This window comes from Acidocella aluminiidurans (assembly GCF_055383125.1).
On record NZ_AP031589.1, the window covers coordinates 2628050 to 3532282 of the forward strand.

General features: G+C 64.3%; 837 protein-coding genes, 13 tRNA genes, 1 other RNA gene, 17 pseudogenes, 1 CRISPR repeat array and 3 riboswitches (2 of these 872 only partly in view). Of the genes and pseudogenes, 475 read left to right on the forward strand and 393 right to left on the reverse strand.

The features are described 5' to 3' along the window. On the forward strand, window positions 1-1197 hold the 3' portion of the coding sequence (locus ACZ46S_RS13065) for a carbohydrate porin (RefSeq protein ID WP_295740007.1). 87 nt of this gene lie to the left of the window's left edge; only the last 1197 of its 1284 coding nucleotides appear in the window; the start codon falls outside the window, past its left edge; the stop codon is at window positions 1195-1197. A 61-nt stretch (window positions 1198-1258) separates the two neighbouring features. After that, window positions 1259-2113, forward strand: coding sequence for a sugar phosphate isomerase/epimerase family protein (locus ACZ46S_RS13070; protein ID WP_464062063.1), 855 nt, complete (start codon window positions 1259-1261; stop codon window positions 2111-2113). Between the two features lie 47 nt (window positions 2114-2160). Here ACZ46S_RS13070 and ACZ46S_RS13075 read toward each other — a convergent pair whose 3' ends face one another. Then, entirely contained in the window at window positions 2161-3480 is a 1320-nt protein-coding gene (locus tag ACZ46S_RS13075) for an MFS transporter (RefSeq protein WP_295740013.1), read from the reverse strand. Window positions 3481-3537: 57 nt separating this feature from the next. Continuing rightward, entirely contained in the window at window positions 3538-4422 is an 885-nt protein-coding gene (locus tag ACZ46S_RS13080; RefSeq protein ID WP_464062064.1) for a shikimate dehydrogenase, read from the reverse strand. A gap of 211 nt (window positions 4423-4633) precedes the next feature. Here ACZ46S_RS13080 and ACZ46S_RS13085 point away from each other — a divergent pair, with 211 nt between their 5' ends. After that, window positions 4634-6505, forward strand: a complete 1872-nt coding sequence (locus tag ACZ46S_RS13085; protein WP_464064287.1) for a bifunctional sugar phosphate isomerase/epimerase/4-hydroxyphenylpyruvate dioxygenase family protein — start codon at window positions 4634-4636, stop codon at window positions 6503-6505. Here ACZ46S_RS13085 and ACZ46S_RS13090 read toward each other — a convergent pair. The 6 genes from ACZ46S_RS13090 to ACZ46S_RS13115 form a co-directional block, all read right to left on the reverse strand. Next, a complete protein-coding gene (locus tag ACZ46S_RS13090; protein WP_464062065.1) occupies window positions 6482-7153 on the reverse strand; it encodes a TetR family transcriptional regulator in 672 nt (223 codons plus the stop codon). The two genes, ACZ46S_RS13085 and ACZ46S_RS13090, sit on opposite strands and share 24 nt — an antisense overlap. 121 nt (window positions 7154-7274) lie before the next feature. Continuing rightward, entirely contained in the window at window positions 7275-8369 is a 1095-nt protein-coding gene (locus tag ACZ46S_RS13095) for a branched-chain amino acid aminotransferase (RefSeq protein ID WP_464062066.1), read from the reverse strand. A 186-nt stretch (window positions 8370-8555) separates the two neighbouring features. Further along, window positions 8556-9335, reverse strand: a complete 780-nt coding sequence (locus ACZ46S_RS13100; RefSeq protein ID WP_464062067.1) for a creatininase — start codon at window positions 9333-9335, stop codon at window positions 8556-8558. Between the two features lie 41 nt (window positions 9336-9376). Beyond that, window positions 9377-10063, reverse strand: a complete 687-nt coding sequence (locus tag ACZ46S_RS13105; RefSeq protein ID WP_295740029.1) for an SDR family NAD(P)-dependent oxidoreductase — start codon at window positions 10061-10063, stop codon at window positions 9377-9379. Window positions 10064-10078: 15 nt separating this feature from the next. Next, window positions 10079-10864, reverse strand: coding sequence for a hypothetical protein (locus tag ACZ46S_RS13110; RefSeq protein ID WP_464062068.1), 786 nt, complete (start codon window positions 10862-10864; stop codon window positions 10079-10081). 121 nt (window positions 10865-10985) lie between these two features. After that, on the reverse strand, window positions 10986-11924 hold the full coding sequence (locus ACZ46S_RS13115; RefSeq protein WP_464062069.1) for a LysR family transcriptional regulator: 939 nt from the start codon (window positions 11922-11924) through the stop codon (window positions 10986-10988). 251 nt (window positions 11925-12175) lie between these two features. Here ACZ46S_RS13115 and ACZ46S_RS13120 point away from each other — a divergent pair, with 251 nt between their 5' ends. From ACZ46S_RS13120 to ACZ46S_RS13140, 5 genes are all read left to right on the forward strand, one after another. Then, window positions 12176-13306 carry a fatty acid desaturase gene (locus ACZ46S_RS13120; RefSeq protein WP_464062070.1) on the forward strand — a complete coding sequence of 377 codons (1131 nt, stop codon included), beginning with the start codon at window positions 12176-12178 and terminating at the stop codon, window positions 13304-13306. Further along, complete coding sequence (locus tag ACZ46S_RS13125; protein WP_464062071.1) at window positions 13254-14567, forward strand: NtaA/DmoA family FMN-dependent monooxygenase; 1314 nt, start codon at window positions 13254-13256, stop codon at window positions 14565-14567. Before ACZ46S_RS13120 ends, ACZ46S_RS13125 begins: the two co-directional genes overlap by 53 nt. Before the next feature lie 62 nt (window positions 14568-14629). Beyond that, window positions 14630-15625 carry an ABC transporter substrate-binding protein gene (locus tag ACZ46S_RS13130; protein ID WP_295740043.1) on the forward strand — a complete coding sequence of 332 codons (996 nt, stop codon included), beginning with the start codon at window positions 14630-14632 and terminating at the stop codon, window positions 15623-15625. Beyond that, complete coding sequence (locus tag ACZ46S_RS13135) at window positions 15625-16641, forward strand: ABC transporter permease (RefSeq protein ID WP_464062072.1); 1017 nt, start codon at window positions 15625-15627, stop codon at window positions 16639-16641. Before ACZ46S_RS13130 ends, ACZ46S_RS13135 begins: the two co-directional genes overlap by 1 nt. Continuing rightward, complete coding sequence (locus tag ACZ46S_RS13140; protein ID WP_295740049.1) at window positions 16638-17528, forward strand: ABC transporter ATP-binding protein; 891 nt, start codon at window positions 16638-16640, stop codon at window positions 17526-17528. Before ACZ46S_RS13135 ends, ACZ46S_RS13140 begins: the two co-directional genes overlap by 4 nt. A gap of 30 nt (window positions 17529-17558) precedes the next feature. Here the strand turns inward: ACZ46S_RS13140 and atzF are convergent, their stop codons facing one another. The 4 genes and pseudogenes from atzF to ACZ46S_RS13160 form a co-directional block, all read right to left on the reverse strand. Then, window positions 17559-19337: an allophanate hydrolase gene (gene atzF / locus ACZ46S_RS13145; RefSeq protein ID WP_464062073.1), complete on the reverse strand. Its 1779-nt coding sequence runs from the start codon at window positions 19335-19337 to the stop codon at window positions 17559-17561. Between the two features lie 2 nt (window positions 19338-19339). Next, a pseudogene (locus tag ACZ46S_RS13150) lies at window positions 19340-22815 on the reverse strand (5-oxoprolinase/urea amidolyase family protein). Window positions 22816-22818: 3 nt separating this feature from the next. Beyond that, window positions 22819-23433, reverse strand: a complete 615-nt coding sequence (locus ACZ46S_RS13155; RefSeq protein ID WP_295740058.1) for an urea amidolyase associated protein UAAP2 — start codon at window positions 23431-23433, stop codon at window positions 22819-22821. Next, window positions 23430-24212, reverse strand: coding sequence for an urea amidolyase associated protein UAAP1 (locus ACZ46S_RS13160; protein WP_464062074.1), 783 nt, complete (start codon window positions 24210-24212; stop codon window positions 23430-23432). The genes ACZ46S_RS13155 and ACZ46S_RS13160 overlap by 4 nt, the downstream gene beginning before the upstream one ends. 116 nt (window positions 24213-24328) lie before the next feature. Further along, window positions 24329-24438: riboswitch (guanidine-I (ykkC/yxkD leader) on the reverse strand. A 179-nt stretch (window positions 24439-24617) separates the two neighbouring features. On the opposite strand from ACZ46S_RS13160, the gene ACZ46S_RS13165 reads away from it, so the two are divergent. Next, the gene (locus ACZ46S_RS13165) at window positions 24618-25241 is read left to right on the forward strand and encodes an FMN-binding negative transcriptional regulator (RefSeq protein ID WP_295740064.1); all 624 of its coding nucleotides are present in this window, start codon (window positions 24618-24620) and stop codon (window positions 25239-25241) included. A 15-nt stretch (window positions 25242-25256) separates the two neighbouring features. Here ACZ46S_RS13165 and kdgD read toward each other — a convergent pair whose 3' ends face one another. The 5 genes from kdgD to ACZ46S_RS13190 all read right to left on the reverse strand — a co-directional run bounded on the left by kdgD (window position 25257) and on the right by ACZ46S_RS13190 (window position 29812). After that, a complete protein-coding gene (gene kdgD / locus ACZ46S_RS13170) occupies window positions 25257-26168 on the reverse strand; it encodes a 5-dehydro-4-deoxyglucarate dehydratase (protein ID WP_464062075.1) in 912 nt (303 codons plus the stop codon). Between the two features lie 66 nt (window positions 26169-26234). Next, entirely contained in the window at window positions 26235-26963 is a 729-nt protein-coding gene (locus ACZ46S_RS13175; RefSeq protein ID WP_464062076.1) for a FadR/GntR family transcriptional regulator, read from the reverse strand. A 118-nt stretch (window positions 26964-27081) separates the two neighbouring features. Continuing rightward, complete coding sequence (locus ACZ46S_RS13180; protein ID WP_464062077.1) at window positions 27082-27984, reverse strand: PfkB family carbohydrate kinase; 903 nt, start codon at window positions 27982-27984, stop codon at window positions 27082-27084. Then, window positions 27981-28943 carry an alcohol dehydrogenase catalytic domain-containing protein gene (locus ACZ46S_RS13185; protein WP_464062078.1) on the reverse strand — a complete coding sequence of 321 codons (963 nt, stop codon included), beginning with the start codon at window positions 28941-28943 and terminating at the stop codon, window positions 27981-27983. Before ACZ46S_RS13185 ends, ACZ46S_RS13180 begins: the two co-directional genes overlap by 4 nt. Continuing rightward, a complete protein-coding gene (locus ACZ46S_RS13190) occupies window positions 28940-29812 on the reverse strand; it encodes an aldolase (protein ID WP_464062079.1) in 873 nt (290 codons plus the stop codon). The genes ACZ46S_RS13185 and ACZ46S_RS13190 overlap by 4 nt, the downstream gene beginning before the upstream one ends. A 167-nt stretch (window positions 29813-29979) precedes the next feature. Here ACZ46S_RS13190 and ACZ46S_RS13195 point away from each other — a divergent pair, with 167 nt between their 5' ends. From ACZ46S_RS13195 to ACZ46S_RS13220, 6 genes are all read left to right on the forward strand, one after another. Further along, window positions 29980-31278 (forward strand): ABC transporter substrate-binding protein, encoded by a 1299-nt coding sequence (locus ACZ46S_RS13195; RefSeq protein ID WP_464062080.1) that lies wholly within the window; start codon window positions 29980-29982, stop codon window positions 31276-31278. Further along, complete coding sequence (locus ACZ46S_RS13200) at window positions 31279-32016, forward strand: SDR family NAD(P)-dependent oxidoreductase (protein WP_464062081.1); 738 nt, start codon at window positions 31279-31281, stop codon at window positions 32014-32016. A gap of 3 nt (window positions 32017-32019) precedes the next feature. Next, the gene (locus tag ACZ46S_RS13205; protein ID WP_464062082.1) at window positions 32020-32895 is read left to right on the forward strand and encodes a carbohydrate ABC transporter permease; all 876 of its coding nucleotides are present in this window, start codon (window positions 32020-32022) and stop codon (window positions 32893-32895) included. Between the two features lie 7 nt (window positions 32896-32902). Then, window positions 32903-33715 carry a carbohydrate ABC transporter permease gene (locus ACZ46S_RS13210; protein WP_295740091.1) on the forward strand — a complete coding sequence of 271 codons (813 nt, stop codon included), beginning with the start codon at window positions 32903-32905 and terminating at the stop codon, window positions 33713-33715. 3 nt (window positions 33716-33718) lie between these two features. Then, window positions 33719-34762 (forward strand): ABC transporter ATP-binding protein, encoded by a 1044-nt coding sequence (locus ACZ46S_RS13215; protein ID WP_464062083.1) that lies wholly within the window; start codon window positions 33719-33721, stop codon window positions 34760-34762. 297 nt (window positions 34763-35059) lie between these two features. Beyond that, window positions 35060-36487, forward strand: coding sequence for a short-chain fatty acid transporter (locus ACZ46S_RS13220; RefSeq protein WP_464062084.1), 1428 nt, complete (start codon window positions 35060-35062; stop codon window positions 36485-36487). Between the two features lie 158 nt (window positions 36488-36645). Here the strand turns inward: ACZ46S_RS13220 and ACZ46S_RS13225 are convergent, their stop codons facing one another. Continuing rightward, window positions 36646-38220, reverse strand: coding sequence for an aldehyde dehydrogenase (NADP(+)) (locus ACZ46S_RS13225; RefSeq protein ID WP_464062085.1), 1575 nt, complete (start codon window positions 38218-38220; stop codon window positions 36646-36648). A 240-nt stretch (window positions 38221-38460) separates the two neighbouring features. On the opposite strand from ACZ46S_RS13225, the gene ACZ46S_RS13230 reads away from it, so the two are divergent. The 3 genes from ACZ46S_RS13230 (at window position 38461) to ACZ46S_RS13240 (ending at window position 41959) form a co-directional block, all read left to right on the forward strand. Continuing rightward, window positions 38461-40134, forward strand: coding sequence for a thiamine pyrophosphate-binding protein (locus tag ACZ46S_RS13230; protein WP_464062086.1), 1674 nt, complete (start codon window positions 38461-38463; stop codon window positions 40132-40134). A 128-nt stretch (window positions 40135-40262) separates the two neighbouring features. Continuing rightward, entirely contained in the window at window positions 40263-41189 is a 927-nt protein-coding gene (locus ACZ46S_RS13235; RefSeq protein WP_295740103.1) for an ABC transporter ATP-binding protein, read from the forward strand. Next, window positions 41186-41959, forward strand: coding sequence for an ABC transporter permease (locus ACZ46S_RS13240; RefSeq protein ID WP_464062087.1), 774 nt, complete (start codon window positions 41186-41188; stop codon window positions 41957-41959). Before ACZ46S_RS13235 ends, ACZ46S_RS13240 begins: the two co-directional genes overlap by 4 nt. Before the next feature lie 36 nt (window positions 41960-41995). Here ACZ46S_RS13240 and ACZ46S_RS13245 read toward each other — a convergent pair whose 3' ends face one another. Together ACZ46S_RS13245 and aat are read right to left on the reverse strand one after the other, a co-directional pair. Continuing rightward, on the reverse strand, window positions 41996-42577 hold the full coding sequence (locus ACZ46S_RS13245; protein ID WP_464062088.1) for a hypothetical protein: 582 nt from the start codon (window positions 42575-42577) through the stop codon (window positions 41996-41998). Beyond that, on the reverse strand, window positions 42574-43239 hold the full coding sequence (aat, locus tag ACZ46S_RS13250) for a leucyl/phenylalanyl-tRNA--protein transferase (protein ID WP_464062089.1): 666 nt from the start codon (window positions 43237-43239) through the stop codon (window positions 42574-42576). Before aat ends, ACZ46S_RS13245 begins: the two co-directional genes overlap by 4 nt. A 62-nt stretch (window positions 43240-43301) precedes the next feature. On the opposite strand from aat, the gene ACZ46S_RS13255 reads away from it, so the two are divergent. Beyond that, window positions 43302-44342 (forward strand): acyltransferase family protein, encoded by a 1041-nt coding sequence (locus ACZ46S_RS13255; RefSeq protein ID WP_464062090.1) that lies wholly within the window; start codon window positions 43302-43304, stop codon window positions 44340-44342. A 148-nt stretch (window positions 44343-44490) separates the two neighbouring features. Here the strand turns inward: ACZ46S_RS13255 and ACZ46S_RS13260 are convergent, their stop codons facing one another. Further along, window positions 44491-44706: a hypothetical protein gene (locus ACZ46S_RS13260; RefSeq protein ID WP_464062091.1), complete on the reverse strand. Its 216-nt coding sequence runs from the start codon at window positions 44704-44706 to the stop codon at window positions 44491-44493. A 187-nt stretch (window positions 44707-44893) separates the two neighbouring features. On the opposite strand from ACZ46S_RS13260, the gene ACZ46S_RS13265 reads away from it, so the two are divergent. Then, window positions 44894-46297 carry a helix-turn-helix domain-containing protein gene (locus ACZ46S_RS13265; protein WP_464062092.1) on the forward strand — a complete coding sequence of 468 codons (1404 nt, stop codon included), beginning with the start codon at window positions 44894-44896 and terminating at the stop codon, window positions 46295-46297. Further along, window positions 46297-47037 carry a TlyA family RNA methyltransferase gene (locus tag ACZ46S_RS13270; RefSeq protein ID WP_464062093.1) on the forward strand — a complete coding sequence of 247 codons (741 nt, stop codon included), beginning with the start codon at window positions 46297-46299 and terminating at the stop codon, window positions 47035-47037. Before ACZ46S_RS13265 ends, ACZ46S_RS13270 begins: the two co-directional genes overlap by 1 nt. Window positions 47038-47471: 434 nt before the next feature. Here ACZ46S_RS13270 and ACZ46S_RS13275 read toward each other — a convergent pair whose 3' ends face one another. From ACZ46S_RS13275 to ACZ46S_RS13285, 3 genes are all read right to left on the reverse strand, one after another. Next, on the reverse strand, window positions 47472-49415 hold the full coding sequence (locus ACZ46S_RS13275) for an NACHT domain-containing protein (RefSeq protein WP_464062094.1): 1944 nt from the start codon (window positions 49413-49415) through the stop codon (window positions 47472-47474). Between the two features lie 304 nt (window positions 49416-49719). Beyond that, window positions 49720-51327, reverse strand: a complete 1608-nt coding sequence (locus tag ACZ46S_RS13280) for a phosphoenolpyruvate carboxykinase (RefSeq protein ID WP_464062095.1) — start codon at window positions 51325-51327, stop codon at window positions 49720-49722. Between the two features lie 67 nt (window positions 51328-51394). Next, a complete protein-coding gene (locus ACZ46S_RS13285; protein WP_464062096.1) occupies window positions 51395-51877 on the reverse strand; it encodes a pyridoxamine 5'-phosphate oxidase family protein in 483 nt (160 codons plus the stop codon). A 58-nt stretch (window positions 51878-51935) separates the two neighbouring features. Between ACZ46S_RS13285 and ACZ46S_RS13290 the strand changes: the two genes are divergently transcribed. The 5 genes from ACZ46S_RS13290 to ACZ46S_RS13310 are packed head-to-tail and all read left to right on the forward strand — an operon-like array spanning window position 51936 to window position 55985. Next, window positions 51936-52637 carry a response regulator transcription factor gene (locus tag ACZ46S_RS13290; RefSeq protein ID WP_008493894.1) on the forward strand — a complete coding sequence of 234 codons (702 nt, stop codon included), beginning with the start codon at window positions 51936-51938 and terminating at the stop codon, window positions 52635-52637. A gap of 2 nt (window positions 52638-52639) precedes the next feature. Continuing rightward, window positions 52640-54271 (forward strand): ATP-binding protein, encoded by a 1632-nt coding sequence (locus tag ACZ46S_RS13295; RefSeq protein ID WP_295742390.1) that lies wholly within the window; start codon window positions 52640-52642, stop codon window positions 54269-54271. Window positions 54272-54275: 4 nt separating this feature from the next. Continuing rightward, on the forward strand, window positions 54276-54899 hold the full coding sequence (gene upp, locus ACZ46S_RS13300; RefSeq protein WP_295742309.1) for a uracil phosphoribosyltransferase: 624 nt from the start codon (window positions 54276-54278) through the stop codon (window positions 54897-54899). Window positions 54900-54909: 10 nt separating this feature from the next. Further along, window positions 54910-55608, forward strand: a complete 699-nt coding sequence (gene nth, locus ACZ46S_RS13305; RefSeq protein ID WP_464062097.1) for an endonuclease III — start codon at window positions 54910-54912, stop codon at window positions 55606-55608. Further along, on the forward strand, window positions 55605-55985 hold the full coding sequence (locus ACZ46S_RS13310; protein ID WP_464062098.1) for a RidA family protein: 381 nt from the start codon (window positions 55605-55607) through the stop codon (window positions 55983-55985). The genes nth and ACZ46S_RS13310 overlap by 4 nt, the downstream gene beginning before the upstream one ends. A gap of 208 nt (window positions 55986-56193) precedes the next feature. Here ACZ46S_RS13310 and ACZ46S_RS13315 read toward each other — a convergent pair whose 3' ends face one another. Then, window positions 56194-57171, reverse strand: a complete 978-nt coding sequence (locus ACZ46S_RS13315) for an MBL fold metallo-hydrolase (protein ID WP_464062099.1) — start codon at window positions 57169-57171, stop codon at window positions 56194-56196. A 165-nt stretch (window positions 57172-57336) separates the two neighbouring features. Between ACZ46S_RS13315 and trxB the strand changes: the two genes are divergently transcribed. The 3 genes from trxB to ACZ46S_RS13330 all read left to right on the forward strand — a co-directional run bounded on the left by trxB (window position 57337) and on the right by ACZ46S_RS13330 (window position 59750). Continuing rightward, window positions 57337-58302, forward strand: a complete 966-nt coding sequence (gene trxB / locus ACZ46S_RS13320; RefSeq protein WP_295742323.1) for a thioredoxin-disulfide reductase — start codon at window positions 57337-57339, stop codon at window positions 58300-58302. 16 nt (window positions 58303-58318) lie between these two features. Next, window positions 58319-59215, forward strand: a complete 897-nt coding sequence (locus tag ACZ46S_RS13325) for a LysR family transcriptional regulator (RefSeq protein WP_464064288.1) — start codon at window positions 58319-58321, stop codon at window positions 59213-59215. A 235-nt stretch (window positions 59216-59450) separates the two neighbouring features. Continuing rightward, complete coding sequence (locus tag ACZ46S_RS13330; RefSeq protein ID WP_464062100.1) at window positions 59451-59750, forward strand: DUF167 domain-containing protein; 300 nt, start codon at window positions 59451-59453, stop codon at window positions 59748-59750. 13 nt (window positions 59751-59763) lie between these two features. Here ACZ46S_RS13330 and ACZ46S_RS13335 read toward each other — a convergent pair. From ACZ46S_RS13335 to ACZ46S_RS13360, 6 genes are all read right to left on the reverse strand, one after another. After that, window positions 59764-60521, reverse strand: a protein-coding gene (locus tag ACZ46S_RS13335; RefSeq protein WP_464062101.1) for an IS5 family transposase whose coding sequence is annotated in 2 segments (ribosomal slippage) — window positions 59764-60203 and window positions 60203-60521 — 759 coding nt in all. Because the reading frame shifts where the segments join, the coding sequence is not laid out codon by codon here. Window positions 60522-60636: 115 nt separating this feature from the next. Beyond that, window positions 60637-61452, reverse strand: a complete 816-nt coding sequence (locus tag ACZ46S_RS13340; protein WP_295742348.1) for a heavy metal-binding domain-containing protein — start codon at window positions 61450-61452, stop codon at window positions 60637-60639. A 3-nt stretch (window positions 61453-61455) separates the two neighbouring features. Continuing rightward, on the reverse strand, window positions 61456-62391 hold the full coding sequence (locus ACZ46S_RS13345) for a heavy metal-binding domain-containing protein (protein WP_464062102.1): 936 nt from the start codon (window positions 62389-62391) through the stop codon (window positions 61456-61458). Continuing rightward, on the reverse strand, window positions 62391-62768 hold the full coding sequence (locus tag ACZ46S_RS13350) for a hypothetical protein (RefSeq protein ID WP_295742341.1): 378 nt from the start codon (window positions 62766-62768) through the stop codon (window positions 62391-62393). The genes ACZ46S_RS13345 and ACZ46S_RS13350 overlap by 1 nt, the downstream gene beginning before the upstream one ends. Continuing rightward, entirely contained in the window at window positions 62765-63988 is a 1224-nt protein-coding gene (locus ACZ46S_RS13355) for a toxic anion resistance protein (RefSeq protein ID WP_464062103.1), read from the reverse strand. The genes ACZ46S_RS13350 and ACZ46S_RS13355 overlap by 4 nt, the downstream gene beginning before the upstream one ends. Before the next feature lie 417 nt (window positions 63989-64405). Then, window positions 64406-64495 (reverse strand) — tRNA-Ser (locus ACZ46S_RS13360). A 190-nt stretch (window positions 64496-64685) separates the two neighbouring features. Between ACZ46S_RS13360 and rplU the strand changes: the two genes are divergently transcribed. The 4 genes from rplU to proB all read left to right on the forward strand — a co-directional run bounded on the left by rplU (window position 64686) and on the right by proB (window position 67476). After that, window positions 64686-65000, forward strand: coding sequence for a 50S ribosomal protein L21 (gene rplU, locus ACZ46S_RS13365; RefSeq protein WP_008493908.1), 315 nt, complete (start codon window positions 64686-64688; stop codon window positions 64998-65000). Between the two features lie 15 nt (window positions 65001-65015). Continuing rightward, window positions 65016-65285 carry a 50S ribosomal protein L27 gene (gene rpmA / locus ACZ46S_RS13370; protein ID WP_008493907.1) on the forward strand — a complete coding sequence of 90 codons (270 nt, stop codon included), beginning with the start codon at window positions 65016-65018 and terminating at the stop codon, window positions 65283-65285. 65 nt (window positions 65286-65350) lie between these two features. Next, window positions 65351-66364, forward strand: coding sequence for a GTPase ObgE (obgE, locus tag ACZ46S_RS13375; protein ID WP_464062104.1), 1014 nt, complete (start codon window positions 65351-65353; stop codon window positions 66362-66364). Next, window positions 66361-67476 (forward strand): glutamate 5-kinase, encoded by a 1116-nt coding sequence (proB, locus tag ACZ46S_RS13380; RefSeq protein ID WP_464062105.1) that lies wholly within the window; start codon window positions 66361-66363, stop codon window positions 67474-67476. The genes obgE and proB overlap by 4 nt, the downstream gene beginning before the upstream one ends. Window positions 67477-67763: 287 nt before the next feature. Here proB and ACZ46S_RS13385 read toward each other — a convergent pair whose 3' ends face one another. Continuing rightward, complete coding sequence (locus ACZ46S_RS13385; protein ID WP_464062106.1) at window positions 67764-68666, reverse strand: LysR family transcriptional regulator; 903 nt, start codon at window positions 68664-68666, stop codon at window positions 67764-67766. Window positions 68667-68777: 111 nt separating this feature from the next. Here ACZ46S_RS13385 and ACZ46S_RS13390 point away from each other — a divergent pair, with 111 nt between their 5' ends. Continuing rightward, window positions 68778-69941: an alpha/beta fold hydrolase gene (locus ACZ46S_RS13390; RefSeq protein WP_464062107.1), complete on the forward strand. Its 1164-nt coding sequence runs from the start codon at window positions 68778-68780 to the stop codon at window positions 69939-69941. Window positions 69942-70098: 157 nt separating this feature from the next. Here the strand turns inward: ACZ46S_RS13390 and ACZ46S_RS13395 are convergent, their stop codons facing one another. After that, the gene (locus ACZ46S_RS13395) at window positions 70099-71001 is read right to left on the reverse strand and encodes an EamA family transporter (RefSeq protein ID WP_464062108.1); all 903 of its coding nucleotides are present in this window, start codon (window positions 70999-71001) and stop codon (window positions 70099-70101) included. 409 nt (window positions 71002-71410) lie between these two features. Between ACZ46S_RS13395 and ACZ46S_RS13400 the strand changes: the two genes are divergently transcribed. From ACZ46S_RS13400 to ACZ46S_RS13440, 9 genes are all read left to right on the forward strand, one after another. Beyond that, window positions 71411-73348 carry a type VI secretion system Vgr family protein gene (locus ACZ46S_RS13400; RefSeq protein WP_464062109.1) on the forward strand — a complete coding sequence of 646 codons (1938 nt, stop codon included), beginning with the start codon at window positions 71411-71413 and terminating at the stop codon, window positions 73346-73348. Window positions 73349-73367: 19 nt separating this feature from the next. Continuing rightward, window positions 73368-73961 carry a DUF6931 family protein gene (locus ACZ46S_RS13405; RefSeq protein ID WP_295742362.1) on the forward strand — a complete coding sequence of 198 codons (594 nt, stop codon included), beginning with the start codon at window positions 73368-73370 and terminating at the stop codon, window positions 73959-73961. Continuing rightward, complete coding sequence (tagH, locus tag ACZ46S_RS13410) at window positions 73958-75502, forward strand: type VI secretion system-associated FHA domain protein TagH (RefSeq protein ID WP_464062110.1); 1545 nt, start codon at window positions 73958-73960, stop codon at window positions 75500-75502. Before ACZ46S_RS13405 ends, tagH begins: the two co-directional genes overlap by 4 nt. Before the next feature lie 11 nt (window positions 75503-75513). Then, the gene (tssJ, locus tag ACZ46S_RS13415; RefSeq protein ID WP_295742368.1) at window positions 75514-75963 is read left to right on the forward strand and encodes a type VI secretion system lipoprotein TssJ; all 450 of its coding nucleotides are present in this window, start codon (window positions 75514-75516) and stop codon (window positions 75961-75963) included. Between the two features lie 75 nt (window positions 75964-76038). After that, entirely contained in the window at window positions 76039-77370 is a 1332-nt protein-coding gene (gene tssK, locus ACZ46S_RS13420) for a type VI secretion system baseplate subunit TssK (protein WP_295742371.1), read from the forward strand. A gap of 28 nt (window positions 77371-77398) precedes the next feature. Next, on the forward strand, window positions 77399-78790 hold the full coding sequence (gene tssL / locus ACZ46S_RS13425) for a type VI secretion system protein TssL, long form (RefSeq protein WP_464062111.1): 1392 nt from the start codon (window positions 77399-77401) through the stop codon (window positions 78788-78790). Between the two features lie 7 nt (window positions 78791-78797). Next, window positions 78798-82313 (forward strand): type VI secretion system membrane subunit TssM, encoded by a 3516-nt coding sequence (gene tssM / locus ACZ46S_RS13430; RefSeq protein ID WP_464062112.1) that lies wholly within the window; start codon window positions 78798-78800, stop codon window positions 82311-82313. Window positions 82314-82315: 2 nt separating this feature from the next. Next, window positions 82316-82882, forward strand: a complete 567-nt coding sequence (tagF, locus tag ACZ46S_RS13435; protein WP_464062113.1) for a type VI secretion system-associated protein TagF — start codon at window positions 82316-82318, stop codon at window positions 82880-82882. Continuing rightward, entirely contained in the window at window positions 82882-83592 is a 711-nt protein-coding gene (locus ACZ46S_RS13440; protein ID WP_295742384.1) for a PP2C family protein-serine/threonine phosphatase, read from the forward strand. Before tagF ends, ACZ46S_RS13440 begins: the two co-directional genes overlap by 1 nt. Window positions 83593-83703: 111 nt before the next feature. On the opposite strand, the gene ACZ46S_RS13445 is transcribed toward ACZ46S_RS13440, so the two are convergent. The 3 genes from ACZ46S_RS13445 to tssH all read right to left on the reverse strand — a co-directional run bounded on the left by ACZ46S_RS13445 (window position 83704) and on the right by tssH (window position 87731). After that, window positions 83704-84309, reverse strand: coding sequence for a putative adhesin (locus ACZ46S_RS13445; RefSeq protein ID WP_464062114.1), 606 nt, complete (start codon window positions 84307-84309; stop codon window positions 83704-83706). 254 nt (window positions 84310-84563) lie between these two features. Beyond that, window positions 84564-85049 (reverse strand): Hcp family type VI secretion system effector, encoded by a 486-nt coding sequence (locus tag ACZ46S_RS13450; protein ID WP_464062115.1) that lies wholly within the window; start codon window positions 85047-85049, stop codon window positions 84564-84566. A 30-nt stretch (window positions 85050-85079) separates the two neighbouring features. Beyond that, the gene (tssH, locus tag ACZ46S_RS13455; protein ID WP_464062116.1) at window positions 85080-87731 is read right to left on the reverse strand and encodes a type VI secretion system ATPase TssH; all 2652 of its coding nucleotides are present in this window, start codon (window positions 87729-87731) and stop codon (window positions 85080-85082) included. 268 nt (window positions 87732-87999) lie between these two features. On the opposite strand from tssH, the gene tssA reads away from it, so the two are divergent. From tssA to ACZ46S_RS13505, 10 genes are all read left to right on the forward strand, one after another. Further along, window positions 88000-89097 (forward strand): type VI secretion system protein TssA, encoded by a 1098-nt coding sequence (tssA, locus tag ACZ46S_RS13460; RefSeq protein ID WP_464062117.1) that lies wholly within the window; start codon window positions 88000-88002, stop codon window positions 89095-89097. Between the two features lie 117 nt (window positions 89098-89214). Continuing rightward, window positions 89215-89724: a type VI secretion system contractile sheath small subunit gene (tssB, locus tag ACZ46S_RS13465; RefSeq protein WP_008493936.1), complete on the forward strand. Its 510-nt coding sequence runs from the start codon at window positions 89215-89217 to the stop codon at window positions 89722-89724. Window positions 89725-89727: 3 nt separating this feature from the next. Further along, a complete protein-coding gene (gene tssC, locus ACZ46S_RS13470; RefSeq protein WP_464062118.1) occupies window positions 89728-91218 on the forward strand; it encodes a type VI secretion system contractile sheath large subunit in 1491 nt (496 codons plus the stop codon). Between the two features lie 47 nt (window positions 91219-91265). Next, window positions 91266-92942 carry a type VI secretion system contractile sheath large subunit gene (tssC, locus tag ACZ46S_RS13475; RefSeq protein WP_464062119.1) on the forward strand — a complete coding sequence of 559 codons (1677 nt, stop codon included), beginning with the start codon at window positions 91266-91268 and terminating at the stop codon, window positions 92940-92942. A gap of 31 nt (window positions 92943-92973) precedes the next feature. Beyond that, window positions 92974-93780 carry a type VI secretion system accessory protein TagJ gene (locus tag ACZ46S_RS13480; RefSeq protein ID WP_464062120.1) on the forward strand — a complete coding sequence of 269 codons (807 nt, stop codon included), beginning with the start codon at window positions 92974-92976 and terminating at the stop codon, window positions 93778-93780. Then, on the forward strand, window positions 93777-94322 hold the full coding sequence (tssE, locus tag ACZ46S_RS13485) for a type VI secretion system baseplate subunit TssE (RefSeq protein WP_464062121.1): 546 nt from the start codon (window positions 93777-93779) through the stop codon (window positions 94320-94322). Before ACZ46S_RS13480 ends, tssE begins: the two co-directional genes overlap by 4 nt. Beyond that, entirely contained in the window at window positions 94315-96138 is a 1824-nt protein-coding gene (tssF, locus tag ACZ46S_RS13490; protein WP_295745791.1) for a type VI secretion system baseplate subunit TssF, read from the forward strand. Before tssE ends, tssF begins: the two co-directional genes overlap by 8 nt. Window positions 96139-96141: 3 nt before the next feature. After that, entirely contained in the window at window positions 96142-97173 is a 1032-nt protein-coding gene (gene tssG / locus ACZ46S_RS13495; RefSeq protein WP_464062122.1) for a type VI secretion system baseplate subunit TssG, read from the forward strand. 72 nt (window positions 97174-97245) lie between these two features. Continuing rightward, a complete protein-coding gene (locus ACZ46S_RS13500; RefSeq protein ID WP_464062123.1) occupies window positions 97246-97845 on the forward strand; it encodes an OmpA family protein in 600 nt (199 codons plus the stop codon). A gap of 8 nt (window positions 97846-97853) precedes the next feature. Then, window positions 97854-98942: a hypothetical protein gene (locus tag ACZ46S_RS13505; RefSeq protein WP_464062124.1), complete on the forward strand. Its 1089-nt coding sequence runs from the start codon at window positions 97854-97856 to the stop codon at window positions 98940-98942. Between the two features lie 78 nt (window positions 98943-99020). Here the strand turns inward: ACZ46S_RS13505 and ACZ46S_RS13510 are convergent, their stop codons facing one another. The 5 genes from ACZ46S_RS13510 to ACZ46S_RS13530 form a co-directional block, all read right to left on the reverse strand. Next, a complete protein-coding gene (locus ACZ46S_RS13510) occupies window positions 99021-99686 on the reverse strand; it encodes a hypothetical protein (protein WP_464062125.1) in 666 nt (221 codons plus the stop codon). 215 nt (window positions 99687-99901) lie between these two features. Beyond that, on the reverse strand, window positions 99902-101701 hold the full coding sequence (locus ACZ46S_RS13515; protein ID WP_464062126.1) for a serine/threonine protein kinase: 1800 nt from the start codon (window positions 101699-101701) through the stop codon (window positions 99902-99904). A gap of 16 nt (window positions 101702-101717) precedes the next feature. After that, window positions 101718-104771: a CHAT domain-containing protein gene (locus tag ACZ46S_RS13520; protein WP_464062127.1), complete on the reverse strand. Its 3054-nt coding sequence runs from the start codon at window positions 104769-104771 to the stop codon at window positions 101718-101720. A gap of 12 nt (window positions 104772-104783) precedes the next feature. Next, a complete protein-coding gene (locus ACZ46S_RS13525) occupies window positions 104784-117431 on the reverse strand; it encodes a two-partner secretion domain-containing protein (RefSeq protein ID WP_464062128.1) in 12648 nt (4215 codons plus the stop codon). Window positions 117432-117453: 22 nt separating this feature from the next. Next, window positions 117454-119145 carry a ShlB/FhaC/HecB family hemolysin secretion/activation protein gene (locus ACZ46S_RS13530; RefSeq protein WP_464062129.1) on the reverse strand — a complete coding sequence of 564 codons (1692 nt, stop codon included), beginning with the start codon at window positions 119143-119145 and terminating at the stop codon, window positions 117454-117456. Between the two features lie 233 nt (window positions 119146-119378). Between ACZ46S_RS13530 and ACZ46S_RS13535 the strand changes: the two genes are divergently transcribed. After that, window positions 119379-119672, forward strand: a complete 294-nt coding sequence (locus ACZ46S_RS13535) for a PAAR domain-containing protein (RefSeq protein WP_464062130.1) — start codon at window positions 119379-119381, stop codon at window positions 119670-119672. A 145-nt stretch (window positions 119673-119817) separates the two neighbouring features. Here ACZ46S_RS13535 and ACZ46S_RS13540 read toward each other — a convergent pair whose 3' ends face one another. From ACZ46S_RS13540 to ACZ46S_RS13570, 7 genes are all read right to left on the reverse strand, one after another. Beyond that, on the reverse strand, window positions 119818-121407 hold the full coding sequence (locus tag ACZ46S_RS13540; protein ID WP_464062131.1) for a gamma-glutamyltransferase family protein: 1590 nt from the start codon (window positions 121405-121407) through the stop codon (window positions 119818-119820). A 57-nt stretch (window positions 121408-121464) separates the two neighbouring features. Further along, complete coding sequence (locus tag ACZ46S_RS13545) at window positions 121465-122235, reverse strand: amino acid ABC transporter ATP-binding protein (protein ID WP_464062132.1); 771 nt, start codon at window positions 122233-122235, stop codon at window positions 121465-121467. A 2-nt stretch (window positions 122236-122237) separates the two neighbouring features. After that, window positions 122238-122987, reverse strand: a complete 750-nt coding sequence (locus ACZ46S_RS13550) for an amino acid ABC transporter permease (RefSeq protein WP_464062133.1) — start codon at window positions 122985-122987, stop codon at window positions 122238-122240. An 18-nt stretch (window positions 122988-123005) separates the two neighbouring features. Next, the gene (locus ACZ46S_RS13555; protein ID WP_464062134.1) at window positions 123006-123842 is read right to left on the reverse strand and encodes an ABC transporter substrate-binding protein; all 837 of its coding nucleotides are present in this window, start codon (window positions 123840-123842) and stop codon (window positions 123006-123008) included. A gap of 229 nt (window positions 123843-124071) precedes the next feature. Then, the gene (locus ACZ46S_RS13560; protein WP_464062135.1) at window positions 124072-125238 is read right to left on the reverse strand and encodes an AI-2E family transporter; all 1167 of its coding nucleotides are present in this window, start codon (window positions 125236-125238) and stop codon (window positions 124072-124074) included. Between the two features lie 75 nt (window positions 125239-125313). After that, a complete protein-coding gene (locus tag ACZ46S_RS13565; RefSeq protein ID WP_464062136.1) occupies window positions 125314-125895 on the reverse strand; it encodes a chalcone isomerase family protein in 582 nt (193 codons plus the stop codon). Between the two features lie 184 nt (window positions 125896-126079). Further along, a complete protein-coding gene (locus tag ACZ46S_RS13570; RefSeq protein WP_464062137.1) occupies window positions 126080-127948 on the reverse strand; it encodes an ABC-F family ATP-binding cassette domain-containing protein in 1869 nt (622 codons plus the stop codon). 89 nt (window positions 127949-128037) lie between these two features. On the opposite strand from ACZ46S_RS13570, the gene ndk reads away from it, so the two are divergent. Beyond that, window positions 128038-128460: a nucleoside-diphosphate kinase gene (gene ndk, locus ACZ46S_RS13575; RefSeq protein ID WP_008493965.1), complete on the forward strand. Its 423-nt coding sequence runs from the start codon at window positions 128038-128040 to the stop codon at window positions 128458-128460. A 49-nt stretch (window positions 128461-128509) separates the two neighbouring features. On the opposite strand, the gene ACZ46S_RS13580 is transcribed toward ndk, so the two are convergent. Together ACZ46S_RS13580 and ACZ46S_RS13585 are read right to left on the reverse strand one after the other, a co-directional pair. Beyond that, window positions 128510-128830 carry a hypothetical protein gene (locus tag ACZ46S_RS13580; RefSeq protein WP_464062138.1) on the reverse strand — a complete coding sequence of 107 codons (321 nt, stop codon included), beginning with the start codon at window positions 128828-128830 and terminating at the stop codon, window positions 128510-128512. Further along, window positions 128827-129891 carry an NAD(P)-binding protein gene (locus ACZ46S_RS13585; RefSeq protein ID WP_464062139.1) on the reverse strand — a complete coding sequence of 355 codons (1065 nt, stop codon included), beginning with the start codon at window positions 129889-129891 and terminating at the stop codon, window positions 128827-128829. The genes ACZ46S_RS13580 and ACZ46S_RS13585 overlap by 4 nt, the downstream gene beginning before the upstream one ends. 170 nt (window positions 129892-130061) lie before the next feature. Here ACZ46S_RS13585 and ACZ46S_RS13590 point away from each other — a divergent pair, with 170 nt between their 5' ends. Both ACZ46S_RS13590 and ACZ46S_RS13595 read left to right on the forward strand, forming a co-directional pair. Further along, entirely contained in the window at window positions 130062-130553 is a 492-nt protein-coding gene (locus ACZ46S_RS13590; RefSeq protein ID WP_008493969.1) for an Lrp/AsnC family transcriptional regulator, read from the forward strand. Further along, a complete protein-coding gene (locus ACZ46S_RS13595) occupies window positions 130546-131457 on the forward strand; it encodes a cytochrome c oxidase assembly protein (protein ID WP_464062140.1) in 912 nt (303 codons plus the stop codon). The genes ACZ46S_RS13590 and ACZ46S_RS13595 overlap by 8 nt, the downstream gene beginning before the upstream one ends. A gap of 45 nt (window positions 131458-131502) precedes the next feature. Here ACZ46S_RS13595 and ACZ46S_RS13600 read toward each other — a convergent pair whose 3' ends face one another. From ACZ46S_RS13600 to lptF, 6 genes are all read right to left on the reverse strand, one after another. Continuing rightward, on the reverse strand, window positions 131503-132276 hold the full coding sequence (locus ACZ46S_RS13600; RefSeq protein WP_464062141.1) for a DeoR/GlpR family DNA-binding transcription regulator: 774 nt from the start codon (window positions 132274-132276) through the stop codon (window positions 131503-131505). A 147-nt stretch (window positions 132277-132423) separates the two neighbouring features. After that, window positions 132424-133002, reverse strand: a complete 579-nt coding sequence (locus ACZ46S_RS13605) for a YqaA family protein (RefSeq protein ID WP_464062142.1) — start codon at window positions 133000-133002, stop codon at window positions 132424-132426. 6 nt (window positions 133003-133008) lie between these two features. Beyond that, window positions 133009-134304 (reverse strand): peptidylprolyl isomerase, encoded by a 1296-nt coding sequence (locus tag ACZ46S_RS13610; protein ID WP_464062143.1) that lies wholly within the window; start codon window positions 134302-134304, stop codon window positions 133009-133011. Continuing rightward, window positions 134301-136550 (reverse strand): LPS-assembly protein LptD, encoded by a 2250-nt coding sequence (locus ACZ46S_RS13615; protein WP_464062144.1) that lies wholly within the window; start codon window positions 136548-136550, stop codon window positions 134301-134303. The genes ACZ46S_RS13610 and ACZ46S_RS13615 overlap by 4 nt, the downstream gene beginning before the upstream one ends. 3 nt (window positions 136551-136553) lie before the next feature. Next, window positions 136554-137666, reverse strand: coding sequence for an LPS export ABC transporter permease LptG (gene lptG / locus ACZ46S_RS13620; protein WP_464062145.1), 1113 nt, complete (start codon window positions 137664-137666; stop codon window positions 136554-136556). Then, the gene (lptF, locus tag ACZ46S_RS13625; protein ID WP_464062146.1) at window positions 137663-138769 is read right to left on the reverse strand and encodes an LPS export ABC transporter permease LptF; all 1107 of its coding nucleotides are present in this window, start codon (window positions 138767-138769) and stop codon (window positions 137663-137665) included. The genes lptG and lptF overlap by 4 nt, the downstream gene beginning before the upstream one ends. A 244-nt stretch (window positions 138770-139013) precedes the next feature. On the opposite strand from lptF, the gene ACZ46S_RS13630 reads away from it, so the two are divergent. Together ACZ46S_RS13630 and purF are read left to right on the forward strand one after the other, a co-directional pair. Next, window positions 139014-140333 carry an aspartate aminotransferase family protein gene (locus tag ACZ46S_RS13630; RefSeq protein WP_464062147.1) on the forward strand — a complete coding sequence of 440 codons (1320 nt, stop codon included), beginning with the start codon at window positions 139014-139016 and terminating at the stop codon, window positions 140331-140333. A gap of 96 nt (window positions 140334-140429) precedes the next feature. Then, entirely contained in the window at window positions 140430-141881 is a 1452-nt protein-coding gene (purF, locus tag ACZ46S_RS13635) for an amidophosphoribosyltransferase (protein WP_464062148.1), read from the forward strand. A 98-nt stretch (window positions 141882-141979) separates the two neighbouring features. Here the strand turns inward: purF and ACZ46S_RS13640 are convergent, their stop codons facing one another. Then, a complete protein-coding gene (locus ACZ46S_RS13640) occupies window positions 141980-143644 on the reverse strand; it encodes a methyl-accepting chemotaxis protein (RefSeq protein WP_464062149.1) in 1665 nt (554 codons plus the stop codon). Window positions 143645-143782: 138 nt separating this feature from the next. Between ACZ46S_RS13640 and ACZ46S_RS13645 the strand changes: the two genes are divergently transcribed. Further along, the gene (locus ACZ46S_RS13645) at window positions 143783-144844 is read left to right on the forward strand and encodes a glycosyltransferase family 4 protein (protein ID WP_464062150.1); all 1062 of its coding nucleotides are present in this window, start codon (window positions 143783-143785) and stop codon (window positions 144842-144844) included. On the opposite strand, the gene ACZ46S_RS13650 is transcribed toward ACZ46S_RS13645, so the two are convergent. Continuing rightward, the gene (locus tag ACZ46S_RS13650; RefSeq protein ID WP_464062151.1) at window positions 144753-146003 is read right to left on the reverse strand and encodes an O-antigen ligase family protein; all 1251 of its coding nucleotides are present in this window, start codon (window positions 146001-146003) and stop codon (window positions 144753-144755) included. The two genes, ACZ46S_RS13645 and ACZ46S_RS13650, sit on opposite strands and share 92 nt — an antisense overlap. Before the next feature lie 130 nt (window positions 146004-146133). Here ACZ46S_RS13650 and ACZ46S_RS13655 point away from each other — a divergent pair, with 130 nt between their 5' ends. From ACZ46S_RS13655 to ACZ46S_RS13670, 4 genes are all read left to right on the forward strand, one after another. Next, window positions 146134-147177 carry a glycosyltransferase family protein gene (locus ACZ46S_RS13655; RefSeq protein ID WP_464062152.1) on the forward strand — a complete coding sequence of 348 codons (1044 nt, stop codon included), beginning with the start codon at window positions 146134-146136 and terminating at the stop codon, window positions 147175-147177. A 90-nt stretch (window positions 147178-147267) separates the two neighbouring features. Then, window positions 147268-148227, forward strand: coding sequence for a CobW family GTP-binding protein (locus tag ACZ46S_RS13660; RefSeq protein ID WP_464062153.1), 960 nt, complete (start codon window positions 147268-147270; stop codon window positions 148225-148227). A gap of 11 nt (window positions 148228-148238) precedes the next feature. Further along, window positions 148239-149555 carry an anthranilate synthase component I family protein gene (locus ACZ46S_RS13665; protein ID WP_464062154.1) on the forward strand — a complete coding sequence of 439 codons (1317 nt, stop codon included), beginning with the start codon at window positions 148239-148241 and terminating at the stop codon, window positions 149553-149555. Beyond that, window positions 149548-150321: an aminotransferase class IV gene (locus ACZ46S_RS13670; protein WP_464062155.1), complete on the forward strand. Its 774-nt coding sequence runs from the start codon at window positions 149548-149550 to the stop codon at window positions 150319-150321. The genes ACZ46S_RS13665 and ACZ46S_RS13670 overlap by 8 nt, the downstream gene beginning before the upstream one ends. Here ACZ46S_RS13670 and ade read toward each other — a convergent pair. Next, window positions 150318-152036 carry an adenine deaminase gene (gene ade / locus ACZ46S_RS13675; protein ID WP_464062156.1) on the reverse strand — a complete coding sequence of 573 codons (1719 nt, stop codon included), beginning with the start codon at window positions 152034-152036 and terminating at the stop codon, window positions 150318-150320. The genes ACZ46S_RS13670 and ade overlap by 4 nt on opposite strands. Window positions 152037-152158: 122 nt before the next feature. Between ade and ACZ46S_RS13680 the strand changes: the two genes are divergently transcribed. Then, window positions 152159-152461 carry a hypothetical protein gene (locus tag ACZ46S_RS13680; RefSeq protein ID WP_464062157.1) on the forward strand — a complete coding sequence of 101 codons (303 nt, stop codon included), beginning with the start codon at window positions 152159-152161 and terminating at the stop codon, window positions 152459-152461. 301 nt (window positions 152462-152762) lie between these two features. Then, on the forward strand, window positions 152763-153248 hold the full coding sequence (locus ACZ46S_RS13685; protein WP_464062158.1) for a hypothetical protein: 486 nt from the start codon (window positions 152763-152765) through the stop codon (window positions 153246-153248). Window positions 153249-153458: 210 nt separating this feature from the next. Here the strand turns inward: ACZ46S_RS13685 and ACZ46S_RS13690 are convergent, their stop codons facing one another. The 3 genes from ACZ46S_RS13690 to dapF are packed head-to-tail and all read right to left on the reverse strand — an operon-like array spanning window position 153459 to window position 156274. Further along, window positions 153459-154538, reverse strand: a complete 1080-nt coding sequence (locus ACZ46S_RS13690; RefSeq protein ID WP_464062159.1) for a hypothetical protein — start codon at window positions 154536-154538, stop codon at window positions 153459-153461. Further along, complete coding sequence (gene ftsY, locus ACZ46S_RS13695) at window positions 154535-155452, reverse strand: signal recognition particle-docking protein FtsY (protein WP_464062160.1); 918 nt, start codon at window positions 155450-155452, stop codon at window positions 154535-154537. Before ftsY ends, ACZ46S_RS13690 begins: the two co-directional genes overlap by 4 nt. A gap of 3 nt (window positions 155453-155455) precedes the next feature. Beyond that, window positions 155456-156274, reverse strand: coding sequence for a diaminopimelate epimerase (gene dapF / locus ACZ46S_RS13700; protein WP_464062161.1), 819 nt, complete (start codon window positions 156272-156274; stop codon window positions 155456-155458). A gap of 227 nt (window positions 156275-156501) precedes the next feature. Here dapF and ACZ46S_RS13705 point away from each other — a divergent pair, with 227 nt between their 5' ends. Continuing rightward, entirely contained in the window at window positions 156502-158436 is a 1935-nt protein-coding gene (locus ACZ46S_RS13705; protein WP_464062162.1) for an AsmA family protein, read from the forward strand. 52 nt (window positions 158437-158488) lie between these two features. Here ACZ46S_RS13705 and ACZ46S_RS13710 read toward each other — a convergent pair whose 3' ends face one another. After that, window positions 158489-159526, reverse strand: a complete 1038-nt coding sequence (locus ACZ46S_RS13710) for a rod shape-determining protein (protein ID WP_008493993.1) — start codon at window positions 159524-159526, stop codon at window positions 158489-158491. Between the two features lie 178 nt (window positions 159527-159704). Between ACZ46S_RS13710 and ACZ46S_RS13715 the strand changes: the two genes are divergently transcribed. Then, a complete protein-coding gene (locus tag ACZ46S_RS13715; RefSeq protein ID WP_035179279.1) occupies window positions 159705-159956 on the forward strand; it encodes a YMGG-like glycine zipper-containing protein in 252 nt (83 codons plus the stop codon). Window positions 159957-160079: 123 nt separating this feature from the next. Continuing rightward, window positions 160080-160316, forward strand: a complete 237-nt coding sequence (locus ACZ46S_RS13720) for a YMGG-like glycine zipper-containing protein (protein WP_008493996.1) — start codon at window positions 160080-160082, stop codon at window positions 160314-160316. Window positions 160317-160363: 47 nt separating this feature from the next. Here the strand turns inward: ACZ46S_RS13720 and ACZ46S_RS13725 are convergent, their stop codons facing one another. Further along, the gene (locus ACZ46S_RS13725; RefSeq protein WP_464062163.1) at window positions 160364-160828 is read right to left on the reverse strand and encodes a hypothetical protein; all 465 of its coding nucleotides are present in this window, start codon (window positions 160826-160828) and stop codon (window positions 160364-160366) included. 131 nt (window positions 160829-160959) lie between these two features. On the opposite strand from ACZ46S_RS13725, the gene htpG reads away from it, so the two are divergent. Further along, window positions 160960-162744 carry a molecular chaperone HtpG gene (gene htpG, locus ACZ46S_RS13730; protein ID WP_464062164.1) on the forward strand — a complete coding sequence of 595 codons (1785 nt, stop codon included), beginning with the start codon at window positions 160960-160962 and terminating at the stop codon, window positions 162742-162744. A gap of 151 nt (window positions 162745-162895) precedes the next feature. Here htpG and rsmA read toward each other — a convergent pair whose 3' ends face one another. After that, a complete protein-coding gene (rsmA, locus tag ACZ46S_RS13735; RefSeq protein ID WP_464062165.1) occupies window positions 162896-163732 on the reverse strand; it encodes a 16S rRNA (adenine(1518)-N(6)/adenine(1519)-N(6))-dimethyltransferase RsmA in 837 nt (278 codons plus the stop codon). Window positions 163733-163804: 72 nt separating this feature from the next. Here rsmA and ACZ46S_RS13740 point away from each other — a divergent pair, with 72 nt between their 5' ends. Continuing rightward, on the forward strand, window positions 163805-165538 hold the full coding sequence (locus ACZ46S_RS13740; RefSeq protein ID WP_464062166.1) for a chloride channel protein: 1734 nt from the start codon (window positions 163805-163807) through the stop codon (window positions 165536-165538). A 390-nt stretch (window positions 165539-165928) separates the two neighbouring features. Further along, window positions 165929-167299, forward strand: a complete 1371-nt coding sequence (locus ACZ46S_RS13745) for a beta strand repeat-containing protein (protein WP_464062167.1) — start codon at window positions 165929-165931, stop codon at window positions 167297-167299. 140 nt (window positions 167300-167439) lie between these two features. Here the strand turns inward: ACZ46S_RS13745 and msrB are convergent, their stop codons facing one another. Both msrB and ACZ46S_RS13755 read right to left on the reverse strand, forming a co-directional pair. Further along, entirely contained in the window at window positions 167440-167850 is a 411-nt protein-coding gene (gene msrB / locus ACZ46S_RS13750) for a peptide-methionine (R)-S-oxide reductase MsrB (RefSeq protein WP_464062168.1), read from the reverse strand. Between the two features lie 138 nt (window positions 167851-167988). After that, window positions 167989-168156 carry a hypothetical protein gene (locus ACZ46S_RS13755; RefSeq protein ID WP_295739656.1) on the reverse strand — a complete coding sequence of 56 codons (168 nt, stop codon included), beginning with the start codon at window positions 168154-168156 and terminating at the stop codon, window positions 167989-167991. Between the two features lie 220 nt (window positions 168157-168376). Between ACZ46S_RS13755 and ACZ46S_RS13760 the strand changes: the two genes are divergently transcribed. Together ACZ46S_RS13760 and gshB are read left to right on the forward strand one after the other, a co-directional pair. Next, window positions 168377-168751 carry a hypothetical protein gene (locus ACZ46S_RS13760; protein ID WP_295739654.1) on the forward strand — a complete coding sequence of 125 codons (375 nt, stop codon included), beginning with the start codon at window positions 168377-168379 and terminating at the stop codon, window positions 168749-168751. Window positions 168752-168782: 31 nt separating this feature from the next. Next, a pseudogene (gene gshB, locus ACZ46S_RS13765) lies at window positions 168783-169729 on the forward strand (glutathione synthase). A 44-nt stretch (window positions 169730-169773) separates the two neighbouring features. On the opposite strand, the gene ACZ46S_RS13770 reads toward gshB, so the two are convergent. The 9 genes from ACZ46S_RS13770 to ACZ46S_RS13810 all read right to left on the reverse strand — a co-directional run bounded on the left by ACZ46S_RS13770 (window position 169774) and on the right by ACZ46S_RS13810 (window position 176296). Continuing rightward, window positions 169774-170277, reverse strand: coding sequence for a flavin reductase (locus ACZ46S_RS13770; protein ID WP_295739649.1), 504 nt, complete (start codon window positions 170275-170277; stop codon window positions 169774-169776). Window positions 170278-170305: 28 nt separating this feature from the next. After that, the gene (locus tag ACZ46S_RS13775) at window positions 170306-171565 is read right to left on the reverse strand and encodes a DNA polymerase IV (protein WP_464062169.1); all 1260 of its coding nucleotides are present in this window, start codon (window positions 171563-171565) and stop codon (window positions 170306-170308) included. 21 nt (window positions 171566-171586) lie between these two features. Then, window positions 171587-172321, reverse strand: coding sequence for a manganese catalase family protein (locus tag ACZ46S_RS13780; RefSeq protein ID WP_008494008.1), 735 nt, complete (start codon window positions 172319-172321; stop codon window positions 171587-171589). A gap of 104 nt (window positions 172322-172425) precedes the next feature. After that, on the reverse strand, window positions 172426-173208 hold the full coding sequence (locus tag ACZ46S_RS13785) for an SDR family NAD(P)-dependent oxidoreductase (RefSeq protein ID WP_464062170.1): 783 nt from the start codon (window positions 173206-173208) through the stop codon (window positions 172426-172428). Then, the gene (locus tag ACZ46S_RS13790) at window positions 173199-173861 is read right to left on the reverse strand and encodes a hypothetical protein (protein ID WP_464062171.1); all 663 of its coding nucleotides are present in this window, start codon (window positions 173859-173861) and stop codon (window positions 173199-173201) included. Before ACZ46S_RS13790 ends, ACZ46S_RS13785 begins: the two co-directional genes overlap by 10 nt. 12 nt (window positions 173862-173873) lie before the next feature. Next, complete coding sequence (locus ACZ46S_RS13795) at window positions 173874-174173, reverse strand: hypothetical protein (protein WP_464062172.1); 300 nt, start codon at window positions 174171-174173, stop codon at window positions 173874-173876. Beyond that, window positions 174173-174922, reverse strand: coding sequence for an acyltransferase family protein (locus tag ACZ46S_RS13800; protein ID WP_464062173.1), 750 nt, complete (start codon window positions 174920-174922; stop codon window positions 174173-174175). Before ACZ46S_RS13800 ends, ACZ46S_RS13795 begins: the two co-directional genes overlap by 1 nt. 290 nt (window positions 174923-175212) lie before the next feature. Further along, entirely contained in the window at window positions 175213-175947 is a 735-nt protein-coding gene (locus tag ACZ46S_RS13805; protein WP_295739639.1) for an LrgB family protein, read from the reverse strand. Then, window positions 175940-176296: a CidA/LrgA family protein gene (locus ACZ46S_RS13810; protein WP_464062174.1), complete on the reverse strand. Its 357-nt coding sequence runs from the start codon at window positions 176294-176296 to the stop codon at window positions 175940-175942. The genes ACZ46S_RS13805 and ACZ46S_RS13810 overlap by 8 nt, the downstream gene beginning before the upstream one ends. Window positions 176297-176390: 94 nt before the next feature. Between ACZ46S_RS13810 and ACZ46S_RS13815 the strand changes: the two genes are divergently transcribed. Both ACZ46S_RS13815 and rpmE read left to right on the forward strand, forming a co-directional pair. Beyond that, window positions 176391-177293, forward strand: a complete 903-nt coding sequence (locus tag ACZ46S_RS13815) for an alpha/beta hydrolase (protein ID WP_464062175.1) — start codon at window positions 176391-176393, stop codon at window positions 177291-177293. 59 nt (window positions 177294-177352) lie between these two features. Then, window positions 177353-177580, forward strand: a complete 228-nt coding sequence (gene rpmE / locus ACZ46S_RS13820; protein WP_295739634.1) for a 50S ribosomal protein L31 — start codon at window positions 177353-177355, stop codon at window positions 177578-177580. Window positions 177581-177793: 213 nt separating this feature from the next. Here rpmE and ACZ46S_RS13825 read toward each other — a convergent pair whose 3' ends face one another. The 23 genes from ACZ46S_RS13825 to ACZ46S_RS13935 all read right to left on the reverse strand — a co-directional run bounded on the left by ACZ46S_RS13825 (window position 177794) and on the right by ACZ46S_RS13935 (window position 200360). Beyond that, window positions 177794-178267, reverse strand: a complete 474-nt coding sequence (locus tag ACZ46S_RS13825) for a hypothetical protein (protein ID WP_295739632.1) — start codon at window positions 178265-178267, stop codon at window positions 177794-177796. Then, window positions 178264-178572: a flagellar biosynthesis anti-sigma factor FlgM gene (flgM, locus tag ACZ46S_RS13830; RefSeq protein WP_464062176.1), complete on the reverse strand. Its 309-nt coding sequence runs from the start codon at window positions 178570-178572 to the stop codon at window positions 178264-178266. Before flgM ends, ACZ46S_RS13825 begins: the two co-directional genes overlap by 4 nt. Beyond that, window positions 178569-178946 (reverse strand): flagellar protein FliS, encoded by a 378-nt coding sequence (locus tag ACZ46S_RS13835; RefSeq protein ID WP_144052725.1) that lies wholly within the window; start codon window positions 178944-178946, stop codon window positions 178569-178571. Before ACZ46S_RS13835 ends, flgM begins: the two co-directional genes overlap by 4 nt. 18 nt (window positions 178947-178964) lie before the next feature. Then, a complete protein-coding gene (gene fliD, locus ACZ46S_RS13840) occupies window positions 178965-180353 on the reverse strand; it encodes a flagellar filament capping protein FliD (protein ID WP_464062177.1) in 1389 nt (462 codons plus the stop codon). A gap of 71 nt (window positions 180354-180424) precedes the next feature. Next, window positions 180425-181858: a flagellin N-terminal helical domain-containing protein gene (locus ACZ46S_RS13845; RefSeq protein WP_464062178.1), complete on the reverse strand. Its 1434-nt coding sequence runs from the start codon at window positions 181856-181858 to the stop codon at window positions 180425-180427. A gap of 193 nt (window positions 181859-182051) precedes the next feature. Then, window positions 182052-182744, reverse strand: a complete 693-nt coding sequence (gene flgA, locus ACZ46S_RS13850; protein ID WP_464062179.1) for a flagellar basal body P-ring formation chaperone FlgA — start codon at window positions 182742-182744, stop codon at window positions 182052-182054. Further along, a complete protein-coding gene (locus ACZ46S_RS13855) occupies window positions 182741-186157 on the reverse strand; it encodes a sulfotransferase (protein WP_464062180.1) in 3417 nt (1138 codons plus the stop codon). Before ACZ46S_RS13855 ends, flgA begins: the two co-directional genes overlap by 4 nt. Before the next feature lie 15 nt (window positions 186158-186172). Beyond that, window positions 186173-187393 carry a flagellar hook-associated protein FlgL gene (gene flgL / locus ACZ46S_RS13860; RefSeq protein ID WP_464062181.1) on the reverse strand — a complete coding sequence of 407 codons (1221 nt, stop codon included), beginning with the start codon at window positions 187391-187393 and terminating at the stop codon, window positions 186173-186175. 12 nt (window positions 187394-187405) lie between these two features. Next, window positions 187406-187828 (reverse strand): hypothetical protein, encoded by a 423-nt coding sequence (locus ACZ46S_RS13865; RefSeq protein WP_464062182.1) that lies wholly within the window; start codon window positions 187826-187828, stop codon window positions 187406-187408. After that, entirely contained in the window at window positions 187825-189162 is a 1338-nt protein-coding gene (locus tag ACZ46S_RS13870) for a FliI/YscN family ATPase (RefSeq protein ID WP_464062183.1), read from the reverse strand. The genes ACZ46S_RS13865 and ACZ46S_RS13870 overlap by 4 nt, the downstream gene beginning before the upstream one ends. Beyond that, window positions 189159-189809, reverse strand: a complete 651-nt coding sequence (locus ACZ46S_RS13875) for a FliH/SctL family protein (RefSeq protein ID WP_464062184.1) — start codon at window positions 189807-189809, stop codon at window positions 189159-189161. Before ACZ46S_RS13875 ends, ACZ46S_RS13870 begins: the two co-directional genes overlap by 4 nt. Beyond that, a complete protein-coding gene (locus ACZ46S_RS13880; RefSeq protein ID WP_464062185.1) occupies window positions 189806-190078 on the reverse strand; it encodes a hypothetical protein in 273 nt (90 codons plus the stop codon). The genes ACZ46S_RS13875 and ACZ46S_RS13880 overlap by 4 nt, the downstream gene beginning before the upstream one ends. Window positions 190079-190083: 5 nt before the next feature. After that, window positions 190084-190950 (reverse strand): OmpA family protein, encoded by an 867-nt coding sequence (locus tag ACZ46S_RS13885; protein ID WP_464062186.1) that lies wholly within the window; start codon window positions 190948-190950, stop codon window positions 190084-190086. A 2-nt stretch (window positions 190951-190952) separates the two neighbouring features. Further along, window positions 190953-191759 (reverse strand): flagellar motor protein, encoded by an 807-nt coding sequence (locus ACZ46S_RS13890; protein WP_464062187.1) that lies wholly within the window; start codon window positions 191757-191759, stop codon window positions 190953-190955. Continuing rightward, a complete protein-coding gene (locus ACZ46S_RS13895) occupies window positions 191756-192319 on the reverse strand; it encodes a sigma-70 family RNA polymerase sigma factor (protein ID WP_464062188.1) in 564 nt (187 codons plus the stop codon). The genes ACZ46S_RS13890 and ACZ46S_RS13895 overlap by 4 nt, the downstream gene beginning before the upstream one ends. Continuing rightward, a complete protein-coding gene (locus ACZ46S_RS13900; protein WP_464062189.1) occupies window positions 192312-194399 on the reverse strand; it encodes a flagellar biosynthesis protein FlhA in 2088 nt (695 codons plus the stop codon). The genes ACZ46S_RS13895 and ACZ46S_RS13900 overlap by 8 nt, the downstream gene beginning before the upstream one ends. Continuing rightward, window positions 194392-194655, reverse strand: coding sequence for a flagellar biosynthetic protein FliQ (locus ACZ46S_RS13905; RefSeq protein WP_464062190.1), 264 nt, complete (start codon window positions 194653-194655; stop codon window positions 194392-194394). The genes ACZ46S_RS13900 and ACZ46S_RS13905 overlap by 8 nt, the downstream gene beginning before the upstream one ends. Continuing rightward, window positions 194652-195914 carry a FliM/FliN family flagellar motor switch protein gene (locus tag ACZ46S_RS13910; protein WP_464062191.1) on the reverse strand — a complete coding sequence of 421 codons (1263 nt, stop codon included), beginning with the start codon at window positions 195912-195914 and terminating at the stop codon, window positions 194652-194654. The genes ACZ46S_RS13905 and ACZ46S_RS13910 overlap by 4 nt, the downstream gene beginning before the upstream one ends. Beyond that, complete coding sequence (locus ACZ46S_RS13915) at window positions 195907-197127, reverse strand: flagellar hook-length control protein FliK (protein WP_464062192.1); 1221 nt, start codon at window positions 197125-197127, stop codon at window positions 195907-195909. The genes ACZ46S_RS13910 and ACZ46S_RS13915 overlap by 8 nt, the downstream gene beginning before the upstream one ends. Beyond that, window positions 197103-197486: a hypothetical protein gene (locus ACZ46S_RS13920; protein ID WP_464062193.1), complete on the reverse strand. Its 384-nt coding sequence runs from the start codon at window positions 197484-197486 to the stop codon at window positions 197103-197105. Before ACZ46S_RS13920 ends, ACZ46S_RS13915 begins: the two co-directional genes overlap by 25 nt. Beyond that, complete coding sequence (locus ACZ46S_RS13925) at window positions 197486-198511, reverse strand: flagellar motor switch protein FliG (RefSeq protein WP_464062194.1); 1026 nt, start codon at window positions 198509-198511, stop codon at window positions 197486-197488. The genes ACZ46S_RS13920 and ACZ46S_RS13925 overlap by 1 nt, the downstream gene beginning before the upstream one ends. Next, the gene (gene fliF / locus ACZ46S_RS13930; RefSeq protein WP_464062195.1) at window positions 198504-200045 is read right to left on the reverse strand and encodes a flagellar basal-body MS-ring/collar protein FliF; all 1542 of its coding nucleotides are present in this window, start codon (window positions 200043-200045) and stop codon (window positions 198504-198506) included. Before fliF ends, ACZ46S_RS13925 begins: the two co-directional genes overlap by 8 nt. 21 nt (window positions 200046-200066) lie before the next feature. Continuing rightward, window positions 200067-200360, reverse strand: coding sequence for a flagellar hook-basal body complex protein FliE (locus ACZ46S_RS13935; RefSeq protein ID WP_464062196.1), 294 nt, complete (start codon window positions 200358-200360; stop codon window positions 200067-200069). A gap of 272 nt (window positions 200361-200632) precedes the next feature. Here ACZ46S_RS13935 and ACZ46S_RS13940 point away from each other — a divergent pair, with 272 nt between their 5' ends. From ACZ46S_RS13940 to ACZ46S_RS14030, 19 genes are all read left to right on the forward strand, one after another. Then, a complete protein-coding gene (locus ACZ46S_RS13940; RefSeq protein ID WP_008494043.1) occupies window positions 200633-201004 on the forward strand; it encodes a response regulator in 372 nt (123 codons plus the stop codon). 12 nt (window positions 201005-201016) lie between these two features. Further along, window positions 201017-201472: a hypothetical protein gene (locus ACZ46S_RS13945; RefSeq protein ID WP_464062197.1), complete on the forward strand. Its 456-nt coding sequence runs from the start codon at window positions 201017-201019 to the stop codon at window positions 201470-201472. Window positions 201473-201680: 208 nt separating this feature from the next. Further along, window positions 201681-202034: a flagellar basal body rod protein FlgB gene (locus ACZ46S_RS13950; RefSeq protein ID WP_464062198.1), complete on the forward strand. Its 354-nt coding sequence runs from the start codon at window positions 201681-201683 to the stop codon at window positions 202032-202034. 14 nt (window positions 202035-202048) lie between these two features. After that, a complete protein-coding gene (flgC, locus tag ACZ46S_RS13955; protein ID WP_464062199.1) occupies window positions 202049-202477 on the forward strand; it encodes a flagellar basal body rod protein FlgC in 429 nt (142 codons plus the stop codon). Beyond that, entirely contained in the window at window positions 202477-203169 is a 693-nt protein-coding gene (locus ACZ46S_RS13960; protein WP_464062200.1) for a flagellar hook assembly protein FlgD, read from the forward strand. The genes flgC and ACZ46S_RS13960 overlap by 1 nt, the downstream gene beginning before the upstream one ends. Then, a complete protein-coding gene (locus ACZ46S_RS13965; protein WP_464062201.1) occupies window positions 203166-204389 on the forward strand; it encodes a flagellar hook protein FlgE in 1224 nt (407 codons plus the stop codon). The genes ACZ46S_RS13960 and ACZ46S_RS13965 overlap by 4 nt, the downstream gene beginning before the upstream one ends. Window positions 204390-204403: 14 nt before the next feature. Continuing rightward, window positions 204404-205147, forward strand: coding sequence for a flagellar hook-basal body complex protein (locus ACZ46S_RS13970; protein ID WP_464062202.1), 744 nt, complete (start codon window positions 204404-204406; stop codon window positions 205145-205147). A 29-nt stretch (window positions 205148-205176) separates the two neighbouring features. Continuing rightward, window positions 205177-205971 carry a flagellar basal-body rod protein FlgG gene (gene flgG / locus ACZ46S_RS13975; RefSeq protein ID WP_008494050.1) on the forward strand — a complete coding sequence of 265 codons (795 nt, stop codon included), beginning with the start codon at window positions 205177-205179 and terminating at the stop codon, window positions 205969-205971. Then, complete coding sequence (locus ACZ46S_RS13980) at window positions 205968-206642, forward strand: flagellar basal body L-ring protein FlgH (RefSeq protein ID WP_464062203.1); 675 nt, start codon at window positions 205968-205970, stop codon at window positions 206640-206642. Before flgG ends, ACZ46S_RS13980 begins: the two co-directional genes overlap by 4 nt. Continuing rightward, a complete protein-coding gene (locus tag ACZ46S_RS13985) occupies window positions 206642-207745 on the forward strand; it encodes a flagellar basal body P-ring protein FlgI (protein WP_464062204.1) in 1104 nt (367 codons plus the stop codon). The genes ACZ46S_RS13980 and ACZ46S_RS13985 overlap by 1 nt, the downstream gene beginning before the upstream one ends. Beyond that, complete coding sequence (locus ACZ46S_RS13990) at window positions 207742-208608, forward strand: glycoside hydrolase family 73 protein (protein WP_464062205.1); 867 nt, start codon at window positions 207742-207744, stop codon at window positions 208606-208608. The genes ACZ46S_RS13985 and ACZ46S_RS13990 overlap by 4 nt, the downstream gene beginning before the upstream one ends. Continuing rightward, the gene (locus ACZ46S_RS13995; protein ID WP_464062206.1) at window positions 208605-210539 is read left to right on the forward strand and encodes a FlgK family flagellar hook-associated protein; all 1935 of its coding nucleotides are present in this window, start codon (window positions 208605-208607) and stop codon (window positions 210537-210539) included. The genes ACZ46S_RS13990 and ACZ46S_RS13995 overlap by 4 nt, the downstream gene beginning before the upstream one ends. Before the next feature lie 9 nt (window positions 210540-210548). Then, a complete protein-coding gene (locus tag ACZ46S_RS14000; protein WP_464062207.1) occupies window positions 210549-211019 on the forward strand; it encodes a flagellar basal body-associated FliL family protein in 471 nt (156 codons plus the stop codon). Between the two features lie 6 nt (window positions 211020-211025). Continuing rightward, on the forward strand, window positions 211026-211295 hold the full coding sequence (locus tag ACZ46S_RS14005; RefSeq protein WP_464062208.1) for a flagellar biosynthetic protein FliO: 270 nt from the start codon (window positions 211026-211028) through the stop codon (window positions 211293-211295). Further along, a complete protein-coding gene (gene fliP / locus ACZ46S_RS14010) occupies window positions 211288-212019 on the forward strand; it encodes a flagellar type III secretion system pore protein FliP (RefSeq protein ID WP_464062209.1) in 732 nt (243 codons plus the stop codon). The genes ACZ46S_RS14005 and fliP overlap by 8 nt, the downstream gene beginning before the upstream one ends. Further along, on the forward strand, window positions 212019-212294 hold the full coding sequence (locus ACZ46S_RS14015; RefSeq protein ID WP_464062210.1) for a flagellar biosynthetic protein FliQ: 276 nt from the start codon (window positions 212019-212021) through the stop codon (window positions 212292-212294). The genes fliP and ACZ46S_RS14015 overlap by 1 nt, the downstream gene beginning before the upstream one ends. Continuing rightward, window positions 212285-213052, forward strand: coding sequence for a flagellar biosynthetic protein FliR (locus tag ACZ46S_RS14020; RefSeq protein WP_464062211.1), 768 nt, complete (start codon window positions 212285-212287; stop codon window positions 213050-213052). The genes ACZ46S_RS14015 and ACZ46S_RS14020 overlap by 10 nt, the downstream gene beginning before the upstream one ends. Beyond that, window positions 213045-214163 (forward strand): EscU/YscU/HrcU family type III secretion system export apparatus switch protein, encoded by a 1119-nt coding sequence (locus tag ACZ46S_RS14025; protein WP_464062212.1) that lies wholly within the window; start codon window positions 213045-213047, stop codon window positions 214161-214163. The genes ACZ46S_RS14020 and ACZ46S_RS14025 overlap by 8 nt, the downstream gene beginning before the upstream one ends. 134 nt (window positions 214164-214297) lie before the next feature. Then, the gene (locus ACZ46S_RS14030) at window positions 214298-215716 is read left to right on the forward strand and encodes an APC family permease (protein ID WP_295739615.1); all 1419 of its coding nucleotides are present in this window, start codon (window positions 214298-214300) and stop codon (window positions 215714-215716) included. 133 nt (window positions 215717-215849) lie between these two features. On the opposite strand, the gene ACZ46S_RS14035 is transcribed toward ACZ46S_RS14030, so the two are convergent. Then, entirely contained in the window at window positions 215850-216185 is a 336-nt protein-coding gene (locus ACZ46S_RS14035; RefSeq protein ID WP_464062213.1) for a (2Fe-2S) ferredoxin domain-containing protein, read from the reverse strand. Between the two features lie 56 nt (window positions 216186-216241). On the opposite strand from ACZ46S_RS14035, the gene ACZ46S_RS14040 reads away from it, so the two are divergent. The 3 genes from ACZ46S_RS14040 to ACZ46S_RS14050 all read left to right on the forward strand — a co-directional run bounded on the left by ACZ46S_RS14040 (window position 216242) and on the right by ACZ46S_RS14050 (window position 220707). After that, a complete protein-coding gene (locus ACZ46S_RS14040) occupies window positions 216242-218206 on the forward strand; it encodes a thioredoxin domain-containing protein (protein ID WP_464062214.1) in 1965 nt (654 codons plus the stop codon). Between the two features lie 111 nt (window positions 218207-218317). Beyond that, window positions 218318-220003: a class I SAM-dependent methyltransferase gene (locus ACZ46S_RS14045; RefSeq protein WP_464062215.1), complete on the forward strand. Its 1686-nt coding sequence runs from the start codon at window positions 218318-218320 to the stop codon at window positions 220001-220003. A gap of 158 nt (window positions 220004-220161) precedes the next feature. Further along, complete coding sequence (locus ACZ46S_RS14050; protein WP_464062216.1) at window positions 220162-220707, forward strand: GNAT family N-acetyltransferase; 546 nt, start codon at window positions 220162-220164, stop codon at window positions 220705-220707. A 161-nt stretch (window positions 220708-220868) separates the two neighbouring features. On the opposite strand, the gene ACZ46S_RS14055 is transcribed toward ACZ46S_RS14050, so the two are convergent. Next, window positions 220869-221414 (reverse strand): N-acetyltransferase family protein, encoded by a 546-nt coding sequence (locus ACZ46S_RS14055; protein WP_464062217.1) that lies wholly within the window; start codon window positions 221412-221414, stop codon window positions 220869-220871. A 263-nt stretch (window positions 221415-221677) separates the two neighbouring features. Then, window positions 221678-222676 carry an isopenicillin N synthase family dioxygenase gene (locus tag ACZ46S_RS14060; protein WP_464062218.1) on the reverse strand — a complete coding sequence of 333 codons (999 nt, stop codon included), beginning with the start codon at window positions 222674-222676 and terminating at the stop codon, window positions 221678-221680. Window positions 222677-222724: 48 nt separating this feature from the next. On the opposite strand from ACZ46S_RS14060, the gene ACZ46S_RS14065 reads away from it, so the two are divergent. Both ACZ46S_RS14065 and ACZ46S_RS14070 read left to right on the forward strand, forming a co-directional pair. Beyond that, window positions 222725-224215, forward strand: a complete 1491-nt coding sequence (locus ACZ46S_RS14065; RefSeq protein ID WP_464062219.1) for a xylulokinase — start codon at window positions 222725-222727, stop codon at window positions 224213-224215. A 182-nt stretch (window positions 224216-224397) separates the two neighbouring features. Then, a complete protein-coding gene (locus tag ACZ46S_RS14070) occupies window positions 224398-225129 on the forward strand; it encodes a hypothetical protein (protein WP_464062220.1) in 732 nt (243 codons plus the stop codon). A 45-nt stretch (window positions 225130-225174) separates the two neighbouring features. Here the strand turns inward: ACZ46S_RS14070 and ACZ46S_RS14075 are convergent, their stop codons facing one another. The 3 genes from ACZ46S_RS14075 to ACZ46S_RS14085 all read right to left on the reverse strand — a co-directional run bounded on the left by ACZ46S_RS14075 (window position 225175) and on the right by ACZ46S_RS14085 (window position 226997). Continuing rightward, complete coding sequence (locus ACZ46S_RS14075) at window positions 225175-225534, reverse strand: hypothetical protein (protein WP_464062221.1); 360 nt, start codon at window positions 225532-225534, stop codon at window positions 225175-225177. Between the two features lie 144 nt (window positions 225535-225678). Then, window positions 225679-226089 (reverse strand): hypothetical protein, encoded by a 411-nt coding sequence (locus ACZ46S_RS14080; RefSeq protein ID WP_464062222.1) that lies wholly within the window; start codon window positions 226087-226089, stop codon window positions 225679-225681. Window positions 226090-226214: 125 nt separating this feature from the next. Next, a complete protein-coding gene (locus ACZ46S_RS14085) occupies window positions 226215-226997 on the reverse strand; it encodes a DODA-type extradiol aromatic ring-opening family dioxygenase (protein ID WP_464062223.1) in 783 nt (260 codons plus the stop codon). Between the two features lie 147 nt (window positions 226998-227144). Between ACZ46S_RS14085 and ACZ46S_RS14090 the strand changes: the two genes are divergently transcribed. Genes ACZ46S_RS14090 through ACZ46S_RS14110 form a run of 5 tightly spaced genes read left to right on the forward strand, consistent with a single transcriptional unit; the run spans window position 227145 to window position 230914 of the window. Next, window positions 227145-227699 (forward strand): NifU family protein, encoded by a 555-nt coding sequence (locus ACZ46S_RS14090; RefSeq protein WP_295743980.1) that lies wholly within the window; start codon window positions 227145-227147, stop codon window positions 227697-227699. Between the two features lie 15 nt (window positions 227700-227714). Continuing rightward, window positions 227715-228299, forward strand: coding sequence for a malonic semialdehyde reductase (locus ACZ46S_RS14095; RefSeq protein WP_464062224.1), 585 nt, complete (start codon window positions 227715-227717; stop codon window positions 228297-228299). Continuing rightward, on the forward strand, window positions 228296-228937 hold the full coding sequence (tsaB, locus tag ACZ46S_RS14100; RefSeq protein WP_464062225.1) for a tRNA (adenosine(37)-N6)-threonylcarbamoyltransferase complex dimerization subunit type 1 TsaB: 642 nt from the start codon (window positions 228296-228298) through the stop codon (window positions 228935-228937). Before ACZ46S_RS14095 ends, tsaB begins: the two co-directional genes overlap by 4 nt. Beyond that, a complete protein-coding gene (locus ACZ46S_RS14105; RefSeq protein ID WP_464062226.1) occupies window positions 228934-229368 on the forward strand; it encodes a GNAT family N-acetyltransferase in 435 nt (144 codons plus the stop codon). Before tsaB ends, ACZ46S_RS14105 begins: the two co-directional genes overlap by 4 nt. A gap of 43 nt (window positions 229369-229411) precedes the next feature. Next, the gene (locus tag ACZ46S_RS14110; RefSeq protein ID WP_295743968.1) at window positions 229412-230914 is read left to right on the forward strand and encodes a Ppx/GppA phosphatase family protein; all 1503 of its coding nucleotides are present in this window, start codon (window positions 229412-229414) and stop codon (window positions 230912-230914) included. A 68-nt stretch (window positions 230915-230982) separates the two neighbouring features. Here the strand turns inward: ACZ46S_RS14110 and ACZ46S_RS14115 are convergent, their stop codons facing one another. Next, the gene (locus tag ACZ46S_RS14115) at window positions 230983-231477 is read right to left on the reverse strand and encodes a bactofilin family protein (RefSeq protein WP_295743965.1); all 495 of its coding nucleotides are present in this window, start codon (window positions 231475-231477) and stop codon (window positions 230983-230985) included. Between the two features lie 291 nt (window positions 231478-231768). On the opposite strand from ACZ46S_RS14115, the gene ACZ46S_RS14120 reads away from it, so the two are divergent. Genes ACZ46S_RS14120 through ACZ46S_RS14130 form a run of 3 tightly spaced genes read left to right on the forward strand, consistent with a single transcriptional unit; the run spans window position 231769 to window position 233984 of the window. Beyond that, complete coding sequence (locus ACZ46S_RS14120) at window positions 231769-232749, forward strand: adenosine kinase (protein ID WP_464062227.1); 981 nt, start codon at window positions 231769-231771, stop codon at window positions 232747-232749. Next, window positions 232746-233495, forward strand: a complete 750-nt coding sequence (locus ACZ46S_RS14125) for a sulfite exporter TauE/SafE family protein (protein WP_295743961.1) — start codon at window positions 232746-232748, stop codon at window positions 233493-233495. The genes ACZ46S_RS14120 and ACZ46S_RS14125 overlap by 4 nt, the downstream gene beginning before the upstream one ends. Before the next feature lie 3 nt (window positions 233496-233498). Beyond that, window positions 233499-233984, forward strand: a complete 486-nt coding sequence (locus ACZ46S_RS14130; RefSeq protein ID WP_464062228.1) for a GNAT family N-acetyltransferase — start codon at window positions 233499-233501, stop codon at window positions 233982-233984. On the opposite strand, the gene murI is transcribed toward ACZ46S_RS14130, so the two are convergent. From murI to ACZ46S_RS14160, 6 genes are all read right to left on the reverse strand, one after another. Beyond that, window positions 233971-234729: a glutamate racemase gene (gene murI, locus ACZ46S_RS14135; RefSeq protein ID WP_464062229.1), complete on the reverse strand. Its 759-nt coding sequence runs from the start codon at window positions 234727-234729 to the stop codon at window positions 233971-233973. The genes ACZ46S_RS14130 and murI overlap by 14 nt on opposite strands. 1 nt (window position 234730) lies before the next feature. Next, the gene (rodA, locus tag ACZ46S_RS14140; RefSeq protein WP_464062230.1) at window positions 234731-235891 is read right to left on the reverse strand and encodes a rod shape-determining protein RodA; all 1161 of its coding nucleotides are present in this window, start codon (window positions 235889-235891) and stop codon (window positions 234731-234733) included. Next, complete coding sequence (gene mrdA, locus ACZ46S_RS14145; protein WP_464062231.1) at window positions 235888-237774, reverse strand: penicillin-binding protein 2; 1887 nt, start codon at window positions 237772-237774, stop codon at window positions 235888-235890. Before mrdA ends, rodA begins: the two co-directional genes overlap by 4 nt. Before the next feature lie 9 nt (window positions 237775-237783). Further along, window positions 237784-238329 (reverse strand): rod shape-determining protein MreD, encoded by a 546-nt coding sequence (gene mreD / locus ACZ46S_RS14150; protein ID WP_464062232.1) that lies wholly within the window; start codon window positions 238327-238329, stop codon window positions 237784-237786. A 3-nt stretch (window positions 238330-238332) separates the two neighbouring features. Continuing rightward, a complete protein-coding gene (locus ACZ46S_RS14155) occupies window positions 238333-239226 on the reverse strand; it encodes a rod shape-determining protein MreC (RefSeq protein WP_464062233.1) in 894 nt (297 codons plus the stop codon). Window positions 239227-239419: 193 nt separating this feature from the next. Then, window positions 239420-240094 (reverse strand): YggS family pyridoxal phosphate-dependent enzyme, encoded by a 675-nt coding sequence (locus ACZ46S_RS14160; protein WP_464062234.1) that lies wholly within the window; start codon window positions 240092-240094, stop codon window positions 239420-239422. On the opposite strand from ACZ46S_RS14160, the gene ACZ46S_RS14165 reads away from it, so the two are divergent. From ACZ46S_RS14165 to ACZ46S_RS14175, 3 genes are all read left to right on the forward strand, one after another. After that, complete coding sequence (locus ACZ46S_RS14165) at window positions 240093-240692, forward strand: thiamine phosphate synthase (protein WP_295743931.1); 600 nt, start codon at window positions 240093-240095, stop codon at window positions 240690-240692. The two genes, ACZ46S_RS14160 and ACZ46S_RS14165, sit on opposite strands and share 2 nt — an antisense overlap. 361 nt (window positions 240693-241053) lie before the next feature. Then, window positions 241054-242328, forward strand: a complete 1275-nt coding sequence (locus tag ACZ46S_RS14170; protein WP_464062235.1) for a porin family protein — start codon at window positions 241054-241056, stop codon at window positions 242326-242328. Between the two features lie 159 nt (window positions 242329-242487). Beyond that, window positions 242488-243015, forward strand: coding sequence for a DUF3576 domain-containing protein (locus ACZ46S_RS14175; protein WP_464062236.1), 528 nt, complete (start codon window positions 242488-242490; stop codon window positions 243013-243015). Window positions 243016-243185: 170 nt separating this feature from the next. On the opposite strand, the gene ACZ46S_RS14180 is transcribed toward ACZ46S_RS14175, so the two are convergent. The 3 genes from ACZ46S_RS14180 to ACZ46S_RS14190 form a co-directional block, all read right to left on the reverse strand. Continuing rightward, on the reverse strand, window positions 243186-243587 hold the full coding sequence (locus ACZ46S_RS14180; protein WP_464062237.1) for a hypothetical protein: 402 nt from the start codon (window positions 243585-243587) through the stop codon (window positions 243186-243188). Window positions 243588-243593: 6 nt separating this feature from the next. Continuing rightward, window positions 243594-243932 carry a hypothetical protein gene (locus ACZ46S_RS14185; protein WP_464062238.1) on the reverse strand — a complete coding sequence of 113 codons (339 nt, stop codon included), beginning with the start codon at window positions 243930-243932 and terminating at the stop codon, window positions 243594-243596. 73 nt (window positions 243933-244005) lie between these two features. Beyond that, the gene (locus ACZ46S_RS14190) at window positions 244006-244491 is read right to left on the reverse strand and encodes a hypothetical protein (protein ID WP_464064327.1); all 486 of its coding nucleotides are present in this window, start codon (window positions 244489-244491) and stop codon (window positions 244006-244008) included. On the opposite strand from ACZ46S_RS14190, the pseudogene ACZ46S_RS14195 reads away from it, so the two are divergent. The 4 genes and pseudogenes from ACZ46S_RS14195 to ACZ46S_RS14210 form a co-directional block, all read left to right on the forward strand. Then, window positions 244394-244761 (forward strand): annotated as a pseudogene (locus ACZ46S_RS14195) (S1C family serine protease); the annotation flags it as partial. The gene ACZ46S_RS14190 and the pseudogene ACZ46S_RS14195 overlap by 98 nt on opposite strands. A 147-nt stretch (window positions 244762-244908) precedes the next feature. Continuing rightward, window positions 244909-245136, forward strand: a complete 228-nt coding sequence (locus tag ACZ46S_RS14200) for a PDZ domain-containing protein (protein WP_464064289.1) — start codon at window positions 244909-244911, stop codon at window positions 245134-245136. Window positions 245137-245138: 2 nt separating this feature from the next. Beyond that, on the forward strand, window positions 245139-245822 hold the full coding sequence (locus ACZ46S_RS14205) for a winged helix-turn-helix domain-containing protein (protein WP_464062239.1): 684 nt from the start codon (window positions 245139-245141) through the stop codon (window positions 245820-245822). A gap of 20 nt (window positions 245823-245842) precedes the next feature. Further along, window positions 245843-247255, forward strand: a complete 1413-nt coding sequence (locus ACZ46S_RS14210; protein ID WP_464062240.1) for a sensor histidine kinase — start codon at window positions 245843-245845, stop codon at window positions 247253-247255. Window positions 247256-247419: 164 nt separating this feature from the next. On the opposite strand, the gene ntrX is transcribed toward ACZ46S_RS14210, so the two are convergent. From ntrX to dusB, 6 genes are read right to left on the reverse strand one after another with little or no spacing between them, the layout of a single operon-like run. After that, window positions 247420-248805, reverse strand: coding sequence for a nitrogen assimilation response regulator NtrX (ntrX, locus tag ACZ46S_RS14215; protein WP_464062241.1), 1386 nt, complete (start codon window positions 248803-248805; stop codon window positions 247420-247422). Further along, the gene (locus ACZ46S_RS14220) at window positions 248802-251027 is read right to left on the reverse strand and encodes a sensor histidine kinase NtrY-like (protein WP_464062243.1); all 2226 of its coding nucleotides are present in this window, start codon (window positions 251025-251027) and stop codon (window positions 248802-248804) included. Before ACZ46S_RS14220 ends, ntrX begins: the two co-directional genes overlap by 4 nt. Window positions 251028-251048: 21 nt before the next feature. Next, window positions 251049-252509: a nitrogen regulation protein NR(I) gene (ntrC, locus tag ACZ46S_RS14225; protein WP_295738192.1), complete on the reverse strand. Its 1461-nt coding sequence runs from the start codon at window positions 252507-252509 to the stop codon at window positions 251049-251051. Between the two features lie 4 nt (window positions 252510-252513). Next, on the reverse strand, window positions 252514-253659 hold the full coding sequence (locus ACZ46S_RS14230) for a two-component system sensor histidine kinase NtrB (protein ID WP_008494106.1): 1146 nt from the start codon (window positions 253657-253659) through the stop codon (window positions 252514-252516). 1 nt (window position 253660) lies between these two features. Next, a complete protein-coding gene (locus tag ACZ46S_RS14235) occupies window positions 253661-253795 on the reverse strand; it encodes a hypothetical protein (protein WP_464062246.1) in 135 nt (44 codons plus the stop codon). After that, on the reverse strand, window positions 253792-254847 hold the full coding sequence (dusB, locus tag ACZ46S_RS14240; RefSeq protein WP_295738185.1) for a tRNA dihydrouridine synthase DusB: 1056 nt from the start codon (window positions 254845-254847) through the stop codon (window positions 253792-253794). Before dusB ends, ACZ46S_RS14235 begins: the two co-directional genes overlap by 4 nt. Before the next feature lie 144 nt (window positions 254848-254991). On the opposite strand from dusB, the pseudogene ispF reads away from it, so the two are divergent. Continuing rightward, window positions 254992-255477 (forward strand): annotated as a pseudogene (gene ispF, locus ACZ46S_RS14245) (2-C-methyl-D-erythritol 2,4-cyclodiphosphate synthase); the annotation flags it as partial. A 431-nt stretch (window positions 255478-255908) separates the two neighbouring features. Here ispF and ACZ46S_RS14250 read toward each other — a convergent pair. Next, complete coding sequence (locus ACZ46S_RS14250) at window positions 255909-256211, reverse strand: putative quinol monooxygenase (RefSeq protein WP_008494109.1); 303 nt, start codon at window positions 256209-256211, stop codon at window positions 255909-255911. 160 nt (window positions 256212-256371) lie between these two features. Next, window positions 256372-256753, reverse strand: a transfer-messenger RNA (tmRNA) gene (ssrA, locus tag ACZ46S_RS14255). Window positions 256754-256847: 94 nt separating this feature from the next. Between ssrA and ACZ46S_RS14260 the strand changes: the two genes are divergently transcribed. Then, the gene (locus tag ACZ46S_RS14260; RefSeq protein ID WP_295738176.1) at window positions 256848-257681 is read left to right on the forward strand and encodes a thymidylate synthase; all 834 of its coding nucleotides are present in this window, start codon (window positions 256848-256850) and stop codon (window positions 257679-257681) included. Then, on the forward strand, window positions 257681-258160 hold the full coding sequence (locus ACZ46S_RS14265) for a dihydrofolate reductase (RefSeq protein WP_464062248.1): 480 nt from the start codon (window positions 257681-257683) through the stop codon (window positions 258158-258160). The genes ACZ46S_RS14260 and ACZ46S_RS14265 overlap by 1 nt, the downstream gene beginning before the upstream one ends. A gap of 144 nt (window positions 258161-258304) precedes the next feature. Here the strand turns inward: ACZ46S_RS14265 and ACZ46S_RS14270 are convergent, their stop codons facing one another. Beyond that, window positions 258305-259459 (reverse strand): ABC transporter substrate-binding protein, encoded by a 1155-nt coding sequence (locus tag ACZ46S_RS14270; protein ID WP_464062249.1) that lies wholly within the window; start codon window positions 259457-259459, stop codon window positions 258305-258307. Window positions 259460-259523: 64 nt separating this feature from the next. Between ACZ46S_RS14270 and ACZ46S_RS14275 the strand changes: the two genes are divergently transcribed. The 5 genes from ACZ46S_RS14275 to ACZ46S_RS14295 all read left to right on the forward strand — a co-directional run bounded on the left by ACZ46S_RS14275 (window position 259524) and on the right by ACZ46S_RS14295 (window position 263069). Beyond that, window positions 259524-260522: an NAD(P)H-quinone oxidoreductase gene (locus ACZ46S_RS14275; RefSeq protein ID WP_464062251.1), complete on the forward strand. Its 999-nt coding sequence runs from the start codon at window positions 259524-259526 to the stop codon at window positions 260520-260522. 53 nt (window positions 260523-260575) lie between these two features. Continuing rightward, a complete protein-coding gene (locus ACZ46S_RS14280) occupies window positions 260576-260902 on the forward strand; it encodes a hypothetical protein (RefSeq protein WP_464062252.1) in 327 nt (108 codons plus the stop codon). 11 nt (window positions 260903-260913) lie between these two features. Then, entirely contained in the window at window positions 260914-261264 is a 351-nt protein-coding gene (locus ACZ46S_RS14285; protein ID WP_008494117.1) for a RidA family protein, read from the forward strand. A gap of 308 nt (window positions 261265-261572) precedes the next feature. Beyond that, the gene (locus ACZ46S_RS14290) at window positions 261573-262406 is read left to right on the forward strand and encodes a CHAP domain-containing protein (protein ID WP_464062253.1); all 834 of its coding nucleotides are present in this window, start codon (window positions 261573-261575) and stop codon (window positions 262404-262406) included. Window positions 262407-262475: 69 nt separating this feature from the next. Continuing rightward, a complete protein-coding gene (locus ACZ46S_RS14295) occupies window positions 262476-263069 on the forward strand; it encodes a nitroreductase family protein (protein ID WP_295738158.1) in 594 nt (197 codons plus the stop codon). Between the two features lie 62 nt (window positions 263070-263131). Here the strand turns inward: ACZ46S_RS14295 and ACZ46S_RS14300 are convergent, their stop codons facing one another. From ACZ46S_RS14300 to groES, 4 genes are all read right to left on the reverse strand, one after another. Next, complete coding sequence (locus ACZ46S_RS14300; RefSeq protein WP_464062254.1) at window positions 263132-264163, reverse strand: hypothetical protein; 1032 nt, start codon at window positions 264161-264163, stop codon at window positions 263132-263134. Continuing rightward, window positions 264163-265155 carry a radical SAM protein gene (locus ACZ46S_RS14305; RefSeq protein WP_464062255.1) on the reverse strand — a complete coding sequence of 331 codons (993 nt, stop codon included), beginning with the start codon at window positions 265153-265155 and terminating at the stop codon, window positions 264163-264165. Before ACZ46S_RS14305 ends, ACZ46S_RS14300 begins: the two co-directional genes overlap by 1 nt. Before the next feature lie 148 nt (window positions 265156-265303). After that, window positions 265304-266950 (reverse strand): chaperonin GroEL, encoded by a 1647-nt coding sequence (groL, locus tag ACZ46S_RS14310; protein WP_295738147.1) that lies wholly within the window; start codon window positions 266948-266950, stop codon window positions 265304-265306. Window positions 266951-267027: 77 nt separating this feature from the next. After that, window positions 267028-267321 (reverse strand): co-chaperone GroES, encoded by a 294-nt coding sequence (gene groES, locus ACZ46S_RS14315; RefSeq protein WP_295738144.1) that lies wholly within the window; start codon window positions 267319-267321, stop codon window positions 267028-267030. 269 nt (window positions 267322-267590) lie between these two features. Between groES and ACZ46S_RS14320 the strand changes: the two genes are divergently transcribed. Continuing rightward, entirely contained in the window at window positions 267591-267848 is a 258-nt protein-coding gene (locus ACZ46S_RS14320; RefSeq protein ID WP_008494127.1) for an usg protein, read from the forward strand. 104 nt (window positions 267849-267952) lie between these two features. On the opposite strand, the gene ACZ46S_RS14325 is transcribed toward ACZ46S_RS14320, so the two are convergent. The 3 genes from ACZ46S_RS14325 to ACZ46S_RS14335 form a co-directional block, all read right to left on the reverse strand. Beyond that, a complete protein-coding gene (locus tag ACZ46S_RS14325; RefSeq protein WP_464062257.1) occupies window positions 267953-268336 on the reverse strand; it encodes a lysozyme inhibitor LprI family protein in 384 nt (127 codons plus the stop codon). 5 nt (window positions 268337-268341) lie between these two features. Then, window positions 268342-269001 carry a class I SAM-dependent methyltransferase gene (locus tag ACZ46S_RS14330; protein WP_295738135.1) on the reverse strand — a complete coding sequence of 220 codons (660 nt, stop codon included), beginning with the start codon at window positions 268999-269001 and terminating at the stop codon, window positions 268342-268344. Window positions 269002-269083: 82 nt separating this feature from the next. Continuing rightward, window positions 269084-270973, reverse strand: coding sequence for a protein-disulfide reductase DsbD family protein (locus ACZ46S_RS14335; protein WP_464062258.1), 1890 nt, complete (start codon window positions 270971-270973; stop codon window positions 269084-269086). 49 nt (window positions 270974-271022) lie between these two features. On the opposite strand from ACZ46S_RS14335, the gene hrpB reads away from it, so the two are divergent. Beyond that, window positions 271023-273416, forward strand: coding sequence for an ATP-dependent helicase HrpB (gene hrpB, locus ACZ46S_RS14340; RefSeq protein ID WP_464062260.1), 2394 nt, complete (start codon window positions 271023-271025; stop codon window positions 273414-273416). Between the two features lie 168 nt (window positions 273417-273584). Here hrpB and ACZ46S_RS14345 read toward each other — a convergent pair whose 3' ends face one another. From ACZ46S_RS14345 to ACZ46S_RS14355, 3 genes are all read right to left on the reverse strand, one after another. Beyond that, window positions 273585-274118 (reverse strand): hypothetical protein, encoded by a 534-nt coding sequence (locus tag ACZ46S_RS14345; RefSeq protein ID WP_464062262.1) that lies wholly within the window; start codon window positions 274116-274118, stop codon window positions 273585-273587. A gap of 254 nt (window positions 274119-274372) precedes the next feature. Continuing rightward, window positions 274373-275629, reverse strand: a complete 1257-nt coding sequence (locus tag ACZ46S_RS14350; RefSeq protein ID WP_464062264.1) for a hydantoinase/carbamoylase family amidase — start codon at window positions 275627-275629, stop codon at window positions 274373-274375. Window positions 275630-275824: 195 nt separating this feature from the next. Further along, window positions 275825-275898: transfer RNA gene (locus ACZ46S_RS14355), tRNA-Gly, on the reverse strand. A 249-nt stretch (window positions 275899-276147) separates the two neighbouring features. Here ACZ46S_RS14355 and metZ point away from each other — a divergent pair. Further along, window positions 276148-277332 (forward strand): O-succinylhomoserine sulfhydrylase, encoded by a 1185-nt coding sequence (metZ, locus tag ACZ46S_RS14360; RefSeq protein WP_464062265.1) that lies wholly within the window; start codon window positions 276148-276150, stop codon window positions 277330-277332. Window positions 277333-277438: 106 nt separating this feature from the next. Here the strand turns inward: metZ and ACZ46S_RS14365 are convergent, their stop codons facing one another. Then, window positions 277439-278512 (reverse strand): glycosyltransferase family 4 protein, encoded by a 1074-nt coding sequence (locus ACZ46S_RS14365; protein WP_464062266.1) that lies wholly within the window; start codon window positions 278510-278512, stop codon window positions 277439-277441. Between the two features lie 130 nt (window positions 278513-278642). Here ACZ46S_RS14365 and ACZ46S_RS14370 point away from each other — a divergent pair, with 130 nt between their 5' ends. The 15 genes from ACZ46S_RS14370 (at window position 278643) to mnmE (ending at window position 295395) form a co-directional block, all read left to right on the forward strand. Then, on the forward strand, window positions 278643-279956 hold the full coding sequence (locus ACZ46S_RS14370) for a UDP-glucose dehydrogenase family protein (RefSeq protein ID WP_464062267.1): 1314 nt from the start codon (window positions 278643-278645) through the stop codon (window positions 279954-279956). A gap of 43 nt (window positions 279957-279999) precedes the next feature. Further along, window positions 280000-281700, forward strand: a complete 1701-nt coding sequence (locus ACZ46S_RS14375) for a methyltransferase domain-containing protein (protein WP_464064290.1) — start codon at window positions 280000-280002, stop codon at window positions 281698-281700. After that, a complete protein-coding gene (locus tag ACZ46S_RS14380; RefSeq protein WP_464062269.1) occupies window positions 281700-283676 on the forward strand; it encodes a methyltransferase domain-containing protein in 1977 nt (658 codons plus the stop codon). The genes ACZ46S_RS14375 and ACZ46S_RS14380 overlap by 1 nt, the downstream gene beginning before the upstream one ends. A 10-nt stretch (window positions 283677-283686) precedes the next feature. Then, window positions 283687-284721, forward strand: coding sequence for a rhamnan synthesis F family protein (locus ACZ46S_RS14385; RefSeq protein ID WP_464062270.1), 1035 nt, complete (start codon window positions 283687-283689; stop codon window positions 284719-284721). A gap of 56 nt (window positions 284722-284777) precedes the next feature. Next, a complete protein-coding gene (locus ACZ46S_RS14390; RefSeq protein ID WP_464062271.1) occupies window positions 284778-285491 on the forward strand; it encodes a lysophospholipid acyltransferase family protein in 714 nt (237 codons plus the stop codon). Next, window positions 285488-286156 (forward strand): cupredoxin domain-containing protein, encoded by a 669-nt coding sequence (locus ACZ46S_RS14395; RefSeq protein ID WP_464062273.1) that lies wholly within the window; start codon window positions 285488-285490, stop codon window positions 286154-286156. Before ACZ46S_RS14390 ends, ACZ46S_RS14395 begins: the two co-directional genes overlap by 4 nt. Window positions 286157-286289: 133 nt before the next feature. Further along, window positions 286290-287177: a cytochrome c oxidase subunit II gene (coxB, locus tag ACZ46S_RS14400; protein WP_295738049.1), complete on the forward strand. Its 888-nt coding sequence runs from the start codon at window positions 286290-286292 to the stop codon at window positions 287175-287177. Window positions 287178-287188: 11 nt separating this feature from the next. After that, a complete protein-coding gene (gene ctaD / locus ACZ46S_RS14405; RefSeq protein ID WP_295738047.1) occupies window positions 287189-288787 on the forward strand; it encodes a cytochrome c oxidase subunit I in 1599 nt (532 codons plus the stop codon). A gap of 8 nt (window positions 288788-288795) precedes the next feature. Then, the gene (locus ACZ46S_RS14410) at window positions 288796-289731 is read left to right on the forward strand and encodes a heme o synthase (RefSeq protein WP_366516258.1); all 936 of its coding nucleotides are present in this window, start codon (window positions 288796-288798) and stop codon (window positions 289729-289731) included. Further along, window positions 289728-289931, forward strand: a complete 204-nt coding sequence (locus tag ACZ46S_RS14415) for a hypothetical protein (protein ID WP_464062275.1) — start codon at window positions 289728-289730, stop codon at window positions 289929-289931. Before ACZ46S_RS14410 ends, ACZ46S_RS14415 begins: the two co-directional genes overlap by 4 nt. Before the next feature lie 40 nt (window positions 289932-289971). Beyond that, window positions 289972-290823 carry a cytochrome c oxidase subunit 3 gene (locus tag ACZ46S_RS14420; RefSeq protein ID WP_464062277.1) on the forward strand — a complete coding sequence of 284 codons (852 nt, stop codon included), beginning with the start codon at window positions 289972-289974 and terminating at the stop codon, window positions 290821-290823. 3 nt (window positions 290824-290826) lie between these two features. Beyond that, window positions 290827-291510, forward strand: a complete 684-nt coding sequence (locus tag ACZ46S_RS14425) for an SURF1 family protein (RefSeq protein ID WP_464062279.1) — start codon at window positions 290827-290829, stop codon at window positions 291508-291510. Then, window positions 291507-292973 carry a carboxypeptidase M32 gene (locus tag ACZ46S_RS14430; protein WP_464062280.1) on the forward strand — a complete coding sequence of 489 codons (1467 nt, stop codon included), beginning with the start codon at window positions 291507-291509 and terminating at the stop codon, window positions 292971-292973. The genes ACZ46S_RS14425 and ACZ46S_RS14430 overlap by 4 nt, the downstream gene beginning before the upstream one ends. Beyond that, window positions 292973-294133, forward strand: coding sequence for a low temperature requirement protein A (locus ACZ46S_RS14435; protein ID WP_295738038.1), 1161 nt, complete (start codon window positions 292973-292975; stop codon window positions 294131-294133). Before ACZ46S_RS14430 ends, ACZ46S_RS14435 begins: the two co-directional genes overlap by 1 nt. Then, window positions 294130-295395 (forward strand): tRNA uridine-5-carboxymethylaminomethyl(34) synthesis GTPase MnmE, encoded by a 1266-nt coding sequence (mnmE, locus tag ACZ46S_RS14440; RefSeq protein ID WP_464062282.1) that lies wholly within the window; start codon window positions 294130-294132, stop codon window positions 295393-295395. The genes ACZ46S_RS14435 and mnmE overlap by 4 nt, the downstream gene beginning before the upstream one ends. Window positions 295396-295447: 52 nt before the next feature. Here the strand turns inward: mnmE and ACZ46S_RS14445 are convergent, their stop codons facing one another. Beyond that, complete coding sequence (locus ACZ46S_RS14445; protein WP_295738035.1) at window positions 295448-296605, reverse strand: hypothetical protein; 1158 nt, start codon at window positions 296603-296605, stop codon at window positions 295448-295450. Beyond that, entirely contained in the window at window positions 296598-297308 is a 711-nt protein-coding gene (locus ACZ46S_RS14450) for a dienelactone hydrolase family protein (RefSeq protein ID WP_295738033.1), read from the reverse strand. Before ACZ46S_RS14450 ends, ACZ46S_RS14445 begins: the two co-directional genes overlap by 8 nt. Window positions 297309-297465: 157 nt before the next feature. Here ACZ46S_RS14450 and ACZ46S_RS14455 point away from each other — a divergent pair, with 157 nt between their 5' ends. Next, window positions 297466-297963, forward strand: coding sequence for a hypothetical protein (locus tag ACZ46S_RS14455; protein WP_464062285.1), 498 nt, complete (start codon window positions 297466-297468; stop codon window positions 297961-297963). A 9-nt stretch (window positions 297964-297972) separates the two neighbouring features. On the opposite strand, the gene ACZ46S_RS14460 is transcribed toward ACZ46S_RS14455, so the two are convergent. After that, the gene (locus ACZ46S_RS14460; protein ID WP_464062287.1) at window positions 297973-298926 is read right to left on the reverse strand and encodes a Hint domain-containing protein; all 954 of its coding nucleotides are present in this window, start codon (window positions 298924-298926) and stop codon (window positions 297973-297975) included. Window positions 298927-299330: 404 nt separating this feature from the next. Then, on the reverse strand, window positions 299331-300452 hold the full coding sequence (locus ACZ46S_RS14465; RefSeq protein WP_464062288.1) for a type III PLP-dependent enzyme: 1122 nt from the start codon (window positions 300450-300452) through the stop codon (window positions 299331-299333). Window positions 300453-300765: 313 nt separating this feature from the next. Here ACZ46S_RS14465 and ACZ46S_RS14470 point away from each other — a divergent pair, with 313 nt between their 5' ends. Beyond that, window positions 300766-301485: a response regulator gene (locus tag ACZ46S_RS14470; RefSeq protein WP_295738025.1), complete on the forward strand. Its 720-nt coding sequence runs from the start codon at window positions 300766-300768 to the stop codon at window positions 301483-301485. Window positions 301486-301502: 17 nt separating this feature from the next. Next, entirely contained in the window at window positions 301503-302993 is a 1491-nt protein-coding gene (locus ACZ46S_RS14475) for an ATP-binding protein (RefSeq protein ID WP_464064291.1), read from the forward strand. Between the two features lie 146 nt (window positions 302994-303139). Here ACZ46S_RS14475 and ACZ46S_RS14480 read toward each other — a convergent pair whose 3' ends face one another. The 4 genes from ACZ46S_RS14480 to ACZ46S_RS14495 form a co-directional block, all read right to left on the reverse strand. After that, window positions 303140-303625: a cupin domain-containing protein gene (locus ACZ46S_RS14480; RefSeq protein ID WP_464062289.1), complete on the reverse strand. Its 486-nt coding sequence runs from the start codon at window positions 303623-303625 to the stop codon at window positions 303140-303142. A 16-nt stretch (window positions 303626-303641) separates the two neighbouring features. Beyond that, window positions 303642-305171: a CHAD domain-containing protein gene (locus ACZ46S_RS14485; RefSeq protein WP_464062291.1), complete on the reverse strand. Its 1530-nt coding sequence runs from the start codon at window positions 305169-305171 to the stop codon at window positions 303642-303644. Between the two features lie 164 nt (window positions 305172-305335). Beyond that, window positions 305336-305869: an RNA 2',3'-cyclic phosphodiesterase gene (gene thpR, locus ACZ46S_RS14490; RefSeq protein ID WP_464062293.1), complete on the reverse strand. Its 534-nt coding sequence runs from the start codon at window positions 305867-305869 to the stop codon at window positions 305336-305338. A 76-nt stretch (window positions 305870-305945) separates the two neighbouring features. Further along, a complete protein-coding gene (locus tag ACZ46S_RS14495) occupies window positions 305946-307712 on the reverse strand; it encodes an aminopeptidase P family protein (protein ID WP_464062294.1) in 1767 nt (588 codons plus the stop codon). Window positions 307713-307882: 170 nt separating this feature from the next. Here ACZ46S_RS14495 and ACZ46S_RS14500 point away from each other — a divergent pair, with 170 nt between their 5' ends. Then, on the forward strand, window positions 307883-308116 hold the full coding sequence (locus ACZ46S_RS14500; protein WP_008494169.1) for a DUF1127 domain-containing protein: 234 nt from the start codon (window positions 307883-307885) through the stop codon (window positions 308114-308116). A 151-nt stretch (window positions 308117-308267) separates the two neighbouring features. Here the strand turns inward: ACZ46S_RS14500 and smc are convergent, their stop codons facing one another. From smc to ACZ46S_RS14515, 3 genes are all read right to left on the reverse strand, one after another. Beyond that, on the reverse strand, window positions 308268-311798 hold the full coding sequence (gene smc, locus ACZ46S_RS14505) for a chromosome segregation protein SMC (protein ID WP_464062295.1): 3531 nt from the start codon (window positions 311796-311798) through the stop codon (window positions 308268-308270). A gap of 103 nt (window positions 311799-311901) precedes the next feature. After that, on the reverse strand, window positions 311902-312519 hold the full coding sequence (locus ACZ46S_RS14510; protein ID WP_464062297.1) for a DsbA family protein: 618 nt from the start codon (window positions 312517-312519) through the stop codon (window positions 311902-311904). A 60-nt stretch (window positions 312520-312579) separates the two neighbouring features. Beyond that, on the reverse strand, window positions 312580-313068 hold the full coding sequence (locus tag ACZ46S_RS14515; protein WP_464062298.1) for a DciA family protein: 489 nt from the start codon (window positions 313066-313068) through the stop codon (window positions 312580-312582). Between the two features lie 101 nt (window positions 313069-313169). Here ACZ46S_RS14515 and ACZ46S_RS14520 point away from each other — a divergent pair, with 101 nt between their 5' ends. Continuing rightward, window positions 313170-314072 (forward strand): A/G-specific adenine glycosylase, encoded by a 903-nt coding sequence (locus tag ACZ46S_RS14520; protein ID WP_464062299.1) that lies wholly within the window; start codon window positions 313170-313172, stop codon window positions 314070-314072. Continuing rightward, complete coding sequence (locus ACZ46S_RS14525; RefSeq protein ID WP_295737996.1) at window positions 314053-315078, forward strand: dipeptidase; 1026 nt, start codon at window positions 314053-314055, stop codon at window positions 315076-315078. The genes ACZ46S_RS14520 and ACZ46S_RS14525 overlap by 20 nt, the downstream gene beginning before the upstream one ends. A gap of 131 nt (window positions 315079-315209) precedes the next feature. Here ACZ46S_RS14525 and qatD read toward each other — a convergent pair whose 3' ends face one another. The 5 genes from qatD to ACZ46S_RS14550 form a co-directional block, all read right to left on the reverse strand. After that, window positions 315210-315935 (reverse strand): Qat anti-phage system TatD family nuclease QatD, encoded by a 726-nt coding sequence (gene qatD / locus ACZ46S_RS14530; RefSeq protein WP_464062302.1) that lies wholly within the window; start codon window positions 315933-315935, stop codon window positions 315210-315212. Then, the gene (gene qatC, locus ACZ46S_RS14535) at window positions 315932-317257 is read right to left on the reverse strand and encodes a Qat anti-phage system QueC-like protein QatC (RefSeq protein ID WP_464062303.1); all 1326 of its coding nucleotides are present in this window, start codon (window positions 317255-317257) and stop codon (window positions 315932-315934) included. Before qatC ends, qatD begins: the two co-directional genes overlap by 4 nt. A gap of 1 nt (window position 317258) precedes the next feature. Beyond that, window positions 317259-317783, reverse strand: coding sequence for a hypothetical protein (locus ACZ46S_RS14540; RefSeq protein WP_464062305.1), 525 nt, complete (start codon window positions 317781-317783; stop codon window positions 317259-317261). Window positions 317784-318022: 239 nt separating this feature from the next. Then, entirely contained in the window at window positions 318023-319831 is a 1809-nt protein-coding gene (locus ACZ46S_RS14545) for a KAP family P-loop NTPase fold protein (protein WP_464062306.1), read from the reverse strand. Between the two features lie 332 nt (window positions 319832-320163). Further along, window positions 320164-321108, reverse strand: a complete 945-nt coding sequence (locus ACZ46S_RS14550) for a LysR family transcriptional regulator (RefSeq protein WP_295745592.1) — start codon at window positions 321106-321108, stop codon at window positions 320164-320166. Window positions 321109-321227: 119 nt separating this feature from the next. On the opposite strand from ACZ46S_RS14550, the gene ACZ46S_RS14555 reads away from it, so the two are divergent. The 6 genes from ACZ46S_RS14555 to ACZ46S_RS14580 all read left to right on the forward strand — a co-directional run bounded on the left by ACZ46S_RS14555 (window position 321228) and on the right by ACZ46S_RS14580 (window position 325319). Next, on the forward strand, window positions 321228-321776 hold the full coding sequence (locus tag ACZ46S_RS14555) for a carboxymuconolactone decarboxylase family protein (RefSeq protein WP_464062307.1): 549 nt from the start codon (window positions 321228-321230) through the stop codon (window positions 321774-321776). A 90-nt stretch (window positions 321777-321866) separates the two neighbouring features. Next, window positions 321867-322727: an alpha/beta fold hydrolase gene (locus ACZ46S_RS14560; RefSeq protein ID WP_464062309.1), complete on the forward strand. Its 861-nt coding sequence runs from the start codon at window positions 321867-321869 to the stop codon at window positions 322725-322727. A gap of 96 nt (window positions 322728-322823) precedes the next feature. Then, window positions 322824-323207, forward strand: coding sequence for a nuclear transport factor 2 family protein (locus ACZ46S_RS14565; RefSeq protein ID WP_295745585.1), 384 nt, complete (start codon window positions 322824-322826; stop codon window positions 323205-323207). A 37-nt stretch (window positions 323208-323244) separates the two neighbouring features. After that, the gene (locus tag ACZ46S_RS14570) at window positions 323245-323709 is read left to right on the forward strand and encodes a nuclear transport factor 2 family protein (protein WP_464062310.1); all 465 of its coding nucleotides are present in this window, start codon (window positions 323245-323247) and stop codon (window positions 323707-323709) included. 38 nt (window positions 323710-323747) lie between these two features. Further along, window positions 323748-324386 (forward strand): FMN-dependent NADH-azoreductase, encoded by a 639-nt coding sequence (locus ACZ46S_RS14575; protein ID WP_295745579.1) that lies wholly within the window; start codon window positions 323748-323750, stop codon window positions 324384-324386. Between the two features lie 24 nt (window positions 324387-324410). Then, the gene (locus ACZ46S_RS14580) at window positions 324411-325319 is read left to right on the forward strand and encodes an alpha/beta fold hydrolase (RefSeq protein WP_295745575.1); all 909 of its coding nucleotides are present in this window, start codon (window positions 324411-324413) and stop codon (window positions 325317-325319) included. A 451-nt stretch (window positions 325320-325770) separates the two neighbouring features. On the opposite strand, the gene ACZ46S_RS14585 is transcribed toward ACZ46S_RS14580, so the two are convergent. The 3 genes and pseudogenes from ACZ46S_RS14585 to ACZ46S_RS14595 all read right to left on the reverse strand — a co-directional run bounded on the left by ACZ46S_RS14585 (window position 325771) and on the right by ACZ46S_RS14595 (window position 327451). Next, on the reverse strand, window positions 325771-326238 hold the full coding sequence (locus ACZ46S_RS14585) for a cysteine hydrolase family protein (protein ID WP_464062312.1): 468 nt from the start codon (window positions 326236-326238) through the stop codon (window positions 325771-325773). Beyond that, window positions 326235-326456 carry a hypothetical protein gene (locus ACZ46S_RS14590; protein WP_464062314.1) on the reverse strand — a complete coding sequence of 74 codons (222 nt, stop codon included), beginning with the start codon at window positions 326454-326456 and terminating at the stop codon, window positions 326235-326237. The genes ACZ46S_RS14585 and ACZ46S_RS14590 overlap by 4 nt, the downstream gene beginning before the upstream one ends. 93 nt (window positions 326457-326549) lie before the next feature. Next, window positions 326550-327451 (reverse strand): annotated as a pseudogene (locus tag ACZ46S_RS14595) (ROK family protein). 64 nt (window positions 327452-327515) lie between these two features. Here ACZ46S_RS14595 and ACZ46S_RS14600 point away from each other — a divergent pair. The 17 genes from ACZ46S_RS14600 (at window position 327516) to ACZ46S_RS14680 (ending at window position 343099) form a co-directional block, all read left to right on the forward strand. After that, window positions 327516-327752 (forward strand): sulfurtransferase TusA family protein, encoded by a 237-nt coding sequence (locus tag ACZ46S_RS14600; protein ID WP_366516257.1) that lies wholly within the window; start codon window positions 327516-327518, stop codon window positions 327750-327752. Next, window positions 327749-328672, forward strand: a complete 924-nt coding sequence (locus tag ACZ46S_RS14605; RefSeq protein WP_464062316.1) for a histone deacetylase family protein — start codon at window positions 327749-327751, stop codon at window positions 328670-328672. Before ACZ46S_RS14600 ends, ACZ46S_RS14605 begins: the two co-directional genes overlap by 4 nt. 30 nt (window positions 328673-328702) lie before the next feature. Continuing rightward, complete coding sequence (locus ACZ46S_RS14610; protein WP_008494182.1) at window positions 328703-328939, forward strand: exodeoxyribonuclease VII small subunit; 237 nt, start codon at window positions 328703-328705, stop codon at window positions 328937-328939. 4 nt (window positions 328940-328943) lie between these two features. Then, complete coding sequence (locus ACZ46S_RS14615) at window positions 328944-329855, forward strand: polyprenyl synthetase family protein (protein WP_464062318.1); 912 nt, start codon at window positions 328944-328946, stop codon at window positions 329853-329855. Window positions 329856-330023: 168 nt separating this feature from the next. After that, window positions 330024-331445, forward strand: coding sequence for a xanthine dehydrogenase small subunit (gene xdhA, locus ACZ46S_RS14620; protein ID WP_464062320.1), 1422 nt, complete (start codon window positions 330024-330026; stop codon window positions 331443-331445). Further along, complete coding sequence (gene xdhB / locus ACZ46S_RS14625) at window positions 331438-333753, forward strand: xanthine dehydrogenase molybdopterin binding subunit (RefSeq protein ID WP_464062322.1); 2316 nt, start codon at window positions 331438-331440, stop codon at window positions 333751-333753. The genes xdhA and xdhB overlap by 8 nt, the downstream gene beginning before the upstream one ends. Continuing rightward, window positions 333746-334651, forward strand: a complete 906-nt coding sequence (gene xdhC / locus ACZ46S_RS14630; RefSeq protein WP_464062323.1) for a xanthine dehydrogenase accessory protein XdhC — start codon at window positions 333746-333748, stop codon at window positions 334649-334651. The genes xdhB and xdhC overlap by 8 nt, the downstream gene beginning before the upstream one ends. Continuing rightward, complete coding sequence (locus ACZ46S_RS14635) at window positions 334648-335118, forward strand: nucleoside deaminase (protein ID WP_295737968.1); 471 nt, start codon at window positions 334648-334650, stop codon at window positions 335116-335118. The genes xdhC and ACZ46S_RS14635 overlap by 4 nt, the downstream gene beginning before the upstream one ends. Then, window positions 335115-335777 (forward strand): cysteine hydrolase family protein, encoded by a 663-nt coding sequence (locus ACZ46S_RS14640; RefSeq protein WP_464062324.1) that lies wholly within the window; start codon window positions 335115-335117, stop codon window positions 335775-335777. Before ACZ46S_RS14635 ends, ACZ46S_RS14640 begins: the two co-directional genes overlap by 4 nt. A 121-nt stretch (window positions 335778-335898) precedes the next feature. Next, window positions 335899-337467, forward strand: coding sequence for an ABC transporter ATP-binding protein (locus ACZ46S_RS14645; RefSeq protein WP_295737963.1), 1569 nt, complete (start codon window positions 335899-335901; stop codon window positions 337465-337467). Continuing rightward, entirely contained in the window at window positions 337451-338527 is a 1077-nt protein-coding gene (locus tag ACZ46S_RS14650; RefSeq protein ID WP_464062326.1) for an ABC transporter permease, read from the forward strand. Before ACZ46S_RS14645 ends, ACZ46S_RS14650 begins: the two co-directional genes overlap by 17 nt. Then, window positions 338524-339450, forward strand: a complete 927-nt coding sequence (locus ACZ46S_RS14655; RefSeq protein WP_464062328.1) for an ABC transporter permease — start codon at window positions 338524-338526, stop codon at window positions 339448-339450. Before ACZ46S_RS14650 ends, ACZ46S_RS14655 begins: the two co-directional genes overlap by 4 nt. A gap of 27 nt (window positions 339451-339477) precedes the next feature. After that, on the forward strand, window positions 339478-340563 hold the full coding sequence (locus tag ACZ46S_RS14660; RefSeq protein ID WP_464062330.1) for a BMP family ABC transporter substrate-binding protein: 1086 nt from the start codon (window positions 339478-339480) through the stop codon (window positions 340561-340563). Further along, entirely contained in the window at window positions 340563-340745 is a 183-nt protein-coding gene (locus ACZ46S_RS14665; protein WP_008494196.1) for a DUF4089 domain-containing protein, read from the forward strand. Before ACZ46S_RS14660 ends, ACZ46S_RS14665 begins: the two co-directional genes overlap by 1 nt. A gap of 6 nt (window positions 340746-340751) precedes the next feature. Then, a complete protein-coding gene (locus ACZ46S_RS14670; RefSeq protein WP_464062332.1) occupies window positions 340752-342101 on the forward strand; it encodes an AtzE family amidohydrolase in 1350 nt (449 codons plus the stop codon). Continuing rightward, window positions 342098-342490: an oxalurate catabolism protein HpxZ gene (hpxZ, locus tag ACZ46S_RS14675; protein WP_464062334.1), complete on the forward strand. Its 393-nt coding sequence runs from the start codon at window positions 342098-342100 to the stop codon at window positions 342488-342490. Before ACZ46S_RS14670 ends, hpxZ begins: the two co-directional genes overlap by 4 nt. Beyond that, a complete protein-coding gene (locus tag ACZ46S_RS14680) occupies window positions 342491-343099 on the forward strand; it encodes a TetR/AcrR family transcriptional regulator (protein ID WP_464062335.1) in 609 nt (202 codons plus the stop codon). Between the two features lie 12 nt (window positions 343100-343111). On the opposite strand, the gene ACZ46S_RS14685 is transcribed toward ACZ46S_RS14680, so the two are convergent. Beyond that, window positions 343112-344050 carry an NAD(P)H-dependent flavin oxidoreductase gene (locus tag ACZ46S_RS14685; protein ID WP_464062336.1) on the reverse strand — a complete coding sequence of 313 codons (939 nt, stop codon included), beginning with the start codon at window positions 344048-344050 and terminating at the stop codon, window positions 343112-343114. A 159-nt stretch (window positions 344051-344209) separates the two neighbouring features. Between ACZ46S_RS14685 and ACZ46S_RS14690 the strand changes: the two genes are divergently transcribed. Next, window positions 344210-345379 (forward strand): MFS transporter, encoded by a 1170-nt coding sequence (locus tag ACZ46S_RS14690; RefSeq protein ID WP_464062338.1) that lies wholly within the window; start codon window positions 344210-344212, stop codon window positions 345377-345379. Between the two features lie 249 nt (window positions 345380-345628). On the opposite strand, the gene ACZ46S_RS14695 is transcribed toward ACZ46S_RS14690, so the two are convergent. Beyond that, window positions 345629-346141 carry a hypothetical protein gene (locus ACZ46S_RS14695; protein WP_464062339.1) on the reverse strand — a complete coding sequence of 171 codons (513 nt, stop codon included), beginning with the start codon at window positions 346139-346141 and terminating at the stop codon, window positions 345629-345631. Window positions 346142-346181: 40 nt separating this feature from the next. After that, complete coding sequence (gene nagA / locus ACZ46S_RS14700; RefSeq protein ID WP_464062341.1) at window positions 346182-348188, reverse strand: N-acetylglucosamine-6-phosphate deacetylase; 2007 nt, start codon at window positions 348186-348188, stop codon at window positions 346182-346184. 156 nt (window positions 348189-348344) lie between these two features. Here nagA and ACZ46S_RS14705 point away from each other — a divergent pair, with 156 nt between their 5' ends. Then, window positions 348345-349730 (forward strand): amidase, encoded by a 1386-nt coding sequence (locus tag ACZ46S_RS14705; protein ID WP_464062342.1) that lies wholly within the window; start codon window positions 348345-348347, stop codon window positions 349728-349730. A 344-nt stretch (window positions 349731-350074) separates the two neighbouring features. Here the strand turns inward: ACZ46S_RS14705 and ACZ46S_RS14710 are convergent, their stop codons facing one another. Continuing rightward, a complete protein-coding gene (locus ACZ46S_RS14710; protein WP_464062343.1) occupies window positions 350075-350929 on the reverse strand; it encodes a c-type cytochrome in 855 nt (284 codons plus the stop codon). Between ACZ46S_RS14710 and ACZ46S_RS14715 the strand changes: the two genes are divergently transcribed. The 4 genes from ACZ46S_RS14715 (at window position 350928) to ACZ46S_RS14730 (ending at window position 352739) form a co-directional block, all read left to right on the forward strand. Further along, a complete protein-coding gene (locus tag ACZ46S_RS14715; RefSeq protein ID WP_464062345.1) occupies window positions 350928-351059 on the forward strand; it encodes a hypothetical protein in 132 nt (43 codons plus the stop codon). The genes ACZ46S_RS14710 and ACZ46S_RS14715 overlap by 2 nt on opposite strands. A 27-nt stretch (window positions 351060-351086) precedes the next feature. Beyond that, window positions 351087-351842 (forward strand): FadR/GntR family transcriptional regulator, encoded by a 756-nt coding sequence (locus ACZ46S_RS14720; RefSeq protein WP_464062346.1) that lies wholly within the window; start codon window positions 351087-351089, stop codon window positions 351840-351842. Window positions 351843-351979: 137 nt separating this feature from the next. After that, window positions 351980-352180 (forward strand): hypothetical protein, encoded by a 201-nt coding sequence (locus ACZ46S_RS14725; protein ID WP_295746313.1) that lies wholly within the window; start codon window positions 351980-351982, stop codon window positions 352178-352180. 130 nt (window positions 352181-352310) lie between these two features. After that, window positions 352311-352739, forward strand: a complete 429-nt coding sequence (locus ACZ46S_RS14730) for a hypothetical protein (protein ID WP_464062347.1) — start codon at window positions 352311-352313, stop codon at window positions 352737-352739. A 251-nt stretch (window positions 352740-352990) separates the two neighbouring features. Here ACZ46S_RS14730 and ACZ46S_RS14735 read toward each other — a convergent pair whose 3' ends face one another. The 6 genes from ACZ46S_RS14735 to ACZ46S_RS14760 form a co-directional block, all read right to left on the reverse strand. Then, window positions 352991-354238, reverse strand: coding sequence for a Dyp-type peroxidase (locus ACZ46S_RS14735; RefSeq protein WP_464062349.1), 1248 nt, complete (start codon window positions 354236-354238; stop codon window positions 352991-352993). Further along, on the reverse strand, window positions 354235-355347 hold the full coding sequence (locus ACZ46S_RS14740) for an NHL repeat-containing protein (RefSeq protein ID WP_464062351.1): 1113 nt from the start codon (window positions 355345-355347) through the stop codon (window positions 354235-354237). Before ACZ46S_RS14740 ends, ACZ46S_RS14735 begins: the two co-directional genes overlap by 4 nt. A gap of 95 nt (window positions 355348-355442) precedes the next feature. Next, a complete protein-coding gene (locus ACZ46S_RS14745) occupies window positions 355443-356990 on the reverse strand; it encodes a response regulator (RefSeq protein ID WP_464062352.1) in 1548 nt (515 codons plus the stop codon). 10 nt (window positions 356991-357000) lie between these two features. Beyond that, a complete protein-coding gene (locus tag ACZ46S_RS14750; protein WP_464062354.1) occupies window positions 357001-357606 on the reverse strand; it encodes a chemotaxis protein CheB in 606 nt (201 codons plus the stop codon). Further along, window positions 357603-358427 carry a CheR family methyltransferase gene (locus tag ACZ46S_RS14755; protein ID WP_464062356.1) on the reverse strand — a complete coding sequence of 275 codons (825 nt, stop codon included), beginning with the start codon at window positions 358425-358427 and terminating at the stop codon, window positions 357603-357605. Before ACZ46S_RS14755 ends, ACZ46S_RS14750 begins: the two co-directional genes overlap by 4 nt. A 9-nt stretch (window positions 358428-358436) precedes the next feature. Further along, window positions 358437-361871: a response regulator gene (locus ACZ46S_RS14760; RefSeq protein WP_464062358.1), complete on the reverse strand. Its 3435-nt coding sequence runs from the start codon at window positions 361869-361871 to the stop codon at window positions 358437-358439. A 214-nt stretch (window positions 361872-362085) separates the two neighbouring features. Here ACZ46S_RS14760 and ACZ46S_RS14765 point away from each other — a divergent pair, with 214 nt between their 5' ends. After that, complete coding sequence (locus ACZ46S_RS14765) at window positions 362086-364584, forward strand: ATP-binding protein (RefSeq protein WP_464062359.1); 2499 nt, start codon at window positions 362086-362088, stop codon at window positions 364582-364584. Between the two features lie 110 nt (window positions 364585-364694). Here ACZ46S_RS14765 and ACZ46S_RS14770 read toward each other — a convergent pair whose 3' ends face one another. Further along, the gene (locus ACZ46S_RS14770) at window positions 364695-365642 is read right to left on the reverse strand and encodes a LysR family transcriptional regulator (protein ID WP_464062361.1); all 948 of its coding nucleotides are present in this window, start codon (window positions 365640-365642) and stop codon (window positions 364695-364697) included. A gap of 116 nt (window positions 365643-365758) precedes the next feature. On the opposite strand from ACZ46S_RS14770, the gene ACZ46S_RS14775 reads away from it, so the two are divergent. The 9 genes from ACZ46S_RS14775 to glcF all read left to right on the forward strand — a co-directional run bounded on the left by ACZ46S_RS14775 (window position 365759) and on the right by glcF (window position 375684). Beyond that, complete coding sequence (locus ACZ46S_RS14775) at window positions 365759-366916, forward strand: iron-containing alcohol dehydrogenase (RefSeq protein WP_464062362.1); 1158 nt, start codon at window positions 365759-365761, stop codon at window positions 366914-366916. Between the two features lie 129 nt (window positions 366917-367045). After that, window positions 367046-368299, forward strand: a complete 1254-nt coding sequence (locus ACZ46S_RS14780; protein WP_295741701.1) for an ABC transporter substrate-binding protein — start codon at window positions 367046-367048, stop codon at window positions 368297-368299. 109 nt (window positions 368300-368408) lie between these two features. Further along, window positions 368409-369278, forward strand: coding sequence for a branched-chain amino acid ABC transporter permease (locus ACZ46S_RS14785; protein WP_464062363.1), 870 nt, complete (start codon window positions 368409-368411; stop codon window positions 369276-369278). Beyond that, a complete protein-coding gene (locus ACZ46S_RS14790) occupies window positions 369275-370252 on the forward strand; it encodes a branched-chain amino acid ABC transporter permease (RefSeq protein ID WP_008494225.1) in 978 nt (325 codons plus the stop codon). The genes ACZ46S_RS14785 and ACZ46S_RS14790 overlap by 4 nt, the downstream gene beginning before the upstream one ends. Then, entirely contained in the window at window positions 370249-371013 is a 765-nt protein-coding gene (locus ACZ46S_RS14795; protein ID WP_295741694.1) for an ABC transporter ATP-binding protein, read from the forward strand. Before ACZ46S_RS14790 ends, ACZ46S_RS14795 begins: the two co-directional genes overlap by 4 nt. Next, window positions 371010-371720 carry an ABC transporter ATP-binding protein gene (locus ACZ46S_RS14800; protein ID WP_026439357.1) on the forward strand — a complete coding sequence of 237 codons (711 nt, stop codon included), beginning with the start codon at window positions 371010-371012 and terminating at the stop codon, window positions 371718-371720. Before ACZ46S_RS14795 ends, ACZ46S_RS14800 begins: the two co-directional genes overlap by 4 nt. Window positions 371721-371799: 79 nt before the next feature. After that, on the forward strand, window positions 371800-373293 hold the full coding sequence (locus tag ACZ46S_RS14805) for an FAD-linked oxidase C-terminal domain-containing protein (RefSeq protein WP_464062364.1): 1494 nt from the start codon (window positions 371800-371802) through the stop codon (window positions 373291-373293). 2 nt (window positions 373294-373295) lie between these two features. Beyond that, window positions 373296-374414 (forward strand): glycolate oxidase subunit GlcE, encoded by a 1119-nt coding sequence (gene glcE, locus ACZ46S_RS14810; RefSeq protein WP_464062365.1) that lies wholly within the window; start codon window positions 373296-373298, stop codon window positions 374412-374414. After that, a complete protein-coding gene (gene glcF, locus ACZ46S_RS14815) occupies window positions 374404-375684 on the forward strand; it encodes a glycolate oxidase subunit GlcF (protein ID WP_464062366.1) in 1281 nt (426 codons plus the stop codon). The genes glcE and glcF overlap by 11 nt, the downstream gene beginning before the upstream one ends. 122 nt (window positions 375685-375806) lie before the next feature. Here the strand turns inward: glcF and ACZ46S_RS14820 are convergent, their stop codons facing one another. Beyond that, a complete protein-coding gene (locus tag ACZ46S_RS14820) occupies window positions 375807-380144 on the reverse strand; it encodes a Hint domain-containing protein (RefSeq protein ID WP_464062367.1) in 4338 nt (1445 codons plus the stop codon). After that, complete coding sequence (locus ACZ46S_RS14825) at window positions 380102-381496, reverse strand: hypothetical protein (protein WP_464062368.1); 1395 nt, start codon at window positions 381494-381496, stop codon at window positions 380102-380104. The genes ACZ46S_RS14820 and ACZ46S_RS14825 overlap by 43 nt, the downstream gene beginning before the upstream one ends. 461 nt (window positions 381497-381957) lie before the next feature. On the opposite strand from ACZ46S_RS14825, the gene ACZ46S_RS14830 reads away from it, so the two are divergent. Continuing rightward, complete coding sequence (locus ACZ46S_RS14830; RefSeq protein WP_464062369.1) at window positions 381958-382449, forward strand: hypothetical protein; 492 nt, start codon at window positions 381958-381960, stop codon at window positions 382447-382449. A 6-nt stretch (window positions 382450-382455) separates the two neighbouring features. Here the strand turns inward: ACZ46S_RS14830 and ACZ46S_RS14835 are convergent, their stop codons facing one another. The 7 genes from ACZ46S_RS14835 to ACZ46S_RS14865 form a co-directional block, all read right to left on the reverse strand. Continuing rightward, window positions 382456-383124: a response regulator transcription factor gene (locus ACZ46S_RS14835; protein WP_464062370.1), complete on the reverse strand. Its 669-nt coding sequence runs from the start codon at window positions 383122-383124 to the stop codon at window positions 382456-382458. Then, a complete protein-coding gene (locus tag ACZ46S_RS14840) occupies window positions 383121-385739 on the reverse strand; it encodes a DUF4118 domain-containing protein (RefSeq protein ID WP_464062371.1) in 2619 nt (872 codons plus the stop codon). Before ACZ46S_RS14840 ends, ACZ46S_RS14835 begins: the two co-directional genes overlap by 4 nt. Window positions 385740-385745: 6 nt before the next feature. Then, window positions 385746-386348: a potassium-transporting ATPase subunit KdpC gene (gene kdpC / locus ACZ46S_RS14845; RefSeq protein ID WP_464062372.1), complete on the reverse strand. Its 603-nt coding sequence runs from the start codon at window positions 386346-386348 to the stop codon at window positions 385746-385748. Window positions 386349-386361: 13 nt separating this feature from the next. After that, on the reverse strand, window positions 386362-388383 hold the full coding sequence (gene kdpB / locus ACZ46S_RS14850) for a potassium-transporting ATPase subunit KdpB (RefSeq protein WP_464062373.1): 2022 nt from the start codon (window positions 388381-388383) through the stop codon (window positions 386362-386364). Window position 388384: 1 nt separating this feature from the next. Beyond that, the gene (kdpA, locus tag ACZ46S_RS14855) at window positions 388385-390076 is read right to left on the reverse strand and encodes a potassium-transporting ATPase subunit KdpA (RefSeq protein WP_464062374.1); all 1692 of its coding nucleotides are present in this window, start codon (window positions 390074-390076) and stop codon (window positions 388385-388387) included. 10 nt (window positions 390077-390086) lie between these two features. Next, the gene (gene kdpF / locus ACZ46S_RS14860) at window positions 390087-390176 is read right to left on the reverse strand and encodes a K(+)-transporting ATPase subunit F (RefSeq protein WP_081822134.1); all 90 of its coding nucleotides are present in this window, start codon (window positions 390174-390176) and stop codon (window positions 390087-390089) included. Window positions 390177-390463: 287 nt separating this feature from the next. Continuing rightward, entirely contained in the window at window positions 390464-391006 is a 543-nt protein-coding gene (locus tag ACZ46S_RS14865; protein WP_464062375.1) for a cytochrome b, read from the reverse strand. Between the two features lie 185 nt (window positions 391007-391191). Here ACZ46S_RS14865 and otsB point away from each other — a divergent pair, with 185 nt between their 5' ends. From otsB to ACZ46S_RS14885, 4 genes are all read left to right on the forward strand, one after another. Continuing rightward, on the forward strand, window positions 391192-391938 hold the full coding sequence (otsB, locus tag ACZ46S_RS14870; protein ID WP_295741662.1) for a trehalose-phosphatase: 747 nt from the start codon (window positions 391192-391194) through the stop codon (window positions 391936-391938). Then, a complete protein-coding gene (locus ACZ46S_RS14875) occupies window positions 391916-393727 on the forward strand; it encodes a glycoside hydrolase family 15 protein (RefSeq protein WP_464062376.1) in 1812 nt (603 codons plus the stop codon). Before otsB ends, ACZ46S_RS14875 begins: the two co-directional genes overlap by 23 nt. Then, window positions 393712-395079 carry an alpha,alpha-trehalose-phosphate synthase (UDP-forming) gene (locus ACZ46S_RS14880; RefSeq protein WP_464062377.1) on the forward strand — a complete coding sequence of 456 codons (1368 nt, stop codon included), beginning with the start codon at window positions 393712-393714 and terminating at the stop codon, window positions 395077-395079. Before ACZ46S_RS14875 ends, ACZ46S_RS14880 begins: the two co-directional genes overlap by 16 nt. Before the next feature lie 244 nt (window positions 395080-395323). Next, window positions 395324-396805, forward strand: coding sequence for a helicase HerA domain-containing protein (locus ACZ46S_RS14885; RefSeq protein WP_464062378.1), 1482 nt, complete (start codon window positions 395324-395326; stop codon window positions 396803-396805). A gap of 64 nt (window positions 396806-396869) precedes the next feature. Here ACZ46S_RS14885 and ACZ46S_RS14890 read toward each other — a convergent pair whose 3' ends face one another. From ACZ46S_RS14890 to ACZ46S_RS14900, 3 genes are all read right to left on the reverse strand, one after another. Further along, window positions 396870-397313 carry a hypothetical protein gene (locus tag ACZ46S_RS14890; protein ID WP_464062379.1) on the reverse strand — a complete coding sequence of 148 codons (444 nt, stop codon included), beginning with the start codon at window positions 397311-397313 and terminating at the stop codon, window positions 396870-396872. After that, on the reverse strand, window positions 397310-397834 hold the full coding sequence (locus ACZ46S_RS14895) for a glycoside hydrolase family 73 protein (protein WP_464062380.1): 525 nt from the start codon (window positions 397832-397834) through the stop codon (window positions 397310-397312). Before ACZ46S_RS14895 ends, ACZ46S_RS14890 begins: the two co-directional genes overlap by 4 nt. Window positions 397835-397964: 130 nt before the next feature. Next, a complete protein-coding gene (locus ACZ46S_RS14900; protein ID WP_464062381.1) occupies window positions 397965-399200 on the reverse strand; it encodes a flavin monoamine oxidase family protein in 1236 nt (411 codons plus the stop codon). Between the two features lie 97 nt (window positions 399201-399297). Between ACZ46S_RS14900 and ACZ46S_RS14905 the strand changes: the two genes are divergently transcribed. Next, window positions 399298-400203, forward strand: coding sequence for a LysR family transcriptional regulator (locus tag ACZ46S_RS14905; protein ID WP_464062382.1), 906 nt, complete (start codon window positions 399298-399300; stop codon window positions 400201-400203). A 47-nt stretch (window positions 400204-400250) separates the two neighbouring features. Next, on the forward strand, window positions 400251-401450 hold the full coding sequence (gene chrA / locus ACZ46S_RS14910) for a chromate efflux transporter (RefSeq protein ID WP_464062383.1): 1200 nt from the start codon (window positions 400251-400253) through the stop codon (window positions 401448-401450). Window positions 401451-401563: 113 nt separating this feature from the next. Here chrA and ACZ46S_RS14915 read toward each other — a convergent pair whose 3' ends face one another. After that, window positions 401564-402271 (reverse strand): MgtC/SapB family protein, encoded by a 708-nt coding sequence (locus tag ACZ46S_RS14915; protein ID WP_464062384.1) that lies wholly within the window; start codon window positions 402269-402271, stop codon window positions 401564-401566. A 178-nt stretch (window positions 402272-402449) separates the two neighbouring features. Between ACZ46S_RS14915 and ACZ46S_RS14920 the strand changes: the two genes are divergently transcribed. The 3 genes from ACZ46S_RS14920 to ACZ46S_RS14930 are packed head-to-tail and all read left to right on the forward strand — an operon-like array spanning window position 402450 to window position 407542. Further along, complete coding sequence (locus ACZ46S_RS14920) at window positions 402450-404672, forward strand: ATP-binding protein (RefSeq protein ID WP_464062385.1); 2223 nt, start codon at window positions 402450-402452, stop codon at window positions 404670-404672. Beyond that, on the forward strand, window positions 404665-405120 hold the full coding sequence (locus ACZ46S_RS14925; RefSeq protein WP_295745259.1) for a response regulator: 456 nt from the start codon (window positions 404665-404667) through the stop codon (window positions 405118-405120). The genes ACZ46S_RS14920 and ACZ46S_RS14925 overlap by 8 nt, the downstream gene beginning before the upstream one ends. Then, window positions 405110-407542, forward strand: coding sequence for a hybrid sensor histidine kinase/response regulator (locus tag ACZ46S_RS14930; protein ID WP_464062386.1), 2433 nt, complete (start codon window positions 405110-405112; stop codon window positions 407540-407542). Before ACZ46S_RS14925 ends, ACZ46S_RS14930 begins: the two co-directional genes overlap by 11 nt. Before the next feature lie 30 nt (window positions 407543-407572). On the opposite strand, the gene ACZ46S_RS14935 is transcribed toward ACZ46S_RS14930, so the two are convergent. Further along, the gene (locus ACZ46S_RS14935) at window positions 407573-408817 is read right to left on the reverse strand and encodes an ammonium transporter (protein ID WP_464062387.1); all 1245 of its coding nucleotides are present in this window, start codon (window positions 408815-408817) and stop codon (window positions 407573-407575) included. Window positions 408818-409015: 198 nt separating this feature from the next. Between ACZ46S_RS14935 and ACZ46S_RS14940 the strand changes: the two genes are divergently transcribed. The 6 genes from ACZ46S_RS14940 to ACZ46S_RS14965 all read left to right on the forward strand — a co-directional run bounded on the left by ACZ46S_RS14940 (window position 409016) and on the right by ACZ46S_RS14965 (window position 415051). After that, the gene (locus ACZ46S_RS14940; RefSeq protein ID WP_464062388.1) at window positions 409016-409294 is read left to right on the forward strand and encodes a metal/formaldehyde-sensitive transcriptional repressor; all 279 of its coding nucleotides are present in this window, start codon (window positions 409016-409018) and stop codon (window positions 409292-409294) included. Further along, on the forward strand, window positions 409291-410229 hold the full coding sequence (gene dmeF / locus ACZ46S_RS14945) for a CDF family Co(II)/Ni(II) efflux transporter DmeF (RefSeq protein WP_464062389.1): 939 nt from the start codon (window positions 409291-409293) through the stop codon (window positions 410227-410229). The genes ACZ46S_RS14940 and dmeF overlap by 4 nt, the downstream gene beginning before the upstream one ends. A gap of 50 nt (window positions 410230-410279) precedes the next feature. Then, a complete protein-coding gene (locus ACZ46S_RS14950) occupies window positions 410280-410957 on the forward strand; it encodes a GntR family transcriptional regulator (RefSeq protein WP_464062390.1) in 678 nt (225 codons plus the stop codon). Window positions 410958-411098: 141 nt separating this feature from the next. Further along, window positions 411099-412496, forward strand: a complete 1398-nt coding sequence (tcuA, locus tag ACZ46S_RS14955; protein WP_464062391.1) for an FAD-dependent tricarballylate dehydrogenase TcuA — start codon at window positions 411099-411101, stop codon at window positions 412494-412496. Continuing rightward, complete coding sequence (gene tcuB / locus ACZ46S_RS14960; protein ID WP_464062392.1) at window positions 412483-413595, forward strand: tricarballylate utilization 4Fe-4S protein TcuB; 1113 nt, start codon at window positions 412483-412485, stop codon at window positions 413593-413595. The genes tcuA and tcuB overlap by 14 nt, the downstream gene beginning before the upstream one ends. Before the next feature lie 145 nt (window positions 413596-413740). Further along, complete coding sequence (locus ACZ46S_RS14965; RefSeq protein ID WP_295745242.1) at window positions 413741-415051, forward strand: MFS transporter; 1311 nt, start codon at window positions 413741-413743, stop codon at window positions 415049-415051. 50 nt (window positions 415052-415101) lie between these two features. Here the strand turns inward: ACZ46S_RS14965 and ACZ46S_RS14970 are convergent, their stop codons facing one another. The 10 genes from ACZ46S_RS14970 to ACZ46S_RS15015 form a co-directional block, all read right to left on the reverse strand. Next, on the reverse strand, window positions 415102-416013 hold the full coding sequence (locus ACZ46S_RS14970) for an acyltransferase domain-containing protein (RefSeq protein ID WP_464062393.1): 912 nt from the start codon (window positions 416011-416013) through the stop codon (window positions 415102-415104). Next, a complete protein-coding gene (locus ACZ46S_RS14975; protein WP_464062394.1) occupies window positions 416010-416828 on the reverse strand; it encodes a triphosphoribosyl-dephospho-CoA synthase in 819 nt (272 codons plus the stop codon). The genes ACZ46S_RS14970 and ACZ46S_RS14975 overlap by 4 nt, the downstream gene beginning before the upstream one ends. After that, on the reverse strand, window positions 416825-417484 hold the full coding sequence (mdcG, locus tag ACZ46S_RS14980; protein ID WP_464062395.1) for a malonate decarboxylase holo-[acyl-carrier-protein] synthase: 660 nt from the start codon (window positions 417482-417484) through the stop codon (window positions 416825-416827). Before mdcG ends, ACZ46S_RS14975 begins: the two co-directional genes overlap by 4 nt. Next, window positions 417477-418202, reverse strand: a complete 726-nt coding sequence (locus ACZ46S_RS14985; protein WP_464062396.1) for a biotin-independent malonate decarboxylase subunit gamma — start codon at window positions 418200-418202, stop codon at window positions 417477-417479. The genes mdcG and ACZ46S_RS14985 overlap by 8 nt, the downstream gene beginning before the upstream one ends. After that, window positions 418189-419106 (reverse strand): biotin-independent malonate decarboxylase subunit beta, encoded by a 918-nt coding sequence (locus ACZ46S_RS14990; protein WP_464062397.1) that lies wholly within the window; start codon window positions 419104-419106, stop codon window positions 418189-418191. The genes ACZ46S_RS14985 and ACZ46S_RS14990 overlap by 14 nt, the downstream gene beginning before the upstream one ends. Continuing rightward, window positions 419103-419417 (reverse strand): malonate decarboxylase acyl carrier protein, encoded by a 315-nt coding sequence (locus tag ACZ46S_RS14995; RefSeq protein ID WP_295745844.1) that lies wholly within the window; start codon window positions 419415-419417, stop codon window positions 419103-419105. The genes ACZ46S_RS14990 and ACZ46S_RS14995 overlap by 4 nt, the downstream gene beginning before the upstream one ends. A 10-nt stretch (window positions 419418-419427) precedes the next feature. Then, entirely contained in the window at window positions 419428-421077 is a 1650-nt protein-coding gene (gene mdcA / locus ACZ46S_RS15000) for a malonate decarboxylase subunit alpha (protein WP_464062398.1), read from the reverse strand. 113 nt (window positions 421078-421190) lie between these two features. Next, the gene (locus tag ACZ46S_RS15005; protein WP_464062399.1) at window positions 421191-423014 is read right to left on the reverse strand and encodes a thiamine pyrophosphate-binding protein; all 1824 of its coding nucleotides are present in this window, start codon (window positions 423012-423014) and stop codon (window positions 421191-421193) included. Between the two features lie 80 nt (window positions 423015-423094). Then, on the reverse strand, window positions 423095-424924 hold the full coding sequence (gene recQ, locus ACZ46S_RS15010) for a DNA helicase RecQ (RefSeq protein ID WP_464062400.1): 1830 nt from the start codon (window positions 424922-424924) through the stop codon (window positions 423095-423097). 52 nt (window positions 424925-424976) lie between these two features. Beyond that, entirely contained in the window at window positions 424977-425837 is an 861-nt protein-coding gene (locus ACZ46S_RS15015) for a DMT family transporter (RefSeq protein WP_464062401.1), read from the reverse strand. Window positions 425838-425944: 107 nt separating this feature from the next. Here ACZ46S_RS15015 and ACZ46S_RS15020 point away from each other — a divergent pair, with 107 nt between their 5' ends. Further along, the gene (locus tag ACZ46S_RS15020) at window positions 425945-427333 is read left to right on the forward strand and encodes an aminotransferase-like domain-containing protein (RefSeq protein ID WP_464062402.1); all 1389 of its coding nucleotides are present in this window, start codon (window positions 425945-425947) and stop codon (window positions 427331-427333) included. 78 nt (window positions 427334-427411) lie between these two features. On the opposite strand, the gene ACZ46S_RS15025 is transcribed toward ACZ46S_RS15020, so the two are convergent. The 5 genes from ACZ46S_RS15025 to ACZ46S_RS15045 form a co-directional block, all read right to left on the reverse strand. Next, the gene (locus ACZ46S_RS15025; RefSeq protein WP_464062403.1) at window positions 427412-429229 is read right to left on the reverse strand and encodes an NAD(P)-binding domain-containing protein; all 1818 of its coding nucleotides are present in this window, start codon (window positions 429227-429229) and stop codon (window positions 427412-427414) included. Window positions 429230-429307: 78 nt separating this feature from the next. After that, window positions 429308-430381, reverse strand: a complete 1074-nt coding sequence (locus tag ACZ46S_RS15030; protein WP_464062404.1) for a 2,3-butanediol dehydrogenase — start codon at window positions 430379-430381, stop codon at window positions 429308-429310. A gap of 122 nt (window positions 430382-430503) precedes the next feature. Further along, window positions 430504-432366, reverse strand: a complete 1863-nt coding sequence (locus ACZ46S_RS15035) for a sigma-54-dependent Fis family transcriptional regulator (RefSeq protein WP_464062405.1) — start codon at window positions 432364-432366, stop codon at window positions 430504-430506. A 111-nt stretch (window positions 432367-432477) separates the two neighbouring features. After that, on the reverse strand, window positions 432478-432924 hold the full coding sequence (locus tag ACZ46S_RS15040; protein WP_464062406.1) for an OsmC family protein: 447 nt from the start codon (window positions 432922-432924) through the stop codon (window positions 432478-432480). Window positions 432925-432933: 9 nt separating this feature from the next. Beyond that, window positions 432934-433854 carry a pirin family protein gene (locus tag ACZ46S_RS15045; protein ID WP_464062407.1) on the reverse strand — a complete coding sequence of 307 codons (921 nt, stop codon included), beginning with the start codon at window positions 433852-433854 and terminating at the stop codon, window positions 432934-432936. A 315-nt stretch (window positions 433855-434169) separates the two neighbouring features. Here ACZ46S_RS15045 and ACZ46S_RS15050 point away from each other — a divergent pair, with 315 nt between their 5' ends. Both ACZ46S_RS15050 and ACZ46S_RS15055 read left to right on the forward strand, forming a co-directional pair. Next, window positions 434170-435387, forward strand: coding sequence for an FAD-binding domain-containing protein (locus ACZ46S_RS15050; protein WP_464062408.1), 1218 nt, complete (start codon window positions 434170-434172; stop codon window positions 435385-435387). After that, a complete protein-coding gene (locus ACZ46S_RS15055) occupies window positions 435388-435735 on the forward strand; it encodes a thiol-disulfide oxidoreductase DCC family protein (protein WP_464062409.1) in 348 nt (115 codons plus the stop codon). Window positions 435736-435777: 42 nt separating this feature from the next. On the opposite strand, the gene ACZ46S_RS15060 is transcribed toward ACZ46S_RS15055, so the two are convergent. Further along, window positions 435778-436659 carry a LysR family transcriptional regulator gene (locus ACZ46S_RS15060; protein WP_464062410.1) on the reverse strand — a complete coding sequence of 294 codons (882 nt, stop codon included), beginning with the start codon at window positions 436657-436659 and terminating at the stop codon, window positions 435778-435780. A 105-nt stretch (window positions 436660-436764) separates the two neighbouring features. Here ACZ46S_RS15060 and ACZ46S_RS15065 point away from each other — a divergent pair, with 105 nt between their 5' ends. The 6 genes from ACZ46S_RS15065 (at window position 436765) to ACZ46S_RS15090 (ending at window position 447861) form a co-directional block, all read left to right on the forward strand. After that, window positions 436765-438354 carry a proton-conducting transporter transmembrane domain-containing protein gene (locus ACZ46S_RS15065; protein WP_464062411.1) on the forward strand — a complete coding sequence of 530 codons (1590 nt, stop codon included), beginning with the start codon at window positions 436765-436767 and terminating at the stop codon, window positions 438352-438354. Continuing rightward, window positions 438344-440767 carry a YbcC family protein gene (locus ACZ46S_RS15070; protein ID WP_464062412.1) on the forward strand — a complete coding sequence of 808 codons (2424 nt, stop codon included), beginning with the start codon at window positions 438344-438346 and terminating at the stop codon, window positions 440765-440767. The genes ACZ46S_RS15065 and ACZ46S_RS15070 overlap by 11 nt, the downstream gene beginning before the upstream one ends. Window positions 440768-441122: 355 nt before the next feature. Then, window positions 441123-441980, forward strand: a complete 858-nt coding sequence (gene bla / locus ACZ46S_RS15075) for a class A beta-lactamase (RefSeq protein WP_464062413.1) — start codon at window positions 441123-441125, stop codon at window positions 441978-441980. 704 nt (window positions 441981-442684) lie between these two features. Then, on the forward strand, window positions 442685-446413 hold the full coding sequence (locus ACZ46S_RS15080; protein WP_464062414.1) for a hypothetical protein: 3729 nt from the start codon (window positions 442685-442687) through the stop codon (window positions 446411-446413). Between the two features lie 97 nt (window positions 446414-446510). Beyond that, on the forward strand, window positions 446511-446744 hold the full coding sequence (locus tag ACZ46S_RS15085) for a hypothetical protein (RefSeq protein ID WP_464062415.1): 234 nt from the start codon (window positions 446511-446513) through the stop codon (window positions 446742-446744). A gap of 37 nt (window positions 446745-446781) precedes the next feature. Then, window positions 446782-447861: a hypothetical protein gene (locus tag ACZ46S_RS15090; RefSeq protein WP_464062416.1), complete on the forward strand. Its 1080-nt coding sequence runs from the start codon at window positions 446782-446784 to the stop codon at window positions 447859-447861. Window positions 447862-448170: 309 nt separating this feature from the next. On the opposite strand, the gene ACZ46S_RS15095 is transcribed toward ACZ46S_RS15090, so the two are convergent. Continuing rightward, entirely contained in the window at window positions 448171-448818 is a 648-nt protein-coding gene (locus ACZ46S_RS15095) for a hypothetical protein (RefSeq protein ID WP_464062417.1), read from the reverse strand. Between the two features lie 112 nt (window positions 448819-448930). On the opposite strand from ACZ46S_RS15095, the gene ACZ46S_RS15100 reads away from it, so the two are divergent. The 4 genes from ACZ46S_RS15100 to ACZ46S_RS15115 are packed head-to-tail and all read left to right on the forward strand — an operon-like array spanning window position 448931 to window position 451609. Next, window positions 448931-449242 (forward strand): HigA family addiction module antitoxin, encoded by a 312-nt coding sequence (locus tag ACZ46S_RS15100; RefSeq protein WP_464062418.1) that lies wholly within the window; start codon window positions 448931-448933, stop codon window positions 449240-449242. Continuing rightward, window positions 449242-449676 (forward strand): very short patch repair endonuclease, encoded by a 435-nt coding sequence (locus ACZ46S_RS15105; protein ID WP_464064292.1) that lies wholly within the window; start codon window positions 449242-449244, stop codon window positions 449674-449676. The genes ACZ46S_RS15100 and ACZ46S_RS15105 overlap by 1 nt, the downstream gene beginning before the upstream one ends. Continuing rightward, on the forward strand, window positions 449673-450830 hold the full coding sequence (locus ACZ46S_RS15110) for a DNA cytosine methyltransferase (RefSeq protein ID WP_464062419.1): 1158 nt from the start codon (window positions 449673-449675) through the stop codon (window positions 450828-450830). Before ACZ46S_RS15105 ends, ACZ46S_RS15110 begins: the two co-directional genes overlap by 4 nt. Beyond that, window positions 450827-451609 (forward strand): GIY-YIG nuclease family protein, encoded by a 783-nt coding sequence (locus ACZ46S_RS15115; RefSeq protein WP_464062420.1) that lies wholly within the window; start codon window positions 450827-450829, stop codon window positions 451607-451609. Before ACZ46S_RS15110 ends, ACZ46S_RS15115 begins: the two co-directional genes overlap by 4 nt. Before the next feature lie 99 nt (window positions 451610-451708). On the opposite strand, the gene ACZ46S_RS15120 is transcribed toward ACZ46S_RS15115, so the two are convergent. From ACZ46S_RS15120 to ACZ46S_RS15135, 4 genes are all read right to left on the reverse strand, one after another. After that, window positions 451709-453844 carry a Z1 domain-containing protein gene (locus ACZ46S_RS15120; protein WP_464062421.1) on the reverse strand — a complete coding sequence of 712 codons (2136 nt, stop codon included), beginning with the start codon at window positions 453842-453844 and terminating at the stop codon, window positions 451709-451711. Window positions 453845-454069: 225 nt separating this feature from the next. Next, window positions 454070-454642: a hypothetical protein gene (locus ACZ46S_RS15125; protein ID WP_464062422.1), complete on the reverse strand. Its 573-nt coding sequence runs from the start codon at window positions 454640-454642 to the stop codon at window positions 454070-454072. A 260-nt stretch (window positions 454643-454902) separates the two neighbouring features. Further along, on the reverse strand, window positions 454903-455358 hold the full coding sequence (locus ACZ46S_RS15130; RefSeq protein WP_464062423.1) for a hypothetical protein: 456 nt from the start codon (window positions 455356-455358) through the stop codon (window positions 454903-454905). 189 nt (window positions 455359-455547) lie between these two features. Then, window positions 455548-456726 (reverse strand): AAA family ATPase, encoded by a 1179-nt coding sequence (locus ACZ46S_RS15135; protein ID WP_464062424.1) that lies wholly within the window; start codon window positions 456724-456726, stop codon window positions 455548-455550. A gap of 629 nt (window positions 456727-457355) precedes the next feature. On the opposite strand from ACZ46S_RS15135, the gene ACZ46S_RS15140 reads away from it, so the two are divergent. The 7 genes from ACZ46S_RS15140 to ACZ46S_RS15170 all read left to right on the forward strand — a co-directional run bounded on the left by ACZ46S_RS15140 (window position 457356) and on the right by ACZ46S_RS15170 (window position 461882). After that, on the forward strand, window positions 457356-457655 hold the full coding sequence (locus ACZ46S_RS15140) for a hypothetical protein (RefSeq protein WP_464062425.1): 300 nt from the start codon (window positions 457356-457358) through the stop codon (window positions 457653-457655). A gap of 11 nt (window positions 457656-457666) precedes the next feature. Further along, window positions 457667-458356: a hypothetical protein gene (locus ACZ46S_RS15145; RefSeq protein WP_464062426.1), complete on the forward strand. Its 690-nt coding sequence runs from the start codon at window positions 457667-457669 to the stop codon at window positions 458354-458356. A gap of 207 nt (window positions 458357-458563) precedes the next feature. After that, a complete protein-coding gene (locus ACZ46S_RS15150) occupies window positions 458564-458953 on the forward strand; it encodes a hypothetical protein (protein WP_464062427.1) in 390 nt (129 codons plus the stop codon). After that, complete coding sequence (locus ACZ46S_RS15155; protein ID WP_464062428.1) at window positions 458950-459594, forward strand: hypothetical protein; 645 nt, start codon at window positions 458950-458952, stop codon at window positions 459592-459594. The genes ACZ46S_RS15150 and ACZ46S_RS15155 overlap by 4 nt, the downstream gene beginning before the upstream one ends. A 205-nt stretch (window positions 459595-459799) precedes the next feature. Continuing rightward, window positions 459800-460075, forward strand: coding sequence for a helix-turn-helix transcriptional regulator (locus ACZ46S_RS15160; protein ID WP_464062429.1), 276 nt, complete (start codon window positions 459800-459802; stop codon window positions 460073-460075). 193 nt (window positions 460076-460268) lie between these two features. Continuing rightward, the gene (locus ACZ46S_RS15165) at window positions 460269-461486 is read left to right on the forward strand and encodes a phage integrase (protein WP_464064293.1); all 1218 of its coding nucleotides are present in this window, start codon (window positions 460269-460271) and stop codon (window positions 461484-461486) included. A 126-nt stretch (window positions 461487-461612) separates the two neighbouring features. Beyond that, the gene (locus ACZ46S_RS15170; RefSeq protein ID WP_464062430.1) at window positions 461613-461882 is read left to right on the forward strand and encodes a hypothetical protein; all 270 of its coding nucleotides are present in this window, start codon (window positions 461613-461615) and stop codon (window positions 461880-461882) included. A gap of 37 nt (window positions 461883-461919) precedes the next feature. Here the strand turns inward: ACZ46S_RS15170 and ACZ46S_RS15175 are convergent, their stop codons facing one another. Continuing rightward, a complete protein-coding gene (locus tag ACZ46S_RS15175) occupies window positions 461920-463293 on the reverse strand; it encodes an MATE family efflux transporter (protein ID WP_464062431.1) in 1374 nt (457 codons plus the stop codon). A 241-nt stretch (window positions 463294-463534) separates the two neighbouring features. Between ACZ46S_RS15175 and ACZ46S_RS15180 the strand changes: the two genes are divergently transcribed. Then, window positions 463535-464017: a tyrosine-type recombinase/integrase gene (locus tag ACZ46S_RS15180; RefSeq protein ID WP_464064294.1), complete on the forward strand. Its 483-nt coding sequence runs from the start codon at window positions 463535-463537 to the stop codon at window positions 464015-464017. Window positions 464018-464054: 37 nt separating this feature from the next. Here ACZ46S_RS15180 and ACZ46S_RS15185 read toward each other — a convergent pair whose 3' ends face one another. Next, entirely contained in the window at window positions 464055-464537 is a 483-nt protein-coding gene (locus tag ACZ46S_RS15185; protein ID WP_464062432.1) for an N-acetyltransferase family protein, read from the reverse strand. A 181-nt stretch (window positions 464538-464718) separates the two neighbouring features. Here ACZ46S_RS15185 and ACZ46S_RS15190 point away from each other — a divergent pair, with 181 nt between their 5' ends. Beyond that, window positions 464719-464985 (forward strand): hypothetical protein, encoded by a 267-nt coding sequence (locus ACZ46S_RS15190; RefSeq protein WP_464062433.1) that lies wholly within the window; start codon window positions 464719-464721, stop codon window positions 464983-464985. 86 nt (window positions 464986-465071) lie between these two features. Here ACZ46S_RS15190 and ACZ46S_RS15195 read toward each other — a convergent pair whose 3' ends face one another. Continuing rightward, on the reverse strand, window positions 465072-465959 hold the full coding sequence (locus tag ACZ46S_RS15195; protein ID WP_464062434.1) for a LysR substrate-binding domain-containing protein: 888 nt from the start codon (window positions 465957-465959) through the stop codon (window positions 465072-465074). A gap of 181 nt (window positions 465960-466140) precedes the next feature. Here ACZ46S_RS15195 and ACZ46S_RS15200 point away from each other — a divergent pair, with 181 nt between their 5' ends. Beyond that, the gene (locus tag ACZ46S_RS15200; protein ID WP_464062435.1) at window positions 466141-466446 is read left to right on the forward strand and encodes a tautomerase family protein; all 306 of its coding nucleotides are present in this window, start codon (window positions 466141-466143) and stop codon (window positions 466444-466446) included. 209 nt (window positions 466447-466655) lie between these two features. On the opposite strand, the gene ACZ46S_RS15205 is transcribed toward ACZ46S_RS15200, so the two are convergent. Further along, window positions 466656-466877, reverse strand: a complete 222-nt coding sequence (locus ACZ46S_RS15205; protein ID WP_464062436.1) for a hypothetical protein — start codon at window positions 466875-466877, stop codon at window positions 466656-466658. Window positions 466878-466985: 108 nt separating this feature from the next. Between ACZ46S_RS15205 and ACZ46S_RS15210 the strand changes: the two genes are divergently transcribed. The 4 genes from ACZ46S_RS15210 (at window position 466986) to ACZ46S_RS15225 (ending at window position 471821) form a co-directional block, all read left to right on the forward strand. Then, window positions 466986-467255, forward strand: a complete 270-nt coding sequence (locus ACZ46S_RS15210) for a helix-turn-helix domain-containing protein (RefSeq protein ID WP_464062437.1) — start codon at window positions 466986-466988, stop codon at window positions 467253-467255. A gap of 175 nt (window positions 467256-467430) precedes the next feature. Beyond that, window positions 467431-469335 carry an ATP-dependent nuclease gene (locus ACZ46S_RS15215; RefSeq protein ID WP_464062438.1) on the forward strand — a complete coding sequence of 635 codons (1905 nt, stop codon included), beginning with the start codon at window positions 467431-467433 and terminating at the stop codon, window positions 469333-469335. Window positions 469336-469872: 537 nt separating this feature from the next. Then, entirely contained in the window at window positions 469873-470409 is a 537-nt protein-coding gene (locus ACZ46S_RS15220; RefSeq protein WP_464062439.1) for a hypothetical protein, read from the forward strand. Further along, window positions 470406-471821, forward strand: a complete 1416-nt coding sequence (locus ACZ46S_RS15225; RefSeq protein ID WP_464062440.1) for an ImmA/IrrE family metallo-endopeptidase — start codon at window positions 470406-470408, stop codon at window positions 471819-471821. Before ACZ46S_RS15220 ends, ACZ46S_RS15225 begins: the two co-directional genes overlap by 4 nt. Window positions 471822-471927: 106 nt before the next feature. Here the strand turns inward: ACZ46S_RS15225 and ACZ46S_RS15230 are convergent, their stop codons facing one another. From ACZ46S_RS15230 to ACZ46S_RS15240, 3 genes are all read right to left on the reverse strand, one after another. After that, on the reverse strand, window positions 471928-472191 hold the full coding sequence (locus ACZ46S_RS15230; RefSeq protein ID WP_464062441.1) for a ribbon-helix-helix domain-containing protein: 264 nt from the start codon (window positions 472189-472191) through the stop codon (window positions 471928-471930). Window positions 472192-472310: 119 nt separating this feature from the next. Next, window positions 472311-472550 (reverse strand): FitA-like ribbon-helix-helix domain-containing protein, encoded by a 240-nt coding sequence (locus ACZ46S_RS15235; RefSeq protein WP_464062442.1) that lies wholly within the window; start codon window positions 472548-472550, stop codon window positions 472311-472313. A gap of 208 nt (window positions 472551-472758) precedes the next feature. Beyond that, window positions 472759-472992 (reverse strand): AbrB/MazE/SpoVT family DNA-binding domain-containing protein, encoded by a 234-nt coding sequence (locus ACZ46S_RS15240; RefSeq protein WP_464062443.1) that lies wholly within the window; start codon window positions 472990-472992, stop codon window positions 472759-472761. Window positions 472993-473372: 380 nt separating this feature from the next. Here ACZ46S_RS15240 and ACZ46S_RS15245 point away from each other — a divergent pair, with 380 nt between their 5' ends. Together ACZ46S_RS15245 and ACZ46S_RS15250 are read left to right on the forward strand one after the other, a co-directional pair. Continuing rightward, on the forward strand, window positions 473373-473828 hold the full coding sequence (locus ACZ46S_RS15245) for a helix-turn-helix domain-containing protein (RefSeq protein ID WP_464062444.1): 456 nt from the start codon (window positions 473373-473375) through the stop codon (window positions 473826-473828). A gap of 9 nt (window positions 473829-473837) precedes the next feature. Then, window positions 473838-474428, forward strand: a complete 591-nt coding sequence (locus ACZ46S_RS15250) for a PIN domain-containing protein (RefSeq protein ID WP_464062445.1) — start codon at window positions 473838-473840, stop codon at window positions 474426-474428. A gap of 126 nt (window positions 474429-474554) precedes the next feature. Here the strand turns inward: ACZ46S_RS15250 and ACZ46S_RS15255 are convergent, their stop codons facing one another. Further along, window positions 474555-476081, reverse strand: a complete 1527-nt coding sequence (locus ACZ46S_RS15255) for an AlbA family DNA-binding domain-containing protein (protein ID WP_464062446.1) — start codon at window positions 476079-476081, stop codon at window positions 474555-474557. Window positions 476082-476369: 288 nt separating this feature from the next. On the opposite strand from ACZ46S_RS15255, the gene ACZ46S_RS15260 reads away from it, so the two are divergent. Continuing rightward, window positions 476370-476840 (forward strand): hypothetical protein, encoded by a 471-nt coding sequence (locus ACZ46S_RS15260; protein WP_464062447.1) that lies wholly within the window; start codon window positions 476370-476372, stop codon window positions 476838-476840. A 272-nt stretch (window positions 476841-477112) separates the two neighbouring features. Here the strand turns inward: ACZ46S_RS15260 and ACZ46S_RS15265 are convergent, their stop codons facing one another. Beyond that, window positions 477113-477979, reverse strand: coding sequence for a hypothetical protein (locus tag ACZ46S_RS15265; protein ID WP_464062448.1), 867 nt, complete (start codon window positions 477977-477979; stop codon window positions 477113-477115). A gap of 192 nt (window positions 477980-478171) precedes the next feature. Between ACZ46S_RS15265 and ACZ46S_RS15270 the strand changes: the two genes are divergently transcribed. Genes ACZ46S_RS15270 through ACZ46S_RS15285 form a run of 4 tightly spaced genes read left to right on the forward strand, consistent with a single transcriptional unit; the run spans window position 478172 to window position 483525 of the window. Continuing rightward, window positions 478172-479263 carry a hypothetical protein gene (locus tag ACZ46S_RS15270; RefSeq protein WP_464062449.1) on the forward strand — a complete coding sequence of 364 codons (1092 nt, stop codon included), beginning with the start codon at window positions 478172-478174 and terminating at the stop codon, window positions 479261-479263. Beyond that, window positions 479260-479484, forward strand: coding sequence for a hypothetical protein (locus tag ACZ46S_RS15275; protein ID WP_464062450.1), 225 nt, complete (start codon window positions 479260-479262; stop codon window positions 479482-479484). Before ACZ46S_RS15270 ends, ACZ46S_RS15275 begins: the two co-directional genes overlap by 4 nt. 10 nt (window positions 479485-479494) lie before the next feature. After that, a complete protein-coding gene (locus tag ACZ46S_RS15280) occupies window positions 479495-482308 on the forward strand; it encodes a DNA polymerase (RefSeq protein ID WP_464062451.1) in 2814 nt (937 codons plus the stop codon). After that, window positions 482305-483525, forward strand: coding sequence for a tyrosine-type recombinase/integrase (locus ACZ46S_RS15285; RefSeq protein WP_464062452.1), 1221 nt, complete (start codon window positions 482305-482307; stop codon window positions 483523-483525). Before ACZ46S_RS15280 ends, ACZ46S_RS15285 begins: the two co-directional genes overlap by 4 nt. Before the next feature lie 329 nt (window positions 483526-483854). On the opposite strand, the gene ACZ46S_RS15290 is transcribed toward ACZ46S_RS15285, so the two are convergent. After that, on the reverse strand, window positions 483855-484484 hold the full coding sequence (locus tag ACZ46S_RS15290) for an AAA family ATPase (RefSeq protein WP_464062453.1): 630 nt from the start codon (window positions 484482-484484) through the stop codon (window positions 483855-483857). Window positions 484485-484823: 339 nt separating this feature from the next. Between ACZ46S_RS15290 and ACZ46S_RS15295 the strand changes: the two genes are divergently transcribed. The 12 genes from ACZ46S_RS15295 to ACZ46S_RS15350 all read left to right on the forward strand — a co-directional run bounded on the left by ACZ46S_RS15295 (window position 484824) and on the right by ACZ46S_RS15350 (window position 496883). Beyond that, window positions 484824-485117: a helix-turn-helix transcriptional regulator gene (locus ACZ46S_RS15295; protein ID WP_464062454.1), complete on the forward strand. Its 294-nt coding sequence runs from the start codon at window positions 484824-484826 to the stop codon at window positions 485115-485117. 137 nt (window positions 485118-485254) lie between these two features. Continuing rightward, the gene (locus ACZ46S_RS15300; protein WP_464062455.1) at window positions 485255-485548 is read left to right on the forward strand and encodes a hypothetical protein; all 294 of its coding nucleotides are present in this window, start codon (window positions 485255-485257) and stop codon (window positions 485546-485548) included. 11 nt (window positions 485549-485559) lie between these two features. Continuing rightward, on the forward strand, window positions 485560-486249 hold the full coding sequence (locus ACZ46S_RS15305) for a hypothetical protein (RefSeq protein ID WP_464062426.1): 690 nt from the start codon (window positions 485560-485562) through the stop codon (window positions 486247-486249). A 207-nt stretch (window positions 486250-486456) separates the two neighbouring features. Continuing rightward, window positions 486457-486846, forward strand: coding sequence for a hypothetical protein (locus ACZ46S_RS15310; RefSeq protein WP_464062456.1), 390 nt, complete (start codon window positions 486457-486459; stop codon window positions 486844-486846). Further along, entirely contained in the window at window positions 486843-487469 is a 627-nt protein-coding gene (locus ACZ46S_RS15315; RefSeq protein WP_464062457.1) for a hypothetical protein, read from the forward strand. The genes ACZ46S_RS15310 and ACZ46S_RS15315 overlap by 4 nt, the downstream gene beginning before the upstream one ends. 107 nt (window positions 487470-487576) lie before the next feature. After that, complete coding sequence (locus ACZ46S_RS15320) at window positions 487577-488860, forward strand: phage integrase (protein WP_464062458.1); 1284 nt, start codon at window positions 487577-487579, stop codon at window positions 488858-488860. 110 nt (window positions 488861-488970) lie between these two features. Continuing rightward, entirely contained in the window at window positions 488971-489231 is a 261-nt protein-coding gene (locus ACZ46S_RS15325; protein ID WP_464062459.1) for a hypothetical protein, read from the forward strand. A gap of 153 nt (window positions 489232-489384) precedes the next feature. Continuing rightward, on the forward strand, window positions 489385-490986 hold the full coding sequence (locus ACZ46S_RS15330) for a class I SAM-dependent DNA methyltransferase (RefSeq protein ID WP_464062460.1): 1602 nt from the start codon (window positions 489385-489387) through the stop codon (window positions 490984-490986). Further along, window positions 490983-492170: a restriction endonuclease subunit S gene (locus ACZ46S_RS15335; RefSeq protein ID WP_464062461.1), complete on the forward strand. Its 1188-nt coding sequence runs from the start codon at window positions 490983-490985 to the stop codon at window positions 492168-492170. Before ACZ46S_RS15330 ends, ACZ46S_RS15335 begins: the two co-directional genes overlap by 4 nt. A gap of 20 nt (window positions 492171-492190) precedes the next feature. After that, window positions 492191-495358, forward strand: a complete 3168-nt coding sequence (locus ACZ46S_RS15340; RefSeq protein WP_464062462.1) for a type I restriction endonuclease subunit R — start codon at window positions 492191-492193, stop codon at window positions 495356-495358. Window positions 495359-495453: 95 nt separating this feature from the next. Beyond that, window positions 495454-495780, forward strand: coding sequence for a hypothetical protein (locus tag ACZ46S_RS15345; protein ID WP_464062463.1), 327 nt, complete (start codon window positions 495454-495456; stop codon window positions 495778-495780). Beyond that, window positions 495777-496883, forward strand: coding sequence for an ImmA/IrrE family metallo-endopeptidase (locus ACZ46S_RS15350; RefSeq protein ID WP_464062464.1), 1107 nt, complete (start codon window positions 495777-495779; stop codon window positions 496881-496883). Before ACZ46S_RS15345 ends, ACZ46S_RS15350 begins: the two co-directional genes overlap by 4 nt. 18 nt (window positions 496884-496901) lie before the next feature. On the opposite strand, the gene ACZ46S_RS15355 is transcribed toward ACZ46S_RS15350, so the two are convergent. Both ACZ46S_RS15355 and ACZ46S_RS15360 read right to left on the reverse strand, forming a co-directional pair. Then, complete coding sequence (locus tag ACZ46S_RS15355) at window positions 496902-497846, reverse strand: alpha-glutamyl/putrescinyl thymine pyrophosphorylase clade 3 protein (RefSeq protein ID WP_464062465.1); 945 nt, start codon at window positions 497844-497846, stop codon at window positions 496902-496904. Further along, window positions 497843-498976 (reverse strand): thymidylate synthase, encoded by a 1134-nt coding sequence (locus ACZ46S_RS15360; RefSeq protein ID WP_464062466.1) that lies wholly within the window; start codon window positions 498974-498976, stop codon window positions 497843-497845. Before ACZ46S_RS15360 ends, ACZ46S_RS15355 begins: the two co-directional genes overlap by 4 nt. A gap of 287 nt (window positions 498977-499263) precedes the next feature. Here ACZ46S_RS15360 and ACZ46S_RS15365 point away from each other — a divergent pair, with 287 nt between their 5' ends. Then, entirely contained in the window at window positions 499264-499530 is a 267-nt protein-coding gene (locus ACZ46S_RS15365; protein WP_464062467.1) for a helix-turn-helix domain-containing protein, read from the forward strand. Then, the gene (locus ACZ46S_RS15370; protein WP_464062468.1) at window positions 499527-500390 is read left to right on the forward strand and encodes a GIY-YIG nuclease family protein; all 864 of its coding nucleotides are present in this window, start codon (window positions 499527-499529) and stop codon (window positions 500388-500390) included. Before ACZ46S_RS15365 ends, ACZ46S_RS15370 begins: the two co-directional genes overlap by 4 nt. Before the next feature lie 18 nt (window positions 500391-500408). Here the strand turns inward: ACZ46S_RS15370 and ACZ46S_RS15375 are convergent, their stop codons facing one another. The 15 genes from ACZ46S_RS15375 to ACZ46S_RS15445 all read right to left on the reverse strand — a co-directional run bounded on the left by ACZ46S_RS15375 (window position 500409) and on the right by ACZ46S_RS15445 (window position 513278). Next, window positions 500409-501788: a bleomycin resistance protein gene (locus ACZ46S_RS15375; protein ID WP_464062469.1), complete on the reverse strand. Its 1380-nt coding sequence runs from the start codon at window positions 501786-501788 to the stop codon at window positions 500409-500411. Window positions 501789-501992: 204 nt separating this feature from the next. Beyond that, window positions 501993-502069: transfer RNA gene (locus tag ACZ46S_RS15380), tRNA-Arg, on the reverse strand. A gap of 55 nt (window positions 502070-502124) precedes the next feature. Next, window positions 502125-503231 carry a 3-isopropylmalate dehydrogenase gene (gene leuB / locus ACZ46S_RS15385; protein ID WP_464062470.1) on the reverse strand — a complete coding sequence of 369 codons (1107 nt, stop codon included), beginning with the start codon at window positions 503229-503231 and terminating at the stop codon, window positions 502125-502127. A 2-nt stretch (window positions 503232-503233) separates the two neighbouring features. Beyond that, on the reverse strand, window positions 503234-503848 hold the full coding sequence (gene leuD, locus ACZ46S_RS15390) for a 3-isopropylmalate dehydratase small subunit (RefSeq protein WP_295743637.1): 615 nt from the start codon (window positions 503846-503848) through the stop codon (window positions 503234-503236). Further along, window positions 503848-505251, reverse strand: coding sequence for a 3-isopropylmalate dehydratase large subunit (leuC, locus tag ACZ46S_RS15395; RefSeq protein ID WP_464062471.1), 1404 nt, complete (start codon window positions 505249-505251; stop codon window positions 503848-503850). The genes leuD and leuC overlap by 1 nt, the downstream gene beginning before the upstream one ends. Window positions 505252-505484: 233 nt before the next feature. Further along, complete coding sequence (gene rplS, locus ACZ46S_RS15400; protein WP_295743630.1) at window positions 505485-505871, reverse strand: 50S ribosomal protein L19; 387 nt, start codon at window positions 505869-505871, stop codon at window positions 505485-505487. A gap of 27 nt (window positions 505872-505898) precedes the next feature. Next, window positions 505899-506600 carry a tRNA (guanosine(37)-N1)-methyltransferase TrmD gene (gene trmD / locus ACZ46S_RS15405; RefSeq protein ID WP_464062472.1) on the reverse strand — a complete coding sequence of 234 codons (702 nt, stop codon included), beginning with the start codon at window positions 506598-506600 and terminating at the stop codon, window positions 505899-505901. Beyond that, the gene (rimM, locus tag ACZ46S_RS15410; RefSeq protein WP_464062473.1) at window positions 506597-507121 is read right to left on the reverse strand and encodes a ribosome maturation factor RimM; all 525 of its coding nucleotides are present in this window, start codon (window positions 507119-507121) and stop codon (window positions 506597-506599) included. The genes trmD and rimM overlap by 4 nt, the downstream gene beginning before the upstream one ends. 29 nt (window positions 507122-507150) lie before the next feature. Then, window positions 507151-507498 carry a 30S ribosomal protein S16 gene (gene rpsP, locus ACZ46S_RS15415; RefSeq protein WP_295743622.1) on the reverse strand — a complete coding sequence of 116 codons (348 nt, stop codon included), beginning with the start codon at window positions 507496-507498 and terminating at the stop codon, window positions 507151-507153. Window positions 507499-507525: 27 nt separating this feature from the next. Next, on the reverse strand, window positions 507526-508899 hold the full coding sequence (gene ffh / locus ACZ46S_RS15420; RefSeq protein ID WP_464062474.1) for a signal recognition particle protein: 1374 nt from the start codon (window positions 508897-508899) through the stop codon (window positions 507526-507528). Window positions 508900-509100: 201 nt separating this feature from the next. Then, complete coding sequence (gene fixJ, locus ACZ46S_RS15425) at window positions 509101-509712, reverse strand: response regulator FixJ (protein WP_464062475.1); 612 nt, start codon at window positions 509710-509712, stop codon at window positions 509101-509103. Then, complete coding sequence (locus tag ACZ46S_RS15430; protein WP_295743612.1) at window positions 509709-510845, reverse strand: sensor histidine kinase; 1137 nt, start codon at window positions 510843-510845, stop codon at window positions 509709-509711. Before ACZ46S_RS15430 ends, fixJ begins: the two co-directional genes overlap by 4 nt. Before the next feature lie 141 nt (window positions 510846-510986). Beyond that, a complete protein-coding gene (gene hisM, locus ACZ46S_RS15435; protein WP_295743609.1) occupies window positions 510987-511691 on the reverse strand; it encodes a histidine ABC transporter permease HisM in 705 nt (234 codons plus the stop codon). Then, the gene (locus tag ACZ46S_RS15440; RefSeq protein WP_295743606.1) at window positions 511688-512398 is read right to left on the reverse strand and encodes an ABC transporter permease; all 711 of its coding nucleotides are present in this window, start codon (window positions 512396-512398) and stop codon (window positions 511688-511690) included. The genes hisM and ACZ46S_RS15440 overlap by 4 nt, the downstream gene beginning before the upstream one ends. A gap of 64 nt (window positions 512399-512462) precedes the next feature. After that, complete coding sequence (locus tag ACZ46S_RS15445; RefSeq protein ID WP_464062476.1) at window positions 512463-513278, reverse strand: ABC transporter substrate-binding protein; 816 nt, start codon at window positions 513276-513278, stop codon at window positions 512463-512465. A gap of 216 nt (window positions 513279-513494) precedes the next feature. Between ACZ46S_RS15445 and ACZ46S_RS15450 the strand changes: the two genes are divergently transcribed. From ACZ46S_RS15450 to ACZ46S_RS15475, 6 genes are all read left to right on the forward strand, one after another. Continuing rightward, complete coding sequence (locus tag ACZ46S_RS15450; RefSeq protein WP_464062477.1) at window positions 513495-513905, forward strand: hypothetical protein; 411 nt, start codon at window positions 513495-513497, stop codon at window positions 513903-513905. A 64-nt stretch (window positions 513906-513969) separates the two neighbouring features. Further along, window positions 513970-514602, forward strand: coding sequence for a helix-turn-helix domain-containing protein (locus tag ACZ46S_RS15455; RefSeq protein ID WP_464062478.1), 633 nt, complete (start codon window positions 513970-513972; stop codon window positions 514600-514602). Between the two features lie 64 nt (window positions 514603-514666). Then, a complete protein-coding gene (locus ACZ46S_RS15460) occupies window positions 514667-515533 on the forward strand; it encodes a metal ABC transporter solute-binding protein, Zn/Mn family (RefSeq protein ID WP_464062479.1) in 867 nt (288 codons plus the stop codon). 181 nt (window positions 515534-515714) lie between these two features. Further along, entirely contained in the window at window positions 515715-516521 is an 807-nt protein-coding gene (locus ACZ46S_RS15465; RefSeq protein ID WP_464062480.1) for a metal ABC transporter ATP-binding protein, read from the forward strand. A 1-nt stretch (window position 516522) separates the two neighbouring features. Further along, a complete protein-coding gene (locus ACZ46S_RS15470) occupies window positions 516523-517350 on the forward strand; it encodes a metal ABC transporter permease (RefSeq protein ID WP_295744578.1) in 828 nt (275 codons plus the stop codon). Beyond that, entirely contained in the window at window positions 517347-518117 is a 771-nt protein-coding gene (locus ACZ46S_RS15475) for a metal ABC transporter permease (RefSeq protein WP_464062481.1), read from the forward strand. The genes ACZ46S_RS15470 and ACZ46S_RS15475 overlap by 4 nt, the downstream gene beginning before the upstream one ends. Before the next feature lie 11 nt (window positions 518118-518128). Here ACZ46S_RS15475 and ACZ46S_RS15480 read toward each other — a convergent pair whose 3' ends face one another. Both ACZ46S_RS15480 and prpB read right to left on the reverse strand, forming a co-directional pair. Then, window positions 518129-518605 carry a Fur family transcriptional regulator gene (locus ACZ46S_RS15480; protein ID WP_464062482.1) on the reverse strand — a complete coding sequence of 159 codons (477 nt, stop codon included), beginning with the start codon at window positions 518603-518605 and terminating at the stop codon, window positions 518129-518131. Between the two features lie 36 nt (window positions 518606-518641). Beyond that, window positions 518642-519559, reverse strand: coding sequence for a methylisocitrate lyase (prpB, locus tag ACZ46S_RS15485; RefSeq protein ID WP_464062483.1), 918 nt, complete (start codon window positions 519557-519559; stop codon window positions 518642-518644). Here prpB and ACZ46S_RS15490 point away from each other — a divergent pair. Further along, window positions 519558-519683, forward strand: coding sequence for a hypothetical protein (locus tag ACZ46S_RS15490; protein ID WP_464062484.1), 126 nt, complete (start codon window positions 519558-519560; stop codon window positions 519681-519683). The genes prpB and ACZ46S_RS15490 overlap by 2 nt on opposite strands. Window positions 519684-519709: 26 nt before the next feature. On the opposite strand, the gene prpC is transcribed toward ACZ46S_RS15490, so the two are convergent. Then, window positions 519710-520858: a bifunctional 2-methylcitrate synthase/citrate synthase gene (prpC, locus tag ACZ46S_RS15495; RefSeq protein ID WP_464062485.1), complete on the reverse strand. Its 1149-nt coding sequence runs from the start codon at window positions 520856-520858 to the stop codon at window positions 519710-519712. A gap of 117 nt (window positions 520859-520975) precedes the next feature. Between prpC and ACZ46S_RS15500 the strand changes: the two genes are divergently transcribed. The 3 genes from ACZ46S_RS15500 to ACZ46S_RS15510 all read left to right on the forward strand — a co-directional run bounded on the left by ACZ46S_RS15500 (window position 520976) and on the right by ACZ46S_RS15510 (window position 523908). Then, window positions 520976-522391 (forward strand): short-chain fatty acyl-CoA regulator family protein, encoded by a 1416-nt coding sequence (locus ACZ46S_RS15500; RefSeq protein WP_464062486.1) that lies wholly within the window; start codon window positions 520976-520978, stop codon window positions 522389-522391. 279 nt (window positions 522392-522670) lie between these two features. Beyond that, window positions 522671-523516, forward strand: a complete 846-nt coding sequence (locus tag ACZ46S_RS15505) for an energy transducer TonB (RefSeq protein WP_464062487.1) — start codon at window positions 522671-522673, stop codon at window positions 523514-523516. A gap of 20 nt (window positions 523517-523536) precedes the next feature. Beyond that, on the forward strand, window positions 523537-523908 hold the full coding sequence (locus ACZ46S_RS15510) for a tRNA-binding protein (protein WP_295744563.1): 372 nt from the start codon (window positions 523537-523539) through the stop codon (window positions 523906-523908). A gap of 128 nt (window positions 523909-524036) precedes the next feature. On the opposite strand, the gene cobT is transcribed toward ACZ46S_RS15510, so the two are convergent. Genes cobT through ACZ46S_RS15525 form a run of 3 tightly spaced genes read right to left on the reverse strand, consistent with a single transcriptional unit; the run spans window position 524037 to window position 527587 of the window. Next, window positions 524037-525914 carry a cobaltochelatase subunit CobT gene (cobT, locus tag ACZ46S_RS15515; RefSeq protein ID WP_464062488.1) on the reverse strand — a complete coding sequence of 626 codons (1878 nt, stop codon included), beginning with the start codon at window positions 525912-525914 and terminating at the stop codon, window positions 524037-524039. A 4-nt stretch (window positions 525915-525918) separates the two neighbouring features. Next, window positions 525919-526923, reverse strand: a complete 1005-nt coding sequence (gene cobS / locus ACZ46S_RS15520) for a cobaltochelatase subunit CobS (protein ID WP_464062489.1) — start codon at window positions 526921-526923, stop codon at window positions 525919-525921. A gap of 55 nt (window positions 526924-526978) precedes the next feature. Further along, a complete protein-coding gene (locus ACZ46S_RS15525; protein ID WP_295744557.1) occupies window positions 526979-527587 on the reverse strand; it encodes a J domain-containing protein in 609 nt (202 codons plus the stop codon). 87 nt (window positions 527588-527674) lie between these two features. Between ACZ46S_RS15525 and ACZ46S_RS15530 the strand changes: the two genes are divergently transcribed. Beyond that, window positions 527675-527959, forward strand: a complete 285-nt coding sequence (locus ACZ46S_RS15530; protein ID WP_295744554.1) for a BolA family protein — start codon at window positions 527675-527677, stop codon at window positions 527957-527959. A 69-nt stretch (window positions 527960-528028) separates the two neighbouring features. Continuing rightward, window positions 528029-529402 carry a sugar porter family MFS transporter gene (locus ACZ46S_RS15535; RefSeq protein WP_464062490.1) on the forward strand — a complete coding sequence of 458 codons (1374 nt, stop codon included), beginning with the start codon at window positions 528029-528031 and terminating at the stop codon, window positions 529400-529402. A gap of 55 nt (window positions 529403-529457) precedes the next feature. Here ACZ46S_RS15535 and ACZ46S_RS15540 read toward each other — a convergent pair whose 3' ends face one another. Next, window positions 529458-530894: a mannose-1-phosphate guanylyltransferase/mannose-6-phosphate isomerase gene (locus ACZ46S_RS15540; protein ID WP_464062491.1), complete on the reverse strand. Its 1437-nt coding sequence runs from the start codon at window positions 530892-530894 to the stop codon at window positions 529458-529460. A gap of 77 nt (window positions 530895-530971) precedes the next feature. Here ACZ46S_RS15540 and ACZ46S_RS15545 point away from each other — a divergent pair, with 77 nt between their 5' ends. Further along, entirely contained in the window at window positions 530972-531766 is a 795-nt protein-coding gene (locus tag ACZ46S_RS15545) for a creatininase family protein (RefSeq protein WP_464062492.1), read from the forward strand. Window positions 531767-531925: 159 nt separating this feature from the next. On the opposite strand, the gene gabT is transcribed toward ACZ46S_RS15545, so the two are convergent. The 4 genes from gabT to ACZ46S_RS15565 form a co-directional block, all read right to left on the reverse strand. Next, window positions 531926-533206, reverse strand: a complete 1281-nt coding sequence (gene gabT, locus ACZ46S_RS15550) for a 4-aminobutyrate--2-oxoglutarate transaminase (protein ID WP_464062493.1) — start codon at window positions 533204-533206, stop codon at window positions 531926-531928. An 86-nt stretch (window positions 533207-533292) separates the two neighbouring features. Further along, a complete protein-coding gene (locus ACZ46S_RS15555) occupies window positions 533293-533589 on the reverse strand; it encodes an acylphosphatase (protein ID WP_464062494.1) in 297 nt (98 codons plus the stop codon). Further along, window positions 533586-534281, reverse strand: a complete 696-nt coding sequence (locus ACZ46S_RS15560) for an ATP12 family protein (protein WP_464062495.1) — start codon at window positions 534279-534281, stop codon at window positions 533586-533588. Before ACZ46S_RS15560 ends, ACZ46S_RS15555 begins: the two co-directional genes overlap by 4 nt. Next, window positions 534278-536914 carry an AsmA family protein gene (locus tag ACZ46S_RS15565; RefSeq protein WP_464062496.1) on the reverse strand — a complete coding sequence of 879 codons (2637 nt, stop codon included), beginning with the start codon at window positions 536912-536914 and terminating at the stop codon, window positions 534278-534280. The genes ACZ46S_RS15560 and ACZ46S_RS15565 overlap by 4 nt, the downstream gene beginning before the upstream one ends. A 100-nt stretch (window positions 536915-537014) precedes the next feature. Here ACZ46S_RS15565 and ACZ46S_RS15570 point away from each other — a divergent pair. From ACZ46S_RS15570 to ACZ46S_RS15710, 29 genes are all read left to right on the forward strand, one after another. Beyond that, window positions 537015-537099: transfer RNA gene (locus tag ACZ46S_RS15570), tRNA-Leu, on the forward strand. Window positions 537100-537138: 39 nt separating this feature from the next. Next, window positions 537139-538461 carry a trigger factor gene (gene tig, locus ACZ46S_RS15575; protein WP_295736935.1) on the forward strand — a complete coding sequence of 441 codons (1323 nt, stop codon included), beginning with the start codon at window positions 537139-537141 and terminating at the stop codon, window positions 538459-538461. Window positions 538462-538689: 228 nt separating this feature from the next. Next, window positions 538690-539358, forward strand: coding sequence for an ATP-dependent Clp endopeptidase proteolytic subunit ClpP (gene clpP / locus ACZ46S_RS15580; protein ID WP_295736937.1), 669 nt, complete (start codon window positions 538690-538692; stop codon window positions 539356-539358). Window positions 539359-539587: 229 nt separating this feature from the next. Further along, complete coding sequence (gene clpX, locus ACZ46S_RS15585) at window positions 539588-540844, forward strand: ATP-dependent Clp protease ATP-binding subunit ClpX (RefSeq protein ID WP_295736939.1); 1257 nt, start codon at window positions 539588-539590, stop codon at window positions 540842-540844. A gap of 142 nt (window positions 540845-540986) precedes the next feature. Continuing rightward, window positions 540987-543398, forward strand: a complete 2412-nt coding sequence (gene lon / locus ACZ46S_RS15590; protein ID WP_464062497.1) for an endopeptidase La — start codon at window positions 540987-540989, stop codon at window positions 543396-543398. Window positions 543399-543520: 122 nt separating this feature from the next. Beyond that, window positions 543521-543799, forward strand: coding sequence for an HU family DNA-binding protein (locus ACZ46S_RS15595; protein ID WP_035179664.1), 279 nt, complete (start codon window positions 543521-543523; stop codon window positions 543797-543799). A gap of 186 nt (window positions 543800-543985) precedes the next feature. Further along, window positions 543986-544057, forward strand: a tRNA-Val gene (locus tag ACZ46S_RS15600). Window positions 544058-544185: 128 nt separating this feature from the next. After that, window positions 544186-544262, forward strand: a tRNA-Asp gene (locus ACZ46S_RS15605). 214 nt (window positions 544263-544476) lie between these two features. Continuing rightward, complete coding sequence (locus tag ACZ46S_RS15610; RefSeq protein ID WP_008494391.1) at window positions 544477-544842, forward strand: NADH-quinone oxidoreductase subunit A; 366 nt, start codon at window positions 544477-544479, stop codon at window positions 544840-544842. A gap of 4 nt (window positions 544843-544846) precedes the next feature. Then, window positions 544847-545410 (forward strand): NuoB/complex I 20 kDa subunit family protein, encoded by a 564-nt coding sequence (locus ACZ46S_RS15615; RefSeq protein ID WP_026439729.1) that lies wholly within the window; start codon window positions 544847-544849, stop codon window positions 545408-545410. After that, window positions 545403-546032, forward strand: coding sequence for an NADH-quinone oxidoreductase subunit C (locus ACZ46S_RS15620; protein ID WP_464062498.1), 630 nt, complete (start codon window positions 545403-545405; stop codon window positions 546030-546032). Before ACZ46S_RS15615 ends, ACZ46S_RS15620 begins: the two co-directional genes overlap by 8 nt. Next, window positions 546029-547228: an NADH-quinone oxidoreductase subunit D gene (locus ACZ46S_RS15625; protein ID WP_464062499.1), complete on the forward strand. Its 1200-nt coding sequence runs from the start codon at window positions 546029-546031 to the stop codon at window positions 547226-547228. Before ACZ46S_RS15620 ends, ACZ46S_RS15625 begins: the two co-directional genes overlap by 4 nt. Further along, window positions 547225-547851 (forward strand): NADH-quinone oxidoreductase subunit NuoE, encoded by a 627-nt coding sequence (nuoE, locus tag ACZ46S_RS15630; protein ID WP_464062500.1) that lies wholly within the window; start codon window positions 547225-547227, stop codon window positions 547849-547851. Before ACZ46S_RS15625 ends, nuoE begins: the two co-directional genes overlap by 4 nt. A gap of 4 nt (window positions 547852-547855) precedes the next feature. Then, complete coding sequence (gene nuoF / locus ACZ46S_RS15635) at window positions 547856-549148, forward strand: NADH-quinone oxidoreductase subunit NuoF (RefSeq protein ID WP_464062501.1); 1293 nt, start codon at window positions 547856-547858, stop codon at window positions 549146-549148. A gap of 3 nt (window positions 549149-549151) precedes the next feature. Next, complete coding sequence (gene nuoG, locus ACZ46S_RS15640) at window positions 549152-551203, forward strand: NADH-quinone oxidoreductase subunit NuoG (protein WP_464062502.1); 2052 nt, start codon at window positions 549152-549154, stop codon at window positions 551201-551203. A gap of 2 nt (window positions 551204-551205) precedes the next feature. Beyond that, window positions 551206-552216: an NADH-quinone oxidoreductase subunit NuoH gene (gene nuoH, locus ACZ46S_RS15645; protein WP_464064295.1), complete on the forward strand. Its 1011-nt coding sequence runs from the start codon at window positions 551206-551208 to the stop codon at window positions 552214-552216. 12 nt (window positions 552217-552228) lie between these two features. After that, window positions 552229-552717, forward strand: coding sequence for an NADH-quinone oxidoreductase subunit NuoI (nuoI, locus tag ACZ46S_RS15650; protein ID WP_008494399.1), 489 nt, complete (start codon window positions 552229-552231; stop codon window positions 552715-552717). A 13-nt stretch (window positions 552718-552730) separates the two neighbouring features. After that, window positions 552731-553372: an NADH-quinone oxidoreductase subunit J gene (locus ACZ46S_RS15655; protein WP_295736980.1), complete on the forward strand. Its 642-nt coding sequence runs from the start codon at window positions 552731-552733 to the stop codon at window positions 553370-553372. After that, window positions 553372-553680: an NADH-quinone oxidoreductase subunit NuoK gene (gene nuoK, locus ACZ46S_RS15660; protein ID WP_008494402.1), complete on the forward strand. Its 309-nt coding sequence runs from the start codon at window positions 553372-553374 to the stop codon at window positions 553678-553680. The genes ACZ46S_RS15655 and nuoK overlap by 1 nt, the downstream gene beginning before the upstream one ends. 2 nt (window positions 553681-553682) lie before the next feature. Further along, complete coding sequence (gene nuoL, locus ACZ46S_RS15665; protein ID WP_464062503.1) at window positions 553683-555593, forward strand: NADH-quinone oxidoreductase subunit L; 1911 nt, start codon at window positions 553683-553685, stop codon at window positions 555591-555593. Between the two features lies 1 nt (window position 555594). Then, entirely contained in the window at window positions 555595-557115 is a 1521-nt protein-coding gene (locus tag ACZ46S_RS15670; protein ID WP_464062504.1) for a complex I subunit 4 family protein, read from the forward strand. Continuing rightward, window positions 557112-558536, forward strand: coding sequence for an NADH-quinone oxidoreductase subunit NuoN (nuoN, locus tag ACZ46S_RS15675; protein ID WP_295736989.1), 1425 nt, complete (start codon window positions 557112-557114; stop codon window positions 558534-558536). The genes ACZ46S_RS15670 and nuoN overlap by 4 nt, the downstream gene beginning before the upstream one ends. Continuing rightward, on the forward strand, window positions 558533-559246 hold the full coding sequence (locus tag ACZ46S_RS15680) for a biotin--[acetyl-CoA-carboxylase] ligase (protein WP_464062505.1): 714 nt from the start codon (window positions 558533-558535) through the stop codon (window positions 559244-559246). The genes nuoN and ACZ46S_RS15680 overlap by 4 nt, the downstream gene beginning before the upstream one ends. Window positions 559247-559262: 16 nt before the next feature. Further along, the gene (locus ACZ46S_RS15685; protein ID WP_295736996.1) at window positions 559263-560072 is read left to right on the forward strand and encodes a type III pantothenate kinase; all 810 of its coding nucleotides are present in this window, start codon (window positions 559263-559265) and stop codon (window positions 560070-560072) included. A gap of 118 nt (window positions 560073-560190) precedes the next feature. Continuing rightward, the gene (locus tag ACZ46S_RS15690) at window positions 560191-561780 is read left to right on the forward strand and encodes a ribonuclease J (protein WP_295737515.1); all 1590 of its coding nucleotides are present in this window, start codon (window positions 560191-560193) and stop codon (window positions 561778-561780) included. A 306-nt stretch (window positions 561781-562086) separates the two neighbouring features. Further along, a complete protein-coding gene (locus tag ACZ46S_RS15695) occupies window positions 562087-563241 on the forward strand; it encodes an acyltransferase family protein (protein ID WP_464062506.1) in 1155 nt (384 codons plus the stop codon). 8 nt (window positions 563242-563249) lie between these two features. After that, the gene (gene proS, locus ACZ46S_RS15700) at window positions 563250-564542 is read left to right on the forward strand and encodes a proline--tRNA ligase (RefSeq protein WP_464062507.1); all 1293 of its coding nucleotides are present in this window, start codon (window positions 563250-563252) and stop codon (window positions 564540-564542) included. After that, on the forward strand, window positions 564542-565792 hold the full coding sequence (locus tag ACZ46S_RS15705; RefSeq protein WP_464062508.1) for a lipoprotein-releasing ABC transporter permease subunit: 1251 nt from the start codon (window positions 564542-564544) through the stop codon (window positions 565790-565792). Before proS ends, ACZ46S_RS15705 begins: the two co-directional genes overlap by 1 nt. A gap of 13 nt (window positions 565793-565805) precedes the next feature. Continuing rightward, window positions 565806-566459, forward strand: a complete 654-nt coding sequence (locus tag ACZ46S_RS15710) for an ABC transporter ATP-binding protein (RefSeq protein WP_464064296.1) — start codon at window positions 565806-565808, stop codon at window positions 566457-566459. Between the two features lie 128 nt (window positions 566460-566587). Here the strand turns inward: ACZ46S_RS15710 and ACZ46S_RS15715 are convergent, their stop codons facing one another. From ACZ46S_RS15715 to ACZ46S_RS15745, 7 genes are all read right to left on the reverse strand, one after another. Continuing rightward, a complete protein-coding gene (locus ACZ46S_RS15715) occupies window positions 566588-567067 on the reverse strand; it encodes an N-acetyltransferase family protein (RefSeq protein ID WP_464062509.1) in 480 nt (159 codons plus the stop codon). Window positions 567068-567078: 11 nt separating this feature from the next. After that, window positions 567079-568065 (reverse strand): TAXI family TRAP transporter solute-binding subunit, encoded by a 987-nt coding sequence (locus tag ACZ46S_RS15720; protein WP_464062510.1) that lies wholly within the window; start codon window positions 568063-568065, stop codon window positions 567079-567081. Further along, window positions 568062-569012: a prolyl aminopeptidase gene (gene pip, locus ACZ46S_RS15725; RefSeq protein ID WP_464062511.1), complete on the reverse strand. Its 951-nt coding sequence runs from the start codon at window positions 569010-569012 to the stop codon at window positions 568062-568064. Before pip ends, ACZ46S_RS15720 begins: the two co-directional genes overlap by 4 nt. 2 nt (window positions 569013-569014) lie before the next feature. Continuing rightward, window positions 569015-570160, reverse strand: coding sequence for a DegT/DnrJ/EryC1/StrS family aminotransferase (locus tag ACZ46S_RS15730; protein ID WP_464062512.1), 1146 nt, complete (start codon window positions 570158-570160; stop codon window positions 569015-569017). Window positions 570161-570171: 11 nt separating this feature from the next. Then, window positions 570172-572061, reverse strand: a complete 1890-nt coding sequence (locus ACZ46S_RS15735; protein WP_464062513.1) for a polysaccharide biosynthesis protein — start codon at window positions 572059-572061, stop codon at window positions 570172-570174. Between the two features lie 61 nt (window positions 572062-572122). Next, the gene (locus ACZ46S_RS15740; protein ID WP_008494419.1) at window positions 572123-572584 is read right to left on the reverse strand and encodes a RidA family protein; all 462 of its coding nucleotides are present in this window, start codon (window positions 572582-572584) and stop codon (window positions 572123-572125) included. Between the two features lies 1 nt (window position 572585). Further along, window positions 572586-574091: a TSCPD domain-containing protein gene (locus ACZ46S_RS15745; RefSeq protein ID WP_464062514.1), complete on the reverse strand. Its 1506-nt coding sequence runs from the start codon at window positions 574089-574091 to the stop codon at window positions 572586-572588. 159 nt (window positions 574092-574250) lie between these two features. Between ACZ46S_RS15745 and ACZ46S_RS15750 the strand changes: the two genes are divergently transcribed. The 5 genes from ACZ46S_RS15750 (at window position 574251) to ACZ46S_RS15770 (ending at window position 578438) form a co-directional block, all read left to right on the forward strand. Next, window positions 574251-574679 carry an NADH-ubiquinone oxidoreductase subunit NDUFA12 family protein gene (locus ACZ46S_RS15750; protein ID WP_464062515.1) on the forward strand — a complete coding sequence of 143 codons (429 nt, stop codon included), beginning with the start codon at window positions 574251-574253 and terminating at the stop codon, window positions 574677-574679. After that, the gene (gene mlaD, locus ACZ46S_RS15755; RefSeq protein ID WP_464062516.1) at window positions 574679-575233 is read left to right on the forward strand and encodes an outer membrane lipid asymmetry maintenance protein MlaD; all 555 of its coding nucleotides are present in this window, start codon (window positions 574679-574681) and stop codon (window positions 575231-575233) included. The genes ACZ46S_RS15750 and mlaD overlap by 1 nt, the downstream gene beginning before the upstream one ends. Beyond that, entirely contained in the window at window positions 575233-575955 is a 723-nt protein-coding gene (locus ACZ46S_RS15760) for a DUF2155 domain-containing protein (protein ID WP_464062517.1), read from the forward strand. Before mlaD ends, ACZ46S_RS15760 begins: the two co-directional genes overlap by 1 nt. A gap of 146 nt (window positions 575956-576101) precedes the next feature. Further along, complete coding sequence (locus ACZ46S_RS15765; RefSeq protein WP_295737032.1) at window positions 576102-577160, forward strand: OmpA family protein; 1059 nt, start codon at window positions 576102-576104, stop codon at window positions 577158-577160. A 192-nt stretch (window positions 577161-577352) separates the two neighbouring features. Next, the gene (locus ACZ46S_RS15770) at window positions 577353-578438 is read left to right on the forward strand and encodes an OmpA family protein (protein WP_464062518.1); all 1086 of its coding nucleotides are present in this window, start codon (window positions 577353-577355) and stop codon (window positions 578436-578438) included. A gap of 165 nt (window positions 578439-578603) precedes the next feature. Here ACZ46S_RS15770 and ACZ46S_RS15775 read toward each other — a convergent pair whose 3' ends face one another. Continuing rightward, a complete protein-coding gene (locus ACZ46S_RS15775) occupies window positions 578604-579560 on the reverse strand; it encodes an ABC transporter substrate-binding protein (RefSeq protein ID WP_464062519.1) in 957 nt (318 codons plus the stop codon). After that, window positions 579552-579647, reverse strand: a riboswitch (TPP riboswitch). Its footprint overlaps the gene before it by 9 nt. Before the next feature lie 73 nt (window positions 579648-579720). On the opposite strand from ACZ46S_RS15775, the gene ACZ46S_RS15780 reads away from it, so the two are divergent. Then, on the forward strand, window positions 579721-580644 hold the full coding sequence (locus ACZ46S_RS15780) for a cation diffusion facilitator family transporter (protein WP_464062520.1): 924 nt from the start codon (window positions 579721-579723) through the stop codon (window positions 580642-580644). A gap of 198 nt (window positions 580645-580842) precedes the next feature. Here the strand turns inward: ACZ46S_RS15780 and ubiA are convergent, their stop codons facing one another. Beyond that, window positions 580843-581742, reverse strand: coding sequence for a 4-hydroxybenzoate octaprenyltransferase (ubiA, locus tag ACZ46S_RS15785; RefSeq protein WP_464062521.1), 900 nt, complete (start codon window positions 581740-581742; stop codon window positions 580843-580845). Between the two features lie 19 nt (window positions 581743-581761). Here ubiA and ACZ46S_RS15790 point away from each other — a divergent pair, with 19 nt between their 5' ends. Both ACZ46S_RS15790 and ACZ46S_RS15795 read left to right on the forward strand, forming a co-directional pair. Beyond that, complete coding sequence (locus ACZ46S_RS15790) at window positions 581762-582469, forward strand: 16S rRNA (uracil(1498)-N(3))-methyltransferase (protein WP_464062522.1); 708 nt, start codon at window positions 581762-581764, stop codon at window positions 582467-582469. A gap of 50 nt (window positions 582470-582519) precedes the next feature. Continuing rightward, window positions 582520-583890, forward strand: a complete 1371-nt coding sequence (locus ACZ46S_RS15795) for a glutamate--cysteine ligase (RefSeq protein ID WP_464062523.1) — start codon at window positions 582520-582522, stop codon at window positions 583888-583890. Between the two features lie 170 nt (window positions 583891-584060). Here ACZ46S_RS15795 and ACZ46S_RS15800 read toward each other — a convergent pair whose 3' ends face one another. Both ACZ46S_RS15800 and pyk read right to left on the reverse strand, forming a co-directional pair. After that, the gene (locus ACZ46S_RS15800; RefSeq protein WP_464062524.1) at window positions 584061-584873 is read right to left on the reverse strand and encodes a hypothetical protein; all 813 of its coding nucleotides are present in this window, start codon (window positions 584871-584873) and stop codon (window positions 584061-584063) included. A gap of 68 nt (window positions 584874-584941) precedes the next feature. Next, a complete protein-coding gene (gene pyk, locus ACZ46S_RS15805) occupies window positions 584942-586363 on the reverse strand; it encodes a pyruvate kinase (protein WP_464062525.1) in 1422 nt (473 codons plus the stop codon). A gap of 201 nt (window positions 586364-586564) precedes the next feature. Between pyk and ACZ46S_RS15810 the strand changes: the two genes are divergently transcribed. From ACZ46S_RS15810 to ACZ46S_RS15845, 8 genes are all read left to right on the forward strand, one after another. Next, window positions 586565-586861: a DUF1244 domain-containing protein gene (locus ACZ46S_RS15810; RefSeq protein WP_295737057.1), complete on the forward strand. Its 297-nt coding sequence runs from the start codon at window positions 586565-586567 to the stop codon at window positions 586859-586861. 61 nt (window positions 586862-586922) lie between these two features. Continuing rightward, complete coding sequence (locus tag ACZ46S_RS15815) at window positions 586923-587180, forward strand: DUF2312 domain-containing protein (protein WP_008494438.1); 258 nt, start codon at window positions 586923-586925, stop codon at window positions 587178-587180. A gap of 117 nt (window positions 587181-587297) precedes the next feature. After that, entirely contained in the window at window positions 587298-589109 is a 1812-nt protein-coding gene (locus ACZ46S_RS15820) for a M3 family oligoendopeptidase (protein ID WP_464062526.1), read from the forward strand. Further along, entirely contained in the window at window positions 589106-590458 is a 1353-nt protein-coding gene (locus ACZ46S_RS15825; RefSeq protein ID WP_464062527.1) for an ABC1 kinase family protein, read from the forward strand. The genes ACZ46S_RS15820 and ACZ46S_RS15825 overlap by 4 nt, the downstream gene beginning before the upstream one ends. A gap of 31 nt (window positions 590459-590489) precedes the next feature. Then, complete coding sequence (locus tag ACZ46S_RS15830; protein WP_464062528.1) at window positions 590490-591239, forward strand: class I SAM-dependent methyltransferase; 750 nt, start codon at window positions 590490-590492, stop codon at window positions 591237-591239. 133 nt (window positions 591240-591372) lie between these two features. Continuing rightward, window positions 591373-592506, forward strand: a complete 1134-nt coding sequence (locus tag ACZ46S_RS15835) for a Re/Si-specific NAD(P)(+) transhydrogenase subunit alpha (protein WP_464062529.1) — start codon at window positions 591373-591375, stop codon at window positions 592504-592506. Between the two features lie 22 nt (window positions 592507-592528). Further along, the gene (locus ACZ46S_RS15840) at window positions 592529-592918 is read left to right on the forward strand and encodes a proton-translocating transhydrogenase family protein (RefSeq protein ID WP_026439696.1); all 390 of its coding nucleotides are present in this window, start codon (window positions 592529-592531) and stop codon (window positions 592916-592918) included. Window positions 592919-592924: 6 nt separating this feature from the next. Then, window positions 592925-594334, forward strand: a complete 1410-nt coding sequence (locus ACZ46S_RS15845; protein ID WP_464062530.1) for an NAD(P)(+) transhydrogenase (Re/Si-specific) subunit beta — start codon at window positions 592925-592927, stop codon at window positions 594332-594334. Between the two features lie 113 nt (window positions 594335-594447). Here ACZ46S_RS15845 and ACZ46S_RS15850 read toward each other — a convergent pair whose 3' ends face one another. The 4 genes from ACZ46S_RS15850 to metF all read right to left on the reverse strand — a co-directional run bounded on the left by ACZ46S_RS15850 (window position 594448) and on the right by metF (window position 598713). Then, on the reverse strand, window positions 594448-594600 hold the full coding sequence (locus ACZ46S_RS15850) for a hypothetical protein (RefSeq protein WP_464062531.1): 153 nt from the start codon (window positions 594598-594600) through the stop codon (window positions 594448-594450). Window positions 594601-594738: 138 nt separating this feature from the next. Beyond that, a complete protein-coding gene (locus ACZ46S_RS15855; RefSeq protein ID WP_464062532.1) occupies window positions 594739-595614 on the reverse strand; it encodes a 50S ribosomal protein L11 methyltransferase in 876 nt (291 codons plus the stop codon). After that, window positions 595607-597778 (reverse strand): ATP-dependent helicase, encoded by a 2172-nt coding sequence (locus ACZ46S_RS15860; protein ID WP_464062533.1) that lies wholly within the window; start codon window positions 597776-597778, stop codon window positions 595607-595609. The genes ACZ46S_RS15855 and ACZ46S_RS15860 overlap by 8 nt, the downstream gene beginning before the upstream one ends. Continuing rightward, entirely contained in the window at window positions 597775-598713 is a 939-nt protein-coding gene (gene metF, locus ACZ46S_RS15865; RefSeq protein WP_295737088.1) for a methylenetetrahydrofolate reductase [NAD(P)H], read from the reverse strand. The genes ACZ46S_RS15860 and metF overlap by 4 nt, the downstream gene beginning before the upstream one ends. Before the next feature lie 159 nt (window positions 598714-598872). Here metF and ACZ46S_RS15870 point away from each other — a divergent pair, with 159 nt between their 5' ends. Both ACZ46S_RS15870 and ACZ46S_RS15875 read left to right on the forward strand, forming a co-directional pair. Continuing rightward, window positions 598873-599664, forward strand: a complete 792-nt coding sequence (locus tag ACZ46S_RS15870) for an MlaA family lipoprotein (RefSeq protein WP_464062534.1) — start codon at window positions 598873-598875, stop codon at window positions 599662-599664. 30 nt (window positions 599665-599694) lie between these two features. Beyond that, window positions 599695-600315 (forward strand): MlaC/ttg2D family ABC transporter substrate-binding protein, encoded by a 621-nt coding sequence (locus ACZ46S_RS15875; RefSeq protein ID WP_464062535.1) that lies wholly within the window; start codon window positions 599695-599697, stop codon window positions 600313-600315. A 42-nt stretch (window positions 600316-600357) separates the two neighbouring features. Here ACZ46S_RS15875 and ACZ46S_RS15880 read toward each other — a convergent pair whose 3' ends face one another. Next, entirely contained in the window at window positions 600358-601542 is a 1185-nt protein-coding gene (locus tag ACZ46S_RS15880) for a DUF2125 domain-containing protein (protein ID WP_464062536.1), read from the reverse strand. Between the two features lie 83 nt (window positions 601543-601625). Here ACZ46S_RS15880 and ACZ46S_RS15885 point away from each other — a divergent pair, with 83 nt between their 5' ends. From ACZ46S_RS15885 to ACZ46S_RS15910, 6 genes are all read left to right on the forward strand, one after another. Beyond that, window positions 601626-602561, forward strand: a complete 936-nt coding sequence (locus ACZ46S_RS15885) for a bifunctional riboflavin kinase/FAD synthetase (protein WP_464062537.1) — start codon at window positions 601626-601628, stop codon at window positions 602559-602561. Window positions 602562-602680: 119 nt separating this feature from the next. Continuing rightward, window positions 602681-605500: an isoleucine--tRNA ligase gene (ileS, locus tag ACZ46S_RS15890; protein WP_464062538.1), complete on the forward strand. Its 2820-nt coding sequence runs from the start codon at window positions 602681-602683 to the stop codon at window positions 605498-605500. Continuing rightward, window positions 605500-605988: a signal peptidase II gene (lspA, locus tag ACZ46S_RS15895; protein WP_464062539.1), complete on the forward strand. Its 489-nt coding sequence runs from the start codon at window positions 605500-605502 to the stop codon at window positions 605986-605988. Before ileS ends, lspA begins: the two co-directional genes overlap by 1 nt. Before the next feature lie 10 nt (window positions 605989-605998). Further along, entirely contained in the window at window positions 605999-606559 is a 561-nt protein-coding gene (locus ACZ46S_RS15900; RefSeq protein ID WP_295737105.1) for a DUF3035 domain-containing protein, read from the forward strand. Window positions 606560-606637: 78 nt separating this feature from the next. Then, window positions 606638-607000 carry a copper homeostasis periplasmic binding protein CopC gene (copC, locus tag ACZ46S_RS15905; RefSeq protein WP_464062540.1) on the forward strand — a complete coding sequence of 121 codons (363 nt, stop codon included), beginning with the start codon at window positions 606638-606640 and terminating at the stop codon, window positions 606998-607000. Beyond that, complete coding sequence (locus ACZ46S_RS15910) at window positions 607000-607857, forward strand: copper resistance D family protein (RefSeq protein WP_464062541.1); 858 nt, start codon at window positions 607000-607002, stop codon at window positions 607855-607857. The genes copC and ACZ46S_RS15910 overlap by 1 nt, the downstream gene beginning before the upstream one ends. 229 nt (window positions 607858-608086) lie before the next feature. Here the strand turns inward: ACZ46S_RS15910 and murA are convergent, their stop codons facing one another. From murA to ACZ46S_RS15935, 5 genes are all read right to left on the reverse strand, one after another. After that, a complete protein-coding gene (murA, locus tag ACZ46S_RS15915; protein WP_464062542.1) occupies window positions 608087-609337 on the reverse strand; it encodes a UDP-N-acetylglucosamine 1-carboxyvinyltransferase in 1251 nt (416 codons plus the stop codon). A gap of 9 nt (window positions 609338-609346) precedes the next feature. Continuing rightward, the gene (gene dcd, locus ACZ46S_RS15920; protein WP_008494460.1) at window positions 609347-609901 is read right to left on the reverse strand and encodes a dCTP deaminase; all 555 of its coding nucleotides are present in this window, start codon (window positions 609899-609901) and stop codon (window positions 609347-609349) included. Next, window positions 609892-610056, reverse strand: a complete 165-nt coding sequence (locus tag ACZ46S_RS15925) for a hypothetical protein (RefSeq protein WP_464062543.1) — start codon at window positions 610054-610056, stop codon at window positions 609892-609894. Before ACZ46S_RS15925 ends, dcd begins: the two co-directional genes overlap by 10 nt. A gap of 103 nt (window positions 610057-610159) precedes the next feature. Continuing rightward, window positions 610160-610234, reverse strand: a tRNA-Gly gene (locus ACZ46S_RS15930). A gap of 22 nt (window positions 610235-610256) precedes the next feature. After that, window positions 610257-610331, reverse strand: a tRNA-Gly gene (locus ACZ46S_RS15935). Between the two features lie 146 nt (window positions 610332-610477). Between ACZ46S_RS15935 and ACZ46S_RS15940 the strand changes: the two genes are divergently transcribed. Genes ACZ46S_RS15940 through ACZ46S_RS15955 form a run of 4 tightly spaced genes read left to right on the forward strand, consistent with a single transcriptional unit; the run spans window position 610478 to window position 613719 of the window. After that, a complete protein-coding gene (locus tag ACZ46S_RS15940) occupies window positions 610478-611416 on the forward strand; it encodes a tetratricopeptide repeat protein (protein ID WP_295737120.1) in 939 nt (312 codons plus the stop codon). 12 nt (window positions 611417-611428) lie between these two features. Then, complete coding sequence (locus ACZ46S_RS15945; protein WP_464062544.1) at window positions 611429-612088, forward strand: LON peptidase substrate-binding domain-containing protein; 660 nt, start codon at window positions 611429-611431, stop codon at window positions 612086-612088. A gap of 6 nt (window positions 612089-612094) precedes the next feature. Continuing rightward, entirely contained in the window at window positions 612095-612289 is a 195-nt protein-coding gene (locus ACZ46S_RS15950) for a Trm112 family protein (RefSeq protein ID WP_464062545.1), read from the forward strand. After that, window positions 612286-613719 (forward strand): MFS transporter, encoded by a 1434-nt coding sequence (locus ACZ46S_RS15955; RefSeq protein WP_464062546.1) that lies wholly within the window; start codon window positions 612286-612288, stop codon window positions 613717-613719. The genes ACZ46S_RS15950 and ACZ46S_RS15955 overlap by 4 nt, the downstream gene beginning before the upstream one ends. 43 nt (window positions 613720-613762) lie before the next feature. Here ACZ46S_RS15955 and ACZ46S_RS15960 read toward each other — a convergent pair whose 3' ends face one another. Beyond that, window positions 613763-614284, reverse strand: coding sequence for a SixA phosphatase family protein (locus ACZ46S_RS15960; RefSeq protein WP_295737130.1), 522 nt, complete (start codon window positions 614282-614284; stop codon window positions 613763-613765). Window positions 614285-614364: 80 nt separating this feature from the next. Between ACZ46S_RS15960 and ACZ46S_RS15965 the strand changes: the two genes are divergently transcribed. Continuing rightward, a complete protein-coding gene (locus ACZ46S_RS15965; RefSeq protein ID WP_295737133.1) occupies window positions 614365-615045 on the forward strand; it encodes a DUF6134 family protein in 681 nt (226 codons plus the stop codon). Window positions 615046-615157: 112 nt separating this feature from the next. On the opposite strand, the gene ACZ46S_RS15970 is transcribed toward ACZ46S_RS15965, so the two are convergent. The 4 genes from ACZ46S_RS15970 to ACZ46S_RS15985 all read right to left on the reverse strand — a co-directional run bounded on the left by ACZ46S_RS15970 (window position 615158) and on the right by ACZ46S_RS15985 (window position 619879). Then, a complete protein-coding gene (locus ACZ46S_RS15970; protein WP_008494469.1) occupies window positions 615158-615448 on the reverse strand; it encodes a hypothetical protein in 291 nt (96 codons plus the stop codon). Between the two features lie 294 nt (window positions 615449-615742). After that, entirely contained in the window at window positions 615743-616750 is a 1008-nt protein-coding gene (locus ACZ46S_RS15975) for a ribonucleotide-diphosphate reductase subunit beta (protein ID WP_464062547.1), read from the reverse strand. A gap of 85 nt (window positions 616751-616835) precedes the next feature. Next, on the reverse strand, window positions 616836-618677 hold the full coding sequence (locus tag ACZ46S_RS15980; RefSeq protein WP_464062548.1) for a ribonucleoside-diphosphate reductase subunit alpha: 1842 nt from the start codon (window positions 618675-618677) through the stop codon (window positions 616836-616838). Window positions 618678-618808: 131 nt separating this feature from the next. Beyond that, the gene (locus ACZ46S_RS15985) at window positions 618809-619879 is read right to left on the reverse strand and encodes an acyltransferase family protein (RefSeq protein WP_464062549.1); all 1071 of its coding nucleotides are present in this window, start codon (window positions 619877-619879) and stop codon (window positions 618809-618811) included. A gap of 94 nt (window positions 619880-619973) precedes the next feature. On the opposite strand from ACZ46S_RS15985, the gene ACZ46S_RS15990 reads away from it, so the two are divergent. Beyond that, window positions 619974-621575 carry a radical SAM protein gene (locus tag ACZ46S_RS15990; RefSeq protein ID WP_464062550.1) on the forward strand — a complete coding sequence of 534 codons (1602 nt, stop codon included), beginning with the start codon at window positions 619974-619976 and terminating at the stop codon, window positions 621573-621575. Between the two features lie 3 nt (window positions 621576-621578). On the opposite strand, the gene ACZ46S_RS15995 is transcribed toward ACZ46S_RS15990, so the two are convergent. Both ACZ46S_RS15995 and ACZ46S_RS16000 read right to left on the reverse strand, forming a co-directional pair. Beyond that, window positions 621579-622631, reverse strand: a complete 1053-nt coding sequence (locus ACZ46S_RS15995; protein WP_464062551.1) for an acyltransferase family protein — start codon at window positions 622629-622631, stop codon at window positions 621579-621581. Between the two features lie 23 nt (window positions 622632-622654). Next, window positions 622655-623386: a tRNA1(Val) (adenine(37)-N6)-methyltransferase gene (locus ACZ46S_RS16000; RefSeq protein ID WP_464062552.1), complete on the reverse strand. Its 732-nt coding sequence runs from the start codon at window positions 623384-623386 to the stop codon at window positions 622655-622657. Window positions 623387-623477: 91 nt separating this feature from the next. Between ACZ46S_RS16000 and ACZ46S_RS16005 the strand changes: the two genes are divergently transcribed. Together ACZ46S_RS16005 and ACZ46S_RS16010 are read left to right on the forward strand one after the other, a co-directional pair. Further along, window positions 623478-624473: a polyprenyl synthetase family protein gene (locus ACZ46S_RS16005; protein WP_295737156.1), complete on the forward strand. Its 996-nt coding sequence runs from the start codon at window positions 623478-623480 to the stop codon at window positions 624471-624473. Window positions 624474-624531: 58 nt separating this feature from the next. Then, window positions 624532-625533 (forward strand): bifunctional helix-turn-helix transcriptional regulator/GNAT family N-acetyltransferase, encoded by a 1002-nt coding sequence (locus ACZ46S_RS16010; protein WP_464062553.1) that lies wholly within the window; start codon window positions 624532-624534, stop codon window positions 625531-625533. 201 nt (window positions 625534-625734) lie between these two features. Here ACZ46S_RS16010 and yajC read toward each other — a convergent pair whose 3' ends face one another. Next, window positions 625735-626094, reverse strand: coding sequence for a preprotein translocase subunit YajC (gene yajC, locus ACZ46S_RS16015; protein WP_295737163.1), 360 nt, complete (start codon window positions 626092-626094; stop codon window positions 625735-625737). Window positions 626095-626168: 74 nt separating this feature from the next. On the opposite strand from yajC, the gene ACZ46S_RS16020 reads away from it, so the two are divergent. Both ACZ46S_RS16020 and ACZ46S_RS16025 read left to right on the forward strand, forming a co-directional pair. Then, entirely contained in the window at window positions 626169-627023 is an 855-nt protein-coding gene (locus ACZ46S_RS16020) for an ATP-binding protein (protein ID WP_464062554.1), read from the forward strand. A gap of 47 nt (window positions 627024-627070) precedes the next feature. Then, window positions 627071-627160 (forward strand) — tRNA-Ser (locus ACZ46S_RS16025). A gap of 91 nt (window positions 627161-627251) precedes the next feature. Here ACZ46S_RS16025 and ACZ46S_RS16030 read toward each other — a convergent pair. Beyond that, window positions 627252-628289, reverse strand: a complete 1038-nt coding sequence (locus ACZ46S_RS16030) for a Hint domain-containing protein (protein ID WP_464062555.1) — start codon at window positions 628287-628289, stop codon at window positions 627252-627254. 185 nt (window positions 628290-628474) lie between these two features. Between ACZ46S_RS16030 and ACZ46S_RS16035 the strand changes: the two genes are divergently transcribed. From ACZ46S_RS16035 to ACZ46S_RS16070, 8 genes are all read left to right on the forward strand, one after another. Then, a complete protein-coding gene (locus ACZ46S_RS16035; protein WP_464062556.1) occupies window positions 628475-628681 on the forward strand; it encodes a hypothetical protein in 207 nt (68 codons plus the stop codon). 896 nt (window positions 628682-629577) lie between these two features. Then, window positions 629578-630810 carry a tyrosine-type recombinase/integrase gene (locus ACZ46S_RS16040; RefSeq protein ID WP_464062557.1) on the forward strand — a complete coding sequence of 411 codons (1233 nt, stop codon included), beginning with the start codon at window positions 629578-629580 and terminating at the stop codon, window positions 630808-630810. A 609-nt stretch (window positions 630811-631419) separates the two neighbouring features. Then, window positions 631420-631632 carry a helix-turn-helix domain-containing protein gene (locus ACZ46S_RS16045; RefSeq protein ID WP_464062558.1) on the forward strand — a complete coding sequence of 71 codons (213 nt, stop codon included), beginning with the start codon at window positions 631420-631422 and terminating at the stop codon, window positions 631630-631632. A gap of 45 nt (window positions 631633-631677) precedes the next feature. Continuing rightward, on the forward strand, window positions 631678-631959 hold the full coding sequence (locus ACZ46S_RS16050; protein ID WP_464062559.1) for a hypothetical protein: 282 nt from the start codon (window positions 631678-631680) through the stop codon (window positions 631957-631959). Then, entirely contained in the window at window positions 631956-632231 is a 276-nt protein-coding gene (locus ACZ46S_RS16055; RefSeq protein ID WP_464062560.1) for a hypothetical protein, read from the forward strand. Before ACZ46S_RS16050 ends, ACZ46S_RS16055 begins: the two co-directional genes overlap by 4 nt. A gap of 44 nt (window positions 632232-632275) precedes the next feature. Then, on the forward strand, window positions 632276-633055 hold the full coding sequence (locus ACZ46S_RS16060; protein ID WP_464062561.1) for a hypothetical protein: 780 nt from the start codon (window positions 632276-632278) through the stop codon (window positions 633053-633055). A 454-nt stretch (window positions 633056-633509) separates the two neighbouring features. Continuing rightward, a complete protein-coding gene (locus ACZ46S_RS16065) occupies window positions 633510-633821 on the forward strand; it encodes a hypothetical protein (protein ID WP_464062562.1) in 312 nt (103 codons plus the stop codon). A gap of 14 nt (window positions 633822-633835) precedes the next feature. Continuing rightward, window positions 633836-634519, forward strand: a complete 684-nt coding sequence (locus tag ACZ46S_RS16070) for a YdaU family protein (RefSeq protein WP_464062563.1) — start codon at window positions 633836-633838, stop codon at window positions 634517-634519. A gap of 353 nt (window positions 634520-634872) precedes the next feature. Here the strand turns inward: ACZ46S_RS16070 and ACZ46S_RS16075 are convergent. The 4 genes from ACZ46S_RS16075 to ACZ46S_RS16090 all read right to left on the reverse strand — a co-directional run bounded on the left by ACZ46S_RS16075 (window position 634873) and on the right by ACZ46S_RS16090 (window position 639058). Next, a tRNA-Thr gene (locus tag ACZ46S_RS16075) sits at window positions 634873-634948 on the reverse strand. Between the two features lie 116 nt (window positions 634949-635064). Further along, window positions 635065-637245 carry an RNA degradosome polyphosphate kinase gene (locus tag ACZ46S_RS16080; protein ID WP_464062564.1) on the reverse strand — a complete coding sequence of 727 codons (2181 nt, stop codon included), beginning with the start codon at window positions 637243-637245 and terminating at the stop codon, window positions 635065-635067. A gap of 54 nt (window positions 637246-637299) precedes the next feature. Next, window positions 637300-637827 (reverse strand): hypothetical protein, encoded by a 528-nt coding sequence (locus ACZ46S_RS16085; RefSeq protein ID WP_464062565.1) that lies wholly within the window; start codon window positions 637825-637827, stop codon window positions 637300-637302. Next, window positions 637763-639058 (reverse strand): AI-2E family transporter, encoded by a 1296-nt coding sequence (locus ACZ46S_RS16090; protein ID WP_464062566.1) that lies wholly within the window; start codon window positions 639056-639058, stop codon window positions 637763-637765. Before ACZ46S_RS16090 ends, ACZ46S_RS16085 begins: the two co-directional genes overlap by 65 nt. 109 nt (window positions 639059-639167) lie before the next feature. Between ACZ46S_RS16090 and purM the strand changes: the two genes are divergently transcribed. The 3 genes from purM to ACZ46S_RS16105 are packed head-to-tail and all read left to right on the forward strand — an operon-like array spanning window position 639168 to window position 641011. Further along, entirely contained in the window at window positions 639168-640196 is a 1029-nt protein-coding gene (purM, locus tag ACZ46S_RS16095) for a phosphoribosylformylglycinamidine cyclo-ligase (RefSeq protein WP_464062567.1), read from the forward strand. Beyond that, entirely contained in the window at window positions 640196-640792 is a 597-nt protein-coding gene (gene purN, locus ACZ46S_RS16100; protein ID WP_295737183.1) for a phosphoribosylglycinamide formyltransferase, read from the forward strand. Before purM ends, purN begins: the two co-directional genes overlap by 1 nt. A 45-nt stretch (window positions 640793-640837) precedes the next feature. Beyond that, window positions 640838-641011: a hypothetical protein gene (locus ACZ46S_RS16105; protein WP_155992649.1), complete on the forward strand. Its 174-nt coding sequence runs from the start codon at window positions 640838-640840 to the stop codon at window positions 641009-641011. A gap of 98 nt (window positions 641012-641109) precedes the next feature. Here ACZ46S_RS16105 and ACZ46S_RS16110 read toward each other — a convergent pair whose 3' ends face one another. The 7 genes from ACZ46S_RS16110 to ACZ46S_RS16140 form a co-directional block, all read right to left on the reverse strand. Beyond that, complete coding sequence (locus ACZ46S_RS16110) at window positions 641110-641571, reverse strand: N-acetyltransferase family protein (RefSeq protein WP_464062568.1); 462 nt, start codon at window positions 641569-641571, stop codon at window positions 641110-641112. Continuing rightward, window positions 641568-642359, reverse strand: coding sequence for a S49 family peptidase (locus ACZ46S_RS16115; RefSeq protein ID WP_464062569.1), 792 nt, complete (start codon window positions 642357-642359; stop codon window positions 641568-641570). Before ACZ46S_RS16115 ends, ACZ46S_RS16110 begins: the two co-directional genes overlap by 4 nt. A gap of 14 nt (window positions 642360-642373) precedes the next feature. Further along, window positions 642374-643609 carry a class I SAM-dependent methyltransferase gene (locus tag ACZ46S_RS16120; protein WP_464064297.1) on the reverse strand — a complete coding sequence of 412 codons (1236 nt, stop codon included), beginning with the start codon at window positions 643607-643609 and terminating at the stop codon, window positions 642374-642376. 147 nt (window positions 643610-643756) lie between these two features. After that, window positions 643757-644317: a 50S ribosomal protein L9 gene (gene rplI / locus ACZ46S_RS16125; protein ID WP_464062570.1), complete on the reverse strand. Its 561-nt coding sequence runs from the start codon at window positions 644315-644317 to the stop codon at window positions 643757-643759. 16 nt (window positions 644318-644333) lie between these two features. Beyond that, a complete protein-coding gene (gene rpsR, locus ACZ46S_RS16130; RefSeq protein WP_008494494.1) occupies window positions 644334-644609 on the reverse strand; it encodes a 30S ribosomal protein S18 in 276 nt (91 codons plus the stop codon). Further along, window positions 644609-645082, reverse strand: coding sequence for a 30S ribosomal protein S6 (gene rpsF / locus ACZ46S_RS16135; RefSeq protein ID WP_295737200.1), 474 nt, complete (start codon window positions 645080-645082; stop codon window positions 644609-644611). The genes rpsR and rpsF overlap by 1 nt, the downstream gene beginning before the upstream one ends. 217 nt (window positions 645083-645299) lie before the next feature. Beyond that, on the reverse strand, window positions 645300-647858 hold the full coding sequence (locus ACZ46S_RS16140) for a bifunctional acetate--CoA ligase family protein/GNAT family N-acetyltransferase (protein ID WP_464062571.1): 2559 nt from the start codon (window positions 647856-647858) through the stop codon (window positions 645300-645302). A 101-nt stretch (window positions 647859-647959) separates the two neighbouring features. Between ACZ46S_RS16140 and ACZ46S_RS16145 the strand changes: the two genes are divergently transcribed. The 4 genes from ACZ46S_RS16145 to ACZ46S_RS16160 are packed head-to-tail and all read left to right on the forward strand — an operon-like array spanning window position 647960 to window position 652072. Beyond that, the gene (locus ACZ46S_RS16145) at window positions 647960-649456 is read left to right on the forward strand and encodes a replicative DNA helicase (RefSeq protein ID WP_295737206.1); all 1497 of its coding nucleotides are present in this window, start codon (window positions 647960-647962) and stop codon (window positions 649454-649456) included. Continuing rightward, on the forward strand, window positions 649453-650523 hold the full coding sequence (gene alr, locus ACZ46S_RS16150) for an alanine racemase (RefSeq protein ID WP_464062572.1): 1071 nt from the start codon (window positions 649453-649455) through the stop codon (window positions 650521-650523). Before ACZ46S_RS16145 ends, alr (ACZ46S_RS16150) begins: the two co-directional genes overlap by 4 nt. After that, a complete protein-coding gene (locus ACZ46S_RS16155; protein ID WP_295737211.1) occupies window positions 650520-651305 on the forward strand; it encodes an MlaE family ABC transporter permease in 786 nt (261 codons plus the stop codon). The genes alr (ACZ46S_RS16150) and ACZ46S_RS16155 overlap by 4 nt, the downstream gene beginning before the upstream one ends. Then, a complete protein-coding gene (locus ACZ46S_RS16160) occupies window positions 651302-652072 on the forward strand; it encodes an ABC transporter ATP-binding protein (protein WP_464062573.1) in 771 nt (256 codons plus the stop codon). Before ACZ46S_RS16155 ends, ACZ46S_RS16160 begins: the two co-directional genes overlap by 4 nt. Window positions 652073-652079: 7 nt before the next feature. On the opposite strand, the gene bioD is transcribed toward ACZ46S_RS16160, so the two are convergent. Then, window positions 652080-652724, reverse strand: coding sequence for a dethiobiotin synthase (gene bioD, locus ACZ46S_RS16165; RefSeq protein WP_464062574.1), 645 nt, complete (start codon window positions 652722-652724; stop codon window positions 652080-652082). Window positions 652725-652818: 94 nt separating this feature from the next. Here bioD and bioB point away from each other — a divergent pair, with 94 nt between their 5' ends. The 3 genes and pseudogenes from bioB (at window position 652819) to ACZ46S_RS16180 (ending at window position 658070) form a co-directional block, all read left to right on the forward strand. Continuing rightward, window positions 652819-653790 (forward strand): biotin synthase BioB, encoded by a 972-nt coding sequence (gene bioB / locus ACZ46S_RS16170; protein WP_295737520.1) that lies wholly within the window; start codon window positions 652819-652821, stop codon window positions 653788-653790. A gap of 1 nt (window position 653791) precedes the next feature. Continuing rightward, window positions 653792-655044 (forward strand): annotated as a pseudogene (locus ACZ46S_RS16175) (adenosylmethionine--8-amino-7-oxononanoate transaminase). Between the two features lie 53 nt (window positions 655045-655097). Next, window positions 655098-658070 (forward strand): glycosyltransferase, encoded by a 2973-nt coding sequence (locus ACZ46S_RS16180; protein WP_464062575.1) that lies wholly within the window; start codon window positions 655098-655100, stop codon window positions 658068-658070. 40 nt (window positions 658071-658110) lie between these two features. On the opposite strand, the gene ACZ46S_RS16185 is transcribed toward ACZ46S_RS16180, so the two are convergent. The 5 genes from ACZ46S_RS16185 to ACZ46S_RS16205 form a co-directional block, all read right to left on the reverse strand. After that, entirely contained in the window at window positions 658111-659643 is a 1533-nt protein-coding gene (locus tag ACZ46S_RS16185) for a YifB family Mg chelatase-like AAA ATPase (RefSeq protein WP_464062576.1), read from the reverse strand. Window positions 659644-659722: 79 nt separating this feature from the next. Then, window positions 659723-660478 (reverse strand): SDR family oxidoreductase, encoded by a 756-nt coding sequence (locus tag ACZ46S_RS16190; RefSeq protein WP_464062577.1) that lies wholly within the window; start codon window positions 660476-660478, stop codon window positions 659723-659725. A 20-nt stretch (window positions 660479-660498) separates the two neighbouring features. Beyond that, the gene (locus ACZ46S_RS16195) at window positions 660499-661326 is read right to left on the reverse strand and encodes a TIGR01459 family HAD-type hydrolase (RefSeq protein ID WP_464062578.1); all 828 of its coding nucleotides are present in this window, start codon (window positions 661324-661326) and stop codon (window positions 660499-660501) included. Next, window positions 661323-662354, reverse strand: a complete 1032-nt coding sequence (locus ACZ46S_RS16200) for a quinone-dependent dihydroorotate dehydrogenase (RefSeq protein ID WP_464062579.1) — start codon at window positions 662352-662354, stop codon at window positions 661323-661325. Before ACZ46S_RS16200 ends, ACZ46S_RS16195 begins: the two co-directional genes overlap by 4 nt. Beyond that, window positions 662351-662770, reverse strand: a complete 420-nt coding sequence (locus tag ACZ46S_RS16205) for a hypothetical protein (RefSeq protein WP_464062580.1) — start codon at window positions 662768-662770, stop codon at window positions 662351-662353. The genes ACZ46S_RS16200 and ACZ46S_RS16205 overlap by 4 nt, the downstream gene beginning before the upstream one ends. 89 nt (window positions 662771-662859) lie before the next feature. Between ACZ46S_RS16205 and ACZ46S_RS16210 the strand changes: the two genes are divergently transcribed. Beyond that, window positions 662860-664158 (forward strand): amidohydrolase family protein, encoded by a 1299-nt coding sequence (locus ACZ46S_RS16210; RefSeq protein WP_464062581.1) that lies wholly within the window; start codon window positions 662860-662862, stop codon window positions 664156-664158. Window positions 664159-664170: 12 nt separating this feature from the next. Here ACZ46S_RS16210 and ACZ46S_RS16215 read toward each other — a convergent pair. The 4 genes from ACZ46S_RS16215 to tpiA form a co-directional block, all read right to left on the reverse strand. Continuing rightward, window positions 664171-665119, reverse strand: a protein-coding gene (locus ACZ46S_RS16215; RefSeq protein ID WP_464062582.1) for an IS630 family transposase whose coding sequence is annotated in 2 segments (ribosomal slippage) — window positions 664171-664776 and window positions 664778-665119 — 948 coding nt in all. Because the reading frame shifts where the segments join, the coding sequence is not laid out codon by codon here. 405 nt (window positions 665120-665524) lie between these two features. Then, entirely contained in the window at window positions 665525-667156 is a 1632-nt protein-coding gene (locus ACZ46S_RS16220; RefSeq protein WP_295737242.1) for a CTP synthase, read from the reverse strand. A 52-nt stretch (window positions 667157-667208) separates the two neighbouring features. After that, window positions 667209-667619: a preprotein translocase subunit SecG gene (secG, locus tag ACZ46S_RS16225; protein WP_464062583.1), complete on the reverse strand. Its 411-nt coding sequence runs from the start codon at window positions 667617-667619 to the stop codon at window positions 667209-667211. A gap of 100 nt (window positions 667620-667719) precedes the next feature. Continuing rightward, window positions 667720-668451, reverse strand: a complete 732-nt coding sequence (gene tpiA, locus ACZ46S_RS16230; RefSeq protein ID WP_464062584.1) for a triose-phosphate isomerase — start codon at window positions 668449-668451, stop codon at window positions 667720-667722. Window positions 668452-668481: 30 nt separating this feature from the next. Here tpiA and ACZ46S_RS16235 point away from each other — a divergent pair, with 30 nt between their 5' ends. From ACZ46S_RS16235 to lexA, 9 genes are all read left to right on the forward strand, one after another. Next, the gene (locus ACZ46S_RS16235; protein ID WP_464062585.1) at window positions 668482-668757 is read left to right on the forward strand and encodes a hypothetical protein; all 276 of its coding nucleotides are present in this window, start codon (window positions 668482-668484) and stop codon (window positions 668755-668757) included. A gap of 167 nt (window positions 668758-668924) precedes the next feature. Then, entirely contained in the window at window positions 668925-670799 is a 1875-nt protein-coding gene (locus ACZ46S_RS16240; protein ID WP_464062586.1) for a SurA N-terminal domain-containing protein, read from the forward strand. 20 nt (window positions 670800-670819) lie between these two features. After that, the gene (gene trpE, locus ACZ46S_RS16245) at window positions 670820-672328 is read left to right on the forward strand and encodes an anthranilate synthase component I (protein WP_464062587.1); all 1509 of its coding nucleotides are present in this window, start codon (window positions 670820-670822) and stop codon (window positions 672326-672328) included. A 3-nt stretch (window positions 672329-672331) separates the two neighbouring features. After that, window positions 672332-672925, forward strand: a complete 594-nt coding sequence (locus tag ACZ46S_RS16250; RefSeq protein WP_464062588.1) for an anthranilate synthase component II — start codon at window positions 672332-672334, stop codon at window positions 672923-672925. Continuing rightward, on the forward strand, window positions 672922-673941 hold the full coding sequence (gene trpD, locus ACZ46S_RS16255; RefSeq protein ID WP_464062589.1) for an anthranilate phosphoribosyltransferase: 1020 nt from the start codon (window positions 672922-672924) through the stop codon (window positions 673939-673941). The genes ACZ46S_RS16250 and trpD overlap by 4 nt, the downstream gene beginning before the upstream one ends. Continuing rightward, window positions 673938-674741, forward strand: coding sequence for an indole-3-glycerol phosphate synthase TrpC (gene trpC / locus ACZ46S_RS16260; RefSeq protein ID WP_464062590.1), 804 nt, complete (start codon window positions 673938-673940; stop codon window positions 674739-674741). Before trpD ends, trpC begins: the two co-directional genes overlap by 4 nt. Next, the gene (gene moaC / locus ACZ46S_RS16265) at window positions 674738-675208 is read left to right on the forward strand and encodes a cyclic pyranopterin monophosphate synthase MoaC (protein WP_464062591.1); all 471 of its coding nucleotides are present in this window, start codon (window positions 674738-674740) and stop codon (window positions 675206-675208) included. The genes trpC and moaC overlap by 4 nt, the downstream gene beginning before the upstream one ends. Continuing rightward, on the forward strand, window positions 675205-676404 hold the full coding sequence (locus tag ACZ46S_RS16270) for a molybdopterin molybdotransferase MoeA (protein WP_464062592.1): 1200 nt from the start codon (window positions 675205-675207) through the stop codon (window positions 676402-676404). The genes moaC and ACZ46S_RS16270 overlap by 4 nt, the downstream gene beginning before the upstream one ends. 84 nt (window positions 676405-676488) lie before the next feature. Next, window positions 676489-677196, forward strand: coding sequence for a transcriptional repressor LexA (gene lexA, locus ACZ46S_RS16275; protein ID WP_464062593.1), 708 nt, complete (start codon window positions 676489-676491; stop codon window positions 677194-677196). 60 nt (window positions 677197-677256) lie between these two features. Here the strand turns inward: lexA and ACZ46S_RS16280 are convergent, their stop codons facing one another. Next, on the reverse strand, window positions 677257-678996 hold the full coding sequence (locus tag ACZ46S_RS16280; RefSeq protein WP_464062594.1) for a DEAD/DEAH box helicase: 1740 nt from the start codon (window positions 678994-678996) through the stop codon (window positions 677257-677259). 238 nt (window positions 678997-679234) lie between these two features. Here ACZ46S_RS16280 and ACZ46S_RS16285 point away from each other — a divergent pair, with 238 nt between their 5' ends. Beyond that, on the forward strand, window positions 679235-679879 hold the full coding sequence (locus ACZ46S_RS16285; protein ID WP_295737277.1) for a cold-shock protein: 645 nt from the start codon (window positions 679235-679237) through the stop codon (window positions 679877-679879). 59 nt (window positions 679880-679938) lie between these two features. On the opposite strand, the gene pncA is transcribed toward ACZ46S_RS16285, so the two are convergent. Then, window positions 679939-680568, reverse strand: a complete 630-nt coding sequence (gene pncA / locus ACZ46S_RS16290; protein WP_464062595.1) for a bifunctional nicotinamidase/pyrazinamidase — start codon at window positions 680566-680568, stop codon at window positions 679939-679941. A 156-nt stretch (window positions 680569-680724) separates the two neighbouring features. Here pncA and rplK point away from each other — a divergent pair, with 156 nt between their 5' ends. The 36 genes from rplK to rplQ all read left to right on the forward strand — a co-directional run bounded on the left by rplK (window position 680725) and on the right by rplQ (window position 708190). Continuing rightward, entirely contained in the window at window positions 680725-681159 is a 435-nt protein-coding gene (rplK, locus tag ACZ46S_RS16295) for a 50S ribosomal protein L11 (RefSeq protein WP_008494531.1), read from the forward strand. 3 nt (window positions 681160-681162) lie between these two features. Beyond that, window positions 681163-681852 carry a 50S ribosomal protein L1 gene (gene rplA, locus ACZ46S_RS16300; RefSeq protein ID WP_295737285.1) on the forward strand — a complete coding sequence of 230 codons (690 nt, stop codon included), beginning with the start codon at window positions 681163-681165 and terminating at the stop codon, window positions 681850-681852. Between the two features lie 261 nt (window positions 681853-682113). Further along, entirely contained in the window at window positions 682114-682638 is a 525-nt protein-coding gene (gene rplJ / locus ACZ46S_RS16305) for a 50S ribosomal protein L10 (RefSeq protein ID WP_008494533.1), read from the forward strand. Window positions 682639-682730: 92 nt separating this feature from the next. Further along, window positions 682731-683114 (forward strand): 50S ribosomal protein L7/L12, encoded by a 384-nt coding sequence (rplL, locus tag ACZ46S_RS16310; protein WP_295737290.1) that lies wholly within the window; start codon window positions 682731-682733, stop codon window positions 683112-683114. Window positions 683115-683253: 139 nt separating this feature from the next. Continuing rightward, the gene (gene rpoB, locus ACZ46S_RS16315) at window positions 683254-687438 is read left to right on the forward strand and encodes a DNA-directed RNA polymerase subunit beta (RefSeq protein WP_464062596.1); all 4185 of its coding nucleotides are present in this window, start codon (window positions 683254-683256) and stop codon (window positions 687436-687438) included. A 56-nt stretch (window positions 687439-687494) separates the two neighbouring features. Next, complete coding sequence (rpoC, locus tag ACZ46S_RS16320; protein ID WP_295737295.1) at window positions 687495-691652, forward strand: DNA-directed RNA polymerase subunit beta'; 4158 nt, start codon at window positions 687495-687497, stop codon at window positions 691650-691652. Between the two features lie 377 nt (window positions 691653-692029). Continuing rightward, window positions 692030-692401: a 30S ribosomal protein S12 gene (gene rpsL / locus ACZ46S_RS16325; RefSeq protein ID WP_008494538.1), complete on the forward strand. Its 372-nt coding sequence runs from the start codon at window positions 692030-692032 to the stop codon at window positions 692399-692401. A gap of 12 nt (window positions 692402-692413) precedes the next feature. Beyond that, on the forward strand, window positions 692414-692890 hold the full coding sequence (gene rpsG / locus ACZ46S_RS16330) for a 30S ribosomal protein S7 (protein WP_008494539.1): 477 nt from the start codon (window positions 692414-692416) through the stop codon (window positions 692888-692890). 47 nt (window positions 692891-692937) lie between these two features. After that, window positions 692938-694125, forward strand: coding sequence for an elongation factor Tu (gene tuf / locus ACZ46S_RS16335; RefSeq protein ID WP_464062597.1), 1188 nt, complete (start codon window positions 692938-692940; stop codon window positions 694123-694125). Between the two features lie 36 nt (window positions 694126-694161). Next, the gene (gene rpsJ / locus ACZ46S_RS16340; protein ID WP_008494541.1) at window positions 694162-694470 is read left to right on the forward strand and encodes a 30S ribosomal protein S10; all 309 of its coding nucleotides are present in this window, start codon (window positions 694162-694164) and stop codon (window positions 694468-694470) included. 14 nt (window positions 694471-694484) lie between these two features. Then, the gene (rplC, locus tag ACZ46S_RS16345) at window positions 694485-695159 is read left to right on the forward strand and encodes a 50S ribosomal protein L3 (RefSeq protein WP_464062598.1); all 675 of its coding nucleotides are present in this window, start codon (window positions 694485-694487) and stop codon (window positions 695157-695159) included. 4 nt (window positions 695160-695163) lie between these two features. Next, the gene (gene rplD / locus ACZ46S_RS16350) at window positions 695164-695778 is read left to right on the forward strand and encodes a 50S ribosomal protein L4 (protein ID WP_295737311.1); all 615 of its coding nucleotides are present in this window, start codon (window positions 695164-695166) and stop codon (window positions 695776-695778) included. Between the two features lie 14 nt (window positions 695779-695792). Beyond that, window positions 695793-696089, forward strand: coding sequence for a 50S ribosomal protein L23 (locus tag ACZ46S_RS16355; protein ID WP_442865539.1), 297 nt, complete (start codon window positions 695793-695795; stop codon window positions 696087-696089). Between the two features lie 12 nt (window positions 696090-696101). Then, window positions 696102-696935 carry a 50S ribosomal protein L2 gene (gene rplB / locus ACZ46S_RS16360; RefSeq protein ID WP_008494545.1) on the forward strand — a complete coding sequence of 278 codons (834 nt, stop codon included), beginning with the start codon at window positions 696102-696104 and terminating at the stop codon, window positions 696933-696935. Window positions 696936-696938: 3 nt separating this feature from the next. Next, window positions 696939-697217, forward strand: coding sequence for a 30S ribosomal protein S19 (gene rpsS / locus ACZ46S_RS16365; RefSeq protein WP_464062599.1), 279 nt, complete (start codon window positions 696939-696941; stop codon window positions 697215-697217). Between the two features lie 2 nt (window positions 697218-697219). Continuing rightward, complete coding sequence (rplV, locus tag ACZ46S_RS16370; RefSeq protein ID WP_026439626.1) at window positions 697220-697678, forward strand: 50S ribosomal protein L22; 459 nt, start codon at window positions 697220-697222, stop codon at window positions 697676-697678. Window position 697679: 1 nt separating this feature from the next. Beyond that, window positions 697680-698357 (forward strand): 30S ribosomal protein S3, encoded by a 678-nt coding sequence (gene rpsC / locus ACZ46S_RS16375; RefSeq protein WP_295737320.1) that lies wholly within the window; start codon window positions 697680-697682, stop codon window positions 698355-698357. 15 nt (window positions 698358-698372) lie between these two features. Then, window positions 698373-698789, forward strand: coding sequence for a 50S ribosomal protein L16 (rplP, locus tag ACZ46S_RS16380; RefSeq protein ID WP_008494549.1), 417 nt, complete (start codon window positions 698373-698375; stop codon window positions 698787-698789). Window positions 698790-698794: 5 nt separating this feature from the next. Next, window positions 698795-699001, forward strand: a complete 207-nt coding sequence (gene rpmC, locus ACZ46S_RS16385; protein ID WP_008494550.1) for a 50S ribosomal protein L29 — start codon at window positions 698795-698797, stop codon at window positions 698999-699001. Window positions 699002-699010: 9 nt separating this feature from the next. After that, a complete protein-coding gene (rpsQ, locus tag ACZ46S_RS16390; RefSeq protein WP_008494551.1) occupies window positions 699011-699274 on the forward strand; it encodes a 30S ribosomal protein S17 in 264 nt (87 codons plus the stop codon). 13 nt (window positions 699275-699287) lie between these two features. After that, window positions 699288-699656, forward strand: coding sequence for a 50S ribosomal protein L14 (rplN, locus tag ACZ46S_RS16395; RefSeq protein WP_008494552.1), 369 nt, complete (start codon window positions 699288-699290; stop codon window positions 699654-699656). A 2-nt stretch (window positions 699657-699658) separates the two neighbouring features. Further along, the gene (gene rplX / locus ACZ46S_RS16400) at window positions 699659-699979 is read left to right on the forward strand and encodes a 50S ribosomal protein L24 (RefSeq protein ID WP_008494553.1); all 321 of its coding nucleotides are present in this window, start codon (window positions 699659-699661) and stop codon (window positions 699977-699979) included. Between the two features lie 11 nt (window positions 699980-699990). Beyond that, the gene (gene rplE / locus ACZ46S_RS16405; RefSeq protein ID WP_295737332.1) at window positions 699991-700551 is read left to right on the forward strand and encodes a 50S ribosomal protein L5; all 561 of its coding nucleotides are present in this window, start codon (window positions 699991-699993) and stop codon (window positions 700549-700551) included. Between the two features lie 70 nt (window positions 700552-700621). Continuing rightward, window positions 700622-700927: a 30S ribosomal protein S14 gene (gene rpsN / locus ACZ46S_RS16410; protein ID WP_008494555.1), complete on the forward strand. Its 306-nt coding sequence runs from the start codon at window positions 700622-700624 to the stop codon at window positions 700925-700927. A gap of 16 nt (window positions 700928-700943) precedes the next feature. Further along, window positions 700944-701342 carry a 30S ribosomal protein S8 gene (gene rpsH / locus ACZ46S_RS16415; RefSeq protein WP_008494556.1) on the forward strand — a complete coding sequence of 133 codons (399 nt, stop codon included), beginning with the start codon at window positions 700944-700946 and terminating at the stop codon, window positions 701340-701342. A gap of 12 nt (window positions 701343-701354) precedes the next feature. After that, window positions 701355-701888: a 50S ribosomal protein L6 gene (rplF, locus tag ACZ46S_RS16420; protein ID WP_008494557.1), complete on the forward strand. Its 534-nt coding sequence runs from the start codon at window positions 701355-701357 to the stop codon at window positions 701886-701888. Next, window positions 701888-702250 carry a 50S ribosomal protein L18 gene (rplR, locus tag ACZ46S_RS16425; protein WP_295737340.1) on the forward strand — a complete coding sequence of 121 codons (363 nt, stop codon included), beginning with the start codon at window positions 701888-701890 and terminating at the stop codon, window positions 702248-702250. Before rplF ends, rplR begins: the two co-directional genes overlap by 1 nt. 12 nt (window positions 702251-702262) lie before the next feature. Further along, window positions 702263-702850 (forward strand): 30S ribosomal protein S5, encoded by a 588-nt coding sequence (gene rpsE, locus ACZ46S_RS16430; protein ID WP_026439624.1) that lies wholly within the window; start codon window positions 702263-702265, stop codon window positions 702848-702850. Beyond that, entirely contained in the window at window positions 702843-703031 is a 189-nt protein-coding gene (rpmD, locus tag ACZ46S_RS16435; RefSeq protein WP_008494560.1) for a 50S ribosomal protein L30, read from the forward strand. The genes rpsE and rpmD overlap by 8 nt, the downstream gene beginning before the upstream one ends. A 19-nt stretch (window positions 703032-703050) precedes the next feature. Further along, window positions 703051-703536, forward strand: a complete 486-nt coding sequence (gene rplO, locus ACZ46S_RS16440) for a 50S ribosomal protein L15 (protein ID WP_464062600.1) — start codon at window positions 703051-703053, stop codon at window positions 703534-703536. 106 nt (window positions 703537-703642) lie between these two features. Beyond that, window positions 703643-704980, forward strand: a complete 1338-nt coding sequence (gene secY / locus ACZ46S_RS16445) for a preprotein translocase subunit SecY (protein WP_008494562.1) — start codon at window positions 703643-703645, stop codon at window positions 704978-704980. A 12-nt stretch (window positions 704981-704992) separates the two neighbouring features. Beyond that, complete coding sequence (locus ACZ46S_RS16450) at window positions 704993-705658, forward strand: adenylate kinase (protein ID WP_464062601.1); 666 nt, start codon at window positions 704993-704995, stop codon at window positions 705656-705658. 167 nt (window positions 705659-705825) lie between these two features. Continuing rightward, entirely contained in the window at window positions 705826-706203 is a 378-nt protein-coding gene (rpsM, locus tag ACZ46S_RS16455) for a 30S ribosomal protein S13 (protein WP_008494565.1), read from the forward strand. A 30-nt stretch (window positions 706204-706233) separates the two neighbouring features. After that, window positions 706234-706626, forward strand: a complete 393-nt coding sequence (rpsK, locus tag ACZ46S_RS16460) for a 30S ribosomal protein S11 (RefSeq protein ID WP_008494566.1) — start codon at window positions 706234-706236, stop codon at window positions 706624-706626. 91 nt (window positions 706627-706717) lie between these two features. Then, window positions 706718-707737 carry a DNA-directed RNA polymerase subunit alpha gene (locus ACZ46S_RS16465; protein WP_008494567.1) on the forward strand — a complete coding sequence of 340 codons (1020 nt, stop codon included), beginning with the start codon at window positions 706718-706720 and terminating at the stop codon, window positions 707735-707737. A 27-nt stretch (window positions 707738-707764) separates the two neighbouring features. Then, window positions 707765-708190 carry a 50S ribosomal protein L17 gene (rplQ, locus tag ACZ46S_RS16470; protein WP_295737355.1) on the forward strand — a complete coding sequence of 142 codons (426 nt, stop codon included), beginning with the start codon at window positions 707765-707767 and terminating at the stop codon, window positions 708188-708190. A gap of 77 nt (window positions 708191-708267) precedes the next feature. Here rplQ and ACZ46S_RS16475 read toward each other — a convergent pair whose 3' ends face one another. The 4 genes from ACZ46S_RS16475 to ACZ46S_RS16490 all read right to left on the reverse strand — a co-directional run bounded on the left by ACZ46S_RS16475 (window position 708268) and on the right by ACZ46S_RS16490 (window position 711046). Next, on the reverse strand, window positions 708268-708471 hold the full coding sequence (locus ACZ46S_RS16475; protein WP_464062602.1) for a hypothetical protein: 204 nt from the start codon (window positions 708469-708471) through the stop codon (window positions 708268-708270). 78 nt (window positions 708472-708549) lie between these two features. Further along, the gene (locus ACZ46S_RS16480; RefSeq protein WP_464062604.1) at window positions 708550-709314 is read right to left on the reverse strand and encodes an ABC transporter permease; all 765 of its coding nucleotides are present in this window, start codon (window positions 709312-709314) and stop codon (window positions 708550-708552) included. Further along, on the reverse strand, window positions 709311-710051 hold the full coding sequence (locus tag ACZ46S_RS16485) for an ABC transporter ATP-binding protein (protein ID WP_464062605.1): 741 nt from the start codon (window positions 710049-710051) through the stop codon (window positions 709311-709313). The genes ACZ46S_RS16480 and ACZ46S_RS16485 overlap by 4 nt, the downstream gene beginning before the upstream one ends. Next, on the reverse strand, window positions 710051-711046 hold the full coding sequence (locus tag ACZ46S_RS16490; protein ID WP_464062606.1) for an ABC transporter substrate-binding protein: 996 nt from the start codon (window positions 711044-711046) through the stop codon (window positions 710051-710053). The genes ACZ46S_RS16485 and ACZ46S_RS16490 overlap by 1 nt, the downstream gene beginning before the upstream one ends. Window positions 711047-711135: 89 nt before the next feature. On the opposite strand from ACZ46S_RS16490, the gene ACZ46S_RS16495 reads away from it, so the two are divergent. Beyond that, on the forward strand, window positions 711136-711471 hold the full coding sequence (locus ACZ46S_RS16495) for a DUF1491 family protein (protein ID WP_464062607.1): 336 nt from the start codon (window positions 711136-711138) through the stop codon (window positions 711469-711471). Between the two features lie 38 nt (window positions 711472-711509). Here the strand turns inward: ACZ46S_RS16495 and ACZ46S_RS16500 are convergent, their stop codons facing one another. Genes ACZ46S_RS16500 through ACZ46S_RS16510 form a run of 3 tightly spaced genes read right to left on the reverse strand, consistent with a single transcriptional unit; the run spans window position 711510 to window position 713892 of the window. Next, on the reverse strand, window positions 711510-712484 hold the full coding sequence (locus tag ACZ46S_RS16500) for a hypothetical protein (protein WP_464062609.1): 975 nt from the start codon (window positions 712482-712484) through the stop codon (window positions 711510-711512). Beyond that, window positions 712484-713500, reverse strand: coding sequence for an MBOAT family O-acyltransferase (locus tag ACZ46S_RS16505; RefSeq protein ID WP_464064298.1), 1017 nt, complete (start codon window positions 713498-713500; stop codon window positions 712484-712486). The genes ACZ46S_RS16500 and ACZ46S_RS16505 overlap by 1 nt, the downstream gene beginning before the upstream one ends. Continuing rightward, entirely contained in the window at window positions 713458-713892 is a 435-nt protein-coding gene (locus ACZ46S_RS16510) for a hypothetical protein (protein WP_464062610.1), read from the reverse strand. The genes ACZ46S_RS16505 and ACZ46S_RS16510 overlap by 43 nt, the downstream gene beginning before the upstream one ends. A gap of 112 nt (window positions 713893-714004) precedes the next feature. Here ACZ46S_RS16510 and ACZ46S_RS16515 point away from each other — a divergent pair, with 112 nt between their 5' ends. From ACZ46S_RS16515 to ACZ46S_RS16535, 5 genes are read left to right on the forward strand one after another with little or no spacing between them, the layout of a single operon-like run. Then, a complete protein-coding gene (locus ACZ46S_RS16515; protein ID WP_464062611.1) occupies window positions 714005-715144 on the forward strand; it encodes an ATP phosphoribosyltransferase regulatory subunit in 1140 nt (379 codons plus the stop codon). A gap of 13 nt (window positions 715145-715157) precedes the next feature. Next, window positions 715158-716447, forward strand: coding sequence for an adenylosuccinate synthase (locus ACZ46S_RS16520; protein WP_464062613.1), 1290 nt, complete (start codon window positions 715158-715160; stop codon window positions 716445-716447). A gap of 34 nt (window positions 716448-716481) precedes the next feature. Continuing rightward, window positions 716482-716898, forward strand: coding sequence for a GtrA family protein (locus tag ACZ46S_RS16525; RefSeq protein ID WP_464062614.1), 417 nt, complete (start codon window positions 716482-716484; stop codon window positions 716896-716898). Window positions 716899-716947: 49 nt separating this feature from the next. After that, window positions 716948-718387 carry an exopolysaccharide biosynthesis polyprenyl glycosylphosphotransferase gene (locus ACZ46S_RS16530; RefSeq protein WP_464062615.1) on the forward strand — a complete coding sequence of 480 codons (1440 nt, stop codon included), beginning with the start codon at window positions 716948-716950 and terminating at the stop codon, window positions 718385-718387. Further along, entirely contained in the window at window positions 718377-719369 is a 993-nt protein-coding gene (locus tag ACZ46S_RS16535) for a glycosyltransferase family 2 protein (protein ID WP_464062616.1), read from the forward strand. Before ACZ46S_RS16530 ends, ACZ46S_RS16535 begins: the two co-directional genes overlap by 11 nt. Here the strand turns inward: ACZ46S_RS16535 and ACZ46S_RS16540 are convergent. Further along, window positions 719350-720252, reverse strand: a complete 903-nt coding sequence (locus tag ACZ46S_RS16540) for a site-specific tyrosine recombinase XerD (protein WP_464062617.1) — start codon at window positions 720250-720252, stop codon at window positions 719350-719352. The genes ACZ46S_RS16535 and ACZ46S_RS16540 overlap by 20 nt on opposite strands. A gap of 48 nt (window positions 720253-720300) precedes the next feature. On the opposite strand from ACZ46S_RS16540, the pseudogene aroB reads away from it, so the two are divergent. Beyond that, window positions 720301-721958 (forward strand): annotated as a pseudogene (gene aroB / locus ACZ46S_RS16545) (3-dehydroquinate synthase). A gap of 53 nt (window positions 721959-722011) precedes the next feature. Here aroB and ACZ46S_RS16550 read toward each other — a convergent pair. The 4 genes from ACZ46S_RS16550 to rpsA form a co-directional block, all read right to left on the reverse strand. Then, the gene (locus ACZ46S_RS16550) at window positions 722012-723034 is read right to left on the reverse strand and encodes a lytic transglycosylase domain-containing protein (RefSeq protein ID WP_464062618.1); all 1023 of its coding nucleotides are present in this window, start codon (window positions 723032-723034) and stop codon (window positions 722012-722014) included. A gap of 1010 nt (window positions 723035-724044) precedes the next feature. Continuing rightward, window positions 724045-725430 (reverse strand): methyl-accepting chemotaxis protein, encoded by a 1386-nt coding sequence (locus ACZ46S_RS16555; protein WP_464062619.1) that lies wholly within the window; start codon window positions 725428-725430, stop codon window positions 724045-724047. Then, window positions 725375-725773 carry a PAS domain-containing protein gene (locus tag ACZ46S_RS16560; protein WP_464062621.1) on the reverse strand — a complete coding sequence of 133 codons (399 nt, stop codon included), beginning with the start codon at window positions 725771-725773 and terminating at the stop codon, window positions 725375-725377. Before ACZ46S_RS16560 ends, ACZ46S_RS16555 begins: the two co-directional genes overlap by 56 nt. Before the next feature lie 135 nt (window positions 725774-725908). Beyond that, complete coding sequence (rpsA, locus tag ACZ46S_RS16565; RefSeq protein WP_295737400.1) at window positions 725909-727642, reverse strand: 30S ribosomal protein S1; 1734 nt, start codon at window positions 727640-727642, stop codon at window positions 725909-725911. Window positions 727643-727960: 318 nt separating this feature from the next. Here rpsA and ACZ46S_RS16570 point away from each other — a divergent pair, with 318 nt between their 5' ends. The 5 genes and pseudogenes from ACZ46S_RS16570 (at window position 727961) to ACZ46S_RS16590 (ending at window position 734647) form a co-directional block, all read left to right on the forward strand. Further along, complete coding sequence (locus ACZ46S_RS16570) at window positions 727961-728836, forward strand: outer membrane protein assembly factor BamD (RefSeq protein WP_295737402.1); 876 nt, start codon at window positions 727961-727963, stop codon at window positions 728834-728836. A 6-nt stretch (window positions 728837-728842) separates the two neighbouring features. Continuing rightward, a complete protein-coding gene (recN, locus tag ACZ46S_RS16575) occupies window positions 728843-730522 on the forward strand; it encodes a DNA repair protein RecN (RefSeq protein ID WP_464062622.1) in 1680 nt (559 codons plus the stop codon). Continuing rightward, window positions 730519-732531 (forward strand): NAD-dependent DNA ligase LigA, encoded by a 2013-nt coding sequence (gene ligA / locus ACZ46S_RS16580; RefSeq protein ID WP_464062624.1) that lies wholly within the window; start codon window positions 730519-730521, stop codon window positions 732529-732531. Before recN ends, ligA begins: the two co-directional genes overlap by 4 nt. Window positions 732532-732546: 15 nt before the next feature. After that, window positions 732547-733218, forward strand: coding sequence for a MarC family NAAT transporter (locus ACZ46S_RS16585; protein ID WP_464062625.1), 672 nt, complete (start codon window positions 732547-732549; stop codon window positions 733216-733218). A gap of 84 nt (window positions 733219-733302) precedes the next feature. Further along, window positions 733303-734647, forward strand: a pseudogene (locus tag ACZ46S_RS16590) (IS701 family transposase). Between the two features lie 45 nt (window positions 734648-734692). Here the strand turns inward: ACZ46S_RS16590 and ACZ46S_RS16595 are convergent. From ACZ46S_RS16595 to ACZ46S_RS16605, 3 genes and pseudogenes are all read right to left on the reverse strand, one after another. Then, window positions 734693-734830 (reverse strand): annotated as a pseudogene (locus tag ACZ46S_RS16595) (IS630 family transposase); the annotation flags it as partial. Window positions 734831-735004: 174 nt separating this feature from the next. Next, window positions 735005-735967: an asparaginase gene (locus ACZ46S_RS16600; RefSeq protein WP_464062627.1), complete on the reverse strand. Its 963-nt coding sequence runs from the start codon at window positions 735965-735967 to the stop codon at window positions 735005-735007. Continuing rightward, window positions 735964-737430 (reverse strand): amino acid permease, encoded by a 1467-nt coding sequence (locus tag ACZ46S_RS16605; protein ID WP_464062628.1) that lies wholly within the window; start codon window positions 737428-737430, stop codon window positions 735964-735966. The genes ACZ46S_RS16600 and ACZ46S_RS16605 overlap by 4 nt, the downstream gene beginning before the upstream one ends. Before the next feature lie 260 nt (window positions 737431-737690). Between ACZ46S_RS16605 and ACZ46S_RS16610 the strand changes: the two genes are divergently transcribed. Further along, the gene (locus tag ACZ46S_RS16610) at window positions 737691-739118 is read left to right on the forward strand and encodes an aspartate ammonia-lyase (protein WP_464062629.1); all 1428 of its coding nucleotides are present in this window, start codon (window positions 737691-737693) and stop codon (window positions 739116-739118) included. Here the strand turns inward: ACZ46S_RS16610 and ACZ46S_RS16615 are convergent. The 7 genes from ACZ46S_RS16615 to ACZ46S_RS16645 form a co-directional block, all read right to left on the reverse strand. Beyond that, the gene (locus ACZ46S_RS16615; RefSeq protein WP_464062630.1) at window positions 739090-739803 is read right to left on the reverse strand and encodes a FadR/GntR family transcriptional regulator; all 714 of its coding nucleotides are present in this window, start codon (window positions 739801-739803) and stop codon (window positions 739090-739092) included. The genes ACZ46S_RS16610 and ACZ46S_RS16615 overlap by 29 nt on opposite strands. A gap of 292 nt (window positions 739804-740095) precedes the next feature. Beyond that, window positions 740096-740527: an RbsD/FucU family protein gene (locus tag ACZ46S_RS16620; RefSeq protein WP_295737425.1), complete on the reverse strand. Its 432-nt coding sequence runs from the start codon at window positions 740525-740527 to the stop codon at window positions 740096-740098. A gap of 12 nt (window positions 740528-740539) precedes the next feature. Further along, window positions 740540-741442: a ribokinase gene (locus ACZ46S_RS16625; protein WP_464062631.1), complete on the reverse strand. Its 903-nt coding sequence runs from the start codon at window positions 741440-741442 to the stop codon at window positions 740540-740542. Continuing rightward, window positions 741426-742433, reverse strand: coding sequence for a LacI family DNA-binding transcriptional regulator (locus tag ACZ46S_RS16630; protein WP_295737431.1), 1008 nt, complete (start codon window positions 742431-742433; stop codon window positions 741426-741428). Before ACZ46S_RS16630 ends, ACZ46S_RS16625 begins: the two co-directional genes overlap by 17 nt. A gap of 5 nt (window positions 742434-742438) precedes the next feature. Continuing rightward, complete coding sequence (locus ACZ46S_RS16635; RefSeq protein WP_295737436.1) at window positions 742439-743179, reverse strand: ATP-binding cassette domain-containing protein; 741 nt, start codon at window positions 743177-743179, stop codon at window positions 742439-742441. Then, window positions 743176-744141 (reverse strand): ABC transporter permease, encoded by a 966-nt coding sequence (locus tag ACZ46S_RS16640; RefSeq protein ID WP_295737439.1) that lies wholly within the window; start codon window positions 744139-744141, stop codon window positions 743176-743178. The genes ACZ46S_RS16635 and ACZ46S_RS16640 overlap by 4 nt, the downstream gene beginning before the upstream one ends. Then, window positions 744138-745142, reverse strand: a complete 1005-nt coding sequence (locus ACZ46S_RS16645) for a sugar ABC transporter substrate-binding protein (protein WP_295737442.1) — start codon at window positions 745140-745142, stop codon at window positions 744138-744140. Before ACZ46S_RS16645 ends, ACZ46S_RS16640 begins: the two co-directional genes overlap by 4 nt. Window positions 745143-745336: 194 nt before the next feature. On the opposite strand from ACZ46S_RS16645, the gene ACZ46S_RS16650 reads away from it, so the two are divergent. The 4 genes from ACZ46S_RS16650 (at window position 745337) to egtB (ending at window position 748614) form a co-directional block, all read left to right on the forward strand. After that, a complete protein-coding gene (locus ACZ46S_RS16650; RefSeq protein ID WP_464064299.1) occupies window positions 745337-745690 on the forward strand; it encodes an ArsC family reductase in 354 nt (117 codons plus the stop codon). Window positions 745691-746024: 334 nt separating this feature from the next. Continuing rightward, window positions 746025-746312: an NUDIX hydrolase gene (locus ACZ46S_RS16655; protein ID WP_464062632.1), complete on the forward strand. Its 288-nt coding sequence runs from the start codon at window positions 746025-746027 to the stop codon at window positions 746310-746312. A gap of 153 nt (window positions 746313-746465) precedes the next feature. Next, window positions 746466-747431 carry an L-histidine N(alpha)-methyltransferase gene (gene egtD / locus ACZ46S_RS16660; protein WP_464062633.1) on the forward strand — a complete coding sequence of 322 codons (966 nt, stop codon included), beginning with the start codon at window positions 746466-746468 and terminating at the stop codon, window positions 747429-747431. Continuing rightward, on the forward strand, window positions 747394-748614 hold the full coding sequence (gene egtB, locus ACZ46S_RS16665) for an ergothioneine biosynthesis protein EgtB (RefSeq protein WP_464062634.1): 1221 nt from the start codon (window positions 747394-747396) through the stop codon (window positions 748612-748614). The genes egtD and egtB overlap by 38 nt, the downstream gene beginning before the upstream one ends. A 27-nt stretch (window positions 748615-748641) precedes the next feature. Here egtB and ACZ46S_RS16670 read toward each other — a convergent pair whose 3' ends face one another. Both ACZ46S_RS16670 and ACZ46S_RS16675 read right to left on the reverse strand, forming a co-directional pair. Beyond that, a complete protein-coding gene (locus ACZ46S_RS16670; RefSeq protein WP_464062635.1) occupies window positions 748642-749841 on the reverse strand; it encodes an MFS transporter in 1200 nt (399 codons plus the stop codon). A gap of 95 nt (window positions 749842-749936) precedes the next feature. After that, window positions 749937-750995, reverse strand: a complete 1059-nt coding sequence (locus tag ACZ46S_RS16675; RefSeq protein ID WP_464062636.1) for a HoxN/HupN/NixA family nickel/cobalt transporter — start codon at window positions 750993-750995, stop codon at window positions 749937-749939. A gap of 109 nt (window positions 750996-751104) precedes the next feature. Between ACZ46S_RS16675 and nikR the strand changes: the two genes are divergently transcribed. Both nikR and ACZ46S_RS16685 read left to right on the forward strand, forming a co-directional pair. Continuing rightward, the gene (gene nikR / locus ACZ46S_RS16680) at window positions 751105-751560 is read left to right on the forward strand and encodes a nickel-responsive transcriptional regulator NikR (RefSeq protein ID WP_464062637.1); all 456 of its coding nucleotides are present in this window, start codon (window positions 751105-751107) and stop codon (window positions 751558-751560) included. Window positions 751561-751625: 65 nt separating this feature from the next. Continuing rightward, entirely contained in the window at window positions 751626-751874 is a 249-nt protein-coding gene (locus ACZ46S_RS16685; RefSeq protein WP_295737462.1) for a CsbD family protein, read from the forward strand. Between the two features lie 189 nt (window positions 751875-752063). On the opposite strand, the gene treY is transcribed toward ACZ46S_RS16685, so the two are convergent. From treY to ACZ46S_RS16705, 4 genes are all read right to left on the reverse strand, one after another. Then, on the reverse strand, window positions 752064-754772 hold the full coding sequence (treY, locus tag ACZ46S_RS16690) for a malto-oligosyltrehalose synthase (protein WP_464062639.1): 2709 nt from the start codon (window positions 754770-754772) through the stop codon (window positions 752064-752066). Further along, window positions 754769-756268 (reverse strand): 4-alpha-glucanotransferase, encoded by a 1500-nt coding sequence (malQ, locus tag ACZ46S_RS16695; RefSeq protein WP_464062640.1) that lies wholly within the window; start codon window positions 756266-756268, stop codon window positions 754769-754771. The genes treY and malQ overlap by 4 nt, the downstream gene beginning before the upstream one ends. A 99-nt stretch (window positions 756269-756367) precedes the next feature. Continuing rightward, window positions 756368-758188: a phosphomethylpyrimidine synthase ThiC gene (thiC, locus tag ACZ46S_RS16700; RefSeq protein WP_464062641.1), complete on the reverse strand. Its 1821-nt coding sequence runs from the start codon at window positions 758186-758188 to the stop codon at window positions 756368-756370. A 40-nt stretch (window positions 758189-758228) separates the two neighbouring features. Further along, window positions 758229-758349: riboswitch (TPP riboswitch) on the reverse strand. A gap of 41 nt (window positions 758350-758390) precedes the next feature. Next, window positions 758391-758828, reverse strand: a complete 438-nt coding sequence (locus ACZ46S_RS16705) for an Lrp/AsnC family transcriptional regulator (RefSeq protein WP_464062643.1) — start codon at window positions 758826-758828, stop codon at window positions 758391-758393. Window positions 758829-758954: 126 nt separating this feature from the next. Here ACZ46S_RS16705 and putA point away from each other — a divergent pair, with 126 nt between their 5' ends. Further along, window positions 758955-762527: a bifunctional proline dehydrogenase/L-glutamate gamma-semialdehyde dehydrogenase PutA gene (gene putA, locus ACZ46S_RS16710; RefSeq protein ID WP_464062644.1), complete on the forward strand. Its 3573-nt coding sequence runs from the start codon at window positions 758955-758957 to the stop codon at window positions 762525-762527. 90 nt (window positions 762528-762617) lie between these two features. Here the strand turns inward: putA and ACZ46S_RS16715 are convergent, their stop codons facing one another. From ACZ46S_RS16715 to folP, 14 genes are all read right to left on the reverse strand, one after another. Next, on the reverse strand, window positions 762618-763958 hold the full coding sequence (locus tag ACZ46S_RS16715) for a DUF3100 domain-containing protein (RefSeq protein ID WP_464062645.1): 1341 nt from the start codon (window positions 763956-763958) through the stop codon (window positions 762618-762620). A 75-nt stretch (window positions 763959-764033) separates the two neighbouring features. After that, window positions 764034-765461, reverse strand: a complete 1428-nt coding sequence (locus tag ACZ46S_RS16720) for a M20/M25/M40 family metallo-hydrolase (RefSeq protein WP_464062647.1) — start codon at window positions 765459-765461, stop codon at window positions 764034-764036. A 4-nt stretch (window positions 765462-765465) separates the two neighbouring features. Beyond that, on the reverse strand, window positions 765466-766341 hold the full coding sequence (locus ACZ46S_RS16725) for a VOC family protein (protein ID WP_464062648.1): 876 nt from the start codon (window positions 766339-766341) through the stop codon (window positions 765466-765468). Beyond that, complete coding sequence (locus ACZ46S_RS16730; protein ID WP_464062649.1) at window positions 766338-767108, reverse strand: serine O-acetyltransferase; 771 nt, start codon at window positions 767106-767108, stop codon at window positions 766338-766340. Before ACZ46S_RS16730 ends, ACZ46S_RS16725 begins: the two co-directional genes overlap by 4 nt. Beyond that, window positions 767098-768639, reverse strand: coding sequence for an aldehyde dehydrogenase family protein (locus ACZ46S_RS16735; RefSeq protein WP_464062650.1), 1542 nt, complete (start codon window positions 768637-768639; stop codon window positions 767098-767100). Before ACZ46S_RS16735 ends, ACZ46S_RS16730 begins: the two co-directional genes overlap by 11 nt. Beyond that, window positions 768636-769517, reverse strand: coding sequence for an NAD(P)-dependent oxidoreductase (locus ACZ46S_RS16740; protein WP_464062651.1), 882 nt, complete (start codon window positions 769515-769517; stop codon window positions 768636-768638). Before ACZ46S_RS16740 ends, ACZ46S_RS16735 begins: the two co-directional genes overlap by 4 nt. A gap of 85 nt (window positions 769518-769602) precedes the next feature. Beyond that, the gene (locus tag ACZ46S_RS16745; protein ID WP_464062652.1) at window positions 769603-770550 is read right to left on the reverse strand and encodes a LysR family transcriptional regulator; all 948 of its coding nucleotides are present in this window, start codon (window positions 770548-770550) and stop codon (window positions 769603-769605) included. Window positions 770551-770563: 13 nt separating this feature from the next. Beyond that, entirely contained in the window at window positions 770564-770887 is a 324-nt protein-coding gene (locus ACZ46S_RS16750) for a putative quinol monooxygenase (protein ID WP_464062653.1), read from the reverse strand. Window positions 770888-770978: 91 nt separating this feature from the next. Beyond that, complete coding sequence (locus ACZ46S_RS16755) at window positions 770979-771617, reverse strand: nitroreductase family protein (protein WP_464062655.1); 639 nt, start codon at window positions 771615-771617, stop codon at window positions 770979-770981. 212 nt (window positions 771618-771829) lie between these two features. After that, window positions 771830-771903, reverse strand: a tRNA-Arg gene (locus ACZ46S_RS16760). Between the two features lie 83 nt (window positions 771904-771986). Beyond that, complete coding sequence (locus ACZ46S_RS16765) at window positions 771987-773522, reverse strand: methyl-accepting chemotaxis protein (protein ID WP_464062656.1); 1536 nt, start codon at window positions 773520-773522, stop codon at window positions 771987-771989. Between the two features lie 60 nt (window positions 773523-773582). Then, the gene (thiD, locus tag ACZ46S_RS16770) at window positions 773583-774377 is read right to left on the reverse strand and encodes a bifunctional hydroxymethylpyrimidine kinase/phosphomethylpyrimidine kinase (protein ID WP_464062657.1); all 795 of its coding nucleotides are present in this window, start codon (window positions 774375-774377) and stop codon (window positions 773583-773585) included. After that, complete coding sequence (glmM, locus tag ACZ46S_RS16775; protein WP_464062658.1) at window positions 774374-775744, reverse strand: phosphoglucosamine mutase; 1371 nt, start codon at window positions 775742-775744, stop codon at window positions 774374-774376. The genes thiD and glmM overlap by 4 nt, the downstream gene beginning before the upstream one ends. Next, complete coding sequence (gene folP / locus ACZ46S_RS16780) at window positions 775737-776576, reverse strand: dihydropteroate synthase (RefSeq protein WP_464062659.1); 840 nt, start codon at window positions 776574-776576, stop codon at window positions 775737-775739. The genes glmM and folP overlap by 8 nt, the downstream gene beginning before the upstream one ends. A 95-nt stretch (window positions 776577-776671) precedes the next feature. Between folP and ACZ46S_RS16785 the strand changes: the two genes are divergently transcribed. The 4 genes from ACZ46S_RS16785 to ACZ46S_RS16800 are packed head-to-tail and all read left to right on the forward strand — an operon-like array spanning window position 776672 to window position 780709. Next, window positions 776672-777331: a glutathione S-transferase gene (locus ACZ46S_RS16785; protein ID WP_464062660.1), complete on the forward strand. Its 660-nt coding sequence runs from the start codon at window positions 776672-776674 to the stop codon at window positions 777329-777331. Then, the gene (locus ACZ46S_RS16790) at window positions 777328-777774 is read left to right on the forward strand and encodes a copper chaperone PCu(A)C (RefSeq protein ID WP_464062661.1); all 447 of its coding nucleotides are present in this window, start codon (window positions 777328-777330) and stop codon (window positions 777772-777774) included. The genes ACZ46S_RS16785 and ACZ46S_RS16790 overlap by 4 nt, the downstream gene beginning before the upstream one ends. Window positions 777775-777803: 29 nt before the next feature. After that, window positions 777804-779432 (forward strand): glycosyltransferase family protein, encoded by a 1629-nt coding sequence (locus tag ACZ46S_RS16795; protein WP_464062663.1) that lies wholly within the window; start codon window positions 777804-777806, stop codon window positions 779430-779432. Further along, window positions 779429-780709 carry a glycosyltransferase family 4 protein gene (locus ACZ46S_RS16800; RefSeq protein ID WP_464062664.1) on the forward strand — a complete coding sequence of 427 codons (1281 nt, stop codon included), beginning with the start codon at window positions 779429-779431 and terminating at the stop codon, window positions 780707-780709. The genes ACZ46S_RS16795 and ACZ46S_RS16800 overlap by 4 nt, the downstream gene beginning before the upstream one ends. A gap of 103 nt (window positions 780710-780812) precedes the next feature. Here ACZ46S_RS16800 and ACZ46S_RS16805 read toward each other — a convergent pair whose 3' ends face one another. From ACZ46S_RS16805 to ACZ46S_RS16815, 3 genes are read right to left on the reverse strand one after another with little or no spacing between them, the layout of a single operon-like run. Further along, window positions 780813-782048, reverse strand: a complete 1236-nt coding sequence (locus tag ACZ46S_RS16805) for a multidrug effflux MFS transporter (RefSeq protein WP_464062665.1) — start codon at window positions 782046-782048, stop codon at window positions 780813-780815. Between the two features lie 6 nt (window positions 782049-782054). After that, window positions 782055-782735 (reverse strand): TVP38/TMEM64 family protein, encoded by a 681-nt coding sequence (locus tag ACZ46S_RS16810; RefSeq protein WP_464062666.1) that lies wholly within the window; start codon window positions 782733-782735, stop codon window positions 782055-782057. Then, window positions 782732-783526 carry a glycosyltransferase family 2 protein gene (locus ACZ46S_RS16815; RefSeq protein ID WP_295742754.1) on the reverse strand — a complete coding sequence of 265 codons (795 nt, stop codon included), beginning with the start codon at window positions 783524-783526 and terminating at the stop codon, window positions 782732-782734. Before ACZ46S_RS16815 ends, ACZ46S_RS16810 begins: the two co-directional genes overlap by 4 nt. A 183-nt stretch (window positions 783527-783709) precedes the next feature. On the opposite strand from ACZ46S_RS16815, the gene dksA reads away from it, so the two are divergent. Further along, window positions 783710-784123 carry an RNA polymerase-binding protein DksA gene (gene dksA, locus ACZ46S_RS16820; RefSeq protein ID WP_026440636.1) on the forward strand — a complete coding sequence of 138 codons (414 nt, stop codon included), beginning with the start codon at window positions 783710-783712 and terminating at the stop codon, window positions 784121-784123. A gap of 243 nt (window positions 784124-784366) precedes the next feature. On the opposite strand, the gene rpoH is transcribed toward dksA, so the two are convergent. Together rpoH and ACZ46S_RS16830 are read right to left on the reverse strand one after the other, a co-directional pair. Beyond that, window positions 784367-785275, reverse strand: coding sequence for an RNA polymerase sigma factor RpoH (rpoH, locus tag ACZ46S_RS16825; protein ID WP_295742750.1), 909 nt, complete (start codon window positions 785273-785275; stop codon window positions 784367-784369). A gap of 233 nt (window positions 785276-785508) precedes the next feature. Then, window positions 785509-786479: pseudogene (locus ACZ46S_RS16830) on the reverse strand (RluA family pseudouridine synthase). On the opposite strand from ACZ46S_RS16830, the gene ACZ46S_RS16835 reads away from it, so the two are divergent. The 3 genes from ACZ46S_RS16835 (at window position 786464) to ACZ46S_RS16845 (ending at window position 787089) form a co-directional block, all read left to right on the forward strand. After that, a complete protein-coding gene (locus ACZ46S_RS16835) occupies window positions 786464-786820 on the forward strand; it encodes a hypothetical protein (RefSeq protein WP_464062667.1) in 357 nt (118 codons plus the stop codon). The pseudogene ACZ46S_RS16830 and the gene ACZ46S_RS16835 overlap by 16 nt on opposite strands. Next, window positions 786817-786996, forward strand: a complete 180-nt coding sequence (locus ACZ46S_RS16840; protein ID WP_295742740.1) for a DUF2256 domain-containing protein — start codon at window positions 786817-786819, stop codon at window positions 786994-786996. Before ACZ46S_RS16835 ends, ACZ46S_RS16840 begins: the two co-directional genes overlap by 4 nt. Window positions 786997-787013: 17 nt before the next feature. After that, window positions 787014-787089, forward strand: a tRNA-Glu gene (locus tag ACZ46S_RS16845). 320 nt (window positions 787090-787409) lie between these two features. Here the strand turns inward: ACZ46S_RS16845 and ACZ46S_RS16850 are convergent. Genes ACZ46S_RS16850 through ACZ46S_RS16860 form a run of 3 tightly spaced genes read right to left on the reverse strand, consistent with a single transcriptional unit; the run spans window position 787410 to window position 790393 of the window. Continuing rightward, window positions 787410-788192 (reverse strand): ABC transporter ATP-binding protein, encoded by a 783-nt coding sequence (locus ACZ46S_RS16850; protein WP_464062668.1) that lies wholly within the window; start codon window positions 788190-788192, stop codon window positions 787410-787412. Then, the gene (locus ACZ46S_RS16855; RefSeq protein ID WP_464062670.1) at window positions 788179-789261 is read right to left on the reverse strand and encodes a FecCD family ABC transporter permease; all 1083 of its coding nucleotides are present in this window, start codon (window positions 789259-789261) and stop codon (window positions 788179-788181) included. Before ACZ46S_RS16855 ends, ACZ46S_RS16850 begins: the two co-directional genes overlap by 14 nt. Further along, window positions 789254-790393 carry an ABC transporter substrate-binding protein gene (locus tag ACZ46S_RS16860; protein ID WP_464062671.1) on the reverse strand — a complete coding sequence of 380 codons (1140 nt, stop codon included), beginning with the start codon at window positions 790391-790393 and terminating at the stop codon, window positions 789254-789256. The genes ACZ46S_RS16855 and ACZ46S_RS16860 overlap by 8 nt, the downstream gene beginning before the upstream one ends. A gap of 665 nt (window positions 790394-791058) precedes the next feature. Further along, window positions 791059-791637: a CRISPR direct-repeat array (repeat unit 30 nt; unit sequence GCGTTCCCCGCCCACGCGGGGATGAACCGG). A gap of 1086 nt (window positions 791638-792723) precedes the next feature. Here ACZ46S_RS16860 and ACZ46S_RS16865 point away from each other — a divergent pair. From ACZ46S_RS16865 to ACZ46S_RS16890, 6 genes are all read left to right on the forward strand, one after another. After that, window positions 792724-793131 carry a PAAR domain-containing protein gene (locus tag ACZ46S_RS16865; RefSeq protein ID WP_464062672.1) on the forward strand — a complete coding sequence of 136 codons (408 nt, stop codon included), beginning with the start codon at window positions 792724-792726 and terminating at the stop codon, window positions 793129-793131. Window position 793132: 1 nt separating this feature from the next. Beyond that, window positions 793133-794032, forward strand: coding sequence for a DUF4123 domain-containing protein (locus ACZ46S_RS16870; RefSeq protein ID WP_464062673.1), 900 nt, complete (start codon window positions 793133-793135; stop codon window positions 794030-794032). Next, window positions 794029-794736: a polymorphic toxin type 15 domain-containing protein gene (locus ACZ46S_RS16875; RefSeq protein WP_464062674.1), complete on the forward strand. Its 708-nt coding sequence runs from the start codon at window positions 794029-794031 to the stop codon at window positions 794734-794736. The genes ACZ46S_RS16870 and ACZ46S_RS16875 overlap by 4 nt, the downstream gene beginning before the upstream one ends. Window positions 794737-794743: 7 nt before the next feature. After that, entirely contained in the window at window positions 794744-795427 is a 684-nt protein-coding gene (locus ACZ46S_RS16880) for a GAD-like domain-containing protein (protein WP_464062675.1), read from the forward strand. A 21-nt stretch (window positions 795428-795448) separates the two neighbouring features. Then, window positions 795449-796126 (forward strand): GAD-like domain-containing protein, encoded by a 678-nt coding sequence (locus tag ACZ46S_RS16885; RefSeq protein ID WP_464062676.1) that lies wholly within the window; start codon window positions 795449-795451, stop codon window positions 796124-796126. A gap of 395 nt (window positions 796127-796521) precedes the next feature. Then, entirely contained in the window at window positions 796522-797094 is a 573-nt protein-coding gene (locus ACZ46S_RS16890) for an HD domain-containing protein (RefSeq protein ID WP_464064300.1), read from the forward strand. Window positions 797095-799179: 2085 nt separating this feature from the next. Here the strand turns inward: ACZ46S_RS16890 and ACZ46S_RS16895 are convergent. Beyond that, window positions 799180-799446, reverse strand: a complete 267-nt coding sequence (locus ACZ46S_RS16895) for a hypothetical protein (protein WP_464062678.1) — start codon at window positions 799444-799446, stop codon at window positions 799180-799182. Between the two features lie 259 nt (window positions 799447-799705). Between ACZ46S_RS16895 and ACZ46S_RS16900 the strand changes: the two genes are divergently transcribed. The 3 genes from ACZ46S_RS16900 to ACZ46S_RS16910 all read left to right on the forward strand — a co-directional run bounded on the left by ACZ46S_RS16900 (window position 799706) and on the right by ACZ46S_RS16910 (window position 805872). Beyond that, on the forward strand, window positions 799706-800116 hold the full coding sequence (locus ACZ46S_RS16900) for a hypothetical protein (RefSeq protein WP_464062679.1): 411 nt from the start codon (window positions 799706-799708) through the stop codon (window positions 800114-800116). A 409-nt stretch (window positions 800117-800525) separates the two neighbouring features. Continuing rightward, a complete protein-coding gene (locus ACZ46S_RS16905) occupies window positions 800526-805415 on the forward strand; it encodes a DUF4011 domain-containing protein (RefSeq protein WP_464062680.1) in 4890 nt (1629 codons plus the stop codon). Between the two features lie 25 nt (window positions 805416-805440). After that, a complete protein-coding gene (locus ACZ46S_RS16910; protein ID WP_464062681.1) occupies window positions 805441-805872 on the forward strand; it encodes a hypothetical protein in 432 nt (143 codons plus the stop codon). A 10-nt stretch (window positions 805873-805882) separates the two neighbouring features. Here ACZ46S_RS16910 and ACZ46S_RS16915 read toward each other — a convergent pair whose 3' ends face one another. From ACZ46S_RS16915 to ACZ46S_RS16925, 3 genes are all read right to left on the reverse strand, one after another. Next, the gene (locus ACZ46S_RS16915) at window positions 805883-806773 is read right to left on the reverse strand and encodes a hypothetical protein (RefSeq protein WP_464062682.1); all 891 of its coding nucleotides are present in this window, start codon (window positions 806771-806773) and stop codon (window positions 805883-805885) included. Between the two features lie 45 nt (window positions 806774-806818). Beyond that, entirely contained in the window at window positions 806819-807070 is a 252-nt protein-coding gene (locus ACZ46S_RS16920) for a hypothetical protein (protein ID WP_464062683.1), read from the reverse strand. A 543-nt stretch (window positions 807071-807613) separates the two neighbouring features. After that, window positions 807614-808562 (reverse strand): IS630 family transposase gene (locus tag ACZ46S_RS16925; protein WP_464062684.1). Its coding sequence is split into 2 segments (ribosomal slippage): window positions 807614-808219 and window positions 808221-808562, totalling 948 coding nucleotides; the frame shifts between segments, so codons are not numbered across the junction. 186 nt (window positions 808563-808748) lie between these two features. On the opposite strand from ACZ46S_RS16925, the gene ACZ46S_RS16930 reads away from it, so the two are divergent. From ACZ46S_RS16930 to ACZ46S_RS16940, 3 genes and pseudogenes are all read left to right on the forward strand, one after another. Beyond that, entirely contained in the window at window positions 808749-809213 is a 465-nt protein-coding gene (locus ACZ46S_RS16930) for a hypothetical protein (protein WP_464062685.1), read from the forward strand. After that, window positions 809159-809913, forward strand: a pseudogene (locus ACZ46S_RS16935) (IS5 family transposase). Before ACZ46S_RS16930 ends, ACZ46S_RS16935 begins: the two are co-directional and overlap by 55 nt. Window positions 809914-810587: 674 nt before the next feature. Further along, window positions 810588-811151, forward strand: a complete 564-nt coding sequence (locus ACZ46S_RS16940; RefSeq protein WP_464062686.1) for a TetR/AcrR family transcriptional regulator — start codon at window positions 810588-810590, stop codon at window positions 811149-811151. A 59-nt stretch (window positions 811152-811210) separates the two neighbouring features. Here the strand turns inward: ACZ46S_RS16940 and ACZ46S_RS16945 are convergent, their stop codons facing one another. Then, window positions 811211-811846, reverse strand: a complete 636-nt coding sequence (locus ACZ46S_RS16945) for a glutathione S-transferase (RefSeq protein WP_464062687.1) — start codon at window positions 811844-811846, stop codon at window positions 811211-811213. A 182-nt stretch (window positions 811847-812028) separates the two neighbouring features. Between ACZ46S_RS16945 and ACZ46S_RS16950 the strand changes: the two genes are divergently transcribed. From ACZ46S_RS16950 to ACZ46S_RS16960, 3 genes are all read left to right on the forward strand, one after another. Beyond that, on the forward strand, window positions 812029-812937 hold the full coding sequence (locus tag ACZ46S_RS16950; RefSeq protein ID WP_464062688.1) for a LysR family transcriptional regulator: 909 nt from the start codon (window positions 812029-812031) through the stop codon (window positions 812935-812937). Between the two features lie 101 nt (window positions 812938-813038). Next, on the forward strand, window positions 813039-813650 hold the full coding sequence (locus tag ACZ46S_RS16955; RefSeq protein WP_464062689.1) for an RraA family protein: 612 nt from the start codon (window positions 813039-813041) through the stop codon (window positions 813648-813650). Between the two features lie 198 nt (window positions 813651-813848). Further along, complete coding sequence (locus ACZ46S_RS16960) at window positions 813849-815192, forward strand: MFS transporter (protein ID WP_464062690.1); 1344 nt, start codon at window positions 813849-813851, stop codon at window positions 815190-815192. Window positions 815193-815245: 53 nt separating this feature from the next. On the opposite strand, the gene ACZ46S_RS16965 is transcribed toward ACZ46S_RS16960, so the two are convergent. The 6 genes from ACZ46S_RS16965 to ACZ46S_RS16990 all read right to left on the reverse strand — a co-directional run bounded on the left by ACZ46S_RS16965 (window position 815246) and on the right by ACZ46S_RS16990 (window position 821479). Continuing rightward, complete coding sequence (locus tag ACZ46S_RS16965; protein ID WP_464062691.1) at window positions 815246-815500, reverse strand: hypothetical protein; 255 nt, start codon at window positions 815498-815500, stop codon at window positions 815246-815248. A 40-nt stretch (window positions 815501-815540) separates the two neighbouring features. Then, window positions 815541-816489, reverse strand: a protein-coding gene (locus tag ACZ46S_RS16970; RefSeq protein WP_464062692.1) for an IS630 family transposase whose coding sequence is annotated in 2 segments (ribosomal slippage) — window positions 815541-816146 and window positions 816148-816489 — 948 coding nt in all. Because the reading frame shifts where the segments join, the coding sequence is not laid out codon by codon here. Window positions 816490-817297: 808 nt separating this feature from the next. Next, entirely contained in the window at window positions 817298-818662 is a 1365-nt protein-coding gene (locus ACZ46S_RS16975; RefSeq protein ID WP_464062693.1) for an MFS transporter, read from the reverse strand. A 54-nt stretch (window positions 818663-818716) separates the two neighbouring features. After that, the gene (locus ACZ46S_RS16980; RefSeq protein WP_464064301.1) at window positions 818717-819622 is read right to left on the reverse strand and encodes an amidohydrolase family protein; all 906 of its coding nucleotides are present in this window, start codon (window positions 819620-819622) and stop codon (window positions 818717-818719) included. 54 nt (window positions 819623-819676) lie between these two features. Continuing rightward, window positions 819677-820564 (reverse strand): NAD(P)-binding domain-containing protein, encoded by an 888-nt coding sequence (locus ACZ46S_RS16985; RefSeq protein WP_464062694.1) that lies wholly within the window; start codon window positions 820562-820564, stop codon window positions 819677-819679. Between the two features lie 252 nt (window positions 820565-820816). Beyond that, the gene (locus ACZ46S_RS16990) at window positions 820817-821479 is read right to left on the reverse strand and encodes a GntR family transcriptional regulator (RefSeq protein WP_464062695.1); all 663 of its coding nucleotides are present in this window, start codon (window positions 821477-821479) and stop codon (window positions 820817-820819) included. A 181-nt stretch (window positions 821480-821660) separates the two neighbouring features. Between ACZ46S_RS16990 and vapB the strand changes: the two genes are divergently transcribed. From vapB to tnpC (ACZ46S_RS17020), 6 genes and pseudogenes are all read left to right on the forward strand, one after another. Then, a complete protein-coding gene (vapB, locus tag ACZ46S_RS16995) occupies window positions 821661-821867 on the forward strand; it encodes a type II toxin-antitoxin system VapB family antitoxin (RefSeq protein ID WP_464062696.1) in 207 nt (68 codons plus the stop codon). Between the two features lie 29 nt (window positions 821868-821896). Next, window positions 821897-822283, forward strand: a pseudogene (locus tag ACZ46S_RS17000) (PIN domain-containing protein). A 350-nt stretch (window positions 822284-822633) separates the two neighbouring features. Further along, window positions 822634-823977 (forward strand): tyrosine-type recombinase/integrase, encoded by a 1344-nt coding sequence (locus ACZ46S_RS17005; RefSeq protein WP_464062697.1) that lies wholly within the window; start codon window positions 822634-822636, stop codon window positions 823975-823977. A gap of 278 nt (window positions 823978-824255) precedes the next feature. Beyond that, window positions 824256-824780 (forward strand): IS66-like element accessory protein TnpA, encoded by a 525-nt coding sequence (gene tnpA / locus ACZ46S_RS17010; RefSeq protein WP_464062698.1) that lies wholly within the window; start codon window positions 824256-824258, stop codon window positions 824778-824780. Next, window positions 824777-825133, forward strand: a complete 357-nt coding sequence (gene tnpB / locus ACZ46S_RS17015) for an IS66 family insertion sequence element accessory protein TnpB (protein WP_464062031.1) — start codon at window positions 824777-824779, stop codon at window positions 825131-825133. The genes tnpA (ACZ46S_RS17010) and tnpB (ACZ46S_RS17015) overlap by 4 nt, the downstream gene beginning before the upstream one ends. Window positions 825134-825143: 10 nt before the next feature. Further along, window positions 825144-826724, forward strand: a complete 1581-nt coding sequence (gene tnpC, locus ACZ46S_RS17020) for an IS66 family transposase (RefSeq protein WP_464062030.1) — start codon at window positions 825144-825146, stop codon at window positions 826722-826724. Window positions 826725-826747: 23 nt separating this feature from the next. On the opposite strand, the pseudogene ACZ46S_RS17025 reads toward tnpC (ACZ46S_RS17020), so the two are convergent. The 3 genes and pseudogenes from ACZ46S_RS17025 to ACZ46S_RS17035 all read right to left on the reverse strand — a co-directional run. Further along, window positions 826748-827064: pseudogene (locus ACZ46S_RS17025) on the reverse strand (transposase); the annotation flags it as partial. 58 nt (window positions 827065-827122) lie between these two features. Then, window positions 827123-827950, reverse strand: a complete 828-nt coding sequence (locus ACZ46S_RS17030; RefSeq protein WP_464062699.1) for an IS5 family transposase — start codon at window positions 827948-827950, stop codon at window positions 827123-827125. Window positions 827951-828138: 188 nt separating this feature from the next. Then, complete coding sequence (locus ACZ46S_RS17035; protein ID WP_464062700.1) at window positions 828139-830277, reverse strand: Hint domain-containing protein; 2139 nt, start codon at window positions 830275-830277, stop codon at window positions 828139-828141. A 207-nt stretch (window positions 830278-830484) separates the two neighbouring features. On the opposite strand from ACZ46S_RS17035, the gene ACZ46S_RS17040 reads away from it, so the two are divergent. Beyond that, the gene (locus tag ACZ46S_RS17040; protein ID WP_464062701.1) at window positions 830485-830679 is read left to right on the forward strand and encodes a hypothetical protein; all 195 of its coding nucleotides are present in this window, start codon (window positions 830485-830487) and stop codon (window positions 830677-830679) included. Here the strand turns inward: ACZ46S_RS17040 and ACZ46S_RS17045 are convergent. Continuing rightward, on the reverse strand, window positions 830651-832348 hold the full coding sequence (locus ACZ46S_RS17045; RefSeq protein ID WP_464062702.1) for a hypothetical protein: 1698 nt from the start codon (window positions 832346-832348) through the stop codon (window positions 830651-830653). The two genes, ACZ46S_RS17040 and ACZ46S_RS17045, sit on opposite strands and share 29 nt — an antisense overlap. On the opposite strand from ACZ46S_RS17045, the gene ACZ46S_RS17050 reads away from it, so the two are divergent. The 8 genes and pseudogenes from ACZ46S_RS17050 to ACZ46S_RS17085 form a co-directional block, all read left to right on the forward strand. Continuing rightward, window positions 832338-833261, forward strand: coding sequence for a glycoside hydrolase family 19 protein (locus ACZ46S_RS17050; protein WP_464062703.1), 924 nt, complete (start codon window positions 832338-832340; stop codon window positions 833259-833261). The genes ACZ46S_RS17045 and ACZ46S_RS17050 overlap by 11 nt on opposite strands. Before the next feature lie 5 nt (window positions 833262-833266). Continuing rightward, on the forward strand, window positions 833267-833857 hold the full coding sequence (locus ACZ46S_RS17055) for a hypothetical protein (RefSeq protein WP_464062704.1): 591 nt from the start codon (window positions 833267-833269) through the stop codon (window positions 833855-833857). 288 nt (window positions 833858-834145) lie between these two features. Further along, window positions 834146-834811, forward strand: a pseudogene (locus tag ACZ46S_RS17060) (Mu transposase domain-containing protein); the annotation flags it as partial. Beyond that, a complete protein-coding gene (gene istB, locus ACZ46S_RS17065) occupies window positions 834801-835583 on the forward strand; it encodes an IS21-like element helper ATPase IstB (RefSeq protein ID WP_464061524.1) in 783 nt (260 codons plus the stop codon). The pseudogene ACZ46S_RS17060 and the gene istB, both read left to right, overlap by 11 nt. Window positions 835584-836845: 1262 nt before the next feature. After that, window positions 836846-838372 carry a DUF6538 domain-containing protein gene (locus ACZ46S_RS17070; RefSeq protein WP_464062705.1) on the forward strand — a complete coding sequence of 509 codons (1527 nt, stop codon included), beginning with the start codon at window positions 836846-836848 and terminating at the stop codon, window positions 838370-838372. 117 nt (window positions 838373-838489) lie between these two features. Then, a complete protein-coding gene (locus ACZ46S_RS17075; protein ID WP_464062706.1) occupies window positions 838490-840001 on the forward strand; it encodes a hypothetical protein in 1512 nt (503 codons plus the stop codon). Continuing rightward, a complete protein-coding gene (locus tag ACZ46S_RS17080) occupies window positions 839998-840924 on the forward strand; it encodes a hypothetical protein (protein WP_464062707.1) in 927 nt (308 codons plus the stop codon). The genes ACZ46S_RS17075 and ACZ46S_RS17080 overlap by 4 nt, the downstream gene beginning before the upstream one ends. Window positions 840925-841046: 122 nt before the next feature. Beyond that, a pseudogene (locus ACZ46S_RS17085) lies at window positions 841047-841347 on the forward strand (transposase); the annotation flags it as partial. Between the two features lie 231 nt (window positions 841348-841578). Here the strand turns inward: ACZ46S_RS17085 and ACZ46S_RS17090 are convergent. The 5 genes and pseudogenes from ACZ46S_RS17090 to ACZ46S_RS17110 form a co-directional block, all read right to left on the reverse strand. Beyond that, window positions 841579-841704: pseudogene (locus ACZ46S_RS17090) on the reverse strand (IS630 transposase-related protein); the annotation flags it as partial. Between the two features lie 215 nt (window positions 841705-841919). Next, window positions 841920-842672: an ethanolamine ammonia-lyase subunit EutC gene (gene eutC / locus ACZ46S_RS17095; protein ID WP_464062708.1), complete on the reverse strand. Its 753-nt coding sequence runs from the start codon at window positions 842670-842672 to the stop codon at window positions 841920-841922. Further along, window positions 842662-844059, reverse strand: a complete 1398-nt coding sequence (locus tag ACZ46S_RS17100; protein ID WP_464062709.1) for an ethanolamine ammonia-lyase subunit EutB — start codon at window positions 844057-844059, stop codon at window positions 842662-842664. Before ACZ46S_RS17100 ends, eutC begins: the two co-directional genes overlap by 11 nt. Before the next feature lie 64 nt (window positions 844060-844123). After that, window positions 844124-844489: a response regulator gene (locus tag ACZ46S_RS17105; RefSeq protein WP_464062710.1), complete on the reverse strand. Its 366-nt coding sequence runs from the start codon at window positions 844487-844489 to the stop codon at window positions 844124-844126. 126 nt (window positions 844490-844615) lie between these two features. Then, window positions 844616-845614: a TrmH family RNA methyltransferase gene (locus ACZ46S_RS17110; protein ID WP_464062711.1), complete on the reverse strand. Its 999-nt coding sequence runs from the start codon at window positions 845612-845614 to the stop codon at window positions 844616-844618. A gap of 67 nt (window positions 845615-845681) precedes the next feature. Between ACZ46S_RS17110 and ACZ46S_RS17115 the strand changes: the two genes are divergently transcribed. Then, a tRNA-Tyr gene (locus ACZ46S_RS17115) sits at window positions 845682-845767 on the forward strand. A 60-nt stretch (window positions 845768-845827) separates the two neighbouring features. On the opposite strand, the gene ACZ46S_RS17120 is transcribed toward ACZ46S_RS17115, so the two are convergent. Next, a complete protein-coding gene (locus ACZ46S_RS17120; RefSeq protein WP_464062712.1) occupies window positions 845828-846040 on the reverse strand; it encodes a hypothetical protein in 213 nt (70 codons plus the stop codon). Between the two features lie 92 nt (window positions 846041-846132). Between ACZ46S_RS17120 and ACZ46S_RS17125 the strand changes: the two genes are divergently transcribed. Beyond that, window positions 846133-847635, forward strand: a complete 1503-nt coding sequence (locus ACZ46S_RS17125) for a cryptochrome/photolyase family protein (protein WP_464062713.1) — start codon at window positions 846133-846135, stop codon at window positions 847633-847635. Between the two features lie 332 nt (window positions 847636-847967). Here ACZ46S_RS17125 and ACZ46S_RS17130 read toward each other — a convergent pair whose 3' ends face one another. The 6 genes from ACZ46S_RS17130 to ACZ46S_RS17155 are packed head-to-tail and all read right to left on the reverse strand — an operon-like array spanning window position 847968 to window position 851497. Next, entirely contained in the window at window positions 847968-848600 is a 633-nt protein-coding gene (locus ACZ46S_RS17130; protein WP_464062714.1) for a DsbA family protein, read from the reverse strand. Further along, window positions 848597-849274: a haloacid dehalogenase type II gene (locus ACZ46S_RS17135; protein ID WP_464062715.1), complete on the reverse strand. Its 678-nt coding sequence runs from the start codon at window positions 849272-849274 to the stop codon at window positions 848597-848599. The genes ACZ46S_RS17130 and ACZ46S_RS17135 overlap by 4 nt, the downstream gene beginning before the upstream one ends. 13 nt (window positions 849275-849287) lie before the next feature. Continuing rightward, window positions 849288-849989 carry a glutathione S-transferase family protein gene (locus tag ACZ46S_RS17140; protein ID WP_464062716.1) on the reverse strand — a complete coding sequence of 234 codons (702 nt, stop codon included), beginning with the start codon at window positions 849987-849989 and terminating at the stop codon, window positions 849288-849290. Next, window positions 849986-850690 (reverse strand): glutathione S-transferase N-terminal domain-containing protein, encoded by a 705-nt coding sequence (locus ACZ46S_RS17145; protein WP_464064302.1) that lies wholly within the window; start codon window positions 850688-850690, stop codon window positions 849986-849988. Before ACZ46S_RS17145 ends, ACZ46S_RS17140 begins: the two co-directional genes overlap by 4 nt. Window positions 850691-850695: 5 nt before the next feature. Beyond that, window positions 850696-851298 (reverse strand): TetR/AcrR family transcriptional regulator, encoded by a 603-nt coding sequence (locus tag ACZ46S_RS17150; RefSeq protein WP_464062717.1) that lies wholly within the window; start codon window positions 851296-851298, stop codon window positions 850696-850698. Beyond that, a complete protein-coding gene (locus ACZ46S_RS17155) occupies window positions 851273-851497 on the reverse strand; it encodes a hypothetical protein (protein ID WP_464062718.1) in 225 nt (74 codons plus the stop codon). Before ACZ46S_RS17155 ends, ACZ46S_RS17150 begins: the two co-directional genes overlap by 26 nt. Before the next feature lie 428 nt (window positions 851498-851925). Here ACZ46S_RS17155 and tnpA (ACZ46S_RS17160) point away from each other — a divergent pair, with 428 nt between their 5' ends. The 4 genes from tnpA (ACZ46S_RS17160) (at window position 851926) to ACZ46S_RS17175 (ending at window position 854680) form a co-directional block, all read left to right on the forward strand. Then, window positions 851926-852384, forward strand: a complete 459-nt coding sequence (tnpA, locus tag ACZ46S_RS17160) for an IS66-like element accessory protein TnpA (RefSeq protein ID WP_464062719.1) — start codon at window positions 851926-851928, stop codon at window positions 852382-852384. After that, window positions 852381-852728 carry an IS66 family insertion sequence element accessory protein TnpB gene (gene tnpB, locus ACZ46S_RS17165; RefSeq protein ID WP_464062720.1) on the forward strand — a complete coding sequence of 116 codons (348 nt, stop codon included), beginning with the start codon at window positions 852381-852383 and terminating at the stop codon, window positions 852726-852728. The genes tnpA (ACZ46S_RS17160) and tnpB (ACZ46S_RS17165) overlap by 4 nt, the downstream gene beginning before the upstream one ends. A 69-nt stretch (window positions 852729-852797) precedes the next feature. Further along, entirely contained in the window at window positions 852798-854456 is a 1659-nt protein-coding gene (gene tnpC, locus ACZ46S_RS17170) for an IS66 family transposase (RefSeq protein ID WP_464062721.1), read from the forward strand. After that, window positions 854453-854680, forward strand: a complete 228-nt coding sequence (locus ACZ46S_RS17175) for a hypothetical protein (protein ID WP_464062722.1) — start codon at window positions 854453-854455, stop codon at window positions 854678-854680. Before tnpC (ACZ46S_RS17170) ends, ACZ46S_RS17175 begins: the two co-directional genes overlap by 4 nt. 12 nt (window positions 854681-854692) lie before the next feature. Here the strand turns inward: ACZ46S_RS17175 and ACZ46S_RS17180 are convergent, their stop codons facing one another. Together ACZ46S_RS17180 and ACZ46S_RS17185 are read right to left on the reverse strand one after the other, a co-directional pair. Further along, window positions 854693-854893 (reverse strand): hypothetical protein, encoded by a 201-nt coding sequence (locus ACZ46S_RS17180; protein ID WP_464062723.1) that lies wholly within the window; start codon window positions 854891-854893, stop codon window positions 854693-854695. Window positions 854894-855084: 191 nt separating this feature from the next. Beyond that, window positions 855085-856647, reverse strand: a pseudogene (locus ACZ46S_RS17185) (ISL3 family transposase). A gap of 114 nt (window positions 856648-856761) precedes the next feature. Here ACZ46S_RS17185 and ACZ46S_RS17190 point away from each other — a divergent pair. After that, window positions 856762-857004 (forward strand): TnsA endonuclease N-terminal domain-containing protein, encoded by a 243-nt coding sequence (locus tag ACZ46S_RS17190; RefSeq protein WP_464062724.1) that lies wholly within the window; start codon window positions 856762-856764, stop codon window positions 857002-857004. A gap of 281 nt (window positions 857005-857285) precedes the next feature. On the opposite strand, the gene ACZ46S_RS17195 is transcribed toward ACZ46S_RS17190, so the two are convergent. The 4 genes from ACZ46S_RS17195 to ACZ46S_RS17210 all read right to left on the reverse strand — a co-directional run bounded on the left by ACZ46S_RS17195 (window position 857286) and on the right by ACZ46S_RS17210 (window position 861502). Then, window positions 857286-858356: an IS630 family transposase gene (locus tag ACZ46S_RS17195; protein ID WP_464062725.1), complete on the reverse strand. Its 1071-nt coding sequence runs from the start codon at window positions 858354-858356 to the stop codon at window positions 857286-857288. 377 nt (window positions 858357-858733) lie between these two features. Next, window positions 858734-859792: an aldo/keto reductase gene (locus ACZ46S_RS17200; RefSeq protein ID WP_464062726.1), complete on the reverse strand. Its 1059-nt coding sequence runs from the start codon at window positions 859790-859792 to the stop codon at window positions 858734-858736. 136 nt (window positions 859793-859928) lie between these two features. Then, window positions 859929-860927, reverse strand: coding sequence for an aldo/keto reductase (locus ACZ46S_RS17205; RefSeq protein WP_295738717.1), 999 nt, complete (start codon window positions 860925-860927; stop codon window positions 859929-859931). Window positions 860928-861070: 143 nt separating this feature from the next. After that, on the reverse strand, window positions 861071-861502 hold the full coding sequence (locus ACZ46S_RS17210) for a cupin domain-containing protein (protein ID WP_464062727.1): 432 nt from the start codon (window positions 861500-861502) through the stop codon (window positions 861071-861073). 124 nt (window positions 861503-861626) lie between these two features. On the opposite strand from ACZ46S_RS17210, the gene ACZ46S_RS17215 reads away from it, so the two are divergent. Then, window positions 861627-862526 (forward strand): LysR family transcriptional regulator, encoded by a 900-nt coding sequence (locus tag ACZ46S_RS17215; protein WP_464062728.1) that lies wholly within the window; start codon window positions 861627-861629, stop codon window positions 862524-862526. 153 nt (window positions 862527-862679) lie between these two features. Here ACZ46S_RS17215 and ACZ46S_RS17220 read toward each other — a convergent pair whose 3' ends face one another. Both ACZ46S_RS17220 and ACZ46S_RS17225 read right to left on the reverse strand, forming a co-directional pair. Further along, window positions 862680-863396 carry a TonB family protein gene (locus ACZ46S_RS17220; RefSeq protein ID WP_464062729.1) on the reverse strand — a complete coding sequence of 239 codons (717 nt, stop codon included), beginning with the start codon at window positions 863394-863396 and terminating at the stop codon, window positions 862680-862682. 77 nt (window positions 863397-863473) lie between these two features. After that, window positions 863474-865720: a TonB-dependent receptor gene (locus tag ACZ46S_RS17225; RefSeq protein WP_464062730.1), complete on the reverse strand. Its 2247-nt coding sequence runs from the start codon at window positions 865718-865720 to the stop codon at window positions 863474-863476. Window positions 865721-866133: 413 nt separating this feature from the next. On the opposite strand from ACZ46S_RS17225, the gene ACZ46S_RS17230 reads away from it, so the two are divergent. Beyond that, the gene (locus tag ACZ46S_RS17230; RefSeq protein ID WP_464062731.1) at window positions 866134-867840 is read left to right on the forward strand and encodes a dihydroxyacetone kinase family protein; all 1707 of its coding nucleotides are present in this window, start codon (window positions 866134-866136) and stop codon (window positions 867838-867840) included. Between the two features lie 116 nt (window positions 867841-867956). Here the strand turns inward: ACZ46S_RS17230 and arsH are convergent, their stop codons facing one another. From arsH to ACZ46S_RS17250, 4 genes are read right to left on the reverse strand one after another with little or no spacing between them, the layout of a single operon-like run. Beyond that, the gene (gene arsH / locus ACZ46S_RS17235) at window positions 867957-868700 is read right to left on the reverse strand and encodes an arsenical resistance protein ArsH (RefSeq protein WP_464062732.1); all 744 of its coding nucleotides are present in this window, start codon (window positions 868698-868700) and stop codon (window positions 867957-867959) included. Then, window positions 868697-869743 carry an ACR3 family arsenite efflux transporter gene (arsB, locus tag ACZ46S_RS17240; RefSeq protein WP_464062733.1) on the reverse strand — a complete coding sequence of 349 codons (1047 nt, stop codon included), beginning with the start codon at window positions 869741-869743 and terminating at the stop codon, window positions 868697-868699. Before arsB ends, arsH begins: the two co-directional genes overlap by 4 nt. After that, a complete protein-coding gene (arsC, locus tag ACZ46S_RS17245) occupies window positions 869736-870173 on the reverse strand; it encodes an arsenate reductase (glutaredoxin) (RefSeq protein WP_464062734.1) in 438 nt (145 codons plus the stop codon). The genes arsB and arsC overlap by 8 nt, the downstream gene beginning before the upstream one ends. A 10-nt stretch (window positions 870174-870183) precedes the next feature. After that, window positions 870184-870525 (reverse strand): ArsR/SmtB family transcription factor, encoded by a 342-nt coding sequence (locus ACZ46S_RS17250; RefSeq protein ID WP_464062735.1) that lies wholly within the window; start codon window positions 870523-870525, stop codon window positions 870184-870186. 225 nt (window positions 870526-870750) lie between these two features. Between ACZ46S_RS17250 and ACZ46S_RS17255 the strand changes: the two genes are divergently transcribed. From ACZ46S_RS17255 to ACZ46S_RS17280, 6 genes are all read left to right on the forward strand, one after another. After that, window positions 870751-871653, forward strand: coding sequence for a cytochrome ubiquinol oxidase subunit II (locus ACZ46S_RS17255; protein WP_295739073.1), 903 nt, complete (start codon window positions 870751-870753; stop codon window positions 871651-871653). Next, window positions 871646-873730 (forward strand): cbb3-type cytochrome c oxidase subunit I, encoded by a 2085-nt coding sequence (locus tag ACZ46S_RS17260; RefSeq protein ID WP_464062736.1) that lies wholly within the window; start codon window positions 871646-871648, stop codon window positions 873728-873730. The genes ACZ46S_RS17255 and ACZ46S_RS17260 overlap by 8 nt, the downstream gene beginning before the upstream one ends. Continuing rightward, entirely contained in the window at window positions 873718-874353 is a 636-nt protein-coding gene (locus ACZ46S_RS17265) for a cytochrome c oxidase subunit 3 (RefSeq protein WP_464062737.1), read from the forward strand. The genes ACZ46S_RS17260 and ACZ46S_RS17265 overlap by 13 nt, the downstream gene beginning before the upstream one ends. Next, window positions 874350-874661: a cytochrome o ubiquinol oxidase subunit IV gene (locus ACZ46S_RS17270; RefSeq protein WP_464062738.1), complete on the forward strand. Its 312-nt coding sequence runs from the start codon at window positions 874350-874352 to the stop codon at window positions 874659-874661. Before ACZ46S_RS17265 ends, ACZ46S_RS17270 begins: the two co-directional genes overlap by 4 nt. 13 nt (window positions 874662-874674) lie before the next feature. Then, window positions 874675-876453 (forward strand): glycoside hydrolase family 15 protein, encoded by a 1779-nt coding sequence (locus ACZ46S_RS17275; protein ID WP_464062739.1) that lies wholly within the window; start codon window positions 874675-874677, stop codon window positions 876451-876453. Window positions 876454-876619: 166 nt separating this feature from the next. Continuing rightward, window positions 876620-878191 (forward strand): FAD-dependent oxidoreductase, encoded by a 1572-nt coding sequence (locus ACZ46S_RS17280; RefSeq protein WP_464062740.1) that lies wholly within the window; start codon window positions 876620-876622, stop codon window positions 878189-878191. Here ACZ46S_RS17280 and ACZ46S_RS17285 read toward each other — a convergent pair. From ACZ46S_RS17285 to ACZ46S_RS17305, 5 genes are read right to left on the reverse strand one after another with little or no spacing between them, the layout of a single operon-like run. Further along, window positions 878188-879066 (reverse strand): SMP-30/gluconolactonase/LRE family protein, encoded by an 879-nt coding sequence (locus ACZ46S_RS17285; RefSeq protein WP_464062741.1) that lies wholly within the window; start codon window positions 879064-879066, stop codon window positions 878188-878190. The genes ACZ46S_RS17280 and ACZ46S_RS17285 overlap by 4 nt on opposite strands. Next, entirely contained in the window at window positions 879063-880697 is a 1635-nt protein-coding gene (locus ACZ46S_RS17290; RefSeq protein ID WP_464062742.1) for a GMC family oxidoreductase, read from the reverse strand. The genes ACZ46S_RS17285 and ACZ46S_RS17290 overlap by 4 nt, the downstream gene beginning before the upstream one ends. Continuing rightward, the gene (locus ACZ46S_RS17295; protein ID WP_295739087.1) at window positions 880687-881328 is read right to left on the reverse strand and encodes a gluconate 2-dehydrogenase subunit 3 family protein; all 642 of its coding nucleotides are present in this window, start codon (window positions 881326-881328) and stop codon (window positions 880687-880689) included. Before ACZ46S_RS17295 ends, ACZ46S_RS17290 begins: the two co-directional genes overlap by 11 nt. Before the next feature lie 4 nt (window positions 881329-881332). Continuing rightward, complete coding sequence (locus ACZ46S_RS17300; RefSeq protein ID WP_464064303.1) at window positions 881333-883111, reverse strand: thiamine pyrophosphate-requiring protein; 1779 nt, start codon at window positions 883109-883111, stop codon at window positions 881333-881335. Window positions 883112-883130: 19 nt separating this feature from the next. Beyond that, on the reverse strand, window positions 883131-883970 hold the full coding sequence (locus ACZ46S_RS17305; protein WP_464062743.1) for a hypothetical protein: 840 nt from the start codon (window positions 883968-883970) through the stop codon (window positions 883131-883133). A gap of 207 nt (window positions 883971-884177) precedes the next feature. On the opposite strand from ACZ46S_RS17305, the gene ACZ46S_RS17310 reads away from it, so the two are divergent. Together ACZ46S_RS17310 and ACZ46S_RS17315 are read left to right on the forward strand one after the other, a co-directional pair. Further along, window positions 884178-884627, forward strand: coding sequence for a PPC domain-containing DNA-binding protein (locus ACZ46S_RS17310; RefSeq protein WP_464062744.1), 450 nt, complete (start codon window positions 884178-884180; stop codon window positions 884625-884627). A 239-nt stretch (window positions 884628-884866) separates the two neighbouring features. Then, entirely contained in the window at window positions 884867-885196 is a 330-nt protein-coding gene (locus tag ACZ46S_RS17315) for a DUF2322 family protein (RefSeq protein ID WP_464062745.1), read from the forward strand. 37 nt (window positions 885197-885233) lie between these two features. Here the strand turns inward: ACZ46S_RS17315 and ACZ46S_RS17320 are convergent, their stop codons facing one another. The 4 genes from ACZ46S_RS17320 to ACZ46S_RS17335 all read right to left on the reverse strand — a co-directional run bounded on the left by ACZ46S_RS17320 (window position 885234) and on the right by ACZ46S_RS17335 (window position 889656). Continuing rightward, window positions 885234-886988: an ATP-binding protein gene (locus ACZ46S_RS17320; protein ID WP_464062746.1), complete on the reverse strand. Its 1755-nt coding sequence runs from the start codon at window positions 886986-886988 to the stop codon at window positions 885234-885236. Beyond that, a complete protein-coding gene (locus ACZ46S_RS17325) occupies window positions 886988-887311 on the reverse strand; it encodes a circadian clock KaiB family protein (protein WP_026440490.1) in 324 nt (107 codons plus the stop codon). The genes ACZ46S_RS17320 and ACZ46S_RS17325 overlap by 1 nt, the downstream gene beginning before the upstream one ends. Further along, window positions 887311-889005: a circadian clock protein KaiC gene (gene kaiC, locus ACZ46S_RS17330; RefSeq protein ID WP_464062747.1), complete on the reverse strand. Its 1695-nt coding sequence runs from the start codon at window positions 889003-889005 to the stop codon at window positions 887311-887313. The genes ACZ46S_RS17325 and kaiC overlap by 1 nt, the downstream gene beginning before the upstream one ends. Before the next feature lie 186 nt (window positions 889006-889191). Then, window positions 889192-889656 (reverse strand): Lrp/AsnC family transcriptional regulator, encoded by a 465-nt coding sequence (locus tag ACZ46S_RS17335; RefSeq protein ID WP_464062748.1) that lies wholly within the window; start codon window positions 889654-889656, stop codon window positions 889192-889194. A gap of 135 nt (window positions 889657-889791) precedes the next feature. Here ACZ46S_RS17335 and alr (ACZ46S_RS17340) point away from each other — a divergent pair, with 135 nt between their 5' ends. Both alr (ACZ46S_RS17340) and ACZ46S_RS17345 read left to right on the forward strand, forming a co-directional pair. Beyond that, entirely contained in the window at window positions 889792-890919 is a 1128-nt protein-coding gene (gene alr / locus ACZ46S_RS17340) for an alanine racemase (protein ID WP_464062749.1), read from the forward strand. Window positions 890920-890940: 21 nt separating this feature from the next. Next, complete coding sequence (locus tag ACZ46S_RS17345) at window positions 890941-892191, forward strand: D-amino acid dehydrogenase (RefSeq protein ID WP_464062750.1); 1251 nt, start codon at window positions 890941-890943, stop codon at window positions 892189-892191. An 85-nt stretch (window positions 892192-892276) separates the two neighbouring features. Here the strand turns inward: ACZ46S_RS17345 and ACZ46S_RS17350 are convergent, their stop codons facing one another. Further along, complete coding sequence (locus tag ACZ46S_RS17350; protein WP_464062751.1) at window positions 892277-893791, reverse strand: AlkA N-terminal domain-containing protein; 1515 nt, start codon at window positions 893789-893791, stop codon at window positions 892277-892279. 144 nt (window positions 893792-893935) lie between these two features. Here ACZ46S_RS17350 and ACZ46S_RS17355 point away from each other — a divergent pair, with 144 nt between their 5' ends. From ACZ46S_RS17355 to trhO, 4 genes are read left to right on the forward strand one after another with little or no spacing between them, the layout of a single operon-like run. Continuing rightward, a complete protein-coding gene (locus tag ACZ46S_RS17355; RefSeq protein ID WP_464062752.1) occupies window positions 893936-894484 on the forward strand; it encodes a methylated-DNA--[protein]-cysteine S-methyltransferase in 549 nt (182 codons plus the stop codon). Between the two features lie 36 nt (window positions 894485-894520). Beyond that, entirely contained in the window at window positions 894521-894730 is a 210-nt protein-coding gene (locus tag ACZ46S_RS17360; RefSeq protein WP_464062753.1) for a hypothetical protein, read from the forward strand. A 12-nt stretch (window positions 894731-894742) separates the two neighbouring features. Continuing rightward, window positions 894743-895747 carry a DUF6976 family protein gene (locus tag ACZ46S_RS17365; RefSeq protein ID WP_464062754.1) on the forward strand — a complete coding sequence of 335 codons (1005 nt, stop codon included), beginning with the start codon at window positions 894743-894745 and terminating at the stop codon, window positions 895745-895747. A gap of 56 nt (window positions 895748-895803) precedes the next feature. Next, entirely contained in the window at window positions 895804-896784 is a 981-nt protein-coding gene (gene trhO, locus ACZ46S_RS17370; RefSeq protein WP_464062755.1) for an oxygen-dependent tRNA uridine(34) hydroxylase TrhO, read from the forward strand. Between the two features lie 50 nt (window positions 896785-896834). On the opposite strand, the gene ACZ46S_RS17375 is transcribed toward trhO, so the two are convergent. Continuing rightward, complete coding sequence (locus ACZ46S_RS17375) at window positions 896835-897812, reverse strand: hypothetical protein (protein ID WP_464062756.1); 978 nt, start codon at window positions 897810-897812, stop codon at window positions 896835-896837. A gap of 265 nt (window positions 897813-898077) precedes the next feature. On the opposite strand from ACZ46S_RS17375, the gene panS reads away from it, so the two are divergent. Next, window positions 898078-899034, forward strand: a complete 957-nt coding sequence (panS, locus tag ACZ46S_RS17380) for a ketopantoate/pantoate/pantothenate transporter PanS (protein WP_295739115.1) — start codon at window positions 898078-898080, stop codon at window positions 899032-899034. Here panS and ACZ46S_RS17385 read toward each other — a convergent pair. Together ACZ46S_RS17385 and ACZ46S_RS17390 are read right to left on the reverse strand one after the other, a co-directional pair. Then, window positions 899007-900971, reverse strand: a complete 1965-nt coding sequence (locus tag ACZ46S_RS17385) for an OPT family oligopeptide transporter (RefSeq protein ID WP_464062757.1) — start codon at window positions 900969-900971, stop codon at window positions 899007-899009. The genes panS and ACZ46S_RS17385 overlap by 28 nt on opposite strands. Window positions 900972-901081: 110 nt before the next feature. Next, the gene (locus ACZ46S_RS17390; RefSeq protein ID WP_464062758.1) at window positions 901082-902008 is read right to left on the reverse strand and encodes an aldose 1-epimerase; all 927 of its coding nucleotides are present in this window, start codon (window positions 902006-902008) and stop codon (window positions 901082-901084) included. 195 nt (window positions 902009-902203) lie between these two features. Between ACZ46S_RS17390 and ACZ46S_RS17395 the strand changes: the two genes are divergently transcribed. Both ACZ46S_RS17395 and ACZ46S_RS17400 read left to right on the forward strand, forming a co-directional pair. Next, a complete protein-coding gene (locus ACZ46S_RS17395) occupies window positions 902204-903127 on the forward strand; it encodes a dihydrodipicolinate synthase family protein (RefSeq protein WP_464062759.1) in 924 nt (307 codons plus the stop codon). 340 nt (window positions 903128-903467) lie between these two features. Beyond that, window positions 903468-904233, forward strand: the 5' portion of a protein-coding gene (locus ACZ46S_RS17400; protein ID WP_464062760.1) for a transporter substrate-binding domain-containing protein. The gene runs 23 nt beyond the window's last position; the window shows 766 of its 789 coding nt (coding positions 1-766); its start codon is at window positions 903468-903470; its stop codon lies off the right edge, out of view.

Here is a 904233-nt window from a genome sequence, read left to right on the forward strand (position 1 = left end):
CAGGACAATTTCCTCAACAGCCTGCTCACCCGCAAGACCATGACCGGCGACTGGAATGGCGGTCGCACCCGGCTGAAAGAGGCTGGCCTGACCTTCAAGGGTTTCTATGACGGCAATTTCGCCGATGCGGTGTCCGGCGGCAAGCGCACCGGCAATGGCTATGCGCAGCAGCTGGGCATCGGCGTGGATGCCGATATGGGCAAGCTGTTTGGGCTTGAGGGCGGCACGTTGAGCGTTGGCTTCAACCAGCGTCAGGGGCGTTCGGTGAGTTCGGATTTCATCGGCAACAGGCTCGCCGTGCAGGAAGTCTATGGCGCCGGCGAGACGCTGCGCGTCACCGAACTCTCCTATACGCAGAATTTCGCGCACGGGCTCGTGCAGACCAAGGCCGGCTTCTATCCGATGGGCAATGATTTCGCCGGCATCGAGGATGGCTGCGACTTCATGAATGTCGGCTTCTGTGCGCATGCGCAGAATCTGCCGGCCTCCTCCGGCTGGTCCGATTACCCGACCGGCAAATGGGGCGGGCGCATCAAGCTTTCGCCGACGCCAGCACTCTACATCGAAACCGGAATCTATGATGTGAATCCGGGCTATTATCAGAAGAATAACGGGCTGAAGGTCAGCACTTCCGGCTCCACGGGCGCGCTGATCCCGCTTGAGGCCGGCTACAAGGTCAATCTCGGCGGCCTGCCCGGCTTGTATAAGGTCGGCGCCTATTACGACACCAGCGATGCCGCCTCGGTCACCAACGCTTCCGACATGCAAAGCGGGCGCTATGGTTTTTATGCCATCGCCAACCAGATGCTGGTGAGCTTCGGCGGGCCGAAGCGCGGGCTGATCGCGATCGGCATGGTCTCTTATTCCGATCCCTCCACGGCGCTGTTCCAGGGCTCCGTGCTGGGCGGGTTGATCGCGCAAGGGCCCTTTGCCGGACGGCCGCAGGATTTCATCGATGTCGGCTATGTCCGCGCCATCCTGAACAAGCGCGTGGTGGATGCGAAGGAAGCCGCGAACGCGACGCTGACCAATCTTTCCACCGGCGAGGGCGTGCTTGAAATCGGCTATGGCTTCCAGGCGACGCCCTGGCTGCAGATCCATCCCAATGTGCAATATGTGATGGATCCGGGGACCTTCTCCTACAAGCACATCCCCAATGCCTGGGCCTTCGGGTTGCAGGTCAAAGCCACACTCTGAACCAACATCTCCGCCGCCCTTTGCAAAAAGGGCGGTTTTTTCTTGGATGTGAGGCAATGCGATGAAGCCGGCGATCGATTTCTACTGTTATCACCGTTATTTCGGCGAGATCTATCGTGGGCTGGAACAGGATCCTGGCGATCGCATCACGCTGGATGAGGCGCTGCAACGCGCGGTCTCGCTCGGCGTTGCCGGGGTCTCCATCGAAACCTGCTTTCTGCCGGGATTCAGCCTGGCCGATGCGCGGGCGCTGGGGCGCAAACTGGACCGGCTGGGGCTGGAGCGGATCTGGGCCTGGGGGCATCTCTCGGGGCTGGGCTCTGGCGGCGCGCCGGAACGCTTGGCGGATTTGCGGGATCATATCGAGATCGCGGCGCGCGTGGGGGCCAGGGTGATGCGCATCTGCTGCGGCAGCCGCCTGACGCGCCCGGCGGAATGGTCCCGCCACAAGGCCGCGCTGCTGCCCTTGCTGCATGAGGCGGTGGCACAGGCGCGGGCGCATGAGGTTGTGCTGGCGATCGAGAATCACATCGATTTTCTCGCCGATGAGCTGGTGGAGCTGATCGAGACGATCGGCTCGCCCTGGCTGGGGGTCTGTCTGGATACGGCGAATACTCTGCGCATGCTGGAAGACCCGCTGCAGGCGGCGCTGAAGCTGGCACCTTATGCCCGGGCGACGCATGTGAAGGATGTGAGGGCGCGGGCGGGAGATCCGCGCAGCTTCGCCTTCTGGCCCAGCGTGCCGCTCGGGCAGGGGCTGATCGATCTGCCGGCGATATTCGCGGCGCTGCGTGCGCAGGGCTATGATGGGCTGCTGGCGCTGGAGATCGACTATCTCGATCCGGCCTACACGAGCGAGGAGCAGGCGATGGCGCAGAGCCTGGATTATATGCGCGGGCTGCTCGCGCGCGCATGAAAAAGGGCCGGCCATATGCTGGCCGGCCCTGTTGAGCTGTGCCCGAATCAGTCGCGATGCGCGAGCACGATCGGCTTCAGCTCGCCGATGCCGAAAATCCAGGCCAGCGCGCCAACCAACGCCACCAGGCCGACGAACACCAGCGCGCCGACGAAGGAGCCGGTATCCTGCACGATGAAGCCGATGACGATGGGAATGACGATGCCGGAGAGATTGGCGGCGGCGGAGAACAGCCCGCCCAGCAGGCCGAGCTTGCCGACCGGCGCGATTTCCGAGAGCACCGACCAGCCGGAGGAAGACATCGCCTGGCAGAAAAAGGCGAAGGAGAGGATGGCGATGACCAGAGTGTCCGACTGCACGTAATTGCAGGCGATGATGGTGGAAGCGCCGAGCAGCCCCATGATCACCGGCAGCTTGCGCGCCAGCCCCAGCTTGGCGCCGCGGGCCAGCATGAAGTCCGACAGCACGCCGGCGAAGAGAATGCCGAAGAAGCCGGCGATGTAGGGCAGCGAGGCGAAGAACCCAACCTTGATCCAGCCCATGTGCCGCGCCGTGGCGAGGTAGGTGGGGAACCAGGTGAGGAAGAAGATGAAGGTGGAATAGACCGCGAACTGACCGATCAGCAGCCCCCAGACCTGGCGGTGGCGCAGCATTTCGCCCATATCCGCCCATTTGAATTTGGAACCGGAGACGCCCTTGCCGGTGAGCCCGCCGCCGGCGGCGATATGCTCCAGCTCCGCCGCGCCGACGCTCTCGCTCTCCTGCGGATCACGATATTTCAGAATCCAGACGGCGCCGACCAGCAGCCCGGCGAGGCCGGTGATGATGAACAGGGACTGCCAGCCATAGCTCTTCAGCAGCCAGAACAGCCCCGGCGTGAGAAAGCCCAGCCCGACATATTCCGCCGCGGTATAGACGCCGATGGCCCGCGCGCGCTCCTTGCGCGGAAACCACATGCCGACGATGTTGCTGTTCGCCGGAAAGCAGGGCGCTTCCGAAAACCCAAGGCCCACGCGCAGACCGATGAAACCCGCCACCGAGGAGGCAAAGCCCTGCGCCAGCGTGAACAGCGACCAGAAGGTCAGCGCCAGGAAATAGATGATGCGGTTGCCGAAGCGGTCCAGCATGATCCCCACCGGCACCTGGGCGATGAAATAGCTCCAAGAGAAGGCGGAAAACACGATGCCCATCAGCGCCGCGTCGATATGCATTTCGCCGCGGATGCTGGGGGCGGCGATGCCGAGAATGGCGCGGTCGAGATAATTCACCAGCACGGCGGCGCAGACCAGCGCCAGCATGAAGAAGCGGACCTTGCCGACGCGCGTGGCGCCGGCGGCGCGCGCCCCGGTTGTGGTGATGTCGGACATTATGAACTCCCTAGATTCGGACGATTTTATAAAGGTTTTGGCAAGGCCTTGCGAGCCTCAGCCGGCGAAGCTGGCCAGCATGCGTTCGGCATCGGGTTCGCGGCCGGTGAACAGGCGGAAGGCGGCCACGGCCTGGAACACCGCCATGCCGCCGCCATCGCTCACCTGGCAACCCAGGGCGCGGGCGGCTTGCACCAGAGCGGTCTCCAGCGGGAAATACACGATCTCCGCCACCCACAGGCTGGGGCGCAGCAATTCGGCGGCCAGCGGCAGGCCCGGATGCGCCGCCATGCCCATCGGCGTGCAATTGACCAGCCCGGTGGCGCTGCGCAGCGGCGCATCCGGGGTGAGGGCGGCTTCGATGGTCACACCCGGAAAGAGCGGCGCATAGCGCGCGGCCAGGGCCTCGGCGCGGGACAGGTCGGCATCGATGAGGGTGAGTTTTTTCGCCCCCAGCTTCAGCAGCGCGTAGGCCACCGCGCTGCCGGCACCGCCGGCGCCGATCTGCACGGCATGCGCCATATCGGCATCGCCGAGGCGGCGGCGGAAGCTTTCGGAAAAGCCCGACCAGTCGGTATTATGGCCGATGCGCCGGCCCGCGCGGAACAGCACGGTGTTGACCGCCCCCAGCGCCCGCGCATCGGGGGAGAGCTCGCTCAGCAGCGGGATGATCGCCTGCTTGCAGGGATGGGTGACATTGACCCCGGCATAGCCCGCCGCCTCGATCTCGGCGAGCAGCCGGGGCAGGTCCGCGACCGACAGGTTGCGTTCATGCAGGTCGAACAGGTCGTAGCGGATGTTCAGCCCCTGCGCTTGCCCTTCCTGCATGTGCAGGCGCGGGGTGCGCGAGGGGCCGATACCCTCGCCGATCAGCCCCAGCAGCGTCTGGCCGGTGGATGTCGCGGGTTTGATGGCGGTGACGGCCGGGGAGAGATGAACCATGTATGTTATGACCCAAGCGAGTAACAGCGTCGGCGACGCTGCCAGAGTAGGAGAGCGTGAAAAAAGACGCTAATCTAGCCGTGACGACCAATGACCAGCCTCTGCTGGATTTTTAGTAACTAACCAAATAGAACATTTCAAGCAGTTTTTTTCCGCCCCGGGTCGCGGATGATGATATATAATGCCGGTAAGGAGGGGGTACGCCTTGAATATGTTACAGACGCAACCGAAATCCATCGCCACCGTGTCACTGTCTGGTACATTATCGGATAAGCTGGAGGCGGCCGCGGCCGCCGGGTTCGAGGGCGTGGAAATCTTCGAGGCGGATCTTCTGGCCTTCGATGGCACGCCGCGCGATGTCCGCCGCATGGCCGAGGATCTCGGCTTGGCGATTTTCATGTTTCAACCCTTCCGCGATTTCGAGGGCATGGGCGCGGCACAGCTCCGGCGCAACCTGGACCGCGCGGCCCGCAAATTCGATGTGATGGCCGAGCTGGGCACGGATCTGCTGCTGCTCTGCTCGAATGTGCAACCGCATGCGGCGGGCAATCCGGCGGCGCTGACGGCGGAGCTGGCCGAGCTGGCGGAGCATGCCGGAAGGCGCGGGATGCGCATTGCCTATGAGGCGCTGGCCTGGGGGACGCATGTGAAATTCTGGCGCCAGGCATGGGATCTGGTGCAGCGCGTCAGCCATCCGGCGCTCGGCCTGGCGCTGGACAGTTTTCACACCCTCTCGCTCGGGGATTCGCTGGCCGGGATCGAGCGTGTGCCGGGCGAGAAGATCTTTTTCATCCAGCTCGCCGATGCGCCGAAGCTCTCGCTGGATGTGCTTTCCTGGAGCCGGCATTACCGCAATTTCCCCGGCCAGGGTGATTTCGACGTCGCCGGCTTTACCCGCGCGGCGCTGGATGCCGGGTATAAAGGGCCGCTCAGCCTGGAAATCTTCAACGATAATTTCCGCGCCGGCCCAACCCGGCCGACCGCGCTGGATGGGCTGCGCTCGCTGATCTGGGTGGAGGCCGAGGCCGGGCGCACGCAGCTGCCCCGCCCGCCGGAGCTGGGCGGCGTCGCCTTCATCGAATTCGCGGTGGATCACAGCGCCGGCGTGGCGCTTGGCGCCTATTTGAAGGCGATGGGTTTCACCCGGGCTGGCCAGCATCGCTCGAAAGCGGTGGAGCTTTACCGGCTGGGCGGGGTGAATATCGTGCTCAATGCCGAACCGGACAGCGCCGCCTCCGAGCATTTCGTGCTGCACGGGCCCTCGGTCTGCGCCCTGGCGCTGCAGGTCGATGACGTGCAGGCGACCCTGGCGCGAGCGCAGGCGCTGCTCTGCCCGACCTGGACGGAGCGTACCGGCCCTGGCGAGCATCGCATTCCCGCCGTGCGCGAACCGGATGGGACCTTGCTCTATCTGGTCGACGAGGCGGCGTCGCGGCAGATGTGGCAGGATGATTTCGACCTTGCCCCGGCGCCGGAGGAGGCGGCGGCGGTGCGGATCGATCATGTTGCCCAGGCGCTCAATCCGGGCTCGATGGATCGCTTCATCCTGTTCTATCGCACCTTGTTCAACCTGGTGGCGGAGCCGACCATCGAATATGCCGACCGTTTCGGCCTGGTGCGCTCGCGGACGATGAAAAATGCCAGCGGCAGCGTGCGTATACCGCTGAACATTTCGGAGAGCCCCTCCACCGAAACCGCGCGCTTTGTCGCCGCGGCGGCCGGGGCGGGGGTGCATCACATCGCGCTGGCGATCGGCAATGTCGAGCAGGCGGCGGCGCAGGCGGCCAATTCCGGTCTGGCGCCGGTGCCGATTCCGCTGAATTATTACGAGGATCTGCAGGCGCGCTTCGGGCTGGAGGAGGACCGGCTGCGGCAGATGCACGCGCATGGCGTGCTGTATGACCGCGATGCGGGCGGTGAGTTCTGGCACGCCTACCTGCCGCATTTCCAGGGGCGGTTTTTCTTCGAGCTGGTGGAGCGCCACGGTTATGAAGGCTATGGCGCCAGCAACGCGCCGATCCGTCTGGCGGCGATGGCGCGGCGGCTGGCGGTCAGTGAGTCAGCCGGGGTTGGTCATCAATAGCAGGATGGAATCCGCGATATGGCGGCGATGGCGCTCACGCGTTTGCGGGGCGCCGAAATCGATGCTGAACAGCGTGCCGAAGGTCGCGCGGTTGGAGACGCGGTAGAATGACAGCGCGCTGATCATCATGTGCAGCTCGCGCGGTTCGATCTGGCGCTTGAACACCCCCGCCTCGTAGCCGCGCTGCAGAATGTCGCTCAGCACCTCGATCGCCGGGCTGTTGGTGCGGCGCAGATCCGGCGCGTCCTTGATATGCGCCCCGTTATGGATGTTCTCGATCATCACCAGCCGGACGAATTCCGGATGCGCGTCATGATAATCGAAATTGAATTCAACCAGCCGGCGCAAGGCGGTTTCAGGATCGAGCTTGTCGAGCTTCATGCCGGATTCGATCTCGCGGATGCCGGCATAGGCGCGCTCCAGCACCGCGGTGTAGAGCCCCTCCTTGCTCTCGAAATAATAATAGATCATCCGCTTGGTGGTGGAGGTCCGCGCCGCGATCGCATCGACTCGCGCGCCGGAGAGCCCGTATTTGGCAAATTCATCGGCGGCGGCGTTGAGGATATCCTGCCGCGTGCGCTCCGGGTCGCGCGTTCTGGTGCTGGGCGCCGGTGTTTCGGCCAACGCCGCAGGGTTGTCTTTGGTCATGTCCCGCCTTGCCAATCGGATAGGGTTAGCGATCTATCATGACCCTGCCAGGGGGCAAAGACCATTGCGGGGCGATGGGCGGCCTGCTGAAGCCGCGCCACGCCAAGCAAACCCAATCACACTAGCCGACGCGATGCACCCAGCCATACGGGTCTTCGCTCTGGCCGCGCTGGATCTGCACCAGCCTGTCCTTCAGCGATTTGGTGGTGGCGCCGGCATGGGCGCCATCGCCGATCACCACCTCGCCGCCGGAGAATTTGAACTTGCCGATCGGCGTGACCACCGCGGCGGTGCCGCAGGCGAAGGCCTCGCGCAGCCGGCCGCTGGCGGCATCCTCGCGCAGCTGCTGGAAGGAATAGGCCTCCTCGCGCACGCGCAGCCCGGCGGCGCCGGCCAGGGTGATCAGCGAATTGCGGGTGATGCCGGGCAGGATGGTGCCGCCCAGCGGCGGGGTGAGCAGGGAGCCGTCCTCGAACACGAACATCATGTTCATGCCGCCCATTTCCTCCAGCCAGCGATGCTCGGCCGCATCCAGGAAGGCGACCTGGTCGCAGCCCTGGGCGCTGGCCTCGGCCTGCGCCAGCAGGCTGGCGGCGTAGTTGCCGCCGCATTTCGCGGCCCCGGTGCCGCCGGTGGCCGCACGGCTGTAATGTTCGCTCACCCAGACGGAGACCGCCTCGGCGCCGCCTTTGAAATAGCCGCCGACCGGGCAGGCGATGACCGCGTACATGAAGGTTTTCGACGGCCGCACGCCCAGAAACGCCTCATTGGCGAACATGAAGGGGCGCAGATAGAGGCTCTTGGTGGGATCGTTGGGCACCCAGTCCCGGTCGGCGCGGATCAGCTGCTCGATCGACTCAACGAACAGATCGCTGGGCAGGCTCGGCATCGCCAGGCGCTCGGCGGAGTCCTGGAAGCGCTTGGCATTCGCCGTCGGGCGGAACATCGCGATCTCGCCGGAGGGGAGGCGATAGGCTTTCAGCCCTTCGAAAATCTCCTGCGCATAATGCAGCACCGCCGCCGCCGGATGCAGGGTGATCGCCTCGCGCGCCTGGATCCTCGCATCGTGCCAGCCCACGCCCTGGGTGTATTCGATCACCGCCATATGGTCGGTGAAGGAGGTCCCGAAGCCGGGATTTTCCAGCACCGCGGCGCGCTCGGCCGCCGGCAGAGGCGCGGCGTTTGGAATATGTGCAAAGCTGATACCAGAGTTCACGATACGATCTTTCGTTATTCACCCACTGAAAGCAGGTTTGTAATAAAGCAGCCTTCCCGTGAAGACAGTCGCCGTCATGGCTGCCTTGTTGAGAAGAGAGATCTTGGGGCACGCGCCCAGGCCCGGACCGCCGCGCCCGGCCATTCCTTACCCCGAAGCTCTGCCTGCCGAAAGCCGTTGCGTGTCTCAGAAGCCCAGCTTGAACCCGGCGCGGACCGCTTCACTGATCAGGCGGACATGATCATCCATCAGGCATTGGCCGATCTGCGCGCTGGCGCCGCGCGCATCCGCCAGCACGCCGCTTGCGCGCAGATAGCCGGGCGGCGGCGGGTGGATGTCGTAGGGCGGAAATTGCGCGCGGCCTTCCTGCGGGATTTTCTCCACCGCCACCAGATCCGGGCGCAGCAGCATCATCAGCGAGGTTTCGATCAGGCTGGCATGTTCCAGCTCGGTGCCGGGGAAGCCGTCCGGGAAAATCCTGTCCAGCGTCGCGGGCTCGACGAAATCCCAATATTCCAGACGCATCGCGGTGACATCGCGGATGCCTTCGGCACGCAGATCGCGCAGCGCCAGATCCAGCCCCTCCACCGAGGGCCAGCCATTCTCGAAATGCCCGTTGAGGATGACGAAGCGCCGCGCCCCGTGCAGCCCCATATCGCGGATGACATCGCGGATGGTGTGGCTGAAGGTGGCGGCATCCAGGCTGGCGGTGCCGGGGAAGCTCTGCCCGCCGCCGGAGCGGGGCATGGATTTATAGCCGTAATTCAGCGTCGGCGCGACCAGCCCGCCGAGCTGCCGGGCGACGCGTTCGGCGACAGCTGTCGGCAAGATCACATCGACATTCAGCGGCAGATGCGGCCCGTGCTGCTCGGTGGCGCCAAGCGGCAGGAAGATGATGGCGCCAGCCTGGATCCTGGCCTCCCATTCCGGCCAGGACAATTCCGCCATGAACACGCTTTCAACCATTCAAAAGGCTCCTTGCAGGCTGTGATGAGAGGGGGCGGATTTCAATGCATCGCGGCGCCGCCATCGGCGCTGTAGCACTGGCCGGTGACGAAGCTGGCGGCTTGGCTGGCGAGAAACAGGATCACCGCGGCGACCTCTTCCGGCCGGCCGATCCGCCCGAGCGGGTTGCCGGTCTCCAGCGCCTGCAGCGCCGGGCTCATTGCCGCGAAATTCAGCAAGGGTGTGTCGATCGGCCCAGGAGCGACGGCGTTCACCCGGATATCCGGCCCCAGCTCGCGTGCCCAGGAGCGGGTCAGCCCCAGCATCGCCGCCTTGGTGGCGCAATAGCCGGAGGCTTCGGCGCGGCCCAGAAAGGCCAGCTCCGAGGCGAGATTGATGATCGACCCGCCCTTGGCGAGATGCGGCAGCGCGGCGGCGGCCACCAGCATCGGCCCGCGCAGATTGACGGCGACCATCCGGTCCAGCCGCGCCAGATCCAGCGCCGCCAGCGGGGCGTCATATTCCACCCCGGCGGCGTTCACCAGCACATCGAACCCGCCCAGCCGCGCGGCGGCCGCCGCTACCGCCGCCGCCACCGCGTCTGGCGAGGTGATGTCGGCTTCCACCCAGGGCACGTCCGCCGGCGGTTGGGCGATATCCAGCCCGATCACCGCATCCCCGGCGGCCAGAAAGGCGCGTGACGTGGCCAGGCCGATGCCGCTGGCCGCGCCGGTGACTAGCGCGCGCATCGGCGCCCGATGGTGTTAGAGCGTTGCAAACGCATCGATCTGCCCTTCCTCATGGGTGATCTCCCACACCGCGCCATCGACCAGCAACCGGCCCGGGCGGTCGAAGGACATGCGCAACCGCTGTCCCTCCCGCCAGGGCAGGGTCGAGGCGTTGATCTCCCAGCCCGAAGCCGTGCCGCGCGAAATCTCGCAATCCAGCAGCGCCTGCCGGGCCTTGGCATCCGCCGCGCCGGCCAGGCAGGCCGCCAGGCTGGGGGCGGAAAGGCGGATGCCCGGCGCCCGGCCCCGCGCCAGCATGAAAACCGGCCCGGTGCGCACCAGAATCGCCGCCTGCCCGGTTTGCGCCACACGCAGCCGCAGCGCCGCGCAAGGGTGGTTCGGCTGCGGCGCCGCGCGCCAATGTTCCAGATAGGGGCTGTGCAGCCCGGTCTCGACCAGGGTTTCGCCCGCCCAGGAGAGCATGCCCTCATCCGGTGTCGGCCCGGGCGGCTGGTAGTCGATCTCGCGCCGCCAGGCGGCGCGGTTTTCTGCCACCTGGAAGCTGCCGGCAAAGCCCTGCTGGTGGGCCAGCCAGGTTTCGGCCGCGACGGAGAGCTGCGCGAAGCCTTGCACATGGCAAAAGGCGGGGCGCGCGGCGGGCTGGCGCAGATCCACGAACAGTTCGGGCCCCTGCAGCCAGGAGACCGCGCTGCTCACATCGCGCTGCCCATCCGCCCCCACCAGGAGCGAGCGTGTCCATAGACCATGCCAGTGCGGGCGCGTGCGCGGCGCGGCCGAAACGGATCTATCGCACGCTGCCATTCTGCCTCCGCCTTGAGCCGCCATCGAAGCCGGAAGCTTAGGCAAGCCGCGCGTGCGGCAAAAAGGACGATTTCGGGAAGCGTACTTGACTGAAACGGCAACAGAGCGGGCCGCTACAAGCCTAGCTGCCCATTGCCAGCTCATATTCGCGGGCCAGCTCGGCCAGGAAATTGCGCGAGGCCGGAGAGACATGGCCGCGCGCCCGGGTGGCCAGTTCGAATTCCACCAGATAGCCGAACCGGGCCGGCAGCACCGGGCGCAGCGGCAAGCCGAAGCGGGTGGCGCGGACATAATGGTCCGGCAGATAGCCGATATAGCGGCCGGTGAGCACCAGCAGCGCCACCCCCTCGACATCATTGGCGGTGGCGCTGCGCACCAGGCCGCTGGCGAGCTGCCGGGCCTCGTCCTGCTCGGCATAGCTGCGCCCGACCACTTCGCAGCCCATCAGCAATTCCGTCGGCACCTCGTCCGGGCAATAGCGATAGAGCGGATGCGGCTCGGCGCAGTAGAGATTATTCTGCTCCGCATAGAGAAACCGGTAGGTCAGCCCCGGCAAGCGCTGGCGCACGGACACGATGGCGGCGTGCAGCCGCTCCTCCAGCAGCGCCTTTTCCAGCAGGTTCGGCGGATCGACGCTGATATTGATCTGCACCCGCGGCGCCCGCCTTTTCGCGGTGGCCAGAACCTGCGGCAGGCGGAAATGCGGATCGGTGATCAGCGTATCGATGATGCCGAGATTGAGCTCGCCGCCGATTTCGGTGTGGATATTGTTCATCCGCTCGCGGAACCCGTCCAGCGCGCCGAGCAGCTGGCGGGTCTCGACCAGCACCGAACGCCCTTGATCGGTCAGCGCGAACCCGCCGCGCCCGCGCCGGCATAAGGTCACCCCCAGACGGGTTTCCAGCGCTTTCAACTGCTTGGAAATGGTCGACAGCCCGACCTGCAGCTCCGCCTCCGCCGCGGTGAAGCCGCCCGCCTCGGCGACCGTAGCAAACAGCCGCAGCAGGCGAAGATCGACATCACCAAGATTGCCGCTGAAGGGGGCGGAGGGGCGGGACATTCTTTCCTGATACGGAAAGTAAATGGGCATATCAAGCTATGTACGAGCCGGATTTCAGTAGATACGAATAGAAAATAGTCATTTTGTAGAATGGCCGCGTGGATATCTCGGCCGTCATCGAATGAAAAGAACAAAAATAGTGCAAATGAGTGTTGTTTAGCCGTTTTGGTCATTCCTCGTCAGGAGATCAGCATGAATGATGCCCGCCGACCGGCCCGCCATGCCGCCACGTCCCCGCGCGGTGCTTTGGCATGAGCCAGACCCGTTTGTTCCGCTACCAAGGCGGCGCGTTCTATAATGGCGCCGGCATTTTTTATGCCTTCGCCGCTTATGCAAGCGGGCTGGTGCTGATCACCCGCGCCAGCCTGGCGCTCAATCTGCTGGGCACGCTGCTGCTGGCGCATGGCCTCGTGATCTGCGCCTATTTCATCCATGAGTGCGCGCATGGGGCGGTGTTCAGCAAAATGCGCCACAATGACCGGGCGGGCGAAGTGATGGCCTGGATCACCGGCGCCTGTTTTGCCTCCTATAGCGGGCTGAAGGAAAAACATCTGCGCCACCATGCCGACAGGATGGATGTGGCGGCCTTCGATTACCGGGATATTCTCAAGCGCGCGCCAGGCTGGGTGCGGGCGGCCGTGCTGGGGCTGGAATGGGCCTATATTCCGGCGGTTGAGCTGCTGATGCATGGCATGGTCATCATCACCCAATATCGCGGCACGCAAGCCATGCGCCGGCGCGCCAGCCTGCTGCTGCTCTCACGGCTGCTGTTCTTTGCCGCGCTGGCCTGGGCCTCGCCCTGGTCATTGGCGTTCTATGCCATCGCCTATCTGCTGATGCTGCAGGTGCTGCGTTTCATGGATGCCTACCAGCATACATTCGATGTTTATGTGCCGCACTCCAGCTCCTCCCCGATGATCGAAAAAAATCGTGACCGGGCTTATGAGCATGAGAATACTTACAGCAATATCCTGTCGCTCTCGCATCCGCTGCTCAATCTGCTGACGCTGAATTTCGCCTACCATAACGCGCATCACGCCCGCCCCGCCGTGCCCTGGCACGCGCTGCCGGCGCTGCATGAGACGCTGTATGGCGCGGATACAACCCAGGTGCTGACGGCGCGCCAGCTTTTCGGCAGCTATCACCGCAACCGGGTCAAACGCGTGCTGTCCCCCGATTATGGCGAGGTGCATGCGAACGGCGACCGCGCGCATGATTTTCTGGGGCGGTTGGGGTGTCGTTTCTCACCGCCATTTGAAGCGGACGATCAGCTTTTCATTGCAAGCCGCGCGATCCGATCTGTCCTGACGGGCGCGGCGAAGGAGCCTTATGGATACGAAAAAATTTCATCTCGGCTGGTTCATGAATTTCACCCCGGATGAATGGCGAGAGCCGTTTGGCCAAGGTGGGATGCCATGGGATGGGCAGTTTTATATCGAGATGGCGCAGACGCTGGAGCGCGCCTGCTTCGACTACATCATGATCGAAGACAAGCTGATGGTCTCGGAGACCTATGGCGGTTCACGGGAAAAAGGCCTGCGCGGCGGGGTGATGGCGCCCAAGCACGATCCGGCGCCGCTGGCGGTGGCGATGGGCATGGCCACGCGGCATCTCGGCGTGATCGCCACCATGTCCACCCTCGCCTACCCGCCCTTTTTGATGGCGCGGCTGGCCTCCACCATCGACAGCCTGACCCGCGGGCGGTTCGGCTGGAATGTGGTGACCAGCGCGGAAGATCTCGCCGCGCAGAATTTCGGCCTGGATAAATTGCCGCCGCGTGAGCTGCGCTATGAGATGGCCGAGGAATATATGGAGGTGATGGGCAAGCTCTTCGGCAGCTGGGAGGAGGGGGCCGTGCTGCGCGACCGCGCGCGCGGCATCTATGCCGATCACGAGAAGGTGCATCCGATCAATCATGAAGGAAAATTCTTCAAGGTTCGCGGCCCGCTGAATACCGTGCGCTCCCCGCAGGGGCGCCCGGTTTATCTGCAGGCCGGGGCCTCGCCGCGCGGGCGGGATTTCGCCGCCAAGCACGCGGACTCGATCGTCTCCGTCGCCAACGGGGTTGAATCGATGAAGGCGTTTCGCGACGATATTCGTGCCCGCGCGACGGCGATGGGGCGTGACCCTGACAGCATCAAGGTGATGTTCTGCGTCACCCCGGCACTGGGTGAGACCGAACAGGATGCGCGCGAGCGGCTGCGGCGCCAGCTCAGCGCGCCGCATTTCATCGACGACATGCTGGCCTCGATCTCGGCGATCACGGATATCGATTTCGCGCAATTCCCGCTCGATGAAAAGCTGCCGGGCAAGCTGACGACCAATGGCGAGCAAGGCTCGCTCGATAAATTCCAGCAATGGGGATCGGGCAAGACATTGCGCGAACTGGTTTTGGATGGCGCCGGCGGCATGGTCTCCTCGGTGGAGCTGATCGGCACGCCGCAATCCGTCGCGCTGCGGATGCGCGAGGTGATGGAAGAGGTCGGCGGCGACGGGTTTTTGATCACCACGCCGGTTTTGCGCGTCGGCCGGCGCTATCTCGTGGAAGTGGCGGACGGGCTGGTCCCGGAGCTGCAGCGCCTGGGCTGCGTGCGCACCGCCTACAAGCACCAGCTGCTCCGCGACAATCTTCTCGAATTCTAAACAGTCTGGCATCGTTCTTGCGATGTCTTTTGCAGAGTCTGATCTCCATCTGAGGGGTATCCATGAAACGGGCGACCAAATTTGCATCCTTTCTCTCCGCCGCGGCGCTCTCGCTGTTGGCCAGCCTGCCGGCAAAGGCCGAAACGCCGCTGCGCATCGGCTTCAGCGACTGGCCGGGCTTCACCGGCTGGCAGATCGCCGTCGATAAAGGCTGGTTCAAGCAAGCCGGCGTTGATGTGCAGATGCAATGGTTTGATTATTCCGCGTCACTGGATGCCTTTTCCGCAGGCAAGTTGGATGGCGATTTCCTCGCGACCGGCGATGCGCTGGCACTCGGCGCCAACGGCACCAAAAATCAACTCATCATGCTGACCGATTATTCCAGCGGCAATGACCAGATTCTGGCAAAGCCCGGCATCACCAGCGTCAAGCAGTTGCAGGGGCAGAAGGTGGGTGTCGAGGTCGGGCTGCTGGAGCAGATGCTGCTGGAGCACGCCTTGCAGGCCAATGGCATGTCCCTGGATTCGGTGCAGCTGGTGAATACCGTGACCAATAGCACGCCTCAGGTTCTGGCCTCCGGCGCGGTGGCGGCGATCGGCTTGTGGCAGCCCATCGCGGATCAGGCGCGCCTGGCCGTGCCGGGGTCGAGGGCGATCTATACCTCCGCGCAGGCGCCTGGGCTGATCTATGACGGGCTGGCGGTGTCGCCGCAAAGCCTGGCGGCGCGGCCGCAGGATTGGGCGAAGGTGATCAAGGTCTGGTACCGCATTCTGGCCTACATCAACGATCCGAAGACGCATGCCGATGCGCTCAAGATCATGGCCGCGCGCGATGGCGTGTCGCCGCAGATCTATCAGCGCTATGTCAAGGGCACGCATCTGCTCAGCCTGGCCGAGGCGAAGGCGGCCTTCGTGCCTGGTCCCGGCCTGAATTCCGTTTACGGCTCCGATGAAAATTCCAATGCCTTCAATGTGCGCAATAAGGTTTACAAAACCCCGCAGGATGTGAAGCTGTACATCAATGGTTCGTTGATCGACGCCTACAAGGAGGGGAATTGATGCTGGATCGCTCGGAGATCGAGGCCGTGAAACCGGCCGCCTCCGAGACGGGTGATGTGGTGCGCGGGCAATGGTTTCGCGTTCGCGCACCATTGACGCGGCGCTTGCGTATTTTGCTGGCAATTGCATCTTTTCTGTTGCCGCTCGCGGTCTGGTCGGCGGTCAGCTACGTGCCGTTCATCTGGCATCCGGACGTGTTGATTTCGGATCCTGGCGATGTCGATTACTACATGCCGGGCATGCGGGTGACCAAGGCCGATTATGCCGGGCAACTCGCGGCGGCGAAGACCAACCATACCGCGCCACCGGTAGGCACGCCATGCAACCCGGTCTATCTGCCTGCCCCCGGTGACGTTGCGGCGGCGTTCTACACCTCCTTCACCACGCCGCCGGCGGATCAGAACGGGCTCTGGTTGCATCAAAGCCTTTGGCAAAGTATCCAGACCATTTTCTGGGGGTTTGTGATTTCCTCCATCATCGGTGTGCCGCTGGGCATTCTGTGCGGGGCGCATAGCGGGTTGGCGCGGCTGGTTGAGCCATTTGTCGAATTTTTCCGCTACCTCCCGGCGCCCGCCTTCGGCACTTTGGCGGTTGCGGTACTGGGCATCTATGCCGGGCCGAAAATCGCGATCATCGTCATCGGCACATTATTTCAGCAGATTTTGATCATCGCCAACACGACGCGCAAGGCCGATTTCGCCTTGGTGGAAGCCGCATTGACGCTGGGGACACGGAATTTGCGGCTGCTGACCAGCGTGATCATCCCCAGCGTGCTGCCGGATCTTTATCGCGACCAGCGCATTCTTCTCGGCTGGGCCTGGACCTACCTGATCGTCGCGGAGCTGATCGGCGCCACGTCCGGGATTTCCCTCTTCATCACCCAGCAATCGCGCTACCAGCATTACGCCAATGTTTATGCGGCGATTGCGATGATCGGCATTCTTGGGCTGGGCGGCGATCTGTTGCTGGCAGCACTCGGCCGGAAACTCTTTCCTTGGGACAAGTCAGCCGCATGAGCGTTTCCTATCTCGATCAACCGCCGGAGGTGCAGGCGCGGCTCGCGCGGTTGAAGGCCCGCGACGTGATTTTAAGCGTCGATGGCATGAGCAAGCGCTTCAACAGCGGGAAAAACAACGTCACCGCCATCGAGGATTTGTCGTTCCAGACGCACCGGCGGGAATTCCTCTGCGTTATCGGCCCGTCCGGCTGCGGTAAATCGACACTGGCGCGGATTTTGGCGGGGCTGGATACGGCAAGTGAAGGCTGGGTCTCGCTTGATGGCAAGCCGGTGCAGGGGCCGGGCCGCGAGCGTGGCATGGTATTCCAAGGCTATACCTTGTTTCCCTGGCTCAGCGTGCGCCGGAATGTGATGTTCGGGTTGCGCATGGCTGGCGTCAGCAAGGTCGAGGCGCAACGCCAGGCCGATGAATGGCTGGCGCTCGTCGGGCTGGAAAAATTCGCCGATGCCTACCCGCATCAACTCTCCGGCGGCATGAAACAGCGCGTGGCGATCATCCGCGCCTTGGTCAATCGCCCGCGTGTGCTGTTGATGGATGAGCCCTTCTCGGCGCTCGACGCACAGACCCGCCAGCGCATGCAGGCCTACCTGCTGGAGATCTGGAAAAAAGTCGATATCACCATCATCTTCATCACGCACGACCTGGATGAGGCGGTGTTTCTGGCGGACCGCATTCTCGTTCTCGACGCGCATCCGGGGCGCTTGCGGGAAATGATCGAGGTGCCGCTGCCACGCCCCCGCGATGCCACGCAGATCGCGAGCCCGGCTTTCGCCGCCACCAAGGCGCGGCTGGAAGCGTTGATCCATGGCAAGGAGGCGGCGGATGAGGATGAACCCTACCCGGCCGTACCGCTGCTGACGGATGTCAGCGACGAGGTGGAATGAAAAAGGCCGGTGCGAACCGGCCTTTTTCGTTCAGGATAAGGAAGCGCGGTAGGCGCGCCAGCCGCCATGGGCGGTAATATCCACAGCCCCCTCCAACGCGTAGGCTTCACAAAGAAAGCCAGGATGTGTCGAGCCATCTTCCAAGGTGACGCGCCCGATCCCCATGGGGGCGGGGAGGGCGGCAAGGAATGCACCCAGCGCGTGCGCGCTCATTCCCCAAAGTTCGACGGCGAGTCCTGGCCCCGCAAAGCCGGGGCTATGCGCCAGCCCGGGTTTCGGCGGCGTGGTGGCGAGGGCGAATAATTTATAGTCAGGCGCGGTCCGGGCTTGGCGGATCAATTGCGCACCGAGCTGGGTCAATTCATGATTCAACACCATGCCCGAGAGATGCGCGCCGGCGACGACCAGCGTGACCTCATCCGTCATTGCCTCGTAGGCACCGGAGGGCTGGGCCCTGCTCAGCCCGGACCCTGCCCCCAGCGCTTTATGGAGTTTGTCCGCGTAGGCGCAGAGACAGGCTTCCGAGAAGGCCGGGCCGATCAGCGTCACGCCGAACGGCATGCCGTTTGCGGTGAAGCCAGCGGGCAGCGCAATTGCGGCTAGGTCCAGAAGGTTTACGAAATTCGTGTAAAGGCCAAGGGTTGAATTATGCTTGACCGGTTCGGCCAGCATCGCCTCGACGGTAAAGCAGGTCGGCGCGGTTGGCAGCAGCAAGGCATCGCATTTTGCCAGCTCGGCATTTGTCAGGTGCCGCAGGGCCTGGACCTTGTAGATATCGTCGAAGGCATCGGCGGCGGAAAATTTCATCCCACCTTCGACGATGCCGCGCACGACAGGATGCATCTCCGCCGCATGGTCGTGCATGAAATCCCGCATGGCGGCGGTCCGCTCGGCCACGAAGGCGCCGTCATAGAGCAAGGCGGCGATCGTCCGGAATGGCGCGTAATCGATTTCGGTCAGCTCCCAGCCGAGTGCTTCAGCTTGCGCCAAAGCGGCGTCGTAGAGCGAGGCGGCCGCCTCATCCCCGGCAAAATCCCTGTCCTTGGCGGCAAGCACGCCAAGGCGTGGGCGCTGTGGCAAGGCGTGGGATGCGGGCGGGCGGGAATAGGCGTCCTGCGCGTCATAACCCTGCGCGGCTTCGAGAACGGCCATGGCATCCGCTGATGAATTTGCAAAAACCGAGATGCAGTCAAGGCTTTTACATGCCGGTACCATGCCGGTCGCGGAGAGGCGGCCGATTGTCGGCTTCAGCCCGATCAGATTATTGAACGCGGCGGGTACCCGGCCGGACCCCGCCGTATCCGTGCCGAGCGAAAACGCCGCCAATCCCGCGCCGACCGCCACCGCCGAGCCTGAGGAGGAGCCGCCGGAAATGTAGGCCGCGTTGAACACCGAGCGCGGCGCGCCATAGGGCGAGCGGCTGCCGTTCAGGCCGGTTGCGAATTGATCGAGATTGGTTTTGCCGAGCAGAATTGCGCCGGCGGCGCGCAGGCGCGCGATGGTGACGGCATCCTGCGCTGGCATGTAGGCGAAGGCCGGGCAGCCGGCGGTGGTGGGGATGCCCATGACGTCGATATTGTCTTTGGCAACGAAGGGTATGCCGTAAAGCGCTTTCCCCTCTGGCCCGGCGGCCTCCAATGCGCTGGCCTGCGCCAGCAGCTCCTGCTCCGGTACCAGGCTGATGAACACCGCCTTGTCCGGGTAGGCGGCGATGCGCGCCAGCAAGGCTTTCACCAGCATGGTCGGGGTCAAAGCCCAGGTTGCGTAGGCGCTTTGCAGCGCTGCAAATTCGAGCAGCTCAGGGATCATCGTCAGGACTCCGTGGTGATGACGCCGAGCCGTTGCCCGGCGCGAACAATTTGGCCTGGCCGTGCGGTCAGGCTGGTCAGGCGGCCGGTGGTGCTGGCTTCAACCCGCACTTCCATTTTCATGGATTCCAGGATCATCACAACATCCCCGCGCTTTACCTGCGCCCCTGGTTCGGCCAGGATTTTCCAGATGCTGCCTGGAACCGGCGCGGCGATGGCGCGCCCGCCCGGCGGCAAGGCAATCTCCTCCGCCGCTGCTTGCGTGTCCGGCTCCTCAAACGAGTTCAGCCCTTTCGCGGCCCAATCCTCGCGTTCCGCCGCAAAGGCGCGGCGTTGGCGTGCCTGAAACGCGTCGATGCTCTGCGCATTCTGCGCGCAGAATTCCCGGTAGGCGCGCAGCGAAAACGTGCTTTCCTCGATCTGCAACGGATATTTGCCTTGCGGGAAGGCAGCGCGGGCTTCGTTCAGCTCATCTTCTGAGACTTCCCGGAAGCGGATGCGGTCGAAATGGCGTAACAGCCAGGGCTTGCCGTCTTCGAAGGGGGGCGGCTGGCGATGCGTATTCCACACCTGGATGGTGCGGCCGAAAAGCTGGTAGCCGCCGGGCCCCTCCATGCCATAGATGCACATATAGGCACCGCCGATGCCGACGGCGTTTTGCGGCGTCCAGGGGCGCGCGGGGTTATATTTGGTGGTGACCAGGCGATGCCGGGGATCATAGGGTGTCGCCACCGGCGCGCCGAGATAGACATCGCCAAGCCCCAGTACGATGTAGGAGGCATCGAAAATGATCCGCTTTACTGCCTCGATATCCTCAAGCCCGTTGATGCGGCGGATGAATTCGATATTGTCCGGGCACCAGGGCGCGTTCGGGCGTGTAGTCTCCTGATATTTGCGCATGGCCAGCTGCACCTGGCTGTCATTCCAGGAAAGCGGCAGGCAGAGCGTGCGGGTTTTCATCTCCATCGTTTCAGGATCGGGCAGCTGCGGCAGAATATCCCGCACCGCCGCCATGATTTTTGCCGTATTGGTCTGCTCCGAATCGAAATGGATCTGCAGGGAGCGGATCCCCGGTGTCAGATCGATCACCCCCTTCAGCGCACTGGCCGCAAGCGCGTCGCGCAGGGCCTGGGCGCGCAGGCGCAGCTCGAAATCCAGCTTCATCTCGCCGAATTCGATCAGCACATCCTCATCGCCGGCGCGCCGGATGACGACATCCTGGCTGGCGCTGATCACCGCGGGGGCGGCGTCCACGCGGGCGAAGCGAACCTTGTCGCCGGGCTTGAGCTGGCCGAGCTTCCAGAGATCCGCTTTCGTCACCACCGCCGGGCAGACGAAGCCGCCCAGCGAAGGCCCGTCCGGCCCCAGCAAAATCGGCATGTCGCCGGTGAAGTCGATCGCCCCGACCGCGTAGGCATTGTCGTGAATATTCGAGGGGTGCAGCCCGGCTTCGCCGCCATCGCGCCGCGCCCAGGCGGGTTTGGGGCCGATCAGCCGAACCCCGGTGCGCGCGGAATTATGGTGCACCTCGTAGGTGGCGCGGAACAGGGTGGCGATGTCCTCCTCGGTGAAAAAATCCGGCGCCGCGTGGGGGCCGTAGCGTACCGACAAGGTCCAGCTGTGCGCCAATCTTGCCGGCGCGGGGGGCGGTTCGGGTGGTGCCGGCAAAGGCGGAGGGAAATGTAGGTTGTCGCCGGCGCGCAAGGCGGCGCCGGTGGTGCCGCCAAAGCCGCCCAGCGTGAAGGTAGCGGTGCTGCCGAGATAGGCGGGCGCCTTGAAGCCGCCGGACACCGCCAGGTAGGTGCGCTGGCCGGGACCGTCGATCATCCCCAGCTCCAGCACTTGCCCGGCCCGCACCTCCACGGCGCAATGGTAGGCTACCGGCTGCTCGTCCAGCAATGCGGGCATGTTGGCGCCGGAGAGCGCGATCCGTGTTGGCGCGAGAAAGCGTAGGCTCGGCCCGGTATGTGTGAGTTCGAGCGTGGCGGCGTCAAACGCATTGCCGAGCAGCGCGTTGGCGTGGGCATGGTGCAGATCATCCATCGGCCCGCTCGGCGGCACGCCCACCTCCCAATAACCCAGCCGTCCCGGCAGGCTTTGCAGGCTCGATTGCGCGCCGGGGTCCAGCACCTCCACGGCCAGCGGGGTGAAGGTGAAATCCGCCAGGCTGCGCGTTGTCATCTCGCCGGCCGCGAAGGCGGGCAAAGCGAGAATGGCCTTGAGATAATCGAGGTTGGTTTCAACGCCGAAAATGGCGCTGCGGCGCAGCCCGGCTTGCAGCTTGGCAAGCGCCTCGGCGCGGGTGGCGCCGGTGGCGATGAATTTCGCCAGCATCGGGTCGTAGAAGGCGGAGATTTCCGTGCCGGTTTCCACCCAGCTTTCCACGCGCAGCCCGGGCGGCGGCGTGAAGGCGCTCAATTGGCCGCTGGAGGGGGCGAACTGGTTGCCGGGCGCTTCCGCGTATAAGCGCACTTCGATGGCGGCACCTTGCGGTTTCAGATCGGACGGGGCCGGCAGCACGAACGTCCCCGCCGCCTGTTCGATCATCCAGCGGACGAGGTCGATTCCATAAATTTCCTCGGTCACGCAATGCTCGACCTGCAGGCGGGTATTCACCTCAAGGAAATAGAATGCCCGCGCGTCGGCGTCATAGACGAATTCGACCGTCCCCGCCGATTCATATTGCACGGAGGCGGCCAGCGCGACGGCGCAAGCCTGCATGGCCTCCCGGATCGCCTCGGGCAGGTTGGGGCGGGGGTTTCCTCGACCACTTTCTGGTTGCGCCGCTGCAAGGAGCAGTCGCGCGTGCCCAGCGCCACCACGCTGCCTTTGCCGTCGCCGAAAATCTGCACTTCCACATGCCGGGCGCGGGCCACGTATTTTTCCAGGAACAAGGCGGCATTGCCGAAATTATTGGCGGCGAGCCGGGCGATGCTGTCATAGCTGGCCGCCAGCGCCGCCGCGTCATCGCACAGCACCATGCCGATGCCACCTCCGCCGGCGCTGCTTTTCAGCATCACCGGGTAGGTGATGCGCGCGGCTTCGGCCAGGGCCTCCTCGCGGCTGGCCAGCACGCCGGTGCCGGGCAGCATCGGCACGCCGGCCGCCTTGGCCAGAGCGCGGGCGGTGTGCTTCAGCCCGAAATCGCGCAGATGCGCGGGGCGCGGGCCGATGAAGCGAATCCCCGCCGCCTCCAGCCGCTCCGCGAATTCAACCCGTTCGGAGAGGAAGCCATAGCCGGGATGCACGGCCTGGGCGCCGCTGCGCCGGCAGGCCGCGATGATCGCGTCGATATCGAGATAGCTCTGCGCCGCCGGGGCGGGGCCGATATGCACGGCCTCGTCCGCCGCGCGCACCGGCGGGGCAAATTGGTCCGCATCCGAATAGACGGCGACACTGGCGATGCCCATCTGCTTCAGCGTGCGACAAACCCGGCCCAGAATTTCGCCGCGATTGGCGATGAGGATTTTGCTGAACATCGTTCAGGCGCTGATCAAAATCTGGATCGGCGTCGGGGTGAAGCCGTTGCAGGGATTATTCACCTGCGGGCAGTTGGAGATCACCACCAGCACATCCATTTCCGCGATGAATTCGACATAGCCGCCAGGCTCGGAAACGCCGTCATCCACGGTCAGCTCGCCATTCGGGCGGATCGGCACATTCATGAAGAAATTCACGTTGGAGACCAGGTCGCGCTTATCCATGCCGTATTTGGCCAGCTCGGTGAGGAAATTCTCGCGGCATGAATGCATGAAGCGGGTTTCATAGCCGAAGCGCACGATATTGCTTTCGCAGGAGCAGGCGCCCGCACAGCTATCGTGAAAGCCGCAGCTATCGGCGGTGAGTTTCACCATCGGCCTGCCTTCGTTGGAGCGCAGCACGGCGCCCGTGGTCAGGTCGTAGCGCCCGCCTTGCAGGGCGAGGGCGGCCAGCGTGTCCTGCGCCGAATAGCGCTCGCTCGTGTCCTGCGCATTGTAGAACAACGCATCGACCGCCTGCTGGCTTTCCAGATCGACGATGCGCATGGTCTGGCCTTGTTTCAGCACCACCGAATAAGGGGCGCGGGCGGGCACGAAATGGTCAGAGATCAGGGTCATTGCGCGAAATACCGATCATTATTGGCAAAACCGCGGGCGGCTTCGGCGGTGAAATGGCGGCAGAGATCGTCCGGGCCGGGAGGGGCAGCGCGCCAGGCGGTGTAGGCGAGCGGGCCGGTGGCCTGCTGCACCGGGCTGAGCGCATGCGGGGTGTTGGAGAGCACGAGCAGCAGATCCATCTCCGCGCGCAGCTCCAGCATGGCGCCGGCGGGCGGATTGCCGCGCCAGCGCATCACGCCCTGCGCATCCACCCCGACCGGCGAGAACAGCGACAGCGCCGGGGCGACATCCCGGCGCGACAGCCCGAATTTGGCGGCGCCGCAACGCAGATTATCCCGCCCATTGCGCCCTTGCGTCTGTGCCGGGCCGTTGGGGCCGATGATGCTGTCATGCCCCGCGCCGCTATCGGCGGTGATGGCGGCGAGCACGCGCCCCATATCCGAGAACAGCACCCGGCCGGTGGTCAGGTTGGTGGTCCATTGCAGCTTGGTGGTGTCGCCGGCGTTGAAGCGCTCGGAGCGATCGGCTTCGTTCCACATGAACAAAGCCGCGCCGGGCGTGCCGTCGATGTTGGTCAGGCGCAGCGCCGCCCCCCGGCGCAGCCGCAATGCAGCGTACCAGCCGGGCGGGATCACATCCTGCGCGATCACCGCCTCTGGCGGGATCTCCGGGAAGCTGGCGTCTGTTTGCGGGGCGGCGGCGCGGGCGCGGGCGGCGGCCTGCAGGGCTTCGTAGCGGGCGCGGTAATCGGCCGGGCTGAGCTTGTCGAGGTCAAGCATCGGCGCGGCATCCGGTCAGGAACAGGGTCGTCATATGAACTCCCATCGTTGAACAGTCACGTCTCAGCGATGCGAGGGATACGTGGAGAGCCGACGCGTATCCCCACGCATCCATGCTCTCCCGGGCTTTTGTCCCGCCGTGCATCATGCGGATGTCTCCCGCATGACCGCCGCTCTCGGACCAGCGCCGGGCATTTGCCCGGCCGGAACCCTAGCGGCCTACAAAGAAGGTAAAGCAAAAATTATGCCGAAATCAAGCCGGCGCGGCATCAGCGCCGGTTTTGGCAGGGCGGCGCGGTGCCGGGCAGGGCGGGGCGCATTTCTGGGCACCCTGCCGCAAATGCCGCCATTTCACCGCCTGGCATTTTACGGCATGATCGCCTCCCATCGAGGAGCCGCCTTGCCATGTATGTGCCGCCCGCCTTTCGCGAAACCGAGCTTGCCGCCCTGCACGAGACCATGCGCGCCGCGCGCGTGGCGAATCTGGTGACAATGACGCCGGACGGGCTGTTCGCCACCCCCTTGCCGCTGCTGCTGGCGGCGGAGGAAGGCGACCACGGCACGCTCTATGGCCATGTGGCGCGGGCCAACCCGCAATGGCAGCTGCCGGTCAGCGGCGAGGCGCTGGCCATCTTCATGGGGCCGGAGGCCTATATCTCGCCCTCCTGGTATCCCTCCAAGCAGGAGCATCACAAGGTGGTGCCGACCTGGAATTATATCACGGTACAGGCGCACGGGCCGGTGGAATTCTTCGACGACCCGCAACGCCTGCTGGATGTCGTCACCCGGCTGACCACCCGGCATGAGCAGGCGCGCGCGCAGCCCTGGGCGGTGAGCGACGCGCCGGAGGCGTTTATCCGCGCCCAGCTCAAAGGGATCGTCGGGCTGCGGCTGCCGATCACCAGGCTGACCGGCAAGCGCAAGATGAGCCAGAACCGCAGCGCGGCCGACCGCAACGGGGTGGCGGCGGCGCTGCGCGAGAGCCCGGATGCGGCCGACCGCGCGGCGGCGCCCTGCATCCCGACATGAAGGGCGCCGTGCGGCTCAGCCCCGCCGGCGGTGCGGGGCGATCAGCGCGTCCAGCATCGCCTCTTCCTCGGCGGTGAGGTCGCAAAGCGGGCTGCGCACCTTGCCGGCGGCAAAGCCCTGCAGCCGCACCCCGGCCTTGATGGCGGAGACGGCATAGCCCTTCTGCCGGTCGCGGATGGCCATGAAGGGATAGAAGAACTCCAGCAGGATCGTCTCGCACAGGGCGCGTTCGCCCTGGCGCAACGCCTTATAGAATTTCATCGCCAGCTCGGGGACGAAATTGAACACCGCCGAGGAATAGGTGGTGAAGCCCGCCCCCAGATAGGCTTCCGCGAATAATTCCGCCGTCGGCATGCCGCCGAGATAGGTCAGCCGGTCCCCCAGCTTCGCCGTCACCTGACGCACCAGCCCGATATCGCCGGTGCCGTCCTTGAACCCGACCAGGTTGGGGCAGGCCTCGCAGAGCCGCGCCAGCGTATCCGGCCGCAGCACCGCATTGTCGCGGTTATAGACCATGACGCCAATGCCGACGGACTGGCAGACCCGGCGCACATGTTCGTAAAGCCCGGCTTGGGGCGCATCGATCAGGTAATGCGGCAGCAGCAGGATGCCATCCGCCCCGGCCTTTTCGGCGCTACGGGCGATTTCGATGGCGATCTCGGTGCCGTAGCCGCAGCCGGAGACGATGGCGGTCTGCCCGGCGGCTTCCTTGGCGGCGGCGACGATGGCGGGGATTTCCGCTGGCGCCAGCGAGAAGAATTCCCCGGTGCCGCCGGCGGCGAAGAGCACCGGCGCGTCATAGCCGGCGAGCCATTCGATATGGGATTGATAGCTGTCCGGCAGGAAGGCGCCCTGCGCGTCGAAATGCGTGACCGGAAAGGAGAGCAGGCCGGAACCCAGCCTGGTTTTGATGTCTTGCGGCTCCATGGACGACCTTGTGATGTGAGACGGCCAATCCATAGCTTAGTCATCATACAAATGTAAATAGTGATATTATAACATGCCTTGCAGCGCTGCCTTGTAGCGCTGCTGGCTGCCGCGCAGATGCGCGCGCATGGCGGCGCGGGCGGCATCCTCATCGCCCAGGGAAATCGCCTCGACGATCTTGCCATGCTCGGCATGTATCTGCGCGGCGGTCAGGGTGGCGGCATCCGGCTGGGTTTTGTCCAAGGCGCGGCGCGGGATCATCGCCTCGCCAATCAGGCCCAGAAATTCCACGAAGCGGTGATTATTGGTGGCCTGGGCGATGGCCAGATGCAGTTCGAAATCAGCACCCGCCGTCGCCGCCCCGGCGGCGGCCAGGCTGGCGATGCGCGCATGCGCGGCGAGGATCAGCTCCTCCTGCTGCGGGGCGCGGCGCAGCGCGGCCAGGCCGGCGGCCTCGATCTCCACCGCGCTGCGCAGTTCCAGCATCGCGATGACCGAGGAGAGCCGTTCGAAATCAACCTCCTGAAAGCCATGCGCTGGCCGGGCGGGCGGGGGGAGAACAAACACGCCGGCGCCCTGGCGGGCTTCCACCAGCCCATCCGTGCGCAAGGCCGCCAATGCCTCGCGGATCACCGTGCGGCTGACCCCATGGGTGCTGACCAGCTGGCTTTCGGTGGGCAGCTTGTCGCCCGGGGCGAAGCCGCCTTGCTGGATGGCGGCGCGCAATTTGGCGGCGATCTGCACAACGAGCGTTTCCCCGTTGCGGCGTTCGGGCGGGTTGGGGCGCGGGCTCATCTGGTCGACCTTGGGCTTCTCTCATGCGCGGATGGGCGGCGCCCATCCGGGGATGATCGCATGTCCGTCGCCCGGGCTCAAGCGGGAGGGGCCTGGGTTGTGCTATGAAAGCCCAAAATTAATCATATGAATTTGGCGCGCTGCCCGACCAGCCGGCGGCGCGCATGGCCTCCACCGCCTCGCGCGCCGGCATGCCGCGCCAGCCGCCGCCATTGCGGGCCTTCAGCGCCGCGGCGGCGGTGGCAAAGCGCGCGGCGGCGAGTACCGGCTCCCCCTCGGCCAGCGCCAGCGCCAGGGCGCCGTGAAACACATCGCCGCAGCCGGTGGTGTCGCGGGCCTCGATCTGCGGGGCGGGGATGTGATGCAGCGCGCCGTCAATGCGCCAGAAACTGCCTGCGGCCCCGCATGTCACCGCCACGGCGCGCGCCCGCGGGGCGTGAATGGCGGCGAGCGCCCGGCGCGGGTCTGCCTCGCCGGTGCAGGCGCGCAGGCCAGGGCTGGAGAAGACCGGATAATCCGCCAGCGCCGCCAGGGCGCGCAGCGCCTCCGGTTCGCCGCCCTCCGCATCCAGCACGCTGGGCATTGTCGCGGCCTTGAGCAGGGCGGTGGAGAGTTCCGGAAACCGATGATCGACCAGCAGCGCGTCGGCCTGTGGCAGGCGGGACGGGATTTGAGGGGCGATGGTGCCGCGATCCACGATCAGGCAGCGCGCCCCGTCCGGGGCGACCAGCGCGCAGGCATTCGGGGTACGCCCGCCCGCGACCAGCTGCAACGCCTCCAGCCCCACACCAAGCTGGCGCATCTCGGCCCGCAGCCAGTCCCCGGCCGCATCCTCCCCCACCGCGCCGAGATATAGGCCCTGCCCGCCCAGCCGCGCCACCGCCACGGCGGCGGTGCCGGCGATGCCGCCGCCGCTCTCGCGGTAGGAGCTGGCGGTGTATTTCGCCTCGCCCTGGGGGAGGGTATCGAGCGCGTAGATCCGGTCCAGCACCACGATCCCGGCGCAGAGAACCCGTTTCAAGCGGGGCACATCAGCGGCTTCAGTCTTTCGCCGCGCGCGAAGGCGGCGAACAGAGCTTCCAGCCCGGCGAGGTCGGCTTTGTCATCCACCAGTTTTTCGAAGGTTGCGCGGTGGGCGCGCAGCAGCTCGATATTCGCCTGGTACTCGCCCAACGGGAAATAGAAAGAGCGGATCAGGAAGAAATCCTTGCGGCGCAACGCCTTGGTTTCGGTGATCTGCCATTGGTCGCTCTCGCCCAGCTGCACGGCGGCGCCCATCGGCGCCACCGCGGCCAGGGCCAGAGCCCGTCCGGCATCCTTGCCGCTGGCCTCGATCACCAGCGGGAAGGCGCGCGCGGCGGCGTCCTCGGCGGAGAGCAGCTCCACCCCCAGGCTGGCGGCAAAGGAGGCGCGTGCCGGGTTGGGCTCGCACACCGCGAGGGCCCCCCAGCCCAGCGCCTGCAGCACCATCAGCGAGCCCAGCCCGATCGGCCCGGCGCCGACCACCAAAGCCGCCCCTGGTTCCACCAGCTTGGATGCCAGCCTGATGCCATGCGCGGTGGTGCCGATGGCATCCAGCAGCAGCGGCGCCAGATGGTCCGGAATATCGTCCGGCACCGGCAGCAGGCATTGCCGTGGCACGGCGAGGGCTTGCGCATAGCCGCCAGGGCGCTGCCAGCCGAGCAGCTCCGCCCGCGGGCAGAGATTGGTGCGCCCGGCCGCGCATTGCGCGCATTGTCCGCAGAAAGTGGGGATATAGACCAGCACGCGCTGCCCATGCGCGGGCGTGCCGGGCGCGCGCACCCGCCCGAAAATCTCGTGCCCCGGCGTCACCGGCCAGCCCTGGCGCAGCGGCCGGAAATCGCTGCCGCACAGCGCGCAGGCGGCGACATCCACAATCACCTCATCCAGCCCGGCCACCGGCTCGGTGGCATCCTCGATGGCAATCCGCCCCTCGCCCAGAAACCGCGCTGCCTTCATGCGGAAACCTTGTCGAGCACGTTGCACAGCGTCTCCAGCCTGGGCACCGCATCCTCGCGCAAGGCGCGGCGCAGATCCGGCTTGCCGATGGTCCCGGACCAGATGCCGCGCCCGGCGAGAAAGCCTGATGCACCTTCCCGGCAGGCCCATTCCACGGCGCGGGGGAAATCATCCTGCTTGACGCCGGAGGAGAGCACCACCCAATCGCCATTCACATGCCGGGAGAGGGCGGCGCAGCCTTGCCGCACCTGCGCTTCCGGCCCGGCGCCGTAATAGGGGATTTCGCATTTATACAGATCCTGCCCGCGATCTCCCAGCTCCTTCGCGGCGGCGATGATCGCCGCTTCGCGGTCCCAGCCGGAACCATCGCGCGGGGCGCGGGCCACCGGCTCCACCACGCTGGCCAGCCCCGCCTGGCGGCAGATGGCGACAAATTCCTCCACCATGGCGATGCGCGGTTCCGCGGCCTCGCCCGGCCGCCACAGCACCAGCAGCTTCAGCGCCACCGCGCCCTGCGCCTTCACCTTCGCCGGCACCACCTCATGGTCGATCTCCACCCGCGCCACCAGTTCCTCCGCACTGGGGATCAGTACATCGGCGGCGGCGATCAGCGCGCAGGACGGGTCGACCACCCCTGCATCCAGCGCCTGCTGCCAGGCCAGCTCCCGGTCGATTAGCACCGCCGAGGCATAAGGGGTGAGCGCTTCGATCACCTCCAGCTTGAAGCGGGTGAGATCCGCGTCTGTCACCGGACGATCCTGATGCGGTGCCATCATCGCCCGCAGCCCTTCGCGCTGATCGATCGCCAGCATCGCATAGGTGCCGGAGGGGCGCGCCATGCGCGTCAGGGCGGGGGGGCTGCCGGACATTCGGATCTGCTCCTTTGAGGCGTTTGCTTGGGGTTTCCGTTTTATCGCGCCTGCTGACCAATGCCGGTTTGACAAGCAGGGGCGAAGGCGTTAGCTCTATGTCATACTAAAAGCCATACGACAGGTCAATAGACTGAACGTTTGCACTCTGTTGGGAGAAACAGACCATGGTTGCTCGGCTCGTGAAGCGGGTTTCAGCGGCGGCGCTCGCCTTGTCCTTGCCCCTCGGCGCCCATGCCGCCGGGTTCGACTGGCAGAAATATAAAGGCCAGACGCTGGATGTGCTGGTCGATAATAACCCGATCGGCCAGGTCATCGCCAATAATGTCGCGGCGTTTGAGAAGCTGACAGGGATCAACGTCAAGGTCGACATCTTCACCGAGCAGCAGATGCGCCAGCGCCTGGTGACGGTGCTGGATTCCAACAGCTCCCAGGTGGATGTGTTCATGACCCTGCCCTCGCGCGAGGGCCAGCAATTCTCCGGCGCCGGCTGGTACACGGATCTCGCGCCGATGACCAAGGATGCAAGCCCGGACTATGATTTTGCCGGCTTGAGCCCGGCGCTGCTGAAAGCCGCGACCTTCGACGGCAAGCTGACCAGCATCCCGATGAATATTGAAGGCCCGGTGCTGTATTACCGCACGGATATCTTCAAAAAATGCAATCTCACCGTGCCGACCAGCCTCTCCGGCATGCTGGACACCGCCAAGGCGCTGAAAAAATGCAACGCCGCCACCACGCCCTTCGTCTCGCGTGGCCTGCGCGATGCGCTGGCCTATACTTACAGCGTGTTCTTCCATAATATGGGCGGCCATTATATCGAAAACGGCAAATCCGGCCTGTGCAGCGCGGCGGGGCTTTCGGCGCTGTCGCTCTATGGCGATCTGCAGAAAAATTACGGCCCGCTCGGCGTGGTCAATTACAGCTTTTACCAGATCTCCTCGCTCTATCGCGATGGCCGCGCCGCGATGGCGTTTGAATCCTCCAACGAACTTTCGGATGTGATGCAGGGTGGCGCGCGGCTGAACGATACCGGCGTCGCCTTGCTGCCGCCGGGGCCGGGCGGCTCGCACCCCACCGCCATCGCCTGGGGTTTGGCGATCTCCCCCTACAGCACGCATAAAGGTGCGGCCTGGTATCTGATCCAATGGGCGACCAGCCCGGCGATTCAGGCCAAGGACGAGATCGCCGGCATCGCCGCGCCGCGCCCGGCCATCGCGCAGGACCCGCAGGTGAAAGCCTGGCTCGCCGCCGCGCCGGTGCGGCAGGTCTGGCAGAACGCGGTCAACCAGCTCGCCAATACCGGCACCTCGAATGTTGGCTACCCGATCACCGATAATCCGGAATCCCGGCAATATATCGGCGAGGCCGTGGATAAGGTGATTGTCGGCTCGGACCAGCCGGATGCCGCCTGCGCCCCGGCCGATCAATCGTTGAACGCGCTGATCGCGAAAGACAAGACATAAGTGGGCGCCTCCTCCTTTGCCCTGGGTGATGGGTTTCATGTCGCCGTCATTGGCGGGTGCGGCGACATTGGCGCGGCGATCTCGGCGCAGTTTCTGGCCCTCGGCGCGTTTGTCACCGCAACCGGGGTGAATGAGGCGGCGCTGAACGCGACCACGCTTCCCGCGCAGGAGCGTTTGCGCCTGGCGGTGCTGGACGTGACCGATGATGCGGCGGTGCAAGCCTTCGCCAAGGGCTTCACCCGCATCGACGCGGTGGTGAATTGCGCCGGAATTCTCAAGCGGGATCTGGAATTCGAGGTCGCGGTGTTCCAGCAGGTGCTGGATGTCAATCTCATCGGCAGCTTCCGTGTATGCAGCGCCTTTCGCGAAGGGCTGGCGAAACAGCGTGGCAGCATCGTCAACATCGCCTCGATGAACGCTTTTGCCGCGCTGCCGCGTCTGCCCGCCTATTGTGCCAGCAAAGGCGGGGTGGTGATGCTGACCAAGGCGCTGGCCTTGGCCTGGGCCGAGGAGGGGATCAGGGTGAATGCCGTCGCTCCCGGCTATATCGAAACCACGCTTAACGCCGAAGGCCGCAAGGATGCGGCGCATTATCAGCGGATCGCCGATCGCACCGCCTGCAAGCGCTGGGGCCAGCCGGAGGATGTGGCCGGCGTCGTGGCGTTTCTCTGCATGCCCGCTTCCGCCTACATCACCGGCACGGTGGTGAATGCGGATGGCGGCTTTCTGGCGGGGTGAGGCATGAGCTTTTCCGCCTCCTCGCGCCAGCGCGGCGCCATCGCTCTGCTCTCGCTGCCGGCGGTCTTCTTCACCGCCTTGATGGTGGTGTTTCCGGTCGGCTATACGATCTGGCTGAGCTTTCGCAGCGCGCCGCTGGGCCATGCCACGCAATTCGCCGGCCTCGCCAATTATGCGCGGCTTTTCCATTCGGGCAGTTTCTGGAACAGCATCGAAGTCAGCCTGGCGCTGTATCTTTTGTCACTGGCGCTGCAGCTCATCGCCGGCACCTATCTGGCGCTGCTGTTGTTTCACGCCAGGCGCATGCCCGCCATTCTGCGCTCGATCCTGATCTCGCCCTTCATGGTGCCGCCGGTCGTGGTCGGCATGATGTTCCTGGTCATTCTCGATCCGTCTCTGGGTGCCGCGAACTGGATCCTCGGCCTGTTCGGTCTGCCGCCCTCCGCCTGGCTCGCCTCGCCGCAATGGGTGATCCCGACCATCGCGCTGATCGATACCTGGCAATGGACGCCGTTCGTGGCGTTGATCGTGCTGGGTGGGCTGCAATCCCTTCCGCCCAGCGTCTATGAGGCGGCGAAGATCGACGGCGCGCCGGCGCATCTGGTATTCTGGCGCATCACCTTGCCGCTCTTGCTGCCGACGCTGATGACAGCAGCGATTTTGCGCAGCGTCGATCTCTTGCGCTTCTTCGACATCATCTATGTCACCACCCAGGGCGGCCCGCTGAATGCCTCGGACACGCTGAATGTGCTCGGCTTTCATATCGGCTTTGAATTGTTCCAGTTCGGCTATGCCAGCGCGCTGGCGGTGACGCTGACCGCGATGGTGTTCGGGGTGGTGCTGTCGCTCAACCGGCTGCGCAAGGAAGTCGCGTGGTGAGGCGGAAATGAACAAGCGCATTCTGCATATATTGGTGGTGGCGCAGCTCGTCGTGGTGGCGCTCGGCATCCTGTTTCCCATCGTCTGGATGGTGATGTCCTCGCTGAAATCCTCGGCCGATGTCACCGCCTATCCGCCGACCTTCCTGTTCAAGCCGACGCTGGAGAATTACACCCATCTGCTGGAGACCACGCCGTTCTTCGCCTATGCCCGCAATTCGCTGATCGAAAGCGGCGCCTCGACGATTCTGGGGCTGGCGCTGGGGATTCCGGCGGCCTACGCGGCCTCGGTCACGCGCTCCAGCTGGCCGGCCTTGGTGACGCTCTCCGCACGCATGGCGCCGGGCACCTTGTTCCTGGTGCCCTGGTATGTGGTGTTCCGCGAACTCGGCCTCGTCGGCACCTACGCGGCGCTGATTCTCACGCAAGCGGCGATCACCCTGCCGATCGTGATCTGGGTGCTGCTGCCCGCCTTCGATGCCATCCCGCGCAGCATTCTGGAGGCGGCGCTGGTGGATGGGTGCGGGGTGCTGCGCAGCCTCTGGCGGGTGGCGCTGCCTTTGGTCTCCTCCGGCCTGGTCATCGCCACCATTCTCGGCTTCGTGTTTTCCTGGAATTATTTTCTGTTCGCTTTGGTGCTCTCGGATGAAGGCACCAAGCCGCTGGTGGTGGCGGCGTTCAACTATATCGGCGAGGGCTCGACCGATTGGGGCGGGCTGATGGCGGCGGCGACATTGATCGCGCTGCCGCCTTTGGTGCTCGCCATCGCCGTGCAGCGCTGGCTGGTCGCGGGGCTCACTCTTGGCGCGGTGAAGGGGTAAGGCATGGCTTCGGTAAAAATGCAGGGTCTGCGCAAGCGATTCGGCACGCATGACGTGATCCCCGCGCTGGATCTTGAAATCAACGATCATGAATTCATGGTGTTTGTCGGCCCTTCGGGCTGCGGCAAATCCACGCTGCTGCGCATCATCGCCGGGCTGGAGCCGATCACCGAGGGCGATCTCTTCATCGGCGAGCGCCGGGTGAATGAGCTGACGCCGGCCCAGCGCGACATCGCCATGGTGTTTCAGGATTATGCGCTCTACCCGCATATGACGGTCTATCAGAACATGGCCTTCGGGCTGGAAATGCGCCACGCGGCGAAGGCCGATATCGAAACGCGGGTGCTGGCGGCGGCGCGCATGCTGGAGATCGAGCCGTTGCTCAAGCGCCGGCCGCGCGAGCTCTCCGGCGGGCAGCGCCAGCGCGTGGCGATGGGCCGTGCCGTGGTGCGCGACCCGCAAGTATTCCTGTTCGACGAGCCGCTCTCCAATCTCGACGCCCAGCTGCGTGGCCAGGTGCGCGGCGAGATCAAGGCGCTGTCGCAGCGTCTGCAAACCACCATGGTCTTCGTCACCCACGATCAGGTGGAGGCGATGACGATGGCGGACCGCATCGTGGTGCTGCGCGGCGGTGTGATCCAGCAGGTCGGCACGCCCGAGCAGATCTACAGCACCCCCGCCAACCGCTTCGTCGCCGGCTTCATCGGCTCACCTTCGATGAATTTCCTGCCGGTGACGCTGGAGGAGGGGGGCGCGCGGCTGGAGGATGGCACAGTCTTGCCGGTGCTCACCGCGCGGCGCGGCGCGGCGGTGCTGGGCATCCGCCCCGAGCATTTCGTGCCCGATGCCGGCGGGCTGACAGCTCATATCCTGCTGGTCGAGCCGCTGGGGGCGGATACGCTGGTGCATTTCAGCGTCGGGGCGGTGCGCTGCATCGCCCGGGTGGCGCCGGATACCCGGCCGCGCATGGGCGAGACGCTGCGCCTGGGCGTGGCCCCTGGCAAGGCCTTCCTGTTCGATCCCGAAAGCGGGATGCGGCTCAGCTGAACGGCCCGTTCACCCCGTCTTTCCCATAAAACGCAACGCCCTCCGCAACCGCCGCCAGCGCCCTGCGTATTGGCCGCACCCTGGCGCGCATCTTGATCTGACCGGCGGTTTCAAGCCCAATAGGCCCGAGACGGAAGGGCAGGTGACGGCGTGCGCCCGGATGTTCATATAATGCGCGGCGCGGCGCGCGGGTCCGGCTGATCCAGCCGCCCCACGCCGCGCGTATGAGATACCGGCCGGTGCCGCATCAAGCGCCTGTCGTCTGGGAACTGAACGATAACAAAGAACGGGATAAAGATGAGCGCGACCAAAGACGAGACACAACGCACAGGGCTGGCCGCCAGCCTCGCCCTGCGTTTCACCAGCTGGGCGGAATACTGGTTTCCGGATGCCTATATCTTCGCCGCGCTGGCGTTGATTCTGGTGGCCGGCGCCGCATTGCTGATCGGCGCCAAGCCGGTGGCGGTGGTGGGGGCCTTTGGCGACGGGTTCTGGAGCTTCATCGTGTTCTCCATGCAGATGGCGTTCATCGTCATCACCGGCTACGTCATCGCCACCTCCGCCCCGGCGGCGCGGCTGATCAACTGGCTGGCCAGCCTGCCGCGCAGCGGGCCGGGGGCGGTGGCCTTCATCGCCTTCATCAGCATGGGCACCTCCTTCCTCAATTGGGGCCTCAGCCTGGTATTCAGCGGGCTGCTGGCGCGGGCGATGGCGGCGCGCGGCGATTTGCGGATGGATTATCGCGCCGCGGGGGCGGCGGGCTATCTCGGGCTGGGCGCCACCTGGGCGCTGGGGCTCACCTCCTCGGCGGCGCAGCTGCAGGCCAACCCGGCCAGCCTGCCGAAGCCGCTGCTGGCGATCACCGGCGTGCTGCCCTTCACCCAGACCATTTTCCTCTGGCAGTCGATGACCATGGCGGTTGTGCTGGTGGTGGTCTCGGTGCTGATCTGCCGTTTCTCCACCCCGGTGGGGGACAAGGCCGTCACCGCCGAGCAGCTGGGCATCGAGCCGGGGCTCGCGGTGCCGGTGCTGCCGCCGCGCACCCGGCCGGGCGAGTGGCTGGAATATTCACCGCTGATCACCATTCTGGTGGTGCTGCTGGCCGCCGGCTGGGGCTGGCAGCAATTCGCCGCCCACGGCGCCAATGCCATCGCCAACCTCAACACCTATAACCTGATCTTCCTGATGGCCGGGCTGCTGCTGCATTGGCGCCCGAAAGCCTTCCTCAACGCGGTGGCGAAGGCGGTGCCGGCGACGACCGGGGTGCTGATCCAGTTCCCACTTTACGGCGCCATCGCCGCGATCATGACCACCGCCAAGGGAGCCGATGGGCATAGCCTGGCCGAGCTGATCGCGTATGGCTTCGTGGCGGCGACGAGCACGAGCTCCTTCCCGGTGGTGATGGGCGCCTACTCCGCCATTCTCGGCTTCTTCGTGCCCTCGGGCGGCGGCAAATGGATCATCGAGGCGCCCTATGTGATGAAGGCGGCGGCGGATCTGAAGGTGCATCTGGGCTGGGCGGTGCAGGTTTACAACGCCGCGGAAGCGCTGCCGAATCTGATCAACCCGTTCTGGATGCTGCCGCTGCTGGGCGTGCTGTCGCTGAAGGCGCGGGATATTGTCGGCTTCACCTTCCTGCAGCTGATCGTGCATGTGCCGCTGGTGCTGTTCATGCTCTGGCTCTTTGCCCAGACGCTGACGTTCGTGCCGCCGATGATGCCGTAAGTTATAAAAGTTTTTGGGGGTATGGGGACTTTTTTCAAAAAGTCCCCATGAAGGTTTGGGGCGTTGGCACGCAGTTGCCACCATCCCAGACCTCTTCGCCGCTTTTTTGAAAAAAAGCGGCACCAAAAAACTTTTATAAATTTTTCAAACTTTGCCTTTTACGCCAGCGTCAGCGTGCCGTCGATCCGCCGCGCGATCCCGTACGGATTCGCATCCCGCACCGCTTCCGGCAGCAGTTTTTCCGCGACATTCTGATAACAGACCGGCCGCAGAAAGCGCCGGATCGCCAGCGTGCCGACGGAGGTGGTGCGCGCGTCCGAGGTGGCGGGGAAGGGGCCGCCATGCACCATCGCATGGCAGACCTCCACCCCGGTCGGCCAGCCATTCACCAGAATCCGCCCGGCCTTTTCCTCCAGCAAGGGCAGCAGCTTGGTGAACAAAGCCTCGTCCGCCGCGGTCATGTGCACGGTGATGGTGAGCTGGCCTTCCAGCCCGCGCAGCAAAGATGCCAGCGCCTCATAATCTTTTCCCTCCACCAGCAAGCCGGCGGCGCCGAAAATCTCGTCCGCGAGGTTGGGGTTGGCGATGAAATTCTCGGCATTGGTGCGGAAGAACACCGGCTGCGCGGCATTGGCGCCGGTCTGCCCGGCGGCGAGCCGCTCCACCCCTTGGGTGGCTTCATGGTGCGCGACGCCTTTTTCATACGCCGCCAGAATGCCCTTATGCAGCATGGTGGCGGCCGCGGCGGCATTGATGGCGGCGCTGGCGGCGGCCACGAAATCCTCCAGCCCGGCGCCGGGAGCGGCCAGCAGCAGGCCGGGATTGGTGCAGAACTGTCCAGCCCCCATGGTCAGCGAGCCGGCGAAGCCAGTGCCCAGCGCCGCGCCATTGGCGGCCAGCGCGCCGGGCAGAAGCAGCACCGGGTTGATGCTGCTCATCTCCGCGTAAACCGGGATCGGCTCCTGGCGTGCCGCCGCCAGCTTGCCCAAAGCCAGCCCGCCGCCGCGCGAGCCGGTGAAGCCCACCGCCTTGATCCGCGCATCGCTCACCAGCGCCTGGCCCAGCGCATCGCCAACGCCAAACAGCAGCGAGAACACGCCCTCATGCAGCCCGGCCTCCCGCACCGCCGCCTGAATGGCGCGGCCGACCAGCTCCGACGTGCCGGGATGCGCCGGATGCGCCTTCACCACCACCGGGCACCCCGCCGCCAGGGCGGAGGCGGTATCCCCACCCGCCACCGAGAAGGCCAGCGGGAAATTGGAGGCGCCGAACACCGCCACCGGGCCGAGCGGGATCATCCGCAGCCGCAGATCCGGCCGGGGCAGCGGTTTGCGCTCCGGCAGCGCCGGGTCGATCCGCACATCCTGCCAGCCGCCCTCCAGCACCTCCTTGGCGAACAGCCGCAGCTGGCCGACGGTGCGGCCGCGCTCCCCCTCGATGCGCGCGCGCGGCAGGCCGGTCTCGGCGCAGGCGCGCTCCGTCAGCGCATCGCCCAGCGCGTCGATCTTCGCCGCCGCCAGCTCCAGGAACGCGGCGCGGGCCCGCGGGCTGGTGGCGCGGTAGGAGGCGAAGGCGGCCTCTGCCAGGGCGCAGGCGCGGGCCACATCCTCGGCCGTGGCCCCGCCATAAGCCGGCGCCAGCACCGCGCCGCTGCTGGCATCCACCCCGGAGAAGCTCTGTGCCGCGCCGCGCGCGGCCGTCGCGCCGATCAGTAAGTCGCCGGTCAGTTCCATGCCATGTTCCTCGATGTTGTCTAAAAATTTGTAATTGATTATAACCAATTTTGATCGGGCGCGCCATGGCGATCCCCCGCAAAAACGCCGCGCGAAAGATTGTTTTCTTGTGGTTGTCATTGTGCTCATGGCGGGTTTGAATGCGCGCCGTTCGCGGCATGCGCCGCCTGTCCGCATCATGTCTTTCCTCGCGGCCCGGCGCGGCGGCCGCGATCTCACCCAGAACCGGAGCGCAGCGCGATGCCTGACACCCTCACCCCCCAGCCCACGCAGGCCCGCAATGGCGGCTTCATCCTGGTCGATGCGCTGCGGTGCAACGGCGTCGATACGGTCTATTGCGTGCCGGGCGAGAGCTATCTGCCGGTGCTGGACGCGCTGCACGACACGCCCTCGATCCGCACCATCGTCACCCGGCATGAAGGCGCGGCCTCCAACATGGCGGACGCCTATGGCAAGCTGACCGGCCGGCCCGGCATCTGCTTCGTCACACGCGGCCCAGGCGCGACCCATGCCGCCAATGGCGTGCATACGGCGCGGCAGGATTCCACCCCGATGATCCTGTTCATCGGCCAGGTGGAGCGCGGCGCGATGGGGCGCGAGGGCTTCCAGGAAATGGATTACCGCCAGATGTTCGGCGGCGAGGCGACGAAATGGGTCACCGAGATCGACGATGCCGCGCGCATTCCCGAAATCGTCTCCCGTGCCTTCGCGGTGGCGATGTCCGGCCGCCCCGGCCCGGTGGTGATCGCCCTGCCGGAGGATGTGATGTTCGCCACTGCCGCCCCGGTCCCCGCGCCTGCCGTGCGCATCGCCCATGCCGCACCGGATGGGGCGGCGATCGCGGAGATCGGCACGCTGCTGGGCCAGGCGAAGCGGCCGCTGGTGATCCTGGGCGGCACCGGCTGGGACGAGGCGGGCAGCAAGGCCTTCGCCCGCTTCGTGGACAGGTTCAACCTGCCGGTCGTCGCTTCCTTCCGCCGCCAGGATCTGTTCGATAATCGCGACCCGCATTATGCCGGCCAGCTCGGCCTGGGCACCGCGCCGGCCCTCACCCGGCGGGTGGAGGAGAGCGACCTGCTGCTGGTCATCGGCTCGCGCCTCTCCGAGACGGTTTCCGCCGGCTACACGCTGATCCAATCGCCTAAGCCGACCCAGAAGATGATCCATATTCATCCGGACCCGCAGGAGCTGGGCCGGGTCTATCAGGCGGATCTGCCGGTGCTGGCCGGGCTGTCCCTGGCGGCGCGGGCGCTGGCGGCGCTGCCCCCGCCATCCAGCATCCCCTGGGCGGACTGGACACAGGCCGCGAACGCGGATTACCGCGCCCACTCCACCCCGCGGCCCAACCCAGAGATCCAGGGCGTGGATCTGGCGCAGGTGATCGGCCATCTCAACCAAACGCTGCCGGAGAACGCCACCATCGCCAACGGGGCGGGGAATTATACGGTCTGGGTGCATCGCTATTACCGCTACCGCCAGCCGCGCACGGAGCTGGCCCCCACCAACGGCGCCATGGGCTATGGCCTCCCCGCCGCGGTGGCGGCGAAGCTGCAGGACAAAGACCGCATCTCCATCTGTGTGGCCGGCGATGGCTGCTTCATGATGTATGCGCAGGAGCTGGCGACGGCGGTGCAGTTCAACGCCCCGTTGATCGTGCTGCTGGTGAACAACAACATGCTGGGCACCATCCGCATGCATCAGGAGCGCGAATATCCGGGCCGCGTCTGCGCGACGGATCTGCGCAACCCGGATTTCGTGGCGCTGGCGAATGCCTATGGCGCGCATGCCGAGCTGGTGGAGACAACCGACGCTTTCCCCGAAGCCTTCGCGCGGGCCCTGGCCGCCGGCAAACCGGCGCTGATCGAGCTGCGTACCGACCCGAGGCAGATCACCCCCACGACGCGCCTGGCTTAAATGATTTTGGCGGCAACTTCCCCCCGTCGCCGAGGCCGGCCTTGCGCGATGCGGGGTGTTTACGCGCGCCGCCACCCTATATAAGCGGCGCCGCGCCACCCATTGGCGTGGCCAGAACGGGGAGCCGCATGTCATCCATCATCACCGTCTCGGGGCTGCGCAAGGCCTACGATACCGGGTTCGTCGCCTTGGACGGGGTCGATCTCGACATCGCCAAGGGCGAGATTTTCGCCCTGCTCGGCCCGAATGGCGCGGGCAAGACGACGCTGATCAGCATCATCTGCGGGCTGGTGCGCGCCAGCGCCGGCGAGGTGCGGATCGACGGGCACGAGATCAACCGCGATTACCGCGCCGCGCGTTCCGCCATCGGGCTGGTGCCGCAGGATATCTCGCTGGAGATTTTCGCCACGGTCTGGGATACGGTGCGCTTCAGCCGCGGCCTGTTCGGGCTGAAGCCGGATAACGGCTTCATCGAGACGCTGCTGCGCGACCTGACGCTGTGGGACAAGCGCCATGCCCGCATTCTGGAGCTCTCCGGCGGCATGAAGCGCCGGGTGATGATCGCCAAGGCGCTGGCGCATGAGCCCAAGCTGCTGTTCCTGGACGAGCCGACGGCGGGGGTGGATGTGAATCTGCGCCGCGATATGTGGGCGCTGGTGCGCAGCCTGCGCCAGCGCGGCGTCACCATCATCCTCACCACCCATTATATTCAGGAAGCCGAGGAGATGGCGGACCGGGTCGGTGTCATCGCCGACGGCAAGCTGCTGCTGGTCGAGGCAACCGCCGCTTTGATGCACCGTTTCGGCAAGCGCCGGCTGAGCCTGGAGCTGGCGCGGCCGCTGGCGCAGATCCCCGCTGCCTTGCGCCGCTGGACCCTGGAGCTGGCGGATGAGGGGCGCCGGCTGATCTATCATTTTGATGCCAACACAACCGAGAATGGCGTGCAGGACCTGCTGCGCGCCTTGGGCGAGCTGGGGGTGGAGTTCACCGATCTGGAAACCGGCCGCAGCTCGCTTGAAGAGATTTTCCTGAATTTGGTGGAGCAGAAAGCATGAGTGCCCGCTTCAACCCGCGCGGCGTCTGGACAGTGTATCGCGCCGAGATGGCGCGCATGCGCCGCACCTTCTGGCAGAGCATCGCCACCCCGGTGATCACCACCATCCTGTATTTCGTCGTCTTCGGCGGGGCGGTGGGGTCGCATATGCACAGCGTGCAGGGTGTCGGCTATGGCGCCTTCATCGTCCCCGGCCTGATCATGCTCACGCTGCTGACGCAAAGCATCTCCAACGCCTCGGTCGGGTTCTATTTCCCGATCTTCACCAAGGCGATTTTCGAAATCCTCTCGGCCCCGCTTTCGGCCTTCGAGACGGTGATGGCCTATGTCGGCGCCGCGGCGACGAAATCCGTGCTGCTCGGGCTGATTATCCTGATCACCGCGAGCTTCTTCATCAAGCTGCAAATCCTGCATCCTGTCTGGATGGTGGCGTTCATGCTGCTCACCTCCATCACCTTCAGCCTGTTCGGCTTCATCATCGGCATCTGGGCGCGCAATTTCGAGCAGCTCTCGATCATCCCCGCCATCATCGTCACCCCGCTCACCTTCCTGGGCGGGGCGTTCTATTCCATCGACATGCTGCCCGAACCCTGGCGCACGCTCAATCTGTTCAATCCGGTGGTGTATCTGATCAGCGGTTTCCGCTGGAGTTTCTATGGCGCGGCGGATGTAAGAGTGATGACCAGCCTGCTCTGCACGCTGGGCTTCATGCTGGCGTGTCTGACGGCGATCTGGTGGATTTTCCGCACCGGCTACCGGCTGAAGCCGTAAGGCCCCGAACCGGCTTCAGCCCAAAAACTTTTGCAATTAATGCTGTTGCAGCAGCGCCGCCACCGCCCCTGGCGGCAAATTCAGCGGTGCGAAGCCTGGCGGCGGCACGAATCTGTCCGGCGGTTGCGGGCCGAAACTCACGGCGGTGGCGGTCACATCCGCGCCGCCATGCGAATCATGCCCGACAAAATGCAAAATCACCCCATCGCGGGTCAGGCAGGCGGTGGCCGCGCCGTGCTGGTCCGTCACCAGATAATTCCGGCAGTCCAGCCCGGCATAATGCCCTCTCCCCAGCGGGCTGAAATTCGCCCCGTCCGCCTGGCTGATCTCCGCCGTCAGCGCCGAGACATCCGGCGCGCTGACAATGGCATGCAAGGCCGGCACCACCAGCTTCGCCTCGCCGCGCGGCAGATCCGCCAGCACGAAAAACCCGTTCGGGCTGTCCACCCGCGCCAGCTGGTAGCGGGCATTATAGCTGAGCTGATAATTTTGCGGCGCCTGGCCGGTGCCCGAGAGCGTGTAATCCACCTGCACATCGCGCGTCGGCAGAAAGGCGGGGGCGGCGGCGGCCAGGCCCGGGATCAGGGCCGCGCAGGCGGCGAGAAGCAGATATTTCATGGAACCTCTTTTCGGATGGCCTCAAACTCGCGCAGCAATGCGGCGGGATCGGGGCGGGCTGGAAACCGGGCGGGCTGCTCCAGCGCCTCCGCCAGCAACGCGTGATAGCGCGCCCTTGGCACCTCATGCGCGCCGAAGCGGGCGAGATGGCTGGTGATGAATTGCGTATCCAGCAGCACATAGCCGCCCAGCCGCAGCCGCGCCACCAGATGCGCCAGCGCCACCTTCGAGGCATCGGTGGCGATGGAGAACATGCTCTCGCCGAAAAATGCCCCGCCCAGTGCGGCGCCATACAGCCCGCCGACCAGCCTTCCATCCTCCCAGGTCTCGACACTATGCGCGAAGCCCAGCCGGAACAGCTCGGTGAACAGGGTCTCGATCTCGTGATTGATCCAGGTTTCCGGCCGGTTTTCGCGCGCCGCCGCGCAGGCGGCGATGGTGCCGGCGAAATCCGCATCGGCGGTGACGGTGAAGCGCGACCCGCGCAGCGTTTTCATCAGGCTGTGGGAGATGTGAAACCCATGCAGCGGCAACACCCCGCGCGCATCCGGGTCCAGCCAATGCAAAGTGCGACTCTCCCGCGATTCCGCCATCGGGAACAGCCCGAGCCGGTAGGCGCGGAGCAGCAGATCCGGTGTGAGCAGAAAGGGCCGGGCGGACATGCCGGGATTTCACACCCAAGCGGATGGTTTGCCAAGCGGGCAAATGCTGTGTAGCCAAAGGCGTGCCGCAACAAGCTCGCGCCAAACTGGGAACATTGGAGCTGGGGCGCTTCATCGCCGCATCCTTGGTCGCCTTGTTCCATGCCAGCTGGGCGGTCGGCCAGCTCGGCGCGCATCCGCGCCCGGCGCCGGGCGGCCTGCTGGCGCTGCTGCCGCTGCCGGCCATCCAGTATTTTTTCGTGCTCAGCGGCTTCGTCATGCTGCACGCGCATCGCGACGATATCGGCCGTCCTTATGCCACGCTGCGCTTCTGGTGGCGCCGGGCCTGCCGCATCTATCCCGCCTACTGGCTGGCGCTGGCGGGGGCGATGCTGCTCTGGCACGCCGCCCTGCGCCCGGCCTTGCTGGCGCCGCTGATCACGCTCTGGCCCGGCGCGCATGATGAATGGGTCGCTCCGGCCTGGACGCTGCGTTACGAAATCGGCTTCTATTTGCTGTTCGGGCTCTGCCTGCTGCCGGGGTTGGCGCGCTGGGTGCTGGGGCTGTGGGCGCTGGCGATCCTGGCCCGGCTGGCCTGGCCCGCGGGGCTTGGGCCTCAGGCGGCGGGCGGGCTGTTCACCAGTACGGATCTGCTGTTTTTCGGCGGGCTGCTGGCGGCGTGGCTCTATCATCGGCACAATCTGAGGCCGCCGGCCTGCCTGGCGCTGCTGGGGCTCGGTATTGCCTTCGCGCTGCCGGGGGCGCTGGCCTCATTCGGAAACGCGCCGCTGGACAAGGCGCTGAAGGCGGGCTGTGCGGCGATCGGCTTTGGCGGGGTGATCCTCGGCCTGGCCGGGCTGGAGCGCTGCGGCGCGTTGCGCACCGGCCAGCTGGCGCTCTGGCTGGGGCAGCTTTCCTACCCGCTCTACATCCTGCACATGGTCATCCTGGCGCTGCTTCTGGCCTGGGGCAAAGGCCGGCTGCGGCTGGGCGCCGCAGCCCAGCCCTGGGCGCTGACGGCGGTGATCCTGCTGCTCTACGCGCTCTGCGCCGCGGCCACGTTCTGGGTCGACCAGCCGGTGCAACGCTGGCTGCGCGGGCGCAAAAACGGCCCCCGGCGGTGAGCCGGAGGCCGTTTTGCCATGCCTAGAGCATCAAGCTTTTAGCTTGATGCTCTAGTTTTTTTAGCGAGCAATTTCATGTGTTTATTTTGACGCTGGCGCGTCAACCTAAACACATATTGCTCTAAACCTGGCGTTTTCTTATGGGTTTTTAGCGGACGGTCGAGGACATGGCCCAGAAATGGCCATGGACCAGGCCGTCATCGTAATTGTCAAAATCAGCATGGCGCTCATGGTTGGTTTCCGCGCGGCGGTGGGTCGGGGTGGGCTGGGGCGAGCGGCCGCTGGCGCGGGCGTCACGCGCCACCACCACACCGTTCCCGCCGAGACCGTCGGGAGAGAAGCAGGGGGTCGTTTGGTTACGCATAGTGACACTCCATGGTTGAGAGCAGAGCCTTCACCAATCCGGCGTTGGAAGGTGCATGGAGAGGTCGCCGGACCAGTGAAGGTAAGAGTGAATTTATTTACACCATGGCGATTGCGCGAGCGGTTTTTCCTGCGATCCTGCGAAATCTGTGCGTGACTTTACTGTAAATTTTTGCGAAATGTAAAACATGTCAAAAGTGATGATCGGCAAGACCATCCGGCGACTGCGGATGGAGCAAGGCTTCACCCAGCAGGGCCTTGCACAGAAGCTGGGAATTTCAACGTCCTATCTGAACCTGGTCGAGCATGACCAGCGTAACGTCACCGCCTCGCTGCTGTTCAAGCTGACGGAAACGCTGAAAGTGGATCTGGCCGCCCTCTCCGGCACCCAGGAGCGGGAATTCGAGGTGGCGCTGCGCGAAGTCTTCACCGACCCGCAATTGGGCGCGGAAACCGTGCCGGAGAGCGAGCTCCAGGCCCTCGCCGCCGCCCCCAACGCGGCGCGCGCCGTGCTGGCGCTGCACCGGGCTCTGGCCGGGGCGCGGGAGGAGGGGACGGGCATCACCCTGCCCTCGGGCCGCAAGATTTTGCTGCCCAACGAGGAGGTGCGGGATTTCTTCCACGCCCATGAAAACCATTTCCCGGGGCTGGAGGATGCGGCCGAGGCGATCGGCAAGACGCTGGATGTCGCCTCCGTCGGCTCCTCGCACGCGCTGGCGGAGCGGCTGCGGCGCCAGCACGGGCTGGTGGTGCAGGTGCGCCCGCTGCCCGGCAGCTTGCGGGTGTTCGACGCCGCCAACCGCATGCTCACCCTCTCGGAAGATCTGCCGCGCGAGAGCCGGGGCTTCCAGATGGCGTTTCAGCTGGCCCTGCTGGAAGCCCGCGCCCCGGTGGAGGCGATTGTGAAACGCGCCGAGCCGACCACGCGCGATGCCGCCGAGTTACTGCGCATCGGGCTGCTGAACTATATCGCCGCCGCCTTGATGATGCCCTACACGCCGTTCCTCGAAGCCGCGCAATCCTTGCGCTACGATGTCGATGGTCTGGCCGCGCGGTTTGGGGTTTCCTATGAGCAGGCCTGCCAGAGATTATCCTCCATGCAGCGGGCCGGGCAGCGCGGTGTGCCGTTTTTCTTTCTGCGGGTGGATGCGGCGGGGAATGTCAGCAAGCGGTTTTCCGCCGCCGGCTTTCCCTTCATGCGCTATGGCGGCACCTGCCCGCGCTGGGTGGCGCATTCGGCCTTTGCCACACCCGGCGCCATCCGCGTGCAGGTGGCGCAGCTTTCCGCGACCGAGACCTTTCTCTGCTTCGCCCGCGCCATCACCGGCCGGCCGGCGCGCTGGGGGGAGCCGGCGCCGGTGCGGGTGGTCGCCATGGGGTGCGATGTTTCGCATGCGCGCAGCATCGTCTATGGGGACGGGCTGGACCTGGCCGGGGCGGCGGTGGGGATTGGGCTTTCCTGCCGGCTGTGCGAGCGCCAGGATTGCCGCTCCCGCGCCTTCCCGCCGATCGCCCACCGGCTGGCGCTGAGCCCGGATACCACCAGCGCCAGCCCGTATCGTTTCAAATCCATGCCCGGAGACAGCAGATAATGGCCAAGCAGCGAGCGGATGTGATGCTGGTGGCGCGCGGGCTGGTGGAGAGCCGGGCGAAGGCGCAGGCGCTGATCATGGCCGGGCTGGTTTATGCCGGCACCGCGCGGGTGGCCAAGGCCGGGGATTTGCTGCCGGAGGATGCGCAGCTTTCGCTGAAAGGCCAGGAGCATCCTTGGGTTTCGCGCGGGGGGATGAAGCTGGCGCATGGGCTGGCGCATTTCGGGTTCGACCCGGCGGGGCGGATCGGGCTGGATGTCGGCGCCTCCACCGGCGGGTTTACCGATGTGCTGCTCACCCACGGGGCGGAAAAAGTTTACGCGGTGGATGTGGGGCACGGGCAGCTGGCCTGGAAGCTGCGCGCCGATGAGCGGGTGGTGGTGATGGAGAAAACCAATGCCAGGCATCTGAGCGCGGCGATGATCCCGGAGCCGATCGGCGCGCTGGTGTGCGATGCCAGCTTTATCGGGCTGCGGACGGTGCTGCCGGCGGGGCTGGGCCTATGCGCGCCCGGCGCCTTCGCGGTGGCGCTGATCAAGCCGCAATTCGAGGCCGGCCCGGAGCAGGTGGGCAAAGGCGGGGTGGTGCGCGATGAGGCGGTGCATCGGCAGGTTTGCGAGACGATCGAGGCCTGGTTCGCCGCCTTGCCGGGCTGGGAGGTGCTGGGGATCACCCCCAGCCCGATCAAAGGGCCGGAGGGGAATGTGGAATTTCTGATCGGGGCCAGGCGGGTGGGGTGAGGGATGCTGAAACTCTCTTGTTTAGGCGGGCGGGTGCGCCGGCGGATGAGGCGGATTTGCACGGGGTAGAACGGCGCTTCCCGGACGGGCGGGCTTGGACTGGTGGAGCAGAATTTGGGTATGTGCGGGCGGCGGAGGTGATTGGGGGGTAGGTGTTTTGTTCACGGAATGTTCCACGTGGAACATGAATTGGGTGGTAAAATTCGAAGGCTAATGGCAGAGTTGGTGCGTGAGTTGTTGATTATGCGAATTAAAAACTAAAATAAATCGATTATCCATGACTGTTACCCAAAGCTACACTTTCGATCGTGTGTGGTGCGCAGGGATCAGAGATTACCTGCGCCCACATTCCTGTTATTTTCGACCTTATTAGGACGGTTTATAACGAGCGTTGTTCGCCTCTCTCTGTTTTTGCCATAAATGTTTTTCGCACCTCAATCACCAAACAATTCGTCCATCACACCGGAAGATTGTTCCTGAATTGATTGTTGGGCGTGAATATAGGTGACTGTGTTGGTCATTTTCGATAACATATACTCGTACATATGACTTTCTACGAATATCGTACGAACCAATTGAAACAGTGGCAAATTAGACGCAGAGGTTATTTGACTCACTGTTGAGGGACTGCGGATAGTTTTCGTTTCGCTTCTTTTTCTGAGTGGATTCCTCTCGATCACGACCTCAAAAACAAATTCAGAGTTATTCGATTTTATTTTTACGGTTTTTTCGTCGTCAATTTTCAGTAGTTTGAAAATTTCAAGTGCTGCTACTTGATCGGATTTTAACGCTCTATTTGGAATCGGCAGTTTTGACACTCGGGAAAAAACTTCAATGCAATTAAATACCTCGTTCTCGGCAAAGAGGGTTATGATATAATCTCTTTTCTCGAGGGGACGAGGTGAACTGGTCACTCTATTAATAGAAAATTCCATTTCAGTGTATTCCATAAAGAGCTCAACCGACCTTGTGGCGCAGTTGATTTGCATTTCTTTTGCGAATTTATTTGAAACCGGAATTACAAAATTGTTCCTGAAATTTTCGGGACTCAAATCCGAAAGCAGTGTTATCACTTGATCGTTTCGGCGCTTAGAGAGCTTTGGAAGTAGCTTTTCGATTCGTTCCGGAACAACGAAAGCTAAGCAATATGCGGTAAAATATTCTTGGAAGCTCCGGTGTGAAAATATATAAGTCAAACCGTCGAGTACTAGAAAGCAAACGCATTGATTTAAATCATCTAAAAAATCTGAAGCAATGGTCTTTTCGTTAGCCAAACCGAGCGCCTTTTCTAATTTGGAAAGAGCATGGTCTCGGGAAAATGAAAACTCTTCTTCGTAATATGTAATCAAACAAAAGTAAGATAGCACTCGCTTGAAGGCGTCTTCAGATAACGCAGTTTTAAACTGTCGTTTGAATCCCCCAGGTTTGTGGCGATCGTGCCGTAAGTATAACGCGTCGAACGCCTGCTGGTAGAATAAGTGCATTCGATCTGAAATATCAAAATTATGACTGAAAGTTAAAAGCATCATTGAAGCAAGAAGAGGATTTTCTAAGAAGCTCCGATGTTTTTCAAATAAGTTCGTATCGATCAAGCGTTTTAGAAAAAGTTTCTTTGATTCTTCTGAAAATTCAGACTTTGAAATCAATTCAATAACATCGTCTTTTTTTAAGGGCGCTATCTGAGAAACTTCAAAAGAAGGCCAAGAACTAAAGCGTCCTTCGTCTGGCCTGCTTGTAACGATAATCTTTGTTTCTTTGAAGTTTTCAGAAAAACTAATTATTTGCTTTTGTATGGCTTCTTGTTTTTCTTTAACGACCTCATCGAAGCCATCGAGTAAAATAATGAAATCTCCATTGATTAGGTGCTGCTTATAATCTCTTTCGGTTAATAATCCTTGCCCAATCGATATGGTTTGTTGGATGTAAGTGGAAAGACTGTCGGCTGTAATGGCATTTACATTTCTTAATTCAATAAATAACGGGATCCGTCCGTCACTATCCACGAACATTGATAGCCAAAGATATCTGGTGAACATGCTCTTCCCTGATCCGCCTGTTCCGGTCAGGATTAGATGATTGATCTTGTGCTTTAATTCGTCGACCATTTCGTACTGATCAATGACGCGTCGCTCTAGGCTAAAGCGTTGTGTAGCATAAATAGAAAGAAAGTTCGCAGGTGAATGAGGATTCAGTAACGTTTTAATCACACTACATTTTGCAAAAGTCGCTTCGATATGAGGCGTGATGTTTGATTTGAGTTCTTTGACTTTATCACCATCGCTTATTGATTTTCGCTTCATATAAGAGACAAAAAGGTTTGTTATTAATTCAGAACATCCCTTTAAGACGGCTGGCACAAGTGCCTCAGATCCTGTCATATTCAAACCCATCCAAGTGAAATTATTGTAATCCTAAAATTTTAATCGATTTTAGGCAAGTTTTCTTGTCCAAAATGTATTGGTTTAACGATTACGAAGTTTCTAATTTATGAGATTGGGCTTTCGTGATGCCTGTAGGAAATGATGACATTTCTTGTTGCCACGTTAGTCGTTTCTCGCACGCTACTCTGCTCGATAACGTTCATAGGTAGAAGATTTGTTTTGCCGGAAATTATGTTTCCCAAACAAAAACAGGCCGGACCAAAGGTCCGGCCTGCGCCATTTTTAGGGGGCGGAGCAGAAATCAGGCGGCGCTTTTGATGGCGGCGGCTTTGACGTCCTCGTCCACATGCTCGGCAAAGCTCTCGAAATTATCGATGAAGCGTTGCACCAGATCCTTCGCGGCGGCGTCGTAGGCGGCCTTGTCGGACCAGGCCTGGCGCGGGTCCAGCACCTCGTCCGGCACGCCGTTCACATGCACGGGGATGGCCAGGCCAAAGAACGGGTCGGTGCGGTATTCGCTGTCGTCCAGCTCGCCGTTCAGGGCGGCGTTCAGCAAAGCGCGGGTGTGCTTGATGGACATGCGCTTGCCCACCCCGTAGGCGCCGCCGGTCCAGCCGGTATTGACCAGCCAGCAATGCGCACCGTGCTCCTTGATCAGCTCCTGCAGCAGCTTGCCGTAGACCTGCGGGTGGCGGGGCAGGAAGGGGGCGCCGAAGCAGGTGGAGAAGGTGGCTTGCGCGCCCTTGCCCATGCCCTTTTCCGTGCCGGCGACGCGCGCGGTGTAGCCGGAGAGGAAGTGATACATCGCCTGTGCGGGGGTGAGGCGCGAGATCGGCGGCAGCACGCCGAAGGCATCGGCGGTGAGCATGATCACGTTCTTCGGAATGCCGCCCTGGCCGGAGAGTTCGACATTGGGGATGAACTCGACCGGATAGCAGGCGCGGGTGTTTTCGGTCAGGGTGCGGTCGGTCAGGTCCAGCCGGCCGCGCGGGTCCGCCACCACATTTTCCAGCACGGTGCCGAAGCGGTGCGAGGCGGCCCAGATTTCCGGCTCGTTCTCTTCCGAGAGGTCGATCACCTTGGCGTAGCAGCCGCCCTCGAAATTGAACACGCCCTCCGGGCCCCAGCCATGCTCGTCATCGCCGATGAGCCGGCGGGTGGGGTCCGAGGAGAGGGTGGTCTTGCCGGTGCCGGAGAGGCCGAAGAACAAGGCCGCATCCTCGTTCGGGCCGATATTGGCGGAGCAATGCATCGGCAGCATGCCCTTGGCCGGCAGCAGCCAGTTCATCACGGTGAAGATGGATTTCTTGATCTCGCCCGCATATTCGGTGCCGGCGATGACGATGAGCTTTTCCGCGAAGGAAAGGGCGATGGCGGTGGAGGATTTCACCCCGTCCAGCGCCGGGTCGGCCTCGAAATCCGGGGCGTGCAGGATGACGTAATCCGGCTCGAAGCCGGGCAGCTCGCCCTCGGCCGGGCGGATGAACATGTTGCGGGCGAACAAGGCGTGCCAGGCGCCGGTGGTGACGAGGCGCACCCGGATGCGGTGCGCCGGGTCCGCGCCGGCATAGAGGTCCTGGGTGAACAGCTCACGGCCCTGCAGATAGGCCTGCACGCGGCCCTTCAGTACCGCGAATTTGTCCCGCGGCAGGCGCTGGTTGATCTTGCCCCACCAGATTTCGTTGGTGGTCTCCGGCTCGTCGACGACGAATTTATCGGCCACCGAGCGGCCGGTATGGATGCCGGTTTTGACGATCAGCGCGCCCTCGGCGGAGAGGCGGCCTTCGCCCTTGCGCAGCGCGTGGGCGGTGAGGCCCGGCGCGGTGAGGTTGGCGTGCAGGGCGGCGGCGAGGCGCACGCCGGTGCCCTTGAGCGGGGCGGCATCGCGGAGCGCGGATTTATCGGTCATCGGCTGGGCTATTCCTTCTGGAAACGCGGATATGCACGATGGTTCATATGCGCGTCACGCCGGAGATTCAACCGGGCGGAGGCATGGCGGATTTGAAAATCTGATTTTGCAACGCGGCGAATTGGAAAGATGACGCATTCGCAAAGCCGCCGACATAATTTGAGCCTAAAATAAATAGCTTCCAGAAGGTGAAGTCTGCGAAGTCTATATACTGAGTGGCGTAAGGATGGGTTTTCAGAAAAATATCGCGCTTGGATTTGTCCGGCAGCTCCCTGGCCTCGCCGGTGAGGCAAAGGCGCGGGGTGGTTTGCGGGTTGTCGCTGGCGGGGGGGCCGGTGAGGAGCAAAGCGCAGGCCGGGTGGGCGCGCAGATGGCGCGTATGCACGGCCAGGTTGGAGAGGAGCAGGAGGGGCTGGGCGTCCTCATCCAGCGCCGGGGTGACCAAAGCCGCGTGGGGCATGCCCTCATGCACCGTCGCCAAGGTGGCGCTGCGGGCGGTTTGCAGCAGATGCGCCGCGTCGATCAGTCTTTGCTCTTGATTTACTGCCATAATCCGGTCACTCCCTGGCGTCAGAAAGGCCATAACCGCCACTGATGGGGTCTGCACGATGAAACAAACCATTGCCCTGGTCGATGACGACCGCAATATCCTCACCTCGGTGCAGATGACGCTGGAGGCCGAGGGCTTCGTGGTGCGCACCTATACGGATGGCGAAAGCGCGCTGCAGGCGCTGCTGGCCAAGCCGGTGGATCTGGCGGTGCTGGACATCAAGATGCCGCGTATGGACGGGATGGAGCTGCTGCAGAAGCTGCGGGCGCGCTCGGCTTTGCCGGTGATCTTCCTGACCTCCAAGGATGACGAGCTGGACGAGCTGATGGGGCTGCGGCTGGGGGCGGATGATTACATCACCAAGCCGTTCTCGCAGCGTCTGCTGCTGGAGCGCATCCGGGCCTTGCTGCGCCGGCACGAATCGACCCGGGCGGAGGCGACCGGCGCCACCCCGGCGAGCATTCTCACCCGGGGCGATCTCAGCCTGGACGAGACCAAGCATCAATGCCTGTGGAAGGGCAAGGATATCCAGCTGACGGTGACGGAGTTCCTGCTGGTGAAGGCGCTGGCGCAGCGCCCGGGCATGGTGAAGAGCCGCGACCAGCTGATCGACGCCGCCTATGGCGAGAATGTGTATGTGGATGACCGCACCATCGACAGCCATGTGAAGCGGCTGCGCAAGAAATTCCGCAATGTCGATGGCGAGTTCGACCAGATCGAGACGCTGTATGGCATCGGCTATCGCTATAAGGACGCCTGAAGCTGGCCCGTAAAACCCGCCTGTCGCGGCTGCTGCGCGACATCCTCCTGGTGAATTTGCTGCCGCTGGTGCTGATCTTCGCGGCGCTGCTGTATCTGGACCAGTATCAGCAAGGGCTGCTCTCCGCCGAGGTGTCGGCGCTGCGCGAACAGGCGCGGATTTATGCCGGGGCGATCGCCGAGACGGCGGTGCAGGAGACCAACAACCAGCCGGCCTTGAACGCCGACCTGGCGCAGCCCCTGCTTTATTCGCTGACCGAGCCGACGCCGAATGCCCAGGCGCTGATCTATGGCGCGGATGGCGAGCTGATCGCCAATTCCAGGGTGCATCCTGGGGCGGGCGGGGCGATTGTGACGGAGCCGCTTTCGGCGCCGCCGCCGCCGGGGCTGTTCTCGCGCATCATCTCCTTCATTTACGACCATCTTTCCGGCTCGGTGACCGGCAACCAGGATGAATCCGGGGTGATCGGCTCCGGCGCCGGGCAGGACCCGAACACGCTGGGCTGGCAGCCGGATGCGCGCACGGTGTTGCAGATGACCAACGCCGCCCAGGGCAAGGAGGCGCCGCCCTTCGTGCGCCGCGATCCGCAGGGGATTTTGCTGGTGACGGTGGCGGAGCCGATCGAGCACGGGCAGCAATCGGTCGGCACGGTGCTGCTCACCCGCGAGGCCTCCGAGGTGGATGCGGCGGTGCTGGCGGTGCGGATTTCCATTCTGCTCCTGTTCGCCCTGGCGCTGGCGCTCACCGTCATCGTCTCGTTCTATCTCTCCCGCACCATCGCCAGCCCGATCTCGCGTCTGGCGGCGGCGGCGCAGCGCATGCGCGAGGGCCGGGCGGGGGCGCAGACGCTGCCCAAGGCGGTGACCGGGCGCAATGACGAGATCGGCACGCTGGCGCGCACGCTGGAGGGCACCTCCCAGGCTTTGTGGTCGCGTATGGATGCGATCGAGAAATTCGCCGCCGATGTGGCGCATGAGATCAAGAACCCGCTCTCCTCGATCCGCTCGGCGGTGGAGACGCTGACCCGGGTGGAGGACCCGGCCCGGGCCTCGCGGCTGCTGGCCATCGTCAACCAGGATGTCTCCCGGCTGGACCGGCTGATCACCGATATTTCCGACAGCTCAAGGCTGGATTCGGAGCTGTCGCGCAGCCGCTATGAGATTGTCGATATGGCGCGGATGCTGGCGACGCTGGCGGAGATCCATGACGCCACCCGCAAGGAGGGCGCGCCCTTCATGGAGGTGGAGGCGCCGGCGGCCGATCTGCTGGTGCGCGGCTCCGAGACCCGGCTGGTGCAGGTGCTGCGCAATCTGATCGGCAATGCGATCTCCTTCAGCCCGGCGGAGGGCAAGATTTATCTGCGGGGGCGGCTGACCGGCGGGCTGGTGGAGCTTTCGGTGGAGGATGAGGGGCCGGGCATTCCCGACGGCAAGCTCGATTCCATCTTCGACCGCTTCTATTCCGAGCGGCCGCAGAATGAGCAGTTCGGCAGCCATTCCGGGCTGGGGCTGTCGATCTCGCGGCAGATCGTGGAGGCGCATCAGGGCCGGATTTCGGCCGAAAACCGCCGGGATGAGGAGGGCCACGTGATCGGGGCGCGCTTCGTCATCCGGCTGCCGAAGGCGGGGGAGTAAAGCCATGTTGACGGTGATCGACCATCCTCTGGTGCAGCATAAGCTCACCTTGCTGCGCAAGACCGAGACCACCACCGGCGGCTTCCGCCGGCTGGCGCGGGAGATTTCGCTGCTGCTGACCTATGAGGTGCTGCGCGATCTGAAGCTGGAGCCGATCACCATCCAGACCCCGATGGAGGAGATGCAGGCGGTGCAGGTGCAGGGCAAGAAGCTCTGCTTCATCTCGATTCTGCGCGCCGGAGCGGGGATTCTGGACGGGATGCTGGATCTGGTGCCGGCGGCGCGTGTTGGCCATGTCGGGCTCTACCGGGACCATGAGACGCATGAGCCGGTGGAATATTACTTCAAGGTGCCCGAGGCGCTGGAGGAGCGGCTCTGCGTGGTGGTGGACCCGATGCTCGCCACCGGCCATTCCGCCGCCGCCGCCGTGCAGAAGCTGAAAGATGCCGGGGCGCTGCAGTTGAAATTCGTCTGCCTGCTGGCCGCGCCGGAAGGTGTGGCGCATTTCGAGGCGGCGCATCCCGATGTGCCGATCTATACCGCCGCGCTGGACCGGCAGCTGGATGAGAACGCCTATATCCTGCCCGGGCTGGGCGATGCCGGGGACAGGCTGTTCGGCACCAAATGACCGCCTCCCGATGACCGCCAAGCCGGGCGAGATCGCGCCCTCCAAGCCGATGAAGAAGGCGGATGTGGCGCCGTTTCTCACCGCCATCGCGGCGGGGAATGACGATCCGCGCACGGAGCTGGCGTATGGCACGCCGTTTCAGCTGCTGATCGCGGTGATGCTCTCGGCACAGACCACCGATATCGCGGTGAACAAGGTGACGCCCGCTTTGTTCGCCGCGGCCCCGGATGCGGCGTCGATGGCGGCGCTGGGGGCGGAGGGGATTGGCCGGCATATCAAATCCATCGGGCTGTGGCAGGCGAAGGCGAAGAATGCCGAGGCGCTTTCCCGGCAATTGCTGGAGCGCCATGGCGGCGAGGTGCCGGGCGAGCGCGAGGCGCTGGAGGCGCTGCCAGGGGTGGGCCGCAAGACCGCGAATGTGGTGCTGAACGAGATTTTCGGCCTGCCGACGATGGCGGTGGACACGCATATTTTCCGCCTGGGCAACCGTACCGGCATCGCCCCCGGCGCCACGCCGCGCGCGGTGGAGGAGGGGTTGCTCAAGCGCATCCCCAAGGAGATGCTGAAACCCGCGCATCTCTGGCTGATCCTGCACGGGCGTTATGTGTGCAAGGCGCGCAAGCCGGAATGCTGGCGCTGCGCCGGCGCGCCCTGGTGCAGCTTCAAACCCAAATCTGTCGCCCCTGCCGGGCTGAAAGTGACGCCATGAGCGAGATCGAACCTTATTTCCTGGAAGATACCGATGAGACGGCGATCTCCTCCGATGTTGCCGGGCTGGGCAATCTGCTGGTGACGACGCAGATCCCGCTGCGTCCGGATGGGGAACTGGAGCTGGGGGATATTACCGCGCAGAGCGAGGCGATTCTGACCTGCCTGAAAACCTCGCTGGAGGCGGCGGGGGGCAGGCTGGCGGATGTGATCCATCTGACGATCTATCTGACCGACATGGCGGACCGCCCGGCTTTCAACGAGGTCTATTGCCGGTATTTCGCCAAGCCTTATCCGGTGCGCTGCGCGGTGGGGGTGAGCGCGCTGATGGATCCGGCGATGAAGGTTGAGGTTACGGCGATGGCGGTGCGGCGATAGGAGCAAAAGTTTTTGGGGGCGTAGGCGGCGAAGGTTCCGCCGCTGCGCAGCAGCGGTGGAAGGCCGCCGGAGGGGTGGGGACTTTTTTCAAAAAGTCCCCACTAACGTTTGGGGTGGTGGCACCGAAGTTGCCACCATCCCGAACCTATGGGGGGAACTTTTTGAAAAAAGTTCCCCCCATGCCCCCCCCTCAAAAACTTTTGCAAATTTAGCCCCAGAGCGGGGCCGTCTGTCCGACATCCAGCGTGAAGAACAGATCCGGTGAAATCCCGGCCTGGGCCAAAGCCAGGGTGAGCTCCTTCTCCGGCGCGTCGATCGGCTCGGCGGTGAGCTGGAAGGTGCCGAAATGCATGCCCACGGCGCGCTTGGCCTGCAGATCGCTGAAAGCCTGCACCGCCTCCTCCGGGTTCATGTGGACGCTCTTCATCATCTCGCGCGGGGCGTAGGCGCCGATGGGCAGCAGCGCCATGTCCGGCGCGCCGAGGCGGCGATGGATCTCGGTGTAGAATTTCGTATAGCCGCTATCCCCGCCGAAATAGAGCTTATGGCCGTGATAATTGACCATGAAGCTGACCCAGAGCGTCTGGTTGCGGTCCCATAGCGTGCGGGCGGCGAAATGCCGGGCCGGGGCGGCGGCGATATGCGCGCCCTGCACGGTGACGCTCTCCCACCAATCCAGCTCGGTGGCGCCGGGGAGCTGGTTGCGCTTGAGGAAGGCCGCGTTGCCCAGGCTGGTGACCAGATGCGTCGCCGGGAAGCGCTTGCGGATCTGGCGCAGCGCGGCGATGTCCATATGGTCGTAATGGTTGTGCGAGAGCAGGATCAGATCGATAGGCGGCAGCTGCTCGATGCGCAGGCCCGGATCGCGCACCCGTTTCGGCCCGGCGAAGCGCACGGGGGAGCAGCGCTCGGAAAATACCGGGTCCGTTAACATTGTTAACCCGCCGAAGCAGACCAGGAAGGAGCTATGGCCGATCCAGGTGATGCTGGGGGTGGCGGGGTCCGGCGCCGGGTAGGGTTTGTTCTCGATGCGCTCCGGCCATTGCGCCCAGAGGGCCGGGTTTCTGGTCATCCGGGCTCTGAGGAGTCGCATCATCCCGCCCCGGCTGCGTTTGCCGGTCTGCGGCGCGGCCTCGGGATTGAAAAAATATGTACCGTTGAAATGATCGGTTTCGGAAGAGCGCATTTGCGTGATATTGGGAAGCGCGCGAACGACTTAAATAGCCGGAAACGTCTTGTTACAGCCAGTTATCGCGGGTTTTGGCGCCGTCCGCCGTGTTAGATACCTTGTATCGGCGCGCAGGCAACGGATATGTAATCCGGGACTTATAAGGATTGTGGATCAGCATCGATGACTGAGGTGAAAAAGACCCGGGTTTTAATCATTGGCGCCGGCCCGGCGGGTTACACGGCGGCGATTTACGCGGCCCGTGCCAATCTGGCCCCGGTGCTGGTGGCCGGGCTGCAGCCCGGCGGGCAGCTCACCATCACCACGGAGGTCGAGAATTATCCCGGCTTCGCCGATCCCATCCAGGGCCCCTGGCTGATGGAGCAGATGGCCAAGCAGGCCGAGCATGTCGGCACCGAGATCATGTATGATCTGATCACCAAGGTGGATTTCTCCAAACGCCCCTTTATCGCCGAGACCGATGGCGGGATTCTCTTTGAGGCGGAGAGCGTGATCATCGCCACCGGGGCGCAGGCGCGCTGGCTGGGGCTGGAGTCGGAGAAGACCTATCAGGGCGGCGGCGTTTCCGCCTGCGCCACCTGCGACGGGTTTTTCTATCGCGGCAAGAAAGTGGCCGTGGTCGGTGGCGGCAATACGGCGGTGGAGGAGGCGCTTTACCTTACCCACCATGCCAGCCATGTCACGCTGATCCATCGCCGGAACAGCTTGCGCGCCGAGCGGATTTTGCAGCAGCGTTTGTTCGAGAATCCGAAAATCTCGATCATCTGGGATCATGTGGTCGAGGAGATCACCGGCACCGCCAGCCCGGCTGTGGTGACGGGGCTCAATCTGAAACATGCGACGACCGGCGAAGCCAGGCGGATCGAGGTGGATGGCGTGTTCATCGCCATCGGCCATTCGCCGACCACGTCTTTGTTCCACGGGCAGGTGCAGCTGGACGAGGAGGGGTATATCATCACCCGTCCCGGCACCACCGAGACCTCCATCCCCGGCGTGTTCGCGGCCGGCGACGTTCAGGACAAGATCTACCGTCAGGCGGTGACGGCGGCCGGCACCGGCTGCATGGCGGCGCTGGAGGTTGAGAAGTTTCTGAGCCATATTCCTCTGCACGTCAGCGAGGCGGCATAAAATGACCGGACAAAAAATGGATTGGGACAAGCTTCGGGTTTTTCACGCTGTCGCCGAGGCGGGCAGCTTCACGCATGCGGGAGACACGCTGAATCTCAGCCAGTCCGCCGTGTCGCGGCAGATTTCGGCGCTGGAGGAGGCGCTGGCGGTGCCGTTGTTTCACCGCCATGCGCGCGGGCTGATCCTGACCGAGCAGGGTGAGGCGCTGAACCGCACCGTGCGCGAGGTATTCGCCAAGCTGGCGATGACCGAGGCGCTGCTGGCCGAGAGCAAGGAAAAGCCCGCCGGGCGGCTGAAAGTGACCACCACCCACAGCTTCGGCGTGACATGGCTGGCGCCAAGGCTGAAAACTTTCCTCGCCGCGCATCCGGATGTCACCGTCTCGCTGCTGCTGGACGATACCGATCTGGATCTGGCGATGCGCGAGGCGGATGTCGCCATCCGCATGCATCCGCCGCGCCAGCCGGACCTGGTGCAGCGCCATCTGGGCGAGATCCGCAGCCAGATCTGGGCCTCGCCGGATTATCTGAAGGCGAATGGCACGCCGGAGAGCGTGGACGATCTCGACAAGCACAAGCTGATCCTGTTCGGCGACCGCAAGCCGCCAGTGCCGGATGTCAACTGGCTGGGCGAGCTGGGCCGCAAGGACGGCACGGCGCGGCGCGGGGTGCTGGAAGTGAACTCGCTGCAGGCGATGCTGGCCTGTATCCGTGCCGGCATCGGCATCGGCGCGGTGCCGGATTATCTGGTGGGCGATTCGTCCGGCCTGGTGCCGCTGCTGGCGGATGTGAAGAAGCCGCCGGTGGATATGTATTTCGTCTATCCGGAAGAGCTGCGCAATTCCAAGCGCGTGGCGGTTTTCCGTGACTTCCTGGTGAATTCTATTGCGGAACGCAACGGCGTGAAGGGCTGAATCCAGGGCTTTCCTTGGATTCGCAAACCGGCTGCTACAGCATGTTACACAAGATCAACAGGGTTACGATTTTCACACTTAAAAAATCTCTGATGTGGCTTATATACAACATATCCAGTCCCGAGAGGGGCTGGAGTGGGACTTCGGTCCCAACGTCTCCCAGACGTGAAGCCTCCCTGTTGACTTGACCCGCTGGCCATTGGCTGGCGGGTTTTTTTTCGTGCCGAAGGATGAGATGCGGTTTTGGGATGAGACGAGCCAGGGGTTGAGCCTGGCGGTGAAAGCGCAGCCGGGGGCGAGGCGGGTGAGTATTGGCCCGGTGGTGGCGGCGGCGGCGGCGCCGGGCTGGCCGGAGGCGCGGCTGAAAGTGGCGGTGAACGCGCCGCCGGAGGATGGCAAGGCGAATGAGGCGATCATCGCGGCGCTGGCAGAATGGCTAGGGGTGAAGCAGAACACGATCAGCCTGACGGCCGGCCAGACGAACCGCGAAAAGAGGTTCCTTGTCTCCCCCGCCGTTCCCGTGCCCAAGCTCTAGGTTCTGTCTGCATTCATCGTAGCCAGATCATGGCGCAAGCGAGATGCACGAACCCCATGAAGGCTTTGATGGTTTTCTCGCATCGGAGTGCGATCCTTCGGAAGCGTTTGAGTTTGTTGAAGAAGCACTCGAGCTGATGGCGTTCCTTGTAGAGCCTCCAATCGATTGGCGGGATGATGGCGCGGCTGGGATTAGGCTTGATCTGGGCGGTTGCGCCGAGATCATTGGCAATGAAGGCGCGTAGCGGGTCGGCGTCGTAAGCGGCATCGGCGATGACGTGGCCGACGCCCTGCAAGCCCTTCAGGAGGGTTTGCGCCTGCGGGCAATCGCCATGATGTCCCGGCGTCGGATGGATGCGCAGCGGCAAGCCGAGCGCGTCGACGGCGGCGTGCAGCTTGGTTGTCAGCCCCCCGCGTGAACGGCCGATAGCGGCAATTTCAGCCCCCCTTTTGCCCCTGCCGCATCGGCATGGACTTTCGAGATGGTGCTATCAATCAGGACGTATTCAAAATCCGGCGTGTCGGCCAGAGCATGGAAAAGCGTCTTCCATACGCCAGCATGAGACCAGCGCCGGAAACGCGCATGCACCGCCGTCCATTTGCCAAATACCTCCGGCAAATCCCGCCACCGCGCCGCATTACCAGCCATCCAAAGGATCGCATCAACAAACAGCCGGTTGTCGACCCCGCTCCGCCCAGGCGTGCCAACACGCCCAGGAAGATGCCCCTCAATCCGGCTCCATTGCTCGTCCGTCAGTGTTCGTCTGCTCAAGGCTCGAATCCTCCTCAAGCCTTGAATCAGAACTCTAAAACAAAGGGAATCTCTGAATGCAGACAGGACACTAGAGCAAGATGGGTTGACACCCACTCGCTCTACGCATCGCACTCTAATCATTGACCGAAAGCACCATCATGGGGTCGGGGATTTTCTCCGGGGCAATTTCAGCCGCCAGCGGCACCACCGCCGTACCAATGGCGAAGAATTCTATGACATGCGGTTGCCAGTTATGGCTTCCCTCATGAATATCGACACCCACAACGCCCTCCGCCTTCGCCGCCGCGGCCTCATGCTGCATGCGCTCGACGGCGATTTCCCGGGCTTCGTAGAGCGCGGCCGTGAAATTCTCCAACTCGACATTCCGCCCCACCGCGCCAAGGCCGGAGAGCACGCCGCGATGCGCCACGTGATAGACGCAGGAGCCCATCACCATTTCCACCGGCCGGTAGCCCGCATGCAGCAACGACCAGAAATCCTGGCCTGAGAGATCCGAGGTGAACGGCCCGTTATCATGAGCGCGAAAGCCCTTATGGCCCTCGCCATGCACCACCCCGGTGCCGATGGCGATGAACTCGAGAAGATGCTCATCCCATTCAAGCCGCTTGATGGTCAGCTTCACCCCCACGATGCCATCTGCCCCCATGGCGGCGGCCTCGGCGCGCATCCGGCTCATCGCCAGTTCACGGGCATGGTACATGGCCTTGGAGAGGACCTCCATCTCCTGGTTCTTGCCCCAGGAGGAGTATTGAACGCCGACATGATAAACGCAGGACCCCACGCAAAGGCCAATCGGCTCGAAGCCGGCCTTGCGGACCAGAAGGAACTCATTGACTGAGAAATCGGATGTGAAGACGCCGGTGGAATGGGCCGAGGAGCGTAGCCCTTTCAGACGTTCTTGCGCGTGCAAAGGCAGATTCAAGGTCATGGTTCAGATGGCTCCGTCAGTCTGATTCGTGGCGTAGGATTGATGGTGCGCGGCCGTGCCGGTCAGAGGGGAGAGGCCGTCGCGCATATCCACCATCATCACGACATCATGCGGCAGCTTGGGTCCGCGGCGGGCATCCACCGTGGTCGCCACCACAATATGCCGGGCAAGATATTCCTTGATTTTTTGCTGGCCATACTCGCGCTCCACCTCAAACATCTGGGAGAAATTGACATGGGCGAGCACACCATTCCCCCGTGGACGCGCCGTCTCGCGCAGATTGGCGTGCGCCTTGCGGCGCACAATCTCCCACAAGCCGGAAAGCTGGCTGGCTTCAACATTGAACCACAAGCTGGGATTGGCGGCGTAACCGCTCCAGTCGCGCAGCCATTCGTAATGTGCGCCGATGGCAATGCCTGTGGGCACGACATCGGCCTCCAACAGCTTCACGAATTCCAGCGCCGGGACGGTGGCGATGACCGGATCGTTGGAGGGCGGCAAGCCTTCCAATTTTACCGCCGTCCCTATCAGGGAGAAATCCATGGAGCTGTCCACATCCAACGGGATGGTGCGCATTTTCACATCCAGCACCGCATTGGCGCCGCAGGCGCGCGCCTCATCCGCCAGACGTTTCAGCGCCGTTTCCCACCCCTGCGCGTGGCCCAGCGTCCAGGACCAGCCATAATGCAGCCAGCACGTGGCGGAGATGGCGGCGATGGGCTTCAGCCCGTGTGAGCGCGCCAGCAGCAACTCCGCCGGCGTGAGGGTCGCCATCCAGGGCTTGCGGCCCGCAGCGGTCTCGGTGAGGCGGGCTAGCGTGTCGCGCGGAATACGCCCGGTCTGCACGCTGTTGAGAATATCGGCCTGGCGGCGGGCGCTCAGCGCCTCGGCCTGCTTCTGGTCCGCCGTCTTGCCCTTGATAAAATCGAACAGCCCCATCAGGACACCATGAAGGCTTGCAGGGACGCGCTGAGCGCCTGGGCGTGGGCCGAGGCCTTCTCGGTTTCGGCCCGCAGCCGGGCGAACCATTCGGCGGCGTCAAGGGTCTTGGTGTTCAGCGTAATGCCGCGCACCACCATGGCGACGCTGGCAACCAGACGGCCATTGACGATCTCGAGCTTGTAACGGCTCTCGCCCAGCTCCAGCGTGACACCGGTGACGGTGCCGGACCTGGCAAACAGCCCCTTTTTCTCATGGATCGTGACCTGCCCGGGCAGCGCCTCGGCCAGACGGTGGGCGAAAGCGCCGAGATGGGAGGCGGCATCGGCGGAAAAGCGGCGCAGCCACGCCGCCTGGAGGTCGAAATTCTCGCTCATTTCTCCAACACCCGCGCATTCACCCCCTGCATGCCAATCACCAGCTTGGCGCGGATCTCGGCCAGCTTCTGCTCGCGCGCGGCCTCTTGCGCCACCGCCTCGCGCTCGATGTCGATCACCTCGTTCATGGTCCGGATGGTTTCATCCGCCACCTGGGCCAGCACATCGATATTGCGTGGATCGCCGCCCCGCGACTGGGCGGCGGTGACGGCCGCCTCATGCGCCCCCTTGGCGGCAAGCAGCGTGATCTGCCGATTGGCCTCCTCCAGCTTGGCGGCGGCATCGGCGGCGTTGCGGATTTCCGCCTGCACCACCGCCTGGCTGGCCACCGCCATCAGCCGCGGGATGACCACCAGCATGCCGTTGGAAATCTTCAGCATCCGGGTTTCGGCGGCCGCGCGGTTCTGGGCGATGATGGGGATGAGCATGGCGCTGCCCACCAGCGCCTCGCGCATGTCGGCAAGCTTGGCGCGGAAATTGGCGATACCTGACCGGAAGGCCTGAACCTCGGCGGCATCCGCGGCCTCCTGCGTCTCGATCGCGCGCAGGCGCTTCGCTTCCAGCTCCGCCTCGGCACGATCAAGCGCGATCTGCCCGGCGGCGATGCCAATTTTGAGATTATACAGCCCCTCCCGGATGGCCGCCGCCTGCTGGTCGAGCAGCTGGATGGACACGGCGAGATCGGCCTTGGTCTTGCGCGCCTTGGCCTGCTCCTGGTCCATGAGGGTGAGGAACTGCTTACGGCTTTCGGCAAAGCCCTGGAAGGCGCTGCGCGCCTGGCCGATGCCGCCGAGCAGTTTGCCGAACAGGCCAGGGCGCTGCACGCCGGCCTCCGCTTCGGCCTGAAGGTCGGAAATGCGTAGGATCTTGATGCCATCAAGCACGGCGGCGGCAATCCGCCCAGCCTCACCGGCATCGCCCAGCCGAACGCCCGAGAGCAGCTGACGGGATGACGCCGCGATGCCTGACAGCGCGCCCTCGCCATGGGTCATCAACGAGGTGGAGGACGCGAAATCGATCTTGGCGGCCTGAGCCTGTGCGGCGGCAAGCTCCTCGGGCGGCAGATTTGCAACCTCCACCAGACGCGGCGCCGGCGGCAGGGGCGCCAACGTCTCCGGCACCGGCGCCGGCGGAGCCGGCGCGGATTCTATGGCGGGAAGAGACACAGGCCCCGTGTCGAACAACGACAGGTCGAGCGGCGAGGATGGCGTTTCAGGCATGCTGCATCTCCAGTGCTGCAAGCATGCTATCACGACCTACGCCGCCCGCAATTCGGAATGACAAAAGCCGCAACACTCGTTTGGGCCGAGCGGCTCTATCAGCTGACGCCTCCGGCTAGCGGCCCCCTCCTCATCGGAGGACGCAACAACGCCGCCAAGCCAGGCATCCCCGAAGCCGTAATATTCGCAAATCAATTTGCATAACAAAGGCTCCCTCCGGAAGGGGCCAGCTTCCTGGGTTTTGGCGGCAGGGTCGGCCTTTGGAGCCTGTCTGGTCGGCGGTTAGGATGACAATCCCGCCAGGATGCTTCGGCATCTCTTGCATGACCTCAGGCGTAACAGTTCGGTGCTACAGTCGGCGGTCAAAGGCCTTGGAAATCGAGATAGTTTAAGCACTTCAGTCGCTTAAATAGTCCATGGCGGAGAGGGTGGGATTCGAACCCACGGTACGCTTGCACGCACAACAGTTTTCGAGACTGCCCCAATCGGCCACTCTGGCACCTCTCCTTGGGTCTCGGCTCGGGGCTTATAGGCAAGGGCGCGCGGCACCGCAACAGGCTTGCAAAAAACCAAACCGTGCCGGAAGCAGAATCAGCATTGACAGCGCCTTTGGCCTCGCTATAACGCGCCACTCGTCGCGGCTGGGGTCTCCTGGGCGCGCTCTAGGTTTTGAGTCGACACCTGATTGGATTATACCATGTTCGCAGTCATCCGCACCGGCGGCAAACAATACCGCGTCACGCCAGACGCGGTGCTGAAGGTTGAGAAGCTGGAGGCGGAAGCCGGCAGCACGGTTACCTTCACTGATGTCCTCGCCGTCGGCGGCGAAGGCAGCCTGAAGCTTGGCGCCCCCGTGGTCGCCGGCGCTTCGGTCACCGCCACCGTCATCGCCCAGGACCGCCTCGATAAGGTCCTGATCTTCAAGAAGCGCCGCCGCCAGAACAGCCGCCGTAAGAACGGCCACCGCCAGCACGTCACCGTGCTGCGCATCTCCGGCATCAACGCGGCCTAAAGGAGCACCTCACCAATGGCACATAAGAAAGCTGGCGGCTCGTCCCGCAACGGTCGCGATACCGAAGGCCGCCGCCTCGGTCTCAAGAAGGCTGGCGGCCAGGCCGTCATCGCCGGCAACATTCTGGTCCGTCAGCGCGGCACCAAGGTGAAGCCGGGCCTGAATGTCGGCGTCGGCCGCGACCACACCCTGTTCGCCCTGGCGGACGGCAAGGTGGTGTTCACCCGCAAGGCTGATGACCGCGTGCACGTCTCCGTCGAGCCGGTGGCCCAGGCCGCCGAGTAATCGACAGGGCCCGCGCCCACCCTTAAAAGCCGGCGCGAGCCGGCTTTTTTATTGCGAGTTTTCCGATGAAATTCCTCGACCAGGCGAAAATCTTCCTCAAATCCGGCGATGGCGGCGATGGCGTCACCGCCTTCCGGCGCGAGAAATATGTCGAATTCGGCGGCCCGGATGGCGGCGATGGCGGCAAGGGCGGGGATATCGTCTTCGAGTCGGTCGAGAATCTGAACACGCTGATCGATTTCCGCTACACCCAGCATTTCAAGGCGAAAAAGGGCGGCAATGGCGCGGGCTCGGATAAAACCGGCGCCGGCGCCCCGCAGCTGGTCATCAAGGTGCCGGTCGGCACCCAGATTTTCGACGATGAGCGCGAGACCATGCTGGCGGATCTCGACAAGCCGGGGATGCGCATCGTGCTGCTCAAGGGCGGCGATGGCGGCTTTGGCAATGCCCGCTTCAAAACCTCCACCAACCGCGCGCCCCGCCGGTCCGATAAAGGCTGGCCGGGCGAGGAGCGCTGGGTCTGGCTGCGCCTGAAACTCATCGCCGATGCCGGGCTGGTCGGGCTGCCGAATGCCGGCAAATCCACCTTCCTGAAGGCGGTCTCCGGCGCCAACCCGAAAATCGCGGACTACCCCTTCACCACCCTGCACCCGCAACTCGGCGTGGTGCGGCTGAACATGTCCGAGGAGTTCGTGCTGGCGGATATTCCCGGGCTCATCGAGGGCGCGCATGAGGGCACCGGGCTGGGCGACCGCTTCCTTGGCCATGTCGAGCGCTGCGCGGTGCTGCTGCACCTCATCGATGGCGCGGCCGGCCACGTGGTGGATGCCTGGCGCACCATCCGCACCGAGCTGGAAGCCTATGGCGGCGGGCTGAGCGAGAAGCCCGAGATCATCGTGCTGAACAAGACCGACGCGATGAGCCCGCGCGAGCTTTCCGCCCGCAAATCCGCCTTGGCGAAAGCCTCGGGCGCGAAGATCATGACCATCTGCGCCGTCACCGGCGAAGGCGTGCGCGAGGTGCTGCGCGCCTTGCAGGATGTCATCAACGAGGCCAAGGCGGAGCGCGCCGGGGCATGATCCCCTCGCTGAAATCCGCCAAGCGCATCGTCATCAAGATCGGCTCCGCGCTGATCGTCGACCCCGAGACCGCCGGCCCGCGCGAGGCCTGGCTGCGTGGTGTGGCCGCGGATATCGCCGAGCTGATCGCGCATGGGGCGGAGATCATCGTCGTCTCCTCCGGCGCCATCGCGCTCGCCCGCCGCCAGCTGGGCCTCAGCGGTGCGAAGCTGCGGCTGGATGAGAAGCAGGCCGCCGCCGCCGTCGGCCAGATCCGCCTGGCCCAGGCCTGGGCGCAGATTCTGGCCGAGAAAAACCTCACCGCCGCGCAGCTGCTGATCACGCCGAGCGACACCGAGAATCGCCGCCATTACCTCAACGCCCGCGCCACCCTCTCCACCCTGCTCTCTCTGGGCTGCGTGCCGGTGATCAATGAGAACGACTCGGTGGCCACCGCCGAGATCCGCTATGGCGATAATGACCGCCTGGCCGCCCGCGTCGCCGAGATGGTCCAGGCCGACGCCCTGCTGCTCCTCTCGGACATTGACGGCCTCTACACCGCCGACCCCCGCAAGGACCCGGACGCCGCCCATATCCCGGTGGTGGACACGCTCACCCCGGAGATCATGGCCATGGGCGGCGAGCCCCCGCCGGGCTATTCCTCCGGCGGCATGCGCACCAAGCTGGTGGCCGCACAGATCGCCACCCAGGCCGGCTGCGCCATGGCGATCGCCATCGGCAACCGCCCCAACCCCATCGCCGCCGTCGCCGCCGGGGCGAAATGCACTTGGTTCCTGCCCGCCCCGGAAGGCCGCTCCGCCCGCAAAAGCTGGATCGCCGGCCACCTCGCCCCTGCCGGCACCCTCACCATCGATGACGGCGCCGCCCGCGCGCTGGCCAAGGGCTCCTCGCTGCTGCCGGCCGGCATCCGGGCGGTGAATGGCGCCTTCGAGCGTGGTGATCCGGTGGACGTGCTGGCGCTGGATGGCACCCGCATCGCCCGCGGTCTCGCCGCCTATTCCAGCCAGGACGCGGCGCGCATCGCCGGCCATCGCTCCGAGGATTTCGAGGCGCTGCTGGGGTTTCGCGGGCGCGATGAGGTCATCCACCGGGACGATCTGGTGATTTTTTAAGAGGTGGGGACTTTTTGAAAAAAGTCCCCACACCCCAAAAACTTCTGCTCACTTAGAGTATCAAGCTTTTAGCTTGATGCTCTAAATTTTGTTTTAGCGAGCAATTTCATGTGTTTATTTTGACATTGGCGCGTCAACCTAATCACAGAAGACTCTAGAACGGCAGGTGACGACCCTTGCGCATCATCAGAAGTGCAAAATTTGCCTGCGCTAGGCAGACTTTTTTGTTTTCCAGTAAAAAAGTCGGCGCCTACGCGTTCCTGTTCTGGCGGAAGAATTCCTTGCACTCACATCCATGAAGCGTTTTTGCCAAACCAATCGGCAAGAAACGCAATCAGCCGGCGCAGCTTCGCGGGGACGAGCGATGCTGATGGATAGACGACATGAATATCCAGGCTTTCGGTTATGTAGTCCGGCAAGAGCCGCTGCAGCCGGTTCGTCTGGAGATATTCGGAAAAGATGAAAGCCGGCCCATAAACAATGCCCGCTCCTGCGAGCGCGGCGTTCAAGAGTATATCCATATTATCCGCGGCAAGCTTTGCCGTTCCGGAAATCTTGCTGGTAATACCGTTTTGATCGGTAAAACACCAATCGCCAACGGTGGTGGCGCGGTTGAAGGCGAGGCGGTCATGATTCCGCAAATCGGCGGGTTTTTGCGGGCATCCTTTTTTTTCTAAATAAGACGGCGAGGCGCAGGCCAGCATGTTCGTGTGCGCAAGTTTTCGCGCGACGAGGCTGGAATCGGCAAGGCTGCCGATCCGGACCGCCAGATCAAACCCGCCGGCGACAAGATCGGTGATTTGGTCGGTCAAGCTCATCTCAATTCGTAAGCCAGGATACTGCCCGAGGAATGCCGCCAGTGGCGCGCCCAAATGCCGTGGGCCAAAGCTGGCGGGGGCTGCAATGCGCAACAGGCCGCGCGGCTCGTCCTGTAATTGCTGGGCGGCATTGTCGGCATCTTCCAGGGATTCCAAAATCTTGCGGCTGCGATGGTAATAATCCTCGCCGGCCTCGGTCATATGCAGCTTGCGTGTCGTGCGGTGGAGGAGGCGCACCCCCAGCCCCGCCTCCAGCGCGGAAACATGCTTGCCCGCCATTGCCGGCGTCATCCCGAGCGCCCGCCCCGCCGCGGCCAAGCTGCCTTGCTCAACGGTCGTGACAAAAACTGAGAGGCTTAACAGCCGGTCCATGTTAATTCGATCACCTTATTATCGAGTGTATCTCATCATAACAGGATTATCGTTTAAATGGGATACTCTTATCGTCGTGGCTGGATTTCATGCCTAGAAAAGGACATCGATATGCTGGTCTCCGCGAACGGTATCACCCTCCACGCCGAAGCGGCGGGATATGGTGACTTGACGCTTATATTTCTCCCTTATTTCGGCGGCACGGCGCGCAGCTGGGCGCCCGTCATCGAGGCGCTGCCCGGTTGGGTTCGCAGCATCGCGCTGGATATGCGTGGGTGGGGCGGTTCAGACCGGCCGGATACGGGCTATGATATCGCAACATTGGCGGATGATGTGCAGGCCGCCGTCTCAGCGTTAGGGGTGCGGCGTTACATCCTGGTCGGCCACTCCATGGGAGGAAAAATAGCCCAGTTGCTGGCCTCGCGCCGCCCTGCGGGGCTTGCGGGGTTGGTACTGGTGGCTCCCTCGCCCGCGCAAGGCAAAATACTTTCCGATGCCGAACGCGAAGGCATGGCGGGCGCGTATAATAGTGCCGAGGCAATCTCCTGGACGATCGATAACATCCTGGCTGGATCAAAGCTGAAGCCGGAATGGCGCGCGCAAATCATCGCCGACAGCTTGGGCGGCGGCGCCGCGGCGAAAGCATTCTGGCCGGCTTGCGCGATTGCCGAGGATGTCAGTGCCGCGCTGCAATCGATCAATGTCCCGGTTCTGGTTTTGGGCGGTGAATTTGACAAGGTGGACAGCATCGAGATGTTGCGCGGGATTGTGGTCCCAGCTTTACCCGCGGCAAAATTTACCGTCATGGCAGGGATCGGGCATCTCGTTCCTTTTGAAGCGCCTGAGGCGTTGGCGCGGCTGCTTCGTGCTTATATCTCCGAACTGAAACATGACGAGCCGGCGCTGACCTTGCAGCCGGAAGACCTCGCCAGCAGGTTTGATCAAGCATTTTGCAGAGGAGATCTGGATGCGTTGATGGCGCTCTTTTGCCAGGATGCCATGATGCGGATGACTGACGGTACGCTCGTCAGCGGCACCACGGCATTGCGTAAAGCCCTTGGCGATCTCATCGCAATGGCACCGAAGCTGCGTAACCGCATCCGCCGGATTATTGTGAATCAGAAAACCGCCTTGTTGCTGCTCGACTGGGAGCTGTGTGCCGCGCAACCGGGCGGGCAAGACATCGTCCAGCGAGGGACCGCGACGCAGATATTGGAGCGCTGTCCCGATGGAAACTGGCGTTTGTTGATTTCTAATCCTTTAGGGATTGCATAATCAGCCCACGACAATTGGCGGCCTGGTCCAATGCCGCGTGCCCCCTACATCACGCCGGATCCCGCCCTCCGGCTCTGCCGCCAGGCGACAATCGCAGACTCTCCATCCCCCTCACAAGGGCATTATAAACATATGAAATTGCGCGCTCATATAAAATTCAGAGCGGCCGGCGCCGGGCCATTCCCGCCTGCAGGCGCGGATAGAACACGCTCACCGCCAGGCCGACAATGACCAGCAGGGCGGCCCCCAGCTTCCAGGCCGGCATCGGCTCGTGCAGCCATAAAACCGCGCTGCCCATGCCAAAAACCGGCACCAGCAGCGCCATCGGGGTGATGGTGGCCGAGGGGTAGCGGGCGAGCAGCATGCCCCAGCAGGCATAGCCGAACCAGCTATTGCCGACGGCTTGCCAGATCAGCGCCGCCCAGCCGCCCAGCGAGGCGTGGCTGATGGCATGGGCCATCGCCGCCGGGCCTTCGGTGAGCAGGGACAGGCCCAGCAGCGGCGGCGCCGAAAACAGGCTGCTCCAGGCCACGTAGGCCAGAAAATTATCCGGCCGGCCCTCGCGCGCGACGATATTGCCGCTGGCCCAGCAACCGGCCGCCAACAGCACCAGGGCCAGGCCCAGAGGCGTGGTATGGCCATTCACATGCGCCGCGATCACCAGAATCCCCGCGATGGCCAGCAGGCAGGCGATAATCTGAAAGCCGCGCAGCCGCTCGCCATTGCGCAGCATCGCGAGGAAGATGGTGATGAAGACCTGAACCTGGATGACCAGCGAGGCCAGGCCGGGCGAGATATGCCCGTTCAGCGCCAGAAACAGCAACCCGAACTGGCCGGTGCCGATCAGCAGCCCGTAGGCGGCGAGGTTGCGCCAGCTGACATTGGGGCGGGGCAGCAGAACCACCAGCGGCAAGGCGGCGAGGGTGAAGCGCAGCCCGGCGAAGAGGAACGGCGGAAACTGCTCTAGCCCCAGCCGCGCGACGACGAAATTGCTGCCCCAGATCGCCATCACCGCCAGGGCCAGCAGGGCATGCCGCAGGCTGAGTGTCGTATGGTGCATCCGCAATCCCCCCGTTGAAGCCGCTTTGCGCGTCGGCGGGTGGATTAAACGCAGCTTCGGCGGGCAGGGGGAATGGGACCGCGCGCAGGGCTCGCCTGCGCGCGGCGCGAGATCGTGATGTCAGGGAGGCAGGCACCGCAAACGCAATTGCGGAAGGCCGCGCCGCCGCGGGGCCGCGATGATGGCCAGCCTACGCCCGCGCGGGTCGTTCCGGCTTGCCGATAATTCCCCGCCCCCGGGCATGGTGATATCATAATGAAGGTGATAGCATCGCCCCGCCCAGCCTTGCGGCTGTGCAACATTTGGGGAAATGATCGGAATCAGGCATTGCGGGCCAAGCCGGGCCCCGCGCGGCCGGGCTGGAGGCGGTCTCGCCGTTTCCGGGACGACAGGAACGGATGGGTGGGTCATGGGCGGAGAGTTAGATTTTTTAACGATCACGACGCCATTGCCGGATGCGAGCTTCGGGATCGCCGCCGTCAATGGCACCGAGCGCCTCAGCCGCCCCTTTCAATATACGGTCCAGCTGCATTCCGGCAGCGCTTTGCTGGATGCGAACAGCCTGCTCGACAAGGCGGTGACGGTGAGCGTCGCGGCGCCGGACGGGGGCACGGCCAAGCGCTATATTTCCGGCCTGGTCAATGCCGTGCGGCAATTGCCCTCGCAATCCACCACGCTATGGCAATATGAAATCAGCGTCGTGCCGAAGCTCTGGTTTCTGAGCCAGACCATGGATTGCCGCTTCTATCAGAAGCAATCGGTGCTCGACATCGTCAAATACGTGCTGGGAAAATTCAGCGTCGCGGTCAGCGACAAGACCAGCGGCGCCTTTCCCGTCCGCGATTATGTGGTGCAATTCAACGAATCCTATCTGCATTTCATCCAGCGGCTGATGGAAGATGCCGGGATTTTCTATTTCTTCACCCATAGCGAGGGCGCCCATACGATGGTGCTGGCCAACGCCAACACCGCCTTCGCGGATATTGCCGCGCCGCAGATCTATCTCGATGAGACCCATGGCGGGTTCGGCGTGCTGAATAGCTGGCACCGGATGGACCGCACGGTGATGGGCAGCGTGCGCCGGGATGATTACAATCCGGCGACGGATACGCTCGCCCCCGGCGCGATCACCGGCACCGAGAGTACCGTGCTGCAGGCCTCCGCCGCCGCGCAGCGCACCCATTATGGCTGGCCGGCGGTGCGCGATGCCACCGGCAACGCCAAAACCCTGGCCAAGACCCATATGCTGGCGGCGGAAGCCGGGGCGCAGCTTTATACCGGCTCCGGCCAGATCGCGGATTTCATCGCCGGCGGCAAATTCACCTTGCAGAATGACCCGACGACAGGCGCGGCCACGGAATATGTCATCCAGTCGCTCGGGCTGAGTATTGTGGACAGCAAGGCCGGCGGCGCGTCCGGCCATCGCATGTCGGTCTCGGCCAGCATCGTCGCGTTTCCGTCCAAGACCAGCTATCAGGAAGAGCCCGTCCACGCGCCGCCGGTGATGGCGGGGATGTACAGCGCCATCGTCATCGGCCCGAAGGGCGAGGAGATCTATACGGACGATCTCGGCCGCATCCAGGTGCGGTTCCCCTTCGACCATGAGGGCGACATCACCACGGATAAAACCCTCTGGGTGCGGGTGATGCAGGGCTGGTCCGGCAATAACTGGGGCAGCCAGTATATTCCGCGCATCGGCATGGAGGTGGTGGTCTCCTTCCTGGAAGGCGATGTGAACCGCCCGGTGGTGGTGGGCTGCCTGTTCAACGGCAATAACAAGCCGGTCTTCGCCGCTTCCGAGAAGAACAAGAGCGGCCTGCGCACACGCTCCACCATGCAGGGCGGCACCGCGAATTTCAGCGAATTCTCCATCGACGATACCAAGGGCAGCGAGGTCGTTTATCTGCATGCGGAGAAGGACCTCAATATCGAGGTCGAGAACGACCGCAACGTCACCGTCAGCAAGGACGAGACGGTGAAGATCGACGGCAAGAAGACCGACACGGTGAAGCAGGATTTCACCACCACCGTCTCCGAGGGCAATAAATCCACCACGGTGAGCCAGGGCAATGAATCGCTGGAGGTCAGCGTCGGGACCATCACCCATAAGGCCGGGCAGTCGATCACGCTGAAGGTCGGGGGTAATTCGATTGTCATCGATACCAGCTCGATCACCCTTACCGTCGGCCCCAGCTCGGTGAAGCTCACCGCCTCCGAGGTGGATGTGAAGGGCATTCAGGTGAATGTCACCGGCCAGGCGCAGACGGCGGTGAAGGGGGCGATCGTGCAGGTCTCCGGGGATGGGATGCTGGAGCTCAAGGGCGGCATCACCATGATCAATTCGTGACGCGGGGAGGGCACATAAAATGAGTGCTGCGACGCAGAGCAAATTATCCGCCGCCGCCCTGCCTGTGGTGTTGCAGCGCGCGGATCTGCAGGGGAAGGCGCTGGCCAGCGTGGCCGGGCTGGAGAGCGTGGAGGCGGTGGTCGCCGCGCTGGCTCAGGCGGGGTTCGGGATCGAGGCGACGCGGGTTCTGGCCCATGCCTTGCCCAAGCGCGAGGCGGTCTGGTGGGCCTGCATGTGCGCCCTGCACACCGCCCCGGCGGCGCTGCCGGAGCCGGACCGCAAGGCGCGCGAGCAGGCCGAGGGCTGGGTACGCCAGCAGAGCATGACCCATGCCCGGGCGGCGATGGAGGAAGCCCGGCGCGCCGGCTTTCAAAGCCCCGAGGCCTGGGCCGGGGTGGCGGCGTTCTGGAGCGGGGAGTCGCTGGCGCCGCCGGACGCGCCGGCGGTAACCCCGCCGCCGCATCTCACCGGCATCGCGGTGGCGGGGGCGCTGGCCCTCGCCTCGGTGCGCCTGGATGCCGCCCGGCAGCCGCAGCGCCTGGCAATGTTCCTGCAATCCGCCCAGGATATCGCCGCCGGCGGTCCGGGCCGCCTGCCGCCGGAGGCGCCATGACCCTGACCCTATCCATTCTGCGCTGCCCGGATGCGGTGCCGCCCGAAACCAAGCAGCTCTCCGGCGGGGAATTCCGCATCGGCCGGGGGGCCGATAATGACTGGATCATGCCGGATCCGGACCGGCTGCTCTCCAAGCGCCATTGCGTCATCGCCTTTCGCAATGGCGGCTGGGCGATTGCGGATATCAGCACCAACGGCACCTTTCTGAACCACGACCCCGAGCCGATCGGCAATGGCCAGATCCGCCCGCTGCGCGATGGCGACCGGATCCGCTTCGGCGCCTATGAGATCGAGGCCAGGGTCGAGGACGGGCAGGGGTTCGGGGCGTCCAGCTTTGGCAAGGGTGCCTCGCCGTTCGATGATCCGTTCGGCGGCGATGTGTTCGCGCCACCGCCGGCACCGCCGGCCAACAGCTTCACCAGTGCGGCCTTCGGCCCGAATGATCCGCTCTTTGGCGGCCCGCCGCAGCCTCCGTCGGTACAGATGCCGGACCGGTTCGACCCGCTGGCCGGGCCGGAGAGCGATTTCCTCGGCGCGCCGACCCAGCCGGACCACACCCCGTCCTTCAGCGACGCCTTCCGCCCGCCCGCCGCCCGGCAGATGCTGCCGGAGGATGATGATTGGGATCTATCGCCGCTGCCGGGCCAGCAGCCTGCCCGGCCGGCGGCACCTCCAGCCTTCACGCCGCCGCACCAGCCGCCGGCGCCGGATCCCTGGGCCTCGACCCCGTCCCCGTTCGAGGCAACGCCGCCTGCCGCGCCATTCGCGCCGCCGCCGGTCGCGCCCCCCGCCATGCCGCCACCGTTGCCCCCGCGCCCGGCGCCGGAGGCCGCCAACCCCTTTGCCGAGCCGGCGGATCATCGCCCGCCACAAGCTGCTCCAGCCGCGCTGCCGGAGGTCCCCCGCGCGGCGCCGCCGGTGACGCCCCCGCCTGTCACGGCACAGGCGCTGCCCCCGGGCGGCGATGCGCTGATGGCCGCCTTCCTGCGCGGCGCCGGGCTGGAAGCCGCCAGCCCCGCCAATCCCGAGGCGCTGATGCAGGCGCTGGGCGGCACCTTCCGGGCTGTCGTCTCCGGCATTCGCCAGGCTTTGATCGCGCGCGCCACCATCAAGGGTGAATTCCGCATCGAGCAGACCATGATCCGCGCCCGCGGCAACAACCCGCTGAAATTCTCCGCCGATGACGATGACGCGCTGACCGCGCTGCTCGGGCTCGGGCGGCGGGTGGATATGGGCCCGGACGCGGCGGTGAATGATGCGCTGCGCGATATGCGCCTGCATGAGCTCGCCACCATGGCGGCGATGCAGGATGCGGTGCGCGCCTTGCTGGCCCAGCTCGACCCCGCGAAATTGCAGGTGGAAGGCGGCATGGCGCTGCTGCCGGCGCAGAAAAAGGCCCGCGCCTTCGAGGCCTATGAGAAACTTCACGAAACCATCACCCGCGCGCTGGCCGATGATTTCGACAGCGTGTTCGGAAAATCTTTTGCACGTGCCTATGAAACCGCGCTGCGCGAAGTGAGCGCGCGGGATCCTGGATGATGGGGGATGTGATGAAACGTTCGGTTTTTCTTGCCGCTTTCCTGGTGCTTGCCGGCTGCGCCTCACCGCCGCCCCCGCCGCCTGTGCTCACCTTGAACATCGTAGGTGCCACCGGGCAAAACCCTGACCCGTCCGGCCAGGGCACGGCGGTGGCCGTGCGCGTCTACCAGCTTGCCGCCAGCGGCAAGTTCCAGGCGGCGGATGTCTATACCCTCACCGGCAATGAGAGTGCCGCGCTCGGCACCGAGGCGCTGGGCGGTTCCGCGCAATATATCGTTTCACCCGGCCAGAAGCTGACGGAAACGATCAACCTGACGCCGGGGACGACCACGCTGGGCGTCGCGGTCTTGTTCCGGGATATCAATCATTCAACCTGGAAACTCACCGCGCCGGTTGCGGCCCATGGGCCAACCGTGCTGACACTGCATATAAACGGGCTGACCGCATCCCTTGGCGGATGATGCGCAAGCCGTAATAATGGCGCGGCGCCTCCGAGTGCCGTGTTTGGGAGATTTGACGATTATGCGAGCCGCTTCGTGAGCTGGACCAACCGCGTCATCTGGCAGGAGGGGATGTTCCTCCGCTCCCAGCATTTTCAGCAGCAGGATCGCTGGCTGGAGGCGACGCTGCGCGGACGCGTCGCGGCGCTGCGATCGCATGGCTGGGGCCTGACCCAGATGATGCTGGACCGCGATCTGCTCGGCACCGGCCGCTTTGCCCTGGCCACCGCCGCCGGCGTGTTCGAGGACGGCACCCCCTTCAGCCTGCCCGGCGAAACCGACCATCCCGCCCCGTTCGAGGTGCCGGAAAATACCCGCGGCGTGCTCATCCATCTGGCCTTGCCGGTGCAGCAGGCCGGGGCGGTGGAAATCGCCGCCGCTGATGGCAGCGCCGAAGGCCGCTACAAGGCGCAGAGCTTCGAGGCCTACGACACCCATTCCGCCTCGCCGCAGGCGGCGGAATTGCTGATCGGCCGGCTGAAGCTGCGCTATCTGCTGGATAGCGATGACCGCGCCGGCTATCTCTGCATTCCCGTCGCGCGGATCATGGAGGTTTCATCCGACAAGCGGGTGACGCTGGATGAGAACTGGCTGCCCCCCGCTCTGGCCTGCCACGCGGTGCCGGGCCTGGCCGGGCTGGTCACCGAATTCGCCGGCATGATCAACCAGCGCGGCGAGGCGCTGGCGGCACGGGTGAATGCGCCGGGTGCGCGCGGTGTCGCCGAGGTTGCGGATTTCATGCTGCTGCAGGCGCTCAATCGCTGGCAGGCTTTGCTGCAGCATTGGGCCGATGCGGCGAACATCCATCCCGAGACGCTCTATACCGCCTATGTGCAGATGGCCGCCGAATTCGCCACTTTCACCGAGGGGCAGCGCCGGCCGAACAAATATCCCGGCTACCGGCATGAGGATCTGCAACGTTCTTTCGCCCCGGTGATCGCCGATCTGCGCCGCGCGCTCTCCTCCGTTATTGAAACCAACGCGGTGGCGATCCCGCTGCAGGAGCGCCGGCACGGCGTGCATGTCGGCCCGATCAATGACCGCAATATTCTGCGCGCGGCGAATTTCGTGCTGACGGTGCAGGCCGATGTGCCGACCGAGACGATGCGCCGCCTCTTCCCCGCCCAGGTGAAGATCGGCGCGGTGGAGCATATTCGCGAGCTGGTGAATGTGGCGCTGCCCGGCATCGCCGTGCGCCCGCTGCCCGTCGCCCCCCGGCAGATCCCGTTCTATGCCGGCGGCTCTTATTTCGAACTGGACCGCAACAGCCCGCATTGGCAGCAAATGCAGACCTCGGGCGGCTTCGCGATCCATGTCTCCGGAGAATTTCCTGGCCTGCGCATGGAGTTGTGGGCCATCAAAGGGTGAGCGCGCGAGGCGCTGAGGGAGAGAGACGATGAGCGATAATCCGTTCTCCGAGCCGGACGATTCAGACCGCACCGTGATCCGGCCGATCCCGGGCGGCAAGCGCCCGGCGACACCGCCGCCCGCCCAGCCCTCGCCGTTCGACAGCCCGTTTGGCGGCGCGCCCGCCGCCGCAGCGCCCGGCTACAGCGCCCCGGCCGCCGCCTTGCCGGCGGATGCGCCGGAGACGATCTCCATGGGCGGCGCCCCGCTGATCGCCTGCGCCGGGCCGCTGCTGCAATTGCTGGCCCGGCTGCGCAACACCTTGCAGGCGCCTGACTCCGGGGATTTGCGCGAGCGCGCGGTGCGTGAAATCCGCCGCTTCGAGGAAACCGCCCGGGCGCGCAACATCCCCATGGAGCAGCTCCGCCCGGCCCATTACGCGCTCTGCGCCAGCCTGGATGATGTGGTGCTGGCCACACCCTGGGGCAGCCAGGGCGCCTGGGCGCAGCGCTCGCTGGTCTCCACCTTCCATCAGGAAGTCCGCTCCGGCGAGCGGTTTTTCGACGTGATGGCGCAGATCCGCCAAAACCCCGGCAATTTCCTGCCGGTTCTGGAATTGATGTATTTCTGCCTGTCGCTCGGCTATATGGGCCGCTACCGGCTCTCTCCGCGCGGCCCGGCCGAGATCGACCGGCTGCGCGAGGAAACCTACGCGGTGCTGCGCCGGCAGATGCCGCCGGGCGATCCGGCTCTGTCCCCGCATTGGCAGGGTGTGGCGGCGGGCTATAGACCGCGCCGCTTCGGCGTGCCGGTTTGGGTGGTCGCCATCGTGGCGCTGGGCGTGCTCGGGCTGGTCTATGCCGGCTGCCTGTTTTCGCTCTCCGGCAAGTCGGACGCCGCCTTCCAGGCGCAGGTGAACGCGCCGTTGCCGCATATGCCGCAGATCGTCCGCGCCCAGCCGGTGGTCGCCCCGGCCGAGCCCGCCCCGGTCGGCCCGACCATTCTGGACCGTCTCTCCGGCTTCCTGCAGCCCGAAATCGCCGCCGGCAAGGTGAGCGTGCTGGGCACCACCCATCAGCCGATCGTGCGCATCAACAATCAGGGCCTGTTCGGCTCCGGCAGCGCCACGGTGGAGGCGGCCGATGTGCCGCTGTTGCAGAAAATCGGCCAGGCGCTGGCAAAGGAAAGCGGCACCGTGGTGGTCACCGGCTATACCGACAACCAGCCGATCCACACGCTGCAATTTCCCTCCAATTTCGCCCTCTCGCAATCGCGCGCCCAGGCGGCGGCGGCGATCCTGGACCAGACCATCGGCGACCAGAGCCGCATCACCGCGAAAGGCATGGGCGATGCCGATCCCGTCGCCAGCAATGCCAGCGAGGCGGGGCGCGCGCAGAACCGGCGTATCGAAATCGTGCTGAACCATCCTTCGGGAAACTGACATCGCCATGAAAAAAATTCTCGGCTTTCTGGCGTCGCGCTGGGTTTTGAGCTTCGTCGCCGCCTTGGTGCTGGCGGCTCTGGTGTGGTTCTTCGCGCCCTTCATTCACGCTTTGGCTGGCATCATCGCGCGGCTGGTCCTCATCCTGGTCATTCTGCTGGTCTGGCTCGGCGCCAATCTGCTGCTGGACCGGCGGCGCAAGCAACGCGAGGCGGCCCTGGCCGCCGGCGTCGCGGATGCGGGGGCCGCCACGCCGGACAAGGCGGCGGCGGAAGAGCTGGCGGCGCTGAGCGAGAAGCTGAAAAAATCCCTGGCTTTTCTGCGCAAGGCCAGCGGCTCGCGCGGCTATCTCTATGAGCAGCCCTGGTACGTGATCATCGGCCCGCCGGGGGCCGGCAAGACCACCGCGCTTTTGAATGCCGGGCTGAAATTCCCGCTGGCGGCGGAGCTGGGGCAGGGGGCGGTGGCCGGTGTCGGCGGCACCCGGCTTTGCGATTGGTGGTTCACCGAGCAGGCGGTGCTGATCGACACCGCCGGGCGCTACACCACCCAGGATTCCAACGCCGCCACCGACAAAGCCGGCTGGGAAGGCTTCCTGGACCTGCTCAAGCGCACCCGCCAGCGCCAGGCGCTGAACGGCGTGGTGGTGGCGATTTCTCTGGCGGATATCGCCGCTGCGCCGCGTGAGGAGCGCCTGGCCCATGCCCGCGCCATCCGCACCCGCATCAAGGAACTCACCGCCCGGCTGGATCTGAAGCTGCCGGTCTATGCGCTGCTGACCAAGGCGGATCTGCTCGCCGGCTTCACCGAGTTTTTCGACGATCTCGACCAGGAAAAGCGCGCCCAGGTCTGGGGCACCACCTTCCCGGCGCAAAACACCAACGCGGTGGCGCAGTTCGATGCCGAGTTCAAGCTGCTGGTGCAGCGTCTGGATGAGCGGCTGATCGACCTGCTGCAGCGCGAGCGCAGCCCGGACCGGCGCGGCCTGATCGCCGGCTTCCCGACCCAGGTGGCCAGCCTGGAGGCGCCGTTGAACGAGTTCCTGGCCGAAGCCTTCGGCGGCTCGGCGCTGGACCCGGCGCCGTATCTGCGCGGTGTCTATTTCACCTCCGGCACCCAGGAAGGCACGCCGATCGACCGGCTGACCGGCGCGCTCTCGCGCGCCTTCGGCATCGATCAGCGCCGCGCCCCCTCGCTGCGCGCCGCCTCCGGGCGCAGCTATTTCCTCTCCCGCCTGCTGCAGGAAGTGATTTTCGGCGAGGCCATGCTGGCGGGGCAAAATCCGGCCCAGCGCCGCCGGCGGATTTTGCTGCAAGCGGCCGGCTATGGCGCTGTCGCCATCCTGTTTCTGGGGCTGCTGGGCGGCTTCCTGCTCAGCCGCGCCCATAATCAGGCGGCGATTGCGGCCAGCGACCAGGCGGTCGCCAATTACCAGCAGGCGGCCAAGACCGTGCAGCTGGATCCGGTCCAGGACTCCAACCTGCAGACCGTGCTGCCCTTGCTGGATGCCGCCCGCGCCATGCCCTTCGGCGTTGGCGACACGGCAGATCATGGGACGATGGGGCTGGGTCTGAACCAGGCGCCCAAGCTCAGCGCCGGCGCCAACACGCTCTATACCAACGCGCTGGACAACATCCTGCTGCCCCGGCTGATTTTGCAGCTGGAAGCGGAGATGCGCGGCGGCTTCGACAAGCCGGAATTCCTCTACCAGGCCACACGCGTCTATCTGATGCTGGGCGGGCAGGGGCCGATGGACAAGAACCTCGTCGAAGCCTGGATGAAGCTGGATTGGCAGCGGCTTTATCCCGGTATCGCCAACCAGGATCTGCGCGACGACCTGATGCAGCATCTGGTGGCGATGCTGGATGCGCCGCTGCCGCAAGTGCCGCTGGATGGCGCGCTGGTGGAAGCCGCCCGCGCCACCTTCAGCCGGGTCTCGGTGGCCGAGCGCGTCTATTCGCGCATCCGCGACTCCCAGGCCGCCGCCGCCGTGCCCGCCTGGGTGCCGGCGCAGGCGATGGGGGCGGCCGGCGTGCCGCTCTTCACCCGCGCCTCCGGCAAACCGCTCACCGAGGGCGTGCCCGGCTTCTACACGCTGAAAGGCTTCCAACTGGTGCTGCTGCCGGCCCTCACCCATGCCGCCAAGGATGTCGCGGATGAGAGCTGGGTGCTCGGGCCGGGCCAGCAGGTCGATCCCTCCAGCCCGGACATGCAGAATCTGGAGCAGAACGTCATCAAGCTCTACGAGGCCGATTACGAGGCGCAGTGGAACGCGATGCTGGGCGACCTCAACCTGAAGCCGGCCACCAATATCGGCCAGGCGGTGCAGACGCTCTATATTCTCGGCTCCCCGCAATCGCCGATGCAGCGTCTGCTGGCCAGCATCACCACCCAGTTGCAGCTCTCCAAGGGCGTGGAGCCGCCGAAACCGGCCGCGACCTCGAAGATCCCCGGCGCGGCGGCGTTGAACGCGGATGCCGCGGCGCTGCAGGGGCTGATGGGCGCGGCCACCGCCAGCGGCGGCCCGGCTCTAGGTTCGGAGGTGGATAATTATTACGCGCCGCTGATCAATTATGTCGGTGGCGGCGCCGGCTCGCCGATGAGCCTGACGCTCAACCTCATCAACGGGCTGCAACAGCAACTGGCGGCATTGGCCGCCGCCGCTCCAGGCACCGCCCCGGCGGCGCCCGCGGCGGGCGGCGACCCGGCCAGCCTGCTGCAAGGCGAGGCGGCGACCGACCCGCAGCCCGTCTCGCGCTGGCTGCAGGCGCTGGTGGTCAATGCCAACGGTCTGCGCGGCGGCAGTGCCGCCAAGGCGGCGGCGGCGGCCTTCAACGGGGCCGCCGGGCCCGGCCAGCTCTGCCAGCAGGCGGTGGCCGGGCGCTACCCGTTCGTGCCCGCCTCCTCCACCGACATTCCGCTCGGCGATTTCGCGCATCTCTTCGCCCCGAACGGGCTGCTGGACAGCTTCTTCACCCAGCAGGTGCAGCCTTTCGTCGATATGTCCGGCCGGACTTGGCGGGTGCAGGCGGTGAATGGCGTCACCCCGCCGATCAGCCAGGGCGCGCTGGCGGAGTTCCAGCGCGCGGAGACGATCAAGCAGCTCTTCTTCGCCGCCGGCGCCACGCCGGCTGTACAGTTCAGCCTGACTCCGACCGCGCTGGATGCCGGCGCCGCCCAGGCGGTGCTGCAGCTGGGGGCGGTGAACGTCGCCTACGCGCATGGCCCGCAAGTGCCGACGATGATCTCCTGGCCCGGCGCGGATGGGATGCAGACGGCGCGGCTGATCATCACCCCGGTCGGCGGCGGCAACCCGGTGGAGCTGGATGCCGCCGGCCCCTGGGCGTTGTTCCATCTGTTCAGCCAGGGCACGCTGGCGCAGGCTGGGTCTTCGGACCAGTACACGCTCACCTTCTCCGCCGGCGGGCATAGTGTGAGCTACAGCATCGGCGCCAACTCCGTGCTCAACCCCTTCGCGCCTGGCATGCTGGCGGATTTCCGCTGCCCCAGCCTGCAGGGATGAGCATGTTCCAGCCCGCTCTGACCGGGTTTTTCGGCAAGCTGCCGGCACGCGGGGATTTTCTGCGCGCTGTGCTGCCGGAGGATGTTGTTGCGCCGCTCGATCTCTGGTGCCGGGACTGCCTGACCCAATCGCGTGCCGATCTCGGCGAAGACTGGGAGCCGGCCTGGATGAGCGCGCCGATCTGGCATTTCTTCCTCCCCCCCGGTGCCTGCGGTCCACGCGCCATGCTGGGTGTGTGGCTGCCGAGCATGGACAAGGCCGGGCGGCATTACCCCTTCATCCTGGCGGCGCTGGCGGATGATCCGGCGGCGTTGGCGCAAGGCGGCCAATGGCTGGCGCTGGCGGAGGCGGAAGGGCTGGCCGGGGTGGTTGACGACAAGCCGCACGAGGCGATCGCTGCCGCCCTGGCCGCGCCGGTGGAGGACGCGGCCTTGCCGCCACTTGGCTGGTGGACGCAAGGCAGCCCGCTGGTGCGGCCGCGGCGTTTCGATCATCCGGGGCTGTTGCCCGCCGCGACGCAAGCCGGCGCCATGCTGCGCGATCCTCAGCCCGTGGAGGGGCTCAATTGATGCCACGTTCCTGGGCGCAGACGGATGTCGGCGCGGTTCGCAAACATAACGAGGATAATCTGCTCGCCCGGCCGGAGCTGGGGCTCTGGGTGGTGGCCGATGGTGCCGGCGGCCATGCCTCGGGGGAGGTCGCCTCGGGCATGATCGTCGAGGCGCTCTCGCGCCTGCCCGCTGACCTGAGTGCGAGCGAGCTGCTCTCGGGCATTCGCGTCACCATCACCCAGGTGCATGATGCCTTGCGCGCGGAAGCCGCCCGGCGGGGCGGCGATGTGATGATCGCCTCGACATTCGTCGGGCTGATGATCCGCGATCGCCATTTCGCCTGCCTCTGGGCCGGTGATTCCCGCGCCTATCTGCTGCGCGGCGGCGTGCTGCAACAGATCACCCGCGACCATTCGCTGGTGCAGGAGCTGGTGGACGCCGGCACGCTGCGCCCGGAAGATGCCGAGAAACACCCGCATGCCAATGTCATCACCCGTGCCGTGGGGGCGGATGAGGAGGTGCTGGAGCTGGACAAGGTGATCGGCCAGATCCAGCCCGGTGACCGGTTTCTGCTGTGCAGCGATGGCTTGAGCAAAACCCTGAGCGAGCCGGAAATCCAAAGCCTGCTCGGCGCGCCCGAGGGCGTCCCGCCGACGGAGCTGCTGATCCACGCCGCCTTGGCGCACCGTGTGAATGACAATGTGACGGCGGTGGTGGTGGAGGTTTAGAGCAATATGTGTTTAGGTTGACGCGCCAGCGTCAAAATAAACACATGAAATTGCTCGTCAAAATGAAAGCTAGAGCGTTCAGCTAAAAGCTGAAGGCTCTAGGCCAAAACGTTAACGCGCTACGATGCTGCGGCACGCGCACCAATGGACTACGGCGCCGTCGCAGATATTCCAGTTAGCGGCCAGCAAGGCGATGATCGGTACGCCGCGGTCCTTGATGTCGCCAGAGAGCGGCGGCATCACCACATAGCGCTTATCTCCGGGTAGGCCTTTTGGTGTTTTAGCAGGTGATGCAGGGGTGATCGCAGGATTATATTTCGAGGACGGGATATTCCCGGGTTTGTTGCCGAGGCTGAGCCCCGATGGATAGGTCAGTCGGTAATTCCAAATTTCAGAGCCGCCACGAACGATTTCGGGAACGTTTTTGGAGTATCCGGCCCTGGCTGCTGCCTCGCTGAGGTAATCCGGCAATCCGTTCACATCTTCGCGGGATTCAACAAAGCTTCCAATCGAATCAAGAAGCTCCTCGCCATGCAAACACCAAAACACCATCGTGACATTGGGAGGCAGCCGAACTTTGGGGTAATTCTTGTCGGTGATGGTGTTGAAGGAGCCATGCCCGGCGAAGACGACTCGTTTGGTGGTGCCTGCCAATTTGTCGCTGCCGATTGGCCCTGAGATTGTCAAAGGCTTTGGTTTGGATTTCCAGAACGGCATGTGAGTGTCCTTTGGATTGATCTGCCAAGATCACGACGCAGAGGAGTAGGGGCTGGCACTATAATGTATAAAGCGGACAGCACGGAAAATTCAAAACCAGAGATATGAATTTGGCGGCGTTTTCTGGTTTTGTGTCCGCTTAGGCGGTTTCATGCACATCGCTGCGCACCTCGCAAAGGCCGCTCTGGTCACCGTTGTCCCAAACGCCCAGAGCGGAAAAAGGCCGGTGTGTTTGGCACCGGCCTTTGCATTTCTCAGGACAGCTTCTGCAGGCCCAGATCGTAGGTGACCGGGAAGGGCGAGCCCTTGCTGCCGTCGGGCTTCATCGGGGTGAACTTCACTTCGATCTTGACGAAGTTGAAGGAGAGGCTCTCGGTCGGGCGGTCCCCGCCGCTGCTGAGGCTGTAGCCGCTGATCATGGTGTCGGTCAGCGTGACTTCAAGATACGTATCGGCGCCGCTGCCGTCGGTGCGCACGAAGGAGATCACCAGAGTGGCCTTACCGCCGCTGCTCAGCGCTTCCTTCAGCAGGCCGCCGGAGGCATTGTCCAGATTCTTGGTGACCGTGATCTCGGACACGCTCGGCGTGCTGGCCTCGCGGTTACCGGACGAACCGGTCGGCGCGCCAACCCCGCGCCCAACGCCCCACTGGAAGCTATGGACCTCGATCTGCTTGTCGAAGCCTTGGGTGGTGACATCGCCATCCACCGTCGGGTTGGTGTATTTAATATAAATCGCCATGTCGTGCTCCTGTTATGGAAAAGAGAGTCTTTAGCTGAGCGCGTAGGAGAATGATCCCTCCGGCCCGATCCCGACCGAGATGTTTGCAATCCCCTCGCCCGCGGCCATGCGGGCCAGAACCTCGGCGGAGAGTTCCGGCAACAGGCTGCGCGAGAGAATATTCTCGACATTGCGCGCGCCTGAGGAGGATTCCTTGCACCGCGCGGCGATGGTTTCCACCAGCTCCGGCGCGTAGGTGAACGAGGCCTTGTAGGCCTCCTTCACGCGTTTCTGAATCTTGTTGAGCTGCAGCCGCACGATCTGACGGATCACCTCGTCGGAGAGCGGGAAATACGGCACCAGCGTGACCCGGCCCAGGAAGGCCGGCTTGAAATATTTCATCAGCTCCGGGCGCAGCGCCTCCGCCAGCCCGGCCGCATCCGGCGCGGTTTCCGGATCGGCGAAAAGCTTCTCGATCAGATCGGTGCCGGCATTCGAGGTCATGATGATGACGGTGTTCTTGAAATCGATATCGCGGCCTTCGCCGTCCTTCATGTTGCCCTTGTCGAACACCTGGAAGAACACGTCCTGCACGCCAGGATGCGCCTTCTCCATCTCATCGAGCAAGATCACCGAATAAGGCCGCCGGCGCACCGCTTCCGTGAGAATGCCGCCCTCGCCATAGCCGACATAGCCGGGCGGGCTGCCCATCAACAGCGAGACCTTATGCTCTTCCTTGAACTCGGTCATGTTGATGGTGGTCATGTTCTGCTCGCCGCCATAGAGCAGATTGGCCAGGGTCAGCGCCGTCTCGGTCTTGCCGGTGCCGGAGGTGCCGACCATCATGAACACGCCGATCGGCTTGCGCGGATCGGTGAGCTTGGCGCGGCTGGTGCGGATCGCCTGCGCCACCGCCTCCATCGCATGCGGCTGGCCGACGACGCGCTCTTCCATCGCCTGCTTGAGATTGAGCACGGTGTTGATCTCGTCGGACTGCATGCGCCCGGCGGGAATGCCGGTCCAGCTCTCGACGATCTCGGCCACCGCCTGGCCATCCACCACCGGGAAGATCAGCGGCGTCTCGCCCTGCAATGTCCGCAAATCTTCATGCAGCTTATTCAGCTGCGTCCTCAGCGCGGCCTTGTCCTCGGTGTTGTCCGCATCCTCGATCTTCGCGCGCACGGCGCTGATCTCGTTGGCCAGCGTCTTTTCTTCGGCGAAGCGGGTCTGCAAGGCGGCCAGCGCCGTTTCCAGCCCGGCCTTTTCCTCGGCCAGCTCGGCGATGCGCGCCTCATGCGCGCCGCCCGCCGCCATCTCGCGCTCCAGGATCGCGATTTCGGTATCGATCAGCTCGATCCGGCGCTGCTTATCCTCGATCGGCGCCGGAATCGCGGCCTGGCTCATCGCCACCCGCGCGCAGGCGGTATCGATCAGGCTGATCGCCTTGTCGGGCAGCTGCCGGCTCGGGATGAAGCGCGCCGAAAGCCGCACCGCTTCGGAAATCGCCTCATCCAGAATGCGGGTTTTGTGATGCCGCTCAAGCGTCGCGGTGAGGCCGCGGATCATCGCGATCGCCATCGGCTCGGAGGGCTCTTCCACCTTCACCACCTGGAAGCGCCGCGTCAGCGCCGCATCCTTCTCGAAATATTTCTTGTACTCGGCCCAGGTGGTGGCGGCGACGGTGCGCAGCTCGCCGCGCGCCAGCGCCGGCTTCAGCAAATTCGCGGCATCGTTCTGCCCGGCCTGGCCGCCGGCGCCGATCAGCGTATGCGCCTCGTCGATGAACAGGATGATCGGCTTCGGGCTGGCCTTGACCTCATCGATGACAGATTTGAGACGCTGCTCAAACTCGCCCTTCATCCCGGCACCGGCTTGCAGCAGCGCCAGATCCAGCGTGCGCAGCGTCACATCCTTCATCGCTTCCGGCACATCGCCGGCGGCGATCTTCAACGCCAGACCTTCAACCACGGCGGTTTTGCCAACACCGGCCTCGCCGGTGAGAATCGGATTATTCTGCCGGCGGCGGGTGAGGATATCGATCGCCTGCCGGATCTCGAAATCGCGCCCCAGGATCGGGTCGATCTTGCCCTTCCGCGCGCGGTCGGTCAGGTCGTAAGTATAAAGGTCGAGCGCGCCGCTGCCGGCCGGGCGGGGCACGCCGTTTTCGTCCGCCACCGGGGCGGCGCCATCGGCGGCGAGCGGCGTGCTGGCTTCGATGCTGCCGGCGGTGATGGTGGCCAGGTCGCGCTTCAGCACATCCGGCTGAATTTTCAGAAGCTGGCTGGAGGCCTCGCGCGCGCGCCGGGCCAGGGTTTCATCCGAGAGCAGCGCCAACAGCACATGGCCCGAGCGCACCCGCGAGAGCCCCTGTTCGATGGAGGCGAGCAGCCAGGCCTGCTTGGCGGTATCGACCACATCCGGCGCCAGGCCGGGAGCGCGGGAATTGCCGGTTTTCAGCCTGTCCAGCGCCTTGTTGAGATCGGCCATGAAACGGCCGTGATCGATCTCATATTGCCGGAAGATCGCGGCGATATCGGTATCCGTGCCGTCGGCCAGCTTCACCAGCCAATGTTCGATTTCGACATTGTAATGGGTGCGGGACATTGTCAGCCCGGCAGCGGCTTCCAGCGCGCGGCGGCAATGTTCATCCAGGCGACCGATTAACGACCGGAGGTCAAGTGTGACCAAAGCGTCCCCCTCCAAGAAGGTCTCGCGTCGAATGCAGCGTTGACCACGAGGGTAACGCCGATCCGACACGCCCATACCGAAACAAAGCGCATCTTACGGTGCGCTAATTTAACAATATTTCGTTAGCTTGAGTTACCGTTAATGTCCAGCTAATACAAGCAGGGGAAGGCCGGTTCGTTGATGCAATTTTGATGATATCGCGTCACCAACCGAACGCCCTCGATGGATAATGCAACAACGTCGCCATGGTCGATGGCGATAGGGCGGGGAAGAGGGCAGATTCGTGGCGATTGAAGGCTTGGATCTCGAAAGCTTGCTGGCGCCGATCAGCGATGATGAGCCCTCCGGAACGGATGTCCGCAGCGATTTCTCGCCGACCTCTCCTTACTTCCGGCTGCGCGACGCGCGCGCCGATGCCCGCGCCGCCGAGCGCGCGGCGGATGCCAATCCGGGCGAGGTGGCATCGCCCGAAGGCTGGCGCCAGGTGCGCGCCCTGGCTGTCGAAATTCTCAGTACCCAGGCCAAGGATCTGGAAGCCGCGGCCTGGCTGACCGAGGCGCTGGTGCGCAGCAACGGCTTGGGCGGGCTGGCCTTCGGCGCCAGCCTGCTGGGTGGGCTGGCGGAACGGTACTGGGAGCATTTATTCCCGATGCCGGATGAAGACGGCATGGAAACCCGCGTTGCCCCGGTGACCGGTCTGAATGGCGAGGGCGGCGAGGGCACGCTCAGCCAGCCTTTGCAGAAGCTGCCTTTGTTCAAGGACCCGAACGGCGAAATGGTGATGTTCTTCCAGTATCAGCAATCCGCTGAGCTGGAAGCGATCGCCGACGCCAAGCGTGTCGAGGCGCGCATCGCCGCCGGCGTGGTGCCCTACGATACAATGCGCGCCGCCGCCCGCGCCGCCAGCCCCGGCGCTTATGTTGCGTTGCGGCGCGATCTGGAGGAGGCGCGTCTGGCTTGGCGCGGCATGGGCGATATCTTCGACCGGCTGGCCGGGCACGATGCCCCGCCCACCGGGCGCATTGCCGAAACCCTGAACCAGATCAATGATTTCGTGACGCGTTATGCGCCGCTGGAGGCGGCGAGCGCGGCGGTGGCGGATGAGCCGGCGGCGGCGTCGGAGGAGACCGGGGCCGAGGCGGCGCAGGCCGGTCCCGGCAGGCCGAAACGTTTGGCCAACCGCGAGGATGCTCTTGCAACCTTGGCTGAAATCGCCGAGTATTTCCGCCGCACGGAACCGCAATCGCCGCTGGCTTACACGATCGATGAAGCCATCCGGCGTGGCCGTCTCACCTGGCCCGAACTCATCGCCGAGCTGGTGCGGGACGATCAGGTGCGCAACAGCATTTTGACCAGCCTTGGCCTGAAAACAGATCAATAAACGTCTAAAAAGACTTTCCTTTGAGTTTATCCAGCGCGGCCGCAGACGATTTAAAGCCTCTTTCACAACACCGCTTTGCATTGTCATGAACCGCAAGCCTTTCGGGAGACCTAGAAGATGAGTGGCAGCGTACACAGCAAACTGAACCGGGTCCGCAAACCGCGCGTTCACATTACCTATGAAGTCGAAACCGACGGCGCCGAGATCCAGCGCGAGCTGCCCTTCGTGGTCGGCGTGATGGGGGATTTCTCCGGCGATCCGACGCAGCCGCTGCGCCCGATGGCCGAGCGCAAATTCACCCAGATCGACCGTGACAATTTCAACGACATCATGTCCCGCATGTCGCCGGGCCTGAACATGAAGGTCGAGAACACGCTGGCCGATGATGGCAGCGAGATGGCGGTCAATCTGAAATTCAACTCGATGGATGATTTCGACCCGGCCCGCGTCGTCGACCAGGTGCCGGCGCTGAAATCCCTGCTGGAGACGCGCAACAAGCTGCGCGACCTGTTGAGCAAGGCGGACCGCTCCGAGGAGCTGGAGACGCTGCTGGAGCAGGTGCTGCAGAACGATGCCGAGCTGAAGGGGCTGTCCAGCCAGCTCGGCCTCGACAAGAAGGAGGGCTGATCCATGTCCGAGACCCAATCCAGCCCGCAAGGCGGCACCGGCGCCACCAGCGAAGGCGTCAGCTTCCTCGATCAGGTTGTCACCGCCACCAAACAGACCGAACCGGACCGCGCCCAGGATCTGGTCAAGACCCTGGTCGAGCAGGCCCTGGCCGGCACCGTCACCTTCGACAAGAACCTGACCCGCACGATCGACAAGGCGATCGCCGCGATCGATCAGAAAATGTCGAAGCAGCTCAACGCCATCCTGCATCATGAAAAATTCACCAAGCTGGAGGGCAGCTGGCGCGGCCTGAACCATTTGGTGATGAACTCGGAGACCGGCACCGGTCTGAAGATCCGCGTTCTCAACATGACCAAGCGCGAGCTGAACAAGGACCTCACCAAGGCGGTGGAGTTCGATCAGAGCCAGCTCTTCAAGAAAATCTACGAGAACGAGTTCGGCACCCCGGGCGGCGAGCCCTATGGCGCGCTGATCGGCGATTATGAATGGACCAACCATCCGGACGATATCGAATCGCTGCGTCTGGTCTCCAACGTCGCCGCCGCCTCCTTCGCGCCCTTCATCTCCGCCGCCGGTGCCGGCATGTTCGGCTTCGATGACTGGACCGAGCTGACCAAGCCGCGCGATCTGGCGAAAATTTTCGACACCGCCGAATACACCAAATGGCGCGGCTTCCGCGATACCGAGGATGCGCGTTTCGTCTCGCTGGTGATGCCGCGCGTGCTGGCCCGCGTGCCTTACGGCGCCGCGACCAAGCCGGTCGAGGATTTCGCCTATGAGGAAGCGCCGTACGACGCCACCGGCGCCGCCCAGGCGCTGAATCACAAGGAATATTGCTGGATGAATGCCGCCTATGCGATGGGCGTGCGGATGACCAATTCCTTCGCGGAATCCGGCTTCTGCGTCGCCATTCGCGGTGCGGAGGGTGGCGGCAAGGTCGATAACCTGCCCACCCACATCTTCCAGTCCGACGATGGCGACATGGACGGCAAATGCCCGACCGAGGTCGGCATCACCGACCGGCGCGAGTTCGAGCTTTCCAATCTCGGTTTCCTGCCGCTCTGCCACTACAAGAATACGGATTACGCCGTGTTCTTCGGCGGCCAGACGGTGCAGAAGCCGAAGAAATATGATCGCCCGGACGCCACCGCCAATGCCGCGATCTCGGCGCGCCTGCCCTACATCATGGCGACCGGCCGTTTCGCGCATTTCCTCAAGGTGATGGCGCGCGACAAAATCGGCAGCTTCATGGAGGCCAATGAGTGCGAGCGCTGGCTGAATCGCTGGATCACCAACTACGTGTCCGATAACCCGGATGCCGGGCCGGAGACCAAGGCGAAATATCCGCTGCGCGAGGCCAAGGTCGAGGTGAAGGAAATTCCGGGCAAGCCGGGTTCCTATAACGCCGTCGCCTATCTGCGCCCCTGGCTGCAGATGGAAGAGCTGACGACCAGCATGCGCATGGTCGCCCGCATTCCGCAGAAGGCCTGATCCCGAACCGCCGCGCCCGAGCCGGGCGCGGCGCACGGGCGTGCGTGATGACGGGGGATGAGGAAGATCCGGACGCGACGATCGTCTGGAGGCCCGCCAGCCGGGGCCTCCCGCCCACGCCTGCGCCTGAACCAACACCTGAACCAACGCCGCCCGAGCTGCCGGTTGACGAGGCTGAGCCCGTCCCCGAACCGGCCCAAGCTGACCCCCCAGAGCCCGCCCCCTCGCTGCCGCCTTTGCGCGATGCGGTGCTGAACGGCCAATTTTTCGGCGCGGCCAATGCGGAGGCCGCCACCCGCCTGGCGGAAATGCTCGCTGGCCAAAGCGCCACCCTCTCCAGCTGGTTCGGCGCCGAAGCGAAAACCCTGATCCATGACCGCGCGGCGCTCGCGGCGCGGCTGGACCATGACATCGCCCGGCTGGATGCGATGATCGCCGCCCAGCTCGATGAAATCCTGCATCACCCCCGGCTGCGCCGGCTGGAGGGGAGCTGGCGCGGCCTCGCCTGGCTGGCCGCGCGCCTGCCGCTCTCCGGCCGGGTGAAACTACGCGTGCTCTCCGCCGGCTGGGGTGAGATTTGCCGGGATCTGGAGCGCGCCGCCGCGTTCGATCAGAGCCAGCTCTTCCGCCGCATCTATGAGGATGAATTCGGCATCGCCGGCGGCGAGCCCTACGGACTCTTGGTCGCGGATTACGAGGTCCGCCACCGCCCCGGCCCCGGCGCCATCACCGACGATGTCACCGCTCTCTCCTCCCTCGCCGCCGTCGCCGCCGCCGCCTTCGCGCCTCTGGTCATCGGCGCCGCCCCGGCTTTGTTCGGGGTGGACGAGTTCTCCGAGCTCAGCGGTGTGGCCGATCCCGCCTCCACCATGGCCTCGGCGGACTATCAGCGCTGGAAGCGCCTGGGCATGCTGGATGATTCGCGCTTCCTCGCGGTCACGCTGCCGCGCCTGTTGATGCGCCTGCCCTGGGCGGAAACGCTCGCCCGCCATCGCGGCTTTCGCTATCAGGAGCGGCTGCGCGACGGCACTGGCCGGGTCTCCAGCACGGCCGGCTATCTGGTCGCCGCCTGCGTCATCCGCGCCTTCGAGACCTTCTCCTGGCCCGCCGATATTCGCGGCTATGACATTGACCGCCTCGGCGGCGGCGTCATCGAGGATCTGCCCGAGCCCTGGTTCTCCACCGACCCCGCCGATGGCTTCGGCCGCCCGGCCCCGGATGTGATGCTGACCGACCGCCAGGAGCGCGCTTTGGTCGCGGCCGGGCTGCTGCCCATCTGCGCGCTGCCCTATGGCGGCGAGGCGCTGATCGGCGCCGCCCGCAGCCTGCAGACGCCCACCACCAACTATATCGGCGCCAATGCCGGCATCGCCGCCGCCAATGCCCGGCTCTCCGCGCAGTTCAACAGCGTCATCTGCGTCTCCCGCTTCGCGCATTATGTGAAAATCATGGGCCGGGAGATGACCGGCTCCTTCAAAACCGGTCCCGAAATTCAACGCCGCCTGCATGACTGGCTGATGCGCTACACCAATGCCAACACCTCCGCCGGGCCGGAAACCATGGCCCGCTACCCGCTGCGCGATGCCAGCGTGAAAGTGGAGGAGGTGGCGGGCAAACCCGGCGTGTTCACCTGCGCCATCCATCTGCAGCCGCATTTTCAGCTGGACGATGTCGCCGTCTCCTTCCGGCTGATGACCGAGCTGGCCGCCCCCGGCCAATCATGACCCAAACAATTTCTAAAATGGAATCACGCACATGGTAGAGACCGCCCTTCAGGCCGCCGATCTGTTCCGCGCCGGCCGCCTGGCCGATGCGCTGGCCGCCGCCAATGCCGAGGTGAAGGCCGCCCCCACCGATCTCGGCCGCCGCGTGCTGCTGGCCGAGCTGCTGCTCTTCTCCGGCAATCTGGAACGCGCGGACGTGATCCTGGACGCCGCCGGCCAGCTCGACCCGTCTGTCGCCGTCGTCGTCTCCGAATTCCGCCAGCTGCTGCGCGCCGAAACCGCCCGCCGCCAGCTCTACCGCGATGGCCGGGTGCCGGAGCTGCTGGGGGATCTGGAGCCGACCGGCCAGGCCTCGATGAAGGCGCTGGTGGCGCTGCGCGAGGGCAATCTGGCCGAGGCCGCCGCCGCTGCGGAAGAGGCCGAGGCGCTGCGCCCGCGCATCACCGGCATTGTCAACGGCCAGAGCGTGGATGATTTCCGCGACGCGGATGATCTGATCCCCGGCTATATCGAAACCCTGACCACCACCGGCAAATATTTCTGGATTCCGCTCTCGCGCATCGAGAGCCTGGACTTCCACCCGCCCAAGCGCCCGCGTGACCTCGCCTGGCGCCGCTGCTCGATGAGCGTCACCGCCGGGCCGGATGGCGATGTCTATATCCCCGCCCTCTATTTCACCGCCGAGGAGACCGACGACGCCCACCGCCTCGGCCGCGCCACCAGCTGGAGCGAGGGGGCAGGCCCGGTGCGCGGCATCGGCCAGCGCGTGTTCCTGGCCGGGGAGGAGGATCTGACGATCATGCAGCTCGACACGCTGAGCTTCCAGCCGGCCGCATGAGCGACGACACGCTCAGCCGCGGCGCCAACGCCAATCTCTTCATCGAGCGGATGCGCGATTCCGGCGCGCGGGTGAAACTCTCGGTGCTGGACCGGCTGCTGGACGATGCCCCGGAGATGGAGCGCGACCGCCCGCTCTCCGCCACCGAGGCGCTGAGCGTGCTGCGCCGCGCCGTGCGGCGGGATCTGGAGGCGCTGCTGAATGGCCGCCGCCGCCTCGCCTCGGTGCCGGCAGGGCTCAACGAGCTGGCCAATTCCTCCTTCACCTTCGGCCTGCCGGATTTCACCGCCGGGGCGATGCAGGAGGATGGCGCGCGCGAGACGCTGCGCCGCGAGATCGAGCGCAGCATCCGCCAGTTCGAGCCGCGGCTGATCCAGGTGGCGGTGAAGCTGGTGCCGGCGAAGGAGGAAACCAGCACCACGCTGCATTTCCGCATCGACGCGCTGCTGCAGGCGGACCCGGCTCCCGAGCCGATCAGTTTCGAGACATTGGTGAACGCCGCCACCACCGACATCGCGGTCGCCGGAGGCGAGATTGGCTGATACGCTGCTGCCCTATTTCAACCAGGAGCTGGCGGCCATCCGCCAGCTGGCGGCGGAATTCGCCCAGGCGCACCCCAAGGTCGCCGGCCGGCTGCGCCTCAGCCCGGACACGGTGGACGACCCGCACGTGGCGCGGCTGCTGGATGGCGTCGCCTTCCTCTCCGCCCGCGCCCAGGCCAGGCTGGATGACGAGTTCCCGGAACTCACCGACACGCTGCTGGATGTTCTCTATCCACATTATCTCGCCCCGTTTCCCTCCTGCGCCATCACCCAGTTCAGCGCCAAGCCGGACCTCGCCGCGCAAGTGGATGTCCCCGCCGGGTTCGAGCTGGAGACCGAGGCGGTGCGCGGCCAGAGCTGCCGCTACCGCACCACCAGCCCGCTCACCCTCTGGCCGGTGAAGCTGGAGAGTGCGCGCCTCACCGGTCTGCCCTTCACCGCGCCGGTCAACACGCTGGCCAATGGCGCGGTGGCGGTGCTGCGGCTGGTTTTCACCACGCTGAATCCGGATGTGAAATTCAGCCAGCTCGGCATGGACAGGCTGCGCCTGTTCCTGCGCGGCGGCCAGGCGGCGGCCTTGCAACTCTATGAGCTGCTGGCCGCGCATACGCTCGGCGTGGCGCTGGCCGATACGCCGGGCGATCTCGCGCCGGTGCTGCTGCCGGCCAGCGCGGTGCAGGAGGTCGGCTTCGCGCCGGAGGAGGCGCTGCTGCCCTGGCCGGCGCGCAGCTTCGAGGGCTTCCGCCTGCTCAGCGAATATTTCGCCTTTCCGCAAAAATTCATGTTCCTGGACCTCGCCGGGCTCGGCGCCAAGACCCTGGTGCAGGAAAGCAACCGGCTGGAGGTGTTTCTTTATCTCGACCGCACCTCGGCCGAGCTGGAACGCGGGGTCGATGCCAATATGTTCGCGCTCGGCTGCACGCCGATGGTCAATCTCTTCGCGCAACGTTGCGAGCCGGTGGCGCTGGACCATACCACCACCGAATATCGCGTGCTGCCGGATGCCAGGCGTGCCAGCGTCACCGAGGTCTGGAGTGTCTCCAGCGTGCGCGAGGTGCGCCAGGACGGCACCAGCCGGCCCTTCCTGCCCTTCTACCGGCTCAGCCGTGACGAGGCCGCGGCGCCAGGCGAGGGCGGGTCCTATCTGGTCGCGCGGCGGGACGGCCCGGCCGCCCTCGGCGGCACGGACAGCTTCATCTCGCTGTTCGATGCCGGCTTCGATCCAGAGGCGAAGCTGGACAGCGTGCTCTCCGTCGAGGCGCTCTGCCTCAACCGGGATCTCCCGGCCGATCTGCCTTTCGGCGGCGGCCGCCCCGGGCTGAAGGCCTTGCAGCCCCATACCGGAATCGCGGCGATGGCCTGCGTCACCCCGCCGACGCCGACGCTGCGCCCGGAACGCCGCGCCCGCAAAGCCTGGCGGCTGATCTCGCATCTCTCGCTCGGCCATCTCTCCGTCACTGGCGGGGCGGAGGGGGCGGCGGCGCTGAAGGAGATTTTGCGCCTGTATGATCTGCGCGAAACCGCCGATACCAGGGCGGCGATCGAGGCGCTGCTCGCCGTCACCGCCCGCCCCGGCACGGCGCGGGTGCCCGGGGCGCGGCTGGGGGCCTTCTGCCGGGGGCTGGATGTGGAGCTGGAATTCGACCAGCGCGCCTTCCAGGGTTCGGGCCTCTATCTGTTGAGCGCCGTGCTGGCGCGCTTCCTGGCGCTGCATGCCAGCATCAACTCCTTCGTGCGCACCGCGGTGCGGCTGCGCGGCAAGCCGGAGCCGGAGCTGCGCTTTCCGCCCCGCGCCGGGGCCAAGGTGCTGCTCTAGCCGATGGCGCCGAAATCCCCGCTCGAACGCCTGGCCGCCACGCCGCATCTCTTCCGCTTCGATGCGGCGGTGCGGCTGCTGCGCCTGGCCGCCCGCACCCGGCATGAGGATGACGCGGTGCGCTTCGCCGCCCCGCCGAGCCTGGCCCAGCCGGTGGCCGAGGTGCTGGAGGCGCAGGCCCCGTCGGCCGGGCGGCGTGCCCGGCTGGTCAGCAGCTTGATTGGCTTGATCGGCCCCTCGGCCGAGATGCCGCGCTGGTATACCGAGCTGCTGGCCCAGGCCTACCGGCAAAAATCCCGCGCCGTGCTGGATTTTTTCGATCTGCTGGCGCAGCGCCTGGTCTCTGGCTTCGCGCGCGCCGGGGCCAAATACCGGCTGCCGCGCTCGGCCGAGCAGGCGGCGCAGGCCGGGGTGGAGGAGCCGATCGGCGCCGGGCTGCTGGCCTTCACCGGCTTTGGCACACCGCATCTGGAACCGCGCCTGGCCGTGGGGACGGATGCGCTGCGCCATTATGCCGGCTTCTTCTCGGCGCATCCGCGTTCTTCCAGCCGGCTCGCCAGCATGGTCTCGGATTATCTCGGCCGCCCGGTGGAAATCCGCGAATTCGCCGGCGCCTGGCTGCCGATCGCCCCGGACCAGCAAAGCCGGCTGCCGCGCGGGCGCATCCCCGGCGCCTTCTGTGCGCTGGGGGTGGATGCCGCCATCGGCACCCGCGCCTGGGACCAGCAGGCGCGCTTCATCGTGCGCATCGGCCCGCTCTCGCGCGCCGGCTTCGAGGCTCTCCTGCCGGACCAGAAATTGCTGCCGGCCTTGGTTTCGCTGATCCGCGCCTATGTCGGCTGGGAGGCGGATTTCGCCATCAATCTGGTGCTGGATGCGCAGGAAATCCCGCCGCTCAGCCTAGGCGGCGGGCCGGGCGCGGCGCGGCTGGGCTGGACCAGCTGGGCGCCCTCCTCCACCGCTGGGCTGAAAGGCCGCACGCTGGTGGATGAAACCATGTTCAGCGCCGAAACCGTGGAGCGGCTCTCGGCGTAAACCGGATCGTTGCTCTCGCCTAACGGGACGTTTGGCGCTACAATCCTGCCCAAATCAAGGAGGTTTTAGACCATGCACAAAACCAGCTTCAAAGCCGCCCTTTCTGCCGTGCTGCTCACCGCTGGCTTTGCCGAGCCGGCCTTGGCGCAAAGCGCGCAACAGCTGATCAACCAGCTCAAGCCCAGCGGCACGCTGAGCGACACCACCCGCGGCATCAAGCCGATCGCCCCCGGCGAAGCCCCGGCCCCGGCGATGCAGGCAAGCCCCGCCGCGATGCCGGCGATGAACGCGCCGGCCGCGAAACCGCAGGCAATGCCGACCGCGCCTTCGGCCAACCTGATCGTGGATTTCGCCTCCGGCTCGGCCGCGCTCACCCCGCAGGCCCGCGCCACTTTGGATCAGCTCGGCAAGGCGCTGACCAGCCAGCAGCTCGCGGCCTATAATTTCAAGATCGTCGGCCATACCGACACCACCGGCACCGCGCCGCAGAACCAGACCCTCTCCGAGCAGCGCGCCGATGCGGTGAAGAGCTATCTGCAGACCAAGTTCGGCGTCGCCGCGACCCGGCTGCAGGCGAGCGGCGTCGGCGAGGCGGATCTCGCGGTGCAGACCCCGCCGAACACCCCCAACCGCCAGAACCGGCGCGTCGAAATCATCAATATCGGCCAGTAATATCGGCCATGGGGAGGCGGGGCGGGAACGAGGACGATACCATCGTCATCCGGAGCGCCCCTCCGGCCGCAGCTTTACGCCGGCGCTTCCTGCTCAAGGCCGGGCTTGGCGGCGGTGCCGCGATGCTGGCGCTGGCCGGGTTCGGCGTGGCCTGGTGGGCGCGCCGGCCCGCGCCGATCGCCATCGGCACCGCCAGCGAAGCCGAGATCGACGCCACTCAGCCTTGCGAGACCATCGTCACCTATCTGGCGCCGGACAAATCCGTCGTGGTGGTGGATTTTCCGTCTCTGCTGGCCCAGGGCCAGGCTCTGGACCGGGTGGCCGCCTTTGTCGAAAAAGCCAATGTGCCGCATGACCGGCTGCTGGACGATGCGGCGCTGAACGCCGCCATCGCCGCCAGCGGCGAGACGGTCGCCAGCTATTATTACGGCCATGATTATCGGGCGGCGGATCTGGCGCGGTTCTTCGCTCTGGCGAGATCTGAAAATATCCTGCTCAATCCAGAGGAATTATGGCTGCGCCGGCTGCTGCGCCAGCTCGGCTGGCTGCGGCAGGGGGCGAATGGCGCGCTGATCACCCTGCCCGCGGCCGGCGGTGATGTCTCGCCCGAAATGCGCGCGGTGATCCTGCGCCATGAAATCTCCCACGGCGCCTTCTACACGGTTCCGGAATACCGGCATTATACCGAACGCTTCTGGGCCGGCCTGACGCCGGAAGACCGCGCCGCCTTCACGGCCTTCCTCGGCCGCCAGGGCTACGATACCAGCCTGACCGAGCTGATGCTGAACGAAACCCAGGCCTATCTGATCTTCACCCGCGACCCGCGCTTCTTCAACGCCGCTGCAGTCGGCAAAACCGAAGCCGAGATCGACCAGCTGCGCCAGGGCTTCATCGCCGACATGCCAAATTTCTGGCTCACCCCGCTCGCCACCGCCCCCTTGCCGCCGGTACCGGCGAGCATGCCGGCTTGCAATACGAAACAGGCGATGGCGGTGACGGAGCAGAGGCGGATATGTTTGTGTTACCGCAAAGGTGGATTCGAAGCGGCGTGGGTTATGACAGTTCGGGGCACTGCGCCGCTCAGCAAACTCGTTTAAAGTCGTCTCAATCGCCGCAGGCGGATCGGTGTTGCCCGCTTCGTCACCTTACAAAAAGCGGCCATTTATCCAGCGTGCTCAGAACGTGCAAAGCAGCCTGGATACGCTCGTAATAACCGGCTCAAATACTTCGGTGGATGAACTCCCCCCAAACCAGGAGTTTTTCACCTTTTTGCCGTACAGAAACGTGCTCGTATAAACATACCAACGCGTCTTGCCGCGCACCGTGACCAGGTAGCTGACATGGGCAGGGAATTCTTTGGTCGTCATGTTGTTGGCGAAATTGCCCGGCCCGGCATAGGTCTCGTAATCGACGCGCGCGATAACATTGCCGGGAGTCAACTTGCCTTTGAGCGATACGCCATTGGCATCATGGTAAAAATGTAGGTTCGAGCCTGAATCATTCACCTGCAGGCTGCAGCCATTCATCGCGCCCGTGAGCACGAGCGTTCCCAGCGGCGCGTTTTTGGGGACCTCGCATGTGCCGACACCGCCATAGGGAATATGCACATAAGGATAAAAATAATCGCCATTGCCCGGCGTCACCCGCAGCTCAAAGACGTTCTTATTCTTGCCGTGGGAAACGCATTTAACCGAGCACGGGCCACCGACAGTCTCGGTATTGCCGGTATAAGCCGTAGACTGCACAAGATAAAAGTTGGATTGATAGGCTTTGTCCGGGTTCGACCGTAGATTGGTCATCGCCAGATTATTGCACGGCGGCAAATTCACAGATGCGGACATCTTCGGTGGTCTCCTGTTCCGCGGTTTGTTTTTGTCAAAGGCGGTGGGATGTTTCATCCCGTGTCAACGGACGTCATCTCGCGCCCCTTCTTGCCAGCCAATCACGGCGCAGGTCAACAGACGTTGCGAATATAGAATGTTGCAACGGGGGTGTCATTTTATCGATGGCATTGGCGTCGATCCTGGCGCGGTAAGGGGCGCGCCGTGTATCGCCCCTACTTCGCCAGCGTCACCACCGGAATCGCCGCCACCGAAATCTTCGCGCCCCCCGCCGCGGCATTCTGCAACGCCTGGCGCAACGCCGTCAGATAATCGCTGGCGGTCTCGTCCTGCGGCCGCAGCTTCGTGAACAGCGGCACCGAGGAGGCAATCGAGATGATCATATCCGTCCCAAACGGCGCGCTCACCTGCCAGCTCGCCCCGCCATGCGCCGGGTCGCCAAGGCTCTTGGTGCTGCCTGCGGCGAATTGCCGCGCGGCGTCGGTGCTGGTCGGGTAGAGATGCAGCACCGAGCCATCGGAGGAGAAATAATCCGTCTCCAGATACCCGCCGAAATGCGGCATCGTCTCGTCGATGGTGATCAGATCGTTGTTGTAAAGCTGGGTCTTGCCGCCGGCGAGGGCGAGTGACAGCGTGCCATCGCCGGCGGGGAACAAGGCGTGGTACGGGCGGATCGTATCCAGAGCGGTGCAATAGGGCCCATCCAGGGTATGGATCTGGTTCACGATGCCGCCGGGATCAGGCAAGGATTGAATGGCGCCGCTCAACGCCGCCTGCGGTGCGCCCGCCCCGGCCAGGCCGGTCAAGGTTTGCGTTTGCAGATTGGCGCTGAGCAGGGTGCAGGGCAGGGCGCCCAGCGTCGCGCTGTAGCGCGCCTGCAGCTGGGAAGGTGTGAGGGCGGGGGCGGGTTTTGGCGCCACCGGTGCTGGGGCCTGCGCCACGGCGGGAGCGGGCGTGGGGGCCGCCTGTTTATGGCCGCCGAACAACGCATATCCGCCACCGCCCAGCACGGCCAGCACCAGCACGGCGCCGCCGGCCAACAACGCCGGGCTCATCCCCTTGGCCGCCGGCGCGGCCGACGCCGGGGCCGGGGACGGCGTGATCGTGGTCGGCTCGGCGGCCCGGCGCGGGGCCACCATCGTCGCCTCGCCATCGCCAAAATCCTCAGCCCCCAGGCCGAAACTTTCCATCGGCGCGGTCTTCGCCGCTTCCGCCTCGCGCAGCGCCTGGGCAAAATCCGCCGCCGTGGCGAACCGGTCTTCCGGCCGCTTCGCCATCGCTTTTTTCACCACCGCATCCAGCGCCGGGGTCACGCTCACGGACAGCGCGGAGGGCGGCGGCGGCTCGGTATGCAGCACCTTGTGCATGATCGCGGTCAGCCCGCCCTCGAACGGCTTTTCGCCGGTCAGCAGCTGATACAGCATCACCCCGGAGGAATAGAGATCCGTGCGCGCATCCACGGTCTGCCCCATGAATTGCTCGGGCGACATGTAAGAGGGCGTGCCCAGCATGGTGCCGGCCTGGGTCATCGAGCTGCTCTCGATCCGTGCGATGCCGAAATCGGCGATCTTCACCTCGCCGGCCTGGGTCAGCATGATATTGGCGGGCTTGATGTCGCGATGCACGACACCGCGCCCATGGCTGTATTGCAGCCCGGCCATCAGCCCATCCATCAGCCGCACGATCTCAGGCACGCCGAAGCGCTCGCCCTTGTCCAGCACATGTTTCAGCGTCGTGCCGTCGACGAACTCCATGACGATATAGGCGATGTCGGGGGTTTCGCCATAATCGAAGACGCCGACAATGTTGGGATGGCTGAGCCGCCCGGCCGCCTGCGCCTCGCGCTTGAAACGGGCCAGCTCTTCCTGGGCTTCCACATCCTCGGCATCCGGCAGCTTGACGGTCTTGATCGCCACGCGCCGGTCGATGATCGGGTCGTAGCCCTCATACACCGTGCCCATGGCGCCCTTGCCCAGCACGTGACGCAGCTCGTATTTGCCAAGCATTTCGGTCATGGTTTGGTTATAGCCGTCACTTGCCGGAACCGGAAAGAGCCTCGGCGCCGCCATCGCCGATGACGGTGAAGGCGGCCCAGTAAAACGGGTCCGCGATCTGCGCCGGGAAGCCCTTGCCGGCACCGCCGATCAGCGCCAGCTGTGCCGCCCGCAAGCTGCCCGCCGCCCCGCCGGCGCTGGCCGCATGCAGGCGCGAGAGCGTATCGGCCACCAGATAGGCGGAGACCTGATCATTCACCGACCATTGCGTCACCAGCATCGCCCGCGCGCCGGCGAAGAAGAAGCTGCGCGCCAGGCCGGAGAGCGCCTCGCCGCCCTCCTCGCCGCCGCCGGTATTGCAGGCGGAGAGCACGACCAGATTGGCATCCAGCTTCAGCCCCATCACGTCGCTGGTGGTCAGCTGCGCCTGGTCGGCGGATGCCGCCCCCGCCGGGGCGGAGGTGACGATGGCGGGTTCCGCCTGGCAGGGCAGGTCGGTGGGCAGCAGCGCATGGGTGGCGAAATGCAGGATCTGGAAATTCTTCAGATCCGCCTTTTCCACATCCGGCACGGTGAAGCCGGCGCCGAGCAGCTCATCCTGCGGCCCGGCGCCGAAGATCGCCGAGGCCGCCTGCAATTCCAGCTTGGCGTAAGGCAGCTGCGGCAGCCCGGCGAATTCCGCCGCGGCCTGTGGGCAGGCGGCGGGGCTGTAGGTCGCCTGGGCCTGGGCCAGGCTCACCGGCCGGAAATCGCCGAAGCCGAACCAGGGCTGCTTCGCCGCCGAAGTTCCCTCTGCCCGCCGCAGGGAAACGAAATTCGCCGCGGCCGGCACATAGGCCAGGGTGGTCTGGCGGATCAGCCAGGGCGCATGCGCCAGATCCGTGGCGCTGGCCGGGCCGGTGGGCAGGAGCGCGAAGGGCAGGGCGAGCAGCGCGCCGGAGGGCGCCACCACCAGATCATGCACCCCCGCCATCTGCGCCGCGAACGGGCCCAGCGTATTGGCATAGATCGTCGCCGCGTCGGGCATGTCGAACGCCGGCAGGCCGGCGGTGCCGGGTTCGATGCTGGCGCGCACCTGCTTCACCAGCCGCGCCATGCCAAGCTCGGTCTCGTTCGCCTGGGCCACCTCCACGCGTCCGGCGTGCAGGAAGAACAGCCAGCTATGCTGGGGCGTGGTGGTGATGCCAAGGAACGCCTCATCCGGGCGCAGCAATTTCAGCACCTCGGTCGCGGGCACCACCTGCTGCACCAGCTGCCCGTAATTCGGCGCCGCCGCCTGCTCGGCCAGCCCGGCCTGCTGCAGGCGCGCGGTGGCGGCGGCGATGTCCTTGTCCAGCTTGGCCAGGGCCGCGCCATTATTGGCCGTGTGCGCCGCCTGGTCGCGCTGCTGATAGAGATCGGCCAGCCGGTGCTGCGCGTCCTGCTGGGCGCGGATGGCGCTCGCCACTTTCGGATCGCTGGCGCTGGAGGCAAGCCGCGCCGCCGCCTGGGCGATTTCCTGGGTGGTGACGCTGCCTTGGGTCAGTTCGGCGGCCTCGAACATTTCGCCATGCAGCGTGCCGGCCCGGGCGGGATCCTCCGTGGCGGCCTTGGCGTAAACATCCAGGCATGGCCCGATCAGCCCGGCGGTGCCGCCCAGGCGCAGCTTGCGCAACAGCGCGACACCGTCACGGCAGGCGGATAAGGCGGCGCCGGTATCGCCGCTTTGCGCCAGAGCCGCGCCGCGCAGCAGATCCGTCTGCGCCACCGGCCGGCTGCCGGGCAGGGCGTCGTTGAAGGAGGCAGCTGCCCTGGCCAGATCCGCCGCCGCCGCCGCGGGCTGCCCGTTCGCGCTGGCCAGCACGGCGCGGGTGCGGTCCAGGCGGGCATCCAGGGAGGGCGGTTCCAGCCCGTTGGCGCTGGCGATGCGCCTGGCATTGGCGATGGCCGCGTCGCTGCCGGGCCGGTCGCCGATCCGCTCCAGCACCAGCGCCTGATAGCGCCAGCACTCGATCACCCCGAGCAAGGCGGCCTGCGTCACCGGGCTGTTCAGCGTCACCTGGTCGGCCAGCAGCGTATCCGCCCCCGCCGGCGCGCTGATCGAGAACAGCGCGTTATTCTGGGCGGCCTGCGGCTGCGCCTGCAGCAAGGCCGACGGCACCAGCGCGGCATAGGCCTGCCTGGCCTCTCGCAGCCGGGCCAGTGCCAGCTGGTTCTGGCCTTGATTAAGGGCGTCCAGCGCCTCGTCGTAGCGCAAAACCGCCGGCGCGGTGGGGTCGCTGGCGCGCGGTGCCAGCGCGGCGGCGGCGGCGAACTGCGCCTGTGCCTGCGCGTACAGGCCCTGGTTGGAAAGGTTGAGCCCCAGCGCCAGCATCGGGATCACCGTGCCGGGATTCTCCGCGCCGAGCTTCTTCTGCTGCAGCGCCAGCGCGGCGCGGTAGGCGATGACCGCGGCGGGGAAATTCTCCGCCTGATTGGCCTGCGTGCCCAACGCCATCAGCGCGTCATACTGGCCGACATCGCCGGAGCTGAACGCATGCGCCGCCAGCCTTTGCGCCAGCAGCTGGTCGGATTGCGCGACCCCGGCCTGGCCGGCGGCGGCGGCGGGAACCCGGCCGCTGACCACGCCGATGCCACGCTGCATCGCCGGCAATGCGGGCTGCACGCCATCAGCGTAATAGACCTTGCCGTCGATTTCCGCCGCCAGCGCCACATAGGGCCAGCCGCCGAAGCGCTGGGTACAGGGCAGAATTTCGGCCGGCACGCCATCGAGGATTCGCGCCGGCTGCGGCGCCTCGCAGACATAGGCGGCATCCAGCCCGGCCCGCCACGGGCTGCTGGCGGCAAGGCCAGGCAGGGACGCCGCGCTGGCCGCGCCGCCAATCTGCACATGCGCGCTCGGCTGGTCCCAGCTGCCGCAATAAATATCCGCCCGGCCATCGGCCAGCCTTTGCAGCGTGCAGCCCTCCCCGGCGCTGTTCTGCCCCACCGGCAGGCCGGTGCTGGTGCTGCTGGCCTGCTCATAGGCGCCGGCCGGCGGCTTGCCGCAGCCCGCCACCGTGAGCAGCAGCGCCAAAGCGGCGGGCGTGTGGATAAAACCTGCAATCCTCATGGCCTGCCTCTTTTAAAAATCGCGCGCCGCGACCCCGGGCTGCGGCACATTCTTGTCCAGCCTCTTGCGCTTGCGCGGCGAGAGATCGAAATTCTGCAGCGGATTGGCCTGCGGCAGTCCGGCGATGGGCAGAATGGTGCAGTTCACCGAGCCGATCGGGCAGGTATTGAACCGGTATCCCGGCTGCGGGAAGGGGAAGGCGGAGCCGTTACCGGCCGCGGTCGGGCCGGTGATGCTGCCGATCGAGCCGGTCATGTCCGTCGAGGCCGCGCTCACCACTTCCAGATGCAGCACGTTGACATTGCCGGTGATCACCCCGGCCGGTCCGCTGGCCAGGACCAGATCGGTATTCGGCGCGTCGAGCAGCCCCGGGGTCGGCGCCAGCGCGATGCTGCCGCTCCCGTCAATGCGCATGAACAGGGCCGCGACCGGGCTGGCATTGCCGAGATAGGCGGCGAGGTTCGGCCCGGAATCGATATAGAAGGTCCCGGTCGAGACGATCGACGGGTCGCCGCTCACCGCCAGCACGGAATCGATTCCGGTGCGCGGCTGGGTGGCCGTGCTGCTGATGGTGGAGCCGCTGAGGAACAGGCCGCCGGCCGGGCTGCCCTCCAGCGTCAGCGCGGCGCTGGCGGTGATGCTGGCGACATTGGCGACCAGCGGGCCCAGCAGCGTCAGCGGCGCGCTGTCATTGAGCAGGAAGGTTCCGCCCGGCATCAGGAAGCTGCCCAGCGTGGCGATGTCGCTCGGCCCGGTGAAATTCGCCAGCTCGCCGGCGGTGCCGCTCAGCGTGCCGGCATTCAGGCTGCCCGCCAGGTGCAGAATCTCGCCGCTGGCCTGCAAAGCCAGCGCGCCGCTGATGTCGGTGGCGCCGGAGAGGGTGATCGAAGGGGCGCTGATCGTCGCCGTCGCGGCGCTGATCGCTCCGCCGGTCTGCAGGATCGCGCCGTTGGCGGTCAGCTTCAGGCTGTTGCCGATCCGCGCGGTGCCGCTGCTGGTGAAGCCGCCGGCGGCGCCCAGCGTGGCGTTCTGCGCGCTCAGCGTCCCCGCCAGCTCGTTGACATTGGCGATGCTCACATCGCCGCTCGCCGTGACATTGCCAAGCTGCGTGATCGCGGTGCCGCTCAGCGAGATCGCGTTGGCGACGGCATTGAAGACCGGCGTGCTGACCAGCCCGCCGGATTGGCCGATGGCGCCGCCGCTGGCGAGGTCGAGGGCCTGCCCGGCGGTGATGTCGCCGGTCAAGGTCAGCGGCGTGCCGGTGGTCAGCTGCAGCAGGCCGGTCGCCGCGAACGGCCCCAGCACCGGCACCAGATTGCCCGGCTGGCCGAAGCGGGCGTTGCCGCCGATGGTGCCGCCATCGCTGGTCAAGGCGGCGGCGGCGATGCTGCCGCCGGTCTGGGTGATGCTGCTGGCATCCCACAGCGCCAGCGTCCCGCCCAGCGCCACCGGGCCGCTGACGGCGAGCGGGGTGGCATCCGCCATCGCCAGCCCGCCGCCGGCGGTGAAATTGCCGAGCTGATCGATCCGGTTGGCGCCGTTATTGAGCACCGCGCCGCCGGACAGGCTGCCCGCCCCGGTGGTCAGCAGCGCGGTGGTGATCACGGCGCTGCCGCCCTCGCTGGCGCTGCCGCCATTCAACTGCAAGGCGCCGCCGGCATTGAGGACGCCGTTCAGGGCCAGGCTTGGCGCTGTCAACGTCACCGTGCCGGCGCTCAGCGCGCCAGTCTGCGCCAGCGCCGCGGCGCTGGTCAGGTCGATGGCGCCGGTCGCCGCCAGATCATTCACCACCGGGAACAGATTGCCCGGCTGGGCCATGATGAGATCGCCCTGTACGGTCCCCAGGCTGCTCAACGTGCCCGCGCTCACCGCCCCGCCGCTTTGCAGGACGCTGCCGGTGCTGGCCAGCAGCAAGGTGCCGGGAACCAGCACGCTGCCGGAGAGGTTCAAGCCGTTGCTGGTCAGTATGGCATTGCCGGCGGAGAGGCTGCCGGCCTGGCTGAGGGCCCCGGCATCGCGCAGGCGCAGCGTGCCGGTGTCGCTGAAATTCACCAGCGTGCCGATGCTGTTGCCGGCCGCATCGAGCGTCGCGTCGCCGCTGATGTTGCCGCTCAACAGCGTGGCGTCGATGCTGCCCGTGCTCTCGCTCACCCCATTGCTGGCGCTGAGCGCCAGCGTGCCGGTGGTGATCGGCGCCGCCAGCGTGAGCGTGCTGCCGGTGAGGCTGACCTGCTGGCCGCTGAGCGCGCTGGCCTGGGTGATCGCGCCGGCGCTGCGCAGCACCAGCCCGCCGCTGGTCGAAATCGCGCCGGTGATGGTCAGCGCCTGGGTGTCGGCCAGGGTGAAATTGCCGCTGCCCGGCGTCTGGGCGCTGCCCTGGGCGAAGCCGCCGTTGCCCAGCGTGAAGCTGCCGAGCGTGCCGAAGCTGCTGGCCCCTTGGCCGAGATCGACATTGCCGATGATCTGCCCGCCTTGCTGCAGCAGGCTGGCGCTCAGCACATTGCCGGCGGTGGAGGTGATGCCGGCGCCGCTGGCCAGCGCCAACGTGCCCGGCAGGCTCAGCGTGCCGGCGAAGATTATGCCGTTGGCGGAGAGGGAGAGCAGCGGCGTCGACAGGCTGGCGGCCCCATCGGCGACGATGCTGCCTTGGGTGGAGATATCCAGCCGCGCCGCCGAGATCGCCCCCAGCAGCGTGCCGGACAGATCCAGCCCCGCCGCGCTGCCGCCCAGATCCACCGCGCGGGTGGCGGTCAGCGGCGAGATGTCCACGGTGCCGTTGCCGGTCTGGATCGCGCCGCCTGCATCATTGATCGTATCGGCCGCCAGGCTGACATGCGGGCCGATCAGCGTGTTGCCCAAATCCAGGGTCGGCGTCGCGAGGGCGATGCTGCTGCCGGCGCTGATCCCGCCGGCGACGCTGAGCGCGCCGGCATCGTTGATGGCGATCCCGCCGGCGGCGGTGAGGCCGGTGACGCTGGCGATGCTGTTGGCGCCGCCGGTCAGCGCGATGCTGCTTCCGGTGCCGGAGAGGCTGGAGAGGGTGAGCCCGTTGCCGCCGGTCTGGCTGATCGCGCCGCTCGCGGTCAGGCCCAGCGCGGTGGCGTTGATCTGGCCGTTCAGCGCGAGGCTGGTGCCGGTGAGGGCCAGATTATTGGCGCTGAGGCTGCCGGTCTGGGTCAGCCCGCCGGTGCTGTTCAGCGCGACGAGGGCGTTGGCGAAGGACAGCGCGCCCTCGCTGAGGATGCTGTTGGCGGTGGCGCCGTCGGCGGCACCCAGGCTGATCACCGCGCCGCTGGCAAAGGCGCTGACCAGGGCTTGCGATAATTGCAGCCCCGCCAGCCCGGTGCCGCCGAGATCGAGGGCGCCGTCATTATACGGGGCGATGGCGATGGTCCCCGCCGCCAGGCTGCCGCCATTGCCTTCCAGCAGGCCGGCGGTGACCAGGGCCAGGCTGGTGCCGGCGCTCACCGGGCCGTTCAGCGTGATCGTGCCGGTATTGGCGATCAGCATGTCCCCGCCGGCGCTCAGGCTGGCGAGTGAGGCGATGCTGTTGGCGCCACCCAGCGACAAGGCCGCGCCGATCTGCCCGGCCAGCCCGCCCAGTGACAGCGCCGCGCCGCCCGCTTCGGTGACGGCGGCGGCATCGGTCAATGTCAGCGTGCCCGGCGTGGTCACCAGTCCGGCCAGGGTCAGCGCCTGGGCGTCGTTCAGCACGATATCGCTGCCGGCGCTCAGGCTGGCGAGTGTGGCGATGCTGTTGGCGTTGGCCAGCGTCAGCCCGCCGCTCACGCTGCCGGTGAGCCCGGCGGCGCGGATCGCCCCGGCGCCGCTTTCCGCGAACGCTGCACCTTGCAGGGTCAGGGTGCCGCCGGCCTGCACCGGCCCGGTGATCCCGGTGGTGCCGGTGCTGGCCAGCAGAATGCTCTGCCCGGCGGTGAGGCCGGTGACGCTGGCGATGCTGTTGGCGCCACCCAGGGCGATGGAGGAGCCGGCGCTGCCGGTGAGGCTGGCGGCGTTCAACGTCGCATTTGCCGCCTGGCTGATCGCCCCGGCGCTCTGGAGGGTGAGCGTGCTGGCTTCGAGGCTGCCATCCAGCCCCAGGCTGGTGCCCGAGAGGCTGACGGCGGTCCCGCTCAGCGTGCCGCTCTGGCTTAGGCCACCGGTGCTGCTGACCCCCAGCCCGTTGCTGGCGACAACATTGCCAGCCAGGGTCATGCCATCGGCGCTGAGCGTAACGTCGCTGCCGCTCAGCCTGCCGGCGCTGGCAAGGCTCAACGCGCCGTTGCTGGTCAGGCTCAGCGCGCCGGTGGCGGCGATGCTCCCGCCAAGCGTCATGCCGCTGGCGCTGAGCGTCACCACGGCGCCGCTCAGCGTCCCCGTCTGGCTCAGCTCCGTCGCATCGGCAACCGCGAGCGTGCCGCCGGCGCTGAAATCGGCCAGCGTGCCGATGCGGTTGGACATGTTGGTCAGCAGCGCATCGCCTACAATGCTGCCGCTCAGCGTGCCGGCCTGCAACGCCGCGATCTGGCTGAGTGTGCCGCCAATATCCAGCAGCATCGCGCCGGTGGCGGAGGCGCTCCCGCCGAGGGTCAGGAAGCTGGCGCTCAGCGTCACCGCGGCGCCGCTGAGCGTGCCGCTTTCGATCAGCCCCGTCGCATCGGCAACCGCGAGCGTGCCGCCGGCGGTCAAGCCGGCCAGCGTGCCGATGCGGTTGGCCGTGTTGGTCAGCAACGCATCGCCGGCAATGCTGCCGCTGAGCGTAGCGGCCTGCAACGCCGCCGTCTGGCTGAGCGTACCGCCGACATCCAGCAGAAGCGCGCCGCTGGCACTGACCGGCCCGGCCAGCTCCAGCCCCGCCGCGCTCAGGGCGATCTGCGCCGCGCTGACGCCCCCGGTGACGGTCAGCGGCTCGGCGTCCTGCACGGCGAGACTGCCAGTGGCGGACAGGTTGTTGAGGACGGCGATGCTGTTATGCCCGCCGGTGAGGGCGATGGAACTGCCCGCCGCGCCGCTGAGCGTGGCGGCATCGATCCCCTTGCTGCCGCTCTGGCTGATGGCGCCGCTCGCCACGAGATCGAGGGTGGTCGCGCCGATCTGGCCGTTCAGCGCCAGATCGGTCCCGCTCAGCTGCACATCCGTGGCGGTGAGGCGGCCGCTCTGGCTCAGGCCGCCTGTGCTGTCGGCGGTGAAGGTGCCGGCAGAGATATCGCCATCCAGCGCCACCGTGCTGCCGGCCAGATCCAAACCCTGGCCGCTCAGCGTGCCGGTCTGGGTGATCGCGCCGCTGCTGTTCAGCCTCACCAGCGCGTTGGCGAAGGAGATGTTGCCTTCGCTGTAAATGCTGCTGGCCTGCACGCCGTTGGCGGCGCCGATGATCACCACCGCGTGGCTGTCAAAAGCGCTGACCAGCGCCTGCGCAAGCTGCAACCCCGCCACCGCGGTGCCGCCAAGATCGAGCGTGCCGGCATTATACGGGGCGATGGCGATCGTCCCCGCCGCCAGGCTGCCGCCGGTCCCTTCCAGCAGGCCGGCGGTGACCAGCGCCAGGCTGGTGCCGGCGCTCACCGGGCCGTTCAATGTCATCGTCGCCACGGACTCGATCGCGATATCGCCACCGGCGCTCAGGCTGGCGAGGGCCGCGATGCTGTTGGCGTTGGCCAGAATCAGCCCGCCGCCGATGCTGCCCGCCAGCCCGCCGACGGCCAGGCTGCCGGTGCTCTCACCCACCGCATTGCCATCGGTGAGGGTCAAGGTGCCGGGGGTCGTCACCAGCCCGGCCAGCGTCAGGGATTGCGCGTCATTCAGCGCGATATCGCCACCGGCGCTCAGCGTGCTGAGCGTGGCGATGCTGTTGGCCCCGCCCAGCGCGATCGAGGTGCCGGCGCTGCCGGTGAGGCTGGCGGCGTTCAACGTCGCACCTGCCGCCTGATTGATCGCCCCGGTGGTGGCGAGGGTGACGGTGGTCGCGGTGATGCTGCCATCCAGCCCCAGGCTGGAGCCGGAGAGGCTGATATCGGTGCCGGTCAGGCTCCCGCTCTGGACCAGCGTGAAGCTGCTCGCCAGATCCAGCGCGCTGCTGGCCGAGATGTTGCCGCCCAGAGTCATGCCGGCGGCGTTCAGCGTCACCGCGCTGGCGCTGACATTGCCGGTCTGGCTCAGCGCCCCGGCATCGCTCAGTGCCAGCGTGCCGCCGGCGCTGAAATCGGCCAGCGTGCCGATGGTATTGCCGCCATTGCTCAGCAGCGCATCGCCGCCGATGCTGCCGGTGAGCGTGCCCGCCCGTAGGGGCGCGCTCTGGGTGAGCGTGCCGGCGCTGTCCAGCAGGGCAACCCCGGCGACGCTGACCGGCGCGGCCAGGCTTAGCGTCGGCGCCGAGAGCGTGATCTGCGCCGCGGCAACGCTGCCCGTGATGGCGAGCCCATGGGCGTCCTGCAGATCGATGCCGCCGGCGGCGGTGAGGCCGGTGACGCTGGCGATGCTGTTGGCGCCGCCGGTCAGCGCGATGCTGCCGCCGGTGCCGGAGAGGCTGGAGAGGGTGAGCCCGTTGCCGCCGGTCTGGCTGATCGCGCCGCTCGCGGCCAGGCTCAGCGCGGTGGCGTTGATCTCGCCGTTCAGCGCCAGGCTGGTGCCGGTGAGGGCCAGATTGTTGGCGCTGAGGCTGCCGGTCTGGGTCAGCCCGCCGGTGCTGTTCAGGGCGACGAGGGCGTTGGCGAAGGAGACCGCGCCCTCGCTGAGGATGCTGTTGGCCGTGGCGCCGTCGGCGGCACCCAGGCTGATCACCGCGCCGCTGGCAAAGGCGCTGACCAGGGCTTGCGATAATTGCAGCCCCGCCAGCCCGGTGCCGCCGAGATCGAGGGCGCCGTCATTATACGGGGCGATGGCGATGGTCCCCGCCGCCAGGCTGCCGCCATTGCCTTCGAGCAGGCCGGCGGTGACCAGGGCCAGGCTGTTGCCTGCCCGCACCGGCCCGTTCAGCGTGATCGTGCCGGTATTGGCGATCAGCATGTCCCCGCCGGCGCTCAGGCTGGCGAGTGTGGCGATGCTGTTGGCCCCGCCCAGCGACAAGGCCGCGCCGATCTGCCCGGCCAACCCGCCCAGCGACAGCGCCGCGCCGCCCGCTTCGGTGACGGCGGCGGCATCGGTCAATGTCAGCGTGCCCGGCGTGGTCACCGGCCCGGCCAGGCTCAGCGCCTGGGCGTCGTTCAGCACGATATCGCTGCCGGCGCTCAGGCTGGCGAGGGCCGCGATGCTGTTGGCGTTGGCCAAAGTCAGCCCGCCGCCGATGCTGCCCGCCAGCCCGCCGACGGCCAGGCTGCCAGTGCTCTCACCCACCGCATTGCCATCGGTGAGGGTCAAGGTGCCGGGGGTCGTCACCAGCCCGGCCAGCATCAGGGATTGCGCGTCATTCAGCGCGATATCGCCACCGGCGCTCAGCGTGCTGAGCGTGGCGATGCTGTTGGCCCCACCCAGCGCGATGGAGGAGCCGGCGCTGCCGGTGAGGCTGGCGGCGTTCAACGTCGCACCTGCCCCCTGGCTGATCGCCCCGGCGCTCTGGAGGGTGAGTGTGCTGGCTTCGACGCTGCCATCCAGCCCCAGGCTGGTGCCCGAGAGGCTGACGGCGGACCCGCTCAGCGTACCGCCCTGGCTCAGGCCGCCGGTGCTGTCGGCGGTGAAGGTGCCGGCAGAGATATCGCCATTCAGCGCCATCGTGCCGCCGGCCAGATCGAGGCCCTGGCCGCCCAGCGTGCCGGTCTGGGTGATCGCGCCGCTGCTGTTCAGCCTCACCAGCGCGTTGGCGAAGGAGATGTTGCCTTCGCTGTAAATGCTGCTGGCCTGCACGCCGTTGGCGGCGCCGATGATCACCACCGCGTGGCTGTCAAAGGCGTTGACCAGCGCCTGCGCAAGCTGCAACCCCGCCACCGCGGTGCCGCCAAGATCGAGCGTGCCGGCATTATACGGGGCGATGGCGATCGTCCCCGCCGCCAGGCTGCCGCCGGTCCCTTCCAGCAGGCCGGCGGTGACCAGCGCCAGGCTGTTGCCGGCGCTCACCGGGCCGTTCACCGTCATCGTCGCCACGGACTCGATCGCGATATCGCCGGCGGCGCTCAGGCTGCCGAGGGCCGCGATGCTGTTGGCGTTGGCCAAAGTCAACCCGCCGCCGATGCTGCCCGCCAGCCCGCCGACGGCCAGGCTGCCGGTGCTCTCACCCACCGCATTGCCATCGGTGAGGGTCAAGGTGCCGGGGGTTGTCACCAGCCCGGCCAGCGTCAGGGATTGCGCGTCATTCAGCGCGATATCGCCACCGGCGCGCAGCGTGCTGAGCGTGGCGATGCTGTTGGCCCCACCCAGCGCGATGGAGGAGCCGGCGCTGCCGGTGAGGCTGGCGGCGTTCAACGTCGCATTTGCCGCCTGGCTGATCGCCCCGGCGCTCTGGAGGGTGAGCGTGCTGGCTTGGACGCTGCCATCCAGCCCGAGGCTGGTGCCCGAGAGGCTGACGGCAGCCCCGTTCAGCGTGCCGCTCTGGCTCAGGCCACCGGTGCTGTCGGCGGTGAAGGTGCCGGCAGAGATATCGCCATTCAGCGCCACCGTGCTGCCGGTCAGATCGAGACCCTGGCCGCTCAGCGTGCCGGTCTGGGTGATCGCGCCGCTGCTGTTCAGCCTCACCAGCGCGTTGGCGAAGGAGATGTTGCCTTCGCTGTAAATGCTGTTGGCCTGCACGCCGTTGGCGGCGCCGATGATCACCACCGCGTGGCTGTCAAAAGCGCTGACCAGCGCCTGCGCAAGCTGCAACCCCGCCACCGCGGTGCCGCCAAGATCGAGCGTGCCGGCATTATACGGGGCGATGGCGATCGTCCCCGCCGCCAGGCTGCCGCCGGTCCCTTCCAGCAAGCCGGCGGTGACCAGCGCCAGGCTGGTGCCGGCGCTCACCGGGCCGTTCAACGTCATCGTCGCCACGGACTCGATCGCGATATCGCCGGCGGCGCTCAGGCTGCCGAGGGCCGCGATGCTGTTGGCGCCACCCAGCGCGATCGAGGAGCCGGCGCTGCCGGTGAGGCTGGCGGCGTTCAACGTCGCACCTGCCGCCTGGCTGATCGCCCCGGCGCTCTGGAGGGTGAGCGTGCTGGCTTCGACGCTGCCATCCAGCCCGAGGCTGGTGCCCGAGAGACTGACGGCAGCCCCGCTCAGCGTGCCGCTCTGGCTCAGACCGCCGGTGCTGTCGGCGGTGAAGGTGCCGGCAGAGATGTTGCCATTCAGCGCCACCGTGCCGCCGGCCAGATCCAAATTCTGGCCGCCCAGCGTGCCGGTCTGGGTGATCGCGCCGCTGCTGTTCAGCCTCACCAGCGCGTTGGCGAAGGAGATGTTGCCTTCGCTGTAAATGCTGCTGGCCTGCACCCCGTTGGCGGCGCCGATGATCACCACCGCGTGGCTGTCAAAGGCGCTGACCAGCGCCTGCGCAAGCTGCAACCCCGCCACCGCGGTGCCGCCCAGATCGAGCGTGCCGGCATTATACGGGGCGATGGCGATCGTCCCCGCCGCCAGGCTGCCGCCGGTCCCTTCCAGCAGGCCGGCGGTGACCAGCGCCAGGCTGTTGCCGGCGCTCACCGGGCCGGTCAGCGTCATCGTTGCCACGGACTCGATCGCGATATCGCCGGCGGCGCTCAGGCTGCCGAGGGCCGCGATGCTGTTGGCGTTGGCCAAAGTCAGTCCGCCGCCGATGCTGCCCGCCAGCCCGCCGACGGCCAGGCTGCCGGTGCTCTCACCCACCGCATTGCCATCGGTGAGGGTCAAGGTGCCGGGGGTTGTCACCAGCCCGGCCAGCGTCAGGGATTGCGCGTCATTCAGCGCGATATCGCCACCGGCGCTCAGCGTGCTGAGCGTGGCGATGCTGTTGGCCCCGCCCAGCGCGATCGAGGTGCCGGCGCTGCCGGTGAGGCTGGCGGCGTTCAACGTCGCACCTGCCGCCTGATTGATCGCCCCGGTGGTGGCGAGGGTGACGGTGGTCGCGGTGATGCTGCCATCCAGCCCCAGGCTGGAGCCGGAGAGGCTGATATCGGTGCCGGTCAGGCTCCCGCTCTGGACCAGCGTGAAGCTGCTCGCCAGATCCAGCGCGCTGCTGGCCGAGATGTTGCCGCCCAGAGTCATGCCGGCGGCGTTCAGCGTCACCGCGCTGGCGCTGACATTGCCGGTCTGGCTCAGCGCCCCGGCATCGCTCAGTGCCAGCGTGCCGCCGGCGCTGAAATCGGCCAGCGTGCCGATGGTATTGCCGCCATTGCTCAGCAGCGCATCGCCGCCGATGCTGCCGGTGAGCGTGCCCGCCCGTAGGGGCGCGCTCTGGGTGAGCGTGCCGGCGCTGTCCAGCAGGGCAACCCCGGCGACGCTGACCGGCGCGGCCAGGCTCAGCGTCGGCGCCGAGAGCGTGATCTGCGCCGCGGCAACGCTGCCCGTGATGGCGAGGCCATGGGCGTCCTGCAGATCGATCCCGCCGGCGGCGGTCAGGCCGGTGACGCTGGCGATGCTGTTGGCGCCGCCGGTCAGCGCGATGCTGCCCCCGGTGCCGGAGAGGCTGGAGACATTCAGCACCCCACCATTGCCTTGGCTGATCTTGCCGCTCGCGGCCAGACTCAGCGCCGTCGCGTCCACCTCGCCAGCCAATGTCTGGCTGCTGGCGTTTAATGTGACCGTCGTGCCGGAGAGCGTGCCGCTTTGCCGCAAAGCCGTCTGATCGACGAGATCGAACGTGCCGCCGGCGCTGAAATTCGACAGGCTGGAGACACTGTTCTGCCCGTTGCCCAGCAGCGCGTCGCTATGCACTGAACCAGTCAGGCTGGTCGCGCTGATTCCCCCCGATGTCCCTTCGGCGATGCTGCCGCCGGCATTCAGGATCAATTCGGTACCAGAGATCACGCCATTGATGTCGATGACGCTGCTGCTGCCGCTATCCGCCAGGGTGATGGTGGTGCCGCTCAGCGAGGCGCCGATATTCAGCGTTCCGGCGGCATCGATCTCGATCGACCCCTGCGCCGAGATATTGGCGGTGATGCTGACATCCTGGTTTGAGACCAACTTCAGTTCGTCGGCGACAAACAGATTGATCGCGCTGGCGACGGAAAGCAGCTTCGCCGCTTCCAGCACGATGGTGCCGTTTAACAGCGCCAGATCGTTTGGATTGACGTAGGAGGTGGTGGGGCTGCTGTTCGTGTCACCCAGAGTGGTGGTGGGGTTGTTGCGAGGGCCGCTGGAACTGCTGTTGGCGTTGGTGAGGGTGTCGCTGGTGACGATCAGGGTCTGCGGGTCGAGCAGGATCTCGCCGGCCTGGCCGTTGATCGCGGTATCATACACCGTGCCGCCAAGGCTGATGACGCCGTCGGAGGAAATCTCGACGATGCCGCCATTGCCGCCCAGCGTGCCGCCGGTGGTGGAGATGGTGCCCTGCAGGGCGGTGCTCTGGCTGCTCAGCAGCGTCACCTTGCCGCCATCGCCCTTGCTGATGGCATTGGCCTTGATCTGCGCCCCGGCGGCGACGCTCACCGCAGCGGCGCGCGGCGCGGTACTGTCGCGCGCCCCCTGCGCGGCGCGGGCGAGGTTGGTGCCGAGCGCGATGGTGCCGCCGCCCGCCTGACCGGAGGCGTCGATGACAGCGTGCGGGGCCACCGCCACCGTGCCGCTCGCTACCGCCTCGATCTTGCCGCCGGTGCTGGCCACCGCGTTGCCCTGTGCCAGCAGATTGCCGGCGATGTTGATGCCCCCGCCCACCGCCTGCAGCGAGATGCTGCCGTTCCGCCCCGCGGCGCTGTTGGCGCGCAGCGTGCCGCCCACCTGCAAGAGCTGCGAGATCAGCCCGTCCGCATCGGCGGCGGTGAGGGTGATCTTGCCGCCATCGGCGAGGATCAGCCCCTTGTTGGTCACCAGCGCCGGGACGATTTTGCCCTTCAGATCCACCTGCGTCACCGCCTTGGTGACATCCAGAGAGATCAGCCTGTCGCCATAGAGATCCAGCGTGAAGGCATCCGCCCCGGCCAGCACCACCTGGCCCAGCCGGGCGGTGATGATGCCGTTATTGGCCACTTGCGGCGCCACCAGCCCGACCAGCCCGGCCTGGCCGGCGGTCAGCTTGCCGTCATTGACGATCTTCGCCCCCGGATTGGGCGTGCCGGTGAAGGCCATCTTCCCGGCCATGAAGTCGGAATCGGCGATGTTGGAGGTGGAGACGAGGATCGCCTGCGCATTCACCTCCGCCCCCTTGGTGAACACCACGCCGGACTGATTGATCAGCACCAGCTGGCCATTGGCGCTGATATGGCCGGCGATGACGGAAGGGTCCGGGCTGACGACCCGGTTCAGGGTCACCGCGCTGGACGACGGCTGAACGTAGGTGACCTGCGCATTGCTGCCGACATTATAGCTCTGCCAGTTGATCGCGGCGCGGTCGCTGCTCTGGGTGATGGTGGTGCTGCCGGTGGCCTGGGCGATGCTGGCATTGCCGCCCACCACCACGCCGCCTTGCGGGGTGGCGGTGGAGGAGAGGCCCTGGGCGCGCGCCGGTGCGGCATGCGCCAGCACGGCACTGAGCGCGGTGCTGGCCAGCAGCCAGGACCCGCGCCAGGCGGCGCGGCTCTGGCCGCGTAGGGGCGATGATTTTATCTGCCGTTCCAGTGCCATTTTCAGTCTCCCGCCGCGCCGCTTAAAAGCGCGCCGTTACACCCCAATAGATGATCGTCTCAGAGAGCGGCGCCACATGGGTGGAGCCGGGTACCAGCTGGGTCACCAGCCGGTGCGTCACTTCGCCGTCGAGTTCGAGATTGCGCGTCAGCCCCAGCCGCACGCCGCCGCCGACAGAGGCGATGCGATGATTCAGATCCGTCGGCAGGTTCGCCCAGGTCTCGCCCCAATCATAGAAGCCATAGAATTGCGCGCCCATCTCAAAATCATGCTTGAACAGGGTGAAATCCGTGCCGGTGTTCAATTGCAGCTCGGCGGTGGCATAGGCCGCCTTGTCGCCCACCACCTCGCCGGAATAATAGCCGCGGGTGAATCGGGTGCCGCCGAGATAGAATTCCTCCGCCGACGGCAGGATGGCCGGGCTGTACTGGCCGCCAACCTCGGTGCGCAGGGCCACATCCGCCGCCGGCCATGGCGAAAACAACGTCTGCACCCGGCTGATCGAGCCGTTGAATTTCCAGAAATCGAACTTCGCCTGGGCGCGGCCGCCAGGGGGCGCGGTGCGGCCATCGGCGGAGCTGCCGAGCAGCGGCAGACCTTGCGAATATTGCAGATCCACCACGTTCAACGCGTTGCGGCTGTTGCCGAACCAGAGATCCTGCCAGGCATATTGCCCGCCGAGGCGGGCCACGCGCAGGCTGTCGGCGCTGTTGGCGCCGCTGGCCCCGCTGCCGGCGAACATGATGCGGCTTTGCGACGCGTCCAGCCGCACCCGCGCGGTCAGCGCCTGGTTGCGGCGCAACAGCACCGGATAGCTGAGCTGGCCGCCAAATACCTCCACCTGGCTTTGATATCCGGCGGCGCGCAGCACCCCGCTGGGGTGGGCGCGCCCGGCGCCGCCATAGAGCTTCAGCTGCAGCCCCGACGTGCCGATGAAGAAGCTCTCTGAAATCTGGCCGAAATTATCGGTGTTGCCGCTGGTATGGAAATACGAGATCTCGGTCTGGTCGCCATGCGCGGTCAGGCTGTTGATGTCGGCCACCAGCAGCCCCTCGGCCGGGCCGGTTTCAGTGAAGCCGCGATTATCCGCCGTCACCAGCCCGGAAAAGGTCTGTTTGGAGACCTCGGCCACCAGCGTCAGCGCCCCAGGGTTGCCTTGGTCGGCCTGCAGCACCGCATGCACGGACACGCCCGGCACTTGCTGCGCCAGCAGCAGCCAGCGCTCCAGGGCTGCCTCGCGCAGCGGGCGCTCCTGGGTCAGATGCTCAAGAAACCCCAGCACCATGGTGCCGGCCGGGCCGATATCCTTGGAAAGTTTGACGTTGGTGACATAGCCTTCCGTCACCACGAAGCGCACATCGCCGGTGGCGCTCACATCCAGCGTCACGGTGGAGAGAATATAGCCATGGCTGCGATAGAGCCGCACCAGCGCCAGCCGGGCGGCTTCCAGCTTGGTCAGCGGCACGCTCTGCCCCGCCAGCCCGGCGATCATGCCGTTCAGTTTCGCGGCGGGAAAGGCGGTGGCGCCGACAATGCTGGCCGAATGCACCTGAATCGAAACCGCCGGCAACGGCCCCTCGGTCCCGGTTTTTGAAAAATCCGGCAGCCCCTTGCCGAGTGTCGTCGGGGTTTGCGGCATGATGTGCGGCAAGGGAGAGGTTGCCAGGCTGGGAACGCTGACCGTCTGGGCAAAAGCGCAATGGCCGGCCGCCATAATGAGGCCCGCGCCCGACATGGCGGCGCGCGCGAGTCTTCCGGCCTTAAACGTTGCGCGTCGCATTTTGCCTCGCCTTCATCCCTGTACCGGATCGTTATAAACAGAAAACTTTTTCAACGCTAACGCGTAACCGTGAATTTTGGACGTTTCGCGGATTAAACTACACGCCGTAACGAAATTATTGGCTCTTTCATATTGAAGGGCCGCCCCCGCGGGGCTAGGCTGAGTGCATGCCGATGCCCGCCGCCCGCCTGACCGACATGCATGTCTGCCCGATGGTGGATGTGCTGGTCCCGCATGTCGGCGGGCCGATCATCGGCCCCGGCGCGCCGACGGTGATGATCGGCGGCTTGCCCGCCGCGGTGATGGGCGACAGCCTCACCTGTGTCGGTCCGCCGGATACGATCATCAAAGGCTCGGCCACGGTGATGATCGGCGGCAAGCCGGCGGCGCGGATGCTGGATAATTGCGCCCATGGCGGCATGATCGTGCTCGGCTGCTTCACGGTGATGATCGGCGGCTGAACCGCTGCCCGCGGGGCGGTGTGCGAAATTTTTGTTGCACCTTCAAGGTGCGGGCGCCGCGCCGCAAAATCACTCTTATAATAAGTAACGCCGCGTCATCTCTGACGCGGCGTGCAAGTCTCCGGGGCTTGTGGTCTGGCCGGGCTCAGTACCCCAGCGCGCAGCCATCCTTGCGCGGATCGGAGCCGCCGATCAGGATCCCGCGCTCACGGTCGATCTCGATCACCTGGCCGCCGCCATGCGCATCCGCCGCCGGCACCATTTTGTGGCCCATCGCGGCCAGCGCCTCGCAGGTTGCCTGGGGAATGCCGCGCTCCGCCTCGACCTTGCCCGCATAAGGGAAAATACGCGGCAGATCCAAGGCGGCTTGCGGGTCCATGCCGTAATTCAGCATGTTGGAGAGCACCCAGCTCTGCCCCATCGGCTGATACTGCCCGCCCATCACCCCGAACACGAAGCGCGGCAGCCCGTCCTTGCAGGCCATGGCGGGGATGATGGTGTGCATCGGCCGCTTGCGCGGCGCCACCTGGTTGGGGTGGCCCGGCTTGGTGCTGAAGGAGAAGCCGCGATTATGCATCACCACGCCGGTATTGCCGGCGACGATGCCCGAGCCGAAGCTCTGGAAGATCGAGTTGATGAAGCTGCAGCAATTGCCGTCCTTGTCGACGACGGTGATATATATCGTATCCTTGTGCGCGTGCCCGGCCGGCGGCAGCGTGTCCAGCGCCCGGTCGTCCTGGATCAGCCCGCGCAGCGCCGAAATATAGCTGTCGCTGAGCAGATGCTCCACCGGCACATCCACCTGCTTGGGGTCGGCCAGGAAGGCGTCGCGGTCGCGATAGACCAGCCGCGCCGCCTCCAGATGCCGGTGGATGCGCAGCACCGAGAGCGGGTCCCCGGCCGGGGCGAAGCCATCCATGATCCCCATCAGCATCAGCGCGATGATGCCCGAGCCGTTCGGCGGGCATTCCCACACATCATGCCCGGCGAAGGGGCGCGAGACCGGGGTGACGAATTCCGCCAGGCTCAGCCCGTCGGCAAAATCCTCCTCGGTATGGAAGCCGCCACGGGCGCGCAGATCCTTCACGATCTCGGCGGCGATCGGCCCGGTGTAAAACGCCTTGGCGCCGTCCTTGGCGATGGCGCGCAGCGTCGCGGCCAGCTGCGGGTTGCGCATCACCGTGCCGGTGGTGGGCGCCTGCCCATCCTTCAGAAACAAGGCGGCCTCGTGCTGTCTCAGCTTCGCCAGCACATCCGGGTCGGCCCAGTCATCGGCGACGCGCGGCGCCACCACATAGCCCTCCTCGGCGAAGCGGATCGCCGGGGCCAGCAGCTCATCCAGCCCCATGCGCCCATGCGCCTTGACCAGCGCCTCCCAGCCGGCGACGCCGCCGGGAATGGTGACGGCATGCGGCGAGCTGTTCGCGTAAGCGGAAAGCCCCTGGGCGGCCAGCGCCTCCAGCGAAAGCCCGGCCGGGGTGCGGCCGGAGGCGTTCATCGCGATCACCTTGCCGCTGCCGGCGGGCGAATAGAGGCAGAACAGATCCCCGCCCACGCCGGTCGATTGCGGCTCCACCACCGCCAGCACCGCGGCGGCGGCGATGGCGGCATCCATCGCATTGCCACCTGCTTTCAGCACCTCGATGGCGGTGAGGCTCGCTTGCGGCATCGAGGTCGCGGCGATGGCGTTGGTGGCATAGATCGGGCTGCGGCCCGGCGCGTGGAAGTCCCGCATTCTGTGTCTGTCCCTGAATTTTTTGTGAGAGAAGAGTGTCGCGCCCGGCGCGCGGCGTCAATGCAGCACGGCGCCGAGCAGCCTTTGCGTCACCGGATGGCTGGGCGCGCCGAATATCTGGTCCGGCGGCCCCTGCTCGATGATTTTGCCCTGCGCCATCACCACCACCCGGTCCGCGACCTGGCGGGCGAAGCCCATCTCATGTGTGACCACCACCATGGTCATGCCCGATTGCGCGATCTCGCGCATCACCGCCAGCACCTCGCCGACCATCTCCGGGTCCAGCGCCGAGGTCGGCTCATCGAACAGCAAAATCGCCGGGTTCATCGCCAGCGCCCGGGCGATGGCCACGCGCTGCTGCTGCCCGCCGGAAAGCTCGGAAGGATAAGCCTCCTCCTTCTCCGCCAGCCCGACGCGCTTGAGCAGGGCCCGCGCCTGCGCCAGCGCCTCCTGCTTTGCCACCTTGCGCACCAGCAGCGGCGAGATGGCGATGTTGCGCAGCACATTCATATTGGCGAACAGGTTGAAACGCTGAAACACCATGCCGACATCGCGCCGTTGCACGGCAATGTTGCGCTCCCGGTCCTCGATCAGCCGGCCGCCGATTTCCCGGTAGCCGATCATCTTGCCATTCACCATGATCCGCCCATGCTCAATCGTCTCGAGATGGTTGATGCAGCGCAGAAGAGTGGTTTTGCCCGAACCCGAAGGCCCGATCAGCACCACCACCTCGCCGCGCTTCACGGTGAAATCAACATTATCCAGGATTTTGTTGGAGCCGAAATATTTATCGACATTCTGCATATCGACCAAAATATCATCCGCCATGCTCAGGACTCCGCCGCCGCCATCGCCTGGATGCGCAGGATTTTCGATTTACGGCCCAGCCGCAGCCGTTTTTCCACCCAGCCCATGAACAAGGTCCAGGCGCTGGTGAGGATGAGGAAATAGATGCCGAGCACCGCATAAAGTTCGAAGGTGCGGAAGGTGGCGGAATTGATCGTCTCCGTCACCAGCAGCATTTCCGAAACGCCGATGACGCTGACCAAAGTGGTGTTCTTCAGCAGAATATTGAACTGGTTGCCGATCGGCAGCAAAATCACCCGCAGCGCCTGCGGCAGCACCACATGGCGCATCAGCATCATGGGCGGCATGCCCAGGGCTTTTGCCGCTTCGGTCTGGCCCTTATCCACCGCCATGATGCCGGCGCGGAAAATCTCCGCCATGTAGGCGCCCTCATGCAGCCCCAAAGCCAGAATGCCGGCCTGGAGGTTGCCGGGAATCGTCACACCGGCGAAGCTGATGTCCGAGAAATGCATGATCCCGGCCGCCGCCAGGCCGGTATAGATGAACACGATCTGCACCAGCAGCGGCGTGCCGCGCACCGCCCAGATATAGAGGCTGGCGATCGCGCGCGGCACCCGTCGGCGCGAGAGCCGCAGCTGCGCGAACAGCAGCCCCAGCACCAGGCCGATGATCTCGGCCGAGACCGCCATGGCGACGGTCAGGCCCAGCCCGACCAGGAAGGCGCTGCTCGGTGTGAGCAGCTGAGCCCAGAAATAAGACCAGTCGAAATGCACGGGATCAGACCTGAAGGATCAAGGCTGCGGCGGCATCGGCGCGTCCAGCACGTCGGACGCCAGATCCCATTTCTTGAAGATGGCGGCGTAGCTGCCATCCTTCATCATGTCGGCAAGCTGTGCCGCGAAGGCATCGCGCAGGCCGGGCTCATTCTTCCTGGTGGCGATGCCGGTGAGAATCTTGAAATAAGGCGCGCCGCCGGTGACGAATTCCCCAGGCGCGGTCTGGTTATAATACCGCCCGATCTCGTAGGACACGCCATAGGCCGCCACCTGGCCGAATTGCAGCTGCTGCAGCGCATCGGTGTTGGAGGGGAAGTCGACGATGTTGATCAACGGCTTGCCCGCCGCCTTCAGCTTGTCGTTCTCGGCCTGCAACAGCACCGTCGCGGTGGTGCCGGTGACACTCGCCACCTTCTTGCCGGACAGCCCCGCGAGATCATCGACCGTCGGCATGCCTTTCTTGAACAGGATGATCTCCTGTGAATACATGTAGGGGACCATATCCACCACCTGCAGCCGCGCCGGCTTGATGAATAGCTGGGAGATGATCGCATCGCAGGCGCCGGCCTGCAAAGCCGGGATCAGCCCGGAAAACGGCGTGTTCACCCATTTCGCCGTCAGCCCCAGCCGCTTGGCCAGCGCGTCGCCCAGCTCGATATCCGCACCTTGCGGCTGCTGCTGGGCATTGACGAATTCCATCGGCGGCTGGCTCAGCGAGCTGCAGAAGGTCAGCGTCTTGCTGCCGGTGATGCTGGCGGGCAACCCATCCGCCCGCGCGCTCACGGGAACGAGACAGGAGGATGCGAGCATCAGGCCCAACGCCACGCCGGTGAGTTTATCGAACATCGCCATTCCAATCATCTCCATGACACGAAATCGCCCGCTGCCGCCCAGGGGCGGGCAGGTCTTGAGAGGCGCATGGTGATGATGAAGACAACGGTATACAATCACAATTTTAGGCAAAAACGCAGCGCTCAAACGTTGCCTGCACACGGATTCGTCGGCGTGCGGGTGTTTTCAGCTTGTCTTGCTCATGATTGCGCCCAGGCCGTCCGGCGCAGGGCAGGCGGGTTTAAAATATTCAACGCGCCGTGGGTTGCTTTGGCATATGCGCCGCCGGGTCGCCCTCCAGCTCCTCCGCCACCGGGTTGATCGGGCCGGGGCGCGAGCCCACCCATTCCCGCCAGACCAGGATCAGCGCCGTCATCACCGCCGGGCCGATGAACAGCCCCACCAGCCCCCAGGCCGAAACCCCGCCCAGAATACCCAGCAGCACCCATAGAAACGGCACCCGCGCCGCCCCGCCGATCAGCACCGGGCGGATGAAATGGTCGGCGACGAAAGTGACGATGACGCCGATCACGACGATGCTGATCGCCGCCGCCAGGCTGCCCGTCGCCAGGATCACCAAAGCCACCACCGCGATCGCCACCGCCGCCCCGAACGGCACCATCGCCAGAATCGCGGTGAGCAGCCCGAACAAGGTGGCGTGCGGCACATGCGCGATGAAATAGGCCGCGCCCAGCACCACGCCCTCGCCCAGCCCCACCAGCACCAGCCCGTTCACCGTGCCATGCACGGAATTGACGATCTGCCGGCCGATATCCTCGCCCGCGCTGCCAAAGGCGCGGCGGCTGGCCACCAGCACCTGGTCGATGATGTATTCGCCATCGCGCAGGAAAAAGAACAGCCCGAGCAGGGTGAAGCCGAACAGCACCACCCGATGCACCGTCTCCTGCCCGAAATGGCTGAGCAGCTTCGCCCCGCCGCCCTGAATGGCGCCATGGGTGAGGGTGGAAATCTGCCCCGGCTGGCCGATTTTCTCGTCCCACAGCGAAATCAGCGCCCCGCCATGCGGCAGCTGGCTGAGAAAGGCGGGCGGATCGATGCCGTTCTGCTGCACCTGCATCCACCATTCGCGCGCCGCATGCGCGTCCATCGAGAACGGGGTGGCGATGACAATAACCGGCACCACGAACACCACCACCACGGCCAGCACGAAGAGCGCCGGCAGCAAAACCCGCCGATGCCCGGGCCAGCGCGCGGCGCTCCGGCGGAAGGCCGGCCACAGCGCGATGGAAAAAATCGCCGTCCAGGCCAAGGCGGGGAGAAACTCACGCAAGGTGAACAGCCCGGCCATGGCCAGCAGCGCCACCGCGGCGAGGCTGCAATAGCCTTGGGTCCGGCTCATCCCCGCCTGCCCCTCGCGCAGCCAGGTTCCGGCCGGGGCGGCGTTGTCTTCCGTCATGTCGGTGTCATCTCCACAGATCCTCGTCTCTATCTGAGACAAGGCGCGGAAAAATCAATCAGGGCAATATCCGCTCTAACCCGTCTGGCCGAGCAGCGCGCGCTTCAACCCGGGGGCCTGCACATGCGGGCCGATGAACATGGCCAAAATCAATTTGGCGAAGTTCGGATCCGCGATCTGGCCGAGATATTGGCTGTTCTCATAGGCGTCGGCCTCGTCGTGCTGGAAGATGAACGTCACCGTCTCGCCGGCGGAAACCGCGTGCAGCGAACCGAGAAACCGGCTCAGCTCGGCTTGGTTGAGGCTGCACGGGGCCTGGCAGTTCGCCGCCAGCCCGGTGGCCCAGGCCTTGCGGACCTGCGGCGCGGCGACATTATGCACAAAATGCAGCTGCAGGATTTTCGGCGAGTCGGAATTCAGGATATCGGCGGCGTTGCGGCTCGGATGCGTCAGATACAGCCCGGCGACATAGATATGCACGTGAAACAGCGAATAGGTGCGCAGACCCATGCCGTTGAGCTGCAATTGGCGCGTGCCCAGCGTCTGGCTGTCCGGCAATTGCACGCCGGCCATCTCGGCGGCGCGCGCCTGCAGGCCAGTGAAGCAGCTCAGAGCGAAAACGGCCGCGGCGAGGCGGGCTTTGCTGAAGCGGATCATCCGCACCCCTATAGGAGATTTTCGCCCGGCGCGGCGCGCGAAAAAACGCTGTCTTACCGGATCATAATGTCCTGGTACGGCTGCATTCACCTGGTGCGAGGGTCTGTCTGATTTTGGCGCGAGAGGGGTCAACACCCGCCCGCCTTATTTATGTTTTGGCACATCAACCCAAACGCCTATTGGTCTAGGCCGCCGCTTCCAGCGCTTCCGCCGCCGCCAGCCAGGCCAGTTCCGCATCCTCGATCTCGCCTTTCAGCTGTCCCAGCCGCAGCGTGATCTTGCTGAGCTCGGCGGCCTTGGAGGCCGCGTAAATCCCCTGATCCGCCAGCTTGCCCTCCAGCAGCGCCTTTTCCGCCGTCAGCTTGTTCAACGCGCTCTCCGCCGCCTTCGCCGCCTTTTGCAGCGGCGCCAGGCGGGCGCGGGCCTGGGCGCGCTCGGCCTTGTCGTTCTTTTTCTCCTCGGCCTTCTTCGCCTGGGCGGGGGCGGCGCGTTCGGACATGGTGGCGGCATAGGCGGCAAGATCGCCCTCAAACGGCGTCACCTTGCCTTGTCCCACCAGCAGCAGCCTATCCGCCGCCAGCTCGACGATATAGGGATCATGGCTGATCAAAATCACCGCCCCCTCGAAATCCGTCAGAGCCTTGATCAGCGAATCCCGTGCATCGATGTCGAGATGGTTGGTCGGCTCGTCGAGGATCAGGAGATGCGGGGCATCGCGCGTCGCCAGCGCCAGCAGCAGCCGGGCCTTCTCGCCGCCTGACATCTGGCCGACCGGCGTATTCACCCGGTCCGCATCCAGCCCGAAGCGCGCCGCCTGCGCCCGCAGCTGGGCGGGGAGTGCTTGCGGCAGCGCGCGGGCGAGATGGTCATAGGGCGTGTCGCTCAGCACCAGATCATCTTCCTGATGCTGGGCGAAATAGCCCACGCGCAGCCCCTTCACCCGGAATTCCCGCCCGCGCAGCGCGTGCAAGCGCCCCGCCAGCAGCTTCGCCAGCGTGGATTTGCCGTTGCCGTTCTGGCCGAGCAGCGCGATGCGGTCTTCCATATCGATCCGCAGCGAGACGCCGCTCAGCACCGCCTTGCCGTCATAGCCGATATCCACGCCTTCGAGCTGCAGCATCGGCGGCGGCAATTCTTCCGGCGAGGGGAAGGAGAAGGGCACGGCTTGCGCCTCCACCACCGATTCAATCTGCGGCAGTTTCTCCAGCGCCTTCAACCGGCTCTGCGCCTGGCGGGCCTTGGTCGCCTTGGCGCGGAAACGGTCAACAAAGGCCTGCATATGGGCGCGCTGGGCGGCCACCCGCTCGGCCGCCCTGGCCTGCTGCATGGCGCGCTCGGTCTTGATCCGCACGAATTCCGCGAAACCGCCGGGGGTGAGGTTGAGCTTGCCGCCCTCCAGATGCACCGTCGCCTCCACCGCCTTGTCCAGAAGCTGGCGGTCATGGCTGACCAGCAGGATGGCGCCGGGGAATTTCTGCAAATAGCCTTCCAGCCAGAGGGTGGCCTCCAGATCCAGATGGTTGGTCGGCTCATCCAGCAGCAGCAAATCCGGCTCGGCGAACAACACCGCGGCCAAGGCCACGCGCATGCGCCAGCCGCCGGAATAGGAACTCATCGGCCGCGCCTGCCACTCCTCGTTAAAGCCCAGCCCGGCGAGGATGCCCGCCGCGCGGGCGGGGGCGCTGTCAGCCTGGATGGCCAGCAGCCGCTCATGGATTTCCGCCAGCTTTTCCGCAGGTGTGGCGGGGTTTTCGGCGGCTTCCAGCAGCCCCGCGCGCTCGGTATCGGCGGCCAGCACCACCTCCAGCGGGGTGATCGTCCCGCCCGGCGCTTCCTGCGCTACATAGCCAAGCCGCACACGGTTGCCGAGCATCACCTTGCCGCCATCCGGGCGCAGCACCCCGGCGATCAGTTTCAGCAGCGTGGATTTGCCCGCCCCGTTGCGGCCGATCAGCCCGACATGCTTGCCCTCATCCAGCAGCAGCGCGGCATGCTCCAGCAGCGGCCGGCCGGCGATGGAGAAGGACAGGTCTTCAAGGCGCAGAACACTCATGGGCTTCCCTGTATATTAACCCGCCAGGGCTTGCTACGCCTGGGCCGCCCGGCTATTGCGCGCGCAACATTCTTAGGAAAGCGAGTATCATGGCCACTGAGCGCACCCTCTCCATCATCAAGCCGGACGCGACCCGCCGCAACCTGACCGGCAAGATCAACGCCAAGTTCGAAGAGGCCGGCCTGACCATCGCCGCCTCCAAGCGCCTGCACCTGACCAAGGCCCAGGCCGAGGCGTTCTATGCCGTGCATGCCGCCCGCCCGTTCTTCAACGATCTGGTCTCCTTCATGATCTCCGGCCCGGTGGTGGCGCAGGTGCTGCAGGGTGAGAACGCGATCGCCAAGAACCGCGAGATCATGGGCGCGACCAATCCGGCGAACGCCGAGCCCGGCACCATCCGCAAGGAATTCGCCGAGTCGATCGAGGCGAACTCCGTGCACGGGTCCGACAGCCCGGAAGCCGCCGCGCAGGAAATCTCCTTCTTCTTCGCGGCGATCGAGATCGTCGCGTAATCTGCCTTCGGGCTGAGACGATAAAACCCGCCGGGTCGCCCGGCGGGTTTTATTTTGACTGGTCTCTGGCGGTGTCTTTGGCCTGACGCCGGGCGCGCCAGCCATCCCAATGCGCCTGAATCCAGCCCACCCCCACCAGGGTGGCGCGGCGCACCGGGGGAATATCCTCGCCCACCAACAGCGCGCCCAGCGGCAGCATCCACAGCCCCAGCAGCGGCAGGAAGCTGAACACCCCGCCCAGCATCAGCAGCCCCCCCAGCGGCAGCCGCACCCAGCGGGCCTGCGGGCGCAGCAGCCATTCATAGACACGGCGAAAACGCTGCGGCAGCGCATTCAGCAGCCGCTCCAGCCGCGGGTCGTGCCCGCTCACGGGCGGATATCGACGCTCAGCCGCGCATCGTCGGGCGGGGTTTTCAGCCCGTGCAGATCGATGCTCAGCCGCTGCCCGGCCCGCAAGCTCACCCAGCGCCGATACAGCACCGCCTCCCCGGCGCGGATGCGCAGCAGCCCCTTCACCGGCGCCACCGGATGCACCAGCAGCCGGCCGCGCAGCGGCACCACATGCGCCAGCAATTGCGGCGTGACCCGCGCCACGCCGTCGCCGGGCAGGACCTCCAGCCCGCCCTCCCAGGAGGGCAGCCCGCCTTCCAGATCATCCGCGATATAATCGCCGACGCGGCGCCCCGCCCCGGCGGCATCGCCCTGGCCCGGGATCGCTTCCACCACATCCCCGGCGGCGAAATAGGCGGGGTCGGTGCAGCGGCCATATTGGTCCTGGATCAGACCGGAGGCGTCCCAGCCGAGATGGCTTTGCCGGGCCAGACCGGCCTCCGGCATCCAGCAGCCGGAGAGCAGCACGCCATCGCAGGCGAGGCTGCCGCCATCCGAAAATCGTAGCGCTTCGATTTTTGCGCCGGATTCGGTCGGCGCCGGCCAGCGCTTCTCGAACAGCCTGATCCTGTATCGTAGCGCTGCGATTTTTAAGCCCAGCGAAGCGCGCTCCCCCGCCGCGCTGGCCAGCAGCCCCGCCGGGCGCAGGCCGAGACGGGCACAGAGCGCCAACGCCTCCGGCGCGCGCGGCGAGAGGCCGAGAAGTGCTGGGCGCTGGAAGGGCAACGGCGCGCCGGGGATGAGCGCATCAAGCGTCAGCGCCCCCGGCCAGGGCGGCTCCTGCCGCGCGCCCATCGCCAGCAGCACGCGCCGGGCGCGCAGCCGGGTTGGCCCGTCCGGCGCCGCGATCTCCAGCACGCCATTTGGGTGCAGGGCCCGCACCTCATGCCCCAGCCGCAACTCCACCCCTGGCAGAGGCCGCGGCAGCGCCACCGCGCCACGGCGCTCCAGCAGCAGGATCCGCCGCACCCCGCGCGCCTGCAGCCGCCGTGCCGCCGCCATGCCAGCCTCTCCGGCGCCGATGATGGCGGCGTCGATCATGCGCCCGGCGCGCTTTGTGTCATCATGCCCATGCCGCCATCAGGGCCCGGTTTGCCGCGCGGCGTCAACCAACCGGCGGATTTCCGCCCGGCCTTGGTTGAAAAGCGAAACTGCCCATGGCCAAATAGACCAACGCAATTATATTGCGTGAAACCTGACCCGGATTATGCATGCAGACCGAGACCGACGCCCTCATCCTCGACGAAATCGACCGCAAGATCCTCGCGGAATTGCAGGAGGATGGGCGCATGACCAATGTCGAGCTGGCCAGGCGGGCAGGCATCTCGCCACCGCCCTGCCTGCGCCGGGTGCGCCGGCTGGAGGAGGCCGGCTATATCAAGGGCTACCATGCCGATACGGACGGCCATAAGCTGGGCTGGCAGATCGCGTTTTTCGTCGTCGTCGGGCTGGAGAGCCAGAAGCTCTCGGTGCTGGAGGCGTTCGAGGCCTTCGTCGCCGGCTGGCCGGAGGTGCGCGAGTGCCACATGATCCGCGGCGGCGGGGATTTCCTGCTGAAGCTGGTGGCGCGCGACGCGGCGCATGAAAACCAGCTTACCCAGCGCCTGACCAACGCCCCCACCGTGGCCCGGGTGCAGACGCTGCAGACCATCCGCACCAGCCGCGCCCTCTCCGGCGTGCCGATGGACCGGCTGCATGGCTGAGGCGGGGCTCATCCTCCTGACCATCCTGGTGGGGGGGATGTGCGCCTATATCCCGGCCGAGCTGCCGTTTCTGCTGCCCTTCGTCTTCAACCCGATCATCTTTCTCGGCTGTCTGCTGCTGGGCTTCTGGTATCAGCGCGGGCTGCGCCGGGGGGCGGAAAGGCCCGGCCCGGTGCGGCGGGGATTTTTCTGGCTCGGGCTGCTCGGCACCTGGTTCGTGCTGCAGACGCATTTCGAATATCTCGCCCAGCATATGTTCTTCCTCAACCGCGCCCAGGCGCTGATGCTGGGGATGATCGCGCCGTTCTGCGCCGGCATTTCCTGGCCGGGGGCGGTGCTGGCGGCGGGGACGCCGGACCGGGTTGTGGCCGCAGCGCGCCGGCTCTGGCGGCCTTTGCGCCCGCTCACCCACCCGCTGGCGGCGATGGCGGTGTTTCTGCTCAGCGCCGATATCTGGCTGATCCCCGGCGTGCATTTCGCCGCGATGATCGACCCGTTTCTGTATGGGGTGATGAATCTCTCCTGCCTCGCCGGCGGGGTGCTGTTCTGGATGGTGGTGCTGGACCCGCGGCCGAAACCGCCTTGCCGGTTCTCCTACCTCGCCAGGGCGGGCACCGGGTTTTTCGTGATGTTTCCGCAGATCGCCATCGGCGCCTATATCGCGCTGACCGGGCGGGATCTGTTTTCCTTCTACGAGCTGTGCGGGCGGCTGTTCCCGAGCATTTCCTCCGCCCATGACCAGATGCTGGGCGGGATCATCGAATGGATCCCCTCGGGCATGATGAATGTGGCGGCCCTGATCATCACGCTGAATGCGCTGCGTCTGGCGGAGATGCAGGTGGATGCGACGATCGAGGCGCCGAAAGGGGCGAAGATCTATGAGGCGAAATGGACCGGACGCTGAAATAAACAAAAGTTTTTTGGTGCCGCGTTTTTTTCACATATGGCTCTAACCGGTTTCCTCCGCCACCAGCAGCCGGACATTATGGCTGTTCAGGCTGCTTGCCAGAGTCTCGGGTGGCGGGGCGTCGGTGACCAGCGTGCCGATCTGCGTCCAGCTGGCATAGCGTGTGGCGAATTGCTGGTTGAACTTGCCTTGGTCCGCCACGACGATGGATTTGGCGCTGCGCCCGAGCATGGCGGCATTCACCGCCGCGGTTTCCGCCAGGGCGTTGTTCGGGCCGTCCTGATCCACGCCGCTGGCGCCGAGAATGACGTAGTCGGCATAGAGATTTTGCAGGAAGACGATGGCATGGCCGCCGAACACGCAGGCTTCCGCGGCATGATAGAGGCCGGGGATCAGCATCACCTCGATCGAGCTGTTGCTGGCAAGCGCCGCGGCGACCCCGCAGGAATGGGTGGTGACCATGATATTGTCGAGCCGCGCGGCGATTTCGCGGGCCACATGCTCGACCGTGGCGCCGCTGCCCAGCAGCAAGGAGCGTGCATCCCCCACGAGCCTGGTGGCGGCCTGCGCGATGCGCCGGCGTTCCTGCAGATTGATCAGCTTGCGTTCGGCGATGGCGGGCTCGCTGCCCTGCGGGCGTACCGCACCGCCATAGGTGCGGTTGAGCAGCCCGGCCTCGGTCAACTCATCCAGATCCCGGCGAATGGTTTCGGTTGAGACTTGCAAGGACAATGCCAACTCAGCCACACGCAGGCTGGGGGCTTGGCCGAGCGCATCGAGAATCTTGGCTTGCCGGTCTCGCTTCTCCTGCCTCATTCCATCACTCGCTGAGATTGCGCGTTAGTATGATTGCTGAGTCGGAATTATGCAAATATTGGAATTACAATAAATTTGTTCGGGTCTTGTTAGGGCGTCTCAATAATTAAGACGAGCTGGGGGAAAATACCCAAATCCCTCATCAGATCACGCGAATTTGAGAATTAAAAAACCACCAACAAGGATGATCGCGAACAGGGCCGTTAACAATCCCAGCCGTTTTTCGATAAAAACCCGTGCGGGATCGCCGAACAGGCGCAGCAGAATCGCCTCCAGAAAGAACCGGACACCGCGCGTGATCAGGCTCAGCCCCATGAACAGCCAGAAATTGAACTTCGCCGCCCCGGCGGCGATGGTGACGATTTTATACGGGATCGGCGTCAGACCCTTCACCAGAATGATCGCCGCGCCGTAGGTGGCGAATTTCTGCTGAAAGGCCGCGAAGGCGGCATCGTAATGGTAGAAATGAATGATCGGCTGCGCCAGCTTGACGAACAGCGCATAGCCCAGCGCGTAGCCGATGGCGCCGCCGAGCACGCTGCCCAGCGTCGCGATCGCGGCGAACAGCAGAGCCCGGCGGGGCGTCGCCAGCGCCATGGGGATCAGCAGCACATCCGGCGGCAGCGGGAAGATGCTGGCCTCCGCCATCGCCACCAGAAACAGCCAGAGCGGGGCCAGCGGGCGGGCGCTGAGATCCAGCGCCCAGTCATATAAGCCGCGGAGCATGCCGGATCAGTTGGTCTGCAGGATCACGGAGCGGTGGCGCAGCTGGTCCATCATCTGCTCGGATTCCAGCTGCACGCGCCGGTCGACGATCATGTTGGCGATCTGATCGTCCGGCGGCAGCTGGGCCTTTTCCTGGGTGCGGCTGCAGATCATCACCACCGAGACGCCAGCGGCCTCCACCAGCGGCCGGCTCAGCGTGTTCAGCGGCAGATTGGCGAGAATCTGCTGGAATGCCGGCGGGGTGACGGTGGCGAGATTGACCGGGCCGGGATTGGCCGGATGCACATTGCCGTAAGACGCGTTCAGCGCTTCCACCGCCGCGCAGCTCTTGGCCTGCTGCGCCTTGGCCATGAAGGCGTTGATGAAATTGATCTGCACCGGGCCGAGCTGGCCGCCGCTGACCGGCTGCGGATATTGCCCATAGGCCTGGCGCATATCCAGGATGGTCTGCAGCTGGTTGCCCTCGTCATGCTTGGCGATCAGCTGCACGATCTCGAAGCCGCCGGGCACGCGGATCGGGTTGGAGATCGCGCCGATGGGCATGATCTTCACCGTCGCCGCCACTTGCGGGTCGAGCTGGCTGAGCTGCACGAAGCCCTCATCGCCGCCGGCGAGGGCGGTTTGCGCCTGGGAGAACTGCGCCGCGACGATCGGGAAGGGCGCACCCTTATGCAGCTGCTCGATCACGGTGTTGGCGAAATTCTGCGCCGGGGTCTCGTCGCTGGGGTCGGTGACGGGGATGAAGATTTCGGCGAGATGATATTGGGTGGCGCCAAGGCTGGCCTGCAAGGCGGTCTTCTGCGCCGCCAGATCGCCGGGGGTGGGCTGCAGCCCCGGGCCCAGCACCTTATGCAGCACCTGCTGCCAGCCGAGCGAGGTGCGGATCTGCGCCAGCAGCGTGGAATAGGGCACGCCGGCCGCCTCCAGCTTGCTCTGCAGCCCGCCCGGGGCCATGCCGTTGCCCTTCTCGATATTGGAGATGGCGTTTTCCACCTCCTCATCGGAGACATTGATGTTGAGCTTGTCGATCTCCTGCTGCTGCAGGGTCTGGTCGATCAGCTGCTTGGTCACTTGCGGGGCGAGGCGGGCGATGAGCTCCGGCGTTGGGTGGATGCCCATGGTCAGGGCCAGCAGCTGGGCGCGCGCGGCGACGTCCTGAGTGGTGATGACCTGGCCGTTGACCACGGCGGCCATGCCGACGGCACCGGGGGCCGCGATGGGCGCCGGGGCGGGAGCCGGTTGGGCCAAGGCCGGGGCGGTGCAGACCGTGGCGAGAAGGGCGGCGCGGAGCAGACATTTCATAGGGCGTTGAATCCGACGGTTCCAAGGGTTTTGAAATTGAACTGCAGGAGCACCGCGGTGCTGCCATTGTCCAGGTTGAATGAGGTGAAGCGCTTATAGAACAGCAGGTTGACGCCGAAACAGTCATTCTGCCAGCCGATATCGGCATTGACGACGTCAAACTTCCCGGTTTTCAGGTTGCGCTGGCCGCCGCCGGAGAGGTTCCATTGGCCGACCTGGCTGGAGACATTCAGCGTCGCTTCCTGGCGCGGGGTGAAATAGGCGGCCGGCGGGTTCAGCGTGTCCACCTCGCCCAGCACGGTATTGTCGTACAGCGCGTAGGGGTTGGTGCTGGTATAGAGATAGCCGCCGGAGACGCGCAGCTTGGCCGGGCCGAAATTCGCGGTGACATCGGTCATCCGGTTGCCCAGGCTCGTATGCGAGAAGCGGCCGCGATAGGTGACATTGAACCAGCTGGTCGGCGCCACCACGGCGCGGGCGACGATGTCCGAGGCATTGTCGGTCAGGCCGGAGGCGGGGAGATAGACCGAGTCCTTGTGGAAGCGGTAGGACTGGCCGATCAGCCCGTCCAGCGTCATGCCGCCGGGCAGATACCAGGCAGCATGCATGGCGTAATCCACCCGCGAGCCGCCTTCCAGCCGGTCGATCCCGGGATAGCGGTTGAGGGCGAACAGATTGGCGTCCGAGAATTCCAGATCCAGGCTGTCCTCGTTCGGGATGCGGTCATTCTGCGAAATCCCGATATTCGGCGAGGCGACGAGCTGGACGATCGGCTCGATCAGCTGGCTGCCCCAGCGCGCGGTCGGGCGCATCAGGGGCCAGCGCAGCATCACCGCGCCGTAGGGCTGGGCGCGGCCGATGCTCGCCTGCTGGTCCTCGCTGTAATTGGGCTGCTGGTTCAGCTTGTCGGCATTGTAATAGGCGGCGTCCAGCTGCAGCCGCGCGGTGCCGATGATGCCGGCCGGCAGGGTGAAGGGGATGGAATAAGAGGGGATGAAGGCGAGGCGGCGGGTATTGGTGCCGACATCGCGCATCACGTTGAAGAAGCTGGTATCGATCTTCAGCGTGCCGTTCAGCGGCCCGCTCGGCGGCGAGACGTAATGATACTGCGCATATGGCCCGACGATCGGCAGCTCGCTCTGATTCACCGAGGCGACCAGGCCCTGATAGGTCTGCGCATCGATCCGCGCATAGGAGCTGGCGGTGAAGCCCTCCAGGAAGACGTTGCTCTCCAGATAGGAGGCGTTGGGCAGGATCGAGAAATCGTCGAGATATTGCGGGTTGGAGGCGCGGTTGAAGGAGAAGCCGTCGCGCCAGTTCTGGTTCAGATCGAAGGTGCCGTTGGCGAAGACGCTGTCGCCGAATTCGCCGCGATCCCGGCCGCCGGAGAGCTTCACATCGAGATAGCCCTGGTTGAAGGCCTCGCGGAAATGCGCCTTCAGCGCCGGGCCCTGCTTGGTGGCCAGCACCGGGGTGAGGGTGACATCGGCGGTTTTGCCCAGGGTGAGATAATAGGGGATGACCGCGAAGGCGCCGAGCTGCGAGGTGGCGCCGCCGCTGGGGATCAGGAAGCCGCTCTGGCGTTTCACCGAGGGGTCGGGCTCGGACAGATAAGGCAGCCAGAATACCGGGATGCCCTTCATCAGCAGCGTGGCGTCGCGGAACTCGATCATTTTATGTTCGAGGTCGCGGGTGGCGCTGGTGGCGCGGATCGCCCAGGTCGGCGGGGAGCGAGGATCGCTCTTGCAGAGATCGCAGGCGGAATAGACCGGCTTCGACAGCTCATCGAGCTTGGCATCGTAGCGCCGGCCGCCATTGGCGATGATGCGGGCATTCTGCGCCAGCCTTGCGGCCACCGCCTCCATCACCCCATCCTTCATGTTGTGCGAGAGCACGACATGCTCGGCATAGACGGTGTTGCTGCCGTCCGGCTGGGTCAGCACCACATGGCCGTCGGCGGTGACGACATTGGTGGCGCGGTTGATCGTCACCTTGTCGGCATGCAGGGTCTGGCCGTTCTGGATGGCGACGACATGGCCGGTGGCGGTGATGATCTTGCCGGTTTTGTCATAGGACAGGCTGTCGGCGGTGAAGCTCACCGGGGCGTTTTTGTCCCCCGAGGCGGACGAGCCGGTGGCGAGCGCGCCGATGGATTGGGCGAGCGCGGAACCACCGAGGGCCGTGGCGGCGGCGCCGCTCAGAGCGGTGGTGGCGAGCAGGAGCAGAAACTTGCCGGTGCGGGTCATGCTTCAGCCATCTTCCAGATGCAGCAACAAGGCAAGCGCCAAAAACAATCCGGCCAGCGCCGGGGCCCAGGCGGCGAGGCTGACGGGGATGGCGCCGGAGGTGCCGAACTGGTTGGCGACCTCGGAGATCATGAACAGGGCAAATCCGAAACTCACGCCTGAGACCAGCATGGTTCCCGCCCCGCCGCGCCGCGAGGGGCGCATGGAAAACCCCGCCGCGACCAGCGCCATGGTGGCGCAGAGCAGCGGCAGGGCCAGCAGCGTCTGGAAGGCCAGCTCATGCTGGGTGGCGGAGAAGCCGGAGCGCTTGAGCAGATGGATGAAGCCCGGCAGCGCCCAGAAGGAGAGGGCGTTGGGCGAGGCGAAGCTTTCCTGCACGCGGTTGACGGTGAGGTCCGTGGGGAAATTCATCTCCGCCACCAGCTGCGGGGCTTGGTCGGGTTTCAGCACCGAGACATTTTTCAGCGTCCAGTTGCCGCTGGAGAGGGTGGCGCTGCGCGCTTCCAGCCGTTCCAGCAAGCTGGTCTGCGGGTCCAGCCGCAGGATCGAGACCTGGTCGGCCGCCAGTTCGCGGCCCTTCAGCGTCACATCGTTCGCGTGCAGCACCGCGATGCCGCCGGGCACCAGCCCGCTATCGCTCTGGCGCACCCAGAGCGAGCCGCCATTCAGCGAGAGCGGCCCGCCGGAGGGTTTCAGATAGGCATTATAGATCTGCTCGCCGCGCCCATACATCAGCGCCGAAAGCGGGCTGACCAGGGTGGTGCAGACCAGCCCGAGCGCGCAGGCGGCGAGTACCGGGGTGGAGAGGAACTGCCAGGCGGAGATGCCGGCGGCGCGCGCCACCACCAGCTCGGAGGAGCGGGCCAGGCGCCAGAAGGCGTAGATGCCGCCGAGCAGCACCGCGAAGGGCATGATCTGCATCATGCTCCACGGCAATCGCAGCGCTTCGATTTCCAGGATGACGCCGAAGCTGGCGGCCGGCGCGGTGGCGGATTCGCGCAGCAGCTCGAGAAAATCGAACAAGGCGACCAGCCCGGTGAGCGCGGCGGTCATCGCCAGCACGGCGATGGCGAAATGCCGGCCGAAATACCAGGACAGCGTGAGCGGAAACCTCATGCCCGCGGCGCACCCTGGCGCAGCAGCAGATAGAGCGAGACCAGCACGGGGATGATCGCCCAGACCCAGATCAGCGGCAGCAAGGCGAGGTTGCGGGCGGCGAGGTTGTTCACCCCCAGCCCCAGCGCCACCAGGGCGGTGACGATGACCACGGCGCCGATGATGCGGGTGATGCCGCCATGGCGGCGGAAGGTGCCGCCAAGGGCCGCCACCAGCGCCACCAGCGTATAGCCGAGGGTGGAGAGCGGGGCGGTGAGGCGGCGCTGCGCCTCGACGATCCATTTCGCGCGGTCCCCGGCCTCCATCGTCACGGGCGGGTGCAGCAGCGCGCCCAAAGGCTCCTCGGCGGCGTCATTATCCACCGGCCCGCCTGCATGCGCGGCCTGGGCCAGAGACAGGGTGTTGCGCTCGAAGGTCAGCATGTCCAGCTGGCCGGTCTTCGGGTCGATCTGCTCGCGCGAGCCATTTTCCAGCACCACCACGGGGCCTTGCGCGGTGGTGATCAGCTCGCCGGTGCGCGCCAGGATGGTCGCCGGCGCGTTGGGGTCGCGGTTATCCTCGATGATGATCCCCTTGAGCCCGCCGGCCGGGTCGCGGGACTGCACATAGACCATGATATTCGCCGAAACCGGGGTGAACACCCCGGGCTCCAGCAGGAAGGCGGCGATCTGGTTGCGGATTTCGTACTGATAGGTGCGGAAGCTGGAGAGCGTGGCCGGCACCGCGCCCAGGCTCAGCCCATAGCCCAGCAGCGTCACCGCCAGCGCCAGCGCCAGCGCCGGGCGGGCGAGCTTGAGGTCCGACAGGCCGATGCCGCGCATGATGGTCAGCTCACGGTCGCCGGAAAGCCGGACATAGATGAACAGCACCACGATGAAGCAGGTGATCGGCAAAATGGTGGAGAGGAAGCTCGGCACCAGCAGCGCCGTCAGCTTCACGAACACGAACGGGGAGAGCCCGTGGCTGACGATGATCTGGATGAAGCGCAGCGACTGGGTCAGCCAGATCAGCGCCACCAGGCCGGTGGTGACCAGGGCCAGCGCCAGCGCCAGCTGGCTCAGCACATAACGGTCCAGACGATGGAAAAAGGGCACAGCGCGCATCTCGGCTGCATCTCTGGCCGGGCGCGGGGGCAATGGCAAGACTGGGTGTTGCAGTTGGAACATGCCGTGACAAAACAGTCAGGAAATGGCAAAATTTTGCTTTGCACATGCCACAAAAAATCGTTGTATTTACCACAATGCAATAAGGTGGCGAAATAATGTGCTGTGCGGGCACGTCCGCGGTTTATCTGACGGATGGCGGAGTTTGCGGGGTTGTGACAGGTCCAACACTTAAGGTTGCGTTATGGCACGGGTGAAGGCGATTGCGCGTCCGCGCCTGGTGCCGACGGACGATATGGAGGCGCAGGCCGGCCGCCTCCAGGCCCGGCTGCGCCGCTTCGGCTCCCCCGCCGCCTTGCATTACGACAAGCCGGTGGAAATCGTGCGCGGCGATGGCGCGCTTTTGTTCGATGTCGCCGGCCAGCCTTATCTGGATTTTCACGCCAAGGGCGTGCTGGTCGGGCATGGCAACCCGGATATCGCCTCCGCCGTCGCGGCGCAGACCGCGCGGTTGAACGTGCAGACCCGTTATCTGCACGAGCTGGTCGATGTTTATGCGGAACGGCTGCTGGCGCTGTTTCCCTCGCCGCTGGACAATGTGGTGATGACCAATTCCGGCAGCGAGGCGATGGATCTGGCGCTGCGCACGGCCCGGCTGGTGACCGGCCGGCAGGGGGTCATCGTCACCCGCGGCGCCAGCCATGGACGCACCAGCGCGGCGGCGGAGATCTCGCCGCTCTTCGCGCCGCGCGGTCTGCCGGCCTATGTGCGCACCATCCCGGCCCCCAACCCGGCGATGGCCGGCAACCAGAAATTGTCGGCCTGGTTCGCGGCGCAGGTGCGCGAGGCGGCCCAGGCCCTGGCCGCCAGCGGCGCCGGCGTGGCGGCGCTGGTGGCCGACAGCGTTTTCGCCTCCGATGGCGTCTTTACCGATCCGCCGGGCTTTCTGGCCGAGGCGGCGGAGGCGGTGCGGGCTGCCGGCGGTCTGTTCATCGCCGATGAGGGCCGCGCCGGATTTGGCCGCGTGGGCGGCGTCATGTGGGGATTTGCCCGGCATGAGATGGTGCCGGATATCGTCGTGCTCGGCCGCGCCCTGGGCAATGGCTACCCGGCCGGCGCCATGCTCACCCGGCCGGATTATCTGACCCGCGCCGCCGAGGAGGCGCCGTTTTTCGCCAGTTTCGGAGCCAATCCGGTCGCCGCCGCGGCCGGCCAGGCGGTGCTGGAGACGATCGCCGAGGAAGGGCTGCTGCGCCATGCCGCCCGCGCCGGCGAGCATCTTCGCCGCGGCCTTAACAGCCTGGCGAAGAGTTTCATGCGCCTCGACATGGTGCGCGGGGCCGGGCTGATTCTGGGCGTGGACATCGCCAATCCGGAAAATGGCGAGCCGGACCCCGCCGGGGCGCGGCAGGTCGTCAATATGATGCGGCAGAATTTCATGCTGCTCGGCATTGGCGGCGCCTATGGGCAGACCGTGAAACTCTGTCCGCCGCTCTGTGTCAGCCTGGCGCAGCTGGATCTTTTCCTGGAAAATTTCCGCGCCGTGCTCTCGGCGATGGGCTGAGCCGCACCGGCCGGGGTACGCCTATGCGTGCCGATGCCTCGACATCTGGCTGTCACATCGCTAGTTGGAGCGCGGGATCAGCAAGGCGGGACTTCTATGATTGACGATGACAAGCCGCATGAGGAGTGCGGCGTTTTCGGCGCCTGGAATGTGGCGGATGCGGCGGCGATCACGGCGCTCGGGCTGCATGCGCTGCAGCATCGCGGCCAGGAGGCCACCGGCATCGTCACCCATGACGGTGTGCGCTTCCATTCGCATAAGGGCCTCGGGCTGGTCGGCGATAATTACGGCGATGCCAAGGTGATGGCGGGGCTGCCTGGGGCGCGCGCCATCGGCCATAACCGCTACGCCACCACCGGCGACACCGTGCTGCGCAATGTGCAGCCGCTTTTCGCGGAATTCGAGTTCGGCGGCTTCGCCGTCGGCCATAACGGCAACCTCACCAACGCGCATACGCTGCGCAAGGCGCTCACCCGCCGGGGCTGCCTGTTCCAGTCCACCATGGACTCGGAAGTGTTCGTGCATCTGATCGCGATTTCGCTTTACGCCAATGTGGTCGATCGGCTGATCGACGCGATCAAGCAGGTGATCGGCGCCTATTCTCTGGTGGCGCTGACCAATGAGCAGCTGATCGGCGTGCGCGACCCGCTGGGCGTGCGCCCGCTGGTGCTGGGCAAGCTCTCCGGCGCGGATGGCAAGCCGGGCTGGGTGCTGGCCTCTGAGAGCTGCGGCCTCGATATCGTCGGCGCGGAATTCGTGCGCGACATCGACCCCGGCGAGATCGTGCTGATCGATGATAGCGGCGTGCAGAGCATCAAGCCCTTCGCGCCCACCAATCCGCGCTTCTGCGTGTTTGAATATATTTACTTCGCCCGCCCCGATTCGATCATGGAAGGCAATTCCGTCTACACCGCGCGCAAGAAGATCGGCGCGCAGCTGGCGCTGGAGGCCCCGGCCAAGGCCGATGTGGTGGTGCCGGTGCCCGATTCCGGCGTGCCCTCCGCCATGGGCTTCGCCGAGGCGGCGGGGGTGCCGTTTGAGCTGGGCATCATCCGCAACCATTATGTCGGCCGCACCTTCATCGAGCCGACGGATCAGATCCGGCATCTTGGCGTGCGGCTCAAGCATTCGGCAAACCGCGCCATGATCGAAGGTAAGAGCGTGGTGCTGGTGGATGATTCCATCGTGCGCGGCACCACCAGCAAGAAGATTGTGGAGATGGTGCGCCAGGCCGGAGCGAAGGAGGTGCATATGCGCATCGCCGGGCCGCCGACCACCCATTCCTGTTTCTACGGCATCGACACGCCCGAGCGCGGCAAGCTGCTCGCGGCGCGCAATTCCGTGGAAGAGATGGCCAAGCTGATCGGCGTCGACAGCCTCGCCTTCATCTCCATCGACGGGCTGTATAAGGCGCTGGGCAAGGAAGGCCGCGACCCGGCGGCGCCGGCCTTCTGCGATGCCTGCTTCACCGGCGATTATCCGATCTCGCTGACCGACAATGCCGAGACCCGCGAGGCGCGGCCCAGCCTGCTGGCCGAACTCAGCTAGAGCAATATGTGTTTAGGTTGACGCGCCAGCGTCAAAATAAACACATGAAATTGCTCGCTAAAACAAAAGCTAGAGCATCAAGCTAAAAGCTTGATGCTCTAGCGTGCAAGTGCAAGCGCAAGCGGACGGCGGGCGGCGGGTGCGGCAGAAGCGGGTGCCACGAGCTCGAACTGCAGCAGCAGGCCGTTCAGCTGTTTCGCCTGCGCTTCCAGCGTGTGGATCACCGCCGTCGCTTCCTCCACCATGGCGGCATTTTGCTGGGTCACCTGGTCCAGATCGGTCACCGCGCTGCTGACTTCGCGCAGGCTCGCCGCCTGCTGCACGGTTTTGCCGGAAATATCCTGCACCGCCTGGTCGATCTGCTTCACCTCGTCGACGATATGCCCCATCAGCCCGTTCACGTCGCGCACCAGCCTGACGCCGGTTTCCACCTCGGTGCCGGCATTGGCGATCAGCGCCTTGATCTCCTTGGAGGCATCGGCGGAGCGCTGGGCGAGGCTGCGGATTTCGGTGGCAACCACGGCAAAGCCGCGCCCCGCCTCGCCGGCGCGCGCCGCCTCCACCCCGGCATTGAGCGCCAGCAAATTCGTCTGGAAGGCGATTTCATCGATGACGCCGATGATTTCGGTGATCCTGGCGGAAGCGTCTTCGATCCGCTGCATCGCCGCGGTGGCCTGGCGCAGCACCTGGCCGGATTGATCCGCATGATCGCGCGCGCCGGTGGCGAGCCCCTGGGTCTGGGTGACGAAGGCGGCGGTGCTCTGCACCGAGCCGCTGATCTCATTGAGCGCCGCCGCGGTCTGCTCCAATGTCGCGGCCTGGCGCTCGGTCCGCTGGGATAGATCCTCCGAGGCCTGCATGATTTCCCGGGCACCGCCGGAGACCTCGTCCGCCCCGGCCTGGATCGCCTGCATGGCCTGCGAGAAGGTTTCGAAGGCCTGGTTGAGATCCGCCCGCACGCCCTCGAACGCGGCCGCCAGCCTGGTCGTCACACGGTGGCCAAGGCGGCCATTCGCCATGGCCGCCAACCCTTCGGAGAGGGCGTGCAGGGCTTCGCCCTGCGCGGCCGCGGCGCGGCGCTGCTCATCCTCGGCGATGCGCCGCTGGTCTTCGTAGCTCTGCCGTTGCTCCACCGCCGCAAGCGTATCGGCGGCGGCGGCCTCATTCAGCCGCCCCAGCAGGGCGAGGCCCCCGGCGAAGCTCGCCGGCATGCGGTTTTGCGTGGTCGCGTCGGTTTTCAGCACCCCGACATAGAGCACGCCGATCACCTCGCCGGCGGCGAGCAGCGGTTCGTAATAGCTGTAATAATCCTGGCCGAGGATCTGCGCCTCGCCCCGATAGGCGACCTTGCGGGTGAACAGCGCCTGATGCGCCGGGCCGGGGGCGAGCCTGGTGCCAACGGCCCGCTGCCCGTTCGGCTGGGTGACATTGGTGGCGATGCGCTCATCGCGCAGGAAAATCGTCGCGGTGCCGCCATGGGCGGCGCGGATGGAATCGACGATCTCGGTATTCCCATGCAGGCAGGTTTCGCCAAAAAACAGCTTGCCCTCCGCCAGCCGGGGCGGGCCGAGCTTGGCCAGGGCGGCGCGCAGCGCATCGATATTGCGGTCCAGCCCAAGCTGGGCGCGCACCGCCGCCTGCCGGGCGGTGGCCTCCGCCAACAGCCTGGAGAGGGCGCGCAGATCATCCCGCCGCTGGCGCTTGCACCACCAAACCCCGGCGGCCAGAGCCAAGAGTTCGAGACAAATCAAAGCGTATAGCATGCAAACCAGCCCCTTGTTGGGTTTCCGCCTGATTTTAATCGGCGCATGCTAAGCCGCTCTTAATGGGAATGCAGGATTTGCCCGGCCGCGCCGAACCGGATAACAGCGCCGCATTCATCCCAGAGGCGGGACGCCCAGATGCGCGTGTTACAGATCATGGCCGGGGCCAAGAATGGCGGCGCCGAGCTTTACTCCACCGACATCATGCTCAGCCTGCACGAGGCCGGGCTGGAGCAGCGCATCGTCATGCGCCGGGCGGCACCGCGCTTTGCCGAGCTGGCGCGCGCCGGGCTTTCGATGGCGCCCGAGGTGCTGGCCGCGCCCTTGCGCCCGCTGCAACGCCGGCGGCTGGCGCGGCTGATCCGCGATGACCGGCCCGACATCATCCATTGCTGGATGCGCCGGGCGGTGAGCCTGGTGGCGCCCGGCGCCGCGCCGGCGATCATCGGCTGGTACGGGGATTATGAGGAGCAGCAAAAGCATTTCTCCGCCTGTACGGATTTCATCGGGGTGACCCAGGATCTGGTCCGCCACGCTTATGCGAGCGGCGCCGCCCCCGGCAGCGCTTTCTACGTACCGACCTTCCCGTCGGTGGAAGAGGCCGCGCCGATTGCCAAGGCGGCCCTCGGCACGCCGCCTGAGCGCAAGGCGCTGCTGATCCTCTCCCGGCTGCATCAGGTGAAGGGGATCGACACCGCGTTGCACGCGCTGGCGCACCTGCCGGATTGCGATCTCTGGATCGCCGGCTCCGGCCCGGAGGAGGCGGCGCTGAAGGCGCTGGCGGCGCGGCTGGGCGTGGCCGAGCGGGCGAAATTCCTGGGCTGGCGCAATGATCGCGGGGCGCTGCTGCGCGGGGCGGATATCTGCCTGCTGCCCTCGCGCTACGAGCCCTTTGGCACGGTGATCCTGGATGCCTGGTCCACCGCCACCCCGTTCATCGCCTGCGAGTCGGACGGGCCGCGCGCCACCATCCGCAATGGCGAGAACGGCATGATGGTGCCCGCCGACGATCCCGCTTCGCTCGCCGGGGCGATCCGCGCGGTGCTGGACGATCCGGCTTTGCGCGCGCGCATCGCCCAGACCGGCCATGCCGAATATCAGGCCGGTTTCACCCGCGCGGTGGTGACGCGGCGGATGCTGGAGACGTACCAGGCGATTCTGGCCCGGCATGCAGCGCCAGCAGCATCGGCAGCCAGATAATATACCAGAGCGGCGAGGGGCCCTTGATCACCTGGGTCAGGTCCGACAGGCCGGAGACCAGCGGCACGGCGAGCAGCGCCAGCGCCAGGGCGCGCTGAAAGCCGCGCTGCCGGCGCAGCACCTGCCGGCAGAGCAGGACCTGGCAGAGCCCGTACAGCGCGAAGCCGACCAGCCCGCTATAGACCAGCAGCGAGAGATAGAGATTATGCGGGCTCGGATAGGCCGGGCAGGCGCCGTGCGGCAAAATCGGCAGCCGGGCGGAGGGGCCATAGCCGATCACCGGCTGCGCCAGGAACAGCCCCCAGGCGGTGCGCCAGATGGTGATATGGCAATCCGTGCCGCGGGCCAGGAAACTGCCGATTACCGCTTTCACCCAGACCGGGCGCATCAGCACCACGCCCGCCAGCGCCGCCAGCGCGCACAGCCCGGCGATGGCCAGGGCCCGGAAGGCGCGCCAGCTGCTCAGCCCCAGCATCATCACCCCCACCGCCAGCGAGAGCAAGGCGGTGCGGCTGCCATTCAGCGGCAGATAGGCCAGCATCGGCACCAGGGCGGCGGCGTAGAGCCAGCGCCTTGGCCCCGCCTCGGCGATCCGCCCCAGCGTCAGCAGCACGCAGATGACGATGACCGAGGCGCCCCAGACCGGGGTTTTCAGCGCCCCCCAGCCGCCGAGCCGGCCCGTCCAGTGGTCCTGCACCGCGAACAGCGCGATGGAGAGCAGCGCCGTCGGCACCGCGCAAAGGATGAAGGCGCTGACCGCGCGGCGGCGGGCGCTGGCATCCTGCCGGGTGGCGAAGTCGAAACAGAGCAGGAAGGCGAGGGTGCAGAGCGCATTCAGCAGCCAATAGCCATGGCCGTCCCCCTGGCCGGAAATATTGTGGTCCCAGGCGATGGTGAGGCTGGACCAGGCCCAGAGGGCGAGCATGGCCAGCAGCGGGCGGCATCCGGCATCCGGCCGGGCGCCGCGCCAGAGCTGCCAGCCGATGGTGGGCAGGCCGAGGATATAAAAGAAGGTGGACCAGGCGGCATTGCTGGGCAGCAGCAGCCCGGCCGCGAGGGTGAGCGGCAGCGCCAGGCGCGGTGTGAACAGAAAGCCAGGGTGCCAGCGTCGTCTACCGGCCTCAACAGGGTGCATCGCGGCTTTGGTGGGAAGATCCATGTGCGCATGGCGATGGCGCAGCGATGCGGCCGGTGTCAAGCCAGGCTCGCGAGGATGGCGGTTTCGTTGACTTCGCCCCCCCTTCGCGTAACGCCGCACCCAGCCGCGAAACAAGGAAATCAGCCCGCCCATGCTCCGGATCGTGCATATCGGCTACGCCCCGGTATCGCTGAAAAGCCTCAACCAGCACGCCACCGGCATCAAGCTCTGCAATGGCTTCATCCGCAACGGGCATCAGCTGCTCGCCCTCTCGGACCGGGATCTGGCGCGCGGCTTCGGCTTTGGCCACAGGCGGCTGGGGCGCGGGCCGTTCAACAAGATGATCCGCGATTATTGCCGGGCGCATAAGCCGGAGCTGCTGGTGCTTGGCCATGCGGATATGGTGGATGCGCAGACGATCGCGGCCATTCGCGGCGATCTGCCGGGGGTGCGGGTGGTGCAGTGGAATGTCGATCCGCTGTTCGAGCCGGATAATATCCGCCGCATCGAAGGCAAGCTGGGGGTGGTGGACCTGACTTTGGTGAGCACCGCCGGCGCCTCGATGGCGGCGCTGCGCCGCCCGGGCGTGCGGGTCGGGTTCATGCCCAACCCGGTTGATCTCTCGATCGAGCGCGGGCGGATGGATGAGGTGGAGACGCCCGATTTCGACCTGTTCTATGCTTGCGGCAATCCCGCCCGCCCGCCGCGCCATGTCTGCGGGCGGGATTGGGATATGCGCGATTTCGTCGCCGGGCTGCGGGCGCGGCTGCCGGGCCTGCGCTGGCTGACACCGGGGATCGACCGGCCCTTCCTCAATGGCGCGGCCTATCAGGAGGCGCTCTGCCAGGCCGGGATGGGGCTGAATATCAGCCGCCGGGGCGATGATTTCCTCTATAGCTCGGACCGGCTGGCGCATCTCACCGGCAATGGCCAGCTCGCCTTCATCGAGCGCGCCACCGGCTATGATCAGTTATTCGGCGAGGATGAGATGGGGTTCTTCTCCTCGCTGGAGGAGCTGGCGGACAAGCTGGCGCGCTATAAGGCCGAACCCCGGGCGCGGATGCGCGCGGCGGCGGCGGGGCGGGCGCGCTATGCCGAATTGTTCAATGAGCGGCGGGTGGCGGCCTATATCGTCGATGCCGCCTTCGGCGAAACCCGGGAGAGCGACTATCCCTGGCCGGACCATCCGGCCTGAGGATTGTGCAACCTTGCCCCGCTCCGCCTTGCCTGCGCGCGTTCCGGCGCTACATGCTGTCTTCGAATTCAGAATTTTAGGTGATTGAAAATGTCCGATCTCGTTCCTGTCACCGTCCTCACCGGCTATCTGGGTGCGGGCAAGACCACATTGCTCAACCATCTGCTCACCGGCACGCATGGCAAGAAATATGCCGTCGTCATCAATGAGTTCGGTGAGCTGGGGGTGGATAACGACCTCGTCGTGGATAGCGATGAGGAAGTGTTCGAGATGAATAATGGCTGCATCTGCTGCACCGTGCGCGGCGATCTGATCCGCATCGTCAGCGGGCTGATGAAGCGCAGCCAGAAATTCGACGGCATCATCGTCGAGACCACCGGCCTCGCCAACCCGGCGCCGGTGGCGCAGACCTTCTTCGTCGATGAGGATGTGAAGGCCAAGACGCGGCTGGATGCGATCGTGACCGTGGTGGATGCCAAGCATTTCCTCACCCGGCTGGAGGACAGCCCCGAAGCCGCCGACCAGGTGGCGTTCGCGGATGTGATCGTGCTGAACAAGCTGGATCTGGTGACACCGGAGGAGCTGGCTTCGGTTGAGGCGAAGATCAAATCCATCAACCCCTATGCGGTGATCAAGCCGACCACCAAGGGCGATGTGCCGGCGGATGAGCTGCTCGGGCTGGGCGCGTTCGATCTGAAGCGGGTGCTGGCGAATGTGCCGGACTTCCTGGAAGAGGACAGCCACACCCATAATGAGCACCTGACCTCGATCAGCCTCTCCACCGACAAGCCGCTCTCGGCGCAGAAATTCAACACCTGGATCGGCCATATATTGCAGAGCCAGGGGCAGAACATCCTGCGCACCAAGGGCATCCTGGCCTATGAGGGCGAGGAGCGGCGCTTTGCCTTCCAGGCCGTGCATATGATCGCGGATGGGGATTTCCTGGCGCCGTGGAAGCCGGATGAAAAGCGGGTGAGCCGCATCGTCTTCATCGGACGCGACCTCAACCGCCCGGCTTTGCGCCTGGGCTTTGAGAGCTGCGCCGCCTGATCTGAGCCGCCATGCTGTGCCGCGATCTCGGCTGGGTCGAGCCCGGCGCGGCCTTCGCGGCGCTGGCGGGGGAAGCGCCGCTGGTGTTTCTGGACAGCGCTGCGGCGGGGGATGCCAGGGCCAGGGTCAGCTATATCGGGCTGGAGCCCTGCGCGGTGCTGCAACTGGCCCGTGCTGATGAATTGCCCGGTTGGCTGGCGGCGGCCCGGCCTGCGGATGCTGCCTGCCCGCCGGACTGGCCGTTTCCCTTCAAAGCCGGGGCGATGGGCTGGCTCGGCTATGGCGCCGGGCTGACGCAAGCCGGGATTGAGTCTCGTCACGCGCCGATTCCCGGGCTGCCGGAAGGCTGGTTCGGCATGTTCGATCTGGTGCTCGGCTTCGACCATGCGGGGCGGCGGCTTTGCGTGTTGGCCGGGGATCGGCCAGGGCAGGGGGCGCAGGCGCGGATTGCGGCGCTGGCGGCCCGGTTGCGGCAGCGCGTGGTTCTGTCGCCGGGGCCGAAGCCGGACTGGCGGGAGGAAACGCCGCGCGCGGCTTATGAGGCGCGGGTGGAGAGGCTGCGGGCTTTTATCGGCGCCGGGGATGTGTTCCAGGCGAATTTCACCGCGCGCTTCACCGCACCGCCGCCGCCCGGGTTTTCAGCCGCCGCTTATTATGCCGCGCTGCGCGCCCGCAGCCCCGCACCATTCGCGGCCTTTATCGAAACCGGGTGCGGCGTGGCCTTATGCGGCGCCTCGCCGGAGCGGTTTTTGTCCGTGACCGCCACCGGCGCGGTGGAGACGCGGCCGATCAAAGGCACGGCCCGGCGTGAGGCCTGCCCGCGGGCGGATGCGCGGGCCGCCGCCGCTTTGCGTGACAATCCGAAGGAGCGCGCGGAAAATCTGATGATCACCGATCTGCTGCGCAATGATCTCGGCCAGCTTTGCGAAACCGGCTCGGTGCGGGTGCCGGAATTGTTCGCGGTGGAGCGTTTTGCCCAGGCGCATCATCTGGTCTCCGCCGTCACCGGGCAGTTGCGCCCCGGGGTGGGGGCGGCGGATCTGCTGCTGGCCTGCTCGCCGGGCGGCTCCATCACCGGGGCGCCGAAGCACCGGGCGATGCAGATTATCGACGCGCTGGAGGCAGGGGCGCGCGGCGCCTATTGCGGCGCCCTCGCCTGGATCGGGCTGGATGGGGCGATGGACAGCGCCATCATCATCCGCACTATGGTGGCGACACCGGAATGCCTCTACGCCCAGGCCGGGGGCGGCATCACCTGGGACAGCGATCCAGCTTCGGAGTATGAGGAGATGATGCTGAAACTCTCGCCCTTGATCGCGCATGGCTGAATTTGTCTGGCTGAACGGGCGGCTATTGCCGGCGCAAGCGGCGATGATCCCGGTGGCGGATCGCGGCTTCACGCTGGGGGACGGGATTTTCGAAACGCTGCGATTGAGCGGTGGCGTGGCGCCGGACGCGGCGGCGCATTTTGCCCGGCTGGCGGCGGGCGCCAGGCTGTTGCGGCTGGGCCTGCCCTTCGATGCTGGCGGGCTGGCCGAAATTCTGGCGCAAACCGCCGCCGCCAACGGCATTATGGAAGGCGGGGCGCGCCTCACCCTCACCCGTGGTGCCGGCCCGCGCGGGCTGCTGCCCCCGGCTGAACCAAGCCCGACCCTGCTGGCCACGGCCTTCGCCCTGCCCAGGCCGGGGGCGGTGAAAGCGGTCATCTGCCGCTCGATCGCGCGCGATGAAAGCTCGCCGCTCTCGCAGGTGAAGACGCTGAATTATCTGCCGCATATTCTGGCCCGGCAGGAGGCCGAGGCGGCCGGGGCGCAGGAGGCGATTTTGCTCAACCGCGCCGGGCGGGTGGCCTGTGCGAGCATCGGCAATCTGCTGGTGAAATGTGATGGCGTCTGGCTCACGCCGCCTGTGGCGGAAGCGGCGCTGCCGGGCATTCGCCGCGCCAGGCTGTTGGCCGAGGGGGTGGTGGCGGAGGCGGTTATCAGCGTCGAGATGCTGCGGGCCGCGCAGGCGCTGGCGGTGTGCAATGTGCTGGCGCTGCGGCCCATCCTGTCGCTGGATGGCGCCGCGTTGCCGGCGGTGGAAACGCCCTAACTCACCAGCTCAAACCGATCCACATCCACCACCCCCTTATCGGTGATCTTCAGATGCGGGATCACCGGCAGCGGCAGGAAGGCGAGGTGCAGGAAGGGCTCGGCGAGGTCGCAGCCCATGGCGCGTGTGGCGGCGCGCAGGGCGGTCAGCTCCGCGCGCACCGCCTCGGCGGATTTGACCGACATCAGCCCGGCCATTTTCAGCGGCAGCTCGCCAACCACACTTCCATCGGCAACCGCGACGAAGCCGCCGCCCAGCTCGACCAGCCGGTTCACCGCCAGCGCCATCTGCGCATCGTCGGTGCCGGCGACGCAGACATTATGGCTGTCATGCCCGACCGAGGAGGCCAGCGCGCCGTTCTTCAGCCCAAACCCTTTCACGAAGCCGCGCCCGATATTGCGGTTCTTGCCATGCCGGGCCAGCACCGCGATTTTCAGCACGTCATTCGCCAGATCCGGCAGGCGCTCGCCATTGCGGTAGGGCAGCGTCATGGTCAGATGTTCGGTGACGATCTTGTCGCGCAGGATGCCGATGACCGCGGTGGTCGGGCCGGTGCCGGGCGTGCGGAAATCCTCTGGGCTCACCTTTTCCAGCTTCATGCTGTCCAGCCCGACAAAGCCGGGCAGGCCGCGGGCGGCGAAATCGATCTCCTCCACCAGCCAGCCGCCAGCGATGACCCGCTTCACCGCGCAGGCTTCGAGATCCTCCAGCAGCACGATATCCGCGCGCTGCCCGGGCGCGATCAGCCCGCGATCCCGCAGCCCAAAGCCGCGCGCGGCGGCGTAGGAGACGGCGCGGTAGGCGTGCAACGGTGCCACACCGGACGCGATGGCCTTGCGCACAGAGTAATCCAGATGGCCCTCGGTAAAAATATCCAGCGGGTTGCGGTCATCGGTGCAGAAGGAGCAGTTGAGCGAGGTCTCCGGCGTCAAAGCCGGGCTCAGCGTCGTCACGTCGCGCGTGACCGTGCCTTCGCGGATCAGCAGATGCACGCCCTTGCGCAATTTCTCCCAGGCTTCCGGCAGCGAGGTGGTTTCATGGCAATTGCGGATGCCGCAGGAGAGATAGGCATTCAGCTCCCGGCCTGAGAGTTTCGGCGCATGGCCGTCGATATGCCCGCCGGCGAAGGCGTAGAGCTTCTCCATCACCACCGGGTCTTTATGCAAAACCCCTGGGAAATTCATGAACTCCGCCAGGCCGAGGACTTTTGGGTGGCTGAGGAAGGGCAGCAGATCGCCGGCGCGCAGCTCGGCGCCTGAGGTCTCCAGCCCGGTGGCGGGCACGCAGCTGGAGAGCTGCACGCGCAGATCCATCGCCAAAGCCTCGGCGCTTTGGGTGAAATATTCCAACCCTTGCGCGCCGAGCACGTTGCAGATTTCGTGCGGGTCGCAGATCGCCGTGGTGGTGCCGCGCGGCAGCACGATGCGGTCGAACTCTCCTGGCGCCACCAGGGTGGATTCGCAATGCACATGGGTGTCGATAAAGCCCGGCACGGCGAACAGGCCGCGCCCGTCAATCTCGCGCACCCCCTGATAGCTCTCATAGGTGCCGATGATGCGGTTGCCGGTGATGGCGATGTCGCTGACCGCGATCTCGCCGGTGATCAGATTGAGGATGCTGGCACCCTTGATGACCAGATCGGCTTGGGTGCGGCCGATGGCCTGGTCGATGCAGCGCTCCAGAAAGCCCGGAGGCAGGTTGTTCTTCGTCTCCATGACCCATGATACAGAGATGGCTGGGGCCGGCCAGAGGCAATTTTGTGAGGCAGAGTTGCGGCGGCGCATTATATTCCTGACATGACGGCGCGCCCGCCCGGCTTTGCCCCCAAATCGGGCGCATGACCCGCAAAGCCCCGCTCAACCCGTTCGCCGCGTATTTCTGGCTGGCCGAGGCCGGCTTTGTGTTCGCCATGCACAGCGCCCAGCTTTGGATGCAGCCGGGCAAGGCGGCAGGCCGTCTGGCGGCGCTGGGGGCGGAGAAGCAGCAGGCTTTTGCCGAAGGGGCGATGCAGGCGGGGATGGCCGCACTGCGCGGGGCGCCCCCACAGGCGCTGGCAAACGCGGCGATGGCCCCGGCCAGGCGGCGGGTAAAGGCGAACAAGGCGCGTCTTCTCAAAGGAAAGACGCTGAAGGGGCGCTAGGTGCGCGCTTGCGTTCGCTGGAATGCTAAGCTGCGCTGCCCGGACGGTGAGGACAGCAATCGTTGCAAAATTGGGACGGCGGGCTCGCTGTTGGCCTTTACAGATCTGGATATAGATGAGCGTTTTAGCTTGATGGTCCGACAAAGCTTCCGTTAGGCCTTAGCGTCGCCGCGCGGTCGCGTTACCAATTGCACGCAGGCTGGTTGCGCCAGTGAACTGGACGGTCCGTGACCAGGGACAAAAAATGGCCGCCCGTACCATCGCGGCGTCGATGTTGACCGTTGCGGGGGTTTGAACAGAGATGAGCGTGCAAAGATTATTATTCACGGCGTGTGCGACGCTGCTTTGTCTGATGCCGGGGATGGTGCGGGCGGCTGCCTTGAGTGGGCAGTGCGGCGCGCTCGATGCGCGGCGTTTGCAACTGGTGGCGGGGGCGGTGTTCAATGAGACGCTGCCGCCTTATGGCGATGTCTGTTTCGCGGCGCATAAAATCGTCAGTCCGATCAACGATGTCACGTTGCCCGGTTATCATCCGCCGCCTTATCTGGCAGTCAGTCTCTACCGGAACGGCAAGGATGTGTTCGATTTCACTTACCCGACCACGCCGCCAGAGCTTTGGCCTGAGGCGGTGGACGGAATCCGTGCCGTGTCTTTCCCGGCCTTACAAGGGGGGAGTATAAGGATGTCATCATACTGGGCCATAGCCTTGATGCGCGCGGCAACGACATGCCGCGGCCGTTGGTTTTTCTTGGATCGCGAGTCGGATTCAAGTTGTTGGAGGCACTGAGCGAGAATTTGCTGTTTAACGGCGATGCGTCGATTGCTGAGATCAAGGACGATATCAAAACTCAGTTCGGCCTTTATCCGCCCTTGCCACAGGGGGGCTAGAGCAATATGTGTTTAGGTTGACGCGCCAGCGTCAAAATAAACACATGAAATTGCTCGCTAAAACAAAATTTAGAGCATCAAGCTAAAAGCTTGATGCTCTAGCGCTGCCTCAGCTCGTCGGGATGGTCAGGATCGTCCCCGGCGTCGCACTGGTCTGGGCCAGCGAGAGCAGGGTTTGCACGATGGAGAAGGCGATCTTGCTGTTGAAATCGTCATTGGCGATCCAGAACCAAGTATCGCCATATTTCACCGAGACGAATGCGCCCTTCGGCGCCTTGTCGCCGGAATGAACGACGACGACCGGCTGCTTGGCGATGCCGACATTGCCGATGCTCGGGTTGGTCAGCCCGGCCTTGATGTCGCCGGGCGGAACCTCGACCTGCATCGCGAGCTGGTTGAGAATCCCCAGCATCGGCCTGGTCTGCAGCATGATCTGCCCGGAGGGTGGCTTGCCGGTGCCGTAATAGACCGTGGCGGTCTGCTCGTTCGGCTTCATGCCGAGCAGCGCGCGGGTTTGCGCGGCGACGCGGGCAAGGTCCGGATCGTCGGTCGGCTCGATCGCCAGGATGGTCTTGGTCTGGGCCGGGATTTTGCCGTCTGCGGGCTTGGTTTCCACCTGGCCGCCATCCAGCACCCCGCCGATCTGCAGCAGCCGCAGATCATGCAGCAGCAGGAAGAAATCCGGCGCGCCCAGCCCGTCGCTGCCGCCCAGCTCGCGGGAATTTTGCAGACCGTTGATGGATTGCACATCCAGCCGGAACAGAATGTCCACCGGAATGCCGCCGCCGACGAAGGGCATCAGCTCCGCCGGGGAGAAGGGGCGCAGAAAGCTTTCGGCGAAATTCTTGCCGGTGATCGGCTCCAGCGTGAAGGTCGGGCTCTGCTGGAAGGTTCCGCCAAGCCCGCCGGAGATATAGTTGCCGGCCGAGGTGGCCGCACTTGGATAGGCTTCCAGCCCGGCATTCAGCGTCTGCTGCAGCTGGTAGGAGGAGATGATTTGGGTGGTTTGCAGGAAGCTGGGCGAATCCGCGTAGCGCAGCCGCACCACGTTCAGCAATGTTTGCTGGTTCTGGGCATTACCCAGCGCCTGGGCGTAGCTGACCGTATCCTGTTGCAGCTGGCGCGGCCCAAGCTGGATGCAGCCGGCAAGCGGCAGCGCGGCGAGGAGGGCGGCGAGCCGCCGCCTCATTGGCCGACCAGGGCCTGGGCGAATTCGGTGGCGTCGAAATCCCGCAAATCCGCGATCTGCTCGCCGGTGCCCACGGCATGGATCGGCAGCCCGTATTTCTCCGCCAACGCCACGACGATGCCGCCGCGCGCCGAGCCGTCCAGCTTGGTGACGATGAGGCCGGAGAGATCCACCATCTCCTTGAAGATGCCGACCTGGGTGACGGCGTTCTGGCCGGTGGTGGCATCCAGCGTCAGCAGCGTGGCGTGCGGGGCGGTGGGGTCGAGCTTGCGGATCACCCGGATGATCTTGCGCAGTTCCTCCATCAGGGCGGTCTTGTTGTGCAGCCGCCCGGCAGTGTCGATCAGCAGCACATCCGCGCCGTTTTTCTGCGCACGGCTCAGCGCGTCATGCGCCAGCGAGGCGGGGTCGGTATTGGCGGGGGCGGTGACGACCTCGCATCCCGCGCGTTGCCCCCAGACCTGCAGCTGCTCCACCGCCGCGGCGCGGAAGGTGTCGCCCGCCGCCAGCATCGGGGTGAGGCCCTGCTCGCGATAGAGTGCCGCCAGCTTGCCGATGGTGGTGGTCTTGCCCGCCCCATTCACGCCGACCATCAGGATCACGTAGGGCTTGTGCGCGCGGTCCAGCGCCAAAGGCTTGGCCACCGGGGCGAGGATCTCGGAGATTTCGGCGCCCAGCGTCTCGCGCACCTCCGCATCCGTCACCTCCTTGCCGAAGCGGGTGGAGCGGAAGCCCTTGATCACCCGCGCCGCCACGGCGGGGCCGAGATCGGCGGCGATCAGCTGCTCCTCCAGCTCTTCCAACGCCTCGTCATCAAGCTTGCGCTTGGTGAAAATGGCGGTGATGCCGCCGGTCAGTTTCGCGGTCGAGCGCGAGAGGCCGGATTTCAGCCGGGAGAAGAACGAACTGGCCATGGCTTAGAGACTTTCGGGAATTTCACCGGCAAAGGCGGTCACGGCCGGGCCGCGCATCAGCACATGGCCAGCCTCGGTCCAGGTGATCAACAGCTCGCCGCCATCCATCTCCACCACCGCCTGCCGGCCGGTCAGCCCCCGGCGATGCGCGTTGACCAAGGTGGCGCAGGCGCCGGACCCGCAGGCCAGGGTGAGGCCCGCCCCGCGCTCCCACACACGCAGCCGGATGCGCGAGCGGCTCTCGATCCTGGCGAAGCCGATATTGGCGCGCTCGGGGAAGATGCGGTTCTTCTCCAGCATCGGGCCGATGGTCTCGATCGGCAGATGCGTGAAATCCTCGATGAAGAAGGTGGCGTGGGGGTTGCCCATCGAGCAGGCGGCGGGGTCGGAGACCGGGCCGAGGGCGAGGGGCAGATGCAGCGTGTCGGCGGGGCTGGCCAGCGGCACATCGCCCCACTCCAGATGCGGCGGCCCCATATCCACCTCGACCAGGCCGGGGCCGAGGATTTCCGCCTGCAACAGTCCGCCGGCGGTGCGGATGGAGACGTGCCGGGCGCCGCTTTCCTCCGCCAGCAGAGCGGCGACGCAGCGCGTGGCATTGCCGCAGGCGCCGCTTTCGCTGCCGTCTGAATTCAGGATACGCATGAAGGCGTCCGCGCCCCCGCCGTCCGGCTCGATGATGATCAGCTGGTCACAGCCCACCCCGCGCCGGCGGTCGGCGATCTTGCGGATCGCTTCGGGGGCGAGGCCTGGCTTGGTAACGCGGCCGTCCAGCACGACGAAATCATTGCCGGCGCCATGCATCTTGATGAACGGGAGCATGCGCCTTCCTTACCGTCTCGCCCCGGACGGGGCAAATCCGTGCGGGGTAATGACAAGATGGTTAGAGCAACATCCGATCAAACGGAAGTGTTTGATCGGATAAAGTTGCTCGCTCAAACAAAAAGCGAGAGCGTGTTCCGCGCGCCAAGCCGAGCGGAATACGCTCTCGCGCTGTTGCGCCGCGCAAGCCGCCGCTTATTTAGAGTTTTTGGGCCAGGGGAGGCGGGATGCGGCGAAATCTGTGGATCAGGATCACCTGTCCCATCCTTATTGTGATCCTGCTGCTGATCATCTTCTGGAACTGGGACTGGTTCATTCCGGTGGTGGAGGCCAGGGCCTCGGCCGAGATCGGCCGGCCGGTGAGCATTCAGCATCTGCATGTGAAGCTGGGCAGGACCATCATCATCCGCGCCGATGGCATCACCATCGCCAACCCGAAGGGGTTTCCGGCGGAGGACCCGCCGCTGGCGACGATCCCCGAGCTGCGGGTGGAGGTGGCGGCGCTGCATTATCTGCGGCATCGGCAGCTGGAGCTGCCGGTGATCGCGCTGGAGCAGCCGGTGGTCTCGCTGCGGGAGAATGGCGCCGCGACCAATTATACGCTGAAGCTGGCCGCCTCCCCCAGCTCCGGCAACCCGCCGAAGCTGGGGGTGCTGCTGATCCATGGCGGCCAGGCCAGCGTGAAGCTGCCCAGCTATAAGGCCGATTTCAATCTGGCGATCGAAACCCGCCCGGCGCCCGCCGGCAGCAAGCTGTTCACCGGCGGCGAGATCGTGGTGACGGCCAAGGGCAGTTATGCGAATGCGCCGATCACCGGGGACTTCACCGGCGGGGCGCTGCTTTCGCTGCGCGATGCGGCGACGCCCTATCCGGTGGCGCTGACTCTGCAGAACGGCACCACCATCGTGAAGCTTGCGGGCACGCTGAACGATCCGGCGCATTTCGCCGGGGCGCATCTGAAGCTCTCCTTCGCCGGCCAGAACATGGCCAATCTTTACGCGCTGACCGGGGTGCCGATTCCCGATACCCCGCCATTCAGCCTGACCGGCACCGCCGTGTATCAGGACAAGGCCTTCCGGCTGCAGGATTTCACCGGCCATGTCGGCACCTCGGATCTGGAGGGCACCATCGCCGAGGCGCCGGGCGCGCCGCGCCGGCAGATTACCGCGCGGCTGACCTCCAAGCGGGTGGATCTGACCGATCTCGCCGGCTTCCTGGGCGCCACCCCGGGCAACAAGAACACCCCCGGCCAGGATGCGGCGACCAAGGCCAAGCTGGCGAAGGCGGCGGACAGCGCGAAACTATTGCCCTCGACGCCGATCAATCTGCCGAAGCTGAACGAGGTGGATGTGGATCTGCGCTATAAGGGCGAGCACATCATCAATAAGGGCGTGCCGCTGGATGATCTGGTGGCGCATCTGGTGGTCAAGGATGGCCGGGTGACGCTGGATCCGCTGAATTTCGCGGTGGGGACCGGCACCATCGCCAGCGCCATCGATCTGACGCCGGAGAATAACGTGCTGCACGCCAAGGCGAATATCGATTTCCGGCGCCTGCAGCTCTCGCGCATCGTCGGCTCCACCACCGGCTTTGCCGGCAATGGCACGGTCGGGGGCTCGGCCTGGATTTCCGGCACCGGCAATTCGATGGCGGCGATCCTGGGCCATGGCGATGGCCACGCCTCCTTGTTCCTGCAGCATGGCGGCGATGTCAGCGCGCTGCTGGTGGATCTGGTCGGGCTGCAGGCCGGGCCGGCGATCCTCTCCGCGCTGGGGGTGCCGAACAAGACGCCGATCGAGTGCCTGATTTCGGATGTCTCGCTGAAGGACGGGCAGATGAACACCAATGCCTTCCTGGTGGCGACGAAGGAATCGAACATTCTCGGCAAGGGCACGGCCAATCTGGATACCGAGACGCTGAATTTGCATATGTGGACGGAGGCGACGCATTTCTCGATCGGTAATCTGTCCACCCCGATCAATATCGGCGGCACGCTGAAACATCCGAGCATCATGCCAGCCCCCGGGCCGCTGGCGGCGCGGGTGGGCAGCGCGGTGGGGCTGGGGGTGCTGTTCCCGCCGCTGGCGATCCTGCCGACGATCCGGCTGGGGCTGGGCGATAAGAATGCCTGCGAGGATACGCTGGCCAAGCTGCGCAAATAAAAACCCCGGACCTGGGTCCGGGGTTGGAAGAGGAGCAGATGTTTGGGGAGGTTCAATACATCGCGGAGGTAACAGAGCGCAGATTGCGCTCTTCCAGCGCCCGCCCGGTGCCCAAAGCCACGCATTGCAGCGGATTCTCGGCGACCATCACCGGCAGGCCGGTGGAGACGCGCAGCACCTCGTCCAGCCGGTGCAGCAGCGCGCCGCCGCCGGTGAGCATGATGCCCTTATCGACGATATCGGCGGAGAGTTCCGGCGGGGTGTTTTCCAGCGCCACCTTGATCGCCTCGACAATCTGCCCGACCGGCTCGGCCAGGCTCTCGGCGATCTGGCGCTGGGTCACGGTCACCTCGCGCGGCACGCCGTTGATCAGATCGCGGCCCTTCACATAGCGGCTCGGGCCATCCTGGTTGCTCTCCACCCAGGCGGCGCCGATATCCATCTTGATGCGCTCGGCCGAGCTTTCGCCGATCAGCAGATTGAAGGTGCGGCGGATATAGGAAATGATCGCCTCGTCCAGCTTGTCCCCGCCGACGCGCACCGAGCGCGCATAGACGATGCCGCCCAGCGAGATCACCGCCACTTCCGTGGTGCCGCCGCCAATATCGACGATCATCGAGCCGGAGGGCTCGGTGACCGGCAGGTTGGCGCCGATCGCGGCCGCCATCGGCTCCTCGATCAGCAGCACCTTGCGCGCCCCGGCACTCTCGGCGGATTCCTGAATCGCGCGGCGCTCGACGGCGGTGGAGCCGGAGGGCACGCAGATGATGATCAGCGGCGAGGCATAGCCGCGGCGATTATGTACCTTGCGGATGAAGTGCTTGATCATCTCCTCCGCCACCTCGAAATCGGCGATGACGCCGTCGCGCAGCGGCCGGATGGCCTGGATATTGCCCGGGGTGCGGCCCAGCATCAGCTTGGCGTCCTCGCCGACCGCGAGCACCTGCTTGCGGCCCTTCACATCCTGAATGGCGACCACGGAGGGCTCCGCCAGGACGATGCCCCGGCCCTTCACATAAACCAGCGTATTCGCGGTCCCGAGATCGATCGCCATGTCGGCCGACATGAGGCCGAGAAGTTTGGAAAACATCAAAACCCTTTCCGCTTAGCCCGGCCGGAACATCGCCTGCCGTCAAAAACGCTGCATTGCGCTGGCCTTACAGCCCGTACAGCAAAGGGGCAAGCCTCAAAGAAGCCCTTCATTCGCCATATTGCGCGCCCAATATATTGTTTAGAGCAGAATGCTGATTGATCAAGGAGATGTAAACGTGGCGTACAAAGTCACCCCTGTTGTCCTGTTGGCCGTGGCGGGTTTGAGCCTTGCCGGATGTGGCTATTCGCCTGGATCGCGCGCGCTTTCGGGCGGTGCCATCGGCGCGGGTGCCGGTGCCATCATCGGCAGCGTGACCGGCGTGGGGCCGGGCATTGGCGCGGCGGTCGGCGGTGGTGTCGGTGCGGTCGCCGGTGCGGCGATCAGCCCGCATAATCTGAATCTGGGGCGTCCGCTGGTCGGGAATTAACGGTGTCCGCCGATTGTGACTGAAGGTTTCATGAAGGAATCGTCAGGCGATCGGCGGCTGGTTGAATTTCCGAGGGCGGACTAAATATCCGTTTTGTTATGTTCTGAACCACGGGAGTTGGAAATGCTTCGCAAAATCTCTGCCGGCCTGTTTCTGGCCGCGTCCCTGACCGCGCTGACCGGGTGCGGTTACTCACCCGGCCACCGCGCCCTCACAGGCGGCGCGATCGGCGCGGGCGGTGGTGCCATCATCGGCGCCGCGACGGGCCTGGGGCCCGGGACCGGGGCGTTGATCGGCGGTGCGGCCGGTGCCGTCACCGGTGCCGCGACCAGCCATCGCCAGCTGAATCTGGGCAACTGATCCGGGCGCTGGTCTCTCTTCGCGGAGAGGCCAGCGTTTCGCCTCATTCAGGAGACCGTGACGATCACCACGTGGTCGGCATCCACCTCCTGCAAGGCCTGATACAAGGCGCCGATGCCGGCCAGCATGGCCTGGCCGGCGCCTTTGTCGTCCTCGTCGGTGAAATCCTCATAGGCGTCCTGCAGCTCTTCCGCCGAAAAACCCTCGGGGTCCAGCTGCTCCATATATTTGCTCTGATCCTCCTTGGTGAGGATGATCACCAGCGCATCCGTCGCCTCCGCCAGGTCGGCGACGATGGAATTCTCGCTGGTCTCCAGGTCGATATCGTAATCATCGGCCAGAACCGGGACCAGGACGGAGAAGATATCCCCATCCTCCTCGAATTCGACGACCGATGTGCCGGTGGCGGCCAGATAATCGGCCAGGCCCTGCGGGTCGTCCCCGTTGGCGGCATCGGTCAGGTCGCGCAGATTTTCCCGTGGCAAACGCACGAAAGAGGCAGTGGCCGGCATGTCTCGCTCCGCTATGGATGATGGGCGTCTTACCAAGCTGGTGGCGGTGCTGCCAATCTCAACCCTCTTGGCCGCGCGCGCCAGGAGCATTACATCCCCGGGCTGAAATCGTTTGAATACAGGAGGGTCGCATGAGCGAAGAGACACGGAATTTCGGCACCGAAGTGGGCCGGCTGCTCGATCTGGTGGTGCATTCCCTTTATTCCGACCGGGAGATTTTCCTGCGCGAGCTGGTGGCGAATGCCGCCGACGCCACGGATAAGCGCCGCTTCCTCGCCCTTTCGGATGAAAAGCTGGCGCTGCCGGAGAATGCCGCCATCCGCATTTCCGCCGATAAGGGGGCGCGGACGCTGCGCATCGAGGATAGCGGCATCGGCATGGCCAAGGAGGAGCTGGCGGAGAATCTCGGCACCATCGCCAAATCCGGCACCGCCGGCTTCGCCGCGCAACTGGCCTCGGCCAAGCCGGAAGAGCGGCCGAGCCTGATCGGCCAGTTCGGGGTGGGCTTCTATTCCGCCTTCATGGTGGCGGAGAAGGTGGAGGTGATCTCGCGCAAGGCCGGCACCGATGAGGCCTGGGAATGGATGTCCGACGGGCAGGGGCAATATACGCTGAAACCCGCCGAGCGCGACGCGCCGGGCACCACCATCCTGCTGCATCTGAAGCCGGATGCGGAGGAATATCTGGAGCCGATCCGGCTGAAGACGGTCATCAATAAATGGGCCGACCATATCACCCTGCCGGTGGAGGTCGAGGAAAACGGCGCGTTCGAGGCCGCCACCTCCGGCCAGGCGCTGTGGCGCAAGAGCCGTTCCGAGATCACCCCGGAGGAATATACCGAATTCTACCGCCATGTCGGCCAGGGCTGGGATGAGCCCTTCGCCACCATCCATTGGCGCGCCGAGGGGGCGGTGGAGTTCACCGCTTTGCTGTTCATCCCCTCCTCCAAGCCGTTCATGCCGGTGGAGGAGACCAAGGAGAGCCGGCTGCGTTTGCATGTGAAGCGCATGTTCATCACCGATGAGGCGAAGCTGCTGCCGAACTGGCTGAATTTCGTCGTCGGCGTGGTGGATACCGAGGATCTGCCGCTGAATGTCTCGCGAGAGATTCTGCAGGCGACGCCGGTGCTGGAGAAGATCCGCAAAGCACTGCTCAACCGGGTGATGACCGAGCTGAAAAACAAGGCCAAGGACGAGGCGGCGTTCAAGCCCTTCCTGGAGAATTTCGGCGCGGTGCTGAAGGAGGGGATTTACGAGGATACCGGCCATGCCGCCGAGATCGCTGCGCTGCTGCGCTTTGCTTCCAGCAAGGAGGAGGCGACGACCTTGGACGGGTATATTGAGCGCATGCCGGAGGGGCAGAGCGATATTTATTATCTCGCCGGGGACGCCGCGCATCTGAAGACCTCGCCGCAGCTCGAGGGCTTTGCCGAGAAGGGCTATGAGGTGCTGCTGCTGGGCGATGCGATCGACGCGTTCTGGCCGGGGCGGCTGGGCAGCTTCAAGGACAAGAAGCTGGTTTCTGTCTCCCAGGCAGGCTCGCTGTTCGAGGCGGCGGAGGCGCCGGAGGCGATCACCGCGCTCTGCGCCAAGCTGAAAGAGGCGCTGGGTGGGGAGGTTTCCGAGGTTGCGGCCTCCTCGCGGCTGAAGGACAGCCCGGCGATGCTGGTGGCGGCGCAGGCTGGGCCGGATCTGGCGATGCAGCGCCTGCTCAAGCGTGCCGGCCGGCCGACCTTCGGGCTGCCGCCGAAGCTGGAGATCAATCCGGGCCATAAGCTGGTGGAGACGCTGGCGGCGAAGGAGGATGTGAGCGAGGCGGCGCGCTTGCTGCTGAATCTGGCCAAGCTGCAGGATGGCGACTTGCCGGAGGACCCGGCGGCGTTCGTCCGCCAGGTGGCGGCGGCGCTGGCCCCCTGAAAAACACATAAATTACAAAAGTTTTTTGGGGCCGCCCCTTTTTTTCAAAAAAGGGGCGGAAATGTTTGGGGCTTTGATGACAGCGTTGCCAACGCCCCGAACGTCTGTGGGGGACTTTTTGAAAAAAGTCCCCCACGCCCCCCAAAAACTTCTAAGACTTTTGGCCCTCGCGGGCTTCCAAGGCCCGCATCAGCGTCACGAACTCCGCCACGCTCAGCGTTTCCGCGCGCCGCGCCGCGTCGATCCCGGCCGCTTCACACAGCGCCTCGCCGCCCAGCGGCTTCAGCGCCCCGCGCAGCATCTTGCGCCGTTGCCCGAAGGCAGCGGCGGTGAGGCGCTCCATCAGCTTCAGCTCTGCTTTCGTCGGCTGTGCAGCCTTCGGCACCAGCCGGATCAGGGCCGATTCCACCTTCGGCGGCGGCGCGAAGGCCCCGGCGGGAATGCGCATCAGCATCGTCACATCGCAGAGCCACTGCGCCAGCACCGAGACCCGGCCATAGGCGCCGGTATTGGGCTGGGCGCAGACCCGCGCCGCCACTTCCAGCTGGAACATCAGCGTCATCGACTGGAAATCCGCCGCGTTTTGCAGCCAGTTCACCAGCAGCAGCGTGCCGATATTATAGGGCAGGTTGGCGACGATGGCGCGCGGGGCGGGCACCAGAGCCGCCAGATCCGCCCGCATCGCATCCGCCTCGATGATGCTGAGCCGCTCCGTGGTGCCGGCGAGCTGGGTGATGGCGGCCACCGCCCGCGGATCGAACTCGATGGCGGTGACATGCGCCGCCTCGCTCTCCAGCAATGCGCGCGTCAACCCGCCCGGGCCCGGGCCGATCTCGATGACATTCACCCCTTTCAGCGACCCCGCCGCGCCGGCGATGCGCGAGAGCAGGGCCGGGTCCAGCAGAAAATGCTGGCCGAGCGATTTGTCGGCCCGCAGATCGAAAGCACGGATGGTGTCAGCCAGGGAGGGGAGAGATATTTTAGCCATGGCGGCTTGTTACCCCACGCCGCGCCATGGCAACAGGGAGCTGTGGATAAGCCGGACGAGAAGGCAGGGTTCATGCAGGTTCCGCGTCTGCTGCGCGCTTTGGTGCGGGTGGATGAGGTCTGGCTCGTCCTGCTGGCGGGCGGGGTGGGGATTCTGGCGGGATTTGGCGTGGCGCTGATGAACGAGATCTCGTTCCTGATGCACCAGAATCTCTTCGCCCTGGCGCCCGGACATGAATTGTCCGAAACGCCGGATCTGGACCCGCTGCGCGCTTTTGGCGTGCCGATGCTGGGCGGCTTCGTCCTGGGCGTGGTGCTTTGGGGGCTGGCGCGCTTCCGGCCGAAGCCGATCGTCGATCCGATCGAGGCCAACGCGCTCTATGGCGGGCGGATGTCGTTGACCGACTCGCTGATCGTCGCGGCGCAGACGGTCTGGTCCAACGGCGTCGGCGCCTCGGTGGGGATGGAGGCCGGCTATGCGCAGCTGGGCGCCGGCATGGCCTCCTGGTTCGGCAAGCAGTTCCGGCTGCGCCGGAATGATCTGCGCACGCTGGTCGGCTGCGGGGCGGCCGCCGCCATCGCCGGGGCGTTCAACGCGCCGCTCTGCGGGGCGTTTTACGGTATCGAGCTGATCATCGGCATCTATTCGGTGGTGACACTGCCTTTTGTTGTCATCGCCGCGCTGCTGGGCACCCTGACCGTGCAGATTCTGGGCTTTTCCTCGCCGCCCTTGGTGGTGACGCTGCCGGCGACGGTACCCAACGATATTTACGGCGTCATCCTGATCGAGGGGATTGCCTGCGGCATGGCGGGGATTGTCATCATGCGCGGGGTCACGCTGATCGAAACCGCGTTTCGCCGCAGCCGCATCCCGACCTGGCTGCGGCCGATGCTGGGCGGCGCGCTGGTGGGGCTGCTGGGCTGCCTGACGCCCAAGGCGCTCTCCTCCGGCCACTCCGCGTTGCATGCTTATATAGATGTGAGCTTTCCGTTTCTTCTGGTTGCGGGGTTTTTCCTGGCCAAGGCCATCGCCTCCGCTTTCTCGATCGGCGCCGGCTTCCGCGGCGGTCTGTTTTTCGCCTCGTTGTTTCTGGGGGCCTTGTTCGGCAAGGTTTTCGCCGGCATCGCCCTGCTGGTGCCCTTCATCCACCCGATGCCCAGCGGCCTCTACGCCGTGGTGGGGATGAGCGGCATGGCCGCCGCCATCATCGGTGGGCCGATGACGATGACCTTTCTGGCGCTGGAGAGCACGCAGAATTTCAATGTGACGATGGCGGTGCTGGGGGCCTCGATCGTCGCCACCATCACCGTGCGCCGGCTGTTTGGCTACTCCTTCGCCACCTGGCGCTTCCATTTGCGCGGCGAGCAGATCCGCTCCGCCGTGGATGTCGGCTGGATTCATACGCTCACCGTCGGCCGGATGATGCGCCCAGTGCAGATCACGGCCCGCCCACAGACCAGCCTGGCGGTGTTCCGCCAGGAAGTGCCGCTGGGCACCACGCAACGCGTGGTGGTGGTGGATTCGGACGGGCGCTATGCGGGCATCGCCTATCCGGCGGAGGCGGCGTCGGTGACAGGGGAGGGGCGGCAGATTGCCGATATTCTGCATCTTCAGGACTATTTCCTGCGGCCCGGGATGAATGTGAAGGAGGCGTTGGCGCTGTTCGAGGCCGCGGAGGCGGATGCGCTGGCGGTGCTCGATGGCGGTGAGAGCCGCAAGGTGCTGGGGCTGCTGACCGAGCAATATGCGTTACGCCGCTATAATGAGGAGCTGGACCGCAAGCGGCGCGAGGTTTCCGGTGAATAAAGCGGTTAAAGGCTGAATTAAGAAAAGGAAATTATGTCCTTTGGGTCATGAAAACGGGGCTTCAAGAACGATTTCGGAACGACTAAAATTCAACATTATTTAGACGAAGTTCCAAGAATGAAGCTTGTTTTGTAGAAGAAACGAAAAAACAGAGACTTGTCTAATAAAAAGCAATAAGTCTACAATGATAGTCAGTTTTGCTCGGGCGTAGCGGCTTTATTTGTATTTTTAATTGGCTTCTAATCAATACCATCAATTAAATCCACTTTTTGGGGCAAAAATTTTTGTGCTTCGCAACACGTTCTTAACAATCTGAGGTGGCCTTTCCCTTGCAATTCCGCTTCGGAGGCGGTACTAAACGCACAAAGGTGGAGATTTTAAGGGGTTATTATGAGCGGATCTTTGACTGTAGGTGGCGCGTTTAACGGCCAGAATGGTATTCTCAGTGTTCCGTCCGCTCTGTCGAGCTCGGTTAACACTCTGTTGCAGACCTATCTGAACGGCGTTACGGCGTCCGTGACCGGTGGGACCGCAAGCTTCACCAATAACGATATCGCCGCCGGTAAGGTGTTCACGGTCAACAACTCAGATACGTCCCACTTCACCGAAATCACCAATGTTGACTCCGTTGGCGCCTCCACCAGCGGCGCCGCGACTGGCGTGGCGAGTGTCGCCGCCGGCACCACCGACCTGTTCGTGCAGGTTCCGGGCAGCGTGACCGTCGATGGAGTGGCCTCCACCTCCGTCGCGATCTTCGGCGGCAACAGCAATGTCACCTATAATGTTGGCGGCGGCACCGGCTCGATCTTCGCTGCCGGCGGCGCTGACTCGCTGAACGCGACCGGCAATGGCTCCAGCTACAATGTGACCTCCGCGGGCAACGACACGCTGAACTTCAACGGCACCAACGGTGTCGAGACCGTGAACGCGACCGGCAACGCCACCACCTCCGTCTTCCTCGGCGGCGGCGATGTCGCGACCGTGACCGCCTCGGACAATTCCAAGGTCAGCGTGGTGTTCCACACCAACGCTGGTGGTAGCCTGGACTTTGTGAACGCCTCCTCCCAGGCGCAGACCATCTTCTCCGGCTCCTACTCTGTTGCTGGCGGCCAGCAGGTTTACGCTCCGAACTCCATCACCGTGTTCGGTGGCAGCGGCGGCGGCTTCTATGTCGGCGGCCGCGGTGGTTTTAATTCCATCAATGGCGGCACCGGCAGCTCGACCTTGGTCGGCGGTGGCCAAGGCGACACCCTGATCGCTGGTGGCGCCAACAACCAGCTGTTCAGCGGCGCCGGCGGCGAGACGCTGATGGGTGCCGGCACCGTGAACGGCTTCTATCTTGGTCTTGAAGAGCCTGGCATTGGCTCCATCCAGGCGGTTGGCGGTCTCGCCTCCGCGGGCGGCTCCGGCACCCAGACCTTCCTGATCGGCAATGTCGACGCCACGACCCTGACCGGTTCCACCGTCTCCGGTTCGCAGAACGTGTTCGACGTGCTCGGCACCTATACCACCACGGGTGGCCAGGCGCTGACCTTTGGCGGCTCCTCCTTCACCATCAATGATTTCAGCGGCAACGACACCATCAACTTGCTGAAGTCTCCTACCAGCGGTGCCGGCGGCCCGTCTGTCGAGAGCGTCCAGGCTGGTCTGACGGGCGGCACGCAGATCCTGCTGTCCGACAACACAGTGATCACTCTTTCGAACGTGACCACGAGCCAGGTGAGCGTCAACGGCGCCCACAATGTGATCACTTTCATCTAATCCGGCTCCCGGATCTCACCTGGAAACCTGCCTTGGCACGCCAAGGCAGGTTTTTTTTGGTTTGATGGCTGAGGTCCGGTCCAGGAGAATAAAGAACAGGGTCTTCGGCCAAAGGCTGAAGACCCTGTTCTGGTTTCGCTTCAGGCCGGGTGGAAATCCAGCACTTCGCCATTGATGCAATAGCGCAGCCCGGTGGGCGGCGGGCCGTCCTCGAACACATGGCCGAGATGGCCGCCGCAATTGCTGCAATGCGCCTCGATGCGGATCATGCCGTGGCTGCGATCGATGGTGGTGCCGATGGCGCCCTCAACCGGCTCGTTGAAGCTGGGCCAGCCGGTGCCGCTCTCGAACTTGGTGCCGGAGATGAACAGGGTCTGGCCGCAGCCGGCACAGGCGAAGCTGCCGGCGCGCTTCTCATAATTCAACGCGCAGGTGCCGGGCCGCTCGGTCGCGTGTTCGCGCAGAATGGCATATTGGTCGGGCGTCAGGCGCGCGCGCCACTCGGCATCCGATAATGTAAAGGGAAAGACAGTCTTGCTGTCTGTGCTCATGGCCGTCTCCTTGGGGCAGGTCTGCCCGTAATATAAGGAGGCGGCTTCGATGAGCCAACGGGTATCAGCTCCCGTTGCAGGGGCCAGCCTCGCGGCTGGCCAGCATGTGCAGGCGCGATGCGGCGCCGGTACGGCGGTTTAGCGGCTGGCGCTCTCGGCCGTCGGCAGCTTTTGGGTGCCCAGGGCGCGCCAGCGCTCCAGCGTCGCCTCACGGGCGGGCTTGCCATCGTTCAGAGATGCCGCGATCAGCCGGTCGATCACGGCGTTGCGAAGTTCGGCCTCGGTCTTCAGCATATTGGCAGGCATTGATTTACCCTCTGTTCGAAAACGCTCGGACGCTATGTCCATGCTTGTTACAGTGCATTGCAACAAAGGCATGATTAAGGCGGCCTCTTGATTTCAATGTGACAATCCCCGGCAGGATTTTCAGCAAAAAAAATTGTTGATAACTTGTTAGGCCCCGGTGCAAGCCGCTTCGGGTTTTGATAAGGGAGAGCAGGGTTTTTTTGTTTTCCCCAGGGCTTTCATGGCGAAGCGGGCTGTTTTCCGTATTTTATTCACGCTGGCCGGGCTGGGGGGCTTGGGCGCCTGTGCGGCGCCGCCGAAAATCGCCGCCAGCAATGATCTGCCACAATCGGAACAAGCCCTGAAAGGCTCGACGCCGCAGGTGCTGAATGCGGATTTCGGCCAGCCCTCGCTGCGCCGCACGGACGGGCAGGCCCAGGTCTGGCTGTATCATTCGCCGATCTGCGGCATGAATGTGTTCCTCTATCCGGATGCGCATGGCGTGCCGCGCGTGGCGGCGGCGGTGGCGGATGCCGGGGATGACCCGCAAAGCTGCATGATGAGCCTGGAACATCCCGTCGCGGCGGCGGCTCTGGAGCGCAACGCCTCCTCCTGATAGCCTAAGGCTAGTCAGTCATGAGGACAAAATGGCGTCTTTGAACATCGCCGTGCAGATGGACCCGCTGCACAGCATCGATATTACCGGCGATTCCACCTTCGCGCTGATGCTGGAAGCCCAGGCCCGGGGCCATCGACTCTGGCATTATGAAGTGCCGCATATGTGGCTGGACGGCGCCGTGCTGAAAGCCCGGGTGCGGCCGGTGGAGGTGCGCAACGAGGCAGGCGCGCATTATAAATTCGCCGATGAGCAGGTGATCGATCTGGGCAGCATGGATGTGGTGCTGATGCGCCAGGACCCGCCCTTCGACATGGCCTATATCACCGCGACGCATCTGCTGGAGCATATCCACCCCAAAACGCTGGTGGTGAACAACCCGGCTTCCGTGCGCAACGCGCCGGAGAAGCTGCTGGTGACGCATTTCCCGCAGCTGATGCCACCGACGCTGATCTCCTGGGATCGCGGCGCGATCCGGGATTTCCGGGCACTGCATAAGGATATTATCGTGAAGCCGCTCTTCGGCAATGGCGGCATCGGGGTGTTCCGGATCAAGCCGGATGATGAGAATCTCGGCTCGCTGCTGGACATGTTCTTCGCCGCCTCGCGCGAGCCGCTGATGGTGCAGCGCTACGAGCCGGCGGTGCGCAAGGGGATAAGCGGATCATCCTGATCGATGGCGAGCCGCTGGGGGCGATCAACCGGGTGCCGGCGGAGGGGGATTCGCGCTCCAACATGCATGCCGGCGGCAAGGCGGAGCCGACCAGGCTGACGGCGCGCGAGCAGGAGATTTGCGCGGCGATCGGCCCGACCTTGAAGGCGCAGGGGCTGCTATTCACCGGGATCGACGTGATCGGGGATTATCTCACCGAGATCAACGTCACCTCGCCGACCGGGCTGCAGCAGATCGCCCGGTTCGACGGCCTCAATCTCGCAGCGGCGATTCTGGCGAAAATCGAGACACTCCGCGCCGCCTGAGTCGTAAAAGTTTTGGGGGCTTTTTTCAAAAAGTCCCCAAGACTTTACCCCAGCTTCGCCAGAATCTGATGATAGGCCCGGCCATGATACACCAGCCCAGAGCCGGTCGGGCCGAGATGGATGGCCTGCACCTCGCAGAAGAACACGGTATGGGTGCCCACTTCGGTCTGCTGCACCACCTTGCAGTCCAGGCTGGCGGTGGCGGCCTCAAGCGCCGGGGCGCCGGTGACGAGGCGGATCCAGCTTCCATGGCTGAAGCGCTCTTCCATGCCGAGATCGCCCTTGCCGGCGAAGATCGGGGAGAGCGCCTCATGCTCATGCGCCAGCACATTCACGCAGATGATGCCGGCTTCCTTGAAGGCCTCATATTGGCGGCTGGTGCGGTTGATGCAGACCAGCAGCGTGGCCGGGCTGTCGGTCACCGAGCAGACGGCGGAGACGGTCATGCCGACATCACCCTGCGGGCCGCGCGTGGTGATGATGTTAACGGCGGCGCCCATGCGGGCCATCGCCTCGCGGAACAGGCTGGTATCTACGGCAGCGCTCATCGTTAAAATCCCCTGAAGCCGTCGGGTTTTAATCCTTCCCCCTGGGCGGGCGCAAGCTGCGGCCGCGCTGAACGGCCTGTTCCCCAAACCGCGAGCGCAAGGCGTCGATGGCGTCCTGCCGGGCGCGGCGGCGGGGCGTTGCGGTATCGGCCAGATCGCCCAGATCCGCCTGGGCGGAAGGGGCCAAAGGTGCTGCGCCGATGCCGATGAGCCGGAAGCGTGTGCCGGTGGCCTCCGCGGCCAGCAGGGCCTGGGCGGCTTCGAAGATGGTCTCGGGCAGGCGGGTGGGGGCGGGCAGGCGCTGGCTGCGGGTGCGCTGCTGGAAATCCGCGGTTTTCAGCTTCAGCACCAGACCGGCGGCGGCGGCATCCTCGCGGTGCAGGCGCCGCCCCAGCTTCTCGCAGAGCGGCCAGAGCGCGGCTTCCAGCGCGGTGCGGTCGGAGAGATCGGTCTCGAAGGTGGTTTCGGCGCTGATGGATTTGCTCTCGCGCTCAGCCCGGACGGGGCGGGTATCTTCCAGCCGGGCGCGGGCGACCAGCGCCAGCCCCTCATTGCCGAGCCTGGCGGCCTGGGCCGGCTCCAGCGCGGCGAGCTGGGCGATGGTGATCAGCCCCAAGGCTTCAAGCTTTTTCACCTGGGCCGGGCCGATGCCGGGCAGCAGCCCGACTTTTTCATTGGCGAGCAGCTTCTCCGCTTCCTCACCCAACACGGCAAAGCCGCGCGGCTTGCCGCGCTCGGCCGCCAGCTTGGCCAGCATGCGGTTGCGCGCCAGCCCGATGGAGATGGTGATGCCGAGCTCCGTTTCGATCCGCCGTGCCAGACGGGTCAGCACGATGGCCGGCGGCGCGCCGTGCAGCGCCTGGGTGCCGGAGAGGTCGAGGGCGGCTTCATCGATGGAAAGCGGTTGCACCAGCGGGGTCAGCGCCTCCATCATCTCCCGCACCTGGCGCGAGACGGTGGCATATTTCGCCATGTCCGGGCGCAGCACCACGGCGTTGGGGCAAAGCTGCCTGGCCTTGAACATCGGCATCGCGGAGCGCACGCCATGGATGCGCGCGATATAGCAGCAGGTGGAGACCACGCCGCGCACCCCGCCGCCAACGATCACCGGTTTGTCGCGCAATTCCGGATGGTCGCGCTTTTCCACCGCGGCGTAGAAGGCATCGCAATCAATATGGGCGATCGACAAGGTGAACAGCTCTGGGTGCGAAACAATTCGCACCCCGCCGCATTTGATGCAGGCGGGGCCTTGGCAGATCGCGTCGCAATCGCGGCAGAGGGCGGGCATCTCAGCCCGCCCGCGGCGATGTTATTCGGCGGCGAGATGGATTTTCTCGTCGTCCGGATTGGCTGGGGAGGCGGGAATCTTGCCCTTGGGCTGCGGGTTTTCGATATAGTCGAACGGCGCCTCGTTCCAGGGGCCGCGCCCCTCCTCGCCCTGGCTGAGATTGAACACCACATCCACCGTGTCGTCCGGCTTGACATTGCCGAACATCGGATCGTCGAGTTTGCCGATGGCGTCGAGCGCTTTCATGAACATGTTGGTGTGGGTGATTTCGCGGGTGAGCAGATGTGTCAGCGCGTCGATGGTGCCCTTGTCCTTGGTGCATTTCAGCAGCGCTTCGTAGGTCTGCCGTGCCCCGCCTTCCGCCGCGATATTGGCGCGCAGATCGCGCACCACGTTGCCACCCTCGTTGATGTAGGTCGCGGTCCAGGCCGAGCCCTGGCTGTCGACGAAATGCGGCCCGATGCCTTTCATTTTGAAAAGCGGCGCCTCGTAGACCTTGGTCTGGTCGAGCTTGGCGGTGTGCTGGGTGATCAGCTTGCCGACCATTTCCAGATGGTTGAATTCCTCCAGCGCGATATCCTGCAGCATGTCGCGCAGCGCCGGGTTTTCGACATGGAAGGACTGCACCCAATATTGCAGGGCGGCGGTGAGCTCGCCGGTGGCGCCGCCAAATTGTTCCAGCAGAAACTGGCCGAATTGCGGATCCGGCGTGCCGACATTCACGGGATAGAAGAGTTCTTTTCTGTGGTAGAACATGCTGGTGTCTCCTCGGGGTTTTGGAACCCTGAGAGTCGGCATGCGGTGCCGCCCGCGCAAGCATATTCGATGTCATGAAGGTGCTTTTAAGAAGCTCGTTATTTTCAAATTTGCGAGTCATCGATGACATAGGAGGCGGTGAGGCCGCCATCGATCGTGTAGGCGGAGCCGGTAATGAAGCTGGCGTCATCGGATGCCAGGAATGCGACAAGGTTGGCGATCTCGGCGGGCTCGGCGAGGCGGCCCATCGGGATATAGCGCCGGCGCAGCGCCCAGGCCTCTTCATCCGCCAGAAACGCCTTCACCAAAGGCGTCGCGGTGGGGCCAGGGCAGATGGCGACGGCGCGCAGCTTCTGCCTTGCATACATGATGGCGAGCTCACGCGTCATCGCCAGCACGCCGCCTTTCGCGGCGGTGTAGGCGATCTGCGGAAAGGCGGAGCCGACCAGCGCGACGATGGAGGCGTTGTTGATGATGACGCCGTTGCCGGAAGCGAGCAGATGCGGAATCGCCGCCTTGCAGCAGAGAAAAACCGAAGTGAGGTTGGCGGCGAGGGTGGCGTTCCAGCTTTCCAGCGTGGTTTCCACCGGCCCGGCATCGTCAGTGCGGCAGATGCCGGCATTGTTGAAAATCACATCCAGCCCGCCGAAATGCCGCACGGATTGGGCGATCATCGCGGCGCAGGCCTCCTCCTGCGTCAGATCGCCCGCCACCGCGAAGGCCTCGCCGCCGCCCGCGCGGATCGTGGCGGCCACCGCCTCGGCGGTGTTTGCGTGCAGATCGGCGCAGATCACCCGCGCCCCCTCGGCGGCGCATTTTTCCGCCGTGGCGCGGCCGATGCCGCCCGCCGCCCCGGTGATGAAAACCCGTTTGCCCTTCAGACGCATGACATGATCGCTCGCAACTGCCCGGCGAGAGTTTCGCCCGGCGCGAAGGCGCCGTCAAAGGCGGCGGAGCCGACGGTGAAGCCATCCGCCCCGGCATCGCGCAGGGCCGCGATGCGGGCGGGGCTATCCACCCCGCCGGCGCAGATCAGCTTTCTGGTCCCCAGCCCGCGCCGCGCGGCGCGCACCAGCGACAGCGGATCGGCCGCGGTGGCGCGGTAGGCGAGCAGATCCGCCCCGGCGCAGCCCTGGGCGACGAAATCGGCGCAATGCGCCTCCACCAGCGCCGCATCGCCGCCGAGACGGGTGGGGTGGCCGATGGGCGTGCCGGGGAAGGGGTAATAGCCGATGCCGGTGTCCGCCAGCAGCGCCAGCGTCGCCGCCACCTCGGTGCCGCCCAGCAGCCGGTCCACCCCGATCGCCTTGCCGATCCGCGCCGAGTCCAGCGCGGTTTGCGGGGTGGTGGCGACGACTTCGAGATAGGAGACCGCCCCCGCCGCCTTGATCCGCGCATTCAGGGTGCGCAGCGTCTCCGCATCCGCGCCGATATCCTTGAAGCCGATATGGCGCAGCCCGAGCGGGGCGATTTCGTCCAGAACCGCCAGGCAGTCCGGCACCGTGCGGTCGTGGCGGGTGAGCATGAAGATGAAATCCATGCCCCGATGCTGTCATTCCCGGACCGGGCGGGCAATAACCAGAGGGAATAATTTTTTCTTACCCCGCCGCATAAAGGGCAGCTCGACGAGGTGATGCAGCGCCGCCGCGAGGCCGCAGGAGCCCAGCACCGCCAGCGCCAGGAAAACGAGGCTGAACCAGCCCGGATGCGCGGCCAGAGCCGGGCCGAGCCAGAGCGCCAGCAGCCGCTCCGTGGGCTCGTTCACCAGATAAAGCGGGTAGGAGACGGCGCCGAGATAGAGCAGCCTGCGATTGGCCAAAAGCGCCCCCCAGCGCTGTCGCTGCGCCAGCATCAGCGCCAGCCAGAACAAGGCGGTAAAAGCGCGCTCCGGCGTGCCCAGCAGCGCCAGCAGGCAGAGCCCGGCCAGGCAGGCGAGAAACGGCGCCGCGCGGCCGGAGAGCAGCCAGATGCGGCTGCACAGCCCGAGCGCGAACCAGCCGGCCTGGGCGGGCAGGAAGGCGCGGGAGAATTCGGCATGTGCCGGCAGCAGCGCATAGAGCAGCGCCCCCCCATCAGCAGCGCCGCCAGCCCGCCCAGCTTTTTCGGCGCGGCGAGGCCGATCAACAGATAGAACTGCCATTCGGTGGAGAGCGACCAGGCCGGGCCGAGCAAGGTCACCCAGCCATAAGGCAGCAGCCTGTCGGGGATCAGCCCGTGCAGCAAGGTGAGATGCGCCAGCAGATGCGCCCAGAGCGGCTGCGGCAGGCCGGGGGAGACGATCTCACGCGCCGCCATGCCGGTCCAGGGCAGGGCGGAGAGCGGATCGCCCAGGGCCTCGATGCTGACCGCGGCGCCCAGCACCAGGAGATAGACCGGCAGCAGCCGGCGGGCGCGGGCCTGGATGAAGGGCCAGAAGCGCCCGCCATGCTGCTCCAGCGCGCCGGCGATCACCAGCCCGCTGAGGGCGAAGAACAACTCCACCGCCGCCTGGCCATGGGCGAACAGGCGTTGCGCCCAGAGGGGGGCGGTGGTCAGCGGCAGGGCGTGGCTGAGCAGCACATACATCGCCAGCAGGCCGCGCACACCATCGAGGCGTCGCATCCGTTGCATGATGCAACCTAGGCGCGAAATCGTTTCGATGCCAGTGCGATAATGCGTAGGCTGAGAAGATATGAACGTTTTTGGCGCATGTTCGGGGGGCGGCAAGGTCGGGGCAGCCGCCCGGCGTTTTCGCCGCTTTTTTGTAAAAAAGCGGCACCAAAAAACTTTTGTTTTTTAGAGCAATATGTGTTTAGGTTGACGCGCCAGCGTCAAAATAAACACATGAAATTGCTCGCTAAAACAAAATTTAGAGCATTAAGCTAAAAGCTTGATGCTCTAAAGGCTCTTTTTCAAAGCGGCAGCAGCGCCACCAGCAGCGGCACGATGATCGCGGTGACGATGCCGTTCAGCCCGATCGCCAGCCCGCCAAAAGCGCCGGCGGTTTCGTTCAGCCGGATCATATGCGCGGTGGCGATGCCATGCGCCGCCGTCCCCGCCGCCAGCCCTTGCGCCTCCCACGCCCGCACCCGCGCCGCCTTGTAGAGCGGCCCGCAGATCAGCGTGCCGAACAGCCCGGTGATGATGACGAACACGGCGGTGAGGGCGGGCAACCCGCCCAGCTGCTGCGCCACGCCCATCGCGATCGGCGTGGTCACGGATTTCGGCCCCAGCGACATCACCACCTCATGCGGCGCCCCCAGCGCCTTGGCGATGAGCATCGCGGACAGGGAAGCCACCAGCGAGCCGGCGCCGAGCGAGACCAGGATCGGCACGAAATTGCGGCGGATGGCCGGCCAGTTGGCATACATCGGCACCGCCAGCGCCACGGTGGCGGGGCCGAGCAGGAAATGGATATAGACCGCGCCGGAGAAATAGGTCTGGTAGCTGGTGCCGGTGAGCAGCAAGGCGGCCACCAGCATCGCCACCGCCAGCACGGTCGGGTTGCTATAGGCCTTGTGGCCGGCGCGCTGGTCCAGCAGGGCGGCCACTTCCCAGGCGCAGAGCGTGGCGGCCAGGCCGAGCAGCGGCTGCGTCTGCAGATAGACCCAGACATGAAAGAACGGCAGCGGCAGCAGCTTATGCATGGGGCTTGGCCTCGCGCCGGGTGAGGAACCATTGCATGGTAACCCCGGTCACCAGCAGCCCCAGCGTGGTGGAGACGGCGATGGCGACCAGAATGGCCAAAGCATTTTCCCGCAAGGCCGCGAATTCATTGACGATGCCCACCCCGGCGGGGACGAAGAGCAGGCCGAGATATTTCAGCAGCCCCTGGGCGGTCTGGCGCAGCTCCTCGCTCGGCGGCCCGAATTTCAGAAACCAGGCCAGCGCCAGGATCAGCCCGATCACCGGCCCCGGCACCGGTAGCCCCAGCCCTTGCTGGATGATGGTGCCCACCAGCTGGTACAAAACCAGTATTGTCAGTGCTCTGACCATTTAAGCTCTCCCAACGCCTTGGCGGACGGCCGCGCCAGGGCCATGTTGCAATGCGATGCCACCGCTTGCCTAAACCGTGACGGAGCCAAAAACCATGCCCAGCTGGCAGTCTTATCTGGTCAACCCGCTGTTGCGCGTCTTCGTCAAGCGCAAGCTGGCGCGCGCCTTCACGCCGCAGCAGGCGCGGGCCGCCTTTAGCCGGCGTCCGCCGCAAGCGGTGCCGGGGGTGGCCTTTACCGCGGCGCAGGAGGGGGGCGTGCCGGGCGAATGGGCACGCCAGCCGGGCCATGCCGGGCGGGTGATGCTGTATCTGCACGGGGGCGGGTATTTTGCCTGCTCACCGGCCACGCACCGGCCGATCACCGGCGGCTTTGCCCGGCTGGGCTTCTCGGTCTTCGCTCCGGATTACCGGCTGGCGCCGGAGCATCCGTTTCCGGCGGCGGTGGATGATGCGCTGGCCGCCTATCGCGGGCTGCTGGCGGCGCATGGGGCACGGCACCTGGTGGTGGCGGGGGACTCGGCCGGGGGCGGGCTGGCCCTGGCCTTGATGCTGGCGGCGCGCGAGGCCGGGCTGGAGCTGCCCGCCGCCCTGGTGCTGTTCTCGCCCTGGACGGATCTGGCCGCCACCGGCGCCTCGGTGAAAACCAACGCCAAGCGCGATGCCATGCTGATCGGCCACCGCATCGAGGAGGCGGCCAGCCATTATCTGGGCAAGGCCTCGGCCCGCAACCCGCTGGCCTCGCCGCTTTACGGCGATCTGCACGGCTTGCCGCCGATGCTGGTCCAAGTCTCCGATAGCGAGATCTTGCTGGATGATTCCACCCGCCTGGCGGCGAAGGTGCGCCAGGCCGGGGGCGAGGTGGAGCTGTCAATCTGGCCGGGTCTGCCGCATGTCTGGCAGATCAGCCAGAGTTTCCTCCCCGAAGCGCGCGAAGCCCTGGCCCAGGCGGACAGATTCGCGCGATCGGCCCTTGCATCCGCCGCCGTGCCAGCGTAAAGCCGGGCCTTCCTCGCTGCCGGTCGGGATCGGCGGCTTTTTCGTATGGAGTTTACACGGTGAAAGCCAACATTCATCCGGACTATCACGAGGTCACCATCATCATGACCGATGGGACCGAATACAAGACCCGCTCCTGCATGGGCGTCGCGGGCGAGACATTGCGTCTGGACATCGATCCGAAGTCCCACCCGGCCTGGACCGGCGTGCAGCGCGTGATGGACACGGGCGGCCAGGTCGCGAAGTTCAACAAGCGCTTCGCTGGGATCGGCACCCGCAAGGCGTAAGCGTACTCGCGAGGAGCGCTTACGAAAAAGCCGCCCAACGGGCGGCTTTTTTTATGCCAAAAGTTTTTTGGTGCCGCTTTTTTTCAAAAAAGCGGCGAAGAGGTTGGGGGTGGTGGCACATTCGTTGCCACCACCCCCAACCTTCGTGGGGACTTTTTGAAAAAAGTCCCCACACCCCCCAAAAACTTTTGCAAATTTTTCAAGATGTTGTTTTCAGGCTTCGGCGATCAGTCGCCCGGCCTCCGCCATGCCCAAGGCCTGCAGGCTGCGCAATGCCGCGCTCAGCCCTTTATTGAGCTGCTGGGCGCGCCGGTTGGCGGCGGCGGAGCGTTTGGCGAAGCGCCCCAGCGCGCCGCGCAGCGCCTCGGCCAGGCGGGCGGCCTCGCTCTGTTCGGCCTCGCGCAGCTGGATGGCGGCGGCGGCCAGATTGGCGGCGCCGAGATGCCCCATCATCGTCGCGATATCCGCGAAGGCGGGCGCGGCATGGTTCAGCGCCTGCTCCAGCAGCGCCGCTTCCTGGGAGATTTCGTTCGGCTTGCCGCTCAGCATCAGCTGGTCCAGCCGCTGCAGCTTGGCGCTCAGATCCTCGACCAGCGCCAGCCCATCTTGCAGAATGACGCTGATGCTCGCCTTTTCGCTGAGCAGAGGCGGCAGTTCCACCGGCCGGAATTGCCCCGAGACACTCACGAGCCGGTCTCGTTCAGCACGGTGGAGATGGCCTGGGCGAGTGTTTCCGGTGAGACATTATAGGTGCCATTGGCCAGCGCCTGGCGGATGGCGGTCACGTTGGCCTGGTCGATACCGCTGGAGGTGCGGGCGGCGGTGAGCAAGGCGGTGCCGGTCTGTGCGGCTTCGCTGAGGGTGACGCTGTCGGTCTGCACCGTTTGCGGGCTGGTGGTGGCGGCAGCGCTTTCCGGCTTGGCGGTTTGCACCGGCGGGCTGGCGGCGGCATCCGTGCCTTGCGGGCTGTAGGATTGGATTCGGCTGGTCATGCGGCCACCACGCTTTCGGGCTGGTTGGTCATCTCAGTGTCGAGCAGGGACAAGGCGGCGTCGAAATCCCGCAGCGCCTCCAGGCTGTTCTCCGCATTGGCGCGCAGCAAGGTGAAGCGCAAGGCGGCATAGATGGTCATCAAGGCCGGGCCGAGCGTGCTGCCCTCCTGCGTATCCAGCACGCCGCTGAGCAGGGTCAGCAGCTCATCCGCGCGGGCAATCATCAGCGCCTTGGTCGGCTGGTCGGCTTCCTCGATGGCCAGGCGCGCCCGCCGGCCATATTGGCGCAATGCCCGCCAGCCGGGCCGCAGCCAATGGATGCCGGGCGGCCCGTCAAACATCGCCGCGCGGTAAGTGATATTGATTGCATCCATGCTCAACTCGTTCATGGTTTAGCCCGAGCTCGAAGAATTATTGCCGAGGAAGATGCTGAGATAGGCCTGGGTGACGCTGGCGGAACTGGCCGAGGTTTCGGCGGCCGTATATTGTTTCTGCAGCTCGGTGATGGTGGCGGAGGCCTGTTTGCTGATCAGGGTGATCTGCTGCTGGATCGAATTGATCGCGTCGTTCAGCGAGGAGGTCTGCGCGCTGATGAAGCCGGTGATGCTGCTGGCGCCGGTGGCGCTGGAGGCGGCGGCGCCGATGGCGCCCGTGGTGAGATTGTCCAGGCTGGTATAGAGCTTTGAAACCAGCGTCTGCACCGCGGACGGGTTCTTGCTGAAGGCCGAGGAGAAGGCGGTGCTGTTGAAGCTCACCGTGCCGGCGCTGGTCAGGGTCAGCCCGATCGCCGCCGCGCTCAGCCCGCTTGATTCCAGCGAGCTGACCGCGTTCATCAGCTGGTTTTTCAGATTGGCGGCGGAGAAATTGCCAAGCAGCACGCCGGATTTCGCGGAACCGGAGGAGGCGGCGGTGCTGCTGGCGGTGCCGACATATTTGGTCTCGGCGCTGATCGCGGACAAGGCGGTGTTGAGGCTGTTGGCGACATCGAGCACGCTGCCGGACAAGGCGGTGGGCGAGGAGCTGACCGAAACGCTGGCATTGCCGGAGCCGGCGAGGGAAATGGTGACTCCGGCGATGGCGCTGCCAAGGCTGTTGCTGGCGCTGGTGATGGGGATGCCGTTGAGGCTGAGGCTGGCATTCACCGCGCTCTGCGCCTTGATCTCGCTGCCCGGGCTGGCGCTGCTATAGGCGAATTGCGCCAGCGCGCCGGTCCCGGAGACGGAAAAGGCGGCGCTGGCGCCGGTGGCGCTGCTGTTGAACACCAGCCGCGCGCCGGCCGAGGTGCTGAGCACCGAGGCCTGTACCCCGCCATGCTGTTTATTGACGGCGGCGGCGATGTCATTGAGCGTCATGCTGCCGGAGCCGAGCGATATCGTCTCGCTCTTGCCGCTGGCCAGGGTGAAGGCCAGCTGCCCGGCGCCGCCGGAGAGCGTGGCATGGGATGAGCCGAGCAGGCCGGAATACAGCTCCTGCCCCTTGGCGAGGCTGATGCTGGTGAGATTATAGGTGCCGGTGGCGGCGCTGGCATTCGCGGTGGCGGTGGCGACCAGCGTGTTGTTGCTGGTGGCGGCGCGCGCATTGATGGTGGAAATATTCTGGATGTGAACCAGGCTGTCCGAGAGGCTGGAAATCGCCCCGCTGATGCTGCCCCAGGCGGAGATCAGCGCCTTGTCCGCGGCAACCTGGGTGCCGAGCGACGTGATCGGCGCTTCCAGCCTTTTGGTGACGGCGGAAATATTGCTGTTGATCGCGGCGGAGCTGAGCGAGGAGACGGTCGACATCGTTCACCTTCATGGCCGGGTTGAGACGGAATTGGCCGGGGCAATTTGCCCCGGCCAGGTTAACCAATCGATTACGGCAGCAGGGAGAGATAGCTCTGCTGCAGCTGGGTCGAGTTCTTGAGCGCCGCCACGCCGGACTGCGCCTGGATCGTCGCCTGCGTCAGCTTGTTCGCCACCTGCGGGATGTTGGCATCCTGCACGACGCCCAAGGCCGTCGTGACATTGGTGGCGGTGGTGTTCAGATTATTGATATTGGCGGTGAGGCGCTGCTGCACCGCACCCAGCTGGCCGCCCTGATTATTGAGGCCGGCCAGAGCGTATTTGATGACATTTATGGCATTATTGGCGCCGGCTGTGGTGCCGACATTGATGCTGGCCAGCGAGGTGAGCGAGGTGGCCCCGGCCAGCTTCGCGGAACCGCTGACGGTAAAGGCCGCGCTGGACTGGAATTGCACCTGGCCCTGCTGGATGTCGCCAGTGGCGGCGAGATGTCCGGCGAGGGAGGTCACCGTGCCGCCATTGCCGGCGGTGGTGGCCGTACCGGCGGAAGAGAACTTGATATTCTGGCCATTTTCCTGCTTCAGCGTGAGCTTGCCGCTCGCGCTGGAGGCGACGACGCCGCTGGTGCTGGTCTGCTGATTGATCTGGGATACGACCTCGGAAAGGCTGGAGGCATTCACCGCGACCGCACCGCCAATATTGGCACCAGAGCCCGAGGCCTGCAGCTTGAACTTGATATTGCCGTTGGCGCTGGCGGCAACATTGTAGGTGACCGTGTTGGTCGCCTGCGCCTGCACGCCGGTTTTGCCAGAAATATTGGTGGCGGCCTTAGCGATCGCCGCGGCGGATTCTGTCGCGGTGGTGGTAAAGTTGCCGGAACCGCCGGTTGGGCCGGTAACCGTCACCGTCGAACCGGTGAACGCGCCGGCCGCGCTGACCAGACCGGATGAGGTGTTGGTGAAGGCGCTGCCCTTGGCCGTGGCATACATGCCAATATTTGAGGCCGTCGTGTTGCCGATCGAAAGATTCAGCGTCTGGCCTTCATTCGCGCCGACCTGGAACTGCACGCCGGAGAAGGTGCCATCCAGCAGATTGATGTTGTTGAACTGGGTCTGCGAGGCGATGGTGGTGACCTGGCTGGTCAGCTGCCCGACCAGGGTTTGCAAAGACTGCGACTCCGCCGGGGTCTGTGTGCCGTTGGCGGCCTGCACGGCGATGGAGTTGAGCTGCTGCACGATGCCGATCTGCTGGCCGATGGCGCTCTGCGCCGTCTGCAGCAGGGAGACGCCCTGGTTGGCGTTGGAGGTCGCCTGGGTCAGGCCGTTGAGCTGGGAGGTGAAGCCCTGCGCGGTGATATAGCCCGCCGGATTGTCAGCCGGAGAGTTGATCGACATGCCGCTGGCCAGCTCGCTCTGCAGCGAATTATTCGTCTGCGAGGTGGCGGCGATGGAGTTGAGCGCCGACAGCGCCCCGGTATTGGTGAGGATGGATCCGATGGCGGACATTAGGCAAAAGCTCCTTGGTTATGGTTGCCGTACCTATTCATTCGCGCCGGTCCGAAAAAGTTTGCGTGCTGGAGATGAAAGAATCTCCTGATTCAGGCAGAAAAAAATTCAAATCCGTTAAGTAAAAATTTACCATTTTAGGATTGAGAAAATGGCTTAAAAAATAACGTAAAGTTAGTATATTTTCCGGGCTTCAGTTCAGGTGCAGCGAGACGCCTTGCGCCGTCACCTCGGCGGAAAAGCGCCGGCCGCTTTTCGGGTTGGTCAGCAGAATCGTATCGCCGAGATGGCCGGGCTGGTCCGCCGTTGCATCCACCGCCAGCTCCACCCCGCCGCTATAGACATGCACGCTCACCGTCTGCCCGGCTTTCACCAGCAATGGCGTTTGCAGCACATCCTGGGTGATGACCATGCCGGCGGCGATCGACATCACCGCGCTGTCGCCCTCGATCTCGGTTGGATCGGTGAAGATTTGCCGGCCGGCGAAGGCCTGCACCGGCAAGGCGCGGCGGACGAGATCCGCGGCGCCGAGCGTGGCGCCGGCGGCGATCGGCCGCGCCGCGACCACCACCTTCTCGCTCTGCGCCACGGTGACGGTGACATAAACTGTCCAGCGCGGGCCGGGGCATTCCACCTTGGCCTGTTCATAAGGCGCGATGCCGCTGAGGCTGACCGCGAGCGGCGCCGTGCAGGCCGGCATGGCGCGCGCTGCGGCGGTGGTGCCGAGGCTGATCTGCGCCCCTGGCGGCGCCAAGATTTGCGCGGCCTGCAGCACGGCTTGGCGCAATGAAGTCTCGTCCTGGGTCGGGCCGGGGGCGGCGTGGCCGGCGCGCGGGTGGGCGAGCGCCAGCCCGGCCAGGCCCGCCAGCAGCGCGGCGCGCTTCACGCCGCCTGCTCCGCCGTGTTGGCCAGGCGGGCCATGGCGGGCGCGGCCCAGCCGGGCGGGGCGTCCTCCAGCGCGGGCAGCGCCAGGGCGGCGGCGCGGGCCTTGGCGCCGGCGCGCAGCGTCCCCGGCAGGTCGCGCATCGCCGCGCGCAACGCCGTCAGCCAATCCGCCTTGCGGTTGGGCAGCGCCTGCGCGCCCAGCGTCTCTGGCATGTCCAGCCGCCGGTCCACCAGCAGCCGGCAGCCGGCGGCCGCGCCCAGCAGCAGGGGGTAATGATCGTGATGCGTCTCGGACGCCACCGGGCGCAGCATGATCTGCGGCCCCACCGTGGCCAGCGCTTGCGCCCAGCTCTGCTCATTGGCCTGCGCCCCCAGCCGCGCGAAGGCTTTCGGGTAAGGATGGTCCGGCCGCTCCACGATCACCCAGGAGACCTCCTCCAGCGTCGCCTCGATCAGCTCCTGCATCCAGAGCGGGGCGATGCCCTCATCGAACCACAGCACGCGCGGATTGGTGTTGAGCCCGGTGCCGCTCTCGAAATTGCGCCAGAAGCGCCGGGAGAGCGCCGGGCGCCAGAGCGTCACCGGGATCGACGCCGGCGCGAGCTGGCGCAGATGCGCGACCAACTGCGGCGAGGTGGCGTAAATCTCTTGCGCCGCCGCCAGGGCGGGCTGCGCCTCCGGCGCCGGCAGCGCGGTATAGAGGGCGGTATAGCCGGGGCTGTAAGGGTGCGGCTGCTGCTGCGGGTTGATCCGGACCCAGCTTTGCGTGCCGCGCCGGCCGAGATCCGCCGCGCCGGGCAAGCCCGGGGCCCAATCCGCGTCCAGCAGCCCGGTATGGCGCAGGGCCCGGGCGGCGTTGAGGGCGGGCTCGGCGGGTTCGCCGGTCAGCAGCAGGCTGGCCGGGTCCGCCGGGCTGGCGCGCACCAGCCCGGTCTGCAATTCCGCCGCCAGCAGATCGCCATGCAGCGACAAGGCCGGGTGGTGATACGGATCCTCCCAGGGCAGCGCCCGCGCCGCGGCGCCGCCCGCGCGGAACCGATGGGTGGCATCCGGCATCTGCGTTCCGGCCGGCATCACCAGGCTGACATCCGGCGTCCAGACCAGACGGTGCCCGGCGGCGCGCAGCTGCGCGCAGAGATCGATCCACAGCGCATCCCCCTCCAGCCCGGTTTCGACATGGCAGGCGGCCAGTGCCGCGCGGCGCGCCAGCAGTCCGGGCGGGGCGATGGCGCTGGCCTCCTGGTCCACCAGCAGCCAGCCGCCGGGGCCTGGGTCCATCACCCCATGCCCCGCCCCCAGCCTGGCCGCCGCGCCGATCACGATCGGCCCCAGCACCTCGCCTTGCCGCCCATCCGCGCTGGTCGGCGTGATCATCCGCGCCGCCACCGCCGCCACGCCGGGGTCCGCCAGCCGGGCGCGCAGCCCTTCCAGCCAATGCGGGGTGATCTCCAGCATCCGCGCATCCAGCACCGCCACCAGTTCGGTGGGGGCCAGCGCCAGCGCCTGGGCCAGCGCGGCGCCGGGGCTGTCGGCGAGGCTGGCCAGCACCTGGCCCTGCAACTCGGCGCCGCGCCGCGCCACTTCGCCAAGGTAAGTCCCCACCGGGCTCTCGCGTTCCGTGGCGGCGAGGATCACCGGGCCGCTCAGTGCCGGGCCGGAGAACAGCCCGGTCATCCATTGGTCCAGCCGGGGAATCTCCACCCCGTCGCAGAGCATGATCAGGCTGGTGCCGGGGTCCTGGGTGAGGCGGACATGGTGGAACAACCCCATATGCTGGCGGTTCTGCACCTCCGCTGGCTGCCCGGCACCGGCCAGATGCGCGCTCAGCGCCTCGGCGGCGCGGGCGCAGAAAATCTGCGGCGCGATATCGTCGCGCCGTGCCCCGGGCTGGCGGATGAAGATGGCTTCCGGCAGCCGCTCCACCCGCGCCCCGCGCGAAGCGAAGCGCAGCTGCACATCATATTCCTCGGCCCCGGCGCGGCGTTCGTCAAAGCCGCCGGCCGCCTGCAGTGCCTCCGCCTTGTACCAGACCCAGTCCCCCAGATAGGCCGCCTGGCGCAGCCGGGTGACATCCCAGCCCGGCTTCTGCCGGATCCAGGCGCCTTCCGCGCGCGGCACGATCTCGTCGGAATAGAGCAGATCCGCCTGGCTTTGCGCCGCCAGCAGCGCCATGCGCAGGCAGCCATCTGGGGTGATCATGTCGCCGGCATTCAGGATCGCGACATAATCCGCGCTCCGTGCCGCGTCGTTGAGCGCGGCGCAGAGGGCGCGGGTCATCGCCTCCGGCGCGTCCGCGACGGTGATGGTTTCGATCCCCGGCAGGCTCAGCGCATCGGCGGCGAGCACCTTGATCAGCGCCGGCGGCGCCCATTGCGCGCGCAAACTCTCCAGGCTCTGCGTCACCGCCGGCGCCTGTCCGGCGGGGGCGGCGAGCAGCACGGTCAGGCGCGGGAGCGCCCCAACCTGGTTTTGCAGCGCCAGCAGCCGGGCTTTCGCCGCTTCGTCCGTGCGTTCGCTGGGGCGTGGCATGGCGGCGGCGTCGCGCGGCGCCTCCGCCGCCATCGCGCCGCCGCCGAAGGCCGGCAGCGCGCGCGCCCGGCTGGCTCCGATTTCGCTGAGAAACCCGACCAGATCAGCGGTTTCCTCGGCCAGCTCATCCCATAGCCCAGGGTCGAAATGCCGCGCCTGGATCGCCGCCCATGTCGCCTCCACCAGCCGGCACAGCGGCCGGCTCAGCCCCTCGCTCGGCAGGTTTTCCGAGCGGTTGAGCTGGCCGTTGAGATGCGCGCAGGCGGCCGTGAGGTCGCGCTTGAATGTCAGCCCCAGCTCGGCGCCGATGCGGCGCAGCTGCGCCTGCGGGTCCGCCAGCAGCTCCTGATAGGTGAGCCAGCTGCGCGGCAGATGCCGGGCCTGGCGTTCCGCGTCCGTCGCGTAGCTGAGCCAGAGCAGCAGCGCATGGGCGCGGGTGAGGCCGTTCTTGCGCGCCTGGCTGGACGCCGCCGCCCAGGGGTCGCGGAAAATATGCACCACATGCGGGCTGTGCCCGGCCTGGCGGGCGGCGCGCTCATAAAGCGGCAAGGTCCGGCATAGATGCGGATGTTTCAGCCCCCAAAGCCGCTCGCGCGGGGGAAAGCGCCGGCGCAAAATCTCATCCAGCCGGGCGGTGAAGCTGGCCATGTCCGGCCGCTCCGCCCAGCCGGCGGGCAGGCTGCGCACATCCGTCCAATCCACGCCCAGCCGGTTGAAGAGATCGACATCGAGCTGGATCAGTTCCGGAATTTCATAGAAGCCGAGCGGGTTATGCTCGTTGGCATCGGCATCGTTGTAGAATTTGACGCCGGCCTTTTCCAGCGTGCCGGAAAGGGCGGAGGTGCCGCTGCGGTAATAGCCGACAATGAAGATCGCATCCGACATTTTGGGGACTCGCTTTCAGAGATAGCTGAACAGGCTCAGGCTTTGCGCGCTGGCGAAGCTTTTCATCGCCGCCTGCATGGCGGTCATCGTCTGTTCCAGCGTGGTGATGGCGGCGGGCATGTTGACCGCGGTGGCGCTGTTGACGGCGTTCTGCGCCGCGGTCTGCTGGGTGGTATCGCCGGTCGAGGCGTTGGCCAGGGCTTGCAGCGTCACCCCGTTCTGCGCCTGCGCGGTGGTCACGGATTGCTGATATTGCGCCAGCGTGCCGAGGCTTTGATTCAGAATTTGCCGGGTTTGCGCCACCTGCGCCGGGGTGGAGGTGGTGCTGGCCAGGGTCGAGGCGATTTGCTGCAGCAGCGCGAAGGCGGTTTGCGGACGCGCCGGCGCGATGGTGAAGCTGTCCCCGTTCGCCGGCTGGCCGGTGATTTCGTAATTCACCCCGGCCAGTTGCAGGCTGGTCTGGCCGGTGCCGTTGCTGACCAGCGTGCCGGTGGCCAAGGTGCTGCCGCCCTGCGTCGCGCTGTAGGTGGTGGCGCCCGCCGCGGAGACGGCGAAGTTGACCGTGATCGAAGCGCTGCCCTGCTGGAAGGCGTTGGCGGCGCCGGCATTCACCAGCCCCTGCTGCAGGATCTGCCCGGTGCCGGTATTGGCGCTGGCGGCACTGACATAAGAGATGCCGTCCCCGCTCAAGGCGGAGGTGAAAACCTGGCCATTGACCAGCGTGTTCGCCGTCTGCCCGGTGCTGATGCTGGCCTGGCTTTGCCCGCCATCGCCGTAATAGGAGATGGTGCCGCCGGCATTGGGCTGGAACGGGGCCAGCGTGCTGCGCGAGCCGCCGAACAGATAATTCCCGTTCGGCCCGACACTATTGCCCAGCGCCAGCAATTGCAGCCCGGCACTCTGCACCTGCGAGGCCAGCGCCCCGAGATTCTGCGTGCTGGTGCTGCCGTTCAGCGCCTGCAGCATGATCGATTGCACATTGTCCAGCAGCGTGTTGGTGGCGCTGTAGGCGTTGTTCGCGGCGCCGAGCTGGGTCTGGATCGAGGCCTGGGCGGTATTGTCGTTGTTGAGCCGGCTGATCTGATCCGTGGCCAGCGCCGCGGTTTCATAGGCGGCCGGATTCTGCGAGGGCGTCTGCACCGCCTGGCCGGTGGAAATCTGCTGCTGCAGCGTGTTTATCTGCGCTTCCTGGGCGCTCAGATTGGCGATGAAATTGCTGTAGAAGGCGGTATTCATGGCGGACTCCCTTCAGATCAACGGGGCGGCGGGGCGGCGGGGCTGGTTGCGCGCGGCGCGCTCCAGGGCGGCGCGCAGCGCCTGGGCGCGGCTTTGGTCGAGCCGCGCGCGCAGCCGCTCGCGCTTGGCGCGCTGCATCGCCAGCGCGGTGGCGGCGTCGTTCACCCGCTCCCGCGCCGTGGCGAGGCTGCCGGCCAGCTGCAGCGCGGCATCCTGGGCGCGCAGGCTGAACAGCCCGGCGCGCTGCGCCTCGGCGGCGGCGATCACGGCGCCGTCCCGCCAGCCCGCAGTCAGCCGCGCCTGATAGGCCGCCAGCACCTGGCTTTGCCCCTCCAGATGCCGCATCGCGTGCAGGGCCTGGCTCAGCGCCGCCTCCAGGGCGCGCTCCTCGGCGGCGGCCAGCAGATCCAGCTTCTCCAGCGTGCCGAGCTTCATGGCGCCTCTCCGAACACGGCGCGCAGCCGGGCCAGCGCCTCATCCAACCCCACCGGCATTTCCGCCTCCTGGCGCAGCAGCGCTTCCATCGCCGGGGCGCGCTGCAGCGCTTCGTCCAGCAGCGCATCGCGTCCGGGCGCGTAGACGCCGAGATCGATAATGTCCTGCTTTTCCGCCCTTCTTGCCCACAGCCCGCGAAACCGCGCGGCGAGGCGCAGATGCTCGGGCGAAACCAGGCTCGGCATCGGCCGCGAGAGCGAGGCGGAAACGTCGATGGGCGGATAGATCGCCGCCTCCGCCATGGCGCGGGAGAGCACGATATGCCCATCCAGGATCGCCCGCGCCGTATCCGCCACCGGATCGCCGACATGGTCGTCCCCCTCCACCAGCACGGTATGGATGGCGGTGATCGAGCCCTGGCCCGGCCCGCCCGTGCCGGCGCGTTCCGCATAGGCGGAGAGGGCGCCGAACACCGAGGGCGGATAGCCGCGCGTGGCCGGCGGCTCGCCCGCCGCCAGGCCGATTTCGCGCAGCGCCATCGCCAGCCGGGTCAGGCTGTCCACCAGCAGCAGCACGTGCTGGCCCTGGGCGCGCAGCGCCTCGGCAATGGCGGCGGCGCGGTAGGCGCCATGGGCGCGGGCCAAGGCGGTATCGTCCGCCGGGGAGGCGATGACGACGCTGCGCGCCAGCGCCGCGCCCAGATGATCCTCGATGAATTCCCGGATTTCCCGGCCGCGCTCGCCGATCATCGCCAGCACCACCGCATCCGCGCGCGCATGCCGGGCGATCATCCCCAGCAACGTGGTTTTGCCCACGCCCGACCCCGCGAACAGCCCGATGCGCATGCCCCGCCCCAGAGTGGTCAGCGCGTTGAGGGTGGCCACCCCGGTATCGAACGGGGTTTCGATCCGCGCGCGCTGCATCGGGTTGATGGTCTGGCCGCGCATCGGCCAGGGTGTTTCCAGCAGCGGCGGCGCCGCGCCATCCAAAGGCTGGCCGCGCGCATCCAGAATCCGGCCGAGCAAAGCCGGCCCGGTCATCACCGCCAGCGGCCCGGCCTCCACCCGCGCGCGGGCGCCGCGCAGGATGCCGCGCGGCCCCTGCTCGGCCATCGCCAGCAGGCTGTCGCGGTCAAAGCCGATAATTTCCGCGCTTGCCTCGCCATCTTGTTGCTCGATCAGGCAGCGCGCCCCCACCGGCGCTTCCAGCCCGCCCAGCCGCAGCACCTCGCCGCTGGCCTGCAGCACCCGGCCATAGCGATGGATGGTGGGCTGCGCCAAGGCATGGCGCAGCCGCGCCGTGGCGCGCTCCCGGATGCTGTCCAGCGCGATCATGCGCCCGCCTCGCCCGGCAAGGCCAAGGCCGCGCGCAAGGCCGCGAAGCGTTGTTCCAGCCGCGCATCCCACTGCGCGGCGGCCGACCCGTCCTCGCCGAGCAGCTCGGCCAATGCGCCGCCAGGGGTGATGCTCGCATCCGCCACCAGCTCGAGTCCGGCGGCTTCGGGATGGCTGGCCAGGCCGTCGACATCCAAAGGGTTGAGCCGCAGACGCAAATTTTGCCCCGGCGCCATGCCGGCCGCGGCTTCCCGCAGCAAGCTTTCGACCAGCCCGCCCAGCTCGGCGCGGGCTTGGCCGCTCTCGCCGCCGGCGATGTGACGGGCGAGCAGAAATCCCATTTCCAGCACCAGCCCGGCCAGCTCCTGCTCCTTCTGCGCCAAGGGCGCCCGCAGCTGCGCCCCGGCCTGGCGCAAGGCGGCCAAGGCCTGGGCCAGCTGCGCCCGCTCGGCCTCCAGCGCCGCCTGCGCCTGGGCCAGCCCCGCCGCCTTGGCTTCGGCCATGGCGCTCTCCCGCAGCTTGGCGATCTCTTGCTTCACCCGGCGCTGCAGCTCCGCCTCCTGCGCCGCGCGGTCCGCCGTTTCCTGCGCCAGCACGGTCTGGATGAAGGCCGCCTTGCGCGCGCGTGAGGGCACCACGAAGCTCATGGATCAGCCCCGCCCTGGTCGGGGTTGCGCGCATCGGCGATCAACAGCCTCAGCCCTTGGCCGGTCAGCTTCAGCAGCGGGCCGAGCAGCGCCAGCCCGGCGCGGGTCAGCAGCGCCACCGCCAGTGCCCCCAGCCCCCACGCGCCGACCAGACCGGGATTGGCGAAGCTTCCCGGCTCATGCGTCGCCGCCCAAGAGGTCATCGCCGCCAGGCTGAGCCAGACCGGGCTGAACAGCTTGCTCGCTTTCGGTGTTTTCGCTTTGGCCATGGGCTTTACCCTTTGCCCGCGCCGGGAGCCGGGCCGGTGCCGGGAATTGTGCCGAGGCTGGGCGCGGCGCCGGTATCGCCGGCCGGGTCCGGCGCATGCACCACCACCACCACGCGCCGGTTCTGCGCCCGGCCGGCATCGTTCGCATTGCTGGCCACCGGCGAGAACTCGCCGAACCCTTCCGCCGCCAGCGCATTGCCCGGCACGCCATTGGCGGCGAACAGCGACACCACGGCGACCGCGCGCTCCGCCGAGAGCGACCAGTTGGAGGGAAACTGCGCCGTGGAGATGGGCTGATTATCCGTATAGCCCTCGACGGTGACGCGAAATCCAGGAGGCAGATTGGTCAGCCCGGTGCCGACCTTGGCCAACAGGCTGGCGGCGGCGGGCTTCAGCGTCGCCGCGCCGGAATCGAACAGCACCGAGGCATCGAGCTGGATCGTCATCGTCAGCGGCGTGCTGGTCATGGAGACCTCATGCGCATCCGTCATCGGCTGAAAGACCTTTTGCAATTGCATTTGCAGCGCCTGCAGGGCTTTCATTTCCGCATCGAGCTGCTTGGTCATGGATTGCGGCAGTTTCGTGGCCGCGCGCGGCGGCGCCTCGATCCTTTGCGGGATTGGCGCGACATTATGCTGCAACACCCCGCGCGAGCCCGAGGGCGGCGCCGCGATCGCCGGTGGATTGCCATGAAAGGCCTGGATGAAGGCCATGGCGATCTCATCTTCCTTATGGTGATTGCGGGTGGAGGAGGCATAGAGCACCACGAAGGTGGCCAGCAGCAGCGTCAGCAGATCCGCGTAGGAAATCACCCAGCGCTCGTGATTGGCGTGGCCTTCCTCCTTTTTCTTTTTCGGGGGCAGCAGCGCCATGGTCAGGCCGCCTGCGAGGCGCCGTCCGGCGCCGCTTCCGTGGTCTCGTCTTTCACCTTGGCCTTGCTCTTCTCCTCATGGATGAAATTCTTCAGCGTCTGGCGAATGATGATGCCGGGCTTGCCCTCCGCCAGCAGGATGAAACCTTGAATGACGACCACGCGCTCCTGCGCCAGCTCCTTGCTGATCGCCTTCAGCCGCGCGCCCAGCGGCAGGGCGATGAGATTGGCGAAGCCGACACCATAGACGGTGGCGATAAAAGCGGTGGCGATCCCCCCGCCCAGCAGCTCCGGATGGTTGAGCTCCATCATCACATGGATCAGCCCCATCACCGCGCCCATGACGCCGATGGTGGGGGAGTAGCCGCCGATCGCTTCCCAGAAATGCCCTGGCAGTTCCTGGGCATGATCCTTCTGCTCGGCGGCGGCGGTCAGCATCGCGGCGAATTCCTCGGGCGGGGTGTTGTCCACGATCATCTGCAGACCCTGGCGCTGAAAATCGTCGGCGATGTCCGGAATCTCCGCCTCCAGCGCCAGCGTGCCGGCGGCGCGGGCCTTGGCCGACCACTCCGCTACCTGTTCGATATAAGCGTGCAGATCGATCCGCGGCGGCTTGGCGATCCACATCACCGCCTTCAGACATTTTCCAAACGCGCCAAAGCCGAATTGCAGCGCGCAGGCGGCGGCGGAACCGCACATCACGATGATGAAGGCGGTGAGATTGAGCAGCGAGCCGATCGGCACATGATCCGACAGCGCGCCCCCAATGACGACGAGAATGCCGAGAAACAGCGTGACGAGGTTGATCAAGGCATGGTCTCTCCGCTTTGAGCCGCATTCATGTGGGTGCCCAGCAGCTCCAGCGCGCGCTTGCGCAGCCGCGAGGCATAGCCCTCGCTGATATCCAACACCGCCGCGATTTCCCGATTATTAAGCTCGTTGTAAAAATGCAGCGCCAGGATGCGATATTCCAATTCCGGTAAGGTTTTCAGCGCCGCCACCAGCAGCGTGTAATTGTCGGTCCGCGCGAGCAGGGAGAGCGGGTCCACTTGGCCGTAGGAATCCTCCTGCACGGTGTTTTCCATCACCTCCGGGTCCAGCACCGCCTCGTCGCGCCGGCGCGCCCCTTCGCGGCGCAGCCCATCGATCATCGCGCCTTTGATCCGCCGCGCCGCGAAGGCCTGAAACGCCACGCCATGCGATGGATCGAAGCGCTGCGAGGCCTCCATCATCCCCACCGCGCCCCATTGCAGCATCTCGTCCAGATCCGCCCAGGGCATGCGGGCTTTCAGCAGCAGCGCCATGCGCTTGATCCAGTCGCCGTAAAGTGAGGTCAGGGCTTTATGGTCGGGCGGGCTCTGGTCAGGCATGGGCGGGGGCGGGCTCCGCGGTATGCACCACCTGCAGCTTCATGGTTTCGGGGATTTCCTCCAGCGCGATCACCGGGATCACCCCGTTCAGGCATTTCGCCACGGCGCGGCGCATCGGCCCTTGCACCACCAGCACCGGCTTGGCGCCGCGCGCGCGCATCGCCTTCGCCGCCTGCTCGCCGGCCTGGCGCAGATGGGTGGCGATCTCCGCCTCCACCTCGCTCGCCCCCTCGCGCGCGCTGCGCAGGGATTTGCTGACCAGCTCCTCGAGCTTCGGCTGCAGCACCGCCACCCGCAGGGCCGGTTCCGGCCCGGTGAACTGGCTGACGATGAAACGCCCGATCCGCAACCGGACCGAGGCCAGCAATTTTTCCGGGTCCTTCTGGCCGCTATCGCTGCCTTCCACCAGGGCTTCGGCAATGCGCTCGAAATCGCGCACCGGCACCTCTTCGGCGAGCAGCCCTTGGCAGACCTGGCGCACCAGCCCGACCGACAGCCCAGCCCGCAAATCCTCAGCCAGGCGCGGCGTGGTTTCCGCCAGCCTGGTCATCAACCCTTCCACTTGCGGGCGGCCCAGCAGCTCGGCGCCATAGCGCTTCAGCACCTCGGCGAAATGGGTGGCGATGGCGCTGGCCGCATCCACCACCGTGTAGCCCAGCTCCTCCGCCTGCGGGATCGCGCCATGCGGGATCCACACCGCGTTCTGGCCGAAGGCCGGGTCCTTCACCGCGCGGCCGGTGGTGAGTTTCTCCACCACCATCGGGCCTTCAATGGCGAGCCACTGGCTGGGCCAGGCCTCGCCGCCGGCAATCGCCGCGCCGCGCAATGTGAAGCGATAGCTATGCGCCGGCAGCTCGGCGGAATCGCGGATATGCACGGCGGGCACCAGAAACCCCATGGCGCGGCCATAACGTTGCCGCACGGCGGTGAGCCGGCCCAGCAGCTTGCCCTCGCCCGCCCCCACCATCGGCGCCAGGGCAAAACCGATATTCATGCCCAGAGGATCGACGCCGGAGACATCGGTGAGGCTGTCCGGCTTGACCTCCGGCTTGGCGTCCTCGTTCTGTTTCGCGCCAGGCTGGTCGGCGGTGGCGTCCGGCGTGGCACGCGCGAGCCGCCAGGCGGCGAGCCCCAGCGCGCCGCCCAGCAGCAGAAACGGGATATGCGCCATTTGCGGCACCAGCCCGATGGCCGTGGTGATCGCCGCGGCGATGGCCAGCGCCTGCGGATATTTGGACAGCTGGGATTTGATCTGCCCGCCAATATCCTCGCCGGTGGCGACACGGGTGACGACCAGGCCGGCGGCGACCGAGATGGTGAGCGAGGGGATCTGCGCCGCCAGCCCATCGCCCACGGTGAGCAGCGTATAGGTGCGCGCGGCGTCGCCGATCGGCAGCCCATATTGCAGCGTGCCGATGACCAGCCCGCCCAGCATATTGATGACCAGAATGATCATCGCCGCCACCACATCGCCGCGCACGAATTTGCTGGCGCCATCCATGGCGCCGAAGAAATCCGCTTCCCGCCGCAGCATCTCGCGCCGGCGTTCGGCCGCCTGCGCGGAGAGGATGCCGGCATTGATTTCGGCGTCGATCGCCATCTGCCGCCCGGGCAGACTATCCAGCATGAAGCGCGCCGAAACCTCCGCCACGCGCGAGGCGCCCTTGGTGACGACGACGAAATTGATGATGATGAGAATGACAAAGATGATGCCGCCGACGACATAATTGCCGCCGACCGCGAATTGCCCGAAAGCCTCGATCACATGCCCCGCCGCCCCCGGCCCGGTATAGCCGTTGAGCAGAATCGCGCGCGCGGTGGCGACATTCAGCGCCAGCCGCATCAAGGTGGTGGCGAGCAGGATGGAGGGAAAGGAGGAAAACTCCGCCGGCGAGCCGATATAGAGCGAGGCCCCGAGAATCACCAACCCCGCTGAAATATTCAACGCGAACAGAAACGAGATCGCGGCCGGCGGCAGCGGCACCGCCAGCATCACCAGCACCATCAGAATGATGGCGGGGCCGGAGAGCTGGCCCAGGCTCAACAGCCCTGGGCGCGGCGCGGCGGCGGTGTCAGCCATGCAGCAATCCCGGAATCGCGTGGAACAAAGCGGTGCTGTAGCGTTCGATGCCGCCCAGCATCAGCGTGCCGCCGGCGCTGATCAGCGCCGCCAGCCCGCCCAGCTTCAACACGAACGGGATCGAGGCTTCGCGCACCTGGGTCGCGGTTTGCACCAGCCCGACCGTCAGCCCGATGACCAGCATCAGCAGCAGCACCGGCCCAGCCAGTTCCGCGAAGGCGAGCCAAGCGCCGCTATTCACGCTGGCGGCACTCATGGCGCCGGCTCCTCCTCCGCGGGCACGTCCTCGGTCAGGGCGGTCACGCGCACGCCGTAGCGGTCATTCGCCACCGCCACCACCTCGCCATAAGCGAGCTTCTGGCCGTTCGCGTAAATCGCCAAAGGTTCGCCGATCATCTGGTCCAGTTGCAAAATCTGCCCGTGGCGCAAGGCGCGCAGATCCTTCACGGTGATGTGGGTGCGGCCCAGTTCCACCGTCACCGCCACCTGCACCCGGTCCAGCACCGCCTTGGCGGTGATCGCCGGCGCGCCGCCGGCGCGCGCCTGCAGCCGCTCCAGCTCCACCCGCTCGGTCTCGGCGAGTTTCTCCGCCCCGGTGACGCGTTCTGTCTGCTCGCTCATTTCGGTTTCCTCCTCATCTGATTCGGCGCGCACCCGGCAGCAGACATAACCGTCCTGCTGGCCGTAATCGGCCAGGAACAGATCCACCCCGCCGGAGACCGCGACCGCATGCGGCCATAAGGTGAAGGGCAGCACATCGCCCGCCCGCAGCGCCTGAAACACCGCCAGCGGCACCTCGGCCCGGGCCAGCTCGAAGCTCAGCGCCAGCCTGGTGGTGTCGGTCAGCAGCTCGATGCCGCTGGTCCAGTTCTGGTCCGGTCCGCGCCCGCCCAGCAGGCCGGACTGGGTGGCGATTTTCGCCTCCAGCGTTTCGAAGGCGGAGTAGGGGACGATGACGCGGATGGTGCCCGACCCCAGCTCGGTCTCGAAAATGCCGGTGACGGCGATCATCCAGTCCTGCCCATCGGCGATGGCGAGCATGCCGGTGGCGTTCTCATAAGCCAGGGCCTCCAGCTGCAGCGGCACCACCGGCGCGAAGGTGTCGGTGATGGTGGCGAAGGCGAGATCGACCATTTGCTTGCCCACGCGCGTCTCCAGCGCGGAAAGCTCGTAACGCTCGAACGGATGCGCGGCGGTGGCGCCGCACATCGCATCCACCATCGCGCCGATCAGATCGCCGTCGATCGCCAGCAGCATCCGCCCGCGCAACGGGGTGAGTTCGGAAATGCCCGCCAGCATCACCTCCGGCAAAGCCGACATGGCGGATTCATGCGAGATCACGTTCTGGATGCAGGAGAGCAGCTGCACCGAATGGCGCATGCGCTGGAACAGCGCGAAGGCGATCTGGCGCATGAACCGGTCCGCCAGCGTCTCCATGAGCACGGAGCGCAGCAGCGGCGCGCGCATCGGGTCGAGCAGATCGAGCAGCTCGACATCGGCGGTTTCGTCAAGCATAGGCGCTCAGGCCGCTCGCCGGCGGGTTGTCGCTGGTGGGCTGCGGGGCGCTGATTTGCGGTTGCGGGGCGCGCTGATGGGGCTGCCCGCTCTGCCCGCCGCTTTGCGCGAATTGCCCGCCCACCTGCGCCTGGCCCAGCGTGAGGCCGGATTGCGCCATGGCGCCGGACAGGCCGGGCAGGGCGGATTGCAGCGCCTGCGCCGCATCCGCGGTGCTGGGCACGAACAGTAAATTCACCTGCCCCTGCGCCCCCAGCCCGACCTGAACGGAGAGATGGCCAAGCCCCGGCGGATCCAGCCGCAGCACCGCGCCGCTTTGCCCGGCCTGATGCAGGGCGCTGACCGTGGCGGCCAGGGCGGTGGCGCTGCCGGCGGCCAGCGCCGGGCTGGCGCTGGCGTGGCTGGTTGCCGGCATGATGTTTGCCGCCATCGTGGCGGGCTGGCTGCCCGTGGCGGCCACCGGCAGGGTGGTTGCGGGCGCCAAGACGCTGTTGCTGGACGCGGCGTTTTGCGCGTGCGGGGCGGGGCTGGTGATGGCAGCCGTGCCGGCCGCCTCCCTGACCGCCAGCAAGGAGGCCGTGCTCGCCGGGGCGGCGGCGGCCGCGGAGGCCGTGCCAGGAGCGGATTTTGCCGCTGCGGCGCTGGCGGCGCGGGGCGTCACGGCGGCCGGCACGGGACCAGGCGTGTCAGAGACAGGCTGCGGGGCGGCCGGTGCAATATTTGTTGCCAGGGTCGCGTCGCCGGTGGTGGCTGGCGCGAGGCTGGCGCCCGGTGCCTTGGCGGCCGGCTTGGCGGTCTTGCCGTCGCTGATGAGGGGAGGCGCGCTCGCGTTCGCCATATCGGTTGAAGCCGCCCCCTCGTCCCCTTGCGCGGCGGGCTCAGCCGAAGCGGCTTTGGCGCTGATGCCGGTGCTGACGTTGGTGCTGAGGTTGATGCTGACGTCGGTGTGGAGGCCGGCGCTGACGATCGCCTTGGCGCTGTCCGGCCCGCTTGCCGGTTCATCCATGCCGGAGGGCGCCATGCCATGCCGCGTATCAATCGCGGCTTCTTTGCCCCGCAGCCCGATGGCGGCAGGTTCATCGATGCTGGAGGGCGTCACGCCATGCCGCGCACCGATCGCGCTCGCGCTGTCCTGCTGGCCGGTGGCGGCTGCCGCGGCGTTGGGCGGCTGTAGCGAAGCTGGCGCCGTCAGCGGGATTGTGAGCGGCGCCACCGCATCCTGGCGCGCCGCTTTCCGGGGGCTTGGCTGGCTGGCCTCTTTTGCCGCCTGCGCGTCTTGCGGCGCGCTCGCGCGCGCGGCTTTGGGCTTGGCAGGCGCGGCGTTGGCGGCGGGGAGGGGCAGAGCGGCGCGGGGCAGCGCCGGGGGACGGCGGCGTCGCTGGGCGCGGCTTGGCCGGACGCGGCGGCGTTGGGCGCGCCGGTGTCCTCTGACGGTGCTGGCCTGTCCTGCTGCGCCGCCTGCAGGCTCTGCGCCCAGGCCGCTTGATCCGCCGCCCCCGGGCTGTTGGGGGTGGGCGCGGTCGTCTTCGTCACCGAGATCGGCACGGTCGTCGCCATCACAGCGTCTCCCATCACACCATCTCCTCGGTGGCGCTGATGGTGATGCGCCCCTCGGCGGCCAGGCGCAGCGCCGCATCGACAATCTCGCTCTGCGCCGCCAGCGCGTCCGAGCGGCGGATCGGCGGGCCGCCGCTCAGCTCCTCCTTCAGCACCTCCGTCTGCCGCGCGGAGAGATTGGTGAAGAACCGGTCGCGCAGATCCTGCTCCACCAGCCGCAGCGCCGGGGCCAGCTTGTCCGCCGGCACCTCGCGCAGCAGCAGCTGCAGATTGCGGTCGGTCAGCTTGCCGAGATCGACGAAGGTGAAGAGGTTCTCGCGGATCTTCTCGGCGGTCTTGTTGTCGCGCTGGTCGATCGCGGCGAGCACGGTATCGGACATGGCCGAGGGGAAATGGTTGAGAATCTCCGCCGTCTGCTTCGCGCCGCCAAGATTGGTGACGCGCCGCCCGCCGGTGCCGGTCTGCATCGCCAGCTCTTCCAGCATATCCCGCAGCTCTTTCACCACGCTGGGCGAAACCACATCGAGATTGGAAAACCGGTACAGCGCCTCCGCCGCCAGCGGCTCGGGCAGATAGGTGAGCAGATTGGCCCCCATATCATGCGGAATATGCGCCAGCAGCAGCGCGATGGTTTGCGGGCGCTCATGCATCATCTGCATCGCCAGCGTCCGCGCATCGGTATTCGGCGGCAGCTGGAAGCTGGAGCGCCGGTCATTGCGGCGCAGCCGGTCCAGAATTTCCTTCGCCTGCGGTTCGCCCAGCGCATTCACCAGCACCCGGCTGAGAAATTTGATGCTGTCGCCGCCGATGCTGGTGATGCCGAGATCCGAGGCGAAGGACAGCATGATGTCCTCGCGGAGCTGTGCGTTCACACCTTTGAGATTGGACATCGCCACCGAAATCCGGCTGACGGTCAGCTCGTCCATCTCCTTCAGCACCGCGGCGGCGGTTTCCTCGCCCAGCTCGCGCAGCACCAGCGCGGCGCGCTCAGGCCCGGTCAAGCCGTTGGACAATGCAAGGTCCGTGCTTTGCTCAGTCATTTTCTTCAGCCCAGCTTTGCAGGAGCCGCGCGACGCCCGGTATATTTTCCGCCGCCTGGTCGCGCAGCTCGGTGAAATCGCGCGGCGGCACCACCACCGGCAGCGGCCGCTGCGGCAGCGGCGCGGGCGGTGGCGGCGGGATCAGCGTTTTCAGATTGACATTGGCCAGGCGCCGCCCCGCCGGCAGCGCCAGCCCGAACAGCAGCGCCAGTGCGGCCACCACCTCCAGCAGCGCATGCGCCACCGGATTGGCCGCCGCCGCCAGCGGCGCCGCCGCAAGCCCGCCGCTCGGCTTCTGGAAGGGCGAGGCCAGCACATTCACGCTGACATTCGGATAGGCAAAGCCGGCGGCGATCGCGGCCTTTACCTGATCGGTGGTCAGGCCCTTCGGCAGCGCCGCCTGATTCAGCACCACGGATACGGCGAGCCCCTTCACCGCCCAATCCGGCTTGGTGATCTCCGCCTGGGTCTGGTCATTGACGAAGCTCTGATCGAGATCCTCGCTGCTTCTGCTGGGCAGGGTCGGCTTGCTGGCGGCCGCGCCGCTCGCGCCGGCGGCGGCGCTGGCGGTGGTGCTCGCGCCCGCATTGGCGCCGGGCGCGGCGGCGCCGGCGCTGGTCTGCCCCGGCGGCTCGTTGGAGAGCGCGCCCGGGATGCCGATGGCGCTGTTATCCGGCCCGGTCTGGGTGCTCTGCTTGCTGTCCGAATGCGCCACGAGATGGGTCGGCCCGTAGCTGGTCTGCTCGATATGGGTGCGGGTGAAATCCAGCTGCGCGGACACGTCCGTTTGAAAATTCCCAGCTCCCACCAAGGGGATCAGCAGCCCGGCGACACGCGCCGCCGCCCCGGCCTCGACCTGCGAGACGGTGGCGAATTGCGCCCCGGTGGTCAGGCTGTCGGAGGGGGGGTAGAGCGTGGTGCCCGCGGTGGTGACCACGGTGACGCTGGTCTCGTCCAGGCCCGGCACCGCGCCGGCGACCAGCCGGGCGATCGCCTCGGCCTGGCTGGCGGCCTGGCCGGGATCGGCATCCAGCACCACCGAGGCGGCGGGCTTGGGCTGGTCCGCCAGAAACGGCGTTTCCGGCGGCAGCGCCAGGAACACTTGCGCGCTGCGAATGCCCGCCAGCTGCTGGATGGATTGCTGCAAGGAGAGTTCCAGCGCCTGTGTCGCCATCGCGCTCTGGGCGCGCTCGGAGGTCGTCATCGGCGCGGTTTCAAGCTGGGTCCAGGCGGCTTGCGTGTTCGAGCCCGGCACCTGCGCCGCGCCCAGCTGCAGCCGCGCCTGCGCCAGCTGCGGGGCGGGCACCAGAATCACGTTGCCGGCGGCCTGCAGCTGATAGGGAATGCCGAGCTTCTGCAGCTGCGCGATCACCTTGCCGCCATCCGCCGGCGAAAGCCCCTCGCTCAACACCGCATAAGGCGGCCCGGAGAGTTCCAGCCAGGCGACGATGCCGAGCGACAGCAGCACCACGCCGCCCACCGCCCAGAGCAGTTTCGGCAACCTGGCCGCCGCCGCCCGCCCCCGCGCCAACATGTCGCGCGCCCGCTCCATCGATCAGAACTGCATGTTCATCACCGCCTGATAGGCGGAGACAATTTCATTGCGGACCGCGACGGTCGCGTTCCAGGCCACATCCGCCCTGTCGCTCGCCACCAGCGCCTTGCCCAGCGTGGCGCCCGGCAGCCCGGCGCTGTAGCCGGCCTCCGCCGCCGTGGCCGCCTGCTGGCTGGCGCTGACCTGTTGCAGCGCGTCCGAGACCAGGGACAGAAAATGTCCGGGCTGCGGTGCGGTTGCGGCCGAGGCGCTCGCGCCGCCGGCGACACCCTGCCCCAGAATCGTTGAGATCATCGAACAGCTCCTTTATGGACCAAGGATAAAAGCGGGAGCGGCGCGGGGCGGGATCGCCCGCGCCGCCTCAGCGCGGCCGCCGCCCGCGCCGGGGAAATTTATTTTCGGAAATCAGGAAAACTTTGCTCATGCCGCACGATTAAATCCGTACGCCTAATCAATTCTTAAAATCGGCGCGGGCGATTTTTATTGTCGCTTTAACCGCCTCTCAACACTTCCCAGCCATTCTGGCGCGACCCTGCGCAAATATAGCTGATTGGAGCGCCGTTCTCATGCCGATTATTCTTGTTCTCGACGATTCCGCCACAATGGTGATGAGTCTGTCACATATCCTGAAAGGAGCGGGCTATGAGGTCGAGACCGGCATGAACGGGCGCGAGGGAATCACCAAGCTGAGCGGAGGGTTGAAGCCGGCGGCGATCCTGACGGACCTGAACATGCCGGAGCTGGACGGCATCGGCTTCATCAAGGAAGCCCGCAAGATCGCCTCCGCGCGCTTCACGCCGATCATCGTGCTGACAACGGAATCAGGCGGGCGCAAGCGCGACGAGGCGCGGGCCGCCGGGGCATCGGGCTGGCTGACCAAGCCGGCGGAGCCGAACCAGCTTTTATCCGTCGTCAAGCAGCTTTGCCCGGTAAAATAAAGGAGATCAGAGATGAGCGGGATGGCTGAGGCAAATGAAAAGCTGGTCTGTGCCATCCTGGCCGAGCAGGTTTCGCATTTGCGCGACAAGATGGATGCGAGCGACGCGTTTGATCTGCTTTGGCGGACCTCGGCCTTGCTGTCCTGGCTGTCCGGATTGCTGGCCGATATTAATCGGCAATCGCCGCAGGCCAGTCCGGTGCTGGAGCGCGAACGCAATGAGGCGATAAGCGAGATCGCCGAAATTCGTCGCAAGCTGGACCATCTCGCTTTTGTCGAGGCGCAGCGGCAGGATTTTGCGAAACAGATCGCCGATTGCGTGATCGTGGCGCTTGAGCGCATGTCCGACGCGCAGATGCCCCCCGGCACGCATTTTGCCTCAGCGGATCTCGCGGCGCTTTATGTAAGCGAGGATCAGCGGCGGCTGCATGAGGAGGTGTTGCAACGCTTGAAAGGGCAAGCGGCCTGAACCAGAAAAAACTGCCTTCGGGCAGTTTTTTTTATCAAGGAGGGTGCTGCCAGGAAATCCGGCGCCGCGGATTTCGAATATAGCGATACAGGACAGGCAGGATCAGGCCTGTTTTTACCATTTCTTCATCCCACCCGGATAGATCTCTTCCTGAAGCCCGAATGGGGCGGCACATGCCGCGATCCCGTCGGCGGAATGAAGGAAGCTGATGATGCAGGCTGGATTTCTGGATTTCTATGGCGCCGTGCTGAATGTCCGGCAGGAGCGCGCGGACCTCATCGCCAATAATGTCGCCAATGCGGATACGCCGAATTACAAGGCGGTCGATATCTCCTTTGACTCTGCCCTGGCCAGCAGCCTGGGGGCGGGCGAGGGGCAGGATGCCGGTCCGCAATATCGCATGGATGGCGTGGTCGGGCTGAATGGCAATGATGTCTCGCTCGATAATGAACGTATCGAGGCCGTGCAGAATGGCGAACAGATGCAAGCCGCCGCGACATTTCTGCATCAATCCACCACGGCGCTGGTCACCGCGCTGCGTCCCAATCCCGGCGGCAATTAAAGGCGATTCATCTCATGGGCAATGGTGTTTTCTCAATTATCGGCAGCGCCTTGGCGGCGCAGGATCAACGGCTCAGCGCGATTTCCTCGAACCTCGCGAACGCCTCCTCCATCGCCGCGCCGGGCGCGCAGCCTTACCGGGCGCAGGAGCTGGTTTTCCAGGCGGCGCCGGTGGTGGATGCGACGCAGATGGATGGCGCCACTCCCCCGCTCGGTGTGCAGGTTTTAACCAGCGTGCAAAGCAACGCGCCGCCGACGCGCAAATATGATCCCGGCAATCCCTACGCGGATGCCTCCGGCTATGTCACCTCCTCGAATGTTTCACCGGTCGATGAGATGGTGAACATGATCGACAGCTCGAATTCCTATTCCGCCTCGGTCGCGCTGCTCCAGCAATCCACGCGGATCGATCAGCAAATCATCAACAGCTTTCAGGTGACGTGATGACCAGCATGACCTCGCCCAGCACCAATACCAGCGGCATTTCCAACGCCTCGGTCGCCGCCTCGAGCACCGCGAGCACGGCCTCATCCGGCAGCGCCGCCAGCCTGACGCAGAATGATTTCCTGCAACTTCTGACGGCACAGTTGAAATATCAATCGCCAACCTCCCCCGCCGACCCGACGCAGATGACACAGGAATTCGCGGCGATTTCGACGGTGGATGGCATCAACCAGCTCAACAGCACCCTCACGGGTTTGCAAACCGCGAATGGCGCCGCCCAGCTGGCCCAGGCCTCGGCGCTGGTGGGGCGGCAAGTGGCGGTCAGCGGCAACAGCCTGTTCGCAAATAGCAGCGGCAGCGCGACCGGCGCCTTCAATCTGCCAAGTGCCAGCGCCAATACCGATGTTACGATTCTGAACGCCAATGGCAGTGTCGCGGGGACGATGAGTCTGGGGGCGCTGCCAGCGGGACAGCAAAGCTTCAAATGGACAGGCGGCACCGCCGGCGACAGCTATAGCTATCAGATCAGCGCCGCCAGCGCCAGCGGCGCGCCGATCTCCGCCACGCCCTACACGGTTTACAATGTCCAAGGCGTCAATCTTACCAACGGCACACCAAGCCTGGATGTCGCCGGCAGCGCCAGCGCATTGCCCGTTTCTTCCGTTCAAACTGTTCTCGGAGCATCCTCATGACTCTGCAAACCGCCTTATCAGGCCTCACAAGCGCCCAGACCGGGCTCAACACCGTTTCAAATAATCTCGCCAATGCCAACACCACGGCCTATAAAAGCCAAACGGCGCTGTTCCAGGATATTTATCCGAGCAACGCCACCAATACGCCTGGCATCGGCTCCTCGTTGGAAGGCATGTCGACGGATCTGACCGAAGGCAATCTGACCTCGACAGGCAATTCGCTGGACGCCGCGATCCAAGGTAATGGCTATTTCATCGTCTCCAGCAACGGCGCGCAACAATATACCCGCGACGGCGCGTTTCAGCTCAGCTCCTCGGGCCAGTTGGAAACGCTGAATGGCTCAAAATTATTGGGCTACGCGACGGTTAATGGTGTGCAGGGCAATACGCTGGGGCCGATCACGATCAATACCGGGGCCGTCGCCGCCAACGCCACCAGCACGCTCGGGCTGACGCTGAATTTGAATTCCGGTGACGCGACAATTCCCTCCACCACGACCTTCAACCCATCGGACCCGACGACCTATAGCGAGAGCACGTCCGCCGTCACCTACGATTCCCTGGGCAATGCCAATCGCGTGCAGCTTTATCTGGTGCAGAACCAGCCCGCGACCAGCGGCGCCACGCCGAGCTGGACGGTTTACGCCCAGCCCGAATTGGCCAACGGCACAACTGTTGGCACGCCGCAGAATTTGACGACGCTGGGCTTCTCCAGCTCCGGCACGCTCACCTCGGGCAGTCCCGCCACCCTGTCTGTGAATTGGGGAAATGGCGCGGCGGCGTCGAATATCGCAATGAATTTCACCGGCACCACCTTGGCGGCGCAAAGCTTCGCCGTCGCCGGCATCACCAATAACGGCTATGCGCCGGGTAATTACACCGGCAGCAGCATTTCCTCCGATGGCTCGGTGCAAGCCAGCTATTCCAACGGGCAGACGCTGAGTGCGGGCAAAATTGCGCTGGCCAATTTCATCAATCCGGAGGGGCTGAACCCGGTCACCGGCAATCTTTACGCCGTCACCAACAGCTCCGGACAGCCGGTGGTGAATACGCCAGGCAGCGGCCAAGCCGGAACGCTCTCCGGCGGCGAGCTGGAAGCGTCCAATGCCTCCACCTCCTCTTTGCTCGTCTCGCTGATTCAGTATCAGCAAGCCTACCAAGCGAACACGTCGGTGATCCAGACCGAGCAGCAGGACAGCCAGAGGCTAGTGCAGATTTAACAAGGTAGAACGCGATGTATTCGGATTCCCTCTATACCGGCATGGCCGGGCTGCAGGCGATTACCGCGCAGATGCAAGCCGTGGCCAGCAACCTCGCCAACGCGCAAACCGCTGGCTATGAAGCCGTGCAGGCGGTGACGGATGCGCAGGCCTATAGCGGCAGCAATGCACCGGTGGGAGCGGATGCGGCCGTGGAAACGCTGGGGCCGGATCTGAAGCCAGGCCCCATGCGCCAGACCGGCGATCCGCTGAATGTCGCCATTGCCGGAGATGGTTGGCTGCGGGTGCAAACGCCCAGCGGCACGGCCCTGACGCGCAACGGCACACTCAGCATCTCCGCGGCTGGTCTGCTGACGGATAGTTCCGGCAATCCGATCCTCGACAATAACGGCACGCCGATCAGCCTTCCGCCTTTGACGAAACTGCAAATCGGCGAGGATGGGACGATCTCTGGCATCGACGCCGGAAATCCGGGCGGCGATGCGAAAATCTATGGGCGGATCGGTCTGGTCGCCACGCCGTCCGGCAAGCTCAGCGCGCTTGGCGGCTCGCTCTATCAAGCCCCGGCGGGAACGAATTTAAGCCAGAGCAGCACAGCCTCGCTGCACCAAGGCTACATCAATGACAGCAATGTCGATCCCACCAGCGCGATGATGGAGATGATCGATAGCAGCCGGTCCTATCAGCTGCAGACGGACCTGATGAAAACACAAAGCAGTGCATCGCAGGATCTCAATAATATCTTGGCGCAGGGCTGATTCGTCATGCCAGAATTTGGAGCCGTACCATGAACCACGCATTGGACACGATCGCCACCGGCCTCGCCGCCAGCCAGACGATGATGAACACGATCGCCGATAATCTCTCGAACGTGAACACGACGGGGTTCAAGTCCGAAACACCGGAATTCCAAACCTTGCTGTATCAGGACGGCATTCAGCCCGGCGCAAATTCAACCGGCCAGACCGTCTATCCCTCCGGGCTCGAAATCGGGACCGGCGTGAAGGTTGCGTCGGTGAAGGATACCTTGACCCAGGGCGCACTGACCAGCACCGGCAACCCGCTCGATCTGGCGATCAACGGATCCGGCTATTTCCAGGTCTTGCTGCCCAACGGTCAAACCGCCTACACGCGCGATGGCGCGTTTCAGCTCAACGCCACGGGCCAGCTCGTCACCTCATCGGGCTATCAGGTCCTCCCCAACGTCACCATTCCCAGCAATGCCACCTCGGTGACGATCGGGACGGATGGAACGGTTTCCGTGACATTGCCCGGCTCCTCCACCGCCTCGCAAATTGGCCAGATCCAGCTGGCGAATTTCGTCAACCCGCAAGGGCTGCAGCCGCTGGGCGGGAATCTGTATGCGTCCACGACCTCCTCGGGCACCGCCGTCAATGGCGCGCCGCAGAGCAACGGTCTTGGCTCCGTCAACCAATCCTATCTCGAAGCCTCGAATGTGGATGTCGTGCAGTCGATGGTGAACATGATCTCGGCCGAGCGCGCCTACCAGCTCGGCACCCAGGTGGCCAGCGCCATCGATAATCAGCTCAACTATCTCGCCCAGGCGGCGGCCGGCGCATGAAGCGTCTGCTGCCCGTTTTGCTGCTTGCCGGCTGCCAGACGATCGCGGCGCCGCCGCCCAGTCTGGTCAAACCGGCGGCGTTTCCGGTGGCAGCCTTGCCGCCGGTCGCATCGCAGGACGGGTCGGTTTTTCCGGCATCCACAATGGGCTCACTTTACGAGCCGCGGCGCGACTGGCGGATGGGCGATCTCGTCACAATCGACATCGTCACCAGCAGCACCGCGAGCAATACCGACAACGCCGCTCTGAAGCGGACCGGGACGCTGAACGATTCCATGACGAGTTTCATGGGAATTCCGATGAGCTTTGGCCATATCAATGGCGGCAGCCTCGCGCCTTCCATCGGCGCCACGTCCGATCAGGAATATACCGGAACCGGCGCGGCGAGTGCGGCGAATAATATTTCCGGTCAGGTCGAGGCGGTTGTCACCCATGTCGACGCCAATGGCATTCTCGCTCTTGAAGGCCGTACCAACGTGAACATCAATGGCAATGTGATTTCCATCGTCGTCACCGGCTATGCCAGCCCGGACGATATCGCCGCCAATACCACCATCAGCTCGAATCAGGTTGCCGATATGAACGTGCAATATGTCGGGATCGGGCCAATCAACGGCGCGCATCAGCTGCCTTGGCTGCAGCGCGTCCTTAACAAGATCGCGCCGTTCTGATGCGAAGCTGCGTCGCACCTTTTCTGGCGCTCCTGATCTTTGCCGGTGGCAAGGCCTTCGCCGCCGGCGATACGACGACCATCGGCCAGCTGGTATCCGTCGCCGGCGCGCCCAGCAACCAGCTTTATGGCTACGGTCTGGTCGTCGGCCTACCCGGCACGGGCGACCAGACGACCCAGGTTCCCTACACGCAGCAATCCATCCTCAACATGCTGCGCAACATGGGCATCGCCTTGCCGAATGTCTCAACCATGCAGCCCAACGATGTCGCCTCCGTGATGGTCACGGCGGAAGTTCCCGCCTTCGCGCATTCCGGCCAGCATGTGGATGTCACCGTCTCCGCGGTCGGGAATGCAACCTCACTGGCCGGTGGTGTGTTATTGCCAACGCCGTTGCGCGGCGGCAATGGCGTTGTCTATGCCCAGGCGCAGGGGCCGCTGCTGGTCAGCGGATTCGCAGCGAGTGCCGGTGGAACATCCGCCAGCGTGAATGTGCCGACAGTCGGCAGCTTGCCCGGCGGCGCCATCCTGGCCACGACGATTCCCGCCACCTACGCGATCAACGGCGCCGCCGCGCTGCTGCTCAACCAGCCCAGTTACCAGACCGCCCAACAGATCGCGGATGTCATCAATCGCTATGATGCGGGCGCTGCCACCGCCGTTTCGCCCGGTGAGGTCGATCTCTCCGCCCAGGGCCAGGATGCGATGCGCTTCATGGCCAATGTGCTCGCCTTGCCGATCACCCCTGTCGGCCAGGCGCCGACCATCGTGGTGGATGCGCAAAGCGGTACCATCGTGATGAATGCCGGGGTCACGTTGGGTCCGGCCGTTGTCAGCCACGGCGATCTGACCGTTACCATCCAGACGCAAAATAGCGTGAGCCAGCCAGGGCCGTTTTCCAATGGCTCGACCGTCGGCGTACGCAATACGGCGGTCAACGCCAAGCAGAGCAAGGCGCAGGTCATCAATCTGCCCCGTGCCGCGACGTTGCAGGATGTGGCCGCGGCGTTGAATGCGGTGGGCGCCACCCCGCAAGACCTGATCGCCATCATCCAGGCGCTGAAGCAAGCCGGCGCCATCAACGGAACCATCAAGGTGATATGATGATCGAGGCACGCACCGCCCTAAATGCCGCCACACCCGCGCCAACCAGGCCGACGCAGAAGGAGGCGATGCAGCATCTGACCGGGTTGCTCTGGTATCAGATGCTCAGCGCGCTGAATGAAACCGGCATGGATGCGTCCACGCTGGGTCAGGGCGGCAGCGATTTCCAGAGCATGTTCCTGTGGAATCTCGCGCAGAACGATTTTGGCAAATATGATGCTCGGCTGCTGCAGGCCGCGCAGCGCCAGATTGGCGGGCAGGCGCTGCAAACCCCGGTCCCGGCCGCCTCCACCGCTTCCGTGCTTGCCGCCATGGGCGCGCCGGCGCCGGTCGATGAAACCCCGTTGGCACCGCCGCTCCAACCAACCCCCGGCTCTGAACAAGAGCTGGATCAGGCCACGAATTTTGCCAAATCCATCTGGCCGCAAATCACCGCGGCCGCGCAGGCGCTCGGGGTGCCGGCGGTGGCGGTGCTGGCGCAAACGGCATTGGAAACCGGGTGGGGGGCTGCGGCACCCGGCCATAATCTGTTCGGCATCAAGGCCAAGCCTGGCCAATCCGGCAGCCTGCGGGCGACGCATGAAATCCAGAATGGCGTGGCGGTCGCGCAGGACGCGGCATTTCGTGATTATACTGATTCCACCGCCAGCGTTTCGGATTATGTCGGCCTGATCCAGTCCAACTATCAGAGTGCCACGGGCCAGGGCAGCGTCGCCGGATTCGCGCGGGCCCTGCAGGATGGCGGCTATGCGACGGACGGCCAATATGCGGAAAAAATCATGAAAATCGCGCAATCGCCTTTGATGAGCGCGGTGCTGCAGTCGGTCGGAGCATCATCTTTGAATAGCGGAGCGCAACCATGAGTGGTCTCAACAACGCCATCAATGCCGCTTTGTCCGGGCTGCAGCTCTTTGAGGCCGGCATTTCGACGGTTTCCAATAATCTCGCCAACGCCAATACCGCCGGCTACACGGTGGAAAACGTTGACGCGCAAACGGCGCAGGCGGCGGCTGGGCAGCCAGGCGCGGGGGTGCTGCCCGCGCAGATCACACGCGCCGCCTCCGGCTTTGCGGCGTCTCAACTGCGAACGGCGAACAGCGCCAGCGCCGCCGCCAGCGCACAATCCACGGCTCTGACCGACATTTCCAACGCCCTGACCAATAACGGCAATGTGCAGACGGCGATTAACCAATTTTTCTCCGATATTGGCAGCCTCGCCGCCAGCCCCTCAAGTTCCGCGCTGCGCCAGACGGTTTTGTCGGATGCCGGCAATGTCGTCGGAACCTTCCAGACCGCCGCGACCAGCATCGCCAGCGTCGTCTCCGGTCAGCAGGCGGGGCTGAGCTCGAATGTCACCGCCGCCAACCAGATTTTGCAGCAGCTCAGCAATTTGAACAAATCCCTGCAGACCGCGCCAAATTCACCTAGTCTGCTGGACCAGCGTGATTCCGCTTTAAATGCGCTGTCGCACTATCTGCCCGTTAATATTATTCCGCAAAGCGATGGCGGGGTGGTGGTGGCCACGGGCGGCACCGTGCTGGTGGATCAAAGCGGCGTGCAGGCGCTGGCGGTGGCGGAAAACGCCAACGGCCAAACCACGCTGAGTGCTGGCGCGAATCAGATGAAGCTGACGCTGGGCGAATCCGATGGATCGCTCGGCGCCACCCTCGCCAACATCGCCGCGGGCGGGCAGGCGACGCAGTCTCTTAGCGCATTGGCGGTGGTGTTTGCAGCGCAGGTGAACACCGCCCAGGCGCAGGGCCTAACACCAACCGGCACCAGCGGCACGCCGATTTTTTCCGTCCCGGCACCCAGCGTCGCGCCCAGCAGCGGCAATAGCGGCAGCGCCGTCATCACGGCGAGCCTGAGCAATGAAGCGGCTCTGCCGGCGAATGGCGGGCCCTTCACCCTAACCTACAACAGCGCAAGCGGCTGGAGCGCCGTGGATCAAGCCAACGGCCAGAGCTACACGGTCAGCGGCACGCCGCCGGCTTTTGCCGGGCTGGCGCTGAGCATTTCCGGCACCGCCAATAATGGCGACAGCTTCACCGTCAATCCCGCCCCGGGTGCCGCCAATGCCATTGCCGTTGCCGCGACAACCCCCAACGATATCGCCGCCGCCGACCCTTATGTCGCGACCGACGGGACGCTGCAAACAGATGGGTCCGTTATCAATAAGAATGCCGGGACCATCAATGTCGGCACGGATTCCGTGACCACCAGCCCCGCCAGCGGCAGCGCCGTGGTGCCGGCCAGCTATTACGGACAAAATCTGCTGCTCACCTTTACCTCTGCCAGCGCCTATAATGTTTCCACGGTGGCCAGTCCCGGCACAATCATCGCCAGCGGCACGCTGGGCAGCAATGGCGGCAATCTCGCGGTGGCCTACCCGTCCGGTCTGGCGTCCGGGCAATATTGGAATTTGCCACTCACCGGCGCGCCGGTGGCGGGAGACACGCTGAGCCTGAGCCCCGGCGGCAGTGCCAGCGGCAGCAATGCGCAGCGTCTGGCCAATCTATGGACCACGACCGGAACCACCAGTTCCGGTACGCTGGAGCAAAGTTTCGTTGGATTATCGACGGATTTGGGCGCCAACGCCGCCGCCGCGCAGGCGCTGGCGACATCGACAGCCTCGCAGGTCACCACCGCCACCACCAACCTCGCCACCATCGCCGGGGTGGATAGCAACCAGCAGGCGGTGCTGATGACGAATTACGAGCAAGCCTACCAGGCGGCGGCAAAGGCCATCAGCGCCGCCAACACGATGTTTGATTCATTGCTGAATGCGATTTGAGGAGTTGCGATGAAGAAGATCATTCTCGGCGCGGTCGGCGCGCTGGTGCTCATCGGTGGCGGCGGTGGCGGCGCGCTGCTTTATATGAAAATGACCAGCCACCACGGCCCCGCCGCCCATCCGAAACCCCCGCCGCCGAAGCCGCTCCTCTTTGGCACGCTGGAGAATATGGTGGTGAGCGTGCCGCTGGATTCCAGCGGCCAGGCCGGGCAGGGCTTCGTGCAGATTTCCATCCAATACGCCACCACGGATCAGAAGGCGATCGACAGTTTCAACGCGCTGCTGCCCATCATCAAGGCGGAGACGATCACGCTTTTGATGAAGCAGACGGCGAAGCAGTTGATGGACCCTGCCACCCATGACGCGCTGACGAAAAGCTGCGTTTCGCTCGCCAACCAGGTGCTGGACAAAAATGCCGGCTTCACCCCGCCGGATCCGTTCACCGCCGCCTACATCACCAACCTTGTGCAACAGGATTGAGCCAAAATGGGCACGGAAACAATTTCCGCTGCGGCTTCCACCATCGCGACCTTACTGATCCTTCTGGGCTGCCTCGTGGCAGGCGCCTTTCTGCTGCGCCGCCTGCGCGCCAGGGCCGCGCCGGCGGCGGCGAACATGCCTCTCGCCATTCTCGCCGCCCGGGCGCTGGGCGGGCAGCAAAGTCTCGTCATCGCGCAGGCGGGCGGGCAGGTCTTGCTGCTCGGCGTCGGGCGCGGCGGCATCGCCTTGCTCAGCCGGCTCGATGCCGATGAATAAGCCCCTGGCCTATGCCGCGCCGCTGCTGCTGGCCGGTGCCGCGCATGCCGCGCCGGCGGGGCTCACCATCGTCAACACGTTGGCGAAGAATGGCGGCGAAGCCTACTCGCTGGATGTGCAGAGCTTGCTGGTCATCACCACGCTCGCCTTCCTGCCGGGGTTGATCCTGCTGATGACGAGCTTCACCCGCATCATCATCGTCCTCTCCATCATGCGCCAGGCGATCGGGCTGCAAACCACGCCGCCCAACATGGTGCTGGCGGCCTTGGCCTTGGCGCTCTCCGTCTTCGTCATGCGCGGTGTCATTCAGCAGGAGCAGGACAAGGCCCTGCAGCCCTATCTCGCCGGGCAGATCACCTTCTCCGAGGCCATCGCCGCCGCGCAACCGCCGGAGCGTGATTTCATGCTCGCGCAAACCCGCAAGGCGCCGCTGCATCTGTTCGTCGATCTCTCCGGCCAGCATTATGCGTCGCCGCGCGATGTGCCCTTCACCGTGCTGGTCCCGGCCTTCGCCACCTCGGAGCTGGAGACCGCCTTTCAGATCGGCTTTCTGGTCTATATTCCCTTCGTGCTGATCGATCTCGCGGTCGCCTCCATCCTGATGTCGCTGGGCATGATCATGGTCTCGCCCACGCTGATCTCCTTGCCGCTGAAATTGCTGGTCTTTGTCTCCATCCATGGCTGGGTGCTGGTTTTAGGCACGCTGGCCAATAGTTTCGGCTGATGCCGCTTTATCTGTACTTGCTGCAACATGCCTTTTCGCTGGCGCTGGCGGCGTTGTGGCCCTGCGTCGCGGTGCTGCTGCTGGTCGGCATCGTCACCGCCATCATCCAATCGGCCCTGCAGATCGAGGATGCCACCTTCGCGCTGCTGCCCAAAACCATCGCCATGGCCGGGCTCGCCGTTACTGGCGGCTTCGGCGCGGTGGCGATGTTCGAGGCGCTGGCGCGGGAATTCATCATGCGCGCGGCTTTTCTGGTGCATCAGCCATGGTCTTAGACGAACAGACCGTGATGCTCTGGTTCGGCCGCTTCCTCTGGCCGTTTCTGCGCATCACCGGGCTGTTTCTCACCGCCCCCTTGTTCGGCTCCGCCCTCATTCCCAACATGGTCAAGGCGCTGCTGGCCGGCGCGTTGGCCCTGGCGCTCGCCCTCTGGCTGCCGGACCTGCCCGCCTACCCGGCGGACCCGGCCCGCGCCATCCTCACCGGCTTTGAGCAGATCGCCTATGGCGCGCTGCTCGGCATGGCGGCGCAGATCGTCCTCGCCGCGCTCTCCTCCGCCGGCGAGATCATCGGCGAGGCGATGGGGCTGTCCTTCGCCACGCTGCAATTTCGCGATGCGCCGGGGGCCAGTTCGGTGCTGGCGGATATCATGCAATGGGCCGGGCTGCTCGGCTATATGGCGGCGGGCGGGCCGGTTTGGCTGTTCATGGCGCTGGCCCATTCCTTCGCGCATGGCGCCGGGCTGGCGCCGCTGCAAGGCTGGGGGGCGCTGGCCGGCATGGGCGGGGTGGTGTTCTCCGCCGCGCTGGCGCTGGCGCTGCCGGTGCTGGCGGCGGGGTTCTGCGTCAACCTCACCGTTGGGCTCGCCACCATCTTCGCCCCCAGCCTCAACCTGCTCTCCGTCGGCTTTCCGTTGCTGATTCTCGCCGGGCTCTGGGTGCTGGTCGGCATGGTGCCGGCCGTTGGCGTCGCCATTTCGCATCTCACCGCCCAGTGCATGGCGCTCGTCGCCGGGTTGATGCCGCATGGCTGAAGGGGCGGGCGAGAAGAAGCACGCCCCCACCGAGCGCCGGCTGCGCCAGGCGGCCGAACGGGGCGATGTCAGCCGCTCGCAGGATCTGCCGAGGGCCGCCATCATCGTGCTGTTCACGGTGCTGGCGCTGGTGGCGGCGGGCGGGCTGGGGCTGCGCCTGCTGGATCTGTTCGCGGCCGGGCTGGCGCGGGCCGGCACCGCGCCCTTGCCGGCGGCGCTGGGGCTGGCCGGGGGCGTGTTCTGGCGGCTCTTCCCCTTGCTCGGGCTCATCGCCGCCATAGGCGCGGCGTCCAGCCTCGCCTCGGGCGGGTTCGTCTTCGCCCTCAATCTGCTGGCGCCGGACATCTCCAAATTGCTGCCCCAGGCCGGGTTTTCGCAGATCATTTCCAGCCATGGCCTGGCCGAACAAGGCAAATCCGTGCTGAAGATGGCGGCCATCGCCCTGGCGGGGGCGGTGGCGATCCTCTCGCGCCGGCAGGATTTCACCGCCCTGGCCTGGCTGCCCCGCCCCGCCGCCAGCGCCTTTTTCGCGCTGGCCACGCAATGTTTGAGCCTCATCTGCCTGGTGCTGGCGCTGCTGGCGGGGGTGGATTTCGCGGTGCAGCTCTGGCTGCACCGGCGCAAGCTGCGCATGTCGGACGAAGATATGCGCGAGGAGATGAAGGAGGCGGCGGGCAACCCGCATGTAAAATCCCGCCAGCGTGCCCTCGCCCGCAAAATGGCCCGCGCCCGGCAGATGCAGCGTGTGCCGGAGGCCAGCGTGGTAGTCACCAACCCCACCCATTTCGCCTGCGCCATCCGCTATCGCCGCGGGCAGGACAGGGCGCCGATGCTGCTGGCCAAAGGCGCCGGGCCGCAGGCGGAGGAGATCATCGCCCGGGCCCGCGGCCATGGCGTGCCGGTGGTGCAGTCCCCGCCTTTGGCGCGCGCGGTGTTTCGCTATGTGGAGCCGGATGAATATGTGCCCACCGCCCTCTACCGCGCCTGCGCGGAGGTTCTGGCCTATGTCTGGCGGCTACAGCGCTGGCGCGCCCAGGGCGGGGCGAAGCCGCAGCCGCCGAAACCGCCGGCGGGGGAGATCGAGGTCTCGCGCTGGCTGCCGGGTGCCTGAGCAGGTCAGAGGATTTGTCTATTATTTAAATCGCTTCTCACAAATAAGTTGACGGAACGTTCATTTTACCACAAGGAAACGAGACGCCCACATCCGGCGGCCGAACGTCTAACCCAAGCAGGGATCATAAAATAATGAGCACAATCTCGCGGGGCGGCGAACGCCTCAAGCGTGACAGCCTCGGGCTTTCGCAGATCATTGCCTCCACCCTCGCCAACATCGCCCCGGCGATGAGCTTTTTCTTTGGTTTCGGGCTGATCGCCTCCGGTGCCGGCGTCGGCGCGCCGTTGACCATTCTGGTCGCGATGGTGGTGATTTTGTTCCTCACCAACACGCTGGCGCAGTTTTCGCGCTATCGCCCCAGCACCGGCTCCTTCGTCACCTTCATCGGCATGGCGTTTGGCCCCTGGGCGGGGGCGGCGGCGTCGATCTTCGTCGTGGTCGGCTATTGCATCGCCGCCTCCTCGGTGGTGGTGATCTCCGGCGGCTGGGCGGCGCAGACGCTGCAGACCTTCCTCGGCATCAATATCCCCTGGCAGGTGCTGGCGATTATCGCGACCGCCATTGTCGGGCTGCTGGTCTCGCGCGGCATTTCGCTCTCCACCACCTGGGCGGCGATCTTCTTCTATTTCGAGCTGATCCTGCTGGTCGTCGGCGCGGTGATCATGCTGGTGGTCAATCGCGGCTCGATCTCGATGGCGCCCTTCACCATCGCCGCCGTCACCGGCGGCTGGAAGGGCATCGGGCTCGGCTTCCCGCTGGCGATTTATTTGTTCATCGGTTGGGAGAATTCCGCGATGCTGGCGGAAGAAACCACCAATCCCCGCCGCAACGTGCCGCGCGCGCTGATCGTCGGCACGCTGTCCATCGGCATTCTGTACATGTTCCTCTCCTTCGCGACGGAGACGGCCTTCCATAACGATGTGAAGGCGATCACCAACTCCTCGCTGCCTTTCGTGGACGCTTTCAAGGCCTCCGCCGCCGGCATCCTCATCATCGCCTATCTCGCGGGCGTGACCTCGATTTTCTCCTCGTTGATCGGCCTCACCAACGCCCAGGCGCGCATCCTGTTCTCCTCCGCGCGCGAGGGGCTGCTGCCGCCTTTCTTCGGCAAGATCCACCCGCAGCACCGCACCCCGCACGCGGCGATGTGGACCTATATCGTGGTGGCCTTGGTGATCGTGCTCGGCTTCGGCACGTTTTACAATATCGATCCGGTGACCCTGTTCGGCGATACCGGCACGCTGGGCACCATCCCGGTGGTGGTCACCTACCTGCTCACCAATCTGGCGCTGCCGGTCTATATGCTTCGCTATCACCGTGAGGATTTCAACGTTTTCACGCATCTGATCATCCCCGTGCTCGGCACCTTGTTCATGCTGATGCCGCTTTGGGGGCTGATCGAGCCGGGGCAGCCTTATCCGTTCAACCTGTATCCGAAGCTGGCGCTGGGCCTGCTGGTGATCTCGGTGATTTACGGGGTGCTGCTGGCGAAATCCAAGCCGGATCTGGTGCAGCGCATCGGCTCCTACGTCGCCGACGAAGAGTATTAAAAGTTTTTGCGGCTGTGGGGACTTTTTTCAAAAAGTCCCCACAGACGTTTGGGGCGTTGGCAACGAAAGTGCCAACGCCCCAAACGTCTTCGCCGCTTTTTTGAAAAAAAGCGGCACCAAAAAACTTTTTAACTTAAGGCAGCATCTTGTCGCGGGCGCGGCCCTGCTCAACCAGGTGCTTCTCGATCACCTCATCCACCGCCTCGAAACTATCCAGCTTGTACCAGACCCCTTCCGGATAAAACACCGCACAGGGCCCCAGCTCGCACCGATCCAGGCACCCCGCCTGATTGACGCGGATGTTTTTCAGCCCCAGCTCCTTCACCCGCACCTTCATATAATCGCGGATCTTCTCCGAGCCCTTGCTGGCGCAATCGCCCCGCGGATGCCCCTCCGGCCGCCGGTTGCCGCACACAAAGATGTGCGTTTCAAAATAAGGCGCCGGATCGCCCTGCATTCTTTCACCCAAAGCTGGTTCTCCTGTCTGTGCGCCCCTATGTAGCGGTTCAACCAGGAGAGAGCCAAATGACCAACCGCCTGCAGGACGCCTCCTCCCCCTATCTGCTCCAGCACAAGGATAACCCCGTGCACTGGCAGCAATGGGGCGAGGCCGCCTTCGCCGAGGCCAAGGCCCGCAACGTGCCGGTGCTGCTCTCCATCGGCTACGCCGCCTGCCATTGGTGCCATGTGATGGCGCATGAGAGCTTCGAGAATGAGCAGATCGCCGCGCTGCTGAATGAGCGCTTCGTCGCCATCAAGGTGGACCGCGAGGAGCGCCCGGATATCGACCAGACCTACATGGCCGCGCTGCACGCCATGGGCGAGCAAGGCGGCTGGCCGCTGACCATGGTGCTCACCCCCGAAGGCGCGCCCTTCTGGGGCGGCACCTACTTCCCGCCGACCCCGCGCCATGGCCGGCCCAGCTTCCCGCAGGTGCTGGTCGCACTCTCCCAGGCCTGGGCGAATGAGCAGGAGCAGATCGCCCGCTCCGCCGGCGCCATCCGCCGGGCTCTGGCCGAAGCCGCCGCCACCAAGCCGGGCGATGCGCCCGGCCCGGCGCTGCTGCACGCGGTGCAGGAAGCCTTCCTGCGCGGCATGGATTGGGAGCTGGGTGGCCTCGCCGGGGCGCCGAAATTCCCGAATATCCCGGTCTTCCGCTTCCTCTGGCAGCTGGGCGATGCGCGCGGGCGCGAGGCGGTGCATCTGCTGCTGGAGCGGATGAGCCAGGGCGGTATCTATGACCATCTCGGCGGCGGCTATGCCCGCTACGCCACCGACGAAGCCTGGCTCGTGCCGCATTTCGAGAAAATGCTCTATGACAACGCGCTGATCCTGGAGCTGCTGGCCTACGCCCAGGCGGACAAGCCGAACGCGCTCTACGCCGCCCGCGCCCGCGAGACGGTGGGCTGGCTGACGCGCGACATGGAAGCCGAAGGCGCCTTCGCCGCTTCCGAGGATGCCGATTCCGAAGGCGAGGAAGGCAAATTCTACGTCTTCACCCGTGCCGAGATCGAGGCGGCCCTGGGGGAGGAGGCGCGGTTTTTCGAAACCGCCTACCCGATGCCGGCCTCCGGCAACTGGGAAGGGCGCATCATCCTGGAGCGCCGGCTGCCCTTTGACGGCGATGAGACCCGCCTGGCCGCCTGCCGCGCCAAGCTGAAGGCGCTGCGCGACACCCGCATCCGCCCCGGGCGTGACGACAAGATTCTGGCGGACTGGAACGCGCTGACCATTGCGGCCCTGGTGAAAGCCGGGATCGTCTTCCAGGAGCCGGGCTGGATCGCCTTGGCTGAGCAGGTTTTCACCACGCTGATCCAGGCGATGGGCCAGGAGGATGGGCGCATCGCCCATGCCATGCGTGGCGGCAAGATCTCCGCCGCCGGGCTGCTGGAGGACCAGGCGGCGATGATCCGCGCCGGCATCGCCCTCTACCAGGCCACGGATAAGAGCGCCTATCTGGCCCTGAGCGAGGCCATCCTCACCGCCACCGAGGCGCGCTTCGGCGATGGCGAGGGGGCGTTCTATATCTCCGCCGACGATGCGCAGGATGTCTACGCCCCGCGCGGCCGCGCGATCCAGGATGGGCCGACGCCGTCCGGCACCGGGATGATGGCGGAAATCTACGCGGCCTTGTTCCACCTCACCGGCAAGGACGAGTACCGCGCCAAGGCGGAGGCGGTGTTGCGCGCCTATGGCGGCCGGGCGCGGGCGCTGACCAACGCCCCGGGGCTGCTGGGGGCAGCGGACCTGCTGGCCAATGCGGTGAGCGTGGTGGTGACCGGCGGGGCGGAGGATCTGGTGCGTCTGGCCTTGGCCGCGCCGGACCCGAAAGTGCTGGTGCTGCGCGGCGGCAAGGTGCTGGCGCCCGAGCATCCGGCCTTCGGCAAGCCGGGGGATCTGCGCGCCGCCTATGTGTGCCGCGGCAATGTTTGCGGCCTGCCGATGGAGGGTGCGGAAGTTTTACGCCAGGAGCTGCAATGTTCCACGTGAAACAATTCTGAGGCCGGAATTCAATAACGTTGCGTTAGTCCTTGAAACGGGCCGGTCTTGCCAGGGGGCGGGCCGGCCCGTAACCATGCCGGCCTGCAGGGAGCAGCCGCAATGACCGAGACGATCAGGATCAGCCGCAACGCCCAGATCACCTGGCGCCACGGCCAGACCCTTAGCGCGCGCTGCCGCAATTGCGGCCATGCGGGCGAGATGGCGCTGGTGCTGGAGGAGGATTTCAAGCCGCCGCGCAAGCATTTCCTGATCAATCTGCTGCGCTGCCCGGCCTGCACCGCCTGTTTCACCGACATCGTCCCGGATCTGGATTATGGCGATAACGCCTTGGTGGCGCTGGGGCTGCCGGCCTATCTGGCGCAGGTGGGGGCGGGGCTGTGGCCGATCGCCGCCCAGCTGGCGCGGATCGACAAGCCGGCCGGGTCGCGTCTGCTGGAAATCGGCGGTGGCTACGGGTTCGGGCTGGATATCGGCGTGCATGGGCTGGGCTGGCAGGGTGTGGGCTATGATCCCTCGCCCTTCGGCGCCTTTGGCCGGCGCGAGCTGGGGCTGGATCTGCGCGCCGATTATTTCACCGAGGCGCAGCTGGGCGAAAGCTGGGACGTGATCGCGGCGACGGAGCTGATCGAGCATCTGCCGGACCCGCCGGTCTATCTGCGGCTGATGCGCCAGGCCATCGCCCCGGACGGGGTGATGCTGCTGACCACGCCGGATGCGGCGACGGTCACGCCCGGGCAATCCACCGGCAAGCTGGTCTCGGCCCTCGCGGTGGGGGCGCATCTGGTGCTGCAGACCGGCGAGAGCCTGACCCAGGCGCTGCAGGCGGCGGGGTTCGCGCATGTGCGGATCATGCGCGATGAGACCGGGCTGATCGCCTATGCCTCGCCGGCCCCGCTGGCTTTGCGCGAAGGGGCGGGGCGGGCGGTTTATCGCGCCTATCTGGCCAAACGCGCGGGGGAGATGGCATTGGGCACCGACACCCAGCTGGGCTTTGCCGGGCGCGGGCTGTTCGATGCCACCATCGATGGCGATTATGCCGCCGCCGATGCAGCCTGGGCGGCGTTTGAGGCCGGGGTGGCGGCGCGGTTTGGGCGAATGCCGGAGACGCTGCCGGAGGCGGCTTTGCAGGCAAAACTGCCGGCGCTTTCCGCGCTGATGCCGCTGGGGCTGGGCCAGGCCTTGTTTGCCCGCGCCATGTCCCGCCTGGCGCGCGGTGAGGCGCGGCCTGGGTTGGAGGCGATGTTCAGCCTGTCCGCGCGGGCGGCGCGGGCTTTGTGCCAGGCGATGGAGCAGATGTCCCAGCGCGACCCGTTCGCGGAAAATATCGCGTCTCTGTCCCAGCGCGAGGCGCTGCTCTGCGCCGCCGAGGCCGGGGATGCGGCGGCGCTGCCGGCCTTGCTGGCGCAAGGCGAGGTCGCCGCCGCCTGGCGCGGCTTTGTCGGGCTGGTGAATGCGGGGCGGCGGGAAGAGGCGGTGGCTTTGCGCGCGGCCGGGCTGGGGGAGCTGCCGCCGGAAGGGCTGGAGCTGGGCCTGCGCCAGGATGGGGCGTTTACCGCCGGGATGCTGGCGCTGCAGGGGCAGGATTTTCCCCGCGCCGTGGCGGCTTTCGCAGCGCTACGATTGCTGTTGCCGGAGGCTGCGCATCCGCTGCGCTGGCCGGGGCTGCGGGGTGAGGTGATTGCGCTGTTCGGGCTCGGGCAAGGGGCGGAGGCGGTTGAGCTGTTGCGCGGAATCGTAGCGCTGCATGACGGGGCGCCGGAGGATTTGTTGCAGCATTTGGGGTAGGGGGCATGTTTATGGGCGGCGGCGGCAAGGTTGCCGCGCCGGGAGGAAGCCGAGGGAGGTCGGCTTCCTTCCGCTTTCGACCCAAAGCAGCCGTCCGGCGATCTTTCTCTTTCCGCCAAATAAGGACAAAGTGACTGCGTAAATATAGGATCGGCTGAATGACCCGGCACTTTGTCGAACCATCGGAGCTTTATTCAAAATCTTTCGTGGAAGCCTTGCGCGAAGGACTGTTCATTGAGCCGTGGGCCGAAGATGAAATAAATGCGGTTGAAAATGACTTTGGGGCTTGGCGTAGCAAGAGCCTTGATCTCTCAAAGCCGGTTATCTTACCTGATGGCTCTGAAGTCCGTCGCGTACCGCAGACTACGCGGTGGCTGATTGAATCCGGCCGATTTATCGGTCTCTGTGGTGTCCGGCACTTCCTTACAGAATCACTTGAAAGTTACGGCGGCCATATAGGCTATGCTCTGAGAATTTCTGAAAGAAAAAAGGGCCTTGGTCGTTTGCTTCTCATTGAAGGACTGCGGATCGCTTCGGAACTCTCCCTACAAGACGTGGTTCTTACTTGTAATGCAGATAATCTTCCTTCTATTCGGCTCATAGAGTCATGTGGTGGTAATCTGGAGCGGGTTGTGACGTTACCTTTTCGCGATATCCCTCACAATATCTACCGAATTACCCTAGCAGGTGCAGTGGTGCCGTAAATAGTTAAACAGCTAGGTTCAATGTCAACTAGGGCATTAAACGACGCACAAACCGGACCGACCGCTTACCCCCTTTTGCGCTTTCCCAGCACCACGGCTCTAATAAGCGAAACGGCGGTGCCCACCGAGTCTGGGCGTTTGAAAGAGTGCCAGTGCACGCCTCAATGGCACAAAAGCGTCAGATCACGCCAGCCAAACGCCAGCTCGTTAAGTGTGGCGTTTTGTCTTGCATCCGTTTTCTCGCCGGCTAACGTGCCGCCAAGATGTTCATAAAAGCCACGGGCTGTTGTGTTTTCGCGCAACACCCATAGCGCCACTCCCTGAAAATCCTGCGTCCTCAGAGCCTGCGCCATTTGTGTCATAAGCGCGCGCCCCAGTCCTAAACGCTGATGCGACCGCAATAGATAGATTGTGCCGATCTCGGCACCAAAACCTAACTGTGCAAGCCCCTTGTCACGCTGCGCCCCACAAGCGCCAAAACCGACGATTTGCCCATCCACGTCCGCGACATAAACGCCGGTTGCCCCGGCTGCCGCCGGGGCAGTAAGGATTTCACGCCACATTCCGGTTCTCGCTGCAACGGACAGATCCGCCAACATCTCCGCGGGAAGCAGGCCTACATATGTCTCACGCCACGCCGCGACATGCACAGCGGCGATCGCGGCGGCATCGCCCAAATTTGCGCCGCGAAGCTGGATGGCACTCATCGTCCCTCACCCTTGAAATGGTCGCCATTGCAGCATGGCACCGAATAGCGGGCAGGCAAACATCCTTCTTAACGCACGATGCTATTTTCTGCGGGGGCGCGGCCTATTCCGCTTCCAGTTTAAAAACCGGCTGAACAATGCTTTGGCTTTTCGCGCCTTCAGACGGTCAAAGCTGTTCTTCCTCTGCAAACCAGCAGCTTTTGCCGGCCGGCAATTGCCGCCGTGCGGGCTGAAAGCCTTGTCGCCTCCGCCTTCGAGAAATTTCAGCCCTTCTCCTGGTGATATTTAAAACTCGCATTGATCATATCCAGCAAATGCTGCCCCGCCGTGGTCGGGGGATATTTCGGCGTCTCGCCCGGTTTCAGGCAGGTCGGCAGGCATTCCACCGGGGCGTAGAAATCCGGGTCGAAGAAGAAGGGCAGGGAGTAGCGCTCCTGGCCGGAGATGTTGATGACCCGGTGCGGGGTGGAGCGGAAGACGCCGTTGGTCCAGCGCTCCATCATGTCGCCGATATTCACCACGTAGGTGCCGTGGATGGGCGGGGCGTCGAGCCAGGTGCCGTCCAGCCCCTGCACCTGCAGCCCGCCGGCATCATCCTGGTGCAGCAGCGTGAGGCAGCCGAAATCCGTGTGCGCGCCGGCGCCCAATTGCGCCTCGGTGATGCGGCCCTTCTGCGGCGGGTAATGCAGCGGGCCCAGCGTGGTCATGGTGATGCCGAGCCAGGGCGAAAAATAATCCTTCTCCAGCCCGAGCGAGACGGCGAAGGCGCTGAGCAATAACGCGCCGAGATCGACCATCTTGTCGTAATAGCCCTGCATCACGCTCCGCCAACCCGGCAGGTCCGGCCAGACATCCGGCCCGTGCAGCGGCAGCCCGGCCTTCACCCGCTCATGGTCCGGGGGCAGGTCGCGGCCGATTTTGAAGCCTTCCTTGAAATCGCCTTGCACCTGTTTGGCGGGGTCGAGATTTTCGCCGCCGAGGCGAAACCAGCCGCGATGGCAGGCGGATGTCTCGATCGCGGATTTTTCCTTCTCCGCCAGCGGCAGCGCGAAAAACCGCTTGGCCTGGGCGTAGACTTCGTCGATCTCGGCCTGCGCGATGCCGTGGTTTTTGATGTAGAAAAACCCGATCTCGCGGCAGGCCCGGCCGATTTGCGCGGCCGGGGAGAAATCCCCGCGCAGCAGCGGGGCGATGTCGATCACCGGGATCGCATCCAGATGGGCGGGGGCCAGGCCGGGGGCAAGCTCTATGGTCTTGGGCATGGGGGCGATGCTAGACCCGGGAGCGTTTTGTTTCCAGGAGCCATCGCCATGCCGGATTCATATTTGCTGGGCATCGATCTGGGGGCGGGCAGCCTGAAGGCGAGCCTGATCAGGCCGGATGGGACGCTCATTGCCGAGGCGGCGGCGCCGGTCACCACGCAGATCCGGCATTTCGGCTGGGCGGAGCAGGACCCGGGGGAATGGGTGGCGGCCATGTCCCAGGCGGTGCGCCAGGTGGTGGCGGGGATCGAGCCGGGTGAGATTGCCGGGATCGGCATCTCCGCCGGTGCCCATATTCCGGTGCTCACCGATGCGGCCGGCGCGGTGCTGCGCCCGGCGATCATGTGGAGCGACCAGCGCGCCGCAGCCCAGGCCGCCGCCTTGCACGAAAAAGCCGGGGCGCGGATCATCGCCACGTCGCTGAACCGGGTGAACCCGACCTGGACGCTGGCGATGCTGGCCTGGCTGTTCGAGCATGAGCCGGAAGTGATGCGCCAGGCCAGGCGGCTTTATCTGGCCAAGGATTTTCTGCGCCATTGCCTGACCGGCGGCTGGGAGACGGATTATTCGGACGCGGTGGGCGCGCTGCTGGCGGATGATGAGACCAGGAGCTGGTCCTCGGCTTTGGCCGGGCTGATCGGGCTGGATATGGGCATTCTGCCGCCGATTGTCCCGGCGGAGCAGGTGGTGGGGCGCGTGACCGAGGCGGCGGCGGCGCGCACGGGGCTGAAGCCCGGCATCCCGGTGATTTGCGGCTCCAACGATACCACGGTGGAATTCTTCGGTGTCGGCGGCAATGCGCCGGGCATTGGCGGGGTGAAGCTGGCGACGGCGGGGGTGCTGTTTCTGGCCACGCTGGGCAAGGCGGTGCATCCGCCGGTTTCCTGTTATCCGCATATTCTCCCCGGGCTGTATTACACGGCCACGGGGACCAATAGCTGCGCCTCCGCGCATCGCTGGGTGCGGGATCTGATGTTTGCCGAAGGCGGGTTCGCGGCGATGGATGCGCTGGCCAGCGCGGCGCCGCGCGGGGCGGGGGGGCTGCTGTTTCACCCTTATCTGCAGGGCGAGCGCGCGCCCTATTGGGATCCGCTGCTGCGGGCGGATTTCATCGGCATGACGATGGCGCATGGCAAGCCGCATTTCGCCCGGGCGGTGTATGAGGGCATCGCCTTTTCCATCCGCGACCTGCTGGGCGCGGCAAGGGCGCTGGGGCTGGATTTCTCCACCATCCGGCTGATGGGGGGTGGGGCGCGGAGTGCCTGCTGGCGGCAGATCATCGCCGATGTCACCGGGCTGGTGATCGAGCGGACGCAAGCGGGGGATGCCTCGTTCGGCGCGGCGCTGCTGGCCGGTGTCGGGGTGGGGCTGTTCGCCAGCCCGCAGGAGGCGATCACCCGCGCGGTGCGGCTGCGGGACGTGACGATGCCAAACGACGAGGCCGGGCGCTTCTACGACCAGCTTTTCGGGCTGTATAAGGAGGCGCAGGCGGCGCTGGCCGGGATCAATCACCGGCTGCACGCGCTCACCCAGGGGTAGGGGGCGATGGCGTTGGATTGACCCGCCTTGCGGGTCAATCCAACGTCTGAATCGCCCTCTAACTTATGATATGGAGCCGGTGACGGTTATTTCATGACAGGGTCCGGCGCGGCGGCCGCAATCGCGCCATCATCAGGCGGTTTGCTGCGCCATGGTTTTGTCCTGGTTTTTCGGAGGGTTGCGTGAACATCGTCAAATACCGCTATTACCAGCCGCGTTTGGCGCCGCGGCGCACGCGCGTCGAGGTGCCGGGCTGGGGCGGGGAGAAGGTGCCGCGCCAGGATGGCGCGCATGAGCAGGGCTGGCATTGCCTGCCCTTCGTGGAAGGCGCGCAATATGGCGTCGAGCTTTTCTACCCTTACGAGACCGAGCTGCGCGTGCGCCATGAGAATGGCGCCTTCCAGTTCGAGGGGGATTTCGGGCCGCCGCCCACGCCCGGCCTGCAATGGCCGCCCTTCCGCAGCTTCGGCGAAGGGTTTTATACGCTGCAATTGCTGCTGGATTTGAAAGTGCCGGAAGGCATGGCGGTGCGCGCCGAGCCGCATCCGCGTTATTATCTCAGCCCCGCCGACGATGTGCCGCTGGCGGTGCCGGCGCTGCTGCGCACCTCCTGGTGGCCGATGATCAATTTTGTGGTGTTCAAGGCGCCGCCGAAAGGTTTGGTGCATGTCTTCCGGCCGGGCGAGCCCTTCATGCAGCTCTGCATCGTCCCGGCGGAACCGGATTTCGCGCTGGAGCCGATGGGTGAGGAAGAGGCGGCGGAGCGGGAGATGCAGTCTCGCCGGATTCATGCCAGCCGCGAGACGCTGGGGCGGGATACGCGCTGGGTCTCGGCGACGCATACGGTGTTCGATGGCACCTACCGGCGCATTCTGGGCGCGGCGCGGGCCCGCGACAAGGCGGCCGGGGATTGAAAAAAAGTAGGGGGCTTTTTCGCAAAGCCCCCTGCTCATATCAGCTTAATTGTGGATCACCACGCCGACGCCGGGGGCGAGGAGGACCGCGCCGCCTTGATGGTGATGATGGTGATGATGGTGATAATAGCGCGGCGGCGGGGGTGGCGGCGGCCGGTGATGGTGATAATGCGCATGATGATGGTGATGGTAGTTATCGTGCCAATCGATGCGCGTCACGGCTTCCCGGTTTTGCGCCATCGCCGCGTTGCTCTCCCGCAGCGCCGCGACCGGGTTGGCCACCGGCTGCAACAGATCGGCATAGGAATTCACCTGCATCGCATTCGCGGCCTGGGCCGCGCCGCCGGCGCCAAGCGCGGTGGCGCCGGCAATGGCGCCGAGCAGGCCGGCTTTTTTCGTGTCCATCGGAATCTCCTGTGAAGAGAAAGTCTCGATTGTAACGTCGGCAGCCGGGCGTTGGATTTGAAGGCGTCACTGCATCGTGAAAGATGAACGATGCGGCGAGGCTTCATGAATAAACCGCAAGCTCGGCCGCCAGGGTGGGAGCGGTCAGTTGCCGATCACCACGCCGAAGCCCGGCGCCCCGATAAACACGCCGCTGTGATGATGGTGGTGATGATGGTGGTAATAGTACACAGGCGGCGGGGGCGGCGGCGGGTAATAATAAGCGTGGTGATGATGGTGATGGTGATAGGCCCAGGGCGGCGGGTAATGCGCATGGTGGTGATGGTGGTAATGATCATGCCAATCGATGCGCGTCACGCCCGCCGGCGGCGCCTGGTTGCGCGTCGCCATCTCCTGGTTGCTGGCCTGCAGCGCCGCGACCGGGTTGGGCACGGGCGTCAACAGGTCGGCATAGGATTTCACCTGCATGGCGTTCGCCGCCTCGGCGGCGCCGGCACTGCCCAGGGCGGCCATTCCGGCCAGCGCGCCGGCCAGGCCGGCTGTTTTGCCATTCATCTGACGACTCCTTGATGTTGAAATCAGGAGTGTAAGATCATCGGCCCGGATGGCGTTTTCCAGCCGGAATCAAGCCGAGATCATGGCACTGACGTTTAATTTGATGAAAAACTCTTAAGAAAACCTCAGGCGAAGGCGTAGGCATCCATGCGCATGAAGCCATATTCCACCGAGCTGTGCAGCCGGGTGGGGGAGAGATTTGGGCCGCCCGCGCCGAGGGCGACATGCAGCGGCAGCAGATGCTCTTCCGTCGGGTGTTCGGCGGCGGCGTGCGGGGCGAGGCGGCGGTAATCGCACAGCGCCGCGATATCCCCGGCGACGATCCTGGCATCCATCCAGGCGGAGAATTCCGCCACGTCCGGGGTTTCCGGGGCGTCCTGGGCCGGGCGGCCATGGCGGAAGCGGCGCAGATCATGGGTGAAGGTGCCGGAGGCGAAGATCAGCACGCCCTCCTCGCGCAGGGGCCGCAGCGCCTCGCCGAGGGCGACGTGATGGGCGGTGCCGGCCTGGGTCTGCACCGAGAGCTGGATCACCGGGATGTCCTCGCCGGGATAGGCGAGCTTCAGCGGCACCCAGGCGCCATGGTCCAGCCCGCGCTGGCCATCCACCCCGCAGGCCTGCCCGGCTTTCTCCAAAAGCTGGGCCACCCGCCCGGCCAGCTCATGCGCCACCGGCGGGTTGTAATGCTGGGCGTAGAGGGCGGGCGGGAAGCCGTAGAAATCATGGATGGTCTCATTCGCCGGCGGATTGCTCACCGCGGGAATGTCGGTCTCCCAATGCGCGGAGACAGCGAGGATGGCGCGCGGACGGGGCAGCAGCGCGCCGAGGCCCGCCAGGAAATGCCGGGCGGGTGTGTCTTCGAGGATGGTCATGGGCGAGCCATGGCTGATGAACAAAGCCGGGAGCATGGGCCTAGACTGGACATGAAAGCGCCTCTGGGGCAAGCGCTTTGCAAGGCTGTCCGTCCAGTCTCCGCTTGCCAGGGGCGCTGAAAAGGACAATCTACGAGCCAGTATCAGGACCAGACCAGTCCGCTTTGCGGATGGAGGATTGCAATGTTTATCGAAACCGAAGGCACCCCTAACCCGGCAACGCTGAAATTCCTGCCCGGCCAGAGCATTCTGGGCGACAAGACGGCGGATTTCGCGGATGCCGACGCGGCGCTGATCTCGCCGCTGGCCGAGGCCCTGTTCGGGCTGGATGGCGTGGCGCGGGTGTTCCTGGGCGGGGATTTCGTCGCCGTCACCAAGGATGACGCCACCGCATGGCAGGCGCTGAAGCCGCAGGTTCTGGGGCTGCTGATGGAGCATCTGATGGCGGGCAAGCCGATCCTGCGCGAGGGCGTCGCGCTGGAGGACGAGGATGTTGACCCGGCGGACCAGGAGATCGTCGACCAGATCAAGGAGCTGCTGGATAGCCGCATCCGCCCGGCGGTGGCCGGCGATGGCGGGGATATTATCTTCCGCGGCTACCGGGACGGGGTGGTCAGCCTGAAGATGCAGGGCGCCTGTGCCGGTTGCCCCTCCTCCACCGCGACGCTGAAGCATGGCATCGAGAACATGCTCAAGCACTATATTCCGGAAGTGACCTCGGTTACACAGGCGGCGTAACCGTAAGGAGGCACAATGGCTCTGGATGACGCGGCGCTGGAAGCGCTGTTTACCAACGCGCGCACCCATTCATCCTTCAGCGCCGAGCCGGTCTCCGACGAGGCGCTGAAAGCGCTCTATGATCTGGCGAAATGGGGGCCGACCTCGGCGAATTGCTCGCCGGCGCGCTTCCTGTTCGTGCGCACGGATGAGGGCAAGCAAAAGCTGCGCCCCTGCCTGTCGGGCGGCAATATCGAGCCGGTGATGGCCGCGCCGGTGACGGTGGTGGTGGCGTTCGACCCGCATTTCTACCTGAAGCTGCCAGAGCTTTATCCGGATGCGGATGTGAAGCCCTGGTTTTCCGGCAATCCGGACCTGGCGGAAGAGACCGCGATGCGCAACTCCTCCATGCAGGGGGCCTATTTCCTGCTGGCGGCGCGCGCCCAGGGCTTTGCCACCGGGGCGATGTCCGGCTTCGACCGCACCAAGCTGGACCGGGTGTTTTTCAATGAAAATGGCTGGAAGTCGAATTTCCTGATCAATCTGGGCCATCCAGCCGGGGAAGAGCTGCCGCCGCGCCGGCCGCGCCTTGGCATTGGCGAGGCGGCTGATTTCGCGTGAGTCTGATCGCGCTTGACGCGTCCGGCCCGCGCGCCGTGCTGGCGCGTCTGGCGCCGGACGGGGGCGTGCAGGCGCGCTGGAGCGCGCCGCTGAAACCCGGCCTGATCGAGACGCTGCCGCTGCTGCTGCAAGAGGCGGCGGCGGGGCGGGAGATTTCTGACATCGCCATCTGCACCGGGCCGGGGAGCTTTACCGGGCTTCGCACCTCCATCGCGCTGGCGCAGGGGTTTGCGGCGGGGCGCGGGGCCAGGCTCTGGGGCATTGGCGCGGCGCAGGCTTATGCGCAGGGCGCGCCAGGGCTGCGCCGGCCCTTATGGATTGCGATTCGCGCCCGGCGCGGGCGGCTGTTTCTGCTGCGCGACGGGCAGGCGCTGGCCTGCGCGGATGCGGAGCTGCCCAGCCCCGACCAGCCCGTCGCCATTGGCGGGCCGGAAGCGCCTTTGGCGGCCGCCATCCTCGCCGCGCGCGGGGCGGATGTGATGCTGACCGATCTGCGTCTGCTGGAAGCCGAATGGGTGGGGCGCGCGGCGCTGGCGCAGCGCGCGGCGGGCCAGGCCCCGGCCCCGGCCTTGCCGCTTTATGTCGATCCGCCGGAGGCCAAGCTGCCCGCCGCCGGGCTGCGCCCCGCCCCGCTATGAGCGCCATCTTCCGCGCCGGGCCCGCCCATGCCGCGATCATGGCGGCGCTGCACGCCCAGGCTTTCGACCATGATCCGTGGGACGAGGCGGCCTTCGCCGCGCTGCTGCCGCAGCCGGGGATGCTGGCGCTGCTGCACGAGGCGGGCGGGCTGCTGCTGATCCGCCAGGTGCTGGACGAGGCGGAGATCATCACCCTAGGCGTCGCGCGCAAGCGCCAGGGCATCGGCCGGGCCCTGCTGGCGGAGGGGCTGGCGCGGCTGCGGGCTTTGGGGGTGGCGACGTTGTTTCTGGAGGTGGCGGTGGAGAATGAGGCCGCCATCGCGCTCTATGCCGGGTTCGGCTTTGTGGAAAGCGGGCGCCGCCGGGCCTATTATGAGAATGGTGGGGATGCGTTGATGATGCGGCGTGACGAGCCGGGCCGGCAGTCATGAAAGCTTATCTTTGTCCCGCCGCCGCGTTGAGGGAGAGTGATCCATGGACCAGATGAGCCGATCCGAGCAGAATGCCGCGCCCTTCCGGCGGGCGGTGGTGGATCTCGGCTCCAACTCGGTGCGGCTGGTGGTCTATGAGGGCGAGCTGCGCAACCCGATGCAGATTTTCAATGAGCGCGCGGTGCTGCGGCTGGCCAAGGGGATGACCAGCACCGGGCGGCTGAAGGATGAGACGCTGGCCCAGGCGGAGACGGTGCTGCACCGCTACGCCGCCATCGCCCGCGCGATGGGGGCGAGCCCGGTGGAGGTGCTGGCCACCTCGGCGGTGCGCGATGCCGAGAATGGCCGCGATTTCGTGCGGGCGGTGATGAAGCGCCTGCCGGATCTGCGGATTTCCGTGCTCTCCGGCGAGCAGGAGGCGGCGCTTTCGGCCGAGGGCGTGCTGTGCGGGATTCCCGGCGCGGATGGGATTCTGGCGGATCTGGGCGGCGGCTCGCTGGAGCTGATCCGGCTGCAGGCCGGGCAGGTGGGCCAGGCGGCGACGCTGCCGGTCGGCGTGATCCGGCTGGCGGAGCGGGCAGGCGAGGATATCGGCCGGGCGCGGGCGGTGATGATCGAGGCGCTGGAGAGCGTGCCCTTCACCGCCGAGGCCGCTGGCAAGGATCTGTTCCTCTCCGGCGGCGCCTTCCGGGCGCTGGCGCGAATTCACATCGCCCAGACCGGCTATCCGCTGAATATTGTGCATCATTACACCATCAACCGGGACGAGGCGCGGGATCTGGCCGGGGTGGTGAGCGAGGGCGGGCGCAAGCTGATCGAGCGCATGCCCGGCGTGCCGCGCCGGCGGATCGAGGATCTGCCCTATGCGGCGGTGATTTTGCGGCGGCTGCTGCGCTCAACCGGCGCGGCGCGGGTGGTGTTTTCCGCCAACGGGCTGCGCGAGGGCTGGTTCTCCCGGCTGCTGCCGGCGCAGATCCGCGCCGAGGACCCGCTGCTGGCGGCCTCGCGCGATCTGGTGCGGGGCATGATCCGGGATGTGAATCTGCCGAAGGCGCTGGTGATCTGGACGCAGCCTCTGTTTCCGGAGGAGACGCCGGCGCAGAAGCGGCTGCGGGAGGCGGCGTGCTGGCTTTCGGACATTGGTAGCCACGAGCATCCGGAATATCGCGCCGAGCAGGCCTTCATGCGGGTGCTGCGCCAGGCCGGGATGAGCCTGGACCATCATGCCCGCGCCTTCCTGGCGCTGGCGACGGCGGTGCGTTACGAGGCGCCGCCGGAAGCGGGCTTCCTGGCGCCGGCGCGGGCATTGCTGGATATGGGGGCGGCGCAGCGGGCGGAGACGCTGGGGACGGCGTTGCGCCTGGCCTATACGCTCTCGGCGGGGACGCCGCATCTGCTGGCGGGCACCGGGCTGGAGCTGACGCCGGGCCGGCTGGTGTTGAGCCTGGCGGCGGCGAACGGGGTGTTTGCCGGGGAGGCGGTGCTAAGGCGGTTGGAGCGGCTGGCGCTGCTGCTGGGCCGCGAAGCGGATACGGTGATTCAGTAAACCTTGTTTCGGGAAAGACGTGGGGTGTTTTTGAAAAAACACCCCACACCCCCAAAAACTTTTATAACTTACGGCTCGGAGGCGAGCGCCGGGCTGCCATGGCTGGAAGAGCCGAGGCTCGGCCCGCCATGATCGCTCAGCATCTCGATGCGGCCGGTGATCTGCCCGCCATCCTCAACCTGCAGGCGGCGGCAGCGGGCGGTGCCCAGCACGCGGCCAGTGGCGCGCACGATCAGCGTGGCGCGGGCCACCAGCGTGCCATCGATGGTGCCGGCGACTTCGGCGTCGTCCACCTCGACCTCGCCCTTGAACACGCCGCCCGGGGCGATGGAAAGCTCATTGGCGTTGATCATCGTGGCTTCGACGGTGCCTTCAACCACCAGGCGCTCGGCATCCTGCACCGTGCCCTGCACGGAAATGCCACGGCCGACCACCAGGGTGCGGCGCTCGGCGGCCTCACGGCTGGGGCTGCCCATCAGCGGGCGCGGGGCGGCGGCGGGCATGCCGGACGGGGTGGACGGGGTGGCGGGGACCGGCGGCGGCGCGAAAGGTGAGCGGGCCATGGGAGACTCCTTGAAGCTGGGGGGAATGAAACTGCTGGCCGGGGAGGTGTCTTCATCCGGGGGAAAGATCGAGGATGTGTCCTCTTCCACCGTCGGCGCGGGGTTAAGCGGTTTTGGCTCTTCCGTTTTGCGCTTGTTGAACACAAATCCTCCGTGCTGGCTCGTCGCGATAATGCCGGGCTAGCATGCGCGCTAAAGGCGAACAACAGCTTTGCTCATTTGCCGCTGCGGTGTGGCGATGCTAACCCGTCCGCGCTGTAATCTGTTGCGAATGTCTGGGGGGCTTGCCGAATGGCCGTGTCACAATTCGATATCACCGGCATCGGGAATGCCATCGTCGATTTTCTCCTACAAACTGATGAAGAATTTTTAAACCGTCACGACATGCGCAAGGGCGCGATGTCGCTGATCGATGCCGATACCGCGACCAGGCTGACCGACGCGATGCAAGGCGGGCACACCGCCTCCGGCGGCTCGGCGGCGAATAGCTGCGCGGTGGCGGCGGCACTCGGCGCCAGGGTGGCGTTTCTCGGCAAGGTGGCCAAGGATGAGATGGGCGAGGTGTTCCGCCGCGAGATCGCCGGTGTCGGCGTGCATTACGCCACCCCGGCGCTGGAGGCGCCGGTCCCGACCGCGCGCTGCCTGATTCTGGTGACGCCGGATGGCCAGCGCACGATGAACACCTATCTGGGCGCCGGCGGCGAGTTCGCGCTGCACGATATCGACGAGACCATCATCGCCGCCTCCAAGGTCACCTATCTGGAAGGCTATCTGTTCGACCCGCCGGCGGCGCAGACCGCCTTCATCGAGGCGGCGCGCATGGCCCGCGCGGCGGGGCAGGAGGTGGCTTTGTCGCTCTCCGACGCGTTCTGCGTGGATCGCCATCGCGAGGGCTTCAAGCGGCTGATCGCCGAGGGGGTGGATATTCTCTTCGCCAACGAGACCGAGATTTGCAGCCTCTATGAGGTGAACAGCTTCGAGGACGCCGCGACCAGGGCGGCGCTGGATGTGAAGATCGCGGTGCTGACGCGCAGCGAGCAGGGCAGCTTGATCGTGCAGGGCAAGGAGAGCGTGCTGATCCCGGCCGAGGAGGTGGCGCTGGTGGACAGCACCGGGGCGGGCGACGCCTATGCCGCCGGCTTCCTCACCGCCTATACGCGCGGCGAGGGGCTGGAAGCGGCCGGCAAGCTGGGCACCAAGGCGGCGGCGCTGGCGATTGCGCGCATCGGCGCGCGCCCGCCGGCGCATGAGCTGCGGGCGCTGGTCGGTTGAGCTGGCAGCTGGTGGTGCTGGCCCTGGCGGGGTTTCTCGCCGGGGCGCAGAATGCGGTGGCCGGCGGCGGCTCCTTCCTGACCTTCCCGGCCTTGCTGTTCGCCGGGCTGGACCCGCGCGCCGCGAACATCACCTCCACCATCGCGCTGTTTCCCGGCCAGGCCACCACCGGCTGGACCGGACGGCGCATGGCCGGGGGCGCGGCGGGGCTTTCGTTGCGGACCTTGTTCACCGTCTCGGTGATTGGCGGGGCGATCGGTGCCGTGCTGCTGCTGGCCACCCCGGTTTCGGTCTTCACCCATCTGGTGCCCTGGCTGATCGCCTTCGCCACGGCGGTGTTCATCTGGGGCAGCTTCTTCCGCAAACCCCGCCAGGAGGATGAAGCCCCGCCGATCTCGCCGCGCATGGGGGTGGTGATGCAGTTCATCATCGCCATCTATGGCGGCTATTTTGGCGGCGGCATCGGGATTCTGATGATGGCGGCGCTGACCGCCGTCGGCCTCGCGGTGCGCCATGCCGGGGCGACCAAGAACGTGCTGGCCGGGGTGGTGAATGTCGCCGCGGTGGTGATCTTCCTGGTCGAGAGCAAGCAGAACTGGCTGCTGGTCGGGGTGCTGGCGATCACCGCGATCATCGGCGGGCAGGTGGGCGTGCTGATTTTGCGGCATGTGCCGGAGAAGGTATTGCGGGTTGTCGTCAGCCTGATCGGGATCGCGCTGACCATCGGCATGTTTTTGAAAGCCTGAGACATGACCTATCAGATTCGTCCCTTCCGGCCTGCCGATACGCAAGGCGTGGTCGATCTCATCATCCCCATTCAGCAGGGTGAGTTCGGCGTGCCGGTGACGCTGCAGGACCAGCCGGATCTGCTGGATATCGAGAGTTTCTACCAGCGCAATGGCGGGTTCTGGGTGGCGGAAGCGGAAGGGCGGATGATCGGCAGCATCGCGCTGATCCGCTTTGGCGCCAACCAGGGCGCGCTGCGCAAAATGTTCGTCGCCGCCCCCTGGCGCGGGCGCGCCCATGGGGTGGGGCAGGCGCTGCTGGAGACGCTGCTGGCGCAGGCCCAGGCCGAGGGGATAAGCGAGATCTTCCTCGGCACCGTGGAAATCCTGCGCGCCGCCTGCCGGTTTTATGAAAAGAACGGGTTTGTGGCGGTGGCGAAGGAGGATCTGCCTGGCGCTTATCCGCGCATGGCGGTGGATAGTTTGTTCTACAAGCTCACGCTGGGCTGAGGGCCGGCGCCAGCCCAAACGGCGCCAGCAGAGGTGTCGCAACCGGGGCGCCGGTAAAGCGTATGCTGCGCGGTGCCGCGCCAATCGCCAGCGTCTCCGCGATGCGCAAAGTCTGCTTGGCCACCGGCATTGCCGGGTCGTGCCAGGAGATGTCCGGGCGCAGCGTCAGGAATTCCGGCAACAGAAAACTGTAATGGGTGCAGCCCAGTGCCACCGCGTCGATCTGATCGCCACCGGGTTGCGCGAAAAGCGGTGCCACGGCGGCGGCCACATCCACCGTCGCGCCGCGGAATTTTTCCTCCGCCAGCTCGGCCAGGTCCGGCGCGCCCAGCGAGAGCACCCGGCAATCCGGCGCGAATGTCTCGATCAGCCCGTTCAGATAAGGCCGGCGCACCGTCGCCTTGGTCGCCAGCACGCCGATGGTGCGGCTGGTGGAGGCGCTGGCGGCGGGTTTGATCGGCGGCACGCAGCCGATGAAGGGCAGCGGGAAGGCCTCGCGCAAGGCGGTCAGCGCGATGGTGGAGGCGGTGTTGCAGGCCACCACCACCGCTTCCGGGCGCTGCCGCGCGATCGCCTCGCCCAGCAGCGCGATCAGATGCGGCAGCAGGATCTCGTCCGGCTTTTCGCCGTAAGGGAAGAAGCCGTTATCGGCCAGGTAGGTGAGCGGCAGGTCGGGGGCCAGCGCGTTCAGCGCCGCCACCACGCCCAGCCCGCCAATGCCGGAATCGAACACCAAAAGCGCCATCTCAGAAATCCCCCGGCTCGGAAAATTCCACGTCGCGATGCACATGGATCGACATCAGCACGCCAAAGCCCAGCATCACCGCGGTCAGCGCCGAGCCGCCATAGGAGATCAGCGGCAGCGGCACCCCGCCCACCGGGATCAGCCCCATCACCATCGAGAGATTGACGAAGCAATAGAGGAAGAAATTGGTGGCGATGCCCAAAGCCACCAGCCGGCCATAGACATGGGAGCAGGACAGGGCGGTGTAATAGCCCAGCGCCACGATCATCATCAGCAGCCCCAGCACCGCGACGGAGCCGAAGAAGCCGAATTCCTCGGCGATGATGGTGAAGACGAAATCCGTCTGTTTCTCCGGCAGGAAATTGAGCTGGTTCTGGGTGCCGTGCAGATAGCCCTGGCCGAAAAACCCGCCGGAGCCCAAGGCGATCTTGCTCTGGATGATGTTATAGCCCGCCCCCAGCGGGTCTGAGCCGGGATTGAGGAAGATGTCGATCCGGGCTTTCTGATAGGCGTGCAGATGGTGATAGATCACCGGCGCGGATACGGCGATGACCACCACCACCAGCGCGAACCACCACCAGCGCACCCCCGCCCCCAGCATCACCGTGGCGCCGATGGTGCCGGTGATGATGGCGGTGCCGAGATTGGGCTCTTTCAGGATCAGCCCCATCGGCACCAGAATCGCCAGGATCGCCGGCAGCACGAAAAGCAGATTGCCGGTCTGCTCGGGCGTGGCGCGCTTGAAATAATGCCCGAGCGCCATCGCCAGAAACAGCTTCATCAGCTCAGAGGGCTGGATTTCGACGCCACCCACGGTCATCCAGCGTTTCGCGCCCAAGCCGACATGGCCGAATTTCATCACCGCGACCAGCAGCAGGATGCCGAAAATCCAGGCCGGCCAGGAGAGTTTGGCGATGAAGCGTATATCCACCATGGCGATGCAGATCATCAGCACCAGCGCCCCGCAGAAGCGGATCAGCTGGCTTTGCGCGTAAGGCTGCGGCGAGCCGCCGGCGGCGGAATAGAGCGCCGCATACCCCACCCCCGCCAGCGCGCAGACGCATAGCACGAACAGCCAGTTCACCCGCATCAGCTTGCGGGCAAGGCCGAAGGAGCGCTCCCGGAAGGGGCGGCGATAGCTCAGGCTGGCATGTTCGATCACGCTTTAAGTCCGGTCGGTACGGTCGGCGGGGGTTCCGGCGGCGGGTTGGCGAGCGGGGTGTCGCGCCCGGCCGGGTCGTGCAGGAGGGCGTAGGTCATCAGGTCATGGGCGATCGGGGCGGCGGTCTGGGCGCCGTAATTGCCGTGCTCGATCAGCACCGCGATGGCGTAGCGCGGCGCGTCGGCGGGCGCGTAGGCGACGAACCAGGCATTCGGGCGCTGCTCCCACGCCATGGTCATATCATTGAAGTTTTTGGCTTTTTCCGCGGCGGTGTTGTTGTGCACCTGGGCCGTGCCGGTTTTGCCGGCCATCTGCACATTGGGGATGGTCAGGCGCGCGCCATAGCCGGTGCCGGCGGGGTCGTTCACCACCTCGAACAGCCCCTGGCGGACCACCGCCAGATGCGCGGGGTCGACATCCAGCGTCGCCGCGCCGCCGGGCAGCGAGTCCGGTTGCAGCGTGCCGCCGATCCGCCGGGTCAGATGCGGGGTGACGGCGAGGCCAGAGGCGAGGCGGGCGATCATCGTCGCCTGCGCCATCGGGGTGAGCTGGGTATAGCCCTGGCCGATGCCCTGCACGACGGTATTGCCCTGGGCCCAATGGATGCCGTGCCGGCGCGCCCATTCCAAAGTCGGCACCAGCCCGGCCTGGGTGTGGGGAATGTCGGAATTGAGATCCACGCCCTGGCCCATGATCGTCGCCATCGCGGCGATCCTGTCGATGCCGGTATCCAGCGCGGTTTTATAGAAGAACACGTCGCAGCTGACCTTCAGCGCGGAGACGACATTGATGTTGCCATGGGCGTCGTGATTGTCGCACCAGAAGATATGGTCGCCGAGCTTGAGGAAGCCCGGGCAGTTATGGATGGTGGTCGGGGTGAGGGCGCCGCATTTCAGCGCCGCCAGCGCCACGGTGGGCTTGAAGGTGGAGCCAGGCGCGAACAGCCCCGCCGTCGCCTTGTTGAGCAGCGGGTGTTTCGGGTCCTCCATCCAGCCTTTCCAGACATCGCTGGGCACGCCTTTGTCGAACAGGGAGGGGTCGAAGGAAGGCGTGCTGGCCATGGCCAGGATCTCGCCATTGGTCGCATCCATCATCACCACCGCGCCGGTCTGCGCCCCCAGGCTCTGCACCGCCAGCTGCTGCAGCCCGGCATCCATGCCCAGCGCCACGGTCTGGCCCGGGGTGCCGGCATCCTGCGCCACCACGCGCATCACCTCGCCATGCACATTGGTTTCGGTCTGCACGAAGCCGGGATCGCCGCGCAGAGAGAGGTCGTCGGCATCTTCCGCGCCGGTGCGGCCCACCCGCATGCCCGGCAGCGCCAGCACCGCATCCTGCTTCGCCTCCTGCTGGTTCGGCCGGCCGACATAGCCCACCGCATGCGCCGCCACCGGCCCCAGCGGGTAGGTGCGGCTGGCCCCTTCCTCGACGATGACGCCGGGCAGGTTCGGGGTGTTGACCTCGATCGCGGCCATGTCCGGCCAGTCCAGCCAATCCTTCAGCAGCACCGGGATATAGCCGGGATGGTCGGCGAGATCCTGGGTGATGCGGGTCTTTTCCTCATCGGAGAGCGGCACCAGCCGGAAGAAATTCTCCAGCACCACGTCCGGCTCCGGCGCCATCGCCTTCATGAACAAGGCGCGCCAATGCTGCTGGTTGCCGGCGAGGATGGCGCCGAAGCGGTCGGTGATGACGCCGCGCTCGGGCGCCACCAGCCGTTCGGAGATGGAGTTCTGCTTGGCCATCAGCGCGTATTTGCCGTGCTCGGAGATCTGCAGATGATAGAGCCGGGTGGTGATGGCGGCGAAGATCGCCGCCTGCCCGGCGCCGATCAGCAGAGCGCGGCGGGAGAAGCCGGTGCGGTTCTTGGCCTGGCGACGCATCTTCGCTCCTTACGCCTGTTCCACCGCCGCCGGGCCGCGATGGGCGCGGATCAGGAAGGCGGCCAGCAACGGGTAGAGCCCGGCGGCCAGCAGCGCCTCCAGCAGCAGCGGCCCGGGCGGCAGCAGCCGCAGGGCGAGGGCGGATTCAATCGCCCAGGCCAGCCCGGCGCAGATTCCGGCCGCCAGCGTGAAGCTGGCCCAGACGATGAGAAACCGTGCCGGCACCAGCTTGCGGCGGGCGAGCAGCGTGCCCCATTGCAGCAGCAGCAACAGCACCGCCCAGACCCCGAAAGAGGAGAGGCCGAGCAGGTCCAGCAGCAGCCCGCACAAGGCCACCAGCGGCGCGGGCAGCGAGCCCGGGCGGTAGAGCGACCAGAAATACACGCAGCTCATCGCATAGACCGGGCGCAGCGCCGCCTGGCCGGGAATGCCGAAGGGCATGCCGATGACGAACAGCCCGAACAGCAGCGTGACCACGGGGAATATCCAGCGCGAAATCGCGTCGATCTGGCGCCACAATTTCGTGGGCCGGCGCAGGGCGGAGCCGCGGGCCATGGCTCAGCGTTTCCGGTGATGCTTGGCGGCGCTGGCGGCGGCGGGTTTGAGATGCGGGATGGGGGTGAGGGCCGGCAGATTATCCGGGTAGCTGAACAGGCGCAGCACCCGCAGCGCGTCCAGATGCGCCAGCGGCAGCACCACCGGCTGGTTCTGTGCATTGTAATGCACCACCCCCACCGGCAGGCCGGGCGGGAAGGCGCCGCCCTCGGCGCTGGTGAGCACCATCGCCCCTTCCGGCGGCGGCTGGTTCGGCGACCAGTACAGCAGAGACGGGTCCGGCCCGTTGCTGCCGGCCATCAGGGCGGGGGCGCCATTGGCGCCGATCGCCACCGGGATGCGGCTATTGATGTCGTTGATCAGCAGCACGCGGGCGGAACGGTCTCCGGCATCCACCACCCGGCCGGCGAGGCCGCGCCCATCCATCGCCACCGCGCCGATGAGGCTTTGCGGGTTGCCATTGGCCGGCGGCACCAGCACCAGCACCGAGCGGGCATAGACGCCGCCGAGATCCGCCACCACCTCGCCGGTGGCGAATTCCGGCGTCGGGGTGGGGACGAAATGCAGCGAGGCTTTCAGCGCGTCATTCTGCGCCTGCAGCGCCATCGCCACCTCCTGCCATTGCAGCAGCTCGGCGTTCTGTTCGCGCAGCTGCGCGTTTTCCTGGCTCAGCGAGAAGAGATGGCCAATTTCGCCGGTGCCGTGCTCGGCCGCCTGAATCGGGCCGGAGACCAGCATATAGGCCGGCGCCAGCATGTCATCCAAGCCTGCGCGCAGCCGGTCGGAGAAATTCTGATCCGCCCGGCCGATGAGAACGCAGCCGAGCGAGACCATCAGCATCACCGGCAGGGTCAGACGCGACAGGGCTTGGCGGAGCGGGATCGATAATCTGATCACCGGAAACCTATCTGCAAAAAGAGGACAATGATCGCCTAGCCCTTACAGGCAAAAGCGCGGGACGCACAGTGGGAATGCGCGGATTCAGCCAGGGCAGCGCGTTTAAAACATTAAAAATTGTGTCTGGCGGGCGTGGGAAAGGGTCACGGGTTGTTGAAGAAACACCCGATACCGCCAAAAACTTTCGATAGCGTTAATTTGCCGGCGGGGTCTCGCGCCGGCCGAACAAAGCGGTGCCGATGCGGATATGGGTGGCGCCGGCGGCGATGGCGGCGGCGTAATCGCCGGACATGCCCATCGAGCGCACCGCCAGCCCATGCGCATCGGCCATCGCGGCGAGGCGCTGGAAATAAGCTGTGGGGTCGCCTTCGGCTGGTGGGATGCACATCAGCCCTTTCAGCGCGTCGCCGAAACGCGCGCGCGCGGCGCGGATGAAACCATCCGCCGCGGCGGTGGGGATGCCGGATTTCTGCGCCTCGTCGCCGATATTCACCTGCACCAGCAGCTCAGGCAGGCGCCCGGCTTTTTGCGCGGCGGCGTCGATGGCGTCGAGCAGGCGCGGGCGGTCCAGGCTGTCGATCGCATCGGCCAGGCGCACGGCCTGCTCGGCCTTGTTGGTCTGCAGCCCGCCGATGATGTGCAGTTTCGCCCCGGGGAGCGGGAATTTCTCCGCCGCCTCCTGCACCCGGTTCTCGCCGAATATAGACAGCCCCGCCGCCAAGGCCGCCTCCACCGCCGTGCGCGGATGGGTTTTGCTGACGGCGATCAGGGTGATCTCCTCAGGATCGCGTCCGGCGGCGCGGGCGGCCTGCGCGATCTGGGCGCGGATGATTTCGAGGTTGCGGGCAATCGGGCTAAGGTCGGCCATGGATTCACGGTTAATCGCCTGGGGCCGCGCGGTAAAGCGGCGCGACCCGCGGGCCCAGATCCCGCCGCTCTGGTTCTTCACCGATGCGCAGCGCACGCCCGACCCGCTGGCGGTGATCGCCCGGCTGCCTTTGGGGCTGTGCGGGGTGGTGCTGCGCCATGACCAGCACCCGGACCGTGCCCGGCTGGCGCGGCGTGTGGCCAGGCTGTGCCGGGCGCGGCGGTTGTTGTTGATCATCGCCGGGGATGCGCGGCTGGCGGCGTCGCTGCGCGCCGGGCTGCATCTGCGCGGCGGGGCGGGGCGGGTGCGCCCGCATGCCGGGCTGCGCAGCGCCTCGGCGCATGATGAGGCGCAGATTCGGCACGCCCGGCGCGCGGATGTGGCGCTGGTCTTCATCTCTCCCGTGCATCCCACCGCCAGCCATCCCGGTGCGCGCGGGCTGGGGGCGGCGGGCTGGCGCCGTCTGGCGGCGCGGCTGAATCCGGCCCGCGGCAAGGCGCCGATAAAGCCTTTCGCCTTGGGGGGAATGAGCGGCCGCCAGGCGCTCAATCTGGGCCCGGCATGTGCCGGCGTGGGGGCAATCGACGCCTTTTTTTGAAGCAATTAGCTTGAAGTTTGACCCGGTTTGCGCCTGGTCCGGAATCGCGGATCAGCTTGTTTATAAAAATACTTAAAAAGTAGGAATATAATGCGGCGCCGCAGCATAAGATGCGCATAGTCGCTGGTTTTTACAGGAAAAGCGCAGGATCGAATTTAACATTAACGTCATATACATGTGGCGTGCGTGCCACAGTCTCCCGAATAAGCTCAAGAACGGAAAGTCAGAGATTGCGCGTGCTGGCGGATGGCGATTTATAGGCGGCCGAGCGCATCGGCTGTCATCAGGCTGTCGGTGCAAGCTTCTGGGGGCCTCACGGTCTTAAAAATTCCGCCGCAAGGCGAATGATGGAGATGATTTGATGCGCAAACTGCTTCTGGCCACCGCGGCCACCATGCTCGCCACGGGCGCTGCCTTCGCCCAGCCGGCGAAAGAGGTTGCCGCTCCGGGCACCATCGTCGTTCACCTGAACGGTTACTTCCAGTACGGCGTCGGCGCGTTCGGTTCCACCCATATGTCCGGCGGCTCCGGTGCCACTGCCTACAAGCTGAACAATGTCGGCACCAACGGCGATTTCCGCATCTATCCGGGCTTCGACGCGCAGACCACCAACGGCATCTGGTATGGTGTGCAGGCTGAAATCCGCACCACCGTCTCCTCCGCTGGCAAGTCCGCCGGGTCCAACACCACCGTTTCCGCCGGCACCGAGAGCCTGTACGTGAAGCGCGCTTATGCCTATATCGGCGCGCCGGAATATGGCTTCATCCGCGCCGGCCAGACCGACAGCGCCTGGACCCTGTCCCAGGTTGGCGCGATCGAGAGCTTCGGCGACGGCGCCGGGTTCAACTGCGATGGCGGCGCCTGCACCATGCTGCCGACCTCCCCGGGTCTGTTCATGTTCGCCGACACCTCCGGCCTCTATGCCACCAACAAGGTTGTGTATGAGTCCCCGGCCGTGGGCGTGCTCGGCGGCAAGCTGTCCGGCATCATCGGCTTCGAGCCGAACTCCAACGGCATCAAGGAAGGCAACGCCGCCAACGGCAGCACGCTGGGCGAGTCCGCGGTCTCCATTTACGGTGGCAGCAATGTCCGCCGCCGCAACACGCTGGACATGTCCGTTTCCTACGCCGAGAAGATGAACGGCTTCGACAACAAGGTCTCCGTGTCTTACCTGCACGGCGCGCCGCTGGGCATTCTGGGCGGCACCCCGACCACCGCGCCGCATGGCTATGACGAGCTGAGCGTGATGCAGGCCGGTGCGCAGACCACCTTCGCGGGTCTGACCGTTGGCGGCAACATGAAGTGGGGCCAGGTTGAAGACGGCTACGCCTTCAAGCCGAAGGGCGCGCGTAACGCTCTGGGCTATGTGGTCGGCGCGGCCTACAATGTCGGCCCGTACACGGTCGGCGCCTCCTACTTCAACCAGCAGAGCTCCGGCGCCTATGTTCCGGGTTCCACCGCCTATGCCCGCACGCTGAGCGAGTATGGCGTTGCCGCTGGCGCGAACTACCAGATCGCCAAGCCGATGGGCCTGTATCTGGAATATCTGTATGGCCACCAGCACCAGCCGACCGCGACCTCGACCGGCAACGTGCAGGAGCAGATGATCGACCTCGGCACCACCATCAAGTGGTAATCGCCTAAAGGCCGGTCCTTCTGGGCTGATCTTGAAAGGGTGGCGGGCAACCGCCGCCCTTTTTGTTTTCAGGGCCGCTTTCGATCTTGGGGCCCCAGCCCTTGGCGGCGCCCTGGTTGAAGGCTAAACAGCTTGCAGTTTCGGGTTTGGAGAGCAGAATTGCGGATTATTCAACGTGTCGCCGTCCCCGCCAGCCTGGCGCTCAGCCTGCTCGGGCTCAGTGCCTGCTCAGGCGGTCTGAAGACCTCCAACCCTGACGTCGCCAATTACGAAATGGGCGGCATGGGCCCGGCCGCGCCGGGCACGGGCTCGCTGTTCACTTTGGGCAAGGGCAGCAATGGCGCTGCCGCCTCCAACACCAATATCCAGGTCAATGCCTATCTCTGGCGGGCGACGCTGGACACGCTCTCCTTCATGCCGCTGGTCTCGGCCGATCCGTTCGGCGGGGTGATCATCACCGATTGGTATGTCCCGCCCGGCCAGCCCGGCACCCGCTTCAAGGCGAACGCCTATATCCTCAGCAAGACCCTGACCGCCGATGCGATCCAGGTGAGCGTGTTCGAGCAGGTGCAGCAGAACGGCCAGTGGGTGGACAGCCCGGCCGACCCATCCCTTGCCAGCGGGCTGGAGGATCGCATCCTCGCCCGCGCCGCCGATCTGCAGGCGGCGGCGCAGAACACCAAGTAAGCCGCTAAGGCCCAAAAACCCCTCCCGTCGCCGACGGGAGGGGTTTTTTGTTGGGGGCTGGGCCACGGGCGTGGAGGAAAGGTCATAAAAGTTTTTGGGCGTAGGCGGCCAAGGTTCCGCCGCTTTTTTGTAAACAAGCGGCACCAAAAAACTTTTGATTTTTTAAGCGCTTAGCTCTTGTTGCGGCGCTCACCGAGGAAATATTCCGCCAGCGCGCCGGTGATCAACGCCGTCAGCACCGCCTTGCGCGGGTCGCGCCGGACGATGAAGGTGCCAAAGCGCAGCGCCAGGCTCAGCGTGCTGACCGCCTCGGTAACCAGGCTGGGCTGGCGGGCGCGCATTCGCCGCAGCACGGCGGTGAAGATGAGGGCGCAGAGCCCGCCCACCGCCAGCAGCAGCACGCCGCAAATGGCGGCGGCGCCCGCCATGCCGACATAATGCGCCACCCAGATCAGCAAGGCGGCGGAGAGAAAGCCCAACCCGCCCAGCCCGGTGCAGAGCAGCACCACGGCCATGCAGAGCCAGAGCGTGGCGGATTTACCGACATAGGCAGCGCGGCGGCCGAGGCTCATCCTCTCTTAGCCGCGGCGCAGGAAGCCGGCGGCGAGCAGGCCGACGCCGAAGGCGATGGCCAGCGACGCCAGCGGGCGCTCGCTCACCTCCGTCTCCAGCTTGGCGACCGCATCCTTGCTCGTGCCCTTCAGCCGGGCGCCGAGAATTTCCAGCTCCTCCTCGATCGAGGCGACGCGCGAGGAGAGGCTGCCGCCATTGAGGTAGGAGGTGATCTGCTCCAGCGCCGCATGCGCGTTCTCGCCCAGCTTCTCGCTGGCATCGCCGAGTCCGGCGCGGAATTTCTCGAATTCCTGCTTCAGATGATCGATATCGATGGAAGACGGATCAATTCGTTTGGCGCACATCTCGAAACCCTCCTTTACTGCAAGGCTCACGTCGTACGGCAAAGCGGCTTTTTCAACTCTGCCGGCGGGTGCATCACACGATAATTGCTGAGCATGCGCAACAAAGCAGCGCTTTGGCTTGCCTGTTAACCGCGTGGCTGGCAAGGCATGGCATGGTTTGAGTGAGAGACGGAAGGGGCGGCATGGGCTGGCTGGCATTGGCGCTGGGATTGTTTCTGGCCTGTCCGGGGGTGGCGCTGGCGCAGTTCAGCCTGTTCGAGGGGGCGCCGCATTCTCTCGCCCCGCTGGTGAAGATGGTCGCCCCCGGCGTGGTCGGCATCGCCGTCACCGAGGCCTCCGGCGGCACCGGCGCCATTCCGGCCCCGGTGCATGGCGGCAAGGCCACCCCGCCTCTGACCCAGGCCGCCGGCTCGGGTTTCATCATCAGCCCGGACGGCATGATCGTCACCAACGACCATGTCATCGCCGGCGCCGCGCAGATCACCGTGACCCTGGATAATGGCGAAAAATTCACCGCCCAGTTAGTCGGCGCGGATGACCTGACGGATATCGCTGTCATTAAAATTCATCCATCTAAACCGCTGCAACCGGCCCGTTGGGGGATTCTTCCAAGGTCCAGGTGGGGGACTGGGTGCTGGCCGCGGGCAACCCGTTCGCGCTCGGAAATTCGTTCACGCTTGGCATCGTCTCGGCCGAGGGGCGCGATATCGGCGAGGGTCCGTTCAACCATTTCCTGCAGCTGGACGCGCCGATCAATCCCGGCAATTCCGGCGGCCCGGCCTTCAACATGCAGGGCGCGGTGATTGGAATAAATTCAGCAATCGTCTCGCCTTCCGGCGGATCGGTGGGGATCGGCTTCGCCATTCCCAGCAACAGCGCGGCGCCCATCGTGGCGCAGCTGATCGCGCATGGCGCGGTGGCGCGCGGCTGGCTCGGCGTCTCCGTGGCGGACCCGAGCGATGGCAGCCAGGGGGCGGTGATCACCGGGCTGGAGGCCGGCGGCCCGGCGGACAAGGCCGGGCTCAACCAGTCCGATCTGGTGGTTTCGGTGAATGGCGAGGCGATCTCCGGCGCTGACGGTTTGACCCGGATCATTGCGTCCATGCCGCCTGGGCGGAAGGTAATCCTTGGGGTAAGGAAAAATGCACATATATTCCACTTGCCGGTCACCGTTGGGCGGCGACCGGCGCAGATAGGGGAGTAGAGATGCGGATACTCGTCGTAGAGGACGACAAGGATGTGGCGGGCTTCGTACTGAAGGGGCTGCGCGAGGCGGGACATACGGTCGAACATGCCGATAATGGGCGTGACGGGCTGTTCCTGGCTGCCTCGGAGAATTTCGACGCCATCATCCTCGACCGCATGCTGCCGGGCGGCATCGACGGTTTGCGGCTGCTGGAAACATTGCGTGGGCAGGACAATACCACGCCGGTGCTGTTCCTCTCCGCGCTCGGCCAGGTCGATGACCGGGTGAAAGGCTTGAAGGCGGGCGGTGACGATTATCTCACCAAGCCTTTCGCCTTCGCCGAGCTGCTGGCGCGCGTGGAAGCGCTGACCCGGCGCGGCAAGAGCGACGGTCCGGCGACCCGGCTGCAGGTGGGCGATCTGGAGATGGATCTGCTCTCGCGCTCGGTGCGCCGCGGCCCGACCAAGATCGATCTGCAGCCGCGGGAATTCCGGCTGCTGGAATATCTGATGCGCCATGCCGGCCAGGTCGTCACCCGCACCATGCTGCTGGAAGGCGTGTGGGATTATCATTTCGACCCGCAAACCAACGTGATCGACGTGCATATCTCGCGTCTGCGTCAGAAGATCGACAAGCCGTTCCCGACCGCGCTGCTGCATACCGTCCGCAATGCGGGCTACATGCTGCGCGCCGAAGAACCCTGATCACGGCTTGATTCAGAAACATGGCTAGATCCAGCGCTGAGCGTATCAAAAGGCAGCGCCCGGCCCGGCGCGGGCTGTGGCGCTCGGCCGGGGTGCGCTTCGCGCTGGTCTATGCCGTGGTGTTCGGGCTCTCCGCCTTCGTGCTGGCGCTGGCCCTCTGGTACTCGGCGCTGAATTTGCTGCAGCGCCAGGTTCAGGCTTCCATCCATGCGGATTTCCAGACGCTGATCGAGCATGACCAGATGGGCGGGCTGCCTTCGCTGGAGGCGGCGATACAGGAACGGCTGGCCGGGTCGCTGACGCCGGATGGGATTTATCTGCTGAAGGGCCAGAACGGCCAGGTGCTGATGGGCAATCTGGACCAGTGGCCGGCGGGGATGAGCCAGGATAATGCCTGGTACCAGCTTTCCGTGCGCCGCCAGGGTGTGGCCTCCATCGCGCTGTTGCAGATGCAGAAAATGCCCGACGGCTCCAGCCTGCTGGTCGGCCGGGATGTGCGGATGCGCACCAAGCTGCGCAATGTGCTGCGCGCCGGGCTGATCTGGGCGCTGGGTCTGATGATTGCGCTCGGCATTCTCGGCGCGGTGCTGATCCGCTCGCTGTTCCAGCGCACCATTCGTGCCATTTCCGTCACCACCGGCGCGATTGCGCGCGGCGACATCACAAGGCGGGTGCCGGTGACCGGGGTGGGCGACGAGTTCGACGAGCTGGCGGTGACGATCAACGACATGCTGGACCGCATCGCCCGGCTGATGGATGGGGTGCGCCAGGTCTCCAACGCCATCGCGCATGATCTGCGCACGCCGGTGACACGGGCGCGGGCGCGGCTGGAGGATGCGGCCTTGCATGCGCGCAGCACTGAGGAGATGCAGGCGGCGATCGACCGGGCGACCGAGGATCTGGATGGCATCGTCGCGGTGTTCGAGGCGCTGTTGCGGATTTCCGAGATCGAGGCCGGGGCGCGGCGCGCGGCGTTCGCGTCGCTGGATCTCGCCCCGGTGCTGCTGGATCTGGACGAGCTGTACCGGGCGGTGGCGGAGGAGCGGGAGATCACGCTGGAGACCGAGATCGACGCGCCGCTGATGGTGTTTGGCGATCGCGAGCTGATGCAGCAGGCGGTGGTCAATCTGCTCGACAACGCCTTGAAATTTTCCCCCCCGGGCAGCTTGATCCGCTTCAGCGCGCGGCTGGCGCATGGGGCGGTGCAGATCGTCGTCGCGGATCGCGGGCCGGGGATCGCGGAGGCGGACCGCAAGCGCGCCACGGAGCGGTTTTTCCGCGCCGAGGCGGCGCGCAGCACGGCGGGCTCGGGGCTGGGGCTGTCGCTGGTGTCGGCGGTGGCGCAGCTGCATAACGGCACGCTGCATCTGCAGGATAACGAGCCTGGCCTGCGCGCGGTGGTCTGCCTGCCGGCCGATAAAAGCCCGGATTAGAGTGAAAGTTTCACGAAGGGGTGTTTTTGAAAAAACACCCCTTCAACCCCCAAAAACTTTTATTAGAGCATCAAGCTTTTAGCTCGATGCTCTAAATTTTGTTTTAGCGAGCAATTTCATGTGTTTATTTTGACGCTGGCGCGTCAACCTAAACACATATTGCTCTAAGCGACTTTGTCCTCCGCCGCGCCGATCCCCAGCTGCTTGAGCTTGCGATGCAGCGCGCTGCGCTCCATGCCGACGAAATTCGCCGTGCGCGAAATATTTCCGCCAAAGCGCAAAAGCTGCGCCTGCAGATATTGCGTCTCGAACACATCCCGCGCCTCGCGCAGCGGCAGCGCCATCACATCCGCCGCCGGGTCGATCGCCAAGGCACGTGGCGCGTGCGCGGCCAGCTCGGTCGGCAGATGCTCGGCATGGAACAGCTCGCCCGGCTCGTTCGAGCGCATGATCATCAGCCAATCCATCACATTGCGCAGCTGCCGGACATTGCCCGGCCAGTCATGCGCCTGCAACGCCGCCACCGCGTCCGAGGCCAGGCTGCGCACCGGCAGGCCGGAAATCTCCGCCGCATGGCGTAGGAAATGGTTGGCCAGGGCCGGAATATCCTCGCGCCGTTCCTTCAGCGCCGGCACCCGCAGCGGCACCACGGCAAGCCGGTAATAGAGATCCTCCCGGAACCGCCCCTCGGCGATTTCCGCGGTCAGATCCTTCGCCGTGCTGGCCAAGGCGCGGATATCCACCTTCACCCTGGTATTGCCGCCAACCCGCTCGAAGCTCTGGTCCTGCAGCACGCGGGCGATCTTGCTCTGCATCTCCAGCGGCAGCTCGGAGACCTCGTCCAGCAGCAACGTGCCGCCATGGGCGCGCTCCAGCACGCCCAGCTTGCGCGGGGCCTCGGTGGTGGCCTCGGTGCCGAACAATTCCGCCTCGAAGGTCTCCGGGGCCAGAATCGCGCAGTTCATCACCACGAAGGGCCCATCCGCCCGGCGGGATTTGGCGTGGATCATCCGCGCCACGATCTCCTTGCCCGAACCTGGCGGGCCGGAGATCAGCACGCGCGAGCCGGTGGGGGCGACTTTCTCGATGGCGTTGCGCAAGGAGGCGATGCCGTTGCCCTCGCCGGTCAGCTTGGTGTCGCTGCCCACGCGCAGCCGCAGCTCGGCATTCTCGCGCTCCAGCTTGGCGGCTTCCAGCGCGCGCTTGACCACCAGCAGCAGACGGTCCGAGTTGAACGGCTTCTCGATGAAATCATAGGCGCCGCGCTGGATCGCCGCCACCGCGGTCTCGATGGTGCCGTGGCCGGAGAACATGATGACGGGCACGCGCGGCACCTCCTGGTGCAGCACGTCGAGAATGCCGATCCCGTCCAGCTTGGAGCCCTGCAGCCACACATCCAGGATGACCAGCGCCGGGCGCCGGGCGCGGTACGCCGCCAGCGCCTCGTCCGAGGTACCGGCACAGCGCGCCTCATAGCCCTCATCCTTCAGAATCGCTTCGACCAGCATGCGGATATCCGGCTCGTCATCCACGATCAAAATTTCAGTCATTCTGCAGGCAACTCCCTCGCATCCTCTACGGCGGCGCCCTCCGGCAGCACCGGCAAAATCAACGACACCTCGGCCCCGACGCCGCCCGGTGCCTCGCGCAATGCCAGCCGTCCGCCATGGTCCTCCATGATCTTGGCGACGATGGCAAGGCCAAGCCCGGTGCCTTTCGGTTTATGCGTCACGTAAGGCTCGGTCAGCCGGTCGCGCCCGGCCTCCGGCAGCCCCACCCCGTCATCGGTGACGCTGAGCACCGCCATGCCGTTTTCCTCACGCAGCCGCAGCGTCACATGGCTGGCGCCCGGGCGCATCTCCACCGCATCGGCGGCGTTCTGCAGCAGGTTGGTCAGCGCCTGGCCGATCAGCCGGCGGTCGCAGCGGGCGCGCAGCTTCGCCTCGATCTCGACCTGCCAGTCAATGTCCCGCTTCGCCACACGTTGCAGCACCATCGCCTCGCGCGCCAGCCGCTCCAGGCTCTCCGGGCGCATCACCGGCTGCGGCATCCGCGCGAAGGCGGAGAATTCATCCACCATCCGGCCGATATCGCCGACATGCCGCACGATGGTCTCGGCGCATTGGGTGAAGCTTTCCGGATCGGAGGTGATCTCCTTGGCGAAGCGGCGCTTCAGCCGTTCGGCGGAGAGCTGGATCGGGGTCAGCGGGTTCTTGATCTCGTGCGCGATGCGCCGCGCCACATCGGCCCAGGCGGCCTTGCGCTGGGCGGACAGCAGCTCCGTCACGTCATCGAAGGTCACGATGAACCCATCCGCCACGCCTTCCTTCATCTCCGCGCCGATGCGCACCAGCAGCACCCGCTTGCCCGCCCCCTGCCCATGCTCGATCTGCGCCGTCGCCGGGCGTTCGGGGGTGGCGCTCACCTGCGCGATCAGAGCAGCGAATTCGGGCACCAGCAAGGCAAGATACTGGCCGACCTGCGGTGTCAGATCGAGCCGCAGCAGTTCGGAGGCGGCGCGGTTGGCCAGCTCCATGCGCCCGGCGGCATCCAGCCCGATGACGCCGGCGGAGACGCCGGCCAGCACGGTTTCGGTGAAGCGCCGCCGTTCATCCAGCTGGTTGTTCACATCCATCAGCTCGGAATGCTGGGCGGCGAGCTGGGTGGTCATGCGGTTGAAGGCGCGCGAGAGCCCTTCCATCTCGTCGCCGGTGGCGCGCTCGGGCACGCGCACATCGAGATCGCCCTGGCGCACGCTCTCGGCGGCGCGGATCAGATGGCCGAGCGGCTTGGCGATCTGGTTGGCGATGACGAGGCCGAATCCGACCAGGGCGGAGAGCACCAGAAGGGTGAGCACCGCGATGATCAGCGCGAAGGAAACTTCCAGCTGGGCGCGGTTCTTCGCCAGACGCTGATATTCCTCGACCGCCTGCTGGGTGCGGTTGACGTGATCCAGGATCGCCGGGTCCACCGGCTTTTCCAGCATCAGCATCAAAGGCGGGGTGATGTCGAGCTTGATCACCGCCTGCTCGGCGGTGCTGCCCGGCGGGCTGATCACCGGCACCTGCCCGGCATTGGCCTGGGCGATCACGGCGCGGTCCGGCACGGTATTGACCATGCCGGCGAACAGCCCGGCGGAGGCGATGACCTGGCCGCTGCGCGGGTCGAAAATCTCCGCCTCGGTCAGGCCGCGAATCGTGGTCTGGCTGACCAGATAATTGGCGAACTCGTTCGGATTGCCGAAAAACACCGAGCCGGAGAGGTCGTTGGCCATCGCCAGCGCATCCAGCCGGATGTCGTTCTCATGCTCGGTCAGATAACCCTGGGCGACCTGGTTGCTCTCCGCCAGGGCGGTCTGCACCCGGGTGTTGAACCAGGCCTGGACGCCGAAATTGAAGAAGACGATGGCGAAGATGGCGACCAGCACGGCCGGCACCGCGGCCACGCCACCGAACAGGAACACCAGCCGCACATGCAGCCGCGCCCCGGCGGCGCCGCGCCGATGCTCCAGCATCACCCGCGTCACCCGCCCGGCCAGCACCAGGATCAGCAGCAGCAGGGCGGCGAAATCCGAGACCATCAGCGCCAGCGCGCCGCCGGAATGCAGCGAGAGATGCACCCGTCCCGCCAGCAGCCCGAAGGTGAGGATGCCCAGCACCAGCGCCACCGAGGCGACCAGCAGGGTGGAGACGCGCCCCAGCATCAGATCCACCGCCCAGGTGAGGCCCGAGCGGCGGGGGCGTTTTTCAGCGATGTCCCGAGCCTCGCTCATCCAACACGGCGCTGCACGGTGTTAACCAACACGGCGTTGCACGCCGATACCATGCTCGCGGATCTTCTTGCGCAGCGTGTTGCGGTTGAGCCCGAGCAGGGCGGCGGCGCGGATCTGGTTGCCGCGCGTCTCCGCCAGCGTCATGCGGATCAGCGGGCGCTCCAGCTCGGCCAAAGCGCGCTCATACAGCACCCCTTCCTCGCCGGATTCGCGCAAGCTCGCCAGCAGCCGGCCGATATGGCGCTCGACCACGCTGGTCATGTTGTCGCTCTCCTCGCCGCCGCTCATCGCCATCGCCGGCTCTTCCACCGGGGTATGGTCGGCCAGCTCCTGGGCGATCACCTCCTCGGTGATCACCGGCTGCGGCACCAGGGCGGTGAGGCGGCGGATCACGTTTTCCAGCTCGCGCACATTGCCCGGCCAGCGATAGGCCGAAAGCAGCGCCATCGCCGCCGGGTCGATGGTCTTCGCCGGCAGCCCCTCGGCCTGCGCCTTGCCCAGGAAATGCTGGGCCAGCACGGGGATGTCGTCCGGCCGCTCGCGCAAGGGCGGCAGCCGGATCGGCACCACGTTGAGCCGGTAGAACAGATCCTCGCGGAACTGGCCGGAGCGGATCAGCGCGCGCAGATCCCGGTGGGTGGCGGCGACGATGCGAACATTGGCGCGGATCGGCTGGCGCCCGCCCACGGTGGTGAACTCGCCCTCCTGCAGCACGCGCAGCAGGCGGGTCTGCGCCTCCGGCGGCATGTCGCCGATCTCATCCAGAAACAGCGTGCCGCCGGCGGCCTGCTCGAAACGGCCGATATGGCGGTTGGTGGCGCCGGTGAAGGCGCCGCGCTCATGCCCGAACAGCTCGCTCTCGATCAGCTCGCGCGGGATCGCGGCCATGTTGATGGCGACGAACGGCCCTTGCCGCCGGCGGCCGAAATCATGCAGGGCGCGCGCCACTAGCTCCTTGCCGGCCCCGGATTCGCCGTTGATCATCACCGTCAGATCGGTGGTGGTGAGGCGGGCGATGATGCGGTAGATTTCCTGCATCGCCGGGCTGCGGCCGATCAGCGGCATCGCCTCGTCGGGGCCGGGTTTCTGCGCCTCCGGCGCCGCCGCCAGCGCGATCGGCTGCTTCAGCGCCCGGTCCACCACCGCCAGCAAATCGGTCAGGTCGAAGGGCTTGGGCAGATATTCGAAGGCGCCGCGCTGGGTCGCCTGCACCGCCGTGGTCAGCGTGCTCTGCGCGCTCATCACGATCACCGGCAGCTCCGGGCGGATGCGGCGGATGCGCGGGATCAGATCCAGCCCGTTCTCATCCGGCATGATGACATCGGTGATGGCGACATCGCCCTCCCCATCCTCCACCCAGCGCCAGAGCGTCGCGGCGGAGGAGGTGGCGCGCACCTGATACCCGGCGCGCCCCAGGGCCTGGGTGAGCACGGTGCGGATCGAACGGTCGTCATCGGCGACGAGTACGGTGGGAAGCGTCATGGGCTTAATTCACGCCTTCTTCGGGGTCTTCAAAAACGGGCAGATGGATGCGGAATTCGGTGCGGCCGGGGTGGCTGTCGACATCGATGAGCCCGCCATGATCGGCGACGATCTTCGCCACCAGCGCCAGACCCAGCCCGGAGCCCGCCGCCTTGGTGGAGACGAAGGGCTCGAACAGATGCCGGCGGATATCCTCGGGGATGCCGGGGCCGTTATCGCGCACCGCAACGAAGATCGGCAGATTGGGGCGCGAGCGACCGGCCGAGGCGGAGAGCCGCACCCCATGCTGGAAGCCGGTGGTGAGATGGATCTCGCCATCCTGGCGGTCGCCGCCCTCGATCGCCTCGGCGGCGTTCTTGACCAGGTTCAGCAGCACCTGGATCAGCTGGTCGCGGTCCCCCAGTACATGCGGCAGCGAGGGATCGTAGCTCTCGATGAATTTCACCTTGGCGGCGAAGCCGGAGGCGGAAAGCTTGCGCACATGCTCCAGCACCCGGTGGATATTCACCGCCTGGCGCTCCAGCGTCTTTTCGCCGAAGGTCTCCATCCGCTCGACCATGGCGCGGATGCGGTCCGCCTCGTCGCGGATCAGCACCGCCAGCTCGCGGTCCTGCGGCGGGGAGCTGAGCTCCAGCAGCTGGGCGGCGCCGCGAATGCCGGAGAGCGGGTTCTTCACCTCATGCGCCAGGATCGCCGCCATGCCGGTGATCGAGCGCGCCGCGTTGCGCGCCGACATTTGCTGGCCCAGCGCCTTGGCGGCGGATTCGTCCTGCAAGGTGAGCACCACGAAGCCAGGCTGGTCCAGAAGCGGGGCGGCGAGCACGGCGCAGCCGCGCCTGGTCATGCGCGGGCCCTCCATGATCAGATCATGCTCGGCGATGGTGACGCCGGCCGAGCGGGCGCGCTCCATCATCAGGAAAATCGGGTGATCCACCGGCAGCAATTCGCTGAGATTGGTCATCTGCAGCATGGTCTTGGAGGCGCCGAAAAACTCCTCGGCGGCGTAATTCACCTCGGCGATGATGTCCTGCTCATCCACCACCACCACGGCGATGGGCATGGCCTCCAGGATCTGCGCGGGGTCGAGCTTGACCTGCGTCTCGCGCGGCGCCCGGCGCACCAGCTTGAAGGCCTTTCTGAACCCGCTCATTTCACGCCACTCCTTCGTCGCGGCGCAAAATGATTTTTATCTGCGCGCGTGGCCGCCCCACCACCCCCGCGCGCTTATGTTGATCCGCGCGCGGCCGCCCCACCATCCCCGCGCGCGTGACTTTTTCCGTCATCATGCCGCCATCGCCATTTCGTCCTGGCGGATGAAGCCCTGTTCGATCAGCGGGTCGTAGAATTCATGGATCAGCGCCTCCACCGCGGCGCCGTCATCCAGCCGGTTGATCCGGGCGCGGAACCCGGCCGAGCTGTGCAGCCCCTGGCTGTACCAGGCGACATGCTTGCGCCCCAGCCGCACCCCGGCCTGCTCGCCGAAATGGCCGCGGATGGCGCGGTAATGCTGGAGCAAAATCTCCTTCTGCGCGGCCAGGCTCGGCGGCTGGGTACGGGTGCCGGTGGTGAGATAATCGATCACCTGCCGCAGGAACCAGGGCCGGCCATAGGACCCGCGGCCGATCATCACCCCATCCGCCTGGGACCGGCGCAGCGCCTCGGCGGCTTTATCAACGCTGGTGATGTCGCCATTGACGATCACCGGCAGGCTGGTCGCGGCCTTCACCTCGGCGATGAAATCCCAGTTCGCCACCCCCTCATAGAATTGCTGGCGGGTGCGGCCATGCACGGTAAGCAGCGCGATGCCCGCCTGCTCGGCGATGCGCGCCAGATTGGGAGCGTTCAGGCTGTTATGGTCCCAGCCCATGCGCATTTTCAGCGTCACCGGCACATTCACCGCGCGCACGGTGCTCTCCAGGATGCGCCCGGCCAAAATCTCGTCGCGCATCAGCGCCGAGCCGGCGGTCTGGCCGATCGCCACTTTTTTCACCGGGCAGCCGAAATTGATGTCGATCAGATTGGCGCCGAGCCCGACGGCGATCTTCGCCGCCTCGGCCATCGCCTCCGGGTCGCAGCCGGCCAGCTGCACCGAATTCGGGCCGCCGGCGGAGACCACTTCGGCCATGCGCAGCGTGTTGCGGTTCTCGCGCACCATCGCCCAGCTGGCGATCATCTCGGAGACGACCAGCCCCGCCCCTTGCTCTTTCACCAAAGCGCGAAAGGGCAGATCCGTCACCCCCGAGAGCGGGGCGAGGATGACAGGGTGATCCAACCGCACCGCCAGGGGGCCCTGGCCGATGGTGATCGGTTTGATCATGGGGAAGACGTCGTTGCTCATGATTTGGGCAAATTATTCCGCCTTGCCGCGCCGCGCAATGCGTCAGCTCTTCTTTTTAGGCGCGGCCCCTTTGCCGGCGGCGCTTATTGACGCTCTGGCCTTGGCGCGTGCATTCCAGGCCGGAGCATCATCAGGAGACAGGGCATGATTCCGCGCATCGGCACCGGCTACGACGTTCACGCGATGGCGGAGAACCGCGACATGATCATCTGCGGGGTGAAGCTCCCGCATGAGATGGGGCTGGCCGGCCATTCGGATGCGGATGTCGGCATCCATGCGCTGTGCGACGCGATTTATGGCGCGCTGGCGGAAGGCGATATCGGCCGGCATTTCCCGCCCTCCGAAAATGAGTGGAAGGACATGGACAGCGCCCGCTTCCTGCGCCACGCCGCCGAGCGGATCAAGGCGCGTGGCGGCAGGCTGGCGAATGCGGACATCACCATCATCTGCGAACGCCCGAAAATCACCCCGCATGCCACGGCCATGCGCCAGCGCCTGGCGGATCTGCTGGGGGTGTCGATCGATCTGATCTCGGTAAAGGCCACCACCTCCGAGCGTCTGGGCTTCACCGGCCGCGGTGAGGGCATTGCCGCGCAGGCGGCGGTGATCGTGCTGGTGCCGGAGGGGTAAGCGCCCGACCAGCTCGGGAGCTGCATGAAAAAGCGCCGGAAGCCTGCTTCCGGCGCTTTTTGTTTGCGCATCATGAAGCATTTTGCATGCGTCGCGAGGGGGGAATTTAATCTATACCAAGCTGATGAAGAAAACTTCATTAGCCCAGCTTTTTGGTATTGCTGCGCTGCGAATTGGCCGGTTTCGCTGTTTCATCCGGCCAGTTATATACTCCACCCATAGGATGAGTGTTCTCTCCTATTTCTTGGACGTTTCCTCCCTAAACTTGGCGGTGCTTTTCTGCACCGCCTTTTTTTTTGCGCTGTCGGCGGGGCCGGATGGCTAGAGCATCAAGCTTTTAGCTTGATGCTCTAAATTTTGCTTTAGCGAGCAATTTTATGTGTTTATTTTGACGCTGGCGCGTCAACCTAAACACATATTGCTCTAGCGCCTCAGGCGATCTGCTTGGCGGCGATGATCACCGGCGGGCTGCCGAGCAGCGGGCCGGCGGCGGACAGGGCGGCTTTCAAATGCGCGCTGGCCATATGCGCGTCCACCGCCGCCTGGTCGGCATAGGCCTCATAGACGATGAAGGTGCCGGGCGCGTCGGTGGCTTCGTGCAGGGTGTAGGTGACATTGCCCGGCTCCTGGCGGGTGGCGGTGACCAGCTCTTCCAGGGTCAGGCGCAGTTCGGTCCCGCGCCCGGGGGCGGCGGTCAGGGTCGCGAAGACATAGACGATTTTGTTGTCCACCATGAGGGGTTCCTCTGTCTGTTTTGTGTCTGGTCTGTCTGCGGATGGCGCGCGGCCCCGCGCCTGGCGGGGCCGGGCTGCGCGGGAAGGATGATATCGCGGCGGGAATGGCGGGCAAGGCTGCGCCGCTCTGGCACAGAGCGGGCCGAACACCGATCCGCGAAGTGGGGGGCTTCTGTTGCCCGGCGCCCCCGAGCCGCGCTTTAGCTACTGATTAGGCAGCTGCAGCGAATGCAACGTTGTTATCGTTCGCATTTAAAAATTAGCCCGATAACGGCGGTACAATGCCGGGCAAAAGATGGGTCTTTACCACGCGTGTCGAGTCTATTTCGCCCCCGTGAATTTCCCTGGTCGCGCCCTGATGACGAAGCGGCGAACGCCGCGAAGTCTGAATCAGGCCGTGGCGGCCCCTCGGGGCCGCAAGAAATATGGAGGCGCCGGGTACCGCCCCCGGGTCCACAACGCTTATTCCACGCACCGTTTATCGCCATAGTCAGCAAGCTGACGAGGCTGATATAGGCGCCCTTCGCGGTTTGTGAAAGAGCCCCCGTGCTGGCCAGACTCGGCCCGGTATGGGAGAGAGGGGGATGATACGCCGCGCCTTGGGATGCGGCCCGCGCGCAAAGATTGAGGTGAGCCTTGCAGCAATATCACGATGCCCTCCGCACGGTGCTGGAGTTGGGCGAGAGGTCGAGTGACCGCACCGGCACCGGCACGGTTTCGTATTTTGGGCTGCAATCGCGCTATCGGCTGGCGGACGGGTTTCCGCTGGTGACGACGAAGAAGCTGCATCTGCGCTCGATCATCCATGAGCTGCTCTGGTTCCTCGCCGGCGACACCAATATCCGCTACCTCAACGAAAATGGCGTGACGATCTGGGATGAATGGGCCGATGAGCAGGGCGATCTCGGTCCGGTCTATGGCCGCCAGTGGCGGGCCTTTCCGGCGCTGGAACCGGCCGGGCTGGAGCAGGATGGCGCCCCGCTCTACCGTGCCCGCGAGATCGACCAGATCGCGCAGCTGGTCGAAATGATCCGCAAAACCCCGGATAGCCGCCGGCTGATCGTCTCCGCCTGGAATCCCGGCGACGTGCCGCAGATGGCGCTGCCGCCCTGCCATACGATGTGGCAAATCCGGGTGCTCAACGGCAAGCTGCATTTGCAGCTCTATCAGCGCTCGGCGGATATGTTCCTGGGGGTGCCGTTCAACATCGCCTCCTACGCGCTGCTGCTGGTGATGCTGGCGCATGTCACCGGCTATGAGCCGGGGGATTTCGTGCATACGCTGGGCGACGCGCATATTTATTCCAACCATATGGAGCAGGTGCGGCTGCAGCTCTCGCGCACGCCCAAGCCGTTGCCCAGCCTGCGGATCAAGCGCCAGGTCAGCTCGATTTTCGATTTCCGCTACGAGGATTTCGAGATTATCGGCTACGATCCGGACCCGGCGATCCGCGCCCCGGTGGCGGTCTGATGCTGAGCCTGATCGTCGCCCGGGCGCGCAATGGCGCCATCGGCCGGGCGGGGGCCATTCCCTGGGATGTGCCGGAGGATCTGAAATCCTTCCAGCGCGAGACGCTGGCCGGGGTGGTGATCATGGGGCGCAAGACCTGGGAGAGCCTGCCGGTGAAGCCGCTGCCCAAGCGGCTCAATATCGTCGTCTCGGCACGGACGGGGGTGGCGGAGCTGGTGGCGCCGGATGTGCGCGCGGCGGTCGCTCTGGCCTATGAGCGTGGCCATGACCGGGTTTACGGCATTGGCGGGGCGCGGATCTATCAGGAGATGCTGCCGCTCGCCGACCGGCTGCTGATCTCCGAGGTCGGGCTGGACGTTGCGGATGCCGATACGTTCTTCCCGGATTTCCCGGCGCGGGATTGGCGGCTGGTGCATGAGCGTGTGCTGCGCGCCGCCGCGCCGCATTGCGTGCTGCGGGAGTATCTGCGCCGCGCCTGAGGCGCCAGGGCGGGCGGTGGGCGCGGCTTAGAGCAATATGTGTTTAGGTTGACGCGCCAGCGTCAAAATAAACACATGAAATTGCTCGCTAAAACAAACTTAGAGCATCAAGCTAAAAGCTTGATGCTCTAAAAGCTGAAGGCTCTAGACCGGGACCAGCGCCCCGTCCTTCCAGATCTGCAGGGTCACGAAGCTGGCGATGTTCTGGCCGCTGGCGTCGAACCGCGCGCCGAAGCCATTGGCCAGCGCGCCGGGCGCCAGATTGAGCTGGCGCAGGGCCGCGATCAGCTTCGCCGGGTCGCCGCCGGCCGCGTTCAGCGTGTCGAAGCTCAGCTTGGCGCCGACATAGGCGGTGCAGCTTTCCGCCGAGCGCGGCGGCACCGCGAAGCGGGCCGTATAGGCCTTCGCCACCGCCTGGGCGGGGCCGGGGAAAAACGGCGCGGCGATGACAAAGGTGCCGTTCAGCGCCCCGCCCAGCGCCACCTGGGTATCGCGCAGCCCGTAGCCGCTGCCGCAGCCCAGCAGCGCATCCGGCCGCCAGTTCAGGTTTTTCATCGCCTGGAACAGCGCCAGCGTGTCATCCGGCCCGGCGGCGTGCAGCAGCACCTCCACCTTGGCGCGCATCATCCGCCCCACCTGCTCGTAAAGCCCGGCCGCATCCGTCGGATAGCCGGCGGAGAGCGCCACGCTCTGCCCCGCCTTGCCCAAGGCCGCCAGCGTCGCCGCCGCGATCGCCCCGTCAGTGGCGCCGGTATTGAACAGCAGCCCGAGCTTGCGCTTGGCGAAGCGCGCCTGCACCGTCGCCGCCGCCAGCCCGCCGATCATGCTGGTGGTGGGCGCGGTGCGCAGCAGGAATTTGAAGCCGCGGGTCATGATGCCATCCGCCGGGGCGGTCAGCTCGATGAACGGGGTCTGCGCCAGCTCCGCCGCCGCCGTCGCCGGGTAGGAGAGGGCGGAGCTGCCGCTGCCCAGCAGCAGATTGGCATGGGACTGGGTGATCAGCCCGTTCACCGCCGTGGCGGCGCTGGCCTGGGTGGACATATCCGCCGTGGTGAAGGCGATCGGCTGGCCGCCCACCCCGCCGGCCGCGTTCACATCCGCGATGGCCAGCAGAATCCCGCGCAACGCCTCATCCCCTTGCAGCGCCTCGGCGCCGGTCAAGGGCAGGGCGGCGCCGAAGCGCGCCTTCGGCGGGGTCGGGGCGGGCGGCTTCTGGGCAGTGCTGGCGGCGCGGCCCAGAGCGGGCAGGGCCAGCGCCAGACCAGTGCCCAGCAGGGCGCGGCGGGGAAGGGGGGTCATGCGCCGCCTACCTTGCACCGGCGATGGCTTGACGCAAGCCGGGCGAAGGCGTCGATATGGCGCCATGATGCTTCCCGAGACGATGCGCTTTGTCGATCTTCCCACCCCTGGCGGCCCGGAGGCGCTGGTGATCGCCCAGGGCCCGGTGCCCGTGCCGGGGCCGGATGAGATATTGATCCGCGTGCAGGCGGCCGGGGTGAACCGGCCGGATGTGCAGCAGCGCAAGGGGCTCTACCCGCCCCCGCCCGGCGCCAGCCCGATTCTGGGGCTGGAAGTGGCCGGCGAGGTGGTGGCGCTGGGCGAGATGGCAAGCGGGTTTTATCCCGGCCATAAGGTGACGGCGCTGTGCAATGGCGGCGGTTACGCGGAATATGTCGCGGTGCCGGCCGGGCAGTGCCTGCACTGGCCGGAGGGGTATGACGCCTTCAGGGCCGCCGCGATTCCGGAGAATTTTTTCACCGTCTGGGCCAATCTGTTCGACATGGCGCAGCTTGCCCCGCAGGAGAGCCTGCTGGTGCATGGCGGCACCTCCGGCATCGGCCTCACCGCCTTGCAACTCGCCCGCGCGCAGGGCTCGCGGGTTTTCGCCACCGCCGGCTCGGACGAGAAATGCGCCTTCATCGAGCGCTATGGCGCCACCGCGATCAACTACAAGACCCAGGATTTCCAGGCGGTCATCGCCCAGGCCACCGACAGACGCGGGGTGGATGTGGTGCTGGACATGGTCGGTGCCCCTTACGTCCAGCGCAATCTCCAATCCCTGGCCCCGCGCGGCCGGCTGGTGCAGGTGGCCTTCATGCAGGGCGCCAAGGCCGAGATCGATCTGCTGCCGGTGATGACCAGGCGCCTGACCATCACCGGCTCCACCATGCGCCCGCGCAGCGCCGAGGAGAAGGCGCATATCGCCGCGTCGCTGAAGCATCATGTCTGGCCGCTGCTGGCCAAGGGCAAGGTCTCCCCGGTGATCGACAAGGTGTTTCCCCTGGCCCAGGTGGCGCAGGCGCATGCGCTGATGGAGGCCAGCACCCATATCGGCAAGATTTTGCTGGACGTGGCCGGTTGAGTTTTCCCGCAAAGCCGATATGGCTGCGCCCAGACCAACGGAAGCCCTATCGCATGAAACCGTATCTTGCCGCGCTGGCGGCCGCCCTGCTTCTGGCCGGCTGCGCCAGCCAGCCGCAAAGCCAGGCCGAGGCCGCCAACCAGGCCGCCTGCACCGCCAGCGCCAACCAGGCCTATCAGAACAGCACGGTGAACCTGCAGGCCCGCACCCTGCAGGACGGCCAGCGCTTCGGCGCGCCGACGCAGCTGTTTCAGTCCGAGCAGATGGGCGCGATGAATGAGCGCTATCAGCAGATTCAGCGTTGCGTGCAGTTCGGCAACCAGAATGGCGGCCCCAGCGTCAACAACGTGCCGGTCGTCGCCCCGCATATCGTCAACTAACGGAGTTTCTCATGAGCCGTATCATCCGCACCGAGGCCGGCCCGGTTCTCGCCAAGGCCGTCGAATATCACGGGTTCGTCTACACCATGGGCGTCGGCCCGCTGGACAATAGCGGCGACATCAAGGCCCAGACCAAGGATGTGCTGGATCAGATCGATGCCCTGCTGGAAGCGCATGGCACCGACAATACCCGCCTGCTCCAGGCGCATATCTGGCTAAAGGATATTTCAGATCGCGCGGCGCTTAATGAAGTCTGGACCGCATGGCTGCCGGAAGGCCAGGCCCCGGTGCGCGCCTGCGTCGAGGCCAAGCTGGCCGACCCGGCCTGGCTGGTGGAGATCATGGTCACCGCCTGCCGCTGATTTTTACCGGCCCTTCATTCTTTTTTAGAATGAACGATTTGGGGAGCGTTCCACGCTCCCTTTTTTGTTAAGACTCGCTTAAAAAACCCGGTTCTGGCCTGGAAAGATTGCGTTTTCGGCGTTTAGGAAAATTGTCTTAAACATAACAGTCAGATGACACTCAGATCATCGAATTCATGTATCTGTTGTAATTTTGTCGCAGTCATGGGTTGCGCGTCCTGCAATCCACCCGTAGCAAATCGTCATAGTTTGTTTGCGTCTCGTACGGATCGGGTGGACACGAAATGGTTGGGAACAAGGCGAACAGGATGATGACAAAGGGCGTTGGCGCCTGGGCTGCTGGTGTCTCCGTCGCCGCGATAACCGCCCTCTGCCCCGCCGCCGCCAAGGCTTCCACCCATCACAGCGTCTCCCATGCCTCCCACGTCTCCCATATCGCGCACAGCACGGTGCATCACAGCAGCAGCCGCGTCGCGCACGAGACCCATCATATCAGCACCCATGTGGCCACCCACGAAATCCACCGCGTGAGCAGCCATGTGGCGCAGAGCCATCACGAGATCAGCCGCACCCACGAAGCCAGCCGCCGCGATGCGCATGAGCTGCATCATGTCGCCAGCCGCCATCTCTCCCACCGCGCCCGAATCGCCGCCGAATATCGCCATTCCTATATTCAGTGCGTGCCTTATGCGCGGGAGGTCTCGCATATCCAGCTCTCCGGCGATGCCTTCCTCTGGTGGGCCGAAGCCGCCGGCCGTTATCAGCGCGGCGACACCCCGAAGGTCGGCGCCGTGCTGAATTTCCGCTCCATCGGCCGTATGCCGCTCGGCCATGTCGCCGTCGTCACCGCCGTTTTGGACCCGCGCACCATCCTGGTGACGCAGGCCAACTGGGTGCCGGGCTCGATCACCAACGACGTCACCATCCAGGACGTTTCCCCGGACAATAACTGGTCCGCGGTGCAGGTTGAGCTGGGCGATACCCGCACCATGGGGTCCACCTACCCGACCTATGGCTTCATCTATAACCATGCCGATACCGGCACGGTGATCGCCGCCACCGGCAATGGCCGCAACGAGGTCGCCGAAGCTCCGGTGGCCCGCCCGGTCGCCGCAGAAGCCCCCAACCGCAACCTGCAATAAGGCAGCGTCTTTGCCTCTCCTTTGAGGCTCGGTTAAGCTTGCGCCGCGTCTTACTTAAAGGAGCGATGCATGAGCCTGACCGCCAATTCCCGCACGGCCGACCACCCGATCGAGCCGATTTTCCTTGAGCGCTGGTCGCCGCGCGCCTTCAATGGCGAGGGCATTTCCGAGCATGATCTGCGCACCATGTTCGAAGCCGCGCGCTGGGCGCCTTCCTCCTATAATTCCCAGCCCTGGCGCTTTCTTTACGCCCGCCGCGACAATGCGCATTGGGACAAGTTCCTCGGTCTGCTGAACCCGTTCAACCAGAGCTGGGCAAAGACCGGCTCCGCCATCGTCTTCATCGTCTCCTCCGAGACCATGACGGTGCCGGGCAAGGAGACGCCGGTGCCCTCCTACAGCCATTCCTTCGACGCCGGCGCCGCCTGGGCCTGCCTGGCGCTGCAGGCCACCGCCATGGGCTGGTTCGCGCACGGCATGGTCGGCATCGAGCTGGAGAAGATCTATACCGAGCTGAAAATCCCGGCCGGCTATAAGGTCGAGATGGGGCTGGTGATCGGCAAGCAGGGGCCGAAGGACCAGCTGCCGGAAGCTCTGCAGGCCCGCGAGGCGCCGAGCCCGCGCAAGCCGGTGACGGAATTGGCCTTCGAAGGCGGGTTCTGAAGGCAAGAATTGGGGGGATTTTTGAAAAAATCCCCCCAAACCCCCTAAAAACTTTTGCGCTGTTACGCGGGGAGTTTCCCGGTTAGCGAAACGGGGAGCAGGCGCAGGAGTGCCGCTCTTACGCGGTGCCAGAAGGCCGAGAGCAGCAGCAGCGCGCAGCCGGCGATCAGCGCCGTCACCGCCAGGCTCTGCGCCTCGCTGCCGGATTGCCGCAGCACATGCGCCAGCGCATAAATCACATAGCCAAGGGCGGAGACCAGCAAGGCCCGCCGGTCCACCAGCAGCGCCACCACCGCCAGCACCGCGTACAGCGCCACCGCCACCGCCGCATCGCCCCTACCCTGCAACAGCCCCAGCAGATAAAACGCCGGATGCACCAGCATCGGCGCCGCCAGCAGATGCAGCCAGAAGGCCACATCCGCCCGGCGGGTGAGCCGGGCGCGGTCCGACATATCCCACCACAACGCCACCGCGAACACCGCCAGCCCGCCCGCGATCATCAGCCAGGGCCAGTAAGGCAGCAGCCCCGGCGCGAAGCCCAGCGCCAGAAACACCACCAGCCCGACCAAGGCCCCGCACCCGGCCGCCACCGTGATCGGCACCTTGAAGCGCCACCAATGCGCGTAGATCGCCAGCGCCTCGATCCCGGCGGTAAAGCCGGTGGTGAGATACAGTCCGCTCTTCGTCCCCACCCGCCCATAAGGCAGGAAGGCCAGCAGATGGTCCGCCACATACACGCCGATCACATGCATCAACAGCAACGCCACGCCCTGGGCATAGAGCAGCAGCAGCAGAATGCTCGGCAGCGCCATGCGCCGGCGGCGGGTGAAATACTCCGCCATCACCCAGGCTTCCGCCGCCATCGCCAGCCCGCGTGACCAAGCATCCCCGGCCAGCACGAAGGTGGCGATGCCGACCAGCGCGATGGCGATGGAGACGAAAATATCGTTGAAGCCGCTTAAGAGCCGGACATATTCCTCATCGACCGCCGGCACTTGCCGCCGCGCCGCGACGAATTCGCGCAGCGCCGCGGCATTTTGCGCGCTGATCGCCCCGGCCTGAACCGCCTCGTTCAGATCCTGCTCGGAATACATCAGGCCAGGGCGGGGGTGGGGTCCGCTTCGCGCTGCTTGCCCCGGAAGCCGTCGAACAGGCTCATCTGATGCACGCAGCTCAGCGTGCAGGTCGGCGCGCAATCCTTCTTGGTATGGTATTCGCGCTTAATGTCCTCGCGCGTGTAGTCCAGCAGCGGTTTCGCCGGATAGCCGCGCTGCTGCGAGCAATAATGCACCCGCCCATCCTCGGTGATGTAGAGATAGCGCGCCCCGGCCCGGCATTTCCAGTCATTCGGCTTGCCCTGCATCAGGTTCTTCTGAAACAGCCTGTAATTCAGCGTATGCACCAGCGAGGGCGAAATCTCGGTCACCTTCCGGTAGGCCGCCATTTGCGCGTCCGAGAGCGCCTTCAGCGCCCCGGAATGGTCGTGCAGCACGCCCACCGAATGCTGGAACCCGTATTTCGCCGCCGTCTCGGCGATGGTGATGACATCCTGTGTGCGCTCACCGGTCACGCCCAGCACCGAGTTCACATTCACATTGAATTTGGCATGCTCCTGCAGCAGCTTCAGCCGCCCTTCCACGGAGGAGAGGCTCTTCATCGAAATATCGTCGGCGATCAGGTTGTCGATGCTGATCTGCATGCCCTGCAGCTTCGCCGCGTTCAGCCGCTCGATCCAGCTTTTGGAGAGCTTGAAGCCGTTGGTGATCATGGTCACGATCATGCCCTTGTCGCGGGCATGGCGGATCACCTGGTCCAGCTCCGGATGCAGCAGCGTCTCGCCGCCGGTGACGGTGAGCGAGGCACAGCCCAGCGCCGCCAGATGGTCCACCTGGGCGATCAGCGTTGCCAGCGGCACCGGGGCGGAAAAATCGTCATATTCATTGCAATAGCCGCAGGCCAGATTGCAGCGCCGCGTCACCACCATCTGCGCCAGCAGCGGCGTATAGCGCGTGAAAATCGCCTTGCCGGCGAAGCGCAGGCCCGCTCCCAGAGTGTCCATGCGTTCGGAGAGGCTCGGTTTATCCACGCGGGCGGGTACTTTCTAACGGTTGAAACATGCAGCTTGTAGGCCGCATGAAGCTAAATTTCAATCTTGCGGGGCAAGCCAGCGCCGCGCCCAACAAAAAACCCCGGCATCGCTGCCGGGGTTTCCTGTTTCAAGCCGGAAGGCTGGATTAGAAATCCATGCCGCCCATGCCGCCCATGCCGCCCATGTCGGGGGCGCCCATCGGGGCCTTCTTCTCGGGGCGCTCGGTCACACCGGCTTCGGTGGTGATGATCAGAGCGGCCACGGAGGCGGCGTCCTGCAGGGCGGTGCGCACAACCTTGGTCGGGTCGATGATGCCGGCGGCGACCATGTCCTTGAACTCACCGGACTGGGCGTCGTAGCCATACACGTACTCGGCATTGTCGAGCACCTTGCCGGCGATGACCGCGCCGTCTTCACCGGCGTTCTCGGCGATCTGGCGCAGCGGCACCTGGATGGCGCGGCGGATGATCTCGATGCCGGTCTGCTGGTCGTTATTATCGGCCTTCAGCCCGTCCAGCACCTTGGAGGCGCGGGTCAGGGCGACACCGCCGCCCGGCACGATGCCTTCTTCAACCGCGGCGCGGGTGGCGTGCAGCGCGTCGTCCACGCGGTCCTTGCGCTCCTTCACCTCAACCTCGGAGGCACCGCCGACGCGGATGACGGCAACGCCGCCTGCCAGCTTCGCCAGACGCTCCTGCAGCTTCTCACGGTCGTAGTCCGAGGTGGTCTCCTCGATCTGCGCGCGGATCTGGTTGACGCGGCCGGTGATGTCCTCCTTGGCGCCCACACCCTCGACGATCGTGGTGTTTTCCTTCTCGATGAGGACCTTCTTGGCGCGGCCCAGCATGTTCAGGGTCACGGTCTCGAGCTTGATGCCCAGATCCTCGGAGATCACCTGGCCACCGGTCAGGATGGCGATGTCTTCCAGCATGGCCTTGCGGCGATCGCCGAAGCCCGGCGCCTTCACGGCGGCGATCTTCAGGCCACCGCGCAGCTTGTTCACCACCAGGGTGGCCAGGGCCTCGCCCTCGACATCCTCGGCGATGATCAGCAGCGGCTTGCCGGTCTGCACCACGGCTTCCAGCAGGGGGAGCATCGGCTGCAGCTGGGAGAGCTTCTTCTCGAAGATCAGGATGTACGGGCTCTCGAGGTCCGCAACCATCTTCTCCGGGTTGGTGATGAAGTACGGGGAGACATAGCCGCGGTCGAACTGCATGCCCTCGACGACATCGAGCTCGGTCTGGATGCCCTTGGCTTCCTCAACCGTGATCACGCCCTCATTGCCGACCTTCTGCATCGCCTTGGAGATCATCTCGCCGATCTCGGACTCGCCGTTGGCGGAGATGGTGCCAACCTGCGCGGTCTCGGACGGGTTGGTGATCTTCTTGGTGCGGGCCTTCAGCTCTTCCACGACGGCGGCAACCGCCTTGTCGATGCCGCGGCGCAGATCCATCGGGTTCAGGCCAGCAGCCACGGCCTTCACGCCCTCGCGCACGATGGCCTGGGCCAGCACGGTCGCGGTGGTGGTGCCGTCGCCGGCCAGGTCGTTGGTCTTGGAGGCGACTTCGCGGATCAGCTGCGCGCCGAGATTCTCGAACTTGTCGGACAGCTCGATTTCCTTGGCGACGGACACACCGTCCTTGGTGATGCGCGGGGCGCCGAAGGATTTCTCGATGACAACGTTACGGCCCTTCGGGCCCAGGGTCACCTTGACGGCATTGGCGAGGGTGTCGACGCCGCGCAGCATGCGGTCGCGCGCGTCAGAACCAAAACGGACGTCTTTAGCAGCCATGATATAGCTCCTCTATGAATGAGCGTCCCGATGACGGAGCGGCTTCAGCCGCGCAGTCTGAATCGGGCCGCGTTAAATCAAGCGGCGATGATGCCGAGAATGTCGGATTCCTTCATGATCAGCAGGTCTTCCCCGTTGATCTTGACCTCCGTGCCGGACCATTTGCCGAACAGCACGCGGTCGCCCGCCTTCACGTCCAGGGCCACCAGGGCGCCGGTCTCGTTGCGCGCGCCGGCGCCAGCAGCGACGACTTCACCTTCCTGCGGCTTTTCCTTGGCGGTGTCCGGAATGATGATGCCGCCGGCGGTCTTTTCTTCGGCGGTGATGCGACGGACCACAACGCGGTCGTGCAGAGGGCGGAAATTCGCCATATGATCGCTCCTAAACATTATGTCTTAAAAGCTTCCCAGCCTGTCCGGCCCAATTGTGCGGCACCGCGGCTGTTAGCACTCCCTTGGAAGGAGTGCCAGAGATGTAGCCCGGGCGGCCCGGTGAAGTCAAGAACGGCAGCACTTCCCGGTTTTGAGTGCCAAGTTGCTGGTTTCGTTGAAGATTATAGTTGCACAGCAGGGGGTTGTGTGTGGCAGTCTGGTGAAACCCCGGGGATTGCCAACACTGACTTCAAGAGAGAGTGCCAAGCATGTCCCTTGCCTTGCAGATGCGCGACTACCGCCTGACCACCGCCGAGATCCTCTATCATCTGCCGGACCATCCGGGCCTGTTGCAGAGCTATATCTGGCAGGAGCTCGATCTCGCGCCGAAATTCCCCGCCTTGCACAAATTCCTGGATTTCTGGGCCGCCAATCTGGATGGCAAGCTGCATTCGGTCCGCGTCGGCCAGGCGGAGCTGATCAAGCCCGCCGGCTGGCGCAACGCCCAGCTGCTGACGCTGCATTAGCGCCTCAAGCTCTTAGCTTGAGGCGCCAAGTTTTGGTTTAGCGAGCAATTTCATGTGTTTAAGTTGTCGCTGCCGCGTCAACCTAAACACATATTGCTCTAGCTTTACTGGCCGCCGCAGCTGACATCGCCCTCCTGGCAGTGCAGCTGCGCCTCCAGCCGCTTGGCCTGCGCCTCGGTCAGCGCCGTCTCGCATTGGTTGCGCACCAGCGGATGGATGGTCCCGCCTTGCGTGCCCATCGTCTCGAAGCCGCATTGCGCGTCGCGGTAGGATACCCAGTCGCGCTCGGCCTGGCGCAGCTTCGTCTGGCCGGCCGGCGAGATTTTGCCCAGCAATGCCCGGTAGCTGGCGTTCAGCGCCGCATCCGCCTTCTGGAAATCCCGGTAGGAGCAGATATTCATATCCGTCTGCGTCTGCGGATCGGCGCAATTCCGCGCCAGGGCCGGGCCGGCCAGCAGCAGGCCGGCCGCCAGGATGATGCCGCGCATGGCGCTTAGCGCACCAGCTCCACCAGCCGGAACAGCCCGATCGGCCGCATATCCGTGATCCTTGCCTGGGCGAGGTCGGAGGCGGCGAACATATGGTCCAGCCGGAAATCCGGATGCCAGCCCAGCGGCTTGGAGGCCGGGGCCATCGCCCGCTCGATCCACCAGATCGGCCCCGACTCGCGGGCGAAATGGTTGACGAACAAAATCCGCCCGCCCGGCTTCACCACCCGGCGCAGCTCCGCCACCAGAGCGCGGGGGTCCGGCACCACGGAGGCGACGAACATCGCCACCGCGACGTCGAAGCTGCCATCCTCGAAGCTGGTCGCCTGCGCGTCCATCTCTTCCAGCGCCTCGACATGGCGCAGCCCCATCTCGGCCACGCGGTCGCGGGCGATGTTCAGCATGTCGTGGGAGAGATCGATGCCGGTGATGCGCTTGGCCGGGCTGTAGAGCGGCAGCGCCAGCCCGGTGCCCACCCCAACCTCCAGCACCTTCGCGCCGGGGGCCGCGTTCACCGCCGCCACGGCCGCATTGCGCGCCGCCCTGGAGATCAGCCCGAACCAGCTGTCATAGGATTTCGCGTAGCGTGAATAGGTGGCTTTGATGCTGTCAGCATCCAGTTTCGCGCGCGGGCCGGACAGCGCCGCGCCGGAGACATCCTGCATCCTCAAGTCCTTGACGCCTGTCATTTTATCGTAACCGAATTTTGCGCGGATTGGGCCCAGGCGCAATGGCCGTAAAGGTTTTTTAACCTTGCAGCGCGTCTTTCACGATGCCGGGGGTGAGGATTTGCGGCAAAACCGCCGCCGCGCCGCCGGGCGGATAATAGAGATAGAGCGGCACCCCGGCATGGTGGCTGGCTGCCAGCAGGGCGGTGATGGCCGGGTCGCGGTTGGTCCAGTCCCCCACCAGCAGCGCGACATGCTTGGCCTTGAACAGATCCCGCACCGGTGCCGCTTCCAGCGTGGTGCGCTCATTCACCTGGCAGGTGATGCACCAGGCGGCGGTCAGGTCGATGAAGACCGGCCGGTGCTGCGCCCGCAGCCGCGCCAGCAGCGCCGCGCTGTAAGGCTGGGCGCCGGGCAGGGTGAGCCTGGCGCCGGCCGGGGCGCTGGGCAGGAGGGGCAGCAGCACCAGCGCCAGCAGCGCGAAAACCGGCTTGCGCGCCAGGCTGAACCCCAGCAGCAGCGCGCCCAGCCCCAGCAGCGCCAGACCCAGCGGGCCGGATTGGCGGAACAGTACCCAGCCCAGCCAGAGGCAGGTGGCGAACATCGGGATGGAGAGGAGTTTCTGCACCCATGCCATCCAGCGCCCGGGGCGGGGCAGGGCAGCGGCCAGGGCCGGGATGAAAGCGAGGATCAGGATCGGCAGCGCCAGCCCCAGCCCCAGCGCCAGGAACAGCCCCATGGCGGGGAGTGCCGGCATCGCCAGCGCGGCGGCGATGGCCGCGCCCATGAAGGGCGCGGTGCAGGGTGTGGCCACCAGCACCGCCAGCAGCCCGGTGAGCACGCTATGCTGCGCCGGCAGCCGGCCGATGAAGCCCGGCATCGAGAGATGGAACAGCCCGGCCATGCTCAGCCCCGCCGCCAGGATCACCCAGGCCGCCAGAGCGACGAACACCGGCGACTGGAACTGAAACCCCCAGAACGCCGCCACCCCGGCGGCGCGCAGCCCCAGCAGCACCCCGCCCAGCACGGCCATGGAGCCCAGCACGCCCAGCGTATAACCCAGCGCCTCGCGCCGGATATGCGCGTGCGCGGCGCCGCCCATGCGGGCAAAGGCGGCGGCCTTCATCGCCAGCACCGGGAACACGCAGGGCATCAGATTCAAAATCAGCCCGCCCGCCAGCGCCAGCAGCCACCAGGGGGTGTGGGATTGCGGCGGCGCTGGCGTGGTGGCGATGGCGAGCGCCTGCATCCGCCCGCTCGGGTCGGTGAGTTCCAGCAGGCCGGTCAGCCGCGCCGGGGCGGGGCCGGCGAGTTTCAGCCGCAGCCTCAGATCATGCGCGCCGAAACTCAGATTTTGCGGCGCGCTATTCACCAGGGCGCTGGCCGAGTCGGGGAAGAAATGCGCGGATTTCACCTGCTGCGCCCCCACCCCGTCCAGACGCAGCGTACCATCCGGCGTCAGCGTTGCCTTATAGGGAGAGGCAACGATGCTGGGGGCGGCGGGAAACAGCCCGGCCTCGGCGGAGGGCCCGCCTGCCAGAGACAGGGTGAAGCTGGCATGTTCGGGCACGCAGATATCGGAACAGACCAGCCAGCGCGCGTTCACGGTGAGGCTGTCGCCGCTGATCCCGCTGGCGGTGAAGGGCAGCAGCGCCTCGCCCGAGAGCACATAGGCGGCGATCCCGTCCTGCAGGAAATAATCCGGCGGGGGATAATCGAGGGGGCTCAGCGTCACCGGCGCGGCGGCGCTGATGGCAGGGGGAAAGCCGGCATCGCCGGGGTTTTTCCAGTAAATATGCCAGCCAGGTGCCAGTTTGAATTGCAGCGCCAGGCGCAGCGTGCCGTCGGCGGCGCTGTTGGCGGCGGAGACCAGCCGCACCTGATCGCGCGGCGTCACATAAGGCGCGCTGCTCGCCGCCAGGGCGAAATGCGGCAGGAACAGCAAGACGAGCAGGGCAAGGCAGCGCATGGCCGGGAATATCGCATGGGCGCGCGCTCTCTGCTATCCGGGCGCGATGATGACCGATCTGCCCGTCGCCGAAGCCCTGCCCGCCCTGCTGCATGCGCTGGGCCAGCCGGGCGGCAATGCCGTGCTGGTGGCCCCGCCAGGGGCGGGCAAAACCACCACAGTGCCGCTGGCGGCGCTGGAGGCGGGCATGGGCGGCAAGATCCTGCTGCTGGAGCCGCGCCGCCTCGCCGCCCGCGCGGCGGCGATGCGCATGGCCGAGCTGCTGGGCGAGGTTGCCGGCGAGACCGTGGGCTTTCGCACCCGGCTGGAAAGTGCGGTCGGCCCGAAAACCCGCATCGAGGTGATCACCGAAGGGCTGCTCACCTCCCGCCTGCTCTCCGACCCCGGACTTGAGGGCATCGGGCTGGTGATTTTCGACGAGGTGCATGAGCGCAGCCTGGAGGCCGATCTCGCCCTGGCTCTGGTGCGCGATCTGCAGCGCGGCCTGCGCCCGGAACTGCGCATCCTGGCGATGTCCGCCACCGCCGAGGCGGAAAAGCTCTCCGCCTTGCTGGCAGCACCGGTGATCAGCAGCGAGGGCAAGATGTTCCCGGTGGAAATCATCCACGCCAAGCGCGACATCATGTCCCCGCGCGATCTGCCGGAGGCGGCGGCGAAGGCGGTGCGCGAGGCGCTGCTGGCGCATCCCGGCGATATTCTCGTCTTCCTGCCCGGCATGGCCGAAATCCGCCGCACCGCGCAGGCGCTGGAGCGCTGCCCGGCTCTGGTGCTGCCGCTGCATGGCGATCTTTCGCGCGAGGCGCAGGACAAGGCTTTGCGCCAGCATGAGGAGCGCCGCGTGGTGCTCTCCACCTCCATCGCCGAGACCTCGCTCACCGTGCCCGGCGTGCGCATCGTCATCGATGGCGGCTATCGCCGCGCCCCGGTGCTGGACACCAGCTCCGGCCTGACCCGCCTGACCACCCAGCGCATCTCGCGCGCCGCCGCCGCGCAACGCGCCGGGCGTGCCGGGCGGCTGGGGCCGGGTGTGGCGATCAGGCTCTGGTCGGAAGCGCTGAACCGCGGCCTGCCGCCCTTTGACCGCCCGGAAATCTTCGCCGCCGAGCTTTCCGGCCTGGTCCTGGCCTGCGCCGCCTGGGGCGAGGCGCCGGGCGACCTGCCGTTCCCGGACGCCCCGCCCGACGGCGCGCTGAAGGCCGCGCAGGCGCTGCTGGCGCAGCTGGGGGCGCTGGATGAGGCGGGCAGGATCACGGCTTTGGGCCGGGAGATGGCGCGGCTGCGCGCCGAACCGCGCCTCGCCGCGATGATGCTGGCCGCTCCGGACAAACCCACCCGCGCCTTGGCCGCCGACATCGCCGCGATTCTGGAAGAGCGCGATTTCCTCGCCCAGACCGCGAGTGCGGATCTACAGCTCCGGCTGGATGTGCTGGCCGGGCGGGGCGAGGGCGACCGCGCCATCCTTTCGCGCGTGCGCCAGGCCGCGAAAATCTACCGCAACCGGCTGGGGCTGGGGACGATGCCGGGCTTCGGCGCGCCGGGGGCGGTGGTCGCCGCCGGGTTTCCGGACCGCATCGCCCAGGCGCGCGGGGCGGATGGCTCTTACCGCCTCTCAGGCGGTGGCGCCGGCAATCTCCCGGCCGCCGACCCGCTGGCCCGCAACCGGCTGCTGGCGGTGGCGGCGCTGGACGGCAAGGGCGCGAAAATCCGCCTCGGCGCGGCGCTGGATGCCGATGATCTGCCGGACTTCCTGCGTGCCCGCTGCAAGACCACCCGCGAGACCGGGTTCGACCCGGTGAGCAATAATGTCTCGGTGCGCGAGCGGGTGCGGCTGGGCAATTTGGTGCTGCGCGACCGCGCGGCGGCGCCGAACCCCGAGGAAATCCAGGCGGCTTTGGCGCAGGCGCTCTCCACCCGGCTGGAGCAGCTGGACTGGACCGATGCGGCGGAAAATCTCTGCGCCCGCGTCGCGGTGATGCGCGGGGTGGACGACACCTACCCGGACCTCTCCCGCGCCGCGCTGGCCGCCACCGTGCAGGATTGGCTGGCCCCCTATCTCGCCGGGATGACGACGCTGAGGGAGGCCAAAAACCTGGACCTCTATCATCTGCTGCGCGGGCTGATGAGCCATGAGCAGGCCGCGCGCCTGGACAAGGAATTGCCCGCCGAACTCAGCCTCAAACATGGCCGGGTGCGGATCGATTATTCCGGCCCGCTCCCCGTCGCCGCCGCGCGGGCGCATGTGTTCTACGGCACGGATGCGACGCCGAAACTGGCCGGGGGCAAAATCCCCTTGCAACTGGCGCTGCTCTCCCCGGCGCAACGGCCGATCGCCATCACCGCCGACCTCGCCGGCTTCTGGCGCGGCGGCTGGGCGGATGCCAGGCGCGATATGCGCGGGCGCTATCCCAAGCATGACTGGCCGGAGGAGCCCTGGCGCGGCTAAGAGGATGTTTGAAACGCCACTCTGGTTGAAACGCCACTCTGGCGGACTCACCAGAGCGACTTTTGAAACAGACTCTAAGATTTCATCACTTCATTTCGGCCGCACAAGGTGGCCGCCCCGCCCCGCCCAAGCCCGTCAGCCTGCGCAAGCTTTGCGACGCCGGCACCCTCACAGCCGCCAGTTTGGCCGCACCGGTTGCAGGCAGATTTCACCCTGCGTGGCCCAGCGCACCCGCACCTGCAAGGTTTCGCCATTCGGCAGTTCCAGGCCGAACTGGTCGCACAGGCTCGGCTCATCGGGAATGGTGACGCGGAACAGCTCCCCATGAACGCCCAGCAGATCGCAATCATGCGGCTCGGGCTCGCCATTTTCGCGGGGGATGATGATCCGGGTGACCGGGTTGAGGATTTCCAGGCCGAGCACATTGCCCTTCACCCAGCGCACGCCGACCATGCGGCGCCAGCCATCGGCATGTTCCAGTTCCACCTCCTGGCCGGTGGAGAAATGCCGCCCCGCATCCGGACGCGGTGAGAGGATGACGGCGCGGTAGCCCTCAACCGAACAATCGGTGATGCGGCATGGATGCCGGAATGGCTGCCCGGGAATGCGCAGCAGCGTGCGGCGGGATAGATAGGAGCCGGTTTCCACCGGATGGGGTGGGGCGTGCCGCTGCCCCCAGGGCGTGGAAGTCTGGAGTTCCATGAACGGTTTCCATCCTTGGCGAAGTTGAAAGTGGCAAGGATGATGCGCAGAACGAGTTAATAAAAAATTTCGAAAAGCGATGCCTTACAGCTTCGTAATTTACTGTTTCGAATGGTGATCATTTTCAAAAAAGCCATTAAAAATCAGGGAATTTTCGGGCGTTTCGAATTTCGGTGCGAGCGCCGGGAGGTTTTTGCCGCGGCTTTTTGAAAAAAGCGGCGGCAAAAACTTTTGCAAATTTTCCAAATCGCCTTTTACGGGGTCAGCGCCGCCCAGATCGCCTCCACTGCCAGCGCCAGATCCGCCTCGTCCATGCCTTCATCCGGATTATGGCTGCCATTCCAGTTGCGGATGAAAATCATCGTGCTCTCCCAGCCGGCCATCGCGAAGGCCGCGGCATCGTGGCCGCCGCCGGCGCGCATGCGCCGGGGGGTATGGCCCAGCCGCGCCGCGCCGGCGGCCGCCAGCGCCACCATCGCCTCGGAAAGCTGCGCCGGCTGGCTGCGGCTTTGCGCGCCGAGCTGGAAGCCTATGCCAGGCCGGGCGCGTTCGATGCGGGCGATCTCCGCGCGCAGCCGCCGCTCCGCCTCATCCAGCGTGGCATTGTTTTCGGAGCGCAGATCGACGCAGAATTCCAGCGTCCCCGCCACCTTGGCCATGGCATGGACCGGGCTGGCGGCGTCCACCCGGCCGAAGGTCACGGTCAGGTCATGGCCCTGCGCCAGCATCTCGTCCCAGACCCGCTCCATCGCCAGCGCCAGGTCGGCGAAGGCGATCACCGCATCCGCGCGCCCTTCCCGCGGGGCGCCGCCGGAATGCGCCCAGATGCCATCGATGCGCGCGTTACGGTAGCGCAGCCCGCCGCGAATCGCGGTCACCAGCCCATAAGCCTCGCCGGCGCTGTGCAGGACCGGCCCCTGCTCGATATGGAATTCCAGGAATTGCGCCGGCGGCGGCGGCGTCCGCGCCAGCGCCGCTTCCGGGTCGTAGCCCTGGGCGCGCATATGCTCGGCCAGGCTCTGCCCGGTATCGGCGCGGGTCACCTCCATATCCTGCCGCGTCAGCCGCCCCAACGCCCCGCGCGAGCCGATATAGGAGGCGGGAAACCAGACGCTCTCTTCCGCGCGGGTGACGGTGACGACGAAATCCATCTTCGGGCGGGTGCCGGTGGCGTGGAAGCAGGCGGCGAGCGCCATGGCGGCGGCAACGCCGGCCTGGCCGTCATAAGCGCCGCCCTGGCTCACCGTATCCAGATGCGAGCCGACATAAAGCGGGGTCGCGGCCGGGTCGCTGCCCCGCAGCCGGGCGAAAAGATTGCCGGCTGCATCGCGCGAGACCTCCAGCCCGAGATGCCCCGCCTCCTCCTCGATCACGGCGTGGGCGCTGGATTCCAGGTCGCTATAGGAAGGGCGGGTCCAGCCCGGGCCGCCGGCGGAGAGGGCGTTCACCCGCGTCAAAATCCGGCTGATCGTCTCGCGGATGGTGGCTTGGATGGCGGTGGGCTGGTTCATGGGCGGCGGGTCCAGGCGTCAGGGGTGATCGTGGGTGGCGGCAGGGCGCCGGAGAGGGGCGGGGGACGATGGCGGGGCGACAAGCGCATGAGCTTCGGCCTGCCGCATCGCCGTCACGGATAATCAGTGACGGCCGAAAAATACAGGAATTTCAGGGGTTTTTCAACCATCGGCGGGCGTCGCCAAACGGGAAACTGGAGCGGGTAGCGGGAATCGAACCCGCGCATCGAGCTTGGGAAGCTAGCAGGCTACCATTACATCATACCCGCCCGTGACGGCGTACATAGTCGAGCCCGCCGGGCTGCGCAAGCCGTGCCGGAGCATTGACCGCGCTCCCCCGGAGGGCTAGGCGTTGGGGCACCTCGTGATTTGTCCGGCCGGATTGCGGCGAGGCGTCCCCTGGCGGGACGGAGCAAAATAAGCGCTAAAGAGGCCCGGCGGAGGGTTGCGCGCGCCCCGCCTGGCCCCGGGCCGGACAGAGTTTGTCCGCACCGCGCTTGAAAGATGGGCCACCGAAGATGTCCGACACGCCGAAAACCCGCCTTGCCACGGACCTGATCCATGCCGGGCGCATCCGCACCAATCTGGACGAGAATGGCGAGGCGCTGTTCCTCACCTCCGGCTTTACCTATGAGAGCGCCGATCTGGCCGAGGCGGTGTTCGCCAACCAGGTCGAGCATTTCCAGTATTCGCGCTTCGCCAACCCGACGGTGACGATGCTGCAGGATTGTCTGGCCAAGATCGAAGGCGCACAGGCCTGCCGCGCCACCGCCACCGGCATGGCGGCGGTGCATAGCGCGGTGATGTGCGGCTTGAAGACCGGCGACCGGGTGGTGGCCTCGCGCGCTTTGTTCGGCTCCTGCCACTGGATCATCTCCACCCTGCTGCCGCAATATGGCATCGAGGGCGTGTTCGTGGATGGCGGCGACATGGAAGGCTGGAAGGCGGCGCTGAGCCAGCCGACTGCTTTGGTGCTGCTGGAGAGCCCCTCCAACCCGATGCTCGATATTGTCGATCTGCGCGCCGTCTCCAAGCTGGCGCACGCGGCCGGGGCGGTCGTGGTGGTGGATAACGTCTTCGCCACCCCGCTGCTGCAGAAGCCGCTGGAGCTGGGCGCGGATGTGGTGGTCTATTCCGCGACCAAGCATATGGACGGCCAGGGGCGGGTGCTGGGCGGCGCGGTGCTCGGCTCGAAGAAATGGATCGAGGAGGTGTTCCAGCCCTTCTTCCGCAATACCGGCCCGTCGCTCTCGCCCTTCAATGCCTGGGTGATTCTGAAGGGTCTGGAGACGATGGCGCTGCGGGTGAAGGCGCAGAGCGAGAGCGCGGAGAAAGTGGCGCAGTTCCTGGATGGCCATCCGAAGATCAAGCGCGCCTTGTACCCGACGCTGGCGAGCTTCGCGCAGCGCGAGCTGGCGATGAGCCAGATGAGCGGCGGCGGCACGCTGGTGGCCTTTGAGCTGCAAGGCGGCAAGGCGGAGGCGTTCCGCATGATGAACGCGTTCCGGGTTATCACGATCTCTAATAACCTGGGCGATACCAAATCCCTGGCAACGCATCCGGCGACGACGACGCATATGAAGATCGGCGCGCAGGAGCGGGCGAAGCTCGGCATCACCGACGGCACCATCCGGCTATCGGTGGGGCTGGAGGATGCCCAGGATCTGGTCGAAGACCTCGCCCAGGCTTTGGACAAAGTCTAAAAAGTTTTTGGAGGGCGAAGGCGGCCAAGGTTCCGCCGCTGCATCGCAGCGGTGGAAAGCCGCCGAAGGGGTGGGGGGATTTTTACAAAAATCCCCCACGACTTTGTTAACTAGACCAGCTGCCGATCCCCGCCCGCCGCGCCCGCCCGGCGACATAGAGCGTCCAGGCCACCTGCACCAGCAGCGGCAGCAGCCCGATCCACAGCTTCGAGGCCGAGTTCGCCGCCACGAAGCCGATCGCCGTCACCCCGCCCAGCAGCGCGAACAGCCAATGGATCACCGCCACCAGCCGCGCATCCATCCCGGCCCGGCGCACCACCTGATAGAGATGGCCGTGATGCGCCCGGGCGATGTTCTCGCGCGCCAGGGTGCGGCGGATCAGGGTGAATGTCACATCATACAGCACGCCGGAGAGCAGCAGCGGCACCAGCAGGAAAGAGAGCTGCACCTGCTCGAACCGCGCCGCCGCCACCCCGAACAAAGCCAGCATGAAGCCGCAGAACTGGCTGCCGACATCGCCCATGAAAATCCGGCCCTTGGGAAAGTTGAAGGGCAGAAACCCCAGCACCCCGCCGGCCAGCAGCAAGGAGGCGGTATAGATGAAAAACCCGCCCAGCGCCCCGGCGATGCCGGCCAGGAACAAACAGGCGATGAGGGTGACACCGCTGGCCAGACCGTTCAGACCGTCGATGAAATTCATCGCGTTGGTGACATAGAGCAGAAATCCCAGCGTCAGCGGCAGGCCGAGCCAGCCAAGCGGGGTCAGCCCGAAGCCCGGCAGCGCCAGATCATGCAGATACAGCCCCGAGGCCACGGCGGCGATGGCGGCCAGCAGCTGGGTGCCGAGCTTCACCGTAAAGGGCATATTCAACAGGTCATCCGCCATCGAGACCAGGGCAATCAGCACCGACGCGGCGATGACGCCGATGAAATACCCCTCCGCCAGGCGCGAGACCTGGCCGTAGCGATAGAGCAGCAGCACCCCCAGCAGGAAGGCGAAGACGATGCCCACCCCGCCGGATTTCGGCGTGGTCTGGGCGTGCGCCTTGCGCGCATCCGGATGGTCCGGCACGCCGATGGAGATCATCACCCGGACGATGATGCCGGAAAAGATCGCCAGCCCGCCCATGAGGGCGAGATGACGGGGAAGTGACAAGGCGGAAAGGGTGGTGAGGCTCATCTGGCGCGGACCATGGCTGAAACCGGAGGGAATTTGAAGATCTCTTGTTTTCCGCCGGCCAGGGCTTGTGCTGGCCTGCCGGCCACGCCAGAAGCAGGGGCAGGACAAACCGGTGCGGAGGGTTTGGGGGTTGAGGATCGCGATTATCGGCGGCGGCTATGTCGGGCTCGTCTCGGGGGCTTGTTTCGCTGAATTCGGCGTTTCCGTGGCGGTGGTCGAGGCGGATGCCGCCAAGCGCCAGATGCTGCTGGAGGGGCGCATCCCCATCTATGAACCCGGTCTGGACAGGCTGGTGGCCGATAACGCCGCCGCCGGGCGCCTGACCTTCCCCGAAACGCTGGAAGCGGGCATCGCCGAGGCGGAGGCGATCTTCATCGCCGTCGGCACCCCGACAAGGCGCGGCGATGGCCATGCCGATCTCACTTATGTTTACGCCGCCGTCGAGCAGGTGCTGAAGGCGCTGGACCATCCGGCGGTCATCGTCACCAAATCCACCGTGCCGGTCGGCACCGGGCGGACGATCCTTGAAATGGCCCGCCGGCTGCGCCCGGATCTGGCGGTGGACGTGGCCTCCAACCCGGAATTCCTGCGCGAGGGCAGCGCCATCCCGGATTTCATGCGGCCGGACCGCGTCGTCGTCGGCGCCGAGAGCGAGCGCGCCCGCGAGGTGCTGCGCCAGCTCTATCGCCCGCTTTATCTGATCGAAACCCCGATCCTGTTCACCGGGCTGGAGACGGCGGAGCTGATCAAATACGCCGCCAACGGCTTCCTGGCGATGAAGATCACCTTCATCAACGAAATGGCCGATCTCTGCGAGAAGGTGGGGGCGGATGTGAATGACGTGGCCCGCGGCATCGGGCTGGATGGGCGGATCGGGCGGAAATTCCTGCATGCCGGGCCGGGCTTCGGCGGCTCCTGCTTTCCCAAGGACACGCTGGCGCTGATGCGCATCGCCGAGGAGGCGGGGGCGCCGTCGCGGCTGATCCAGTCGGTGGTGGCGGTGAATGACCATCGCAAGGACGGGCTGGCGGCGCGCGTGGTCGCGGCCTGCGGCGGCGATGTCGCCGGCAAGGTGATCGCCGTGCTCGGCCTCGCCTTCAAGCCGGAAACCGACGATATGCGCGAGAGCCCGGCGCTGCCGCTGGTGCGCGGGCTGGTCTCGCGCGGGGCGAGCATCCAGGCCTTCGACCCGGAGGCGATGGAAACCGCCCGGCCGCTGCTGCCCGCGCGCGTCACTCTGGCGCCGGACGCCGCCGCCGCCCTCACCGGCGCCGATGCGCTGGTGCTGGTCACTGAATGGAACGAATTCCGGGTGCTGCCCCCCGCCCGGCTGCGCGAGCTGATGCGCGGCGACGTGGTGGTGGATCTGCGCAATGTCTTCGACCCCGCGCCGCTGCGCGCTGCGGGCTTCACCTATACCGGCATCGGGCGCCCGCTGCCGTGACCAAAAGACCGCCCCAACCGCGAGGAATGATCGCTTGAACGCCGTGCACGCCAAGTATCCGGACTTTGCCAATCCCGAATTGCTGGAAAAGCTGCCGCTGACGGCGAAAACCGTGCTGGATGTCGGCTGTGCGCAAGGCGCGCTGGGGGCGAATTATCTGCGCCGCAACCCGAATTGCCGCTATCTCGGGATCGATGTCGACGAGGACGCCGCCGCCCAGGCCCGCACCCGGCTGACGGAGGTTTTCATCGGCGATGTCGAGGCCAATCCGAATCCGTTCGGGCTGGCGGAAGGCAGCGTCGACTGCATCGTCTATGGCGATGTGCTGGAGCATCTGCGCGATCCCTGGGCGCTGTTGCAGGCGCAGGCCAGGCTGCTCTCCCCGGAGGGCACAATTCTGGTCTGCACGCCGAATATCGAGCATTGGAGCGTGGTGGCGCGGCTGCTGGTCGGCAAATTCCAGTATGAGGAGAACGGCCTGTTCGACCGGACCCATCTGCGCTGGTTCAGTCCGCGCACGATGATCGAGGCGCTGACCGGGGCCGGGCTGGAGCTGGTGGACGCGGCGCCGCGCCCGAATACCGAGATGGAGCGCGCCGAACAGTTCGCCACCCTCGCCGCCCCCCTGCTGCAGGCGCTGGGCGTGGATGTCGAGGAATATCGCCGTCGCTGTGCCCCGATTCAGGTGATCCTGCGCGCCCGCAAAGCCGCCCCGGCCTGGCTGGACATCGCCGCGACGATGCTGACGCCGCAGGGCGGTGTCTCCGATGTGCGGGTGCTGGAGCCGATGCGCGCCTTGCGCACCGAGAGCAGCGTGCTGGCCGCGGTGATGCCCGAGGCCGAGCTGCGCCCGCGCCTGAACAATGCGCCGCGAATCGCCATGCTGCACCGGCCGCTGCTGCTGGGCGAGGAAGGGCGGGCGCGGGTGCGCGCGCTGCTGGCGCAGGATTATCTGGTGGTCAGCGAATTCGACGATCACCCGATGTTCATGGAAGAGCGCGGGGTGGATCTCAGCCAGCTGCTCACCTTCCGCGGCGTGCATGCGGTGCAGACCAGCACCCCGGTGCTGGGCGAGGCGCTGCGTGAGCAGAATCCGGAGCTGGCGGTGTTCCCCAACGGCGTCTTCGAGCTGCCGCAGGTGCGCAATTTCCAGGATCCCGAGCATCTCACTCTGTTCTTCGGCGCGCTCAACCGCCAGCGGGACTGGGCGCCCCTGGTGCCGGTGCTCAACGAGGTGGCGCGCGCCGTCGGCGATCGGCTGCGCTTCCGGGTGCTGTTCGATGAGGGCTTCTTCCAGGCGCTGGAGACCCCGCATAAGAGCTTCGAGCCGGCCCTGGTGGATTACGCCACCTATCTGCGCGAGCTCTCCGCCGCCGAAATCAGCTTCATGCCGCTGGAGGATACCCCCTTCAACCGCGCCAAGTCGGATCTGAAATTCATCGAGGCCGGGGCGGCCCGGGTCTGCGCCCTGGCCAGCCATACCGTCTATGCCGCCTCCATCCAGGACGGCAAAACCGGCGTGCTGTTCCGCGACCAGGCCGAGCTGCGCGCGGCGCTGCTGCGCCTGCTCGCCTACCCGGAAGCGACCCGCCGCATCGCGGATAACGCCCGTGCCTATGTCGCGCAGAACCGCATGCTGGCCTATCAGGTGCAGGCGCGCATGGAATGGTATCGCAGCCTGTGGGCGCGGCGCGAGGAGCTCAACGCGGCGCTGCGCGCCCGCGCGCCGGAGCTGTTCGCCTGATGACAGCGACCGGCCGGTATCGGATCAGCGCTTACACCGAGGCGGAATGGCTGCAGGGGCGCAGCCAGGCGGCGCATTGCCCGAATTGCGGGCATGAGGGCCGCGCCGAAGCGGCTTTGGCGGTGTTTCACCACCCGCCGGGGCTGGATCTGGACTATCATCTGCTGCGCTGCCCCGCTTGCACCGTGCTGTTCGTCGATACGCTGCCGGTGGTGGATTATGGGCGCGACGAGCTGATCGAGATCGGCTGGCCGCCTTATTACGCGCAGATGGGGGCCGGCACCTGGCCGATCGCCTCGGCGCTGGCGCGCATCGTCAAGCCGGCGGGGGCGAAGGTGCTGGAAGTCGGCGGCGCCTACGGGTTCGGGCTGGATTTCTGCGTGCATGGCAAAGGCTGGCAGGGTGTGGGGTACGACCCCTCGCCGCTGGCGGCGATCGGCGCCAAGGCGCTGGCGCTGCCGGTGATCCAGGGCTTCTTCACCGAGGAGACGCTGCGGGACGGGCCGTGGGACGTCATCGTCGGCACCGAGCTGATCGAGCATATCAACGAGCCGCCGGAATTTCTGCGGCTGATGCGCCGGGCCATCGCGGATGATGGGGTGCTGATGCTGACCACCCCGGCGGCGGATTTCATCACCCCCGCGCTGGCGCCGCTGGAGCTGGACGCGCTGATCGTCCCCGCCGCGCATGTGGTGCTGCAGAGTGTGGCGAGCATGGAGCGCGCCCTGCGCGATGCCGGTTTCGCGCATGTGGCGGTGCGCCAGAAACGCTCCGCCCTGGTTGCCTATGCCTCGCCGGCGCCGTTGGCGCTGGATGAGGATCAGGGCGCGGCCTGGCGCGCTTATCGCGGCTATATGGAAGCCCGCGCCGCGCGCGCCCCGGTGGGCAGCGATATCCAGTTCGGCTTTGCCGGTCGGGCGATGTTCGATGCCGCCAATGATGCCGACGAAGCCGCCTGCGAGAGCGCCTGGGCGATGCTGAATGCGGGCGCGCAGGCCCGCTATGGCTACCGGCTGGAGGAGCTGACCGCGCTGCCCGACGGGGCGGCCAGCGCCCAGCTCGAAGGGCTGGGCGAAAAAATGCCGCACGGGCTGGGCATGATCCTGTTCGCCCGCGCCATGCAGCGCCTGGCCCGCGGCGAGTCGCGGGCTGCGGTGCGCCCGGTGATGGCGCTGGCGCTGCAGGCGGTGGAGGCGCTGCAGGCGGCGCTCGGCCGGCGCTCGCTGGGGGATGATCTGCTCTCCTCCAGCGTCGGCGAGGTGCTGCGGCTGGAGCTGCTGCTCTGCGATGCCGAGGCCGGCGCGCCGGGTGTGGCGGAGGCGCTGATCGCGCGCGGCGATATGGTCGGCGGCTGGCGCGGCTTCGTGGCTTTGGTGAATGCGGGGGCTATCGAGCAGGCGGCTGCGCTGCAGGCCGGGCTGCTCGGCGCCGCGCCGGGTCCGGACCTGGCCGCCGGGCTGCGCCGCAACGCCTTGCTCAGCCTGGCGAATTTGCATCTGGCCGCAGGCCAGGACGCCGCCGCCGCGCTGCCGGTGGCCGAGATGCTGGCGGCGGCGGGTGAGGATGTGGTGGCGCTGCGTCTGGGGGTGTTCGTCCGGTTGGTGAACGCTGCCCGGTATGATGAGGCGCATGCATTGGCGCAGTCTCTCGGCCCGGTATTCGCGGCGCTGCGGCCGCCTTTCTCCCGCGCGGCGCAGGATGCGCTGTTTTCTGTCGGCATGCTGCATCTGCAGTTGCCGGAAGGCCAGCGCCGCGCCGCCGCGACCCTCGCCCGGCTGCGGGAGGATCTGCTGGCCCAGGCCCCGCTTGGCGGGCCGGCCCACCCGCTATTCTGGTCGGCGCTGCGCGGCGAAGTCATCGCCCTGTTCAAACTCGGGCGCGGCGATGAGGCGGCTGGCCTGCTGAAAGCCCATTTGGCCTCCTATGAGGATGCGCCGGAGGATTTGCGGCAGGTGCTGGATGAGCAGAACGCATGAGGGGTGAGCTGTGAAACGCATCGCCCGCAGGGTGTTGTCCATCGCCCGTTGGTATGTCTGGGTGCCGTTGGCGCGGGTGATCGGCTGGCTTCGCTCACCCCGGCAGACTTTGATCTCCTGGCCGGAGACCGGCATCTTGCTCGGCCCGCGTGTGGTGCTGTTCATGCATTTCGACGCCCGGGGCGGCGTGCGTGCGCAGGTGCTCGACTATCTGCGTGCCTTGCGCGCCAGCGGCCGGGACGTGGTGTTCGTCAGCAATGCCGGCAAACTGACAGAGCCGGCGCAGGCCGCACTGCGCGAGATCTGCGCCGGTATCATTTTGCGCCGCAATATCGGCTATGATTTCGGCGCCTGGCGCGACGCGATCGATCGCCTCGGCCTGCCGCGCGCGGAGACCGAGGAGGTGATCCTCGCCAATGATAGCGTCTTCGGGCCGTTGCTGCCGCTGGGCGATGTGCTGCGTCGGCTGGACTATACGCGCGCCGATATCTGGGGCCTGACCGAGAGCTGGCAGCTGCGCTACCATCTGCAATCCTATTTTCTGGCCTTCGGCCCCGCCGCGCTGCGCGCCAAGGCCTGGCGTAAATTTTGGAACAGCGTGCGCCCGGTGCCGGCGAAGCCGTTTATTGTGCATCGCTACGAGGTCGGCATCACCCAGGCGATGATCAAGGGCGGGCTGCGCTGCGCAGCACTTTGGCCCTATGAGGCGCTGACGAAGATGGTGAGCTTCGAGGTTTTGAAGGCGCTGGTGGCCGATGAGCAGGACGGTAATTTTGCGGACCCGGTGAATGACGCCAGGCTGTCGCAGGTCCGAAATATCCGCGACAATGTCGCCAGGCGCGTGGCGATGAACCCGACCTCCGATCTCTGGCGCCAGCTGCTGCTCACCGGCTTTCCCTTCATCAAGCGCGAGCTTTTGCGCGACAATCCCAGCAAGGTGCAGGATGTCGGGGACTGGAAGGATGTCGTGCGCGACGAGCTGGGCGCCGATCCGGGGCCGATCGAGCAGGATCTGCGGCTGATGCTGAAGGGTGGGGCGCCCTGATCCGGCTGGTCTGCCGGGCTGCCGCGACCCTGCTCTGGACGGTTTTCGCCATCGCCGTGCAGGCGGTGCTGCTGAACCTGCCGGGCTGGGGCAAGGCCTGGTTCGCGCGGCTTTACTGGCGCGGGGTGGCGCGCATCATCGGGCTGGAGCGGCGCTGCCTGGGCGGGCTGAGCCCCAGCCGGCCGACCTTGTTCGTCGCCAATCACTGTTCCTGGCTGGATATCGTGGCGCTGGGGGCAACGCTGCCGGGCTGCTTCATCGCCAAAAGCGAGGTCGGCGGCTGGCCCGGTATCGGGCTGGTGGCCAAGCTCGGCCGCACCATCTTCGTCTCCCGCAACCGCGAGACGGTGGCGCAGGAGCAGCGTCTGCTGGAAGCGCGGCTGCAGGCGGGCGACAACATCATCCTCTTCCCCGAAGGCACCACCTCGGACGGCAACCGCGTGCTGCCCTTCGCCTCGGCCTTCTTCACCCTGGCCTTCGGCGCCGCCAAGCCCTGGGTGCAGCCGGTGACCATTGTCTATGACCGGCTGGAGAGCCAGCCCGTCCGCCATGCCGACCGGCCGCAGATTGCCTGGTATGGCGACATGGACCTCGCCCCGCATCTGCTGCCGCTGCTGCGCCGGCGCCGGGTGCGGGCGACCATCCTGTTCGGCGCGCCGATGCCGCCGGGCAGCTATGCCAACCGCAAGCAGATGAGTGCCGCGCTGGAGCGCCAGATCAGCGCCAACGCCGCCGCGCTGCGCCAGGGGCGGGAGCTGCCGGCGCCGTGAGCGCCAACCAGTTCATGCATCAGGAGCTGGCGCTGCTGCTCAGCTTCGCCGGCTGGCTCATCGTCGCGCTGCTGGGGCTGGCGGCGCTGGCGCTGGGCTATCTGGGCCTGCGTCGCTTGCTGCACGACATCCTGGCCCCGCGCGGCTTCAGGCCGGAAAAAATCACCGCCATCGGCTGGATCGTCGTCCCGTTGGCGGTGCTGCTGGTGCTGGCGATCCCGGCGGCGCGGATGCTCTATCGCGCCGATCAGCCGCCTTATCTCACCGTCAGCGTCACCGCGCATGAATGGTATTGGCATTACGATTATGTCTCCGCCCCCGGCCTTGGCTTCGACAGCCGCGCCGTATCGCGGGCGCGGCTTGCCCCCGGCGCGGTCTATGGCGATGCCGCCGATCATCCGCTGGTGGTGCCGGCGGGGGAGAAAATCCGGTTTCTGGTGACCAGCGGCGATGTGATGCACGGGTTTTTCGTCTCGGCGCTGGGGCTGCAGATCTATGCGCTGCCCGGCGCCATCCTCACCGGCTGGACAGTGATCGCCAAGCCTGGCCTCTATGACGGCCAGAGCAGCCCGATCTGCGGCGACGACCATCAGCCGATGCCGATCCAGATCAGAGCCTTGCCGCTACCGGCCTATCGGGCCTGGCTGGCGGCGCAGCGCGGCTGAGGGAGTGCTGCAAGCCGGGACACTCACCTATTTCGCTTGATCTCCCCTGCCACCCCCCGTATCGTTTCCAACATAAGAAGGCTTGGAAACGGCCAATGAAAATAAAGCGGGATGCAGACGCATGAAGCTGAGAGTGAAATCTGCCTTGACGTTGGCAATGCTGGCGGCGGCAAGCGGGCTATGGTGCCACGCTGGCCTGGCCCAGACCGCCGCCCCGGATCCCACGGCGGCAGCCAATCACTACGTGGACGCGCCGTTCAACTGGCAGCTCTGGTTTCCGGCGGCCGGCAGCCCGATGCAGGCCAAGATCGACTGGCTGATGAAATATGTGCTCTGGATCATGGCCGGGGTGGTGGGGTTCGTCGCCATCCTGATGGGCTATGTGATGGTGCGCTTCCGCGCCGCGCGCAACCCCAAGCCCAGCCAGACCACCCATAACACCTTGGTCGAGATTGTCTGGATCGTGGTGCCCTGCCTGATCCTGGTCGCCATCATCGTGCCCTCGATCAACCTGATCTATTACGAGGCGAATGACAGCGACCCGTACATGACCGTCACCGTCACCGCGCATCAGTGGTATTGGGAATATAAGTATGACTCCGTGCCGGGGCTTGATTATACCAGCTACATGATCCCGGATAATGAGATCAAACCCGGCGAAATCCGCCGCCTTTCGGTCGATCACCCGCTGGTGCTGCCGGTGGGCAAGAAGGTGCGCTTTGTCATCACCAGCGCCGATGTGCTGCATGGTTTCTACCTGCCCTCGCTGGGGGTGCAGAAATACGCCATTCCCGGCACCCAGCTCACCAGCTGGACCGAGATCGACAAGCCCGGCACCTATTATGGCCAGTGCAACCAGATTTGCGGGCTGAACCATGATGCCATGCCGATCGAGATCAAGGCGGTGCCGCTGGCCGATTACATCGCCTGGACCAAGCAGGCGCTAACCAATTACGCGCAGACTGCGCCCGCCGCCGCCCCCGCCATCCCCCGCACCCTGTTGGCTGACGCCGCGCGCTGAGGAGCCAGAGAATGTCCATTACCGCTGACCAACATGCCCTGCACGCTCACGGCCACCATAAAAAGAGCTTCGCCGCCCGCTGGCTGATGAGCACCAACCACAAGGATATCGGCACGCTATACATCATCATGGCGTTCATCGGCGGCTGCTTCGGCGGCGTACTCTCGATGATCATGCGCCAGCAGCTGATGTACCCGCATAATGACATCATCACCAGCGGCAACACCTGGAACGCCATCATCACCGCCCATGGGCTGATCATGATCTTCTGGTTCGTGATGCCGGCCTTGATCGGCGGCATGGGCAACTGGTTCGTGCCGATGATGATCGGCGCGCCGGACATGGCCTTCCCGCGGCTGAACAATATGAGCTTCTGGTTCCTGGTGGCGGGCTTCGTGTTCGTGATGCTGGGGCTGTTCCTGGGCACCGGCACCGGGGCGGGCTGGACGCTCTACCCGCCGCTGGACAACGCCCAGTACTCGCCGGGCGTGGCCACGGATTTCTCGCTGTTCTCCTTGCATCTGGCCGGCATTTCCTCGCTGCTGGGGGCGATCAACTTCATCGCCACCATCCTCAACATGCGCGCGCCCGGCATGACCATGCACAAGATGCCGCTCTTCTGCTGGGCGATCCTGGTCACCGCCTTCCTGCTGCTGCTGGCGATTCCGGTGCTGGCCGGGGCGGTGACCATGCTGATCATGGACCGCAATTTCGGCACCTCCTTCTTCGAGCCCTCCGGCGGCGGCGACCCGGTGCTGTTCCAGCATCTGTTCTGGTTCTTCGGCCATCCGGAGGTCTATATCATGATCCTCCCGGCCTTCGGCATCATCAGCCATGTCGTCTCCACCTTCTCCCGCAAGCCGATTTTCGGCTATCTCGGCATGGCCTATGCGATGGTGATCATCGGCTTTGTCGGTTTCGTGGTCTGGGCGCACCATATGTTCGTCTCGGCCATCTCGACCGATAGCCGGATCTATTTCGAGGTGGCGACGCTGATCATCGCGGTGCCCACCGGCATCAAGGTGTTCTCCTGGATCGCCACCATGTGGGGCGGCTCCATCGAGTTCAAAACGCCGATGCTCTGGGCGCTGGGCTTCATCTTCCTGTTCGTCATCGGCGGCGCCACCGGGGTGGTGCTGGCCAATGCCGGGCTGGATCAGGAGCTGCATAACGATTATTTCCTGATCGCGCATTTCCACTATGTGCTGTCCATGGGCGCCGCCTTCGCGATTTTCGCCGGGTTCTATTACTGGATCGGCAAGATGAGCGGCCACCAATATCCGGAATTCTGGGGCAAGCTGCATTTCTGGACCTTCTTCATCGGGGTCAATCTCACCTTCTTCCCGCAGCATTTCCTCGGGCTGGCCGGCATGCCGCGCCGCTACCCGGATTATGCGGACGCTTTCGCGGGGTGGAATTTCGTCTCCTCCGTCGGCTCGATGGTCTCGGGTGTTTCAACCCTGATCTTCTTTTATGTGCTTTACGCGGTCTTCACCTCGAAGCAGAAGCTTGCGGATAATTACTGGGGTGAGGGTGCGACGACGCTGGAATGGGCGGTGCCCAGCCCGGCCCCGCACCATACCTTCGAAGATGTGCCGATTATCCGTTAGGAGCCGATTTGTCCGACCACGTCTCTGAATTCCTGTCTGATACCGGCGCGGTGCCGCATCTGGGCGCCGAGCCGGCGGACTGGATCGCCCTGCTGAAGCCGCGCGTGGTCTCGCTGGTGGTGTTCACCGGCGCCATCGGGCTGCTGATCGCGCCCGGCCATATCAACCCGCTGATGGCGGCGATCGCGATCTTCTGCATCGCCCTTGGCGCCGGCGCCGCCGGGGCCATCAATATGTGGTATGACCGCGATATCGACGCGATCATGCGCCGCACCACCTCACGGCCGATTCCGGCGGGCAAGATCTCCGCCGCCGGGGCGCTGGGCTTTGGCGTTGTGCTCTCGGTGGTCTCGGTGCTGCTGCTGGCGATGGCGACCAATCTCTGCGCCGCCGCCGTGCTGGCCTTTTCGATCTTCTATTATGCGGTGATCTACACGATCTGGCTGAAGCGCCGCACCCCGCAGAATATCGTCATCGGCGGCGGGGCGGGGGCGTTTCCGGCGGTCATCGGCTGGGCGGCGGTCACCGGCCATATCGGCCTGCTGCCGATGGTGCTGTTCTTCATCGTGTTTTTCTGGACCCCGCCGCATTTCTGGTCCCTCGCCCTCTACGCCTCCACCGATTACGAGAAGGCCGGGGTGCCGATGCTGCCGGTGGTGAAGGGGGCGCGGCATACACGCTGGAACGTGTTCATCTACACGCTGATCCTGTTCCCGCTGGCGCTCTCGCCCTGGTTCATGGGGCTCGCCGGACCGATTTACGGCCTCACCGCGCTCGTGCTCGGGGCTGCCTTCATCTATTACGCCTGGGGCGTGCTGCGCGATGCGCAGGATGCGAAGGGGGTGAGCCTGAACAAGGACGCTCCGGCCCGCGCCGCCTTCAAATTCTCCATTCTCTATCTGTTCCTGCTGTTTGCCGCCTGCGCGGTGGACCGGCTGGTATGAGCCCCGCCATGGCCCGCAAGCTCGATGAGATGCCCCGGGTGGAACTCACCGAATCGCATTGGAGCGATGAGCAGAAGGCGGAGTTTCTGCGCCGCCGCCGGGCCAGGAATTTCCTGCTGCTCGCCGCCTTGGGCGGGTTCTGCCTGATCGTCTATGTCATCGCGCTGGTGAAGCTGCACGAATACGGCCAGATGTGGTGACCTGAGAAACGTCTAAAACACCGATAAAAGGGGGAAACAGATGAGCGGCTCAATCCATACCGCGACCGACCAGGTGAAGGGCACCGTGCCCCACCCTTACCATCTCGTCGATCCCAGCCTCTGGCCGCTGTTCGGCGCCACCGCGGCGATGATCACCTTCACCGGCATCATCCTGGCGGCGCATTTCCATGATTTCATCGTGCTCGCCATCGGCGGTGTCGCGGATGTCAGCGTGATGTTCCTCTGGTGGCGCGATGTGATCCATGAGGCCCGCACGCCCGGCCTGCACAAGATCGTCACCCAGATGGGCCTGCGCTACGGCATGGCCTTGTTCATCGCCTCCGAGGTGATGTTCTTCGTCTCTTTCTTCTGGAATTATTTCAACTATTTCTTCTACCCGGACAAAATGGGCACCGCCTTCGCGCCGGTCTGGCCGCCGCAAGGGGTGACGACGATCGACCCGTTCGCGATCCCGCTTTTCAATACCATGGTGCTGCTGCTCTCCGGCACCACCATCACCTGGGCGCATCACGCGTTGCTGGAAGGGGATAACAAGAATCTGGTGCGCGGGCTTGGTATCACCATCGTGCTGGGGCTGATGTTCCTCTGCGGCCAGGCCTGGGAATATACCCATTCGCCCTTCCCGTTTTATCATGGCGGCATTTTCGCCTCCTCCTTCTTCATCGCCACCGGGTTTCACGGCGCGCATGTCATCATTGGCACGCTGTTCCTCACCGTCTGCTTCTTCCGGGCGCGGGCCGGGCAGTTCACCAAGGAGCGGCATTTCGGCTTCGAGGCGGCGGCCTGGTACTGGCATTTTGTCGATGTGGTCTGGCTGTTCCTGTTCGTCTGCATCTATTATCTCGGCCGCAGCGCGATCACGGCGGGATAATCCTTGCGCCGGCTGATCCTGCCCGCCGCTCTGGGGCTCGCGGCCTTCTGTGCCTTCATCGCGCTCGGCGTCTGGCAGCTGCACCGGCTGACCTGGAAAGAGGGCATCATCGCGCAGATCCGCGCCGCGCAGGTGGCTCCGCCGGTCCCGCTTGGGCCCCATCCCGGCCCGTTCGAGAAGGTGGCCGCCACGGGGGATTGGGTGCCGGGCAAGGCGGCACTTTACGGGCAGATCGTGCATGACGGGCCGCGCGGGCCGATCTCCGGCGGCGAGCTGATCATGGCGCTGCGCCGGCCGGACGGGCAAATTCTGCTGGTCGATCTCGGCTGGGTGCCGCAGACCATCCCCACCCCTCTGGCTGACCCGCCCGCCACCCCGTCGGGCTATATCCACGCCCCGATCAGCCCCGGCTGGTTCGCCCCGCCGGACAATCCCAAGGCCCAGCATTATTACACGCTGGACCCGGCGCGCATCGGCGCCGGCATGGGGCTGCGCAATGTCGCCCCCTATATGCTCATCGCGCTCGGGCCCTTGCCGCCGCCGGGCAGCACCGCCCCGCAGCCGGCGCAGAATTTGCCCACCCCGCCGAACAACCATTATGGATATGCGCTCACCTGGTTCGGCTTCGCCGGGGTCCTGGTGTTCGAATTCATCTTCCTCGCACGCAAAAGGCTGCTGTCGACATGAGCGCTTACGAAGCCCTGAAATCCGCCTTCAACCGCATCGCCTGCCTGGACGAAGCCAGCGCCATGCTCGGCTGGGACGCCGCCGCGATGATGCCGGAGGGCGGCGCGGCGGCGCGCGGTGAGCAGCTCGCGGTGCTGGCCGGGCTGTCGCACGAATTTCTCTGCGCGCCGGAGCTCGGCGAACAGCTTGAAGCCGCCCGGGAAGAGGGCTGGGACGGCAAAAACCTCGCTCTGATGCGCGAGGCGCATCTGCGCGCCACCGCCTTGCCGGGCGCGCTGGTGGAGGCGCAGGTGCGTGCCGGCCGGGCCTGCGAGACCATCTGGCGCGCCGCGCGCAAAGCCAGCGATTTCGAAGCCGTTCGTCCGGCTCTGGAAGAGGTGGTGAAGCTCACCCGCGAGGGTGCGGAGATCCTCGGCCAGGCGCTGGGGCTCTCGCCTTACGATGCGCTGATGAGCCAGTATCAGCGCGGCATCACCGCCGCCGAGGCCGAGGCGATTTTCACCCGTTACGAGGCCTTCCTGCGCACGGCGCTGCCCAAGGCCGAGGCCTTGCAGGCCACCCGCCCGCAGCAGGAATTGCCCCCCGGCCCCTACCCGGAAGCGGTGCAGGCGGCGCTGGCCCGCAAGCTCGCGCAAGCGGCGGGGCTGAATTTCAACGCCGCCCGGCTGGATATCTCCGCCCACCCGTTCTGCGGCGGCACGCCCACCGATATCCGCATCACCACCCGCTACGACGAGGCCGATTTCGCCGCCGCCCTGATGGGCGTGCTGCATGAAACCGGCCATGCGCTCTATGAGCAGAATCTTCCCGCCGCCTGGGCACGCCAGCCGGTGGGGGCCGCGGCCGGGATGGCGGTGCATGAAAGCCAGTCCCTCATCGTCGAGATGCAGGCGGTGCGCTCGGATGCCTATTTGGGCTATCTCGCCCCGCTGGCCAGCGCGGCCTTCGGCAAGGAGATCACCCTGGCCGGGCTGCAGCACCGGCTGCGCCGGGTGCAGCGCAGCTTCATCCGGGTCGAGGCGGATGAGATGACCTACCCGGCCCATGTGCTGCTGCGCTTCCGGCTGGAGCAGCGCCTGCTCTCCGGTGAGCTGAAGGTGAAGGATCTGCCCGGCGCCTGGAATGAAGGGCTGAAGGACCTGCTCGGCATCACCCCGCCGGACGATGCGCGCGGCTGCCTGCAGGATATCCATTGGTTCGATGGCGCCATCGGCTATTTCCCTTCCTACACGCTGGGGGCGATGGCGGCGGCGCAGCTGATGGCGGCGGCGCGCGAAGCGCTGCCGGATCTGGATGGCGCACTGGCGAAAGGCGATCTCTCGCCGCTCACCGCCTGGCTGGCGCGGCATGTGCACGCGCTCGGCGCCTCCGCCGGGTTCAATGAAATCCTGCAAGGCGCCACCGGCGAGGGTTTGAACCCGGCCTATTTCGAGGCGCATCTCACCGCCCGCTACCTCACCTGATGTTTGCCGCCGCCTCCAGCCTGCTGCGCCGGCGCGGAGCCCCCGCGCCGGTGACGCAGATCGAGCTGTTTTTCGATCTGATCTTCGTCTTCGCCGTCACCCAGATTTCGGAATTCCTGCGCGCCCACCTGAATGGTTTGGGGGCCTTCCAGGGGCTGATGCTGTTCGCGGCGATGTGGTGGTGCTGGGTCTATACCAGCTGGGTGACCAACTGGATCGACCCGGAGCGCCGTCCGGTGAAATTACTGCTGCTCGGGCTGATGGGCTGCGCCTTGCTGCTGGCCGCCAGCCTGCCGGAGGCCTTCGCGGAACGCGGCCTCGCCTTCGCCATCGGGCTGGGCGGGCTCAATCTCGGCCGCTCTTTGTTCATGCTCTGGGCGCTGCGGCGGCATGATTCAGGAAATTATCGCAATTTCCAACGTATTTCCGTGTGGCTGGGCATCGCCGCCGGACTCTGGCTGCTCGGCGGCCTGGCCGAGGGCAGGGCGCGCATGGCGCTGTGGATCGTCGCGCTGCTGATCGATCTTTCAGGGCCGGCCAACGGATTTTACGTCCCTGGTCTCGGCCGTTCGACCACCCAGGACTGGCAGGTCGATGCCCGCCACATGGCCGAGCGCTGCGCCGGCTTCGTGCTGATCGCGCTGGGTGAATCCATCACTGTCATCGGCGCGAATTTTTCCGAATTGCACTGGGGCGCGCCAACCTGCCTGGCCGCCTTGCTGGCGCTGCTGGCCGCCTTCGCGCTGTGGTGGATCTATTTCAACGATGCCGCCGAGCGCACCGCCCACGCCTTCGCCCACGCCCAGGATGTCGGCAAAATCGCGCGTGCCGCCTATACTTACGCGCATGGGCTGTTGGTGGCGGGTGTCATCGTGGTGGCGGCGGGGGATGCGTTTCTGCTGGAAGATCCGCTGCATGCGCCGACAATGGGGCAGGGGCTGATGCTGCTCGGCGGCCCCGCCGCCTTCCTGCTCGGCAATGGCATTTTCCGCCGCATGCTGCATCCGCGCTTCCCGCCTTCGCATCGCTACGGGCTGGGCTTGATGGCGGGTCTGGCGCTGGCCGCGCCTTTCGCCCCGCTTTGGCTGCTCGGCGCGCTGGTGCTGGCCGTGCTGCTCGCCGTCATTCTCATCTCCAACAAGCTGGCCGGACCATCATGAGCACCATCTTCGCGCCGATCACCGGGCGCGGCGGCGCGATCTCCACGCTGCGCCTCTCCGGCCCGGACACGTTCAAAATCAGCCAGGCGCTGGCAGGACCTTTGCCGGCCCCCCGGCGGGCGGCGCTGCGCAAATTGCGCCATGACGGGGCGCTGCTGGATGAGGCGCTGCTGGTGACTTTCCCTGCCCCGCGCAGCTTCACCGGCGAGGATGTGGCGGAAATCTCCTTGCATGGCGGCCGCGCCGTGCTGGCGGCGGTGAGTGCGGCGTTGGTCGCCCTCGGCGCCCGCCCGGCCGAGCCCGGCGAATTCTCCCGCCGCGCCTTCGAGCATGGCCGCATGGATTTGTTGCAGGCGGAAGCCATGGCGGATCTCATCGCCGCCGAAACCGAGGCGCAGCGCCGCCAGGCGCTGGAGGCCGGTTTGCACGACCAAGCCGCCGATTGGCGCGAGCGTCTGCGCCAGATCATCGCCCGCCAGGAAGCGCTGATCGATTTTCCGGATGAGGATCTGCCGCCCGAAGTGGAAGCAAATCTCCTTGCCGGGATCAGCGATCTTCGCGATGAGATGCAGCACGGCCTGCACGCCGCCCCGGCCGCCTCGCGGCTGCGCGAGGGGTTGGAATTCGTCATTCTCGGCGCGCCGAATGCGGGAAAATCCACGTTGCTGAACGCGCTGGCGGGCGAGGATGTCGCCATCGTCTCCGAGATTCCCGGCACCACCCGCGATGCGCTGGGGGTGCGGGTGGATCTCGGCGGCGTGCCGGTGCATCTAACTGACACCGCCGGCGTGCGCGAAACCGAGGACGCGATCGAGGCCGAAGGTGTGCGCCGCGCCAAAGCCAAGGCGGGGGCTGCGGATTTCGTCATCCTCGTGGCGCCGCCCGGGGCGGATTTCGCCGAGGCTCCGCCCGGTGCCGCGGTGCTGCGCCTTCGCACCAAGGCCGACCTCGCCGAAAGTCCCGATGAATTCTGCATCTCCGCCAAAACCGGCGCGGGCATGGCGGCGTTGCGCGCCCGCCTCGCCGAAGCCGCCGCCGCGCTGACCGATCGCCAAGGCGCAATCGCTCTGGCCCGGCCCCGGCAGATCGCCTGTGTGCGCGATGTGGTGCAGGCGCTGGATATGGCGCTGGCGCTTGAGGAACCCGAATTGCGCGGCGAGGAGCTGCGCATGGCGGCTTCGGCGCTGGCGCGGCTGGCGGGCGGGATTGGGGTGGAGGAGATTCTGGACGCGGTGTTTTCGGGATTTTGTATCGGGAAGTAAGTCGTGGGGACTTTTTGAAAAAAGTCCCCACACCCCCAAAAACTTTTGCTAATTAAAGCGGATTCACGCCCAGCGCCGCCAACCCGGCCCAACTCGTCGCACTCAGCGAAGGCCGGCGGTAATAGTTGAAATCCGCCTCCGGCACGCCCTTCCGCAGGGACGGCCCAACTTTCAACCCGGTGCCCAGAACCGGCGCCACCGTCGCATACACATAGCCCTGCGGTGACAAGTTCTCCGCCACCGTCTGCAGAAACGCCCCCGCCCGCGCATCCCCCAGCCGCTTCAGCGCCAGCGCCGCGAAGGCCGTGCCTTCCAGCCAGATCCCGTCCGAGGCGCTGGAAAATCCGATGCCATCGCCATGCTGCAACGCGTCCACCGCCGCCTTCGCACTCGCCCCGTCGCCAATCCCGGCCAGATACGGCCAGATCCCGGCATCCGCCGCCAGCATCGCCCCCGGCTTGCCATCCGGCGTCAGCCCGGTCTTGAACAGATGCGCCTTCGCATCATAGGCCGCCTTCACAAATGCCCTGGCATGGGCTGCATCTTCCGCCCGGCCCAGCCGCGAAAACGCCACCGCCAGATCGAGATTCTGTTCCGTGCTCTCCCAGCCGAGCTTCTGCTGCGACGGATCGAACCCGTAAAACCCGCCATAATAGCCAAGCGGCGCGCGCAGCCTCTCATCCAGGAAATTCCCGGCCTTGTTCGCGGGTCTATCCATCCCCAGCGCCTGCCAGAGCAGCATCGCCCAGGCCACCGGCCCGGTATCGGTGCCGACCTGATACGGGTCCTCATCCCACTGATTGGTTTTCTTGTTCCAGAATCCCGGCAGTTTCGCCGGGCTCGTCATCACCCCGGCGGCATAGCCGTTGCGCAACCGGCCATCGTGAAATGTCCGGTCATGCGCCTGCGCCATCGCCAAAGCCTGGCCGATGCGCAGCGCCTCATCCTCATGCCCCGCCGCGATCAGCAGCAGCCCGGCCAGCGCATTATCATACACATAGGCGGCATTGGCCTGGGTCAGGTCGAAATTATCCGCCCCCGGCCCGCTTTTCACCAGATAGGAATTCAGCAGCACCGGGCCATCGCCCAATGCGGCCATCTGCCCGCGCACCGCCTGCACCAGAAGCTGGCCCAGATCCGGCGCTGCCCGTGCCAAGGCGGGCAGCGCCAATGCCCCCGCGCAAACCGCGCGGCGTGTCAGCTTAGTCAAGGATTTCGGCGAGCAGCTCGGTGGTGTGGCCATTGGCGATGGTCGCCGCGCGGGCATCGTAATGCACCCCGCCGACGCGCGCGAAGGCGTGCTGCACCTCGGGGAACACGAAGGCGTCCACCCACTCATTGCCTTCCAGCCCCTCGATCAGCGTCTCGCGCCCCTCGGCCGGGAAGAACTCATCCTCATCGGCGATATGCAGCATCAGCGGCGCCTGGATGCGGTCGAATTCCGGCAGCAGGCTGTCCAGCCCGACACCGTAATAGGAAACATTCACGTCCGAATCGGAGCGTGTCGCCATCATCACCGCCAGGCGCCCGCCGAGGCAGAAGCCGATGGTGCCGGCATTGCCATTGCAACCCGGCAGCTCACGCGCCGCGGCCAGGGTGGTCTTCAGATCCTCGATGCCCTTATCCTGGTCGAAGCGGTTCATCAGGTCGAACGCCTTCTGCCATTCCGCGTCGCTCTTGTCGGAGATGTTCACCCCCGGCTCCAGCCGCCAGAACAGATCCGGGGCGATGGTGATGAAGCCCTGCTCAGCGAGAGACGCGGCGGTCTCGCGCAAGCTGTCATTGACCCCGAAAATCTCCTGGATCACCACCACCGCGCCGGCTTCCTTGCCAGCCTTGAGGCCCTTGGGCTCCCAGACGAAGGCCGAAAATTCGCCGCTCTGATCCGCCGCCTTGAGTTTGATCTCGCGCATTCTGCTCTCCGTTTTGTGGATGTCGTCCGGCCGGAATGGCCGGTCGGGGCGGAGTGTAGAAGAAGCGCGGGGAAGGCGCAAAAGCGCTTTGATGAACAAAAATTGCAATTGATAATCATTATCAATTATGCGAGGGTCGGGCATAGGAGGTGCAGCCATGACCCTGTTGCAAGCTGAGCCGGGTTTGAGCCGGGCGGAACGTGTGGCCCTGTGCGCATTGCGCCGGGCGGTGGGTGGTCAGGCGGGGGCAGCCAGTCTGGTTTGCCCGTTCGGGTTGGGGCGGGATCAGGCGCAGATCCACCGCGCCTTGCTGGCGGTTTGGCAGGGGCGGCAGGCGGATTGCGCGCGGGCTTTGCCGCTGCGCCCGCCCGGCGGGTTTGCTGTCACCAAGCTGGAGCGCCGGCTGCTGCGCGCGGTGGCGGCGGCCCAGAACGAAGCCTTCTGGCTGCTGGATAATTATCTCTACCGCATCGCGCTGGAACCCGCGCAACGGGCCCGGCTGGTGGCGGCACTGGAAGCGCTGGCGGCGGCGCTGGCGGTGCATGGCTATTGGCTGGAGGTGCGGCGCGAAACCCCGCCGCTCGCCGCCTCCGCCATGCGGGTGGCCAGCCAACGCGGGCTGGACCTCGCCACCGCCCAGGTCGCCTGGCCGTAAAGCCCGCCTTCAGGCGGCTTGGGCCTGGCCCAGCGCCTGGCGCAATGAAGCCGGCAATTGCCGCGCGGATTTTACCCGCGGCAGCTGCATTTCCTGGATCGGCGGCAGCGCCGCCTGCGGGCCGCGCGCCGCCCAGTTATGGAAGGCCAGCCGGTCGATATGATCGACGAAGCTTTCCGAGGCCGCGCCTTCCGCCAGCACCAGCGTATGTTCGGCCAATTCCAGATGATAATAGGTGAAGCGCTCCGGCATCTGCGGCTCGCGCAGGATGCTGCCGCCATTCACCATCGCCCCGGCCTGCACCAGCACCCCGCCGAGCAGAAAGGCGTGATCGGGCGAGCAGAGCAGATCCCGCCGCGGCAGCCCGCCGCCCAGCGCGCCGGCGCGGATGCGCACCGGGCCGACGCGGATGGGATCGGCGAAGGCACGGACGATCTGCTGCTCGCCCAGCCAGCGCAACGGCATCAACCGGCCATCGGCGCAGCGGATCAGATCGCCCGGGCGCAGGCTCTCCACCGGCTTTTCCCCGTCATGCGTCTCGATCAGCGTTCCGGCCATGAAGCAGACGGCCTGGCCGGTGGCGAGATCCCATTGATAGGGCGAGCTGGCGCCGGTCGTGTCATGATGCGCCGTGCCGGAAGCGCCCCGCCCGAGGCTGTTGGATTGGCTGGTGCTGGGGGTGACGAAATACCAGAGCCCGGCCCCGCCTGGCAGCGTATTCGCAATAAACCCGCTCACGCTGTCGATTGTCGTGGTGCCGTAATAATAGCTCGGGAGGCTGAAGTCGCCGATATTCAGCTTGAAGCTTTCGCCGGTGATCGCGGTGTTGACGTCGCCCAGCAGGTTGGCGAGGGCGCCGGTGGCGGTGGAGGTGACGCTGACCCCGATATGCAGCGGGGAGAGAATCGTCGCGGTTGCGCTGCCGCCGCTGCCCGGGGTGAGCGCGATCGCGTAGGCGGTCATGCCGTTTTCCGTGATTCCGCCCTTGCTTGAGCCGTCTCTGTCGCCATCGCCAGGCCAGGTCCAGCTCCCCGGCGCGCAGCCAAACCAGCTGCTCGGCCACGACGAATCGTCAAAATTTTGGAAATTTATATTATTTTGCGTGTCGGCCATAACAACCTCTCTTATTCCAAAAATCGTACAAATTTTGATTCAAGGCGAAGCTAGAGAGGCATATTTAAGGTGGTTTTCGCGTGGCGACGGTTAAAAAAAGAATAGATGTGTCACAAAATAAATCGCCTGACTCCGCGTTGGCGAAGTCAGGCGATTTGGTCGGCGCGTTAAATTGACTTACACAACCTGTTGCTGCGGCGGCGCTGTGGCGCGGCGCGCCGGGCTGAGCCTTTCCGGCTCAGCCACCACAACCCTCAGATGTAATGCTCGGCCAGCGGCGCGAAGCCATTGAAATTCTGGCTGGCATAGCTGGTGACGTAGGCGCCGGCATCGTGGATCAAAACCCGATCGCCGGACTGCAAATCGAGGGGGAGGCTGAAGGATGTCTTTTCGTACATGACATCGACCCCGTCGCAGGACGGGCCGGCCAGCACCACCGGGCCGGTGGGGCCATTGCCGGCGGTGATGCGGTAACGGATCGCCTCGCCCTCGGTCTCCGCCAGCCCGCCATAGCGCCCGATATCCAGATACACCCAGCGCCGCTCATCCTGCGGCATGCGCCGGCAGACCAGCACCGCCTCCGCCGCCACCACCCCGGCATTGCCGACCATCGCACGGCCCGGCTCGATCAGGATGTCCGGGATGTCGTTGCCGAAATGCGCGACCATCGCGTCCATGATGGCGTTGCCGAAGGCATCCGCCTCGGGCACCTCCTCCTGGTAGCGCACCGGAAAGCCGCCGCCGAGATTGAGCATCCGCATCGGCAGCCCAGCTTGCTTCAGGTCGGTGAACAGCATCGCCACTTCCGCGATCGCCAGCTCATAAGCCAGCGTGCCGGTCTGCTGCGAGCCGACATGAAAGGAGAGCCCGTGCGGCACCAGCCCCAAAGCAGGGGCGGCCAGCATCAGCTCTTTCGCCTTTTCCAGCGTGGTGCCGAATTTCTTCGAGAGCGGCCATTCCGCGCCGATATTATTCACCGCCAGACGGCAATAGATTTTCGCGCCGGGCGCGTGCCGGGCGATTTTCTCCAGCTCCTCGCGGGAATCGAAGGCGTAGAGCGGCACCCCGGCCTTGTAGGCGGCCTGGATCGCGGAGGGCTTCTTTACCGTGTTGCCGAAGGAAATCGCCTCCGCCGCCGCGCCGGCCTCCAGGCAGGCCTGGATTTCGGGCCAGGACGCCGCGTCGAAACAGGCGCCGGATTGCGCCAGCAGCCGCAGAATCGCCGGCGCCGGGTTGGCCTTCACCGCGTAATAAATCAAAGCCGCCGGCAGCGCCGCGCGCAGCCGGGCATAATTCTCCGCCACCTGGTCGAGGTCGAGCACCAGGCACGGCGTCGCGGGCTGCGACGCCAGAAAGGAAGCGAGTTTGGGGGTCATGGCCCTCAAGTCCTTCTCTCAAATGCCCGCCTGTTCACGCGGCGGGGCAGGGTTATCGAAACGGTCGAACGAACCAGCCGACTTCCAGGTCGCCGGAGGGCTTCCCAGTCGTGCTGCCAGAACGCTTGACGCCGTTGCGTAACCGGAGAGCCGGCAGAGGCACGTACGTTGCTGCGTGAGGGCGCATTAGAGCCAACGGCCCAGGGGGGCAAGCGTTTTTTTCGTGGCCCGGACTGTTGCGGTTCAGGGCCGAATTGTCACGTATTGCAACCTCATCTGCCCAAAGCCCCAGCGGATCGCTATTGTAACAGCCATGGACACCCTGCCGCACATACTCGTCGTCGATGACGACCGTGAAATCCGCGATCTGCTGGCGAAATTCCTGGAACGCCAGCGTCTGCGCGTGACCGCCGCGCGCGATGGGAAGGAGGCGCGCCGCGCCTTCCTCAACGGCCATTATCAGCTGGTGGTGCTGGACCTCATGCTCCCCGGCGAGGGCGGGCTGGAGCTGGCGCGCTGGTTCCGGGCCGAGACCAACGTGCCGATCATCATGCTCACCGCCATGGCCGATGAGACCGACCGGATCATCGGGCTGGAGCTGGGGGCGGATGATTATGTCACCAAGCCCTTCAACCCGCGCGAGCTGCTGGCCCGCATCCGCGCCGTGCTGCGCCGCACCGCCGAGGCGGAGGACCGCGTCGCCGACCAGAGCGCGAAAACCTACCAGTTCGCCGGCTGGGTGCTGGAGACCGCGCGCCGGCGCCTGCTGGACCCGAGCGGCACCGAGGTCGCGATCACCGGCGGCGAGTACGACCTGCTGGTCGCCCTGCTGGACCGGCCGAACCGGGTGCTGACCCGCGACATGCTGCTGGATCTGCTGCGCGGCCGCCAGGCCGGGCCGTTCGACCGGGCGATCGATGTCGCGGTCTCGCGCCTGCGCCGCAAGCTGGAGGATGACGGGCGCAACGCCCAGCTGATCAAGACCGTGCGCGGCGGCGGCTACGTGCTCTCCACCCCCGTCGAGCGGCTTTGAGCTTTCGGCGGCTGAGGCTGGGCTGCTTCAGGACGCGCCTGCTGCCGCACAGCCTGGCGCGGCGGACGATTCTGTTCCTGCTGGTCGGCTTCGCGCTGATCCAGATGCTGGGGCTGCTGGTGCATACGGTGAACCAGATCAATCTGCAGCGCCTGGTCCAGGAGCAGGAATTCGCGACCCGGGCGGCGATCATCTATCGCCATATCGCCCTGGCGCAGCCGGACAACCGGGCCATGGTGGCGGCGCGCGAGCCGGTGCCCAAGGGCGACACGGTCAGCCTGACCATGGTGCCGCCCGAGCAGGGCACGCTGCCCATGCCGCTGCCGATGGCCGAGGCGGTGCGCGCCGGCATCTTCACCTATGGCATCCCGCGCCCTATCCGTCCGCGTGGCATCGTGCTGCGGATCATCCCGCATCCGCTGCGGCTGATGGTCAGTTTCGGCCTGCCGGACGGGCTGTTCTTCCCGCCGCTGCCGCCGCCCGATGGCGGCCCGCCGGGGGATGGCGGTTCGCCCGATCATGCGCAACCGCATGACGGCTTCCCGGATGGCCCGCCGCCCTTCGCCTTTCCCTCGCCGGACGAGCTGATGCCGCCTTTGATGTGGCTGACGGTGACGACCGAGCTGCATCCCCCCGCCCCCTGGCGTTCGCCGGGCTTCGCCACCGCCTTCATCGTGATGATGCTGCTGGGCGGCATGATGATCACGCTGGCGGTGCGGCAATTGCTGGTGCCGGTGAAAACCCTGGCCCGCGCCGCCGAACTGTTCGGGCGCGACGTGGTCAATGCCCAGCCTTTGCCCGAGACCGGCCCGGAGGAGATCGCCACCGCGGCCCGCGCCTTCAACACCATGGCCGCGCGCATCCGCCGTTTCGTCGAGGACCGTACCTTCCTGCTCACCGCCATCGGCCATGATCTGCGCACCCCGATCACGCGGCTGAAGCTGCGCGCGGAATATATGGAGGATGACGAGCAGCGGGCGAAAATGCTGGCGGATCTCGATGAGATGGAGGCGATGGTCGCCGCCACACTCGCCTTCGGCAAGGACATCACCACCACCGAGCCGCTGGCCCGGCTGGACCTCGCCAGCCTGCTGCGCACGCTGGTGGATGAGGCGGCGGATCTCGACCCCGAGCGCGCCGAGACGCTGGATTATCAGGGCCCGCTGCATCTTCCCATCAACGCCCGGCCGCTGGCGCTCAAGCGCGCGCTGAGCAATCTCATCACCAACGCGCTGAAATATGGCGACGCGGCGCGGGTACGCTTGCACCCGCCGGTGAAGGGCATGCTGCGCATCGAGATCGAGGATGACGGGCCGGGGATTCCGGTGGAGGAGATGGAGCGCGTCTTCGAGCCTTTCCGCCGGCTGGAGACCAGCCGCAACCGGGAAACCGGCGGCTCGGGGCTGGGCATGTCGATCGCCCGCAACATCATCCGCGCCCATGGCGGGGATATCGCCCTGGCCAATCTGGCGCAGGGGTTGCGGGTGAGCGTGACGCTGCCGGTTTAGAGCAATATGTGTTTAGGTTGACGCGCCAGCGTCAAAATAAACACATGAAATTGCTCGCCAAAACGAAAGCTAGAGCGTTCAGCTAAAAGCTGAAGGCTCTAAGACGCGCGAGAAGGGGGCGTTTTGAAAAAACGCCCCCCAAATCTCTATTTCTTGCCTACCCCTGCGGGCAGTTCCCGAATCGCTGCAAGCGGGGTCACGCTCCCCGGCAGCCCCGGCGCGCGCAGCAGGCGCTGTCCGGCCTCGGGATAATCGCAGACATCATGCGCATTGCGCTCCCCCGCCACCAGGCAGCGCAACAGCGTCTCGCCGCTATTGCGCAGCCGATGCGCCGCCCCGCCTTTGCGATAACCGATGAAATCGCCAGCGGAAATCTCAAACATCTCATCGCCGATATAGGCCGTGCCGTTTCCTGAGAGCACATACACGCACTCATCCTCATTCGAATGAACAAGCAGCGCCGTACTGTCATCTCCAGGCTGCACCTCGATCAAATGAAACCCGATCCCGGTCAGCCCGGTGGCATCGCCCAGTGATTTATTCAACCGCTTCGCGCCCGGCTCAAGAAAATGCGTCTTCGCCGTCCCCGCCATGGCCTCGATCTCAACGCGGCGCAGCAGATAGCCTTCCATGGCAAACCCCCCAGGGTCAGACGAAGAGTTTCGTGTTCTTGAACTCCGCCCAGGCGGCGTTCAGCGCCCGTGGCTCGCCCAGCGCGGCATGCGCCGTCCAGCCCAGCACGATGCCAAGCGCCCGCAGCGCCTCCGGCGTGCCGCCCTGCAGCCGCGCGGCCAGACCTTCGGCGGTGGCCATGTCGTTGAGCTTGCCCAGCTCTTCCTGCAATGCAGCGGCGGCGCTGTTGAAGCTGCGCACCTTGCCCTTCTGCGCGTACAGCCCGCCGAAAAACTCCGCCGCATAGCGCAGTTTTTTCAACTCGATGCGCACCAGATGCCGGTCATGCGCCGGCAGCGCCGCCAGATTTCGCCCGCGCTTGCGCACCTTGCGATGCAAACGCTGCAGGCAGATCGCGCCGAAATCGCTGGCCGGCGCGGCCAGCTGCGCCAGCGCCTCCACCGGCAGGCCGCCGCGCCAGCCGCGCCTGGCGATGAAGGCCTCGGCGGCGATGATGAAGCGCGTCGTCGCCGGATCATCCAGCAGCGCGCGCACGGCATCATAGCCGGCGGCGCGATGGCTCTGGCATTGCGCCTCCAACGCGGCGAAGCCGCGCTCCCGCGGGAAGGCGTTGGCCGGTCCGTCGCGCAGCATGGCGATGAACACGTCCCAGTTGCGCGCCTCGCCCATGGCATTGGCGAGGCGCTTGGCCTCCTCGCGCAGCAGCAGGAACTCAGCGCAAGGCAGCGCCCGGTTGAACAGCCCGAGGGCCGAGCGCAGCCGGCGCATGGCCACCCGCATCTGATGCACGGCCCCCACCTGGTCGCCATGCGCGAACACCGCCCAGTTGGCGCGGAACTGGTTGAGGCAGGATTGCACGATGTCATGCACCGCCTCATCCAGGCAGGGCGCACCTTCCAGCGCCCCGGCGGCCTTTTGCGGTTTCAGCATCGGCCCGCCGGCCAGGCGCACGGCGCGCGGGCCGGGGAATTCCGGTTGCAGGGTCAGTGCCGCCTCGCCGGCGAGCGCCAGCGCGGCATCGGCCAGGGCGGTGGCCGGGCCGGAGAGTTCCACCTCCGCCAGAGTGATCTTTTGCCCCTCGGCGCCGAGCTGCCCGGCCTCGAAACAGAGCGTGGCGCCGGCAAAGGCGCGTGTGGTCTGGCGCAGCGTGCCGAAGGCCATTTCATAAAGCGGCGCATCCTGCAGCAGCGTGGTCAGGCTGGCCTGCCAGGCCGGGCCGAAGGCGCTCAAATCCGGCGCCTCGCCGGTCTGCGCCGCTTCCAGCCGTACCCCGTCATGCAGCAGGCTGAGCCGCGCCGCGCGCCCCGCCTTGCGCCAGCTCAGCGTCACCCCGGCCCGTGCCAGGGCGAAATCCGCGCTGTCCAGGTAGCGCTCCTGCAGCCGCTTCGCCCGTACCGGCGGGCCGAATAGCGGGCTCTGTTCCAGCGCCTTCAGCCGCGCGGCATCCAGGCCAAAGCGCCATGTCCGGATCATTTTCCGCTCGATTTCCGCTTCCGCCGCCGGCGCCTCCGGCGTCAGGGCCTCGCCCGTCACAATCGCGTCCATGCCGCAACGATACCGTGGCGGCCGCCCCTGAGTCGAGCCAGAGAAATGTGAAGATTGCCGTAGCGCGAGAGGGGCGTTACGCCCCTCTCGCGCTACTCATTTTTTATCGAGCAATTTCATGTGTTTGTATCGCCTCTGGCGCGTCAACCCAAACACATATTGCTCTAAGCCAGGGCGTATTCAGCCTCGGGCGTGTAGGTTGGCTGGTCCTTGCCCAGGAAGGAGGAGAACAAGGTCACATTATCGGCGCGGATCGGCGCCGAGCGGTACAGATTATTCGCCTGCACGAAGCTGGTCAGCGCCGGCGTCACCCCCATATCCATCCGCGCCAGTGTCACATGCGGGGTAAAGCGCCGCTTATCCGGCGCCAGCCCGACGCGGTGCAAGGCCGTCTCCACCTTCGATTGCAGCCGCGCCAGATGTTCATTGCGCTCCACCCCGGCATAGAGCGTGTTCACCCGGCCATTCTTCTCGAACCAGCCGAGCCCGGAGAGGGAGAAGGTGAAGCCGCGTCCGCGCAGCGCGCTCAGCGCCATGTCGATCTCTTCCGCCTGCAGCCGGTTGGCCTCGCCGATGAAGCGCAGAGTGAGGTGGAAATTATCCTCCGGCACCCAGCGCGCGCCGGGCAGATTGCAGGAAAGTTCGCTGAGTTCTTCCTTGACCTCCCAGGGGAGGTCGAGTGCGACGAACAGGCGCATGGCTTGCCCTTTCTTGAAAAATTCAGCGACTCCGCAGCTCAAAGACTGCCTGATCCACGACGCGATGGTCAAATAATTATATGGGGGCGCAAACCCGCTTCAACCAGGCGGCAGCTTTATCAGAGAGATAGGGCGAAAGCATGGCCGCCACATGCGCGTGATACGCATTCAGCCAGGCCAGCGCCTCCGCCGGCAGCAGGGCCGAATCGATCAGCGCACGATCAAACGGCACCAGGGTCAGCGTCTCGAAGCGCAGGAATGGCTTTTTCGTCGCCGGGAAATCCGCCTTCTGCACCAGCAGCAGATTTTCCATGCGGATGCCGTAGGCGCCGGGCAGATAATAGCCCGGCTCGTCGGAGAGGATCATCCCCTCCGCCAGCGCCACCGGCCGCGCCGCGCGCGAAATGCTCACCGGCCCCTCATGCACCGAGAGATAGGCGCCCACCCCATGCCCGGTGCCATGGTCATAATCCAGCCCGGCGCGCCACAGCTCCTGCCTGGCCAGCGCATCCAGATGCGCCCCCGCCACCCCGTCCGGAAACACCGCCCGGGCCAGGGCGATGGTGCCGGCCAGCACGGCGGTGACATGCGCCTTCACGCTGTCCGGTGCGGTGCCGGGGCCGATCCAGATGGTGCGGGTGATATCCGTGGTGCCGTCCAGATACTGGCCGCCACTATCGATGAGATAGACCTCGTCGGGCTTGATCGCCCGGTTGCTCGCCTCGTCCACCCGGTAATGGATGATGGCGCCATTCTCCCCGGCGCCGGAGATCGCCGGGAAACTCTCGCCCCGGAATTTGTCCTGCGCGGCGCGGCAGGCCAGCAGCCGGGATGCGGCGCTCATCTCGGTCTCCTTGCCGCGGGGCAGCGCCTCCGCCGCCCAGGCCAGGAATTCCACCATCGCCACGCCATCGCGCAGATGCGCGGCGCGCGCCCCCGCCTGCTCGGCCGCATTCTTCTGCGCCCGGGGCAGCGCCACCGGGTCCGGCCCGGGGGCGATCACCGCCCGCGCCTCCTTCAACGCCGCCTCAAACCAGGCCGGCTGGCTTGCCGGATCATAGCGCACCACGCGGCCTTCCAGCGTCGCGATCGCCCCCGGCAGCGCCTCCGGGGCGGCGATGAACACTTGCGGGCCGAGATGGGCGCGCAGTTCGGGCGTGATCTTCTCCGGCGCCATGAACAGCCCGGCGGTGCCATCCTTGTGCAGCAGCGCGTAGCCGAGCGCGAAGGGGCAGAATTCCAGATCCGTGCCGCGAATATTGAACAGCCAGGCCAGCGAGGCGCCATCGCTCAGCACCGCGCTATCCTGCCCGGCCGCCTTCAGCGCCGCGCCCAGGCGATGGCGCTTCGCCGCGCTGCTCTCCCCGGCCAGCGCCTCCGGGTAAGGATAGGCCGGCGCCAGCGGCGGGGCGGGGCGGTCCGCCCAGATCGCGTCGATCAGGTTGGGCGAGAGCGGCACCATCTCCACCCCGGTAAAGCGGCCCAGCGCCTCGGCGCTGATCGTCCACGGGTCGTAGCCGATCCGCCCGCCCGGCGCCGCCTGGGCCAGCCAGGCCTCGGGCTTGTCCTCGATAATATGCCGCCGTTCCCAGGCGCTGGCGTCGGTCTCCTGCTCCAACTGCAAGGTATAGCGGCCATCCGAAAACACCGCGGCTCGCGCGCTCAGCACAATCGCCAGCCCCGCCGAGCCGGTGAAGCCGGAGATGAAAGCCAGCCGCTCCGCGCAGGGCGGGACATATTCGCCCAGATATTCGTCCGATCGTGGAATCAAATATCCATCCAGCCCGTATTGACGACATGAAGCGCGTAAGGCGGCGAGGCGTGTGTTATGTTCTGATGACATGAGTAATCCCGTTGCTATGCTTCCAACGCAGGCCTGACTCGGCGTTCGCACCTGCACAAAAATTCCGCGAAATGCCCTATATAATGCCTCGAAACGGCGACGAACTGGTCGTTTCCGGAACGCAGCTGGCTCATCCCGAACCGGCCGTTCCATTAGAGAATAGGTGAATCATGTCGACGACTATCCATAACCGTACCACCCTGGGCAAGCTCGGGTCGCTGGTGATCTCGCGCGAGGCTCCCGTCGCCGCCGAGAGCAAGACGGGTGGGCTGCGCCGCTGGTTCAAGGCCTGGCAGGCCCGCCGCGCTGTCGCGAGCGAGCTCTACGCCATGAATGAGCGTGACCTGAACGATATCGGCATCTCCCGCGCCGATATTCCGACCATCCTGCGGACGGTTCGGTAACAACACGCTCCCCTTGGAGCTGGTACAATCAAGGCCCCTCGCGGGGCCTTTTTTGTTGCCGCTGGCATGGGATAAGCCCCCAGCGTTTTCCGCCCCTTTTTTGTAAAAAAGGGGCGGCCCCAAAAAACTTTTGATAATTTGAGCGGTTTTTTTATTCCGCCGCCATCGCGTGCCCCGGATCCACCATGTCCATCGCCCGGTGGAAATCCACCGACAATAGCCGCGAAACCCCGCGCTCCTGCATCGTCACCCCATAAAGCCGGTCCATCCTGGCCATGGTCAGATGATGATGCGTCACCACCAGGAACCTGGTCCCGGTCTCGCGCACCATATCCTCCAGCAGATTGCAGAACCGCTCGACATTCGCGTCATCCAGCGGCGCATCCACCTCATCGAGCACCGAAATCGGCGCCGGATTGCATTTGAACACCGCGAAAATCAGCGACAAAGCCGTCAATGCCTGTTCGCCACCGGAGAGCAAGGACAGCGTCGAGAGCTTCTTGCCCGGCGGCTGCGCGAAAATCTCCAGCCCGGCCTCCAGCGGATCCTCCGACCCCACCAGCGCCAGATGCGCCTTGCCGCCGCCGAACATGCGCGCGAACAGCCCCTGGAAATGCTTGTCCACCTCGGCGAACACCGTGTTCAGCCGTTCCCGCCCCTCGCGGTTCAAATGCCCGATCGAGCCGCGCAATTTGGCGATGGCGGAGGTGATCTCGTCGCGCTCCTTGTCGATGGTGGCAATCGCGGCCTCCGCCTCATTCACCTCGATCTCGGCGCGCAGATTGACCGCCCCCATCTCCTCGCGCTCGCGCTGCAAACGCTCCCAGCGCTTGCGGGCCTTGTCCTCCACCTCGGTGTTCAAAACCTCAGGCGGCTCCGGCAGCTCAGGGTTGGCCCCCAGACGCTCCAGAATCCGCTCCGCCACCGTGCCCCAAGCATGGTTGGCGGCGGTGATATTGCCCTCTTCACGCGCCCGGGCTTCACGCGCCGCGCCAAGCTCGCTCTCGGCGGCGCGCGCCACGCGCATCGCGCCTTCGTTCGCGTTCAACGCTTCCTGCAAGGCTTTCGCCGCCAGCCGATGCGCGGCCTCCGCCCCCTGCAACGCCTCCTGCGCCTCTTTATGCGCGGTCTGCGCCTGCTCAGGCGCGGCATTCAGGCTCTCCAGCCCACTCTGCGCCTCGCTCAGCCGGGCGGTGAGGTCTTTCAGCCGGTCGCCCGCATCGCGGCCACGCTCGCGCCAGCCCTCCAGCTCGCGGGTCAGGCTCTGCAAACGCTGGCCGCGCTGGGTTTCGGCATTGCGCAGCGCCAGCAGCCGGGCGCGGGCGGCGCTCTCGGCCTGCCGCGCCTCGTTCAGCGCGTTGCGCGCCTGCTCCACGGCCAGACGGGCGGCATTCACATCCGGCAACGCCGCATGGGTTTCGCGCAATTTGGCCAGGGCCGCCTCGGCCTCCTGCGCCTCGCTTGCGGCCTGCTCGGCCTGGGCGGCGGCGGCGGCGGCGCGGGACGCCCCGCGCTCCGCCTCGGCGGTCAGCCGGATCGCCTCATTGCGGGCCTTGTCGAAACGCTGCTCCGCCAGCCGCCGGGCCTCACGCGCGGCGGTTTCGGCGGCACGATGCGCCTCGCGGGTCTTTGCCTCATTGGCGCGGGCCTCGCGCTCGGCCGCCTCGGCCTTCACCCGCTCATCGCGCGCCACCTGCGCGGCCTCGCGGGCCACGCTCCGCTCGCGCTCCAGCTCGGTCAGACGGTTGCGCTGCTTCAGCCGCACCGCCGCCTCGGAGGCCGCACCGGCGCGGACGATATAGCCATCCCAGCGCCACAACGCGCCCTCGCGCGAGACCAGTATCTGCCCCGGCGTCAAATTCGGCTGATACAGATCCCCGGTCTCGCCCTCAGGCAATAGCAGAATATGCGCGAAAGCCCGCTTCAGCGCCTCTGGCCCCTGCGCCAGCTCGGCGAAGCTCTGCAGCTTCCCCGTGGCCACCTCCAGCGGCGGCAAAGCCCGCCAATGGCGCGCGGCGCTCAGGTCCGCCGAGGCCGATAATTCCTCGCGCAGCGCCGCACCCAAAGCCGCTTCCAACCCCGGCGGCACGGTGATCTGGTCCAGAATCGGCTGGCTCTCGCGCCCGAATTTCTGCGCCAGCAACGCCGCCAGCGCGTCATATTCGGTGCCCACCTTGGTCGCCGCGGCTTCCAGCGAGGCGGCGCGCGAGCGCGCCCCGGCCAGCTCGGCTTCCGCCACGCTGCGCGCCTCGGCCGCCTCGGCTTCCGCCTTCACCTTCGCCGCCTCGGCGGCGGTCACCGCCTCGCGCGCCCCGGCCAAAGCCGCTTCGGCTTCGGCCCGCTCGGTCTCCGCCGCCGCCACACGCTCGGGCGGGATCAGTGTGGCGGCAATCTTGTCATGCTCGGCCTTGGTCTCGGCGGCGCGCTGGCCCAAACGCCGGGCGCGGCTTTCCGCCTCCTGCAAGGCCCGCCGCGCCGCATCCGCCTCGGCGGCCAGACGGGCGGCATATTCGGTGGCCTTGGTGGAGGCGCTCTCGGCGGCGCGCATCGCCTCCAGAGCCGCCTCGGCCTCATCCGCCGCCTGATCGATCGCCGCCGGCGCGGCGCTGGTTTCCTGCTGCAGCACCTCCTGCTCGGCGACGAGACGCGCCTGCGCCGCCTGCGCATCCGCCACCAGCTTCTGGGCATGGCCATGGTCGCGGCTCAGCGCTTCCAGTCGGGCCTTGGCATCGTTCAGCGCGGCGCGGGCGCGGGCTTCCTGCTCCTTCACCTGCTCCAGCCCGATGCGCGCGCGCTCCAGCACCGTCCGCGCCTCGGCCTCCGCCTCGCGCAAAGCCGGCAGATTGGTATCGGCGGCCTCGGCCTGGGCCGCGCTCTCCTCGGCCTTGGCCGCCGCCGCCGCCACCCGCGCCTCGGCCGCCGCAAACGCCGCCTGCGCGGTCTCGCGCGCCTTCACCGCCATCGCCCGCTGGATGGACAGCAGCTCCGCCTCGGCCGCGCGAATATTGCCGGAAAGCCCCTTATAGCGTGTCGCCTGCCGCGCCTGCTTGCGCAGCTCACCCAGCCGCGCCTCCAGCTGGCCCTTCAGATCATCGGCGCGCAGCAGATTCTGCTCCGCCCCCTTCAGCTTCAGCTCCGCCTCATGCCGGCGCGCATGCAGCCCGGTAATGCCCGCCGCCTCTTCCAGCAGCGCCCGGCGCTCCTCGGGCCTTGCATTCACCAGCGCGCCAACCCGCCCCTGGCTCACCATCGCCGAGGCGCGCGAGCCCGAGGCCAGATCCGCGAACAAGGTCTGCACGTCGCGGGCGCGGGCCTCCTTGCCGTTGACCCTGTAGGCGCTGCCCGCCCCACGCTCGATCTTGCGGGAAATCTCCAGATCCGCCGATTCCTGAAACGGCGGCGGCGCCAGCCCCAGCGTCTCCTCCAGCGTCAGCGTCACTTCCGCCAGATTGCGCGCCGCCCGGCCGGAGGTGCCGGCGAAGATCACATCCTCCATCTCATTGCCGCGCATATTGCGGGCATTGGCCTCGCCCATCGCCCAGCGCAGCGCCTCGATGACATTGGATTTGCCGCACCCGTTCGGACCCACCACCCCGGTCAGCCCGGGGAGGATCTCCACCGTCGTCGGGTCGGCAAAGCTCTTGAAACCGGCAATCCGCAGCCGGGCGAAACGAGCGGGCATGTGGTCTCCTGCGGCAACATCCCGCGGCAAAGCTGGCCTTCAGCCTTGTCGCGGAGATGTGAAAGTCAAAGTCAGGGCCTCCAGCCGGGGCTGAAGTCCCGGTTTAGCCTCCGGCCGCCTTGGCGATCAGGGCGGCGAAATCCTCGTAATCCATCGCGCCCGGATAGGTCTTGCCGTTCAGCACAAAGGAGGGGGTGGCGTCGATCTTATAGGTGGTCTCGGCTTCCTTCTGGCCGGCGAGAATCCATTTCGCCAGCGCCATGTCGTTCCAGGCCTTGTCGTAGGTCGCCTGGTCCATGCCGGCCAGGGCGGCATATTTGAAGATCGAGGCGTGGTAATCCTCGCCCTGCTGGAAGGCCCAGTCATTCTGGCTGGCGAACAGCGCCTCGATGAACGGGTAATACTCGTCCACCGGCAAATAGCGTGCCACCTGCGCCGCCTTCAGCGCCACCTGGTCGAGCGGGAAATCATGATAGACGATGCGCAGCTTGCCGGTATCCACCAGCTTCGGCTTCACCTGCGGCATCGTCACCGTGCCGAACTCGGCGCAATGGGTGCAGGTGAGGGAGAAGAACTCCATGATCGTCACCGGCGCCTTGTCCGAGCCGATCGAGCGCTGCGTCTCGGTGGCCGGAAGGGCGCCCGAGTCGGCCCAGGCGGCGCCTGGCATCAGCGCGGTGGCACCCACAACAGATAGTATTGAACGGCGGGTAATCTGCATGTTGTCTCCTATATATAGTGTAGCCAAAGACCCTGCCGGGAGTCCAACCCGGCGTGAGAGTTATCCACGGGATTTTAAGCCCTGATAGAGCCGGGCCAGCGCCTCGCCCAGCTTGCCGGACGGCAGATCCGCCGGCGGGGGCACGGGATGGCGCGGTTTCGGGCGGGCTGGCGGGGTGGCGGGCGGGCGCGGCGCCTGCTGCTCAAAGCGCAGCCGCTCGATCATGCTCTGCCCCAAAGCCAGGTTCAGCCGGCCGATAATCTGCGGGGCGGCGAGTTGCAGCTCCATCGCGGTCGGCCCGGTGCAGCCCAGCGTCAGCGTGCCGCCGGCGAATTTCAGCGGCGCGGCGCGCGCCGCCAGCTCCGGCCCGGCCAGCTGCGGCCAGTCCGCCATCAGCTGTGCCGCCGCCGGGGCGCGCCTGCGAAAGGCCGGACGGGTGATCGGCGCCAGCACCGCGGCGATGCCGCGCGGGCCGAAATTGCGCGGCGCGGCTTCCTGCGGCACAATCGGCGCCCGTGGCGCACGCTTCTTCTTCCCCTCCTCCGGCACGCAAACTCCTCTCATGGTATCACCGCCATCGCCGTCATCTGCCATGGCGCTCAGCCCCTGGCGAGCATGCCGACCCCTACCATGTCTGGCTCTCCGAAATCATGTTGCAGCAGACGGTTGTGGCAACCGTGCGGCCTTACTACGCCAGATTTCTAGAAACCTACCCCACCGTGCAAGCGCTCGCCGCCGCCAGCGTGGAGGAGGTCTGCGCCCTCTGGGCCGGGCTTGGCTATTACGCCCGCGCCAGAAACCTGCATAAATGCGCGGTCGCGGTCGCGGCGCTGGGCGAATTCCCTGATTGTATCGAAGGGTTACGCGCCCTGCCGGGCATCGGCCCCTACACCGCCAACGCCATCGGCGCGATCGCCTTCAACCTGCCGGTGCTGCCTGTTGACGGCAATATCGAACGCGTCGCCGCCCGCCTCTTCGCCATCACCGACCCGCTGCCGGGTGCGAAGAAAACCATCGCCACCGCCGCCGAGGCGCTGATGCGCGACAAAGCCGCCCGCGCCGCCCCCGGCGATTTCGCCCAGGCTCTGTTCGATCTCGGCGCCACCATCTGCACGCCCAAATCCCCCGCCTGCGCGATCTGCCCCTGGATGGCGCATTGCGCCGGCCGCGCCCAGGGCATTGCAGCCAGCCTCCCGGCCAAGGCGAAAAAGCCCGAGCGCCCGCGCCGCCAAGGCATCGCCTATATGCTGCTGGACGCGCAGGACAATGTGCTGCTGCTGCGCCGCCCGCCCAGCGGGCTGCTGGGGGGCATGCTGGCCCTGCCGGAGACCCCGCCGGTGAAAACCAGCTGGCGCGATGCCGGCGCCATCGAGCATGTCTTCACCCATTTCGCCCTGACTTTGGCCGTGAAGGTGGCCCGCGTGCCCGCCCTGCCGGCGGGCGCGCTGCACGCCCCGGTCGGCACCGCCCCGGTGCCCTCGGTGATGCGCAAGGCGCTTGACGCCGGCTGCCTTGCGCTCAACCATGCGAGGAATGGAAAACGATCCGCATAACGGCCTGCTGGCCATCGATACCCATGTCGACATCCCCTGGCCGGAAGGCCCCAGCCCGTTCGAGGACGGGCCGCGCTGTGTCGATCTGCCGAAGATGCGGCAAGGCCGGGTCGGCGCGGTCTGCTTCGCCGCCTATATCCCGCAGGGACGGCGCGACGAAGCCGGGCATGAGGCCGCCACCGCCCGGGCGCGCGCGATGCTGGATGCCATCGCCGCCATGGCCCCGGCGGATGGCGCCGGCGGCATCTGGGCGACCAGTGCTGGCGCCATCGAGGCCGCTTTCGCGGCGGGCAAGCCCGGCATCGTCCCGGTCATCGAAAATGGCTACGCCATCGGCAAGGAGCTGGCGCTGCTGGACGAGTTCGCGGCCCGTGGCATACGCTACATGACCCTCACCCATAACGGCCATAACGAGATCGCGGACGCCGCCATCGCCCTGCCCACCCTGGGCGACCCCGAGGCGCTCTATGGCGGGCTTTCGGATTTCGGCCAGGCGGTGATCGCGCGGATGAACGAGCTGGGCGTGCTGATCGACATCTCCCACGCCTCCAAGGCGACGATGCTGCAGGCCGCCGCGCGCTCGCGCACCCCGGTGGTGGCGACCCATAGCTGCATGAAAACCCTCTGCGACCATAAGCGCAATCTGGACGACGAACAGCTCGACGCGCTGGCCGCCACGGGCGGCCTCGCACAGATCACCATCGTCTCCAATTTCCTGCGCCCGAAAGCCCGCGCCGCGGATCTGACGGTGGAGGACATCGTCGATCATGTCGATTACGCGGTGAAACGCATGGGCGTGGACCATGTCGGCATCGGCACCGATTTCGACGGCGGCGGCGGCGTGCGCGGCTTCATGAATGCCAGCCAAACCCCGAACCTGACGGCGGCTTTGGCCAAACGCGGCTATGGCCGTGAAGAGATCGCCAAAATCTGGGGCGGGAATTTTCTGCGCCTGATGCGAAAGGCCGAGGCCGTGGCAGCGGAGTTTAGGGCGGCGGCGGAGTAGGGGGAGCTAACGAATGGGGCGTCAGATGCTGAAGGCTAGAGTGGGCCGATAACGGAATGGCAGCTCTCGGATTGAGACACACGGAAACGGACATTATAGGTTAACGGTCAAACTCACTTCTTAAGGTGCGTCTAAGACACTAACCGCCTAAAATTCTCTCTGATACAGGAAGCAGCATCGGAAGCCTCTATTTTCCATGCGTTCGAGCACGCTAAAATCGCGTCGGCGACATCACCTGGCTGAATAGGTATCCCGGACCGCTGAACAAATGGCCCGTCGGTCTCCGTTAGGACGCGTTCGAGAGGCATCTCGGATAGCAATTCCATTCCCTTCCGCCCCCGGACCATAGCTGGTCCAACTGAAAACCAGCAGCCTATATCAATTGCCCGCCGCAACTGTGATTTGGTACCGCTAAACCAGTGAAGTACAGCTATGCCCGCATCAGGCTGACCTGCAAGCATGGCCAATACATCATCCGCAGCACCTCGGCTGTGGACTGAGAGAATGCGTCCGCCAGCCCGCGCACTTGCTTTCAGGATTTGGTCGAAGCACGTCCTCTGGATTGCGGCATGCTGGCGGAACTCCGGTGACCCATCCAGACCAATTTCGCCCACATATTTGGTCTCGGGCAGCAATCCCTCGAACAGCGCCAGCTCCCGATGCCGCTCGTGCGCAATCTGAGGATGGAGGCCGAGAGCCGTCTTAATGCGCTCACGTCCCTTGGCCAGCGCCATGGTTCCGCGCCATGCCTTCGGGGTAGTCGTCACCGAAAGCACATACGCGCGTTCCGCCGCGCATCTAGCCGCGACCTCATGAGGGTTGGGATACAAATCTAGATGGCAATGGAAGTCAATCAAACTGGGATGCCGTTGGCAGTGAAATAGCTCTTTGCCTCCCTCAAACCACGCTCCACCACTGCCTGCAATGCCGAATATTTCGTCACATCAGATGGCAGCGGCCCGGACGCGCGGACCTTGCTCGCCAATTTCGGGGTTTCGAGCCAGCTCACGCCATTGGAGAACGCCAGCAAATCTGCGCGCTGATTTTCATCTTTGAGAACATCTGGGAGAAGCTGATGGCGGTAACACGGGTATGTCGGGTCCTTTATACCCGCAGAGTGGAACGACATCCTACGTATTAAACACGGAACACACCGACCACACTGCTGATGGCTACGTTTCCATTTTCCACAGGATACCGTTCTCGCGGCAACCTTGCCCAGAGCGACCTTGTCTCGGCAGTCTTTGATCATCTCGCCCTTGGTGCTGTATTGATATGGGTTATCGATATCGATACCAAAATCCAGCGCATCGAAGGCTTGCTGCATCAAACCCAGATAATGCGGATGGGTGGTGCGTGTGCTCAGTGAGCCAATGCGGCGTAATGTTAGGGGGGGATTGATGGCAATGAACCCGTTCTCGGGCACAAACAATGGAACACGAGGCATTCCTGAGACTTGCTTTACGGCGGACGCTGCAACCGCGGCCATGGCTAAAAAGTCGAAACTTCGGCCTCTCATGGTCGTGTCGGACGGGCGCTTCGGTGCGCCGGGTGGTTGCTTTCCCCACCGCGGATTGGCCAAGCACGCGAACCTGGGTAGTTCGCTAAAAATCGACCGCTGTATCTCCTCCTGTCGCGCTTGGTCATTTGCATACGCATGACTTACCAATACCGGTTTTCTTCCTCCAACCTTCAAATCAATTACACCGATAGTGCTGTCCAACCCACCTGAAAAAAGGCATACTGAGTCGACGCCGCGTAGATTTAGAATCTTCCCTCTTGTTTGCCGCTTCGGCGGAAGCCGTCCCCCGTTCCGCAGTTCAAGCGTCCACTTGTCGCCGGTAAGAAAGCTGAGTGCCTTCTCTAAAGTGGGGACTACAGGTCCAAAAGCATCTGGTTCAGCTACAGGCACGCTCACATGGAGCTCTCGTCCCCATCCCACATCAGAGGTATTCTCTCGCGTCGCGAAGGTGTCTGCAGCCGTTACCGCCATCGCAATGCTGAGGAAATCAAAAGACCTAACGGACGACTTCACGCCAAGCCGACGGACAGCATCTATCACCGGGCTACCGATACGGGCATCTTGGGGTCGTTTGAGAGCATCATACATGGCAACTGCCACATCGGCCGATTGCCCTCTGGGAAACCCGGATTGCCCATAAAGGAAAACGTCAACCATTTTAGTTCTCCCAGGCCCTTAGGACTTTTTCAATGCATTGCAATTGCAGACGCTCAAGTTGAGTTTGATTCATATTTCTTATGCCCGCCTCCACCAGCGGTATCATGCTGGTTTCAACCACCTCTGCGACCGTTGCCCTGAGTTGGTTTTCGCGATCCATCTGCTCGCGACCAGATGCTGCCTTGTCAAAGGATTCTGTTCCCTCCGACATTATCTGCTCGACGATGCACGCCTCAATGTAATTGGTAATCATGTCTGCATACGTGGCGTCATCAAATCCTTGGAACCGTTCAACATCAAAATCGGCCTTTCCTTGAAGGGCTTGCTCAAGCGCCTCCCTGAGCGCCGCCTCAATTTTGTCGCCATCGCCATTCTCGGGCGTGAACGCTCGGACAATGGCATCAATCACCACATCAATGGGAGCGCCACGCAGAGCGTCCAAATTGACGCCCGCGTGTTCCAGCGCAGTCGGCAGTCCGCCACCAGTGTTGAGCGCGCCAAACATATTCGACCCGGCACGAGCCATCGCGCCGAACCTGCGAGACCCGGCGGCAGCACCGCCCATCGTCGTGCGAGAAAAGTGTCTGAGTGCGGAGTTCAGATGGTTTCTAGAGCCAGTCTTAACGAATTTCCCTAGATTTCTTCTAAAGGCTAGGAATCTCTTATTTTCGGGTTCCGGAAGCGGGTCTGGGCCACCTCCGTCCGCCCATTCAGGCACCAATGGCGCGCGGGGGCCGGTGCCAGGATGGGATGCCGACGTACCCATTATCTTCTACCTTCTGCTAACGGCCCGTTCGCTGCCAACGATGCCTTCAGCCAGGAAGGAGTATTGCTCCCAGTTGCTTGCAAAGCGAACGCTCTAAGCGCAGGGGCGCATGCTGGGTATTGAGTCGCAAGAAGTATGGCTCCTGGCCACTTTGCGGGACGAATTCCCCAATCAGCATGGCTACGCATCTCCGAGATGAGTGCGTCCATTACATCTTGGAGTTCTGCAGTAGGTATTTTTTGGGCCTCTTGAATTCCGGCCGGAGAATTGGCTTTTCCCGCAGCACCTAGAACCCTCAAAGCTTCTGTGGCGACTTCCGATAGCCCACGTCTCTGCCCCATGAGCGCGACGGTGTCCCTACTAAGCTGAAGCGTAGGCCGCAGATCGTGCTCCGCGAATTGCGGCTCTAGCTTAATCCAGTCGGCGAGGAACCTCTGATGCTCCTTGTCTTGCCACGGAGCGGGACTCGCTGCAGAAAATTCCTCAGCATCTTGCGTTGTCTCCATTTTCTCTAAGAAGTCAGGCCGACCGTTTTCTGCCGCTTGAATAGCTGAATAAAGATGAATGGAGGCTGCCTCGCCCATGCAACGCTCAAACAAGGCGAGCTTGGCGATGAGAGTTTCTTCAACAGAAACGCGTCGTAGCTTGGCTAGCTTTGCACGAATACGAACCGTATTGAGAATCCTCTTTATGATGCGAGGATTTCCATTGATTGCCAAGGAATTAGACAACAGTGGGGACATGCGGTCAGCCATATCAAATGCAGCAACAAGCTCGCCGGGAGGATTGGGGGACAGGATGGACAGCGCTTTGCGGACTGACAGTGGGTCTTTACCCCATGCCTGCCGAAGGTTATCGTTTAGCTTCTCCTGAAGCTCGTCCACTTTCGACTTGTCGATGTCGTTACTTGCGCTGGCAAACAATAAGAACAGATAGCTCCGAATTTCCTGGATACCCAGCTTTGGAACTCGAACTGGAATTTGGATTAATTTGTCGAGATAGTCGGTAACCAAATGGTCGGTCTTGGTGGTTTCGAAATGCTTTGAGACTGAATGCCTTATCATGTCCTCGTCTGCCGCAATGCAAAATGCGGTATTCTCCATAAACAAGAAGAGGCGGAGGGCTTCCAGTGTGTGAATGGTCTGAGGCGGCAGACAACGGTCGAGATTGTCGATAAAGACAACAAGAGTTGCCTTGAGCCCCTTCAGCACCTCGCCGAATTCAGAACGAAAGGCCTTAATCTCTTGCGGGGGGGTGGCGTCCACCTCTGGCCTTATCAAGCCGTCGGTCTTTTCCTTAACCTCCTTTCCAGCGTCTTTTAGGTCTTTAAGGTTAGACGCGCTCGTGTCACCTTGCGCAATCCTGCTGGCGGCATTGGCCGCCTTAGAAATAAACCCGAACGTTGGAAAGCCTGCCATTGCCGCACCGGCTTCGCCTATAAGGCCAAGCAACCGCAGCTTGTCGACACGCTTAAAAAGACTTTTCGTCTTCTCCCATAGATCCTTGTCTTCTTGCTTTACTTCGTCGAGTAGCCGACTTGCTATCGCCTCCAACAAAGCAGCTCGCGCGTCGTCATAACCCTGGTAAAGCCAAGCGTCGAAACGAACGACTATGAATTTCCGCTCGTCGGTATCCTTCGGTAATTTTTCTTCGATGAGATTAAGCATCGAAGACTTCCCTGTGCCCCAGCTACCAGAGACACCAACCGACAAGGGGAGCATTGCAGGATTACTGAGAAGCTCTGCGACCACCTCGGCCAGTTCGGCATAGTTTAGAAAATCCTGCCGCGTCTCGACGTCTGACCACATATGAGAAGACTCGTGAAATTTGGCCGACTCGTAAAGCCAGCACTTGGGAAACGCTACCATAATTGATGCGGAGTCGCAAGAACGGAGGATATTGTTCGGTCACGAAAAAGGAACCGACAAGTTTCCAGCGCGCGTCCTTCAGACGCCAACTGAGGAGGGATTGGCGCGTTGTGCCCCCGGGACCAGGGTGGCCGATGTCTGCTTTATGAAAACCGACCGGGGGGGCCGGAATGACCATAATGGGCGCGTTGCCGCCTTAACTAGCCTGCTCACCGGGCCATAGATGTCGATACGAATTAGCTGGCAACAGGCGGGTATGGTGGAACATATCTTCACGCAGCGCCGATGTTGTACGCTTGCTCCGCTTCGAACGCCTCTCGTACCGTCTTCACTCTTTGTTGCAGACGGGGCACGACAAAATCGAGAAACGCCCTGAGCTTCAAGGGCTGATGTTGGCGTGCGGCATGCACGATCTGTACCGGAATAGGAGCAGGAGCCCACTCTGTCAGAAGCGGCAAGAGGGTTCCGTCGCGGACGCTGTCCGCCGCTTGATAGGACATGACATAAGCGATCCCGATGCCCGCAACCGCACCGGCGATCACGGCGTCGGCCGTATTCACTGAAAAGCGCGGGCGCACGATGATTGTCTGTATTCCTTGAGGGCCGGCGAACGACCAGTCCCGCCAGAGTTCGAGGCCTTCATAGGCGATGCAATCAAAATTCATGAGATCGGCGGGTGAGGCAGGGCTACCCCGCCGCTCCACATAGCCGGGGCTGGCGCAGGTCACCCAGCGCACCTCGCCAACCCGCCGAGCAACCAGCGTGCTATCGGGCAAATTGCCGATTCTGACGGCGACGTCGATATGGGATTCGACCATATCGAGGACACCGTCGGTCAGGGCAAGCCGCACGCTGACCTCTGGATAGGCGCCAAGAAATTCATGAACGATTGGCGCGACATGCATCTTGCCAAACATAAACGGCGCGGTGATCAGAAGCTCCCCACGCGGCGCGCGATATTCACCTGACGCTGCCCGCTCGGCCTCAGCCAGTTCTTCAAGCACACGGCGGGCGGACGCCACGTAAGCCGTACCGGCTTCGGTCAGCAATAGCCTGCGGCTGGTGCGCACCACCAGTTGCGACCCGAGCAGCGCCTCAAGGTCGGATACCCGGCGGCTCACTGTCGGCAACGGAATGCCCAGTGCCCGCGACGCCGCAGAAAGACTACCCCCGTCAACCGCTGCGACCAGAGCGCGGAGTGCCTCAAACCGATCCATTCTACCTCTCGAATTCTGGAAGTCAGGCTTCCAAAGCTAGCACCTACAGTCGCTTCGCGGAAGGGAATATTGGTCTGCCCATGGCCCAATTGCAGTCCGCCCTACCAGGAGTGAAACCAATGTCCCGTATCCCAACGCTTGCCGTCGAGCACGCACCCGAGGCGTCGCAGCCACTGCTCGCCGCAGCCCAGACGCAACTCGGCATGGTGCCGAATATGTTTCGTATCATCGCCAACAGCCCGGCGGCGCTGGATGCCTATCTCGGTTTCTCCGGTGCGCTTGGCAAAGGCGCCCTCGCCGCGCCAACCCGCGAAAGCATTGCGCTGGCAGTCGCCGAAGTGAACGGCTGCGGCTACTGTTTGTCGGCGCATACCTATCTCGCCCGTAATCTCGCCCGGCTTGACGACGCGGAGATCACTGCCAACCGCAACGGCGCCTCCAATGATATCAAGGTTAATGCGGCCGTGCGCTTCGCCGCCAAGCTCGCCCGCGAGCGCGGGCAGGCGAGCGAAGCCGATATCGCAGCACTCAAGCAGTCCGGTTATTCGGATGCTGAGATTGTCGAAATCATCGCTCATGTAGCGCTCAACATATTTACCAACTATCTCAATGAAACGCTGAAAACCGAGATTGATTTTCCTGCCGTGCGGGCTCGCACAGCGGCCTGACCCCACGACGAGCCGCGTAAAAACCTAATGTGGGTGCGCGATTGCGCCTGCGAACTCTTCCTCACGTCCTGATCCCCAAGGGGAATTACCATGACTGTTCGTTTCAATACTGTCGACGTCGATGGCTTGAAGATTTTCTACCGCGAGGCCGGCGACAAAACCCGCCCCACGTTGCTGTTGCTGCATGGTTTCCCGAGTGCGAGCCATATGTTTCGAGACCTGATCCCAGAACTAGCGAACTCCTACCATGTCGTGGCACCAGACTTCCCGGGCTTCGGCATGACAGAGCAGCCAGCGCGCGACCATTTCGCCTATACGTTTGAGAACATCGCAAACATCATCTGCCGTTTCACTGAGGTGCTCGGCCTCCCCAGGTTCGCGATCTACGTCTTCGATTATGGCGCGCCAATCGGTTTTCGCCTGGCGGTCAAGCATCCCGAGCGGATCAGCGCCATTATCACCCAGAACGGCAATACGTATCTCGAGGGCGTGTCGGAGGCCTGGGCGCCGATACGGGCTTATTGGAACGAGCCGAGCCAGGCCCACCGCGATGCGCTGCGCGGCTTCCTCACGCCGCAGACGACGCTGTTCCAGTACACGCACGGCGTTGCAGACCCGAGCTTGGTCGCCCCCGATGGTCGAAATCTGGATGATTTCTATCTGGCGCGGCCGGGCAATGACGAAATCCAGCTCGACCTCCTGCTCGACTACCAGTCGAACCTGGCTCTGTACGGCACAATCCAGGCCTATCTGCGCCAACATCAGCCGCCGGTATTGGCTGTATGGGGCAAGAACGACCCGTTCTTCATTCCGCCGGGCGCGGAGGCCTTCAAGCGGGATGTTCCGTCCGCTGACATCCGCTTCGTCGAGAGCGGTCATTTCGCGCTGGAGACACATGCCGCCGAGATAGCTGCGGCAATGCGGGAGTTCCTCGCCAAGCACGTTGGCTGATGCCGCCGTTCGGAGCACCAGCGGCCGGAATTTTCTGTTCATCCCCGGATGCGGCGCAACGAACGCACCCACCGCCATATGTCAAGGAGTTTCCCAATGAACACGCCCACCGACATTGTTCGCAGCTTTTACGACAAACTCGCCGCTGGCGACGCTCCTGGCGCGCTGGGCCTGATGGAAGCCGACATCGAGTGGATTACGATGTGGCACTACAGGGTTGATGGCCGCGGGCCTGAGCATGTGGCCGAAGGCCTGTTCAAACCGCTGATAGCAGAATGGTCAAGCTTCACGCTTGTCCCGAGCGAGTTCATCGCCGAGGGCGATACGGTGGTGTCGCTCGGCGACTTCACGGGTGTGCATGGCACGACGGGCAAGAAAGCCGAGGCCCGCTATGCCCATGTCTGGACACTCAAGGACGGCAAGATCACCCGCTTCCGCCAGTACATCGATACCCTGGCCGTGGCCGAGGCCCGCAGGTGATCCGCCGCGCCGTTCTGCCACAAAAAGGAGATGAATTATGAGCCGTCCACTCTTTCCTCCATTCACCGAGGAGACCGCGATCCAGAAGGTCAGAGCCGCCGAAGACGGCTGGAACACACGAGACCCCGCCCGCGTGGCGCTGGCTTATACCCCCGACAGCCAGTGGCGGAACCGGGCGGAATTCCCGTGTGGCCGTACTGAAATCGAGGCGTTTCTCACGCGCAAATGGAGGCGCGAACTTGATTACCGGCTCATCAAGGAACTTTGGGCCTTCGCCGGCAACCGTATCGCCGTGCGCTTCGCCTACGAATATCACGATGACAGCGGGCAATGGTTTCGTGCCTATGGCAACGAGAACTGGCAGTTTAACGCCGAAGGGCTGATGAAGCTGCGCTTCGCCAGCATCAACGAGCATCCGATCGCGGCCGCGGAGCGGAAGTTCCATTGGCCGCTGGGCCGCCGCCCTGACAACCATCCCGGCCTTACCGAACTAGGATTTTGATCCGCGCCTTTGCCGCAATCATTCAGTTGGAGACTGCCATGACCAAGCTGTTGTTCGTTCAAGCCTCGCCACGCGGTGGCCACTCCAAGTCGATCCAGGTTGCCGAGGCTTATCTCGCGACGCTTCGCGCGGCGAATCCCGGCCTGGAGGTTGATACCCTGCCGCTCTGGGAGACTGATCTGCCGGTCTTCGACGGCGACAAGGCTGCAGCGAAGGTCAACGTAATGCTCGGACAGGAGCATGACACGGTGCAGAAGACCGCATGGGACCAGATTGTCGAGGTCGCCCATCGTTTCATCGCGGCGGATCGCTATCTCTTCTCTGTGCCCATGTGGAACAGCGGCATTCCTTATAGGCTGAAGCATTATATCGACGTTATTCATCAGCCGGGTCTGCTATGGGGGCTTAAACCTGAGTCCGGTTATTTCGGCTTGCTGGAAAACAAACATGCGACCCTCGTGCTGACTGCGGGCGCTTATTCGCCTCCTTCTCCGTCGCCGGCGTTCGGGGTGGACCACCACTCCACTTATCTCCGCGCCTGGCTGAACCAAGCCGGCGTCACCGCCATAGACGAGATTCGTTTTCAGCCGACTCTGCTGACACCGGATGCCGCCGGTGATTTTGACCGTGCCAAACAGGCCGCCATTCGGCTCGCCCAGATGCATGGTGGCGTTTGAACTCAAAACTTCAGGAGCAGTATCATGAACATTAAGACAAGTATGCCGGCCGCCGCACCGCTCCAGTCGATCACGGCCACGACAACGTATCACCGCGTGCAGGTGAACGGCGTGGAAATATTCTATCGCGAGGCAGGCTCAAAGGACGCCCCCACGATTGTACTGCTACATGGCTTTCCTTCCTCTTCACGCGGATTTGACTCGCTCATTCCGCTGCTCGCGACACACTACCATCTCATTGCACCGGATTTCCCCGGCTTCGGCCAGAGCGATGCGCCATCGCCCTCATCCTATACCTATACCTTCGATCATCTGGCAGAGACCATTGGCAATTTTCTGAAGCAGTTGGAAATCACTAACTATACGATTTTCTTGCACGATTATGGTGCGCCGGTGGGTTTCCGCATCATCCTGGCGCAGCCGGAGCGGGTGCGCGCCCTCATCGTCCAGAACGGCAACGCCTACGATGCTGGCCTGGGCGTTAAATGGGCTAAGATTGCCGAATACTGGGCGGACCCGAAGGCTCACCCTGAGGTAGTAGACGCATTCCTGTCGTTTGAAGCGACAAAGCAGCGCCATATAGCGGGCACATTGCATCCTGAGCGATATAATCCTGACACGTGGACCGACGAATACGCCCATCTCTCAAGGTCCGGCCAACGCGAAATCCAAACAGAATTGCTCTATGACTACCGGACTAATGTTGCATCCTACTCGAAATGGCAGGCGTGGCTGCGCGAGCACAAGCCGCCGGCGCTGGTAGTATGGGGGGCAAACGATCCGTCTTTTATCGCTGCGGGCGCCCAAGCATTCAGGCAGGATTTGCCGGACGCCGAGATCCATCTGCTCGACGCTGGCCACTTCGCCATGGACGAACAGACCGATGAGATCGCACGTCTGATATTGAATTTCATGGCTAAACTTCCAGCCTGACGCCTAGCAAGTGAGCAAACTGTCGCAATAATCTTCAAACCAGACAGGTTGGACTATAGATCTCGCATGGCGGGAGCCGGCATGCTCGATTGAACCTCGGACACGGAACTTCAATCGAAAGGCCCGAACGGCGGTTTGTTGCTATCTCGACATGGACCGCGCGGCTCTAGACATCGCCTATAAAAACTTCAAGCCGGTGCAGACTATCTGGAAAGGCAGCAGACGGCGGGGAGCGGCCAGCAGGGGTGCACAATCTTCTACCAACTCTTCTTTATGTCGATATTAGGTAAGCTAGCTTGCCCCCAAAATGGCCTTGATGGGCGCCCGGCCGACCCAAGTCTTCCAGTCATTGGAATGTCGGCTTTCGGGCGTCCCGTTGAGACGCCCTAATGACAGGGTTGGGCGCATAGTGTCCGCTTTTTAGTGACAATTTTCGTAGCACAGCCCCCCCCTACACCACAGCCAACAACGCCCCCGACTCCGCCACAGCCCCAAACACCCCACCCTGCATCGTCACCATTTTCAGCGCCGCCGCATGGTTGCCCGCATCCGTCGCGGCACAGCAATCCTCCAGAATCACGCACTCAAACCCGCGATCATTCGCCTCGCGCATGGTGGTGTGCACGCACACATCCGTGGTGATGCCGGTCAGCACCAGATTGCGGATCCCCTTCTGCCGCAAAATCAGCTCCAGATCCGTCGCACAGAACGAACCCTTGCCCGGCTTGTCGATAATCACCTCGCCCGGCAGCGGCGCCAGTTCCGGGATGATCTCCCAGCCCGGCTCGCCGCGCACCAGAATCCGCCCGCACGGCCCCGCCTCGCCAATCCCCGCCCCGATCCGGCGCGAGCGCCAGCGCTTGTTCGCCGGCAGATCCGCCAGATCCGGCCGATGCCCCTCGCGTGTATGGATGATCATATAACCCCCGCCCGCATCGCCCCCAGCACGGCCTGGATCGGCCCGATCGGCGCGCGGGTCAGCGCGATGTCATAGCCCATCTTGTCCACATAGCCGCCAGGGCCGCAGAAATCCGTCTGCATGTCGATAATCACCAGCGCCGTCGTTTCCGGCGCCAGGCTGCCATCATAGGGCCAGGGATAGGGGCGGGCGGCGATGCTGCGGCTCGGCTGGGTCATGGCGCTCCTCGCTGGAAACTGCGCGCGGCCGCGAACGCCGCGCATGCGGCGGGTGTTGCAAGCCGCGTGCCAGCGCCCGCATCGCCTGGGCGTTCAGCCGTGAGGCGCCGGCCACAGCCAGGCCGCCCCGCGCACGCCCGAGCTATCCCCATGCTTCGCCTGCACGATGTGCGGCGCCACCTGGTCGGAGAACACATAAGGCCGCATCAGCCGGGGCAACTGCTCATAGAGATGCGCCATGTTGGAAACCCCGCCGCCGAGCACGATGCAGTCCGGGTCCAGCAGATTGGTGATCACCGCCAGCGCCCGGGCCATCCGGTCCGCGTGCCGGGCCAGCGCCGCCTGCGCCTTGTCGTCCCCGGCGGCGGCGCGCGCGGGCAGGGAGCCGGCATCGTGATAGCCCGGCCCGTCGCATTCGCGCGCCAGCGAGGGGCCGGCAAGATACAGCTCCAGGCAGCCGGTCTGCCCGCACCAGCAGCGCGCCAGCGGCAGCTCGTCCGGCTGCGGCCAGGGCAGGGGGTATGGCCGAACTCCCCGGCCAGACGGTGCCGCCCTTCCAGAATCCGCCCATTCACCACAATCCCCGCCCCGGTGCCGGTGCCGATGATGATGCCGAACACCACCCCCGCCCCCGCCGCCGCGCCATCCACCGCCTCGGAGAGGGCAAAGCAATTGGCATCATTCGCCACCCTCACCTCGCGCCCGAGCAGGGCGGCCAGATCGCGGTCGAAGGCATGGCCGTTCAGCGCGTTGGAATTGGCGTTCTTCACCAGCCCGGTGGCGGGCGAGATGCAGCCCGGTATCCCCACCCCAACCGTGCAAACCTGCCCGCTCTCCTGCTCCGCCTCGGCCACCAGCGCCGCGATGTTGCGCAAAGCCGCCTCATAGCCGGGCGGGGTCGGGCGGCGGCGGCGCAGCAGCGCGCGCCCATCCTCCGCCAGCAGAATGATTTCCGTCTTGGTGCCGCCGAGATCGATGCCGATGCGCTGGGTCATAGGCCGGGTTCTGGGCCGAAAGCTCATCTTGCTCAAGCCCGCGTGAAGGCGCATGATTCGCGCCATGGGAGAAACTCTAATCGACGCGCAATACCAGAAATCGCCCATCCCCGTGCTGCGCGCGGCCCGCGCCCTGCGCGCCATGGCGCCGGGCGAGAAATTGCGCATCCTGGCGACGGACCCAGGGGCGGTGGCGGATTTCCGGGAGTTCTGCAAAACCAGCGGCCATGCCTTGATCGCCGCCAGCGAGGCCAAGGGCGTGTACAGCTTTTCGCTGAAACGTGGCGGCCAGCCCGGATGAGTGTGGCGCTGTTCACGCATCCGGCGGCGTTGGGGCATGATACCGGTCCGGACCATCCCGAATGCGCGGAACGGCTGCGCTATGTGCTGCGCGCGCTGGACGCGCCGGATTTCTCGCATCTGCTGCGCGAACTGGCCCCCTTGGCCACGCCCGCGCAGCTGAAGGCCGCGCACGATGCGGATTATATCGACGCCGTACTGGGCTGGTCCGGCGCGCCGGTGCGCCATATCGATGGCGACACGGTTTTCGGCCCCGGCACGCGTGAGGCCGCCTTGCGTGCCGCCGGCGGCGCCGCGGCGGCGGTGGATGCGGTGATGGAAGGCTGGGCGCAGGCCGCCTTCGTCGCCATGCGCCCGCCCGGCCACCATGCCGAGGCCGACCGGCCGATGGGCTTCTGCTTCTTCAACAACGCCGCCGTGGCCGCCCGCCAGGCGCAGCGCAAATGGGGCCTCACCCGCATCGCCATCGTCGATTTCGATGTGCATCACGGCAACGGCACCCAGCATATTTTCAGCCAGGACCCGCAGATCTTCTACGCCTCCTCGCACCAATCCCCCTGCTTTCCCGGCACCGGCGCGCAGAGCGAGACCGGGGTGGGCAATATCCTCAACATCCCGCTGCCCCCCGGCGCCACCGGCGAGCTCTTCCGCGCGGCCTGGAGCACGGCCCTGCTCCCCCGCCTGGCCGATTTCGCCCCGCAGATCCTGATCCTCTCCGCCGGCTTCGATGCCCATGCCGCCGACCCGCTGGCGCAGCTGCGGCTGAAAGAGCCGGATTTCGCCTGGGCCACCCGCGAATTGCTGGCCATCGCCGATGCGCATTGCCCCGGCCGCGTCGTCTCGCTGCTGGAAGGCGGCTATGACCCCACCGCTTTGGCGCAAAGCTGTGCTACGCATGTGCGCGCGCTGATGCGGTTGTGATTCCCGCGCGGCGCGGCTACGGGAGCATTCATGACTGATCAATCCGATATTGCCGCCCTTTCGTTCGAGGACGCCCTGGCCGCCCTGGAAGCCATCGTGCGCGGGCTGGAATCCGGCCAGCAGAAGCTGGAAGATGCGATCACCGCCTATGAGCGCGGGGCGGCGCTGAAGAAACATTGCGAGGAAAAACTGGCCCAGGCGGAAGCCCGGGTGCAGGCCATCGTGGCGCGGGCGGATGGCTCGCTCGCCCTCAAGGACGGAGAGTAAGACCATGGCGCTTGATGTGGTACCCAAGCCGGACGCGCTGGGCGAGGCGCTGGCCGAGGTGGCAAGGCTGGTGGAGGCGCAGCTCGACGCGCTGCTGCCGGTGCCCGAGACCGCCGAGGCGAAGCTGATGGAGGCGATGCGCTATGCCGTACTGAATGGCGGCAAGCGCATGCGCGCCTTTCTGGTGATGGAGGTGGCCAGGCTGTTCTCGGTCAACCGCACCTGTGCCGCGCGCGTCGCCGCCTCGGTGGAGATGCTGCACGCTTATTCGCTGGTGCATGACGATCTGCCGGCGATGGATGACGATGATCTGCGCCGCGGCCAGCCCAGCTGCCACAAGAAATTCGACGAGGCCACCGCGATTCTGGCCGGTGACGCGCTGCAGACCCGCGCCTTCGAGGTGCTGGCCGAGGAAGACACGCATGGCGATGCCGAGGCGCGCATCGAGCTGGTGCTGGCGCTGGCCTCGGCCTCGGGCATGCGCGGCATGGTCGGCGGGCAGATGATCGACATGGAATCCGAGGGCAAGACGCTGTCAGGGGCCGAGATCACTCGGCTGCAGGCGCTGAAGACCGGCCGGCTGATCCAGTACGCCGCCGAGGCCGGGGCGATTCTGGGCCGTGCGCCCACCGCCCAGCGCCAGGCGATCATCGCCTATGGGCGCGATCTCGGCGCGGCCTTCCAGATCTATGACGACGTGCTGGACGAGACCGCCACCGCCGAGGAAATGGGCAAGACCGCCGGCAAGGACGCCGCCTCCGGCAAGGCGACCATGGTCGCGGTGCTGGGGCTGGAGCGCGCCCGCGCGCAGGCCGAGCGTCTGGCCGAGCAGGCGGCGGCGCATCTGGAGAGCTTTGGCGAGCGCGCCGCCTTGCTGCAGGCGCTGGCCCGCTTCACCGTCTCACGCAAGAGCTGAGCGCGCTTTCACCCGGCTGCCCAAAACCGCGCCGTGGGGGGAATCTGAAACAGGCAGGGCCGGGTTCGGTCCTGCCTTTTTAAATGGCCGGGCGGGCAACTTACCGTTGACAGGCCGGGTGGGTGGGGTGGACACTCCGCGGGTTGGGACGGGTGTGGAGTAGAGCCAATGAGCGTGCGGTTCCTGCTGGATGGCGAGGTGATCACGCTGGACGCGCCCGATCCCACCGGCACGCTGCTTGAATTTTTGCGCGGGCCGTTGCGCCGCATTGGCACCAAGGAAGGCTGCGCCGAGGGCGATTGCGGCGCCTGCACCGTGCTGCTGGGCGCGCTGGAGGACGGTGAGGCCGGCGAGCGCATCGCCTGGCGGGCGGTGAATAGCTGCATCACCTTCCTGCCGATGCTGCATGGCAAGGCGCTGCTCACCATCGAGAGTCTGGGCGGCGCGCATCCGGTGCAGCGGGAAATGCTGGACCGGCACGGCTCGCAATGCGGCTTCTGCACGCCGGGGATCGTGATGTCGCTCTATGGGCGCTGCATCGGCGCGCTGGGGGCGGAGCAGAGCGTCGCGGACTGCCTCTCCGGCAATCTCTGCCGCTGTACCGGCTATGGGCCGATCCTGGCGGCGGGCGCGGCCGTGGCTTGCGCCCCGCGTGACGATGCGGCCATCATCGCAGCGCTGCGAAATCTGCGCGAGGCGCCCGGCGCGATCAGCTATCAGGGCCGCCGCGCCTTTTTGCCGCAGACCACCGACGAGCTGGCCGCGCTCTATCTGGCGCATCCCCAGGCGCGGCTGGTGGCGGGGGCGACGGATGTCGGGCTCTGGGTGACCAAGCTGCAGCGCGTGCTGGACGAGCTGATTTTCATCGCCGATATCGCAGCGCTGCGATTTGTGGCGGAGACGCCGGACGGGTTGCATCTTGGCGCGGCATTGCGTTATGCCGAGGCGCAAGCCGCGCTGGCGCGGCTGCATCCGGCTTTGGGGGAGCTGGTGCGGCGGATCGGCGGGGCGCAGGTGCGCAATGCCGGGACCATCGGCGGCAATATCGCCAATGGCTCGCCGATCGGCGACATGCCGCCGGCCCTGATCGCGCTGGGGGCGACGCTGACGCTGCGCCGCGGCGCGGAACGGCGGACGCTGCCGTTGGAGGATTTCTTCCTGGCCTATGGCAAGCAGGACCGCCAGCCGGGCGAGTTTGTGGAAAGCCTGTTCATCCCCCGGCCCGATCCGGACGCGCTGATCCTGATTTCGAAATTATCGAAGCGCTTCGATAGCGACATCTCCGCCGTCTGCGGGGCGATCCATCTGCGGGTCGAGGCCGGTGTCATCACCCAGGCGCGGCTGGCGTTTGGCGGCATGGCCGGCATCCCGAAGCGCGCCGCCACGGTTGAGGCGGCGTTGACCGGCGCCGCCTTCACCGAAGCGACACTGGCGGCGGCGGCCGCGCGGATCGGGCAGGATTTTGCGCCGCTTTCGGATGTGCGCGGCTCGGCCGCCTATCGGCTCAGCGTCGCCGGCAATCTGCTGCGCCGGCTCTGGGCGCAATCCCAGGGCGAAATCGCCAGCGTTTTGGAACTGGCCGATGGCTGACCGCATGCCGCAAACCGGCGGCGCCGTCTCCCGCAAGCTGCCGCATGACAGCGCCGCCGCGCAGATTTCCGGCACCGCGCTTTATGCCGATGACGTGCCCGAGGCCGCCAACATGCTGCATGGCGCCTTCGGCCTTTCCAGCGTGGCGCATGCGCGGCTGACCGGGCTGGATCTCGCCGCCGTGCAGGCCGCCCCCGGGGTGGTGGCGGTGTTTTCCGCCATCAATATTCCCGGCAGGAACGATGTCAGCCCCTTCGCCGGGGATGACCGGCTCTTCGCGGAAGATGAGGTGGTCTATCACGGCCAGGCGCTCTTCCTGGTGGTCGCGACCTCCTATCAGGCGGCGCGGCGGGCGGCGAAGCTGGGCAAGGCTGCGTATGAGCCTTTGCCGCCTCTGCTCTCCATCGCCGAGGCGCTGGCGGCGGATAGTCTGATCGAACCCGCCCAGAGCATGGGGCGGGGCGATGTGGCGGCGGCATTGGCGGCGTCGCCCCAACGGCTCTCCGGCCGGCTGGCGATGGGCGGGCAGGATCATTTTTATCTGGAAGGCCAGATCGCGGTGGCGACGCCGCAGGAGCAGGGCGGCATGCATGTGCTCTCCTCCACCCAGCATCCGAGCGAGGTGCAGCATATCATCGCCCGCGTGCTCGGGCTGGCGGATGCGCAGGTGACGGTGGAGGTGCGCCGCATGGGCGGCGGCTTCGGCGGCAAGGAGACCCAGGCCTCTCTGTTCGCCGCCGGGGCGGCTTTGGCGGCGGCGGCGACCGGGCGGCAGGTGAAGATCCGCGCCGACCGCGATGACGACATGGTGCTCACCGGCAAGCGGCATGAATTCGAGACCGGCTATGAGGTCGGGTTCGACGCTGACGGGCGGATCGAAGCGGTGTCCATCGAGCTGGCCTCGCGCTGCGGCTGCTCGGCGGATCTCTCGCAGGCGATCAATGACCGGGCGATGTTCCATGCGGATAATTGCTATTTCTATCCGGCGGTGAAGATCCTCTCGCACCGGGCGAAGACCCATACCGTCTCCGCCACCGCCTTTCGCGGCTTTGGCGGGCCGCAAGGGATGATCGTGGCGGAGCGGATGCTGGACCATATCGCCCATGCGCTGGGCAAGGACCCGCTGGCGGTGCGGCTGGCCAATCTGTACGGGCCGGGGCGCGATGTCACACCCTATGCGATGCAGGTGGCGGATAATGTCGCCCCGCAGCTCATCGCGGATCTGGTCGCAAGCAGCGATTACGCGGCACGGCGCGCGGCGGTGGCGGATTGGAATGAAAGCCATCGCGTCATCAAGAAGGGCATCGCGCTGACGCCGGTGAAATTCGGCATCTCCTTCACCACCACCCATCTCAACCAGGGTGGGGCGCTGGTGCATATCTACACGGACGGCTCCATCCTGCTGAACCATGGCGGCACCGAGATGGGGCAGGGGCTGATGATCAAGGTGGCGCAGGTGGTGGCCGATGTGTTCGCCGTGCCGGTGGAGCGCGTGCGCATCTCCTCCACCCGCACGGATAAGGTGCCCAACACCTCCGCCACCGCCGCCTCTTCCGGCTCGGACCTCAACGGCATGGCGGCGTTCAATGCGGCGGAGACGATCCGCGCCCGGCTGAGCGCCTTCGCCGCCGCGCATTTCGGGGTGGAGGAGGCGGCGGTGCGCTTCACGCCGGACGGGGTGTTCGCCGGGGCGGAGATTGTGAGCTTCGCCAGGCTCTGCCAGCTGGCTTATCTGGCGCGGATCTCGCTCTCCGCCACCGGCTTCTACGCGACACCGGCGATCCATTATGACCGCGCCAGCCATACCGGCCGGCCGTTTTATTATTTCGCTTATGGCGCCGCGGTGGCGGAGGTGGCGATCGACACGCTGACCGGCGAGCATAAGGTGCTGGCGGTGGATATTCTGCATGATGTCGGCAAATCGCTGAATCCGGCGATCGATCTGGGGCAGATCGAGGGCGGGTTTATTCAGGGCATGGGCTGGCTGACCACCGAGGAGCTGGTGTTCGACGCCGATGGCCGGCTGCTCACCCATGCGCCCTCGACCTACAAGATCCCGACCGCCTCGGACCGTCCGGCGCGGATGAACATTGAGCTCTGGGCGCCAGGAGAGAATGTCGAGCCGACCATCCATCGCTCGAAAGCGGTGGGGGAGCCGCCCTTCATGCTGGCCAATGCGGTGTTCTGCGCGCTGACCCAGGCGGTGGCGGCTTGTGCGCCGGGTGGGGGCTTTCCGGCTCTGGACGCGCCAGCGACGCCGGAGCGGATTTTGGCGGCGATTGCGGCATTGCGGGCGGATCATGGCTGAGTGGATCGAAGCGCTACGATCCTGGCTCCCGCGTGGTCCCGTGGCGCTGGTCAGCGTGCTGGCGACCGAGGGCTCGGCGCCGCGCGGGGCGGGGACGAAGATGCTGGTAAGTGCCGACGCGATTTTCGGCACCATTGGCGGCGGCAAGCTGGAATTCACCGCCATCGCCCAGGCCCGGGCGGCGCTGGAGCGCGCCCCAGGGCGCTGGGCGGTGCAGGATTATCCGCTGGGGCCGCTGCTCGGCCAATGTTGCGGCGGGCGGGTGCGGCTGCTGGTCGAGCATCTGGACCCGGCTTGCTGCGGGTTTTTGCAGGCCGAGCCGGGCGAGACTCTGGTGGCGACGCTGGCGGAAGGGCGGATCGAGCGGGCCTATGGCGGGCGGCTGGCGACATCGCTGCCGCAAGCGCGCGGGGCCTTGCCGGGGGCGGGGACGGTGCTGGTGGAGCCGGTGGCGGCGCCAAGCCGGAAGGTGCTGCTGTTCGGGGCCGGGCATGTCGGCCAGGCGATGGCGCGGGTCTTTGCCGGGCTGCCGCTTTCGCTCGGCTGGTTCGATGTGCGGCCGGAGCTGGAAGGGCTGCCGGGGCTGGTCTGCTGCACGGCGCAGGAGATGCAGGCGCTGTTGGGGCAGGCCCCGCCGGACGCGGCGGTGCTGGTGCTCACCCATGACCATCAGCTGGATTATGCCCTGGTGCGCGCCGCCTTAAGCGGGCCGGCCGGGTTTGTCGGCATGATCGGCTCGGGCACCAAGCGGGCGCGCTTTCTCTCCCGCCTGGCCGCGGACGGGGTGGAGGCGGCGCGGCTGACCTGCCCGATCGGGCTGGCAGGGGTGGCCGGCAAGCAGCCGGAGGTGATCGCGGTTTCGGTTGCGGCACAGCTTTTGAGCCTGGGGGTGGGATGAGCGCGGATGAGGATTTGTTGCGGCGGAGTTTCGCGGTGGCGGCAAAGGCGCGCGAGGCGGGGTGCCACCCGTTCGGCGCGCTGCTGGCCGGGCCGGATGGTGCGGTGCTGATGGAGCAGGGTAACGGGTTTCTGCCCGAGCATGACATGACCGGCCATGCCGAGCGCCTCCTCGCCGGGCGGGCCAGTATTGAATATGGCAGCCGGTTTCTGGCGGACTGCACGCTCTATTCCAGCGCCGAGCCCTGCGCGATGTGCGCCGGCGCGATCTATTGGGCCGGGATCGGCCGGGTGGTGTATGGGCTCAGCGAAGCGGCGCTGAAGGCGCTGACCGGGGACCATGCGGAGAACCCGACTTTGGATCTGCCCTGCCGCATTGTGTTCGCCGCCGGGCAGCGGGCGGTTGAGGTGGTCGGGCCGCTGCTGGAGGATGAGGCGCTGGCGCTGCATGAGGGGGTTTGGGCATGAGCCGGGAGATTGCCGCCAAACCCGGCCCCTTCGCGCTGGATGCGCGCCATGCGGCGCTGGTGATCATCGACATGCAGCGGGATTTTCTGGAGCCGGGCGGGTTTGGTGAGGCTTTGGGCAATGATGTGACGCAGCTGCGCGCCGCCATCGGCCCCATCGCCACCGTGCTGGCGGCGGCGCGCGCGGCGGGGATTTTGGTGGTGCATACGCGCGAGGGGCACCGGCCGGATCTGGCGGATCTGCACCCTGCCAAGCACCGGCGGGCGAAGGGGATCGGCAGTGCCGGGCCGATGGGGCGGATTTTGGTGCGTGGCGAGGCCGGGCATGGCCTCATCGCCGATCTGGCACCGGCCCTCGGCGAGCCGGTGGTGGATAAGCCGGGCAAGGGCGCGTTTTACGCCACCGATCTGGAGACCATTCTGCATAAGCGCGGCATCACCCAGCTGATCCTGGCCGGGGTGACGACGGAGGTGTGCGTGCACACCACGCTGCGCGAGGCGAATGACCGCGGCTTCGAATGTCTGGTGCTTGAGGATGGCACCGCCTCCTACTTCCCGGATTTTCATCGCCCGGCGCTGGAGATGGTCGCGGCCCAGGGCGGCATCTTCGGCTGGGTCGCGGCGAGCAAGGATGTCGCGGCGGCGCTGGCAGGGGCCTGATTCTATTGCAGCTTCGTGTCAGTCTGGCTACGCTTTGGGCAGGATGGGTTGCCTGCTTCATAGCCATTGCCGGTTGCGGGCGGGATCGATGCTGGCCTGAATATTGCTTGGAGGTTGCGCGATGGCCCCTGGTTTGAACCGCTCTGTTGCTGAAGACGCGCCATTGCTGGCGCTGCGCGGCATCGTCAAGCAATTCCCCGGCACGCTGGCGAACGACCATGTGGACCTGACCATCGGCCAGGGCGAGATCCATGCGCTGCTGGGCGAAAACGGGGCGGGCAAATCCACGCTGGTGAAGATCATCTACGGGGTGATGAAGCCGGACGCGGGCAGTTTGCGCTGGCGAGGGCAGGAGGTGGCGATCAACAGCCCGGCCCAGGCGCGGGCCCTGGGTGTGGGCATGGTGTTCCAGCATTTCTCGCTGTTCGAGGCGCTGACGGTTGCCGAGAATATCGCGCTGGGGCTGAATGATCCGAAGGACCGGGAAAATCTGGAGGGCCGGATCGCGGAGATTTCCAGCCGCTACGGGCTGCCGCTGGACCCGCATAAGGCGGTGCATGATCTCTCGGTCGGTGAGCGCCAGCGCATCGAGATTGTGCGTTGTTTGCTGCAGAACCCGAAATTGCTGATCATGGATGAGCCGACCAGCGTGCTCACCCCGCAGGAGGTGCAGGCGCTGTTTGCGACTCTGCGGCGGCTGCGGGCGGAGGGCTGCTCGATTCTGTATATCAGCCACAAGCTCGAAGAGATCCGCAGCCTGTGCGAGGCGGCGACGATCATGCGGCTGGGCAAGGTGGTGGCGCAGTGCGATCCGCGCGAGAAGACCGCGCGCGAGCTGGCCGAGCTGATGATCTCGGCGAAGCTGAAAACCCAGGATTATTCCCAGAAGGGGAATGTGCAAGGGCCGGAGCGGCTGGTGGTGAACAAGCTGACCATCCGTTCCAACCAGCAATTCGGCACGGATTTGAAGGCGGTTTCCTTCGCGGTGAAAGGCGGGGAGATTTTCGGCATCGCGGGCATTGCCGGCAATGGCCAGAGCGAGCTGATGGATGCGCTCTCGGGCGAAATTCCCGCCGGCGCGCCGGGCAATATTCTGCTGGATGGGGTGCCGGTGGGGCTGGAGCGGCCGCGCGCGCGGCGCAGGCGCGGCGGCTGTTTTCTGCCCGAGGAGCGCAACGGCCACGGCGCGGTGGGCGGCATGAGCCTGGCGGAGAACGGGTTTCTCTCCGCCCATATACGCGGCGCGCTGGGGCGGTTTGGCCTCATCAATAAGCGCCGCACCCAGGAATTCGCGGCCAAGGTGATCAACGCTTTCGATGTGCGCACCACCGGGCCGCTGGCGGAGGCGCGCTCGCTCTCCGGCGGCAATCTGCAGAAATTCCTGGTCGGGCGGGAGGTGTTGCAGCAGCCGGGGGTGCTGGTGATCTCGCAGCCGACCTGGGGGGTGGATGCCGGGGCGGCGGCGGCGATCTATGAGGCTTTGGTGGCGCTGGCCCAGGCGGGCACGGCGATCGTGCTGATCTCGCAGGATCTGGATGAGATTTTGCTGCTCTGCGACCGCATCGCGGTGATCGCGGCGGGGCGGCTCTCGGATGCGATGAATGTGAAGGACGCGACGATTGAACGGATCGGCCTGCTGATGGGCGGCACGCAGACCGGACGGGAGGCGCAGGATGTTGTTCCGGCTTGAACCGCGCGGCGAGCGCTCGGGCTTCTGGTCCGTCGGCTCGCCGGTGCTGGCGATTTTGCTGACCATCGTGACGATGATGGTCATCTTCGCGCTGCTCGGCAAATCGCCGGTGCGGGGGATCGAGACATTTCTGATCACCCCGATCGCCAGCGCCTCGGGCCTGTCCTCGCTGGCGGTAAGGGCGGCGCCTTTGATCATGATCGGCGCCGGGCTGGCTTTGTGCTACCGGGCGAATGTCTGGAATATTGGCGGGGATGGGCAGTTCACCATGGGCGCGCTGGCCGGGGCCGGGCTGGCGCTGGCGCTGCCTAACGGGGCGTTCTGGTGGGAATATCCGCTGGTGCTGGCGCTGGGCGTGCTGGGCGGCATGGTCTGGGCCGGGCTGGTGGCCTGGCTGAAGCTGAAATTCAACGCCAACGAGATTTTGACCTCGCTGATGCTAGTCTATGTCGCCAATCTGATCCTGGTCTGGCTGGTGACCGGGCCCTGGCGGGATCCGCAGGGCTTCGGCTTTCCGCAATCGGCGATGTTCGGCGCCGGGGCGACGACGCCGGATTTTGGCGCGACCTCCATTCATCTCGGCTGTTTGCTGGCGCCGGTGCTGGCGCTGGTGCTGTGGCAGATTTTGGCGCGCTCGGTGCTCGGGTTTCAGCTGCGGGTGGTGGGGCAGGCGCCGCGGGCGGCGCGCTTTGCCGGGTTTTCCAATGCACGGCTGACCTGGATCGCGCTTTTGGTCTCGGGCGGGTTGTCCGGGCTGGCGGGGATTATTGAAGTGACTGGGCCGATCGGCCAGCTCACCACCACCATCACCCCGGGCTATGGGTTTTCCGCCGTCATCGTCGCGTTTCTGGGGCGGCTGCATCCTGTGGGGGTGATTTTCGCCGGGCTGCTGCTGGCGCTCTCTTATCTCGGCGGCGATGCGGCGCAGATCAATCTCAACATGCCCAACGCCATCACCGGGATTTTTCAGGGCGTGCTGCTGTTTTATCTGCTGGGGGCGGATGTGCTGATCCTGCACCGCGTCCGGCGCATCCGCCCGCGCGCGACGGAGGCCGCATGATCCTCTCCATGGTCACAACCTTGGCGATGTCCGTCGTCGCCGCCTCCACCCCGCTGCTGATCGCGGCCTCCGGCGAGCTGGTGGCGGAGAAATCCGGGGTGCTCAATCTCGGCGTGGAGGGGATGATGCTGGTGGGCGCCATCGCCGGTTTCGCTACCGCGCATCATAGCGGCAGCGCCATGCTGGGGGTGGGGGTGGCGGCGCTGGCGGGGGTGTGCATCGCGATGATCTTCGCGCTGCTGAGCCTCTCCTTCCTCGCCAACCAGGTGGCGACCGGCCTGGCGCTGACGATTTTCGGGCATGGTTTCGCGGCCCTGCTGGGGGCGGGGTATGTCGGCATTTCCGCGCCGGTGCTGCACCCGATTGCGATCCCGCTGCTGAGCGCGATCCCGGTGCTGGGGCCGGTTTTGTTCGATGAGAATATCCTGGTCTATTTCGCCTTCATCATGCTGGCGGCCATCGCCTGGTTTCTCAACAAGACCCATGCCGGGCTGATCTTGCGCGCGGTGGGGGACAGCCACGATGCCGCGCATGCGATGGGCTATCCGGTGCTGCGCATCCGCTACGCCGCGGTGGCGTTCGGCGGCGCGATGGCGGGGATCGCCGGGGCGTATTTCTCGCTGTTCTATTCGCCGCTCTGGTCGCAGGACCTCACCGCCGGACGCGGCTGGATCGCGCTGGCTTTGGTGGTGTTCTCCGCCTGGCGGCCGCTCTGGCTGCTGGTGGGCGCCTATCTGTTCGGCGGCATCACCTTCTTCTCGCTTTATGTCCAGGGGCTGGGGATTTCGGTGCCCTCACCCTTGGTTTCCGCCTTGCCTTATGTCGGCACCGTGCTGGTGCTGGTGCTGATCTCGCGCGATGCGCGGCGCATCCGGCTCAACCAGCCCGCCTGCCTCGGCAAATATTTCCACGCCACAGCCTGAGCTTCACGAAAAGGAAGGAGCAAAATCATGTCTTCAATCAAACGCCGTGGCTTTACCGCCATGCTGGGGGCCTCGGCCCTCGCCGCCCCCGGCATCATCGGCGCCGCCCGCGCCGCCGCACCCTTGAAGGTGGGCTTCGTCTATGTCGGCCCGGTCGGGGATTTCGGCTGGAGCTACCAGCATGATATCGCCCGCAAGCAGGCGCAGGCGGCTTTGGGGGGCGCCATCGAGACCTCCTATGTGGAGAATGTGCCGGAAGCGCCGGAATGCCAGGCGGTGTTCGAGAGCCTGGTCGCCTCCGGCCATAAGCTGATCTTCGGCACCTCGTTCGGCTATATGAACTACATGGTGAAGGTGGCGGCGAAGCATCCGGATGTGATGTTCGAGCATTGCACCGGCTATAAGCAGGCCAAGAACCTCGCCATCTACGATATCCGCTATTACCAGGGCCGCTATATCCAGGGCGTCATCGCCGGGCATATGTCGAAGACCGGCAAGATCGGCTATGTCGCCTCGGTGCCGATCCCGGAAGTGGTGCAGGGCATGGATGCGGTGCTGCTCGGCATGCGCTCGGTCAACCCGAAGGCGCAGCTGAAATTCATCATGGTCGATAGCTGGTACGATCCGGGCAAGGAAGGCGATGCCGCGAAGGCGCTGATCGACCAAGGCTGCGACGTGCTGACCCAGCATACCGACAGCCCGGCGCCGCTGCAGGTGGCCGCCAGCCGCAACATCCCGGCCTTTGGCGAGGCGACGGACATGATCAAGTTCGCGCCGAAGAACCAGCTCACCGCCGATGTGAATGAATGGGGCGGCTATTACATCAAGCGCTGCAAGGCCGCCCTGGCCGGCACCTGGAAGAGCGAAAACACCTGGGGCGGCTTCGCCGATGGCATGCTGGCCATGGCGCCCTACACCAACATGCCGGACAGCGTGGCGGCGGCGGCGAAGCAGGCGGTGGCGGATATTTCCTCCGGCAAGAACCAGATCTTCGTCGGCCCGCTGACCGACCAGACCGGCAAGGTGTTCCTGCCCGCCGGCCAGGTGATGGATGACAACACCCTGACCGGGCTGCAGACGCTGGTGCAGGGCATCGACGGCAAGCTCTCCTGATGAGCGCGCCGGACGAAGCCGCCTATCTGGCGGCGGCGTCGAAACTGCTCGGGCTGCCGATCCGGCCCGAGCACCAGGAGGCGGTGCAAACCGCCTTCGCCGTGCTCTGCGCGCAAGCTGCGCTGATCCGCGATTTTCCGCTGCCGGCGCAGACCGAGGCGGCGCCGCGCTTTACCCCCTGAGGCGATATGGATTTTTTCAGACTGAGCGCGGTGGAGATCGCCACGCGGGTGCGGGCGGGCAAGCTTTCCGCCTCGCAGGTGCTGGCGGCGCATATCAGGCGCATCGAGGCGCTGGACCCGGAGCTGAACTGTTTCACCGCGAAAACCTTCGAGCGGGCGCGGGCCGAGGCGGCCTGGGTGGATGCCACCGTGCAGGCCGGGGGGGATCCCGGTCCGCTGGCCGGGGTGCCGTTCGCGGTGAAGAACCTGTTCGACATTGTCGGGCTGCCGACGCTGGCGGGTTCGAAAATCCGCCGCGAGGCGCCGCCGCCCAAGCAGGATTCGCCGCATGTGCAGCGCCTGAACGAGGCCGGGGCGGTGCTGCTGGGCGCCTTGAACATGGACGAATTCGCTTATGGCTTCGTCACCGAAAACGCCCATGACGGGCCGACGCGCAACCCGCACGACACCACGCGCATCGCCGGCGGCTCCTCCGGCGGCTCGGCGGCGGCGGTGGCGGCGGGGCTGTGCGTGCTGAGTTTGGGCTCGGATACCAACGGTTCCATCCGCCTGCCCGCCGGGCTGACCGGGATTTACGGGTTGAAGCCGAGCTATGGCCGGGTGACGCGGGCGGGGACGTTCCCGTTCGTCGACAGTTTCGACCATATCGGCCCGTTCGCGCGCTCGGCGGCGGATCTGGCGCTGGCTTATGACCTGCTGCAGGACGAGGACGCGGCCAGCCCGGTTCTGGGGCAAGCGGCCGATGCGGCGCGGGTGGCGGTGCTGGATGACTGGTTCCAGCATGGCGCCAGCGCCGAGATGCTGGAGGCGGTGCGGACCGTGGCGGTGGCGCTGGGCGGCACGCAGAGCGTGACCTTGCCGGAAGCGAAGCGGGCGCGGGCGGCGGCGTTCTGCATTTCCGCCTTCGAGGGCGGGCAGCTGCATAAGCCGAATTTGATCGCCCGGCCGCAGGATTATGATCCGGCGACGCTGCCGCGGCTGATCGCGGGCGCGTTGCAGCCGGCGGAGACGATTTATCAGGCCCAGCGCTTCCGCGCCTGGTTCCGCGAACAGGCGCTGAAATTGTTTGAGCGGCATGATCTGCTGCTGGCGCCGGCGACGCCGATCACCGCCCCTTTGATCGGCCAGCCGAGCTTAGATCTGGCCGGGGAACAGGTGCCGCTGCGCGCCAATATCGGGCTTTATACCCAGCCGATCAGCTTCATCGGGCTGCCGGTGGTGTGCGTGCCGGTGGCCTCGAGCGGGCTGCCGCGCGGGGTGCAGATCATCGCCGCGCCGGAGCGTGAGGCGCTGGCGCTGGCGGCGGCGGCGCGGCTGGAGGCGGCGGGCGTGCTGGCGGCTTCGGTGGTCGGGTGATCATCGACCCGCCAGCGGCGAAGGCCGAGCTGGAGGCGTTGTTCGCCGCCTATGAGCAGGCCTTGATGGCCAATGATATCGACGCGCTGAACGGGTTTTTCTGGCCGAGCCCACAGGCGCTGCGCTTTGGCGATACCGGGGCGGCTTACGGGATTGAGGAGATCGCCGCGTTTCGCCAGGGGCGGGCCGGCGGCTCGCCGAAGCGGCGGCTGATCAATACCCGCATCGTCGCCTTCGGGCCGGACCATGGGGTCGCCACCACCGAATTCCAGCGCGAGGGTGAGGCGCGGCGTGGCCGCCAGACGCAAATCTGGGTTCGGTTTCAGGATCTTGGCTGGCGAATCGTCAGCGCCCATGTCTCTCTGGTAACGACCGATACCGGAGCCTGAATGCCGCAAGCCCTGTCAGAAGACCGTCTCGCGGAAACCCGCGAGAAAATCGTGCGCGTCGCCGAGCGCCAGGCGGTGGCGCAGGGGCTGGAGAATGTCTCCACCCATTCGATCGCGCGTGAGCTGGGCTGGTCCGCGACGGCGCTGTATCGCTATTTCCCGAACAAGGAGGCGATTCTGGCCGCCGCCCGGGCGCGGGCGCTGAACCGGCTCTCCGAGGCGCTGGAGGCCGCCATCGCCGGGCCCGGCGATGGCTGGGAGATTTCCCGCGCGGTCGGCGATGCCTATGTCGCCTTCGCCTTCGAGAATCCGGATGCCTACCGGCTGATCTACGCGCTCAACCAGCCGGACCCGGACGAGTATCCGGAATTCAGTGCAGCCTTGATCCGTGCGCGCGGGAATATGACGCTCTATGTCGAGCGCATGGTGGCGCAGGGCGCGTTGGATGCGGACCCCTACGTGCTCGGGCATCTGTTCTGGGCCGGGCTGCACGGGCTGATCACGCTGGAAATGACCGGCAAGATCCGCTCCGAGACGCTGGATTTCACCACCTTGCGCCATGAGATGATGCGCGCTTTGGTGCGCGGCACCCGCCCCAAGCCGGATTAGCGGATCAGGCGTTCAGCGGGGCGCTAGCCCTGCCAGCGCGGCCTGGTATTCATCGCGCAGCCGGGTGATCAAGGCTGCGGCGGGGACGATCTCGCGCACCGCGCCGATGCCCTGGCCCGCCCCCCAGATATCCCGCCAGGCCTTGCTGCCATTCACCACCTGGCTCCATTCCATCTTCGCCGGGTCGGCGCCGGCCAGCGAGGCCGGGTCCAGCCCCGCCGCCTTGATGCTGGGGATCAGGTAATTGCCGTGCACCCCGGTGAAGAGGTTGGAATAGAGAATATCCTTGGCGGTGCTCTCCACCACCATCCGCTTGTAGGCGGCGGGGGCGTCGGCCTCCTCGGTGGCGATGAAGGCGGAGCCGATATAGGCCAGATCCGCCCCCAAGGCGCGGGCCGCCGCGATGGAGCGGCCATTGGCAATGGCGCCGGAGAGCGCCAGCGGGCCATCGAACCAGGCGCGGATTTCCTGCACCAGGGCGAACGGGTTGATGGTGCCGGCATGGCCGCCGGCACCGGCGGCCACCGCGATCAGCCCATCCGCCCCGCGCGCGACGGCTTTATGGGCGAATTCGTCGTTGATGACATCGTGCAGCACCAGCCCGCCATAGCCGTGCACCGCCTCATTCACCTCCGGCATCGCGCCGAGCGAGGTGATGACGATCGGCACCTGGTATTTCACGCAGAGCGCCAGATCCTCCTGCAGGCGGGGATTGGTCTTGTGGACGATGAGATTGACCGCGAAGGGGGCATCTGCCTGCGTCAGCGCCGCGCGCAGGCGGATCAGCCACTCTTCCAGCACGCCGGAGGGCCGGGCGTTGAGCGAGGGGAATGCCCCGACGATGCCGGCTTTGCATTGCGCGATCACCAGCTCCGGCCGGGAGATGATGAACATCGGCGCGGCGATGGCGGGCAAAGACAGGCGGGGTTCCAGCCAGGCGGGCAGGGTCATGGGCACGGTTCCTTGGATAGGGTGGCGGTTATTAACGCCGTTAACCACAGCCAGCCATATTTTCCGGGGCAGGGCAAGGGCTTGACCGGCGGCGCGCATCCTCCCACATGGCAGCATGCCCCGTCCCGGGGCCTTCCGAACAAATCGAGTATGGGGCTGATGGATCAAAACCTCCCGCGTGCGGGCAATGCCGGGCTGGCCTTGCTGGCGCTTTCCACCGGCGGGTTCGCCATCGGCACCACCGAGTTCGGGACGATGGGGCTGGTGCCCTATTTCTCGCAAGGGCTGCATGTGGATATCGCCCAGGCCGGGCGGGTGATCAGCGCCTATGCGCTGGGGGTGGTGGTGGGCGCGCCCATCCTGTGCGTGGCGGCGGCGAAGCTGCCGCAGCGGCGGCTGCTGATCGGGCTGATGGTGCTGTTCGCGCTGGGCAATCTGCTCAGCGGTCTGGCGCCGAGCTTTGGCTGGATGCTGGTGTTCCGTTTCCTGGCCGGGCTGCCGCATGGGGCGTATTTCGGCGTCGCCTCGCTGGTGGCGGCCGAGCTGGTGCCGGCGGAGAAGCGCACCCAGGCGATTGCCAGCGTCATCACCGGGCTGACGGTGGCGACGATTTTCGGCGTGCCGCTGGCCAATGCCATCGGCCAGCTGCTGAACTGGCGGCTGGCCTTCGTGCTGGTGGCGGTGCTGGCGCTGGTGACGGCGGTGATGGTGTGGAAGCTGGTGCCCCGGCGCGACAATCGCGGGGCGCCGGCGAAGAACCCGCTGGATGAGCTGGACGCGCTGAAGAACAAGCATGTCTGGCTGACGGCGGCGATCGGCGCGATCGGCTTTGGCGGGATTTTCGCGGCCTATACCTATTTCGCCTCCACCTTCCTGCAGGTGACGCATGGCGCGCCGTATCTGGTGCCGCTGGTGCTGGGCTGTTTCGGGGTGGGGATCACGGTGGGCAATATTCTCACCGCGCGCTTTGCCGACAAGGCGTTGATGCCGACGGTGGCGGGGGTGCTGATCTGGAGTGCGGCGGCGCTGGCGCTGTATCCGTTCATGACCGGGCATGTCTGGAGCATGTGCCTGGCGGCCTTGCTGATCGGCGGCGGCGGCGGGCTTGGCTCGCCCTTGCAGGCGCGGCTGATGCTGGTGGCGGGACGGGCGCAGACGCTGGCGGCGGCGCTGAATCAGAGTGCGATGAATATCGCCAACGCGCTCGGGCCATTGCTGGCCGGCACGGCGATCAGCCTTGGCGCGGCGCTGCCGCAGACCGGGCTGGTGGGGTGCCTGCTGGCGCTGGCCGGGCTGGTGGTATGGTGGCTGGCGCTGCGGGCGGTTTAGGGAGAGTTTTTTGGTGCCGCTTTTTTTCAAAAAAGCGGCGAAAACGTCCGGGGGGTGGCGCTGGCGTTGTCAAAACCCCGAACGTTCTGAAGCCCTTTTTGAAAAAAGGGCTTCACCCCAAAAACTTTTGCAAATTTATTTAGACTCTTAGAGCCTTCAGCTTTTAGCTGAACGCTCTAGCTTTCATTTTAACGAGCAATTTCATGTGTTTATTTTGACGCTGGCGCGTCAACCTAAACACATATTGCTCTAGCGCACCGGGATGGTGGCGTAACGCAGCTCGCCCGCCCGCTCCAGCGGCGGCGCCTCGCGGCAGCAGATCAGCCAGTAGGGCAGCACCAGCAGCAGCGTCCAGGCAAAATTGCCGATCAGCTGGGCGTGGGCCTCCAGCGGCCATTGGGTGGGGAACAGCACCAGATCCAGCAGCCATAATGTGCGCCAGAGCAGGCCGGAGAGGCGCACCGCCGGGGCGACATGGGCGCGCCGGCCGGTGCGGGCCTGCTGGCTGTTGATTTGCAGATGCGCGGCCCCGGCCATGATGCCGAGGCAGATCATGTCTTCGAAAAAATCGGAGGTATAGGGGCGGTCGAACAGATGCACCCAGAACAGCCCGGCGAGGGCGCCGGCCCCGGTGGAGATGCGGGCCAGGGTGAAAAGCGGCAGGCCGAACAGCCAGGCTGCCTGATCGACCCCCGGCTGCAACAGCCGGTCAATGATGAAATCGTCCGCCTTGCGTGCGAAAGCGATGATATTCCCGGCCATTCCTTCGTCCCGTCAGACCGAATCCAAGACTAATCCACATCTAATTCAAGCTCAGCGCCCGCCGCAGCGAGCCGCCCGCCGCTGCAAGCCTCGCCTGCGCCGCCTCCGGCGCCAAGCCAAGCCTGATGGCCAGCACCGCAAGTTTAACATGCATGTCGCACGCCTCCAGTTCAAGGCTTGCGGTTTGCTCATTCACGCCGGTCAGCCTTGTCACCATCCGCACCGCCCGGCGGCGCAGCTTGGCGTTGCTGGCCCGCATATCCACCATGAAAGGTCCAAAGGTTTTGTTAAGACGGATCATCACCGCGGAGGAGAGGATGTTGAGCGCGATCTTTTCCGTGGAGCCGGCGGACAGCCGGGTGGAGCCGGCGATGATCTCCGGGCCGGAGAGGATTTCCACGGCGATCTGTGCGGCGGCCGCCATCGGTGAGGCCGCGTTGTTGACGATGGCGCCGGTGAGCCCGCCCAGCCCGCCGGCATGGCGCAGCGCCGCCAGCGTGTAAGGGGTGGAACCGGAGGCGGCGATGCCGACCAGCGCGTCCCTCTCGCAAAACCCATGCGCGTCGAGGGCGGCGCGGGCGGCTTCCTCGTCATCCTCGGCGCCTTCGGCGGCCTGGATGAAGGCGCCCCCGCCCCCGGCGAGCAGTGGCACGATCAGCCCGGGCTCGACCCCGAAGGTGGGGCGGCATTCCACCGCATCCAGCAGCCCGAGCCGGCCGGAGGTGCCGGCCCCGGCGTAAAAGAGCCGCCCGCCATCGGCGAGCCGGGCGGCGACGCCATCGACCAGCCGGGCCAGAGCCGGGGCGGAGCTGTTCAGCGCGCGCTGGGCGGTGGCCTCCTGGGTAAGGAAGAGGCGGATGATCTCCTCGGTGGGGCGGGCTTCGAGATCCATCAGCTCCAAGCGCGGGGCCTCGGTGCCGCGCGGCACGGCCTGGCTGCCGGGCTGGCCGGCCTGCCAGACCTGCAAGGCGTGGAAATCCTCCGACCACCAGACCAGATCCGCCAGCGCCCCCGGCGCGATGCGACCAAGATTGAGGCCGAGCGCGTCGGCGGGGCGGGAGGTGGCGGCGGCCAAAGCAATCTCCGGGGGGATGCCCCAGCCGATCAGCCGGCGCACCCCTTCATCCAGCGTGATCGCCGCGCCGGCAATGGTGCCATCCGCCCGGTGGCCAACGCCATCAGCACCCAGCGTCGCCATGGCGCCGCCAAATTCCAGTTCGGCGCCGGGCTCCAGCCCGGCCAGGGCGATGGAATCCGTCACCGCGATGGCGCGCGGGCAGGCGGTGAAGGCGATCTGCAGCAAAGCCGGATCGACATGCACGCCATCGACGATCAGGCAGGGGGCGAGGCGCGGGTCGGTGAGGCCGATGCCGGGCGCACCGGGGGCGCGGTGGCCGAGCGGGGATTGGGCGTTGAAGAGATGCGTGACCAGCCGCGCCCCGGCCGCCGCCCCGGCGCGCATCTGCGCGGCATCGGCATTGGTATGGCCGAGCGAGACGCGGATGCCCGATGACGTCAGCCGGGCGATGGCGGGCAGCGCGTGTTCCAGCTCCGGGGCGATCGTCAGCAGCTTCAGCACGGCGGCGGCGGGGCCATCCAGCAGCTCATCCAGAGCCGCCTTCTCCGGCAGGCACAGCCAGTCCGCGCGGTGGGCGCCGCGTTTGGCGGGGGGCAGGAACGGGCCTTCCAGATGCAGCCCGAGCAGGCCGGGATGGCGGGCCATGGCGGCGCGCAGCCGGGTGGCGGCTTCAGCGATGGCGGGCAGAGGCTGGGTGATGATGGTGGGCAGCACAGAGGTGACGCCGCGCGCGGCGAGGCCGGTGGCGAAGCGGTCCCATTCCGCCGGCGTGGCGCTGGCGCAATCCACCCCGAAGGCGCCGTTATTATGCAGGTCGATCAGCCCCGGCCCGATGATGCCGTGCCGCAGCTCCAGATCCGGGTTGGCGGCGCCGGGATGGATGGCGAGGATGCGCCCGGCCGCGATTTCCACCGTGGCGGGGCCGATGAAACGCTCACCATCGAAGATGGTCTGGGCAAAAATCCGCATGGTCCGGCCTTGTTCGATCTCTGCCGCCCTTCTGCGGCCAGGGCGGGGGCGGGGCAAGGGAGCAGGCCAGATCGGCGGATAAAAATCGCTGCTGGCCTATTGCCGCGCGCGGCCGGGAGTGCTGGCCTGGGCGCCTGTAAACGCAAGAGGTGTTGCATGGATGCGCTTCCCCCCGCCAATGAGCTCTGCCGGCTCGATGCCGCCGCGCTGGCGACTTCGTATCGCAAGCGCGATCTCTCCCCGGTGGAGGTGACCAAGGCGGCGCTGGCGAGGGCCGAGGCGATCAATCCCGCGCTCAACGCCTTCACCTTTCTGGACCGCGAGGGCGCGCTGGCGGCGGCCAAGGCGGCCGAGGCGCGCTGGCGGATGGGCACGCCGCTTTCCGAGATCGATGGGGTGCCGACGACGTTGAAGGATATCGTCTGGGTGCAAGGCTGGTCCGTGCGCTATGGCAGCACCATCACCGATGCCACGCCCTGCCGGGAGGATGCGCCCGCGGTGCGCAAGCTGCGCGAAGCGGGCTGCGTGTTCATCGGCCAGACGACGACGCCGGAATTTGGCTGGAAGGCGCTGACCGACAGTGCCGCTTTCGGCATCACCCGCAACCCGCATGATCCTTCCAAGACCTCCGGCGGGTCCTCCGGCGGGGCGGCGGTGGCGGCCTTGATGCAGGCGGGGCGGTTGCATCTGGGCTCGGATGGCGGCGGCTCGATCCGGGTGCCGGCGAGTTTCTGCGGGATTTTCGGGATCAAGCCGAGTTTTGGACGGGTGCCGGCCTATCCGGCGAGCTCGTTCGGCACGGTGGCGCATATCGGCCCGATGGCGGCGAGTGTGGCGGACGGTCTGGCGATGCTGAAGGCGATGTCCGGCCGGGACCGGCGCGACTGGAACCAGGGGGCGGGACAGTTTCCAGGGCTGGAGTCGCCGCCGCTTTCGCCCAAGGGGCTGAAGATCGGCTATTGGCGCACCCCGCCTTCGGGCGCGCTGGATGAGGAGCTGGGGGCGATCATCGATGCCAGGATCGCGGCGCTGGCCGGGCAGGGGGCGGAGATTTCGCCCTTCACGTTGCCGGGCGGCGAGCTGTTGGAATTATTCCATGATCACTGGTTTTCCGGGGCGGCGACGCGCCTAGCCGGGGTGCCGGAGGCAAAGCGCGCCGGCATCGATCCGGGGTTTCTGGAGATCGCCGCACAGGGGGCGCGGATGAGTGCGGTGCAGCTGGTGCGCGCCCAGGTGCGCCGGGCGGATTTCGGCGCGGCGATGGATGCCGCACTCGCGGATTATGATTTCATCCTCTCGCCGGGCACCGCCATTCCCGCCTTCGAGGCCGGGGCCGAGGTGCCGGCGGGCTCCGGGCTGACGCGCTGGACCGAATGGGCCGGGTTCAGCTACCCGATCAATCTCAGCCAGCAGCCCGCCGCCGTGGTGCCCTGCGGCAGGACCAAGGCCGGGCTGCCCCTGGCCATGCAGATCATCGGTGGGCGCGGCGATGACGGCGCGGTGATGGCGCTGGCGGCGGCGCTGGAGGCGCTGTTCGCTTAGAGCAATATGTGTTTAGGTTGACGCGCCAGCGTCAAAATAAACACATGAAATTGCTCGCTAAAACGAAAGCTAGAGCGTTCAGCTAAAAGCTGAAGGCTCTAGAAACTGTTTGAAAATCCACTCTGGCGGCCGCCAAGCGGCGATTTGCTGCGCGCCGGTGCTCACGTACCTTGGAGCAATATGTGTTTAGGTTGACGCGATATCGTCAAGATAAACACATGAAATTGCTCGCCAAAACGAAAGCTAGAGCGTTCAGCTAAAAGCTGAAGGCTCTAAGTACGCTGCGCTCCGGTGCTCGCAAATCACCACTTGGCGACTCACCATAGCGAATTTGAAACAGCCTCTTAAGGCGCCTTGGTGTTTTGCAGGGCGGCGGCGGATAGGCCGGCTTTTTTCAGATTGCTGGCGACGCTGTCCGTCTCGCTATGCACGTTGGCGTTATAGGCCTGGCCGGGCGGCAGATGGTCCCGCAGCACGAAATCCGGCCGGGGCTGGGTGTCGACATAGAGCGCCACCTGGAAGGCTTCCTGGTCGCTGAGATGCGGGTTGCCGAGCGGCATATTGCCCTTCACCCAGGTGGCGAGCTTGGCGATATTGGCCAGCCCCGCCCCGGCATTATAGCTGCGCGCGCCCCAGACCGGCGGGAAGCTGCCCATGCCGGCGCCGTTGGCGCCGTGGCAGGCGGCGCAATTCTGCTTGTAGAGTGTCTGGCCGGCGGCATAATCCGCCGCATTGGCGGCCTTCACCATCGCCGGGTAGGGGCTGGCGGCGGGCGTGGGCAGCGCTTCCACCTTTTTGTCGCGGTCCAGCCAGTCGATATAGGCGGCCATGTCCACCACCACGGCGCTGTCCGTGCTCGGCCGCTTGCCGTTCATGCTGCGCATGAAGCAATTGGCGATGCGGTCCTCGAGCGTGATCACCGCCCCCTCGCGCGGCGAGAAGGAGGGGTATTTGCTGGCGGTGTTGAGGAAATTGCCGGGATGGTCGTTATTGCCGGCATTGGTATGGCAGTTGGCGCAGGTGAGGGCGTTGCCGATATAGGCCTTCGAGGCGGCATTGGTGCCGGTCTGCATGATCATGTCATGCCCGCTTTGGATGGCGGCGCCGAGCGGGCCCGGCGGCAGGCCCTGCAAAGGCTGCGCCGCGGCGGGCAGGTTGGCGAGGCTGAAGAGAAGGGTGGTGATGAATAGCTTGCGCATGATCCGCTCCCGTTTGTCCGAGCTTTATCATTTTTGTAATGAAGCGGAAATTACCGGAAGGAGAAAATCCTGGCTTTACCCGCTCTGGGGGCGCGGTTCGGCCCTTCGCCTGGCCGCGTGGCTGGAGTAATCTGGCGCCAAAAGGAGATTTGCCACGGTGGCCCACGCCCCGACCAAGACGATGATGCCGCCGATGGCGGAGCCGCCCAGCTTGGTGCTCACCCGCCGCCAGCGCATGGGCGACCAGCTTTATGGCCAGATTCTGGAGCAGATTCTCTCCGGCCGCCTGCCCGAGGGCACCAGGCTGCCGGCGGAGGTGGATCTCTGCAAGATGTTCGGCGTCTCCCGCCCGGTGGTGCGCCAGGCGCTGCAGCGTTTGGGCGCGGACGGGCTGGTGCAGGCGCGCCAGGGTTCCGGCACCTACGTGATGGCGCGCCCGGCGGAGCGCCTGGCCAGCTTCGCCGCGCCTGAGCAGGTCGCGGATTATCTGCGCTCGGTCGAGGTGCGGGTGGTGCTGGAGGGGAGCGCGGCGGAGCATGCGGCGGAGCGGCGCAATGCCGGGGAGCTCGCCGCCATCGAGGCGGCGCACGCGCATTTCCGCGAGGAGGCCGAGCGCGGCGTGCTGACCCCGGCCGGGGATCTGGCGTTTCACATGGCCATCGCCAGAGCCAGCGGCAATCATTTCTATGCCAGCGCGATGGAGCACCTGCATCAGGCGGTGAGCGGGTTCATGAGCGTCTCGCTCAGCCTCACCCGCACCAGCCCGCGCGAGCGCGCGAGCGTGGTGCTGCGCGAGCATGAGCTGATTCTGGAAGCGATCCGCGGCCAGGACGGGCCGACGGCGCGCATCGCCATGCAGTTTCACATCACCCAGGCCCGGCGGCGGATGGTGGACCATCATCGCGACGACTGAGCCGCGGGCGCAGCCCTCATCGCGCTTCATGAACCGGCTTTAACCGGCGCCCCAGCCGCCTTTGCCCGGCACTTGCGCTATAAGGGGCTGGGCCCGTGTGGCCGCCGATCGTCAAGATATGATGGAGGATCGTTGAAATGGCTCTGCAAACCAGTTCCGCCCATGCGCGTGTGCGCGAACGCCTGTTCGTGATGTGGGAAGAGGCGGGGAGCGACCCGGATGCCGCCTACCAGCTCTGGCACAAGGTCCGCCCGCTGCTGGAGGATCGCGGGATCTCCAGCGCCGCCCGGCCGGCCACCAGGCGGCAGGCGCCGGCGCGAGAGGAAAAGCGGCGCTGAGCGCCAGCCCGCGACCCCTTCGCCGGCCAAGGCCCCGGCCTTGGCGGGAGATGGCTTGGTTTGGCAAAAAATGAGTTACAATCTTGCGTTAAATTTGCGCGGGTAAGCTTTTTTGCGAAGCGGAGGTTCGATGCGTTATCTCTTGAAATCGCTGACTTTGCTGGGCGCCCTGGCGGTTGGCGGGCTGGCCCTGCCGGGGCGCGCCCAGGCGCATGATGGCTGGCATGGCGGCGGTTGGGGATGGGGGATCGGGATCGATGTGGCGCCGATCGTGGTGCCGGGGCCTTATGTCTATCCGCCTTATTACGCCCCGCCCCCGGTCTATGTCGCCCCGGCACCGGCGCCGGTGCCGGATGGCTATTATGAACCTTATCCGGGCTATATCGCCCAGGCCCCCGTGGCGCCGGTGGCGCCAGCCGCACCCGTGGCGCCGTCCGGCGCCGCGCAATCCTGCCATGCCGGGGCCTATATCTGCCCGATGGAGGTGAGCGTGCCGGTGGGCGGGCGTTGCTATTGCCCGGGCAATGATGGCGCGCGCCAGTATGGCACCGCCCAGTAAGCTCCGCCCCTCCGCCGGGGGAACGCGAAAGGGCGTCAGCGTCGCTCGCCTGAATTGCCCGCTAGAGCATCAAGCTTTTAGCTTGATGCTCTAAATTTTGTTTTATCGCGCAATTTCATGTGTTTATTTTGACGCTGGCGCGTCAACCTAAACACATATTGCTCTAACTTATGATTGAGAGGCTGACTCACGGTTCAGCTTGATCGCTTCGCGATTCACTCTGAACCGATCAGGCTCTGGACTCTCCGCCCTCAGGCCGCGAAGAGCGGCGCGCCGATGAAGCTGCCCTGTCTGGCGCCCGGCGGGCAGGCGAACACCGCGCTGCCGACATGGGTGGTGAACTGGTTCAGCGCGTCGAATTTCGACATCTTGTCGAAAATCTTGATGAAGCCGGTGCGCGGGTCTTTCTGATAGGCCTGGAAGAACAGGCCGGACTCGAACTCGATTCCCTGCGTCCAGGGCGGCCAGCGCTCGGCGGTGAAATCGGCGCCGTTATTATAGCCGTAAGAGCGCCGCAGGATCTGCGCGCCATCGTTCAGCGCCGCCGCGCCCAGCCTGGCATGGGCGGTTTGCGGGATGACATAATTGCCATCGCTGTCGGTGGCGTTGAAATTCGGCGTGTCGAATTCATGCGTGCCGCCGAGCGGGGCGCCGCTGGCCTTGTGGCGGCCGAAGGTCTGTTCCTGGAAACCCACCTTCATCCGGTCCCAATGCTCCAACGCGATGCGGATACGCCGCGCCACCATGTAGCTGCCATTTTGCATCCAGCCGGCTTCCGCCCCGGCCCAGACCACCGCATCCATCTCATGCCCGGCCGGGTTCATCGTCCCGTCCTTGAACCCCATCAGATTGCGCGGCGTGCCCTTGGTCCGCGGGGCGGTGGAGAAGCCGGTTTGCACCCATTTCAGGGTCGCGGCGCCATAGGCGATGCGGGAGAGCTGGCGCACGGCATGGAAAGCCACTTGCGGATCGTCGGCGCAGGCCTGCACGCAGAGCGCGCCGCCGCACTGGCCCGCCACCAGCTGATCGCCATTGAAGGCCGGCAGATCCACCAGCGCCGCCGGGCGCCTGGCGGCCAGCCCGTAGCGGTCCTGGCCGTTCAGCGTGAACAGATCCGGCCCGAAGCCGAAGGTGAGGGTGAGGCGGGCTGGGGTCAGCCCCAGCGCCTCGCCGCTATCGAGCCCCGGCTCGTCCTCCTGCTGGATGCCGGGCTCGGCCGGCAGGCCGTTCGCCATCCGCGCCGAAGCCGCCGTCCAGCGTTGCAGCAGGGCGATCAGTTCGGCGCGGCTTTCGGCGGTGAGGTCGAAAGACGCGAAATACAGGGCGCTTTGCATCGGGGTGGTGATGCCCTGCTGGCGAGGGCCGTAAAATGGCAGGGTGGTCCCGGCCGCCTGCATCTGCGCGGCGGCGGCGGCGGGGAGGCTGGCGGCGGCGCCGGCCAGCCCGGCGGTGCCGAGGAAGCGGCGGCGCGAGGGCGCCTTGGGGCTCTGCGGGCTCATTGCGCCAGCTGCACGGTGTTCATGTCGTCCTCGACATAATAGAGACCGTGGCCGTCCGGCGTCGTCACCAGTCCGAACAGATCGCCACTGCCCGGCGGGGTCTGGGCCTGGTCCTTGTCCAGCCATTTATCGCCGATCTGCTGGCCCGATTCCGGGTCGATCTCGACGGCGCGGCCATCCAGCCCGTTCACCGCGATCAGATTGCCGTTCGGGGCCAGGGCGAGGGCCAGCGGCCGGTTCAGCAGCCCGCCCTTGCTGACCTCGGTGCCGGTGCCGGCACTGTCCGTCCGGGTGGCGGCGTCGGCGATCTTGACGATGCGGTTGCCGATCGCGTCCGAGACATAGAGCGTGCCATCCTTGCCCAGGGCCAGGCCGGTGGGGCCGACCAGGAAGACGCTGGCATCCGCCTGGGCGCCGAAGCCATTGCCGATCACGGTCTGGCCGGTTACTTCCGGCGGTTTGCCGGCGGGAATGCGCAGTTCCAGCCGCAGCACGGTGGCGGTGTTCTGCACCGGCTGGCCGGGGGCGCCGATGCCAAAGCCGGCATTGGAAAGGAAGAGCGTGGCTTTGTCGCCCTCATCGATCCAGGCCATATTGCCCCAGGGATCGTCGATATCCGGCCCGGCCAGCGTGCCCGCCACCTTGCCGCTGGAATCCAGCACGATCAGGCAGCCTTTGCCCAAGGTCTTGGTGGTGCCGTCGGTGGAGGGCGCCGAGCCGACGATGACCCAGCCGGATTTCAGCACCGCCATGGCGGTGGAAAGCCCGACCCCGCCGGGGCAGCCGGCAAGCTTGGCGGGCAGGGTGGCGAAGGTCGTCGTCTGCCTGGTGGCGGGGCGATAATCGATGATCGTGGTGCCGGTGCCCTGCAGATTGGCCTTGTTGTTGAAATTATCCACCAGCAGGTCGCCCTTTTGCAGGCTGCCGGCGGAGACCGGCGAGACCGCCATGGCGTAGGGGTTCTGGTCGCCGTTGGCTGGCACCGTGGAGGTGACCAGCCGCTCATGCTTCAACCCGCCGAGATAGAAGGGGCCGGGATGGTCGGTCTGGGCGTAGGCGGGCAGGGCCAGGGTCAGGCCGAAGAGGGTTAGCAACGTGCGTGAGGTCATAAAATCAGTCTCCCAGGTGTCTAAAAGAGAATGAAAACTATTCTCAATTAAAACGCAATAGGAGGTGATAATGATTCTCAGTTGAGAAGGTCGGATCAGACCCGCGCGGCGGCGATGTCGGCGATCAGCGCTTCCAGCGCCTCGAAGGAGACCGGCTTGACCAGATGATGGTCGAACCCGGCCAGGGCGGCGCGTTCCTTGTCGCGCTCCTGGCCCCAGCCGGTCTGGGCGACGATCTGGGTGCCCTGCAAGGCGGCCTCCTGGCGCAGGAGGCGGCAGACCTCATAGCCGTTCAGCCCGGGCAGGCCGATATCCAGCAGGATGATATCCGGCCGGTAGCGCCGCGCCGCGTCCAGCGCGCCGCGCCCGTCATGCAGCAGCTCATAGTCGTGGCCCATCTCGTCGAGCATCCAGCCGACGGTCTGCGCCACTTCGACTGTGTCATCGACGACCAGGATGCGCTGCGGGCCGGAAACGGGGGCGCTGGCCGCGGGGGCCGGCGCGGCCAGCGCCGGCGCCTCGATCAGCTGCATGCGGATGGTGAAGCGGCTGCCCTGGCCGGGGCCAGCGCTCTCCACGCTGATCCGCCCGCCTTGCAGCGCCGCCAGCTGCTGCGCCAGGGCCAGGCCGATGCCAAGCCCGCCCTGGGCCTGCGCGCGATGCGCATCGATCTGGGTGAAAAGCTGAAACACCGAGTCCAGCATTTCGGCGGGGATGCCCATGCCGTCATCGATGACGCTGATCACCGCTTCCTCGCCCTCCTGATGGGCATCCAGCGTGATATGGCCGCCGGCTTGCGTGTATTTGGCGGCGTTGTTGAGCAGATTGCCGATGATCTGCGCCAGCCGGGAGAGATCCGCCTGCAGCCAGAGCGGCGTTTGCGGCTGCACCACGGTGAGGTTGTGGCCGGCGGCGGCGATCAGCGGCTGGCTGGTCTCCAGCGCCAGGCGCAGCACGTCGCTGAGTTGCACCGGCGCCAGGCGCAGCTCGATCTTGCCCTGGCTGATGCGCGAGACATCCAGCAGATCGTCGATCAGCCGCACCAGCTGGGTCAGCTGGCGGTCCATCATCGCGTGGATGTCGGCGGCCTGGTCGCGGTCCGGGTTGCGCCGCAGCAGGTCCAGCCCGTGGCGCAGAGGGGCGAGCGGGTTGCGCAGCTCATGCGCCAGGGTGGCGAGGAAATCATCCTTGCGCCGGTCGGCGTCGCGCAGCGCCTCGGCCTGCTGGCGCAGCGTGTCGCGCTGTTCGGCCAGCTGCTGGCGCTGGCGGTAGAGCTCGAAGAACACCTCCGCCTTGCTGCGCAGAATATCCGGCTCGATCGGCTTGTAGATGAAATCCACCGCCCCGGCGCCATAGCCCTGGAAGCGGCGCTGCGTGTCCGAGGCGCCGGCGGTGACGAAGATGATCGGGATGCGCCTGGTGCGCTCATTGCCGCGCATCAGCTCGGCCAGCTCGAAGCCGTTGAGGCCGGGCATCTGCACATCCACCAGCGCCAGCGCCACGTCATGGGTCAGCAGCAGCTCCAGCGCCTCGTCGCCCGAACGCGCCTTCAGCAGCACCAGCCCGTCGCGGCGCAGCAGCGCGTCCAGCGAGAGCAGGTTCTCTTCAAGATCGTCGACCAGAAGGAAATAGACGGGTGCCATATGCGGTCTCTCAGTTCTTATCGACGGGCGGCCTTGCCGCCAGCTCTTGCAGATAGGCGGCGATGCCGCCCGGGGTCACGATACGGGCCTGCGGACAGGCCGCCAAAGCCGCCTCCGGCATGGCGGCGGCGAAGGCGGTCTGCGGGTCCTGCACGGCCACCTGGCCACCGGCGGCGGCGGCGGCGCGCAGGCCCCGCGCGCCATCCTCATTCGCGCCGGTGAGCACCAGGGCGGCCAGGGCCGGGCCATACACATCGGCGGCGCTCTCGAACAGAATATCGATCGCGGGGCGCGAATACAGCACCGGCTCATCCGCCGACAGGGCCAGCGCCTGCGGGGTTTCGACCAGCATATGATAGTTCGGCGGGGCGAAATAGACCGTGCCGGGCTCGATCGGTTCCTTATCCTCGGCCTCGCGCACCCGCATCGCGCAGCGGCGCGCGAACAGCTCCGCCAGCAGGCTTTTGCGGTCCGGCGGCACATGCACCACCACGAAGACCGGCAGTGGAAAGTTGGCGGGCAGGGCGGGCAGGACCTGGTTCAACACCTCCAGCGCGCCGGCGGAGGCGCCGATGACCACCGCCTGACAGGGGGGCTGGCATCGTGTCTCGCTCATCCATCCCGCCTTTGATAAAGCCGTTCTTCGCGGTTGAATTCGCTGAAGGCCTCGGCATGGGCGCAGAAGCGCAAATTCTCCTTCGCTCCCAGCCCGAGAAAGCCCTTGCGCGAGAGCGAGTCCTTGAACAGCCCGATGGCGCGGTCCTGCAAAGTGCGGTCGAAATAGATCAGCACGTTGCGGCAGGAGATCAGATGCATCTCGGCGAAGACGGCATCGGTGACCAGGCTGTGATCGGCGAAGAGCACGCGCTCGCGCAGGGATTTATCGAACACCGCCCGGCCGTAGCCGGCGCTGTAATACGCCGAGAGCGAGGATTTGCCGCCGGATTTGCGGTGGTTTTCGGTGAAAAGCTGGATCCGCTCCAGCCCATAGATGCCGGCCCGGGCGCGGGCCAGCGCGTCCTGATTGATGTCGGTGGCATAAAAGATCGTGCGCTCCTCCAGCCCTTCCTCGCGGAACAGGATGACGAAGGAATACAGCTCCTCGCCATCGGCGCAGCCGGCGATCCAGAGTTTCAGCGACGGGTAGGTGCGCAGATGCGGGATCACGGTTTCGCGGATCGCCTTGAAATAGCTGGGGTCGCGAAACATTTCGCTGACCTGCACGGTGAGATAGCCCAGCATGCGCGGCAGCATCGTCTCGTCATGCAGCAGCCGTTCCTGCAGCGCCGAGATGCTGGCAAAGCCCATCTGCTCGCGCGCCAGCCGCAGCCGGCGCTTGATGGAGGCGGCGGCGTAATGGCGGAAATCGTAATGATAGCGCAGATAGAGCGCTTCCAGCAGCAGCTGGATTTCGATCTCCTCGACCTGGTCAGTCATTGGCGCGGGTCATTTCGGCATCCATACCCGCACCAGCGAGAGCAGCTTCTCCACATCCAGCGGCTTGGCCATATAGTCGCTGGCGCCGGCCTCGATGCAGCGCTGCTGGTCGTCGGGCATCGCCTTGGCGGTGAGCGCGATGATCGGCAGCTTGGCCCAGGCCGGGTTTTCGCGGATGGCGCGCGTGGCGGTGAGTCCGTCCATCACCGGCATCATCACATCCATCAGCACCAGATCCACCGCCAGCTCGCGATGCAGCTGGGAGGTCGCCAGCCGCTCCAGCGCCTCCTTGCCGTTGCGGGCGATCTCCACCCGCGCGCCGCGTGGTTCCAATATATTGGTCAGCGCATAGACATTGCGGACATCGTCCTCGACGATGAGGATGCGCCGTCCTTCCAGCAGCGCGTCGCGGTTGCGGGCCTGGCGGATCATGTTCTGCTGCTGCTCCGGCAGCTCGGCCACCACCTGATGCAGGAACAAGGTGACTTCATCGAGCAGCCGCTCGGGGGATTTGGCGCCCTTGATGATGATGGATTTGGAATAGCGGCGCAGCCGCAACTCATCATCGGCCGAAAGTTCGCGGCCGGTATAGACGATCACCGGCGGGAAGGAATAGGCATCCTGCTGGCTCAGCGTCTCCAGCAGGGCATAGCCCGAGGTGTCGGGCAGCGAGAGATCCAGCACCATGCAGTCGAAGGTCTGGGTGCGCAGCAATTCCAGACATTCCGCGGCGGTGCCGGCGGCGACGGTTTCGGTGTCGTCCGAGGCGAGGAGCTTGGAAACGGCCTCGCGCTGGCGTTCATCATCCTCGACGATCAGCACGCGATGCATGCGCTGCTCCAGCCTGGCTTCCAGCTTGGCCAGCACCTCCGCCACCTGCTCGCGGCGCACCGGCTTGAGCATATAGCCGACCGCGCCCAGTGACAGCGCGGTCTGCGCGTGATCGCCGGCGGAGACGACATGGATGGGGATGTGGCGGGTATGCACGTCGCGCTTCAGACGATCCAGCACCGAGAGGCCGGACTGGTCGGGCAGGCCGACATCCAGGATGATCGCGCTGGGGGTGAGGTCGCGCGCCAGGCTGAGCGCTTCTTCGGCGGTGCCGGCGAGCAGCACCTGGAAGCCCATCTCATGCGAGAGATTTTTGAGGATGCCGGCGAAGGCCTGGTCGTCCTCCACCACCAGCAGCACCCGGCGGGACTGATCCAGCGAGTCGCGATCATCGCTCAGCGGTGGGGCTGGCGCCGGGCGGGCGCGGGCGGGGCCGGGGGCGGGCAGGGCGGCCGGCGCCGGGAGGCTGGCCGGGCGCGCGGCGCGCGGCGCCACCAAACCAGGATCGAACGTCTCCGGCAGGGTCACGGTGAAGACGCTGCCCTGGCCCAGCTTGCTCGTCACCCCCAGCGTGCCGCCGAGCAGCCGGGCGAGTTCGCGCGAGATCGACAGCCCCAGCCCGGTGCCGCCATATTTGCGGCTGATGGTGCCATCCGCCTGATGGAAGGCATCGAAAATATGCGCCTGCTGCTCTTCGGAAATGCCGATGCCGGTATCCGACACGGCGAAGGCGACGCGCCCGGCGCCGGCGCGCTGGATGGTCAGCCGCACCTCGCCGGCTTCGGTGAATTTCAGCGCGTTGGAGAGCAGGTTTTTCAGCACCTGCTCCAGGCGCTGGGAATCCGTCACCATGCTCGCGGGCGCGTCCGGCGCGGCCTCGATCACCAGCCCGAGTCGCCGTTCGCGGGCGATCGGCTCGAACATCTGCCGCAGATGCGTGGCGATGCGCTCCAGCTTCACATTGTCCGGCTGGATTTCGACATGTCCGGCCTCGATCTTGGAAAGATCGAGAATATCGTTGATCAGGGTCAGCAGATCATTGCCGGAGGATTGGATGGTCTGGGCGTATTTCACCTGTTCGGCGCTGAGCGTGTTGGTCGGGTTATCGGCGAGCAGCTTGGCCAGGATCAGCAGCGAGTTCAGCGGCGTGCGCAGCTCGTGCGACATATTGGCCAGGAAGTCCGATTTATAGCGGCTGGCCTGCTCCAGCTCGCGGGCCTTCAGCTGGATGAAGCCGTTGGCCTTTTCCAGCTCGTCGCGCTGGCTCTCCAGCAACTGGGTCTGTTCTTCCAGCCGGGCATTGCCCTGTTCCAGCTCCGCCTGCTGCTGCTCCAGCCGCGCCTGGGATTCCTTCAGCGCCCGGCTCTGCTCCTCCAGCTCCTCGTTGGAGACGCGCAGCTCCTCGCCCTGCACCTGCAGCTCCTCGGATTTTTGCTGGGTTTCCGCCAGCAGCGCCTTCAGCTCGTCGCGGTAGCGGGTGGCGCGCACCACCATGGCGATGGCGGCGGAGAGCTTGTCCAGCAGCGCCACCACCTCGGCATCCACCGGCTGGATGAAGCCCAGCTCCAGCACCATATTGGCCACGCCTTCGATGCTGCCGGGCACCACGATCAGCTGGCTCGGGCTGCGCTGGCCGAGCGCGGTGCCGAAGGTGAGATAGCCTTCCGGCACGCGCTCCAGCACGATATGCTCGTTCCGCGCCACCGCCTCGCCGAGCAGCCCGTCATGCGGCGCGATGCGCGCCGGCAGGAAGGCGCTGGCCGGCACGCCATAGCTGGCGGTGCGCGCGAAGCCGTCCTCGTCGGCGACATAGAGCACCCCGGCGACGGCGCCGAAATAGCTCGACATGAAGGCGAGAATGCTCTCGCCCAGCCGCGCCGCATCGGGCTGGCCGCGCATCGCCGCCTCCAGCCCGACCTGGGCGGACTGGATCCAGTCCTGGCGCTGGCGCATCAGTGTGGCGCGGCGGATCAGCGCGCCCACCACCAGCGCCAGAATGATGCTGACCAGGCCAGAGGCGATGCCGCTGGCCATCGCATGCTGGCAGGCGGCCGCCATCTCGCGCAGGCGCTGGGCGCGCAGCACTTCCTCGGTCTGGTCCATCTCGCCGAGCAGATCGCGGATATCGTCCATTTCGATCTTGCCGCGATTGCTGGCGATGATCGCCATCGCCGCCGCCCGCTCGCCGGACTGCGTCAGCGCGATGGTCTGTTTCAGCTCCGCCAGCTTGGCCGCCACATGCTGGCGCAGCGGCGCGATCCGCGCGACCTGTTGCGGGTTATCCTTGACCTGCCACGCCAGCGTGTCGAGCTGCGGCGCCATGTTGGCGATGGCGTTGTCGTAAGGGGCGAGATAGGCGACATCGCCGGTGAGCATGTAGCCGCGCTGCCCGGTCTCGGCATCCAACGCCGTGGCGCGCAGGGCCGAGAGGCTGGCCAGCACATCGTGCGAATGCGAGATTTCGGCATTGTCGCGCTGGATCGTCCGCAGATTGAAATAGGCGGTGGCGCCGCTGATCAGGAAGAACAGGATGGTGAGTCCGAGACCGATGGTGATGGCGAATTCCGATCCTGCCGCGCGTCGATTCGCCTGCCAGCCTGGGGTCCGCTTCATTCTGGTCTCTATTCAATGATCTGTTGGTTAAACCGCGCGTCACACTACATATGGAAAAAGGTAAGGCAAATTGCATTAGTGTCATAAGTTTTTTAGGCGCCAGGGCTTGTGCCGGGGCCGGATCGTCCCGGATGCTAGGAAGCTGGGCCTGCCCGGATCGATGCCAGGTCGGCGTCGGCGTAAATGGAAGCGGACATGTGATGGAATCTGGCATGTGACGGCAGTGGCGCACAGCGGCGCATTGGACGGGCTTGCCCAGCTGGCGGCGCAGATTTGCGGCATGGCGGCGGGCCGGGTGACGCGCGTCACCTCCGCCGGGCAGCTGGTGCTGGGGCAGTTCGGCACGGCGGCGCAGGCGGATGCGATATTGCCGCTCTCTTATGGTTTCTGCCCGCTGGTGACCGCCGGCGGGGCGCTGCTGACCATTCCCGACATCGAAGCCGTGCCGGCGCACGCGGCCAATGCCGCGCTGCGCGAAGGCTGGCGCTTCTATGCCGGCCTGCCGCTGCGCGATGAAGAGGGGGCGATTTTCGGGACGCTCTGTGTGCTGGATCTGACGGCGCGGCCCGGCGGGCTCTCGGAGGAGCAGGTCGCGGCGCTGACGCTGCTGGGCGGGCAGGCGAGCGCGCAGCTGGCGCTGCGCGAGCAGGCGCGGCGCCAGAGCCAGGATGCCGAGAACGCCGCGCGCTATCGCGCGCTCTTCAATAATCTCGATGAAGGCTTCTGCATCATCGAGTTTTTCGACGGCCCGCACGGCCCGCTCTCCGACTATGTGCATATCGAGGCGAATGACGGCTATGAGCGCCATACCGGCATTGCCGGCATCGTCGGCAAGACGCTGCGCGAGGTGGTGGCGCCGAATGCGGCGCAGGGCTGGCTGGAGATTTATGGCGGGGTTTTGCGCACAGGCCGGTCGGTGCGCTTCGAGCGTGAATTCGCCGAGGTTGGGCGCGTCATGGAGGTCTCGGCGAATCGCATCGGCCCGGCCAGCCAGCGCCAGGTTTCGGTGCTGTTTCGCGACATCACCGCGCGCAAGCGCGCCGAGGCGGCGCTGCGCGCGAGCGAGGCGCTGGCCCGCGAGAACGGGCAGCGCCTGCAGCTCGCTCTGGCGGCCGGGGCGATTATCGGCACCTGGCTGTGGAATCTCGGCACCGGCCTGTTTGTTGTGGATGCCGCTTTTGCCGTGAATTTCGGGCTGGACCCGGCATTGGGGCTGGAAGGGCTGGAGCTGCCGCAGATTATGGCCAGCGTGCACCCGGACGATCTGCCGGGGCTGATGGGCGCGATCGACACGGTGATCGCCCGTGGCGGGCCCTATGCCCACCAATATCGCGTGCGCCGCGCCGATGGGCGGTATTACTGGGTGGAAGCAAATGGCCGGGTGGAGCATGACGCGGATGGCAAGGCGCTCACCTTCAACGGCGTGCTGCTGGATGTGCAGGAGCGCCGGATGATGCTGGCCGAGCGCGAGCGCGCCGCCGCCGCGCTGCGCAGCCTGAACGAGACGCTGGAGCAGCGCGTGGCCGAGCGCACGGCGGAGCTAATGCGCGCCGAGGAGCAGCTGCGCCAATCCCAGAAAATGGAAGCGGTGGGGCAGCTGACCGGCGGGCTGGCGCATGATTTCAACAATCTGCTCACCGGCATCATCGGCAGCCTGGAATTGCTCGGCACCCGGGTGAATCAGGGCCGGCTGAACGAGCTGGACCGCTATCTGAACGCCGCGCAAGGGGCCGCCCGGCGCGCCGCGGCGCTGACCCACCGGCTGCTTGCCTTCTCCCGCCGGCAGACCCTGGACCCGAAACCGACCGACATGAACCGGCTGGTGCGCGGCATGGAAGAGCTGATCCGCCGCACCATGGGGCCGGAGGTGGAGATCGAGGTGGTGGGGGCGGCCGGGCTGTGGGCGACGCTGGTGGACCCGCCGCAGCTGGAGAACGCGCTGCTCAATCTCTGCATCAATGCCCGCGACGCGATGCCCCATGGCGGCCGCCTGACCATCGAGACCGCCAATCGCTGGCTGGACCCGCGCACGGCGCGGGCGCGCGATCTGCCGCCGGGGCAATATGTCTGTCTCTGCGTCACCGATACCGGGGTGGGGATGCCGCCGGAGGTGATCGCCAAGGCATTCGACCCGTTTTTCACCACCAAGCCGCTGGGCCAGGGCACCGGGCTGGGCCTGTCGATGATTTATGGCTTCGTGCGCCAGAGCGGCGGGGTGGCGCGGATCTATAGCGAGCCGGGACATGGCACGTCGGTGAGCTTGTATCTGCCGCGCTTCGTCGGCGAGGAGGCGGCGGGCGAGCCGGTGCCGGAGCTGCGCGCGGCGCCGCGCGCCAGCCATGGCGAGACGGTGCTGGTGGTGGATGATGAGCCCAGCGTGCGCATGCTGGTGATGGAGGTGCTGGAAGAGCTGGGCTATGCCGCCATCGAGGCGGCGGATGGGCCGGCCGGGCTGCGGGTGCTGCAATCGGATATGCGGATCGACCTGCTGGTCACCGATGTGGGGCTGCCGGGCGGCATGAATGGGCGGCAGATGGCGGATGCCGCGCGCGCCACGCGGCCGGCGCTGAATGTGCTGTTCATCACCGGCTATGCGGAGAACGCCATCATCGGCAACGGCCATCTGGAACCGGGCATGCATGTGCTGACCAAGCCCTTTGCGCTGGAGACGCTGGCGGCGCGGATCAAGGACCTGATCACCAACCCCGGGTGAAGATATGAAAATTTTGCGGATATGAAGGCTTTCTTCAAAAAGCCCGCCGCCTTTGTTAAAAACCGCGTGATTTTTTCAAGGAGGCTGTCTCATGCCCTCTCTTATCAATTTCACCGGGGAATTTTAGAACCGTTTTTCGGTGCGGCCGCCAGCAGGTCTTTGCCTAAAAACAGAGGCGCGGCCTTTTTGATTTCTTGGCGGATGAAGGCCAGCGCCAGTTTTACGGGGGTGCTGTGGACGAGGTCCGCATGCACCATCGCCCAATAGCTGCGTTGCAGCTGCAAGGTCTCCGGCAGCACCGCCACCAGCTCCGGCCGGCTTTGCGCCACATAGCCCGGCAGCAGGCAAAGCTGCTGGCCGGCACAGGCGGCTTCCAGCTGCGCGTGAATGCTCGAACATTGCAGGCGCGCGCGCAGGCTCGGCTCCAGCTCGGTCAGATAATCCAGCCCGCGGGTGAAAATCAGCTCATCGATATAGAACGCGAAGTCATGCCCGCGCAGATCCTGCGCGCTGCGGATCGGCTTGTGCGCGCTCAGATAATCCTTTGTCCCGAACACGAATAAACGATAATCGGTGAGTTTCTCCGACACCAGCTTGCGCGACTCTGGCGGGGTGAGGGTGATCAGAATATCCGTATCCCGGCGCGACATCGAGACCACTTGCTGGATGGTCAGCAGCTCCACCGCCAGCCGGGGATGGGCGGCGGCAAAGCGCGCCAGCCGCCCGGCCAGGAAGAAATTGCCGATGCCTTCCAGCGCGCTGATCTTCACCGCCCCGCTGGCGCTGACCTGGCCGCCGCCCAGCCGCTCCTCCAGCTGGCCGGCCTCGATCTCGATGCGTCCGGCCTGCTCCAGCAGCGCCTCGCCCTGGCGGGTGAGGGAATAGCCGCGGGCATTGCGCACAAACAGGGACACGCCCAAGGCCGCTTCCAGCGCGCTGATGCGCCTGGCCACCGTCGCATGGTCCGCCGCCAGCATCCGCCCGGCCTGGGAAATGGTGCCGCTGCGCGCCACGGCGAGGAAATAGCGCAGATCGTTCCAGTCGAACCCCGGTCTCATATGTGCAATTCCGCACAGTTGATGGTCGATATTTCCTGTATTCCTGCGGAAGCTGTCAAGGCTAGGATAATGTCTAAATCAGGCCCCTCAGAGGCCGGGGTGAGAAGGGAGACGTAATGTCAGCAATCATGCTTCCGCGCGTGGTGCGCATCGGTGGCGGCACTCTGGCCGAAACCGGCGAGGCGCTGTTGCAGCTCGGCCTCACGCGCCCGGCCATCATCACTGACAAATTCCTGGTGCAGAGCGGTGTGGTCGAGCGTTTGCAGGCGGTGCTGGGCAAAGTCGGTCTGCAGGCTTCGGTGTTTTCGGACACCGTTCCTGACCCGACCAGCGATTGTGTCGCCGCCGCGTCCGCTTTCGTGCGCGAAGCGGGGGCGGATTGCGTCATCGGCTTTGGCGGCGGCAGCCCGATTGATACGGCAAAGGCCGCCGCCATTCTGGCGCCGCGCCCGGGCACGATGCGGGCGTTGAAGGCCCCGCATCAGGAGATGACTCCCGGCCTGCCGATCATCGCCATCCCGACCACGGCGGGCACCGGCTCCGAGGCGACACGCTTCACCATCGTCACCGATACCGCGACCGATGAGAAAATGCTCTGCCCGGGCCTGGCTTATCTGCCGACGCTGGCGATCGTGGATTACGAGCTGACGCTGACCATGCCCAAGCGCCTGACCGCCGATACCGGGATCGACGCGCTGACCCATGCGATCGAGGCCTATGTTTCGCGTCTGGCCAACCCGTTTTCGGATTCGATGGCGATGGCCGCCATGCAGGCGATCTGGCGGGGCCTGCGCAGCGCCTATCACGAGCCCGGCAACCGTGCCGCGCGCGAACAGGTGATGCTGGGCGCGATGCAGGCTGGGATGGCGTTTTCCAATGCCTCGGTCTGTCTGGTGCATGGCATGAGCCGGCCGATCGGCGCGCATTTTCATGTCGCGCACGGACTTTCCAACGCGATGCTGCTGCCCGCCATCACCCGCTGGTCGATCGAGGGCAATGTCGCGCGTTATGCGGATTGCGCCCGGGCCATGGGCATCGCCCCGGCCAGTGCCGCGGATGCGCCGGCGGCGGCGGCGCTGGTGGAGGCGTTGCGCGGGCTGAATGAGGATTTGGCCGTTCCCAGCCCGAAAGATTACGGGCTCGATGCGGCGCGCTGGAGGCAGCTGCTGCCATTGATGGCCGAGCAGGCGCTGGCCTCCGGCTCGCCGGGCAACAACCCGCGCGTGCCTGACGCCGCCGAAATTGTCGCGCTTTATGAAGATGTGTGGGGCTGATGCGGTTTTCGCGCGGATCCGCGCAAAGGATGATTGACATTAACGCAAGGGCGAAGGAATATCTCCTAAAAATTCGAAGAACTTAACAAAAATTTCGCGGCTAACCGAAATAAATGAGGAAATAACAAGATGGTCTTCAAAAATACCGCCTCTTTGAATCGTCGTGGCTTGCTGAAGGCTGGCGCTGCCGCCTCCGCCTCAAGCCTGATTCTTCCTGAAGTCAGCTGGGCGCAAAGTGAATCGCCGGTGAAGATCGGCAATATCGATCCGCGCACCGGCACCTATGCCGCCTTGGGTGAGAACCAGATTCGCGGCGCCACCATGGCCGTCGATGAGATCAACAAGAAAGGCGGCATACTGGGCCGCCCGGTGCAACTGCTGGTGGAAGATTCGCAGGGGCTGCCTGGCCCGGCCGTCAGCAAGGCGCAAAAAATGGTCAGTCAGGATAAGGTGGACTTCCTGATGGGCTCGGTGAACTCTGCTGTTTCCGCCTCGCTGGCGCAATTCTCCAGCCAGCATAACCTGCTCTATATCGACACGGGCGGCCATGCCGATCCGATCACCGGCAAGAACTGCACCTGGAACACCTTCCGCACCTGTTCCACCACCTGGCTGGAGACCGCCGCGGACTTCAATCTGCTCTATCAGAAATTCGGCAAGAAATGGTTCTTCATCACCCCTGACTATGCTTTCGGCCATTCGTTGCATGACGATTATGTCGCGCAGCTGACCAAGGCCGGTGGCGTGTCGCTGGGCAACGCGCTGGCGCCGCTGGGCACCACCGATTTCTCCTCCTACCTGATCCAGGCGCGCGCCGCGAAGCCGGATGTGCTGATCTGCCTGCAGGCGGGCGATGATCTGGTGAATGTGCTGAAGCAGGCTGTGCAGTTCGGCATGAACACGCAGATGACCATTGCCGGCGCGCAGCAGGAGCTGGAAGTTCTGGAGGCGCTGCCGCCGGCGGCGCGGCTCGGCTGGTGGACGTTCGAGTGGTACTGGAACCAGCCCGGCGTCCCGCATCTGGAAGATTTCGTCGCCGCGCACAAGGCGAAATATAACGGCAAGGTGCCGACCGCGCGCACCTGGTTCGGCTATGCCTCGGCGCACGCCATCGCGCTGGCGGCGAACCAGGCGAAATCCTTGGATGCGCTGAAGGTTGTCAGGGCGCTGGAAGGGCTGGTGTTGCCGCCGGAAGTCGCGCTGCAGCCGGGCAAGTGCTATTACCGGGCGGAGGATCACCAGATGATCGCCAACATGTTCCCGGGCAATGTGCCCAATGGCGCCACCTATCCCAACCTGTTCAACGTGGCGCAGACCGTGCCGAGCGGGACGATCGCGAAATCCCCGGCCGAGGCTGGCTGCAAGCTCGTCTATCCGAGCTGAGCTTTGGCGTGACCGCAAGGGAGCCGGCATGGGCATGCCGGCTCCCTTTTCCGTTATGCACGGTTGCAATGTAAAGCTGCGCCGCGTGGCGCTTTAAGGGCGAAACACCGTGGAATCACTGATTATGTACAGCGCGTTCAACGGGCTGATCGTCGGCATCTTCTACGCGCTGATGGCGCTGGGGCTGTCGCTGATCCTGGGCTTGAACGGCGTCATCAATTTCGCGCACGGCACCTTCATGGCGCTGGGCGGCTATCTGGCTTTCACCATTGAGCCTTATGTCGGGTTCTGGGGGAGTCTGATCATCGCGCCTTTCGGCGCGGTGATTCTGGGCCTGCTGATGGAGCGCTTTCTAATCCGTCCGCTTTATGGGCGCGATCCTCTGTTCTCGCTGCTGCTCACCTTCGGGCTGGCGATGATCATGGAGGATCTGATCCGCACCATCTGGGGGTCGGTCGGGCAGCCTTTCGCGTTGCCGGGCTATCTGAATACCCCGCTTTCCGCCTCGCTGTTTTTCCTCACCGGCTACCGGCTGGTGTTGATTGCGATTACCATTCTGGTCACTGGCGCGCTGTTCGCGGTACTGCGCTATACGCGCATCGGCATCCGCATCCGCGCCGGCAATGCGGATCTGGAAACGATCTCGGCGATGGGGGTGAATATCTTCTTCCTGCGCGCGGCGAATTTCGGCATCGGTATTTTTCTCGCCGGGCTGGCGGGGATTCTCGCCGCCGGGCAGCTGGGGCTTTCGCCTTCGATCGGCTCCTCGCTGATCATGCCCTCTTTCGTGGCGATCATCGTCGGCGGTGTCGGCAGCTTGATCGGCTCCGTGCTGGGCGGGCTGATCATCGGCATCGCCTCGGGCATCACCGCGGCGTTTTTCCCCGTCGCGCAGGAGGTGGTGATCTATGTGATCATGGCTGTTGTGCTGGTCCTCAGGCCGCGTGGCCTGCTCGGTCAGGAAGGATTGTTTGAATGAGCGCCTCCATCGAAACCAAACCGGCGGCGGCGCAAGGCTCCGCGCGCATGCTGGTGGCGGCCGGCATCTGGGTGCTGCTGCTGCTGGTGCCGCTCTGGCTGCCGGCGCTGGGCGGCTATACGGATCTTGCTACCCGCGCGCTGATCTACGCCATCGCCGCCTCCGGGCTGAATCTCGTGCTCGGCTATACGGGCGGGCTTTCCTTTGGCCATGCCGCCTATTTCGGGCTGGGCGCCTACGGGGCGGGGCTGTGCCTGATCTATATCGCGCCCTCGCTGCCGCTGGCGATCCTGGCGGGCACGGTGCTGGGCGGCATCGCCGGCATTCTCGTCGGGCCGATGGCGATGAAGCGCAAGGGCATCTATTTCGCGATGATCACCATCGCTTTCGGGCAGATGTTCTATTTCATCGCGGTGCGCTGGAATGCGCTGACCGGCGGTGAGGACGGGCTGACCGGCTTCTCGCGCGTGCCGCTGCATCTGGGCGGTCATGCGATCCATATGGGGCCGGTGCGGTTTTATTATCTGGTGCTGGCTTTGTTCGCGGTGGTGATGCTGGTGCTCTGGCAGATTCTGCGCTCGCCGCTCGGCCATAGCTTCGTGGCGGTGCGCGAGAATACCACCCGGCTGCGCTTTCTAGGTGTCGCGGTGGATAAGCAGATCTGGGTGGCCTTTGCCATTTCCACCTTCATCACCGCGCTGGCCGGGGCGTTGAATGCGCTGCTCACTGGCTTTGCCTCGCCGGATAATCTCGGCTGGCAGCTTTCGGGCTCCTTCGTTGTCATCTGCGTGCTGGGCGGGATGCGCTCTTACTGGGGGCCGTTCCTGGGGGCGATCATCTTCATCGTGGCGCAGGATTATCTCTCCAGCGTGACGCAGAACTGGATGAGCTTCATCGGCCTCATCTTCGTGCTGGCGGTGTTGTTCTTCCCGCAAGGTCTGCTGGGCTTCATCAAGGGGAGGGCGCGGTCATGAGCTTTCTGACATTGGATGGCGTTGGCCGCCGCTTCGGCGCGGTGCAGGCGCTGAAGGGGATTTCGCTGTCGGTTGAGAAAGGCGAGCTGCGCGCCATCATCGGGCCGAACGGGGCGGGCAAGACGACCTTGTTCAATCTGATTTCCGGCTATTTCCCGCCCAGCGAAGGCAGCATCCAGTTCGATGGCCAGCCGATCCTGGCGGTCTCGCCGAATGCGCTGGTGCGCCGGGGCATCATCCGCACCTTCCAGATCACCCAGGTGTTTCTCTCGCTCAGCGTCTATGAAAATCTGCGCGTGGCGGTGGAGACGGCGATGGGGTTGCAGCTGCGGCCCTGGATTTCGCGCAATGTTCGCAACCAGGTCGAGGCGAAGGTGGAGGAGCTGGCGGCGATCACCCGGATTGGCCCGAAGATGGACCGGATCGTCGGCGAGATGTCGCATGGCGATCAGCGCGTCGTCGAGGTTGGCATCGCGCTGTCGCGGCATCCGAAGCTGCTGCTGCTGGACGAGCCGACGGCGGGGATGGGCGATGAGGAAACCAACCACATGACCGATCTGATCCGCCGGCTGAACAAGGATCAAGGCATCACCATCCTGTTCGTCGAGCATGACATGGCGATCGTGTTCGGCATCGCGGACCGGATCACCGTGCTGGATAACGGCACCATGCTGGCGGAGGGCACGGCCAGGGAGATTTCCGAAAATCCCCGCGTGCAATCGGCCTATCTCGGCAATGCGCTGGAGGAGAACGCGGCATGAGCGCGGTTCTGGAAATCGATGGTGTGCACACCTATTACGGCAAGAGCCATATTCTGCACGGCGTCTCGCTGAAGGTGGAGGAGGGCGAGCTGGTGGCGCTGCTGGGCCGCAATGGCGCCGGCAAAACCACCACCATGCGCAGCGTGATGAGCCTGACCCCGCCGAAAGCCGGCAGCGTGAAATTGTTCGGGCGCGACCTCACCCGCGCCTCGCCGCATAAGATCGCGGTGTCCGGCGTCGGCTATGTGCCCGAGGGGCGCAAGATTTTCGGCCATATGAGCGTGCATGAAAATCTGCAGGTGCCGCCTGAGATCAGCGGGCCGTGGAATATCGAGACGGTGTATGAGCTGTTTCCGCGGCTCTATGAGCGCCGCGCCAGCAAGGGCGGGCGGCTTTCCGGCGGTGAGCAGGAGATGCTGGCGATTGCCCGCGCCTTGCTGCTGAACCCGAAGCTGCTGATCCTGGACGAGCCGAGCCAGGGTCTGGCGCCGGTGATCGTGCAGGAGGTGATGCGGACCATCGCCAGGATGAAGAAGGAGGGCATGTCGGTGCTGCTGGTCGAGCAGAACGCCATGCTGGCCTTGCAGCTGGCGGACCGCGCCTATGTGCTGGCCGATGGCGAGATGGTTTATTCCGGCGATGCGGCGACGCTGAAAGCGGACAAGGCGCGGATGGAAAGCCTGGCCGGCGTCAGCCATGCGGCCTGACCAATTGCTCTTGCCCTGAGCGGCGGATCCGGCGTGAAATAAGCCAGAGCCGCGTTAAAGACAGCAAGAGAGTTCGAGGATGTCCCTGCAAATGCCCCTGCCGGACCAGCGCGTGCTGGCCCGGCGCGACGAGATCATCAAGGCGCTGCGCCAGATCGTCCCCGGGGAAGGGGTGATCGACGCGCCGCACGAGCTGCGGCCTTATGAGTCCGACGGCCTCACCGCCTACCGGCAGCCGCCGATGGTGGTGGTGTTGCCGGAGACGGTGGAGCAGGTGGCGGCGGTTTTGCGCTATTGCAAAGGGCAGAACATCAAGGTGGTGCCGCGCGGTTCGGGAACCTCGCTCTCCGGCGGGGCGCTGCCCTTGGCGGATGCGGTGCTGCTCGGCATGGGGCGGTTCAAGAAAATCCTTGAGATCGACTATGAGGACCGGCTGGCGGTGGTGCAGCCCGGCGTCACCAACCTCGCCATCACCAAGGCGGTGGAAGCCGAGGGGTTTTATTATGCGCCGGATCCCTCCAGCCAGATTGCCTGTTCCATCGGCGGCAATGTCGCGGAGAATTCCGGCGGGGTGCATTGCCTGAAATACGGGCTCACCACCAATAATGTGCTGGGCGTGCAGCTCGTCACCATGGAGGGTGAGGTGCTGCGCTTCGGCGGCAAGGCGCTGGAGGCGCCGGGGCTGGATCTGCTCGGCATCATCGTCGGCTCCGAGGGGCTGCTGGGGGTGGTGACCGAGGTGACGGTGCGGATTTTGCCGAAGCCGGAGACCGCGAAGGCGTTGCTGATCGGCTTTCCCAGCGTGGAATCCGCCGGGCAATGCGTGGCGGATACCATCGCCGCGGGGATCATCCCGGCCGGGATGGAGATGATGGACAAGCCCGCCATCCATGCCGCCGAGGCCTTCGTGCAGGTCGGCTATCCGCTGGATGTGGAGGCGCTGCTGATCGTCGAGCTGGATGGGCCGGAGGCGGAATGCAGCCATCTGATCCAGGAGGTCGAGGCGATCGCGCGGGCCAACCAGGCGGGGCTGATCCGCATCTCTCGCGACGAGGCGGAACGGCTGGCCTTCTGGGCCGGGCGCAAGGCGGCGTTTCCGGCGGTGGGGCGGATTTCGCCGGATTATTACTGCATGGATGGCACCATCCCGCGCGCCAAGCTGCCGGTGGTGCTGCAGCGGATGAACGCGCTCTCCGAACAATATGGGCTGGGGGTGGCGAATGTGTTCCATGCCGGGGACGGCAATCTGCATCCGCTGATCCTCTACGATGCCAACCAGCCCGGCGAGCTGGAGCGGGCCGAGGAATTTGGCGCGGATATTCTGCGCCTGTGCGTCGAGGTGGGCGGGGTGCTCACCGGCGAGCACGGGGTGGGGGTGGAGAAGCGCGATCTGATGCCGGCAATGTTCTCCGAGGATGATCTGCGCCAGCAGCAGCGGCTGAAATGCGCGTTCGATCCCGAGCTGCTGCTCAATCCGGGGAAGGTGTTCCCGAGCCTGCATCGCTGTGCCGAGCTGGGGCGGATGCATGTGCATCGTGGGGCCTTGCCGTTTCCCGAACTGCCAAGGTTTTGAGCATGACTCCGCAAAATACCAAAGAGGTTTGCGAGATCATCGGCCAGGCGCTGGCGGGCGGTGAGAAGCTGGAGATTGTCGGCGGCGGCACAAGGGCGCAGATCGGCGCGCCGCGTCAGGTGCCAACCCTCTGCCTGGCCGGGCTCTCGGGCATTCTGGAATATGACCCGGCGGAGCTGGTGCTGACGGCGCGGGCGGGCACGCCCCTGGCCGAGATCGAGGCGGCGGTGGCTGCGCGCGGGCAGGCGCTCGCGTTCGAGCCTTATGGCGCGCCAGGCTCCACCATTGGCGGGGTGCTGGCGGCCGGGGTGGCGGGCTCGCGCCGTGTGTCCGCCGGCGGGGCGAGGGATCATCTGCTCGGGTTCGAGGCGGTGTCCGGCCGGGGGGAGATATTCCGGGCCGGGGCGAAAGTGGTGAAGAATGTCACCGGCTATGATCTGCCGAAGCTGGTTTGCGGCTCCTGGGGGCGGCTGGCGGCGGTGACGGAGGTGACGCTGAAAGTGCTGCCGCGCGCGCCGGAGCGGGTGACATTATGCTGGCGCGGCCTGGCGGATGAGGCGGCCTTCGCGTTGATGCGCGCGGCCTTGCGCGCACCGTGCGATGTGGCGGCGGCGGCGCATCTGCCGGGTGAGGCGACCTTGCTGCGGCTGGATGGCGTCGGCCCCTCGATCGCGGCGCGGCGGGACTATCTGGGCGCGGCGCTGGCGGCCTATGGGCAGCCTGAGGTGCTGACGGACGCGGCGCCGTTCTGGGCGCGGGTGCAAGGCGGGGCGGGGCTGAACCCGGACGCCACGCTATGGCGGCTCAGCCTGCCGCCGCGCGCCGCGCTGGGCGCCATAGCACCGCTGCTGGCGGTGGGCGGGGCCTATCTGGCGGATTGGGCGGGCGGGCTGATCTGGCTGGCGCTGGAGGGGCATGAGGCGCGCATCCGTTCCGCTGCGGAGGCGGCGGGCGGCCATGCCACGCTGCTGCGCGCCCCGGCGGCGGTCCGTACCCGCATTCCGGCGCTGCATCCCCAGGCGCCGGGAGTGGAGGCGCTCTCGCGGCGGGTGCGGCGCGGCTTTGATCCGATGGGGATATTCGAGATCAACCGCTTTCTGGACGAGGCCGATGCAGACTGATTTCTCCCCCGCCCAGCTGGCCGACAAGGACATCGCCGCCTCCGAGGCGATCATCCGCAAATGCGTGCATTGCGGCTTCTGCACCGCCACCTGCCCGACCTATGTGCTCGGCGGCAATGAGCTGGATAGCCCGCGCGGGCGGATCTATCTGATCAAGGACATGCTGGAGAATGAGCGCGTGCCGGGGCCGGAAGTGGTCAAGCATGTGGATCGCTGCCTCTCCTGCCTTGCCTGCATGACCACCTGCCCCTCGGGGGTGAATTACATGCATCTGGTGGACCATGCCCGCGCCTATATCGAGCGGCATTATCGCCGGCCCTTGGCGGAGCGGGCGCTGCGGGCGGTGGTGGCCGCGGTGCTGCCTTATCCCAAGCGCTTTCGGGCGGCGCTGCGTCTGGCCGGGCTGGCGCGGCCGCTGGCGGGGGTTTTGCAAGGCATCCGGCCGCTGCGCCCGGCGGCGGCGATGCTGCAGCTGGCGCCGGCCAGGCTGCCCAAGCAGGCGCCGTTGCCCGCCAGCCCGGCCGGGGCGCGCGGGCGGGTGGTGCTGATGCAAGGCTGCGCCGAGCCGGTGCTGCGCCCGGAAATCCGCGCCGCCACAATGCGGCTGCTGGAGCGTTGCGGCTATCAGGTGAGCTTCGCCCCCGGCGAGGCCTGCTGCGGCGCGCTCACCCACCATATGGGCCGCGAGGCCGAGGCGCTGGCGGCGGCGCGGCGCAATGTCGAGGCCTGGAGCCGGGAGATCGAGGCCGGGCTGGAGGCGATCATCATCACCGCCTCGGGCTGCGGCACCACGATCAAGGATTACGGCTATATGCTGCGCGACGACCCGCTTTACGCGGAGAAGGCCGCGCGGGTTTCGGCGCTGGCGAAGGATGTGTCTGAGGTGATCGAGGCGGCGGGGCTGCCGGCGCGGGTGGAGATCCCTGCGCGGATCGTCGCCTATCATCCGCCCTGCTCGATCCAGCACGGGCAGAAGCTGACCACAGGGCCGCAGAATCTGCTGCGCGCGGCGGGGTTTACGGTGAAGCTGCCGGCGGATTCGCATCTCTGCTGCGGTTCGGCGGGGACGTATAATATTTTCCAGCCGGAGATCGCCGGGCAGCTCGGCGCGCGCAAGGCGCAGACGCTGGAGGCGCTGCGGCCGGATGTGGTGGCCACCGGCAATATCGGCTGCGCGGTGCAGATCGGCCAGCATTCCGGGCTGCCGGTCGCCCATATCGTCGAGCTGCTGGACTGGGCCACCGGCGGCCCCGCGCCCGCCGGGCTCTAGAGCCTTCAGCTTTTAGCTGAATGCTCTAGCTTTCGTTTTGGCGAGCAATTTCATGTGTTTATTTTGACGCTGGCGCGTCAACCTAAACACATATTGCTCTAAATTTCAAAAGTTTTCGAGGCTTACCCCCGGTTGATCGTCACCACGGACGAGCTCGTCGGCGCGATCGCCTTGGCCAGGGCGCTCTCCACCGCCTTGGCGGTAAAGCCCGCCCGCAGCAGCGCCCGCCCGGCCGCGACATGCGCCTTCGCCGCGCCTGCATCATGGCGCAGCGTCTCGATCGCGGCGATGAGCCCGGCCGCATCCGGCGCCACGGCGGCGCGCAGGGCGGCGGGCAGCTCCAGCCCCTCGGCGGCGATCGGCGTCATCACGCAAGGCAGCCCGTGCGCCCAGGCTTCCAGCACCTTGCCCTTGATCCCGGCGCCGAAGCGCAGCGGCGCCAGCGCCAGGCCGGCGCGGGCATAATAGGGGGCGAGATCCGCCACCGCGCCGGCCAGCTCCACCCCTTGCGCGCGCAGCATCTGCGCCACCCCATGCGGCAGCCCGGCGCCGACCACGGTGAGGCGCTGCCCGGCCAAGGCGGGCAGCACCGCCTGGGCGAACCAGAGCAGCCCGTCGAGATTGGGCTCATGCGCGAAATTGCCGACCAGCAGCAGCCCCTCGCGGCCCTCCTGCAAGGCGGGCTTCACCGGCTTGACCGCCCAGGGTACCAGATGCAGCTTCTGCGCCTCCAGCCCGGCCTGGCGCAGCAGCGCCGCCTCGGCCGGGGAATGGGTGAGCACCGCATCCGCCTGCAGCATCACCGCGAATTCCTGCGCCTGCTGGCGCTGGGCGGCGCGGGTCAGCTCCGGGCGTTGCTGGATCTCACCCTGGCGGCCCAGGCGCAGATGATGCAGGTCGGCGACGCTGAACATCACTTTCGCCCGTGGCTGGTAATGCCGGATCAGGCTCATATAGGGCGCGGCGACGCTGACCCGGTGCAGATAGACCAGCTCGAACATCCCGGCCTGGCGGCACAGCGCCTCCTCCACCGAGGCGATGGCGGGGGCGGCGAGGCAGGCGATGCCCTGCGCCGCCAAGCGCGCCTGGGCGGCGCCATCCGGCGCGGCGCCGGTGCGCGGCAGGAAGGAGACATGCCAGCCCAGCGCCTGCAAGGCGCGCATATGGGAGAGGATGGCCTGGGCGCCGGCGCTGCGGTCCGGCCGCGGCCAGGCATCGTCGATCACCAGCGCCCGCTTCGCCGGGAGGGCGGCCTGGCTGCCGCGCTGGCGGCGCATCGGCCCGGATTCATGGCGCAGGGCGGCCTGCTGGCCCTTCAACTGCTCGACCTCTTCCAGCAGCAGCGCCAGCAGCGCATCCCCCTCGCCGCTGCAGCCGCGCGCCTCGTCCAGCGCATCGCGCAGGCTGGCCAGGGCCGCCGCGTCCAGCGTGGTGCGCGGGGCGATCGGCGCCGGGGCGCCGGTCAGCAGCGTGCCGCAGCCCGCAGCGCGCACGCTAATCAGATGCGCCTGCCCGGCGGGCAGCGGGCGCGGCAGGGTGAAGCTGAAACCATGCCAGCCATTGCCGATGCCGGCCTCCGCCAGATCCGCGCGGAACTGGTTGGCGAGCACGCTGCCGATCCTGGTCTCGTGGTTGAAAATCTCCAGCTCCAGGCTTTCCTGCGGCTGATCCTTCATCCAGGCCCAGCCGCGCACCAGATGCCGCGTCGCTTCGTCCAGCACCCCCTGCACCGCGCCCTGCGCGTTGCCACGCCGCTGGGCACGCGCCAGGATGCGCCGTTGCAGCGCCGCCAGCCGGCGGCCGCCTTCCAGCACCGGCGCGCAGAATGCCCATTGCGGGCGGGCATCGTCCGGATAGAGGGCGGCGAACTCATCGGCATTGTGGAACATGTTGCGGCTGGCGCAATCCACGAAGCTCTCGGTGGGGGCGGCCTCGGCGAACAGGATCTCGTGGCGCTCCAGCTCGATATGCAGATATTCGACCCGCGCCGGCGCCTCGATGATGGTGACGTTGCGGCCATTCACCAGATGCTTGGCCGGCACCAGATGCCCCTCCAGCAGCATCGCATGCTCGGGCGAGACGGTCAGCGGGCGGGCGGGCAGCCCCTCGCCCAGCGCGCCTTCCTCGATGCGCACCGGCCAGACGGCGCGGTTGGCGGCGAGGAACGGGTTGGCATAAGCGCGCCTGCCGATCCATTTGATCGGCTGCGGCCCGTGGTCGCGGGTCTGCACCAGATCGCCGATGGACAGGCTCTCCACCGAGGTCTCACCGGCCGGCGTGCGGATGCGCGTGCCCGGGCAGAAGCAGGGCGTGCCGGTTTCCACCAGCACCAGCTTGTAGCTTTGCGCCGTCAGCGCCGATCCCAGCGTCACCGGCGCGCCGGCGCTGCCGAGATTCTGGTAGTCCTGCATCGTCACGTCGTAGGTGCCCTGATTCACCAGGGTCGCGGTGCTGGCCCAGGCGCCATCCGCATCGGCGGTGGTGATGATGGTCTGGGTGGTGCTGTTGGCGGTGTCGGTCAGGCGGATCACCACCGCATCCTCGCCATTCACCTTGTTGGTGTAGGCGGAGGCCCAGAGGCTGGCATTGCTGCCGGTCACCGTGCCGCTGGTCCAGGTGCCGGAGGCGTTGTCATCGCCGGTCCAGCCGAAGGCGAGCAGGGTCTCGCCGGTGGTGATGGTGTTGATCTCGGCGCTGCCGGTGGTGGCCAGGCTGCCGGCACTCACCGTCAGCGTATCGCCCGAGAGGGTCTGCCCGGCCAAAGCCTCGAAACTGCTGCCGGAGAAGGTGCCGACCACCGGCGCGGCGGCGATGGAGAGCCCGGCGATGACGGTGCTGGCGGTGTTTTCCTGCACCAGATTGGGGTCGCTGGCGGTGCCGTCGCTGCCGGCGAGGTTATAGGTCAGGCTGTTGACATATTGCGGCACGCTGGTGCCGCTGGTGCCCGAGACCACGCCCAGCCCATCCACCCCGGCGGAGGCTTGCTGGCCGGTATAATCCGGGTTGAGGATGGTGGGTGGCGTGGTCACGCTGCCGCCCGTCACCAGCGCGCCGTTCACCGTGCCGGAGGAGATGGTCAGCGGGGCGGTGATGCTGCCGCCGGTTATCTGCTCGGCGGTGAGGGTGGCGTTGGACAGCGTCGCGCCTTCGATCAGCTGGCCGCCATTCAGCGAGGTGCCGCCGGTGACGATATAGCCGGAGACGGTGCCGGCGGTCGCGGTACCGCCCGCGATGGTGCCGAAGGTGAAAACGTCACTATTCAGCGCCGTGCCGGTCACGCTGGCATCGTGCAGCCCGGCATTGGTGTAGGTTGTGCCGTTGATGACGTAAGTGACGATGTTGCCGTCCAGCGTGCCGGCCGCGATCGTGCCGTCCTGGATGGTGATGTCGGTTCCAAGCCCAGTGACCAGCGTGCCGCCCTGCAGCGCCCAGGTGCCGTTGCTCTCCGCGAGCTGCGCATTGACGATGCTGGCGACGATGCTGCCGCCGGCGAAATTGCCGTTATCCAGGGTGCCTGCGGTCAGTGTCGCATCGTTGATCGTATCCCCGCCGTAAGTGAGGCTCACGGTGCCGCCGCTGATCAGCGTTGTCGTCACGGTGTTCGAGGCGAGGGTGATCGCCGTATCGATCATGCTGTTGGTCACCGTCTCCGATGACAATGTCGCCTCCAGCGAGGCGAAGGTGATGGTGCCGCTTCCGCTTCCCGTCAGGCTGCTGCTGACGATTTGCCCGGCGGTGACGCTGCCGCCGGAGATGGTGGTTAAGGCGACTACATTGTTATCGAGCGCGTTGCCCGTGGCGCTGGCGCCGGTGAACAAAATATTACTGTAGGTGGTGGTGGCGTCGATATACGAGCTTAGGGTACCGTTCATGATGCCGTCACTCAAGGTGCCGGCGTCGACGGTGATCTCGGTCCCCAGCCCGGTCTCCAGCGTGCCGCTTTGCAGCTGCCAATCATTTGCGGCACTGTCATACGTGACGACGGCGTTGAGGATGGTGCCGACGATACTGCCGCCGGAGAAGCTGCCGGCGGTGAGCGTGCTGCCGGTCAGGGTCGCATTCGCGAATGCGTCCCCCTCGTAAGTCCCGGTGTGGATGGTCGTGTTGCTCAGCGAGGTGCTTTCGCTGGTCAGATAAAGGTTGAACGTCTTGCTCTCGGTGCCGGTGCTGTCGGTCTCGACCACCTGATACCAATCGGTGCCGGTCGTTGCGGCCATCGGCAGATTGTCGAGCATCAGATCGCCCGTGGCCATGGTCACGTTGGAGTTGGCGCTGGCGCTGTAGGTGCCGTTATTTTCCGAAATATCCCATTGCTGCCACAGCGACCCGGAGAGCGTGATGGTGTCGCCGAAGGTGGGCACATTGTTGGCGTCCGAGGTCAGCAGGCGCAGCTCGATGGTGGCGTTGTCGGCCAGCACTACGCCGGCATTGGTGCCGTTGCCGGTGGCGAAATCCAGCACGATATTGTTGCCGCTGGTGCCGGTGACCGCCGTGTAGGTGCTGGCGGAGACGATGTTGGCGATGGTGGGGCGGTGTAGCCGGTGGGCGTATCGGTGGCGCCGAACACGGTGAGATCGATGGTGGAGACATCGATGCTGGTGCCAGGCTCGGCCAGGGAGAGCAGCGGCCCGCCGGCGGTGTAGGCGGCGGTTTCCGCATCGGAATAGTTGAAGCCGTAGGAGTTGGAATAGCTGGCGAAGGCGGCGGCGTAGCCGTTATAGGTGTGGCCGGCGATGATGGTGCCGCTGAGGCTGCGGCCGAAGGCATAGGTGGGGTCCCAGTTGGCGCTCTTGTTCAGGTCGATGCTGCCGCCGAGATGGCTGTTCACCGGGGCGCCGCTGGTGCCGTAATAGCCGGCATCGAAGCCGACCAGGAATTGCCGCAGCACCGTGCCCCATTCATTATTGGCGCCGGTGTTCATGGTGGTGAAGACGCTGCCATTGGCGACGATGGTGGCGGTGCCGTCGGTGGCGTAGATGCTGTTTTCCAGATTGGCGGCGTCGATATAGATCGTGCCCTGGATCTGGCTGTCGGCTTGCGGGGTGAGGGTGAAGACCAGATCGCCGGCAGAGGTGCCGGCACTCACCGCGTAATCGAAATAACCGGCATTATGATAGATCTGGCTCGCATCGGTGCCGCCGTTATAGAAGCCGGAAATCTCGATATCGCTGGCAATCGAGCTGACGGCGGTGACATAGCCGGCCCAGTCCAGCGGGTTGCTGGGCGGGGTGGCGCTGGCGATGGAGCCGGCCAGCGGCCCGGTGCTGTAGGTGCTCAAGGTGGCGCCGGCATTGCCGAGCAGGGTGGTCAGCGCGGTGCCGGTGATGTCATAGCCGACCGAGGCGCTGGCGCCGCTCGTGTAGCTCACCCCCATGCCCATGCTGAGCCCGTACTGGACCACGGAGGTGAGATTGCCGGCATCGGTGGCGGTGCCGGTGAGGTTCAGCTCAACCGAATCATAGCCGAAATTATTGGCAGCGGCGGTCTGTGCGTTGATGTCGCTCTGCTGGGTGATGATGCTGGAGAGCGAGGGCGCGCCGGCGCCATTGGTCTCGCTCTGCACCAGCACATAGACCTTCCCGCTGGCGAGGCTGCCGGATAATGTGACCGGCACGCTTTCGCCGTTGAGGCTGCTGGAGATGCTGGCGCTGCTGCCGCCGACGACGCTGCCATTGGTCAGCAGCGTGGACCAGGTGCCGAAGGTGGGGCCGCCCTCGTCGTAATAGACGACATAGACCGACGAGGCGCTGTTGCCGTGGGTCAGTTCATCGATCAATGTCGAGCTGAGAGTCACGTCCAGGATTGTCGTCATCTCGCAAGCCCCTGCCTCGTTGCGGACGCAACGGTGTTTTTGAACGCTGCCATTAACGATTGTTAAATCTTTTATTGTCAATGCGGTAATATTGCCACAGCAGGCGCGCAGCGCCGCCAGCCCGCCACCGCTGCGAGTTTGGCGTGTAACATTCGTACCGTATGATGTGGCTTGTGTTTAAAAAGAGACTAAATTTGGTTGTATGCTGAATTTAAAGCGATTTTCGGGGCGTTCCGATGGCATTTCGGCCTTCCCGCTTTTTTGGGGCGCGACGCGGTGAATTCTTCGTGAAAGCGCCGCCGCGGAGCCCGGCGTGACTTTGATCCCGCTCTGAAGCAATATGGTTCGGCCAGACGCGTCAGCGTCGGGATAGGGTAAACGGCGCGTCCGGCCAAACTTCAGAGCGTCAGGCCAGACGCTTGCGGCCTTGGCCTTCGGCGCAGGATGGTTTCAGGATTGTCATGAAAAGATTTGTTGCGGCATTCGCCTTGCTGGGTCTGGCCGGGTGCCATTCCGCCGACAAACAGGCGGGTCTGGGGCGGGGCGATGCCGGGGAATGCTGGTCGGCGCAGAGCAAGAGCGCGGCGCAGCTGGCCGCCTTCCAGCTGGCGCTGGCCACACTCACCCAATCCCTGCCCGATGGCATGACAGACGCGCAGGCCAGCAAGATCGGCGGGTCGATGAAGCTGACCTTGAGCAAATTCTTCCTGGAATCCTACGATCCTGTCGCGGGGGCGGCGAATTGCGGGGCGGTGTACAGCTTCTCCTACACCCGGCCGGACGGCAGCACCTATAGCGACGATCAGGGCAACACGATCGGCTTCGAGGTCTATCAGGCCGAGCAGGGCCAGAAGATCGTCATCAGCGCCGATGATTATGGCAGCGACACGTTTCAGTATCAGGACGATGGCGGCGCGGTGTCGCCCTCCGGCGGCGGCGATACCGAGCAGTAGGCCGCTTCACCCCTCCAGCCGGTAGCCCACACCTGGCTCGGTCTTCAGCCGGGCGGCGAAGTCCTCGCCCAGCTTGCGGCGCAGCTGGCCGATATAGACGCGCAGATAGGCGACATCCTCGGTATGGGCCGGGCCCCAGAGGGCGGTGAGGATCTGCCGGTGGGTGAGCACCCGCCCGGCATTGCGGGCCAGCAGCAACAGCAGCGCCTGCTCGCGCTTGGTCAGCGCCAGCGCCGCGCCATCCAGCCAGGCCTTCTCCGCCTCCAGCCGCAGCCCGGCCAGCTCCAGCACCGGGGCGGCGGTGGGCTGGCCCTGGCGGCGCAAGGCGGTGCGGATGCGCGCCAGCAGCTCGCCCAGCGCGAAGGGTTTTTCGACATAATCATCCGCCCCGGCATCGAGGGCGGCGATCTTTTCCGCCTCGCGCTCGCGCGCGGAGAGGATGATCACCGGCACGGCGGAGAAATCCCGCAAGCGGCGCAGCACCTCCTGGCCGTCAATGTCCGGCAGGCCGAGATCCAGCAGCACCAGGTCCGGGGCGTTGCCGGCCACCAGGCGCAGCGCCTCCTCGCCGCGTTCGGCGCGCAGCGGGGTGAAGCCGGCAGCGCTCAGCGCCGGGGCGAGGAAGCGGTGGATCTGCGGCTCGTCATCCACCACCAGAATGCGGCCCGAGATCATGCCGCCGGCAGCTCCACGCGGATGATCGTCCCCGGCAGCCCGTCGGCCGGCAGATCCGTGCGCGGGCTCTGGGCGCGGATGCTGCCGCCCATCGCCTCGGTGAAGGCCTTGGCGATGGCCAGCCCCAGCCCGGTGCCCGGCGCCACCCTGTCGCCCCGGCTGGCGCGAAAGAAGCTGTCGAACACCGCATCCAGCTCGCCGGGCGCGATGCCGACCCCGGCATCGGCAACCGCGAGCCGCACCAGCGCGCCGTCGCGCACCGCGCTGACGGTGATGTGGCTGTCCGGCGGGGCGTATTTCACGGCATTGTCGAGCAGATTGACCATCACCTGTTCCAGCAGCCCGGCGTCGGCCTGGGCGAAGCCGGCATCGGGCGCGATATTGACGCGTGTATAGACCGCCCCGGCCACCCGCGCGATGGCGGCTTCGACGATCTCCTCCAGTTTCACCCGCTCCCGGCGCACGGTCAGCCCGCCCGCCTCCACCCGCGCCATATCCATGATGTTGGCGAGGAATTTGGTCATCCGCGCGCTGTCCTGAATGATGCTGGCGAGCAGATCGGCGCGGGTGGGCTCATCCAGCGCCGGTCCGGCCTGGGAGAGCGTCTCGGCGGCGCCGCGGATGGAGGTGAGCGGGGTGCGCAGATCATGACTCAGCGAGGAGAGCAAAGCGTTGCGCAGCTTCTGGCTGTCCTGCTGGGCCTCGGCGCGGGCGGTGGTGAGCGAGAGCCGGGCGCGCTCGATGGCCAGCGCGCTTTGCCCGGCCAGGGCGGCCAGCGCCTGCGCCAGCGGCGCGCTGGGCGGGGCCTGGGGCCGGGCGCCGAGCACGCCGATGCAGCCCTGGCTGTTGGTGAGCGGCAGGAACCGCCAGGGCACCGAGGGCAGGGTGGAGGTGCCGGTGCCGGTTTCCATGCCATGGGTGGCGCACCATTGCGCCGCCGCCTGCGCCGCCTCGTCCAAAGCCGTGCCGGGCGGGTGGCTGGCCTCGGCGCGCAGCCCCTGCGGGCCGGTGAGCAGCACGATGCCGGCCGGGGTCAGGCTGGCGGCTTCCTCGGCGCTGCAGGCCAGCACGTCCGACAAGGTGGCGGCGCGGGAGAGGCGCTGGCCGAACAGCGAGATCCGCCGCAGCGCCTCAACCCGCGCCGCCGCCGCCCCGGCCTCCTGGCGCACCCGCCCGGCGAGCTGGCCGGTGAGCAGCCCCACCAGCAGAAACACCAGCAGCGCCACCACATCCCGTGGGTCCGCCACCGAAAGCGTGTAGAGCGGCGGCAGGAAGAAGAAATTCCACAGGATGAAGGCGGCGATGGCGGTGAACAGCCCGGCGGTGCGGCCGGAGCGGCTGGCCATGGCGGCGATGAGGCCGGTGAAGATCAGCCCCATCGCCTCTTGCGGCAGATAGGCCTTGCCCGCCAGCCCGAGGATGGTGACCAGCCCAAGCAGTGCCGCCGCCAGCGGGTAAGGCTCCCAATCCGGCCGGCGCGGCCGGGCCGGGGGGGAGGCTGCGGCGGCGGGAACGGGGACGAAATGCAGCGTGTAGGCGCTGGCGCGCCGGGTCAGCGCCTCCGCCAGCCGCCGCCCCGGCCGCCAGCGTGAGACCGCGCGCCGGCCCATGACGATATGGGTGATATTCTGCCGGGCGGCATAATCCAGCACCGCGCCGACAATATCGGTCCCGCTCTGGGTCACCACCTGGCCGCCCAGCTGCACCGCCAAATCCAGTGCCGCCTGCAGCCTGGCATCGTCGCTGCCGCGCTCGATATGAAAGATTGTGAGGGGGGCGTGCAGCGCCTCCGCCAGCCGGGCCGCGTGGCGCACGACATTGCCGGCGGCGCCATCGGCCGCCACCAGCGCCAGCACCCGCTCGGCCACCGGCCAGGGGCCGGGGATGGCGCGCAGGCGCATATAGCGGGTCACATCCTTGTCGATCCGCTGCGCGGCACGGCGCAGCGCCATCTCCCGCAGCGCGCCGAGATTGCCTTCGCGGAAGAAATCCTTCAGCGCCCGGGCCGCCACATCCGGGCGGTAGATCTGCCCCTCCTGCAGCCGCCCGCGCAGCTCCGCCGGGGGCAGATCGATCAGCTCGATCTCATCGGCCATGTCCAGCACGGTGTCCGGGATGGTCTCGGCCACCCGCACGCCGGTGATGCGCGCCACCTGGTCGTTCAGGCTTTCCAGATGCTGGACATTCACCGTGGTCCAGACATCGATGCCCGCCTCCAGCAGCGCCTGCACATCCTGCCAGCGTTTGGCATGGCGTTGGCCCGGCGCGTTGGTATGGGCCAGCTCATCGACCAGCAGCAGCTGCGGATGCCGGGCGAGGGCGGCCTCCAGATCGAACTCCTCCAGGCTCTGGCCGCGATAAGGAACGGCGCGCCGGGGCAGCTGTTCCAGCGTGCCGATCTTGGCGAGGGTGCCGGCGCGGCCATGGGTTTCGATCAGCCCGGCGACCACATCCAGCCCGCGCGCCGCCTTGGCCTGGGCGGCATCCAGCATCTCCCAGGTTTTGCCGACGCCGGGGGCGGCGCCCAGGAAGATTTTCAGATGCCCGCGCCCGGCCCGTGCCGCCGCTGCCAGCAGCGCGTCCGGGTCCGGCCGTGCATCCTCGTCTTTCGCCATGCTGGTTTATGGGCGGCTGAGCTTGTCCAGCGCAAGATTGAGTTCCAGCACATTCACATGATCGGTGCCGATGACGCCGAGCACGGCATGGTGGGTCATGCGGGTGACGAGGGCGGTGACGGTCGCACTTGGCAGATGCCGCGCGGCGGCGATGGCGGGGGCCTGGCGCAGCGCGTTGGCCAGGGAGATGTCAGGGTCCAGCCCGGAGCCGGATGAGGTGACGGCATCGGCCGGCACTGGCCCCGGACCATAGGCTTTCAGGTAAGCGGCGACACGCTGGGTGATGGCGGTTTGCAGCGCCGCACTGGTGGGGCCGAGATTCGAGGCGCCGGATTCGCTGGCGTCGTACGGGGTGGGAACGGCATTGCCCTTGGCATCCGTGCCCATCAGCGCCGAGGGGCGGGGCTGGAAATAATCCGCCCCGGTGAAATTCTGGCCGATCAAGGCGGAGCCGACCACCTGGCCGTTGGCGCGCAGCAGCGAGCCATTGGCCTGGACGGGCAGCACCGCCTGCATGGCGCCGGTGAACGCCTCCGGCAGGATGAGGCCAAGGCCCAGTGTGAAAAGCACGACCAGCGAGACGGCCGGGCGGAGTTCGCGGAGCAGCATGATGATGTTTCCTTCAGATCAGGCCAAGCAGCATGTCGATCAGCTTGATCCCGGCGAAGGGCGCGACGAGGCCGCCCAGCCCATAGATCAGCAGATTGCGCTTGAGCAGGGCGGCCGCACCGATGGCGCGGAATTTCACCCCCTTCAGGGCCAGCGGCACCAGCACCACGATGATCAGCGCGTTGAAGATCACCGCCGAGAGGATGGCACTCTCCGGGCTGCGCAGATGCATGATGTTGAAAACCGCCAGCTGCGGGTAGGTGCTCACGAAAATCGCCGGCAGTATGGCGAAATATTTGGAGATGTCGTTGGCGATGGAGAAGGTGGTCAGCGCCCCGCGGGTGATCAGCAATTGTTTGCCGATTTCGACGATCTCGATCAGCTTGGTCGGGTCGCTGTCCAGATCCACCATATTGCCGGCTTCGCGCGCGGCCTGGGTGCCGGTCTGCATCGCCACGCCGACATCCGCCTGCGCCAGGGCCGGGGCATCGTTGGTGCCGTCCCCGCACATCGCGACCAGCCGGCCTTCTTCCTGAACCTTTCTGATATAATCGAGCTTGTTTTGCGGGGTGGCCTCGGCGATGTAGTCATCCACCCCGGCCTCGGCGGCGATGGCGGCGGCGGTGACGCGGTTATCGCCGGTGACCATCACGGTGCGGATGCCCATGGCGCGCAAGGCGGCGAAGCGCTCCTTGATGCCGGGTTTGACGATGTCCTTCAGCTCGATCAGCCCGAGCAGTTTGTCGTTCAGCGCTACCGCCAGCGGGGTGGAGCCGGCGCGGCCGATGCGCGCGGCGGCTTGCGCGAAGGCCTCGTCGCCCTGCGTGTTCAGCGCTTTCAGCACGGAATCCACAGCCCCTTTGCGGAAGCTTTGCCCGGCCGTGTCGACGCCGGACATGCGGGTATTGGCGCTGAAGGGGATGATGGCGGCATCCGACGGGCGTTCCGGCGCGAGGCTGTATTTATCGCGCGCCAGCGCCAGGATGGAACGGCCTTCCGGGGTTTCATCGCCCAGGCTCGCCATCGCGCAGGCCTGGGCCAGATCGCGCTCCTGCACGCCGGCCACCGGGTAGAAGGCCGAGGCCATGCGGTTGCCGAAGGTGATGGTGCCGGTTTTGTCCAGGAGCAGCGCATCGACATCGCCCGCCGCCTCCACCGCGCGGCCGGAGGTGGCGACGACATTGAAGCGCACCAGCCGGTCCATGCCGGCAATGCCGATGGCGGAGAGCAAGCCGCCGATGGTGGTGGGGATCAGACAGACCAGCAGGGCCGCCAGCACCGGAATGGAAAAGCTTGTGCCGGAATAAGCGCCGAAGCCGACCAGCGTGACCACGGCGATGAGAAACACCAGGGTTAAGCCAGCAAGCAGGATGTTCAGCGCGATCTCATTCGGGGTCTTGCGGCGCTCCGCGCCTTCCACCAGCGAGATCATGCGGTCCAGAAAGGTATTGCCGGCATCGGCGGTGATGCGGATCACCAGCCAGTCAGAGACCAGTTGGGTGCCGCCGGTGACCGCTGAGCGATCGCCGCCCGCCTCGCGCACCACCGGGGCGGACTCGCCGGTGACCGCACTTTCATTGACGCTTGCGACGCCTTCGATGATCTCGCCATCCGAGGGGATGATGTCCCCGACTTCAACCAGCACGATATCGCCCTGGCGCAGATCCGGTGCGGCGGTGGGTTTATAGAGGGCGCGGTTGGGCGGGTTGGTGAGCAGCTTGGCCATGGTGTCCGAACGGGCACGGCGCAGCGTTTCCGCCCGCGCCCGGCCGCGCCCTTCCGCCACCGCCTCGGCGAAGGTGGCGAAGATCACCGTCAGCCACAGCCAGCCAGCGATGACCAGGGAAAATTCCGCCGGCCGGTGCGTCACCAGCGCCTCGATGCCGGTGGCGGTGACCAGGGCCGAGACGATTTCGGTGACGAAGATCACCGGATTGCGCATCAGCGTGACGGGGTTGAGTTTGGCCAGCGCATCCCATCCGGCGCGGCGCATGATGCCGGCATCGAACAGGGAGATGGTTTCAGCTTGCGACATGTCAGAAAATCTTTCCAGCTTGCAGGAGCACATGTTCGGCGAGCGGGCCCAGCGTATCGGCCGGCAGGAATTGCAGACCGCCCAGGATGATGATGACGCCGATCAGCAGCCCGATGAAAAGCGGGCCGGTGGTGGGGAAGGTGCCGGCACTGGCGGCCAGGCGGGGCTTGGCGGCGAGCGAACCGGCGATGGCCAGAACCGGGATCATGAAGGCGAAGCGCCCGAACAGCATCGCCGCGCCCAGCCCGTAATCCAATAGCGGCGTGTCGGCGGAGAGGCCGGCGAAGGCGCTGCCATTATTCTCGGTGGCCGAGGTCCAGCCATAAAGCATCTCGGTCAGCCCATGCGGCCCGGCATTGGCCAAGGAGGCCAGCCCGGATTTGGTGACCAGCGAGAAGCCGGCCCCGGCCAGGATGAACAAAGTGAGGATCAGCACGCCCAGCATGGCGAGCTTGATTTCCTTCGCCTGCACCTTCTTGCCGAGATATTCCGGCGTGCGCCCGACCATCAGCCCGGCGATGAAGACCGAGAATAGCGCGAAGACGATGATGGTATAGAAGCCCGAACCGACGCCGCCGGGTGTCACCTCGCCCAGCTGCATCAGAAATAGCGGCACGGCGCCGCCCAAAGGCGTGTAGCTGTCGGTGAAACTGTCCACCGCGCCGGTCGAGGTGCCGGTGGCGGAGACGTTGAAGGTGGTGCTGGGGGCGATGCCGAAGCGCACCTCCTTGCCTTCCCAATTGCCGCCCGGCGCCACCCCGGCGGCGATTTGCAACGGGTTGCCATGCGCCTCCGCCGCGTAGGCGCCGACGCAGCCCAAAGCCAGGATGATCGCCATCGCCGCCATCAGCGCGCGCCCCTGCGCCTTATCCTTCACCATATGGCCAAAGGCGATGGGCAGGGCGAAGCCGATCACCAGCAGCAGCCAGTTTTCCAGAAGATTGGTCCAGCCATTGGGGTTTTCGAACGGATGCGCGGAATTGGCGTTGAAGAAGCCGCCGCCATTGGTGCCCAGCTCCTTGATCGCCTCCTGCAGCGCCACCGGGCCGATGGCGATGGTCTGCGTTCCGCCCTGCAGCGTGTGCGCGGCGATGAAGCCACCGAAACTTTGCGGCACGCCGGCCAGCACCAGCAGCACCGCCGCGATCAAAGCGCCGGGCAGCAGCAGATAAAGGGTGATGCGGGTGAGATCGACATAGAAATTCCCGAGCCGCGCCGCGCTGCCGGTGAAAGCGCGCATCACCGCGGCGGCGGCGGCGATGCCGGCGGCGGCGGAGATGAACATATGCACCGCCAGCCCATAGGCCTGCGCACCGTCGGAGATCTGCGCTTCGGGCGCATAGGCCTGCCAGTTGGTGTTGGTGGCGAAGCTGGCGGCGGTGTTGAAGGCCAGGCGCGGCGACATGCCGGCGATATGTTGCGGGTTCATCGGCAGATAGAATTGCAGCCGCAAAATCGCATAGAGCAAGGCGAAATGGATGACGCTGAGCAGCAGCAGCGCCATTGCGTAGCTTTGCCAACCCATGGCGCGGCTTTCATCCACCCCGGCGAGCCGGTAAACCCCAAGCTCGAGCGGGCGCAGAAACCGCACCCGCCCTTCAAAAATCGCTGCCAGATAGCGCCCGAGCGGAAAGGCCGCGCCGAGCACGAGCGCAAAGACCAGCGCGATATACGCGAAGCCCTGAATTGTCATGGGAATTCTCTCAGAAATCTTCAGGGCGCAGCATCGCCCAGACCAGATAAACCAGCAGCACGGCGCAGATGGCGCCACCCAGAACCTGGTCCAGCATCATACGTGCTCGCAGGCGGGAACATAAAGGATCAACAACGCGAAAATCGCCGCGCCGAAGATGATGGTGACGAGATCGCCCATTACGGCCTCCTATGGAAGCCTCCGGTGTAGGCGGACAAACATAAAGCCGCGATGCGGAAGGCATCGCGGCGCCATAAAGAGCGTATAAAGATTTTAGGGAGGCTCAGGGCCTATTCCGCTCATCTTGGCGCGCGGAACACGCTCTCGCTTTTTGTCTGAGCGCGCAAGTTTATCCGATCAGACGATTCCGTTTGATCGGATGGTGCGCTAGCCGCGCGGCAGCATGCGGCGCATCACCCCGTCCTTCAGCACGTAATGATGCAGCAAGGCCGCCAGCGCATGCAGCCCGGCGAGGATGATGATCGTCCAGGCGACATAATCATGGATCTGGTCGACGAAATGTCCCGTTGCCCTGGAAAAATCGCCGAAGGGCGAAGGGATCGGCAGGCCGAAGAAGCTCAAGGGCTGGTTATCCGTCCAGCGTGTGGCGAAGCCGAGCAGGATTTCCGCGCCCAGCAGCAGATAAAGCAGATGGTGCAGCCCGCGCGCGCCGCGATTGAGCAGATCCTTGCCATCGTCGAAATGGGTGTGGCCGGGGCGGGTGCGCCAGACCAGCCGCAGCACGAACACCGCCGTGAGCAGCAGCCCGAAGGACATATGCAGCACGATCATCAGATGATGGTTCGGTTTGGAGAAGAAGTCCCAGAATTCCGCCAGCAGGAAGTTCACCACAACCAACAGGGCGGTGAGCCAGTGCAAAGCGATGGTCAGCCCGTCATGGCGGCTGCCGGGCTTATCAATCGATATCATATCGGACATGTTTTGGCCTTATGGCTGTAATTCGGATCGCGTGACCGTTCTGGGGGAGGGGGTGTGGCAGAAATCGGGCCAAAATGGCAAGCCGGACATCGGCATTCCGCCACAAATGGCTGATGTTACGGGATCTTCATGTCTTGGTTAGGATATGGCAGCATTTCCGTGGCCATATCGGTCGCATGCGCCACCAGAACTCTCCGCCCGAATTGGCACAGGATTGCGCCCTGTTCCTCGATATTGACGGAACGCTTCTCAACTTCTCCGTGGATCCGTTGGGTGTGGAGGTGCCGCCCGCGCTGCCGCCGCTGCTGCGCGGGCTGGCGGGCTGGCTGGATGGGGCGCTGGCTTTGCTCTCCGGCCGCCGTCTGGCGGATATCGACCAGCTGCTCGGGGAAGGCTTCGCCGCCGGGGCGGAGCATGGCGCCGTGCTGCGCGCCGGGGATGGGGCGATCATCGCCGAGGCGCGGCCGGACCCCGCCTTGCAGGCGCTGCGCGCGCCGCTGGCCGAGGCGGTGGGGCGCCATCCCGGCACGCTGCTGGAGGAAAAACGCTTCGGGCTGGTGCTGCATTGGCGCGCCGCCCCGCAGGCGCAGGAGGCGCTGACCAGCCTGGGCCAGGCGCTGGCCGCGCCGCATCCCGGGCTGGTGCTGATGCCGGCGCACGCCGCCCTGGAAATCCGCCAACGCGGCACGGATAAGGGCGCGGCGCTGGAGCGCTTCATGGCGCTGCCGCCTTATGCGGGGCGCCGGCCGGTGTTCATCGGCGATGATGTGACGGACGAGCCGGCCATCGCCCGCGCCCGCGAGATGGGCGGGCGGGGGTTGCATGTCGCCCGCGATTTCGGCGGCAAGGTCGAGGCGGTGCGCGCCTGGCTGGCCGCCAGCCTGGAAAAAGGGAGGATGGATGTCGCTACGCTCCAATCTTGACCTCGCCGTCATCGGCAATGGCGCCATCGCCTCGCTGGTGGACCGCGAGGGCCGGCATGTCTGGTGCTGCTGGCCGCGGCTGGATGGCGACCCGGTCTTTCACGCCCTGCTCGGCGGCCCCGCCGAGCAAGGGGAAATGCATGTCGAGCTGGTCGGCCAGGTTGAGGCGACGCAGACTTATCTGCCCAATACCGCGATTCTGGAGACGATCCTGCGCGACGATCAGGGCAATGCGCTGCGGGTGCTGGATTTCTGCCCGCGCTTTCGGCTTTATGGGCGGGTTTTCCATCCCTACATGCTCATGCGCCGGCTGGAGCCGCTCTCCGGGCGGCCGCGGGTGAAGCTGCGCATCAAGCCGGGCTTCGCCTATGGCGCGGAGCATCCCAAGCCGGGGATTGGCAGCAATCATCTGCGGTTTGTCGGCCCGGAATTCGCCCTGCGGGTGACCACGGATCTGCCGATCTCGCATATCGTGCATGAGCAGCCCCTCACGCTGGGCCGGCCGGGCACGCTGGTGCTGAGCGTGGATGAGCCGCTGAACCAGGCGCCGGAGCAGTTGGCCACGCATTTCCTGGCCGAAACCCGTGCCTATTGGGAGGAATGGGTGGCCAGCCTGAACGTGCCGTTCGACTGGCAGGAGGCGGTGATCCGCGCCGCGATCACGCTGAAGCTCTGCTCCTATGACGATACTGGCGGCATCGTCGCCGCCCTCACCACCTCGCTGCCCGAGGCGCAGGGCTCCGGGCGCAACTGGGATTACCGCTTCTGCTGGCTGCGTGATTCGATGTTCACCATCGCCGCCCTCAACCAGCTCTCGGCGACGCGCACGATGGAGACCTATCTCGGCTTTGTGCTGGATACCGTCACCAGTGCCGGCCCGCGTGAGCTGCCGCCGCTCTTTCCCATCGCGCCGGGAATGAAGCTGGATGAATATGTCGCTGAGGCGCTGAGCGGCTATGGCGAGGGCAATCTGCCGGTGCGGGTCGGCAATGGCGCCGCCGGGCAGCGCCAGAACGATGCCTATGGCTCGATCATCATGAGCCTCGCCCAGCTCTTCTTCGACCGCCGGCTGCGGGTGCGCGGCGATGAGGCGCTCTACCGCCAGCTTTGCGAGCTGGGCGACATCGCCGAGCGCGTGGCGCTGGAGGCGGATGCCGGGCCGTGGGAATTTCGCGGCATGGCCCGCGTGCACAGCTTCTCCGCCGCGATGTGCTGGGCGGCACTCTCGCGCCTGGCGATGATCGCCTCGACCTTGGGGCTGGAGGCGGAGGCGGTGCAATGGACGCTGCGCGCGCAGAGCCTGCGTGCCGAGATCATGCGCCGGGTGGTGACCAAGGAGGGCTGGATCTCCGGCGCGCTGGACCAGGAGGTGGCGGACGCCTCGGTGCTGGTGCTGCCCGATATCGGCTTCATCGACGCGAAATCCCCGGAATTCGCGGCGACGCTGGATATGGTTGAGCGCCGGCTGATGCATGGCGGTTTCGTGATGCGCTATGACGACCCGGATGATTTCGGCCTGCCGGAAACCGCCTTTCTGCTCTGCAGCTTCTGGCATGTCAGCGCTCTGGCGCTGGCCGGGCGGCGGGCTAAGGCGTTGGAGCTGTTCGAGCGGATTCTGGCGGCGCGCAACCATGTCGGGCTGCTGGCCGAGGATGTCGCCCCGGCGCAGGATGGCACGCCCAGCCGGCTCTGGGGCAATTTTCCGCAAACCTATTCCCATGTGGGCTTGATCCTCAGCGCGATGCGTCTCTCGCGCGGCTGGGAGGAGGGGCTATGGCGCGCCTCGTAATCGTCTCCAATCGCGTCCCGGATGTCTCGGACGGCGCCGCCCCGCGCGCCGGCGGCCTGGCGGTGGGGCTGGCCGATGCGCTGGTGCCGGGCTCGGTCTGGTTCGGCTGGTCGGGCAAATGCATAGACACGCGCTCCCATGATGTAACCCGCGCCGAGGCCGAGGGGGTGACCTACGCCACCATCGATCTGGCGGAGGCGGATCATCGCGCCTTCTATCTCGGCTTTTCCAACGCCACGCTCTGGCCGCTTTTTCACATGATGCCGAGCTTCGTCACCTTCGATTCCGCCGAGTACAAGGCCTATCGCGAGGTGAATGAGCAGTTCGCGGAAGCCTTGATGGCGCTGCTGCGGCCGGACGATCTGATCTGGATCCACGACTATCAGCTGCTCGGCGTGGCGGCGGATCTGCGCCGGCGCGGGGTGCGCAACCGCATCGGCTTCTTCCTGCATATCCCCTTCCCGGCGCCGGCGATATTGGAGCTGCTGCCCTGTGCGGAGGAATTGCTCAGCGGCATGCTGGCGCATGACGTGATCGGCTTTCATACGCCCCCTGACCGGGCGCGGTTTCTCGAGGCGATGGCGGCGCATGGTTACCAGGTGCAGGGCGATGATGTGCTGCATGAGGGGCGGCGCATCCGCGTCGTGGTCACGCCGATCGGCATCGATGTGGAGGGCTTCTCGCGCCTCGCCGGGCGCGCGATCCGCCGGGTGGAGGCCAAGCGCGTGGTGGAAAGCCTGAACGGGCGCACGCTGATGATCAGCGCCGACCGGCTGGACTACACCAAGGGCCTGCCGGCGCGCTTCGACGCCTATCGGCGCTTCCTCGGCAGCTATCCCGAGCATCGGCGCAGGATCAGCTTCCTGCAGGTCGCCGCCCCCTCGCGCGAGGAGGTGGAGAAATATAAATCGCTGCGCGATGAGCTGGCCTACAAGGCCGGCGCCATCAATGGCGCGTTCTCGGATTTCGACTGGGTGCCGCTGCGCTACATGACCCGCGCGGCCGGGCGCGGCCTGTTGGCGGGGATGTTCCGGATCTCGCATATCGGGCTGGTCACACCTTTGCGGGACGGCATGAATCTGGTGGCGATGGAATATATCGCCGCACAGGACGGGGCGGACCCGGGTGTGCTGATCCTCTCGCGCTTCGCCGGGGCGGCCTCGCTGCTGCCCGAGGCGCTGCTGGTCAACCCGTATGATATCGACGCGATGGCGGCGGCGATGGATCGGGCGATGAGCATGAGCCTGGAGGAGCGCCAGGAGCGGCACGAGGCGCTGCTGGACCATATCCGCACCCATAATGCCAGCGCCTTCAGCCGTAACTTCGTCGCCGCGCTGAATCGGTTCAGCTGAGCTTCGGTTATAAAAGTTTTTGAGGGTGTAGGAACTTTTTTTAAAAAGTTCCCACGAAGGTTCGTGCGGTGACGACGGCGTTGCCTGCGGCCAGCCGTTTTTGCCGCTTTTTTGAAAAAAAAGCGGCACCAAAAAACTTTTGAAAATTTTTCAAAAGGTTGTTCTCACGGATTTGCCTTAGCCTCGACGCGCTCCGCCGCGGTTGATAAGCCCTCCCGGCGATGCAGGGCTTTGGACTCGGGATATGACGGTAGCGATTGAGATGGGGCAGGGGCCCGGCGGGGTTGCGGCCGCCATGGATCTGGAGGAGCTGCTCGCCACCCGCCTGCTGGTGCAGGGCAATTCCGGGTCCGGCAAGTCCCATTTGCTGCGCCGGCTGCTGGAGCAGAGCGCGCCCTGGGTGCAGCAGGCGATCATCGACCCGGAAGGCGATTTCGTCACTTTGGCCGAGGCCTTCGGCCATCTCGTCATCGATGCCGAGGCGCATAGCGAGCAGGGGCTGCAGCTGGCCGGCGAGCGGGCGCGGATGCACCGCGTCTCCACCGTGCTGAACCTGGAAGGTCTGGACGCGGAGAACCAGATGCGCCGCGCCGCCGCCTTTCTCGGCGGCATGTTCGAGGTGCCGCGCGACCATTGGTACCCGGTGCTGGTGGTGGTGGACGAGGCCCAGCTTTTTGCCCCGGCGGCGGCGGGCGAGGTTTCGGACGAGGCCCGCAAGCTCTCGCTCGGGGCGATGACCAATCTGATGTGCCGCGGGCGCAAGCGTGGGCTGGCCGGCGTCATCGCCACCCAGCGCCTGGCCAAGCTGGCCAAGAATGTCGCCGCCGAGGCCTCCAACTTCCTGATGGGCCGCACCTTCCTGGATATCGACATGGCGCGCGCGGCGGATCTGCTGGGCATGGAGCGCCGCCAGGCGGAAGCCTTCCGGGACCTGGAGCGCGGGCATTTCATGGCGCTCGGCCCGGCTTTGTCGCGCCGGCCGCTCTCGATTCGCATCGGCGCGACGGACACCGCCCCGCGCACCTCCACCCCGCGCCTGACCCCGCTGCCGGGGGCAGCTTTGGAGGATGCGCATGCGGTGATTCTGGCGGCCCCCCCGCCGGATGCCCCGCGCCCGGTGCGCCGCGCCCCGGCCCCGCCGCCGCCCGACCTGATCAGCCAGCTAATGGAAGCCGCCCCGGCGGTGCAGGAGCGCGCCGAGGAAGAGGCCGCGCCGCCCAGCCCCGAGGAGCTCGCCGCCCGCCGCGCCCGGCTGGATAAAATCCTTGCCGCCATCCTCGCCGACCCGGAGGCGGGGTTTCGCACCGTCGGCGTGCTGTATCAGGATTTTCTGGTCCGCTGCCGGATCGAGGGCATGGGCAATGGCGCGCCGGACATGAGCGCCTTCCGCCGCATGCTCACGCGCGCCCGTGCCGGCATCTCCGCCGAGATGGCGCAGGAGGAGGTGTGGCAGGACGTGACCGCCCGCGCCGCAATGCTGCCGGAGGATATGCAGGGCATCTATATGATGATCGCCCGCGCCGCGAAGGACGGCGCGCCTTGCCCCTCGGACGCCGCCATCGCCCGCGCCTACGGCACCCGCTCCATGGGCCGCGCGCGCCGGCTGCTCACCTACATGGAGGAGCAGGGGCTGATCGTCTGCCAGCAGGACGGGGCGGGGCGGAGAATTGTGACGCTGGTGGAACTGGCCTGGGCGACGGCGGCGGGGGATCCGAACGGGGAGTAGGGGCGGTCGTTCGAGCCTGGCGTGGTCTTGTCATTGTCCCTCACGTCAAGCCAATCGTCAGGTCCTAAGATCCAGAGCCATATTGCTCCATGTCGATCTCAAGACTGTGTGAGGGCGGGGTTTTGCGTACAATTACAGTGATCGCTTCATTAAAGCTTTCATCCACCATCGCGTAGGACCACCAGCCGTTAGCTTTTGCAATCTCGGCGTCGAGTTTGTTGTAGAATGCGTCTGTTCCGGGCGAGGCGGGGTCGTATTTGAGCTGGACCGTGAAAATAGGGAAGCGTCCATTATTGCAGAGTTCCAGTTTTTTTAGAACCACTCCGTTTTTTTCCAGAACATGACGCACGGGGTGATGCCAGAGGGTTAAATCCAGGCGCTTACAATCATGCGCCGTTTTTGTGTAAAGATCAGTCTCTGACAGCGTCGGGAATGATTGGGCCGCACTGGCCGAGGCCATGGCGGTGAAGGCGAAGAGAGGTAGGGCGAGGCGTTGGAGGGACGTCAAATCTTTAGGCTCCGTAGCGGGTAGGTCGCATCCAATGCGGCCAATTGATGAACACGGATAATGGTTTTTAGTTTTTTCGCGTATGAAGGGTCTGTTGCATAGCCGGCCGCCGCTAGTGCGTCGATGAACTGTAGGGGTTGATCCGAAAACGCGAAGCAGGCGGCATATAGTTTCGTTGTTGCTAGGAATCGGCCATAATCTTCAGCTGCGTCAGCGAGACTCGTATAGGCACGAAATATACCGATAACAGATTGTAGCTTGCCATCTTCATATTCGTGGGTACCGAATTTGACTGAGAGTCCGCTGGGGCTTTTGCCTTTGATGCCGAAATAGGCGTTGCCTTTAACTGTCCGGCCCCAGTTTGACTCTAAAGCGCCTTGCGCGATGAGGACAGCCATGGGAACTTTCCATTTGCGTTTGACCTCCCGGGCAATGGGGGTGAGCGTTTTAATAAATGCGCTGATGTAGGGTGGGTCCACATGCAGCTTTTGTTCTGGCCTGAAATGATGGTGGCGATGCATGGCTGCGCAGAAACCTTTCGATAATATAAGGATTTATGCGCAGCTTGTGGTTGAAATCAAGTCCCCGTCATCCGGATCGGCTCAAGCCGTTCCAACTGTCATCTTTGACCAACGGTTCCGGTGGGATGACTTACCCCACCCTTGCCATCACCCCCAGCACCTCCTGCGCCGCCCGTACCCCGCTCTCATATGCGCCGTGCGCGGTGGAAAAATCCGTCGCATGTGTCGCTTCGCCGGCGAAGAACAGCCGGTTCTCGAATGGCCGCGCCAGCGCCGCGCGGGCGTTGCGTTGGCCGGGGCGGGCGTAGGAGTAGGAGCCGCCGATATGGGTGGTGCGGGTCCAGTCGGTGGTGATCAGCGGGCGCAGCTGGCGGCGCACATCAGCACCCAGCAGTTTCGCCAGCCCGTCCAGCGCCGCCGCGTAGGCGGCAACCGGGCCTTCGCGGGTGATGATCTCGGCGCTGTCATTGCCGAGATAGCATTCGATGGTCGGCAAACCCATAGGCCGGATGCCGTAACTCATCGCTTTCACATCCCGCGGGTCGGCGAGCAGATGGCTGCGCGGCTCGAACGCCTCTGGCTCCAGCAGCTCGAAAATCACCTTCTCGTCATGGCCGAGCGGCAGTTGCGCGGCGGCCTCCCGCCAGGCGGAGGCTGCTGCCGGCAGCTTGATCCGCCCGTCCGCCAGCATCGTTGTGGAACAGGTGAGGATGGCGGCGCGCGCGCGCAGCGTGCCGCCCGGCGTGGTCAGCGCCACGCCCGCGGCGGTGAGGGAAATCTCCTGAACAGGCGTGGAGAGTTTCAAATCCACCCCGGCCGGAAAATGCGAGCTGATCAGCGCGCCATAGCCGCCTTGCATGCGCCAGTTCTCGTCGGTGGAGGCCTCTTCATAGGCGGCGTAATCGGCGGCGGATATGTCCTCCAGCCGGCCGCCGCTGATGAAGCCGACGATGGTGCGGATATAATCATTCCATTCCCCGCCCGGCTCCAGCGCGCCGGCGGCGACATCATCCGCCGGCGGGGTGTCGAGCAGGCGCTGGGACCAGGCATCGAAGGCTTCGCTCGCTGCATCCTGCTCGGCTGGGGTGAAGCCGAGATCGCGATATTGCCGGCGCCAGGCGGCGGGGCGGCGATAGATCTCCACCCCGGCGGCCTCGGCCAGACGCGTCCAGACATTGCGGCTGGCCGAATGCAGCCAGGCGCAGCCCATATCCAGCTTCAGCCCGGCCAGATCCAGCGTCCAGCCGCGCCCGCCCAGGCGCGGCGCGGCTTCGATCAGCATCACCTTGCGTCCTTGCCCGGCCAGATGCCGCGCCGCGCCGATGCCGGCGGCGCCGCCGCCGATGATGGCGATGTCGATCTCCATGGCTTCACACTCCGTTTTCTGAAGCTGTGATATCGCGCCCCGCGCCGTTAGGTTAATAGGGTAGAATTGAAAGACGCTATTTGGAATTTGAGGTATAATGCGCGGCAGTGAATTCGCCCGGCTGCGGGCTTTCGTGACGGTGGTGGAGGAGCAGAATTTCGCCCGCGCCGCCACAAGGCTGCGCATCGCCGCGCCGACGCTGAGCCAGATGATCCGCGAGCTGGAGGAGGTGCTGGGGGTGCGGCTGCTCAACCGCACCACCCGCAGCCTCTCGCTCACCGCCGCCGGCACCAGGCTGCTGGCGCGCTTCAAGCCGGCGATGGTGGAGATGCAGGCAGCGCTTGAGGATGTCGCCAGCCTGCGGGATATGCCGGCCGGGCTGGTGAAGCTGCACACCCCGGCCCAGCCTTGCGCCGCCTTCATCGAGCCGTTGCTGGGGGCGTTTCATGCGGCTTATCCGGACATCGTGCTGGACATCACCGTGGATGACGCGGTCACCAACATCGTCGAGGCGGGGTTCGATGTCGGCATCCGCATCGGCGAGCTGCTGGAGCAGGACATGGTGGCGCTGCGGCTGTGCGGGGATATGCGCCAGATCGCCGCCGCTTCGCCAGGATATCTGGACAAGTTCGGGGCGCCGCAGACGCCGGGGGATCTGCTCGGCCATCGCTGCATCAATATCCGCCCGCCCGGCCGGGCGGGGATTTATAACTGGGAATTCGGGCAGAATGGGCGCTGGTTCGCGGTGGCGGTGGGCGGGCCGTTGATCGTCTCGCACCGGGAGGTGGCGTTGCGGGCGGCGCTGCAGGGTGTGGGCATCGCCTTCATGTCGGAGCAGCTTCTGCGCCCGCATATCGATGCCGGGCGGCTGGTCGGGTTGTTGCAGGATTACGCGCCGCCTTTTCCCGGCTGGCATCTCTATTATCCCAGCCAGCGCGATCTGCCGGGGGCGGTGCGGGCCTTCGTGGAGTTCTGCCGCGCCCATGCGATGGTTGAAGGATGACGCTTTGATGACGCGCTGGCCTGAACCGGGTGCGGGCTGTTAGGAGCGTGGCCGATCAGGGGGGCGCCATGGCGGAGAGCAAGGGCAGCGCGCTGGAGGTGTTGCGGATTTTCCTGCGGCTGGGCTGCAGCTGCTTTGGCGGGCCGGTGGCGCATATCGGCTATTTCCGCACCGAATTCGTGAGCAAGCGCGGCTGGCTGGCGGAGCGTGATTATGCCGAGCTGGTCGGGCTGTGCCAGTTCCTGCCCGGCCCGGCGAGCAGCCAGGTGGGCTTTGCCATCGGGCTGCTGCGCGCCGGGAAGCTGGGGGCGCTGGCGGCCTGGGTTGGGTTCACGCTGCCTTCGGCGCTGCTGCTGGTCGCGTTCGCTTACGGGGCCGGGCATCTGGACGGGGCGCTGGGGCAGGGGCTGTTGCATGGGTTGAAGCTGGTGGCGGTGGCGATCGTCGCGCAGGCAGTCTGGGGCATGGCGAAATCCTTCTGCCCGGATGCCCGGCGCGCCGGCATCGCGCTGGGTTGCGGGCTGTTGATCCTCAGCGCGCAGAACGGGGCGATGCAGCTGGTGGTGATCGCGCTGGGGGCATTCGCCGGGCTGTTGCTCTGTCGCGGTGCGGCCTCTCTGCCGGCGGCGATGCTGCCAATGCCGGTGTCGCGCCGGGCCGGGCTGGCGGCGCTGGGGCTGTTCTTCCTGTTGCTGCTGGGGCTGCCGATGCTGGCCTGGGTGCCGTCGATGGCGGTGATGGCGGCCTTCTACCATGCCGGCGCGCTGGTGTTTGGCGGTGGCCACGTGGTGCTGCCGCTGCTGCGCGATGCGGTGGTGGCGCCGGGCTGGGTGAGTTCAAGCGCCTTCCTGGCCGGCTATGGCGCGGCGCAGGCGGTGCCCGGCCCGCTCTTCACGTTCGCCGCCTATCTCGGCACGCTGGCGGCCCCCTTGCCGGGGGCGGCCGGTGCAGCCTTGGCGCTGATCGGGATCTTCCTGCCGGGGATGCTGATTTTGCTGGCCGCACTCCCCTTCTGGGCGGCTTTGCGCCGGCGGCCCGGCGCGCAGGCGGCGATGCGCGGGGTGAATGCCGCTGTGGTCGGGCTGCTGGCCGCTTCGCTCTACCCGGTCTGGACCAGCGCGGTGCTGCGCCCGGCCGATGCGCTGCTGGCGCTGGGGCTGTTTCTGCTGCTGATGGTTGCCAAGCTGCCGCCGCTGGCGGTGGTGGGGCTTGGCGCGCTGGGCGGGATGGGGCTGATATTTATCTAGAGCATCAAGCTTTTAGCTTGATGCTCTAGACTTTGTTTTAGCGAGCAATTTCATGTGTTTATTTTGACGCTAGCGCGTCAAAATAAACACATATTGCTCTAGATATCCGGGACCTATTCGAACCCCGCCTCCTCCTCCAGCCGCGCCACCTCCCGCACCCCCTCGATATCGCCAAGCGCCACCAGCAGATGTGAAAGCGGCCGCTTGCCGCGCACCAGCAAAGCGAGTGTCACCTCTCCGGGGGCGCGCTCCTCCTCGCGGTCCAACGCCACCCGGTCCACGGAAAAGCGCAGCTGGGTGCAGGTGACCAGCACCGTCCGCAACAGCCCCCGCCCATCCTGATAACGCAGCTTGATCTCGCTCTGCTGGCGGGCATGGCGTGGCAGCTGCCGGGCCAGGCGCGGCAGCCCCAGCATGACGATGAAATAGCCGGCCAGCGTTGCCAGGGACAGCGCCACCAGCCCGGCGCCACAGGCCATGCCCAGCGCGGCGGTGAACCAGATCGAGGCCGCCGTGGTCAGGCCGCGCACGGCGTTGCGCTGGGTGAAGATCACCCCGCCGCCGATAAAGCCGATGCCCGAGACCACCTGGGCTGCCACCCGCGACGGATCCAGCACGACCTTGTAGGGCGCCAGCACATTATCGAAGCCGTGCTTGGAGACGATCATGAACAAGGCCGCGGCGACGCCGACCAGCGCATGGGTGCGCAAGCCGGCACTTTTTTGCCGGATCTCGCGCTCGGTGCCGATCAGCGCGGAAAATAGAAAGGCCAGCGACAATTCGCCGATCTGCAGCCAGTTTGGATTGAAACCATGCAGCATCAATGATGCCTCCCGCAGCCCTGCCTGAGCGGCACGCTGCCAAAACATGAAAACGAGGTCAGGCTCCTTGCATTACAAGCCTCTCGATGGTTCAGTTTGGGGTGATGGGGGAGATGCCTATGCCGATTGAACATGCGGGGCAGCAGGCGCCGGCCAAACTGGCAAGCGGGTTTGCGGGATGAGCGCGCTGCCTTATCGCGCCGCCCTGGAGGCTTGCGCCGCCGAGCCGATCCGCATCCCCGGGGCCATCCAGCCCCATGGCGCGCTGATCTGTTTCGATCCGCAGACCCTCGCCCTGCGCCAGATGAGCCGCAATGCAGCGGCGATGCTGGGGGTTGAGCTGGCGCCTGGTCCGCTGCCAGCCGGGCTTTCAGGGTTGCAGGCGCCGCTGCGCGCCTGGCTGGAGAGCGGCGATATCGTGTTCCTGAAAGTGCTGGAGGTCGCCGGGCGGCGCTGGCAGCTGCAAGGGCATCTCACCCCGCAAGGCGCGCTGCTGGAATTCGAGCCGCCGCCGCAGCCGGATGAGGAGGCGCTGGAAAGCCTCTATCCCCGGCTCAGCGCCTTCATGGCGGATCTCAGCGCCTCGGCGGATCTGGCCGGGGTGGCGCGCGCCGCGGTGCGCGAAATCCACGCGCTGACCCGCTTCAACCGCGTGCTGCTCTATAGTTTCGATGAAACCGGCGACGGCACCGTGCTGGCCGAGGCCAATGACGGCGTGCTGCCCAGCTATCAGGGTTTGCGTTTTCCCGCCTCCGACATTCCCGAACAGGCCCGGGCTTTGTACCGGCTCAGCCGCATCCGGTTGATCCCGGCGGTGGATTATACCCCCTGCCCGATCGAGCCGGTGAACAGCCCGGTGGACCAGGCGCCGCTGGACCTCTCCCGGGCCGGCTTGCGCAGCGTCTCGCCGGTGCATCTGGAATATATGCGCAATATGGGCACCGGCGCCTCGATGTCGGTCTCCATCCTGGTGAATGGGGCGCTATGGGGGTTGATCTCGGCGCATAACGCGGCGCCGCGCATGGTCAATCCGCAGATCCGCAATGCCTGCGATATTCTCGGCCAGGTGCTGTCGATGCATATCGAGACCCGGTTGCAGGCCGGGCTGGCGGCGGAGCGGCTGGCGCTTTCGGCGGTCGAGCAGAGCCTGCTGGCGGGGCTGGCGGAGGCTTCCAGCCTGCAGGCGGGGCTGGCCGTGCATGCGGCGGCGTTGCTGGCCATGCTGCGCGCGCAGGGTGCTGCGACCATCATCCAGGGCAAGGTCTGGATGACCGGACAGACCCCGGATGAGGCGGCGATCAAAGCCTTTGCGGCCGATCTGCAGGCCGCAGGGGAAGAACAGTTCGCGACCGACAGCCTGGCCCAGCGCTGGCCGCAGGCGGCGGGCTTCGGCGCCCAGGCCAGCGGCATGCTGGCGATCTCCACCTCTCAGGTGCATGCGGATTACGTGTTCTGGTTCCGCCCGGAGCTGGTGCGCACCGTGGAATGGAGCGGCAATCCGGTGAAGGCGGCGGAGCCGGTTTCCGGCCGGCTGCATCCGCGCCAATCCTTCGAGCTGTGGAAGGAGCGGGTGGAGCTGCGCAGCGCCCCTTGGCGCCCGGCCGAGATTGAAACCGCGATCTCCTTTCGCAACGCCATCCAGACTTTGGTGCTGCGCCGGGCGGAGGAGCGGGCCGAGCTGACCGATATGCTGGAGCGCTCCAACCGCGAGCTGGAGGCGTTTTCCTACTCCATTTCGCATGATCTGCGCGCCCCGTTCCGGCATATTGTCGGCTTCGCCGAGCTGCTGTCCGACCGTGAGCGCTCGCTGGATGAGCGCTCGCGCCATTATATCGGCACCATCAAGGAGGCGGCGGTCTCGGCCGGGCGGCTGGTGGATGATCTGCTGGCTTTCTCCCAGCTCGGCCGCAGCCAGCTCCATAAAACCCGGGTCGATATGGCGAAGCTGGTGCAGGAGGCGCGGCGGTTGCTGCAATCGGAGCTGGCCGGGCGGGAGGTGGCGTGGCAGATCGAGCCGCTGCCAGATGGCTGGGGCGATGCCACCATGCTGCGGCAGGTCTGGCAGAATCTGCTGCAGAACGCGATCAAATATACCCGCGGCCGGGAGATGACGCGGATTTCAGTTGGCGGTACGGCGCAAGGCGGCAAAATCCGCTACTGGGTGGAGGATAATGGCGTCGGGTTCGAGATGGCCTATGCCGGCAAGCTGTTTGGGGTGTTCCAGCGGCTGCACCGGATTGAGGAGTTTGAGGGCACCGGCATCGGGCTGGCGCTGGTGAAACGGATTGTCGAGCGCCATGGCGGCGCGGTCGAGGCGCACGGTGAGCCAGGCAAGGGCGCGCGCTTCAGTTTCGTGCTACCCGAGGCCGGGCATGACAAAAGGAAGACGATAAGTGGCTGATTTACGACCTATTTTGTTGGTCGAGGACAATCCGAGGGACCTGGAGCTGACGCTGGCGGCGCTGGCCAAATGCCAGCTCGCCAACGAGATCGTGGTGGCGCGGGACGGGGCGGAGGCGCTGGATTATCTCTATGCGCGCGGCGCCCACGAAAACCGCGTGCCGGGTGACCCGGCGGTGGTGCTGCTGGATCTGAAGCTGCCGAAGGTGGATGGGCTGGAGGTGCTGGAGAAGGTCAAATCCGACCCGATGCAGCGCCAGATTCCGGTGGTGATGCTGACCTCCTCGCGTGAGGAGCGCGACCTTTTGCGCAGCTATGAGCTGGGGGTGAATGCCTTCGTGGTGAAGCCGGTGGATTTCAACGCGTTTTTCGAGGCGATCCAGGATCTCGGCATGTTCTGGGCGATTTTGAACGAGCCGCCGCCGGGTGCGAGGTCCAATGGCCTCTGAGGCGCCGGTTCGGGTTCTGCTGCTGGAGGATAGCCAGGTCGATGCCGAGCTGGTGGCGGCGCATCTGCGCAAGGCGGAGCTGGAGGCGGAGATTACCTGCGTCGCCACCCAGGCGGATTTTCGCGCGGCGCTGAAGCGCGATACGCATGATGTGGTGCTGGCGGATTATTCGCTGCCGGATTTCGACGGGTTGAGCGCGCTGGCCATTGCCCAGGAGCTGCGCCCGCATCTGCCTTTCGTCTTTGTCTCGGGCGTGGTGGGGGAGGAATTCGCCACCAATGCGCTGAAGCTGGGGGCGCTGGATTATGTGCTGAAGCGCAATCTCTCGCGCGTCGCCCCGGCGGTGCGCCGGGCGCTGGACCAGGCGCGCGAGCGCGGCGAGCGCCGGGACGCGCTGGCGGCGCTGGAGCGCAGCGAGATGAATGCCCGCCTCGCCGCCGAGGCGGCGAAGCTGGGCTTGTGGGAATATGCCCCTGAGAGCGAGACGCTGCGCTGGGACGACACAGCGCGCTGGATTTTCGGCGCCGGCCCGCAGGATGAGCTGAGCCTCGACTTCCTGCGGGCGCGCTGCCACGAGGAAGATGGCGCGGCCTTGTTCGCGGCGCTGCGCGCGGCGCTGGAGGGGCAATCCGGCAAGGCCGCGCGGGTGCAGCAGGATATCCGCATCACCCTGCCCGGCGGCGCCTTGCGCTGGGTGGCGGTGCATGGCCAGGCTTTTGCCGATCCGGCCCGCAGCCTGCGGCTGGTGGGGGTGGTGCGCGACATTACCGAGGAGCGCCACGCCCAGGAGATTATGCGCGCCGAGGCGCAGGAGCTGGAACGCCAGGTGGCGATCCGCACCGCCGAGCGCGACCGGATTTGGCGGCTCAGCGACGAATTATTCGCCGTGGTCGATCTGGGGGGGCGCATCCGCCGCGCCAACCCGGCCTGGGAGAGCCTGCTTGGCTATCAGGAAGGCCGGCTGGATGGCTGCCTGCTGAGCCTGCTGCTGCATCCGGAGGATCGCGACGGGCTGGCGGAGGTGCTGCAGGAGCTGCGCGATGGCCGCAAACCGCCGCGCCGGGAGGACCGATTCAGCCACCAGAATGGCGGCTGGCGCTGGATTTCCTGGGGGGCTGTGGCGGAGGAGGGGGCGGTCTATCTCGCCGGGCGGGATGTCACCGCCGAGCGCGAGGCGCGTATCGCCTTGGCCGAGCGCAATGCCGAGCTGGCGGCGCAGATCGAGGAGCGCCAGCGGGTGGAGGAGACGCTGCGGCAGATGCAGCGGCTGGAGGCGGTGGGCCAGCTTACCTCCGGCGTGGCGCATGATTTCAACAATCTGCTCACCGTGATTCTCGGCAATATCGGCTTCGCCGAACGGCGGCTGAAAACCGCCGGGGACGATAAATTCCTGCAGCGTCTGCAGACCATGCGCAGTGCGGCGGAGCGCGGCGCCTCGCTGACCGCGCAGCTGCTCGCCTTCTCGCGCCGGCAGCGTCTGGAGCCGAAGGCGGTGGATCTGAACGAGACGGTTCAGGGCATGCGCGAGCTGCTGCAAAGCACGATGGGCGGCTCCATCCGCATCGAGACGAATCTGCGCCCGGATTTGTGGAGCGCGCTGGTCGACCCGACCCAGATCGAGCTGATTATTCTGAATCTCGCGATCAATGCCCGCGATGCGATGGAGGTCGGCGGCACGCTGACGCTGGAGACGGCGAATGTCAGCCGCACCGGCCCGCGCCAGCGCCCGGAGGAGCCGCCGCCGGGGGATTATGTGATGCTTTCGGTGCGCGATACCGGCACCGGCATGAGCCCTGAGGTGCTGGCCAAGGCGTTCGAGCCGTTCTTTACCACCAAGGAGGTGGGCAAGGGCTCCGGGCTGGGGCTGGCGCAGGTTTATGGCTTCGCCGCGCAGTCCGGCGGCGGGGTGAATATCGAGACGCGGGTTGGGGTTGGCACCACCATCTCGGTATTCCTGCCACGCACGCAGACGGCGCAGGATGCCGGGCCGGACGCGGCGGCGCATGCCCCGGTGCCGGCGCCGCAGGCCGGGCAGACGGTGCTGGTGGTGGATGACGATCCACAGGTGCGGGAGGTGACCAGTACGGTTCTGGGCGAGGCCGGCTACCGGCTGACGGAGGCCGCCAGCGGCGCCGAAGCGTTGGCGATTTTGCGGACGACGCAGCGTGTGGATCTGCTGGTGGCGGATTTCGCGATGCCGGGGATGAGCGGGGTGGAGCTGGCGCGCGAGGGCCAGGCCTTGCGGCCGGGGCTGAAGGTGCTGTTCGTCACCGGCTATGTCGATCTCACCTCGCTGGATGGGGTGGGCGAGGCGCAGATCATCCGCAAGCCCTTCCAGGAGGAGGAACTGCGGGCCAAGGTTTCCGAGCTGCTGCGCGCGCCGCCGCGCGGCAACGTGATTCGGTTCACGCGCTCGGGCTGAGGCGGCGCGGAATTTTGGGGCGGTTCTGGGTCAGAAGATCTGCTCGCCATGCAGAACCACATCCAGCCCCTCGCGCTCTTCCTCGCGGCTGACGCGCAGCCCGACCAGCAGATCCGTGAGTTTCAGCAGCACCCAGCTGACCGCGGCGCAGTACAGAATGGTCACGCCGACGCCAAGCGCCTGCACGCCCAGCAGGTGCAGCCCGCCGATGGCCGCGTTGTTGGAGAGCGGCCCGAAGGCGAACCAGCCGGTGGCGAGCGTGCCGATGATGCCGGCAATGCCGTGCACGCCAAACGCATCCAGGCTGTCATCATAGTCGAATTGATGTTTCAGCTCGGTCGCGGTCCAGAAACACACCGCCCCGGCGACAAGCCCGATCAGCAGGGCCGGGCCGGGCAGCACATAGCCGCTGGCCGGGGTGATCGCGACCAGTCCGGCCACCGCCCCGGAGATCGCTCCCAGCACCGAGGGCTTGCCGCGCAGCGCCCATTCCACCCCGGCCCAGGCCAGGGTGGCGCCGGCGGCGGCCATCTGGGTGGCCAGCACGGCCATGCCGGCGCGCGGGTTGGCCCCCATCGCGCCGCCGGAATTGAAGCCCATCCAGCCAACCCAGAGCAGCGAAGCGCCGATGACCGCGTAGCTGAGATTCCACGGCGCCATGTTCTCCTGGCCATAGCCCAGCCGCTTGCCGAGCATCAGCGCGCAAACCAGCCCGGTGACGCCGCAATTGATCTCCACCACCGTGCCGCCGGCGAAATCCGCCAGGCCAAGCCGCGCCAGCCAGCCATTCGGCGACCACACCCAATGCGCCAGCGGCGCATAAACCAAGAGCGACCAGAAGGTGAAAAACACCAGCAGGGCTGAAAATTTCATCCGGTCGGCGCAGGCGCCGGTGACCACCGCCGGGGTGATGATGGCAAAGCTCATCTGGAACATCACGAAGACGCTCTCAGGAATGCCCGTGTGCACCGCGAAGGGCGTGCCGGCGGCGATGGTGAAGGGCTTGTCCCAGCCATTGGCGAGGCCGGCCAGCAACAGGCGCGAGCCATCGCCGATCCAGCCATTGCCGGGGGCGAAGGCCAGGGAGTAGCCGGCCAGCATCCAGAGCACGCTGACCAGCGCGCACAGCATGAAGGATTGCATCATCGTGGCCAGCACGTTCTTCTTGCGGACCATGCCGGCATAAAACAGCGCCAATCCCGGCACCGTCATCAGCAGGACCAGCACCGTGCACATCAAAACCCAGGCGATGTCGCCTGGTTGCAAACTCTGCATCTTTTTTCTTTTGCCTCTGGCGTCAACGGCCCGTTCGCGGACCTTGCGGCTGCGTTATCCCGCGCGCCGCCGCCCGTCAACGCGGTGGCGGCAGCGGGTTTGGCCGGCCGCCTGTCGCCCGGCGCGCAGGGGAGAAGGATGAGGCCGCCCGCCACCCGTGGCGTTGAATAGGGTAGGGGGGTATGTTATGGCACCCGGATGACGCATACGGTGAAAGACAAGCAGCGCCTGCTGGCGCGGGTGCGGCGCATCCGCGGCCAGGTCGAGGCGATCGAGCGGGCGCTGGAGAGCGAGGCGGGCTGCGAGACGGTGATGCATCTGATCGCCGCGATGCGCGGCGCCACCGCCGGGCTGATGGCGGTGGTGGTGGAGGACCATGTGCAGAACCACCTGGTCGATGCGGCCGCCCATCCCGGCGCGCTGGACCGCGACGCGGCGGCGCAGCTTCTGGAAATCGTGAGGACATATCTGAAATGAGCGAGAGCAACAGCCTGGCGCATGAGCATGTGTTTCTGGGCGCGGACCATGCCAATAGCGAACGCCGCACCTGGTGGGTGATCGCGCTGTGCGGCGCGATGATGCTGCTAGAGATTGTCGGCGGCTGGCTGTTCGGCTCGCTGGCGCTGGTGGCGGATGGGCTGCATATGAGCACCCATGCCGGGGCGCTGCTGCTGGCGGCCCTGGCTTATCGCTATGCCAGGCGCCATGCCCGCGATCCGCGCTTTTCCTTTGGCACCGGCAAGCTCGGCGATCTCGCCGGCTTCACCAGCGCCATCATCCTGGCGATGATCGCGCTGTTGATCTTCTACGAGGCGGTGGGCCGGTTTTTTTCTCCGGTGCCGATCGATTTCGCGCAGGCCCTGCCGATCGCCGGGCTGGGGCTGATGGTGAATATCGCCAGCGCCTGGCTGCTCTCCGGCGGGCATCATCACCATCATGGCCATGGTCACGGCCATGATCATGACCACGATCATCACCACCATGCCGGGCGGGACAATAATATGCGCGCCGCCCTGGTGCATGTGGCGGCGGATGCCGCCGTCTCGCTGGCGGTGATTATCGGGCTGCTGCTGGCGCGCGCCTTTGGCTGGGTGTGGATGGACCCGCTGGTCGGCGTGCTGGGGGCAGTGGTGATCCTCAGCTGGTCCTATGGGCTGGTGCGCGATACCGGCGCCATTCTGCTCGACATGATCCCGGACCAGAAGATGGAGCGCGCCATTCGCGGCATCGTCAACCGTGCCGGGGACGAGGTGCTGGATCTGCATCTCTGGCGGCTGGGGCCGGGGCATCTGGGGGCGATCTTGTCGGTTGCCAGCGGCGCGGGGCGGGATGAGGATTTCTACCGCGCCCGGCTGGAGGGCTTTGAGGGGCTTTCGCACATCACCATCGAGATCCGCCAGCGCCGGATTTGAAACCGGCGCGCCCTGGCGGCATAAGCGGGGCGCACAGCAGAGGCGTTTCCATGGCCGCGCAGAAAGACAATATCGTCCGTAAACCCAGCCGCTCCAGCGGGCGCGATGCCTATGAGCTGTTGCTGGAAGGCATCGAGAACGGCGCCCTGCCGGCCGGCACCAGGCTGCGCGAGACCGAGCTGGCGCAGCGTTTCGCGCTCAGCCGCACGCCGATCCGCGAGGCGCTGAAGCGGCTGGAGCAGCAGGGGTTGATCACCCATGAGCCGCATCAGGGCATGGCCGTCACCTCGCTGGATTATAACCAGATCGCCGAGCTTTACGCGCTGCGCGAGGTGCTGGAAGGCACCGCGGCGCGGCTGGCGGCGCAGCATGCCTCGGCCATCGAGATCAGCGTGTTGGAGGAAATGGTGGCGGCGGACCGCGCCCGCACCGAGGACGCCGCCATGCTGGCGCGCACCAACCGGGCCTTTCACCAGCAGCTGCGCGATGCCGGGCGCAACCATTATCTGGGCCAGGCGCTGGAAAATCTGCGCCTGTCGCTCGCCTTGCTGCCGGGCACCACGCTGGGCGCGCCGGGGCGCGGGGCGGCGTCGGTGGAGGACCATGCCGCCATCGTCGCGCGCATCGCCGCGCGGGATCCGGAAGGGGCGGAGGAGGCAGCGCGCCTGCATATCCGCAATGCCTTCAAGACCCGCATCCAGCTGCTGCAGCAGCGCTTTACCGGCTGATGCGCTGACATTTCCGGACTGCCGGGCTGTTCGTGGCCTGACCGGCCGAGGCGGGTTTGTGGCGGCGCGATGAGCGGGCGATTGACAGAACAAGGCTGTCGCCGGTAATTGTATGCAACTGCATACAAAGACGAGGCCGGGATGGATCAGAAAGCCCTGCGTTACGACATCGTGGTGATCGGCGGCGGCAACGCCGCCCTCACCGCCGCACTGGAGGCGCGGCTGGCCGGGGCCAGCGTGCTGGTGCTGGAACATGCGCCGAAGGCGATGCGCGGCGGCAATTCCCGCCACACGCGCAATATCCGCGCCATGCATTCTGCCCCCACCTCGGTGCTGACCGAGGCCTATCTGGAAGATGAGTATTGGGACGATCTGCTGCGGGTGACCGGCGGCCAGACCGACGAGGCGCTGGCGCGGCTGACCATCCGTTCCACCCAGGAGGCGCTGCCCTTCATGGCGCGCTGCGGGGTGAAGTTTCAGCCCTCGCTGACCGGCACGCTGAGCCTCTCGCGCACCAACGCGTTCTTTCTCGGCGGCGGCAAGGCGTTGCTGAACGCCTATTACGCCACGGCCGAGGCGCTCGGGGTGGAGGTGCTCTACGATACCCAGGTGACCGAGGTGACCATCGAGGGCCGGCGGGTGCGGCGGCTGCAGGTCGTCTGCAAGGGGTTTCCGCTGGAGGTGACGGGCAAGGTGGTGATCGCCGCTTCCGGCGGGTTCCAGGCGAATATCGAATGGTTGAAGCAGGCCTGGGGGCCGCAGGCGGAGAATTTCCTGATCCGCGGCACGCCCTACGCGCAGGGGCGGGTGCTGCGCCATCTGCTGGACCAGGGCATCGCCTCGGTCGGCGATCCGACGCAATGCCATGCCGTGGCGATCGATGGCCGCGCGCCGAAATTCGATGGCGGCATCGCCACCCGTCTGGATTGCGTGCCGTTTTCCATCGTCGTCAACAAGCATGGCCAGCGTTTTTATAATGAGGGCGAGGATGTCTGGCCGAAGCGCTACGCGATCTGGGGGCGGCTGGTGGCGCAGCAGCCGGATCAGGTCGCCTACAGCATCATCGATAGCCGGGCGGAAAAACTCTTCATGCCGTCTGTGTTTCCGGCGATCAAGGCGGACAGCATCGCGGCGCTGGCGGAAAAACTGGGGCTGGAACCCGCGGCTTTGGAAGCAACCGTTGCCGCCTACAACGCCGCCTGCGTGCCCGGCGATTTCGACAGCTCCCGGCTCGACGGGGTGCATACGCAAGGGCTGGAACCGCCAAAGACCAACTGGGCGCGGCCGATTTTGCAAGCCCCCTTCATCGGCTATCCGCTGCGCCCGGGCATCACCTTCACCTATCTCGGCGTGAAGGTGAATGAGCGCGCGGAAGTGATCACGCAGGATGGCGGTGTGGTGGAAAATCTCTACGCTTCGGGGGAAATCATGGCCGGCAGCATTCTCGGCAAAGGCTATCTGGCGGGGTTTGGCATGGCGATCGGCACGGTGTTCGGCCGCATCGCGGGCAAGGAGGCGGCGCGTAATGTCCAGCGTTGAAATGATCGAGAGCGCGGCGATGGCCGATAGCCGCCGTGCGATGGAGGTGTGCAATGCCTGCCGCTATTGCGAAGGGTTTTGCGCGGTGTTTCCGGCGATGGAGCTGCATCGCGATTTCGCGGCCGGTGACCTCTCCTACCTCGCCAATCTCTGCCATGGCTGCAAGGGCTGTTACTATGCCTGCCAATATGCGCCGCCGCATGAATTCGGCATCAATGTCGCCCGCAGCTTCGCGCTGCTGCGCCAGGAGAGCTATGCCGAACATGCCTGGCCGGCGCCGCTGGGCCGCGCCTTCGCCCGCAACGGGCTGGTGACATCGCTGGCGATGGCCGGGGGCATCGCGCTGGTGTTGCTGCTGACCTTCCTGCTGCAATCGCCGGAAACGATCTTCGGCATTTTGCCGGTGACGCCGGGGGCTGGATTTTACCTGATTATCCCGAAAGCGGTGATGACGCTGACGGCGCTGGCGGCCGGGCTGTTCGCGGTGCTGGCGATGGGCATGGGGCTGGCCTCCTACTGGAGGGCCAGCGGCACGCGTGGCTGGACCATGAAGGATCTGCGCCAGGCCTGCAAGGATGTCGCCAGCCTGCGCTATCTCGGTGGCAACGGCCATGGCTGCAACGACAAGGATGGCAGCTTCTCCACCACCAGGCGGCATCTGCACCATCTGATGGCCTACGGGTTTCTGCTCTGCTTTGCCGCAACCAGCGCCGGCGCCTTTGAGGATTTGATTCTGGGCTGGCCGGCGCCCTACCCGCTGCTGAGCCTGCCGGTCTTGCTGGGGGTGTTGGGTGGCGCCGGCATTGTTTTCGGCTGCGCCGGGCTGCTCTGGGTGAAGCTGCAGGCGGACCAAGAACCGCAGGCGCGTGAGTTGCTGGGGGCGGATGCCGGGCTGTTGCTGCTGCTGTTGCTGATCGCCGTCACCGGGCTTCTGTTGCTGGCTCTGCGCGGGACCAGCGCCCAGGGGGTGACGCTGTGCGTGCATCTCGGGCTGGTGCTGGGCTTCTTCCTCACCATGCCCTACAGCAAATTCGTGCACGGGCTCTATCGTTTCGCCGCCCTGCTGCGCAACGCACAGGAGCAGCGCGAGGCCGGCTGAGCCATCGCAGCAGGGCCGTTCGGCTTTGCTGCGGTGCAAACTTGCCCAAATTGTCATGCGCGCGCGCCGGGTAATTCTCTGGCGCGCGGCGTTATTTGGGGTTATCGCTTCTGCCAAGATATATTTTTCGTAATAAGGGGGGAGTATGAGCGAAAGCCTCGTCGTGCCGAGTGCCGAGCAGATCCGCAAGGTTGCTGTTGCCAGCTTGATCGGATCGGTCATCGAACAATATGACTTTCTGGTCACCGGCATCACCGCCGCCACCATCTGGGGTGGCTTGTTCTTCAAGCTGCCGGGGCTGGCCGCGGTGGCCGCCGCGATCGGCGTCTATGGTCTGGGCATCATCATCCGCCCGCTTGGTGCCTTCATCTTCGGCAATATCGCCGATAAATACGGGCGCAAGGATGCGCTGGTCTGGGCGCTGGTGCTGATGGGTATTTCCACCCTCGCCATCGGGCTGACGCCAACCTACGCCTCGATCGGCGTGGCCGCGCCGGTGATGCTGGTGATTTTCCGTCTCTGCCAGGGCATCAGCTTCGGCGCCGAGTTCGGCACCGCCTCCACCTGGGTGGTCGAGCAGGCCGCCAACACCAAGAACCGCGCCTTCTGGGGCGCCTGGGTCGGGTTTGCGATTCCGATCGGGCTGATCCTCGGCTTCACCTCGGTGCTGTTCGTGAAATCTCTGATGACGCCTGCGGATTTCATCGCCTGGGGCTGGCGCATCTTCTTCTTCATCGGCTTCCTGGTCGCCATCGTCGGCATCCTGATCCGCGCGCGCACCCAGGACAGCTATCTGTTCGACAAGCTGCGCGACAAGAGCCATGTGCTGGACTTTCCGGCCGCGCGGGTCTGGCGCGAGATGCCGCTGCGCATCATCCGCACCTCCTTCGTGAATGCGATGTTCTCCGGCGCCTTCTTCCTCTCCTTCGTGTTCGGCACCAGCTACATGAAAGCTGTCGGCTTCACCGCGACGCAGGCGGAAGTGATCGGGCTGATCGCCGCCGCCTTCATGCTGGTGTTCATGTATATCGGCTCGCTGCTCGCGGATAAGATCAACCGCCGCACCGTGCTGCTGATTTCCGCCGTGGTGTTCCTGGTCTTCATCATTCCGTATTTCTATCTGATCAACACCCAGAACATCTATCTGGCGGCGATCGCGGAAATCATCGGGTTCGGCTTTGTGTTCGGTTTCGGCTATGGCGCGATCCCGACCTTCTACACCGAGAATTTCCCGACCCGCTACCGTGCCTCCGGGGCGAGCGCTGGGTATCAGGTCAGCCAGATCTATGGCGGCGGTCTGCTGCCGATCATCGCCGGGCAGATCCTCAAGGATCTCGGCATTCATCACGCCTATCTCTATATCGGCGGGATCGTGATGGTGTACGCCCTGGCCGCGATCATCGCCATTCTGATGACGCCGGATACCACCAAGCTGGACATGAACGCGGATTACTGAACCCCGCGCGCATCACGAAAAATGCCGGCATCCGCCGGCATTTTTTTTGCCTACCCGGCGAGCCAGGCGTTGATGCCGGCGATGCTGCGGAACTCTTCCAGCGCGCGCACCGCGCCGGCGGGAAAAAGCGGCGCGGCCATGTGCGCGAGCGCGCGGCCGGGGCCGAGCTCCAGCACGCGGGTGGCGCCGCTGGCGGCGCAGCCATCGAGGCAGGCGGCCCAGTTGATCGGCGCGGCGAGCTGGCGGGCCAGCGCGTCGATGCCCGCATCGAGATCGAAGACCGGGCGCCCATCCAGACCGCCCAGCAGGCGCAGCCCTGGCCGGGGCGGGCGCGGTCCGGCGGCGCGCAGGGCGGCGGCGAAGGGCGCTACGGCATCCTGCAGAAACCGGGTGTGGGCGGGCACGGCAACCGGCAGCCGCACCGCCCGGCCAGCGCCCTGCGCCAGGGCCGCGTCGCACAAGGCGGCCAGCCCCTCATCCGCCCCGCCGACGACGACATGATCCGCCGCATTGACGATGGCGATGACCGCGCCATGGGCGGTCAGCAGCGGGTCCAGCGCCGCGCGGTCCAGCCCGAGGATCGCCGCCAGCCCGTGGCCGGGCGGGGCGGCCTCCTGCATCAGCGTGGCGCGCGTTGCGGCCAGGCGCAGCGTGGTCGGGGCGTCGAAAATCCCGGCGCAGCCCCAGGCGGCCAGCTCGCCGATGCTGTAGCCCGCCAGCACGCCGCGCCCCGGGGCCAGCGCCGCCCAGCCGGCGAGCGCCTGGGTGCAGCAGAGGATTTGCGCAACGCGGCCGGAGAACAGATCCGCCCCGGGTCGCGCCACCAGGCTGCGCGGGTCTTCCCCCAGCAGGCTGGCGGCGGCGGCGAAAACCGGTTCGGCCTCGGACACCTGCGCCAGCGCGCCGAACATGGCCGGATGCTGGCCGCCCTGGCCGGCGCAGAGAAAGGCGGGCGGGGTCATGGCCGGGAGAGCGCGTCGATGAACAGCGCCATCGCCAGTAGGTCGGCGCAGCCGCCGGGGCTGAGATGCCGGGCGACGAAGGCTTCATGCACGCTCACGGCGCGGGCCTGCCAGCCGGGGGCGCGGATGCCGCCGTCGGCCAGGAAGGAAGCGGCCTGGTCGGCGGCGAAGCGGGCTCCTTCGGCCCCGCCCCGGTGCAGCAGATTGGTGTCGCTCACCTGCGCGATGAGGGCGAAGCAGGCTTGCACCGCGCCGTGCTGGGCGCTGGCGGTCGTGCGCAGGGCTGGCAGGGCGATTTCATAGACCGAGGGAAATCCCGCCATCGCCTCCGCCCGGGCGCCACCGGCGCCATAGCGGCGCAGCGCCTGGCTGCCATGGCTGAATAACGGCACCGGCCCGCGCCCGATCGCCGCCCCCCAGCGCGCCGCCACCACCCGGCCCAGCACGGCGGGAGCGGCGCCGGTGCCGGCGGCGGCGGCGAGCAGGCCGAGCCCGAAAATCGCGCCGCGATGGGTGTTGACGCCGCCGGTGGCGCGCAGCATCGCCGCCTCGGCTTGCAGCCCGATGGCGCGCAGCCGGTCCATCGCCGCCCCCGCTTGGCCCGCCGCCGCCAGGGCGGTGAAGAAAGGGCGCAGGGTGAGGGCGCTGGCCCGCAATGTCGTGGCGTCCATGTCCCGATGGCTGCCGGAATCCCGGTGGCTGACCAGGCCGGGTTTGGGCCAAACCGCCAGTTCGCGCAGCAGCGCCCGGCAGGCGGCGGCGCCGATGGCCTCAGGCGCCAGGGCCGGGGCCTGGGTGGGGTGCGGGGCGTTCATGCCGCCAGCAGCATGGCGCGCGGCAGCAGCCGGGCGCGCTGCGACTCTTTCACCAGCAGCATGTCCTGCGGGCCGGCGGCGTGGAATTCACGCCAGTTCACGGCCTGGCCGCCGGGGAAGAGCAATTCGCCATCCAGCCGCGGGCCGGGCCCCGCCGCCGCCTGCGCCAAATCGGCGGCCAAAGCCGGCGCCATGTCGGCGGTGCCGAGCGGCCAGAGCGTGTCGAGGTCCGAGGACGGGCTCAGATAGGCGAGGCCGGTGAGATGCTGCCAGGCCAGCCCCCCGAAACAAGCGGGAGCGATGCCGTATTGCGTGCCAAGTGCCAGCAGGGCCGCGATGCGCGGCTGCCAGTCGGCCGGGGCGGCGATGGCGGCCTGCGCCAGCGGCGGCGGCGGGCTGGCGGCGAGGATGGCGCTGGCCGGTACGGCCAGGGCGATGCGCTGCTTGCCCTGCGCCGGCGGCAAGGGCACGCCGAGCGGCACCAGCCCCGGCGCATCGCAAGGAAGCGGGCGGCGGATAATCGCCGGCCAGCCTTTCACCGCCCAGCCTTGCAGCAGTGCCAGCCCGCCTTGCGCATGCCTGTCCAGCGCCGCCACCCAGGCGGCTTCTTCCACCCGCACCAGCGCATGGCGCTGCCAGACGGGGGCTTCAGCCATGCGCGGCGGCTTGCGCCATCACCTGCGCGGCGATGTCATGCGCCCGCTTGCGCCCGCCCCGGGCCTTGCCCAGCGCATCGCGCGCATCATCGCGCGGCGGCGGCGCGGCGAGGGTGGCGGCCAGCCGCGCGGCCAGCTCGTCCGGCGGCCAGATCTCCGCGATCGCCCCGGTGGCGAAAAGCGGTTCCAGCCCGGGGGCGAAGATCGGTGTGGTCTGCGCCAGCGCCTCCAGCGTCTCCAGCTTGAGCTTGGTGACGCGGGCGATGGAGGGCAGGTCCATCACGCTGGGATAGGCATCCGGCAGCGCCACCAGCATCTGGGTGGAGAGGGCGGTGGCGATGAAGGCGCCGGCGGCGGCGCGGCCATAGAGCAGCCCGAGCGTGAACATGCCCGTCTCGGCGGCCAGGGCCAGGGATTTGGCGAGATGCGCCAGCGCCTCGTTCAGCCCCAGCAGCTCCTCGCGCCGGGCCATCTCCTGGGCGGCGGTATCCACCAGCACCAGCAGCGGCGCTTGGCTTGCGGCGGCCACCAGTTCCAGCACATGGCCGGAGAGGATCAGCGCGGCCTCGATCCCCAGCGGCGTGCCGGACTCGATGCCGATGATCTCGACCCGCCCGGTGCCCGGCAGCGCCGCCATGCCGCGCAGCGTGCCGAAGCCGCCTTGCTGAATGCTGCAGCCGGCGGGAAACAAGGCGGTCAGCAGCTCATCGCGCGTCATGCTCGGCCTCCTTCAGGCGCGGGAGGGCGGCGTAATCCGCCTCGGACAAATCGGGCACCGGGGCGGGGGCTTCCAGCCCGGCCTGGTGCCAGATCTCGGTGGCATCCCGGCAGGCGCCATAGGCGGCGAGGCGCTGGCTCAGCCGCGCCTGTTCGGCCTGCAGGCTCTCCAGGGTGAAGGGCGGGGCGCTGGGGATCTGCGCCAGGGCGGCATCGCGGAAGGCGGAGATGCGGTCCGCGACATAGGCATCCGTACCGCCGAGCAGGGCGCGCGAGCGCCCGCCCGTGACCCGCCAGACCAGCCCGCGATCCTTCGAATCGAACTCCTCGACGCCCTTGTTGGTCTCGATCACTTCCGGGCCGCTGACGCTGATGCGGCCATGGCCTGAGACGATGATGCGGCTGCAGCTGGCGGCGATGATGCCGCCGCCGCCGAACGCCCCGGCCCGGCCGCCGACCAGCGCGATCACCGCCACCCCGGCGAGGCGGGCCGCGATGATGGCGCGCAGTACCTCGGAAATCGCCATCTCGCCGGCATTGGCCTCCTGCAGCCGCACCCCGCCAGTATCCAGCGCCAGCAGCACGGCTTGTATCTTTTGCGCGGCGGCGGCGCGCAGCAGCCCGACCAGCTTGGCCCCGTGCAGCTCGCCAAAGGCGCCGCCCATGAACCGGCCCTCCTGCGCGGCGACATAGACCGGCATGCCCCGCAGCAGGCCGGCGCCGATGATGATGCCGTCATCGAAGGCGCCGGTGAGGTTGAATTGCGCCAGATGCGGGCTGAGGCAGCGCGCCTGCGGCCCCATGAATTCGGTGAAGCTGCCAGGGTCGAGCAGCCCCTGCGCGCGGTCGCGGGCGGAGGCCTCGTAATAATAATCGCTCTGCGCGTTGATGCCGGGCGCGTTCATGCCGGCTGCTCCATCAGCGCGGCCCCCTGCATCAGCCGCAGCCCGACCACATCCGGTCGCGCGCCGCCATCATTGATGGAAAAATGCAGCCCGCCGACCGGCAGGCGCGCGCAGAAATCGTTGATCACGGCTTCCCACAAATCCCGAAAGCCGGTGGCGGCGGTGGCGATATCGAACAAAGCCTCGCCAGGCGGCTGGCTGCGCTCGACCAGCAATTCGAGATTGCCGGAGGCGTTGACGCCGAGGCTGGCCAAGCGGCGCCCGCCCGGCGCGAGGCGGGCCTGCTCGATGCGGATCTGGAACTGCTCCATCGCGGTTCTCCTACCAATTCCTGAATTTGGCCGGTGGGCGGTACAGCCCGCCGGAGCAGGCGACCAGATCCTGCACCGAGCGCGCCGCCAGCAGCTGGCGGGTGGCGTCCAGCGGCGAGATGCCGAGATCCTCCGGCCGCTGGATCACCTTGCGGGCGCGCAAGCGCTCCACCGCCGCCCGGTCGCGTCCGCGCCCGATCGGGGTGAAGCCGGCGACGCCGCGGATCGCCTGTTCGCGCTCTTGCGGGGTGCGGCAGAGCAGCAGATTGGCGATGCCTTCCTCGGTGACGATATGGGTGACGTCGTCGCCATAGATCATCACCGGGGCGAGATCGAGCTTGAGGTCGCGGGCCATGCGCACGCTGTCCAGCTCCTCGACGAAGCGCGGCACCAGCTTTTCACCGAAGGTCTCCACCATCTGCACCACCAGCTTGCGCCCGCGCACCAGGCTGCCGGCCTCGCCGGCGGCCTCCTGCCCGGCCTGCATCCAGGCCGGCGAGGCGTGGCGGCGGCCACGCGCATCCGCGCCCATGTTCGGCGCCCCGCCAAAGCCGGCGATGCGGCCATTGGTGAAGGTGGAGCTGTTGCCGGCGAGGTCGATCTGCAAGGTGGAGCCGATGAACATGTCGCAGGCATAGAGCCCGGCGGTTTGGCACATCAGCCGGTTGGAGCGCAGCGTGCCATCCCGGCCGAGGAAGAAGATATCCGGCCGGGCGGACATATACTGGTCCATCCCCACCTCGCTGCCGAAGCAATGCACCTGCTCCACCCAGCCGCTTTCGATGGCGGGGATCAGTGTCGGGTGCGGGTTGAGGGCGAAATGCGTGGCGATTTTGCCGCGCAGCCCCAGCGCCTCGCCATAGGTCGGCAGGATCAGCTCGATCGCCGCGGTGGGAAAGCCGATGCCGTGATTGAGCCGGCGCACGCCATAGGGTGCGTAGATGCCCTTCAGCGCCATCATCGCCATCAAAATCTGCACCTCGGTGATGGCGGCGGGGTCGCGGGTGAAAAGCGGCTCGACATAGAAGGGCCGGTCCGCCTCGATGACGAAATCCACCATGCTGCCGGGGATGTCGACGCGGGGCAGCTTGTCGACGATCTTGTTCACCTGCGCCACCACGATGCCGGATTTGAAGGCGGTGGCTTCGACGATGGTCGGCGTGTCCTCGGTGTTCGGGCCGGTATAGAGATTGCCCTCATGATCCGCCTGCACCGCCGCGATCAGCGCCACATTCGGGGTGAGATCCATGAAATAGCGGGCGAACAGCTCGATATAGGTATGCACTGCGCCAAGCTCGATCTTGCCGGCATCCAGCGCCCGGGCGATGGCGGCACTTTGCGGGCCGGAATAGGAGAAATCCAGCTTGCGGGCGAGGCCGCGCTCGAACAGATCCAGATGCGCCTGCAGCACCACGCCGGACTGGACGATGTGCAGATCATGGATCTCGGCCGGGTCCAGCCCGGCCAGCGCATCGGCCAGGAAATCCGCCTGCTTCTGGTTGTCGCCTTCCAGGCAGAGCCGGTCCCCCGGGCGGATGAGGGCGCGCAGCAGGGCGCTGACCCGCGCGGTGGGGACGATTTTGCCATCGCTGAGCGGTGCTGCCGCATCGAGCCGCGCCTGGCGCTCACGGCGCTGCCGATCCCATGATTTCAAACCCATGATGTCGATCTCATGTTACCCCGGCACCCTCCATTCGCGCCGCCTTCAGGCGAGGCTTTGGCGGGGAGGGTGCGGTGTCGGCGCCGCGCTGTCAATGCGCGGCGGGTGGAGGATCAGAGGAGGATTTTTTCTGATTCTTCGGTGAGCCCGACCAGCATTTGCGCCCGCAGCTCCTCGCGCGGCAGCAGCGGGGTCATGTCCTCAAGCGGCATCGAGAGCAGCGTGCCGTCCGGCTGCGGCACCGCGATGGCTTTCGGCCACAGCGATTCATCCGATGTGACTCTGATATCGCAGATGAACGGCCCGGGCTGCGCCAGCGTATGGGCGATGCCGGCCTCCAGATCGGCGGCGTCCTCGATGCGCATCGCCGGCAGCCCCATCGCCTGCGCCAGGGCGACGAAATCCGGCATGAACAGCCCCGCTTCCGGCCCGGTGCCGACATAGCGGCCATTGAAGTAATTGCGCTGGGTGTTGCGGATGGAGCCGTAGCCGCGGTTATTGATGATGAACATCCGCACCGGCAGGTTGAGCCCGCGCAAGGTCGCCAGCTCCTGCAAATTCATCATCAGGCTGCCATCGCTCTCCACGCCGATGGTGGGCTGGCGCCCGCGCGCCACGCAGGCGCCGATCATCGCCGGCAGACCATAACCCATCGAGCCGAGGCCGGAGGTGGTGCACAGGCGCTGGCCGCGCTTGGCCTCGAAGGTCATCCAGAAGCTCTCGATCGCCAGGCCAGAGCCGCCGGTCATCACCAGCGCATTTTCCGGGAAGGCCTTGGCGAAGGCGCTGATCAGGTGGAAATGGCTGATCTCGCCCGCAGCCGGCCAGGGGGCGCCGCCATTCAGCGCGTAGCGTTGCTTCCATTCGGCATAGCGGGCGAAACAGGCGCTGCGGTCGCGCGGCTGCAGCCGGGCTTTTTCAGCCAGCGCGGCGGCGATGAAATCCTTCGCTTCCGCGAGCACCTTCAGCTCGATCTCATGGGTGTATTTATCCAGCTCCACCGGGTCCACATCCACCATCACCTTGCGCGCGGCCCGTCCGAAGCGGCCGGGATTGAAGGCGGTGAGGGAATTGTCCAGCCGGGTGCCGATGCAGATCAGCAGATCGGCATTCTGGATGGCGAAATTCGGCGCGCGCAACGCCACCGTGCCGGGCTTGCCGAAATTCAGCGGATGCGCGGCGGGCAGCATGTCCTGGGCATTCCAGCTGGTCTGCACCGGAATGCCGAAGGCTTCGATCATCTCGCTCAGCAATGCGGCAGCACCCCCCAGGCGCACACCATGGCCGATGAAGAAGATCGGCCGCTCGGCCGCGTTGATCAGCTCGATCATCCGCGCGGCTGCCGCGCGCAGCGGCGCCGCGGGGGCGGGGGCGGGAGGCGTGAAGCCGCGCATCGCCGCCGGCTCGACCGGGCCGCCCTGAATATCCAGCGGCACGTCGAGCCAGACCGGGCCGGGGCGGCCGGTGGTGGCGAGGTGGAAGGCTTTTTCAAGATGATAGCGCAGATCCTGCCCATCCATCACGGTGACGGCATATTTGGTCATGCCCTTCACCATCTCGACGATATCGACCTCCTGCGGGCCCTTTTGCCGCAAGCCTGAATCGCCCTTGAGGTCGGCGCGCTTGACCTGGCCGGAGATGATCAGCAGCGGGCAGGATTCCGCCCAGGCCTCGCCCGCGCCGGTGATCGCGTTGGTGGCGCCGGGGCCGGAGGTGACGAGGGCGACGCCGACCTGCTCGGTGACGCGCGAATAGGCTTCCGCCGCCATGGCGCAGGCCTGTTCATGATGCATCGGCACCGCCTCCAGCCCGGCGGCCTGGCCCATCGCGTCCGAGAGAAACATATTACCGCCGCCCGGCACCAGAAAGACGGATTTGACTCCCCGCCCGACCAGGAATTCGGCAATATAATCGGCGCCGCGCAGTGTGTTTGTCATGTCAGATCGGACCAGTCCGTAGGTTTCGAGCGATGGTGGTAGGCTATAGCGCAATGGCGGGTGGGGTAAATCTCGGCAGGCTATGCCCCCGCCCCCACGATCTCCAAAATCTCCGCCCCGTAGCGCTCGATCTTCGAGGCGCCGATGCCGGGTATCTCCGCCAGTGCGGCGGCGTTGGCGGGGCGGGCGGTGGCGATGGCGGCTAGGGTGGCGTCGTGGAAGATCACATAGGCCGGCACGTTCTGGGCCTTGGCCAGGCGTGAGCGTTCGGCGCGCAGCGCCTCGAACAAGGCCTTGTCGCTTTCCGCCACCTCCAGCCGGCTGGCTTTCTTTTTCAGCAGCCCGCGTGCGGTGAAGCTGCTGGCCTCCTGGCGCAGCCGCACGCTTTCCTTGCCGCGCAAGATCGCCTCGCCGGCTTGCGTGAGGCAGAGCGCGCCGTAATTCTCATGGTCCACCTCCAGCGCCCCGCGCACGATCAGCTGGCGGAACACCGAGCCCCAGCCTTTGCGGTCCAGCTCGCTCCCCACCCCGAAGGTCGGTAGCTGGTCATGCTCGAAACGTTCCACCTTCTCGGTCTTCACCCCCAGCAGAATATCGGTGAGATGGCCGACGCCGAAGCGTTGGCGGGTGCGCCAGGCGGCGGAGAGGGCTTTTTGCGCGGCGATGGTGCCGTCCCAGGTTTCCGCCGGGGTGATGCAGTTGTCGCAATTGCCGCAGGGCTGGGCCAGGGTTTCGCCGAAATGCGCCAAGATCGCCTGGCGGCGGCAGGTGATGGTCTCGCAGACACCCAGCAGCGAATCCAGCTTGCGCCGCTCCACCTGCTTGATCTCGGCCGGGGCGTTGCTCTGCTCGATCATCCCCCGGCGCAGCACCAGATCCTGCATGCCATAGAGCAGCAGCGTTTCCGCCGGCAGCCCGTCGCGCCCGGCGCGGCCGGTTTCCTGATAATAGGCCTCCAGGCTGGAGGGCAGGTCCAGATGCACGACAAAGCGCACATCCGGCTTGTCCACCCCCATGCCGAAGGCCACGGTGGCGACCAGCACCAGCCCGTCCTCGGTGGTCAGGAATTCATCCTGGTTGGCGGCCCGGGTCTCGGCCGGCATGCCGGCATGGTAGGGCAAAGCGCGGATGCCGTGCTGGTTCAATGCGGCGGCGGTCTGCTCGACGCTGTTGCGGCTGAGGCAATAGACGATGCCGCTCTCTCCCTCATGCGCGCGCAGGAAGGTTTGCAGCTGGCGCAAAGGCGCCTCCTTGCGCAGCACGGCGTAGCGGATATTCGGGCGGTCGAAGCTGGAGAGGAAGAGTGGCGCCTCCTCCAGCCCCAGCCTCTGGGCGATGTCCTGCCGGGTCTGCGGGTCGGCGGTGGCGGTCAGCGCCATGCGCGGCACGCCGGGGAAGCGCTCGGCCAGTTGTGAGAGGCCCAGATATTCCGGCCGGAAATCATGCCCCCATTGGCTGACGCAATGCGCCTCATCGATGGCGATGAGGGCGATGCGCGCCCCATCCATCATCTCCAGGAAATCCGGCATCAGCAGCCGTTCCGGGGCGGCGTAGAGCAGTTTCAGCCGCCCGGCGCGCAGGTCAGAGCGCACCTGGGCGCGCTCGGGCGCGGCGAGGCTGGAATTGAGGGCGGCCGCCGGCACGCCGAGCTGGCGCAAAGCCGCCACCTGGTCGCGCATCAGCGCGATCAGCGGCGAGACGACGATGCCAACCCCGTCCCGGCATAGAGCCGGGAGCTGGTAGCAGAGGGATTTGCCGCCGCCGGTCGGCATCAGCACCAGCGCGTCGCCGCCGGCGCAGACATGCTGGACGATCTCTTCCTGCTGGCCGCGAAAGCCGGGCAGGCCGAAGACCCGGTGCAGGAGGTCGTGCGGGTCCGCTGCAGGGCGGGCGAGGGAGGAGCTGGCCATGCCCGAAGGTACAACCCCGCGCCGTGGCCGGGCAATCTTGCGCGGGGGTAAATCAGATGAAGCGCCGCGCCCCGCCGACGCAGGCGGCAATGCCGACCATGCTGGCGAACATTGCCGGCGGCACCGTCTCATGCAGCACCAGCGCCGAGGCGGCGAGGCCCAGGGCCGGCTGCAAAAGCTGCAACTGCCCGACGGCGGCGATGCCCCCCAGCGCCAGCCCGCGATACCAGAAGATGAAGCCGATCAGCATGCTGAACAGAGCGACATAGCCAAGCCCCATCCAGGCGCGCTGCGGCACGGTGGCGAAGCTGGCGGGAGCGCTGAGCCAGCCCAGCACCAGCATCCAGGGCAGGGCCAGAACCAGCGCCCAGGAGATGACCTGCCAGCCGCCCAGCCGGCGGGCGAGCTTGGCACCCTCGGCATAGCCCAGGCCGCAGACCAGGATGGCGCCCAGCATCAGCCCCACGCCGGCCGGCGGCAGCTGCGCCTTGTGGCGCAGTGCCACCAGCACCACGCACGCGCTGCCCAGCACGGCGAAGGCCCAGAAGCCCGGGCGCGGCCTCTCACCCCCGCGCAGCACCCCGAACAGAGCGGTGGAAAGCGGCAGCAGGCCGAGGAAAATCTGCGATTGCGCGGCATCGATATGGCGCAGCGCCAGGGCGGTGAGCAGGGGAAAGCCCAGCACCACGCCGAGTGCGACGATGCAGAGCGAGAGCAGATCGCCCCGCGCCGGCCGGCTCTGGCGCAGCGCCAGCAAGGCCGCCAGGGCCAGCAGCCCGGCCAGCACGGCGCGGGCCAAGGTGAGAAAGACCGGGTCGAACCCGGCCAGGGCGGCGCGGGTGGCGGGCATCGAGCCGCTGAAACAGATCATCCCCAGCCCGCCCCAGACAAAGCCGCCCATCGTCTTGTTCATCGTCGTCTCACCCGAAAAAAGCCGATAGAGCCGGAAAGCCTCTGGCGGGACCAGAGACGGATCGGTACAATTCAACCAAACTGTACTGGTAATGTTGAGGGTACACTATGTCCGAATCCAGCCTGGTGGCACAGCTTGTCGGGGAGATACGCGGGCGCATCGCTTCGCGCGGGCTGGGGGCGGGGATGCGGCTGCCCTCCATCCGGGCGCAGGCGGGGCAGGCGGGTGTGTCCAAAAGCACGGTGGTGGAGGCGTATGACCGGCTGGTGGCGGAAGGGGTGATCGAATCCCGTCGTGGCTCGGGGTTTTACGTCGCCGGGCGCACCGCGCCGCTGAATCTGGCCGAGGCCGGGCCGGATCTGGACCGCGATGTCGATCCGCTTTGGGTCTCGCGGCAGACGCTGGAGACGCCGGCTGATGTGCTCAAACCCGGCTGCGGCTGGCTGCCGCCCTCCTGGCTGCCGGAGGATAGTCTGCGCCGGGCGCTGCGCGGGCTGGCGCGGGCGGAGGCTTCGGTGCTGGGCGATTATGGCAGCCCGCTCGGGTTGCCGGCCTTGCGCGAGTATCTGGCCCGCCGCCTGGCCGGGCAGGGCGTGCCGGCCGCGCCGGGGCAGATCCTGCTCACCGAATCCGGCACCCAGGCGGTGGATCTGCTCTGCCGGTTTCTGCTGGAGCCGGGCGACACGGTGCTGGTGGATGATCCCTGCTATTTCAATTTCCGGGCCTTGCTGCGGGCGCACCGGGTGCGGGTGGTGAGCGTGCCCTACACCCCGCAAGGGCCGGATCTGGCGGCCTTCGCGCAGGTGCTGGCGGCGGAAAAACCGCGCCTCTACATCACCAACTGCGCCGTGCATAACCCGACCGGCGCCGCCCTCGCCCCGGCCAGCGCGCATCGGGTATTGAAGCTGGCCGAGCAGCATGACCTGATCATCATCGAGGACGATATTTTCGCGGATTTTGAGGCCGAGCCCACGCCGCGCCTCGCCGCGTTCGACGGGCTGGAGCGGGTGGTGCAGATCGGCAGCTTTTCCAAGACCATCTCCGCCTCCCTGCGGTTGGGCTATATCGCGGTGAAGCCGGGCTGGATCGAGGGACTGATCGATCTGAAAATTGCGACTTCCTACGCCAGCGGCCGGTTGAGCGCGGAGCTGCTGCTGGCGGTGCTGCGCGATGGCGGGCGGCGTAAGCATGTGGAGGCGCTGCGGGCCCGGCTGGCGGCGGCGATGGGGCAGGTGGCGGGGCGGCTGCAGGCGATTGGCGTGCGGCCCTGGATGATGCCGAAAGCAGGGATGTTTCTGTGGTGCGCATTGCCGGCGGGGGTGGACGCCGCGCAGCTCGCCCGCGAGGCGCTGGCGCATGGTGTCGTGCTCGCCCCCGGCAATGTGTTCAGCCCGGCACAGACCGCTTCAGGATTTTTGCGCTTCAACGTCGCGCAATGCGCCGACCCCCGGATTTTCCAGACGCTGGACCGCGCCCTGCGAAGCGCACAGGCTTGAGGTGGCAAAAATTTTTGTTTTGGTAGGGTTTTAAAAAGCCGGGCCCCGCCCAGAGGGAAAAGCGGGGCCCGGGCCGGGCTATTTCAGGTGATGCACAGTCTGAAGCCCGTAAACCGGCGTCGGCAGCCCCTCCATCCGCGCCTTCAATTGCAGCGCCAGATAGAGTGAATAATGCCGCGATTGGTGCAGATTGCCGCCATGGAACCAGAGATTTTCCTGCTGCGTCGGCTTCCACATATTGCGCTGCTCGCCCTCCCAGGGGCCGGGATCCTTCGGCGTGTCGGAGCCCAGGCCCCAGACCTTGCCGACCTTGTCCGCCACCTCCTGGCTGATCAGATCCGCCGCCCAGCCATTCATCGAGCCATAGCCGGTGGCATAGACGATGAGATCCGCCGGCAGCGTGGTGCCATCGGCAAACTTTACCCCGGTTTCGGTGATCTCCTTGATCTCGACATTGGATTTCAGCTTGATCTCACCATTCGCCACCAGCTCGCAGGCGCCGACATCGATGTAATAGCCTGAGCCGCGCCGCAGATATTTCATGAACAGGCCGGAGCCGTCGGCGCCGAAATCCAGCATGAAGCCGGCCTTCTCCAGCGCCGCATAGAAATCCGCATCGCGTTTCTTGATCGCGTCGTAAATCGGGATTTGGAATTCATGCATGATCCGGTAGGGCAGGGAGGCGAAGATCATATCCGCCTTGCGGGTGGTGATGCCGTTGGCCACGGCGCGCTCGGAATAAAGATCCCCCAGCCCGATCTCCATCAGCGAGTCGGAGCGCACGATATGGGTGGAGGAGCGCTGTACCATCGTCACATCCGCGCCAACCTCCCAGAGTGCCGCACAGATATCATGCGCGGAATTATTCGCCCCGATGACGACGACCTTCTTGCCCGCATACGCGTCCGGCCCCGGATGCTGCGAGGAATGCTGCTGCTCGCCCTTGAATTTCTCCATGCCCTTGAAGGCTGGGATATTCGGCTTGCCGGACATGCCGGTGGCCAACACCAATTGCGTCGGCCGCAGCTCGATCTCCTTGCCGTCGCGTTCAACGGTTACATGCCATGTCTTGCTCGCCTCGTCATATTCGGCGTGCTTGGCGAGGGTGCGGCTCCAATAATTCACCTCCATCACCTTGGTGTAGAATTCCAGCCAGTCGCCGATCTTGTCCTTCGGCGCGAACACAGGCCAGTTCTTCGGAAAATCGATATAGGGGAGATGGTCGTACCAGACCGGATCATGCAGGCAGAGGGATTTATAGCGCTTGCGCCATTGATCGCCCGGCTTGTCGTGCTTGTCGATGACGATATGCGGCACGCCGAGCTGGCGTAATCTTGCCCCCAACGCAATGCCGCCCTGGCCGCCGCCGATGATCAGCACATAAGGCTGCGTCTCATAGCCCAGAGTCTCAGCTTCATGCTGGCGTTTTTCGCTCCAGCTCAGCCGGTGCTTGGAAATGCCGTGCTCGGCCCCGAGCGGCCGGCGTGGGCCTGAATTTTCCTCGAACCCTTTCAATTCGGTGAGGGTGGTCAGCAGCGTCCAGGCCTCGTTGTTCTTCAGCCGCAAATGCCCCTGGCCCCGGCCAATCCCGGTCTCGAAAGACAGCCACGCTTCCACCACGCCGCCGCTCTCGCTTGGGTCTTCCTCGATGCTGAATCGCACCGCTCCCAGATGCGGCAGCGTCGCCTCCAGCATGTCGCGAACGCCATCGGGGTTTTCAACGGTTTTCAGATTCCAGGTGAAGGCGATGAGGTCGCGCCAGAAGCTGGTGGCGGCGAACAGCTTTGCCGCCGTCCGCGCGTCGCCGGCCGCGAGTGCGCCATTGAAGCTGGTGAGCCAGGCTTCAACAATGGCGCGTGGCGTGGCGGCTTTTGTTTCTTTGCTGATTTTGTTCATGTCCGTTTTCCCTTTTGCTAGGAAAGCATTGGGGTGTTTTTGAAAAAACATCCCACACCCCCAAAAGCTTTTTTGATTTCAGGCCTGCAGGTCGATCAGAATTTTCAAATGTTTGCCGCTTGGGTCGAGCAAGGCGTCGAAGCCGTCTTTCACCGCATCTTCCAGCTTGATCCGTGCTGTCACCACTTTCGAAGCCGGCAGCGCGCCGCTGGCGATCAGGCTGATCACCCTGGGCCAGTAATGCGTCGGATAAGCCCAGGCGCCGCGCAGATCGACATCCTTGAACGTCACCTGAAACCAATCCAGCGGATTTTCATGCGGATGCAGGCCGGTCTGCACCACCACGCCCTGCTTGCGCACCGCATCCAGGCAGGCTTTCAGCGCATGCTCATTGCCGACACATTCCAGCGCCACATCGCAGCCAACGCCGCCCTCGGTCTGTGCGCGCACCATTTCCCCGACATTTTCGCGCTTCGAATTGATCGTGATTAAATCAGGCACGATCGATTTGGCATAGGCCAGTCTGGCGTCGTTGAGGTCGGAGACGAAAAGCGGTCCGGCGCCGGCGGCGCGGGCGGCCAGCACGGTGAGCAGCCCGATCGGCCCGGCCCCGGTGACCAGCACCGAGGCGCCGGCGCGCACCCCGCCGCGGTCGCAGGAATAAACCGCAACGGCGCTCGGCTCCACCAGAGCCGCCTCCTCATCGCTGAGGCTGTCAGGGATTTTCACAACATTATAGTCATTCAGCAGCGCCGCCTCGGCCATGCCGCCCCAGGCCCAGCTCAGCCCGGCCAGCGCCAGCTCCGGGCTCAAATGAAACAGCCCGCGATCAGCGAAATAATCGCCCGCGCGCGGCATGATCAGCGGCTGGATAGACACGCGGTCGCCAGGCTGCACATGGCTCACCCCGGCGCCGATGGCCTCCACCACCCCGCCAAATTCATGGCCGAGAATCTGCGGCCCATGCGCCTTGGTGAAAGGGTGCGGGCTGGTGGGGATGAAGATCGGCCCATAAGCATATTCATGCAGATCGGTGCCGCAGATGCCGACGAAGCGGTTGCGCACCAGGATCTGCCCTGGCGGCGGGGCGGATGGTGCGGCGATCTCCTCAATGCGCAAATCGCGCGCGGCGTGGAAACGTAAGGCTCGCAACTTGGTCCTCCTGGTTTTTGTTGGCAGGAGATCAAACGCAAGCCGCGTGCCAAAGCTAAGCTCTTGATAAGTAGTTAAAATCGTCGCTCAGACGCGCCACAGTGTGGCGGTCTCTGTGGCGCTCAGCTGTGGCGGCGCAGCCCGGCCTTGCGCAAGCGCCGATGCGCGGTGGTGCGGTCAATCCGCAGCCGCCGCGCCAGCGCCGAGACATTGCCGCCACACTCGGCCAGGGCGGCCCGCAGCTGCGCGGCCTCATCCGGCATGGCCAGGGCCACGGGCAGATCCTCTGGGGTGATCTCCTTGCCCTCGCACAGGGCGCAGGCGGTGGCCAGGCAATGGTCCAGCTCGCGCAGATTGCCCGGCCAGGAATGCGCCCGCAAAGCCGCCAGCGCGCTGGGGTCCAGACGCAGCCTGTCCTGGTTGTGCCGGGCCAGCAGGCGCGCCACCAGCCAGTCGAAATCCTCCCGCGCGCGCAAGGGCGGCAAAGTGAGGCTGGCGGCGTGCAGCCGGTAATAGAGATCCTCCCGGAACAGCCCCTGCACCACCAGCCCTGCGAGGTCGCGGTGCGAGGCGCAGAGCACGCGCAATTTCACCCGCCGGGCCGCGCCGCCGCCCAGCGGCTGAATTTCCTGCTCGGCCAGCACCCGCAGCAGCCTGGTCTGCAAGGCGAGCGGCATGTCGCCGATCTCATCCAGAAACAAAGTCCCGCCATCCGCCGCCTCCACCAGCCCCTTGCGGCCTTTTGGCGCCGCGCCGGTGAAGGCGCCCGGCGCGTGGCCGAACAATTCCGCCTCGATCAGGCTCTCCGGCAAGGCCGCGCAGTTCAGCGCCACGAAATCGCCGCGCCGCGCGCTGGCGTCATGGATGGCGCGGGCCAGAACCTCCTTGCCGGTGCCGGTTTCGCCCTGGATGCATAACGGCAAATCAGTGCGGGCCAGCCGCGCCGCCTTGGCCAGCAGCGCATCCATCACCGCGCCGGGGGCGGCCAAAGCGCGCAGCGGCGCCGGGATGCCGCCAATTGCCGCCAGGGCGGCGCGGGGTTTTGGGCGCGGCGGCGGCTCGATGGCGTGCGCGAACAGAATCTGCCCGTCGCGGGTGCGCAAGCCGCGCTCCTGCGCGGGGCGGCCGCGCATCAGCCCGGGCAGCCCGTTTACATCCAGCTCCAGAAACCGCTCCAGCCTCTGCCCCAGCAGCACCTCCGGGCGGCGCCAATCCTGCCCGGCGGCGCGGGCCAGCAGCCTGGCGCCCTGGTTGGTCATGCCGGTGATCCGCCCCGCCGCATCGATGGCGATGGCCCCTTCCGGGTCCACATCCAGGAAATCCGGCGCGGCGGCGAAGCGCAGCACCCATTGCCGGCTGGTCTGCGCCATCAGGTTGGCAAGCTCGATCCGCCGCGCCGTGGCGCTGACCAGATGCCGCGCCAGCACCTGGCTCAGCTTCTCGTCCGGCGAGGTGAGCAGGGAGATATCCAGCACCGCGCAGAGCCGGCCATCCAGATCATAGATCGGCGCGGCGGTGCAGGAGAGCGGGGTGTGGGTCATGTCGAAATGGTCGGTCTGATGGATGGTCAGCGCCTCGCCGGTGGCGATGCAGGCCCCCACCGCGCAGGTGCCCGCCCGCGCCTCCGCCCAGTCCGCGCCCAGATACAGCCCGGCCTTGCGCAGCTCCCGCGCCTGACGCGGATCGCCGAAATATTCCACCGCGATGCCCTCGCGGTCGGTCAGCAGCAGCACGTAATTCTGGCCGGAAATATGCCCGTAGAGCCGCTCCAGCCCGACCCTGGCGATGCCGATCAGCGCCTGCGCCTGTTCGCGATGCTCATTCAGCCGCGCCTCGGGCAGGATCACCGCCTCGCAGCGCGCCGCCGGGTCGAGATGATGCTCATCCAGGCAACGCCGCCAGGATTGGATGACATAGGAGTCCCGCCCCGACGCCCCGCCCTGCCAGGCGGTTTCGATTTCGCGCACATGCGCCTGCGTGCTCATCGCGTTTCCCCTCGCCACCAAGTCTTTGCGGGCGGCCGTTTTGCTTTGGGGAAAATCTGGCCTCAGGCGGCGGGGAATGCAAGCGCGGCGTGGGGCGCCGCGCTGTTCGGGCTACTGCCCCAGCTTGGCGCCGTCCGGCCCCAGAACCTGCACATTCACCTCGATCCCGGCGCGCACGCTCTCGGTGACGGTGCAGAAATCCTCGAAGCTCGCCAGCGCGCGGTTCAGATGCGGCACCGCGGCCGGGTCGCCATTCAGGGTGATGGCGACATCGATGCGGGTGACACGCAGCCGCTTCGCGGCGTTGCGGCCGATCTCACAGGTGACGCTGGCGGAGAACTCGCCCGGGTCCTCATGATATTTCCGGCAGGCGAAGGTGAGGCTGGCGCAGAGGCAGTTGGCGATGGAGGCGGCCAGCAGATGCTGCGGCGAGGGCCCCATATCCTCTCCCACCGGCGCCGGCTCATCGGCGATCATGGTGGCATATTGCGGCCCGAATTCCACCAGGAACTGGAAATCCTGCTGGCGGGTGACGGTAACGGTAACGGTCTCGCTCATTCGGCCTCCTTATGACCCAACCGGCTTGCTTCCCGGCAGCGGGATGAAATCTTGGTCGTCACCCGGGACTAACCCGAAACGGCGCTGGACCCAATCCTGTTTCGCCTGCTCGATACGCTCTTTCGAGCTGGAGACGAAATTCCACCAGATATGGCGCGGCCCATCCAGCGGTTCACCGCCCAGCAGCATCAGCCGGCTATCGGCCAAGGCGCGGATGGTGATGGCATCGCCGGGACGGAATACCAGAAGCTGACCCTCGCCGAAGCGCTCCCCGGCGATTTCGATTTCGCCGGCGATGATCTGCACCGAGCGTTCCTCATGCTCATCCGGCAAGGGCAGGGCGCTGCCGATGCCAAGGCTCACATCCACATAGAGCGTGTCGGAAAAGACTTTCACCGGCGCGGTCTGGCCATAGGCGCGCCCGGCGATGATCCGCGCGACGATGCCGCCATCTTCAAGCTGCGGCAGGCTGGCGCCTTCATAATGGAAGAAGCCGGGGGCGGCTTCCTCATCCGCCTTCGGCAGTGCCACCCAGCTCTGAATGCCCAGAATCGGCTGCACGCCGCGCCTGGCATCTTCCGGTGAGCGCTCGGAATGGGCGATGCCGCGCCCGGCCGTCATCCAGTTCACCGCACCGGGGCGGATCTCCTGGGCGCTGCCCAGCGTGTCGCGGTGCAGGATGCGCCCCTGCATCAGATAGGTGACGGTGGCCAGGCCGATATGCGGGTGCGGGCGCACATCCAGCCCATGCCCGGCCTCGAACCGCGCCGGGCCGATATGGTCCAGAAACACGAACGGCCCGACCATGCGCTGGCTGGCATGGGGCAGTGCCCGGCGCACGCGCAGCCCGCCGATATCATGGCTGACCGGGGTGATCACCAGAGCGGCGGCGCCTTCGGGCTGATCGGATGGGTGGTGCAGCCAGGACATGGTGCCTCCGTTACAAGGTTACACCCTGCATAGCCGCAGGGCCGGGGCAGGGCAAACAAAGGCGCGAAGACGGGCCGGTGAGATGTTCACCGGCCGCGCAACCCCCGATCCCGGAGACTGTTTTACGCCTGCGGTTGATCCGGCGGCGCTCCGGTTGCGTAAGCTGGCTGGTATCAGGAAAGCAGCTTGTGCAGAAACGGGCGTCATTTACCGCAGCCGCGCTGGGTCTGGCCCTAGCCTGTCCAGCCGGCGGATATTCCGGCGGATGCGTGCGCCTGCCGGGTCACGTCCGGCCTGCCCAGGGCGGCACGGCGCATGAAAACCGATGAACCCGCGATGACCGCCATATTCACCCCGCCGCCCACGCGCGAGGCTGGGCTGGCCCGGTTGGCGGCGTTTATCCCCCGGGCGGGCCGCGCCTATGCGGCGGGGCGCAACACCGATCCGCGTCCGGGCGCGCCCAGTGCCGTCTCGGGCCTTTCACCTTACCTGCGCCACAGGCTGGTGAGTGAGACTGAGGTGATCTCAGCCGTCATCGCCCGGCACGGCGCCGATGGCGCGGAAAAATTCATCCAGGAGGTTTTCTGGCGCCTCTATTGGAAAGGCTGGCTGGAGCTGCGCCCGTCGCTATGGACCAGCTACAAGCAGCGTCTGGCGGCGCTGCGGGAGGATGCGGCGCTGAGCCTCCGGGCCATGCAGGCGGCGCGGGGTGAGACGGGAATCGGCTGTTTTGACGCCTGGGCGCGAGAACTGGTGCAGACCGGCACGCTGCATAACCATACCCGCATGTGGTTTGCCAGCATCTGGTGCTTCACGCTCAAACTTCCGTGGCTTCTGGGGGCGGATTTTTTCTTCCAGCACCTGCTGGATGCCGATGCCGCCTCCAACCTCCTCTCTTGGCGTTGGGTGGCCGGGTGCCAGACGCCCAATAAGCCCTATATCGCCCGTGCGGCGAATATCGAGCAGTACAGCAACGGGCGCTTCGCGCCTTACGGGGCGCTGAACGAGACCCCAGAGCCTGTCGCCGAACCCAACCCGCCCGCCATGCAAAGCCTCCCTGCAACCGGCGCGCCGCCCCGGGGCCCGGTGGCGCTGCTGCTGCATGAGGATGATCTGGGCGCCGGGGGGCTGGCGCTTGCCGGGATGAATATCGTGGCGCTGGGCGGCCTTGCTCCGGCGGCGGTGCGCGCATGCAGCCCGGTGAGCGAACGGACCGCGGGCTGGACGCGTGCGGCCCTCGACGCCAGCCTGACCAGCGCCAGCCCGGCTTATGGCCTGGCCGCGCCGATACTCGCGCCGGGCGCGGTCGCCAGCTGGGCGCGGGATGCGGGCGCGGTAGCGGTCATCACACCCTATGCGCCGGTGGGTTGGGCGGCGGAGGCGCTGCGCGCGGCCGAAACGAAGCTGCATGACGCGGGCCTTCATCTTCACCGTCTGCGCCGGGCGTTTGATACGCGCTGCTGGCCGCTCGCCCGGCGCGGCTTTTTCGACTTCAAGGCGCATATTCCGGCCTTGCTGAGGGAGTTGCCATAGATGCCGAAACCAATCGTGTATTACGATGGCGGCTGCCCGGTCTGCCGGCGCGAGATCGGCTTTTACCAAACCCGCCCGGGCGCTGAGCATATCGCCTGGCAGGATATTTCCCAGGCTCCCGAGCGCGTGGCGGCGGATCTCACCCGCGGCCAGGCGCTGGCGCGTCTGCACGCGCGGCGGGGCGATGGCACGCTGGTCAGCGGCGCCGCCGCCTTCGCGCTGATCTGGGAGCAATTGCCAGGCTTCAGGCCCGCGGCCCGGCTGTTGCGGCTGGCGCCGGTTTTGGCGTTGGCCGAGTGCCTCTATAATGGTTTCCTGCGCCTGCGGCGCCTGTGGCGGCGCGCATGATGTGTGCGTCCGCGCCGTGATCGGCGCAGGTGCGGCGCGGTGTCAACCTTTGCCGGCGGGCAGGAGCTCGTTCAGGAGCCGGTTGGGAAAACGCCGCTTCTGCACGATGGCATGGAATGTCTCGGTGACGTCCTCGATCCGGCAATGCTCGACGAGAACTCCGGCCTTCAGCTCATCGCGGACAACGATCGGCGGCACCAGGGTCACGCCCTCGCGCTCGCGCGCCAGCAATCGCAGCATCGCCATGTCATCGACCTCGGCGAGGATGATCGGCCTGATCCCCGCCAGCTCAAGCACGCGGTCGAAGGCGACGCGTATGTCGCTATCGAGGCTCGGCAAGAGAATGGGTTCCGAGCGCAGATCGTCCGGAAACTTGAATTTGTGCCGGGCTGGGCGCGGACGGCCCACCAGGCTGACAGGCTGCTCGTTGAGCAGATGATTGCGCAATGAGGACCGTGCGTCACGCGGCGCGGCGCTGTTGGCCAGGACCACATCGAGGGCGTGGGCCTCCAGCTGAGCGAGCAGATCGCGGATATTGCCCGAGCGAACGACCAGCTCGACATCCGCCCGGCCAACCAGGGGGCGAAGGAACTCAAGTTGGAAATTTCGCGACAAGGTGGTCAGCGCGCCGACGCGCAGCACCTGGCGGGTGGCAAGGGGCTGCCCGCGCAAGGTGCTCATGAGCTCCTCGCCCGCCTTGAACACCGTGTCCGCATAGTCGAGCGCGATCCGCCCGGCTTCGGTCAGCACCAGCTTCCGGCCGGCGCGCTCGAAGAGCGGATGCCCGATCTGGTGCTCAAGCTTCTGAATTTGCACTGAAAGTGCCGATTGCGACAGATTCATCATCGCGGCCGCCCGGGTCAGGCCGCCCGCATGAACCACCGCCCAGAAATAGCGCAGATGATTATAGTTCAGGTCCCTCATATCGTTCTATTAAAGCGAACGAATTTGTACAAACAATGAATTTTTTTCGGAATACCTGATCAGCTACCACCCCCCGAACAATCTTTGCGTTTGAAGGGGATTTTCGTGCTGCCATTCCTCGCGCCGCTGCTGGCGCCGGTTCCGCTGCTCCTCGCCGGGGCAACCGGTTTTTTCGATCATGGGCCACGGCCCAAATTCGCCCCCCTATTGGCCGAAGCCGCCTCGCTTCTCGCCTTGCTCGCGGCGGTGGGGGCGGCCGCTTACTTCATTCTTCGCGGCGCCGGCGATGGTCCTATCATCGGGATTGACGGCGTCGGCCTGTCTGTCCGGCTCGATGCCGTCAGCGTCGTCATGCTGCTTCTGGTAACGTTCGTCGGCTGGATCGTCGTGCGGTACGCGCGGACCTATCTGGATGGGGAAGCCCGGCAAGGCCTCTTCACCGCCTGGCTGTGCCTGACGCTGGCCGCCGTGGCGCTGCTGGTTACCGCCGGCAATCTGTTCCAGCTGGTCATCGCCTGGATCGCCACGAGCCTTTTCCTGCACAGGCTGTTGCTGTTCTATCCGCAACGGGTCGCGGCCCGCCGCGCGGCGCGCAAGAAATTCATCACCGCGCGGCTTGGCGATGCAGCGCTTCTTGGCGCCGCGCTCTTGCTGGCCGCCGCTTATAAAAGTTTTCAAATCGGAACAATCATGGCGGCCGCGCGGTCGGGCGCGGGCGGCGAGCTGGCGGCCGGCGCCGCGGCGCTCATTGCCGCCGCCGCGATGCTCAAATCGGCACAGTTTCCCGCCCATGGCTGGCTTACCGAAGTCATGGAGGCGCCTACCCCGGTATCGGCCCTGCTGCATGCGGGGGTGATCAATGCCGGCGGCTTTCTTCTGATCCGCTCCGCCGATGTCATGTTGCTGGCGCCGGGCGTCCTCGCGGTGCTTGTCATGGTTGGCGGCTTCACCGCGCTCTTTGGCAGTCTGGTGATGTTGACCCAGCCCGCGGTTAAAACCTCGCTTGCCTGGTCCACCGTGGCGCAGATGGGCTTCATGATCCTGGAATGCGGGCTGGCGCTTTTCCCGCTGGCGCTGCTGCACATCGTCGCCCACTCACTCTACAAGGCGCATTCCTTTCTGGCATCGGGCGGCGCGGTGGAGCGGGTGGCGGCCATAGCCAGGCCGGGTCCGGTTGCCGTGCCGAAGGCCGGGGCCGTCGCCCGCGCCTTCCTCCTGGCCCTCATGATCTATGGTCTTTTTGGTGCCAGCTTCGGCTTTGCCCACAAATCGCCGCAAGCCATTGTGCTCGGCGTTATCCTGATCTTCGGCGTCGCCTACATGCTCGCGCAAGGCTTCGCCGATGCCGCGCCCAAGGCCCTGACCCGGCGCACAGCCCTCTACGCGGTGGCAACCTCAGTGGCCTATTTCGCCCTGCAATGGGCCGCGGTTTCGGTCACGGCCGGCCTCTTGCCCGCGCCCCCGGCGCCGGATCCACTCGAATGGACGCTGCTCCTCCTCGCCGCCGCGAGCTTCGGCCTGGTTGCCATCGCGCAGGCCTTGTTTCCGCTCTGGGCTTTCCACCCCGCGGCCGCCGGGCTGCGCGTGCATTTATCCAACGGGCTCTACGCCAACGCCATCTTCGACCGGCTGATCAACGCCTGGTCCATCCCCAACTCATCCTGTCCCGCCGGGAGCAACGCCCATGATCAATGAAATCTCCTCCGCCTGGCCCGCCCCGCAAGCCTTGGAGGCGGCGATGGACCGCGCCGCCCGCGCCATACCGCCGGCCTGGCCCCTGGCCTCAAGTGTCGCGGTCAATCCGTTTCTCGGGCAAGCCGGCGAGCCTCTCGCCGTGGCCGGGGCGCGGCTCGCGCGGATCGCGGGGGCGCGCGTGACTATGCCCCGGCGCTGGTACGCGGAGAAAATCGCGGCGGGGGTGATCGGCGATGCCGACCTCGCGGCGGCGCTCGCGAATGCTGCCGGACCAAAGCCGGCCGATGTGGCGGCATTGAAGGCGGCGGCGGAGGTTGAAATGCCGCCGCCCAGCCCGCTGCCTTCGATCGCGGATCTCGCGGCCTGTCTATCCGGCATCGATTGGCCGGGTATCATCGCCGATCGCTTCGGTGCCTGGGCCGGCGGATATTTCGACGAAGGGCAGGCGCTTTGGGCCGCACCGAAAGGAAAAAGCGCCTATGCCGCCTGGCGGGCGGCCGCCACCCACGACATCACGCCGGAAATCCTCGGCCTGCCCGGCTTTGCCTGTCACGTGGCGGAAGCGCCGGAGACAGGTTTGGCGGTGGCCGCACGGGCGGTGGCCCGGTTGAACCTGCCGGCGGACGCCGCCGAAACATATTTCCACCAGATGCTCATGACTTTGGGCGGCTGGGCGCAATATGCCCGCTACAAGCTGTGGCAGGCTGAGCTTGCCGGCGGCGCGGATGAGACGATCACCGATTTCCTGGCCATCCGGCTGATTTGGGAGGAGGCGCTCTTTCTGCGCTATGAAGCCGGGATCGCGGATGCCTGGGCAAGCGTGCGCGCGGGGCATGCCGCCCCGGTTGCGGCAACCCCCGATGGCACCGTCGATGCCATCCTGCAGGAGGCTGCCGAGCGGGCCGCGCAAAGCCAGCTCGGGCGCAGGCTCGCGGAACCGTCACACGGGGCGGCGCTTGCCAGCCCCGTGCTCCAGGCCGCGTTTTGCATCGATGTGCGCTCAGAAATCTTCCGCCGGGCGCTGGAAGGTCTCGATCCCCGGATCCAGACCATGGGCTTCGCTGGGTTTTTCGGTCTGGGCACCGCGCATCGGCGGTTTGCCTCGGATGTCGAGGAGCGGCGGCTGCCGGTCCTGCTTGCCCCCGCGCTGCGCTCCTGCGCCGGCGCCCCCGAAATCCACGCGAAGGATCAGTCCGCGCGGTTCAAGGCGCGCGCAAAGCGCGCCTGGGGGCGGTTCAAGCTCGCCGCCGTCTCCTCCTTCGCCTTCGTCGAGGCCACGGGTCCGGTCTACGCGGGCAAGCTCCTGAGCGATGCGCTGGGCCTGCATGCGCTCCCGCCGCCGGACGAGCCGCCGCCCCGGCTCGATCCCGCTTTGGATGCGGTGGCCAAGATCAACATTGCGCAGGCGTTGCTTCGCGCCATGTCCCTCACCGGCGGTTTCGCGCCGCTCGTGCTGCTGGTTGGGCATGGCGCCAATGTCGTCAATAATCCGCATGCCAGTGCGCTGCATTGCGGCGCCTGCGGTGGCTATTCCGGCGAGGTCAACGCGCGGCTGCTCGCAGCGCTTCTGAACGATGCGCAGGTCAGGGACGGGCTGGCGGCGAACGGCATCGAGATCCCCGCCGGCACGCTCTTCGTGGCGGCGCTGCACCTCACCACCACGGACGATGTGACGCTCTATGAGGAGGATCATCCTGCTGCCGCCCACAAGGCCGGCCTTGAACAGGCCAAGGCTTGGCTCGCCGCGGCAGGCGAGCGCGCCCGCACCGAGCGCGCCTTGCGCCTGCCGCGTGCCGCGGGCGCGGCGGCCATTCACAGGCGCAGCCGCGACTGGTCGGAAACCCGGCCCGAATGGGCGCTTGCCGGCTGTCAGGCGTTCATCGCCGCGCCGCGCCGGCGCACCGCCGGCAAAAGCCTGGAAGGACGCGCCTTCCTGCATGATTACGATTGGACGCAGGATAAGGGCTTTGGGGGTCTCGAATTGATCATGACCGCGCCGATCGTCGTCGCCAGCTGGATCAGCCTGCAATATTACGGATCCACCGTGGCGCCCGGCTTGTTCGGAAGCGGCAACAAGCTGCTGCACAACGTCATCGGCGGGATTGGGGTGGCCGAGGGCAATGGCGGCGGCTTGCGCGCCGGCCTGCCCTGGCAGTCCGTTCACGACGGCGCGGGCTACGCGCACGATCCGTTGCGCCTATCCGTCTGCATCGAGGCGCCGCGCGAAGCCATGTCGGAGATCCTTGGCCGCCATGCGGCGGTGCGCGCCTTGTTCGATCATGGTTGGATGCATCTCTTCGCCCTTGATGAGACCGGGCAAATGGCCTGGCGTTATGCCGGCGATCTGCATTGGACGGCCATGGCAGGCCGCCACTTTGTTCAGCCCTCCGCCCGCCTGGAGCCGGCGGTCTGAGCGGCGATCGGCCGGCGCAATATATGTTTGGCTCGACGCGGTCGCGTCAGGATAAACATATGAAATTGCTGGCGAAAGCGAAAATGAGAGCAGCAAGCAAGAAGCTTGATGCTCTCATCCCGGTGGCGGGTTTTGGTGGGGAGATGAAGCAATGACGCTGCGCCTTACACCATTGAGAAGCTTCGAGAGGAAGAGGGCGCGTGTTCGCGTAGGTTCCGGCGGTGTGCTCGGCTCACACGGAGGTCAAAATTTTCGTGAGTACCTTGAACATGTTGGTCTCAAGAGGATGAGCAGCGCTGAGCGCACAAGATAATTATGTTGACACGGGGGCGGCCAAGCTGCTCCTCGTCCCGGCATGAACATGCCGCGCCGCGTTCTTCTTGCCGTTCTGCCCGCGTTCTGCGCCTCCTCCGCCTGGGCGGATGAGGCAACCAGCCTCCTGGCGGAGAGCGAACGCCGGACCGGCGGGCGCATCGGCGTCTACGCCCGCAACCTCGCCACCGGGCGGACATTGTCCTGGCGGGCGGAGGAGCGCTTCGTGATGTGCAGCACCTTCAAGATGTCGCTGGTGGCCTGCGTGCTGTCGCGGGTGGACAAGGGCGAGGAGCAGCTCGGCCGCTTCGTCCATTACGGTGCGGCGCAGATCTCCAACTACGCGCCGGTGGCGCGGCTTCATCTCACCGATGGCGGCATGACGGTTGAGGCCATGTGCCAGGCCGCCATCGAGGTCAGCGACAACACCTGCGCGGACCTGCTCCTGATGAGCGTGGGCGGCCCGGCCGCGCTCACCCGCTTCTGGAGAGACGAGGGTGACGAGGTGACGCGCCTCGACCACACCGAGCCACGCCTGAATTTTTCGCCGCCGGGCGACCCGAGGGACACGACCACGCCCGCCGCCATGGCGGGCGATCTGCAACGCTTCCTGCTCGGCGATACGCTCTCCCCGACCTCGCGCGCCAGGCTCACGGGCTGGATGCTGAACTGCCAGACCGGCGGGGCGCTGCTGCGCGCCGGCCTGCCCAAGGGCTGGAAGGTGGCGGACAAGACGGGCAATAACGGGAAGGACGCGCTGGGCGACATCGCGGTGGCGTGGCCAGCCCCGGACAGGCCGATCGTCATCTGCGCCTACACCCAGGGCGGACAGCCGAAGCCGGAAATCCTGCCGCCCATCCTCGCGGGCGTGGGGCGGATGGTCGGGGCGGAATTGGCCTGACGCTCCGGAGCCCGTGCCGCGTACGCCGCAGCTTCCCACCGGGCGAACTGCGGCGTTCCGCGACCAATGAGGGGATAGTGGTGGGAAGCCCCGAAACGCCAGCGGGCCGGTGGATGACCACCGGCCCGCTTTCGCTTTTATTTCAAGGAATTACTTGGCGCGCTCGAAGAGATTCGAACTCCTGACCCTCAGATTCGTAGTAGGTTCGAAACGAAATTCTGAGGCCCCTTGCTCGCCTCTGCGGGCCTCACTTCGCCCCGCTTGGCCATGCCGGTGATCGCGTTGGATGCGGGCTGCACCCACTGCTGACCCCGAACCGCCGCTCTTCACCGCCCCACGCCCGAGGGGATTGAGGGGGGAGGTTGGTGGGAACCACAGTGCGTTGCACCGGTGCTGGCATTTCGGCTACGTCAGACATGGCACCGGGCCAAGTGTTCACTGCCATCTCAGCATGGAGGACTGCCTGTACGCGATGGTGCGCTCCAGATTGGTCAGCTACTCGGAGGCCGAGACAAGTAACAGAGGGAACGAAATTCAACCTCCGGTGGGCTGCCCGCTCTTCTCATCAGTGATGGAGGAATGAATGATCAACGGTCGTGACGAGTTCGCCTGTAACTTCAACGAAAATTGGGGGAGTGGTGACAGATAGGTTTTCTAGGTCGCCTTATAATTGGCGCGACCTCTCAACCGAGGAGGGAGGCTTCATGCAGATGGCCGCGATGCGCGCGGCGACAGAAGCGATGTCAATTGGTGCCGCCGAGAGGAGGCTTGTGAATCTCGTTTCGAGGTTGAACAAGTTTCGCCGCGAGGCTGTGCTCCGTGTAATTGGGGGGCTACTCACTGATGCGTCGCTTCATGCGAACACTTGCAGGCTTGAGACATTAGCCCATCTCGCGGCGCTTCGGTGTCGAGGTCACGTTCGTCCCACTGGGGCACAGATACGTGAATGGCTTAATGAAATTCTCGGCCAAGATCCCATCGCTCGTCTGGAAGATCCTCCCGAGGACGTGTTCATAGGAAATGTGATCAGTAGCGCGGGCAATTCGCGCCTGTTCGAGGGCATCTGGGAGGCGAATGCCAGCCACACTCAGGCTTGCATGTACGCCGTTACTCGTTGCGCCCAAGCTGGTGAAGAGTGGGCGCGCCACTGTATACGTCAGGCCGGTGCCCTGCTCTGCTTGAGCGACTCTATCGCAACCCGGGCAGGTCTAGCACGCTACGCGGCTGGGGAAGGAGTGCGGCTTGGCCGAATTCAGATGTCGAGTGCGAAGCTTGATGGTCTTGCCAACCGTGTTCGCTTCACCAACATGGACCTCAAAGAGCTCGGGATTGAGCGCTTTGATCTCCGTCCCTTCGACTTCAGCCAAGTCGACCCAAAAATCGTCGGATTCGAAACGATAGGCTGGACGACTCTTGAGCGCAGGCCCTTGCTATTCGATGAAGATGGCATCACCGTGGTATTGCCTACCGCAATTGGCTCCGCCATCCGGCGTCATGCCATCGAGATGGCGCTCGACCATGGTGTTGCCGAACGGTTCGAGGGCTATCTGACGGACTGGCAATTCGAGAGGTCTACCCGATATGGACTGAGGGGCCTCGGTATGAAACCGCTTGGGATTGCTGAGCGCAATTCTACGACGGGGATTAGTCAGTTGATCTGCGGTTTCGATGAAGGTGCTTATGCGCACGTGGTATTCCTTCAGGACCACCTCGTCAGCATCGCAGCAGATGGCTTCAAGTCGATCCACAGTGTCACCGCGCAGACGGCAGAGGTAGTCGGGCAGGTCTCGCGGAAGTTGTCCGCTAAGCCAGACTACCGTGTTGGTCTGACCATCCTTGTTTTTGGCGGATTGGGGCGTGGTATTCAGGCAGGTGCGAACGACCTGCCGTCCAACTGGCACCTGCTCGGCATCGGTTATGAAGACCTAGAACTTTTAGGCTGGGACCATGATGCTTCGGCCCTGCGCATCCATCGCCTTCTCCGTCATGTCGCTGCACTGTCTGATGCCGGCACGGTTTTCGTCAATCCGAATGGCTTCATGAACCTTTACGGTTACGTCAAGGCGCAAGAACATGAACTGCTCCCAGCCATGGTTACCCCTGGTAAGGCGGTCATACAACTGGCGACGGATTATCTAATGCCGCTAAGGACAAAGCTCCGACGGGTCCTAGACAAGCATGCAGACCCGGCGGCCAGTCGATCCCAGTTTCTTGAGGTGCAGCGCGAATCAACAGCAGCCTTTTTCAAAGATGTGATCCAGAAACCATTGTATACTAGCATTGCCGATGTTGCTGCAGGGAGGTGGGTCTCCTGCGTTGAAACGGCAAATCGGACTTGGTGGATAAGCCTAGAGGAGCCGGTGTCACAGCCGCCAGGTTCAGTGGCGTTTCGTGTCTGGGATTTGGCAAGAAATTGGCTGTGCGCTGTGGCAACTCAGATCGAGTGCGAACTCCAAAATATACCGAAGCCGTCACTTGGCATCGAACTGCGCTTTCCTGATGTCGACACATTTGGTCAAAGTATCCCAGATTCTAGGGAGCTGATTGCACCGCCTTCGGTTACCATCCATGGCGATGCAATTCGGATCGCGTGTCGACGCGAATACCTCCTGTCATTCATGCGACCGGAGAATGTTGGTGACCGATGGATGATAGAGGCGATTACCCGAGGCGCTGCCATGATCGCTGGTGTTGACCCGGATCAGCTTGCAAAAAAGGTGGTTGACCATGTCGTACCGGGCACGCGTGCGCGCTATCTGCATATATTCGCCGGCCGCTCGGCCGGAGATGAGGTACTTATCGGGGCTAATATTTCGTCTCCTAAGACCATAGAGCCCGATGTACGTGCTTGGCTTGAACTGGGTGTTGCCCAGCGCGCAGGTCATCCCAAGGGAATGTCCGGCCGCCTTGAGGGTGAAGCAGCTCGCAAACTCCTGCAGCGTGCGGTGGACGCCCTCTGGACGATAGCAAGGGATAGGCTGGCATCACTTGACCGGGAGAGCGTGGTCTATACCTGTATCTCCAATCACGATGCAATAGACCGCGAACGCGCTACCTGGCGCCACACGGCTTCGGCACTCCTGCACTTGCACGACCGCCACGATGTGTTTCGTTCAGCGATCGAACGAGAGAGCGTGCGTGCTGAAGCTGGCCTCTGCTCGCGAGTGGTTGCCGAGATGTCGGTTTGTACCTCACCGGTATCCGGTGGTCGTACGTGCTCAAGAGATGATTTTGATTACCTCGTAGCATGCGTATCGATCCTGGTCGCGCTCGCGGCCCGTAGTGATGAGATCTACTACGGGCTGGCGAACGCGATCGAGGTAATGCCGAACGGTACCTTGCGCTTCAATGATGATTTCCAAAAATCGGTGCACCATCCCTTTCTATCAACACAGTCGCGGGACCAGTTCGAGGCTGCCGGAGATAGCTATGAAGACCTATACGAGCGCCCTGAACCGCTCGACGACGAGCTGTATTCGGAGAGCGCCGATCCCGAGTTTGATGCGGCGTTCCGCGCCGAGTACGGCGTGATCCCGCTACGTATGGCCGACTTCGTACGCGTTGTCGCCACCGAGGTGCTTAATCGTGGCGGTTCCATACTTCGCACGACTTACGCCGAACTTAAAGCGATTGCTGAGGCACTGCCCGGCGTTACCCACGAGGACGCCGAGCGGCTGATCGGCGCGCTCAGCCTCCGGCCAAGGTTGCGCTGGGATGAGCAGAATCCGGCCGGTGCAGAGGCCAAGGATTGGTATCCTTGGCGCTACTCGCGGCGACTGAGTCTTATGGCGCGACCAATTGTGCAGTTGACCTCCGAGGGGGATGCCATCTGCCTGGTGTCGGCCGTAATGGCGGAGCATACCCTCTACTATCTTTTACGTGCTCATAGCGCGCGGATCCCGGGCAATTTCTTCCGGACAGACGAAATGAAGCGGTGGATTGGTGCCGCCATTGACCGTATTGGACACGCCTTCAACCATCAAGTCTGCGCCCGTCTTGTGGAGATTGGCCTCCAGGCGGAACCCGAGTGCGATATGACGCGCTTGGGCGGTGTAGCAGCTGACGGTGATGTCGACGTGCTTGCATGGGACCAGGCGAACGGCACCATTTATGTGATTGAGTGCAAGCGGCTCTTGCTGGACAAGACGCCGGGCGAGATTGCGGAACGGCTCGTTGAGTTCGCGCCACACCACGTTGAGCCTGATGGACGGCGTGGGCCAACACGGCGGCATCTCGATCGGTTTAAAGTCCTTCAGGCCAATCTCGCGAGGGTCGGTGAGGTAACCAATATCCCGGTAGACCGACTCTTGCTCAAGTCATGCTTAGTGACCGCAGAGCTAGTCCCAATGGCATTTCAGGAAAATTCGTTTTCCCACTTTGATGTCATATCCACTTACGACGACCTTGAGGGTAAGTTTAGAAAAGCGCACTAACGATGGCCTGCTTTCTGGTCCCTCGTCGCTGTGAGTGGCTTGTGCTGTCCCCTGCCGGCGAACCTGCTCACCCGCATCTGCGCCAACCTGTTCATTGGTGCAATTAGCCGACGCGAAGGCGCGCGGTGACGATCCTTTGCACCTGCGTCCATACTTGGAAGACACAAGGCGGAAGATCGAGACTTTCGAAGATATCTTCACCGCGCGCACGGACCCAAGCGAAGAAGATATCGAAGCGTTTCGCGTTGAAGGAGGCATTGGCGTCCTGCTGGTGATGGACGGCCGGTGGGCTGGTTTCACACTCCTTGACAAGAATCAGCCACTCACGTGAAACTACGTAAGGTGGTATTGCGCAGAGGACTCACCCTTTGAGTATGATGGATGCTTTTGGCTTGAGTGGAGAGGAAGATTTGGCGCTTTTCAGTGAAGCCCATGCTATGCTGAATAGCCCACGTCTTGAACTAGCTGACGACATCCTAAGAGATATCTCGGATAAATTGGTCAAACGTATTAACTCTGCCCTGGTGTCGGAATGGAGAGAAATATTCTCCGATACCGGACAGATGGTGCTAATTCAAGAAATGAATCGCGCGCCCCTAAGCGAAAGAAGCCGGAGTGAGATGCTCCAGATTTTTAGTCGTGCTCCTTTTCTGAAAAACTTGACGATATGGTGCTTGCTGTTTGCGGCCGTTGATGCAAGCGCAACCTTCCAGTTGGATGCCTGTCCTGCTCCACAATCAGAACATGCTTTGTCTTGGCAACTGATCCGCGGATTGGCAGCGGGATGTCAAGCTTGGTCAAAGGTGGCAGCTTCGCCTTTGGCCCGAGCCGGAGCGCGACTTGAATTGTCCTCGATTGACCTCTCAATAGGCGGAAGTGAACAGCGGAACGGTGGCGATTTTGCTTTGATCATTGAGTTAGATGCGGCTGGCGTGCAGCCTGGTCACAGCCAAACCTACTCGCCCCGCACTGTTCCGTTTGTGTTTCAGGCAAAACGATACACGCGTCCGTTTGCAGATGTATCCCAGCACCATGCTGAACGCGGATACCAATATGACGCGTTAGCAAGAAATAGGTGCGCCTCAGCTTACATCTTGTATGAAAACGCAAAGAATTCTCTGATTGATCATCCTCTGCCAGCACTGATTAAACCGGTTGAAAAAGTTTCTACACCAACAAGAACCAACGCAATCGAAGACACGCTTGATCTACCTAGTTATCTTCTGCAAACCATCCACAGTAGTTCAACATTGGTAGCCAAAGATGCCAATGATGCGTTGAAGATAATCGATAGTGTAATCAACATCGACAGATTGGCATTTCTTGCGGTGATCAGCGGTGCTGACGATATGCAACTCCGCTACAAGAGGGCTCTTTCTCTGCGCCAAGGCAAACCTTCACCTACCACAAAACCGACAGATACGGGCCCAAGTCCAGGCGGTTTATAACTTTCCATAATTACGGATTCTGGCTTTCTAGGTGGAGCAAGCGGTCTACTGTTTCTCGGTTACAGTCTCTTCGAATTAGCCCAGGTCGATGTGCTTGATTTCGGTGGCCCGTGCCACCCGCACCTTGACATTGAACAGGACGCGTCACCTGCGTGGGCTCTGCCCCGTCAATGAGCACCAGCCTCAGCGTGCCGGATTGGTTCGCCACCGCTCGCGCCTGCCGGGAGAAGGAAGATGTAGTAGAATACGCCCTTCTGCGCCCCCTTACCAAGAAGTACTGATGGCCTGTACCCAGCATTTTTTGATAGCCTAGGGGAACACCCTTGTCTCTGAAGGCAGCTTTCCGATGTACCAGTCTTTAGACGGCAAGTCGCTGGACGTCAGTTCTGTGATCAGCTTAGCGCTTCTGCCGTCGGCCAGTTCGCATTTGGCGGTGGCATGAGTTCGGATAAATGGCTCTACGCCAAGACATTTGACGATGGCAGGCTGTCCGCGCCGCTGCAAACGGCCCTCCTTGTCCAGGATGGACAATTCCACCGCCCGGGGTAGGGTCGTTGGCACGAGACTGCCCTCTTGTTCTTCGTGGAGCACGAAATCATCCGAACCCGGCGCACGCACGGCGAAGCCCAGGACCGGCAGGAAATCCCAGGCCATGTCCGTTACCGTGTGCCGGTTGGCTTCCCAGCCAATGACCATGTGGGCGGCGACGGGCAGCTCTGGGGTCCCCAGCAGTTGCATCTGCACGACCTCGGCGATCATGGTGGCGGCGGGCGCGGCGCCGTCCTTGAGGTTCTCCTCGGCGGCGGAAATTTCCGCCGCGCGTTCGGCGTCGATCTCGGTGAGCTTCCATGAACGGCGCAAGGTGCCGATCTGGTGGCGGGTGCCGGCGATGACCAGTGAGGCCGGCCGACGGTCTAGGATGTAGAGTTGAACGCCCATATGGCTCTTGTACTCCATCGTGATGAGGATTTCATGATGCGGCGGCGCCGATCTGGCGTATGATATGCTGGATGGAAAGCGTCGCTTTCCACTTGACGTGAAGTCGAGGGCGGATGCTAGGAGGTTTGGCATGAACGCGGCGGTGCATCCAGGTCAATTTTTGCGTGTCGAGGTTGTGGACCGCCACGACCTCACGGTCGGCGAGGCCGCCGACGTGCTCGGCGTGACGCGCCAAGCCCTCTCCGCGGTGCTGAACGGCCGCGCCTCCCTGACGCCGGACATGGCGCTGCGCTTCGAGAAGGCGTTCGGCACCCCGCTGGACCGCCTGCTGATGATGCAGACCCAGCACGACATCGCCCTCACGCGCTCCCGCGCGGCCAATCTCCGCGTTTCGGCCTTCCGGCCGAAGCAGCCCCCGCCGCCGCAGCCGAACCTGCTATGATGGCGGCCCAAAAAACATCTCCGGACACGCTGACGCCCGCCGAGCGAAGCGCGCGGATGACGCTGGTGCGCAACAAGGACACCAAGCCGGAGCTGCTTGTCCGGCGCCTCGTTCACGGCATCGGCTACAGGTACCGCCTGCACGCCGCCGACTTGCCCGGCCACCCCGATCTGGTCTTCCGCCCGCGCCGCAAGGTCATCTTCGTGCACGGCTGCTTCTGGCACCGGCACGACGACCCGGATTGCAAGCTCGCCCGGCTTCCGCGCTCGCGCGCGGAGTTCTGGCTGCCCAAGCTGGAGGGCAACCGCGCCAGGGACCTGCGGGTTGCGGGGAAGCTTGAGGGCATGGGTTGGAAGGTGCTCACCATCTGGGAGTGCCAGACGAAATCAAAAGCCTCCTTGGAGGCGAGAATCAGGGAGTTTCTGGAGGCATGAGATCGGTCGAGCTTTTCGCCGGGGCCGGTGGCCTTGGAATGGGCCTGCACGAGGCGGGCTTCCATCCGGAGCGCGTCATCGAATGGGACAACGACGCCTGCGACACCCTGCGCGAGAACCAAGCCCGCGGTCAGGGCTTGGTGCGCGATTGGCCGCTGGTCGAGGGGGACGTGCGCGATGTGCTCTTCACGGAGCTTGAGGGCAAGGTCGATCTGGTCTCGGGCGGCCCGCCCTGCCAGCCCTTCTCCCTGGGCGGGAAGCACAAGGCGCATGGTGACTTGCGCGACATGTTCCCCGAGGCGATCCGCGCCGTGCGCGAGGCGCGCCCCAAGGCCTTCGTGTTCGAGAACGTGAAGGGGCTGACGCGCGCGGCCTTCCGGAATTATTTCGAGTACATCCGCCTGCAGTTGGAGCACCCCGAGCTGAAGGCGAAGCGGGATGAGGATTGGGCGGATCACCTCGCCCGCCTGGAAAAGCACCACACGCGCGGGCGCAGGAGCGGCCTGCACTATCAGGTGGTGACGCGCGTCTTGAACGCCGCCAACCACGGCGTGCCGCAGAAGCGCGAGCGTGTCGTCTTCGTCGGTTTCAGGGATGATCTCCATGTCTCGTGGAGCTTTCCGGACCAGACGCATTCCCTGGAGGCGCTGCTCTGGGATCAGATGCACGGCGATTATTGGGACAGGCACCAGGTGGCGCGCCGGGAGAGGGTTTTGTCCGATCGCCTGACGCCGCGCGCCAAGGCCATCAAGGAGAAGCCCGCCACCGCCGCTTGGCGCACGGTGCGCGACGCGATCGCCGATCTTCCCGATCCGGAGAACCGGAAGGCGGCGGGCAAGGTGCCGAATCACAATTTCCAGGCCGGCGCGCGGTCCTACGCTGGTCACACCGGCAGCCCATACGACGAGCCGGCCAAGACCTTGAAGGCCGGGGTGCACGGCGTGCCCGGCGGCGAGAACATGCTGGCGCGGTCGGACGGCACGGTGCGCTACTTCACCGTGCGCGAGAGCGCGCGGCTCCAGACCTTCCCGGACGATTTCGTCTTCCACGGCTCTTGGACCGAGAGCATGCGCCAGATCGGCAACGCCGTGCCAGTGCTGATGGCGAAGGTGATCGGCGAGAATGTCGCCAGCCTGCTGAGGGCGCGCGCGTGAGCCCGTTCGAGGAAGCCGAGCCCGTGGCGCCAGGATACAAGGATTTCGAGTTCGATCTGCCGGGCGCCTTGCTGGACCATCTTGTGCGGGCGCTGGATGGCATGGGTGCCGCGCCGCTCAGCGCGGAAAGCCTCCGGGCGGTGCCCGAGGTCCAAGGCGTCTACCAACTCTTCCTCGATGGTGAGCTGGTCTACATCGGCAAGACAGACGCGGAATCAGGGCTGCATCAGCGCCTGGCCAGGCACTCCCGCAAGATTCATCACCGCAAGGGGCTTGATCCGGCGCGGGTGACATTCAAGGCGATCCGCATCTTCGTCTTCACGGCCATGGACCTGGAGACCCAGCTCATCAAGCATTATGGCGGCGTGAAGGGCACCAAGTGGAACGGAAGCGGGTTCGGCGCGAATGACCCTGGGCGGAACCGCGATTACTCCAAGCCCGGCGAATTCGACCAGGAGTTCCCGATCGACATCGATTGCGAGCTGGGCGAGGACTTCTCCGGCCAACACACGGCGGCGGCGGTCGCCGCGAAGTTGAAGGCCATTCTGCCATACACTTTCCGTTTCGAGACCCAGGCGCGGTCGCGGACGGCTCACGCGGACCTGTTGGACACGAAGGTCACCATCTCACGGGGGGCGATGACGGCGCGGAGGCTGATCGAGGAATTGGTGCGCCAGCTTCCACCTGGTTGGCAGGCGACGGCCTTGTCCGCGCTATTGATTTTGTACAAGGAGCAGGAAGGCAAATACCCGCAAGCCTCCATCTTGGCTCGATCTTAAGTTTCTCTTGTGGTTCGAAGCATCGGCGGAATGCCTCCTTGCTTTTCTGCTATGTTAAGTGAGCGGTGCATCCACCGCTCACTATTAGATCGTTGGAACTTACGCAGCCACCTTAGTCGCGAACACGCAGGGGGTTGCCTGAGGCGGGCTAGCCAGCATTGGCCACCAGAAAGGACCAGCCTTCCAGCCTAGATCAGAACCACCAACCTGCTTGAGCAGAATCAGTGCAGGGGCAGACCGTGTCGGCTGGCGTACCAAGGCACGTAGGTCCGCCGTTCCGAGAATTGACAATCCAGATCGGTCACCCGACGCAGAGCGATCAAGGCGCCGATTCTCTTCCGCAAGTATCCAGACTTTCCCGTTGGATCGATCGGCATAATAGCGCAGAAGACCACGCATTGCTTCCCATTCGAACCCCGCTCCATCGATGAGAGCGAGCGTGGGTTCGATTCCGTCCAAAATTTCCATAGCTTGCGTGACGTCGATCTCTGCAAATTTCTTTGTCCCGACGCATTCTTTTGGGACGAGCTTGTCTATTGAGGACATTGCCTTCACAAGTTTTCCACTGGCGATTGTATCGAAGCCAGTTGGGAGAAGTATGTCACTCGGTCGGACAGCTACTACGTCACTCAAGGAAATCTTGCTTGGCGCACAAGGCACGATGCCACGCCGTGCATCACCTTGGATAAACACAACGCCTTGCTCATGGGCGCCACTCTCGAATGCTTCGCGTAGGGCCGTTTCAAGAAAATGAATTTGAGCCAACCGGTTATATACTCCGCGCGAGGTGTAAAAACGCGTAACCGCAAGATCAGCACGGGGACGCGCTCCGTACATTCGTGAATGTTGCAGCACGGTGTCCGCCTGCATGCGCTTCGGGTTGCGGCCATAATAGAATGAGATCAAATTTGGGACGGTGATACCACGATCAAGGATACTGCCCCCGATGAACAGATTGGCTTTGGTACGGAGGCGAAGTTCAGCGGTTTCCTGGTCGAGCAACGGCTCTAGCTGCACGTCTGAATTCACCCTTTGGACATTGAGCTCGCCGTCTTCAATCAGTTGGCACACGTCCGAGTACGCTTCTTCTATCTGAGAAAGATGGCCTCCGTCAGCGATGATCGATTTCTTGAGATCGGCGTAGGCTACATCAAAGAGGGTACGCAAGCGGCTATCTTTTTCCTCAACGGCCCGCTCGAACAGGCGAGCGAATCGTCCCACAATTTCCCATTGCCATTCGTGTGCTGAACGTTGTGTGTCATTGTGAATGATCATCGCATATTTCTGGCGAGGCTGTTCAAGCTCTACCTGCTGGCGACGGCGGATGGCAACCGCTAGCAAAAAGGTGATTAATGCTTGGCGGAGCACTTTCACGTTCTCGCTTGTCCAAAGTCGGTCTTCACGAATAGATCGACCGTCCTCGGAGCGAAGGGCATCATGCTCATGCTCGTTAACTTCGACGAAGAGATAATAGCGTGGATCGTCGACGCCGTGCCCGCCAAAATACGCTTCACCACCTACGTATGCGTCATGAATTGGGAGCAATACGGTAAAGGCGGGGCGTTTTGGATAAAAAACCTCACTTGCATGGCTTGCTTGCTCATAATTCTCTGGTTGGAGGTATAGAGCATAGGGAGTAGCGGTAACCTGCAAGAAGGCAATGCCGGGCAGCATTTTACGGAGCTGATCCATTTGCTTGGCAATAGCCCCCTGATCGAAGTCGTCTTCCCCTTTCTTTTTTGCGAAGCGCACGCTTGCCATGTCCGCCTCATCATCAACAAGGAGTACCCGCTTCTGCTGAAACTGTGGGTATTTTTCTTCGAAGAAAGCTAGGATTCGATTGAGATTGTGAACCTGCTTCTTGGCGACGATGATAATCTTACGTCGCAGCTCAGACTTAGTTAGCGGATCTGGCGCGGACATGATGTCAAAGACAACGATCTCATCGTTATCTATAAATTTTTTGAAATCACGGCCTATACGCTTGACTGTCTGACTAGCGAGCGTTTTTGTACCTTTGGTGAGTACGATGGCAACATCGAAATCTCGGTCGAATGCTCGTGCGATCACGCCAAGGAAAGCTCTGGTTTTTCCAGACTGAATTTTCCCGAGTAGCATGCCAGGCTTAGTAGGGTCGACGGCGCTTTCCAGTTGGTCGACGACATTCTCCACACAAATCTGGAGAGCTTCGTCGTCTTTTCGTTGATCGCGTAGCCGAGCATAAAATCCAGTCACATGCTTCTCCTGCCGCTAGCCTAGGTAACGGTTTCTGAATTAAAACAATTTTCGTTTCTTGTGAATACAATAGGACAGTCGAGGCCTCGGGCAGCGCTGCTGGCCGTGCTGGACGAGATCAAGCGCCGCGCGGCGGCGTAGGCCCGGCGCGGGAAGGGCACCTAGACCGTTTCGGTCCAGGTGCCCTATTACTTAATCCTCAAGAGATGGACGTTGCTTCGCGGTTCACTCGGCCGCGCCGGCGTCCTCGCCGGCCAGCCTCCAGCCCGTCCACCCGCCCTCGATCCAGCCTTCCGCGGACAGCTTCGACAGCGCGGCGGAGATGGAACCGAGCGGCACCTCACCGGCATTTTCCGCGGCCAGGAGAACGGCGATCTGCGGGCGGGTCAGGGTGGTGTGCTGTTTCAGCAGATCGGCGATTCGCGCGGCGACGGTGTTGGCGCCGGGGGTCCACGGCCCGCGGATGCGGCGGCGGCCAGCCAGCCTGGCGGCAGCGTCACGCACATTGGCCAGCTTGGCCAGTTCCGCCTTGCCGGCGTCGATCTTCCCGTCGAGCATCGCGATGAAGGCGCCAGCGTCGGTGCAGGCGGGCAGCCCCAGCCCCGCGCCGAGGGTGTTCACCAACTCGAGGTTGCCGGCGGCGGTGGTCAGCTTCTTGGTCTTGATGCTCATGGTCACGAACTCTCCTTGCTTGTCGTGGTGATGGCTCAGCCGCGCATCGGCATTTGAAACCGAATGGCTGCTCAGCTTCGTGTTCGTTGTGTTTGGCCATTTAACCCGGGTCACGTTCATCGACATGCTCTCGCGGCGGCCGACTGTCAGATGACCTGCTGAGCGCGTTAGAGACCCGGTGGAAGGCCGGGCAATACGGCCGGCTGCGGCTCGAAGGCCGCAACCGGGTGTGGTCATGAAGCTTTGTGCGGCGCCCCCCGGGCGCCCTCGCCGGTTACCCGGCCGCTACAGGGCGGCGCGCCGATTTCGGCACCGCGACCCTGGCCCTAGCGGCTTTGTGCCGCCGGCAAGCCGCCATCCATGGCGGCTTGCCGCATTTGCGTGATTTAATCGGCCGTGTCGCTAGACTCGTCCAAGCCTTGGATTTCCCAGCCGTTGGGGCCGAGGCTGATCTTTTCGTCCAGAGCCAGAATCTCCAGCGCGTAGCGCAGCCGGCTCTCGGGGATATCCAGGCCGTAGGTGACGATCTCCTCGGTGGACATCGAACCCCCCGCTTCCAAGAGGATGCCCATGGCGATCAGCATGTCGTCGTAGGTCTGCCGCGCCTTCGCGCGCGCCTGCTCCTTGCGCGGCTTGGCCGGGCGCAGCGCCTTGAACGCCTTGATCGCCCTGGCCGCATTCCGCGCTCGCGCCTTGTACCACTCGAGCTCGTTTTCTGCCTGCGTGATGGCGTCGTCCAGGCTGTTCACCGGGTCCAGGTCCAACGCCTTATGGACGGCCTGGGCGATGGCAATAGCGTAGTCTTCCCTTGCGTCGTGGAAGAGCGGATCGTTCGTAAACATGTATGAACTCCTTTGCCGAATCCGGCCCGCCATGGCCCATAGGCCCATGGCGGGCCGTCGTTTGTGGCGCCTGCCCGGGCGCCACTCTGGCCTAACGGCCCCTCGTCTGCTGTTCGCTCATTTCCTGCGCGCCCGCCCGGGGCGCGGCCTGTTGACGTGCATGCCGACACCGGCACGCCGTGCTGGCCCTTAGGCCCTCTTCTTCCGCGTCGGCTCAGCCTTCGCCGAGTCCACCGGTACGGCGACCAATTCCACCGGCACCAGCGCCGGCGCGGCAGTGCCGTTGACCTCGACCTCCACCCGCTTCAGGAACATCGGCACCCCAGGCTTGCGGCCATAGGAATCCTTGGAGACCTCGCGGCGGATGAAATCCGGCACTTTCTCGTCGGTGATGCCGTACCGGTCACGCTCCGCCTTGGTGAGCTCCGAGAGGATCTCAACATGGCGGGATGCGGCGCCGGTCGCACTAGCGCCGCGCCCCGAATGGAGCGTGGGCGCCTTGTCCCCGCTCTCCGGCTTGGCGGTGTGATGGGTCATCATCACGGCGTAGTTGCCCTTCCGCGCGAACGTCCGCAGCCGCGCCATCAGCCCGTTCATCGCGCCATTATCGGCCTCCGCCAAGCGGTGCAGCTCGGCCATGGGATCAAGGCAGACGACGTCAGCCCCGAATTCCGCGACCTCGGCGAAGAAATCCGAGCCCAGGGTGGTCAACCGCACCCCGTCCACCCCTGGCTCGAACAGCACGCCCGATTCGCCGTAATAGGCGATCACGAGGTTCTCCTCGACCAGTGCCATGTCGGCATCCAGAACCTTGGCCGCAGCCTCGATCCTGTCAGCGACGACATCGGCCTCGTCCTCCGGGCTGAAGAAGGCCACCCTGCACGGCCTCACGGGCGTGTGGCCGGCGAACGGCTTTCCCGCCGCCATGGCCACCGCGGCCTGCAAGACGAACTGGCTCTTGCCCGCGCCGGGAGGGCCGTAGAACAGCGACACCTGCTTCCGCCGCACCCGGCCCCAGATCGGGGGCTGGCGGTGGCGCGCGGCCAGCCGCTTGATGGCACTAGGCTTTCGCAGGAGCCTTGGCTCGGCTCCGGGTTCGGCGTCACTATCGCTTTCTTCCGCCAGCGGATGAGCGACGGCTTGCGCCGCGTCTTCCGCTATCTCGACCTGCGGGTTTTCCCGGGTCCCATCCTCGCCGCCGCCCTGATCGGGCCGGGCTGAGTCCGCCGTCTCCGGCGCCACTTCGCTGAAGGCTCCATCGCCCGCCGCTACCGGATATTCATCCGGCCCGAGCGTGAATGCCAACCGCGAGAAGTCGTCTCCACGATTCTTAAGAACCGCGTCGTCGTGATGGATGTCTTCCATCATCTCCTCGTAGGTACCCGGCCACGTCAACCGGGACGCCGCGTATAATCGACCTTCGCCAGAGATGTCTACCCCTTTTTTGTGGGTCGGTGATTTTTGATCGCCATTGTCTTCGCGTGGTGTGGCGCACGAAAGTTTTTGATTCCATAGGGCATTTGTAGTGCCTGTGCCCACCCCGGCATGCCGAATGCTCTGCTCCCCCCTTAAGGGGGAGCAGAGCATTCGGGCCAGCGATCAATGCGCCACCGTGCCCAGGCCCACCTGGGCTTTGGGCGGCCTCGGCCGCGAAACGGCACGCCGGCCTGGGCGATGGCATGTCACTGTGGGGGTGGGGGCCTTAAAGCCCCCACCCCCACAGTGACATGTTGCCCGCACTTTTTCGCCAAAGTTGGATCGCTTCGTCTTCCCCGGTCTCCGACCGTCGAAGATCGGCGGTGGGTTGGAACGGCAGGGTCAGGCGCCTTCAAGCGCCTGACCCTGCCGTTCTTCCTCTGCACCACCCAGGGCGCGGCGGTGCTGAATCTCGATGGCATGTCATGGTCTCGCCCGCGCGGTGCGGGCCCAGCAACCCCGGTCGGCACGGGATGGCCAGCCTTTGAGGGCTGGCTACCCCGCGCCTTGGAGACACCGATATGACCCAAATTCCGCCCCAGATCCGCATCCTAGACGAACTGGTCGGCCAGCACGCCGAGGGCCACGATCTGCCCCGGCACGTGCCGCATGTGCGCCTGGCTGACGCCCTGGCGCGCGGTATCGATCCGCTGCGCCTGATTGAATACTTCCAAGACCTGGGAAGGAAGATCGACAACTTGGAAGACCTGTTCGCCGTCTGCACAGACCCCGGCGAGGAAGAGATCGACGCCTACCGCGTCGAGCAAGGAATTGCCGTCTATCTCGTTGCGGATGGCCAATGGGCGGTCTTCACCAAATGAAGGAGGCGGCCATGGCACCCAGCACCCAGACCGCATCCGCCAGGTCCGCATCCACCGCCGGAGGCGGAGGCGGCCGTGACAATGTCGCCTGGCGCGCGACCAGCACCGGGCGCAATGTCGCGCTCATTTCCACCTGCCTGATCCCGGGCCGACCGCTGCGCCTCTGGGGCGCGGCGGTGGAGGTCGCGGATGGCGGCGCGTTCATCCGCCTCGCCATTCTCGGCCCGTACGATGGTTGGAGCACTGGCCAGCTTCTGGCCGTGGCGCTGGCCCGGTTCGAGGCTGAGCAGGCCCACGATCTCGGCGAATCTGTCCTGGCCGAGATCGTGCGCCACCTGGACCGCGCCGCCGCAATGCACCGCGAGCCGCAGGAGGGCTGGGCGGTGCCGCCGGTCTCCTTCGAGCCGGCGCCGCCGGGCAGCCCGGCATCGCCGTTCCCATGGAGCCTGGCCAGGGCTGGGCAATTCGCCATCCAGATGTGCCCGGATGCCGAGGCGCGACAGCGCGGCGTCACGCCCGAGCAGCTTCTGGTCCTGATCGAGATGGCGCTGAGCAGTTGGCTGCCGGTCACGCCGTGGCGGCGTAGCTGCTGGGAGGCGCGGCGCGAGGTGCGCGCGGCGCTGGCGCTGGAGGCGCAGCGCGCCAGGGCGCGCTGGGCGGCGCATGTGGCGGATTGCGACGCGGAGCCGGACCCGGGCTGATCCGGCCCACCCGCCTGGTTACTTCTTCCAATATAGATGGAGGAAGAAACCCAGCACGGCGTGGCGCATCGGCGCCGAGGCCCAACCGCTCAACCGCATGTGATGCTCTCGCCCAGGCCGTTGCCGGCCCGGGCGATCCATCCACCCCGAACCAGCAGGAGGCCCCGCCCGCAAAGGCGGGGCTTCCTGCGTCTGGAGTCCCATCACATGGACCAAGACGAGACCCACACACTGGAGGAATTGCTCATGCGCTACTCCACCATCGAGAAGCTGCCAGACGTACAGCGGATCAAATTCGACGATGCCGTGCGAACCGGCGAGGATCCGCTCAGGATCATCGCGTATTTCGCCACGCTCGGCATCGCGGTGCGCGAGCCGGCCGACCTGTTCCTGCGCAATGACGCGCTCGACGAGGAAGAAATCAACGCCTTCTGGATTCCGCAGGGCGTGGCCGTCTCCGTTGAAAGTGATGACCTCTGGCTGGTGTTCGAAACCGACCAGGTCATCGACCACACCGAGGCGGACGAATCCGAAACGGTCTCGTCCGCCAGTACGGCGTCTCATACGCCGAGCCCGGCGGGAGGCGCACGCCGATGATCGACTTTTCCGACGACGACATCCTGGCCGAGCGCCGCACGGCCGATGGCAAGCGCTTCCTGTACTTCCTCGGCACCGATGTGCTGCCCTACTGGGAGCAGCGCTTCTGGACGGTGGTTTTGGACACCGGCGCGGACGGTGTGGGCATTCCCGTCCGTTACGGCACCGTGGCCTCCGCCTCGGTGGGCTGGACGCTGCGCCAGTTGCTCTGCGTAACCAAGGCCCGCATGGTCCTCGAGCAGGCGAGGGCGCCTGAAGGCGGCGCCCTCGCCGTGCTGGAGGCGCTGGGCAAGGCGATCCGGCTGCTGCCGCCAGGCGATACCCTGGGCGGCGGCGTCACCTTCGCGCCGGGCATTCTGCCCTCGCCCTATGGCTGGACGGTGGCGCGAAGCGGCGAGCTCGACCTCGTCCTCTGCCCCGACCCCGAGAGCCGCGACGAAGGCATCGTGCCTGAGCAGCTCGTCATCCTTGTCGACGAGGCGCTACGGGAATGGGCGGAGCGGGCGCCGTATCTGCGCCGACTCTGGACCTGCCGCAACGCCGTGCGCGAGGCCCTGGCGGCGGAGATCAGGCGGGTGAGGATCGCGCGCCTGGCGGCGGATGAATCCGGTGCGACGGGTGAAGCAGGCGAAGGCGGATAGGGCAGGGGACAGACCGGCGCGGTATGCGGATTGATCGCCAACGCGCCTCGCGGGTTTTGAATCTGCAAGTGCAGCCCTGCCATCTTACCCGTCGGCCAATGCGGGGCGGCGGTGGCCTTTGGCGGCAAAGTTGGGCCGGCGAACACCTCCATGGACGAGCCGGGGCAAGCCCGCCCCGGCATCCGAAGATGGAGACAATTTCGACATGGCCAAGCACATGACCGCCGCCGCAGAGACCGGCGACAGCGCGACAAGCACGATCATCGGCACGGACACCGCCGAACCAGCCGCGCCGATGAAGCTGCTCACTGCTCGCCAGGCGGGTGAGCAGCTCGGCGTCTCGCCGGAGACGCTGGAGCGCTGGCGCGGGGCCGGCAACGGCCCGGCCTTCGTCAAGCTCTCGGGCCGGTACATCCGCTACCGGCCGGACGATCTGGAGGCCTTCATCCAAAATGCCCGCCGCAACAGCACCGCCGGGTGAGCATCGTCCACCTGCCGCTCTCAGCCCGGTGCCAGAGGCGCCACGTCTGCCAGGGCATGAAACCCGCGCGCCAGCCGCGCGCGGACATGCCTCCAAGACCCCGATGACCCCCATGCCCATCCACCCCATCCATCCAGACAGCCAGCCAACGGAAAGGAACCCCATGGCCGCGACCACCATCACCCGCACCACGATGCAGAAGCTGCCGCCCCTGCCGGAGGGTGCCGCCAAGGCCCGCATCTTCGACGACCGTCTGGTCGGCTTCATCGCCGAGCAGCGCAGAAGCACCGTGACGTTCTACTTCCGGTACAAGGACGCCAGGGGCCGCCAGCACGAGGTCAAGCTAGGCCGCCTCGGCGACATCACCGTGGACCAGGCCCGCAGGCGCGCCGAGCAGCTCAAGGCCGAGGTCAGCCTGGGCGGCGACCCGGTGGCGGAGAAGGCCAAGCTCAAATCCGTGCCCACGGTGGAGGAGTTCGCCCGCGACAGATACCTTCCGCATGTGCAAGAGCGCCAGCGCTCCGCGCACAACGTCGAGGCCTACCTGCGCAAGCGCATCCTGCCCGCCATCGGCAAGAAGGCGCTGGACGAGGTCACGCCCCAGGACGTGGCCGCGCTGCGCCGGAAGCTCCAAACAGAGGGGCTGGCCAACGGCACCGTCAACCGCCACCTGGCCACGCTGCGCGCCATGTTCAACCAGGCGCTCAAATGGGGCCTGTACGAGGGCAAGAACCCGGCCAGCTCGCCCGGCATGCTGAGGGAGCAGCATCGGGACAAATATCTCTCCCCCGCCGAGACGCAGGCGCTGTTCCGCGCCCTGGCCGAAGACAAGGACGAGACGGCGGCGTCGGTGCTGGCGCTGCTGATCGTGACCGGCGCCCGCCGGGGCGAGGCGCTGAAGGCGAGATGGGAGAATGTCGATCTGGAGCGCGGGCTGCTCACGGTGCCGCCGTCGCGCTCCAAGTCCGGCCGCGCGCGGCACATCCCGCTCTCGCCGGTGGCGGTGGCCATCCTCCAGCGCCAGCTCGCCAAGCGCGCCATCGAGCCGGACAACCAGTTCGTGTTCCCCAGCGCCCGGCGGGCGGGGCGGCCGGTGGAGGGCGTGCGCGGCGCGTGGCGGCGGGCCAGGGAGGCGGCGGGGCTGCCGGACGACCTGCGCATCCACGACCTGCGGCACAGCTTCGCCAGCGCCCTGGCCAATTCCGGCACGCCGCTGAACGAGATCGGCACCGTGCTGGGCCACAGCCAGCTCTCCACCACCCAGCGCTACGCCCACCACGCCCCGCAGCGCCTGATCGACACCGCTACCACCGCGCTCCGGGCGTGGAACCTGCTGCCCGAGGCCAAGCGGGCCGAGGGCGCGAAGGTGGAAGCGGGCGTGGTGCAGGAAGACGCGCGGGACGCCGCCTGAGCCAAACAGGCGGGCCAGAGCCACGAAAACCACCACGGCCGAAATGAAGACCCAGCACGAGGAAGGGGAAGGCGCCGCAGCGCCTTCCCCGATCCACCGTCGAATCAGAACTCGAAAGGAACCACCATGCAGAACGAGAAGAACCAGCTCGCCACCGCCACTGAGATCGCGCCGCAGCTCCCTGAGCAGAAGCCGGCCCCAGGGGCCAGAAAGCGCGGCCTCTGGAACCGCCTGCCGGCCGTGGTGAAGATCACCCTCACCCTGCCGGTGGTGATGGCGCTGCTGGGCGCAGAGGTCGAGCTGCGCCTGGCGCCCCAGCTCGACCTCGTCCTCACCGCCGCTGGAATCTGTGTCATGTGGGCGTGGTTGTCTGGCGGGCCTTCGTCGTCAGTGTGAGCGTTGGGAGTTTCGAAGGTGTGCTGGGCGAAGACGCTCAGCGCTCCATCGTCGAGAGTTTTTTGCTCGTCCAGAGGGGATGCCGTGAATGCTTGAACATTCGCCACCCCAAGCCAAGACAGGTGAACGCAAGACCAATCGTGAGGCCCCACCAGATACCCACGGGCCCGAAGCCGAGCGGGTGCGCCAGAGCGTAGCAAGCCGGGACGCCGATCACCCAATAGCCAATCATCACCAGAACCATGGGCACAACAGTGTCCTGCATCCCGCGAAGAATACCTAGCCAAGCGATCTGAAGGGCATCCAGCATCGTGGAGCTGCATCCAATCAGGATGAATGTCGTCGCCATCGCATGGGTGGTTTTGTTGCCTTCGTCGCCGTTCAAGAAAAGCGATGGCATTTTCGACGAAAGCGCGGCCATGCTGAAGCTGACGAGCGCCGACATCGCCATGCAGGAGAGGGTAACCGAGATCGCTATTTGCTTCATCTTCGGCCAGTCCCGGTGGCCAAATGCAGCCGCAACGAGAATTGTCGCCCCCTCTCCGAAGCCGAGAAAAAGGATGATCGCGAGTTCGGTGATCTGGTAAGCGATGGCGTGGGCCGCGATCACCTCGCTGCTCTCGACCGACATGAGGTAGGTCGAGGAGACGAAGAATCCGACGGTGGCAATCTCGATGCTACCGATTGGAAGCCCCAGCCTGAGTAAGCCGGGCAGGGCCATAACACCAGTCTTGAGATTCCTCATGTATGGAAGCAGTTCAGCGATTGCTGGGAATACGGCCAAGAGGATGCAGAGAATAACGATGCAGTTGGAGATCAGCGTGGCGAAGGCCACGCCGGGAAGGTTCCACCCCGCCTGGATGAAGAGCCAATTGAGGAGCGCGTTCGTGAAGAAGCCGACCAGCGAAGAGGCTGTGACCCAAATGGATTTGCCCTGGAGATTGGCCATCTCCCATAGAATGACCAAGACCAGGGAGGGAAGGATGGAGAACGCGGCCACCCTTCCATAGGATTGTGCGAGTTCCGCCAAGTTTCGCTCTACGCCACACGCGTCGAGAACGGTGGGAGACAGCCACATCACCATTGCGGCGAGCACAGAGATAATAATCGCCAGAAGCAAGGTTCCCACGAGCGTAGCGGCTGCGGTGTCAGTTGCCTTCTGCGCTCGGGCGACAGAGAAGAGCGGCGTGAAGGCCATCAATACGCCTCCGCCAAACACAACGAGGAGAAGGTAGAGCTGGATGCTCAAAGTGGCTCCCGCGATCTCGGGAGTCCCTAACTTGCCGATCATCAACAAGTCGACGGTTGAATTCCCGGCCAGCAAAAGATTCGCCAGCCCGAGGGGAATGGCGATCCGAAAAACCTCGGCGTAGTGGCGATGGGTGGAGACTTTTTGGATGATTGAAGGCATGGCGGTCTCAGGGTCATGAAGACACGGCACGGCGTGCCGGAAAAGGCTGACGATGAGACGGCGATATGCTTCTCAGTCAGCCCCGCGAAGTGAAATGCGGGGCGACGACAGGTCCACGAGTTCGGTCATGGAAGCGGTGCAACACCAGCTTGTCCTTCTGATTGAACGTAGGTGGCAACTCTAATCCGATCCGTAGTGAACTGGCAACACCGGGCGCGGCGGACCGGACGAGGAAGTCGATCTGGAGCGCTGCATCCTCACCGTGCCGCCGTCGCGCTCGAAATCCGGCCGCGCGCGGCACATCCCGCTCTCGCCGGTGGCGGTGGCCATCCTCCGGCGCCAGCATGCCAAGCGCGCCATCGAGCCGGACAACCAGTTCGTGTTCACCAGCGCCCGGTGCGAGGGGCGGCCGGTGGAGGGCGTGCGCGGCGCGTGGCGGCGGGCCAGGGCGGCGGCGGGGCTGCCGGAGGATCTGCGCATCCACGACCTGCGGCACGGCTTCGCCAGCGCCCTGGCCAACGCCGGCACGCCGCTGAACGAGATCGGAACGGTCCTGGGCCACAGCCAGCTCTCCACCACCCAGCGCTACGCCCACCACGCCCCGCAGCGCCTGATCGACACCGCCACCACCGCCCTGCGCGCATGGAACCTGCTGGCCGAGACGAAGAATGCCGAGGCGGTGGAAGTGGGCGCGGAGACCGTGGCCGCGCGGGATGCGGCATAGGCCCAGCCGATCAAGACAAGGGCCTGAGCCAGAAAACCTAGAGGGGCTTCACCAGCCGGATCGTCTCCGGTTGGAAGCCGCCTCTGGTGTAGAAGTCGATGGCCCGCTTGTTGCCCGCGAACACATCGAGGCTCAGAAAGCGCCAGCCCTGCGCGCGCGCCCAGGCTTCGGCCTCAGCCATGAGCCGGCCGGCGATCCCCAGCCCCTCGGCCGCTTCGTCCAGGGCGATGAGGGCAACGTAACCACAGGGCTCGTCGGTGACGCCATCCTTGCCGGGATGGGCATGGACGTAGCCGAGGCGCCGGCCGCCGCTCGCCGCCGTGGCGACGAGCGTGATCGATCCGTCTTGAGGAGGATGCAGCGTCGCTTTCATGAAGCGGTCCTGGAACTCCACCATGGCTTCGGCCGAATGCCAGGCGGGGCGCGGAACGCCGGCGAGGCGGGGAGCGAGTTCGAAGAGGTAGGCCGCGTCCGTCTCGTTCGCGGGGCGGATGTGGAATTCTTGGCGGAGCGCGGTCATGGCCAAGGTCTACGACGCAGCGGTGGCGCCTGGCAACGCGGGCCCAGCTCCGCCGGTGCGGCTTCGCCCCAGCCACAATGAAGAAGAATGTGCCGAAGTAGCGCGGCAAGCAAGAAGAAGGGGAAGGCGCCGCAGCGCCTTCCCCGATCTACCGCCGAATCAGAACCCGAAATGAACCACCATGCAGAACGAGAAGAACCAGCTCGCCGCCACCGAGATCGCGCCGAAGCATCCTGAGCCGAAGCCGGCCCCAGGAGCCAGGAAGCGCGGCCTGTGGAACCGCCTGCCGGCCGCGGCGAAGATCATCCTCATCCTGCCGGTGGTGATGGCGCTGCTGGGCGCCGAAATCGAGCTGCGCCTCGCGCCCCAGTTCGATCTCGTCCTCACCGCCGCTGGCGTCTGCGCCATGTGGGCTTGGCTCTCTGGTGGGCCTTCGGCGATGGGGTGAGCGTTGAAAACTTTGAAGGTGTGCTGGGCCAAGGTGTCCAGCACACCTTCGGCGCGCCATTTTTCTGCCCAGGCTGAGATTGAGGGTCAGGAGATGTAGTCGTGCCTCACTCTACCGGCGGCTTCGATGAGCAAATCCTTAAACGCGAGAGCTGCCCTCGGTGAGGACGACGATCGATGCAGCGCGAGTTCGATCGTCCCTAAATCAGGTAGCCGCGTATCGGATGAATTCAACTCGCATAGATCGTGCGGGATTATGTCAGAAGTCCGTACTGTGATGCCCAGGCCGGCTCGCACTGCCGCCCAAACGCCGAGAAGGCTCGACGTGGCAAAGGCATGTCGCCATGGTTGACCTGCCGCATTTAGGGCTTCCGTTGCGCATCGTTGGAACGCGCAGGGGGCATCAAAAGCGACCAATTCGATTGGTTCTCCGTCAGCCGGGCGATAACCCTGTGCCGCGATCCAGGCGAGGCGTCTAACACCAACGATCTCGCAATGTGGCTTGTCCAGTGTCCCCCATGTTAAAGCAAGGTCGAGAGCACCCGCGCTCACAGCCTCCGCCATACTAGCGCCGCGATCAACGCGAGCCTGGACGCGAACCTTCGGGTAGGCTCGTTGAAAGCGGGCGAGGAGAGCGGGAAGCCAAGTCTCAGCAAAATCCTGCGGAACGCCGACGCGCACCCAACCTTCCATCTCGGTAAGGTCGCCGAGGGCCAAGCGAGCCTCGTCGTTGAGGTCGAGTATGCGGCGCGCGTAGGCCATCAAGATTTCGCCGGCCTCGGTCAGGCTGAGTGTTCGGCCCTGTTTGCGTACGATGGGCTGGCCAACTTGATCCTCCAGCTTGCGTAGATGCAAGCTGATGGCTGATGGCGAGCGCCCGAGCCGATCGGCTGCCTTGGCAAAGCTACCGAGATCCATGCCGGTGACGAAGGTACGCAGCACGTCCATGTCGAGATTGACAGGGGCAGAGACCATTCGGTTTTCCTCAATGGTAGATTAAAAATTAAGCGATTTTCATAATAATCGTGCTCCTGCATGATCCGCCCGTCAATTGAGATCGGGAGTTGTCGTCATGCCTTTCGTCCATATCCATGTAGCCGGAGCTAAACTTGCCCCTGCGCAGGTCGAAACCCTTCAAAGGGAGGTAACGCATCTTATGGCTGAGGTGATGCGCAAGAAGGCCGAGCTAACCGCCGTTCTCGTTGAGTTGTGCGAGGTTCGACGTTGGAGTGTCGGAGGTCAGTCGGTCGAGGCTGGAGCTCATCTGGACGTGAAGGTAACGGCGGGCACCAATAGCCCGGAAGAAAAGGCGGAATTCGTGCGGAAGGCTCATGGCCTTCTTGCCAGCGCCGTCGGGGCCAGCCTTCCGCTCGCGACCTATGTGGTAATCGACGAGGTTCCCGCCGACGCTTGGGGTTACGGCGGGCTGACGCAGGAAGCTCGTCGTATAGGCGCCTCTTGATTGAGCGCTTTCACCATGGCGGCCTTGTCGCAAATGTCTGGTGTTGCGACCGCCTAAATCTCATCGCAACGACCTTGCAGGGCGAGTGCTGCCGTGAGCCGCTGGCCAGCCAACCACTTGATGCCCTGAGGCACATTGTGCGGCGCATTCCACCCAAATGATGAGGAGCGCTGGGCGCAGGTGCCCAGCGCTCCTTTCCTTTTGAAGCCTCAGCCCGGTTCCCGCCGCACGCCTTCCGCAGGCGCGCGTGCCGCCCGGCCCGGGAACGCCACCAGCCACATGAAGACGAACGGCCCGAGCAGGGGGATGAACAGCGCGGCCAGCCGCCAGCGCCGCAGGCCCAGCAGGGTGAGCAGCCTGTTGGCGGGCATGAGGGCCATCATCACCCCGAGGGAGGTGATCCCGACCAGCAGGGCGGCCGGCGGGATCACGCCGGCCGCTTGCACCCGCGCCCCCACCCCGAACCTGTCACGATCTTCACAATCATAGGTCCATTATGCGTGGAATAATAGGCCTTCGCAATATGTGGTCGCCCGACCATGGACGCTCGGGAAAAGGTTGCGGTGAACATCAGGCGGCTCCGCGTGGCGCGCGGCGTCTCGCAGGAGGCCTTCGCCGTCGACGCCGGGGTGGACCGCACCTACATGAGCCGGATCGAGCGGAAGATGGAGAACCCCACCGTGACCGTGCTGGAGCGCATCGCCGCCGCCCTGGGCGTGGAGATCGCGGCCCTGTTCGCCGACCCGGGGCCGGAGGGTGAGATGCCGCCCTCGCTGCCGGCGGGAAGGAAGCGGCGGAGGCCGGGCTGACTCCGCTACGCGGCAACTTGTAGCAAATCGCCCCAGGCCAATCTCCTGCCAATCTCACCGATGGTAGTCGCACACACACTGCTGGTTGAAGGTTCAAGCTACGGGCATTGCGTACTTCTGCCTGCAAGGCTTAGCCTGCATCGGGCTTGTCACGATTCGATGCTGCGAGGATGATATGAACGGCGGGGCCGAAAAGGTTGAACAACTGGAATCTCCCGAGAATACCGAGGAGTTCACAGCTTCGCAGATACCGACGCAACCTGTTCCTCCAGAGGCCGATGAGACAAGCTCCGATATGGCTGGTGAACAGAAGGAACAGCTTCAGCCACCTCCCGCAACGACGTTAACCGTCACGGACACCAGGTCATCCAGGGCACGCCGTTGGAGTCCATTGGAATCCATAACCGTCCGAAGCTTCAAAGCAACCGAGGAAGCCGTGATCCCCGTTGATCGCGTGACAATCCTCGTCGGACCAAATGGCTGCGGTAAGTCGTCCGTTCTTCAGGCCATTCACTGGGCGGCGCGCGCAGCAAGCTATGTACTCCCAAAAAATACGAAGGAAATGATTTCCTTCGAGCGCCTCGATTACGTTCCGTCGAGCGAGCCGCTTAGAACGCTGCACAAGGGCGAATTGAAAACGGATGCCACATCACCGCCCGTTGAAGTGGTCTTTTCGCACCGACCTGTCGGAGACGAAACGACCCATGCAACGGTGCGCATCCGTGCTGCTCGCAACCGCGGCGGCATCACAGCCTACATGGACGGTGGCACCGCAGTTACGCCATACAAACAGCGATATCAATTCATAACAGCCTACATCCCTGGATTAGCCGGCCTTTCAGAAAAAGAAACAATCTTGGCTCAACCAACATTGCGAAGGCAGGCAGCAAGTGGGGATGCCGGCGGAGTGCTACGTAATATCCTTCTCAATCTTCGGAGCCGAAAAGAGGGGGAGGTCGACGATACAGGCGGTCGAGAACGGCTTCGCCAACTCAACGGACTCGTCAGCCAAGTACACCCTGGAACTTCCGTCAGTGTGTCATTCGATGAGCGCGAGGACTACCACATATCGGCTTCGATCTTAAAAGAAGAACTCCTTGAGCAAGAGCGCCCCTTAGAAACGGCTGCGACAGGTGTTCTGCAGGTCATCCAAATCTTTGCGTACCTCATACTTTTCGAGCCCAAAGTTATGCTGATCGATGAGCCGGACGCCCACCTTCACCCAGATAAGCAGGAGCGCCTTATAGAGGCTCTCGAGAGAGCGGCCAGTGATCATGATACGCAAATAATCCTTGCGACACACAGCCCACACATCGTCAGGGCTGCAAGCCCATCGGCGAAGCTCGTCTGGATGAAGGAAGGGCGGGTACAGACTGAGGATGACAATGCGATTCGCCGGCTGTTGGGATGGGGCGGGCTAGACAGATCTGTCCTGTTCTTTGTCGAGGATGAGAATGATAAGCCCCTTAGAGCGATCTTACGGCAATGGCCCGCTCTCAGTCGTCAGATAGCTGTCTGCCGCTGCTTCGGCATTGACAACCTCCCGCATGACAAGCTGCTCGAGGGCCTGCTCGTCGACGGCGAACTGAAGGTGAACGCCATCATCCACCGAGACGGAGACTTCATGACCGAGGATGAAGCCACGCGTTGGAAGAATGGGTTCCAGACCAAAGGTGTCTTCCCTTGGGTTACCGCAGGCTCCGACATGGAAGGTTACTTTTGCACCGCCCCCTATCTCGCCGCCCTATATGGCGTTACCCTCGAAGACGCCGAAAGCTGGCGACAGACGGCAGCCCAGTCCATCGGTAAGGCTCACGAGACATTCCTCTCCAAACGGCAGACCATCGTTCGGGCCGTGTGGCCCCATGGGGGCTCACCCGATGCGGAAGCGATGTGGAATGCCGCCGGTGGCAAAGCACCTTCCACGGTGAAGGGGAAGAAACTCCACGCCGCATTAAAAGGCGTGGTCAAGTCGCAGGGGCATGACGACAAGCTCCTCGATGCCTTCACAGTGCCTGCACAGTACGTTGTGGCGGCAGACCTGAAAGTCACGATTGAAGCGGCCATGGCTACGAACTAGCGGTCCCTGTACGCTCCACGCCGCTCACGCCCCCAATCAGCCGGTCGACCGGTACGCCCTCCCACCGGGTGGCCGGCGGCGAAAGGGGGCGACCGGAGGGGATAGTGGTGGGCGACCCCGAAACGCCAGCGGGCCAGTCCCGAAGGACCGGCCCGCTTTCGCTTGTATTTCAAGGAATTACTTGGCGCGCTCGAAGAGATTCGAACTCCTGACCCTCAGATTCGTAGTTTGTGGAAATAGAGGGGGCAGGATGAGGTTTTCATGCCGTTGATACAGTTCATCAGCTCGTAAGGTAGATCAAGGCGGCTTGTGGTCAAGGCTTTTTCAGGACTGCTCTGCTGGGGGCAACTCCTAGTGGGATTATGGTGGGAGTACGTCAGTCAGTCTCATTCGTATATTCATGGCGGTATGGTCGCCCCCCGTCAAACCGACGGCCGGTTCAGTCTTGACGCTTGCAGTGCTATCTGAGCCGAGTTAACTGATAGCTAAAAGCTTGCTATTATTTGTGGTTGGAGGGCTGGGTCAGGCATGGTGTCGATGGTACGTACCGGTATTGCTTTCGAGAAGTATCGTGATGCTCATCAGCCGGATCAGTTGATCAACCCGGAAGCCCGCCGATACAATGGCGACGCCGATCAGATAACCCTTGAAGACGGTTTGAGGTGTTGGGTGGACGGTCCGGTGGAAAACTCTACCCCCGGGCCAGAGGAAGTACCCGAGCTTTCCGGTGAACTGTACCCTCGGCACGTCTGGGTAGTGACAAATGAGCAAGTCCTCCTTGCCCTCGAAAAATGTGCCTTCGGCACCGCCCGAGAGGCGGGGGCCGTCAAGCATAGTAATTTAACCGGTGGCGGTAGGGCATTTGTCGGTGGCGAGGCGCTCTTTCTAAATTCTGAGACAATCGCGATCGCCGGAAGCTCTGGCCGCTACCGCCTTCGTGGCGGACAAGAAATGGCTTCGATTGAACGTGCCTTCGTTGAGTCCGGTTACAACGTTTGGTCAATGGGCTATAATGAAGAAACGAACCGCCCAAACTTGTTTGGGTTATCTGACCCCGAATGGATCTCGCTATGAGCGGCGTCTCAAAAGTTGATTTGGACAAGGTGTTTGGTCCAGATTCAGTGGGCAATACTCCAAAGGAGCGCGCTCTATCCTCAAAGCGTGAATTCGTCCGTGGTCAAACGATGCTCGCAGAAGCAAGTCAAGAGGCTACTGGCCATAGATTGACCGCCGTGGAAGCCCTCAACGCTTTCGATTTCTCCACCCTTTTAACCGCGGTTGAGAAGGGGCAAGCACCCCTGGTGCAAAATCGCAATGAACCTGCGCTAACTTTACGCAGGCACCGTGAGGCGCTTGGCTATACGCAGCAGCATCTCGCTCAACTTGCAAAAGTGAGAGCCGAGGACGTCGTCAAGGCTGAGACACCCGGAAAAATATCATCCATTCGGATATTGGAGCGGCTTGCGCCTCCCCTTGCAATCGACGAGCGAGTTTTGGGTTTTAAAAAACAAGTGGCCGTCGAGGAGTTAGGCGTTCGTCTTCGACAGCTTGCCAGTTCTGACGGCGGAAGCGGCCTCTCGCCTACGACGGTGGCAGCATTAGCCGAAAGTGCGTGGGTGATAGCGCGACAGAAATCATTACTGTCCTTGTTTCCTACGCTAAATGACAACAAGGTAGAACTTTTCTTGCCCGACGACGATTATGAATTCCCGTCTTATCAGCGCGGATATTCTCTCGCCGCGCAAGCTCGTCAACTTTTGGGGCTCGCCCCGGACGCACCGATAAAAAGCATGCGAAGCTTGGTGTCTGACACGCTCAATATCCCGCTGATACAGACGAGACTTGGGGGACACTTGGCAGGCGCGACGATTGCAAACGGTGCAGCACGCGGCGTCGTAGTTAATATCGAAGGCGCCAATAAGAGTGTCTGGGTCCGTCGCATGACACTTGCCCATGAATTAGGTCATCTGTTGTGGGATCCGGCGCAAAAGCTTAACAGGCTTAGGGTCGACAGCTACCGCGATTTAGAGGTTAATGGTTCAAATCGCCGCGACCCTGTCGAGATCAGGGCAAATGCTTTCGCTATTGCCTTTCTAGCCCCGCCCGCAGTCGTTGAAAGGATGGTACATCAAGCAGAGGATATCCCTTCGGCAGTATTCGATGTGGCCAAACACTTTGGAATCAGTGTAACCGCGGCAGCAGCTCATGTCGGTAATGTCAGTAGAGTACGTGTTACTTTACCACGAGGCCCCCTCTTTCCAGAACCGTCGGACGAAATACGGGCTCAGGAAGACTTTACGATCGATTTTTTTCCAATCAAGGACATTCCTCCATCGCTTGTAGGTCGGTTCGCGTGGCTCGTTGCGCGTGCATTGGAAGAAAAAATGATATCGAAGGACACGGCTGCAACATTACTTCGGACAACGCAAGATAAGTTGAATACCACTGTCGTTAAGAGCATCCGTGAACTCGGTACGGCGCATTGATTGCGTGACACATCTGTTTGCGGGATGGCGTAGGCACTTTCCATAATGTCGGTTCTGGTGCCGGTCGGCCGGTGCCTTGTCCTCCACCCCTTGCCCCGCCGGCAGATCAGCCTGCGCCTTTGGCGGACGCGGCCCGTGCCGTTGTAACGGCTTCCTGGAGCAGCGTGCCCAGTGCATCGGGTGCCAGATCAGAGAATTTGCCTCGGGCCTCGGCCATGCTTTGCTCCAGGACACGCCATCTCACGGCCTCCTCGACGAACCTGGGCAGGTCTGCTTTCGTCATCCCCCGCTGGGCGAAAAAGCGCTGGACTGAAATATCGGTATCCTTCGATACGGATACCGTCCAGCTGGTTGTGGTGTCGTTGGGCATGAATACTCCGCTGGTAGCTGCTTGAGGCATAACTCACTGGTTCTATTCACAAAGATTCGCCCGGGTTGGGCTACAATTCCATTCAGCCCACGGCAACCGGCGGGCCTTGCCTTATCCTTTCAGAACCGGTGCTCTCGCGTCGGTTCGCGTGGCGCCGTGGGCAGGTCAATCCCACCCAAGGCAGCAAAGCGAGCGTGAATAGCCGCGGCCAAGTTTGTGGCCGGCTCAGGGCATCGGCCAAGAGCCGAGCGTAGTATGGCCTGCACTTCGCCCTCCGCAGAGCGGCCATGAAAAGCCGCCCGGCGACGAAGGCGCGCCATCATTTCTTCGTCAACATTGCGAATGGTGATGCTTGCCACGGCTCGGCCCTCCAGAGGTACAGCGCGGGTACGCCCGTTCCCATGAAATACATAGTCTGACGGGGGTTCGCACCGCTAGGCTATATCAGACTGAATCCCTGCCTCGCCTACGTCTGGCAGCACCAATTTCGTCTCATGAAACCGTCGGCGCGAGACACAAATGAGCTTGCTGCGCACAGGTGAGACACAAACGTGGGGACTCGACGCGTCATAGAACCACATCATCCACGGATGGTTCGCTGATCGGTGGAAACTTGTTCGCAAGGTCAGGCAGAGTGGCCAGCAGTGTCAGCAGAGGTTTGGTCATGGCAGGCTCTATCATGGGCTTGCTTTCCGTCGCGGCAATAGCCGTTCTTTCCTCCGCAGGGTTTTGTTCCTGCGGAGTACCCGAGGGTTGGCTGCGATCGTTTTTCAGATGCCGGGTACGGCGGTTATTTTCCATGGAACATGTATAGCATAAACACGAGACTTGACTGTCCATGATCCCCGGGGTGTGCAATGCCGCATAGAACTATCCCTCACTTCAAGCCCGACAGGGTGTTGGACCGTTGGCTGCGTGATGAGCTCGTCCCAGTCTATGATGCCATGCGGGCTGATCCCGGCCGGGCGCGATCAGTTGAACAGGTCGCCGAACGCCTGCGCGCCCATCATGAGCAGCGGCTGAAAAGGATAGCCCGCGGGGGCTAGCTCATTGCATAAGGCTGTGAGGTGACATGTAGTGCTTCCTGTCGTGTCGGTTACGACTATGTCGTAATCATATTTCGAATATTGCGTTTGGAGCCTCGAGGCAGTATTAAGGTCCGGGATTATGAGGAGTATCAGATGTCAGCGTTTGCGAAGGAGTTGGGCCGTCGGCTGCCCTCCCTTGGGGAGCGGACGGCTGCCAACCAGTTGAGAAGCATCTTGGCGTCTCAGGCTGGGGAGAACAAGGACCACAAGCTCAAAGTCGTGCCGGAAGGCGGCCAGTCGGCGGAGATCATCCTCACGCCGGGCCTTTCCGACCTTCTGATTGAACTGCTGCGCCATATCGGGGCAGGGGATGCCGTCACCCTGGTTCCGGTCAGCCAGATGCTGACCACGCAGCAGGCGGCGGACATCCTGAACGTGTCCCGACCATTTTTGATCGCCTTGATCGACAAAGGTGAGATTGAATGCACGCGCGTGGGCCGACATCGCCGAATCAAGGCTGAAGCGTTATTCGCGTATAAGCGGAAACGGGATGACGAGCGCGCGGCGGCGCTGGCCGAATTGGCCGAATTGGACGCGGACTTGATCTAAAGGTTAAGCATGTTTGCCAACCGGTTTACGGCGTTCGTCGATGCGTGTTCCTTGGTGCCGGCCCTGAATCGGAATCTCCTGCTTTCCTTGGCCGAGGCGGATTTTTTTCGGGTACGATGGTCAGGGCAGGTTCTGGACGAAACCGAAGCCGCCATCGTCAAGGTCATAGAAGCGCGAGGTGGTACTGACGCCGGCCGGCGGGCCCAGAACGCCCGCTCGGCAATGGAGCGGGCGTTCGCCGATGCACTGGTGGCTGGTTATGAATCGCTCGCGGCCGGCCTGACGGGACTCCCTGATCCCGGCGATGCCCACGTCATCGCCGCGGCGATCAAGACCCGCGCCTCGGTCATCGTCACGGAGAATCTTAAGCATTTTCCCGAGGCGGTGTTGAGTCCGCTCGATATCGAGGCCAAGTCGGCCGACGCGTTCATCGCGGATACTATCGGTTTGGACCCTGGCCGGGCCGTCGCCGCCGTAAGGCTGATGAGGACCCGTTTGCAGAAGCCCTCAAAAACGGCGGAAGTGCTGCTCCTCGATATGGAGGCGGCGGGGCTGATCCAGACGGTTGATGCGCTGCGGGAGCACGTTTTGTCACTGTAGTTGCGCCTCCGGTCGTCCCCGATTGCACGGCCTCGACCGACCGCGCCCACCAGGGAGACCAGGCTTTGCGGAGATTAACCGGCTTATTCACCGCAAAATGTGCGGTGAATATCGGCATGCATGCCATCACCAAGGAGATATGAGCTCGTCAAGGCGCGCGATGGCGCGACGAACGACCGATCGCGTAAATTGCTTCTCGCTGGCCGCGGCCATCACCAGGCATTGCGATAGCAACGATCTGAGCAGAGCGGGTTCGGTACGTAGCGGCCGGACAAGCCCCTGTATTGCTTGCGCGATATACCTGACCGCTTTCGGGTCATTCGGCATGGTCACCTTGCCAGCTGCCAACTGCGCGCAGATGCCCTGGGATGGGCCCTTTGCCTCAGTATAGGCCTTATCTCTTGAAGACAGCCTTTCAAGGCAGAGGGCCCTTTGTTTTGGCGGGCCCGATGAGCCGTCAATGAACGTCAACAACTCCGCACGCGACATGTTGGCTTTCCGGGCGAAATAACGCAACGGGAGCCAATCGCTGCCGGACAGCTCAACAGCAACGCGGAGGTAGTCAATCGCGTCGGCATTCAGTTCGTCCGCCAAGAATGCGCGACGCATATCGTCTCGCGTGATGATGCCCTTCTTTATACTGACAGGGGAAGCCACCTTCACATCGCCGATGAGACGTAAGGCCGGCGCACCAGCCTGCTCCCGAAACTCCCCCTCCTTCACGAGGGTCAGGCGCTCAATAATTTCCTCGCTGAGCTCGATCGACGCTTTGCCGTCGATCAACTTGCCTTCCGCAAGGTCTGCAATCATGGCCCGCTCCGGCCCCAGTTCAAGCAGGCGCTGAACCATGGGCAGAAGGTTATCTCTCGTCCTGGCGTCGCGCTCATCCAGGATTGTGCGTAGATCGCCATAGGAAATGCGTCTCGATGCTCCCGGATAGCGGTAAAAAATATCGCCTTCCTTAATTTCACCGCCACTGCCATCATTCTTGGTCGCGATGATCGGACGACTTTCATGCTGTTCGATGTGTAGGACCCCGATTGCTTTGCCGTCGATCTTGATGACATCCTTCCTGAAGCGCGGGGTCGGCTCAAAACAGCTACGTAGCCTTGCTGCAATATCGCCGGGATCGGTGTTACGAAAATCATCATTGGCTAAGCCGACCGCCTTGCAGCCGCCTGCGGCGTCTTTGTCCGCAACGCCAAAGAAGATGTATCCTCCGCGATTATTGGCAAGTGCGGCAGCGGCCCGCAGCCAAGGGGCTGCGTTCCTCAAGCTGAAGCTCTGCTTACACTCGGCACAGTCTGTTTCTCCGGCCTCGAGACGCCAATCTCCGGCCCCATCCTGCGCAAACATGGCCCGCAGCAACGTTCCGGCACTCGGTTCTGCATCGCCCTCTATAGAGATGCGGGCGACGGCAGGCATGTCAGCGGAGGGGCTGTGATCATTCAAAAAGACATTGAGCTCATCATCTGCGGCCGCGGAAATCGATGCAGAATTACTGTATGTGCCATCCGCGATCGTCGAAATGCGGCCTGAATTGACCCGTCGATCAGGGCGGTTGAAGAAGAACTGGATGTCTGCGTTCTTCATCCCACGTGCGATCATGGCCTTGATCAACGCGATCTCGCAATCGGTGATGGTCCGGGCCATGGTTTGCCTTACAACGAGGAAGCACCCCCGCCGGGCGGGGCGTGGGGTGCGCTATGTCGCTGCTTTTTCGGGATGATGATGCTCATTGTAGCGGTAGCGTATCGTGCTCATGGGGGAGCGTCTAGCGCTGGTCGGCGAAATGATCCGGGCAAAAAGGATAGGGCCTGGGATGGTTAGGTTTTACCCCCAGACACAACGTATATGCATATTTTTGGAAGTTCCGGTTTATGTGTTGACATCATTCGCCATCCCCGCCATATGTACGTATATTGATAATGGTGTACGTATATGCCGAGAGTCACTGTCTATATTCCCGACGAACTGAAGGCGGAAATGGACGCCGTTGGCGATGCGCTCAATTGGTCAAGCATCGCGCAAGGGGCGTTCAAGGACGCAATAACATCCAACCGGCTGAAAAATGGAGTCAAAGATATGGGTGACGTGATCGAACGGTTGCGCGCAAGCAAGCGGCGCGTCGAAGCGGACCAGCAGGCTGATGGAAAAGAGGCCGGCAAAACATGGGCCTCAGAACAGGCAGAATATGATGAACTCGAAAGACTCATGGCAGCCAGCGTGATAGACGTGGTTGACCTCCCGACCTTCATGAAATGCTGCGACCCTGAAGACAATCTCTGCGCCTCCGAATGGGAGGATTTTTGGCGAGAATGGTTGGGTGCTTCTTCCCCGTCCAAGACGGCTTTGGTAGGCTTTGTTGAGGGGGCCGTCGAAATTTTTGAGTCTGTACAAAACAAGTTGTAAGATTGATGGATGCGGACGGGGCCGGAAGGCCCCGTTTTGTTGCAAGTTATGCTCTCTAAGCTCCCGGATCGGGGGCCATCATCAGAGGGGCGGGGCATCTGGGACCTTATCGTCCCGCGGCACGCTGACCCACGATAAGGCAACCGACCGCAGCACCAGTTAAAGCCTGCGCGGTGTTCCGCAAATGCGTAATGTGCCTGAGTTTCCATAAGTGGCGATTCTGGCGCCAAGGCTGCCGGGGTGCATGCTCCTGGCAGCCTTTTCGTGTCGGATCACAGGCGTAGATTTGTGAAGAAGAAATCGCCTTTGGCCGCAGGTTCGAGAAGCGGCACACCTTTCTGCGCTCGTCCAGCATTCGTAATTTCATAAAAGGTTTGGATTTTCTCAAAGGGCGAGTCGGGTTGAGATGCCGTATTGTAATCCGTGATGATCCGGCCAATGCACGGAATCGTGCTCCAGGGTGGCGTGCCGAAGGATTTCCGGAAAATGAGAGGGCCATAACAGCCGGTGGGCTGATCAAAGGTCATTTCGAGACCCCGATCTGCGGGCAAAACGTTCGTGTTTGGTCCGGCGGGTCCGAAATCAAGATACCATCCCGGCACTTGTTTGTCGGTCGCGGTGCGTCGGGTGGGATTCGTGAAGGCGATTGTCTTAATTGTATTTTTGATCCCTGAACCGAGCCGGTCAAGCGAATTGTGAATGAATTCCGCGAGGGCATTGTCTCTGTCAATCGGCTCGAATGTTTCATGACACTTCATAAAGAGAGAGCCGAACCGTGGCTCATAGGCCAAGGCCATTTCCCGGTATTTTTCTTTGTCGCGAAGGTCGAACGTGCTGACACCCACGACATGAACTCTGAGTTCGCGCGCGACATCTGATTCATGGAGACGCCGACTGGCCTTTCGACATTCGCTTTCCCGGCTCCAATCCATCATCGTCTGATGCGCCGGCCAAGTCAGCGGATAGTTTCTGATTAGCGCATATGGGCTTTTCGTAAAAAGAGGCTGTAGGCGCTTCGCAACGGCTGGAATCGCGCAGCCCGTCAGACGCGCCAGTTCGATCAGCATCGACTTCTCAAGGCGTTCGCGCCTCGGGCGACCCATTTTTGTCTCGTCGACAGCGCTTTCCGTCGTAGTCATGCCCTCTTCCAAGCCATATGCGCCGGACTTTCCCATACTAAATTACTTCGCGCAAAATATAATTTATCTATATATATCAATAAATTGACTTGATATTATGGACGAGTGCGGAGGTTCTTTCCCGATACATCTTACGGACTGGCAGTGAGCGCCATGTGAAATATCACATGCCAATACCGAAAGGGATTTCCCATGACCATGACATATGAAATGGCCCCCCTTGCCCTCCAAGGGCACGAATCTGCGCCGGTTCAAATGCCGCCGCCTGCTCCCCCTGGTGAAAAGTTGCCGTGCGGCAACTTTTTGGGGGCGCCCCTTGTTCCTTCAGATCAGATTTCTGCCGTGTTGGAGCAAGAGATCGGCACCGCAACCTCGGACCGTCAACTTTGCGAGGCACCCGCGCCGTGCGCTCCGGACATCACCACACCACACGCACCAACGCAGGAATCGTGCCCAATAGCGGATGCTGTTGAGGTGACAGATATTTTACCTCGCGGTGAAAATATCGAGTCCGAGCCTGTGCCCAAAGCACCCGCTCGCTCTGGTTCTCGCGTAGGGCGGAGGAAGAAAGAGGTCACCACAAATACTTTGGCGGGTAGTCAATATTGCGCCGAAAAATTCGCCGCATGTACCGCATTGGGGCGTGAGTGGACGACTCTTGAATTCAATGCGTCGGTACGGAATGCCAACCTGCTCCAGAGCATCGCGCAATTCGTGGACAACGAGGCGTTCAAGATTCGCGATTTCAAAGCTCTATGCGAGTCACGCAACTTGGCCTGCACCAAAGCCACCATTCGCGCCGGATATTTACCGGTCATCAAGGCCGTTTATGAGGATATCGGAAGACCGATTTCAGATCCCCAGGCCAGCAAATTGAATGCTGCCCTGAAATGGTCAAAGAGCGCGTGCAAACATAACGAAGATATCGCGAAATACTTGCAAGAGCACGGCGGTGTTCAAGGTTGCCTGAAGGAGCGCGCAGCCGCTAAGGGCAAAAAGCCCAAGAGCAGAACCTCCCAGGCTCTCAAGGTCGCCAATTTTCTGGCGGGGCACGAAGGCGAGGTTGTCGTTGTTCTTAAAGTTGATGGCAAAAACTTCGAGTTTGTGCGGCTAATTGGGCCAGCGAACACGTCCCTGCCACCCACTACCACCGTTCATCCACCAATAGATCACGAAGAATTTCCGGCAGAATCTGCGTCAGAGGCAATCTCTGATGCCGGGGATACGGCAGAAAATGCCGTGCAGGTTCAAATCGATACACCCGAAGAAGAGGAGAGATTTTGAGCACTTTCATTAAGACGACCAAGGGCGGCCGCATCCTGAAGGGGATGATCGGGGCTATGACCCGGAGCGGGAGCACGATCTTCGTTAACGATCAGAAAAATGACCTGATTGTTGCATTGAAGTTCGATGACGAAACGGAGGCGGAGGTAGAGCTCCTCAGCCTGAACGACCAGCTCGATGCTGTCGACGATGCGGCCCTGAAGGGCAAGCGGCGCCCGTAATCGCGGCGCCTTGGCCGGCGGCACCTGCCGCCGGCCTTCATCTTTTGAGGTCAAAATGGACAATCAAATCACATCGATATCGAACAAAGATGATAACGATGAAGAGAATAGACGAGCATCTTTCGTAAAGAAGAACAAGAAATCCATCGAAAAAATCAAGAAAAATAAAAAGTGTCGGAAACCAGATGGGGCAATAGGCAACTTGAGAGACACCGGCATGGCCGCAAAATCAGCCCCGGTGATTGTCGGGCTTGATACCGAGTGGTGTGAGCATCCGCAGCGGAAAAAGAGGGAAAACATTGTGCTCGCCTACGGGCTGTCGGTCGTGAGCAGTGATGCGTCGTACTCGGTTGTCATCACGCCTAACGGCCCCGAGCGGCGTCACCGGCGGTCTCTTGAGTATCTGATTGGCCGCGCACTGCAGGGGGCCATCGCCAAGGGGGTTCTCCCGTCGATGCCGGATCGCATCGTCCTGGCCGTGCATTTCGGGCGCGGTGATCTCGCCGCATGCCGGAATTTCAAAACGCTCAAGCCCCAGTTGGCAGCGGTCAGGGGCACCCTTGCGTCCGCGGGGCGCGACGCGCTGTTGACGCTGGAGGTTGAGGAGAAGACAGGCATCCCTATCGAGCAATTGCCCAAGATGCCATATAGTGAGCGTGAGATTAAGGCTTTGGACGGTAGCGGCAATGAGCGCCTGCTGCGCGTACAATTTCTGGACACGTACAACCTCGCCCCGGAAGGGGCATCGTTGGAAGCCCTTGGCACGCTCCTCGATTACCCGAAAATCAAACTGCCCGACGGATACCATGCCAGCCGGATGGACGCTTTCCAGGCTGAACAGCCTGCATTGTTCGAGAGCTACCTGCGGCGCGACGCCGAAATCACGGCGCGCTACGCTCAACGCTTCGCCATGTTCTGCACGGAGCTGCTCGGCCTGCCAATGGTGCCGGGCACGCTGGGCGGGACCGCGGTGATGCTTTTCAGGCGAATGCTGAAACGGGGCGGCATCAGCGAAAGCGTACTGTTCGGCACGCAATTAGTGAAGCGGCAGCGGTATTCGAAGGCTACAGGCAGGATGCTCACTGTGCGGGAGCGGGTCCCGGCCTTTGTCGCTAGACTCATCAACGAAGCTGCCGGTGATGCGTACAGCGGCGGCCGCACCGAAACCTACCTCACCGGGCCAGTTCACACCGGCGAACTGCTCCAAGACATCGACCTGCGCTCGGCCTACCCCAGCGCCATGGCTGCCATCGGCGTGCCGGATTACAGCAGCGTACGCATCGTCAAGGAGGGGGGTGAGGGGGCACTGGAGGCATTCCGGGGCGACGTTCTGGGCGTTGCCGAGGTAGAATTCCAGACGCCCCCGCATGTCCGCTTCCCCGTGTTCGGCGTGCGCACCCAGCACGGGCTAATTTTTCCAAGGCGCGGTACGGCGGTGGCGACGGCGCCGGAGATCGCGTCGGCCGTTTCGCTCGGGGTGTCGGTCACGATCAAGCTCGGCATCATCATCGATTGGGATCGCACCACGCGGCCGTACGAGGATTTCGTCTTCCAGATGACCAAGCTCCGTGAGGGGTTCAAGCGGGATGGCGACGACACGTTGGAAAGCAAGACCGTGAAGGTCATCATGAACTCCCTCTACGGCAAAACCGCCCAAGGCGTGCACAAGAGCACGGCCTTCGATGTGCGGACCGGCAGCAGCAAGCAGTTGCAACCCTCTGCGGTGACCTGCGCGCCCTTCGCAGCCTATACGACGGGTTTGGTGCGGGCCGCCATCGCCGAGATGCTGAATTCGATCCCCGCTCACAGGCAGGTCGTGAGCGTCAGCACCGACGGGTTTCTGACGACCGCCGCGCTAGAAGAGATCGGTATGGACGGGCCGGCAACGCGGGTGCTGGGCGAGGCGCGCGCGCGCCTCGCCCAGTTGCCAGACGGAGCTTGGCGCGATGTTCGCGCCAAGCTCCTACTTGAGCCCAAGAAGACGGCGAATGAAGTGATCGCCTTCCGCAATCGGGGCATCGCGACAACCGGCATCCCAGACGGTCAGCAACCGATCCTGGCCAAGGCCTCGGTGAAGGTTCCGCGGGAGCAAAACGCCAACGACTATATGCTTGACCTGTATCTTGGGCGCACACGCGATACGCGCGTAGAGCGCAGCGACCTCATTTCACTACGCGACCAGATGACACTCGGCGCCGATCTGGTCGCGATCATGCGCAACCCGCGGATCAGCCTGGAGCCGGACATGAAGCGGCGCCTGCGCGATGGGCACATGGCCGAGATCAGGTACGGTGCATTTGCCGGGCAAAGCCACTTGGCGACAGCGTCTGACGCCTACGATACCGTGGAAGAGGCTCTGGTGGAGCGCCAGGTTTTCGAGGCCTGGCGCGACCAGAAGCAGGGTGTGCTGAAGACCACCGAGGACTGGGTCTCATGGTGTGAGTTCAAGGCGGCTACATTGGCCCGCAAGAGGTCGGGAGCCCGCGTCAAGGTCACCAAAGGGGGTGGCCAGGACCTGCTCAAGCGCCAGATGCTGCGCGCGCTGGTGCGCGGAATGTGGGGGCTGGAGCTGGGCCCCATGAGCTACCAGGAGGTGGCCGCGTGGCTTACCACGGCGGGTTTCGAGACCAGCATCAACGAGGTGAAAAACGGCGCGCGCAAAAACAATACCCCCGTTGCCGGCGTGGTGGGGGCATCACCCGGTGTGGTGCCGTTATTGCGCGTGATCGTCGCCGGATTTCCGAGCGTGGAGTGGGTGCATTTCTTTTCGCCCGAAGACGCGGAGAGAATGGTCCAGCTTCTTGCCGAGGGCGGCGATCTGTGACCATCGCTACCCTGAATAAAGCGTTACTGCGAAACCTGCCGGCTGTCCCTGCCGGTAGGAAGAAACTGCGCATCGTCGACGATTGTCTGTCAGGGTTTCATATGGAACTGGCCGCGACGGGCGGCATCACCTACCGGCTACGCTACCGGAATACGCGCGGGCAGGTGCGCGACATCAGGCTGGGGAAGCACCCGGAGCTGACGCCGGATGAGGCGCGGAAACTCGCGCTGAAATACAAAGCCGATGTATGGCGCGGGATCGATCCCGCGGCGGAGCGCGACCGCCTCCGCGCCATTCCGACCTTCGAGGCATTTGTCCGCGAGCATATTCTGCCGCACGCGAAAGAGATACTGCTTTCCTATGTCGAGGTCGAAGGGCTGATGCGGCTGCGCGTGGTGCCTGCGCTGGGCAAGCTCCATCTGGACGAGATCACACCGCTGCACGTCGCCAGGTTTCGTAAGGGGCTGATCGACGAGGGGCTGTCCGCCTCACGGGTCAATGCGCACCTGGCCGCGCTGCGCCGCGCCTTCAACTTGGCGATCGAGTGGCAGTTCTTCGAGGGCAGGAATCCCGCGGCGTCGCCGGGGATGCTGCGCACAGAGGGGCGCGAGACGTTCCTGGACGCCGCTCAGGTGAAGGCACTGCTCCTCGCCCTTGCGGCCGACCCGGACCAAGGCGCGGCCTCGGTCGTGGCGCTGCTCGCGCTGACCGGCGCGCGCAAGTCCGAGATTCTCCTGGCACGCTGGTCCTGCGTGGATTTCGACCGTCGCATCCTCTGGGTGCCGCGTTCCAAAAGCGGGCGCCGCCGGCCGATCTTTCTGTCCGACCAGGCCATCGCCGTCTTGAAGCTGCAGCCGCGCCAGCCGGGCGCGGAATTCGTCTTTCCGTCGCCCCGCCGTGAGGAGCAGGCGCTGTCCGAGCTGCGCGGGGTCTGGGCGCGCGCGAAGCTCGCGGCGGGCCTGCCCGAGGATCTGCGCCTGCACGATCTTCGCCACACCTTCGCCAGCCTGCTCGCCAACGATGGCGTGCCGCTCTACGATATCGGCAAGCTGCTCGGGCATACGCAGCTCTCGACAACATCCCGCTACGCCCACCTCCAGGCCGACCGCCAGCTCGAGGCCGTCAATTCCGTCGGCCGGCTTGCCGCCGTTCACCCGGAGGAAGGCTCACCTGCGCGGTCGGCACACAACGATAATGACGAGCAGGATGCCGCGTAGAGTATCCAATTTCGAGACGGAGACGGAGAAGGGGGCAGCATCATTCGACGCTGCCCCTTCTCTGTACTTGTCCCTTTAGGATGATGTCCGTTGGGTTGCCAGAGTTCAGCCCCGCGTAAGCAGGGCCTCGATGGCGGCTACGATTGCTTCCTCGCCCGTAACTCCACGGCGCGCCACATATGCCTTGAATCGTACATACAGCTCGGTCGGCAGGGAGGCACCCACGCGCCGTCCAGAGGCGCGTTTCGGTACCCTGATTTTTGGCTCCGCGAGCGGTGTCGCTTCGCCCTTGGTGTGCAGGAGCGGCCGATCCGCGTGGTCGAACTGTTTCACGGCACCCTCCCCAACAGCGCGCTGACCTCGGCCCACAACGCCGCGAGTTCGCGCGCCGCGGCACCCGTCGGTTCGGCCTCAAGGGCCGTCAATCCTTTGCGCATCGCCTCGGCGATCGCCACGCGATGGTGGACGACCTGTCGCAGCAGGTGCCCGCGCTCCCTCAGTTCCCGAACGGCCTGCCCCGCCAACCGGCTCTTGTAGATCGCCTGGTTGAGAACGAAATGGCGAGGGAGGTACAGCGTTTCCACGAATATCTCCGTCGTCTCGATGGCACTCAGATCGAGCGTGCCCGGCCCGGTCGGGATCAGCACCAGGTCGGCGGTGGCGATGGCGTTGGCCAGAATGTCGGAGAACCCGGGCGGGCAGTCGATAATGATCAGGTCGAATCCCGCGGTCCTGGCGCCCGCCGTGTCGAACCTGAAATCGCCCTCCGGCTGGCGGAGCAGCTGGGGCTCCCTCTTGTCGCGACGGTTCCACCAGGCGGTCAGCGAGCCCTGCGGGTCCAGGTCCACCAGCCCGACCCTGATACCGGGGCGGGCGGTGAGCGCTGCCGTGGCCAATGCCGCGGCGAGCGTCGTCTTGCCGACGCCACCCTTTGTGGCGGCGATCGTGATGATCTGCATGCTGTCAAGTCCTTCTGCTGTACGGTCGAGGGCCGCGCGTATGCGCGTTCGCCCAATCGCCTGTTAGGGCAGACGCATGTCCGCGCGGCACAACCGCAGTCGATCGGCAGGCGCGTTTACCCCGGCATGTGTTTCTCTTTCGGGATGGAGCCTCCAAGGTCGCCCGGCCGGATGAGATGGATGTGGTTCCGGACGATCTGTCCCCTCGACGACGGCTCGTGCAGTTCGCCTCATACCCAAGGGAGAACGAAAACGACGTTGGCGCCTGTAACAGTAGTTTGGGCACGCCTGCCGATACACGCGCCCATCTGGTCAATTTCATACATTCAGGAGATCCGCATGACGCAGACCGCCAGGCCCGCCATTGCAAATAGGGCGCCGTTGGCCGCCCCGTTGCCCGCTCGTACCGCACGCGCCGCCGCCGAGGAAAGCGCGCCAGCCCCCGGCCGTCTGCTCACCGAGCGGGATGTCGCCAAGCACCTCGGCGTTACTCTCCCGACGTTGGCCAAGTGGCATCGGGCGGGCAAGGGCCCGACCCGCATCCAGCTGGCGCGTAACGTGACGCGCTACACCATGGAGGATGTGAAGGTCTACCTGGAGAAGTTGCGCACGGCACCGCCGGTGACCAGGTAGGCAAGAGGCGGGCTGCCTCACCGTTACAGCCCGGGTGCCAAACGGAATTTCATGAACAAGCCTGCCGTGACTCGGCGGCCTATCGCAACCAAGCCCCTGCCGCATCGGCGGCAGGGGCTTTCATATGGAGTTCAGCCATGACGGAATCAGGAGATGAGACACTGGCGGCGCTGGTGCGCCGGCACGCCAAAGGCCACGATCTGCCCAGACACGTGCCGCATGTGCGCCTGGCCGACGCACTGGCGCGCGGCGACGACCCGCTGCGCCTGATTGAATACTTCCGCGATCTGGGCAGGCAGATCGAGAACCTGAAAGACCTGCTCGCCGCCTGCACCGACCCAGGCGAGGAAGAGATCGAGGCCTACCGCGTCGAGGAAGGCATCGCCGTCTACCTCGTTCCGGATGGGCAATGGGCGGTCTTCACCAAATGAAGGAGGCGGCCATGGCACCCAGCACCCAGACCGCATCCGCCAGGTCCGCATCCACCGCCGGAGGCGGAGGCGGCCGTGACAATGTCGCCTGGCGCGCGACCAGCACCGGGCGCAATGTCGCGCTCATTTCCACCTGCCTGATCCCGGGCCGACCGCTGCGCCTCTGGGGCGCGGCGGTGGAGGTCGCGGATGGCGGCGCGTTCATCCGCCTCGCCATTCTCGGCCCGTACGATGGTTGGAGCACTGGCCAGCTTCTGGCCGTGGCGCTGGCCCGGTTCGAGGCTGAGCAGGCCCACGATCTCGGCGAATCTGTCCTGGCCGAGATCGTGCGCCACCTGGACCGCGCCGCCGCAATGCACCGCGAGCCGCAGGAGGGCTGGGCGGTGCCGCCGGTCTCCTTCGAGCCGGCGCCGCCGGGCAGCCCGGCATCGCCGTTCCCATGGAGCCTGGCCAGGGCTGGGCAATTCGCCATCCAGATGTGCCCGGATGCCGAGGCGCGACAGCGCGGCGTCACGCCCGAGCAGCTTCTGGTCCTGATCGAGATGGCGCTGAGCAGTTGGCTGCCGGTCACGCCGTGGCGGCGTAGCTGCTGGGAGGCGCGGCGCGAGGTGCGCGCGGCGCTGGCGCTGGAGGCGCAGCGCGCCAGGGCGCGCTGGGCGGCGCATGTGGCGGATTGCGACGCGGAGCCGGACCCGGGCTGATCCGGCCCACCCGCCTGGTTACTTCTTCCAATATAGATGGAGGAAGAAACCCAGCACGGCGTGGCGCATCGGCGCCGAGGCCCAACCGCTCAACCGCATGTGATGCTCTCGCCCAGGCCGTTGCCGGCCCGGGCGATCCATCCACCCCGAACCAGCAGGAGGCCCCGCCCGCAAAGGCGGGGCTTCCTGCGTCTGGAGCCCCATCACATGGACCAAGACGAGACCCACACACTGGAGGAATTGCTCATGCGCTACTCCACCATCGAGAAGCTGCCTGACGTGCAGCGGATCAAATTCGACGAGGCCGTGCGCACCGGCCAGGACCCGCTCAGCATCGTCAAGTATTTCGCCACGCTCGGCATCGAGGTGCGCGAGCCGGCCGACCTGTTCCTGCGCAATGACGCGCTCGACGAGGAAGAAATCAACGCCTTCTGGATTCCGCAGGGCGTGGCCGTCTCCGTTGAAAGTGATGACCTCTGGCTGGTGTTCGAAACCGACCAGGTCATCGACCACACCGAGGCGGACGAATCCGAAACGGTCTCGTCCGCCAGCACGGCGTCACATACGCCGAGGCCGGAGGGAGGCGCAGGCCGATGATCGATTTCTCCGACGACGAGATTCTCGCCGAGCGCCGCACCGCCGATGGCAAGCGCTTCCTGTACTTCCTCGGCACCGATGTGCTGCCCTACTGGGAGCAGCGCTTCTGGACGGTGGTTTTGGACACCGGCGCGGACGGTGTGGGCATTCCCGTCCGTTACGGCACCGTGGCCTCCGCCTCGGTGGGCTGGACGCTGCGCCAGTTGCTCTGCGTAACCAAGGCCCGCATGGCCCTGGAGCAGGCGCGGGCGCCTGAAGGCGGCGCCCTGGAGGTGCTGGAGGCGCTGGGCAAGGCGATCCGGCTGCTACCGCCGGGCGACACCCTGGGCGGCGGCGTCACCTTCGTGCCGGGCGTTCTGCCTTCGCCATATAGCTGGACGGAGGCGCGAAGCGGCGAGCTCGACCTCGTCCTTTGCCCCGACCCCGAGAGCCGCGACGAAGGCATCGTGCCTGAGCAGATCGTCATCCTTGTCGACGAGGCGCTACGGGAATGGGCGGAGCGGGCGCCGTATCTGCGCCGGCTCTGGACCTGCCGCAACGCCGTGCGCGAAGCGTTGGCCGCCGAGATACGCCGTGTGCGGATCGCGCGCGGTGCGGCGGAAGATGCCGGCGGGGCAGGGTAGGGTGGAGAGACAGGCAGGAACTACCGACTGTTCGCCAACGCGCCCGATGCATCCGTCGGGCGCAATTCTTCCAACCGATCTCATTCCATGAAAGGAGACTCTTTGCCATGGGCACAGCTGTCATCACGTCCGCCGCCTTGCGGACCTTGGCGCCCCTGCCTGCGGGTGTTGTCAAGTCCCGGCTGTTCGACAGCAAGCTGCACGGGTTCATCGCCGAGCAGCGCCGGACCACGATCACCCTGTATTTTCGTTTCAAAGACCAGCGCGGGCGCAGCCGCGAGATCAAGCTGGGGCGTCTGGGTGATGTCACGGCGGAGCAGGCGCGCAAGCGCGCCGAGCAGCTGAAGGCCGAAGTAAGCCTCGGCGGCGATCCCGTCGCCGCCCGGGAAAAGCGGCGTGCCGTGCCGAGCGTGGCGGAGTTCGCGACCGATCGCTACTTGCCCCATGTGCGGGAAAGGTTGCGCTCGGCCCATAATATCGACGCCTATCTGCACCGGCGCATCCTGCCCGCCCTGGGCCGGAAGGCTTTGGACGAGGTGACGGTGACGGACGTGGCGGAACTGCGCCGCAAGCTGGTCGCGGAAGGCCTAGCGCCGGGTACGGTCAATCGCCACCTGGCGACGCTGCGGGCGATGTTCAATCTGGCATCGAAATGGGAGCTTTTCGAAGGGAGAAACCCCGCCGCTTCGCCCGGCATGCTGCGCGAGGAACATCGCGACCGCTATCTCAGCCCGGCGGAGACGCAGGCGCTGGTGAAGGCGCTCGATGCAGACGATGACCCCGTCGGGGCGGCGGCGCTGGCGCTGCTCATCGTCACTGGCGCCCGGCGCGGCGAGATCATCCTGGCCAAATGGGAGCAGGTCGATCTGGAGCGCGGCCTGCTTGTGGTGCCGCGTTCCAAGAGCGGCAAGCCGCGCTATATCCCGCTTTCGCCGGTGGCAAGCGGGATTCTCCGCCGCCAGGATTCCCTTCGCCGGCTGCTGGAGGCGGACCGGCTCGCCGCTCTGGTCGAGGTGAGGGCGGCGGGCAAGGTGGTGGAGGACCCGGGGTCCAATCCGTATGTCTTTCCGAGCCATCGCCGGCCGGGCAAGTCCATCGAGGGGCTGCGCGGCATCTGGGCGCGGGCCAAGAAAGCGGCGGGTTTGCCCGCCGATCTGCGCATTCACGATCTGCGGCATTCTTTCGCGTCCGCGCTGGCCAATGCCGGCACGCCGTTGAACGAAATTGGCACGGTGCTGGGCCATACCCAGCTCAGCACCACACAGCGCTATGCCCACCATAGCCCGCAACGGCTGATCGCCACCGCCACCACGGCCTCCCGGGCCTGGAACCTGCTGCCGGAGGTCAAACAGGCCGAGGGTGCCACGGCGGAGGCGCAAGACGCGGCATAGGCCTAGCGAGCGGGCCGGAACCCTCGCCAGAACCACAAGCACGCAGAAGGAGAAGGCGGCGAAGCGCCTGCTCCAATCCAGAAACGAATCAAAACCCAAAAGGAACCACCATGCGGAACGAGAAGAACCAGATCGTGACCGGCGGGATTAAGCCACCGGACCATGGGCAAAGGCCTGCCCCAGAGGTCAGAAGGCGCGGCTTGTGGAACCGCCTGCCGACGGTAGTGAAAATCATCCTCACTCTGCCGGTGGTGATGGCGCTGCTGGGCGCCGAGGTCGAGCTGCGCCTGGCGCCCCAGCTCGACCTCGTCCTCACCGCCGCCGGCGTTTGTGCCATGTGGACGTGGCTCGCGGGCAGTATCCCGCCGTAGCATAAATTATGGGAGAGAGCCGCCTGGGGGGGGGGGGCTCTCTCTTTTTCCTCTGGGAATTCCCGGGCTGCCGGTGCTGCCCCGTCTTCCGCCTCTAGACCCGACATCCCCCCGTGATACTGTCACAACGACTACAACCAGTACCGGAATCCAATGGCTGCCGACTTTCAAGATGTTGCGAAGCGCCTGTTCAAGGCCGCCGAGACCCTCTGGACCAATACGGGCCTGCGCCCGGATCAATATGCCCAGCCCGTCCTCGCCCTCATTGCCCTGCGGCAGATGGAGGCCAAATTTCTGCAGGTCGACGCCGAGCTGAAGCCGACCTTCACCGGCCGCCTGAAACCCACCCCTGCCGCCTACCAGGCCCGCGGCGCCATGTTCGTGCCCGAGGTCGCCCGTTTCTCCCGCCTGCTGGCCCTACCCGGCAACGCCAACCTCGGCGCCGAGCTGACGGCGGCCATGGATGCCATCGTGGAAGCGAACCCCGAGCTGGGCGGCGTGCTGCCACGCGGTTACGCCGCCCTGCCCAACACCGTGCTGGCCGACCTGTTGCGCCTGCTCGCCCCGCTGGATGTGGAGGGCGACGCTTACGGCCTGATTTTTGAATACTTCATGGGCGAATTCGCCTCGGCCTTCATGCAGAAGGGTGGCGAGTATTTTACCCCGGCCTCAATCGTGAAGCTGATCGTGGAGGTTATCGAGCCCTTCCACGGTGCCATCCTCGACCCCGCCTGCGGCTCCGGCGGCATGTTCGTGCACTCGGCCGAATTTGTCCGCCGCCACCACAAGGCGCCGGACAAGGAGCTGGCGATCTATGGCGTCGAGAAGATGGACGACACCATCCGCCTGTGTCGCCTGAACCTCGCCGTGCACGGCCTCTCAGGTGACATCAAGGGCGGTGGCAACACCAACAGCTACTACGACGACCCGCATAAGCTGCTGGGCCGGTTCGATTTCGTGATGGCCAATCCGCCCTTCAACCAGAGCGAGGTGGACCGCTCCCGCCTCGTCACCGCCACCGGCCAGGTGGACCCGCGCTACCCGCTGGGCCTGCCCACGGTGAACAACGCCAACACGCTCTGGATCAATCTTTTCTACGCCGCCCTGAACGAGACCGGCCGGGCCGGCTTCGTGATGGCCAACAGCGCCAGCGATGCCGGAGGCAGCGAGCGGGACATCCGCCGCCGCCTGATCGAGACCGGCGCGGTGGACTGCATCATCGCCGTAGGTCCAAACATGTTTTACACCGTTACCCTGCCGGTGACCTTGTGGTTCCTCGACCGCGGCAAGGCGAAGGGGCCGCGCGCGGATCAGGTGCTGTTCCTCGATGCCCGCCACTTGTTCCGCCAAGTCACGCGCGCGCATCGCGTGTTCGATCCCGACCAGACCGAGTTTTTAGCCAACATCGTCCGCCTCTGGCGCGGCGAACCCACCGAGGATGCCGCCGGTAGCGCCATCCGTATGGCGGAAGCGTTCCCAGCGGGCACATACCGCGACGTGCCGGGCCTCTGCCGGGTGGCCACGCGCGCTGACATCGCGGCGCAAGATTGGAGCCTCAACCCAGGGCGCTATGTGGGCGTGGCACCGGGCGAGGTGGTGGAGGACGAAGAATTTCGGGTGAAGCTGGAGGCGTTGCAGGAAGAGCTGGAGGGGTTGAATGCTGAGGCAGCAGTCTTGCAGACGCGAATCGCCGAGAACGTAGCGAAGTTACTCGCCACTCAGTCTGAGTTAGATACATTGGAAATTATGGCATGAGGTGGCCAGTTGTACCGTTCGAGGAGCTGTATGCCGAGCCTTCAAGAAACGGCGTTTACAAACCGAAAGACGCGCATGGTCGCGGTGCAAAAATAGTCAATATGGGAGAAATTTTTAACTACGACTTTGTCGGACCACAGGACATGTCACGGCTAGAAATGTCTCCGAAAGAGTTGACGATCTCTGGCCTTCAAAATGGTGATTTACTCTTCGGGCGGCGCTCGCTTGTCGAAAAAGGAGCGGGAAAATGCGCCATCGCACTCAATGTTTCTGAACCCACGACATTTGAATCGTCCATCATTCGCACGCGCTTACGCCAAGATCGGTGTGACCCGCTGTTTTTCTATTACTGGTTCAGATCGCCGCAAGGTCGGGATCGAATTCGATCGATCGTAACCGGCACGAACATAAAGGGCATCAAAGGTAGCGATCTGAAGCGCATACCTGTCGTGTGCCCGGATCTCACCAGCCAGCGTCGAGTCGTTAGTGTCCTAAGGCTCTACGACGACCTGATCGAGGTGAACCGGCGGCGCATCGCGGTGCTGGAGGAGATGGCCCGGCGCCTATTCGACGAATGGTTCGTCAACTTCCGCTTCCCCGGCCACGAAGGCCACGAAGTCGTTGAGACGATGCTCGGAAAGGCACCAAACGGTTGGAGGTGTGGCGTTCTCGGCGATTTGCTTACGTTGGCGTACGGGAAAGCTCTGAAGGCGGACACGCGTGTTGCCGGTGAGTTTCCGGTCATAGGGTCGAGCGGTGTAGTTGGTACTCACAATGAATCTTTGGTCGAAGGACCAGCAATCATTGTCGGAAGAAAGGGAAATGTTGGCTCCGTGATCTGGAGTGATACAGCGTGTTATCCAATCGACACCGTATTTTATGTGGAAACCCACGCGCCGCTCCGTTTCGTCTATCAGGCGCTCAAACGAATGACTTTCTTGAATAGCGACGCAGCGGTGCCAGGCTTGAACCGGGCCGGAGCGTTGCGCCTAAATATCATCATCCCGCCGGCGGAACTCATGGAACAATATCAGCAACGCGTGAGTGCGATGCTGATGCAAGCAAGTACACTGTCCAAGATAAATAACGGTCTCGCTGCCTCCCGCGACCTTCTCCTCCCGCGCCTGATCTCCGGCGAGCTCTCCGTCGCCACCGCCGAACGGGAACTGGAAGCCGCCGCCTGATGGTGCCGAAGGACCCTCTCATGTCGCTGGTCTCCACCCTGTCCACCGAGGCAGCCCTGGTGGAAAATCCGGCGATTGAGCTGATGGGTGAACTCGGCTGGTCCACCGCCAATTTGCTGCACGAACAGCCCGGCCCCAAAAACCCCACCGGGCGGCTTTCGTTCAAAACGCCTTTCCTCCCCGCCCGGCTGGCGGCGGCCCTGCGGGCGATCAACCCCGATCTGCCGGACCAGGCGCTGCAAGATGCCATCGACACGCTGACGCAGGACCGCTCCGCCATGCTGCCGGTGGCCGCCAACCGCGAATTGGCCCGGCTGCTGCGGGACGGCGTGCCAGTCGCCATCAATCAGCCAGATGGCCCGCCGAAGGATGAGCGGGTCTGGCTGATCGACTGGCGGGACCGGAGCAAAAACGATTTTTTCCTGGCGTCCCAGCTCTGGGTACATAGCGACCTCTATGTCCGCCGGCCGGACCTTGTGGGCTATGTCAACGGCATCCCGCTGCTGCTGATAGAGCTGAAGGCGGCGCATGTAAAACTCTCCGAGGCCTACGACAAAAACATCAAGGACTACCGCGACACCATCCCGCGCTTGTTCGACGCTAACGCCTTCGTGGTGCTGTCCAATGGGCACGAGGCGGTGCTCGGCCCCAGCCACGCAGCGCTTGAGGATTACGCGCCGTGGAAAAAAGTGGCCGATGAGGATGAGGAGGAAAAAGCCGGGCTGGAGACGCTGCTGCGCGGTACCTGCGCGCCGGATCGGTTTCTGGACATCGTCGAGAATTTCATCATCTTCCAGGAAGTGGTCGGCGGCCAGCGTAAGGTGGTTGGCAAGTATCACCAAGTGCTGGGCGTCAACCGCGCCATCGAGGCCGTAAAACAGGTGCGGGAGAACCAGGGGCGCCTCGGCGTGTTCTGGCACACCCAGGGCAGCGGCAAGAGCCTGTCCATGGCCTTCTTCGCCGAGAAAGTGCTGCGCACGCTGGGCAATAACTGGTCCTTCGTGGTGGTGACAGACCGCACCGAGCTGGACGACCAGATTGCCGCGACCTTCGCCTCCATCGGTGCCTTCGGGGCACTGAAGGCGCGCGACTGCCAGGCGCAAAGCGGCACCGATCTGCGGGAGAAGCTGGCGGGGCAACAGCGCTACCTGTTCACCCTGATCCAGAAATTCGGCACCGAGCGTGGCGAGCTGATGCCGGTGCTGTCGGAACGATCGGACGTGATTGTCATTACTGACGAGGCGCACCGCAGCCAATACGCTCAGCTCGCCGCCAATATGCGCCGCGCCCTGCCCAACGCCGCCTTCTTGGGTTTCACCGGCACGCCATTGATGGCCGGCGAGGAGCGCACCCGTGAGGTATTTGGGGATTACGTCTCCATCTACAATTTTGCGCAGTCGGTGGCCGATGGCGCCACGGTGCCGCTCTTCTACGAGGGGCGGCAGCCCGAGCTGCAACTGGCCAAGGAGGATCTGCGCGACGAGCTGCAGGCGCTGCTGGATGAGGCGGAGCTGAGCCCGGAGCAGGAGAAACAGGTCCAGACGCAGTTTGCCCGGCAGTACCATCTCATCACCCGCGAGGACCGGCTGGACAAAATCGCCGGCGACCTCGCCCGGCATTTTGCGAGCCGGGGCTACCGCGGGAAGGGCATGTTCGTGGCGATCGACAAGGCCACCGCCGTGCGGATGTGCCTGAAAACCCAGGCGGCGTGGCAAGGCTTGATCGCCGAGCAGGAGGCGTTGCTGGCCAAGGCGCCGGAGCAGGCGCGCGAGGCGCTGGCGGAAAAACTCGCCTGGATGCGCGAGACGGACATGGCGGTGGTGGTCAGCCAAAGCCAAGGCGAGATCGAAGAGCTGAAGGCCAAAGGCCTAGACATTACCCCGCACCGCAAGCGCATGGTGGAGGATGATCTTGAGGGGCGCTTCAAAGACCCCAAGAACTCCCTGCGCCTGGTGTTCGTCTGCGCCATGTGGATCACCGGCTTCGATGTGCCGACATGCAGCACCGTCTACCTCGACAAGCCGATGAAGAACCACACACTCATGCAGACCATCGCGCGGGCCAACCGCAACGCGCCGGGCAAGCAGGCCGGCACGATTGTGGATTACGTGGGCGTGTTCGCAAACCTTCAGGACGCGCTGGCGATTTACGGCGCACCAAAGGGCGACGCCAAGCCCATCCGGGACAAGGCGGCCCTGATCGAACTTCTGGAGGAAGCGCTCGCCGAGGCCGAGAGTTACAGCAGGATTTATGGCGTCGATACCGCGGGAATCCTCGATGCCGACAAGCTCCAGCGCGCCATGCGGATTGGCAAAGCACAGGAAGCACTGATCGCCCCCGATGATGTCCGGCGCGGCTTCCTGCGGCGAGCCGATGCCGCCACACGCGCCTACCGGGCTGTGTTACCCGATGATAGGGCAGCGCCATTCCTGAAACGCGTGGCGGCGCTGGTTGTGGTGGCGCAAGCGATCCGCAACCAGCTCGGCCCGGCAGACATTTCTGCCCTGGCCGCGCAGGTGGAGGCGCTGCTGGACGAGAATATCCTGGGCGTGGGAATTGCCGCCCCGGTGCGGGAGGGAGGCGACACGAAAGGGTTGACCGACCTGTCCGCCATCGACTTCGAGAAGTTGGCGGAGGCATTCGCGAAGGGGCCGCGCACGACGGTGGACCAGTTGCGCACCAAGGCCACCGAGACCGTGGAGAAGATGGCCGCGCAAAACCCCTCGCGCGTGGATTTGATCGAGAAGCTGGAAATGCTGATCGACGCCTACAACTCCGCCACGGCCAGCGTGGAGGAGACATTTGAGAAGCTGAAGGCGTTCATCCGCAGCCTCGACGAGGAGCAGGGTCGGGCCGCCCGTGAGGACCTCACCGAGGACGAGTTGGCAATTTACGATCTGCTCACGCGGCCGGAGCCGAAGTTGACCAAGGCGCAGGATGCGGAGGTCAAGAAGGTTGCCCGTGAACTACTGGTCCGGCTTCATGACAAGGTTGCCGTGTTCGAGTGGCATCGCCGCCAGCAAACGCGCAGTGATGTGGAGTGGACAATCAAGGAAGTTCTGAACGCACTTCCTGCTGAGCCTTACCCTGAGGAACTGTGGAATGCGAAAGTGGATGCGGCTTGGCAGTTTGTTTTCGGGCGCCAGGACCGGCCTGCCAGAGAGCAGGGTGCCCAAAGTGTCGGATAAGTGAAAATCGGACTGTGAATGCCGATAATGCTGGCACTGAATCGTTTCAGAAGTTTAAATTTGTGTTGAACAGGGTATGGTAGAGATTAAGGCGCTTGGAGTTTACGTTTAAAACTGCCCAAATCAAGCAAGCCTGTGAGCGTCGTGCGCATGCCATTGCTCAATTGGGCGATGAAGTGGCGCTGGACTTGGCTCGAAGATTGGCAGATATCGACGCTTGTGAAAATGCTGACGAATTTCGGGCCCTATGTGGAAGCAACCTGATCGAACTGTCCAAGCATCGGTGGTCTTTGAGCCTCATGGGAGGCGGATGCATGGAGCTGGTCGATGGGCATGCAAAGCCCAGATTGGCTGAATCTGGTGCCGCGGACTGGCCCAGGGTAAAGAGACTACGAATTGAGATGATCGGAGGTAAAGAATGACTGAAGGAACCTTCGAGCCTGACTGGTTTTCTCGTCCTGGGGATACAATACATGCGCTAATGGTGCAGCAGGGGCTTTCCGCCGCTGATTTGGGGAGTCGGCTGGGTTGCGGCCTTGCTATAATCCGCAATATTTTGGCTGGTTCCGCTCCGATCGACGAAGCGTTGGCAAGCAAGCTCGCGGATACGATTGGTGGGACATCCCACTTCTGGCGCAAGCGGCAGGCTACCTACGATAGGTGCTTATCAAAAGCCGCTGATGCGGTGCCGGCCAAAACGGCACAGGAGTGGTTGAAGCAGCTTCCACTAAGTGGAATGACATCGTCAGGTTGGATCGAGCCAATCTCCGAGCGTGGCCAGACTCTTCGTACATGCCTGGCCTACTTCGGCGTGGTCAATCCGGAGGAATGGCGCCACCGCTACGCGGCGGTCAGTACTGATTTCGCTTTCCGAACTTCGCCGTCGTTTGAATCGAATCTCGGCCCCTTATCAGCATGGTTGCGCCAAGCCGAGATCGAGGCGTCAATGATGGATTGCGCGAAATGGAACCCGGATGCATTGAAGGCAAACATCGGCCGTTTACGAAAACTCACACTCCTTCGTGAGCCATCCAAGTTTCTTCCCAGACTCAAGTCAATCTGCGCTGAGGTTGGCCTAGCTGTGGTTATCCTCAAGGCGCCAAAGGGTTGTCGTGCTAGTGGCGCAACTCGTATTGTATCGTCCAGCCAAGCGATGGTTGTGCTAAGCTTTCGGCATCTGTCAGAGGACCATTTCTGGTTCACTTTCTTTCACGAATTAGGCCATTTATTACTACACCGTGGTGAGACCACGTTCGTTGACCTGGATGATGGAACAGGATCAGATGAGAGAGAACGTGAGGCTAACAATTTTGCAGCTACGACGCTAGTTCCGTTAGAACGGCATGAGGAGATGACAATGCTAAACGGGCAGCGACAGAGCGTTATGCGTTTTGCCGCATCGTTGGGTATTTCACCCGGCATTGTGGTGGGCCAGATGCAGCACCAGAGGCTACTCGGTCCGGCCCATCTTAATTTTCTGAAGCGTCGCTACACGTGGGAAGACATTAGCGCAGCTCTGTCTTGAAGCTTGTGAACCTGGGTGTTAGCCTTTGAAGTGGACGAACTCGGTCGGACTTTTTTGCCAATTGCAAAGAGAATCCTCCATGACCTGCATGCCAACCTGCAAGTTAAGATCGAGCTCGTTTAAACGATCTTCCAGAAGGGGCGCTGGTAATAACGCGTCGGGGTCACCGCTAAAGAGTAGCCTTGCACCACGCAACGGGCCTGTGGCACCCTTCAGATAAGCACGGCCCGGCGCAATGGGGGCTAATCCAAGACGACCAAGCATGCACAGAAAATCGAATTTTCCCAAGCGTCCAAAGCGTGTAACCGCCATACGCTGGTAGAAATGCTCAAAAACGGTGTTTGGATCGTTGCCGCCGTTGCGAACCAAGTCGGCGAAACGCTGTTTGTGGGAGTGTGCTGGGCCAATCCAGCTCACGTAAGATTCAACAGCTGCGCCAGTTCCGGTCGGTCGGTCACCATTGATACTTTCGTATTTTCGATGGTTGCCAAAGCTCCCGCCGATGGCGTTGCTATGTTTAATAAGCCACTCCCTGAAAACCTTTGGGGCGCCGCTAACCCGTTGCCACGTCCAAGGTTGCCCTCCCAAAGCCGAATACACATCCCGTGCCATTTCCCAACCATGGCGTGGGTGCTTCCCAAAATGGGTGGCCAGAAAAATTAACCAAATAGCTTCGTCTATTTGACCTGCTCTCATGTGGAGGATAGCCGCTCGCTCGGGGTCGAATAGATTCGACCGAGGATCGGCGCGAACTGGATCAATTGGCCGTTTGAGAAGAATATCCGTGTATTCAAGCCTTCGGGTGCTGGCGATCATCTGCATAACCAGCGTTTCTCGAGCCGCGTGTTGCTCAATACCTGGCAAAGCTACCTGGGATTTTGCGAACGAAAGAAGACCTGCATTCAAGCGAGTCGCTGCATGAGCCCGCGACGGCCACTTTAAAAGCCAAATCGGATTGGTCATAGGGGAAGAGCGCCTTGCGCAGGTTCAACAATCCGCGTCGCCTTTTTCCTGCGTTGCCCTTCTACAAATATCCGATAACTCGGATGGGCAAGGTCAGCTTGCAATTCATTGAGTTTGGCTTCGTTTCCTTGCGCAAAATGAATTTGTAGCAGCCGGACCAAATCTGCCCAGTATGGGGCAAGACCTAACTGTCCGGCACTTAACGGCCGCTTTGTTCGAACTTTCCGCTCTGCATCGAATAAGCTCCGAATGGAAGGCCTTGGGTCGCCTTCAGGCATTGGCGGCATTTCGATGCTTCGCTGAAAACCCTCGCCGAGATACTGTCGGGTCGCGCTCAGGTCTTTCGCATATAAATGCATGCTAGCAGCAAAGTGCCGATAGGTTCCTAAGTCAACATTTAGAATGCGAGCGACCATTTCCTGGAGCATCGTAAAACAAAACACGTCATGTGGGAGCCCCAAATAGGCATCATTGGATCTCATCGTGGCTATGAGATGCAATCTTCCCTCCCTAAGCAGGAATTGGAGTGTCGTTGTGCAGGGAATCTCCTTGTATCGTTTGGCAGTATCTTCTGCATCGAGAATCTGGATAACTGCGCGCCTAGAGGTGGGGGACGACGTGAGTTGAGTAATTGCGTTATCCAGCTGGTCATGCCCACGTTGACGAAAAATCCTGGGGCCATAACCACCGTGTACCGTCAGGCCATCGTCGCTATCATCTGCGTAAGCCGGGATATAAGGCACGATAAAATCTAAACGATTTTCCTCAGTGAGATACCAAAGGAACTCCCCGAGCGCACTGAACGGTCGCCCGCGTGTCTCCGTTCTGCTTAGCCGAGCGCGTGGAGTTTCTAACTCTAGCAGCACACCGATTAGCTCGTTATTGTCCCCACGCGAGGCTTTTACGGGCAATCCTTTATTAATCAGGGCCGGATAAAGCTCCTGCAAAATATCATCCAAAGTCGCGGCGCAAATATACATTTTGGCAGCGACTCGCTCCCTACGGTCAAATACCCGAATCGTTGATGTTGCAAACTTAACTCGAATTCGTGGTCGATACAATCTGTTCCCCAGCTCACCGTCACCCCGTTTATTGCCAAGAGCGACCGCGAGTAGGATCGTTTCGTTCACGGGAGCTGGGGAACGCTACCAGCCACATGAAGACGAACGGCCCGACCAGGGGGATGAACAGCGCGGCCAGCCGCCATCGGCGCAGGCCCAAAAGCGTGAGCAGCCTGTTGGCGGGCATCAGGGCCAATCATCACCCCGAGGGTTGTGATCCCGACCAGCAGGGCGGCCGGCGGGGTCACGCCGGCCCGTAGCACCGGCGCCCCCACCCCGAACCTGTCCCGATCTTCACAATCATGGGTCCATTATGCGTGGAATAATAGGCCTTCGCAATATGTGGTCGCCCGACCATGGACGCGCGGGAGAGAGTGGCGGTGAACATCAGGCGGCTTCGCGTCGAGCGCGGGGTGTCGCAGGAGGCGTTCGCGGTCGACGCCGGGGTGGACCGGACGTACATGAGCCGGATCGAGCGGCGCCTGGAGAACCCGACGGTGACGGTGCTGGAGAAGATCGCGGCGGCGCTGGGGGTGGAGATCGCGGCGCTGTTCGCCGACCCCGGGCCTGAGGATGGCGCGCCGCCCTCGCTGCCGGCGGGAAGGAAGAGGAAGCAAAAATGACGGTACAGACCGCCGAGACGCTCCTGAATCTGGGCTTCCGGGACATCGGCGCCTGGGGGCTTGCGGCGCGCGGGGGCGGCCTGGACTTCCATCTCGACGGCACAAGCCCAGAGGCCGATAGGCTGCTGATGGACGAGCGGAACTCCCTGTATGCCTTCGTCCACGGCGATGACGTGAAGTACATCGGCAAGACGGCGCGCACGGTCCGGGCCAGGTTTGCCGGATATCAGAATCCGGGAAGGAGCCAGCGCACCAACCGGCGGTGCAATTCCAAAATTCGGGAGTTGCTGGAGCAGGGGGCGTCGGTCCGCATCTTCGTCTTCAACCCGATCTCCTACCTCCGATATGGCGATTTCGAGATCAACCTCGCCGCGGGTCTTGAGGATGCCTTGATCGAGGCATTCGACCCGCCGTGGAACGGCAGGGAGCGGGGACGCGCCATCACCGAGGAGGCCGAGCGCGAAGAACTGGACGAGGTCCGGCAGCAGGTGCCGGAAGAGCAACTCGCTCCGGCCTTCCAACCGCCGCCGCCATCAGCGTCTACAACCGGCGTCGCAGCGTTCAAGATCGTGCTGGGCGAGGCTTATTACCATCAGGGGATCATCAACCCGGGTGCTGCGGCCAGCGCTCATCTGGGGGAAGATGGCGAGCCGGTCGAGGTGTCGTTCGGGGACGGGACCGATCCCGTCATCTCGCGCATTGATCGGCGGGCTAACCCGGGCGGCCATGTGAGGATCGTGGGGCGCAATCGAGACTTCGCGCGATGGTTCCAGCAGCATTTCTCGAAGGGTGAAACCGTTCAGGCGCTGGTGCTGGATGCCCACCGAATCAGGCTTCTGCCCAAGCAGGCGTCGGGCTGAGCGCAAGGTGGAATGGGTCTACCGGCCGAGTATCCACCCTTCCCAGGCATCAGTGACTTCATGTTGCTCCGTTCTCTCCGGCTGGCGTCCGTCGACAACCTCGATCATACCCAGAAGCCCCAGCAGAGCGTCGAACCTGTCCTCGCCGCTCTCGCCGGAGCCGAAGCCGTCGGCCAGTTCTGCGGCAGCCTGGGCCGTGAAGATAACGCCATGGCGATCCGCCCAGGCCACGACAGGCTCGGCCTTGCCTCGCCGGTCTGCCTGGCGCCGTTTGCTCTGCCCCGGGAGAAAGCCCGCCCCGGCCATGCGGTAGGCCTCGGCTGGGTAGGTCTCCGCGAGCACGACGCCGGGCGCGTGCGCCAACTCCTCCAGCGTGCCGTCGAACGGCCAGAGCTTCGCGCCGCGCAGCAAAGCTGGCCGGATCACCTCGCTCCAGCCGGTGAGCGCGCCCTTGCCCACCTGGTTGCCGCCCAGGGTCCAGAATAGGGAGCATGCCGCTTGGCGGTGCTCGGTCCGGCGTTCGCAGACCCGAAGCAGATCGTCGAAGCTGGCCACGCCCAGGCCCGCCACCAGCTCCGCGCGCGAGACGCCCTTGGAGGATGTGAGCGGGTAGAAAGGTCGCGTGAGACCGATCTCCGCCGGCAGCCGGGCCACCTCGGAAAAGCGGCTCCAGGCTCCGCCGCCCAGCGCGAGCAGCATCTCGCGGAAGCCGCGGAATTCGGTCTGGGCGCCGTATGCCATCGGCACGCCGATGGGGAAGTCGAAGCCGAGCAGGACGCGGTGGCGGGCGGCATCCGCGAAGGCGGCTTCGACGAAGGCGGCAACATCGCCGACGGGCTTAGGGGCTTCCACGAGCCAGCGGTCATCTTGCCGCCTCGCGGAAGCGGACCAACGCTTGGTCGCGCTCATGCTCCAGTCCGCATGTGTCAGCCGATCGAACATCGGCTGCCGTCCGTCCACTGGGGCCGGGCGGCTGACCGCGGGCCGCTCGCCGATGTCCTCGGCCAGCCTGAGCAGGTATCCGTCCGGGTCCATCACCAGGAACTGGCGCTGGCCGACCTCGACCTCGCCGGCGCGGTACCAAGCGTCCTCGGGCGCCATGAACAGCGACCGGCCGGCCGCGGCGAGCCGGTCCAGGATCGGCTGGACCGCCGGCACCTCGATCTGGAAATTGATGCCCCTGCCCAGCGGCGCCTCAAGCGGTCCGGTCAGCCACTGACGCTCCGCCGGATCGCGCTGCTCCAGCATGATTTGGGCGCCGTCGAAGTCCAGATACGCGAAGCCTTCTTCTGGGCGATCGTACGCCACGGAGAAGCCGATCAGGTCGCGCCAGAAGCGCAGGCTCGCCTCCAGGTCAGAGACCACAAGCTCCGGCACCAGCTTCGCCCAGCTCTCCATGCGCCCCTCCCGCGTTCGCCGGCACGGTCGCATGGCGGTTCGGCGGGGACAAGGCGGCGCGCATGTCGGCGCCGCGCGCGCTTCCCACCGGGCGAACTGCGGCGTTCCGCGACCAACGAGGGGATAGTGGTGGGAAGCCCCAAAACAGAAGCGGGCCGGTCCACCAAGACCGGCCCGCTTTCGCTTGTATTTCAAGGAATTACTTGGCGCGCTCGAAGAGATTCGAACTCCTGACCCTCAGATTCGTAGTCTGATGCTCTATCCAGCTGAGCTACGAGCGCGCGGTGGGCGGGGTGTAACCGAAGCGTCTTGCGCAGGCAACCCCCACCCTTAAAATTAAATCGCCTGCAGCTCTGCGAGCAGCGCATCCCCCATTTCCGCGGTGGAAAGAACAGCGCGGCCGGGAGCGGCGATGTCAGGCGTACGGCCGGCCTTGGCCAGAACACGCTCCACCGCGGCCTCAATGGCGGCGGCGTCCTCGTCCATGTCAAAGGAGTAGCGCAGCATCATCGCCAGGCTCAGCACCTGCGCCAGCGGGTTCGCCTTGGCCTGACCGGCAATGTCCGGCGCAGAGCCGTGGATCGGCTCGTAGAAGCCCGGCAGCCGGCCATTCACATCCTTGGCACCCAGAGTCGCGGAGGGCAGCAGCCCCAGCGAGCCGGTGAGCATGGCGGCCAGGTCAGAGAGCAGATCCCCGAACAGATTGCCGGTGACGATGACATCGAACTGCTTCGGGTTCTTCGCCAGCTGCATCGCGCAATTATCCGCATACATGTGGCTCAGCGTCACATCCGGGAATTCGTCCTGCTGCAGCTTGGTCATCACCTGGCGCCAGAGCAGGCCGGATTCCATCACATTGGCCTTCTCCACGCTGCACACGCGGTTCTGGCGCTTGCGGGCGAGCTCAAACGCCACCCGGCCGACGCGCTGGATTTCCTTGGTGGTGTACACCTCGGTATTGATGCCGCGCTGGGTGCCATCCGGCAGCGTCTCGATGCCGCGCGGCTCGCCGAAATACACGCCTCCGGTGGCTTCCCGCACGATCATGATGTCCAGCCCGCGCACCAGGTCGGGCTTCAGCGAGGAGGCATCCACCAGCGCGTCGAACACTTTCGCCGGGCGCAGATTGGCGAACACCTGCAGCTCGGCGCGCAGCTTCAGCAAGCCGGCTTCCGGGCGGATCTCGAATGGCACCTTGTCCCATTTCGGCCCGCCGACGGAGCCGAACAGCACCGCATCCACGCCCTTGGCCGCGGCCAGCGCGGCATCGGTCAGCGGCACGCCATGCGCGTCGATGGACGCACCACCCACCAGCTCCTCGGTGATGGCGAAGCTGGCGCGCTTGCTCTCCTGCAGCCAGCCCAGCACGCGCTTGGCCTGGGCCATCACTTCGGGGCCGATGCCGTCGCCCGGCATCAGCAGCACACTCTTATTGGCAACCATGATTAAGCTCCCTGAATTTTCGGCGTCCAGGCCGGGATTTTCGACTCATAGGAATCGATGGCGGCCGCGTGTTCCAGCGTCAGCCCGATATCGTCGAGCCCGCCGAGCAGACAATGTTTGCGGAACGGGTCCACCTGGAAGGGAATCTCCTCGCCATTCGGGCGCACCACCATTTGGCGCTCCAGATCCACGGTCAGCCGGGCATTGCCGCCCATCGCCGCGTCCTCACGCAGCTTCGCGCAGATCTCTTCCGGCAGCGCGATCGGCAGGATGCCGTTCTTGAAGCTGTTATTATAGAAAATGTCCGCGAAGCTCGGCGCGATGATGCAGCGAATGCCGAAATCCAGCAGCGCCCAGGGGGCGTGCTCGCGCGAGGAGCCGCAGCCGAAATTATCGCCCGCCACCAGGATCTGCGCCTTGCGGTAAGGCTCCTGGTTGAGCACGAAATCGGCCTTGTCCGAGCCGTCGGCATTGTAGCGCATATCCGCGAACACGCTCTTGCCGAGGCCCGTGCGCTTGATGGTCTTCAGGAAGCGCGCCGGGATGATCTTATCCGTATCGATATTATCGATGTTGAGCGGTGCGGCGATCGCGGTGAGGGTGGTGAACTTATCCATCAGATCAGCTCCCGGACATCGGTGATCACGCCGGTCACGGCGGCGGCGGCGGCCATGGCGGGGGAGAGCAGATGGGTGCGCCCGCCCGGCCCCTGGCGGCCCTCGAAATTGCGGTTGGAGGTGGAGGCGCAGCGCTGGCCCGGCGTCAGCTTGTCCGGGTTCATGCCCAGGCACATCGAGCACCCGGCCTCGCGCCATTCAAACCCGGCTTCGGTGAAGATCTTCGCCAGACCTTCTTCCTCGGCCTGCTTCTTCACCAGGCCGGAGCCCGGCACCACCAGCACTCGCACGCCCTGTGCCACCTTGCGGCCCTTGGCCACGGCGGCGGCGGCGCGCAGATCCTCGATGCGGGAATTGGTGCAGGAGCCGATGAACACCACGTCGATTTTGGTGCCTTCGATCTTCTGCCCGGCTTCCAGCCCCATATAGCTCAGCATCCGCTCCATCTGGGCGCGCTTGGCCGCATCCTGCTCATTCGCCGGGTCCGGCACCGTGCCGGTGACGGGAATCACCGTCTCCGGGCTGGTGCCCCAGGTCACTTGCGGGATGATGTCCTCCGCGCGCAGCTCGACGATCTTGTCGTAATGCGCGCCCTCATCGCTCGGCAGCGTCTTCCAATATTCAACAGCCGCGTCGAAATCCGCGCCCTTCGGCGCAAACGGCCGGCCCTTGATATAGTCGAAGGTCACCTGATCCGGCGCCACCAGGCCAGCGCGCGCGCCGCCCTCGATGGACATGTTGCACATGGACAAACGCCCCGCCATGTCCAGCGCACGGATGGCCTCACCCGCGAACTCCATCACATAGCCGGTGCCGCCGCCAGTGCCGATCTTGCCGATCACCGCCAGCATGATGTCCTTGCCCGAGCAGCCCTCCGGCAGCTTGCCATCGACGCGGATCAGCATGTTCTTCGCCGGCTTCTGCAGCAAAGTCTGCGTCGCCAGCACATGTTCAACCTCGGAGGTGCCGATGCCGAAGGCCAGCGCGCCCAGCGCGCCATGGGTGGAGGTGTGGCTGTCGCCGCACACAATCGTCATGCCCGGCAGGGAAATGCCCTGCTCCGGCCCGATCACATGCACAATGCCCTGGCGCACGTCCGACATCGGGAAATAGGTGACCCCGAAATCCTTGACGTTCTGCTCGAGCGTCGCAATCTGCAGCGCGCTTTCCGGCTCGTTCACTTCGGTCAGACGCTCAGCGCTGGTCGGCACGTTATGGTCGACGACGGCGATGGTGTTCTCCACCCGGCGAACCTTGCGGCCCGCCAAACGAAGCCCCTCAAATGCCTGCGGGCTGGTCACCTCATGGACGAGATGGCGGTCGATATAGAGAACGCACGTGCCGTCCTCCAGCCGATCCACCACATGGGCATCCCAAATCTTGTCAAACAAAGTCCGCGGCATCGTTGTTGGCCTCCTCAAGTAAGAAAGCCCAGGGGGCGCCGCCCCCTGGACCCCCGCTAAGGGCCGAAAGGCCCTTAGGATCCCATCAATTCGGGTCTGGGAAAGGGAGGGCCGGCAAAAGCCCTCTCCACGCTAGATGGTGGATGGGCCCTCCCTTTCCCAGACCCGGGTGGGTTCCAAGGGCCTTCCGGCCCTTGGTGGGGGTGCAGGGGGCAACGCCCCCTGCGTCTTCCTTACTGAGCGGCCTCGGTCGTGGTGACCTCGCGGGCCTTCTCGGCGATGCGGGCGGATTTACCGCGGCGGCCGCGCAGATAGTAGAGCTTGGCGCGGCGCACATCGCCACGGCGCACGACGGTGATGTCGGCGATCACCGGCGCGTAGAGCGGGAACACGCGCTCCACGCCTTCGCCGTAGGAGATCTTACGGACGGTGAAGGAGGAGTTCAGGCCACGGTTGGAGCGGGCGATGCACAGGCCTTCGAAGGCCTGGATACGGGAGCGCTCGCCTTCCTTCACGGTCACGTTCACGCGCAGCGTGTCGCCGGGGGCGAAGGTCGGGATGGTCTTGGTCTCGGTCAGCTTCGCGATCTGCTCAGCCTCGAGGGTCTGGATGATGTTCATGGGTTAGGTCCTTCTCGAAACGGGTGTTTAAGGTGCTGGCGCACCGGTTGCAACAAATTGGGCATAGAGGTCAGGCCTGCGTGCCTGGGTGATTTCGACGGATTGCGCCCGCCGCCATTTGGCGATGGCGGCATGGTTGCCGGAGGTGAGCACCTCTGGCACGGCGCGGCCTTCCCATTCGGCGGGGCGGGTGAAATGCGGGTACTCCAGCAGCGGAAGGGAGAAGCTCTCTTCCGTGCCGCTTTCCGCATGTCCCATCACGCCGGGCAGCAGGCGGACCACCGCATCCAGCAGCACCAGAGCCGGCAGCTCGCCACCGGAGAGCACATAGTCTCCGATGCTGATCTCCTCGCCCCCGCGTGCCTCGATCACGCGCTGGTCGATCCCCTCGAACCGGCCGCAGACCAGGATCGCGCCTGGGCCGTCCGCCAGCTCTTGCACTTTCGCCTGGGTGAGAGGCGCGCCGCGCGGGGTGAAGAAAATCAGTTTGCGGTCATCCGCAACGCTGGAGATGGCGGCATCCACCACGTCCGGGCGCAGCACCATGCCGGCACCGCCGCCAAACGGGGTATCGTCCACCGCGCGATGGCGCCCCAGCCCGAAATCACGGATATCCGTGACCTTCAGGCTCCATTTGCTGTCCTCCAGCGCCCGCCCGGCGAGGGATTCGCCCAGCGTGCCCGGGAACATGGCAGGAAACAGGGTCAGCACATCGGCGCGCCAGCTCATGCGCTGGGCTCCTCTGCCTTGGCCTCGATCTCCAGCGGCGGGTTCACCACCACATAGCCATCGGCCAGCTTCACCACCGGCACGCAGGCCCGGGTGAAGGGGATCAGCCGCCCGCCAGGGGTCAGCTCCAGGCTCGCCCCGGCACCGTAATCCAGCACATTGCCGATCTTGCCCAGAGCCTGGCCTTGCTCATCCTGGGCATTGAGCCCGATCAGATCGGCCAGGTAGAACTCCTCCTCCTCGGTCTCCGGCAAAACGGAGCGGGGCAGGAACAGCTCGACATTGGTCAGGCGCGCGGCAACGTCACGGTCGGTGATGCGGGTCCGGGTGGACCCTTCGACCGTGCTGATCCAGGCGACATTGTCATGCGCCCAATCGAGCGCGAAATGCCGCCCCTTGGCGTCCACAAGCACGTGCTGGGAGAGAAGATCGGGCTCCTCCCCGTAGGCGTGCACGCGCACCTGCCCGCGCACACCATGCGGCTTGCCAATCACGCCCATCAGGATCAGCCGGTCTTCCACCCTATGCCTCTGCCTATGCCCTCAAAAGATCAAGCGGCGGCTTCGGCCTTGGCCTTGGCGGCGGCGCGCTCCTGGGCCTTCTTCTTCGGCGCGGACTGCTTCGGCTGCTCGGCATAGACCGGCGCCTTGATCAGCTCGGCCTTGGCCAGGAAGCGGGCGACGCGGTCGGTCGCCTGGGCGCCGTTGGAGAGCCAGTACTGCAGACGCTCGGTCTTCAGCAGCACGCGCTCGGCATGCTCGGCCGGCAGCATCGGGTTGTAGGTGCCCACGCGCTCGATGAACTTGCCGTCGCGCGGCGCGTTCGCATCGGCGACGACGATATGGTAGAACGGGCGCTTCTTGGCGCCGGCGCGGGAGAGGCGGATTTTAACAGACATAGAGACTCCTTGGTTTCATCGTAAACGTTAAAAGGGTTTGCGGCCGCCCTTGGCGGCGCCCATGGCGGCCTGCATCTGGCGCATCATCGCCTCAGGCCCGCCCATCTTGTTCATCCGCTTCATCATCGTCGACATATCGTCGAACTGCTTCAGCAGCTTGTTCACCTCCTGCACCGAGGTGCCGGAGCCGGCCGCCACGCGCTTCTTGCGGCTGGCCTTCATGATATCCGGTGCCCGGCGCTCGGCCGCCGTCATCGAGCCGATGATGGCGAGATGGCGCTTGAACACCGTCTGGTCGAGATTCGCATCGGCGATCTGCTGCTTCACCTTGCCCATGCCGGGCAGCAGCCCGAGAATCCCGGACATCGAGCCCATCTTGGAAATCTGCTTCAGCTGCGCGGCATAATCGTCCAGATCGAACTTGCCCTTCGCCATCCGCTTGGCGAGCTTCTCGGCCTCCACCTTGTCGATCGTCTCGGCGGCCTTCTCGACCAGCCCGACAATGTCGCCCATGCCGAGAATCCGCCCGGCGATCCGCTCCGGGTTGAACTCATCCAGCGCGTCCAGCTTTTCGCCCTGGCCGATCAGCTTGATCGGCGCGCCGGTGACGGCCCGCATGGACAGCGCCGCGCCACCGCGGGCATCGCCATCCAGGCGCGTCATCACAATGCCGGTGATGCTGACGGCCTCGTTGAAGGCGGTCGCGGTGCTCACCGCGTCCTGGCCGGTCATCGCATCCACGACCAGCAGCGTCTCCACCGGGTTCACCGCGGCGCGGATCGCCTTCACCTCTTCCATCAAGGCGAGGTCGATGGAGAGCCGCCCGGCCGTATCCAGGATCACCACATCGTAGGATTCGCGCCGCGCCGTATCCATGGCGCGGTTGGCGATCTGCAACGGCGTTTGCCCGGCGATGATCGGCAGGCTGGTCACCTCGGCGCGCTGGGCGAGCTGTTCCAGCTGCAATTGCGCGGCCGGGCGCTGCGTATCCAGGCTGGCCAGCAGCACCTTCTTGCGCTCGCGCGTGCGCAGCCGCAGCGCGATCTTGCCGGAGGTGGTGGTCTTGCCGGAGCCCTGCAGACCCACCATCAGAATCGGCAGCGGGGCGGGGGCCAGCAGGTTCAGCGGGGCGGGCAGCCCGCCCAGCGCCTCGATCAGCGCGTCATTGACGATCTTGACGACCATCTGCCCCGGTGTGACCGAGCGCAGCACTTCCGCGCCCACCGCCTGCTCGCGCACCTTGGCCACGAAATCCTTGACCACCGGCAGCGCCACGTCCGCATCCAGCAGCGCCAGACGGATTTCGCGCAGCGCCTCGGTGACGTCAGATTCCGACAGCGCCCCGCGCCGGCGGAGCCTGTCGAAAATATCACCGAACTTGCCCGACAGATTGTCGAACATCAGGCCAAACTCCAATCCCAATCGCCTCGCCTGGTGCTCCGGCCCCTTACGAGCCACAACCCCACGCAACGCAAAACGCGCCGTGGTGCGAACACTCGCAGCACGACGGTTTTTTCCAAGCCCGAGCCTGTGCGCCCCTCAAGGCCCAGAGTCAAGCCTGGGCGGCGCTTGGGGGCGGAAAAACGGCGGGGACGGGCGCGATCAGGGCACGGCGCGGGCGGTGAGCACCATGCGGACCAGATCCGGCAGGCTACCGGCCTGCATCTTCTCCATCAGCTTGGCGCGGTGGATTTCCACCGTGCGGGCGCTGATCTTGAGGTCATAGGCGATGCTCTTATTCGGCAGCCCCTGCACCAGCCCGTCCAGCACCTCCGCCTCGCGCGGGGTGAGGCGGCGCAGCCGGGCGAGGATGGCCTCGGCATCCGCCGCGCCGGCCAGGGCGCGGGCCTGGCGGGCGAAGCCTTCCTCCACCGCCGCCAGCAAGGTTTCGTCAGAGAAGGGTTTTTCGATGAAATCCACCGCCCCGTTCTTCATCGCCGCCACCGCCAGCGGCACGTCGCCATGGCCGGTGATGACGATGACCGGCAGGAAGATCCGCCGTTCGGTGAGGGTGCGCTGCAGATCCAGCCCGCTCAAACCCGGCATCCGCACATCGGTGACGATGCAGCCCGGGGCGAGCGGGACGGGGCTGTCCAGGAAGGCGCTGGCCGAGTCGTAGGCGCGCACGCTGTGGCCGGCGCTGGCCAGCAGAAAGACCAGGGCGGCGCGCACCGCCTCGTCGTCATCGATGAGATGGACGATGTCGGCGCTCATGCGGCACGCAAGGTGAAGGCGAAGAGGGTGCCGCCGCCGGGGCGCGGTTCCGCCCAGAGCTTGCCGCCATGCGCCTCGATGATGGTGCGCGAAACCGAGAGCCCCACCCCCATGCCGCTCGCCTTGGTGGTGACGAAAGGCTGGAAGAGCTGAGCGGCGACCTCCGGGGCGATGCCGGGGCCGGTATCGGCAACGGCGATGCGCACCATCCCGTCGGGCAGCGGGGCGGTCTCGATCTGCAGGGTTTTCACCGCACCGCCCTGCATCGCCTCCATCGCGTTGCGGATCAGGTTCACCAGCACCTGCTGGATCTGCACCTTGTCGGCGATGGCGACGGGGCAGTCCGGATGGAAGCTGAAGCCGACATGCACCCCGCTCTCCCGGGCGCCGATCAGCGCCAGGGCGCTGGCTTCCTCGATCAGCTTGGGCAGGGGTTCGCGCTGGCGTTCGGTGGCGCCGCGGGTGACGAAATCGCGCAGCCGGCGGATGATCTGCCCGGCCCGCAGCGCCTGTTCGGCGGCGCGCTCGATACCGTCCTGCAGCAGCGCCGGGTCGGCATCGCCGCGCGCCAGCAGGCGCTTGCAGCCGCTGAGATAGGTGGCGATGGCGGTGAGCGGCTGGTTTAGCTCATGCGCCAGGGTGGAGGCCATTTCGCCCATGGCGGTGAAGCGCGACATATGGGCGAGCTCGGATTGCAGCTCATGCAGCCGGGCCTGGGTTTCCTGGCGCTCGGTGAGGTCGCGCACGAAGCCGGTGAAGACGCGCCGCGCGCCCATCACCGCCTCACCGATATAGAGTTCCATCGGGAAGGTGGTGGCATCGCGGCGCTGGCCCATCACCACCCGCGAGGCGCCGATGATGCGTTTCTCGCCGGTGGTGAGATAGCGGGAGAGATATTGGTCGTGCTGCTCACGGTAAGGCGAGGGCATCAGCAGGCTGACATTGCGGCCGGTGAGTTCGGCCTGCTGGTAGCCGAAAAGCTTCTCGGCGGCGGCGGAGAAGGAGATGATGTCGCCCTGCTCGTCGATCACCACCATGGCGTCGGGCACGGTCTCCAGGATGGAGCGCAGATGCGCTTCGCGGTCCAGCCAGGCGGCATCCGCCGGGGCGTGCGTGGAGGGCTCGGTCTTCATGCTCCCCTGGTGGCGTTGTTGTGCAGCCACTCTAACCCGGGCCGGCAACGAAACACAACCGAAGGCGGTGTAAGAGGCAGGAGCTTTTTGGAAAAAGCCCCCACGGCCGCCAAAAACTTGCGATAAGTTTTCCGGGTTTTTTCAGGCCGCCAGATGCGCCAGGAAATGCCGCTCCGCCCGGCGGAAGCAGAAGATCAGGGTGAAGGAAATGCAGAGATAGATGATCGCCGCCAGCCCGAACGCATCGAACGGCGCGTAGGTTGCGGTATAGGCGTCGTTGGCCACTTTCAGAATGTCAGGCACCGTGGCGGTAAAGGCCAGGGTGGTGGCGTGCAGCATCAGGATCACCTCATTGCTGTACATCGGCAAGGCGCGGCGCAGCGCGGAGGGGATGATGATGCGCCGGTAGAGCGTGACGCGCGACATGCCATAGGCGCGCCCGGCCTCGACCTCGCCGAAGGCGGTGTCGCGGATGGCGCCGTAGAAAATCTCGGTGGTGTAGGCGCCGGTATTCAGCGCGAAGGAGAGCAGGGTGCAGTTCAGCGCGGAGCGGAAGAAATGCGCCAGCGGCGGCGTGTCATGGACGAAATGCAGCCCGTAAATGCCGGTATAGATCAGCAGCAGCTGCACATAGAGCGGGGTGCCGCGAAAGATGAAGCCATAGAGCCAGACCGGCCCCCAGATCAGCGGATTTTTGGAATTGCGCGCGATCGCCAGCGGCAGCGCCAGGCAGAAGCCGATGGCGCAGGAGATGATCAGCAGCCACAGCGTCATCGCCACGCCGGTCATCTGGTAGCCGTCGGAGACCAGCAGCGCCAGGCCGTAATGTTGAAGAATATAGATCATAGCACCGCCTTGCGCACGCCGATCATGTATTTGCGCTCGAGCAGCAGCAGCACACCGTTGGAGATGATGGTGAGCACCAGATAGACCGCCCCGGCGATGCTGATGAAATAGAAGGTCTCGAAGGTGGCCTCGCCGGCCTGCTGGGCGATTTTCACAACATCGGTGAGGCCGATGATCGAGACCAGGGCGGTGGCTTTCAGGATCACCTGCCAGTTATTGCCAAGGCCCGGCAGGGCGTAACGCATCATTTGCGGGAACAGCACCCGGCGGAAGACCAGGAAGGGGCGCATACCAAAGGCGCGCGCGGCTTCCAACTGGCCCTTGGGCACCGCCATGAAGGCGCCGCGAAAGGTTTCGGTGAAATAGGCGCCATAGATGAAGCCCAGCGTGATGACGCCGCTGGTGAACGGGTCGAGATTGAATTCCAGATCCACCGCGTTTTGCAGATTATCGATCCAGTCGGTGAGATCGTTGATCCAGATCTGCAGCGAATAGAAGATCAGCAGCATCAGCACCAGGTCGGGCACGCCGCGGATCAGGGTGGTGTAGAGGGTGGCCAGCGCCCGGGCGGTGCGGTTCTTGGAGAGCTTCGCCGAGGCGCCGATGAGGCCGAGCAGGAAAGAGACCACGAGCGAGAGCAATGAGAGCTCGATCGTCGTGATGGTGCCGGCGAGAAGTTGCGGCCCGTAGCCACCGAGATTGAACATGCTCCAGCCCTGTAGCGAAAGCCGGCCCCGGCGCAAAGATGCCGGGGCCGGATGGTCTTAAGAATCAGGGCGCCTGCTTGGCGGCTTCGGCGTTATAGATGCTGAAGTTGAAATATTTCGCCTGCAGCTTCTTGTAGGTGCCGTTCTTGTGGATCTGCGCGATCGCCCAGTCGATCTTCTTCAGCAGCGCCGGCTCGTCCTTGCGCACGCCGATGGCGATGTAGGAGCCCAGCACGTCCTTCGGATCGGAGGTGACATTGCCGGCCAGCGCGTAATCAGCGCCCTTCGGGGTCTTCAGGAAGCCGTAATCGGCCTCGACGCTATCCTGCAGAGAGGCGTCCAGACGGCCGGAGAGCAGATCGGCATAGACCTGGTCCTGGCCCTGATAGGAGACGACATTGACGCCGTTCGGCTGCCAGTAGGTCTTGGCGTAGGTCTCCTGGATGGTGCCGGCTTCAACGCCGACGGTCTTGCCCTTCAGGCTCGCCGCGGTCGGCTTCAGGCCGGAGCCCTTCTTGGCGATCAGGCTGGTCGGCTCGTCATACATCTCGGAGGAGAAGGCGACCTGCTTGGCGCGCTCCGGGGTAACGGTCATCGAGGACAGGATCGCGTCGAACTTGCGGGCTTCGAGCGCGGGGATGATGCCGTCGAAAGACTGGCTCACGAACACGCACTTGACCTTCAGCTCGGCGCAGATGGCGTTGCCGAGATCGATGTCGAAGCCCTGGAACTGGCCCGAGGAGGACAGGCTCTCGAAGGGCGGATAGGTGGCGTCGACGCCGAACTTGATCTCTTTGAAGTCTTTGGCAGAAGCGGCCACCGGCGCCAGGCCAGCGAGCAGACAGGCGGCGGCAATGGCCGGCGCGAGGAATTTTTTCATGTGGTCTCCCATGTTTGACAGGCCGCCCCGGCCCGCCTGCCGGGATGCGGTTTCAGTGACATTACCCGATTAAAATCACAGCGCAATCACCTGTTTGCGGTTCAAAACGTCGTGAAGTTGCGGTGTATCAAGGCAGATGCCGGGCGGGGCGGACAGGGTGGGGGCGAAAATGCCTGTTGAGGCGGCAGCGCAGGGTTAAGGAAGGGTTGGGAGCATATGGCCGAGTCACGGCCGCTGGTGCTGGTGCATTCGGATGAGGAACCGGTCGGCCAGGCCCTGCGTTTCGCGCTGGCGCTGGAAGGGGTGGAGGTACGGCTCTGCGCCAGCGAGAGTCTGTTGCTGGCGCGGCAGGATCTGTCCCTGGCCGTCTGCCTGGTGCTGCGCCATGCGCCGCCGCGCCTGGATGGCTGTGCCCTGGCCGCCTTGGCGCGCCGGGCCGGCGCGGTGGCCAGGGTGGTGCTGCTGGCGCCTTGTCTCTCGCCGCAGATGCAGGCGCAGGCGCGGGCGGCGGGGGTGTGGCTGGTGCTGGAAACCCCGGTGCAGGGCGATGTGCTGGTGGAAAGCATCGTCGCCTGCCTGCCCGGGAGGCTGGGCTACGTAGAATCCCTTAAGGAACAAACCGGATAGCGAGGCGAGGCGACGCGGCGCTAGATCCCTCTGTCTTTGAGGGGATCGCAAAATGTCCGTCACCATGATGAGGTCGCAAGCGCCGCAATTTCTGGCCACGAAGATGGCGCCGGGCCGTCCGGCGCCGCAGCATGCCGCCTCGGTTCTGCATGTGGCGGCGGAGGCGAGTGTCTTCAGCCAGGGCGATGCGGCGCGCTGCATGTACCGGGTCGTCTCCGGGCTGGTGCGGGCCTGCGCCTTCCAGGCGGATGGGCGCCGGCATATCGACGCCTTCTACCGGCCGGGCGATGTGTTCGGCTTCGAGCTGAACGGCGTGCATACGCTCTGCGCCGAGGCGGTGAGCGATTCCACGCTGGTGGCGCTGCGCCAGCCGGCCTTGCAGAGCGACCCGCAGGAGGCGGCGCAGCTTTATCATTACGCCATGCAGGCGCTGCAGCGCGCCCAGACCCATGCGCTGCTGCTCGGCCGCTGCAACGCGCCGCAGAAGCTGGCGCATTTCCTGCTCGACCTGCCGGCCCTGGGGCCGGTGGTGGAGCTGGTGACCTCGCGCCAGGATATCGCCGATTATCTTGGGCTGACGATCGAGACCATCTCCCGCACCTTGTCGCAGCTGGAGCGCGATGGGGTGGTGAAGCTGATCTCGGCGCGCCGGATCCAGATTCTCGACAAATCCCGGCTGGAGGCGCTGACCCGGTAAACAGGCTGGACGAATGAGATGATATAATATATCAACTCCAAATGTGATGTTTGGGAGTTGGCGTATGGCGTTTCATCGTATCGGTTTGGCGCTGGTCTTTGGTCTGGCCGGGCATTTGGCGATGGCCCAGACAGTGCTGCATGCGGTCGGTCTGGAAAACCAATATGCGGATGTGCTGGCGCAGATTGGCGTGCCTTATGTGAAGGTGAGCGCGATCCAGTCCGATCCGAACACCGATCCGCATGAGTTCGAGGCGACGCCGCGCATCGCCGCACAGTTCCGCAAGGCCGATCTGGTGGTGGAAAACGGGCTGGGCTACGATTCCTGGGCGGCGCAATTGCTGAAGGGCAGCAAGGCCAAGCTGCTGAGCGCGCAGGCGCTGCTGAAGCTGCCGGACAGCACACCCAACCCGCATCTCTGGTACCGCACCGATACGATGCCGGCGGTGGCGGCTGCTGCCGCGGCGTTTTTCGAGGCCAAGGACCCGGCGCACAAGGCGCAGTACCAGGCCAATCTGCATGCCTTCGATGCCTCGCTGGCGCCCTGGCGGGCGGAGATCGCCAAGGTGAAGGCACAATATGAAGGCGCGCCGGTGGCGGTGACGGAGCCAGTGGCGGATTATCTGCTGCAGGAGACGGGGCTGAAGATCATGACGCCGTTTTCCTATGAGCTGTCGGTGATGAATGATACCGATCCGGCGCCGCAGGATGTGGCGACGGAGCAGGCGCTGCTGCGCGACAACAAGGTGAAGCTCTTTGCCTATAATGAGCAGGTGACGGACCCGCAGACCGAGGCGCTGCTGGCGCTGGCGAAGCAGCATCAGGTGCAGATTGTGCCAGTCTATGAGCTGATGCCGAGCGGGGCCAAAAATTATCAGGACTGGATGCTGCAGGCGACGACGGCGCTGGCTACCGCCCTGGCCGCGAAGTAAGCCATTGCGCTTGTGACCCCCTGCTCTTAAGTGCCAAAAGTTTTTGGGGGTGCAGGCGGCGGTGGAAGGCCGCCGGTGGGGTGGGGTGGTGGCAAGGGCGTTGCCACGCGTCGCGGTTTTTCGCCGCTTTTTGAAAAAAGCGGCACCAAAAACTTTTGGTTTTTTATTCAAGGATTTTTTGGTGGATCAGCCGGCACTTGAGGTTACCGATCTGGCGATCGCCCATGGCGGGCGGGAGGTGCTGCGCGATATCAGCTTCGCGCTGCCCCGGGGCAGTTTCTGCGGGCTGATCGGCGCCAATGGTGCTGGCAAGACCACGCTGCTGCGGGCGATCCTGGGGCTGCTGCCCGTCTCCGGGCGGATCCAGGCCGGCGGGCGGATCGGCTATGTGCCGCAGAAAATCGCGCTGGAGCCGGATCTGCCGGTGCGGGCGAGGGATTTCGTGGCGCTGGGGCTGGATGGGCATAAATTCGGCTTCGCGCTGCCCTCGCGCGCCCGGCGTGAGGCCGTGGCCGCCGCCTTGCGGGCGGTGGAGGCGGAAGGCTTTGCCGAACAGCGCATCGGCCGGCTTTCGGGCGGGCAGCAGCAGCGTGTGCTGATCGCCCATGCGCTGGTGCGCCAGCCGGAATTGCTGCTGCTGGACGAGCCGCTGGCCAATCTGGACATCAAGGCGGCCGCCGAGATTGTGGCGCTGCTGCGCCGGCTCTGCCGGGAGCGGCGGATGAGCGTGCTGCTCTGCGCGCATGACATGAACCCGCTGCTGCCGGTGATGGATCGTATTCTCTATGTCGCCAACGGGCAGGCGATCTGCGGGCCGGTGGAAAAGGTGGTGCGCACGGAAGTGCTCTCGAAGCTCTATGGCTACCATATCGACGTCATCCGCGTACATGGGCGGGTGCTGGTGGTGGCCGGCAATGCCGGATTCGAGCCGGAGGAAGAGGCGTACTGCGCGGAATGCGAGGCCGCGCACGTGACGGCGATCCCTTGAGATGATGGCGTTTCTGCAAAGCGGGCCGGTGCAGACCGCGCTGCTGCTGAGCGCGGCGGCGGGGCTGCTCTGCGGGGCGTTGGGGGTATTCACCGTGCTGCGCGGCCAGGCCTTCGCCGGGCATGCGCTCTCGGATGTCAGCTCTGCCGGCGGGGCCGGAGCGCTGCTGTTCGGAATTTCGCCGCTGCTGGGGTTTCTGCTGTTCGGCATCGCTGGGGTGGGGGCGCTGGAATTGTTGCAGCCCCGGCGGGCGGCGGCGCGGGACGAGGCGGCGGGCATAGTGCTGGGTGCGGGGCTCGGCGTGACGGCGTTGCTGCTGCATTTTTGCCTGACCGGCCATGGCGCCTCAGGGGCGGCGCAGGCGGTGATGTTCGGGGCGATGTTTTCGGCGCCGCCCGGCACCGCGCTCTGGGCCTGTGTGCTGGCGGGTCTGTGTTTGCTGGGGCTGGCGCTCATTGCCCGGCCGCTGCTGCTCGCCACATTGGATGCGGAGCTGGCGCTTGTGGCGCGGCTGCCGGTGCGCGCGCTCGGGTTCGCATTTCTGGCGCTGCTGGCGCTCGGGGTGACGCTGGCGGCGATGACCATCGGCGCGATTCTGGCGACCGCCCTGCTGATCGGCCCGGCGGCGAGCGCCTTGCGGCTGGCCGGCTCGCCGATGCGCGCGGTGCTGCTCTCGATGGGGCTGGGGCTGGCCGCCTGCTGGGGCGGGGTGGCGCTGGCTTATGCCTCTTATGGCTGGATCCCGGGGCGGACCTGGCCGGTGAGCTTCTTCATCGTGGCGCTGCTGTTCCTGTTTCACGAGGCGGCGCGCTGGGGGCGGCGGGCATGAGCTGGCTGGCGGAGATCTGGCTGGCGACCAGCCTGGTGGCGCTGGCGGCCGGGGCGGCGGGGTATTTCGTGGTGGTCCGCCGTGCCGGCTTCGCCGCGCATTCGCTTCCCATGGCGGCCTTTCCCGGCGCGGCGGCGGCCAGCCTGTTTGGCTTTCCGCTGTGGCTAGGGTTGGGCGGTTTCGCGCTCGGCGGGGCCGGGCTGCTGGCGCTGATGCAGCGCCGCGCGCGGCGGGATTCCGCCACCGCCTTGCTGCTCTCCGGCCTGCTGGCGCTGGGGGCGTTGTTCCTCTCGCTCTCCGGCCATTATGCCGGCTCGGTCTATGGGCTGCTGTTCGGGCAGGTCTTCGCACTCGGCCCGGCGGATCTGCCGGTGCTGGGGGCAATCGGGCTCTGTGTGCCGCTGGCTTTGTGGCTGATGATGCGCCCGCTCAGCCTCTCCGCCCTCTCCCCGGAGCTGACCCGCGTGCAAGGCGGCAATCCGGCGCTGCTGGAATTCCTGTTCCTGGCGCTGCTGGCGCTGGCGGCGGGCTTCGCGGTGCCGGTGACCGGGGCGCTGCTGGTATTCAGCCTGATGCTGGGGCCGGGGGCGGCGGCGGCGCGGCTCTGCGCCCGGCCGGGCGGGGCGTTCCTGCTTTCGATGGGCTTGGCGCTGGGGCTGTCCTCGGTCTCACTGGCCCTGGCTTATTTCAGCGACTGGCCGATGGGGTTTTTCACGGGTGGGGGCGCGGCTTTGGTTTATTTGGGGGCGCGCATGACGCGGGCCTGAAAGTGCTGGCGTCAGCTCTGGGGGGCGGCGCAGTTCGCGCACAGCCCTTCGACTTCGATGACGGCGCGGCTGATGGTAAAACCCTGCCGTGCGGCGGCACTGGCCAGAGCGTGCGAGACCGCGTGATCCTCGATCTCCGTCACCGCGCCGCAGCGTTTGCAGATCAGAAACTGCGCGTCGTCATGGTGGTGATCCGCCTCGGCGCAGGGCACGAAAGCGTTCAGCCGCTCGATCCGGTGGATCAGCCGGTTTTCCAGCAGAAATTCCAGCGAGCGATAGATCGTCGGCGGCACCGCGGATTTGCGGATCGGCTTCAACTGGTCGAGCAGCTGATAGGCCGTCACCGGCGCGCTGGCCTGCAGGATCAGCTCCAGCACCTCGCGCCGCAAGGCGGTGAGCTGGGTGCCGTGCTGCGCGCAGGTGGCCTCCGCGGCCTTGATCCGGGCGGCAATCTCGGTCTCGTGGGAGTGGGCGGCATCGTGCGGCATGGATAGGATATAGTGTATCCTCGCCGCCTGGGCCATCTATTGCGGCATGGCCTCGGGGATGATGGTTTTCACGATGGTCGCATCCAGCGCCTCGAACCCGGCATAATCGATGGTGGCGTAGAGATCCTTGCGGGTGAGCATCTGCTCGACGCAATTCTGCGCCCCGCCATCCTTGGCGATGGCCTTGTAGAGTTTCTCCTGCGCCAGGGCGGCGACGCGCAGCGAAGTGACCGGCCAAATCACCATCTTATAGCCGAAATCCTCGAACTGCTCCTTGGTGTAGAACGGCGTGCGGCCGAATTCGGTCATGTTGGCGAGCAGCTTTGTGCCCTCCATGCGTTTGGCGAATTCGCGGAACATGTCCTCGGTATTCAGCGCTTCGGGGAAAATCGCATCGGCACCCGCTTCCATATAAAGCTTGGCGCGGGCGACAGCACCTTCGAGGCCCTCCGAGGCGGCGGCATCGGTGCGGGCGATGATGTAGAGATGCCGGCGCGCATGCCGGGCGGCGGCAATCTTGGCGGCCATATCCTGCGCCGGGGCGATTTTCTTGTCGTTCAGATGGCCGCATTTCTTCGGCAAAATCTGGTCTTCCAGATGCACGGCGGCAGCCCCCGCATCCTCGAAGGCGCGGACCATGTGCATCACGTTCAGCGCTTCGCCATAGCCGGTATCGCCGTCCACCAGCACCGGCAGGCCAGAGGCGCGGGCGACCTGGCGGATGAAGAAGCAGACCTCGTCGACGGTGATGATGCCGAGATCGGGCAGGCCCATCGAGGCGGTCATCGCGGCACCGGAGAGATAGGCGGCCTCGAACCCCGCGGCCTTGGATTGCTGGGCGGCGAGGCCGTTATGGGTGCCGGGAATGCCGAGAATACCGGGGCGGGCGAGCAGCGCGCGGAAACGCTCGCCGGCAGGAATGTTGGAATATGAATCAGCGCTCAAATAGGTCATGGCGGCACGCTCCAAACTTATAAAAGTTTTTGGGGTGCAGCCCTTTTTTCAAAAAGGGCTGCAAAACGTCTGGGGTGGTGGCAACTTCTGTGCCACGCGTCACGGTCTTTCGCCGCTTTTTTGAAAAAAAGCGGCACCAAAAAACTTTTGCTACCGGTCCTCAAGCTTCACGAATTGCAGATTTTCCGGCCCGGTATAGTTGGCCGAAGGACGGATGATCTTGCCATCAATCCGCTGCTCGATCACATGCGCGCTCCAGCCGGCGGTGCGGGCGATGACGAAGAGCGGGGTGAACATCAAAGTCGGCACGCCCATCATGTGATAAGAGACAGCGGAGAACCAATCCAGATTCGGGAACATCTTTTTCGCGTCCATCATCACCGTTTCGATCCGCGCCGCGATCTCGAACATGGCGCTGTTGCCCGCCTCCTGCGACAGTTGTTCGGCGACGCGCTTGATCACCACATTGCGCGGGTCGGCAATGGTATAGACCGGATGGCCAAAGCCGATGATCACCTCCTTCTTCTCGATCCGCGCGCGGATATCGGCCTCCGCCTCATCCGGGGTCGCGTAGCGCTTCTGCACCTCGAAGGCGAATTCATTGGCGCCGCCATGTTTGGGCCCGCGCAGCGCGCCGATGCCGCCGGTCAGCGCGGAATACATGTCCGAGCCGGTGCCGGCGATGACCCGGGCGGTGAAGGTGGAGGCGTTGAACTCATGCTCGGCATAGAGGATCAGCGAGGTATGCATCGCCCGCACCCAGCTCTCGGAGGGGCTACGCCCATGCAGCAGGCGCAGGAAATGCCCGCCGATGCTGTCATCCTCGGTCTCGACCTCGATGCGTTTGCCGTTGGTGGAATAATGATACCAATAGAGCAAAGCGGAGCCGAGCGAAGCCATCAGCCGGTCGGCGATGTCCTTCGCGCCCGGCTGGTTATGGTCATGCGCCTCGGGCAGGATGGTGCCGAGCACGGAGACGTAGGAGCGCATCACATCCATCGGATGCGCGCTGGCGGGGATCTGCTCCAGCACCGCGCGGGCGGCGGCGGGGATGCCGCGCATCGCCCGCAGCTTGGTTTTGTAGGCGGCAAGCGCGGCCTTGTCCGGCAGCGTGCCGTGGACCAGCAGATGCGCGATCTCCTCGAACGTCGCCGTCTCGGCGAAATCCAGAATGTCATAGCCGCGATAATGCAGGTCATTGCCGGTGCGCCCGACGGTGCAAAGCGCGGTATTGCCGGCGGCGACGCCGGACAAGGCGACGGATTTCTTCGGCTTCGGCAGCGTGGCGGTGTCGTTCATCGCATTCTCTCCTGCGGCTTGGGCGTTTGCGTTGGAGATATCCTATGGGCGCCGCGCGTCCAGAGGAATGATGCGAAGGCGCTGGACGAGTTTTGTTAATTTTGCAAATTTAAACCCATGAAAGCGCCGAAAATCTTCGCAGGGACGAGGCTGCGCCAAGCCCGCGAGCGCGCCGGGCTGACGCAGCGGGCGCTGGCTGTGGAATTGGGGATTTCGCCCAGCTATCTCAACCAGATCGAGGCGGAGCAGCGGCCGCTGACCGCCCGGCTGCTGGCCCGCGCGGCGGCAAGGCTGGATTTGCCAAGCAGCTATTTCCAGGATGGCGAGGATGCCAGGCTGGCGCAGCAATTGCGCGAGGATCTGGCCGACCCGCTGTTTCGCGCCCATCCCGGCGCGCAAAGTGAGATCGAGGCGCTGGTGCGCGGCGCGCCGCATCTGGCGGAAGCGTTCGCGGCCCTCTACCGGGCCTATGACGCGCAGCGCGCCGCCCTGGCCCACGCCCCGGCCAGCCTGCCGTTATTTCCCTATGACGAGGTGCGCGACTGGGTGCAGTCCCGCCGCAACCATTTCGAGGCGCTGGATCGGGCGGCGGAGGCGTTGTTCGAGGGGCAGGGATTTTCGCCGCTGACCCTGCGTGAGGATCTGCGCCGGTATCTGCGCGACGCGCACGGGATTTCGGTGAGCGCCGCGCCGGACCTGCTGGCGGAAGGGATGTTCTGGCGGCTCAACCGGCGCGCCAAGGCGCTGCATCTGGCGGCCGAGGCGGCGCCGGAGAGCGAGATGTTCTGGCTGGCGCATGTGATCGCCCGGCTGGAGCAGGAGCGGGCGATCGAGGCGGAGCTGCGCCGGGTGCGGTTTTCGGCCGAGGAGACTTACGGCCTGGCGCGGCTGGCGCTGGTGAATTATTTCGCCGGGGCGCTGGTGCTGCCTTATGGCCGGTTTCACGACGCGGCCAGGACGGCGCGCTATGATATCCAGCGTCTGCAGCGCCAGTTCGGGGCGAGTTTCGAGCAGGTCTGCCACCGGCTCTCCACCCTGCAGCGGCCAGACCTGCCCGGGATACCCTTCTTTTTCGCCAAAACCGATATTGCCGGAAATGTGCTCAAGCGCTCATCCGCCACCCGCTTTCAGTTCGCGCAATTTGGCGGGCCGTGTCCGCTCTGGAATGTGTACCGGGCATTTTCGCATCCCGGCGAGATTCTGGTGCAGCTGGCGCGCACGCCGGATGACGCGATCTATCTCAACATCGCCCGCACGGTGGGGCGGGGCGGGGGGTCTTATCTCTCCCGGCCACGCGCGGTGGCGGTGGTGCTGGGCTGCGAGACCCGCCATGCGGCGCAGACAGTGTACGCGGCGGGGCTGGATCTCGGTAATGCCAAGGCGGCGGAGCCGATCGGCCCGGGCTGCCGGGCCTGTTCGCGCACGGATTGCCGCCATCGTTCAGTGCCGCCGCTGGGGGCGGGGCTGGATACCGGCACGGCCGCGCGCGGCGTGGTGCCGTATCGGCTGAAGAGCGAGGTTTCAGGCGGCTGAGGCCGTTGCAAATCCCAGCGGCAAAGGCGCAAAAGTTTTTCGGGGTGTGGGGGCAAAAACACCCCTGATCTTTCTCGATCCCAGAACCGATGCGCCGATCCCCGTTGCGATAAAGCGGGCCGTGGCTTGCCATCACATCACAGAAGCCGATTAGCGCCACAGGGCGATGCGGATGAAGATTGTTCCTGGGCCGAGATCATCACGGTCATTGCGCCGCGCAGTTAAGCCCTGGTAGCATTTTTGGGTGATCGGCGCACTTGAAATCGGGTATTTGGCGGCATGACCGGGGCGGCGGCGCGGCTGCGCCTGGTTGGCGTGGGGCTGGCACCGGAGCTGTCGCGGCTGCGCGCCGCGGAGGCCGACCGGCTGGAGGCTGTGCGCGTCGGCCGGCCCGGCTGGCCCTGGCGCATGGCGCTGCTGGCGGTGGCCGCGCATCTGGCAGCGCTTTTGGCGTTGGTCTGGCTGGGGCGGCTGGTGCTGCCGAAGGCGCCGCCGGAGCCGATCGCGATCAGCATCGTCTCCGAGACCGCGCCGCAGGGCACAATCCAGCCGACACCGACACCGAAAACCTCTCCTCTACCGCACCCCGCCCCGCCAGCCCCCAGCGCGGCACCTTCACCCAGCTCCTACAGGCCGCCGGTGTGTAGCCCGGCGCCGGCACTGCCCGCGCCCACGAGCCCAAAGGCCTCGCTGCCGCCCCCGCCACCCGCCGCGCCCGCCCCACCGCCGAAGGCTGCGCCGGCACCGCCCAAGGCAGCCAGGGATGTGGCACCGCCCCAGCCAGCGGCCGCCCCGTCAATGTCCGGCGCGAAAATCAAGGCGCAGAAGCAGGCGGCGGTGACGGTGGCGGTGCTGCATCCGGCGGTGGCGTTTGCCGATAACCAGGCGCCGGATTATCCCCGCGCGGCGATTCTGGCGGGCGAGCAGGGGGTGGTGCGCTTCAGGCTGATCGTCGGCAAGGATGGCCGGGTGGAGCGCTTCGAGCTGACCCAGAGCAGCGGCTACGCGGACCTGGATGCGAGCGTGCGCGAAGCGGCGCTGGGCTGGCGCTATCAGCCGGCGACGCGCGGCGGGGTGCAAGTGCCCTCCATCGTGACCTTTCATGTGCGTTTCGTGCCGCAATGAGGGCGTGATAGAATTCACACATGCATCTCACTCATCCACATGAAGCGCCCGCCGCCGATCAGATCGATTTCACCCAGTTTCTCGCCGTGGATATAAGGGTGGGGACGGTGCTGAGCGCTGCGCCATATCCGGAGGCGCGCAAGCCGGCCTACAAGCTTTCCATCGATTTCGGGCCGGGGATCGGGGTGAAGCGCTCCAGCGCGCAGATCACCAAACATTATACGCTGGAGGAGCTGGTGGGGCGGCAGGTGGCGGCGGTGGTGAATTTCCCGCCCCGGCAGATCGGCAAATTCATGTCCGAGGTGCTGACGCTGGGCTTTCCGGACCAGGACGGGGAGGTGGTGTTGTTCGCGCCGGACCAGGTGGTGCCGAACGGGGCCAGATTATTTTAAAAAGTTTTTGGTGCAGCTTTTTTCAAAAAGCTGCAAAAACGTTGGGGCGTTGGCAACGGCCTCGTCACCACCCCAAACGTTCTTCGCCGCTTTTTTGAAAAAAAGCGGCACCAAAAAACTTTTATAACTTAAGCCACCAACGTCGATTGCCGGCTTGCAAACCTTGCCCACGCATCCGCCGCGTCCTCGTCGAACAGCTCGGTCAGCTTGCGCATCATCGTGCCGCCCAGCTCCTCGGCATCCACGATCGTCACCGCGCGGCGATAATAGCGGGTGACGTCGTGGCCGATGCCAATCGCGATCAGCTCCACCGCGTCGCGGGATTCGATCTCCTTGATCACGTCGCGCAGATGCCGTTCCAGATAATTGCCGGCATTCACCGAGAGCGTTGAGTCATCCACCGGCGCGCCGTCCGAGATCACCATCAGGATGCGCCGATGCTCCGGCCGGTTCAGCAGCCGCTTATAGGCCCAGAGCAGCGCCTCGCCGTCGATATTCTCTTTCAACAGCCCTTCGCGCAGCATCAGCCCGAGATTTTTCCGGGCCCGGCGCCAGGGCTGGTCCGCGGCCTTGTAGATGATGTGGCGGAGATCGTTCAGCCTTCCGGGATGCGCGGGCTTGCCCGCCGCCACCCAGGCCTCGCGGCTCTGCCCGCCCTTCCAGGCGCGGGTGGTGAAGCCCAGAACCTCAACCTTCACCGCGCAGCGCTCCAGCGTGCGGGCGAGAATATCCCCGCACATCGCCGCCACGGTGATCGGCCGGCCGCGCATCGAGCCGGAATTATCGATCAGCAAGGTCACCACCGTATCGCGGAAATCCGTGTCGCGCTCGCGCTTATAGGTCAGCGCCAGCAGCGGGTCGGCGATGACACGCGAGAGCCGGGCCGGGTCCAGCATGCCTTCCTCAAGGTCGAACTCCCAGGCGCGGGTCTGCTGGGCGAGCAGCCGGCGCTGCAGCCGGTTGGCGAGCTTGGAGACCACCGCCTGCAGATGCTGGAGCTGCTGGTCGAGCTGGGTGCGCAGCCGCCCCAGCTCGTCCGGGTCGCACAGATCCTCGGCTTCGATCTCCTCGTCATGGGCGCGGGTGAAGGCGCGGTAGCTGGTATGGTCGTCGCTCGGGGCGGGCGGGCGGCGCTGCTGCGGGCCGGCCGGGGCTTCGCCATCGTCAGCGCCCATATCCTGGGCGTCTTCCTCCTCCTCGCCGGGCTCGTCTGCGCCCTCGGCTTCTGCCATTTCCGGGGCGGAGGCGAGCATCGGGGCCTCCTCCTGCTGGCTCTCGCCCTGGCTGTCCTGGGAATTATCCTGCTGCGGCGTCTGCTCACCGCCCTCATTCTCTTGCTCGGACTCGTCATCGTCGCCCGGCTCCACCTCGCCCTCGGCCAGCTCCATGGCGGCCAGCAGCTTGCGGGCGGCGGTGATGAAATCGGTCTGGTTGTCGCGGGCGGCGGCCAGCTCGTTCAAGGCGCTGTTGGCGTTGGCGTCCAGCGCGTCCCGCCAGAGGGCCAGAGCCGGCTTCGCGGACTCGGGGATGGAGCCCGGGTCCATCTTGGCGCGGGCCATCAGCGCGAGGGCGGCGGTCAGCGGCAGCTGGTCGCGGGCGGTGATCTGGTCCAGCCCTTGCTGGATATAATCATCCCCCAGCTTGGTGCGCAGATTGGCGGCGACACCGGCCATGAATTCCGAGCCGACGACCTCGACCCGCGCCTGCTCCAGCGCGTCGAACGCCTCCTTCGCCTCGCGGCTCTGCGGGGCGCGGGCATTGTGCAGGCCGTCATCATGGTGGCGCAGCCGCAGCGCGATGGCATCCGCCGCGGCGCGCAGCTTCAGCATTTCCGGGTCCGCGAGCGCGCGGGAGGGGGCGGGCAGGCGGGCGCGCTTGCCCACCAGCCCGGACGGGCCAGGCTGATACGCCACCTGCACATCCGCCGTGCGCGCCATGGCGCGCAGCGTGCTCGCGGTGGCGCGCTTGAAATCCTCCGCCCGGCCCTGGTCCTGCTTGCCGCTCATGGCCTCAGGCGCTCTTGCGCAGGCCGGTCGGGATCTCTTCGTTGAAGCAGCGCTGGTAATATTCCGCCACGGTCTGGCGCTCCGCCTCATCGCACTTGTTCAGGAAGGTGAGCCGGAAGGCGAAGCCGAGATCGCCGAAGATGCGCGCATTCTCCGCCCAGGTGATCACCGAGCGCGGCGACATCACGGTGGAGAGATCCCCGGCGATGAAGCCGGCCCGGGTGAGGTCGGCCAGCGCCACCATCGCGCCGACGCGCTTCTTCTCCGCCTCGTTCTTGGCATCAAAGCCCATCTTCGCCATCACGATGGCGACTTCCTGGGCGTGCGGCAGATAGTTCAGTGTGGCGACGATGTTCCAGCGATCCATCTGGCCCTGATTGATCTGCTGGGTGCCGTGATAGAGGCCGGTGGTGTCGCCCAGCCCCACCGTGTTGGCGGTGGCGAACAGCCGGAAGGCCGGGTGCGGGCGGATGACGCGGTTCTGGTCCAGCAGGGTCAGCTTGCCCTCGACCTCAAGCACGCGCTGGATCACGAACATCACATCCGGGCGGCCGGCATCATACTCATCGAACACCAGCGCGCAGGCATGCTGCAGCGCCCAGGGCAGGATGCCCTCGCGGAATTCCGTGACCTGCTTGCCGTCCTTCAGCACGATCGCGTCCTTGCCGACGAGATCGATACGGCTGATATGGCTGTCCAGATTGACGCGGATGCAGGGCCAGTTGAGCCGTGCCGCCACCTGCTCGATATGGGTGGATTTGCCGGTGCCGTGATAGCCCTGCACCATCACGCGGCGATTGAAGGCGAAGCCGGCGAGGATGGCGAGCGTGGTCTCGCGGTCGAATTTATAGGTCGGGTCGATCTCGGGCACATGCTCGGTGCGCTGGGAGAAGGCCGGCACCTCGAGGTCCGACTCGATGCCGAAGACCTCGCGGACCTTCACCGTGATATCCGGCAGATCGATCGCCGAGGTCGGCAGGGGGCGGGTTTCGGTGGCGACGTCGTTCATTCAATCCATTCCTAATTGCTTCGCGCGTGGGGCGCTTGGGCCTGCGGCCGGAGGGTCAAGGTGAGGCGGCGTAGGCGTCCGGCTGCGGCGACATTGTCAGTTTGCCACGAAGCGCCGCATAGGCAAGGTTGATCGTCTTCAATCTTTCTTCGGCCCCGGCATCGCCCTGGTGGGTATCGGGGTGATGGCGCTTCACCAGCTCCTTGTAGCGCGTCTTCACCATCTCCAGCGTCACCGGCCAGGCCAGGCCGAACACATTCAACGGGTCCCGCAATTCAGCGGGCATATCCGAAGCGGGCGGCTTTTTCTGCGGGCGCTTGCCGAAGGCGAAGGCGTGCAGCTCGGCCTCGATCGCCTCTTCCAGACGCGCGGCGCGGCCATTCTGACCCAGCGGCCAGGTGGGACGCTGCCATGAGGAATCCTCCCGGGTCGCCGCTTCGATCTCCTCGGGCGACATGCCCTTATAATAATCCCAGGAGGCATTGTAGGCGCGCACATGTTCCAGGCAGAACCAATGGAATTCGCGCAAGGTGGAGCGGGATTTCGGCGCGCGGAATTCGCCCGCCAGGGCGCAGCCCGGGCTTTCGCAAGGCTGGCCGGGGGCGGCCGGGTCCGGCACATAGGCCCGGCGGCGGCTGGTCGGCTTGTCGTCGGAAGAATACATGGGCCTAATGTGCGCGTTGAGAGGCCGCGCGGCAACATGAACTTCGTCCGCCATGCGCGCGGCGCGGGACAGAAAACGGAGCAGATGATGACAAGCAGGCTTGACCGCATACGCGCTACACTGGAGGCGGGCTTCGCGCCGCTGGCGCTGCAGATCGAGGATGAAAGCCGCCGCCATGCCGGCCATGCCGGGCGCAACGGGCTACCGGATGGTGAGACGCATTACCGGGTTTCGATGGTCTCGGCCGCCTTCACCGGGCAGAGCCGCCTGGCCCGCCAGCGCGCGGTGAATGAGGCGCTGAAGCCAGAGTTCGAGACCGGGCTGCACGCGCTCTCACTGGCCTTGCGCACGCCGGAGGAGGCGGCCGGCTGACGCCATTGCGTGCTTGAATCACCCGCCTTGCGGCCCAACCTGCTGATTCAGAACGCAGGAGAGCACAGCATGCGCCGCCAGATGGGGTTTGGAACGATCGCGATTGTAGCCGGCTTGGGTGGGCTGCTGTTTGGTTATGATACCGGGGTGATCTCCGGGGCGCTGCTTTATATCCGCGAGAGTTTCAATCTGTCGGGGGCGATGCAGGGCGTCGTGGTGGCGGTGACGCTGGCCGGCGCGGCGCTGGGCGCGGCCTTCGCCGGGGCGCTGGCGGATGCGCTGGGGCGGCGGATCGTGCTGCTCTTCACCGGGCTGGTGTTTGTGGCAGGAGCGCTGCTCTGCGCCGCCGCCTGGTCATTGCCGGCTTTGATTGCCGGGCGGCTGGTGGTGGGGCTGGCGATCGGCGTCGCCTCGATGCTCACCCCGCTCTACCTCTCCGAAATCGCCCCGCCGGAGAAGCGCGGCGCCATTGTCACCATCAACCAGCTCTTCGTGACCATCGGCGCGTTCCTCTCCTACGTGTTGGATTACGCGATGACCTTTCTCGCCCATGGCGGCGGTGGGAATGATGTAGTCTGGCGGGCGATGCTCGGGCTGGCGGCGATCCCCGGCGCGGCGCTGCTGATCGGCATGGCGCTGTTGCCGGAGAGCCCGCGCTGGCTGCTGGCGCACCAGCAGGAGGACAAAGCCAAGGACGCGCTGACCAGGCTGCGGCCAGGGCGCGAGTCCGGGGAGGAATTCGCGGCCCTGCGCCAGGATATCGCCGAGGCGGACAAGGAGCGCGCGCCCTTCAGCCGGCTATTCGCCGCCGGGGCGCGGCTGCCGGTGATGATCGGGATCGGGCTGGCGATTTTTCAGCAGATCACCGGCATCAACACGGTCATCTATTTCGCCCCCACCATCTTCAAGGATAGCGGCATGACCGGCAGTGCCGGGGCGATTCTGGTGACGGCCGGGATCGGGCTGATCAATGTCATCCTCACCATCATCGCCATGCGGCTGCTGGACCATGCCGGGCGGCGCGCCTTGCTGCTGGTCGGGCTGGTGGGGATGTTTGTGAGCTTGCTGGGCATCAGCGCCTGCTTTGCCGTCGGGCTGCATGCTGGCGGCGGCCATCTGGTGGCGGTGCTGGTGATCGTGCTGATCGCGGTTTACGTGTCCTTCTTCGCGATCGGGCTGGGGCCGGTCTTCTGGCTGCTGATCGCGGAGATTTTCCCGTTGGCGATCCGCGGGCGCGGCATGAGCCTGGCGACCATCGCCAATTGGGGCTTCAACATGCTGGTCTCGCTCACCTTCCTCGATCTGCTGAAGGGGATCGGCCAGAGTGCCACCTTCCTGGTCTATGCCGTGCTGACCGGGGCGGCCTTTCTGTTCACTTACAAGCTGGTGCCGGAAACCAAGGGCCGCTCGCTGGAGGAGATCGAGGCTCAGATGCGCGGCTGAAATGAGCAAAATTGTTGGAAGGGATGGGGGCTTTTCAAAAAGCCCCCATCCAGTCTCAGCTGCGCCCGTAATGGTCCTCGAGTCTCACGATATCATCCTCGCCGAGATAGGAGCCTGACTGGACCTCGATCAGGGTCAGCGGGATTTTTCCCGGGTTATCCAACCGGTGCACGCAGCCGAGCGGCAGATAGATGCTCTCATTCTCCTGGATCAACAGCTCCTCGGTGTCCCGCGTCACCAAGGCACAGCCGGCGACGACCACCCAGTGCTCGGCCCGGTGGAAATGTTTCTGCAGCGAGAGCCGCCGGCCGGGCCAGACGACGATGCGCTTCACCTGGAAGCGCTCGCCCTGGATCAGGCTTTCATAAAAACCCCAGGGGCGGTAGCTGCGATATTGCGCCTCCGCCTCCGGCCGTTTCTGGGCTTTCAGCTTGTCGACGATTTTCTTGACGTTCTGCGCCTCGGATTTATGCGCCACCAGCACCGCATCCTGGGTGGTGACGACGACGAGGTCCTTCACCCCCAGCAAAGCGGTGAGCATGCCCTCGGAACGGGCGTAGCAATTCTCGGCATGTTCCAGCACTACATCGCCCTGGACGAAATTACCTTCTTCATCCTTCGGCGCGATCTCCGCCAGAGCCGACCAGGAGCCGACATCCGACCAACCGAGAGCGGCTGGCACGACGGCGGCCTTCTGAGTCTTCTCGGCGATCGCATAGTCGATCGAGATATCCGGCGCGGCGGCGAAACTTTCCTCGTCCAGCCGGATGAAGTCCAGATCGTCATGACGCGCGGCAACAGCGGCACGGGCGGCGGTGAGCACTTCCGGAGCCAGGGATTGTAGTTCCTCGATCATGATATCGGCCCGGAAGATAAACATGCCGGAATTCCAGAGATAACCGCCTTCGGTCAGCATCTGCGCGGCGCGGGTGGCGTCGGGCTTCTCCACGAAACGGGCCAGCTTGTGCACGCCGGAAAGGTTGGGGAGCGCCTCGCCCTGGGCGATATAGCCATAGCCGATCTCGGGTGCCGTAGGCTGCATGCCGAAGGTGACGATATAGCCGGCGCGGGCCGCGGCGGCGGCTTTCGCCAGCGCCTCATGCAAGGCTGGCTCATCCTGAATGGCGGCGTCGGCGGCCATGATCCAGAGCACGGCATGCGGGTCGGTCTCGGCGGCGAGCAGGGCGGCGGCGGCGATGGCCGGCGCAGAGTTGCGCCCCACCGGCTCCAGCAGAATGCGCGGCGCCTTCACCCCGGCATCGCGCAGCTGTTCGGCGACGATGAAGCGGTGCTCCTGATTGGCCACGACGATCGGCGCGGCGAAGCCAGCGCCCGTGCCGCGCAGGGCGGTTTCGGCCAGCATCGGGGTGGTGGAAAGCAGCGGCCAGAATTGCTTGGGGAAGCTCTTGCGCGAAACCGGCCAGAGCCGCGTGCCAGAGCCGCCGCAAAGAATCACCGGGACGATCTTTTGGTCCGCGTTCTGGTTCGACATGTCAGCCCCTTGATCTGCTGGCGCGAATTAGCCGCCAAGGCTGGAAACTGTCCAGATGGGCTGGCAGGATGGAGCGCATGAACAAGCCCCTTGCCAGCGTCAGGCTGGCCGACCTCACCGCCCCGGATTTTGCCGCCCTGGCCGCTCGCCAGCCGGTGGTCTTGCTGGCGCTGGGCAGCCAGGAGGATCATGGCCCGCATCAGCCGATGGGGGATTTTGTCCTGGCCGATGAGATCGCCGAACGCATCGCCCGTGCTGCGAATGAGGCAGGCACGCTTTGCGTGATGGCGCCGACCTTGCCCTTCGGGGTGGCGGATTATTTCGCCCCCAGCCCCGGCGGGCTGGCGCTCGCGCCGGAGAGTTTCAGGCGCGTGCTGGCGGAGCTGCTGGAGGGGCTGTTGCGGCATGGCTTGCGGCGCATCGTCATCCTCAACGCCCATGGCGGCAATGTTCCGGTGGTGCATGAGGTGACGCTGGAGATCAAACGCCGGACCGGGCTGGTGATCCCGTCCTTCTATCTCTGGAAAATCGCCCGCCAGCTGATGGAACGCCGTCTGGACGGCGCGGCCGGCCGTTTCGGCCATGGCGCGGAGCCGCTGCTCTCGCTGAACCGGGCGTTGCGGCCGGAGAGCATCCGGGACGCGGCCGAGCTGGCCGAGGGGGGCGAGATGCTGGGGCTGAAGGTGCGGGATTTCGGCGCGCTCGATTTCGAGGGGCTGAGCGTGGAGGTGCCGGTGGAGTTCGATGCCGTGCCCAAGCCCGCCATCGAAGCCGCCTGGGCGGCGGGGGATGCGGATCTGGGTCAGGCGGTGGCTGAGGATTTGGTCGCGGCGGGGGCCCGGTTCGTGGCGCATATCGCGGCGCAAGGGTAAAGTCTTGGGGGCTTTTTGAAAAAAGCCCCCAAACCCCCAAAAACTTTTTTAGAGCAATATGTGTTTAGGTTGACGCGCCAGCGTCAAAATAAACACATGAAATTGCTCGCTAAAACAAAATTTAGGGCATCAAGCTCAAAGCTTGATGCTCTAAGTTTTTTACGCGGTCGCGAGTGCGGCTTCCAGAATATCCAGCCCTTCTTCCAGCAACGCGTCGGAGATGGTGAGCGGCATCAACAGCCGCACCGCATTGCCGAACACGCCGCAGGAAAGCAGGATCAGCCCTTTCTCCTTGGCGGCGGCGAGGATCTTCTTCGTCGCCTCCGGGTCCGGCTCGTCGGTGCCGCGGCTCTTCACCACGTCGAAGGCGATCATCGCGCCGGGGCCGCGGATATTGGCGATCGGATGCGCGTCGTTGCGCTGCGCCATCGCCTCCAGCCTGGTCTTCATCCGCGCGCCGATGACATTGGCGCGTTCGACCAGCTTTTCTTCCTCGATCACCTCCAGCACCGCCAGTGCGGCCGCACAGCCCAGAGGCGAGCCGGCATAGGTGCCGCCCAGCCCGCCCGGCTCGGCCGCATCCATGATCTCGGCCTTGCCAATGACGGCGGAGAGCGGGAAGCCGCCGGCGAGCGACTTCGCCACGGTCATGATGTCCGGCTTGATTGAGCTATGCTCGATGGCGAACATCTTGCCGGTGCGGGCAAAGCCGGTCTGCACCTCGTCGATGATCAGCAGGATGCCATGCTGATCGCAGATCTTGCGCAGGCCGATCAGCAGCTCCTCAGGGGCGGGCAGGAAGCCGCCTTCGCCCTGCACCGGCTCCAGCGCGATGGCGGCGACCCGCGACGGCTCGATATCGGCGCGGAACAGCATCTCGATATATTTGAGCGACTCTTCGACGCTGACCTCGAACTGCTTGTGCGGGAACGGCACGTGATAGATCTCCGCCGGCATCGGCGCGAATTTCTTCTTGTAGGGCAGCACCTTGCCGGTCATCGCCATGGTCAGCATGGTGCGGCCGTGATAGCCGCCGGCGAAGGTGATGACGCCCGGGCGGCCGGTGGCGGCGCGGGCGATCTTCACCGCATTCTCCAGCGCCTCGGCGCCGGTGGTGAAGAAGATGGTTTTCGCCTCGCCCTCGATCGGCGCGATGGCGTTCAGCTTCTCGGCCAGCTCGATGTAGCTGTCATACGGCGTGACCTGGAAGCAGGTATGGGTGAAGGCCTCCATCTGCTTCTGCACCGCCGCCATCACTTTCGGGTGGCGATGGCCGGTATTCAGCACCGCGATGCCGCCGGCGAAATCGATATAGCGCTTGCCCTCGACATCCCACAGCTCGGCATTCTCCGCGCGGGCGGTGAAAACCGCATGGGCATTGCCCACGCCACGCGGCACCGCCGCCGTGCGGCGCGCCATCAACTCGCTGTTCGTGCTCATTCCGGGTCCATCTCCATCGCGTGACATCACGCCCGTCTGATCGGGGTGTGTTTAAGATTATAAACGCCGCCGATCCGCCGCGCCAGTCAATTCGGGCGGTCTGGTTCCGCCGAGCTGGGCTTTTTTTCAAAGGGTCCGGCGGCGGGCGCGGGGCAGGGCGTGGTGGCGATATTCAACACCTGGGCCAGAGGCGGGCCATCCTGGCAGGCGCGCACGCCGGCCCGCACGGCTTCGTCCGGCCCGGCCAGCACGGCCTCCACCCGGCCATCCGCCAGATTGCGCACCCAGCCTTGCAGCCCCAGCGCGCGCGCCCGGCGCGCCAGCCAGTCCCGATAGCCAACGCCCTGCACCCGCCCGGAAATCAGCAGGTGCAGCGCGCTCATGGCTGGGTGAGGTTCAGGAAATCGAGCGCGGCGCTGACATCGGCCAGCACCCGCGCGCGGCGGGCTTCGTCCAGCGGGTCGTCGCCCCATTGTCCGGCCTGCCAAAGCTCGTCCAGCGCCGCGGCGGCGCAGGCTGCCTGAGCCTCCAACGCGCCCTCGGCGGCGGCCAGGCCAAGCACGAAACTGCCCAGCGCCGGGATCAGCACGCCGAGTGCGGCCAGCGCCGCATCGTCGCGCGCGGCCAGCAGCGCTTCCAGCTTCTCCCTGGTCCAGGGCAGCTGGTTCACCGGCATCAGCCCGATGGTGGTGATCAACCCGATGCCATGGGTGGCGTTCAGCCAGCGCAGCCAGGGGTCCCATTCCGCGTGCTGGCGCGCGGCCAGCTCCGGCGGGCCCTCGGCGCGGTAGCAGAGCAGGTCGTTCAGCCCATAGGCGGCCAGCTGGCGGATGATCTCCTCCCGGTGCAGCGCCACCCGCTCCTGCGCGGTGCAGACCATCTGGGTCAGCGGCAGATCATCCGGGGTGAATTCCGCGCCGGTGCGGTTCCATTCCTGCGCGATCGCCTCCGCCAGCTTCAGCGAGGCGACGCTGAGCGGCGCGCCCGAGGGCATTTTCACCAGCCGCTTGTCGAGCTGCACGCGAAACGCGCCATCCTGCGCCAGCGGCGCGGCCAGGGTCCAGAAGCGCTTCATTGGCCGAGGATGCCTTGCAGCAGATTGCGCGGCCCGCTGGCCGGGGCCGGGGTGCCGGCGGCGGGGGCGCTGGCGGGGGCGGCCGGCGCCGGGCCAGGTGCGCCCATGCGCGCCAGGCTGAGGGCGGCGGGGCAGACATCGGTTTGGCTGTCATTGCCGAGCAGCCCGGCCACCTGGCCCAGCAGCGTGTTCGCCCCCAGCGCTTTCTGCACCGGATTGGCGGCGAGCCCGCTGGCCGCGGCAGCGGCCGCACTTACCGCCGATTGCGGCGCGACGCTGTAATGCGGCGCCAGGAAGGTCCCGCCCACCTGCACCGGCACCGTGACATTGGTGCCGCCGACGGCGAGGCGCGGCTTCAGCACCAGCCCCAGCGTCTCATCCGCGAAATTCACCGTGCCGCCGCCTTGCAGCAACAGCCGGCTGGAATCCAGCGTCAGCGCCTTCACCGTGCCGGTGCCGTTCTGCGCATCCAGCCGCAGCGCCGCGCAGCGCACGGAAACCGGCCCCTGCGCCCCGGCGAGATTGCCCGGCAGCCCGACCGATTGCAGCGCTTCGCCGAAAATCTGCCCGATCACCCGCCCATCGACCACCCCATTGACACTGGCCAGGCCAAGCTGGCCGGTGACGGAGCCGAGCAAAGCCGGCAGGGTATTGCCGCGCCCGCTGGCATCCAGCCGCACCTGCATTGTACCCTCCGCCATGTTCTGCACGCCGAACCCATGCAGGAACGGCCCCAGCGCCAAGGCGGGGGCGTTGAGCTTGACGCTGGCGCTGGCCGGGTCGGTGCTGGCATCGAGGCTGGCAGCGGCGGTGATCGCCCCGCCCGGCAGCTGCGCGGTGAGCGGATTGATCGTCAGCACGGCATTGTTCAGCACCGCATGCGCCTGCACGGCGCTGTAGGTCGCCTTGCCATAGGTCAGGGAATCGGCGTGCAGCATCACATCGGCGCTGGCGCGGCGCAGCAGGCTGACCGGCAGGGCGATGTCCGGCACCAGCTGTGCGGGCGCCGGCGCGGCCGGGCTGGTCGCCTGGCTTGCGGGCGGAACGGTGGATGCGCTGGGGGAGGGCCAGGCGGCGGCCAGCGCGTCGATATCCGCCTGGGCGATGTTGAGATCCAGCTCCAGCTTGGGGGTGGCGCCGAAGCTCAGGCTGGCATCGCCGCCGAAGCTGGCATGATCCATGCTGGCGGCCAGGCTGTCGAAGCCGATCGCATGGTCCAGACCCTGCCCGCCAGGGTCGATCAGCGTGGTCTTCACCGCGATGTTTTTCCAGCCGGGCAAAGCGGTGCCGGCGGCGGGCGACAAGGCGGCGAGGTCGGGGATGGAGAGGCTGAGCGCCAGCGCCGCCCCGGCCAGCGTGTGCGGGGTGGCGATGCCGCCGGTCAGGCTGAGGCTGGCATTGCCCAGGCTGGCATTCAGGCTCTCGGCGAAATTCCCGGCGGGCGGGGTGCTGGCCGGCAGCCAGTTGGCCGGGATGAAGGCGCTGGGCGCGGTGAAATTGCCTTGCAGGGTGAACGGCATCGCCCCAAGCGTGCCTTTGGCGCTCAGCGTGCCGGAACGGTCCAGCCCCGGCAGCTCCAGGTCCAACGCCGCCAGGGTCAGGCCCGGGCGCAGGCTGGAGAGGTCCGCCGCGCCGGCCTTCAGTGAGATATCGCTGATCGCCGGCAGCTTCGCCCCCTGGTCGGCGATGCGCGCGGCCAGAGTGAGGTTTTGCAGCGGCGGCAGGTTGAGCCCGCCCAGCCAGGAGGGCGGCAGCGCCGCGGTGAGGCTGGCAAGGGAAGGGATGCTCGCGTTCAGCGCCAGATCATAGCCGCTGGCATTTTGCGGGCGCGTCACCTTGCCTTGCAGCGTGGCGCTGGCGCCGGCGAAGCCGAAATTCAGATCCACCGGCCAGGGGCTGTTGCCGCTGCCGGTCAGCCGCGCCACCGGGCCGACCATGCCCTGCATGGTCAGCTTGGTGGCGCCGATGGCGGCCGCCCCAGTCAGGTGCAAGGGCGCCTGCAGGGAGCTGGCCTGGCCGGTCAGTCTGGTGAGCTGGATGACATTCGGCGGGCTGCTGCCGGGGCCGCGCAGAATGATCTGGCCGTTTTGCAACTCCACCGCCTGCAGCGCCACCTTATAACGCGGGCGCTTGGCGCGCGGGGCCGGGCTGGTCTCGGCGGGGCCGGCGGAGGCGCTGGCGGCCGGGGCAAAATTCCAGTCCGCCTGGCCCTTTGCGTCGCGCTCCAGATAAAGTTTCGGGCCGACCAGCACCAGGCGCAGAATATTCACCTGATGATGCAGCAGCGGCAGCAGCGCGATTTGCGCCTGCACCTGATCCAGCGTCAGCAGCGACGGATCGGCGAAGCCTTGCGGGTTGGAGAGGCTGAGCGTGCTGGCGGTCAAGGTCGGGGTCAAGGAGAGCTGCAGCTTGATCGGCCCGCCAATGCTGAGCTGCCGCCCGGTTGCCTGCTGCGCCGCCGCCACGATCTGCGGCGCGTAATCATTCGGGTTGAAGCGCGCCAGGAACCAGGCTGCTCCGGCGAGCGGCACCGCCACGGCCAGGGCGACCGCCCCGCCGACATACCAAATCCAGCGCCGCCGCCGGGGCGGGCGGGGAATTTCGCGTGAAACCGGGGTGCGCTGCCTGTCCATGAAGCGGAATTAGTCGCTTTTATGCCGATAGACGAGGGGCAAGCTTGTGAAACAGCGCAACACGCGCTATGCGCCCCGGCTTAAGTTTGTCGGCCCGGATGCGGGCGTGGTGAAACTGGTAGACACGCCAGATTTAGGTTCTGGTGGCGAAAGCCATGGGGGTTCAAGTCCCTCCGCCCGCACCAGACCGCTTTGTTGTTGATTTAACGAGGTTTGTTCGTCCCATGCAGGTTACCGAAACGCTCTCCGACGGCTTGAAGCGCGGCTTCACGGTCGTGGTTCCCGAACCCGAACTGGCCGCCAAGCGTGAGCAGCGTTTGGCCGAGCTGAGCAAGACCATCCAGATGCCGGGCTTCCGCCCCGGCAAGGTGCCGATGAACATCGTGCGCAAGCGCTATGGCGAGGCCGTGGCCGCCGAGATCGTCGAGGGCGCGGTGAACCAGGCCCATTCCCAGCTCCTCACCGAGCGCAATCTGCGCCCGGCGATGCAGCCGAAGCTGGAAATCGTCAAGCCGGGCACCGAGTCCGAGCTGGAATTCACCGTCGAGATGGAAATCCTCCCCGAGGTGGCGGTGCCGGACCTGTCCGATGTCACCCTCTCCAAGCCGGTCGCCGCGGTCAGCGATGACAAGGTTGAGGAAAGCCTGAAAAACATCGCCGAGCAGCGCAAGAGCTTCACCAAGGTCGAAGAGACCCGCCCGGCCGTGGCCGGCGAGCAGCTGACCGTCGATTTCATCGGCCGCATCGATGGCGTCGCCTTCGAGGGCGGCACCGCCCAGGATGTGGCGCTGATCGTCGAGGGCCCGGGCTTCATCCCCGGCTTCACCGAGCAGGTGGTCGGCATGCAGGTGGGCGAGACCAAGACCATCACCGTGACCTTCCCCGAGGAATACGGCGCCAAGGATCTGGCCGGGAAGACCGCCGAATTCGAGATCACCGCCAAGCAGCTGGCCGTGGCCGAGGTGCCGGTGCTGGATGACGAGCTGGCCAAGACCATGGGCCTCGAAGGGCTGGAGCAGCTCAAAGAGCGCGTGAAGGAGCAGATCGGCCGTGAATATGAAGGCCTGACCCGCGCCAAGCTGAAGCGCGCGCTGCTGGACGTGCTGGCCGAGAAGGCCCAGTTCCAGGCGCCGGTGTCGCTGGTCGATGCCGAGTTCGACGCGATCTGGGCGCAGGTTGAGGCCGAGAAGGCCGCCGGCGAGCAGGACCCGGAAGATGCCGGCAAGGACGAAGAGACCCTGAAGGCCGAGTACAAGGCGATCGCCGATCGTCGCGTCCGCCTGGGCCTGCTGGTCGCCGAAATCGGCCGCGCCAACGAGGTGCAGGTGACCGACCAGGAGCTGCAGCGCGCCATGTTCAACGAGGCGATGCGCTATGGCCCGCAGGCGATGCAGGTGGTGGAGTTCTTCCGCAAGAACCCCCAGCAGATGGAGCGTTTCCGCGGCCCGATCTTCGAGGACAAGGTGATCGACTTCCTGCTCGGCTCCGTGAAGCAGGATGAGGTCAGCGTCTCCGCCGAGGAACTCGCCAAGGACCCGGAAGAGTAAGAAAGCTGCCGCTTTTTGAAAAAAGCGGCACCAAAAACTTTTGGAACTGGGTTGGAAGCCTTGTCCTGAATAGGGGCAAGGCTTCTGCTTTTTGGGGGTGCCTCTAGACGAACCGGAAAGATGCTCTAACCTAAGAGCTATGACGCCGTGTTTCGCGGTTATGGCGGCCACGTGCTGGCGCGGTAACGAGGCGGAAGCTGCGGTTATTTGATAAAGGATTGAAAACACATGTGGGATCGGGATCCTGTCGAGGTCTATAACAACAACCTCGTGCCCATGGTCGTGGAGCAGACCGCGCGCGGCGAGCGCTCTTACGACATCTATTCCCGGCTTTTGAAGGAACGCATCATCTTCCTCACCGGCCAAGTGAACGATGTCGTGTCGTCCCTGCTCTGCGCTCAGTTTCTGTTCCTGGAGAGCGAGAATCCGAACAAGGAAATCTCCTTCTACATCAACAGCCCGGGTGGCGTCGTCTCCTCCGGCCTCGCCATCTATGACACGATGCAATATATCCGCTCGCCGGTTTCCACCGTGTGTCTGGGCCAGGCCGCCTCAATGGGCTCGCTGCTGCTCTGCGCCGGTGCCAAGGGCAAGCGATTCGCCCTGCCGAATGCCCGCGTGATGGTGCATCAGCCCTCCGGCGGCGCTCAAGGGCAGGCCACGGACATCGAAATCCAGGCGCGCGAGATCCTCAAGCTGCGCTCCAAGCTGAACCAGATCTATGTCGATCACACGGGCCAGCCCCTCGAAGCCATCGAGGCGAAGCTGGAGCGCGACACCTATATGTCAGCGGAAGAGGCCAAGGATTTCGGCATTGTCGATGAGGTGGTGAAATACCAGGCCGAGACCGGCAGCGTGAAGAGCGACGCGCCCAAGCCCGACTCCAGCGGAAGCTAAGCCTGGCGCCCAAGCCTTCCGAAGGTTTCGGAAATCCGGTCCGTTCAACAAAAGGACGGCCGGATTTTTCAGTTTTTTGACGTTCCGCGGCGCAAAAAGAGGCCGTCCCCGGCCGGAAATTTTCGATACAGGTCTGAAAACCCTGTAATTTTATGAAAAAACCCGGCGCTTGTGCCCTCTGGCACGGGGGATTAGTCTTTTCAGCTAAGACGCGGGTTGTGGAGTGACTATGACCAGTAAATCGGGCGACACAAAAAATACGCTTTACTGCTCCTTTTGCGGCAAGTCCCAGCATGAGGTGCGGAAGCTCATTGCCGGCCCGACCGTGTTCATCTGCGATGAATGCGTCGAGCTGTGCATGGATATCATTCGCGAGGAGCATAAGACGCATCTCGTGAAGACGCGCGACGGCGTGCCGACGCCGCGTGAGATCTGCAAGGTGCTCGACGATTATGTCATCGGCCAGATGCACGCCAAGCGCGTGCTCTCGGTGGCGGTGCATAACCATTATAAGCGCCTCTCGCACGCGACCAAGAGCAACGATGTCGAGATCGCGAAGTCCAACATCATGCTGGTCGGGCCGACCGGCTCGGGCAAGACCCTGCTGGCGCAGACCCTGGCGCGCATCCTCGATGTGCCCTTCACCATGGCCGACGCGACGACGCTGACCGAGGCCGGCTATGTGGGCGAGGATGTGGAGAACATCATCCTGAAGCTGCTGCAGGCCGCCGATTATAATGTCGAGCGCGCCCAGCGCGGCATCGTCTATATCGACGAGGTGGATAAGATTTCCCGCAAGTCGGACAATCCCTCCATCACCCGCGATGTCTCCGGTGAGGGCGTGCAGCAGGCGTTGCTGAAGATCATGGAAGGCACCGTGGCGAGCGTGCCGCCGCAGGGCGGGCGCAAGCACCCGCAGCAGGAATTCCTGCAGGTGGACACCACCAATATCCTGTTCATCTGCGGTGGCGCCTTCGCCGGGCTGGAAAAGATCATTTCCGCGCGCGGCAAGGGCTCGGGCATTGGCTTCGGCGCGGATGTCCGCTCCCAGGATGAGCGCCGCATGGGCGCCATCCTGCGCGAGGTGGAGCCCGAGGATCTGCTGAAATTCGGCCTGATTCCGGAATTCATCGGTCGTCTGCCGGTGGTCGCCACGCTGGAGGATCTGGACGAGGCGGCGCTGATCGAGATTCTCACCAAGCCGAAGAACGCGCTGGTCAAGCAATATGGCCGTCTGTTCGAGATGGAGGGGGTGAAGCTCACCTTCACCGAGGATGCGCTGAAGGTGGTCGCCAACCGCGCCATCAAGCGCAAGACCGGCGCGCGCGGGCTGCGTTCGATCATGGAAGGCATCCTGCTCGCCACCATGTTCGACCTGCCCGGGCTGGAAGGCGTTTCCGAGGTGGTGATTTCCGGCGAGGTGGCCGAAGGCCGCGCCGAGCCGCTTTATCTCTACTCCGAGACGCGGACCGAAAACGCCTCCTAAGGCGCTTCTGCCCTGCAAGCCCCGCCATGCGGCGGGGCTTGCAGGGGCCTGATCACCTGCCGATATGTCGAATGTGGCCGTAAGAGACGGCGCATCGCGCTGTGCCTGTTGAGGGCAGCCGACAGACCTGAGGAATATATATATGTCTGACGTTAAAGACCCCGGATCGCCCACAGAGACCCTCGCGGTGCTGCCGCTGCGCGATATCGTGGTGTTCCCGCACATGATCGTGCCGCTCTTCGTGGGGCGCGAGAAATCCGTGCGCGCGCTGGAAAGCGTGATGAAGGAAGACAAGCAGATCCTGCTGGTGGCGCAGAAAAACGCCGCCCAGGACGACCCGGCCGCCGATGATATCTACCGCGTCGGCACCGTTTCCACGATTTTGCAGCTGCTGAAGCTCCCGGACGGCACCGTGAAGGTGCTGGTCGAGGGTCTGCGCCGGGCGCGGATCACCGATTTCAAGGCCACCGAGGATTTCTTCGAGGTGGTGGCCGAGCCGATCGAGGATCGCGGCGACGAGGCCAAGGAGGTCGAGGCGCTGGGCCGCACCGTGGTCGCGCAGTTCGAGCAGTATATCAAGCTGAACAAGAAGATCGCGCCGGAGGTTCTGGTCTCGGTCAACCAGATCGAAAGCCCCTCGAAGCTGGCCGATACGGTTGCCAGCCATCTCGGCTTGAAGATTTCCGACCGCCAGGAGCTGCTGGAGCTGGACAGCACGGCGGAGCGGCTGGAGCGCGTCTTCAACCATATGGAATCCGAAATCGGCGTGCTGCAGGTCGAGAAAAAGATCCGCAACCGCGTGAAGCGGCAGATGGAGAAGACCCAGCGCGAATATTACCTCAACGAGCAGCTCAAGGCGATTCAGAAGGAGCTGGGCGAGGGCGAGGACGGCAAGGACGAGACCGCCGAGCTTGAGGAAAAGATCAAGGCCACCAAGCTCTCCAAGGAAGCGCGCGAGAAGGCGCTGGCGGAGCTGAAGAAGCTGCGCTCGATGAGCCCGATGAGCGCCGAAGCCACGGTGGTGCGCAACTATCTGGACTGGATTGTCGGCATCCCCTGGAAGAAGCGCAGCAAGATCAAGAATGATGTGATCGAGGCGGAGAAGCTGCTCGACGAGGAGCATTTCGGCCTGGACAAGATCAAGGAGCGCATCGTCGAATATCTGGCGGTGCAGGCGCGCAGCCCGAAGGTGCGCGGCCCCATCCTGTGCCTGGTCGGACCGCCTGGCGTGGGCAAAACCTCGCTCGGCAAATCCATCGCCAAGGCGACGGGGCGGCAATTCGTGCGCATGTCGCTGGGCGGGGTGCGCGACGAGTCGGAGATCCGCGGTCACCGCCGCACCTATATCGGCTCCATGCCCGGCAAGATCATCCAGGGCATGAAGAAGGCGAAGACCTCCAACCCGCTGTTCCTGCTGGATGAGATCGACAAGCTGGGCGCTGACTGGCGCGGCGATCCAGCCTCGGCTCTGCTGGAGGTGCTGGACCCGGAGCAGAATTCCACCTTCGCCGACCATTATCTGGAGGTGGATTACGACCTCTCGGACGTGATGTTCGTCACCACCGCCAACTCTTTGCGCATGCCCCAGCCGCTGCTGGACCGCATGGAGATCATCCGCATCCCCGGCTACACCGAGGATGAGAAGGTGGAGATCGCCAAGCGCCATCTGCTGCCCAAGCAGGGCGAGGCGCATGGGCTGAAGAAGGATGAATGGTCCGTCTCCGACGACGCCATGCTGGAGCTGGTGCGCACCTACACGCGTGAGGCCGGCGTGCGTAACCTGGAGCGCGAGCTGGCGACCCTGGCCCGCAAGGCGGTGAAGGAGATCGTCACCGCCAAGACCAAGAAGGTGAAGATCACCAAGGAGAATTTGCAGAAATTCTCCGGCGTGCCGAAATTCCGCTTCGGCGAGACCGAGGCGGAGGACATGGTGGGGGTCGTCACCGGCCTGGCCTGGACGGAAGTGGGCGGCGAGATCCTGACCATCGAGAGCGTGCTGCTGCCCGGCAAGGGCGGCATCAAGCAGACCGGCCAGCTCGGCGATGTGATGAAGGAGAGCGTGGCGGCGGCCTATTCCTATATCCGCTCGCGCGCCACCCAGTTCGGCATCAAGCCGCCTTTCTTCGATAAGCGCGACATCCATGTGCACGTGCCGGAAGGCGCGACTCCGAAGGATGGCCCGTCTGCGGGCATCGCGATGGCGACCTCCATCGTCTCCGCGATCACCGGCATACCGATCCGTAAGGATATCGCCATGACCGGCGAAATCACCCTGCGCGGCCGGGTTTTGCCGATCGGCGGCTTGAAGGAAAAGCTGCTGGCGGCCCTGCGTGCCGGCATCACCACCGTCTTCATCCCCAAGGATAACGAGAAGGATCTCGTTGAAATCCCTGAGAATGTGAAGAAGGCCTTGACCATCCTGCCGGTCAGCCACGTCGATGAGGTGATCGGCAAGGCGCTGGTGCGCGCGCCCGAGCCGATCGAGTGGGACGATGCGCCGGAGGAGCTGGCGAAGGCGCCTGATGGCGAGGTGAGCGCCTCTCTCCCGCACTAAGCAAACCCAGGCGTTTGACGGGTGGCGCGCGATTTGGTTATGACCGCGCGCCACTCTTTTTTGTGGACTGCCCGCGCTGTTTGCGGACAAGCCCGTCACACCCAACCCGACAACAGGGAGTTTTGCCCGTGAACAAGAATGATCTGATCGCCGCCGTGGCCGAGGAAGCCGATCTGTCCAAGGCGAAGGCCGCGGAAGTGGTCGATGCCGTGTTCGGTGCGATCGAGAAGACGCTGAAGAAGAAGGAAGAGGTTCGCCTGGTCGGTTTCGGCACCTTCGCCACCGCCGAGCGTGAGGCCTCCAAGGGCCGCAACCCGCGCACCGGCGAGGAGATCGACATTCCGGCCTCCACCTCCGTGCGTTTCAAGCCCGGCAAGACGTTGAAAGACGCCGTCAACTAATTCAGCTCTCGTGTGATGGGTCTGAAATTCGTGATGTGAATATCGTGAATTTCAGACGCCGAATCACACTAGATTATTGATTTTTCTAGTGTCCACCATGATTCCGAACGCCAACGGCGTGCAGAATCGGGACACGAGCCTGAACCGGGAATGGATGGCGTTTCATCCATTCCCCGCTTCGTATGGGGGCGGTTAGCTCAGCGGTAGAGCATCTCGTTTACACCGAGAGGGTCGGCGGTTCGAAACCGTCACCGCCTATACGAAACAACGCTTACGGATCATTTTGGCAAATCTCGCCGCGAAAATATCCACAGTAATTTGCGCAAACGCGATGTCATGCGCTTGACGCTGATTTCAATGCCAAGTACATCGCCGCCACGCCTTACGCGGGTGTAGCTCAGTTGGTTAGAGCGCCGGCCTGTCACGCCGGAGGTCGCGGGTTCGAGCCCCGTCACTCGCGCCATTCCTTGCTTCGGTAAGGATTTTCATTATTCCTAAAATTGAATAAGGTTACAGTGCGCCGTGCGATTTCGCGCGGTATTCGCGCGTTTGCGCAGCATGGCTGTCCGTTTTTGGGCGGGGTTGACCGCAGGCTGTTGCGGTGCGACACGGCGGGTAATAATCCACTACGGTTGGCCGTTTTGGCTATGCCGGCGCGATCAAGGAGATGAGCACAAGTGCAGCTGAACCTGGCTCAGTACTTTCCAATTCTCATTTTCGTCGCCCTCGCCGCCATTCTGGGCGTCGCTTTCATCGCCGGCTCGCTGCTGGCCGGGAAGCAGAAACCCTATGCGGAAAAGCTGTCGGCTTATGAGTGCGGCTTCGAGGCGTTCGGCGATGCCCGCCGGCGTTTTGATGTGCGCTTTTACCTGGTGGCCATTCTTTTCGTGATCTTCGATGTCGAGGTGGCGTTTCTGTTCCCCTGGGCGGTGTCGCTGGGCCATATCGGGCTGGTCGGGTTCTGGTCGATGATGGCCTTCCTGGCGGTGCTCACGGTCGGCTTCATCTATGAGTGGAACAAGGGCGCCTTGGATTGGGAATAAAGCCATGAGCACTGCGCCAAACAATGCTGACATCGCCTGGAACCGGGAGGCGCTGCCCCCGGGGGCCGAGCAGGATGCGGTGATCAAGGGCATTACCGGGGAGCTCGCCGGCAAGGGCTTCATCGTCGCCAATATCGACAAGGTGGTGAACTGGGCGCGCACCGGCAGCCTCTGGCCGATGACCTTCGGCCTCGCCTGCTGCGCGGTGGAAATGATCCACGCTTACATGCCGAAATATGATCTCGACCGGTTCGGCATCATCCCGCGCGCCTCGCCCCGCCAGTCGGACGTGATGATCGTCGCCGGCACCCTGACCAACAAGATGGCCCCGGCTCTGCGCAAGGTCTATGACCAGATGCCCGAGCCGCGCTGGGTGATCTCGATGGGCAGCTGCGCAAATGGCGGCGGCTATTACCATTATTCCTATTCCGTCGTGCGTGGATGCGACCGCATCGTGCCGGTGGATGTGTATGTGCCGGGCTGCCCGCCCACGGCGGAGGCGCTGGTCTACGGCATCATGCAATTGCAGAAGAAGATCCGGCGGACGGGGACGGTGCTGCGTGGCTGAAGAAACCGATATCCAGACCGAGGCGCCGACCGCGCCGGTCGATGACATTCTGGTGGGGCTGAGCGCGCTGCCGGGGGCGCATGAGGTGAAGCGGGCGTTGGGCGAGGCGATCATCCTCACCAGCCGCGAGGCCGCCCATGCGTTGCTGCTGGCGCTGCGCGACCAGCTCGAATTCCAGCAGGTGATGGATATCTGCGCGGTGGATTATCCCGAGCGCGCGGCGCGCTTCGAGATGGTCTATAACCTGCTCTGCGTCACCCGCAATCAACGCGTGCGCGTGATCTTCTCCACCGATGAGGCGGCTGAAGTGGCCTCCGTGACCGATATCTGGCCGGTCGCCGGCTGGTGGGAGCGCGAGGTCTGGGATCTGTTCGGCATTCGCTTCAACGGGCTGACTGATCACCGCCGCATCCTCTCCGATTACGGGTTCGAGGGTCATCCGCTGCGTAAGGATTTCCCGCTCACCGGCTATGTCGAAGTGCATTATGACGATGAGCGCCGTGCTGTGGTTTACGACAAGGTTAAACTGACGCAGGAATTCCGGAATTTCGATTTCCTCTCGCCCTGGGAAGGCATGACCCTGCTCCCCGGCGATGAGAAGGTGAACAGGAGCCGGTCATGAGCGAGGCCGTCGCGAAGACCAAGATTTTCGAGGTCGATAGCCACACCATCAATTTCGGGCCGCAGCACCCGTCCGCGCATGGCGTGCTGCGTCTGATCCTGGAGATGGATGGCGAGGTGATCGAGCGGTGCGATCCGCATATCGGGCTGCTGCATCGCGGCACCGAAAAGCTGATCGAATATAAGAGCTATATGCAGGCGGTGCCGTATTTCGACCGTCTGGACTATGTCTCGCCGATGGGCTGCGAACATGCTTTCGCGCTCGCCACCGAGAAGCTGCTGGGCGTTGAGGCGCCGGAGCGCGCGCAATGGATTCGCGTGCTGTTCGCGGAGCTGACGCGCGTGCTCAACCATCTGCTCGCCATTGGCCATTTCGCGCTCGATTGCGGCGCGATTTCGCCGAGCCTGTGGATGTATGAGGAGCGGGAAAAGCTCCTCGAATTTTATGAGCGGGCCTCCGGGGCGCGCTTCCACTCGAATTATTTCCGTCCGGGTGGGGTGGCGAAGGATCTGCCGGCTGGGTTGGAAGCGGATATCGCGGCCTGGGCCGATGAATATCCGAAATTCATCGATGAGATGGAAAATCTGCTCAACGGCAACCGCATCTTCAAGCAGCGTCTCGTCGATATCGGTGTGATCTCGGCGCAGGAGGCGCTGGCCTGGGGCTTCTCCGGCCCGTCCCTGCGCGGCTCCGGCGTGGCCTGGGATCTGCGCCGCGCCCAGCCTTACGACAAATATGCCGAGGTCGAGTTCGACGTTCCGGTCGGCAAGCATGGCGATTCGTATGACCGCTACCTCGTGCGCATGGCCGAGATGCGCGAGAGCGTGAAAATCGTGAAGCAGGCGCTGGCGAAAATGAAACCCGGGCCGATCAAGGTGCAGGATCGCAAGATCACCCCGCCGACCCGCGCCGAGATGAAGCATTCGATGGAAGCTTTGATCCATCACTTCAAGCTCTATACCGAAGGCTATCACGTGCCGGCGGGTTCAACCTATACCGCCGTGGAAGCGCCGAAAGGTGAGTTTGGCGTGTATCTGCAGGCGGATGGCACCAACCGTCCCTATCGCTGCAAGATCCGCTCCACCGGCTTTGCGCATCTGCAGGCGGCGGACAGGCTTTGCAAAGGCCATATGCTGGCCGACATGGTGGCGATCCTCGGGTCGCTCGACATTGTTTTTGGTGAGATCGACCGGTGAGCATCAATCACGCAGAACCGACCAGCTTCGCCTATACCGACGCCAATTTGAAGTTGGCGCAGAAGGCGATCAAGAAATATCCCGAGGGCAAGCAGATGAGCGCGGTGAAGTCGCTGCTCGATCTGGCGCAGCGCCAGATGGGCGAGCAGACCGGCTCCGCCTGGCTGCCGCGCGCGGCGATGGACGTTGTGGCTGAAATCCTCGGCGTTTCGCCGATGCGCGTCTATGAGGTCGCGACCTTCTATACAATGTTCAATCTGCAGCCGGTCGGCAAATATCATCTGCAGGTCTGCACCACCACGCCGTGCTGGCTGCGCGGCTCGGATGACATCGTCTCCGCCTGCAAGAAGGCCAGCGGTGTGGCCAATTTCGGCGGCACCAGCGAGGATGGGCTGTTCACCCTCAAAGAGGTGGAATGCCTGGGCGCCTGCGTGAATGCGCCGATTTTGCAGATCAACGACGATTATTATGAGGACATGAATGCCGAGCGCGTCGAGGCGCTGCTGGCCGATCTGAAGGCGGGCAAGCCCTTGCCGCCGGCCGGCTCGCTCGGCGGGCGTACCTCTTCGGCCCCCGCAACGGGCCTGACCTCCTTGACCTCCAACGCAACCGCCGGGGAGTGAGCCGATGCTGAAAGATGAAGACCGCATCTATCAGAACCTGTACGGCCAGCAGGATTGGAAACTTGCCGGGGCGCGTGCGCGCGGGGATTGGAGCGGCACCGCCGAGATCATCGCCAAGGGCCGCGATGCGCTGATCGAGGAAATGAAAGCCTCGGGCATGCGCGGGCGTGGCGGGGCGGGCTTTCCCACCGGCATGAAATGGTCCTTCATGCCCAAGCAGAGCGATGGCCGCCCCTCTTACGTCGTCATCAATGCGGACGAATCCGAGCCCGGCACCTGCAAGGATCGCGATATCATCCGCAACGAGCCGCATAAGCTGATCGAGGGCGCGCTGATCGCCTCCTTCGCGATGGGGGCGAACAAGGCCTTCATCTATATTCGCGGCGAGTATTACAACGAAGCCCAGCGCCTCCAATTCGCGATCGACGAAGCCTATGAAGCGGGTTTGATTGGCAAGAATGCGGCAGGTTCAGGGTGGGATTTTGACCTCGTGCTGCAGCGTGGCGCCGGCGCCTATATCTGCGGTGAAGAATCCGCGATGCTGGAGAGCCTGGAAGGCAAAAAGGGCATGCCGCGCATGAAGCCGCCCTTCCCGGCGGCAATGGGCTTGTATGGCTGCCCGACGACGGTGAACAATGTCGAGACCATCGCCGGCGTGCCGACGATCATGCGCCGTGGCGGCGCCTGGTTCGCGGGTCTGGGCAAGCCGAAAAATGCCGGCACGAAAATCTTCTGCATCTCCGGCCATGTGAATAATCCTTGTAATGTCGAGGAAGAGCTCGGCATTCCGCTGAAGGATCTGATCGAGAAACATGCTGGTGGCGTGCGCGGCGGCTGGGATAATCTCGGCGCCGTCATCCCCGGCGGCGCCTCCTCCCCGGTGCTCAACAAGGCGATGTGCGACACCCAGCTGATGGATTTCGACAGCCTGGCGGCATCGAAGAGCATGATGGGCTCAGGTGCGATCATCGTCATGGACAAGTCCGTGGATGTGGTGAAAGCCATTTGGCGGCTCTCGAAATTCTTCAAGCATGAGAGCTGCGGCCAGTGCACGCCCTGCCGCGAAGGCACGGGCTGGATGATGCGCCAGATGGACCGCATCGTGCAGAACAAGGCCAGCCTGGCGGATATTCACCTGCTGGAGCAGGTGACCACCCAGGTGGCCGGCCATACGATCTGCGCCTTCGGCGAGGCCGCCTCCTGGCCGATCCAGGGCATGATGCGCGCCTTCCGCCCCGAGGTGGAAGCCCGCGCGACCGATTATCAGCCGCCGGTGGCGGCGCAGGCGGCGGAGTAAGCCATGGCCAAACTCACAATCGATGGCATCGAGGTCGAAGTCCCCAACGGCTCGACCGTGATCCAGGCCTGCGAGGCGGCGGGCATCGAAATCCCCCGCTTCTGCTATCATGAGCGGCTTTCGGTCGCCGGCAATTGCCGCATGTGCCTCGTCGAAATCGAGAAGATGCCGCCGAAACCCGTCGCCTCCTGCGGCCAGCCGGTCGCCGATGGCATGGTGGTCCACACCGATAGCGAAATGGTCCGCAAGGGCCGCCGCGGTGTGATGGAATTCCTGCTGATCAACCACCCGCTGGATTGCCCGATCTGCGACCAGGGCGGCGAGTGCGATCTGCAGGACGAGGCCGTGGCCTATGGCCGCGACACTTCGCGCTACGAGGAAGATAAGCGCAGCGTCGCCCAGCCCGATTGGGGCCCGCTGGTGCGCACCACGATGACGCGCTGCATCCATTGCACGCGCTGCGTGCGCTTCACCACGGAAGTGGCGGGCACGGCGGAGCTGGGCGGCACCTTCCGCGGCGAGAGCACGCAGATCGGCACCTATGTGCAGAAGGCGCTCACCTCCGAACTCTCCGGCAATATCATAGATCTTTGCCCGGTCGGCGCGCTGACCAGCAAGCCCTACGCCTTCACCGCCCGCCCCTGGGAGCTGCGCAAGACCGACAGCATCGACGTGCTGGACGCGCTGGGCTCCAATATCCGCATCGATGCGCGCGGTGCCGAAGTGCTGCGCATCCTGCCGCGCATCAATGATGAGGTGAATGAAGAGTGGCTGGGCGATAAATCCCGCTTCTCTGTCGATGGCCTCAAGCGCCGCCGGCTGGACCGCCCCTGGATTCGCGAAAACGGCAAGCTGCGCCCGGCCTCTTGGGAAGAAGCCTTCGCCGCCATCGCCGGCAAGATCAAAGCCACGGCGCCGGAGAAGATCGGCGCGCTGGTTGGCGATCTGGCGGATGCCGAATCCATGCTGGCGCTGAAGGACTTCATGGCGGGGCAGGGCTCGGCCAATATCGATTGCCGCATCGATGGCGCCGCCTACGATGTTTCCAAGCGCGCCTTCTACAGCTTCAACACCACCATTGCCGGCATTGAAGAGGCCGACGCGCTGCTGATCATCGGCAGCAACCCGCGCCATGAGGCGCCGGTGTTGAATGCGCGTATCCGCAAGCGCTGGCTGGCGGGCGGATTCCAGGTCGGCGTGATCGGCGAAAATGCTGATCTCACTTACAAGACCACGCATCTGGGCGAAGGCCCGGCGGCCTTGCAGGCGCTGCTGGACGGCACCCACGGCTTCGCCGAACTGCTGAAGAACGCCGCCAAGCCGATGATCATCATCGGTGCCGGCGCGCTGGCCCGGCCGGATGGCGCGGCGCTGCACGCCGCCGCCTGGAAACTGGCGGCGCAGTTCAACATGCTGAATGCCGAATGGCACGGCTTCAACGTGCTGCAGCACGCCGCCTCGCGCGTTGGCGCGCTGGATCTCGGCTTGCTGCCCGGCGCCAACGGCCTCAGCGCCCAGGCGATGCTGGGCGGTGCCGCGGAGGTGCTCTGGCTGCTCGGCGCCGATAACGACGCCGTGCGCAACATCCCCAACAGCAGCTTCGTGATCTATCAGGGCCATCACGGCGATGCCGGCGCTTCCCGCGCCGATGTCATCCTGCCCGGCGCGGCCTACACCGAGAAAGACGGCACCTACGTGAACACGGAAGGCCGGGTGCAGAGCGCCTATATCGCGGTGAAGCCGCCCGGCGATGCGCGGGAAGATTGGCGCATTCTGCGCGCCATCTCCGCCTATCTCGGCCATGCGCTGCCCTACGACACTCTGGAACAGCTGCGCGCGCATCTGAAAGCCAGCTACCCGGTGTTCGGGCAGGAATTCCGCCGCTTCGCCGGCACGGATGCGGCAGCCCCGGCCAGCTACGGCGCCCTGGCCGATGCCCCCTTCACCCCGGCTCTGGCGAATTACTACCAGACCGATGTGATCAGCCGCTCCAGCCCGACCATGGCCGCCTGCGTGGCCGCCCATAATCCTGCCCTCGCGGAGGCCGCGGAATGACGATGCCGTTCTGGGATACCGATATCGGGATCGTGATTCTCACGCTTCTGAAAACCCTGGCTCTGGTGGTGCCGCTGCTGATCGGCGTCGCCTACCTCACCTATTTCGAGCGCAAGGTGATGGGCGCCATCCAGATGCGCAAGGGCCCCAACGTGGTCGGCCCGTTCGGCCTCTGGCAACCTTTCGCCGACGCCATCAAGATGCTGATGAAGGAAACCATCCTGCCGACCGGCTCGGACAAGGTGCTGTTCATCCTGGCGCCGATGATCACGTTCGGCCTCGCCATCATCGCTTGGGCGGTGATGCCGGTGAATAATGGCTGGGGCATCGCCAACATCAATGTCGGCGTGCTCTATCTTTTCGCCGTCTCTTCGCTTGGCGTCTACGGCATCATCATCGCCGGCTGGGCCTCCAACTCCAAATACGCCTTCCTCGGCGCGCTGCGCTCGGCGGCCCAGATGGTCTCCTACGAGGTCTCGATGGGCTTCGTGATGGTCACGGTGCTGATCCTCGCCGGCAGCCAGAACCTGAACGACATCGTGCTGGCGCAGAAGCATCTCTGGTTCGCCATCCCGCTTTTCCCGGTCTTCATCATCTTCTTCATCTCGGGTCTGGCGGAAACCAACCGCGCCCCGTTCGATCTGGCGGAAGGTGAATCGGAAATCGTCGCCGGTTTCTTCGTGGAATATAGCTCGATGTCCTTCGGGCTCTTCTTCCTCGGTGAATATGCCAACATGATCCTGATCAGCGGCATGACCACGACGCTCTTCCTAGGCGGCTGGCTCTCGCCGATTCCGTTCGCGCCCTTCACCATGATTCCGGGGCCGCTCTGGTTCATCTTCAAGGTGCTCATCTGCCTGTTCGTCTTCGTCTGGGTGCGTGCCACGCTGCCGCGCCTGCGTTACGACCAGCTGATGGCTTTGGGCTGGAAAGTGTTCCTGCCCATCTCGCTCGTCTATCTCGTCCTCGTTGCGGGCGTGATGGAATATTCCGGCCTGCTGGCGCATGCGTAAGGGAGCGCAATCATGAACAAGGTCCTGCGTTGGACATGGGGCCTGGTGCTGTGGGAAATTCTCTGCGGCCTGGGCATTACCTTGCGCTATTTCTTCCGGCCCAAGGCGACCATCAACTACCCGTTCGAAAAGAACCCGACCTCGGCGCGCTTCAAGGGTGAGCACGCGCTGCGCCGCTATCCCAACGGCGAAGAGCGCTGCATCGCCTGCAAGCTCTGCGAGGCGGTCTGCCCGGCCCAGGCCATCACCATCGAGGCCGAGCCGCGCGAGGATGGTTCGCGGCGCACCACGCGCTACGACATCGACATGACCAAGTGCATCTATTGCGCGCTGTGCGAGGAAGCCTGCCCGGTCGATGCCATCGTCGAGGGCCCGAACTTCGAGTTCGCGACCGAAACGCGCGAGGAACTGATGTATAACAAGGCGAAGCTCTTGGATAACGGCGACCGTTGGGAGCCGGAATTGGCCAAGCGGCTCGAGCTGGACGCACCGTACCGGTAAGGGCCCCAAGCACATGATCGCAAATCTCGCTTTCTATCTCTTCTCCTTCATCCTGCTGGCCTCGGCGGTGATGGTGGTGACCAGCCGCAACCCGGTGCATGCCGTGCTGTTCCTCATTCTCGGTTTCGTGAATGCGGCGGTGCTGTTCCTGCTCACCGGGGCGGAGTTCCTGGCCTTCATCCTCGCCATCGTCTATGTCGGCGCCGTCGCGGTCATCTTCCTTTTCGTGGTGATGATGCTGGATGTGGATTTCGTCGCCCTGAACGAAGGCTTCCAGCGCTACGCCCCGGTGGGCGCGCTGGTGGCGCTGATCATGTTCATCGAGCTGGCCTTCATCGCCGGCAATTGGGCGATCGCCCCGGCGGGCGGCGCGGATCGGATGTTCCCCACCCCGGATAACGTCACCAGCTCGGTGGCTTTGGGCAATCTGCTCTATACCTCCTACCTGCCGGTGTTCCAGCTCTCTGGCATCGTGCTGCTGGTGGCGATGATCGGCGCGATCGTGCTCACCCACCGCGACCGCAAGCGCTCGCTGCACCAGAATCTCAGCGCACAGCATGCGCGTGATCCGAAGCAGACCCTGGCCCTGGTCAACGCGCCGCTCGGCCAGGGTGCCGCCCTGCCGGCCAAGCAGCCTCACGAGGAGACGCTGTAATGCTCATCCCGCTGTCGCATTATCTGGTGGTCTCGGCGATGCTGCTGGTCATCGGCATCTTCGGCATCTTCATGAACCGGAAGAACATCATCGTCATCATGATGTCGATCGAGCTGATCCTGCTCGCCGCCAATCTCAACTTCGTCGCCTTCTCCGGCGCGCTGCATGACATGGTGGGTCAGGTCTTCACCATGTTTGTGCTCACCGTCGCCGCCGCTGAATCGGCGATCGGTCTCGCCATCCTGGTCATCTATTTCCGCAATCGCGGCTCGATCGAGGTCGAGGACGTGACGTTGATGAAGGGCTGAACATGTTCACCTTGATTGCCGTTTTCGCGCCGCTGGTCGGCGCCATTCTCGCGGGCATCGCCCGCCCCTTCATCGGGCGCGCCGCGTCGCTGGGCGCCAGCGTCGCCTTCATGCTGGTCTCGGCTTTATTCGCCATCCTGGCCTACCGGGCCGGGGTGCAGGCGCCTTTGCATCTGGCCACCTGGTTCCATGTCGGCGGCTTCACGCCGGACTGGTCCTTGCGCCAGGACCAGCTGAGCCTGGTGATGGTGCTGATGGTGAGCGTGGTCTCCATGCTCATCCATATCTATTCCGTCGGCTACATGGCGCATGACAAGACGCCGCAGCGCTTCATGTCCTATATCTCGCTCTTCACCTTCGCGATGTTGATGCTGGTGACGGCGAATAACCTGCTGCAGCTGTTCTTCGGCTGGGAAGGGGTCGGCCTCGTCTCCTACCTGCTGATCAATTACTGGTACGACCGCAAAGCCGCCAACGATGCCGCCATCAAGGCCTTCATCGTCAACCGCGTCGGCGATCTCGCTTTCGCCGTCGGCATCGCTTTGGTCTATTTCACCTTCCAGAGCACCCAGTTCGATGTGATCTTCGCCGGCGCGCCCGCGCATGCCGGCCAGCATTACATGCTGTTCGGCACCTCGCTGCCGGTGCTGGAAATCATCGCCTTCCTGCTCTTCATCGGCGCCATGGGTAAATCCGCGCAGATCGTCCTGCACACCTGGCTGGCGGACGCGATGGAAGGCCCGACGCCGATCTCCGCCCTCATCCACGCCGCCACCATGGTCGCGGCCGGGGTGTTCATGATCGTGCGCATGTCGCCGCTGATCAATCTGGCGCCGGAGGCGATGGGCTTCATCACCTTCATCGGCGCCAGCACCGCCTTCTTCGCCGCCACCATCGGCTGCGTGCAGAACGACATCAAGCGCGTCATCGCCTACTCCACCTGCTCGCAGCTCGGCTACATGTTCCTGGCCGCCGGGGTGGGCGCCTATCCGGTGGCGATGTTCCACCTCATCAACCATGCTCTGTTCAAGGCGCTGCTCTTCCTCTCCGCCGGCTCCGTCATCCATGCGATGTCCGACGAGCAGGATATCCGCCTGATGGGCGGCCTCGCCGGCAAGCTGCCCTTCACCTGCGCGATGATGCTGATCGGCTCGCTGGCGCTGATCGCGATCCCGCCTTTCTCCGGCTATTACTCCAAGGATGCGATCCTGGATGCGGCGCTGGCCGCGCATACCGGCATGGGCACCTATGGCTGGATCTGCGGCACCGCCGCCGCCGGGCTGACGGCCTTCTATACCTCGCGCCTGTTCTTCCTGGTCTTCACCGGCAAGTCCCGCGCGCCCAAGCATGTGCAGGACCATGTGCATGAAAGCCCGGCGGTGATGCTGGTGCCGCTGCTGTTCCTCGCCATCGGCGCGTTCGGCTCCGGCATCGCGCTGAAGCCGGATTTCATCGGCGCCAATTTCCAGGCTTTCTGGGGCAGCTCGATCGCGGTTGCCGCCAACTCCGCTATGTTCCACATGGAGGATATCTCCGCGCTGGCGAAGATGGCGCCGCTGCTGGTCGGTATTTTCGGCATTCTGGTCGCGGTGCTGTTCTACCTGCTGGTGCCCGCGCTGCCGGGCCGGCTCTCGCAGAGCCTCTCGCCGGTTTACAAATTCCTGCTGAACAAGTGGTATTTCGACGAGCTCTACGATGCGCTGCTGGTGCGGCCCTCGCTGAAGCTGGCGAAATTCGTCTGGCGCGTCGGCGATGAGCAGGTGATCGACGGCGTGCCCAAGGGGCTGGCGGCGATCACCGCCGATGCCTCCGCCCAGGCCGTGAAGCTGCAAACCGGCTCCATCGCGCTCTACGCCTTTGTCATGCTGATCGGCCTGCTGGTCTTCGTCAGCCTCTTCATCTGGGTGAAGTGATATGAACCAGCTTGGTTTTCCCATCCTCTCGCTGATCACCTATTTGCCGCTGCTGGGCGCCTTCATCATCGCCACGCTGAGCGGCGATGACGCGAAGATCGCCTGCCGGGCGCGGGCCATCGCGCTCGGCTTCTCGCTGCTGGTGCTGGTCCTGGGCATTTATGTCTGGACCCAGTTCAATACCGGCATCGCCGGCTACCAGTTCGTCGAGGCGATGCCCTGGCTCTCGGGCATCAATGTCGAATATCGCATGGGCGTGGACGGCATCAGCCTGTTCCTCATCCTGCTCACCTTGGTGCTGACCCCGATCGCCATCCTTTCGAGCAACGGCATCAAGACCCGCGCGCGCTCCTTCTTCGCCGCGATGCTGCTGCTGGAGACGATGACCATCGGCATGTTCGCCGCCACGGATTTCGTGCTCTTCTACATCTTCTTCGAAGCCGTGCTGCTGCCGATGTATCTGATCATCGGCGTCTGGGGCGGGGAGCGCCGGATCTACGCGGCGGTGAAATTCTTCGTCTTCACCCTGGCCGGCTCGCTGTTCATGCTGCTGGCGGTGGTCTGGATCTGGCGCCATCTCGGCACCACCAACATCGCGGTGATGACCCATGCGGCCATCCCGGCGCATGCGCAGATGTGGCTGTTCCTCGCCTTCCTAGCCGCCTTCGGCGTGAAGGCGGCGGTCTGGCCGCTGCATACCTGGCTGCCGGACGCGTATGGCGAGGCCCCGGTGCCGGGCACCATCATGCTGGCCGCCGTGCTCTCCAAGATGGGCGCTTACGGCTTCCTGCGCTTTGCCCTGCCGATGCTGCCCAACGCCGCCTACGCGGCCGAGCCGCTGATGTTCACGCTGGGCGTGGTGGCGGTGATCTACATCTCCTATGTCGCGCTGGCGCAGACGGACATGAAGCGCATGATCGCCTACTCCTCCGTCGCGCATATGGGCGTCATCATCATCGGGCTGTTCACCTTCACGGTGGAAGGCATCGAGGGCGCGCTGTTCCAGATGCTGAGCCACGGCCTGGTCATCGCCGGGCTGTTCATCTGCGCCGGCATCCTCACCGCCCGCGGCCAGAGCCTGACCTTGAAAAATCTCGGCGGGCTGGCCAGCAACATGCCGGTTTTCGCAGCGGCCCTGATGTTCTTCACCCTGGCCAATATGGGCCTGCCCGGCACCTCCGGCTTCATCGGTGAAATCCTGGTTATCGTCGGCGCGCTGAAGGTGAATTTCTGGGTCTCGCTGCTCGGCGGCGCCGGCATGGTGCTCGGCGTCACCTACTCGCTGGTGCTGGTGCGCGCGGTGCTCTTTGAGAAATATGCAAGGCCCGAGCTGGCCGGGTTGAAAGACCTGAGCGGGCGTGAATACGCCATGCTGCTGCCGCTGGCGGTGCTGGTGATGTGGCTGGGCGTCTATCCTTCCAGCTTCACCCATGCTTTCGATGCGCCGATCAACGCCCTCGTGCAGGCGCATTCCGCTGCCCTCAACCCGCATATGGCGCTGGCCATGGTGACCGCAAAATGACCGAACTCTACGCTCTCCTCCCGGCCCTGGTTCTGGGCCTTGGCGGCATGGTGCTGTTGACCGGCGGCGTGCTGGCGAAAAAATCCGAAACCACCCCGGCCGTCACTTTCGGCGCCGTGGTGCTGCTGGCGGTTGCCGCGGTGGTCAATCTACTGGCCCCGGACACGCTGATCTGGAACGGTCTGTTCAAGACCAGCCTGTTCACCCGCTATGCCGATATGCTGGTCTATCTCGGCGCCATCGCGGCGCTGATCTTGTCGGTGGATTACAATAAGCGCGAAGGCATCGCCCGGTTCGAATACCCGATCCTGGTGCTCTTCGCCGTCATCGGCATGATCGCGATGATCTCCGCCGCCGACATGCTGACTTTGTATCTCGGCTTCGAGTTGCAATCGCTGGCGCTCTATATCTGCGCGGCCTTGGCGCGGGATAATCTGCGCTCCACCGAGGCCGGCTTGAAATATTTCGTGCTCGGCGCGCTGGCTTCCGGCCTGCTCGTCTATGGCATCTCGCTGGTCTATGGCTTCGCCGGCACCACCAATTTCGCCGCCCTGGGCGAAGTGTTCCGCAGCGGCACCGCCGGTGTCGGCACCATCGCCGGGGTGGTGTTCGTGCTGGTCGGCATCGCCTTCAAAATCTCCGCCGCCCCGTTCCATATGTGGGCGCCGGATGTGTATGAGGGCGCGCCCAGCTCCGTCACCGCGCTCTTCGCCACCGCCCCGAAGGCCGCCGCCATGGCGCTGTTCCTCTCGGTGATGGCCGGGCCGTTCGGGCATCTCACCGGCCAATGGTCGGCGCTGATCCAGATCCTGGCGGTGCTCTCCATGGTCATCGGCGCGCTCGCCGCCATCGGCCAGAGCAACATCAAGCGCCTGCTGGCTTATTCCTCGATCAGCCATATGGGCTACGCGCTGATGGGCCTGGCCACCGGCACGGTGGACGGCATCCAGGCCAGCCTGGTCTATATCGCCATCTATGTGGTGATGTCCTTCGGCGTGTTTGGCTGCGTGGTGGCGATGCGCCGCAACGGCCAGTCCGTGGAGAAGATCAGCGATCTCGCCGGTCTCGCCGCCGAGCATCCGGGCTTCGCCTTCGCCATGGCGGTGTTCATGTGGTCCATGGCCGGCATTCCGCCGCTGGCCGGCTTCTTCGCCAAGCTCTACGTCTTCGCCACCGCCTTCAATGCCGGGCTGGATACGCTCACCATCATCGGTATCGTCGCCAGCGTGGTCAGCGCCTTCTATTATCTGCGCGTGATCAAGGTGATGTATTTCGATAAGGGCCAGCCGAATTTCGAGCGCGTCTCCGCCGGGGCCGGGTTCGTGATGGCGGTTGGCGCTTTCGCCACCATCGTCTTCGTCATCCTCCCCGGCCCGCTGATGGCGGTGGCCGGCGAAGCCGCGAAAGCGCTGATGGGGTGATCCCCTGGCGCCTCGAACTCTACGAGGAGCTGGGGTCCACCTCCGATCTGGTCGTCACCCGCGCCAAGGCGGGTGAGCCCTCCGGCCTCGCCGTGCTGGCGCTGCGCCAGACCGCCGGGCGCGGCTCGCGCGGCCGGGCCTGGAGCGCGCCGCAAGGCAATCTTAATTTCTCCATCCTGCTGCGCCCGACCCGCCCGGCGGCCGAGGCCGGGCTGTTCTCGCTGCTCGCCGGCATCGCCGTGGCGCAGGCGCTGGCGGGGCAGGGGGCGCAGGGCCTGTCGCTGAAATGGCCGAATGACATTCTCTGCAATGGCGCCAAGCTCGCCGGCATCCTGATCGACGCGGTGCCCAACGGCCCCCGGCTGGACTGGCTGGTGATCGGCATCGGCATCAATCTGCGCGAAGCCCCGGAAATCCCCGGAAGGCGCACCACGGCCCTGGCCGCGCAAGGGCTGGTCCTGGCCCCGGAGGATGCCGCCCGCGCCATCCTGGCCCGGCTGGAGCCGTTGCTGGAGGCGCCGGGCGAGGAGATCCGCGCCGCCTGGCTGGCACTCGGCCATCCGCTCGGCACCAAGCTGGACATCGCCTTCGCCGGGCAGCGCCGCGGTGGCCTGTTCGCCGGCCTCTCCCCCGCCGGCGAATTGCTGTTGCAGTGCGAAAATCGTATCGAGACGCTCAATACCGGCGAAGTCTTGCTGGCGAACGGGTAAGAGCGAGGAGGGGCGGATGCTTCTGGTCATCGATGCAGGCAACACCAATATCGTGTTCGCCGTGCATGACGGCACGCAATGGCGGGGCAATTGGCGGCTGGCGACCTCCGCCCAGCGCACCTCGGATGAATATGGCGTCTGGCTGGAGGTGCTGCTGGCCCGTGCCGGCATCTCCGCGCGGGAGATCACCCGTGCCGTCATCGGCACCGTCGTCCCCGCCGCGCTCTACCATCTGCGCCGCCTCTGCCGGGAATGGTTCGAGGCCGAGCCGCTGGTCGCCCGCGCCGCGCTGGATTGGGGCTTTCAGATCAAGACCGCCAACCCGGAAGGGGTCGGGGCGGACCGTCTGCTCAACGCTTTGGCCGCGCATCAGCATTACCAGGGGCCGCTGGTGGTGGTGGATTTCGGCACCGCCACCACCTTCGATGTGGTGGACGAAACCGGCGCCTATATCGGCGGCGCCATCTCGCCGGGCATCAATCTTTCCATCGAGGCGCTGCACCAGGCCGCTGCCAGGCTGCCGCGCATCGGCATCGGCCGCCCGCAGATGGTGATCGGGCGCGATACCGTGCCGGCCATGCAATCGGGCATCTATTGGGGCTATATCGGGCTGATCGAAGGGCTGCTGGCCCGCATCGAGGGCGAGTTCGGCGCCAGGCTGAAAGCCATCGCCACCGGCGGCCTCGCCCCGCTTTTCGCCGAAGGCACCGCCAAATTCACCGCCATCGACCCAGACCTGACGCTGGAAGGGTTGCGCCTGCTCTCCATGCGCAATAAGCCCCCCTCTTTGCCGCGCGATCGCGCGCGGTTCCTTGAAACTGACTGACGACACGCGAGGAGCAGACCAATTCGTGGCTAAATCCAAAGGCAAGACCGCCCCCGTCATCGACGAGGCCGAGGCGGGGTTCATCTTCGTGCCGCTCGGCGGCACCGGCGAGATCGGGATGAACTTCAACCTCTATGGCTGTGACGGCAAATGGCTGGCCGTGGATTGCGGCATGGGATTTTCCGGCCCGGAAACGCCGGAAGCGGAAATCCTGCTGCCGGATCCCGCCTTCATCGCGCAGCAGCGCGAGGATCTGCTCGGCCTGGTCATCACCCATGCGCATGAGGACCATATTGGCGGCATCGCCCGGCTCTGGCCGCAGCTGCGCTGTCCGGTCTATGCCACCCCGTTTGCCGCCGCCGTCATCCGCCGCAAGCTGCAGGAGGTGAGCTTCCACCGCGAGGTGAAGATCCACATCATCCCGCCCGGCGGCGCTTTCGAGCTGGCGCCGTTCAGCCTGCGCTATATCCGCATGACCCATTCCACCCCGGAAGCCCAGGCGCTGGCGATCACCACCAGCTACGGCACCGTGCTGCATACTGGCGACTGGAAATTCGATAACGGCCCGGTCATCGGCGATCTGACGGACGAAGCCGCCTTGCGCGAGCTGGGCGATAAGGGCGTGCTGGCCCTGGTCTCTGATTCCACCAACGCCATGGTGGAGGGCCATTCCGGCTCGGAAGCCGATGTGAAAAAGAGCTTCGAGGCCCTGCTGCCGGAGCTGGATGGCCGCATCGCCGTCACCTGCTTCGCTTCCAATGTCGCGCGCGTGGCCAGCATCATCGCCGCCGGGGAGATCGCCGGGCGGCATGTGGCGCTGGTCGGGCGCAGCCTGAACAATTACATCGCCGCCGCCCAGGAGGCCGGCTATCTGCGCGATGTGCCGGATTTCGTGCCCGAGGATGAGATCGGCTCGATCCCGGATGACAATATCCTGCTGCTGGTCACCGGCAGCCAGGGCGAGCCGCGCTCCGCCATGGCCCGCATCGCCGCCGATACGCATCGCTACGCCGTGCTCGGCGAGGGCGACAAGGCGATCTTCTCCGCCCGCACCATCCCCGGAAATGAGCGCGCCATCTTCGCGGTGCAGGACCAGCTGGCAAGGCGCGGGGTGGAGGTGATCGTGGATGGCGAGGAGTTCGTGCATGTCTCCGGCCATCCGGCGCGTGAGGAGCTGCGCAAGCTCTACAAGCTGGTTCGCCCGAAATACATCATCCCGACCCATGGCGAATGGCGCCATCTTTCCACTCAGGCCGCTTTCGCCAAGGAAAACGGCATCGAGACGCTGCTGGTGGAAGATGGCGATGTGGTGCTGTTCGGCGGCAACGGCCCGGCGGTGGTGGATAGCGTGCCCACTGGCCGGCTGGTGGTGGATGGCGACCGCATCGTGCCGCTGAAAGGCGGCGTGCTTGCCGCGCGCAAGCGCATGCTGTTCAACGGCGTCGTCGTCGGCAGCCTGGCCATCGACTCCAGGGGGGCGCTGCGCGGCACCCCGCAAATCTCCGCGCCCGGCCTGCTGGAGGAGCTGGATGCCCGCCAGCGCCGCGCCTTTGAAGAGGAATTCCAGGAGCTTCTGGAGGATCTCGCCCCGTCCTTGCGCCAGGACGAGGCCGCCTTCGCCGACGCGGCACGGGCCGGCCTGCGCCGCATCGTCGGCAAGCCGCTCGGCAAGCGCCCTCTGGTCGAGGTGCATATTTTGCGGGTTTGAGTGAAAATTGGGCGAATTTTAAGAATTTTCAGTCATCATGGCTAAACGTCGCGCATAACAGGTCCAGAAGCCTAAAAAACTTGCTTTTAGCGAGGTGTTTTTTCTGGATCTCTCTCCATGTTGCGGCGCATGATGCGGGTACGGATGGAGTTTGGTTCTTCATCCTGCCGTGTGACTGGCGTTTCCTCCCTGAACTTGGCCCGCCGCCCTTATGGGCTGGCGGGCTTCTTTCTTTTCGGCCATTTTGTCCTGGGCGCCCCGGCGCAGCTTCTAACCGAGCGAAGATTGATTTAGAGCAGGGCGCCGATGATGAGCCAGAAGCCGGAACTCACCGACCTGACGATCTGCCGTGCTGCCTTCGCGGCCTGGGTGTTCGTCTATCACCTGGATCTGCATTTGCATGTCTCCGCCTGGCTGGGGCCCGCCGCCGGGCTGGTGAGGCATGGCTATATGGGGGTGGACGGGTTCTTCATTCTCTCCGGGCTGGTGCTGATGCACACCCACCAGGAATTCAACGCCCCGAACATGGACCAGGTCGACGCGGCCTTCCGCCCGGCGCCGCCGCGGACCTGGCTGCGCTTCTATGGCAAGCGCCTGGCGCGCATCTATCCGGTGCATCTGGCCACCTTGCTGATCCTGCTGGCGCTGCTGGCGCTGGGCGGCGCGCTGGGCATGGCCCCGCAGAGCCCGCAGCGTTTCGGCCTGGGCAGCTTTGTCGAGAATCTCTTCCTGGTGCAGGGCTGGGGGCTGGACCATTTCGGCGCCTGGAACTACCCGGCTTGGTCGGTGAGCACGGAATGGGCCGGCTATCTGCTCTTCCCGCTCTTCGCGCTGCTGCTGACCTATTGGGACCGAGGGGTTTCCCTGCAGCTCGCCATCGTCGTCTTCCCGGTGATCGGGCTGATCTATTATTTCGCCGGCGAGACCCTCAATCTCGCCTTCGCCGCCGGGCTCTGGCGCCTGATTCCGGAATTCATCGCCGGCATGGCGATGGTTCGTATCGCCTCAGCGGTCGCCGATTATGATTTCTGGCGCCGGGTCTTCATCGGCGGCGGCGCGGCGCTGATTCTGCTCGGCGCGCTGACGGTGGATGTCGCCACCGTGCTCGGGCTGTGGATGCTGCTGTTCGGGCTCTATATGCAGTATGACGCGCAGCGCCCACCGGCATTCGGGCGCCGCCCGATGCTGCATTTTCTCGGCCTGCTCTCTTATTGTTTCTATATGAGCTTCGCCATCGCCGAGCTGCTCACGGTGCAGCTCTTCCGCCATCTGGGCTGGCAGCCGACCGATGAGAAAGCGCTGTTCGCGCTGATCATGACCGGCCTCACCTTCATCCTCGCGATCCTGCTGCGTGGTTTCATCGAGCAGCCGGCACGGCGCGCCGCCAATCGCTGGCTGGCCGAGGCGCCCGCGCCGCAAGCCCCGGCCCCGGCCACCGAAAAGCCTCAATCCCTGTTTTAAGGTTCATCATGCGTCTGTCCAAAAGCCTGATCCCCACCCTCAAGGAAACGCCCGCCGAAGCGCAGATCGTCTCGCACCGGCTGATGCTGCGCGCCGGCATGGTCCGGCAGATGGCCTCGGGCATCTATGCCTGGCTGCCCACGGGCATCAAGGTTCTGAACAAGATCGCGCAGATCGTGCGGGAGGAGCAATGGTCCGCCGGCGCCCAGGAGGTGCTGATGCCGACCATCCAGAGTGCCGATCTCTGGCGCGAATCCGGCCGCTACGATGCCTACGGCAAGGAGATGCTGCGCATCACCGACCGGCATGAGCGCGAGCTGCTCTACGGCCCGACCAATGAGGAGATGATCACCTCGATTTTCCGTGATTCGGTGAAGAGCTATCGCGACCTGCCGCAAAATGCCTTCCAGATTCAGTGGAAATTCCGCGACGAGGTGCGCCCGCGCTTTGGCGTGCTGCGCGGCCGCGAATTCTACATGAAGGACGGCTACGGCTTCGATCTCGACCGCGAGGGCGCGGTCATCACCTACAAGCAGATGATGCTGGCCTATATGCGCACCTTCCAGCGCCTGGGCATCACCGCGATCCCGATGCGCGCTGATACCGGGCAGATCGGCGGCGATCTTTCCCATGAATTCCACATCCTCGCCCCCACCGGCGAATCCGGCGTGTTCTACGATGCGGATTTCGAAGCCGGCGATGCCTTCGCGCATGATGATGTGGAAAAATTCTACGAGCAGATGACCAGCATCTACGCCGCCACCGACGAGAAGCATGATCTCGCCACCTGGGAGACCATCCCAGAGGCGCGCCGCCGCGAGGGCCGGGGCATCGAGGTCGGCCAGATCTTCTATTTCGGCACCAAATACTCCAAGTCGATGAATTTCAGCGTCATCGGCCCGGATGGCGGCAAGATCTTCCCCGAGATGGGCTCTTACGGCATCGGCGTCTCCCGCCTGGTCGGCGCCATCATCGAGGCCAAGCATGACGAGGCCGGGATCATCTGGCCGGACGCGATCGCGCCCTTCAAGGCCGCCATCCTCAATCTGCGCCAGGGCGATGCCACCACCGATGGGCTGTGCGAGGAGCTTTACAAAGCCCTCGGCCAGGATGCGCTCTATGACGACCGCGAGGAGCGCGCCGGCGCCAAATTCGCCGAGGCTGATCTGATGGGCCATCCCTGGCAGATGATCGTCGGCCCCCGCGGGGCGGCGAACCGGATGGTGGAGCTGAAGCGCCGCGCCACGGGTGAGCGCTTCGAGCTGCCGGTGGACGAGGCGCTGGCGAAGGTCCGCTTCTGATGTTCAATGCCTTCGAGCGCAAGATCGCGGCGCGCTATCTGCGCGCCCGGCGCGGCGAGCGCTTCGTCTCCGTGATCGCGATTTTCTCGCTCGTCGGCATCGCGCTTGGCGTGGCCACCCTCATCATCGTCACCTCGGTGATGAACGGCTTCCGCCAGGAGCTGCTCAGCCAGATTCTGGGGCTGAATGGCGATATCGGCATCTATGGCGCCGGCCAGCCGCTGACCAATTACGATGAGATGGCGCGGAAAATCCGTACCATCAAGGATGTCACCGGCGCTTTCCCGATCTCGCAGGGCGAGGTGCTGATGTCCGGCCCGCAAGGCGGGGCGACGGGCGGCATCGCGCGCGGCATCACGCTGGACGGGCTGAAGCAATTGCCCACCGTCTCGCACCATGTCGTCGCGGGTTCTCTCGCCAACCTCACGGGGGGTGATGCCATCGCCATCGGCGCCGGGCTGGCGCAGCAATTCAACCTCTCCGTCGGCTCGCAAATTTCGCTGATTTTGCCTCAGGGAAAAGCCACCGTCATCGGTACCATCCCGTCGATCCAGGCCTTCCATGTGGTGGCGATCTTCCAGACCGGCATGCAGCAATATGATTCGAGCTTCGTCTTCCTGCCGCTGGAGGCCGCGCAGACCTTGTTCCAGCAGACCGGTGCTGCGAGCCAGATCCAGGTCTTCGTCACCGATCCCGACCATGACGATGCGGTGAAGCAGGCGATCCTCAATATGTTCCCAGGCACCCCCTTGAACATTCAGGACTGGAAGCAGAACAACGATTCATTCCTCGCCGCCGTCACGGTCGAGCGCAACGTGATGTTCCTGATCCTCACATTGATCATCATCGTCGCCGCCTTCAACGTGATTTCCTCGATGATCATGATGGTGAAGGACAAGGCGAAGGACATCGCCATCCTGCGTACGATGGGGGCGAGTTCGGGTTCGGTGCTGCGCATCTTCCTGATGGCCGGCGCCTCGATCGGCGTGCTCGGCACCTTCATCGGCTTCGCGCTGGGCGTGCTGTTCTGCCATTACATCAACGATATCCGGCTCTTCATCCAGCATATCACCGGCCAGAAACTCTTTGATCCCACCATCTATTATCTGGAATCCCTGCCGGCCGAGCTGGATTGGCGCGAGGTGGTGGAGATTGTGCTGATGGCGCTGGTGCTCTCGGTGCTGGCCACCCTCTATCCCAGCTGGCGGGCGGCGAAGATCGACCCGGTGGAGACGCTGCGCAGTGAGTGAATATCTGCTCTCGATGAAGGCGGTCCGCCGCACCTACCAATCCGATGCCGGCGGCCTCACCGTGCTGGATGGCGCGGAACTTACCTTGGCGCCCGGCGAGATCGTGGCGCTGGTCGCCCCCTCCGGCTCGGGCAAGTCAACCTTGCTGCATCTGGCCGGGTTGCTGGAAAAGCCGGATGAGGGGGCGGTGATCATTCGCGGCCAGAACGCGGCCGAGTTGAACGATGCCGGGCGCACCGCGATGCGCCGGCAGGAGATCGGCTTCGTCTATCAGTTCCATCACCTGCTGGCGGAGTTCACCGCGCTGGAGAATATCTCCATCCCGCAGATGATCGCCGGTGTGCCGCAGGCGGTCGCACATCAACGATCGATGGAATTGCTGGAAAAATTCGGTTTGGGGCCGCGCGCCACGCATCTGCCGGGCAAGCTCTCGGGCGGCGAGAAGCAGCGCGTGGCCATCGCCCGGGCGCTCGCCAACCATCCTTCGCTGCTGCTGGCCGATGAGCCGACCGGCAATCTCGATGTCGCCACCTCCAACATTGTGTTCGAGGAGCTGCTGCATGTGGTGCGCAGTGAAAACACCGCCGCGCTGATCGCCACGCATAACCCCGAACTGGCCGCGCGTATGGACCGGCAGCTCACGCTGCGCGAGGGGCGTTTGGTTTAGAGCAACATGCCTTCAGCTTGACGCGCCTGCGTCACCCTAAAGGCATGAAATTGCTCGCCAAAGCATAAATAGAACGAGTGGGTGTAAATCCGTCTCGTCGTAGAGCTTCAAGCAAAATGCTCGAAGTTCTACGACGTAAGCGGCTTCACCATATCGAAACCCTGGACTGAAAAGCCAGCCTCTTCATAAATATGTCGGGCCCGCGCATTGCCGCATAAGGTATATAGCCGCAGCCGTTGAATGCCGCGGGCTTTGGCGAGAGCTTCTGCGCGCGCGATTAGAGCCCGGGCAACCCCCTTGCCACGCCAGGACTCGCTGACAAATAGACTGGAAATAAGCGCATGATCACGCAGCTTTTCGATCACGTAGGCGTCATCTGACTGGAACAGCAGGCATAAATGCCCGGTCACCGTCCCGTCTTGCTCCGCAACAAGCAGAGCGCCGTCCTGACAGGTCGCCGTGATCATCTCGTTAAGAGTCTCTTGCGCGCCGCCCAAATCCGTCCGGCGGTCTTGGGTCAGCTCCTGCTCGAAACAATTCAGCGCCCAAATCTGGGTGATAAGGGCTTCATGGTCGTCCAGTGTCGCGGCGCGTATGAGCAAAGTCATGGCCGCCGAACCTATCCCTCTACTGCCTTCTGCGGCAGCCGAAATCCAGCCTTCCGCAAGGCCCTGGCCGCCCCGGGATGAAACGGAATCCCCGCCGCATAAATCGGCGCCAGCTCCTGCGCATGCCCCGCCGCCGGCACCGCCACGCCGAGCAGCCTGCGGTTCTTCAGCGCCGCGCCGGTCACCGCCTCCGCCAGGCTGTCCGGCAGGTCGGTTGCACAGACCGCGACATTCGATGTCCCCACGGTGCCGACATTCACACTCTGCCCCGGAAAGGTGTCGGCGCTCAGAACCGTCCGGAAAAATCCCGGCAGCTTATGCGCCACCTGGGCCGATTGCGCGGCGGACATGCCGATGAGTGCGAGACGCCGCCCCATCGCCGCCGCGCTCAGCGCCGGCAGCGGCGGTGCGCCGATAAAGGCGCAGGCCGCGAGATCGCCTTTCAGCATCGCCAGCACCTGCTGCTGATAATCGCCCATCACCACCCGCGCGGGGGCCACGCCCAGTGCTGTCAGAATCTGCTGCACCGTATCGGCACTGCTGGAGCCATCCGGCCCGACGCCGACCACCTGTCCCTGCAACTGCGCCAGCTCGCGCACCCCCGCCTTGGTGGAGGCGACGATCTGCAGGCTGGACGCATAGGCCGGGAACAGAGCCCGGAAGCCGTTCAGCTTCACCCCGGCGGTCCAGCCGCCCTGGCCGGAGCGCCCCTGCGCCGCCACCGCCGTGCTGGAGATGCCAAGCTGCGCCTTGCCTTCCTCGATCAACAGCAGATCGGCGCTGGAGCCGCCGGTGGTGCGGTAGGCGATGTCGATGCCGGTTTCGCGCTGCACCAGCTCGCCCCAGGCGGGCGCGAAAATCGCAAATGCCCCGCCGGGGGCGCCGGTGCCCATCACCAGCGCGCCCGGCCAGGGGGCGGCAGGCGGCGCGGCCAGGCTGGAGCGGGCGAAGGGCAGGGCCAGCCCGGCCCCCAGCAAGCGGCGGCGGGTCAGGCTCATAGCAACCCCCGGCAGCGCTCAAGGGCGGAGATCAGCGCCGTGCGCACGCCTGGCTCCAGCGCCGAGTGCCCGGCATCCGGCACGATGGTCAGCCTTGCCTGGTCCCAGGCGGCGGCGAGCTCGAAGGCGGATTGCGCCGGGCAGACCATGTCATAGCGCCCCTGCACGATCTCGCCGGGAATGCCCTTCAGCTTGTGCATATGCGCCAGCAGCCCGCCCGGCGGCAGGAACAGATCATTGCGGAAATAATAAGCCTCGATCCGCGCCAGTCCGATGGCGGTACGGTCCTGGGCGAAGGCGGAGACCGCCTCGAAGCTTGGCAGCAGCGTCGAGCAGGAGCCCTCATACACGCTCCAGGCCCGCGCCGCCTCCGCCTGCATGCGCGGGTCCGGGTCGGTCAGACGCTTGAAATAATTGCCGAGAATATCGCCGCGCTCTTCCGGCGGCAGGAAGCTGGTGAAGGCGGCATGCGCATCCGGGAAGACGCGCTGCAGCCCGTGCAGGAACCAGTCCACCTCCTGCGCCCGGCCGAGGAAGATGCCGCGCAAAATCGCCGCCGCCACACGCTCGGGATGCGCCTGCGCATAGGCCAGCGCCAGGGTCGAGCCCCAGGAGCCGCCAAACAGCACCATCCGCTCGATATTCAGGAAGTTTCGCAGCGTTTCGATATCGCGGATCAGCTGCGGGGTGTTGTTGTTTTCCAGCCCCCCCAGCGGCCGCGAACGCCCGGCGCCGCGCTGGTCGAAAATGATCACCCGCCAGATGCTGGGATCGAAAAACCGCCGATGCACGGCCCCGGCTCCGGCGCCTGGACCGCCATGCAGAAACAGAACCGGCTTGCCGTTCGGGTTGCCGACCTGCTCCCAATACATCACATGCCCTTCGGAGAGGGGCAGATAGCCGGTCTCGAACGGCCCGATATCGGGGAACAGATCGCCGCGCGGCATCTCTAGCCCCCCAGCGCCTGAAGCAAGGTCGCGGCGACGCGCTGCGCCTGCTCGTCGGTGAGGTCGGGGTGGATCGGCAAGGCCAGCACCCTGGCCCCCAGGCTTTCGGCCACCGGCAGCACCGCGCCGTCATGCGAAGGCTGATAGGCCGGCTGCTGGTGCAGCGCGCGGGGATAATACACCGCATGGCCGATGGACGAAGCCGCCAGCGCCGCCTTCGCCGCCTCGCGCGTGGCTTCATCCGGCAGCGTCACGCAATAAACCGCCCAGGCGCTTTGGCTCCCGGGCATCCGCGCCGGAATGGCCAGCACATGCTTCAGCGCCGCGTCGTAAATCTTGGCAATTTCCTCGCGCCGCGCCAGCTCGGCCTCGAACACGTCCAGCTTGGCCAGCAGCACGGCGGCCTGCATCGTATCCAGCCGCCCATTCATGCCAGTGCGCAGCACCTCATAGCGGGTCGTGCCCTCGCCATGGGTGCGCAGCGAGCGATAAAGTGCCGCCCGCGCGGCGGATTCGGTAAACAGCGCGCCGCCATCGCCATAGGCGCCCAGCGGTTTGGAGGGGAAAAAGCTGGTGGCGGTAGCATCGGCTGCTTTGCCCAGCCGCACGCCATCCTGGGCGGCGCCAAAGCTCTGCGCGCAATCATCAAGCGTAAACAGCCCCTCGCGTGCGGCAATGGTTGCAATCCCGGCCCAGTCCGCCGGCTGGCCGAACAGATCCACCCCGATAATCGCACGCGGCTTCAGCTTGCCCGCCTGCTTCACCGTGGCGATGCGCGCCTTCAGGCTGTCCAGATCCATCTGGAAGGTCTGCGGATCCACATCGACGAATACCGGCGTCGCCCCCAGCAGCAGCGGCACCTCGGCGGTGGCGGTATAGGTGAAGGCGGGCAGGAACACCGCATCGCCGCGTCCGATGCCTTCGGCCATCAGCGCGATCTGCAGCGCGTCCGTGCCGGAGGAGACGCTGACGCAATGCGCCGCCCCGCAGAAGGCCGCGAGCTTGGCTTCCAGCTCATGCACCTCGGGGCCGAGAATATATTGCCCATGCGCCAGCACCGCATCGAGCCTGGCTTTCAGCCCAGGAAGCCGCGCCTGCTGCGCCTTGAGGTCGAGAAACGGGATCGGGGGAAAAGCCTGGGCGTTCATGACGCCGCAGACTACTCGGCCGCGTGCGAAATCGCGAGAGGCGCGGGGCTGAAAAATTCCGGCACCATCTGCTGCAGCAGCGCCATTGCCTGCGCCTCGTCGCCACGCGCCGCATGCCCGGCCAGCGCCTCCATGGCGCGGCGCACAGCCGTCAGATCGGCCAGGCGCGGGGTTGCCATCAGCAGCCCCTCATGCTCGGTCGGCACCGGCTGCTCGGCGCCGTGAAACAATTCTTCAAATAATTTCTCGCCCGGCCGCAGCCCGGTGAATTTGATCTGGATGTCCTCATCCGGCTTCAGCCCGGCGAGGCGGATCATCTGCCGGGCGAGATCGACGATCTTCACCGGCTCGCCCATATCCAGCACGAAAATCCCGCCATCGGGGATCGCCTCGGCGCTGCTGCCGACGGCGGAGGCCTGCAGCACCAGCCCCACCGCCTCGCGCACCGTCATGAAATAACGCTGCATGCCGGGGTCGGTGACGGTGATCGGCCCGCCTTGCGCCAGCTGGCGGCGGAACAGCGGCACCACCGAGCCGGTGGAGCCCAGCACATTGCCGAAGCGCACGGTGACACAGCGCAAGCCCTGGCCCCGATGGCGCGCCTGCACATCCAGCGCCTGCGCGTACATCTCCGCCAGCCGCTTGGAGGCGCCCATCACCGAGCTCGGATTCACCGCCTTGTCGGTCGAGATCAGCACCATCAGGCCGGCCCCGGCGGCGGCGGCGGCATCCGCCACCACCTGGGTGCCCAGCGCGTTGGTGCGCAGCCCTTCCAGCCTGTTCGCCTCGACGATCGGCACATGCTTGAGCGCCGCCGCGTGAAAGACCAGATCCGGCTGGAACTCATCGGCGATGGCGCGCATATGCGGCGCATCGCGCACATCCGCCACCACCGCGCGCCGGGGCAGCGCCGGGGCCAGCTCGCGGATTTCCAGATCGATCTGCCAGAGCGCGAATTCCGAGCTGTCCAGCAGCAAAATCTCCGCCGGGGTGAACATCGCCAGCTGCCGGCACAGTTCGGAGCCGATGCTCCCGCCCGCGCCGGTCACCATCACCCGCTTGCCGGCGATCAGATCCGCCATCGCGGCGCGGTCCAGCTGCACCTGACGGCGATTGAGCAGATCCTCGATGGCGATCGGTTGCAGCGCCATCTTCTGGTCGGCCGGGGCCAGGCGGGTGAGGCTGGGGGCGCGCATCACGCGGATATTGCGGGCCTCGGCGGCGCGCATCAGGCATTGCAGCCGGTCGCCGGTGAAATGCGGCGCGGTGACGATGAGCAGATCCGGCTTTTCCGCCAGCCGCTCCAGCATATCCCCGGCGCCATCGGCGGCGGCCAGCACATCCAGCCCATGCACGCGCCGGCCGATATGTTTCTCGGAGAGCGAAATCAGCCCGGTGATGCGATAGGGCGCGCTGGCCTGCTGGGCATGGGCGGCGAGAAACATCTCGGCATATTCGCCATCGCCGACCAGCAGAGCGGTCTGGGCCGCGCCCCGCGCCCCGCGCTTCTGCCGGACCAGCCGGTAGATCAGTTTCGGCAAGGTCAGCGCCGCGCCGAGGGTGAGGGTGAGGATGACCGGAAAGGACGCCGAGGGCAGGGAAATGCCGGCCCCGACCACCAGCAGGCACAGCATCAGCGCCGTTACCAGCGCCGCCAGCCCCAGCCCCATCAGATCGCGCATCGAGACGAAGCGCCAATGCAGGCGCGACAGGCCAAAGGGAATGCCGAGCAGCCAGACCGCGCCCGCGCCCGCCACCGGCAGCATATGCGGGTGCGGCACCGGCGCCGCGGGATTGGCGAGCCAGAAGCTGGCGCCCACAGCCAAAGCCGCGAAGGCGCCATCCAGAACGATGTTCACCGCCATGCGCAAAGGCAGGGACGGGATGTCGGTACGACTCATGACCGACTTATAACCGCGATAATAAAGGCAGAAAAACGGTCAAAATCACGCGGAAGGTGAATTAACCGATATAAAACAGCCCTTCGACCTCCACCGCCGCGTCCAGCGGCAGCGAGGCCACGCCCACCGTGGAGCGCGCATGCCGCCCCGCCTCGCCGAACACCGCCACCGAAAGATCGGAGGCGCCGTTCATCACCACCGCATGCTGGGTGAAATCCGGGGTGCAGGAAATGAAGCCGCCGAGCCGCACCACCTTGGTCACGCTCTCCAGCCCGTTCGGCAACGCCGCCTGCAGCTGGGCGAGCACATTGATCAGGCAGAGCCGCGCCGCGTGCTGGCCTTCTTCCAGCGCCACGCTGGCACCGAGCTTGCCGGTGACGGCGACCTTGCCGGCGATGGCCGGCAGCTGGCCGCTGACCGTGACCAGATTGCCGGTGATGCTCACCGGCACATAATTCGCAACCGGCGCCATCGCCTGCGGCAGTGTGATGCCCAGCTCGGCCAGGCGCTCGGAAATGCTCATCTCAGCTCACCAGTTTCAAATTGCGACGGCGTTCGCGCGGGGCCGGGGCCGGCAGGTCCAGCGGCAGCAAGGGCGCGCGTTCCGCCGCACCGTCGCCCAGCTCATCCGGCGCGTCAATGCCGGCCGGGGCGAGGTTGGTCTGGCCGAGATAATTCACCGCCAGATTGCGGAAGACATAATCCAGCATCGAGGTCGCGGCCGGCACCGCCGGGTCGCCCTCGACCACGCCGGCCGGCCCGAAGCGGGTGAAGGTGAAGGCCTCGACATAGCTGGAGAGATTGACGCCGTGCTGCAGCCCGATGCTGACCGAGATGGCGAAGGCATCCATCAGCCCGCGGAAGGCCGAGCCCTCCTTATGCAGGGCGATGAAGATCTCACCCAGCCGCCCGTCTTTATATTCTCCGGTGGAGAGGAACAGCTTGTGGCCGCCCACGGCCACTTTCTGGGTATAGCCGCTGCGCCGGGCCGGCAGCATTTCGCGGTTGATCTGCGTGGCCGGAGCGGCCAGCGGCGCCGGGCGGGCCGGCATGGCGGGCACCAAAGCGGCCAGCGCCTCATGCATCGCGCCATGGGCGCTGGGGCGGGGCAGCGGGAACAGCTCCTCGCCGCCCAGCATCCGGGCCAGCGCGCGCTCGGCGGAAAGCCCGCGCGCGGCCAGGGATTGCAGCGCCCAATGCGCCAGCGCGCCATCCTGATTGAGTGGCGAGAGGGCCGGGGCGAAATTCACCTGCTCGGCGCCCAGCAGCGCCTCGATCTCGGCTTCGCCGAGGAAGCCCAGCAGGCTCTCATGCCGGCGCTGGCCAAAGCTGAGCGCCTGCGCCTGCGCCGCCAGCGCCGCCTCGCGCAGCCCTGGCAGCACGCCATCCTCTGGCAAAGCCGGGGTGGTGATGCGCGTGCCCGGCGCATTGCCGCGCGCCAGCAGCCGGGCGGAGGCCAGATCCGCCTCGGCACCGATGAAGCCGGTCAGCGTCACCGCCAGATCCCGCGCCTGCGCCGAGTCGTAAGCCTGCCCCAGCCGCGCCAGGAACAGGTTGAAATCGGTAAAACCCAGCCGCAGCCTGTGCTCGGAGGGCGCGGCCAGGGTCAGCGCCGTCACCGCCAGCTGCACATCATGGCCCAGGGCGGCGATGTCGAACCCGCCGGCCTCATCCAGATAGGCCGAGGGGTTGAACACGAAGCCCGGCTGCCCGCCCGCACGGTTGCGCCAGACATTGCCGCTGGGGCTGGCGCGGTGCGCGGCCAGCATGGCGTGCAGCTCATGGCCGATGGTCTCGCCCAGCCCGGCGGCCAAAGCGCGGGCCGCGATCGGCGCGATCCAGCTCTCCGCCGCCTCGGCGATATGGCGCATCCGCCGGCCCGGCAGAATGGCGGCCAGCGCGTTCGCCGCCTCCTGCCCCCAGGCGGCGGGCAGAGTGACCAGCACGGTCTCGGCATCCGGATCAGGGGCCGCCTCGAAGGTCGCGAGCTTGACGCCGTGCCAGGATTTGTCGGTTCGGATCTGTGCCATATACGGAGTTTAGGCCCTGATATGACTCAATTAAAGTGCATCTTGTGTTGAATCTCGGCCTGACCCACAGAATCTTGTGGATAGCTTTTCCATCATGCCGTCACGCTGCGTTGCACCGGCGAGATGGACCATTCGCGCGGCTTCACCTATATCACAGCCATGAGCAACGCCGCCCAAAGCCCGGCCGCGACCGGCCCCGCCTCCACCGATAAGGCAAAGCCGCTTGGCCTCAAGCGCCTGATCCTGAATCCCGGTCTGTTTTTCCTCACCACCTTCAAGGGCCGCTTCATCGGCCGGGACGAGGCGGGGAACCAGTATTTCGAGCGCCCGGGCAAGCCGCGCGCCCGGCGCTGGGTGGTCTATGCCGGGGTGCAGGACCCCTCGGTGGTGCCGCCGCAATGGCATGCCTGGCTGCATCACCTCACCGATGCGCCGCTCGCCGCCGCGCCCCGCCCCTGGCAGCGCCCGCACAAGCCCAACCTCACCGGCACGCCGGCGAGCTACCGCCCGGCCGGTCATGATTACATGGGCGGCCAGCGCGCCGCGGCCTCGGCGGATTATGAATCCTGGACCCCGGATCAAGGCTGATGGTCCGCCGCGTTCCGGAACTCGCCACGGGCTTTGCCGTCATCGTCGTGGCCGTGCTGTTCCTGCTCTACGCGCTGCGCGGGGCGGGTGAGATCAACACTGGCGGCTATCCGCTGCAGGCGCAGTTCGGCTCTGTCGGCGCGCTCAGCGTCGGCGCGGATGTGAAGATCGGCGGCGTCGTCGTCGGCCATGTCGCCGCCGAGACGCTGAACCCGACCACCTATGCCGCGCAGGTCAAGCTCGCCATCAATAACGACATCAAGGTGCCCGACGACAGCAGCGCCTCGATCACCTCGGACAGTCTGCTCGGCGGCTCCTATGTCGCGATCTCGCCCGGCGGCTCCAATACGATGATGAAGCCAGGCGCCAGCTTCCAGGTGACCCAGTCGGCGGTGAATCTCGAGGATCTGCTCGGCAAGTTCATCTTCTCGATGGGCAGTGGCGGCGGCTCCAAGAGCGGCGGTCAGGGAAGTGGCCAGAGCAGCGGCCAGGGCGGTGGCGCTGGCGCCGCCGCGCCGGCCCAGCCCGCCAACCCGATGGCGCTGTCGAAATAATGCGCCGCCTGCTTCTGGCCAGCGCCGTCTCGTTGATCGGCGGCGCGGCCTTCGCGCAAACCATGCTGGGGCAGAGCAGCCCCGGCCAGGGCGCTGGCGGCACGCAGGCCCCCGCGGTGCTGGTGCCGGCCCCGCCGCCCGTGGTGGCGGCCCCGCCCACCGCCCCGGTGGCGCCCGTCGCCCCCAGCCCCGCCCCGCCGCCGGGCCTGGTGGAGACCCCGCTGCCCCCGCCCAGCAGCGACAATGCCGATCAGGGCAATGGCGCGAATACCGATAATGGCGGCGCGGCGCAGGTCGTCTCCCCGGCGGCGCCGAACGGGCTCAACCCCGCCCCCGCCAGCAATGGCGCGGTCGCACCCGGCCCCAGCGGCAACAACCCCGCCCCGCTACCCAACAACGATGTCGCGCCGACCCCGCCGAATGATTGGGTGCCCGGCAAGACCGCCGAGATCGGTGTGTTGAGCAAGGCCGATGGCAGCACCTCGACCTTGACCATCCCCGTCGGCGGCCAGGCGACCGCGGGCGACCTGATCGTCAGTGTGCAGGCCTGCGTCACCCGCCCGCAAGGTCAACTTCCTGATGTGGCGATCTTTTTGACTTTGCAACCAAAAGATGGTTCCGGAGCCGCACCGCTTTATCGTGGCTGGATGGTGCGCTCCGCCCCGGGTGCCACCGATGCGGGGAACGCCGGGGAAGCTTTCCGGGTTATGAACTGCTCGTAAAATTTCCTGTACGATCATCGGGTTGTGCCAAAAATGCCACAGGTCCAGAATGTTAAAATCGAAACTCTTTTTGATCTGTTGAATTCCCGTGCGCAGGGCTAAATAGACCTTGGTTAATTAAACGCACTCACTTTTGGAGTTACGTCATGAAGCTGCGCTTAGCCCTCGCCGCCGCCACCTGCCTTGCGCTGCCCCTCGCGGCGCACGCGCAGCCGGTTACCGGCCCTTATGTCAGCCTCGGTGCTGGCACCACCATCCAGAACCCGATCAACATCAACAACCGCGCCACCGGCGCGTCCGGCAAGATGCTGTTCCGTGACTCCTACTCTGGCGATGCCGCCGTGGGTTATGGCTTCGGCAACGGTTTCCGCGTTGAGTTGAACGGCAACTTCTACCGCGACACCGCGCACAAGGTTGATGGCAATGGCGGCCTCGGCCAGACCCGCGTCACTGGCGGCCTGAACACCTATGGCCCGATGGTCAACGTGCTGTACGATTTCAATGTCGGCCTGCCGATCTTCCCCTATGTCGGCGCCGGTGCTGGCTATCAGTGGCAGAAGTTCGACAGCCATGTCGTGAATAACGGCGTTGGCGTCGGCGGCACCAAGGGCTCCTTCGCCTACAACATCATCGGCGGTGTGTCCTACCCGCTGGCGATGGTGCCGGGCCTGTCCCTGACCGCCGAGTATAAGTTCACCCAGCTGACCGCCAGCCGCAACTACGCCGCGATCCAGCCGGGCGGTGGCACGCTGCATGTCGGCCAGTCCACCAGCCACACCTTCCTGCTGGGTCTGCGCTATCAGCTGTTCCAGCCGCCGGCCCCGCCGGCTCCGGCCCCGGCTCCGGCCCCGGTCGCTGCCCCGGCTCCGGCCCCGGCCAAGACCTACCTGGTGTTCTTCGACTGGGATAAGTACAACCTGACCCCGCGCGCGACCCAGATCATCGCGCAGGCCGCGTCCGACTCCAAGACGCAGAACGTCACCACCCTGGAAGTCAACGGCTACACCGATACCTCGGGTACCGCGACCTACAATATGGGTCTGTCTGTGAAGCGCGCGAAGGCGGTTGCCGCCCAGCTCGTCGCCGACGGCGTGCCGGCCTCCGAGATCGAGATGCACGGCTATGGCGAAACCCACCTGCTGGTTCCGACCGGCCCGGGTGTGCGCGAGCCGCAGAACCGTCGCGTGGAAATCATCTTCCACTAATCTTCGCGCCAGCGTGGATGAGACCCCGGCAGGCAACTGCCGGGGTTTTTTATTGCCAAGCGCGTGAGGCGCGTTGCATTTTGGCTACAGAAAAGCGCCGCGTGCGCGCGCCCCCTTCGCAACCGGCCCATTTGCCTCCACATAGGCTCAAGTGCCGTTCTGGAATGGCGCCTGTCGGAAGGAAATCAGATCATGCAGTTTCGAGCCGCCTTATTCGCCGCGACAATGCTGGCCGTGCCGCTGGCGCTGGCCGGCCGGGCAGAGGCCCAGCCAGTGGCCGGCCCCTATGTCAGCCTGGGCGGCGGCCTGGATCTGAAGAGCGCCACCACCCAGAAGAACTATGTCGCCGGCGGCGTCAATCTCCCGGGCGACACCAAGGCGGTGTTAAAGAACGGCTTCGATGCCCGCGCCGCCATCGGCTACGGCTTCAATAATGGCTGGCGGGTCGAGCTGGAAGGCGACTATATCCGCAACGGGCTGGACAAGGTGAAGTCCGGCGGGCTCGCCGCCAAGGGCAGCGGGCATGAGAGCCAGTATGGCGGCTTCGTCAACGGCGTCTATGATTTCGATATCGGCCTGCCCTGGCTTTATCCTTATCTGGGGGCCGGCATCGGCTGGCAGGAAGCCCGCTACAGCGATGCCAACGCCGCCGGCTTCAACGTCAACCAGGCGCGCGGCTCCTTCGCCTATCAGGGCATTGTCGGCCTGTCCTTCCCGATCGCCCCGGTGATGGGCCTCTCCGCGACGGTGGAATATCGTTTCATCGGCCTGACCACGGCGCGCCGTTACGCGATCGACAATGCCGGCATCCCCGCCAGCTTCAAGCAGCAGGGCGAGTATAACAATCAGATCAATATCGGTCTGCGTTACGAATTCGCCCCGCCGGCGCCGCCGGCCCCGGCCCCGCAGCCGGCCGCGGCTCCGCAAGCGGCCCCGGCGCCCACCCCGGCCAAGACCTATCTGGTGTTCTTCGACTGGGATAAGTACAACCTGACGCCGCGCGCGACCCAGATCATCGCGCAGGCCGCGTCCGACTCCAAGACGCAGAACGTCACCACCCTGGAAGTCAACGGCTATACCGACACCTCGGGGACCGCGACCTACAACATGGGGCTGTCTGTGAAGCGCGCGAAGGCGGTTGCCGCTCAGCTCGTCGCCGACGGCGTGCCGGCCAACGAGATCGAGATGCATGGCTATGGCGAAACCCACCTGTTGGTTCCGACCGGCCCGGGTGTGCGCGAGCCGCAGAATCGTCGTGTGGAAATCATCTTCCACTAAGGAAAAAGAAAGACGTGGGGTGTTTTTGAAAAAACACCCCACACCCCCAAAAACTTTTATGACTTAGAGCATCTAGCTTTTAGCTTGATGCTCTAAGTTTTGTTTTAGCGAGCAATTTCATGTGTTTATTTTGACGCTGGCGTGTCAACCTAAACACATATTGCTCTAGGCTTCGATCTGCACGGCGTAGTCGCCCAAGGGCAGCTTCTTCTTGATGACGCCGTTGGCCAGTAGAAAATCCCGATAAGTGAGGTAGCGGGCGTCGTTCAGCTTCGCCGGATCCTTCGCGAAATAAGGCGGCATCGCGTTCCAGGAGGCGATGTCCAGCTTGTCATTCAGGCTCGGATTTTCCTTCAGGAATTGTTTCAGCATCCCGTCCGGATCGGCCTGCAACGCCGCCACGCCTTCCCTCAGCGCGCTCAGGAACGCCTTCAGCGCGGGGTTCTTCAACCCGCTTTCATTCGAGAGCAGCAACAGCTCGTCAGACGCCGGCACCCCGTAATCCTCCGGCAGGAAGATCACCGGGTCCAACCCGGCCTGCGCCAGCTGAATATCCTCGTAATTCCTGTAGGTGCCGATCACCGCATCCACGGACTTGCTCTGCAGCGCCTGCACCAGCTCGAAATTCACATTCACCAGCTGAATATCGGCCAGGCTCATGCCGACATGCTTGAGCATCGCGCCGATGATCACCGGCTCCACCCCCGCCACCGAATAGCCGACCTTGCGGCCCTTCAGATCCTGCAGCTTGGTGATGCCACTGCGCTTCAGCGCCGTCAGCGTGTTCAGCGGCTGGTCGATCAGCGTGCCGGTCCGGCGCACCGGCAGACCCTGATCGACCAGCAGATACAGCTCGGTCTGGTAGGTCAGCGCCGCATCGGCCTTGCCGGCGGCAACCAGGCGCGGCGGCAGATCCGGGTCGGTCGGCGCCACCAGCTTCACATCCAGCCCGGCCTTCGCGTAGGCGCCGCAATATTTCGCGGCGAAGAGCGGGGCGTGGTCGGGATTCACGAACCAGTCGAGAATCAGCGTGAACGGCGTCGCGGTCGCGGCGCGGGCCAGGGCCGGCGCGCACAGCGCGGCGCTGGCGGTTGAGAGGAATAGACGTCTATTGAGGCTCATTGGCGCTCTCCCTTCGCTGGCATGACCCAGGCAGGTTCTACGGGTATGATCTCAGCCCGCACGATGCGGACACCCCGGCGGGACGCTTCTCCCGCGTTTTGGGGCATGTCGTCAATCTTGCGGCTTGGGTTGGCCGGGGGCTTCGCGCTAAACCGCTCTCATGAGCACGACAGACCCGACCGACGCGACGCTGCGCAAGGCCGCCAGCGGGGCCAGCCTGGCTTTTGCCGTGGTGCTGGTGGTGGTGAAATTCGCCGCCTGGATCGCTACCGGCTCGATGTCCCTGCTTACCTCGGCGGTGGATGCGCTGGTGGATGTCGGCGCCAGCCTCGCCACATTTTATGGGGTGCGCTATGCCCAGCGCCCGGCGGATGCGGATCATCGCTACGGGCATGGCAAGGGAGAGGCCATCGCCGCCTTCACCCAGGCGATGCTGCTGGCCGGTGCTGCGATGGTGCTGGCCTTCCAGTCCATCGAACGGCTGGTGTTTCCGGAAAGGCTGGAAGCGCTGGATTTCGGCATCATGATCATCGCGCTGAGCCTGCTCGCCGCCATCGTGCTGGTGGTGATGCAGAGCTGGGTGGTGGGCCGCACCGGCTCCACCGCCATCGCCGCCGACCGCGCGCATTATCTCACCGATGTCGCGGTCAACGCCGCCGTGCTGGCGGCTTTGGCGCTCACCCATTTCACCGGCTGGACCCGCGCCGACCCAGCCTTCGCGCTGCTGATCGCGTTCTACATGATGTGGAATGCGCGCTTCGTGGCGAATGCGGCGCTGACCCAGCTGCTCGACCGGGAATTGACCGAGACGGACCGGATGATGATCCGCCGCACGGCATTAGGCTGCCGGGGGGTGGAGGATATCCATGATCTGCGCACCCGCCATGCCGGGGACCGGGTGTTCGTGGAGTTTCACCTGGAGGTGGAAGGGCGGCTCAGCGTGAATGAGGGCCATGCCATCGGCGATGCGGTGGAGCGCGCCGTGCGTCGGGCGCTGCCGGGCCGGGTGGAGGTGAGCGTGCATCTGGAGCCGGCGGGGATTGAGGATCACCGCTTGGACGATCAGGTGGAAGCAAAAGGATAGGTGCCAAAAGTTTTTTGGTGCCGCTTTTTTACAAAAAAGCGGCGAAAGACGTTCGGGCGTGTGCACCGGCGTTGCCAACGCCCAAAAACTTTTAGAGCATCAAGCTTTTAGCTTGATGCTCTAAATTTTGTTTTATCGAGCAATTTCATGTGTTTATTTTGACGCTGCGCGTCAACCTAAACACATATTGCTCTAGAACTAAATCCAGCCGATCAGAATCGCCGCCGCCACCGCCAGCCCCACCTCGCGGTTCAGCTTGAACAGCGCCAGGCACCGCCCCGGATTATCGATATCCAGCCGCACGATCTGCCACACCAGCAAGGCGCCGGGCACCACCATCAGCCAGTAGCCCCAAGGGTGCAGCGAAAAGCCGGACATCGCGATCAGCAGCATCAGAAAGGCCAGCCCGTAGAGAATGCACAGCGCCTCGCGGGTGCGCGTGCCGAACAGCCTTGCGGTGGATTTCACCCCGATCAGCGTATCATCCTCGCGGTCCTGATGCGCATAGATCGTGTCATAGCCGATGATCCAGAAAATCGCCCCGAGATAGAGAAACAGCACCGGCCAGGTGAGATGCCCCCTTGCCGCGGCGAAGCCCAACGGCGCGCCCCAGCCGAAGGTCAGCCCCAGAAAGGCCTGCGGCCACCAGGTGACGCGCTTGGCCAGCGGATACAGCACCACCAGCACCAAAGAGGCCACCCCCAGCAGCTTCGCGCTATTGTTCAGCGTCAGCAATATCGCCAGCCCGATGGCGCAGAGACCCGCCAGGAAGCTCAGCGCCTGCATCGGCGTCACCATACCGGAGGCGAGCGGACGGCCGCGCGTGCGCTCCACCATCGCATCCATCTTGCGGTCCCAGAGATCGTTCACCACGCAGCCCGCCCCGCGCATCACCACGCTGCCGATGCCGAACAGCACGGTGAACCACAGCCCCCACCAGAAATTTTTCGCAGTCAGGCAGATTGCCCACAGCCCGGGCAGAAATAGCAGCCAGGCGCCGATCGGCCGGTCCAGCCGCGCCAGCAGCACATAGGGAAGGTAACGCTCGGGCAGACGCGCCACCCAGCCGCCGCGCCTGATATCGGTAAATCCGCTCATATCTGCTATTCAGCCCGGCATGGCCGATACGTCAATTCGTCTGCATGTTCCCGATCTCCCCGGCGCCGGCGAGGGCTTTGCCGTCTCCGAGGGCCAGGCCCATTATCTCGCCAATGTCATGCGGCTGGGCGAGGGCGACACCATACGGGTTTTTAATGGCGAGGCGGGGGAATGGCGCGCCCGCATCGCGAAAATTTCACGCAAGGCGGCGACGCTGGAGCCCACCCAGCAGACCCGAGCGCCGGCGCCGGAGCCCGATGCCTGGCTCTGCTTCGCCCTGCTCAAGCGCCAGAAAACCGATCTGGTGGTGGAAAAAGCCACCGAGCTCGGCGTCTCCGCCATCCAGCCGATCATCACCGCCCGCACCAATGCCGACCATGTGAATCTCGAACGCCTGCGCGCCATCGCCACCGAGGCGGCGGAGCAATGCGAGCGCCTGCACGTGCCCGAAATCCGCGCGCCGCTGCCGGTGATGAAGCTGATGGCGGCCTGGCCGGCGGCGCGCCCGCTTTGCATCGCCGATGAGCGGCGCGACGCTGCCCTGCTCGGCCCGGCCTCTGGCCCCAGCGCCTTGATGGTGGGTCCGGAGGGGGGCTTTACCGATCAGGAGCTTGAAGCTATCGCGCGAACACCCATCATTACACGCGTGTCATTGGGCAGCCGCATCCTGCGGGCCGAGACCGCCGCCATCGCCGGGTTGGCGCTGCAGCTCGCAGCCCAGCCCTGAGACAGCGCCCGGCATCGCCTCTGAAGCACAGAGTTTGAAGGAAGAGAGACTTGTCAAATCCCGGTGACGCTGACGCGCGTGTGGTTGAAAGCGTCAAGGATCTGGCGGCCTATCTGGAATCCGGCGCGAAGCCGGCCGCCCAGTACAGCATCGGCACCGAGCACGAGGCCTTCGGCTTCCGCGCCGCCGATTTCACCCCGCCCGCCTATGAGGGGGTGGATGGCATCGGCGCATTGCTGCGCGCGGTGCAGGCGCGCGACGGCTGGGCGCCGATACTGGATCACGGCAACATCATCGGGCTGAAAGGGGCGGGTGGCGCCTCGATCTCGCTGGAACCGGGCGGGCAGTTCGAGCTCTCCGGCGGCACGCTGGCTGATCTGCACGCCACCAAGGCGGAGCTGGACGCGCATGTCGCCCGGCTGCGCGCCGTCACCCCGGCGCTGGGTCTGGGCTTCGCGCCGCTGGGCTTCCACCCCACCGCCACCCGCGCCGCCATGCCCTGGATGCCCAAGGGCCGCTACAAGATCATGCGCGGCTACATGCCCAAGGTCGGCACGCGCGGGCTGGACATGATGCTGCGCACCTGCACCGTGCAGGTGAATCTGGATTTCACCTCCGAGGCCGACATGGTCGCGAAGATGCGCGTCGGCGCCGCCCTGCAGCCGCTGGCCACCGCCCTCTTCGCCAACTCGCCCTTCTATGAGGGCAAGCCCAACGGCCTGCTCTCCAACCGCGCCAATGTCTGGACCGATACCGACAATGTCCGCGCCGGCATCCCGGCGATGATCTTCGAGGACGGGTTCGGCTTCGAGGCCTATGCCAACTGGCTGCTCGATGTGCCGATGTATTTCGTCTATCGCGACGGCGCCTATCACGACGTCGCCGGTGCGTCCTTCCGGGATTTCATGGCGGGCAGGCTGGCCGGGCTGGAGGGGGAGCGCGCCACCATCGGCGATTTCGCGGACCATTCCACCACCGCCTTCCCGGATGTGCGGCTGAAAAAATATATCGAGACGCGCGGGGCGGATTCCGGCCGTCCGGAGATGATGCTGGCGCAATCCGCGCTCTGGACCGGGCTGTTCTACGACCAAGCGGCGCTGGCCGCGGCGCAGGCGCTGATCAAGGGCTGGCGCCATGCGGACATATTGGCCCTGCGTGCCGCCGTGCCGGTCAGCGGCATCAACACCTCCTTCGGCAAAGGCAGCTTGCGGGATCTGGCGAAAGAGGTCGTCGCCATCGCCGCCCAGGGCCTCAAGGCGCGCGCCCGGCGCAACGCCGCCGGGGCGGATGAAAGCCTCTACCTCGCCCCGCTGCAGGAGATCGCCAACGGCGCGCCCACCCAGGCCGAACATTGGCTGGCCCGCTATCACGGCGCCTGGAACGGCGACATCACCCGCATCTTCGCCGAGGCCGCGTTCTGATTCACAAATTTTACTTATGAATCAAAAAACCCGCCTGAACGCGGGTTTTTTTCTTAGAGCATCAAGCTTTTAGCTTGATGCTCTAGATTTTGTTTTAGCGAGCAATTTCATGTGTTTATTTTGACGCTGGCGCGTCAACCTAAACACATATTGCTCTAAAGCGCCGGGCGTTACGGGCTCTTGCTGCTCGCCACTTCCGGATGGCTGCCGCTCGCGGTCTTCGCCTTCACCTTTTCCACCGGCTTCTTGTGGCTCACGCTCTTGGCCTTGTGCTCGGCCTTTGCCGGGGCCGGAACCGCGGCCGGGACGGCGGCGCTGGCAACCTGCGTGGTGGCGCCGGGCGGCGCGTCGGTGACGAAGCTGTCGAGCTGATCGGGCGTCTTCAGCGCCAGCACGGCATTATATTCGGCCTGGTTGTTCAGGCAGAAAATCTGCCCCTGGGCGATGCCGGCGACGGACTGGTTGTTGGCCAGCAGAGTGATGAAGGTATCTTCCATCTTCTGGCCGCTATAAGGGCCGCTCGCCTTGTGGAAATAGGCATCCATCTCATGCTGGGCGTCGAGCACATGCGGCTGGAAGCTGTGCATGAAGGCGTCGTATTTGTCGCGCTGGTCGCAGGAGAGGGCGGCGACCATCAGGGCCGATTTCAGCGCCACCACGTTGAAGGCCTGCTGGATCTTCTCCTGCTCGGCCGGGGTGAATTTGATCTTCGGCGAAACCGGCGGCGGCACCGCCACGGCGACAGCATAGATATGCCCGACCGGGGTGGCGGCGGCCTGCGGCGCCGTTACCGGCGCCGGGCGATGGCAGGCGGTGAGAAGCAGCGCGGCGGCGCCCATGCCGAACGCGATCTTGCCATACGCCGTGGCCTTGCGTGAACTGTGCAAAGTGAAAATCCTCAACCTGTCGAAGCCTTGAAACCGGCTCCCATCATACAGGCGCCGGCAGGCGCGGCCAAGGCGCTCAGGCCAAGAAAGATCCACGCCAACCCCTTCATAATAAAACATTTGCCCAAAGGCGAGCAAAAAGTAATGAAGGGGTGGGCCGGGGCTTAGAGTTTGGCGACGCGCAGCGCGTTGGTGGTCCCCGCCTGGCCGAACGGCACGCCCGCCACCACGACGATCTCGTCGCCCTTGCTGGCAAACCCCTCCACCCGGGCGATTTTCTGCGCATGTTCAACGGCTTGGGTCATTGAATGGGCGGCCTCGGCGCGCACCGCATGCACCCCCCACACCGCCGCCAGACGGCGCGAAACCGCCTCGTTCACTGTCAGCCCGATCACCGGGCAGTCCGGCTTCTCACGCGCCACGCGCAGCGCCGTGGAACCCGATTCGGTCAGCGCCACGATCGCCTTGGCATTGATGGTATGCGCCACCTGCACGGCCGCGGCGGCAATGGCATCGGCGGAGTTCTTCTCCGGCTGCGGCCGCTTGGCGTCCAGCCCGACGCGCCAATCCTCGTCGCGCTCCACCCGGGCGATGATCCGGTCCATCATATTCACCGCCTCGCGCGGGAACTGGCCGGCGGCACTCTCGGCCGAGAGCATCACCGCATCCGCGCCATCGAACACGGCGGTGGCGACGTCCGAGGCTTCGGCGCGGGTCGGGGCGGGGGCGGTGATCATGCTCTCCAGCATCTGTGTGGCCACCACCACCGGCAGGCCGCGCTGCTGGGCGGCGCGGATGATGCGCTTCTGCGCGATCGGCACCTCTTCGGGCGGCAGCTCGACACCGAGATCCCCGCGCGCCACCATCACCGCCTGCGCCTCGGCCATGATGCCGTCCAGATTATCCAGCGCCTGCGGCTTCTCCAGCTTGGCCATCACCAGGGCCCGGCCGGCGGCGATGTGCTTGGCCTCGATCACGTCTTCCGGCCGCTGCACGAAGGAGAGGCCGATATAATCGATGCCGAGCGGCAGGGCGAAATCCAGATCGGCGCGGTCCTTCTCGGTCAAAGCCGGGATCGGTAGCACCACATCCGGCACGTTCACGCCCTTGCGGTCGGAGAGCACGCCGCCCACCACCACTTCGGTCAGCAGATGGTCGTCGCGCTTGCGCAGCACTTTCAGCCGCAATTTGCCGTCATCGAGCAGCAGCGTCGCGCCGATCTCGGCGGCGGCGATGATCTCGGGGTGCGGCAGGCAGACCCGGCGCGTATCGCCGGGGGCGCGGTTCATGTCCAGGGTGAATTGCGCGCCGGTCTGCAGCTGCACCCGGCCGGACTGGAAGCTGCCCACCCGCAGCTTCGGCCCCTGTACATCCGCCAGAATGCCGATCGGCCGGCCGGTACGCTTCTCGGCGGCGCGGATCATCTCGATGCGCTGGGCGTGGTCCGCATGCGCGCCATGGGAGAAATTCAGCCGGAAAATATCAGCTCCGGCCTGGAAGAGCTGCAGGATCATCTCAGGCGTGGAGCTGGCCGGCCCCAGCGTGGCGATGACCTTGGTGCGGCGGTGGCGGCGCAGACGTTCCATGCGAAAACCTCGGATTGTTGTTTAAAATCGGTTTGTGGAGAGCGGCATCGCCATATTGCGCCTGGCCCGCGCCTGCGGCAGGCTGGCGCCCGGGCCAGGGGCGACCCCTGAGCTGCCCGACCGGTAATTTTTAAGGTCGTTGAAATAGGCGTTTTCCACGCCGCGACTATGAGCGGGAGCAGAAACTTGAGCAACCCCTTGATGGATAGCGCTACCCAGGAGCGGCTGGAAGCGGCCGCCTTTCGCGCTTTGGTGGCGCATTTGCGGGCACGTCCCGATGTGCAGAATATCGATCTGATGAATTTGGCCGGCTTCTGCCGAAACTGCCTCTCGCGCTGGTATCGCGAGGCGGCGCAGGCGCAGGGGATCGAGCTGAGCGACCCGCAGGCGCGCGAGATCATTTACGGGATGCCCTATAAGGAGTGGCAGGCGCTGCACCAGAAACCGGCAAGCCCAGAGCAGCAGGCCAAATTCAAAGACGCTAATCCGGGCCACTGAAAATCTGATTGACCAAGGGCCGGCGCTTCTTTATCCCCGCCGCCCTGACCTGGAGTGGGCTATGTCTGTATCGACCGAAGAGAAACCGACCAATATCGCCGGCGAGCGGCTGCGCAGCATCATCGAGCGCATCGAGCGTCTGGAAGAGGAGCGCAAGGCGCTGGCCAACGACATCAAGGACATCTTCTCCGAAGCCAAATCCGCCGGCTTCGACGTGAAGGTGATCCGCCAGCTGATCAAGATCCGCAAGCAGGAGCCGGCCGAGGTGGAGGAGCAGGAGACCCTGCTCGACATCTATCGCCGCGCCATCGGCATGTAAAAGAAACCGGGGGCTGCGCCCCCGGGTATAAAAGATACGGGGGGCAAAGCCCCCCGTTTGACCTTCGCGCCGCAGCGCCTAAATCTGTTCCGTGAGATTTGAACGAACGGAGCGGATATGAAGCAGGCACGGATCAACTGGCAGCCCGAGGGGTTCGCCGCTGGCAACGCCGCATCCCTGCCGAGCTGGGATCTGAACGATCTCTACACCGCCCCCACCGACCCGCGCCTCGCCGCCGATCTGCAGGAGGCGCGCCAGCGCGCCGAGGCCTTCACCGCCTATCAGGGCAAGCTGGACGGCCTCTCCGGCGCCGAACTGGCCGAGGCGATTCGCACCTATGAGGCGCTGCAGGAAATCCCCGGCCGCATCATGTCCTATGCCGGGCTGCTGTTCGCGGCGGACAGCTCGGTTGCCGCCCATGGCCAGTTCTACCAGACCATGTCCGAGACGCTGACCGCGCTCGGCACCAAGACCCTGTTCTTCACCCTGGAGCTGAACCGCCTCTCCGATGAGTCACTGGCCGAAAAGCTGCGCGCCCCGGAATTGCAGCGCTACGCATCCTGGCTGCGGGATCTGCGCGTGTTCCTGCCGCACCAGCGCGAGGACGTGATCGAGCAGCTGTTCATGGAGAAGGAGGTCACCGGCCATTCCGCCTGGACCCGTCTGTTCGACGAAACCATCGCAGCGCTGCGACTGGAGGTCCGCGGCGAGGCGCTGACCCTCTCCGCGGCGCTGAACAAGCTCTCCGACACCGACCGCGCCGTGCGCGAGGACGCCTTCAAGGCGGTCGCCAAGACGATGGCGCAGAATGAGAAATTATTCGCCCTGGTGCTCAACACCATCGCCAAGGACAAGGCGATCGACGATGAGTGGCACGCTTATCCGCATCCCTGGTCCTTCCGCAACCGCGCCAATATGGTCGAGGACGAGGTGGTGGAGGCGCTGGTCGGGGCGGTGAAATCCTCCTATGGCCGGCTATCGCACCGCTATTATGCGCTGAAGGCGAAATGGCTGGGGCTGGAGAAGCTGGAGCAATGGGACCGCAACGCCCCGCTGCCGGCGGATCTGGACAAGCATATTTCCTGGCAGCAGGCGCGTGACATCGTGTTGAATGCCTATGGCGGCTTCTCCCCGGAGCTGGCCGAGACGATCAAGCCGTTCTTCGAGAAAAACTGGATCGACGCGGATCTGCGCCCGGGCAAGGCCGGGGGGGCGTTCTCGCATTCCACCGTGCCCTCTGTGCATCCTTATGTGCTGATGAATTTCCACGGCAAGGCGCGGGATGTGATGACGCTGGCGCATGAGCTGGGCCATGGCGCGCATCAATCGCTGGCGGCCAAACAGGGCTATCTGCTCGCCGGCACGCCGCTGACCCTGGCCGAGACCGCCAGCGTGTTCGGCGAAATGCTGACCTTCCGCTCGTTGCTGGATGCGCAGACCGACCCGGCGCGCCGGCGCATCATGCTGGCGCAGAAGGTGGAGGATATGCTCAACACGGTGGTAAGGCAGATCGCCTTCCATGAATTCGAGGTCGCCTTCCATACCGAACGCGCCCAGGGCGAGATCCTGCCCGAGCGCATCGCCGAGATCTGGCTCGACGTGCAGACCAGGAGCCTCGGCCCCGCCTTCAATTTCACCGAGGATTATAAGGTTTTCTGGGCCTATATCTCGCATTTCTTCCATTCCCCGTTTTACGTGTACGCCTATGCCTTCGGGGATTGCCTGGTGAACGCGCTTTATGCCGTCTATCAGGAGAGCCCGGACAAGGAAGGTTTCGCGGCGAGATATCGCGAGATGCTGGCCGCCGGCGGCACCAAGCGGCACAAGGCGCTGCTGGCGCCGTTCGGGCTGGATGCGTCCGACCCGGCCTTCTGGAACAAGGGGCTGGATGTGATCTCAGGCTTTATCGACGAGCTGGAAAACGCATGAGCGAGCGCAAGGACGGCAATTTTTTCGGTGAGATGCGCCGCATGGCCCGCACGTCCGGGGCGGTGGGCGGCATTGCCGCGCGTATTGCCGGGGAGCGGGTCTTCGGCATCAAGACCGACCAGGCCAAGCATGCCGAGGATTTGAAGGCGCTGCTCGGGGGCTTGAAGGGCCCGATGATGAAGGTGGCGCAGTTCCTCTCCACCGTGCCGGACGCGCTGCCCCCGGAATACGCCAAGCAGCTGGCCGAATTGCAGGCCAACGCCCCGCCGATGGGCTGGCCCTTCGTGCGCCGGCGCATGTCCGGCGAGATGGGGCCGGATTGGGAGAGCAAGTTCCAAAGCTTCTCCCGCGAGGCGGTGGCCGCCGCCAGCCTGGGGCAGGTGCACCGCGCCGTGCTGCCGGATGGGCGGGACGTGGCGGTGAAGCTGCAATATCCTGACATGCCCAGCGTCATCGAGGCGGATCTGCGCCAGGTGAAGATGGCCATGGCCGTCTACCGGCGCATGGATAACGCGATCATCCAGGACGATATCTTCGTCGAGCTGTCCGAACGCTTCCGCGAGGAGCTGGATTATCAACGCGAGGCCGCGCAGATCCGGCTCTACCGGCTGATGCTCGCGGATGTGCCGGATGTGAATGTGCCCGAGCCGGTGGAAGGCTACACCACCACCCGGATGCTGACGATGACCTGGCTCAAGGGGCAGGGATTCCGGGACTGGATGGCGGCCGATCCGAGCCAGGAAGCGCGCAACGCTCTGGCCACCGCCTTGTTCCGGGCCTGGTATATTCCCTTCTACCGCTATGGGGTGATCCATGGCGATCCGCATCTGGGCAATTACCAGGTCAGCGAAAGCGGCGGGCTCAATCTGCTGGATTATGGTTCCATCCGCGTGTTTCCGCCGAAATTCGTCAGCGGCGTGCTGGAGCTCTACAATGCCGTGCGCGAGGCTGACGAGGCCCGCGCCCGCCACGCCTATGACATTTGGGGCTTCAAGGGCATCACCGATGAGCAGGTGGCGGTGCTGAATGAGTGGGCGAAATTCCTCTACCAGCCGCTGATCGAGGACCGTGTGCGGCCGATCCAGGTCGGCCAGGGCACGGAATTCGGCCGCGAGGTGGCGCAGAAGGTGCATGCCGGGCTGCAGCGCACCGGCGGCGTGCGCCCGCCGCGCGAATTCGTGCTGATGGACCGCTCCGCCATCGGGCTGGGGGCGGTGTTCATGCGGCTGGGCGCGGAGCTGAACTGGTGCCGGCTGTTCCAGGAGACGGTGGCCGGGTTCGACGAGGCACAGCTGGCGGCGCGCCAGGCCGAGGCGCTGAAGATTGCAGGGGTGCCGGAGGCCAAGTAAAGGGCTTGCGGACAGCAAGGCGGATCCAACCATGGCGATTCTCAAACGCGGCCTTCGTTCCGGGCTCCTCGCCCGTGCCTATCGGAAGCTGCTGCACTCGATCTATGTGAATGATCTCTGGCTGGATCTGCGCCTGCACGCCAAGCGCGAGGCGGTAGAGTATGTGATCGCGCATATGCCCGAAGCCATGGTGCTGGCGGACCGCTATGAGCTGGCCCGCTTCGCCCTCGGCCGTGCCCCCAAGGAGGGGCTGGTGCTGGAATTCGGCGTCGCCGGTGGGGCCAGTTTGCGCAATCTGGCGGCGCGGACGCCGCGTGAGGTGCATGGATTCGACAGTTTCGGCGGGCTGCCGGAGGATTGGGCCGGGACCAAGGAGGGTGCCGGCGCCTTCACCCAGAAGGGCAAGCTGCCCAAGGTTCCCGCCAATGCCAGGCTGCATCCGGGCTGGTTCGACCAGACGCTGCCGCCCTTCCTCGCCGCCCATGCCGGACCTGTTGCTTTTCTGCACGTCGATTGTGACATCTATACCAGCACGGTGACGATTTTTTCCGCGCTGGCGGGGCGGATCGTGCCGGGGACGGTCATTCTGTTTGATGAATATTTCAATTATCCTGGCTGGCGCGGGCATGAATATAAGGCCTTCCAGGAATTCATCGCGCAGGCCGGCCTGACTTATGAATATATAGGTGTTTCCGCCGAAAAGGGGCATGTGGCGGTGCGCCTGGGCGCGGCGGGCAGCCTGCCGGAGCCCCGCGCGGACGCGGCGCCCGCGCGTCCATAAAAATAAGCAAACCAGGAAAACTCGGCCTGTTCTGAGCGTTTATGCCGACATGCCCGGCGGGGGCGCGGGCTTGTAATATCCAGCGCCTTAACACAAGGTAACAGAAAATTTTCAAGCGTTTGAGGACCAGGGTATGCGGTTAGCGGTTTTGAAGGAGCGTCGTGCGGGAGAATTCCGCGTGGCGGCCACGCCTGACACGGTGAAGAAACTGATCGGGCTGGGGCTGACGGTGGCGATTGAGACCGGGGCGGGGATCGCGGCGGCGATTCCGGATGCGGAATTCGTCGCGGCGGGCGCCGAGATTGTGCCGGATGCGGCCTCCGCGCTGGCCGGGGCCGGGTTTCTCTTCGCCGTGGCCGCGCCGGATGAAGCGGTGCGGGCACTTATCGCGCCGGGCACGCTGCTGATCGCCACCCTCGGCGCGGCGTCCGACCCCGCGCTGGCGCCGGCGCTGGCGGCGGCGAAGATCGACGCGGTGGGGCTGGAGCTGCTGCCGCGTATCACCCGGGCGCAGAGCATGGATGTGCTCTCCTCCCAGGCCAACCTCGCCGGCTATCGCGCCGTGATCGAGGGCGCCTATGAATTCTCCCGCGGCTTCCCGCTGATGATGACCGCCGCCGGCACCGTGGCGCCGGCGCGGGTGTTCGTGATCGGCGCCGGTGTCGCGGGGCTGCAGGCGATCGCCACCGCGCGGCGCCTCGGCGGCGTGGTCTCGGGTACCGATGTGCGCCCGGCGGCCAAGGAGGAGATAAAGTCGCTCGGCGCGTCTTATATCGGTGTCGATGACGAGGAATCCGCCAAGCAGACCGGGCCTTATGCCGGGCAGATGTCCGATGAGTTCCGCAAGAAGCAGGCGGAGCTGATGGCGACCACCGTGGCGAAGAATGACATCGTGATCTGCACCGCTCTGGTGCAGGGCCGCAAGGCGCCGGTGATCGTCACCTCCGAAATGGTGGCCGCGATGAAGCCGGGCTCGATCATCGTCGATCTCGCGGCGGAAGCCGGCGGCAATTGCGCCGAGACGGTGCCGGGCGAGACCATCACCACCGCCAACGGCGTGAAGATCATCGGCCATAAGAACTGGCCCTCGCGCATCGCGGTGGCGTCCAGCCAGCTTTATGCCCGCAATCTGCTCACCTTCCTCACCAATTTCTGGGACAAGGACGCCAAGGCGCCGAACCTGAAGCCGGAGGATGATCTGATCAAGGGCGCGCTGCTCACCAAGGGCGGCGAGATCGTCCACCCCAACTTCAAGCCCGCCGTTTAATTCGCAGGGAGGCTTCATCATCATGACACCCGCAGACTTGGCCGCCCAGGCGGCGGACCTCGCCCATCAGGCCTCGATCCTGGCGCAGAACGCCGCCGGGGTGGCCGCCGTGGCGGCCCAGCACGCGCCGCCGGCAGCGCCCTTCGTGTTCCTGTTCAGCATTTTCGTGATGGCCGTGTTCGTCGGCTATTACGTGGTCTGGTCGGTCACCCCGGCGCTGCATTCGCCTTTGATGGCGGTGACCAACGCCATCTCCTCCGTCATCATCGTCGGCGCGATGCTGGCCACCGGGCTGCATGGCTCGATGGTGGCGCATGTGTTCGGCTTCCTGGCGGTGGTGCTGGTCAGCGTCAATATTTTCGGCGGCTTCGCGGTCACCAACCGCATGCTGGCCATGTTCAAGAAGAAGTAACGCCAGATGAACCAGTCTCTCACCTCGTTTGCGTATCTCGTCGCGGCGGTTCTGTTCATCCTGGCGCTGCGCGGCCTCTCGCACCCCACCACCTCGCGCCAGGGCAACCGCTTTGGCATGATCGGCATGGTCATCGCCATCCTCGCCACCTTCCTGCATGGCGGCATGGATTGGGGCTGGGCGCTGACCATCATCCTGGGCATCGCCATCGGTGGCGGCATCGGCCTGGTGGTGGCGCAGAAGATCAAGATGACGGCGCTGCCGCAGCTGGTCGCGGCCTTCCACTCGCTGGTGGGTCTGGCCGCCGTGTTCGTCGCCACCTCGGCGCTGAACGCGCCGCAGAGCTTTGGCATCGGCACGCCGCATAATATCCATACCGAGAGCCTGATCGAAATGTCGATCGGCCTGGCCATCGGCGCCATCACCTTCACCGGCTCGCTGATCGCCTTCGCCAAGCTGCAGGCTTTGATGAAGGGCACGCCGATCACCTTCCCCGGCCAGCATAAGCTCAATGGCGGGCTGGGGGTGCTGATCGTGCTGCTGATCATCGCCTTCGTCGCCTCCGGCGGCAGCACGGTGCTGTTCGCGCTGATCGCGCTGGTGGCGCTGGCGCTGGGCTTCCTGCTGATCATCCCGATCGGCGGGGCGGACATGCCGGTCGTGGTCTCGATGCTGAATTCCTATTCCGGCTGGGCGGCCTCAGGCATCGGCTTTACCATCGGCAATCTGGCGCTGATCATCACCGGCGCGCTGGTGGGCTCCTCGGGCGCCATTCTGTCCTACATCATGTGCAAGGGCATGAACCGCTCGATCATCAACGTCATCGCCGGCGGCTTCGGCAATAGCGGCGATGCCGGCGCGGTGGCGAGTGGTTCCTCCGGCGACAAGGCGGTGAAGCATGGCTCCGCCGACGATGCCGGCTTCATCATGAAGAACGCCTCCAAGGTGATCGTGGTGCCGGGCTATGGGATGGCGGTGGCGCAGGCGCAGCACGCGCTGCGCGAGATGGCCGACACGCTGAAGAAGGAAGGGGTGGAAGTGAAATACGCCATCCATCCGGTGGCGGGGCGCATGCCGGGGCATATGAACGTGCTGCTGGCGGAAGCCAATGTGCCGTATGACGAGGTGTTCGAGCTGGAGCAGATCAACAACGAATTCGCCACCGCGGATGTCGTCTACGTGATCGGCGCCAACGATGTCACCAACCCGGCGGCGAAGACCAACCCGGCCAGCCCGATTTTCGGCATGCCGATCCTGGAAGTGGACAAGGCCAAGACCGTGCTGTTCGTGAAGCGCTCGATGGCGTCCGGCTATGCCGGCGTGGAGAATGAGCTGTTCTTCAAGGACAACACCATGATGCTGTTCGGCGATGCGAAGAAGATGACCGAAGAGATCGTGCAGGCGCTCAATCATTGAGATACGACAAGGCCGGGACAAAATCCCGGCTTTTTTAGAGGGCGATACAGAGCCCGCAAAGAAAAACCCCAGGGCCTGAGGCTCTGGGGTTTTTGCGGACCAGTCCGGGACGCTTATTCAGCGGGCAGGGCGGTCGGCTTGCGGTTGAAGATCTTCGCGAAGAGGGTCTTCACGGCGCGGGCGATTTCCTGCGCGATGATCTGATTGCCTTCGGCGGCGGCGATCATGCCTTCGCCCATCGTCTCAAAGCTGCTCTTAAAGCTCATTGTTGCACTCCTTCAAAATAGGGTCTCTGCCCTGGGTTGAAGGACGGCCTCCAGCTAAACCTTGAAGCCTTTATCCTCCCAGTCCATGCTGCGCTGCAACAAGCTGGTTTGCATGGCAGTTTTGCCGGAATGGAAGGGTCATTTGCGCAGGGTCAGGATCGACCAGGCGCCATCGACCAGCCGGCGCTCCAGCTTGAGCCCGGCGCGGCGGTGGCAGGAGAGCACCCAGTTCACCTGGGTGTTCAACAGCCCGGCCAGGATGGCGACGCCGCCCGGCGCCAGATGCGCGGCCAATTGATGCGCCATGGCGCAAAGCGGGCGGGCCAGGATGTTGGCGAAGACCAGATCGAAGGGGGCGGCCTTGGTGATTCGCGGGTCCTGCCAGCCATCGGCCTGGATGGCGCTGATTTGCCCCTGCACCCCGTTCAGCTTGGCGTTTTCGGCGGCGACACGGGCGGCGCGCGGGTCGATATCGGTGGCCAGAACCTTCTGGTGCAGCAGCTTGGCGGCGGCGATGGCGAGAATGCCCGAGCCGGTGCCGAGATCCAGAATGCGCTGCGGGTGGTGGTGCTTGACCAGATCCTCCAGCGTGACCAGGCAGCCGCGGGTGGAGTTATGCTCGCCCGTGCCGAAGGCAAGGCCAGCATCCAACGTGATGGTGATGCGCCCGGGCAGCTTCGCATCCTGGATATGGGTGCCGCGAATGGCGAAGCGCTTGCCGATGAGCTGTTCCGGGAAAGCCTGCTGGGTGCGCGCCAGCCAGCCGCCGACCGGCACCAGGCCACGGGTGATCTCGGGCGAGATGCCGGAGACCATTTCGGCGATCATCAACGCGGCGGCGAGGTCTTGCTCATACTCGCCGCGCTCTTTTACGCCCTGCAGATCCCATTCATCGGCATCTTCATCGTGATAGAAAGAGACAGCGCGGCAGACGCTGGAGAGGGCGGCCTCGAAGGTTTCCATCACCTCGGCCGGCACCCGCAGGCTGATGCAGTCCAGCAATTCCTCAGCCATCGTGACGCTCCACGAAACGGTCCAGCACGCGTTTTTCTCCTGATGTCTCGAAATCGATATCCAGCCGGTCGTCATCGGCCGCGATCACCCGGCCATAGCCGAATTTCTGGTGGAATACCCGCGCCCCGACGGGAATTTTTTGCGCCCGGGCGGGACGTGCCTGCACCTCCCACGCATCCGGGCGGCGGGCCTGCAGGGGGAATTGGGTGGCGGGCAGGGCAGGGCGCGCGCCGGCGGGCTGGGCGGAGCCGGAGCGGCGGATCACCTCTTCCGGCAGCTCATCGATGAAGCGGCTGGGGATCGAGCTTTGCCAATTGGCATAGATGCGCCGGTTGGCGGCGTGCAGGATCACCGCGCGGTGCCTGGCGCGGGTGATGCCGACATAGGCCAGCCGGCGCTCCTCCTCCAGGCTCTTATTGCCGCCTTCATCCAGTGAGCGCTGGTTGGGGAACACGCCTTCCTCCCAGCCGGGGAGAAACACATTGTCGAACTCCAGCCCCTTGGCGCCGTGCAGGGTCATCATCGAGACTTTCGCGCCGTCCTCCTGGGCTTCGGCTTCCGTCACCAGCGCGACATGCTCCAGGAATTCCTGCAACGTGCCGAAATCCGCCAAAGCGCGGGAGAGTTCCTTAAGGTTTTCCAAACGGCCCGGCGCGTCCGGGGCTTTGTCGGCCTTCCACATCGCAATGTAGCCGCTGTCTTCCAGCAGCGTGTCCAGCGCCACCACCGGGCCTTGCGCGGCCAGGATGTCGCGCCATTGCGCGAACTGTTCCATCAGCCCGCGCAGCGTGGTGCCGAGCTTGCCGCGCAGGCTGCTTTCTTCCACCAGCCTCGCTGTGGCATCGTGCAGGGAAAGCCCGTGCAGGCGGGCGGCTTCGTGCAGATTGCGCAAGGCGCCATCCCCCACGCCGCGCTTGGGCGTGTTGACGATGCGCTCGAAAGCGAGATCGTCCGAGGGCTGGCCCAGCACCCGCAGATAGGCGATGGCATCGCGGATTTCGGCGCGCTCATAGAAGCGCAGCCCGCCGACGATGCGGTAGGGGACGCCAAGGGTCAGCAGCCTTTCTTCGAAGGCGCGGGTCTGGAAACCGGCACGGACCAGGATGGCGATTTCATTCAGCGATTCACCGGCGCGCCAGAGGCTTTCGATGCGGCTGCCGACAATGCGGGCTTCTTCCTCGGAATCCCACAAGGAGATCACTTCAACCTTCTCGCCCTCGGCATTGGCTTTGCCGGAATGCAGGGTTTTGCCGAGCCGCCCCTCATTATGGGCGATCAGATGCGAGGCGGCGGCGAGGATGGGGGCGGTGGAGCGGTAATTCGATTCCAGGCGGATGACTTTGGCACCCGGAAAATCCCGTTCGAATTTCAGGATGTTTTCAATTTCCGCGCCGCGCCAGCTATAGATGCTCTGATCGTCGTCGCCGACACAGCAGATATTCTTGTGCCCCTGGGCGAGCAGGCGCAGCCAGTAATATTGCACCAGATTGGTATCCTGGTACTCGTCCACCAGAATATAGCGGAAGGCGCGGTGGTAATGCGCCAGCACCTCCGCGTCGGTCTTCAGCAGATGCACCATCAGCAGCAAGAGATCGCCAAAATCCACGGCGTTGAGCTGGCGCATCCGGGCCTGGTAGGCGGCGTAGAATTCGTCGGCGCGGCCATTGGCGTAGTCCGAGGCATCGGCCACCGGCACCGCGCCTGGCATGTAGCCTTTGTCTTTCCAGCTCTGGATCTGCGCCATCAGCGCGTTGGGCGGCCAGCGTTTGAAATCCACCTTCGCCGCTTCCAGGATCTGCTTGAGCAGGCGCAGCTGGTCGTCCGTGTCCAGAATGGAAAAGCTGCTGGTCAGGCCCACACGATCGGCGAAGCGGCGCAGCATCCGGGCGCACAGCGCGTGGAAGGTGCCGAGCCATAGCCCTTCCACCGGCCCGCCCATGATTTTGGCGACGCGCTCGCGCATCTCCCGCGCCGCCTTGTTGGTGAAGGTGACGCTGAGGATCTGGTTGGGGAAGGCGCGGCGGCTGAGCAGAATATGCGCGAAGCGGGTGGTGAGCACCCGGGTTTTGCCCGTGCCCGCCCCGGCCAGCACCAGCACCGGGCCCTCGGTGCTCTCCACCGCCTCGCGCTGGGCGGGGTTCAGCCCCTCCAGATAGGCGCTCAAGCCGCCGGGGCCTCCGGCTTCACGCCGAGAATCCGCGCGATGGCGTAGGTCAGGTCCGGGCGGTTCAGCGTGTAGAAATGGAACTCGTCGATGCCGTTGGCCTGCAGCAGGCGCACCTGCTCGGCGGCCATGGCGGCGGAGACCATGCGGCGGGTTTCGATGTCATCGTCCAGACCGTCGAACATATCGGCCATCCAGGCGGGGATAGAGGTGCCGCAAGCCTGCGCAAAGCTCTTCGCCTGCTTGAAATTGGTCACCGGCAGGATGCCGGGGACGATCGGCGCCTTGATCCCGGCGGCCAGGGCCTTGTCCAGGAAGCGCAGGAAGATGCTGTTATCGAAGAACACCTGGGTGATGGCCCGGCTCGCCCCGGCATCGAGCTTGCGCTTGAGATTATCCAGATCCGCCTCGGGGCTGGCCGCCTGCGGGTGGGTTTCCGGATAGGCGGCGACCGAGATTTCGAAATCCGCGACCTTCTTCAGCCCCTCGACCAGATCCGCCGCGAAGGCGTAGCCGCCCGGGTGCGGCTCATAGGCGGCACCGCCCGGCATGTCCCCGCGCAGCGCGACGATATGCTTGACCCCGGCCTCCCAATAACGCGCCGCGACCTCGTTCACCGCCTCTTTCGTCGCGCCCACACAGGTGAGGTGGGCGGCGGGGGTGAGGGCGGTTTCCTTGACCAGGCGCAGCACGGTGGCGTGGGTGCGCTCCTGGGTGGAGCCGCCGGCGCCGTAGGTGACGGAGACGAAATCCGGCCGCAGCTTGGCCAGACGCTCGATGCAGGCCCAGAGCTGGGCTTCCAGCGCCTCGGTCTTGGGCGGGAAGAACTCGAAGGAGATGGCGGGCGGGGCGGCGCCGTCGCGCGCCGGCAGCGGGGCGATGCGCTCGCCTTGCGCCCAGCGTTCCAGAGTGTGTCGGACAGGGGAATGGGTCATGGTCATCGTTCCGTAGAGGGGGTTGCTGTTACCATGCAAGTGGCGCGCAAGCCACAGCTGGCGGGGAAGCGATGGCGCGGTGCTTGACCCTGCTGTAATCTGCCTCACATGTGATGGTGCCGCCGTATTCGCGGCCCGCAGCCAGGAAAGAGGTTAAGGATGAAGACGTCTTTGAAACGCCGGCTTACGCAAGGGCTGGCCATCACCCTCCCAGGCCTGGTTCTGGCCGGAGCGCTCACCGGCTGCGCCACCCCGCCGCCGAAATCCGACACGGCCGATTATCAGGCCTATCAGCAGCTGAACGACCCGCTGGAGCCGACCAACCGCGTCTTCTTCAAAATCAACAACAAGCTCGATACCTATGTGATGAAGCCGGTGGCCAAGGGCTATGTGGCGATCACCACCCAGGGCATCCGCAACCATGTGGGCGATTTCGCCAGCAATATCGGTGAGCCGGCGCGGATGCTGAACTTCATGGCCGAGGGGCACCCCACCGATGCCGGCAGCGCCATGGTGCGCTTCCTGGTGAACTCCACCATCGGCATTGGCGGTATTTTCGACCCGGCCAGCGCCATGGGCTATCCCGAGACCGATACGGATTTCGGCATTACCCTCGCCACCTGGGGCGTGCCGCCCGGCCCCTATCTCTATCTGCCGGGCTTTGGCCCGTCGGGCGTACGCGATGCGATGAACTATCCCGTTTCCTGGTTCGCCACCCCGATGGAGGCCGCCCCCGCGAGCGGCGCCCTGACCGATTTCGGCTATTCCGAGACCGGCATCCATCTGATCAATACCCGGGCGGAGTATCTGCAGCCGATCGATCAGATCAACGCCACCGCTCTGGACCCTTATGCCACATTCCGGAGCCTTTATCGCCAATCTCGTGCCTCAGAGCAGAAGCAGGTTGAGCAGCGCGACAAACGCACCTGGCCGAACTGGTACCACCAGTAAGCCTTATCTTATCGAGGATTTCATAAACGCATGATGTTCCGTCGTTTCATTCTGGGGGCCGTGGCCTCCGCTCCGATGCTCGCCGTGATGGCGGGTGCGGCCCATGCCCAGGCGATGTCTCCTGACGCCGCCAAGAGCTTCATCACCCAGTCCGGCGACAAGCTGGTGGCCATCGTCAACGGGCCCGGTTCGCAGAGCCAGAAGGCGAGCCAGCTGCGCGATCTGGTCAACCAGATCGTCGATGTCGATCAGGTCGGGGATTATGTGCTGGGGCGCTATATCAATGTCGCCACCCCGGCGCAGAAGCAGCAATTCCAGAGCCTGTTTCACCAGCTGCTGAGCTATAACATCACCTACCAGATCAAGGCCTATCAGGGGGTCAGCTTCACCGTGAACAGCGCCGCCCCGCAGGGCGACAACGTGCTGGTGGACACCACCGTGACCGCGCCGGGCAAGGCGCCGGCGGATGTGGGCTGGGTGGTGCAGGATGAGAACGGCCAGCCCAAGATCATCGACGTGATCGTCGCCGGCACCAGCCTGCGCATCACCACCCGCAATGATTATGCCGGGGTGATCACGGATAATGGCGGCCAGGTTTCGGCGCTGCTGAAGGCGATGCAGGGGCAGATCAACAAGATCGCCAACCAGTAACGATTTCAGGTTTGCGCAAAAGGGGCCTTTCGGCCCCTTTTTTTATGGCGATGCGGCGCCGGAGCCATCGCCCGGGGCGGTGGCCGGCGGGGCTGCGGGCGGGGGCGGGTTGAGCAGCTTGTCCCAGTTCAGCGGCGGCATGTCCCCGCTGCGGGTGCCGTTGATGAACACGCCATCCTTGCCAAAGCGCGTCTGCACCGCGAGCACCTGCCCGTCCTGGGCGTTGCTGGTGATATAAGGCGAGAAGCGGGCCTGGAACCGCGCCACCCAGTCTTGCAGGAAGGGGTAGGATTTGGTCAGCGCCGCACTCAGCGCATCCAGATGGTCGGCCTTCAGGCTGGAGGCGCCGGAGGGCTGGCCGTTCGCGTCGAAAACCGCATGGCCGGCGGCGTCCAGCTGGCTGGGGCCGAGCGCCAGATGGGCTTTGCCGGTGGCGCTGCCACCCGCCATCGCCCATTGATGCAGCGCCTGCAGGATGAATTTATGCCGTGCCGTCTCATCCGGCAGCCCGGCCTCCTGGCGGGCCAGGCTCTGCCAGTCCAGCGGGCCGGAGAGCTGCACCGAGAGGTCCAGCCCGGCCAGCTTGCCATCGAAGGGCAGGTTGATCAGCCGGGCGAGGATCGGCGAGAGGGCGAAGCCGCGCATCTGGAGGGTTGCCGCCAGGGCGGTCTGGCCCTTGCCGGCGGTGGCGTCCAGCGCCTGATGCAGCACCAGGCTGTCCAGGCTGGCCACCTGCAGGCTGCCATTGCTGGCCAGCAGATTGATGCCGGCAAAGCGCGCATCGCCGGCGCGCACGGGATTGCCGGTATGGCCAAGCCAGACGCCGGGGGCGAGCCGCTCTGTCACATCCGCCACGGCGAAGGTCATGGCGCCGGCGGCGCGGGGGGTGGAGATGTCGAGGCTGTGCGGCATGTCGATATGCAGGGTCAACGGGCTCAGCAGGTCGATATGCGCGCCGAAGCTGGCGGCGTGGAGCGAGAGCGGGCCGGCGCCGGGGGCGGGGGTTTCGCTCCAGCGCGGATTGACCAGGGTGAGGCTGGCCACCAGCGGCGAGCGGCTGCTGGTCAGGCGGTCATAGCTGATTTGCGCCGTGCCGCCGGCATTGATCTGGTCGATCTGCGCCGTCACCAGCTGTTTCAGCCGCATTTCCGCATAGAGCCACAGCCCCAGCCAAAGCAGCGCCAGCACGATGACCAGCCCGATCAGGCCCTTGAATACCCCGCGCATGTGCGATCCTTCCCGCATTTGTTCGCGTCCATCTTCTGCAATACCCTTGACCCGCGGCCAAGGGTGGGGGCTTTAGCACGGGCATGAAGATTTATTCGGATTGGCGGACAGTGCCGCTGGCGGCGCGCGGGGCCAGCGTGGCGCTGGGCAATTTCGACGGGGTGCATATCGGCCATGCGGCGGTGCTGCGCGCCGCTCACGCCGCCAGGCCGGACGCGCCGCGGGCGGTGCTGACCTTCGAGCCGCACCCGCGCGAATTCTTCCGCCCGCAGGATGCGCCCTTCCGGCTGACACTGGCCGCCGAGCGCGCGGTGGCGCTGCAGGCGCTGGGCGTGGAGATTCTGTACCAGCTGCCTTTCGACGCGGAATTCTCCCACCTCACCGCCGAGGCCTTCGTGCAGGAGATATTGTTCAAGGGCATCGGCGCGGTGCATCTCTCCTGCGGCGCGGATTTCGCCTTTGGGCATCGGCGCGGCGGGGATGTGGCGTTTCTGGCGGACCGGGCGGAAAATCTCGGCATCGGCCTGTCCATCGTTCCGGCGGTGGCTGACGCGCAGGGGCCGGTCTCCTCCAGCCGCATCCGCCGGCTGCTGCAGGATGGCTATCCTGAGCGCGCCGCCGCCTTGCTGGGCCGGCCTTATTCCATTCGCGGCCCGGTGCTGCATGGCGATGCGCGCGGGCGCACCATCGGCTTTCCCACCGCCAATATCGAGCTGGGCCGGCATCTGGAGCCGCAGCGCGGGGTTTATGCGGTGACCTGCCGGATTGGGGGCAAGCCGGTGAAGGGGGTGGCCAATCTCGGCCTGCGCCCCACCGTGGGCGGCACCCAGTCCCGGCTGGAGGCGCATTTCTTCGATTTCGAGGGCGATCTCTACGGCCAGGAGCTTTCGGTGCAGCTGCGCCATTTCATCCGCGATGAGCAGAAATTTCCCTCTTTCGAGGCGTTGCAGGCGCAGATCGCCCGGGATGCGAACGCCGCCCGGCACGCGCTTGACGCTCTGCCCGGCGGGGGCACATAAGATGCGCATGACCGGCCAAATCGCCCGAATTATACCGCCTGCCCGGGCCTGAAACGGGTTTTCCGCGCATCGCCGCTTGTTTGCCGAGTCATTCTTACGCCGCCAGGTGATCTTTTCCCATGACCGAACCGACCGATTATAAAGCCACCGTGTTCCTGCCGCGCACGGATTTCCCCATGCGCGGGGAATTGCCCAAGCGTGAGCCCGAAATGCTCAAGCGCTGGGCGGAGATGCAGCTCTGGACGAAGCTGCGCGAGGCCGCGACGGGCAAGCCCCCCTTCGTGCTGCATGACGGCCCGCCTTACGCCAATGGCAATCTGCATATCGGTCACGCGCTGAACAAGATTCACAAGGACGTCATCAACCGCGCCCAATCCATGGCCGGCAAGGACGTGGATTACATCCCCGGCTGGGACTGCCATGGCCTGCCGATCGAATGGAAGGTGGAGGAGCAATATCGCGCCAAGAAGCTGGATAAGGACCAGGTGCCGGTGCTGGAATTCCGCAAGCAGTGCCGGGAATATGCCCAGCATTGGCTGGATGTGCAGTCGGCCGAGTTCCAGCGTCTGGGGGTGATGGGCGATTGGGACGCCCGCTACGCCACCATGGATTTCGCCTCAGAGGCGGCGATTGCCGGCGAGATCGGCAAATTCCTGCTGAATGGCGCGCTCTATCGCGGCCTGCGCCCGGTGATGTGGAGCCCGGTGGAGAAAACCGCTTTGGCCGAGGCCGAGGTTGAGTATCACGATAAGAAGGATACGGCGATCTGGGTGCGGTTCCCGATCGTGATGGCACCGTCCCGGGAAACTCTGCCGGGTATCTGGCAAGGCGGGGATTTCAAAGGTGCGTCCGTGGTCATCTGGACCACGACGCCCTGGACAATCCCGGGCAACAAGGCACTCGCGTTCGGCCCGACGCTGAATTATTGCCTGATCCAGGTCGACGCGATTGCGGAAGCTTCTCTGGCGCGTGTTGGCGAAAAACTGCTGATTTGCAAAGACTTGCGGGAGAAGTTTGTTTCGGATGTGGGTATCGTCGGGCATACGACGTTGCGCGAATTTGCGGGGCAGCCGGATGATGTGACGCTCTCCCTGGATCTCCTTTGTTGCGAGCATCCACTCAAGAACCATCCTGCGGCTGGCGGGTATTTTAACGATTATCGCCTCCTTCTACGCGGCGATTTTGTGACCGCTGACGCCGGCACCGGCATCGTCCATATGGCGCCCGGCCATGGCGAGGACGATTTTGCGCTTTGCAAGGCTAACGGCATTGATGTCCCGGATACAGTGGCGGGCGACGGAACTTATTATCAATCTGTCCCCATCTTCGCGGGCCAGCACGTGTACAAGGTGGCTGACGCGGTGTGCGAAGCGCTCAAGGAATGCGGCAATCTCCTGCACCGGGAAGAATTCATGCACTCCTACCCGCATAGCTGGCGCTCCAAGGCGCCGCTGATCTATCGCGCCACCGCGCAATGGTTCATCGCCATGGATGGGGCGCAGAATATTCGCGAAAAATCCCTCGCCGCCATCGACGAGACCAAATTCGTCCCAGAGATCGGCCGCAACCGCATCCGCGCCATGGTGGAGAGCCGGCCGGATTGGTGCATCTCGCGCCAGCGCGCCTGGGGCGTGCCGATTGCCATTTTCGTCGATAAGCGCAGCCATGAGCCGCTGCGCGACGCGGCGGTGGTGCAGCGTGTGGTGGAGATTTTCACCAGGGAAGGTGCGGATGCCTGGTATGCCCGCCCGGCCTCCGATTTCCTCGGGCCGGACTATGATCCGGAAAATTACGAGCAGATTTTTGACGTGGTCGATGTCTGGTTCGAATCCGGTTCCACCCATGCTTTCGTGCTGGAAGCGCGGGGGATGCAATGGCCGGCTGATGTGTATCTGGAAGGCTCGGACCAGCATCGTGGCTGGTTCCAATCCTCGCTCTTGGAAGCGGTGGGCACGCGCGGCACCGCCCCCTTCAAGGCGATTGTGACGGACGGCTTCGTGCTCGATGAGCAGGGGCGGAAAATGTCGAAATCGCTCGGCAATGTCACCGCCCCGCAGGAGGTGAATGACAAATACGGCGCGGATATTCTGCGGCTTTGGGTGCTGAACTCGGATATTTCCGAGGATTTGCGCATCGGGCCGGAGATTCTGAAGCAGCAGGCGGAGCTGTATCGGCGGCTGCGCAACAGCCTGCGCTGGATTCTGGGCTCGCTGGACGGGTTCTCCGAGGCTGAGCGCGTGCCGGTGGCTGATTTCCCGGATCTGGAAAAATTCCTGCTGCACCGGCTCGCAGAGCTGTACGCCAAGCTGCAGGCGGCGGTGGAGGGGCATGACTGGACCGGGGTCTATCCCGCCATCCATCATTTCTGCGCCACCGATCTTTCCGCCTTCTATTTCGATATCCGCAAGGATAGCCTGTATTGCGACGCGCCCTCCGCGGCGACGCGTAAGGCCTGCCGCTCCTTTCTGGATATTCTGTTCCGCTGCCTGACCACCTGGCTGGCCCCGGCCCTGCCCTTCACCGCCGAGGAGGCCTGGATGGCCCGCTTTGGGGCGGAGAGCTCGGTGCATCTGGAGGCCTTCGAGGCGGCTCCCGAGGCCTGGCGCAACGAGGCGCTGGCCGAGGGCTTCGCGCAGATCCGCGCGGTGCGCGGTGAGGTGACCGGGGCGATCGAGAAGATGCGCGCGGCCAAGGAGGTCGGCTCCTCGCTGCAGACGGTGGCGTTGCTGCCGCAGCCGGCGAGCGAGCTGGGCAGCGAGGCGTTCTGGGCGGAAATCTGCATCACCTCCGGGGCGATGTTCGGTGATGTCGCCGGCGCTGCCACGGCGCCGGGGCAGAAATGCGAGCGTTGCTGGAAAGTGCTGCCGGAAGTGGGCAGCAATCCCGCCCATCCCACGCTCTGCCGGCGCTGCTGCGAGGCGGTCGAGGAGCTGCGCTGATGCGCTTCCTCAGCGGGCTGATCGTCGCGATCCTGGTTTTTGCCGCCGATCAGGCGAGCAAATATGCGGTGCTGCATGTTTGGCATTTGCAGAACGGCCAGGTGCTCTCGCCGCTGCCGGTGCTGGATCTGGTGCTGGTCTGGAATCACGGCATCACCTTCGGGCTGTTCGCCGGGTTTGGCGCGAAGATTCTGCTGGCGGTGCTGGCCAGCGCGGTCGTCCTTGCGCTGCTGATCTGGATGGCGCGCACGACGGATTGGGTGGTGACCATCGCCGTCGGCGCCATCGCCGGCGGGGCGGTGGGCAATGTGCTGGACCGGCTGCGCTACGGCGCGGTGGTGGATTTCATTCATGTGCATATCGGCGCGCTAGCCTATCCCTGGGTGTTCAATGTCGGGGATTCGGCCATCGTCTGCGGGGTCATCGCGCTGATGATCGAGCAATTGCGCCGCAAGCCGCCTGTTGCGGCGGATCAGCGGGGAGGATAGGAAGACAGCCATGATCACACGCAGCGCCCTTGCCGTTCCGTCGACCATCCTGCTCGCTCTGGCGCTGGCCGGGTGCAGCGACAACATGAAGAAGAGCTTCGGGCTGGAAGCCAATCCGCCCGACGCCTATCAGGTCGGCACGCTGCCGCCGCTCTCGCTGCCGCCGGAGCTGGGCCAGCTGCAAACCCCGAATCCGGGCCAGCCGCCGACGCAGCAGGTGAATGCCGCCGAGCAGGGGGCGAATATCATCTCCGCCTCCAACGCGCTGCCCTCCGGGCCCCAGCAGATCTCGCCCGCCGGTGAGGCTTTCCTGAACCAGGCCGGGCCGACGCCGCAAGGCAATATCCGCGCCGAGGTGAACCAGAATGCCGCCGTCGCCAGCAAGTCCGGCAATTTTGTCGATAAGCTGATGGGCAGCAACCCGAACGCGCCGGCCGTGGTGAATGCGGATGCCGAGCAGCGCCGCCTGCAGGAAAACGCCGCCCTGGGCGAGCCGGCCACCAAAGGCAGCACCCCGCAGGAAAGCACCGCGCAGCCGGGGATCTTCCAGCGCTTCCTGAACATGTTCTGATCAATCCGTGGGACGCGAAGCTTCCCACGTGTGAGGCTTTGCTCTAGAGACGAGATCATCTCGTCTCGGAGGAAATCCATGCGCCTGTCCTTGTTCGCCGCCGCCACCGGCCTGATGCTGGCCGCCGCCCCGGCGGCTTTTGCCCACGCCCACCTGAAAGCCTCCGACCCCGCCGCCGGGGCCAAGGTGGCGCCCAGCATTTCCGCCTTGAAGCTGACCTTCACCGAAGCCGTGCAGCCGAAATTCTGCACAGTGAGCGTGGTGGACAGCATGGGCATGCATGCCGAGCAGGGCGCGCCGCAGGCTGTCCCTGGCCACCCGAACGAGCTGACCGTGAAGCTGCATTTGCAGATGGCGGGGACATATACCGTCGATTGGCATGCGCTCTCGGTCGACACCCATAAAACCCACGGCAAATTCAACTTCACCGTCACCAATTGATGGATGACAGTGCCTGGCTGATCCTGCGCGGGCTCTGCCGGGGGCTGCATCTGGCCGGGTATTTCGCTGGCTTCGGCACGGCTTTCTTCGCCGCCCTGTTCGGCCCGCTGCCGGGGTTCAAACGCTTGGCCTGGGCCGGATTCGCCCTGGCGCTGGCCGGCGGGGCGGGCTGGTTCTGGCTGCAAACCGCCTATTTCGCCAGCGCCAATACCCCCGCCAGCGTCGTCGCGGCGCTGCCGCTGGTGGCGGGCTATACGCGCTTTGGCTGGCTCACCCTGGCTCGGATGGGCGTGCTGCTGCTGGCGATGCTCGGCGCCCAGGCCGGGCGCTGGCGTGTCGCCGCCCTGCTGGCCGGGCTGGGCGTGCTGGCGCAATCCTGGCTCGGCCATGGCGCGGCCATGGGCGGTGCCGAAGGCCATCTCCTGCTCGCCTGTTCGCTGCTGCATGTCGGCGCCGCCGCCTGCTGGCTCGGCACCTTGCCTTCATTGGCGCTGGCGGTTGCCCGTTCAGATCACCCGCAAGCCCTGGCCCAAGCCTATTCCCGCCTCGGCCTCATTTGCGTCACCCTCATCCTGGCCAGCGCGATTCTGCAATATTGGCTGCTGATCCGCCATCTGAGCGCCTTCCTCACCACCGGCTACGGCGCCGCCGCCCTGCTCAAAACCGCCCTCTTCGCCGTGTTGCTGATCCTTGCCGCCCGCAATCGCTTCCGCCTCACCCCAGCCCTGCCCGCCAGCCGCGCCTCCCTGCGCCGCGCCATCGCCTGGGAAATCGCCCTCGGCCTCATCCTCCTCGCCACCGCCGGCGTGCTGATGCAACTGCCGCCGCCAGCGATGGCGGGTATGGAGATGGGGTAGGGGGCAGGCTAGGGGGACGCTGTCCCCCTAGAACCCCCAGCAAAGGGCCGAGAGGCCCTTTGATCCCATCTATTCGGGTCTGGAAAAGGGAGGGCCGGCAGGGTGCTGTGACCGGCTCTGGCGGTGGGATGGCCCTCCCTTTTCCAGACCCGGGTGGGTTCCAAGGGCCTTCCGGCCCTTGGCGGGGGTCCAGGGGGCGGCGCCCCCTGGGCTGCCCCGTTCCCTGTCTTCAGACCAGCCGTTCGATCCGTGCGCCGCAGGCGGCGAGTTTGGCTTCGACGGCTTCGTAGCCGCGGTCGAGATGGTAGACGCGGGAGATGGTGGTTTCCCCCTGCGCGGCCAGGGCGGCGAGGACGAGGGAGAAGGAGGCGCGCAGGTCGGTGGCCATGACCGGGGCACCGGTGAGGTGCTTGACGCCCCGGACGATGGCGGAGGAGCCTTGGATGTTGATCTTGGCGCCCATGCGGCTGAGTTCCTGCACGTGCATGAAGCGGTTTTCGAAGATGTTTTCGGTGATCAGCGAGGCGCCGTCGGCCACGGTCATCAGCGCCATGAACTGGGCCTGCATGTCGGTGGGGAAGCCGGGGAAGGGCTCGGTGGTGACATCGACCCCGTGCAGCCCGTTGGCGCGGGTGACGCGGAAGCCGTTTGCGGCTTCAGTGATGATGACACCGGCTTCGTTCAGCGCGGTGAGCACGGCGCCGAGATCTGCGGCGCGGGCGTTTTCCAGAAACACATCGCCGCCGGTGATGGCGGCGGCGCAGGCATAGGTGCCGGTCTCGATGCGGTCGGGCAGGATGTCATGGTGGGCGCCGTGCAGGCTAGAGACGCCGTGAATGGTCAGCGTGTCGGTCTCCAGCCCTTCGATTTTGGCGCCCATGGCGATCAGGCATTTGGCGAGATCGGTGATTTCCGGCTCGCGGGCGGCGTTTTTCAGCACCGTGGTGCCGTCGGCCAGGGAGGCGGCCATCAGCAGGTTTTCGGTGGCGCCGACGGAGACGAAGGGGAAGACGATTTCGGCGCCTTTCAGCCCTTTGGGGGCGCGGGCTTCGACGTAGCCGCCATCGAGCTCGATGGAAGCGCCCATCGCCTCCAGCCCTTTCAGGTGCAGATCGACCGGGCGGGTGCCGATGCCGCAGCCGCCGGGCAGCGAGACGCGGGCCTGGCCGAGCCGCGCCAGCAGCGGTCCCAGCACCAGGAAGGAGGCGCGCATCTTGCGCACGATCTCGTAGGGCGCCTCGGTATTGGTGATCTTGCCGCCGAGGGTGACGTCGCGCCCGGCATGCGTCACCTCGATGCCGTGCTGGGCCAGGAGCTCGGACATCGTGGCGATGTCGGCCAGTTTGGCGACATTGGAGAGCACGAGGCGCTCATCGGTGAGCAGGCCGCAGGTCATCAGCGGCAGGGCGGCGTTTTTGGCGCCGGAAATGGCGATGGTGCCGGAAAGCGGCACGCCGCCGGTAATGCGAATCGAATCCATGGTCTGAGCTTACATCCTCGGCAGCGACACGCCGCGCTGGCCCATATATTTGCCCGCCTTGTCGGCGTAGGAGATTTCACAGGGGCTGTCGCCCTTGAGGAACAGGAACTGGCAGATACCCTCGCCGGCGTAGATTTTCGCGGGCAGCGGGGTGGTATTGGAGATCTCGATGGTCACCTGGCCTTCCCATTCCGGCTCCAGCGGGGTGACGTTCACGATGATGCCGCAGCGCGCATAGGTGGATTTGCCGAGGCAGATCACCAGCACATCGCGCGGGATGCGGAAATATTCCACCGTGTTGGTCAGCGCGAAGCTGTTGGGCGGGATGATGCAGACCGGGCCGGTGCGGTCCACGAAGCTGGCCGGGCTGAAGGCTTTCGGGTCGACGATGGCCGAGTCGACATTGGTGAAAACCTTGAAATTCTCCGAGCAGCGGGCGTCATAGCCGTAGGAGGAGAGGCCGTAGGAGACGACGCCGTCGCGCTTCTGGCTTTCCACGAAAGGCTCGATCATGCCCTTCTCCATCGCCTGTTGGCGGATCCAATGGTCGGGCATCACGGGCATGTGGGTTCGTCCTTCTTGTCGTCGGCGGGTTTGGCGCGGGCCTGGGCCTTGCGGCGGGCGAGATTGGCGCGCAGCGCGGCCGCCTTGGCCTCCGCGCGGGCGCGGTGGGCGGCTTCGGTTTTCTCGGTCCGGGCGGGAGGGGTGGGCGCCTTCATGGCACGTAGAAGCCGTTTCGTCCCGTTTTCGTCAAGGGTGTGGCGAAGGGTCTTGCGAAAATGTAGGAATATTGGCGCGCTGCGATTGGTCTCGGGGATTGTCTGGAGCGGGCGAAGGGATTCGAACCCTCGACCCCAACCTTGGCAAGGTTGTGCTCTACCCCTGAGCTACGCCCGCGCGCTACAGACACCGTTTTAATTGGAGCGGGCGAAGGGATTCGAACCCTCGACCCCAACCTTGGCAAGGTTGTGCTCTACCCCTGAGCTACGCCCGCTCGCGGCGTGGGAGGCTCTTTATAGGCAGGCGCGGGGGATTGCAAGCGGGCGAAAACCGCTTTTGCCGGGTGTCGCGCTTTGGGGTGGGAGGCCGCCAGCGCATCCTATATATAAGAGCCAGGAAACATTGAGACGGAAGCAGATCATGAGCACGCTGTTCAACGACGCGCCCAGCGCGCAGCCCGCCGGGGCCGCGCCCTTCATCATCGATGGCGACCAGGCGAATTTCATGGCCGATGTCATCGAGGCGTCGCGCGAGCTGCCGGTGCTGGTGGATTTCTGGGCGACCTGGTGCGGCCCGTGCAAGACGCTGACGCCGGCGCTGGAGCGGGTGGTGACCGCGCAGGCCGGGCGGGTGCGGCTGGTGAAGATCGATGTCGATCAGAATCAGGCGCTGGTTGGCCAGCTCACCCGCATGGGGCTGCCGCTGCAATCGGTGCCGACGGTGGTGGCGTTCTGGCAGGGGCAGATCGCCGATACGTTTTCGGGCGCGGTGCCGGAGAGCGAGCTGAAGCGCTTCGTCGAAGGGCTGCTGAAGCTGGCGGGCAGTGCGGCGCCGGGGGAGGCGCTGATCGCCGAGGGCAAGGCGCTGCTGGAGCAGGGCCAGGCCGAGGCGGCGGCGCAATATTTCGGGGCTGCTTTGCAGGAAACGCAGGACAAGCCGGAAGCCTGGGGCGGGCTGGTGCGGGCGCTGCTGGCGCTGGGCGAAGAGGCGCAGGCGCAGGAGCTGCTGGGCCAGGTCCCGGCGGCTTTGGCCAACCATGCCGAGATCACCGGCGCGCAGGCGGCTTTGACCCTGGCGCAGGAAGGCCGGCAGGCGCAATCCGCGATGGCCGGGCTGGAGCAGCGTGTGGCCGCGAATCCGGACGATCATGAGGCGCGCTATGAGTTGGCGACGGCGCTGAACGCCAGCGGCGCCCGCGCCGAGGCGGCGGCGGCGCTGCTGGAGATCATCAAGCGCGACCGCGGCTGGCATGAGGACGGGGCGCGGCTGCAGCTGCTGAAATTCTTCGAGGCCTGGGGCATGGACGATCCGGCGACGATGGCGGCCCGGCGCAAGCTCTCGGCGCTGCTGTTCAGCTGAATGGCGATCATCATGCCCCGCCTTGAGGATCTGCCGGAGGAGTTTCCGGTGTTTCCCCTGCCCGGGGCGCTGCTGCTGCCCGGCGGGCAGTTGCCGCTGAATATTTTCGAGCCGCGCTATCTGGCGATGGTCGAGGATGCGCTGGGGCTGGGGCGGTATTTCGGCATGGTGCAGCCGGATAGGCGGCTGGCGCAGGGCGAGACCGGTCCCGGCCTGTACCGCACCGGCTGCCTGGGCCGGATTTCCAGTTTCGAGGAAACCGATGACGGGCGCTATCTGATCGCGCTGACCGGGGTGGTCCGCTTTACCATCGTCGAGGAGACGGGTTTGCGCCGGGGATATCGGCGGGTGCAGGCGGGGCTGGCCGGCTATGCGGCGGATCTGTCGCCCGAGCCGCTCCCGCTGCCCTTTCCCCGGCAGATTTTGCTGGATGCGCTGGGCCGCTATTTCGCCGCGGCGCAGGTGGAGGCGAACTGGGAGGCGATCGGCCAGATGAGCGACGCGGCCCTGGTCACCTCGCTCTGCATGGCTTGCCCGTTTTCGCCCGAGGAAAAGCAGGCTTTACTGGAAGCCCGGGACGCGGCGCAGCGCGCGCAGGCCCTGCGCGCCTTGCTGGAGATCGACGCCTTCGATGGCGGGCCGGGGCAGGATAAAACGCCGAAAGCGAGTTGAGGTGGGATGAGTGTTGAAGCGGATGAGCCGGGGATCGACCCGCGCCTGTTGGAAATGCTGGTCTGCCCGGTGACGCGAGGGCCGCTGACCTATGACCGGACCCGCCAGGAGCTGGTGAGCGAAAAGGCCCGGCTGGCCTACCCGATTCGCAATGGCATTCCGGTCATGCTGGCCGAGGAGGCAAGGCCGCTCGATCCATGAGCAGCGAGAGCGAGCAGGAGGCCGAGCCGGAGGTTCCCACCAAACGCATGCGCACCACGGCGATCATCATCGCGGTGGCGCTGTTCATGCAGAATCTGGATTCGACCGTGGTCACCACGGCGCTGCCGGCGATGGCGAAAAGCTTTCACATCGACCCGCTTTATATGAGCGTTTCGGTCACCTCCTATCTCATCGCGCTTTCGGTGTTCGTGCCGGCCTCGGGCTGGGTGGCGGACCGGTTCGGGGCGCGGCAGGTGTTCCGGGCGGCGGTGATCATCTTCACCCTCGGCTCGGTGTTTTGCGGCATCGCGCCGAATTTGCTGGTGCTGGTGGCGGCGCGCGTGGTGCAGGGGCTGGGCGGGGCGATGATGCTACCGGTGGGGCGGCTATTGCTGCTGCGCTCGGTCAGCCGCAGCCAGATGGTGGCGGCAATGGCCTGGCTGACCGTGCCGGCGCTGCTCGGGCCGGTGCTGGGGCCGCCTTTGGGCGGCCTGATCGTCTCCGTCGCGTCCTGGCGCTGGGTGTTCGACATCAATGTGCCGATCGGCATTGCAGGCGCCATCGCGGTCTCGATGTTCATCCCCGATGTGCGCGAGGAGGGGCGGGGCGGGCAGCTCGATCGTCTGGGGCTGGTGTTCTCCGGTGCGGCGATGGCCTGTCTGATGATCGGCATGGAGACGATCGGGCGCGGATTGATTCCTTTGCCCTGGACGCTGCTTGCCTTCCTGCTCGGCATTCTGGCGTGCCTTGGCTATTGGCGCCACGCCCGCAACGCCGCCAACCCGATTTTGGATTTTTCGCTGTTTCGGGTGCCGACCTTCTCGATTTCGCTGACCGCCGGCACCTTCTTCCGGGTGGCGGTGGGGGCGGTGCCGTTTCTGTTGCCGCTGATGCTGCAGCTGGGCTTCGGCAAAACCCCCTTGCAGAGCGGCATGATCACCTTCGCCTCCGCCGCCGGGGCGATTGCGATGAAGCCGGCCGCGACAAAGCTGCTGACCCGCTTCGGCTTTCGTTCGGTGCTGATCTGGAACGGGGTGGCGGCGACGCTGATGCTGGCGGCGAGCGCCCTGTTCTCGCCGGCTTGGCCGGCCTGGCTGATGGCGCTGGTGCTGCTGGTGGCCGGCACCTTCCGTTCACTGGAATTCACCGCGTATAACGTGATTGCCTATGGCGATATTCCGCGCCCGCGAATGTCCGCGGCGACCACGCTCTACACCACCGTGCAGCAGCTTTCATTGACGATGGGCGTGGTGGTGGGGGCGGCAAGCCTGGAGATTTCCAGTTTCCTGACCGGGCATACGACGCCAAGCCTCAGCGATTACGATATCGCCTTCATCGTGGTCAGCCTGGTGGCGCTGGTGGCCTCACCGCTTTGCGCGCGGCTGCCGCGCGATGCGGGGGATGCGCTGACCGGGCATCGGACGGGGTGAGGGACCGGTTTGGGGTCCGCGATGGGATGATCCCAAACCTTCGCTACGTCAGGTCCTTGGCCAGCAGGAAGCGTTTGAGGCTGGATGCGCCGGGGCCGAGCTGGCGCCAGCTGCTGGTCACCAGGAATTCGGAGAGGCTGGCGGTGGGGTAGCCGGCATCGATCCGCGCCAGCGTGGCATCCGCCCGGCTCTCCCCGGCCAGGCTCAGCGCCAGCTCGTGCAGGCCGGGATTATGGCCGATGACGATGGCGCTGCGCACCGTCTCCGGCAGGTCGCGCAGCGTGTTCAAAATCTGCGGCGGGGTGGCCATATAGAGCTGCGGCAGCTGGTCGATATTCGGCCATTCATCCCAGACCGTCGCATCCTCCAGCCCTTCCAGCGTCTGCTGGGTGCGGGTGGCGGTGGAGACCAGCACCACCTCCGGCGCCAGCCCGGCGCGGCGCATCGCCGCACCGACCCGCCGTGCCGCCTCGCGCCCGGTTTCGGTCAGGGCGCGGTCATGGTCGGACTGGCCTTCGGCCTGTGGTTCGGCCTTGGCGTGGCGAAGGAGAATCAACTGATGCATGGCGCGATTGTGCCATGGTAAAAGAGCGCTGTCGCCCCTATCTCAGGCGGCAAATCAACCGGACGGAGTGCAAAAGGCGCATGATGCAAGGCAGGCTGGAACGGCGGGGATTTCTGGCGGGGGCGGCGGCGTTGACGGCGGCCCCCTGGGCACCGGCGCAAGCCGCCTCCGCCCTGCCGGTGCCGCCCAGCGGGCAGATGCGGTTTCAGATTTTGCGCAATGGTTCGCCGATCGGTGAACAGTTGATGACATTCACCCAGGATGGCGATGGGCTGAAGGTCGATATCCAGGCGGATATGGTGGTGACCATCGCCGGGATTCCGGTGTTTCGCTATCGCGGCCATGCCGTGGAGCAATGGCGGGGGGATGCGTTTGTCGGGCTGCAGAGCCAGGTGAACCATAACGGCACGCTGCTTTCGGTGCAGGCGAGCCCGATTCCCGGCGGCTTCGCGGTGCAGGCGACCAAGGCGGGGGATTATCAATATACCGGCACACCGCCGATGCTGCCGCTCACCTACTGGAACCGCGCCATGCTGCAGGCGATGATCCTGAACGTGGAAACCGGGCGGCACTACCCGGCCATCGTGAACTCGCCAGGCTGGAACAAACTGCCGGACGCGAATGGCGGCACCATTCTCGCACAGCGTTTCGATGTCACCGGGAAGCTGCATCTGAGCATCTGGTACGACCAGCAGAACCAATGGTCCGGCCTGGCCTTTCATGTCGATGGCTACGAGATGTTCCGTAAATACGTCGCCTGAGAGGGCGGCCGCTCAGAGCGAGATGGGTTGACACCCACGCGCTCCATTTATGCTTTAGCGAGCAATATGTGTTTATTCTGACGCTGGCGCGTCAACCTAAACGCATATTGCTCTAAGCGACGGCTTCGTCCGGATGGCGCAGGTGCCAGAGGCGCTCATGCGCCGCCACCAGGCTCTCGATGCTCTTGCGACGGTTGGAATCCGGCGGAACCGTGCGCCGGGTCAGCATCGATTCGAGAATCCGCAGCAGCTGCTCGGCAATTTCGTAATCGCCTTGATCGCAGGCGTGATGGAAGGCGAGCAGAATCTTGTCCGAGAGACGCCGGCTATAGCGCGGGGTGCCGCCCGAAGCGCGGGCGCCACCAGCTTCAAACTCTTCATCGGGGCCTTGAAAACCTGACATAGTGCGTTTCGATCCGATATTAAAACGTTTTGTTAACTTAACGGTTTAAAAGATGGCAGGGCGGTGCCGGGATGATGTACGTCAAGCGTCCTGCGAAGTCTGCCAAGTCTGGGCTCTCAATATTCACCTCCCTTTCATAGGAGGTGTTGGTTGAACTCTCCACGGCGTGATTCTTAAGAGAAATTTAGACTTCGCGCTACAGAAAAAACAAGCCCCTGGAACAGAACGAAAAAAATCGTTCCATCCAGAGGTTGACGTTAAATGAAATTTAAGTACGATATCGTAAAATTTATCTCAACTTCCCGTGGTGGGGGGATCGAAATCGGCGAAGGCGTCCTCCCAGCTGCCCGAGGTTGCCGCCTTGCTGTATTCGGTCGAGCGGTTCTCGAAGAAGTTCGTGTGCTCGACGGCGTTGAGCATTTCATCCAGCCAGGGCAGCGGGTTCTTCTCCACCTGAAAGAGCGCGTTGAGCCCCAGCCCGGCCAGGCGCCGGTCCGCGATATAGCGGATATAACGCTTGACCTCGGCGGCGGTGAGCCCTTCCACCGCCCCGAATTCAAAGGCGAGATCGATGAAGGCATCCTCGTGATCGACGATGGTGGCGCAGGTCTGGTACAGCTCCTGGCGCAATTGTTGCGACCACACCTCGGGATTTTCGGAGATGAAGGTGAGGAAGAGTTTTGTGATCGAATCGCAATGAAGTGATTCGTCGCGCACCGACCAGGTGATGATCTGCCCCATGCCTTTCATCTTGTTGAAACGCGGGAAGTTCAGCAGGATGGCAAAGGTGGCAAATAGCTGCAACCCCTCCGTGAAGGCGCCGAAGGCGGCAAGGGTTTTGGCGATTTCATGCTTGGTCTCCATTGAGAAGCTGTGCATGTAATCGTATTTATCCTTCATCTCCTTGTATTTGAGGAAGGCCTGATACTCAACCTCAGGCATACCCACCGTATCCAGCAGATGCGAATAGGCGGCGATATGGACGGTCTCGATATTGGAGAAGGCTGAGAGCATCATCAGCACTTCAGTCGGTTTGAAGACCTGTGAATATTGCTTCATGTAGCAATTATTCACCTCGACATCCGCCTGGGTGAAAAAGCGGAAAATCTGGGTGAGCAGGTTGCGCTCGCCCTCGGTGAGTTTCTTGTGCCAGTCGCGCACATCCTCGGCCAGGGGCACTTCCTCGGGCAGCCAATGCACCCGCTGCTGGGTCAGCCAGGCCTCATACGCCCAGGGGTAGCGGAAGGGCTTGTAGACCGGGTTTTCGGTCAGCAGGTCCATCTTCGGGGGGTGATCGGTCATGTCGCGGCTTTCAGTCAATCGGCGTCGGTTTTTCGCCGCTTTTTGAAAAAAGCGGCACCAAAAATATTTACAAACAAACCTTGCCTTACTGGCAGGCGAGGCATTCTTCGTAATTCGCCGTGGATTCGGCGGGTTTCAGGGCGGCGGTGGGTTTCTTCTCGGACACCGTATCGGCGCGCTGAATGGAGAGCGAGCGGCAATAATAGAGCGATTTCACCCCGCGTTTCCAGGCCTGATAATGGATCTGGTGCAAATCGCGCTTATTCACATTCGCCGGCAGGAAGAGATTGATCGACTGACTCTGGCAGATAAAGGGCGTGCGGTCGGCGGCATGCTCGATCACCCAGCGCTGGTCCAGCTCGAAGGCGGTCTTGAACACGTCCTTCTCATGCGGGCTGAGAAAGTCCAGATGCTGGACCGAGCCCTTGTTCACGGTGATCGAGGACCAGGTGTCCTCGTCGTCGAAGCCATGCGCGGCGAGCACCTTCTTCAGCGCGCGGTTGCGCACCGAGAAGCTCCCGGAGAGGGTTTTCTGCAGGAACACATTGGCGCTGATCGGCTCGATTCCCGGTGAGGCATTGCCGGCGATGATCGAGATCGAGGCGGTGGGGGCGATGGCGATTTTGTGGGAGAAACGCTCCTCGATCCCGTAATCCGCCGCATCCGGGCAGGCGCCGCGCTCGGCCGCCAGGGTTTTCGAGGCGGCATCCGCCTGGGCGCGGATATGCTTGAACATGCGGGTGTTCCACACCTTCGCCATCACGCTCTCGAAGGGGATGGAATTATCCTGCAGGAAGGAATGGAAACCCATCACCCCCATGCCGACGGAGCGCTCGCGCATCGCCGCATATTTGGCACGCTCCATCGAATCCGGCGCCTTCTGGATGAAATCCTCCAGCACATTATCCAGGAAGCGCATCACATCCTCGATGAAGCGCTCATCCTGGTGCCATTCGAACCAGGTTTCCAGATTCAGCGAGGAGAGGCAGCAGACCGCGGTGCGCTGCTTGCCATATTGGTCGATGCCGGTGGGCAAAGTGATCTCGGCGCAGAGATTGGAGGTTTTCACCTCCAGCCCGGCCAGCTTGTGCTGTTGCGGCCGGGCGTCGTTCACATGGTCGGAATAGATGATGTACGGCTCGCCCTGCTCGATGCGGGTGGTGAGGATGCGGATCCAGAGCGCGCGGGCGGAGATGGAGCGCACCACGCTATGGTCCTTCGGCGAGCGCAGCCCCCACATCTCGTCCTGCTCCACGGCGCGCATGAAATCATCCGAGATCAGGATGCCGTGATGCAGGTTGAGCGCCTTGCGGTTGGGATCGCCGCCGGTGGGGCGGCGCATATCGACGAATTCCTCGATCTCCGGATGCCAGACCGGCAGATACACCGCCGCCGAGCCGCGCCGCAGCGAGCCCTGGGAGATGGCCAGCGTCAGAGAGTCCATCACCCGGATGAAGGGGATGATGCCGGAGGTCTTGCCGTTCTGCCCGACCTTCTCGCCGATCGAGCGCAGATTGCCCCAATAGGAGCCGATGCCGCCGCCCTTGGAGGCGAGCCAGACATTCTCGTTCCACAGCCCGACAATGCCATCCAGGCTGTCAGTGGCTTCGTTGAGGAAGCAGGAGATCGGCAGGCCGCGATCCGTGCCGCCATTGGAGAGCACCGGGGTGGCGGGCATGAACCACATTTTGGAGATGTAGTCGTAAAGACGCTGGGCGTGGGCCTGGTCGTCGCCATAATAGGAGGCGACGCGGGCGAAGAGGTCCTGATAGCCCTCGCCAGGGAGGAGGTAGCGGTCATCCAGCGTGGCGCGGCCGAAATCGGTCAGCAGCGAATCGCGGCTGCGATCGACATTGACCCTGAAGCGGCCGGGCATCTGCACGCCATCATCGAGCAGCGGGGCTTCCGGCTTGGTCATCATATTCATCGCTGCCGATACTCCAGAGGGTCAAAAACGGAAGCGCATAACAACATATAGTGGGCGGGCACGCAATCTAAACTAAATCAAGTCTGGAGAAATTTTCCGAGCCGGGGTTGGGGGCCAGGGCGCGCCCGTGTTCAGGCGGGCCGGCGGCGGCGCTGCAAAGGTTGGTCGATGCAAAAGGCGGCGGCGGCGCTGAGCGCGTAAATGGCCAGCATCGCCCCGAGCAGCAGGCCGTATTGCCCGCCTGGCCCGAGATGCAGGCGCGAGGGCGGGGCGAAGGCGGTGAAGAGCGCCAGAAAACTGCCATGCAGGATATAAAGCGGGTAGGAGATGGCCCCCAGCCGCGTCGCCGCCGCCCTCGGCCGGATTGCCCCGGCGCTTTCCAGCGCCGCCAGCCCCAGCACCACGGCGCCGAAGCCCAGCGCCAGCACCGGGGCGAGGGCTGGGGTGTAATAGGCGTTGCCCCAATGCAGGAATGGCAGACAGAGCAACAGCGCCGCCGTACCGGCCGCGAGCACGCCCCAGGCCAGGCGCGGGCCGGGGGGGCGGGTTTGGTAAAGCCAGCCCGCCAGCATGCCGCCGAAGAATTGCAGATGAAAGCAGGTGAAATTGGTTCCGAACAGGAACAGCACGGCATGCGCGCGCAGCGCCCCCGGCACGAGGCCCGCCTGCAGATGCGGCCAATAGGTGAGGCCCACCGTGCCAACCACCCAGAGGACCAGCACGGCGCGGCCGATTCGCGGCAGCAGGCAGAGCCCGAAAAGCAGATAAAACGCGATTTCCAGCCGCAGCGACCAGGCGGGAGGTACGATATCCGGGGTGAAATACGGGGCGAGCGTGGCCAGCCCGAGCATCCGCCCGGCTTCCGGCACCGCCGGCAGGGCGCAGAGCGCCAGGAGCAAAGAGAGCCAGTACATCGGGTAGATGCGCCGCGCCCGGCGCCACCAGAAGCGCGCGCTGGCCCCGGCCTGTCCAAACTCCTGGCCATGCGCGCAGATCATCACAAAGCCGCTCAGCGTGAAAAAGAACTGCACCGCGAAGGCCGCGGGCGGTACGAAACCGCCCAGCAACGCCGCCCGCCCTGGCGGCGCATAGCCTCCGGCGAACCCGATGAGGTGCATGGCCATCACCAGGCTGGCGGCGATGAAGCGGCCGATTTCCAGCGTGCGCAGCTTCGCCGGAACAAGGCGGTGGGGAGCGTTCATCCTGCCCAGGGTTTTCGGCAAAGGCCGGCGGAGCGTCAAGCAGGGCGGGCTGACGCGATTGTACGCGCTGGCCGGTTTGCCGTACTGTCCCCGCATGAATGCGATGAGCCCGCTTTATCAAGGTTATGTCGATGAACGCAGCATCGCGCATGTGAAAGGCTGGCTGCGCGATGTGAACGACGCCACGGCGCGTCTCGCCTATGAGGTGGTGCTGCCGGGCGATGCCGGCGAGCGCGTGCTGGCTTCCGGCCGCGCCGATGGGTTCAGCGAAATTCTGGTGCAGGTCGGCGTCGGCGATGGCGGCTATGCCTTCGAGGCGCATTTCAACCCGCCGTTGAGCGAGGCTGAGCGCGATCTGGTTTACGTGCGTCCGCAAGGGGCGGCGCATCGGCTGGAGCTGGCGCCGAATCTGCGGACCGATCCGCCGGGGCAGGGGCCGTATCAGGGCTTTGTCGATGCGTGCAGCACGCGGCATGTCGCCGGTTGGGTGCGGGATCTGGCGGATGCGACGCGCCGGGTGGTGATCGACCTGCTGTTGCCGGAGGCGGAGGGTGAGGTGCTGCTGCAACGCCATGTCGCCGCGCAGACCAACGACATGCTGCGCAAGGCCGGGCTGGGCGATGGGCAGAATGCCTTCTTCGTGCTGTTCGACCGCGAACTGAGCGAGGCGGAGCGCGCGGCGCTGATCGTGCGGGTGCATGGTTCGGCGCATGTGGTGGAGCGTTCGCCCCGGCTGAACCAGGAATTTCACCCACTGCAATGCGTGCGGCTGGATATCGTCAATAATTGCAATCTGCGCTGCCCGTTCTGCGTTTACGATTATTCAGAGACTTTCCGCACCAATATGATGGAGGAGGCGACCTTCCAGGCGGCTTTGCGGCTGATCCCTTACGTGCCGGACGGGAATTTCTGGCTCTCCTGCCTGCATGAGGCGACGCTGCATCCGAGGCTGATGGACTTCATCGCGCTGGTGCCGCGTGAGTATCGGCGCAAGCTGTTCTTCACCACCAATCTGGCCAAGCGGCAGACACGGGACTTCTTCGAGGCGCTGGCCGGCGCCGGGCTCGATCATATCAATATCTCGCTGGAGAGCTTTGATAAGGATGTCTATGAGCGCATGCGCAAGGGCGCGCGCCAGGGGATTTTCCTGGAGAATCTGGCGCTGTTGCTGGAGGTGTTCGCCGGCAAGCCGGGGGCGCCGCGCATTCGCTATAATCTGATGGCCTATCGCGCCAATCTGCGGGAGCTGCCGGGGCTGGCGCGCATCCTGCTGGAGGAGAAGCGGGCCTGGCAGGTGGAGATCCGCTACACGTTCGACGGGCCGCAGATCCCGCAGGATTTCCGCCAGGCGGAGTTTCTCTCCACCGATGAATGGCGCTGGCTGGCGCAGGAATTGAGCGTGTTCCCGGCCGAGCGGGTGCTGCTGTTCCAGCCGCCGGGCGGGCGCGGCTATGACCGCGACGCCCCGCCGCCGCCGCCCGCCCCTTCAACCCAGCCGCCGGAGCGCCGCGGCTGGGTGCAGGTGCAGGCCCCGGTCTCGCGGCCGCTGAATGTGCGGATTTTGTGGGATGGCACGCTGAGCGTGTCCTCCGATCTGCTCGGCGATGAGGATGAGCATCCGGAGCGGGCGATCCATCTGCTCTCCAACATTAACGCGCTGGAAGACCCGTTGGCGGCCTGTCTGGCGCTGGAATAGGGGTCAGACCACCCGGCGGGCGAGGCGCTGCAAGGGCTTGTCGATCAGAAAGGCGAGCAGGGCGGCGGCGGCGAGCGAGAGTGCCATTTCGAGAAGGAACAGCACCGGGACGGACAGAACATGCCCCAGCCCAGCCCTTTGCAGCATTTTGATCACCAGCGCGCCGCAATCGGCATGGATCAGATAGAGCGGATAGGACATCGCGCCCAGCCCGGCACCCCAGCGCGGCGGGGTGAGGCGGTGGCTTTGCTCCAGCCCGGTCAGCGCCAGGATCAGTCCCGAGAAGGCGATGCCGGTGCCGAGTTCCAGCGTGCGGTCGGGATAGTCGAACCCCCAATGCTGGCGGGAGAGCAGGGCCAGCACCGCCCCCGCCGAAGCCCCGAGCAGCGCCCATAAGCCCCAGCCGGGCAGAGGGCGGCGGGCGAGCAGGGTCGCGGCCTCCACCCCGCAGAGAAACAGCAGATCGTGAATGCCGAAGAAATACCAGGCGAAGCCGGCCGGCAGGGCGTGGAAATAAGGCCGCACCACGACATGAAACAGATGCGGGAACCAGTAGAGTAGCAGCAGCGCCAGCCAGATGCCCAGCGCCCAGCGGCCGAGGCGGGGCAGCAAGGTGAGGGCGAAGACGATATAGAAGGCCAGCTCGAAGCGCAGCGTCCAGGCTGGGGGATTGGCTTCGGGCATGGAGAAGGAGGAGACCGGCGCCAGGCTGATGATCTGCGCCAGATAGGCCAAGCTGCTGCTGTGCCAGAGAAACCAGAGCGGCATGATCAGCGACAGCCAGTAGAGCGGATAGATGCGCCAGATCCGGCGCCAGAGATAGCGCGGCAGGGCGGCGAGCTGGCCGAGATCGCGCCCATGCGCGTTCTGGATGACGAAGCCGGAGAGCACGAAGAAGAACAACACGGCGGCGATCGGCGGCAGGGAGAAGCCGAAGGGCATGGCGCCGGTGCCGTTCCGGGTGGCGAGCCCGGCCAGATGGTCGGTGGCGACGCAGAAGGCGGCGATGAACCGGGCGATTTCCAGGGTGAGAAAACGGTTCGCGGCGCGCTGCATGGGTTTGGCGTTAGGGGCGGCGGTCAGGTCGCGTCAAGCGCGGCGCCGTCGCGCAGCACGGATTGGGCGGCGGCAGTGATGCCGGCCGCGTCATGCAATGCCAGGCCGGGCAGGATCACATCCGGGCCGCGGCTGGCCTTGCGGGCGCGCAGCAGGATCAGTTTCGCGGCCTCCCCGGCGCGCGGCCAGAGCGGCAGCAAGGTGATGGCGCCACAGGATGGGCGCAGCAGGCTGGCGGCCTGGGCAAAGCTGGCGGCGGGCAAGGCCAGGGTGAGGCTACCCTGGTCGCGCAGCAGCCGCAGCGCCTCGCCGATCCAGCCGGCGAGCAACCCTTCGCTGGCGTGGTGGGCGAGGGCGCGGGCGGAATCGGGGGAGTGGGTGCCATCCGGCGCGAACCAGGGCGGATTCGCCATCACATGCTGGAAGGTCTGGGCTGCGAAGGGCAGGCGGGTCGCATCCGCCTGCACGGCGGCGAGATCGTGAAAGCCATTTTCGGTGAAATTCGCCTGAGCCAGGGCGGCGAGGGCGGGGTGACGCTCGATGCCGATGCCGCTGATCCCGCCCAGCCGGGCGCGCAGACAGAGCAGCGCCGCCCCCGCGCCGCTGCCCAGCTCCAGCACGCGCGTACCGGGGCGGGCGGGGCAGAAGGCGGCCATCAGCACCGGCTCGAAGCCGCTGCGATGCCCCGCGCGCAGCTGCCTATAGGCCAGCCGCCCGCCCAGCAGCGTGCCCGCACTCGTCTCATCCTCGACCACCCGCTTGACCCTTCCGACAACCCGCCTGATATGGTGCTAACGCAATTTGCTTGGATAGGTTAGGGCGCTGATTTTGGACAATGCGACCCCTTTGACGACAGAGCCGACCACTGACGCGCTGGCCCGCTTGACGGCGCTGCTGGAGGCGGAGCTGCAGGCGACGAACGAGGCCATCGTGGCGCGGATGGACAGCCCGGTGGCGCTGATCCCGCAGCTGGCGGCGCATATTGTCGCGGCGGGGGGCAAGCGCATGCGCCCGCTGTTGACCCTCGCCGCGGCCAAGCTCTGTGGTTACACGGGCGGGCGGCAGGTCAACCTCGCCGCCTGTGTGGAGTTCATCCATACCGCGACATTGCTGCATGACGATGTGGTGGATGAATCCTTGCTGCGCCGGGGCTTTGCCTCGGCCAATGCGGTATTCGGCAACAAGGCCTCGGTGCTGGTCGGGGATTTCCTGTTCTCCCGCGCTTTTGAGCTGATGGTCGAGGATGGTTCGCTGGAGGTGCTGCGCATCCTCTCCTCCGCCTCCGCCACCATCGCCGAGGGCGAGGTGCTGCAGCTGACCACCCAGAACGATATTTCCACCACGCCGGAGACCTATTTCGAGGTCATTCGCGGCAAGACCGCGGCTTTGTTCGCGGCGGCCTCGGAAGTGGGCGGGGTGATCGCCGGGGCGAGCGCGCAGGATTGCGCCGCCTTGCGCGATTTCGGCATGGATCTCGGCATGGCCTTCCAGCTTGTGGACGACGCGTTGGATTACGCCGCCAACCAGGCGCAGCTGGGCAAGACCGTCGGCGATGATTTCCGCGAGGGCAAGCTGACCTATCCGGTGATCCTGGCGCTGCAGGACGCCGATGAGCAAGAGCGCGGCTTTTGGCAACGCACGCTGGAAGCCAGCGAGCAGACCGAGGAAGATCTGGCCACCGCGCTGGCGTTGATTGAGAAACATGATTGCACGGCGCGCACCATCGCCCGCGCGGATGCGTTCATCGACAGCGCCGTGCATCGCCTCGCGGTCTTCCCGGAGAGCGAAATCCGCACCGCCCTGGCCGGGGTCGCGCGCTACACCACCGCCCGCAGCCACTGATTTTTGAACCCCCGCATTGCCATGCGGGGGGTTCTGGCGCATAAACATATCTAGTTATATGTCTAGTTATGTTTGTGAGGCGGGAATGAGCGGCGATATTCTGAAAGAGCGCCCGGCTTTGTTTCTGGGCAGCCGGTTGAAGCGGTTGGCGGAGCGGATGCAGGGCGATGTGGCGGCGTTGGGCGGCGCGGTGGGGCTGGATATCCAGCCCGCGCAATATTCGCTGCTGGCGACGCTGGATGCGTATGGGCCGCAGACCATTGGGGAGTTGTCCCAGGCGATGGGGCTGAGCCAGCCGGCGATCACCCGCAACGCGGCGAAGCTGGCGGAGATGGGGCTGGTGGCGATCGACCGGCTGCATAAGGACCAGCGGCACAAGACTGTCTCTCTCACCCCCCAGGGCGAGGCGGATATGGCCTGCTCGAAGGCTCTGGTCTGGCCGCAGGTGGAGGCGGCGGTGAGGGATCTGCTGGCCGGGATGGAGGCGCAGTTTCTGGCGCAGATCGACGCGATCGAGACGGCTTTGGCGCGAAAGCCGCTGCACCAGCGTTTTGCCCCGGCCGGGCTGCGGCTGCTGCCCTTCAGCGATGAGCGGGCGGCGTTATTCGGCCAGATCAACCGGGAATGGATCGAGACGATGTACCGGCTGGAGCCAGCGGATCTCGACGTGCTGGAGAATCCACGCGAGCGGATCATCGAAAAGGGCGGGGAGATCTGGTTTGTCGAGGCGGACGGGCTGGGGGTGGTCGGCACCTGCGCGTTGCTGAAGACCGGCGAGGGCCAGTATGAGCTTGGCAAGATGGGGGTGCTGGAGGCGGCAAGGGGGCGCAAGGCCGGTGAGTTTCTGCTGCGCGAGATGATCGCCAGGGTGCGGGCGCTGGGGGCCAGGCGGCTCTATCTGCTCTCGAACAGCAAATCCGCCGCCGCCGTGCATTTATACGAGAAGCTGGGCTTTCGGCATGATGAGGGCATCATGCGGGAATTCGGGGCGCGCTATGAGCGCTGCAACGTCGCCATGCTGTTCCCCTTGAGCCCGAACGGCGCCAAGGCAGCCGCCTGAGAGACTGTTTGAAAAGCCACTCTGGCGGCCGTCAAGGGGCGATTTGCTGCGCGCCGGTGCTCACGTACCTTAAGTACGCTGCGCTCCGGTGCTTGCAAATCACCCCTTGACGACTCACCATAGCGACTTTTGAAACAGTCTCTAAGGTCGCGAAAATTTTGGGTATGGGGGCTTTTTTCAAAAAGCCCCCGAGTTTCTGCTTTACTTCTTGACCGAGTCATTGGCTGGCGCGGCCGGCGCCAGCACGGTGCTGATGGTCGAGCGCACAATGCTCACCGTCACGTTCGGGGCGATCTCGACCTCGATCTCGTTTGAGCCCTCGACGGTTTTCTTCACCAGCCCGACGATGCCGCCGGCGGTGACGACCTTGTCGCCGCGCTTGAGCCCGCCGAGCTTCGCCTTCAGCTCTTTCTGCTGCTTCTGCTGCGGGCGGATGAGCAGGAAATAGAAGACGATGACGATGAGGACGATCGGCGCGTACTGCATCAGCGCGGCGATTCCGGCGGGGCCGGAGGCGGCGGCGCCGGAAGCGGTTTGCGCGTAAGCGGCGGACATGAACATGGGCACTCCTGGTTGCCGTGAAGTTGCGCGGACCATAGGGTGCGCGCCGTTGCAGTCAACAGGAGGAGACGAGAATGGATGATGACCTGTTGCGCCGGATTGCCGAGGCGCTGGAGCGCCTGGCACCGCCGCCGCCGCGCACCCCGGATTTGATGCAGGCGGACGCCTTCGTCTGGCACCCGCACTCTGGCGGGCTGAGCCCGGTGAAACAGGTCTCGCGGGTGGCGATTTCGCTGCTGCAGGGGGTGGAGAGCCAGAAGGCGCTGATTCTGGAGAACACGCTGCGTTTCGCCAAGGGGCTGCCGGCGAATAACGCCATGCTCTGGGGCGCGCGGGGGATGGGCAAATCCTCGCTGGTGAAGGCGGCGCATGCAGAGGCCAACCGGCAATTTAAGGATTCGCTGGCGCTGATCGAGATCCATCGCGAGGATATCGGCTCGCTGCCGGCGCTGCTGAATGTGCTGCGCGACGCCCGGCGCCGCAGCCTGATCCTGTGCGACGATCTCTCCTTCGAGAAGGGCGACGCCGATTATAAGGCGCTGAAATCTGTGCTGGATGGCGGCATCGAAGGGCGGCCGGAGAATGTGCTGTTCTACGCCACCTCCAACCGCCGGCATCTGATGCCGCGCGACATGATCGAGAATGAGCGCTCGACCGCGATCAATCCCGGCGAGGCGGTGGAGGAGGCGGTGTCGCTCTCCGACCGGTTCGGGCTGTGGATCGGCTTCCATAACGGCGATCAGCAGCAATTCTTCGCGATGGTCGAGGGCTATGCGGCGGCCTACGGGCTGCCGATCGAGACGCCGGAGCTGCGCGCCGCGGCGGTGGAATGGAGCATGACGCGGGGCAGCCGCTCCGGGCGGGTGGCCTGGCAGTTCATCCAGGATCTGGCCGGACGGCTGGGTGTGCGCTTGACCTTGGAGGCCTGACGCGGGAAAGGATGGCCGCCGGGCGAATCTAGAGGCCCGGCGGCGCTGGAAGGGTGGCCGAGTGGTTTAAGGCAGCGGTCTTGAAAACCGCCGTGCGTGCAAGCGTACCGTGGGTTCGAATCCCACCTCTTCCGCCATTTTACGGCCTCTTAATCCCGCCCCTTTTGAGCCATGCGGAAGCGTGAACGCCAGGCGGGGCGATCCGCCCCACCCTGGATGCCCATTGCGCTATGCGGCCTCGGCCGCCAGCTGCTGCCGCAGGGCAGCGGGCAATTGACGGGCGGACTTCACGCGCGGCATGTCCATCTCGGCGATCGGTGCCATCGGCGCGGTGCGCTCATCCCAATTGTGGAAACTCCGACGCGCGGCATTATCGACGAAGCTTTCCGCTTCCAGCCCTTCAGCCAGCAGCAGCTCATGGCTGCTCAGCTCGACATGATAATAGGTGAAGCATTCCGGCACGTTCGCCTCCCGCAGGATGCTGGTGCCGTTCACCAGGGCACTCGCTTGCACCAATATATTATTCAAGCAAATCGCGTGGTCCGGCGAGAGCAGCAAGTCGCGCTTCGGCAGGCCAGCCCCCAGCGCTCCGGCGGTGATGCGAATCGGCAGCGTCCGAAGCGGATCAGCGAAGCGGGTGGAGACGTGGCTCTGGCCAAGCCAGAGCACCTTCATCGGCCCGTTGCGCGTCAGCACGAGATCACCCGGCTGGAGTGACTCCACCGGCCTCTCGCCGGACGGCGTGGCCAGGCGGACGCCGGCATAGAAGCAGAGGATGGTCACCGTGCTGACCTCGGTGCCGCTCGACGTCAGGGTCAACGCGTTGCCATCATGCATCAACGCCGAATATTGCGCGTTCCCGCTGGTCGTGTTGGTTTCCTGGCCGAGGAAAAACACCGGGTTGGTGGCCGAATTCCAGTCCAGATGCAGATCGGAATAGGTCGGTCCGGTTCCGGAGGACGAGGCTTCGGGGATAAAAATCTCGTAACCTGAGGTCGTGCCGTTCGAGGTGTTGTAATTGATCCCGCTGCCGCTGAGTTGATCGCCAACCACCGTCCCGGCATTGTTCAGGGTAAAGCTTTCCGTGGTGACGCCGCCTGTGGTCAGCGTCTCCGTCAGGGAAATGGTGCCAGTCTCGCTGATCAATGTCCCAGTGCTGTTATAGGTCGCGGCCAGGTGACCTGAGAGCGTCTCGCCACCGGCAATCCCGGAAGCAGGGCTGAACACCACGTTGGAGAACGAGGTGGAAACAAGCGTATTGGCCATGAAGCGCTCCGGATCAAAAATTTTTCATTGCGGCGAAAAGCAGAAAATATTGCGAAAGCGCGGCTTTTATTCACGGCGTCGGTGTAGAAGTAAATAAAATAGAAGCGGTTTTTCTCGTTTTTAGAGACAATTTTCCGTGATAAATCTAAAATCGTCTCATTTTTGATTCAAGTTGGTGTGGGGCAATGCTGGATCGTTATGTCTGGCGCAAGCGGACGGCGCGGCTCGCGCAATACCCTGAAGACCAGATCCCCGCCGCGCCAGAGGCTACGCCGGTACGCGCCTTGCGCGACCATTTGTCTTGGGCGCCTGGCACTGTAGTTGTGATTTTGATTTTCGATGTGCGTGTTTGGTGGCTGTATGGGATCTTCGCCAGAGTGATCATGCGATAAAACAGGTTGGGTTTCGTGCGGGGTGTGTGCGTACTGCGACCGCCCCTGGCGGGGTGACGTCTCTAAAAACGAGCCCCCACCACCTCCAGTCATCGGCATGTTGGAACCCCAACGCCAAAAATGTTGGCTTCCCATAAGCACTATAGTTGGGTGTTCCAACGCCGCCGTCTCGGGAACTCAACAAGATCTAATCGGGGCCGTCATCCGTGGCTTGCAACCGAATTCCACTAGGCCGCATGCCAGGTCACCTTAAAGTAAAGACTCCGATCTGATCAGACGGAATTGGTTAGCGAATATAACTTTTTCTGTGTGCTGAGCATATTCTTTTGCTGATCCGCAACCTGTCGACGATCGTAGCAAAAAACGGTCATAAATTATGACGTTTTCGTCGAGCGGCGCGTGACAGCGTTTAAGGCGAGGTGCGAAGCGGAGCGTTTTACGGGGCTCTTCGTGCATGGTTTGTTCTCAACGCACGGAGATCTCAAATAAAAACAGAGGCGCTGTTGCCATGATTTTTCCCTCCGCAAACACGACGATGAATGGCGTTGGCGTCGTGTCAATTGTCTCGCGGCAACCGGTTAGTGAAAATTGCGGACACGGTGCGGACATTCAATCGGATAATTCCAAAGAAATTATCTCTGCATCCGGTAGGTGACTGAAACTCAAAGGAAATATGGTGCCGTCCGCCGGAATCGAACCGGCGACCTACTGATTACGAATTAACGGGCGCTGGTTTTTTAAGGTGATGCCCCGCGTTTTAGATCGTCTCAGCTTTCGGCTGTTTTCCTTGAGTTTTTGGCGATTACCCGCTAACTGTGTGTCCCGGATCGTCCCCTGAAATGCCATGGTGATGATGCCCCAAGTGATGCCCCAGTGATGCCCCAGCGGAGATCGTTATGAAAACGCACCTAACTGAGTCTGCCATTAAGGCCGCCACTAAGCGGGCGGCCGAGACCGGCAAGCGGGAGGAGTTGGCGGACACGGGGCAGCAAGGATTGCGCCTTCGCGTGACCGCCAATGGGGGCAGAACATGGGTTCTGGGTGCCCGCGATGCGATGGGGCGCAGCCGCCGGGTGATGCTGGGCGAGTTTCCCGCCATGGGCATTGCCGAAGCGCGGGAGGCAGCCCGAGCCGCGCGGGCGGATCTGCGCCGTGGGGCGGACCCGATAGCGGATGCTCGCCACAAGCGCGCTGTAGCCAAGGCAGCGCGGGAAGGTGTGGGCACGCTGGCGGCGTTGCTGGAGCTGTATGAGCGCAAGCAAGGCTGCACCCTGAAGTCCTGGCCAGACTGCCGGCGGCGCATCGAGAGCGTGTTCAAGCCGCTGCTGAAAAGGCCGCTCGACATGCTCAAGGCGCGGGACTTCCAGTTGCAGGCGGCTTCCTGGCCCTCGGCTCAGTCTGCTGCGGCGGCTGTGCGCTATGTGCGGCCAATGCTGAAATGGGCAGCGGCATCCGGGCGGGGCTATGTGCCGCGTGACGTTGCGGACCTTGTGCCGCCGGCCACCACCGGCCGCCGTGACCGGGTGTTGGATGAAGCGGAGTTGTCCCGCCTGCTGCCCGTCCTGCGTACCGCTGAGGGGGCGTATGGGGCTTGCCTGCGCTTCCTGTTGCTGACCTTGGCCCGCCGCTCCGAAGCCACCAGCGCCCGCTGGAAGGACGTGGACGTGAAGGCCAAGACGTGGACGATCCGCGAGACCAAGAACGGGCAGCCCCATATCGTGCCGCTATCTGCCCAGGCGCTTGCCATCTTGACCGCGTTGCGGCCGGTTGATGATGCAGGGGAGCTAAAGGCGGGGGCAGAGGGGCGGCTGATATTCTGTACCGCCGCCGGGGGCACGCTGGACAATTTCGACCGCGCCACGAAGCAGATCATGAAGGCGAGCAACACCGAGGGATGGACGCGGCATGACCTCCGCCGGACCGGGGCGACGCTGCTGGGCGAAATGGGCGAGATGCCGGACATTATCGAGGCGGCGTTGAACCATGTCTCGATCCGCAGCCAGCTGGCAGCAACCTATAACCGGTCGCGCTACCGGCCACAAGTGGCGGCAGCGCTGCAACGCCTTGCGGACCGATTGGATGGGATCGAGGCGGGGGGAGCTATGGTTGTGCCGCTGCGCCACGCATGAGGCGGCCGACGGCCGGGCAGGGAAGGGGGGGTACCCCTTTTTTTGGGCAAAACGCCCGTACGCAAGTCGTACAAATTACCGCAAAAATTTTTTAAAATTTAGCCCGACGCCAAAAAAGAGAATTAAGCCCTTTGATTCTCGGTGCTTTTCCGGGATTCAAACCTATCCCAAAGAAAAGTTGCTCGACTAAATGCCTGTAATTTTTCTGTATGTGCACTTACATTTTTTTTGTGTGAAGCTTCGGTGGTGAGTCAGATGGTGAGTCGGCAGCGACTGGCTACTTTTTATTAAGAAAAATCATGCGCTTATTGGGGAGAGTTGGCGGAGCGGTCGTCCGCCGAACCCCGTAAATTGCTGGACGAGGTTTCGAATAACTAATTAAATCAAATGCTTGTTAAAAACTTTTAGCCTTCAAAACCGGGGATTTTCTCTTGTTTTCCCCCAAGGTGTAACTCCATAGTTTGTGAACATATCATTTTCAAAAATCACAAAATCACAAGTATTTATCTTCATTTTTTCCTTTACAAGGCAATGCTAGCTCGGCTATTTGCCAAAATCGTTCCGGATGCGTCCGGGGCCTTTTCAACCTTTGCACATAGGCCATTCACTATGGACCGTTGCGCTCCCTGTTTTTACTCGATCAAGGATGCTGCTACCACCTTTGCGCTGACCCGTGCCGAAATCTATCGGCGACTTCGCAGCGGGCACCTGCAAGCTCGCAAAAACGGCAAACGAACTTTGATTGATGGCGCTAGCTTGCGCCGGTTCGTCGATAGTATGCCGCAAGCGACTTTTCGCCCTCTGCCGAACAAAGCAGCCTAGCCCGCGCGCGGCGGGACCGCGCTTTAAAATCTCATAGGATTGATAATGGAAATCAACGATGACGCCTTGGCGTCAGCGCGGGAGATTGCGCGCTGCTTCGAGGAGATACGCCGCCATCAGCGTGAGCTGTCCGCTCATTCCGAGGTGGCGGAGATGTTGGGGCAGTCTGAGCGGGCATCAGGCGGTGCGCGGTGGCAAACAATATCGTGGCTGGCTGAAAAGCTCAGCGACGAAATTCACGATGTGCGCTGCCAGCTGGACGCCCTGGAAGGGTGCGTCAAGCGTGCCTTGAGCGCCAATTATCCGGCCGGCGGGTGCGCAGTATGAGCGACAACAACCCCCTCCGCGCGGCGGCCATCGCCGAGGCGGCCCGCAATGCCGGCGCATATGATCCGGCGCTTGTTGCCATCGCCGCCGCTGAAGACACGACACTCTCCCCGGCGGAAACGGTAACGGCGCTCAAGGCCACAAAGCCCTACCTGTTTGGCCCCAAGCACGCCCGCGACATGTCGCCGGCAGAGTACCGCGAAGCCAAGCTGGATTTGATGCGCAACACCGAGCGCGCACGCGTCGGCCTACCCCCGAGAGCCAAGCTCTGAGCTTCCTCCACCAAGCGGCCAATGCCGCTGAAAAGGATTTTCAAATGGAATATCCTGCACCCGATGAAGTGGTGATCGCCACCGCACGCGAAAAACACGACGCCACGCAGGCCCGCGTTGAGGCCACGCGCGGCACGATAGCAGAGCTTGAAAGGATACTTGCCGAACACAAGCGCCGCCGCAAAGCCGCGCTGGATGCCGCCGCCAAGGGGGAGCCGATTAGCCCCCAACAACTGGCGGAGATCGAGGCTGGCACCGCCAGCACCGAAACCAGCCTGGCCCACCAGAACGAAATCCTCACCCGACAACTTCAGCACGCCCAGCGAAGTGCTGAGGAATGGCGCATGTCTCATGGTTTGGCCCATCGCCCGCGCGTGGTGGCCGCACTTGCCGAGATGCACCGCGCAGGCCAGGCCGCCCAGGCGGCCCAAACCGCTCTACACGAAGCCGCCGCAGCGGATGCCGCCGCGCGGCGGGTCATCACACAAGCCTTTGCGGCCGGCTTTCCTGTCCCGCACGCGATCAAGGCTGGCGCGGGCATCCAGCCGGGCAAGGAGGGGCTGCCGGTTGATACACGCGCCCCGGCGCTGCATCGGACTTGGGGGAAACTGGCAGAGGAAGCCATCGGCCCTTTGCCGAAAGCAACAACGCCAACCCGCCAGCCAGGGCTGTTCGTCTGCAACCAGAGTTTTGGGATCTGGAACAACGGCGGAACGCTCGAAATCAAAGCAGGGCGGCCGATCTGGTTGGATGCGAGCGCCCAGGTGGCGATTGAGGCGATGGGGCACGTTTTGATCTCCCTCCCCTCTGAGGCGCCCCGATAGCCGTCAGCACCGGCCCGGCCAGCGAATGCGAACCGGCCGGGCGTCGCAAAGCGGGAGTCGTCCACCGTGGCGGCTCCCAACATCACCCCAAGTTTTGGGACATGAAATGACCCCATTTGAAAAACTTGCGGCGACCGCCGCGCGCCTCATCCAGCAATCCGAAACTGCCCCGCAGCCCCATCGCATACGAATGGCCGAGGCCGCCGCTGCCATCCGTGGCGCTATGGCGGAAATTCGCGCCGCCCTGGATCCGACGCCCCGACGCAAGGGGCAACGGCACCCGAGATACAACCTGATCGTGGGAGATGAGACCCACCCAGCCTATCAAAGCGGCCCCTCGCGCGCGGGGTAACGGGAGACGCCCAGGACGGGCGCAACGTCCCGGGCGCACCTACCCTAGCGCCTCACCCTGTAAGGCCGATTTTTACCCTTCACCGTATCCAAGGAAAACCGCATGTTGATCGACATGTTGCCCCCCACGTACCAGGCCGGGGGCGAGCGGCTGCAAATCGACCACGCCCAGGCGGTTTGGGATGGGCGCACCTTCAGCGCCTCATCCATCGCCGGCAGCATCCCGAGCCTGGCCCGCAAGTTGATCGCCGCCGGCTGCCCTGACCAACCATGGCGGGCGCTTCGCAATGGGGCTCTGGCCATGTTCGGCCCGTCCCTCGCCACCGTGGCGGGCATCACATTCAGCGAGGCCGCCGCGCGGCGGCTCAAAGTGACGAAATACCGGCCATACCCGAGGCTTCAACCAGCCCAGTAACTATTGGAGTCGGCATGAAAACCGATATCTGGATGCCCCTCTACGGGGGGGATTATCTGGCTAGTACCGGCCACCTGACAACTGAGATGCACGGCGCTTATTTCCTGCTCTTACTGCACCATTGGCAGCAAGAAAGCTTACCGGATGACGATGGCCAGCTTGCCTCCATCGCAAAACTCACATCGCATAAATGGAAAAAAATCCGCGAAATAATGCGCGCGTTTTTTTATGAACAAGACGGGAAGCTGTACCAAAAACGCATCGTGGAAGAGCTGGAGAAAGCGCACAAAAACAAGGCTTTTCGAACAGAGCGCGCAAAGAAAGGCGCGGCGGCAATGCTGTCAAACCGCGAGCTTAAAGCTAGCACGTCACCTCCACCTTCACCTTCAAGTAAGAATCCTTCGGATTCTCCATCAAGCGCTCCGCGCTTGAAGCGGTCTGCCCGTGGCAGCGATCCGGCCTTTGAGCGGTTCTGGGCGGCCTATCCCCGCAAGGTGAGTAAGGGGGCCGCGCGCAAGGCGTGGGCCAAGGCGCTCACCAAGGCCACGGCGGAACAAATCATCAGCGCCGTGGAGGCCCACCAATTCGACCCCCGGCCGGAATACCAGCCGCACCCGGCAACCTGGCTGAACGGTGAGCGCTGGCTTGATGAGGCCGGCGGCAACGCCCGCAGCCGCGACATGGGGAGCTTCTTTTGACCGACCCCCCCGACACCATGGCCGAGCTGCTGGGCGAACAGGGAAGCCGCGTGAAGCGCTTCCCGCCCCGGCCCTGGTGACGGCCCCGACCGGCCCCACCATGTCCAGCCGAACTGACCGGGAAGCGCCACGACAACGTGATGCGCTCCCTTTGATGCGCCTGAAGGACGCCGGCAGATGGCGTCAAAAGACCCAGAGAACCATCCCACGTGTAAACCTTTCGCGCGCGCAGGAGGCGCGGCGCGTGCTGGCGTGGCGCGGGTGACTCGGCGTTGTTGATGCCCCAGTGGTGCCCCAGCTGAGATGCGTTGGGCGTGGCTGGTGGTGGAAGTTGTCTAAGTTGTTGATTTTGCTGGTGCCGTCCGCCGGAATCGAACCGGCGACCTACTGATTACGAATCAGTTGCTCTACCAACTGAGCTAGGACGGCATGAGCCTCTGGAGGCAGGTTGGGCGTATGGCATAGCGGAATACAAAAATCCAGCCTCAAGCGGGCAAAGCGGGGCTGGAATTTCCGTCCCGCTTTGCAGCTTTGGTGGGCGCCGCTCAGTCCATCCGGCGCTTATATTTTGGCTTCACCCGCTCGGTAGCCAGGCCGCCATGCAGGGCGGAGCCGCGGCCGGAGAGAGACGGGTTGGTCATGAAGTAGTCATGCGCGGAGGCCGGCGGGTCGCCAGCGGTGACGCGCACCCAACTGCCATCGGCGCGCAACTCGGAGCTCTGCGCGTCGTCGCGCAGATTGACGACCATGATCTGGTCCAGGATCTGCGCATGCACGGTGGGGTTATGGATCGGCACCAGCGTTTCCACGCGGAAATCCATGTTGCGCTCCATCCAGTCGGCGCTGGAGATGAACAGCTTGTTCTCGCGCGAGGGCATCGCCTGGCCATTGGCAAAAATATAGATCCGCGAATGCTCCAGGAAGCGCCCGACGATGGATTTCACCTTGATCGTCTCGGAGAGGCCCGGCACGCCGGGGCGCAGGCAGCAAATGCCGCGCACCACCGCCTGGATGGGCACACCTGCCCGGCTGGCCTCGTAGAGATGGTCGATCAGCTTGGCATCCACCAGCGAGTTCATCTTCAGCCAGATGCCGGACGGCTTGCCGGCCTTGGCATTGGCGATCTCGTGGTCGATCTGCTGGTCCAGCGTCTTGCGCGTGGTCAGCGGCGAGAAGGCGAGCTGCTCCATCGCCTCCGGCTTGGCATAGCCGGTCATGTAGTTGAACAGCCGCGCCGCGTCGCGGGTCATCGCCGGGTCGCAGGTGAAGAAGCTGAGATCGGTATAAATGCGCGCGGTGATCGGGTGGTAATTGCCGGTGCCGAAATGCGCATAGGCGCGCAAGCTGCCGGCCTCGCGCCGCACCACATAGGAGAGCTTGGCGTGGGTTTTCAGGCCCACGAAACCGAACACCACCTGCACGCCGGCGGCCTCAAGCGCGCGGGAGAGGCGGATATTCGCCTCCTCGTCGAAGCGGGCTTTCAGCTCCACCATGGCGGTGACGGATTTGCCGGCCTCGGCGGCTTCGATCAGCGCCTTGACGATGGGGCTGTCGCGGCTGGTGCGGTAGAGCGTCTGCTTGATCGCGACGACATTCGGGTCGATCGCCGCCTGGCGGAGGAACTGCACCACCACATCGAAACTCTCGAACGGGTGATGGACCAGAATATCCTTGGCCCGGATGGCGGCAAAACAATCCCCCGCGAAATCGCGGATACGCTCGGGAAATCGAGGCGTGTAGGGGGCGAAGAGCAGGTCGGGCCGGTCATCGACGATCAGCTGCTTCACATCGACCAGCCCGATAATGCCGGATTCGGTATAGACCTCCTCGGGCGGGGCCTCGACCGCGTCGATCACCAACTCGCGCAGATCATCGGGCATGTCGGCCTGGATGGTGAGCTGGATGGCGACACCGCGGCGGCGGCGTTTCAACGCGCTTTCGTAAGAGCGGACCAGATCCTCGGCCTCCTCCTCGAACTCCACGTCCGTATCGCGGATCAGCCGGAACAGGCCGGAGCCCTGGACCGAGAAGCCGGGGAACAGGCGCTGCATGTTCATCGCCACCAGCTCTTCGAGCATGATGAAGCGGATCGGGCCGGTGCCGGAGGGCAGGCGGATGAAGCGCTCGATCTGGCTGGGCAGCGGGATCAGCGCCGACATCTGGCCGCGATCATCGTCGCGCGCCAGGGAGAGCGCCATCACCAGCCCCATATTCGGGATGAAGGGGAAGGGGTGGGCCGGGTCCACCGCCAGCGGGGTGAGCACCGGGAAGACGCGTTCCATGAAATAGGAGTCGAGGAAGCTGGCATCGTCGGTGGTCAGCTCGGCGGCGGCCAGAACCACCAGCCCGGCCTTGGCCAGCAGGCCCCGCACCTCCTCAAACGCCGATTGCTGGGCGTTGATCAGCTCGCGCGAGCGGGTTTTGATCGCTTGCAGCTGCTGGGCGGGGGTCAGCCCGTCGGCGGAATGCTCAAGCACCCCGGCGCGGGCCTGGCCGATGAGCCCGGCGACGCGGACCGAATAGAACTCATCCAGATTGGAGGCGCTGATGGAGACGAAGCGCAGCCGCTCAAGCAGCGGGTGGCGGGCGTTGCGCGCCTCCGAGACGACCCGGAAATTGAAATCCAGCCAGGAGAGTTCCCGGTTGATGAAGCGGGCGGGGTCATGCAGCCCGATCGCAAGATCGGGGGCGGTTTCAACGACAGGTGGGGGAGTCTGCTGGTCCATGACGGATTTATACCAAGGTCATCAAAGATGACATGTTATGATTGAGTAAAAACTTTACGCGTCGGAGGCGATCTCCGCCAGGATTTCCATGGCCATCGGGCGGGTGATGCGCGCCCCGCGATCCATGGCCAGCCGGTCCAGCCGGGCGATGGCTTCGCGGTAAAAGGCGGGCGCGCGGGGGAGGTGCAGGAGCAGCAGGTTGCGCACTGGCAATGGCAGGCTGAGCTGACGGGCGGCGGCCAGGCGGGTGAGCAGCGCTTCCAGCAGCTCATCTTCCGGGGCGCGGATTTCGACACTGGCGGAGGCGCGCAACCGGCTGGTCAGGTCCGCCAGCTTGTAGCCCATGCGGATCGGCGGCGGGCGGGAGGCGAGCAGGACTGGCAGCCCGTCCTCGGCGGCGGCGTTGAGCAGGTGCAGTAGGGCGGTGGGTTCGGGCGTGAGGTCGGCATCGTCCACCGCCACCGGGCGGGTGGGGCGGATGAGGCCGCGCAGCGAGGCGCCATCGACAATGCGCGCCTCATGGCTCTGCGCCCAGAGATGCAGCAGATGGGTTTTGCCGCAGCCGGCCTCGCCCCACAGCACCAGCCGGCCGTTGCTCCAGGCTTCCGGCCGGGCCAGCCATTCGCGCGCGGCCGCGTTGGAGGGGGCGGGGCAGAAATCCTCCTCCGTATAAGGCAGCGACAATTCCGCGAAGGGCAGGACGAGTTGCCTCATTCGGGGGGGCGTCGAGATAAAGCGGGGAGAGCAGGTAGCGGCGCAGCCAGAAGCGGGTGAGGACACCCAGCGTGGCGGTGACCGGCACCGCCAGCATGATGCCGAGGAAGCCGAAGGCGGCGCCGCCGGCGAACAAGGCGAAGATCACCCAGACGGCGGAGAGGCCGACCCGGTCGCCCAGGAAGCGGGGTTGGATGACATAATCATTCAGACCCTGGCCGACGGCGAAGACGATCAGGACCGCGATCACCCCATGCCAGCCCTGGTTCTGGCTGAGCGCCAGCAGCATCGCGGTGATGCCGCCCAGCAGCGTGCCGACATAGGGAATGAAGGAGAGGATGCCGGCGGTGAGCCCGACGATGAGGCCGAGATCCAGCCCGATCACGGTAAGGCCGATGGCATAGATGGCGGCCAGGGCCAGGCAGCAGATCGCCTGGCCGCGGATCCAGGCGGAGAGGATCTTGTTGATCTCCACCGCCTGGGCGCGGATCAGCCCTTCATAAGGCCGCGGCAGCCAGCTATCGACATGGCGGATGATGCTCGGCCAGTCGCGCAGGAAATAGAAGGTGACGACCGGGGTGACGATGAGCAGGGTGAGCACGTTCACCACCGCGAAACCGCTGCCGATGATGTTGGAGGCGGCCTTGCCGGCATAGGTCACCAGCGTATCGGCCTGGTTGGAGGCGAGATCCTGCAGCTTGGTGCGCAGCTGGTAGGGCAGGCGGTGCTGCAGATTGCGCATCAGGCTGGCGAAATCCGCCTGGACCGTCTGGATATAAGTAGGGACGTTGGAGATGAAGGACGAGGCCTGTGCCGCGATCACCGGATAGAGCAGCAGGATGAACAGAATGACCACGACGCCGAAGGCCAGCAGCACCAGCAGCGTGCCATAGGGCCGGCTGATGCCGAGATTGTCGAGGCGTTCCACCAGGGGATCAAGAAAATAGGCAAGGCCGGCGGCGACGACGAAGGGCAGCAGGATCGAGGAGAAAAGCCGGAAGCAGAGCCAGCATGCGGCCATCACCACAACCAGGAGCGCCAGACGCTGCCACTGCACGCGCTTATAGCGCTGCATATCGGCCTTGTTTTCGTACATCATGCCCCCTGGTAAGATTGCGCGGCCCCGCCGGCTGTGTTGAAAGGCGGCGGGATTTCGCCGGAATTTTGAAGCAGCGCCATGGCGCTGGCTTAGCGCATCGGAGGCTGACATGACTAGCGTGACGTACCGGGATGCCGGGGTGGATATCGAGGCTGGCGATGCGCTGGTGGAAGCCATCAAGCCGCTGGCCAAGGCGACGACCCGGGCCGGCGTGATGGGCGGGCTGGGCGGCTTTGGCGCGCTGTTCGATCTGAAGGCGGCGGGCTTTACCGACCCGGTGCTGGTCTCCACCACCGATGGCGTCGGCACCAAGCTGAAAATCGCCATCGAGACCGGGATCCACGACTATGTCGGCATCGATCTGGTGGCGATGTGCGTGAATGATCTGGTGGTGCAGGGTGCGGCACCTTTGTTCTTCCTGGATTATTTTGCCACCGGGGCGCTGGATGTGGATGCCGCGAAGCGGATCATCGCCGGCATCGCCGAGGGCTGCAAACAGGCCGATTGCGCGCTGGTGGGCGGTGAGACGGCGGAAATGCCCGGCATGTACGCCAAGGGCGATTATGATCTGGCCGGCTTCTCCGTCGGGGCTGCCGAGCGCGGGGCGCTGCTGCCGGCCGGTGTGGCGACGGGCGATGCGATTTTGGCGCTGCCCTCCTCGGGCGTGCATTCCAACGGCTTCTCGCTGGTCCGGCGGATCATGCAGGATGCCGGGCTGGGGTGGGATTCGCAGATTCTCGGCCGGCGCGCCGCGGAACTATTGACCACCCCGACCCGGATCTATGTGAAGCCGATGCTGGCGCTGCATAAGGCCGGGCTGATGAAGGGCGCGGCCCACATCACCGGCGGCGGCCTGCCGGGCAATCTGCCGCGCGCGCTGCCGAAGGGCTGCGGCGCCGTGCTGAACGGCCCCTGGGCGATGCCGGAAATCTTCCCCTTCCTGGCCCAGACCGCGAAGGTGGCGCCGGAAGAGATGCTGCGGGTGTTCAATTGCGGGGTGGGCATGACGCTGATCGTCAGCGACGCCGAGGCCGCGATGGCGCTGCTGCGTGAGGCGGGTGAGCAGCCTTTCCTGCTCGGCCATGTCACCGCCGAAGAGGGGATCGTCGTCGCAGGCCAGGATAAGCTCTTCGCCTGATGAAGCCGCGCGTTGCGATTCTGATCTCCGGGCGCGGCTCCAACATGGTGTCGCTGGTAAAGGCCGCGCAGGCGCCGGAGTTTCCGGCTGAGATCGTGCTGGTCCTCTCCAACAAGCCGGAGGCGGCGGGGCTGGAGATTGCGCGCGGGCTTGGGGTGGAGGCGATGGCCGTGCCGGCCAAGCCGTTCGGCAAGGATCGTGAGGCGCATGAGCGGGCGATCGACGCGCAGCTGCGGGCGCGGGATGTGCAGATTATCTGCCTGGCCGGCTATATGCGGTTGCTCACACCCTGGCTGGTGCAGCGTTGGGCGGGGCGGATGCTGAATATCCACCCCTCGCTGCTGCCGAAATTTCCCGGGCTGGATACGCATCGGCGCGCCATCGAGGCGGGCGAGGCGGAGCATGGCTGCACCGTGCATCTGGTCACCGAGGGCATGGATGAGGGGCCGGTTCTGGGCCAGGCCCGGGTGCCGGTTCTGCCGGGCGATGACGAGGCGGCGCTGGCGGCGCGGGTGCTGGAGCAGGAGCATCGCCTTTACCCGGCGATGCTGGCGGAACTGGCGCGCAAAATCAGCTTGCCTACGAAACAGGGCTGAGGATAGGTTTTCCGCAACGAAAACAGACGAAGCGGGAAATCTCACATGACCAGCACCCACCCGGAGGGCCATGCCCACGCCCCGGCCAGCGAGTATGATATCGATTTCGATACCCCCGCCCGGCAGGGCTGGCAGCGTTTCGGTAAATTCCTGGCGCTGAATGTGGCGGCGGTGGTGTTCGGGCTGTTGTTTATCGGTGCGCTGACGGTTTGGCGCTAGAGCAATATGTGTTTAGGTTGACGCGACAGCGGCAACTTAAACACATGAAATTGCTCGCTAAAACAAAACTTAGCGACTCAAGCTAAGAGCTTGAGGCGCTAATCCTGCGCGATCACCTGGCGCAGCAGGCGGCGTTTGGTGTCGGCGAAGCCCATTTTACGATACAGGCTATAAGCGCGTTCATTATGCGCCTCCACCTCAAGCAGCAGGACGCGAATGCCGACCTCGCGCGCGGCGGCGATGGCGAGGTCCACGGCTTGCCGGCCCAGCCCCTGGCCGCGCAAAGCCGGGATCAGATAGATATCGTCAATGAACCCGTCAGTGCCGCCATTCTCGACGCTATAGCCCAGCGTGAGCACGAAAAAGCCGGCGGGCGCGCCCTCATGTTCGAGTAAAAAGGCGGGGGCCAGGGTTTCACCCGCGCAGATATGGGCAATGGTGGCCTCTCCGGCTTCATCCAGCGGGGAGCCGTCCTCCAGGTGGAAATCCCGGCACATTTGCAGGAACAGGTCGGTGTCGGCCGGGGTGGCGCGGCGGGTGGTCAGGGTGGACATGGTCATTTGACTCTGATGCTTGCGGCGCGTTCCTCGGCGACGTCCAGCATCGCTTCCGCCGCGTTGCGGAAAATCAGGCGCCAGAGGCCGCGCGGCGGCTTGGGTTTCAGCCAAAGCGGGCGGGCTTTCTCGCCGCCCAGCGTTTTCACCAGCTGTTCGACATCGCCGAAGCCATCGATCAGCCCGAGGGCCTTGGCCTGCTCGCCCAGCATGTAGCCGCCATCGAAAATACGGGTTTCATCGCTGGTCAGGCGGCTGCCGCGGCGGCTGCGGACCCAGTCCTTGAACATGACGTGGATATCGTCGAGCAGGTTTTGGGTGAAGGCTTCGTCCTCGGCCCGGCGCGGCGCGAACATGTCGTTGCGGCGCTTATTCTCGCCGGCGGTGAGGGTGCGGCGTTCAATGCCATAGCGGGCGATGAAGTCGCTGAGGCCGAAGCCTTCCGTCACCACCCCGATGGAGCCGACGATGGAGAGGCGTGAGGCGTAGATCTCATCCGCCGCGCAGGCCAGCCAATAGCCCCCCGAAGCGCCGAGATCGCCGATCACGGCGGTGATCTTGATGTCGGTTTTTTCCGCCCGGCGGCGGATCAGCTGGCCGATCAGGTCGGATTGGGTGGCGGAGCCGCCGGGGCTCTCGATCGCCAGCACCAGATGGCCGGATTTTTTGGCCAGGGCGAAGCCGCGTTCCAGCAGCGGGGCGCAGCCTTCGAGGTTTAACATACCCGGCCGCGCGGCGATGATGCCGCGCAACTGCACCACGGGAATTTTCGGCTTTGAAAAAGGGAGCCACATGGCTCCCTTATCCGTCATTCCGCGGCGGAGGCAAGCTGTGCGGCGCGGCGTTCGGTGTCGTACATATAATCGCGGGTGAGCTTCAGGGCTTCCTGCTGGCGCACCAGCTGGATCTGGAAGTTCATATGGTCGGAGAGGCGGAAGGTCAGCTCGGAGCCGGAGAGGTAGAATTCAAACATCCGGCAGAAGCGCTCATCATAAAGCGAGGCGATCGTATCCCGGTTGGCGGCGAAGCGCCGGCGCCAATGCGCCAGGGTCTTGGCATAATGCAGGCGCAGGATTTCGATATCCGTGGTGCGCAGCCCCGCTTTCTCCACCGGACCCAAAACCTCGGAGAGGGCGGGGGAGTAACCGCCGGGGAAGATATATTTGGCGATCCAGGGGTTGGTGGCACCAGGCCCGTCGAAGCGGCCGATGGAGTGGATCAGCGCCACGCCATCCGGCTTCAGGCAGGATTTCACGGTCTTGAAGAAGGTTTCGTAATTTGGCGCGCCGACATGCTCGAACATGCCGACCGAGACGATGCGGTCGAATTGCCGGTCCATGGCGCGATAATCGATCAGCTCGAATTTGACGCGATCCTCCAGCCCTTCCTGCTTGGCGCGGGCACGGGCGGCCGCCAGCTGCTCCTCGGAGAGGGTGATGCCGGTGACCTTGGCGCCGAACTCCCTCGCCAACGTGAGCGCCATTCCGCCCCAGCCGCAGCCGATATCAAGTACTTCGAGGTCAGGCCGGTCCAGCTTCAGCTTGGCGGCGATGTGACGCTTCTTGGCCAGCTGAGCCTCTTCCAGTGTCACCTCGTCCGAGGTGAAATAGGCGCAGCTATATTGCCGGTCGCGGTCGAGAAAGAGGGAATAGAGGCGCCCGTTCAGGTCATAATGATGAGCGACATTGCTCTTGGAGCGGATGGCGTTGTTCGCCTGCAGGATGGGACGCAGCAGCCGCCCGAATGTTTGGGCGATTTTCAGGATGGGAAGGTTGGTGTCCTGGAGATTATCCATCATCACGCACAACACGTCGTGGATGGAACAGTTCAGCGGGATCAAGGTTTCGTTCATATAGGCTTCGCCGACGGCGAGGCCTGGATTTAGGGCCAATCCCTTAACGGCTTCGTTGTCCTTGAGCCGTATACCGGCCTTGAACCCTTCGCTCCCCCCATACTCGGTCCGTGACCCGTCGGGCCACAATACCAGGAGGGAACCGCGCCGCACCAGTTTGACTAGGCAGCGATCCAAAAGCTTTCGGTACAGCCAGATCACGTCAGTCTCCTTGTCTCAAGACTGAACGTAACTGGTTATTAACCACCGTTAAAAGAAGATGTTCAAGAAAAAAGGCCCCTACATTTTTTGCAGGGGCCTCTTTTGAATGACTGGAATCTGGTGTGAGTGCGGGGCGGATTAGGCCGCCGGCTCTTCCTCTTCCTGGCCGAAGAGCGGGCCGAGATCCGGCTGCTCGTCTTCCTCGCGGGCGATGGTCTCGCCACGCGCCTGCTTCTCCGCCTCTTCGACGGAGCGGGCGGCGTTCACCTTGATCTCGATATGGACTTCCGGGTGCAGCTCGACGCGCACGGTGGAAATGCCCAGATTCTTGATCGGGTGCACCAGCAGGACCTGATTGCGCTCGATGCCAAGGCCGGCCGCGGTGGCGGCTTCGGCGATGTCGCGGCTGGAGACGGAACCGTAGAGCGCGCCGGCCTCGGAGGCCTGGCGGATCAGGGTCACGGTCAGGCCATCGACGCGCTCGGCGACGCGCTCGGCTTCCTCGCGGCGCTTCAGATTCTGCGCTTCGAGGTGAGCGCGCTCTTTCTCGAAGCGCTCCTTGTTCGCCTTGGTGGCGCGCACGGCCTTCGCCTGCGGCAGCAGGAAGTTGCGGGCGTAGCCCGGCTTCACCTTCACCAGCTCGCCCATCTGGCCCAGCTTCTCGACGCGCTGGAGCAGGATCAGTTCAATGTTTGCCATTGGTCTCTATCCTTCCTCAGCTCAGCACATACGGCAGCAGCGCCAGGAAGCGGGCGCGCTTGATGGCTTTCGCCAGCTCACGCTGCTTCTTGCCGGAGACGGCGGTGATGCGGGACGGGACGATCTTGCCGCGCTCCGAGAGGAAGCGGGACAGCAGACGCACATCCTTGTAATCGATCGCCGGCGCGTTGGGGCCGGAGAACGGGCAGGATTTCTTCCGGCGGAAGAACGGGCGGCGGGCGCCAACGGCGGGGCGGCGCAGGCCGGTGGTCGGTTCGTTGGTCTCGGACATTAGACGTCCTCCTCAGCGGAATACTCGTCACGGTCGGCGCGGAATTCGTCGCGGGCGCGGAATTCCTCACGCTCATCGAAGCCACGCTTGCGGCCGGATTCAAAGCGGCCAGCCGGCTTCGGACCACGGAAATTGCGGTCACGCTCTTCGGATTTGCGGGAGAGAATCGCGGAGGGTTCCTCGTTGATCTCTTCGACGCGCACCGTCATGAAGCGCAGCACGTCTTCATTCAGGGTCAGCTGGCGCTCCATCTCCTGCACGGCGGCGGAGGGAGCATCGAGACCGAGCAGGATGTAGTGGCCCTTACGGTTCTTCTTGATGCGGTACGCGAGCGGGCGCAGGCCCCAATATTCGCGCTTCTGGATGGCGCCACCGTCGGTTTCGATGGTCTGGATCGCGGCGTCGGCGACAGCGTCGGCCTGCGCCTGGGTGATCTCGCTGCGCGCGATCACCACGGTTTCATATAACGGCATATGTCCCCCCTCTGGCTTGATCAGCTCTGGCCCTGATCAGGGCCGCCCGGAATTGGGGTGAGCATAGCCGGGCACGATGCCACGCACCCGGCAGGGAAGGCGCGGCTTAAGCATGACGGGGCGGGGAGTTCAAGAGGAATTGTTGGAAATCCGCGCCAAAAACCAGGATTTCCAAGGCATGGCAGGCCATCACCGCTGGCGGGGTCAGCCGGCGGGGTCAGAGAGCGAGGGTGGCTTCCATGATGTCCGGCTCCTCGGGCATCCGCGCCAGGCTGAAGCCGAGCCGTTTGATGAAGGCCAGCATCGGTGCGTTATCCGCCAGAATCTGGCCGGAAATCTCTTTCACCCCCTGGGCGCGGCCCCATTCGATGACGCTTTTCATCAGCGCCGTGCCGAGACCGAAGGTCTTGGCGCCGGGATCGATGGCGACCGCGAATTCGGCCGAGGTGCCGTCCGTGTCGTTGCAGACCAGCCGGGCGACGCCGACCGTGTCGCCCGTGGCCTCATGGACGGCGATCATCGCCATCTCGCGGGAATAATCGACATCGGCGAGGCGCACGATCTGCTCGATCGGCAATTGCTTCATCGGCGAGAAGAACCGGTAGCGCATATCTTCCGAGGAGAAGCGCGCGATCATCGCGGCATGGGCGTCGGCATCCTCGGGGCGGATCGGGCGCAGGACGAAATTCTGGCCGCGGGCGGTGTAATGGCGGATCAGCTCACTCGGGTAAGGCGGGATGACCAGAGCCGGGCGGGCGGCGCCTTCAGGGCGCAGCCAGATGCGGGCGCTGGCCGCCACCGCGCCGCGCGGTGAGGCGAAGAGAGGGTCGATATCGAGAGCCTGGATTTCGGGCGTATCGATGATCAGCTGCGAGACCCGGACCAAGGTCGCGGCGATGGCCTCTTCGTCCGCCGCCGCCTGGCCGCGATGCGCCACCAGCTGGCGGGCGATCGGGGCGCGGTGGATCATCGCATGCGCCAAAGTGAGGTTGAGCGGCGGCAGGCCGGCGCTGAGATGAGAGATGGTCTCAGGGTCGCCGCCGCCTTCGCCAAAGCTGATCACGGGGCCCAGCATCGGGTCTTCACTGACTCGGATCCGCAGCATGGTGCCGTGCGGCGCCTGCGCCTGCACGACGAAGCCGGCCTTGCCGATATCCGCCTTCAGGCTCTGCAACTGGCTCAAAATCGCGCGGGCGGCGGCGAGGACGGCGTCGGGGTCGGGCAGGTTAAGCACCACGGAGCCGGCCAGCAGGTGGGTCGGCACATCCGGATGGGCGAGTTTCAGCACCGCCGGGAAGCCCAGCGTCGCCGCGGCGGCTGCGGCTTCGCCTGGGGTGTTGACGTGGCGGCTCTCCAGTGTCGGGATATGATAGGCGCCGATGATCGCCAGCGCTTCGTCCTGCACCAGCTGGTCGCGCCGCTCGGCCCGGGCGGCTTCGATGCGTCCCATCACGCTGGCGCTGTTGGGCTGCACCTGCAGCACCGCGGCGGCGGGAAGTTCGCGCGCCTGGGCGCGGTTGCGGCGGTTTTCCAGCAGATGCCGGAAGCCGGCAATGGCGGCCTCCGGACTGTCGAAACAAGCCAGCCGGGCCTGGCTCAGCGTATGCCGGTGGCCAAGCCCGGTGGCCTCGCCCATGACGGCGATCAGCAACGGGATCTTCACGGTCTTCGCGCAGGCGGTCAGGGCCGCGATCACAGCGTCGTCATCCTCGCCGGAGGGGGCGTGGATGACCAGAATGCCGCCAATCTCAGGCGCCGAGGAGAGCAGGGCGGCGATGTCGGCCATCGCGGTCGGGCTTGTCTTGCCGGCGAAAATCGGCCCGGTGGCGGGCGGCACCCGGTCGGCGGCGAGGCTGAGGATTTGCGCGGATTCCGGGGAGAGTGTGGCGAGTTTCAGCCCGGCGCGCAGCGCCTCGTCCGCCGCCAAGCGCCCGAGAGAAACCGAATTGGTGACGATGGCCAGGGTTTCGCCGCGGGCGGGCTTCACCCGGGTCAGCGTCTCGGCCGCGGCCAGAAATTCGCTGACCGATGCGGTGAGCAGCACGCCGGCGCGCGCCAGTGCCGCTTCCATCCCGGCATAGGCGCCACCGCTCGGGTCCTTCAGCCGCAAACCAGGGGCAATGGCGACCACCGGGCGCAGCCGTGCTGCCATGCGCGCGGCGGAGAAAAAGGCGCGCGGGTCGCGCAGCCGGTCGATCTCGACCATGATCGCCGCCGTGCCGGGGTCGCGGCCGAGATGGTCGAGCACCAGCCCGAAGCCGATTGTCGCATCATTGCCGCCAATGCCGATCAGATGGCTGAACCCAACCTTGTTCGGCACCGCCCAGTCGATGACCGTGCGGGCGATGGCGGAGGACTGGCCGACCAGCGCCACCCGGCCTTTGCCCGGCACAAACGGCAAGGGGCTGGCATTTAGCCCCAACCCAGGCAGCACCATGCCGAAACTATGCGGCCCGAGCGTGCGGATGCCCGCCTCCAGCGCCATCTCGCGCAGGCCGGGGCCTTGCATATAAGACAGGACAATGGCGCCTCGCGCCCCGCGCGCCGCATGCGCGGCCAGGGCGGCCGGGATGTGTGGCGCGTCGTCCGCGACCAGGGCCAGATCGGCATTCGCCACAGGATCGTGCTCGGCGGTGCCGATGGGGCCGGTAAAGCCGCCGGCGCGCAAATTTTCCAGCACTTTTGCGCCGAGCCTGGTCAGGCTGCCGCTAAGGCAGATGGATGCCGGGTGAAACAGGCGTGCCGGATCGAAATGCCGCTTCGCCGCCGTGGTCATAATGCGCCTCCTGCTTGTCCCCGCTATACACCGGGGGCGAGGCTGTATCCATGTCGCTTGCCCTGGCGGGCGGGAAGCGACCTGGGGTATGAGACGCAAGCATGGACTCTTACGACCCTCCCGCCCCTGGCCTGCCCCCGCGTCTCCCGCCCAGCAATATCGAGGCCGAGCAAGCGCTGCTGGGCGCGTTGTTGGCGAATAACAAGGCGTTCGAGCGGGTTTCGGACTTCCTGGCGCCCGAGCATTTCGCCGATCCGATCCATGGCCGGATATTTCAGGCCATCGCGCGGCGGTGCGAGCAAAATCAGGTGGCGGACCCGATCACTTTGCGCGCCGAATTGGAGCATTCCGGCGTGCTGGAGGAGGTGGGCGGCACCGCCTATCTGGCGCAGCTGCTCTCCGCCATGGTCGGCATCATCAATGCCGGCGATTACGGGCGGTTGATCCATGATGCCTGGCTGCGCCGGCAGCTGATCGATATCGGCGAGGTCATGGTGAATGATGCCTTCGCCTCCGAAGCCGAGCTGGATGGCAAGGCGCAGATCGAGCGCTCCGAGCAGGCCTTGTTCAACCTCGCCACCAAGGGCGGCGCCGAAGGCAAGGGAATCTCCTTTCACGATGCGCTGGTCGCCGCGATTGAGTTGGCGGAAAAGGCGTTTCGCAATCAAGGCTCGGTCTCCGGCCTGGATACCGGCCTGCGGGATCTGAACAAGCGCACCGGTGGTTTGCATAAGTCGGACCTGGTGATTCTCGCCGGGCGCCCGGGTATGGGCAAAACCGCCTTGGTGACCAAGATTGCCTTCGGGGCCGCCAAGGCGATGCTGAATAATGCCCGCGCCGAGAACCCGAATGCCATGGCCAATCAATGCGTGGCGATCTTTTCGCTGGAAATGAGCGCGGACCAGCTGGCCACCCGTCTGCTGGCCGAGCAGGCGCGGGTTTCGGGCGACAAGATCCGGCGTGGTGAGATTTCGACCAAGGATTTCGACACATTCGTGCGCGTCAGCCGAGAGATCGCGGACGTGCCGCTGGTGATCGATGACACCCCGGCGATCACCCTCTCCGCCTTGCGCACGCGCTGCCGGCGCTTGCAGCGCACCCAGGGGCTGGGGCTGGTGATCGTGGATTATTTGCAGCTGATGCGCCCGGCCTTGGGCACCAAGCCGGAAAGCCGCGTGCTGGAAATCAGCCAGATCACCCAGGGATTGAAAGCCATCGCCAAGGAGTTGGCGGTGCCGGTGATTGCTCTTTCCCAGCTCTCGCGTTCGGTGGAGAGCCGTGACGATAAGCGCCCGCAGCTCTCGGATCTGCGCGAATCCGGCTCCATCGAGCAGGACGCGGACATGGTGATGTTCATCTACCGGGATGAATATTACCTGGCGCAGCGCGAGCCGAAGATCACCACCTTCGAGAACGAGGCGAAATATCAGGAGGCGCATGAAAAATGGAAGGCGGATATGCAATCCGTCTACCAGAAGGCGGAGCTGATCGTCGCCAAGCAGCGTCACGGCCCCACCGGCAAGATCGATCTGCTGTTCGAGGGTGAGTTCACCAGGTTCGAAAATCTCGATACGCATCATAATGATGAGATGATGTGACGGCCTTTCTCGACATCGATCTCGGGGCTGTTGTCGCTAACTGGCGGCTGCTGGCGGGGATGACCAAGGGTGAGGCCGCTTCCGTGGTGAAGGCCGACGCCTATGGGCTGGGGGCGGCGCGGGTGGCGTCGGCCCTGGCGGCGGCGGGCTGCACGACCTTTTTCACCGCGCACCTGGCGGAAGCGGTGGCGCTGCGCGAGATTCTGCCCGATGCGCGGATTTTGGCGTTGAACGGGGTGGCGCCGCATAGCGCGGCGGCCTTCATCGCGCACAAGTTGATCCCGGTTTTGGGCTCGCTGCATGATGTCGAGCAATGGCGCGCGGCGGCCAATCGGCTGGAGCGCAAATTGCCGGCCTTTCTGCATCTGGAGACCGGGATGAACCGGCTGGCGCTCTCGGTGCAGGAATTGGCGATATTGCAGGCGCAACCCGAGCGGCTGGAGGGTGTCGTGGTTGATACGGTGATGACCCATCTCATTGCCGCCGAGACGCCGGATGATCCACGCAATGGCGCGCAGCTGGCGCGGTTTCTGGCGCTGGCGGGGCAATTTCCGGGGGCGAAACGCAGCATCGCGAATTCGCCGGGCAGTTTCCTGGGCGAGGCGTTTCATCTGGATCTGATCCGTCCAGGTGCTGCCCTGTACGGGCTCAACACCAGCCCCGCGCAAGCCCAGTCGATGCGGCCGGCGGTCAGGTTGCGGGCGCCGATCCTGCAGATCCATGACATTCAGCCCGGCACCTCCGTTGGCTATGGCGGTGCCTGGACCGCGCAGCGCCCCAGCCGGATCGCCACCATCGGCGTGGGCTATGCGGATGGTCTGCATCGCAGCCTTTCAAATCGCGGCAGTGCGGTTTTTGACGATACCCCGGTTCCCCTGGTAGGCCGGGTATCGATGGATCTATCCACCTTCGACGTGACCGACGTACCGGCCAAGCCGGGCGATCTGCTCACCCTCCTCGATCCGGCCCATGGCCCGGATGCGCTTGGACGTGAAGCGCAGACCATCGGCTATGAAATACTGACCTCTTTGGGGCGCCGCTATGAGCGGCGATATATCGACGCATGACGATCCTGTTGGATGCGGTGGCCTGGCTCGGCGCGCTCGTGCTTGGGGTCGTGGAATATATCGGCGAGCTGGCGATCTTCGCGCTGCGCGGCGTGTCGCATATGGTCCGGCCACCTTTTTATCCGCGCCAGCTGGCCCGCGCCTTTATGGAAATCGGATTTTTCTCGCTGCCGGTGGTGGCGCTCACCGCCTTGTTCACCGGCATGGTGCTGGCGCTGCAATCCTATACCGGCTTTTCCCGCTTCGGCGCGGAAAGCGCCATTGCGTCGGTGGTGGTGCTCTCCGTGACGCGTGAGTTGGGGCCGGTTTTGGCCGGGCTGATGGTCTCCGGGCGCGCCGGTGCGGCGATCGCCGCCGAGCTGGGCACGATGCGGGTGACGGACCAGATTGACGCGCTCTCCACCTTATCCACCGATCCGATGAAATATCTGGTGGCGCCACGCCTGCTGGCCGCGACCATCGCCTTGCCGCTGCTGGTGATGCTGGCCGATATTCTGGGGGTGATGGGCGGGTTTCTGGTGGCAACGCAGAAATTGGGGTTCTCCTCCGGCGGATATCTCACCAGCACATTTTCCAATTTGCAGAGCCAGGATGTCGTTTCCGGCCTGATCAAGGCGGCGGTGTTCGGGTTCGTGATCGCGCTGATGGGCTGCTTTAATGGTTACCGTTCGCGCGGCGGCGCGCAGGGCGTCGGCGCGGCGACGACCTCGGCTGTGGTGTCTGCATCCATTCTGATTCTGGCGCTCGATTACGTGCTGACACAGGTGTTGTTCGTCAAATGAGCGAGATCAAAATCCGTATCCGGGGGCTGAAGAAGCATTTCGGGGCCAAGAAGGTGTTGGATGGGGTGGATCTCGATATCGCCGCCGGCACTGGGCTGGTGGTGATCGGCGGGTCCGGCACCGGCAAGTCGGTATTGCTGAAATCGATTCTGGGGCTGGTCACCCCTGATGCCGGGGTGATCGAGATCGACGGGGTGGATGTGTTGAAGGCTCCCGCCGCGCAGGCGCGGGCCTTGCGTCAGCAGATCGGCATGCTGTTCCAGAACGGTGCCTTGTTCGACTCTTTGTCGGTCTGGGAAAATGTCGCCTTCGGCCCGCTGGCGCAGCGCAAGGTGAGCCGGGCGAAGGCCAAGGATCAGGCCATCGAGGTTTTGGCCCAGGTCGGGCTGGGGGCGGATGTGGCGGGCTTGTCGCCCGCGGAACTGTCCGGCGGCATGCAAAAACGCGTCGGTCTGGCGCGGGCGATCGCCGCGCGGCCGGCGATCATGTTCTTCGACGAGCCGACGACGGGGCTGGACCCGATCATGGGTGCCGTCATCGACGAATTGATCGTCGATTGCGTTAAAAAGCTGGGCAGTACCTCGATTGCCATCACCCATGACATGGCCTCCGCCCAGCGCATCGGCGACAAGGCGGCGATGCTTTATGAGGGGCGGATCAGCTGGACCGGCCCGGCGCCGGAATTGCTGACCACGACCGACCCGGTGGTGGAGCAATTCACCCACGGACGCGCGCACGGGCCGATCAAGATGGCGCTCAGAAAATAGCCACGCGTTAAAGGCTTAAAGCCAGGGGCGCGAAATCTCCCGTTTGCGCGTGCCGGGGGATGGTGACGATGTCGCAGGGCAGGTAGCGGGAGATCGCGGCTGCGGTTTCGGCGGTGGGCACCGGGGCCACTGGACTCTCATTCAAGAGAATGGCCCGGATGGGAATGTCCCGGCGCAACAGAAACTCCGCCGTGGTGATGCAATGGCTGATGCTACCCAGATAGCTGCCGGTGACCAGCAGTACGGGAAGGTGCAGATCCTTGATCCAATCCGCTGTCATCCGGGTCTCGGTTAAAGGAACCGCGGCGCCGCCGGCCCCCTCGATCAGCGTGGTCCCGTGCGCCAGCTCGGCGCGGCAGAAGGCGAGCAAGCTCTCATAAGAGATGCTCTGGCCTTCGCGCGCCGCCGCCATGTCAGGCGAAAGCGGCGCCTTGAAGCGCCAGGGGGTGATGGCGGCGATCTGCGTGGCATCGATGCGCCGGCCCATCGCGGCAAGCAGATGGCCAGAATCGGATTCGGCGGCGTGGCTGTCCTCGAACCCGGATAAAAGCGGTTTGATGGCCCGCAGGGCCGGGTTGGCGCGCAAAAGCCCGGCCGTGCAGAAGGTTTTGCCGGTATCGGTGCCGGTGGCGGTGACGAAATAGCCTTTCATGCCGCTTGCACTAACCCGAATAGCCGGAATGGGCCACCGGGTCTTTCCTCAGAGTTTGCTTGAGGTTAGTCTGGAGGATATTGCCGCGTCTGGAGTGTTCTGCGCCGTGCCTGAAAGCCATATCGAAATCCGTGCCCGTTGGACCCGCGCCGAGGTGCAGGCCTTGTTGGATCTGCCGTTTCCGGAGCTGCTGTTTCAGGCGATGAGCGTTCACCGCGCGCATTTCGACCCGACCCGTGTGCAGATTTCGACCCTGCTCTCGATCAAGACCGGCGGCTGCCCGGAGGATTGCGGCTATTGCCCGCAGGCCGCCGAATACGAGACCGGGACCAAGGCCTCGAAGCTGATGGCGATTGAGAAGGTGCTGGAAGAGGCGCGTGCCGCGAAGGAGAAGGGCGCTGGCCGCTTCTGCATGGGGGCCGCCTGGCGCAGCCCGAAGGATCATGATCTCGACACGGTGTGCGAGATGATCGAAGGCGTGAAGGCGCTGGGCATGGAAACCTGCGTGACGCTGGGCATGCTGGACCCGTTCCAGAGCCGGAAGCTGAAGGCGGCCGGGCTGGATTATTACAATCACAACCTCGATACCTCGCCCGAATATTACGGCAAGGTGATCACCACCCGTACCTACCAGGACCGGCTGGATACGCTGGATGCGGTGCGTGACGCGGGCATCAATGTCTGCTGTGGCGGCATCGTCGGCATGGGCGAGGATGAAAGTGACCGCGCCGGGCTGATCGCCACTCTGGCCAGCCTGCCGACCCCACCGGAATCCGTGCCCATCAACGCGTTGGTCGCGGTCGAGGGTACGCCGCTGGCGAAGGCGGAGCGGATCGACCCGATCGATTTCGTGCGGGTCGTCGCGGTGGCGCGGATCACCATGCCGAAGAGCTATGTCCGTCTCTCCGCCGGGCGCGAGGCGATGACCGATGAGGCGCAGGCGCTGTGCTTCATGGCGGGCGCGAACTCGATCTTTCATGGCGAGAAGCTGCTGACCACCAAGAACGCGACGGTACCGCGCGATGAGGCGCTGTTCGCCAAGCTGGGTCTGCAGCCGGCGCAGTAACATGTCTTGGTTGGAGACCGGCTGGCGGCATGTCTGGCTGCCTTACGCGCAGATGCAGACAGCGCCGTTGCCGATGGCTGTGGGCCGTACCGAAGGGGCGCGGATCATCCTTGAGGATGGGCGCGAACTCATCGATGGCATCGCGAGCTGGTGGACGGCCTGCCACGGCTATAACCACCCGCATCTGAGCCAGGCCGTGGCCCGGCAGCTGGAGGTAATGCCGCATGTGATGTTCGGCGGGCTCGCGCATGAAGCGGCGTATAAGCTTTCCACACGTCTCGCGGCACTGATGCCGGGTGACCTGAACCGGGTCTTTTTCACCGATTCCGGCTCAGTCGCCGTCGAAGTCGCGATCAAGATCGCGGTGCAGTCCCGGTTAAATCGCGGGTTGCGGGGGCGGACCAAGGTGTTGGCATTCGCCGGCGGGTATCATGGCGATACCATCGGCACGATGGCGGTCTGCGATCCTGAGGAAGGGATGCACAGCCTCTTTGCCGGGCTGTTGCCGGATAACCCGGTGGTGCCGTTGCCGCGTGACGCCGCCAGCATCGCCGCCTTTGAGGCGCTGCTGGCGCGCGAGCATGAGAGCCTTGCCGCGATCATCGTCGAGCCGCTGGTGCAAGGCGCCGGGGGCATGGTGTTTCACGAGCCAGCTGTGCTGGGCAGGCTCCGCGCGGCGGCGGATCATTATGATCTGACGTTGATTTTCGATGAGATTTTCACCGGCTTTGGGCGTACCGGAAGCATGTTTGCCTTCGAGCAGGCGGGGGTGGCGCCGGATATCGTCACCTTGTCCAAGGCGCTGACCGGGGGACCAGCCCGCTGGCCGCGACCATCGCGACCGACCGGCTGTTCGAGACCTTCCTCTCCGACAGCCCGATGACCGCCTTGATGCATGGCCCGACTTATATGGCGCATGCGCTGGGTTGTGCTGCCGCCAATGCCTCGTTGGACCTGTTTGAAACCGAGCCGCGGCTGCGGCAGGTGGCGGCGATTTCCGCACAGCTTGCGCGCGAGTTGGAGCCCTGCCGGGCGCTGCCCGGGGTGAAGGATGTCAGGGTGATGGGGGCCATCGGCGTCGTGCAGTTGGACGCGATCAAGGATCCCGCCGGGTTGCGCCAGAAGCTGATGGCGCAGGGCGTCTGGATCAGACCGTTCCGGGATATTGTTTATCTCACTCCGGCGTTCACAATCTCGCCGGATGAGCTCTCATGCCTGACCAAAGCGATGTTCAAGGTGCTCTCCGGCGGCTGAGTTTTTTGTTGCGTCTTGCCAACAAGGTGGCGTGGTGCAACCTATGAGCGTAAATGCCGCAAGCCGCTCACCTCCTTTTGCGTACCGATGCCAAGCTCAGGCCGGCCTGGGCGATGTTCGATCGTGGCTGGTATCTGCATCATTATCCCGATGCGCGGGCATTATGCGTGGATGCCCCTGAAGCGGCGGCGCTGGAATATTATCTTCAGGTCGGAGCCAGGCTGGGGCACAGCCCGTCACCATTATTCGATGAAGCCTATTACCTCGCCAGCAACCCGGACGTGGCGGCGCTGGTGCGATCTGGCCAATACGCATCCGGGTTTGATCATTACTGCCAGCATGGCTGGCGCGGCGTTTCCCCGCATTGGCTGTTCGACGACGCGCTCTATGCCGAACTTTACGACGATATGAGCCTGGAGAATCTCGAACTTCACGGCTGTTTCGGGCGCTATGATCATTATCTGCGCTCTGGGCAGCGCGAAGCGCGGGTGGGGCATTATCTGTTCGATGCGCCCTATTACCGCGACCAGGCTCTGGCAGCTTCCTGCACAATTGAGGAAATCGACGGGCCGGGCCCCTATGTTCATTTCCTGGCCTGTCTGGGCTCTGGCCGTGACGAGCTGGCGCCGTCGATCTATTTCGACCCGGCATGGTATGTTGAGCAGCATCCCGCGGCGAAGCAGGCGATTCTGCGTGGCGACTATCTTGCCGCCCTGCATCACTATCTCACCAACGATACGCCGGAGATGTTCGATCCTGTCCCGCAATTCTCCGAGCGTTTCTATCGCCAGCGCTATCCGGATATCGATGCGGCCATCGCGGCGGGGCTGTACCGCAACGCCTATCAGCAATTCGTCCAGCACGGATGCTACGAGTTGCGGCAGCCATCGGCCGAGATCGACCTCGCCTATTATCGCGATATGCACAGGAGCGTGCGCGATGCGTTGAACGCCGGATTATTTCGCGATGCCTTCGCACATTTCAGGCGCACCGGGTTAGCGGAGGGGCTGGCCTACAGCCCGCCGGTCAAACGTCCCGGGTTGGAAGAGTATCCCGCCCGCGAGGGGTTCATTCGCAAGGCCCGCGCCGATCTTGCTTTGTTTGCCCGGCAAGGGCTGGATTTCTCTTTTGCCAGCGCGCCGGAGGTCGCGGTGATCATGGTCGCGTATGGGCGCTTTGAGCTGACCATGCGAAGCCTGGCGTCGCTGCGGCAGAATTTTGGGGGGAAGATCCAACTGATTCTGGTCGATAATGCCTCAGAGGATGATACGCTCAGGATCGAGCAATATGTGCGGGGGATGACGCTGCTCAGAAACCCGCAGAATGTCGGGTTCCTGAAGGCGTGCAATCAGGCCTTGGCGCATGTTGCGGCACCGTGCCTGCTTTATCTGAATAACGACGTTGCGCTGGGATTCGGCGCCGTCGCGTCTGCCATGGCGCGGCTCAGCGCCGCGGCGGATATCGGTGCGGTGTGCGGCAAGATCGTCCGAACCCATGGTTGCCTGCAGGAGGCGGGTTCGATCATCTGGGATGACGGAACCACAACCGGCTATTTGCGCGGCGAATCCCCGCTCGCGCCGGGAGCCAATTTCCTACGGGATGTCGATTATGGCTCCGCCGTTTTTCTGCTTTGCCGCACGGCGCTGGTGAAGGCGCTGGCCGGCTTCGACGAAACCTTCATGCCGGCCTATTATGAAGATGCGGATTTATGCGTGCGCATGCTGCAGGCCGGATACAGGATTGTTTACGATCCCGCAGTCAGCGTCGAGCATCTGGAGTTTGGAAGCGCGGTGACACCGGAAGCATCCATGGCGCTCATGCGGCGCGGACGGCGCATTTTTCGTGAGCGACATAAGGCGTTTCTGCAAGCGCAGCCATCGCCCGGCAGGCAGACCCCGACGCGGGCGCGCGAGAGGGGCGGGCGGCCCAAGCTGCTTTTCATAGAAGATACGGTCCCCCTGCGGCGTCTCGGCTCAGGGTTCGTGCGCTCGAACGACATTGTCCACGCGATAGACCGTGCCGGTTACGATGTTCACGTCTTTCCGATGAACGGCGCACCCTATGATGTGATGAGCTTGCTGGGCGACATGCCGGCCCGGGCGGAAGTGCTTTATGACCGGGCGTTCAGCGACATCAAGGCGTTTTTAAGCGAGCGGCGAGGGGTTTATCAGCGCATCTGGGTCGCGCGAACGCATAATCTGCGCCGGCTGCGCTCGCTGCTCATCGAAGCCGGCAATGAGGTGCCGGTAATTCTGGACACAGAGGCGCTCGCCAGTTGCCGCGCCGCGACGAAAGCCGCGATGACCCGAACAGGCTTCGATCTCGACACAGCGCTCCAGGCGGAGTTCGCTGGCTTTCCTGATTTGGCGCGTATCATTGCGGTCAATCAGGCTGAGGCGCAGCTCTTGCAGCGCGTGCGCGGCCAGAGCGTTGAGATATTAGGAACCTGTCGCGAGGCGACGCCGGCAAAACCCGGATTCGCCGCGCGTAGCGGGTTGCTTTTCATCGGTGCGGTTCATGAAGCGGACGCGCCCAATGCGGATTCGTTAAATTATTATACCCAAGAGATTTTTCCGGTTTTGGCGCAAGCCTCCGCCTCGCCGCCGCTGCTCACTGTCGCGGGATATTGCGCGCCGGGCATTGAACCCGCCGGATTGAAAACGAGCGAGGGGGTGAGGGCGCTTGGCGAGGTGGCGCAGACCAGGCCGCTTTATGAAGCCGCACGGATTTTCGTGGCGCCGACGCGCTTTGCCGCTGGTACCCCCTACAAAGTTTACGAGGCTGCGGCGCACGGGGTGCCTTGCATCGTGACGACGCTTCTGGCCGAGCAGCTTGGCTGGCGGGATGGCGAGGAGGTGCTGGCTGTGCCAACGCTCGACGCCGAAGCCTTCGCCGGGGCAATCCTGCGTCTCGACTCCGATGAAGCTTTGTGGACCAGGCTGCGTGCGAACGCTTTGAAGCGGTTGCGCCGGGAGAATGGCGTTGCCGCGTTCCAGACGCGGGTTCAGCAGATTTTGGCGCTTTAAGCTCGGGGCGCTCGTCAGTGTTAACGCGCCACGCGTTACGCTAAAGACCTGCGGCCCTAAGGCGCTCAAGGGTGGCTTGTTGCGGCAATTTATGCCGGTAGGTCAGCGCTTCAGCGATATGAAAACGCTGGGTTTCCTGCGCACCGGCAAGATCGGCGATGGTGCGCCCGACGCGCAGCGCCCTAATCTGGCCGCGCACGGAGAGCTGCAATTTTTCCGCCGCCCGTTCCAGAAATTCGCGGGCCTCGATGGTCGTTGGCATCAGATCCGGACCGGCTTCGGCGTTTGAGCCGGGGCCGTCCTCGCCATAGCGCTGGATTGCCCGGGCTCGGGCGTCGGCGACGCGCTGGGCCACGATCGCACTGCTTTCTCCTGAAGGAATCCAGCTCATCTCCCGCGGGCTGAGCGGCATCACGCCAATGGTTATGTCGATCCGGTCCAGCAGCGGGCCGGAAAGTTTGTTTTGATAGTCTTCCCCGCAGCGTGGCGCGCGGCCGCATTCACGCCCGCCATCGCCCAGATAGCCGCAGCGGCAGGGATTCATTGCGCCGATAAGCTGAAACCGTGCAGGGTAGGTAATATGCGCCGCGGCACGGCTGACGGTGGTCTGGCCGGTTTCCATGGGGGCGCGCAGGGCTTCCAGAGTCGCCCGGGGAAATTCCGGCATTTCATCGAGGAAAAGCACGCCGCGATGGGCGAGCGAGATCTCGCCCGGGCGCGCCCGCAGGCCGCCGCCGGCAATTGCCGCCGGACTGGCTGAAAAATGCGGATCGCGAAATGGGGGGCGAGTGACGAGCTGGCCGTTGGTCAGCATGCCAGAGACGGAATGGATCATGCTGACTTCGAGCGCCTGGCGCGGGGTAAGATCCGGGAGTAGCCCGGGCAGCCTTGCAGCCAGCATGGATTTGCCCGAACCGGGCGGGCCGATCATTAGCAGATTATGTCCGCCTGCCGCGGCGACTTCCAGCGTGCGCCGGGCGACCTCCATGCCTTTGACATCGGCGAGATCCAGGCGCGGCGCGCCAGCACCCAGCGTGCCAGGCGGCGGCGGGGCGAGCAGCTGGGTGCCACGAAAATGATTGATCAAACTCAGCAGGTCCGGGGCGGCGAGAATGGTCATGTCGCCCGCCCAACCGGCTTCCGCGCCTTGGGAGGCCGGGCAGATCAGCCCCCAATCCTGCCCCTGTGCGGCGATTGCCGCGGGCAGAATGCCGGCCGCGGGATTAAGGCGGCCATCGAGCGACAATTCGCCCAGCGCGGCGAAAGCATAGAGTTCTTCGGCGGGAAGGATATCCATCGCCGCGAGAACCGCCAGCGCGACCGGAAGGTCGAAATGGCTCCCTTCCTTCAGCATATCGGCTGGGGCAAGGTTTACGAGAATCCGCTTGGGCGGCAGCGCCAGGCCCATCGACGTCAAGGCCGCGCGGACGCGCTCACGCGCCTCGCCCACGGCTTTGTCCGGCAAGCCAACCATGAGAAAAGCAGGCAGGCCGCTGGCGATTTGAACCTGAACCTCGACGCGCTGGGCGTCGATGCCGGAAAAGGCGAAGCTGTTGACCCTCGCGATGCTCATAACCTGTCCACCCTGGAGTTCAGGACAGGTTATGAATGCAATCTGTGATTGTCTATAGTTGTTTCGAAATCGTTGTGTTTTAGGTGGGCTGACGCTTCACCGTCAAAGGTCCGGAAGCCTGGCAGGTCGGCATCATTTCGATCCGGTTGATATTCATGTGCGCGGGCAGGCTGATCAGCCAGCTGGCGGTTTCGGCGATATCGTCCGGGGTGAGGGACTCAGTGTCCTCATAAACCTTGGCGGCGCGTTGCTGATCCCCGCCGAACCGGACCTGGGAGAATTCGGAGCCGCCGACCTGCCCGGGTTCGATATCGGTAACGCGGACATTCCGTCCCACCAGATCCGCGCGCAGATTGAGGGAGAATTGCTTCACGAAGGCCTTGGAGGCGCCATACACATTTCCGCCCGGATACGGGTAGGAGCCCGCAATCGAGCCGATATTGAGGATCAGCCCGTCATTGCGCTCGACCATCTGCGGCAGGATGGCGTGCGTCATGTGCAGGACGCCGGTGATGTTGGTTGCGACCATCGTGTCCCAATCATCGAGCTTGGCCTCCCAGGCGGAAGCCAGCCCCAGGGCAAGACCGGCATTGTTCACCAGCACATCAATCTTGCGCCACGCCTCCGGCAGTGCGGCGACGAAGGCGGCGACCGCTTTCGTATCGGTCACATCCAGAGCCGCGATATGAACATGTTCGCCCAGCTCCGCCTTCAGCGCTTCCAGCCGTTCGACGCGCCGCCCGGTGGCGATCACCCGATGCCCGTCCTTGACGAAACGCCGTGCGAAGGTGGCGCCGAAGCCTGCTGTCGCGCCGGTGATCAGGATCGTCTTCATGTGTCTGTCCTTTCGGAGGCCTACCAGGAAAATCCTGGCAGGATGGCGGTGGGAGAGAGGTTCGAGGCTGCCGCTTCCGCAGGCGCCTGCTCGTGATGCACGGCGTGGATGCCGGAAAGAACCCAGCAGCTGTCGATTCCGGCGGCTTTCGCGCCGGAAATGTCGGTGCGCAACGAATCGCCGATGGCCAGGGTGCGCTGCTGTGTCGTACCGAGCAAGGCGAGTGTCGGCTTGTAAATTGCCGCATCCGGCTTGCCGCGTTGAATGACGCGGCCGCCCTCCGCCTCGTACAGCTGGGCCAGATAACCGGCGCAGATGATGCGATCCTTGCCCTTCATCACTTCGAGGTCCGGGTTGGCGCAGATCATCGGCAACCCGGCCTTCAGGCAGGCCGCCAGTGCCGGCCGGTAGAGATCGGGGTTGTGCGGCCCCAGCTCGTCGTCCGGTCCGGTATTCAAGACAAAATCAGCGACCTCGGGGGAGGCGGCCTCCTCGTAATCGAGCGTGTCGAACACGTCCCGGTCGCGTGGCGGGCCGAGATGGTAGAGACGTTTGCCCAGGGTAGCGAACTCGTCCGTGCGGGTCTTCAAACCCAGATAGACGGCTTCGCCGCTGGACATGACGCCGTCATGCAACGCCGGTGTGACGCCCATGCTGGCGAGAAATTTGGCAATCCCCGCCGCCCGGCGGGGGGCGTTGGACAGGAAGACCACGCGTTTACCCGCCGCCTTGAGGCGCGTCAGGCAATCGAGAACGCCCGGATAAGGGGCGAAGCCGTCATGCACAACGCCCCAGAGATCGACGATAAACCCGTCATAATCAGCGCAAAGCTGGCCAATCCCGGTCATAATCCTGCTCCCACGGCGTCGGACACGGTGTTGAAGCCGCGATCTTTCAGCAAGGTCGCAAGCCGCTGTTTGAGTTTTGGCAGCATGGCCGGCCCTTGATAGGCGAAGCCGGTATAGATCTGCACCAGGGAGGCGCCGGCCAGGAGTTTAGCCAGCGCGTCCTCCGCGGTGAACACCCCGCCCGCGCCGATGAAATTGAGCTGCCGTCCGGCAAGGCGATAGGCGCGGGCGAGCATCGCGGTGGAGGCACTGAACAGCGGCGCGCCTGACAACCCGCCAGCCTCGCGCCGCAGTGGGCTTTTCAGCGTGTCCGGACGCGCAATGGTCGTGTTGGAGATGATCAGGCCGCTCACTTTATGTTGGAGGGCAACACCAATGACGGCTTCCAGCCCATCCTCCGACAGATCCGGCGCGATTTTGACATAGACCGGCTTCGGGCTGTCGATGCCGGCCAGGATACCGGCGAGCCGCTCTTCGGATTGCAGGTCGCGCAGGCCGGGCGTGTTGGGGGAGGAGATGTTGATCGTGATGTAGTCGGCATGCAGCGCAACCGCCTTGACCAGCGCCGGGTAGTCACGCTCCGGATCCGCGCCGTCCTTGTTGATCCCGACATTCGCGCCGAGGACAAGGCGGGTCTTGTCCGCCTGTTTCAGGTTTTCGAGATAGGCTTGCAGCCCCTGATTATTGAAGCCCATCCGATTGATGACGGCGTTGTCCTCGGCCAGGCGAAACAGCCGGGGCTGCGGGTTCCCGGGCTGGGGGCGAGGAGTAACGGTGCCGGCCTCCACAAACCCGAAGCCCAACCGCCCCAATGCCGTCACCGCATAGGCGTTCTTATCGAACCCGGCGGCAAGGCCGATCGGGTTCGAGAGTGTCCGGCCGAAGGCCTGCGTGGAAAGGCAGGGATCGTCCGGTGTGTTGTCGGTACCCACCAGCCCCCATCGCAATGCCTTGAGAGATAGGTTATGCGCGCGTTCCGGATCCAGTTGCCGCAGGAGCGGCATCAATAGAGCAGGGGCGAAGATCATTTGACGTAGACGAGAATGACCTGATCCAGCCCCGCGGTCTTGGCGCCGGTTGAAACGCGCGATGCTGCGACACCGTCGGCGATGATCGCTTTGGCGATAGCCTGCGCCTCGGGGGTAAGGCCGGCGAGAGTTTTGGCGTCTGTATCCGGGTTGCCTGTAGCCGGTGCCTCAGCGATGACCTGGAAAGCGGCATCCGGCTTGATTGCCAGGGCCTGGCTGACGGCGTTGCGTAGAGGTGCCTGGAAGTCCTGGGTGTCCGGCAGAACCGAGACCAGCGGGATGCGGTTGTGAAACGCATCCGCGGCTGCGACCGTTTGTGTATCCGGCCCCGCCGGGGTCGGAGAGAAGGTCTGACGGCCCGGGGGGGCGCATGAAGCCAGAACCAGAGCGGATAACAGGGCAGGGGCGCGGCGCATGTCTCTTATCTAGTCGGGGCATGCTTGCGCGGCAACAAGTGTTAAGGCGATGTTTGCTCAGGGCATACCGGCATAGTGAGGCGTGGCTGATGTTCGATCTGGTTCTACGAAACGCGAATCTGCCCGGGGGGCGGAAAAATTTGGATATCGCGATTGCCGATGGGCGGATCGTGGCGGTCGAGATTGGGGTGCAGGGCAAATCTGCGCAGGACATCGATGTGACAGGGCGGTTGGTGACGCCACCTTTCGTTGATTCGCACATTCATCTTGATTCCACCCTGTCTCTGGGGCTGCCGCGGATGAATGCCTCCGGCACTTTGCTTGAAGGGATCGCGCTTTGGGGCGAGCTGAAGCCGCATCTGACGCAAGAGGCGATTTACGAGCGGGCCAGAAAACTCTGCCTTTGGTCGGCCGCGCGAGGCACGCTGGCGATTCGCTCGCATGTCGATGTGTGCGACGAACGGCTTTTGGCGGTCGAGGCGCTGGTGCAATTGAAGAAGGATTTGGCCGCATGGATCGATATCCAACTGGTGGCATTTCCACAGGACGGCTTTTTCCGGTCGCGCGGTGCTGAGGCCAATCTGCGTAAAGCTTTGAGGATGGGGGTCGAGGTGGTCGGCGGCATCCCGCATTTTGAGCGCACGCAGGAGGATGGGCGTCTTTCGGTCCAGGCTTTGATGAGGATCGCCGCCGATGCGGGTCTCATGGTGGACATGCATTGCGACGAAAGCGATGATCCACTGTCACGGCATGTCGAAACCTTGGCCGCGGAGACATTGCGTTACGGTATGGCGGGCAGGGTTGCGGGCTCACATCTGACCTCCATGCATTCGATGGATAATTACTATGTGTCGAAATTGATCCCTTTGATTGCCGAATCAGGCCTGTCGGCGATTGCCAATCCTTTGATAAATATAACTTTACAGGGACGTCACGACAGCTACCCGAAGAGACGTGGGATGACGCGGGTGAAAGAATTGCTGGCGGCAGACGTGCCGGTGGCCTTCGGCCATGATTGCGTGATGGATCCTTGGTACTCGCTCGGCAGTCATGACATGCTGGAGGTGGCCGCGATGGGCCTGCATGTCGGCCAGTTAACGTCACTGCAAGAAATCGATGCCTGCTTTAAGGCTGTCACCAGCACGCCAGCGAATATCCTGAAGCTGGACGGGTATGGGGTGGACCCCGGGTGCTGGGGTGATTTGGTGGTTTTGCAGGCTGAAGATGAAATGGAAGCGATCCGGCTGCGGGCCGAGCGGCTTTACGTGTTCCGGCGCGGCAAACTCCTGGCGCAATCGGCCCCTCGGGAAAGTCAGGTTTGGTTTGGATCTGACAGGCAGAATGTGGAGTTCACCCGTCAAAATCTCAATCAACTCCGCTCAACCTAGAATTTTCCGTGATTAGGTTGACGCATATCCTGCGTGTTTGAGGTAATTTGTGCATTCTTCTGGCGGGAAGTGATCGAGTAGTGAGCCGATGCGCCGCCATGTGGCTTCTACGGTTCTCTCGGCGGCTTTTCTGAGTAGGGTTTTGAGCTTTGCGAAGACCTGCTCGATGGGATTGAGGTCTGGGCTGTAGGGCGGCAGGAAGAAGAGTTTGGCGCCGGCTTTTCTTATGGCATCGCGCGCTGTCTTGGCCTTGTGGCTGCCGAGATTGTCGAGGATGACGACATCGCCGGGGCGCAGCGTCGGCACCAGAAATTGCTCGACATAGGCAGTGAAGCTGCGGCTGTTGATGGGGCCATCGAGTACACAGGGCGCGGTAACCTTGTCGGCCCGCAGGGCGGCGATGAAGGTCAAGGTTTTCCAATGCCCGTGCGGCACCTTGGCGTGCAGCTTTTGCCCACGCCGGCAGCGCCCATGGGTGCGGGTCATGTTGGTTTTGGCCCAGGTCTCGTCGATAAACACCAGGCGAGACGCGTCAATTTTTCCCTGATACCGCCGCCAGCGCGCCCGCTTGAAGGCGATGTCAGGCCGGTCCTGCTCGGCGGGCAGCACGGTTTTTTTTAAAGCTGATGCCCTCAGCGCGGAAGAACCGCGACAACATGCCGGTGTCGGCGCGCACGCCACGCTCTTCCCACAGGCGCACGCTCAACGCCGCCAGCGTGATGTCGGCCTGCTCCTCAATGACCGCCAAAAGCCAGGCACGCTCGGGCTTCACCTTTGAGGGCCGGTGGCCACCAGTGCCAGCGCTGCGTCGGTCACCAACCCGAAGCAGGCGCTGAACCCATTTGATGGCAGACGATGCGCTCACGCCAAAACGCCGCGCCGCGGACCGGCAAGTCTCTTCGCCACTCTCCACAACCGAAATCACGCGTTCACGAAGATCAGAAGAATAAGCTCGGGGCATCAGCGCTGGCCTCCTCAACCAGTCCTAATCGTGAATCACATCAGCCCCGCGTCGGTAAAGAGATAGGATTCAAGCTATTCACAGAGGACTCTAGACTCGTAAAAGCTGAGCTAAGCTTGCGTCCCAAGATGGAGGCTTTTTACCTGAAGGAATATTGGATCGGTTATCATAGAAACGCGTTGAGGCGCTTTTATTCACGCCCCGACATTGGCGAGCATAGGGCGTTCCGGCTGGTCGATGCCCTATTTGCTAGAGCGATATGTGTTTAGGTTGACGCGGTAGCGTCAAATTAAACACATGAAATTGCTCGCAAAAACGAAAGCTAGAGCATTCAGCTAAAAGCTGAAGACTCTAGAAAATGAAGGCCAATTCCAGCTTTCGGGCGGAAATTGGCCTTCTGTAAGATTAAACCAGCCGCGATTGCTTGACCGCAGCCTCGATGAAGCCCTGGAAGAGCGGGTGAGGGTCGAACGGCTTTGACTTCAGCTCAGGATGGTACTGCACGCCGATAAACCAGGGATGATCCGGGTATTCGACGATTTCCGGCAAAATTCCGTCTGGTGAGAGGCCGGAGAAGCGCAGCCCCTTGGCTTCGAGCTGCTCGCGGTAATGGATATTGACCTCGTAGCGATGGCGGTGCCGCTCCTCGATATGAGCTGCTCCCCCATATACTTGGCGCACGAGCGAGCCCTGGGTGAGGGTGGCGGGGAAAGCGCCAAGCCGCATCGTGCCGCCCAGATCGCCATCGGCGCGGCGGCGTTCGATCTCGTTTTCCCGCGCCCACTCGGTCATCAGCCCGACGATGGGGATTTCGCACGGGCCGAATTCGGTCGAGGACGCGGCTGTCATGCCCGCCAGATTGCGGGCGCATTCGATCACCGCCATCTGCATACCAAAGCAGATGCCGAGGAACGGAACCTTGTGCTCGCGCGCGAAGCGAACGGCTTCGATCTTGCCCTGGGACCCGCGCTCACCGAAGCCGCCGGGAACCAGAATGCCATGCACGCCTTCCAACTGCTCGACCGCATCGGGTTGCTCGAAGATCTCGGCATCCATCCAATCCAGCTTGACTTTGACCTTGTTGGCGATGCCGCCATGGGCAAGGGCTTCGGCCAGGGACTTATAGCTGTCGAGCAGGTTGGTATATTTGCCGACGACCGCGATACGCACCTCCCCCTCGGGGAAGCGCACGGTATCGACGATCGATTTCCAGCGTGCCAGATCCGGCTCGCTTTCGAAAGGCAGGCCGAAATGGCGCAACACTTCCCGATCCATCCCGGCCTCATGGTAGGAAATGGGAACGGTGTAGATCGTATCGACATCCAGCGCCGGGACCACCGCCTCGGCCCTGACATTGCAGAAGCTGGCGATCTTGCGCCGCTCATTTTCAGGGATTGGCCGGTCGCAGCGGCAGATTAGCATGTTCGGCTGGATGCCGACATTCTGCAGCTCCTTGACCGAATGCTGGGTCGGCTTGGTCTTCAGCTCGCCGGCGGAGGGGATGTAGGGCACCAGCGTCAGATGCACGAACATCGCCCGTTCGCTGGTCAGCTCATTGCCAAGCTGGCGGATGGCTTCAAGAAACGGCAGCGACTCGATGTCGCCCACCGTTCCACCGATTTCGACCAGCACGAAATCAAGGCCTTCCGTTTGATTTTGAACGGTTTCCTTGATTGCGTCGGTGATATGCGGAATGACCTGAACAGTGGCACCGAGATAATCGCCCCGGCGCTCCTTGGCGATCACGCCGGAATAGATCTTGCCGGTGGTGGCGTTGTCGGCCTTGTTGGCATGAACGCCGGTAAATCGCTCATAATGGCCGAGATCCAGATCGGTCTCGGCGCCGTCATCGGTTACGAACACCTCACCATGCTGGTAAGGGCTCATCGTCCCGGGATCGACATTGAGATAAGGGTCCAGCTTGCGCAGCCGGACAGAATAACCCCTGGCTTGCAGCAGGGAACCGAGGGCCGCCGAGGCAATGCCCTTACCGAGGGACGAAACCACGCCGCCGGTGATGAAAACGAACCGCGTCATGGAATCCAATCTTACATGAGTCGCAATGGGGGGTGAAGAGGGGCGGGCCGTATTACTGGGTTTTGTTCGGCGCAGGGGTCGCGGGTGCGGCCGGGGCCGCCGGCGCGGCGGGAGCGGGCAGCGCGTCGGCCGGGGTTTGTGGCAGCGACGAGGGCAATGACGGCGCGCTCGGCGCGGGCGCGGTTGGGGCTGCAGGCGCCGGGCTGTTTAAAATCGCCGCATTATTGGCCGTTCCGCTGCCCTTATACAGCAGGGCCAGCGCAAGCGAGAGCACGAAGAACGCCGTGCCGAGGATGGCCGTGGTGCGGGTGAGAAGATTTGCCGTGCCGCGGCCGGTCATGAAGCTACCCATGCCCTGGCCGCCGCCAAGACCAAGGCCGCCACCTTCGCTGCGCTGGATCAGCACAACGCCGATCAACGCCACGGTGACGAACACATGCAGCACGAGAAGAACCTTGATCATCACAAACCCGCAAAAACAGACAGGCGCGCTTCTAGTGCGGGCGGGCGCAGGATTCAACCGTGCAGCCGCCCACCCCGGGTCGAAAAGCGCAGAGCCGGACCTAAAGCGGCGCGGCTTTCGCGATGGCGAGGAAGTCGGCGGCTTTCAGGCTGGCGCCGCCAACCAGGGCGCCGCCAACCTCCGGCAATGCCAGCAGAGCGGCGGCGTTTGCCGGCTTCACGGAGCCGCCATACAGGATCGCAACAGCAGCGCCTGCGGCACCGAATTGCTCGATCAGCGCCTTGCGAATGGCGGCATGCATGGAGGCGACATCGTCTTCCGTCGGGGTGCGGCCGGTCCCGATGGCCCAGACCGGCTCATAAGCGACGACGCCGCTGAATTGCCCTGGCAGGCTGTGCGCCAGCTGGCTGCGAACGACCGCTTCAGCCTCGCCGGCCTCGCGCTCGGCCTCGGTTTCGCCCACGCAGATGACCGGGGTAAGCCCCGCCGCGATCGCCGCTTCGGCCTTCCCGCGCACCACGGCGTTGGTTTCGCCGTGATTGGTGCGCCGTTCCGAATGGCCGAGAATAACATGGGAGGCGCCGACATCGCGGATCATTGCCGCCGAGATATCGCCGGTATGCGCACCTTCCGGCGCGGGGTGGCAGTCCTGGCCGCCCAGGGCAATCTTGCTGTCAGCCAAGGCGCCGGCGAAGCGGTCCAGCAGGGTGAAGGGCGGGCAGACCAGCATGTCCACATGCGCCGGGGCGTCGGCGCGAAGGGACGCCGTGAATAGCTCGATATCGGCGCGTTTGCCGAACATCTTCCAATTGCCCGCAATAATCTGCCTCATCCTGCTCTCCGTTGTGATAAATATTGCATAATGCTGAATGCTTCGGGCGCGCTGCCATGCAGCAAATGCGCTTTTGATTCGATGGTGCGGCGCAGCATAATGGGCCCGTTTCCAATCGAGGAGGGGTTCCCGATGTTGTTCTTTCTTGCCATTCTGGCGCTTGCCGCAATCTCGATGCTGCTGATCCGGGCGATGGCCCTGGAGGGCCGCAAGCCAGCATTTCTGCCGCGTGAGCGTCCTGCCAAGACGCATCGCCCGCCAGCCAGCGCACTGTTGGATGCGGCGTCTCTGCGCGGCTTGTACTGAGGCCCTATTTGAAGTTGCCCGACAGCTTCATGCCAGTATCTGGCATGTGGCGTGGCCTGAGCTGGGGGGAGGCTCATGCCTCCTCCCACCGTTTTGTCCGGCGCCGTTGAATTGCCCAGTCCATGACGCCTAGCTATAGAGGCGGCGGTTTGGGGTAAAGAGAGACGATGCTGGTCTGGGTCCGGAATTTAATGGGTAGCTGGGTGGCGCGTGTGTTTTTCGCGCTGCTGGTGGTGGTGTTCATTTTTTGGGGCGTCTCCAACGTCTTCACGATGGCGGGCAGCCCGAATGCGGTCGCGACCGTGGCCGGCCAGCCTGTCGATGTCAGTGTCGTCCAGGCCGCATATCAGCGCGCGTTGAACCAGTACCAGCAACAGGGCCAAACGCCGGATCAGGCGACGCGGCAGCAATTGGCAGAGCAGGCCTTGTCGGCCGCCATTCGCGAGAAAATCATGCGCAAGGCGGCGGCTGATGACGGGATCGGCGTGCCGGACGCGGCCGTGCGGACGGTGCTGGACGGGATTCCGGCCTTTCAGAGCAATGGCAGCTTCGACAAAGCCAAGTTCGCACAGGTTCTGCGGCAGAATGGCCTGTCCGAAAACGAGTTCATCAATGAGATCAAGGACGAGGTGATCTCGCGCCAGTTGATCACGCCAATCATCAACGGCGCGCAAGTGCCGGATGAAATGCTTGGCCAGATTTTTGGATTGCTGGGCGAGCAGCGGACAGCGTCTTTGGTAAATGTTCCGGTCAACACGCAGCCGGTGCCGGCCATGCCGTCCGACGATGTGCTGCAACGTTATTGGCGGAATCATCAGAGCCAGTTCACTTCGCCGGAATATCGTAAAATCCAGCTTGTCATTTTGTCCCCCGCCCTGATGGCGCCGCGGGAAACGGTGCCCCCGGCGCAGGTTCAGGCAGCCGTTGCGCGGGCACAGGCAAACAGCCCGAGCACGCCGGTGCGCAGTGCGGATGTGCTCTCTGTCGAAGATCTGGCGGATGCCTCGCAACTGCTTGCGGCCTGGAAGAAAGGCGCAAGCTGGGCAAAAATGCAGGCGCTGGCGAAATCCTATCACGCCACGTCGGTGCCTTTGACCAAGATGCAGCAGAACCAGATCCCGTCCGGGGCGCTGGCGAATGCGATCTTTGCGGCCCCTGCCGGCCAGGTGATGGGGCCCATTGCGGGCGGCCAGGGTATGTATCTTTTCAAAGTTACGGATATCGGTCAGTCCGGGCCAGATCAGGCGCAACTGGTCGCGCAGGCGACGCAGCAATTGCAGTTGCAGCAGGCTCAGGCGGATGTGGCGAAGAATGTCGATGCGTTACAGGACGCGCTCGCCGGGCAGACGCCGTTGGACCAGCTTCCGGGCAATCTGGGTCTGGTCGCGGTTGAGGGGACGCTGGATGCGGGCGGGCAGACGCCGGATGGCTCTGCCGCGCCGATCCCCGGCGGCGACGATCTGCGCAACGCCATCGTCAAGGCTGCTTTTGCAACGCAACCGGGACAGGCCGCGAAGCTTCAGTCCGGCCCGGATGGCAGCTATTACGCTTTGACGGTGCAGAAGCTGCTGCCGCCTACGGTGCAGGCCTTCGCGCAAGCCAAAGCCAAGGTTCTGGCGGCCTGGCAGCAGGACCAGCAGATCCGCGAGGCGGAAGTGATCGCCGCCGATCTCATGCATGCCGTGAATACCGGAACGCCGATCGCGAAAGCGGCCAGCGCGCAAGGGCTTACGGCCACGGCCAGCCCGGCTTACACGCGGCAGACCCAGCCCCAGGATCAACCCCCGACACTCGTCCCGAGCCTGTTCGCGATGAAGCCGGGTCAGGCGACGATGATCCAGACGAAGGACGGTTTCCTGGTCGCGGCGCTGAGCAAGGTGGTGCAGCCGACACCAGAAAGCGACCCCGCCATGTATGCGCAATTGCAGCAGAGCCTGAATAAGGGCTTGCAGGATGATCTGGGCGGGAGTTTTCTGGCCGGACTGCAGGCGCGCGATAAGGTCACTGTGAACCAGAAGCTGTTCGCGCAAATCTATCAGTGAGGAAAGAAAGAACTTTTGTCATGAATGCCGTTTCGCCAGACCGTTTTGAGACCTTCCGTGCCGCCTATGATCAGGGTCGCGGCGCGCTGGTCTGGCGTCACGGCATCGCCGATCTGCTGACACCGGTTGCGGCCTATCTGAAGGTCGCGCATGGCCAGCCTTATTCTTTTTTGCTGGAGAGCGTGGAAGGCGGGGCGACGCGCGGGCGGTACTCCTTTATCGGCTTGGCGCCCGATCTTGTCTGGAAATGTGAACGAGGGGTGGCTTCGGTCAATCGGGAGGCCCAGAGCCAACCGGAGAGCTTCGCCCAGATTTTCGAGGCGCCGTTGAAAAATTTGCGCGGCTTGATCGCCGAGACGCGGATGGACGTGCCCGAAGGTCTTCCGCCCGGCATTGGCGGCCTGCACGGATATCTTGGCTATGATCTGGTCAGGCTGATGGAAGATCTGCCGGCGCTGAAGCCGGACGTAATGGGCATTCCCGAGGCGATTCTGACCCGCCCGGGGCTGTTGATCGTGTTCGACAATGTCACCGATGAAATGACCCTGGCGGCGCCGGTCTACCCGAAGCAAGGGGTGGAAGCGGTCCAAGCCTATGCGACCGCCGAGGCCAAGCTGAATGACCTGGCGAAAGCCCTGGAGGCGCCTGTTCCGGAGCTGAAGGGGCGTTTGCTGGCGCCGATCGAGCAGAGCTCGAACATGGAAAAGGAAGAGTTCCTGGGCGCGGTGGAAACCGCCAAGAACTATATCCGTGCAGGCGATGCGTTCCAGATTGTGCCCTCGCAGCGTTTTGAAGCACCGTTTTCCTTGCCGGCCTTCGCGCTTTACCGGAGTCTGCGGCGGATTAACCCCGCCCCCTTCCTGTTCTTCCTGGATTTCGGCAGTTTTCAGGCCGTGGGCTCTTCACCGGAGATCTTGGTGCGACTGCGCGATGGCACAGTGACCATCCGCCCGCTGGCGGGCACACGCCGCCGCGGGGCCACCACCGAGGAAGATGTCGCGCTGGAAGAAGAGTTGCTGGCCGACCCCAAGGAGCGGGCTGAGCATCTCATGCTGCTGGATCTCGGGCGCAATGATGTCGGACGGGTATCGGAAATCGGTTCTGTGCGCGTGGCGCAAAGCTTCGCCATCGAGCGTTTTTCGCATGTGATGCATATTTCCTCGACGGTCGAGGGCAAGCTGCGCCCGGGGCTTGAGGCGCTGGATGCGCTGATCGCCGGATTCCCCGCCGGCACCTTGTCGGGCGCGCCAAAGGTCCGGGCGATGCAGATCATTGAGGAGCTCGAACCGTCGCGCCGGGGGCTATATGCCGGATGCATCGGCTATTTCGCGGCGAATGGCGAGATGGACACATGTATCGGCTTGCGCACCGCCTTGGTGAAGGATGGCCGCATGTATGTGCAGGCGGGCGTCGGCGTTGTCGCCGATTCCGACGCTGAGGCCGAATATATGGAAAGCGTGCATAAAGCGCGCGCGTTGTTCCGCGCCGCCGAGGACGCCGTGCGCTATGTCAGCGCGCCGGGAGCTTGAGCGATGATTCTTCTTATTGATAATTACGACAGCTTCACCTTCAATCTCGTTCAGTTTTTCGGGGATCTCGGCGCTGAATGTGTGGTCAAGCGCAATGATGCGTTGAGCCCCGAGGATGTTCTGGCCATGCGGCCACAGGCGGTGGTTTTGTCCCCAGGGCCGTGCACGCCGAATGAGGCCGGGATCTGTCTGCCGATGGTACAGGCGGCGGCTGCGGCAAAGCTGCCTTTGTTCGGTGTGTGTTTGGGCCACCAGGCGATCGGTCAGGCCTTTGGGGGGCAGGTGGTGCGCGCACCACAGCCCGTGCATGGGAAAACCAGCCCTGTCTTCCACGATAATACCGACATTTTCGAAGGCTTGCCGAATCCCTTCACCGCGACCCGTTATCATTCGCTGATCGTACAGCAGGCGACCTTGCCCAGCGTGCTGGTGCCCACGGCCCGCACTGAAGACGGCATTATCATGGGATTGCGCCACGCGGAGCTGCCGATTTATGGCGTGCAGTTTCATCCGGAGAGTATCGCGACCTCGAACGGGCATGATATTCTGCGCAACTTCCTGCATCTCGCAGGGGTGAAGGTTCCGGTTGCTGCGTGAATAGTTCGCTGAAACCGGTGCTGGCGCGCCTCGGTAAGGGCGAAAGCTTGACCGTGTCTGAGGCCGAAGAGGCATTCGGCGTGGTCATGGATGGGCAGGCCACGCCCGCCCAGATCGGCGGGATGCTGATGGCCATGCGTGCACGCGGCGAAACGGTAGCGGAGCTGACCGGCGCGGTCACGGCGATGCGAAAGCGTATGGCCACGATCGAAGCGCCGGCGGATGCCATGGATGTTTGCGGCACAGGCGGGGACGGCGCCGCCAGCCTCAATATTTCCACCGCGACGACATTTGTCCTGGCGGCGTGCGATGTGCCTGTCGCCAAGCACGGCAATAAGGCGTTGTCCTCGCGCTCAGGCGCCGCGGATGTGTTGATGGCGCTTGGTGTTGCGATCGAGCCGCCCATTGACCGGTTATCGGCGGTGCTGCGCGAGGTTGGGTGCGTCTTTCTGTTCGCGCCGCGCCATCACCCCGCGCTGCGGCACGCTGCCCCGGTTCGGGTGGAGCTTGGCACCCGAACCTTGTTCAACCTGACCGGCCCGATGGCCAATCCGGCCGGCGTGCGGCGCCAGTTGATGGGGGTGTATGACCCGTTTTGGTTGCGCCCGGTAGCGGAAACGCTACGTGATCTTGGCACGGAAGCCGCCTGGATCGTGCATGGCGCCGGCATGGATGAACTCGTGCTCGACGATGTGAATCAGGTGGTCTCGCTGAAGGCCAATGAGATCAGGGAATTCGGGGTAACGGCCGCGGATGCGGGCCTTGCCGCAGCACCGGCCTCTGCCTTGAAAGGCGGAGACGCGGCCTATAATGCGGCGGCTTTACTGGCTTTGTTGCGGGGCCAAGCAGGCGCGTATCGTGACACGGTGTTGTTGAATAGCGCTGCCGCGCTGATTGTGGCGGGCCGGGTGGAAACACTGCCCCAAGGGGTCGAGCTGGCGGCGCAGGCGATAGATCGAGGTGACGCTTTGGCTGTTCTGGAACGGTTGAAGCGGGTCTCCGGAGAGCAGGCATGAATATTGTAATCGACGATGTGCTGGCGAAAATCTGCGCGGATAAACGCGCTGAAGTTGCCGAGCGCCAGGGGCGCAGGCCGCTTGATGAGTTGAAGGCCGAGGTCAGGGACGCCGACAAGACGCGTGGCTTCGGCCGGGCTTTGATGGATAAGGCCGCGCAGGACCAGGCCGGACTGATCGCGGAGATCAAGAAGGCCTCGCCCTCGGGCGGTTTGATCCGCCCGGATTTCGAGCCCGCCTCGCTGGCGCGGGCCTACGCGGCGGCCGGCGCGACCTGCCTTTCCGTTCTGACCGACGAAAAATACTTCCAAGGCCAGACCGCGCATCTGGAGGCGGCCCGCGCGGCTGTTTCCCTGCCCGTCATTCGCAAGGATTTCATGCTGGATGAATGGCAGGTCTATGAGAGCCGGGTCATGGGGGCGGATTGCATTCTGCTGATCATGGCGGCGCTTGAGGACGATCAGGCCCGCGATCTGGAAGGGCTCGCCCGGGCTCTGGATATGGATGTTCTGGCGGAAGTCCATAATGAGGAAGAGATGGAGCGCGCGCTTCTGCTGCAGACGCCCTTGATCGGTATCAATAACCGCAATCTGAAGACCATGGTGACGGATATTGCGACAACCGAGCAGCTTTCGAGCCTCTGCCCGCCGAATAAATTCATGATCTCCGAGTCTGGCATCAAGACCAACCAGGATGTCGAAAGGCTGCGGAAAGTCTGTGTGCAGGGGTTCCTCGTCGGAGAATCACTGATGCGCCAGGACGACCTGGAGGCAGCCGTGCACGCGCTTCTAGGCCATTGAGCCAGCTCACCCATATCGGCGCTGACGGCTCGGCGCGCATGGTGGATGTCTCGGCCAAGGCCGTGACGCTTCGCGAGGCGCAGGCCAAGGGGCGGGTGGTGATGCGGCCCGAGACCGTCAGCTTGATCCGCGACAATCAGGCTGAAAAAGGCGATGTCCTCGCGGCGGCGCGAATCGCCGGGATTATGGCGGCAAAGAAAACCGGAGAGCTGATCCCGCTCTGCCATCCGCTGCCACTCGATGCAATCAGCATTGACCTAATCCTGGAGCAGGATTCGGTCGAGATCGTCGCCACGGCCCGGACAACGGCACGCACCGGCATTGAAATGGAAGCCCTGACCGCCGTCAGTCTTGCGGCTTTGACCATCTATGACATGGTCAAGGCCGCGGATAAGACGATGCGGATCGAGGCGATTCGGCTGACGCGAAAGACTGGCGGCAAGAGCGGAGATTTTTCGGCACCATGATCAGTGTCGAGGAGGCGCGCGCCCGGATTGTCGCCGATTTAAAGCCCGTGGCCGTTGAAATGGTCGGGCTGGCACAGGCCTATGAACGCGTGCTGGCGCGCCCGGTCATCTCCCGGCTGACTGTGCCGCCTGGTGATGTTTCGGCCATGGACGGGTATGCAGTGCGTGCTGCTGACACTGAGCTTGGCAAGCCGCTCCGGCTGACCGGTGAAGCGCCGGCTGGGCACCCGTTCGCGGGTGAGGTTGGACCGGGGGAGGCGGTTCGGATCTTTACCGGAAGCACGATCCCCAACGGTGCGGATACCGTTTTGATCCAGGAGAACGCCTCCGTCGCGGCGGATTTGGTGGAGCCTGCAGCAAGCGTGCGCGTTGGGCTCCACATCCGCCGTAAGGGCCAGGATATACAAGCCGGTGACGAGGTCTTGCCGGCGGCGGCGCGGCTGTCTGTGCGGGATATCGGACTGGCTGCCGCGGCGGGGCATCCCTGGCTGGCTGTTCACCGGCGCCCGCGCATCGCGATCCTCTGCACCGGGGACGAAATTGCCCTGCCGGGTGAGCCGCTTCCCGCCGGGGGGATCGCCAACTCCAACGCCCTGATGCTGAGCGCCTTCGTTGCAGCCCATGGCGGCGAGCCGCTGGTTTTGCCGATTGCGCGTGATGCTGTTGGCGAGGTTGCGCAGGCGGCGTTAGCTGCCAAAGGAGCCGATCTGTTGCTGACCACAGGTGGGGCGAGTGTCGGTGCCTATGATCTGGTTAGGCAAGGGCTGTCCCAGCACGGTTTTGCGCTGGATTTCTGGAAAATCGCGATGCGCCCCGGCAAGCCCCTGATATTTGGCAGACTCGGTGAGTTGCCTGTGTTGGGGCTGCCCGGCAACCCCGTGTCCGCTTATGTCTGCGCGGTGTTGTTTTTACGCGCCGCCATCGAGGCGCTGTGTGGTTTGCCCGCTGAACCGCCGCGCTTTGAAAGCATGCGATTGGCGGCGCCGATGCGGGCCAATGATATGCGGGAAGACTATGTTCGGGCGGTGATCGCTAAGACCGCGGACGGCGAAATGCGGGTAACACCGCTGCCGGTACAGGATTCAGGAATGCTGCGTGCCTTGGCGCGGTCCAACGCGCTGATCCGCCGTGTGCCGTTTTCACCGGCCGCCCAGCTGGATCATTACGTGGAGATCCTGCGCTTGGATCATTCGTAACGCTTGACGCGAAAACGAGAACTAAACTAGAACATCACCTTGTTGTTGCTTTGTTCCAGAAGCTTTAAAATTCGGAGATGTTCAATGCTGACGCCGAAACAGCATGAATTGCTGTTATTCATCGACCGGCATCTGCGCGAGACCGGATGCAGCCCCAGCTTCGAGGAAATGAAGGAGGCTTTGGATCTCCGTTCAAAATCCGGAATCCATCGGTTGATTTCCGCCCTGGAAGAACGTGGGTTCCTGCGCCGCCACAAGCACAGGGCGAGAGCCCTGGAAGTGGTGCGGCTGCCGCAGGATATAACGCCGAGCAAGGCGCAGGCGCATGGTTTTGCGCCCAACGTGATTCAAGGACATTTTGGAACTCGCGGGCTGTCGCAGCAAGATGAGCTGGAGAGTTTTGAACCTTCCGCGATTTCTCTGCCGCTTTACGGTAAAATCGCCGCAGGCCTGCCGATCGAAGCCTTGCGCGATAATGAAGAGACGATCGAAATCCCGCTCTCCATGCTTGGCGCCGGGGAGCATTTCGCATTGACCGTCGAAGGCGATTCGATGATCGAAGCGGGAATTCTGGACGGTGATACAGTGATCATCCGGCGCGGCGATACGGCTGAAAACGGGCAGATTATCGTCGCGTTGGTCGATGATCACGAGGTGACGCTGAAGCGTCTGCGCCGGAAAGGGCAGTCCATTGCGCTGGAGCCAGCCAATATCCGGTATGAAACGAGAATTTTCCCGGCTGAACGTGTCCGTGTTCAAGGTCGCCTGATCGCGCTGATGCGGCAATATTAAGCGTGTGCCGCAGAGCCTGATTGGCTGATCCGATCCCTTTCGAGGCCGGATCAGCTGCAATCAATGGCGAGACGCTTTATTCTGCCGCCGGCGCTGTTGCTCGCTGAGCTTGCCGCCAGGTTTTGGCGCATATGGCTTCGGAGCCGCTTTCGTCTTGAAATCGCCGCGTTCGGAAAACTGCGTGCGAGCGCGTGAGGGGCTGCTCGGCGGGGCGGCGGGCTCGATCCGCGCCTCGGTCTGGGCGTTCGCCGCATTGGCAAAGGCGCTCGCGGCATGGGCCGCAATTTCGAACTTGGTCTCGCGCTCAAAAATGCGAATGGCACCGATCTCTTGTTTACTGACGCCCCCCGCCTTGCAGATCAGCGGCACCAGCCAGCGCGGATCGGCATTTTGTTTGCGGCCAAGGGCCACGCGAAACCAAGTGCCCTCGCTCACCGGGCCATGGGATGCCTTGCCGGTATGCGGCGCGCGGGCGGGGCGCTGGGCTTCGGGCGGCAGGATCGTAACGTTCGCCGCGCGTGGCAGATGGGCCTGGGCCAGTTTCACGAAAGCCGCAGCGATGATTTCCGGTGAACTCCGGGCCAGAAGCTTCTGGCCGAGCTCAAGCTCGATTTCGCCGGGTGTTTCTTGCAGCTGCGGATTGTTCAGGAGGCGTATCTCATCCTTTGCACGGATGTCCTCCGGCGTCGGCGGGTCAACCCAGACAGCCTGGGCATTTGCCTCCCGCAAGAGCAATTCCGCCCGGCGCCGCCGCGCAGGCGGGACGAGCAGGACGGAAACCCCCTTGCGCCCTGCGCGCCCGGTACGGCCGGAACGATGCAGGAACGTTGCCTTATTGGTGGGAAGGTCCGCGTGAATGACCAGGTCGAGATCCGGCAAATCCAACCCACGCGCGGCGACATCGGTTGCGATACAGACCTGTGCGCGCCCGTCACGCAGCGCTGACAAGGCGGCGTTACGCTCAGCCTGGGATAGTTCTCCCGACAAGGCGGCCGCAGTGAAACCCCGTGCGACGAGGTTGGCGTGAAGCGTGCGCACAGTATCCCGGGTGGCGCAGAAAACCAGCGCCCGGCTATCCTGCGCTCTTAGTATATTGACGAGGGCCGCTTCGAGTTCGTGGCCGGCAACGCGGACGGCCCGGTATTCGATATCGGCATGAGGCTGGTTGGCGGCGACGGTGTCGATACGCAGCGCATTTTGCTGATAGGTTCGGGCAAGTGCGGCGATGTCGCGCGCGATTGTGGCTGAAAACAGCAAGGTGCGGCGAGAGGCCGGCGCCGTGCTGAGAATGAATTCGAGTTCTTCCCGGAACCCGAGATCGAGCATTTCGTCGGCCTCGTCGAGCACGACGGCTTCCAGCTCGTCGAGGCGCAGATTGCCGCGTTCGATATGGTCTTTCAGGCGGCCGGGCGTGCCAACCACGAAATGGCATCCGCCGGCCAAGAGGCGCGCCTCGCGTCGTGCGTCCATGCCGCCGACGCAGGACAGGATCCGCGCGCCAGTGAATTCGTAAAGCCAGGTCAATTCGGCGTGAACCTGCAGCGCAAGCTCACGGGTGGGGGCGATTACAAGCACCAGAGGCGCATGCGTGGCTGGCATCGACGCGGCCTCGCCGAGGATACCACCCGCTAAAGCAAGGCCGAATGCGACGGTCTTCCCGGAGCCAGTTTGAGCGGATACAAGCAAGTCCCGCCCGTCAGCTTCCGGCGTGAGGACTGCGCTTTGTACGGAGGTAGGGTCGGCATAGCCGCGCTGAGCGAGAGCTTTTGCGAGGCTGGGATTGGTGTCGGGGAAGGGCATGAGCGGCTCATAGGGGCTAGGGCGCCAGGCAACAAGCGGTGGATTAGCCGTGCAGCCGTGCAGCGGCGCATATTCATGCGCACTTGGGTCGAGAATCGTAAAAATGGCAGCTATTTTAGCTGAATTGCTTGCGATGGAGCAGCATTTCGGGATTGAAGGCCGCCACAGCGTGGCCTATGCTGCTGTTGCTTGGCTAGAGCCCGGTGCCCCGAAAGTCTTTTAGAGGACAGTTTTTATAGTGCGACCCCCGAAGAATGACCGCCAGCGGCAGAGCCGCCGCCGTGGTTTCGACGACGATAATTTTTATGGTAACGCTCCTTCATTCCCGCCGTCTTTCTCGGGGTTTGGGGCGCAATCATCTGCCCCTGAAGCAAAGGCCACTGTGAAGTGGTATAATGCTGAAAAGGGGTTTGGTTTCGTCGAGATGGCAGATGGGTCCGGCGACGTGTTTCTTCATGCCAACTCGCTTCAGAGTGCCGGTTTCCAGTCCGTTACCCCTGGTTCTGTGCTGCAGATCCGTGTGGGGCAGGGGCAGAAGGGCCGTCAGGTCAATCAGGTTATTTCCGTGACCGAGGGTGAGGCCCCGCCGCCGCGTGCCCCGGGCGGCTTCGGTGGTGGCGGCTTTGACCGTCCCCGCGCGCCGCGTCCACCCCGTCAGCAGGCCTCCGGTCCCGCTGTTGAGATGGCTGGTATTGTGAAATGGTACAATGCCACCAAGGGCTTCGGCTTCATCAGCCCGGAAGCTGGCGGTAAGGACGTGTTTGTCCATGCCACAGCGCTTGAGGCAGCCGGCCTTTCGCCGCTGCAAGAGGGCCAGGCGGTTAAGATGAGTGTGGTGCAAGGCTCCAAAGGGCCGGAAGTTTCCGCAATCATCGTCGACTAACCGGCGAATTTCCGTGAAAAACCCCGCTTCTGCGGGGTTTTTTACGTTTTGAGGGGCGATTAGTGTGGCTGCAAGATGTCTTGGCTCTTGGCCAGCTTGACGCCTGCCGTTTGCATGGCCGCGCGGGCCTTCGCGCTCGAGCCTTGTAAATCTATCGCCCGGCACGCATCCTCAACAACGCAAACCTCGAAGCCTGCCTGGGCTGCGTCCTCGGCCGTCCAACGCACGCAGAAATCGAAGGCCAAGCCACATATATATAAGTGTGTGATGCTCCGCTCCCGCAGGTAGCCGGCAAGGCCGGTGGGTGTGGCGCGATCCGCTTCCAGAAAGCCCGAATAGCTGTCGATTGAAGAATGGCTGCCCTTTCGAAGGATCAGACCCGCATGCGGGATGTCGAGCCCAGGCACGAGCGCGGCGCCCGACGTCCCCATGACGCAATGGGTGGGCCATAGGATTTGTTGGCCATAAGGCAACTGAATTGTATCAAATGCGGCCTTCCCTGGGTGGTTGGCGGCGAAGGAGGTGTGGTCCGCCGGATGCCAGTCCTGGGTGAGCACAACTTCGTCGAAGTGCCGCGCCAGGCTGTTGATCAAAGGCGCAATCTCATTGCCTCCAGGGACGGCAAGCGCGCCGCCGGGACAGAAATCATTTTGCAGGTCGATGACCAGAAGGGCCGCTTTTTTTTGCATGGCTTATATTATCGGGAAAACGCGAGCGGGTGCTAGACAGTGCGATGCGGTTGCGTTAAGGCTCCGCCCCTCGGAACGTGGGAGGCTTGGATAGGTGTGTCCGGCTGCTTGAACCGCGGTCCAATGGCGCAAGCCATAGGATGAAAGGAGCCAGAAATGGCTAAGAAAGTTGTCGGCTATATCAAGCTGCAGATCCCTGCAGGCAAGGCGAACCCGTCGCCGCCGGTGGGTCCCGCGCTCGGCCAGCGTGGTCTGAATATCATGCAGTTCGTCAAGGAATTCAATGCGGCGACGCAGCAGATGGAGCCCGGCATGCCGGTTCCGGTGGTGATCACCGCCTTCGCTGACCGCACCTTCTCCTTCATCATGAAGACTCCGCCCAACACCTACTTCCTGAAGAAGGCGGCGGGCATCGACAAGGGCACCACGACCCCCGGCAAGGGCGCGGCCGTGGGCAAGGTGACGACCGCGCAGCTGCGCGAGATCGCCGCGACCAAGATGAAGGACATGAACGCGAACGATGTTGACGGCGCTGTGCGCATGCTGGCGGGCTCCGCTCGCTCCATGGGCCTGACCGTGGTGGAGGGCTAAACGATGGCCAAAGATAAGCGTCTGAACGCTGCCCGCGAGACGGTTGAGCGCAACAAGCTGTACGCCCTGACCGATGCGGTGTCGCTGGCGAAAAAGAATGCCACCGCGAAGTTCGACGAGACCATTGAGATCTCGCTGAACTTGGGCATTGATCCGCGTCACGCCGACCAGATGGTCCGTGGCTTGATCTCGCTGCCGAACGGCACCGGCAAGACTCTGCGCGTGGGCGTGTTCGCCCGCGGCCCGAAGGCCGAAGAGGCGCTGGCCGCTGGCGCCGACGTGGTGGGTGCTGACGATCTGGCCGAGAAGGTCCAGGCTGGCGACATTCAGTTCGACCGCTGCATCGCGACCCCGGACATGATGGGCGTTGTGGGTAAGCTCGGTAAAATCCTCGGCCCGCGTGGCCTGATGCCGAACCCGAAGCTGGGCACCGTGACCATGGATGTGAAGGGCGCGATCACCGCCGCCAAGTCCGGTCAGGTCGAGTTCCGTGCTGAGAAGGCTGGTATCATCCATGCCGGTATCGGCAAGGCGAGCTTCGAGGCGGAAAAGCTGGTTGAGAACGCCAAGGCGTTGATCGACGCCGTGCAAAAGGCGAAGCCGACCGGCGCCAAGGGTACCTATCTGCAGAAGGTGGCGCTGTCCTCGACGATGGGCCCCGGTGTGCGCGTGGACGTGTCCACCGTCGCCTAAGGTTTTTTGAGAATACGCTTCGGCCGCTAGGCCGGAGCGGGCAGGGGCCGCGAGGCTCCCGACCTGTCCAAGACCGTATGTATCCTCGGATTTAATGGGGGTTCCCCGCAAACGGTAGAGAGGTGCCAGATGTTTCGCTTCGGCGGGGCTTTGGTGGTTCTGACATAGGACAGGCGAAAGTGACCGGGATGGTCCCGGTTGCTTGGGTAACCTGGGTGGTGAGGCGGCAACGCCAAGCTGCCCGTCAAGTTGGAGACGGATGTGGATCGCATAGAGAAGCGTGAATTCGTCGCTGAACTGTCTGCGGTGTTCGCGGATACGTCCATGGTTGTCGTCACCCGGAATGACGGGATGACGGTGGCTGATGTGACCAATCTGCGCCGCAAGATGCGTGAGGCGGGGGTGAGCTTCAAGGTTGCGAAAAATCGTCTGGCCCTTCTTGCTCTTGAAGGAACCCGGTTCGACGGTATCGCGCCCCTGCTGAAGGGGCCGACCGCGCTGGCATGGTCTGCTGACCCTGTTGCCGCGGCCAAGGTTGCCGTCGACTTCGCCAAGACCAATGACAAGTTTGTTCTGTTGGGCGGCGCCCTCGGCAATCAGGTTCTGAATGTCGATGGTGTCAAGGCGCTCTCCGAGCTGCCGTCCCTGGACAGCCTGCGTGCCAAGCTCCTGGGGCTTATCCAAGCCCCGGCGACCAAGGTGGCCGGCGTTCTGCAGGCTCCGGCCGGACAACTTGCGCGGGTCTTCGCGGCGTATGCCGATTCCCAGAAGAGCGAGGCGGCCTAAGGTTTTCGCCCGCTTGTCGCTTTTTCGCGGGGCCGCGCGGTGCGGCCTTGCATTGAACCAAACAAAGCCTATCTTATCGAAGGATTATTCTAATGGCTGACCTGAACGCGCTCGTTGAAGAGCTGTCGAAGCTGACCGTCCTGGAGGCCGCTGAGCTCTCCAAGCTGCTCGAAGAGAAGTGGGGCGTTTCCGCTGCCGCTCCGGTGGCTGTTGCCGCTGCCCCGGCTGCTGGTGGCGGCGCTGCTGCCCCGGCTGGCGAAGAGCAGACCGAGTTCACCGTGATCCTCGCCAATGGCGGCGACAAGAAGATCAACGTGATCAAGGAAATTCGCACCATCACCGGCCTGGGCCTCAAGGAAGCCAAGGATCTGGTCGAGGGTGCGCCGAAGACCGTCAAGGAGAATGTCTCCAAGGACGAGGCTGCGGCCATCAAGAAGACGCTGGAAGAGCAGGGCGCGACTGTCGAAGTCAAGTAATTCCTCTTCCCGCGACGGTGTGATTATGCCGTTGCGTGCATAGGGTAAAAGGGCAGGCGGTGACCTTTGGGGCGCCGCCTGCCACCTGTTTCTTAAGACTACGCTTTTTTAGACGATCAATCTGACCGAGGGTGATGCGATGAACGCGATCAATGGTTTTGGCAAAGGGTCTTTCACCAGCCGCAAGCGCATTCGCAAGAGCTTCAGCCGTATCCCTGAAGTCGCGCCGATGCCAAACCTCATCGACGTGCAGCGTGCGAGCTATGATTCGTTCCTGCAGATGAATGTGAAGGCCGATGCGCGGACCAATTCCGGCCTGCAGGAAGTCTTCAAGTCGGTCTTCCCGATCGATGATTTCGCCGGCCGCGGCCGCCTGGAGTTCGTGCATTACGAGCTCGAAGAGCCGAAATATGATGTCGAGGAGTGCATCCAGCGCGGCATGACCTATGCTGCCCCGCTGAAGGTGATCCTGCGCCTGATCGTGTGGGATCTTGACGAGGATACCGGCGCGCGTTCCATTCGCGACATCAAGGAGCAGCCTGTTTACATGGGCGACATGCCGCTGATGACGGACAACGGCACCTTCGTGGTGAACGGAACCGAGCGCGTGATCGTCTCCCAGATGCACCGCTCGCCGGGCGTGTTCTTCGATCATGACCGCGGCAAGACCCATTCCTCGGGCAAATATTTGTTCACCGCCCGGGTGATCCCGTATCGCGGTTCCTGGCTCGATTTCGAGTTCGACGCCAAGGATCTGATTTATGTGCGCATCGACCGCAAGCGCAAGCTGCCGGCCACCACGCTGCTCTACGCGCTGCCCTCCGCCGCCACCGAGCAGCTGATCGAGGCCCGCGCCGCCAAGGGCGAGAGCGTCGAGATCGGCGAAATCAAGGGCATGGACGCTGAGGAGATCCTGAATTTCTTCTATGGCAAGGTCGTGTTCTCGAAGCAGAAGGGCCAGTGGTCTCGTCCATTCGAAGCGGACGCATTCCGGAACCTGAAGCTGATCGAAGATCTGGTGGACGCGCAGACCGGCGAGGTTGTCGCCAAGGTCGAGGACAAGCTGACCGCGCGTACCGTCCGCAAGATCGCCGAGAAGACCAAGAACGTGCTGGTGGCGCGCGCCGATCTGGTTGGCCGCTTCCTGGCCGAGGACATCTATGACCCGAATACGGGCGAGATCTTTGGTGAGGCCGGCGAAGAACTCACCGATCAGAAGCTGACCGCGCTGGAAGATAAGGGCATTGACGAGCTGCCGACCCTGGCGATCGACCAGCAGAACGGCCCGTGGATCCGCAACACGCTGGCGGCGGATAAGAACGCCAACCGTGAAGATGCGCTGATCGACATCTACCGTGTGATGCGCCCGGGCGAGCCGCCGACCTCCGAGACCGCAGAGGCGCTGTTCAAGGGCCTGTTCTTCGATTCCGACCGCTATGATCTCTCGGCCGTCGGCCGCGTGAAGATGAATATGCGTCTGGGCATCGATGTGCCGGACACCGTGCGCACCCTGCGCAAGGACGATATTCTGCGCACGATTAAGATCATGAACGAGCTCAAGGACGGGCGCGGCGCGATCGACGATATCGACAATCTCGGTAACCGCCGCGTGCGTTCGGTCGGCGAGCTGATGGAGAACCAGTATCGCGTCGGCCTGCTGCGCATGGAGCGCGCCATCCGCGAGCGTATGGGCTCTGTCGATATTGATAGCGTGATGCCGCATGACCTTATCAACGCCAAGCCGGCTGCGGCGGCAGTTCGTGAGTTCTTCGGCTCCAGCCAGCTCAGCCAGTTCATGGACCAGACCAATCCGCTCTCCGAAGTGACGCATAAGCGTCGCCTCTCGGCGCTTGGGCCGGGCGGTTTGACCCGTGAGCGCGCCGGCTTCGAGGTCCGCGACGTTCATCCGACCCATTATGGCCGTATCTGCCCGATTGAGACGCCGGAAGGCCCGAATATCGGTCTGATCAACTCGCTGGCCACCTACGCCAAGGTGAACAAATATGGCTTCATCGAGACCCCGTACCAGCTGGTGACTGACGGCAAGGTGCAGCCGGAGTTCAAGTACCTCTCCGCGATGGAAGAGGAGCGTCTGGTGGTCGCCCAAGCCGACGCCAACAAGGCCGAGGACGGGCAGCTCAAGGACGATCTGGTGTCCGTGCGCCGCAATGGCGACTTCTTGATGGTCAAGCCGGAAGACGTGACAGCCATCGACGTCTCGCCGAAACAGCTGGTTTCCGTGGCCGCGGCGCTGATTCCGTTCCTTGAGAACGATGACGCCAACCGCGCGCTGATGGGCTCCAACATGCAGCGTCAGGCTGTGCCGCTGATCCGCTCCGATGCGCCGATTGTCGGCACCGGCATGGAAGCCGCCGTGGCGCGCGACTCCGGCGCCACCATCGTGGCCAAGCGGGCGGGTATCATCGACCAGATCGATGGCGCGCGTATCGTCGTCCGGGCGACCGGCGATGACGGTGCGACCCAGGGCGTCGACATCTATCGTCTGCGCAAATACATGCGCTCCAACCAGAGCACCTGCATCAATCAGCGCCCGCTAGTGAAGGTGGGTGACCGTGTGTCCGCTGGCGATATCATTGCTGACGGCCCGTCCACGGAGTTGGGCGAGCTGGCGCTGGGGCGCAACGCGCTGTGCGCGTTCATGCCTTGGAACGGCTATAACTTCGAGGACTCCATCCTGATCTCCGAGCGGATCGCCAAGGATGACGTGTTCACCTCCATCCACATCGAGGAATTCGAAGTGATGGCGCGTGACACCAAGCTGGGTCAGGAAGAAATCACCCGGGACATCCCGAATGTGGGTGAAGAAGCGCTGCGCAACCTCGACGAAGCCGGCATCGTCTATATCGGTGCGGAAGTTCACCCGGGCGACATTCTGGTCGGTAAGGTGACGCCGAAGGGCGAAAGCCCGATGACCCCGGAAGAGAAGCTGCTGCGCGCCATCTTCGGCGAGAAGGCGTCCGATGTGCGCGATACCTCGCTGCGTCTGCCGCCCGGCACCTCTGGCACCATCGTTGATGTGCGCGTGTTCAACCGCCGCGGCGTGGACAAGGATGAGCGCGCGCTGGCGATCGAGCGTGCCGAGATCGAGCGTCTGGCCAAGGATCGTGACGACGAGAAGGGTATCCAGGAGCGCTCCTTCCTGAACCGTCTGCGCGAAGCCCTGATCGGCCAGGTTGCCGGTTCCGGCTTCAAGGGCATCAAGGCGGGCACGGAAATCACCGCCGAATTGCTGGCTGAGCAGCCGCGTGGGGCCTGGCGCAACGTTGTCGTGCAGGACGACGCGGTGATGGCCAATATCGAGCTGATGAAGCGCGAGTTCGACGCTGCCGTGAAGAAGCTGCAGGATCGCTTCGAGAGCAAGGTTGAGAAGCTGCAGCGCGGCGACGAATTGCTCCCTGGCGTGATGAAGATGGTCAAAGTGTTCGTGGCGGTGAAGCGCAAGTTGCAGCCGGGCGACAAGATGGCCGGCCGTCACGGCAACAAGGGGGTGGTCTCGCGCGTGGTGCCGGTCGAGGACATGCCGTTCCTGGAGGACGGCACGCCGGTTGATCTGGTGCTGAACCCGCTGGGCGTGCCGTCGCGCATGAATGTCGGGCAGATTCTGGAAGTGCATCTGGGCTGGGCCTGCGCCAATCTCGGTAAGCAGATCGGCAAGGCGGTGGAAGAATATCGCCGCACCGGTGAAGCCCGTTTGGAGCTGCTGGACCGTCTGAAGCTGGCTTATGGCGAGGAAATCTTCGAGACCCAGATCAAGGATCTCGATGACGACGCGCTGGTCGAGCTGTCCCGCAACGTCACCAAGGGCGTGCCCATCGCGACCCCGGTGTTCGACGGTGCCCGCATTCCGGATATCGAAGAGATGCTGGCCAAGGCCGGTGTCGACATCTCCGGCCAGAGCACGCTGATCGATGGCCGTACCGGTGAGCCGTTCGAGCGCAAGGTGACGGTTGGGTATATGTATATGCTCAAGCTGCACCATCTCGTGGATGACAAGATCCATGCCCGCTCCATCGGCCCGTACTCGCTGGTCACCCAGCAGCCGCTGGGCGGTAAGGCGCAGTTCGGTGGTCAGCGCTTCGGTGAGATGGAGGTCTGGGCGCTGGAAGCCTACGGCGCGGCCTACACGCTGCAGGAAATGCTGACCGTGAAGTCCGACGACGTGTCCGGCCGTACCAAGGTTTACGAGGCGATCGTGCGCGAGCAGGACAATTTCGAAGCCGGTATCCCCGAAAGCTTCAACGTGCTGCTGAAGGAACTGAAATCCTTGGGCCTGAACGTCGATCTGGAGCAGTCGGCCTCTTAAGGCCGGCATTCCCAGAGCGACTACAGGATACCAGGCCAAGATAAGGATGATGCGTGATGAATGATTTGATGAAGATTCTTGGGAACGCTGGTCAGACGACGTCTTTCGACCAGATCAAGATCCAGATTGCCTCTCCGGAGCAGATCCGCAGCTGGTCTTACGGCGAGATCAAGAAGCCGGAGACGATCAACTACCGGACCTTCAAGCCCGAGCGCGACGGCCTGTTCTGCGCGCGTATCTTCGGGCCGATCAAGGATTACGAATGCTTGTGCGGCAAGTACAAGCGCATGAAGTTCCGCGGCATCATCTGCGAGAAGTGCGGCGTTGAAGTGACGCTGGCCAAGGTGCGCCGCGAGCGCATGGGCCATATCGAGCTTGCTTCGCCGGTCGCCCATATCTGGTTCCTGAAGTCGCTGCCCTCCCGCATCGCCACCATGCTCGACATGACCCTGAAAGATGTCGAGAAGGTTCTGTATTTCGAGAGCTATATCGTTCTCGAGCCGGGCACGACCGACCTTAAGCTGCACCAGCTCATCTCCGAGGACGAGATGTTCAACAAGCAGGATGAGTTCGGCGAGGACGGGTTCCGCGCCGGCATCGGCGCCGAGGCGATCAAGTCTATCTTGATGGGCATTGATCTGGCCGAGACGCGTGCCGAGATGCGCGCCGAGCTCAAGGAGACCACCTCCGAGACCAAGCGTAAGAAGCTGGTCAAGCGCCTGAAGCTGATCGAAAACTTCCTCGAATCCGGCACCCATCCGGAATGGATGGTGCTGGACGTGATCCCGGTGATCCCGCCCGAGTTGCGCCCGCTGGTGCCGCTGGATGGTGGCCGCTTCGCGACCTCCGATCTGAATGATCTGTATCGCCGCGTCATCAACCGCAATAACCGTCTGAAGCGGCTGATGGAGCTGCGCGCGCCGGACATCATCGTGCGCAACGAAAAGCGCATGCTGCAGGAATCGGTGGATGCGCTGTTTGATAACGGCCGTCGTGGCCGTGCCATCACCGGCACCAACAAGCGCCCGCTGAAGTCGCTCTCTGACATGCTGAAAGGCAAGCAGGGCCGCTTCCGTCAGAACCTGCTCGGCAAGCGCGTAGATTATTCCGGCCGTTCGGTCATCGTCGTGGGCCCGGAGCTGAAACTCCACCAGTGCGGCCTGCCGAAGAAGATGGCGCTGGAGCTGTTCAAGCCGTTCATCTACGCCAAGCTGGAGAAATACGGCCTGGCCACCACCATTAAGGCTGCGAAGCGCATGGTGGAGAAGGAGCGTCCGGAGGTTTGGGACATCCTTGAAGAGGTGATCCGCGAGCACCCGGTGATGCTGAACCGCGCGCCGACTCTGCACCGTCTGGGCATTCAGGCCTTCGAGCCGATCCTGATCGAAGGCAAGGCGATCCAGCTGCACCCGCTGGTTTGCACCGCCTTCAACGCGGATTTCGACGGTGATCAGATGGCGGTGCACGTGCCGCTCTCCATCGAGGCGCAGCTGGAAGGTCGCGTGCTGATGATGTCGACCAACAACATCCTCAGCCCCGCCAATGGCAAGCCGATCATCGTGCCGAGCCAGGATATCGTTCTGGGGCTGTATTACCTCTCTCTGGAGACGCCGGAATTCCTTCAAGCGAAGGATGAGGAGGCGTCGGCCTTCGGGACTGTCGGCGAGATCGAATTTGCGCTCACCGCCGGCGCCATCAAGCTGCACGACAAGATTCGCGCTCGCGTGAAAAACATGAATGCGGACGGCGAGGTGAAGACCTCTATCGTGGTGACGACGCCGGGCCGTATGCTCATCGGCCAGCTGCTGCCGCTGAACGCCAACCTGAACTTCTCCGTGGTCAACCGCATGTTGACCAAGAAGAACGTGCAGGACGTGATCGACCTCGTGTACCGCCATTGCGGCCAGAAGGAGGCCGTCATTTTTTGCGACCGTCTGATGGGGCTAGGCTTCCGTCACGCGGCGAAGGCGGGCATTTCGTTCGGTAAGGACGATATGCGTATCCCCGACTCCAAGCAGGACCTGGTGGGCAAGACCATCGCCGAAGTGCGCGAATATGAGCAACAGTACCAGGATGGTCTGATCACCGCCGGCGAGCGCTACAACAAGGTGGTTGACGCCTGGTCGAAGTGTAAGGACCTGGTTGCCGGTGCGATGATGAAGGAGATCTCCAAGCAGGAGATCGGCCGTCCGACCAACTCTGTCTGGATGATGAGCCATTCCGGCGCGCGTGGCTCTGCCGCCCAGATGTCCCAGCTGGCGGGTATGCGCGGTTTGATGGCCAAGCCGTCGGGTGAGATCATTGAGCAGCCGATCATCGCGAACTTCAAGGAAGGCCTCTCGGTTCTCGATTACTTCAACTCCACCCACGGCGCCCGTAAGGGCCTGGCGGATACGGCGTTGAAGACCGCGAACTCCGGTTACCTGACCCGCCGTCTGGTCGATGTGGCGCAGGATTGCATCATCATCGAGGATGATTGCGGGACCGAGCGCGGCCTGACGGTGAGCGCGGTGCGCGATGGCGGTGAGATCGTTGCGTCGCTTTCCGAGCGCGTTCTGGGCCGTACCGCCGCCGAGGATATTGTGGACCTGAACAGCAACGAGCTGATTGTGGCCCGCAATGATCTGATCGAGGAGGCGCATGCCGAGAAGATCGAGAAGGCCGGCATCGAGACGGTGAAGATCCGCTCCGTGCTGACCTGCGACACCAAGATCGCCGTTTGCGCCAAGTGCTATGGCCGTGATTTGGCCCGCGGCACGCCGGTGAATGTCGGTGAGGCGGTGGGTGTCATCGCGGCGCAGTCAATCGGTGAGCCGGGCACGCAGCTGACCATGCGTACCTTCCATATCGGCGGCGCGGCGCAGCGTGGTGCCGAGCAGTCCAACGTGGAAGCCAGCCATGACGGCTCCGTCGTCATCCGTAACCGCGCGGTGGTGACCAACTCCGCCGGCGTGCCGGTGGTGATGAGCCGCAATTGCGAAATCATCCTCACCGATGCCGGCAAGCGTGAGCGTGCCCGTTTCCGCGTGCCTTATGGTGCGCGACTCCTCGTGGATGAAGGCGCGGATGTGGCCCGTGGTCAGAAGCTGGCCGAGTGGGATCCCTACACCCTGCCGATCATTACCGAGCGCGCCGGTATCGTCGAATATGCCGATCTCATCGAGGGCGTGACCCTGGTGGAGCGGACCGACGAAGTCACCGGCCTGACCTCCAAGGTGGTGGTGGACTATAAGCAGTCGGCTCGTGGCGCGGATCTGCGCCCCCGCCTGCTGCTGAAGGACTCCAATGGTGAGATCCTCCGTCTCGCGAACGGGACCGAAGCGCGCTACTTCCTCTCGCCTGACTCGATCCTCTCGATCGAATCCGGTGCCATGGTTGCGGCGGGTGACGTGCTGGCGCGTATTCCGCGTGAGGGTTCGAAGACTCGCGACATTACCGGTGGTCTGCCGCGCGTGGCTGAGTTGTTCGAGGCGCGGCGTCCGAAGGATCACGCGATCATCGCGGAAATCGATGGCCGGGTGGAATTCGGTAAGGATTACAAGGCGAAGCGCCGCGTCATCGTCAAGAATGACGAGACCGGTGAAGAGACCGAGTATCTGATTCCGAAGGGCAAGCACGTCTCCGTCCAGGAGGGCGACTATGTCCGCCTGGGTGACCCGCTGGTCGATGGTCCGCGCGTGCCGCACGACATTCTGCGCGTGCTGGGCGTCGAGGCGCTGTCCGACTATCTGGTCAACGAAATCCAGGACGTCTACCGGCTGCAGGGCGTGAAGATCAACGACAAGCATATCGAGGTGATCGTTCGCCAGATGCTGCAGAAGGTCGAGATCTCCGAGCCTGGCGATACCACCTTCCTGGTGGGCGAGCTGGTGGATCGCGTGGAGTTCGAGCAGGAGAATGCCAAGCTGGCGGCGGACGAACGCCCTGCCGTGGGGCTGCCGGTGCTCCAGGGCATCACCAAGGCCAGCCTGCAGACCCAGAGCTTCATCTCGGCCGCCTCCTTCCAGGAGACGACTCGCGTCCTCACCGAGGCTGCGACCGCCGGCAAGATGGATCTGCTGTCCGGCCTGAAGGAGAACGTCATCGTCGGGCGACTGATCCCGGCCGGTACCGGCTCCGTGATGAACCGCTTGCGGGCGATCGCGGCTGGGCGGGACCGCCAGTCCGTTGGGGGGCGTTCCGGTTCGACCAAACCGGAGCTGGCGGCCGAGTAACGACTCGCCTTATAATATAGGCATATTGAACGGCACCCTTCGGGGTGCCGTTTTGATTCCGGCCTGCAGAACCTCACCGCGTGGCGATGAGCTATGAGGATTCCGGAATACAGCGTTTTTCTTGATAAAGGGCGCTATGGAATCGCTTGACTTGGGGGGGAGCGGCTTCTAAGGAGAGCGCTCTCGCGGTTCCGGTTTCCGGTCCGGGTTGTCTGTAAAAGTCTAGCGCGTGCGGCGCCGTGCAAATAAGCACCTAGGCCGCGTGCTGGATAAGCAGTCCCGTAAGGGTGGGTTCCATACCCCCTTGCGGTGATTTCTTGTGGACAATTCGCTCCTTGCCAAGGAATCCGGGTTTTGAACACGTAGCAGGATGAGATATGCCGACCATTAACCAGTTGATCGCCAAGGGCCGCGAGCCGGCAGCCAAGCGCAACAAGGTGCCGGCCCTTGAGGGCTGCCCCCAGAAGCGTGGCGTTTGCACGCGCGTCTACACGACGACCCCGAAGAAGCCGAACTCCGCGCTTCGTAAGGTTGCCAAGGTGCGCCTGACCAACGGGTTCGAGGTGGTGAGCTACATCCCTGGCGAAGGCCATAACCTGCAGGAGCACTCTGTGGTGCTGATCCGCGGTGGCCGCGTGAAAGATCTTCCGGGCGTGCGCTACCACATTCTGCGTGGTGTTCTGGATACGCAGGGTCTGCCGAAGCGCCGCAAGCGTCGCTCGCTGTATGGCGCGAAGCGTCCGAAGTAAGGAGAGGTTGAGATGAGCCGCCGCCGCCGCGCCACGAAGCGTGAAGTTCTGCCGGACGCCAAGTTCGGTGATATCGTGATTAGCCGTTTCATGAATGTGCTGATGTATGACGGCAAGAAGTCCGTTGCCGAAGGGATCGTGTATGGGGCCCTCGACGTGCTGAAGAAGCGCGGCGGGCCGAACGCCGACCCGGTGCGCCTGTTCCACGAGGCGCTGGACAATGTGAAGCCGGCGATCGAGGTTCGCTCCCGCCGCGTTGGCGGTGCGACCTATCAGGTCCCCGTCGAGGTTCGCGCCGAGCGTCGTCAGGCGCTGGCGATCCGCTGGATCATCGACTCTGCCCGCAAGCGCGGCGAGCACACGATGGAAGAGCGGTTGTCGAACGAGCTGCAGGATGCGGTGAATAATCGCGGCTCTGCGGTCAAGAAGCGTGAAGACACCCATCGTATGGCCGAAGCCAACAAGGCTTTCAGCCATTATCGCTGGTAATCTTCTGACCATTCCAAGTTTTTAGCCTGCACACACGGAGCAGTTTAATGGCCAAAGCTAAATTTGAGCGCAACAAGCCGCACGTTAACATTGGCACCATCGGCCACGTTGACCATGGCAAGACCTCCCTTACCGCCGCCATCACCAAGGTGCTGGCCGAGAAGGGTGGCGCGACCTTCACCGCCTACGACCAGATCGACAAGGCGCCGGAAGAGCGCGCCCGCGGCATCACCATCTCCACCGCGCACGTGGAGTATGAGACCGACAACCGCCACTACGCGCATGTCGATTGCCCCGGCCACGCCGACTATGTGAAGAACATGATCACCGGTGCCGCCCAGATGGACGGCGCGATCCTGGTTTGCTCCGCTGCTGACGGCCCGATGCCGCAGACCCGCGAGCACATCCTGCTGGCCCGTCAGGTCGGCGTGCCGGCTCTGGTCGTGTTCCTGAACAAGATGGATCTGGCTGACCCCGATCTGGTCGAGCTGGTCGAGATGGAAGTGCGCGAGCTGCTCTCCAACTACGGCTTCCCCGGCGACGATATCCCCATCGTCAAGGGTTCGGCTGTTTGCGCTCTGAACGACACCAACCCGGAAATCGGCAAGAACGCCGTTCTGGAGCTGATGGCGCAGGTTGACGCCTACATTCCGCAGCCGGAGCGCGCTGTCGACAAGCCCTTCCTGATGCCGGTGGAAGACGTGTTCTCCATCTCCGGTCGTGGCACCGTGGCGACCGGCCGCGTTGAGCGTGGTGTGATCAAGGTGGGTGAGGAAGTCGAGATCGTCGGCCTTCGTGCGACCACCAAGACGACCGTGACCGGCGTGGAAATGTTCCGCAAGCTGCTCGATCAGGGCGAGGCTGGTGACAATATCGGCGCTCTGCTGCGTGGCACCAAGCGTGAAGACATTGAGCGCGGCCAGGTTCTGGCGGCTCCGGGCTCCATCACGCCGCACACCAAGTTCTCTGGCCAGGCCTATATCCTGACCAAGGAAGAAGGTGGCCGTCACACCCCGTTCTTCACCAACTACCGTCCGCAGTTCTACTTCCGTACCACGGACGTGACCGGTGTGGTGACGCTGCCGGAAGGCACCGAAATGGTGATGCCGGGCGACAACGTGACCATCGCTGTTGAGCTGATCGCTCCGATCGCCATGGACGAAGGTCTGCGTTTCGCGATCCGTGAAGGCGGTCGCACCGTTGGTTCGGGCGTCGTCGCCCAGATCAGCAAGTAATCAATCGGCCCCAGTATCTGAAGAGTTCGAGTTAAGATGGACAACCAAAACATCCGTATTCGCCTGAAGGCGTATGACCATCGCGTGCTGGATAACAGCACCAAGGACATCGTGAACACGGCGAAGCGCACGGGCGCGCAGGTGCGGGGGCCGATTCCTTTGCCGACCCATATCGAACGGTTCACTGTGAACCGTTCCCCCCACGTCGATAAGAAGAGCCGCGAGCAGTTCGAGATTCGGACGCACCGGCGCTTGCTGGATATCGTTGACCCGACCCCGCAGACCGTGGACGCGCTGATGAAGCTCGACCTGGCCGCCGGCGTCGAAGTCGAAATTAAGATCTAAGCTTAGGTGGTATTATGCGTACCGGTGTGATCGCAAAAAAGCTGGGGATGACCCGGCTGTTCAAGGAAGACGGCACGCATGTGCCGGTCACGGTTCTGCACCTGGATGAGGTGCGGGTTGTGGCGGCGCGTAACGTTGAGACTGATGGCTACAGCGCGGTTCAGCTCGGCATTGGCAAGGCCAAGGCCAAGAATGTGAGCAAGGCGCAGAAGGGCCACTTCGCCAAGGCGAAGGTTGAGCCGGCGCAGAGGCTGGTCGAGTTTCGCGTGGCTGACGATGCCGCGCTGGAGCCTGGCGCTGTGTTGTCCGCTGCTCACTTCACCGTTGGTCAGTTCGTCGACGTTGCCGGTATCACCAAGGGTAAGGGCTTTGCCGGTGGTATGAAGCGCTGGAACTTCCGCGGTCTTGAGGCGTCTCACGGCGTTTCGATCAGCCATCGTTCCTTGGGCTCGACCGGTAACCGTCAGGATCCCGGCAAGACCTTCAAGAACAAGAAGATGGCCGGTCATCTCGGCCAGGAGCGCGTCACCACCCTGAACCTGAAGGTCGAAGGTGTGGATGTCGAGCGTAATCTCGTTTTGCTGCATGGCGCGGTGCCCGGTTCCAAGGGCGGTTACGTGATGGTGCGCGATGCGGTGAAGAAGGCGCGTCCCGAGGATGCCGCCTATCCCGCCGGTCTGAAGGGCTGAGTCAATGAAACTTGATGTTGTTGATTTTGATGCGAAGGCCGCTGGCAGCGTAGAGCTGCCGGATGAGCTGTTCGCTGCTGAGCCCCGCGTGGACATCATTGCCCGCGTGATCCACTGGCAGCTTGCCAAGCGCCGCGCCGGCACCCACAAGGTGAAGGGCATGGGCGAGGTTTCCGGCACGACCCGCAAGCCGTATAAGCAGAAGGGCACGGGTAACGCCCGTCAAGGCTCTCTGCGTGCACCGCAGTTCCGTACCGGTGGCGCTGTCCATGGTCCGGTTGTGCGCGACCATGGCTATTCGCTGAACAAGAAAGTTCGTCGTCTGGGTCTGATCTCCGCTCTCTCCGCCAAGGCGGCCGAAGGCAAGCTGGTGGTGCTTGATGGCGTCGCCGCTCTGGAGAAGACCAAGGACGTTGCCGCCAAGGTTGCGAATTTTGGTTGGAAGTCCGCGCTGATCGTGGACGCCGCCGTTGAAGAGAAGTTTGGCCGCGCCTCCCGCAACGTGAAGGGGCTGGATGTGCTGCCGGTCGTCGGCGCGAATGTCTATGACATTATGCAGCATGACGTTCTGGTGGTCACCAAGGCCGCTGTCGAGGGTTTGAAGGAGCGCCTGGCATGACCGGCACTGTGAAAATTTCCGACGAGCGCATGTACGAGATCGTGCGTGCGCCCCACATCACCGAGAAGGCGACGCTGCTTTCCGAGAAGAACCAGTTTGTCTTCAAGGTTGCGGCAGATGCGACCAAGCCTGAAATCAAGGCTGCGGTCGAAGCGCTGTTCAAGGTGAAGGTGACCAACGTCAACACGCTGATCACCAAGGGCAAGACCAAGCGGTTCAAGGGCCGTCCCGGTCAGCGCTCTGATGTGAAGAAGGCGTTCGTGACTCTTGCCGAGGGTGAGAGCATCGATTTCACCACCGGTCTCGCCTGAGGTTTTTGAACAATGGCATTGAAGCATTTTAATCCGGTCACGGCGAGCCTGCGCGGCACGGTGCTGATCGACCGCAGCGAGCTGTGGAAGGGCAAGCCCGTGAAGGGGCTGACCGAAGGTCAGCACTCGACCGGTGGCCGTAACAACCATGGCCGCATCACCAGCCGTTTCCGCGGCGGTGGACATAAGCAGTCTTATCGTATTGTGGACTTCAAGCGCCGCAAGTTCGATGTGGCCGCGACTGTCGAGCGTCTGGAATATGACCCGAACCGCACCGCCTTCATCGCGCTGATCAAGTATGAAGACGGCGAGTTGGCTTACATCCTGGCGCCGCAGCGTCTTAAGGTCGGTGACAATGTCATCGCCGGCGCGCGCGCTGATATCAAGCCGGGCAATGCGATGCCGCTCTCCGCGATGCCGGTGGGGACGATCATCCACAATATCGAGCTCAAGGTCGGCGCCGGCGGCAAGCTGGTTCGTTCGGCTGGTACCTTCGCGCAGCTGGTCGGTAAGGACCAGGGCTACGCGCAGATCAAGCTGGGTTCCGGCGAGTTGCGTATCGTGCGCGCCGAGTGCATGGCGACCGTGGGTGCGGTGTCCAACGCTGACCATTCCAACCAGCAGATCGGCAAGGCCGGTCGCTCGCGTTGGCTGGGCCGCAAGCCGCATAACCGCGGTGTGGTCATGAACCCGGTCGATCACCCGCACGGTGGTGGTGAAGGCCGTACCTCTGGTGGCCGTCATCCGGTTACCCCGTGGGGCAAGCCGACCAAGGGTTACAAGACGCGCTCCAACAAGCGCACCGACAATCTCATCATCCGCCGGGCGAAGGGCGGGAAGGGCTAAGCGATGTCACGTTCTGTTTGGAAAGGTCCGTTCGTCGACGGATACCTCCTTGGCAAGGCCGAGGCGTCCCGCGTCTCCGGCCGCAACGAGATCATCAAGATCTGGTCGCGCCGTTCCACCATTCTGCCGCAGTTTGTCGGCTTGACCTTCGGTGTCTATAACGGGCGGAAATTCCTGCCCGTGCAGGTCACCGAGAACATGGTCGGCCACAAGTTCGGTGAGTTCTCCCCCACGCGCACCTTCCCGGGGCACGCGGCGGATAAGAAAGCGAAGCGGGGCTAATCATGAGCAAACCCAAAGCAGTGCGCTCGCTGGCCGACAATCAGGCCGAGGCGATTGCCCGCAACATCCGCGTTAGCCCGCGCAAGCTGAACCTGGTTGCGGCCTCCATCCGCAACCTGCCGGCTCAGCGCGCTCTGGCCGACCTGACCTTCTCCAAGCGTCGCATCGCCAAGGCGGTGAAGAAGCTGCTGGAGAGCGCCATCGCCAATGCCGAGAACAACCACCAGCTGGACGTGGATAAGCTGTTCGTGTCCACCGCCGAGGTTGGCCGTGGCATCGTGATGCGTCGCTTCCATGCGCGTGGCCGTGGCCGTTCTGCGATGGTCGAGAAATGGTTCAGCCATCTGAAGATCGTTGTTGAGGAGCGTGAGGCGGCCGAGAAGGCCAGCCGCGACGCCCGCCCGGGCTTCGGCAAGAAGGCCGCCAAGTCCGCTGAGAAATCCGCTGGGGAGGCCGCGTAATATGGGTCACAAGATTAATCCGATCGGCCTGCGCCTCGGCATCACCCGCACCTGGGACAGCCGCTGGTACGCCGACAAGGACTACGCCAAGCTGCTGCATGATGATCTGAAGCTGCGCAGCCATCTGCGTGGCAAGCTACAGCAGGCGGGCGTATCCCGTGTGGTGATCGAGCGCCCGGCCAAGAAGCCGCGTGTGACCATCTATGCGGCGCGTCCCGGTGTTGTCATCGGCAAGAAGGGCCAGGACATTGACAGCCTCCGCAAGGAACTGTCCGGCATGGCGAAGACCGATGTCGCGCTGAACATCATGGAAATCCGCAAGCCGGAGATCGATGCGACTCTGGTGGCTGAGAATATCGCTCAGCAGCTGGAGCGCCGCGTGGCCTTCCGTCGCGCCATGAAGCGCGCTGTGCAGTCCGCGATGCGTCTGGGCGCCCAGGGCATTAAGATCACCTGCTCCGGCCGTCTCGGCGGCGCTGAGATCGCCCGCGTTGAGTGGTACCGTGAAGGCCGCGTGCCGCTGCATACGCTGCGCGCCGACCTGGATTACGGCACCGCCACGGCGATGACCACCTACGGCACCTGCGGCGTTAAGGTTTGGATCTTCAAGGGTGAGATCCTGGTTCAGGATCCGCTCGCGCAGGACAAGCGCGCGGCCGAACAGGCCCCGCAGCGCTAAGAGGAATTTGAAGCCATGATGTCTCCTAAGCGTACCAAGTTCCGCAAGGCGCACAAAGGCCGCATCCACGGCAACGCCAAGGGCAACACGCAGCTGAATTTCGGCGCGTTTGGCCTGAAGGCGCTGGAGCCCGAGCGTATTACGGCCCGTCAGATCGAAGCCGCCCGTCGTGCCATCACCCGCTCCATGAAGCGTGCTGGCCGTGTGTGGATCCGCATCTTCCCGGACCTGCCGGTCTCCACCAAGCCGGCCGAAGTGCGTATGGGCTCCGGTAAGGGTAGCCCGGAATACTGGGTCGCGCGCGTTCAGCCCGGCCGTATTGTGTTTGAGATTGACGGTGTGCCCGAGCAGCTGGCTCGTGAAGCCCTGTCGCTGGGTGCCGCGAAGCTGCCGATCCGCACCAAGTTCGTCACCCGTATCGGCGAGGCGTAAGAGTTATGACCACTGCATCTGACATTCGGGCCAAGTCCCCGGACGAGCTGAAGGCGCTGTTGGTGGATCTGCGCAAGGAGCAGTTCAATCTGCGTTTCCAGCGCGCCACCGGGCAGCAGGAAAACACCAGCCGCGTGCGCACCGTGCGCCGCGACATCGCGCGCGTTAAGACGATTCTCGCGGAACGCGCCCGCACCGCCGAGAAGGGTTAAGAGGGTACCATGCCGAAACGTGTTCTGACCGGGCGGGTCGTGAGCGACAAGATGGACAAGACGATTACCGTGCTTGTCGAGCGCCGCATCATGCATCCGCTGTATAAGAAATTCATCCGTCGCTCCAAGAAGTATGCGGCGCATGACGAGAACAATGTCTGCGTGGAAGGTGACCTGGTTCGCATTGAAGAATGCGCGCCGATCAGCCGTCGCAAGACCTGGGTGGTGACCGAGCGTAATGGCGCGGCGCTGTCCGAAACGCCGGCTGGCTGAGAGGATTTGAGACATGATTATCGTTGAATCCAATCTCGATGTTGCCGACAACTCTGGCGCCAAGCGCGTGCAGTGCATCAAGGTGCTCGGCGGCTCCAAGCGCAAGACCGCGTCTGTTGGCGATGTGATCGTGGTGTCCGTCAAGGACGCGATCCCCCGCGGCAAGGTGAAGAAGGGTGACGTGCATCAGGCCGTCGTCGTTCGCACCGCCTTCCCCGTGCGGCGCGCCGATGGCAGCGTCATCCGCTTCGACCGCAACGCGGCCGTGTTGCTGAACAAGCAGCAGGAGCCGATCGGCACCCGTATCTTTGGGCCGGTGGTTCGTGAGCTGCGCGCCAAGAAGTTCATGAAGATTATCAGCCTGGCGCCGGAGGTGCTGTAATTATGGCCGCGCGTATCAAGAAGGGTGACAAGGTTCTCGTCATCTCTGGTTCCTCCAAGGGCCAGACCGGTGAGGTGCTGAGCGTCAACCCGACCGCGAACAAGGCGGTTGTGCAGGGCGTGGCGATTGCCAAGCACCACACCAAGCCGAACCGCATGGGCCAGGAGGGCGGCATCGTCGCTCGTGAGGCTGCCGTGCATGTCTCGAACCTGGCGCTGATCGACCCCGCCACCGACAAGCCGACCAAGGTTGGCTTCCGCGTGCTGGACGATGGCCGCAAAGTCCGTGTCGCTCGCAAGAGCGGCAACGCGATTGACGGCTGAAGGAGGCCGCAATGAGCGAAACCAATACTCTCCCGCGTCTGAAGGCTCACTATCGTGATGTTGTGCGCGCTGAGCTCAAGAAAGAGTTCAACTACGCGAACGAGATGCAGATCCCGACGCTGGAAAAGATCGTGATCAACATGGGCGTCGGCGAAGCTGCCGGCGACCAGAAGAAGCTGGATGCGGCCGTTGCCGAGCTGACCCTCATCGCCGGCCAGAAGCCGGTGAAGACGGTGGCGAAGAAGGCGATCGCCGGCTTCAAGATCCGTGCTGGCCTGCCGATCGGCGCCAAGGTGACCCTGCGTGCTGACCGCATGTATGAGTTCCTTGACCGCCTGGTCACCATCGCCCTGCCGCGTGTCCGCGACTTCCGCGGTCTCCCGGCAAACAAGGGTTTCGATGGCCGTGGCAACTTTACGCTGGGTCTGAAAGAGCAAATCATTTTCCCTGAAATCGTGTATGACAAGGTCGATGCGATCCGGGGTATGGACATTTGCTTCGTGACCAGTGCAAAGACCGACGCGGAAGCGAAGGCACTGCTCAAGGGCTTCAACCTCCCGTTCGCTAAGTAAGCGGGCGGGTTTGGCAAGTTATTTGGAAAACGGCTGGGGGTTCCAGCAGGTTCCGGAGGGGTTTTAGAGAATGGCGAAGACATCGCAGGTCAACCGGAATGCCAAGCGCGAGCGCATGGCTGCCCGTGATGCGGGCAAGCGCGACGCGCTGAAGGCGACGATCATGGATCGTACGCTGCCCGTGGAAGACCGTTTTGAGGCGAGCCTCAAGCTCGCGCAGCTGCCGCGCAATGGCGCCAAAGTGCGGGTTCGCCTGCGCTGCGAGCTGACCGGCCGCGCGCGTGGTAACTACCGCAAGTTCAAGCTCTGCCGTGTCGCCTTCCGCGACCTGGCGAGCACCGGGCAGATCCCCGGCGTCGTCAAGGCCAGCTGGTAAGGAAGGGCAATCCAGTATGTCTATGTCCGATCCTTTGGGTGATATGCTCACCCGCATCCGCAATGCGCAGCATGCGCGGATGACCTCCTGCATTGCGCCGGCGTCCAACCTGCGCGCCAATGTGCTTGAAGTTCTGAAGCGTGAAGGCTTCATCCGTGGCTATTCCCGTGAGGAAGTGCGCACCGGTGTGGCGCAGCTGCGCATCGAGCTGAAGTATAATGAAGGCCAACCGGTGATCAAGGAGATCTCGCGCGTGTCCCGTCCGGGCCGCCGCGTGTACTCCAAGATCAAGGAGCTGCCGCGCGTCTATAATGGCCTCGGTGTCTCCATCCTGTCCACGCCGCGTGGCGTGATGAGCGATGTGGAAGCCCGCGCTGCCAATGTTGGCGGCGAAGTGCTTTGCCGCGTGTTCTAAGGGAGCGCCAAGATGTCTCGTGTTGGTAAATATCCCGTTGAGATCCCGGCCGGCGTGACCGTTGCCCTCTCCGGCAATGTCGTCACCGCCAAAGGCAAGCTCGGTGAGCAGACCCTGGCTTTGACCGATCTGGTCAATGTCTCGGTCGACGGCAACAAGGTTTCGGTTGAGCCGAAAACCAAGGAAGCCCAGGCGCGTATGATGTGGGGCACCACCCGTGCCAACATCGCGAACATGGTGAAGGGTGTTTCCCAGGGCTACTCCAAGACCCTGGAAATCACCGGCACCGGTTACCGCGCCGCTGTGCAGGGCAAGAACCTGGTGGTGAATCTTGGGTTTTCTCACGACGTCACCTATCCGATCCCCGAGGGGATCAAGGTGACCTGCGAGAAGCCGACCTCGATCAAGGTCGAAGGTGTCGATAAGCGCCAGGTTGGTCAAGTTTGCGCTGAGCTGCGCGCATGGCGTCCGCCTGAGCCGTACAAGGGCAAGGGCGTCAAGTTTGAGGGCGAGGCCATCCGCCGCAAAGAGGGTAAGAAGAAATAATGTCGAGCAATCTGGACCTGCAGGCCCGCCGCCGGGCGCGCCTTCGCTATCAGCTCCGGCAGAAGTCCGGTGGGCGTCCGCGCCTGTCGGTGTTCCGCTCCGGCAAGCATATCTATGCCCAGATCATCGACGACGCGCAGGGGCGTACACTCGCTGCCGCTTCGAGCCTGGACAAGGATCTCAAGGCCAGCCTGAAGACCGGCGCGGACAAGGATGCCGCGGCCGCCGTTGGCAAGCTGATCGCCGAGCGCTCCAAGGAAGCCGGTGTGACCCAGGTCGTCTTCGACCGCGGTTCTTATCTGTATCATGGCCGGGTCAAAGCCCTGGCAGAGGCGGCCCGCGAGGGCGGCCTCGACTTCTAAGAGGGTTTGCACATGGCACGTGAAGCACGTGAAGGTGGCCAGCGCCGGGACCGCGATCGCAACAATGATCGTGACCGCGAGGCCGGTGATGAGTTCGTCGACAAGCTGGTGACGATTAACCGCGTTGCCAAGGTGGTGAAGGGCGGCCGTCGTTTCGCTTTCGCTGCTCTGGTTGTGGTTGGTGACCAGAAGGGTCGCGTTGGCTACGGCGCCGGTAAGGCCCGTGAGGTGCCCGAGGCGATCCGCAAGGCGACCGAACGCGCCAAGAAGACCATGATCCGGGTTCCGATGAAGGAAGGCCGCACCCTGCATCACGATGTTCAGGGCGTGTTTGGCGCGGGTGAAGTTGTGCTGCGTACGGCTCCGGCCGGTACCGGCATCATCGCCGGCGGTCCGCTGCGCGCTGTCTTCGAGACGCTGGGCATCGCCGACGTGGTCGCCAAGTCGCTGGGTTCCCGTAACCCGCATAACATGGTGAAGGCGACCTTCGCGGCGCTGCAGAACACTACCAGCCCGCGCCAGGTGGCCAACCGCCGCGGCAAGAAGGTGGCTGAGCTGTTCGGCACGACCGAGAAGCAGGTGGAGAGCGCAGATGTCTGAGAAGAAGATCCGCATCACCCAGCTGGGTTCTGGTTTCGGGCGCAAGCCCGGCCAGCAGGCCACCTTGGTCGGTCTCGGTCTGAACAAGATCGGCCGTACCGTTGAGCTGAACGCCACCCCGGAAGTTCTGGGCATGGTGAACAAGGTGAAGCATCTGCTCAAAGTCGAAGAGCAGGGCTGAGCCGTAAGGAATCGCAACGATGAAACTGAACGAAATCCGGGACAATCCCGGCGCCCGTCTCAAGTCCAAGCGCCTCGGCCGTGGTATCGGCTCCGGCAAGGGCAAGACCTCCGGTAAGGGTGTTAAGGGTCAGAAGGCGCGCGAGGGCGTCTCCCTCAACGGCTTCGAGGGTGGTCAGCTCCCGATCTATCGCCGTCTCCCGAAGCGTGGCTTCCATAACGTGAACCGCAAAGTGTTCGCGCCTCTGAACCTGGATGCGCTGGAAGCAGCACTCGAGGCCGGCAAGCTGAACGCTGGTGAGACCATCACCGAGGCCAAGCTGGCGGAAGCCGGTGTGGTCCGCCTGAACAAGGCTGATGGTGTGCGCCTGCTGGCGCGCGGCTCCCTGTCGAAGGCCGTGACCCTCGAGGTCTCCGGCGCTTCCGCTGCGGCCGTTGCGGCCGTGGAGCAGGCTGGCGGCAAGGTGACGATGCTGGGTGGCAAGGTGGAAGAGCCCGCCGCTTAAGGGCTTGCCTCTGCCGGGAAAACCGGCGAATTTGCGCTGAATGAACGGCGCTTGCTGTTGTGCAAAGCACCCGGCAAGCGCCGTTTTTGTTGGATAAGGGATTGATATGGCATCCGCCGCAGAACAGATGGCCGCGAGCATGAACCTGAGTGCGTTCGGCAAGGCGACCGATCTTAAGAAACGTATCTGGTTTACACTGGGTGCACTGATCATTTTCCGCCTGGGAACCTATGTTCCTTTGCCAGGTGTGGACGGCGCGGTCATGGCGCAGCTGATGAGCCAGAATGGCAACGGCCTTCTGGGCATGTTCAACATGTTCACTGGCGGCGCGTTGGGTCGTATGACCATCTTCGCCTTGAATATCCTCCCCTATATCAGCGCTTCGATTATCATTCAGCTTCTGAGCTCGACGATCCCAGCGCTCGAAGCGATGAAGAAAGAGGGCGATTCGGGGCGCCAGCGGATCACGCAATATACCCGTTATCTCACGGTGCTGATCGCGGCCGCCCAAGCCTATGGCATCGCCGTGAGCCTTGAGCGCGTCCATGGTGCCAGCGGCGCCGCTGTGATCGATCCCGGCCCGTTCTTCGTGTTCACCGCCGTGGTCACCCTGGTCGGTGGCACCGTCTTCGTCATGTGGCTCGGCGAGCAGATCACCTCGCGCGGCATCGGCAATGGCTCCAGCCTGATCATCTTTTCTGGCATCGTCGCGAATATGCCCATTGCCGTGGCGAATATTCTTGAACTCGGCTCCACCGGCGCGCTGTCCACCTTCTTCATCATCTTCATTTTCATCGCCGCCTTGATCATCATCGGCTTTGTCGTGTTCATGGAACGCGCCCAGCGTCGCATTTTGGTACAGCATCCAAAGCGCCAGATGGGGCAGAAGGTGTTTGGCGGCGAAGCGAATTACATGCCGCTGAAGGTGAATGCCTCCGGGGTTATGCCGCCGATCTTCGCGTCTTCCCTGCTTGTGATTCCGGCGACATTGGTCGGGTTCTCCGCCGGTGGTCCGGTCTGGCTGCAGACCATTGCGCATCTGCTCTCGCGCGGACAACCGCTCTATTTGCTGCTTTTTGCGGGGCTTATCATCGCGTTTTCCTTCGTCTGGGCGGCGATTGCGTTCAACCCAGAGGAGACGGCGGATAATCTCAAAAAGAACGGCGCCTTTATTCCCGGCATCCGGCCTGGCACGAATACGGCAAAATATTTCGATACCGTTCTGACGCGTCTGACCGCGATCGGCGCGGCCTATCTGGTCATTGTCTGTTTGCTGCCTGATTTCGCGATGAGCCATTACGCTCTACCGTTCTATTTTGGTGGTACCTCCCTTCTGATCATTGTCTCTGTTACAATGGACACGATGACGCAAATCCAGTCTCATCTGCTTGCTCATCAATATCAGGGGCTGCTTCGCAAGGGGCGCGGTAAGGCCCGCAAGTAAGGAGAGAAACAGGTGAAGTTGATTTTGCTGGGGCCGCCAGGGGCAGGCAAGGGGACGCAGTCAAAGCTTCTGGAAACGCGTTATGGCGTCGCGCAGATCTCAACCGGCGATATGCTCCGGGCTGAAGTGAAGGCGGGCAGCCCGATCGGTCTGGAAGCGAAGAGCGTCATGGATGCCGGCAAGCTGGTTTCCGACGATATTCTGGTTCGGATGATCGGTGAGCGGATCAGCAAACCGGACTGCGCTAGAGGCTTCATCTTAGACGGTTTTCCGCGCACGGTTCCGCAAGCCGAGGCTCTGGACAAGATGCTCGGTGAGCGCGGGATCGAGCTGGATGCTGTCGTGGAGTTGAAGGTCGACGAGGCAATTCTCGTTGACCGGATCTCGGGCCGCTTCACCTGCGCAAAGTGCGGTGAGGGTTATCATGATAGCTTCAAGCAGCCGAAGGTCGCCGGTATTTGCGATGTCTGTGGCGGTACGGAGTTTACCCGGCGCCCCGACGACAAAGCGGAGACAGTAAAGGCCCGGCTGGAAGCCTATAATGCGCAGACCGCGCCGATTCTCCCTTATTATAAGGAGAAGGGCCGGCTTTATTCGGTGGATGGCATGGCTGAAATGGCTGATGTCGAAGCTGAGATTGAAGCTGTCTTGCGTGGCATCGGCGTTGAAGCCGCCTGATTCCTCTCTATCCGCACCGTTCAGGTTCAGATTGGCGCGGATTTAGACGGTCGATCACGAAAATTTGATCGAATGTCGTTGACTCTGAATTGGCGGACGCTATAACCCGCTTTCGCGGCGCTTCCGGGTGGGGCGCCGCTACTTGTTATGACCTCAGGAGAAACCCCGTGGCGCGTATTGCCGGCGTAAACATTCCCACGAACAAGCGTGTCGTGATCAGCCTTCGTTACATTTATGGCATCGGCCCGGCCAAGGCGCAGGAGATCTGCTCTGCCCTGGAAATCCCGGCTGAGCGCCGCGTCAACCAGCTTTCCGACGACGAGATCATGCGCCTGCGTGAAGTGATCGACCGCGATTACCGCGTCGAAGGCGATCTGCGCCGTGAGACGGCGATGAACATCAAGCGTCTGATGGATCTGGGCTGCTATCGTGGTCTGCGTCACCGTAAGGGGCTGCCGGTCCGCGGTCAGCGCACCCATACCAACGCCCGGACCCGCAAGGGTAAAGCCGTGGCGATCGCCGGCAAGAAGAAAGCCACTCGCTAAACACCTCCGTAGACATAGGATTCGACAGATATGGCGAAGACCGCCTCCACCCGTCCCCGCAAGAAAGAGCGCAAGAACATCATTTCTGGTGTTGCTCACGTGCTCGCAAGCTTCAACAACACCTTCGTGAACATCACCGACGCGCAGGGTAACACCATCGCTTGGTCGTCTGCCGGCGCGCAGGGTTTTAAGGGTAGCCGCAAATCCACCCCGTACGCGGCGCAGGTTGCCGCCGAGGATGCCGGCCGCAAGGCGCGTGAGCACGGCATGGAGATGCTCGAGATCGAGGTCAGCGGCCCGGGTTCGGGACGCGAGAGCGCGCTGCGCGCGCTGCAGGCTGTCGGGTTCCAGATTTCCGCGATCCGCGACCTGACCCCGATTCCGCATAATGGCTGCCGTCCGCGTAAGCGCCGTCGCGTCTAATTCGCCGGAATCGTATTTTCTGTAAGGCCCCCACGGCGGTGTTCTCCTCACCGCCGCCGGGCCGGAGGGGTAGATGTTGAAAGAGTCGAATTTGTCTCTGCAGCGCAACTGGCAGACGCTGATCAAACCGGAACAGCTCGATGTCGAGTTCGGGTCCGATGCGACGCGCGTGGCGACGATCATCGCTGAGCCGCTGGAACGTGGCTTTGGCATGACGCTGGGCAATTCGCTGCGGCGGATCCTGCTCTCGTCCTTGCAGGGCGCGGCTGTCACGGCCGTGCGGATCGATGGCGTGCTGCACGAATTCTCCACGCTTCCCGGCGTGCGCGAAGACGTCACCGACATCGTGCTGAACATCAAGCAGCTTGCCGTGAAGATGCACGGCGAGGGGCCCAAGCGCATGGTGCTCACCGCGACCGGTCCGGGCGAGGTAAAGGCGGGCCAGATCCAGGCCGGCCACGATATCGAGATCATGAATCCCGATCTCGTGCTCTGCACGCTGGATGACGGCGCGCAGCTTGGCATGGAGTTCACGGTGAATGCCGGCCGCGGCTATGAGCCGGCCGCGAATAATCGTCCGGAAGATGCGCCGATCGGCCTGATCCCGGTCGATGCGATCTATTCCCCGGTCAAGCGCGTCTCCTACAAGGTCGAGAAGACCCGCGTCGGCCAGGTGACGGACTATGACAAGCTGATTCTCGAAGTCGAGACCAACGGCGCGGTGACGCCTGAGGATGCGGTGGCCTTGGCCGCGCGTATCCTTCAGGACCAGCTCAGCATGTTCGTCAATTTCGAGGAGCCGCAGCGCGCCCGTCCGGAAGAGCCGCGGATCGAGCTGCCATTCAATCCGAATCTGCTGCGCAAGGTTGACGAACTGGAGCTGTCCGTTCGGTCCGCCAACTGCCTGAAGAACGACAATATCGTGTATATTGGCGATCTGGTGCAGAAGAGCGAGCAGGAAATGCTGCGCACCCCGAATTTCGGGCGCAAGTCCTTGAACGAAATCAAGGAAGTGTTGACCGCGATGGGGCTGTCCCTGGGCATGACCGTGCCCGATTGGCCGCCTGAGAATATTGAAGAGCTGGCCAAGCGCTCCGATCAACCCTTCTAATTATCGTCTAACCAGGAACACCTCATCATGCGTCACGGAATTGCCGGCCGGAAACTCGGCGTCACCTCCTCTCACCGCCAGGCCATGTTTCGCAACATGGCTGTCGCGCTGATCAAGCACGAGCAGATCACCACCACCTTGCCGAAGGCGAAGGAACTGCGTCCGGTGGCGGAGAAGCTCATCACCCTCGGCAAGCGCGGCGGTTTGCATGCGCGCCGTCAGGCCTATGACAAGCTGCGCGACGAGACGATCGTTGCCAAATTGTTTGAGACCCTGGCCACGCGCTACAAGACCCGCTCCGGCGGCTATACCCGCGTGCTGAAGGCCGGCATGCGCTATGGCGACGCTGCTGACATGGCGGTGATCGAGCTGGTTGACCGTGACGTTTCCGCGAAGGGCCAGGATTCGGGCCCGAAGCCGGAAGTTGCGGCCGAGGATGACAGCGAAGCCTAATCTTCGCGCTTCCTGGGATAAAAAAGAAAGGCAGGCCCTACGGCCTGCCTTTTTCTGTTTGGCGATCCCGCCTCGGTTCAGATCGGTTTGTGGGCTTTGTCCAGCAGACGGGACAGAAACCCTTTTTTCTTTTCGACCGGTGGGGCGGTACGCTGTGCCGTTTCGGCTGCCAGCTTGGCTTTGTGCTTCATCCAGTCATCCAGGCTCTTGCCGGCTTTCTTGGCGCGCTCCTGCTCATAAGCGAGCTGGCCCTTGCTGAGTTTTTTATCTGTCGTCGTCATACGCATCTCCAATTCTAAGCGGAACCTAGCTTGGCTTTCGAAAAATTCAATCGAATTTAGAGCGGCAAGCGCAGATGGCTATGGGCCGTCCCGTCTTGTCAGGATCAGCCGCTCCAAAGCCCCCAGCGAGGCGTAAATCGCAACTCCGGTCGCGCCGAGCAGGAACAAGGCGGCAAACATACGCGGAATTTCAAGCCGGTAGCTTGCCTCGATGATTTCCCAGGCCAGCCCGGACGCAAAGCCGCCGGACCCCGCCACGAATTCCGCAACGACGGCCCCGACCAGCGCCAGCGTGCCGGCGAGCCGCAATCCCGTCAGAAAGAAAGGCAATGCGTAGGGCAGAGAGAGATGCAGCAGGACCTGCCAGCGCCGTGCGCCATTCAGTTTGAACAGGTCGAGAAGTTCGGGCGGGGTACCGGCGAGGCCAGACGCCGTATTTGAAAGGATGGCGAAAAACGAAACCACCATCGCGCAAGCAACCAGCGCCAGAAATGGTTGGCCGACCCAGATGATGATCAGCGGCGCGATGGCAACCACCGGCGTGACCTGCAGCATGACTGCCCAGGGCTGTACCGCGGCGCGAAAGAGTGGGCTGGCGGCCATCGCGAGTGCGAGCACAACACCGAGAATGGTGGAGGCCAGCAAGGCGGAGGCCGTGACGGCCAGGGTCGAGAGCAATCCAGCCCCGAGCGCCCAACGGGCTTTGAAAAACGCCGTGGCGATGGCGACTGGGCCCGGCATGACATAGCTAGGCACATTGCCGATCCAGACCGCCGCCTGCCAAAGGCCCAGGACAAACAGCAGAAAGATAAAAGGTGCCAGCCTGGTCATGGGTCTGGTCATGCTGGCACGGAACGCTGGAAGCATTCGGTGATTTTACTCACCATGGCATGGTAGGCGGGGCTGTTCCGGCGCTGTGCGTCGCCCTGCAGGTCTGAGGTGAAGGTCGTAAATATCCGTCCCGGCCGGCTGGTCATGATGATGATCTGGCTGGCGAGGTAGGCGGCCTCATATATCGAATGGGTCACGAAGATCACGGTCATGCGGTTTTCGCGCCACAAGGCGAGCAGGTCGTCCTGCAAACGATGGCGCGTGAATTCGTCCAGAGCGGCGAAGGGCTCATCAAGGAGCAGCAAAGAGGGCTTGGAGACGAGGGCCCGGGCGATCGAGACGCGCATTTTCATGCCGCCTGACAATGATTTGGGCTTGGCCTGCTCAAACCCGGCCAGCCCTACTTGCCTCAAGATGGCCGAGACCCGTGGCATGGCATCGGCCCGGCTCACGCCACGAAGCCGCAAGGGCAGGTAGACATTTTCCGCGGCATTGGCCCAGGGCAGCAAAGTCGGATCCTGAAAGACATAGCCGATCTCGCCGGGGGCCGGCGGCCCATTATGGCCCCAGTCGATCTCGCCCGCGGAGGGGTGCTCCAGCCCGGAGAGCAGACGCAACAGCGTGGATTTGCCGCAGCCAGAGGGGCCGAGCAGAGCGACAAAGTCACCGGGTTGGATCTCGGCGTCGATATCTTCCAGCGCCTTGGTGCCGGAGCCGAATTGCTTCGCGACGTGGCGCAGTGAGATCATTAATTCTGCGCCGGCCGGCCGTGATCGACGAATTCCAGCGTATAGGCGCTCTTATAATCGAGCGTCTTGTCATACATTCCCGTGGCGGCCATCTGATTGAAAAAGCTTTTCCAGCGGGCATTGGTCATCGCGTAGATGCCTTGCGTTTTGGCGTCGCCGGAATCGACGATCCCCCTCTGCTTGAGCTGTTCGTACCCGAATTGCATCAGCCCGTCGGTCATATCCGGATTGGCGGCTTTGATCGCGGCAAAGGCTGGCTTGGGGTCTTTATAGAGGAAATCGTACCATCCCTGCGCGGAGGCGGCGATGAAGCGTTTCACCAGGTCCGGGTGGGTTTTCACCATCTTGTCGCTGGTCGCGATGAGGCTGGCATAGCCGTCAAACCCTGAATCCGGCAGCGCCAGCACGACAGGCCATTCGCCCGTGGCCTGATGCACAAGATAGGGCTCGGAGGTGACATAGGCTTCCTGGATATCGTTCTTGTTGGTCAGGAATGGGGTCAGTGAAAACCCGTAAGGGCGCAGCTGGGCGTCCGAGTAGCCGTATTTTGCCTTGAGGAAGAGCCACCAGCTGGCGCGTGTGTCGGTCGAGACCGCGATCGGTTTGCCTTTCAGCTCGGCGAAGTGATCATCGCCCTGGCCCGGATATGCGATCAGGCAGTCCGGATCTTTTTGAAAGCCGGCGGCGACCACCTCATAGGGGATGTGTTCCTGCACGAAGTTCAGAGCCAGAAACGCGTTGGAGGTGATGTCGAAATCCAGCTTGCCCGAAATCAGCAATTGCGCCGTGTTTACCTGCGGTCCGCCTTGGAAGATGGTGACATCCAGCCCGGCTTTCTTATAAAGCCCTTCGGCGATCGCCTCGTAATAGCCGCCATATTCCGGTTCCGCGACCCAATCCAGGCCAAAGCTGACTTTGTCCGCCGCCCTTGCCGTGTTAGCGAGTGGGATGAGAGCCAAGCTTGCGGCAATGGCGATACGCAGCGAGCGGAACATGCGGTCAACTCCAAACTCTTGAGTTTCAAATCAAGACCTGCGGCTTCAGGAGTGCGTCCTGAAGCAAGGGCATTTAAACAGGACTTACCATGGGCGATGTCAGGATCAAGGCGGGGATTTGGGTTGCGGCTTCATTGCGGCTGGGAATGTTGGACAATAAGCCGGGCGTCGTGGTCCGGAAGGGGGATCCGGATGCCGGTGGCGTGCTGGTGAAGCTCTATGGACGTAGCGGTTCCATCGTCCTCAGCCAATTTCGCGACGTCGCCGGAGAGCTGGCCTGGATGCGCGCCACGGGCGCGGAGCCGGTCAGTGAACAGGTCGCGGACGATTATATCGCCAAGCAGACCCGTTTCGATCCTGATATCTGGGTGCTGGAATTCGACGCGCCGGATTATCTGCCGCCGTTCGATGCCAAGATCGTCTAAGGCCTCAAATTTTCGTTCTTGCGGGAAGCCACACGCCTTCAGCCTGGGCATGTGGATGCCAACGCCGAGACGGCCGGACGGGGCGGCGATACAGCTTTGTGGAGCATGCGGCCGAGCGCCCGGGCGACCATGATCGAATGCTTGAATTGGCAGGGCTGAACCAGATGTTCGGGGCCGTTGAAGAAATCAGCCGACGGATACCGGCTCTTGTTTTCGAGGTCGAGAAAATCCACCCCGTAAATCCGGGTCACGGCGGCCAGCGTTGCGGGGCGAATATGGATGCTGGCCAGCTCCACCGGCCAACCGCCGATCACGATCACGCCTTTGGCGCGTTGGCGGCTTAAGAATTGCTCAATCAACCGGCTACCGTAGCCGGTCTCGATATCCCGGGCGGTGAACGGATAGGAGGACGGGGCGGCGGCAAGCAGCGCGTGATCGGCATCCGCCAGTTGGTTGTCGATCCGGTCTCCCTCGGCGTTATATTCTTGCTCGAGCCGGTTTTTGTTCATCCCTGCCAGTGGCATCTCGACCAGCGCCTCCAAGGCATCAGCCAGCGTACAGCAAAATAACGCACCAGCCACGCGCCCGGGAGGCAGTTTGAGCAGAGCGGACCGATCATGGCGGAGTAATATTTCGCCATCGGCGAAGGCGCGGTATTGCGCGGCGCTCATTGCGTACTGGCTGAACTCCATCGGCATATACACGATGTCGCCGGGCCGCAGGGCCGCGTCATATCGGTTGAAGATTTCATCCAGCCCGAATCCCACGGCGATGCCGGCATTTTCGCAGGGCAGTTCGAGCATCTGCCCGATCACCGCGCAGCTATGCGAATATGGTCCGTTGGATCCCGCCAAAATCACCAGCTTTGGGGAGGGCAGGCTGGAAAGCCGGCTGGCTTTTTGCTGCAATTCAGCGCGAAGCGGTCCCAGTGACAGCGGCCGGTCGAGAAGAAACCCGAACAGCACCGCATATAGCCCCACCGCCAGCAGCGCGTTTCGCACCAGCCTGCGCATCAGAACTGGAAATAAAGAAACGGTATCGCGGACGGCGCGAAAAAGAGCGCTTGTGCCGTGAAGGCCAGGCTGGAGATCAAGGCAAGGCTGCGCCGCCTCTCGCTCATATGGTCAAGAGGCGGCAGACAGAGCGCGATGAACCAGCCCAGCGCCAGCATCATCACGCTCTGCGGCAGGCTGATGCTGCGTGCATCGCCAAGCCAGGGCAGCACGGGCACGACATGTCCCACGCCTGGAAGAAGGGGCGCGAGCAGAGCGGGGACCGCCAGCCCATTCAGCCCCGCCAGCCCCCGATACATCTGCGCGACGGCGGTGAGGTTTTGCGCGCGGAACGGGACCCAGGCCAGGAGCACGCACAGCAATGTAAGTCCCCATGAAACGCCTTTCGGCCAGTGCAGATGCCAGCGCCTGCTCCAGCCATGAAGCACCAGAAAGAGCCCATGCAGCCCACCCCACAGGACGAAGCGCCACGCTGCGCCATGCCATAAGCCCCCCAGCAGCATGGTGACCATAAGGTTGCGAATGCGCTTGCCCTCGCCGTGCCGGTTGCCGCCCAAAGGGATGTAGAGATAATCTTTCAGGAACGAACTCAGCGTGATGTTCCATCGGGTCCAGAATTCACTGATATTCCCTGATTGATACGGGGAACGGAAATTGACCGGAAAGCGGATGCCGAATAATCGCGCTAGGCCGATGGCCATGTCCGAATAACCGGAAAAGTCGAAATAGATTTGCAGCCCATAGGCCAGGAGCGCGACCCAGGCCTCAATCAGTGAAATTGGCTCGCCGCGGGCGGCGGCTGCAAAGCCGGGGCCGACAAAATGCGCCAGCCCATCGGCGAGAACCAACTTTTTTCCCAGTCCCAGAAGAAACAACTCAAAGCCTGCCGGGAGCCGCAATCGTATGCCCTCGCGGGGTTCCAGCATCTTGAGTTGCGGCAGAATATGGCCGGGCCGAACCAGTGGCCCGGAAATCAAATGAGGAAAAAACGCAACGAAGCAGGCATAATCGAGCAGGGGAGGGGGGCGATCTCGCCTTTGGACAGATCGACCAGGAACATGATCTGCTGAAAGGTGAAAAAGGAAATACCCAAAGGTAGAATGACGCCCTGAACCCCGAACATGCCGGCATATTTGAACCAGCCGAGCAGGCAAAGATTGAAGCAGACGCCGATCGTCAGCCAGATCCCGCCCTGTCGTGAACGTATCAACAGGCCCGCAACGGCGAAATTAACACCTATGGACACGAGCAGCAGGAGCAGCAATTCTGGCCGCCACCAAGCGTAAAAAAACAGGCTGCATGCCAGGAGCCATAAAAGTGCCAACTGACGGGACCGGCCGAGCAGCAGAAAACCCCCCAACGCCACGGGAAGAAAGCCCAACACGAACAGCTTGCTGTTGAAGAGCATTTTTTAAACCCGTTAAGGTTGAGTAAGCGTTGCTTAACCCAGCCTTGTGCGCGCGTCCATTGGCCCCACTGGTTCATGATGGTATAGCGCCGCGCCAATTATCGGGTTGAAGATGAACGAGACGCCGAATATCCATCCCGCCCTGCTTCCCGCTGGGCTTGCCGACCTGCTGCCGCCGGAAGCGGAACGGCAGGCGCGGTCTGTGGAAGCGATTATGGATTGCTTCGCGGCGCACGGCTATCAGCGCGTCACCCCGCCCTTGCTGGAATTCGAAGACTCCTTGTTCTCTGGCTCCGGTGCCGCCACGGTGGAGCAGACATTTCGGCTCATGGACCCCGAAAGTCAGCGCATGATGGGCCTGCGGGCCGATATGACGCCGCAGATGGGCCGCATCGCGGCGAGCCGCCTCGCGACCGCGCCGCGCCCATTGCGCCTGACCTATAGCGGTCCTGTTCTGCATGTTCGTGGTACACAGCTGCAGCCGGAACGCCAGCTCGCCCAGGCCGGGATCGAGTTGATCGGGAATGATACGGCGAGCGCGGATGCGGAGATCATTGTCACCGCGATCGCCGCGCTCGAAGCGTTGGGGCTGCGGGATCTTTCCATCGACCTGACCATTCCGCGCCTCGTGCCGAGCCTGCTGGAGAGTGTTCCAGCGCATCTGCATCCGGCTCTTGCCCACGCGCTGGACCGCAAGGATGCCGCTGCCGTGGCAGAGCTGGGGGGCGAACAGGCGGATTTGCTGTTGAAACTTCTGGAGGCCAGTGGTCCCGCGCAACGGGCGGTGGCGGCGCTGCGGGCCATGGCGCTGCCGGAGGCCGTGCGCGGCCAGGCCGAGCGCCTGGGCGAGGTGGTCGCGGCGGTTGAGGCCGTGCTGCCGGCTTTACAGCTGACGGTCGATCCGGTTGAATTCCGCGGCTATCGCTATCATTCCGGGGTGTCGATGACGCTGTTCGCAACCGGGCAGCAGTTGGAGCTCGGGCGTGGTGGACGTTATGTGTGCGGCGATGGCGAGCCCGCGACCGGCATCACGCTCTACCCTGACAGCATCATGCGCCTGACGTCGCCGGCAACGTTGCGCCCCCGGCTTTATCTACCGTTTGGCGCCAGCCTAGCCTCGGCGCGCGCCGCGCGCGCTAAGGGGTTTGCAACCGTGCAGGGGCTTGCACCGCACAGCGCGCCTTGCGATGAAGCCCGCCGGCTTGGCTGCTCGCATTTCTTGTCCGAGGGTGTGATTACCGCCCTCTCCTGAGTAGGATTTTACAATGACCAACGTGACAATCATCGGCGCCCAATGGGGTGACGAGGGCAAAGGCAAGGTGGTGGACTGGCTCGCCAGCCGGGCAGACATCGTCGTGCGCTTTCAGGGGGGGCATAATGCCGGCCACACGCTCGTGGTGGGCAACCAGACCTATAAGCTCTCTTTGCTGCCGTCTGGCGTTGTAAACGGGAAGCTTGGCATCATCGGCAACGGCGTCGTCGTCGATCCGAATGCGCTGCTGGCCGAAATCGAGCGCGTCTCGGCGCAAGGCCTCAAGGTTACCCCGGAAACGCTGCGGATCGCCGAGAACGCGCCGCTGATCCTGCCTCTGCATGCGGCGCTGGACGCGGCCCGCGAAGCCGCGCGGGGCGAGCGCAAGATCGGCACAACCGGCCGGGGCATCGGTCCTGCATATGAGGACAAGGTCGCACGGCGCGCCATTCGCATTTGTGATCTGGCCGAACCTGAGACGCTTTCGGTCAAGCTGGATGAATTGCTGCTGCATCACAACACGCTCCTGGCGGGGCTCGGCGCGGCGGTGTTCAAGAAGGAAGATCTGCTGGCGGATCTGCTGGCGCTGGCGCCAAAGCTGCTGCCTTTTGCCGAGCCGGTTTGGGAGCGGCTCGCCGAAGCCAAGGCCAAAGGCGAAAAAATCCTGTTCGAGGGCGCGCAGGCGGTCATGCTGGACGTGGATCACGGCACCTATCCGTTCGTGACCTCCTCCAATACGGTCGCCAGCACGGCGGGCTCTGGTTCCGGCATGGGCCCGGATGCGGCCGGTCGGGTGCTGGGGATTGCAAAGGCCTATACGACCCGGGTCGGCTCCGGGCCGTTCCCGACTGAACTGCATGACGAGACCGGACAGCGTTTGGGCGAGAGAGGCCATGAATTCGGCACCGTGACCGGGCGCAAGCGCCGCTGTGGCTGGTTCGATGCCGCCATGGTCCGGCAGGCCGTCAAGGTCGGCGGCGTTCAGGGGCTGGCGCTGACCAAGCTGGACGTGCTGGACGGCTTCCCCGAGCTGAAAATCTGCACGGGCTATATGATTGACGGTCAGCCTTACAAGCATCTGCCTGCGGCGATGTCCAAGCAGGCGGCGGCGATCCCGGTTTACGAGGTACTCGAAGGCTGGACGCAGAGCACGCAGGGCGCGCGTTCCTGGGCGGAATTGCCGGCCGCGGCCATTAAATACGTCAAACGTATCGAAGAGCTCGTCGAGGCGCCGGTAACGCTGCTCTCCACCAGCCCAGAGCGGGATGATACCATTCTCATGCAAGATCCATTTGCCGGTTGAGCAAACAGCTTTGACGGCCGCTAGCCCATTATACTTGCTCGATAAGATAGTGGGCTTCGGCTCTCGTTTCGGCGTCAGCGCATCGTTTCTGCGATTTGCGATCGTCGGAACTTTGGGTTTTTTGTGCGATACGGCGACGGTTTATCTGCTGCAGCATCTTGTGAATTTATATGTCGCGGGGACGGTGAGTTTCGTTGTCGCGGCGAGCTTCAACTGGTTTCTCAACCGTATCTGGACATTTCGAGGCGTTGACCACGCACCGCTGCATCTGCAGTGGGTGAAATTTCTGGTTGCGAACTCGATCGGCTTTGTTGCCAATCGTGGCGTTTTCTTTTTCCTGGTTGCGTCGAGTGGCATCGTTGTCGCTTATCCAGTGATTGGTGTGGCTGCCGGGTCGCTTGCTGGGCTGGTCTTTAATTATTTTCTTTCCAAAACGTTTGTTTTCCGGTAATACAACCTGAGGTAAAATTTAAAAATTTTACAACCTTTTGGTGTTTGCCATGGTTGAATATCGGGATGGATACGGCACGCGCGTTGCTTTGAGTGATCGCTTGACCGTGCTCGTGAGGCATTTTGTTGCAAAATCGAGATATGCATACCTCCTGCCGATAGCGGACTTTTTTATAATTCTTTTGGTTCCGGGTGCGACGCGGGCGCTAGGGCAGGCTAATGGCGACATGCCGCACTATGCCGGGCTGTGGGGCACGTTGGCGTTTTTGTCGGTCAGTCTCGCCGCATCCCATAAATGTTTTGATCTGCGTGCATCATGGCATGGCGGTGTCGTCGTCGCGATTTCGTATGAGGCGACAGCCTCCGCAGCCATGGCTTTGGCAGCTTTTTTTGACCATTCGGGTGTCCTGACCGGATATTGGACCGTTCTGGATCTCGCCATCACGCCGCTGCTGCTGGTGGGGGTTCATCTCTTGTTGAAGACTGTGCGGCCCTCACAAGCCGCATCATCTGAGGGCGTTTTCGTGGTTTGTCATGATTACTGCCCGATGGACTTGGCGCTCGCCTTGGCACAGCAGGAGGAGCCGAAACAGATAACGGGCGTGTTATATCTGGCGGAGCTACGAGAACAAAGTCATTGGCCTGAATTTCACGACCGCGAGGACTTCCTTGCGCGTTGTGCCCGCCAACAGAGACAGGATGTCGTGTTCGTGCATCATGCAGATTTTGATGCGTTTGAAGATGCGGCATTTTCAGCATTATTCCGGGACATTTTGGCGCTCCCGGTAAAGATCTGGCTTGCGTTCGATGTATCGTTGGACATACCCGCCTGCCTGCGCGGCAAAAGCGGGTCCTGCCGGATTGTTCCAGTTTTGGCGGATGAGCTTGTGACCTCACTTGATTGGACGAAGCGCTGTTTTGATATCGTGGTTTCCACGTCGTTGCTCATTCTCTGCACGCCGATTTTGGTGCTGATCTCAGGGCTGGTGAGCGCGAGCGGCCCCGGCCCGATTATTTTCAGGCAGCGCCGCATCGGCGCGCAGGGCGTTCCGTTTACGGTACTCAAGTTTCGTACCATGCGGCATGTGCAGAACGCGTCTTTTTCGCAAGCTGTAGAAGGAGACTTGCGAATTACAAAAATAGGGCGGTTCTTGCGGCGTACGTCTCTGGACGAGCTTTTGCAGTTAATCAACGTAATCAAAGGCGATATGTCGCTAGTCGGGCCGCGTCCGCATGCACCGGAAACCATGGTCGAAGGGATAAGCTTCGAGCAGGCGCTGAAACTTTACAAGATCAGGCATCGCGTCAAGCCGGGTATCACCGGGCTCGCGCAGATACGCGGACAGCGTGGGGAGACCAGCAAGCTCAGCGCTTTGGAGGGGCGCTTATCCAGCGATCTTGAATATATTCAGGCCTGGTCGTTGATGCTCGATATCAAGATACTCGTTCAAACGCTGCAAGTTCCATTCAGGCCGCATAATGCTGTCTGAGATGGCCCCGAAATTGATAGCCGGCCAGCGTCCGCCTGTCGGCGCTTATGACGCGGATATCACCATTCTCTGTTATAACAGACTCGAAGAGACAAAACAGGCAATTGCCTCGGCGCAGGCGCAGCGCGGGTGCAGCGCCCATATCTCGGTTTTGGACCAGGGCTCTTCTCCTGATACGCTGCGGGCCCTTGTGCGGATGCTCTCAGGTGTCAATAACTGCGCATTATATGCGGTCGCGGAAAATATCGGCGTTGCCGCGGGTCGCAATCTTCTGGCTTCGCTAGGCCACGGGCAGATACTCGTAGGGCTCGATAACGATGCCTGCTTTGCAGATCGGTTCGTCGTGGCCGGCGCCATGCGTGCCTTTAATCGATTGCCTGAGCTTGGCGCATTGGGATTCGCAATATTGACGCCCGACGGGAAGGGGCCGGACTTATCGAGCTGGGGCTACGCGGACCGGCTGCTCGATCGATACCAATCGAAATTCGAAACCACCAGATTCGTCGGTGCCGGCTACGCGATCAGACGCTCAGCCTGGGCTTCGGTCGGCGGATTTGACGAGAATTTCTTCTTTACCTGGGAGGAGTATGATTTCTGTCTTTCCGCGATCAGCCGTGGATGGCGGATTATCTACGACGGCAGGCTGAAGATTCTTCATGCGACGGCAGGTGAAGCCAGGGTCGCATGGCGCGGAGAAAGGATGCGCCATTATGTGCGCAACCGCCTTATCATCGGCCGAAAATGGCACCAGCCCGTGTTGGCTCTGCTGTTATTCTGTTGTGCCTACGCGATGATTGCGGCCCGGCATGGCTGCCTCTCTGCGGCTTGGCAGGGAATGATTGAGGCGCGACATTTCCCCCTGTCATCGCAAAGGCGCATATCGCCAGCGATGCACGCTTATTTGCGCCAGCACGAAGCACGGCATCGAGACTCGGTTTTTCACGGGCTTCATAAAAAGCTTTTCAGCCGTTTGCCGGCTTAGGCTTGGCCTCGGCAAGCGGATGATGCGCCTGCACCAATTTTTGCAGCCGCTCCGCCAGCACGTGCGTATAAATTTCCGTTGTGGCGATATCGGCGTGGCCGAGGAGCTTTTGGACCGCGCGCAGATCGGCCCCTCGTGCCAATAGGTGCGAAGCAAATGAATGCCTGAGAACATGAGGCGACAGGCGTGCCGGGTCGAGACCTGCTTCTAAGGCGACCTGCTTCAGAAGCAAGGCAAAGCCTTGCCGGGTCATCGGTTTGCTGGCATCCCGCCCGGGAAATAAGTAGCGGGATTTGGCGCCGTTGAAGCTCTGCAGGGCAGAGGCGGCGCGTTGTGCAGGCTCGGAAACGGGCACAATACGTTCCTTTCCGCCTTTTCCTTTGACCAGCAGAATCGCTGTGTTCGGGTTGAACGCGCTGCGCTTCAGGTCCAGCATTTCGCTGATTCGAAGGCCCGTGGAGTACAGAATTTCCAATCCGGCATGTGCCTTCAAACCGGGCCCGCCATCCATATGTTCGGCGGCGGCCAGCAACGCATCGACCTCGTTTTCGCTGAGATATTTGGGCAGGCTTTTCGGCCTCTTCGGCGTGGGCATCTCGCTTGCCGGATTGTCATTTCTCACCCCTTCTCGCAGCAGGAAGAGGTAGAATTGCCGTATCGTTGAGAGGCGCCGCGCCTGGGTTTTGGCGGCCATGCCTGACTGCGCGATGCTTTGCAGATACGCCGAAATGTCGGGGGCTTGTGCGGTAAGTAGCCCTTGTCGCGGGGTCAAAAAGCCAGAAAAGTCAATAATATCAGATTGATAGGCGTTCAATGTGTTTGGCGCGGCGCCGCGCTCTGCGGCAAGCATTTCCAGAAAGGCTTCGACTTGATCTTGCGCCATAATCTGCCCCTAACGCCGTTTGAACCAATGTGATAAGCGTCCACGCCGATGTCACTCAATAGTCAAACTGCGCCTGACGAAAGCGCGTCTCCCACGACCCGAAGCATCGTGTTGGTCGGCCTGATGGGAGCTGGCAAAACGGCCATTGGAAAGCGGCTTTCCGTATTGTTGAAGCTGCCGTTTTTTGACGCTGATGAAGAAATCGAACGCGCTGCGGGGATGACGATCAGCGAGATTTTCAAAACCCATGGCGAGGCTTATTTTCGCGCCGGGGAAAAGCGGGTCATCAAGCGTTTATTGAGCCAAGGCCGGATCGTGCTGGCGACGGGCGGTGGCGCATTCATGGATGCCGAGACCAGAGCCACAATCCGTGAATATGCGGTTTCGGTCTGGCTTCGCTGTCCGATTCCTGTGCTCGTCCAGCGCACCTCCGGGCGAACCCACCGGCCGCTTTTGAATGCGGGCAATCCCGCGGATATTTTGAGCAAGCTTTCCGCCGTGCGTAGCCCGGTCTATGCGTTGGCCGATATCATCGTTGATGGATCTGAGGACCCCCCCAAGTGACCACTGCCAAAGTCGCCCAAGCGCTGGAACAACATCGCGCGGCTCGAAAAGTTAACGTAACGCTGTCTCAATCGAGTTATGAGGTCGTGATTGGAGACGGTTTGCTCGCGCGCGCCGGTGCGCTGATCACGCCTTTGCTGCCCCAGCCCCGCTGCATCATCGTCACGGATCAAACCGTCGCCGATCTGCATTTGGCAGGTTTGACGATGAGCCTGGACGAGGTGGGAATTGCCCATCAAGCCCTCATCGTGCCGCCAGGGGAGGCTTCAAAAAGTTTTTCATGTTGGCAGCGCCTGGTTGAAGACCTTTTGGCCGCGAAAATAGACCGCAGAACCACAATCATTGCCCTGGGCGGCGGTGTTGTTGGGGATTTGGCTGGGTTTGCTGCGGCCGCCGTCATGCGGGGCGTTCCTTTCGTTCAGATCCCGACAACCTTGCTGTCCCAGGTCGATAGTTCGGTTGGCGGCAAGACCGGCATCAACTCCACGCACGGGAAAAATCTCGTCGGCGCCTTCTACCAACCTCTGGTGGTGCTGGCGGATACCGGCATCCTGGACACGCTGCCGGTGCGCGAGCGCCGGGCTGGCTATGCGGAAATTGTAAAAACCGGCCTGATTGCCGACCTGGCATTCTATGAATGGTGCGAGGCCCATGCCGCTGCCTTGTTGGCTGACGACAAGCAGGCTCTGGCGCAGGCGATTGAGTATGCCGTGCGGTTCAAGGCGCGCGTCGTGGGCGACGATGAGCGGGAAACCAAACCCAATGACGGTCGGGCGCTGCTCAATCTCGGTCACACTTTCGCGCATGCGTTTGAAGCCGAGACCGGCTATGGCGGCGAATTGCTGCATGGCGAGGCCGTTTCCATCGGGCTTGTCCTGGCCTCGCATCTCTCGGCTTTGCTGGGGCTGGCCCCTCAGGAGGATGCGCCGCGCATCGCGCAGCATTTGGCTGGAGTGGGGCTGCCCACCCGCATTGCCGGCCTATCTGCGGACAGGTTGTTGGCCCATATGAAGCTCGACAAGAAGAATCGCGACGGAAAACTCCATTTCGTGCTGACTCGCGGCATTGGCCGCGCCTTTACGAGCGGAGACGTTCCTGAGGATGCCGTTCGCCTGGCGTTGATCGCCAACGGCGCCGTTTAGCTGGGGAAAAGCTCTCGGGGCCGACGTCATTCACGCCGGCCCCCGGGGCTTGGTCAGGATTGCGCGTCCGGCGACAGGATCACGCATCCCGTTGGGCCGGTAGAGAGCCGATTGCAGGCATTGACCGCTTCGTCATGATGCAGCCCCACGAAGCGGGCGCGATATTTCGTGCCATCGCCAGTGTGAATGGTCATGACCATCGGCTGAGCTTTCATCAAAATCTGCGCGCCGGTCAGCTCCGCCATGCCAAGCGCGGCCTTGGCGTTGGACGAGCTGTCATAAGCCCCGACTTGAATGCCCCAGCTATGCTTGCCTGAGTTGAAATCCACGGGCTGAGCCGGAAGGGTCGCCGCCATGGCGGAGGGGACCAACGAAAATCCATGCCGTGCCGGTGGGGGCGGCGGGGCTGGTAGCGGCTGGGTTGCGAATGCTACCTCTGTCCTGTGAATGACCGGGGCTGGTGGCGCCGGGGGCGGAACAGGCAAGGCGTTGGGCGAGTAGATCGACGACGTAGACGCGGATGCGACACGCACAGGGATTTGTGTCCGCTGAGGCGCTGGGGCCGGAATGGCCTGGGGGCGGGCTTCCAAGGGCGGAATGGCCTGAGTTTGAATCTGCGCCGTCTGTACAGGCGCCGGCATGATGGACGAGATGGGAATTGAAACAGGCGCAGGTGAATCGTCTTCAGCCCCAGCGCGGGGGGCAAGCGAAGCGACCTCAACCGGCGCGGACAATTGCGATGCTGTGGGCGCTACCGGTGTAAACCCGTCTGGCAAAATGCCGCCACCGCGTCCCATCGGTTCTGTGTTCAAGGCAAGTTCATCCGCCGCGGATCTGCGACGAGGGTAATAACCGCCAATATTTGGAGCGATCATAGCCACATAGTTGATCGTCTCGCTGGGAAGAGGGCGATGATAATTGATGAACGAGTCCAGCCGCCCCGGACCGGCATTATATGCTGCCAAAAATCCGGGCGAGCCGTAGATCTGATACATCTCATGGATATAGGCAGCGCCCGCCATGATGTTGTCGTAGGGATTAAACGGGTCGTTTCCCAAGCCGTAGCGGTCAGCCATCTCCTGGTAGGTTCCAGGCTCCAGCTGCATAAGCCCCATTGCCCCGGCAGACGAGACGATCAGATGGCCGCCGCTATATTCATGCCCCCTGATTCAACGCGCATGACCTGGCGGATCCACATTGCGGGTACATCGAAATGCGCTGCCGCGTCTTTAATATAAGGCCCCCATGGATCGCTTGGCGGGCCCGGTGGATTATAATTATGGGCAGCGTGTGAAAGATAGTAAGACGTGGATTCAGCGGCAGTGCGGCTGTTATGGCCACCCGCGCATGCCGAAAGCACAGCCAAGCTGCTGCATCCTGCAACCAGCCCAGGTCTGAATTTCGCAGCTTTCCGAGTGAAGCTGACTGCCAGCTTTCCGATAGCCCCCAAGATCTAAGCCTCCACGCAATTTATTGGCCACCACTTAAACTATTTAGCTCAATGATGGCTTAAACAAGGCGCTATAACCTCTTAAACGAGCTGGAAACTCGCGGCAAGAAAAACCTCGCCTCCTGTCGCTATCGGTTGTCGGGGCCGCATGCTAGCAACCAACCATGGATCGTGCCTGGTTTTCATTGATCATATTATCCGGTTGCCTGGCTGGCTGCGCCAGCTCCGTGCCGTCATCCTTACCCCAAACTGCGTCTCGCTCCGACGCCGCTTTGCGGGGTAAAATTCTGGTTGTGCGCCAAGTCTCTGGCGGACAGGCACTAGGGGCGGTGATGCAGGCGTTGGGGCAGGGGGATGTTGCCTCGTCCTCATCGGCTGACGAGATCATCATTCAGTTGCCCGACGGCTCGGTGAAAGCGCTAATCCCCTCGCCATCCTCTCCACCGCAAAGGTTTTTCGTTGGCGAAGAGGTTTCCATAGATGACACGCCAGAGCTACAGCTCGCGGCGCATTAGGGGAAAGCCTAGAGTCTCTTTCTATTTTTGGCGGCCTCGCGGATGTTTCATACGGTAAGCCCGACACATAGGGCACCGGGAAGGCGGCATCTGAAGCGGGCGGGTGCGTCATGCGGCAATGTTATCTGGCGGTTTCCAAGGTTGTGCTGGCGTGCAAGGCGGCCGGCCTGCGGGCCGCTTGTTTCGGAGCGGATGCTGGCCCCGCTTTGCCGGTATTGAAGCGCGCCAGTTGCGCTGCGATGCCCTGCGCGGCTTTCTCCAGATTTTGACTTGCCGCCGCCGCTTCCTGGGCCATCGCCGCATTGGCCTGAGTCATGCGGTCCATCTCGCCGATGCTGCTATTGATCTGGCCCAGCCCCGTTGATTGCTCCTGGGCGCTAGCGGCGGTTTCACCGATGCTCCTGTTGATGCCGTCGACATGACCCGAGATCCGCTCCAGAGATTTCCGCGCCTCGGCCACAGCATTCACGCCCGCGCCGACGATCCCTCCCGCCGCGCCAATCAATGACTTGATCTCTTTCGCGGCATCGGCGGAGCGCTGCGCCAGGGCGCGCACCTCGGTGGCCACAACGGCAAAGCCGCGCCCGGCATCGCCGGCCCGGGCGGCCTCCACCCCGGCATTCAGCGCCAGCAGATTGGTCTGAAACGCGATTTCGTCGATGACGCCGATGATATTGGCGATTTTCGTGAAGCTTTCGTCGATTTTGCCCATCGTTTGCACGGCTTCGCCGGCCACTTGGCCGGAATTTGCCGTGTCGTCCCTGGCCTTGCCCGCCATGTCGCGCATGTCGGCGGCGTTTCCCGCGGATTTGCGGACGGTGACGGTGATCTCCTCCAGCGCGGCGGCGGTTTCCTCGAGGCTAGCGGCCTGCTGCTCGGTGCGCTGGGAGAGTTGCGCAGCGGAGTGGCTGACCGTCGTCGCGTTGTCCAGGATGATTTCGGCCGCGCCGGCGACCTCGTTCATGGTTTTGCGCATCGTCGCCAGGGCGTTGTTGAAATCCACCCGCAACGCGTCGAGAGAGGGTAGCAGCTTTTGGTTGACCTCGGCGGTCAGATCGCCTCGCGCCAGGGCGGCGAGGCCAACTCCCATCTCCCGAACATTCTCCATGCGCGCGGTGAGGTCAGTGGCGAGTTTCACAATTCTGGCAATTTTGCCGGTATTATCGAAAACCGGATTATAGCTTGCCTGCAACCGGACAATGCGCCCGCCCTTGCCAACCCGTTTATACTCGCCGGAGACAAACTCTCCCTTTCTCAGCCTTTCCCAGAATTTTTCATAATCCTGGCTGGCGGCATAGGCGGCGTCCACAAACATGCGGTGGTGCCGGCCTTGGATCTCGTCCAACCGATAGCCGATCGCGGCAAGAAAATTCTTGTTCGCCTCGATGATAGTGCCGTCCGGCCGGAAGCTGATCACCGCCTGGGAGCGGTCCAGCGCTTCGAGCAAGTTTTTATCCGCGTAGGCCTGCTCGTGACTCGCGGTGGTGTCCAGCGCCAATTTGATCACCCGTGTGACCTTGCCACGGCGCCCACGGATGGGCGCATAGGAAGCTTGCAGCCATAAATCCCGCCGCATCCTTGCGGCGTCGGTGAAACTCCCCGGTGTGGGGCTGGCCCGCCGCCAGGCTGGCCCAGAAGCCGCGATAGGCGGCGGAGGCGGCTTCCTCCGGCGTCACCAGAATCCGATGCGCCTGGCCGACCAAGTCGGTGCGGCTATAGCCGACAGCGTGCAGAAACGCGTCATTCGCGTCGAGGATCGTGCCATCCGGCGCGAATTCGATCACCGCGTAGGATTTGGAGAGCCCCTCCATCGCGGCGGCCGCGCGCAGCATCTGAAGCGGTGTTTTCATCGGTATTCAGGCGCCTCTGGGTTGTTTTGACGCTGCGACTTATCAACCGACTTCATTAAGAAAGTTTTATCTTAAAAACCAAAAAACCCGGCAGCTTGCGCTGCCGGGTCGTATCCAGTGCCGCTTCAGGCTGGATTAGTCTTCGGTCTGCTGGTTGCGGCGACGGATCGCCGCACCCAGAATGTCACCCAGCGAGGCGCCGGAATCAGAGGAGCCATATTCCGCGATCGCGGTCTTGTCCTCGTCGATCTCCTTGCCCTTGATGGTCAGCTGCAGCTTGCGGGCCGCGCGGTCCACCGCGGTGATCTTGGCATCGACCTTGTCGCCGACAGCAAAGCGCTCGGGGCGCTGCTCACCCTTGTCGCGCGCCAGCTCGGCGCGGCGGATGAAGCCGGTCAGCACGTCGTCCACCTTCACTTCGATGCCGTTGCTCTGCACGGCGGTCACGGTGCAGGTGACGATCTGGTTCTTGTGGATGCGATCCAGCACGCCAGCGGCCGGGTCGACCTCAAGCTGCTTGATGCCGAGCGAGATGCGCTCCTTCTCGACGTCCACGTCAAGCACCTTGGCCTTGACGATTTCGCCCTTGCCGAACTTGGCAATGGCGGCCTCGCCGGTCTCTTCCCAGGAGAGGTCGGACATGTGGATCATGCCGTCGATCTCCGGGCCGACCGCGATGAACAGGCCGAACTCGGTGATGTTGCGGATTTCGCCCTCGACGACGGACCCGATCGGGTGCTCGTCCTGGAACTCTTCCCACGGGTTGCGCTGCACCTGCTTCAGGCCCAGCGAGATGCGGCGCTTGGAAGCGTCCACATCCAGCACGACCACTTCCACTTCCTGCGAGGTGGAGACGATCTTGCCCGGGTGGGCGTTCTTCTTGGTCCAGGACATCTCGGAGACGTGCACGAGACCCTCCACACCCGGCTCCAGCTCCACGAAGGCGCCGTAATCGGTGATGTTGGTCACGCGGCCGGTCACCTTGATTCCGGGCGGATACTTCACGTCCACACCTTCCCACGGATCCGCCTCGAGCTGCTTCATGCCCAGCGAGATGCGCTGAGTGTCGGCATTGAACCGGATCACCTGCACCTTGACCGGCTGGCCAATGGTCAGCGCTTCGGCCGGGTGGTTGATGCGCTTCCAGGCAATGTCGGTCACGTGCAGCAGGCCGTCGACGCCGCCCAGGTCCACGAACGCACCATAATCGGTGATGTTCTTGACCACGCCGTCGAGGATCTGGCCTTCCTTGAGGCCGGTGATCAGCTCGGAGCGCTGCTCCGCACGGGTCTCTTCAAGGACCGCGCGACGGGAGACGACGATGTTGCCGCGCTGGCGGTCCATCTTCAGGATCTGGAAGGGCTGGGCCACACCCATCAGCGGGCCGACATCGCGGACCGGGCGGATATCGACCTGGGAGCCGGGCAGGAATGCCGTGGCGCCGCCGAGATCGACGGTGAAGCCGCCCTTGACGCGGCCATGGATGACGCCGTTGACGCGGGTCTGGACCTCGAACGCCTTCTCAAGCTGGGTCCAGCTCTCTTCGCGGCGGGCCTTCTCACGGGACAGCACCATGGCGCCGTCCTTGTCTTCATAACGCTCGATGAAGAGGTCATAGACGTCGCCGGGGTTCACTTCCGGCTTGGCGCCGACCGGGGCGAATTCGCGCAGTGGCACGCGGCCTTCGGACTTCAGGCCGACATCGACGATCACGTAATCGTCATCGATGCGCAGCACGCGGCCGGAGATGACGGAACCTTCGAAACCGGCATTGCCGCCGAGGGAGGCGTCCAGGAGGGCGGCGAAATCATCGGCGCCGGTATAGGCCGGGGCGTCGGAATGACGCAGGGCAGTGGAGGAAGAAGCCATGTGGCTATATATGTCCTTGAAACAGGCTGAATTTTCAGCCCGAGACGGGTATGCGCGGCCAGAAACTGGCAACGACTAAACAATCCCCCACTCAGCTCGGGGATTGTCCGGTTTGACGATAGCCAGCTGTTTAGACCGGATCGGCGCAAAGTCAAGCAGAACCGCCAGTTTTCGCTCTGAAGATGCGGCGCCTAGCCGGCGCAGGCGAGGGCTTGGCGCAGGCTGGGGATGTTGGGAGGTGCGATTGCGAGAGAGGTCTCTCGGCAGGGGCGTCTACAGGCTTCATGTTCGTGGATTAACTGCTATAAGCCGGACGCAATGACATATCTCCGTACCGGCTTCGCCCGCCTGTCCCTGCTCGCTCTTGGCCTCGCCTTGGCGGCCTGTTCAAGCTCCAAAAAGGGCGATGCGTCGCTGGGCGACTTCGCCAGCGGTACCGTTCCACCGCCCGACCAGGCATATGCCGCGGGGGTGAAGCGTATGCAGGCTGGGGATTACGATAAGGCTGTGGGCGATTTCAACGCCCTGCAGGAAACCTACCCGTACTCCACCTGGTCAACCCATGCCGAAATTCTGGCGGCTTACTCTCAATATAAGCAGATGGACTATGATGACGCGATCAGCTCCCTGAATCGCTTCATTCAGCTGCACCCCGAGGACGCGGAAGCCGCATACGCATATTATTTGAAAGCACTCTGCTATTATGAGCAGATCGACGACGTGCAGCGCGACCAGACCACAACATACGAGGCGATTCAGGCACTGCAAGATGTGGTGACCCGCTTTCCGGATAGTGCCTACGCGCGCGATGCGCGGATAAAAATGCGCCTTGCCTATAATCGGTTGGCGGGCCATGAAATGGTGATCGGTCGTTTTTACGAGAAGCAGCACCTATATGCCGCGGCCATCGGCCGCTACCAGACAGTGGCAAATTCCTATCAAACCACAACCTTCGCCCCCGAAGCCCTGGAGCGCATGGTGGAGGTCGATCTCGACCTTGGGCTGCCCGATGCGGCGATTCGCAGCGCTTCGGTCCTGGGGTATAACTATCCGGGCAGCTCCTGGTATAAAGCGGCTTATGATAAGTTGAAGGCTCACGGGCTGGTGAATAAGGCGGATGAAGCGTCCGCAAGCACGGATGCCGTGGCCCCCGCGCCCGCTAAGCCGAGGCACCATTGGTACTGGCCCTTCTGATAGGCGATGCTGAATAGCCTCTCGATCCGCGATGTTGTGCTGATCGAGCGGCTCGATCTGCATTTTTCCTCCGGACTGACTGCGCTGACCGGGGAGACCGGGGCGGGAAAGTCGATCCTGCTGGATAGTCTCGGCTTGGTCCTGGGCGCACGGGCGGATTCGGGCTTGATCCGCGCGGGGGCCGCTCAGGCTGTGGTGGCCGCCAGCTTCTCGGCCGCGCCGGGGCATTCCGTTCATAGGCTGCTCGCTGAGCAAGGGCTCGATTCCGGCGAAGATATCCTCGTGCGTCGTATTGTTTCGCGGGATGGCCGTTCCCGGGCGCTGGTCAACGATCAACCGGTCAGTGCCGGGTTTTTGAAGACCCTCACCGCGTCGCTGATCGAGGTGCAAGGGCAGCATGAACAGGTCGGGCTGGCGGATCCCGCTCACCATATGGCGCTGCTGGATGCCTTCGGCGTTCCCGAATCCGGGCGTGAACTGGTCGCCACCGCCTACAAGGCCTGGAGACATGCTGCTGCGCGCCTTGCTGAGGCACATAAAAAAATCGAAGACGCCGCGAAGGAAGAAGAGTTTCTGCGTCATGCCGCGGCGGAGTTGGGCAAGCTCGCGCCGGTGGAGGGTGAGGAGGAAGCTCTTGCCGCCGAGCGCTTGCGCCTGCAGGCCGGAGAACGGCGCGCCGAGGCAATCGCCAGCGCGATTAGCGAGCTGCGCCCGAAGGATCGTCGCCAAGCCGGGCCGGCGGCGGCTTTGCGTGCGGCGGCCCGGGCCATCGCCCGCGTGACTGTGCCGGCTGGCCACGTCAATCCTGCCGGTCCTGCCATCGCGGCCATAGAGCGGGCTGAGGTCGCGCTGGCTGAAGCGGAAGATTTTCTGGAGCGTTTGGCATCCGCGGAGGATGACGATCCGCGCGCCCTGGAAGCGACGGAAGAGCGTTTGTTCGCCTTGCGGGCGGCGGCGCGTAAGCACGGGGTGCAGGTGGCGGAGTTGCCGGCATTCCTCCAATCCTTGCGGGAGCGCCTGAGCGCGCTGGAAAGCGGCGTCGCTGGCCTCGCGCAATTATCGGCGGAAACGCAGAAACTGCGCGACGCATATATCGATCTTGCTGCCGACTTATCGAAGCAGAGAGAAGTGAGTGCGCGCAAGCTGGAGGCGGCGATTGCGGTTGAATTACCCCCTCTGAAGCTGGAGCGGGCAAGGTTTGTGGTTGAAACGAGTGCTTTGCCAGAGGCGCAATGGGGGCCGCGGGGAACTGACGCGATACGTTTTTTGATCTCCACCAACCCTGGCGAATTGCCTGGCGCGCTTGATAAAATCGCCTCCGGTGGTGAATTGTCCCGTTTGATGCTGGCCATGAAAGTGGTCCTCTCCGCCGGGTCGGACAATGAAACCCTGATCTTCGACGAGGTGGATTCCGGCATTGGCGGCGCCACCGCGGCCGCCGTGGGTGAGAGGCTGGCGCGCGTTGCCGATGAGGTGCAGGTGCTGGTGGTGACGCATTCGCCGCAGGTGGCCGCGCGGGCCCACGCGCAGATGCGCGTGCAGAAACTGGAAATCGACGGCCGGGCCGTGACGGACGTGAAGATGTTGAATGATGAGGAAAGGCGCGAGGAGATTGCGCGCATGCTGTCAGGCGAAAGCGTGACGCAGGCCGCACGCCAAGCGGCCGAGAGCCTTTTAACGAAATGACAGACCGAGACAATTTTTTGCGTTTATTGGCACAAATTGAGGCCGCCAATATAGCCTATCATACGCAAGACGCGCCGACCATGCCGGATGCGGCGTATGACGCCCTGCGTAAAGAGGCCGAGGCGATACTGGCCGATCATCCCGAATGGCGCAGCGACGCGGAGGCGCTGCAGCAAGTCGGCTCAAAGCCGGCCACCGGTTTCAAGAAAATTCTTCACCGGACGCCGATGTTGTCATTAGACAATGTTTTCAACGCCGGAGAGTTTGAGGAGTTTGTTTTAAGGATCAGGCGTTTTCTGGGGTTGAAGGAAGACGCTTTGGAGTTTGTCGCCGAACCAAAGATGGATGGTTTGTCGATCTCCCTTGTATATGAGCAGCACAAATTCGTGCGCGCAGCGACGCGCGGAGATGGCAGTGAGGGGGAGGACGTAACAGCGAACATCCTGACGCTGGACGGCTTGCCGCGCGCGTTACCCTCCGACGCACCGGACTTCATCGAAATCCGCGGCGAAGTTTATATGACAAAAGCGGATTTTCTGGCGTTGAACGCCTCGCAGGAACGGCAATTTGCCAATCCGCGCAATGCGGCCGCGGGAAGCCTTCGCCAGCTGGACCCGTCCATCACCGCGAGACGGAAATTATCGCTTTATGTCTATGCGCAGGGCGAAACCTCGGTGCCCGTGGCGCAAACGCATATGGAGTATCTGGCCACGCTCCGGCGGTGGGGCTTTCAAGTCAATCCGCTTTCCCGCCTGGTGAATGAGAGCGGTACTGAAGATTTTCAGACCGAAATGGCAGCAAGGCGTGCTGATCTGCCTTACGATATCGATGGTGTCGTCTATAAGGTAAATGATCTCGGCTTGCAAAATCGCCTTGGCTTTGTCGGTCGTGCACCTAGATGGGCGGTGGCGTGGAAGTTCCCAGCTGAAAAAGCAAGCACGGTTCTAGAAGATATTGAAATCCAAGTTGGCAGGACCGGTGCGCTCACACCGCGCGCTCGGCTGAAGCCGGTGAATGTCGGTGGCGTGCTGGTGACATACGCGACCCTGCACAATGAAGACGAAATCGAACGCAAGGATCTCCGCATCGGCGACATTGTAGAGCTGCATCGTGCAGGAGATGTCATTCCGCAAATCTTGCGGGTGCTCCAGCGTGGCGAGAAAGCCGAACCGTTCCTTTTTCCAGATCATTGCCCCGCCTGTGGCGCAATGGCCATCCGGGATGATGATGACGTCGTCAGGCGCTGCACGGGAGGTTTGACCTGCCCGGCGCAGATCGTCGAACGGCTTATCCATTTTTGTTCCCGCGGGGCTTTTGATATTGAAGGGATGGGCGAGAAAACAATCACCGAGTTCCATGAAGCAGGTTTGCTGGAGGGACCGCCGGATGTTTTCAAGTTGCCCGCATTGGAAGGCGTTATTGCAAAACGTGAGGGGTGGGGTGCGGTTTCAGCGGCCAAACTGTCTGCGGCCATCGAAGCGCGGCGAGACATAGATTTGGCCCGTTTCATCTTCGCGCTTGGCATACGCCGCATCGGCGAGAATAACGCCAAGCTTCTGGCGAAGCATTATGGCTCTTACAAGATATGGAAAGAGTCCATGCTTGCGGCACAGGTAATCGGCTCAGACGCAAGGTTGGAATTAGGCTCAATCTCCGGAATTGGCCCAGCAATCGCTCATGAATTATTGGCCTTTTTCAACGAAAGCCATAACCTGGACACGCTTGCGGCGCTGGAACATGAAGTTCGTGTTCTTGATGCCGAGATTGCGGGCGGCGAGGATTCAATTTTCGCCGGCAAGGTGGTTGTTTTTACCGGGACGCTTTCAATCGCGCGCCCTGAAGCCAAAGCACGTGCGGAAATGCTAGGCGCCAAGGTTACAGATTCGGTTTCGAAAAAGACTGACTATGTTGTTGTCGGGGAGGAGGCTGGATCGAAAGCGAAGAAGGCGCTCGAATTAGGGATCAGGATCCTGTCAGAGCAGGAATTTAAGGATCTATCCGGGCTCTGAGAAAAGGAAGCAGGCATGCATCAGGCAGTATCGGCGTTTCTTCTTGCATTTCCGGCGCTCTTTTCGATCATAAATCCGCTTGGCGGCGCGATTATTTTTTATGAGGTCGCAGGAGCCGAAAATCGCTCGCAGCGGCAGCGCCTGGCCAAGCGTGTCGCGCTTTACTCTTTTTGTGTTATGATTTCGGCCCTCTTGGCCGGCACCTACATGCTTAATTTTTTTGGCATTTCGATGAACGCCCTACGTATCGCCGGGGGATTGGTGGTTTCGGTTCGTGCGTATGAAATGCTGAATGCCCCAGAGAGTGGGACCAAGCGAAAACAAAAAGACGCTGCAGCAGTAGCCGCTGCAGCGGACCAGGATTTGGCGAGTTATGCCTTTTTCCCTCTCACACTTCCCTTCACCACCGGGCCAGGGACAATCGCCGTTACAATTTCGCTGGCAACGGGTCGACCGGATGGCTGGGCGCAAGCGTGGATATTCTATGCAGGAGACGCGTTGGCAGTGCTCGCAAATGCGCTGATGATTTGGGTTTGCTACAGCGCGTCGGATCGCATGGTCCGCATTCTGGGCCAGTCAGGGCAAATCATCGTCTCGCGAATGGTCGCTTTTTTACTGTTGGGGATCGGCGTTCAAATCGCCATTACCGGGCTTAATCCCATTTTGCACGACGCGTTTGTTCGATAGTCGTATGATAATACCTACTCTAGCACTACTTTGGCAGAAAATTCGGTAGATTTTCATTTTTAGGATTCCCGAATCGGTTTTTGACTGATTCATGGGTGGTCGGCATTAATGAGGCTGACCATGGCGGCCGTGAGATTGGATTGGACCGAGGAGCTTGAGCGCTGGCTTGAACCATTCTTGGATGCGCTTGGGCATAGCACGCGCCGGCGGATGTGTCCTGCTTATGTGGCTGGGCTGATTGGCCCTGGCGATCGCAAGAGCGTTCAGCCGATGGCGGCCCGTGATAACGGCATAAATTATGACCAGCTTCACCATTTCATCGGCAGCAGCGTCTGGGATGCGGCGCCGTTGGAAGCGGCTCTGCTGGTCGAGGCCGACAAACTGGTTGGCGGCAATGATAGCTGGTTGATCATCGACGACACCGCCTTGCCGAAGAAGGGACGCAACTCGGTTGGCGTTGCGCCGCAATATGCTTCCGCACTTGGCAAGACCGCCAACTGTCAGTCGCTGGTTTCGGTTACGCTTGCTTCGCGCGAGGTGCCGGTGATGGTCGGTCTTCGGCTATTTCTGCCGCAGAGCTGGACGGACGATCCCAAACGCATGGCGCGGGCCCGTGTGCCGGCGGATCGACAGTCCATGCGAACAAAGCCGGAAATTGCCATTGAGGAGATCGACCGTGTCATCGCTTCCGGCGCGCGTTTTGGTTGTGTGCTTGCCGATGCGGGGTACGGATCAAGCGGGCCTTTTCGCGAAGCTTTGAGCGAGCGTGGTCTGCTATGGGCGGTGGGGCTGTCCCGGCGCCAGAACGTCTATCCGGCCGATATAGCCCTGTCCTTCCCCGTTGCAAAAGCGGGGAGACGCCGAAAATACCATGTCCCTGACCAGGCTCCGATCTCCGCAGAGCTAATGCTGACCGGGAAAAAATGGAAAAAGATCACCTGGCGTCAGGGCACGAAAGGTGGGTTGACATGCCTCTTTGCCGCCTGCCGTGTTCGGGTGGCCGACGGCCATAAGCACCGAATGCTCGATAATCGCGTACAGTGCATGCCGGGCGAGGAGGTGTGGCTCGTCGGCGAGCGGCGTTCGACAGGCGAGCAAAAATACTATCTGTCAAACCTGCCGGCCGATACCACCATCAAGACGCTGGCCGCCGCGATAAAAGCCAGGTGGGTCTGCGAACAGGCCCACCAGCAACTCAAAGAGGAACTTGGCCTTGATCACTTTGAGGGCAGGTCCTGGGCTGGGCTACATCGACATGCCCTGATGACAATGATCGCCTACGCCTTCCTTCAATCCCGCTGCCTCAAAGCAGCGGGACGAAAAAAAAAAGGATCGAGGGGCCACCACCGCAACCGACCATGCCGGCAATCAGAAACGAGATCCTCAATCTCTTCGCGCGGCCGCCACCTCAAAGATGCCCGCACTGTGACAAGCCACTGACAAAAAACACTAATAAAAATATGCCAAAGTAGTGCTAGTCACCCGAATCTGGGGTTCGCTTCATTATCTTGTGGAAGAATCGTTTGACGGAAGCCAGGATCTGGCTGGCGGATTTAACCCACCGATACGGTTTGGGTTTTTTGTGTGCGTCAATGAACACGACGATATCGGCCCAGGTCACGTCGGTCGCGGGGTTCGCCCGTCAGCGACCCGAGCGCAATACCTTCCCCGAACATCTCTCGCGTGAGCGCGTGGTCATCACGCCGCCCACGACCTGTTCCTATGTTCACAATGGCGCTCATACAGGCGCTTTTACGAGCGCTGAGCGGTTATCACGGCAGGCGTTTCACGCCGGAGTGATAGATTTGTCCTGGCCAAACGTCGCGCGCATCTGCTGTTTGTCGCGCCCTGCCGCAATGAGTGCCGCCAGTAAAATCCGTGCTTGGCCGGGCCGCAAGATGCTGGCCTGAATGGCTCCCGCAGCGGCCAGATCATGCCCGCCGCCGCCGCCACCATAGGAGCTGGTCAATAGCCCATTCGGCACCCTGCTGGAAATCACCACCGGCACAGCGCGTGCCGTACACTGCCGCACCGCCTCCACCAACTGCGGATTGGCATTGCCCGAGCCCAACGCGGCCAGAACGATGCCGTCGGCCCCAGCCGCCAGGCTTGCTCGCAGATGCGTCTGGTCGCACCCCGGATAAACCGCGATGATATCAACACGGACCGCCCCAACATCCCCACCAAGGGCCAGGCTTTCCGGCGATGCCATCGGCCGGGCCTGGCGGAAGGCATCGGCCATTTCGGTGGAGTATTTATAAACACCCCAGACCGGCAGCAGCTTTTCATCGAAATAAAGCAAAACACCTTGCGCCGCATGCGCGGGGCGAAGCGCCGCCGCGATCGCACCCGCAAGATTGGCCGGGCCGTCCGGCTTGGCATGGTCCGAGGTAAATTGCGCCCCGGTGAAGATCACCGGCTTGGTCAGTTGCCGCTGCACATGCACCAGCAGCGCGGTTTCCTCCATCGCGTCCGTGCCGTGCAAAACCACCACCCCCGCCACATCGGGGTCGTGCAGTTGTGCCTGCACCGCATCGCTGATCCGTTGTAGATCATCGAGCGTGAGGCTCGCGGAATCCTTGGCCATCAAATCCAGGATGCGGAGCCGGCACCCGTCATGGGGCACCAGCGCCAGCAGGCTCTCTCCCGTCAGCGTGGGCGCGCTCGCCCCGCTGGCCCCACGCTGGCTGGCAATTGTGCCACCGGTGGCGATCACCGCCACCAGTGGTTTGGCATCGTCAAGGCTCACGCCGGCTCCTGCTCAGTTTGAAACTTCACCACCGCCGCCTGGGCGCGGCGGTGGCGCATCAAATGCCAGCCCACAGCCAGCAACGGCACGATGACAATAAGAGACGCCATCGTCCAGGTGCCGGTCGGGTAATCGAACGCCATCAGCACGAGCACCCCGGCCAGAAACACCAGCGTGAGAATGCCCGTATAAGGCGCGCCCATCATGCGGAAGGCCGGCCGGGTCATCTCGCCGCGCCGGGCTTTATGCCAGAGCTTGAGCTGACACAGGATAATGACGCCCCATGCGGAAATAATGCCCAACGCCGCGACATTGAGCGCGATCTCGAACGCGGAGGAGGGCACGATGGCATTGAGCCCGACGCCGATCATCGTCACCACGGCGGTAACGGCAACCCCGATATAAGGCACACCGGCCTTGTTCATCTTCATCAACACGGCGGGCGCCGAGCCCGAGGCCGCCAGTGCGTGCAAAATCCGGCCGGTGGAATAAAGACCCGCGTTGAGAGAGGACAGCACCGCCGTCAACACCACCAAATTCATGATGATGGCCACGTCATTATACCCAAGCTTGCCGAAGAAGGTCACAAACGGGCTCTCGCCGGCGCTATAGGCCGTATAAGGCAGCAGCACCGCCAGCAGCAGCACCGAACCCACGTAAAACACGACCAGGCGCAGAACCACCGACCGAATGGCGCCGGGAATCACCGCCTGGACATTTTCGCTCTCTCCAGCCGTCGTGCCGATGACCTCGATCGCGGCATAGGCGAACACCACGCCCTGCACGATGATCAATGCCGGCAGGATGCCGTGCGGAAAAAAGCCGCCATTGCCGGTAATCAGGCTCAGCCCCGGGGTATGGCCATCAATGGGCGTACCGCTGACGACGAAATAAATACCGACGGCCAGAAACGCCACCAGCGATGACACCTTGAGCAGGCTGAACCAGAATTCCAGCTCGCCAAACACCTTCACAGACAGCAAATTCATGCCCAGCACCAGCAGCAGCGCCGAGAGGGCGAACACCCATTGCGGGATGCCCTGCAGCCAGGGCACATAATGCTGGAAGAAATTCATATAGAGCGCCGCGGCGGTGACATCCGCCACTGATGTCATGGCCCAGTTCAGCCAATACATCCACCCCACCGTGAAAGCCATCTTCTCGCCATAGAATTCCCGCGCATAAGAGACGAATGAGCCCGAGCTGGGACGGTGCATGATCAATTCACCCAATGCGCGCATCACCAGAAAGGCGAAAAAGCCGCAGAGCGCGTAAACAAACACCAGCGCCGGCCCGGCCAGCGCAAACCGTCCGCCGGCCCCCAGAAACAGCCCCGTGCCAATCGCCCCGCCAACCGCGATCATCTGAATCTGTCGGCGTTTCAGCGCCTTGCGGTAACCCGCATCCTCCGCAATTTCTATTTTTTGCACAGCTTTTTCGTAAGCCTTTGTTTCCTCTGACATTATCCCTCTCCATGGGGTTGTATTTCGTGGGCGTCATCAACCGGCGCCGGCGCTTCCAGGCACAGCACGGCCGATATGAAGCCGGCGCAACGCATGGGCTCCATATCTGTATTACAGCTTAACAGCAAGGCTTATTTTTGAAGTCCTGCCATCCTTGCAAAATCCCATTCCATCAATTGACGCCCCAAAACGACAAGGGTACCTGAAAATTGGTCTTACAGCTTTACAGATCGAAAATTCATAAACAAAAGGAAACGACCATGGTTGCACCGCGTATCGAACATGATCTCCTGGGTCCCAAGGAGATTCCGGCCAACGTCTATTGGGGCGTTCACACTGCCCGGGCGGTGGAGAATTTTCAGATCACCGGCATTCCGATCGGCCATTACCCCCACCTGATCCGGGGCTTGATGTTTGTGAAAGAGGCGGCCGCCTGCACCAATCATGAACTCGGTTTGCTCGACGCCGAGCGATTGGCGGCCATCGTCCAGGCCTGCCAGGAAATCCGGGCCGGCGCGCTGCGCGATCAGTTCGTGGTCGATGTCATCCAGGGCGGCGCCGGCACCTCTACCAACATGAATGCCAATGAGGTGGTCGCCAACCGCGCCCTCGAGGTGCTGGGCAGCCAGCGGGGCGATTACGCCCGGCTTCACCCCAACGACCATGTCAATCTCAGCCAATCAACCAACGATGCCTACCCCACGGCGCTCAACATCGCCCTGATCGAGGCGGTGGAGGACCTCGCCGCCTCAATGGATGTTCTGCAACAAGCCTTTGAACGCAAAGCCCAGGCTTTTCAGGGGCTTCTAAAAATCGGCCGGACCCAGTTGCAAGATGCCGTGCCCATGACACTCGGCCAGGAATTCCGTACCTTCGCGGTGATGCTTGGCGAAGACCGGGCGCGGCTCATCGAATCAGCTTCCTTGCTTCACGAAATCAATCTCGGCGCGACCGCGATCGGCACCGGCCTCAACGCGCCGGCCGGCTATGCGGCGCGGGCCTGTGCTCATCTCGTCCGGCTCACCGGCCGCCCGCTGGTGACCGCCAGCGATCTCATCGAGGCTACCCAGGACCCCGGCGCCTTCGTGCATCTGTCCGGCGTTCTCAAGCGCGTCGCGGTCAAGCTATCTAAAACCTGCAACGATTTGCGCCTGCTGTCCTCTGGCCCGCGCGCCGGACTGGGTGAAATCTCCCTGCCTCCTATGCAGGCGGGTTCGAGCATCATGCCGGGCAAAGTCAACCCGGTCATTCCCGAAGTGGTGAACCAGGTGGCTTTCACAGTCATCGGCAATGATATGACCATCACCATGGCGGCCGAAGGCGGGCAGCTTCAGCTCAACGCCTTCGAACCCGTCATCGCGCGCTCCCTGCTCGATAGCCTGCTCACCCTCTCCGCCGCCTGCCGCACCCTGGCCACGCGCTGTGTTGACGGCATCACCGCCCATGAACCGGTGATGGCCCAGCGGGTGCGGGACTCCATCGGGCTCGCGACGGCTCTCAACCCGTTCATCGGCTATCAGGCGGCCACCAAGATCGCCAAGCAGGCCCTGGAGACCAACCGTACTATCGTGGATGTCACGCTCGAGGGCGGCTATCTCTCCGCCGCCGAACTCAGCGCGCTCTTGACGCCCGAGCGGCTGCTCAACCAGCTAGCCCCCGTCACTCAAGCGCCTGAGTCCGGTCGATAATGTCGTTCAGGACATTCTTGACCTGGGTGAGATGGGCGCTCATGGCGTCCTGAGCCTCCTGCTCAAGCCCCGCCGCGATCGCCTCGGCGATCCGGCGGTGTTCGACATTCGAGGATTCCCGCCGATGCGCCATCAGATTGAGCAATGCCGATTGCCGCAGCAGCGCGTTTTGAATATCGCCCAGAATTTTGCCGAACACGGCATTTCCCGAGGCCTCGATGATCAGGCTGTGAAACGCGCCATCCAACCCGCTCCACGCGCCAAGCTCCTCCTCGCGCTCCATCTCGTCGCACAAATTCAGAAGCCTGGCGGCCTGCGCCGTACTGCGGCGCCGCGCGGCCAAGGCAGCGGCTGGCGCTTCTATGTGCGGGCGCGCCTCGATCAGGTCACGGGCCGAATATGTCCCATAGCTGAGCTTAGGGTCGGGCGCTGCCGTGACCACAAACGTGCCGCTGCCGGTGCGGGTCTGGGTCAGGCCCAAAGTCTGCAATGAGCGCAATGCTTCGCGGATCACGGGGCGGCTTACCTGGTAGCCACGTGCCAGCTGCACCTCGGAAGGCAGACGCGCGCCCACCGGCAAACGCCCCGCGGTGATGGCGGAACGTATGTCATCAAAAACCGTCTCGGCGGCGTTTTTCTTGTCAACCGGATGTGCGTTGGACAGCCAAGCCGTCACGTCGTTCATTATGAGGCTCTTTACTAAAACATACCGCGTCGCTCCCGCCATGAAATATGCCGGTCTGGTCGAGCGTTTCCAAGATTTGTCAGATTAAGCGGACGGCCAGGCAATGGCAACGCCGCCACGTCCCGGCGAAATGCGCATATCGCCAAAGGCGCCGTCCGTGCGGCATGAAAACCTTCGAGGATGCGGTTCTCCGCGAAAACAAAACTGCGCCGCACCCAGAGGCGGAAAAGCAACCATGCGCCCGGCGCTTCGCTCGTCATGCAGGCGAGCGGGGCGCGCATATCGAGCCAATTCAGAGCCGGATCACCCCCTTGGTGATGATGACATTCGCATAAAGCCGCCTATCGCCGGTCTGCACGATGCAGTAGCTGGCGCGGGCCTGGTCGTAAAACGCCTCGCGGCTGATCGTGCCCAGCCGGTCCGGGGTGACGCCGTTTTCCTGCGCGATCTGGCGGATCTGCGCCACCGCCTCCGGCACCTCCTGCGGCGCACCGACAACCTGCATGGTCAGCAGCGGCAGCGGGATGAAATCATCCACCGGCAGCACGCTGAGCACCGCCTCGAACACGCGGTCGATCTCCAGCCCCGGCAGGGTGATCAGCCGGCGCGCGCAGGCGGTGGCGGGGAAATTCGCGTCGACAAGGCAGATGCTGTCGCCATGGCCCATGGCGCGCAGGGCGTGCAGCAGATCGGCGGTGAGCAAGGGGTCGATACCGTGCAGCATAGTGGTACTCCGTCAGGGGGATAAAGCGAGGCGGGCGAGAATCGCGTCGCGCCGGGGTAAAGAGGGCTGGGCGCCGCGGGTGAGCGCCGCCAAGGCGCCGGCGGCGTTGCCAAAGCGCACCGCCCGCGCCAGAGCCGCGCCTTCCTCCAGCGCCGCGGCGAAGGCGCCGGCGAAGGCATCGCCGCAGGCGGTGGTGTCGAGCGGGGTGATGTCATGGGCCGGCATTTCGCCATGCCCCTCGCTGCCGGCCCAAACCACGCCCTTGGCCCCCTGGGTGATCACCGCCGCGCACCGCCCCTGGGCCAGGCGCCGCGCCGCCAGCGCCGGGTCGGCCAGGGTCGGCATGCCGAGCAGCGCCGCCGCCTCGCTCTCATTCGCCAACACCACATCGGCGGCTTCCAGCAGTCGGGCACGCGCCGTCTCCGCCAGCCCCGCGATGGGGGAGGGGTTGAGCACCACGCAGCCGCCGGTGGCGCGGATTTTCGCCGCTCCTGCCAGGACGGTCTCAATCGGCACTTCCAGCTGGGCAAGCAGCAGCGTCCCGGGCGGGACGGAGTCGGGCAGCATCTCCGGGGTGAGCCGATGATTGGCCCCGGGCACCACGATGATGCGGTTCTCCCCGCTCGCCTCTACCGTGATCAGCGCCACACCGCTTGGGGTTTCACAGTGGCGCAGGCCGGAAAGCTCCACCCCGTCAGCCGCCAGCGCGGCTTGCAGCGCCGTGCCATGCGAATCCTCGCCGAGACAGGCGCAAAACTTCACCTGGGCGCCGGCGCGGCGGGCGGCGATGGCCTGGTTGGCGCCCTTGCCGCCGGGATAGAGCGCGTAATCCAGCCCCAGCACCGTCTCCCCCGCCGCCGGGGCGCGGTCCGCCCGCACCACGACATCCATGTTGGCGCTACCGATGACGAGCACGCGCTGTCCCTCCCGACATGATGGTCGATGCCCGTTCGATCAGGCTGATTGGCAGAATATGGTGCACGGCGGGGCTGTCGGGGGCGGCGATGCGCGCCTCCAATGTCGCCACCGCGCACTCGCCGAGTGCCGCCACCGGCTGGCGGATGGTGGTGAGCTGCGGCTCCACCAGCGCCGCCCAGGGTATGTCGTCATAGCCGATCAGCATCACATCCTCCGGAATCCGCCGCCCGAGTTCGTGCAGCGTGCGCAGCGCGCCGATCGCCATCACATCGCTGGCGGCGAAAACCGCATCCAGCGCCGGGTCGGCCAGGGCTTTCACCGCCTGGCGTGGCAGATCCAGCGTGAACGGCGCTTCGCGGATCCATAATGGCGTCTGCGGCGCCCAGCTCTCCAGAAACCCCTCTTGCCGGCTGGTGGCGCTGGGGGATTGCGCCGGCCCGGCCAGCAGCCCCACCCGCCGCCGCCCGAGCCGGCGGAGCAGCGCCGCCGCCGCCGCGCCGCCGGCCCGGTGATCGGCGCTGATGCTGTCATAGGCGGCGAGGCTGGCATCCGGCCGGTCCAGCACCACCATCGGCAGGTTGGGTCGGGTGGCGATGCGGGTGGAGCCTGGAATCCAGATGATGCCGTCCGCCCGCTCCGCCAGCGCCGCCAGCGCCTCGCTCTCCGCCTCATGGTCGATGCCGGCACTGGCTAAAATCAAGGCATGGCCGCGCTGCCAAGCGGCCTGCGTCACCGCCTGCGCCAGCGCCGGGAAGAACGGGTTGATCAGATCCGGCAGCAGCAGCCCCACCGCATGGTGCCGCCCGGTGCGCAGTGCCCGCGCCGAGAGGCTGCGCCGGTAATTCAGCGCGCTGATCGCCTCCTCCACGCGCTGGCGCGTCTCCGCCGCGACCGGCTTGCTGTCATTCAGCACGAAGGACACGGTCGCGGTGGAAACCCCCGCGCGGCGCGCGACATCGTGCAGGGATGGGCCGGGACGGCGGGCCATCGCGCTTAGGCGGTGCCGCCAGCGATGGCCGCGACCACCTGGGTGCGGTCGACCTCCTTGGTGCGCCACTGCGCGATGGTGCGGCCGCCGCGCATCACCCAGATGCTGTCGGAAATCCGCATCACCTGCTCCAGATCGTGGCTGATGATCAGCTGCGCGATGCCCTCATGGCGCAGATTGCCGATCAGCGTTTCCACCGCCCCCCGCTCACGCAGGCCCAGCGCCGCCGTCGGCTCATCCATGATCACCAGCGCCGAGCCCCAGGAGGCGGCGCGGCCGATGGCGATGGATTGGCGCTGCCCGCCGGAGAGCCGGCGCACCTTGGCGCGCACCGGCGGCATATTCACCAGCAGCCGTCCCAGCCGCGCCTGGGTTTCCTCGATCATCCGGCGCCGCTGCAGCCAGCGCAGCGGGCCGAAGCCGCCGGTCAGCTCCCGGTTCAGAAACATATTCTGCCAGACGGCGAGATCCTCGATCAAAGCGAGATCCTGATAGACCGTCTCGATGCCTCTGGCGCGGGCCTCGGTGGGGGCGCTAAAGCGCACCGGCTCGCCGCGAAAGCTGATGCTGCCGCCATCCGGTGGATGCACACCGGTGATGCAGCGGATCAGCGTGGATTTGCCGGCGCCATTATCGCCGACCAGCGCCGTCACTTCCCCTGCCGGGCAGCACAGCTCGGCGCCGCGAAGTGCCTCCACCGCGCCGAACTGCTTGCGCAGATCCTTCACCTCCAGAACCGGGCTCATCGTTGCAACCTGCTGAGAATGGCGGCGGCGATGACGACGATGCCGACCGCGATGGGTTGATAGAATTCCGAAATCTGCAACAGCGTGAAGCCGTTGAGCAAGGTGGTGAGCACCAGCGCGCCGGCCACGGTGCCCAAAATCGCCGCGCGCCCGCCGAACAGCGAGCTGCCGCCCAGCACCACCGCGGCGATAGAGGTGAGCAGCTGCGAGGTTTGCAGGGACGGGTCCGAGCCACCGGTGCGCGCCACCAGCAGAATGGCGGCCAGCCCGACCAGCGCGCCATCGATGACATACACGGCGATGCGCATACGGTTGACCGGAATGCCCATATTGCGCGCCGCCTCCCGGTTGCCGCCGGTGGCCAGCACATGCGTGCCGAAGGCGGTATGGGTGAAGAGCAGATGCGCGCCGGCGGCGATGAGCAGGGCGATCAGATAGAAATACCGCACCGGCCCGATCGAGCCCAGCGCCAGCGCCTGCAGGAACGGGCTGGTGACGCTGAAGGACTGGCCGGAACTGACGATTAGCGCCAGCCCGTTCATCACCCCCAGCATGCCCAGCGTGGCGATGAAATCATTCACTTTCAGCTTGGCGATGACCAGGCCGTTCACCAGCCCGACCAGCGTGCCGGCGGCAATCGCTGCCAGCGCCGAGAGCGCGATGCCGAACCCGCCATTATAGGCCAGCCCGAAGATCACTGCCGCCCAGGGCAGATTGCCGGCGATGGAGAGATCGATGCCGCCGGTGACGATGGCGAATTGCTGCGCCGTGGCCAGCACCAGCAGGATCGAGGCGGAGACCAGCAGATCGCTGATATTCGCCCAGGTGAGGAAATAAGGGGTGAGCACCGAGAACACCGCGCCGATCACGATCAGCCCGATCAGCGCGGCGTTATCGCCCCAAAAGCCGGGATCGCGCAGCTTCAACGCGATCCCGCCTGGCCTGGCCACGGCTTCGCTCACGGCGCGCCGAACGGATCAGTGAAGCTGAAGAACGGCCGCGGGAAGGATTTCAGCGCGGCGTCGGCATTCTTCGGCGTGATCAGTTTAATCGGCGCGGTGATCTGGGCGGGCACGGATTTGCCCTGGGAGAGGGCATCGCAAGCCTGCACTGCCATCTCGCCCTCGGCATAGGGATATTGCGAGACGGAGCCAGAGAGTTTGCCGGACTGCACGGCCTGCAGCGCCTCCTTCACCCCATCGATGGAGACGACCTTGATCTGCCCGGACTTGCCGGCATTGGCGATGGCCTGGGCAGCGCCCAGCCCCATCTCGTCATTGGCGGCGAAAATGCCGGCGAGGGTGGGGTGCACGCGCAGCATCGCCTCGGTCTCGGTCATTGCCCGGTCGCGCTCATAATCCGCCGCTTCGGCCTGAACGATGTTCAGCTTGCCGGCGGTGGTTTTGCGAAACGCGCCCTCGCGCAGAATGCCGTTATGCTCGCCAGGGATACCTTCCAGAATCGCGACATCGCCATGATCGCCGAGCAGCCCCAGCATATAATTGGCGGCGAGCTCACCGGCATTGGTATTGTCCGAGCCGATGAAGCTGGTGATCTTGAGCCCCGCCGCCTTCACCGCGTCAGGGTCCAGCCCGGTATCGAGATTGATGATCGGGATGTTCTTCTGCGAAATCGGGATCAGCGGTGTGATGACATTGGTGCCATTCACCGGCACCACCCCGAAGCAGCTGAAATTCTCATTGGCCATGGTCGAGATCTTGGCGTTCTCGCCGACCGCGTCGGTCTCGCTGGCGCCGGCTTGCACGCTCACCGGCACGCCCAGCTTCTTGCCCTCGGCCACGGCGCCATCGCGCAGCGCCCGCCAATAGGGATTGTTGAAGTCGCGCACCACGATGGCGATCCGCGGTTTCGCGGTCTGGGCGTGGCTGAGTGCTGTGGTGGCGAAGGTGAGCGCGCAAATGGACGCGGCCCCCGCCAGAATATGGCGTATCGAACGGTTCATCATTTCCCCCTGCGGCATTTCGCGCCGCTTGTTTTAACGTGGCTTGGCCGCCTGATCTTCGCAGGTTAAACGTTTAATATTGGGAAGCCCGGCGGGTGTAAAGAGATTTTTTCAGCTGATTTTTGCTGCGCTGCGGAATTTTATCGACGATCCGGCCGTGTATAATGGCGTCGAAGCTGAAATTGAGGGCGACGATGAGCAGACCCACACTCTATGGCATCAAAGCCTGCGACACGATGAAAAAAGCGAGGTCCTGGCTGGATGCGCACGGCATCGACTACGTGTTTCACGATTACAAGCAGGCGGGCATTGACCGGACGCGACTGGCTATCTGGGCGGACGCCGTTGGGTGGGAGGGACTGCTCAATCGCGCCGGCACGACGTTTCGTAAACTTCCCGAAGACGCCCGCGCGGATCTGACGCAAACCAAGGCGCTGGATTTGATGCAGGCGCAGCCTTCGATGATCAAGCGTCCGGTTCTCGTTTGCGGGGCCGGGATTGTCGTCGGGTTCAAGCCGGAGCGTTACGCGGCGCTGTTTTCCGCGTGAGATTTTGCCAGGGACGCCGACAGAGCGGCCTCGGACATAACAGGCGGGCGCCACGGCGCCCGCCTGAGACGCAGGAGGGGGGGACGCTGTGATGGTGGCCTGGACATCGCGCCCCCGATTGGCCAAACCGGGGCATGGCGAACCCCGATAATCCCGCGCTGCCGCTCGTTGCCGCCCTGCCTTACCGCTTGGGCCGGCATGGGCTGGAGATCCTGCTCATCAACAGCCGGGCGACGCGCGGCTGGAGCATTCCCAAAGGGGCGCCCAGCGATGAGCGCCACCCCCACCGTACAGCCGAAATCGAGGCGTTTCAGCAGGCCGGGGTGAGGGGGCGATGTCGCGCAGGGCGCTCGGCCCCTATGCTTCGACTCTGCGCCCGCCCGAAGGAGGTGAGCAGAGCGCCGAGGTGGAGATCTTCCCGCTGCTGGTCTCCAACGAGGCCGCCACCTGGCCGGAAAAACCCCATTGCCGGCGGGTCTGGTTTCCAGCCCGGGAGGCCGCCGGCAAAGTGGAGGAAACCGCGCTGGCGCAGATCATCCGCGACTGGCTGGCTGAGCGTGTCGATAATGGGCGCGGCCTGACCAAACAGGCCCGTGGCCGCGGCGGCAGCCGCCACGGCTGAGCCGGAGATGCCGCGCTCACTGTGGCTTCCGCATGCAGCTTCATGAAGCTCGTATTGCCGCCTTGTAGCACGTGCCAGGTGCTTTCTCGCTTGCGGGGCGGCGAGGGACTGCCCACCTAGAAGCGCAGATATAACAGTGAAAGGGCGGCGACGTTGCAACCAGCCACACCACCCAGGCGCGAAGCGGGCGAGCAGATCGCCATCAATGCGGCGCACGCCCGGCAGGAGCTGGCATCCTGCCTCTCCCGCCGCACCGCGACCCTGCCGCCGAAATATTTCTACGACACCCAGGGCTCGAAACTCTTCGAGGCGATCTGTGAACTCGATGAATATTACCTCACCCGCACCGAAGCGCGGATTTTATGCCAGAACCTCACCGCCATCGCCCAACGCGCCGGTGCGGATGTGGCGTTGATCGATCTCGGCGCCGGCAATTGCGCCAAGGCCTTCAAGCTGCTCGCCCGGCTGCGGGCGCGGCATTACGTGCCGGTGGATATTTCCGCGTCCTTCCTGCGCGCGGCGGTGAAGCCGTTGGCCCAGGCCTATCCGGATCTGGCAATCCACCCGGTCGAGCTGGATTTCTCGGAACGTTTCGTTTTGCCCGCTGGCGTGCAGGCGTTGCCCAACAAGCTGTTCTTCTATCCCGGTTCCTCGCTCGGCAATTTCTCGCCGGTGCAGGCGCGGCTGTTTCTGGAAACGCTGCGCGCCGCCGGCGGCGATCTGCTGATCGGGCTCGATCTGGTGAAGCAAGCGGCGACGCTGGAAGCCGCTTATGACGATGCGCTGGGGGTCACCGCCGCCTTCAACCGCAACGCGCTGCGCCAGACCAACCATCTGCTCGGCAGCGATTTCGATCTGACGGGATGGCGGCACAAGGCCGTGTTCAACGCTGCCCATAGCCGCGTGGAAATGCATTTGCAGGCCGCTTCCGCCTGCCATGTCAGCTGGCCCGGCGGCGGCCGGGATTTCGCCGCCGGCGAGACCATCCATACCGAGAATTGCTACAAATTTAACCGCGCCGGCATCGAGGAGATGCTGCACGGCGCCGGCTTCAGCGATATCGCCTGCTGGAGCGACCCCGATGATGCCTACCTGGTCTGCCATGCGCGCGCAGGCTGAGGCGCAAGCGGCCAGCGCCCTGGCGGCGCGCTTCGCTGCGGTGCGCGCGCATAGCCGCACTTTGGCCGCGCCCCTGTCGGAGGAGGATTGTGCGGCGCAATCCATGCCCGATGCCAGCCCGGTGAAATGGCATCTCGCCCATACCAGCTGGTTCTTCGAAACCTTCATCCTGGAGGCGCATGAGCCCGGCTTCACCGCGTTCGATCCGGCCTTCAGGGTGCTGTTCAACTCCTATTATAACGGCGTCGGGGAAAAATTCGCGCGGCCGCAGCGCGGGCTGCTCACCCGGCCGGGCTTGGCGCGGGTTCTGGCCTATCGGGCGAATGTGGATGCGCGCATGTCCCGCCTGTTCGAGGCCGGTTTGGGGGCGGAACTGGAAGCTCTGGTCGAGCTTGGGCTGCAGCATGAGCAGCAGCATCAGGAGCTGATCCTGACCGATTGCCTGCATCTGCTGGCGCAGAACCCGCTCTATCCGGTGTATGACGAGGATGCGCCGCAGCCCGCCATGGCACCCGGCACGATGGAATGGGTGGCGTTCCCGGAGAGCCTGGTGCGGATCGGTCATCAGGAAGATGGCTTCTGTTTCGATAATGAGCTGCCGCGCCACCGCGTCTTCCTGGAACCCTTCGCCTTGGCCGACCGGCTGGTGACCAATGGCGACTATCTGCGCTTCATCGAGGATGGCGGCTACACGCAGCCGGCGCTTTGGCTCTCCGCCGGCTGGGATTTTGTACGGGCCAATGGGCTGAGCCATCCTTTCTATTGGCGATGCGGCGCGCAAGGCTGGCGCACCTTCGGCCTGCGCGGCTTGGAGGCGTTGCAACCGGATGAGCCGGTGCTGCATCTCTCTTATTTCGAGGCGGCGGCCTATGCGCAATGGGCCGGCGCCCGCCTGCCCACTGAAGCCGAATGGGAAGCGGCGGCGCGGCATCGGCCGGACCTGCCGCAGCTTTTCGGTGCCGCCTGGCAATGGACCAGCAGCGCCTACGCGCCCTATCCGGGCTTCCAGGCGGCGGCCGGGGCGGTGGGCGAGTATAATGGCAAGTTCATGGCCAACCAATATGTGCTGCGCGGCAGTTCGCTCGCCACGCCGCCCGGCCATGCCCGTGTCAGCTACCGAAATTTCTTCCCCACCGAGGCGCGTTGGCAATTCACCGGGCTGCGTCTGGCCAAATCGTTGTAGCGCGGCGCCAGCGCCGCCCCTGCGCGCTCAAACCAGCCGCCGGCGAGCGCCGATTGCGTAAATCGCGGCGCTGGCGAGGGCGATGAGGGCCGCCAGCAGGAAGGCGGGGGTGAAGGATCCGGTGGCCTGCACCACCAGCCCGGTCAGCAGCGGCGCGAGCGCCCCGCCCATCGAGGCGCCGACATTCTGCACCGCCTCCAGCGTTGCCACCGCCTTGTTCGGGGCGATGATCGCCGCCAGGGCCCAGCCGCAGCTGGAGGCCAGATTGGCGCCGAACAGCCCCGCCGCGATCAGCGTGATCGCCGCGCCCAGCCCTGAGACCAGAGCGGCGGCCAGGGTACAGGCGCTGGCCAGCGCCATGCCGGCGATCACCGGCGCCAGGCAGGCCCAGGCCGGGCTGAAGCCCAGCCGCCCCAGCCCGCGCGCCAGAAACCCTGCCAGCACCGCCCCGGCAAACCCCGCCAACAATGGCAAGCTCGATAGAAACCCGGCCTTGCCGACGGAGAGATGCCGCGCCGTCTCCAGATAACCCGGCAGCCAGGTGGCATAGAGCCAGGAGACATAGATGATCCCGAAGAACCCGAAAAACAGAGCCCAGCTGGTCGGCTGGCGCAGCACCCAGCCAAGCCCGGCTTCATCGCCCTCATCGTCCGGCGCGATCTCCGCGAGCTCCTCCGGCCTCAGCCCCGCCTGCGCCGGATCGCGGTAATAGAGCACCCAGCCCAGCGCCACCGCCAGCCCGACGAGCCCGGCAACCACGAACATCCCGCGCCAGCCGCAGGCCAGCATCAACAGCGTGAGCAGCGGCGGCGCCAGCGCCGGCGCGAAAGCGGAGGAGGCGTTGAACAGCGAAATCGGCAAGGCCCGCTCGCTCACCTTGTACCAATCCGCGCAGACCCGGGTGCCGCCGATATACATTGGCGACTCGCCCAGCCCCAGCGCGACGCGCGCGGCCAGAAACGACCCCAGCCCGGTCACGAACCCGGCGCCGATCTGCGCCGCCGACCACAAGACCAGCCCGGCGCTGAGCGCTTTGCGCGCCCCGAACCGGCCGATTGCCGCCCCGGCGGGTAGTTGCGCCAGCCCGTAGGCCCAGGCGAACACCGCCAGCAACAGCCCCATCTGGCCGTAAGTGAGATGCAGCTCCTGGCGGATTTGTGGATTGCCGATGGAAAGGGCCGAACGGTCCAGATAATTCACGCAGCCGGCCAGGATCAGAATAGCCAAGGACAATCCCCGCCTGTGCCGCGTGCGCGCCTGCATCCGCTCCCCCTTATGCTGCTGGTTTCAATGTGGCGCGGCGGGTGGCGAATGAAAGAGCGCTAGTCGCCCGGCGCGATCTCCAGCTCGTCATAACGTTTGAGCTTATAGATCGCGACCGAGGTCAGCCATGCCACCACAAACACCGCCACGATGACGTAGCCGAGCAGCCCGAAGACAGCATCATCATTCAGCCAGGATACTTGGTCCCAGAACCGCCCGGTGAGCGCGAAGGCGCCCTGGATCATTCCGAGCAGCTCGATCCCGCCGATCCCCACCGCCACCAGCACCGAGACTGCCGTGATGGTCAGGTTGTAGAACAGCTTGCGCATCGGCTTCATGAAGGCCCAACCATAAGCGCCGAGCATCAGAATGGAATCCGCCGTGTCAATCAGCGCCATGCCGGCGGTGAACAGAGCCGGGAAGATCATGATCGTCCAGATCGGCAGCCCTTTGCTGCCGGCAGCGGCGGAAATGCCGAGCAGACCGACCTCGGTCGCGGTATCAAAGCCCAGCCCGAACAGCAGGCCGATCGGATACATCTGCCAGCTATGCTGGACCATTCCGAACAGGCCGCGGAACAGCCGGGCGAAAAACCCGCGTCGGGCCAGCAGCAGATCCAGCTCCTCTTCCCGGTAGGCGCCGCCCTTGCGCACGCGCCGGAAGCTTCTGAACAGCCCGAGCAGAATGCTGAGATTGAGGGCCGCCATGCCAAGCAGGAACAGGCCGGAGACCAGCGTGCCGAACAGGCCGCCCCAGTTGGACAGCGCATTAAACCGCCCCTGGATCGCCGCCGCGGTCAGCGCCACGGCGGCGGAGAGCGCGAAGACGATGGTGGAATGGCCGAGCGAAAAGGCCAGCCCCACCCCAACCGGGCGCTGCCCCTGCTGCATCAGCTTGCGGGTGACATTGTCGATGGCGGCGATATGGTCGGCATCCACCGCATGGCGCAGCCCGAAGCCGTAAGCCAGCAGCGCGGTGCCGAGCAGCAGCGTATAATGCCGCAACAGGCTGAACGCTCCGCCCCAAAGCAGCGCATTGGCAAGCACCAGAGCCAGCAACATCAGCGCCACGCGCCGGCCGGCCCCTCCCGCCATCGCCCGCCTCAACGCTCCCAGCATAAAGCCTGCCTCCGTTACCTGCCTCTGGAGCGTATGAGGAAAACAAAATTTTGTCATACGCTATTTAACGTAGATTGCCCCGACGCCGCATTCGCCGCACACTCCGCACATGGAACGGGTCACCATCACCATCGATGACGAGCTTCTCGCCCAGCTGGACGCGCTGGCGACGCTGCACGGCTATGCCAGCCGTTCGGAGGCAGTGCGGGAGATGCTGCGCGAGGCGGCGCGCCAGGAGCATCTGCGCGATGGCGCCACATCCTGCGTCGCCACACTGACCTATGTCTACGACCACACTCAGCGCGACCTGCCGCAGCGCCTGGTGGAAGCGCAGCACCATCAGCATGACCTCAGCGTCGCCACCACCCATGTGCATTTCGGCCATGATGAGTGTCTGGAGGTGGCGATTTTGCGTGGCCCGGCGCAGGCGGTGCAGCGCCATGCGGATCGGCTGACCGCCCAGCGCGGCGTCCGCCACGCGCATCTGCACCTCATTCCCGCCCCTGCGCATGAGCATGGCGCGCATAGCCACAGCCACACGCCGGCGCGCACTTCAAACTCTTAATTTTCTCGTCATTGGCCCTGCGCCCGCGTCGCCTACATGCAAGCTAGACCAAGGAGGTTTATGTAATGGATGAAAACGAAATCAAAGGCGCGGCGCGTGAGTTTGGTGGCCGCGTGCAGGATGCGTTGGGCGGGCTAACCGGCGATGCCAAGACCCAGGCCGAGGGCAAGTGGAACCAGGCCGCCGGGCAGGCGCAGCGCAGCTTCGGCGCCTCGGTCGATGATGTGATCGAGAACGTGAAGGAGAAGCCCCTGGCGGCGCTGGCGGCTGTTGCCGGCGTCTCCTTCCTCGCCGGTTGGCTGATGCGCAAATAACCAAAACGGGGCCGCAAGGCCCCGTTCTGTTGCCCTATCCGGCGACCTTGAGAAAACAGAGCATCAAGCTTGATGCTCTGTTTTCTGTGCAAAATTTCGATTTATTCTCTAACGCTGTCGCGTCCACAGCAACATATCATGCTCCAGCGCCGCCGATCCGCAGAAGCGAGATCGAGCAGCCGCGCGATGTCAAACCCGCCGCACCAGCGCCACCGGCAGCTTCGCCAGCACTTCACGCAACAGCAGCGTGCCGCGGCTTTCATACTCCGTGCCGGTCAGCTCATCGCGCCAGCGCCCGGACGGCACCACGAGGTGGGTGGTGCCCCAGACATGAGGCGGCAGCAGCGGAATCTGCACCATGAAGCCCCCCGCCAGCCGGGTGCCGATGGCCAGCATCTCATGCCGCAAATCCGCCCGGCGGAAGGCGATGAGATGCGCCGCCATATCCCCTTCCGCCTCCAGCGCCTCGTAGCTGCCATGGGCGAACAGCCCGTGCATCTCCCGGCGGGCAGCGAGGGCGCGGGCGAACACACTCTGCTTCACCCGCCCATCCCGCCAGGCGGTGAGGTCTTCCGGCCGCTGGCGCAGCCCGGCGATGCGGGCAGTGAAATCCACCTTCCGGCGATTATCCGGATCGACAAAGCTTTGGTCCCAGAATTCCGTGCCTTGGTAGAGATCCGGCACACCCGGCACGGTCAGGCGCAAGAGCGTCTGCGTCAGCCCGTTAATCGCCCCGGCGCCGGCGATGCGGTTGGCGAAAGCGATCAGCTCGTAGAGCATCGGTCGCCTGGCATCCAGGCAGGCCATCAAAAAGCGCGCGCAGGCCGCTTCGTACTCCTCATTCGGCGCCGCCCATTCCGAATGCATCTTGGCCTCGCGCAGGGATTTCTGCTGCCAGGCGGCCACCCGCGCACCATAGGCCTCGATCCCGGCCTGGTGCTGCGCCTCCAGCCCCAGCGGCCAGCCCGCCACCAGCATCTGGTAGAGCATCAGCTCGTCCGCCGCATCCGGCCCCACCGGCTCACGGATCGCCGCGTTCAGCCGCATCCAACGCGTCGCCGCCAGCTCCCACTCGCCGGGAATTTCAGAGAGCACCGCCAGGCGCGCGCGCGTATCCTCGCCGCGTTTATGGTCATGGGTGGCGGTGGCGAGCATCGCGCCAGGGGTGAAGGCGCCGCGCCAAGCCGCCTGGGCGTGGAAGCTGGCCGGGGTGAGGCTGAACTGGCCGGGGTTGGAGCCAACCTCGTTGCGCGAGAGTAGCCGCCCGAACCGGTAAAACGCCGTATCCTCCACGGCTTTCGCCGCGGTGGGGGAGGAGAGTTGCTGAAAGGCAATGCGCGTTCGCAACAAAAGCGCGCGCGCCGCGCCGGCGGGCAGGGCGCAGGGCCGTGCCTCCAGCAGCCAGTGGCGCAGCAGGTCCAGCACCGGCCGGTCCGCGCGGCGGATTCGCTGGGCGGCCAGCGCCATCGCCGTATCGAAGGCACGCCCATCCTCCGCATCCGCCCCGGCCGGGCCAGCATAGAGGCGATAGACCGGAAAGGCGGCCAGCAGCTCCTGCAACCCTTGCTTGATCACGTAATAGGAAAAATCCGTGGTGTTGCGCTGCCGCCTTGCCAGCCGAGTGAGCAGCCCGGCCAGCCGGGTCAGCTCGCCGGCCAGGCTGTCGCGCAAAATCTGCCGGCGCGTCTGGTCCTCCATTTGCAGAAAATCCGTGCCGCGCCCGGTCAGGCTCCACAGCGCGGTCAGCTCAGCCTCGCCTGACGGGTCGTGCAGCACCGCGCTCACCTGATCCATGAAATCATAGCCGGTGGTGCCATCCGCTTGCCAGCGCGCCGGCATCGTCTCGCCCGCCGCCAGGATCTTTTCCACCACGATGTAGGGCGCACCGTGCGCGGCGGCTTCCGGGCGGCGCCCCCCGGCGGCCGCCATCGCCCGTCGCAGCTTGCGCAGATAGGCGCCGGGTGCCGCCAGCCCGTCCACATGGTCCACCCGCACCCCGTCGATCAGCCCGCGCGCATAAAGCTCCAGGATCAGCCCATGGGTGGCGTTGAACACCTCCGGCCGCTCTACCCGCAGTCCTGCCAGGCTGTTAATGTCGAAGAAGCGGCGCCAATTGATTTCGGCGGCGGCGGTGCGCCACCAGGCCAGCCGGTAATGCTGCCGGCGCAAAAGCTGGTGCAGCCGGGCCGGGGTGGAGAAGCGCGCCAGATGCGCCGCCAGAGCCTCCGGCCGTGCGGCGGCGAAATCCAGCAGCGCCGCTTTCGCCGGTGCGCCGGCCCGGGCGGGATCGGCCGCTTGCGCCGCCACGGCGAAAAGCTGCGCGACAGACGCTGAGAGGCCGCGCAGCAATGGCGCGGTGCTGGCCAGTGAGAGCGGCAATTCATGCTCCTGATAGCGCAGCACCAGCCCGCCCGATGGGGTCAGCGTCAGCTTGATCTCGCCGGATTGCAGCGCCTCACCATATTGCATGCCCAGATACGGCGCCAGCACCCGCTTGTTCAGCAGCGGGTCCGGATTGTCCCAGTCGATATCGAAAAAATCCGCATAGGCGCTGCGTTGCCCATGCTCCAGCACATCCTGCCACCAGGGATTGTCCGCACCGCCCACCGCCATATGGTTGGGGACGATATCCAGCAGCAGTCCCATCTCATGCGCCCGCAGCGCCGCCCCCAGCCGCTCCAGCGCGGCCATGCCACCCAGCTCCGGGTTGATCCGTGTCGGGTCGATCACGTCATAGCCATGCATCGACCCCGCGCGGGCGGTCAGCAGCGGCGAGGCGTAGAGATGCGAGACCCCAAGGGCCGCGTAGTAGGGCACCAACGCCACCGCGTCATCGAGGGTGAAATCCTTGTGGAATTGCAGCCGGGCGGTCGCGCGCGGCGTGGTGCGCAGGGTCATTTTGCCTCCTTGCGGGCTTGATCAAGGGCGGAGAGCCGGGCCTTCACATCCTCCCGGGCGAATAAGCTCGGCGCATCCGCGGGCAGGCGGCGGCGCCAGTTCGGGTGCTCGTCGGTGGTGCCGGGCAGGTTGGGTGCATCCGGGCTGCTCAGCGCATCCTCGATCGGCAGCAGCGCCAGCGCGCAGGCTGACTTGCCGAGATGCCGTGCCGCCGCCAGCGTCACCGGCTCGGCCTCCTGTGGGCCAGGCTGCGCCGCGCGGCTGGCGCCGGAGCGGCGAAACGCCGCCCACAAAGCGGCGCGATCCTCCCTCCGCGCCGCCTCATCCTCGCTGGTCCGCCCGAGCCGCCGCCGCCAGGCGATATCCTCGCTCCGCCACCAGCCGGCCACCGTCGGCAGATCATGGGTGGTGGTCATCGCCACCGCCTCCGGCGACCAGCGGGCGGGCGAGACGAAGCTCTTGCCGCGCCGCTCGAACCAGAGCACCCGCATCCCGGCAATTCCGGCGCGCGCCAGATCCGCGCGCAGCCCTTGCGGCAGCGTGCCGAGATCCTCGCCCAGCACGATGGCGCGGTGGCGGGTCGATTCCAGCACGGTCAGGCGCAGCAGATCCTGGAACGGCATTGAGAGATACGCGCCCTCACGCGGCGAGCGCCCCAGCGGCACCACCCAGAGCCGCTTCAACCCCATCACATGGTCGATGCGCACGCCGCCGGCATGGCGCAGCGCGTGGCGCAGCATGGCGAGATAGCCGGAAAACCCGCTGCGCCGCAGCCCCAACGGCGAGAAGCCGGTAATGCCCCAGCCCTGGCCCTCTTGGTTGAACAGATCCGGCGGCGCGCCGATTTCCAACCCGTTCAACATCTCGCTCTGCCGCCCCCAGGCCTGGGCGCCATCCGCGCTGGTACCCACCGCCAGATCACTGATCAGCCCGACCCGCGCCCCCGCACCGCGGCAGGCCTGCTGGGCCGCCTCCAGCCCGGCCTCCGCCTGCCATTGCAGCCAGGCATGGAAGGCGATCTCCTTGGCATAAGCGCCGGCGAAATCCGCCAGCGCCGGATTGTCCGGGTGCCTATACGCGTCCGGCCAACGCCGCCAGTCGCAGACGCCCAGATGCAGGCTGAGCGCCTCATACCGCGCATGCTGCTCCAGATCCGCCCCGGCCTGGGCCCGATAGGCGGCCAGCCCGGCCTCGTCGATGCCATGATCGAAATCCTGCCGCAGCAAGGCGAGCTTGCGCGCGGCGGCGCGCGGCCAGTCGATCAACCCATCCGGCGGGGCGATGGCATCGCGGGCGATGTGCAGCACATTCAGCGCGATGCGGCTGGACGGGGCATAGGGCGCATAGCGTGTAACATCGCCCGCAAACAATGCGTGGACCGGACTGAGCGCGATCGCATCCGCCCCTTGCGCCGCCGCCTCGCGCCCATGCGCCGCCAGCGCCGCGAAATCGCCGATGCCGCCATCATCCATCCGGCGCAGCGCATAAAGCTGCAAGGCCAGCCCCCAAAGCCGCCCCTGCGTCTGGGCCAGGCCATATGCACGCCCCGGGGCGACGGCGAGGTCATACTGCTATCTGCTCCCGCCCAGCATTCATCAGCCTTTGTCTTTGTTTGGCACATAAAGCGCGCCGCCGGCCTCGGTGAAGGCGGCGCGCATCGCCTCCATCCCCTCCTGGCGCTGCGCCTCGGCGCGGATATCCTGGCTGATCTTCATCGAGCAGAATTTCGGCCCGCACATTGAGCAGAAATGCGCGCTCTTATGCGCCTCCTTCGGCAGCGTTTCGTCGTGAAAGGCTCGTGCCGTATCCGGATCAAGTCCGAGATTGAACTGATCCTCCCAGCGGAATTCGAAACGCGCCCGGGAAAGCGCGTCATCACGCAGCCGCGCCGCCGGATGTCCCTTCGCCAGGTCCGCCGCATGAGCCGCCAGCTTGTAGGTGATCACCCCAGTTTTCACATCTTCCCGGTTCGGCAGGCCGAGATGCTCTTTGGGGGTGACATAGCAGAGCATGGCGGTGCCGAACCAGCCGATCATCGCCGCCCCGATCGCCGAGGTGATATGATCATAGCCGGGCGCGATATCCGTGGTCAGCGGTCCCAGCGTATAGAATGGCGCCTCGCCGCAGGTGGCGAGTTGCTTATCCATATTGTCTTTAATCTTATGCATCGGCACATGGCCTGGGCCTTCCACCATCACCTGGCAGCCTTTCGCCCAGGCCCTGCGCGTCAGCTCGCCCAACGTCTCCAGCTCCGCAAACTGCGCAGCGTCATTCGCATCCGCGTTTGAGCCAGGGCGCAGCCCGTCACCCAGCGAGAACGACACATCGTAGCGGCGCATGATATCGCAAATTTCGTCGAAATGCTCGTAGAGAAAACTTTCCCGGTGATGCGCCAGGCACCATTGCGCCATGATCGAGCCGCCGCGTGAGACGATGCCGGTGACGCGCCGCGCCGTCAGCGGTATATGCGCCAGTCTTACCCCGGCATGGATGGTAAAATAATCCACCCCCTGCTCGGCCTGTTCGATCAGCGTATCGCGGTACAGCGCCCAATCCAGCTTCGCCGCATCTCCGCCTACTTTTTCAAGCGCCTGATAAAGCGGCACAGTGCCGATCGGCACCGGGGAATTCCGAAGGATCCAGCTGCGGATATTGTGAATATTCCGTCCGGTGGAGAGATCCATCACTGTATCCGCCCCCCAACGGATCGCCCAGACCAGCTTTTCCACCTCCGCAGCTTCATCGGAGGTTACCGCGGAATTGCCGATATTCGCATTGATCTTCACCAGGAAATTGCGGCCGATCACCATCGGTTCCAGCTCCGGATGGTTGATATTTGCCGGCAGAATGGCCCGCCCGGCGGCGATTTCCGCACACACGAATTCAGGCGTGACGAATTCCGGCAAGGAGGCGCCGAAGCTCTCACCATCCGCCAACCGCGCCTGCGCCTGCTCATGCGCGGCCGCCCGGCCGAGATTTTCCCGGTGCGCGGCATAGATCATCTCCTCGGTGATGATGCCGGCGCGGGCAAATTCATATTGCGTCACCAGTGCAGCCTCATCGCCCATTCGCACTTCATGCGCCGCCGGGCAGGGTGGCACGAGCGTCTCCGCGCTGGGGTAGCCATTATCCTCTGCTTTCACCGCACGCCCTACATAGGTGCGCAAGCCACGTTTGCTGAGCCAGGCATCACGCAATTTCGGCAATCCGTCCTCAAGCGAGATGGGCTCAGCCGGGTCGGTATAGGCGCCGGAAGTGTCATAAAGCTGCAGCGGCGCTTCATTCGCGCTGGGGTGCAGGGCGACCTCCCGGAACGGGACCGCGATTTCAGGATGTCCGGGCGCTGGTGAATAGATCTTGCGCGATCCGGTAATCGGCCCTGTGGTCACGCTGAGGGTCTTGGTCTCGATATCCACGGCTCGTCTCCCTTTGTAGCGGAACACGGGTCAATGGATTCACGAATTCATCCCCCGTCCCTCCGCCGATGTTAATCGGATCAGGTTCAAAGGGTCCGCGGCGGTGGGCAAAGCCCCTGGCCACATCTCAGCTCTCTCGCAGAGCCCCCCTCGGTGCGGGCAAGGGAGCACCCGCACGGCAAGGTTGTCAAGCCCGCCCGGCTCAGCGTTCCTTCACGGTTTCCATCGCCACGTAGGTGGAGCTGGAGGCGACGAAGGGCAGCGCCGAGATTGCTTCGCCCAGGACCTCGCGATAGCGCTGAATATCGGCGGTGCGAACTTTCAGCAGATAATCGAACGACCCCGCGATCATATGGCATTCCTCCACCTCGGGGATGCGCCGCACCGCCGCGTTGAACTGGCTCAGCGCCGCCTCGCGCGTGTCGGAGAGCTTGATCTCGGTGAAGGCGATATGGGTGAGGCCGAGCCGCGCACTGTCCAGCACCGCGCGAAACCCGGTGATCACCCCGCTCTCTTGCAGCTTTTTCAGCCGCGCCTGACAGGGGGTTTTGGAGAGGCCGACCTGCGCCGCAAGGGCGGTGACGCTCATCCGCCCATCGCGGGAGAGTAAAGCGAGGAGCTTGTGGTCGAATTCATCCAAATCGGCTATAGAAACTGACTTTTTCATAATTTTCACCTAAAAATACAAACAAAATAAGCCTTAAATCTGTTTTCTTTGGACATTATAAGGCAAATCGCCTTGGCAGCGCATGTTAAGCCATGCTTCATGATCCAAGCCCCGCTTTTCGCTGCTTTTGCACCGCCCATCGCCCCGCAAACCGCCTTGCGCCAGGCCATCACCGCTGGCTTTCGCCGCGCCGAGCCAGAGTGCATGGCGCCGTTGCTCGCGGCCGCCACGCTGGCGCCTGAAGATCGCGCCGCCATCGCGCAAACCGCCATCGCCCTGGTCACCCGCCTGCGGGCGCAGAAACCCGCCAGCTCGATGGCGGCTTTGATGCAGGATTACGCCCTCTCCAGCGAGGAGGGCATCGCGCTGATGTGCCTGGCCGAGGCGCTGCTGCGAATCCCCGACGCCCCAACGCGCGATGCGCTGATCCGCGACAAACTCGTCGGCGGCGATTGGGGCGCGCATCTGGGGGCTGAGAAAAGCCTGTTCGTTAACGCGGCGTCCTGGGGGCTGGCACTCACCGGCCGGCTGGTGGCCCCGCATACCGAGGCCAGCCTGGGGGCTGCCCTTACCCGCCTGGCGGGGCGCGCCGGCGAACCGCTGATCCGCGCCGCGATGGACCGCGCCATGCGTCATCTGGGGGCCGCCTTCGTCAGCGGCCAGACCATTCAGGAGGCGCTATCCCATGGCCGCCCGTTTGAGGCCAAAGGCTTTCGCTACAGCTACGACATGCTGGGCGAGGCGGCGCTGACGGCGCAGGATGCCGCACGCTATTTCGCCGAATATGAGGCCGCGATCCACGCCATCGGCCAGGACGCCGCGGGCAGGGGCGTCATTGCCGGGCCAGGCATCTCGATCAAGCTCTCGGCCCTGCATCCGCGCTATGGCCGCGCCCAGGCCGGGCGGGTGATGGCCGAGCTGCTGCCGCGGCTCCGCGCTCTGGCGTTGCTTTCGAAGCGCTACGATATCGGACTGAACATCGATGCCGAGGAAGCCGACCGGCTGGAGCTCTCGCTCGATCTGCTGGAGGCGCTGGCGCTGGATCCGGCGCTGGCGGGCTGGCAGGGGCTGGGCTTCGTCATTCAGGCCTATGGCAAGCGCTGCCCTTTCGTGATCGCCTGGCTGGTCGATCTGGCGCGGCGCGCCAAGCGCCGGCTGATGGTGCGGCTGGTCAAGGGCGCCTACTGGGATGCCGAGATCAAACGCGCCCAGCAGGACGGGCTGGCGGATTTCCCGGTCTATACGCGCAAGCTGCATACCGATGTCGCCTACATCGCCTGCGCGCGCGCGCTGCTCGCCGCCCCGGATGCGATCTTCCCGCAATTCGCCACGCATAATGCGCAGACGCTGGCGACCATCCACCGCCTCGCCGGGCCGGATTTCCATGACGGCCAATATGAATTCCAGTGCCTGCATGGCATGGGTGAGCCGCTTTACGAGCAGGTGGTGGGGGAGCGCCCGTGCCGCATCTATGCGCCGGTCGGCACGCATGAAACGCTGCTGGCCTATCTGGTGCGCCGGCTGCTGGAAAACGGCGCCAACTCCTCCTTCGTCAACCGCATCGCCGACCCGGCGGTGCCGGTCGCAGCCTTGGTGGCCGATCCGGCCGAGACGCTGGCCGCATCCCCGCTCCCTGGCGCGCCGCATGAGAAAATCGCAGCCCCTGGCGCGCTCTATCCTGATCGTCGCAATTCTTGCGGGCTTGATCTCAGCGATGAAATCACCCTCGCCCGCCTCTCCGCCGGCTTGCGGGAAAGTGCCGCCACGCGCTGGCACGCCGCCCCGGCGCAAGCGGGCAGCGCGCCGCGCCTGGTGCTGAACCCAGCTGATCTCGACGACATCGTCGGTGACGTCCGCGACGCCACCCCGGCGCAAATCCCCAAAGCCATGCGCGCCGCCGCCGCCGCAAACTGGCACGCTGAGCCCGTCGCCCTGCGCGCCGCCGCGTTGGAGCGTGCCGCCGATCTGCTGGAGGCGCGTTCGACCGACTTGTTGGGCCTGATCATCCGCGAGGCCGGCAAAACCATGCCCAACGCCATCGCCGAAATCCGCGAGGCGGTGGATTTCCTGCGCTATTACGCCCTGCAGGCACGCGCCACCCTGCAAGACGGCCAGGCCCCGCTCGGCCCGGTGGTGTGCATCAGTCCCTGGAATTTCCCGCTGGCCATCTTCACGGGCCAGATCGCGGCCGCGCTCGCGGCGGGCAACGCCGTGCTGGCCAAACCGGCCGAGGAAACGCCGCTGATCGCCGCACAGGCGGTGGCGATTCTGCACGAAGCCGGCATTCCGCCCGAGGCCTTGCAGCTTCTCCCGGGCGATGGCGCCATCGGCGCTGGCCTGGTCGCCGCGCCCGAGACGGCGGCGGTGATGTTCACCGGCTCCACCGAGGTCGCCCGGCTGATCCAGGCGCAACTCGCCGGACGCCTCACCGCGACCGGCCAGACCATCCCGCTGATCGCCGAAACCGGTGGCCAGAACGCGATGATCGTTGATTCCACCGCTTTGCCCGAGCAGGTGGTGGCGGACGTGCTGCTCTCCGCCTTCGACAGCGCCGGCCAGCGCTGCTCGGCGCTGCGGGTGCTGTGCCTGCAGGAAGAGGCGGCGGATCGCATCCTCAGCATGCTGAAAGGCGCGATGGCGGAGCTGCGCCTCGGGCGGCCGGACGCGCTGGCGGTGGATATCGGCCCGGTCATCTCGGCCGAGGCGAAAACCGGCATCGAAGCCCATATCGCAGCGCTACGAAAATCCGGCGCGCCAATTACCCGCCTTACCGCGCCGGACGGGCAGGGGCATTTCGTTGCCCCGGCTCTGATCGAGATCGACGATATCGCCCAGCTCCAGCGCGAAGTCTTCGGCCCGGTGCTGCATGTGCTGCGCTATCGCCGTGCCGGTCTGCCCAGCCTGATCGCCGCCATCAATGCCACCGGCTACGGCCTCACCTTCGGCCTGCATACCCGCCTCGCCGCCACCGAGGCGGCGGTGACATCGCGGATCAAGGCCGGCAATCTCTATGTCAACCGCAACATGGTCGGCGCCGTGGTCGGGGTGCAGCCTTTTGGCGGGCGGGGCCTCTCCGGCACCGGGCCGAAAGCCGGCGGGCCGCTTTATCTCAGCCGCCTGGTGCAGGACCCCGCCTTGCCGCCCTTCCACGCGCCGGCACCCGCGCCGCTGCTCGACTTCATCGCCTGGGCAGACGCGGCGGGCGAGGATGAGGCCGCATCCCTGGCCCGGCTCTATGCGGCATCCCCGCTCCCCGGCGTGGTGCTGGACCTGCACGGCCCGGTTGGCGAGCGCAACCGCTACAAGCTGCATCCGCGTGGCGCGCTGCTGTTGCGGCCAGCCACGCTGAACGGGCTCTACGCGCAGATCATCGCCTGTCTCGCCACCGGCAATCGGGGCTGTGTGGAGGGCATGGCGCTCCCGGCTCTGCCGCCGGCGCTGGCAGGCTATTTCACCGCCCGCGCGGATGAGGTCGCGGCGGTGCTGGCCGAAGGCGAAAATGTGAAGGCTGTAACAGAGGAAATCGCCACACGGCCGGGGGCGGTGCTGCCGGTGCATGCGCTGCGCGGCGATCAGGCGCTGCCCTATCGGCCGGAATTTCTGGTGGAGGAGGTTTCGCTGTCGGTCAATCTGGCCGCGGCCGGCGGGAATGCGAGTTTGATGATGCTCTGACAGAATACAGGGCGCTCCGATGGGGCGCCCCGCTGTCTCGAAGGGCGTTTTTGGAAAAACGCCCTTCGAACCTCAAAAATTATGTGAACTTTATTTCGGCAGAGTGACTTCCGCGATCAGGCTCGCGAAAATGAAGGTGCCGGCATTGGCGACCAGCGAGACCAGCACGATGCGCCAGCCCAGCGCCTTGAACAGCGGGATGTCCTTGGCCAGCGACATGCCGGCATAGGTCAGCACCACCGTCGCCAGCGCCAGGAAGTGCATCTTCCCGGTCAGCACGGTCATCATGTGGGCGCCAGGCCAGAACGGCGCGTTCAGCGCCATGCCGATCAGCGTCGCCCAGAACACGGCCGGGATCTTCACCGGCAGGAAGCGGGCCAGTGTCGCGCCGACCGCCGCCACCGCGACGATGATGACCGTACCGAGCAGAGCCGCCTGCGGCGCGGTCTTGTAGGTGATCCAGTTGCCGGCGACGAGCGCGATGAAGGCGACGATCGCCAGCAGCCCGACCATGGTGCCCCAGCCGATCGCGATTTCCTTGGCGTCATGCACCGACAGGCTCGCATCCGGCTGGCCGGTCACCGCCTTGCGGCCGATCATCGGCTCCAGCGTGCGATAGATGAAATTCGCCAAAGGCAGCGAGATGAACAAGGTGAAATAGGTGCCGACCGTCGTGGTGATCAGGTTCGAGGCCGCTGCGAACGCCGCAATGTCATGCGCCATGCCAGAGGGAGACTGCGCGACGATACCGCCGGTCGCCGCCGCCATCATCGAGCCGGAGCCAACCCCCGCGCCCATCGCCAGGGCCAGCGGGTTGAACAGGCCGGTGCTGGCGATCAGGCTGGCGAGCACGGAGATGAACACCGCGCCAACCACAGTGCCGGTGACATATTCCGCCAGCACGCCGCGCCCTTCCGGCGAACTCATGCCGTATTTCTCGCCGATGATGGCAAGGTTCGGCTCACGCCCGACCGAGTATGTGGCGCCCACCGCTTCACGCTTGATGCCGAGCAGCAGGGCCAGCGGCAGCGCGATGATGATGGTGCCGAGGAAATGGCCCAGCTCCTGGAACACCAGCGCCCAGCCGGACTGGATCAGTTTCGGCAGTGCCGCCCCCACCAGCAGCGCCAGATCGGCCACGAAGATCAGCACCGCGACCTGGATGATGGCGGAGGCCTTCTGCTGCTCGGCCCGGCGCACGCCCAGCCCCTGCGGCAGCCTGGTGGAGATGATGCCGGCGAAAATGCCGAGCAGCATGCCCCAGACCAGCGGCAGCAACGTGACCTTGGTGCTGCCCAGCGGCACATTGATCGGCCCGATCAGCTCGGCGATCAGCGTCATCGCCAGCGCCCAGCCATGTACCGTCCAGCTGGTGAAGAGATTGCCCTGCGCCGGCGGCGCGGTGCCCTCGTAAATCGTGGTGTTTTCCATGTCTCACTCCTCGTGCCGCCTCGGCACCGCAAAAAAGTTGGGAACCGTGTGGTCCTGTTGATCGTCCTTGTTGCTTCACCGCCCTCTTCGTGGCGGCGCACCCTCTGCGGTCTCGGGGGTGCCGAGGTCCCACCACAACCCGGCGAAGGCGAGCACGCCCTCCCGCGCCGCGGCCACCAGCAGATGCTCGTCCGGCCCGTGCTGCTGGCAACCATTATGGCCATGGGGAATCCAGATCAGCGTTGTGCCCAGATGGTCCTGGAACACATCCCCCGGCATGCCGCCGGACGTCGCTGGAATTTGTTGAATCTTGTGGCCCAGCGCGCGCCCCATGCTGGCGACGGCCCAGCCCACCCAGGGGTCGCCGGCATCGGCCGCACTGCCCGGCATGCCGATGCGCGGGTTTTCGATTTTCACCTCAGGAAAGCCCGCCGCGTCCAGATGCGCGTGCAGCGCCGGCATCAGCGTCTGCGGGTCGGTCTGCGGCACGTAGCGGATCTGGCAATGGGCGTGGGCGCGCGGGGCGACGGCGTTGGCAGGGGCCTCCGGCGCGCCGCAGAGCATGGCCAGCACGATGAAGCTGTTCCAGGCATAGAGTTTCTCGGCCGGGGAGAGGCCGGGCTCGCCCCAGCCCGGCTCCAGCTTCGCCGCCTCGCCGCCCATATCCACCGGGCAATCGGCCAGCATGGCACGGATTTCCGGCGAGAGCGGGGCAGGGCGCCAGCCTTCCACCAGCATCCGGCCCTGGCGGTCCGCGATCGAAGCCAGCGCATGGGCGAGGACGATGGCGGGGTCGTTGGTCAGCCCGCCCCAATGGCCGGAATGCACGCCGCCTTTGCGCGGGGCGACCACCAGGTCGAAATGATAATTTCCGCGCGTGCCGGTGGCCAAAGTTGGTGTCGTCGGCGTCACGCGCGGGCCGTCGCTGGCGATGAAGACGTCGGCGGCGAGGCGCTTGGCGTTGGCGCCGACGAAATCGCGCAGGCCCGGCGAGCCCACCTCCTCGCCGGTTTCCAGCACCAGCTTCACATTCGCCCCCAGCCGGCCGCCGCGCGCCTTCAGCACCTGTTCGAGCGCGAACAGATTGATGGCGTGCTGGCCCTTATTGTCGGCGCTGCCGCGCCCATACCAGCGCGCGCCGTCCGGGTGCGGCTCATGGCGCAATTCCCATGGCGTGCGCCCGGCGCTCCATTGCGCCTCCATGCCGCGCACCGTGTCGCCATGGCCGTAGGTGATCACGGTCGGCAGCTCGTCGGCCTCCAGCCGCTCGGCCAGCAAAATCGGCCCGGCTCCCGGTTTCGGGTTGGGGTGGAGCTCCCAATGAAAGCCCAGCGCATCCAGCCAGGGGCCGATACCCTGCTGGAGATAACGCTCCAACGCCGGCGCGCGCGCGGGGTCCTGCGAGGCGCTGGGAATGGCGACGAGCCCGGCCAGGCGTCGCTCGAACGCCCCTGCATCGAAGGCGGCGGCAGCGTTTTGGAGCGCTTCGATGCGGGAGGTCATAGGCTCAGCCTTTCACGAAGCGGATGGCGACGTTGCCGCAGGCGGCGACATCGCGCAGCGCCGGGCCGGAGGCGGTTTCGCAGACATCGTGCCCGGCCTGCGCCAGCAGTGCGCGCACCGCCGCCAGATCCTTCACCGCAATGTCGATCGCCGCCCCTGCCGGCACGTTGGGCGCCAGCGCCGGACGCGGCGTGTCGGCATAGACCGCGCTCCAATCCCCTGGGTGCAGGACACGGAACACGCCCTGGCCGGTCGGCACCTCCCAGCCGGCGGGGCCGGGATTTGCGGGGCCAAACATGGCGGTGAGGCGCGCGAGCACCTTCTCCTGCGCCGGCGCCAGATAGGTGACGGCGGCGATGTGATGCGCGCCATTGGCGTGCTGCATCCATTCCGGCACCCAGAGCAGATGCGGCTTGTGCTGCTGGGCCAGGAAGTGCGAGGCGCGGGGCAGAGACGGGTCGAGGAAGATATCCAGCGAGACCACCGCCTCGTCCCACTCACCTCCCGGCGGGCGGACCTTGCGGCGGAAATCCACCGGGCCCTGGCTGAGCAGGCCGCGCGCTTTCAGCTGCGCCGCATCGCCACGGCTGTCCTTGCTGTGCAGGGCGATCAGGGACATGCCCTCGCGCTCGGCCAGCGCCTCATGCATGTGCCGGCCGAAGGCGAAGCCGCCGATTTCGAGATTGTCGATCAGCGTCTCGTCATAGACGCCCATCAGCTCCAGCGCACAGCGTTCCATCACCGCCAGGCTGGTGCTGGTCCCCCAGGGATGCTTGCCGACCGGGGTGAGGGTGAAGCCCAGCGTGCCGTAGAAGGCGCGGGCGGCCTCGATGTCGCGGACCAGGATGAGCGGGTGGTCGATGCCGGGCAGAGCAGTCAAAGCGGGAGATCCTTTTTCGTATAGCCGTAAGGATGGGCATAGGAGGCGCGCGGCTTGGCCGGGTTGCCGGCGGCGGTGGTGAAGGGGGGGACAGCGGCCAGCACCATGCTGCCGGCGGCAACCACCGCGCCCTCGCCGATTTCGATATTGCCGAGGATGGTGGCACCGGCGCCGAGAATGGCGCCGCGGCGGATTTTCGGATGGCGGTCGTCCTCCTGCATCAGCGTGCTGCCCAGCGTGACGCCGTGCCAGAGGCAAACCTCAGGCTCGATCACCGCGGTCTCGCCGATGACCACGCCGATGCCGTGATCCAGAAAAATACCGGGGCCGATTTGCGCGGCGGGATGAATGTCAGCCCCCAGCACGCCCGCGCCGGTCTTCCAGGCCAGCGCCAGTGCCTGCTGGCCGGACATCCAGAGCGCATGGGCGACGCGCCAAGCGGCGAGAATATGAAAGCCGCGCCCGCCCAGCCAGATGCCCAGCCGCCCGCCCGGCTCGAAATTCAGCCGGTGGATGGTCTCCAGATCAGCGAAACTCGCCGCCACCGCGTCCGGGGCGGCGGCGTAGGCGGCCAGGGCGATGGCACGCAGCCGCTCGGTGGGCAGCCAATTGGCCGGCGGCAGCCGGCTGAGCAGGCCGGCCAGCCCCTCGGCCGGGCTGCGCGCCGCCAGCAGCGGCGCCAGGATGGGGCCGAGATCGGGCGCTGTGCCAAGGCCAGCCTTGGCATCCGCCCGCAATTCGGCCCAGCCGGGGGTATTAGCCGACATAGCCGAACGGCGCGGCGGGGTTGGCGGCGGTCTCAACCCAGACGCTCTTCACCTGGGTATAGGCGGAGAGCGCCTCGCGCCCGGAGGAGCGGCCAAAACCGGAGCGCCCGAACCCGCCGAAGGGCGAGGCGACATTGATGGTCTTGTAGCCGTTGATCCAGAAGGTGCCGGCCCGCACCGCACCCGCAACGCGGTGGGCGCGACCGGGGTCCTGCGTCCACACCGCGCCCGCCAGCCCGTATTGTGTGTCGTTGGCCAGCGCCACCGCATCCGCCTCGTCCTCGAAGGGCAGCACGGCGAGCACCGGGCCGAACACTTCCTCGCGGGCGATCAGCGCATCGCGCGCCACATCCGCCAGGATGGTGGGGGCATAGAAATAGCCGCCGCTGGCACGAAGCGCGTCCGGGCAGCCGCCGCCGGTGGCCAGCAGCGCACCGCTCTGCTGGGCCGCCTCCACCATCGCGCCGATCTTCTCGAACTGGCGGCGATTATTGATCGGGCCGATCTGGGTGGCGGGGTCGCTCGGCAGGCCGAACGGGATTTTCGCCGCCGCAGCCGCCAGACGCTCGACGAACTGGGCATGGATGCGCCGGTCCACCAGCAGGCGCGAGCCCGCCACGCAGCTTTGCCCGGCACCGCCGAAAATGGCGGCCTGGGCGCCGATGAGGGCACGCTCAATGTCAGCATCCGCGAAGACGATGTTGGAGGATTTGCCGCCCAGCTCGAGCACGCTCGGCACGATGTTGCGCGCGGCGGCGGCGGCGATCTGCGCGCCCGCCTCGGCGGAGCCGACGAACACGACCAGGCGCGTATCAGGGTGGGCAACGGCGGCGGCACCGGTGGTGGGGCCGGCACCGGCCAGGATGGAGACCAGGCCGCGCGGCAGACCCTCGGCCTGGTCGCACAGCGCGCCCAAAGCCAGCGTGGTCAGCGGGGTCAGCTCGGAGGGCTTCAGCACCACGGCATTGCCCGCACAAATGGCGGGGGCGATCTGCCAGCCGGCGGTGAAGATAGGCGCGTTCCACGGGGTGATCTGCACCACGGTGCCCAGCGGCTCCGGGCGGGTATAGTTGAGGTGGGAGCTGGGGACGGGGATGACCTCGCCATGCAGCTTATCCGCCCAGCCGGCGTAATATTCGAACATCTCCGCCACCTTGGCGACCTCGCCGCGGGTGTCGCGGATCGGCTTGCCGGCGGAGAGCATTTCCAGCTCGGCCAAAGCTTCGGCATTGGCGCGCACCAGGCGGGCGATCTCGTTCATCGCCCGGCCACGGGCGGCGGCGGTCTGTGCCATCCAGGCGCGCTGCGCACCGCGTGCGGCCTGCATCGCCTGCTCTACCACCGGCGCACCAGCATCCGGGAAGCTCAGCAGGGTCTGGCCATCGGCCGGGTTGGTGAGGGTGAGGGCAGCGCCGGTGCCGGGGACGATCTCGCCGGCGATATAGCTGCCCATCCTGCCGCCCAGCAGCTGGCCGATCAGCGCCTCAACACGCGCGGCGGCGTGGCTCATGGTAACATTGTCAGGCATCATGCCATCTCCTTGCGATCGCGGTAATCCGCCATGCGGGTGAAATCATCCTGGTCGGCGAGCCAGCCAGCCTCCTGCCAGAGCTGCTTGACATGCTGGCTGAGCGGCAGCGCCACGCCGCTTTCCTCGGCCAGCTCGATCGCCAGACGCACATCCTTGCGCATCAGCCCGGCGGAGAAGCCGCTATCGAAGCTGGCCGGCAGCACCCAGCGCGGATACATCACTTCGCTGATCGCCGAGCGGCCGGTGGCGGCGTTCACCACCTTCAGCGCTTCTTCCGGGGCGAGCCCGGCGGCGGCGGAGAGGCGCATTGCCTCGCCGGTGGTGACGAGGTGTGCCGCCACCAGCAGATTATTCACCAGCTTGGCGATATTGCCCGCCCCGCTGGGGCCGACATGGGTGGCCTTGGCGGACATCGCCGCCAGCACCTTCTCAGCCCGGGCCACATCGGCCTCGGTGCCGCCGATCATCATCGTCAGGCTGCCCGAGGCCGCACCGGAGGGGCCGCCGCTGACCGGCGCGTCCAGCAGCCCATGCCCGGCGGCTTCCAGCGAGGCCGCGAGGCGGCGGGTGGTGCCGGGATCCGAGGTGGAGGTGTCGATCACCAGCACCGAGGCATCCTTGCGGCTGAGCAGGCCCCCCTCGGCGGTGACCACGGCCTCCACATCACGGGCGTAGGGCAGGGAGAACACCACCGCGTCCACCTGCCGCAGCAAAGCCAGCTGGTCCTCGATGAAGACGATGCCTTCGGCTTCGATCACCGCCCGGCGGGCCTGGCTGATATCGAAGCCCAGCACCTCAAAGCCGGCGCGCTTGAGCGAGGCGGCCATGCCGAACCCCATATTGCCCAGCCCGACAACGCCGATCTTGCGTAATTCCATATGCGATACACCCCTTGGTCTGGGCAGGAGCTTCGCGGTCAGGAGCGTTCAGTAAAAGAACTTAATTTCGACGGATCTGTTGCTTTTACGGCAACGACGGTGCTGGGTGCAGTGCGAGCAGCCGCTCCCCCAGCCAATGCAGCAGCGTTTCCGTGGCCGCCGGCAGCCGCCGGGCGACGCGCACCTGCAAATGCACCATGGCCTCGGCCAGCAGCGGATCGGAGAGCGGCAGTGCCGTCACCAGCCTGTCCCGCAGCTCCGGAAACACCACGAATTCCGGCAGAAACGCCACCCCCATGCCGGCGGTCACGAACTGCCTGTGCGCTTCGAAGGAGGCGCTCTCCAGCCTGGCGATCAGCCGGAAGCCGCCATTCGCCTCCGCCCGGCCAATGAGCTGGCGGATGCCGTGATCGGCCGGCAGCAGCGCCGTCGCCTCATAGGCGAAGCTGCGCAGGCTGACGGGCTTGCGGTGCCCCGTCATCTCATGCCCCGGCGGCAGAATGGCGCGCAAAGGCTGATGCGCCTTCACCACCGTGCGCACATCCGCATGGGCGGTGGGGTTGTAGGCAAGGCCGATATCGGTTTCGCCGGCGGCGACGGCGGCGGTGATCGCATCCGTGGTGCCGAGCACGATGCGGTAGCTTATGCCGGGAAACGCCCGGGTGAACCCGGCCAGGGCGTTTTCCATCAGGTCCGGCAGAAACCCCGCGCCGCAGCAAATCTGCACAATGCCCTGCTGCAGCCCGCGCAGCTGGCGCAGCCTGTCGGTGAGGGCGGTGGCTTCATCCTGCTGGCGTTGGGCGTGCTCGGCGACCAGCCGCCCGGCCTCGGTCGCCACCACGCCGCGGGGCAGGCGCTCCAGCAGCAGCGCGCCACAACTCGCCTCCAGCTCCGCGATCTGCCGGCTGATCGCCGAGGGCGCGACATGCAGCGCCTCGGCGGCGGCGCGGATCGAGCCCAACCGCACCACCGCCAGGAAATAGCGCAAGGCGCGGTCGTTGAGCGGGCGGGCGGCATCGGGCGCGGGCGGCATGGGGGCTCCCGGCTCAGCCCAAGGCGAACAGCTCGGGCCCGGCGACGCGGGTCATCGGCCCGTCCAGCAGATCGCGGGCGAAAAACAGGAAGCGGTTCATCGGGTCGGAATTATGGTAGGCGGAGAGCGCGGCTTCGTCCCGGCAGCGGGCGGTGAGGGCGAACAGCCCGGCATCGTGCGGATCCTGAACCAGGCTCAGCTGCATCGTGCCCGGCACCTGCAGCCCGGTCAGCTCCGTCAGATCCAGCAGCGCCTCGCGGATGGCGTTCTCGCGCCCTGGCTTCGCCCGCAGGATGATCAAGCTGCTGAGCAGGGGGGGAGAGGGGGCTGCGGTCATGCGCAAGCCATAGGTGCAAGGGACGGTCCGCGCAAACAGAAAAACCCGGCTTGCGGCAGCGGCGCGGGCGCGCCGCTGCCAGGATAGCGTGTTATGCCATGTAGCTGATGAATTGTTCCGCCGGACGCCGGACCTTTTGCAAATTCACCAGCCAGTCGCGCTCAGCCGCGCGGTAGCCCAGCGGCAGCAGCAGCACGCTGCGCAGATGCCGCGCTTTCAGCCCGAGAATCTCATCCACCGCCTCGGGGTCGAAGCCTTCCATCGGGGTGGCGTCCACCTCCTCGAAGGCGGCGGCGATCAGCGCCGCGCCGAGCCCGATATAGGCCTGGCGCGCGGCGGCCTGGTAATTCGCCTCGGTGCCGCGTTCGGCGACGATGCCGAGCAGTTTCTGCCGGTAGGCTTCCCAGCCTTCGTTCTTGAAGCCGCGCACCTCGTTGGTGAGATCGAACATCATGTTCACGCGCTCAGGGGTGATATCGTCCCAGGCGGCGAAGACCAGCAGATGCGAGCAATCCGTCACCTGCGCCTGGTTCCAGGCAACGGCGCGGATTTTCGCGCGGATCTCGGGGTTGGTGACCACCAGCAGCTCGAAGGGCTGCAGCCCGCTGGAGGTCGGCGCCAGACGCACGGCTTCCAGAATGGCGTTCAGTTTTTCCGCCGGCACCTGCCGGGACGGGTCAAAGGTCTTTGTCGCATAGCGCCAGGAAAGCCGTTCGTTCAAGCTCGTCATCGAATATCCTTCATCATGCAGGGCCGGTGTCTGGTCCCTGCGGCCGATGGTTCGGAGATTTGGAACGATCAAAGCCGGCCACAACCCCCTGTGCGGAATTTTGGCGAGTGTAGCGTTTCATCACCCATGGACGCGGCGCCGATGGACACAGCGGCCAGGTCTATGCGTGGCAAGAGGTGGGCGGGGCCGAGGCGCTGTCGGGCAGGGTGGAATGTCCCCGGCGGGATTCGAACCCACGGCCCCAGGATTAGGAATCCTGTGCTCTATCCTGCTGAGCTACGGAGACATAAGAAAAAGACTGCCTCGGCTGGTTTCCGGCGCTGCCGGACCTGGCCAAGGCGGTTCTCTTTAGCCCGACTTCGACGGATTTCAAACCCGGCTTGCCGCCTGGGCGTTCACGCGCCGGCGCGCAGGGGTTGGCAGGCGGTTGAGGCTGGGCGGGGCGGAGGCGTTGCTGCCCAGGCGGAACGCCGCCAGCGACGCGTTCAGCCCGTCGATCTCCACCCGCAGAGAATGCACGGCGGCGGTGGTTTCCTCCACCATCGCGGTGCTTTGCTGCACGGCATTGCTCATCTGCCCCAGCGCCTCGTTCACCTCGCTCAGGCCACCGGACTGGTTGGCGGCTGTATTCGCGATGTCGGAGATCACCCCGTCGATCTGCCCGACCGCGCCCATAATGCCATCCAGCGTGTCGCTGGTCTTGCGCACGAGATCGACACCTTGATTGACCTGCGAGGAGCTGGTGGAGATCAGTTCCTTGATCGCTTTCGCGGCTTCGGCGGAGCGTTGCGCCAAGGCGCGGACCTCGGAGGCGACGACGGCGAAACCCCGCCCGGCATCGCCGGCGCGCGCTGCCTCTACCCCGGCATTGAGCGCCAGCAAATTGGTCTGGAAGGCGATATCGTCGATCAGCCCGATGATCTGCCCGATCTCGCGCGAGGAGTTTTCGATCTGGCCCATCGCCCTGGCCGCCTCGGCGACGACATTGCGCGAATTCGCCGCCCCGGCATTCACGTGGCTGACCATTTTGTTCGCTTCCGCGGCGCCGCCGGCCATCTTGCGCAGGCCTTCGGTCAGCACGTTCAGCGCGGTGGTGGATTCCAGCAGGCTGGCGGATTGCTGCTCGGTGCGCTGCGCCATGTTGTCCGCCGCCTGGGACAGCTCCTCGATATTGCCGTTGATGGTGCGCGAGGAATTCTGGATACTGAGCATCGTCGTGGCGAGCTTGTCCAGCGCGGCGTTGAAATCATCGCGCAGCCGGTCATAATCCGCCGGCATGGTGTTGCCGATGCGGTGGGTGAGATCGCCCGCCGCCATCGCCTCCATCGCCTGGCTCATCGTCCGCACCACCGCGGCGGCATTTTCCCGCGCCTTGGTCTCGGCGGCCAGGCGGGCGCGGTCGGAGACCTCCAGATACACGGTGATTGCCATTTCCATGTCGAGCAGCGTCGTCTTGGTGACGGCGACGGCCTCCTCGATCGCCTGCTGGCGCATCTGGTTTTGCGCCGCGCCGAAGCGCGCCTTGGGCCAGCGCGCTTCCAGCAGCGCGGTGAGCAGATGCTCCAGCACGATGTTATAGCCGCCGATATACCAGCGCGGCTCCAGCCCGATCCTGGCATGCACCTCGCCGATGAAAGTGACGGCGCGGCCATAGGCTTCGTCCAGCCGGCCATCGGTAATGCCGTCCCAATGGGCGCGCTGCTTTTCCTTGGCGTGGCGCATCATCTCCTCCGAGGCGAAGAATTTCGCGGCCTCGGGGGTTTTGCGGATTTGCGTGTAGGAGGCGTCCAGCGCCTCCGGCAGCGCCGCCATGACGACGGGCTTCGCGCCCCGTAGCCGGGTGCGCAAATGCTCGGATAGTTTGATGAAACTCAGCCGGTCGTTCAACGCCTTGATCATGGACATGCGGCTTGCTCGTGCTTGTTGAAGGTACGGGCAATACAGCAGGCCGCTTTTAAGATCGGATTAAAGCCGAATGGCCTCGATCGAAACGAGATGATTGACCGGTCCATGCCCGGCCCCCAGCCCCGGCGCGGTGGCGATGGCCGCCTGCAGATAGTCCCGCGCCCGGCGCACGCTGGCCTCCAGATCCAGCCCCTGCGCCAGAGAGGTGGCGATGGCCGAGGACATGGTGCAGCCGGTGCCGTGGGTGTTGCGGCTCTCGATCCGCGGCAGGGTAATCTCGACGATGCCATCCGGCATCACCAGCAGATCGGTCAGCGCCGCCCCCGTGCCATGCCCGCCTTTGATCAGCGCCGCCTTCGCCCCCATCTCCAGCAGGCGCTGCCCGGCGGCCAGGCGCTCTGCCTGCGTGCTCACCGGCAGCCCGGTGATCTTCGCCGCTTCCGGCAGATTCGGGGTGATCAGCGCCGCGCGTGGGATCAGCGTTTCGATCAGCGCCGTGATCGCCTCATCGGGCAGCAGCACGGCGCCTGAGGTGGCGACCATCACCGGGTCCAGCACCACTGGCACGGCTTCGGGCAGCGTGTCCGCCACGGCGCGGATGATGCCCTCATTGGTCAGCATGCCGAGCTTGACCGCATCGACACCGATATCCTCGATCACGCAGCGCATCGCCAGCGCCACGAAGGCGGGCGGCACCGGGTGCACATCCCGCACCCCCAGCGTGTTCTGCGCGGTCAGGCCGGTGATGGCGGTGCAGCCATAGCCGCCGAGCGCGGTGATGGTTTTCAGATCCGCCTCGATCCCGGCCCCGCCGCCGGAATCCGAGCCGGCGACGGTGAGGATACGCGCGATCATTCCGCCGCCTGCGCGGTGGCGGCGGCGATCTCGCCGCACAGACCCTCGACGATCTCCTCGATCAGTCCTTGATCCTCGCCTTCGGCCATCACCCGGATCAAGGGCTCGGTGCCTGAGGGGCGGATCAGCACCCGGCCGGTGCCTTCCAGCCGCTTGGCGGCCTCCTCGATGGCGGTCTTGATGTGCGGCAGCGCCAGCGGCGAGGCGCCGCGATAGCGGACATTGCGCAAAAGCTGCGGCAGCGGCGCGAACACCCGGCAGGCCTCGGAGGCGCGTTGGCCCGAGCGCACCAGCACCGAGAGCACCTGCAACGCCGCCACCAGCCCATCCCCGGTGGTGGCGAAATCCGAGAGGATCACATGGCCGGACTGCTCGCCGCCCAGATTATAGCCCTTGGTCCGCATCGCCTCGGCGACATAACGGTCGCCGACCTTGGTGCGGATCAGCGCCATGTCATGCCCGGCCAGAAACCGCTCCAGCCCGAGATTGGACATCACCGTGGCGACGATGCCGCCGCCGCGCAGATTGCCCGCCTGCGCCATATCGCGCGCGATCAGCCCGAGGATCTGGTCGCCATCGATAATCTCGCCGCGCTCATCGGCCAAAATCACCCGGTCCGCATCCCCATCCAGCGCGATGCCGATATCGGCGTGATGTTCCAGCACCGCCTCGCAGAGCGCCCTCGGCGCGGTGGACCCGGCCTCGCGGTTGATGTTGAAGCCGTCGGGCGAGACGCCGAGCGGGATCACCTCCGCCCCCAGCTCGAACAACGCCGCCGGGGCGACTTTATAGGCGGCGCCATGCGCGCAATCGAGCACGATGCGCAGCCCATCCAGCCGCAAGCCGCGGGGCAGCGAAAACTTCGCCGCCTCGATATAGCGCCCGGCGGCATCCACCAGCCGCGCCGCGCGGCCCAATTTCTCCGGCGGGGCCATGCGCTCCGAAAGGTCTTCGGCCATCAGCGCCTCGATCTCGGCCTCGGTCTCGTCCGAGAGTTTGGCGCCATCCGGGCCGAACAGCTTGATGCCGTTATCCTCGAACGGGTTATGCGAGGCGGAGATGACCACGCCCAGATCCAGCCGCAGCGAGCGGGTGAGCATCGCGATCGCAGGCGTCGGCAGCGGCCCGGCCAGGGTCACGTTCATCCCCGCCGAGATGAAGCCGGCGGTCAGCGCCGGTTCCAGCATATAGCCGGAAAGGCGGGTATCCTTGCCGATGATCACACGGTGCCGGTGCTTGCCCCTCGTGAAGAGCAGCCCGGCCGCCTGGCCGAGCCGGAGCGCCATTTCCGCCGTCATCGGCGCTTTATTGGCGGTGCCGCGAATCCCGTCGGTTCCGAACAGGCGGCGTTGGGGCTGTTTATCCATCGTCTCTCTCTAAACTCCGCCAGACCCGTAAGGCTTTCACGGTCCCGGCCACGTCATGCACGCGCAATATATGCGCCCCTTGGCTCACGGCATAGGCCGCGGCGGCGAGGCTCTCCGGGTCGCGCTTCGCGGCTTCGGTTTCGCCGGAGATCTCGCCCAGAAACCGCTTGCGCGAGAGCGCGATGAGCAGCGGATGGCCAAGGGCGGCCAGCCGGGCGGTGGCCTTCAGCAGCGCGATGTTCTGCGCGCCGATCTTGGCAAAGCCCAGCCCAGGGTCCAGGCAGATCTGCGCGGGGGCGATCCCGGCGGCGAGGGCCGCGTCGCGCGCCGCCAGCAGCTCGGCTTCCACCGTGCTGACCACATCGTCATAGACCGCCAGCCTGTTCATCGTCTCCGGTGTGCCGCGCATATGCATCAGCACCACCGGGCAGCCGGTTTGCGCCACCAGCCTTGCCGCAGCGGGATCGTGACGCAGGCCAGAGACGTCATTGACGATCCTGGCCCCCGCTTCCAGCCCGGCCGCCATGGTCGCGGCATTGCGCGTATCCAGCGAGATCACCGCGCCTTGCGCCGCCAAGGCGCGCACCACAGGCAGGATGCGGGCGATTTCTTCCGCCGGCGTCACCAGAGCCGCGCCGGGCCGGGTGCTCTCGCCGCCAATATCGAGAATATCGGCCCCTTGCGCCAGCATCCTTGCCCCGGCGGCGATGGCCGCCTCGGCGCTGTCATGGGCGCCGCCGTCGGAGAAGGAGTCCGGTGTGACATTGAGGATTCCCATTACCAGCGGCCGCGTCAGCGCCAGTCCGGCCCAGAATTTCGGTGCGTCTGCCATGCCGGCCCGTATCATGCCGCGCCGCGCCGGGGCCAGCCTTGCCACACGCCGGGGGATATGGCCTTTGCTGGGAGCAGGTTCAAAGGAGATGCTGAATGACGGCGAAGCTTTATCTGGGCACGGCGCGCTATTCCTCCTGGTCGTTGCGCGGCTTTCTGCTGGTGCGGCTGGCCGGGCTGCCGGCGCAGGAGATTTTCGTGCCGCTGGCCGGTGGCGACTCCCCGGAGGTGAAGAAAGTTTCGCCCAGCGGCATGGTGCCCTGGCTGGAGCATGACGGGGCGCGCGTGTGGGAGAGCCTCGCCATCGCCGAATATTGCGCCGAGATCACCCCTAGCCTGTGGCCGCAAGAGCGCCTGGCCAAGGCGCATGCCCGCGCCATCGCCGCCGAGATGCATGCGGGCTTCCGCGCCTTGCGCATGGCCATGCCAATGGTGCTGGGCCGCCCGGATTATGCCGGGCTGGGCCGCACGGAAGAGAGCCTGGCCGATATCGCCCGCATCGAGGCGATCTGGGCCGAAACCCGTTCGAAATTCGGCGCTGGTGGCCCGTTCCTGTTCGGGGCGGACTTCAACGCCGCCGATGCGATGTACGCCCCCGTGGTGGCGCGCTTCCTCACCTTCCAGCCGGCCCTCTCGGACGCCTCCAAGGCCTATTGCGCCGCGGTCCGCGCACATCCCTTGGTTGCGGAATGGTACGAGATCGCGGCAAAAGAACCCGACTCCTGGAAACTCGAGAAATATGAGAGCCTCGCATGAAGTCGCGTAAAACTCTGCTGGCCTTGCCGGTTCTGGCCGCCCCCCTGCTTGTGGGGCAGAGCGCTTTCGCCGCCACCACTACCCCGGCGATCAATATCCGGGTGGATCATGGCTCGGTCTATATGACCAAGGATAAGCAGACCAGCACGGAGGGCTTTCTGCAGATCCATAATGACGGCTCGACCGACGATGTGCTGACCGGCTGGGATTGCAGCAACGCCGACAAAACGACGCTGCTGGACAAGGACGGCAAGCCGCTGGCGCAGCTGCGCATCCCGGCCCGGCAGAGTGTCACGCTGGCACCCGGCGGCGATTATTTCGCCCTCAGCGGGCTGCGCTATCCGGTGCAGCGCGGGAGCATCATGCCCTGCGCGCTGACCTTTCAGCAGGCGGGGCAGGTGGGGGCGTTCCTCAACGAGGTGAAGCCGCCAAAGCAAAAATGAGGCTGTGATGCGTCTGGGCGGAGAGTGGCATGAGTGAGGGAGGCAAAAAGCCGGCGAAGGGCCAGGCCTTGGCGCCGATGCCGCCGGATTTCGACGAGCAGACCTATCTGCGCCTGAACCCGGACGTGCTGGTGGCGGTGGCGGAAGGCAAGTTCCGCTCCGGGCGCGAGCATTATGAGCATTATGGCCGCGCCGAGGGCCGGCTTGCCTTCACCCCTGGCGGGCTGCCGCGGGATCGCGTCATCATCACCGCCCGTCCCGGCCAGGCGGATGCCGCGCCGCGCGTGCCTGCCGGAGCGATCGACGCGGTGCAGCTCTCCGCCTCCGGCGGGCTCTATGTCATTGGCTGGGTGAATGACGCGCTGGACCGGCTGGATGCGATCGAGCTTTACGTCGCCGGCTGGTCGATGGCGTTTTCCGCCGCCGGGCTGGCGCGCACCCGCCGGCCGGATGCGGAGAAGGCGGTGGGGTTGCAGCAGCCGCACGCCATCGGCTTCTGGGGCTTTCTCTATGCCGGGCAGCGTTTGATGCCGGGCAAATGCAATCTGGTGATGCGGCTGAAATCCGGCGCCGAGCTGGCGATGATCGTCAGCATCGAGCCGATGGAGGATCTGGCGCTGCGCGATATCGTGCTACAGCAGCTGGCCAGCGGGCATTATCCGGGACCGAGCTATTTCAACGCCGTCGCCGCGATCGAGGCCGGGATTGGCGAACAGCTGGTGGATTTCAGCCGGATGCTGACCCGCCGCGCGGTGAGCGCGCCTTATATCGAGCGGTTTCACCAGCCAGGGCGGGCGCTGGCCGGCTCCGTCATCGTCTGCCTGTTCGGCAAGCCGGATTATCTGATCCTGCAGCAGGCGCTGCTGGCCCGTCAGGCGCGGGCGGGTGAGTATGAATATATCTATGTCTGCAACAGCCCGGAGCTGGCGGCGCGGCTGCAGAAGGATGCGCGCATCGCCCATCTCACCCACGGGCTGGACATCACGCTGATCCTGCTGCCGGAAAATGCCGGCTTCGCGGCCGCCAATAATCTCGCCGCCAGCCATGCCCGCACCGAACGGCTGCTGCTGTTGAACCCGGACGTGTTCCCGAAAGCGGCGGGCGAGATGGCGCGGCATCTGGAGCTCGTCGCCAGCGCCCCGTCCGCGCGGACCCGGCTGCTCGGCGCCGCACTTTATTACGATGACGGGGCGCTGATGCATGCGGGCATGTATTTCGAGGCGGATCGCTGCCCCGGCTTTGCTATGGCGCGGCGGGAGGATCTGACCCTGTTGCGGGTGGAGCATTACGGCAAGGGCGCGCCGGCGCAGGATGCGGCGCTGCTGCGCCCGCGTTGCGTGCCGGCGATCACCGGGGCGTTCATGTCGATCGCGCGGGACTGGTTCGAGACGCTGGACGGGTTTTCCGAGGATTACATCTTCGGCCATTACGAGGATGCGGATTTGTGCCTGCGCAGCCTGGAGGCCGGACATCCGGCTTTCCAGAGCGATCTGCGGTTTTATCATCTGGAAGGCAAAGGCGGGGCGCGGCAGAGCCAGCATGAGGGCGGTGCGGCGGTCAATCGCTGGCTGTTCAATCATCGCTGGGGGGCGCTGGCGGCGCGCGCGCTGATGGGGCCAAGCCCCACCCATGAGGCGTTGCAAGGAGATCCGGCATGAAGGTGCTGATCATCGCCATGTACCATCCCGAGCTGGTGCGCGGCGGCTCCCAGCAGGTGGCCTATGAGCTGTTCCAGGCGCTGCGGGCCACACCCGGCATCGCCCCGACCCTGCTCTGCTCGGCCGACCATAACAGCCCGGCGATGTTCAAGAGCGGGGCGCGGATCACCGGCTTCGATGGGCGGCCGGATGAGTTTCTCTTCCTCAGCCATGATTATGATTATGTCTGGCAGAAATTGCCGCTGCCGCTGCAGGCTGAAGCCTTTGTGGATTTCCTGCGGCGGATTCAGCCGGATGTGGTGCATTTCCACCATTTCATGACCTACGGCATCGATTATCTCTCGCTGGCGCGCAGCGCCTTGCCGGCGGCGAAAATCGTCTTCACCGCGCATGAGTTTCTCACCATCTGCGCGTTGGATGGCCATATGGTGCGCAAGACCGATGGCGCGCTCTGCGACAAGGCCAGCCAGGTGCGCTGCCACCAATGCCTGCCCCAGCGCAGCCCGGAAGAGTTCTTCCTGCGTGAACATTGGATGAAGGCGCATCTGGCAGCGGTGGATCTGTTCACCGTGCCCAGCCGCTTCATGATCCAGATATTCGCCGATTGGGGGCTGGAGGCGGCGAAATTCCGGCATGTGCCGAACGGGCTGGAGCTGCCGGCGCCGGTGCGTGAAACTGCCGCCACTCCGCGCAACCGGTTCGGGTTTTTCGGCCAGCTGATCGATGCCAAGGGCATCAATGTGCTGCTGGAGGCGGTGACCATTCTGCGCGCCGAGGGGTTCAGTGATTTCTCGCTGGAGATCAACGGCGAGAACATGCATTTCGCCAGCCCGCAGCGCCGCCAGGAGATGGAGGCGTTCTTCACCAAGGAGGCCGCCAAGCCCTTGGAGGCGCAGCGCGTGCGTTTCAATGGCGGCTATCATCACAGCCAGCTTGCCGCCCGCATGGCGCGGGTGGATTGGGTGGTGGTGCCCTCGACCTGGTGGGAGATTTTCTGTCTGGTGATCTCGGAAGCCTGGGCCTGCGGGCGGCCGGTGATCGCCTCCAACAAAGGCGGACCGGCGGAGCGCGTCGCCGATGGCGAGACCGGGCTGCTGTTCGAGCTGGGCGATGCCCGCGCCCTGGCCGAGACCATGCGCCGGGCGGCGACCGAGCCGAAATTATGGGACAAGATGCACCGCGCCATCACCCCGCCGCCGGGGCGGACAGAGATGGCGGCGCAGTATCTGGATCTCTACACGAATTTGCTCGCCCAACCGGCGTTGGCGGCGGAGTGATCTAGAGCAATATGTGTTTAGGTTGACGCGCCAGCGTCAAAATAAACACATGAAATTGCTCACTAAAACAAGATTTAGAGCATCAAGCTAAAAGCTTGATGCTCTAAATCTCTTGCTGAACGCTGTGCGGGGTGAATAGCCGCCCGCGCTCGGCGATGGACACGATCGCGAAGCCGGCCAGGCTGCAGAGGCAGAAGCCCAGCGCCAGCGGCCGCAACGTGCCGTCGAACCGCAGCCCGATGACGATGCCGATCAGCGCCGAGCCCAGCATGTTGATGAAGCCCTGCACCGCCGCGGCGGTGCCGGCGATATGGCCGAGCGGTTCCATCGAGAGGGCGGAGAAATTCCCCGCCAGCAGGCCGAAGGAGAACATCATCGCCGTCTGGATGATCGCGAAATGCCAGAGCGTGTCGGCGCCGGCGAAGGCGGCGCCGGCCTGGGCGGCAGAGGTGAGGATGAAACCCAGCATCGCCCCATGGGCGAGGCGGCGCATGCCGAAACGCTCGACCAGCCGGGCGTTCAGCAGTGCTGCCAGCGCCATGCTGACCGAGCAGATGGCAAAGATGGAGGGAAACAGAGCCGGGCGGTGAAAAATCTCGGCGAAGACCTGCTGGGCGGAATAGATGAAGCCGAGCCAGGCGCCGAGCAGCAGCATCGCCGCCAGCGTGTAGCCGAGCGCGGTGCGGTTGCGCAGCGTCGCGATCGCAGCGCTACGAAACGGCCGCCAGGCCACGGGGCGGCGATCCGCCAGGCTCTGGGTTTCCGGCAGCCGCCAAGCGACCCAAAGGGCGGTGAGGCCGGCATAGAGGCCGAGGGCAATGAAAATCGCCCGCCAGGGGGCGACCAGCAGCAAGGCCTGGCCGAGCGAGGGGGCGATGATCGGCGCGCCGAGGAACACCATGAAGGAGAGCGAGTTCACCTTCGCCATCTGCCGCCCGGCATAGCAGTCGCGGATCAAGGCGGTGACCATCACCTGCGAGCCGGCGGCGGCGATGCCCATCGCGGCACGGGTGGCGAGCAGGGCATTGAAGCTGCCAGCCAGAGCGGCGGCGAAGGCGCAGAGCGTGTAGAGGCCGAGGCAGCCCAGCAGAAGCTTTCGGCGCCCGAAACGGTCCGCCACCAGCCCGTAGCCGAGCTGGCTGGCGCCGAAGGCGATGACGAAGACGGCGATGACCCATTGCCGCTGATTGCCCCCGCCCAGATGAAAGCTGGCGGCAATCGCCCCCAGCGCCGGGACCATCATGTCGATGGCCAGGGCCACGATGGTCTGGATGATGGCGATGGTGGCGACGAAGGCGCCGAAGGAGAGGCCGGGATGCGGGGAAGGGGCGCCTTGCATGGCCGCCTATATGGCGGGACGGTTCCGGCGCCACAACACCACGCCCAGCAGCGCGGAGATGAGGAAGGTGGCGGCCCCCAGCAGCAGGATATAAGCATGGTCCGGGGCGCTGCCGCGCCCCAGCAGGGCGAAGACCACGGTCTGCGGGACGAAGCCGATGGCCGAGGCGGCGAGGAACGGCACCATCCGCACCGAGGTGAGTCCGGCGGCCAGGTTGAGCAGCAGATTATTGCCCACCGGCATCAGCCGCAGCATCAGCGTGGCGGTGAAAGGGTGGCGAACCAAAGTGCGATCCACCCAGGCCAGGCGCTTGCCGAATTTGCGGCGGCAGAAATCCTGCGCCAAAGCCCGGGCCCAGATGAAATCCAGGCTGCAGGCCAGCACCTGCGCCACCAGGGCGATGGCGGTGCCATAGAGCGGGCCGAAGGCGTAGCCGGCGGCGAAGGCCGGGATCTGCCGGGGCAGGCCGATGGCGATGAGCAGGGTGGAGAGCACCAGGAACAGCCCCTGGCCACGCGCCCCGCCCTGGGCCAGAAGGCCGGCCAAAGTGGCTTGTGCCGCGCCATGGCCGAGCAGCGGCAGGGCGGCGGCGATGGCGATCAGCCCGCCCGCCATCAAGGCCGGTTTCAGCGCCTTGGAGGTGGCGGTGGCGACCGGCACGGCGCGGGAAGGCTGCTCGTTATTCATTCGACGATCTCGACCTGGGGAACCTTCCAGCGGCGCTGCAGCCAGGCGACCCCGGCGAGATCGACGATGCCGACCTTCAGACGCTGCCAGTTATTATAATGCGAGGCGCCATGGGCGCGGGCATGGTGGCGCACCGGCACCGAGACCACCTGCCCGCCGGCGCGGATGAACAGAGCCGGCAGGAAACGGTGGATATGGTCGAAATGCGGCAGCTCCAGGAAGGCCTGGCGGCGGAACAGCTTGGCGCCGCAGCCCGTATCCGGGGTGGCATCCTTCAGCGCCCAGGCGCGCACGCGGTTGGCCAGGCGCGAGCCGTAGCGCTTGGCGTTGGTATCCTGCCGGTTGACGCGGTGGCCGGCGATGAGCACGGGCAACGGCCCCTTGGCCTCGGCCTGGCGCATCGCCTCCAGCATTGCCGGGATGTCGGCGGGGTCGTTCTGGCCGTCCCCGTCCAGCGTGGCGATATAGGTGCCTTTGGCGTGCTTGACGCCGGTGATGACGGCGCCGCTCTGGCCGCAGCTCTTGGCGTGGCGCAGCCGTACCAGGGTGGGCAGGGTCTGGGCGATTTCGGCCAGGATTTGCGGGGTGGCGTCCGAGCTGCCGTCATCGACATACAGGATTTCGTGGGCGAGCCCGGCAAGGGAAGTGCTGATCGCCTCGATCAGCGGCTTTAAATTGGGGGCCTCGTTATGCACCGGCACCACGACCGAAATCAGCGGGGCGCCAAGGGCAAAATCGGCTTCGGAGATCGGACGAGGGTCGATGTTCATGATGCCATTAACGATCAGCATTGGGGCGTATCTATGGCGTTTCACCCCGTTTGCATTGCGAAATGTGACATGGTGTGCCCTGGAGGATGCCGCAAGAGCCCGCCCGCCGCTTGGCTTGTTCCCTGTGCATCGCTATAAGCCCGCTCGACCATAAGGGGGCGGGTAACAGGACTCGCCTAAAAGATTTAAGGATCTGACGGAATGCTGATTTCGTTACCGCCGGATTATCGGCCATCGGACGACGAAGAGTTCATGAATCCGATGCAGACCGAGTATTTCCGCCAGAAATTGCTGCGCTGGCGGGCTGATCTGGTGAAGGAAGCCAATGGCACCCTGGCCTCGCTGGGCGAGGGTGGGATTCTCGAAGCCGACATTACCGACCGCGCCAGCGTGGAGACCGACCGGGCGCTGGAGCTGCGCACCCGGGACCGGGCACGCAAGTTGATCGGCAAGATCGACCAGGCGCTGCTGCGGATCGAGAACGGGTCTTACGGGTTCTGCGAGGAAACCGGCGAGCCGATCGGGCTGAAGCGGCTGGAGGCGCGGCCGATCGCGACCATGTCGATCGAGGCGCAGGAGCGCCATGAGCGGATGGAAAAGGTCCACCGCGACGACTAAGCGCAAAAAAACCGGGGCATTTGCCCCGGTTTTTTTGTGCCCGATGAATAGGTTGCAAAAGTTTTTTGGGGCCGCCCTTTTTTTCAAAAAAGGGCGGAAAATGTCTGGGTTGTGGCACCAACAGCGCCACGACCCCAGACGTTTGTGGGGTGTTTTTGAAAAAACACCCCACCCCTCCGGCGGCTTTCCACCGCTGCCAGGCAGCGGCGGAACCTTTGCCGCCTCCGCCCCCAAAAACTTCTATTAGTTCAGCCGCAGGGCCGCCGCGTTGGCGTTGGCCACCTGGCGCTGCTCTGCAACTTGCGCCTTCATCGACTTTTGCAGCTTCTCGAAGGCGCGCACCTCGATCTGGCGCACGCGCTCGCGGGAGATGTCGTAATGCTGGGAGAGGTCTTCCAGCGTGGTCGGGTTGTCCTTCAGGCGACGCTCGACCAGGATGTGACGCTCACGCTCGGAGAGGGTTTTGAGCGCGGTGGCGAGCAGGGCCTTGCGGCCGGTCAGCTCCTCGCGCTCGGCCATCTCGGTCTCCTGGCTTTCGGATTCGTCCACCAGCCAATCCTGCCACTCGCCCTCGCCATCCATCTTGATCGGCGCGTTCAGCGAATTGTCCGGCGAGGAGATGCGGCGATTCATGTTCACCACATCCTGCTCAGGCACATCCAGCACGGTGGCGATCTTGGTGACCTGCTCGGGAGAGAGGTCGCCATCGTCGATCGCCTGCATCTGGCCTTTCAGGCGGCGCAGATTGAAGAACAGCTTCTTCTGCGCGGCGGTGGTGCCCATTTTCACCAGGGACCAGCTATGCAGGATATATTCTTGGATGGCCGCGCGGATCCACCACATCGCATAAGTGGACAGGCGGAAGCCACGATCCGGATCGAACCGGCGAACCGCCTGCATCATGCCGACATTGCCCTCGGAGATCAGCTCCGAGACCGGCAGCCCGTAGCCGCGATAGCCCATGGCGATCTTGGCGACGAGGCGCAGATGCGAGTTGACCAGCTTGTGGGCGGCTTCCTGGTCGCCATGGTCACGCCAGGAGCGGGCCAGCGCCTCCTCCTCCTGGTGGGAGAGCATCGGGTATTTGCGGATCTCCTGCATATAGCGGGAGAGGCTGGCATCGGGCGCCAGGCTGGACATTGTGGAGGCCATACGGAAACTCCTAGGCTTTCGTCCCCTTCGCTCTGGCCCAGCCAATCCGGCGCCGGCAAAGGAAACGTCATTTGAATTTTTTCAACGCTCAGACATTAACAAACTTATCCCGCAGCGCCGCTTAAAAGCGGCTAAACAAATGGTCAGGAATGTTCATGAACTGAACGCGTCGGGATGGAGTGTACGTACGTTCGTCTAGAGCCGTCAATAAAAACGACCGTCTTAGTCCTGTTTCAGGCGCATGCGAGCAATGCGTCCTGCAAGGCTTTGAAATCGTTGGGCGGGGGGCTGGAGAAGCGCAAGGAAGCCCCGGTGATGGGGTGGGCGAAGCCCAAAGTTTCGGCGTGCAGAGCCTGGCGGGGGAAGTCCAGGGCCATGTCCCGGACCTCTGGCGGCAGTAATTTTGCGGCGGCCGGGCGGCGACGCAGATAGACCGGATCGCCGATCAGCGGATGGCCGATATGGGCGAGATGCACACGGATCTGGTGGGTGCGCCCGGTTTCCAGCTTGCAGGCGATCAAAGAAGCCGCCAGCCCTTGCGCCAGCACCTGATAATTGGTGGCGGCGTGCTTGCCGTTGCTTTTGACCACCGCCATGCGCTTGCGGTCCTTCGGGTCGCGGCCGATATCGCCCTCGATTCGGCCCTTGGCCGGATTGGGCAGGCCCCAGCAGAGGCCGAGATAGCGCCGCTCGAGGTCGCGCGCGGCGAAGGCGGCGGAGAGGCGGGTGAGGGCGAGCTCGGTTTTGGCGACCACCATGATGCCGGAGGTGTCTTTATCAAGACGGTGGACGATGCCGGGCCGGCGCTCGCCGCCAATGCCGGTGAGGCTCTCGCCGCAATGGGCGATGAGAGCATTGACCACCGTGCCGTCCGGATTGCCGGGGCGGGATGGACCACCATGCCGGCTTCCTTGTTGAGGATGAGCAGAGCGTCGTCCTCATAAAGAATATCCAGCGGCAGCGATTCGGGCTGGGGCAGGGCGGGCGCGGCGGCGGGCAAAGCGAGCCGGTAGAGGGTGCCGGGCTGCACGGTCTCGGAGGCGTCGGTGGTGACAATGCCATAGCGCGTGCAGGCCCCCTCCAGGATCAGGGCCTTGACGCGGGAGCGCGAGATGGTGCCGATGCGCGCGGCAAGGTAGGAATCAAGCCGCTGCCCGGATGCTTCCGGGCCAGCCAGGATGGAGTGAAATGCAGGATCAGCCACAGAATCTACGCGGGTTGAAGGCGGCAGTGGGGATTATGGGGGTGCTGATCGTCATCGGCACCACGGTCGTCATCGGCACGATCATTCACCGTCTCTATGCCAGATTTTCCGCGCCGTCGACGCCGAGCGTCGCGGTAGCGAGCGTGCCGGCGCCAGGCGCGGTGCAGGGCGCGGCGGTGCCGGCGGGCGGCATTGTGGCGTTGCAGCCGGGCGAGCATGTGGCAGGAATCGCCAGCGCCGGGGGAGATCTGGCGATCTGGGTGCGCGGCCCGCAGGGCGAGCGCGTGCTGCTGCTGGACCCAACCACGGGCCAGAGCCATGCGGTGCTGGCCGGGCCATGAAGACCGCGCGGCCCGAAAAAATCTGCCCGGCCTGCGGCCGCCCCTTCGCCTGGCGGCGAAAATGGGCGAAAACCTGGGACGAGGTGAAATATTGCTCCGCCGCCTGCCGGGAGGGGCGATATGAGCGCGCAAAAAAAGATGCTTTGGCGCTTGTCAGGCCCCGCGCGGTAGATTAAGCAGCGCCCCACCTTTAGTCCCCATCGTCTAGAGGCCTAGGACATCGCCCTTTCACGGCGGTAACAGGGGTTCGAATCCCCTTGGGGACGCCATTGATTTCATTGGAAATTTTGGTGTTTTGCGGCTCTGGATCAGGGCGCTTACTCACAATTTACTCACTATGCAGTTCGGGACGGAATGGGATTTTCGCCTGCCGAAGGCGGCTCGATCGTGGCAACGCGGTACCTGCGAAGGATCTCCTAACGTATGCCCGTTGATGATTGGCTCAACTAGGGTGCAGATCTTTATTGGTTGCTGTGGGCTGTCTGTTTGCTCCTGCGGAGGGTGCTGATCGCGTCGGTGAACGGTGGTCGATTTTGATTGGCTGGGTTCGGCCCACTTTTCAGGTGTTGATGTGTGTGGGCAGCCTGGATCAGGCGCCGCGCGCGCCAAGCGGGTAGATCATCTTGTGGCCCGAGGGCAGTTGCGCGATATGGCAGTCCAGCCCGTAGAGATCGGCGAGATTGGCGGTGGTCAGCACTTCGTCGAGCGTGCCGCCGGCGGCGATGCGGCCATCCTTCAAGAGCAGCGCCGCATCCGCGAAGCGCGTCACCAGATTCGGATCGTGCAGGATCATCAGCGTGGCGATGCCGTGCCGGCGCGTATAGGCGCGCACGAAATCGAGAATATGGATCTGGTTGGCGAGGTCGAGGGCGGAGGTCGGCTCGTCGAGCAGCAGCAGCTTCGGCTTGCCGACCAGGGCCAGGGCGAGCGAGACCATCTGCCGCTGGCCGCCGGAGAGTTCCGAGAGCAGGCGATGGGCGAAGGCGGTCAGGTCGAGAGCGGCCAGGATGAACGAGGCCTCGTGCAGTGCCTGCTGCGGGGCGCGCCAGCCGCGTTGATGCGTGCTCTGCGCCGTCACCAGCATGTCCAGCACGCTGAGCCGCGCCGGGGTGGCGGAGACATCCTGCGCGACATAGCCGAACATTCTGGCGCGGGCGGCCGGGCGCAGCCGCGTGATGTCCTCGCCGCCCACCCGCATGTCGCCGGTAAAGGGCAGAAACCCGGCCAAAGCGCGCACCAGGGTGGTTTTGCCGGCGCCGTTGCGGCCCAGCACTGCGGTTAGCGTGCCGGCGGCGATGGAAAAGCTGACATCGCTGAGCACTGCCCGCTTGCCCAGCGTTACCGCGCAATGGCGGACTTCAAGCAAAGCCATTTTGTTTCCTCAGGATTTGCCACAGGAAGAAGGGGACGCCGAGCAGAGCGGTGAGCATGCCGATCGGCAGAATGGCGCCGGGCACCAGCGTCTGGCTGGCGATGGCGGCGGTGAGCATGATCATGATGCCGCAAAAGCCGGCGGCGCAGAGGCAGAAGCGTTGATCCTCGCCGACCAGCAGCCGGGCGATATGCGGTGCCACCAGCCCGACAAAGCCGACGATGCCGATGGTGGCCGTTACTGAACCGGCGAGCAGGGCGGCGGCGAGCAGGATCAGAAACCGGGTGCGCGCCACCCGCACCCCCATCGCCGCCGCCAATTCGCCGAAGCTGGCCATGCTGGTCAGCAGCCAGGCGCGGCTGAGCAGCAGCGGCAGGATCACCACCAGGATCGCGGCATCTATGCCCACCTGCGTCCAGCTGGTGCGCTGGATGGAGCCCAGCAGCCAAAACACCAGGCTCTGCAGCTGGTCGACATTGGCGCTATACTGGGTGAAGGCGAGCAGGGAGGAGAAGCTGAAATGGATGGCGATGCCGACCAGCGCGATGCTCTGCGCGCTCATCCGCCGATAGCGTCCGAGCAGCCCGATCAGCACCACCACCAGCACCGACCAGAGAAAGGCCGAGGCGGAGACGGCAAGCCCGAGCGAGAGCCCGCCGAACAAGGCTGTCACCGCTGAACTGCCGACCAGCACCAGCGCCGCGCCGAAGCCGGCGGCGGAGGAGAGGCCCAGCGTGAAGGGCTCGGCCAACGGGTTGTTGAGAGCGAGCTGCATCAGCGTGCCGGCCAGCGCCAAGCCGGCACCGGCCAGCACGGCGGTGCAGGCCACCGGGAGGCGCAGCTGCCAGAGGATCACGCTGACCGAGGGCGAGGCGGTATAGGGGTGGAAAAGCCCGTCCAGCACGTCGCGCGGGCTCAGCGTGCCGCCGCCGATGAACAGATAGGCGAAGAACAAGGCCACACAGCCCAGCCCGAGCAGGACCAGCACCGTCACGCGCCGCTGCAGCGCGCCGCGATAGGTGCTGGCCAGGGTGGCGCCAGGCGGGTGCAGGGCGAGCGCCTCATTCATGCGGGGCGCTCTGCTGGCCCAATATGGCATCACCCGGCGGCAGCGCGGTGAAGCGGGTCATGATGTCGGCATAGGTCTTGCCTGGATCGAGATTCTCAAAGGCGGCCGGGTAGATGAACTTGGCCAGATATTCGAGCCCGACAATGTTCAGCACGCTCGAATAGAATGGGTGATAGATGCCATAAACCCGCCCGGCCTGGACCGCTTTCAACTGCGCGAAGCCGGGCCGTGCCTCCAGCGCGGCCAGCCTGGCATCAATCGCGGTGGCGGTGCTGCCAAAGCCCATCGGCGCCATGGCGTCGCTTGGGCCCCGCCCGGTCATGATGATCACATCCGGCTGGTCGGCCAGCAGCGTCTCCATGCCGATCTGGCCGGAGGGCGTGTGCAGCACGGTCGAACCGAGATTGCGCGCCCCGACCTCCTGCACCAGCACGCCCCAGCCGAAATTGCCGTGGGTGAAGCAGCAATTATTCGCGTCATGCTGGCCGGCCAGCGCCTCGACAAACACGTTCGGGCGCGGTTGCGGCTGTTTGGCGATCGTCGCCCGCAGGGCCTGATAGTGGGATTGGTAGAAGTCGTAATAAGCCTGGGCCTCGCGCTCGCACCCCAGCACTTTGCCCAGCAGCAGCACACTCTTGGCCGCATCCGGCACCGGATGCTCGGCATCGTCCACGAACAGCACCTTGATGCCGGCCTCGGCCAGTGCCTTCATCGCGCCATCCTGCTCCAGCACCGGCCTGGCGCGCAGTTCCGCGATCAGCAATTGCGGCTTGTCCGCGATCAGCTGCTCGACATTCACCTCGCCATTATCGTCGAAGCCCATATCGGGAATGGCGGCGGCGGCCGGCCATTTTTTCACCATCAGCGCCCAGAGGCCCGGTTGCGCGCGTTTCAGCAGATTATTCCATACCACCACATCCTGGAACGGCGCGGCACGGTTGAGCAGGGCCAGATCCATGCCGACGCGGCCATCCTGCAAGGCGATACGTTGCGGGACGCCATCCAGCGTCACGGTTCGGCCGGCCATGTCGGTGACCGTGATCGGCGCTGCGGCGGCGGGCTGGGGGAGGGCCATTCCCAAGATCAGGAGGCCCGCCAGCATCCCGGGTTGCAGCCACGCCTTTAATGCCATGCTTTGTCCTTCTCTTCGACCATGATGATCCGCAGGGAGATAATGGTATTGATAATCACTTGCAATTGGCGCGTGGCCCACGCGCCCGCATGGCTCGCCAGCGTAAGGCGCGGCCGTGCGGGCCTGCCTTGTTCCGCTCCCGTCTTGCGGAGGGGCGGATGCCGATTTCGTCCGGCTCTACAGCATCAAGTTTTTAACTGGCTGTTCTAGTTTTGTTTTAGCGAGTCATTTCATGGGTTTATCTTGACGCTGGCGCGTCAGCCTAAACACATATGGCTCTCGCGCCGCTCCAGGAAGCTGCGCGCGCTGTCGCGGATCGCGGTCGAGACCGGGCTGGGCATCGTGTTAAGGGTTTTATAGGCTAGGCGCAGCCGCGCATTGCCGCCAGCCTGCCGCCACCTAGACAAGCAACAGCATGTGTTGAGGGGGCTTTTGGGGTGCAAATCGGGGGGCGGTGGTCGCTGGTCCGCCTTGCGCCGAACCAGCAGTTAAACGCGGGGGAATTTCCTCGCCTCCGCGGGCCAATTCATGCTTGAATCCGCCCATGTTCACGCCCGCCGCGATCGTCGGCTTTGTCTTCGCCATGCTCTACGTGATGTTCGCTCAGCAGAGCTTTGCCGGCGCTCCGATTGTCACGGCCATGGTAGGGTACCGTTCTTCAAGCTGCGTTCCCCGCCCACGCGGGGATGAACCGATCGTCGCCATGGCCAAACTTCCAGTCATCCAGCGTTCCCCGCCCACGCGGGGATGAACCGGTGAACGGATACCCGCAATCGATCATGTCGCCGCGTTCCCCGCCCACGCGGGGATGAACCGGACCTGACGGCGTTGGTGCCGATCTCCAACGAGCGTTCCCCGCCCACGCGGGGATGAACCGGCCGACCTTGATGATGTGCCAGGCAGTCCCGGGCGTTCCCCGCCCACGCGGGGATGAACCGGAGGCGAAACCCTCGCAAGCATGCGCTCTGGCGCGTTCCCCGCCCACGCGGGGATGAACCGCGAACAGGTGTAAATTCAGCGGCTTTTTCAGCGCGTTCCCCGCCCACGCGGGGATGAACCGGGCAGTGAAAAGCGCTGCCAGCTTGTGGTCAGGCGTTCCCTGCCCACGCGGGGATGAACCGGCGCCCTTTCAGGCTCGACCCGGTATAGGTGAGCGTTCCCCGCCCACGCGGGGATGAACCGAGATCATATGCGGCGGTGCCGTCATTGGCATTGCGTTCCCCGCCCACGCGGGGATGCACCTGAACCAAGCCGTGCTTGAGTGGTTGAAAAGCCATTCTGGAGCAACCCCTGTGCTTGCAACGGACAATCATCGAGTTGGGGCGCCGGCTCTTCCGCTTGTCGCAGGAGCGATAACCAGCTTGGCATTCCGGCGGGGAGGGCGGCGGCGGTGGGCTTGAAGCAGCATGCGACGTGCGGTCGTCGTTACACAAAGCGCTTGAGCAAACAGACGCGGTGATGGGGCCTGCCGGAACCCCACAATTGCGCCAGCCGAAATAGCTGGGCTCGGTGGGCAGAATATCGCCGTTTCACACCGCGTCCAATCGTCTTTTACGTCAAAAAACGCGCCAGTTATAAAGTAATTTCATGGTTCACATGGATTTTCGAAAAGGACGTATTGCGGGTAAGTTCAGGTGAGGCGTATCAGTCGAAAATTTTTTCATAATGAATTCAAAGCCTTCCAGTTATCACATTCATGGCGAATGGCACGCCAGGTATTTCAATAACTTAGCGTTGTGTTTCGCTCCAATGTCGGTGCCGTACGATTTTCGTACGACTTATCCGATTTGGACTTTGCGGCTTTCTGTACGGCGGCACTGAGCGCGTGATGACGGCGTATTCCCTTACAGAGCGGTTGGTTTCCACTGGAAAGGCGACAGCCCGGCTGCAGGCGCGGTTCGTTGGTGCGATGAGCATTCACGAATGGGGAGGTGACGGTGTTCGGGAAGGTAGTAGCACGCTGTGGTGACGAATGGTTCGGCAGCTGCTGCTGTAAAGGACTATTCGCGAGTACCGGCCGAGTCGGTCCTGCACTCGATTGCGCCACTCAGTGATGAACGCCTCCTTAACTGTCAGCCAACGACCCCAAACTAACCCTCAGAAAGAGGCCTCCAAGAATTTCCATGGACCTCTGCCTCTGCGAATAGCCCGTTTGGCTACCCGCTTCCCTGATACTGAAGCTGGCTGTAGAGCCCAGCGTCCTGAAACTCACCCTCAAAACCGCCCCCATCCCACCCTGCCGACAAATGGTCGCCTCGTAACGAATGGCGTTATTTACGCGCGCTACCGGCTCACGTAGGTTGCACCCGGTTCTATCAAGAGGCGAATGAATGGCCGGGAAGCCCGCAGCGCGATTGACGGACATGCACACCTGCCCGGCCAGTAACGGCCCCGTGCCGCATGTCGGCGGGCCCGTCTCCGGCCCTGGCTGCCCGACCGTGCTGGTCGGGGGCCTGCCCGCCGCGCGCGTCTCCGACATGGCGGTGTGCGTCGGCCCGCCTGATACGGTGGCGATGGGCTCCTCCACCGTGCTGATCGGCGGCATGCCGGCGGCGCGGATGGGCGACCAGATGTCGCATGGCGGCGTCATCGCGCTGGGCTGCTTCACGGTGCTGATCGGCGAGAGCGGCGGCAGCGGTGGCGGCGGCAATGCCGGAGCGGTGGGCGCCAGCCCGGCCGCCCCGCCCTGCCCGCGCCAGGCCGCGGCGGCGGGCGCGCCCTTCATGAGCATGGGGTAACATGGCGGCCGGTCTTGCTGACATTCTGGCCGGGTGGCCCTCCCCGGTTTTCGCCGTGCTGGATGGCGCGAAATACGACGACCTCCCCGCTTTGCTGCGGCAGGTGGATGTGGCGGCGCGCCCGCTGTTCCTGGAATATCGCGGCAATGCCGGGATCGTGCGCGCCGGCCCGCATCTGGCGCTGCTGAACGAGCGGCGGCTGCGCAAGCTGCTGTGCATCGAGGGCATCGAGGGGGCGGCCGTGTTCTGGCGGGTAGAGGAACCGGACGAGCCCGTTTTCTACCGGTATCTGCGCACGCTGAACCTGGTGGAGATTCCGGCCCCGCCGCCAGCCCAAGACGCTGCGCCGGACCCGTTCGCGCCGGCGCAGCGGACGGTGATGTTCCGCCATTGGGACCCGAGCGTGCTGGCGATGATCCTGCCGGTGCTGACCCCGGCACAGCGCGCCCGGCTGTTCGGCCCGGCGGCGGCGCTGGCGATCGCGGCGCCGGAGGGGGCGTTGCAGGCCAAGCGCCGGGCGGACTGGCCGGCGCCCGCGCACGGACGGCTGGCGCTGAACGAGGCGCAGATGCAGGCGCTCTCGGGAGCGATGACGGCACGCTCGCACCGGGCGATCGCGTCCTATCTGCGTGATGCCGCGCCGGAGCAGACCAGGGGCATGGAGGAGGCCGGGCTGCTGGTCTTCGTGGCGCGGAGTGAGGCGCGGGGCCGTGCCTGGGGGTTGAAAACGGAAGCGGGGCTGGGGCGCTTCGCCTGGCTGCAATTGATGACGCAAGGCCGCTTCGCGGAGCTTGGACAGGCGCGTGCCGCGCTGAATGAAGGGGGCGCATCGCCCGACCGGCAAATCAAGCTCCTGATGCAGGCGATGGCCCAGCGCACCACAGCCGGAGGCGCCATATGAGCGGGGCGGTGATTGGCGCGGAAGCTGGTGCCGTGGGAGGGCCGATCGGCATGGCCGCCGGCGCGGTGATCGGTCTGATCGTCACGGTTGTCGCCGCGAAGGCGCTGTCCAATGCCATCAGCCACGCGAACAACCAGGCCGACGAGCAGCTCAAGGATGCCGATGCTTCTGAGCCTTGCGTGGAGTGCGGCGACGCGCTCCCGTGCTTCAATACGCCCGCCGGGCAGAGCGAGGCGGAGATGAAGCAGCAGCTGCAGGACCAGCAGGACCTGATCAACAGCCAAACGCCGCAGCAGATGCAGGACAGGCTGGATGCGGCCGATAAGCGCAAGGCGGATACACGCAGCTACAGGCCCGAGGGAGATGCCGCTAAGCGGGAGAAGACAAGAGGGAAATTCCAAAAGGATCGTGCAAAGGAATTGGCGGAGCAATTTGAAGAGCAGGGGCGCAACCCGGAAGAGGCCGAGCAGATGGCCAGTACCCAGACAATACAGGAGATGAAGAGCCTGGACGCAACTCACGCGCTGGACAGCATCGCCGGCGGTGGGGAGCGTGATGCGATGGGGATGGGCAGCAAATCGATCAACCGCTCGATTGGCTCGCAATGGAAGACCCGTGTGCAGGCACTGAAGGACGCGGTGAAGAAGGCTTTGCAGCGCGGCGATGAGAAGATGAATATCAGGCTGGAACCCTGCGAGGATTGACACAACCATGACCAAGCTCAACGCAAACTTCGAATACTGCATCAAGAAATTCGGCCCGCCCGCCGGTGGAGAGCCGGTGCCCGCCGAGGTGCGGGAAGCCTACCGTGGGCGGGTTCCTGAATCCCTTCTGGACTTCTGGGAGGAGTACGGTGCCGGACTCTGGCTCGACGGCCGCTTCCAACTCGTGCGGCCGGACCGCTACCAGAGCCTCGTCGATATGATCCTTAAGGGCGATCCGGACTTCCCAGCCGAAACTTCCGTACTGATCGGCTATACCGCGTTCGGAGAGTTGCTCGTCTGGGAAAACAAGAATTACTTCCTGGATGTAGATCTGGTAAATAAGATTGCGTACACACGGCATGTCTCCCCGAAGCATCCTATCTTGGAGCCAGATCGGTCCCTCCCATCTGGTCTGAGCCGTGTTGATGCTGGATACGACTTTTTCGAGCACGGGACGGCGAAGCCGCTCTTCGACCGAGCGCTGAAGAAGTGCGGGAAGCTATCCTACGGCGAATGCTACGGCTTCTTCCCGGCGGTCGGACTGGGCGGTCTCGGTGTGCTGGACGAGGTGCGCAAGGTCCGCGCTGCGGAGCACTTCGCCATCATCGCCCAGCTTGAACCGATCGAACTGCGTTACAACGACACGGAGAACCGCAAGGTCGTCGCCCTGCGCCAAATGGGCGCGGGCTGAGGGCAAGGGCCAGCCGCCCAGATGGACAAGGACTGGTTCGCGACACTTCTCGAAGACAATGGCCTGCCTGAGCAAGCCATGCACCCGCGCCCGGAGCAACTGGCCGAGCTTGAGGGGCATCTGCCGGCCGATCTATTGGCCTTCTGGCGAAGCCACGGGATCGGAATGTGGAAGCGGGGCAAGTTCCAATTCTGCCTGCCGCAGCGTTTCGCGCCGGTGGCTGAGCGCATCTTCGCGGGCGATGCACAGCTCGCGCCAAGCAAGACGCACATCGTGGGATACTCAGCCTTCGGCGAGTTGCTGGCCTGGAATGAGCAGCATCAAAGGCTGATGATTGATCTTCCACATTTTGCCGTTCGTGTGGCTGAGTTCAATGATAGTGAAGCAACCGGAACCTATTCTGTCGCGGTTCCTCTCTTCATGTTGGAATTTGAAGATTCGTTTGATTTCTTCGAAGATACTCCACAAGCAGAACCGCTCTTCTCAAGAGCACGTACGCGCCTTGGCCAACTCTCCCTAGGTGAATGCTACGGATTCGTGCCGGCACTGCCCTTGGGTGGACCAGCACGGCTCGACCATCTGCAACGGCTGGATGCGCTGACACATTTCTCTTTCCTCGCCGATCTCGGGCGCTGCCGCCTCCTGGTTCGGCCTGCCGCTGGAGCGCAGGAAACCGTCCTGCGAACCATTGGCGGCTAAGCTGCTCGCGCCGACGCATCTCGTCGCGATGGAACTGTACTGATGTTGAACGGTGCGGGCATGGCCACCAACCAATGGAAACGCTCGTGCTGCGGTGGCTGACTTCCCTCCAGCTTCCCACCAACTTCCCCTCACAATCCTGTCGGGCGGGCGATGGCGAAGAGCGGCGAAGATCGGCGCCAACAGAGGGTGCAGCCCCGGGCCAACATGACGGCCGGCATGGCCAAGAGGGATCATTCGCGGCCCGCAGAGGCGCGCAAGGGCTCTCGAAATTTCGTTTCAAACCTAATATTTTGATTTTGCTTTGTTTTAACTTTTTCGTCTTGCCTTGCATCGCCGCCGCTCGCATGATCGCGGCACATTCCCACACATGGAGATAGGTCTTGACCGGAAGGGTGACACAACCTGGCCGCTGGGAGCGGTTGGCTGACGCGGCAGCGTTTGCGATGACAATTCATGCGGAGCAAACCCGCAAAGGGGCCGAGATGCCGTATATTTCGCATCTGCTCGGCGTTGCCGGCTTGGTGCTGGAATATGGAGGGGATGAAGACCAGGCGATTGCCGGGCTCTTGCATGATGCGATTGAGGACCAAGGCGCTGAGCAGGAGCCGGTGATCGAGGCGCGGTTTGGTCCGCGGGCGGCGGCAATTGTGCGTGGCTGTACGGACGCGGACACACTGCCGAAGCCGCCCTGGCGTGAACGTAAGGAAGCCTATATCGCGCATCTGGAACATGCTGGCCCGGATGTGTGGCTCGTTTCCTGTGCGGACAAGCTTTATAATGCGCGCGCCATTTTGGCTGATTTCCGTGAGGTGGGGGAGGATGTGTTCAGTCGCTTTACCGGCGGGAAGGAGGGCACGCTCTGGTATTATCGCGGTCTGGCCGATTGTTTTGCACGGTTGATGCCGGGCCGGCTGGCTGGAGAGCTGGGCGCTACGGTGGCGGAGTTGCAGCGTTTGGCCGGTTAGTGAGGGCGCGCGTGGATGGGGCCGAGGTTAAATTCAGCTGAACCGCGTCTTGCTCGGGCCCATGAGACGACGTTCTGGCGACCGGGCAAGTCTGTACTTCCGCGGTCTTGCCTGCCCGGCATCTGGCGTATGGGGCGATCTAGGTTGAGCTGTCTCGAGCGAATTGGCCTTAGGTCAAGTGTCTTGAAGGGGCGTGTGTAGAGACGCTGAAGGGGTATGCTCAAAATTGAGCATACCCCTTGTCGCCACCAAGCTGAGGCGGACAGACGTCGGTGAATGTGACGTTGTACGTGACGTTGTACGTGATGTTGTACGTGACACATCACCCACGGATCGAAAAGTCGGTAATTCTTTCGCGAAAATGAGCGATATTACCCAGGCTCTATGTTTCGCATCTGCTTGGCATTGCCGGCTCAATTAGTGTTTTGACGGTGTATCCGTTACAGCCGCTCCGATTTAGGGCGAGAAGCCGGCCAATTGGCGGCTTTGGAGGGTCTCAAATTGGAGAAGAGACGTGCCAGAACATGCCCTCCATGACGCAGTATTTTTGGCGTATGACATTTCTCCCAATAAGTCGTGACGGTATTCCATAGGGGCCGGATCAATGTGCAAGCACTTTGTCAGGCTGTGCTCATCTTCTGTCGCATTTGCGGCGCGGGACAGCATAAAGGCCGATGCCGTGGTCGGGTCGAACTGGCGGCACCGCATCGGAGAGACAACTTGGCGACCGTGAGGACGCTGCTGCATAGCCAAGGCTTAGTGACTGGGCGGGTGATCCGTCGGTCTACCGGAGCGCAGCACAGGACGCAGGAGGCAGAGTGTAATTTCTGCCTCACCTGGCCGGGTAGATCTGAGTACGGGCGTTGCGTCGCCTAAGGCTTGCAGCCATGGGGCCGGGCTCCCTTCAGGAAGTCTTCTCCCGCTGTCGCAGTCTGACCAGACCACCCGGTTTCCGGGGGCTGGTTAGGCGAACTGTGGCAGCAACCGGAACCGTCTCCGCTTAGGAAGTGTTGTTAAAAAGAGAATAAATAATAGTATTATCAATAGATAATAGATTTCTTGGTCCAACAGAGAGCACGCTTCAGCGCCATTGATTCTGTGGGAAACAGAAGGATCCTCGAAGCTAGATTTTAGTGCCGGTGGTGGACGGCAAATTCACGGCCCGACTCGGGGCGCTGGTTGTTGGTTTCAAGGTTCTTGTTGTGTTCCGAGCATCGCGCAGGTGCCGCGTTTGCAATCACTCCTGCAGGGTGTCCCGGTTGTGCTGGAGCTGCGCGCGCCGCATCGGTGCGGCGGTGCATATTGGGCCCAGATTCTGTATCGTAGCGGCGCTGGTGCCGGGACTACGGGCGCCCCGGGGAGCGGCTTGGCAACGTGATATCCGTTATGGCGGGGCTAAATCCGCCGCGCGGGCTGTTTGTTCTTGAAAAGTGAGGCGTCGCCCGTCTGGTGCTATCTCGAGGCCAGACTGCCTGGAGAGGCCAGCGCAGACGTGTCGTAGCTGTAGCGCTGGGTGGGTTTGTCGTGCCGGGCGCGCGGCGGCTTTGCAGCTAGTACAAACCATAGTCAGAGCCCTTAATGGAGCGTTCTGGCGTCCGGGCAAGTCTCCGCCTCCGCGTCCCTGCCTGCCGGGTGGCAAGCGAGCGGATATCTCGGGGGCGCCTTCTACACTCTGTTTCGCCAACCGCCCAGTTTCACCGGAGGGCCAGTCCGTCTGCCCCGCAGTCCGGCATCTCACGATGCTGGTGAGGATTGCGCTCCTCATGCTGCGGCCCAATTCGCAGGCTTTCAAACGGGTTGACTATATCCCCTAGGCGGACGCCCGCCAGGGGGGGATCGGAGATGTCCGCTTCAGCAGCCGAAGCCACAGTGGCGGGTGAGAATCCCAGTGTGAATCGCGATTGTTTGACGTCGCGCCGTGCTTTGATTCCTCGCCTTTTCGCCGCGTGCCGGATGACCGGAGCCACGTTGCGAAAAAGACTATGAGGCGGACCCCGGTTTTGTCCGGGGTGAAGACACGCATTCTGCTACAGGGAAAGTTCCTGTGGCGCCCGGGCCTGTCCGTCAGCCGGGCTGGAGCCAATTTTAGGCGGCTTCGGCGCAGCTAAAGCGGGCACGGACGGCGGCGACGGCTCGATCCCGGTCAATAAGGCGGGTTTTGCCGAGCTTCAGAGACGGCAGCCATTTCTCTTTGATGCCTTGATAGGTCGCTGAGCGGCTCATGCCAGAATAGCTGACCCAGTCCTGGATTGAGCAGAAGACTGGCGGGACACCATTTGAATTGGCCGCTTGAGCTGTGGGCTCGGCCGCTGCGGGGATGAACTTGGCAGGGATAGATAAGCGTTTGTGCATCGTAAACCTCGATTGTTACCCTGCTGTGATGCCGTCACGACCTGTGGCGCATCATGGCGAACGGTGAGAATCGAGGAGGCAGTGTTCGCGCCAAGTCGCTTGGGGTTGGTGCAAAACAGCTTGGATCATCTTGGGAAGGCCGGTGGAGCAGCCCCCGGCGGGCGCGATATAATAGAAAACACGTAATTTACGGTTGATACGTATCTACGACGGACCGTATGATACGTATCAACCGTAAATTATTATGAAAGAGTCGGAAATGGCTGATTTGTTCACCCGCTTTGAAATTCGCTTGCCGCATCTTTTGGCTGGAAAGATTGACGAGTGGCGCCGCCGGCAGAGGGATTTACCCAATAGGGCGGAAGCGGCACGGCGGCTCATAGAGCAAGGCCTAAATGCACCGGGGAGCAGCGCGTCTCCAGTGAATGAAGAGGACGGCGCCGTTAAACCCGCGATGGTTCATCCAATCGTGTGGAATGAATGCGGTTGGATGGATAAGAATTTCCAAGATGTAGACAAGGCGATGAATACAGATGTGCCGGCGAGTATCCACTTGAAGCTGGAATTTTTGATGAGGAACCAGAAAACCACCAAACGAGCTTTGGTGATCAAATTTCTGGACAAGGCCTGTGCGGAGGCGTTGGCGGAGTACGGCCTCTCCGCCAAATAAAGGCGCCCATAGGCCGTGAGGAGGTCTATGCGGACATCAAATGTGCCAGTCTCCAGTTTTGATGTAATCGGTCTCACACAAGATTTTATCGTTGTATTTCAACTGTTTGTTTTGAAAATCTCTGTTGTTCTGTCTAACGTGGCGCTGAGTCTCATCTGAGACTTTGAGTCTCAGTCACCGCTTTGTACTTCCGGCTCATTTGGCACGCCGCCCTGGGGCGCGTGCTAACACATCCCGCTTGGCGTCCAAATTTCCGCAGCCTCTATATCTATGGTCTGGGAGGCCATCAGGCTGCAGGTGGAGATGTGTGCCGCCCCGATCTCTACCTGCCCCGATGCGCGGCGGGGTTGTATAGAAAGGCCAGAGTTTGTTACGCTTCCTTCCCGCTGGGCAGAATGCAGAGGGTAGGATGATCGAGGTCAAAGCACTGGTGCAGCCAAAAATAGGCTTTGCCTCGCACCAGAACGCGGTTCCATTGATCGCGGACCTGAAGATTGAAAATGGGGGCGAAGAAGCCGTCGGTCCGGCGATTCTCACACTCAGCGCCAGCCCCACTTTTATCGCGCCCCGAACCTGGCGGATTGAGCGTTTAGCGCCGGGGGCGACCACCCATATCAGTGACCGGTTGGTCAGCCTGGATGCGGGGATGTTGGCCGGGCTTAACGAGGCGCTGCGCGGCGCCTTGTGCTTCACGCTTACTGCTGGCGAAGCGCAGCTTGCCGAGGCACGGTACGAGGTCGAGTGTCTGCCACGGCTGCATTGGGCTGGCATGGGCGCGCTTGGGCTTTTGGCCGCCTACTGCATGCCGAATGACCCGGCGATTGATCGCATCCTCAAATCCGCATCTGAAATATTGCACAGTACGGGAAAACAGGATGCCATTGATGGGTATCGGCGCTCTGCCCAGGACGCGTGGCAGCTGGTGTCAGCCATCTGGACGGCGATCAGGCGCCTGAACCTGAGCTATGCCCTGCCGCCCGCAAGTTTCGAGGTGGAGGGGCAGAAAGTCAGGTCGCCCAGCGCAATTTTGGATGGGTTGGTCGCGACCTGCCTCGACACCTCCTTGTTGTTCGCAGCGTGCCTGGAACAGGCGGGGCTGCACCCGCTTATTATCCTTACCCAAGGGCATGCGTTTTGCGGCTTTTGGACCCGCGCCACCAGTCTGCCTGACCTGGCGGTAGAAGAGGCGGAGGTTCTAAGGAAGCATGTGGCGCTGAACGATCTGGTGGTCTTTGAGACCACCTTCGCCACGGACCGGAACGATGCGAGCTTTTTGCAAGCGATCGCCCAGGGCAACCGCCAGCTTGAAGAAGCGCATGACACTGCGTTCGAGGCAGCGCTCGACATCAGGCGTGCGCGGATGATGCGGGTTCGTCCGCTTGGCTCAGAAGCGGTGATTGCCCGGGCAGTGCCGGAGATTGAGGCCGCCCCGTTTTATCTCGACCTGCCGCCGGAGGATTTCATCGCTATTCCGGCCGATGATGAGCCGCAGCCGGCGGATACACCGGAAGGGCGGCTGGCACATTGGCAGCGCAAACTGCTCGACCTGACGACGCGCAATAGGCTTTTGCATGTGGGCGAGAAAAACAAGGCAATACGCCCTCTTTGCCTTGATCTGGGACTGTTGGAGGAGAGACTTGCCGCCGGCCAGAAGATCCATTTTGCGGCAATGCCGGCAAATGCGGTCAGCGGGCGTGACGAGGCGCTGTTTGCGGCGCAAACCCAGGAAAATCTGAAGGAGGAGATGGCAAGGGCCGCGTTGCAGGAGCGGAATACGCTTTTGTGCGATTTGGAGAAGGAGAAGCTGGACACGCTTTTGGTCGACCTCTTCCGCAGTTCGCGTAGCGATGTTCAAGAGGGCGGGGCCAATACTTTGTTTTTGGCGTTGGGCTTCTTGAAATGGCGGAAATCCGCCGACGATGCGCGCTTCTACCGGGCTCCCCTCTTGCTGGTTCCGGTGAGGCTGGAGCGTAAAAGCGCGCTATCGGGAGTGGCGATGCTCGCTCATGAAGATGAGCCGCGCTTCAACCTCACCCTGCTCGAATTGCTGCGGCACGATTTCAATCTCGATGTTCCGGGCTTAGGCGCCGCCCTGCCGGTGCCCGCGAACGGGCAAGGGGTGGATGTAAAGGTCGTTTTGACCATCATGCGCCGCGCGGTGCGCGACATGGCCGGGTTCGAGGTAACCGAGCAGGTGATGCTCGGCAGTTTTTCGTTCGCCAAATATCTGATGTGGAAGGACATGGCGGACCGCGCCGCCCTGCTCACCCAAAGCCCTGTGGTGAAGCATCTCATTGAGCGCGGCCAGGAGCGCTATCAGTCTGCGGGCGACTATCCGCGCCCCGAAGAGTTGGATCGTAAGCTCGACCCGTCCCAGCTGTTCTTGCCCCTGCCGGCGGATTCCTCACAGATCTCGGCGACGGTCGCCTCCGCGAATGGCTGCGACTTCGTACTCGATGGGCCGCCAGGGACAGGTAAGTCCCAGACCATTGCGAACATGATCGCGCATAATTTGGCCCTCGGCCGGCGGGTTTTGTTCGTCGCCGAAAAGATTGCGGCATTGAACGTGGTACATCGGCGGTTGGAGGAGAAGGGGCTCGGAGAGTTCTGTCTACAGCTACATTCGAACAAGGCGAACAAGCTGGAGGTTCTGAAGCAACTTGAGCGTGCTTGGGATGCGCGGGACGCGTTCTCGCCAGAAATGTGGACGCGTGAGGCCGGTCAACTGCGGTTGATGCGTGATCGGTTGAATGAGTTTGTCGCCTTGCTGCATCGGTCGCAGCCCAACGGCATGACGCTGCATCAGGCGATTGGGGTTGCGGTCAAGAATGATAGTATGCGCGCACCGCGCCTTTCCTGGCCTGCCTCGGTTGAGCATAGCGAGCAGGATCTGGCGGAGCTGCGTGATATTGTCAGGCGCCTACAAATCGGTGCCGCACAAGTGGCCGGGGTGCCAGAGAGCTTCGCGTCGCTGCGGGCGATGGAGTGGTCCAATGGCTGGCAAGATGAGTTTTTAGAGGCGGCGCAGGCTTTCCCCGGCAGTTTGGCGGCGCTCTTGGCGGCACGTGATGGCCTGCAGGCAGCCGTAAAGTTCGAAACCGCACATGATTTGCCGGGGATTGAGGCTTTATGCCACCTGGTACAGAGCTTGTTACAAGCCCATGGGCAGGATCTGCGCTTTGCCTTCGCGTCGGATTACGCGACGCTGGCCCCTGCGTTGGCACAGCTAAATCACCTTCTAGGGACTTATCGGCTTATTCAGGTCGAGCTCTCAGTACCTTACACTGATATTGCCGCCGTGCCTGTCGCCGCCATGGAGTTGGAATGGCAGGCGGCGACGCAGAAATTTTTCCTATTTGCTGGTGGAGCCAAGAAGAAGGTTGCCGCGAAATTAGCAGCCTTGGGTCAAGCAGAAACTGCGCCTTCGCCGGCAGAAGACTTGCCTCGTCTGCGCCGTTTGCAGGCGTTAACCGCTGAGCTGGCGGTGTTGCCGGGCGCCTTGCAAGCTGTGCCTGGATGGGCAGGGTTGCGCAGCGATGTCGGCCGGATGGAGGTAGCTTTGGCGTTGGCCGAGGCGTTGCGGCAGGCGATAGGGGCCGGGATCACGGATCCGGACGCGCTGGTCGAACGGCGGCAGAGTGTTCGGCAGTTGGTTGTTGATGCCAATGAATTGCTGGCGCCGGAAGGTAAAATCGCACGTGCGCTGCAAAATTGCGTTGCAGCTTTAAATACGATGCAGGCTTTAGTGGCGAAGCTTGCGCGCCTCGCTAACGCTGAAGCAAACGCCGGACTAAATGAGCTTGGTCTGCTCTCGGCGGCGGTATTGGCCCATCCAACGCGGCTGAACGCCTGGTGTAACTGGCTGCGTGTGGTGGCACAGGCGCGTGGGGCAGGGTTGGGGCCACTTATAGAAGTGAGCCGTCAGAGCGATAGCCTGCCGGATCTTTTCGAAACGGGTTATGCGCGCTGGTTCGCGGCACGGCTGATTGATTCTGAACCGCGCTTGAAAGAGTTCGTGCCGGATGTGCATGGTAGCGACATCATGGCCTTTCGCAAGCTTGAAGACAGGATAGCCGCTTTGGCTGTGCGCTACACGCGGGCGAGGATTTGCGGGCGGATCCCCGACAAGAATGAGGTTGGTAAAAGGGATGGCTACGGCATTCTGAAACATCAGCTGCAACTGCAGAAGCGCCATAAACCGATCCGCCAACTGACCAGCGAAATGGGTGACGCTTTTACGAAATTGGCGCCCTGTATGCTGATGAGCCCGCTCTCGATCGCGCAATATCTCTCGGCCGAACAACCTCTTTTTGATCTGGTGATCTTCGATGAAGCCTCGCAGATCGCGCCTTGGGATGCGATCGGCGCCATGGCGCGCGGCAAGCAGGTTGTCGTGGCGGGCGACCCGCGGCAGATGCCACCTACCAATTTCTTCGGCCGAGGCGGGGATGATGACGAGGTCAGCGACGATGAGCGGGACGCGGAAAGCATTCTTGAGGAATGCCTTGCCGCCGGACTGCCGCAACACACGCTGGAATGGCATTACCGTAGCCGGCATGAAAGCCTGATCGCGTTTTCCAATAGCCGGTATTACGAAAATCGCCTCATCACCTTCCCGGCCGCGGTGACGCGGGCGAGTGCTGTTTCCTGGCGGCGCGTGGCAGGTGTTTATGCAAAGGGCATTGGGCGAACGAACCAGATCGAGGCGCAGGCGCTGGTCGCAGAAGCTGTCTCCCGCCTGACCGACCCAACGCAGAGCGATAAAACGCTGGGCATCATCGTGCTGAACGCTGAGCAACAGAAGCTGGTTGAAGATCTTTTGGACAAAGAGCGCGCGGGCAATCCTGCTCTGGAGCCATTTTTCGGCGACGGCGTCCTGGAGCCGGTGTTCGTCAAAAATCTTGAAACTGTGCAGGGGGACGAACGGGATGTGATCCTGCTTGGTGTTGGCTATGGCCCAACTGAGCCGGGGGCGCCGGCAATGTCCATGAATTTCGGTAATTTGAACCAACGAACCATCACACGCAAAGACATTTCTGCGCTCCACAAGGGAAACCCTGGATTGTCCATTTATGGGCAGAATCTCTTGGTGTGGCAATTATATCGCCATGCAAATTTATGTTACCGCCAGATTTTCTCTTCGTCCGCCTTGCTGTACTCATTCAAAAGATACAATAATTCTCTGGGGTACACTAAGCGGCGAGGGCGTGGTGATGCGGTTCTGGGCTATTTTGGCAATGGTGTTAACGGTTTATTCTATCCCGGACGGTGCATCTGCCCAGGCTCTGGGGACGGCTAGCTCTTCGGGTCTTACAGCTAATGTTATGAGGGTGGCCTATGCCCAGGGCGAAGTCTCTGTTGAAGTGGTGATTAAAAACACAAGCAACATACGCATCTATATTGATGATGCCAGAACGGACGGTTCGCAGAATGCTTTTCTGGGTTCCGGCGCGAAGCTGAATCAGCCGATGCCAAATGGCATTCCTTTTTGCAATGATGACTATGCCGATTGTGTCGCTAATCCTAACAATACCGCTATTAGCCAGTTTTCTTACATTGACCCTGGCAGTTCTCTAGGAGTTTCGATGCGATACATGGCACAACAGCCACCATCGAATCCGGATACCCTCTCGTTCTCTATTACGGTGTTAGCGCGATTTGCAAAATCGCAAGACGATAACTCACCGGATGATGTCGGTCCCGTACAGGAAATAACGCTGGCATTTCCTTTCATCTCTTTTTCACAAAAAGATTGATGCAGAGCCCCTAATTCTGGGCCAGGGTTTGAATATAGTTGTAGGCTTGGGATACTGCGTCGGTAATAGCTTCAGAGTAATCTGACCCCACAAAAGAATCGGCGGGCTCGTAGCCTGTAAAAGGACGATAAGGAATTAAAACGGTGCCATCGGCATATCTGCCGGTGATATAAACCTGCACCGGACAGTTTGTTTGAGTGCTAGAGCACTCCGGATACGTTATATCCTCGACCGTTATCAAAACCATAGCGCCAGATTCATCGCCGGCCCCGAGCACGGACGAAAAGCTGCCCCGCAAAGCGTCACGAAGCTCGTTCGCTGCGGTTTGCGAATTGTGCGCAGAATAGGCAGATTCTACGGATATGGGGGTCGTCGTTGTAAATTGCGGTTCAACAATCGGCAGATTAGCTGATTGCGGTGGTGGGGTAGCGCGGCGGGAGGAAGGGATATTGATGGGTGCTGCTGTGACCGCAGTTTGGGGGGAGGAAATTATTTTGGGCGCGGGCGGCACTGTGGCTTGAGGGGATGGAGACGGTGGGATGATAGGTACGGGCGCGAGTGGTCGGACGTTGAGGGTTTTTAAATACTGAATAATCCTGTTGGTATCGCTATTATCATTCGCCATTTCCCTGTTCGTATTACCATTATCATTCTCTATGATGCCTGTTCCTACGGGCTTGATAACAGCAGTAACTTGAGGTTTGACATCGGTAGACAACGCTAGCCAAATTCCCCAGATGGCAATTAGAAGGCCAATGATCACCGTTAGGCCAACGAAGGATTTCCAGTGAGGATTGCCGTCGAAAAATTTGGCAGCTTTTTTACTCGTGTTCGAGGCGTGGACCCCTGCCTTTTTGACAGGATGGAGTATTACAGCCGTGTTAATTTTGAGCCGTGCCATGGCTCATGATAGGTGTCAAAATATTTAGCGATCAAGAGGCGCGCATTAGCTACCTGGACCATTCGGGGTTTTTAGGTTGGCAGAGGCACTATTGCGCCGGTCGAAAGCGCAGATAGCTTTAGTGAGACCAGTGGCTGCGACAGCAGCCTGAACAAAATATAGACAAATCATTGACTTGTCGAAGGTTGCTGCGGCGAAAGCGGCAGTTGCCATACTGGAAAGTCCCGCTCCGAGGAGAATCCCTTTGCCAAACTTTTCATCTCCAAAATTTGCATCTTCATGTTTTTCATTGGTCATAAAACCTCATTTCTGGGGCTAGGGTGCCGTCCGGTGATCAGAATACGTCAGAAATATGAAAATATTCCTATTTTATTCTGTTGAATATATGTTTCGAAACTGAAGACTCTCGAAATTTCTCCTAAGCCTTGTTATTCAAAGGATTTTCATTTTCATAAGGTCTGAACGGAAAACTACCCCCCAACACTCAAACTGATCGGATGAGCCCGCGTTAGCACCTACGGGGGGCGTAGGGCTGAGAAAAACAGCGGCATCATCTTTCCCGACTCGGCGCTTCTGTTGTTATTGGTTAGTTATCTCTGGGGTTTGTCGGCCTAAATGGATCAATTTTCCACACCCTGTGGCACATTCCACACACAATGCCGATTTACATATTAAATATCAGCGTGTTATATGTTTGGCGTCCGGTCTCATAACCTGAAGGTCCCTGGTTCAAATCCAGGTCCCGCAACCAAGTTCTCAAACGAAATCAACACATTAAAGCCGCCGAAAGGCGGCTTTTTGCTGTCTGGCGCACTAGGGCAGTCTTAGAGTCTTCTGTGATTAGATTGACGCATATCCTGCGTGTTTGAGGTAATTTGTGCATTCTTCTGGCGGGAAGTGATCGAGCAGTGACCCGATGCGCCGCCATGTGGCTTCGACGGTTCTCTCGGCGGCTTTTCTGAGTAGGGTTTTGAGCTTTGCGAAGACCTGCTCGATGGGATTGAGGTCTGGGCTGTAGGGCGGCAGGAAGAAGAGTTTGGCGCCGGCTTTTCTTATGGCATCGCGCGCTGTCTTGGCCTTGTGGCTGCCGAGATTGTCGAGGATGACGACATCGCCGGGGCGCAGCGTCGGCACCAGAAATTGCTCGACATAGGCAGTGAAGCTGCGGCTGTTGATGGGTCCATCGAGTACACAGGGCGCGGTAACCTTGTCGGCCCGCAGGGCGGCGATGAAGGTCAAGGTTTTCCAATGCCCGTGCGGCACCTTGGCGTGCAGCTTTTGCCCACGCCGGCAGCGCCCATGGGTGCGGGTCATGTTGGTTTTGGCCCAGGTCTCGTCGATAAACACCAGGCGAGACGCGTCAATTTTTCCCTGATACCGCCGCCAGCGCGCCCGCTTGAAGGCGATGTCAGGCCGGTCCTGCTCGGCGGGCAGCACGGTTTTTTTTAAAGCTGCTACCCTCAGCGCGGAAGAACCGCGACAACATGCCAGTGTCGGCGCGCACGCCACGCTCTTCCCACAGGCGCACGCTCAACGCCGCCAGCGTGATGTCGGACCGCTCCTCAATGACCGCCAGAAGCCAGGCCCGCTCAGGCTTCACCTTCGAGGGCCGGTGGCCACCAGTGCCAGCGCTGCGTCGGTCACCAACCCGATGCAGGCGCTGAACCCATTTGATGGCAGACGATGCGCTCACGCCAAAACGCCGCGCCGCAGACCGGCAAGTCTCCTCACCGCTCTCCACAACCGAAATCACGCGTTCACGAAGATCAGAAGAATAGGCTCGAGGCATCAGCACTGGCCTCCTCAACCAGCCCAAATCATGAATCACATCAGCCCCGCGTCGGTAAAGAGATACGATTCAAGCTATTCGCAGAGGACTCTAGGGTAATTTAACTCGGATTCCCGAACTTGATGGCCTATGGTCGTGGTCTGCCAATGATCCTCAACCGGAGCGCGTGATGCGCAAGGAGGTGTCATGCCGACCGTCGAGCTGTTGGGTGGAAAGGTTCAGATTTATCAACGCGGCAATAGCCGCTTCTGGCAGGCGCGGGCGTCTGTTGGCGGAAAGCAGCGACAATTCAGTACTAAGCAGGAAGGCCAGGAGCTGGCCGCCAAGGCGGCGGAGAGCTGGTACTTCAAACTGCACGGCCAGGCCGAAGCGGGTGTGTTGAATGACCGCCCGACCTTCAGGAAGGCGGCGGAGCAGTTCCTGAAGGAATATGGCGTCATCACCGAGGGTGAGCGATCCGAGAAATGGACCGAGAGCCATGCCATTCGGTTGCGGGTGCATCTGCTGCCATTCTTTGGCACGTTGCCGTTGGACAAGGTGACGCCCGGCAAGGTGCAGGAATATCGCGTGCACCGGATGACGAGCTATGCCGCGCCCTGTCCAAGCGTTATGAGCTTTCTGAGAAGCAATGGACCAGGATTGCCCCGCTGATTGCTGATAAAGTCTCTGATCTTGGCCGGACGGGGGCTGATAATCGGTTGTTTGTGAATGGAGTTCTTTGGGTGATCCGCTCGGGTGCGCATTGGCATGATCTGCCGGAACGATATGGCAAATACAAAACCGTCCATAAAAGCTTTACCCGATGGGCCAAAGCCGGGGTGTGGGAACGTATCTTTGAGGATCTGACAAGTGATCCTGATAATCAGTATCTCATGTTAGACAGTACCGTGGTTCGCGCCCATCAGCAGGCAGCGAGCGGAAAAGTGGGGCAAAGAATCAGGCTTTGGGGCGTTCCAGAGGAGGGTTGACCACGAAAATCCACACCCTCCGGACGCTGAGGGCAGGCCGTTGCGCTTCATCCTGACTGGCGGCGAGGCCCACGACTGTACCACCGCGGCTGACCAGCTGGACGGCCAAACCGCGGGTGGCGTGATTGCCGACAAGGCTTACGACACCAATGAGCTGCGCGAAATCATCGAACAGGCAGAAATCGAAGCGGGCATCCCGTCCAAGCGAAACCGCAAAGTTCAAATTCCACACGACGAACAAGCCTATAAACTCAGAAATAGGATCGAGAGATTCTTCAACAAGCTGAAACACTTCCCACGCATCGCAACACGCTATGATCGTCGGGACATCTACTTCTTAGCCAATGTTGCATCTGGCAAGCAGCATGATTTGGATGCGCTGAATGTCGATTCGTCCTAGTTAATCCACTTAATTTCAGGGGTGATTACCCGGAGGCATGGGTGCGGCGCGTACGCTTCGTCATAAGCTCTCCTGTTCCACGGCAACATCGCCGAGTTCAGGTAGAAATTCCGCTTATCCAGTGTTCGAATTTGGCCAGCCACGTCTCTTCGGCGGCGGCGTGGCGCCCGCCCTCGGTAGCTGGATCGCCCGAACCTACGGCCTCCCGCATATTGTGGATCTGGCGATGGGAGGGTTGGTTCTTGGTTTCATCTTGACGCTTTTTACAGGAAACCGCACCTCGCCTCGCCAAATAGCGAAGGCTGTGAATCGGCACCGAAGTGGGCCCTCTCCGCAAATCGCTTCAATTGCCTGAAATCCAAATATAAAAAATTGAGCGTGGGCCAGATTGGCGCCGATCAAGCCCCGCGCTGCACTAATTGTTTTTAGTATTTCAATGGGTTGCGTTGGCATTGTGAGGAGGCCCGCTTCAGTGCCGGTCCACATTCTGCTGCCGGCGTAGCGATCTGGTCAAGATTTTGTGGCTGGACGGTTAAGGTCACTGCCTGTTTACCAAGCTCCTGGAGCGTGGCAAATTCCTCTGGTTCTTCCTTTCGAGCGAAAAACGCTCTATCTGTCACATGGTAGGAACTCTATGTGGGGGGATGCGGCATCGGCATGGCGACAGGCTCGAAAGAGGCGATCCTTTTGGCCGCCAAGGAAACCGCGCAGGCCCGCGGCTATAATGGGTTGAACTTTCGCGATCTCGCCAACCAGGTTGGGATAAAGGCGGCGAGTATCTATTACTATTTCCCGAGCAAGGCGGAGCTGGGGGAGGCGGTAGCGCGCCGCTATTGGGAAGATACAAAGGAGGTCCTGGAAGAGATGCTGGCAGAGGCGGGGTCCCCGCTCCAAGCGCTTCGTCAATATCCCCAGATCTTTCGTCAATCCTTGGCGAGGGATAATAGGCTTTGCCTCTGTAGCTTCATGTCTGCCGAATATGACGATTTGCCCGAGCCCGTAAAAAGGGAGGTTCGAGCCTTCGCCGATGTGAATGTCGACTGGCTCAGCAGGGTACTGGTTGCGGCAGATCTGGCAAAAGCCGCGGAAAGCGAGGCGCGCGCGCGGGCCATCTTTGCGGCTGTTGCCGGCGCCCAGCTTCTTGCCAGAGGGCGATCTGACCTCGCCCTGTTTGACGAGCTGATCCGGGGCTATTCGGCCGCCGGACTGCTTCCGGCTTAGACCGGGCGCAGGGGTACGCATTCCCGCTCCCGGGGCCAGCCCAATGTCGCCGCGTGATTTTATAGGTTTTCCCAGCCCTGAACGGCCGGGCGAGCCAGCATGCGGTTGTGCCACTCATGGAGGGCGATCAGCTCCTCCGGGATCTCAAGTTTCACGATACTGGCAAAGACGAATGCCGCGATGACCGTAATGTCTGCCATCGAATAGGTGGTGCCGGCCACATAGGGTTGGACTTCGAGCACGGAGTTGAAGTAGTGCGCGCCGCGCAGGGCCTTATCTCGCATGCGCAGGCCCCATTCGCGGTTCTGATACATCTCTACATCCGGGCCCAGGCCTGGGGTTGCATGGTGAAAGTACACGCTGATCGCATCGAGAAATTCGATCTCCGCACGTTTGCTCATCATGTGGATGACGCCCTTTTCCTGCGCCGTTGCACCGGTCAGAACCGGCTTGGAACCGAGGCTGTCGAGGTACATCGTGATCGCCGTGCATTCGGCGATATAGCTCCCGTCCTCGACCTGAAGGACGGGCAAGGTGCCCGAGTAGTTCTTTGCCAAGAATTTCGGCTGCTTGTGCTCGCCGCGCCAGAGGTCGATGGATTCGAACCGGACCCTGTTCCGGAAACCGAGTTCGGACACCGCGATCCGTACGCGAGCCGGATAGGGACCGTTGAACCAGTCGAAGATCGTCAGCATCTCGCCCTCCAGAGTCTATCTGTCGATTGGTAGAATTTCTGAATAGAGATCTGCTCGAGAGCGGTCAATATCTATCTGCCGCATGGTAGAAATTTAGATGCGTCGCAGTTCGAAAGTTTGGATAGTGCCTCTCAGTCGGTAACTTGTGAATTAAGCTCGTGCTACGCTAGCCTGAGTCCACCATGAGTGTGATGATCACATTAAAGCAATTAGAGGCCTTCGTCTGGATCACCAGACTGCAAACCTTCGAACGAGCAGCCGCCAAGCTCTGCACCACACAATCCGCTATTTCCAAGCGCATGCAAGAGTTGGAGCGTGCTTGTGGCTTTGAATTATTTGATCGCGCCCAACGAGGGGCGAGGCTGACCCTAAAGGGCGAGGAATTGCTTGGGCTGGCCAACTCTATTCTTGGACAGTGCAGTAAGATCGAGGATATCCGTCGGGACAAAAATCAGATCGAGCGTGTCGTTCGGTTGGGGGTGACAGAATTGACGGCGATGACGTGGCTGCCGACCCTGGTTGCGCGGATAGGTGAGCAATTCCCATTCGTTACGGTCGCCCCCAAGGTTGAGATGAGCAGGATTTTATTTGCGAATCTGGAGAACGACGAGGTCGATCTGATCATTGTACCTGATGCCTTTCAAGCCAGTGGTTGTCACAAACTGCCTATTGGGACGGTGAAGAATGTTTGGGTCGCCAAACCGGGATTGGTGGGGGAGGCTGGACGTGTCAGTATGCAGGAGATGACCCGTTATCCGATGCTGGTGCAGGGCAAACTCTCCGGCTCGGGTCTATATTTGAATAAGTGGCTGCATGAGCAAGGTGTTGTATTCAACAAGGTGCTATCCTGCGACAGCGTTACCGCACTACTCGGCCTCGCTGTAGCGGGACTCGGTGTGTCTTATGTCCCTTATCATTGCTTCAGCCATCTCGTCGCTGAAGGCAAACTCAGCGTGATAGAGTGCGAGAGCACACTGCCGGCCGTGCCCTACATCGCAATGTTTCGCGACGACCGGCCGCATTCCTTTATTAAAGTAATTGCCCAAATGGTCGTAGACTGTGCAGACTTTGATCACGGGCTGGTAAGTTAAAGCCTCATTCCTTTTGGTAATATGTTTAAGTCCATTTAATCGCTTTTATGCTTTCTCAATTGGCGTTAGCTGCAACAAAGCGCCAACCAAGAAGGCAAACTATGACAGACCAGGATATTACCGAGCTCCTCACGGCCTTTGCGGCTTGTCAGGTGGCAAATGTCAGTGACAATCTCGAGCGCATGGCCGGCGCAAAGGGCATGATGCCATATTATAAAGGCGAGCGCATGTCGGGGCGTGCTTTCACCGTACGCACAGCGCCTGGAGATAATGCTTCGATCCATGAAGCGCTGGATCTTTTCACACCCGGTGACGTGATTGTGGTGGATGGGGGAGGCTATCTAGACCGCGCATTGATTGGCGAAATCATGGCCAGGCTGGCCGAAAGTCGGGGGGCCGCTGGTATGGTAATTGATGGCGCGATCCGCGACTCAGATGAGCTCAGGAACGGGAGCTTCCCGGTTTTCGCTCGGGGTGTCACCCATCTCGGCCCTTATAAGAACGGACCAGGTGCCATCAGCGTGCCGGTCAGCATTGGTGGGTTGGTGATTAAACCCGGCGACATCGTACTGGGCGATGGTGACGGCATCACAGCCTTTTCTCCCGAAATCGGTCCAGCGTTGTTGGATGCGACGCTACGTCAGCAGAAAAAAGAGGCGGATATTCTCGCGTCTATCGCGGATGGAACCTACAAGGGCGCGTATAAGCTTTAGATATATAAGAGCGCTACTCTAAGAGCCTCTCGCAACTCCCCCAAAGGAACGCGACCGAGGAAAAAATCTGGGAGTCTGATCACGCTGTAAGCCGACAGGGCCTAGCGCAATCTTTACAGCCATGTCGAGTATCAAAGTGCTCGAATATCGACCGACAATTTTTTAACAAAGCAAAACTTTCAAAGAAAGGGAGGTTCCATGTGTGCTGCGCAATCATCACCTGATAGGGCATCGAAATTTACCGACGCGGTATCTAAGGCTGATGGCCGATCGATGCTCCCTCACGCCTACTCCCGGTCCTGGCTGATTTTGGCTGTTGCATGGGGAGCCTACAGTATTGACTTGTTTATGCGCTATAATATTCCAACTGTAATGCCTCTGTTGCGTAAAGAGTATCACTGGAGCGCAGCGACAGTTGGCTGGGTTGATTCCTCTTTCCTTCTTGCCTACGCGTTGACCCAAGTACCCTGGGGCTATGCCAGCGAGAAATGGTTGGGCGCGCGCTGGACCGCGACTATCGGAACGGCCATGATCGCCTTAGCAAGCATATTCTTTGCTCTGCATGAAAGCAGCCTGCCGCTCGCGGTCGCGGCGCGCGCAATCATTGGTGCCGGTGCAGCGGCAGTATGGGTGCCGCTCAATCCAGTGCTTGCGCGTTGGTTTTCGCCAACCTTACGTGGCATGCAAACAGGGGTGTTGGCGACGGGTGGCGCAATGGGAACGGGGGCCGGCGGTGCGTTGATGCCGATTTTGGTCACTGGAAGCACGGCGGTATTCGGCTTAAGCGCTATCGGTAGCGGCTTTTTATATTCCGCGATTCCCGGAATCATTATGATGTTTATAATTCCCATGGTTATTCGAAATTCTCCAGAGGAAATCGGCCTCAAGTCACTTGATACGCCGATCCGTAGTAGTGATGTGACTGCTAATCCAGACGAGCCGACATTTGGACGTATTATGCGAACATCCAAATACCCCTACGTGTTAGCGGTTGTTTATGCAGGTTATCAAGGTTCAAAGTATTTCATCTGGACTTGGTTTGCTTCTTATTTGGTGGCTGAATATGGATTTAAGCTTAGCGATGCGGGAGTGATGTGGGCGATTGCTGCAACCTTTCCCGCCATGCTTTGCCAGCCTTTTGCAGGGTTTATTTCGGATAAAATGGGCAGAGTAAGAGCGCTTTCGGCATCTTTACTTGCTACAACCGGACTTGCGATATGTCTTATTATTCTCTCCACGCTTGGAGCCCGCGCCGTCCCGGTTTTCGTGCTGATGGTTATAATCGTGCTTTTTTCTATGTTCGTTAATATGTGGGTATTGGTCTGGCCATTTACCACAATCATGTTTCCGACTTCAGCCGGCGGCCCAATTGGGGGGGTCATGAATAGCTTTGCGGCACTCGTCGGTGCCTGTGCGCCAGTTATTTCCGGCTACCTTATTGACGCGACACATTCTTATATCTCGGTTTTCATCGCTGGAGCGCTCTGTGCCGGGGTTGGTTGGTACGCGTCGCGATTTCTCAAAAATTATCGAGTTGTCTAGAACGGTCTTACGCAGAGTGTGTGTATCCGCAGTTTTCAGGGGATTTTGAACATTCACTTGCTGTTGTCGTTGCTGACGATTTTCCGATGGTTTGTCAAAAGCGCCTCGCGGCTTCGCGGGGCGGATTTTCGTAGCATGGCTTTCAGCTTTGCGAAGACTTTCTCGATGGGTTTCGGGTCCGACGAATAGGGAAATTCCCCGCCGCGTTTGATGATGGCTGACGATGTCGCCCGGGCGGAGTGTGGGCAACAGAAATTGTTGAATAAAGCGCGGCAGGCGGCACCGTTGATCAGGCCATCCAGCACCAAGGGGGGGCACGATCTGGTCGTGCCCTAGAGTCTTCTGTGATTAGATTGACGCATATCCTGCGTGTTTGAGGTAATTTGTGCATTCTTCTGGCGGGAAGTGATCGAGCAGTGACCCGATGCGCCGCCATGTGGCTTCGACGGTTCTCTCGGCGGCTTTTCTGAGTAGGGCTTTGAGCTTTGCGAAGACCTGCTCGATGGGATTGAGGTCTGGGCTGTAGGGCGGCAGGAAGAAGAGTTTGGCGCCGGCTTTTCTTATGGCATCGCGCGCTGTCTTGGCCTTGTGGCTGCCGAGATTGTCGAGGATGACGACATCGCCGGGGCGCAGCGTCGGCACCAGAAATTGCTCGACATAGGCGGTGAAGCTGCGGCTGTTGATGGGTCCATCGAGTACACAGGGCGCGGTAACCTTGTCGGCCCGCAGGGCGGCGATGAAGGTCAAGGTTTTCCAATGCCCGTGCGGCACCTTGGCGTGCAGCTTTTGCCCACGCCGGCAGCGCCCATGGGTGCGGGTCATGTTGGTTTTGGCCCAGGTCTCGTCGATAAACACCAGGCGAGATGCGTCGATTTTTCCCTGATACCGCCGCCAGCGCGCCCGCTTGAAGGCGATGTCAGGCCGGTCCTGCTCGGCGGGCAGCACGGTTTTTTTTAAAGCTGCTACCCTCAGCGCGGAAGAACCGCGACAACATGCCAGTGTCGGCGCGCACGCCACGCTCTTCCCACAGGCGCACGCTCAACGCCGCCAGCGTGATGTCGGACCGCTCCTCAATGACCGCCAGAAGCCAGGCCCGCTCAGGCTTCACCTTCGAGGGCCGGTGGCCACCAGTGCCAGCGCTGCGTCGGTCACCAACCCGATGCAGGCGCTGAACCCATTTGATGGCAGACGATGCGCTCACGCCAAAACGCCGCGCCGCAGACCGGCAAGTCTCCTCACCGCTCTCCACAACCGAAATCACGCGTTCACGAAGATCAGAAGAATAGGCTCGAGGCATCAGCACTGGCCTCCTCAACCAGCCCAAATCATGAATCACATCAGCCCCGCGTCGGTAAAGAGATACGATTCAAGCTATTCGCAGAGGACTCTAAGCGGGCCAGGAAGGTTGTTGTTTTCCGGGGCCGAAGGGAGCGTGGCCGATCAGCCGTTGCCCTCGCGCCGTAGGGCACAGTAGTCGGGTTATGTTGGTCTTGGTTCAGGTCTCGTTCAAGAAGATTACGGGCCGTGAGTCGAGTTTCGACTTTGCCTCGTCCTGCAGCCGGCGCGCTTCGGCGGCATCAACGCGTAGCCGTTTGGCAGCGATCAGCGTCTTTTTTGAGTGTCAGATCGAGTGCTTTCAGCCTTTTCAATGTCGTTGTGGTGCTGAGTGAAGTGCCAAGCTTCGTGCCAGCCCAGTCCACCAGTTCCACCAACGTCGTATCGGGTGACGCCCGCACACGCGCACATAACTCGGCACCATGCCCCGCGAGCTTGACAGGCGTATGTGAGCGTTGTGCGCTGGCGCAAAGATCACCTTGGCGGACCCAGCGTTTCCTGCCATGATGACGTAGGAACAGCCGAGCGGCCACGTGCCGCCAAAACGCGATCACTCAAATCCTGCGAGTAGGCCTACCCGCTACGATAACCCATGGATGGTCTCCGGTTTCAATCGGAAACCTATGAATCAGAAAATAGGACCGCGCCGGATATCCCGATTCCAGTCAGATTCAAACCGCTCTAAATCGATCGTAAAGCGCCTGAGCGGGCGCATGGAGCGCCCGCTTTGGTCCGAGGTTTCACTGATATCACTCGGGATAGTGGAAAGCCTATAATCTTTCCGCTATCCCCGCAGAGGACGCGACGTTTTGTTGACCGCGATCAAATCGTACAAAGGCAGCACAAACGACGCCTGTTAGGCAGATTACTCCCGCCACAACAAAGCCGGCATGATAGCCGAATTTGCTCACGAGTATCCCGGTTACGGTCGGTGCCAGCATCGCGGCGGTTTGCCCGAGGAAATGCATGATCCCGCCAAAGGTGCCGGTGCGCGACGGGTCGATATCGATCAGATTACTCCAATAGATCGAATTCGAGGCCAGGGCCGCCGAATTGCCCAGCGCCATCAGCGTCAGCACGCCCCCCATACTATGTGTGGTCGGAATGAGCACAAAGCATAGCCCGGAAATCAGCAGCGAGGTCATCGCCACACTGTTCCGAGCGATCCGCAGATTGCCGCAGCGCGCATAGATCCAGTCCGAGATTCGGCCACCTAGCGGCGTGGTGAAGACCGGGCCAATCCATGGCACCATACCCAGATACCAGAGAGAGGAGAGCTTCACCCCATAGACGTCCTGCAGATATTTCGGCGTCCAGGCCAGTAGCATGAAGATAATGTAGCTGATACCGAAAAATCCGACTGTGTTCAGCAGATAAGATGGGTTTTTGAAAAAATCATACCAATGGCCATCGCGTTTCTGGATTACCCCGTCACGCACATCTAACGCCGCGGCACCGCTGCGGATTTCTGCCAGTTCCGCTTTGGAGACGTGAGGGTGCTGCTCGGGAATGTCGGTGAAGATCCGGCTGAAGATCAGGGCCCAGACAATTCCAACAGCGCCCAGCACGATGAGCAGTGTACGCCAATCGGATATCGTCAATAATGCCACCGCCACCGGTGCGGTGATGACAGAGCCAAGCGGTGTGCCGATCAAGGTGATAGAGGACGTGAAGGTGCGCTCTCCCGGCGCCACCCAATTCGCCAGAGTTCGGCTCATGGTCACGAAAGAGGGGCCTTCGGCAAATCCAAACAGCACGCGCACCACAAAGAACCCCGCCATGGCGGAGCCGCCAAAAACCGCCATGCCAATATTGCCGGCATAGGCCGTCAGCGCCTCACAAAGTGACCAAAGCACAACAAAACTCAGCCAGACGAAGCGTGGCCCTTTCTTGTCGGCCAAAGCCCCGCCGAACAGTCCGCCAAAGATATAGCCATAGCCAAAAAATCCTTGAATCGCACCCCATTGCGCTGGGTTGAACCCGAATTCGGCGATGATGCTCTTTTGCGCGTAGGCCAAAGCACCACGGTCGACATAATTGATCGACATGACAAACAGCACCATTGCGATGATGAGATATCTATATTTTTTTATCTGCATTTGAATTCCTCCCGACGACATTTTATCGTCGTTCATTTGTTTTCGGTTAGCCGGGGCCAGTCTGATGGAAGCCTAAGCCGGTCTTCATGACTAGGAAAATCCGTAGATTTGGCGTGGGTTTTCGACCAGAATGAGGTTTCTTTGCCGCTCATCAGGCACCCAACTGCCGAGTAGATCCAGAATATCTGCATCGTTCGGCTTGTCATCCAAAGGCTCAGTCGCGTGCGGCCAGTCGCTACCCCAGAGCATGCGTTCTGGGGCAACCTGAACCAGGCTACTGACCACCGTACCGACATCCTCATAGCGCGGCGCTCTTGCATGGCTATCAATGTAGGGCGCAGAAAGCTTTACCCAGCTTCGCCCCTTTTCCAAAAATGCACAGATAAATTTATAAATCGTCCCATTGACACCCAGCGGCTGCTCAATCCGGGCGATATGGTCAAATACCAACCGACTTTGCAGTCGCACCAGCAAAGGCTGCGCTGTGAGCAAAATTTCGGCGGGCAATTGCAGCTGGCAATGCCAGCCCAACGCATCAACCCGGGCGGAAAGGCGTTCCAACGTATCCAAGCTTGTCGCACCGGCCTGTGCGAGATTGAACCGTATTCCGCGAACACCGCGCTGGTGCATGTCTTCCAGTTCGGCATCGCTCACGGCGGGGTTAACCACTGCGATCATGCGATAATCCGCACTCCCCAACTTCTCCATCAAGCCGAGATAAGCGCGATTATCGGTGCCATAAGTCGAAGGCTGAACGAGTACACCGCGCGACAAGCCAAGCCTTTTCTGCAAAACGCGATAGGCCGCAATGCTTGCTGGCGGCGGGCGCAGCATTGCGTTGACGGCAACTGGAAAGTCGGCTGAAAAGATATGGAAATGGCAATCCACCGCCTTCGCCGGAACAGCTAATTGTGGCTTGTTCTGTCCGGAGGACCAAAGCGGTGCATCTTCATGCGATGCAGACAAGGCGGTTTTGGTCTCGAAGTCGGGTGACATTTGCACGAAACAACTCCCCGGCGGTTTAATGAAAAACAGCCTTTGTCGATGGTGTCACACGACGGCAGGCGAAGCCTGCGTCACGCGCGCGCTGCTGATCAAGAGCGTCAGCGCGTCCGCCACAGAAATATCCGGCGGCAAATGCAGATCCGCAAAAGCCTTGCGACTGCGGTCAAACAGGCTTTTCACACCGATGGTCACACGCGGCTCAAACCCCGCCGTCGTCAACTCCGCTTCCGCACTTTCAACCTCATGAAAGCGCCGCTCCGCATGGAGCACATGGGTGCGCGCCAGCATATCCAAGAAAGTCGGCAGATCCGCTTCGTTAAAATCCGCGAGGTTTTCATAAAGCTTTTTTTTCAGGCCAGCACTTTCGGCAAGAGTCAAGGTTTCGACCGTCAGCGCCTCCAGCCCCTTCATGAAAATGCTTCGCAACAATTTCAATGTTACTGCATCGCCTGGCTGCCCGTCTTCAATCACGCGGATATTGCTATTCAAAACCGACAGCGTCCGCGCTACCTCTTGCGCTCCATTCCCAGCGCACAGCAGCGGGGTTTTTGCGCCCGACAGCGTGACACCGCCCATGATCGCAACATCGACAAACCTGATCCCGGCCTGACGCGCCTCATCTGCGGCAACCCTGATCTCCGCCGGCGAAGCTGTGGTGAAATCAGCATAGATTGCGCCGTGCCGCATAAAGGGGAGAGCCCCGCGCGCCGCCGCCAGAGCCGCATTGCCGGTGACCGCACAAATGACCAGATCCGCTTGCTCTAGCCATCTCCCGCTCTGCGGATGCGCTACAAGCTTAAGCTCGTCAATCAGCTCATTTGCTGTTGGAGATAGAAAAGTTTCGCAGGCACCCACAATGTCAAGGGCGGAATTCGCCAACGCCCGCGCAAAACTGCGGCCGACTTCACCCAATCCAATGATGGCGATGCGCATTATCGTTCCCTAAATTTGAATTGACCAATCACCGGCCATTAAATACAATAAAAAAACATTATAGTGGGGATGTCAATCGATTTAAAATTTTTTGTCAACGTCGCAGGGTGGTTCAAGCGGCGTCGCAGTAAGTTTCTTTGATTTTGATTCGATTTTTCTAATAAATGAAGGTGGTTAACTGTGTGTCGAGTGTCTTGCGTATAGCCGCCCATCTTCGCGCAAGACAAAATTGCGTGTAAATTGTGTTTTTTTCTAAGAGGGCGAGGTATTTAAACTGTGCTTCGACCGGTAAATCTGGTAGGCCGAGCGAAGATGGATTGACATCGCCTCAACCGCTGAATCGTAACTCTGCGCCTCGATCGCGCGGACAATTTGCTCGTGCTGGATGATGCTCTGTTGAATCTGATCTCTATCATACAGAAAGAAAGCTTTGATCACGATCGGCATGTCAGTCAGCGCGCCACACATGGCGATCAGTCGGGGCGATTTCGAGGCCTGTAGAATAGCGTGGTGCAGCTTGCTATTCTCGCTCTGCAGGCGCGATACCACGCTGTCGTTGAGCTCAGGCTCGGCGACAGCGCGTTGCATCTGCGCGCAAATCGCCTTGAACTCCTCTAACTGCTGGGGGCTACGCCGCAATGCGGCCAGCCCGGCGCCATGGGCTTCTAGCAGACGCCGCAGCTGAAATACCTCGTCGATATCCTGCACCGTCCATTCGGCAACAAACACCCCACGGTTCGGCGAAGAGACAAGCAGGCTTTCTTCCGTCAGTTGGATGAGTGCATTGCGAATAGGCGTGCGGCTTAGATTAAATTCTGCGGCAAGGTCCTGCTCTTTGAGTTGAAGCCCGGGCTGGTAATGGCCCGTCATCAGTCGCCGCCGCAATTCCATATAGACACGATCGCTTGCATTCATGTTTGAATTATAGCCCGGTGGTGATGTTGCGTGTAGATCGTGCGCCCCGGATTGTAGCTTTTTCGTTCAACCAGAGTTCCGATCAGCCTGTTGGATTGAGAAGAGGGGCGGGAGGTAGAGAAGCAGGGTTAAAATCGGCCAAATTTTGAAGTATATCCCGTTTGGATGTGTCGGGGGACAGATGTTGACGCTTACCTCACTGTTTCGTTTGAATCGCACTCAAGCCGTGCGGTTGCCCAGGGCCGTGGCCTTCTCCGAGGATGTCCACGAGGTGGTCATTGTTCCAGATAGCCCTCGCCGGATCATCGCGCCCGCTGAGGCTGCTTGGGATGATTTCTTTGGCGCGCCGCGGATTGACATGGGCGAGCGCATGCGGCTGGTGGCCTAGGAACGAGATCGCTTTTGACGCTGCGCTATATGTTGGACATCGACTTCTGCATTCGCGTGCTTAGGGACCGGCCTCAGGGGCCTGCGGGGGCGCTTGAATGCCAATGCTGAAGCTTTGGCTCTCTCAGATGTCGTGCTCTAGGAGTTGCTCTATGGCGCTGAACGTTCGAATGATCCACCGCGTACTCGTCGTGAGGTTGAGCGTTTTGCGGCCCCTTGACTGTGCTGCCCTTTGACAGCGAAGCTGCGGCCCATACAACGGAGATACGAGGAGACCTTGAGCGGTGAGGTAATGTCATCGGAGCATATGATTTGATGATCCCCGGCCATGCGCAGCAGGGGCTTGGTTGTCGTCACGGATAATCTTGCCGAGTTCAGCGTGTGTTGGGGGTAAGGTCTGAAGAATGGCTGGCATAGCCGGGCAGCACGGTTAGCACATTTTTCAGAATTTATCGTAACGATCTCATTGAATTTATCGCATTATTTATCACATAAAACAAAAAGAACTAAATTAATTCAAATATATCATAGTGTTGTATTGATTGTCGTCAGGCTCATAACCTGAAGGTCGTAGGTTCAAATCCTACTCCCGCAACCAGAAAAAACAATCAAACCAACATATTAAAGCCTCCTCCGGGAGGCTTTTTGCTGTCCGGCGCACTAGGGCAGTCTTAGGGTAATTTAACTCGGCTTCCCAAACCTGATGGCCTATGGTCGTGGTCTGCCAATGATCCTCAACCGGAGCGCGCTATGCGCAAGGGGGTGTCATGCCGACCGTCGAGCTGTTGGGTGGAAAGGTTCAGATTTATCAGCGCGGCAATAGCCGGTTCTGGCAGGCGCGGGCGTCTGTTGGTGACAGGCAGCGACAATTCAGCACCAAGCAGGAAGGCCAGGAGCTGGCCGCCAAGGCGGCGGAGAGCTGGTACTTCAAACTGCACGGCCAGGCCGAAGCGGGTGTGTTGAATGACCGCCCGACCTTCAGAAAGGCGGCCGATCAGTTCCTCAAGGAATACGGGGTGATCACAGAAGGCGAGCGCTCCGAGAAATGGACCGAGAGCCATGCGATCCGGTTGCGTGTGCATCTGCTGCCATTCTTTGGCGCGCTGCCGTTGGACAAGGTCACGCCCGGCAAGGTGCAGGAATACCGGGTTCATCGGATGACGAGCTATGCCGCGCCAAACCCGCATTCGAAGAGCCAGCATAAACCCAAGGCCAAGCCGCCGGCCCGCAGCACGCTGCATGATGAGGTGGTGACGCTGCGCATGGTCCTGAAGACCGCCATCCGCCATGGTTGGCTGGAGCATCTGCCGGATCTGACGCCGCCTTACCGGACCCAGGGCAAGATCACCCACCGGCCCTGGTTCAGTCCCGAGGAATACAAGCAGCTTTACGAGGCGGCGCGGGCTTATGCGAAGGAACCGTTCCGCTCACACCTCAAGTGGAATGCTGAGCAGGTTTATGACTTCGTGCTGTTCATGGCCAATACCGGGTTGCGGCCAGATGAGGCGTTTAATCTGCAGCATCGGGATGTGACGATTGCTGAGGGCGACGGCAAACAGGAGCTTCTGGAGATTGAGGTTCGCGGTAAGCGCGGTGTCGGGCATTGCAAGAGCATGCCGGGAGCAGTGCGGGTTTACCAGCGGCTGCTGGCGCGGCCTAAGCCGGCGTTGGGCGAATCACGGCGGGAGCGGCAGTTGCGGCGTAGGATTGGCGGGGAAGCGCCCGCTCCTCCCGCACCTGAATATCCGAAGCCGACCGACCTCGTCTTCCCGGGCAATCACATCAAGCTGTTCAATAATCTGCTGGCCAGGACCGGGTTGAAGCTGGACCGGGATGGCAAGGCTCGGACCGCCTATAGTTTGCGCCATACCTATATCTGCATGCGACTGATGGAGGGCGCCGATATTTATCAGGTGGCGAAGAATTGCCGTACCAGCGTCGAGATGATCGAGAAGCATTATGCCATCCACCTCAAGAACACGCTCGATGCCACCGCCATCAATGTTATGCGCAAGCGCGCCGGGAAAGCGAAGACAAAAGCCGGTGCGGGGAAGGGCGCAAGGAAGGCGGGAGAGGGCAGTGCGGAACTGGATGGGAATGGGGCGGATTAGCGAACGGAACTGACGGAGAGCCGGGTGCAGGCCCGACGAAATAGCGAGCCGCTTGGCGGATCGCCAAAAAGCGCACCCCTTGCGGGTGCGCAATCAGGGGCTTGGCCCCCCGGATGAAAATGGTCTTGCTGTTAAAATGTTTTGGTGATCAGCATCTCGTCGATGCAGTTATTTGACGTGGCAATCTCTGTCTGAGTTGTTCTCATCTGCTGCGAAACCAATCAACGTTTAACAAAGCAGAGGTTAGAGTATTTTTGTCCGCTGGTTCGACTTACAGGATGGCGATCGTATATGAAGTCGGCCCGGAAACAGTGGAAGAACTTTGCATCGATTGGCACTTTGCCTTGGTGGCTTGGAGTGGGAGGCTTCGAGCTATCATTATGGACGACGTTAATGACGACGCGAAGGGTGTGTATCGGCGGATTGAGGTTCTGACGGGACCTGGCCGACGGCGGCAATGGTCGGTGGCAGAGAAGGCACGGATTGTAGCGGAGAGCCTTGAGCCTGGCCGACGCGTTGCTGAGGTGGCACGGCGGTGGCAGATTTGTCCTCAACAATTGTTTGGCTGGCGGCGAGCGGCGCGCCTTGCTGGAATGGTGTTGGTGGGCGAGGCGGAGGCTGGCGATGTTCCGGCTTTTGTGCCGATTGTTGCGACCGAGGTGAACGCCGCGGTGGAGCGGCCGAAGGCATCGCGGGTCGAGATTGAGCTTGCCGGCGCGCTTGTGCGTGTCCCGCCGGATCTGGATGCAGATCAGCTCGCCATGGTGTTGCGTGCGGTGCGCAATTCAGGGCGGCGGTCATGATCGGCATCCCGTCGGGGACGCGGATTCTGATCGCGACGCGCCCAGTTGATTTCCGCAAGGGGACTTACGGCCTCGCGGCACTGGCCGCGGAGGTGCTGGGTGAGGATCCGTTCTCCGGCACGGTCGTGGTATTTCGTGCAAAGCGCAGCGACAGGTTGAAGCTTCTGGTTTGGGATGGCAGCGGCCTGGTGCTGATCTGGAAGCAGTTGCGCGATGGGAATTTCCGCTGGCCGCCGGTTGCCGACGGCGTGATGCGGCTCACCCCGGTGGAGATGGCCGCACTGCTCGACGGAATCGATTGGACAAAGGTGCAAGGCGCCAAGGGGATTCCGGCGCCGGTGCGGATCGCGTAAGCTTCACGGCATGACGCATGCCGCCGAGACATCGCCGCGCCTGCCTACCGATCCCGCTGCATTGCAGGCGCTGGTGCTGGCGATGATGGCCGAACGCGACGAACTCAAAGCCGAACGTGACGCGCTGCAAGCTCACAACCAGCGTCTTGAGCATCTGCTCGCCAAACTCCGGCGGCTGCAGTTCGGCCGTAAATCGGAGCGTCTGCCCGAGGCGCAATTGCAGCTCGGCCTGGAGGATGTTGAGACCGCGATCGCCACGATTGAGGCCGAGCAGGAGAAGCAGCGCCCCGCACTGCGCGAGGAGCGTGCGGCGAAGCGGCGGGCCAGTCGCGGTGCGCTGCCCGCGCATCTGCCGCGAGTTGAGGTGACGCTTGCGCCGGAGGACACCGCCTGCCCGTGCTGCCGCGCGCCGATGGTGGAGATTGGTGAAGACCGCACAGAGCGGCTCGATGCGGTGCCTGTGCAGTACCGGGTGATCGTGACGCGGCGGCCCAAATTTGCCTGCCGTTCGTGCGCGGGCGTGGTGGTGCAGCACCCGGCGCCGGCCCGCCTGATCGAAGGCGGGCTGCCGACCGAGGCGTTGGTTTCCCAGATCGCGGTGGCACGCTATGCCGATCATCAGCCGCTCTATCGCCAGGCGCAGATGATGGCTCGCCAGGGCATTCTGATCGATCGCTCAACCCTGGCCTTCTGGATGGGATACGCCGCGGCGGAGGTGGCGCCGGTGGTGACACGGTTGCGCGAGATTGTGCTGGCCTCACCGCGCATCTTCGCCGATGAGACGGTGGTGCCGGTGCTCGACCCCGGCCGCGGGCGCACCAAGCAAGGATATTTCTGGGCCATCGCGCGTGATGACCGCCCCTGGGGCGGCACTGATCCGCCGGCGGTGGTCTATCGCTATGCGCCCGGCCGGGCGCATCATTACGCCGGTGAGTTGCTGGGCGATTATCGCGGCATCCTGCAATGTGATGGTTATGGCGCCTACAAGTCATTCGTCAGGCAAGCCGGCCAGGTTGCGCCGGTGCTCGCCTTCTGCTGGAGCCATCTGCGCCGCCAGTTCTACGATGAGGCGAAGAAGGGAACGGCACCGCTGGCCACGGAGATGCTTGAGCGTATCACGGCACTTTACCGCATCGAGGCTCGTATCCGCGGCCAAAGCCCGGACCAGCGGCTTGCCGTCCGCCAGGCGCAAAGCCGCCCATTGGTCGCCGATCTGCGCACCTGGCTTGACGAGCAGATCGTGGAACTCCCAAGCTGGGCACCGACCGCAGAAGCCATCCGCTATGCGTTCAACCATTGGGAGGGCCTTGAACAGTTTCTCCATGACGGCCGCATCGAGATGGACACCAACACTGTCGAGCGCGCGATCAGGCCAGTGATTCTCTCGCGCAAAAACGCCCTGTTCGCCGGCAGCGATGAAGGTGGGGAGACCTGGGCCTCCCTCGCTTCACTGGTCGAGACCTGTAAGCTCAACGCCGTCGATCCAAACGCCTACCTTACCGAACTCCTCACCCGTCTCGTCAACGGCTGGCCCCAGGCTCGCATCGACGAACTCATGCCATGGCGCATGAAGCAGCCCGCATCATTCTGACAAAGGGTTTCAAAGCAACGCTTACGGTGCTTCGCGATGAAAGCGAACTTCAAGTCGACTCTCTCGCGAAGAATGCCGCGGCCTTTTTTAGGATGTCACGCTCCGCCTTGAGCTTGGCGACCTCCTTCTTGAGGGCCGCAATCTCAGCCAGATCGGCCCGCTGCTGGCCATGGCCTGGGAAGGCCGTCGCAGGCGCCGCCGCCAATTCACGCATCCAGCGGCGCAACACGCTCTCCGCCAAATCCAGGTCACGGGCCGCCTGCGCCACTGATACGCCCCGCTCCGTAACCAGCTTTACAGCCTCGGTTTTGAACTCAGCTCCAAACTTTCGTCTCGTCATGAATACTCTCCGGTTCATGGGTCACGATCTTAGAGCCTGACTCTGAATGCCAGCCTTTCTAACTTTGGCGTGCGATTTTTCGTGTGAGCAGGCGGATATTGGCGAGCAGGAGCCATGCGGTAGCACTGGCGATAGTTGCCTCGAAGTCCTTGGCGAGGCGACGGCATCTGCCGAGCCAGGAGAAGGTCCTCTCGACAACCCATCGGCGGGGCAGGAGTTCAAATCCTTCTGCGGTGTCGGAGCGCTTTACGATTTGGATGGTCCATTTCCCGATCTTTTCGAGACGTCCTTGCAGCTTAGGCCCGGCATAGCCGCCATCGGCGAAGACATGCCGCAGCGAGGGATATTTCTTGCGGATGGATTTGAGCACGCCGGGCGCGCCATCGCGGTCTTGAACATCGGCGGGATGGATAACAAGTCCGACCAGGTTCCCGAGCGTGTCAGTGACGATATGCCGCTTACGCCCCTTGATCTTCTTACCAGCATCGAACCCGCGCGGCCCGCCCGCCTCGGTCGTTTTCACCGACTGGCTATCGATCACGCCCGCGGTTGGCGATGCCGAGCGTCCAGCCAGTTCCCGTGCCATCATGACCAGGGCATGATTGATGCGCGACAGCGTGCCGTCACGGCTGAAACGGTAAAAATATGCCTGCACCGTTGTGAAGGGCGCAAACTCCCTGGGCAGTTGCCGCCATTGGCAGCCACTCGACAACATATAGAGAATCGCTTCAACAATCACGCGCAGAGAGACAGAGCGCGGCCGTCCCCGTGGCGCCGGCGCAGGCATGAAAGGGGCAATCAACGCCCATTCGGCATCAGTAAGGTCGCTTGCATAGCGCAGCTCATCCCGACAGTATCGCGCACGGGCGGTTTCAGTCCAAGTCATCGTGATTCCGTCAGTTGTGGCAAACCAACAGAATCACAACCAACTGAAATCGCTCAACTATCTTTTTCGTTCAGGCTCTTATCCTCGTGTCCACCAAACCGGCAGCAGCTCAAATAGGCAATCTGCGCCATTGATGCGCCGTCGGTCTTTGGCAATGGCGCACCATTTTCTGCACCATCTTTTAACCATTACGCAGCGCTTGCATTTGCGTCCGAGCGACGAACTGTTGCCCCGTCAACTGCGCGGTGAATGGTGATATTACCTTCTGTGCCATGTGGCATGATATACAAGAAGTGACAGTATCCTCGTCCGAGTCCGGCACTTTCCAAGTCATCGCGGTAGTGGCATGCGAGCGCCTGGCCCACGGCGCGTCCATCGATGCGTATCTCAAGAAGTACTGGCGTGTATGGATTGGTTTCATCCCAGGCCCAACCTTCCACCGCCTCCAGGTCCGCCCGTTCGACATTTCCAAGCAATGGACCGTGCTGGATATCGAGTTGAGTCAGGAGCGGTATCAACGCCGTTTCTAGTTCCACGCCTAATTCAGGCCGGGGTGCACAGAGGGATAACGCATCCGGTTCTGAATAGTGTGGGTGATTATTTCTGAATTCCTCGGCATTATGAAACTGATTGCGCAAACCGGGGCCGTCGGCGAATGTCTCGCCCCAACTATGATTAGCTAGAACGCAATCATGCTTCGCTAACTCGATGGCATAATAGTCGACGATCTCTTGTGACTTTTTTTGCGTAACGTTGATGCCGTTGACCAGATTCTTCGCGAGGATCAGTTGGCCATTCAACAGCATGGAATGACCTGGTGAAACGTAAAGAGGCTGCGCCGGTGAATGCGCTCCAAGTGAATTTATCTCGAATCGAACTGGCGATTGAGCCCGACTTAAAAACTGGGGCGCATAAGTTTGACGACCGATCCAGAGGATTTCTTGGAACCCATTAAAGCGCGTAAACACGCGATCCCCAGGCCGGAGGTTTTCAACACGTTGCTCTCCGGTATCTGTTAAGATGTTTGTGCCGGTCAAGTAGCACAGAGTAATCTCTGTGCCCGCAGCGACGTCTGAAACACTAAAAGCATTCTCGGGATAGTTTCCTTGAAGACTTATCGTCTCCGTCACAGTGCCGTTGCTAAGCTCAAGCCCCACACCACTGACATAGCTCTGCGTTTCCGCCGTAAATCCTTCGAGTATGATCGTATCGCCGAGGCTAAACCCTTGAATTGTTTGCCCAGTGGCCAGCCCTGCGCTATTGCCAGCAATGAGCCAATTAGCACCGCTATCGAATGATATTGTCTCTATGCCGGCAATCTGTTGGCCGAAGCCGCTAATTGTCCCTTCGCTCGTCCCAACCGCGAGTTCGATGCTTGCAGATGGTGTCGAGGATATGTCACCTACGCCAATGATTGATCCCGAAAAGACCGCCCCAGGATCAACGATCAAATGTGCATCTCCGTATAAGCGTACGGCAATATCATACGTGTCCGATCCCTCGATGGTACCGGCATTGACTATTGTGGAACCGTCTGTAGCCAAAACACCGCCTGCGCCATTCACGACGCCGTAATTGATAAAAGTGCCAGAGCCCCCAGTGAATATAACTCCATAATTGCTCACAGGAATAAGCGGAGAGGACACGATCGTTCCCCAATTTATCACGAGCCCTGACTCGAGAGCGATTCCGCCACCGGTTCCATCGATCAATGCCGTTGTGTCGACGGACGAGCCATTAACAACGGTTGCGCCTGAAGAGTCGCCCATGTTTATGGCTATTTGGCTGTTGGCTAATATGGTGCCAAAGTTGAGAACTGAGCCGTCGTTTCCGAAAACCGCTAAAGCTTCGACGCTGCCAGTGATAATCGCTGTAGTATCAGATGAAGACCCGTTGATTACGACGCCAGTGCGGTCGATTAGAATGCCGTATTTGTTTTCGCCGACGATAGTTCCGTAATTCACAATAGAACCGTTTCCGGATATATCGATGCCGTCAGTTGTGCCGGAAATGAGTGCTGTCGTATCGGATGGTGTTCCATTCTGGATGGCTGCAGAAGCGGCTAAGCTAGCGTTGAAGCCATAAAAATCGCCGACGTGGACGCCATACCCGCCAGTGTAAAAGCCGGCGTTAAAAGTAGGCACATGCGTCGAGGTTAGTGTCCCTAAATTCTCGATTGTCCAAAGATTTACGCCGAGCGCGTTCTCGGCATAAATGGCGCTTATTTCGGATGTGATGATTGTGCCGGTAGGCGCACAATATGCCGGATTCTGGGTCGCCGAGGTAAGTGTGAGCCCTACCGTACTGTATTGCGTGATTTCGCTCATCGACGTTCCGATTTTTTCTGCAAAAATTTCAACGGGAGGTTATCATCTTATCGGCGAACCGATAAAGTGAAATAATTCGCCATTCGAGGTTTTGCGCCACGACCGCGCCGCGACACCTCGGGCCATGGCGCATATTTTGCGCCACGCCCGTGGTTAAGGCGCAAGCCTCCAGGCGGAATTTCCTCGCCTCCGCAGGCTAATTCATGCTTGAATCCGCTCATGTTCACGCCCGCCGCGATCCTCGGCTTTGTCTTCGCCATGCTCTACGTGATGTTCGCTCAGCAGAGCTTTGCCGGCGCTCCGATTGACTGGAGCGGCATCGCCTGGAGCGCCGTAAAGGTCTTCGCCTTCGTGTTCGCCGTGATCGTGCTGCTTACTGCGCCGTTCCGGTCAAGGCGTTAGGCTGCATCAGCAGCATCGGCGAAAGCCGCGCCCCCCGGTTCGCGCCGGCGCCGAGCGCTGCCACGCCCTGGCTCAGCGCTCCGGGCTGCGCCGCCTGTAGCCGCGCCGCCACATCGCCCAGGTTCTGGTTGGTCAGCAGGTTGGCCAGGGCCGTGTCATAAGCCGGGCTGTCCTGGGTCGCCGTATGACTGCCCAGCCCCTGCAGCAGGCGCAGCGCTGCAATATGCGGGCGCCCCGCCAGCGCGTTCGCCCCGGCCTCCATTGCTGTCTTGCCCCAATCGTGCCCCTGCTGCGCCTGGCGCAATGCCGTGCGCGAGTTGCCCGTGATGGCGGTGCGGGCGTTCGCTTGCTCGTTCAGGCGCTCGGCCATGCTCATAAACTGCTCGGCCTCGGCCGGCGAGTTGAACGCGGCGGCCACCTTGGCCCGGACATTCGGGGTGGCGAACATTCGCGCCACCTTTCCGCCGTCCTTTACCTGCCCGATCTTGTTGAGGACCGCTTGCGCCACCCCGGCCTGAAAAGCGGCCTTTTCGCTGGGGTCCATAGAGGCGACACGCTGCGCCGTCAGGTCGGTGTCCGTGCTCAGCACCTTCGATCCAAGGCGCGCGGCGTCGATGGCCTTGGAAGGGCCAGACCAGGCATCTAGGGCCTGCCCATAGGTCGGATTGGCGCCCACCACAGCTTGCCGGAAATTGGACCTGATGGCGTCGAGGTTTCCGATCTCCTTGGTGTTGGGAAGGCGGCCGCTGGTCGGGTCCCGCATGCCCTCAAGATTGTCGTCAAATCCCTCCTTCACTGCCGCGAGAAACGGCGTGGAATTGGCGCCTGGAATAAGCTGAGCTTTCCCGTCTGCGCCAATCTGAACGCCATAATCTGCGGGGTTGAACACCTGCCCGGCCGCTTCGGATTGATCCTGCAGGTTGCGCAGGGCCGTCGCCACGGCCTGCTGTCCGCGCGGGGCATCAAGCATAGCCTGCAGCTTGGCGGTTGCGCTTTCGCTGATGGGCGCGGAAAACGCCTGTTGAAACAGCGGCGCGGCCTGCGCGCTGCGCTGCTGCATCACATTGGCCACGAGATCGCTGACGTTGCCATTCGACCCCATGGCGCCCTTGATCGCCTGGGCCAGAACCTGCGGCTGCTGGTCCATCAGGTTCTGGAAATAGCTCGTGACGATGTTGCGGCCGGTGCCGGGCTGGTTGGCCAGACTCTCGGCCAGGCCCTGCACGTTCGGCCCCCCGGTGGTCGCCAGGGTGTCGCCCGGCCCAGCGGCGGAAGCCGCAGGAACGCCAACGTCGGCGTTGGCCGCGTTCAGTACGGCGCGCGCGGCGCGCTGCTCCACCGGCTGGCCAGCGGTCAGGATGCCGCTCAGCGCGTTCCCAGCCAGCGCGCCAGCGCCGCCCAGGACAGGATTGGCCGCCGCGCCAATCACGACTTGGCCCGGCGTGATCGGGCGCCCGGTTAGCGCATCGAAGGCCGGAACCTGCAGCGCGCCCTGGCCGCTGAGTTGGTGCTGGCAGCTGTTGTCGATTTTGAGTTTGGCGGCTATCCTGACGATCGTGAGATGGATGCAGCTCTTCGCGCAACGCTTGAAGCCATTGGCGCCGAGTTCATCCCTGAGAATGGTGGTGGGGCTGGGGCTAGGTTGAGGAAGAAGTGATATGACTTCCATTTCGGAGAAACTTTACGGGCTTCCTTCACCAGCAGGCACCGATGTCCGGTTTCCCCAACCTGCTCTTCCTTTTGTTGCCGCCCAAGGCTGTGCCGATTTTTCGAACTACAATTTATGGTGCGCACAAATTTATGCGGTAGCGACCGGAAGAAGAGTGCCTGATAATTTGTCAGTCAATTTCTTTGGAAATCTTGATCTTTCTGTTGCCACATTTCAAAACATCTCGCCTCATATAAAAAGGGCGTCTATTCAAAATCTGGCGCAGTGGTTTGGATATTACGCTCAATACTATAACGTGAATACAATTCCTCGTATTTCTGCCCTCATAGGAAATTCCGTTGCAGAAACTGGGTATTACGGCAGCCTCGTTGAAAATTTGAGTTATTCAACTGCCGATAGAATTCACTCCGTTTTTCCTAGCCATTTTGCTACAGTTCAAGATGCTCAGGCGTACGTGAATGCCCCCAAAGACCTTGGCGACAAACTTTATGACGGATTGATGGGCAATGCCGCCTTCCCAAGCGATGACGGATATAATTATAGAGGAAGGGGCATTTTCCAAATCACAGGTAAGAATAGCTATACAAATTTCGGACAAGCCGCAAACATTGATGCTCTCAATCACCCTGAGTTAGTGGAGCAGCCGCAATACGCTGTCATGTCAGGTTTCTGGTACTGGACCAATATAAGTCTAAACCATTATGCTGATCTTTTTCAGTTTGAAAGCCTAGCGGATATCATCAACTATGGGCATGTAAAATATCACATTCAGCGAAAACATAAAGGGACGAAGATGGTCGATGCAGGTGAGCGCCAGATTGTTCCGCCGGTCAACTGGACCGAACGGGATAGTATTCAAAAATCTGCGGCCAAGGCCATCGCAAATGCTATGCTAACTAATGTAGGATTTTGATTTCCATGAAAGAAATCCCTATTATATCAGGAGTTTTTTTAATTCTAGCATGTTTTGCGTCGTCTGTTGCCCACGCAGCTACCTACACCGGCCAATGCTCTGCGGTTAATGCCAGCAAAATTCCCCTTGTCTCAAAAGCCGTGTTTAATGAAAACCTTCCTCCGTATGGAGATGTTTGCCTTGCAGCACACGTTATCCCCAGCCCAATTAACGTACTATGTATGCCTGGCTATAAGCCTCCTCCTTATATCGCCGTAAGCTTATTCAAAAACGGCAAGGACATATTCGATTTTACTTACCCCAATACTCCAGGCGAACTCTGGCCTGAGGCCGTAGATAAGATTTTGGCTGTCTCATTCCAAAATCTAAACGACGATCGATATAAGGACGTCATTCTACTAGGCCAAAGCTTGGATGGTCGCGGAAATTATGAACCTAGGCCGTTAATATTTCTTGGCTCAAAGACAGGTTTTAAATTGCTGTATAATTTAAGTGCCCTTTTGGCTAGTAACGGCGACATGACGATACCGGATATTATTTACGACATTAATAATCAATTTGGCCTAAATCCGCCGTTACCAAAAGATTCCAACTAACGTGTCTACTTCCAGGTAGACTGCCGTCTTAAAGACTGACGGCTCAACTTGAGCCGATTTCAAATCCGTCAACTTTACCCACTCCGCCACATGCCCGTTACCCAAGGAAATAATCGGCGGCTCACAGACTTTCAGTAAGCGTCATCTGTGTCCCGCCTTGTAGGGTGTTGCGCCCTCTGCCTCTGATCTTCTGCTTGGCAGTGGAGGATTTCGTTGGCTGACGTTGTTGAAGTTGAGAGTATGCTCCGGACTAGTTCGGAGTTGGGTTACGAAGTGCTTTGCAGTGAGCCAGGGACGATCGCCGATGTCTGGGCGAGCGAAGTCGAGAACCTCATGCCCATGGGGCGGCCGTTCGATGGGTTCGTGGAACACACTAAGCGGGTCTCCTCGACCTGCCTGATCCATTTTGAGCGCAACCGCTACAGCGTGCCAGCATCATTCGCCAACCGGCCGATCAGCCTGCGCGTTTACCCCAACAGGCTGGTGGTGGCGGCGGAAGGCCAGATCATTTGCGAACACCTCCGCATTATTGAGCGGACACACGGTCCCGGCCGCACGATTTATGACTGGCGGCATTATCTGGCGGTGATTCAGCGCAAGCCAGGCGCATTGCGCAACGGCGCGCCATTCCTGGAATTGCCCGATGCGTTCCGGCGTTTGCAGCGGCATCTCCTGCAGCAGCCAGGCGGCGACCGTGACATGGTGGAGATCCTGGCCCTGGTGCTGCACCATGACGAGCAGGCGGTGCTGGCTGCGGTGGAACTGGCGCTGGAAGACGGCGTGCCGGCCAAGACGCATATCCTCAACTGGCTCCACAGGCTGATCGACGGCACGCCCGCCACCCCGCCAGCCGTGACGGCGCCGCAGGCGCTGAGCTTGGCCAATGAGCCCAGGGCCGACGTCGAACGCTACGACAGCTTGCGCTCCACCGGGGAGACCCGCCATGCGTCATGATCCCGCCGCCGGCGCACTCATCATCATGCTGCGCAGCCTGAAGATGCACGGCATGGCGCAGGCTGTCGACGAACTGGCCCAGCAGGGGGCGCCGGCCTTCGAGGCCGCCATCCCCGTGCTCTCTCAGCTGCTCAAGGCCGAGACCGCCGAGCGCGAGGTCCGCTCCATGGCCTACCAGCTCAAGGCGGCTCGCTTCCCGGCCTATCGCGACCTGGCCGGCTTTGACTTCGCCAGCAGTGAGGTCAATGAGGCACTGGTCAGGCAGTTGCATCGCTGCGACTTCATCGAGCCCTCTGACAATGTTGTGCTCGTCGGCGGCCCAGGCACGGGCAAGACCCATATTGCCACCGCCCTCGGGGTGCAGGCCGTCGAGCATCACAAAAAACGTGTCCGCTTCTTCTCAACCGTCGAGCTGGTCAATGCCTTGGAGCAGGAAAAAGCCCAGGGTCGGAGCGGTCAGATTGCTGGCCGCCTGATCCACGCCGATCTCATCATCCTTGATGAGCTCGGCTATCTGCCCTTCAGCGCCTCAGGTGGTGCTTTGCTGTTCCACCTGCTCAGCAAGCTCTACGAGCGCACCAGTGTCGTCATCACCACCAATTTGAGCTTCAGCGAATGGTCCGCCGTCTTCGGCGACGCCAAAATGACCACCGCTCTCCTCGATCGCCTGACGCACCATTGTCACATCCTGGAAACCGGAAATGACAGCTTCAGGTTCAAGAACAGCTCGGTGCAGAAATCCCAAAAACGAAAGGAAAAAATCAGCCCTTGACCCCATCATGAAACCCAAATCATAACCAAAGGGCGGGTCAATTCTCGATGGAATTCCCTGGTCACTTCTCAGTGGAAATCAACACCATTCGCCAACCTGCATGGGCTGTGGTCGCCCCCCGTGCGGGGGCGTGGGTCGAAACGTTTAGCTTGCTGCCTCCATTCCTTTCTCTGGAGTCGCCCCCCGTGGCGGGGGCGTGGGTCGAAACTTCTCCTGGTCGATAATCTTCTGCCGCTCGTCAGTCGCCCCCCGTGCGGGGGCGTGGGTCGAAACGTCGCTGGTGATCGCTTCGAGCGCGGCTAGGCTGGTCGCCCCCCGTGCGGGGGCGTGGGTCGAAACTTTGCCGCTATACGAAACCGCTTATTACCACGGGTCGCCCCCCGTGCGGGGGCGTGGGTCGAAACAACGCAGCGCTCGCTCAATACCCGCAGGACTGGCGTCGCCCCCCGTGCGAGGGCGTGGGTCGAAACCTTTCCGGGATTGCGCCGAGGGCGCGTAGGCGGTGTCGCCCCCGTGCGGGGGCGTGGATCGAAACATCGCGCTGACGGCGGTGCGGTCGCAAGAGGTACGTCGCCTTCGTGTGGCAACGTGAGTAGAAACATAAACAATCCAGCCCATACCGAGCAGCCGCTAGCCGCCTGTGCTACTATTATGAATTAGCGACGATACCGCCCTTGTTGGCGCTCTCGCCAGCTAGATTGTTGGTGCTCATTGCGGACCGAGCAGAGCATCAGCCGAATAACTGTTTGCCCGGGCTAAATGTGATGAACTCATTTAGCAGGGGTCCTGTCTCTACCGATTGTAACAGAGGCGATAATTTATTTGGCGTTTCGCATAGAGGGAGATGATTGGCAAAGGCGAAAGTGGCCCTCGTTCTGTTCTCCGTTAAGGTCTGCCGCATAGGAGAGCGGACGCGGTGATGGGGCCTGCCGGAACCCCACAATTGCGCCAGCCGAAATAGCTGGGCTCGGTGGGCAGAATATCGCCGTTTCACACCGCGTCCAATCGTCTTTTACGTCCAAAAACGCGCGGTTATAAAGTAATTTCTTGGTTCACATGGATTTTCGAAATGGACGTATTGCGGGTAAGTTCAGGTGAGGCGTATCAGTCGAAAATTTTTTTCATAATGAATTCAAAGCCTTCCAGTTATCACATTCATGGCGAATGGCACGCCACAATTTCCAAGACATTGATATTGCTAGATATTTTGGGTGTCGTCCCCCGTTTGTGACACACGCTTGTGCCACCTGGGGACGACAGAAATGGCGTTGTGTTCCTACGTCGAAAGACGTCGAGAAAGGTATTATTTCCGGCTGCGCGTGCCGCCTCTGGCGGGGGCTGTTTTGGGCCGGGAGCATGTGGTCGCCTCGCTGCTGACCCGCGATGCCGCGCAGGCGAAGCTGCGCGCTGCAAAAATATATTTGGTGGTTTCACCGTTTCTCCACATGCTGTGTCTCAGGATGAGAGACACACTGCACAGTCTGGGGATGCCGCCCACGGGAGCCGATGCTCTCGCGGATGCGGCGTTTCGCCTGGGGTGTGACTATCATGCGCGTCTGGATCAGCTGCGCCTCCAACATGAAAAGGAGATGGCGGCGCTGCAGGCGCAATATCAGGCCGAGCTGCGCGCGCTGACCGGCGGGGTGCAGAAAGGTTGGCGGACCGGGGTGGCCTTTCAGGAGGCTGAGCCAATGACTCCTTATAATGAGATGGAGGTACCGCGATTTGTGGCAAACCCGGGGAGCTTCATGACGTCAGTGCGGGCCGAAACCGTGGTTGATCATGTGCCTCCAGCGCCTGAGGTGGAGGTTTCGCCACCCTGGCATAGCCTCACGGATGAATTTCTGGCTGACAAGCCTGGGCTCACCGACAAGACGGTCTGGAGTTATAATCATGCGTTTGACCACTGGCGTAGGCTGATAGGCGACAAGCCCATTGCCGAAATCCGGCGCGGCGACCTGAAGCTTTTTGCCGATCATTTACGAGATATGGATAGCGGGCGCGGCGGTAAGCTGAGCCATGCCAGTATCGTGCGGATGCTGAATCACGTGAAGATTTTCATGAGCTGGGCGGTTGAGGCGGGGCATGTCGAGGATGACCGTTTTGGCGGGGTGAAAGGCCGCGATAAGACGCATGACGAACGGATGGGCGTTGATAATCGGCGGGCGTTCACGGTTGACGAGTTGCGCCGGTTGTTCAGCAGCCCGCTGTTTATGGAGCGGACTTTAAGCCAGAGCGATGAGGCGGCAGCCTGGTTCCTGGCGCTAGCGGCTTTCACTGGTGCGCGGACCAAAGAAATTGCAACGGCACCGGCGAAGCTTGTCCAAGTTGGAGAGGTTTGGTGTCTGGATTTGCGTCAATCCGGCAAGAAAACGAGGGCTGCAGCGCGATTGGTACCGTTGATCCCGGAATTGATCCAGATGGGGATATTGGGATGGGCGAAGCGGCAGGCTGAAGCGGGGCGAGGGCTTTTGGAGCTTGCTGACAACCCGCGCTCGGGTGCGGCGTGGTCGAAATATTTGAATCGCTATATTGGGGAACACGTGCTGGAGAGCCCGGATCTGGTGCTTTACTCGCTCCGGCATAGTTTCAGGCAGATGCTGAGAGCCGCAAATGTTGGCGATGAGCTCGCGAACAAGGTTTTTGGCCATGAAGGGGGATCGGTCGGGGCTGGCTATGGCCGCGCGCTGTCGGAGCAGGAGGCGGTTTTGATGGTGACATCTGTGAAAGCGCCGTTTGATTTGAAGGGGAGGAGGATAGCGGCAGGCAGTAATCGTTTGTCTGGTTAGCGCCCAGGGCGGTCATTCCTGGGACCCAGAGCTTTCTCGGAAGCAGCCATTCAGGCGGCCTGGGCTGAAAGATCACGGTCGATTGAACCCCTGGTTGTGCCATGATACGATTTCATCATGAGCGCATCCACGGTGCCGGGCCTGGGAAGAAAAACACTTAATTATTTCCCGCCTTATCCCTTTCTGGCCATCAAGCTACCTACCGGAACGCTGCTGATCCTCCCGCAAAGCCGCGATTCCTTTGGCATGCGGCGGTTTCAAATCTACCGTGACGGGTATTTTGGCCATGGTGCCGGGGCTTATGAACTTAGCAATCTCCGTAAACTCGATTGGCACCGCGCCGCTCAGATCCGGGATTTCTACAACAGCCTGTTGGGCGGTGGTGCCAACCGGCTGACCGACCAGCAATTGCTGGAGTGGTTGCGGCGCGAGGTGCAGAGCACTGCGCTCGCGGCCTTCTGGCTTCAGGACGAATGGATGTTGGGCACGGCAGTGATAGCCCCGGAGGCTTCTCCCGTTCCGCCACCGGTGGCAACGCCTGTGGCGCAATGGAGTGTCGAGCACAAGATCGAGGCGATGTTCGCGGCTATTCCGGACTATCTGGCTCCGGCTGTTCGGGCACAGTTCGAAGCCTTTCTTACGCCTCGGAACCTCGCGCTCATGGCAGGGTTTTTGGCGGCTGGGGTGGCGATCCAAGCGCTTCCCGTCGCGGACGGGGTGGCCGATATGCTCGTCGCCGCTTTGGCCTACGCCATGTATGGCTGGCCCGGATTGGCGGCTGCGTCTGAATTCATTCATGCGGTGGTTGAGGCGGCCCATGCTCGCAGCCAACCCCAGATCGACCATGCGGCACAAAAAGCGGCGGGTGCATTGGTGGTGCTGGGCGGCTCAATATTTCTGGCAAAACTGCTGACGAAGGTAACGTCTGTGGCGAGCGCGAAGCTGAAGCAAAACGTACCGCCGCCACCCAGACCCGCTCCGAACTTTGGCAACGCCATGTCTGATGACATCAGGGGGGATGGACTGCCGCTGCGCCCCAGCCAGGACCGGCTGCTGAAAGATTATGCCGCGGGGAAGACCACGCCAGAGAATTTTTCAAAATTCAAGACATTAAAAGCAACGCCGGCAACGTCAATAGATTCTGTCGCTGAAAAAACCCTGTTAGAGGGTGGATACAACGACGCCCAAGTTAAAGAAGTCCTCAGCAGCGGCGCCGTCACCGGCACACCCAGTTATGGCACAAACTCGCCCTTCTACAAGATTGTAAGCAAGGGCTGGCCACCGACCCTGCCTAGGGCGAACATGTATGTTATGGATCAGGGGCAACTCAAGGACCTGATGGATAAGGGGCTGATCAACCCGGATACGGGAGAGATGAAGAGTCTGGAGATTAAGAATTACATGGCTTTGCCTTGTACGAATCAGGCCAATGCCCTGTACCAAGGTACCTATACCGGCACAGATGCGATTACCGGGGTACAAGGGATCATCGCGCCGGCACAGGAAAATTTTACAATCCCTGGCCTTGATGAATCGACGCTCAATCCCGGCACGCTTTCAATGTCCGGTGGCGGTGGGCAGACGAGCCTTCCCCTCACTTCCGTAACAAATTGGAGTTCCTATCCATGATCCTCATTACCCCCGATATTATGGGTCCCGGCATTGAGGAAGAGTACGCAGATGCAATGGAGCGCATCGCGTTTCTGCTGAACTACTACCGCCAGGCTGGGTGGACACCGACGAATGATAATTTCTACGGTCGTATGCTCTACCAGCTGATGTGGTTGCAGGAGATGATCGAGAAGAAGATGCTGCCTATTCCGGTGGACCCTTCTTATATCGCCACGCTGAAATATGCCGTGAGAACCGGAGAGGTCTGTGACACCGACGAGGTCAGCGATAAACTGGGCGAATTGGCGACGATCACCCAGGGCCCTGGCCTGCTGAAACCCCGACACTATCCCGTGATCGTCGCCATGATACGGGATTTTATTAAGCTTTACCACAAATGCGTTCCGGCGGGCCAAGAGAGACCGCTGGAAGCCGCCGCCCTGGCCGACTGGCATCAGATGGCCGTGCGGTTGGAAGCCGGTACCATGCAGTTGCCCGTGCCACGTAAGAGCTATCCGAATTGGACGAAACCAACACAATTGGTTCAGTTTGATGAACCTGTGATGCCAGATGGATGGACAAAGACCTACGACATTATGCGTTCTGTCTTTGGCGGCTGGCGCCCGCCGCTGGCGACGAAGCCGCCTTTACCTGCCCCGGTTCCAGGTTTGGCGGCGGAAGCGCCGGATTTTACGCCGATCCGCGATGCGCTACGCAAACGCGCCGCCGCGCACCCTGACGCACCGATGCCGGTCGAGAACAACCCCCGTTACTGGTTCGGTGACGAGCCGGTGCCCTGGTCCGCCTATTGGCGCCCGGTAAATTTTGAAGGGAAATTGGAGAGGCTTATGATCGGCAGCGTTTTCCCGCCGCCCGAAACCCCACCCGAGAACGGCACCAAGCCGGTGTGGCTGTTTGAAAAGCTGCTGGAAGGCGCATAGGGCCCCAGCGCGATGTAAGCGAGCGTAGTATCCAATAAAGGACCCAGCCAATTAATGGTTGCTAGAAATCTATGAAGCGTCCCGGGTTTTCCGGCGGCTCATATTTTTGAGAAGGAGCTACGATGAACGCTACAAGGAAGAAGTTTTCGCCTGAGTTTCGCGACCGCGCGGTACGGATGGTCGAAGAGCATCGAGGGGACTACCCATCGGAATGGGCGGTGATGACCTCGATTGCCGGGAAGGTTGGCTGCACGACCGAGACGCTGCACCGCTGGTGCCGCGAGGAGGCAAGCCGACGAGCGGGGCCAGCTGCGCAAGCCGCCAGTGACCGGGAACGCCTCAAGCTGCTGGAGCGGGGAGGTCAAGGAGCTGCGACGGGCCAACGAGATTCTGCGCAAGGCGTCCGCGTATCTCTCGGCGGGCAGCACGGTTTTTTTTAAAGCTGATGCCCTCAGCGCGGAAGAACCGCGACAACATGCCGGTGTCAGCGCGCACGCCACGCTCTTCCCACAGGCGCACGCTCAACGCCGCCAGCGTGATGTCGGCCTGCTCCTCAATGACCGCCAGAAGCCAGGCCCGCTCAGGCTTCACCTTCGAGGGCCGGTGGCCACCAGTGCCAGCGCTGCGTCGGTCACCAACCCGATGCAGGCGCTGAACCCATTTGATGGCAGACGATGCGCTCACGCCAAAACGCCGCGCCGCAGAGCGGCATGTCTCCTCACCGCTCTCCACAACCGAAATCACGCGTTCACGAAGATCAGAAGAATAAGCTCGGGGCATCAGCACTGGCCTCCTCAACCAGCCCTAATCATGAATCACATCAGCCTCGCGTCGGTAAAGAAATACGATTCAAGCTATTCACAGAGGACTCTAGAGCCTGATCGGTTCAGTTTGAATCGCGAAGCGATCAAGCTGAACCGTGAATCAGCCTCTCAATCAAAGCGTTGGAGCGCGTTCAGGGTGCCGCAACCGCGTCACCCTGAACCAATCGCGCTCTAGCCTTCCGCCAGCAGCGGCGCGGCGCCCTCATGCGTCAGGCCGCTGGCCTCTTTCAGCCCCACCCCGGTCAGCCCCCGGCGCAGCGCCTCGCGCATCAGCCAGGCCAGCATATCCGCCGCCGCCTCGGCCGAAAGCCCGCCCTGGCCATGCACGTTGGAGATGCAGTTGCGGGCCGAATCCGGCGTGCCGCGCTTCGGATCGAAGGTGAGATAGATGCCCAGACTGTCGGACACCGTCAGCCCCGGCCGCTCGCCGATCAGCATCACCACCAGCTTTGCGCCCAGCGCCGCGCCGATATCATCGCCCAGCGCCACCCTGGCCTGGGTCGCGATCACCAAAGGCGCCAGCTTCATGCCCCACAGCCGGGCCAGCAACGCCTGGGCCACCGGCACCGCATTCTGCATCACCGCCGTGGCGGAAAGCCCATCGCCGATCACGATCACCGCGTCATAATCGCCCTTGGGCAGCGTCTCTTCGCATGCGGCCGCCAAGGCCCGGCCCAGATCCGGCCGGCGCAGATACACCTCCCGGTCCTTGGCGGCGCTCTGCACCTCCAGCGCCTCGGGAAAGGCTGCCTTCAGCGTCGCCACATCCAGCTTCGCATGCACTGCATCGCGCGCCATGGCATGGGCGAACTGGAAGTCCAGCACATCGCCGATCTTCATCGCATCCCCGGCCCGGCCGAGCCCGATGCGCGCGCGCGTCGCCTGGCGCAGCAACGCCCAGGGATCATTTTCCTCAGGCGGCATTGCGCGCCTCCAGCAGGCGGCGCTGCGCCTTGTTCTGCGGGCCGGGCAGACGCATCCGCCCATGCCGGTCCAGCATTTCCATCTTCTCCAGCCAATCCTCGAATTCCGGCGCCGGGCGGGCGCCGAAGCTGGAGCGCAGATAGAGAATATCGTGATAAGAGAGGCTCTGGTAATTCAGCATCACATCATCCGCGCCCGGCACCGCGATGACGAAGGAGACCCCCGCCACGGTCAGCAGCGTCATCAGCGTATCCATGTCGTCCTGGTCGGCCTCGGCATGGTTGGTGTAGCAAACGTCGCAGCCCATCGAGATGCCGAGCAGCTTGCCGCAGAAATGATCCTCCAGCCCGGCGCGGATAATCTGCTTGCCGTCATAGAGATATTCCGGGCCGATGAAGCCGACCACCGTATTCACCAGCAGCGGCGAGAATTCCCGCGCCACCGCATAGGCCCGCGCCTCGATCGTCTGCTGGTCCAGCCCGAAATGCGCCCCGGCGGACAGAGCCGCCCCCTGCCCGGTTTCGAAATACATCGTATCCTGGCCGATGGTGCCGCGCCCCAGCGATTGCGAGGCTTCATAAGCCTCCCGCAGAATGCCGAGATTGATGCCAAACCCGGCATTCGCCGCTTGCGAGCCGGCGATGGACTGGAACACCAGATCCACCGCCCCGCCGGCATTCATCACCTCGATGGAATTGGTGACATGGGTGAGCACGCAGGTCTGGGTCGGGATCTCGTAGCGGGCGCGCAGCTCATCCAGCATGGAGAGCAGCGAGATACAGTTCTGCACGCTGTCGGTCGCCGGGTTGATGCCGATGACCGCATCGCCGGTGCCATAAAGCAGCCCGTCCAGCGTGGAGGCGGCGATGCCTTTCAGATCATCCGTCGGGTGATTGGGCTGCAGCCGGGAGGAGAGCCGTCCCTCCAGCCCGATGGTGTTGCGGAAGGCCTTCACCACCCGGCATTTGCGCGCCACCGCGATCAGATCCTGGTTGCGCATCAGCTTGCTCGCCGCCGCCGCCATCTCCGGCATCAGCCCCGGCGCCAGCGCGGCCAGGGCGGCGCTGTCCGCCTCGTAAGAGAGCAGCCAGTCCCGGAACTGCCCCACCGTCATATGCGCCACCGGCTTGAAGGCGGCTTCGTCATGCTTGTCGAAAATCAGCCGCGTGACCTCGTCCGTCTCGTAAGGGATCAGCGGCTCTTCCAGGAAAATCTTCAGCGGCAAATCCGCCAGCACCGCCCGCGCGGCGACGCGCTCAGCATCGGAGCCCGCGGCCAGCCCGGCCAGTTCATCGCCCGAGCGTTTGGCCGAGGCCTTCGCCAGAACCGTCTTCAGATCCGGGAAGCGAAAGCTCTCCCCACGAAAGGCATGCGTAAAATGTCCCATGCCGCCTATGCAACACCGGAATTTACTGCCCTGCAATATAAATTAGCGGGAGGAATACCCGCTCTCAGCCCGCCATCATCGACTGGATCTTCTTCGCCAGCCCATCCAGAGAAAACGGCTTGGTGATGATCTCCATGCCCTCGGCCATGGCGCTGCCATTGCCGACCTCGATATTATGCGCATAGCCGGTCATGAACAGCACCTTCAGACCGGGCCGGATCCGCTTGGCGGCATCCGCCAGCTGGCGGCCATTCTGGCCAGGCAGGGTGACATCCGTGACCAGCAGATTGATCGGCTGGGGAGAGTTCAGCACCTCCAGGGCGGAGGGCACGTCCTCCGCCTCGAAGGTCCGATACCCCTGCTCCTCGAGCGTCTCGACAACCAGCATCCGCACCATCGGCTCGTCATCGACGACAAGCACCGTATTCATCGCTGGCGGGAGTGACCCGACTTGACCCATCATGAAACCCCTTCGCGGCTTCTCTAACGCGCCGGACCGACTCTCGCAAAGCGCCGCCACCTAAGCAAAACCTAAAGAATTCGTTAACCAGTCCGGTCAGCCGGGGGTGCGCGTCAGCTCGTACAACGCCACCGCGCCGGCGGCGGAGACATTCAGGCTCTCCATGCCGCCCGGCATCGCCAGGGCACAGATCTCATCGCAGGTTTCGCGGGTGAGCCGGCGCATGCCCTCGCCCTCGCTGCCCAGCACCAGCGCCACCCGCCGGCCGGCGAAGGCCTCGCCGCGCAGCCTGGTCTGGCTATGCCCGTCCAGCCCGACCACCCAGACATCGGCGTCCTTCAGCGCCGTCAACGTCCGGGCGATGTTGGTGATGCGCAGCAGCGGAATCGTCTCCAGCGCGCCGGAGGCGGCTTTCGCCAGGGCGCCGGTTTCTTCCGGGGCGTTGCGGTCCTGCGCCACCACCGCGCAGGCACCGAAGGCCTGGGCCGTGCGCATCAGCGCGCCGACATTGCGCGGGTCGAAAATCTGGTCCAGCACCAGCACCGGGCCGGGGCGCAGCAGCGCCTCCTGCAAGGAGGGCGCCTCCAGCTGGTCCGCCAGCAGCGCGATGCCCTGATGCACGATGCCCGAACCCGGCTTGGCGCCGAGAATCTGGTCGATCCGCTCGCGCGGCGAAATCTCCGGCTGGATCGGCCAGGGCAGCTTCGCTTCGGCCGCCAGGCTGGCCTGCGCCTCCTCGGTGATCACCAGCCGGCGGAACAGACGCTCCGGGTTTTTCAGCGCCGCCGCCACCGCATGGGTGCCGTAGAGCCAGACCGCGCCGGATGGCGTGGAGGGGCCGCGCCGCGCCGCACCCCGGCTTTCGCGACGCCCGGCCCCCTCACGGCTGGCCTGGCCGTCAGAGCGTGCAGGGGCTTGCGCGCGGCCCTCGGCCTCACGCCGTCCCTGGCCCTCGTTGCGCTTCGGGCCTTCATGCCGCGCCGGGGCCTGACGCGGCTCTTTTTTCCACGATTCGTCGGGACGCGTCCCCCGCGCCTCGCCAGCTGAACGTTGACGGGGGGCGTTTTTTCCATGCGGGGGGCGATTTTGAACCATGCCCCTCACTATCTCCGCCCCCATGCGTTGACAACCGATGCCAACCGTTGCAAGACGCGCCCCACGTGGAAGGGTGCCCGAGTGGCTAAAGGGGACGGACTGTAAATCCGTTGGCGTGCGCCTACGTTGGTTCGAATCCAACCCCTTCCACCATTTCCTTCAAAAGCCGCATCGCCAGCCTTTCAGGCCTTCATCCGCCGCACGCGGACCTGTCTACATCAGCAGGCTGTGCGCAAAATACTCGAACCCGATCTCCGGCTGGCCGCCAAGCGCGGCAACCCGGCCGGGCACGCCGTGATCGAGCCATCCGAGCAGATGCACGCCAAAGAGCGACAAAGCCCCCGCCGCCAACACCAGCACCACCACCAGCCCGACCCATTCAAACGCCCGCACGCTGTTCTCCTCCATCGACGCGCGGCGTTTCAAGCGCCGAATTGGGGCCAAAGCATGGAGCAAAAACGTGCCAATTATGGTCGCGAACCGGTGATCCGATCCCGCCGTGCATCCGTAATGATCATATGACTCGCCTGTTTCCCGTCCTCGGCGACCAGCTCAGCCTGGGCCTCGCCAGCCTCGCCCAGTGTGACAAGGCCAAGGATGTCGTGTTGATGATGGAGGTACGCGGCGAGGCCACCGCCCCGCGCCATCACAAGATGAAAATCGCCTTCCTGTTTTCGGCCATGCGGCATTTCGCCGCAACGCTGCGCGCGCAGGGCTACCGGGTCGATTATGTGGCGCTGCGGGACGAGGGCAACAGCCAGAGCTTCGAGGGCGAGCTGCGCCGCGCCCTGCGCCGGCACAAGGCCGAGCGGATCATCGCCACCTGGCCCGGCGAATGGCGGGTGAAACAGATGCTGGAGGGGCTGGGCGCCGAAATCCTGGAAGATACACGCTTCCTGGCCCCCCTCAGCGTATTTGCCGAGTGGGCGCAGGGGCGCACGCAATTGCGGATGGAATTCTTCTACCGGCTGCTGCGCCGCCGGCTGAACATCCTGATGGAAGGGGACGAGCCGGCCGGCGGGCGCTGGAATTTTGACAGCGAGAACCGCCACCCGCTGCCCCGCCAGACGAAAATCCCCCTCACCTACACGCAAGCGCCGGATGCGATAACGCGCGAGGTTCTGGACCTGGTCGCGGCGGAATTTGCGGAGCATTTCGGCGAGCTGAAGGGGTTTTCCTATGCCGTCACCCGCGAAGGCGCGCAGGCGGCGCTGGCACGCTTCATCACCCAGCGCCTGGCCAGCTTCGGCGATTACCAGGATGCGATGCGCCAGAACGAACCCTGGCTGTTTCACTCGCATCTCAGCCTCTATCTGAATTGCGGGCTGCTGCTGCCGGGCGAATGCATCGCCGCCGCCGAGCGCGCCTGGCGCGCCGGGGACGTGCCGCTGAACGCCGCCGAGGGCTTCATCCGCCAGATCCTCGGCTGGCGCGAATATGTGCGCGGCCTCTATTGGCTGAAAATGCCCGATTACGCCTCGCAGAACGCCCTTGGCGCCACCCGCCCCCTGCCCGGCTTCTACTGGGATGCCGGCACCGAGATGAACTGCCTGCGCCAATGCGTCAGCAACACCCGCGACCATGCCTATGCCCACCATATCCAGCGGCTGATGGTGCTGGGCAATTTCGCCCTGCTCGCCGGGCTGGACCCGGCTGAGGTGAATGAATGGTATCTGCTGGTCTATGCCGACGCTTATGAATGGGTGGAGTTACCCAATGTCACCGGTATGATTCTGTTCGCCGATGGTGGGCTGCTGGCCAGCAAGCCTTATGCGGCGGGCGGGGCTTATATCAACCGCATGTCGGATTATTGCGGCCATTGCAGCTTCAACGTGGCGCAGAAAACCGGCCCGGAGGCCTGCCCGTTCAATTATCTCTACTGGGCCTTCCTCGACCGCCACCGCGACAGGCTGGGCGGCAATGCGCGGCTGAGCCTGGCCTATAAAACCCTCAACAACATGCCCACCCCGGCCTTGAGCGCGATCCGCGACAGCGCGCGTAGCTTCCTGGAGCGGCTTTGATCTGAAAAGCTGAAACGGGCCCACGCCATCGTCGACCGCCTCGGGCAAAGCAGACGCTGCGAACGCTCCATCGCTCTGAGATGCGCCATGGCAAACCGCACCATCACGCATCTATTCAAGGCATCAGCGCCCCGCGTCCAAATCGGGCATTCATGCCGTCCTCACCGGATCTCGCGTCATGAGAAAGGATGCCCGCGCCCACAGCGGGGGGATTGGCCTTATGCGGATGATATAGCGTAGATGATTTTATGATCGCCGCATTGCAGGCAAAAAACGGGATCACCTCGCAACCGCCTCGCCTTTCTCACAACAGGGAGGAAAATTTGCGGTAGCTACAGCTTCTCCAGCCAGGCCGAAAGCGCCGGGATCAGCCTGTCCGCCGGCTGAAAACCGTTCGTTACGAGCGCGTAGTCACGCCGATCTCCCGTCCCGGCGATAAGTGTGGGAAAGCCTCGTATGCCCGCTTGCTGCGCCAGGGCGAAATCCTGCATGGTTTCCTCCGCCACGGCAGCTGCATTGAACAGCGTTCTAAAGCCGAGCTCGTCCATGCCCAGGTCCGTCGCCAGGCCGGTTAGCACGTCGGCCGCCGTCACGTCGCGGTTTTCGGCGTAAAAGGCGCGTTGAATCCGCGCCAGCGCGGCGAGCCCGCTGGTCATGCCCTGCCGGCGAAAAACCACCACGGCGCGGCTGGCGGGCTCGGTGTCGTACACGAAGCCCTCGCGCTCGAAAAAGCTGAAATCAAATGGCTGACCGGAAGCGTCGCGCACATGCTCCCAATGCGCGCGGATCTCGGCGCGGTCTGACGCCGTCATGGCGCTTATATTGCCAGGACGCAGCCCGCCCAGAACCAGGCGCACCGGCAGGGCATCGCCGAACCGACGCGTGATGGCCTCGATCGCCGGCGAAAACCCCCAGCACCAGGAGCACATCGGGTCGGCGAAATAAACCAGATGCGGGCCGGTCATGAGGGGGCTAGCCCGAGCAGCGCCGGCAGCGCGGCCAGGCTGGAGACCTCATGCGTCGGCGCGCCGGGCAGGCGCTCGCGGCGCTGGCCGTAGCGGTTGCACCAGACCACGTGCAGGCCGAAATCCGCCGCCGCATGCGCATCCCAGCCATTGGAGGATTGGAAGCTGATCTGCGTCGCCGTCAGCCCCAGCCTATCCAACGCATATTGGTAAACCCGCCGGTCGGTTTTGTAGGTTTGCAGGGGATGCACGGAGAGCACCTCGTCGAACAGCCCGTCCAGCCCGGAACTGACCAGGGAGGAGGCCAGCATCGCCGGGGTGCCGTTGGAGAGAATGGCGGTTTTCACCCCGGCCCGGCGCAAAGCGCGAAGCATGTCTGGCACCTCGGGGAAGGCGTGCAGCGTCTCGAACAGCCCCATCAGCGCCACATGACGCTGCGGGCTGGCGAGATCCAGGCTCTCCAAAGCGAATTCCAACGCCTCGGCGGTGACCTGGCGGAAATCCGCGTAGCGCCCCTGCAGGGCGCGCAGCCAGGTATATTGCAACTGCTTGTCGCGCCAGAGCGCGCTCAAGGGGGCGCGTTGCTCGCGCGGAACCTGGTCGCAGCGCGCCGTGGCGGAGGCCAGGTCGAACAAGGTTCCGTAGGCGTCGAAGACACAAGCTTTAATCGCCATCTCCGCCCCTCCTTCACGCCGCGGCGGGCATGGCGAGCGCCAGCCCGTCATAGGCATTGAGCATGCGCGCGAACCAGCCCGACAGAGCGGGCTCGGCGCTGGTCACGTCATGTCCGCCGCACACACGCTGCCATTGCAGCGCGGCGAAGACGACATGGTCAGCATAGGCCGGGCCCTCACCGGCGAGATAAGGCTGCCGGCCGAGTGTCACCGCCAGCGGCCGCAGCGCCTGGCGCAGCGCGCTCAGATGCGCCTCACGTCCCGCCGCCAGATCCGCCAGGCTGCACCCGAAGAACGCCTCACGCGTGGTCTTGAAATAATCCTGGTCCTTGGGATGCAGCATGGCGTGGATCTCCGGCAGGATCAGCCGGGCGATGGCCGGGTGCAGCACGGTCTCGGTCCAGTCATTGACGAAGCGGGTCAGCGCCTTGCCGGGCGCGCCATTGAACAGCGAGGGACGGTCCGGATAGGTCGCCTCCAGATATTCGGCGATCGCCCAGCTATCCACCACGCAGCGCCCGGCATCGACGAGCACCGGCACCTTGCCCTGGCCGGAAAAGGCAATCTCCTGCTTCTCGGTGAAGCGCCAGGCGATGGTTTCGACAGGGAGGTTTTTATGCGCCAGGGCCAAGCGCACGCGCCAGCAATTCGGGCTGAAACGGATAGTCTCATCCTTGGCGGCGAGGTCGTAAAGCTTGATCGCGGCGGTCATCATTTGCTCTCCGTGAGATTGGTCGCGGTCTGGCCGAACAGGATGGCGCGCGCCTCCTCGCTCACCACCGGCGCGGTGTTGATCCTCTCCGCCAGCGCGTAGGCGCGCCGCACCGCCGGGCGCTCGCCCATCAGCGCGAACCAGCGCGCCAGATGCGGGAAATCCTCCAGGTTCTGCTTCTGATTTTTGTGGAGCTTGATCCAGGGATGGCAGGCCATGTCGGCGATGGAGTAATCTCCGGCAATATAGTCGCGCCCGGCGAGACGCTTGTTGAGCACGCCATAGAGACGGTTGGTCTCGTTCACATAGCGGTCGATGGCATATTGAATTTGTACCGGCGCATATTGCACGAAATGGTGGTTCTGGCCGGCCATCGGCCCCAGCCCGCCCATCTGCCAATAGAGCCATTGCAGCACTTCGAAGCGCGGGCGGGGCGCGCGGGGTAGAAATTGCCCGGTTTTATCGGCCAGATATTCCAAAATGGCGCCGGATTCGAAAATGCTGAGCGGCCCGGCGCCGTCCTCGGGCGCGTGGTCGACCATGGCGGGCATGCGGTTATTGGGCGAAATGGCCAGAAATTCCGGCGCGAATTGTTCACCCTTGCTGATATTCACAGGCACGATCTTGTAAGGCAGACCGGTCTCCTCGAGAAAAATTGTGACCTTATGGCCATTTGGCGTGGTCCAGTAATAAAGATCGATCACGTGCATCAGGCTCCTGGTTTCAGGGTTAGTCCGAGCGGGGCCAGGTTGGCCTCAACCAGCCGGTGCAGACGCACCGGGTCAGGGTCCAGCCGGGCGAGAACACGCAACGCCAGCACGGCGCCAAACAGTCCTTCGGCCGCGCGGCTGGGCTCGGTGCCCGGCGGCAGCAGCCCGGCCACCTTGGCACGCTCAATCTGGGCGCGCAGGAAGGCTTCCACCTCGCCGAGCCGTTCGCGAACCAAGCCGCGTGTGGCGGCGTCCGCCGCACCGTCCAGCGCGGTGTTGATGAGCAGACAGCCAGACGGGGTTTCGGTCGAGCATGAGAGGGCGATCAGCGCCGCGAACAACCCGGCGATGGCGTCACGGGGGTCGGGCAAGGCGGCCAAGCCCGGCAAGAGCTGACCGCTTAGCCCGGTATCGGCATAGCGGCGCAAGACTTCACGAAACAATCCAGACTTATCACCGAAGCGGTTATAAAGTGCTGCCGTGGATAATTTGGTGGCGTTCGTCAGATCCCGCAGGGAGGTGGCGGCGTAGCCTTGACGCCAGAATACGTCACGGGCGCGGTCAAGCAGGGCATCATCATCGAGTGTACGGGGGCGTGCCATCGGTCAGATAATAATAGATCGATCGTTTTATAACAAGAGGCTGATGGGCTGCTGCCGCCTTGGCGGCCAGCTCCTGGCCCTCTTGCTTGGTACTGAACTGGCGCTGTTTACCGCCGACAGACGCCCGCGCCTGCCAGAAGCGGCTATTGCCGCGCTGATAAATCTGAACCTTTCCACCCAACAGCTCGACGGTCGGCATGACACCCCCTTGCGCATAACGCGCTCCGGTTGAGGATCATTGGCAGACCACGACCATAGGCCATCAGGTTTGGGAATCCGAGTTAAATTACCCTAAGACTGCCCTAGTGCAGCGGACAGCAAAAAGCCGCCTTGCGGCGCTTTATCTATTTGATATTTTTTAGATACTTGGTTGCGGGACCTGGAAACCACTTATACCGAACAAAATTGAACCTACGATGAACACGTGGCCGCCAACTCTTCAAACCAAACAATAACAAAGACTTATCTACAAGATAAGTTATCAATCGATTTTTTTTGCACCAAAATTAACTGATTTTGGCCCCTTTCTTGGCCCCTTTCAAAGACTCTGAATTACCGCAATAGAGTATCCATCCGGTCTAAACCGCCTGCCGCAGCTTCGTAGGGAGCGCTCATAACGGCGCTTGTATGAGCGTCATTATGAGCATGGGACGGTTTGGGATGGAGATTTTATCTGGGGTTGAGCGCCGGCGTCGCTGGCGGTTGGAGGAGAAGCTTCGGATTGTCGCTGAGGCTGAGGCATCTGGAGCGGTGTTTGCCCATGTGGCCCGGCGTCACGATGTTTCTCGTGGTCAGCTCTGGACATGGCGGCATCAGGTTCGCAGCGGTGAATTGGCCCCTGCGCCGGTTGTGCCCGAATTTCTGCCGATAAGGGTGCTGGAAAGCGAGGGGAGCGCCGAGCGCCAAGAAAAATCCGCCGATAAGCCGATGAACGCGCCCGCGCCATGTGCGGCGCCGGCGGCTCGAGCGGCGGAATTTGGCACGAGCCGGATCGAGATCATCCTGCCGGATGGGACATGCGTGCGGGTCGATGACCAAGTCGGAGCGGGCGCGCTGCGCCAAGTGATGGCGGTGCTGCGCGGATGATTCCGGTGGCCTCCGGGGCGCGGGTGTGGCTGGCGTCTGGCCATACCGATATGCGCCGTGGCATGCGCGGGCTGGCACTACAGGTGCAGGAAGGGCTTGGGCGTGATCCGTTCGCTGGCGACGTTTACCTCTTCCGCGGTCGCAGCGGATCCCTTCTCAAGGCGCTCTGGCATGACGGTATTGGCCTGTCACTGTATGCCAAGCGGCTGGACCGCGGAAAGTTCATCTGGCCGCACACCGTCGACGGTGTCGTGGCACTTTCCCCCGGACAGATGGGTTATCTTCTTGAAGGCATCGATTGGCGCAATCCGCAGCAAAGCTGGCGTCCACAAGCTGCTGGATAGCTGGAATTTGTGTCGCTGGAGCGCTGAATTCTGTAGCATGACGCTGCGGGTTTGTGATTCTATCAGGATATGGATGTCGCTCCCGCCGCACTGCCCGATGACATTGAGGCCCTGAAAGAGATTGCCCGCTCGGCGCTGGCGGCACTTGATGTTGCCCGGGCGGATGCCGCCGCGGCCCAGGCTGAGCGGTCGGATATCGCGGCCTATATCGCGCATCTGAAGCTTCAAATTGAGAAGCTCAAGCGCACCATCTATGGCCCGCGGGCGGAACGTACGGCACGCCTGCTCGACCAGATGGAATTTGAGCTTGAGGATCTCGAAGCCACGGCCACCGAGGACGAGCTGAGGGCCGAGCAGGCAGCGGCAAAGGGCAGCACCACCTCTGCCGCCGGTGTCACACGCAAGCGTCCATCCCGCCAGCCCTTCCCCGAGCATCTGCCGCGTGAGCGGATCGTTCTGCCGGGGCCCGGTGCCTGCGCATGCTGCGGCGGCAAGCGGCTTGCCAAGCTTGGCGAGACGGTGACCGAGACGCTGGAGAGCACACCGCGCCAGCACAAGGTGCTGCAATATGTGCGGGAGAAATTCACCTGCCGCGATTGCGAGACGAGCAGCCAGAATCCGGCACCGTTCCATGTCATCCCGCGCGCCTTCGCCGGCCCCAGCCTGCTGGCGATGATCGCGTATGAGAAATTCGGCCAGCACCAGCCGCTCAACCGCCAGTCCGAACGATTTGCCCGCGAAGGCGTGCCCCTCAGCGTCTCGACCCTGGCCGATCTGGTCGGAGCCGCCTGTGTCGCGCTGGCGCCGGTGTTCCGGCACATGGAAGCCACCGTGTTCGCGGCCGCGCGCGTGCATGGCGATGATACCACCGTGCCGGTGCTGACAAGGGGCCAGACCGATATTGCGCGCGCTTGGGTCTATGTCCGTGATGACCGGCCGTTCGGTGGCGTTGGACCGCCCTGTGCGGTATTTTACTACTCGCGCGACCGGGCGGGCATTCATCCACAGACCCATCTGGCCCGGTACAGCGGTATCCTCCAGGCAGATGCCTACGGCGGCTACAACAAGCTTTACGAAGTCGGCCGCTCGCCCGGGCCCATCATCGAGGCTGCCTGCTGGTCGCACGCGCGCCGGAAATTCTTCGAACTGGCCGATATCGCGAAGAACGCCAAGCGCAAGGCGCAGGGCCGCATGCCGGCCTTCATCGCACCGATGGCGCTGGCCGCGGTGCAGCGGATCGATGCTTTGTTCGAAATCGAGCGGGCGATCAACGGCAAACCGCCCGTTGAACGGTTGGCCGTGCGTCAGGAATTCAGCGCTGTGCTGGTTGCTGATCTTGAGACCTGGCTGCGCATCGAGCGCGCTAAACTCTCGCGCCATAACGATGTTGCCAAGGCGATGGATTACATGCTCACCCGCTGGGCATCCTTCTCCCGCTTCCTGCATGATGGGCGGATTTGCCTGAGCAACAACGCGGCGGAACGGGCCATCCGCAGCTTGGCTCTGGGGCGCCGCAACTGGCTGTTCGCCGGTTCCGATCGCGGTGGGCAGCGGGCCGCCGCAATGTACAGCCTGATCACCACGGCAAAAATGAACGGCGTCGACCCGCAGGCATGGCTCGCCGATATCCTCGCCCGTATCGCCAGTCATCCAGCGCACAGGCTCGACGAATTGATGCCCTGGAATTGGACCGGGCCACAAGCCTCAGCGGAGCCTTGCGCAGCATGACAACACAACTGAACAAAATTTACGCGATCAAGACCATCGCTCTCGTCGCCCAGGAGATCGGAGAGGACGAGGAGTGGCTAAACCAAATCATCGATGAAATGGAACCGGAAGACGGGCTGATCTGGGTCTATGGACCAGAGGGCGAAGGCATCGCAGCATTCTCTGACTTCGGCATCGAAAACCTGGAAGACATCATCAGAGAACGCCGGAAACCGAAAAGCTAAGGCCCGCGTCATTCACCGGATGCGTACGCAATAGACCCTGATTGAGGCAAAGCCAAATATCTCCATGGCCGAACCATACAGCTGGACAATTGGCCGTTCAGCCGCCTGCCCTGCATCGATTATTTCGTTCAACCACTCCTCATCCTCCCCCATCTCTTTGGCAACGAGCGCGATGGTTTTGATCGTGTAAATCTTGTTCAACTGCGTTGTCATGCTGCGCATGTGCTCCGGCGGGGTTCGCGGCCCAGTCCAATTCCACGAACACTCTGAGGGATTGCCATCTCACCGCCTATCGTCAGGCACCCCGCCCATTGCGGCATCCAAGGGGTATTCAATGGTTCGCCGGATAGGGTGTTGATTTCCACTGAGAAGTGGCTCTGACTCACTTTTGCTGCTGGCGATGCTCATGCGCCGACAACGCGCGCCTGAAGCAGGTCAAGTTTCGCACGCCCATACATTTGTCGCTTGATAAGCTTAAGGCGCGTGATCTGTCTTCCCCCCCCCCCCGGTCTGTCCGTTCGACCATGGCGAGACGATTGCGTTGCTGACAGCCGCCTGGTCCTTTTCGACGCCATTGGCGAATGACCCGATGAGGCTGCCTTTTGCGATCGCAAGCCAGTCATCGAGCTTTGCCGCTGACTTTGAGCGGATCATGGATTGAAAGTCCCCAATTGCTTTGCGCGCCGCGACCAATTCAGGGACGCTTGCCTCGATGACTGCCACCAGGATCGCTTCGGATTTAGCAAGCCCATCCCGTGCCGAAATCATCAGGCGGGCAATGACCTTGGCTGAGGGCGTGCGTGCAAATCCGCTTTGATTGGCCTTTTCAGCGAGGCGCCGGCGCTGTGCCCATTGCGAGACGACACCGCTCTGACCGGCAAAGCCTTCTTCGCGCATCTCACGCCAGAGCGCCAAAGCATTGCGGGCGCCGCTTTCCCATCTGCTGTTCAACCACGGCAACCAGCTGTCCAGAGAGCTTGGCCGGGTACGGAAAACGTCCAGTCGCTGTCCACGCAAAACGTCGCGAACGAGCTTTCGGCTATGACCTGTTTGCCGGACAATTTGCCTGATGGAGGCCCCGTCGTTCGCCAGCTTCAAGATAGCTTCATTCGTTTCGTGCCGACGCCGGTAGCCTTCGTATTGCAGCTTCTCGGCATAGGTGAGAAGCTTGGGATCGATATCGTTGCTGCCAACCGACTGCCTGATCTGCCGCATGGACTTGCTGACTGCGTCCAGAAACGCTCGGCTCGAATTCTCCATGAGATGCCAACGATCGGCAACCTGCCGGGCTTCAGGCAGCCCTTTTGCAATCGCCTCGCCATATCCGCCGCCCCGGTCACGGGCAACAATCGATATCGAAGGGCGTTTGGCAAGCCAGGCTCGAGACGTCTCCAGCGCTCGGTCCGGCAATAGGGTAACAGGCTTCCGGCGCTCCAGATCGCAAATGATCGTCCCATAGCGCTGGCCCCGCCGGAAAGCGAAGTCATCGATGCCGATGACATGAAGCTCATCAGTCTGATCAACCGCACGTCGGCGCACCACGCGCAACAAGGTATCCTTGCTAACCGGCATCATGAGCCGAGTGGCGAAAGCCGCCCCCGGTCTGCCACCCAACGCCAGTCCGAGATGATGGACAATTGTTTCAAGCCGCTGAGTGCGTCGAGCATAACGAGACAGAATGCTATGATCGAACTGCTCACAGAAGATACGTCGCCTGCAAACAGCCGTGTCACACCAGAACCGGCGCGCCATGATCGCAAGAAAGGCTCGGCGGCCACCCAGAGGAAGGTCCAATGGTCGCCGGATATATCTGCTCTGAACCCGGTGACTTGCCGCCCGCAATCGGGACAAGCCCCAGAGCCATCCCGTGAGCGCAGCAGGATTTCGACACCCTCGCCGACGTTCTGTACTGAAACAACAATGAAGCCTTCTGGTGCGAGGTTTGCGCGCTGAAATCGACCGTGCACGGCAGATACTCCCAATGACGCGGCCAAAGCATACCGCTAAACAACAGCAAAAGTGAGGCAGAGCCAATTCTCAGTGGAATTCCCGGGTCACTTCTCAGTGGAAATCAACACCGCGTGGTCCATTTCGACTCTCAACCAATACAAATCAGATATCGACTGGATGGAGCCAAGGCCCACATCTATACTCCAGATTTTCGGGTCATTTGCCGCAATAATATTGAATACTTCGTTGAGGTTAAACCTGATCGAATTCGGCCAAACGAGATCGACTGCCGGCGCTCCATTGTTTGCTCCAAAGGCACGGAATGGCCCTACACATCGTCAGAGAAACGGAGATTCGCAAGCAACCCCGTCTAAATAACGCCCGCCTATGCCACCGCTATTCTCGCTATCCCGTAACTGACGAAGCAAAGGCAGCAATCTATGCCACCCTTCAAACACAATGCAAAATTAGGTGCGTTGACCTCCTGCCATCCCTCCCCAACCTGTGGCTCCAACTTGTGGCGCTGATTGCAGGCGGCGTGCTCACCTATGACGAATCTTGCGCTCTGACGCCATCAACATCTCTTGTGTCTAGCGTAGGCGAAGTCAAGTAAATGACGACGCATCTAGTGTCCTGATTCTGAAGTTTCCGTGATTTATTTGGTGGCGAGGCAAAAACGCCTGATAGACGCGAGTATGTCATCGGCGGATTTGGTCCATTTGAACGGCTTTGCATCGTTGTTTCGAGCATCGATGAAGGTGTGGATGGCGGTTTCGAGTTCCGTGGTTGAACGATGGACACCGCGCTGGATCTGCTTTTCGGTCAGCATTGCGAAGAACCGCTCGACCTGGTTGATCCACGAGGCGCTGGTCGGGGTGAAATGCACATGCCAGCGCGAGCGTTTGGCAAACCAATCACGGATAACCTGGGTCTTGTGCGTGGCATAATTGTCCATGACGATGTGGATGTCGAGATCGCTCGGTACGGCATCTTCGACACGGTCAAGGAACTTTCTGAATTCTGTAGAGCGGTGCCTGGGATAGCATTTGCCGATGATCTTGCCGGTTGCGATATTGAGTGCTGCGAACAACGATGTCGTGCCATGGCGCGTATAGTCATGGCTGCGCCGTTCGATCTGGCCGGGGCGCATCGGCAGCAGCGGTTGAGTGCGATCAAGTGCCTGTATCTGCGACTTTTCATCAACGCATAGAACCATGGCACGTTCGGGCGGCGCCATGTACAGCCCGACGATATCGCGCACCTTGTCAACAAACAGCGGATCGGTGGAGAGCTTGAAGGTCTCGGTACGATGAGGTTTCAGCGAAAACGCCTGCCAGATGCGGTGGATCGTCGAGGGGGCATAGTTGGTTCTGCGTGCCATCGATCTCAGCGACCAATGCGTGGCACCTTCGGGCAGCGTTTCCAGCGTCAAACGGATCGTGTCTGCGATTGCTTCGTCACCAATCTTGCGCGGCGCGCCGGGACGGGGTTCATCATACAATCCATCAAGCCGATCGGTGGCAAAGCGTTTGCGCCAGACCGAGACCGTCATCTGGGTGCAGCCAAGCCGCGCTGCTATCTCCTTATTTTGCAAACCATCGGCAGCCAGAAGAACAATACTCGCGCGGCGAGACAACCCAGCCCAGACCTTGCGCCCTCGCTTCAGCCGCTCAAGTTCCGTGCGCTCCCCCTCATCAAGTTCAATTGCTACCGCGACCTTGCCCATTGATCATGCCCTTTCCATCCAGCATAATCATAGATACTTATCGATCATGACACTGGATGTTCTCGACCACAAGACTGAACCCGGAGCGGGCGCCGCGTGATCGTCAAAACCGGACCTCAAGAGCTCTGGGCCGCCTTATCCAACTTATTGGTTAATTCAGTTAATTGGCGATTACGTGGGCCAGCTCGGCCTCAGGCTCGATCGCGCGCATTTTTCGCAACCAACCTGAGTGATGAGTCCCGCAGGCCTGACTGAATCCAGTGACGAGCTCTCCAAAGGAAGGACAGCCTGAACCGGGAATGGCCGCGGGCGACAGGAATAATCGTCTCGTGCAGCCCGCGGGGATGCGCACCGGATGCTAGCCTTTCATTTCGAATCTATGCGTCCAGATGCGGGCCGATCAGCACCAGATCCGCCGGTGAAAGCCGGTCGGACGCGGTGGCCTTCTGATGCCAGTACGGATAGAGCAATGGCGGCCGACTGACGGCCTCCAGCGCCGCGATCTCGTCCGGTTCCAGAACCAACGTGGCGGCTTGAAGATTATCCTCCAGCTGCGCCTCGGTGCGGGCCCCGACGATCACACTCGAGACACCAGGGCGCGTCAGTAGCCAAGCCAAGGCCACCTGCGCCGAAGTCACGCCCCGCTTCGCGGCAATCTCCACGAGTTTCTCAATGATGTCGTACAGCGCCTCAACATCGCGCACGGGCGGCTCCTGCCATTGCGCGGCACGGCGTGTGCCTTCTGGCTCCGGCTTGCCGCGGCGATATTTGCCCGAGAGCAGCCCGCCGGCGAGAGGTGACCAGATGATCGCGCCCACCCCCTGGTCCACCGCGATCGGCAGCAGCTCATATTCCGCATCGCGCGCTTGCAGGCTGTAATAAATCTGTTGCGCGATCGGCCGTACCAGCCCCTCCGTCTTCGCGGCGCCCAGCATCTTCATCACATGCCAGCCGGAGAAATTGGACACGCCGACATAGCCGATCTTGCCTGCACGAGTCAGATCGTCCAGCGCGCGCAATATCTCTTCCACCGGCGTCTGCCCGTCCCATTCATGGCACCAATAGAGGTCGATATGGTCGGTCTTCAGCCGCTTCAGACTGTCCTCGCAGGCGCGGATGAGATGCTGGCGGGAAAGGCCACGGTCATTCGGTCCCTTCTCACGCATCGGAAACCGCGCTTTGGTGGCGAGCAGCAACCTGTTGCGGCGCCCGGCGATGGCTTGGCCGATGATCTCCTCCGAGACGCCGTTGGAGTAGATGTCGGCCGTGTCCAGCATGTTCACCCCGGCCTCCAGGCTCATGTCAATTTGGCGACGCGCCTGATCGAGGCCGGCATTTCCGACCTTGGAGAAATTGCCTTGGCCGCCGAAGGTCATGGTCCCCAGAATGAGCGTTGAAACTTTCAGGCCGGAATTGCCCAGCAAGCGATATTCCATCTTACCTCTCCTCGAACTGAATGAATGGCGGCGCTGAGAGCAATATGTGTTTATCTTAACGCGGTAGCGTCGAGATAAACAAATGAACTAGCTCACCAAAATAAAAGTTGGAGCATTACACTGAAAGCTTGATGCCCTAAACCAGTTCCGGACGCTTGCGCGGCGGGGCCATGAATTCCGGGCCCACCGGAGCCTTGATGCAGCGCGCGAGAATGGCTTCGATCTCCGTCTTGCCTTCGGCATCCAGTGTCCAGCCCATGGCATCGTTCACGGGGGCGAGTTGGCCAGGGTTGCGCGCGCCCCAGAGCGCGATGGTCGGCCCCTGGTCCAGCACCCAGCGCAGCGCCAGCGCCAGCACGGATTTGCCGTAACGCCTTTGCGCCAGTTCACGGAGCTCCTCCACCGCTTGGAGATATTGCCCGAACCGCTCACCATTGAATTTCGGGTCGTTACGGCGCAGATCGTCGCCTTCGAAAACGGTATCCGCTTTCATCCGCCCGCTCAGCAGGCCGCGGCACAGCGCGCCATAGCTTAGCACGGTCAGGCCGGTATTGGCGGCATATGGCAATTCAGCCGCCTCAATCCCACGCTCGAACAGATTATAGGGGGGCTGCATCGCGTCGAGCTGTGCGGCGGTACGGAACGCGTCCATCTGCGCGGGCGAGAAATTGCTGACGCCGATGGACAAGATCTTGCCCTCGCGGCGCAATGTCTCCAGCGTTTCGGCGGTTTCCTCAAGCGGCGTTTCCAGGTCCGGCCAATGCACCTGGTAGAGGTCGATCCGGTCGGTGCGCAGGCGGCGCAGGGAGTCCTCTATTTCCTGGCGGATACGCGCCCGGCGCCCATCGCGGAACACTTTGCCATCCTTCCAGGCCAAGCCGAGCTTCGTGGCGATCTGCACCTTGTCCCGCAGCCCGCCCTCCGCAATGGCCTTGCCGACAATCTCCTCCGACCGGCCGAAGCCATAGACCGGCGCCGTGTCGATCAAGGTGATCCCGCGCGCCACGGCGCTCTGGATGGTGGCGATGGACTCCGCCTCATCCGTGCCGCCCCACATCCAGCCGCCGATGGCCCAGGTGCCGAGCCCGATACGCGAGGTGACGACGGCACTCTTGCCGATGGTGATGGTTTCCATGTTTCACTCCTGTCAGATTCAGTCCGGGCGCTCTGACACCACCGGCGCTGCGATGGGGCCCAGCCCAGAAGATAGCCCCCCATGCAGGATCTTCCACCGGGTTTGGTTGAACCCGGTTCAACGAGGCGTTGAATGGTCGGGTGTCAGCCAGACCGCGCGTCGTAATCCGCGAGATGAGTGACGAAGGCCCGGGCGGGGGCGGGCAGCGGATCGACGAAATGCACATCTTGCGGAAAGCGGCGGGGGGTATCGACGGCAAGGAAAGTCGCCTGAGCGCCGGGAACGGGCATGATGGCATGCACCGTCTCGCGCAGGAAGGTTACCATCTGGCCCGCGCGCAACCGCTTCGGCGCCTCATCGGCGATAACGAACTCCACCTCGCCATCCAGCAGCAGAAGATGCTCATCGCAGGTGAGATGATAATGGCGTGGCAGCGGATGATAGAGCCGGAAAAGCCGGGCGCTGGCGCAGGCGTGGTCTGAGAGGTAGGCATCCATGATCATCGATTCCGCCGTGGCGGGAAAGCGGGATTTGATTTCAGCCAGATCGAAGAAATGATAGCCGGTGGTCTGCATGTCGTGTTCCTCTGTATTTTGGCGTGGGACCGTTTTTCATAGGGGGGCTGGGCCCTTTGCGCTATGTGAAGGGGTTGAGATTGACTCAAGCCAGGTTTGATCTCAATTCAACTTTGGAAACGCCATGTTGAACCGCTTCGACCTGCCCGATTTGCAAATCTTCGCCACCATCGTGCGGCATCGCAGCTTCAAGCGCGCGGCCATAGAGCTTGGGGTGACCACCTCCGCGCTCAGCCACGCGATGCGCAAACTGGAGATGAGGATGGGGGTGCGGCTTCTGCACCGCACCAGCCGCACGGTCATGCCCACGGCGCCGGGGGAGCAGCTCGCGCAACGCTTGGAGCAGGGGTTCGACCTGATCGGCGCGGCGCTTTCGGGCATAGAGAGCTACCGCCAGAATCCCTCAGGGCAGTTGCGTGTCAATGTGCCGCTGGACGCCGCGCGGCTGCTCCTCTCGCCCGTGCTGGCGGAATTCGCCGCGTATTATCCGCAAGTGGCACTCATCCTGAGCGTGGAGGACAGGCCCGTTGATATCATCGCCGAGGGATTCGACGCCGGCATACGTTATGGCGGTACCGTGCCGCAGGATATGGTGGCCGTACCGCTAACCCGCCCGCTGCGCTGGGTGGTGGTGGGCGCGCCAGGCTTTCTGTCCAGGCATGGGCGGCCTGAAACGCCGCAGGCGCTGGCGCGGCTGCCATGCATCGGCGTTCGGCTGGGAAATAATACGGCCTATAAATGGGAATTGGGCGATGGCGAGCGTCAGCTCCGGTTGGATGTGGCCGGTCCCCTGCAAGTCAATAATACCGAGACGACCATCGCGGCTGCCATTGATGGGCTTGGTTTGGCATATGTGCTGGAACGGCGGGTGAAGGAGGAGATCGAACGCGGCGCGCTGGAGATTGTGCTGCCGGAATGGGCTTCCACGGGCCCAGGATTCTACGCCTATTTCGCCAGCAGGCGGCAGAATGAACCCGGGTTGAGGCCGCTTATGGAAATGATCCGTGCGCGTGAAGGAGTATAGGACGGTGCCAAGCGACGCCGTCAATTCCATAGAGCGAGATGGGTTTACACCCCCTCGCTGTACTCCTGTTTTGGCGAGCAATTTCATGCGTTTAGGGTAACGCTGGCGGGTCAACCTAAACGCACGCCAAAGAGAAAAATCACAGCTGCGGTGCTAGCTGTTTCCGGCGACGTGAACGGGCAAGATGAAGCGGTGTGGCCCGGCCGGCATGCCCGGCAGGAAAGCCGGCAAGCGAGCGGCGCGCAGCGCCGCCAGCGCCGCCTGATTGACGGCGCTCAGGCCACTCTTGGTCAGCAGGCTGGCAGAGAGCAGGGTGCCGTCCGGCGCCACCGTGAATTCCAGCACACAATCGCCTGACAATCCGGCATCGATCAGTATTTGCGGCACCGTAAGCTGTGCGAGCACGTCAGCGCGGACCTCGCTGGCATATCGCGCCATCACCGTGGGTGAGGCGATCGGCGCGGGAGCTGGCGCGGCGGGGGAAGGGGTGGGCGGAGCGGGCGGCGTTGGCATGGGGGCTACAGGCCGGGCAGGCGGCGGAATATGCGCAACGTGCCGGATCTCCCGATGGCTGGGATGGGGCGCCGGCGGCGGGGGCACCTGGGCGGGCACCTGGGCGGGCACCGGGACCGGCGGCGGAGGCATTGGCGGCGGGGGCGGAGCCGGTTTCGGCGGCGGCGGCTGCACCACCGGCTTGGGCGCCGCGGGCGCATCGATCTTCACCCGCACCACCACCGGCGCCACCGGCTTTGCTGCCGGCGGCACCACCACGAAACCGCCGATGGCCAGGGCTTCCAGCAGGAAGCTGATCAGCAGGGCGCGGCCAAACCGGTCCGGCCCAGGCACGCCGATGAAAGCTTGGTCCTTCAAAATCGTTCGATTATCCTTTTCATCGCAAAGCGCGCCTGGACGGGATGATTACAGCCAGGCGCGCCGCAGCCGGCGCTTCAGAACTTGACCGTGACGTCACCATAGACCGCGCGAGGCGCACCCATGATGGCTTCCTTATAATAATTGCCGTTGGCGTCCTGGTTGATCTGCGACTGCGCATAATAGCGCACGCCGAACAGGTTATCGATATGCAATGACAGCACCAGCGCCTTCATCAGCCCCGCATGAACGGGCAGGCTGTCGCGCAGGGTAAGGTTGGTAAGGACATAGCCGCCCGCGCGGGTACCGGAAGGGATATTCGCCGCGCCGGTGGACGACGCGTGGCTGTCATAGAAAATCTCCTGGCTGCCGACATAATTGGCGTCGAGTGCGGCGTAGAGTCCACCATTCGTCCAGTTCACCCCGGCACTGATCAGATTGGCCGGCACGCCGCCCACCCCCTCGCCCTTGCTGAATTCGAGCGCGCCGTTCGTGGTGTAGTTTTGCGTGTAGGTCGCGGTGTTGTGGGCATAGTTGAGATAGCCGGCGAAATCACCGGGGACGCCACGCAGCCCGCCAAAATCGTCACCCAGCTGCAGTTCCTCGCCCTCGAACACCGAGTTGCCGCCATTGGTGGTGTAGGAATTGCCGGAGGCGCTGTCCGTGTAGGTCTGGAAGGTATTGGTGAAATACTCGCGATAATAATTGCCTTCCACGGTCAGGCTGCCGCGCTCATAGCGCAGGCCCGCCTCATAATCCTGAACATACTCGGGCAAGGTATGCGGCTGCACGATGGTGTTGAAATTCGCGCCGGTATCGATATTTCCATAATAAGCGGTTATCTCTGGGAACTTTACGTTCTGCCCGTAGGCGGCGTAGGCGTCGAGGCCCGGCAGCAATTCGTAGCTGAGCCCCAGGGTCGGCGCCAGATAATGCTCGGTGTTGGAGACGCTGCCGCCCGTGGAATAGTAATAAGCGGCCTGGTCGGTGTCCTTGGTGTTGGCCAGGAGATATTTCACGCCGGGCGTGATCTTGAGCTTATCGTCGAGCAGGCTGATCTCGTCCTGGGCATAGATCGAGAAGAGCGAGCGGTAATCATGCTCGTTCCAGAAATCATTGCCGCTGCCATCGGGTTGCGGATTGGGCACGACCGGCGAGGTGGCTGAGAAATATTCCCGCGAATGCAGGTGCGAGATGGTCAGATTGCCACCAAACTTGACGGTATTGAAGGGGAGGTCCAGCGTCGCGCTGGGCTGCACGCCGAAGGTCTGTGTCGTGTAAGCGTAAAGATGATAGGGGCGATGGCTGCAATCGCTGACAGGATACAGATAGCTTGCCGCGAAGCTCTTGTTGCAGAAGGAGTTGCGGTTGTAATCATTGGTGGAGAAAAACCCTTTCAGGTCGGCGCTCAGATAGGGCGTGACCTGCTGGGTGATCCCGGCAATGCCGGCGAAATTGGTTGAGTTGTTCTGCTTGAAATAATCGGAGCTGGGCAGCTGGAACTTATCGCCATATTGGTGCAGCACCGCCACCGGCTGATACTGATTCACCAGGCCAGCGCTCTGATTGAAGATGAACGAGCCATAGAGATTGGTGTTGCCGCCATTCAACGGCGCGTCCACCCCATAATAGACATTGGAGCCGCTATTCTTGTCCATCTGCGTCCAGCCATTGCTGGTCTGGCGGGCAAAGGAGAAAATCTGCTTCACGCCGTGATACAGGCCGGTATTCAGGGTGGCGTGCCAATTGGCGGTATCGAACGAGCCATAACCGCCGCCGATTTCGGCATTGGCCTCGTTGCTTGGTTTGCGGGGGACGTAGTTGACGGTGCCGCCCAGCGAATCGTAACTATTGTTGGCTGGATTATTGATGCCGCGGAAAAGCTGAACGCTTTCGAAATCGTTCGTCGTGATCAGCGTATTGTTGTTATTATCCGCCTGCGCGGTGACGGCGCCGTTGAAGGCGTCGTTGAGGCCGACACCGTCATAGGTTTCCGAGAATTGCGAGGAATTGAAGGCGCGAAACGTCACCTGCTGGTTGACGCCGCCCGGGCCGTTATTGGTCACAAAGATCGAGGGTTCACGCCTCAGAATATCCTGCGCCGTCGCCGCCGGGGATGCGGTTTCGACGGTTTTTTTGGAGATCACGCTGGCGGAATAGGTGGATTTAAGCGGCACTTTCACGGGTGCCTTCGCAGCGGCGCTGGTGCCGCCGGCGGTTTTGCTGATTGCCTCGATCGAGGTTGAAGTGGTGGCGGTCTGCGCGGCGGCGGCGAAGGCAATGAAGCTGCAGGCAGTCCCGAGCAGCAGACGCGACTTGATCATTTCAATATCCCTGTTGAGTCGCCGGGGTATCTAGTGGCCATCCATGTCAGGCGAATGACAGGGGCGTGCAGTTTTAATGACAATCATCGGCACCATGAGCATCTCGCCTTCATCGCGTCGTGAAAATGCGCTCACTCAGCAGGATGGCGATGATCAACGTCACCTTCCCCCGCAAGGGGATGACGATGAGCCAGCTGCAGCTGGCGGGAGGCCTTGAGGGTCGGCATCACTGTCCCGGCGGGGGCATATATTCAAGACGGTCAGTGTCAGCGGCCCCGCCAAACGCGTTAATGAGATCAGGCTGGAGGCCTGCCGGCCCTTCGTGATAGAAGCGGCTGCCTCGATCTCGGCGCAACTCGGTCACATCTAACGGCAAACCGCCAGAACAAGGCGGCCATCAAAAAGGAAGCCCCATGAAGAAGCTCATCAATGACCCGCGTGCGGTGGTACGTGAAATGCTGGAAGGGCTGGTCGATCTGCATCCCGGCCAGGCCTTGCTCGAGGGCGAGAATGTGATCGTCCGCGCCGATTTGCCCGGCTTCTTACAACGCCACGAGGTCGCGGTGATCTCCGGCGGCGGCAGCGGCCATGAGCCGGCCCATGCCGGCTATGTCGGGCACGGCATGCTGCATGCGGCGGTGTGCGGGGATGTGTTCACCTCACCCAGCGCTGATGCGGTGCTGGCGGCGATACGCGCCGTCTCGGGGCCGAAGGGCGCGTTGCTGATCGTGAAGAATTATACCGGCGACCGGCTGAATTTCGGTCTGGCGGCGGAGCTCGCCCGCGCCGAGGGGCTGCCGGTGGAGATCGTGGTGGTGGCGGATGATGTCTCGCTGCGCGACACGGTGGAGCCGGCCCGCCGGCGTGGCATTGCCGGCACCGTGCTGGTGCATAAGGTCGCCGGGGCGGCCTCCGCTGCGGGCAAGGAGCTGGCCGAGGTTGCCAGCCTGGCCCGTGCCGCCGCCGATGGGGTTGGCAGCATGGGGGTGGCGCTGGGGGCGTGCACGGTTCCGGCGGCCGGGCGCCCCGGCTTTACGCTGGAGGAGAGCGAGGCCGAGCTGGGGCTGGGCATCCATGGCGAGCGCGGGGTGCGCCGCGTCCCGATGGCGTCCGCCGATGCGTTCGTCACCGCCATTCTGGACAGCATCCTGGACGATGCCGGGCTGCAGCCGGGCGCGCATGTGGCCCTGCTGGTGAACGGGCTGGGCGGCACCACGCCGATGGAGCTGGCCGTGGTGGCGCGCAAGGCCTTCGCCCTGCTGCGCGAACGCGGGCTGCAGGTTGTGCGCGCCTGGAGTGGCAATCTGCTGACGGCGCTGGAAATGCCCGGCTGCTCGCTCTCGCTGCTGGCTCTGGACGATGAGCTGCTGCAGGCGCTGGATGCCGCGACGGACGCCCCCGCCTGGCCGGGCGCCGGTGCGGTGGCGCCGCGCGTGATCGTACCCGTGCCGTCGGAACCTGACGCCCATGCGTTGGACACAGCCGGCCGCGCCCAGCCGGCCTTGCGTGAGGCCGTGCTGGCCATCGCCGCCGCGTTCGAGGCGGAGGAGGAGCGGCTGACCGCGTTGGATAGCGGCGCTGGCGACGGCGATCTTGGCATCAGCTTCGTACGCGGCGCGGCGGCGCTGCGGGCATTGCCAGAGTCGGCCTTTGCCGCGCCGGGTGTGGCGCTGAGCGCGATGAGTGACGCGCTGCGCCGGGCGATTGCGGGGAGTTCCGGCCCGTTCTACGCCACCGCCTTGCTGCGCGCCGCGCGCTATTTGGGCGGCGCCGCCGAACCGGCCTTGCAAGACTGGGCGCAGGCCTTCCTGATCGCGGTTGGCAGTGTGAGCGAACTGGGCGGCGCCAAACCGGGAGACCGCACCATGTTCGACGCGCTGCGCCCGGCGGCGGATGCGTTTGCCCAGGCGATCGAGGCCGGCAAGGATGGCGCCAGCGCCTGGCGCGCCGCGCTGGAGGCGGCCGAGGCCGGCACCGCGGCGACCGCACAGATGACCCCGCGCCTGGGCCGGGCCAGTTATGTCGGCGCGCGGGCGATCGGTATTCCAGATGCGGGCGCGAGCGCCGTGGTGGTGTGGATGCGGGCGATCGCCAAGCGGTTGAACGAGAGCAGCATCTGATCAGACGGAAGCGTGTGATCGGATAGGCTTGTCGCTCAAACATCGACCCGCGCAGCCGGATGTCTCCGGGCGAGGCGGCTTTGGCGTGCGCGGGACGACCATCATCCCGCGCAGGCTCACGGGGGTGAGGATTGCGACCGGGATGCCAGATCCGTCCTCGCATCGATCACCGCTCCGGCCTTGCGCTCGGAATAGCGGTCGACCAGCGTGGCGGTGTGCGGGCGCAGCAGCACGGTGAAGCGCACCAGCTCCTCCATCACATCGACGATCCTCTCATAATAGGCGGAGGGTTTCATCCGCCCGGCCTCGTCGAATTCCTGAAACGCCTTGGCCACGCTGGATTGGTTCGGGATGGTGAACATCCGCATCCAGCGGCCGAGCAGGCGCAGCGTGTTCACCGCGTTGAAGCTCTGCGAACCGCCGCAGACCTGCATCACGGCCAGGGTCCGCCCCTGGGTGGGGCGCATGCCGCCCATTTCCAGCGGCAGATGGTCGATCTGGGCTTTCATGATCCCGGTGATCTGGCCATGCCGCTCCGGGCTGCACCAGACCTGGCCTTCGGACCAGAGCGACAGTGCCCGCAACTCGCGCACGGCCGGATGGTCGTCGCCCTTCACCTGGTCCGGCAGAGGCAGCGCGCGCGGGTCGAAGATGCGGGTTTCCGCCCCAAAAAATTGCAGCAGGCGGGCGGCTTCCTCGACGGCCAGCCGGGAAAAGGAACGATCTCGCAGCGAGCCGTAGAGCAGCAGGATGCGCGGCGGCGGCTCGGCGGGGCCCAGCCCGGCCGCCGGCCGCGCATAAGCCCGGCTTTGATCGAGGGCGGGCAGGTGGGTCGGATCGGGGAGGTCGCGCAGGCTCATGCCTGCCTCCTTTCATACCAGCCGCGCGAGCGCCGGAGGATCTGCACCACTGAGAGCATCACCGGCACCTCGACCAGCACGCCGACCACCGTGGCCAGCGCCGCGCCGGACTGAAAGCCGAACAGCGCGATTGCCGTGGCCACCGCCAGCTCGAAGAAATTGCTGGCGCCGATCAGCGCGGAGGGGCCGGCCACGCACCATTCGACGCCGAGCCGCCGGTTCACCCAATAGGCCAGACCGGCATTGAAATAGACCTGGATCAGGATCGGCACCGCCAGCAGCAGGATCACCGCGGGCTGTTTGACGATCTGATGGCCCTGCAGCCCGAACAACAGCACCAGCGTGAGCAGCAGCGCCAGCAGCGAGAGCGACGCGAGCCTGCGCAGCGTCGCCTCCAGCGCGCCTTGCCCGCCCGCCTTCAGCAAGGCCCGGCGCCAGAGCTGGGCCGCCACCACTGGCACCACGATATAGAGCAGCACAGAGATGATGAGCGTGTTCCAGGGCACGGTGATCGAGGACAGCCCCAGCAGCAGCGCCACGATCGGGGCGAAGGCCACGATCATGATGCTGTCATTCAGCGCCACCTGGGAGAGGGTGAAATGCGGCTCGCCCTCGACAAGGCTGGACCAGACGAACACCATCGCCGTGCAGGGGGCGGCGGCGAGCAGGATCAGCCCGGCCATGTAGCCGTCGATCTGCGCCGCCGGCAGCCAGAGGCGGAAGAGATGGCCGATGAACAGCCAGCCCAGCAGCGCCATCGAAAACGGCTTCACCAGCCAGTTCACCCCGACGGTGGTGGCAATGCCGCGCCAATGCCGGCCGACCTGGCGCAACGAAGCGAGGTCGATTTTCAGCAGCATCGGCACGATCATCAGCCAGACCAGCAGCGCGACCGGCAGATTCACCTGCGCCAGCGTCGCGTCGCCAAGCAGCTGAAACAGGCTCGGGACGAGCTGCCCCAGAAGGATGCCGGCGAGAATGCACAGCGCCACCCAGAGGGTGAGATAGCGTTCAAACACGCCCAGGCGCGCCGGCTTACTCATGGCCGGGCTTGCCCACGCGCCGGCCCGCCGCGTCGATCACCGCCTCGCCATCTTCCTTGGAGAAGGCGGCGCGCTGCGGGGCGGGCAGGAGGTCGAGCACCAGCTCGGAGGGGCGGCACAGCTTCACGCCAAGCTCTGTCACCACGATGGGGCGGTTGATCAGGATCGGGTGTGCCATCATCGCATCCAGCAGCGCGTCATCGCTCAGCCCCGGGTCATCCAGGCCAAGCTCATGATAAGGCGTGCCTTTTTCCCGCAGCAGCGCCCGCACGGGAATGCCCATGCGGGCGATGAGGCCGGCCAGCTCGTCCCGGCTGGGCGGGGTTTTCAGATATTCGATGATATGCGGCCGCGCGCCGCTATTCTCGATCATCGCCAGCACATTGCGCGACGTGCCGCAGGCCGGGTTGTGGTAGATGGTGACGGTCATTATGCGCTCCTCATGGGGTTTGGCAGCAGGCAGCCAGGGCGTTGACGGCGGGGGCACAGACGTCCGGGCGCCCCTGGCAGCAATCGCGCATCAGGAAGGCGATCAGCCCGGAAAGCGCCTCATAGCGGGCGCTATAGCGGATCGAGCGGCCCTCCCGCTGGGACTGGATCAGCCCCGCATGCTCCAGATGCGACAGATGAAAAGAGAGCCGGGAGGAGCTGGCCGCCAGCGCCTCCCCAATCGCCCCGGCGGCCATGCCCTCCGGGCCGGCGCTTACCAGCAGCCTGACGATGCGCAGGCGGGTTTCCTGGGACAGGGCGGCAAAGGCAGCGAGGGCTTGGGCTTCATCCATGATTATTCAATATCTCAATATATATTGAAATGAAAAGAGCGAGCCTCTGACCCTTTTGGGAGCATCCCCATGACCAGGCGGACATGAGCGGAGGGGGGCGAACCCCAACATTGGATTACGAAACCGCCACATGGCTTCATATCAAGGCGCGTGGGCTTATCTCCGATAAGGGTTGCGGACGGATGAGGCATGGCGGATCTGGACATTTTTCCCCGCGGAATGGCGATGATGCGGCGTCGAGCGCGGCGCCGCTGGCTCGCGCGGATTTTTCTCACGCTTTGTCTGCTGCCGCTCAGCGGGTGCGGGGCGCTTTCGGGAGGATTTCTCGGCGGGCCGGCGGGGCGGATCGCCAATCTCGAACATCATGAATTTCTGATTGTCAGCGTCATTCTCGTCCTGGTCTGGCTTCCGGTTTTCATTCTGGTGCCGTTGATCGCCTGGCATTATCGCATCTCCAACGAACGCGCCGCCTATCGCCCGCAATGGGGGTTCAGCTGGATTCTTGAAGGGCTGATCTGGATTCCGCCAACCTTGGTGGTGGTTGTTCTCTCGGTTCTGCTGGTGCGTTACACGACCCGGCTTGATCCCTACAAACCCGTGGCCAGCGCCGCGCCGGCCTTGCAGGTGCAGGTGGTGGCGCTGGATTGGAAATGGTTGTTTCTGTATCCCGCGCAGCATATCGCGACGGTCAATCAACTGGTCGTTCCCGCCGGCACGCCGGTGGAATTTCAGATGACCAGCGGCACCGTGATGCAATCGCTGCTGATGCCGCGCCTCGCCGGGCAGATTTTCGCGATGGCCGGCATGCGCACCCGGTTGAATTTCGAAATCGACAAGCCCGGCACCTATTTTGGCGAAAATACCCAATATAACGGCGACGGATTTCATGCGGATAAATTCACCATTCAGGCAATGACGCAAGCGCATTTCACCAGCTGGGTGGCGCAGGCGCAGACGAGCAATGCCGCCATGAACGCGGCCGCCTACCAGACATTATCCCGGCAATCGCTGGTCGATCATCCCTTGGTCTTTGGTCAGCTCACCCCGGATCTGTTCAAGGATATTTTGGCGCAGAAAATCCAGCCCGGATATCTCGCCCAGCATCACGAGGCCGGCGCACATGGATAGCATGGTTTGGCATATTCTCTTCGGCCGGTTCGTCTGGATCGATCTGCCGGTGGTGAAGGCCTGGCAGGATCCGACGATCAGCAACATCATCGCCGGCGCGGCGGCGATGATCGCCGTGTTCGGCGCGCTGGCGGGGCTTGGGCTGATCACCTGGCTGCGCAAATGGCGCTATCTCTGGAGCGAATGGTTCACCAGCCTCGATCATAAGCGCATCGGCATCATGTATGTCTGCCTGGCGGTGGTGATGATCGTGCGCGGCGTCATCGAAGGGGTTTTGATGCGCGTGCAGCAGGACCTCGCTGTGAACGCGCCTGGGATTCTCGCCCCCGATCATTTCGCGCAATTCTTCAGCACCCACGGCACCATCATGATCTTCTTCGTAGTGATGCCGTTGATCTCCGGCCTGGTGAATTTCGCCATGCCCTTGCAGATCGGCGCGCGGGATGTCGCGTTTCCCTTTCTCAACTCGATCGGGTTGTGGCTGTCGGTCGGCGGCGCGGTGCTGGTGATGGTCTCGCTGGTCATCGGCGAGTTTTCCACCGGCGGCTGGAGCGGCTATCCGCCCTACACGGAGCTGGCCTTCAATGGCGGCGTCGGGCCGGATTACTGGATCTGGGCGGTGACGATGAGTTCACTCAGCGCGATGCTGACGGGATTGAATTTCGCCGTCACCATCTACAAGCTGCGCGCGCCGGGGATGAGCTGGATGCGCCTGCCGCTCTTCAGCTGGACCGCCCTGTGCACCGCGATTCTGATGATCTTCGCGATGCCGCCGCTGACCGTCGCGACCTTGCTGCTCGCCGCCGACCGTTATCTGGGCATGCATTTCTTCACCAATGATCTCGGCGGCAACATGATGAATTACGTCAATCTGTTCTGGCTGTTCGGCCATCCGGAGGTGTATATTCTCATCCTGCCGGCCTTTGGCGTCTATTCCGAAGTGGTTTCCGCCTACTCGTCCAAGGAGCTTTACGGCTATGTGTCTCTGGTGATCGCGACCATGGCGATCGGTGTGTTGTCTTTTACCGTCTGGCTGCATCATTTCTTCACCATGGGCCAGAGCGCGAATGTGAACGCGTTTTTCGGCATCGCCACGATGTTGATCGGCATTCCCACGGGCGTTAAACTTTATAACTGGACCTGGACGATGTTTCGCGGCCGCGTGCGCTATACCGCGCCGATGCTGTTCACGCTGGCCTTTCTGATCACCTTTGTCATTGGCGGGTTGAGCGGCATCATCCTCGCCACGCCGCCGCTCGATTACATGATGCACAACACGCTGTTCCTGGTCGCGCATTTTCATAACATGCTGATTCCGGGAACGTTATTTGGCATGATCGCCGGGTGCCAATATTGGTTCCCGAAAGCCTTCGGTTTTCGGCTGGAAGAAAAATGGGGCAAGCGGGCGGTGTTTTTCTGGGTGGTCGGATTCTACATGGCCTTCATGCCGCTCTATGTTCTGGGGGCGGATGGCGCCACCCGGCGCACGGTGGAATTCAGCAATCCGGCCTTTCAGCCCTGGCTGCTGGTGGCGATGTGCGGCGGATTCCTGATCCTGGCCGGTCTCGCCAGCCTGTTCATTCAGGTTTGGGTGAGCGTGAAAAAACGCGATATGCTGGCGGTGCCCGTCGGTGATCCTTGGGACGCGCGCGGGCTGGAATGGTCGATCAGCGCGCCACCGCCTGAATATAATTTCGTCTCCATCCCGCAGGTCGGCCATCGCGATGCCTTCTACTGGCGCAAGCGCAATCACGGCGCCTACAAGCCAGCGGACCATTACCGCGATATCGAGATGCCGAAAAATACTGGCTGGGGGCTGATCTTTGGCCTCGGCATGGCCGTGTGCTTCTTCGGGCTGGTCTGGCATATCTGGTGGATGGCCATCCTCTTCGGGCTGCTCAGTATCGCCGCCGGTCTGGTGAGAAGCTTTCAGCGTGACTTGCACAAGATCATTCCCGCCGCCGAGATCGAGGCCGCGGATCGCCATTGGCTGGCCATCGCCGCCGCGGCGACGCCGGTTTCGCGCCATCTTGAGGAAACACCGAGCAATGAGGGGCGCGCAATATGGCCGGAGTGAATGAACCGGAATTGCTGCATGCCGGGCTGAATCTGGCAAATCATCCGCCGGAAAAACAGGCGCAGGTGGAGAGCGACGTTTTCGGCTTCTGGGTGTTCCTGATGAGCGATGCGATCCTGTTCGCGCTGCTCTTTGCCATCTACGGTACGATGCTGGATGCCACCGCCGGCGGGCCGGCACCGCATACGGACTTCAAATTCAGCTCCAGCTTTCTGGAAACCTTGGCGCTGCTCAGCAGCAGCTTTGCCTACGGCATGGTCTCGTTGAATTTGAAGCTCGGCGCCTCCCGACGCTGGATATGGGGCTGGCTCGGCGTCACCTTCCTGCTCGGCGCCTGGTTTTTGCGCCTGGAAATCGGCGATTTCACCGACATGGTCGCGCATGGTGAAACCGCGCAGGCGAGCGGCGCGCTTTCCTCTTTCTTCGTGCTGGTTGGCACGCATGGGCTTCATGTCACGTGCGGGTTGATCTGGATTGTCATCATGGCGGTGCAACTCGCCATTCACGGCATCGATGAACGGGTCAAGATCAATCTGATCCGGCTCGGCCTGTTCTGGCATTTTCTCGATGTCGTCTGGGTGGCGATTTTCACCATCGTCTATCTGCGGGGGCTGCTGGCATGAATCGTTTGCGGCCGGTCCTCGGCGATCTTCTTACCTACGCGCTGGGCTATGCCCTGGCCCTGGCGCTGACCTTCACCGCCTTCGCGCTGGTCTATTTCCGCGTAGCCGCGCCGGAGACGATCTTCGCGATCATTCTGGTTCTGGGGCTGGTGCAGATCATCGTGCATATGCGCTGCTTCCTGCATCTCAGCCTGCAGCGCTCGGCCCGGGCCGATCTGATGCTGGTGCTGTTTTCGAGCTTGATCATCGCGCTGATGGTTGGCGGCACGCTGGTGGTGCTGTTCAATCTGCGCGCCAGGATGATGTAGGGAGGCGCTGTTCATGGCCAAACGCATCGAGGATTACGCGATGATCGGCGATGGCCAAAGCCTGGCGCTGGTCGGCCTGAACGGCGCCATCGACTGGCTGTGCCTGCCCCGTTTCGATAGCGATGCCTGTTTTGCCGCCCTTCTCGGCCGGCCGGAGCATGGCAGCTGGGAGCTTTGTCCGCAGCGGCCTGCACAACAGACGCGCCGGCGCTATGCCGGCGATACGTTGGTACTGGAAACAGAATTCCACACCGAGGGCGGGGCGTGCCTGGTGACGGATTTCATGCCGATCCGCGAGGGCAAACATTCAAGCCTGGTCCGCATCGTCTCCGGCTTGTCGGGAGTGGTGGAGATGCGCACGACGCTGCGCGCCCGCTTCGATTACGGCCGGGTGGCGCCCTGGTATAGCCGCGAGGAGGGTGTTCTGGTCGGGCGGATCGGGCCGGATTTGCTGGCGGTGCGCGCCGATATTCCGCTGCGGGAAGAGGCCGGCACGATCAGTGCCGCCTTTCCCCTCGCCGCCGGGCAACAGGTCGTGTTCTGCATGCAGCATGGCGAGTCCACCGCGGCCTTGCCGCCGGCCCTGGATGCGCACGCGCTGCTACGCCAGACCAAGCGCTGGTGGCTGGACTGGATTTCAGGCTTCAAGCATGAAACAGCCTGGCCGGATCTGGTTCGTCGCTCGCTGATCACGCTGAAGGCGCTCACCTACATGCCAACCGGCGGCATCCTCGCCGCCGGCACCGCGGGGCTGCCGGAAAAGCCGGGCGGGCGGATGAACTGGGATTATCGCTATTGCTGGCTGCGGGATTCCACCTTCACCCTCACCGCCTTTCTCAATGCCGGCTTTGAAGGCGAGGCCAAGGCCTGGCTGCAATGGTTGCTGCGCACCATCGGCAATTCGCCGGAGCATATCCGCATTGCCTACCGGGTGGATGGCGGGCGGCATATGCAGGAATGGTGGGCGAAATGGCTGCCGGGATTTGAAGGGGCGTTGCCGGTGCGCATCGGCAATCAGGCCGCGGGACAGAGGCAGCTCGATATTTTCGGGGAAATTATTGATAGCTCCCACCTCGCCGAGCAGGCCGGGTTGGACCGCAATGGCTGGGAAATGGAGATCGAGCAGCGTCTGGTGGAGCATGTCGAGAAAACCTGGCGGACTCCGGATCAGGGCTTCTGGGAATCGCGCGGGCGGCCGCGCCATTATGTCTATTCCAAGGTGATGGCCTGGGTGGCGGTGGACCGGTTCCTGAAGCTGAAAGGCAGTGCCGCGCAGAGCGATCCGGCTTTGCGCACGCGGTTGGAGCGCTTGCGCGCGACGATGCACGCGGAGATTTGCGCGCGTGGCGTGGCACCGAAATCCGGGCATTTCACCGCCTATTACGGCACCAGGCGGGTTCAGGCGGAGCTGCTGCTTTTGCCTTTGGTCGGGTTTCTGCCGGTGGAGGATCCGCGCATCAGCGCCACCATCGCGGAGATTGAGCGTGTGCTGGTGCAAGGCGGGCTGGTCCGGCGCAAGCGGGCACCGCTGTTCGGCGGCGAGGAAGGCTGTTTCATCGCCTGCGCCTGCTGGCTGGCGAGTTGCATGGGGATGCAGAACCGCCATCAGGACGCGCAGGCAATGATGCAGCGCGTCGCCGATATCGCCAATGATGTCGGGCTGCTGGCCGAGGAATATCATATCCCCCGCCAGGCGCTTTATGGCAATTACCCGCAGGCCTTGTCGCATCTGGCCTTCATCAACGCGGCGCTGGGGCTGCGTGGCGGCACCTACCAGCGCGGCGGCGGCTGATGGCTCAGCGGGCATCATCGCTGGCGCGGCAGCTCCAGGCTGGTTCATGACCCCGAACTCATTCCGAATATACCAGCCCAGCCCTGTGATTCTCCGCGCGATACAGCATCTCAAGCGCGGTGGATGAAATCTCTTGCGCACCGCAAGAGCAAGGAAGGAGATGCGCATGGATGCCAGCGCCGGCCAGTTTGGCCATGTCGATGAGTTCCCGGAAAATGGCCTGAAGGAAATAGAGCTGAATGGCGAGACGCTGCTGCTGGTCAAAACCGCGGACGGGATAAGAGCCCTATCCGGCCATTGCCCGCATAACGGCGCGCCGTTGAAAAAGGGCGTGCGGGCGGGCGATAAAATCATCTGTCCTTGGCATAAGGCGGCGTTTTCGCTGGAGTCCGGCAAATGCCTGGCGCCGCCGGCGATCGATGATTTGCAGCGTTACGCGGTGGAGCTGCGCGATGGCATGATTCATGTGCAAGCACGGCCAGCTTCCCAGCCACAGCCTATCCAGCCGGACAGTGCGCCGTGCTTTGCCATCATCGGCGCCGGCGCCGCCGGGTTTTCGGCGGCGCAGACATTGCGTGCCGAAGGGTTTTCCGGGCGGATCGTGATGATCGACGCGCCGGGGCGTTTGCCGTATGACCGGACCGCGCTCAGCAAGGCGTTTCTGGCAAAGACAGAGGGCGCGCATCCGCCGAATTTGCGCGACGAGGGCTTTTACGAACATCACGCCATCGAGCGGCAGAGTGGCGTTGTCGAAGCCTTGGATGTCGAGCAGCGGACGATCCGCCTGCGTGGTGGCGCGGCGCAGCGTTTTGATGCCATCTTCATCGCCACCGGCGGTCAGGCAAAGACGCTGGATGTACCAGGCGCCGATCTGGCAGGGATCTATACGCTGCGCAGCGCGGATGATGCCGAGGCGATCAAGCAGGCGGCAAGCCGTGCCAAACAAGTTGTGATCGTCGGCTCCAGCTTCATCGGCATGGAGGTCGCCGCCGCGCTGCGCCAGCGCGACATCGCGGTGACCGTGGTCAGTCCGGAAGCGGTGCCGTTCGAGGCGCATCTGGGCCGTGAAATCGGCGCGGTGATCCAGAAGCTGCACGAGTCAAAGGGCGTGGTGTTCAAATCCGGCGAGGAGGTGGCGGGCTTCTCGGGCGAAACGGCGGTCAATCTGGTCAAGTTGAAAAGCGGCGGGCATCTGCCGGCGGATCTCGTCATACTCGGCCTCGGCACGCGCCCGTCCACCTCGTTCCTCGACGGCGCCTTCACCCAGAAGGATGGCGGCGTGCCGGTGGAGCCCAGCCTGCGCGTGGCGGATGGCGTGTTCGCGGGCGGTGATATCGCCGCCTTCCCGCTCTGGGGCCAGGGTGAGCGCGTGCGGGTGGAGCATTGGCGTGTTGCCGAACAGCACGGGCGAATTGCCGCTTTGAACATGCTGGCGCGCCCGGCCCGCTTCGCGCAGACGCCGTTTTTCTGGACCATCCATTATGGCCAGCGTTTCGACTATGCCGGGCTGGGGCGGGGCGATGATACGTTAAGCGTGCGTGGGGATCTGCAAGGCGATGGCTTCATCGCCTATTATGTCCGTGACGGCAAAGTGGTTGCCGCCCTTGGCCATCAGCGCGACCAGGAGATGGCCGCGATCATCGAGCTGCTCGACCGCCGCCAGGATTGGAGCGTGGAGGCGCTGCACCCGCAAGGCCAGACGCCGCTTCAGGTTCTGGAGAATTTGTTGAAAGCTTAACGCACCCGCCAATGGCGCTCCAGCCCGCGCGGGCCGGGGCGCAGGCGAAACAGCCCGCCGGCCTGCGGCTCACGGGCCAGGGCAGCATCGTCCAGCCCCTCGCGCGCGCTGGTGATATAGAGCCACTCCAGCGCCTTTCCGGCGAAGCAGCATTTGGTCGGCTGGCTCACCGGCAGCGCGATGGTCGCGGCCAGCGCGCCATCCGGCGCGTAGCGATGCAGACAGAAGCCGCCATGGTTGGCGCACCAGAGATAGCCCTCCTCATCCATCGCCGCGCCATCGGGTATGCCGGGCCCGGGCTGGCGCGCAAACACTTGCCGTTCGCCCAGCGCGCCGATCTCGCGGTCATAGAGATAGCGATAAATCACCCGCTCCTCGCTATGGGAGAGATACATGCTCTGTTCGTCCGCGCTCCAGGCCATGCTGTTGGTGATTTCGGCGAAATCCGGGTAGGCGCGCAGCCCTTCGGCATTCATGTAGCTATAAAGCGCGCCTTTGCGGTCGGTCTGGCGCCCCTCCAGCGGGTCCGTCATCACCCCGACCCAGAAGCGCCCGGTGGAATCACAACCGCTTTCGTTGAAGCGGATCAACGCCGGGTCGAACGGGGCAGGGGCGGCGAGGGCGAGGCGGCCAGTGTCCAGGCTCAGCCAGTGCAGCCCGGTGCGCAGCGCCACCAAGGCGCGCCCCCGCCCATCCAGCGCGAAGCCGCCAATATCGGCGGGCAGATCCCAGCGCCTCTGGCTGTCATCCGTCAGTTTGCGGGCGAACAGGCAGGGCGCCTTGATATCCGCCCAGTACAGCGTCTCTTCCTGCGGTACCCAGAGCGGCGATTCGCCGATGCTGGCGCGGGCATCTTCGACCAGTTCGATCTTCACAGCTCCCCCCTTTGCGCCATGGCCTTGATCCGGTCCGCGGTGCGCAGCGCGATGGCCTGGATGGTGAGCGAGGGATTGACCCCGCCCGTGGTGGGAAACACCGAGCCGTCGCAGATCCAGAGATTGGGAATGTCCCAGCTCCGGCAATCGGCATTCACCACGCTGTCCTGCGGGGTGAAGCCCATGCGTGCGGTGCCGGCGAGATGGTTGGCATCCTCGGTCTGGGCGAAGATGTCTTCCGCGCCGATGGCTTCCATGCTGCGTGTCATCTGGCCGATGGCATGCTGGATCAGCGCCTTGTCATTCTCGCCCCAGGAGAAGCTGATGCGCGGGATGTTCAGGCCATATTGGTCGGTCTCCTCGGCCAGCGTCACGCTGTTGCGCGCATCCGGCAGCGTCTCGCCGACCATTTTCAGCCCGACCTGATGGTTATACTGCATCATCTCCTGGCGCAGCGCCTCGCCCCAGAGGCCGCGCGCGCCGGTCTGGATGAAGCCCCATTCGATCGGCAGCGGCCCTTGCGCCATCCAGCAATAGCCGCCGAAGAAATCTTTCTTGTCCTCGTAATTCCAATGTTCGGTGAGGGTGAGGGAGGGCGGGCCCTTATACCAGCGCACCTCCTCTTGCATCCGCCCGAACACCGCCTGGTTGCTCTGGCTCATCAGATATTTGCCGACCAGCCCGGAGCTGTTGGCCAGCCCCCGCGGATGGCGCGGCGTGGCGGAGTTGAGCAGCAGACGCGGCGTTTCCACCGCGTAGCCGGCCACCACCACATTGCGGGCTTTCTGGAAATGCCAGGCGCCGTCGCGATAGAACCGCACGCCGGTAACGCGGTCCGCCGCGTTCACCTCGATCCGTCCGGCCATGGCGAGGTCGCGGATTTCCGCTCCGGCCTTGATCGCGCGGGGGATCCAGGTGTTCAACGTGCTCTGCTTGGCGTTGGTGGAGCAGCCAAAGCGGCAGAAGCCGCGATAAACGCAAGGCGGGGCCTCACCACGCGGGGCGGAGACAGTGGCCAGTGGCGTCTCCGTCCATTTGATCCCCAGCGCCTGCGCGCCTTTCGCCAGCAGCTTGCCGGCGGCGTTGATTTCATGGGCGCGGTAAGGGTAGCGCGGGCGCTTGGGCCCCCAGGGATAGCTTACCGGGCCGGAGATGCTCAGCGCCTGCTCGGCTTGCCGGTAATAGCCCCACATTTCCCGCCAATCCAGCGGCCAATCCGCGCCATAGCCCAGCAGGCTGCGGCTCTTGAACCATTCCGGGCGGAAGCGCAGCGAGACCATGGCGAAATGCACCATCGAGCCGCCCACCGCCTTGCCGCTATTCTTGCCGCCCATCTGCAGCGGGTTTTCACCGGTGCAGATGCGCTTATCCTGCCAGTAGAGCTTGCCCTGCTCGGTCTCGTCGGAGGCGAAATCCTCCAGCGGGCGGAAATACGGGCCGGCATCCATCGCCACCACGGAAAAGCCGTGCTCGGCGAGCTTGCCGGCCAGCGTGCCACCGCCGGCGCCGGTGCCGATGATGAGGAAATCCACCTCCTCATCCAGCCCGTATTCGCGCATCGGAATCCAGCCGCCTTCGCGGAACACATCCGGCGCCCGCCCGCCGGTGGCGCGCAGCCCCTCAGGCGACATGGCGGTTATGGCGCAGGGCGCGCGCCTCCTGGCCGGGCTTGGCTTCCGCCGCCTCCCAAGGGTCTTTCCGGTCGGCCTCCATGCGCACATAGCCGCGCGGGCTGGCCGGGCCGCCAAAGCCGATCTCGCTCCAGGCGGTCGGGTGGCTGTAATAGGCCTCGACGATATCCGGCAGCAGCCGCTTGGCGAAGAACAGCTTCGGCGGCACCCGCTCCCAATGCGGGCCGTCGCAGGCGCCGTCCTGCATCGCGTGCAGCAGCGCATCGGCGGCGCGATCATTGAGGTCGGCAAAGCCGGCCCCGTGGCGGTTGCGGGCCTCCTGGTCCAACGCCGCCAGCGCGCGCCGCCAGGCCTCGCCATCCCAGGGCATCGGCTCCACCCGGGTGCCGATCTCGCCGGCGCGCAGCATTTTCGCGTCGATCAGCGCCGCAACCGGCACTGGCGGGCGATCCGTCGGCTGCGGGATGATGCGCGCGCAAAGCCGCTCCAGCACCGCGAAGCCGGGCGCATCGAAAAAGCGCGGCTCCCGGGAGACCGCCAGCCGGGCATCCACGGCCGCGCGGGTGGCGTGGTTCCAGGACAGGCCGGCGCGTTTGTTCAGCACGTCATAGCCGGGGAAACGCTCATTCATGCGCCTATTTCCCGTTCGGCAGCACGGAGGCCAGCATCTGCCGGGTGGAGTTCTTCACCACCGAAGCCCGTTCCGGCTCGCGCCAGAGCGAGGAGAGGAAATTCCGCGCATCCTTGGCGGTGATATGCGGCGGCAGCGGCGGCACGTTCGGGTCGGTGCGCATTTCCAGAATCACCGGCCGGTCGGCCGCCAGCGCCTCGTCCCAGGCCGGGCCGATCTGCTCCGGTCTATCGACATAAATGCCCTTCAGCCCGAGCAGCTCGGCATATTTGGCGTAGGGGAAATCCGGGATGGATTGGGTGGAGAGCGTCTTCGCCTCGCCCAGCTGCACGCGCTCCTCCCAGGTGACCTGGTTGAGATCCTGGTTGTTGAGCACCATTACGATGAAATGCGGGGTTTTCCATTGCCGCCAATATTTCTTCACGGTGATCATCTCGCAGATGCCGTTCATCTGCATCGCCCCATCGCCCATGAAGGCGATGACGCTGCGCTCCGGAAACGCGAATTTCGCCGCGATCGCGTAGGGCACACCGGCCCCCAGCGAGGCCAGCCCGCCGGAGAGCGAGCCTTTCATGCCCCGGCGCATTTTGATGTCGCGCCCGTACCAGTTGGCGACGGAGCCGGAATCCCCGGTCATGATCGCGTTCTCGGGCAAGCGCGGGGAGAGCTCCCAGAACACGCGCTGCGGGTTGATCGGGCTGGCCGGCTGCAGGGCGCGGTCTTCCATCAGCTTCCACCAGGAGGCGATATTTTTCTCGATGCTGTTGCGCCAGCCAAGATCCTGCTTCTGCGTCAAGAGCGGCAGCAAGGCGCGCAGCGTGGCCGCGCTGTCGCCGATCAGATTGACCTCCATCGGGTAGCGCAGGCTGAGATTGGCGCCGTCAATATCGATCTGCACGCCGCGCGCCTTGCCGGGCTCGGGCAGGAATTCCGAGTAGGGGAAGGCGGAGCCGATCATCAGCAGCGTGTCGCAGCCTTTCATCATGTCCCAGGTCGGCTTGGTGCCAAGCAGCCCGATGCCGCCGGTTACGAAGGACAGCTCATCCGGCAGCGCCGCCTTGCCGAGCAGCGCCTTGGCCACGCCTGCCCCCAGCCGGTTGGCGATTTCGATCACCTCATCGGTCGCATTCAGCGCCCCGGCGCCGACCAGGATCGCGACTTTCTTGCCCTCATTCAGCACGGCGGCGGCTTTCTGCAGCCCCTCGGCCTCCGGCGTGCGCGCCGGAGTGGCGAAGCCGATGCCGGTATGGGTGGCGCCATGCGCCATCGGCGGGTCGCTGTAAGGCAGCTCCTGCAGATCATTCGGCAGAATCACGCAGGTCACGGTGCGTTTCTCATGCGCGATGCGCACCGCCCGGTCGATCAGATGCCGCACCTGCTCGGGCACGCTCGCCGTCATCACGAACGCGCCCGCCACATCCTTGAACAGATTTTGCAGGTCGATTTCCTGCTGATAATGCGCGCCCAGCGACGTGCGGGCCTGCTGGCCGACAATGGCGACGACCGGCGTATGGTCCAGCCTGGCATCATAGAGCCCGTTGAGCAGATGCACCGCACCCGGGCCGGAGGTGGCGTAGCAAAGCCCGACCTGGCCGGTGAATTTCGCATGCGCCGAGGCCATGAAAGCGGCCATTTCCTCATGCCGCACCTGCACGTAATCCATGTAGGGGAGGGCTTTTTCGAGCGCGATATCCAACCCGCCGACGCCGTCCCCCGGATAGCCGTAAACCCGGCTCAGCCCCCATTCGGACAGGCGCTTCCAGACGAATTCAGATACATTCATGCTCATTGCAAAACTCCGATCAATCCTCGGGATGGTCGCGCAGCAGCGCCAGGGCGGCGAGGCCGGCAAGGGCCAGGCCGGTGAAGCTGGGCGGGGCGGGGATGGGTGGGCCATCAACCGCGTTCTGCCGCCAGTTGCGCCAGCCGCCCATGGCGCGCGAGACGCCGTAAATGTGAAACCCGACACCGGCGATGCCGAGCATCGCGGTCATCCGCAGCCAGAGCCGCGAAAACCAGCGATTTTTGCGGCCATCGCCGAAAGCGGCATTGGCCATCAGCGCGGCGGCGGCGGGCGGCATCGTCACCGGCAGCAGCATTGCGGGGTTTTGGAAGGCGCCGCGGAAATGCAGCAACCCGGCCTCACCGCTGGTGCCAAGCAGGCCGATGGAGGTGACCAGAGACGCCACCCGCCCGGCATTCAGCCCGCGAATTTTCGGCGTGGTGCCCGGCGCCGCGTCGCGCACCCGCTCGCCCAGCAAGCCGAACAGGCCGGAGAGCAAAATCGCCGCCGGCGCCCCGACAGGGCCGGAATAGAACAGATTTTGCCAGCTCAGCCCGCCAGGCTTTTTCATCGCGTTGTAAATGTGAAAGCCGGTGCCGGCGAGGCCGGTGGCGGCGGTGAGCGCGAAAATCGCTTCCCGCTTGGCGTGGCGGCGCTGCTTGTTGTCGCCATGGCCATGCAGCGATCCCGCCAGCGCCGCCAGCGATGTCGCGATCGGCGTCAGCATCGCCGGATTGTGAAAATCCCCGCGATAATGCTCAATCGCGCTGTCCAGCAGCACGGAAATCGCCAGCATCGCCGCGCCACGGTTGAGGCGTTTGGCGGCGAGGACAGCATGTGTATGACGTTGGGCTTGCACGGGCGGTTGCATCCGGCCTCCGGCTTGGGACGTGGTCCACGGGATATGGCGCCTGGGAGGCGTGAGAAAATAGATGCGGCCGTTAACATCCGGCCATTTTTGCGGCTTTGGCCCGCGCCCCGGTGTGGCGGCAGCCGCGACACCCCATCTCCACGAAAGCCCGCCGCATTGCAGGCGGCGATCAAGTTCAGTTGAAAGGAGACGTCCATGCCAGCGAAATTGCTGCACGAGGCAAATGGTTTGCGGGTTTTCTCAATCGTTCTGAAGACCGGCGAGGAAATCATCGAAGCGCTGAATGCGTTCGTGCGCGCGCAACAGGTGGCGGCGGCGCAGATCACCGCCATCGGCGCGTTCAGCGCCGCGATGCTCGGCTATTATGACTGGGCCTCGAAAACTTATTTGAAATTGCCCGTGGATGAGCAGGTCGAGGTCGCGGCTTTGTTGGGCGACGTGGCCCTGGGCGAGGATGGGGCACCGGCCTTGCATCTGCATTGCGTGCTGGCGCGGCGCGATGGCAGCACCAAGGCCGGGCATCTGCTTTCCGGCACGGTACGGCCCACACTGGAAATCCTGCTGACCGAAAGCCCCGCGCATCTGCGCAAGAGACATGATGCTGAGAGCGGTCTGGCGCTGATCGATCTGCCGCATTCGGATTAGAGCAATATGTGTTTAGGTTGACGCGCCAGCGTCAAAATAAACACATGAAATTGCGCGATAAAACAAAATTTAGAGCATCAGGCTAAAAGCTTGATGCTCTAAAGCCGGGACATGAAATGTGACGCGCTGAAATCTGTATTCATCCCGCGTTCGCGCCAGCTCCGCTTCAGGTGGCAGAGCCTGGCGAAGCGTGATACAGGCCGCCGGGCATTTGAACGGGATGAAGATTTATGCAGGCGATGATCCAACCGGCGGCCGCCTTCAAGAGTAACCTGGCGCAATTGCCCGGCATCGAGGGGGTCAAGCGCATCGAGCTGTTCGATGCCGCCGGGGCGCTGGTGGCCAGCATCGAGAACCAGCCGGGCAAGCAAGGCTCCCTGGCCGTCTATCTCTATCTGCGGCAGCTGTTCGGGATGCTGGATGCGAAGGCGGCGGCGCATGGGCTGGCGGTCTTTGCCGAGCATACCGAGGATGCGCGCCAGCGCCCCGGCGCGCATCCGAATATCGACCGGCTGCTGGCGCTGGCGCAGGGGGCGGCGCCGCTGCGCATCGAGGTCATCGCGGCCTGACATGGCTCTCGCCGCGTCAGCCTGAACGCATGCGCCGCTACCGCGCGGCGGGTTGGCTGAGAATATCGCCGATCCGCCGTGACAGCTCTTCCAGATTGAACGGCTTGCTGAGGATTTCGATGGCGTTTTCCAGGCTGCTGTTGAGCACCGATTGCTCCGCATAGCCGGTGATGAACAAGGCCTTCAGCGTCGGCCGGAAGGCGCGCGCGGCATCCACCAGCTGCCGGCCATTGATGCCGCCCGGCAGCCCGACATCGGTGATCAGCAGATTGATTTTCAGATCGGAGCTGAGCATCGCCAGGGCAGAGACGCCGTCGCTCGCCTCCAGCGCCTTGTAGCCGAGATCGTTCAGCACTTCGGTGACCAGGATGCGCACCGAGGGCTCGTCATCCACCACCAGCACGGTCTGGCCGGCGCCGGCGGTGGGCGCGTCCTCGGCCGGCGGCGCGGCTTTGGCCGGCAACGCATGGCCTTCATGCACCGGCAGATAGATGAACAGCGAGGTGCCGCGCCCAAGTTCGGAGGCGATGTCCACCTGGCCGCCGGATTGCTGCACGAAGCCATAGACCATCGAGAGCCCCAGCCCGGTGCCCGAGCCTTGCGGCTTGGTGGTGAAAAACGGGTCGAACACCCGGCAGAGAAGATCCTCGGGAATGCCTGAGCCGGTATCCGCGACACGCAGCACGATATAGGCGCCAGGGGAGAGCGATTTCGCCTTCGCTTCGTCCTCCTCCAGGACCAGGCTGGAGATATCGATCAGGATCTCGCCGCCTTTGGGCATCGCATCGCGGGCATTGATGCAGAGATTGAGCAGGGCATTCTCCATCTGCCCGGGGTCGATCAGCACCAGCGGCCCGCCTGGGGCGGCGTTGGTGTGCAGGGTGATCTCGGGGCCGACCGTGCGCTGGATCAGATCCATCATGTCGCCGACCAGATCCGCGAGGTCGGTCGGCTTCGGCGCCAGGGTCTGGCGGCGGGAGAAGGCCAGCAGCCGGTGGGTGAGGGCGGCGGCGCGCCGTGCCGCGTCCTGGGCGATGCCGACATAGCGGTCCACACCCTGCAACCGCCCCTGGCGCAGCCTTGTCTGCAGCATCTCCAGCCCGGCGGTGATGCCGGTGAGCAGATTGTTGAAATCATGTGCGAGCCCGCCGGTGAGCTGGCCGACCGCTTCCATCTTCTGGCTCTGCCGCAGCGCCTCCTCGACCCGCTCGCGTTCCTGGATCTCGGCGCGCAACCGGCGATTGGCCTCCGCCAGCGCCTCGATATGCTGCTTATGCTGGGTCAGGTCGGTGACCACGCCGCAGAGCAGGTTGAAGCCGCCGTCGCTCGGCAGCGGGCTCAGCGACAAGGCCACGGGGACAGGGTGCTCGGGGCGGACCGCGATGGTCAGTTCGCGCCGCGCCCCCTGGCGCAGCGCCTCACCCAGCACGGCGGGAAACAGCGCGGCATCGGCCTCCAGCGGCACCAGTGTCGCCAGGTTGCGGCCGATCAACGCCTGCTGCGCCGCCGCCAGCATGTCCGCCAGCCGGCGGTTGCAATAGAGAATGGTCCCGGTCTCGTCGAGGGTGAGCGCGCCTTCCTGGATCTCCTCGATCAATACCCGGTAGGGCCGGTCGGCGGCGCCGATGGTGTAGACCTCATGCCCCTGGCTCGCATTGGCCATGACGAAGGCATCGATCTCGCCGCGGCGGATCGCATCGAGCGTCTCCTCGCTCTCCTGCAGCCTCGCTTCCAACGCCCGGATGCGCGCGGTGAGTTCGGCATGTGCCGGCACGTGATCCGGGCCCGTCATCAGCCGGCGCTCTTCGGCCTTACATCCAACCCGACCAGAACCTTATCCGTGTTCGAGAGATCGCCGATGATGCGCTTCAGCGGCGCCGGCAATTTCCTGACCAGGGTGGGGATGGCGAGGATCTGATCCCCCGCCGCCAGGCGTGGATTCTGGATCAGATCGATCACCTCGATCTCATAGCGCCCGGCCAGATGCTCCTCGCAGACCTTTTTCAGGTTGGAGAGCGCGGTCAGGGATTTGCTGGTCTGCCCGGCGACGTAAAGCCGCAGATGATAATGCTCCGGATCGTCCAGCATCGGGTTGGTCTCGTCGTCATGTTCCATTACGAATGTCCACGCATATGGGCTTGAATTTCGCGGTCCAGCCGCAGCTTGTCCTCGCGCGCATCAGCTTCGGCGAGCCGGATGGTCTCCTCCAGCTCCTCGCTATCCAGGGCCGCGCGCAATTCCTCGATCTGGCGCTCCAGCGCGGCCCGCCTTCGGACCACCTCGCGGCGGCGCTGCTCGGTCTCCTGCGCGCGGCGCAGCTTGGCGGCGGCCTCGCGGGCGATCTGGGTGATCCGCGCGGTCCCGGTCATTACACCTTCAGGACCGATATAGGGTTCGATCAGCTCGATGCCAGCATTGCTGATCTGATATTCGCGCACCTGGTTGGAATGGCTCATGCCGCGCGCCTTGAATACATACAGCGTGCGGTTCAGCTCGCCATTCGCCTCGTCATTATCGAGCTTGACCCAGGCATCCATCAGCGAGGAGAGGCCGGTCTCGGACTCATCCATCAGCCCGCCATCGCTGCGCAGCGTGGTGAACAGCCCGGTGATGCCGCGGCTCTTCAGCAGATCGATCATCCGCAGCAGCGTCGCGTGCACTTCGGCGCTGGGGCCGCGAAAGGCGCTGATCGGGTCGATGATGACGACATGCGGCTGGAATTGCTGCAAATCCCGGTTCATCCGCGCCAGATGCATCTCCAGCCCGAACAGGCTGGGGCGCGAGGCCTCGAAGCGCAGCAGGCCCGCTTGCACATGCCGGCTCAGATCCAGCCCGTAGGAGCGGGCATTGCGCAGGATTTCGTCGGCACTTTCCTCGAAGGCGAAATACAGGCAGCGTTCGCCGCGCGCGCAGGCGGCGGCGGCGAAATGCGCGGAAAAGGCGGTTTTGCCGGTGCCGGCGACGCCCGAGACCAGCACGCTGGAGCCACGGTAAAAGCCTTTCTTGCCCAGCATCGCATCCAGCCCCGGCACGCCGGAGGAGGCGATTTCGTCCGAGGCCGGGCGGTGCAGGCCCGAGGAGGTGACCGGCAGCACGCTGATGCCGCCAGTATCGATCAGGAACGGATATTCATTGGTGCCATGCGCGGAGCCGCGATATTTGACCACACGCAGCCGGCGGGTGGTGATCTGGTCGACCACCCGATTATCCAGCAGCACCACGCAGTCGGAGACATATTCCTCCAGCCCCTGGCGGGTGAGCTGGCCATCGCCGCGCTCGCCGGTGATGATCGCGGTCAGCCCGCGCTCCTTCAGCCAGCCAAACAGCCGGCGCAGCTCGGCGCGCAGCAGGGCCTGGTCGGTAAAGCCGGAAAACAGCGTCTCGATCGTATCCAGCACCACCCGCTTGGCGCCGATGGACTCCACCGCGAAGCCGATGCGCAGAAACAGCCCTTCCAGATCATATTCGCCGTTTTCCTCGATCTCGCTGGGGTCGACCCGGATATGGTCGATGGCGATCTTACCCTCTTCGATCAGCGTCTCCAGCTCATAGCCGAGCGAGGCGACATTGGCGGCGAGATCCTGCGCGCGCTCCTCGAAGCTGACGAACACGCCCGGCTCGTCGAACCTGGTGGCGCCATTGACCAGGAAGGTGGTGGCGAACAGCGTCTTGCCGCAGCCGGCGGCGCCGCACACCAGGCTCGGCCGCCCCTGCGGCAGGCCGCCCAGGGTGATGTCGTCGAACCCGGAAATACCGGTCCGCGTCTTGGCCAGACCGGCCGGCGGGGCGGCGTGATCGGAGGAAGGCATGCTCGGCGTGGTCTCCACCTGAAGGGTTAAGCGTCATTTTTGCTGCTGAACCGGCTGCCGCGTGACGTTTCTGCGCACAAAGGTAAGTCATACTGATGTTCATGAAGCTTGGAAATATGGCGTTTCGATAAGTTAATTCCGATGCAATTTGCCCGCTTCGCCGCGACAAGGCGCAAGGGGGCGGTGTCAGCGCCGGCCTTTCGGGCGGGTGGCCAGGACGTTCTTGATCGAAAAGCTTGAATGGATGCGCAGCACCCCCGGCAGGGTGGAGAGGATTTCCTTATGGATCCGCTCGAACTCGCCGGCATTGGCGACCTCGACCCGCAGGAAATAATCCGAGCCGCCGGTCATCAGATAGCATTCCTGGATTTCGGGATGTTTGCGCACCGCCGCCTCGAAGCGGTTGAGATAATCCTCGGTCTGGCGCTCCAGCGTGATATTGATCAACACCGCGATGCCCTGATTGGCGGCCCCGGGCTCGACCAGCGCCGTGTAGCCGCGAATGACCCCCGCAGCCTCCAGCAGCTTCACCCGGCGCAGGCAGGCGGAGGCGGAAAGCCCGACCTCTTGCGCCAGCTGGGCGTTGCTGATGCGGGCATTCACCCGCAGCAGGCGCAGGATATTGCGGTCGATGGCGTCTTGGGTGGGCATGCAGAACCTTCCATTCCTTCGTTGATTCTATCAAAAAATCGGCATCTGCAAAATATCACGGCGCAATATGGCGGGAATCGGCACGATTGTTGCGTTAAGCTCCATAGCTTGTTCCAACCTTTCGGCGGATGCACGATGGATAGTCTCGGATGGGCCAGCGCCCAGGCGGCGGACGCGACCGGATATCCCGGTCTGTTGACGATCGATCTTGGCGCTTTGCGCCGGAATTATGAGCAGCTTTGCGCGCTGGCGGCCCCGGCCGAGGTGGCGGCGGTGGTGAAGGCCAATGCCTATGGGCTGGGGGTGGAGCCGGTGGCGCGCACGCTGCTGGCGGCCGGATGCCGGCAGTTCTTCGTCGCCCAGCTGGGCGAGGCGCTGGCGCTGCGCCCGCTTTTGCCCGAGGCGGCGCGCCTTTACGTGCTGAACGGTCTGCTGCCGGGCACCGCCGCGATTTTTGCCGCGCATAACCTCATCCCGGTGCTGAACGCGCCGGAGCAGCTCGAAGCCTGGCAGGCCCAGGCCCGCGCCTGCGGGCGGCGGCTGCCGGCGATTTTGCAGTTCGATACCGGCATGTCGCGTTTCGGCGTGGCGCCGCAGGCGCGGGCGGCGTTGCGTGCCGCGCTAGCGGCGGCGCCGGAGCTTGAGGCGCTGTATGTGATGAGCCATCTCGCCTCGGCGGATGAGCCGCAAGCCGCGCAGAATGCCAGCCAGCGCGCCGAGATGCTGAAAATTACCGCGGAATTCGCGCCGCTGCCGGTTTGTTTCGGCAATTCCGGCGGGGTGCTGATGGGGGCGGATTTCCAGGGCGCGCTGGTGCGCCCCGGCATCGCGCTCTATGGCGGCGCCCCGCATGTTGGGCGGGTGGGGCCGATGGCGCCCGTGGTCGGGCTCTCGCTGACGGTCGCGCAGATCCGCGACGTGCCAGAGAGTGCCTTGATCGGCTATAGCGGCACCTACCGCGCGGCGGCGCCGATGCGGCTGGCGGTGCTCGCCGCCGGCTATGCCGATGGTCTGCCGCGTGTCTTGGGCGGGCGCGGCGCCGCTTATTATGGCGAGATCCGGCTGCCGATGGTCGGCCGGATGTCGATGGACAGCCTGATCGTCGATATCACCAGCCTGCCCGAGGGCGCGCTCGCCCCCGGCGATCTGGTCGAGATGATCGGCCCGCATCAAAGCCTGGAACAGCTCGCCGCCGATGCCGGCACCATCTCTTATGAAATCCTCACCAGCCTCGGCCAGCGTTATCGCCGGGTCTATCTCTGAATCGCGAAACGGAAGAACGGCATGAAGATCACTGTTCTCGGCGCCGGCGTTGTCGGCGTCACCACCGCCTACCAGCTGGCGAAATCCGGCCATGAGGTCACGGTCATCGACCGCCAGCCCGGCCCGGCTTTGGAAACCAGCTTCGCCAATGCCGGCCAGGTATCCTTTGGCTATTGCGGCCCCTGGGCGGCGCCGGGGATTCCGCTGAAGGCGCTGAAATGGCTGTTCCAGGAACATGCCCCGCTGATCCTGCGGCCGAAGGCGGACCCGGCCATGCTCTCCTGGCTGCTGCGGATGCTCGCCAATTGTTCCACCGGCCGCTACGCCGTGAATAAAGGCCGCATGCTGCGCCTGGCGGATCTCAGCCGCGAGGCGCTGGCCCAGGTGCGCGCCGAAACCGGCATCGATTACGATGCCCGCATGCGAGGCACCGTGCAGCTCTTTCGCACCGATGAGCAGATGGAAGCCTCCGCCAAGGATGTGAAGGCGCTGCAAGCCGATGGCGTCGCCTTCGAGATTCTCGACGCGGAGGGCTGCGCGCGGGTGGAGCCGGCGCTGGCCGCGGTGCGCCACAAGATCAAAGGCGGGCTGCTCACCCCAAATGACGAAACCGGCGATTGCTTCAAATTCACCAACGCGCTGGCCAAGCAGGCTGAGGCGCTGGGCGTGGTGTTCCAATATAATACCGAAATCAAGGATGTGCTGACGCAAGCTGGCAAGGTGACCGGCGTGCTCACCGGCGCCGGGCCGCAAATGGCGGATCGCGTGGTGATGTGCATGGGCAGCTTCTCGCCCTTCATGGTCAAGCGCTTCGGCATCAAGCTGCCGGTCTATCCGGTGAAGGGCTATTCGCTGACGATCCCCATCATCGATGAAAGTCGCGCACCGGTTTCAACCGTTCTCGATGAGACCTACAAGATCGCGATCACCAGGCTGGGCGAGCGGATCCGCGTCGGCGGCATGGCGGAGATTTCCGGCTACACCACGGACCTGCCGGAAGCGCGCCGGCGCACGCTGGAGCTTTCGGTGACGGATCTGTTCCCCGGGGGCGATCTGTCGCGGGCGCAATTCTGGACGGGGCTGCGGCCGATGACGCCGGACGGCACGCCGGTGATCGGCAAGACCAAGATCGAGGGGCTGTATCTGAATACCGGCCATGGCACGCTGGGCTGGACGATGAGCTGCGGCTCCGCCCGCCACATCGCCCAGCTGGTCGGCAACGGCAAGACGGATCTGGACGCCGCCGATTACGAGGTCGCGCGCTATGGCTGACAAAGCGCGGTAGGCGGCTTTGAAAAGCTCTTTTAAAAACCAGTCTTAAAATCAGCAAAAGTTTTTGGGGGTGTGGGGGCTTTTTTCAAAAAGCCCCCAGTTCATCGCCACGTTTTTTGAAAACCGGTTTGGCGGCTGCCGGAGGGATCGTCTCCGGATGCGACCAGATATGCAGCGTCGCGTAGCCGCGCCAGGGCCGCCAGGCTTCTGCCGCGGCTTCGATCTGTTTCCACGCCTGCTGCCCGAATTGATTGCGGATCGCGATATCCTCGCGCGGAAACGCGTCCGGCCAATGCAGCGCGCGCATCGCGATATAGTGCGCCGTCCAGGGGCCGATGCCGGGCAGGGCGCGCAAGGCGGCGATGGTTTTTTCAGCCGGCAGGCCGGATCTCAGATCGAGCCCGCCAGAGGCGATGGCGCGTGAGAGCGCGATCAGGCTGGCGGCGCGGTTGCGAATGATGCCCAGCGCGGCGATGTCATCAATCGTCGCCTCGCTCAGGGCTTTTGGCGTCGGCGCCAGCAAATTCAGCGCCTCGAACGGGGTGGCGATAGGCGTGCCGTAGCGCGCCGCCAGGCGGCCGGCCAGGGTGGTCGCGGCTTTCACGGTGATCTGCTGGCCAAGGATCGCGCGCATCGCCATCTCATGGCCGTCGAAAGCCCCAGGCACGCGCAGGCCGGGATTGCGCGCCACAATCGGCGCCAGTGTCGCATCGCGCATCAGCTGGCCGGAAATGATGTCCGGCCGTGCATCGAGATCGAACAGATCGCGCAACCGCCCGAGCAGGGCCGGCAGCACGGCGGTGAGGCTGGGGGGGAATTCGACCAGCAGCTCATCGCTTTGCGCGCGCTGCGTCACCTTGACCCAGCCTACATAGAAGCCAAGCCGCACGGTGCGGGCATAAAAGGTCGGGGTGACATGCTCCACCCCCTTGATCATCCGCCCGGCAAGGAAGGCGAGCACACCGGGCCAGTCATAAGGCGGCCGGTAGGCGAGGCGCAGCTGCGCGCATGTCTCTGCCGTTATGCCGGGGGAGGGCGTTGCAGCCTCCCGGCGCAGGCGCGAGGGCGGCATGCGATAATGCCGGCTGAACGCATCGTTGAAGCGCCGCAGCGAGGAAAAGCCGCTGGCAAAGGCAATCTGGGTCACCGGCAGGCTGGTTTCCGTCAGCAATTGCTTGGCCAGCAGCAGGCGCTTGCTCTGCAGCAGCTCCATCGGCGAAAGACCAAGCTGGGCCTGCATGATCCGCCTGATCTGGCGGGGGCTGAGCTCGAATTGCCCGGCAATCTGCGCCAAATTTGCGCCAAGGCCGATATCCCCGGTTTCGATTCTCTGCGCGATCAGATGCGCGATGCGCTGCGCGTCATCAACCGGTGCCGCCCCCGGCGCCAGCTCCGGGCGGCAGCGCAGGCAGGGCCGGAAGCCGGCTTTTTCAGCCTGCCCGGCGGTTTGGAAAAACCGGCAATTGCGCGCGGTTGGGGTTTTGGCCGGGCAGATCGGCCGGCAATAGATGCGCGTGGAGGTGACGCCGACATAGAAGATGCCGTCGAAACGTGGGTCGCGCGTGGTCAGCGCCTGATAGGCCGCCTGGGTCTCGATCATCCTCTCCATCCGGGTTGGCTTGAGCGCCGGAGCATAGCGCGCCGGGCGGACAGGGCTAGCCATTTTCGGACATCGCGCCGCCCCCGCCACGATGTCCGAAAATGGCCAGCCCGGTCGCGCTGGCGGGTGTAGGAGGCTGGGGTGATGCAGAAAAGGGCAGGAGAGATGGGCTATCTGTTCAGCGTGATGGACTCACCGGTCGGGGCGTTGCGGCTCGTCGGCAGCGCGGCGGGGCTGGCGGGCGTGTTATGGGCGCGGGAGCCTCCGGCGCGGGTGCCGCATCTGCACGCCGCGCGCGAGGATTCGACGCATCCGCTGCTATGCCGCGCGGCGGCCCAACTGACTGAGTATTTTCAGGGCCGCCGCACCATGTTCGAGATTCCTCTGGATTTCGTCGGCACGCCGTTTCAGCTCCGGGTCTGGACCGCGCTGACCCGCATCCCCTTTGGCGAGACCCGCAGCTATGGCGAGATCGCCGGCGCCATCGGCGCGCCCGCCGCGGTGCGGGCGGTGGGGGCGGCGAATGGCCGCAACCCGGTTTCGATCATCGCCGCCTGTCATCGTGTCATCGGCGCGAATGGCAGTTTGACAGGGTTCGCCGGCGGGCTGGAGGCGAAAGCCTATCTGCTCCGGCATGAAGCCGCCCTGCTTGCCGCCGTCAGCCTTAAACCGCACTTAACCGGCCAGGCTTAGAACCCTCTCAGTCTTTACCGAGGGAGGAATTCATCGATGTCCATACCGGCAATCTCCGATCCGAAATGGCGGAGCGCGCTGATGGGGGCCGAGCCGAAGGTCAATTCGCTCGCCACCAAATTGCTGCTGTCGCGGCTTCGTGAGGAGGTGCGGCACAATCCCTCCGGCATCGGCCGCGCGGTCGCGGAACTCCATGAATTTTTCGCCAACAACGCCTTCGCAGCGCGCGATCTCGTGAATCTTTAAGGAACCTAGCCGATGTTGAATCAATTCATCTCAACCGCGCAGGCGGGCCGGCTGATCGAAAGCGGCGCCATCCTGTTCGTGGCCGGCAGCGGTCAGGCACTGGCCAGCCTGCCCCGGGGCCGCTGGATCGGCGGGTCGACCCCGTATTTCATGACCCCCAATGGCGGCATGGTGGATCATGAGCATGTTTTCTGCACGGTGGTGGAGGGGGCGCAGGATATGCGCATCGCCGTCATCCGCGAGGATGATTTGCAGGGGATTGTCAGGGACCGGCTGCCATCCGGCTTTTCCTATGTGCTGATCCCGGCCTTCACCGGCGTGCATAAACGCTTCGCGCTGGAGGCGCCGGGGCTGCCGAAGCTCTATGAGCAGCCGCTGGTCGGTTGGGTGACAGGCGTGGAGCTGACCGAGCTTGGCAAGATCCGCCCCTCGGTCGTCGATGGCATGAGCGGTCAAATCCATGAGGATGCCGGGCTGGTCATGCATATCGGGCTGAGCCAGGATGTCTTCGCCGAGGCGGATATCGTCAATCTGTTCACGCAAGGCAGCGGCCCGGACATCGTGTTTTCCGAAACCGGCTTTTCCGCCTCGCATTGCGAGGTGGACGGCCAGCGCGTGAATTTCGCCAGCTGGCTGCGCGAACAGGAGGTGGATACCAGCCTGCCGCTGGTCTCCTCCTATGCCGGGGCGATGATCAATGTCTCTTTCCAGGCGGTTCTGCCCGACCAGGTGGAGTTCTACGCGCCGGTGGTGGCGGGGCGGCGCTACCGTCTGGCCGCGCCGGTCGGGGATTATGCCGAGGCCTATGGCAGCTATTGCACCGGCCTGCGGGCTGAGAGCGCCGGCAAGGCGCTCTCCTTCAACTGCATCCTGAATTATCAATATGCGGCGTTGCAGGGGCGCACCACGGGCGGCTTCATCGGCCCGGTGACGTTCGGGGAGATCGCCTATATCCTGCTCAACCAGACGCTGGTGCGGCTGGATCTGAGTTCGGCGCAGCTCGGCGCCGCCGCCTGAGGCGATGCCAGGCCGCCCTCATGACGGGGGCGGGTGGGCGTGCTAGGGGGCGGCGGATGGCAGATATGGTTCAGCCCCACCCCGTCCCGCCCGCCGGCACTGACCTGCCCGTCAGCGTCGCGGCCTTGTATAAATTCACGCCTTTCGAGGATTGCACCTCCATCCGCGATGCCGTGCTGGCACGCTGCCTGGCGCTGGGTATCAAGGGCACGCTCATCCTCGCGCCGGAGGGGATCAACGGCACCATTGCCGGCGAGGATGCGGCGCTGGCGCAGGCCGTGGCCGCGCTGCGGGCCCTGCCGGGTTGCGCGGAGATGGAGGTGAAGTTTGCGCGCGCCCCCGCCATGCCCTTTCACCGGATGAAGGTAAGGATCAAGCGCGAGATCGTCACCATGGGCGTGCCGGGCGTCGATCCGCGCGCCAGCGTCGGCAGCTATGTCGCGCCGGCGGACTGGAATGCGCTGATTTCCGAGCCGGATATCATCCTGATCGATACGCGCAATGATTACGAGGTCGAGATCGGCAGCTTCAAGGGCGCGATCAATCCGCGCACCCGCAGCTTCAGCGATTTCCCGGCCTGGTTCCGGGCGGAGCGCGCCCGGCTGCTGGGCGAAGGGCGGACGCCGAAAGTGGCGATGTTCTGCACCGGCGGCATACGCTGCGAGAAATCCACCTCTTTCCTGAAACAGGAAGGCGTGGAGGCGGTGTTTCATCTGCAGGGCGGGATTCTGAAATATCTGGAACAGGTGCGCGCGCAGGATAGTCTGTGGGAAGGCGAATGTTTCGTGTTCGACCAGCGCGTGACGGTCGGCCATGGGCTGGCGCCGGGGCGCTTTGGCCTCTGCCATGCCTGCCGCCGTCCGGTGAGCGCGGCGGACCAGGCCTCGCCGCTGTTCGAGGCAGGGGTGAGCTGCCCGCATTGCCACGCCGAACGCAGTGAGGCCCAGCGCGCCCGCTATCGCGAGCGGCATCATCAGGAAGCTCTGGCGCAGGCGCGCGGCGCGGCGCATGTCGGCGCCAGCCTGGCCCCGGAATAGACCCGGAAGACACCGCCCGCGCTGCCGGGTCAGCCTCAACACATATTGCGCTATGGCGTGGCGGCGCTGCTGCTGGGGGTGCTGGCGGCAGGGCTGGTGCTGCTGGAACTGCCCGTGCTGGCGCTCCCGGCCACGGCCGGCGCGGTGGCGCTTGTGCCGGGTGTCGCCGTGCTGCTGGCCGGGGCGGGCTGCGCCGGGCTGGTCGTATCGGGCAGAGTCGAGCTTGATGTCGTGACCGCGCCATTATTGCTGGGCTGAGGGGCGGTCTTAGCAGGGGCGGCAGTGCTGGATGCCGTTGTGCCCCCCGTCACCGTGCTCGCTGTCCCCGGGCTGGCCGACCCGGCGCCGGTTGTGCCGGTGCTGGCCGGGCTGGCTGCCGCGCTGTTGGCGGTGCTGTTGGGCTGCGCCTGGCTTGCCGCCGGCGCTGGCGCTGGCGCGGGTGCTGTCGTGGGTGCTGGCGTGGGCGCTTGGGTGAGCGCGGGCAGCGGCGTCGCGGTGATGGCGGCGGGCTTCGGCGTGGCGGCGGCGGGTTTTGCCGGGGCGGGGCTGGGCACCGGCACGGTGTAATCCGGCACGATGCGCGCCTGCTTGCTGCCATTGATCACCAGCACATGCTGCCCGATGGCCAGCGCCGTCTTGCTGGTCTGGGTGACCGAGACCAGGGAATTATTGGTCTCCTGGACGATATATTCCCAGCCTTTGGTGGTCTGCACCGCCTGCTGGGCCGCTGCCCCGCCGACCCCGCCGACCAGCGCCCCGCCGATCGCGCCCAGCGCGTTCAACCCGGCGGAATTGGTGAATTGCGCCCCCGCGACCCCGCCGGCGGCGGCCCCCGTGGTGGCCCCGACCGTGCCGTCGGGCGAGATCACCACCTGCCGCACCCCGATGATCACCCCACGCTGCACTTGCGCCTCCTGCTGGGCGGCGTCGGCGGCATAGGTATTGGGAGAATAGCTCTGATGGCACCCGGCGAGTGGCAACAGGATGAGGCCGGGCAGCAGGCGGGACTTCGATATCAGACGGCGCAAGGCTGAGATCCATGGCTTGAGGGCGGAGCGCCCGCCAATTTAGCCGCTGCGGCGTGGCCTGTCACGCTGGCCGGGCGGCGCCGCCATGCCCCGGCCGGCGGTCTTCCCGCACGCCAAATGAACGCGCCGTCATGACGGAAATGGTCAGCAGGGGCGCCTTTTTCCTGTTTTCCTTTCGCGCCGATCCAGCTAAGCGACATTTTCTGTCTTGTGTCATTTTGTAGGGCTCGCCTTGGCGGCGCCTTGGTTGGAGAGTCCGAGTCCGATGCGTGCCGTCATCCGCCTGTTTCCGCTTTGGGCGATCCTGATCGCCGCCGCCGCCTTTCTGGCGCCGGCCTCCTTCACCCCGATCCTGCCTTGGGTGACGCTGCTGCTCGGTCTGATCATGTTCGCGATGGGGGTGACGCTGACCCCGGCGGATTTCCGCCGCGTGGCGCAGAAGCCGGGGCCGGTGCTGGCCGGGCTCGGGCTGCATTACCTCATCATGCCGCTGGCCGCCTTCATCATCGCCAAGCTGCTCGGGCTGCCGCCGCAACTGGCGATCGGCATGGTGCTGGTCGGCTCGGTGGCCAGCGGCACCTCCTCCACGGTGATGGTCTATCTCGCCGGCGGCGATGTCGCGCTGTCGGTGACGATCAGCGCCGTCTCCACCCTGGTCGGCGTGGTCGCCACGCCGCTGCTGGTGCAGCTTTACGCCACCCATGGCATCCAGGTGAATGTGATGGGGCTGTTGGTCAGTATCGTGAAGATCGTGCTGGTGCCGGTGGCGCTGGGTGTGGCCGTCAACATGCTGGCGCATCGCCTGGTGCGGCGCGTGGAGCCGGTGCTGCCGCTATTTTCCATGGTGGCCATCCTGCTGATCATCGCCGCCGTGGTGGCGGGCACCGCGCATGCCATCGCCGCGGTCGGGCCGATCGTGCTGCTGGCGGTGGTGCTGCATAACGGCACCGGCTATCTCGGCGGCTATTGGGGCGGGCGGCTGCTGGGCTTCGAGGAGAGCGTCTGCCGTACCCTGGCCTTCGAGGTGGGAATGCAGAATTCCGGCCTCGCGGCGACTTTGGGCAAGCTCTATTTCACCCCGCTGGCGGCGCTGCCCGGGGCGATCTTCTCGGTTTGGCACAATATCTCCGGCTCGCTGCTGGCGGGCTATTGGCGTGCCAGGCGCGAACGTCAGGAGAGGCTGGCCCAGGCGGGTCAGGCCTGGCGCAGCACCCAGCGATAGAGCCAGAGCAGCGCGCCGGCGAACACGACCCCGCCCAGCCACAGCGCCGGCGTCGCGAACCCGGCCCCCACCAGCGCCACCGGTGCCTGATTGCCGCTGAACGCCACCAGCCCGGCAAACAGCACCGCCAGCAAGCTCTCGCCCACGATCAGCCCCGAGGCCAGCAGCACGCCCAGCTGGCGCGCCGTCTGCGGATTACGGCTCTTGTCGGCTTTGCGGTCGAACACCGCCCCGGCGATGGCGCCCAGAATGATCATCAGCGTTGTCGAGACCGGCAGATAGATGCCCAGCCCCACCGCCAGCGGCGGCAGGCGCGGCCCCTTCGCCACCGCGCCCAGCAGCTCGTCCAGAATGATGATGGCAACGCCGATGCCCGCCCCCAGCGCGATCAACCCCCAGGGCAGCGAGCCGGTGATGACGCCCTTGGCCAAAGCCGAGATCAGCCCGGCCTGCGGCGCGGCCAAAGCCGTCGCCGGATTGGCCCCCGGCGCGCCGAGAAAGCCGTAAGTCTGCTGCAGCAGGTTCAACACTGGCGGGATCACCACCGCCCCCGCCAGCACGCCGATCACCAGCGCCCATTGCTGCAAGGCAGGGGTGGATTCCACCAGCTGCCCGGTTTTCAGATCCTGCAGATTGTCGTTGGAGATGGTGGCCACCGCGAAGACGATGGTGGTGATGAACAAGGCAAACCCCACCAGCGCCCGCGCCGCCCCTGGCGGCAGCAAGGGCTTCACCCCCACCACCAGCAGCAAGGCCGCCATCAGCACCACCAGAATCCCGACCCCCGAGAGCGGGCTGTTGGAGGAGCCGATCAGCCCGGCCATATAGCCGCACACCGCCGCGACCACGAGGCTGAGCACCACCACAAACACCACCCCGCCAAGCACCAGCGGCAGCGCCGCCCCGCCCAGACCGCTGGCGATGGCGAAATGCCAGAGCAGATAGGCGATCGGCAGCAGGCAGAGCAGCGCGATCAGCCCGACCATGGCGATCGGCATGTCATGCTCGCTGCGCGGCAGCTCCTGCAGCCTGCCCTCGCGCCGTGCCCGGCCGGCGCGCATCGCCCCGCCCAGGCCCCTGGCCAGCGGCCCGGTCAGCTTGGCCAGCGACCAGATCGCCGCCACCGCGATCGCCCCGGCGCCGACGAAACGGACATAATGGCTCCACCCCGCGGATGCGGCGGCGGCGGCGCTGCCGGGACTCGCATGCAGCGCGGTGAAATGCGGCACCCCCCAGAGCCAGCCGATCGCCGCCCCCAGCGCCATCGCCAGCCCCACCCAGAGCCCGACCAGATGGCCGATGGCGAACAGCGCGAAAGAGAGATCGAACTCGAACCCGGTGGCGCCGCCGCGCGCCCCGCCGAAACGGCGATAGCCGGCGATGCTGGCGGCGAAAATCTGCGTCTGCACGATGAAATAAAACACCGCCGAGACGATGCCGCCCCACACCACGGTGCGCAGCCCGGCCCCGCCGGCCTCCGGCGCCCCTTGCGTGCCGACTTTCAGCACCTCCGCGCAGGCCACCCCTTCCGGATAAGGAAGGTCTGACTCGCTCACCAGCGCCCGGCGCAGCGGGATCGTGTACATCACCCCCAAAATCCCGCCGGCGGCACAGATCAGGCTGGTCTGCCAGAACGGAAACCCGCTCCAATAGCCGACGATCACCAGCCCCGGCAGCACGAAAATGATCGAGGAGAGCGTGCCGGCGGCGGAGGCCACCGTCTGCACGATATTGTTTTCCTGGATGGTGGCGCCGCCCACGGCGCGCAAAATCGCCATCGAGATCACCGCCGCCGGGATCGAGGAGGAAAAGGTCAGCCCGGCCTTCAGCCCGAAATACACATTGGCGGCGGTGAACACGAAGGTGATCAGGATGCCGATGAGGACACCGCGCAGCGTGAGCTCGGCGCGGCGGGCGGGGGGCGGGCTTATGGTCATGCGATCATCCGGGGTGCGTTGAAAAAGGGAAGGCGTACTGGCCTGTCTCTTGCCTGAAAGCCCCCCGGCCTGCTGTCAAGCCGCGGCGCGCTGCGCCGGGGGAGGGGCGCTCACAGCGCCTCGTGGCTCAGCCTGATCCATCCGGTGACCGCCTCGTCGGGCTTGAGGATTTTCAACCCATGGGCTTGCGGCCCATCGGGCTGGTTGATCGCGTTATTGAGATGCGAGACCGGCTCGAAGGCGAAAAAATCCTTCCCCGGCGGGGTGAAGAACACCGCATGGCCGAACAAGGGCGATGCCTCGATCCGGATCCTGTAGCCTTGTTCGGGATAGTCCAGAATCGCCTGCCCCGCCCAGCCCTCGAAGCAATTATCGAAATTGACTGAATCGAGGTCGCCCAGCCCGGCTTCCAGCTGGCTTCGCCATTGATCCGTCCGCGCGGCGGGCAGCGCCTCCTGGTCGCTCTCCCACATCGCGGTCGCCGCGAAGCGCACCTTTACCCCTGGCAGGCGGGGGAAATAAAGATGATGCCCCATCCCGGCCGGCATGGCGCGGCGGTCCTGGTTGCGGATGCTGATCTCGATCTCGAACCCGTCCTCCCGCGCCCGGTAAAGCTGGGTGGCCTCATAGGCAAAGGGGAAGGCGAGCAAATCCGGCCGGTTCGGTGAGGAGGCGAGGCGCAGCCAGGCCTCGGCCGGGCTGGCGCGGATAATCTCCCAGGGGGCGAGCAGCGCGTTGCCGTGGATCGCATGGCGCGTCTCCCGCGTGTCCCGGGGCAGGGTATAGTTCTGGCCCTCGAAGCTGAATTGCCCATGGGCGATGCGGTTGGAAAACGGGATCAGCGGGTAGGAGGCCAGCTGGCGCACGCTCACCGTACCGTCAGGCCCGGGTTGCAGCTTTCGCATCAGGCTGGTCCCGCCATGGTGCCAGCCGATGATGGCGCCGCCCTGGCCTGGCGAGAGCGCCAGCTCGGTCGGGCCTTGGCGCAGATATAAGGAGTCAGGCTGGTCGTGCTCTGAAACGGCTGAACGGGTCATTGGCGATCCTCCTTTGGCGGTTACAGCGCAGCGGGCAGGAGGCGGCAAGGCCGCGCTTGACAAAAAGTTGTCAATTAAGTTTATAATATATGTAAATCGATCGGCCGGAATAGGGCGGCGCCGCATTGGCCGCCTCCGGACATCACGCTGATTTCAAACGAAGATCATGATTTGGTAAGGGATAAGGATCGCAAGATGAGCTTCACCGCTGAAGAGTTTCGCGCCCGGCTCACGGGCATCTCGGGCATTCTCGTGACGCCGTTCAACCGGCAGGACCAGATTGACCCGGCACCGCTCGCCGCGATCGCGGAGCGGGCGGCGGCGGCGGGCGTGCATATTCTCACCGCCAACGGCAATACCGGCGAATTTTACGGCCTGACCACCGCCGAGGCGGAACGCGCCGTGCATGCGGCGGCGGAGGCGGTGGCCGGGCGGGTGCCGCTGCTGGCCGGCATCGGCCGCTCGATCCATGACGCGCTGGCCCTCACCAAGGCCTCCCGCGCCGCCGGCGCTTCGGCGCTGATGGTGCATCAGCCGCCCGACCCCTTCGTCGCCCCGCGCGGCGTGGTCGAGTATGTGAAGCGCATCGCCGAGGCCGGGCAGGGGCTGCCGGTGGTGATCTATCTGCGCAATGACGGCATCGGCCTGGACGCCATCGCCGATCTTTGCGCCATCCCCAATGTCGTCGGGGTGAAATGGGCAACCCCGGCGCCGCTGCGCCTGGCCGAGGCGATCCGCCGTGCCGACCCCTCCATCGTCTGGGTCGGCGGGCTGGCCGAAACCTGGGCGCCGGCCTTCTACGCGGTGGGGGCGCGCGGCTTCACCTCCGGGCTGATCAATGTCTGGCCGGCGCATTCGGTCGCGATTCACGCCGCCCTAGAAGCCGGGGACTACGCCAAGGCCCGCGCGATGATCGCCACCATGGAACCGTTCGAGGCGCTGCGGGCCGAGGAAGGCAACGGCACCAATGTCTCGGTGGTGAAGGCGGCGCTGGCGCTGATGGGGCAGGATTGCGGGGCGGTGCGCCCGCCGGGCGCCTGGCCGCTGACCCAGCGCCAGCAGGACGATCTGGCCCGCAACCTCGCCGCCTGGGGGCTGACCAAGGCCCACGCGGCCTGAGCAAAGCCAGCGCGATCCCGCCTGGGTCTTCCCAGGCGGGATCGCGCCGGCGGATGCCCGCTGAAGGCGGTAAAATTCTTCTCGCCGTTTTCAAAAAAGCGGCGACACGCGTGGGGCGGCCGGAGGCCGCTCCGGCTTCCAGCCTTAATTGACGCTTTTATGGGCGGACTGGGCCAAAAAACGCAGCGTCCGCGATGTTGATTGTTCAACAATCGCCCCCGCCTCCAAAACCAAGCCATCATTTGCCCGATCTCGCCTGTCGCTCCCTCGTGGCATTGCTCTTGCATTGTTTCCCGCGGTTGCGCCCCGGCGCGGTACTGAACGCAGGAACAATATATAGATGACCACCAGACGGCATTTCACCACGATCATGGCGGCGGGCGTCGCCTCTCTCACCCTCGCTGGCCGCGCCCTGGCCGATACGCTGGACGACATCAAGAAGTCTGGTGTCCTGCGCGTCGCGGTGCCGCAGGATCTGCCGCCTTGGGGCTTTGTCGGCCCGGACATGAACCTGCAGGGCTATGATATCGACATGGCCAAGCTGATCGCCGCGAAAATCGGCGTGAAGCTGCAGATGACCCCCGTCACCTCGGAAAACCGCATTCCCTATTTGCAGACCGGCAAGGTCGATCTGATCATCTCCAGCCTCGGCAAGAATCCCGCCCGCGCCAAGGTGATTGATTTCTCCGACAAATACGCCCCCTTCTTCAGCGGCGTCTTCGGTCCGGCGAATATCGATGTCAAAACCGCCGCCGATCTCGCCGGCAAGAGCATCGCCGTCACCCGTGGCAATATCGAGGATATCGCGCTGACCAAGCTCGCCCCGCCAAGCGCCCAGATCATGCGTTATGGCGATAACCAATCCACCATCTCCGCCTTCATCTCCGGCCAGACCCAGCTGATCTGCACCGACAGCTCGACCACCGCGACGATCATGGCGCAGAACCCGCCGCGCGCGCCGCTGCTGAAATTCATCCTGCAAAGCTCGCCCTGCTATGTCGGGGTCAACAAGAACCAGCCGGCATTGCTGGCCAAGGTGAACGCCATCATCGCCGCCGCCAAGGCCGATGGCACCTTGAACAAATATTGCGAAACCTGGCTGAAAC

Bases quoted from the DNA above. Each gene is read 5' to 3' on its own strand.
- ACZ46S_RS13070 (WP_464062063.1), top strand. From the start codon at position 1,259: ATGAAGCCGGCGATCGATTTCTACTGTTATCACCGTTATTTCGGCGAG.
- ACZ46S_RS13075 (WP_295740013.1), bottom strand. From the start codon at position 3,480: ATGTCCGACATCACCACAACCGGGGCGCGCGCCGCCGGCGCCACGCGC.
- ACZ46S_RS13080 (WP_464062064.1), bottom strand. From the start codon at position 4,422: ATGGTTCATCTCTCCCCGGCCGTCACCGCCATCAAACCCGCGACATCC.
- ACZ46S_RS13085 (WP_464064287.1), top strand. From the start codon at position 4,634: ATGTTACAGACGCAACCGAAATCCATCGCCACCGTGTCACTGTCTGGT.
- ACZ46S_RS13090 (WP_464062065.1), bottom strand. From the start codon at position 7,153: ATGACCAAAGACAACCCTGCGGCGTTGGCCGAAACACCGGCGCCCAGC.
- ACZ46S_RS13100 (WP_464062067.1), bottom strand. From the start codon at position 9,335: ATGGTTGAAAGCGTGTTCATGGCGGAATTGTCCTGGCCGGAATGGGAG.
- ACZ46S_RS13105 (WP_295740029.1), bottom strand. From the start codon at position 10,063: ATGCGCGCGCTAGTCACCGGCGCGGCCAGCGGCATCGGCCTGGCCACG.
- ACZ46S_RS13110 (WP_464062068.1), bottom strand. From the start codon at position 10,864: ATGGCAGCGTGCGATAGATCCGTTTCGGCCGCGCCGCGCACGCGCCCG.
- ACZ46S_RS13115 (WP_464062069.1), bottom strand. From the start codon at position 11,924: ATGTCCCGCCCCTCCGCCCCCTTCAGCGGCAATCTTGGTGATGTCGAT.
- ACZ46S_RS13120 (WP_464062070.1), top strand. From the start codon at position 12,176: ATGAGCCAGACCCGTTTGTTCCGCTACCAAGGCGGCGCGTTCTATAAT.
- ACZ46S_RS13125 (WP_464062071.1), top strand. From the start codon at position 13,254: ATGGATACGAAAAAATTTCATCTCGGCTGGTTCATGAATTTCACCCCG.
- ACZ46S_RS13130 (WP_295740043.1), top strand. From the start codon at position 14,630: ATGAAACGGGCGACCAAATTTGCATCCTTTCTCTCCGCCGCGGCGCTC.
- ACZ46S_RS13135 (WP_464062072.1), top strand. From the start codon at position 15,625: ATGCTGGATCGCTCGGAGATCGAGGCCGTGAAACCGGCCGCCTCCGAG.
- ACZ46S_RS13140 (WP_295740049.1), top strand. From the start codon at position 16,638: ATGAGCGTTTCCTATCTCGATCAACCGCCGGAGGTGCAGGCGCGGCTC.
- atzF (WP_464062073.1), bottom strand. From the start codon at position 19,337: ATGATCCCTGAGCTGCTCGAATTTGCAGCGCTGCAAAGCGCCTACGCA.
- ACZ46S_RS13155 (WP_295740058.1), bottom strand. From the start codon at position 23,433: ATGACCCTGATCTCTGACCATTTCGTGCCCGCCCGCGCCCCTTATTCG.
- ACZ46S_RS13160 (WP_464062074.1), bottom strand. From the start codon at position 24,212: ATGCTTGACCTCGACAAGCTCAGCCCGGCCGATTACCGCGCCCGCTAC.
- ACZ46S_RS13165 (WP_295740064.1), top strand. From the start codon at position 24,618: ATGTATGTGCCGCCCGCCTTTCGCGAAACCGAGCTTGCCGCCCTGCAC.
- kdgD (WP_464062075.1), bottom strand. From the start codon at position 26,168: ATGGAGCCGCAAGACATCAAAACCAGGCTGGGTTCCGGCCTGCTCTCC.
- ACZ46S_RS13175 (WP_464062076.1), bottom strand. From the start codon at position 26,963: ATGAGCCCGCGCCCCAACCCGCCCGAACGCCGCAACGGGGAAACGCTC.
- ACZ46S_RS13185 (WP_464062078.1), bottom strand. From the start codon at position 28,943: ATGAAGGCAGCGCGGTTTCTGGGCGAGGGGCGGATTGCCATCGAGGAT.
- ACZ46S_RS13190 (WP_464062079.1), bottom strand. From the start codon at position 29,812: ATGTCCGGCAGCCCCCCCGCCCTGACGCGCATGGCGCGCCCCTCCGGC.
- ACZ46S_RS13195 (WP_464062080.1), top strand. From the start codon at position 29,980: ATGGTTGCTCGGCTCGTGAAGCGGGTTTCAGCGGCGGCGCTCGCCTTG.
- ACZ46S_RS13205 (WP_464062082.1), top strand. From the start codon at position 32,020: ATGAGCTTTTCCGCCTCCTCGCGCCAGCGCGGCGCCATCGCTCTGCTC.
- ACZ46S_RS13210 (WP_295740091.1), top strand. From the start codon at position 32,903: ATGAACAAGCGCATTCTGCATATATTGGTGGTGGCGCAGCTCGTCGTG.
- ACZ46S_RS13215 (WP_464062083.1), top strand. From the start codon at position 33,719: ATGGCTTCGGTAAAAATGCAGGGTCTGCGCAAGCGATTCGGCACGCAT.
- ACZ46S_RS13220 (WP_464062084.1), top strand. From the start codon at position 35,060: ATGAGCGCGACCAAAGACGAGACACAACGCACAGGGCTGGCCGCCAGC.
- ACZ46S_RS13225 (WP_464062085.1), bottom strand. From the start codon at position 38,220: ATGGAACTGACCGGCGACTTACTGATCGGCGCGACGGCCGCGCGCGGC.
- ACZ46S_RS13230 (WP_464062086.1), top strand. From the start codon at position 38,461: ATGCCTGACACCCTCACCCCCCAGCCCACGCAGGCCCGCAATGGCGGC.
- ACZ46S_RS13235 (WP_295740103.1), top strand. From the start codon at position 40,263: ATGTCATCCATCATCACCGTCTCGGGGCTGCGCAAGGCCTACGATACC.
- ACZ46S_RS13240 (WP_464062087.1), top strand. From the start codon at position 41,186: ATGAGTGCCCGCTTCAACCCGCGCGGCGTCTGGACAGTGTATCGCGCC.
- ACZ46S_RS13245 (WP_464062088.1), bottom strand. From the start codon at position 42,577: ATGAAATATCTGCTTCTCGCCGCCTGCGCGGCCCTGATCCCGGGCCTG.
- aat (WP_464062089.1), bottom strand. From the start codon at position 43,239: ATGTCCGCCCGGCCCTTTCTGCTCACACCGGATCTGCTGCTCCGCGCC.
- ACZ46S_RS13260 (WP_464062091.1), bottom strand. From the start codon at position 44,706: ATGCGTAACCAAACGACCCCCTGCTTCTCTCCCGACGGTCTCGGCGGG.
- ACZ46S_RS13265 (WP_464062092.1), top strand. From the start codon at position 44,894: ATGTCAAAAGTGATGATCGGCAAGACCATCCGGCGACTGCGGATGGAG.
- ACZ46S_RS13270 (WP_464062093.1), top strand. From the start codon at position 46,297: ATGGCCAAGCAGCGAGCGGATGTGATGCTGGTGGCGCGCGGGCTGGTG.
- ACZ46S_RS13275 (WP_464062094.1), bottom strand. From the start codon at position 49,415: ATGACAGGATCTGAGGCACTTGTGCCAGCCGTCTTAAAGGGATGTTCT.
- ACZ46S_RS13280 (WP_464062095.1), bottom strand. From the start codon at position 51,327: ATGACCGATAAATCCGCGCTCCGCGATGCCGCCCCGCTCAAGGGCACC.
- ACZ46S_RS13285 (WP_464062096.1), bottom strand. From the start codon at position 51,877: ATGGCAGTAAATCAAGAGCAAAGACTGATCGACGCGGCGCATCTGCTG.
- ACZ46S_RS13290 (WP_008493894.1), top strand. From the start codon at position 51,936: ATGAAACAAACCATTGCCCTGGTCGATGACGACCGCAATATCCTCACC.
- upp (WP_295742309.1), top strand. From the start codon at position 54,276: ATGTTGACGGTGATCGACCATCCTCTGGTGCAGCATAAGCTCACCTTG.
- nth (WP_464062097.1), top strand. From the start codon at position 54,910: ATGACCGCCAAGCCGGGCGAGATCGCGCCCTCCAAGCCGATGAAGAAG.
- ACZ46S_RS13310 (WP_464062098.1), top strand. From the start codon at position 55,605: ATGAGCGAGATCGAACCTTATTTCCTGGAAGATACCGATGAGACGGCG.
- ACZ46S_RS13315 (WP_464062099.1), bottom strand. From the start codon at position 57,171: ATGCGCTCTTCCGAAACCGATCATTTCAACGGTACATATTTTTTCAAT.
- trxB (WP_295742323.1), top strand. From the start codon at position 57,337: ATGACTGAGGTGAAAAAGACCCGGGTTTTAATCATTGGCGCCGGCCCG.
- ACZ46S_RS13325 (WP_464064288.1), top strand. From the start codon at position 58,319: ATGGATTGGGACAAGCTTCGGGTTTTTCACGCTGTCGCCGAGGCGGGC.
- ACZ46S_RS13330 (WP_464062100.1), top strand. From the start codon at position 59,451: ATGCGGTTTTGGGATGAGACGAGCCAGGGGTTGAGCCTGGCGGTGAAA.
- ACZ46S_RS13340 (WP_295742348.1), bottom strand. From the start codon at position 61,452: ATGACCTTGAATCTGCCTTTGCACGCGCAAGAACGTCTGAAAGGGCTA.
- ACZ46S_RS13345 (WP_464062102.1), bottom strand. From the start codon at position 62,391: ATGGGGCTGTTCGATTTTATCAAGGGCAAGACGGCGGACCAGAAGCAG.
- ACZ46S_RS13350 (WP_295742341.1), bottom strand. From the start codon at position 62,768: ATGAGCGAGAATTTCGACCTCCAGGCGGCGTGGCTGCGCCGCTTTTCC.
- ACZ46S_RS13355 (WP_464062103.1), bottom strand. From the start codon at position 63,988: ATGCCTGAAACGCCATCCTCGCCGCTCGACCTGTCGTTGTTCGACACG.
- rplU (WP_008493908.1), top strand. From the start codon at position 64,686: ATGTTCGCAGTCATCCGCACCGGCGGCAAACAATACCGCGTCACGCCA.
- rpmA (WP_008493907.1), top strand. From the start codon at position 65,016: ATGGCACATAAGAAAGCTGGCGGCTCGTCCCGCAACGGTCGCGATACC.
- obgE (WP_464062104.1), top strand. From the start codon at position 65,351: ATGAAATTCCTCGACCAGGCGAAAATCTTCCTCAAATCCGGCGATGGC.
- proB (WP_464062105.1), top strand. From the start codon at position 66,361: ATGATCCCCTCGCTGAAATCCGCCAAGCGCATCGTCATCAAGATCGGC.
- ACZ46S_RS13385 (WP_464062106.1), bottom strand. From the start codon at position 68,666: ATGGACCGGCTGTTAAGCCTCTCAGTTTTTGTCACGACCGTTGAGCAA.
- ACZ46S_RS13390 (WP_464062107.1), top strand. From the start codon at position 68,778: ATGCTGGTCTCCGCGAACGGTATCACCCTCCACGCCGAAGCGGCGGGA.
- ACZ46S_RS13395 (WP_464062108.1), bottom strand. From the start codon at position 71,001: ATGCACCATACGACACTCAGCCTGCGGCATGCCCTGCTGGCCCTGGCG.
- ACZ46S_RS13400 (WP_464062109.1), top strand. From the start codon at position 71,411: ATGGGCGGAGAGTTAGATTTTTTAACGATCACGACGCCATTGCCGGAT.
- ACZ46S_RS13405 (WP_295742362.1), top strand. From the start codon at position 73,368: ATGAGTGCTGCGACGCAGAGCAAATTATCCGCCGCCGCCCTGCCTGTG.
- tagH (WP_464062110.1), top strand. From the start codon at position 73,958: ATGACCCTGACCCTATCCATTCTGCGCTGCCCGGATGCGGTGCCGCCC.
- tssJ (WP_295742368.1), top strand. From the start codon at position 75,514: ATGAAACGTTCGGTTTTTCTTGCCGCTTTCCTGGTGCTTGCCGGCTGC.
- tssL (WP_464062111.1), top strand. From the start codon at position 77,399: ATGAGCGATAATCCGTTCTCCGAGCCGGACGATTCAGACCGCACCGTG.
- tssM (WP_464062112.1), top strand. From the start codon at position 78,798: ATGAAAAAAATTCTCGGCTTTCTGGCGTCGCGCTGGGTTTTGAGCTTC.
- tagF (WP_464062113.1), top strand. From the start codon at position 82,316: ATGTTCCAGCCCGCTCTGACCGGGTTTTTCGGCAAGCTGCCGGCACGC.
- ACZ46S_RS13440 (WP_295742384.1), top strand. From the start codon at position 82,882: ATGCCACGTTCCTGGGCGCAGACGGATGTCGGCGCGGTTCGCAAACAT.
- ACZ46S_RS13445 (WP_464062114.1), bottom strand. From the start codon at position 84,309: ATGCCGTTCTGGAAATCCAAACCAAAGCCTTTGACAATCTCAGGGCCA.
- ACZ46S_RS13450 (WP_464062115.1), bottom strand. From the start codon at position 85,049: ATGGCGATTTATATTAAATACACCAACCCGACGGTGGATGGCGATGTC.
- tssB (WP_008493936.1), top strand. From the start codon at position 89,215: ATGAGTGGCAGCGTACACAGCAAACTGAACCGGGTCCGCAAACCGCGC.
- tssC (WP_464062118.1), top strand. From the start codon at position 89,728: ATGTCCGAGACCCAATCCAGCCCGCAAGGCGGCACCGGCGCCACCAGC.
- tssC (WP_464062119.1), top strand. From the start codon at position 91,266: ATGACGGGGGATGAGGAAGATCCGGACGCGACGATCGTCTGGAGGCCC.
- ACZ46S_RS13480 (WP_464062120.1), top strand. From the start codon at position 92,974: ATGGTAGAGACCGCCCTTCAGGCCGCCGATCTGTTCCGCGCCGGCCGC.
- tssE (WP_464062121.1), top strand. From the start codon at position 93,777: ATGAGCGACGACACGCTCAGCCGCGGCGCCAACGCCAATCTCTTCATC.
- tssG (WP_464062122.1), top strand. From the start codon at position 96,142: ATGGCGCCGAAATCCCCGCTCGAACGCCTGGCCGCCACGCCGCATCTC.
- ACZ46S_RS13500 (WP_464062123.1), top strand. From the start codon at position 97,246: ATGCACAAAACCAGCTTCAAAGCCGCCCTTTCTGCCGTGCTGCTCACC.
- ACZ46S_RS13505 (WP_464062124.1), top strand. From the start codon at position 97,854: ATGGGGAGGCGGGGCGGGAACGAGGACGATACCATCGTCATCCGGAGC.
- ACZ46S_RS13510 (WP_464062125.1), bottom strand. From the start codon at position 99,686: ATGTCCGCATCTGTGAATTTGCCGCCGTGCAATAATCTGGCGATGACC.
- ACZ46S_RS13515 (WP_464062126.1), bottom strand. From the start codon at position 101,701: ATGACCGAAATGCTTGGCAAATACGAGCTGCGTCACGTGCTGGGCAAG.
- ACZ46S_RS13520 (WP_464062127.1), bottom strand. From the start codon at position 104,771: ATGAGGATTGCAGGTTTTATCCACACGCCCGCCGCTTTGGCGCTGCTG.
- ACZ46S_RS13525 (WP_464062128.1), bottom strand. From the start codon at position 117,431: ATGGCACTGGAACGGCAGATAAAATCATCGCCCCTACGCGGCCAGAGC.
- ACZ46S_RS13530 (WP_464062129.1), bottom strand. From the start codon at position 119,145: ATGGCGGCCGGCCATTGCGCTTTTGCCCAGACGGTCAGCGTTCCCAGC.
- ACZ46S_RS13535 (WP_464062130.1), top strand. From the start codon at position 119,379: ATGCCGATGCCCGCCGCCCGCCTGACCGACATGCATGTCTGCCCGATG.
- ACZ46S_RS13540 (WP_464062131.1), bottom strand. From the start codon at position 121,407: ATGCGGGACTTCCACGCGCCGGGCCGCAGCCCGATCTATGCCACCAAC.
- ACZ46S_RS13545 (WP_464062132.1), bottom strand. From the start codon at position 122,235: ATGGCGGATGATATTTTGGTCGATATGCAGAATGTCGATAAATATTTC.
- ACZ46S_RS13555 (WP_464062134.1), bottom strand. From the start codon at position 123,842: ATGGCGATGTTCGATAAACTCACCGGCGTGGCGTTGGGCCTGATGCTC.
- ACZ46S_RS13560 (WP_464062135.1), bottom strand. From the start codon at position 125,238: ATGACGGAAGACAACGCCGCCCCGGCCGGAACCTGGCTGCGCGAGGGG.
- ACZ46S_RS13565 (WP_464062136.1), bottom strand. From the start codon at position 125,895: ATGATCCGCTTCAGCAAAGCCCGCCTCGCCGCGGCCGTTTTCGCTCTG.
- ACZ46S_RS13570 (WP_464062137.1), bottom strand. From the start codon at position 127,948: ATGAGTGTTCTGCGCCTTGAAGACCTGTCCTTCTCCATCGCCGGCCGG.
- ndk (WP_008493965.1), top strand. From the start codon at position 128,038: ATGGCCACTGAGCGCACCCTCTCCATCATCAAGCCGGACGCGACCCGC.
- ACZ46S_RS13585 (WP_464062139.1), bottom strand. From the start codon at position 129,891: ATGATCGACGCCGCCATCATCGGCGCCGGAGAGGCTGGCATGGCGGCG.
- ACZ46S_RS13590 (WP_008493969.1), top strand. From the start codon at position 130,062: ATGCAGACCGAGACCGACGCCCTCATCCTCGACGAAATCGACCGCAAG.
- ACZ46S_RS13595 (WP_464062140.1), top strand. From the start codon at position 130,546: ATGGCTGAGGCGGGGCTCATCCTCCTGACCATCCTGGTGGGGGGGATG.
- ACZ46S_RS13600 (WP_464062141.1), bottom strand. From the start codon at position 132,276: ATGAGGCAGGAGAAGCGAGACCGGCAAGCCAAGATTCTCGATGCGCTC.
- ACZ46S_RS13605 (WP_464062142.1), bottom strand. From the start codon at position 133,002: ATGCTCCGCGGCTTATATGACTGGGCGCTGGATCTCAGCGCCCGCCCG.
- ACZ46S_RS13610 (WP_464062143.1), bottom strand. From the start codon at position 134,304: ATGAAATGTCTGCTCCGCGCCGCCCTTCTCGCCACGGTCTGCACCGCC.
- ACZ46S_RS13615 (WP_464062144.1), bottom strand. From the start codon at position 136,550: ATGACCCGCACCGGCAAGTTTCTGCTCCTGCTCGCCACCACCGCTCTG.
- lptG (WP_464062145.1), bottom strand. From the start codon at position 137,666: ATGAGGTTTCCGCTCACGCTGTCCTGGTATTTCGGCCGGCATTTCGCC.
- lptF (WP_464062146.1), bottom strand. From the start codon at position 138,769: ATGCGCGCTGTGCCCTTTTTCCATCGTCTGGACCGTTATGTGCTGAGC.
- ACZ46S_RS13630 (WP_464062147.1), top strand. From the start codon at position 139,014: ATGGCACGGGTGAAGGCGATTGCGCGTCCGCGCCTGGTGCCGACGGAC.
- purF (WP_464062148.1), top strand. From the start codon at position 140,430: ATGATTGACGATGACAAGCCGCATGAGGAGTGCGGCGTTTTCGGCGCC.
- ACZ46S_RS13640 (WP_464062149.1), bottom strand. From the start codon at position 143,644: ATGCTATACGCTTTGATTTGTCTCGAACTCTTGGCTCTGGCCGCCGGG.
- ACZ46S_RS13645 (WP_464062150.1), top strand. From the start codon at position 143,783: ATGCGCGTGTTACAGATCATGGCCGGGGCCAAGAATGGCGGCGCCGAG.
- ACZ46S_RS13650 (WP_464062151.1), bottom strand. From the start codon at position 146,003: ATGGATCTTCCCACCAAAGCCGCGATGCACCCTGTTGAGGCCGGTAGA.
- ACZ46S_RS13655 (WP_464062152.1), top strand. From the start codon at position 146,134: ATGCTCCGGATCGTGCATATCGGCTACGCCCCGGTATCGCTGAAAAGC.
- ACZ46S_RS13660 (WP_464062153.1), top strand. From the start codon at position 147,268: ATGTCCGATCTCGTTCCTGTCACCGTCCTCACCGGCTATCTGGGTGCG.
- ACZ46S_RS13665 (WP_464062154.1), top strand. From the start codon at position 148,239: ATGCTGTGCCGCGATCTCGGCTGGGTCGAGCCCGGCGCGGCCTTCGCG.
- ACZ46S_RS13670 (WP_464062155.1), top strand. From the start codon at position 149,548: ATGGCTGAATTTGTCTGGCTGAACGGGCGGCTATTGCCGGCGCAAGCG.
- ade (WP_464062156.1), bottom strand. From the start codon at position 152,036: ATGGAGACGAAGAACAACCTGCCTCCGGGCTTTCTGGAGCGCTGCATC.
- ACZ46S_RS13680 (WP_464062157.1), top strand. From the start codon at position 152,159: ATGACCCGCAAAGCCCCGCTCAACCCGTTCGCCGCGTATTTCTGGCTG.
- ACZ46S_RS13685 (WP_464062158.1), top strand. From the start codon at position 152,763: ATGAGCGTGCAAAGATTATTATTCACGGCGTGTGCGACGCTGCTTTGT.
- ACZ46S_RS13690 (WP_464062159.1), bottom strand. From the start codon at position 154,538: ATGAGGCGGCGGCTCGCCGCCCTCCTCGCCGCGCTGCCGCTTGCCGGC.
- ftsY (WP_464062160.1), bottom strand. From the start codon at position 155,452: ATGGCCAGTTCGTTCTTCTCCCGGCTGAAATCCGGCCTCTCGCGCTCG.
- dapF (WP_464062161.1), bottom strand. From the start codon at position 156,274: ATGCTCCCGTTCATCAAGATGCATGGCGCCGGCAATGATTTCGTCGTG.
- ACZ46S_RS13705 (WP_464062162.1), top strand. From the start codon at position 156,502: ATGCGGCGAAATCTGTGGATCAGGATCACCTGTCCCATCCTTATTGTG.
- ACZ46S_RS13710 (WP_008493993.1), bottom strand. From the start codon at position 159,526: ATGTTTTCCAAACTTCTCGGCCTCATGTCGGCCGACATGGCGATCGAT.
- ACZ46S_RS13720 (WP_008493996.1), top strand. From the start codon at position 160,080: ATGCTTCGCAAAATCTCTGCCGGCCTGTTTCTGGCCGCGTCCCTGACC.
- ACZ46S_RS13725 (WP_464062163.1), bottom strand. From the start codon at position 160,828: ATGCCGGCCACTGCCTCTTTCGTGCGTTTGCCACGGGAAAATCTGCGC.
- htpG (WP_464062164.1), top strand. From the start codon at position 160,960: ATGAGCGAAGAGACACGGAATTTCGGCACCGAAGTGGGCCGGCTGCTC.
- rsmA (WP_464062165.1), bottom strand. From the start codon at position 163,732: ATGGCTAAAATATCTCTCCCCTCCCTGGCTGACACCATCCGTGCTTTC.
- ACZ46S_RS13740 (WP_464062166.1), top strand. From the start codon at position 163,805: ATGCAGGTTCCGCGTCTGCTGCGCGCTTTGGTGCGGGTGGATGAGGTC.
- ACZ46S_RS13745 (WP_464062167.1), top strand. From the start codon at position 165,929: ATGAGCGGATCTTTGACTGTAGGTGGCGCGTTTAACGGCCAGAATGGT.
- msrB (WP_464062168.1), bottom strand. From the start codon at position 167,850: ATGAGCACAGACAGCAAGACTGTCTTTCCCTTTACATTATCGGATGCC.
- ACZ46S_RS13755 (WP_295739656.1), bottom strand. From the start codon at position 168,156: ATGCCTGCCAATATGCTGAAGACCGAGGCCGAACTTCGCAACGCCGTG.
- ACZ46S_RS13760 (WP_295739654.1), top strand. From the start codon at position 168,377: ATGGCGAAGCGGGCTGTTTTCCGTATTTTATTCACGCTGGCCGGGCTG.
- ACZ46S_RS13770 (WP_295739649.1), bottom strand. From the start codon at position 170,277: ATGAGCGCTGCCGTAGATACCAGCCTGTTCCGCGAGGCGATGGCCCGC.
- ACZ46S_RS13775 (WP_464062169.1), bottom strand. From the start codon at position 171,565: ATGCCCGCCCTCTGCCGCGATTGCGACGCGATCTGCCAAGGCCCCGCC.
- ACZ46S_RS13780 (WP_008494008.1), bottom strand. From the start codon at position 172,321: ATGTTCTACCACAGAAAAGAACTCTTCTATCCCGTGAATGTCGGCACG.
- ACZ46S_RS13785 (WP_464062170.1), bottom strand. From the start codon at position 173,208: ATGCGTCTGAAGGGCAAACGGGTTTTCATCACCGGGGCGGCGGGCGGC.
- ACZ46S_RS13790 (WP_464062171.1), bottom strand. From the start codon at position 173,861: ATGGATTTCATCTTCATGCTCACCCGCCACGACCGCACGGTGCCGGAC.
- ACZ46S_RS13795 (WP_464062172.1), bottom strand. From the start codon at position 174,173: ATGCTGGCGCAGCGACAGCGCTGGGGGGCGCTTTTGGCCAATCGCAGG.
- ACZ46S_RS13800 (WP_464062173.1), bottom strand. From the start codon at position 174,922: ATGCGACGCCTCGATGGTGTGCGCGGCCTGCTGGCGATGTATGTGCTG.
- ACZ46S_RS13805 (WP_295739639.1), bottom strand. From the start codon at position 175,947: ATGCATAAGCTGCTGCCGCTGCCGTTCTTTCATGTCTGGGTCTATCTG.
- ACZ46S_RS13810 (WP_464062174.1), bottom strand. From the start codon at position 176,296: ATGGTCAGAGCACTGACAATACTGGTTTTGTACCAGCTGGTGGGCACC.
- ACZ46S_RS13815 (WP_464062175.1), top strand. From the start codon at position 176,391: ATGCCCAGCTGGCAGTCTTATCTGGTCAACCCGCTGTTGCGCGTCTTC.
- flgM (WP_464062176.1), bottom strand. From the start codon at position 178,572: ATGACCAGCCGAATCCAATCCTACAGCCCGCAAGGCACGGATGCCGCC.
- ACZ46S_RS13835 (WP_144052725.1), bottom strand. From the start codon at position 178,946: ATGGATGCAATCAATATCACTTACCGCGCGGCGATGTTTGACGGGCCG.
- fliD (WP_464062177.1), bottom strand. From the start codon at position 180,353: ATGTCGACCGTCTCCTCGCTCAGCTCCGCCGCGATCAACAGCAATATT.
- ACZ46S_RS13845 (WP_464062178.1), bottom strand. From the start codon at position 181,858: ATGTCCGCCATCGGATCCATCCTCACCAATACCGGGGCGCTGTCGGCG.
- ACZ46S_RS13855 (WP_464062180.1), bottom strand. From the start codon at position 186,157: ATGTCGGATGCGATCTTCATTGTCGGCTATTACCGCAGCGGCACCTCC.
- flgL (WP_464062181.1), bottom strand. From the start codon at position 187,393: ATGAATACCGCCTTCTACAGCAATTTCATCGCCAATCTGAGCGCCCAG.
- ACZ46S_RS13865 (WP_464062182.1), bottom strand. From the start codon at position 187,828: ATGAAGCTCGGCACGCTGGAGAAGCTGGATCTGCTGGCCGCCGCCGAG.
- ACZ46S_RS13870 (WP_464062183.1), bottom strand. From the start codon at position 189,162: ATGATCGCGCTGGACAGCATCCGGGAGCGCGCCACGGCGCGGCTGCGC.
- ACZ46S_RS13875 (WP_464062184.1), bottom strand. From the start codon at position 189,809: ATGAGCTTCGTGGTGCCCTCACGCGCGCGCAAGGCGGCCTTCATCCAG.
- ACZ46S_RS13880 (WP_464062185.1), bottom strand. From the start codon at position 190,078: ATGGCCAAAGCGAAAACACCGAAAGCGAGCAAGCTGTTCAGCCCGGTC.
- ACZ46S_RS13885 (WP_464062186.1), bottom strand. From the start codon at position 190,950: ATGGCGCTGCTGCCCCCGAAAAAGAAAAAGGAGGAAGGCCACGCCAAT.
- ACZ46S_RS13895 (WP_464062188.1), bottom strand. From the start codon at position 192,319: ATGCCTGACCAGAGCCCGCCCGACCATAAAGCCCTGACCTCACTTTAC.
- ACZ46S_RS13900 (WP_464062189.1), bottom strand. From the start codon at position 194,399: ATGGCTGACACCGCCGCCGCGCCGCGCCCAGGGCTGTTGAGCCTGGGC.
- ACZ46S_RS13905 (WP_464062190.1), bottom strand. From the start codon at position 194,655: ATGAGTGCCGCCAGCGTGAATAGCGGCGCTTGGCTCGCCTTCGCGGAA.
- ACZ46S_RS13910 (WP_464062191.1), bottom strand. From the start codon at position 195,914: ATGCTTGACGAAACCGCCGATGTCGAGCTGCTCGATCTGCTCGACCCG.
- ACZ46S_RS13920 (WP_464062193.1), bottom strand. From the start codon at position 197,486: ATGGGAGACGCTGTGATGGCGACGACCGTGCCGATCTCGGTGACGAAG.
- ACZ46S_RS13925 (WP_464062194.1), bottom strand. From the start codon at position 198,511: ATGACTGAGCAAAGCACGGACCTTGCATTGTCCAACGGCTTGACCGGG.
- fliF (WP_464062195.1), bottom strand. From the start codon at position 200,045: ATGTTGGCGCGGGGGCGGGCGGCGGCGGCCAGGTTGCCGAAACTGCTC.
- ACZ46S_RS13935 (WP_464062196.1), bottom strand. From the start codon at position 200,360: ATGATCTCAACGATTCTGGGGCAGGGTGTCGCCGGCGGCGCGAGCGCC.
- ACZ46S_RS13940 (WP_008494043.1), top strand. From the start codon at position 200,633: ATGCCGATTATTCTTGTTCTCGACGATTCCGCCACAATGGTGATGAGT.
- ACZ46S_RS13945 (WP_464062197.1), top strand. From the start codon at position 201,017: ATGAGCGGGATGGCTGAGGCAAATGAAAAGCTGGTCTGTGCCATCCTG.
- ACZ46S_RS13950 (WP_464062198.1), top strand. From the start codon at position 201,681: ATGATGCAGGCTGGATTTCTGGATTTCTATGGCGCCGTGCTGAATGTC.
- flgC (WP_464062199.1), top strand. From the start codon at position 202,049: ATGGGCAATGGTGTTTTCTCAATTATCGGCAGCGCCTTGGCGGCGCAG.
- ACZ46S_RS13960 (WP_464062200.1), top strand. From the start codon at position 202,477: ATGACCAGCATGACCTCGCCCAGCACCAATACCAGCGGCATTTCCAAC.
- ACZ46S_RS13965 (WP_464062201.1), top strand. From the start codon at position 203,166: ATGACTCTGCAAACCGCCTTATCAGGCCTCACAAGCGCCCAGACCGGG.
- ACZ46S_RS13970 (WP_464062202.1), top strand. From the start codon at position 204,404: ATGTATTCGGATTCCCTCTATACCGGCATGGCCGGGCTGCAGGCGATT.
- flgG (WP_008494050.1), top strand. From the start codon at position 205,177: ATGAACCACGCATTGGACACGATCGCCACCGGCCTCGCCGCCAGCCAG.
- ACZ46S_RS13980 (WP_464062203.1), top strand. From the start codon at position 205,968: ATGAAGCGTCTGCTGCCCGTTTTGCTGCTTGCCGGCTGCCAGACGATC.
- ACZ46S_RS13985 (WP_464062204.1), top strand. From the start codon at position 206,642: ATGCGAAGCTGCGTCGCACCTTTTCTGGCGCTCCTGATCTTTGCCGGT.
- ACZ46S_RS13990 (WP_464062205.1), top strand. From the start codon at position 207,742: ATGATGATCGAGGCACGCACCGCCCTAAATGCCGCCACACCCGCGCCA.
- ACZ46S_RS13995 (WP_464062206.1), top strand. From the start codon at position 208,605: ATGAGTGGTCTCAACAACGCCATCAATGCCGCTTTGTCCGGGCTGCAG.
- ACZ46S_RS14000 (WP_464062207.1), top strand. From the start codon at position 210,549: ATGAAGAAGATCATTCTCGGCGCGGTCGGCGCGCTGGTGCTCATCGGT.
- ACZ46S_RS14005 (WP_464062208.1), top strand. From the start codon at position 211,026: ATGGGCACGGAAACAATTTCCGCTGCGGCTTCCACCATCGCGACCTTA.
- fliP (WP_464062209.1), top strand. From the start codon at position 211,288: ATGAATAAGCCCCTGGCCTATGCCGCGCCGCTGCTGCTGGCCGGTGCC.
- ACZ46S_RS14015 (WP_464062210.1), top strand. From the start codon at position 212,019: ATGCCGCTTTATCTGTACTTGCTGCAACATGCCTTTTCGCTGGCGCTG.
- ACZ46S_RS14020 (WP_464062211.1), top strand. From the start codon at position 212,285: ATGGTCTTAGACGAACAGACCGTGATGCTCTGGTTCGGCCGCTTCCTC.
- ACZ46S_RS14025 (WP_464062212.1), top strand. From the start codon at position 213,045: ATGGCTGAAGGGGCGGGCGAGAAGAAGCACGCCCCCACCGAGCGCCGG.
- ACZ46S_RS14030 (WP_295739615.1), top strand. From the start codon at position 214,298: ATGAGCACAATCTCGCGGGGCGGCGAACGCCTCAAGCGTGACAGCCTC.
- ACZ46S_RS14040 (WP_464062214.1), top strand. From the start codon at position 216,242: ATGACCAACCGCCTGCAGGACGCCTCCTCCCCCTATCTGCTCCAGCAC.
- ACZ46S_RS14045 (WP_464062215.1), top strand. From the start codon at position 218,318: ATGACCGAGACGATCAGGATCAGCCGCAACGCCCAGATCACCTGGCGC.
- ACZ46S_RS14050 (WP_464062216.1), top strand. From the start codon at position 220,162: ATGACCCGGCACTTTGTCGAACCATCGGAGCTTTATTCAAAATCTTTC.
- ACZ46S_RS14055 (WP_464062217.1), bottom strand. From the start codon at position 221,414: ATGAGTGCCATCCAGCTTCGCGGCGCAAATTTGGGCGATGCCGCCGCG.
- ACZ46S_RS14060 (WP_464062218.1), bottom strand. From the start codon at position 222,676: ATGCCCAAGACCATAGAGCTTGCCCCCGGCCTGGCCCCCGCCCATCTG.
- ACZ46S_RS14065 (WP_464062219.1), top strand. From the start codon at position 222,725: ATGCCGGATTCATATTTGCTGGGCATCGATCTGGGGGCGGGCAGCCTG.
- ACZ46S_RS14075 (WP_464062221.1), bottom strand. From the start codon at position 225,534: ATGGACACGAAAAAAGCCGGCCTGCTCGGCGCCATTGCCGGCGCCACC.
- ACZ46S_RS14080 (WP_464062222.1), bottom strand. From the start codon at position 226,089: ATGAATGGCAAAACAGCCGGCCTGGCCGGCGCGCTGGCCGGAATGGCC.
- ACZ46S_RS14085 (WP_464062223.1), bottom strand. From the start codon at position 226,997: ATGCTCCCGGCTTTGTTCATCAGCCATGGCTCGCCCATGACCATCCTC.
- ACZ46S_RS14090 (WP_295743980.1), top strand. From the start codon at position 227,145: ATGTTTATCGAAACCGAAGGCACCCCTAACCCGGCAACGCTGAAATTC.
- ACZ46S_RS14095 (WP_464062224.1), top strand. From the start codon at position 227,715: ATGGCTCTGGATGACGCGGCGCTGGAAGCGCTGTTTACCAACGCGCGC.
- ACZ46S_RS14105 (WP_464062226.1), top strand. From the start codon at position 228,934: ATGAGCGCCATCTTCCGCGCCGGGCCCGCCCATGCCGCGATCATGGCG.
- ACZ46S_RS14110 (WP_295743968.1), top strand. From the start codon at position 229,412: ATGGACCAGATGAGCCGATCCGAGCAGAATGCCGCGCCCTTCCGGCGG.
- ACZ46S_RS14115 (WP_295743965.1), bottom strand. From the start codon at position 231,477: ATGGCCCGCTCACCTTTCGCGCCGCCGCCGGTCCCCGCCACCCCGTCC.
- ACZ46S_RS14120 (WP_464062227.1), top strand. From the start codon at position 231,769: ATGGCCGTGTCACAATTCGATATCACCGGCATCGGGAATGCCATCGTC.
- ACZ46S_RS14130 (WP_464062228.1), top strand. From the start codon at position 233,499: ATGACCTATCAGATTCGTCCCTTCCGGCCTGCCGATACGCAAGGCGTG.
- murI (WP_464062229.1), bottom strand. From the start codon at position 234,729: ATGGCGCTTTTGGTGTTCGATTCCGGCATTGGCGGGCTGGGCGTGGTG.
- mrdA (WP_464062231.1), bottom strand. From the start codon at position 237,774: ATGCGTCGCCAGGCCAAGAACCGCACCGGCTTCTCCCGCCGCGCTCTG.
- mreD (WP_464062232.1), bottom strand. From the start codon at position 238,329: ATGGCCCGCGGCTCCGCCCTGCGCCGGCCCACGAAATTGTGGCGCCAG.
- ACZ46S_RS14165 (WP_295743931.1), top strand. From the start codon at position 240,093: ATGGATTCACGGTTAATCGCCTGGGGCCGCGCGGTAAAGCGGCGCGAC.
- ACZ46S_RS14160 (WP_464062234.1), bottom strand. From the start codon at position 240,094: ATGGCCGACCTTAGCCCGATTGCCCGCAACCTCGAAATCATCCGCGCC.
- ACZ46S_RS14170 (WP_464062235.1), top strand. From the start codon at position 241,054: ATGCGCAAACTGCTTCTGGCCACCGCGGCCACCATGCTCGCCACGGGC.
- ACZ46S_RS14180 (WP_464062237.1), bottom strand. From the start codon at position 243,587: ATGAGCCTCGGCCGCCGCGCTGCCTATGTCGGTAAATCCGCCACGCTC.
- ACZ46S_RS14185 (WP_464062238.1), bottom strand. From the start codon at position 243,932: ATGTGCGCCAAACGAATTGATCCGTCTTCCATCGATATCGATCATCTG.
- ACZ46S_RS14190 (WP_464064327.1), bottom strand. From the start codon at position 244,491: ATGACAGCGATATCCGTCAGGTCATCCGCGCCGACTAACTGGGCGGTG.
- ACZ46S_RS14205 (WP_464062239.1), top strand. From the start codon at position 245,139: ATGCGGATACTCGTCGTAGAGGACGACAAGGATGTGGCGGGCTTCGTA.
- ACZ46S_RS14210 (WP_464062240.1), top strand. From the start codon at position 245,843: ATGGCTAGATCCAGCGCTGAGCGTATCAAAAGGCAGCGCCCGGCCCGG.
- ntrX (WP_464062241.1), bottom strand. From the start codon at position 248,805: ATGACTGAAATTTTGATCGTGGATGACGAGCCGGATATCCGCATGCTG.
- ACZ46S_RS14220 (WP_464062243.1), bottom strand. From the start codon at position 251,027: ATGAGCGAGGCTCGGGACATCGCTGAAAAACGCCCCCGCCGCTCGGGC.
- ntrC (WP_295738192.1), bottom strand. From the start codon at position 252,509: ATGACGCTTCCCACCGTACTCGTCGCCGATGACGACCGTTCGATCCGC.
- ACZ46S_RS14230 (WP_008494106.1), bottom strand. From the start codon at position 253,659: ATGAGCGGGTTCAGAAAGGCCTTCAAGCTGGTGCGCCGGGCGCCGCGC.
- ACZ46S_RS14235 (WP_464062246.1), bottom strand. From the start codon at position 253,795: ATGATGACGGAAAAAGTCACGCGCGCGGGGATGGTGGGGCGGCCGCGC.
- dusB (WP_295738185.1), bottom strand. From the start codon at position 254,847: ATGAGCAACGACGTCTTCCCCATGATCAAACCGATCACCATCGGCCAG.
- ACZ46S_RS14250 (WP_008494109.1), bottom strand. From the start codon at position 256,211: ATGGTGGACAACAAAATCGTCTATGTCTTCGCGACCCTGACCGCCGCC.
- ACZ46S_RS14265 (WP_464062248.1), top strand. From the start codon at position 257,681: ATGCTGAGCCTGATCGTCGCCCGGGCGCGCAATGGCGCCATCGGCCGG.
- ACZ46S_RS14270 (WP_464062249.1), bottom strand. From the start codon at position 259,459: ATGACCCCCCTTCCCCGCCGCGCCCTGCTGGGCACTGGTCTGGCGCTG.
- ACZ46S_RS14275 (WP_464062251.1), top strand. From the start codon at position 259,524: ATGATGCTTCCCGAGACGATGCGCTTTGTCGATCTTCCCACCCCTGGC.
- ACZ46S_RS14280 (WP_464062252.1), top strand. From the start codon at position 260,576: ATGAAACCGTATCTTGCCGCGCTGGCGGCCGCCCTGCTTCTGGCCGGC.
- ACZ46S_RS14285 (WP_008494117.1), top strand. From the start codon at position 260,914: ATGAGCCGTATCATCCGCACCGAGGCCGGCCCGGTTCTCGCCAAGGCC.
- ACZ46S_RS14290 (WP_464062253.1), top strand. From the start codon at position 261,573: ATGATGACAAAGGGCGTTGGCGCCTGGGCTGCTGGTGTCTCCGTCGCC.
- ACZ46S_RS14295 (WP_295738158.1), top strand. From the start codon at position 262,476: ATGAGCCTGACCGCCAATTCCCGCACGGCCGACCACCCGATCGAGCCG.
- ACZ46S_RS14300 (WP_464062254.1), bottom strand. From the start codon at position 264,163: ATGTATTCCGAGCAGGATCTGAACGAGGCGGTTCAGGCCGGGGCGATC.
- groL (WP_295738147.1), bottom strand. From the start codon at position 266,950: ATGGCTGCTAAAGACGTCCGTTTTGGTTCTGACGCGCGCGACCGCATG.
- groES (WP_295738144.1), bottom strand. From the start codon at position 267,321: ATGGCGAATTTCCGCCCTCTGCACGACCGCGTTGTGGTCCGTCGCATC.
- ACZ46S_RS14320 (WP_008494127.1), top strand. From the start codon at position 267,591: ATGTCCCTTGCCTTGCAGATGCGCGACTACCGCCTGACCACCGCCGAG.
- ACZ46S_RS14325 (WP_464062257.1), bottom strand. From the start codon at position 268,336: ATGCGCGGCATCATCCTGGCGGCCGGCCTGCTGCTGGCCGGCCCGGCC.
- ACZ46S_RS14330 (WP_295738135.1), bottom strand. From the start codon at position 269,001: ATGCAGGATGTCTCCGGCGCGGCGCTGTCCGGCCCGCGCGCGAAACTG.
- ACZ46S_RS14335 (WP_464062258.1), bottom strand. From the start codon at position 270,973: ATGCGCTGCCTTGCCCTGCTCGTCTTGCTGTTCCTGCCGCATTTCGCC.
- hrpB (WP_464062260.1), top strand. From the start codon at position 271,023: ATGACCGATCTGCCCGTCGCCGAAGCCCTGCCCGCCCTGCTGCATGCG.
- ACZ46S_RS14345 (WP_464062262.1), bottom strand. From the start codon at position 274,118: ATGGAACTCCAGACTTCCACGCCCTGGGGGCAGCGGCACGCCCCACCC.
- ACZ46S_RS14350 (WP_464062264.1), bottom strand. From the start codon at position 275,629: ATGAACCAGCCCACCGCCATCCAAGCCACCATCCGCGAGACGATCAGC.
- metZ (WP_464062265.1), top strand. From the start codon at position 276,148: ATGTCCGACACGCCGAAAACCCGCCTTGCCACGGACCTGATCCATGCC.
- ACZ46S_RS14365 (WP_464062266.1), bottom strand. From the start codon at position 278,512: ATGAGCCTCACCACCCTTTCCGCCTTGTCACTTCCCCGTCATCTCGCC.
- ACZ46S_RS14380 (WP_464062269.1), top strand. From the start codon at position 281,700: ATGACAGCGACCGGCCGGTATCGGATCAGCGCTTACACCGAGGCGGAA.
- ctaD (WP_295738047.1), top strand. From the start codon at position 287,189: ATGTCCATTACCGCTGACCAACATGCCCTGCACGCTCACGGCCACCAT.
- ACZ46S_RS14415 (WP_464062275.1), top strand. From the start codon at position 289,728: ATGAGCCCCGCCATGGCCCGCAAGCTCGATGAGATGCCCCGGGTGGAA.
- ACZ46S_RS14420 (WP_464062277.1), top strand. From the start codon at position 289,972: ATGAGCGGCTCAATCCATACCGCGACCGACCAGGTGAAGGGCACCGTG.
- ACZ46S_RS14430 (WP_464062280.1), top strand. From the start codon at position 291,507: ATGAGCGCTTACGAAGCCCTGAAATCCGCCTTCAACCGCATCGCCTGC.
- ACZ46S_RS14435 (WP_295738038.1), top strand. From the start codon at position 292,973: ATGTTTGCCGCCGCCTCCAGCCTGCTGCGCCGGCGCGGAGCCCCCGCG.
- mnmE (WP_464062282.1), top strand. From the start codon at position 294,130: ATGAGCACCATCTTCGCGCCGATCACCGGGCGCGGCGGCGCGATCTCC.
- ACZ46S_RS14450 (WP_295738033.1), bottom strand. From the start codon at position 297,308: ATGCGCGAGATCAAACTCAAGGCGGCGGATCAGAGCGGCGAATTTTCG.
- ACZ46S_RS14455 (WP_464062285.1), top strand. From the start codon at position 297,466: ATGACCCTGTTGCAAGCTGAGCCGGGTTTGAGCCGGGCGGAACGTGTG.
- ACZ46S_RS14460 (WP_464062287.1), bottom strand. From the start codon at position 298,926: ATGACCGCCTACGCGATCGCGCTCACCCCGGGCAGCGGCGGCAGCGCA.
- ACZ46S_RS14465 (WP_464062288.1), bottom strand. From the start codon at position 300,452: ATGACCCCCAAACTCGCTTCCTTTCTGGCGTCGCAGCCCGCGACGCCG.
- ACZ46S_RS14470 (WP_295738025.1), top strand. From the start codon at position 300,766: ATGGACACCCTGCCGCACATACTCGTCGTCGATGACGACCGTGAAATC.
- ACZ46S_RS14480 (WP_464062289.1), bottom strand. From the start codon at position 303,625: ATGGAAGGCTATCTGCTGCGCCGCGTTGAGATCGAGGCCATGGCGGGG.
- ACZ46S_RS14485 (WP_464062291.1), bottom strand. From the start codon at position 305,171: ATGGACGCGATTGTGACGGGCGAGGCCCTGACGCCGGAGGCGCCGGCG.
- thpR (WP_464062293.1), bottom strand. From the start codon at position 305,869: ATGCGCCTGTTCGTCGCACTCGACCTCCCCTGGGAGGTCAAGGAAGAA.
- ACZ46S_RS14495 (WP_464062294.1), bottom strand. From the start codon at position 307,712: ATGTCATCAGAACATAACACACGCCTCGCCGCCTTACGCGCTTCATGT.
- ACZ46S_RS14500 (WP_008494169.1), top strand. From the start codon at position 307,883: ATGTCGACGACTATCCATAACCGTACCACCCTGGGCAAGCTCGGGTCG.
- smc (WP_464062295.1), bottom strand. From the start codon at position 311,798: ATGCCCGCTCGTTTCGCCCGGCTGCGGATTGCCGGTTTCAAGAGCTTT.
- ACZ46S_RS14510 (WP_464062297.1), bottom strand. From the start codon at position 312,519: ATGCAGATTACCCGCCGTTCAATACTATCTGTTGTGGGTGCCACCGCG.
- ACZ46S_RS14520 (WP_464062299.1), top strand. From the start codon at position 313,170: ATGTTGCAGCAGACGGTTGTGGCAACCGTGCGGCCTTACTACGCCAGA.
- ACZ46S_RS14525 (WP_295737996.1), top strand. From the start codon at position 314,053: ATGGAAAACGATCCGCATAACGGCCTGCTGGCCATCGATACCCATGTC.
- qatC (WP_464062303.1), bottom strand. From the start codon at position 317,257: ATGGTTGACGTTTTCCTTTATGGGCAATCCGGGTTTCCCAGAGGGCAA.
- ACZ46S_RS14540 (WP_464062305.1), bottom strand. From the start codon at position 317,783: ATGGCTCGTGCCGGGTCGAATATGTTTGGCGCGCTCAACACTGGTGGC.
- ACZ46S_RS14545 (WP_464062306.1), bottom strand. From the start codon at position 319,831: ATGTGGTCAGACGTCGAGACGCGGCAGGATTTTCTAAACTATGCCGAA.
- ACZ46S_RS14550 (WP_295745592.1), bottom strand. From the start codon at position 321,108: ATGGATCGGTTTGAGGCACTCCGCGCTCTGGTCGCAGCGGTTGACGGG.
- ACZ46S_RS14555 (WP_464062307.1), top strand. From the start codon at position 321,228: ATGTCCCGTATCCCAACGCTTGCCGTCGAGCACGCACCCGAGGCGTCG.
- ACZ46S_RS14560 (WP_464062309.1), top strand. From the start codon at position 321,867: ATGACTGTTCGTTTCAATACTGTCGACGTCGATGGCTTGAAGATTTTC.
- ACZ46S_RS14565 (WP_295745585.1), top strand. From the start codon at position 322,824: ATGAACACGCCCACCGACATTGTTCGCAGCTTTTACGACAAACTCGCC.
- ACZ46S_RS14570 (WP_464062310.1), top strand. From the start codon at position 323,245: ATGAGCCGTCCACTCTTTCCTCCATTCACCGAGGAGACCGCGATCCAG.
- ACZ46S_RS14575 (WP_295745579.1), top strand. From the start codon at position 323,748: ATGACCAAGCTGTTGTTCGTTCAAGCCTCGCCACGCGGTGGCCACTCC.
- ACZ46S_RS14580 (WP_295745575.1), top strand. From the start codon at position 324,411: ATGAACATTAAGACAAGTATGCCGGCCGCCGCACCGCTCCAGTCGATC.
- ACZ46S_RS14585 (WP_464062312.1), bottom strand. From the start codon at position 326,238: ATGATCATCCATACACGCGAGGGGCATCGGCCGGATCTGGCGGATCTG.
- ACZ46S_RS14590 (WP_464062314.1), bottom strand. From the start codon at position 326,456: ATGACCCAGCCGAGCCGCAGCATCGCCGCCCGCCCCTATCCCTGGCCC.
- ACZ46S_RS14600 (WP_366516257.1), top strand. From the start codon at position 327,516: ATGGGAGAAACTCTAATCGACGCGCAATACCAGAAATCGCCCATCCCC.
- ACZ46S_RS14605 (WP_464062316.1), top strand. From the start codon at position 327,749: ATGAGTGTGGCGCTGTTCACGCATCCGGCGGCGTTGGGGCATGATACC.
- ACZ46S_RS14610 (WP_008494182.1), top strand. From the start codon at position 328,703: ATGACTGATCAATCCGATATTGCCGCCCTTTCGTTCGAGGACGCCCTG.
- ACZ46S_RS14615 (WP_464062318.1), top strand. From the start codon at position 328,944: ATGGCGCTTGATGTGGTACCCAAGCCGGACGCGCTGGGCGAGGCGCTG.
- xdhA (WP_464062320.1), top strand. From the start codon at position 330,024: ATGAGCGTGCGGTTCCTGCTGGATGGCGAGGTGATCACGCTGGACGCG.
- xdhB (WP_464062322.1), top strand. From the start codon at position 331,438: ATGGCTGACCGCATGCCGCAAACCGGCGGCGCCGTCTCCCGCAAGCTG.
- xdhC (WP_464062323.1), top strand. From the start codon at position 333,746: ATGGCTGAGTGGATCGAAGCGCTACGATCCTGGCTCCCGCGTGGTCCC.
- ACZ46S_RS14635 (WP_295737968.1), top strand. From the start codon at position 334,648: ATGAGCGCGGATGAGGATTTGTTGCGGCGGAGTTTCGCGGTGGCGGCA.
- ACZ46S_RS14640 (WP_464062324.1), top strand. From the start codon at position 335,115: ATGAGCCGGGAGATTGCCGCCAAACCCGGCCCCTTCGCGCTGGATGCG.
- ACZ46S_RS14645 (WP_295737963.1), top strand. From the start codon at position 335,899: ATGGCCCCTGGTTTGAACCGCTCTGTTGCTGAAGACGCGCCATTGCTG.
- ACZ46S_RS14650 (WP_464062326.1), top strand. From the start codon at position 337,451: ATGTTGTTCCGGCTTGAACCGCGCGGCGAGCGCTCGGGCTTCTGGTCC.
- ACZ46S_RS14655 (WP_464062328.1), top strand. From the start codon at position 338,524: ATGATCCTCTCCATGGTCACAACCTTGGCGATGTCCGTCGTCGCCGCC.
- ACZ46S_RS14660 (WP_464062330.1), top strand. From the start codon at position 339,478: ATGTCTTCAATCAAACGCCGTGGCTTTACCGCCATGCTGGGGGCCTCG.
- ACZ46S_RS14665 (WP_008494196.1), top strand. From the start codon at position 340,563: ATGAGCGCGCCGGACGAAGCCGCCTATCTGGCGGCGGCGTCGAAACTG.
- ACZ46S_RS14670 (WP_464062332.1), top strand. From the start codon at position 340,752: ATGGATTTTTTCAGACTGAGCGCGGTGGAGATCGCCACGCGGGTGCGG.
- ACZ46S_RS14680 (WP_464062335.1), top strand. From the start codon at position 342,491: ATGCCGCAAGCCCTGTCAGAAGACCGTCTCGCGGAAACCCGCGAGAAA.
- ACZ46S_RS14685 (WP_464062336.1), bottom strand. From the start codon at position 344,050: ATGACCCTGCCCGCCTGGCTGGAACCCCGCCTGTCTTTGCCCGCCATC.
- ACZ46S_RS14690 (WP_464062338.1), top strand. From the start codon at position 344,210: ATGGATCAAAACCTCCCGCGTGCGGGCAATGCCGGGCTGGCCTTGCTG.
- ACZ46S_RS14695 (WP_464062339.1), bottom strand. From the start codon at position 346,141: ATGGCCGGGAATATCATCGCTTTCGCACGCAAGGCGGACGATTTCATC.
- nagA (WP_464062341.1), bottom strand. From the start codon at position 348,188: ATGCGGATTTTTGCCCAGACCATCTTCGATGGTGAGCGTTTCATCGGC.
- ACZ46S_RS14705 (WP_464062342.1), top strand. From the start codon at position 348,345: ATGGATGCGCTTCCCCCCGCCAATGAGCTCTGCCGGCTCGATGCCGCC.
- ACZ46S_RS14715 (WP_464062345.1), top strand. From the start codon at position 350,928: ATGATCCGCTCCCGTTTGTCCGAGCTTTATCATTTTTGTAATGAAGCG.
- ACZ46S_RS14710 (WP_464062343.1), bottom strand. From the start codon at position 350,929: ATGCGCAAGCTATTCATCACCACCCTTCTCTTCAGCCTCGCCAACCTG.
- ACZ46S_RS14725 (WP_295746313.1), top strand. From the start codon at position 351,980: ATGGCTCTGCAAACCAGTTCCGCCCATGCGCGTGTGCGCGAACGCCTG.
- ACZ46S_RS14730 (WP_464062347.1), top strand. From the start codon at position 352,311: ATGCGTTATCTCTTGAAATCGCTGACTTTGCTGGGCGCCCTGGCGGTT.
- ACZ46S_RS14735 (WP_464062349.1), bottom strand. From the start codon at position 354,238: ATGAGCCCGCAGAGCCCCAAGGCGCCCTCGCGCCGCCGCTTCCTCGGC.
- ACZ46S_RS14740 (WP_464062351.1), bottom strand. From the start codon at position 355,347: ATGACCTCACGCACGTTGCTAACCCTCTTCGGCCTGACCCTGGCCCTG.
- ACZ46S_RS14745 (WP_464062352.1), bottom strand. From the start codon at position 356,990: ATGGCACCCGTCTATTTCCTTCTGGTCGACGATCTTGAAGAGAACCTG.
- ACZ46S_RS14750 (WP_464062354.1), bottom strand. From the start codon at position 357,606: ATGAGCGAGACACGATGCCAGCCCCCCTGTCAGGCGGTGGTCATCGGC.
- ACZ46S_RS14755 (WP_464062356.1), bottom strand. From the start codon at position 358,427: ATGACTGACCAGGTCGAGGAGATCGAAATCCAGCTGCTGCTGGAAGCG.
- ACZ46S_RS14760 (WP_464062358.1), bottom strand. From the start codon at position 361,871: ATGAAGCGGACCCCAGGCTGGCAGGCGAATCGACGCGCGGCAGGATCG.
- ACZ46S_RS14770 (WP_464062361.1), bottom strand. From the start codon at position 365,642: ATGAGACCGGGGTTCGACTGGAACGATCTGCGCTATTTCCTCGCCGTG.
- ACZ46S_RS14775 (WP_464062362.1), top strand. From the start codon at position 365,759: ATGTCAGCAATCATGCTTCCGCGCGTGGTGCGCATCGGTGGCGGCACT.
- ACZ46S_RS14780 (WP_295741701.1), top strand. From the start codon at position 367,046: ATGGTCTTCAAAAATACCGCCTCTTTGAATCGTCGTGGCTTGCTGAAG.
- ACZ46S_RS14790 (WP_008494225.1), top strand. From the start codon at position 369,275: ATGAGCGCCTCCATCGAAACCAAACCGGCGGCGGCGCAAGGCTCCGCG.
- ACZ46S_RS14795 (WP_295741694.1), top strand. From the start codon at position 370,249: ATGAGCTTTCTGACATTGGATGGCGTTGGCCGCCGCTTCGGCGCGGTG.
- ACZ46S_RS14800 (WP_026439357.1), top strand. From the start codon at position 371,010: ATGAGCGCGGTTCTGGAAATCGATGGTGTGCACACCTATTACGGCAAG.
- ACZ46S_RS14805 (WP_464062364.1), top strand. From the start codon at position 371,800: ATGTCCCTGCAAATGCCCCTGCCGGACCAGCGCGTGCTGGCCCGGCGC.
- glcE (WP_464062365.1), top strand. From the start codon at position 373,296: ATGACTCCGCAAAATACCAAAGAGGTTTGCGAGATCATCGGCCAGGCG.
- glcF (WP_464062366.1), top strand. From the start codon at position 374,404: ATGCAGACTGATTTCTCCCCCGCCCAGCTGGCCGACAAGGACATCGCC.
- ACZ46S_RS14825 (WP_464062368.1), bottom strand. From the start codon at position 381,496: ATGACGACAATCCTGGACGTGACTCTCAGCTCGACATTGATCGATGAA.
- ACZ46S_RS14830 (WP_464062369.1), top strand. From the start codon at position 381,958: ATGAAAAGATTTGTTGCGGCATTCGCCTTGCTGGGTCTGGCCGGGTGC.
- ACZ46S_RS14835 (WP_464062370.1), bottom strand. From the start codon at position 383,124: ATGATCTCGGGCCGCATTCTGGTGGTGGATGACGAGCCGCAGATCCAC.
- ACZ46S_RS14840 (WP_464062371.1), bottom strand. From the start codon at position 385,739: ATGGCGAAAGACGAGGATGCACGGCCGGACCCGGACGCGCTGCTGGCA.
- kdpC (WP_464062372.1), bottom strand. From the start codon at position 386,348: ATGCTGCTCCGCGAACTCCGCCCGGCCGTCTCGCTGGTCGTGCTTTTC.
- kdpB (WP_464062373.1), bottom strand. From the start codon at position 388,383: ATGTCGCAAGCTGAAACCATCTCCCTGTTCGATGCCGGCATCATGCGC.
- kdpA (WP_464062374.1), bottom strand. From the start codon at position 390,076: ATGACAATTCAGGGCTTCGCGTATATCGCGCTGGTCTTTGCGCTCGTG.
- kdpF (WP_081822134.1), bottom strand. From the start codon at position 390,176: ATGATGCTGGACCAGGTTCTGGGTGGCGCCATCTGCGCCGTGCTGCTG.
- ACZ46S_RS14865 (WP_464062375.1), bottom strand. From the start codon at position 391,006: ATGATATCGATTGATAAGCCCGGCAGCCGCCATGACGGGCTGACCATC.
- otsB (WP_295741662.1), top strand. From the start codon at position 391,192: ATGCGCCACCAGAACTCTCCGCCCGAATTGGCACAGGATTGCGCCCTG.
- ACZ46S_RS14875 (WP_464062376.1), top strand. From the start codon at position 391,916: ATGTCGCTACGCTCCAATCTTGACCTCGCCGTCATCGGCAATGGCGCC.
- ACZ46S_RS14880 (WP_464062377.1), top strand. From the start codon at position 393,712: ATGGCGCGCCTCGTAATCGTCTCCAATCGCGTCCCGGATGTCTCGGAC.
- ACZ46S_RS14885 (WP_464062378.1), top strand. From the start codon at position 395,324: ATGACGGTAGCGATTGAGATGGGGCAGGGGCCCGGCGGGGTTGCGGCC.
- ACZ46S_RS14895 (WP_464062380.1), bottom strand. From the start codon at position 397,834: ATGCATCGCCACCATCATTTCAGGCCAGAACAAAAGCTGCATGTGGAC.
- ACZ46S_RS14900 (WP_464062381.1), bottom strand. From the start codon at position 399,200: ATGGAGATCGACATCGCCATCATCGGCGGCGGCGCCGCCGGCATCGGC.
- ACZ46S_RS14905 (WP_464062382.1), top strand. From the start codon at position 399,298: ATGCGCGGCAGTGAATTCGCCCGGCTGCGGGCTTTCGTGACGGTGGTG.
- ACZ46S_RS14915 (WP_464062384.1), bottom strand. From the start codon at position 402,271: ATGCTGCATGGTTTCAATCCAAACTGGCTGCAGATCGGCGAATTGTCG.
- ACZ46S_RS14920 (WP_464062385.1), top strand. From the start codon at position 402,450: ATGAGCGCGCTGCCTTATCGCGCCGCCCTGGAGGCTTGCGCCGCCGAG.
- ACZ46S_RS14930 (WP_464062386.1), top strand. From the start codon at position 405,110: ATGGCCTCTGAGGCGCCGGTTCGGGTTCTGCTGCTGGAGGATAGCCAG.
- ACZ46S_RS14935 (WP_464062387.1), bottom strand. From the start codon at position 408,817: ATGCAGAGTTTGCAACCAGGCGACATCGCCTGGGTTTTGATGTGCACG.
- ACZ46S_RS14940 (WP_464062388.1), top strand. From the start codon at position 409,016: ATGACGCATACGGTGAAAGACAAGCAGCGCCTGCTGGCGCGGGTGCGG.
- dmeF (WP_464062389.1), top strand. From the start codon at position 409,291: ATGAGCGAGAGCAACAGCCTGGCGCATGAGCATGTGTTTCTGGGCGCG.
- ACZ46S_RS14950 (WP_464062390.1), top strand. From the start codon at position 410,280: ATGGCCGCGCAGAAAGACAATATCGTCCGTAAACCCAGCCGCTCCAGC.
- tcuA (WP_464062391.1), top strand. From the start codon at position 411,099: ATGGATCAGAAAGCCCTGCGTTACGACATCGTGGTGATCGGCGGCGGC.
- tcuB (WP_464062392.1), top strand. From the start codon at position 412,483: ATGTCCAGCGTTGAAATGATCGAGAGCGCGGCGATGGCCGATAGCCGC.
- ACZ46S_RS14965 (WP_295745242.1), top strand. From the start codon at position 413,741: ATGAGCGAAAGCCTCGTCGTGCCGAGTGCCGAGCAGATCCGCAAGGTT.
- ACZ46S_RS14970 (WP_464062393.1), bottom strand. From the start codon at position 416,013: ATGACCCCGCCCGCCTTTCTCTGCGCCGGCCAGGGCGGCCAGCATCCG.
- ACZ46S_RS14975 (WP_464062394.1), bottom strand. From the start codon at position 416,828: ATGAACGCCCCGCACCCCACCCAGGCCCCGGCCCTGGCGCCTGAGGCC.
- mdcG (WP_464062395.1), bottom strand. From the start codon at position 417,484: ATGGCTGAAGCCCCCGTCTGGCAGCGCCATGCGCTGGTGCGGGTGGAA.
- ACZ46S_RS14985 (WP_464062396.1), bottom strand. From the start codon at position 418,202: ATGACGCGCGATGAGCTGCTGACCGCCTTGTTTCCCGCCGGCTGCAGC.
- ACZ46S_RS14990 (WP_464062397.1), bottom strand. From the start codon at position 419,106: ATGAACGCGCCCGGCATCAACGCGCAGAGCGATTATTATTACGAGGCC.
- ACZ46S_RS14995 (WP_295745844.1), bottom strand. From the start codon at position 419,417: ATGGAGCAGTTCCAGATCCGCATCGAGCAGGCCCGCCTCGCGCCGGGC.
- mdcA (WP_464062398.1), bottom strand. From the start codon at position 421,077: ATGGGTTTGAAATCATGGGATCGGCAGCGCCGTGAGCGCCAGGCGCGG.
- ACZ46S_RS15005 (WP_464062399.1), bottom strand. From the start codon at position 423,014: ATGACAAACACACTGCGCGGCGCCGATTATATTGCCGAATTCCTGGTC.
- recQ (WP_464062400.1), bottom strand. From the start codon at position 424,924: ATGGCCAGCTCCTCCCTCGCCCGCCCTGCAGCGGACCCGCACGACCTC.
- ACZ46S_RS15015 (WP_464062401.1), bottom strand. From the start codon at position 425,837: ATGAACAAGACGATGGGCGGCTTTGTCTGGGGCGGGCTGGGGATGATC.
- ACZ46S_RS15020 (WP_464062402.1), top strand. From the start codon at position 425,945: ATGTCCGAATCCAGCCTGGTGGCACAGCTTGTCGGGGAGATACGCGGG.
- ACZ46S_RS15025 (WP_464062403.1), bottom strand. From the start codon at position 429,229: ATGAACAAAATCAGCAAAGAAACAAAAGCCGCCACGCCACGCGCCATT.
- ACZ46S_RS15035 (WP_464062405.1), bottom strand. From the start codon at position 432,366: ATGAGCACGCAGGCGCATGTGCGCGAAATCGAAACCGCCTGGCAGGGC.
- ACZ46S_RS15040 (WP_464062406.1), bottom strand. From the start codon at position 432,924: ATGAGCGAGACCGTTACCGTTACCGTCACCCGCCAGCAGGATTTCCAG.
- ACZ46S_RS15045 (WP_464062407.1), bottom strand. From the start codon at position 433,854: ATGTCCTGGCTGCACCACCCATCCGATCAGCCCGAAGGCGCCGCCGCT.
- ACZ46S_RS15050 (WP_464062408.1), top strand. From the start codon at position 434,170: ATGAAAACCGATGAACCCGCGATGACCGCCATATTCACCCCGCCGCCC.
- ACZ46S_RS15055 (WP_464062409.1), top strand. From the start codon at position 435,388: ATGCCGAAACCAATCGTGTATTACGATGGCGGCTGCCCGGTCTGCCGG.
- ACZ46S_RS15060 (WP_464062410.1), bottom strand. From the start codon at position 436,659: ATGAGGGACCTGAACTATAATCATCTGCGCTATTTCTGGGCGGTGGTT.
- ACZ46S_RS15070 (WP_464062412.1), top strand. From the start codon at position 438,344: ATGATCAATGAAATCTCCTCCGCCTGGCCCGCCCCGCAAGCCTTGGAG.
- bla (WP_464062413.1), top strand. From the start codon at position 441,123: ATGAACATGCCGCGCCGCGTTCTTCTTGCCGTTCTGCCCGCGTTCTGC.
- ACZ46S_RS15080 (WP_464062414.1), top strand. From the start codon at position 442,685: ATGCAGATGGCCGCGATGCGCGCGGCGACAGAAGCGATGTCAATTGGT.
- ACZ46S_RS15095 (WP_464062417.1), bottom strand. From the start codon at position 448,818: ATGGAGTACAAGAGCCATATGGGCGTTCAACTCTACATCCTAGACCGT.
- ACZ46S_RS15100 (WP_464062418.1), top strand. From the start codon at position 448,931: ATGAACGCGGCGGTGCATCCAGGTCAATTTTTGCGTGTCGAGGTTGTG.
- ACZ46S_RS15105 (WP_464064292.1), top strand. From the start codon at position 449,242: ATGGCGGCCCAAAAAACATCTCCGGACACGCTGACGCCCGCCGAGCGA.
- ACZ46S_RS15110 (WP_464062419.1), top strand. From the start codon at position 449,673: ATGAGATCGGTCGAGCTTTTCGCCGGGGCCGGTGGCCTTGGAATGGGC.
- ACZ46S_RS15125 (WP_464062422.1), bottom strand. From the start codon at position 454,642: ATGTCGATGAACGTGACCCGGGTTAAATGGCCAAACACAACGAACACG.
- ACZ46S_RS15130 (WP_464062423.1), bottom strand. From the start codon at position 455,358: ATGTTTACGAACGATCCGCTCTTCCACGACGCAAGGGAAGACTACGCT.
- ACZ46S_RS15135 (WP_464062424.1), bottom strand. From the start codon at position 456,726: ATGATGGAAGACATCCATCACGACGACGCGGTTCTTAAGAATCGTGGA.
- ACZ46S_RS15140 (WP_464062425.1), top strand. From the start codon at position 457,356: ATGACCCAAATTCCGCCCCAGATCCGCATCCTAGACGAACTGGTCGGC.
- ACZ46S_RS15145 (WP_464062426.1), top strand. From the start codon at position 457,667: ATGGCACCCAGCACCCAGACCGCATCCGCCAGGTCCGCATCCACCGCC.
- ACZ46S_RS15150 (WP_464062427.1), top strand. From the start codon at position 458,564: ATGGACCAAGACGAGACCCACACACTGGAGGAATTGCTCATGCGCTAC.
- ACZ46S_RS15155 (WP_464062428.1), top strand. From the start codon at position 458,950: ATGATCGACTTTTCCGACGACGACATCCTGGCCGAGCGCCGCACGGCC.
- ACZ46S_RS15160 (WP_464062429.1), top strand. From the start codon at position 459,800: ATGGCCAAGCACATGACCGCCGCCGCAGAGACCGGCGACAGCGCGACA.
- ACZ46S_RS15165 (WP_464064293.1), top strand. From the start codon at position 460,269: ATGCAGAAGCTGCCGCCCCTGCCGGAGGGTGCCGCCAAGGCCCGCATC.
- ACZ46S_RS15170 (WP_464062430.1), top strand. From the start codon at position 461,613: ATGCAGAACGAGAAGAACCAGCTCGCCACCGCCACTGAGATCGCGCCG.
- ACZ46S_RS15175 (WP_464062431.1), bottom strand. From the start codon at position 463,293: ATGCCTTCAATCATCCAAAAAGTCTCCACCCATCGCCACTACGCCGAG.
- ACZ46S_RS15185 (WP_464062432.1), bottom strand. From the start codon at position 464,537: ATGACCGCGCTCCGCCAAGAATTCCACATCCGCCCCGCGAACGAGACG.
- ACZ46S_RS15190 (WP_464062433.1), top strand. From the start codon at position 464,719: ATGCAGAACGAGAAGAACCAGCTCGCCGCCACCGAGATCGCGCCGAAG.
- ACZ46S_RS15195 (WP_464062434.1), bottom strand. From the start codon at position 465,959: ATGGTCTCTGCCCCTGTCAATCTCGACATGGACGTGCTGCGTACCTTC.
- ACZ46S_RS15200 (WP_464062435.1), top strand. From the start codon at position 466,141: ATGGCTGAGGTGATGCGCAAGAAGGCCGAGCTAACCGCCGTTCTCGTT.
- ACZ46S_RS15210 (WP_464062437.1), top strand. From the start codon at position 466,986: ATGGACGCTCGGGAAAAGGTTGCGGTGAACATCAGGCGGCTCCGCGTG.
- ACZ46S_RS15215 (WP_464062438.1), top strand. From the start codon at position 467,431: ATGAACGGCGGGGCCGAAAAGGTTGAACAACTGGAATCTCCCGAGAAT.
- ACZ46S_RS15220 (WP_464062439.1), top strand. From the start codon at position 469,873: ATGGTACGTACCGGTATTGCTTTCGAGAAGTATCGTGATGCTCATCAG.
- ACZ46S_RS15225 (WP_464062440.1), top strand. From the start codon at position 470,406: ATGAGCGGCGTCTCAAAAGTTGATTTGGACAAGGTGTTTGGTCCAGAT.
- ACZ46S_RS15230 (WP_464062441.1), bottom strand. From the start codon at position 472,191: ATGCCCAACGACACCACAACCAGCTGGACGGTATCCGTATCGAAGGAT.
- ACZ46S_RS15240 (WP_464062443.1), bottom strand. From the start codon at position 472,992: ATGGAAAATAACCGCCGTACCCGGCATCTGAAAAACGATCGCAGCCAA.
- ACZ46S_RS15245 (WP_464062444.1), top strand. From the start codon at position 473,373: ATGTCAGCGTTTGCGAAGGAGTTGGGCCGTCGGCTGCCCTCCCTTGGG.
- ACZ46S_RS15250 (WP_464062445.1), top strand. From the start codon at position 473,838: ATGTTTGCCAACCGGTTTACGGCGTTCGTCGATGCGTGTTCCTTGGTG.
- ACZ46S_RS15255 (WP_464062446.1), bottom strand. From the start codon at position 476,081: ATGGCCCGGACCATCACCGATTGCGAGATCGCGTTGATCAAGGCCATG.
- ACZ46S_RS15260 (WP_464062447.1), top strand. From the start codon at position 476,370: ATGCCGAGAGTCACTGTCTATATTCCCGACGAACTGAAGGCGGAAATG.
- ACZ46S_RS15265 (WP_464062448.1), bottom strand. From the start codon at position 477,979: ATGACTACGACGGAAAGCGCTGTCGACGAGACAAAAATGGGTCGCCCG.
- ACZ46S_RS15270 (WP_464062449.1), top strand. From the start codon at position 478,172: ATGACCATGACATATGAAATGGCCCCCCTTGCCCTCCAAGGGCACGAA.
- ACZ46S_RS15290 (WP_464062453.1), bottom strand. From the start codon at position 484,484: ATGCAGATCATCACGATCGCCGCCACAAAGGGTGGCGTCGGCAAGACG.
- ACZ46S_RS15295 (WP_464062454.1), top strand. From the start codon at position 484,824: ATGACGCAGACCGCCAGGCCCGCCATTGCAAATAGGGCGCCGTTGGCC.
- ACZ46S_RS15300 (WP_464062455.1), top strand. From the start codon at position 485,255: ATGACGGAATCAGGAGATGAGACACTGGCGGCGCTGGTGCGCCGGCAC.
- ACZ46S_RS15305 (WP_464062426.1), top strand. From the start codon at position 485,560: ATGGCACCCAGCACCCAGACCGCATCCGCCAGGTCCGCATCCACCGCC.
- ACZ46S_RS15310 (WP_464062456.1), top strand. From the start codon at position 486,457: ATGGACCAAGACGAGACCCACACACTGGAGGAATTGCTCATGCGCTAC.
- ACZ46S_RS15315 (WP_464062457.1), top strand. From the start codon at position 486,843: ATGATCGATTTCTCCGACGACGAGATTCTCGCCGAGCGCCGCACCGCC.
- ACZ46S_RS15320 (WP_464062458.1), top strand. From the start codon at position 487,577: ATGGGCACAGCTGTCATCACGTCCGCCGCCTTGCGGACCTTGGCGCCC.
- ACZ46S_RS15325 (WP_464062459.1), top strand. From the start codon at position 488,971: ATGCGGAACGAGAAGAACCAGATCGTGACCGGCGGGATTAAGCCACCG.
- ACZ46S_RS15330 (WP_464062460.1), top strand. From the start codon at position 489,385: ATGGCTGCCGACTTTCAAGATGTTGCGAAGCGCCTGTTCAAGGCCGCC.
- ACZ46S_RS15335 (WP_464062461.1), top strand. From the start codon at position 490,983: ATGAGGTGGCCAGTTGTACCGTTCGAGGAGCTGTATGCCGAGCCTTCA.
- ACZ46S_RS15340 (WP_464062462.1), top strand. From the start codon at position 492,191: ATGTCGCTGGTCTCCACCCTGTCCACCGAGGCAGCCCTGGTGGAAAAT.
- ACZ46S_RS15350 (WP_464062464.1), top strand. From the start codon at position 495,777: ATGACTGAAGGAACCTTCGAGCCTGACTGGTTTTCTCGTCCTGGGGAT.
- ACZ46S_RS15355 (WP_464062465.1), bottom strand. From the start codon at position 497,846: ATGACCAATCCGATTTGGCTTTTAAAGTGGCCGTCGCGGGCTCATGCA.
- ACZ46S_RS15365 (WP_464062467.1), top strand. From the start codon at position 499,264: ATGGACGCGCGGGAGAGAGTGGCGGTGAACATCAGGCGGCTTCGCGTC.
- ACZ46S_RS15370 (WP_464062468.1), top strand. From the start codon at position 499,527: ATGACGGTACAGACCGCCGAGACGCTCCTGAATCTGGGCTTCCGGGAC.
- ACZ46S_RS15375 (WP_464062469.1), bottom strand. From the start codon at position 501,788: ATGGAGAGCTGGGCGAAGCTGGTGCCGGAGCTTGTGGTCTCTGACCTG.
- leuB (WP_464062470.1), bottom strand. From the start codon at position 503,231: ATGGTTGCCAATAAGAGTGTGCTGCTGATGCCGGGCGACGGCATCGGC.
- leuD (WP_295743637.1), bottom strand. From the start codon at position 503,848: ATGGATAAGTTCACCACCCTCACCGCGATCGCCGCACCGCTCAACATC.
- leuC (WP_464062471.1), bottom strand. From the start codon at position 505,251: ATGCCGCGGACTTTGTTTGACAAGATTTGGGATGCCCATGTGGTGGAT.
- rplS (WP_295743630.1), bottom strand. From the start codon at position 505,871: ATGAACATCATCCAGACCCTCGAGGCTGAGCAGATCGCGAAGCTGACC.
- trmD (WP_464062472.1), bottom strand. From the start codon at position 506,600: ATGAGCTGGCGCGCCGATGTGCTGACCCTGTTTCCTGCCATGTTCCCG.
- rpsP (WP_295743622.1), bottom strand. From the start codon at position 507,498: ATGTCTGTTAAAATCCGCCTCTCCCGCGCCGGCGCCAAGAAGCGCCCG.
- ffh (WP_464062474.1), bottom strand. From the start codon at position 508,899: ATGTTCGACAATCTGTCGGGCAAGTTCGGTGATATTTTCGACAGGCTC.
- fixJ (WP_464062475.1), bottom strand. From the start codon at position 509,712: ATGAGCGCCGACATCGTCCATCTCATCGATGACGACGAGGCGGTGCGC.
- ACZ46S_RS15430 (WP_295743612.1), bottom strand. From the start codon at position 510,845: ATGAAGACCGAGCCCTCCACGCACGCCCCGGCGGATGCCGCCTGGCTG.
- hisM (WP_295743609.1), bottom strand. From the start codon at position 511,691: ATGATCTATATTCTTCAACATTACGGCCTGGCGCTGCTGGTCTCCGAC.
- ACZ46S_RS15440 (WP_295743606.1), bottom strand. From the start codon at position 512,398: ATGTTCAATCTCGGTGGCTACGGGCCGCAACTTCTCGCCGGCACCATC.
- ACZ46S_RS15445 (WP_464062476.1), bottom strand. From the start codon at position 513,278: ATGAAAAAATTCCTCGCGCCGGCCATTGCCGCCGCCTGTCTGCTCGCT.
- ACZ46S_RS15450 (WP_464062477.1), top strand. From the start codon at position 513,495: ATGGCCGAGTCACGGCCGCTGGTGCTGGTGCATTCGGATGAGGAACCG.
- ACZ46S_RS15455 (WP_464062478.1), top strand. From the start codon at position 513,970: ATGATGAGGTCGCAAGCGCCGCAATTTCTGGCCACGAAGATGGCGCCG.
- ACZ46S_RS15460 (WP_464062479.1), top strand. From the start codon at position 514,667: ATGGCGTTTCATCGTATCGGTTTGGCGCTGGTCTTTGGTCTGGCCGGG.
- ACZ46S_RS15470 (WP_295744578.1), top strand. From the start codon at position 516,523: ATGATGGCGTTTCTGCAAAGCGGGCCGGTGCAGACCGCGCTGCTGCTG.
- ACZ46S_RS15475 (WP_464062481.1), top strand. From the start codon at position 517,347: ATGAGCTGGCTGGCGGAGATCTGGCTGGCGACCAGCCTGGTGGCGCTG.
- ACZ46S_RS15480 (WP_464062482.1), bottom strand. From the start codon at position 518,605: ATGCCGCACGATGCCGCCCACTCCCACGAGACCGAGATTGCCGCCCGG.
- ACZ46S_RS15490 (WP_464062484.1), top strand. From the start codon at position 519,558: ATGGCGGCACGCTCCAAACTTATAAAAGTTTTTGGGGTGCAGCCCTTT.
- prpB (WP_464062483.1), bottom strand. From the start codon at position 519,559: ATGACCTATTTGAGCGCTGATTCATATTCCAACATTCCTGCCGGCGAG.
- prpC (WP_464062485.1), bottom strand. From the start codon at position 520,858: ATGAACGACACCGCCACGCTGCCGAAGCCGAAGAAATCCGTCGCCTTG.
- ACZ46S_RS15500 (WP_464062486.1), top strand. From the start codon at position 520,976: ATGAAAGCGCCGAAAATCTTCGCAGGGACGAGGCTGCGCCAAGCCCGC.
- ACZ46S_RS15505 (WP_464062487.1), top strand. From the start codon at position 522,671: ATGACCGGGGCGGCGGCGCGGCTGCGCCTGGTTGGCGTGGGGCTGGCA.
- ACZ46S_RS15510 (WP_295744563.1), top strand. From the start codon at position 523,537: ATGCATCTCACTCATCCACATGAAGCGCCCGCCGCCGATCAGATCGAT.
- cobT (WP_464062488.1), bottom strand. From the start codon at position 525,914: ATGAGCGGCAAGCAGGACCAGGGCCGGGCGGAGGATTTCAAGCGCGCC.
- cobS (WP_464062489.1), bottom strand. From the start codon at position 526,923: ATGAACGACGTCGCCACCGAAACCCGCCCCCTGCCGACCTCGGCGATC.
- ACZ46S_RS15525 (WP_295744557.1), bottom strand. From the start codon at position 527,587: ATGTATTCTTCCGACGACAAGCCGACCAGCCGCCGCCGGGCCTATGTG.
- ACZ46S_RS15530 (WP_295744554.1), top strand. From the start codon at position 527,675: ATGACAAGCAGGCTTGACCGCATACGCGCTACACTGGAGGCGGGCTTC.
- ACZ46S_RS15535 (WP_464062490.1), top strand. From the start codon at position 528,029: ATGCGCCGCCAGATGGGGTTTGGAACGATCGCGATTGTAGCCGGCTTG.
- ACZ46S_RS15540 (WP_464062491.1), bottom strand. From the start codon at position 530,894: ATGTCGAACCAGAACGCGGACCAAAAGATCGTCCCGGTGATTCTTTGC.
- ACZ46S_RS15545 (WP_464062492.1), top strand. From the start codon at position 530,972: ATGAACAAGCCCCTTGCCAGCGTCAGGCTGGCCGACCTCACCGCCCCG.
- gabT (WP_464062493.1), bottom strand. From the start codon at position 533,206: ATGAGCACGAACAGCGAGTTGATGGCGCGCCGCACGGCGGCGGTGCCG.
- ACZ46S_RS15555 (WP_464062494.1), bottom strand. From the start codon at position 533,589: ATGAGCGCGCTGCACCTGCTGATTTCCGGGCGGGTGCAGGGCGTTGGC.
- ACZ46S_RS15560 (WP_464062495.1), bottom strand. From the start codon at position 534,281: ATGAAGCGCTTCTGGACCCTGGCCGCGCCGCTGGCGCAGGATGGCGCG.
- ACZ46S_RS15565 (WP_464062496.1), bottom strand. From the start codon at position 536,914: ATGGACAGGCAGCGCACCCCGGTTTCACGCGAAATTCCCCGCCCGCCC.
- tig (WP_295736935.1), top strand. From the start codon at position 537,139: ATGCAGGTTACCGAAACGCTCTCCGACGGCTTGAAGCGCGGCTTCACG.
- clpP (WP_295736937.1), top strand. From the start codon at position 538,690: ATGTGGGATCGGGATCCTGTCGAGGTCTATAACAACAACCTCGTGCCC.
- clpX (WP_295736939.1), top strand. From the start codon at position 539,588: ATGACCAGTAAATCGGGCGACACAAAAAATACGCTTTACTGCTCCTTT.
- lon (WP_464062497.1), top strand. From the start codon at position 540,987: ATGTCTGACGTTAAAGACCCCGGATCGCCCACAGAGACCCTCGCGGTG.
- ACZ46S_RS15615 (WP_026439729.1), top strand. From the start codon at position 544,847: ATGAGCACTGCGCCAAACAATGCTGACATCGCCTGGAACCGGGAGGCG.
- ACZ46S_RS15625 (WP_464062499.1), top strand. From the start codon at position 546,029: ATGAGCGAGGCCGTCGCGAAGACCAAGATTTTCGAGGTCGATAGCCAC.
- nuoF (WP_464062501.1), top strand. From the start codon at position 547,856: ATGCTGAAAGATGAAGACCGCATCTATCAGAACCTGTACGGCCAGCAG.
- nuoG (WP_464062502.1), top strand. From the start codon at position 549,152: ATGGCCAAACTCACAATCGATGGCATCGAGGTCGAAGTCCCCAACGGC.
- nuoH (WP_464064295.1), top strand. From the start codon at position 551,206: ATGCCGTTCTGGGATACCGATATCGGGATCGTGATTCTCACGCTTCTG.
- nuoI (WP_008494399.1), top strand. From the start codon at position 552,229: ATGAACAAGGTCCTGCGTTGGACATGGGGCCTGGTGCTGTGGGAAATT.
- ACZ46S_RS15655 (WP_295736980.1), top strand. From the start codon at position 552,731: ATGATCGCAAATCTCGCTTTCTATCTCTTCTCCTTCATCCTGCTGGCC.
- nuoK (WP_008494402.1), top strand. From the start codon at position 553,372: ATGCTCATCCCGCTGTCGCATTATCTGGTGGTCTCGGCGATGCTGCTG.
- nuoL (WP_464062503.1), top strand. From the start codon at position 553,683: ATGTTCACCTTGATTGCCGTTTTCGCGCCGCTGGTCGGCGCCATTCTC.
- ACZ46S_RS15670 (WP_464062504.1), top strand. From the start codon at position 555,595: ATGAACCAGCTTGGTTTTCCCATCCTCTCGCTGATCACCTATTTGCCG.
- nuoN (WP_295736989.1), top strand. From the start codon at position 557,112: ATGACCGAACTCTACGCTCTCCTCCCGGCCCTGGTTCTGGGCCTTGGC.
- ACZ46S_RS15685 (WP_295736996.1), top strand. From the start codon at position 559,263: ATGCTTCTGGTCATCGATGCAGGCAACACCAATATCGTGTTCGCCGTG.
- ACZ46S_RS15690 (WP_295737515.1), top strand. From the start codon at position 560,191: ATGAACTTCAACCTCTATGGCTGTGACGGCAAATGGCTGGCCGTGGAT.
- ACZ46S_RS15695 (WP_464062506.1), top strand. From the start codon at position 562,087: ATGATGAGCCAGAAGCCGGAACTCACCGACCTGACGATCTGCCGTGCT.
- proS (WP_464062507.1), top strand. From the start codon at position 563,250: ATGCGTCTGTCCAAAAGCCTGATCCCCACCCTCAAGGAAACGCCCGCC.
- ACZ46S_RS15705 (WP_464062508.1), top strand. From the start codon at position 564,542: ATGTTCAATGCCTTCGAGCGCAAGATCGCGGCGCGCTATCTGCGCGCC.
- ACZ46S_RS15710 (WP_464064296.1), top strand. From the start codon at position 565,806: ATGAAGGCGGTCCGCCGCACCTACCAATCCGATGCCGGCGGCCTCACC.
- ACZ46S_RS15715 (WP_464062509.1), bottom strand. From the start codon at position 567,067: ATGACTTTGCTCATACGCGCCGCGACACTGGACGACCATGAAGCCCTT.
- ACZ46S_RS15720 (WP_464062510.1), bottom strand. From the start codon at position 568,065: ATGAGCCTGACCCGCCGCCGCTTGCTGGGGGCCGGGCTGGCCCTGCCC.
- pip (WP_464062511.1), bottom strand. From the start codon at position 569,012: ATGCCGCGCGGCGATCTGTTCCCCGATATCGGGCCGTTCGAGACCGGC.
- ACZ46S_RS15730 (WP_464062512.1), bottom strand. From the start codon at position 570,160: ATGAACGCCCAGGCTTTTCCCCCGATCCCGTTTCTCGACCTCAAGGCG.
- ACZ46S_RS15735 (WP_464062513.1), bottom strand. From the start codon at position 572,061: ATGAGTCGTACCGACATCCCGTCCCTGCCTTTGCGCATGGCGGTGAAC.
- ACZ46S_RS15740 (WP_008494419.1), bottom strand. From the start codon at position 572,584: ATGAGCATTTCCGAGCGCCTGGCCGAGCTGGGCATCACACTGCCGCAG.
- ACZ46S_RS15745 (WP_464062514.1), bottom strand. From the start codon at position 574,091: ATGGCACAGATCCGAACCGACAAATCCTGGCACGGCGTCAAGCTCGCG.
- ACZ46S_RS15750 (WP_464062515.1), top strand. From the start codon at position 574,251: ATGAGCAACGCCGCCCAAAGCCCGGCCGCGACCGGCCCCGCCTCCACC.
- mlaD (WP_464062516.1), top strand. From the start codon at position 574,679: ATGGTCCGCCGCGTTCCGGAACTCGCCACGGGCTTTGCCGTCATCGTC.
- ACZ46S_RS15760 (WP_464062517.1), top strand. From the start codon at position 575,233: ATGCGCCGCCTGCTTCTGGCCAGCGCCGTCTCGTTGATCGGCGGCGCG.
- ACZ46S_RS15765 (WP_295737032.1), top strand. From the start codon at position 576,102: ATGAAGCTGCGCTTAGCCCTCGCCGCCGCCACCTGCCTTGCGCTGCCC.
- ACZ46S_RS15770 (WP_464062518.1), top strand. From the start codon at position 577,353: ATGCAGTTTCGAGCCGCCTTATTCGCCGCGACAATGCTGGCCGTGCCG.
- ACZ46S_RS15775 (WP_464062519.1), bottom strand. From the start codon at position 579,560: ATGAGCCTCAATAGACGTCTATTCCTCTCAACCGCCAGCGCCGCGCTG.
- ACZ46S_RS15780 (WP_464062520.1), top strand. From the start codon at position 579,721: ATGAGCACGACAGACCCGACCGACGCGACGCTGCGCAAGGCCGCCAGC.
- ubiA (WP_464062521.1), bottom strand. From the start codon at position 581,742: ATGAGCGGATTTACCGATATCAGGCGCGGCGGCTGGGTGGCGCGTCTG.
- ACZ46S_RS15790 (WP_464062522.1), top strand. From the start codon at position 581,762: ATGGCCGATACGTCAATTCGTCTGCATGTTCCCGATCTCCCCGGCGCC.
- pyk (WP_464062525.1), bottom strand. From the start codon at position 586,363: ATGGAACGTCTGCGCCGCCACCGCCGCACCAAGGTCATCGCCACGCTG.
- ACZ46S_RS15810 (WP_295737057.1), top strand. From the start codon at position 586,565: ATGGATAGCGCTACCCAGGAGCGGCTGGAAGCGGCCGCCTTTCGCGCT.
- ACZ46S_RS15815 (WP_008494438.1), top strand. From the start codon at position 586,923: ATGTCTGTATCGACCGAAGAGAAACCGACCAATATCGCCGGCGAGCGG.
- ACZ46S_RS15820 (WP_464062526.1), top strand. From the start codon at position 587,298: ATGAAGCAGGCACGGATCAACTGGCAGCCCGAGGGGTTCGCCGCTGGC.
- ACZ46S_RS15825 (WP_464062527.1), top strand. From the start codon at position 589,106: ATGAGCGAGCGCAAGGACGGCAATTTTTTCGGTGAGATGCGCCGCATG.
- ACZ46S_RS15830 (WP_464062528.1), top strand. From the start codon at position 590,490: ATGGCGATTCTCAAACGCGGCCTTCGTTCCGGGCTCCTCGCCCGTGCC.
- ACZ46S_RS15835 (WP_464062529.1), top strand. From the start codon at position 591,373: ATGCGGTTAGCGGTTTTGAAGGAGCGTCGTGCGGGAGAATTCCGCGTG.
- ACZ46S_RS15840 (WP_026439696.1), top strand. From the start codon at position 592,529: ATGACACCCGCAGACTTGGCCGCCCAGGCGGCGGACCTCGCCCATCAG.
- ACZ46S_RS15845 (WP_464062530.1), top strand. From the start codon at position 592,925: ATGAACCAGTCTCTCACCTCGTTTGCGTATCTCGTCGCGGCGGTTCTG.
- ACZ46S_RS15850 (WP_464062531.1), bottom strand. From the start codon at position 594,600: ATGAGCTTTAAGAGCAGCTTTGAGACGATGGGCGAAGGCATGATCGCC.
- ACZ46S_RS15855 (WP_464062532.1), bottom strand. From the start codon at position 595,614: ATGGCTGAGGAATTGCTGGACTGCATCAGCCTGCGGGTGCCGGCCGAG.
- metF (WP_295737088.1), bottom strand. From the start codon at position 598,713: ATGACCCATTCCCCTGTCCGACACACTCTGGAACGCTGGGCGCAAGGC.
- ACZ46S_RS15870 (WP_464062534.1), top strand. From the start codon at position 598,873: ATGAAGACGTCTTTGAAACGCCGGCTTACGCAAGGGCTGGCCATCACC.
- ACZ46S_RS15875 (WP_464062535.1), top strand. From the start codon at position 599,695: ATGATGTTCCGTCGTTTCATTCTGGGGGCCGTGGCCTCCGCTCCGATG.
- ACZ46S_RS15880 (WP_464062536.1), bottom strand. From the start codon at position 601,542: ATGCGCGGGGTATTCAAGGGCCTGATCGGGCTGGTCATCGTGCTGGCG.
- ACZ46S_RS15885 (WP_464062537.1), top strand. From the start codon at position 601,626: ATGAAGATTTATTCGGATTGGCGGACAGTGCCGCTGGCGGCGCGCGGG.
- ileS (WP_464062538.1), top strand. From the start codon at position 602,681: ATGACCGAACCGACCGATTATAAAGCCACCGTGTTCCTGCCGCGCACG.
- lspA (WP_464062539.1), top strand. From the start codon at position 605,500: ATGCGCTTCCTCAGCGGGCTGATCGTCGCGATCCTGGTTTTTGCCGCC.
- ACZ46S_RS15900 (WP_295737105.1), top strand. From the start codon at position 605,999: ATGATCACACGCAGCGCCCTTGCCGTTCCGTCGACCATCCTGCTCGCT.
- copC (WP_464062540.1), top strand. From the start codon at position 606,638: ATGCGCCTGTCCTTGTTCGCCGCCGCCACCGGCCTGATGCTGGCCGCC.
- ACZ46S_RS15910 (WP_464062541.1), top strand. From the start codon at position 607,000: ATGGATGACAGTGCCTGGCTGATCCTGCGCGGGCTCTGCCGGGGGCTG.
- murA (WP_464062542.1), bottom strand. From the start codon at position 609,337: ATGGATTCGATTCGCATTACCGGCGGCGTGCCGCTTTCCGGCACCATC.
- dcd (WP_008494460.1), bottom strand. From the start codon at position 609,901: ATGCCCGTGATGCCCGACCATTGGATCCGCCAACAGGCGATGGAGAAG.
- ACZ46S_RS15925 (WP_464062543.1), bottom strand. From the start codon at position 610,056: ATGAAGGCGCCCACCCCTCCCGCCCGGACCGAGAAAACCGAAGCCGCC.
- ACZ46S_RS15940 (WP_295737120.1), top strand. From the start codon at position 610,478: ATGAGCACGCTGTTCAACGACGCGCCCAGCGCGCAGCCCGCCGGGGCC.
- ACZ46S_RS15945 (WP_464062544.1), top strand. From the start codon at position 611,429: ATGCCCCGCCTTGAGGATCTGCCGGAGGAGTTTCCGGTGTTTCCCCTG.
- ACZ46S_RS15950 (WP_464062545.1), top strand. From the start codon at position 612,095: ATGAGTGTTGAAGCGGATGAGCCGGGGATCGACCCGCGCCTGTTGGAA.
- ACZ46S_RS15955 (WP_464062546.1), top strand. From the start codon at position 612,286: ATGAGCAGCGAGAGCGAGCAGGAGGCCGAGCCGGAGGTTCCCACCAAA.
- ACZ46S_RS15960 (WP_295737130.1), bottom strand. From the start codon at position 614,284: ATGCATCAGTTGATTCTCCTTCGCCACGCCAAGGCCGAACCACAGGCC.
- ACZ46S_RS15965 (WP_295737133.1), top strand. From the start codon at position 614,365: ATGATGCAAGGCAGGCTGGAACGGCGGGGATTTCTGGCGGGGGCGGCG.
- ACZ46S_RS15970 (WP_008494469.1), bottom strand. From the start codon at position 615,448: ATGTCAGGTTTTCAAGGCCCCGATGAAGAGTTTGAAGCTGGTGGCGCC.
- ACZ46S_RS15975 (WP_464062547.1), bottom strand. From the start codon at position 616,750: ATGACCGATCACCCCCCGAAGATGGACCTGCTGACCGAAAACCCGGTC.
- ACZ46S_RS15980 (WP_464062548.1), bottom strand. From the start codon at position 618,677: ATGAATATGATGACCAAGCCGGAAGCCCCGCTGCTCGATGATGGCGTG.
- ACZ46S_RS15985 (WP_464062549.1), bottom strand. From the start codon at position 619,879: ATGAACGCTCCCCACCGCCTTGTTCCGGCGAAGCTGCGCACGCTGGAA.
- ACZ46S_RS15990 (WP_464062550.1), top strand. From the start codon at position 619,974: ATGAATGCGATGAGCCCGCTTTATCAAGGTTATGTCGATGAACGCAGC.
- ACZ46S_RS15995 (WP_464062551.1), bottom strand. From the start codon at position 622,631: ATGCAGCGCGCCGCGAACCGTTTTCTCACCCTGGAAATCGCCCGGTTC.
- ACZ46S_RS16010 (WP_464062553.1), top strand. From the start codon at position 624,532: ATGTCTAGTTATGTTTGTGAGGCGGGAATGAGCGGCGATATTCTGAAA.
- yajC (WP_295737163.1), bottom strand. From the start codon at position 626,094: ATGTTCATGTCCGCCGCTTACGCGCAAACCGCTTCCGGCGCCGCCGCC.
- ACZ46S_RS16020 (WP_464062554.1), top strand. From the start codon at position 626,169: ATGGATGATGACCTGTTGCGCCGGATTGCCGAGGCGCTGGAGCGCCTG.
- ACZ46S_RS16030 (WP_464062555.1), bottom strand. From the start codon at position 628,289: ATGGCCAATACGCTTGTTTCCACCTCGTTCTCCAACGTGGTGTTCAGC.
- ACZ46S_RS16035 (WP_464062556.1), top strand. From the start codon at position 628,475: ATGCTGGATCGTTATGTCTGGCGCAAGCGGACGGCGCGGCTCGCGCAA.
- ACZ46S_RS16040 (WP_464062557.1), top strand. From the start codon at position 629,578: ATGAAAACGCACCTAACTGAGTCTGCCATTAAGGCCGCCACTAAGCGG.
- ACZ46S_RS16045 (WP_464062558.1), top strand. From the start codon at position 631,420: ATGGACCGTTGCGCTCCCTGTTTTTACTCGATCAAGGATGCTGCTACC.
- ACZ46S_RS16050 (WP_464062559.1), top strand. From the start codon at position 631,678: ATGGAAATCAACGATGACGCCTTGGCGTCAGCGCGGGAGATTGCGCGC.
- ACZ46S_RS16055 (WP_464062560.1), top strand. From the start codon at position 631,956: ATGAGCGACAACAACCCCCTCCGCGCGGCGGCCATCGCCGAGGCGGCC.
- ACZ46S_RS16060 (WP_464062561.1), top strand. From the start codon at position 632,276: ATGGAATATCCTGCACCCGATGAAGTGGTGATCGCCACCGCACGCGAA.
- ACZ46S_RS16065 (WP_464062562.1), top strand. From the start codon at position 633,510: ATGTTGATCGACATGTTGCCCCCCACGTACCAGGCCGGGGGCGAGCGG.
- ACZ46S_RS16070 (WP_464062563.1), top strand. From the start codon at position 633,836: ATGAAAACCGATATCTGGATGCCCCTCTACGGGGGGGATTATCTGGCT.
- ACZ46S_RS16080 (WP_464062564.1), bottom strand. From the start codon at position 637,245: ATGGACCAGCAGACTCCCCCACCTGTCGTTGAAACCGCCCCCGATCTT.
- ACZ46S_RS16090 (WP_464062566.1), bottom strand. From the start codon at position 639,058: ATGATGTACGAAAACAAGGCCGATATGCAGCGCTATAAGCGCGTGCAG.
- purM (WP_464062567.1), top strand. From the start codon at position 639,168: ATGACTAGCGTGACGTACCGGGATGCCGGGGTGGATATCGAGGCTGGC.
- purN (WP_295737183.1), top strand. From the start codon at position 640,196: ATGAAGCCGCGCGTTGCGATTCTGATCTCCGGGCGCGGCTCCAACATG.
- ACZ46S_RS16105 (WP_155992649.1), top strand. From the start codon at position 640,838: ATGACCAGCACCCACCCGGAGGGCCATGCCCACGCCCCGGCCAGCGAG.
- ACZ46S_RS16110 (WP_464062568.1), bottom strand. From the start codon at position 641,571: ATGACCATGTCCACCCTGACCACCCGCCGCGCCACCCCGGCCGACACC.
- ACZ46S_RS16115 (WP_464062569.1), bottom strand. From the start codon at position 642,359: ATGTGGCTCCCTTTTTCAAAGCCGAAAATTCCCGTGGTGCAGTTGCGC.
- rplI (WP_464062570.1), bottom strand. From the start codon at position 644,317: ATGGCAAACATTGAACTGATCCTGCTCCAGCGCGTCGAGAAGCTGGGC.
- rpsR (WP_008494494.1), bottom strand. From the start codon at position 644,609: ATGTCCGAGACCAACGAACCGACCACCGGCCTGCGCCGCCCCGCCGTT.
- rpsF (WP_295737200.1), bottom strand. From the start codon at position 645,082: ATGCCGTTATATGAAACCGTGGTGATCGCGCGCAGCGAGATCACCCAG.
- ACZ46S_RS16140 (WP_464062571.1), bottom strand. From the start codon at position 647,858: ATGACCACGGCGGCGAAGCGGCATTTCGATCCGGCACGCCTGTTTCAC.
- ACZ46S_RS16145 (WP_295737206.1), top strand. From the start codon at position 647,960: ATGGACTCTTACGACCCTCCCGCCCCTGGCCTGCCCCCGCGTCTCCCG.
- ACZ46S_RS16155 (WP_295737211.1), top strand. From the start codon at position 650,520: ATGACGATCCTGTTGGATGCGGTGGCCTGGCTCGGCGCGCTCGTGCTT.
- ACZ46S_RS16160 (WP_464062573.1), top strand. From the start codon at position 651,302: ATGAGCGAGATCAAAATCCGTATCCGGGGGCTGAAGAAGCATTTCGGG.
- bioD (WP_464062574.1), bottom strand. From the start codon at position 652,724: ATGAAAGGCTATTTCGTCACCGCCACCGGCACCGATACCGGCAAAACC.
- ACZ46S_RS16180 (WP_464062575.1), top strand. From the start codon at position 655,098: ATGCCGCAAGCCGCTCACCTCCTTTTGCGTACCGATGCCAAGCTCAGG.
- ACZ46S_RS16185 (WP_464062576.1), bottom strand. From the start codon at position 659,643: ATGAGCATCGCGAGGGTCAACAGCTTCGCCTTTTCCGGCATCGACGCC.
- ACZ46S_RS16190 (WP_464062577.1), bottom strand. From the start codon at position 660,478: ATGAAGACGATCCTGATCACCGGCGCGACAGCAGGCTTCGGCGCCACC.
- ACZ46S_RS16195 (WP_464062578.1), bottom strand. From the start codon at position 661,326: ATGACCGGGATTGGCCAGCTTTGCGCTGATTATGACGGGTTTATCGTC.
- ACZ46S_RS16200 (WP_464062579.1), bottom strand. From the start codon at position 662,354: ATGATCTTCGCCCCTGCTCTATTGATGCCGCTCCTGCGGCAACTGGAT.
- ACZ46S_RS16205 (WP_464062580.1), bottom strand. From the start codon at position 662,770: ATGCGCCGCGCCCCTGCCCTGTTATCCGCTCTGGTTCTGGCTTCATGC.
- ACZ46S_RS16210 (WP_464062581.1), top strand. From the start codon at position 662,860: ATGTTCGATCTGGTTCTACGAAACGCGAATCTGCCCGGGGGGCGGAAA.
- ACZ46S_RS16220 (WP_295737242.1), bottom strand. From the start codon at position 667,156: ATGACGCGGTTCGTTTTCATCACCGGCGGCGTGGTTTCGTCCCTCGGT.
- secG (WP_464062583.1), bottom strand. From the start codon at position 667,619: ATGATCAAGGTTCTTCTCGTGCTGCATGTGTTCGTCACCGTGGCGTTG.
- tpiA (WP_464062584.1), bottom strand. From the start codon at position 668,451: ATGAGGCAGATTATTGCGGGCAATTGGAAGATGTTCGGCAAACGCGCC.
- ACZ46S_RS16235 (WP_464062585.1), top strand. From the start codon at position 668,482: ATGCTGAATGCTTCGGGCGCGCTGCCATGCAGCAAATGCGCTTTTGAT.
- ACZ46S_RS16240 (WP_464062586.1), top strand. From the start codon at position 668,925: ATGCTGGTCTGGGTCCGGAATTTAATGGGTAGCTGGGTGGCGCGTGTG.
- trpE (WP_464062587.1), top strand. From the start codon at position 670,820: ATGAATGCCGTTTCGCCAGACCGTTTTGAGACCTTCCGTGCCGCCTAT.
- ACZ46S_RS16250 (WP_464062588.1), top strand. From the start codon at position 672,332: ATGATTCTTCTTATTGATAATTACGACAGCTTCACCTTCAATCTCGTT.
- trpC (WP_464062590.1), top strand. From the start codon at position 673,938: ATGAATATTGTAATCGACGATGTGCTGGCGAAAATCTGCGCGGATAAA.
- ACZ46S_RS16270 (WP_464062592.1), top strand. From the start codon at position 675,205: ATGATCAGTGTCGAGGAGGCGCGCGCCCGGATTGTCGCCGATTTAAAG.
- lexA (WP_464062593.1), top strand. From the start codon at position 676,489: ATGCTGACGCCGAAACAGCATGAATTGCTGTTATTCATCGACCGGCAT.
- ACZ46S_RS16280 (WP_464062594.1), bottom strand. From the start codon at position 678,996: ATGCCCTTCCCCGACACCAATCCCAGCCTCGCAAAAGCTCTCGCTCAG.
- pncA (WP_464062595.1), bottom strand. From the start codon at position 680,568: ATGCAAAAAAAAGCGGCCCTTCTGGTCATCGACCTGCAAAATGATTTC.
- rplK (WP_008494531.1), top strand. From the start codon at position 680,725: ATGGCTAAGAAAGTTGTCGGCTATATCAAGCTGCAGATCCCTGCAGGC.
- rplA (WP_295737285.1), top strand. From the start codon at position 681,163: ATGGCCAAAGATAAGCGTCTGAACGCTGCCCGCGAGACGGTTGAGCGC.
- rplL (WP_295737290.1), top strand. From the start codon at position 682,731: ATGGCTGACCTGAACGCGCTCGTTGAAGAGCTGTCGAAGCTGACCGTC.
- rpoB (WP_464062596.1), top strand. From the start codon at position 683,254: ATGAACGCGATCAATGGTTTTGGCAAAGGGTCTTTCACCAGCCGCAAG.
- rpoC (WP_295737295.1), top strand. From the start codon at position 687,495: ATGAATGATTTGATGAAGATTCTTGGGAACGCTGGTCAGACGACGTCT.
- rpsL (WP_008494538.1), top strand. From the start codon at position 692,030: ATGCCGACCATTAACCAGTTGATCGCCAAGGGCCGCGAGCCGGCAGCC.
- rpsG (WP_008494539.1), top strand. From the start codon at position 692,414: ATGAGCCGCCGCCGCCGCGCCACGAAGCGTGAAGTTCTGCCGGACGCC.
- tuf (WP_464062597.1), top strand. From the start codon at position 692,938: ATGGCCAAAGCTAAATTTGAGCGCAACAAGCCGCACGTTAACATTGGC.
- rpsJ (WP_008494541.1), top strand. From the start codon at position 694,162: ATGGACAACCAAAACATCCGTATTCGCCTGAAGGCGTATGACCATCGC.
- rplC (WP_464062598.1), top strand. From the start codon at position 694,485: ATGCGTACCGGTGTGATCGCAAAAAAGCTGGGGATGACCCGGCTGTTC.
- rplD (WP_295737311.1), top strand. From the start codon at position 695,164: ATGAAACTTGATGTTGTTGATTTTGATGCGAAGGCCGCTGGCAGCGTA.
- rplB (WP_008494545.1), top strand. From the start codon at position 696,102: ATGGCATTGAAGCATTTTAATCCGGTCACGGCGAGCCTGCGCGGCACG.
- rpsS (WP_464062599.1), top strand. From the start codon at position 696,939: ATGTCACGTTCTGTTTGGAAAGGTCCGTTCGTCGACGGATACCTCCTT.
- rplV (WP_026439626.1), top strand. From the start codon at position 697,220: ATGAGCAAACCCAAAGCAGTGCGCTCGCTGGCCGACAATCAGGCCGAG.
- rpsC (WP_295737320.1), top strand. From the start codon at position 697,680: ATGGGTCACAAGATTAATCCGATCGGCCTGCGCCTCGGCATCACCCGC.
- rplP (WP_008494549.1), top strand. From the start codon at position 698,373: ATGATGTCTCCTAAGCGTACCAAGTTCCGCAAGGCGCACAAAGGCCGC.
- rpmC (WP_008494550.1), top strand. From the start codon at position 698,795: ATGACCACTGCATCTGACATTCGGGCCAAGTCCCCGGACGAGCTGAAG.
- rpsQ (WP_008494551.1), top strand. From the start codon at position 699,011: ATGCCGAAACGTGTTCTGACCGGGCGGGTCGTGAGCGACAAGATGGAC.
- rplN (WP_008494552.1), top strand. From the start codon at position 699,288: ATGATTATCGTTGAATCCAATCTCGATGTTGCCGACAACTCTGGCGCC.
- rplX (WP_008494553.1), top strand. From the start codon at position 699,659: ATGGCCGCGCGTATCAAGAAGGGTGACAAGGTTCTCGTCATCTCTGGT.
- rplE (WP_295737332.1), top strand. From the start codon at position 699,991: ATGAGCGAAACCAATACTCTCCCGCGTCTGAAGGCTCACTATCGTGAT.
- rpsN (WP_008494555.1), top strand. From the start codon at position 700,622: ATGGCGAAGACATCGCAGGTCAACCGGAATGCCAAGCGCGAGCGCATG.
- rpsH (WP_008494556.1), top strand. From the start codon at position 700,944: ATGTCTATGTCCGATCCTTTGGGTGATATGCTCACCCGCATCCGCAAT.
- rplF (WP_008494557.1), top strand. From the start codon at position 701,355: ATGTCTCGTGTTGGTAAATATCCCGTTGAGATCCCGGCCGGCGTGACC.
- rplR (WP_295737340.1), top strand. From the start codon at position 701,888: ATGTCGAGCAATCTGGACCTGCAGGCCCGCCGCCGGGCGCGCCTTCGC.
- rpsE (WP_026439624.1), top strand. From the start codon at position 702,263: ATGGCACGTGAAGCACGTGAAGGTGGCCAGCGCCGGGACCGCGATCGC.
- rpmD (WP_008494560.1), top strand. From the start codon at position 702,843: ATGTCTGAGAAGAAGATCCGCATCACCCAGCTGGGTTCTGGTTTCGGG.
- rplO (WP_464062600.1), top strand. From the start codon at position 703,051: ATGAAACTGAACGAAATCCGGGACAATCCCGGCGCCCGTCTCAAGTCC.
- secY (WP_008494562.1), top strand. From the start codon at position 703,643: ATGGCATCCGCCGCAGAACAGATGGCCGCGAGCATGAACCTGAGTGCG.
- rpsK (WP_008494566.1), top strand. From the start codon at position 706,234: ATGGCGAAGACCGCCTCCACCCGTCCCCGCAAGAAAGAGCGCAAGAAC.
- rplQ (WP_295737355.1), top strand. From the start codon at position 707,765: ATGCGTCACGGAATTGCCGGCCGGAAACTCGGCGTCACCTCCTCTCAC.
- ACZ46S_RS16475 (WP_464062602.1), bottom strand. From the start codon at position 708,471: ATGACGACGACAGATAAAAAACTCAGCAAGGGCCAGCTCGCTTATGAG.
- ACZ46S_RS16480 (WP_464062604.1), bottom strand. From the start codon at position 709,314: ATGACCAGACCCATGACCAGGCTGGCACCTTTTATCTTTCTGCTGTTT.
- ACZ46S_RS16485 (WP_464062605.1), bottom strand. From the start codon at position 710,051: ATGATCTCACTGCGCCACGTCGCGAAGCAATTCGGCTCCGGCACCAAG.
- ACZ46S_RS16490 (WP_464062606.1), bottom strand. From the start codon at position 711,046: ATGTTCCGCTCGCTGCGTATCGCCATTGCCGCAAGCTTGGCTCTCATC.
- ACZ46S_RS16495 (WP_464062607.1), top strand. From the start codon at position 711,136: ATGGGCGATGTCAGGATCAAGGCGGGGATTTGGGTTGCGGCTTCATTG.
- ACZ46S_RS16500 (WP_464062609.1), bottom strand. From the start codon at position 712,484: ATGCGCAGGCTGGTGCGAAACGCGCTGCTGGCGGTGGGGCTATATGCG.
- ACZ46S_RS16510 (WP_464062610.1), bottom strand. From the start codon at position 713,892: ATGCTCTTCAACAGCAAGCTGTTCGTGTTGGGCTTTCTTCCCGTGGCG.
- ACZ46S_RS16515 (WP_464062611.1), top strand. From the start codon at position 714,005: ATGAACGAGACGCCGAATATCCATCCCGCCCTGCTTCCCGCTGGGCTT.
- ACZ46S_RS16520 (WP_464062613.1), top strand. From the start codon at position 715,158: ATGACCAACGTGACAATCATCGGCGCCCAATGGGGTGACGAGGGCAAA.
- ACZ46S_RS16530 (WP_464062615.1), top strand. From the start codon at position 716,948: ATGGTTGAATATCGGGATGGATACGGCACGCGCGTTGCTTTGAGTGAT.
- ACZ46S_RS16535 (WP_464062616.1), top strand. From the start codon at position 718,377: ATGCTGTCTGAGATGGCCCCGAAATTGATAGCCGGCCAGCGTCCGCCT.
- ACZ46S_RS16540 (WP_464062617.1), bottom strand. From the start codon at position 720,252: ATGGCGCAAGATCAAGTCGAAGCCTTTCTGGAAATGCTTGCCGCAGAG.
- ACZ46S_RS16550 (WP_464062618.1), bottom strand. From the start codon at position 723,034: ATGGCTGACCGCTACGGCTTGGGAAACGACCCGTTTAATCCCTACGAC.
- ACZ46S_RS16560 (WP_464062621.1), bottom strand. From the start codon at position 725,773: ATGAAAACACCGCTTCAGATGCTGCGCGCGGCCGCCGCGATGGAGGGG.
- rpsA (WP_295737400.1), bottom strand. From the start codon at position 727,642: ATGGCTTCTTCCTCCACTGCCCTGCGTCATTCCGACGCCCCGGCCTAT.
- ACZ46S_RS16570 (WP_295737402.1), top strand. From the start codon at position 727,961: ATGACATATCTCCGTACCGGCTTCGCCCGCCTGTCCCTGCTCGCTCTT.
- recN (WP_464062622.1), top strand. From the start codon at position 728,843: ATGCTGAATAGCCTCTCGATCCGCGATGTTGTGCTGATCGAGCGGCTC.
- ligA (WP_464062624.1), top strand. From the start codon at position 730,519: ATGACAGACCGAGACAATTTTTTGCGTTTATTGGCACAAATTGAGGCC.
- ACZ46S_RS16585 (WP_464062625.1), top strand. From the start codon at position 732,547: ATGCATCAGGCAGTATCGGCGTTTCTTCTTGCATTTCCGGCGCTCTTT.
- ACZ46S_RS16605 (WP_464062628.1), bottom strand. From the start codon at position 737,430: ATGTCAGAGGAAACAAAGGCTTACGAAAAAGCTGTGCAAAAAATAGAA.
- ACZ46S_RS16610 (WP_464062629.1), top strand. From the start codon at position 737,691: ATGGTTGCACCGCGTATCGAACATGATCTCCTGGGTCCCAAGGAGATT.
- ACZ46S_RS16615 (WP_464062630.1), bottom strand. From the start codon at position 739,803: ATGAACGACGTGACGGCTTGGCTGTCCAACGCACATCCGGTTGACAAG.
- ACZ46S_RS16620 (WP_295737425.1), bottom strand. From the start codon at position 740,527: ATGCTGCACGGTATCGACCCCTTGCTCACCGCCGATCTGCTGCACGCC.
- ACZ46S_RS16630 (WP_295737431.1), bottom strand. From the start codon at position 742,433: ATGGCCCGCCGTCCCGGCCCATCCCTGCACGATGTCGCGCGCCGCGCG.
- ACZ46S_RS16635 (WP_295737436.1), bottom strand. From the start codon at position 743,179: ATGAGCCCGGTTCTGGAGGTGAAGGATCTGCGCAAGCAGTTCGGCGCG.
- ACZ46S_RS16645 (WP_295737442.1), bottom strand. From the start codon at position 745,142: ATGAACCGTTCGATACGCCATATTCTGGCGGGGGCCGCGTCCATTTGC.
- ACZ46S_RS16650 (WP_464064299.1), top strand. From the start codon at position 745,337: ATGAGCAGACCCACACTCTATGGCATCAAAGCCTGCGACACGATGAAA.
- ACZ46S_RS16655 (WP_464062632.1), top strand. From the start codon at position 746,025: ATGTCGCGCAGGGCGCTCGGCCCCTATGCTTCGACTCTGCGCCCGCCC.
- egtB (WP_464062634.1), top strand. From the start codon at position 747,394: ATGATGCCTACCTGGTCTGCCATGCGCGCGCAGGCTGAGGCGCAAGCG.
- ACZ46S_RS16675 (WP_464062636.1), bottom strand. From the start codon at position 750,995: ATGCTGGGAGCGTTGAGGCGGGCGATGGCGGGAGGGGCCGGCCGGCGC.
- nikR (WP_464062637.1), top strand. From the start codon at position 751,105: ATGGAACGGGTCACCATCACCATCGATGACGAGCTTCTCGCCCAGCTG.
- ACZ46S_RS16685 (WP_295737462.1), top strand. From the start codon at position 751,626: ATGGATGAAAACGAAATCAAAGGCGCGGCGCGTGAGTTTGGTGGCCGC.
- treY (WP_464062639.1), bottom strand. From the start codon at position 754,772: ATGACCCTGCGCACCACGCCGCGCGCGACCGCCCGGCTGCAATTCCAC.
- putA (WP_464062644.1), top strand. From the start codon at position 758,955: ATGATCCAAGCCCCGCTTTTCGCTGCTTTTGCACCGCCCATCGCCCCG.
- ACZ46S_RS16715 (WP_464062645.1), bottom strand. From the start codon at position 763,958: ATGGAAAACACCACGATTTACGAGGGCACCGCGCCGCCGGCGCAGGGC.
- ACZ46S_RS16720 (WP_464062647.1), bottom strand. From the start codon at position 765,461: ATGACCTCCCGCATCGAAGCGCTCCAAAACGCTGCCGCCGCCTTCGAT.
- ACZ46S_RS16730 (WP_464062649.1), bottom strand. From the start codon at position 767,108: ATGTCGGCTAATACCCCCGGCTGGGCCGAATTGCGGGCGGATGCCAAG.
- ACZ46S_RS16735 (WP_464062650.1), bottom strand. From the start codon at position 768,639: ATGATGCCTGACAATGTTACCATGAGCCACGCCGCCGCGCGTGTTGAG.
- ACZ46S_RS16740 (WP_464062651.1), bottom strand. From the start codon at position 769,517: ATGGAATTACGCAAGATCGGCGTTGTCGGGCTGGGCAATATGGGGTTC.
- ACZ46S_RS16745 (WP_464062652.1), bottom strand. From the start codon at position 770,550: ATGCCGCCCGCGCCCGATGCCGCCCGCCCGCTCAACGACCGCGCCTTG.
- ACZ46S_RS16750 (WP_464062653.1), bottom strand. From the start codon at position 770,887: ATGACCGCAGCCCCCTCTCCCCCCCTGCTCAGCAGCTTGATCATCCTG.
- ACZ46S_RS16755 (WP_464062655.1), bottom strand. From the start codon at position 771,617: ATGACGAGCTTGAACGAACGGCTTTCCTGGCGCTATGCGACAAAGACC.
- ACZ46S_RS16765 (WP_464062656.1), bottom strand. From the start codon at position 773,522: ATGTCCATGATCAAGGCGTTGAACGACCGGCTGAGTTTCATCAAACTA.
- thiD (WP_464062657.1), bottom strand. From the start codon at position 774,377: ATGATCGCGCGTATCCTCACCGTCGCCGGCTCGGATTCCGGCGGCGGG.
- glmM (WP_464062658.1), bottom strand. From the start codon at position 775,744: ATGGATAAACAGCCCCAACGCCGCCTGTTCGGAACCGACGGGATTCGC.
- folP (WP_464062659.1), bottom strand. From the start codon at position 776,576: ATGGCAGACGCACCGAAATTCTGGGCCGGACTGGCGCTGACGCGGCCG.
- ACZ46S_RS16785 (WP_464062660.1), top strand. From the start codon at position 776,672: ATGACGGCGAAGCTTTATCTGGGCACGGCGCGCTATTCCTCCTGGTCG.
- ACZ46S_RS16790 (WP_464062661.1), top strand. From the start codon at position 777,328: ATGAAGTCGCGTAAAACTCTGCTGGCCTTGCCGGTTCTGGCCGCCCCC.
- ACZ46S_RS16795 (WP_464062663.1), top strand. From the start codon at position 777,804: ATGAGTGAGGGAGGCAAAAAGCCGGCGAAGGGCCAGGCCTTGGCGCCG.
- ACZ46S_RS16800 (WP_464062664.1), top strand. From the start codon at position 779,429: ATGAAGGTGCTGATCATCGCCATGTACCATCCCGAGCTGGTGCGCGGC.
- ACZ46S_RS16805 (WP_464062665.1), bottom strand. From the start codon at position 782,048: ATGCAAGGCGCCCCTTCCCCGCATCCCGGCCTCTCCTTCGGCGCCTTC.
- ACZ46S_RS16810 (WP_464062666.1), bottom strand. From the start codon at position 782,735: ATGAATAACGAGCAGCCTTCCCGCGCCGTGCCGGTCGCCACCGCCACC.
- ACZ46S_RS16815 (WP_295742754.1), bottom strand. From the start codon at position 783,526: ATGCTGATCGTTAATGGCATCATGAACATCGACCCTCGTCCGATCTCC.
- rpoH (WP_295742750.1), bottom strand. From the start codon at position 785,275: ATGGCCTCCACAATGTCCAGCCTGGCGCCCGATGCCAGCCTCTCCCGC.
- ACZ46S_RS16835 (WP_464062667.1), top strand. From the start codon at position 786,464: ATGCAGGATCAGCCACAGAATCTACGCGGGTTGAAGGCGGCAGTGGGG.
- ACZ46S_RS16840 (WP_295742740.1), top strand. From the start codon at position 786,817: ATGAAGACCGCGCGGCCCGAAAAAATCTGCCCGGCCTGCGGCCGCCCC.
- ACZ46S_RS16850 (WP_464062668.1), bottom strand. From the start codon at position 788,192: ATGGCTTTGCTTGAAGTCCGCCATTGCGCGGTAACGCTGGGCAAGCGG.
- ACZ46S_RS16855 (WP_464062670.1), bottom strand. From the start codon at position 789,261: ATGAATGAGGCGCTCGCCCTGCACCCGCCTGGCGCCACCCTGGCCAGC.
- ACZ46S_RS16860 (WP_464062671.1), bottom strand. From the start codon at position 790,393: ATGGCATTAAAGGCGTGGCTGCAACCCGGGATGCTGGCGGGCCTCCTG.
- ACZ46S_RS16865 (WP_464062672.1), top strand. From the start codon at position 792,724: ATGGCCGGGAAGCCCGCAGCGCGATTGACGGACATGCACACCTGCCCG.
- ACZ46S_RS16870 (WP_464062673.1), top strand. From the start codon at position 793,133: ATGGCGGCCGGTCTTGCTGACATTCTGGCCGGGTGGCCCTCCCCGGTT.
- ACZ46S_RS16875 (WP_464062674.1), top strand. From the start codon at position 794,029: ATGAGCGGGGCGGTGATTGGCGCGGAAGCTGGTGCCGTGGGAGGGCCG.
- ACZ46S_RS16880 (WP_464062675.1), top strand. From the start codon at position 794,744: ATGACCAAGCTCAACGCAAACTTCGAATACTGCATCAAGAAATTCGGC.
- ACZ46S_RS16885 (WP_464062676.1), top strand. From the start codon at position 795,449: ATGGACAAGGACTGGTTCGCGACACTTCTCGAAGACAATGGCCTGCCT.
- ACZ46S_RS16895 (WP_464062678.1), bottom strand. From the start codon at position 799,446: ATGCACAAACGCTTATCTATCCCTGCCAAGTTCATCCCCGCAGCGGCC.
- ACZ46S_RS16900 (WP_464062679.1), top strand. From the start codon at position 799,706: ATGGCTGATTTGTTCACCCGCTTTGAAATTCGCTTGCCGCATCTTTTG.
- ACZ46S_RS16905 (WP_464062680.1), top strand. From the start codon at position 800,526: ATGATCGAGGTCAAAGCACTGGTGCAGCCAAAAATAGGCTTTGCCTCG.
- ACZ46S_RS16910 (WP_464062681.1), top strand. From the start codon at position 805,441: ATGAGGGTGGCCTATGCCCAGGGCGAAGTCTCTGTTGAAGTGGTGATT.
- ACZ46S_RS16915 (WP_464062682.1), bottom strand. From the start codon at position 806,773: ATGGCACGGCTCAAAATTAACACGGCTGTAATACTCCATCCTGTCAAA.
- ACZ46S_RS16920 (WP_464062683.1), bottom strand. From the start codon at position 807,070: ATGACCAATGAAAAACATGAAGATGCAAATTTTGGAGATGAAAAGTTT.
- ACZ46S_RS16930 (WP_464062685.1), top strand. From the start codon at position 808,749: ATGCCGACCGTCGAGCTGTTGGGTGGAAAGGTTCAGATTTATCAACGC.
- ACZ46S_RS16940 (WP_464062686.1), top strand. From the start codon at position 810,588: ATGGCGACAGGCTCGAAAGAGGCGATCCTTTTGGCCGCCAAGGAAACC.
- ACZ46S_RS16945 (WP_464062687.1), bottom strand. From the start codon at position 811,846: ATGCTGACGATCTTCGACTGGTTCAACGGTCCCTATCCGGCTCGCGTA.
- ACZ46S_RS16950 (WP_464062688.1), top strand. From the start codon at position 812,029: ATGAGTGTGATGATCACATTAAAGCAATTAGAGGCCTTCGTCTGGATC.
- ACZ46S_RS16955 (WP_464062689.1), top strand. From the start codon at position 813,039: ATGACAGACCAGGATATTACCGAGCTCCTCACGGCCTTTGCGGCTTGT.
- ACZ46S_RS16960 (WP_464062690.1), top strand. From the start codon at position 813,849: ATGTGTGCTGCGCAATCATCACCTGATAGGGCATCGAAATTTACCGAC.
- ACZ46S_RS16975 (WP_464062693.1), bottom strand. From the start codon at position 818,662: ATGAACGACGATAAAATGTCGTCGGGAGGAATTCAAATGCAGATAAAA.
- ACZ46S_RS16980 (WP_464064301.1), bottom strand. From the start codon at position 819,622: ATGTCACCCGACTTCGAGACCAAAACCGCCTTGTCTGCATCGCATGAA.
- ACZ46S_RS16985 (WP_464062694.1), bottom strand. From the start codon at position 820,564: ATGCGCATCGCCATCATTGGATTGGGTGAAGTCGGCCGCAGTTTTGCG.
- ACZ46S_RS16990 (WP_464062695.1), bottom strand. From the start codon at position 821,479: ATGAATGCAAGCGATCGTGTCTATATGGAATTGCGGCGGCGACTGATG.
- vapB (WP_464062696.1), top strand. From the start codon at position 821,661: ATGTTGACGCTTACCTCACTGTTTCGTTTGAATCGCACTCAAGCCGTG.
- ACZ46S_RS17005 (WP_464062697.1), top strand. From the start codon at position 822,634: ATGCCGACCGTCGAGCTGTTGGGTGGAAAGGTTCAGATTTATCAGCGC.
- tnpA (WP_464062698.1), top strand. From the start codon at position 824,256: ATGGCGATCGTATATGAAGTCGGCCCGGAAACAGTGGAAGAACTTTGC.
- tnpB (WP_464062031.1), top strand. From the start codon at position 824,777: ATGATCGGCATCCCGTCGGGGACGCGGATTCTGATCGCGACGCGCCCA.
- tnpC (WP_464062030.1), top strand. From the start codon at position 825,144: ATGACGCATGCCGCCGAGACATCGCCGCGCCTGCCTACCGATCCCGCT.
- ACZ46S_RS17030 (WP_464062699.1), bottom strand. From the start codon at position 827,950: ATGACTTGGACTGAAACCGCCCGTGCGCGATACTGTCGGGATGAGCTG.
- ACZ46S_RS17035 (WP_464062700.1), bottom strand. From the start codon at position 830,277: ATGAGCGAAATCACGCAATACAGTACGGTAGGGCTCACACTTACCTCG.
- ACZ46S_RS17050 (WP_464062703.1), top strand. From the start codon at position 832,338: ATGACTTCCATTTCGGAGAAACTTTACGGGCTTCCTTCACCAGCAGGC.
- ACZ46S_RS17045 (WP_464062702.1), bottom strand. From the start codon at position 832,348: ATGGAAGTCATATCACTTCTTCCTCAACCTAGCCCCAGCCCCACCACC.
- ACZ46S_RS17055 (WP_464062704.1), top strand. From the start codon at position 833,267: ATGAAAGAAATCCCTATTATATCAGGAGTTTTTTTAATTCTAGCATGT.
- istB (WP_464061524.1), top strand. From the start codon at position 834,801: ATGCGTCATGATCCCGCCGCCGGCGCACTCATCATCATGCTGCGCAGC.
- ACZ46S_RS17070 (WP_464062705.1), top strand. From the start codon at position 836,846: ATGGCGTTGTGTTCCTACGTCGAAAGACGTCGAGAAAGGTATTATTTC.
- ACZ46S_RS17075 (WP_464062706.1), top strand. From the start codon at position 838,490: ATGAGCGCATCCACGGTGCCGGGCCTGGGAAGAAAAACACTTAATTAT.
- ACZ46S_RS17080 (WP_464062707.1), top strand. From the start codon at position 839,998: ATGATCCTCATTACCCCCGATATTATGGGTCCCGGCATTGAGGAAGAG.
- eutC (WP_464062708.1), bottom strand. From the start codon at position 842,672: ATGCCGCCTGAGGAAAATGATCCCTGGGCGTTGCTGCGCCAGGCGACG.
- ACZ46S_RS17100 (WP_464062709.1), bottom strand. From the start codon at position 844,059: ATGGGACATTTTACGCATGCCTTTCGTGGGGAGAGCTTTCGCTTCCCG.
- ACZ46S_RS17105 (WP_464062710.1), bottom strand. From the start codon at position 844,489: ATGAATACGGTGCTTGTCGTCGATGACGAGCCGATGGTGCGGATGCTG.
- ACZ46S_RS17110 (WP_464062711.1), bottom strand. From the start codon at position 845,614: ATGGTTCAAAATCGCCCCCCGCATGGAAAAAACGCCCCCCGTCAACGT.
- ACZ46S_RS17125 (WP_464062713.1), top strand. From the start codon at position 846,133: ATGACTCGCCTGTTTCCCGTCCTCGGCGACCAGCTCAGCCTGGGCCTC.
- ACZ46S_RS17130 (WP_464062714.1), bottom strand. From the start codon at position 848,600: ATGACCGGCCCGCATCTGGTTTATTTCGCCGACCCGATGTGCTCCTGG.
- ACZ46S_RS17135 (WP_464062715.1), bottom strand. From the start codon at position 849,274: ATGGCGATTAAAGCTTGTGTCTTCGACGCCTACGGAACCTTGTTCGAC.
- ACZ46S_RS17140 (WP_464062716.1), bottom strand. From the start codon at position 849,989: ATGATGACCGCCGCGATCAAGCTTTACGACCTCGCCGCCAAGGATGAG.
- ACZ46S_RS17150 (WP_464062717.1), bottom strand. From the start codon at position 851,298: ATGGCACGCCCCCGTACACTCGATGATGATGCCCTGCTTGACCGCGCC.
- ACZ46S_RS17155 (WP_464062718.1), bottom strand. From the start codon at position 851,497: ATGCCGACCGTCGAGCTGTTGGGTGGAAAGGTTCAGATTTATCAGCGC.
- tnpA (WP_464062719.1), top strand. From the start codon at position 851,926: ATGAGCGTCATTATGAGCATGGGACGGTTTGGGATGGAGATTTTATCT.
- tnpB (WP_464062720.1), top strand. From the start codon at position 852,381: ATGATTCCGGTGGCCTCCGGGGCGCGGGTGTGGCTGGCGTCTGGCCAT.
- tnpC (WP_464062721.1), top strand. From the start codon at position 852,798: ATGGATGTCGCTCCCGCCGCACTGCCCGATGACATTGAGGCCCTGAAA.
- ACZ46S_RS17175 (WP_464062722.1), top strand. From the start codon at position 854,453: ATGACAACACAACTGAACAAAATTTACGCGATCAAGACCATCGCTCTC.
- ACZ46S_RS17180 (WP_464062723.1), bottom strand. From the start codon at position 854,893: ATGACAACGCAGTTGAACAAGATTTACACGATCAAAACCATCGCGCTC.
- ACZ46S_RS17195 (WP_464062725.1), bottom strand. From the start codon at position 858,356: ATGGGCAAGGTCGCGGTAGCAATTGAACTTGATGAGGGGGAGCGCACG.
- ACZ46S_RS17200 (WP_464062726.1), bottom strand. From the start codon at position 859,792: ATGGAATATCGCTTGCTGGGCAATTCCGGCCTGAAAGTTTCAACGCTC.
- ACZ46S_RS17205 (WP_295738717.1), bottom strand. From the start codon at position 860,927: ATGGAAACCATCACCATCGGCAAGAGTGCCGTCGTCACCTCGCGTATC.
- ACZ46S_RS17210 (WP_464062727.1), bottom strand. From the start codon at position 861,502: ATGCAGACCACCGGCTATCATTTCTTCGATCTGGCTGAAATCAAATCC.
- ACZ46S_RS17215 (WP_464062728.1), top strand. From the start codon at position 861,627: ATGTTGAACCGCTTCGACCTGCCCGATTTGCAAATCTTCGCCACCATC.
- ACZ46S_RS17225 (WP_464062730.1), bottom strand. From the start codon at position 865,720: ATGATCAAGTCGCGTCTGCTGCTCGGGACTGCCTGCAGCTTCATTGCC.
- ACZ46S_RS17230 (WP_464062731.1), top strand. From the start codon at position 866,134: ATGAAGAAGCTCATCAATGACCCGCGTGCGGTGGTACGTGAAATGCTG.
- arsH (WP_464062732.1), bottom strand. From the start codon at position 868,700: ATGAGCCTGCGCGACCTCCCCGATCCGACCCACCTGCCCGCCCTCGAT.
- arsB (WP_464062733.1), bottom strand. From the start codon at position 869,743: ATGAGTAAGCCGGCGCGCCTGGGCGTGTTTGAACGCTATCTCACCCTC.
- arsC (WP_464062734.1), bottom strand. From the start codon at position 870,173: ATGACCGTCACCATCTACCACAACCCGGCCTGCGGCACGTCGCGCAAT.
- ACZ46S_RS17250 (WP_464062735.1), bottom strand. From the start codon at position 870,525: ATGGATGAAGCCCAAGCCCTCGCTGCCTTTGCCGCCCTGTCCCAGGAA.
- ACZ46S_RS17255 (WP_295739073.1), top strand. From the start codon at position 870,751: ATGATGCGGCGTCGAGCGCGGCGCCGCTGGCTCGCGCGGATTTTTCTC.
- ACZ46S_RS17260 (WP_464062736.1), top strand. From the start codon at position 871,646: ATGGATAGCATGGTTTGGCATATTCTCTTCGGCCGGTTCGTCTGGATC.
- ACZ46S_RS17265 (WP_464062737.1), top strand. From the start codon at position 873,718: ATGGCCGGAGTGAATGAACCGGAATTGCTGCATGCCGGGCTGAATCTG.
- ACZ46S_RS17270 (WP_464062738.1), top strand. From the start codon at position 874,350: ATGAATCGTTTGCGGCCGGTCCTCGGCGATCTTCTTACCTACGCGCTG.
- ACZ46S_RS17275 (WP_464062739.1), top strand. From the start codon at position 874,675: ATGGCCAAACGCATCGAGGATTACGCGATGATCGGCGATGGCCAAAGC.
- ACZ46S_RS17280 (WP_464062740.1), top strand. From the start codon at position 876,620: ATGGATGCCAGCGCCGGCCAGTTTGGCCATGTCGATGAGTTCCCGGAA.
- ACZ46S_RS17290 (WP_464062742.1), bottom strand. From the start codon at position 880,697: ATGTCGCCTGAGGGGCTGCGCGCCACCGGCGGGCGGGCGCCGGATGTG.
- ACZ46S_RS17295 (WP_295739087.1), bottom strand. From the start codon at position 881,328: ATGAATGAGCGTTTCCCCGGCTATGACGTGCTGAACAAACGCGCCGGC.
- ACZ46S_RS17300 (WP_464064303.1), bottom strand. From the start codon at position 883,111: ATGAATGTATCTGAATTCGTCTGGAAGCGCCTGTCCGAATGGGGGCTG.
- ACZ46S_RS17310 (WP_464062744.1), top strand. From the start codon at position 884,178: ATGCCAGCGAAATTGCTGCACGAGGCAAATGGTTTGCGGGTTTTCTCA.
- ACZ46S_RS17315 (WP_464062745.1), top strand. From the start codon at position 884,867: ATGATCCAACCGGCGGCCGCCTTCAAGAGTAACCTGGCGCAATTGCCC.
- ACZ46S_RS17320 (WP_464062746.1), bottom strand. From the start codon at position 886,988: ATGACGGGCCCGGATCACGTGCCGGCACATGCCGAACTCACCGCGCGC.
- ACZ46S_RS17325 (WP_026440490.1), bottom strand. From the start codon at position 887,311: ATGGAACATGACGACGAGACCAACCCGATGCTGGACGATCCGGAGCAT.
- kaiC (WP_464062747.1), bottom strand. From the start codon at position 889,005: ATGCCTTCCTCCGATCACGCCGCCCCGCCGGCCGGTCTGGCCAAGACG.
- ACZ46S_RS17335 (WP_464062748.1), bottom strand. From the start codon at position 889,656: ATGCCCACCCAAGACGCCATCGACCGCAATATCCTGCGCCTGCTGCGG.
- alr (WP_464062749.1), top strand. From the start codon at position 889,792: ATGGATAGTCTCGGATGGGCCAGCGCCCAGGCGGCGGACGCGACCGGA.
- ACZ46S_RS17345 (WP_464062750.1), top strand. From the start codon at position 890,941: ATGAAGATCACTGTTCTCGGCGCCGGCGTTGTCGGCGTCACCACCGCC.
- ACZ46S_RS17350 (WP_464062751.1), bottom strand. From the start codon at position 893,791: ATGATCGAGACCCAGGCGGCCTATCAGGCGCTGACCACGCGCGACCCA.
- ACZ46S_RS17355 (WP_464062752.1), top strand. From the start codon at position 893,936: ATGCAGAAAAGGGCAGGAGAGATGGGCTATCTGTTCAGCGTGATGGAC.
- ACZ46S_RS17360 (WP_464062753.1), top strand. From the start codon at position 894,521: ATGTCCATACCGGCAATCTCCGATCCGAAATGGCGGAGCGCGCTGATG.
- ACZ46S_RS17365 (WP_464062754.1), top strand. From the start codon at position 894,743: ATGTTGAATCAATTCATCTCAACCGCGCAGGCGGGCCGGCTGATCGAA.
- trhO (WP_464062755.1), top strand. From the start codon at position 895,804: ATGGCAGATATGGTTCAGCCCCACCCCGTCCCGCCCGCCGGCACTGAC.
- panS (WP_295739115.1), top strand. From the start codon at position 898,078: ATGCGTGCCGTCATCCGCCTGTTTCCGCTTTGGGCGATCCTGATCGCC.
- ACZ46S_RS17385 (WP_464062757.1), bottom strand. From the start codon at position 900,971: ATGACCATAAGCCCGCCCCCCGCCCGCCGCGCCGAGCTCACGCTGCGC.
- ACZ46S_RS17390 (WP_464062758.1), bottom strand. From the start codon at position 902,008: ATGACCCGTTCAGCCGTTTCAGAGCACGACCAGCCTGACTCCTTATAT.
- ACZ46S_RS17395 (WP_464062759.1), top strand. From the start codon at position 902,204: ATGAGCTTCACCGCTGAAGAGTTTCGCGCCCGGCTCACGGGCATCTCG.